Genomic DNA, 662,549 nt, shown 5'->3' on the forward strand with positions numbered 1-662,549 from the left:
TCTTCCAATCGATCCTGTCAGCGGGCTGCGGGCAGATGTAAGCTGTGAAAAAAGCAGAATTATGTTTTATGAAAAAGGCACGGAACCGCTTGGATACTGTCATCGTGATGAAGCAGAGCAGCAGGAGGAAGAAATAGATGATCCGGACAGAGGGGTTTTGGAAAAGTGGTTTGAAAAGTTATTCTGACCGCATTTAAACACTCCCCCATTTTAAAAAAGAAAAAACCCTCTGCTTTGAGGGCAATGATCATATTATTAATTCTTTGATATATTTGCAGCATCCTGAAGCGCACATTCCGGATGCTGCTTTTCTTTTAGAAATTTGTCAAACCAGCTCCCGGCTTTTTAATTGTTCTAAAAAATAGTCTAATTGTTTTTTTGTTCTTGTCAGCATATCATCATCTAAAATTGGATTTTCTCTCGTTTTATCAATTTCACTATCTTGAAAATATAAGCCTTTTAAACTTTGGCTTTTCAGTGTAGCAAGCAATGGCTTCAAGGCATAATCCAGTGCCAATAAATGAGAGAGGCTCCCTCCTGTCATCACCGGCAGTGAAACGGTCCCCCGTAAAACATCCTGAGGCATCAGATCAAATAATGCTTTCAGCACTCCTGCGTAGGAAGCTTTATATACAGGAGAACCGACAATAATTCCCTCTGCTTTTTCCAAATCAGCGGCTATTTCTTTTATTTTCGGACTTTTAAAATTGGCGAATAATAAATCCTCAGCTTCCACGTCCCTGACGGATATATATTTCACAGAAAAACCTTTCTGTTCCGCCTGGTCCCCCAAATAATAAAGAATGCGTTCTGACCTGGACAGCGGTGAAGGACTTCCTGATAAAATAACAATTGCGCTCACATTTATTCTCCTTCCTTTTACAGAGGATGTTCAACAAAAATTACTCTGTGAATTTCTTATCACTTTTTGAACATCCTTTTTCAAACAAAATTTTATCAATGGGTTTTCCTAATTGTTAATACTTTCTTTTTTAAAACGATTTTCAGGTATTGATAGCCCCAGATTTCCCCGCAGGGTATCACTTTTACCGTTACTCTGAAAGGACCCCTTCTGCTCCAGCAGCGGAAGTACATGCTTCAGAAAATCATCATATTGTTTTCCTAATACATACATACTGATCACAAATCCATCTGCAGCTTCATTCTCTACCCATGCAATCATTTTGTCAGCAACCTGCTCATAGGTACCGAAAAATTCATTTCTTGGTGTAGCAACACTTAAGGCAACCTCTCTTAATGTTAAGTTCCCTTCTTCCGCCCGCTTTTTGATATCATCCGTTGTTGATTGGAAGCTGTTTTTCCCGACATCGCCAATATCCGGGAATGGCTCATCAAGCGGAAATTGACTAAAATCAAAATGGTCAAAGAAACGCCCCAAATAGTTGAGAGCTTCCTCGATACTGATTAAATTTTTTATTTCATTATATGTTTCTTCTGCTTCTTCCTCTGTCGCACCAATGATTGGAGATAGAGCAGGTAAAATTGCAATATCCTCCGGTTTTCTTCCATTTTCTGCAGCCAGTTTTTTCAGCCCGCGATAATATTCCTGCGAGCTCTCTAACGTGGATTTATTCGTAAAGATGGCTTCCCCGTGTTTTGCTGCAAATTCCATTCCGGTTTTAGACGATCCAGCCTGAAAAATTACCGGCTGCCCCTGCCTGGAACGATCAATATTTAGCGGACCTTCTGCTTTAAAGAATTCTCCTGAATGATTTAAACGGTGCATCTTTTCCGCATCAAAAAACTGGCCTGTTTCTCTATTTCTGACAAAGGCATCGTCTTCCCAGGAATCCCATAATCCTTTAACAACATCTAAATATTCATCTGCCATTTGATAACGCAGCTTATGCTCTGGATGATTTCCTTTATTAAAATTGGATGCTGTTCCCTCCAGTGGAGAGGTAACGACATTCCAGCCGGCTCTGCCTCCTGATAATTTGTCTAAAGAGGCAAATTGACGTGCAATATTAAATGGTTCACTATATGTTGTTGAAACAGTTCCCGCTAAGCCGATTTTTTCTGTAACTGCTGCCAAAGCCGATAATATTGTTAACGGCTCAAAACGGTTGAGAAAATGTGGAATGGATTTTTCATTAATGTGCAGTCCATCGGCAATAAATACAAAATCCAGTCCGGCCGCTTCTGCTTTTTTGGTGACAGATATATAATGGTTCAAATTAACACTTGCATCAGCAGGTACTTCCTCTGACTTCCAGGAGTTCATATGTCCTCCTGGTCCTTGTATCATTACTCCAAGCTTCATTTCTTTTCTACCTCCCTATTGTTCTTCTGCTAAAAAGTCGACATCAAACCATTTTAAAGATATTTCAGAAAATGTTCCGTCTTTCTTCAATTTTTCAATAGATTGATTAATTTCTTCGATTAACTCCTGATTCTCTTCTGTCTTTTGGAACGGCAGTGCAACCGGCTGATTTCCAAATGGTTCATCAACAATCTGGAGCGGAATGTTCCGCTGACTGATCTGCGCCATCAGCTGCTCTCTTCCATAAATAAATCCGTCTACTTTTCCTGTATTAATATCGGTATAAGCTACGTCCGCAGATTCATAAATAACTAATTCAAAATCTTCTTCCGGGTAATTTTCTTTTAAAACATTTTCAAAATTGGTTCCTAAAATACTAACTAATTCTTTCCCGGCAAGATCATCTAATGATTCTATTTTCGGGTCCTCGCTGGAGGTAGCAACTACTGCTTTTGAATGATAGTACGGATCGGTAAAATCATATGCTTCTCCCCGTTCAGGTGTAGCCGCAAAATTAATTGCCGTATCAACCTTCCCAGACTGCAGATTGGCTAAAACACCGTCCCATTCTGTTAAAACCCATTCCACTTCATAGCCGATATCATCAAAAATGGCATGAAATATATCTACATTGAACCCCACTAACTCTCCATCCTCCTGAAAGGTATGCGGAAACCCGTCTGGTACTGCTCCGACCTTAATCACCTTCTCTTCTGAAGAATCACTGTCCCCTTCTCCCTGAGCCTCTCCCTGCCCGCAAGCCGCAGTAAGAAGTAAGAAAGCAATAGATACAAATAAAATTATTTTTTTCATTTACTTCCCCCTCTGATTCATTTAAGAACCGTTATATTTGATACAGATTGAAGTCTTCCAGTCGCGTAAATATCTATTAAGCCCGCTCCAGTACCGGAGCTGTCAGCTGCCCTAACAGCTCAAAGGACTCGAAGCGTTTCTTTCTGTCCTGAATCGGTGTATGCAGAATAAACGAATTAATTGGGAAGGTATCTGCCAAACGGTCCAGCTCTTTCTTGATGCTATCCGTACTTCCTGCAAGCAGCTCCACTTCCTGTTCCTTCACTTCAAAGGATTCATCCGTCTGACTCTGGAATAATTCTATTTGCTCAAGGGACTGAACAGAAATAGAACGCCCGCTTTCCAATTGAAGCTTATATATTTTATAATCATCTGCTTCTTTTTCTGCTTCTGCTTGGGTTTTTGCCGCAAAAGCAGCAATGGCAAGTGCAAATTCACCCTGTGGATATATGCTGCGATATTCGCTCACTGCCTCTTGCAGGACGTCATCATTACCGTTTAAAAATCGGGCAAATACAAAATTAGCTCTCTGCTCAGCCGCAAGCCTGGCACTATTTTTACTGGCTCCCAGAAGATAAACCGGCGGGTTTTTCTTTGGCTCTGGTAAAGCCTTTGCGCCAAATAAAGAATGCCTTTCCGGTAATTGATCAGAAATAAATTTCTGCAGCGTCTTGAATCGTTCATTAAATGTAATATCAGAGCCTGCTCCCCCATACTGCAGTGCATTTGTTGATAATGAAAAACCGCCGGGAGCTTTCCCAACACCAAGCTCCACCCGGCCTGACGCCAATGAAGACAGCACTTTAAAATTCTCCGCTACCTTATAAGGGCTGTAATGCTGCAGCATAACGCCTCCAGAACCGATTTTAATGGATGATGTTTTGGCTAATAAATAAGAAATAAGCACTTCCGGTGAGCTTCCGGCCAGATCTAGTGATTGGTGATGCTCTGACACCCAAAACCGGTTATACCCCCACTCCTCTGCTTTTTGTGCTAATTGCACGGTTGCTTGTAACGCCTCTTCTGCTGTTTCTTCTGAAAAGATAGGACTTTGATCAAGTATTCCCAGCTTATACCCCATTCCTTTCTCCCCCCACGTTCTGAATTTCAATTACCTGTACTTCAAAATGCTTTACTGTATTTTCATTATCAACAGCTTAAATTATTTTGAGTATACCAAGTGTTTTACAATGAATTATAAATTTAATATAGTATAGCATCCTATCAAACTGCCTACAATAGGCGCTGTTATAAATTATTATTAACCTGCTTATAGGCAAAACCTATAAGAAATTATTCAATATTTCGCCGGTCTTGCTTTCTTTCAAGTCATCTTTATTTTTGATTACTATACTATGATGGAAGCATCTTCACGTTCACATATGTACGGAAATGGAGAAACTTTTTCAATTTTGTATCGTCGAATAATTTCTTTTATCTTAATTTCATTCTTCTGCTTTACGGGGCGACTCACAACTGCAGAACCGGTAACTTCTTCTGAAGATTTGAATGCGTAGATCATAGTGACATTTCCCAACCTAATGTATATAATATTGATAAAATTACTATGAATTAGGAGGGTTTTTCGTTTATGAATATTGAAAACATCGAAGCCTTTGTACTGGTAAACCATTTTGGAAGTATCAATAAAGCTTCCCGGGCACTTTTCTTATCCCAGCCATCTGTCACCGCAAGAATCCAGTCTTTAGAACGGGAATTAGATACACAGCTCTTTGAACGTGCAGGCAGACAGCTCATCATTACGGAAAAAGCAAAAGAATTCCTTCCTTATGCAGAGCAGATTATCGAATTCTATAAAACCGGCAAAAAACATTTAAAAACACATGAACTATCCGAACAGATAAGCATCGGGTGCACACAGCTCGTTTCCAATTATCTGCTTACCAGGGTCATTCCGGCCTTTTCCAAAAGATATCCGCAGGTTCAGGTAAAAGTAATTACAGGCCCCAGCGAGACAATCCAGCATAAAGTATTAAATAAAGAACTTGACCTTGGTTTTGTCAAAAATGGCGCCCATCCTCTCCTCACTTCTGAAAGAGTGCTTGAAAGTCCTATTAATCTATTTGTTGAGCCGAATCATCCTTTTGCAGATGCAAGCCTGATTGATATAAACGATTTAGCGAAAGAGACCATTATCTTTTTCGAATGCGGCTCCCTGGACTGGTCGATGGTGCGCAATCTCTTTCAGAATCTCAGCGTACAGCCGACCATTCAATATGAAGTGGATAATATGGAGCTGGCTAAGGAATTGATTAGGAGCGGGAATGGGATTGGTTTCTTACCGGAAATCAGTGTACGCAATGAACTTAAACGCCAGGAATTAGTCCATATCAATCTAGATGTCCTGTCCAATTTATCTTTAAAAACAAATATAGTTTCCTATACAAATGAAAAGCCCGCTTATTATAATGCTTTACTGGAAATCGCCCGGGAAGAAGGAAAAAACAGATAAACTATCAAAGCCTGGAGCAGGTGTTCAAAAAAGAGGAGTTCCGGATTTCGAAGATTGAGAAGGCAAGTTTTGTGCAAATAAGAGGAACTCTTCTCACATTATAGACCCGCTGCAAGACTCAGCTAATTTATACAGAAGCAATTACTCCCTGCCCAAAACTTTTGATGCCCTTTGAGCACCCTCTTATAGAAACCCTCTATAAGAACTTCCTTATATTCCTATAAGAAGCGTTATTGTTAGACGCAAATGCGCGTGATATACTAACCGATAATCTCAAAACCGATTAAATAACTAGGAATAGTTAACTTAATAAAAGAAAGGATGAATCACTTATGATAAAGGTTTCAAACTTAAAGAAAAGCTATAAAAACAATCAAGTTTTAAAGGATATCAGCTTTCATGTTGACGAGGGAGAGGTTGTAGCAATCATCGGTCCCTCCGGTTCAGGGAAATCAACATTACTCCGCTGCCTTAATTTTTTAGAAAACCCCAATGAAGGACATATTGAAATTGGTGGAGTTTCCGTCGACACCACCAAAGCTGCTAAAAAAGAGATTCATCAATTACGGTTACAAACATCAATGGTTTTTCAGCACTATAACCTTTTTAAAAATATTACTGCTTTAAAAAATGTATCCCATCCTTTAAGGGTAACCAAAAAATTAGATAAGAAAAAAGCAGAAGCAATCGGACGCCATTTATTGGAACAGGTAGGGTTATCAAATAAAGCAGACCACTACCCTATTTCTCTTTCCGGCGGACAGCAGCAGCGTGTAGGTATTGCCCGCGCACTGGCAGTGAATCCAAATGCTATTCTATTCGATGAACCTACATCATCCCTTGATCCGGAATGGGTTGGAGAAGTGCTCCGCGTCATATCGGGTATCGCCGACAAGGATAAAACAATGATTATTGTCACCCATGAAATGAATTTCGCACGGGAGGTTGCCGACAGGGTCATCTTTATGGATGACGGCTCCATTGTTGAGCAGGGTACACCGGAAGAAGTTTTTGATTCCCCTGCAAATGACAGAACGAAAAGATTCTTGCGGGATTATCAAAGACAAATTACAGGGAAGGCAGACAATAAAAATGAGAGATTTGCTATTGTCTAACTCTTATAATAGAAAAGATGGCGGTGTCCAAAAATGAACTTTAACTTTAAATATATGTTTGAAATTATTCCTGAGCTTCTAACCTATGTGCCAGTTACACTTTATATAGCGATTGCTTCCATGATTATTGCTATCATTATTGCTATTTTTCTTTCTTTAATTCTGGTCAACCGGATTCCAGTTTTGCATCAATTGGCGCTAGTGTATATTTCTTTTTTCCGGGGGACTCCTCCGCTGGTACAGCTGTTAATGATTTATTTCGGGCTGCCGCAACTGCTGCCTTCATTCAATTCTATTACGGCAATGACAGCGGCAATTCTGGCATTTAGTTTAAATGTTTCCGCATATCTTGCAGAAATTTTCCGGGCAGGATTGGAATCGGTGGACAAAGGCCAGGCCGAAGCAGCATTGACAACAGGGATGACCTACTCGCAGGCATTAAGATCAATTATTTTGCCACAGGCTGCACGAAATGCTATTCCGGCCACAGGCAACACATTTCTTGGCTTGCTGAAGAACACCTCCTTAGCGTTTACAATCGGGGTTACTGAATTACTCGCACAAGGAAAACTATTGGCTACAGCTACGCTTCATTTCTTTGAAGCATACATGGCAGTTGCATTGATTTATTGGGGATTAACTGCTTTATACAGCTGGCTGCAATCCTGGTATGAAAAGAAAATCAGCAAAGCATATGTCAGAGAAATTTAAACGTCGTTGTCTGGACAGAGCAGGGATGCAGTTATTACGGAGTTGATAATACTGAAATTCCAGAACAAAAAAGCAGTCCGTATCGACAAATTCGATACGGACTGCTTTTTTGTCCTAGTAAACATGAGTTAGCCCATGTACTCATAGTTTACAAAGTATTTAAGAAAAGTACAAGAATTTCTAAATATGTTCATAATTCATTCACATTTTTGTCAAAGATCAGCTTTCCATTCCTAATTGATCTTTCAGCTCTGAAGAAGCATTTTCCCACATTTCAGGCTTGAATTCTTTCAGGAAGTCTCCTAATAATTTTTTTGAAGGCCCGTCCATATGCTCAACAATAATTTGGCCTTTCAATGACTTCTCCATATGCTTCACATGCTCTGCCATGGATTTATAAGCTCGTTTGATTTCCCGGTTTACGCGGATTTCACTGCCGGCAACTCCAGCATAATACGGACCATTTTCTCCTTTTTCCACTGTGACCCAGACAATCCAATAAAGCTTTCCGCCTTGTACTTCATCGCGATCTCTAATCCATTTCACACGGCGCTCTACAGAACTTCTCGCATGCATCGCGTCCATGTCTACATATGCTTTACCTTCATTCGGATCTACAATAATCGATGACATATTTTCAAGGCTGACTGTTCCAGCTCCATAACCGCCATGGCCATCTGTAGAATCATCTTTTATAATTGTAAATGTATTTTTTTTCTTGTTTCCGTCTGTCAATGTCATTCCCTCCTGCTTCATTCTGACCTTTTTCCTATTCTACCACGTTCCAACAGGCTTTTTTAGTGAGAAGACTTATCCTGTAATTCATCAATAAACTGGAAGGCTTCATTCATTTCTTCATCTGTATATTTCAGCTTCGGCTTTACTGTATGTACTTTATCAATTATTTCCTCTCTTGGTAAATAAGAAAAATACAACACTGTAGAGACAAGCTCCAAAAAACGGGCACTGCAGTTCTGCAGTACACTGATTCTGTCTTCTATTTCAGGAATATCCACTTCAAATTGATTTAAAAAAGTAGCCCCATCCTCTGTGATTGAATAATGATATTGATGGTAATTACTTTTTTCTTCCTTTTCTTCCTTTAAAAAGTTTAAATTACAAAGCTCTTCCACCCGCAATGTCAGTTCTTCGGAATAGGGCCCATAAAAATGAAATTGATATTTCTCTTCAAAGGGTACCCGGCATTGCTGCAAAATATAAATCATTTTTTGTAATTTCTTTCTTCCTGTTACTTGCTTGGCTTTAGAGAAAAAATAGAGCAGTTTCGCATGGTTGTCTAACACAAATGGTCATTCCTTCCCGTACAATATATCTAGAATTCTTTTCTTCAAATTAGTATCTTCTATCGCTTGAATCCTGTCCTTAGGAAAATACAGCTTATGGTCTGTCCTTTTTTTACCTGAAATCGCCTCGACAATATCAGAATGACGGGATAATTCCTTCAAACCGCCATCCGGCATCAAAAGGTGTATCGGCAGGCGTTCTTCTTCTTCACCCGGGCGATAAAAATCATACGGTAAATCAGAAGAAGAATCCACCACTAAATAATAGTCCGGATTAATACCCGCTTCTTTAAACAGCTGATAAAGCTCCATTCCCGCATTAATTTGAGGGTCTGGATTGTATTCCACATACTTAAATAAATGACGGTTAATAAACCGGTAGCATAAATCAGCTAAAATATCATCTTTTTCTTCCTGCCACTGCTGAAAATAATAATATACAATCATGTCATCCAGCTTTAAATAGTCTGACAGCTTCACTCTCTCTTCAAAAAATGAAATAAAGTGTGTCGGCTCCAGCTGAAACTGATAGGCATCATCTTCATAAAGTACTTTTGCCCGTTGAAAGATTTTTGACAGGATAACCTCTGCGCTTCTGGTTACAGGATGGAAATAAACCTGCCAATACATTTGATAACGGCTCATAATATAATCTTCCACCGCATGCATTCCTGTTGCTTTAATCACTACCTGATCATCCATCGGCCGCATAACACGCAAAATACGCTCCATATCAAAATGGCCATAGCTCACTCCGGTAAAATAGGCATCGCGCTGCAGATAATCCATTCGATCGGCATCAATTTGACTGGATATCAGACTCACCACAAGCTTGTCCGAATACGTCTTGGCAATAACATCGGCTACTTTCTCAGGAAAATCAACAGAAACCTTCTTCAAAATCTGGTTTACCTTCGTATCTCCCAGGATAATTTTTTGTGTAAACTGCTCATGGTCCAGCTTAAATACTTTTTCAAATGAATGCGAGAATGGTCCGTGCCCTAAATCATGCAATAATGCCGCACAAAGACACAGCAGCCGCTGTTCTCTATCCCATCTTTCACGGTCTGCAAAATTATTGGTAATCCTTCTTACAATTTCATAGACTCCCAGGGAATGGTTAAAACGGCTATGCTCTGCACCATGAAAGGTTAGATTGGTAGTACCAAGCTGTTTTATCCGGCGCAGTCTCTGAAATTCCGGTGTGGCAATTAAATCCCAGACAGCCCGGTCACGGACATGAATATACCGGTGGACCGGATCTTTAAATACCTTCTCTTCTATTAATTGTTCGTCTTTATATGCCATATATTTATCCCCATCCGTACTTTCTGAAAGATTTTTTACATCCTTTTTCAGAAAAGGTTCAGCGTATTTGTTCTAATAGGATGTTCAAAAAATCCAATAAAGATGACACAGCGAATTTCTACGTTGACAAATTTCTTCCGATGGGACTGCGATTACTCGCCCCACCAAAACCGTTACTCACGTATTATAAAGCATAGAAGAACTTCTGTTAAGAGCGTCCACGTCCTGGGACTGCGATTACTCGTCCCACCGAAAACATTTGTGGACAACACAGAAGTCATCACATCCTGTGAAAGTCCGTTCATAAAAAATTCGTCGCCTTAAACTTCTTGGTCCTATTTATCGGACTTTTTGAACACGCATTCTATTATCTTTGATGAAGTGCCTTATACTTCTTTTCCACATATGCTTTTATTATATTATAATATAGTTAATCAGCTGACGAAAGGTTTAGGATAAACTTATGAAAAATTGGAAAGAAATTATTCGGCATAAAACATTTCGATACATAGATCACACCACAGAAGACATGGTTGCAGGCAAGCCTAACACTGCTCTGGCTTCATTTGCTGTGGATGACGCACTTGCTATTTCAGTCAGTGAGGAAGCTTCTCCTCCTGTACTTCGTTTATGGGTACACCCGGATACGATTGTGTTAGGCATCCCTGATTCACGCCTGCCTCACATTAAAGATGGGATAGCGTTTCTAAAAGAAAAAAATTGCCAGGGAATTGTCCGTAATTCCGGTGGCCTCGCTGTTGCACTGGATGAAGGTGTACTTAATATTTCCCTTATTATCCCCGGAGCAGATAATTTATCAATATACGATTGTTATGAAGCAATGGTCCGTTTTGTTCAGGCAATGTTTGCAGATATAACGGACGCTATTGAAGCATATGAAATTGTCGGTTCCTACTGTCCCGGCGATTATGATTTAAGTATTAATGGAAAAAAGTTTGCAGGTATTTCGCAGCGGCGGGTGAAAAACGGCATTTCCGTACAAATTTATTTAGATATTGAAGGAAACAGCAAAACACGTGCTTCTTTCATACGGGAGTTTTATCATATTGCAAAACGCGGTGAAGCTACAGCTTTTACCTATCCTGAGGTAAATCCTGATGTTATGGCTTCACTCTCTGATTTGCTGGGAATTTCATTGACTGTTGAAGAGGTCAAGCAGCGCGTCGTGGGCACATTAAAAGAGTTAACAGAAGAAATAATTACGATCCCGATTCAGGATACAGAGCAGGTAAATTTTGATAAACGTTATCAGCAAATGATTAAACGGAATGAGAATATATAAGCACGTTTAATGAGGAAGACAAAAACAGCCCGACCGAATATCAAAATCCGGTCGGGCTGTTTCTTATTTATAATTTATTCAGCTGCTGCCTGTGCTGCTGTGATAAGGGCAAGGTTGTACACATCTTCTGTGCTGCAGCCTCTGGATAGATCATTTACCGGCTTATTAAGCCCTTGAAGAATCGGACCGACCGCTTCAAAACCGCCTAAACGCTGGGCAATTTTATAGCCGATATTACCGGCTTCCAGACTTGGAAATACAAAGACATTTGCGTCTCCTTTAATTACAGAGTCCGGTGCTTTTTTCTCTGCAACACTTGGAACAAATGCAGCATCAAATTGGAATTCACCGTCGATAACAAGAGAAGGATCTTTTTCTTTTGCAATGGTTAATGCATCTGTAACCTTTTCTGTTTCCGGTGATTTTGCGGAACCGGCAGTGGAAAAGCTAAGCATTGCAACACGCGGATCCACATCAAATAATGCTCCTGTTTTCGCACTTTCTACAGCAATCTCTGCTAAGTCATTGCTGTCCGGAGCAATATTAATTGCGCAATCAGCAAATACATATTTTTCTTCATCTCTTACCATAATGAATACGCCGGAAGTTTTCTTCACGCCTTCTTTTGTTTTAATAATTTGTAATGCCGGACGCACTGTGTCTGCAGTGGAATGTGCCGCACCACTTACAAGACCATCTGCTTTATTCAAATAAATAAGCATTGTACCGAAATAGTTTTCGTCTAAAAGAATTTTCTTCGCATCTTCTTCCGTTGCTTTCCCTTTTCTTCTTTCAACAAAGGCATCAACCATTTCCTGAAAACCTTCATAGCTTGCAGGATCAATAATTTCAAGTCCAGATACTTGTACATTAAGATCTGTTGCCTTTTGCTCGACCTCTTGCTTATTGCCAATGACAACAGGTGTAAGCACACCATCTTCAGCCAGACGGCCTGCTGCTGTTAATACACGTTCATCTAATCCTTCAGGGAATACAATACGTTTGCCCTTTCCTTTTACTTTATCTGTTAATTGTTCAAATAAACCCATGTTAAAACCTCCTATGATAGTTAACACGTTAAAATGATAATCACGGACTTTTTACTTGGAAAAACCGATTCATTTTACCTTCAAATTCTCTTTAATGATATACCATTTAACCGCACAAATAAAGCCTTGAACCCTGAAAAATCAATGTAAAGGATTACAACTTATTTTTATTTTCAATTCCTGATTTATCCCTATTTTATATACCAGGAAAGTACTAAATTTTCAGCAAAGCTGTCTTCAATACTTCTTAATTTTGACAAAGCCTTGACAATACATAAAATAACATGATTTTGAACCTTTTTTTATATGATTCCCACCCGCTGGTTATGCTATAGTTAATATTGAATCAGTATTTAACTTATAGTGAGGGAGTGTATATACAATGGCAGAAGCAGTAGTAACTGTAGACGGCTGGTCCGCATTACATGATACGCGTCATTTTGATTGGACATCTTGGAAATCAATCTCTGAGGACGAACGAAATAAAGCAATAAAAGAGTTTGAAGAGCTTATCAAACAGTGGGAAACAGTAGAAGAAAATAAAGAAGGCAGTCATAGTATATTCAAAGTTGTCGGAAATAAAGCAGATCTTATGTTTATTTTCTTACGCGAAACAATGGATGAGCTGGAAGAAATTAAAACAGCAATTAATAAATCTGTATTAGGAGATTTCTTAATTCCTGCCTATTCTTATGTATCTATTATTGAAATGACGATGCATGATCCAATGAAGGCCGGGGACGACCGGGAACTTTCTCCATATGTAAAAGAACGTTTAAGACCAATCATGCCAAAATGGGAGCATGCCTGCTTCTATCCAATGGCAAGACGCCGCGAGCCTGAAGCAAACTGGTTTACGATTGATAAAGAAGAGCGTACAAAATTACTTTATGAACACGGCATGACAGGACGTAAATATGCCGGTAAAGTCAAAGAGATCATTACCGGATCGATTGGACTTGACGAATGGGAATGGGGCGTAACATTATTTGCTCATGATCCATTACAGTTTAAGAAAATTGTTTATGAAATGCGATTTGATGAAGTTACAACAAAATATGCAGAATTCGGTGATTTCATCATGGGTAATTACTTAGCAGCAGATAAGCTTGCAGGTTATCTTGCATTATCTTAAAAATAAATGATGGTTATTAAAAAGAGGCTGATTCAGTCTCTTTTTTTTTATGAAAATTTATCTATGATCATTTAGAAAATAATCATGAAGCTGTACTTTCCTGCATACATATCATTAATGAGCTTGCACCGAAGTTTTTCAGAAATGAGGTTGGTTTATGGCAGTTGTTGCTCATAACGAAGCGGAGGTTGATTTACTCGCCCGCTTAATGCGTGCAGAAGCAGAGGGTGATGGTGATCTTGGCATGCTGATGGTCGGTAATACGGGTATCAACCGTGTTCTTGCGGATTGTCTAGACTTTACAGATATCCGGACGATAACGAATATGGTTTTCCAAAGCCCCGGCGGATTTGAAGCGACCCAGCAAGGTTATTTTTATCAACGGGCCAGAGAGTCAGATAAACGCCTTGCAAGAAGAGTCATTCAAGGCGAGATGCAGCACCCTGCCTCCAATTCACTTTGGTTCTTTATGCCTGAAGGGGCGTGCCCTGCCCAATGGTACGGTCAATGGAATACCGGCCGATTCCTGTCGCACTGCTTTTATGCTCCAGCTGAAAGTGAATGTCCTGCTGTGTATCGGTAGAAAATTTCATTTAATGTACAGCTCAATTTTTTATAGTGAGGGAGAGTGAAATCATGAGTGATCAAACGAATCCAAATCAGCCAGTGAATAATAATCAGGCGTATTATCCTAATCCATACTATTATTATCCTCAGGCGACCGGGAACTTTTATCCAGCCTATTCATACAGACAATATGCTCAGCCATCAAGCGGAAATGGAGGTGGTCAATTAACAAATCAGCAATCCTTTATTGAGAATATTTTACGCTTGAACCGGGGGAAATTAGGCACCTTTTATCTGACATTTGAAGGTCAGCAGCCAACGTCCTTCCGCGGTTATCTGGAAGAGGCTGGACGGGATCATATTTTGATTCGTGAGGAAGACTCTGAACGGCGTTTCTTGTTATTAATGGTGTATTTAGATTACGTGTTATTTGACGAACAAATCAATTATTCTTATCCATATGGAAATCAGGATCAGTTATCCAACTACAATCCCAGGTAAAGTATTTAAAACAATTAATAAAGCGTAGACACAAACGACGTCTACGCTTTATTTACTTAAAATGATAACTGTATTGTGAGGAGATAAAAATGAGACATCCTCTGGAAAAATTCATACGAATTGAAGCGATCGCTATCGTGGGCGGCCTATTCATTGGCATACTAGCCTGGATAACAGGTTGGATGCTCCTTTTATTCTTTGCCTGTTATCTTTTTGTGCTCAGTATGCTTGCGGATGCTTTGATTTTGCTGCATACACGCAGAAGCTCTGATGCTGTCAAACAGGTTATCCGGGCAGTGCTGCTGTTTTTATTTATCACTTCATTATATTTTTATTAATTATTTTGAGATGTCTTATAACTACAACAACTTCGCAGCACCAATACCTAATAACACCCATCCTACTAAAAAGGATAAACCTCCGATTGGTGTAATCATCGCAAGTGTTTTGACGCCTGTTAAAGAATAAAGATATAGGCTCCCTGAAAATAAGACAATACCAGCCAGGAAAAGCCAGCCGCTTGATGTAAAGAGGCTACTGCCTTCAAATTTTCCTAAAAGAATTGCCACAGCAACAATAGCTATTGTGTGAAACATTTGATAATCTACTGCTTTGCCCCAATTTGTTAAAGCTTTTTCAGATAATCTTCCTTCCAGCCCGTGTGCCCCAAATGCTCCCAAGGCAACCGCTAAAAATCCAAGAACAGCTCCAATTATTAAAAATAGTTTCATCTTTTCCAGCTCCAATCCTTACTATTCATAAAATTACATTTTCAAAAAGGTTAAATATCCCAGTCGTTTATCCTTAAAAATCAAAAATGGAATCTCCATTCGCATCTTCGTCTTTTAGTTTTTTCTGCTCCGGATGAACTACTTTGACGCTGGCCTGTTTACCAAGCATGGCCTTCATTTCTGCTTCTGAAATATGCTCCTCTGTATCTTCTATATTGGTTTGTAACTGACCTGTTGTATTTTGATCCTGATTTGCTGAGAGAAACAGTTCACTTAATAAATGGATATTCTCCATATGTTTTTTTACTTGATCCTGCTGATGGGTTTTTCTTTTGGCCTCTTCTAATTCACGTATCATTTTATTAATTATTACTTCATTACTTACAGCCATCTAACCCCTCCTTTTACGTCACTGACTTCCCTAATGAATTATAGCACAGATATCATTCAGAAAAAGCTCTCATGCCCGCAAAATAAAAAAGAGCTTTAGACGATCATCCCCGTCTTTCTGCTCTTTACCGTAATATACGTTTTTCACTTAGCTTCCGTCTTGTTATTTCCTCCACCGTATAGCGATCATACATCCATTTCAAAAATGTAACCTCTGTGTCTTGAAGTTCTCTTCCCAATTGTGTTGAAGTTTGCTGATATAGATGAAAAAAGTTTTTCATACTTGAAAACTCCCCCTATACTGATGCAGTAAAATATAAAAATATTATAGCATTGTCTATTTTTATCTTCAATAGGAGAATATTACAAGTTATTTCATAATAATGAAATAACCAGCCTAATTCACAGGAACTAAGTTATCCCCAAAAAGAATCGCCCCTTCCATTAGACCTGACAACATAAATGTTTTTGGTAAATAGTGTATATTAATACTTCTTTTCTTTTCCAAAAAGAAGAGCCTGTCCCTTTAACATAATATTTTGTTTTATTTTCCTTCTATTTTTGATTGTAATGTGTAGAGCTTTTCATTCATTACTTCCATCATCTCATCCATTGCTTCCCTGCGTGAAACATCTTTAGACAAATAGATTGGATCACCAAAAATAATTTTTGGTTTTTTAAACTTGATGAGTTCTTTAAAGTTATTCGGTCCTGTGTAAGCTGCTGGAATAATTGGTACGTTACTGTATGCAGCAATGGTAACTGCACCTCTTTTTAAGGGGACTTGATTCGTTGTCCTCGTACCGCTTGGAAAAATACCGATAACTTTTCCTTCTTTTAAAAGCTTTCGGGGTACTTTGATTGTGCTTGGGCCCGGGTTTTCCCTGTCCACAGGAAATGCGTTCAGTTTTTTCATCAGCCATTTTAAAGGGCCTGATTGAAATAATTCTTTCTTTGCCATATAGTGAATTTTTGTAGGCAGCATGCTGACACCTAACCATAAAATATCTACCCAGCCTGAATGTGTACATGCGATAATATATCCGCCGGATTCCGGCACCTTTTCCTTTTGAAATACTTTTACGCGTCCAAATAAACTTAATATTACCTTTAAGGCATATGCTGCAAAATAATACATACTTCTTCTCTTCCTTTTCTCATTTTTAGTACCTGATACTTATATAAGATACTAATAGAAATAATAATAAATTACAAGATGTTTCTATCCTCCTTGCTCTACAAATAAATGCTTTCTGCAAAAAAGAGAGAGCAGGACGCTTTCAGACTGGATGAAAGCGTCCTGCTCTTACACATTAATTCTGCTCTTCTTCTACTGCTTCCTCTTTAGTTTCTTGCGCTAAGGAAACGCCTAACTTTTCTTCCAGCACATTAATTCTCGCACGCAGCTCCTCGATGTCATCCGTTGTCGCAAGCCCGGACTCTCTTGCCAGCGTTTTTTTCTTCTCTTTGCTTTTTTCGTCCCACTCATCTTTTTTGCTGCTGCCTTTTTCAATAAAATTATCTAAAACAGTTTTTGCCTGCTCCTGTGTTAACTCATTTTTCTCCACTAATTCTTTTACTTTTTGTTCAAATTTCTCTTTTCCGCTTACTGCAGCACCCAGCCCCAGTAAAAATCCTTTACGTAAATATTCACTCATCATTTATACCTCCTATAGTATGTCTGTATGATGGTTCGTTTAAAATTGGATGGAACCGCGTCCTTTGAACCCGTCATCCTTACAATACGTGAAACAGGATTATTCTATACATTTTTTGGGTACAAAGAATAAAATAAAGTTTCTTATAATATTATTATATAAAAAATTCTGCTGCCACGTAAATAAATTTGGCGCTAATTTTAGCTGCTATATTTTTATGTTCCCGTTTCATACTATTATTAATCATTATCTAATCATCTACTATTGAATAAAATTTCATTTAATTGTATAATCATACAGTTACATTTTTAGGATTATTTAGGAGGAAAATAAATGGAGACCCGTTCCTTTCGCAATATTATCAAATTTATTATTCCGTCTTTGCTAGGGTTATTTCTTTTCTTATATCCCTTACCGACAGAGGACGGCTTTACGATCCCCATTGCCTTTTTAGCAGGCATGCTGGAGGGAGCTATCGAAAATTATTTATCACTTATTATGATGATTGTTATTTTATTGACTGCCATCTTCACCATCTCGGCAAAACTTGGCGGCAAGTCATCTTTTAAAAGATTCCCTTTTCTGCATCAGTTATTCTATACAACCTGGTTTTGGACAATCACGCGTTTTCTGGCGGCTGTCTTTGCAGTGATGGTTTATTTTCAAATTGGACCGGAATTTGTTTATAACGAAGATACAGGCGGCATGCTCTTAGACAGTTTACTGCATACATTATTTGTCACCTTCCTGTTTGCAGGTCTCTTTTTACCTTTTCTAACCAACTTTGGTCTGCTGGAGTTTTTTGGAGGAATTATGAGGAATATCATGCGCCCTCTGTTTCGGCTGCCGGGCAGAGCCTCTGTTGACAGCTTAGCCTCCTGGGTTGGAGATGCTACAATCGGGGTGCTGCTGACCAATAAACAGTATGAAGAAGGCTATTATACAAAACGGGAAGCAGCCATTATCAGTACAACATTTTCTGTTGTTTCCATTACGTTCACATTGGTCATTTTACAGGAAGTCAATTTAGAGTATATGTTTTTACCTTTTTATTTGACGATTCTTATTGCAGGAGGAGCTGCTGCTTTCATTATGCCGCGCATCCCGCCGCTTTCAAGAATGCCGAATACCTATATCAATGGTAAAGAAAGAACGAATGATGAAAAAATTCCTGAATCTGATAATGTAATTACTTATGGATTCAAGAATGCTGTAAAACGGGCAGAGAAAGAAACGAGCTTCCGTACTTTCTTTGTAGACGGTGGAAAAAACATTCTGGATATGTGGTTTGGTGTAACCCCTGTTGTCATGGCTTTTGGAACAATCGCAGTGATGATTGCGGAATATACCCCTTTGTTCCAATGGCTTGGGATGCCGTTTGTTCCTATTTTAGAGCTGATGCAGATCCCATTTGCCCACGAAGCATCTGAAACAATGCTGATTGGTTTTGCAGATATGTTCCTGCCGGCAATTTTAATTACTGGTGTAGAAGCAGAAATCACACGTTTTATTATTGCTGCTTTATCTGTTACACAGCTGATTTTCATGTCAGAAGTCGGCGGACTTATCCTGGGAACGAAAATCCCGGTATCCTTCCGTCATCTTGCTGTTATCTTTTTACTGCGTACAGTAATTACACTTCCAATTATTACTGTTATTGCTCACATATTATTTTAAATAAAATAAAAAATGCGGAGTTTCCCTGAGGATCTCCGCATTTTTTATTACAGCATATATCTTTTAGGAAGATGTCTCTTTATGCCGGTTTTTAAATAAGGACTGGACTTTTGCTAATCGTCCTTCAATTAATGGCTGTGACACTGTTAATATAGGCTTACTTGACAGCACAATCACAATCAGTGCAGATAAGCCTGCAATGCCGACAACATCAAACCAGTGGTTGACAGTTAATAAATCAAACTGGCGAAGGAACTGAACAATGAAACCGTGCAGTAAATAAACATATAACGTTCTTGTGCCGAGTTTTGTTACCCAGCCCAGGTTTCTTTTTGGAACCCATGCCAATACACTGGTTGTCATCACTGCAGCTATCGCATACACGACTAACCGGAGTATACCGCCATAGCTATCTGCGCCTAAATTACTGTAAGACTGTGATGCAAGCAGCCAGCCGGTGTCTATTGCCGGAAGTGTATAGACTATTACAAACAGAATTGCCATTACAACAATAGATGCTATCTTCACTTGCCGCTTCTTCACCAGCATCATTTGGTCTACTGTCAGCCAATAGCCGATTAAAAAGAATGGGAAAAACACAAATGTTCTGGATAAGCTGAATGAATGGCCAATTTCTCCAAAATAACCGACCAGAACTCCTATGAATACAGATAGAGCAATACTCCAGCCTGCCGGAATCTTTTTGAACAGCACAAGCAGAATATGCCAACTGAACAAGCTGAACAGAAACCACAGCGACCACTGAGGATAGAAAACGCCTGTCTGCCAATCTGCTTTTCCTATTAAGAAATAATAAATTGTATATAACGTCTGAAAAATTAAATATGGAATAATTAGCTTCTTCATTAAGTTCCATATATATTTTTTGTTCCCTGATCCTTTTGCAAAGAACCCGGCTAATAAAATAAAGGCCGGCATATGGAAAGTATATATCCACATATAAATTGCTTCGGTCGACTTCGAATCCCCAACAAAGGGCTGAATCATATGACCAAAAACAACAAGGAAAATTAAAATCACTTTCGCATTATCAAAAAATGCATTTCGCTCCATAACTCATCCCTCTATTTCGTACACATTTAAAGTTGCATACTCTACTTTACCCACTTGTACTAAAAAAATCTCCTAAAAAACAGAAATTTTATCGTTTTGTAATCAATTTGTTAGTGACTCGAAAAAATGTAATACAATTTAATCAGCTTGTTAAATATCTGTATTCAGGGAATACTTTTGCATCAAAAAAAGCCATATCAAACCAATTCGATCTTTGGATCTCCTTGTTCGTATGGCTTCATTCCCGTTATTCTGCTATTCGGATAACCGGCTCCAATCCTAATTCGACATTCCCTTTAACAGCTTTCGAAATCATACATGTCTTTTCCGCTTTCTCAACAAGTTTTTCAGTTAAGCGAATTTGCTTATCGGTTGCCCCCTGTTTCAATGTCACATGAGGCCGGTGGATAATTTTTTCATATGTGAAAATACCATCTGTTACATCTACAATTCCTTCAGAGGTCATGCTCATTCCGGCTATTGGAAGCTCTGCCCGTTCAAACATGGCTCCCAAAGAAATGATATAGCATGTTGCCGCCGCTCCAAGCAGCATTTCATCCGGATTTGTACCAATTCCAGGTCCGTCCATTTCTGGAGGGATTGATATTTTGGTTTGTAGATTCCCTGCGCTTATATAACCCTCGCTATTCCGTCCACCGGGCCATTCTGCTTTCAAATGGAAATGGTGCAATGTCATGACAATCACTCCTCACTTTATTCCTCTTTCCCATTATTATGCCGTATAGTAAAGTTTTTTACAAAAAATACAATTTTCAAGTATGGAATTAAAAACCGCGCTAAACCATTTTACAGGTCAGCACGGCTCACTTCTAATAAAGCATGAGTGTTTGTAATTTCTACTGCTGAATACAAAGAGAATACAATAATTTGATTCAGATAAACGGTCAATAACAATCCGGTTTAAGCTTTACCTCGCTTGTTCTTTATCTCTTTTCAATTTCGGACTGGATGCAAACCAACCGGCAACTGCAATTCCTACAAGAACGATATAGAAGGAAGCTTTCCATATTGTTGAGTGTGGGAAGTGCTCAGGAAGTACTGCTAAATCTGGATTTGCTAATACAATAACAGCCAGCTTCACTCCGACCCACCCTACAATTAAAAATGCGGCTACTTCTAATGTCGGCCGTTTATGCAGGAGTCCTACAAATATGTTGGCGGCGAAACGCATAATAATTAAACCAATCATACCGCCTGCAAATACAACTGCAAACTGGCCGGTATCCAGACTGCCGACATGACCAAAAGTAGTCGGAGGCAATGCTACTGCCAAAGCAACAGCTGCTAAAATAGAATCTACAGCAAAGGCTAAATCCGCGAACTCTACCTTCACAACGGTCTTCCAGAATTCTTTTTTAGATACCTGCCCTGACTCTGGATCTACAGCAGCACCAGCTTTCTTTTTCTCCGGCGCTTCTGAGTCGTCCGGTTCCTTCTTCTTAAACCTGTCATATAAGTTCTTTCCTGATATAAATAAAAGATATGCGGCCCCTAATGCCTGCACCAGCCAGAAATCGACCAGGAATGAAATAACAAATAAGGATGCAAAACGCATGACAAATGCTCCTGCCAATCCATAAAATAATGCTTTCTTTCTCTGTTCTTCCGGCAGATGTCTTACCATAATGGCTAAAACAAGTGCATTATCTGCTGCCAATAAGCCTTCTAATGCAACTAAAACCAGCAAGACCCATAAATACTCGAGCAGTAATTCTGTTCCCATGATGTATTCTCCTTTTCTACATGTATTTTGCAGAAAAGGTCATAAAAAGAGACCTTTACCTGCAATCGGTAAAGGTCTCGCTAACAACTTTTCTGGTTGCCACATAAAGCCGGGGATAATTATCCCGTAATGACGACTTTACGTGTACAGCTACTCCCCTTTAGGAATAAATGTTCACTAAAAATTTTATGATAACGTTTGATGACTATTGCAAATTTTTGCATGTCCTTTTCGCCATTTTTAAGTATACTTTATTAAAACCTTTTTTATGTTCTTTGTCAATAACTTTTACACTAACTTATTAAAGATATATTATTCAGTTTGCATATATCCTCTGAAATCTCCCGCAGATGTTTATGGCTTTCTCAATTCGGTTAATGTAAAATAAAATATAGCATAACATAGAAAGAAAGTAGTGTGATTCAATGACGCAGAAACGCTGGTTTCAATTTTTTATCTTTTTTATCTGTTTATTTTCACTAATTTTTTTAATCTCCATAACACATTTTATCTTTACACCAGTCTTGCAGTTAATTGGTGCTGTAGCTCTTCCAATTATCGGCGCAGGTATTCTTTATTATTTAACCAGACCGCTGATGAATCTGCTCGTCAAATATAAAGTACCGCGAATCTTAGCCATTATTATTGTATTTCTGGTTATCATCGGGGCAATTACACTGTTTATCGTATTTATCTGGCCAATTGCCCGTGATCAGTTTGACCGTTTAATGGAGAGTATTCCCGGAATGGTTCAGATGGTGGAAGGATGGATTAATTATTGGCAGGATAATATTGCTTTAGTTCCTGACCAGGTAATCGATGCTATCAATAATTTTGCCAACGATATTCCAGGGCATATTGAAAATGTATTGAATAATGTTTTTGGTTTTCTGGGAAGCTTCATCGGCCAGCTGGTAAGCATTATTGCAGGTATTGTTCTGGTTCCATTTTTCCTCTTTTTCATGTTAAAAGATGGAGAAAAGCTTGTTCCATTTATTCTGCAATTTTTCAGCAAAAAGAAAGCTGATAATCTGCATCAGCTTTTAAGTAAAATTGATAGAGTATTGTCCGCATTTATCCAGGGACAGCTGCTGGTCAGTTTTGCCGTCGGTGTTTTATTATTAATCGGCTATTTAATTATTGGTTTAGAATATGCTGTTGTGCTGGCATTATTCGGTATGATGATGAATGTTATTCCATTTCTGGGACCTTATATTGCTGTTATTCCTGCCTTGTTAGTCGGCGGGTTCCAGGATCCGTATAATTTAATCTGGGTAGCTATTATTATGCTTGTTGCCCAGCAGCTTGAAAGTACCTTTATTACTCCAAATGTTATGGGGCAGACACTAAGTTTGCATCCATTAACTGTTATTACGGTGATTCTGGCAGCCGGGAGTATTGCCGGATTTTTAGGAATTCTGTTCGCTATCCCTGTATACGCAGTAATCCGGACCATTGTAATTCATTTTTATCAAACCTTTGTAAATTCCAGAAAAAATAAGGATGATGCATTAATTTAGGAGGGGTTTTCTTGACAACCAAAGCAAAACTGGAACAGCAGTTAGATGAATTGAAATCTGATTATGCCCGTATTCAGGGGGATTTAGATAAGCTCGAATTTGTCAAAGGACGGGTCTCTTCTGCTGAAGAGCAATTAGTCCGTTTAGAAGGCGAAATTGCTGCGGTCAGAAAAGAACTGGAGCAATTTAACTGATAAAGTAAAGAAGCTGACTCGTCATGAATGAGTCAGCTTCTGTTATTATCTGCATCTTAGCTTTGAGCAGGATGTTTCTCTGCTTCTTTTCCTTTGGTTAAGCTGACAATTTTATCTCCGGAAGCGGGTATTGTACGCATTTCTTCAGAGAAAAACTTCAGCTGTCCGGAAGGTTTGATTAAGAATAAATAGACTGTCTCCGGGTCTTTTGTCTGTTTATAGTTTTCAAACGTGAATTTATCGGTGAGCGTCGTCTGCCGGACAGTAAAGCCATTCTCCGCTTTATCAATTAAATCCTCCAGAGAGAATTTCTTATCAAATAATATACGGCCGCCAACCTGTGATACAATACCTGTAGAATATCCATTATCCTTAAACGTTGTATATGGACTGACCTTAAACACATTTGTTCTTCCGTATTCCGGAAGAAAGGTCGTACAAAGAAGCGAATTATACGATTTATCATGAGTTAACGTTAATAAATACTCATATGGAATCGTATCCAGATGATGCTCTGTCTGTTCAGACAGCATACTTCCATGATAGCTTTCCAGACCTTCTTTTCTTGCCAGGGACAGGTTTTCCCATGACGAATCAACAAGAATAGAAGGATAATTTGCCTCTTTTAATGATTTAGCTAATTGAACAGTAAACGGATTACTTCCGACAATCAGCGCTCCGGGATTTCCTTTATTCGACAGATTCAGCTTTTTCGACAGCCAGCCGATGGAAAATCCATGCGCTATGACTGTAAAAATAACAAGAGCAAAAGTCAATGCTGTCAGGATGGAAGCATCCTCATAGCCGGCATCTGTTAATACACCAGCAAAATAACCGGATACTGTTAACGCCACAATTCCCCTCGGTGCAATCCAGCCAATCAGTACTTTTTCATTTAAGCTGAGCCCTGTTCCAATCGTTGACAAAAAAATAGACAATGGCCTGACTGCAAACATCATCAGCAATACATAGCCGATAATATGCGGATTAAAAATCTGAGTAATTGTTGCCACATCAAGAGATGCTGTCAGCATCACAAAAATAGTTGAAATCAAAAGCACAGAAATATTTTCCTTAAAATGTCGCATATCCGATACAGAGCGGATTCCCATGTTGGCTAAGGTGATTCCCATTGCCGTCACAGATAAGAGACCTGTTTCATGCATAATAACATCTGCTATTGTAAAACAGAACAGGACAACAACGACAACCATCGGTGATTTCAGAAATTCTGGTACATGCCCCATCTCGAACATCCAGCCAAGTCCGCGACCCAATATCCAGCCCAGGAAGATGGCAAAAAGAGATCCGGCAAAGAAAAATATAATCTGGCTTGCTTCCGGGTTAGATGCCGTCATAAAAGTTATAATTTCAAATGCAAAAACAGCAAGCAAGGCTCCAATAGGATCGACAATAATTCCTTCCCATTTCAAAATCTTCGCAGGGCGCGCTTTTAGCTTTGCCTGGCGTAAAAGCGGCATAATTACTGTTGGGCCTGTTACCACAAATAAACCACCGATAACAAAGGCTACCGCCCAGGATAGACCGGCGATATAATGAGCCGTTAACGACCCTAAAATCCAGGCAATAAAGGCTCCTACTGTAGATATCCGAAAAATAGGTCTTCCTACTCCACGTAACTCTTGAAAGCTTAAGTTTAAGCTTCCTTCAAATAATATAATTGCTACAGCCACAGAGATCAGCGGACTATACAGGTCTCCGAAATCCTGTTCCGGATTAATGAAACCAAAAACAGGTCCAATCAGCAGTCCTGTAGCCGCCATGACAACAATAGCCGGCATACGAAAGCGCCATGCAACCCATTGAGAAGCAACGCCTAATATACAAATTAACATTAGCTCAAATAGCAAAGAAGGAACCATATATTCCCCTCCTTTTTAAAAAGATATAGCGTGTTTTATCACGCTGCAATGGGCTTAATGAATTTTGGAGTGTAGCCACTGCCCCAAACCGTTCAATGAAAGAAGCTAAAAAAACTCTCACTGAAGGAAGTTTTATTTTATAGATGAAATAAGAAAAAGTAAATTCATATGAAGTTTTATGATGAAAAAAATACATTTCCCTGAGTAATATTTGCTTTTTAACTGCATTTCCAGCTGTCATTTTCGATTTTTCATCACTTTACTTTCCTATCAAAACGTTCTAGGATAGAAGGTAGAAAATATCGGGAATAGCTTTCACGGACAGAAAGTAAACATGACATTTACGTTATTCTAATACATACAGGCAATTCACATGACATTTTTTTACGGGACGAGTAATCTCCGGCCCAAACCAACCTCTAAAAGGGAGATTTATCTATGGAAAAGCATCTAAATATTTTACAGAATTACTTTGGCTATACCAGTTTCCGTCCTGGACAGGCTGAGGTTATTAATAATATCGATCAAGGTAAAAACACCCTTGCAGTAATGCCGACCGGCGGTGGAAAATCACTCTGCTATCAAGTACCCGGGCTCGCTATGAACGGAACAGCAATTATTATTTCACCGCTTATTTCACTGATGAAGGACCAGGTAGACGGTTTACATGCATTGGGCGTGGCGGCTACTTATATTAACAGTTCTATTTCCTCCGCTGAACAGCATCAGCGCTTAATTGCGATGCAGCAAAACCGTTATCAATTTGTTTATGTTGCTCCTGAACGGTTTGAATCTGGGTCTTTTATTCATGCACTGCAGCAAACTAAGCTTTCATTAATTGCTTTTGATGAGGCACATTGTATTTCCCAATGGGGACATGATTTTCGTCCGAGCTACCGTTCCATTGTTCCTGTTCTTCAGGAGATTGGCGGCAGCCCTATTATTATGGGACTTACCGCTACTGCTACACCCGAGGTTATTGAAGATATTCAGAGTCTTTTACACATAGCTTCTGCAAATACAGTGCATACCGGCTTTGAGAGAAAGAATCTTTCCTTTTTTATTGAAAAAGGAGTAAATAAAATAGACTATATTCTTTCCTATCTAAAAAAGCATCAGGGAGAAGTAGGGATCATCTATGCAGCTACGAGAAAACAGGTTGAATATGTTTATGATGTCCTGAGAGAGAAAGGCTATGCTGTTTCTAAATACCACGGCGGGTTATCTGAACAGGAAAGACAGGCTGCACAAACAGCCTTTATTTTTGATCAAACCGAATTAATGGTTGCCACTACGGCATTTGGAATGGGCATTGATAAGTCAAATGTTCGTTTTATTATTCATTATGCTATCCCGATGAACATGGAATCCTACTATCAGGAAGCTGGAAGAGCCGGTCGGGATGGCGAACCGAGTAATTGTGTTTTATTATTCTCTCCTCAGGATATTCATACGCAAAAGTTCTTAATTGAAAAATCAGAGATGGACGAAGAAGGCATGCAGCGCGAATATCAAAAATTGAATAAAATGGTTAATTATTGCCGTACACAGAGCTGTTTAAACAGCTATATTCTCAACTATTTCCAGATGGGCTCTGCTACTGCGGCCTGCGGACGCTGCAGCAATTGTTTGCAGCAGGGTGAATTAGAGGATATCACCGAAGAAGCACAAATGATTTTATCCTGTGTTAAACGCATGCGCGAACGTTTTGGTGTTGGGTTGACAGCCAAAGTCCTAAAAGGATCGAAGGATAAGAAGCTGATTCAATTCGGTTTAACAAAATTAACTACTTATGGCATCCTATCGAAATATACGGAAAAGGAAATTACAGAAAGGATTCACTTTTTGCTTGCTGAAGAATGTTTAGCAGCAGAGGAAGGACAGTTTCCTATCTTAAAATTAAATCAAAAGTCAATGGATATCCTTACCGGCAAAGAAAATGTTACGATGTTTATTCAGGATGTCCCAACTGTTGAAAAGGCAGATTATAATACAGATCTATTTGAAGCATTGCGTCAGCTTAGAAGATCCATGTCGCAAGAGCTGGAGCTGCCTCCTTATGTTTTATTTTCAGATATGACATTAAAAGAAATGGCCCGCTACCTTCCTGAAGATAAAGATGAATTCTTACGGTTAAAAGGGGTAGGACAAAAGAAATACGAACTATACGGAGAAAATTTTCTGGAAGCTATTTCGGATTGGAAAGAAAAAAATCCCGATTATAAAGCACCGACAGCTATTCATTATCAAAAAGCAGCCAAAGCCAAAGATGGGGACGACCGTCCATCTTATCAAAAATCATATGAGCTTCTGCAAAAAGGCAAAACGATTCGGGAAATTGCAGCTATCCGGGAATTAAAGGAACAGACGATAGAATCCCATATTTTTCAAGCTTTTCAAAAAGGGTATACACTTAACTGGAACCTATTTTTTAATTCTGAAGAAGAGGATACCGTTTTATCTAAGCATGAGGAAATAGATGCGACTGGATTGAAAGAACTGAAAGAGTCTTTACCTCAAGACTATACGTATCGAAAAATTAAAGCTGTACTTGTGAAGAATGATAAATTTATGGTTAAAGAAAGCTCATAATAAAAGAATAATTCATGCCTTAAGAAAATGCAGCTGGACTTAAATAAGTCCAGCTGCATTTTCTTAATTGTTTACTTAATATCCAATGCCCAGGTTCCATTACGGAATACCGGCTCTGATTTACCATCTGCTGTAATACCGTCAATATCCATTTTATCAGACCCAATCATAAAATCGACATGAACAAGGCTGTCATTTACGCCATGCTTGTCCAGCTCATCTAAATCCATAGCAGATCCGCCCTTCAGATTCGTCGGATAAGCTTTACCTAATGCAATATGACAGGATGCATTTTCATCAAATAGAGTGTTGTAGAAAATAAGCCCGGATTGCGATACTGGTGACTCATCCGGTACAAGTGCAATCTCTCCCAGACGGCGTGCACCTTCATCAGAATCCAGCAGATGCTTCAAGACTTCTTCCCCCTGTTCTGCCTCGAAATCAACTACTTTTCCATCCTTAAAGGTTAAAGAGAAATTATCAATTAAGCTTCCACCATAGTTTAACGGTTTGGTACTCGACACCGTCCCGTTAATACCATATTTATGCGGCACGGAGAAAACCTCTTCCGTCGGCATATTCGGGTTAAAGGTAACGCCTGTCTCCGCTTCAGCAGATCCGCCTTTCCAAATATGCCCCTCCGGCAATTCCAGTTCTAAATCTGTACCAGGTGCTTTAAAAATTAATTTTTTGTAGTTTTTCTTATTTAACACTTCTCTGGCTGTTCTCAATGTTTCATTATGCTTATCCCATGCTGCAACCGGATCATCCTGGTCCACACGGACAATCTTCAAAATAGCATCCCAAAGACTGGCAACAGCTTCATCTGCTGATTTATCAGGGAAGATTTTTTTCGCCCAATCCTTTGACGGGATAGAGATGATAGTCCAAGGAATACGGTCATTCATCGTATATTTCCGGAAATTCACCATCGCTTCTGCAGCTGCTTTATTTGCTTTTGCTACGCGTGACGGATCAATATCCTTTAATAGATCCGGATTCGTGGAACGGATATTTACAACTGCTGCTCCATCCTCTGCAAATGTATCATGCAATTTCACTTTCCATTCCGGATAGTCCGCAATAACCTCATCTGGCGCATTCTCATATTTTAACAGGGTGAGTTCATCGTCAACCCAGTTAATATGTACGTCCTTTGCGCCCATTTCATACGCTTTACGAGCTACAATCCGTGTAAATTCAGCCCCTTCAATCGGTGCATTGATCATGACTGCCTGTCCTTTTTGCAGGTTAACACCCTTTTTCAAAGTTAACTCTGCATACTTTTCCTGTACCTGTACTTGAACCATAATTCTATACCTCCATATGCACATATTTAAATCTCTTATTTTTGAATACCTTTTTATTATTCCATATTCCCTTAAATATTTCCAAAAAATATTTCCTTTTAAGAGCGTGTTCAAAAAATCCCTAAGTGCTAGTATGTGCTCCTGATTCATTTACGCAGTATGATGATATAACAAGGAAATAAATGAATTTATTTCCTTGTTATATCATCATACTGCTACCTTTCAGCAAAGCTGAAAGGCGTGTGAATCGGGAGATTCACACGAATGGATCAAACCTAGTTTTTAGCAAATAATACGAGCAAGAATCAACTTATATACCACTTTTTGAACGTCTCTTTAATTAGCTCTATTATCCTTGTCATTGCAGCTTTCATTTACTAGTATCCCCATTTATGATACCCTATATTATGATTACTTTTCGTAACTAATGAAGATATCACATACATTTCAGATACAAAATGGTTCTATGGAGGTGGAAAAATGAATCAATTATGTCCACGTTTTGAAAAAGCAATGGTCTTATTGAGTACCCGCTGGGTCGGGCTTATTTTATTTGAATTATTAAAAGGGGCAAAACGTTTTTCAGAGATGGAAGCAGATCTCCCTATCAGCGGCCGCTTACTTTCAGATCGTTTAAAATTACTGGAAAAAGAAGGAATTGTCGAGCGGAATATATATTCGGAATTTCCAGTTCGTATTGAATATACATTATCAGAAAAAGGAAAAGCACTTGAGCCTGTGATTAAAGATATTCAGCGCTGGGCGGAAGAGTACATTTCAGCAGATGATTTAGCAAGTGAAGAGGGAAAATAAACCTTTTCTTAATATCAAACCTCAACTTTCGCACCTAAGCATAAACATATAAACCTTGCTGTTCCAGGATGTTCATGGTCTCTATTAACATGCTTGCTTTTAGTTAACTCATCGTTTTTTAGTCTAAATAAACAATCATGCTGGTGTTTCAAATGGTTTTTAACAGTTCAAATCATGACAGCATGAATAATTCATATCGAGAATAGCTTTCATGCACCAAAAATAAGGATTGCTAAGCATGTTTTACCATGCAACACGAAAATTCGTTCTGTCAAATCTGCCTTTTATTTGTTCAGTTATTTCAGTATAGAATATCCTGCTAGCGGAGGCGGACCGTTTTGACTCCTGTGAGGAAAGCGGAAAGCGTCGTTTAAAAACGTAACAACTGGACCGAAGCAACTGAGATAAAGGAATCACCATGAGTTTACGAATGGATGATGACTTTCACCCGCGGGGCATAAGCGCGACTTTAGCTCTGTCTGCGCCTGACGGCTTGCCAATCGCTAAGTCTTCTTTATCGTAGGGCGCTTTCGGGAAGTTGTCTAGTTTTTGACGCTTGCAGCTGGACAGGGATTAGCACCATCTGAAGATCCACTTTTGCCAAGTGATCTTCTTGGCAAAAGTTAGCTGAAGAGCGTGCCCCTAGGCAGGCTAAAGTCGCAACGTCCTGGGGTTGCGATTACTCACCCCATCGAAAAGAGTTGTTGCAACGCCTGTATTAGTACGTCCTGTACGTCGAAAGCAAAACGGTCCGCCGTAGCGGTCGCTTTACACTTTACCTTCTATCTTTGTCAACAGATAGATGGAAGGAACGATTAACACCAGTCTTTATGATAAACAAGTTATTTTTTAAGGTGCGAAATTTGGATTTTTTTAAATCTTTTTGAAGCTTCTTCCATTTGTAGTATGATGGAACCAGTCTGAAAACAAGGAGTGCAAACGCATGCGGGAACAGCCTAATATAAAAATTGCCACAGATGCTATCAAAGCATGGCAGCTTACAGCACACATATATGCTCTTATCTTTTTATTAATCACAATCGGAGCCATCGCTGTTTATATTATTTTCGATTTTCTGCCATTCTGGATTATTTTCATCATAGCTGGTCTTACTATTGTGGAATGGATTATTACAGCATGGATTATTCCTAAGCTGAGATGGCGCAGATGGCGTTATCAGGTTTATGATCAGGAAATATATATACAGCATGGAATACTTATTGTAACCCGGACGATTGTACCTATGATTCGTGTCCAGCATGTTGATACACAGCAAGGTCCTATTCTGAAGAAATATAAATTGGCAACTTTGGAAATATCAACTGCAGCAACTACCCATCAGATACCTGCTTTATCAGATGAGGAAGCATCCAATTTACGTGATCAAATTTCTGAATTAGCAAGGGTGGAACAAGATGATGTCTAATCCGAAACGACTGCATCCTGCTGCAATCCTATTTGATATTATCCAAGCCTTGAAACAATCCATTCTTGGTATTTTGCCAATTGCCATTATTGTCATCAGTAATGGCGCTTCGTTTTACCTGATGATTGGTGCAGCGGCTATTATTGTATTAATTATTTTATCCAGTGTTTTATCGTGGTTTCGTTTCACCTATCAATTAGAGGAAGACCAATTACGGATTGAACGGGGCATTATCGTCCGTAAAAAGCGTACTATATCCAAACATCGCATTCAATCTATCGATCTATCACAGAATGTTATTCATCGAATCTTCGGTTTGACAAAGGTCGCTATTGAAACAGCAGGGAATGATTCCTCTACGGATGCCGTATTATCTGCTGTCAGTATGGAAGACGGGCGCATGCTCCATGATGAGTTAAAATATAAAAAAAGCATTTCAGGAACAGCATCTCCAGAGGCACTGGAAGAAGCTGATATAGAACAGAAAAAATCAGATGAGTCCAGTCTTCCTAAGAGAACCATTACGCTTAAAGCACTAATTATTACCGGGTCCACTTCAGCAAGCTTTGGGATTTTAATTGGATTATTCGGTGCTGCCTTCTCTCAAGTGGAAGCAGTGATCCCTGATCAGTTTTATAATGATGCCGTGCGCCTGGCTCTGTCACTCGGTATGCAAATTATGATTATTTTTGCAATCATCGTTATTTTATTTTTATGGGTATTGAGCATTCTCTATACAGTGATTAAAGATTGGAAATTCACCATTACACGTTATGAAAAAGAACTGTTTATTACACGGGGCTTGTTAGAAAAGAAACAAACAACGATTCCGCTGAAACGAATACAAGCTGTCGGAATAAAAGAAACCCCTCTTCATCAGCTATTCGGTTTTGCAAGAATTTATGTTGAGATTGCCAGCGCAAACACAGATAATAACCAGGAAGTGAATACGGTTATTTTTCCGTTACTTCGTAAAAAAGAGTTTGCATCTTTTTTATCTGAATTTTTACCGGAGTACAGCTACAACACGGAGAATTTGATGCATCCGCCAAAAAAAGCATTGCCTTACTATTTATGGCGCTCTATCAATATTCCATTACTGGCTGTTATTATCGTGGGAATCTTCTTTTCATCCTATATTTGGATACCTGTTATTATCATGCTGGTCTTTGGGATTATGGGCTTTGCGGTGTTCCAATCGATCGGCTCTGCTATTGATGATCAACAGATAACCGTTCAGACACGTATCGTCAGCAAGGATACTGCTATTATTCCACATCGCAGAATCCAAGCTTTACAGCAAAAACAGCATCTGCTTCACCGAAAGCAGTCCCTGGCTACGCTTGATATGGCTATTTTAAATAAAGGCAGTGGCCGGCATTTTGTGATCAAGGAGCTTCGTACAACGGACAGCTATTACATTGCCGACTGGTATTCCTATCAGGAGAAAACTTCCTCTGACATAAACCATTAGAAAGCGGAATGGGAGAGATGTGACCCATTAATGGTACTTGGTGAAAGGTGATATAAAAAAAAGAATCTTTCATCTAACTATGGCATTATAAAAACTCTGATTAAATATAGCGTAAAATCATTTAATCAGAGTTTTTATATTCATAAGTATTCTGACTGCTTTCTTCAGCGGAAACGTTTGTTGAAAAGCTAAATAATAAAATAATTGAAAGTAATAAGATTGAAAGGGATGAAGCTGCCTATGGGAAAAAAACAAAAGCGGAATCTTATTTTTTGCACTTCGCTATTCGCTATCATTCTTTTCCTATTTATTATTTTTCAAGATTTATTTGATTCTATTATCCTCGATTATATTGGGGATTCAGTCATCCTCGGTTTTTTCTTTATCATTATATTCTTATCATTAAAACAAAACCGTGCTTTCTTTTCTGAGAAACTGACATTTGATTTTTTTCGAAGTATAAAGAATTATATTTATGTCTTTGTGGGTTATATACTCGTAGTTGTTTCGTCAGGGGCAGTTTCATATCTTCCTGTCAACAGTCAGGATTATGAGGTAGAAATCGTACAGATCACTTCTATACCGATTATCATCTTGTTTATAATAGCAACTGGTATATTTGTCCCCGTTTGGGAAGAGTTATTCATGAAAAGAGTCATTTTGGATTTTTCACGCATTTATCTGCCGTTTTGGCTGGGAATGGGACTATGATTACTCGCTCCACTGGAAACATTTGTGCGTCAAAAACTCCCACTGAATGAAGTTTCGTTTTATACTTCCTTATCTGCCTAAAAAACCAGTTAAAATCGACTGTTTCGATTTTAACTGGTTTTTTCATTTTAATTCTTATTTTTCTGTCCGATAGACTGTTCCAAAAGTTTCAGCCAGCTGCTTAGACTGCTTTCTCCGCTCTGCACGGCGATTGGCACGAAGCGGAGCACTTTCATGAAGCATTTTTTCGTCATCTGTTTCTGGATAGACAGGTGGCACTTCTACTGGTCTGCCGTTTTCGTCAATCGCAACAAACGTCATAAATGCAGTTGTGCACGCAGTTCTCGTACCGGACCGTATATCCTCTGTAATCGCCCGGATAAAGACCTCCATGGACGTATGGCGTGTCCAGGTTACAAAGGCTTCTATCGAAATATATTGCCCGACTCTTACAGGCGCCAGAAAATCCACAGAATCCGTAGATGCTGTTACGACAGGATTATTCGCATGCTTTACTGCTGCAATCGCAGCAATATCATCAAGGTGCGCCATTAATTTCCCGCCAAATAAAGTTCCATATTGATTCGTATCCGGGGGAAGTACATGTGTTGTTTTTAAAGCCAGTGATGCGGAACAAGGTTTTGCATTCATTTTTATTTCCTCCTGCTATTATGCTATTTTATCTGTTTTTTCTTTTTTATAAAACTGGTGAAATCAAACGTGAGACGGATTCTTTAAAACGAATTCCGATAGAACGTTTATCATATAACTTTTTCGTCATTTGTGTAGAATGCCTTAAATCTTTATCGAACTCGACAATCAACCGTTTGACAACTTCAATATCGTATAAGAAGGCATTGACTTCAAAATTGAGACGGAAGCTTCTCACATCAATATTTGCCGTACCGACAGTAGCTATCTTCCCATCAACAATCACTGTTTTGGAATGTAAAAATCCATTCTGGTAAATAAAAATCTCTGCGCCGGCACCAAGCAAATCTCCACAATAGTACATGGTCGCCCAGTAGACAAAGGGATGATCGGGCTTATTTGGAATCATGATCTTCACATCCACTCCGGACAACACAGCGATACGAATTGCATCACGCAGACTCTCATCCGGGATAAAATAAGGCGTCTGGATATAGATATACTCTTCTGCTTCCATAATCATTTTAATATATCCATTTTTAATTTGCTCATACTCCGAATCCGGGCCGCTTGAAACAATCTGCATGCCTGTATTGCCTCCAGAGATGGTTTGGAAATGTTCTTCTTCATAGGAAATTCTTTGCTTGGAGGCCTGGTTCCAGTCTAATACAAAACGGGTTTGCATGCTTTGAACAGCATCTCCAATGATCCGCAGATGCGTATCACGCCAATACCCGAATTTCTTTTTTAAACCTAAATATTCATCCCCGACATTAAAGCCGCCAATATATCCGACCTCCCCATCAATAATAGTTAATTTTCGGTGATTCCGATAATTAATTTTAAAATTAATTATAAATTTGGATGGGAAGAATGCTTCAACAAGAACGCCCGCTTCCTTCAATTTCTTTATGTAGCTTTTCCTGAGTGATCTGGAACCCATATCGTCATATAAGAGTCTGACACATACGCCTTCTTTTGCTTTTCTAATCAAGGCATTAGCAAGTCTGTTTCCAAGCCCGTCACTCCGCATAATATAATATTGCACATGAACATGATGCTTGGCCCGGCTGATATCTTCTAAGAGGGCCTCAAATTTTTCATGGCCGTCTGTAAATATATCTACTCCATTGTTTTCTGTATAAACAGCGTTAGCATTACGGAGATGAAGATAGACTAAATCCTGATGATTTTTTAAGTCTGCATGATTTAATTGGAAAGTGTCATCCTCAATGGCATTAATTTGTTTTTGTACAGCCTTCTTCACATCCATCCGGCTCCGCTGGTCCCATTTGAATATACGGCGATTGCTGATAGGCCGTCCAAAAATTAAATAAAGAATAAATCCTAAAACAGGAATAAACAATAGTACCATTACCCATGCCCAGGAAGAAGTCGGATCTTTCCGTTCCAAAAAAATAATGGAAATAGCTAATGCAATATTTATAATAAAAAGTAATCCAATAACTATTGAATAAACGCCCATATATCCTGCTCCTATCACTTCTTCTCCAACAAAAGGGAGTTCTGCTCTTATAATAGCACAAAATGGAACTTCCTTCAGTGAAAGTCCCTGCATTTCTCCCGCTTCATCAGACTTCGATGACACTTCTCATTCAAAATACTGTCAGTCCGAAACAGGGATGTAATCGTCCGTGGTCTCCCGCCTGAATAGAAGTCTTTTCTTCTTTATTCTGAGACGGGAGATTTTCGGGCAGTTCCTCTTTTGTTCACTATTCCCTAAAAGAGGATATTCAAAAACAAATAAATTATTTTTAGCGATCCAAAGCCTGCTCCAGATCCTCCCAAATATCCTGCCAGGCTTCTATTCCAACAGATAATCGTATTAAAGAGTCTGTGATTCCCATTTCCCGGCGGCGTTTATCAGGGATTACCGCATGTGTCATGGTTGCCGGATGCTGAATCAATGTTTCTGTATCCCCCAGACTTACTGCTATGCTGATAAATTGCAGGTTATTAAGAAAGCCCTGTGCTTCTTCCTTTTCTCCATCTATTTCAAAAGAAAGTGTTCCTCCGCCGGATTTCATTTGCTTCCTCATAACAGAATACCCTGCAGCATCCGGGTCTCCCGGATAAAATACCTGTTTCACCTTTGGATGCTGTTTCAGCTTTTCTGTAATTTGTAAGGCATTATCAGAGTGCCTATCCATTCGAAGCGGTAATGTCTTTAACCCGCGGATTACCAGCCAGGCATCGAATGGTGACAGCACACCGCCAATATCCTTCTGTGTGGTTGCTGCGATTTGTTCCATTAATTCTTTTTTTCCTGCTGCTAATCCTGCAATGACATCTCCATGTCCGCTTAAATATTTTGTAGCACTATGCACAACAACATCTGCTCCCAGCTCTATCGGGCGCTGCAAATACGGTGTGGAGAATGTATTATCGACTACGACAAAGGCATTATGTTTCCTTGCAAGATGAATTACCAGTTCCAGATCAATCACTTCCATTGTCGGGTTAATGGGTGTTTCAATATAGAAAACCTTTGTTTCCGGCTTTATTTTAGCTTCTATATTTTTTACATTGGACATATCTACATAGTCTGTCTGGATATTATACTTTTCATCCATCATAGATAATAATCCAAACGTGCAGCCATATAAACCAGAAGAGCAGATAATATGGTCATTTGCTTTGGTCAGAGCAATTAGAACTGCCGAAATTGCAGCCATACCCGAAGCAAATGCCAGCCCTTTCTCTGCCTTTTCAAGCGCTGCCAGCTTTTTCTCCAGCACCTGCACAGTTGGATTACCGATTCGTGAATAGACATATCCTTCCTCTTCTCCAGCAAACCGTGCAGCTCCCTGTTCTGCAGTATCAAAGGTAAATGTGGAGGTTTGAAAAATTGGCGGTGTTAAGCTGCCGAGCATTTCTTTTGAATCATACCCCTCATGAATCATTTCTGTTTCCATGTGCTTAAATTTTTTGCTCATTTATTCTCTCTCCTATCCTTTATATTAATGATAAATTCTGATGAGTCTATATATTTATAATAAAGTATTCCTGTGCTGTTGGAAATGTTTCAGATTCAGAAATTTGCCCGGCTTTATGGAACAGCGGTCTTCTTATTATAAAAAGTCGTAATAACTTATTTAAAAAAGCCATTGATTCCTTGCTGATAAAGTTTTACTATTAGATTTAGTTTGATTTTTTCAGAAGGTAGGAATAAGAAATGGATAATAAACCTTTACAACAAGGGGCGATTATTACCTTTGTTGCTTATTTATTATGGGGGATATTCCCGATATATTGGAAGTTTCTCGATAATGTCCCTGCTGGTGAAGTACTTGCCCACCGGATTGTATGGAGCCTGGTCTTTATGGTTTTCTTAGTGCTTGTTACAGGTAACTGGCGGCAGTTCATAGAAACGGTACAGCTGTTGAAAAAGGACAGAAAGAAAACAATTGCTATTATTACAGCTTCTATTGTTATATCTATTAACTGGTTCTTGTTTATTTTTTCTGTACAGCATGGGCATGTGCTGCAGGCCAGCTTAGGATATTATATCAATCCTTTGATCAGTATTTTATTGGCAGTCTTTGTATTGAAGGAAAAAACAACCAAAGGCCAGGTTCTTTCCTTTATTCTCGCTGGTATTGGTGTGCTCTATTTAACTTTAAGCTATGGTGTGTTTCCATGGATTTCTCTGTTATTAGCGTTGACCTTTGGTTTTTATGGACTCATAAAAAAAACAATAAACCTCCATGCTATGTATGGACTTACCATTGAAACACTGGTGGTCGCACCGGTTGCCCTGTTATATTTAATATTTATTCCATCGGAAGGATCATTTACTTTCTCTCCATTATTTGCATCGGATAACCTGTTATTAATTGGCGGCGGTGTTATTACGGCAGTTCCTTTACTGCTGTTTGCGGCGGGAGCCAAACGGATTCCATTAGCAATGGTCGGATTTTTACAATATGTTGCACCGACGATTATGTTCTTCCTGGGTGTGTTCTTATATAATGAGACATTTACTGTGCATCATATGATTACATTTGCGCTTATATGGGTAGCTCTTATTATCTATATGGCAAGTATTTATCGGGATACACCACGAGCCAGGAAAAAAAAGAATATAAAAGCTTAATTGAACACAGATAAAATATGAAGCGGTAGTCCTTGCAGCACATTACACTGTGATAAAATACGACTTTTCATCTGTCCGCTGCCTCTTAAAAAGAAAACATTTACTTGTTGACTTCACCAAATATTAATGGTTTAATGTACCTATTCGAGAAAATATATCTTTTGTGAAATATAATCGGGATTTGTTACTTTAAGTAGGCATTACCCATGTAAAAATGAGGCCATGTTGGCTGTCATTTTTGCATGGGTTTTTTTGCGTATACATACAGGAGGTGAACAATTACTACCATGAAATTCTTAAAAGCTTACAACAATAATGTCGTGCTGGTGAAGGACAGTGCTCAGATCGAATGGATAGTCATTGGAAATGGGATAGGTTTTCAAAAACATTATGGCGACATCGTTAAAGAGGACCATATCCGCAAGAAATTTGTCTCAACAGAAATAGATAATCAGATATCTCTCGAAGAAATTTTGCATAGCATTACCTTTGAAGAACATCAAATGACGATGGATATTGCTCAACTAGCCAAGAAAGAGCTGGATATTAATTTCTCTTCCATCAATTATCTTACTCTGGCAGATCACTTACATCATGCCATTTTAAGAGCTAAAGAAGAAAATACGCTCTCTACGGATCAATGGGAAGTCAGCAAGCTTTTCCCTAAAGAATATCTATTTTCAAAAAAAGTCATTGAATTTCTTAAATGTAACTATGACTTTCATTTACCGGACTCAGAAACCTCTTTTTTAACATTCCATTTTATTACTGTGCGAAACAATTGGGAAGTTGTTTCTCAAACAATGGAGATGACAAAACTGATGAGCCGGATTGTGGAAATTATCCAATATGATTTTCACGAAAAAATGGATAACACCAGTTCAACCTATAGTCGTTTTATCACGCACCTTCGTTATTTCTTTTTGCGTTACAGTACAGAAGAAAGAACGGAATACCCATTAAACAAGGATATTATCAAGCTCGTTTCTGAAAAATATCCACGGGCATTTAATACCTGTAAAAAGATTGCCAACTACCTGTATGAAGAAATGGAATGGACCTTAACCGATGATGAATTGGTTTATCTCACATTCCATATCATTCGACTCATGGATAAAGGAGATTAATGATGGAAAAAGATATAGCAAATCAGATTATTGATTTGGTTGGAGGAAAGGACAACATTACAGATGTCTGGCATTGTGCCACCCGGCTGAGAATGTTCGTCCATAAAAAAGACCAGGTTGATGTTGAAAAAATAAGTAATATAAAAGGCGTTGTAACAGCGCAATTCTCAGGAGAACAATTACAAATCATTATCGGTAATAAAGTAGCAAAAGTTTATGCTGAAGTTACAGAAATTACAGGGCCCCTCGGAAATCAGAATGACAAATCCGACCGCTCCAATAAATCAGGCTCAGGTGTTATTTCAACAATAATGGAAACCATTTCAGGAATTTTTACACCGATTCTGCCAGTTATCGCCGGAGCAGGTCTATTGAAAGGTTTGCTTACGCTATGTACAGGATTAGGCTGGTTGTCCGAAGAAGCAGATATTTATAAGGTTCTGTTTATTGTCGCTGACTGTGCGTTTTACTTTTTACCTTTCTTGCTGGCCTCTTCAGCTGCCAAGATATTTAAAACAAATAACTTCTTAGCTATTACAGTAGCTGGTTCGATGCTTTACCCAACGATTTTGGGCTCCTATAACGCGATATCAGCCGGACAAGAAGTAGACCCTATTACGTTATTTGGATTAGTCAATGTACCATTCTTAAATTACAGTTCATCCGTAATACCGATTATTTTAGGTGTTTGGTTATTAAGTTATGTAGAGCCTGCGATTAAAAAAATAGTACCAAGATCACTTAGTATCATGTTTACACCTATGTTCACGCTTATTATTGTTATCGTTGCCACTTTAGTTGTATTAGGACCGCTCGGTAACTATATTGGTGAAGTATTAGCGATTGCAATCAGCTGGCTGTTTAATCATGCAGGAATTATTGCCGGGCTTTTACTCGGAGCCACGATGCCATTAATTATTATGACAGGTATGCATTATGCGTTATTCCCGCTGGTATTCAATAACTTTGCTTTACTCGGCCATGATAAAATGTTAAACCCTGTAGCATTAGTTACCAATGTTGCCCAAAGTGGAGCTGCTTTCGCCGTTGCTTTCAGATCAAAGAACAAAGAAATGAAAGAATTGGCTACTTCATCCGGTGTGTCTGCCTTATTAGGTATCACAGAACCGGCGATGTATGGAATCAATATTAAACTAAAACGTCCTTTCTATGCTTGTTTAATTGCCGGAGGAATCAGTGGTGCAATCGTTGTAGGATTCGGCTTGAAGAGTTTCGCCTTCTTAACAGGTATTATCTCTTTGACTGCTTATGTAGAGCCAGGGAATATTTGGAACGTAGTTATTGCTATTAGTGGTTTTGCATTAAGTTTTGTGCTAGCCTTTATTCTTACACTTATTTTAGGATTCGAGGATATCCCTGAAGAAAAATTGGAAGAGGAAATGGGTACAGGCACAGCAGACAAACAAAAATCTTCAAAGTCTGATTCAAACACAGATAATGCTCCTGTGACCTTGACAGAGAAAAAGGAAATTGTCTCCCCTGTAACCGGGAAAGCCGTTCCGATTGAAGATGTTAATGATAAAGTATTCTCCAAAGAAATTATGGGAACTTCTTATGCAGTAACGCCCAGCATGGGAGAGGTCGTTGCACCTGTTGATGCAGAAATCATGTATGTAGCAGACAGCAAACACGCAATTGGATTGAAAACAAAAGAAGGTATTGAACTATTGATCCATATCGGAATAGATACAGTGGAACTGAAAGGAAAATACTTTGAAACAACTGTCAAGGCAACAGATCAGGTAAGTAAAGGAACGGTGCTGGCAACCATGGAAGTGGAGAAAATCGCTGAGCTTTATGATCCGACGGTTATTACGATTATAACAAACACGCAAGACTTCCATCATATTGAGAAACAGCATATCAATCAAAAGGTCACACCAGCTAATACTATTTTTGAAATTGAGTAAGGAGAGATAAATCATGTCTAAAACAAATATGCCTGAAGGATTTTTATGGGGCGGTGCTACTGCTGCGAACCAAATTGAAGGCGCCTGGAATGAAGATGGAAAAGGACCTTCTTATGTAGACGGGCTGATTGCGTCAAGGGATATCCAAAAAAGATATGCTAAGAATGCCCCGGAGGATTCCTATTTTCCGTCTCATCAAGCGATCGATTTCTACCATAGGTATAAAGAGGATATTGCTTTGTTTGCAGAGGCCGGCTTTAAAACGTATCGTATGTCAATCGCCTGGTCAAGGATTTTTCCGAATGGAGATGAAACTAAGCCAAATGAAAAAGGGTTGGCATTTTACGACAACGTCATCGACGAATTGATCAAGCATCAAATAGAACCGATTCTTACTATTTCTCATTTTGAAATGCCTCAATACCTTATTGATGAATATGGCGGATGGGCAAATCGCAAGCTTATTGATTTCTATGCTAATTATGCAAAGGTTTTATTCAAGCGTTACAAAGGCAAGGTAAAATATTGGCTGACCTTTAATGAAATTAATATGGCTATGTTTCTGCCGCAGATGGCACTCGGTATTCGTATCGATGCCACAGATGAAGAAAAATATCAGGCGATCCACCATCAGTTTGTAGCGAGCGCCTTAGCTGTGAAACATGGGCATGAAGTGGATCCCAACAATCAAATAGGAGCGATGCTTGGCTACGCTCCTATCTATCCGCTGACTGCTAAACCGGCAGACGTTTTTGTAGCAAAACAAAAGGAGCTTCAAAAGCTATTTTTTGCGGATGTACAATTGAAAGGCTATTACCCGGAAAGAATGCTCGCCTATTTTGCGGCTCAAGCTATTAATGTACACTTTGCTAAAGGAGATTCAGAGTTACTTGCCGATTATCCTTGTGATTATTTAGGATTTAGTTACTATACATCTACGACCATGAGTAATAACAAAGATAAAGATCTAAGTGAAGGTAATGGTATTCTCGGTGAACGCAATCCTTATTTGGAAGAATCCGAATGGGGCTGGCAAATTGACGCTCTAGGTTTAAGATTTGGCCTGAATGTTCTTTACGACCGTTACGAAAAACCTTTAGTTATTGTTGAGAATGGACTTGGCGCTGTCGATAAGATAGAAGATAACGGCGAAATCATAGATGATTATCGAATCAGTTATTTGGAAGCTCATATTAAAGCGATGCAGGACGCCATTACAATAGACGGCGTAAACTGCTTTGGTTATACGGCCTGGGGATGCATTGATCTTGTAAGTGCAGGTACAGGACAGATGTCCAAAAGATATGGTCTAATTCATGTTGATAGAGATAATGAAGGAAAAGGTACTTTAAACCGGACGAAGAAAAAATCCTTTTATTGGTATAAAGATTTAATTGAGCAAAATGGGCTTAACTAATGTGTTCATAACTATTCAAATCAACAGGTAATGAAAGCTTTTCTATTAGTTGCATATCAATTTTATAAAGCTGCTCCAAGTAATTATATTGGGGCAGCTTTATTATTTACATTCTTGAGATTCATAGTATTGTTTTGGTGCTTATCTAACATTACTAATCGATGTTTTTTGTATTTAATACAGGGAAGTATCATCTATGTCTTCCTTTACTCCAGAACGCACCTTTCCGAAAGAACCCATCCATTAAATCCAAATGAAGAATATATCTTATTTGGTAATTTAAAATTTTACTATCGTGGATTTTACTCATCAGTAATTCCCCTCTCATTCCTTTTTAAAAATGAAACCCTATTAATTCATAGTAAACTACTTGACATTTAATCTCTATAATTATATACTCTCTAGTAATTTCTAAATATTTAGCATAATCTCTTATCAAGAGCGGCGGAGGGAATAGGCCCTGTGAAGCCCGGCAACCTGAACAAAAACTGGTGCCAAATCCTACAGATTAATCTGAAAGATAAGAGAGAGTTCCAAGTCGACGACAAGAGCTCTCTTCTTAAAAGAAGAGAGCTCTTTTTTAGTAACAGAAGGCATCTAAAAAAGGGAGGAAATAAAATGTCAAATCATCCAGTCCAGCAAGATGAAACAATTTTATTACACGGAGGCCAGGTTCCTGACCCAACAACCGGATCCCGTGCCGTACCGATCTATCAAACTACTTCTTACGTATTCCGTGACACAGAGCATGCGCAAAACTTATTCGGGCTGGCAGAGCCTGGAAATATTTACACACGAATAATGAATCCAACTGTCGATACATTTGAACAGCGGATCGCCCAATTAGAAGATGGGGTCGGAGCTTTAGGTGTGGCATCAGGGATGGCAGCCATTACCATGGCCATTCTCAATATTACACGTGCCGGTGATGAAATTATTGCAGACAGCAATCTATATGGCGGCACTTATAATTTATTTGCCAACACGCTCCCCCGCTATGGAATCGATGTGAAATTTGTAGACGGAACAGATCCAGAAGCAATTGAAGCTGCGATTACAGATAAAACAAAAGCAATCTTCGGTGAAATCATTACAAATCCGAGCCTGTATGTTTTTGATGTGGAAACCGTTGCTGATATTGCTCATAATCATGGCATTCCTTTAATTATTGATAATACATTTGCTACACCTTATGTTTCCAAACCATTAACATGGGGCGCAGATATCGTTGTGCATTCTGCAACGAAATGGATTGGCGGACACGGCACAACAATTGGCGGAGTTGTTGTCGACAGCGGCAGATTTGACTGGAACAATGAAAAATTTCCTGATTTTATCGAGCCGGATACAAGCTATAACGGCTTAAAATATGCTGACTTAGGCCCGGCTGCCTTTATTACAAAGCTGCGTGTCCAATTATTACGTGATATTGGACCTGCTCTAAGTCCGCAAAACGCTTTTTTATTGCTTCAGGGATTGGAAACCTTACATTTACGCATCAAAAGACATAGTGAAAATGCAGAAAAACTGGCTGCCTATCTGAAAAAACACCCTGCTGTAGAATGGATCAACTACCCGGGGCTGCCATCACATCCATCTCACCAGCTTGCCCAGAAGTATTTAAAAGGCGGTTTTGGTTCTGTTATTACGTTTGGTATTGAAGGAGGCCGTGATGCCGGCCGTACCTTAATTGATAATGTAGAACTCTGGTCTCACGTTGCCAACGTCGGTGATGCAAAATCGCTTATTATCCATCCTGCTTCTACAACTCATCAGCAATTAACAGATGAGGACCTGGCAAAAAGCGGTACGACAGAAGAATTAATTCGTCTGTCTGTTGGTTTAGAAGCATTTGATGATATCGTAGCTGATCTGGATCAGGCAATTGATAAAGCGACCGGAAAATCACAGGGCAATCAGAAATCTGCAGAGGAAACAGCGGTAACAAATCTGCTGCAATCTCCTTTTGACCGCAGTGAAGGTGTCCGTAAAAAACGTATTGTAGCTGTCGGCATTTCGGACGAGGATATTGCACCTCTATATAAATTAGGTTATGAGGTTATTCCTGCAACAGATATAGATGAGATAACAACAGACATACTAACCGGGGCGGATGCGATTTGGCTGCAAGAAGGAAAGCCGACACCGGAAGAAAATGCAGCTTACCAGGGTACTATTTTGTTTACAGATGCAAGCCCTGATGTAACATCTGAAGTATTTATTCTTTCCAATATCCAGCCGGCAAAATTTGCTCTGGAATTACGCAGTTTCAGAAATTAATTAAAATAATTATACAAGATCCGTCTTTCCTCTATAGAACATTTGATGTTTTATTGTTAAGAAAGACGGGTATTTTTATGTTATAATGATATTTAGCCGCGTCTTCTACATAAAATTAGAAGGCGTTTTTCATTTAAACCTGTTTATTATTTATGATCCTTGATTAAAATAGGAATATAAATAATAAACATCTACTCTATCAAATTATTTTACTTAAGTAATTTTCTTTGTTTCAACATAAACTAGAAGAAAAGAACACGTAGGTGTGATCATGAAGATGACGAAAAAAAGATGGCTTATTCTTATCAGCTCCATTCTTATTATCATTATAGCTGTTTTTTCGATTTTACAGCTTCCATATTTTCAATTAAGCTCTGAACAACGGGAAAGAGAAGAAGCGCTGAAAGAACAAATTACGCCTGAACCAGCGGAAAATAAGGAAGAAGATACAGAAGACGGCAGCGAGGAAGTTATGGGGGACGTGGATGAACAAGAAAATGAGGAATTAGCTGTCGATGAACCCTTTGAAAATACATTTGAATTTGCTTCTGAGGAAGATGTAGATATTGTCGCACTCGGTGATTCATTGACCCAGGGCGTGGGAGATGACACAAATCAGGGAGGCTATGTCGGGATATTAGACAGGACACTTCAGGCCCTTGATACAAATGTCCATTTTGATAACTTTGGAAAACGTGGAAACCGCTCTGATCAGCTGCTGACCCGTCTGGAAGAAGAGCCTGAATTGACCGATGCTTTAGAAGAAGCGGATATTATTATCATTACCATCGGTGCAAATGATATTATGCAGGTGTTAAAGGAAAATATTATGGATTTGGAAATCAGCTATTTCAATGAGGAACAGTCTTTCTACGAAGAACGGCTCAGTGAGATATTCGATAAGCTTCGTTCTATTAATGCTGACGCTTCTATTTATCTATTAGGCATATTTAATCCTTTTAAAAATTATTTTGAGGACATTCCAGAATTGGACCAGATTGTTGCTGATTGGAATACTATAGGAAGAGAGACAGTCAATCAGTACGACGACAGCACCTTTGTACCAATTGACGATTTATTTGAAGACGAGACGGCAAATTTATTCTCAGACGATAACTTCCATCCTAATTATGATGGATATTATTTAATGGCTGAGCGTATTCTGGAATATTTTAATTAAGTTGGGATGAAAACACAATGAGAGTAAAAAATAGACAAATAAAAATAAATAATAAATGGAAAGCCGGCTTTTTCACTCTCCTTATCTTTAATGCAGCTGTCTTACTCCTTTTGCTGGCGCTTATTTTTTGGCCGGTTTCCAAAAACGAGTTTCCGCAAAATGCTGTGATAGATGATCAGGAAAGCTCTGAGTTTTACATTCAGACAACCAAGCAAAACTTAAACAATTTAATCAATGCTTACATTGAGAAATTGCTTGAGGGCACAGATCATCATTACCGTATTTTTCTTGAGGATGATGTACACCTGATGGGAGAATTGCCTGTTTTCTCCGCTACAGTTCCTCTCTCCGTCCGTTTTGAACCGATTGAACAGGCTAACGGAGATCTTGTTTTACAGCTGAAGTCTATCTCTGTCGGGCTTTTAGAGCTGCCAAACAAAAAAATCATGGAATATATGGATAAGTTTTTACCAACACCTGAATGGGTTACGATAGATCCGGACAGCCAGGAGATTTATGTAGCTGTAACAGATATGAATTTGCAGGGGAATTTCGATGTAGCTGTACAGCATATGGATTTAGAAGCGAATAATATTACCATGAAGCTGGTCGTTCCTTATGAAACACTCGGCATTCAGGATTTCTCAAAAGAAGCAATGCAGAGCCTGTTTGAATAAAGTATAACAAAAAGCACGGAGCCTCCATTCAGGAAGCTCCGTGCTTTTTGTAATCATATTTTAGCAAAGTCTGTATTTCCTTATACTGGTAAGGAAGCACAAATGCCCGGGTTTTTAAGATTTTAATCTCAACACTATAAGAGGGCGTTCAAAAAGTCTGATAAATAGGACCAAGAAGTTCAAGGCGACGAGCTTTTTACGAACGGAGCGTATGCTTTATAATACGTGAGTATCGGAAAAAGCTCGTCAACGCAGAAATTCGCCGTGTCATCTTTATTGGACTTTTTGAACACACACCTATAAATTAGAAATATAAGATAATGATGGCTGCTCTGTTGATGATAAAGAATCTTCATCTTGATAATGTAACAATACCCCTTCATAAACAAGCTTTAGATCCGGAGCAGTTCGAATATCCTCCGGAGTTGTAAAGCAAGGGTCTTTTGTTAAAGAAAGGCTCGTCACATCCTGTAAAATGGTTGCCACAAATTGTGAACAGAAAAAGGCTGTCTGCCGTGTAATTTTTATTTTCATCATGACTCCAAATAAACCAATAAAATTATACCGGTATTTTTCTTTGTCAATCTCTATATTTTGAATAAAGGATTTAATATATTCATATTCTTTGTCGGTCACTTTAAGCTCATAAATTTCACACATGGAGTGATTTAAGTATGGTGAAAAAATATCCTCTTTCACAAAGCCACCGATGAATGGGTTATCAGGCTGTTTTCTCCCAAAGCTGTAAACCTCTGTCAATTCTCTATCTAAAGCAATAGAAACATGGTTTAAAGGCTCTTGGGTATACAGATGAATCAATCGTGACAGATAGCTTCCTGTATCAGTAAACAGCAAATAAACCGTCTTGCTTTTCATCTACTTGTTCCCCCTCTTCGGACATACCCCTTTTTATTAATATATACAAAAATATTTTAATATACAATAGCTGGTGCAAAAATTGATAAGTGTATTCCTTATCTGGTATATATTCCCTTTAAGTAGACTTGTTTCTATTTAAAAAAGGATATGATTAATGGTGATTTCTCTTATTCTGTTATACATTTAATTACGTATTAAATGGCAAAAAGTTTCAATGGATTATTTAATTTGTCATTAGCTCGTTCTTATTTATCAGTATATGAAAATTATCTGAAATAGCATCCTCTTGCGGTAAAATTTCCACACCCATTTGCACTCCTCCTTTTCTCAGCTTGATGAAGATTACTAATAACGAAGCTTTGTGTTCTTCCGCTTTATTTTTAAGTTATTTTTATCTTACCGGTTATTTTATCCATCCGGAATAACCCAGCGTCATATTTTCAACTAAGCCTTCAGGTCTATATCTCTATATAGCTGAAAATTGAGATACTTTCATAGATATAGCGGTCTTATCTTGCATTGTTTCCGTAAATAACGTAAGCTTATTTTGATAATGATTTAATGGAGGCAATTAATAAAATGTTAACAGTAACTAATGTTAGTTTACGATATGGTGACAAGAAGCTTTTTGAAGATGTAAATTTAAAGTTTACACCGGGAAATTGTTACGGTGTTATTGGAGCAAATGGAGCAGGAAAATCTACTTTCCTAAAAATTCTTTCTGGTGAAATTGAGCCGCAATCCGGGAATGTGTCTCTGACACCAGGGCAGCGTCTGACTGTTTTAAAACAGGATCACTATGCTTATGAAGAGCATCCTGTGCTGGAAACGGTATTAATGGGTCATGAGCGTTTGTACAAAGTGAAACAGGAAAAAGATGCTATTTATATGAAAGCAGATTTCAGCGAAGAGGACGGTATCCGTGCCGCTGAGCTGGAAGGTGAATTTGCAGAAATGAACGGGTGGGAGGCGGAATCTGACGCAGCCGTGCTTCTTAAAGGTCTTGGTGTAGAAGAATCTGTTCATGATTTAAAAATGGCCGAAATTCCTGAGGAACAAAAGGTAAAAGTACTACTTGCGCAAGCCTTATTCGGTAATCCCGATATTCTTCTTCTTGATGAGCCTACAAACGGATTGGACATTCAGGCAATCCAATGGCTGGAAGAATTTCTTATTCAATTTGAAAATACGGTTATCGTTGTATCCCATGACCGTCACTTTTTAAATAAAGTATGTACACAAATTGCGGATGTCGATTTCGGAAAAATTCAGCTCTATGTAGGGAACTATGATTTCTGGTATGAATCCAGCCAGCTTGCTTCTCGTATGGCTCAAGAGTCTAATAAGAAAAAAGAAGAAAAAATCAACGAGCTGAAAGAATTTATCGCACGTTTCAGCGCAAATGCTTCGAAGTCCAAGCAGGCGACCTCCCGTAAAAAAATGCTGGATAATATTACATTGGATGATATTAAACCATCCTCCAGAAAATATCCATACATTGCCTTTACACCAGAGCGTGAAATTGGAAATGATTTATTACAGGTGAAGGATCTGTCTAAAACAATTAACGGGGTAAAAGTATTAGATAAAGTGAATTTTATTTTAAATCCAAATGATAAAGTGGCATTAGTCGGAAGAGATGACATTGCCAACACAACTTTACTGCAAATTATTTCTGGTGAATTGGAGCCGGATGAAGGTTCCTATAAATGGGGTATTACAACATCCCAATCTTATTTCCCAAAAGATAATTCTGAGTTCTTTGACGGGTCTGATTTAACGCTGGTAGATTGGCTCCGCCAGTATTCTCCTGAGGATGAAACAGAAACATTCCTGCGCGGTTTCTTAGGAAGAATGCTATTTTCCGGAGAAGAAGCGAAGAAAAAAGCAAATGTACTCTCCGGGGGAGAAAAGGTTCGCTGTATGCTGTCTAAAATGATGCTTTCCAAATCGAATGTGCTTATTTTAGATGAGCCTACGAACCATCTTGACCTTGAATCTATTCAGGCATTAAATAATGGGCTCGTTAAATTCAAAGGATCCATTGTCTTTACATCACATGACCATGAATTTATCAACAGTATCGCCAATCGTATTATGGAAATTACGCCAGCTGGTATTGTCGATAAAGAAATGTCGTATGATGAATACGTTCAGGATAAAAAGCTGCAAAAGCAAGTGAAAGAAATGTATGTAACTGCATAATTATTGGGCTTTTTTATAGAAAGCATAAAGACTTCGGTAAATGAATTTATCGGAGTCTTTTTTCTTATATAAGGATAAGAAAATTTAACTTAAAAGCATTAAAAAGCGCTAATGATCAGGTACCTTTTATATGTATAAAATAAGAAACCACTACTAAATAATCCAACCGTCAGTAATGGTTGATATTATTCTAAAGAATCGGCAATACGAATTAACGATTTTTTGTCGTATTTACCGTTAGCTCTTAAATATAATATATACTCAAATTTTTCTTCAAATATATTTATAATTTTACTTAAATCTTTAGAATATCCCATTCCCTTATAAACTTCTTCTTCAGTCATTGGTTTTTTAGATGTAAAATCATCTTCTTCAGCCAAAGTATTAATCGCAAAACAACTGAAAGAAATAATTGTAACGGCAATGATTAATAATATCTTTTTCATTGCGCACCTCCCTTTTCTATATTGGACTAACTATTATATTTTATACAGGATGAATACTGTACCTATTTATTATAATTTGACCTCTATTTTAAGATTATCTAAAAAGACCATAAGAAACCCATCTTCATAAATGGATTTCTTATGGTCCTGAAATCTTCTGAATCGATTAATCTCCCTGATTTGACGGTGTCTTATATTTTAAGCGGCCCGGCCACTTTTACCTTAACAAGCAATGCTTGTCCCGGTAAATAAGCTAACGGGAAGTCCTCTAATTGAATAATTTGAATCTGATTCGGATCTGCGCCTGCTGCAACAGCATTTTTCACTGCTTCTGCTTTCGCATTCTCTATAATGTTTTCATAGCTGTCATTCTCCAGTAAATAAATTCGTTCCACGGTGCCGCTGATATCTCCAAGAGCCGCTCCAATTGCATTTGCAACACCGGCATGTGCAGGGCGGATCACTTTACTTGCCCCTTTGAGGGCTTCCGGCATAAGTGCCGCTCCTCCACCGACTAAAACCACCGTTGCATCTTCACTATTGGTTTTCATGCGGTCAATTGCTTCTTCTACCACATGCGTCATCGTCTCATAAATATCATCAACAGGGAGGTCTTTGAAGGAGGCAATATCCGGTTCGCCAAAATGAACCTGTCCCTTGGCAATGGCAATATCCGTTGCAGTTAATGTCTCTCCTCCAAACGCTTTGGCTTCCTCCATCAAGCGATATCCTACGCTATCCGGACCAACCTTCCAGCCATTATCCTCGCGATGAATCCTTGTTCCTCCACCAAATCCAACGGAATAAATATCCGGCATCCGATAATTAGTACGTACTCCCCCTACTTCAACGGCCAAGGATGTTTGACGTGGAAAACTGTTGGCCAGTACACCAATATCTGTTGTTGTCCCGCCAATATCAACAACAATGGCATCCGGTTCATTGGTTAAATGAGCTGCGCCCCGAATGGAATTAGTAGGTCCGCAGGCAATAGTATAAATCGGATATTTCTGTGCGTATTCATTCGTCATCAGCGTCCCATCATTTTGTCCAAGGAAGATTTTTGCCTGAATTCCCTCTTGTTCCAAGGCTTGCTGGAAACCTTCCGATACCCGGCGGATAGTACTCATTAACGCAGCGTTCAAGATAGTAGCATTTTCCCGTTCAATTAAGCCGACAGAGCCAATTTCACTTGAAATAGAAATTGGAATTTCAGGCATTGCTTTACTTAAATATTCAGCAACATATTTTTCCTGTTCATTTTGAACTGGAGAGAAAACACTTGTAATAGCAATGGAATCTACTTCTCCTTTTAGTTTTTCCACCGCGTTTTGCAGTTCACTTTCCTCTAATGCAGCAATTGGTTCACCATTATATTCATAACCGCCATGAATTAAAAGGGTCACCGGGTCCAGTTGATCGACTAAATCCTGCGGCCAGTCTAACAAAGGTGTAACTGCTGATCCTGATGGGAGGCAAATCCGGATTATACCAACACGATTTAATCCTTTTCTTTCCACAATGGCATTGGTACAATGTGTCGTCCCAAGTGTTGCCACATCTATTTTTTCAGCGTTTAATTTTGACTCTTCCATCAGTTTAGCCAATGTTTGTTTAATACCGGAAAATATATCTTTTGTAGTAGTTGATTTCGTACTTGCTAAAATTTCATTATCTGCACTAAGAACCACACCATCTGTATTCGTACCGCCTACATCAATTCCTAATCTGATCATTGGTCAGCCTCCTTCGCCAGTGTTTCGAGCGGGATATATTCATAGTCATACTGGAAGTATTTTGGCCCTGCTGTTTCAATGCCAATGTCTGTTCTCCATTTTTCGTGAGCTGGAAAAGCTACTACTACAACACGGGCACCATATTTCAACCCTTCTGTAGTAATCGGCATTCCTGTTTCTTCATCCAGTACTGCGATTAAATCTGGTGTAATGGCTGCAGGCTTCCCGTTCACTTCTGCCAGTAAATGTTCATTTTGGAAAAATAATTGACAGGTGCTTTCCTTGTCCTCATCCGACCCTTCAAAGATTGCTTTTCCACGCGTAAATCCACCTTGGATCTTCCGCTCAATTTGGATTGCCTTTCCTGTAAATAATTTATATCCATTCAGTTTTTCCAGCATTTGTACAATTGGATGGATTTTTGCTGTCCGCTCATTTGTCAATAATGCACCAATTTGCTGTGCTAAGGTTAATGTATCCGGGATGACGCTTTCTTTGGCCTGCTTGCCGCTGATTCCATAATCACTGACAATAGAAGAACCTCCCATCACAATGGTAATCTGCCTGGATATTTTTTCACTCCAGATGCCGTCTGCCGGTTTAATAGAAACGACGTTTGATTTTTCATCAGCTAATGTAACGAGCTCCGGCTTCAGTCCATCCAAGTGAAAGGTTACCATCTGTGCTTCCGGGAAAGCTCTTCCCATCGCATCCCCATCTAAAATAGGAATTCCTTTCATCGCTGCAACCGCAACGGGAATCAAGGAATTAACTCCGCCAATTTCGATTGGCATCACGACATCGACTTTCTTTCCAACCGCTTCTTCGTATGCTTCCAACGGTGCTGTCAGCTGATCGAAGGAAGGAATTTTTTCGACTAAGACACTCGGCGAACCCATTCCGGAAACAGGCAGAACAAAATGATCGTCCTCCAGTTCTTCTAATGTAACCATTTTTACTGGTCCATATTTTTTTATAGCTGATAATGCCAGCATTTTTCCGATATAGGGATCTCCGCCGCCACCTGTTCCTAACACAGCAGCGCCTATTGAAATATGCTGAATATCTTCCTCATTTAACCATTTCATATAATTTATCTTCCTTTCTGTTCGTTAGCTTTCATAATTAGAATAAATATAAGCTGTGCAACAAAGGCAACAATAAAGCTGTCCAATGCCGGTATTGTTGTAAAATTAAATAGCTCCAGTCCTGTTGGTCCAGGGGAAGTCATCCAGTTCACAGCTGCACCTAAAAACCATGCCAGCAGCGGGAGCAGTTTGAAATTTCTATCCTGCCCAACTGCTACAGTAAAATATTTCTGTTTCCCAAAATAATAGGATGCTGTATAAACCCCTGCAATTGGCGTGATAAACATCGACATAATCGTTAAGAAGTTAATAAAATTATCATAAATGCCAAGCACTGCCAATAACGTTCCTAAAATTCCTGCAATCAAAGTTAATAATCCCTTATGCACTTTAGTGAAAATGACTGCAAAGCTCAATCCAGATGAATAAGCATTGCTCGTATTGGTTGTCCATTGGGCTAAAATCAAAACAAGAATACCCGGAACCCCTAACCCTACCATAATCATAATGGTTGTCAGGCTGTCTTCGTCCATAATTCGTGACAGAATCATAGAAACAATAATCATAAAACTGTTACCCACAAAGAAACCGATAAAAGAAGCTAAAACAGCGTCCTTTTTTGTCTTGGCCCATCGGGAAATATCCGGAGAAATAACCGCTCCCGTAATAAATACACTAATTGCTAAAGAAATCGCCATCCCCATTGTAAAAATATTATCAACTGGTGCACTTAATGCTTCTGTTCCATACTTATTAACTGCCAGTCCAATTGTTAAGAAAATGAGAATTAACAACAATGGTACTGCCCATGCGCTCAGCTTTTCAATTGCTTTATAACCGTAAATAGCTGTCGAGGTCATTAATATTCCGCCAAGAGCAGCTAATAATGGTAATGGCACATTTATATGGAAGGCATGCTGAAATATCGCTGACGCATTCTCCGCAAAAAATCCTGTCTGTACACCAAACCAGCCTAATAAAGCAACCGCCATAAAAAAGGATACAAACTTTGCACCGGAAGCTCCGAAGGTAAACCTGGAAATCATCGAAGTAGAGAATCCGGTCGCTGTCCCTACATAAGCACAAAAAGCTGCCAGAACTCCAAGTATCCCGGAGCCGATTAAAACAGAAATCAGCGCATCCCCAAATGCCATTCCACTTCCTAATTCAACACCAAAAATAACGGCGGATAAATCAATTCCTACTGCAATCCATACTAACGAAATCGTAAACCAATGTTTTCTCTCTTCTTGTGGTACGGGCTCTCTCGCGAAATCGTTGTTCATTTATTTAACTTCCTCTCTCAATAAACATTCAATGATGTTTATGGCATATTCCATTTGTTTTTCTAATTCTTCTTTTTCATAAATATTTATCTCCCAGAATATCCCATCCATAATAATAAGAAACTGTTTGGTTAACATTATTGCTTTTTCTTTAGATATATCCGGATATTCTTTTTGCATCTTTTCTGTCAATGTTTGCTCCATCCATATATCAAATTGTTGCATATGTTCATGCAAGAATGGCTTAATTCCCGCCGGAGGTGAGTTAACTAATGAAATATAAGCATTCGTTTCATTCTGTCTCTCTCTATGGTAAGCGACCGTTTTTCGAATAATTGTCTGGTAAATATTCAGAATCGGCTGTTCAATAACTTCTCCCATAATATTCTGAATATAAGTAAGGTGAGATTCCAGTATCCATTTAAACGCAGCTAAGAAAAGCTCTTCTTTATTTTTATAAAAAAAATAAATAGAAGCCGGTTTGATATTTACTTCATCTGCAATCTTCTTCATGGTCGCACCATGATAATTGTGGAGCGAATATTGATTAATAGCAGCTTTTAAAATCTTTTCTTTAGTCAAAAAATTCACCACCTAATGATTGTTAGGTTAGATTATAAATGATTAAATATACATTTTCAAGTATATTTTTTTGGAAGTTTTATATTAGATACTGAAATATAACGCTTTCGATATACTATTGTAATGATTTATTACTATTTATTATTTTTGATAAAATGTATAATTATGCTCAAATTATTATACTCTTCCATTTTAGATTATTAGATAAAATTGGAAGAAAATTGAATAATTCCGTTCTGCTGTACATTATAAAAAGCACCTCTCAAATAATGAGAAGTGCTTTTAAAAAATATATAAGTGCATTTCCACCGAAACAGCTCAAATAATTTTATGCTTTTAGGCGCTATTCTTTTTTATTTTTTCACGAATCTTTTCCAGCATATCTATTGTCATACTATCAATATCATAGACTGCTTCAAAGCCCCATTCTTCCTTAGCTGCATCTGCATTAATCGAATCCGGCCAGCTCTCTGCAATTCCCTGTCTGACAGGATCGACCTGATAATCCATTTCAAAATCCGGCATCTGCTTGCGGATGGACGCTGCAAAATGCTCGGGTGCAGCAGACATTGCAGTAATATTGAATGCATTTCGATGCTTTAATCGATCAGGGTCTGCTTCCATCAGCTGAATAATTGCATTCAAAGCATCCGGCATATACATCATATCCATATGGGTGCCTTGCGCGATATAGGAAGTATAGGTTCCTTTCCGAATTGCTTCGTAATATACTTCTACAGCATAATCTGTTGTACCGCCGCCGGGAGCTGTTACGTAAGAGATCAAACCTGGAAAACGGACTCCTCTGGTATCTACCCCAAATCTGGAATAATAATAATCACATAGAAGCTCCCCTGCTACCTTGTTCACCCCATACATTGTTGTTGGCCGCTGCAATGTATCCTGCGGTGTATTGTCTTTGGGTGTACTCGGCCCAAATGCACCAATTGAGCTTGGTGTGAAGAATTTCAAATCCAATTGTTTAGCCGCTTCTAAAGCATTGACAAGTCCTCCCATATTAATTTCCCAGGCTACTTTTGGAAAGGCTTCTGCCTTCGCTGATAAGAGTGCAGCTAAATGGATAATTGTATCTACATTATGTTTTTTAGAGATCTCGTATATTTCTTTTTCCTTCGTTACATCAATTTCTTCAAATATTCCTGACGGATTCTCAGGTCTCCGGATATCAGAAGCAATAATATTATCTTCACCGTATGTACTGCGAAGCTGCTCCGTTAATTCTGACCCAATCTGTCCTAATGCACCGGTCACTAAAATTTTTTTCATCTCGGAAAACTCCTCTTACTTTTTTGAAGAACCTTTTTAGATAAGTTTCATTTCTTTACCGATTTTTTCATAAATATCAATTGCACGATCCAGCATCTCTTTCGTATGTGCTGCTGTCGGCATATTACGGACACGCCCAGTGCCTCTTGGAACCGTCGGGAACACAATTGCTTTGGCGTATACCCCTTCTTCATACAGCCTTTTACTAAATGTCTGCGCCTGCTTCTCATCACCGATAATACAAGGTGTAATCGGGGTTTCACTCGCTCCAATATCAAAGCCCAGCTCTCTTAATCCTTTTTTCAAGTAATTCCCGTTCTCCCACAGCTTCTCATTCAATTCTGTACTTTCCATTAGAATTTCAATTGCTCTGGTACTTGCGATCGCATCTGCCGGAGATACTGCTGTAGAGAATAAAAATGGACGGGAGCGGACCTTCAGCCAATCAATCAGTGCCTGTTTTCCAGCAACATAACCGCCGACGACACCGATTGCTTTAGACAGCGTTCCCATTTGAAAATCAACTTTATCCTGCAGTCCAAAATGCTTTACAGTACCGGCGCCAGCTCCTGTTACCCCAGAGCCGTGTGCATCATCCACATAGGTTATTAAATCAAATTCCCCGGCAATCTCTACAATCTCCGGAAGCTTGGCAATATCTCCATCCATGGAGAAAACACCATCTGTAATCACCATCACTTTATTATATGCTCCTGACTCTGTAGCTTCTTTTGCTTTCGCACGCAGGTCATCCATATCAGAATGCTCAAACCGGATAATTTTTGCTTTAGATAAACGGCAGCCGTCAATAATAGAGGCATGGTTTAAAGAATCTGAAAGAATCGCATCGTTTTTATCCATAACCGCTGAAATAGCTGCCATATTACAGTTAAAACCGGATTGATAAGCAATAGCTGCTTCGGTCCCTTTAAATGCAGCAATTCTTTTTTCCAGTTCAATATGCAAATCCAGTGTTCCATTAATCGTACGGACAGCACCGGCTCCAACACCGTGTGAATCAATTGCCCGTTTCGCCACATCCTTCAATTCCGGATGTGTTGCCAGGCCCAAATAGTTATTGGAAGAAAGATTGATTAACTTTTTCCCTTTAATCATAATTTCAGGGCCATTTGCACCTTCCACTGTATCAATTTCGTTATACAGACCATTCTCCTTTAAATCAGCAATATTTTTTTCTAGAAACTGGTCTAAATTCCGACTTGTCATACACATCATCCTCCCTTAAATCGTCATAAATGTAATCCCTTACAAGTATAACATATAAGTAATCCAATCCAACCATTCACAGAATTCGCAAATGTATATGAAAATTAATGTTTTTCCTGCTAGCCAAGATGTATACTTTAGCCTATACTTAGATAGTTGATTATTATTCAAGATTATGATGGAGGGTTGAAAAGAAACATGCGAAAGGTTCTACTTACTTTGTTCATTTTTGTCATTGCCGCAGTGGGGGCTTTGGGTTATTCAAATGCTCACAACGATAGTAATGAAGAAATTGAACAAAATCCGGCTTCCACTGCTACAGAAATCCACAACTACTAAGGAACAATCAGGCGATCATTGGTTTTAGATAAAAGCATATATGTTTAAGAGGATGTTTAAAAACAATCTATATAACAAAAAGCTGAAATAATAAAATAGCACAAGGTGTCATGCTTCTTCATATAATAAAGTGTGGTACCTTTTTTTATGCATAAAAAAATAGCTTAAGAGTTCTACTAAACTCTCAAGCTACTTTTATACTGTCTATTTTAAGTGAATTTTATTCTACGATTGTTACGTTAACTTGCTGTCTTCCAAAGTTCAATGCTTCTTCTTGTGATGGTACGTGAAGATCGATTTTGTTTCCTTGGATTGCACCGCCGGTATCAGCAGCTGTTGCATAACCATAACCTTCTACGTATACTTTACTTCCCAGTGGAATAACACTTGGATCTACTGCAATAACTTTTGCATTTGGATCTGCATTTAAATCTACTCCTGTTGCAGTCACTCCAGAGCATCCATTACATCCTGCTGTATATGCAGTTGCTTCTACAGAAATAGTTTTTCCCTGTGGAGACTCATTAGAGGATTGTTCTTCTGATTCAGAAGCTGACTCTTCATTTGAAGTTTGTTCAACAACAACTTCCTCTTCTGCAGGTTCTTCAGCCGGTTCCTCTGCAGATTGTTCTTCTACAGCCGGCTCTTCAGCAGGCTCTTCAGCAGGCTCCTCTTCTGCAGCTTCAGCAGTTGCTCCATTTATTGATAACTCAGCACCAATAACAATGATGTCCGAAGAAAGTTTATTCCATTCTTTTATATCTTTCACGGATACACCGAATTCTTTAGAGATATCTGAAAGTGTATCACCTTTTTCAACTGTGTATAATGAAGATTCTTCCCCATCTTCATCTGGTTGACTTATATAGATAACATCTTCCGGATGAATAACCGTTGTTGTAAGACTATTTATATCAAGTAAGTTTTGTACGCTTGTATCATATTGATCGGCAATCTTCCATAAGCTTTCTCCTGATTCGACCTTATGTTCATTTTCTTCAGCGGAAACTGTTGTTGCAGCTGCACCGGTAATAATGATTCCAGCAGATAATGCTGCTACGAGTTTTCTCATCTGATAACCTCCTTTGTTTTTTCACAATCACTATCCTATCACAGGATTCAAGAGAATACAGTTACAGGACGGTTAAGTGTGAATGACAATGATTACATAATACCCGTTTACTATTACATTTGTAACAATTCTGTTATAGAAGCGATCACTACTACTTGTTTTATGACAAATCAACGTCAAAAGGAGGTGTCTGTAACAATAAAAAAGAGCTCTCTTTTTATAGAGAACCCTTCCTCAAACGCTTGCCAGTATTCAATTAACTGCTAAAGAAGTTTGAAATCGCACGGAAAATATCACTGAAGAAGTTCGCTACTTTCTGCCAGAATCCTTCGTCTAAACCTAAATCTTCTGCCTTTTCGACAAGGTTGTTTGTAATATCCTCCAATTGTTCTTTCATTGATCCAAAATCAATATCTAAATCTCTCATTCTATTTACTAAATCAATAAGCATCTGCCGGTCGGCGTCATTCAGCTGAATATCCAGATTGTTCAGCTGCTCATTCACGATTTGCTCCACTTCTTCTTTTGTAACTGGATTCTGTTCAGCAATCATTTTCTTAATTTCTGTTAAAAGTGTACTTACATCTTCATCGCTGACATCATCATTGTCGGCCAAATCCGTTGCCACTTCTAACTCATCGTTTGCCAGCTCCATCCGATCTTTGTCTAACTCTACCCCTTCTACATCATAGGCTTTATAAATTCCTGTCAATGCAGAGTGGCCTGATACTCTCACAGGGGATACAACATCGACAGTTGCATTTTCTGCCCCGGCTGTCAGCAGGGCATTCATATACATTTCCTTTGTTACCTCTGTTATATTATCTGGTGTTAAAATATTCACTTCCAGTCCACTGCCATCTGACTCCAAAGTAATTCTTGCAGAAGAGTACATATTTGAATCTGGATTTCCATTTATAAAATCAGCATAATCCTGGCCTGTAACGTCATGCTCTTCATATGTGTCATCGTCTGAAACACCCAATGTTTCCCTGACCTGTGTACGCTGGCTGTCGTTAAGCTTTTCTCCATAGATAATTGTAGTATTAGAAGTTGCTGAAACTGGCAATAAGATGCTAAAAAATAATATGAAGCTTAGCGCACCGTATTTCAACATCGATACTAACTTTTTATTCATTTTGTTTACTCCTTTTCTTCGTAAGAGCTTCCCGCTCTTACTTTTGATATTTGTTGCAGTGCAACTATCGTCATCTATTATACCTTGTGGAAAAAATGTTTACATGTTTTTAAACAATTAATTTATTTTTTGTGAGCAGATAACTTTTCATTTAGTTCGTGTTTGTGTATATTTGGAGTAGCGAAATAAATGAAGATACGATGACGGAATTTTCGTGTCCTCCTGTTTTATAAGAACGGGAATTCTACAGATGGTAAACGCAACGAATTTACAAAACTTAAACGGACGGCTGCAGATTGTTTTAGAGAAGGTATGGGTCATTGGCACTTATGCCTTTTTCATATGTACTCGTGCGCTTATACCATTCTGAATAAATGTATAGGAATCTGCAGTTAATGCAAAAAGCTAGAAAGAAGGTTTGAACGTTATTAATACACATCCAGGAGTAAAACGGAACTTGGTGATTATGTGGCTGGCTAATTTCTTTGTTAGCGGAAGCATGACAATGGTTGTGCCTTTTATTTCCTTGTACATTCAGTCCATGGGCAACTTTTCAGCTTCCTATGTACAAACATGGTCAGGGTTAACCTTTGCCGTTACTTTCATCAGTGCATTTATCTTTGCACCAATTTGGGGAAGAATCGGTGACCGCTTCGGAAGAAAACGTCTGATGGTTATGTCAGCATTAGGAATTGGAATTTCAGTATTTTTAATGGGCTTCGCAACAACAGTATGGCAATTATTTATTTTACGTCTGCTAATGGGAATTGTAACAGGTTTTATCCCAATGTCCCAGGCATTCATTGCAACACAGACTCCTAAGGAAGTCGCAGGCAGAGTATTAGGGACCCTGCAGACAGGAACAATTACCGGCTCTTTGATGGGCCCGCTGCTCGGCGGAGCGCTTGCTGATGCATTTGGTTATTCCAGCACCTTTAAATGGGTAGCAGCGACTATCTTTATATCCGGATTGCTCGTCATCTTCGGGGTTAAAGAAATGCAGGTTAAATTTTCAAAAGAGGAAGATACGAAGAACTACTCAAGAAAAGAAGTTTTGCAGTATATTCTTAATAAACCAATCTTATTGATTGTTTTATTGATGTCTGCCCTTGTTCAGATAGCGCACTTTAGTGTGCAGCCAATCTTATCACTATTTGTTGAAGAAATTCATGGGCCAGTCAATCTGGCATTCTTTGCAGGTATTGCTTTCTCAGCAACAGGAGTTGGAAATCTAATGATGACCAGACGCTGGGGAATGATCGGGGATAACCATGGCTATACAAAAGTATTGATCGTGATGTTGTTCGCATCCGGATTAGTTTACCTGCCGGGTATGTTCATAACAAACATTTGGCAATTGGTCGTTTTACGATTCTTACTTGGTCTATTCCTTGGCGGGATTATTCCAATACGTGTAGCCTATATTCGCAAAGAAGCACCTCTTTCTACGCAAGGAGAAGTGCTTGGCTACGATACAAGTTTACGCTTTTTCGGTAATATTATCGGGCCGATGCTTGGCGGTACAATTGCAGCTACCTGGGGATTTTCTTCTGTCTTTTTAACAACAGGGCTGCTGCTTATTCTTTGCGGTTTTATTATGCTTATTGCCTGGTTACGTTATGAGCATGAGCCTAATACAAAACGATCCCATTCACATACCTTCTCCTCCAGGTAAAAATATTGATTTGTTTCTATAATTATGCTAAAACTAACAAAGCAAGGTTAATTATTACAATATGAGTTCAAAAAGTAATCAAATTAGAAGCAAGAAGATCAAGGCGACATGGCTTTTCCGAACGGACTTTCACAGGATGTGATGACTTCTGTGTTGTCCACAGGACGTGGACGCTCTTAGCAGAAGTTCCTCTATGCTTTCAAATACGTGAGTAACGCTTTTGGTGGGGCGAGTAATCGCAGCCCCATCGGAAAAGCCACGTCAACGCAGAGATTCGCCGCTTATCGTTTGAGGACTTTTTGAACATCCTCTTGTAGAAAGAAAGTGATAGCAATGGGTATCGTTGTCATCGAAATATGTGACGGAAATGCCATCACTACTATAGATATTGAATCCATCTTAGAGAAAGAATTCCCTGAGGTTGCGGTTCTAATGAACGAATGCTTGTCATTCTGTGGCTTATGTGCTGTACGTCCATATGCCTTGGTAAATAATAAACGTGTGTTTGGAAAGACGCCGGAAGAATGTCTTGATAAAATACGTTTGCAAATTAAAGAAGAGCTTGCAGTTTATGAATAACTGCAAGCTCTTTTTGCATATTTCGACAATATTTCCCGGGAAATTATAGACTTGCTTCGAAAATCTCCATCGAGTCTTTTTTGGTTAAAGAGCGATAGTTACCGAATGTCGGGTTTGCAGTCACGGTTTTCTCTGCCATTTCTTCCAGAGTCGACTCATCTATATCATAGTCTGCCAGTCTGGATGGTGCGCCGAGTTCATTCCAGAATGCACGTAAACAGTCAATCCCTTCCAAGGCGACTACTTTATCTGACTTTCCTCTTGTATCGACGTTAAAGACACGGACAGCAAATTGTTTAAAACGCTGTACATTATCCTCGTCCAGTACATGCTTCATCCAATTAGGGAACAGAATAGCTAAACCGCCACCATGCGGAATATCATGGACAGCCGATACAGCATGCTCTAAATTATGCGTAGCCCAATCACCGCGATAGCCTAAATTCAACATATTATTTAAAGCAAGCGTTCCGCCAAGCATCGCTGTAGACCTATATGCATAATTTTCAGGATCTGCCAAAAGCTTCGGACCCACATCAATTAATGTTAACAAAATACCCTCACACCATCTGTCTTGAATTGGTGTATTTTCTTCATGATGAAAATAATGCTCTAACACATGTGACATCATATCCACTAATCCATAAATTGTTTGATCTCTCGGTACAGAAAAAGTATGCACAGGATCTAAAATAGAAAATCTCGGATAAGTGTAAGGAGAGCCCCACCCATGCTTTTCATTCGTTTCCCAATTGGTAATAACAGAGCCGGAATTCATCTCCGAGCCTGTAGCAGCCAAAGTAAGAAGGGTTCCAAATGGCAGTGCGCCTGCAGGCTTTTCTTTTTTCGTCACAACATCCCACATATCTGCGTCTGTAACAGCACCGACAGCGATTGCTTTCGTGCAATCAATCGTACTGCCTCCTCCTACAGCTAAAATAAAATCAATTTTCTGCTCACGACAGATGCTGACTCCCTCACGTACAGTAGAAACCCGTGGGTTGGGTTCCACCCCGGACAGTTCAAAAACCTCCGCGTGGATTTTTTCCAATTCTTCCAATACACGGTCATAGATGCCATTCCTTTTAATACTTCCGCCGCCATATACCATCAGGATGCGGCTTCCATAAGGCTGAATTTCATCAGACAGCTTTTCTATCTGGCCTTTTCCAAAAATAAGTTTTGTTGGATTGTGATAGATAAAATTCTCCATATAATCTCTCCTTACGCTTTACGGTATGCAACAATATCCATTTCCACGAGAACATCCTTCGGCAAACGGCTTACTTCTACACAAGCACGTGCAGGATAAGGCTCTTCCAGTGCAGCTCCATAGATTTCATTTACAGTTGCGAAATCCTCCATTGAATTTAAGAAAATAGTAAATTTCACAGCATTGGAAAAGCTCAAACCAGCTTCATCTAAAATAGCCTGTAAATTTGCTAATACCTGTTTTGTTTGTGCTTCAATTCCTTCTACTACCTCGCCTGTTGCCGGATCAATCGGAATTTGTCCGGAAATATAAAGAAAATCTCCTGCCTCGATTGCTTGAGAATATGGTCCAATTGCTGCTGGTGCATTGTTTGTCTGAATAGCCTTCATAAAAAATCATCCTCCACTCTATTTTTTTAATACATTCCTGTTGTCATAATCATCAGTTAATTACCCGAAAATGTGCTTCGGCAAACAACCTCTTTTACACGTGAAAAAGATATGACAACTTCTTGTATGTAGAAATAACCCTTGCTAAAGAGAATTTCGTATACTGTCATCATATCAGTTTTCCGATTCCATTTCTATTGCTTCCTTATAAGACATCACCGAAGAAACATAATAAATATCTCCATAGCACGCATCTAATTCTTCTGCTTCCTCTCTGCGGCAGGAATAAATGGAGCTATCCCTTCCTGCTTCCTCATACATATTTTGCGAAAAGGCAATTGCTGCTTCCTCCGAATAGTTTTCCTCCATCTCGCGGACATATTTAATAAAGCCGGGTCCGAAATTATAAGCCTGTACGGCTAATTCCAAGTCACCGTCGGCCTGATCGTATATCCAGGCAAAAAAAGATACTCCCTGCTCAATAGAATGCTCCGGGTCATCAATACAGCCTATTTTCCCGCATAAGCTTTCTGAGGATTGCATCGGATCATTACCGCGACCGCCGGATTCCTGCATCATCATTGCCAGAATTGTATCCGTCTGCTCTTCAATTCCATGCTGTTTCGCGTATTTCTCAACCAATGGTTTATATTCCCATATCTGCTGATTTAAGGCCGGTACAGAATCTGCTCTTTCAAACTCCTGCTCTGGATTATCAGTGATTTGATAAACTATCAGGGAAAGTATCATTAAGGACAGACCGAACACAAGCCCGATTATCATTAGATATTTTATTAAATTTACCAGTTGACGCCATTTCTTTCGTTTCATTATCTTTTCTCCTTTTAGTACGCGTTCAAAAAGTCCGATAAATAGGACCAAGAAGTTCAAGGCGACTGATATTTTCCGAACGGACTTTCACAGGATGTGATGACTTCTGTGTTGTCCACAGGACGTGGACGTTCTTAACAGAAGTTCCTCTATGCTTTATAATACGTGAGTATCGGAAAATATCAGTCAACGCACTTCCGCAGGATGCGGTGGCTTCTACGTTGCCCACACGACGTGGGCGTTCTTAGTAGAAGATCCTCTCATCGCCGTGTCATCTTTATTGAGCTTTTTGAACATCCTCTTTAAGAGAGGGTGTTTAAACACTCACTTTCAAGCTTTTCCCTAACCTAAGCATCCCCCACACCGAAAATCCATATACTATATGTCCTGACATCCAGATAACCCAGGCCCAAATATTATCTATTTCCGGTGTCCGGACAGATAATACCGTTGTCGGAAAAATAATCAGCCCGATTATGCTGCTGTAAAATAAATAAGGAATCAGCTTCTGCTCCAGTCTTTTCTTTTTTAACAGGAAATACAGAATCCATACCACGACCGTTGAAACAAGCAGATGCAAGGAAAATTCGATCCAATCCGGCAAATACATACTGCCCAGCACAGGAAAATAATCGACATTCATCAGTAATGTGTATACTGAAATGTCTGTCCATTGCTGAAACACATATAAGAATCCTCCAAGCACGAACCCCGCCATTAAACCAGCCAGCAAAATCATCGATTATCCTCCCTGTTTAAGCATCTGCAAATAACTTCTTCTCTCTCCATTTCCCGAAACGGTAATACATAACAGCAGCAACACTGCTTAGGATAAAGCTTGCTCCTACACCGAATGCAATACCAATTTCACCAAATAGTCGTGAGAACAAAGCCGTGAGCGGATAGCGCAAAATCCAGAAAGAAATAATATTTAAAATCAAAACAGGATACATAGCTCCCGCCGCTCGAACGACGCCATTTAATATGAAATTAATACCTAAAAACGGATAGCATAACGCAACAATCTGGAGATATAATGTACCAAACTGGACTGATGCTTCGTCCTGGATAAATAATTTTACACCATATTCAGCAAAAACAGCGACGATAATGCCAATCAAAAGCATAATAAGAAAATTATAGATGACGCCGTATTTAGCAATATCTCTGACTCTGCCCCAATTCTGAGCACCGATATTTTGGCCGGCCATGCTGGAAATCGCAATGCTTAAAGCATGTGCAGGCAGCATCAATAAGCTGTCCAAGCGCTGTGCTGCACTATATCCTGAGACAACAGCCTCTCCCTGCGCAGCTACAACACCAATAATTGCTGCTGCTCCGGCAGAAATAACGGCCATTTGCAGGCTTGAAGGAATGCCGATATGCAGAATTAATTTGATTTCTTGCCATTTCGGCAGACTCGGGATAGTAAACGGCGCTAAATCCTTCTTTATTATATAAAAGAAACCGATCAAAAAAGAAAAGCCTTGTGACACTACTGTAGCATATCCTGCACCGTTAATGCCCCATCCAAACACATGAATAAATAATGGATCCAGTACAGCATTTAGTATTACTGCTGCTGTTACAAAATAGAGTGGTGTTTTGCTGTCCCCGATGGATCGCAGAACCGTACTGATAAAGTTATAACCAAATAATAAAAGAATTCCTGTAAAATTAATGCGTAAGTAAGCTGCTGCAGCTGTCAGCATCGTCTCAGGTGTTCCCAGTAAATTCAGCAGCACCTCTGCAAAAATAAATCCTGACACACCAAGCAGCATTGCAATACATGTCATAAGGACAACAAAAGCATTCAAATAGCGCTTTAAGCCTTCCTCATTCTGTTTTCCTTTTTGCTGGGACAATATGGTCAAGGCGGCATTATTTAATCCAATAATAAGCGAAAGCACGACAAATATAATGCTTCCGGAAATGGCAACGGCGCCTAAAGCATTTGCACCAAGCAGATTTCCCACCCACAAACTATCTACAAATTGATACGATGTCTGCAGCAGATTGGCCAAAAGAATTGGTCCTGAAAAATAAAAAAGACTTTTACCGATACTGCCTGTTGTAAAATCATATTTCTTCGCCATTTATCTGCACTCCTGATTTATTCTTATAGTTATATTATAAAGGGAAGCTGTTGGAAAAAACTATTTTTGCTCGTCTTTTTTCCAAAAAAAGAAAGAAGCTCTTATTGATAAGAACTTCTTCCTTTCACTTATTTTTAACTGGCTTGCGTTTTTCCCCGTCGCATCGTTTTATCCCGTGACATAAATTGAATAACAAGCTGGATAGCAAATAATACAAAGCCGATTATGTCAGAATAGCCTTCCGGATAAATCAGCAGCAGCCCTGTTACAATCGCCAGAATCCGTTCAAACCATTTAATTTTGCGATACCAGTATCCGATCATTCCGGCACCAATGGCAATCATCCCGAGAATCGCTGTAAATAATGCAAATATTATTTCCAGAACGGTGGAATCAATCATTAAGAGTGTTGGATTCAGAACAAACATGTACGGAATAATAAATGCCGCGATAGCCAGCCTTGCCGCATTTGCTCCCGTACGTATCGGTTCTCCTCCGGATATCCCGCTTGCCGCAAAGGCGGCCAAAGCAACAGGAGGTGTAATATCTGCCACAATTCCAAAATAAAATACAAACATATGGGCAGCCAGAAGCGGAATAGCAACTTCCAGCTCTCCATTAAGCGCGACAATCGCCGGCAGCGCAATGGTAGATGTGATAATATAATTTGCTGTTGTCGGTGAACCCATCCCAAGTATAATGGATGTAATCATGGTAAATACCAATGTCAGCATCAATTGAACCTCTGGTGATGAAGCTATTGTGCCTGCAATAGACACTAAACTGTTACCAAGCTTCAGCCCCAGTCCTGTTTTGGTAACTACACCGACAATAATCCCGGCACAGGCTGTCGCTGCTGCCACACCCAATGCTGTTCTCGCCCCCTGCTCTAAGGCAACGATAAATTTGGCCGGTGTAATTCTTGTATCTTTTCGGAACAGACTTACAATAATGGTAGATAAAATACCATAGATAGCCGCCCTTTCCACACTCATGCCGATAAATAAGAAATAAACAATTGCTAAAATCGGCAGCAGTAAATGGATTTTTTTCAAAACACTCATTTTACTTGGTATTTCTTCATCCGGCAGTCCTGTTAAACCAGTTCGTTTTGCTTCCAGATGCGTCATGATCCAAATCCCGGCAAAATATAGAATCGCAGGAATAACCGCTGCTTTTGCAATATTCCAGTAGCTTTCTCCGGCAAATTCAATCATTAAAAAGGCGGCAGCCCCCATAATCGGCGGCATAATTTGCCCTCCGGTAGAGGCAGCTGCTTCCACTGCACCTGCAAAGTTCTTTCTATATCCCAGTTTTTTCATCATTGGAATGGTATAGGAGCCCGTTGTTACGGTATTCGCAACAGAGCTACCAGAAATCGTTCCATTTAATGCACTTGAGAAAATAGCTACTTTTGCAGGTCCTCCTACTCTTTTCCCGGCGATCGATATTGCCAGATCATTAAAATAATTTCCTACTCCTGTCTGTACTAAAAAGGCTCCAAATAAAAGGAATAAGAAGATATATGTAGACGATACCTGCAACGGCGTTCCAAGAATTCCTTCTGTCGTAAAAAACATTGATTGAATCAGCTGCTCGAGCGATAGACCCCGGTGTGCAAACATCCCCGGTATATGCGGTCCAAGCAAGGCATAGCCAAGAAAGAGAAGTGCAATAATGGTAATCGGAAGTCCTACTGCACGTCTGGCAGCTTCCAGCACAAGCAGAATTGCCAAGCCTCCCACAATCATTTGCGGTACAGAAATCCCTCCAAACTGCTGTACCAGGGTATCATAATATACTGGCCAATAGGCACAGACAAGGATTGATAACAGCATTAAAACATAATCATACCAGGGAATTTTAGTCTTCTTCATTCCACGGGCAGCCGGGAATAATAAGAAAATAAGTGAAAGCGCGAAGCCTAAATGTACGGTCCGTTGAATATAAGCAGTAAGCTGACCAAAAATGCCTGTATACAATTGAAATACGGAAAATGCAATTAACAAAAGAAAGATAACCTGAGCCAGTTTACCCTTTAAATTCCGCGTTTTTGATTCCGCATCATATTTTTCCAACAGTTCCTGCTGTTCTTTTTCTGAAAGTTGATCATTATTTTTTTCACTCACTGATCCTCTCTCCCTTCCAATAATCAAGCAATGTTATATAATCTATTTTCACTTCATACCAATCCCCGGGTACAAAATAATCATTAAAAGGGACTTCACAACATTCCTTGACATTCTTATTATCCTTCCATCCTAAACGATGCTTGGAAACAACCTTTCCATTACGAATATTCAGGGATTCAAATTGATGCTCCATATTTTTTATATGGTATTTCCCATCCTCATAAACAAATTCCTCGCCCTCGCCTGCATTATTTGGCATGCCGATGCCAAATTCTTCATAAATAATCTCGTATTGCTCAATCATTAAATCCTCTGTTACTCTGTACTTCTCCACCACATCTGTTAAATGAATCGAATGAGTAAAAGTAATTGAAAAATGATCATTTTCTTTTAAAGGTAAAAAAGCCGTCAATTTTCCTGATTCGCCGTCGTTAAAAACCAACGCTGTCTGAATCGGATAATTCACGCCAATTCCAATCCCTCCTCCAATCAGGAGTAATACCAGAAGAAGCTTTATCTGCTTTCTCCGCATTTCACATCACCTAGTTATACTTTCTTACTTAGTAAAAAAGCCGGCAGCCTATCCCTGCATGTTCTGGGTGGAGCCGGCTTTTTTCATTTAATTATTCAACACCTGCTTCATCAAAATACTTCTGTGCACCTGGATGCACTTCGATATCAATTCCGTCTAAAGCCGTTTCGGCTTTAATAAAGGATGATTTATCATGTGCCATCCCTTCTGCATTTTCATAGATCGCTTTTGTCATTTCATAAACGAGGTCTTCAGACAAGGAATCACTGACAGCAAGTGCCGCTAATACAGCAACCGTGTTCACATCTTCAGTTAGTCCGTAAGTGCCTTCTTCAATAACATCCGCAGCATAATAAGGATATGCTTCTGTAAGCTCATCAATCTTCTCCTGAGCAATCGGGACAATTGCGACATCTACCGAAGCTGCCAAACCTTCTACTGCACCTGTAGGCGTTCCGGCTGTAATAAACGCCGCATCAATATTACCATCCTGAATACCACCGGTTGACTCTCCGAAGTCCAGGTTTTCAGCATCAATATCATCCATTGTCATGCCATGAACTTCCAGGATTTGTTCTGCATTGATAAATGTTCCTGATCCGGGAGCGCCAACTGAAACTGTTTTACCTGCAAGGTCTTCTACAGACTCAATTCCAGCACCATCTGTTGTTACAATTTGAATTGTTTCCGGGTATAAAGAGCCCATCGCCATTACATGCTCTACAGGCTCATCAAAAGCATTAATACCTTCCACAGCATGTGCTACGACGTCCGTTTGTACAAAGGCAATATCTACATCACCATTTTCAATCGACAGCACGTTTTCTGCGGAAGCATTAGAAGAAATAGCATTAGCTTCTACATCCGTATTATCCGAAATAATTTTTGCCATTTCTCCTCCAAGCGGATAGTAGGTTCCGCTTGTACCACCGGTAGCAAGCTGAAGCATGTCCGGATCAGTACTGCTGTCTCCGCCGTCTCCTTCACTGCTGCCGTTATCATCCCCGCCACAGGCCGCTAAAAATAACAATAATGCAAAAATAAGTGCGAGCGGGCTTAACCATTTCTTTTTCATCTAAAGTCCCCCTTTTTATTAGAAAACTCGGCTGCCGCTAATCCTTAAATGACAACCTTCATTGCATTTATGCAGTTAAGAAAGCTTATACTTCCTTAACTGCCAAAAAAGTATCGTACCTGTAATAAGTTTACAATATTAGTAACATAAACGTCAAATTATTCTCAAAACAGCAATCGTTTACATTTTCAAAGTATAAAAATTTCTGTATTTTATACCCTTCTCATTGTATGTTTTCTACCTTGAAAAAATACGTTATATCTCCTGACCGTCCCAAGTAATTCTTGACTATTTTTTGAATATTCCATAGGATTATAATAATCCACTTTAAAACGAGGTGATGAAGCTTGTCATTAAAACTGTTAAAACATGCAATCTATTCTATCAAACCCTTACCGCCAGTAAACATTTGTTACCTTATTAAATATGGGGAACATCGGATTGCTTTTAATGAGATGAAACAGCTCCGTGCAGCCAGTATTATTAAATTGTTTATCCTTGCCGCTGCCTATTATGAAGAAGAAAGAGGAAACGTTAATCTGTCAAAGCAGGTGAACATCCCCGGTTTAGACTTGGCAGGCGGTTCCGGAATTGTTTCTTATTTATCAGATAAACAGACTTATACATATCAACAGCTGCTCGAACTGATGATAATTGTTTCTGATAATACAGCAACCAATGCCCTTATTGATTTCATCGGTCTGGATAGTATTCAGACCTTTATCGAAAAGATCCATTGTGAAAATACGAAATTAGAGAGAAAGCTGATGGATGAAGAGGCAATAAAGCTTGGATTGGAAAATGTAACAACCTGCTATGATGTCATGCTTCTGCTCGACTTATTTACAGAAGATAATAACATTCTGCCAGAGCACCGCCGGCAGCAGATTTTAACTGTCTTAGAAAATCAGCAGTTTAACAGTAAGCTGACCGCTTTTTCTTCCTATGATTCCGATATCAGAACTTTTCATAAAACAGGGGAGCTGACTGGAGCAGAGCATGATGCTGCTATATTTCAAACAGATGATAAGCTTCTCAAAGCTGTCATGCTTACAGAGGGGTGGACAAATAATGGAGAAGGACAGCAATTCCATCAGGCGGCAGGAGCACATATATACCATTATTTGAAGGGGTGAACAGAAGCGTTCTTCTTTTTCCTGTTCATAATACTGGCCTATGCAAGGGGGAAATAAATGAATATAAAATTAGGAATTCTGGGAGAAAAAAACATTGTTCAAAGAGTACAGAAAATCACAAAACAGTTCCCCTCCATCGAAGCTATCCCTTTTGTATTCTCTGAATCAGGTGATGCTCTGGCTCAGGCAGAGGGAGCCGTTATGTGTGATGCCCTGCTCTTTACAGATTATTGTTCTTATCATGAAGCCGTCAAACAAAAACATAAGCAGATGATGTTTTATATTGATTATGATGAATATAGTATTCTATCGTCTATCTTATATAAAGGAAAGCTCTCTCGAAAAAAATGCTTGTCTATTGATTATCCAGAGGATATAAAGCTGATTGATTTCACCCATGACACAGTGTTGTCAGGATATGAGCTCTTTTCCATCAATTACAATAAGCAGGATATCGAAAACATACAAAAATGGATTGATTTTCATAAAGAATTATTTTTCCGGCAAAAAACAGATTTGATTTTAACCTCCAGAAAAGATGTCTATATCAGGCTCTTACAGGAAGGCCTGCCGGTTTATTTTATAGAAATTGCCGAGAAGTGCATTGTCCAGGCATTGGAAAAAGTAACGCAGATACTGGAAATAGAGAGTTATTCTACAAATCTTGTCATGACAGGTATTTTGTCTTTGAAAGAAAATCTTCCTATCCATCTGCATCATCAGGTGCATACGGAAATCAGAAGATACTTGAGCGATTTTTGCAAAAAAAATGATGCGATGCTTCTGCCAACGAAGGATAGCCATTACTTTATCATTGGAACCAATAAGCTGATTAAAGTTATTAAGGAAAATTATCGTGCCTTTCCGCTTATGGATGATGTAGAAAAAATCGCCGGGAGCCCGATTGCGCTGGCATTCGGACTTGGGCTGAATCCTCTCTCTTCTCAAAAGCATGCTTATCTGGCTTTAGAAGCCTGTCAGAGCGATAAGGGCAGTCTCAGTTACCTGGTTAATGAGTGTCAAGAAAAAATGGGACCGATCGGCCAGCGTAAAAATATTGATACGAATAAATTATTTTATGCCCTTGTTCATCAGGCCCGTTTAAACAATGAATTATCCTACCTTTTCATTCAATTTATTGTAGAACGGAATAATGAACCTTTCTCATCAAATGATATTGCAGATTTTTATCAGGTCACCAAACGCAGTGCCGAGCGGACAGTAAAAAAACTTCTTTCTGGTGAAATTATTCAAATATCCGGTAAAGAGAGCCCGTATACAAAAGGCAGACCGCGGAAGCTGTTTGTTTTAAATCAGTAAGAAACCAAAGAAAAAAGACGGTCAGTGCTCCGTCTTTTTTTCTTTGGCAAATACAGCTTTGCTTCAGTATTTACAAGCTTAAAAGCTCTTTAATATCTTCCTCGCTTAACGAAGAAAGCATCGTCTCCCCAGGCTGGATAACCTGATCAATTAATTCTCTCTTCTTCTGCTGAAGCTCATATATTTTTTCTTCAATTGTACCCTCTGTCACCAGACGGATGACCTGCACAACATTTTTTTGTCCAAAACGGTGTGCTCTCCCGGCCGCCTGGTCTTCTACTGCCGGATTCCACCATAAATCATATAAAACGACGGTATCTGCACCAGTCAGATTCAGGCCGGTCCCTCCAGCTTTCAGAGAGATAAGGAATATTTCTTTTTCTCCCTGATTAAACCGTTCACTCATTTCGACACGATTTTTAGAAGGTGTTTCCCCATGCAGATAAAAATAATCATAACCAGCTGTCTCCAGCCGCTTGCGAATGATTTCCAGCATGCTGGTAAACTGGGAGAAAATAAGTAATCTCTTCCCGTTATTAATTGCCGTTTCGACAGTTTCCATCAGCTGTTCCAGCTTACCGGATTTCCCTTCATAATTCTCCACAAATGTCGAAGGATGACAGCAAATCTGCCGCAGTCTGGTTAAACCAGCTAAGATTTTCATTCTATTCTGCTGGAAAGCATTCTCTTTCATAGACATAGCTGCTTCCTGCTGCAGCCTCCTCAGATAGCCAACATACAGATCCTTTTGATCGTTTGTTAATTCAGAAATAGAAACAGATTCGATTTTATCCGGAAGCTCTTTTAACACATCCCGTTTCAAGCGCCGTAAAATAAATGGCTTTGTAATGGCGGCTACCTTTCCTGCATCAAGCTGTTTAAATGTTTTCTGATCTGGCATCAGTCCAGGCAGTACTACCTGGAAAATAGACCACAGCTCATCAATAGAATTTTCAATAGGAGTTCCGCTTAACGCAAATCTCCGTGTTGCATGCAGCGTACGGATTGCTTTGGATGTTTTCGTCTGATAGTTCTTGATATACTGCGCTTCATCTAATAATAATGTTTGAAATGTGATTTCCTGATAGTATTCAATGTCCTGACGCAATGTTGCATAGGAAGTAATCCAGACATCTTTCCCCGTGGAATCCTTCATGCGCTCATGTCTCTCAGCCGGCTGTCCTGTTAAAATGACAGAAGTTAAATGCGGCGCAAATTTCTCCAGCTCGCTTTTCCAGTTATACACAACAGAGGAGGGAACTACAATCAAATGTGGTCCAACAGGGTTTCCTTCTGATTCGGAGGTGATATACGCTATGGCCTGCAAGGTTTTCCCAAGTCCCATATCATCAGCTAAAATGCCGCCAAGCTGATACTGGCTCAATGATTTAAACCATTGATAACCGACCTTTTGATATGTACGTAAGGATGCCTGCAATGTTTCAGGAAGTTCATATACCTGTTCCTCCGGTGATTTCAAGTGGCTTAATAATTCTCTGAAATTCGAGTCATACTGTTTTTTTGTATCGAGCAGCTCATCCAGCTGGGCACCTCGATATACAGGCATCTGCACCTGCCCATCCTGGATGGCATTCTTATCCATTCCCAACCCATCAAAAAACCTTTGAATAGAAGCAAATTCCTCCGTATCCAGATCCATCATCTGCCCGGAATCGAGCCGGAAATAACGTTTCTTTTCAATTACCGCCTGGAGCACACGATTAATCTCGTTATCATCCACCCCTTCAATGGAAAAACCAATTTCTAATAAATTATTTTGTCCTTCCATATGCACACTTGTACTTGGCTGCGGATCATAATCAAAGAACAGTCTCTTAAACTCTGTGGATAAAAATAATTCCACATCCTTATCTAAGGACGGTAAAATCTTATATAAGAAATAATATAAATCTTCTTCATCGACAGACATATAAAGTTCTCTGCCATTATATCTGAAGTTTGCTTCTTCTATGTGCTGCATAATAAGACGTTCTTTATCCACATCACGAATCAGCATCACATCAGAATCTTTTTTTCCCTGAAATGGATCAATCACATGACTTCCATAATGATATTCCAGGCGACCGACGATCATATCCTCTTTTAATTCCAAATAGCATTTTGCTTTTAGCGGCTCCTTGATAACTTCATCCGCAATGCGTTCATCCAGTTGAACCTCGCCGACTGTTTCCAGCGCCGGCATAATCTCAGACAGGAATGTGTCCGTCTGTTCAACAGGGACGTCAAAATAGATATTCTCTAAACGAAACATCTCCAATTCCTTCAAAACCGGAATTTGCTCTCTTTCCGGAAAGTAAAAAACACCATCCAGAAACAGCAAATCGTAGTTCGGAAAAAACGTCATTGCACTGCCATTCTGCAGATTGAGCGAAATATGCTGATCATTTTTCATGACGTCAAATTGAAAAGGAAGCTCTCCTTCCACAATTTGCAGTTCTTTATATTCTTCCCGCTCTGTTTTAACGCTGGTTTCGCGCTCCATTAATTGATACAGTAATTGTTTTGCAAGTATTGGCGGAATAAGAAGATATCTTTCACTGCTTCTTCCTGAATAATTATAGGAATCATACAGCTCCGCGCTTTTGCACACTTGATACAGCAGCTCAAAAATTTCCTGATCTGCTTCATCTACAACATGCTTATCTGCTTGAAATGTAAATTTCTTGGAGAAATAATGATCTCTTTTTCTAAAATAATTTTCTAAGAACTCCGCTATATTTTTTACTACATAGCGATGCTTCTCACCAATCTTCATTTCAATCTGCAAGTGCTTCAGGTAAGACCAGCTTATAATGTACTCTACATTCACTGGCTGTTGATAGGAAGAGTTTTCTGTTACATTTCTCGTTCCCCGGATAGCCTCCATAAAACGGTTCAGCCGGTAATGATTTACTTTCGGCTGCACATCATTTTTTTCATAGCTTTGAACCGCTAATAAGGTTGCTACAATGTGTTTGCAGTACCCATATACTTCAAATGCCGGACAATCGCAGTGCATATCAATGGAGCCCTGCTGCAAATCTTTTGTATTCACTTCTACCAAGTAATCCTCTGTTCCTTGTACCGTTGCCGACCAGGTTAAATTATTATAATCATACATGAGGTCATGTACTTTATTATTTTTAAAATAGGTTAGACCACGACGATAAAAATTATCAGGAAACGCATTTTTTATATTCATATCCTTTATTTGTTTCAAACCTGTTAACCCACCTTTACGTTGTCAGATGATTTTCCAAGGACCGTAAATACATAAATCAGTATAGAAATAACGATAGAGGCTGCTGCTGTTAAGTAGATAGATGTATAGTTAAGTATTGCTGCAATTTGTCCGAATAAAATTGCCCCAATTCCCACTCCCAAATCAAAACAGGAAAAGAAGGTAGCATTTGCCATCCCTTTCCGGTCAGCTGGCGCCCGATTGACTGCCCAGGCTTGCAAAGCCGGCTGCACAGCTCCAAATCCGAGACCAAACAAAGCTGCTGCTGTTAACAAAATTGTCGTATTTGGCAGCCATGCCAGGAGGAGCATGGATATTAATATAAGCGATACTGCAGGCAGGAAAATCAATTTATGACCTTTTCTATCATATAGTCTGCCCGAAAACAGCCTGGAAATCATGATAAATACAGCAAAAATAAAGAAATAGAGCTGAATCCCCTCCACACCTCTTTCTATCGCGTGCAGAGGCAGAAATGTTGCTATTCCGCCAAAAGCAAATGTAATAAAAAATAGTAAAATCGATGGCTGTAATGCGCTTTTTTCCAATACATCAAAACGTGCTACTCTTGTTTGATGTGCCGGATCCACTTTTTTATAACGTATGCGCATTGCAAAAAGAAATGCAAGCACACCGCCTAATGCGCATAATAAGAAAAGCTGCTGGTAAGAAATAAGTACTGCCAGAGTTAATCCCAGACTGGGTCCAAAAGACAAAGCAATATTTCCGGATAAACCAAAATAGCCCATTCCTTCTCCTCTTCTGTTTGGCGGAATCAAGTCTGTTGCTATCGTTCCTCCGGCAGTAGTTGAGAATCCCCAGCCGACACCTTGAATAATTCGTATAATAATTAAAAATAAAATACTCGCTGTAAATGCAAATGCCCCCACTGAGAGGACAAAAATAGCTATTCCAATTAAGTAAACAAACCCTCTTCCCTTACTCTCTAAGGCGTGCCCTGCGTAAGGACGGATCAGCAATGCGGAAAATGTAAAAATCCCCACAATAATTCCCACCATTTGATCGCTGCCGCCGAGATCTTTCACAAATAGTGGTATCGTAGGAATAGTCATTTGAAAACCGAGGAAAATAAAAAAGTTTGCTATCCATATATAGAGAAAATCCCGCGAAAAAATCTTATCATTCTGCGAGACTGTCTGTGATTGTGTTTGCGGTTGCCCTGACATTGTCAACATCCTTCTTTCATCGTGTCATTACTAAGCCATTATACAGGAGTTTCCGGACAAATAACATGAAAAAAATTCAAAACGGTGTTTAAATATAGCGCGGGGTACCGTTCTGAGACAATGCTTATTAATGGATATTCAATAAAATGAGGTATTAAGTCCTTGTTCAAAAAGTAGTCTAAATTAGAAGCAAAAAGGTCAAGACGACATGACTTTTTGAACATCCTCTATGAATGGATTAATTTATCTGCTGAATTCTGCAAAACCTTTGAACCTTATAAATAGAACAGGAGAGCGGGGGGTTCCCTGCTCTCCTGTTCTATCATTTACATATTTTTTATCTGCCGTTACTAGGCAGCTATTGTTTCTTTTGTTTTTCCATGTCTTACGCGCTGTTTCCAAGTTTCTTTAAGATAAGGCATTACCCAGCGGTCCAGACCGTATCTTCCAGCATTCGCACCAGCGATAGCAATGAAGATTCCCAAGATAGCCATTTGCGGATTTGTAGATAATGTTCCACTTAGTAAGAAAGAGAAGTTCATCACAACACCCATAAGTGCAGCAAGGTTTGTAAAAATACCTAAGATGAGTCCTAATCCAATAAATACTTCTCCCCACATAACGGCGATAGAAAATAGTCCAGCGTTCGGAATAGCTACAGTGTCAAGAAATGTTGCCCACCAGCCTGGTACATCCGGATTTCCTAAAGCACCTTGCAGAAAACCGCCTGCATCAAATTCTCCACTTGCAATCTTGCCCCAGCCAGATGTTAACCATGTGTATCCAAGATAAAGTCGAATAACTACCCAAAGCCCCGCAATGTATTTGTTTGTTCTTAAAAAGTTCATCATGTCAATCTCTCCCTTTATTTAAAATAGTTTATTGTTCAATGTTTCACAATATGTTATTTAGGATATCCTTGATTACACTTTTATAATAACATGTGAATTATAATCCGTAAATAGTTTTTGTGAATTTATTCACATAATTTGAACAAAATGTGAAGGTAATTTTTGGATATTAATGTATCAAATTATGATATATCTATAGACACCTATATCACTTTATGATATATTCCCATTATATCGTTTTGTGATATATCCAAAAACGATACTGGAGGTGATTGATTGAAGAAGTCGGAGCAATTAACAGATTCCATGTTTTATATTATGGCCGCTTTAACGAAACCGCGGCATGGCTACGCGATTATGAGCCTTATTGAAGAAACAACTGGCGGTGTCATTACAATAGGCCCTGCCTCCATGTACACCATTATTAAAAAACTGTTAACACAAGAATGGATTTATTTGCATGACGGATCAGATTCAAGACGTAAAACATATCTGCTGACCGAAAAGGGCAGAAAAGCATTAGAAGAGGATTTAAAGCTGAGAAAACAAATGATTCAATTAGCAGAAACCGGACTGAAGGAGGCTGAAGAATGAAACAAACAAAATATATGATGTCCAGCGGTACTGCCTTTTCTGAGGAGAAGGACATGAAGAAATTGCGCCGGTTATCTTTAAAGGGATGGCATGTCAGTGGCTTTAAATTTATGGGGTATATTCTTGAAAAAGGAGAAAGCTCGGATTATATCTATAATTTAGATTACCGTTCCTTAGAAGAGGACGAGGAAGAAGAATACTTTGATCTTTTTTCATCTTCCGGATGGTCGCATGTTGCTACAGAAGCAGGTATACACCTATTTCGGGCGGAACCAGGTACAAAACCGATTTACAGTGACCGTGATACAACAGCAGAAAAATATAAAAGCTCCGGTGTCTTACACTCCATCCTTTTTACAGCAGCTGTTATTTTTAGTGTACTTGTCGCTGTTATAGCCTGGACTGCAATTGCACAGTACTCGAATAAATGGAAAACAGAAGGAAAATACCGTTTGGCAAAGCTGGGAAAAATGACATTCCCTCTGCTCTTAATGATCACTATTATTATTATATTCGTTGTTGGTGAAAGAGGTTATGCCATTCGAATCTTAGCCTCTTCGATTATTGGTGCAATCGCAGTCCCAACTATTATTTGGTGTATCATATCACTTCATCATATAATCAGCAGAAAAACAAATGAGAATAAACGATAAAATCATTACTGAGGCTGGGAGTAAAAAGAAGTTTTTAATCCAATATTCAGAAAGGAGTTATGCATATGAATACTTTATTAACAGTTGAGAACCTTAAAAAATCCTTTAAAGATAAAGAAGCCTTAAAAGGAATATCCTTTGAAGTATACCGCGGCGAAATTATGGCTATTCTCGGTCCGAATGGTGCCGGAAAATCCACTACTATCCGCAATATTATGGGAATTATGTATCCTGACAGCGGAGAAATTCATTTTCATCAGCAGACAGGAGAAGGAATCCCCAAATCTAAAATCGGTTACCTGCCTGAGGAAAGAGGACTCTATAAGGATGTAAAAATAATGGATATCCTGCTATATCTTGCTGATTTAAAGGACTATCCATTAAATAAAGCGAAGGAACGCATCTTAATGTATCTCAAGAAGTTTGATTTAGAAGGAAAGGAAAATACTTCTGTAGAGGAGCTTTCCAAAGGAATGAGCCAAAAGGTGCAATTTATCGGTTCTATCCTTCATGAACCGGAACTGCTGATTCTTGATGAGCCTTTTTCTGGTTTAGACCCCGTCAGTCAAGAGATTTTTAAGGAGGAAATTGCATCTCTGGCAGCAAACGGCACAGCAATTCTACTTTCTTCACATCAGATGAACCTTGTAGAGCAAATGTGTGACCGTGTCTTTATGATGCAGCATGGGGAGAAAGTGATTTATGGAACATTAGATGATGTGAAGAAGCAATATGCTAATTTCAAGTGCATATTGCATGGGGAGAATCCGCCTGCTCTGTTAGAAAAAATTCCTGAAGTGGACCGGATGGAGCATCACAGAGGCCGCTCCGTTCTTCACCTGTCAAAAGGTGTCATTCCGCATCAGTGGTTAAAGCAATTACCTAATGAATTAGATGTACAGGAGCTACATATAAACCGTATCTCTCTACACGAGATTTTTATTGATATCGCCACGGATAAACATCTTGTTTCCCAGGAAGGAGGTTCATAGGATGCAGAATTCCATGAAGGTAGCAAAATGGGAGTTGAAACGTAATTTAAAAAATAAAACATTTGTGATTGGATTATTTATTACACCGGCTATATTTATCCTGTTTTTCTTTTTAGGCACCCTATTTTCAGATTCAGATGATAATACAGACACCGCTGAAAATATGACTGTATATGTTAATGAGGATATTGGAATTTTTGAAGACATAGAAGCAATAAACCAAGAACAGGATTTGGGATGGAATTTACAGACTACAGATAGACCCCAATCTGAAATAACAGAGGTTGATGAACCTTATACAGCGTATTTATTTATTAATGAGCAGTCCTTGGAGGAAAACCGGATCGCCACATACACCAGCGAGGAAGCTGATCCATTATTTCCTGGGCAATTACAGGCATTAACCGTTCCTTTACAGCTGATAAAGGCAGAGGCATCGGGTCTCAGCCAGCAGGAAATAAATCAGCTGATGGAGCCTATCTCCTTTGTAGAAGGGACAAACCAGGGAGAGTCTCCTTCCAATATAGAAGAAAATTCTCTGTTTGATTTAGAAAACCCTTGGGAAACAATAATACCCGGTGTTTTTGCTGGTATTATAATGCTTTCTATTACATTTACAGGAATGGCTATTTTCCAGAGTGCATCTCAAGAGAAAAAAGATAAGATTGCAGAAATTATTTTATCTTCTTTAACACCTTCAGAGCTGATGCAGGGAAAAATTATCGGATACTTTATGTTAGGCCTTATTCAGGTTGCGGTCTTTATCGCCATTTTACTTCCATTTACTATTTGGCAGACAGACATTCCAATTTTAGAAAATTTATTTGTACCGAGAACGATTTTCTTTGTACTGATTGCTCTCTTAAGCTATCTGATGTTTGCGTCTATTTTTGTTGGCGTCGGTGCAACCATGTCTGATGTAGCCAGCGCAGGTAATATGCAGGGGCTTGTCATGATGCTGCCATTCTTACAGTTTGTTATCATCGGGCCAGTTATCAGTAATCCAGACGGTATTGTCGCTACTGTCGGCACCTATATCCCGTTTACAGCTCCTCTAACATTACTTATCCGGCTGACCCTGTTAGACAGCTGGCCATGGATAGAGATTATTATTTCTGTCGCAGTTATTGTTTTAAGTATTTATGTTTTTATGAAACTGGCAGGAAAGATTTTCAAAGTCGGAATTCTGTTATACGGTAAAAATGCAACTCCGAAAGAAATTTGGAAATGGATTCGTATGTAGCATGCTGGACAAACCCTAAATTGAAAATGCTTATATATTATTAATCTTAGGGCTGAATACAACTGTTTCTGAATAAGAAGATCATGATGAAAACCCTAAAACAGAGATACGAGCAGTAAAGCTGCCTCCTGTCTCTGTTTTTTATGTTCATGCATACACTTGCGGGCGCACACATATCCTGTATCATATTGCTTTTTTAATGAAGAACAGAATTTAGACAGATTAATATTGATCAGCACAAGGCTGAATATCTTTATTTCCTCTAAATGCGTTTCTTTTAATATAAAAGGAGGATGTTTATGAGCATTATCGTTTTCCATGGATCGACACGCAGGAACAGTAATACAGAGCTTCTTACTTATGAGGCAGTGCCTAAAACCCAGGGTACACATGTCTATTTACGCGATTACACCATCCATCCAATTATCGACCAGAGACATGATATAAACGGGTTCACGCCTGTGAATGATCATCATACGAAGCTTATTGATCAGCTGTTAGAGCATGATACAGTTGTTTTTGCCACACCTATTTACTGGTACAGTATGTCTGTACTTATGAAGCTGTTTATTGACCGCTGGTCACAGATTTTAAGAGATTCTGATTACCCTGATTTCAGAGAGAAGTTGTCACAAAAAGATGTATATGTCATTATTGTAGGCGGTGATAATCCATTTATTAAAGGGCTGCCGCTTATTCAGCAGTTTCAATATATATGTGATTTCTATAAAATGCATTTTGCAGGCTATATTATTGGAAAAGCCAGTAAACCTGGTGACATATTAAATGATACAAGGGCTTTTAAAGCTGCCTCTACTTTGATTCCTTTTGCAGAGAGTTAACTCATTAAAAGTAATTTATGCTAATAACGCCCATATTTTATGCGTAGTTTAGAAAGCCGAACTGCATGTGAATACCCTTTTGATAATTGGATTTATTTTCCAAAATAAATTATTTAATCCTAAAAGAATATATAAGTGCTAGTCTTATTGAATTATTTTTAGCTTTTCATGTTTAAACTCCTCTGCGTTTAGGCTATTCTATTAATATCCAACCATGAACTTAATCTTAATCATCCAGAGGAGGATTTAATGGAAAAGAAAACGAAAAAGCTTTATCTACTAACAGCAATCTTATTTATTATTAGTTTTTTCTTGCCGGCTTTGAGCTTGGCAAATAGTAATAGTTATGAAGTCAGCTCACCCGTCTTAAACATTCGGAGCGAGCCTTCTAATGATGCTTCCATTGTCGGGCAGCTTTCCAAGGGAGATCAAATTAACGTTTTTGATGAACAACATGGTTGGGTGCAAACTTATTACGGTGGTGAACCTGTGTGGATTGCCAAGCATCATCTTATTTCAACCGGCAATTCCAATCAGGAAGAAGCACCATCTGAAAAAGCAGCTCCAAGTGCGTCCGGAACAGTTACTGTTTCTGCTGAAAGTATCTATGTCCGTTCCGGTCCAAGTACATCAGACAACATCATCTCCTATGCATACAAGGGAGAATCATTTGATGTTATTTCAACATCGGGGGATTGGATTGAAATTTCCCTTGAACAGGGAGGAACAGGATGGATTGCAGCCTGGCTGACAACTGACGGCAATACCGGCACAGAAGAAGCAGATACCAGTACCGATTCTGCTCCGACCGTGAAAGCAGCCCAGACACAATCCAGCAGTTCCGGCTCATTATCCGGATATAATATTGTCATAGACCCTGGTCACGGCGGTAAGGATCCGGGAGCTATCGGATTAAATAATGTCCATGAAAAAGATATTGTAAGTTCAACAGCTGATTATGTTATCCAGCAGCTGGAAGAAGCCGGAGCAAATGTGACTGTAACTAGAAGCGGCGATTATTTTGTTTCACTGGATGAAAGAGTACAAATCAGTAACAGCTCTAATACCGATGCTTTTGTCAGCCTGCATTATGATACTTTTTCTGCTGTTCCAGTGAGCGGCGTAACTACTTATTACAACTCAGATTCAGATGCTGCATTGGCAAGATCGCTTGACAGCACACTGGCTTCCACGGTTTCTCTGCCTTCAAGAGGCACACAACAGGCGGGATATAAAGTCCTTCGGGAAACAAATGCTCCTTCTGTACTGATTGAGCTTGGATTTATTACAAATCCGAATGATTTAACTGTCGTTCAGACAGCGGAATATCAATCTAGTGTAGCCCGGGCAGTTACCAACGGGTTGATTAATTATTTAGAAAATTAATATCATATTTCTCCTTTGTGATAAAACGGCTCCGATAATGCTTCGGGGCCGTTTTTTATTATAAAGGTTATTCATTGATGGATCCCTTTAGAAACGCTATACAGCATGTTATACTTTAAAAGGATGTTCAAAAAACCCAATAAAAATGACACGGCGAATTTCTGCGTTGACGAGCTTTTTCCGATACTCACGTATTATAAAGCATACGCTCCGTTCGTAAAAAGCTCGTCGCCTTGAACTTCTTGGTCCTATTTATCGGACTTTTTGAACACGCACTTTAGTCATTCTATTAATCAAAAGTGAGGTATAGCTATGCATCCCGCTATCGAAGAAATCGTTGAAAAAACTCGTGAACAATTTCAGCTGAATGATTTTTATTTAGAAAGCTACGATTTGCTGAAATATAATGATAATCAAATTGTTTTAAGCATGAATTGGCTTCCAAATGGGTCCAATAAAGAGGCAGATAAAACAAATCCAGCAGGAACTGTGGAAATATCTGTGGATATCGATACAAAACGGATAACAGAAATTGTTTTTGTGGATGAAAAAAATGTTTTGCCTGAGGAATTATTTCCACAAGTGGATAACATGGAAGCTATTATTGAATGGATTGAAGACCAGACACAGTTAGAATACGGCAGACAATTCAAGCTGGTGAAAGAAACAAATGAAAATATTGAATTTCACGCAGCTGTGGATAATATAAGGCTTTTTCCTGGAGGTTCCATTGATATTCACTTTAATCAAGAAGGAATATTATCAGGCTTTTTTGTACATGGTTTGTTTGCAGATGAATCTCAAATTCATTGGGAACCTTTTAATCTAATTGATGAGGCAGTTCAGCCTTTAGTGAAGCAGCATTGCAAAGTCATCGAAGTTCCGGATGAGCCAACTGCCGCCTGGAAGCCTTATTATGTTATATCCAGTTTTCTCATTCCGAATCAGGCCCCGGACTCTATTATTTATTTTAGTGAAATAGAAAATAATCTTTCTTACAAGCCGCTCGATATTATCTTAACCTGGACAGAGCCTTCCACAGAGAGGTTTGAGGGAAAAGAAATTGATTTAAAATATACAATTACAGAGGAAGAAGTTTTTCAAAAAAGAGAGGTTCAGGGTAACAATAAACCCATTCCCGACGATACTATCGATCAAATAGTAACAGAGATTACGAATATGCTGCGGATGGAATTCCCGGACGACAGCGGTCTATGGCGTTTAACCTCTGTAAAACGTGAGCGGGGCTATTTATTGGCAAGATTGGACCCCGCAGAAGAAACTCCCAAGGTTCTTTATCCATCCCTGATGCTGTGGATTAACCCGGCGACATTAAAGGTTGATAATTATATGGATCCGACACCTTTACTGGATGCTTTTGACTTTTTTGCAGAAGCGGAGGCTGTGAAAGTGAACAAAGAGACAGCTGCTGATCTCTTATACAGGCATATTGAATTAGAGCCTGTATATGTCCAAGACCAGCAAACGGATATGTATCGTCTATGCGGAAAGGTTACTGGCGATGTTTACGGAGTAGATGCCGTCTCAGGAGAGTTATCCACATTCGATGAATGAGTCTGTGCATAATTATTAACTTTATCCACATCCGCTATAATTTGCTAAACATAGATAAGTTTATCTGACAAGCATTTGCTTCTGCTCTAAGAAAACCTAGAAAATCATTTAGTCTTTAAAATACTGGTGTTCTTGCCAAGGAGATGTCCGCTGCGACGGTTTTCGATGGGACGAGTAATCGCAGTCCCAGGAAGTCGCTTTCCACGGGCAACGCCTCAGCCTCCTCGGAAGAAGACCACTTCCTGCGGGGTCTTCACCTGTTGCTTTTCCCGTAGGAGTCGACTTCCCTCCGCTTCCATCTAAGAAGAAATAAGTTTTATTTACTTTTTTATAAAGAAATAAAGCTAATTTTAGCGGAAGAAATACACGGAGACTCCTGTGGGAATGCGCAAAACGGAAAAGGAAGTTCGGTTAAGTTCGCGACGTCCTGTCGCAACACCGAACTGACATACATCCTGTATGCCTCCGCAGAAAAAAAGTGCTCTTCTTTTTTTCGAGGAGGCTGAGCTCAAGCCCACGGAAAGCGTAGTGTATTTCTGCAGCGGCTGACTTCAGCATTTTTATATACTTTCTTATCTTTTAAAAAAGGCAAAATGCAGCACAAATAAGTACTGCCTTTTGCCTTTAATATATTTTTTATTTAAGATTCTCTCCGTTACTCTCTATAACAGCTTTATACCAATAAAAGCTCTTCTTTTTTATTCGCCGGAGATCATGCTCTCCTTCTTCATGCTGGTTAACATAAACAAAACCATAACGTTTCTTATATCCATTCAACCAGCTTAGCAGGTCCGTAAATGACCATACACAATAACCGATTACTTCTACCCCATCTGTTACAGCTTCCTGTATAGACTTCACATGTGATTCCACATATTCTATACGATAGTCATCATTTATGGAGCCGTCTTCTTCTACTTTATCATATTCCCCAAGGCCGTTTTCACTTATTAAGATAGGAAGTTTATAACGGTTTGTAATTCTTCGAAGACCAATACGCAGACCTTGGGGATCAATATTCCAATCCCAGTTTGTTCTGTTTAGGTTCTCATTCATAACTGTTTTGTACAAACCCGGAATACCTGTATCCTCTGATGTTCCTTTTTCTCCGGAAGTATTAAAATGTCCTTCTGATGTGCCGCCATTTAAAGGATTTTTTTCATAGGTTGTTGTCTGGTAATAGTTGACTCCCATAAAATCGGGTTTGCCTTCTTTTAACAGTTCTAAGTCCCCTTCCTCCATTTTCGGGGCCAGCCCTTTACGTTCTAAATAATTCCACGCTGCATGTGGATATGTACCCCAGGTATATACATCCATCCACCAGTGACTTGCAAGCTCCTCGGCATTTTCAGCGGCAAGAACATCCTCAGGCTTTGAGGTAGCTGCATATGCTGGTGAATAAGCAAAGCTAGGTCCAATTTTCCCATCCGGCACATGGCTGCGAAACGCTTTAATTGCTGCCGCATTCGCCAGGCTGGCATGATGATTCACCTGATAAAATAACTTATCATCTTTGACTCCAGGAGGGTGCATGGCAGTCTGATAGCCCAGTCTTGTAAAAACATTTTGTTCATTTAAGGAAACCCAATACTTCACCCGGTCGCCAAATGCTTTATATAATGTAATACAATAGTTTGTGAAATCTTTTATAATTTGTCTCGACTCCCAGCCGCCGTACTCATCCTGCAATGCCTGCGGTAAATCCCAATGATAAATAGTCAAAATTGGCTCGATGCGATGCTTTATTAACGCATTGATTAAATCATTATAAAAATCAAGTCCTTTTTGATTTATTTTTCCTTTTCCATTTGGAAAAATGCGCGTCCAGGCAACAGAAAAACGATACGTTTTCAATCCCATCTCAGCCATCAGCTGAACATCCTCTTTATAACGGTGGTAATGATCTACAGCTACATCACCATTTGTTCTCTTAAATGTTTTTCCGGGTATACGCACAAATTTATCCCAGTTCGAAATACCCTTCCCATCGATATTCCATGCACCTTCTACTTGATATGCTGCCGAAGCAGCTCCCCATAGAAAATCCTCCGGGAAGGGTTTCAGATTCTCATGTAACATATCCTATGTCTCCTTTCACAACAGCTTAATATCAACAGCCTGAACCTCTGTTTTTCAGTGTTCATGCCTCTTCGATTTTTTATTTCACCATATCTCTTTGCGTCAGGAAATGCTTTAATGCACCTAACATGCCTGCATCATTTTTATGCTTGCATGTCTCAATTGGAACTTTTATAAACTGCCATTCTTTCTGCTGTTCCAAATGTTTCTTTATTCTTTGGGCAAATTCGGCACGGGCGCTTACGCCTCCACCTATTAAAATCTTTTCCGGATTCAGCGTCCCGGCAATGTTAAAAATACCGAAGCTGATTCGTTCCATCCATTCTTCAACAAGCCGATTCGTTTCTGCATTAATTTCCGCTTCCCGAAAAATATCTGTCCCCTCTATGACTTCATTTTCTCCCAATCCTTTTTGCTTCTTATAGCTATTAATTAAACTGGAAGTAGAGCCATTGTCACTCCATGTTTCACTTCCGGGCTGACTTCCCGGCGTGAGCATATAGCCGATTTCCCCAGCTTTGAACTGATGACCATGGAATATCTTGTTATTTAAAAATATTCCCCCGCCTACCCCTGTTCCAATTGTGATACAAATGAAATCCTGACAGTTTACTGCATTGCCGTTAAATTTTTCGGCTAACGCTACACAATTTCCATCGTTCTCCATTTCTATAACATATGGAAGTCTCGCTTCTAAGAGCGTCTTTAAGTTTTTTCCGTTCAAAATAGTGATGGCACCTGCATCTTCGGTATAGCCTGTTTTTATATTTACAAAGCCGGGCATACTGATGGCCACCCCTGCTATATCAAAACGATTCTGATATGCTTGAACGGTCAGCATGATATCTGTTAAGAATTGGTCCAGGTTGTACTTTCTTGTAGGATACGCTCCCTTTTCTATAAAAGTCCCATCCTCAAGTAAAACAGCGTGTTTGACTTTTGTACCCCCTATATCAAAAGCAATATACTTATTCATGAATATCTCTTCCTTCCTAGAAAAGTTAGTATCTACTTTATCAATTTGACTGAATCCGCTTTAAATATTTAAAGCATTTATTGATTGCTTAAGACAGAGGAATGTTAAAATTATGGATTAACTATTATTTAAGCTCTACCATTATTTTTACAACAGATTGATTTCGGATATCATATGCTAACGGACCACTAATTTCGGGTCCGGATACAATTTGTTCTCTTCCATCCTTATAAACAATGACATAACGAACCGGCATAACACCAGCTTTTCCAAAGCTGTCCTTAAGCGTTTCATTATGATAGATTACTTCTATACAGCTGAAAAGTGTGAACGAAACAGTGCCATCCTCTTTAAAGAACCAGCTTGGCAATGCAGGCTGCAAACGAAAATGGAGTAAATCCTTCTCCCTGTCATACGTAAATGGTTGTTTCCCAATAAACATCAGGACCCACATATTTAAAAGCTCCACCGTCGAACCGCTCAGCCGGGCCGCAAAACCCTTCCCATGAATAGAAGAATCAGGATTTGCACTGCTTGCTATAAAGGATGAATTCTCTAAAATGCTTCTGCCATACTTTGCAGAATCCATAAACGGTACCAGAGCAGAACGGATGTCATTAAAAAACGGATCGAATAGCTCTTTGTCCAGCAGCTCCAATAAATATTTATATTCCATATGCATAAATACAGACTCATTTTCCAGCCAGCCCGGTGTGAAAAACTTAATCCTGCCAAGCTCAGCCGGTTCTCCAGTAATAGGCATGCTCGTTTTATACATTCCGAGCTCTGCATCAAAAATAGCTGACCGACGGACAATGTCATAAATTTTTTCTGCTTCCTTTATGGAATCAGTTAATTTTAGCTTTTTAACGATTCCCTCTAAAAACGGAGTCACTGCGTGCGGCTTACATTCCGTTATCTCTCCTGGATTTTCATCACCTGTTTCTGCTTCAAAATAAAAGTATGTTGGTATAAGCTCTTGCTGTTTATACCTCTCTACATTTTCTAATGCAGTATCCACCTGCTGATGATAGATTCCTAACAGCTTCATCGCAGCTTCCAATGATAATTCCAGATGTTCTCCACGTATACCCTTTTTTATGGAAGATCGATAAGATTCTCTTGACAGGCTTACTTTATTCCAGTATATTAATTGCCCTTCCTTACTTTTTTGATCAGCTTGACAAATCTGCGTTGCCAGATCATTTACAAATCCGCGTACCTCTTCTGGAAGAATAATCTTGGCTTCAGACATACGAGGAATATTCTGCAGCTTTTGCAAAAGCCTCTTTAATTCGAACAGCTCTGATGTACTCGCACCAAGCATACCGGGTAATCCGTTTAAGGCATCATTCCATCCTGGTTTCCCTGCTTCCATCTCCATCCCCAAGCCAAACGGGGCAATCGTGGAGGTTTTAATAGCAGCAAGTAAAAATAACTTCGAGAATAAGTTTGTTTCATAAACTTTTCCTTCTCCAAAATTACCGCGGACCCATTGTTTATTGTTTTTTTCCTGCCTGCTTTGTTTTCCCTCATCAATATGGACAGCATTGTATTGACGAAGTTTTCCTTCTTTGTGTATATATTTTTTTGTTCTCGGATTTACATACGCTGGACTGTCATAAAATCGATAAGCGGTATCAAAAAATACACTTTTTACTTTATCCGGATATATTGCTAAGTAACTATCAAGAAGGTCTAAATTATAAGTCCAATGATCAATCCAAAATCCTTCTCCATGCACTGCTTCTAATGATTCCTCACTGACTGAAAGTATTTCCGCTAAAAATCTTTCAAAGGAGACAGCTGGCTGAATAGAATTATCCTGTACAAATTTCAAGATATCTCCTGGCGCAAATGGCTTACTTAATCGCTCATAAATTTTTTTATTCTGTGCTTTCGACAGACCGTATTCACAGAAATCGATTTTTCGATCCTTCAGCCTGTACCTTGCCTCTTTAATAGAAAGTGGATTATATCCATCAAGCTGAAGCAGATTAACAAAATGCTTCAGGTTATAATCTCTTAATTTTGGATTCAATATAACATCAAGCCGGCGGTTTTGATTCATATCACGATAATTCCCATTGCCTTGAGAATAAAAGGTCGGACTTATGGAGAAAAAATTATAGTCCCTTTCTAAATCTCCATGCTTCCGGGAATAAAGATAAAATATATGATTCTTTTCTTCACTTTGAAAAATCATAGGGAAACCGCCGCGCAGGCCATTGTCCAATTGGCATTGCTTTACATAAGCATCAAATAATGGCTCCGCCGTTTTCGTTTCGACAACACTTGTCAGCTTATCTGTTATTGTTTTCGCAGTTTCTTTATATTCTTTTATTTTCTCATACCGAAAATTTTTATTTATAAATTCTTTTACTGTCCCTCGATTTTCTCCATAGCCAATAAGAGACACAATATGAAGCTTCTCTCCCGGCGCCAGCTTGTTAGCTAAGACTGTAAAACCTCCTGATACTTTATTTACAGGAATTTGTTTCTTTTCCATAAGCGAAGATACAGGCTCTGAATGAAAGGCATCCGGATTTTGTAGCGTAAGATTCCTCCCAAAAATCAATTCACGATCATAGAGAGGCTTTACTATTCTTTCCTCTCCATTTAAAACTGCTAAACTGCTGTAGAAATTTCCATCGTATATTTGCGAAACGTTCGCATTATCTGCTGTACTCCCGCGTAAATGATAAAAATTAAACTGGTTATCGATTGTTTCCACATCAAACCAGCTTTTTAACGTGTTTCCTATCTCTTTATAGGAAGCATTAGGCAGACTGCCAGGTAAAATCGTTGCCAGTCCATCAGCGATTTCAAGGTCTTTTTCTTCCTTATCGATATTTTCTAATGATACTTCCCGCACAAGTCCCGCCAAAGGAGCTTTTGGAAGTGTAAAATACTCAACCGTTAAAACCAGTCCATACTTTTTATTACAATATTTAAGCTGCAGAAGATTTTCATTTATTTTTAACTGTTCCTGCACCGTTTCATTATCACGAATGAAGGAAAATGGCTCAAAAACAATTTGTTCCTCATTTTTCCGCAGTTTAATGAAGGTTCGAAACCCTTGGAGCGGAACCATTTGATAAGCTTTATCTGCCGGAAAAAATTCTGTTATCGCAGCATCTTTATCCCGTATACCAAAACCGGCCATTGCCTGCCCGCGATTAATATAAAATGCCCAGAGCGGGATTCCGTCCTTCCCCGCAATGCCTGGTAAAAAGCTGGAAAAAGGAGAAAGTCTTTGAAAATCTTCCATAATAAATTCATGGTTATCTGTTAATTGGTACATTAGAGCACCACCTTTTTAAAGCATTCATATATTAAATATCTTTTGATAATGTTCAAGATTCCCTTATGATTAACTCAGAATCAATTAAAATTGGTGCTATCTGTTTTTCATTTGATATCAAATCATGTAAAATATTCGCAGCCAGCTTTCCCAGCCTGCTTTTGTATTGTTTAACAGTGGACAGTTTCGGACTGCTGTAACGGCAGGCATTAATATCATCACAGCCGATTATTCTAATATCCTGCGGAACCTGCAGACCTTCTTCTTCTATCGCTTTCAAAGCACCAAACGCCATCAAATCAGAAATAGCAAAAACAGCTTTTGGATACGGTTTTTCATCCAAAATCTTTCTCATGGCCAGATAACCGCTTTCCTCATAGTAATCTCCATACCCCATCCAGTCACGGTTTATTTCCATACCTAACTGTTCCATCGCATTCTCAAAGCCTGTTTTTCTATCTCTGGCTACTGCAGAATCACGCACTCCTCCAATATATCCAATGTCTCTTATCCCATCCAAATATAATTGATGAACAACATTGGTGGAGAGCTGAATATTATCCGTCATGACATAGCTGGCGCCAGGGCCGTTTAATTCAATATCAATCCCGACACAGGGTATCCCGCTTTGAACTAATTCCTGCGTACTATCTTCGATTTCATCCCCGGCAATTATCACACAGCCCTCGACGTGATAATACCTGCATCTGGCCAAATAACTCCCGTTATCATGTCCAAAGCTTTCATCTGAAAACATGATGATATCATATCCCATCATTCCAATCGTCTTCTTGAAAGCGCTGACTACCTCACTGAAAAAAGGATGATTAAAATCAACATTAATTTTACCTGCATATATCAAAGCGATCAGCTTAGACTTTTTCGTTGACAGCGTTCTGGCCGTATACGTAGGCTGATATTTATTCTCTTTAATCGCATCCATTACTCTTTTTTTGGTTTCTTCACTGACACCGCTATAATTATTCATTACTTTCGAGACTGTTGATGGTGAAACACCAGCGATCTCAGCTATATTTCTGATTGTAAGTTTCATGGAATCGCCTCAATATTCTATAAAAGTTTATCCCTGGTTATTTTAAGATTTTACTGCTCCCTCTGTGATGCTCGCTATAAATAATTTATTAAATAAGAGGAAGATGATAACCAATGGAATTGTCGCCCAAAATACACCTGACATTAACATACCATAATCGACTTTAAATGTGTTATTGAGTGAGGCTAATGCGACCTGTATCGTGTACATCTCCGGATCACGCAGAACGGTAAACTGCCATAGGAATTCTCCCCATACCGAGGTAAATACAATAATCCCTAAGGTTGCGAAAGCCGGGAGTATAATCGGCAGCACGATTTTCCAGTAAATCTTAAAATTAGAGGCTCCATCTAATTTTGCTGCTTCAATCAATTCATCTGAAATCGATCCGCTGATATATTGTCTCATTAAAAATATTCCTAATGGGTTGAGAAAGGATAAAATCATAACACCTTGCAGTGTATCCAGTAATCCCGCTTTTGCAATTAAAAAATACTGTGGAATCAGCCCCAGCTGAGGCGGTATAATCATTGTCAACAGAATCGCAATGAAAAGGATATTCTTACCGGGGAATTTAAATTTTGCAAACGCGAAACCGGCTAAAGAGCTAATCAGCAGCACCACTATCGTAACAACTACACAAAGTATCAGTGAATTCCACATTGCTCCAAAAAAATCAATTTGCTGTAATACCTTCTGGAAATTCTCAACCAGCATATTTCCAGGCGTAAGCGTGGGAGGTATAGAATTATAGGCTGCACTTGGACGTGTCGCCATTACAAACATCCAGTAGAACGGGAAAAGAGATAAAAGAGATGCCAGCGTCAGGAAGCCATACATTAAGATCTTGCTGAATGAGAATTTCTTAGAACCTACTTCTTTCATTTACCCGCACCTCTTTTCTTTTTTCTCCCTATGCCTGAAGTCAGATATAAATTAATTGCTGCCAGAACTGCAATAAAGATTACTAAAATAACTGCTGTTGCAGATGCTGTTCCAAATGATTGTAGTCTGAAAGCATCACGGTATAAGTACATAACAATGGTCATTGCTTCGCTTCTTGTAAAAGCGCTCTGTCCAAGAAATACGGTCGGCTCGGAAAACAGCTGTAACGCACCAACAGTAGAGAAAAAGACCGTTAATAGAATAAAAGGTTTTAAGAGCGGCATCGTAATATATCTTAGTTGTTGAAATTTACTTGCTCCGTCTATCGTTGCAGCTTCATATAAATCACGGGGAATACTTTGTAATCCTGCCAGATAAATAATCGTATTGTACCCGATCCATCTCCAGAAAACCATTAAAGAAATTGCAATTTTAGTACCCCACTCTGAAGTAGCCCAATTGATTGGATCAAGTCCAAACAATCCTAGTATATAATTCGCCATGGATGAATCCTGATTACTGAACAAAACACTAAATACCAGTGCAACAGCCACCATCGATGTAATATAAGGCATGAAAATAGTTACCCGGTAGAATTGTTTAAACCGCAAAAATACCTGATTTAATAAAAATGCTAAAATAATCCCCACAATTAATTGCGGGGCCGTCCCTAACAGTCCCATAATAATTGTATTGTAAACAGATTTCCAAAAAAGAGAATCTGTTAAAACAATTTTAAAGTTATCCAGCCCGACAAATTCCATAGGCGAAAGCCCATTCCACTGTTGAAAGGCTAGATATAGACTAAATAGGATTGGAAACAAACCCACACAAAAGAAAATAATAAAAAACGGTGACACATATAGATATCCTGAAATCATATCCTTTTTTTCTTCCGACAGATACCTTTTCTTCGTTTTTTGTTTCTTTTTTAAGGAGACCATGCGTTCACCCCGTTTCTAGTAAGCATATGGATATGGCGGGATACCGCCATATCCATATTAAATATGTTTTTCTCAGCAGAAGATCCTCATATCGCCGTATCATTTTTATTGGACTTTCTGAGCGTCCTTTTTAACGGCTGACTAAGTCCTCAGCCCGCTTTACTGCTGCATCCCATTCTTCCTCTGGATCAGCACCTTCTTGCACGTTTGTTAATGCTGTTAAAATTTCATTGTTTACAGAAACATATTTCTCACCTTTATAAACAGCATCCGTAATATCATTTGCTGCTTCACCAAATACCACGGATGTTACCTGTCCGCCGAAAAATTCATCTTCATTCGTTTTAAAATCGTCCATTTCATATACTGCAGGAGCTGACGGGAACAGCCCATGACTCTTGAAGGACTCTAATTGATTTTCAGGAGATGTCAGCCACTCTATAAAATCGTAAGCCTCCTCTGCATGCTCTGTTTCTGCCGGGATGGTAAGAAATGACCCGCCCCAGTTTGCAGAAAACTCTGTAGGCAATGTTGCAACCCGGAATAAGCCGGAAGCATCCGGTGCATTTCCTTCCATCCAGCCCTTCAGCCAGCCTGGACCTAATTCTGCAGCAAAATCCCCATTATTTACGGCATTTGCCCATTCAGGAGTCCACATTTCGAAATTCCCGACAAGCCCTGCTTCATTTAGCTCCACCGCATAATCATATGCCTGTTTAACGGGGCTTCCTTCTTGATTAACGATTAACTCACCTTCTGGATTCAGATGTGTTTCTGGTGCTGCATCCAGATAAGCCCGGTAGGCCATTTCCATACTATCCAGAAACGGCTTATCCGTTTCTTCTTTTACCTGTATAGCTGCGTCCTTCAAAGCTTCTGGAGAATTAATCAAATTTGCCACTTCTTCAGGGTCCGTTGGCAAGCCTGCTTCTTCAAATACATCTGTACGATAGTATAAAGCTTTTGGCCCTATATCAGTAGGCAACCCGAACATAAAATCTCCATCTACATTTTGTCCGGTATTCCATGACCAATCCTGATACTGATCCTTAACTTCTTCCGCACCCTGATCAAATAAATTAACAAAGCGATCCTGAGCCTGTTTAAAACGGTCCAGCTGATCAACCTCTACCATCGCGATATCCGGAGCTCCCGTGCCAGCTGATATAGCTGTAAAAAGAGCATCATGATGATCTGCATTCTCTGAGGTTTTAAATTTAATTTTCACATTGGGGTTTTCTTTTTCATATTCTTTTAACAATTCATCATAGCCTGTTGCTCCAAATGTCCAAAAATTTAACGTAACCGTCCCGTCCGAATCCTTCCCATCTGAACCGGACGCATCATTATTGTTATTACAAGCAGTAAGTATAGATACCAGACCTAAAATGATTAATAAAGAGAGCACTCGTTTCATTTTTCTACCTCCATATTTATTATTTATTATTTTTATGACCCGCCTTTGCAGCTGCATCGTAAATATAAAATATAGCCCCCCTTTGCGTGTTTCATATACTTTGTGAATATAAAATATAAATATCATGGAAACCGGTTTCTAAAATAATATATGGAAAGCGGTTTCATATGATGATTATATTCCCTAAACAATAAAAATACAACTACTTTTTTATATTTGTTTCAAATTATACAGAAACCGGTTTCCAAAAAACATCACTTCTTATATATCCGGAGATGAATTATGACAAGTTTCTTCTCCAATTATGTCGTTTTTTACGGATTTATAGGACTTTTTTTATTTAAAACCTCATAAGTCACGAGGGCGCCCAGTTCCACTTCAATTACCTAATTAAGCTCATGAAATACTTTAATGCTAATTGCTGTCTGCGTAAATGCAAAAGGAATAATCCCGAAAATCAGTACTAAGCCTGGTAATTTGAATATAATAACAAAGATAATTACAGCAGATATCAGCTGAAAGATGATTCCTTTCAGAGACGAAAAACCGGCTTTTAAAACGACTAAAAATAATTCATAGACTGATAATTTATAGTGAACTATTGCTGGAAATAAATAAGCCCAGACAATCAGCAAAATAATCGCCATGAATATAACGGCAGCATACATTATTATCTGGATTTGTTCCGGATAGTAAGCAGTATAAATAAAGTTCATAATGACAATAAACGTAATGCTTGAAAAAAACCAGCCCAATATATTCGCTGTTTTAAAGTTTTCTTTATAATATTGCTTAAAAATATTATAAAGTGACTCCACTTCTCTTTTCAACAGCCAGTGTCTGACCACTGCAAAAACTGCTGCTATGGACGGGAAGATTCCCAGAACAATAAAACCTTTGAATATATGGGTAATCCATAATATTTGCAGGCTGAATATTTCAAAGATCCAATCTGTAAGCTTAACTGTTTTAGACATAGCATCCTTCTCCTCTATTTGTAAACGCTTTCCAATCCTGATTATAATTTTAAAAATTTATTTCGTCAATAAAATTAAAACCGGACACACATCAGGCAACTGAACAAAGAGCAGACTTATATTCTTATTGTTTTGGCCTGTACCAATCTCTGCAGCAGTTAAAAGAATTCCTTCAACTATTCGACATGCTTCATACCAGACTCTCCTGGGATGCCACTGCCCGTTGCTTTTATAAGTCGTTAGAAATAGTATACTTGTATTAAATGAAGATAATTTTGATGAGCTTGTTGATGTATCCGTAAAAAATATACTTCAGCTTAATCCGGAATATCAGGAAAATCAGGTACGAATGATGCTAAAAGAAAATCTTCCTAAGCTTAAATATTGGCAAACACATCGTGCTCCCGCAGAGTAATTATCTATGACGAGATTTTTCTTCTCTATAAGGCTATTCAAGACAGTTTTTGCATAGACACTTGACTCTCAACCGTTATGGTTGATATAGAAGATGTCTAAAATCATCAAATTTAATTTTAACGTAATAAAAAAAAGCGCATTTTGCGCTTTTTTTTAGAGGTCATCAAAACCATTTAAATCACTTGTTTTTGTATATTGACGTGATTTCTGTTCAAAGAAATCTGTCTTTGTTCCATCGACATTATCCACATAGGCGCGAATCCATTTCATCGGGTTCTCCACATGTTCTGGATAAAGTTCTTCCAATCCCATCATACGCAGCATTTTATTTGCACGGTATTTGATATAGCCGTCAAGCTCGTCCATATCAATTCCTTCAATACCTGCAAGTACATAATGAGACCATTCTAATTCCAGCTCCACGGACTTTTGGAAATGATCATAAATCCATTGGATGAACTCTTTATTATTGTACTCCGGATTTTCTGCCAGTGTAGCGCGGAACAGCTCTGTAATAAAACGGCCATGCTCCAGCTCATCACGATTAATATAGCTAATCATCGTTGATGTCCCTACCATTTTATTCTGTCTGGCCAAATGATAGAAGAAAGCAAAGCCTGAATAGAAAAACATTCCTTCTAATAGTGATGTATATACTAAAGTCTTAAGAATATTTTCCAAAGTCGGATTCTCGACAAATGCATTATACTGCTCTGTCAACAACTCATTCCGCTTCATCAGTAATTCATCTGTTCTGCCTAATTGAAACGATTTATTCTGCTCATTCAAGGAAACAACAGAAGATAGCACATAAGAATAACTTTCATTATGCACAGCCTCCTGCTGCGCAATAACCGCCATAATAGATTGGACAGAAGGATCTGTTGCATACAGTGAGATTAACAATGCTGTCCTTGTTTGCGGCGCATCCAATGTGGATAACAGTCCAATAATTTTCAAATAAGCATCCTGTTCCTCTTCACTGAGCGAAGAGAACTGCTTTACGTCACTGGACATGTTTATTTCATCCGCTTGCCAATAGTTTCCGACAAGCCTTTTATACATTTTATGCCAATGTGGATAAGCAATATCATTCCAGTTTAAAATCCCACTTGATTGGCCTCCGAATAGGCCTGTTGATTTATTTGGAAAACGCGGCTCAAGCGTTTTAGCCCGTTCAAGCATAACTTTTTGCATTATTTAGCACTCCTTCCAGCCACTGTTCGATCTTATTCTCCTGCGAACCGCGCGGTGACTGTTCAACTTTAAGAACCGGAAAACTGCTTTCGTAAAAACGAGCTAATTTATCTGCAGCCCTGCAGAATAAATCATCCCCGCCAAACTGTGTATCTCCAGTTCCGAAAATAACCATATTTCCAGGTTTATATCCTACTTCCAAAACAAAATCCTTTACCTCATCCGGTGTGGATCCTCTATCCCAAGTGAAAGTCCCTAAAAATACAAGATCATAATAAGCAGGGTCCTTGAGGACATCGATACCGATACGATGCCACTCAACAGTTACCCCTTCTTTATTTAAAAATTCCCCAATATACGAAGCGACCTCTTCTGTATTACCGCTGTAGCTTAAATACGCGATGAGTATCTTCAACTTTGACACCACTCACACTCTTCGACATCATTGGATGTTGAACGAACATAGTAAGTTGTTTTAAGTCCTTCCTTCCATGCCTGCAAGTGTAAATCCAGTAATACAGACGCACGAATCGTATTTGGAACATAAAAATTAAATGATAAGCTCTGGTCAATATGACGCTGGCGTTTAGCGTTCTGGCTGACTGAATAACGCTGGTCGACAATATACGCAGAACGGCGGTAAACATTATACGTGTTATGATCCAATGCCGGAGCTGTTACAGGTATTTTAAAGTCCTTCTTCTCTTCATGATAAAATACTTGGAAAATCGGATCGATACTTGCTGTAGATCCGGCAATCATTGCTGTTGTAGAGTTTGGTGCAACAGCCATCAGATAACCATTGCGGATACCATTCTCTTTGACTTCTTCTTTTAAAGCAGTCCATTTAGAGCCTGTGTAGCCTTTTTGATCAAAATAAGCTCCTGTACTCCATTTACTGCCTTCATAAACAGGATAATATCCTTTTTCCTTACTTAACTCCATACTGCTTTTAATCGTTAAATAAGCAATATTTTCATAAAGCTCATCAGCATATTGAACTGCTTCGTCTGTTTCCCAGCTGATTCCTTTTAATGCTAAAAGATGATGCCATCCAAATGTTCCCAGACCAATCGCCCGGTATTTCTGGTTGGTAATCGTCGCTTGTAAAATTGGCAATGTATTAATGTCAATCACATTATCAAGCATTCTCACCTGAATAGAAATCAGACGCTCCAACACGTCGTCAGAAACAGCTCTTCCAAGGTTAATAGAGCTCAGGTTACAAACCACATAGTCCCCGGATTGATATTTCCTTACAATTGTATTTTCGTTCTCTAAAAACTCTTCTACAAAAGAAGTCGGTGACTGATTTTGTGTGATTTCTGTACATAAGTTGGAACAATAAATAAGACCTTCATGCGAATTGGCATTTTGACGGTTTACTTCGTCACGGTAGAACATGAATGGTGTTCCTGATTCTAATTGAGAGCGCATCAGACGCTTCATTATTTCAATAGCCGGTACTTTTTCTTTTGATAAATCCTCATTGGCAACACATTCTTCATATTTTTTACGCCATGTGCCGTCACCTTTTTCTTCATCATAAAAGTCCTCTAAAGAAAAGCCCATTACCTGACGTACTTCATGCGGATCAAATAGATACCAGTCACCGCGCTGGTCAACCTTCTCCATAAAGTAATCCGGCAAGCATACTCCGGTAAAGATATCATGCGCACGCATACGGTCATCCCCATTATTCAGCTTTAAATCCAGGAACGATTCTATATCACGATGCCATACATCTAAATAGATTGCTATTGCACCTTTACGTGTGCCCAGCTGATCAACGCTGACCGCTGTATTATTCAGTTGTTTAATCCATGGCACGACACCGCTTGACATTCCTTTGAATCCTTTAATGGAACTGCCTCTTGCACGAATTTTACCCATGTAAACGCCGATTCCTCCACCATTTTTGGAAAGCTTGGCGATATCTGTATTACTATCATAGATTGCCTGCAGACTGTCATCCACTGTGTCGATAAAACAGCTGGAGAGCTGACCATGTGTTTTACCGGCATTCGTTAATGTTGGTGTAGCTACAGTCATATATAAATTACTTAAAGCCCAATACGCTTCTTGAATATATTCAATCCGTTTATTTTTCGGTTCATCCTGCATTAAATGCATAGCAATAACTAACCAGCGTTCCTGCGGAAGCTCAAATACACGCTTCTGATGATCTGTTGCTAAATAGCGTGTTGCAACTGTATAAATACCTAAATAGTTAAATAACATGTCTCTATCCGGTACAATCAGACTGCCAATTTGATCTATTTCTTCTTTTGAGTACTTTTCCAGGAATGACGTTGTATAGATACCTTCATCTGTCAGCATATTAATTAAGTGATAAAAGGACCCATATTTTTCATTTTCATCATAACCGCGATTAGCAGCAGCTTCTTTATATAAGTTTCCTACATAAATACGTGCAGCTGCATAAGTCCAATCCGGATTTGCTTCATCTATATTCTCAAGAGCTGTCTGAATCAACGTATCATTCACTTTTTTATTTGAGGTAACACCTTGTGTTTGTTTTTCTGCTTTTTGAAACCAAGAAGCAGCATCTACTTTCAAGCCTTCCGATGCCTTATTAATTTTTTCTTGGATAGATGACGGATTAATAATAATAGTCATGTTTAAGCCTCCTGTAATCATATATATTTCTATGAAGCGATTATTTGTAAATAAAAAAATAGCTATGTATTCTTCTAATAATTCTGTTGCTTCTTCCGTACAAATAATAAACGTCTTTCCGGGCAAATCTGCTGATTTATATTTTTATTATTAAAAGCAATCTGCCACCCATACTAGATGTAGTAGATTGCCTCATTTTTGAACACCATAAGTTGGTGGGATATCCTTGATTTGTACTAGTTTCGACATTTCAGTAATTATCCTTTTACTTCTGTCGGACACTATATATAGTATTAATCAGTTTTAAGTTCGCCCACATCTTGTATTAAACACTATCATAGATTATTCAACTACGCAAGATTTTAATTCAAGATAGTCTGTTTTAACTAGACTCTATTTTTATCTTTTTTCCTTCACAAAGGCAGATCATTTCTGCTTTCTTTAATAGAGTAGGAAAATGTAAAAAATGTCGGAGATAGTCGCTCCATCAAAAACCGTTGCTAGAATCATCTTTATTTCTTTGTAAGAAACAGAAGATAGATTTATTATTTCAATTTATATATTTCATTTTTTATTAAACTCAAGTTCTCATTATAGCTTAAATTAATAGAAAGAAAAGTATTTAGAAGTGATTTTTAATGGTAATTTTTTATCCACATTTCCCCCTGTGGATAAGGTGTGGATATTAAAAAGTTATTCAAGACATTTCCACAGTATTATCCCCAAATCCATTTAAAGTGTGAATACTTATTAATTAACTCAACTTTCACACCTGAGAATAAGTATCTATACCTTACCATTCCAGGATGAACATGTTCTTTATTATCTTGCTTGCATTTTGTTAAATCATCCTTCTATATGAAATGAAAATTGTGTATAGCGCCGCTCCGACCAACCACTACGCTTTCCATGGGAACGGCTTCAGCTAACTTGAAAAGAAAACCGCTTTTCAAGTGGATCTTCAGCTCGCCCTGCTCCCATAGGAGTCTACGTGGTTGGTCTGCGCTCAGTTAAGCTTTACGGCGTATGAAAGAAATCATAGCCTGATGGAATTGGATGAAATCATCGCTTTTTGCTTGATGAAAAGATCATTTTAATGTTTCAAATGATTGATTCGGTAATTAAAGTGACGACCCAGCATGGATAGTAAATATCAGGAAGAACTTTCATGGACAGAAAGACATCGTGACAGAATATTTTACCTTGAGCCAGGAAAAAATTTTATCTGATCTAACTTCTATTTAGTCAGCCGTTTCAGCCAGTATAGAACATCCTGCTAGCGGAGGCGGACCGTTTTGACTCCTGAGGGAATAGCATCATCTGAAGATCCACTTTTGCCAAGTGCTCTTCTTGGCAAAAGTTAGCTGAAGAGCATGCCCCTAGGAAAGCAAAACGGTCCGCCGTAGCGGTGGCCTTACACGTTATCTTCTTTCTAAATAGCGTTTATACTTTGTCAAGAGATGGATGGAAGGAACGGTCAACACCTGGCTCCACAGGATAAGCAAGTTATTTTTTAGGTCTGAAAGTTGAGTTAAATAACAAATAAGAGCAGCTCCTGCTCATATGTGAGGAACTGCTCTTATTTGTTATTTATTCATACTTGAAAAGAAATCACTTAATGGATCAAGCTCTTCCTCGTCTTCATCATCTTCTGCAGAATCATGAATGTTTAATTCATCTGCATTTAAATCATCCATATTCCAATTATCTTGAGTCACTTCCTGCTCTTGGTTTGAGACATAGCTTTTCGTTTCCTCTATGCCTTTAAATATATTATCTGTGCTGTTGTTCATGGAAGTTAAAAGGGCAGTTGCACGCATTGGATCGGTTAATAACTGATATAAAATCGTCCCGATCAAAGCTTCAGAGTGTTCATGCTTCAGCCAGCTCTTTTGCTCTTTTGTCAATGATCTGGGCAGAGGGATTGTAACAGTTTCCCTTTCTTTCACGCTCATATCATTTACACCTTTTAAGACGAAACTTGCAATTTTACTTGAAAAGTTCCTCCGTTCGGTTTCCTTCAATTGCTGCAGCTGTCTCAGTAAGTATTCAGGAGTATCTGAAGGAATTCGAAATGTGATTGTTTGCCCTCTTTCGATATTCTTTCCCATAGGATCACCTTACTTTGCTTTCGTAGTCTTCTCTTCCTTCTTTTCAGCCTTTTCATTTTTCTGTACAAAATCCGTAATCAATTTATAGTATGCGTTGGCCATCATCCAGATACTTTCACTCTCATCTTCAAAGAATTCGATGTTGTAGCCATCCAGTTTATTGTTTAGGGCTTTAATATAATCCTTAAGGACTGCAGAGCCCCCGCCGACAAAATAGCAAATCTCTGTCTGCGAATTTCTGCTCCATACATTGCGCAGGTAGCGGTATTCTTTCTTGGCAAGCTCTAGTAAAATATGATCTGTTATATCATGAACATTGGTACGGCTTCCTTTTACCATGATATGATTGCGGTCATTTTTTCTGGTGATAATATCCACGACATCTCTTCTGCTGTCCAGCTCTACGCCATGCTTTGATCTTATTTCTTCACGAATTTGCTCCAGAGACTCGGAAACACCAATATTAAATCCTTGTGCTTTATCATCATCCACATTTCTATTGCGAATAACGGCGATATCTGTGGATAACCCGCCGATATCCTGAATTAAAATTTGTTTGTCAATTAATTCCTTGTTGATAACTTTTAAATCGTTATCCATAATTAAATTGACGTAAGCAGCAAATCCTTCCGGGTATACTTTTACTTCATCAAATTTAATATTTACCTTCTTGCCCTGATGTTTAGGCGTGACTAAAAACTCTATTTGATGCACAGACCCTAATAAACGGGAACGGTAACCTACATCTTTTCCTTCTTTTACTTCTCTGAGCGGTAAGCCTGTACCTAATGTATAAAGAGCATCGTAAACTCCATTTTTTTCTTTAAACTCGTTGCTTGATACAGCATCCAATGCTAAAGCAGCGAATAACATGACTAATGTCTGATCTTCTTCTGATTTACTGCTTCCCGGATCCAGCTCCTGAGAGTTTGTTGTTTTTGTAGCCAGGTTTCCCACTCTATATATGATGTTATTTTCAGATAGGGCAGGGGAGTGGATACGAATATGAATATTATCCAATACTTCCTTATTATCCAGCTCTTCAATTCCAATTACAGGTCTATCCTCTAAATCCGGTGCTACCACATTAGGTATGTAATATTCATTTTCTAATTTACCAAAATTGCCTTTTAAGGCATCGTTTCCAACATCAATTGCTGCGATTCTAGATTTTGTCATTTTCATTCTCCTTCCAAAAATAAGATTTTATAATGCGTCTTCAAAAAAAAAGCAAAACGCAATATGAACATTCTATCAAACTATTTTTAAATGAATGCACATAATATAATTAAAAATCTATGTTTCTAGAATAAACGTATTTGCTTATTTTCTCAAGTCATTCGACAAAATGTTTACATGTTTGTTTTTTTGTACACTTAAAATAATACTATTAAATCAACTTATACACAGTTTTGTATACAAGTAAACATTTTTGTTTATATTTGTACACAAAATTCGTTTACTTGTATACAAATATAAAACTGCTATTTTCGACATGCCGAAAACAGATTCTTCCTTTTAAAAATAAGTAGAAAGACTTGTTAAATATCCCAATTTTCTATAAAATATGACTTGATAAGTAAACATTACTAACTTATAAAATGTTTATTTCTGTATTTTCTATTTTTACCTAAAATGCATTTTGTAAATATATTTCCCTCTACTAACCAAAAGGCGGTCAGCTATGTTTGCATATCATATAATTAGGTCTATAGACCCGAGCCTTTTCACTTGATTCTTATAATATTTTAACTATTATTCTTGAAATGGAGAGGTTCCTATTATGACTCGATTATATCTGCGCTTTGTAATTATATCGATTTTTATTGCAGCTGCCGTCTTAGCTATTAAATATGGGACATTGCTTGTCGATGTAAATACCTACTTCACATTATTTACATTGTACTTAGTCTTCTCCGTTCTGTTTGTACACTTAAGAACCCTCGTTAAAACCGGATCAATGAACGTCGATTACAGTATTTCTTATAGTTTCTCTTTTGTACTGTTGACGGGACCTTTAGGTTTATTTTTATTTGAATTAGTTAATCGTTTTTATGTATATTTCCATAGAAAAATTACAGGTACTGCCGATGAGGATGAATTATTACATACTTTTTATAACATCGGCGGCCCGGTTCTTTTTCACTCTTTTGGATTTTATTGTTTTCAGCTTATATACCCAATGATTTCATCACTTCCTTTTGCATTCTGGTTATTTATTTTCTTTCTTACTATTTTAATGGACATCATTTCTTCCTGTTTCATATTAGTAATTATGTTTATTACAAAAAATGTTCAATCTAAACAGGAAGCAATTGAATTTATTACTGGACGAAGTATGCTTGATTTGCTTAAAACTGCACTGACAAATGCCCTTCTTTTCACCTTCATTACTATGGAACAATGGGAAGCTGTTATTGCCATTTTCCTACTAAGCTATATTGTAGGCCGTGCAGGAATATTTCACACAAAACTATTGCTGCAGAAACAGGAAAATGAGCGTTTTAAAAAAATGGCCTATACCGATTTTTTAACCAACATTCACAATCGGGCATATATGAATAAAGTAATGAAGGAATTAAACAGTAAAGAAGAAAGTCTTGCAGTAGTTATTGGCGATATTGATTCGTTTAAATCTATTAATGATACGTTTAATCATATTATCGGTGACGGAGTGATTCAGCACTTTGCCAAGCTTTTACAAAAACATGTTGCACCATGTGATTACGTATTTCGTACCGGCGGAGAGGAATTTACTATTATTCTAAGAAATAAAACATATGAAGAATGCCAAATCTTCCTGGAGCAATTAAAAAATGCTGTTCTGGATACGCCTGTACAAACTGAATTCCGCTCCAAAGCAGTCAGTATTCCTTATACCGCTTCATTTGGAATGTATTATATACACAATGATAATAGTATGGAGCTTAAAAAGGCATATATGAAGGCTGATGAATTACTGCTGGATGCCAAGCATAATGGTAAAAACAAAATTATCTCTCAAAACAGCACCTTGGAATAACAGCAGATGCTTGGAAAATATTATTCATATAAACACAAGAAACTGTGAATTCGATAAATTACAAACGAATTCACAGTTTTTCTTAATACAGATTAACTCTGTTTTTTACAGCTCTTTAATATACCAGCGGTCCATCGCAGTGTGCTCGCTTCCATCCAGCGGTTTATCTAATAAACGGAAGCCATATTTTTCATACAAGCGTCCAGCTGTTTCCAGCTCATGTCTTGTTTCTAAATAACATTGCTTAAAATGAATAGAAGCATAGTCCAGAGCTGTTTTCATTAATTCCCTGGATAAACCCCTGCCCAGTGCTTTTTGAGCTAAATAAAGCTTCTGCAGCTCACAAATAGAGCGTTTTGCATCATAAACACCTATTCCGATTCCCCCGGCCACTTCTCCATCTACCTCGATAACCCAATATTTCTCCTTCGGACGTTCATTATAGTATGTACTAAGGTGCGCGAGCTGGGGATCTGTGTAAGCTGTGCCCTCGTGATCTAAATGATGCTTCTCTAAAGAACGCTTAATGATGGCTTCTATAACCTTATCATCCTTCGCTTCGATTTCTCTGATGACAACAGATTTATTCAATAAATACACCCCGCTTATATAAAGAAAGAAGCTAACTCATCCCTGAGTAAGCCCCTTTTATTTCTTAGATTAAACTGCTTTTTCCTTTTTGATCTGCTTACTTCGTAATTGACCGCAGGCTGCATCGATATCTGCACCGTTTTCCCAGCGGACACCACATTGGATACCTTCTGCTTTTAAGGTTTCATAAAAGGCTTGAATATTCTCTGAGCTGCTGCGTTGATATGCAATATGCTCATCTACCGTATTATAAGGAATCAGATTCACATAAGCAAGGTGACGGTGGCCGCTGATTAATTTAGCCAGTTCGCGTGCTTCCTTCTTATGATCATTAACATCATGAAGCATGATGTACTCGTACGTAATACGGCGATTCTTCTTCTCTAAATAGTAATCTACAGCCTTCATCAGTTTTTCAATCGGGAAGGCGCGGTTAATCTTCATGATTTGTGTGCGTAATTCATTATTCGGCGCATGTAAAGAAATAGCCAGGTTCACCTGGATCGGTTCATCAGCAAATTCATACATTTTATGTGCCAATCCACTTGTTGAAACTGTAATATGGCGTGCTCCAATATTTAATCCGCCATCATCATTAACAATATATAAGAAATCCATTAAGTTCTTATAGTTATCCAAAGGTTCTCCGATTCCCATAACAACGATATGGCTGACACGATCTTCTTCTCCACGCTCATCCAGATGCTTTTGCACATTCATAATTTGCTCAACAATTTCTCCGCTGGTCAAATCACGGTTTTTGCGCAATAATCCACTTGCACAAAAAGAACAGCCGATATTACATCCTACCTGTGTTGTCACACAGACAGACAGTCCATAATTAAAACGCATCAGTACTGTTTCAATCACATTGCCATCCGCCAGTTTAAATAGAAATTTAATTGTACCGTCTTTTGACTCCTGACGAATTTCTTCCCCCATTGTATGCAGGACAAAGTTATCCTTCAAAAGATCAATTGTCGACTGATTGACATTATTCATATCTTCAAAGCGGCTGATCCGCTTTTTATATAACCAGTTCCACACTTGATCAGCGCGGAACCGTTTTTCACCATGTTCCATTAACCACAACTTCAATTGTTCATATGTTAATCCGTAGATAGATGAATTACTCATCAATATACCCTCATTTCCATTTTTTCTACTTTCCCTATATTACTTGATTAAGACAAGCTTAGCAAATAGTTTTCACAAACTTTTCTAAAATACACTAACAGACATTTTAACCTGCTGGAAAAGGACTTGGGCTTTTAAATAACTAAGAACCTGCCATGAAGATGTCCGTTACAATGATTTTCGATGGGGTGCATAATCGCAAAAGCTCTTCGGTAGGACGAGTAATCGCAGCAATGTTGTCAGGTTAGTGCGACCGCTGCGGAAAAACACTACACTTTCCATGGGCTTGAGCTCAGCCTCCTCGAAAAAAGAAGTTCGCTTTTTTCTGCGGGGTCTTCACCCTGGGACTGCGATTACTCGCCCCATCGAAGACCATTGCGCTTTCCCATAGGAGTCTACGTGTTTTTCCTCCGCTAGATAGGTTTTATTACTGTCTGTATAATATTTAAGAAAATTTATTAACCTGACAACATTGGTAATCGCAGTCCCAGTCCGGGGAAGTCTCTTTCACTTGTATTTTTTATCCCTTAAAAAATGTATTCTTTAATTGGTATAAGTTCAAACATTGGACGCTGCAGTAAGAAACCTTTATTATTTTCATTAAGTAAGGAGGGATTTAATGGATACTCAATCATATAAAACATTTCAAAATATACCTTTATCTGTTCTTGATCTTGCACCGATTATTGAAGGCGGCGATGCCACACAGGCATTTCAGGAAAGCGTCCGTCTGGCGCAGCATGTCGAAAGATTAGGATTTCACCGCTATTGGTTTGCGGAACACCATAACATGAAAGGAATCTCAAGCTCGGCTACCTCTTTATTAATAGGTCACATTGCCGGCCATACCAATTCCATGCGTGTGGGTTCAGGAGGTATCATGCTTCCAAATCACGCAAGCCTGGTCATTGCAGAACAATTTGGCACACTTGAGTCCCTCTATCCGGGCCGTATTGACTTAGGATTAGGCCGCGCACCGGGAAGCGATCAGGCAACAGCCTTTGCTTTACGCCGAACATTGCATGCCGGTCCGGAGGAATTTCCAATGCAGGTCAATGAATTACAGGACTATTTTTCAACTAATCCGGTATCACGTGTGAAAGCAATCCCGGGACAAGGACTGGATATCCCGATCTGGTTACTTGGCTCCAGTGATTTCAGTGCGAGATTAGCTGCTGAAAAAGGCCTGCCATTTTCATTTGCCAGCCATTTCGCACCTGCATACACCGTTCCGGCACTAAAGCTCTATCGCGACCGTTTCCAGCCGTCTGAAGCGCTCGATAAGCCTTATGCTATGGTAGCAGTAAATGTCATTGCAGCTGATACAGATGAAGAAGCAGCGCGCTTAGCTACCTCTCACCAGATGCAATTCTTAAATCTGCGAAAAGGGAAAGAATCCAAGCTGCAGCCGCCTGTTGAAAACATGGATGCAATCTGGTCTCCTGCAGAAAAGGCTGCTGTTCAAGAATCCTTAAGCCCAAAAACAACGATTATCGGCAGCAAAGAAAATGTTCGTAAAGGGCTGGAAGCATTCCGAAAAGAAACAGATGCTGATGAGATTATTATCACATCACAAATCTACGACATTCAAGCAAGACTTGACTCATATTCTATTGTGGGCGAGTTAATGGATGAATAAATTGATTATGGTCTTTCTTAAGAGAAATTCAATCTCATAAGGAAGACCATATTTCTTTTCAAAGCTTTCTTCCGTCTGGTTTCTTTAATTGTCCTCCAAAAAACCTTCATGATAAAACTCCAGACGAACACCATTCTTTGGCCTTGCAGGGATTTCCGTTCCCCGGAAGGTCAACTCCTGATCGGGCACCACCCAATCTGTGCGCAACAGATACGATAAGCTCACTTTCATTAATTGCACTGTCACACTCTCTTTTACAGACCCAGGTGTCATATCGGCATCTAAAAATCGATCAGGCTGAAACAATTCAGGCTGGCTCCACTTATCAGGATGATGATTTGTTCCATATATATCAAATAAGACAAGCTGATTCTTATCAAAGAACATATCCTTCCAGAAGAATTGCTGCTGCGTCTTTGCAGCTGAAAAAGGTACAATGGAATAATAACGGAGAACCTCATGGATAAAGCAGTTAACATAATTTTGATCCATTTGCAGCCGCTCTTTTAATGCCGGATTCTCAATCAGTGCTAACTGGCTGAAGACGACCCACCGGCTGGATGTAACAAAAGTCCGGATAAGTAATAATAACTCCTCAACCACTGTTTTAATCGGTAAAATTCGACCGGATTCATCTTCATACCAGGATAGTTTATAAAGAAGTTTATCTTCATCGACATGAATTCCTCCTGCTCTTAGCTGACGGACTAAAAATACAAGCCACTTTTCGATTCGATTCTTCGCCTGGTTCCTTTTCCAACGATTTAATCCATACTTTGAAAACAGTTGGACAAATTCCTGAATATCCGTTGTACGCTTCTTCAAGTTATTCGCACGAATCGGAATTCCTAACCAGTTACAAACAGCAATAACCCACATCTCTTCCATTTCGGTCGCAAAATTAATGGATGGATTGGTCTTCCAGCTCTCTATCCTTTCTTGCCAGCGCTGCCGGATAATCGACTCTAATTCTTCCCTTTTTTCAGCGATGATGGCCTGTTCAAACCACTCTTTCTTATGATAATAGTCCATGTCCGCCAGATAAAACACATCATTTTCCTTGGACAACAATCCGGGAGATAATTCCGATACACTTTTTTCCACTTTAAACTTTACCGGATCCATGACTAAATCTGATGCTTCGTCCCCGCGTAACATCACCAATTTCCGTCCAAATATACGGGATTTGACAGCATCTTCATGATATTCATTCATCCGCTTGGAGAAATAAAAATAACCTTCTCTTAAAAAATCGATTGTATGATCCCCTTTATCCTGTACAATTGGTTTCACCATTTTCTAACCCCCTATGTACTTCTCTACCCTGCTTCCCTGTAAAACATTCTTAAAATCTGCCTATATTTTCACAGTATGCACCACGTTATTTAAAATTATATAAGAACGTGTTCAAAAAGTAGTTATAAGTTCATCCTTGCTCGTATGATGTGCTGAAATATGAAGTTGATCCATTCGTGTGAATGGTAATTCACACGAATGGATCAAGAACACATCTAGATGAAAGAGCAGTCATTTAGGCACTTTTTGAACATGCTCTACAAACAAAGAGCACTCTAACTTGAATGCTCCTCATCTGACTTTTTCTCCTCTTCTATAATGACTTCACCTGTTTCACTACGCTCTTTTTCAGCCTCTTCTCTTACCTGATCCATCACATCTTTCAATTCATCCTCGACCGTCGTATCTGCCATTTTCACATTCGCCCGGTAAGCAGCCCTGGTAATAACATGGCCGGCAACTGGTGCAGTCAAAAATACAAAGGCAATTCCCAGCAGCAGACGAACACTGTAAAACCCTTGATTGGAAGCAAAGTAAATAAATGCACCAACCAGAGTCAACAGAACCGCAAGAGTAGAGCTTTTAGTCCCAGCATGGGATCGTGTGAAAACATCCGGCAGACGAATGATTCCTAACGCACTGATTAATGCCATAATAGATCCTGCAAGCATAAATAACGCAGCAATAAACTCAATCGTCGCGTCGATATTCAAGAATGACCCCCCTCTCAATATATTTCGAGAAGGCAATCGTACTAATAAAAGCCAGGATTGCTAAAATCAATATAACCTCTAAAAATGCTGTGGTTGTCAGCATCACAGATATGATGGCTATGGAAGACACCAGCATGACACCAATCATATCTAAGGCCACAATCCGGTCAGGCAGGCTCGGGCCGATAATAATCCGAAAAACACTGATACAAATCGATATTCCGTAAAACGTTAAGGCAACTGTCAACATTCCCTGTACCATCAGCGCGTCACCCCCATAATTGCTTTTTCAAAGTTATCTATTGACTTCAGCAAGATGTCTTTTGACTCTTCTACATCCATTGCATGTATATAAAAGGCATCTCCGTCTTCTGTCACTTCAATGACAACAGAGCCTGGAGTTAATGTTAATAATAATGCCAAAGCCGTAATTTCCCAATCTCCCTGCAGCACTGTTTCATATTTAAACAGCCCCGGCTTAATGGAAAGCTTTGGTTTTAAAATTTGTCCTAGAACCATCTTTGATGAAGAAATAAGCTCTCTCGTAAAGATAAATATAAGCTTTATTAATGCAAAAAATCGTGATAAATAAAAACGTTCTCCAAAAAATCGATGCATTAAAAACACGATACCTATTCCAACGATATAACCTGCTACAAATGTTGTAAAGCGGAGTTCTGATTCATCACTTATCAGCGTCCATAATACAGCAATAAAAAAATTTAGTAAAAACTGTGCCGGCATTCTGCATTCACCACCTTGTTTTTTAAAAACTGCCTCAGAAATACCATACTGACTGCAAAAGGGCTGTTTAAATGTACATTCCAGCTGATTAATTGCCTCCGAGTACTGCGTCAATATAGATTTGGGGATTTAATAATGTCTCAGCTGCATCCTGGATATAAACAGACATAGGTTCAGCACCCAGCCCTAAAGCAATCGTCCCTAACGCTAAAATACAAGTAGAAATAACCCAGCCTTTCTTGACCGGTACTTCCTCGTCCTTACTTATAATCGTTTCTCCCCAAAAGCTTGTAAGGAATATACGCATAAGCGAATATAGAACAAAGATACTTGAAATAAACGCAAGAGCTAATAAAACATAAGCCCCGGCTGCTACAGCTCCTTCACCAATCAGCACCTTACCGATAAAACCGCTTAGCGGCGGAATTCCCGATAAGGACAATGTTGTCAGGAAGAACAGCCACCCTAGCAGCGGATGGTTTTTAATAAGTCCGCTTATCTCATCCATTCTAGTTTGCCCAGTCACTGCAATCATTGTACCTACCAATAAAAATAATAATGCTTTTATAATAATATCGTGAATCAAGTAGTAAATGGACCCTTCTATGGCAGATGGTGTCGCGACAGCCAAGCCTACCAGAATAAAACCGACTGCAATAACTACATTATACGAAGCGACTAAACGGATATCTTTATATGCAACTGCCCCAATACTTCCGCCAATTAGAGTTAAGGCTGCCAAAATACCGATCAGCATATGCGTAATCTGCTGCTCCTGGTAAAACAACAAGGTAAATACGCGGAACATCGCATAAATTCCGACCTTTGTCAGCAATGCTCCAAACAAAGCCGCAATCGGGGTAATTGGAACGGAATAAGATCCCGGCAGCCAGAAGTATAGAAACAGACCCGCTTTTAACGCAAATACAGTTAAAAACACGACGCTGATCACAGTTATCATAGGTGTCTGCCCAACTTCTGCAATACGTTCTGATATATGTGCCATATTCAGTGTTCCAACTGTCCCGTATAAATAAGCAATAGCTACGAGAAAAATCCAGGAGGAAACAACATTAATGATTACATACTTTATCGATTCGCGAAGCTGTCTTTTCCTTCCACCGAATGCAATCAGCACATAAGAGGAAAGAAGCATAATTTCAAAACAGACAAACAGGTTGAAAATATCCCCTGTCAGAAAGGAACCATTTACCCCTGCTATCAGAAATAGCACAAAGGAGTAGAAAAAGTTCTTTTCAAAGGATGGTTTGACCGAAGAAAAGGAATAAATTAAACATGCTGCAGCAACCACACTTGATGACAACACAAGCAGCATGGCAAAGCTGTCAGCAACAAACAGGATGCCAAAAGGAGGCTGCCAGCCGCCAAAATCAAGCCGCATAACACCATTTTGCTGAATCAGCTGCAATACGTAGATACTGATACTGATATTTGCAATAAACACCAATAATGAGAGGACCCGCTGTGTTTTTACATATGGTCTTAAAAATAAAAGGATAATCCCGATCAGGACCGGGAGCATCATCGGCATAACAATTATATTATTCATCTGGATTCCCCCGTAACTTATCTAGTTTATCTGTCCCAATCTCCTGATATGTCCGATAAGCAAGAACAAGAGAAACCGCAGTTACCGCAAAACCGATGACAATAGACGTTAAAATCAATGCCTGCGGAAGGGGATCTACCGGATCTCCTTCACCGACAATCGGCACCGTCCCCGTCTTTAATCCCGCAACTGCCATAATAACAAGATGCGCTGCATGGGTTAAAATCGCAGTTCCAATAATGACACGAATTAAACTCTTTGACAGTAAAAGGTAAGTTGCTACTGTTACTAATACACCTGCCAGGATGGTTACTAACGTTTCCATATTTACTCATCCTCACTAATACTTAATAAGATTGTTACGACAACACCTACAACGACCAAGGCAACCCCGCCTTCAAAAATCGTAACAGTTGTCAGTTCTATTTCCCCGAAAAAAGGGATATTAAAATAATCGAAGGCCTGTGTTAAAAAATTTTCTCCAAACACTAATGCCCCGAACCCCGTACCGACGGATAGAAATGCTCCAAAAGCAGCTACCAATTTAAAATCAATCGGTAACCCCTTTTGAATGGTTTCAATATCAAATACAATAAATAATAATACCAGTGCAGAAGCAAGGACCAGCCCGCCGCTGAATCCCCCGCCCGGACTATTATGGCCTGCAAAAAATAAATATACCGCAAGAGTCAGAATGATAAAGAAAACAAGTTTGGCCACTGTACGGAGAATGACGTTATTTATCTTCAATCTGATCACTCTCCTTCTTGGTCTTCACCCGGATCATGGTATATACACCAATACCAGCAATTAAAAGAACAACAACTTCCATCATCGTATCAAATGCCCGGAAATCACCTAAAATGGCATTTACCATGTTTTTTCCGCCTGCAAGCTCGTAGGAATTCTCGAAGAAGGTTGAAATCGTACCAAATGCTTTGTTCCCCTGAACCCCTAAAGCTACTACAGTAAATACGACTCCTACACCGATCGATATAAATAAGTTAACACTTTTCGTTTTCTTCGTTGTATCTTCCTTATCCAGCTCAGGAAGGAAATAATAAGCAACAAGAAATAAAACTGTTGTTACAGCTTCAATAATCGTTTGCGTCAACGCCAGATCCGGTGCACGGAACAAGACAAAAAGAATCGAAATACCAAAGCCTAAAATACTATTTAAAACAATTGCTGTCAGCCGTGATTTCGCAAATAAAATAGTAATTCCTGCTATCATCATAGACAGTATGACAAGCCATTCAAAATTAGAGACAGGTGCATTCTCGGGAAGTGTGAAATAATATGCTTCTGTAAAAATGAAAATACCGCCAATTGCTAAAATAAAGAAGGCAAAGATATACACCATATAATCACGCAAATAGCGTGTCATATATTTATTTGTAATAACAGTAGATTTATCTTCCATCTGATCCAATACAAAGCCGTAAAACGTATTAATGGACCATTTTTCCGGGAACAGATTGTATAAGCCTGACCAATACTTTTTTGTTACGAATAGAAGCACTCCGAACAGAACAACTCCAATCGTCATAAATAACTCAGGTTTAAAGCCATGCCAGGCATGAATATGCATTCCAAGCTCTGCACCTTCTGCAGCAAATGTAGGGAAAATCCCGTTCATAGCAGGAGCAATCAAATTCTCTCCGACAACATTCGGGATAAAGAAAAATGCAATAACAAGCATTCCTAATATAATTGGTGAAATAAGCATGCCCGGATTCGGTTCATGTGCCGGATGCTCTAATTTTTCTTCTTTGTAAGGTCCAAGGAATGTTTTTACGACAAATACGGTTGCGTAAACAAACGTAAAAACACTTGCTGCCCAAGCAATAACCGGAATGGCAATACCCCATGCTCCCAAACCGAAAAAGCCTGCTTCTGTGATTTCCAGAGTAGATACAAAAAACATCTCTTTACTCAGAAAACCATTAAACGGGGGCAGACCGGCCATCGACATACTGCCGATAGTGGCAATAGTAAAGGTAACCGGCATCAGTGTAATTAATCCGCCTAACCGCCGAATATCCCGCGTCCCTACACTATGGTCGACAACACCGACAACCATAAACAAAGCACCTTTGAATGTAGAATGATTCACTAAATGGAATAATGCTGCAAATGTTGCTCCTGTATATACGACAGATTCCGTTGAATATCCTAAATAAAGCGCAGCAGATCCCATACCAAACATACTCATAATCATTCCAAGCTGACTAATAGTAGAGTATGCCAGCAATGCTTTTAAATCCGTTTGACGGACCGCGTTAAAGGAGCCCCAGAAGAGCGTGAATATCCCGACGCCTGTAACAGCCCAGAACCAGACTGCTTCCCCGCCAAAAACAGGTGTAAAACGGGCAACCAGATAAATTCCTGCTTTGACCATTGTTGCCGAGTGCAGGTAAGCACTGACCGGTGTTGGTGCTTCCATTGCATCAGGAAGCCAGATATGAAACGGGAACTGTGCAGACTTGGTAAAAGCCCCAAGCAGAACAAGCAGCATTGCCGGGGTATATAAAGCATGGTCGCTAATGGTTGCCACATTAGCAATTACTTCGCGAATACTCCATGTATTTGACATGGAACCGACCATGATAAAACCAACCAGCATGGAGATACCGCCGGAAACCGTAATAATTAATGACTTCTTGGCACCTTCTCTGGAACGTTTTCTCTGATACCAGAATGCGATTAACAAGAAGGAAGAAATACTGGTTAATTCCCAAAAAACATACAACACAAGCATGTTGTCAGACATAACAACGCCTAACATTGCACCCATAAACAGCATGAGGTATGTATAGAACGTGCCTATCGGTTCTTTGGATGAAAGGTAGTAGATAGAATAAAGAATAACAAGAGCTCCAACTCCGGAAATTAATAATGCCAGTGTGAGACTGAGCCCATCCAGATAAGCTGTTATATTTATTCCGTAGCTGGGAATCCAATTCATTGTCTGTACAATAACTTCACCGTTTGAGATGGCAGGGATAAGTGAAGCAAGATAAATGAATAAACCTGTCGGCACCAGAATAGCAAACCAGCCGACATGAATGTTTTTCAAATATTTATATAAGAAGGGTATAATTGCAGCAGCTAAAAATGGTATAAAAATAGCCAGTACTAAAATCGACAAACGAGAACCTCCTATCATTTTATTGCTTTTCTTTTCTTCGTGATTATGTTTAGAAAAACGCAGGTATCCGCCTGTCCTTTATTTACACATGATGCTGATTTCAACGTCCCCATAAGATTCAAAGAGCTTGGCCGGACCCGCCGTTTTTCTTATACTCTTTTCCAATGTGTATAAGAATCCGCACATATTCTTTTTTGGCAAGTATGTTATTTACTAACTACCCATTATGATGAACGAAAAAACGAACATCACACACATATTGGTTATTTTGTCCGTAAAATGCTAATCTAATGATAGAAAAACATATTATTTATGAAAGCATAGACAGTTTACTCTCTATGCTTCTTATCACAACAACGTTATAGTAAGAAGAACGCCTTCAGCATACAGTGCAGGTGGATTAAACAAAAAGCAGTTAAGTGGTTAAAGCAATACCTGATTATTGCTTCATTGAGCAATTTCAATTGTATTGAAAAGGGATATTATTCACTTTGATCAAATGAAATTTCATTTAGCGGACCGTTTTTCCCAACGTATTTATAATGTTTTTTATGCCCGTCCAAGGGAAATTCACGGACACGAATGCTGTGAAAAATCGTGGTAAAAAATAATAAGCCTTTCTTGCAGTAAAAAATAAAGGCATGATGAGGTGTTAAAATGGTTGTTCAAAAAGTCTGATAAAAAAACACGACGTTGCAGCATCTATTATCAGGGCATATTTTTATAAACCTTATCGGAACACGCACTAAAACAATAAATCTTCATAATCACACATGAACATTATACAAGAATTTATCTGTACTTGCATGTATGACGTTGTATTCCCCTTATAAAAATTCATTTTAAAATGTTTTCATCTCTCTTTAATGGATTAAAAAATATAAATAAACATACTTGCAGCTTAGAAAAAAATGCTTATATATGCGGTTTTTCCGGTAAAATATATTTAAAAGTACCTAAAAAACTGCTCTTTCATCTAGATGTGCTCTTGATCCATTTACGCAGTATAGTGAGATAACAAGGAAATAAATGTATTTATTTCCTTGTTATCTCACTATACTGCTACCTTTCAGCTCTGCTGAAAGGCGTGTGAATCTACGATTCACACGAATGGATCAACTCCGTATTTCAACACATCATACGAGCAAGGATGAACTTATAGCTACTTTTTGAACACGCTCTATTAGAGAACCAGGATTTTCGTATGTCACTTACTTGTTCAATTTTTTTCTATTCTGGTACTATACGAAAATTGAAATACATGTTAAAATGATACGGTTTAAAGGTAAAGAAACTGCCGTGAGAAGGTTTATCTCTTCTCTTTCCAGGTTAAATTAAGAATAAAACCATTCGGTTCCTTTTCGAACAAAAAATGATTTTTTTAAATATATATAGTAAATGACTATGAAAGAAAGGTGCGGTAGATACGATGAAAAAAATCAGAGGTCGCATGGACGAAAGTATTTTAGTATGTGTTTATTATGGTCCCAATGGAGAACGCCTTATCCGCCGGGGCCATAAGCTGGCACAAATCATGGATTGCCCATTATACGTTTTAACAGTAGATGCCCTTCCTTATGATGAATTTGATGCGGATAAATCAGGTTTTGTCGAACATTGGAAGGAGCTGTGCGAGGAATTAGATGTAGAGGAATTTATTATACGGGATAAAGAAAAACGTTCCGTAAGAGCCATTAAAGAAGTAGCGCATACGCACAATATCACACAAATTATTATTGGGCAAAGTGCACAAAACCGCTGGGAAGAGATTACCAAAGGATCCTTTGTTAACGTGCTTCTCCGGGAAATTTCTTTCATCGACCTTCACATTGTTTCCGTGGACCGTACATTAAAAAGTACAGATGACACCATTTACGAAAAAGGCGTACGTGCCTTTATCCAGGAAGACAGTGAAGCACCCGGGCAGTATCGTCTGAAATTCACCCGTTCCAAGCATAATTTATACGAGGGAATTTTCTATAAAGAGATTGGAACAGATTTCAATAATGGCGTTTTCAAATTCATTAACAATAAAGGGAAAACGTCACAGGTTCATATTACAGAGAATGTTTGCACCGGTGAATTAAAAGAACCGCCAAATATCAATAATCATTCAATTCACTAAAAAAGACTCCATGCGACAGTGGTTATCCCCCGAAAATCAGATTTTATATCTTGGTTTTCGGGGGATGCACTGACATTGGGTCTTTTTTATTGTCTTTACTTCCAGCCTCGATACATTTCTGGTACCCTGCTTTTAAATACGGGAACTTCTCTGCGTATATACTCTACATTTGAAATATCGATTGTTTCGACTAATGTTTCTTCTTTTTCTTCTGATCCCTCTTTGATAACTTTCCCCCAGGGATCTACAACTAATGACGTCCCGCAGAAATCAACTCCATCATAAGATCCTGTCCGGTTACTTGAAATAATATAGCATTGATTTTCAATGGCCCGCGCCAGCTGAAGCGCCTTCCAATGATCCTTACGTGCGGATGGCCATTCTGCTGTTATATAAATTACTTCTGCTCCTGCTACAGCCAATTCCCGGGCTAACTCCGGAAAACGAAGATCATAACAAATAAGCAGACCCATTTTTACTCCATCTAACTCAAACAAACGCGCCTGTTTTTTTCCTCCTGTTAAATAGTCAGGTTCAGAAAGCATAGGGACAAGATGTATTTTGTCGTATGCATAGACCTCTTCCCCCTCATTATTGATAACAACTGCAGTATTATAGATTGATCCGTCCACTTTATTAGCAAATGATCCGCCAATAATATGCACATGGTGCTTTTTAGCCAACTCTTTCAAAAAGCCCTTTGTAGGCTCTCCGTCCAAATCAGCAATTTTCTCTAATTGCGCTAATGTATATGCTGTCGTCCACATTTCCGGAAGTACGATAATATCAGGTTTTTCTATTTCGACCTGCTCTTCCAGCCATTCCTTTATACGTTTACGATTACCTTCCGGGTCACCCGGGATAATATCCATTTGATAAATCGCATGCTTCATTTCGTTCGCACCCTTCTTTTTTTTATTCTTATTCTATCAGAAATTGTTCCCTTTATATTAACATGTTGTTTAAAAGGGATAAACTCCAGCTCATATACATATGATAGATTCTAATCGCTATACATGACAGCAGCCTGAAAGCATACTAGTATGGAAATAGAACTTCATAATAATGATTTAGGGAGGATACGGCATGCAGATAGAAAATATTCTGAACGAATTAAAAGATCGTACTCCTGCATTAATGGGACATCAGTACTTTAAACGGTCTTCTGTTTTGATTCCTTTGATTGAAGTAAATGGAGAAACGCATATTCTCTTTGAAGTCCGCTCGATGAACTTAAGAAGTCAGCCGGGAGATATTTGTTTTCCTGGAGGACGGATGGACCCGGAGGATAAGAGCCCCGCTCACACTGCTATCCGGGAAACAACCGAAGAGCTCGGTATTACAAAACAAGATATATCCGAACCAATTCCGCTCGATTATATTGTAAATGACTTAGGGAGAATCATTTATCCTTTCATCGGAAAGCTGAAACATCCAGAAAATATCCAGCCGAGCCCTGACGAAGTGGATCATGTTTTTACTGTTCCGCTCTCCTTCTTCTTAGAGAATACTCCTGAAAAATATAAGGTACATCTGGAAATACAGCCTGAGGATAACTTCCCTTACCACCTTATTGTCGGCGGCGAGGACTATGAATGGCGTATCAGGGCTCTGGAAGAGCTCTTCTACCGGTATGATGATAAAACTATCTGGGGGCTTACTGCTAAGATTCTGACACATTTTATCGGCTTGATTAACGAACAAAAGGACCTTTGATACGTTTCTACACGTAACAAAGGTCCTTTTGTTCAAACTGCTTATTAATCTAAAATGCTTTTGTCCAGCCAAAAAACGAAGCAGAGCGTCTCAGATTTAAGCCTGTTTCCAAATATGCACCATTCCTTTATCATGCTCAGTACGAATTAAACGGCCTATCCCCTGTTTTAAACGAAGCTGCATATAAGGTAAATCGATCTCTTCATACGGGTCCTTTGCATGCTTACGTTTTGCTTTAAAAACAGGATCATCCGGCGGATACGGTAAAGACGCAATAATAACCTGCGTCAGTGATTCTCCCGGTACATCCAGTCCTTCCCATAAATGATACGCACAAAGCGTAGAAGAAACGTTTAACTGGAAGGTACGAACCAATTCACTGATTTCTTTATCGCCTTCAAATAACAAATCAAATGACCATTCCTTCTCTTCCGCCCATTTCCGGAACACCTGCATTTCCTCTTCGGAACGGAATAAAACAAGGCTGTGGCCTTCATTATCCTGAAGCTGCTGCGCAATTCCTTCAAATTTTTCCGGCTCATCCATATACCTATGCTCTGTTATCGTACGTACTTTCTCATATTCAAATGGGGATTCAACAGAAAATGACTCATATGAATCAACACCCAGACTTCTTGCAATATACGAAAAGTCACCATCCTGGGAAAGCGTCGCGGAAGAGAAAATAAACGGAATATTTTTTTGGAATACTTCTTCCCGCAGAACATCCTCCACGAGCCTCGGCATAATAACCAGACTGCTTTCATCACCATCTTCTTCCAGCCAGTAAACTCCCTCATCATCCTTCAGGAAAATCGATAATCCGTACGTGAAAAATTCCAGGTACTCTTCAATAATCTTTGTATGGTACGCATCCATAGTAAACAATTCTGCATCAAAAACGAGCTGTTCTAACAGCTCCTGAACCATTTTTTCCAATCGCTCAGCCATCGCAATCATTTTTGAATTTCTTGGAATCTCCAGCCTGTTAGACCCTTCCACACGTACTGCGATTTCAGTAATCAGATCAAACCAATCATCATGAAGTGCCATAATATCCTCTGCTAATTGCAGCGATTCTTCCCGAACGTCCTGCCCCTGGTAGCCTGTAAGGACATTGGTGATATTCTGGTAATTAAAACGATAGGTTAACCCTTTTTGTGCTGAAAATTCCAGCAGATGTCCTTCGTCAAACACAACCGCACTTGCTTCCGGAAGTAACGGCAGCTGACCTTCTCTTATCCGCGATTCCTTCGTCCAGATATGCTCCATATAAAAATCATGTGAGCAAATAATAATATCCTGTGCATGGCGGTAATAATCACGATGCAATGTCTGCGCACTGCGGTGTCTAAAATCACATGTTGCACACTGCTTCAACGGATCCCAGCCAATCTGCTCCCACTGCTTATCAGAAAGCCATGGATAATCTTTCCGGTCTCCATAAGGATAAAATGACTGCATCGAAACGCCCTGGTCAAAAACAAAGTCCGGCACAGAATCATGTACATCGAGAATTTCTTCATCCTCTGTGTATTCAGATAAAGGATCCAGTTTCTTCATGCAAAGGTAGTTTTCACGCGCTTTTGCCAAACGGACATCTACTTCCAGACCAAGTGCTTTTTCAAGCTTATCAATGTCTCCGCCTTCTTTGACCAGCTGTTCAATCAAAGTTTCATCAGCACAGGAAATAATAACCGGCTTTCTCATATAACGGGCATAACAAATCGCATACAAAAGGTAGACAATCGTCTTTCCTGTTCCAACACCTGCTTCTGCAAAGATTGTCTTTTTATGCTTAAAAGCCTGCTCGAGCTGAAATGCCATATAAATTTGTTCATCGCGCAGCTCAAAGCCTTGTTCAGGTAAAATATCATAAAAAACATCGCCAATATAATCTCCCAAGCGATCAAAAAACTGCTCATTTTTTGCTACAGTAAACGGGATTGATTTCATTCCTGCCATAGGCAACTCCTTTTTCTTCTATATCTAAAATAATATTTTAACGTATGAATCAAAAAGCACTCTTAATCGTACCATTATTTCTAAAACTCTAGCAAGCTATTCCCTTTTTTAATATTTTTTTCATTAAAAAGCTTCCTTCCATCGATATTCCGCTAAAATAGATTGACTTTTTCGAATAAATTATCCATTTACGATTACCAAACTACTGCCTTAATCTTAATGACATCATCCTCATAATTTGTTACGCTAGTACCTGGAAGAGTTTCAAATTAAATAAGGGGTGTACACAATGAAGCGAGTTGTTCTTGTTGGAGGCGGGTATGGCGGTGTTAAAGTGCTGCTTGGCCTTCTCAGCCAAACATTATCCGATAATATACATATAACTGTAATTGACCGTAATCCATTCCGTTCACTGAAAACCGAGTTCTATGCGATTGCCGCAGGAACTTCAGCGGACCATGATGTTCGTGTTGATTTTCCAGACGACTCCCGTGTTAAATACATTTTTCGGGAAATCACAAAAATTGATGTGGAAAATAAACAGATTATTATTCAAGATGAAGATTCCATTGTTCCCTACGATTATTTGATTATCGGATTAGGCTGCGAGGACAATTATCATGGAATCCCTGGTGCAGAGGAATATACGGAAAGCGTTCAAACCTTTACAAAAGCAAGAAGAGCTGGCGTTGCAGTAGGAAACTTAAAGGCCTATGGAAAGGTGTCCGTTATCGGTGCAGGCTTAAGCGGTATTGAGGTAGCTTCTGAAATTCGTGAAAGCAGACCAGACTTAAATATCCGTCTGCTTGACCGGGGAAATACGGTATTAAAAACCCTGGACAGCAAAATCCAGGCTTATGTAGAAAGATGGATGAGAGAAAACAATGTAGACGTAGTTCATAATTCAACGGTAGAATATGTAGAGCAGGACGGCGTATGCAATAACGGAGTTTGTCATTTAAATGATGTTACCATCTGGACTGCCGGCGTTCAGCCTAACCGGCTTGTGCGCGAGCTTTCATATACTAAAGACCGGCATGGAAAAGTAGTCGTTAATGATTATTATCAGGTCCCGGAAGATCCGTCTGTATATGTTCTGGGAGACTGTGCGTCGAGTGAATATTCACCAAGTGCACAGCTTGCCGGACTGCAGGGTGAGCACATTGCAGAAATTCTTCTAGCTGTTTTAAACGATAAACAGCCGAAGAAGCCAAAACCGATCAAGTTAAAAGGGACACTAGGCTCCCTGGGTAAATCAGACGGTTTTGGAAATATGGTTAAAAAGCCAATGACAGGACTATTGCCAAGACTCGCAAAATCCGGTGTACTATGGTTAAGTAAAAGACATTAAAACAAAGATGCCAAGCTAATTTCAGCTTGGCATCTTTATTTTATTTATCCAGCTCTCTTAGCATCTCTTCAATAGCTTTGGCTACACCATCTTGATCATTTGCCGCCGTTTCATAATCGCATAGCTTCTTGATTTTATCATCAGCGTTGCCCATAGCGACACCACGTCCGGCCATCTCCAGCATACTGGCATCATTCCAGTTATCACCCATGGTCATAACGTCTTCCATCGTCCAGTCCTTATCCTCAATATACTTTTGAATAGCTAAACCTTTTTGGGCTTTGGGATGATTAAATTCAAGGTTCGTATCTCCTGAAGAGGTAATTACTGCCCCTGTTTCATCGCGAAGCTTTCTCTTAGCCTCTTCCAGCTGTTTCCCCTCAAATGCAAAGGTAAGAATTTTATAGATTTCCACATTCTCATCTTTTAATGCTGTCTGCAAGCTTTCCACAAAGGAAACTTCCTCTAATTGAAATCGCTGTTCTACCATTTCACGCATTTCCTGGTCGGAAATATCCGGATTAGCGGAACGCATGATATCAACAAGTACATCTAAAAAATGCTCTCTGCTTTCAGAGAGAACTCCTTTATTTGTAAACAACTCTACATACATCCCCAGTTTACTGCACTCATTGGCAATTCGCGCAGCAACCTGCTTATCCATAGGAATACTATTTATTTGCTTCCCATTCTCCAGATATGTTACTGCTCCATTTAAGCTGACTACCGGACAGGTTATCCCGGCTGCCTGCAGAGGGATATTCGCAGCATGATAAGATCTGCCTGTTGCTACAATAAATTCAACGCCTTTATCAATGGCTTTTTTTGCTGCTTCCGCATTCGCTTCGCTGATTTCTCCATTTTCATTAAGTAATGTTCCATCCATATCTGATGCAATTAATTTCACTATATCCAACCGCCTTTTCTATAAAATAAAGCTAAAAAAACAGGTAACTCAGGGCATTCTCTAAAGGAAGACCTGAAAACAGCCGCGATATTAAAAAAGAAAAAAGCAGTGCTCTTCTCTCTTATTGCTTCTATTTTCCCATTTCCAGCTATTTTTCATCCGCTCTATTTTATTTTTCATTGCAAAACAACGGAGCTCATCTGCAATTGATATGAGCTCCACGTTATTTTATCTCACTTATATACTATACCTTATTTCCTTAAGACGATTCCAATAATTGCTCTGCCTTCTCAATTTGCTCCAGCACGCTTTGTTTTGCTGTACCGCCGGCAGCAGACCTTGCGTTAACAACCGTTTCCGGCTTCAGCGCTTCATAAATATCTGCTTCAATAACCTCTGAATATTGTTTAAACGTTTCTAAGCTCAGGTCAAGCAGATAAGTTCCTGCTTGAATACAATTTAAAACAACCTGTCCGACAACGGCATGTGATTCACGGAAGGTAAGCCCTTTATTCACCAGATAATCTGCTAAATCAGTGGCATTGGAGTAATCATTTGTAACCGCATTGTACATGCTCTTCTTATTTATTACCATTGAGCCAATCATCCCGGCGAAGAGCTGCAGCGCACCTTTCAGTGTCTCATGAGAGTCAAACATGCCCTCTTTATCCTCCTGCATATCTTTATTATATGCGAGAGGCAAGCCCTTTAAGGTGGTGAGCATGCCGATAAGATTGCCATAAAGACGTCCGGTCTTGCCGCGGACAAGCTCTGCTACATCCGGGTTTTTCTTCTGCGGCATCATACTGCTTCCTGTTGTGTAGGAGTCATCCAGCTCGACAAAATTAAATTCCGCACTCGACCACTGTACCAGCTCTTCACAGAGACGGGACAGATGTGTACCGATTAAAGAACCGTTGGAAAGGAATTCCACTACAAAATCGCGATCACTTACAGCATCCAGGCTGTTTTCACAAATCCCGTCAAAATCAAGCTGGTCAGCTACAAATTGACGATCAATTGGAAAAGTTGTGCCTGCCAGTGCTCCTGCACCTAATGGCGATTTATTCACACGCTTTAAACTGTCCGTTAGACGCTCCACATCGCGCTGAAACATAAATACATACGCCATCATATGATGCGCAAATAAAACCGGCTGTGCACGCTGCAGGTGCGTATATCCAGGCATAATCGTATCGATGTTGTTTTTTGCCTGCCCGATGAGTGCCTGCTGAACTGTTTTTAACAGCGTAATTAATTCTGAGATAGCCTCTCTTGCATACAGACGCATATCTAAAGCTACCTGATCATTTCTGCTGCGGCCAGTATGCAGCTTGCCTCCCACCTGCCCAATCTCTTCAATCAGCAGTCTTTCCACATTCATATGAATGTCTTCATCCGCTTCAGACAGCTCTGCTTCTCCTGCTTCAATCTTGCTGAGAACCTTTTTCAAGCCTTCTGAAATCTGATCGGCTTCCTGAGCAGGAATAATATCACATTTTTTCAGCATAGCAACATGAGCCAGGCTGCCTTTAATATCATACTTCGCTAATTTCTGGTCAAAACGAATCGACGAGGTATACTCGTCGACTAATTCATTCGTTGGTTTTGTAAATCTTCCACCCCATAATTTCACGGATTAACAGCTTCCTTTACCTCTAGTTTTACTTTCTCAATCGATTTCTTTCCCTGAGGACCATTTACTGAAGCATGTACCTGTGTCGGCAGTCCCCATAGTTTAATAAATCCTAACGCTGCATCATGATCAAATGCATCAGCTTTATTATAAGTTGCTAAATCAAAGTCATACAAGGAGTTTGCAGACTCTCTTCCGACAACTTGTGCATGACCTTTATACAGCTTCACTTTTACTGTACCAGAGACATGCTCCTGTGTCTTCTCGATAAAGGCCTGCAGTGCCTCTGTTAATGGTGAATACCATAAGCCGTAATAAACAGCCTGCGACAGCTTTTGCTCAACAATCGGTTTAAATTCTGCTACTTCACGAGGCAAAGTTAATGCTTCCAGCTCCTGATGCGCGTTAATTAATGTCACTGCTGCCGGAGCTTCATAAATTTCTCTTGATTTAATTCCAACTAAACGATTTTCCACATGATCGATTCTGCCAACCCCATGTTTTCCGGCAATCTCATTTAATGTCAAAATCAATTCATCCAAATCAAGTTTTTGACCGTCTAAGGAAACTGGCTTCCCTTGTTCAAAAGTAATCTGCACCGTTTGCGGTTCATCAGGTGCATCCACCGGGTCTTGCGTTAAATCAAATGCATCCTTTGGCGCCTCTGCCCACGGGTCCTCTAAAATACCGCATTCGTTACTTCTGCCCCACAGGTTCTGGTCAATACTATATGGACTTTCTTTTTTAATTGGAACTGGAATATTATGTTCCTTCGCATATTCAATTTCTTCTTCTCTGGACATCGCCCATTCGCGAACCGGTGCAACAATTTTTAATTCAGGATTTAACGCTGTAAATGCAACATCAAAACGAACCTGGTCATTCCCTTTTCCCGTACAGCCATGCGCTACAGCTACTGCTCCTTCTTCTTCTGCAATATCCACTAATATTTTTGCGATCAACGGGCGGGATAAAGCTGAAATTAATGGATATTTTCCTTCGTACAGCAGATTAGCCTGTAATGCCGGCAATACATATTCCTCGGAATAAAGCTTTTTTGCATCAATGACATAGGATTTAATTGCTCCAACGTCCAATGCTTTTTGTTTTACGAACTCTAAATCCTTACCTTCCCCTACATCTAATGCTACTGCAATCACATCATAATTATATTTATCCTGCAGCCATTTCACCGCTACAGATGTATCTAATCCTCCAGAATAAGCTAAAACGATCTTGTCTTTTGCCACTTAAAAAATCCCCTCTCATAAATGTGCTATTATCGAATTATTATGCATGATTATGTATAATAATGCAATAGGTAATTTGAAATTTTTTTATTTTTTCGGGGAATTCAGCTTTTGCCCTGTCCATACGTGTAATTCCAGGCTTTTTTTATTTATTTACAGAAACATATAGAACAGAATAAGTGAGCGTTTGTTCAGAAAAAAATCCTGTTAAGTTCGGTTGATTTATGTATATTTTTTTAATATGTTATGTTTATATTTCCTATTGATATTACTTAGACAATCAAAGGTTTAATCAATTTCTATATTTTCTAACATTTCAAACCCTTCTCCCTTCTTTTTTACTATTATAAATATAACTCTTCGGTCGCCATACTAATACTTAACCATCAAAAAGGCGCCCTAAAAAAAGAGCGCCTGCATAAGCTTAAATTTTACGGACAGCATCGCTTACTGCATCTTCCCCGGCAATTAAATCGAAGCCTTTTTGATACGTGTTTTCCGCTGCAAGTGCTTCGACAATGACAGCTGCTACATCTTCACGGGGAATACTGCCTCGTTCCAGGTTTTCGCTCGCCTGCACTTTTCCTGTACCTGATTCATTCTGCAAGCCGCCCGGACGTACTATTGTATAGTCAAGGCCGCTGTGTATCAATGCTTCATCAGCAAAGTGTTTTGCCACCATATATGGCTTAATTGGACTGTCTGCCCAGCTGTCACGATTATGCGCCTGGAATGCACTGACCATCACAAAACGGTTTACCTTAGCGTTTTTTGCTGCTGCAATTGATTTTACAGCGCCATCTAAATCAATAAGCAATGTTTTGTCCGGGCCGGTATGACCGCCGGATCCTGCTGTAAATACTACTGCGTCTGCGCCCTTCAAAGCATCCTCCAAATCGGAAATACTGCCTTCTAAATCTGCTAAAACAGCATTAACTCCATTTGCTTCCAGTTCTTTTTGTTGTTCTTCTTTTCGAACCATCGCTGTAACCTCATGCTGTTCATTGGCCTGAAGCTGATTAACAAGATGCCTTCCAATTTGTCCGTTTGCTCCGATAACAACTACGTTCATTCTTAACAACTCCTTCATACAATGCTTCTACTGCATATTGTTCCCTGTCCCCAAAATATCCAAACTTGTTTTCACCCCGATTAAAAATCAAGTCGTGCGAAAGCTACTGCATCCCCTTGATCACATGACTTAAATCCATTTTTTTCGTAAAAGTATCTGGTATTAGGAGCTTCCTCTGTCAGCAATACTTTTTGACGGACATCTGCATATTTATGTAACACACTTTCCATTAATTCAGAACCAATCTTTTGATTGTGATACGCATTCTTCACAAGTAAATCCTGAATATAGATAATAGACAGACCATCTCCCACCACTCTAATTAATCCAATTAACTCTTCCTCATACCAGGCCGTTAAAACATATAAAGAATTTTCAACAGCCTGTTGCAGTCTATCCATATCTTTTGTGTAAGCAGACCAGTCAACGTCTGTATATAAATCCTTCAGAGACTTTTTGTCCAGCTTTTTCATTTCTTTATAATTAATTTGCATGCTATCCACCTTCTTATTCTCAAGCTAATCTTATTATAACTTGTGGAACACAGCATTCCTAAGATAACGCTTTCTTAATTATATACAGCAGGTTTGACCTTTTATAATAAGGGAAGAATGATTATATATTTATAAATTATACTTAGCAGAAGGTGAGATTACTATGGCTCTAGCTAAAAAAAGCTTTATTGTGAGCGGAATTATTTATTTCTTTATATCTATTCTATATGTCTTTTATCCGTCATTTTGGCTGGCTTTCATAGAGCTGTTGGTTGTGGCCGCTTTTATTTTATTATTGTTATGGACCTATACCAGTTTTACAACCAGGAAGTATGTCCATCTCTTTATAGCATTGGTTATTCTTGTACCGGGTGCATTTAGAATTATTTACAAACTGGTTTCATAAAGTTAAAGTAAAAAAGAATGACCTGAACAGCCATTCTCATAGAAGTCTTATTCTGTTATCCAAACCGTCCGGAAATATAATCCCCAGTACGCTCATCAGCAGGATTATTAAAAATATGATCTGTCTTATCATATTCAATAATTTCTCCATTCAGGAAGAATGCTGTCTTATCAGAAATACGGGCTGCCTGCTGCATATTATGCGTTACAATAACAATGGCATAATCCTTCTTCAATTCCTGTACAAGCTCTTCAATACGCAGCGTTGATTTCGGATCCAGCGCAGATGTCGGCTCATCCATTAAAATCACATTCGGCTCCACGGCTAAACAACGGGCAATACATAGACGCTGCTGCTGTCCACCTGATAACCCATATGCATTATCATTAAGACGATCCTTTAACTCATCCCAGATAAATGCGCCGCGCAGGCTGTTTTCAACAATCTCATCAAGTATCTTTTTATTTTTAATACCATGGATTTTAGGACCATAAGCAATATTTTCATAGATTGATTTTGGAAACGGATTTGCTTTTTGAAAAACCATCCCAACCTGTGTCCGCAGATCTTCTACACGAAACGATTTATCTAAAATATTTTTTCCTTTATACGTTATCTGACCAGATGTTTTTACGATTGGAACCAGCTCCACCATGCGGTTTAATGTCTTCAAATATGTTGACTTCCCGCACCCGGACGGCCCGATAATTGCTGTTACTTCTTTTTCCCTGATATCCATATTAATATTTTTTAAGGCATGTGTTTCCCCGTACCATAAATTTAATCCTTTTGTATCGTAAACTACTTCTTTCTGCACTTCTGGTTCGCTTCTTTCATTATCGTTTCTTACAAGCTTCAAGTTAATCGCTTTTGTCATTACAGTACTCATTCAGGATAATCTCCTCTCTTATATTAGCCCTCTGTTCAATTATTTAGTAGCGCTGCTGAAATTTATTTCGAATCAGGATTGCGATAGAGTTTAGCAAAAATAGTAAAACCAATAGTACAATAATTGTTGCTGCTGCTAAGTTCGCGTATTCTGCTACAAGAGAAGCATCAATAGTCCAATAATAAATTTGCATTGGCAGTGCCGTAAATGTATCAAAAATACCCTCTGGAAACGGAATGAGTAAAGCCGGTATACCAAGCACAGTTAATGGAGCTGTTTCCCCTATTGCACGCGATAACGCTAAAATCGCTCCCGTTAAAATCCCGGGTAATGCTGCTGGAAGAATAATGCGACGTACGGTCTGCCATTTCGTTGCTCCCATCCCATAGGATGCTTCACTCAAGTTGCCGGGTACTGCCCGCAGCGCTTCTTGTGCTGCAACAATTACAATGGGAAGCACAAGTAAAGATAATGTTAATCCGCCTGCTAATATGACATTGCCAAATTCTAACGTACGGACAAATAATGTCAGACCTAATAATCCATAAACAATTGATGGAACACCTGCCAGGTTAGAAATATTTGTTGCGATAAAGGATTGAAGCTTCCCTTTCTTTGCATAAAGCTCCAGATAAATGGCTGTCCCTACTCCAATTACCATTGTCACCGGAATAACAACTACCATCAGCCATGCTGTTCCTAAAATAGCTCCCATAATCCCTGCTCTGCTTGCATCCGTTGATAGATGGTTCATCAGAAAATCAATATTGATATATTCTATTCCCTGTGTAAAAATACGGACAAGCAATACTGCCAGTACAACCAGACCAAATAAGGTAGAGGCGAAGAAAAGGCCCTTCCAGCCTGTATTCTTTCGTACACGAGATGACATACGCTTCCCGACCAGCTCTGCATCCATATATCTTGTTGCCATCTTAGTACTCCTCTCTAAATTTACGTGAAATATATTTTGCTAATAGATTCATAATTAAAGTGAAAACAAATAATGTTAATGCGACTGCATAAAGACTGTAATAAATTGTTGTTCCTGCTGCCGCTTCTCCCCCGGCTACTTCTACAATATAAGCAGTCATTGTCTGCATAGACCCGGTAATATCAAAGGAGAAATTTTTAGAACTTCCGCTGGCAATCGCTACAATCATCGTTTCCCCTATTGCCCGGGAAATACCAAGCACAAAGGAAGCGACAATTCCTGATAACGCTGCTGGAATAACTACTTTAAATGTTGTCTCCAGTTTTGTTGATCCAAGTGCCAACGCTCCTTCTCTCATAGAGTTCGGAACAGAAGACATCGCATCCTCTGACAGCGAAGCAATCATCGGAATAATCATTACACCCATGATGATTCCCGGACTAAGAATATTTGTCGCTTCGATAGATGGGAAAACCATTCTTAGTAAAGGTGTTACAAATGTAAACGCAAAGAACCCGTAAACAATTGTCGGCACTCCTGCTAGAATCTCCAGTAATGGCTTCAATACTCTTCGTACATTATCAGGAGCATACTCACTTAAATAAATTGCCGACATCATCCCGATTGGCCCAGCTACCAGCATTGCAATAACTGTTGAGATAATCGTTCCATTTAATAATGGTAATACCCCAAATTCAGGATTTTGGCTTAACGGCTTTAATACCGTTCCTGTAAAGAAATCAAGAATTGGCACATTCCGGAAAAACGCAACCGACTCAGCAAACAAAGTATAAATAATCCCGACTGTTGTAAGAACCGATATGGAAGCAATCATTAATAACAGGCTCGGTATCATTCGTTCTAATTGATTAAAAATTTTTCGCTTCTGCTTTTGCTGCTCAATCATTTCACTAACCGACATACGGTTCTTATTATTTGCAGCCATTATCCAAATGCCACCTTTCCTCATCAAAAAATAAGAGGAAGATGAGAGGTGAAATCGCACCGCTCATCTGTCTTCTTTTCTTATTTAATTCCTTCTAAAGCTTCCAGCTGTGACTGAACTTCCTCATCAGGAATTGGTGCAAATCCAGTCTCGCCTGCAACATTATTCGCATTTTCTAAAACATATTTTGCATAATCCAGGACTTCCGGTTTTTCCTGTGCATGATTTACATTCAAGTAAGTGAATACCGGACGTGTATAGTCTGCATAAGGACCATCCTCCGCAATGGTATCCAGGGAAGGTTCAACAGCTCCTTCTCCAAAATCAATGGATACTGCATTTATCGCGTCCTGATTACTTTGATAGTAACCAAATCCAAAGAATCCAATGGCATTCTTATCTTCAGAAACCAGTGTTACTAATGTTGAATAATCTTGCTGAAGATCAATACCTTCTACTAAGTCTTGTTCTTCTAGGATAGTTTCGTAAAAGAATTCATATGTTCCGTGATTTTCATTTGGACCATATGTTTTTATATCTTCATTCGGCCAAGAATCATCAATATCTGACCACTTTGTATATTCACCAAGGAAAATCCCCTGTATCTGCTCTGGAGTTAGCTCTGTTGCCCAGTCATTATCTGGATGCGTCACAATCGTTAAACCATCCAATGCTACTTTTAATTCTTGAACTTCAAAACCTAATTCATCTGCCTTTGCCTGCTCTTCCTCTTTTATTTCCCGGGAAGCATCATTAAAGTCTGTCCCATTTTCATTTAAGAATTTTTCAAAGCCTGCGCTTGTTCCGGCACGACTTACTTCTACGGAAACACCTTGCTGTTCATTTATCATATAATCTTCAGCTAAGCGTGCCATCAGTGGGTATACAGTGCCAGATCCGTCAATTGCAACACTGCCTGATAGTTCTTCACCGCTGTCGGATTCAGATCCAGAATCTTCTGCACCATCTGCATCGCCTGAACCGCATGCTGCTAAGAAAATTAAAACAGATACAAAAAAGAATAAAGTAAATCGTTTAAAGCTCATCAAAGGGCCCCCTTAAAATTATCATCATATATTTACTGGACATTTCTCCTCTGTCCTTACTTTGAAGTATAGAGAAGAATTATTAATATAGTTTGTTGATAATGTAAAGAGTATGTAAATTATCTAAAAGAGGGCTCGATAATATTTAAAAATTAAACGAAAGAAAAAATGTACGCTTGCTACATTCTATGCCTGTCCTGTTTTAAATGAAAAATATCATTTCTTTATTACTATCTTATGCACGGATATTCCATTTATCATTTAAATAGATAAACTTACGAAATAACTTATATTACCATCTCAACTTTCGCTGTAGTAGCCTAACTGAGCGCAGACCAACCACGTAGACTCCTAAGTGGTTCGCAGGCTAAACCCGTGACTCCTGGGGTTGGGGCTGCGATTACTCGCCCCACCGAAGAGCTTTTGCGATTACTCACCCCATCGAAAAGCGTTGTCACAACGCCTGCACTTGCACGTCCTGGGACTGCGATTACTCGCCCCACCGGAAACATTTGTACGTCGGAAAGCGTAGTGGTTGGTCGGAGCGGCGCTATACACGATTTCCATTTCAATATAAAATTTTCACATTTTCATTTTGCTGTAACTGCTTGCATTTTATACGGCAATTACTTATAATGACGATAATTCGTATTTATTATTTATTAAAAGCATTGAAGAGGAAAAGTAAGATTCATCTATTTTTTCACAGAGAACTTCGGCAGCTGAAAAGAAGTAAAAATAAGAATCTGAACAATGGCCTCTGAGCTTCGTGCTGAAAGTATCTATTGATATGAGTAGGTTCCGGCGAGATTTGGTACTCGTTATCCATACCACAGTATAAAAGCTCCATGCTTTCGTACTTGATGAGGCTGTATGTGTGAGCATACAGTAAAATAAGGTGGTACCACGTAAATTCCAGCCACGTCCTTATCGTTTATTCGATACGGGCGTGGTTTTTTAATTTCTTGTAGCAGAAAGAATAAACCAGCTATTTATCAGCAAAAATACAGGAGGTTTTTAAATGAGCAGAAATTTAGTAATTCAAACAGACTTTGGTATCAGTGATGGTGCAGTCAGTGCAATGTATGGGGTGGCACTTACTGTAGATCCCGATCTCCGGGTATTTGACCTGACACACAACATCCCGCAATATAATATTTGGGAAGGGTCTTATCGTTTATATCAAACTTTACCGTATTGGCCTGAGGGGACGGTTTTTATTTCTGTTGTTGATCCGGGAGTTGGTACTTCGAGGCTGAGTGTTGTTGCAAAAACAGTAAATAACCAGTATATTGTCACACCAGATAACGGAACACTTACCCATATTAAGAAAGATATCGGGATTAAGGAAGCAAGAATTATCGATGAAAAAACAAACAGGCTGCCCCGATCAGGTGAATCCTATACGTTTCATGGCCGGGATGTTTATGCGTACACCGGAGCAAGACTGGCATCAAACACAATTACCTTTGAAGAAGTCGGACCCGCTATTGATACAAATGATATTGTTGAATTAACAAAACCAGAAGCTTTTATAGAAGATGATATTGTCTACGGTAATATTGATATATTGGATATCCGCTTTGGTAATCTATGGACCAATATCAGCCGAGAGTTATTCCAAAAAATCAATGTTGCACATGGTGATGCCTTTGAAGTTACCATCGCTACTAATCGTCAGCAAGTATATAAAAATATCATGACATATAGACATTCCTTTGCCGAAATTCGGCTTGGCGAGCCTTTACTATATGTGAATTCCCTAGATAATTTAGGGGTAGCTATCAACCAAGGATCCTTTGCCAATGCATATCACGTTGAAACAGGACCTCATTGGCAGATTATTATTCGTAAAGCATCGAAAAGAAATTGATTTTAAATAGATAATAGTGTTTTATTCTATAAGTGTGTGTTCAAAAAGTCCGATAAATAGGATCAAGAAGTTCAAGGCGACTAACTTTTCCGAACGGAGCGTATGCCTTATAATACGTGAGTATCGGAAAAGTTCGTCAACGCAGAAATTCGCCGTGTCATCTTTATTGGACTTTTTGAACATCCTCTATAAGGTCTTTTTAACGGCAAAACCTCAAATGATATGAACTATTATTCAGACAAAAAGTGATGCGATTGCTGTAAATCAGCTCTGCATCACTTTTTATTACATCTATTATAATGTATCATGCACGCTTTCCTGTAATTCCATCTTACCATCTGTAATCTTATATACTTTATCACAATCATCAATCAGCCTTGTATCATGGGTCACCACAATGGTCGCTGTCTGCTTTTCTTTTGTAATTTCCTTCAGCATATTCATTACCTCAAACGCCCGGTCAGAATCAAGGGATGCAGTCGGCTCATCCGCTAAAATGATACTTGGGTTGGTATAAAGCGCTTTGGCAATCGCAACGCGCTGTTTTTCCCCGCCGGATAAATCCTTCGGGAAATTACGGATTAAATGATCAATTCCCAGTGACTGATAAAGCTCTTTCGCTTCTTCCTTTTGCAAATTTCCTTTCTTCACCTTATCTAACAGCTGCATCTGCTGTCCAACATTTAAATAAGGTACAAGGTTCGATGCCTGTAAAACAAAACCGACCTCCTTCAACCTTAATGCAGCACGTTTTTTCTCCTTTAGATCCATCAATGCTGTTCCATTAATCATCACTTCTCCGTCAGTTGGTGTCTGCAGCCCGCCTGCAATCGTTAAAAATGTACTCTTCCCAGATCCCGAGGGGCCAATCACAGCAATTAATTCTCCTTTTTCAGCTTCAAAATCTGTTTCTTTCATTGCTTCCACTTTTGTTCTGCCGGTTCCAAAGGTTTTCTGTACCTTCTTCAATTCTAAAATAGCCATGCTTTTTTACCCTCCTATCGCCTTTAATGGATCAATTCGCACGATGGTCTGTACGGAGATTAATGCTCCAATTACTGACACAGCAATCAGAATGATGCCATAAATAAGCATTTCGATGTAATTAAAGGCTACCGGCACTGCCGCTGGTAAAAATAAGCCTGTGATTACTGCCAAAGCCAGCCCGATCATAACGCCGGCTAAAGAAAGTAAAAACGTCTGTGCCACTACAGAGCCCGCCAAGTATCCGGATGATATCCCCTGCGCCTTCATCACTCCAAAAATACTTATCTTCTGAATAGTAAGCACATAGAGAAAAATTGCCAGTACAACAGCTGATATAATAAATAAGAAGTAGATCATCAATGTCAGCGTCAAATTTTGTTCTGTATAACCTGGTAAATTTTCTATAAATGTTTCTGTATCGATAACCTGCAGTGCTTCGTCTACTTCAACGTTATCTAAGCTATCTGCACGAATAACAAAAGCATTAACGGTATTATTATCACCTTCAGCAGTTTCCCCGTATTGAAGGGTCTCCAGTGTATCCCGATCCGTGAACAGTACCGGCGCTGCATTAAACCTTGCTTTGTCAGTAAATCCTGCAATTTCCAAGGTTTCATCTGTGGAAGACAAAGAAATCTCATCACCGATTTCAAAGCCATCTTCTTTTAATGTGTCATCAGCAATGACTTCCCCTTCATTCACAAAAGTATTTCCTTCCGTAACATTAGGCATGATAAAGGAATCTGGATCTATTGCAAAAATAAATACATTTTCTTTCTTATCTTCGTTACTGGCAATCGCACTCAACTGAGATAATTCGGTATATTCATCCACGCCGTTTCCATCAAAATCATCCTTTGACAGGATGGACTGCTGCAGCCGTAAATCGGATTCTTCTGTCAAAATAATTCCGTCTGCTTCCCACTTATCTACAGCTTCCCGATTTAATTGCTCCAGCCCATTGGCAAGACCGGATAAAAAGAAAACCAGATAAGAGATAAGCACCAGCACACCAATAACCAATGTAAAACGCAGCTTGTTGTTTTTTATTTCATTCCAGGCTAAAAACATGACTTCACTTCCCTTTGACTTCATTACAAACACTCTTGCTTATTCCCTTTTCAAAGCACTCCTAACCCTGTGTCACAAAAAATTACTTTTATCCTCTGTTAACTCTGTCAGATAACCGATAATTTCATCTTTCTCTTGTGCATCAAGCGCCTCATATAACAGCTGTTCGATAAACTCCCAAATATCTTCAAGTCTTCTTTTTAATTGATAAAAAGTGAGAGCATCTTCATTTATATGATAATTTTTATGATATTGCCTATAGACTTTCATAAATTTCATAAAATACGGCTCCCCTGTCAGAAAGATCATATCTGCTTCAGCAGGAGCCAGTTTCAAACCTTCCCAATCAATTAACACCAGGTTCTCTGCCTGTATTATATTCCAATGATGAAGGTCCGTATGACACAGCACCCTGCTTAATGAGGCTGATTTCAGCTTTTCTGAGAGCTCTTCTACATTACAAATCCATTTGTTTATACTCTCTTTGTTCTCACGCAGAAATAAATGCAATTCTTCTGGAACATGTTCCTCTTTGTAATTGAGCACCTTTTCTAATTCTCTTATAAAAGGTACCTCAAAATCTTCTGTCAAACCCTTCGTTGGAAAAGGAATCTCGTCACCAAATGAATGAAGTACAGCAATTATATGTGCCAATGCTTCTGTCTGCCGCTCTGTTAAATCCCATTCACCTATTGTCTGCCCATCAATAAAAGGATACAGTAAATAGATATTTTCCTCGTCGTCACATTTGTAGTTGCCTTCCTTTGTCTGCATCGGAACAGGAATTCTGCCTTTTAAATAACTGTTACGTTCTATCCATTCGACTATTGGAACATATTGATCAATCAATGCGGTTAATTTTGGTGTTGACGCCCGGCTCTTTTCATATACCTTTAAAAAATAAATAGCATCCTCTGCTTTTATCTTAAAGGCAAGCGAGGCCCATCCTCCTTGTTTTGATTGTATTTGTACTGGATTAATATCATATTCTGCTTGTAGCATTCCCGTAAATTTATTCATTTTCAGACCTCTTTTCTATGAATTCCGGCCACCTATTGCAAATTCAAAAATGGTTTTTCTTTATTAATACGGTCAAAAAACATAATTCCATCCAAATGATCCATTTCATGCTGAACCAGAATAGCACTGTATCCTTTAAAGGTATAGGTATGCTTCTCTCCATCTACATCAAAGGCCTGCACCTTTATTCTTTCATAGCGCGGCACATGCCCGCGTATTTCCTTATTTACAGATAGACAGCCCTCTCCCTCCGGAAGGTAGATTGTATTTGCGGAATGGCTGATCAGCTTGGGATTAATCAGCTTTAATTCTATTGTTTCTCCCTTTTCCGTCTGGTAAAGTGCTGCAAACATTCTTTTATTCATACCTACTTGATTCGCCGAAAGCCCAGAGCCTGGCCTTAATTTATATTTTTTTGCCAGTTCAGGGTCCTGACTGTTTCTTAAATAGGCCAGCATACATTCCAGTTCTGTTTTCGTTTCTTCCGTAACAGGTATGGGCACTGGGTCCAGCTGTTTTCTTAAAATAGAAGCTCCCTCTTTTTTAATGTCTTTCATGGTAATCCGGTACCCTTCATGAAATTTCGTCATAAATAAACACCTCTTCCAGATTTTTATCCAGTGCTCTGGATATTTTAAAAGCCAGCTCTAAGGTGGGATCATATTTATCATTTTCAACACAGTTAATTGTTTGTCTGGAGACGCCGCAAAGATGAGCCAGCTTTGCTTGCGTTATATTTGATTGTTTCCTTATTTTTTTGATAACATTTTTCAATATCGAAGCTCCTTTTGTCAAAAGCATTTGACATAATAGTAGCATTACCCCTTAGAAATGTCCAAAACTTTGGACATCATAAAATATGCTTTCCCTTTTAGTACATACTAAAGTTAAGAAGGATATGCGCCTCCTCTTTGTTTTATGCTGTAAAAATTTCCGGAGCTGTATGTATCTCCTTCTAATTAAAAGTGTTATCATAGTATATGTTTTCAGAAATACAAATAGGAAACCCTATTTTTGGAGTGATTACATTGAAGGCATGGTTAAAAAATCGGACAAAGACTCAAGTTATTACCGTCTGTTTATTACTGATCGGTTTTATAGCGTCCATGATTTTTATCAATAACAATTATGAATTATATGATAGAACGATTGTTCAAATAACCGATGTGCAGGAAATAAACAGAGAAGATCAGGTAGATACACATGGAAATGAAGACGAGCATGTCACACAGCATATCGTTGGAGAAATAAAAAATGGATCTGGCAAAGGGGAACTGACTGAATTTGACAATGAATATATCCAGTCCCTGGCGCTAGACTATGAATTGGCTGCAGGAGACGAGATTTTTCTTGCTCAGGATGGCGAGGCCACCGGCGATATCAAACGGGATAAATATTTCGTATTTGTAGCATGGATATTCCTGGCTATTTTATTAGCTGTCGGTAAATCCAGAGGAGCTTTATCTGCGCTCAGTCTGCTTGTCAATGCAGTTATCTTATCCATTGCATTAGATATCTATATTCAAAATCCTAGTATCAGCCTGTCGCTCATTACACTAGGCAGTATTATCATTTTTACCGTGCTGTCTTTACTGATGGCAACGGGATTCAATGAAAAGACCTATACAGCGATTCTTACGACACTTATTGCTACAGGAGTGTCCCTGGTCATTGCTTATGTGGCACTTCATTTCACCTCAGAACAGGGATTACGCTATGAAGAGATGGCCTTCTTAACCCGGAATCCGCAAACCATCTTTATGGCCGGGCTGTTAATTGGCTCATTAGGGGCTGTTATGGATGTTGCTATTACCTTATCTGCTTCTATGTTTGAAATGTATGAGAAAAATAATCATATCCGTATAGAAACATTGAAAAAAGCCGGATATGAGGTGGGTAAGGATATTATGGGCACGATGACAAACATTCTATTTTTTGCATATGTCAGCGGATCGATTCCGATGCTGTTAATTTATTTTAAAAATGCGGCACCATTCGGATTTACCGTATCTATGAACCTTTCCCTCGAATTAGCACGTGCTTTAGTCGGCGGGATTGGTATCGTCCTGACTATTCCTATAGCTGTATATATATCTATTTTCTTCATCCGCAGAAAGCAGGCGAAATTATGAATGTACTTGTATTACTGGCAATCGTATTATTTGCACTAATGGCTTGGGTCGGCGGTCTCAAAGGAGTCCGGTCCTTTATTGCACTCTTTATTAACTTTCTCATTGTTCTGATGGCGGTTTTCGTCATGAATGACCCGTCCGGAAACCCGATTATTATTGCGCTTATCGCATGCGGTTTTATCAGTGCGGTCAGCCTCTTCTTCATTAATCGGGTAAATAATAAAACGATGCTCGCTTTTTTAGCGACGATAGCAACGACGGTTATCTTAATCTTTTTCATTATTATTCTGACCGAACAATCAATGATTTACGGACTCGGAGAAGAAGAATCTGGCGAAATAACCACGTTCAATGTGCATATCGGACTTAATTTTGTACAAATCGCTACAGCAGTTATTCTGATGAGTACCATTGGAGCAATTGTGGATACGGCCATTTCTATTACGTCTCCAATGCGTGAAATTTATGAGCAGAATCCGGAGATTTCCAGAAAAGATTTATTTTTAGCGGGTATCCGGATCGGCAGAGATATCTTAGGAACAAGTACAAATACATTGTTCTTTGCTTTTTTCGGCGGTTATATGGGGTTGTTAATCTGGTTTAAGGATTTGGATTACTCCATAGGTGATATTATTAATGCGAAAGTATTTAATGATGAATTGCTGACCATCTTTATTTCCGGTGTCGGAATTGCTCTGGTTATTCCAATAGCTGCTCTGATGAGTGCGTATTATTTGAAGAAAAAAAAGAAAAATGTTGCATTAGAGGACAATAAGTAGATAAAAACGGATATCATCCAGTCATAAGGGGTCTGAAACGATGCGGAATCATCATTTCAGACCCCTTACATAATTTTATTCTATCTATCATTTAGCCCGCTCCCTAAAGTCATTGACTTTTCATATATTTCATATTAAGATATAACAACAGTTACATAAGAACTCTTATTGAGAGTGGCGGAGGGACTGGCCCGACGAAGCCCGGCAACCTTTCTAGAATTCGTTCTAAAAAAGGTGCTAAATCCTGCAAAGTGCATTTTGTACTTTGGAAAATAAGAGAGGACGTTTAGCGAATAAACTTTTTTAACCTCTCTAGAACAAATAGAGAGGTTTTTTATGTAGCACTTAAAGAGGATGTTCAAAAGGTATCAATAAACATAACACGGCGCATTTTTCCGTAGTTTTTGAACGTTCATTTAAAGTTATTTTTAAAGGAGATATCTGATCATGCAAATAGCTACAGTAAAGGGATCACCCGGCCATTATCAAATTGGTGAAGGTGCTCTGAAACACCTTGCAGAACACTTGAATGATCTGCATGTGGAACGAATTGCAGTTGTTGCCGGCAGAACTGCCTGGGAGAAGGCAAAACCATATCTTCCGGCTGCAATTACGGATAACATAAAAGAGAAGGATATACATTTTGCAGATGGGCATTGTACTGTTGAACGGACCAATCGTCTTGCAAAGCTTTATCAGGAACAGCAAATCGACGCTGTCATTGGCATTGGCGGCGGAACAGCTCTGGACATAGCAAAAGCGGCAGCTATCCATGCACAAATAAAAAGTATTCTAATCCCAACCATTGCAGCAACCTGTGCAGCTTGGACCCCGTTAAGTGTTTTCTATCAGGAAGACGGAGCGCATTCTCATTATACAGAATTTCCTGAGGCCAATACATTGGTAATAGTGGAACCGGCAATTATTGCAGAGGCTCCTGTAAAATATTTAAAAGCAGGGATTGGCGATACGCTGGCAAAATTCTATGAAGCCCGCTCTTTAGTAGAAGCCTTCTATCCTGCAGGTACGCTTCCCGTCTGGCTGCAAATCTCTCAATTCGCAGCCCGTTCCTGTAAAGATATTTTGCTGGCTGACAGTGAATCAGCAATTAAAGCTTGTGAAAATAATCAGGCAACGGATGCACTTATTCGCGTTATCGAAGCTATTATTGCAACAGGTGGTATGGTCGGAGGCTTTGGAGGGAAAGCTGGACGTATTGCCGGTGCACATTCCATTCATAACGGTTTAACAGCAGCGCCGCAAATTGCGGATTCCCTCCATGGCGAAATCGTATCCTACGGCATTTTGGTGCAGCTTGTCATAGAACAGGATACAGAAGAGCTTCATAAGCTCTTGAATTATTATGAAGCATGGGGCTTCCCGACAAGCTTGGCAGACTTCTCGATACAGACAGATGATCAGAGGCTGCTGGACGCTATTGCGAAAAAAGTGACCCGTGCAGAGGAATCTATCCATTTAATGAAGGAAGAAATCAATGCAGAAAAAGTGATTCGTGCCTTCTTACAGCTTGAAGACGATTCAAAATAAAAATGAAAGTAGGAAAATCCATCATGAAGAAATATTTACTTAGTATTACAGCTCTATTACTTATTTTTCTCGCTGCCTGTGGCGGAGATGACGAAAGCGGCAGTGAATCAGACTTGCTTGAGGACGGTGTGCTGAAAGTTGGTGTCACAGCCGGCCCGCATGAAGAAATTGTTGAAAAAATAGCTGAAATTGCGGCTGAAGATGATTTGGAAATTGAGCCAGTTGTTTTTAGTGATTATGTCATGCCGAACGTTTCATTGGACGAAGGCGATATTGATATCAGCAGCTTCCAAACAGAGCCTTTTATGGACGCGATGGTTGAAGAAAGAGGATTAGATATTGTTAAAGTAGCAGATACTGTCACTTTCCCGATGGGGGTTTATTCCGAATCTGTTGATTCGCTTGAAGATATTCCAGATGGTGCAACATTAGGTCTTCCCGGAGACCCTACCAACAGCGGACGTGCTTTATTATTATTTGAACAAGCCGGACTTATCACATTAGAAGAAGGCTTAGGTGTTAACGCAACAGTAAATGATGTTGTTGAAAACCCTAAAAATCTTGAGCTGCTTGAATTAGATTCTGCGCAAATTCCAAGACAGCTTGGTGAAGTAGATGCAGCGGCAATTAATTCTAATTTTGCCATTGAAGCTGACCTTTCTCCTAAGGATGATTCTATTTTTATCGAGCAGGACTCTACCTTTGTTAACTTAATTGCAGCTCGTACAGAAAATAAGGATGATGAAGTAGTTCAGCAATTTATTGATCTTTACCACACAGATGAAGTGAAAGAATTTATTGAAGAGAACTTCAACGGCTCTGTCGTTCCAGGGTGGTAAAATCAAATAATTCAAATAAACAGAAGCCTGGTTATCCCTATATAATCAGGCTTTAAAGTATAGTAGGAAAAGGGAGAACATCTTATGAGAATACAGAAAAAAATATATGTACTTGTATTTATAGCTTTATTGAGCTTAGTCCTTGCTGCTTGTGCCAGTGAACCAGATAATACGAATGAATCTGGCAGCAATGATTCAGAAGGAGGTACACCCGGCGGTGATTTAACGATTACTACTCCAGCAGATGCTGTATCACTTGATCCGGCTGCTTCCAATGACACCCCATCCAGTGATGTACAGCGAAATATTTTTGAAACACTTGTTACCCAGGATGAAAATATGGAAGTTCAGCCTTTGCTTGCAGAGGAATGGGAACAAATTGACGATACTACATGGGAATTCAAGCTGCGTCAGGATGTCAAATTCCATGACGGCTCTAATTTTAACGCAGACGTTGTAAAAGCAAATATTGACCGTACGCTTGATCCGGAAGTAGGATCTCCACGCGCAATTATGTACAATATGATTTCTGAAGTGGAAGTAGTCGATGATTACACAGTTCATTTTAAAACAGAATATCCTTTCGCTGCATTACCCGCTCACCTTGCCCATCCAGGCGGAGTGATGATTTCAAAAGATCAAATTGATGAGGACTACGCAGCTATGGAGGATGGAGAAGATGCAGGAAGTGTTATCAGTGTGAATCCGCAGGGAACCGGCCCTTTCAAATACGATGAATGGCAGCCAGGTCAATATGTACGCTTGGTAAATAATGAAGACTACTGGGGTGAGCCGGCATTGCTCGATTCGGTAACCTTTAAAGTAGTTACAGAGGATTTAACCCGTATTGCAGAGCTGCAGACCGGAGACTCTCAGGTTGCGAATTCCTTAAGCCCGTCTGATGTAGCTCAAATTGAAGGTTCTGATCATCTATCCGTTCAGGCTCAGGACAGTCTGGCACTATCCTATTTAGGGTTTAACATGGAGAAGGAACCTTTTGATGATGTGCGCGTCCGTCAGGCAATAGCCAAAGCAATTGATAAAGAAGAAATTCTTTCCGGTATTTATGATGATATCGGAATCCCTGCACATACTCCAATTGCACCAAGTGTGTTTGGTTACAGTGAGGATGTAAAGGATCATGAATATAATGTGGAAGAAGCGAAAGAATTACTGGCTGAAGCAGGCCTGGAAAATGGATTCTCCACAACGATTTGGACAAATGATGACCGGCAGCGCATTGATACAGCAACAAATATTCAGGCACAGCTGAAAGAAATTGGTATTAATGCTGAAGTAAGAACGATGGAATGGGGCTCCATGCTTGAACAGACTGCTAATGGCGAGCACGATATGTTTGTCTTTGGCTGGACAACCGTTACCGGCGATGCAGATAATGGCTTATATCCTTTATTCCATTCAGATAATCTGGGTGAATCAGGAAATAGAACTTTTACAGTTGATCCGGAGCTCGATGATTTATTAGACCGGGCCCGCCAGGAAGGCGATCCTGATGAACGATTAGAGCTCTACCGCCAAACACAGGAATTACTGGCTGAAATTACGCCAATGGTTTATATTCACCATCAGCAATATTTATTAGGTGTTGATGACAGCGTAAAAGGATTGACGCAATCACCGACACAGCTGTTAAATTTAAAAGAAGTATCTATTGAACAATAAAAAGAATCCCCCCTTGCCCTATATTTTAAAAGGCAAAGGGAGTTTTTTTATTTCAAATAGAAAAAAGGGGCGTTAATACGCTTTTCACATGTATGCTACTAATTGATGACGCCTTGCTACATCCTAATTCTTTTCATCATATAACATACAGCCATATAAATCCTTCATGTTTTCAAAAACCATGAAGGATTTTTGAAATTATTTACCCCTATACGAGTCCGCTTCTTCTCTGCCTATTGAAATATTTCTTTAAAAAGGAATTCCGTTATATATCTAGAATTTGTTATATAAGCATTTTTTTACTATGATTAAACTAAACTTATCTGAAGATTCTCATCCTGATAAATGAAGGGAATGTATTCCATTTGATGCTCTATCGTCTACCCATATTGATTTTGACTACAGGAATTGTCTATATATTTATTTCACCATCAGAACCGTTGGCGTTCAGTATTTTCTTTAAGCTCATTCCAATGGTGCTGATTCTGATCTATGCTTTTGAGCAATCCCTGCCAAAACGAAAGGCTGTGCATTATTGGATTATTGGCGGTATTGGACTTTGCCTAATCGGGGATGCAATGCTGCATTGGTTTTTAATCGGCCTGGCTGCATTTTTTATTGGTCATGTATTCTATACAATTGGATTTTTAAAGCAATGGCGTTTTTCTTTGCCGCGAAGTCTTGTTGCTGTACCACTCATTCTTTTTGCTGTCTGGATTGGCTATCGTCTCGTGAACAATCTTCAGACAGATGGGCAAACCGTTCTTATTATACCTGTCATCGCTTATATTGGAATCATTATGCTTATGACCTTCACAGCAGTAATGACGGGGAACCGCTGGGCTATTTTGGGCAGCATCTTGTTTATCATTTCCGACAGCATACTCGCCTGGAATATGTTCATATCCAGTTTTACAGCTGCAAATGAAGTTATTATGCTTACTTATTATGGTGCACAATTTCTCATAGCCCATAGCCTGTTTACCCTTGATTCCAAGCACAAAGGTGTTGCCTGGTAACAGCTCATGAGAAGAATATGCCTATAAGTACGTAAAAAATCCTTTTACGAAAACATAATTCGTAAAAGGATTTTTTATCACAGCGTAGCATTTTAAAGCCTCGCTTTATATAAATGGTGTTATTTCTGGATGCTTCTGCAGGATATCAACATAATGAATAAGATCATCTGATAATTTATTTAAACGATCAATAACATTCTGGTTCGTGATGATATAATTTGTATAATCCTTTTCTTCAACAAATACATATTTCGGAATTACCCATGCATGCATATAGTGAAGAATCGGCTTTAAGTGCTGTTCCGGGACCAGATAGTGCTTCGTTGTTCCCGCAGTTGCAACAATCGCGACCATTTTATTCCGAAAAGCGTCCACCGGCAGCAGATCAAAAATATTCTTTAGTGTCCCCGGAATAGATGCTTGAAATACAGGCATGCCGATCAGGATTCCATCAGCCTGCATGATTTTTTCCAATAAGATTTTCGTATCGCCTGTGTAATCTTTATAAGGGCGTCCGTCACTGAACACCACGTCATAGTCTTTTAAATCCAGCAGCTCTATTTCTGCCTCCGTATGCTCTTTCTCCATATATTTTAATGCCTGTTCCACTGCGACTCTTGTTTTTGAGCCAACCGTCGAACCAGAGATACCAACTATTTTCACGGAGCATCCTCCTATATTATGAATTTATTTCTTTTTGTCCAGGAATATTTATCTGATTCTTAATCAGTCTATGCAGAAACAAAAATGTATATTTACTCTGTTTGCCCAAATAGACTTCTTTATAACCTTAGTCTTCTATGTTACCCATACCATATGGTTACAAAAGAATATAAACACGCAGAAATGAAAACGCTTTTTAAAAGCAGTTATTTAACTGTATTATACCTAGTTGACAAATAGAAATACAGTTAGATGCTTATCAGTCTGGAATCCATTGGTACTCTTTTAAATTCACACGCCCGGCAGAACTTACCTCTATATCTTCCTCCTCCAAACGGGTGCGCTGCTCCCAATTTGCCTCTTCATTCGGAATTGCGAGCTGGCCTTTTGCATTGATTACACGATGCCAGGGTAAATTATGCTTCCTGCTCATGGAATGAAGCACTCGGACAACCTGTCTCGCAGCTCTCGGATTACCGGCTTCTCTGGCTATTTGACCATAAGTCATGACTTTTCCAGACGGTATTTGCTGTATTATTTTGATAACTTCTTGTGTAAAAGGCGTCATCCTTTTATCATTCCTATTCTAAATTTTTTATTTCACGTATTTTCTCGGCACACGTTTACCGATTAAACAAACCGTTTCATAATGAATGGTTTGCATTTGTTTTGCAACGACATCCAGAGAAATATATCCTTCACTGGGATCCCCAAAAATGGTGACGATATCATTCTCATGGACATCAGCTACATCCGAAACATCCACCATCGTCTGATCCATACAAATACGCCCGACAATCAGACATTCCGTCCCGCGAACGGTAACATGTCCCTGATTAGATAATAAACGTGATAATCCATCTGCATACCCGATTGGTAAGGTAGCAATCTTTGCTTCTTTCTTTGTTGTATAGGTTCTGCCATAGCTGATAGATTGTTCAGCCGGGACAGGTTTAATAAGGACAGGCTTTGTTTTCAAGCTCATTACCTGCTTCAGCGGCAGGATTTCCTTTAAATGCGGCTCCGGGTAAAGACCATACAGGCTGACTCCTACACGAACCATATCCAGATGCATTTCCGGATATGCAATTGTCCCGGCGCTGTTACAGCAATGCTTAACAGGTATCTTATACCCCTCCGCTTCTACTGCCTGATAAATCTGCTGGAACATTTCAAATTGCTGGTACGTATAGTCACTTGACTCACCATTATCCGCCTCCGCAAAATGTGTGAAGATCCCTTCCACTTCTATTTCTTCCTGATCCAAAGCCTGACATAATTCCAATGCTTCTTCTGCTGAACGGATACCAATACGCGTCATTCCTGTATCCACTTTGATATGAACTTTTGCCTTTTTTTCTATGGTATTTGCTGCCTGACAGATTGCCTCTATTGTTTCCTGAGAATAGACTGTCAGTGTTATATCCTGTTCTACCGCTTTATGGACAGCATGAGCGGGTGTATAGCCTAATACTAATACAGGTGCAGTAATCCCCGCTTCTCTCAAGGCCAGTGCTTCATCTAAGAAGGCAACTCCGAGCCAGTCTGCCCCATTAGCTAATGCCTCTTCAGCAATCGGGACAGCTCCATGGCCATATCCATCTGCCTTCACCACTGCCATAAAACGTGCCTCTTTCCGAATATGCTGTTTAAACTGTTTTACATTAAACGCTAAAGCCTGCAGCGATACTTCCGCCCAAGTATCTCGAAAACTTGTTGTTTTCATGTTTTCCCACCTCGTGTTTGTCGTCATTACTTCTATATATAATCTTTATTTTCAATCCAGGATGTATCAATCTGATTTTATCACTTCCATTCTTTAAAGAGAAATGATGCAGCCTGAAGGATTCGAAGCTGCATCAATTTCTAATCACATTCCTATATTTACCCATTAAAAAAGTGAGCTGCTTCTTATGAAACAGCTCACTTTTTTAATGTTTCTTCAGACGGCTTTTTATCTTCACGATGAACAACATTCCACTTACCGCCGAATAACTGTATACTTTTTTCTATCTTCTTTATCACTTCATCCGCTCTTTCATAAATAATTCCACGCAAATCATGGACCTGACGCATCAATTTCTCAAGCCATGCCTCCTGTGTGTCGATTCTTTCATGAAGGGCTTTGAGTTCTTCTTCTCTCTGGCTCGTTTGATTATAAATTTCATTTATCTTATTTCCCTGTTCCTCCACTTTTTTCGAAATTGTTTCATTTACCTCATCTATTTTTTCAAGTTTACCGTGAATAGATGCCTGTTTATTCTTCATATCATCGGTTTCTTTCTGTGCCTTCTTTTGAACAGCAAGAATCTGTTCCAGCTGTCCGCTTTTGTTCTTTGCATTCTCATCAAGCAGTTCTAATCGATCTAATACCTTCTCTTGCACCTGCTGCTGATGCTTTTTATTTTTGTCCATTTCCTTCAATCTTTTTGCAATACGTTCCAGCTGCTGATTTTTTGCAAAAACATCCCGTTGGAGCTGCTGTAATACTTCCGTAGACTCTCTCTGCATTTCCAGCTGCTTTTGCTCTCTCTCGCTTGCATGGGCATAAATAAATGTTTCCTGATTAGATGAGACACCCTTTATATCATCTGCATAAATGCGCTTTTGCTGATTCAGATATACCATTTCAACCACCTCTAAAATCAGCTTATGCACAAATTAAAAAATAGGACGAATTTTGGTTATTCGCCTAAATTCATATATTAAGGTGTTAAATAAAAACAGTGAGTACTCTGAAAGCCGGCTGCTTACTTCTTCTTATATTTTATTTAAAGCCTTTTTTAATTACCTTCCATTTCTTCACTGCTATAAGAATAAATTAAAAAAACCTGAGCGGCATCACATACGCTCAGGTTTTTCATAGTTATATAGTAAGTATGGATAAAGCCGTTCTGCTCCGGGGAGGGCGAGCTAAGGCTTTGAGAACAGAAGAACCAGCCCGAAGGAAGTAACTTGCAAACTTCGAGCTTGTTCCATATATTTCGCTAATCCCGATGCTTTGTACTGTGTGTTCGGGCTTTAAATGCATCGATAAACTGTTCTGGTGAAGTTTTTATAATGTAGGCATAAACTCCTTTAAGAGTGTGTAAATAAAGCATTCCTTTTTTCTTGTTTCCAGCAAGCCGATATGAAATATCCAGCACCGTCTCAATTGGAAATTCCCGGTATCGTGTGACAATCTTATCTTCATAAAGATACATATATCGTTGTTCTTCCGTATCCTTCTGTTCTAATACGCTTACTTGACGGACTACTTTAACATACGGCTGTTTGGCAATAAATTGCATTGTCTCCTCCGTTAGTTCTTCATTTTATCAGCTTTCTGCAACACGTAAATGGTTCTTTCTCCATTGCAGCCATTGATTTTCTCTCGTTTTCCGCGGTAAAAACTGACGGATATCTTCTTCATGATAACCCACCTGTAATCTTTTCGCATCTACCATAATCGGGCTGCGTAAAAGACGGGGATATTCCTGAATAATCTCTAATAATTCCTGCAGTGGCAATGCTTCAATATCAAGGTCCAAATCTTTATAAATTTTAGAGCGTGTTGAAATAATCTCATCGGTTCCTTCGACGGTCATACGAAGGATACTTTGTAATTCATTGACTGTCAGAGGTTCTCTGATTACATTACGTTCTGTATATTCAATTCCATTTTTCGTAAACCATTGTTTTGCTTTCCTAGTTGATGAACATGCTGCACCATAAATTGTTACCGTCATTGATCATACCCCATTTTTATATAGTTTCTTTTCTTAAATCATTAGAAAACCTGGTATACATGAAGGAAGGTTTTAAAAGCGTATTCTGCTTTCTTGGCAATCCCTTATACTCTGGAGTGCATGCATTTGGGTTAAATGCCTTGGCCGGGCTTGTAATTACCCGCCTTATTAAAGTCATTACATTTATACAAATGAATAAGACTATACTTGCTTATTTGCCTTCGATAAACCTTTGCTTAACAGGTCCATTTCAATACGAAAATTTTCTATAGCTTCTTCATGAGAAAGATTTCTGGATAGCTGGTCCACAAGATTTCGAAATGTGACAGACGTTAAAATCTGCATAACATGGAAGAACTCTTGTTTATTAACAATATTTATTTTTTTTAAATCAACCAGATTCTTTACTTGATTCACTGCATCTATCTCAGACTGCTTGCCTAAGAATAACTCCGTAAATGAATCTTCAATTTCGTGTGTGACATTTAGCACGGCATTTTTCAAAAACTGCAAATGCTCCTCTTCAGACAGTTCTATAAGCATTGTCCGAAAAACCTGATCCATAGAAGCCATCAGGTCTCCATCCTTTTCCTGAAGCAGCTTCAAAAAGTATGCCCGGCGTTTATCTGTATGGAGCTTCAACAAATAATAAAAGGCATCTTCTTTGCCGTCAAAATACTGATAAAAACTACCTCTGGAAATACCTGCAAGCTTTACAATATTCGCAATGGAGGCCTGCGATAATGGAGCTCTTGCAAATTCTTTTTCAGCTGCTTGCAATAATTTAGCCCTTTTTAAGTCATTCAAATTAAAAAATGTAGATGTAGGCATATTCTTGCTCCTCCATAAGCTCATGTGACACAATGTCATGTTCTATAATCCTATATTAAGTGACACGATGTCATAAGTCAATTATTTTCATGACATCGTGTCACTTTTTTTAAGAAATGTGACTATTGTATGTCAAACAGGCATCCGGTTCTTTATCTATCATAAGTATTTACTGTTTCTCTTTCCTATAAGAGTGTGTTCAAAAAGTTCCTAAATGACTGCTCCTTCATTTAGATGTGCTCTTGATCCATTTACGCCTTATAGTGAGGCTGAAAGGCGTGTGCATGGTAATTCACACGAATGAATCAAATTCGTATTTCAGCACATCATACGAGCAAGAATAAACTTATAGCTACTTTTTAAACACGCTCTATAAACCGTTTGTACAAAATTAAATGAAAATTGATTCTTACATTTGTTTAACCTCCGACTTAATAATCTTATTCCCTGATTCTGCTATTTCATAACCTTAAAAATTGAACAAAATATGAGAATTTCAAAAATTGATTTGATTATTTACTTTTTGGTATAGTTATCAGCTTTTCCCTTCAAAATAATACCTTAAAAAAATTGATTTCAAATGATATATTTTCGTGTATAATTATTTCGAATCTGATAAGAATGATAGCACTCCTTCACTTATACAATGATGTAACTGCAAAGGAATGTCTTTATTAGATATCTTTATGTAAAAAGGAGTCTGAAATGGCAAAAAAACCAATTATTCAATTCAATCATGTGATGAAACAATTTGATGATGATGCCCCTGTTTTGGATCACGTCAGTTTTGAAATAGAAAAAGGGAAGTTTTATACCCTGCTCGGTCCTTCTGGATGCGGTAAAACCACAATTCTCCGCTTAATCGCCGGATTTACAGAGGCGACTTCGGGCGATATTCTTTTTGAAGGAAAAAAGATTAATCATGTGCCAGCCAATAAGCGTCCAATTAATACTGTTTTTCAAGATTACGCCCTATTTCCACATCTTAATGTATATGAAAATGTTGCTTTTGGGTTACGGATTAAAAAGGTTAAAAAAGCAGATATGGATGCCAAAGTTAAAGAAGCGCTCAGCTTTGTCAATTTAAAAGGCTACGAAAACCGGGAGATCGCCGATATGTCCGGTGGTCAAAAACAGCGTGTAGCGATTGCCCGTGCCATCGTCAATGAGCCGGCTATTATCCTGCTGGATGAACCGCTCTCTGCACTGGACTTAAAGCTTCGTTACCAAATGCAGTATGAATTACGCGAGCTGCAAAGACGCCTTGGAATTACCTTTATTTTTGTTACGCATGATCAGGAGGAAGCTCTTGCCATGTCAGATGAAATCTTTGTATTAAACAAAGGGAAAATTCAGCAAAGCGGTACGCCTAACGATATTTATGATGAGCCGATTAACCGATTTGTTGCCGACTTTATTGGTGAATCAAATATCATTCGGGCAACAATGATTCAGGATTTTCTGGTCGAATTTGCCGGTAAGCAATTTGAATGTGTAGACCAGGGGATGGACCCGAATGAAACTGTGGAAATTGTCATTCGGCCGGAGGATATGGAAATTACCCCCGTAGAGCAGGGAAGTATCCGCGTTACGGTTCAAGCTCAATTATTCCGCGGGGTGCACTATGAAATTACTTGTATGGATGATGCCCGGAACGAATGGCTTGTGCAGTCAACAAAAAAAGTGAATATTGGTGAGGAAATCGGACTGCGCTTCTATCCTGATGACATTCACGTTATGCGATTAAATGAATCCGAGGAGGACTTCGACCGCCGCCTCGATGCCTATGGTGAGGATGAGAACGATGCAAAATAAAACCTTCCGTCATTTGTTTATGCTTCCTTATGCATTGTGGATTATTATATTTGTTATTGCACCGATTCTTTTGGTTGTTTACTTTTCCTTTTTTGATATTAATGGAAATTTCTCTTTAACGAATTATAAAAACTTTTTTACTGCAACTTATTTACAGATGACCTTAAACTCGTTTTGGTATGCTTTTTTGATAACTGTTATTTCACTGCTCATTGCATATCCGACAGCTTATATTTTGACGCGTACCAAACATAAGCAGCTGTGGCTTTTACTCATTATTGTCCCTTCCTGGATCAATTTATTATTAAAAGCCTATGCCTTCATTGGAATTTTCGGCACACACGGTGCTGCCAACCGATTTTTAGAGTGGGCGGGAATCGGATCCAGACAGCTCTTATTTACTGATTTCAGCTTTGTATTTGTCGCTGTGTATATTTTTATTCCATTTATGATTTTACCTATTTTTAATGCGCTCGATAAATTAAATCCCAGCCTGCTTTATGCTGCAAATGATTTGGGAGCCTCTAAATGGACAACATTCCGGAGAGTCATCTTTCCATTGACGTTGGATGGTGTAAAGTCAGGCTGTCAGGTTGTTTTTATTCCGGCATTGTCCCTGTTTATGCTGACGCGGCTTATCGCTGGAAACCGGGTAATTACGCTTGGAACAGCGATTGAACAGCAGTTCCTCGTTACGCAGAACTGGGGCATGGGCGCAACTATCGCCGTATTTCTAATTATTATCATGGTCGGCTTTATGGCGCTGACTTCAATCAGAAGGAGAGGTGTGTAATATGGAGAAAAAATCTTCTTCGCTCGCAAATCTATTTTTGCTGTTTATCTTTTTCATTTTATACGCACCTATCTTTTACCTGATTTTCTATTCCTTTAACAGCGGTGGCACCATGAGCCATTTTGAAGGATTTACGCTTGATTGGTACCGGGAATTATTGCATGATACCCGACTGTTAATTATCGTTCTGAATACAGTGGTCATTGCTTTATTATCTGCACTTATCGCTACAATAACAGGTGTACTCGGCGCTATCGGAATACGCTCCTATAAACGGCGACAGACTAGAAATACATTGCTTTCATTAAATAATGTTCTTATTGTCAGTCCTGACGTAATTATGGGAGCAAGCTTTTTGATTCTCTTTACCATGGCGGGGATTCAGCTCGGATTTTATTCTGTACTTCTATCTCATATCGCCTTCAGTATTCCGATTGTTGTCCTGATGGTTTTGCCAAAGCTGATGGAGATGTCGTCCTCCTTAGAGGACGCAGCACGCGATTTAGGAGCAAGTCATTGGAATGTCCTGACGAAGGTAACGCTGCCTTATATAGCACCGGGTATTTTCGCCGGTTTCTTTATGGCTCTAACGTACTCCTTAGATGATTTTGCGGTGACCTTCTTTGTGACTGGAAATGGATTTTCAACCCTGTCTGTAGAAATCTATTCTCTGGCTAGAAGAGGTGTTTCCTTAAACATTAATGCATTATCAACACTGATGTTTGTGATTACTGTGATTTTTGTTGTTGTTTATTATTACCTGGCAAGCCGCTCAGGTACAAAGGGGGCGAGCCTTAGACGATGAAAGCTTTAAACCGTTCGTTTCTGATTATTCTTGTTGTGTCTGTTGCTTTACTGATAGTTATTAACCGTCTGAATGCTGCACAGGGCTTTTCCGGTGACAATACACTTACCGTATACAACTGGGGAGACTATATTGACCCGGATGTTATTCAGCAATTTGAAGAGGAAACAGGAATCACTGTTATTTATGAGACCTTTGATTCCAATGAGGCGATGATGACCAAAATTGAACAGGGCGGAACAACGTATGATATCGCCGTTCCTTCTGAATATACGATCGAAAAAATGGTAGAAGAAGACCTGCTCTTTGAGCTGGATCAAGATAAAATTCCAAATCTGCAATATATTGATGAGCGCTTTTTAAATCTGCCTTTTGATGAGAATAATCGCTATTCTATCCCTTATTTCTGGGGAACAGTAGGAATTATATTTAATCCGGAGCTGCTTCCGGAGGGAATGGAAATAACAGGCTGGCATGATTTATGGGATCCGCGTCTGGAGAATCAAATTCTGCTTGTTGACGGAGCCAGAGAAATTATAGGTATGGGCTTAAACACACTCGGTTATTCTCTGAATGACACAAATCCAGAGCATCTATATGAAACATTGGATCGTTTGGAAAAGCTTACTCCAAATATTCGTGCCATTGTCGGTGATGAGAATAAAATGCTGATGGTGAATAACGAAGCTGCCGTAGCGGTAGGCTGGTCCGGGGATGCCGCAGATATTATGTGGGAAAATGAAGCAATGGACTATGTTGTTCCTGAGGAAGGCTCTAATCTTTGGTTTGATAATTTTGTCATTCCCAAAACAGCTAAAAATATTGATGGTGCACATGAATTTATTAACTTTATGCTCGACCCTGAGGTTTCTGCACAGAACACAGAATATGTCAGCTACTCTACGCCCAATAAGGAAGCTTTGAAATATATGCCAGAAGAAATGGTAAATGATGAACGCTTCTATCCGGATGCTGCATTAACGGATAAGCTTGAGGTGTATGAAAATCTCGGGAAGGAAAATCTGGCATTTTATAATGAGCTGTTTTTACAGTTTAAGATGTACCGGAAGTAACGGTCAGCATTAGAGGATAAAAGTAAGAAATTAATTAGATGCTTTGATATAATGCTTTAGCGCATGATAAAAATACCAGCTAAATCTCCCTGCCTTTTTTCTTCTACTTCAAGGGGATTTAGCTGGATTTCTATAAAAACTTCTTTTAATTCCGTTTGAGCGGGATCAATTAAATCATACTTTACCATCGTTTTTATCTCCGAAAAGCTTATCAACAGTAGTCTGATCACCATTTATTTTTGCATCTTCCATTAATAAATTAAAAGCTTTACCAATCTGTTCTTTTCTTTCTCTTAATTCTTCAAGTAATTCTCCTCCACTATATCCTTCCAAAAACAGGTCCTTAAGAAACTCCTCGTAGTAATTATCAAAACCTTTCAATTTTTTCTATCACAGCATTCAAACCAGGGCTGTCTATATCATTTACATGTACCCAATCAACCCGATTGTTCTCTATATTCTCGGGTATAAACTCCGTATCCACCGTCACGATATACCTGAAATCGTAATGCTGATGATCTCCCTCCTCTTTTTTTGGATTTGCAGGGATCGGATGTATATCAATATCTATAGGGATAAGAGAATTCATCGCGTCCACTTTCCCGTCCATCCCTGTTTCTTCCCTCAACTCTCTGATGGCTGATTCAATCGGCCTTTCGCCTGGATCAACATGGCCGTCCGGCTGCAGCCATTTTTTCAAATTTTGATGAAACATCATTAACATATAATCAGGATCAGATTTTTTTAATATAATGGCACTGGCAGTGATATGCCCCGGGAGTGACTTTCTTGAAAAAATATCTGTATTATTTTCGTTAAGCTGATGAATAAGTGGTGCTAACCGTTCTTTTTCTTCAGGATAAAGAGATAAATAATTTTCTACCTGTTTTTTGATTTTATCTGTAACCACACTCGATTGCATATAATTCGCCTCCATTGGGATATAAAAGAAACTGTATTAACCTTATTTTAACATTCAGAATTCACTAAACAAACAATTCAATTCTTGACAGATTCAGAAATGCTGATGAATGAATTCATTAAAAAACATCGTGTAGAGAAATAACTCCTCTAACACGATGTTTTTTAATGGAATCAAACCATAATTTTACTCATATCATTCGTAAACGCCACCGGATCTTCAATCGGCAGCCCTTCAATCAATAACGCCTGATTGTAAAGCAGGTTTGTATATAATTCTAATTTATCCTGATCATTACCCTGCGCTGCTTCGAGTGCTTTGAAAATACTGTGATCCACATTGATTTCAAGTACTTTGTCCGCTTTAATCTGCTGATCGTCCGGCATTGCATTAATAATTTTCTCCATCTCCAGAGAAATTTCTCCGTCTGCAGAAAGAACAACCGGATGTGACTTCAGACGCTTGGAAGCTCGTACATCCTTCACTTTATCTCCGAGAACCTCTTTCATTGCTTGGAATAGCTCATTATGGCTTTCGGTTTCTTCCTGCTCTTCCTCTTTATCATCCTCTTCAATACCAAGGTCTCCGCTGGAAACAGAACGGAATTCCTTCTCCTGATATTTCATCAGCATTTTGATTGCGAATTCATCAATTTCATCTGTGAAATAAAGGATTTCGTAGCCTTTATCTGCAACAATTTCTGTCTGTGGCAGTTTTTCAATACGCTCATTGGAATCTCCGGAAGCGTAATAAATATATTTTTGGTCCTCTGGCATGCGGGATACATATTCCTCTAAGGTTACCAGCTTCTTCTCTTTGGAAGAATGGAACAGCAGCAGATCCTGCAGTTCTTCCTTATGCTGGCCAAAATCACTGTAAACACCAAATTTAATTTGCTGACCAAATGCTTTAAAGAATGTTTCGTATTTCTCTCTATCATCGCGCAGCAGGCTGAGCAGCTGCTGTTTTATTTTCTTGTGAATATTTTTCGCAATAATTTTCAGCTGACGGTCATGCTGCAACATTTCCCTGGAAATATTTAAGGATAAGTCCTCTGAATCAACCATCCCTTTCACAAAGCTGAAGTAATCAGGCAGTAAATCGGCACATTTTTCCATAATCAATACACCATTCGAGTACAGCTCCAGACCTTTTTCATACTCTCTGGAGTAGTAATTAAACGGCGCCTGCTCCGGAATAAACAAAATAGCATTATAACGGACGGTACCATCCACATTGATATGGATATGACGTAATGGCTGATCAAATCCATAATGCTTTTCCTGATAGAAGTTCTGATAATCCTCATCCGTCAGCTCGCTCTTATTTTTCTTCCAGATCGGTACCATTGTATTGAGTGTCTGCTCTTCAATGACATCTTCATACTCATCTTCTGTACCCTCTTTTAATTTGCTTTCGGTAACATCCATTTTAATTGGGTAACGAATAAAATCAGAGTATTTCTTTACGATTTGTTTTAATTTAAATTCATCTAAAAATTCATCATAATTTTCTTCGTCTTCATTTTCTTTTATTTCAAGAATAATCTCTGTTCCAACTTCTTCACGTTCAATCGGTGTAATTGTGTAACCGTCTGAGCCCTGTGAAACCCATTTATACCCTTCTTCACTATCAATTGATCTTGTAAGCACTGTTACTTTATCTGCGACCATAAATGCTGCATAAAAACCAACACCAAATTGGCCGATAATATCATGACCATCTTTAATTTCATTTTCAGATTTAAAGGTATGCGAGCCGCTTTTAGCAATCACACCAAGGTTATTTTCCAGCTCTTCCTTTGTCATGCCGATCCCCGTATCAATTACTGTCAATGTACGCTTGTCTTTATTTGGAACAAGTTTAATGTAGTAGCTGCTCTGGTCAAAAGTTAAAGAATCGTCTGTTAATGCTTTATAGTAGATTTTGTCAATTGCATCACTTGCATTTGAAATTAATTCACGCAGAAAAACCTCCCGCTGTGAATAGATTGAATTAATTACCATATCTAATAACTTCTGTGATTCTGCTTTAAATTTACGCTTTGCCATGACATTCCCTCTCCTTTTTCTTTTTTTAGCACTCTTACACATAGAGTGCTAAACCTCTATTACATGTAATACCATATTCTATTTTAGCTGTCAATATTAGTCGCATATAGCCTCAACAACATGTATAATAGAAAACATATAGAAGAGGAGGGGTCTCGATGCTTCATGAATGGTTAAAAGATTCCAAACATACCGTTATTTTCACTGGCGCAGGAATGTCTACGGAAAGTGGACTGCCTGATTTTCGTTCAACAAACCGAGGAATTTGGAGAAAAAAAGACCCGGGCAAAATCGCAAGCGTAGATGCTTTAAATCATCACGTAGAAGATTTTACCGAATTTTATCGGGAGCGTGTTCTTGGCGTAAAGGAATTCGGTCCGCATAAAGGCCATCAAATTCTAGCTGATTGGGAGAAGAATGGACTTATTCAGGCCGTCATTACTCAGAATGTAGACGGCTTTCATCAGGCTGCAGGCAGCAAACAGGTTCATGAGCTTCATGGAACGCTGCAGAAGCTTCATTGCCAAAGCTGCGGAAAAGTTTATGACAGCGCTGCTTATGTAGAGGAAGATTACTATTGCTCTTGCGGCGGAATACTCAGACCTTCTATTGTATTATTTGGAGAAATGCTTCCTGAGGATGCCTTCTCTGCTGCTTTTGAACTTGCAAAGCAAGCTGATTTATTTATTGTACTTGGCTCCTCCTTATCCGTAACACCCGCCAATCAATTCCCGGAAATCGCAAAACAAAATGGTGCGAAGCTCGTCATTGTGAATCAGGAGAAAACACCGCTGGATAATTATGCAGATTTAGTTGTATTTGACCGGAAGATTGGAGCTTATTTAGAGGAGACAGATAAATTATTATAAAACCAAAAGGCAAGGAAGCGTTTGGCGTCTCCTTGCCTTTCTTAATATAAAAAGTATGATTTCGCTCTTATGCCATCCATTTGGGCGGTGTATTTTTATCCCAATAGATATCCCCGATATGATAATGCTTTTGGAACCTGTCTTCATTTAAATGGTAATGAAAATTAAAATAATGCCCTTCTAATGGACGGTTTTCACGACGGACATGAAACTTTACCAATGTTTCATTTGTGTTGTTATTAGAAACATTAAAGATTCGTTCTCCATAGCCTTCTGACGGCTTTTCTGTAATAGCGATATCTTTATATTCCTCAGAATGTTCAACAAGATTTGCAAGTAATGTTTCCATTTGCGGCAAAATGACTGCAGCAAATTCATTTTCTACTTTATCCGTGATTCTCGGTCCAAACTTTTCCAAGCTCAATTCTTTTGCTTCTTTATGCAGATGCTCCAAATAAGCTTCCCTTGGATCCTCTGCAATATATGACTGGGTGGTTTCCTCAATGACAGATGTTGTTTCTATATCAGATGAAGAAGATAAATTGCTGTCATCCCGCTTATCTGCATCGACCTCTAAAAGGTTCGTCGGTGTATAAATACCCAATGTTAAGATAGTTATAAATACGACTGCTATTTTTCTCCACCAGAGCTTCATCTGTTTCACCCATCTTCCGTATCCGTTTTCTTTATTTTACCATGAATCTATTCATTGTCTATCCAACCATTCTACTTTTTTCAATTTTATAGACAATATTGTTATACCAAACATCCTATTTATACATTATTTCACAAATAACTTATATCTTATAGGGAACCTCTTTGCCATTAAACCGGCCAGCCTTCCCGCTTATACGCCATGTCCCAAAACATATATTCATAGCGGCTGGTATTCAGAAAAATAGCTTCTAAGTCATTCAGTTCTGTTTCCGTACAGCCTTCAGCCAGTTCGTCCAGCTTTTCAACCAGCCACTTACCGATGGAACCAAATTCATCCGAGCTGTACATTTTCACCCATTCTCCATACTGCTCATGCTCTAAAGCTCCCGGCTTCTTTGCCAGCTCCAGGCCGATTTCATAGTAGCTCCATGCACACGGAAGAATGGCTGCAATCAAGGAAGCTAAGGAGCCTTTCTGTGCCTCAGCCAGCATATTACTGCTGTATGCAAGCGTTACAGGTCCCGGCACAGTAGCTTCTAACTCTTTTCTTGAAATGCCAAGACGTTCCGCATATTGACGGTGAAGATTCATTTCAAAATTTAACGTCTCATCCAATGATTTAGCAAACCCGGACATCGTATCTAAATCTTTTGCAAGCACCGTTCCCATGGCAATTACTTTGGAGTACTCTATCAAATACTTGTAATCCTGACACATATAAAATTTAAATGCCTCTATATCCAATGTTCCATTACCAATCCCCTGTACAAATGGATGCTGATGACTCTTCTCCCAAACCGGGTCTGCGGTCTTGCGAATACGCTCTGAAAATTTCATGATATAAACGCTCCTTTTATATATTTTTTATAAAAATGCTATTGTTGTTTTTCTGTATTACACCATTTCAAAATAAACCGCAGTAATGACGCTGTATAATTTAATAGTTCATCGATATCTATCTGCTCATCCACTGCATGGGCATGCTTTAATTCTCCTGGTCCATAGCAGACTGTCGGAATACCGTAGGCTGCAAGCCATCCCCCATCGGTTACTGTTTCAGACATACGGCAGACAGCTTCCTCACCGAATGCTTCCTGATGACTTGCCTGTAAAAGGGCAAATGCGGCATGCTCTTCATCTACTGAGAAAGATGGGAAGATTTCACCTCTGTCCACAATCATCGATTCGCCTCCCCACTCAAATAACGGCGGGTTGTTTCTCATCCAGACGTCCGCTTCTGCCGTTTTTCGTAAATGCAGCTCAATTTCTTCTGCAACCTGTTCAGCTGTCTCATTCGGATAATAATGAACGGTAACCCACAGCCGGCATTCATCCGCGATAAATGCGGCATGTCTTCCTCCCTCAATCACTGCCGGATTAATCGTATTCGTGCCCGGCGGGAAACCTGGATAGGATTTAGTCACTGCCCAATGGCGCTCCAGCTCCTGCAGGGCAGTAATCAGCTTGTTCATCTTTTCAATCGCACTTGCTCCATTCATACCGCCTCCTGCATGAATAAGCTGCCGGCGCGTACCGTCATGATGCGTAGTTGGACTCTTCACGGTAATCCAGCCGGTAATAACACCGCCCTGGCCATGAATTTCACAATGGCTAGTGTCTGCAACAATAGCATAATCTGCTGTATAGCCATGCTCTCCACATTGCTTCGTTCCTGCTTCACCAACCTCTTCACCGATAACCGATTGAAGAATGACATCTCCTCCCAGCTGAATCTGATGGTCATGCAGAATTCTCAGGGCAAATAAGCAGGCCGCCAGACCGCCTTTCATATCTGCAGCTCCCCGTCCGTATAAAGTACGGCCTTCTACTGCCGGCTGAAATGGCACATGCTTCCAGTTTTCATCCTCCTCAATCGAAGCAACATCAACATGCCCATTAAGAATCAAGCTGTTATATGTATCTGGAGCAGTTCCACGCAACCGGCCAACGACATTTGGATCCCCCGGGTAAACATCCCACTGCTCTGTTTCAAAATCCATTTCCTTTAAATACTTTGCAATATAAGCCTGGATATCCGCTGTATTCCGGGCAGGCGGAGCTGGTGTCCTGAAGCGAATCAAATCACCGAGAAGCTCTATCAGCTCTTTCTCCCGGTTCCATACATCCTGAACTATTTTATCCATTAAAAAACCTCCTTTAATGCACGCAAAAAAGCCATCTCCCCGGGAAGGAAGATGGCAGAAAGGTTTATTTCATTTGCCCATAGGCATATCCCGCCCACTTCCCTCCGCTAGTACAAACTAGATCAGGTTGGTAAGGGTTAAGACAATATATACATGCCTCTCTCAGCTTAATAAGCACCCCTAGTGGATCCATTGCGTATTTACTTATCAGCTTTAGATTACCATAAGGACCTGAAGGCGTAAAGCAGGATTTTTATTAAAGCTTATTCTGTACCTGTTTGTCTGTATCTATATTGCTGTTATTTCACGCAAAATAGATACAGATAAATTTCGCAGCAAATTGTAACCTTCTTTTAAGGGAGGTTATCTGATGTACTTAACTATATTTAAAAATAACAAGCATGTCCGAAATTACTTACTCGCCACAGCCAGCTCCAATCTAGGAAATGTAATGACAGGCACGGCTCTGTTATTCCTTGCTTATGATTTAACGGGGTCGAATGCTTATACAACCGGAATCGCCATAACCCAGGTTGCTCCCTATCTGCTGTTTGGATTAGCTGGAGGGGTTATTGCTGACTGGATTTCTAAAATAAAATGGTTAATACGAATCGATTTATTTCGTTTCCCATTATTGCTTGGATTAGTTCTATTAGATTTCACAAATCAGCTTGCTTACTATCATTTAATTATCGTAAGCATCGTTATTCATTTATTTGGATGCTTGTATAATCCGGCACACAGGGCACTTATTCCCCTAATTACAACAAAGTCGGAAAGACCCGCAGTAAATAGTTTAGTGGATACCGTAACAAGAGGTATGACAGTTTTAGGGCCTGTTTTCAGCATTATCTTTATGAATACGATTGGCATCATTCACTTTTTTACATTGGATGCAATCAGCTATCTCTTGAGCGCTCTTTTTCTATCATTTATTCCCTCAGAAGCGAAGCAGACAAATAAACAGCCATTTAATATCTATACTGCTATCCGTGAATTTGCAGTATGGCTCCGCTCTCACAAAACAATCCGTTCTCTGTTTGAGCTGACAGCGTTCATTGTTTTCTTCAACACCTGGGTCTGGCAGGTCGGACTGCTATTAATGCTGCAAGAAACAACGAAAAATGCAGAAGAATGGTACAGCTTTGTAACTGGAGGCTTTGGAGTTGTTGTTATTATTATCAATTTGATTATTCCTTATATCTTTAAACAGTTTACTCTAAGAACCTATCTTTTCAGCTCGTTGATCTGGGGTACAGGCATCCTTTTCTTAGGCTGGTTATCTGAGATTCCATTCATCTTTTCAGGGATTATCTTAATAGCGGCTGGAGTGCCTCTTTCCGGATTATCAAGGGTTTATCTGCTACAAAAGTATCTCCCGCCCGACAAGCTGGGAAGAGGATTCAGTTTCAATGCTGTCCTGCTTTATTTTTCTAATCTCATTTCCTTAGGATTCTTCGGGGCTCTTTCTTATTTGATGCCTGTACATTCTATCTTTATCCTGTGCGGGACTTGTATGATTATTTTGTCTGGAATCTATGTTTTTCTTGAACTGCGAAAATAGCTTGGGGTCATTCCATACAGCTTCTTAAACAGACGATTATACATAGAAACAGATGAGAAGCCTGACTCCATAGCAATCTGCAGAATTGCAGCATCTGTATGCTCGAGTTGGTCCAGACTGCGTTGAATACGATAAATTTGCAGCCATGAAAATGGTGAAACACCGACCTTCTCTTTAAACACATGTGAAAAGCGATACTTATCTAACTGGGCAACTGCAGCCATTTCATCTAAGGTCCAGTTAGAGGTATAGCTTTCCTTCATCGCTTCTAATACCTTAATTATTTGAAAGCCGGCAGAATGGTAAGCTTCTGTATTCACATCCTGATAAGAACTGTTCACGCTTCCTTTCATTAAAAGGATTGCTAATTGCGTAAAACTATTATCAAGAAATACCTTCATACCTGCATCCATTTCTTCATTACTTGTATAAATATAATCCAGGATAAATGCCACCCATTTCGATATTTGCGGAGATTGCTGCGGCATTTGGGCGAATAGAATTTCTGTGGTTTGATTCATCAAGGTGTTTGCTGATTTATTTACTATTTCCGGATTCAATTCGATTAAAAATTTATGATGTGCTACCTCTAATTGCCGGTGCGTATCGTACGGATTCAAAAGCAGCATCTGGTCCGCATGAAAAGTCATATCCTGATTGGGAAGCTGGTATGTCATTTCCCCGCCAAGCGAATAAATCAATTTATAACAATCGTCTGATCTTTTGAGACTTTCTTGTTCAAATTCAGACTTATATAAGAGCAGTCCCTGATCGGTTGAAAGTATTTTATTCATCGGTTTTCCTTCCTTATTTTGTTTAAAATTATCCATAGCTATTATTTTAAAAGATATTTCAATAGTAGCATAATAAACAGCCTATAATTATTCAAGAGTGCCATTCAATCTTATATTTGCTTGCACGTACAATGAGAATAATCCGATGGTGCATACATTATTTATTAAAATGGTATAATAATATTTTACAATTCTTACATATAAGGGTATTTATGCAGCTATTTTCATGCGAAGAAAGAAGAAAACGGGCTCTTTTCATAAAAAACAGAAAAAGGATTTCTCAAATAAATGACGAATACATAGTATATACCATTCACAGAAAGGAGCCTCCTTTATGCTTATTCAGCCAAAAAAGTTATCCCCTGGCGACAAAGTAGCAACAGTCAGTCTATCCTGGGGCGGGGCTGGCGAACCATCACTGCATTGGCGTTACCAACAGGGAGTGAAGCGCTTGGAAACTATATTCGGGCTTGAAGTTGTGCCAATGCCCAACAGCTTAAAAGGACAAGCTTACATAGCTGAACATCCCGAGGCACGGGCGGAGGATTTAATGACCGCTTTTCAGGACCCGGGAATCAAAGGGATCATCTCTAATATTGGCGGTGATGACAGTATCCGCCTGCTTCCCTATATTGATTTTAATATTATCCGTCAAAACCCAAAGGTTTTTATGGGTTTCTCTGACACGACGATTGCCCATTTATTCTGCCTTCACGCAGGTTTATCTTCCTTCTACGGTCCGGCAATTATGACAGACTTTGCAGAAAATGTTGCAATGGATGATTATACAGTTAACGCTATCCAAAGCATGCTTTTTCAAGCGAAAGCAGTCGGCAGTATCCCGGCACCGGAAAAATGGACGAGTGAATTCCTTGAATGGGATATTGTTAATAAAAACACCGCCAGAAAAATGTATCCTAATCAAGGCTATGAACTTTTGCAGGGAAACGGGATCGCACAAGGAAGACTTATCGGCGGCTGTATCGAAGTACTTGAATTTGCCAAAGGAACGAAAATCTGGCCGCAGCAGGATACATGGCAAGACAGTATTCTCTTCTTTGAAACATCCGAGGAGCAGACAAACCCGGAATTAATAAAAAGGTGGCTCAGAAATTATGCTGCTCAGGGGATACTTAATCAGGCGAACGGGATTATTTTTGCCAAACCTTATGGAGAAGTGCATTTTGAAGCATACAAGGAAGTAATCTTATCCGTTTTAACGGAAAGCAGGCTGACTGACCTTCCTGTACTGTATGGTGTTTCTTTTGGACATACGGAACCAAAAACGCCTGTTCCATATGGAAGATTGGCTCAAATTGATTGTCAGCAGATATCCTTTTCAATTATAGAAGCAGCTGTTACGGATTAAGTACAGCTGCTTTTCTTTGGTTAACACAGATTTACGCTTCTCTCATTATTAAATCAAAAGAGACAGTGATATACTATTGATATACTTCTTGTTTAGAAATGTTAGTTATACGAAGTAAAAAGGAAGCTCTCTTCCAAAGCTTTGCTCTCTCCATTTCTCTTTTTTCGCAGAGGTTTATGACTAAAAAATCCTGACAAAACGTAACCTGATTAAAAGAGGCAAAAGAAAGATTATGCCCCTATAACTACTTTCTGCTTCATGCAAATAGGGAATTTGTAGTAAGATAGTAAATAGAATGGGCACCATCGCTAAAGGCTGATAACAAATATGCCTTCCAACCATATGCAGGAGGAATTTGAGGTATGCAAAAACTTATTATTCCTGAAGAGGATATTGTACTTGCTATATGTATGTACATTGCTGAAGAACAGAATATGAATGCAGATGACGTCCAGGTAGAGATGTTTTATGATGATTACACTGGTTTTTCAGCAGAAATCATAACACCGTCCGGAAAACAGGAATGGATAACAAAGCAAATTATTACTGCATTAAGAAAATGGATCAAAGAGAATCTTCATGCTGATCCATATGCAGGCTTAAAGCTGGATTTGGACAGACGTAATGGTATTTATGCACGTCTTCGCTCTGATAGTTAGTTTCTCATAAAGATTTGATAATATTTTTCTTCTTTTAAGTTTATTTACATATTTCCAATCGATTCAAGTCCTTAGCTTTCATTCAAATATAGCATTTATTAAATTATTTCACCTTAGCAAATTTTACTGTTGACATTATAATTAAAATAGCAAGTTTCTTTGGCGTGTGCGTACATATAATACAGTTAAAAACCTTTTATTTTCTTTTAAATGAAGAGATAAAAGGTTTTTTATTTGCAGTCCATTATTTCCTCTCTCCTGTTCTGATTCCTGGTACAAGCTCATATACTAAAATATCGAACAGACAGGAAAGGAGAGATATGTTGGAGTTTATACAGATAGTCGGACAAATTCTCCTTATCAATATTTTATTAAGCGGGGATAATGCTATTGTCATTGCGATGGCGAGCCGAAATCTTCCTGAACAGCTTCAGTCCCGGGCCATTCGCTGGGGGACATTCGGAGCCATTGCGCTTCGGATTCTCTTTGTTTTTATCATGATTTACCTGCTGAAGCTGCCTTTTATTCAATTAATCGGTGGATTTCTCCTATTGTATGTAGCATATAAATTACTGGTTGATAAGCAGGATGAAAGCCAGATGAAAAGTGGCAATTCCTTGCGTGAGGCGATAACGATTATTATTTTTGCAGATGTGATTATGAGCCTGGATAATGTACTGGCTATTGCTGCCATTGCTGATAGCGATTTGCTGCTGGTAATCGCAGGGATTATTTTAAGTATCCCGATTATTTTAACAGCCAGTGAATTAATTTTAAAACTGATTGAGAAATTTCCTATCATCATTTACATTGGAGCAGGTGTGCTGACCTGGACAGCCGGAAAGATGCTGCTGGAAGAAGCATTTGTACAACAGCTTTTTGCTTCAATGAAATATGGACAGCTTATCTTTCTCAACATCCTTACTATCACTATTCTTTTTATTGGAAAATGGCGCAGAAGCCAGCTGGAAATGACTATTTAAAAAACCTCTTATGTGGCCCCGGCCCGCATAAGAGGTTTTTCAATCTGCAGCTTTACATGCTTTGATAGGTTTTTGCTTTTTTAAATAATATGGTTACAATAATCAAGCCAATCGCCGCAAAGCTCAGCAGGATAACTTGAATAGAAATATCAGCAGCTGATAATCCGGAAACAAGCGCATAAGAAATTGGATCAAATCCATTCATGGCCAGGAAAATAATGCTCATGACCCTTCCCATAATATAGTCTTCTGTCTGCTCCTGGGCAGCTGTGAAAAATGGAATAAATACAAATGACATAGAAAATCCAATAAAGAATACGACAACTGTCAGCATTGTTAAATTAGGAACAAGTGCGAAAATGACATACGATATTAATGCCCCCAATAAGCCGAATAAGGAGGTTCTGCCTTTCCTTTTTATAAGCACCGTACTGAGCACACCTGTCCCGGCAACCAGCCCTATTCCCAGACTGGCTTCCATGTAGCTTAAATTAAGCGGTGTTCCCCCATAGCTTTCTACTAAGAAAGGAATCGCAATATGCAGGGTTCCGAATACAAAGAAGTTCAGTGAAATTAAAACGACTAAGCCTGTCAGCAAAAAGCGTGAATTACGAATATATGCCAGACCTTCTTTAATTTCCTTGATTGGTTTTTGTTTTTCCTGCAGTGCAACCGGTCCTTCATTAATAAAACGCGGAAAAATAATTACCGCAGAAAGCAATGCTAAAATCATTGCTACAAAGTAACTGCCGCTGACCCCGACAGATTCCATCAGCACTCCCGCAATAATCGGGCCCGCAACAAAAGAAACCTGATCCACTCCCTGGAATAGGGCGTTGGCACGCTGAAGCTGACTTTTCTCGACAATTTTAGGAATCATAGAGGAGCTTGCCGGCCCAAAGAAGGCATCCAGCATCCCAAAACCGGCTGCAATCACTAAAAGTAAGCCGAGAGATAATCCATCATTTTTAATGAGAATATATAAAATAAGCAAAAGAACTGACTGCACAAAATTTGCCAAAAACATAATTGTAGTCTTCTTATAACGGTCTGCCACCACTCCGCCGAAAACCATCATCGCAATCCTCGGTACAGTCGCAGCAATTAATACAATCCCTAAAGAGCTTGCAGATCCGCTATCACTGATCACAAACCATGTCGTGGTTGTCAAAAACATACTGAAGCTGACTACGCCAAAGATACCAGCTACAAACAGTAACAAAAATGTTCGATTTTTGAATAAGGATTGTTTCCCCATAGTCTCTTTCCTCCGACTTTTTTTATTAGTGAAATAAAGCTATACTGATAACCGAAAGCTTTATATTTTTTTACATGACATGCCGCTAAGCATGCTTTATAATAAGAATCAACGGAACCTACCGACCGTTCGTTTCTAAAGAAATTCTACTTTATTATAATTATTTTGTCAAAGGAGAATTACCATGCATACAAAAGAAAGAATCTTAATGGAAGGAATGGAGTTGTTTGCAACACATGGTTATAATGGCACTTCCATGACTAAGATTGCTGACCGGGTCGGCCTGAAGAAATCTTCCCTTTATGCCCACTACAGCAGCAAAGAAGAATTATTTTTTGATGTGACTACTAAGATTGCCGCAGATTATGTGCACTTCGTAAAGTCAACCTTTGAAAATAATGGACAAACAACAGAAGAAAAACTATATCTCTCCTTTCAAGCGCATGTGAAGGATATGGCGAACCACGACAGCAGCATTGAATTTTATAACCGCTTCTCCTCGTATCCTCCAACAGGATTTGAGAGCAGAATTTTAGAATTACTGCGCGATAGTGAGGAGCAGGCAAGGAAAGCATTTAAAGAAGAAATAAAAAAAGCGCAGAAGGCTGGAGATATTACCGATGAAGTTTCCCCAGAGGATGCAGCTCGAGCTTTTTACGGTTTATTGGACGGTTTATCTTATGAAACAAGCTACTATAATATGGATGTTATCGAAAATCATGGAGAGTCTATGTGGAAGGTATTCTGGAGAGGTGTTAAAGCTTAAAACGAAAAGATAGAAATAAGTCACCTTCCCCCCTTTTAAAAAGGATGCTGTTGACTTTTTTCTATCTTTTCATTTTCTCCGGTATTTTCTAAAAACGAATTCCGCCCATCTTTTTACAGAAAATCCATTATTAATACAGGCAATAAAGCTCTAAAATTTTTCCAAACTCAGAACATGTTTTAAGTTTCCCTCTGCCTATATTCAAATGTCTTTCCCCTATGCTACGATGAAAACGTATTATTCATTACACTGTTTTAAGTTTTCCAAAAAATCGCTATACAGATATTCAAAAAGCAAAATGGTCTCACCAAAAAATGTATTCGGCATATATTGGAGATCTCCTAATTGGTTATACGCGTTAATTATAATTGGAAGCGCAGAGCACGGTACTGCAGACGAGCCGGCATTTCCAATAAATGAAATGATATCTATACCATTTTGGCTGGCGTTTTTTATTATATCCAATGCTCTCGGTGTCTCGCCTGATTGAGATATAAATATCAGCAATACCTCTCCCTGGTGAGCTTCTGAGAAAAGCTGAAGATGTGTATTTGAAATGCTGTTCCAGCCATTTATCAGTAATTTTTCATTAATATAATTGGCGATAAGCTGTGAATAACCAAGACCGAAGACAACCACTTTTTTGGATTGATATTTTTGGAATAACTCCCGGAAGGTTCCACTGTATTGCCGGACCATTTCCGTTGATATGGTGAACAGATCGCCTTTCGTTGTTTCTTTTTTTTGATTTCTCGAAAAAATTATATGATACACCATATCGGTATATCCTTCAAAATGCAGTTTTTTTGCTAAACGAATAATGGTCGATATGGAGGTATTATTATCCTGCGCTGCTTTGCGGATACCAAGCTTACTTAATGGCTCCGGATAATCAACCAGATAAGTTAATAATTTCTTTTCTAAATAATCTAATTGATGCTTATCGGAAAGATGTTCTATATTCATTGCTGATCCTCCTGTTTAAACCGTTTACAAATTTTATTGTACAGGAACCATTCCAGGCTTACAATGTTGATTCTTACGGTACGTGAACATCCTCTGATAAGTACGCTGATTTACCGTATTGCAACAGGAACAGTCTTAAAGAGAAACATATTCATTAAATAAGCACCACAACATTCTGATTTGAGGAGGAAACAAAATGCAGCATTTTACAGAAGACCCTTGGGCAAGAACCTATACAAGAAACGGATTTATTTCCGAGGAAATAATCTCCAGCTTACAAAAAAGTATCCGCAGAGGAAAAGAGGAGGACGCCTGTGCATTTGCATATGAGCTCTATATCACTTCTCCACAGGCGGAGGACAAGCTATGGAGACGATTAATTGCTATTTCTGTAGAAGATATTGGGATGGGAGACCCTCAAGCAGCTATCCTAATTAATAATTTACATGATATGAGTCAAAAGTTTGTTTATGCAGACGGTGATCGTCCATTATTCTTCTTCCATGCCATTCGTTACCTATGTGCATGTGAAAAAGATCGTTCCAGCGACTTATTAAAAAATATTGTTTCTAAAAGCTTTGCAATGGGATACCTTCCAGAGATTCCAGACATCGCTCTTGATAAACATACAACAAAAGGAAAAGCAATGGGACGCGATTCTTTCCATTTCCTAAATGAAGCAAGTAAAGTTATCCCTCAAAAAGAAGTAGATAATGATTACAAAGCACGTTATGAAGAAATTCTTAAGAAATATAATCCGGAAGAGGCTGTAGAGTCCACATTCAAAAGCAACCCCTGGCAGTACTGAAATATGAATAAAGCTAGATAAAGCATGCTGTGATTCTAACTAAAGGAGAGATTATTAATGAATATTCTTTTAATCTGTGAAGCAGGTGCATCCACTGGCTATTTAGTTCAAAAAATGCAGGCGTTTATCGCGGAGCATGAAAAACTAAAGCATAAAGAAATGAACGTGGAAGCAACCTCTGTAAACCAATTGGGACCAACCCTTGAAGCAAAAGATATCGATGTGGTGCTTATCGCTCCACAAATTCGTTCCAGAGAAGATTCCATCCATGAAGTGTGCCAGCGCCATCAAGTAAAGGCCGGCACGATTGATCTAGTAGATTACGGGCGTATAGATGCTGCGGCAATCATTAAGTTAGCGATCAAACTGTACAAAAACTAGGTAATCATGATAATAGTTACTGCCAAATAAATACTCTTTGGCAGTAATTTATTTCAAAATAAAAAGATTTACAGAGGGGATGAATAGCTTTGGCCGAGACAGAATCAAGATTTCAGCAATCCTTACAGAAGTACTTATTACCTGTTGCAAAAAAGATAGAAAACCAAGTGCATATTCAGGCAGTTAAAGAAGGTATGATGAGTATCGTACCTATCATTATTATCGGCTCTTTTTGTTTATTATCGATTGCTTTAATGAATATTCTCCCGGAAGGAAACAGTGTCGCAGCTTTTATCGGCACCCATCTGGATAAATTTATGCTGCCATTTAATTTCACAATGGGAATCATTTCGCTATACTCTGCATTCTTTATTGCAGAATCACTGGCCAGAAAATATAAGATGAACTCCATCGAGATTGGAATTACAGCAGTGATCTGCCAATTTATTGTCGGAGCAGAAGTAATAGATGGCGGTTTTGGAACAGCGAACCTTGATGCACAAGGCTTGTTTGTCAGTATTATTGTCAGTTTAGGAATCGTTGAAATTACCCGCTTCTTAAATAGCAAATCACTTGTTATTCGTCTGCCAAAAGATGTTCCAAGCATTGTTGCTAAGAGCTTTAACAATTTAGTTCCAATGATTATTAATATTGTCGTATTTACAGTAATCTCTATTCTTTCCTTTGAATTTGCCGGAAAAGCATTTCCGCAGGTTATTATGAGTGTTCTCGCTCCTGCAATTCAGAGTATTGACAATATTTTTGCAGTAGTGCTTATTCTTTTCTTAACGCAGCTGCTCTGGTTCTTTGGTTTACATGGTGCTGCAATTACATCCAGCGTCTGGCTGCCAATCGCTACTACCTATATGGCAACGAATGCAAACAACATTGCTGCCGGCGGTGAGGCTGCGCATATCTTTACCATGGGCTTTTATTACAGTATATTATCGGTAACAGGATCGGGAATTACCCTGGGGCTTGTATTTTTAATGATGCGAAGCAAATCGGATACATTACGTCCAATTGGAAAGGTTGCTTTTATTCCATCTTTATTCGGTATTAATGAACCAGTCATTTTCGGGACACCGATTGTACTGAATCCATTTTTATTTGTCCCATTTATCTTTGCTCCACCAATTATTGGCGGAATTTCCTACCTGCTCTTCAGCTCTGGTTTGATTGGTTATCCAATTGTAGAGCCGCCTGGATTCTTACCGCCTGGTGTCGGGGCATTTATTATGACGCTTGATTGGAAAGCTGTCATCCTGCCATTTGTAAATATTATTGTGATGGGGCTTATCTATTATCCTTTCTTCAAAGCAATGGAGAAGGCTCAATTGATAAAAGAACAAAATGAGAAAGAAATAGAGGAAGATGACGCATTTGATTTCTAAATTGCTTCACACTCTTAAATAATGATTGGAGGACACAGTCCATGGCAGAGAATCAACAAAACGAAACCCCTTCTTTAGAAGCAGGTGCTTTTGAAATTATTGCGCTTGCCGGGCAGGCCAAAAGCGATACACTAGTCGCTTTAAAAAAGGTAAAAGTAGACGAGTATGAAGAAGCACGCAAGCTGTTAAAAGAAGCAAATGATCTAATCGTACAAGCATCAAGCGTACATCTGAAACTTCTTTCTAGGCTGTCGGAAAATTCGGAGGAAAATTTGCCCTTTCTGGTTATTCATGCGGAAGACCATTATTCTCAAGCTTCTTACTCTTATGAATTGGTTTCGGAACTATTAGAGATTTTCGAAAAAAAAGTATCTTCATAACGGCAATAGCAGCCATATTAAGCCCTCAGCTTAATATGGTTTTCTTTTATTCAATTTAGTATTTCCTTCCAAATAAGCTTGTCCCTCTTCTCCATGTATGATATGTTTAACAAAATCAAATGAGAGGATGCTGTTAAAATGATGAAAAAATTACTTTGTCTTTTTATAGTCATTTTTTTAAGCGCTTGCAATACCTCTGATTCGGTGCAAGAAAACCCAGCTGACGATATAGAACAGCCGGACAATGCATCCAAAGAAACTGTCCAGTCAGGATTGAACCAGCTTGGTTTTGAAGCATTCGCCGGATTAGACAAAAATGAGGATGGCAATTTATTTATCTCTCCTATCAGTATCTGGACTGCATTGAATATGACCTATCATGGCGCCGGAGGAGAGACAAAAGAAGAAATGGCAGAAGTACTCGGTATAGAAAATATTGATTCTGATGCCTTACTTTCTGCAAACCATGCTCTGTTAACGAAACAGTCCGAAGATAATGAGGAACTGGAGCTGTATCTCGCAAATGCTGTCTGGTTCAGGGAAGATATGGAGATTGAATCTGCTTATCAAGAAATGCTGGAAACATCTTATCTTGCTCAGATAGAGCCCGTGACAACAACCGATGCAATCAATGACTGGGTTGCAGAGCAGACAAATGACCGGATCGATAAGATGATAGATAAGATTTCTCCTAACCTAATTTTATTCTTGCTCAATGCCGTTTACTTTCAAGGTGATTGGACATATCCTTTTGATGAGAGCTTAACAGAGGAACAGGAATTTCATTTAGCAGATGACTCTGTTATCGACACACCTACAATGGTGTTGTACGAAGAGGAACTAAATTACTCAGGAAATGATGAGGTTCAGGTTGTTTCTCTGCCTTATGAGGAGGAAGAAACCATACAAATGCAGATTTTCCTGCCAAACGAGGATACAAGCTTTGCAGATTTCCAGGCAGATTTTTCTTTAGAAAAATGGCAGGAATGGACAGATGACATGGAGAAACAGACAGGAACTGTATTTCTTCCCTCCTTCACATTGGAATATGAATCTGAACTCAATGATCTTTTTATTGATCTCGGCATGGAACAGGCTTTCGCCCCGAATGAAGCTAATTTTTCTAATATGTTCACATCTATAGAAGATAAAGGGGCTTATATCGACGAAATTTATCATAAAACATTTATAGACGTTAACGAGGAAGGTACGGAAGCAGCAGGATCTACCTCTGTTGCCATTAAAGAATCAGCTGCAATTATACAGGATACCTTCCAGATGGATATCAATCGCCCTTTTCTATTCACCATTACCAATACAGAGGAGAATATCATTTTATTTATGGGGAGCATCGAGCAGCCTGTGAATGAAAGTGAATAAAAAGTGTCCATTCATGCGAGCTGAAAATAACTCAGATGAATGGACATTTCTCATTTTTAATTCATTTCAAACGATGACCTGTCAAGTTTCATTGACTGTTTTTATCTTCTCTTTTTCGATGATTGCTATAACGGAACCAGCATCCCAAAATAACAAAGAATCCTAAAACTGCTATATCTACAAATCTGGAGAATCTTATTGCTGCATTTAATATAACGGCAATTGCTATCAGGCTTAAGAAGAGGATAATTTGTTTTTTGTTAACATATTGCTTCCTCCTTTTGCCTTACCTAAACACTGCATTAATCTGATCTGTTTTACGAAATTTTCGTGCCATTCGTCACTTGTTGATCCGGACCAAGTAAAACGACATCTCCCTCTTCTTCTACCCCGCCAACGACAAGCACCTCTGATTTAAAGCCGGCAATTCTCCTCGGCGGGAAGTTAACAACTGCAACCACCTGACGTCCTATCAGATCCTCTGGTGTATAGCGTTTGGTAATTTGTGCAGAGGATTGTTTTTCACCAATCTCTTCCCCAAAATCAATCCGTAATTTAATCGCAGGAACACGTGCCTTTTCGAGCGGTTCTGCATGTAATACAGTACCTACACGTAAATCAATTTTCATAAAATCCTCATACGTTGCCATTCTATCAGCCTCCTTATGTAATAATATTCTAATTATTTTTATTATATCTATATTAATGGAATAGCATACCTGAACGCAATCAACTAAAGTGAAACTTCATTTGCGATCGCCAAGCTATCAGATTAATACAACTGCTGCGGTAAATGAAAATAACCTTTAATCTCCTTTATATCTTATGGTAACGAAACTTTTCCGCCTGATTATCGTATATCTAATATACATAAATGCAAACATATCCTATAACTCATGGAGGGGATTACATGCTGCAGGTACATATCGATTCGGCAGGATATCAGCAAAAAGAGCTTTACTTAAAAAATATTAGTTTCACTATTAATCCCGGTGAAATCGTCGGTCTTATCGGAGCAAACGGCGCAGGGAAAAGTACGACTATCAAATCTATTATCGGCACCATCGAGCACTTCCATGGAAGTATTGAATTAGAAGAAGGCAAACAGCTGGCTTATATCCCTGAAGAGCCCATTCTTTATGATCGTCTTACGCTTTGGGAGCATCTGCGGCTTGCTGCGACATCTTATGAAATGCCGCAGGATATCTGGGAGTCCCGGGCAAAGGATCTTCTAAAAAAATTCTCCCTTACCGGTAAAGAGCATGAGCTGCCAATCCATTTTTCCAAGGGAATGCGGCAAAAAACATTGATTTGTCTCAGCTTTATGACAGAAGCGGATATTTATATCATTGATGAGCCCTTTATCGGTTTAGATCCTATCGCAACAAAACATCTGATCAACCTGATCTATCAGGAAAAAGAGCGTGGTGCCGCCTTGTTAATGTCTACGCATGTACTGGATTCTGCGGAGAAGCTATGCGACCGATTTATTCTTTTAAATGAAGGGCATACTGTCTTCCAAGGGGCCTTACAGGAGCTTCGGACAGAAACAAGTCAACCTGATGACACTTCCCTGTTAGACTGTTTTTATGAACTGCTGGAGGAGGATTCATCATGAACAGAACCGCACGCACTTTATTCTTTAAACGGCTCCAGTCAGATTATCAGAATTTATGGAAAGCCAGTAAACTTGTACTGGATTGGACATTATTTATCTATTTATTAATTCCCGGCATCGCTATTGGTGTATTTTTCTACATGGAGTGGCTGGAGGACATACCTTTTATTTTAAACCTGATTGGCTGGAATGGCTGGATGATTCTTTTGGGGATAAGCTTTTTCTTACATAATATAAGGTTATTCACTTACCTGGCAGATCAGCTTTTCCTAAGCAGAAATATTCCTTTATTGCGGCGCATTTCCCAGTACGGCATCATCTATTCAATCTGCATAATGTTATTTACCGCAACACTGCTATTTCTAGTTATTGTACCTTTTCTAAGTAAAATATTCTCTTTATCTCTTCTATCCTCAGGCTACCTGTGGGTTTATTATCTCTCGGGCGTAAGTTTGGTTACATTGTGGAAAAAGTATGCGCAGATTCATATTTCATCTTTTATTTTACGCACTCTATCTTATATCACCGTTCTCGCGTTGTGGATAAGCCTCTCGCAGGTTATCATATCCCATTTCCTTCTGTGGATATTGTGGATAATTATTAGTTTTATAACGATTATAATCCTGGCTAATAAGCTCTCTTATAATGGAATGCATTTCTTAAAAATTGCTGAGATGGATGAACATGCGAGAGGTATATTGGCCAATTTATTGCTTACAAACGTGAAACAGCAAGGCTACAAGCTTCCTTCTTCAAAGCCGGTATGGCTCTGGAAGAACTCACAGGTTATGTTCCAAAAGCAAAGCAGCGCGATGATTTTTACAGATGCCTATTTTAAATCTTTCTTCCGCAATCTGCCTGTGCTGATGCCGCTTGTCCAGCTCACAGCGCTTCTCATTGCGGTACTGATATTATCCGCACCGTACTGGACCAGCTATCTTTTTTGGCTTGCTTCAATTTATATCATTGTGGATATTACAAAAAACGGCTGGCTTGGCTTCAGGTTTAATTCCTTTATCGAGCTTTTCTCTTGGAAGGAGCCAATGCTGCGAAGTTCCTTAGAAACAAGCGTCCTGCGTTTAAGCTCACCTATTCTTTTGGTTATCGGGCTCCTCTTCGGGTACTTGAAATTTGGACTTTTAGGAATGCTGATTTTTTCTATTATCAGTGTACTGCTGGGAATAGGACTGATTTATTGGCATATTCGTTATGTACCTGTGAATAAGATAAAATCAGTCGAATAATTTGGCAGCTTCCTTTGATTTGCAGTAAGCTTAGGACAAGCAATATTTAATGTGAATGGAGATTACCCACATGCAAAGTATATTAATTGTTGACGATGATACCCATATCCTTCAGCTTGTCCGTATTCAGCTGGAGAAGGAAGGCTTTCTCGTTTCCGAAGCAAAGGATGGTACGGAGGCACTGGCCATATTAAAAAAAGCACATTGCGATTTAGCTGTTGTAGATGTGATGATGCCATTTATGGATGGTTTTCAGCTGACTAAAGAAATTCGCAAACAATATGATATTCCAATTATAATACTCACAGCCAAAGGCCAAATCGAGGATAAAGAAGAAGGCTTTCTTGCAGGAACAGATGATTATTTAGTAAAACCATTTGAACCTCGTGAACTGATTTTCCGTGTCCAGGCACTGTTGCGCCGGTATCAGCAGGAAAACAATACAGACACTATACAATTTGGAGATACAGAAATCAATCTGAATAATTATGAAGTAAAGCTTGGGGATAAAACACTTTTACTTCCCTTGAAGGAGTTTGAATTATTGGCACTATTGGCAACTTATCCACAGCATGTGTTTTCACGAACACAGCTGATTGAAAAAATATGGGGAATGGACTACGAAGGAGATGAGCGGACAGTGGATGTGCATATTAAACGGCTGAGGCAGCGCTTTTCCTCCTTAACTTCTTCATTTTCCATTAAAACAGTCCGCGGAGTCGGCTACTGTCTGGAGCCGGAAGAATGATGCGATCACTTTATGCTAAATTCGCTGCAGTCACAATCGGTATCATGTTTCTTAGCGGTGTTATTGCCTTCTTCATATCAAACACCTACTATCAGTATTCTCTCAAGCCTCAAAATGACGAAAAAAATACGATAATCGCTTTAGATATGGCTGCTTTTATTGAAAACAATCAAGAAATAGCAATTACTGACTACTTAACAAACATGGCAGATATCGGTTATCAACTGTACCTTGTGGATAACAACGGGGAAGAACAGCTGTTTGGATCAGCATTCCGGGAAAACAACTTAACAAATGCTGAAATACAAAAGGTATTAGATGGGGATATTTTTCATGGAATGGTTCATTTCCCCAGAAAAACCTTTGTAACAGGCTTTTTTGCAAATGAATTAAAAAATTCCATTGGCGTACCCATTACTTATCAGGGTGAATCCTATGCTTTATTTATCCGGCCGGATATCAAATTGCTGTTTAACGAGATGCATTTATTGTTTGGTGTGCTTTTTGCTTTAACAATTATTTTAAGTATTTTATTTGTTCTCTTAAGCACAAACTATCTTGTCAAGCCTATTTCCCGGCTGAGCACTGCAACAAAACAGCTGGCTAAAGGGAATTTTCAAGTCAACACTATACAAACGAAGCGAAAAGATGAATTAGGAGAGTTATCCACAAGCTTCTCGCAAATGGCGGAGCAAATTGAGAAAAATGACCGGCTGCGCAAAGAATTTGTTTCAAATATTTCACATGATATCCAATCTCCATTATCAAATATTAAAGGGTATACAAATTTACTCAGTGATAAAGGAATTTCAGAAGAAGAAAAGAATCAGTATACCTCAATTATTAATGAAGAGATTAGCCGGCTGTCCATTATGACAGATCAGCTTCTGCTCCTCTCTTCCCTTGACCAGAATCAACATATTGTGAAAAAGAAACACTTTAATATCAGCAGCCAGCTAAAAAGCTTACTAACGAGCTATCAATGGCTGGTTCAGGAAAAAGAAATTATGCTGAGCTATACACTTCCTGACTTGGAAATTGACGCTGATCCTTCCCTGCTAAATACGGTTTGGGATAACCTGCTGTCCAATGCCTTAAAATACAATCAGCCAGGCGGCAGCATTGACATCCAGCTCACTTACACCGGGGAGCACTGCTCTATTTCTTTTGCAGACACAGGGATTGGCATATCCCAAGAAGAGGCAGAACGTATATTTGACCGTTTTTACCGGGCAGATGCTTCCCGTACCAGAAGTGTAAAGGGAACTGGCTTGGGATTATCTATTGTGGCAACGATTGTAGAATTGCATGGCGGTACGGTCAGCGTTCAGGCTAATGAAGCAGCTGGTACTACTTTTACGGTGAAATTGCCTCTAAAGGAAAATTAATATGTGTTGATACAGCATCTGACTATTTGTGGTTAGATGCTTTTTTCTTTGTTTTTCTAAGGCATGAATACTGGTTAAGAGTATGATTTACAATCCAGGTTCTGATAATTTCAAATTCGTGTTCACAGCTCTCTATCCACAGTTTATTCACACCATCCATTGTTATGTCCTTTGATAGAAGCCAATTATGAAGCTTCAGTCAACGAGCTGAAGTTTTACAGATACTTCTCTATAAAAGCTCATTTGAAATTTTCTGTTCATACTGCGTTCATATTCTCTTTATATACTTCTTAGTATACGAAAGATACAGGAGGTTTAAGCAAGATGAAAATGGCATGGAAAGAAATGAAGAAAAACAAATTACGTTATACGATTTTAGGCTCGATTGTTTTCCTGATCAGCTTATTAACTTTTATTATATCCGGACTGGCAAATGGACTTTCACAGGATAATGCTTCCCTGATTAAAAATTTACCGGATGGAACATTTTATATGGAGGAGGAAGCGGATGAAACCTACAGCTTCTCCAGCCTTTCAGAAGAACAGCAGCAGGAAATAACAGAAGCCCAGCCTGAAGCAGCTTTCTTCTCGATTCAAATGAGAAATTTTATCGACACCTCTGATAAACAGCGCAGCGTTGCTTATGTAGCAGCCACAAACAGCTCATATTACCCACAGGTTAACTCTGGAGAAGTTATTTTAGATGCATCGCTTGAAGAAGAAGGAATTGCGGTTGGCGACGAGATCACTAATGAACAATGGGATCAGCCTTTAACGGTAGCAGAGTTTGTCAATCATGAAAAATTCAGCCACTCAGCGGCGGCCTTTATCAATCCGGATGATTTTCAAGCTTTGTTCCATACAGACACTATGCAAATTGCATTCGTTGCTGACTCAGTGGCGCAAAATTCAAATGAAGCAACTGCCTTTGAAGAGCTGCAGGCCTTTTCAAATAGTGAATTTTTAAACACAATTCCAAGTTACAGTGCAGAACAGCTGTCATTGAATATGATTGTTATCTTTCTGCTCGTTATCAGTGGCATGCTATTTGCCATCTTTTTCTATATGATTAATGTGCAAAAGCTTGGTATTTACGGCATTTTAAAGGCAATTGGAGTTAAAACAGGAAAGCTGTTTCAAATGATGTGGGCGCAGATGTTTATCATTTCTGTTATCTCACTAATTTTGTCTGCCTTAATCAGTCAAGCTTTCCAATTGTTAGCACCAGGCGGGATGCCTTTTCACCTAACCTGGCAGGCAACAGGACGGCTCTCTCTTGTTTTTATCATCATCGGATTTATCGGTGCGACGTTATCCGGTATTCAAATCAAGCGTGTAGAACCAATGCAGGCTATACAGCAGGGAGAGATATAAAATGAGTTTATTTACGATGAAGAATGTCCGAAAAACATTTGCTCATGGAGAGGTTAAAGAAGAAATATTAAAAGGGATTGATGTCACACTGCCTGAGGGAAAAATTACTGCCTTAACAGGAGCTTCCGGATCCGGTAAGAGCACATTACTCACCATTGCCGCAGGATTACAGACAGCTTCCGATGGACAGATTTCCTTCGAGCAGCAGGAGCTGACATCTATGCGGAGCGAGGAACTGCGTCAAATTCGGGCAAAGCAGTTTGGTTTTATTTTTCAATTCGCACACTTAGTACCTTTTTTAACCGTAGAGGAACAGCTGGCTTTAATGCTGGAGACTGCCGAATCCTCCCTTTCCAAGCAAGAACAGAAAAAGGAAATTAGACAGGTTTTAGAGCTTGTTGATATGTGGAAACGAAAAAACGCTTATCCGCCCTCATTATCTGGAGGCGAGAAGCAGCGCGTTGCAGTGGCAAGGGCAATCATTCACAGTCCCAAGGTGCTTTTTGCAGATGAGCCTACAGCCAGTCTTGATTCAAAACGCTCTCAGGAAGTGATGAGGCTAATTCAGAGACTTTCCAAAGAGCGGCATATTACAGTTTTAATGGTCACACATGATATGGATATGCTGGATTACGTGGATCATGTGATTGAAATGCGTGACGGGAAAATCATACAGGAAGACAGCATCCATTAATACTATTTATTTTGATAATAAAAATATCTATCCATGCATGATAGCAGAGAGCTATGTCCCCTCTATGCAAATATCGGGCTTCACTCTCTGCTGTTTAACTTTGCTAGTCTTTTTCCACAATTTTCTTGAATTCTCCGAGTACACTTCCAGCAGCAGGCCCAATAATAATTTGAACATGTTGATTATCAATTTTCACAACCCCGTGTGCCCCTGTCTGCTTAATTTTATCCTTATTAACCAGATCTGCATCCTTCACTACCAACCGTAACCGTGTCATGCAATTTTCATAGTCAACCAGATTATCTATACCACCAATATTTTCAACAATCTTCTTTGCCATATACTCATGCTTTCCATGGCTTAGTTCCAAATCTTTCTCTGCTTCTGTAGATTCTTCACTAAACTCCGCATCGTCCTCACGACCAATAACCTTAATATTTTTCCTCACAATAATTGTATAGAAAGTAAAGTAATAAAGTGCAGCAAAAGCGAGTCCTACTGGAATAATATAAATCCCATAATCAGATATACCAAGGTTCAATGCATAATCAATCGCACTCCCGCCCCATGAGAAACCGTGCCGGATATGAAGTAAATATAACGTTGCACCTGCTAAACCTGTATAAATAGAATGAATAAAATAGAGCAACGGAGATGTGAAAATAAATGTAAATTCTACCGGTTCTGTGATCCCCGCTACACTGGATGTTAATGCTCCGGAGCTCATCAGGGCTTTCGTTTCCGCTTTTTTCTTTTTATGTGCAGCTCTAGTAATTGCTAACGCTATGGCCGGAACACCGAAAATAATAGTGACAAAGAAACCGCCCAAGAAATATCCTGCTGTCGGATCTCCATTTAGAAAACGGGTGATCTCTCCTGTCACTACCTCACCTGACTCTGTAGTATAGCTCCCCAGACCAAAATAAATATACGTATTCAGCACATGATGTAAACCAAAAGGAAGTAAAAATCGGTTTAAGAAGCCAAAAATAAAGATTCCTAAAGCTCCCAAACCAACTAGCGTCTGCGCGAAAGAATCAATCCCCATCTGCGCATAAGGCCATACTAAAGAGAATAACCCTGAAACCGGAATCATAATTAGAATAATCATCGTAATTGGTAATTTTTCTTCTCCAAAGAAGGAGAGCATAGATGGCAGCTTTGTATTTTTAAATTGGTTATATACAGCTGCAGCAATCAGGCCGGAGATGACACCGCCAAAAACTCCCATATCCAAATCCGGATTCATGATCCGCAATCCTTCATTCAAAACAGTAATGGCCAAAAAGCCAGTTAAAGCCGGGATTCCTCTATCCTTTGTTTTAGCAAGCCCAATAGCAATTCCAATTGCTATCAGTACCGCCATCTGTGAAAAAATGACTCCTGCTGCCTGGAACAGTGGAATGTCCAGTAAATCCGGAGCACTTAATCGGAATAGAATTCCCGCTATCGGCATGGTAACAATAGGAATAAGCATAGACTTCCCTAGTTTTTGCATAAATCGTTTCATGAGACTTCATCTCCCTCATTTAATTGGTGGAAACTGATTAATTCAAAAACTTTTCCATCTCTGAGCTTTGCAGTAGTATCTTGATGTGTCAGCATGTACAACTCTTCGATACGCGGCATAACATAGGAAGATCCTTCCATAATATGCTTATCTAAATAAGCTGGATGACACATAATTTCAATTGTATTGGCGTCTCCGTACAACTCTTCTAATTCCTTTTCTGATTTCAATAGAACTTCCGGGTTATATTCAAAACTGTCAGTGGTACGTATTTGACTTCCATTTTCTTGTTCAAAATTGTTACGAGCCGGCAATTTATATTCCTTTGCCAGCCGGATAAAAGTTGGTAAAATTCCTGGCAGCGTATTAACATGATGATGACTGTCCAAATGTGAAGGCCTCAATCCTGATGCCAGGAATGCTTCTATTTGTGCTTTCCATTCCCGATACAATTCTTCTTCATCTATATGAAATAATTTTTGATAATGATGCAGCTTTTTAAAATTACCATCAGGATCCACCAGAGTATAATGGTTATCCAACAGCGGTCTTCCACAGGTTAACGTTAAATGAATTCCTATTCCTAAATCTGAATATTCCTTTCCTAATGTATAGGCGTGATCTGCCCCAGGCATATTTGTCATCAAAGTAGTCGATGTCAGGATACCTTGCGTATGCGCATCTATAATTCCATAATTTACTGCTCTTGAATATCCAAAATCATCTGCATTAATAATCAGCCGTTTCATTTACCTCTCCCCCTATTTTTGTAATTCCGGCCAGTAACCTTCGTTCGCCTGTATTAAATCATCCAGAATTGCTTTCGCCTTATCTGTATCAACTACAGTTCTATTCAATGTTAATGCTTGTAAGAGCTTGTGATAACTTCTTTCAAAATAGGCGTCCGCCACCAATTGCTCATAGGCTAACTGCGCTTCAATCAATCCTTTATAGAAAATCGGGATTTCTCCTATTGCCAATGGTTTAGGACCATTAACTGTCAATAGAGCCGGCACCTCAACCATTGCTTCTTTTGGTAAATTAGCAATCACCCCATTATTTTCTACCATCACAATATAGAGCTCTTTATGGTTGTAAACAAAGGAGGCAGCAGCCCTCACCATGTACACACCATGAATATCGCTTTCCAAAATAACATTTTCTGTCGACTTATCTTTACAAATCTGCCGACATGTCTCATGTACACGTTTTTCCCTTCCGTTTATCACCTGCCTTGCTCTCGTGTTATTAATTGACTCCTTTTCTGCTAATTCCTCTGGATATAAATAATACTGTAGATATGTGTTTGGCAAATATTCTGGAAAATCCAGCAACATATTACGCGCTTGTTCAAATGTTTTTTTCCAGGAAACATCATTGGCAATCTCTGAATCAGTAGGTACAAACCCTTCATGTATAATTTTCTCTTTGATTCGATTTGTTAAATCATTACCCTGCAGATCTTCCAATTTTGTAAACCATCCAAAATGGTTGAGTCCAAAATATTCCGGAACCAGATCCCACACATCCATATCTAATAAAGAAGCATAGCTATGCATAATTGCAATCGGCATATCACAAATATTGACCAATTTATAGTCATCAGGAAACACTCTACGCAATGCTTCTGCTACAATAGCTGCCGGATTTGTATAATTTAAAATCCATGCGTCCTTTGCGTAGAAGCGTATATCATTAACGAGTTGAATCATATCTTTAATCGAGCGGAATCCATATGCCATGCCACCGGGACCACAAGTTTCCTGACCAACCACTCCATGACGCAACGGAATCTGTTCGTCCAGTTCCCGCATTTTGAGGCCTCCTGTCCGGATTTGTACAAATACCACATCAGCTTTCTGAAAAGCTGTCTTCTTATCTGTAGTACAGTCGAAATGCTCCAGCTCCGGATATTGTTCTTTTAGAATGATTTCTGCTGCTTCAGCAATTTGCGTCTGCCTCTTTTCATCATTATCGAAAAAAATAATACTTCTTAGCGGAAAATTGTCTTTCTCAGAAATAAGACTCTTGATCATACCAAGTGTATATGTGCTTCCGCCACCAGCTATCACTAAGTTTTTTCGCTCCATAATTGAAACCCCTTTCAATAATTTAATACAAATTTAACACTAATTTATATAAAAATCAATACCTTTTTAATACAAAAGTAATACAAGCTATGAAAATAAATAGAAGCATGATAAACTTGTTCTAATCATTAGATAAGTAGAGAGGATCATTATGCTAAATAATTCTTTGCCTTTATATAAACAAATCGCAAATAAAATTAAAGAAGATATTATTGCTGCATCGATGAACAAAGGGGATGCTATTCCTTCTGAGCTGAAGTTATCGAAAATGTATGATGTCAGCAGAGTTACTATACGTCAAGCTATTAAACTGTTAATCAATGAGGGATTGCTCTACAGCGTGCAGGGAAGCGGTACATATATTGGTCATGAACGAATTGACCATAACATTCTGCAATTGCAGGGTTTTACTGAGGAAATGGATAATCTGCAGCATGATTCAAAAAATGAAGTTTTGGAGTTCCAGCTCATGACTGCTCCAGACGAGGTCAGAAAAATACTTGAACTAGAAAAAGAAGCGAAAGTGTATTATATTAAACGACTGCGTCAGGCAGATAATGAGCCATTACTGGTAGAAGAATCTTATCTTCCTTCAAAGTTGTTTCCTGATCTGTCTATTAATGTGATGGAAAAATCAAAATATCAATATATCGAACAAAAAGGCTTTCAGATTGATAAGCGCTATGGGGAGCTTATTCCAATACTTCCCACTTCAGAGTTAAAGTCGCTTTTGCAGCTGACTGAAGATACACCGCTTCTTTATCTAAAAGCTTTCACCACGTTTAAAAACGGACAAAGATTCGAATTTTCAAATGTTTATTATCATCCTCAAAAATATAATTTTAAATTTATTTCTTCCAAGTGAATTATATTTCCCAAAAAAGAACGGCAGTGAATGTATATAGACTATCCACTACCGTTCTTTTTCATTAAATAAAACTTGAATCCCTTTCCACCATTCTATATCATGGAAAAAGGATTGTCTGTTTTATATAAATATATCTATTCTTTCACACTATACTCTCTGACTACCTTCATTATTTCTTCATCTATCCAGAGAGCCTCCACCTGATTTTGTACATCATGAAAATTTCTTTCAAAAGCTAAATCCACCATTTTCTTTTCCTTTTTATCAATGGCTTCCACAATCAGCTCATGGTTATAGAGAATACGTTCAAAATCTTTTTCATCGGTCATCATCCGGTAACGCATCGATAAAATTATAAGACACTCTAATACGGGCTTTAAATTACCCCATAGCATCATAATATGGTGATGATCGATCGATTGAATAATCGTTTCATGAAATTCAATATCCAAAAAAGAAAATTGATCAACATCCTGATATTTAATAGCAATTTTCATCATTTCTATCATCTTTTTCAGTTCTTGAACAAGTGTATCCGTCTGCATCTTTAACAGGCGTTCAAAGGTAAAGGATTCTATCATTAAACGGATATCATATATTTCTTCAATACTTTTTTCTGAGATACCGACAACCACTGCTCCCATTCTTTCCGGCCGGACAAGATTCTCATTTGCCAGCACACGCAAAGCTTCTCTGACCGGAGATCGGCTGACTTGAAATAAAGACCCCAATTGATTCTCGGAAAGAACAGTGCCTGCCTTTACTTCACGGGAAATAATCCGCATCCGGAGCTCTGCAACTACTTGTTCCCCTTTTGATTCGTTTATTAGCTTCTTCTTTGGATAAAATGCCTTCACACTGCTTAGCTCCTTTATCTATTAGTGAATACTTGTATACCAATATAGTGACATAACCTTCGCATTTTGTAAACGTTTGCTGTAAAAAGTTACAAATATTCACTTTTGATCTAAATGTTTGTTATTTTTTAGATATTAAAGAAATATCCTTCAAAATAGATTGCCAGAAAAGGACTTCAAGGCTATAATTTTATCATTGAGTTAGTTATTTTAATCGAAATGAGGAGAACGAATGAGGAAATCGGCACAAATTTTTGCATTATTCTTATTTTTGTTTGTCGTTTTACCTGGAGCTGCTGGCGCACAACCAAACAGCTTCCAAAAAGATCTGGATGTTTATTTAAAAGAAATTAGTACAGAACGAGGCTTTTCGGTTACAAAAGAAGATATTGAATTCTCTCTGTCTCTCTATGATTCCTATTTAGAGGAATTTGATACAGTCGAAGAGCTAAAAGAGTTCTTAGGAGAAGTAATCCGTAAAGATGGAAGTAATTTAAAACAAATTTATGATGATTATAATATTGACCAGGCTGCACTTGAAGCAACTTTATCTGAGTTTGAAGAAACTCTGGATGATTATGTTTTTTTAGATGACCTCGAGATGAATATTGGATTTTATTTATATGTATTAACGCCAAGAGACCCTGATTTTGATCAAAAGCTGGCTGGTTATCTGGAAGAAGCAACAAATATTCGCGGTTTTCAAGTCACTCAGGCTCATATCGAAAGTTCTTTAGCTCTTTACGGGAGCAATTTGGAAGATTTTAAAACTATCGATGAGCTATCCGGTTTTATTGGAGAAATAATCAACAAGGATTTAAGTAATGTTGGCCCCTATTTTGGAATCGGTCAAGAAGATATACTTAAACTTATTTCTGATAATGAATTGGATATAAACAATTATGTCTTCTTAGATGATTTATCCTACGATCTAGATGGAGAATTTATTTGGGAAGACAATGATTTCCTTGATCTGAGTTTTTTCATGCAGGAATTTGATTTAACAGAAGACGAGCTGCTTCGGTTGGAAAAGCATATTTTCAGTATTCCTGGCATTACAAGCGATGAAACCATTGAGAAATTATTAAATTTAGCTGACCGGATGATAGCATTTTCTGAATTTGAGAAAATTAAGGAACTAACGCCGGGGCAAGTTGGTGAATTAATGTCTATCTTCAATGAATTTCTTGACGTTCTCCAATTACATGCAGAATTTGTGCTTGTTACAGACCAGGGAGAAGAAAATCTGTCACTGGAAACATTATTCAATTTAACAAAGCTTGAAAATGCAGATTTAAAGGTTAATATTTACAGCCTGCAGGGAGATTTTCTTGCTGATATAATTATTTCCGGGGAAATGGTAGATTCCGATACTGTTATTGATACTGGGAAAGCAATTCAAAAAGAGGTTCCCAAAGAATCAGAAACTGTAGTTATTAAAAGAATTGACAAAGAAACCCCAGCTGACAACGAAGCTTTATTTAAACCTGTATCACCAAAAACGACTGAAGTGAAAGCTGAACCAGAATCACAAGCAGACCTAGATAAGAAAAAAGAAGCAAAGCTGCCTGATACCGCTTCGAACTATGCTGTGAAAGGGGTCTGGGGGCTGGCATTTATTATTGCCGGTGGTGCCCTGCTGTTCTTATCAAGAAAAAGAAAGCAAGGAGCATAAACTATCTATTCCCTCAAGTTTCATTTATATCGATTTTTCAAAAACCAATCAATAGAGTTCTAAATATATACATGTTATATTGAAGGAAAGCACACTTGATTGGAAAGGTGGAATGATGAATGTCTATCGTACTGCAGCGTATCTATGAAAAATCGAATGAGACAGGCTATCGGGTTTTAGTTGATTTAGTCTGGCCCCGGGGAATTTCAAAGAAAGAAGCAAAGCTGGATGATTGGGCAAAAGAAGTAACACCTACACCAGACTTAAGAAAGTGGTTTAATCATGATCCTGAAAAATTTGAGGATTTTAAAAAAGCGTATAAAAAAGAATTACTGAATGATGATGAAAAGATAAAAAAATTGGCTGAACTTCAGGACCTGCAAAAAAAACAACGTCTTATCTTATTGTACGCAGCCAAGGATAAAGAGCATAATCATGCCCTGATCTTAAAGGAAGTTCTGGAAAGCGACTTGCCTTCATCTAAGTCAAATTAAATTCACAGTTTGCCAAGCTATAATAGAACAGCACAAAAGCGTACCTGAAAATACAGGGTACGCTTTTACTTATACATTAAAATTCACAATATACTTATGCAGGTCCGTACGATAATAAGCAACGGAATATTCTACCAGCCTGTCACGATCATCATATGAAAAACGTTCCCGCTGTAATAATGGCTGTAATTCAATCTCCAGCATCTCCGCAATTGCCGGCTCCGGAACAGAAACACTGAATTCATCCTTAAACCGGTAAAAACGAATTCCTTCCTGATACAGCATGTCATATAATGAATTCACAAATACATTGGGGTCATTTGGCAACGTAATAGACGATGGGATATAATGCCTGAAATGGATATATGGCTCTTCATTTAAGGTATAAAGACGCTCCACACAATATGCACCATCTCCTGCTAACGTACTGACCTGCGGCATGATATCCTCTACTTTGTTAACCTCGATCAATTTTTTACCTAAATGATGACCTTCTCCAATCAGATATTCAGAAAAACGCTGTCCCTTCGAAAGCTTAGAAACAGCCTGGTTAGCAAGTACTGTAGTACCAATACCGCTTCTTTTCTCCACATATCCCTCCTGAGCTAATTGCTCTACCGCCCTGCGGATTGTAATTTTACTTACTTCAAATTCTTTTTCCAGTTCCGGTTCTGAGGGGATTAAGCTGTTTTTAGGGTACTGGCCGCTGATAATCCTTTCCTTCAATATATCCTTTACCTGCAAGTATAAAGATCCCTGTCTTAAATTTAGCTTCATTGTAATCTCTACCTTTCTGTATCCAAATCCACTGATCCGTTCGGTGCCTAAACTCCCGCATAGTACCATGTGATGTCTTATTATAGCTAAGAGTGAATAATTATCCTATAAGCTTTAGTATAAGTATAACGAAAGCTGCCATTCTGTAAATGTTTTTTCCGTATTTCCTCTTATTGTATCAGTAATCATAGCTACACTAAACTTTGTAGTCAAGAGAAATAATAAACAATTAAATATAGTACCTGTTCCATCACATAAAACAACGAAAAATATATCTACTCTCTATACTTCGCAGGAATAATGCTTCTCGAGTTCAATATACTCACCGCCAAGAAAAACTGCCTGCGGTTTAATTACTTGACTCGTTATGATTTCATTTCCTAAAGAATCTGTCAGTATCTTCGTTTCCTTTTCTACTGTAAAAAATGTAAATTCTGCATAAGAGCCGCTATTAAAATTTCCCAGCCGGGGCCGATTTAAAATTTGCGCAGGTGTCTCTGTCACTGCCCGGATAATAGTTTCCAATGAATAACCTAATGTTAGAAACTTGGTTAATGTGTCAGCCATACTGTATACAGGTCCATTTATCTGATTATCCTCATAAATATCTGTACTGATTGTATCAAAAAATATTCCGGTTTCCTTTGCTTTTTTTGCAATCTGAAATGAAAAGCTTGATTTCCCGTGACCGACATCAAGATAGACTCCTCTTTGTACAGCGTCAGCCAGAGCAGGGTCGACCTCCCCGTTATTCTGGAAAATATGATTAGGACTTTTCCCATGATAACAGTGTGTAAGAATATCCCCTTTATTTAACAGAGATAGGATCTCATCCAGCATTGGCGGTGCACTGCCAATATGAACCATCAACGGTTTATTTAACGTTGTACTGTACTTTACCGCAAGCTGCAGCGGCTTTAATCCACTATCACCTATTACACTTGCACTCATTCTTGCTTTTAAGCCGATAATAAAAGAAGGATAAGCATTCGCAGTATCTCGTATTGCCTCCCAGGAGATGCTATCTAAGTTTGCTAATTCATCTATTCGTTCTAAGCCAACCCTTGAAACATTCAGGAATGCAAGCACCCTTGTTCTTGCTGTTTTAGCAATTTTGTAAAATTCCTCTATCGTATTTGCACCGCTGCTGCCGGCATCAACTACAGTTGTGACACCAGTTTGATAACCTATTTTATCAGGAGAGGCACAATAAGGCTTATACTTCGGAAAAGCGTGTGTATGTAAATCAATCCATCCGGGGGAAGCATACATTCCTTCCGCATCTAACAGTACTGGATAGAAGCCTTCTGCATTTGCAACTATATCTTTAATTCGCCCATTTTCTATTAAAATATCTGTTTTTTGTCCATTTGTCAGCAATACATTTTTAATCACTTGTATCATCGTCCATCCCCCCTCCGCTCCATGCTATTTCTTATTTCTATATTTCTTTCTTTATTTATATTGCCGCTTCATACTTGGAAAATGTTTTAGATACTCCCCAAGTAATAAAGTAAGCAGAAAGGCTGCCGCCAAAAAAGAAAAGCACTGCCGGGAATACTTGGAAGATAAAATAGCCGGCCAAGCCGATACAAGCTAGTAAAAACACAGTGAGAATCGGGTGAACAATAGATACAATCAGCGGCCATTTTAAGTATTGCATCGCTTTCAAATCAAAATGAACATATATCGGGAATAAATAAATTACGAGCATAGCCAATAAAGCAAAGACGATAACGATAGAAAATTGGGCCATCTGATAGACTAATGCGCTTTGTGCACCAAGAATTTGAAATTGAATGGAAAAGAAATATCCAAGCAGAAACAGAATGATTCCAATACTGTTTGCTTTCCAAAATTCCTTACGATAAACTCCCCAAAACGTTGTAAAAATCGGAACCTCGTCCTCGCCTCTCTGCCACTTACGGACAATAGCAAACATCGCAACAGTTGCAGGCATGATTCCAAAGAAAAGAAGACCTGCAATCGTAAATAGAACCCATAATATATTCAGATAGGCGAGACGGGTTATCCAAATTGCAAATATATAATATCCACGAGCTACTTCTGCCATCATAACCTCTCCTTTTCTTTAAAAATATGAGCTGGCGTAAATCTGGTTTATTCCTTCACTGACCCAATCAAAACACCTTTTACAAAAAAGCGCTGTAAAAACGGATAAACAATAAGTAACGGCAAAGCAGATACAATGATAACCGCATATTTTACAAGGGACGCTGTCTTTATCTGATCTGCAAAGGATTGAGCACTTCCTGCAGCACTGGACGCACTGTCGGCACTTACTTCATTCAATATCAAAATCTGCCGCAGTATGAGCTGGAGCGGGAATTTATCCTCCGTCCTCAAATAAATCAATGCATTAAAATATTGGTTCCATAATGCGACACCGTGGAATAATGCCATAACTGCAATAATCGGCATGGATAGTGGTAAAACTACTTTGAAAAATAAATAGATATCACTAGCCCCGTCAATTTTAGCTGCTTCCACCAGCTGATCAGGTATTGTCTGCTGGAAGAAGGTTCTTGCAACTAAGATAGACCAGGCACCTACTACTCCAGGGATAACAATTGCCCACATTGTATCCAGCATTTGCAGATTGCGGACTACTAAATACGTAGGAATTAAACCTCCGTTAAATAGCATAGTAAATAATATAAACCATAGCCAGGCCTTCTTGCCCATCAATTCTTTCCGTGATAACGCATAGGCTGCCGGTAAGAGAACAAACAAGTGAACAATAACACCGACCACTGTGTAAATAATTGTATTTTTATATCCTATCCAAATAGCATCATTCTGAAATACACGTTGAAAGCCTTCGAATGTCACATCTACCGGCCATAACCACATCTTTCCTGTATTTACAGCATGGGGATCACTAATCGACGCACTAATCACAAATATTAGTGGATAAATAATGATTATCGTTATAAGCAAGACAAATAGAAAATTGAGTCGATCAAAGGCTTTATCCGACAAACTGAATTTTGACATCAGGCATCTCCTTCCCTACCATAGGCTGTTCTCACTGACTTTTCGAGCAATTTGGTTTACGGTAATTAAAAGGACAATATTAATAGCTGATTCAAATAATCCTACAGCAGCAGCAAAGCTGTATTGACCTTCCAATATACCAGTCTCATACACAAACGTCTGAATAACATCAGAAGTCTCTGAGTTCAGTGTATTTTGCATCAAGAGTACTTTCTCAAAACCAATTTGCATGAAATTCCCGATATTTAAAATAAATAAAATCACAATTGTCGGCATAATACTTGGAATATTAATTCTCAAAATGCGCTGCATGCGCGTTGCACCATCTACTTTTGCAGCTTCATGAAGTTCCGGATTTACGCCTGCCAGCGCAGCCAGATAAATAATTGTACTCCATCCCAGTGTCTGCCATTGGCCGGACCATACAAAGATATGACGGAACCAGTCCGGGCTTGTTAGAAATGGGATTGAATCTATTCCAAGTGCACGCAATAAGTGGTTTATTAAACCCGTATTCGGATCCAGAAAAGCTACAAGCATTCCAACAACGACTACAACAGAAATAAAATGCGGTGCGTAAGTTAAAGTCTGTGTCCATTTTTTAAATGCACCATTTCTGAGTTCATTGAATGCCAGAGCTAAAATAATCGGTAACGGGAACAATACAAGCATATACAGGTTTAAAATGATGGTATTTTTGAGCAGCCTCCAAAAATAATAAGAACTGAAGAAACGCTCAAAGTGTTCAAATCCTACCCATTCACTTCCCCAGATACCAAGTGTCGCAAAATAATCTTTAAAGGCAATCTGCACGCCGTACATCGGAATATAATGAAATATAAAAAAGTACAAAAAGACTGGCATCATGAAAAGGTAAAGCTGCCAGTTACGCTGAAAACTCTTCTTGATTGTGGCTCTTTTACCCCTTTGTATGGATTGGTCTTTTGCCATCTTTCAGTAGACCTCCTTCTTCATATGGAATACTGCAATTAGGTTGTGAACATCATCGCAGCAAAATCCTGTTTTCACGTCTTATGTAACCCAAACTCATGATGTATCATATATCTGCTTCTTATTATTTTCTTTAGAAAGACCAAGAAAATCACTTGGTCTTTAAAATACTGATATTCTTGCCATGGAGATGTCCGCTACGGGAAGTCGCTTTCCGCGGGCAACGCCTCAGCATTTTATACTTTCTTACTCTTTTAAAAAAAGAGAGGGCATGAGATATACTGCCCTCTCTATGTGATATTTAACGGGATGCTTTCCCTGTTAAAGGGGAAGGATCACATGTCGACCCACTGCTCCCGCGAAACGAATTATTCTACGATTTAGTTAGATTGATAACGATCATATGCAGCCTGGTAAACTTCCAGTAATTCTTCCATCCCCATCTGCTCAATCGTTTGGACATAATTATCCCATTCATCTAAATCTTCATCACCTGTAATAAATTTGTCGCGCATTTCTTCTACATACTTGTTAATATCTTCCCCTGTAGATTGAAGGATACGATTTTCCTCATCTGTAAACGTAAATCTTGGCCATACTTCATCAATTACCTGCGGTTGGATTTTTTCAGCAGCTTCCAATGATTGCGGTGCTGTTTCTCCACCCTGGAAGTAATCTTCTTTAATAATTCCGCTGATAGAACCAAGCCATGTCAGATCTTGTGCAATTGCTTGTTCAAATGTCATGTCTCCTTCTGGATTTAAGATATGATCACTATAAACAGTTTCTCCATCTTCAACTTCAAATGTTTCTCCTTCAACACCCATGTAATAAAGCTCTGCACCTTCATCACCATAGAAATAATCCATCCATCGTACAGTTGCCTCCGGGTTCGGGTTATCACTGGAAATAACCAGGTTGGCAGGATCCCATACAGAAGAGGAAAGCTTATTATAAGACTGATATCCATCAGGACCTTCTAAAGCTGCTAAACTATTATATTGAGAACCGATTTCTTCTCCAAACAGCTCAATTGGATCATAGAAAATCATGCTGCCATATAAATTATCTGATGCATTGGCAAGGAATTGTCCCCACTCAATGGTAAAAATACTCTGATCGATTAAACCTTCTTCATAAAGCATATTAATATATTCCATCATATCTCTATATTCATCTGTTGTTGCATAGTAACGGACTTTGGAATCATCATTTGGATCCAAGTCCAGGTTCGTATTTGATGGACCATAATTCATAACTCCAAATGATCCGGACAGCCATTGAACAAGCTCAATGATTGCTGTTCCTCCATAAGGAATCGTATTTCCATTGCCTGCCGGATCAAGCTCTTTTACAGCTTTTAAGTATTCATAGAATTCTCCTGTTGTTTCTGGGATATCCATATCCAGCTCTTCTAACCAATCTTCATTAATCCAAGGCCTTGCACTTAGTCGTAAAGAAAGAAAATCCTCTTCAATTAAGGCCGGCATAGAATAAATATTGCCATCCGGGAAAGTGATTGCTTTTTCAATTGTCGGATCACTTTCCATAAGTTCTTTTAAATTTGGCGCATACTCATCGATTAAGTCATTTAATGCTAAAAAAGAACCCTGAGAACCATAACGTAATAAATCTGTATTCGTCAGCTGTGCTAAAAAGAAAGCATCCGGCAGGTCGCCGCTTCCTAATGCCAGGTTTCGGTTTTCCTCTAAAGCATCCGGGCTGACCAGGTTCCAATTTACGTCAACATTTGTTAAATCTCTGTACTCATTCCAAATTAAAATATCATTCCAGTCATTGCCTTCATTCTGTGCAGGCTTGTTCGCAAAGAAGGTGAGCTCTAATTCATCATCAACAATCGGAAATCCTTCCGCATTGACGTTATCCCCGCTTGCTGCTTCTCCTTCCTTGCTGTCACTATCACCATCATCATTGCTGCACGCGTATAAAGCGCTTACAAAAGCAAGAGTTGCTATTAGAAAAAATAATTTCTTTAACATAATGAACCCCCTTTTTAAGTAGGAAAAATGTAAAACGAGTTCCCGCATAATGCGGTCACTTCTACGTTTACCATACGGTATGGACGGCTTTAATAGAAGTTTCTTTTACAATCAGACATATCTTCTATATTTCACTATTTTAATCTACCACTCCTTTACTAAATTAATACTCTTAGATGCGTATTATTTTGCTTATTCAAAATAGTATCACTATTTTTTAAAAGTGTCAACATAACATTATAATGATTAAGATGAATTTTTTGTCTCTTTTTGTAGAACCAGCTCTAAAACTTTAACATCACTTTTCAAGAGTCCGTCTCAATAGTTATATACCAATGATGCATACCGGTTTTTGAATAGTAAATGTATCATTTGTCATAGAATATGTATCATTCTTTTGACGGAGAACTGTTATATTATTACTATTCTGATTGCAAACAAATAATTGATTATTTATCAATTGATTACTACAAAAATGTCTGGGCCATTCTCCACTTACTGGAATAGAGTTCTCTTTTTCCAGCCTGCCATCTTCTCTCACACGAAAAAGAGTCAATGAATCTGCTCCTCTGTTGGAGGTAATCAGTTTGCCGTCAAAATATTGAATTTCTGCACCGTAATTCTTCAAATCATGTACTGTTTCTATTTCCTGAATGCACTGGATAGAAGCTGATGATTCAGCATACTTATATACAAATACACTTGATTGGTACTCATTGACTACATACAACATCGGCATATCAGGATGAAATGCAATATGTCTTGGCCCCACTTTTTCTGGTATCGTAATGCTTTGGGATGGAAGCAGGCGCATTTGCTTTTCATCCCATTGATAAATACATAATTTACTTTTCCCAATATCTGTCATGATGACAAAAGAAGTCTCTGGAATTTGCCGGACTGTATGTATATGAGACGCTTGATTATTTGCAGAGGTGAAAGCAATATATTCCACCTCTTCCTGCAAACCTCCATTTTCATTTAGAGCATAAACAACAACGCCCGCTCTCGAATAATTGCTGACAAATAAATATTTCCCGCAGCCACTTACCTCTGCGTAACACGGTCCGCCATGCGTCGGTAAACGATCTTCTTCTTTCAGACAATGATTTTCATCATCCAGTTCATAACAGACCACTTCGCCGTTTTCCACTTCACTGACCGCATACACTCGATTTTTTACTGGATGCTTCACTAAAAAGGATGGATTAGCAATACCATCCTGTCCTCCTAAACGTTTAATCTTACCAGATTCAGCATGTATTTTTAACCAATGAATACATGCTGAATCCTCTTTGCCATAACAGCCGACAAGTACTTCTGTATACTGTTTATCCATCTGACGTCCTCCTTATTGCAGCTGAATTCAAAACAACCATAACTGTTTAATAAATTGGCAGTACATGAAAGAATACATTAGGCGATGCCATTCGATAATAGTAGCTGCACCAGCCTAAGCCGCTGGATTCCTCTACATTTGGAGAGTAATACAATCTCTCTTGCTCCAGTTCATCCATTTTATCCACATCACCCTTTATATAATCATTAATCCGTATGCAAGCTGTATCCAACCGCTGTAATAGTCCTCCATAACGGATATCAATTACTTCCCAGCCAAAGGGTTTGTTTAAGGACAGCCATTGCTTTCGATGAGCAGCTTGGAGCGCCTTCACACGCTCTATAACTTCTGGTATAACTCTCCCGGCAATATCCTGCAGTTTTTCTCTATTGTCTGCATCATAAGCTGCTTTCAATTCGACACCTAAATTTCCTTTTTTCGCAAGAACCAGGCAAAGCTTTTCCGGCAGATCAAAGAAACCTCCCGGGGTTTGCTGATTATATTGCCCGATTTCCTCCGCAAGCTGTTCATAGAAGACTCCTACGTCTTTTTTTTCAACATGCTTATCAAATAAACCCAGCAGCAAATCCTGCCATAATAAGAATTTAGAAGGGTTTGTCTGCAATGTATTTCCTTCGTCCACACCTGGCGGCTGATCCATTTTATTTAAAGCCAGGAGCGCCTCCGGGTCAACTCCTGTGCAAAACAGCGCACGTTCCTTTACATGATTTACATCTATTTCTGCATGATAAGCATGTTCGGCATAATATTGCAGTCCATAAAGAGCATAGTATACATTGTTCTCATAGCCGTCATCTCCCCAAAGCGTCACAAACACATCTTCAATGCCCTCCTGCTTGCAGACCGTAAGTGCCGGTTCACTGGCAGTCAGGGAAATTTGATAATTAGGAGCGAATGTATTCCACACCCACATCCCGCCGGCAAATGCCGGCGTACTGCCAAAACGCTTCAATTGCTGCAGCATCCGCTTATAATGCTCCTTATCTGCTTGAGCGTATTGCCAATACATATATTGCACATTATCTGGCAGCTGATTAACAATATACTCTGGTAAATCGGTCGTTTTGTCATAGCTGTCTCCTGTTTCGGAAGCCAGTTTTAAAAACATATCACTCCACATTACGACTTGCAGATGATATTTATCAGTTATCTCCACAATCTTATCTAAATGTGCCTTCATTAGATCAAAACGATTTTTAAACCCATTGATATTTAAATATCTGCCACGCCCTACCTCTTCCGCTTCATCCATGCCGATATGAATACGATTGCTCCGGAAAGGCTTTGTTGCTGAAGAAATCATCCGGTCCAATAAATCATACGTAGCTTCACTCTCTAATAATAGAGCTCCCCGCGTATCCTTATATTTATAAGCTGCATCCCATTTGAGAAATTCCTCTAAATGCGCCAATGTCTGGATACAAGGTATCAGCTCTATCCCAAATTGATTTGCATAATCATCCAGCTCCCGCAATTCCGCTTCACTATAACGCCCGCGCATATAACCAAAATAAGGCTCTCCTTCTACTTCATATGTATCCTCCATATACAGCATGGCTGCATTATGACCCATCATTGCTAATTTCCGGATAAAATCCTTTAAAGTAGACAGCTTCATCGTCATATTACGCGATAGATCGAACATAGGACCAACACTGGAAAACTGCATCTCTTCCCGAATATGAATCTGTTTATTTCCTTTGTTCAACTCTTCTAAAACCAGGCCGAGTGCTCTAAAAAAATGACATGGCTGATGATAGGTAATCGTTCCAGCCCCCTCATCAAACTCTACGTTTAACCCTTTTATACTTTCATCCTGCTTGCCTGTCAGTATTGTCCCTCCTTGTTCGACAATAGTAAATCCATAAGCATCCTGTAATTCTATAATTCCTGAGCGCAGTTTTTCCACATCACCCTTAAACAAAATATCCAAACATCTTCACTCCTTCATAATATATGCAGCTCTCTTTAAATCATAACGTTATAATGTATAGTTTTATAAAAAAAGTTCTTCAGAGAGAACAGCATGTAAATGATTTTTATTTAATTTTGAAAACCCTTCCAATATAGTTAATTTCGCCTTTTATTTGTAAACTCCTTCTTTTTCCACAAAAATTTCTTAAAATATTTTTTCTATGTCAGCTGCCATTCTTTTTGTCATCGTGCTATATTATTTAATCTATTTAATCGTTTCTTTCATAAGAACCTGCATTCTAAAATTGGCTGAAAAATAAAAGCGAGGAACTGTGTAAACAGCTCTTCGCTTTTATTTAATCCTTTGCCATCGCAAATTCATGCTCATCTAATTTCTGCTCTTTATTATTGTTATTGAGTGCAAAAATCGAGAAGATAACGAATAATACTACAATCGCACCCAAAATATAAAATGTCGTTTCGTAGCTGGTCTGATCATAAATCCAGCCAACTAATGCAGAAAAGACAATCACACCGATTTCACTCGATACCTTAAATCCGATTAGATAAACAGTTGCAGAAAGACGTACATCAAAGTTCGCAGCGATATATTTAAACACTGCGATCAATAGGATCGGTAATTCGACTGCATGAAGCATCTTCATAAATGAAATTCCAAAACCGCCTGTTACTGTCGCTGAACCGATGATACGGAAGGCCATGATACTTCCCGCCAGTACAAGAGAACGCTTAATTCCGACTTTGTTGACGATAAATGGCGCTAAGAATAAAAAGATAGCTTCCACAAATACTTGTACCGAATTAAGAATACCGTAGACTGTATTTCCATCTGCACCGCTGCCGGAGAAGAGGCTTACAAAATAGACAGGGAAAAGCTGTTGATCATACACTGTATAAATACATACTGTGCCAAACAGATAAATAATTAAAAACCAGAAGACCTTATTTGAAAATAAAAAGCGGATATCTTTCATAGATATATTGGAAACACTTTTTTCTTCTGTTTTGGAAACTTCCACTTTAAAAAACACGTTAATGAAAAGGAAGATAACCCCGGTTCCTGATGCAATCCAGAAATTAATATGCGGGTTAATGCTCATTAATGCACCTGCACCAATAGCTGCAACAGCATAGCCCAAGGATCCCCACATACGCGCTTTACCAAATTCAAAATTGTATTTACGGCTGAGCTTTTCTGTAAAGGATTCCAAAAATCCTGCTCCGGCGATAAATCCTGCTCCTAAATAGATAGCACCAACTGCTGCACCCACATAAAAATTATTTAAAAGCAGCGGTTCATATACATAAATAACAAATGGGGCAATAAAAACCAGTACCACACTCTGTAACCAGACCAGATTTTTCTTCGTACCCAACTTATCCTGCATATACCCATAAAGAATCATAAAAAATAAAGAAAAGAATGAGTTGAACGAATAAATTGTTCCTACCTGTGCGCCAGTTAATCCAAGACTGTTATTCAGCCAAATTGCATAAAAGGACCACCAGATAGACCACGTAATAAAGAAGAAAAAGAGATACCCGGACGAAAACCAATACTTACTATTTTTTAAAAAATCCATTTTTATTAGATCCTTTCTTTATATGCCGGGGAGGAGCAGCCTCACTCCTCCCGCCCAGCTGTTATTATTTCCAAATAGAATTCAGATTTGTCCATGTTATATTATCTATCTGTAATGCTTTATTTACTGTAAATATTTCCAGCCGCCTTACTGTCCCTTTTGGATAAATCAGATTTGTGGATGTGCTTAGCCCGTTATTTATAAATATCTCCACGGACGATCTATCAATAATCACTTTCAATTCCTGAATACCCAGGCCATGTAAGCTGCCTTTTATTTCTTTCGGAAAGTCCTCTGAAAAGTCGATGAAACCTTCTGTACGATAGAACGTATAAGTGTCTTCTTTATCCACTTCTAAACAGAATACTTCGTCCTGATCTGTAACAAAGTTCACGCCCCATTTTGTGCTGTCTGACGCTTCGGAAATCTGTAAATCCACTTGCCCTGTATCACTAATTTCATAGCTTTCAGCAGTTTCGGTTTGAATGCCTATATTCCGATAAGTTACCGCTTCTTTATTGTTATCATCGATGATCGGTTCCTGTTTTAAGAAAAGATTTCCATCTTTTTCATACAAAGTCATCTTCCTTGCCAGGCTCATCGCACTGCGCCATGGAGATACAGGAACAGCCCCTGCATATTGCCAATTATTCATCCAGCCAATCCAGTATGTGTCTTCTGTGTTATCCCAGCTGACCGCAGCGTAAAAGTCTTTCCCCGTGTCTGCCCATTTTAAAGCATCCTCAGGTTGTTCATTCGGATGAAACTCTTTCCCATCAAAGCTTCCCGTAAAGTAATAAACTGCTGATCCGCCATTAGGTCCATCGTCATTAATGCTTACAATAAGAACCCATTCCTTTTTAGAGCTGTTCTCTACCGGTAAATAAAGCAGGTCTGGACATTCCCAAACACCGATATGGGAAGGATACTCTTTTCCAAATGAGGATAGATACGTCCAATCAATTAAATTTGGTGAGCCGTAAAACTGAATATGATCTCCGCAGGCTAATACCATAACCCATTGCTTGCTTTCTTCATGCCAGGAAACCTTTGGATCACGAAAATCCTTTATTTTTGTATTCGGAATAACCGGATTTCCTTCATACTTTGTCCATGTTCTTCCTTTATCTTCACTATAGGCGATACTTTGCTGCTGGCTCTTACCATCATGTGTAAAAATAGCAACCAATCCGCCGGAACCGTTTTCAAACAAGCCACTTGTATTATTTTTATCTACGACCGCTGATCCGGAGAATATCGCTCCTAATTCATCTGGGGCTAACGCAATCCCATGTTCTTCCCAATGATAAAGATCTGTACTTGTTGCATGCCCCCAGTGCATATCTGCATGATCATTAGCATGCGGGTTGCGCTGGTAAAATAAATGATATTCTCCCTCATAGTAAACAAGGCCGTTCGGGTCATTAATCCAATTTTCCTTTGGTGTAAAATGAAGCTGTGGACGATGTTTTTCTTGATATAGCATTAAAATCTCCCTCTCTTAAAATTATTTTATATTTATGAAAACCATTGAAAACGGTATCAGTAATTTCTATGTACTATCATCTTATACTTTCAGAAATATGTCAACCGGTTGACATAAATTTTCACAAATTATTTTTAAATAATTGAAAAGTGAAAGTTCTGTGAAGAAGCTGCTCACTTTTTCAATTACTTCCTCCGCCGTTCTTTCAAAATAAGAATTTACCATTCGAATCTGAATGCGGCTATCTTTTATAAATAGTTTAATAATCTCCTGTCAATAAAAAAGAGATGAATCAGGCAGTATCTTCCTCCTTTGACTCATCTCTGCTAAAATTATTCTTTTACCGCTAAAGCAATACAGCCTTTAACACCCTGTTCGTCATTCAACCCTGGAGCAACAATTAATTCATCTACATTTTCCACTTCAATGTAGCCATTTAACAATTCCATAAATTTTTCACGAATCATTGGGTAGAGCTTTTCCTGCTTCATTACCCCTCCTCCAAGAATAATTTTTTCTGGTGAAAGTATAACAAAATAGTCCATGATTGCCTGGGCAAGATAGTAAGCTTCTATTTCCCAGACATGATCCTGATCAGCCAAGTCCGCTCCTTTTCGGCCATAACGTGCTTCAATTGCCGGTCCTGCAGCTAATCCCTCTAAGCAGGTGCCATGGCTTGGACATGCTCCTTCAAACGTATCGTCCGGATGTTTTTTTAGTAAAACATGTCCCATTTCCGAATGGTTTTTTCCTTGAAAAGGTTGCCCGTCTTGAACAAGGCCTGCCCCGATACCTGTACCCACTGTTATGTAAAGACAGCTGGAGGAATCTTTTCCAACACCATATTCATATTCTCCCATACTAGCAGCAACAACATCTGTATTGATTGCTACCGGGACATTAAAGCGTTTTTCAAGCTCTGCCATAAGCGGATAGTAGCGCCAGGGGATTTTAGGTGTATTTTCAATCGCACCATAATTATCACTGCCTGCTCGCAAATTGATTGGTCCGAAAGCTCCTACTCCTAGTTTTTCAATGTCATGCTTCGAAAAGAATTCTTCCACTTTTTCCAATGTCTCTTCCGGTGTTGTTGTTGGAAAAGCAGTTCGATCTAAAATAGTGCCGTCTGGGTTCCCTACTGCACATACAAACTTTGTTCCGCCTGCTTCAATTGCTCCTATCATCTTTAATATCACTCCTTAGGTCTAGTATCATTCGATTATTATAGCAGATTTTTCTTATTGCGCAGCTATTTTATTTTTTCTAAAAATTGATTGAGGAATATTCTTTCACTTTTATCCCCCGGTCGTTTCTCCTTTCCAAAGCGAAACGGGGAATGTTTTTTCTTTCATATCATAGGTTTTTCCATCAATCTCCTGAATCAATGTCTCTACCGCATTTTCCGCAATCTGATATGTAGGCTGAATAATTGTCGTTAACTTCGGATAAATGGAACGGATCAGGCTTGTCCCATCATAACCAATAATTTTTAAATCCTGCGGCACACGATAGCCCAGGTTCTCCGCATACTGCATTGTCCGGACAGCCAGCAAATCATCACTTGCAAAAATACCATCTACATCTGGATGCTCCTCGAAAAGCTGTTTGATGATATCAATACTACTTTCTAAAAAGGCCACATCGGGAACATGATAGGTTTCCTGTGTTCTTCCAGCCTCTTTCATTACTTTTTCATATGCGTATTGTCTGTTGTTTGCCGGCGTTTCCAAACTGGCATCCCCGTTAATATGAATAATTTTTTTGCATCCCGCTTTTATCAGCTCTCTGCTTGCCATTTCTCCGCCTTGGAAGTTATCTGAGCTGACAACATGAATCTTCTCCGATAAATAATGGTCAATTGCAACAGCAGGAAATTGCTGGTTCTTATCAACTAATCCCCGATTATATGTGACAACAATTACGCCATCCACCTGGTTGCGGCGCAGCATTTCCCAATATTTTTTCTCTTTATCCGCTTCATGAAGACTATTGCAAAGAAGCACTTTATAGCCTCTTTCATCACAGATATTCTCAATATAAGCAACCAATTCTCCAAAAAAAGGATTGCTTGTGGAAGGAACAATCACACCAATTAAGTAACTGCGCTTGTTATACAAAGAACGCGCAAGGTCATTGGGGACATAGTTAATTTCCTTCATTGCCGCAAATACTTTTTCTTTCGTTTTGCTGCTGATATACCCTCTGTCATTCAATACACGCGAAACTGTTGTTGGAGATACACCAGCAACCTTTGCGACATCCTGAATCTTAGGTTTCATATAAAATCTTCTCCTTTAAGCCCGCTTTCGTTATCTTTTCTTAAGCATATAGGCTTTCTTTAGTGAAGTAAAGAACGGGTGTACTTGAAAATATAAAAAGCCTTATAAGGTATAAACGCTTTATACCTTATAAGGCTTTTTCTGTCGAATTACAACGCTTCTTTCACAGCAGCCGGCAATTCCTCTTCCTTCACTTCATCATACGAAGAAACTTCATTATCCTTATTCACATAGAGCATGAGGTATGCTCCTTGACGCAATTCTTTTTGTGCAGAGAATTTAACTTGAATTTCTTCCCCGGCCTCTGTATAAGCAGGCTGCTCATACCAGTAAGTGTTCATTACTTCTCCTGTATCCAGCTTATCTTCATCTGTGCTTGCCGGTTCACCAACCTGCACGTAAACATTATCTTTTCCTGCTCTATTAAAGTCTACTGTCATCAAAACAACTACAGCAGCAACAAACAAGACTGCTACACCAATCACCAAAGCTATTATTTTCTTCATTTTAACCCTCCTGTGTGACAGTCTGAGTGATTGTTTTATTAAATCCCCGGACTGTAATCACGTAGTATAAAATATAAATCATTGTGTAAGCCGCCATCCAAATAATAACTGGCTCCCATAAATTCATATCTAATAAATTTGCAAATGCCATCAACGCAACTGCTCCGTGCATTAATCCTAATACCAGCGGTGCCAGGAATATAAGGCCAACCTGATAACGGATTGTTTTTTTCATTTCTTTTTTAGAAACACCGATTTTGTATAAAACAGCATATTTATCCTTATCTTCTTCTGCTTCTGTCATCATTTTGAAGAAGATAATGCTGCCTGTAGCCACTAAGAATACTAACCCCAAAAAGCTGCCGACAAATAACATGGCTCCAGAAGCTTCAATGGAATCCTGATACATTTGTGCTGCACTGGAAAATCCTTCAGTCTTTGCTTCCAGCTCCTTAGAAAGATCTAAATGATCCTTATAATCAGAGATTTGTACTGCCTGATAAGTTGTCTTATCTCCATCCAGTTCCTGGAAAGATGTATCATTCATAACTAAGACAGTACCTGGCAAGGTAGGAACATTAAATAACGGTTTTTCATAAAACTGTTCCACTTTTTTCTCATCATTCCCCAGTTCAACCGTGTCGGCTTTTTCTTGCCAACGCTCATCAAAGAAAGGATCAACCACCACTGCCTCGTCCTGTTCCAAATCTATATCTCCTACATCCCAGCCGAGTGCTTCTGTCAATTTCATAAATGTTTCTTCATCAATAACATAATAAGATTGATCATATGGTTCCCCAGGTACTACTATATCCTTCGTCTCGAAGCTCACCGCATCTTCTACTATTTCCGAATCTATATTTTGTTCCTCTCCTTCCCACATAAAGGAGAAAGGCACATTTTCTTCCACATTTTTTTCTGTATTATAATACGTACCGAATATTGCTCCGCCGGCTGTAATGGTTGTTGCACTTAATGTTGCGATAATCGTTAACGTTTTCGCATTCCCGCGGACCCGGTAAAGGAGCTGGGAGGTTGTCATTAGATTAAGCCCTTTCCAAGCCCAGCTTTTACTTTTCTTCAATAGGTTTAAAACATAGACAAGGACACTGCTAAATAATAGATATGACCCTAAAACTGTTAAGCCGATAATCACAAGCGGCATCGCCAAGCCAAAAATCCGCCAGACGGAAGAAGTCATCAGGTCCTGCAAAGCCAGCCAATAAGCTCCTGCTAAGGCAAGTACGCCAATTAACGCAGAAATGGTGCGTGCTTTCGGCTGCGCTTCCCCTTGTTTCTCAGCATGGAATAAATCAATCAGTTTAAATCTATAAATAACCCGATACCCCAGCAAAGAGGTAACTAAGAAAATAACGAAGAAAACAACCACTGTCTCAATCACTGCCTGCATCGAAAACGCAAAACCGACAGAAAGAGATAATCCCATTAACTTTAATAAAAGTGATAGTAAAGCCTGAGACAACAAGAATCCTAATCCCACGCCAATAACTAAAGCAACCAGTCCAATTACGATATTCTCAAAGAATAATAAAAAGCCGATAGACCGTTTGCGTACACCAAGTAAAGAATAGAGAGCAACTTCTTTCTTCCTTTTTTTCATAAAAAAGGAATTAGAGTACAGAATAAAAATAGCTACAAAAATCATCAGTACAAACGCCGAGGCGCTCATCACTGCCTGCATTTGTTTCGATGTTTCTGCTAATCCGCTGATATCATCACTATGCTTTAACATCGCAAAGGTAAAATAAATAATAATTGAGAAAATCGTGGAGCCGATATATAGTCCATAGCTCTTCATATTTCTGCGAATATTTTTTAATGCTAACTCAAACAAGGTCATTCCCGTCACCGCCTACTTCTGCCAATTCATCTAGTATCATCTGGAAGAATTCCTTCCTTGTACATGTACCGCGGATAAGCTCCTGCGACAGACCTCCATCCTTTATAAACAGGATACGTCTGCAAAAGCTTGCTGCATAAGCATCATGTGTTACCATCATAATCGTTGTTTCATGCTCTTTATTCAGACCACTTAAGCTTTCTAATAAATCAGTAGCTGATTTAGAATCCAATGCTCCTGTCGGTTCATCAGCAAAAATAAGCTTTGGATTCGATACAAGTGCCCTGCAGGAAGCAGTACGCTGCTTTTGACCGCCAGAAATCTGATATGGATACTTATCCAATAAATCCTCTATTCCAAAGGAACGGGAAATGGTATTTACCTTTTCTTCTATTTCCTTTGCCGGCTTTTTAGCAATAGCCAGCGGCAGAAGAATATTTTCACGTACTGTTAAAGAATCTAATAAATTATAATCCTGAAAAATAAATCCTAAGTGATCCCGGCGAAAGTCTGCCAATTTATCTTCTTTCATCTTCGCGATATTGTCTTCCTCTACGTAAATATCACCTTTTGTTGGAGTGTCAATCGTTGCAAGTACATTAAGAAGCGTCGATTTCCCAGCACCAGATGGTCCCATCACCCCGACAAATTCACCGTGATCGATCGTAAAGGAGATATCCTTCAGCGCTTGAAATGTATTTGCGCCTTTTCCATATATTTTTTCAACATCGTTTACTTTTAATAAATGTTCCATTATTTTTGCACCCCTTATATATCCTGTGAACTTTCTATACCTTTACTATAGACCCCCATCCTTAAACAGCCATCAATTCAACCTTACAAAATGTTTAAATCTCGCTCATCCTTTACAAATTCCTGTTATGATAGAAATAATTCAGCGTTTTAACCAATAATAAAGAAAAGCTTCATTATTTTCTGATGCAGGAGCCTTACATCCGATGATATTGCTCTAAATACAAATTTACTTAACATATAAAGGAAGAAAGGTGTGTGCTTTACATGGAAAAGCCCAAAATATTAATTGTTGATGATGAACAGGATTTATGTCAATTAATGAAAACAGCTCTTCAAAAAGAGGGGCTGACGGAAATTGCCACAGCTGGGTCTATCAAAGAAGGCTGGCAGCAATTCACTAAATTTGAACCGGATTTGGCAATATTAGATGTAATGCTTCCAGATGGAGAGGGCTATGATTTATGCCGGAAAATCCGTGAAACATCCCGTATTCCTATTCTATTTTTATCCGCTAAATCAGATGAAATAGATAAAATACTCGGACTTGCTATTGGCGGAGATGACTATATTACCAAACCATTCAGTCCAAAAGAGATGGCTTACCGTGTCAAAGCGCAGCTGCGCCGGGCAGGCATTTACACAATGGAAGCAGCAAGCTCTCATGCACCAGCCAAAGCAGATAAAAATATCGGTGTCTTTACCATCAATAGTGATGAAACAGAAATAAGCAAGGATGGCGAGATCCTGGAGCTGACAGCTAAAGAGGTAGGATTAATGGCATGCTTTATGCGCAATCCAAAGCATATTTTAAGCAAGGAAACCTTATTTGAAACCGTATGGGGCGAAGAATTTTACGGAGCAGATAACACTTTAATGGTGCATATCCGCAGACTGCGGGAAAAAATTGAAGAAAACCCGTCAGCACCTGCCTATATTGTTACTGTAAAAGGATTGGGATACCGTTTTAATCCTTAAAATTTTATGCCCAGGTACGGGTAATCATTTTTTACATTTTTGACTTTGAAAAAGGAGCAAATACATCATGAAATGGAAACTGACCATCCGCTATCTTATTTCCATTCTCAGTATTGTCTTTATCGTCAGTATTGTTAATACAGTTATTCTGATTGCGTTATTACTTTCCCAGCATAATGAAGATCCGGAAGATATTATACATGATACAGGCGAAAACTTTACCCGCGCTTTTTATCATAATTTATCAATCGAAGACGGTGAGCCTGTTGTCTCAGAGGAAGGAAAGGATGCGCTGGCCCGCTTTGGAGCCTGGCTGCAGATATTGGATGAAAATGGGAATGTTATCTCGGATGAATACGCACCGGACAGTGCTGCCACACACTATACACCAGTAGAATTAGTTCATAAATACAAATATATGGATAATGATTTTAACACATATTTTATTGGGGAATATGAGGGCTACAGCTATATCGTCGGGGTTCCAGATTCTAAACAGCAGCGGACAATCATTATGGCTGATCCACAGCAGGTTTTTACGTATATTTCCCAGTTCTTGGGCGCAATTGTTATCGTTGACTTAATTATTGCTGTTATTGTCGGATTTCTGTTCAGTACCGTGTTGACAAAGCCTGTCTCGCGAATAATCGAACGAATCAGCGAGCTGAAGGAAAGAAAGTTTCAGCCGAAAAAAATGAAGCGGCCAGGAGTGTTCAAACGTGTATTTGCCAACTTAAATGATGTATCCGAAACCTTGCAGGCACATGAGAATGAACGGCAAAAGCTGGAGCAAATGCGCAATGAATGGATCAGCAATGTTTCCCATGATATTAAAACACCGCTCGCATCCATCCGCGGTTATGCAGAGCTGCTGCGGAATGACGAAATTTCACCGGAGGAGAGATTGGAATATGCCGAAGTTATTGAGCGTCAATCGCTTTATATGAAAGAGCTGCTCGATGATTTTAATCTGACCATGCGCCTCAGAAATCAGGATATGTCGCTGAACCTTCAGGAAACCCGGGTAGAAGGCTTTGTCAGAAAAATAATTATTGATTTATTGAATGACCCGCAATTTCAAACGCATGATATTGACTTTAACAGTAGTGCACCAGAATTAACTTGGGAGATAGATCAGCATTTAATGAAAAGAGCTTTATTAAATTTTATTTTAAATGCCTTAATCCATAATGATGAGGATGTAAAAGTGACCGTAGAGGTAACAGAAAACAGCATTATTATCCATGATAATGGAAGAGGAATCAGAAAAGAAGAGCAGACACAAATTTTTGACCGTTATTACCGGGGCACGAACACCACATCACGCGGCACGGGGCTTGGACTGGCTATTTCCAGGGATATTATTCAGGCTCATGGCGGCAAAGTGGAGATGAAGAGTGAGGTTGGAAAAGGGACAATGTTTAAAATTAGGATGAAATAGTGCTGCGGGCAGGAAGGAATAAATTATTTCTTTCTGTCCGCAGGCTGCTGTTATAATTTCTTTTTGTTTAAAATGACAATAGATAAATAGATAAACAACAAAGACAAGAAAAAAGAAATAAGCATGGCAGGCATGTAATTTCCTATGTTGGAAGCACCCTGCAAAAAGTTAATATTCTCACTGGTAAGTGTAATAGGATTATAACGCTCGAATTTATCAAAAATATTCATGACAAATAAAAGAACTACAAACCCTCCTGTGAGCAGCAAGCCTTCATAGCTGTTTTTTGAGACAGTTGAGGTTAAAAGTATCGTTGTTATTAATAATATTCCAAAGATCCATAAAGGAAAAACTGCCAGAAAAACATGCGGGCTATTATCATCCGTGAAATAATAAAGTGTATAGGCCCATGTCACAAAAAACGCTAAAAGCATACAAAAACTCCATTGAAGAATTAAATATATACTTTTACTAATCACTACTGTAGAACGCTTCAATCCTTTTGTAACCAGATTAATTAGTGTTCCCTTACTTACTTCTCCACTCATTGTTCCGCTGAACAAAAGCGTAATCACTATTAACCCCATCTGGGTCATGTTTTGGTAAAATTGCCCCCAAGAATCCAGAGAGGTCGGTTCCGGAATATTCACTGGCAGTGAATCTCCAAAGCTCATCTGGATAATATCCGGTGTTAATATCGCAATCAATGGATTCATAATACCTAAAATAAGAAAAATAATCATTAATATTAACAATCTGGATGTACGCCAGCTTTCTAAAAATTCCTTTTTGGAAAAGTAATAAATATTTTTCATCGAATCACCTCCAGAAAGATAGATTCCAGAGAAGGATTCATTTTCCTTAAAGATACCGGCATTATTTTTTTAGCTATTAGGCTTTCTAACAGCACCCCAGCCACATCTGTATAATCTTTATTATAAGAAATAATAACTTGGTTCTGCTCGTTTATCTTCTCAACCTCTGTAATAATTTCTTGCTCTATTAAAGCATTAAGCTCTGCAATAAGAATAGAAAAATCTGCCGCTTCATCAAAAGATAGTTCTATTTGCGATTTCGCATAGGTTTGCTTCAACGCTTCTATCGATGAACTTACCTTCAGCTTCCCTTCATCTAAAATTCCTACATAATCGCAGATGCGCTCCACATCTCCTAAAATATGAGTAGAAAATAAAATGGTCATTTTCCCTTTTAAAGATGCCAGAAGTTCTAAGAATTCATTTCTTCCCTCAGGGTCTAATGCAGAAGTCGGCTCATCACAAATAAGTAATTCCGGATTATTTAACATCGCCTGAGCAATACCTAACCGCTGTTTCATTCCTCTGGAAAAACCTTTAATTCTTTTTTTATTTCCTTCCAGGCCTACCAATGTCAAGGTTTCTTTTATCCTTTGTTTTCGTTCCGCTTTTTTTAATCCGGTAAATTCACCACAGAATGTTAAATATTCTTCCGCAGACATGTACGGATAAAATTCTGGAACATCTGGTAAATAACCTGTGATCCGGTTCGTTTTTGTATTTCCAAATGTTACTTTTTCTCCTCCGACAAATATATCTCCTTTTGTCGTTTCCTCAAGTCCTAAAATCAGCTTCATCGTTGTTGTTTTACCCGCCCCGTTGCCTCCTACAAATCCGAAAATAGAGCCTTTTGGAACGCCTAAATGAAGTCCGTCCAGAACCTGCTTGGAGCCAAAGCTTTTAGAAACATTCTTTACCTCTATAATATTCATTCATTGTCTCCTTTCCCAAATACGAAATAAAATACAGGACCAATGAGTTGTAGAATCACAACAATAAAAATCCACATCCCTTTCGTGCCAAACCGGTAATCTGGATGCTTTATCACATGAATCAGTGCTGTAATCATCAGCGTAAATTGCAGTATAATTAACGGTATTAATAGTGGTAAATGATCCATTAAAAATGAAATACCATTCATTTTCCTTCCTCACTTTCCAATAGACGCTTCAACTGCATATTTATCTGCTGAAATCTTTCTTTTTCCTGTAAATTTAAAAATAACTGATTATCTACAACCGCACTTATGAAATTTTCTTTTACCAGCATAGAATCTCTTGGCATCTGATTGCCGATATCCAGATTATTAAACCAGTCATCTACTTGATCAAAATAATCATCGCCATGAAGGACTACCGGGAAGCTGATTTCCTTTATTACCTCTGTAAATTCCTCCAGCATGGAGAGTGCTGCATGCTCCTCCTTCATTTGTGCATAACCGAAAGCAGCTGATAATTGAAAATTCATCAAAGCCACCGGATGTAACGGCGCGAGTTCAAAGGTATCTGCTATTGCTCTTCCTCTTTGAACAGTCTCTTTAAATTTATCAGGTGATTCTATTAATAGCTGCAAATAATTTGTAAATGCACTCATCACAATAATGACGTATTGAAATAATGCACTTTGAAGCGTTCCAATTGCCCGATCTGTCTCTCCTTTCATTTGAAAGGCTCCTGAAATCAAGCTTTCTACAGGAAAAATACCAGGAGGATGTTCACCAAGAATTTCTAACACCTGATCTGCCTCTTTTAACGTAAATAATGAATAGGCTTCCAGCTTAAAAGCCTTTGTAATCAGCTCCGGATCTTTTGCCTGTTTACGGACATGAACAAATAAATCCTTTGCCTCGTTCATATAGCGTTGATTTTTTTCTTCTCCGCCCTCTCCGGGAAGCCGGTCAATATGATTCATAATAAGTAATCCCATTTGCAGGATAAATGGATAACAGGAATAATATCTGCGAATAAAGCTTCTGATAGAAACTAAAACATCCTCTGCCGACTTTGTTTCAAAGGAATCCTTTAAGGAAGCATATATATGCTGAATCTCTTTTGGATCGAGCTGCGATTCATATCCCAGCAGGGAATCAATACTTACATTAAAATACGCAGCAAGCATTGGAAGAGAGGTGATATCCGGATATGTTTGCCCCGTCTCCCATTTGGAAACAGATGCCTTGGAAACACCAATAAAATCAGCCAGCTCCTGTTGCGTAATCTTTTTCTCTTTTCTTTTTTCTGTAATAATAGGGCCAATGTTCATTCTCATAGGAACGCTCCTCTCTTCTTTATTGTATGTTTTATCAGAAGGCTATTCAATGGAGTTATTGTTAACTAATGAATCAAAAAATCAACCAATGCGATACAAACTACACACAAAAAAATGCCTGCAGAAAAATTTCTGCAGGCATTTTTTTCTCTCCTTAGTGACTTACACCACTGCTCTTATACCCTGTATTCGCTTTGACCTTTACTTCTGCATAACGTTTTATATCCTTTTCCTTGGATAAAAGTGTTCCTAAATATCCACCCAGGAATCCAAGCGGTACGGATACAAGCGCCGGATTGGTTAGAGGGAAGATTGGCTCCCCTACAAACAATGCTGCACCTTCAACCGGCGAGAAAACACTTGGACTAATCGACACAAGAATTAATGCAGATAATAATCCAGCCAGCATCGCTGTTACTGCTCCTGCAGTATTAAACCTTTTCCAATAAACTGTGTAAAGAATAACCGGTAAATTGGCACTTGCCGCAATACAAAAGGCCAGCGAAACAAGGAATGCTACGTTTAAATATTGGGCAAATAACGCTAAAACAATGGATAAAACAGACACAGCCAATGATGCGTAGCGGGCAGCTTTCACTTGTTCCCTCTCTGTCACATTTCCTTTTTTAATAATTTGGCCATATAAATCATGGGCAAATGCGGAAGCGCCGGAAAGCACAAGTCCTGCCACCACAGCTAAGATCGTTGCAAAAGCAACTGCTGAGATAAAAGCAAACAGAATATCTCCACCAACAGCCTGCGCAAGTAATGGTGCAGCCATATTACCGCCCGGATTTGCCGCAATGATCGTATCATGACCTACAAATGCGGCTGCGCCAAAGCCTAAGAATAATGTCAGTACATAAAATATTCCAATCACCCATGTTGCAATAACAACAGAACTTCTTGCTGTTTTTGCATCCCGGACAGTGAAAAAACGCATCAAAATATGTGGTAATCCCGCAGTTCCAAGAACTAAGGCTAACATAAGCGATATAGTTCCGAGCGGTTCTGTATATTGCAGTCCAGGCATTAAATATGCTTCTCCATGAGCTGTAACTGATTTCACGTCTGTAAACATTTGTCCAATATTAAAATTAAACTTTAATAAAACGAGAAATGTCATAATGACCATCCCGGCCATCAGAAGAACAGCTTTTACAATTTGTACCCAGCTCGTTGCAATCATCCCGCCAAATAAAACGTAAATCGTCATCATCACACCAACAATTAAAACCGCCATCCAATATTTGATGCCAAATAACAGCTGAATCAAGGCTCCTGCTCCTACGAGCTGAGCAATCATATAAAACGTACTGATTGTTATCGTATTCAGTGCCGCTGCTCCCCGAACCTTCCGGGCGTCAAAACGGGAATTAATCATATCAGCCAGCGTATATTTACCGAGGTTACGCAACGGTTCTGCTACAAGGAACAGAACAACTAAATATGCAATCAGAAATCCGATACTGTAGAAAAAACCATCAAAACCAAATAACGCAATGGCACCAGCAATTCCCAGGAAAGATGCCGCTGATAAATAATCACCCGCAATTGCCAGACCATTCTGCATCCCGGTAAGTCCTCCGCCGGCAGTATAAAAATCTCCTGCTGTCTGCGTCCTTTTAGCAGCAAAAAAGGTGATAACCAAAGTTAACAAAACAATAGCAAGAAAGAGGATAATAACTGTCGCACTCATCGCTTTTCCCCTCCTTCTTCCATCTCCCTTATAATTTCATCAGCCTGCTTATCAAAAACAGCTGCTTTCTTTACATAGATCGTGCACAAAACCCATGTCATGATAAATTGAGCTAATGCAAATAACCATACCCAGGAAATATCACCGATTACCGGCGTGTTTAAAAATGTTGTATAAGAGGTTAAAACTGGAAGTAAAAAATAAAATATCAGGAAAAAGATCGTTAACGGTACAATAAACTTTTTTCGATCGTGCATCAGCTTTTTAAATGCTCTGCTCTTCGTTACTTGCACATAGTCAATTTCTTTTGCAGGCTCCTGCTTATATTCTTTTTCTGCACCCATCTGCATCCTCCTCAAAAATCGGAACGAAAGGTTTTCAGACCGTTGTTTTCCGTCAGAAAAACCTTTCATCTCCTAAAAGTAGTTGACCAGCTTCTCTCTTTATAATTCAATCAGCACTTCTTTCCCCTTTTCCTCAGCAAGTCTACGAAAGAAGCAACTCTCTTCTTAAGCCTGGCATTCCTCCTTCAACCCTTTATCAACCCTTTTGTAAACGCTTTCTAAATTATAAAGGAAGATGGATAAGTACGTATGCGATTTTGTTTCAATGGTTTATAATTACGTTTAAACGGTTGAAAATTTGTAATCAATGGTTAATTTTTAAAAAATGGAGTTGTCAATAAGTTTTTTTGCTGCAGCCTCAATTACACTTATACAGTAAGAAAATCTATACTTTCTCAGCTCCCAAATAAATCAAAAAGATGCTTTCTTGCTGTCCGGCTGACTGGTATCATCGTTTGATTTTTATCCTGTAGTGTAATGTTGCTTGCCCCGTTAAACCATGGTGTAATCTCCTGGATATGATTCAAATTAACAAGGTAGCTGCGATGCGTCCTGAAAAAAGCATGGCCTTGCAGTTTCTTTTCCAGCTCCTGTAACGACATCCTGCTGTAAATTACCTTGTCCTCCGTATGGATCTCCAACATTCGCTTATGGGGAACGGCATAATAAATCGCATCAGGAGATAAGACAATTGTCCGGTCATCATTGTCGATTAAAAGCTTACTTGATGGAGGGTTACTTTGTTTTGATAACTGCTTATCTTTACTTTCCAATTGCCGCATCCGCTTGCGGAGCCGATTCATTGCCTTTTGAAATCTTTCTGTATCATATGGCTTCAGCATATAGTCAACCGCTTCTATTTCAAATGCTTCGACCGCATAATCATCGTATGCCGTTGTAAAAATAAATAATGGTGTTTCTATATAAGCAATCTCTACTATTTTTTTCGCTGCTTCCACGCCACGTATTCCCGGCATATGCACATCCAGAAAAATAACATCAGGCTCATGCTCTTTATATAGCTCTATCAGCTGTTCTCCTGTCTCCGCGCTCGGCAGAAGCTTTACGTCTTTTTCCTTTTCCAATAAATATATTAACTCTTCCTGTGCCAATTGTTCATCCTCTGCAATCATGGTATGGATTTTCATCATAAGAATCTTCCTTTCTATTCGTCACGGTATGGAATCGTAAAATAGACCTCACAGCCGCCTTCAGATAAATTCCGTACATGCAATCGTGCTTCTTTACCAAGCAGATTAATTAAGCGCTGATTGACATTATATAAGCCAGTCCCACCATGCTGTTTTCCTGCCAGCACGGTCTCTCCGGCCTGTAATAAAAGGTGATCAGGAAATCCTTGACCATTATCCCGGACGCTTATTTTTATTCGCTCCCCAATCCGCTTCATCCTCACATCTACTTTTCCTCCCTCTGAAACATGCTCTAATCCATGCCTGACACTGTTTTCAACTAACGGCTGAATCGATGATGGCGGGATTAGCAAGTGAGCGATTCCCTCCGGCTGTAAAAAATGTATTTGCAGTCTGCTCGTAAATCGGGTCTGGATAATCTCGATATACGCTTGAACATGCTCTGTTTCCTTTTCAAGCGGTACCAGCTGTGTCGATACAAGCTTCAGGTTAAATCGCATAAATTGTGCTAATTGAACCGTTATATGTCTTGCCTTTTCAGGATCTTTCCGGAATAAAGCAGCAATCATATGCAGTGTATTAAATAGAAAGTGCGGATTAATTTGTGCTTGTAAATTACTCAGCTCTGCATCACGTGTATGCAATTCAAGGCGCTCAGCTTTAATTGTTTTTAATTGATTAGCAATCAGTTGACCAAGCCCCTCAGCCAGCATCAGCTCTACTGGACCGATATGCTGCGGCTTGCGAAAGTATAACTTAATCAGCCCAATAGTTTGCTGCGCCTCCAAAATCGGAATAATAATTACGGCTTCCAAGGGACAATTTTTATGCGTACATTGAATTTCAGATTGAGAATAAGCGACCAGTATCTCCTTTGATGCTAATGCCTGTCTGGAAATCTGTGTCGTTAACTGATTACCGATTTTATGATGGTCTCCTCCCAGCCCCTTATGTGCCATTACTTCCCTTTCGTCTGTCACTGTAACAGCGGCTAATTTCAGACGTGCATAGAGCAAATCGGCGATTCCTTCTGCCTTGTTCTGAAACGATTCCTCCTTTAGAAAAGGCAATGCCTCCTCAGCAATCGTTAATGCCTGTCTCGTTGCAAATGCTGCTTCATTTTCCTGTTCTCTGAGTACAATAGCAATCATTGCGGTAAAAATAGCAATCGCAATACTGTTGGATAATACAACCGGCAAGCCGATAACATTAATCAGCTCAATCATGGTTCTGTCCTGCGAATCAAAAATAAGTAATAAATGCATCAATAAAATGGGAGGAAATATACCAATAAACAATGCCTTTATCGGTGATATAACACGTTCCTGTGAAAAGAAACGCGCCGTAAATCCTGCGAGCAGACCTGTCAACGGGTTCACGAGACTGTTGGCCAGAAAACCAATTCCTCCTAGAAAAAACAAATGCGCACCAGCAATAATTCCAGCTCCCAAACCAACTGCCGGACCTCCCAGCAGCCCGGCAATTACAATAGCAACCAGGCTGGAGCTTACCACCATTTGGTCATCTTTCACATTCCAGACGAATTCATTCACCACTGTAAAGTCATTCCCGATCACTACTCCGGTTAACGTACCGGCAATCCCGAACAAACCAAATACACATGCATGAATCCCGGCCATCTTAAAGCTGAATTCATTGTAAAGCAATGATCTGAAGCCCGGACTTCGTGTCAGAACAAAAGCAATAACTAATAATAGACCTAAACGTTCGAATAAAACGACTGTCAGATTCATCACGATCGATCTCTCCTTATATCAAACCCTGTTTGCGCACGAAGATAGAATGATGAAAATGGAATTGCACTTTCTTTTTCCCGTGACAGTACTGTCCCAAGATATGCCCCTAAAAATCCGGCAGGAATCGCAATGATTCCCGGATTATAAAGCGGGATTAAAGGCTCGACAGCAATCCAGCCGCCATCCGGGTTCATGATATGCGGACCTAAGAGCAAAAGCAGCAGGGATACTGTTAATCCGGAGATCATTCCGGTAATTGCTCCAGTCTGGTTAAAGCGCCGCCAGTAAATAGTAAATAAAAGCACAGGCAAATTACTGGATGCTGCCACAATAAATGTTAAGGAAACAAGAAAGGTTACATTCATATACCGTAACCCAAGTGCAAGCAAAGTAGATAAAAGCCCGATAAAAAATGCCGTCCAGCGTGCTGCGCGTACACGTTTCCTTTCCGAAGTGTTCCCTTTTTTAATAATATGATAATAAATATCATGGGAAAAAGCGGTCGTTGCCGAAATGACCAAGCCAGCTACAACAGCCACAATGGTTGTAAATGCTATTGCCGCAATAAACGCCATTAAAAAGTCCCCGCCCAGGCTTTCTGCTAATAATGGTGCAGCTAAATTTCCAAACGGGTCCAGCATAATCAGCTCTTCAAACCCAACTAAAGCAACAGCTCCCAATCCTAAAATGAGTGCAATCAAATAAAATGCACCAATAATCCAGCTCGCTGTTAAAAGTGATCTGCGTACTTCTACCGTATTCCGCACTGTAAAAAGCCGGATTAAAATATGTGGAAGCCCGGCAGTACCCAGTATTAAGGCAAGATGAAGGGAAAGCGTTTCCAAAGGATTGTTGAATAAATGCCCCGGCAATGAAAATTGGTCTCCTAAAGGAGAGCCCAGTGTAACCTGTTCTAAAAGGCCAGAAATACTCCAGTTAAATCGTGACAATACAATAAGAGCAAGCAAAAATGTTCCCGATAAAAGCAGTACTGTTTTAATAATTTGTACCCAGGACGTTGCAAACATCCCTCCAAAAACAACATAAATCGTCATCAATAATCCTATAATTAACACCGAAGCAGAATAATTAATATCCAGTAATAACCGAATTAACAGGCCTGCAGCAACTAATTGGGGAATCATATAAAAAATGGAGATAATTAAAGCTCCAATGGCCATTATTCCCCGCATCTTATAGCTTGGAAAACGTGCGCAAATAACATCTCCTAATGAATACTTTCCTAAACGATGCACCGGTTCAGCAATAAAAAATAAAACAATTAAATAAGAAACTAAAAATCCAATTGCATATAAAAAACCATCGAAGCCATTAATAGCAATGGTACCGACAATACCCAGGAAGGAAGCCGCACTGATATAATCCCCTGCAATAGCCATCCCGTTTTGCGTACCTGTTAAACTGCCGGCAGCTATATAGAACTGATTTGTCGTTTTACTTTGTCTTGCCGCCCAATAAGTAATAATCAAGGTACAAACGACAATACAGAGAAAAAAGAGCAGATAGGTAATGTTCATAAACTCACCTTCTATTTTCAAGGTTGATATTTGAAGAGAACTAGTTTCTATTGCTAAGTTAATAAATATTCAAAATATGTAAAAATTGTTTATATTTCATCATTTCATTTACTATAAATTGTATATTATGCGAGGGGAGAAGTAAAGATTTGCTTATCAGCCGATTATGCACACCTTCTTCCAAGAAAAAACAACAATACAGCCATTTAACAGGTCTATTGTTGTTTTTCTTTACTTTTATACCTTTTTAGCTGGCCCATCCAGTTAGCTATATCTCTCGCACTTTCACTCCTGCTGCGTGTTCATAAGGAAATTGACTTCCATCTTCTCCTTCAAACCTTTCACGATTTTTAAAATAACTATACGCACCTATCGAATCCCGATATGCCATACGTTTCAAAACCTGGCTGCTGGTTAACTGTTCACCATTTGTACTCTCCAGCTTCAACCCTGCCAGCCTATAGCCAAGCGTCTGTCCTCCACATTTTAACTGTGCATATTCCAATGACCATTGAATCAGCGTTGGATGAACCAGATTGTAATATGTCGGACTCTTAAATTTCTTTTCCAGTATGCTTTCCGTTACAAGGGAGACAGTCGTTGATACAGCTAAATCAATCAGATAAGCCTTCACTCTTTTTTTCGTAATATCCCGCATCTTTTTCCACCTTTTTCTTTTTATCTTATAAAAATACGAACGGGGTGTCTATTTTCAACCTTCATCGTTGATAGATTAAAAAAAGAAAATATTCTTCCTTCACGCAGAATACTATAATCAAGTATTATTTAGTGCTACAATAGAAAGTGAGGTTACTTCAAACTGTTTTCAAAGCCATTATCGGCTAAAACTAAAAAGGAGTGAAAGTGATGCAGCAAAATCAATTAGAAAAAATGAAAAATGACAAAGGATTTATCGCAGCACTGGATCAAAGTGGAGGAAGTACACCAAAGGCCTTAGCTGCCTATGGAATCCCGGAGGATGCTTATCAGGGTGAAGAAGAAATGTTTGATTTAGTCCACGAAATGCGGACAAGAATTATTACATCGCCTTCCTTTAATTCGGATCAGATTATTGGTGCCATTCTTTTTGAACAAACCATGGATCGTGAAATCGAAGGCAAATATACAGGTGATTATCTCGCTGAGGAAAAAGGCATCGTTCCATTCCTGAAAGTGGACAAAGGGCTCGCAGAAGAAGCAGACGGCGTCCAGCTGATGAAGCCGATTGATAATTTACAAGAAACATTAGACCGCGCAAATGAGCGTCATATTTTCGGTACAAAAATGCGCTCTGTAATCAAAGAGGACAACCGTGAAGGCATCAAAAAGGCAGTCGACCAGCAATTTGAAATTGGAAAGCAGATTATTGCAGCAGGGCTGGTTCCTATTATCGAGCCGGAAGTAGACATTAACAGTCCTTCTAAAGAAGATTGTGAAGATATTTTGAAAGCAGAAATCTTGGAGCATTTAAACCAGCTCCAATCCGACCAATTAGTTATGCTGAAATTAACTATCCCGACAAAAAACAATTTATATAGAGAATTAATTGATCATCCAAATGTTGTCCGTGTTGTTGCATTGTCCGGTGGTTATTCCACTGATGACGCAAACGCGAAGCTAAAAGACAACAACGGACTTATCGCCAGCTTTTCCAGAGCATTAAGTCAGGATTTAAATGCAAATCAATCTCCGGAAGAATTTGATGCAGCTCTGAAAAAAGCTGTTGATTCTATCTATGAAGCTTCTATTTCGTAAATAGAGCTTGTAAAAAATGAACAGAGCCGCCCTGCTTTAACATACCAAAGCAGGACGGCTCTGTTTTATATTATTTGGGTTATATTTTTAACAAACTGCCTATTTCCTCAAAATTTCCTCCTGTCTATATTGTTTACCGCCTTTAATAATGGAATGAATATCTTTCGTGTGTTTAATATCCTCGAGGGGGTTGTTATTTAATAATAGTAAGTCTGCTATTTTGCCTTCGTTAATAGAACCAACATCCTCTAGCTGGATTGATCCGGCTGCTTTTATTGTGGCGGCCTGAAGAGCTTCTGACTCTGTTAGCCCAATCTCGACAAGTATCTCAAGTTCTCTGTGTAATCCCATCCCGGGAAAGGTATAAAATCCGCCCGGTGTATCTGTACCGGCCACAACTGTTCCGCCTAAATCAAAATAGGTTTTTGCGATATCTTTTATAAAGTTATTTTATCGGATAGAAAGAAAATGAAATCATTGCCCTCTCTATCCGATTAAAAATAAAAAGTTTATACAGACTGCCAATCAACATTTAACTGTATGTGTAAATTATTAACGATCAGACAGCTTGAAATTCTCTACCAGCTGCTGTAAATCTTCTGCAACCCTTGTCAGATCCAAAGCTGCGTTTGCAATCTCTTCCATGGAAGCAAGCTGCTGCTGTGTAGATGCAGAAACATTTTCTGTTTCCTGCGATACAGCCTCTCCAATGGACCCAACCTCTTCAAATGTATTTGTAAAATGCTTTGTTGTAGAAGCAATTTCTTGAATTCCAGTATTAACCTGCATGATTTGATTCGTTATGGAATCTACATAGCTCGTTATATTCGTGAACGATTTATCTGCATTATTGGCGATACTGATTCCTTTTTCTACTTCATCTGTTGCAGCTTTCATGGCATTCACCGTATTCGTTGTTTCATTTTGAATAGCATTAATCATCTCTTTTATCTGTTCCGCAGAATCAGAAGATTTCTCTGCTAATTTCCGGACTTCATCTGCCACAACGGCAAAGCCTTTCCCATGCTCTCCCGCTCTCGCTGCTTCTATCGTCGCGTTTAAAGCAAGTAAATTCGTCTGCTCAGATATATCTGTAATAACATCAATAATATTGCTAATCTGAGCGGACTGATTACCAAGCCCTTGAATACTATTAGACAGTTCATACGTATTTTTCTTGATGTATTCCATTTGATCAATAGTGGTACTTAACGCCGTATTTCCCTCTTTTACTGCTATCATGGCATCTGTTGCCGTATCCGAAACCTGGTTGGAACTGGATTCAATATTATAGATAGACTCCGTCATTTCCTGTGCCAGCTTTGAACTGTGTGTAATGCTCGTATTAAGGCTATTCATTCCTTCAGCAGCTTCCTGCATGGAGGCAGAAATCTGTTCTGTAGCAGATGTGTTCTGGTCCGTGCTTGCATTTAGTTCCTCTGCAGAAGAAGCTAAATGATTCGATTTATCTCTAACCTGCTGAATGATGCCATTTAAATTCTCACGCATTTTATTAAATGAAAGCGCTAAAGTACCTATTTCATCTTTTCGATCTAAATTCACACTGACACTTAAGTCTCCCTGACTCATTGTATTACTTGCATCAGCTAAGTGATTAATAGGTCTAGAAATAGAACGAATGATAAATACAATTAATACTCCACCTAAAATAAGAGCAATAATAATAACAAATACAGTCGTATTTAAAATTGGACTGACATTTTCAGCTATCTCACTATCAAACATTGTCCCCGCAATTTTCCATCCTGTTATCTCACTGGTATCAAATGCCAATTGCTTTTGATCACCTTCGAAGCTGTAATTGAATTGTCCTGTTTCTGATTCATATAATTTATCAAAAAAATCTTCGGCTGCTTCTGTTCCAGCTTCCATATCAGGATGACTAATATATTTATGATCTCCATCCAATAAGAATAAGTAGCCATTTTTACCGATAGTGACTGAATTGATAATATCCGTAAGACTCCCAAGTTCCAGGTTTACTGCAACAACGCCGTTATTATCTGCGGCAGCTTTTGCAATGGTAACCACCACTTGATTCGAAGAGGCAGAAACATAAGGATCTGTTACAATAATTTCTCCTTTTTGTTCCATCGCCTGCTGATACCATGGTCTTTCTCTTGGGTCATAATCAGGAGGATTTTTAAAGGATGTAGGATAATTCATAAATTCTCCTGATTCTGTTCCTACATAGGTTTGCTCAAAAGCAACATCCTTGGCATTTTGTATGTCCCCTAAAATTTCACTTGTTGCCGCGTCATTATTATTTTTAATATCAGTTGTTGAAATTGCTGTTGATAAATACTCAATGTTATCCATCTGATCATTCATAAATTGATCAATTGTCTGCCGCATAATTTCTACATTTTTTTGTGTAGAATCCAGCATACTGTCTTCTATATTCGATTTTGCACTTTGATAGGAAATAGTCCCGATAGCTATGCTGGGCACTAATAATATGATTAAAAATGATACAATTAGCCTATTTCTTAAACTTAATGATTTTGTTTTTACTTTTTCTCTCTTTCCCAATCCTGTATCCTCCTAGTATATATATAAATAGCCATAAACATTATATCGGCCAAAAGTATCATTACTTTAAGAGGTTATTACAAAGTAAAAATAATCAAATAAATGCTATAATTAAAAAATATTGAGTTAATCTTTTGTGAAAGCTTCATTAATTGAATAAGAGGTAATCTCATGCTTTTCTCCCTCCAAACAAAAGAATTCCTTCCTGATTACAGAAAGGAATTCTTTTGTTTGGTATTTCAGTTAAACTGTCCAGATAAACAGATGCACAATCGTAAGAATAATTGCTCCAGTAATATAAAACAGAAGGATTAATGGAATAACCCAGCGGAACCAGGTTGTCCATGGAATTTTGGCAATTGCTAACGAAGCCATTAGCACCCCGGAAGTAGGTGTAATCGCATTGGATATACCATCTCCCAGCTGGAAAGCCATTACAGCAGTCTGTCTGCTCACTCCTGTAAGATCTGATAATGGTGTCATAATCGGCATTGTTAAGGCTGCCTGTCCACTTCCTGATGGTACCAAGAAATTAAGAATACTTTGGAACACATACATTCCTATTGCGGAGAAAGCAGTTGGAAGCTGGCTTACCAGACTGGACGCAGCAAACAGAATCGTGTCAATCGTATTGCTTTCCTCTAAAACAACAAGAATTCCATATGCAAAGCCGACAACTAATGCCCCGACAATCAGGTCCTTACAGCCGGCAATAAAAGAATGGGCAATTTCATTCACACGCAGTTTTCCAACAAAACCGGCGATAACCCCCATAATTAAAAAGAGAGAAGCTATCTCCAGAATAAACCAGTGTAAATAAATGACTCCAATTGCCAGAATAATAATTGTAGCTATTAATAGCCCGATAATAATACCTTGTCTGGCAGTGAGCTTCGTATATTGTCCGCTTAACGAATCATCAATCTTTCTTTCTTTATCTACTTTATACATGAAGCTTTTCTCTGGGTTCTTCTTTACTTTTCTTGCATATATCATGACAAAAGCTATACTTATCGAAACAAAGATTACCCACATCACTAAACGGACAGCCATTCCGGAAAATGTCGGAAGTTCCGCAATTCCTTGAGCTACCCCGACCGTAAATGGATTCATAAACGAAGCTGTAAATCCTGCACCAGAGCCCATAATAACCATAGCCGCCCCTGTCAGAGAATCAAAACCTAATTTCATTGCTAAAGGAACCAGAATCATAATAAATGGAATCGTCTCCTCAGACATTCCAAACGTTCCTCCACCCAGAGCAAACAATGTCATGATAACCGGAATCAAATAAATTTCTTTATCCGCCATTTTCATCGATAAATTGGCAAGTCCTGTTTCAATCGCTTTTGTTGCATTTAAAATTCCAAAAGCTCCGCCCACAATAAATATAAAGAAGATAATATCTGCGCTTTGTGTCATCCCTTTATGAACCGTTTCAAAAATTTCAAAGAATCCGGTCGGGCTGCCTTCCACTTCATGGTATGTATCATTAATGACAACGGTTCTTTCCTGATCACCAACGATTTTCGTTTCCCGGTCATATTCTCCTGCCGGAATAAAATATGTCAATATTGCTGTAATAATAATCAAGCCAAACATAAGCGCAAAAACATGTGGAAATTCCCATTTCTTCTTCGGCTTCTGCGTGTTTCCTTCTGCTGTATTTGCACTACCGCTCATGGCAGCATCTCCTCTCTAATTTCAGATAAAAAAACAGGCAGTTTACTACTTTTATAAAGAAATAAACTACCTGTTACAATGAAATATCATCCCATTCTATACTTACCGATTTTCAAATTCCTCTTTAATCGCATGTAGTAAATCTTTGTTGAGTATAATGTCATATCCTGTATGTGCCAGAGATAGAACTGCATCATGAATTGCCGCTTCTCCATCTGACGTTATTGTTTTTTCTGCAAATTCCGTTGTATGGAAAACAAGTCCCGGTTCATTCAAACCCGCATATGGATGAATAGATGGAACGACCTGACTGACATTACCCATATCTGCTGATCCTGTTGCCGGAACAGCTGGATAGACAGGGTTAGCGCTATATGCCTTCATATGCTTTGTGAATGTATCTGATAAAGCCTGGTTCGTAATCATATTATCGTAGCTCAATTCATAATTTGAAACTTCTACAGAAGCTCCTGTCATCAGGCAGGCTCCTTCCGCAATATTTCTTACTTTTACACCAAGCTCATCCACCAGTTTCCGCTCATCAGCACGAATGTAAAATTGCGCTGTGGCTTCTGCCGGCACAATTCCCGCTGCTTCTCCGCCTTTTGTAATAATCCCATGAATTCTCACATCATCCGGTACATGTTCCCGGAGTGCATTTATCCCATTAAATAATTGAATCACCGCGTCTAAGGCATTAATTCCTTTTTCTGGAGAAGCTGCTGCATGTGCTGCTTTACCAGTAAAATCGAATTGAAGGGCATCCATTGCCAGCATTGGGCCACTTTCCGAAGATACATCTGCGCCATGCACCATCATAGCCACATCAATATCATCAAAGGTTCCCTGCTCGCTCATCGGTACTTTTGCACCGCTCGTTTCTTCTGCAGGTGTACCTAAGACAACTACCTTCCCGCCAATTTCATCTACATGCTGGCGCAGAATTACCCCGGCTCCAACAGCAAAGGTAGCAATTAAGTTATGCCCGCAGCCATGTCCAATTCCAGGCAGTGCATCATATTCTGCCAAATAAGCGATCGTCGGCCCCGGCTTACTGCTTGTATACTCTGCGCGAAAAGCAGTCGGACGGTCAACAATGCCTGTTTCTACTTCAAAATCATAGGATTTTAAATATTTAACCAGTAACTTCATAGATTCAAATTCCTGATCTCCCAGTTCTGGATTTTCATATAATTGGTTACTGATTTGAATCAGCTCGTCCTGAATAGCTTCATAGTTCTTTTCTAATGACATTTGCTGATAAACCTCCTAATTCTGATATTTCATTCTATCATAAATGTATTTTTATACTAAATTCATGCAAATTTATGCGTTGTTTTGAATTATAACACAGATTATTTAAGAATGGGAGAAGCATCGCAACAGCTTAATTTATATTATATATTACCCCAAAACAAAAAGAGTTAAGCGACTTATTCATGACCAGTCACTTAACTCTTTCTAAATATATCATTATTAAAAAATAGAGCTCATTTCTTTCCCTTTTTTCCTGTCTTCCTCTGATAAAGGTTTCTTTAAAAATCCTAAGATACAACAGGTAATAATAGAACCTAATAAAATACATCCAATATACAATAAAGGTTTATTACTTGCTATCGGTATGACAAAAATACCTCCATGCGGCGCCTTCAAAGAAATATCCAGCGCCATACAAATACCTCCACCTATTGCAGCTCCAATGATATTCGCTGGTATAACTCTCAGAGGATCTGCTGCAGCAAATGGTATGGCTCCTTCTGTGATAAAGCTGGCTCCAAGTACATAACTGGCTTTTCCAGCCTCTCTTTCCGAGCCTGTAAATCTATTTTTAAAAATCGTCGTTGCCAAAGCAATTCCAATTGGAGGAACCATTCCGCCAACCATTAGTGCAGCAGAAGGTTCAAAAATATTAGCTGCAAACATCGCTAAACCAAAAGCAGACGCAGTTTTATTGATAGGACCTCCCATATCAGAAGCCATCATTCCTGCCAATAAAGCTCCTAAAATAGCAGCATTAACTCCTGTTAAACCTCTTAACCAGTCCTCTAAAAATTCATTTAATGCTGCCATCGGTGTATTTAAAACGAAAAACATAAAAGCTCCGACGACTAAAGTACTCAATAAAGGTACAACTAATACAGAAACTAATCCTTGGAATGATTTCGGGATTTTTCTCATAGACTGAGCAATAAATTTTGCAGCAAAGCCCCCTACAAAACCGGCGATCATTCCTCCAAGGAACCCGGCATCTCCTATATTCGCCATCATCCCGCCAATCATTGCAGGTGCTAATCCCAGCTTACCTGCTATACTATAACCGATGAATCCCGCTAAAATCGGCACCATTAATGCAAAGGCAGCATCGCCCCCGACTTGGCTAAAGAAATGGGCAAATATATTATACTGCTCACTTTCAGGGTCTGCGGCATAAATTCCAAACATAAAGGATATTGCTATAAATATCCCACCTACAACCACGAACGGAATCATGTAAGAAACACCGCTCATAATATGCTTATAAAATTGCAGACCTCCATTTTCTTCAGAAGCTTCCTCTTTCTCTTCGTTTACTTCTGCAGAATTTCTGTTTATCTCTTTTATATTATAGGATAACGCCTGATCAATTAGCTCATCAGCATGGTTAATCGCTTTTTTCACAGGTACATCTACATATTTCTTTCCTTTGAATCCAGATGTGTCCACGTTGACATCATGTGCAACCACAATAGCATCTGCATTTTGAATATCTTTGGCAGTCAGGTTGTTTTCGGGACCGTTTGCACCGTTTGTCTGTATTTTTGCTTGCATTCCCCGTTTTCGGGCTGCCTCTTTCAATGCCTCGGCTGCCATATATGTATGCGCAATCCCTGTCATACATCCTGTAATTCCAATTAAATATTTATCGCTGTCATTTTTTCCTATATTTTCACTCTTTTTTTGTTTCTCATATTCCTCTATAGCCCCCACAATTTCCTTGGTAGACAGGGCAACCAGCAGCTTTGCTCTAAAGGTTTCATCCATCAGGAAAGTTGAAAGCCTGGATAATAACTCCAGATGATCATCGGAAGCATTCTCTGGTGCAGCAATCATAAAGATAAGATTGGTATGCTGTCCTCCATAATCAATTCCTTCTAATGTTCTCCCAAATATAATGGCAGGCTTTGATATGGTTTTGCTTTTAGCATGAGGAATTGCAACACTATAGCCAACAGCTGTAGAAATTTCACTTTCTCTCTTATAGATAGCCTGCTTAAATTCTTCTGGATTACTAGTAAGCTTATTGTCAGCTAATCTTCCCACTAATTCATTGATCACTTCATTCTGATTTTTTCCTTTTAAATTTAAAATAATATTATCTTCTGTGAGAATATCAATAAATTCCATGACTCTCCCTCGCTCTGCTATTTATTTAAAATAAAGATGCGCATGATTTGTTGAATGAAATAAATCCATTTTTTTCTTTACAACTTCTTTTGCTGCATTACGGGCACTCGGCATAATTACATCCGGTTCATATGCACTTTGATTTTCAGTTAAGAAGCTGCGCATCTCCTGGAAGAAAGCGTTTTTCATATCAGTTGAAAGGTTAATTTTTGAAACCCCATGCAAATAAGTCTGCGAAATTTCCTCATCTTTATTGTCACTTCCTCCATGAAGAACCAAAGGAATATCAACTTGCTGATTGATTTCCTGAAGTAAACCTAATTTTAATTCTGGTTTTCCAGCATGTTTATATTGACCATGGGAAGTTCCAATAGCAACAGCCAGTGTATCGACACCTGTCTCCTCAACAAATACCTTCGCATCCTGAGGATCCGTATATAAGATTTCGTCTGCTCCGCCTTCTGAGCTATTATCATTCGATCCGATCGTTCCTAATTCCGCCTCTACAGATACATTAACAGCATGCGCCAGCTTCACTACTTCTTTCGTAATCGCTATATTGTCTTCAAAGGAAGCATGGGAAGCATCTATCATCACAGAGGTAAAACCATTTCGAATAGCCCGCATGACATCTTGAACAGAAGCTCCATGATCTAAATGAATAGCTACTGGTATAGATGTACGCTGACAAATCTCTCTTACGTAAGCTGTAAATTCATCTCCCAGCAGTTCAATTTCATTTGGATGAATTTGTATAATAGCAGGTGCATTCTTTTCTTCTGCTGCCTCAATTACTACTCTTACAAACTCACTATTGGCTACATTATAAGACCCCACTGCAAACTGATTTTCATATGCTGTTTTTAATAAATCTTTCATATTTAATAACATCATCATCACTCCTCATTTAAATTTGATTCCAACAATGTATGAATTCTTCTTTTGTTTCCATTTGAACAAGCTTCATAACATCTTTTATATTTTTCGTTTTCTGAAAGAATTCCGTAAATATATATTCATTTCTTTCCACATCATCAGAAGGTAAATAAATAATAATCAATTGAACCAGTTCATTTCCCCATTCAATTGCTTTCTGGTTTATACCAATGATGACTTCTTCCTTATATTCCTGCATTTCAGAATAAGGATGTGGAATAGCTACTAAATTACCAATAGAGGTATAAGACATTTTTTCTCTTTTCATAACCGCTTCAATAAACTGTTCTCGTTGATTGCTTTGAAGAAGATGTTGAATCACCTGATCTGGATTATTTTCGTTTATCCAAAAAATAGTTGCACGTTCTATGATAGAATTTTGAGATTCAAGAAAAAATCGGATCTTTTTTATTTCTCCATTATGAAGCCCATTTTGAATCATAATAACGTCTTTTTCGGTCTCTGGAGTAAACGCTAAATCGATGCCGATATACAAACAATTCTCCTGAAAAGCATAGTCCTGAGAGCATTTCTCTATTTTATAAATCTCCAATTCGTTAAAATAGGTTGCTATTTTGGATGAGATCAGCTTTGTACGCTCATAATTTCTGCTGTATAAAATGATTGTCTTTATTCTTTTCTTATCCTGAGCTTCGAAAATATTTTGAATATGATAAGCTAAATAGGCTATTTCACTATCATGAATTTCAACATTAAATTCCTTTTCAATCTTCAATGCAATATTCGAAGCAATGCTAAATGAGAAAAAATACTCTGATTTCGTTTCCTTCACAAACGGATTATAAATAAGCAGGTTATGGGATACCGGGTAAATAATCCGATAAATATGATTCAAAATATTACTTTTAAATTTCTTTTGAGAATAGGTCGGTACTTGGTAAGCCTGCTCTATATTGAACAAAATCTGTTCAATTTTCTTTACAGTATGCCGGTCTTTGCTCTCTACTCCAGGCTCTTCCAGATCTAAGTGCAGCGACATTAAATAATTGGTTAAGTAAATACATTCACTTTCTGAAACGATTACATATTGGAGAATACCATTACAAAAAGCACTTGCCACTTCGAATTCTTTAAAATCTTTAAAATCCATTTCTTCACTTAATTCCATAGCAACGTGACTGCCGTTTTCAATTCGTGAAATCATAATAATTAGTTGGACGGATATCTTTTTATACATTAAAAACTCTAAGTTTAAATCAAATTTTATATTAATTTCCTCTACCAGATTTAAAACGCTTTCTATTACATCCTCATGAACCCAATTACAGAAGTTCTTTGTTAAAAAGTCTCTATAGACCTCCTTCTTTACGGATATGGAAGTGAAAAGATTTTCCAGCAGAACACGCTTTTGTATCTCGGTCCCCACCAGCATAATACCTTTAAATACTTTTGTATCTATTGCAACATCGATCCCCAGCTTATCCATGTTCATTGTCAATTTCTGAATTCTGCTTCGGATGGTTTGAGGCGAATAAAAGAATTTATCAGCAATTTCATCATAGGTAGTATAATCATCTCTGGTCATCAGAAATTGCACAATTTCAAAATCCAGCAATGTCTCTTCCAGCTCTGCTTCATTGACTATCGGCATATTTATATCTTCTGTTTGAAGCTTGTAGCCTTCTGAGGAAGAAACTATAGAAATTTGATTAGACTTTTCATTAATCTCCTTGATATAATTGCGAATCGTTCGATCTGTCACCCCAATAGCTTCAGCAATTTGGACAGCAGGGACATACTCCTGTTCCTGATTTGATAGAAAGTTAATTAATTGATTGTGTTTCTTACTCACCTTAATCCCAACCTTCCTATGCATCTAATTTATAATATAATGAAAGCCGTCGCTATATTAGGTAAATTTCCTCCCCTCTAGGAAATTTATTCTGTAGGCGTTTACATACAGAAATGGTTTTTCTTAGGATTTCAGTATCTTAAATATATTTACAAGAGAAAAAATCTAATATAAAAAGAGATACTCTTTTGTATTTCGCTTTCTTTAATTAGAACCAATCAGACACATTAAGAAAAGCCAAGTCCCTACTATAGACTCGGCTTTTTTCTTATATATATTTTGCTTATATGAATGAATAATAGCTGCGTTCTAAGCATTATTTCATGTATAATAAACGTTATTCTGAATGATTCAAAAGGAGATTTACACCAATGCCAATTTCTGCTTTCCTCACATTTGTTTTTATCAGCAGTTTTACACCTGGCCCAAATAATTTTATGGCTATTTCTTTTGCAAACCGCTATGGATTTCGAAATACGCTTTCCTTTTGTATTGGCGTTGGATCAGGTTTTTTTCTGATTGCTTTAATTTGCAGTTTTTTTAACCGGGCTCTAATTGACATTTTGCCTTTCATTGAAACGCCATTAAAACTTTTGGGTGTTTTCTACATGCTATATCTAGCCTTTAAAACATTTACCAGTTCAGGAAGCAGCGGAGAGATATCCACAAAAGCACATAAGAATTTATTTGTCGTTGGCACATTGATGCAATTCATTAATCCAAAAGCAATTTTATATGGCATCGCAGTTGTATCTACCTTCCTGCTGCCTTATTACAGCTCCTATTCAAGCTATATACTCTTTTGCCTTTTTCTTGGTATTGTAGGTATTTTCAGTTCTGTTACTTGGAGCATATTTGGCTCCATCCTCCAAAATTTTTTAGTCCGCTACCAGACTATATTTAATATTGTTATGGGCTTATTGCTTGTTTATAGTGCATTTGCTATTTTGATGACTTGAGTAATTGATAATACACATGCAATAATTTTAAAACTAAATAAATACCCAAGAATTGCTTCAATTGTATGCATGAGTGAATAAATGATTATACAAAAAAACCATACCTCTATAGAAGTTTGTTAAAAGCATGATGTTCCATTTTGCCTTTAAAAACAACTTTATAACGGGTATGGTTTTTCCTATATTATTTTATTGCCATTTACGAAGCGGTTTATAACCTGAATGATGAAGGAAGTCATACACTGTTTCTTCACTTAATCCATTCATGTTAATATTCTTTTCTAAAGCTGTAACATGCATCCGGGCTGTATACTCTAGCGTCTGTAATGCAGTACGGGCTTCTTTAAGACTTGTATCACAAACGATTATTCCATGATTTTCTAATAAAAACACATTGGAATCCTTTGCTCTTTCTTTAACTGCCTGTGCTAATTCTTTACTCCCGGGATGATAAAATGGAATCCTTACAATTCTTTCAAGATAATACATCGACTCCACAAAATAATTAGATGGTAAACTTAGATCGGAATTTGCAATCAATGTACTGTAGAAAGGAGAGGCATGCAAAACTGCATTTATCTCTGGTCTTTCTTCATAAATACCCTCGTGCATCAAGTACTCTTTGGAAGGCTTCTCTCCGTCGATCTGTCTCCCGCTTTCACATAATGAAAAGCTGTCCATATCCAGCTCTCCTAAGTACGTGCCGGTAGCTGAAATGATATATCCATTTCCCTGTCTTGCGCTAATATTTCCGGCTGTACCCCAAGCCAAATCTTTATCCATCATAAATTTCCCTGTCATTTGCAATTCTTTCAATACATGATTATCCACTATCATATCACCCTTTCATTATTATTTTATTTCATCCATTCAACAACACTCATTGTCAATCCAGGAATGAATGTAATTGCTAGTAAACAGATCAATATAGCTATATAAAATGGTATCAAGCTTCTTGTTAAATGATCTATACGAATATTGGCTATTTTGGATACTACAAATAAGTTCAATCCTAATGGAGGTGTAACCATGCCAATTGCAAGCGTTACAATCATTACAATACCAAAATGAACGGGACTAATTCCAAGCTCAATAGCTACGGGAACAAGTATTGGTGCCAAAATAATGATTGCAGCATTCGTCTCCATAAACATACCAACGAGTAATAACAGCAACACAACAATACCTAAAAATACCATTGGATTATCCGAAATAGATGTTATGAAACTGGCAACCTGCTGTGGAATGTTTTCAATGGTTAAAATCCAGCTGAATAATCCTGCAGTTGCAAGAATAAGCATAAGCGTAGAAGTGGTTAACGATGCCGCTGTCAAAATTTCTTTAATATTTTCTTTTGTAATTGTCCTATAAAGCAGGACACTCACTATAAAGGCATAAGCAACTGCCACTCCGGCTGCTTCTGTCGCGGTAAAAATCCCGCTGTAAATGCCTCCCAGAATAATTACGGGCATAATTAGTGCCGGAATTGCATCTACAAAAGCTTTCCAAATTTCTTTCGCTGATTTCTTTGATTCTTTTGTGTAATTTCGCTTTTTTGCCAGAATATATACTGTTACGATTAAACCAATACCAATAATAATCCCCGGAACCATCCCGGCAACAAATAGATCCCCAATAGAAGCTCCAACAGCAGTGCCGTATAGAATCAATGGGATACTCGGGGGAATAATTATACCTAATGTACCCGATATAGCCTGGACCCCTCCAGCTACTCCCTTTTCATACCCTCTTTTTATCATAGCAGGAACCAAAATAGCTCCAAGGGCGGCTGTTGCAGCTACACTTGATCCGGAAATAGCCGCAAAAAACATTGTTGTTACTACTGTCACAATGGCTAAACCGCCAGATACATGCCCTGTAATCGCATTAGCCAAATTAATTAATCTTTGTGAAATTCCTCCATACTCCATTAATGCTCCGGCTAATATAAATAGCGGAATAGCAAGCAGAGGAAATGAATCCAAAGAAACAAATGCTCTTTGAGCCAATGCAAGCAATGGAATATCACCTGCTACCAGGAGAGCTAAGCTGGATGAAATCCCCAATGAAATAGCGACCGGTACCCCTAAAAGAAATAATAAAAGTAAAGATATAACTAGTACAAAAATCATTGGATATCACCTTCCACGGTTTTTTTATGCGGGTCTATTAATGCTGCAATAACATTAAAGAACATTAAAAGTGACCCGACCGGTATAGCAGCATATGCCCAAGCCATGGAATACTGTAAAGTTGGAGTAGACTGACCAATGACTAAATAAGTTAAATGCGCTCCATAATAAGCTAATGCTATACAAAAAATAGCACTTATCCATAAAATAATTTTCTCAAGTTTTTTTCTTGTTTTCGGACTCGAAACCTGCAGCAGAAAATCAATTGCTATATGCTGGTTCGTACGGAATGCGAGACCGGACCCTAGAAAAACAATATAAATCATTAAATATTTTGCCAATTCTTCTGTCCAGCTGAGGGGTATATTAATAATAAATCGCGTACTTACCTGTAATACGACTAGAACAGCTAAGACAATTAGTAAACCAGCCAACAAATACTTGATAACACTATTTATTTTATCGATTGCTCTAATATACTTATTCATAAGTTCTACTCCCTCATACCTTGTATGGTGTCATATAACTCTCTTCCATACTTATCAGCTAATTTTTCATTAATATCCTGCACTGCCTCTCTAAATGGCTCTTGATCAACTTCAACAATTTCTACATCTGCATCCAACATGGCTTGGACAGCTTCCTCTTCTTCCTGAAAGACCAAATCATTTTGATAATTTCTTGCCTCTTCCGCTGCTTCTAGAACAGCATCTCTTTCGTCTTCCGTCAGTCCTTCAAATGTTTTATCACTCATTAGGAGCTGAACATAGCCAAATACGTGATCTGTCATCACCAGATAGTCCTGCACTTCCTGGATACGGGCACTGGCAGTAAATTCTATTGGGTTTTCCTGTGCGTCTATGACACCCGTTTGCAGAGATGAGTAAACTTCACCAAAATTCATTGGAGTCGGACTAGCCCCCATTGCTTTCCACCCCTCTACGGATGCTTCAATATTAGGCACGCGAATTTTTATTCCCCTTAAATCTTCCGGTTTCTCTACTAATCTATTCGTGGTTAATTCTCTGGGACCGCGTAACCAAAACTCCAGACCTCTGACTCCCGTCTCTTCTAACATATCATCCTGCAAACGCTTACCTTCATCACCGTAAACAAACTCTTCTAAGTGACCTAAATCATGAAATAGATAAGGTAATTCTAAAATAGAATAAGGTTCATAGAAGTTGGACATTACTCCAGCTACTAAAGCAAAATCTACCGTACCTATCTGCATTCCTTCTACTAAATCACGATCTTCTCCCAAAGTAGAGCTGGGATAAACCTCTACTTTGACAGAACCATCTGTTTTTTCTTCGACCAGCTCAGCAAATTTCAACGACCCCTTATGCCAAGCATTAGATTCACTTTGAATATGTCCAAGCCGTAATACTTTTGTCTCTTTTTCATCCGCATTTCCCTGATTACAAGCAGTCAACAGCAGAGCTGTAATTGATAAGAGTAAAAATACTATTTTTGATTTCATTTTTATCCCCCTATTCAAAAGAAACAAGCACTTTCACAGAGTTATCCAGCTTTTTATCGACCATCTTAAATCCTTCTCCAGCTTGTTCATAATGCAATTTATGAGATATAACTTTAGCAACGTTTAATTCACCTTTTGTGATAATTTCCAAAGCCTTCTCCGAGTCAGGACGATTGTATGTCATACATCCAACCACTTCTTTTTCATTTTGCTGCAGCTGCTCAATATCCATTTCCTGTTGACCATGGAACATAGCTACAGTTACTACACGACCGCCTTTTTTTAATAAATTCAGCGCATCATTAACAATCCCCGGAACTCCGGCAGTAATGAAAACTTTATCAAATGATCCCTTATCCAATGTCTGTTTCGCTTCATTAATCCAATTTTGATTGTCTTTAATATTAATGACACTGGAAGCTCCCATTTCTTTTGCTTTGTCTAAAGAATAATCAAGCACATCTGTCACAACAACGTCTTCTGCGCCTTTATCTTTAACAGCAATAAGTGTTAAGAGACCAATTGGACCTGCTCCTAAAATAGCAACTCTGTCTGTTGGCTTCACATCCCCTTTATAAGCAGCGTGCACACCGACCGCCAAGGGCTCCACAAGCACTCCTTCATCATACGTAACAGTATCAGGCAAAAGAAGAACCTGAGCTTCCGGTGCAATAAAGTACTCTGCCATAGTTCCCAGCCAGTCTCCCATTCCCGGAGCTAAACGGTTATCTGAATAGTTAACATTACCCGTCATAATCCCTTCACTTTCCCCTGTACCAATCTGAGGTTCAACAGTAACCCGGTCTCCCACTTTAAAATGAGTTACCTTCTCCCCTACTTCAACTACCTCTCCAGCAACTTCATGCCCAATAATAACCGGGGGCTTTCTAAAAGGATGCAAGCCTTTATAGGTGTGAATATCCGAGCCGCAAATCCCTGCTACCGACACTTTAATCTGAACCTCATCTTCCTTCAACTCTGGTAATGCTGCTTCTTTAACAACTACTTTCTCTGCATCGTCTACAAATACTGCCTTCATGATTCTCTCTCCCTATTCCAAACTCATCTATTGGAAATAAATCATTTTTGAATCTATCAAATGATCTCTCATCAATTCCGAGCTTCGGTTGTCTTTTGCTTTAAGTGCTTCCAGGATTTCTATATGTTCCTGGTAGAACTTCCTTACTCTTCCTGGATCTTTCTTTAAATGACGTAACGTAATTCTACGCAAATGGTCTTGATAGTTTAATAAAATCTTAGTAATCTCTGTATTCCCGGCAAATTCACTAATCGCTAAGTGAAATTCATGATCCAGTGTTGCGAATAAGCTGACATCTTCTTCTTCTGCCGCTTTCTCCGTAGCATGAACAATCTCTTCTAATTCATTGCATTGTTCTTTTGTTATGCGTTTATAAATCTCATTACAATTAAAAGTTTCTAAAGCAACCCGCAGATTATAAATATCATTAATTCTTTCAATGGATATATCATTCACAATAATTCCCTGCTTTGAAGAAACGGTTACAAATCCTTCTGATTCTAATCGAACCAGTGCATTTTTTATTGGTGTTTTACTCATCCCCAAATCATCTATCAATGTTCTTTCTGATAGAAATCTTCCGGGTTCATAGTTTTCTTCTAATATTCTTTCTTTGATTTTCTGATAAGCAACATCTTTTAATAACATAATTACGCTCATTCCCTTAGTTTATTAAGAGCCGGACTGATAGACTTTCTCAAAGAATTGCGGTCCGCCTAACTGGCCACTCTTCAATGCAATCTCTAGTCCATCAAATTTAGGTCTCTCTGAATATGCTAAACATAAAGGGGCACCCGGCGCAATAGAATCCAGCACTTCCAGTCCAAAAATATCTAAATTAGATGTGACAAACCCTGAAGTATCGCCCCCAGATATAATTAATCTCTTAATCTCTATCTGGTCTAAAACCTTCTTGGTCCACTCTCCCAATTTCCTTCCGATATAAATCCCTCTATCTTCCTTAGAAATACCTTCTTCCAGTAAATGCTGTTTTGTTTTTTCAATTATTGGATCATCTGGCCCTTTAGCTGTATAAATAATTACCTTTTTCTTAAGCTCTATTTTCTTCACTATTTTTTCCAGGAATCCTTCCGCTTTTTCCTCATCAGTAAATAATTCATAAGGTATTTGTTCTAGATGAAAACCAGCCTCCTCTGCGTTCTCCAGCTGCTGCTTTGTCACTTCAGATACACTGCCGGAAACAGAGAATATTTTCTCTATCTTGGAGGATACTATGTCTTTTTCTGTTCGAGAACCTGCTTGATTCCTTTTTATTGCATCCCCCAAAGCATATTCAATGCCGGAGGACCCTAATAGAAATTGAGTATCTGTTCCCTTCATTTCCCAAAGTACTTGAGATACCTTCTCCATATGAACATCATTTAGCGAATCAAATAATACAATATTATCTTCTTCAGCATGTTTCTCAATAATTTCTGATACATTCTGTTCTTCCAAGTCTAAGACACTGACTTTATCTATCCGCTGCTCTGTCTGTTTCTGCAAATGCACAGCTAAATCAGCTTCATCCATCGGAGTTACTGGATGCCTGGACATTACAGGGTGTCTGTCCAGGCGATATACTTTATCCTGAAAAGCTGCAAAATGATTCCCAAATGCTGTATATCTCCCTAACATAGGAGCCGCTACTAGCAAAGGGAAACTGCCTTTATTAAAATAATTCCGGGCAAGATCACCGGCAAACCCGATACTTCCTACGTCAGGTGAAGAATCAAAGGTAGAACAAACTTTATAATGAACAAAATATGGCTTTATTTTTTGAAAAAAATCATAAACAGGAACTAATTCTTTTTCCATGCCATTTCTATTTTTCGCGCGGGCAGTTCCCGCTACACCAACACAATCAACATCCTGGAAACGCTCCATCATCTTTTCATTTGGTATTTTTAAAAATAAAATTGTTTTTAAGCCATATTGATCCAGTGCTTCCATTGCATCTGTTGATCCAGTGAAATCGTCTCCATAAAAACCTAATATCAATCTTTTCAAGTATCCCACCTCCTAAAATCTAACATAGATCTAAGTTGAATCTAAAAAAGATGTTAACATCGCTGTTTTATTTTGTCAACGCTTTCTAAAAATATATTTTATAACTATTCGAAGTAACCTTGATTGAATCCACATTCTCTTATATAAAATCTCACTTTTTTTATAACTTTAATGTCTATCCTTGCATCGCCCTCTCTCTTTAGTACAATAACAATAAGACAATGGATAAAAGCGAGGAGACTTGTAATGAAAAGAGGCATTTTGTTTATTTTTGGCTTCTTACTTGGAGCGTTTATTTATTTTTTGTTTTTGCATTAATTCATTCTAAAATGATTAGAGAGAAGTGATTAGATTGGACGAAGCATTTAAAGTTATTACGGACAGCATCAATGAAGGAGTTATCATAGTAAATGCAGACTTCATCTTTACATATGCAAATAAAGCCAGCAATGCGTTTGGCCTTAACTATAAAAGAGTTATTGGAAAATCTATTTTTGATGTCTTTCCTTATTTAAAAAAAGAAAATAGTACAATGGTTCAAGTTTTAGATACAAAGCAGCCAATTATAGATAGGAGACAAACCTTTTATACTTATCAGGGAGAGCGAAAAACAACCATCACATCTACTTACCCTATTTTAGCAAATGGAAAAGTGACCGGAGTATTTGAATTGTTTCGTGATATTACTACTGTCGAGGCATTGAATACTGAATTACATAATCTGCAGGCAGAAAAACAAATAAATCAAAAAACAGCCATAACCCAACATCCCGGCTCTACATTTATTGGGGAAAGTGATACTATCTATAAAATAAAATCCAATTTATCTATTTATACAGCAAGTTTATCTCCTATTTTTATTTATGGAGAAACAGGTACAGGGAAAGAAGTACTTGTAAAAACGATTCATAAAAAGATGCAGGGTGATCAAAAATTACCTTTAATCACTCAAAACTGTGCAGCTATTCCTGAAAACCTGCTGGAATCTTATTTATTTGGAACCACTAAAGGGAGTTACACTGATGCTGTAGATAGAAAAGGATTATTCGAGCTGGCTAACGAAGGTGTATTGTTTTTAGATGAGATTAATTCTCTACCGCTTAATCTGCAAGCAAAACTTTTACGTGTTCTACAAGATCAACGTATCCGAAAAGTTGGAGATACAACAGACTTTGATGTTCAAGTAAAGCTGATCGTTGCTTCTAACCGAAAACCACAAGAATTGCTTGCTGAAGGGCTTATACGTAAAGACTTCTATTATCGATTGAATGTATTAAATATTGAGCTCCCGCCGCTACGTGAACGAAAAGAAGATATCCCTCTGCTGGTGGATCAATTTATTCTAAACTTTAATACATTGTTTTCCAAAGAAATAGCCGGCATCACCTCTAAAGGGCTGGATAGGCTTATAAATTATGATTGGCCTGGCAATATTCGCGAACTTCAAAATGTCATTGAGCGAATCATGAATGCAAAACAGGAGGGAGTAATTGAACCAGAAGATATTGAATTTGATACCTTTCTTAACGATGCACATGTCATTCATCAAAGATATTCTCACTACTCCAGGTCTTATATGGGATCAAAAATATCACTTAAAGATATTGTACAAGAGACGGAAACAGAACATATCAAGAAAGAATTAGAGCTAACAAGTGGAAATATCTCACAAGCAGCAAGAAATTTAGATATTCCTCAACAAACATTAAGTAATAAAGTAAGAAAATATAATTTAGAGCGGTTTGTTCTAGAAGTTAAATTACTCAAAAAAGAGTAATCACCCATAATACCTGTTTTGTTTTTGGTAATTTTCTTTTATCTCATTTAAAAACCTTGAGAACTCAAGGTTTTTAATTTTGGCACAATTTTTGCTTATATATCTATAAAAGATATTAAAGGAGAAATGTCAAATGAACAAATACGAATATACCATTTTACCAGAATATTCACCACTATATCCAAAGCTTCCCTACCGCTATCACGATTACCAAAAAGTAAGCGTTTACTGTCGAGGTAACAAAGAAGCTTTACAGCGTTTTTTGCCAAAAGAATTTGAGTTAACATCAGATATTTTTGAAGTTTTCATCTTAAAGAATAATGAAATTGATGGATTAGACAACTATAGTGAAGGAGGTGTTGTTATCCAATGTGCTTACAAAGATAAAAAAGGAGCATGTGTTGCTTTTGAATATGTAGATACAGATGATGCACTATGCGCTGGTCGTGAAATCTGGCGATATCCTAAGAAAATGGGTGAAGTTGAGTTTTATGGAGATGCTCAAAAAATCAGTGGCAGTGTATCAAGAAAGGGGAAAAAGATTATTGATATCACCTTTGAAGCAAATGAAAAAGAATTTGAAGTTCCTATACTCAGTCCCAGACTACAGGTAAAACGCATGCCGCACCCTGAAGCAGAAGGGACCGATACAAATAGCATTGTTCAAAACGTCTTAAAAGATGCTCAAGTGAAAAAACAGGTATTTGGAAAAGCTGATTTAAACATTGAAAAATCTGAAAAAGATCCTTTGTATCTGTTAGATATTCAAGAAGTGCTGGGTGCTGTATATTTAGAAGGCGCTTTCACATTGACATACGGAAAAGTAATCGACAAAATTCAAGATACAAAGCCAACTAACCAGCTAACGTAAAATTAATTAAAATTCAAATCATTTTATGGAGGAATATATTTATGAAAAGACCATTTGAAGTTTGGAATGCAGATAATATGCCCGTACAAGCTCCTTTTTTTAAAAGCCCATCTATACCATATTTTTGCAAAGACCTAAGCAGTATTAATATTTACTGTCGAACCAGTCCAGAAATTATAAAAAAATATTTAGAGCCGACTCCTTTTGAATATGTAAGTAATAACTTTATCGTTAACTTTGGAGATTATGCTAACGGCACATCAGCTACTTACCATGATTTAGGGATTATTGTTCCCGTTAAATATAAAGATTTAATTGGAGGATATTATCTTTTTGAATATGAAGATTTAGCTTCATCTGTAAGTGCCGGGAGGGAGCTGTGGGGCTACCCTAAAAAAACTGCAGATTTTAAAAAAGAAGAAAAAGATGGAAAAACTTCTGTTTCCGTTTTTAGAGAGGATGCGGAGATTGTTCATTTTGAAGTTGATTTAAACAAAAAACCGAGACAGGAATTACCTGTTGTTCCGCAATATCCGCACATTTTACTTTATACGATGCCCCGGCATGATGGTCCCGGTATTTTAACACAGAAAGTTTTAAGCAGAGACAGCAGCCCTGACTTTGTAACAAAGAAAAAAGTTGAAGGTTATGCAGACATAAAATTATCTGGATATGAGAATTTCCCTATTATTGAACCTTTAGATGAATTAAACCCAGTTGAGGTTTATGGAGCCAGTTATACTATTGGAGATTATGCTGCCACACATGAGAATGGCTGGGCAAAGGTTGTTGACGTCATTATCCCGGATAAAGACTTGAAATAAATAACATAACAAAAATAGGGGGATTACTGATGAACCAGATACCATTTATTGTGCAAGCTTTATTTATTGGCGGACCCATTTTTTGTATTGTTCTTTATGGAATTAGTATTCATCTAGTAAAAAAACATCACGAGAAAGAATACAAAGAGGGAGTGGAAGATTAAAATATGATAACATCCTCTCTTATTATAGTAGGTGTATTTATCCTTTATCTTTTGGCGATTTTTTATTTAGGAGTCCTTGCTGGAAAAGGCATGAATGATAATGAAGAAAGTTATTTTTTAGGGAATCGCAGTTTTGGCTTCTATTCTTCAGCAATGAGCTCGGCAGCAACTGATACAAGTGGTTGGATTTTTATTGGTGCTGCAGGTTATGCTTATGTTTCTGGAGCAGAATTTATGTGGATGCTGCCAGCTTACGCGTTTGGAGGAATTTTAAGCTGGTTAATTGTTGGTCCGGCTTTACGCAGACAAAGCAGTAAACTGGGAGCTAGAGATCTTGCTGACTATTTTGAGAAAAAGCTTAATGATAAGACACATTTAATAAAAGTTACCGCAACATGTATAATTATATTATTTTTCATTCCCTATCTGGGCTCCCAATTAACAGCAGCAGGTAAAACAATGAATGTAGTAATGAATATGGATTACAATCTCGCAATGGTTATTACTGCTGTGGTAGTGGTAGCTTACTGTTTTTTTGGCGGCTATCGGGCAGTAATGTGGACAGATACTTTTCAAGGAACGTTAATGATATTGATATTAGGCGCATTACCAGTATATTTAATTTTTAGTTTAGGCGGTTGGGGAGCTTTTTGGGGGCAACTATTAGCTATCGATCCTATCTTAGGAACAGCAGCCAGTGGAAAGTCTGGCGCGTTGGCTTTTGGTTTAGTTTTTGGAATGATGGTTATGGGGCTGGGGACAGTAGGACAGCCGCAAAATCTCCAGAGATACTTTACCACTAAAGATGCTACAGAAACCTTTTATAAAGGAATGTGGGTAAAAGCAGCTTTTAATATTATTTCCATGACTGGAGCTTGTCTGCTTGGGTTAGCAGCTCGAATTTATTTACCAAACCTTACCGACTCAGAAAATGCATTTCCGGCATTGGTCTATGAATTGATGCCTCCAGTCATAATTGGAATCATCATTGCGGGAATTTTTGCAGCCATTCAATCGACCTATAGCTCGCAACTTTTAGTAGTCGTTCAGAGTATAGGTGATGATTTAATGAAAGTCTTCAGCAAAAAACAGCGCAGTTCAAAAGAATCGGTTAATTTATCCAGACTAATCATGATTGGGATGGGGATACTTTCGCTTGGCTTAGCTTTAATTAATCTTGATACAGTATTCAAACTTATACTATATGCTCAATCCGTAATGGCTGCAGCTTTTGGTCCATTGTTACTTATGTTGCTATTTTGGCCCTCTAGAGTGAATAAATGGGGATCTTTTTCCGGGATGGTTACAGGTGCTTTTGTTACAAGTGTGTGGTATGCAACAGGTATGAGTGAATATGTTTGGGAAATTGTACCGGGATCACTATCTGCAATTCTTGTTCTTCTATTAGTAACAAAGCTTACAAATAAAAAAGAATTAACGTTTACAGAGGAGAAAAAAGTAAAATCATAATCTATTTTAAAAGCCCTAACTCTCAAAATGGATCAAAAAGAAAGAAAATGAACTTTTCCTTACACTCCTTTTAACTATGCCGATAACAAATTAAATGTATCAATAAGTGATTCTTCTAGTATTGGTTAAATTTTATATTTCTCATAAAAAACCAAGTCCTCCTAAAAGAGACTTGGTTTTTCATCATACATATTCACTTAATTGCCACTAAAACATCAAACAAATTCTTTTTAAACCGGCCACGGTCCACCGCCTCACATACACGGACATTCGGCTCCTTCTCCAAGCGGTTATTCACATCCACCAGACTATATCCTCTTGTAAGCTCCCCTTTGGTTTCCACATCTACATAATAATCATGAGATTTCACCATGATTCGTTCATCTGCTGCAATAGCTACTAACAGCGTATCCGGATGCGTCGTTCCGTTCAGACGATGCACAGATTTATTAAACTGCATCACGACACGATTAATATCTATAAAAAATTGTGAGCCTGCTGTCTCCAAATCTGCAATTTCCGCATGGTCGTTGTCATCCATAATAGAATAATCGATACACATGTCCCAGCCGACCATCGTAATTGGGATGCCAGAATGGAGTACAAGCTTTGCTGCTTCCGGATCGACATAGAAATTATACTCTGCTGCCGGCGTGATATTCCCTAGTGTATTATTCGTACCGCCCATGATATAAATATGCGGAATATCCTTGATAATCGATGGGTCCTTTTTGATTGCCATGGCAATATTCGTTAACGGCGCTATCGCTAACAAGCTCACTTCTCCCGGATACTCTTTGATTTTCTCAATGATAAAATCAACAGCATGTCCTTCTTCCGGGCGCTGTGCTGCTTTTGGAAAATGTGCACCACCCATACCGTCCTCTCCATGAACATCTTCTACTGTCCGGTGTTTTTCCTGCCCTGTTGCGAGCAGCGGGCGCTCTAATCCTTTATAGACAGGAACTTTTTCTTCCGGGTTAGCGACTTGAATAGTATAAAGTGCATTTTCCACCTCTTGATCAAAATCTACATTCCCGCCGGTAATCGTGACACCTTCCACTTTAAAATGATGCATCGCCGTTAAAAGTGCAATAGTATCATCTCCGGCTGTGTCTGTATCAATAATAACTCTTCTCATTTTATTTCTCCTGTCTCGCTAATTCCGTAATGTAATCAAAAAAAGCATCCCGGTTTACTTCATAAACAAACTGAACAGGACGTCCAGATTCTGATATCTCCGTTTTCCCCTGGCTGGCTCCACCAGGATGAACAATGCTTTTGACTTCTTTTTTCTTTACCAGATCAGGCTTCCCGATTGTTGCTGTTGTTAAAACGTCCCACAGGAAGTAGGTTGAGTTGGTTTGAAAATGCACAAGCGGCGGAACCATCGCATAGCATTGCCCAAGGAAATCAATCCCGATATCCCGGCGTTCCGCAGCCCATTTATCTCTGACATCTATGGTTAATGGAACCATATTTGTGCTTTCTAAAGCAATTAAATCAATTGCAATCGAACTATCCCATACCGTTTTTACAGCCTCCGGATCCCAAAAAGCATTCCATTCTGCGGTTCCATCATGCTCCGGCTCCTCAACATTTCCATTTTCTAAAAATGTTCCGCCCATCCAGACAAGCTTTTCAATTTTCTCTTCAATATCTGGAGCAATTTCCAAAGCCCTTGCTAAATCGGTTAATGGGCCGACAAATACAAGCGTCACTTTTTCACTGCTCTCTCGCAGGATGTTCACCAAATGTTGATGTGCAGTTGCTTCTGCAAGCTTTGCTTCTATCTTTCCAGACTCATTTAATAAAGGTAAGGCATCTACAAAAAATGCATGCATGCGCCAGTCTTTTGGAAATGGATTTTTTCCGCGGGAAGTAGATGCAGCTACCTCCACATTCTGGCCTTTTCCAAAGCGGTCGATAATTTTACGGCTTGCATAAACAGCAGGCTCCAAATAACAGTCTGCAGGAATAACTCCGACGCCAGTCAACTCCACATTATCCATCTGTAATAATAAAAACAGCGAGATTAGATCATCTACTCCGCCATCATGATTTAAGTATACCTTCTTCTTCATGAATAAACTCCTCTTTTCTTTTAAAGCTGCCCCACATAAGGCGCTTCTATATTTGCATCTTACTATTGCCTTAGTAAAAGATTATTATATTTCGAACCAAAAGTCCTCTGCAGACAAATACCTATTTTATAACTTTTTATAATTAGAGCTTGTCCGTTCAATTAATACGGGCTCCAGCTTGATATCAACTTTTTCCGTGGATACTTCATTTTCAATACGGTTGAGAAGCACCTCAAGTGTTGTTTTCACCATATCTTCAATTGGCTGGTGAATACTGGAAATCCCCATAATTTTAGAAAGGTATGTATCATCAAAGCCAATTAAACTGATGTCTTCAGGTATTCGAATCTTTCTTTCCTGAGCTATCTCCAAAAATTCCAGAGCCACCAGATCATTCCCGGCAAAAATACATGTGAAGTCAAGCTGCTCTTGCTTCTCTTTTAAGTATGCTTCAATATCCTGCCGGATCAGATAATTGTTTGTAGAAGTCTCTTCCACACGGATAAAATTGTTCAAATCAAACTCGAAGCCATTTTCGTACAATACACTTTTATATCCTAAAAATTTATCGTCCAGTGCTGTTCCAATAAATCCAAATTTTGTATGCCCTGCATGTATAAATTTTTCAGCGGCAATTTTTCCCGCCTGCATATGGTCAAGACCGACGCTATCCAATGATTGATGGTTCTGTGTAATGATTACCGTAGGGATACCAAGTTTATTCATTCGTTTTAAGTTGTACTCCCCCGTAGGTATACAAATTACTCCATCCGCCTGACGTGCTATGAAATTCTGAATGCTCTCCCATTCTGTAATTGGATTATGTTTAGAGTTATGCAGGAGAATACTGTATCCTAGTTTTCTGGCTTCGGATTCTAATACATCAACCAGTTCTACAAAATAAGGATTATATGTTTCTGTGACACACACACCAATAATTTTGGATTGGCTTCTTTTCAAAGTTTGTGCAGCGCTATTCGGAATATACCCTACATCTTCAATAACCTTAAGCACCCGTTTTGCTGCATCTTCATTAACTTTTTCATTCCCATTAATAACACGGGAGACAGTAGATTGTGAAACATTTGCCAATTTAGCAATTTCTTTCATTGTCAATTTAGCCATAGCAGACTCCTTCCCTTTCCGTGAATTCGTATTCTCATAAGTGGATTATTATTTCATATAAGGTCTTCAAAATAAAATCTATTGATAATAACAAACCATAAACCGCCTGAATCATTCCCGTTTAATATAGCAATATCAGGCAGTTAATTCCAATAAAATACATAGTTGAACAAGAAATCGTTTTCTAAAACCATTGACTTACTATTTTTCAAGGAATATAATAAATAACATCGTTTATGAATACGTATTCTCAATTCATTCACAAAGGAGGTCATAAAAAACGTTTAACTTTATTTGTTTCGCTTTTCCAATTCATGAACCATCCCTTTTACAATATTATTTTACTACATTTAGAGAATAGGTGATAACAATGCATATGTTTAAAAATAAAAATTACTGGTTTTCATCTGGTTATTTATTTCTTTTCTTTATTACATGGTCCATCTGGTGGTCCTTTTATTCCATTTGGTTAAACGGAACGCTTGGTTTAACAGGATCTGAAACAGGAACCGTTTTTTCAATCAATTCATTTCTTTCATTGATATTTATGCTCCTATATGGTGTTATTCAGGATAAAATCGGCACCAAAAAATATTTAATCTGGTTTCAGAGTATTTTCCTTATTGGGACTGGACCATTTATCATTTATGTATACGAACCGCTCCTGCAATCAAACTTTATGGTCGGCGCTATTCTGGGTGGTTTTTATTTTGGTGCCGGTTTCATTGCAGGGGTTGCATTCCTTGAATCATACGCTGAGAAACTCAGCCGGAAATTCAACTTCGAATATGGGACATCAAGAATGTGGGGTTCTATTGGATACGCATGTGCTACGCTGACTGCAGGCTTATTGCTCAGCATTAACCCCCATCTTAATTTCTGGATTGCTTCCGTTGCAGGAGTGGGATTCTTTCTCTTAAACTGCTTCTTTAAAGTTGATGTACATGAAACAGAGGAAGATAAGACAGCAAGTTTACGTATAAAGGATATTGTCTCCATTGTTAAAGTGAAAAAGTTCTGGTATTTTGTTCTATTCCTTTTTGGAACTGCTTGTATTTACACGATTTATGATGTTCAGCTGTTCCCAGTTTATTTCACACAGCATTTCACTGATACGGACATTGGATATCAAGTATTTGGATATTTAAATTCATTCCAGGTTTTTCTTGAATCAGCTATGCTGTTTGCTGCACCATTTATTGTTAATAAAGTTGGAGCAAAGCGATCATTGATTTTAGCCGGTGTTATTATGGGTACCCGCATTATAGGTTCTGCACTTGTCGACAGTACGATTGCTATTTCATTGATCAAGCTTCTTCACGGGATTGAACTGCCTATCCTGCTCATTGCTATTTTTAAATATATTGCACTCAATTTTGACCAAAGGCTTTCTGCTACAATTTACCTGATTGGTTTTAAAATATCAGGTGAAATCGGTGTTATTGCCTTTTCGTCTGTAATTGGCAAGCTTTACGATAACACTGGTTTTATAACGACATTTTTTGTCCTTGGCACAATTGTCTATGTTTTCACAGTTGCTGCTATCTTTTTCTTAAGTAATCACAAATCAAAACGAAATGAGGTTATCCAATATGAACCAGCAGAAGACACACAATGAACAGCTTTCACTCGCCAATCAGTCAGTAGCCAATTTAAAAGATGAGTTAAAGGATGCTTCATATCGTCTCCACTATCATTTTATGGCTCCTGCAGGCTGGATAAATGACCCTAACGGTCTTATCCAACATAACGGGATTTACCATTTATTTTACCAGTTCAACCCGTATAGCTTTCACTGGGGCCCGATGCACTGGGGACATGCCACAAGCACAGATCTTGTTCACTGGAACCATGAACCAGTTGCCTTAGCCCCATCTGAAGCCTATGAGTATGATGAAGCCAAAAGCGAAATGGGGTGTTTCTCCGGCTCTGCAGTAATGAACGGCGATGTCATGACGCTGTTTTACACAGGACATCTAGAAGGAAAAGAAAATAAGGAAGTACAGGCTATTGCAACTTCAACAGACGGGATACATTTCACAAAACATCCTGCAAATCCAGTTATCAGTGAAAGTCCTGAAGGTTTAAGCAATGAATTCCGGGACCCGAAAGTATGGAAACACGGAGAATTCTGGTATATGGTTATAGGAACAGCCGTAGATAATGATGGAGCAATTGCACTATACAAATCCAGCAATCTTACGGAATGGGAATATGTAGGTATTGCTGCAAAAAGTGACGGTACGCAGGGTGATATGTGGGAATGCCCAGATCTATTTCCACTTGGGGATAAGTATGTATTGATTACATCTCCAATGAACATGGATAATGGAAAAAGCACAGTTATGACAGGCAGCATGGATTATGAGAAAGGCATCTTCACACCCGAATCACAACGGGAAATTGACTATGGAATCGACTTCTATGCTGCACAGACTTTTGAAGACGAAAAAGGACGGCGTATTCTTATTGCCTGGATGGATTTCCCCTTTACAGAATTCCCATCCAAAGTGGATAAGTGGTCCGGCGCAATGACAATCCCCCGTGAGCTTACATTGGGCGAAGACGGGATTGTACGCTCCTATCCGGTTCAGGAACTAAATGCACTCCGGGACGTCCATGAGCATTATGATACACTTACGCTGTCAAAAGAGGATGCTTATAACCTTAATTCCAATAAGACTTTCAAACATAGCTATGAAATAAAATGTAAATGGACATTACCTGAAAATAATGAAGATGGAAAAGTTGGCTTGCGCCTGCGTCAATCAGAAGATGGTTCTGAGCAAACAATCGTTTTCTATGACCCAGCAACAAATGAAGTAATTGTAGACACAAGGAATTCTGGAAAACTTTCACATAAGGCTGTTAATAAAGCGCCCTTGCGCACTAACAGTAATGAAATTACACTTCATGTGTATGTCGATACATGCTCTGTTGAGGTATTTGTGAACGATGGTGAGGCAACGCTCTCCACAAGAATTTATCCAGAGCTTGCAAGCAATGGTATAGAGTTGTATACAGAGGGAACGGAAGCCGCGGCAGAATATACTGACATTTGGTCTCTTAAAAATACCAGGATTTCTTAAAATGAAACGGATCTTTCATGACGGGCGAATTCATTTCGTTCCTGCTTATGAAAGATCCGTTATATTTATATTATGAGCATAATTTTACATACCCTGTTTTCCCTGCCATTCACGTTTATCAATCGTTCTGCTTTTCAGGAGAATACCTTGCTTTTCGAACATTTTTCACCCAGGCCCGGTCCTCGTCCATCATTTTTTTAGCGGCATAGACCGTTAGAACCTGAATAATAATAATTGGTATTCCCATTAATCCCGACAGCACTTCCAACGGAGAAAGGCCTCCTACACTCATAAGCGTCAGAGCAAGCACTGTAATCAATACTGCCACTAAGATTCTTAATGATTTATAAGGTGCAGATTTCGTCATATCCTGATTGGACATATAGGTTGCTACGGTATAAGTTGTTGAATCTAATGTAGTAATTAAGAAAATCGTCGCAATAATCGTAAATAAGATGATAGTTAATGTCGGTAATGGCAATGAGCTCAAAATAGCGGGAATCGATTGCTCCAAGCCTTGATTTTGGACAATATCCAGCACTGGCACTGCACCCGTCACCTGCCTGTGAACACTTAATCCACCAAGAACACCTGTCGCAATCCAGGATAATAGTGTAGGCGCCAATAGATACGTTAAAATCATTTCTTTAATCGTTCTGCCTTTGGATACAATCGCCGCAAAAACACCGTGAAGCATCGCCCAAGTTGCATTGTAAGCAAACCAAAAGACGGTATGACTCTCAATATGTGTACCTCCCTCCATATCAAGTGAATTGGTATACAGAGAAAAGTTCATATAATTAGTGATTAAATATCGTGCGGAATCAGAAAAGAAATTCATAATAAAGATTCCCGGTCCAATGATAAGAATAAGGAGAGCAAAAGCTCCTGCAAGATACATGTTAAATGTACTTAACCGTTTGATCCCTTTGTCAATACCTACATAAGCGCTGATAGAAAAACCTAAAACCCAAATCAAAGTAACAATTACTGTAAAAGGAAATGTTACTTCAATATTCAATATCTCCGCCAGATTATACGTAACAATCGGTGTACCAAGACCTAATGTCACTGCGGCTCCGGCTAAAATACTGACCAAGAATAAAATATCAAGAATAATCCCGCCAATTCCATCTGTAAACCTGTCGCCGAATATAACACGGCATGCTTCTGAAATACGCATTCGTGGTTTCTTCCGGACATACAAAAGATATGCCATCGCCGGAGCTACCATAACAAAGACGGCAAAGGTCTGAAAGGTCCATAAAAACATGCTGTAGGAATTCCCGGCAAGAATTGCTTCCATTGATCCTGCTTCCAGCCCAAACGGCGGGTCATTCGCGACTTCACTCCATTGCGTCAAACCCGTCCGCATAATTGTTGAACCAAGCCCCATTGCAATCAAAATAGATGCGTATTCAAACAAGTTGTATCTTGGTTTCTTTGCCGGATCACCTAACACTACTTTCCCATACTTAGAAAACGAAAAATATACTGCTGCTATAACGATAATCAAGGCATACCATAAATAACCCCATTTAAAGGAATCTACTAATGTATTAAAAATGCTGTCCAATAATTCCTTAGATTCACTTGTATACATTGCAAATAGAGCACTAAATATTGCTATAATCACAATAGAAGGAATTACAATGCTTTTCTCAACTAAGCTTTTTTTCTTCTGTCGTCCAGGCGCCTCCATTTTAAGTTCTCCTTTCTCTACTACCTGATTAGAAAAAATAGATATGAATATGGCATATGTTTTACACCTACTAATACCACAGAAGAAAAGTTACAAAACATGGGTGAGGTAAATGACACTGCAATCAACATATTTTTATAGATGGACCATCTGCGATTTAATTTTACATTTACCATTCATATTGCATATTTTTCACAAAAAAAGAGATTACGTTACAATCAGGATTACCTCAAAAATAAATAAAAAAAGGATTCGGGCAAATATCAAATCATTCATTTGATATTTGCCCGAATCTCCTTTTAACGTCATATTCCTATACTATTTGTTTCTTTATATTATTCTAGTTTAAAAATGTTAAGTCAATTCTACTATATAGTCAAACTTATCTCCACGCGCAATGCCCAGTGTATAACCGATCAGATACTCATTATGATACGCATATCGTTTAATCATCATTGCTGACTGATTAGAAGGTAATTGAAAATATTTCGCTTCCTCTTCACGTAATGTAGTGGCCTTGAAGCTTTCAATTGCCTTTGTAACTCCAAGCGAATAGTCCTCTATAAAAATTTGGTACATCGATCTTGACTCTAAATCTTCTTTTGAGAGGTTCGGAAAAAACTTTTTCGGTAAATAAGTTGTCTCATAAAGCAAGGGTTCATCATCCGCAAGCCGCAGCCGGACCACTTTAATAACTATTTCGAAAGGGGTGATTTTTAATTTACTCGCCAGCCGGTCATCTACTACAGTCTCTTCAAAATTTAGGACAATTGTAGAGGGAACCTTTCCATTCTTTTTCATCTCTTCTGTGAAACTATAAAGTTTTACAAGGTGCTGGTTGTAGCGTTTCGATGATACAAACGTGCCAGCACCATGAACTTTATAAATATATCCTTCTCTTTCCAATTCTTGCAAGGCCTGACGCACAGTTATTCTGCTCAGCCTATAAATTTCACATAGCTCCCGTTCCGGAGGCAGTCTTTCTCCTTCAAGATAATAACTTTCATCTATTTTTTTTATTAAATCCTCCATTAATTGTAAATAAAGAGGCAATCTATTATTTTTATCCATTATTTCATATCTTCCCTGCACATATATTCTTTATCCATGAAATCTATACATGAATAAAGGAAGTTAATAAAATACTGCTAAATTACTGCGATTATATCATAGGAAAGAATAGATATATATGGCTTACTCCATAACCATCAATAAAAAATCGCAGTTATTAAATCCAAAACCAGCACCCTGCCTATAACCAACTACTATTTCCTTCCCTCTAAAACAGTCTTATTATTCAGATTCATCCTGCCCAGGAACAAATAACTTCACATTGTCTATTACCGCAGAACCTTCATAATAATTAATATGGGGTATACCCAACAGAAAATAATCTGGATAAGCAGAATCCTCGGGCCATTGTTCAACAGAATAGCTGCCATGAGGACCTTCAAAAGTTAATGTAGAATTGAATTCTCCATTATATTCTTCTGATGTATTATTGTAATGCCAGATTGGCCTTCCATCTTCAATAAAATCTCTTTCATATCTAAGTGTTTGCTGACCAACATGTTTAAAGTTGCCTGACATCTCCATTATATAACTATTATCTGTACGTTCTATTGCAAATGTATAAGATTCTTCCGGCATGAGCTCAGGCTGTATTTCTGCATTGGAAATAATAGAGTATTCTGTATCATCATCATAGAAAGAACCACATTCTGTTTCAAACATAAACGAATTATAGCCAATGGATTCATCTCTAAACGTATCGCCGGCAAAAAAGATTCCATTAATGGCATTATTGGAACTTTGCTCGTCCGCCCGGCTGTATAATTCTCCAGTTTGCGGATTACAAACAGCATAACCACTATTCCATGAAGAACTAACATTATATGCATCCATCCCCACTTTACGGTGATTATGGATAAAAACATTATTATGTGGAGCTGGATTCTCATAATCCATAATGGACAATAATCAAACCAGAATCAAAACTAGTAGCCAGCTCAGCAGCTTGTTGACTATCCTGACTCACATTAGTAAAAGAAGCTTCTGTATCGGGTTGACCATCTTTATCATAATCCCGCACTGCAAACTCGGCTGTCAGCCATCCCTCTTCACCAAAGCTGGCCCGCTTCCTTAATAAATCAAAGCTTTCCAGCTGCTTCTCAAAATCATTTCCACCTTGAATTTGAAAAAATTCTCCATCATCATCTAAATGATCTACATGCCAAGGGCTATTATCTCCATAACTGTCTATTTCCCATGGTATGTCATCAAATGATAGCAAATCTTGAAAATCTTCATGGTACATCAACTTCCATCCATCTTTTTCTTCTGCAGCTGCCATTTTGCTATCTATAAAAGTAAAAAACAGCAATAATACCAACCCTGTAAAGAACATCTTTCGTTTACGAATCATGTAAGTTGTTCCTCCTTTAAAAAGTTTTTACTTACTATAAGGAAGCACTCTTAATTAAATATTAATTCTGTATATTCAAATCACATTGAACTTATTTATTCAATAGATGCCTGCTTCTTTTTATAAAAAATACTTAACAGGACTAATGCAATCACCGCTAATATAAATCCTGGAATCGGTATTTTCAAAGTAAAGAACAATTTAATTAGCGCAAGGACAATAATACCATCTGGAACCAGGAAGGCCAGACCTTCTACTCCATAAATATCTAATCCAAATAAAGGATAGAAAAGTGCAACTGGTATTGTCAGGATGATACCATATACAAATCCAGATACCATTGCTCCTCTTCTGCCTCCCATAGCATTCCCAAATATACCTGCAATACCTCCCGTAAAGAATCCACCAATAATTGATGGCAGGGGAACAATTGTGCCAAATAGTATGGAAATAAACATTCCGATGACCATACCTATGATGGAAAAGATGAACCCTAACATCAGCGCGTTCGGTGCATATGGAAAGAAAATAGGTACATCCAGAGCAGGTTTAGCTCCAGGGACAAGCTTTAAAGCAATCCCTCTAAAAGCAGGAACAATTTCACCAAGAAACATTCTGACACCTTGTAATAGAACAAGTACTCCCGCAGCAAAACCTAGAGCATTTAGTGTGCTGAATACAAGGTAGTTCTGTCCGTCAGATAATGGATTGACTACTTCCGGCCCTGCAAATAGAGCAGTAATAATATAAATTACAAACATAACAATTGATACGGATACTGCTGTATCTTTAAAAAAGCTTAATTTCTCCGGCATTTTAATCGATTCACTATCATGCGCTTTATTCCCTGTCATTTTCCCAACCAAAGCAGATAATACGACCCCAGTGGTTGTCAGATGTCCATAGGCTACTTTATCATTCCCTGTGATTTTCCTGACAATGGGTTGTGCAATCGCTGGCAATAATACTAATGTCATTCCATGAATCAATGATCCAAAGATAATTCCATTTGTTTCAGATACACCTAAATCATAGAAAGCCCAAGCCAGTGCTCCCGCCAAAATCCACATCATATGACCAGTCAGAAAAATATACTTAAAAGGGGTAATACGAGCCAACAACACATTTGTTAAAAACCCAAATAATAAAATAAAAGATGTCATTCTTCCAATGGCTGCTACAGAGTCAACCAGAGCTGCTACAATGGCTTCATCTACTGGAACAACTCCCTTTAAATTAAATGCTTGCTCAAACATTTCTGCAAAAGGAGCTAAATTTGTAACGATTAATGATGAGCCTGCCCCTAAAATGAGTATACCTAAAATCGTTTTTATCGTGCCTTTTACAACTTCTGTTACTTCTTTCTTTTGCAGTAATAAGCCGAGCAATGCTACAAGACCTAGAGTAATGGCCGGAACTGTTAAAATTTCTGCTATTGCCCTTAACATTTTTTGACCTCCTTATATTGGCAACTCAATTATTTCAGCATCGTTTATAAATAAACCCTCCATTACCCATTTTGATTTAAATATCCAAGTAGTTTTTTCTCTATTTCGTCATCGTCTGTAAGGTTGTGAATATATATTTTATCTATCTCTACTCCTTCCAGCGCTGATTCTAAATCAGCTGAAGCCATAATTAAATCTGCTGTTCTTCCTTTTGCCGATCCGGCGTCAAGTGCACTTACTTCCGCTTTTATTCCTTCTTTTGCCAATATATCGTCAACTGTCATTTTAAGCATTAAACTCGTTCCAAATCCCATCCCGCATACTGTAATAATTTCCATTATGAATCCCTCCGTTTATAAGTTTATAAGCAAGTTATCCGATTTCGATACTTTTCTATATATTGCTTATTTATTTGATCACCTTTGTCTAAATTAGAGCTGACATAAACAGGAGGCGCTTCTCCACTTTTCACCAGATTATCAATTGCTTGGACTACAACACTTTGCAGGATAGTAAAACCAATAATTGATGAAGTTGGTCCAAAGCTTGCTTCCAATCCATCAACTTTCATAATTGCATCTCCGGCATCACCATGATTATCTAATACAACATCAGCTAATTGATAGAGTTTTTTCCCGTCTTTATGTCTGGATTCCACTTCTTCTGTGAACGCCATTGATGTTAATACAATGACTTTCATTCCTCTTTCTTTCGCTTCTAATGCCATTTCAATCGGAACAGCGTTTCTTCCGGATGTAGATACAATTAACATTACATCTTGAGATGCCACGTTTTCGTTATTAAGTATCACCTTGGCCAGCCCTTCCTGTCTTTCTGAGAAAGTGCTTAACGGAGCCGACGGAGCCAATGATAACGGCGGTGATAAAATTGCATTAACCGGCACCAAGCCTCCCGCACGATAAAATAGCTCCATGGCATACATCTGTGAATGACCGCATCCAAATACATGTAATACACCTTTATCTTTTATCGATGTTTCAATAATTTTAGCTGCTTCCAATATATTCTTTTCTTCTTTCTGTGAAACTTCTTTTAAGATATCTTCTACTTTTGAAAAAAATTGTTTGTATAACATAAACTACTCCTCCAATTTCTTTTTAATCATTTCTAATACTTTCTTTGCATCCGTTGCCGTTCTGATTCTCTCGACCAGTTGCCCATCCTTCAATATTTTCATTAGTTCCGCCATTAATTGCAGATGAGAATCATGATCTACAGCCCCCAGAGCAAACAATAAATCAACTGGGTCTTTTTCACCTGCTCCAAATTCAATTGGCTTTTCAAGCGTAAGTAAACTTAAACAAATCTCGTTCACGTTTCCTTCAGGTCGCGCATGAAATAATGCAATGCCCGGAGCAATTACAATATAAGGGCCAAACTCATGCACAGACTCTATCATGTCTGCTATATACTCCTTTTTAATAGATTGATTATCCAATAATGGTTCGCCGGCTTTTTTTGCTGCCTCCCTCCAATCGATAACGCTTTCATTTAATAAAATCGTATTTTGACTTAACGCTTGATAAATCATCTTCTCCCCGCTTTCTTGTATAAAATATAAAACTTTCACCTTAATTGGTTATGTTGACATAACCAATTTGGATATTTATAAAAGGTCTCTTAAATTTTGAGTAGACCTTTATCCTTGTAAGCTATGCCATTACTACTATTGGTCATAACCAATTTAAATATATTCTAATTGAAACCGCTTTATTTGTAAACCCTTATTTTTGAATTTTTATAAGATGACGCGCCAAAACATATATATGTAACTTTTGATTCGTTCTTATATCATAAAAATGATGATTAATATAATAACAATACTTTTTAGAAAAAAATAGTTTCTCTTTATACTATCATTCCTGAATAAAGAGAAACTGTAAATACCATCTATATGCTAATCCTTCATCTCACTTGCCAAAAGCAGACTATAAACTGTATCCAAACAAGGCGTACCAAGGTCGTGCTCTCTGCTTTTCTCATATAAGAAACCTTGAATATAATCCACTTCCATTGCCTGGCCGTTTATCATATCGTAATACATACTTGTGCCCATTTGGGAAGGATATCCGGCATAGATTTGCATAATTTCCTCTGTTATCTTTTCCTGGAAGTAAACACCTTCTGCAGCAGCAATTTCAACTCCTTCTTGAATTAGCTTTTTACACAGGTTCTGTATTTTTTTCTCCTGCAAAATAAATGCCGTATTTCTGCTTAGTGCTGTTACGGAGTTTATGGCGACATTAACAATTAATTTATACCAGACCTCCTTACGGTAATCAGCTCGTAATTGAATATCAAGATTACTTGCCGCCATCTCTTCTTTTAATTTTTTGGTTACTCTATTTTCTGGTAAAATCAGGGTTCGGTCACGAAAATGCGTGACAAAATCCCCTTTCTTTTGCCCGCTAATATAAACAACAGCCTGGTATACTTCACCTGGAATTTGAAATTTATCCAGCTGTCCATAGCCATTCTGACAAAGAACACAAACCGTATTTTCGTGTGTCAGCTTATCCAAAGACGGTATAACCCCTTCCAATTGCGTTCCTTTCACCGCGATAAACAAATAATCAAAAACTGTTTCCGTTTCAAAAATAGCTTCTATTGGATAAGTGGTATTTTCTGGTTTATCCACTCGTTCGATATGCACTTCTCCCTTTTTTCTACCTAGAAATGTCACATGATACCCGCTGTTTTGCAATGATTCGCCGATGACAGAACCGACTGCACCTGGTCCAATAACACCAAATTTATACATTTCTGCTTCTCCACCTTTTTCCTCAAGCTAATAACTTGCCATTGTGAATCTATACAGATAATTTTATAATAAGAAGAAGAATAAAAATAGTAGGTGATCTAGAAGTGAAACTCCTTAAAGATTTCATGGAAATGAAAAATAACGGAGAGAAAATAACAATGCTCACGGCATATGATTATCCGAGCAGTAAGCAGGCAGAGCAGGCCGGGCTGGATATCATCCTTGTCGGAGACTCGCTCGGCATGACGGTCCTTGGTTATGAAAGCACGGTTCAGGTGACACCAGACGATATGAAACATCACGGCAAAGCTGTACGCCGGGGAGCAAATGATACATTCATAGTCGTTGATATGCCGTTTGGAGCAGCTGGTGTAGACGAAAAAATAGATATGCAGCATGCAGTTGAATTATATCGGGAAACAAAAGCCAATGCATTAAAAATTGAAGGGGCGCATACCGCTCCTTTAATTAAAAAATGTACACAGAATGGCATCCCGGTCGTTGCTCATCTGGGTTTGACCCCGCAAAGCTTCGGCATTACCGGCTATAAACTTCAGGCAGCATCTAAAGAAGAAGCTGAGACGTTAATTGAAGAAGCAAAGCTGGTCCAGCAAAGCGGGGCTGTCATGCTTGTCCTGGAAGCAATCCCAAGTGATCTTGCAGCAACCATCTCCAGAAATTTATCCATTCCCGTTATTGGTATCGGTGCTGGAGCAGATACAGACGGGCAAGTCCTTGTTTATCATGATGTGTTAAATTATGGCGTCGACCGTAAGCCAAAATTTGTGAAACGCTATGGAGACTTTACAATAGGTGTGGATGCATTAAAAGCCTATCACGAAGAAGTAAAAGCTGGTATCTTCCCTTCAGCAGAATTTACGTATAAGAAACAAATTATGGATGAGGTAGACGCATGACCCAACGAATAACAACGGTACAAGAAATGAAAGATATTGTGAGAGCCTTAAAAAAAGAACAAAAACAAATTGGCTTCGTCCCTACAATGGGTGCTTTACATGATGGTCATTTAACAATGGTTAAAGCCTCATTGCAAAATAATGACGTTACTGTTGTCAGCGTATTTGTAAATCCGCTTCAATTTGGTCCGAATGAAGATTTCAATGCCTATCCGAGAGATATTGACAGCGATCAGGCAAAATTGGATGCACTTGGAACCGATTATGTTTTCTATCCAAGTGTGGGGGAAATGTATCCAGACCCGTTAGCTATTTCTGTAAAAGTAAACCGCATGGCTGAGGTGCTGGAAGGAGCCAAACGCCCTGGCCATTTTGACGGCGTTGTTACCGTCGTAAATAAGCTATTTAATATTATTCGTCCTGACTTTGCCTATTTTGGTAAAAAGGATGCACAGCAGCTTGCGATTATTGAAAGAATGGTCGCAGAGTTTAATCATCCCATTGAAATTATCGGGGTGGATACAATAAGAGAAGCAGATGGTCTGGCCAAAAGTTCACGCAATGTCTATTTAACTGAACAGGAGCGCCAGGAGGCAGTCCATTTATATCAAAGTCTGATCAAGGCAAAAGAGCGATATGACGCCGGGGAAAGAAACAGCGCTGTTTTGATTAATACAATCAACGAGCACCTTACCAAAAATACTTCTGGAAGTGTAGAGGATATTGCTGTTTACAGCTATCCGGAGCTGGTGGAGCAGCCACAGATTACCAGTCAGATTTTTATATCTCTGGCTGTGAAGTTTTCCAAAGCCAGACTGATTGATAATATCATTATTAAAGGAGACAATCATGATTAGAACAATGATGAACGGCAAGATTCACCGCGCACGGGTCACAGAGGCCAACTTAAATTATGTCGGCAGTATCACGATTGACGCCGATATTTTAGATGCCGTCGATATTCTGCCCAATGAAAAGGTTGCTATCGTGAACAACAACAATGGTGCACGCCTGGAGACCTATGTGATTGCAGGAGAACGCGGAAGCGGTAAAATTTGTCTGAACGGGGCAGCTGCCCGATTAGTACAGCTTGACGATGTCATTATCATTATTTCTTATGTACAGCTAAATCAGGAAGAAGTTAAAAAGCATGTGCCAAAGGTTGCTGTGATGAATGAAAAGAATGAAATTGTGGAATTGATTCAGGAAAAAGAAAATCAGCTGGTTTTTTAGACTGTCCGGAAATAAAATAAGCAGAAACGTGCTGTCTCTATACAGAAAAAGAGCAGCACGTTTTAATTTATGCTTATATCTGATTGATAATAATAAGCTCCCAAATTACTCCTTTACTTCTTTTTGCACAAATTGAAAACTACACAAATTAGTCATTTTATTTTCCTGTATGGGCAGCAATTATATTGTAAAATAGAAGTGATTTCTCATGAAAAAAATATAGGCTGATACTCCAGATAGCATTTCATTCTAAGCTGAAGTTGGTGTTGATAATGAAAAAGGCATTATTAATCAGCTGCGGATCCCTGTCGCTCGGTTTAGGAATAATCGGTATTATTTTACCGCTGTTACCTACGACGCCATTTTTGTTATTGTCCGCAGCATGCTATGCGAAAAGCTCCGAAAAATTATATAATTGGCTGCTTGAAAATAAATACTTTGGTTCTTATATTAAAAATTACCGTGCGGGAAAAGGGATTCCGTTAAAAGTAAAAATTACTGCCGTATCCGTTTTATGGTTATCCCTGTCATTTACCATTTATTTTGTGATTCCACTGGTTGCCGTAAAGATTTTGCTCGCCATGATAGGCTCCTACTTTACATGGTTTATCCTGAAACAAAAAACACTTAAGGAGCATGCTTTCTAATCATGTTTTCTCCATTTCCATAAAGAGCAAAGACTAAGTACGCGACGTCGTGTCGCAACGCCTTTGTGACCTACATCCTGCAGGCTCGAACGCATGCTATTTGATTTTGGGGGTAGCTTTCAATATGACATTTTATGAAATTCTCGTATTTATACATATATTTTCTGCTATTTTAGGGATGGGACCCGGTTTTGTGATGACGCCAATTGCTAAAAAGGCTTCTAATATAACAGAGCTGCGGCATGCGTATGCACTGCGAAACAAGTTGCACAAATTTGTTATGATCGGCGGCACATTGCTATTGGTAACCGGATTATGGATGGGATTTTTAAATATGTATCTTTTCCAGCAGGGATGGTATATTACAAGTTTAGTTCTTTTCTTACTTGCGCTGGTGTCCGGTCCTACTGTATTAGTTTCCAGTTCTAAGCCCATTAAAGCTTTATTAAAGGAACATAAAGGGGAAGACATTCCTGCAGAATATTTCACATTGTCTAAGCGATTATTTTTCTATGAGCATCTGATTAATACGATGTTTTTAATTATTATCGCTTTGATGATTACAAAGCCTTTTTGAGTATAAAGGTTATACTGCTAAAAGCATCGGTGTTGCAGGTTGGGAAGCCATCAAAACACACGATGCTTTTGTTGTAAGATATCTGAGATATCTCAGAAACCCGTTGTTCCTCCATCGCCTTGTATTCTTCTCATAAAACTGCCGGATATTCAATGAAGAGATTAGCTACATAACCATTGGCTAAGATTGATTTTTTATAAATATTATTTGTTTCGTCAAAATAGGAAATTACATACCACTCGTCTTCCAGTCTTTCATAACTGATCGCTTCCCTTCTTCCTCTTCTGCCTCTTTAGAGTTGTTGTTATTCTCATTTCCTTAACTGTTACATCCCTCCCCCGCCGGAGCTTCTTATTACTCTTTTCACATACCCGCATCGCCGGCAACGATAAATAAGACGAAATGAAACTTCATCATCCCAGCCAATATGCTCGAACTTATGGAATCCTATTCTGCAAAGCAGATTCTTTTCACTCCTGGTTATTAAATAATAAGTCAAAAGAATGATTATACCAACAATTATGGAAATATAATAGAGGTAATACATATTAAATAGTGCACCAGCATCTGTAATAATAAGCGCCGCTCCGAGAAAAATGAGGGAGTAACCTATTAAGGGAGCTTTATTCTTCATATGGCACCTCGTATTTTAAAATTTGTCCTTTATATTATTTAAAAGTCATTTTCCCTGACATTGGATTATTAAACAAAAAAATTGATTGCGTACAATTGTGAATGAAATGCAATTAATTTACAGAGAATATTTAGAGGGTATACAATTAAATATAGGAAAGCATTTAACTTCTTGCACAAAGATTTAATTAATTACTTGAATAGGAGAGGATTTCTCATGAGGTCAACTTCTGAAAATAAATTAAGAGGAAACAACAATCGTTCCTCCCTGCTTTATTTCATCATAACGGGATTTATCACTATCATCTTATCTTTCTTTTTCACTGGAAGAGCTATTGCTGAGGGAGATAATGATAATTTTGGTCTGAACTTCTTTTTACTTATTGCTGTCTGGGCTTTTGGAGCAACTTTTTATTATTTATTTCAATTAAAAAGGATTGGTGCCTTCATTTCAATCCTTCCTATCATTTTCTATATATGCTGGTTTATAATATCTTTTTTCATGTAAAGGAAAAGCAGCGTAATCCTTATTTGGATTATGCTGCTTTCATTAGGATACTTTTCTTAATAAGCCCTAAAAGATTCGGACAAGAGAAAAAAATCCAATTTTTTTATTCCTATCCATTCATCTGCTTTTTATCCTTCCGCTTTTCCCGCTCAGATAAAATATAGGCACATGCCGCATCACCAGAGATATTGAGAGACGTTCTTAACATATCAAGAACCCGGTCAATACCAATAATTAATGCGATCCCTTCAACAGGAAGACCAACCTGATTCAGCACCATGGCCAGCATAATCAATCCAACACCCGGCACACCAGCAGTACCAACACTTGCTAGGGTGGCAACAAGCACAACCATTAAAAGATCGATCATCGTAAGAGGCAAATCATAAACCTGCGAAATAAAGACAGTCGCAACAGCCTGCATAATAGCTGTCCCATCCATATTAATGGTTGCTCCAAGCGGCTGTACGAAGCTGCTGATTTCTTTCTTTACACCCAGATTTTCTTGTGCTGTTTTCATCGCTAAGGGAAGCGTTGCATTCGAACTAGCTGTACTAAACCCTACTGTCATCGCCGGGAAAAATTCTTTATAGAATTTAATTGGATTCCCGTGTCCTAAGAATCCGATAGCCAAAGAATAAATAAGCAAAGCATGCAGCAGCAGCCCTGCTATGACTGTTAACATATAACTCAACATCGAGCCAACTGCGTCCAGTCCGGCACCTCCAATTGCTGATGCAATTAGAGCAAAAGCGCCATACGGGGCAAAACGCATAACCAACATAACAAGCCATCCCAAAATATCATTTGCTTGTTCAAATAAGTTAAAAATACCTTTTGTCTTATTACTCAAATAGGCCAATGCAATTCCTATAAATACAGCAAAGGCAATAATTTGCAGCATTTCTCCAGAAGACATTGCCGCTATCGGATTAGACGGTATAATATTAATCAATGTCTCCATAATAGGCGGTGCTTCACTTGGTGTATAATCGCCCAGGTTGGATGTATCAAAAATGCCAGTTCTCCCTGGCTTCACTAGATAAGCTAATGCCAAACCAATACTGATAGCAATCGCTGTAGTTGTTAAAAAGAAAGCAATCGTAAAAACACCGATTCTTCCCAATTTTGCTGGTTCGCCAAGACCTGCTGTTCCTAAAACAATGGACACAAATACTAAAGGGACAACCAGCATCATAATAAGATTAATAAATACTTGACCAACCGGGTCTAACACATACCTATCCAGAGGACCAAAAAAGCTTTCAGGTGCAAATGTCATTGCCATCCCGACAACGGCTCCTGCTACCAACGCAATAAGTATATTTCTAGTCAGATTTTTAGCTTTCATCGCAAGACACCCTCTCTATTCAAATTTAATCCACACAAAAGAAAGCGCTGTCATAAAATAAGAAAACAAAGATAACTATGTTGTAGTGACTGAAAAACCTGAAAAAAATGCAGATCCACTTAAAATTACAAGTGTTTCTACATTTTTATGAATATGCCAGGTCGTATATTCCAATTTCAAAAATTAGCACGCAGAGAATTATTTCCTTAATATTCCCATTGGGATTTATTTACTTAGGTTATAAAGCATCCTATTTTTTCTCCAAAAAACTACTTAAACCGAATCACATACGCATCCAGAAATATCCTTGCCAGTACCTGCAGCGGCAACCGTGAACGCACCTCATAATCAGGAAAAAAGCTCTGCTTCGACTTATAACCCAACAGATTAATATCACACAGCTGAAACAGACTGCTCTCCTTATTCGTTGTAAGCAGAATCGTTTTTACGTTATTTTGCTTACAAAATTGTGCAGCCTCCACCAGCTCTCTGGTCTCTCCATTTAACGAAACAAAGATAACTAAATCATCCCTGGTAAATTTTTTCGCTTTAATACGGATAATATTCGGATCTGTATGCTCTTCGCAATGTTTGTCAAGGAGCTGCAGCTTTACTGTCATCTCATTAGAAATATGCTCTGAAAAGCCCCTGGCGAATATCGTAATTTTTTTACTATATTTCACAGCAACTAATGCGTCTTCTATCAGAGAGGAATCCAGATAATTTAACGTATTTATCACTTCCTCCTGATTTTTGAAGATGGCCGACTGGATTTGCGAATCAATATTTTTAATTTTCTCCAGCGCTCCCGGAAACTGCTGTGATTTCTCCGAGATAAATTGAAATTTAAAATCTGTAAATCCCCGGTATTGAAGCTTCTTCATACATCGGACAATCGTGGAAGTAGAGACATTTGCTTCCTCACTCAACTGAGTAATCGAAATATCCCCCATCGTCGAATAGTGCGATTCTATATAATTTAATAAATGCTTATCGCTGCTGCTTAATTCATTATAGTAATGCTGAATCCGCTGTTGAAAATTCACACAAAACACCCGCTTATTTTGAAATCTTTTTCATCTATTTTCTAACTATAACACATATAATGCAAACATTTTCATTTTCTGCTGTGCCATACTTTAAGAAGGAAAGGATGAATGCCATGATCTATACATGTACGTTAAATACAGCAATTGATATGTTCATCGAAATGGAGGATTTTCTTCCTGATAAGGTGAATCGAAGTATATACGATGAATTCCAGCCAAACGGCAAGGGAGTTAACATATCGATTATTCTAAATAAACTTGGTACCCCTTCTACAGCTATCGGTTATATAGCCGGCTTCAGCGGTCATTATATTCAGGATGAGCTTAAAAAAATGGGTATCGCCATGGATTTTACAGAAGTAGACGGCGTCACAAGAATTAATGCGTTTGTAAAATCAAATCAGGGCGAGTATAAAATCGTCAATAGCGGTCCGGAAATAACGGATATAAAAATAGATGAATTATTAGGTAAAATCTCCGGATTTACAAAGGAAGATGTTTTATTTGTATCAGGCAGCCTGCCCAAAGGCGTGGAACCGTCCATTCTGACAGCAATCGCGAAGCACGCTTCTGATATCGGGTTTCGATTAATTTTAGATATAAGTCACCCGATCTTAAGTGAATTAGTTCACTATCAGCCTTATTTAATTAAACCGAATGACGATGAGCTCCAAAACCTGTTCCCAGAGGATAACTTAGATTCAGAACAGGCAATCATTCACGCAGCCCAAAAATTATTAGATAAAGGCTGTCAAAATATCTTAGTATCTATGGGAGGACGAGGTGCTTACTTTGTCAATAAAGAAACAGCACTCTACTGCCCTGCACCAAAAGGGGAGGTAGTGAATACAGCATGTGCCGGAGATACGACATTAGCTACTTTTTACAGTACTTTACAGACTAACACACCTGAAACAGCATTAAAAAAAGCTGTGGCTGCTGGCTCCTCTACTGCTTTCCGTTCAGGACTAACAGATTTCGAGGATGTCGGACAATTGATGGAAAACTTAGAAGTAAAAATAGTAACCGTATAAATGAAAGGGTGAAAAATCATGACATATCGTTTTTTAGGCGTTACCGGCTGTCCAACAGGAATTGCGCATACATTTATGGCTGCAGAAGCGCTCGAGAAAACTGCTGAAGAAAAAGGCGTTTCCATTAAAGTAGAGACACACGGGCAAAGAGGCACAGAAAATCAGTTTACTGCGCAGGAAATTAAAGATGCAGAGGTCATTATTATTGCTGCTGATAAAAACGTGGACATTGACCGTTTCCATGGTAAAAAAGTGATTAACGTTTCTGTTTCAAAAGGGATTAAAAACCCTGGGGAATTAATCGATAGAGCTATCTCAGGAGATGTCGCTGTCTATAAAGGATCAGGGGAAGCTGCTCCCTCAAATAACGACAACAGCGACCAGGGCTCAGCCAATATCTGGCACCAGCTCTATGTGCATTTGATGAATGGTGTCAGCCATATGCTTCCTTTAGTTGTTGCCGGCGGGGTGATGATTGCTGTTTCCTTTATGTTTGGAATTTATTCAGCAGACCCTGAATCATCCCAGTATAATGTCATTGCCGAACAAATGAATACCATTGGCGGATTGGCTATGGGACTGATGGTTCCTGTATTAAGTGCATATATCGCGCAATCCATCGGTAACAGACCCGGCCTTATTATTGGTTTTATTGTCGGTATGATTGCTGATACAAACGGTACAGGATTTTTAGGCGGAATTGTTGGCGGTTTCTTAGCTGGTGGTCTTGTTTTACTGCTCATGAAAGCATTAAAGAATCTGCCAAAATCATTAGACGGCTTAAAAGCAATTTTCTTAATTCCGGTCCTAGGTATCTTTATTGGCGGATTTGCGATGTGGTATCTATCCGTTCCAATGGAAGCAATTAATCAGGGAATGATGGACTTCCTAAGCAGTTTCCAGGATTCGAACCCACTCTTATTAGGATTGATTGTAGGTGTTATGAGTGCATTTGATATGGGCGGCCCGGTCAACAAGGCTGCTTATGTAACAGGAACAGCACTCCTTGCACAAGGCAATTTCTTATTTATGGCAGGTGTGTCTGCTGCTTGTATCGTGCCACCGCTGGCAACAGGATTCTCTGTATTGTTCGCCCGGCGCAGTTATAACCAGGCCGAAGCAAGTGCCGGCTATGTCAATTTTCTATTAGGCTCAACGCACATTACAGAGGGTGCAATTCCTTTTGCAGCTAAAAGACCTTTTACCATTATCCCGATTATTATGGTAGGTTCTTCTATCGCTGCCATGCTGACTTATACATTTAAAGTAGAAGTACCAGCGCCGCATGGAGGATTTATTGTTCTTCCTGTTGTTACACATGCTTTCTTATGGGTACTGGCAATTCTGATTGGTGCTGTGATTTCCGGATTCTTAATGGCATTGGAACAAAAAAGACATCAACGGAAAAACAATCCTGAGCAAGCTGCTGCACCAGCGCAAAAAGAACAGCCTGCTTCCAAAGAGCAAGGCAGTCTTTTAGAAACAAATCAAATTTATCTGCAGCAAAAGCTGGGTTCCAAGGATGAAGTTCTGACATTTATAGCAGAAAAAGCGGAAGCATTAAATATTGCAACCGATGCAGAAAAAGTAGTAAATGGGCTGCAAAAAAGAGAATCAGAAGGCTCAACAGGTATGGAGAACGGAATTGCTATCCCGCATGTGAAGAGCGAAACGATTCAGCAGGCAAAATTAATGGTTGTCCAATTAGCAGAAGGCATTGATTGGCCGGCAATGGATGGAAAACCGACAGACTTTGTTATCAGTATTCTGGTGCCGGATGGAAGCAGCAATGAACATTTAGATATTTTATCTGCTCTTTCCAGAAAATTGATGAACCAGGAATTTGTCGATCAATTAAAAGCTTCTCCAACTGAAGCTGAAATAAAAGAATTATTACTTGGAGGCGTTAAAAAATGAAAAATTTAGATAAACTAATCAATGACCAGGGTATTATTTCCGCACTTGCTATTGATCAGCGCGGGGCACTAAGAAGAATGATGGGCGATGATATTTCCGGTGAGCAGATCTCCGATTTCAAACAGCTTGTGTCTGAAGAGCTTACTCCTTATGCTTCTTCTATCCTGCTTGATCCTGAATATGGATTAGCAGCTGCGAAGAAAAGAGACGCAAACTGCGGATTAATCCTGGCCTATGAACAAACTGGCTATGATAAGCAGGAGCCTGGACGTTTTCCGGATTTAATTCCAAATTGCTCCGTGAAAAACCTGAAAGCAGAGGGTGCTGATGCCATTAAATTGCTGATTTATGTTGACGTAGATGAAAGCAAAGAAATTAATGAAGTGAAAGAAGCCTTTGTAGAGCGTGTCGGCAGTGAGTGTGTCGCAGAAGACATTCCATTGTTCTTAGAAATTCTTACCTATGACGATTCGATCGGTAATGAAAAAGGATTAGAATTTGCTAAAGTAAAACCGAAAAAAGTTATCGAAGCAATGAAACGCTACAGTGAACCAAGATTTAATGTGGATGTATTAAAGGTAGAGGTTCCTGTCAATATGAATTTTGTGGAAGGCTATGCAGAAGGGGAAACAGCTCAAACCCAAGCAGAAGCAAAAGCCGTTTTCAAAGAACAATCAGAGGCAACTGACCTGCCATTCATTTTCTTAAGTGCAGGAGTTACACCGGAATTATTCCAGGAAACATTGCGTTTTGCCAAGGAAGCAGAATCTACCTTTAATGGTGTTCTCTGCGGCAGAGCAACCTGGAGCGGGGCAACGTCTGAATTTAAAAATGTTGATGGAGAAGCTGCTGCTAAGTGGCTGCAAACAGAAGGCGTAAAAAATATTCAAGAATTGGATAAGGTTGTTCAAGAAACAGCAACATCTATTTCTTAATAAATGCAGAAAAAGCTCAGTGATATATTACCGGGCTTTTTCTGTCATATCCTTTCTACTTCTTATTCATAGTATGTTATTATTCATTTTGTTACATGCTAATCATGGGACTATGTTATAAGGAGAGAAACCCATGCCTAAAAAATACATAATTATCGGAAGTACCCTTGCTTTCATTATCATTATTTTGCTCATATCTATTTTCTACTTTAAAATCTCCTTTACCTCCCTGCCGACAAATCTGCCAATCGTTCTGGCTGATGAATTCACCAGCGAAGGGGAACGGAAACATGTTGATTCGATTACTATTATGAAGTCTGATTCCAGTCACATGAATAGTGATGAACCTGTGCTTCCTGAAAGTGAGGAAGAAATTGTTTTAAATAGATCGAATGATATCACCAGAATGCTGATTGAAGATGTCCGGATCTACAACGGTGGAAGAATCACCAGTGATAGTCAGGAATATACCGTCGAAATGAGCCTGTCTGATGACACACATCTATATCTCTATATCACGAACGAATATATCCGGATTGTTCCGCCAGATCAAAAAGGAAAGGTATATAAAGTTCTCGATAAAGAAAATGCTGTTTATGCATATTTCCGCTCTTTCTATGAAGAAAAATAAAGCTGATTTGCCAGCCTGTATCGTTCCAGAAACTATCTAAACATGCTATCCTAGAGAGAGAGTATTTATTAGAGGCAGGAGGGTTTCAGGTTGAAGAAAACGGTACAGGTTGTTGCAGCGATTATAGAGAATGAGCACCGTGAGATTTTATGCGCATTACGCTCCGGCCAGATGTCCCTTCCAAACATGTGGGAATTCCCTGGTGGAAAGGTAAAAGAAGGCGAAAACCTATTTACCGCATTAGAGCGTGAATTATATGAAGAAATGTCCTGCAGGATTCAAGCTCAAGAGGTTTTCCATGAAAATGTCCATGAATATGATACCTTTATTATTCAGCTTATCGTCATTAAAGCAGAATTAGTTCAAGGCGTTCCCCAAACAAATGAACATGCCAAGCTTATCTGGCTGCAGAGAGAAAATTTACCTTCTTTACATTGGGCACCTGCTGATATGCCGGCTGTTGAGGCACTTATGAATGAACCTTTAAAAGAACAATCTGCCTCTTTTAGACGACAAAAATGAGATCTTCCGGTTTTCGGCATCCAAAATGAAACATCTTGCCGGGAAACCTGCACAGGCAATCAGATTGCCTGTGCAGGTTTCTTTTTGTTTCACAATCAATATTTGAAAATATATGAATCCCATGATTTCCTCTTATTTAATTCCAGGAAATCAAATAAACCCATCGCAACAGGATTAGTAGAATCGACCTCTATTTCTACTGTCTGCACGCCATTATCTTTGAGCACCTGTAATTGACGGAATAACAACTGTTTCAATAGTTTGATATCCTGTTTTGTTTGATCTAAGCCAAGCCAGCCGATTTCATAATGATTTTCTGTATCACCAGGATGAAGCATGGTGTATGCGGCGATTTCTTCCTCTATAAATAAAACAGAACTCCTACTTTCATCCGGACAATCATTACTTAAAATTTCTTCCCATTCAGTAAGTGTAAAGCATCCAACAGGGTTATCTGCATGTGTCTGTTCATAATCTGTTTTTATTTTGGATAAGAACTGCTGCTTCTTTTTCAAATCGGACATCACTTCTTTTAGAGGAGTTATCTTTTCATCTATAGCCTGGCTATCTAAATGCTGCAGCATCCATGTCACTCCAACTGTTTCTTCAAACGTCCTCCGGAATAGATGAAATCCTTTTTCTTCAACAATGGCAATGTTATCTTTTTCATTGGAGCAGCAGGAGTAAATCCACTTATCCTGGGTGGATTTACTCCCAAGCAGTGGAGCAAGCAGCTCATATATATACACATTTTCATCTTGCTCCTCCCCTGCAAAGAAGCGGATATATTTTGCTGATGGATGGAAAGTGTTTAGCCAGCTGAGTGCCAGCGCAATTGCATTTCCATCTTTTTCAGCAATATATAATTCATGGTACTTCTCAGATTGAAGAATTGATTGTACTGCCTTCAGCTTATCTTTTAAAGAAGGATGTATATCTATATGAGTAAAGTTTTTTACTTTTTTTATTTCTGCCACGGTTATCACCACGTTTTCTATGTTATTTTCAGTATAGCATTGTATATTGGGAAATAAAAAGCATATTATATGAAACTCTCTTTATATTTCATTCGCTTGAAGTAACTTCTTTTAGCCTTCTTTTGTTTTATTATTTTGAAGAATAGTCCCAAGCCGAAAACTGTAGAAATATCCTCCAGAATCTCAACTGGTATTTATTTTAGCAGAAAGTTAAAAAGCTGTATTCACTTAGAAAAGCAAAAATATCACCAAGAAAAAAACAGCAGCTGCTGCGATAACTAAGAGAATTTATTTACTTTTCCATCTCTTCAAGATATGCTGTAAGTTAAGAAAACTTATTAGAATTCTATTGACTTATATTGTGAAGTGATTCACAATATAAGTGTAAAGTATAATGATAACATTAAGGGGTGGGGAGAAAAGATGGAAACAAAATATCAAAAAGTAGATAGAGTTGTTCTAATCGGATCAGGGGCAGTTGGAATCAGCTACGCATTTGCTTTAATGAACCAAGGGGTTACGGAAGAAATAGCAATTATTGATTTAAATGCAGATAAAGCACTTGGAGATGTATGGGATTTAAACCATGGTAAGACTTTTGCGCCTTCTCTCACAAATATCTGGCAGGGGAACTACGAAGACTGTAAAGATGCGGATATCGTCTGTCTCTGTGCAGGGGCAAACCAGAAACCAGGTGAAACACGATTAGATCTCGTTGAAAAAAATATGAAGATTTTTAAAAACATTGTTGAAGATGTCATGGCTGCAGGCTTTGATGGAATTTTCTTAGTTGCAACGAATCCTGTGGATGTTTTAACACAAGCGGTAATTGAATTTAGTGGTCTTCCTGCACATCGTGTAATCGGAAGCGGTACAACGCTAGATACAGCACGGCTCCGTTATAAACTGGGAGAGTATTTTAAAATTTCCCCTAAAGCCGTTCACGCATATATCATTGGTGAGCATGGAGATACAGAGCTTCCACTTTGGAGCAGAGCAACGATTGGCCCAGTACCGCTTCACACGTACCTTGAAACTCATGAAAATCATAAAGCCGAGGATCTTGATCAAATTTTTGTAGAGGTTCGTGATGCAGCTTATCATATTATCGAGAAAAAGGGAGCAACTTTTTACGGTATTGCTATGAGTCTCGTACGGATTACAGAAGCTATTTTAAAAAACGAGCATACTGTGTTGACTACGAGCAGCTATCTGCAAGGACAATATGGTGTAGAGGATGTATGTATCGGCGTCCCTACTATCATTAGCCGTAAAGGAGTCCAAGAAATCATTGAGGTACCAATGAATGAGGATGAACAGAAGAAATTCAGGCATAGTGTACAGACTTTAAAGGATATCTATGAGCCGGCAATCAAGCGTCTATAAATTTTAGATAAATATTAAAACGTAATAGGGAGCAGAAAAAGTATGCTTCCTATTACGTTTTTTCACCTACTCTTTACCCTCTAGCACTGCCACAACGTCTTTTAACGTTTCCGGCTGCCCAACATTCCCGGGAAAAATAATATAAGCAGCGTTTGGAAATTTGCTCTCAGGTCCAGTTTTCCAAACAGGGATACCCGGCTTCACCTGTCCTGCTACCTCTGCACGTTTCACAGATAACCCTTCTGTTCCAATACTGCTGGAAGTAATTCCGCCCTTTGCAACAATATAACTCGGCTGTACTGCCAAATCCTTTACAATACTCGTTACCGCATCTGAAATTTTTACAGATTGCTTTAATTCTTCTTCTTTTTTATTTTCTCCAAGATCCAGACGTTCTCTGCGCGTATAGTAAACAACAGATTGTCCATTTTTAATTGCTTCTTCACAGGCTAAACGTACCCGTTCTGTTTCTTTTCTGAACTTTTCTTCATCCTGAACAAGATGTACATCAAATTCAATTCCCTGTACCAGCCCGCTATCCAACAGATGCTGTAATTGCTCTGTTGTCTTTTTCACATGGGAACCGACTGCCACCAGTCCGCCGTTTTCCCTGCTTTTAGAAATAAGCATTTCTTCTCTGGTTAATAAAGGCTTATCACTGATATCTCCAAGTACCTTCGTTAAGGAAGCAGCGCTGCGGCAGATAAAATGCTTCCCGGTACGAATAGCTTTGATTAATGCCGTAGCAAAAACCTCTACATCCTCATAGCCGGCTGCGTTTACTACGATTTTTTGAAAACCCTTTGCCTGCAGCAGTTGATCTTTAATTTTATTTACATTTTGGTTACGCAAATCCTCTAAAGAGATATAAATCGTATTTTCTTTTGTATAACGGCCATTCGTTTTTTCCTCTACCCATTCCCCCAGATTAGAAGCAGTAAATCCAAATGTTCTATCCTTCGCAAATTCTGTATCCCCGGCAGGAACCAGGACATCTCCATCCTGAACATAGTGAACATTATTTATGGTGAATCTTCCGCCCTCTTTGAAAAATGGAATAATGACCTCTCCATCAAAGGAAACTGCTCCCTTTTCTTCGATAGTTTCTTTCAGAATCTCTGTTTCCAGCGGGTAGTGCCCACGCATTGTAGAATCTGAACGGCTGATTAAAATATAAGGAATGGCTTTTTCCTCAGATACTGTCTGGACCCGCTCAGCAATGTCTGTATGACAACGAATCGTTTCCTGTTCAGTAAATCCGCGTGAGTTTGTCAAAATGAAAAACATACTTACCTCTTCTTCAAACCCTGCTTCAATCGAGGCTTTATCCCAATTTGTATAAACAGATACACCATGTACCGTCTGAATTCCTGTGGGATCATCATCAAGGACAACAATTTTATACGGAGAATCCGCTAATTCTGCTTGCAGAGCGGATAGCGTTTGCTGTCTATCAACTGCTTTGATGCTGCTCAAAGTCTCTTTCGCATTTAGCGTTTCTGCCATATTACTGCACCTCTTCTCTTTTCACAGTCACATTTGCTAATTTTTCATAATGCTGCACGATACTTGCATGGTCTAATGTTTCTTTGCCGTCGCTTGCTAAGGAATGGAAAATCTCCAATAGCTGACTGGATAACGGAAGCGGTACATGCAAATCATGTGCTGTATTCATTACATTGGTAATATCCTTCATATTTATATCCACACGGCCGCCAGCTGTAAAATTACGATCCAGCATCATCGGAACTTTTGCATCCAATACGGTACTTCCAGCCATACCGGAACGAATAGCCTGATACATCTTCTCTACATCAATCCCCGCTTTTGCAGCAAGTGTCACTGCCTCTGAAACAGCCGCAATATTTAAGTTAACGATAATCTGATTAGCCAATTTTGCTGTAGACCCACAACCGGAATCACCAACTAAAACAACTTCTTTTCCCACCGCTCTCAATATTGGCTTTACATTTTCAAAATCAGCTGATGCACCTCCGACCATAATAGCAAGTGTGCCATCAATTGCTCCCGTCTCTCCACCGCTTACCGGTGCATCTAAAAATGAAACGCCATGCTCTGCTGCATCCAGAGATAATTGCTTGGATTCTGTCGGTAATACAGAGCTCATGTCCACAATAACTGTTCCTTCCTTTGCACCCTCGATAACGCCGTTCATGCCAAAAATAGCTGCGCGGACATGGGCTCCCTTTGGAAGCATGGTAATAACTACTTCACTATTTTGAGCCACTTCTTTTCCGGTCGCCGCCGGTATTGCTCCCGCTGCCGCAACTGTTTTCACAGCCTCTGGATTCAAGTCAAAAGCAGTCACCCTGAAGCCAGCTTTTAATAGATTCTTTGTCATCGGCATCCCCATAATTCCTAATCCAATAAATCCTACACTTTGTTTCATCTTTCTCTCCACCTTTTCTTATGTATTAAACGCATACCTGCCAGTATTTTTATATTTCTTCACCATTTGCTCGCCTACTTCTTCATTCTTGTCACGGCCAGACGGGATAAATTAATTTGTTTTGTCCCCTCTTCCCCAAGCACCGCAGCCATCTTTGTATACAGTGTATCCATCATTGTTAACTGAATAAGCCTTGAAACCATTGCATCAGACTGCCTGTTTGTTTCATTTGCCTGCGTTAACAGCAAACAATCTGCCATCCCTGCCAGTGAAACGTTTTCATTAGAGGTAATAACAATTAAAAATGCTCCGTTATTTTTAGCTATTTCACTAACATGAATAGTATCAATGGTTTCTCCAGAATGGGAAATAGCTATCACAACATCCCCCTCTGACATATGACTGGCATAAATGGCTTGATAATGCGGGTCTTTCACTGCAATTGATTTTCCGCCGAGCCGCATAAATTTATGTGCACAATCCTCCGCAACTGTTCCTGATAATCCCTGTCCAATGAAATAAATTTGATTCGCTGAAATAAACCTGTCCACTGCTTCTTCCATCTTATCTTCATTCATTTTTGCTTTTGTCAGCTTCATTGCATGTAAATATTGCTTCCCAATCTTTTCAAACATGGTGCCGATATCGTCCTCAGATAAGATATCCACAAGTGCAGGGCTTTCCTGTGGATATTCCGTCTGCTCCTGCGCCAGAGCTACCTTCAATTCCTGATAGCTGTTATAACCAAGCTTCCGGTAAAGGCGCACAACACTTGGCTCACTAACCTGGCTCAACCCGGCCAGCTCATTCATAGATAGTAAGAATGGTTTCTTATGTATCTCTAATTGATGTATAATCTTATTTTCTGTATTTGTAAGCGATTTCTTATTTTCTTGAATTCGATGCTTAAAACTCTTCATTTCTTCCCCCTCATCTATTATGTTAGTAATATTACTACACATATTAAAGATAGACAAGTTATATTTTTCAGAAAAACGTTTTTCTTTGTAGTTTTACTACATAATAATCAGTGTATAAGCATTCTATAATCAAAGTATAAGCATTCTATAATCAAAATTAAATAAAGAAATAGCCTATCCGAAAATAATTTTCAAATAAGCTATTCCTTTATTGTTATGATACATTATTTATCATCCACATCAGCTACAACCGTTTGCTGATAATCAATTAGGATGACAGAGCGCACCCCTGCCTCATCACCATCGCCTTTTTCTATAGGGCTGACATAATGAGAAACTGCTGCATCCGCTACGCCATAAGATTCCAGAGGCTTCGTGATTTCAAAAATCTCTTTCACATCTTCCTGGTCAACCGTATCAAAATTTTCTCCTGCTGCCTTTGGAACACCAATGGCATTGGTACCGCCCTTAACATTCTCTCTTTTGATTAAATGCGCAAAGGTAAACGGCTCTCCATCCTGGTGAAAACAGTTTGGTGAAGAAACAGCTTTATCCGTATCATTTTCCACATAAAGCTTTACAAAATGCACACCAACATGAATCGGCATGATGCGGTCTTCTTTCTTCCAAAATGTTTCATGATAATTAAACAGGATAATTTTTTCTAATAATTTATTTTGCTGTATTTCTTTATCTATACAAGGAAATTCACGATAAGAGCCCGGATACTCCGGATTAAATTTCCCTTGGAAATAAGCGGAATATTCCTCTCCATCTTTTGTCAAAGTTGGAAGCCATTCGATCTGGCCAGAGGTTGGCAGCACAAGTGCACGTGAATATCTTCTATAACGGTTTAACCCTTTGGCGTATTCATCAGCAGGCAGGTCCTCGAAATAATTTAATAAAGCCTGATAGTCAGCTTCTATCCCTTCATAGTCTAATTGCCGCATCAGGTCATACCGTGCATAGCCATTATTTTTTAAATTACTCATCTATATTACTCCTTTATTATAAATACTTTTTATTGCTCTGATAGTCTTTATTACCAAGACAATTACAAAGTATTATTTTAGAGGATTTGAATTGAAAAAACAAATAGGCCAGAAGATGATTCAAATTACATATTGGCATGATTAAATAGGAAATACATGCATTTACAAGGCTTTTTATAGTTTCTCAAATATTCTTTTATCCCAGCCATAAAAAATAAAAAAGCAAAAGACGAAACCCTGAGGGACCCGTCTTTTGCTTTCTTGCCTATTCTTCTATTCAGATATCCTGCCGATCTTCTTGGCAGATTGAAATAAAATCTCCACCGCCGGCAGTAATGTATCCTCATGAATATCAAACTTCTCATTATGATGCCCTGCCGCTAATTCTGTTCCAAAAATACAGTAAGTAGCCTGACCGCCCCTGCGCTGTACTCTGTCCATAAAATACGTTGCATCCTCTGATCCGGAACTATCACTGCTTTCCAGCAATGCTCCGTCAATTTTCGGATGCGATTCTGCACATTGTTTTAAAATCTCTGCCACTCCTAAAGAGCAATCACAATTCAAGGCTTCTCCAGCTACCTCCACCTTAGCATCAAGCTGATACATTTTTGCAGCGCCATCCACTATGGATTGCACCTGCTCCTTCACATACTGATTTATTTCTGATGTCTCCCCGCGTGTTTCTGCAATTAACATCGCATGGTCAGGAATAATATTTCTCCCAGATCCTGCATGCAATTCACCAACATTAACACGGGAGGATCCATCTGAATGCCGGGTAATAGCATGCATATTTAACGCTGCAGAAGCTGCTGCAAGCAAGGCATTTTTTCCTTCCTGCGGCTTCGCGCCAGCATGTGCGGCTACTCCTTTGAAAGTAATATTCAACTTAGATGTGGCCAAAAAACCATTGCTTGCTGCTACAAAATGCTGATGAGGTACTCCAGTTCCGATATGGGAAGCAATAAAGTAATCTACATTATCTACTACTCCTGCCTCAGCCATTGATTTTGCCCCACGTGTCCCTTCCTCGGCCGGCTGGAAAATAAGCTTGATTGTTCCACTGAGCTGATCTTTATTTTCTGCAAGCCTCAAAGCCAGTCCTAGACCAATTGCAGTATGGGAATCATGGCCGCACGCATGCATGGTACCCGCAGCAGCAGAGCGAAATCCAGCTTGATTCGGTACATGGTCAGCTGCCTCAGATTCATGGATTGGCAAAGCATCCATATCAACCCGGTAAGCAATCGTTGGACCTGGTTGAGCAGTTCGAAGTGTCGCAACAATACCAGTATATCCTTCTGAAAAATACTCCACATATCTCGTGTCAGTACCATTTTCCAAAGCCCACTCCAAATGCTGCTTTGTTTCCTCTTCGCCCGGTTTTCCCATGCAGCTTTCTTCTGCCATTACTTCTTTGCCAAGTGCCAGTTCATATCCTAGTTTCTCCAGTACACCCGCCACCTTGGAAGCAGTACGAATTTCCAGGAAACCCTGTTCAGGATACTGATGAAAATCTCTGCGCCATCCAATCAATTGTTCTGACAATTCTTCCGGCTTCATAAGATCATATCTCCTTTTCCTTATCTATTTTATAAATGTGTATGGATTCCTGGTCCAAATGGCATTCCTGTAAAGTAAAATACCAAAATCAATATAATCCATGTAATCAGGAACGTAATAGTATATGGAAGCATTAAAGAAATATACGTCCCAATACTTGCCTTTTTATCGTATCTTTGCATAAATGCCAAAATAATCACCAGATACGGGAATAACGGCGTAACAATATTTGTTGAGGAATCCGCAACGCGATAGGCTACCTGTGTAAATGCAGGATGATAACCAAGCTGCATGAACATTGGTACAAATATTGGTGCTTCAATAGCCCATTTTGCTGATCCCGATGTAATAAGAAAGTTCAGCATCGCTGTAAAAATAATATAACCGATAATCAGACCCATCCCGGTAAAATTAACAGATGTCAAAAATTCTGCCCCATTCACTGCCAGCCACGTCCCAAGATTACTCCAGTTAAAGTAAGCTGTAAATTGAGCAATGGCGAAAACAAGCACAATATAACTTGCCATGTCCTTAATAGACTCAGCCATATAATTACTGACATCTTTTCCTGACTTAATTTTTCCTACAGTGATTCCAAAAGTAACACCTACAATAATAAAGAGAAACAGGACAAGCGGTACGATACCATCTAAAAATGGAGATGAAGGAATGATTCCGCCCTCTTCGTTTGTTAAAGGACTATTAGGGATGAATACTGCCAGCGCAACAATTCCTATATAGACCAGTCCTGCAATAACTGCATACAACAGTCCTTTCCCTGCATTAGGCAATTCTTCTGTATTCTCTTCGTCTACCGCATCTCCTTTATATTTACCTAACCGGGGTTCAATAAAGCGTGTTGTGACAAGCCCTCCAACAATCGTCAGAACAAATACAGATACGATATTGAAATACCAGTTATCAACAGGCGTAACAATCATTGATTCATCAACAATTCTTGCAGCTTCTGTGGAAATACCTGATAGTAAAGCATCTGTTCCCGCAATAAACAGGTTTGCAGTAAATCCGGCACCAGCACCGGCAAAGCCCGCGCTTAATCCTGCCAGCGGATGACGGCCAACCTTGTAAAAAACCAATGCTGCAAGCGGAGGGATTAACACAACCGCTGCATCGGAAGCGAGGTTCCCCATAATTCCTACAAATACAACCGTATAAGTCAAAAGGAACGGCGGCGACTTCAGAATCGTTTTACGAATTGCGTAATCAAGCAAACCTACCTTCTCTGCCAAACCGATTCCAAGCATCATTACCAGTACCAGACCCAGCGGTGCAAAGCCTGTAAAGTTATCAAGCATCGATGTCAGGATAAATTCCAGTCCTTCTCCAGAAAGCAGACTCTTAATCGGTACCTCTTCCCCGCTTCCAGGATGAACGACAGATGCATTAAATAAGTTAAAAATCCATGAAAGAATTATCATAAATACAGCCAGTCCAATAAATAGCACAAATGGATCCGGCAATTTATTCCCTACTTTTTCAACGACATCCAGAAATTTTTGAAAAAAGCCTTTTTTCTTTTTCATGAATTCACCTCTTCATTAGATTTTTTATTCATTCAGTTTCGATGGTTCCACATCTTTAGGAATAGGGCATGTATATGGGTTATCTTTCGAAAATGCCTTGAATTCTTCCTTCACTTCAGTCAAGCATTCTTCAGAGGTTAATAAAGTTATCCCAGTCAGAGCCATACTGCCGGCAGCACGAAGCATGCCTTTATTAGCAATACTGCTTATCCCCTGAGTTGTCATCTGCCAAGTATGCAGCGGTGTACCAAGTACAGACGTAGCTGTTGTGACTTGAGCTGTCGGGACTACCCAGCTCACGTCCGACACATCCGATGAACCATGTAAAAGCTCGTTGGAGGCTTCATACGGTGAAATACTGTCTGAAATATATTTACCAGCAAATTCGCTGCCGTCGCCTGCATAGCCAAAACCTCTCATCAGTTCGACATAAAAGGATTGCTCTTCTTTGGTAAAAGTCTCCCATATATCTTTAGCGAACTCCTCTTCTTCTTTAGCAACTTCATCCATACCATACTCTATTAATTGCTGATACAATATCTTTTCCAGACTCCGATTTGGAATATAATTCGAGCATGCTTTATCAAGTTCAATCGTCAATTCCGTTCCGGTCATTAAAGCAGCCCCTCTGGCAATATCCTTCACACGCTCTAAAATATCTCCAGCCTCTCCAACCTTTGCAGCTCGTACTAAATACAATACTTCTGCATTTGATTGAACAACATTGGGCGAAATGCCGCCGGAGTTCGTAATCGCATAATGTACCCGGGCATCGTCTACGATATGTTCACGTAAATAATTGACACCGACATTCATCAGTTCAACAGCATCTAACGCACTTCTGCCCAGATGAGGGGAATTGGCAGCATGTGCTGCAGTTCCTTTAAAACGGAAGAAAACCTGATAGTTTGCTAATGTCGGCCGGCTCATTACAGCATTCGCTGGTGATGGATGCCATGTTAACGCTGCATCGACATCCTCAAAAACACCATCCCGCACCATAAAGGTTTTCCCGGATCCGCCTTCTTCTCCCGGACACCCAAAGAAAATCACTGTACCAGGTAGATTCTCCGCTTCTAAATAGCTCTTCACAGCACAGGCTGCTGCAAAGGCGCCTGTACCTAACAAATTATGACCGCAGCCATGACCTACGTCATTTTCCAATGGATCATAGTTCGTAGCCCCCGGCTTCTGACTAAGCCCCGATAACGCATCAAATTCTCCTAAAAATCCAATGACCGGCTTCCCTGAACCATATACAGCCGTAAATGCTGTCTCTATACCTGCAACATTCCGTTCGACCTGAAATCCCTGTTTTTCACACTCTCCTGCAAGGTACGCCGCAGATTCATATTCTTCAAATCTGGTTTCAGGATGATCGAATACATACTTTGAAACTTCTGCAAAATATTCCTTGTTCTCATCAAGGTAACGTTTAATAAATTCCTTCATTATTGCAAGCGCCTCCATTTTGTTTTAAGTTTTTAATTGTAAAAGATTAGCATCAATGAAGCAATATACATTTTTAGGTCTTCCTCGTTGACTGGATTGAATTTTCCCACATTTTTTGATTATATTAGCCTGCTCCAGCTCTGCCAGTATTCTTCTTCCGTTCCGCTCTGTACTCTGCAGCCATCTGGAAATATCCTCTGAAGTAAATTTCTGCTGATTGTACTTGTGCGAATAGACAATAATCCTGAGTACATCGCGGGGGCTTGCCTTCTTATCGGCAAAGCGTTTCGATAACTCTTCCTCCAGACTTTTTAAATCCAAGGCTCCTTCTAATGCATCAGCTGATTTTTTGGATAATTCTCCTGCTCCTTCTGCCAGGAGGATAAAGGCTTCTTTTTCAGACTGATCTTGACTCAGACCATACCTCACATTCTGCTCCGCATGCAGCACATTCTCTCCGAATCCAATAGCTACAGCAGCAACAAGCTGGTCTTTAATCTGGTATTCTTCTATCAGCTTAAATAAAGAACGTTCCGCCTTATCATCGATTTCACCTTTCGTAGTAAAGATAAAAAATAAACCGTCACCCTCTTCAACCAGTGAACCCTGAAGCGACTCAGTAAGCTGCAGCAGCGACTTTTTCCAATTGAGCTGATGATGCTTCCACTGAAAAAGCTGATGCTGTGTCACAGTATTGGCAGTATTCTTTAATCTGCAGCCGATAATAGCCATTTGCCGATTCTCATACAAATTGGCCTGAGCTTTCTCAATCAGCAATTCAATTGTCAGTTTAATAGACAGATAGGATGCTGTTAACCGGTATACAGGAACTCCTGCCTCCTTCAACTGATTATACACTCCATTAAAAGTTGTTATTGCTAACTCAATCTTTCCTTCGTCGTAAAGCTTTTTGTGAAAAGCAACGACATCATTTCTCGAATAATCCAATTGAAAAGATATCGTATAATATTTCAAAGCATCTAAATGATAAAAAGATAAAATTTTATCCAGCTCTGTTTTTGCAATGTTATCAATGCTGATTTTAGTAAAAATTCTTCCTTCATTTAACTGTGCTTCAAGTAACTCACCAAAAAAACTCGACCCGTGTAAAGTAGGATAACCGCCTTCATCTTCATGAATCAGCTTATTTTCCATTGCATAAGAATAATTCAGGAGGCCGGAAAACAACCATTGATCAACAAGATAACGATTCCTTTCAATAATTTCTGAAATTTCATCCAACTCTTCATAAGGAAATGAAAGAAAAGTAACCTCTTTGAATTCCTTTCCTACTTCCAGAATTTTCTCCACAGACTCGGCAGGCCCGATTATACCAAATTTAATATGCATACCGTTCACCACCTCCAATCAAATTGCATTTAGAAAATTCATCAATTAAGGAATATTTCCTTTAATTAATGAAATATTACTAAACACTTTTTTATTTGTCAACTGTATAATAGTAGATATAGGTCTTATTAAGCTTTTTCCAAGGATTTTATGTAGTAAATATTAATCATCAGGGGTTTTATTAACGGAAATTTCCTTAAATCATTTCGTTTGATAATGTATAAAATGCCTGGCTGTCTGGAGATACACAGATACATCAATTTATTTATTCGGACTGTACTTTTCCCTATAAAAAATATCTTCGTACTGATTATCCTGCGCAAATATTTAGGCTTACGTATAACATTTATTTAATTAAAAATCCCCGCAAGCTGCAGTCCTTCCTGCTCGCTTACGAGGATTTCCATTTTAAATCTTTCTCTTATTTCCCAATCCGAATCGTACTGCCCGGCTTCACATCAACAATTTCTTTCTCTTCTAAATAAAGTGAACCAGACTGTCCTGCTGTCGTACTGCCATCAAATTTCAATGTAATATGGCCTAGATCATTTAAGTTCTTTCTTACTGCATCACCAACACTTGTGATCTGATAAGAAACATCATCTAATTTTAATGTGTCTCCTGCTGTAATATCTTCATCAACAGCTACTAAATCAATCACGTAGCAGAAATCCGCTAATTCACTTGGTGCATTATCTCCGAACAGAATCATCATTTTTTCTGCTTCAAATGCTTTTGCATCTTTTCCGATACTTTTAATTGTTGTTTGATACATGTTAAAACACTCCTAAATTTATTAATCTCTTTTCTTTTCCTCTATTATTTGTACAGCCCAAAGCTTGCCAGCCAGGCGACAAATACCCTTGGAACACCATTTAAGAATCTGGAATACAGAACAGATGGCACACCGACTTCAATTGTTTTTGTTTCTGCTTCTGCAAGACCTAAGCCTACAGGAATAAAGTCCGCAGCATTTTGAGTATTGATTGCAAATAATGCAGGTAATGCCAGGTTTGGCGGGATGTTCCCTTTACCAATCTCTACTCCAATTAATGTTCCTAATACTTGTCCAATAACTCCGCCAGGCCCGAGTAAGGGGCTCAAGAATGGTAAGGAACATATCAAACCGATAACCATAAGTCCCCAAATGTTTCCTGCCAGCGGTGACATGATATTCGCAAATAAATCGCCGATTCCAGAGCCTTGAATAATACCAATTAACAGGGCAACGAACCCCATAAAAGGAATAACAGTGTGCAGCATAGTTTCCACTGCGTCACGAGCAGCTTGATAGAAAGTATTAATCACCTTCCCTGCCCCTAGACCAATTTTAGTAAGTAAGCTTTTATTCTCTTGCTCTGCTCTGGTTTCCATAATTTTTTTATCTTTAGAATAGGTTGCTTCGGACTCTGTCTTTTCTTCTTTCTCTGTTTCCTCAGAAGAAGCCTGCTGAACCGTCTCAGAAGCTTGTTCAGATCCTTCCTCTTCACCAGCAACACTTACTTGGTCCACATCTACATTCGATACATAAATTTCTTCTGTAATGTACTGTCTTAATGGACCACTTTTCCCTGTCGCCATAATATTAATTGTTGGGATACCTTTTTGAGGATAGATACCGCAGCGTAATGTACCGCCGCAATCAATAACAGCAGCCATAATTTCATCTTCCGGTACCGATGTTTCAAAGCCGTTTACTGCAGAGGCGCCGGTAATCTCACAAATTTTATCTACAATAGCAGGCTTATGACCGCCTGTCACATACATTACTTTATCTTTTTTACCATTTACACCGATTACCAAAGGGCCGCCAAAACCGCCAGAACCTTTAACTATTTTAACTTTTTTACTCATGGTCTCCACCTACCCTTCTACATGCACTTTTTTACTTAATTTTACTTTTTGTTGTTTTTCTACATAGCTTGTTGTAAAGTCAGTTACCCAGCCGCCGATAAAGTTCATTACTAAACCGACCAGCAAATAACGAATCGCTAAATCTGTCATTGGTAATCCCAATTGTTGAATCCCGCTTGCAATACCTAAGAAAATAAACAATTCTGCCGGGTTAATATGAGGGAAAATACCGTTACTGGTATGTGCGAACTGCCCTGCAGCTGCAAAATAGCTTGGCTTGTACTTTTCTGGTAAAAATCGCCCTAATGAATGCAGCATTGGATTCGCCAGCATAAATGAGCCTAAGAAAGGCAGCACCATATATCTTAATAATGGATTCCCTGCTGATTTTTGGGCAATTTTATTAATACGATTTTCCCCAATTAATTGAATTAAGGTATTCATGGCAATAAGTAACATAAGAACTAATGGAACAATGGATCCCATCCAGTCAATAAACGTATCTGCACCTGTCTGGAAAAGGTTGATAAACCCTTCCGCTAATTTAACTATGAAGTCCATGTTTCTTGACCCCTTTCTTTGTGAACATTTTATTTACTTTATTTACGGCTTTCATCATTGGTGAAGGGATTCGTTCGATCTCCCCGCCTGCCTGCACGACATTAAATGTATGCTGGGCATCAATAATGGCACGTTTTAAAAGCTTATTATACTCTTTGAAATCTTCTTCCTTGAGCTTATTCACCTTCTTGCCTTCTAAGCCCTTCAGCTGTTTAAATCTGGAAAACACGGTTACCCCTTGCATATAACGTGCTTCCTCAATTTCATTTTTATTATTTAATTGAAATAACACAAGTGTTCCTGATCTGATAATTGCCGGCCGTCTTCCAATAGCTACACGACCCTTTTCTCTCAGCTCAGTATAATGCTTTGTGAAATGCTTGATTTGTACAAAACCAAATAGATATTGGACAACAAAACCGACTGCTAAAATAATAATCAGCATGATAAAAAACATAAGCTATTTCCTCATTTCCTGGTTCAAAATATATGCAAACGAAGTATAATCCGTATTCCTGGTCAATTTGTTCAGCAGATAACTATTCGTCGTCATTGCCAACACTTCCTCATACACCCTGATCAAAATAGCTTCATTTCCAGCTTGATCTGGTGTAGCTAATAAGATAACAATATGAACATCCTGATAATCCCGTAACGGTTTATCTAATAGAGCAACCTTCATAAAAATACCGGTTTGATGATGACTCACATGCGGGAAAGCTAATTTTCCGGTAACCGTTGATTTCATTTGTTCCCTTGCAATAATACGCTCTGTAAATTCTTCATCAACTCCGCCTTCCCGGATTAACTCATCAGACAAAAACCGGATTATATCTTCGTAGTAATTGAATGAATCGACATGATAAAAATCTTTCTCCTCTATAAAATCTACAAGGACGCTTTGATTAAACAGCTTTTTATTCTTCACATCTTTATAAACCAGGAATTGCTCGATTTTTAATTTCAGCAATTGTGTATCCAGTATATTCTCGATATAGACTACCTTATTAAATAAACGGTTTGTCCAAACAGTAGAGACAATCAGATCAAATTGTTTGATATCCTCTGTTTCGAGCACCTCTTCATTAAATACTTCAATGTCAATTTGATTACTGAAGATCTTCTGTAAATTTGTTGTTAACAGCTTCGATGCGCTTAAGCCCTGGTTTGTAATAATAGCAACTGATTTTATATCCCGGATTTTCTGTTCTAACTGCTCCAGATACACACTAAAATATAATGAAAGGAAGCCAAGCTCATTAATAGGCACTTCCATATTGATTTCTTTTTTAATATTTTCAGCTAGAACACTCGATAGCTCATAAGCAAACGGAAAACGCTGCTGCACATCCTCCATTAAGTTGTTATTTACCTTCACTCCAAAAATCAAACGGTTGATTAAATGTTTAATGTGAAGCTGAATATCTTTACTAAACATCGATTCATCAATTTTAATCGTATAGTAATAATTGATGTCCTTAATTGTATTCTTTATAATACGCTCAAGCATTGAGTGCTCTTTTTCATTAATTATTTCATCTACAATGGAAGCTCTTCGCCCCAGAAGCTGCAGAACGATAACGAAAATTTCCTCGTTTGGCTTTTCTAAAGCATACTTATTTGTAATCACTCTTTTTAACGCTTCAAAGCTTGTAAAATCCTCTGATTCAAATACCTGCTGATCAATATCTAAATCCGCTTCAATAAAGTGCCCTTTTTCAAGCCTGTCCAGTGTTACTTGAACAGCTAATCTTAATCTGGTATAGGAAGAATCATCTAATCTGTACTTCTTTTTCAAATCTAATAAATGCTGTTCAATTTGATCTGAAACCTGCAGCTCCTGATAACCGTTAGGAAACTGTTCAATAATTACTTTACGAATAGAGATTTCGTTGCCTTCCAGCCTTAATCCGACATTCTGTGTTCCTTTAATATCAACTGGATAAGCCTGCAGCTTTTCTTTTAATTCCGTCACAATATTATTGACAACACTTTTACTCAGGAACAGATCCTCAGCGATATCGTCAATGGTGCTCTTCTGATGATCTAATAAGTGATGAAAAACAGCATCAAGCCGATCCTTCAATTCATTTTCATAGCTGCTTATTTCCTGCCTTAAAACTGCCAGCCGATCAAAAAATTGTTTTTCATCACGGATAAGCATCGAGAGAATATGATGATCCTTCATAATTTGAAAAGTGCCTTCAAAATAATCATTAACCTGCGCTATATAATTGGACAACGTCCGTTGAGATATATTCATTAGATGGGAAAGTTTTTCAGCTGAAATATGATCCGATATAAGCACTTCTACAATTTTCAAATGCTTTTTATTAAGCTCCATAACCTCTCCCCTATTCTAATTTGGGGATTAACCTCTTGATTTACCCCCAGAGATATTGATTGTTGTTCCAGTAATATAGCTTGACTTCTCAGAACCTAAGTAGCATACCAAATCAGCAACTTCTGTTAATTGACCCACACGGCGGATTGGAATGGACTTAGAATAATCTCCATTTAATTGATCTACTGTTGTATTTCTTGTGTAAGCGAGTGCTTCTTCATATTGCTGCGTCCTTAATCCTGTTTCTTCCAGGATTCCTGGTGCAATTGCGACAACACGGATATTATGCTTTCCTAATTCCTTTGCCCAGCTTCTTGTAAAGCCGATTAATGCCGCTTTCGTTGCTGAATAGATACTTTGTCCTTCAGATCCTTCTTGTCCAGCTTCACTGGCGATGTTGATGATAACACCTTTTTGCGCCTGAATAAAATAACGGGATACTTCCTGACTGAAAAGAACAGGCCCTTTCAAGTTAACACCAAGCATGAGATCGAGATCCTTCATATTAATTTCATACTCAGGCTTCTCCCCTTTTGCGTCTACTAATAGTCTTGGTAAGTTAATACCAGCATTATTCACTAATACATCAATTTTAGACTGTTCTTCCAAAATGGAAGCGACCGTACCGCGAACTGCTTCTTCATCCGCCACATTTGTTTCTTTAAAATGGTAGCGTGGATGATCCATCGGATTGTCACGTAAATCCGTGTTATATACGATAGCGTCATTATCCAGGAATGATTGAACAATTTGTCTCCCGATGCCAGATGACCCGCCTGTTACAATGACTACTTTATTCTCTATATCTAAACAATTATTTGCCATTATGATGCCTCCTCTTGTTCTTCTCACTTCATTATATTGCTAACCGTTTTCAAAATTAATTTGTTGTTTTGTGCAGATTAAGGAAAAAGGGAAAATAATTATATGAAGAATGGAGAAACTACAAGCTGATGTTTTATTTAATACTGCAGGAATAAAAATAAGAGGAGGTGACAGAATGGATAAAGCAAAAATATCAGAAGAAATTCAAAAGATCTTAGATGTTTCAAAGGTTGGTGTTCTTTCCACTTCACATAATAACGTGCCCAATAGCCGTTATATGATTTTTTACCATGATGAAGCAGTACTATACACCAAAACGGATGACGATTCTCCGAAAGTAGAGGAAGTAGAAAGTAATCCGCAAGCGCATATTTTACTGGGATACGAAGAAACAAAAAATAAAAGCTTTGTGGAAATCAGGGCAAAGGTAGAGGTTGTCGATGATCAGAAAATCATTGACTGGTTATGGGAAACGCAGGATAAGACCTACTTCAACTCAAAAAATGATCCGGATTTAACTGTTCTCAAACTGACTCCAGTGCAAATTAAAATCATGAATAGCGATAACCTTGATTCGCCTGTAACAATTAAAATGGAGAATATTTTAGAATAAGACAGCAAAAATCCGGACAGTCCCCGTTCTCAATCAAAGCAGGGTTGTCCGGATTTTTTTACAGCTTTCATGGTTGAAAATTAACTTAACACACCTTCAGCTGTATCATTTTTTACAATCAGAAATACTTTTCCTTCGTCCATATCTTCTTCATATTCATGCGCATCCGCATCAGATACTCCCAGTTCCCGCAATTTTTCTCTTAATTCATCGCCTGGTTTTTCAAAGTTCTGTCCAATGTCTTTCTTATTATAATCAATACCTGAAGCTTCCGTGTTCTTCACAATACGCGCGGTCCGGTCATCGTCATGCGAGAGGATAAAAATATCATTTGAACTGATATTTTTATCTTTCAATAGATTAACATCTTTTTCTAACATTTCATCGTTTGTATAAGATTTTACAAAAGTCATCTCTTATTACCTCCTTAAAAATGTTACATTTATTGTTTTCCCGGTTCACATAAAATAAAACTTCTTTTAATGAAATAATACGGGCAAGAATTAACTTATATACCACTTTTTGAACACGCCATATATATAACTAAAAAACGGTTTCCTTCCAGGACCTTTCCGGGTAAATCAGGACAAAATGTTAAAGCTAAATAATATCCAGCGGCATCTTTCTTTTTGGTGCAGGAAATTCTTTTTCAATCAGCTGCAGCTCCTCTTCAGAAAGCTTGATCGATTGAGCATTTATATTTTCCTGAATATGATTTTTATTACTGGATTGCGGGATAGCCAGTACATCATGATGCCGGATTGTCCAGGCTAGCATAACCTGAAATATCGTTGCATTATGCTCTTCAGCAATTTTTTGAAGTACTTTATTACCTGCGATGTTATCTCCTCTTGTATCTCCCTGAGCAATAGGAGAATAAGCAATGGCCGGCAGTGATTTGCCTCTCTGCATTGGCAGTAAATCATATTCAATACCTCTGCTGGCTATATTATATAATATTTGATTTGCAGTGCAGTTCTCTCCGCCTTTCAGTTCCCACATTTCTTCCATATCTGCCGTATCAAAATTAGAAACACCCCAATTTCGAATCCTGCCGTCCTTCACATACTTTTCCAGTGATTCAATGGTTTCTTCCATCGGTGTACTGCTTTTCCAGTGCAGCAGATATAAGTCCAAATAATCTGTCCCCAGCCGTTCCAGAGAATTTTCAAGTGAACGTTCCAGCTCCGGCTCCTGTGCATGAAATGGATAGAACTTGGAGATCAGGTAAATATCTTCCCTTTTTATATCCTGGATAGCCTCCCCGATGAGGTTTTCTGAATTGCCTTCTCCATACATTTCAGCAGTATCGATTACTTCAATGCCCTTTTCCAGCCCGTACCTCAGAGCTTCTATTTCCTTCTTTCGTGTTGAAGGGTTATCCCCCATATGCCAGGTTCCCATACCAATCGGGAATAGATTTTTCCCGCCTAATTGAACCATTCTGCAGCACCTCTTTCAAATTTCGTTTATTTTTTACTATTCCCTTGAGAGAATGTAGATAAACGATTAGCTTGGGCTGACCGTTTCTAACTGTCTGTTTGATATTCACTTCATTCTTCTGATATCAAAATGGAATTGCCGCTCTATTTTTTTATCTCATCATTATTCACTTAAAAATCACCAATTATCTTCTTATAAATTTACAGTATATCCCTTAATTCATCTCTTCAAATGCTATTTCGGACTCCCAGTCTAAATTTCTATCAAGAACACTACCAATATAAAAATATTTCAGATACTATAAGTTTAAACTCCTGTTAAATAGTTTGTAACGCTTCCTATACAAACGTTCACTCAAAATGTAAGCCCTTCAGCGCAGGGCAATATCTCCTAAGAATGAAGCAGAAAGGTGGTCATCGTATAATGCGCAGAATAGATAGAGTGGCTAGAGAGCTTAAAAGAATGTCAAAAAGTATATCCAAAAGTGAATTAATAGAAGGTTCCGTTTCAGGATTCACAGCAAAAGAGCTTAGTGAAAGCTTACAAATTGCCAGAAACTCTGTCAGTGAAGATTTAAATGAACTGGTGAAAGAAGGACGGGCAATCAAAATAAAGAGCCGCCCTGTATACTTTTTTGACCTGCAAATATTAGAGTATCGATCCGGGCAGAAAATAGAGATTCCATCTGATCAGCATTTGAAAATAAAGGACTACTTTAAGTCATCAGAAAACCAGGAAGATACAGCGAAATATTATCCGGGGGATAATAGTAACCATATTTTCAATGAAATTATCGGCAGCAATGAAAGTATGGAGAAAGTCATTGCCAAGCTCAAGGCGGCTATGCTCTATCCGCCATTTGGCTTAAATGTATTGCTTACCGGTGAAGCTGGTGTGGGGAAAAACAAAGTTGCAGAAACCGTTCATAAATATATGGAAAGCCATCAGCAGCAATCCATCCCTTTTATCTATTTTAATTGTTCAGAGTACCATAGCAATCCAGAGCTGCTTACCTCTCATTTATTTGGCCACGTAAAAGGGGCTTTTACCGGAGCTGAGACTGATAAAGCAGGATTGATCGAAAAAGCAAATAATGGATTCCTTTTTCTGGATGAAGTACATCGTTTAACAGCAGAAGGACAGGAAAAATTATTTACCGTTTTAGATCGCAGAAGCTATTCACGTATGGGCGAATCACTCTATCATCCAGTAAATGTACGAATTATCTGCGCAACAACAGAAAATGTTCAATCTGCTCTGCTGCAGACCTTCTTGCGCAGAATCCAGGTTGTTGCACAGATTCCTTCTCTTGCTGAACGCACAGAAAAAGAAAGATTAGAATTAGCACTGTCCTTCTTCCAGCAGGAAAGCAATCAGATAAAAAAATCATTGAAGGTTTCTGAAGAAATCTTACAATTTATTGCCAATCAGAATTACCCGGGGAATGTCGGTCAGATGAAAAGTGATATTCAATTAATTTGTGCAGAAGGGTACCTGCACAGTATGACCAGAAATTTAAAAACCATTACTATCGATTATAATTTAATAGAAGATAAAAACGTTCTCCCTGTACCCGCAGAACCTGACGAGCAGCGGGAGGAAGTCTTTTTTATCCCGGGGGACCCTTCTATTCCGGCAGATTTGTTATTACAGCTGCCGAAATCAAGCAAGCAATTAGATCCTTTCTACTCCCTGCTGCTTAAGGAATATGAAGAATTATCAGGCAGTAACCTGTCTCATCAGGAAATTTTAGCGTTTTTACGAGAGAAAATTCAATCTCATTTTGACTATACGTTTCAGCAGAAAAATGTAGTCAGAATCATTCAGGATAACAATCCGGTGTACCATAAAATAGATAATGTTGTCTCACATATCGAAAAGTCATTGCAGCTGCCTTTTACAAAGCTAAAGAAAAATATCTTAATCAATCATATTTATTCTCTTATTTCTATCGTAAGAAATACACCAGCAGACAGCTTGTTCTTATTTGATAAAGGACTCGTCATTAATAGGCTCGATTATTTTGAGGAAGTAAAAAATATTTGTACACATATAGAGGAAACCTTTCAAATAAATTGTCCGCCGGTGGAATTATCATTTATGTCTTTATTCTTACAAAGATTATTACATGAAGATAATACAACTGAAAAAAAATATGATAATGACGTTGTTATTATCGCTCATGGTGAATCCACAGCCTCCAGTCTAGCTGGTTATACGAATAAACTGTTCCAGAAAAATGTTATCCAGGCGATTGATATTCCTTTTGAACAGCCGGTAAATGAAACATTGAATCTTCTTAAGCAATTAGTGGATAAACAAAATATAAAAAAACTGGTGCTTCTCGTTGACGTTGGTTCACCAATGTATTTTGGAAATATTATATCTAAAGAATTTCAAATCGATGTATTGATGATTAAAGACATTAACCTGCTGTCCATCATTGAGCTGATGAATGTCATCATGTACGAATCCACTGATTTTAATTATTTGCTCTCAGCCATGCACGACAGGGATTTAAAAGTTGTTCTCTATCAGAAGGAACTGTCCTACGATAGTCAGGTCATTATCATAACCTGTGCCACAGGCATCGGAGCAGCAATAAAAATTAAAAATTTATTACAGGATACCTTTGGAGATTATTTACCTTCCAATCTGCGGTTGCTGACCTTAAGCTACGAGGAAACAAAGAGTGTTGATAAGCTATCCGGTTATTTGGAAGAACATGAGTATCCTTTGGCAATGATTGGCACCTTTGAAACAGATCTTCTCGACGTGCCTTTTATTCCATTAGACATCCTTTTTTCCGAAAAAGGAATCGAGAATTTAATGGTTGTACTCGGATATAATATGGATAGCAAGTCGAGCAAAGTTATTCAGGAAGAAATTTCATCTAAGTATATCCAAAATGTGTCCTTAGAGGCTATTGCTAATTACATCCATGTTCTCAATCCTCAAAAGCTGTTGATAGAGATGAAATCAGTGTATGAACACATTTGCAGGCAATTGGATATACAGCCTTCAATGCTTATTATGCTGCGTTTCTTAATTCATTGCTGCTGTACAGTAGAAAGGCTTGTTGCAGATGATGGTGCCGTTCTTAAAGCAAAAAACGTTGATCCGGATTCTTTGGATAAACAAAAAGAAATAAGTGTCATTAAACTGTCACTCCGTCAAATTGAACTGTCATATGATATAAAATTTCCTGCTATTGAAATAAAATATATCTATGAAGTTTTATTTTATTAACTCTATAAAATCTATGCTGCCAGCTGTTATCTGGCAGTTTTTTTATGGAATTTTAAAAACACGACAGATTATTGGCATGCTTTTTGCTATTAAATTGGCAAGGAGGTGAAATGAATGACAGAAAGACCAAAGATATATGAGATTTTACTATTAACACATGGCGGCTGGGGAATGACCCTGAAGGAAAAACTGACCATGATTATCGGAGAAATACATGGTGTCAGCGAAATAGCTTTAGAACCATCTGATACTACAGAAACATTTCTTCAAAAAGTAAAAGAAAGGGTAACAAAAATGCCTGCTGATTCACTTATTCTTACTGATATTGCCGGAGGAACCACCTCTAATATCGCATTAACATTCAGTAAGGACTATCAAATAAACATTTTATCCGGATTGAACTCCATGATGTTAATGGAAGCTATCATGCGGCAAAATCAGCCCTTTACAGCAGATAGTGTTACGCAGATAAGAGAAGCTGCTTTATTAAGCTGTCAGCACCTGCAGCTGCCAGACATTAAAAAGTAAAAGAAATAATGTTTACCATTAATTGTAATCGCTTACTTAAATACAAGAAAATGATACTTTTTTTAATTGCTTAGTATTGCCAATCACAAAATAGACTTTAGGGGGAAATAAAAATGGCAGAAATTCAATTAGTGCGTGTTGATTTCAGATTAATTCATGGACAGGTAATTACGAAATGGCTCAGACAGACATCTGCAAATCGTATAGTAATCATTAATGATGTTTTAGCTGCAGATGATTTCATGAAAAATATTTATGTAATGGCGGCACCGCCAAGCATTGCTGTAGATGTATTTTCTGTAGATACTGCTATCGATTTATGGAACAAGGACCAAATGGGCAGCGGTAACTTATTTGTCCTTTTCAAGGATATTGAAACAGTCTACCGGTCTATTAAGAAAGGTCTGCCTATCAAGGATATCCAAATTGGCGGATTGGGAGCAGGACCGGGACGGGTTGCGGTTTTTGGTCCTATCACATTAAACGAAGAGGATTCCGTTATGCTGAAAGAATTAGATGAGGAAGGCTGTAACATTTACCTGCATCAAGTACCTGACGAACCGAAAATGGAAATTAAAAAGGCATTAGAAAAATTTCAGTCTATTAAAAAATAGACATCCTATAAGAAAGGAGCTGTCCAAATGAATTTATTGGTTTCTATATTATGTGGTTTTTTATACTTTCTAGGTACAAGCCGAATCGGGTATGGCTTATCAACTGCAACTGGGTCTCCGCTTTTTTATGGGCTAATTCTGGGCTTAGTATATGGAAAGCTTACAGAAGGTTTAATCATCGGAGCCACCATACAGTTGATTTATATCGGTATTATCAATACAGGAGGAAATATGCCTGCTGACCAGTCGCTTGCAGGAATTATCGCTATTCCAATTGCATTACAGACCGACTTATCGACAGAACTAGCAGTTGGACTTGCTGTTCCCTTTGGTGTACTCGGTGTATTTTTAGACCAGATAAGAAGGATTTCAAACTCTTACTGGATTTCTCAAGCCGAAAAACATGCTGAAAATTTAAATCAGAGAGGCATTTTCAACTGTGCGATTACTTATCCAACAATCCTGCTCTTTTTTATTACTTTCATACCCGTATTTATTATCACGCTGGTCGGTGCAGATACGGTTACCTTTATTATGGATGCGATGCCACAGGGAATCATTGATGGATTTAGTGTAGCAGGCGGTATTCTTCCTGCTCTCGGATTTGCCATTATCCTCTTAATTATTGGAAAAAGAGAGCTGATGCCCTACTTTTTCATCGGCTTTTTTGCGGTAGCTTACCTGGGAATAAACACAATGGCAGCCGCTGTATTCGGTACCTGTGTAGCAGCTATCGTTCTCTTTAATTCTATCAATCAAAAAAAGGAGTTGAGCTAGCATGACTTCAAAGCCTGCAGATCCAATTAAGGAAGCTGAAAAAAGAGCTTTATCAAATAAAGATTTATTTAAAACCTTCGCCCGCTGGTATTCGGTGGTTGAAGTAAGTAACTCTTATGAACGATTACAAGCCTTATCCTTTTGCTTTGCTTTATCCGGCAGTCTCCGGAAATTATATAAAGGAGATGATGAAGGTTATCGGGAAGCTCTAAAAAGACATATTCAGTTTTATAATTCAGAAGGAACATTCGGCTCTATGATTCATGGTGTTACTCTATCTATGGAAGAGGAGAAAGCAAAAGGAAATGAAATTACAGAAGAAGTTGTCACAGGCTTCAAAACAGGTTTAATGGGTCCTATTGCAGGTATTGGCGATACATTAATCTGGGGGACACTGAAACCTATTATTCTGGCATTAGCCTGTTCCCTCGCGTTAAACGGTGTTTTTGTAGGCGGACTTATTCCTTTTCTTTTCCCATTAGCAATTGTGCTGATTGGATTTGGAATGCTGAAATCAGGTTATCTCTTAGGTAAAGAATCTGTTATGAAGCTGATGCAGACAGGCCTCATTAACAATATTATTACAAGTGCCAGTATCCTGGGACTGTTCATGATGGGAGCACTATCATCAACCTATATCAAAATTTCTACTCCTATCCAATTTTCCGTTATGGATTCTGATCCCATTGTCTTACAGGATATTTTAGATCAAATTCTAGCAGGGATATTACCGCTCTGTGCAGTTTTCTCTATTTATTTTTACTTTAAGTATAAAGGCCAGAATTACAATAAATTAATTATTATGCTGATTGTTATTTCATTGGTTACCGGGTTCTTCGGAATATTATCAAGTTCATAAACTATTTGTATAAAGGAGTTTTTACATGGTTATCGATAAAAAAAGCTACGACTCTTATTTAGATTCCAGATTGGAAGAGCTTTGGGATATGGCTCAATATATACATGCACGGCCGGAGCTTGCATTTGAGGAAAAAGAGGCTTGCCGTGTGCAATGTGAATTTTTGGAGAAGAATGGCTTCGAAGTAGAAAGAAATCTGGGCGGCCTGGAAACAGCTTATAAGGCTACTTTTCAATATAAACCCGGTGATTTAACGTTAGCCGTTGTATCAGAATATGACGCCTTACCGGAAATTGGACATGCATGCGGTCATAACTTAATTTGCACATCCGCGTTGGGTACGGCATTAGAAACAAAAAAATTTATGGAAGACCATGACATTGCCGGAACATTTATCGTAACGGGTACACCTGCTGAAGAATCCGGCGGCGGGAAAATAAAGTTGCTGGAGCAAAATGCCTTTGATGGTATTGATGCCATCGTGTTTATGCACCCAACCAGCGATACAACCAGATTAGCCGGAGAATGTATGTCATCCAATTCTATCCGGATTGAGTTTGAAGGAAAATCAGCCCATGCTTCTTCTCACCCTGCTAAGGGAATCAATGCTTTGAATGCGGCCAATTTATATTTTGTAGCAACCGGCCTGATGAGACAGCATTGTAAATCTGACCTCCGCTTATCCGGTATTATTGAAGATGGCGGAAAGAGCACCGGTCAAATTCCTGATTTTGTTGCTATTAAAGCATCTTTAAGCTGCTTTAAAGCAAAGGATTTAGAGGATTATACGGAAAGAGTCCGTAATTGCGCAGAAGGAGCAGCGCTGGCTACCGGGTGTAAAGTAAATATTAAGATTAAGCCGGGCTACTTAGGCAGAGTTCCAAATGAAATCCTGTCTGAGGTTTGCAGAAAAGAGCTTATTGATATTGATGAACCTGTTATGGACGGCATGCCTTTTGATTATGGCGGCGAGGATCTTGGAAACGTATCAAGGGTTATCCCTATCTGCAATCCTTATGTGACCATTTTTCCGGATTATAAAATCTCTAATCATACAGAGCAGTTCAGAGATTTAGCTGATTCCCCGGCCGGGAAACGTTGTATACAGGTAAGCAGTAAGGCAATGGCAAGAACGGCAATGGAGTTATTTATGAATCCAGAAATTGTGGATCAGGCAAAAGAGGAATTAAAAGAACGGATGAAGGATGAGTAATGAATTGATCTCAAGCTAAGTTTTTTCTCTCTGTTCAAAATAGCCACCCTTAAGAATAAGGGTGGCTAAAGCTGTTCTAAAATTTCTGATGGGATTCGTTCCGGATGCAGGAATTATCAAGTTAAAATAACGATTATCACGACTATAAGGACTCCTGCTACAATTATCGAAAGCCAATCATCCATACAAAAACCTCCATTTGAACATCCTCATTAAGGGATCTCTATCTGAATACGCTCCCGTCCTTCACCATCTGCATTAATCACCCAATAGCTGTAGTCCGGCTCAGAAGCAGCAAACGCCTTATCCACTGTGACAATCAGTTTATCCTGATGATTAAAAAAGACCGGACTAGTAACATGTTCACCAAATGACGTAATCTGCTCTGCCTGCTTCGTCTCTAAGTCCATTCGATATCCTTCGTAAATATAGGTGCCATTTTCACTTGTTCTGGCTACGTCGGAGAAAGCAATATAATTCCCGTCCGCTGACAACGCAGGCGAAAATATCATGGGTACACCGGCAGCAAAATCCCCTATAGGGGTAACTGTTGTTTCATATCCATCTTCGAGATTATGAAACACAAGCTGATCCGTCCCATCATAACTGTGATACATCAATGCTTCTCCATCAGGAGTTAAACCCAGGTCAGACATATCATAAGCTGCCTCATCTGTAATTTGTTCCATCTCCTCTGTATTCAAATCGATGCGGTAAATATCGAAATCATGAGGATTCTCTGATGCAATTGGAGAATAATTGGTGTACACACCAGCTTTAAAAAAATATAAAGACTGGCCATCGGGTGAAAAGGCTGCCTCTGTCACTAAACCTTCCTCATCTGTCAGTTCTTTTACCCTTCCATTTGCACGATCGAAGAGCATCAGTTTTCCAAGCGGATGTTCATCGTCATCTTCCCATTGCTCTACATAGGCAATTTTCTCACCATCCGGGGAGAACGTTGGATTAAGAAGGTAATTCCCTTCATCCGCTTTCGTTACCAGCTCTGCATTTCCACCGCTGACAGGTGCTGTATAAATTGCGGATTCACCTTTATGTGCATAAACGAAGGTAATCTCTTCATCATCCGGTGAAATATCTGCAGACTCACCGAAACCGGTGTAACCTTCAGGACCTCCCGCTAAATATCCCGCCCCCCATAGAATGAGAAATAACAGGATCATACCAGCGATGAAGCTTATGTTTTTTATTGTTAGTGACATTATTTCACCCTCCGTTAGAAAATCTCAGAATGATAAAGGATAATACAAGAGCCGCTACAGAAACCAATAAACCTGTCGCCAAAGATAAAGCCGGCTTTTTTGCGATAAAATTCATTTGGAATTTATAAAAAATCAACCAGATAAGAATTGGAATCAGTGTAATAAAGGCATCTATACCCATGCCGCCGAGGAAAAGAAATGACCACAGAAAGAACAAGCTCAAAATAATAACAATAACCCCATACAACAGATTCATCATATAACTAAACTTCACAAGCCCCTGTTTTTGGTGTTTACCATCTATCCGGCTGGTAGAATAATAGGAATTTCGAAAAACAAATACGAAACCCATCCCAACCAGAATAAGCAAATAAACACTGAAAAGTATAGCCTGCCACTGCGATAAACCTTGCATTGACACTATATTGATGCCATTCCAGATAATATTGATGAAAAGCAGAGCATTAAGTAAATAAAAATAACGCCCGACAATTGAAATATTAATGGCTGCCAACGTAACGATAGTGCCTGACAACAATTGAACAACCAGCCAGACTGGAGATGGTTCATGAATAACAAAGGAAAGATGCAAATAAAAAAGAACTCCGAATACGATAGTGCAGATACCTATTAAATACAATAACCCCCGTTGAAATGGATACATCGATTCCTGTAGCTCCTGTCCTATCCGATTCGATTCCCCAAACGCTGCTATTACTTTTTTCTCTGCCTGCTTTTCAGAGAGGCCCCCGCTGATATAATCACTTTTCGCCTCGTGCAAATGGCTGAGCAGCTCTTCCCTTATTTCCTCACGTTCGCATTCTGTGCTTTGCATTTGTTTCAAGACCTCTTCTACGTGCTTTTCAATCCGGTTCATGATAAATCTCCAGACGTTTTCGTGATTAATTTATGAATACTATTCCATTCCTCCAGTTTTTTTTCTAAAATAGCGCTGCCTTCATCTGTTATCTGGTAGTACTTCCTTCTGCCCTGCTCCACTTCTGACCAATAAGAATGAAGCCATTGCTTTTTCTCCATTCGCTTTAAGGCAGGATAAAGCGTTCCTTCTCCCATGTTATACAGCTGATCACTTTTATCCTTCAGTACCTTGACCATTTCGTAACCGTACATATCCTTTTCGGATAGCAGGTTCAACAATAAAATATCAATACTGCCCTTCATTATCTCCCGGTCCATTTTGATATCACCTCTTTACACCATTGTAATACGATGTACATCGTATTGCAAGGTAAAAGAATGAAATATTTGGAAGAAGGGGCGAATGCTATCCGTTTCAGCTATTATGAAGAATTTAGAGAGAAGTTGGTGATAACGAAGAAAATATGAAATTACACGGGAAGGTTGATAGTTTATTTCATAAAAATCAAACAACAGCAAAAAACCGGGCAGCGTTTGCCCGGTTTCCCTTCATGAGACACCAATTACCTTCAATACAAATTCTATAAAGAACAGTATGGAGACAGTAAGTAACGGTATGGATATTTCCTTTCGTTTTCCCAAGGCTATTTTAACAATGGGATAGGCAATAAATCCAAATGCCATGCCGTCGCCGATGCTGTATGTAAATGGAATCATTACAATAATCAACAGCGCAGGTATACATTCAGCAAATTGCTCCCAGGGCAAGTACTTAATATTTTGAGCCATCAGGAAACCGACAATAATTAATATCGGGCTGATTGCCGTTGCCGGAACCATTGATATCCAAGGAATAATAAAAATCGTCGCTAAGAATAATATTCCTGCTGTTATTGCCGCTTTGCCCGTACGTCCGCCAGAAGCAATGACGGCAGCATTTTCTGCTCCTGATACAGTAGGTGATGTTCCGAATATACCGGATAACAGAGCGGATGTTGCTGTGATACGATAAGACTTGCTATAAGCCTCTGTTTTTTTCAACATATCTAATTGGCTCGATAAAATACCCATATTCTCAAATATCAGAATCAATGCCAGTGAAAACACAGAAACCCAAAAGGATATTTCGGAAGCGGCTGAAAATGATGGCATAAACAGCATTTCACTAAACTTGAAATGAACCGATGCGGCTTCTTCTGTCGATACTCCGAGTAACATCGCAATAACAGTCCCAATAATCATGGTAAGCAGGAAATTCGCGGGCACCCCTTTTACAAATAAGTAAATGGCAATAAATAAAGTGATTATCCCGGCGATAACGCTTGGCGAGGTAAAATCCCCCATAGCAATGACAGATTGCTCGCCTGCAGTAATAATCCCGCTTTTTTCAACACCGATCAGGATGAGAAAAAAGCCTAACCCGATGGTTATCCCGTGCTTTAATGATTCTGGAATAGCCTCTTTTAACATGACGCCCATTTTTGTAAATGCGGTCAGCATAAATAAAATTCCTGCCATCCAAACTACAGCCAGTCCTTCATTAAAGCTGAATCCATTATTTCCAATAATCGAGTAGGCGAATAATGCATTGATTCCCATACCAGGTATCAGGATAAGAGGAAGCTTTCCAAAAAAGCCCATAAGCATTGTTCCTGCAAAGCTTGCTAATATCGTCGCAATCATTCCTGCTTCCAAAGAAAGACCAGCTTCACTTAGAATAGAGCCATTCACGACAACAATATAAACCATTGTCAGATAGCCGATTATCCCTGCAACAATGTCTTTTTTTAATTCATTGTTTTGCTGCATTACAAACCTCTATAATTTCTTATCCCTCTCCCGCCCGACAAAGCATAACACTTTATCCACAAATTCCATATTTAGTATACCCTGATAAACCACCAGCTATAAACGCCCGGTACCCAAGCAGTTTATTGCTGATGGTTTATGATTTGATATCAGGACTTTGTATCTGTTTCAGCCATGCTCTCCAGCTCTCTTTTCGTAAGCTGGCGATCATACGCTTTCACAAATGGATAGTAGAGAATGGCATCTAAAATCATTAACAGAATAACCAGGACAAATGCTTTCCAATCTAATGTGGAGAAGAAAGCTCCTATAAAAGGCGGCATTTGCCAGGATAACATTGAAAAAGTTTTCCCTACCAGTCCTATGGACATACATATATAACTAATCGTAGCATTCAATGTCGATGTCAGCAAGAAAGGAATCAGGAACATCGGATTCAACATTAAAGGTATTCCAAAAATTAATGGCTCCGAGATGTTGAAGAGTGCCGGTACGATACCAACTTTACCAACGTTCTTTAATTGCTTTGATTTAGCTAAGAATATTAATAGAAGGGCTAGTCCAATAACTGATCCTGCACCGCCAATGGCTGTGAAATACGTCCAAAATGATGTAGTAAATATATGCGGCAGCTGTTCTCCTGCCATTTGCGCGGCTGCATTGATAGATATATTCCCATCACGGATCGGCCCCATAACTCCTCCAAGGGCTGCATCATGAATACCAAAGAACCAGAATACATGTGTCAAAAGGGTAATAAAAATAACAAATGCTAAGCTGTCTGCCGATTTAAAGGTTGGTGATAAGAAATCAAACATCGATTGTGCCATATTCGTGCCAAAAGAGTGGAAGATGGCGTAAACAATCGTGTAAACTGCAATGATAATTATCCCCGGAATTAAGGATGCAAACACATCACTTAAACTGGCTGGAACACTTGGCGGCATTTTGATTTTACCAAATTCTTTTTGCTGCATAATCCGATAGAGTTCTGTCGTTCCAATACCGATGATAATAGCCGACAGCAGCCCTTTCCCGTCGATAAAACTGAATTCTAACGTTTTCATATCAAATCCTAATTCTTGAGGCTGTGTAACAAGTAAGAAAAAGCCCATGACAGAAAATAAGATTGGAATAAATGAATTAACTTTGTAGAAACGGCATAGAAAATGCGTAATTCCGATACAAACATACAAAGACATGGCACCTAATGTAAACGCAAACACCCAATTCAATACTTCTGCATTATTTAATGCAAATGCTTCCCATGCAAGCATAAACCCATTCGTTGTTTCCTCGGTTACAGGAGGAGAGCTTATAATGGCTACAAGCCCTCCTGCCAATGTAATCGGTAAGAGACTGATAAAAGCATCACGAATAGCTGCAAGATGACGCTGCTGTCCAAATTTATTAGCAATCGGCATGACTTTATTTTCCATCAGCGCCGTTACCGAATTAAATTTACTCATGGTTATTTCTCCCCTTCATAAAAGTGGGATGCATCTTTTAGTATTCCTTCCGCATCCATGATGCCATATTTTGATAAATCAATTGTCATCGCCGGAATTCCAGCGTTCGCTTTGATTTCATTTAATTGAAAGCGAATTTGCGGTCCAACCAGAATAACATCTACATTTTCCAGTTTATCCTGATATTCACTGACTCCGACTGCCCGTACTTTTGCTTCCCCGCCTGACGCATCTTCCATTTTACGTGCCAATATTCCTGAAGACATCCCCGCATTACAAACGATTAATATGTTTAACATTTTATTAACTCCTCTCGATAGTAGCCCCATTGGACTCACAAACTTTTTTATACCAGTAGTAGGATGATTTTGGTTTTCTTTCAAAGTTGTTTTCAAAATCTACTCCAACTAATCCGTAGCGTTTTTCATGGCCATTCTTCCAGGAATAAAGATCCATCGTTGACCAGATAAAATACCCCAATACCTCTGCTCCGTCATCAATAGCATTTAGAATAGCGTTAATATGTGCATTTAAGAAATGTATGCGCCCTTGGTCATCAACAGATTTCTCACTTGGCACATCTTCATAGAAAGCTACGCCATTTTCAGTAATAAAGATCGGCACCTTGTATTTTTCATATGCCCGCATGATTCCATGATATAAGCCTTGTGGATAAATTTCTGTATCCCATTCGGTATAAGTGGAATCCGGATTGTCAAATACCTGTTCAAACCAGCCTTTTACAACCACTTTGCTGGACCCTTTTGCTTCAGATCCTTTATTATTAATGCGTAAGATACTCTCTCCGCCGGTATATGGCTTGATAAGCGCTCTTGCATAATAGTTCAACCCGGCAAAATCAACGGTATTATGCTTTATAGCTTCAAAATCCGATTCTTTCATAAAGCTTAAATCATACTTTTCATTCAGCATACCCAGCATATCAATCGGTATCTCACCTTTAATGGCTGTGTCTAAAATCCAATTATTAAAATAGTTATCTGCTTTCCGCATTGCAATCTTTGTTTCCAGACTGTCATCCACACCAAAAATAGGAGCATAGCTGTGAACGATTCCAATTTGACCTTTCATTTTCATCTCTCTAAATAATTTTACTGTTAAAGCATTGGCAAGCATCATATAGAAAGAAGCCTGAATCGTTTTTTGTGTATCGTCTATCCCAGGAGGATAATTCCCTATTTTATAGCCGCTGAAGACATAGTATCTCGGTTCATTAAAGGTAGACCAGTAGGTTACTTTATCTCCATATTCCTCGAAGCAGACCTTCGCATATTCTACATAAGCATCACAGATTTCACGTTCAGCCCATCCGCCTTTTTCTTCCAGATATTGAGGCAGATCCCAGTGAAATAGTGTTACAAACGGCTCAATCCCATTTTTCAAACATTCATCAATGATATTATGATAAAACTGAACCCCTTCCGGATTCACTTCACCCTGATCATTTTTGATGATTCTGGGCCAGGCAATCGAAAAACGGTAAGCTTTATGCCCGCCTTCCTTCATTAAGCGAATATCTTCTTTGTATTTATGGTAATGATCGGAGGCATCATTTCCATTCTCCAGATTATTTTCATGCAAATAGACGTCCCACAAGGAAGGTACTCGTCCTCCTTCATTCCATCCTCCTTCACATTGATAGGATGCTGTCGCTGTTCCCCATAAAAAATTTTTATTTATCATTTTTTTACCTCACCTTCTAATTTTTTATAGATATCTATGACTTCATTAGCCAAATCAATTGTAAGTTGTCCCATCATAAAATGATCTTCACTGTGCATTAATAACAGGGACATTTCTGTTTTGTCCCCTCCCGCTTCCTTTTGAATCATGTCTGCATGTGTTTTTTGCGCAAGGAGTAACTCCTCTTTTCCCTTTTCAACGCATTCTTCTGCTTTATCCCATTCTCCAGATTTCGCAAGAGAAATCGCTTCCATTCCATAACTGCGAGCATTGCCGCTGTGCAGAATCAATCCAAATGATACTGCTTCTGTTCCTTCACTTAAACTCATCGTGATGACACCTCTCTATCTGTTCTCTACGTAATCTATCATAGCTCCAATAGGTATACGCAGTGAAATAATTATTTGCCTATCCAGTTAGGAAAAGCATGACACACCCGGATAGGAAGCCAGATGCCGGTTAAGCTATAAATACGTTTTCCATAGCAGTTTTCTCACCTGAATGATAATTAATTACATGGAGGGTTCTCTTTTAAAGAGGAATTATAAGACTAGATTGATTAATGTATTGATTTTCAAAATAAGAGTGATTATGATTAAATATAAGAAATATAACTACAAAAGACTCCTCTCTCTATAGTCAATATTCTCTACAAATAATTGGTGTATAAATCATTTTTTAATGATAAGGGAGGACACTATGAACAAGCGGCAAACGAAACTGGTACAGTATCTTATCAGCCACAATGACTGGGTAAAAGGAAATCAATTAGCAGCTTACTTAAATGTAAGCTCGCGTACAATACGGAATGATATTCAAACCCTGCAGTTGACCGGGTTTAAAATAAGTTCATCTAAAACTTACGGATACCGTATCGAGGAATTGTCCGAAGCGGTACAGAATTTAGAAAAAAAGAATGAATTTCCTGAAAGCGCATATGATCGCATGGTATATATTTTAAAAAGGCTCCTTCATGTTTCTGAACAGCAAAATATATTTGATTTAGCGGATGAATTATTTGTAAGCGAGTCGACCATTGAAAAAGACTTGTATCGGCTGAAAGATTTTATTACAAATGCAGAAAGTAAAGTAAAGCTGGAAAGAGTAGAAAATGGCATTTTACTTGAAGGAAGCACGCGGGCTAAAAGAACACTCTGGTCGAAACTGATATTCAATGAAATAAAAGAGGATTTATTTGATATTTATGAGCTTGAAAATCATTTTAACGAAATAAATCTAAAAGATATTAAGGATATCCTCACTGAGGTGCTCTCAGAACATAAAATATATTTAAATGACTTATCCATGATTAACATGGTTATTCATGTGGCAATTATACTCGATACTATCATACGGAAGGAGCAGACAATTCCTTTGACGGAAGTTGATTATATCAGTTCCGAAGAAGAGCTGGCTGCCTCTGGAAAAATCTGTAATAAACTGGGGGATTTATACGGCGTAGCCATCCCCTTGCCTGAAATTAAATATATTGCCATATTAATTGGCGGAAAGAAAAGCTATTATAACGATACTTTAAAAGAGCATAAAAGAAAGATAGACAGCCGCTTTACAGAGCTGGCGAAGGAATTAATTCAATCTCTCAGTAATAAATTCTTAATCGATTTAAGTGAGGACGAAAAATTACACATTGATCTTTCCATGCATTTAAAATCACTTTACAACCGTAATCAACGCGGAGTTGAAATCCATAATCCCGTTTTAATGGAAACGCAAAGAAAATTTCCGTTAATTTATGATATGGGTATATTTATGGGGCTGCAATATGAATTAAAAACAAAACAAAAATTAAATGAAGATGAAATTGGTCTGTTGACATTACATCTGTGCATTGCCTTTGAACGCCTGGCAAAGGAAAGACAAACGAGTAACAGGATTGCCATTATTTGTCCAACAGGCTTTACAACCAGCCGCTTATTGAAGGCAAAGCTGGAAAATATTTTTGGTGAAAAAATCGGCCAATTGGAGCTATTCTCTCTTTCCGACAGCTGGGATGCGATTGCCCAATTCAACCCTGACCTGGTTCTAACAACAGCAAGGGTTCCTGAAGATTTTCCTTTTTCTACATTGGAAGTGACACCATTTCTGTCTGAAAAAGAGATAGAAAAAATTGACGCGTATCTTCAGCCAAAAGAAGAAAATTTAAATAACCAGAATGTCGCATCATACTTTAGTGAAAATTTATTCTTTCCAGACATAACAAAACAAACACCGGATGAAGTGATTGCTTTTCTCTCATCTGAACTAGAGAGACAAGGAATTGTCCCGCCAAAATATAACGAACTAATTTTAGCCCGGGAAGCAATCTCATCCACTGCTTACGGAAATTTAATTGCATTGCCGCATCCTATTGAGAAAGTGGCCAGTAAAACAATTATTGCAGTTTGTACACTGAGTCAGCCGATTCAGTGGAATAATCAAAAAGTGCAGCTGGTTCTATTATTTGCTCTTGCAAATGATAAGAGAGAACTGATGGATAGTTTGTTTAGAGAGATTATTGATATGCTGGATAATCCTAAAAAGGTTAAGAAAATATTACAAGCCAGGGACTTTGAATCCTTTGCTGAGCTAATCAGGTAATATAATCGCTGCTCACTCAACTTTCGCACCTGAGAATAAACATCTATACCTTACTATTCCACCAGGATGAACATATTCTTCATTATCCTGCTTGCATATTGTTAAATCATCCTTCTATGGAAATGAAGATTGTGTATAGCACCGCTCCGACCAACCACTACGCTTTCCATGGGGACGGCTTCAGCTAACTTGAAAAGAAAACCGCTTTTCAAGTGGATCTTCAGCTCGCCCTGCGATGCACAGGACGTGCAAGTGCAGGCGTTGTGACAGGAGTCACGGGTTTAGCCTGCGAACCACTTAGGAGTCTCCGTGGTTGGTCTGCGCTCAGTTAGGCTTCTACAGCGAATGAAAGAAATCATATCCTTACGAGGTTGGATGAAATAATCGCTTTTTGCTTGATGAATAGATCATTTTAATGTTTCAAATGGTTGATTTGGCAATTAAAATGATGACACAGCATGGATAGTAAATATCAGGAATAGCTTTTATGGACAGAAAGACATCTTGACAGAATATTTTACCATAAACTAAAAAAACGTTTTATCTGATCTAACTTCTATTTAGTCAGCTGTTTCAATCTGTATAGAACATCCTGCTAGCGGAGGCGGACCGTTTTGACTCCTGAGGGATTAGCACCATCTGAAGATCCACTTTTGCCAAGTGATCTTCTTGGCAAAAGTTAGCTGAAGAGCGTGCCCCTAGGAAAGCAAAACGGTCCGCCGCAGCGGTAGCCTTACACGTTACCTTCTTTCTGGATAGAGTTTATGCTTTGTCAAGAGATTGGTGGAAGGAACAATCAACGCCTGTCTCTATGATAAGAGGGTTATTTTTTCAGGTGCAAAAGTTGAGCTGCTTATAAATAAGAAACAGCTGTTGCTAATCGGAAAGGAGCTAGGACATGAACTAGCCCCTTTTTTGTTATAGTTCCTATTCTGCACAAGCTATTTCTATATTTCTTTTTTTAATCTGTCATATACAAACACATGAAGGAGTATCTCTTTGCTGATTCATAAAATGAAATATATGAGTAATTTAACAGTTCAGGAACAGCATATTATTGATTATATTCTGGAGCATCCGGAAAAACTCTTTGATTTAACTGCAAATGAATTAGCAAAAGTCACTTTTACCAGTTCGTCCACGATAATTAGGCTTTGTAAAAAGCTTGGAACAAAAGGATTTCCAGACTTTCAAATAAAATTTGCATTGGAATATAAAGACCTGCAATTGGAGAAATATCAAAGGAGCAGTCATGGTTCTCTGAATGAAGATAAAGTGATTCACAAAAGCATCCATTCACTGCCTTTTATGTATGAAGAAGCCATCTATGAAACACAGAAAATGCTTCATTACGAGCGGATCACAAAGATAGTAAATTGGATTAAGAACGCTGATCGGGTCAATATCTATGGAGTCGATGCTAATTATTATATTGCTCAGCAGATTTGTGCAAGATGGAATGAATTTGGAATCAATGCTTTAGCATTTAATAGCATAAATAAACATTACCTGGTTAACATCAAACAAAAAGAAAGGCATATTTCCTTTGTTATTTCACATAGTGGGAATAACAAAGCAATTATTGATATTGCTCAAATGATAAAGCTATACAATCAAAAAGTCATTGCTGTTACAGGAAATGAGAAAAGTGAACTTATCCCATTGGCAGATGATTATATTAAAAGCTATACTTCATCAGAACAATTTGCGCTATCTAAAATTTTCAACAATACTTCGACACAGTATATTTTTGATGTTTTATATCTTCATTTACTGGATGATATGAATCTCATCAGCCAAAAGAAGCTGATCGATGAAATTTAAATTCATTAATCAGCTTCTTTTTTCAAGAAATGATGAAAACGATTACCTAAAACTCAAAAACCTATTCTCCATTAAAAAATGCTGTGCTAGAATGGTGCTAACTTACAGGAGAATGGGAGAGATAAATATGTTATCTATTGCTTTTATTGGATATGGGAATGCAGTAACTAATTATCATTTACCTTATTTAGAAAAAAGAGAAAATATAAATGTGAAGTATATATACAGAAGAGCTGAAGATCGCATTCGTGAAGGCACTGATCATGAAAATTGGTACCCTGATATCATCTTCACAACGGATCTAAATGAGATTCTGAATGATAAAGAGATTGAATTAATCGTGGTATGCACACACGCAGATACTCATGCAGAATACGCCAGGACAGCTCTGCAAAATAATAAAAACGTATTAGTAGAAAAGCCTTTTGCTTCCGCTCTGGACGAGGCAAAGGAGATTTTTGAACTTGCCAAATCCAAGGGGCTTATTGCGATGGCAAATCAAAATAGAAGGTTTGACGGAGACTTCCTAACATTAAAAAAAGTACTCGACAGCGGTGTACTCGGAAATATTGTTGAAATTCAATCGCATTATGATTACTTTCGGCCGGAAAAAATTCAAAAAGGCTTTAAAACACTTCACCTTTTGGCTGTTCATACCATTGACCAGATTATATCTCTGTATGGAAGACCTGATAAAATCTGCTACGATGTAAGAAGTATTTATTACCCCGGGGAAAGCGATGATTTTACAGATATCGATTTTTATTATGGCACACAGATGAAAGCAACCATTAAATGCAGCAGCAGTGTTAAAATCGAGCACCCTAAATTTACAGTTCACGGGGATAAAGGAAGCTTTATAAAGTATAGCAGCGGTCATCAGCAGAAAAACCCTGACGGAGCAACGAAAGTGTCCTTTATACAAGAGCCTGAACATAATTGGGGAGAGATTTCCTATATTGATGAAAATGGAAAAGAAGTAAACAAGAGAATACCTTCAGAAGTAACCGATTATGGAATTTTGTATGAGAAGCTGTACGAAAGTATCCGGACCGGGACCGAAAAACCTGTTAAAGATGACGAAGTGTTAACCGTGATGGAGATTTTAAGTAATGGTATAAAAGAAGCTTCCAAGAATCACTAATTTAACGAGGAGGGGTACAAAATGAAAATAGGAACAATTGGTTCAGGGTTCATTGTAGACTGGTTTTTAACAGCATTAAATGATATAGAAGGGGCAAGCTGTGAGGCAGTCTATTCCCGCAAAGAGGAGACGGCAAAACCTTTAGCAGATAAATATCAAATAGAAAAAATTTACACCGATTTAAATCAAATGTTTGCCGATCCAAGCATTGAATTTATTTATATTGCTTCCCCAAATAGTCTGCATTTTGAACATGCTTTTCAAGCGTTAAATCATGGGAAACATGTTATTTGTGAGAAGCCTTTTACTTCCACTGCAAAAGAAGCAAAGACATTGATTGAATTAGCGAAACAAAACCAGTTAATGCTCTTTGAAGCTATTTCAAACATTCATTTGCCTAATTATCAAGCCATAAAAGAAGAAGTGAAAAAGCTCGGAAAACTAAAATTCGTGCAGTGTAACTACAGTCAATATTCAAGCCGTTATAATAAACTGTTAGATGGGGAAAATCCAAATGTCTTTAATCCCGCTTTTTCCGGTGGAGCGCTGGCTGATATTAATATTTATAATTTACATTTTGTGATGAACTTATTTGGTGTTCCGGATTCTGTAAGCTATACAGCCAATATACATGAAAACGGCATCGACACATCCGGTGTATTAGTGATGAAATACCCTGATTTCATAGCAGAGTGTGTCGGAGCAAAGGATTCGAACAGTATGAACTTTGGGTTAATTCAAGGGGAAAATGGGTACGTTCATGTGCAGGACGGTGCAAATGTATGTAAAAAAGTGATTTCCCATATAGATGATGAAGTAACTGAAATAAACAGCCAGACCAAGAGTAACTGGTTAATCTACGAATTAGCAGTTTTTAAAGATATATTTAACAGCAGCAATCTCGCCCGGTGCTATGAATTATTAGATTATTCTTATGAGGTGATGAAGGTCTTCGAACAAGCTAGAAAAAATGGCGGAATTTATTATCCAGCAGATCAGAAATAGCTGATTTATATAATTCTACTCTCCTCGGCTCCTCTCTCATAGAGGAGCCTTTACCTTTAATAAAATATCATAATCAAAGTTTCTTCAGGGCGAGGAAAGTATCGCTAAATATTGACAATCTCCGAAAAACATTAGTAGACCCAGACAAAAAAGTGTTTAGTCTAGAAGCCGGCAATTCGTTAATAGAGCGTAGAAAATAAATGAGCTTATTTCGTTACTCCCAGTGCTCCCCTGGCCATCTGTTCATACTCTTCCATACCGGAAATTATCGCAAATTCTGCAATAGCTATAGCATATGCCGCATCCAGTTCAATAATATGCTCCTTCATCTTTGGCCAATAAATTCCACCGGCTTGTTTGTAATAATGAATGAGTTTTTCCAGCGCCTCTTCGCCAAATGCTTTATACTGGAAGACAAAATCATTGGAAACATCCGTTACCTTTGCTTCTGTCCAATCAATTAACCCGATAACTTTTGTATCGTCATCAATCATCATATGACCTGCATGCATATCACCATGCATCAGTCCTGTTTCCGTTGGCCATAGTTCTTCATTATTCAACCACGCCTGCCACCGGTTCCAGAGATCATCTGCAACACCAAAATGTTCCTTCACCTTCTCCATCCGTTCTTTCATTGATGCCTGCGCTTCTTTTGCTGTATATGCAGGGATTCCCGCTTTTGCCGCTTCTGCTTTCGGCACATTATGCAATGATGCTAAAACCTCTCCCTGACTCTGGTGAAATTTTTCAGGTATGTTCTCTATATCCATTTCCCATACATAGTTTTGAATTTCCGGATCAATCGTACCGGCAGGAACACCCTTCAATTTTTTGTACGCAATTAAATCATTTTCATAAACAGACCAGACAGGAACTTGAAAAGTCGCATGCTGATGAACGACTTTTAACACTTTCTGTTCATCTATTGTCCTGTCCATGACATCATCACGTCTCGGTGTTCTTAATACCCATTCCACTCCGTCTGTATCCTTCGCAAAAGCAACCAGAAAATCCAATCCGGATTCATTAAAACGGATAGCCCCTTCCTCCAAATGCAGTCCATATTTACGAGCTAATTCTAACACCGTTTGTTTATCCAAATCTGCCACATCCTTCTTTATTTTTTCTGCTTTTATATGTGCAGCCAGTAAAGGATACGCTAAGACTTAAAAACAGAGAAAAATAGACTTCCTCTCTGCTTATGCTTTTCAACCGTATAGGGATTCAAAAATGATAGACCAATCCTTCATCTGGGCACATATCGTGTCTGTAGCATCCGCATTAGCGTAAAGATTGGTTATCGACCAACAGAATCCCTCCTCCCTTATAATTACCTTCATCCTAGCATAATGGTATTTTATTCGCAATATCATCTTCGTCTCGGTATTTTTTACTTGAAGTGGTCAAGCGTGTATAATAATAATTAACAGAAATGGGGGTAGATGAAATGGTACAATCAATCAATACCAAAGTTGATTTAGTTATTGATGCAACCTCACATATAAGAATGACAGATTACGGTAAAATAATGATTGGTGACAAAGGATTTGAATTTTATAATAAACGTGATGCTCATAAGTTTATTCAAATTCCCTGGGAGGAAGTAGACTACGTGATTGCTTCCGTCTTGTTCAAAGGGAAGTGGATTCCCCGTTATGCTATCCAGACCAAGAAGAACGGGACATTTACGTTTTCCTCCAAAGACCCTAAAAAAGTTTTTCGGGCAATTCGTGAATATGTAGACCCGGATCGTATGGTAAAATCATTAAATGCTTTTGATGTTATCAAACGTAATCTCAAAAAGAAAACAAAATAGCAGCTATTTTGTTCATAGGACAAGCTGAAGTCCTGATTTACCATGTAAAAATAACTCTCCTCTTGAAAGGGAAAAACTGGTGTGCTATAATATCTTATGGAAGCTCATTAAAGTAAGCTGAATAATGATTCGTTTGATAAATAAAGCGGTTTCATAACAAATTTAAATAACGATTGCAATTATTTTTTACGTGTTACTGATTCGATCAGGCATGAGTGAAAAGTAGTGATTAAAACGAAGTACAAGGGTTCATCTATGCTCTGCCTTCATTTTACCTACTTTTTTCTCATGCCTTTTTTTATTGTTTTTCATCAGGGGGAAAACGCTTTATATAAACAAAAAACCACTTTAGGAGCTTACCACGTTTATCTAGGTCTTAACAATACATTAAGAGGAGGTAAAAAAGATGGTAGGAATTATCATTGCCAGTCACGGTGAATTCGCTACCGGTATCTTGCAATCTGGAGCAATGATCTTCGGAGAACAGGAGAATGTTAAAGCTGTTACATTGATGCCGAGTGAAGGACCTGAGGATATCAAGGCAAAAATGGAAGAAGCCATTGCTTCTTTCGACAATCAGGATGAAGTATTATTCTTAGTCGATCTTTGGGGCGGAACTCCTTTCAATCAGGCAAATGGCTTGATGGAAGGGCATGAGGATAAATGGGCCATCGTTGCCGGGTTAAACTTAGCAATGGTGATTGAATCTTATGCGTCACGCATGTCCATGAACACAGCCCATGAAATAGCTGCTCATATTATCGACACAGCGAAAGACGCCGTTAAAGTAAAACCGGAAGAATTAGAACCGGCTGCACCTGCTAATGATGTCGACGCTTCTTCTGGAGCCAGCACAGGCGCCCCCGGTTCATTCGAGTACGTGTTAGCACGAATTGATTCTCGTTTACTGCACGGACAAGTTGCAACTTCCTGGACAAGAAATACATCGCCTACACGTATCATCGTTGTATCTGACACAGTAGCAAAAGATGAACTTCGTAAAAAATTGATTCAACAAGCTGCTCCTTCAGGTATAAAAGCACATACGGTTCCTGTTCAGAAAATGATTGAACTTGCAAAAGATGATCAACACTTTGGCGGACAGCGGGCATTACTTCTTTTTGAGAACCCGCAAGATGCACTCAGAGCAGTTGAAGGCGGTGTTCCACTGGATACCATTAACGTTGGTTCTATGTCACATTCCACTGGTAAAGTTCAGCCAAATAAAGTATTGGCCTTTGACCAGAATGATATTGATACTTTTAAAAAGTTAAAAGACTTTGGTGTCGATTTTGACGTACGTAAGGTTCCAGCTGATTCATATGGAAATATGGACGAGATTTTGAGAAGAGCGCAAGCAGAATTAGACAAACAGAAATAATCCTGATCATTAGATAAAAAAGGAGGTTTAATAATCATGGATTTGACGATTATTCAAATAATATTAGTTATTATTGTGGCATTTATAGCTGGTATGGAAGGAATCCTGGATCAATTCCAGTTCCATCAGCCAATTATTGCTTGTACGTTAATCGGCTTAGTTACCGGAGAATTAACGGCATGTCTTATCTTAGGTGGTACCTTGCAGCTGATTGCTTTAGGCTGGGCAAATATTGGAGCAGCTGTAGCGCCGGATGCAGCTTTGGCCTCTGTCGCATCAGCAATTATACTTGTTTTAGGCGGACAGGGCTCATCGGGTGTATCCTCAGCTATTGCAATTGCAATTCCATTGGCAGTTGCAGGTTTATTATTAACAATCATTGTACGAACCCTCGCCACCGGGATTGTCCATTTAATGGATGCAGCAGCGAAGGAAGGGAATATTAGAAAAATTGAAATGTGGCATGTTATCGCTATCTGCATGCAAGGATTACGTATTGCAATCCCGGCAGCATTAATTATCGCTATTGGTGCAACTCCAGTTAGAGAGATGCTTCAGGCTATGCCGGACTGGTTAACAGATGGTTTGGCAGTCGGCGGTGGAATGGTAGTAGCTGTTGGTTATGCAATGGTTATTAACATGATGGCTACCAAAGAAGTATGGCCATTCTTTGCAATTGGTTTCGTACTAGCGACAATTCCGGACATTACGCTTGTAGGTCTTGGCGGTATCGGTGTGGCTCTTGCACTTATTTATTTAGCACTTACGAAACAAGGCGGCTCTGGTGGCGGCGGTGGAAACACTGGTGATCCGCTGGGCGATATTATAGAAGATTATTAAAAAGAAGGAGGTTATGAAGATGGCACAAGAAGTGAAATTATCAAAAAGAGATCGTATTTCTATTTGGTGGCGTTCCACTTTCCTTCAAGGTTCTTGGAACTATGAACGTATGCAAAATGGCGGCTGGACATATTCTATGATTCCGGCAATTAAACGATTATATCAGACAAAAGAAGATCGTGCTGCTGCACTGCAGCGCCACTTGGAATTTTTTAACACACACCCTTATGTGGCCTCTCCTATTATTGGGGTAACGTTAGCACTGGAAGAAGAACGCGCAAATGGTGCACCAGTTGACAACAAGGCAATTCAAGGGGTTAAGGTCGGAATGATGGGACCTTTAGCGGGTATCGGTGACCCTATTTTCTGGTTCACAGTCAGACCAATTCTCGGTGCACTGGCAGCTTCCCTTGCGATGACTGGTAACATACTGGGTCCAATTCTTTTCTTCGTTTTATGGAATGCGATCCGGATGGGATTCTTATGGTACTCACAGGAGCTGGGTTACAGAGCCGGGGAAAAAATCACGGATGACTTATCCGGCGGATTGCTTCAGGATATTACGAAAGGCGCATCCATACTCGGTATGTTCATTCTTGGAGCACTGGTGAACCGTTGGGTAAATGTGGCCTTTACCCCGACCGTTTCAGAAGTTCAGCTCGGCGAAGGTGCTTATATTGATTGGGATAACTTGCCTGAGGGATCTGAAGGAATCCAATCTGCATTGATACAGCAGGAAGAGGGCAGGGCTTTAAGCCAAACGGATGTCACGACTCTGCAGGACAACTTAGACAGTTTGATTCCTGGTCTGGCCGGCTTACTGCTGACACTACTTTGTATGTGGCTGCTCAGGAAAAAGGTCTCACCAATCGTAATGATTCTTGGATTGTTCGTAGTTGGTGTTATATTCCACGTCATACATTTGATGTAACCGATATAAGATTTAAGTTAAAAGATCGCCTGCTTATGCTTAAGCAGGCGATCTTTTTAAGTATGAGATACAATCATCTCTGCATTACCCTGGATTGAAAAATCTTTAACAGTGTTTGGAATAATCAAATTCATTCCCTTTTCGATGCGAAATGTTTTATCACCTGTTGTAATCGTTGCCTCTCCTTTTATCACACTTACCTGAAGGAAATCTTCTTTTCTTTCCAAAATAGCTTTCCCCCGCAAGTCCCAATGATAGACTGTAAAATAAGCTTCTTCGACCAATTTGCGGACCGTCAAATCCTCTATAGTCTCTTGAATGATTTCTCCTTTTGGATCTTCGTGAGGTACATTTGTCACTTCAGCAGCTTTTTTCAGGTGCAATTCTCTTGGATTTCCGTCTGCATCGGTCCGGTCATAATCATAAACACGATAAGTAATGTCTGAGCTTTGCTGCGTCTCTAAAATCACGATTCCTGCACCAATGGCGTGAATGGTTCCGCTTGGCACATAGACAAAATCTCCAGCTGTTACAGGTACACGCTTTAATAAACTATCCCATTCACCGTTCTCCATGGCTGTTTGCAGTTCTTTACGGCTCTTGGCATGGTGCCCTAAAATTAATTCAGCATCCTCCTCAGCATCCAGAACGTACCAGCATTCTGTCTTGCCATAAGGTACGCCTTCTTTTTCCTTGGCATAGCTATCATCCGGGTGTACCTGGACCGAAAGATTTTCGTTAGCATCTAAAATTTTCACAAGCAGTGGATAACTGGCACCGTCAGCTTCTGCCCGATTAAATAATTCGCTATGTTTTTCCCACGCATCCTGGAGCGTATGGCCTTTCAGCATTCCATTTTTGATAATGCTTGGCCCATTGGGATGAGCAGAAATCACCCATGCTTCCCCTGTGTGCTCATAGGGAGTCTGGTACCCGAATTCCGTATGCAGCTTATTCCCTCCCCAAATCCTTTCCTGCAATACAGGCTCTAACAAAATAGGTTCCTTATACATACAGATCCTCCTAAGAAAACATTCTCTTTCCTACCATTCACTTTACTACAATGTATGAAGGAATAAAAGAAGAACCCCTATTACCAAAATTTCTTTGTCAGCGTAACTTTCTAATCTAATTCTCCATATAAAAAAGCCCCCCTCTCCCCTGTCTTGAGCACTTCATTTCCACCATAAAAGCGGACAGGCAGATTTGAATGCCAGCCCGCTTCTATAGTTAAATGATTTTATCAATTAACCCATATTCTTTTGCCTCTTCTGCACTTAAAAAATAATCACGCTCCGTATCTTGAGCTACCTTTTCAACAGGCTGACCAGAATGCTCCGCAATAATATGATTAATTTTTTCCCGGAGCTTGATAATTCTCTTTGCTGAAATATCAATTTCTGTGGCCTGCCCACGGGCTCCTCCCAGCGGTTGATGAAGCATAATCTCACTGTTTGGAAGTGCAAAACGTTTCCCTTTCGTCCCTGCCAGCAGCAGCATTGCACCAAATGAGGCTGCTAAGCCGGTACAGATGGTACTAACATCCGGTTTTATAAATTGCATTGTATCAAAGATCGCAAAGCCTGCTGATGTTGAGCCGCCTGGGCTGTTAATGTAGATAGAGATATCCTTTTTATCATCCTCTGCTGCTAAAAATAACAGCTGCGCAACAATACTATTTGCCATTTGGTCATTAATTTCATCACTGACCATAATAATCCGGTCCTTTAATAATCTGGAAAAGATATCATAGGACCGCTCTCCACGGCTTGATTGTTCAATCACATACGGAACTGTATTCATATGCATCCTCCTTATAAACGCATGAATTTTGACAGCCTCTGCTGCCATCGGAAGAGCGTAAAAAGGAAGACAATATATTTACTGATACAACCTTTATTCCCGCTTATTTTGAGACAGAAAAAGCAATAATGGAAAGCTGACTGTAAATCGCTTGCAAGATCGTATTTTCTTTATTTTTGCCAGGCCCAGTACACACATCGCTCATCCCTTTTACGCTTCTCAATAATATAAACGATGACCGTCTGCAAAAAGATACGGGAGGCTGGAAATTTTAAATTACTTCTTAAATCCAGTTCTATCATTTCTTATATCGCTGTTACAATATGATAATCCCCATAAAAAACCTTTGACATTCTTATAATATTAATGTAAGTTACTAATACACGAACATTTTATTTAAAAATACAATTTAATATTCGTCTTTTGATTATCTATATAAATTTGGAAATATGGTCCAAAAGTTTCTACCAAACTTCCGTAAATGGTTTGACTATGGAAAATCACAAATGATCAATAGAATTAGATAGAATCATATATCTTTTTCATCTTCCGGGTGTATATATCGCTGTTTTTATAATGACTGGACTATAGGTAATGGTTACCAGCATCTTTAACGGACGCTTCAGTTGAAGTGATAAATGATATACAAACGAAGGTCGTCCACCTGTTTACGTTGGTCTTTTTTGTGTTTTTCATATGCCAAGCTTGAAACTCTAGTAAAAGAAACTTTCTGGAGTTTTTTTATTTGCAGCTGACCATTGACTTGGCAGTACATCTAAGGAGGAAAAACACAGCATGGAAAAAGCACCCCAAAAAACAACTATCATTGGTCATTTAAAAGAGAATTACCGTCTGTATGCTATTGCATTTGGAATTGTCCTTATCGCTGAGCTTATCGGAACAATCCAGTTCAGCGTCGGTTCTGCACTAATCGTGCTGTACCCAATGTTATTCGCTATTATTATCAGTATTATATTCGGAAAAGATGTACTCGGATTCCTCAAAAAGAAGGAAACAAAAAAAGCATCACAGCTCGTTCTTGTTGCTATCTCTCCGTTCATGGCAAAAATAGGGGTTATGGCAGGATCTAACCTTCCTGAGCTTGTCAATGTCGGCCCGGCACTGGTTTTCCAGGAATTTGGAACAATCGGTACAATGCTGTTTGCTCTTCCTATCGCCCTATTGCTCGGTCTTAAACGGGAAGCAATCGGTGCCACCAGCTCTACCAACCGCGATAAAGATTATGGACTGATTTGCAGCAAGTACGGAGCAAACTCTCCTGAAGCCCGCGGCTCCCTTTCTATTTACATCATCGGATTTCTGATTGGGACTACTTATCTCGGATTATTAGCAAGTATTGTTGCCTCATTTGATTTCTTTCATCCTCTGGCTTTGGCAATGGCAAGCGGTATAGGAAGCGGCGTTATGATGGCTGCCGCCTCAAGTACGCTGGCAACCATTTATCCAGCCTATGCAGATCAAATCGTCATGCTGGCCGGAATGAGTGATATGTTATCAGCGATTACCGGAATTTACTTTACATTATTTATTTCATTGCCGCTTGTAAATAAAATGTATGCCTGGTTAGAACCAAAAATCGGACGACGAGGAAAAAATAAAAATATTTCTCATAGTAAATCAGCAGAAAGCAGGGTTTCACAATGAATATGAGTATGAAAGATTGGACAATCTCTCTTTTATTTACATCTGTCCTTACAGCAATTATCGCAAACTTTTTTCAAAATGATATTTCAATTATGGAGTCTATTCCCGGAGTATTAATTTTATCCAGTATTGCGTTTATCGGGATATTCATCGCGAAGATTGTTCCTTTAAAAGTACCAGCTGTTGTGTATGTTGCTTTAACTGGTTTACTGTTAGCCAGCCCGATTTCACCAATTTCTGATCCAATTATTTACTATACATCTTTGATTTCTTTTACCGCACCACTTACTGTTGTTGGTACCCTGGCAGGTATAGGGTTGGATTTCAAAGCGTTTATGAGCCAGAGCTGGAAAATGATTATTATTGCTGTATTTGTCTTTACAGGCACATTCCTGCTTCAGGCAGTTTTTGCACAAGTATTTTTAACAGTAACAAATGCTTTTTAATCTAATAAAATGACAATAAATGTAATACTCATACTATAATTTAAATAAAAAAGGCGTCTAAAAAAGCTGATAAGCAGCCTTTTTAAATGTGCTCTAAAGGAGAATTAAAATGAATGCAGATTTACTGATTAAAAACTGCTCCCTATTAACCCCTGATTTTGAGATTTGTCACGGGAAGAATATTGTTATCAAAGATCAAAAGATTATAGCTGTCGAAAAAAATGACGAAGCTCAAATATGTGTAGCAAAGGAAATTTTAGACGGAAAAGGCAAGCTTGTTATGCCAGGCTTAATTGATGCGCATACCCATACAAATCAACAACTTTTACGCGGAAGAATTTCGGATGAATATCCGATGATTTGGACACGTATTATGGTTCCATTTGAAAGCAACCTGCGGGAAGAAGATGTAGCAATCAGTGCAGAATTAAGCTGTCTGGAAATGCTGAAGGCTGGGGTTACAGGCTTCATTGATGCAGGCGGGAGCTATATGCACAAGGTTGCCGAAGCCGTAGAAACTTCCGGTTTACGCGGGGTTCTTACCTGTTCCACAATGGATACAGGTGCCGCTATCCCAGAATCCATGAAAACAACAATTGAACATAATATTCAAAGAAACAAGGACCTGTTTGATGCTTATCACGGCAAGGCCGGCGGGCGAATTCATGTGTGGTATTCTTTACGTTCACTGATTACATGTACACCTGAATTAATCCGGAGGGTCTATGAAACAGCAAATGCTGCCGGAACAGGTATGCAGACTCACATGAATGAGTATACAAATGAAATCAGCTATTGTCTGGAAAACTTCCAAATGCGCCCATACGAATATCTGGAGTCCTTAGGCGTGCTGGACGAAAATTTCTTAGGTGCGCACAGTATCCTCCTATCCGAGAATGAGATGGATCTCATTCAGAAATACGATAGCAAAGTGGCTCACAGCCCTATCAGCAATGCGGGAAAAGGAGTTACTAAGACTCCCGGACTTATGCAAAAAGGGGTAAGCATCGGTTTAGGAACAGACGGCGCGGCTCACTCAGGATTGAGCTTATTCGATCAAATGAAGATTTTCAAATCCCTTATGCGCGCCTTCTGGGGTGTTCCGGTTTTTGACCCTGTTGTAATGCCATCTAAATCCATTTTAGAAATGGCAACGCTCGGCGGGGCAAAAGCAATGCTGCAGGATGAACAGCTTGGAACGATTGAAGTTGGCAAGAAAGCGGATATGATTTTAATAAATACGGATCAGCCTCATATTGCACCGACACACCAGCTGACAAATACATTAATTGAATCTGCAAACAGCAATGACGTTTCGGATGTAATTGTGAATGGACGTATTTTGATGAAAAATAGAGAAGTACTTACCCTGGATGAAGAAAGAATTAAATATGAAAGTAAAAAAGCTATGGACGACCTCATTATTCGTGCTAAAATTTAGATATTGCATCCATAATATACGAGCGGTTTAACACAACGTTGAAGCGCTCTTCTCCTTGTCTGGAGCAAATTAACAAACGTCATAATCAGGAAAAAGCACTTAGAAAGTTGAGGTTACTCAGATGTTAACGTTTTTTATTGTATTTATAGCAAATTTAATTATCGGGGTATTAGTAGGATTGTCCGGCGTTTCCGGCTTTTTGCTGCCCATTATTTACGTCGGCTTTCTGGGGCTGCCTGTTCACGACTCCCTGGCACTCAGCTTCCTGGCTTTTCTGGTCGCAGGTGTCATTGGTGCATATTCCTATTGGAAGCTGAAATATATGGACTTAAAGCTGGCACTTTACTTAAGCATCGGCAGCCTTCCGGGAGCTTTTCTCGGTGTACAAATTAACGTCCTTATTTCCGAAACACTGGCGAAGCTGCTGCTTTATTTATTTGTTTTATTCGCAGGACTTTCTATTATCCTTAAGAAAAACAAAGCGCCAGCTGAAGGCGAACCAGGAAGTAATAAATCTATCATTTTAAATAAACCAGTTTGGATTATAGTGCTTGGAGTCCTTACCGCAGCTATCTGCGCATTGACTGGTGCAGGTGGCCCGATTTTAGTTGTACCATTACTTGCAAGTCTTGGTGTGAATATCCGGACGGCAGTCGGTGTCGGGCTGTTAAACTCAATCATCATTGCTCTTCCATCTATTTTTGGATATTTCACATATGCGAGCATTGATAATATGCCTTTGTTTATCCTTTTCAGCCTGGTCGGCACAACAATTGGTATCTTAACCGGTTCCCGGGTTGCCAATAAAGTCCCTGTTGATCAGTTGAAGATTTTTATTGCAGTGATTACGATTGTTTCTTCGATTTATATGCTAATCAGTTTGGCATTGGGGAGTTAAAAAAAAGCGCACCCGCTATAGGATGCGCTTTTCCTTTATCTTTGAAAGGTTACTTTCTCTTCCGTATCATTTAGCAAAATAGATGCCTCACTTGGCTTTGTATGAGCAATCATTTTTCCATCTCTGAAGGAATGTGTCACAACTGCCTGCTTGCGGATTGCATCATATTCATTATCAGCGGACAAAACGATGAAATTCGCCGGCTTGCCTGCTTCAATCCCATAATTATCTTCAATATGCAATGTCTTTGCACTGTTTTTTGTGATTAAGTCAATTGAATTAACTATCTGTTCATAGCCCATTAATTGAGACGCATGAATCCCCATATGGAGCACCTGCAGCATATTGCCTGTTCCAAGCGGATACCATGGATCAAAAATATCATCATGGCCAAAGCAGATATTCATCCCTGCCTCCTGCAGCTCTTTCACACGAGTTAAGCCACGGCGTTTTGGATACGTATCAAATCTGCCCTGAAGATGGATATTTACAAGCGGGTTCGATACAAAATTAATGTTAGACATCTTCAGCAGACGGAAAAGCTTCGATGTATATGCATCATTATAAGAACCCATTGCTGTCGTATGACTTGCTGTTGTACGCTCACCCCAGCCGCGCTCATAAGCTTCTTTTGCAACGACTTCTACAAAGCGGGACTGCTCATCATCAATTTCATCACAATGAATATCCACTAATTTATCGTATTTCTCAGCAAGATCGAACGCGACTCTCATAGAATCTACGCCGTATTCTCTTGTGAATTCAAAATGCGGGATACCCCCGACAACATCAGCACCCATTTTCAATGCTTCTTCCAAAAGCTCTTTTCCATTCGGATAGGAATGAATTCCCTCCTGCGGGAAAGCAACCAGCTGGATATCCACATAAGGAGCCATTTCCTGCTTCACTTCCAGCATCGCTTTTAAAGCCGTCAGCTCCGGATCTGTCACGTCCACATGGGTGCGGACATTTTGAATCCCCTGCGCAATTTGCCATTTCAGTGCTGTTTTGGATCTCTTTTTCACATCTTCTATTGTTAAAGACTCTTTACGCTCAGACCAGCGCTGGATTCCTTCAAATAACGTTCCGCTTTGATTCCAGGCAGGCTCTCCTGCTGTTAAAGTCGTATCTAAATGGACATGCGGTTCAATAAAGGGCGGAAGAACCAGTGCGCCATTCACATCCATAACTTCCTTATCTTCAGGGTGTGGTGCCTCCTCTGTTATCGCACTAAATGTACCATTTTCTATAACAATATTCCAAAGTCCATCTTTTCCTCTTAGCTTTGCATTTTTAATAATCACTGACTACCTCATCCTTCTCTTTTAATGGTACTGTGACCGTTTCTTTTTGAGACATTATTTTCATTCCGGCAACATAAATGATAGATGTTCCTACCAATGCATTGATTGGCGGAATTCCCGGTGCAAAGTTCGCAGCTGCTACCCCGCCGGCCCAGGCAATGATTGCTACCCAGTTTACAGCCTTAAATTTCATTGTTTTAAAAGGCTCATACTTTCTGCGGCGGACCAGGAAGTAATCTGCCAGTATAATCGCTCCAATGGATGGCAGCGCAGAGCCCAGAATGTTTAAGAATCCAACAAAGTTATTGTACAGCCATATTGCAGCAATCGTCCCGACAATTCCATTGAACACCACAATTTTTTTCTTCGGTAATTTGGTAATATTAGCAAATCCTAAACCGGAAGCATATAGAGCACTATCATTGGTTGTCCAGATGTTTAACCCTAATACAATAATAGCAGGAATCATCAGTCCTTGTAAAAACATCACATCCGAAATATCTGCGATTCCAAAAGCCATCGCGCCGACTGCACCGAATAAAAACATCAATGAATTTCCAAGGAAGAAAGCAATAATATTTGCCCAAACTGCTGATTTCGCTGATTTTGCAAAGCGGGCAAAGTCAGGAGTCAGCGTCCCCGCGCTAATAAAGGATCCTACACAAATAGTTAATGCTAATCCCACACCCATTATCTGTGTCGGCTCATAAGCAAATAATCCTTGCAGTCCTCCAATTTCCTGTGCGGAGTTCGACATAGAATAGCTTCCAAAAATCGCAATCGCCGGCACAGCAACAAATCCTAATATAGTTAAAGTTTTCATTCCAAAAATTGCTGAAACAGTCATCAACAAGCCAAAAACAGCGATGAGCAGATATACGTTCCACCCTGTTGCAGTGGCAACTGGAATAGCGAACATCGCCAAACCTACTCCAAACCAGCATACCTGTGTAGAAGCAAGTAAAAAGGAAGTCAGGTAAGATCCTTTTTCTCCAAATGCATAACGTGCTAATAAATGTGTGGATAATCCTGTTTTGGAAGCAATGTAAGCCAGGGAGCCTGTATAAAGCCCAAGAATCAGATTACCAGCCAGTACAATCCAGATAAAATTAGCAAAAGAAAGCCCCGTCCCTAATGTTCCTCCAGACATCATACTTGCTGAGAAAAAGCTGAGCGACAGCATTACCGCTAAAATCTTCCAGAACCCGTTTCGGTGTGTTTGCGGCACTGCCTGTAATGAAAATTCTTTATCTATTTGTGACATACCAATTCCTCCAGTGTTTTAATATAAGAAACTGGCACCGAAAAACTTATTCTTTCGAGATTATAGACAGAAAAAAAGCTCCCTGTCCAATCCCTGACAAGAAGCTTTTCCTCTATAATGCACACCTGAAGACACCTCACGCACAGGATATCCACAAGTATTCATTATGTTCGCGCTGTCCTTGTCAGCCTCTCTGGACTGATTTAAAGGTACCAGTATGTTTATCAAAATATATTATGGCACAAAATTGCCGAGTTGTCACCTTGGAGATTTTGGGAATATGGATTTCAAGAATGAAGGTTTGCATACATTTAATATGCTGTGACCATTAACTCAGGTCATCATACTACTTTTATTACCTTGCTTCCCTCTGCTAAGTTCGACTTCATCCTAAAATATTTCTTATCCCTTCTACTTTCACTCTATCAATACTTTCTTCAAAAGACTGATTCCTTCTAACTCCACTGCCAAAATGATATTCATCTGCTTGAATTGCATTATGCAGCGTTTGTATATTATCTACATTCAATCCGCTTCCCGGCAAAATATTTGGCCCCTGCAATTTATGCCATAATTGGACAAGCATACGCAGAGAATCCGCTCCTGCCGCGCAATTATCCTCACCGCCGGAGGTTAAGATTCTTTTAATATTTTTCCGATAAGCCGCTAAAGATTGATAGGCCTCCATCTGATCCCTAACCTCATCAAAAGCACGATGAAAAGTAACATCCAATTTAGGGAATTCCCTGAATAAATCATCCAGAAAAGCTGTATCTATCGTTTTATTTTCATTCAATGCCCCGATAACAATTCGATCATGTCCCATTTCTGATAGTAAAGAAATATCCTTCTTCATGACCTCTTTATCATCCTGATTATATATAAATCCATAATCATGCGGTCTGATCATTACTTGCACGGGGATTTGAACACTGTCAATGACACTTTTGAAGGTTCCATAAGTTGGCGTTAAGCCGCCTAATTCGATTGCTGAAACCAATTCTAATCTTGTAACTCCTAATTTTTCAGCATCCTTTGCATCTCTTGCATTTTGTACAATACATTCAATCATTCCAAAGCTCCTTTCGCTGAACAACGAATTCATAAAGCAGTTTCTTTTTGTTTTTCATATCATCATCCCTATAAGATAATTTTTGTTTCACCCACTACCTCCCCGGCATCACTCAATACATTGGAAGAACGCAGTTTATATAGATTATCAATGGTTTGCTTATTTTTATAATTTATTTTCTTTAAAATTTCAGCAACAATTAATGGCCAGAGCAATTCGGTTCCACTTTGAACCTTTAGAGCAATACTGATTTTTTCTTCTTTCAAAGCAAGACAATATACTCCCTGCGCTCCGCCCTTTGCAAAAATATTCTCATCTCCCAGCAATACCGTACATATAAAATCATGAGAGGCAATAATCTCTGGGTGAGCCTGCATGATGTCAGAAATTCTCTTCAGTACCTTCTCTTTTTTCTTATCGTTAATCATTTCCGGCTTCACAAACTTAAGATAAGATAGAGCCATGTTTCTTAATGGAACGCCGTACACCGGCACTCCACAGCCATCTTTTCCTACACTCATTTTTTCTTTGGGATATTCACTTAAAACCTCTATTTCCTCTCTAATTCGTTCTTGGATCGGATGATTAAACTCTCCATAGTCTGCGATGCTATATCCCAGTTCTCTTGAATAAGCAAGGAATCCAAGATGTTTACCCGCACAATTATGCAGCAGTTTCCGTTTTTCATGCCCTTTACAAATATAATCAATTTTTGGAGATTCATTTAAAGGATAACTCTCACCGCATATAAGTGATTCTTCGCTTAAGTCTAATTTTTTTATTAAAGATTTCAAGCTTTTCTGGTGATAGCTTTCTCCTCGCTGTGATGCGCAAAACAACGCCATTTCATCAGCTTCAAGACTATATTTGTCTTCAATATCTGTATCAAATACAGGTATTGCCTGGATCGGCTTCATCGCAGATCGGTAAAAGACTGGTGTATGCTCCACATCTCCCTTTGAATAAATCACTTCTTTCTGTTCATTTAGCACGCATATTATTCCATTATGCTCATTTTCTAAACTTCCGCCACGGTATTCTTCTGCAATAATCGTACTTGTACTCATTAAAAAGACTCCTCCCTGCTCTTCTCTCTATACTGACGCTCCCTTTCTATCACTACCGTATAATGATGGTCCTCATGAATCCTTAAAAGTTTCACCGCCTGTACAACATTCGGATATTTAGGTACAGGATCCGGGTACCTTATCCAGTAGCATTGTTCTTTTGTAAGAGGCTCTACACAGAATTTCATCTTTTCTGTCTCCTCCTCCAGTAAACCCCTTAGCTCCTCAAGCGTATATTCCCGCTTCATCTTCGGTTTTAAAATAAAGGGAGCCTTCATTGTCTTTCCACGATATATATTCTCCATATCATCTATATACCGTTTTATTTTGGGGCGGCGAAGCTGCATATAAATACGAGCCATCGGCAAATAATAGGCTGACGTAATTCGGGTAAGCTTCAATAATAAATAACAGTGGTAGATGGACTCTGCAACACTCCATTTATCAGGCACTGATCTTGTATGAATCGATGATTTGAAAATAGCTGTATTAAAATATTTATCTCTCATTGTCTGGATTTCTTCAAAAAGAGGGGAAAGACCTTTGTACATTATGATCACCTGGCTAGAATTATTTTTGTTCAGAAAACTGTTTCTTCTACTCTATCACAGAGACGGAGTGGGAAGCTTCGTTTTCTGTTTAATGTTTACAAAATAAATCTATAAAAAAAGAAGGTCTTCTGCATCGTGACTCACCTGATACAGGAAACTTTCTGGCATTTTTCATTGTTTGATATAAGATTATTCAATATCTATTTAATCCGGAAACATAGCAGGGCTTATCTTAACACCTGCGCTTCTGCAATTAACGCTTTACATCCTCCTTAGCTCCTGAAACAGCAGCTAAAATCTCCGTCTCCGTTGACATCGGCGTATCCCCTGAAACCGTACACGCCAGCATACCTGCTGCAGCTGCAAATTCAACAGTTTTATCAGGTTCATAACCTGATAATTCACCATGCAGAATTCCGCTTGTATACGCATCACCCGCACCAATACGATCATATACAGAAAAGGTAATCTTTTTGGAAAATACAAATCTATCTTTTTTATACATATAGCCTTCTAAAGAATGCGTATTACCCTCATTAATATTTCGATGTGTACCCGCAATCGTTTGAATGCTGTACTTCTCAGCAACCTTAGGGATTAACTCCTGAAGCTGTTCTTTTCTTTCCAGCTTCTCTGTTTCCATCCCCAATATATACATGGCATCTTTTTCATTCATCATGACGATATCAGCCAATGAAAGCATGTCCTCATAATGCGGCTTTGCTTTCTCGTAGCCTCCATCCCATAAAGAAGGACGATAGTTACAATCAAAGCAAACTATTCCACCGTTTTCTTTTACCTTTTCAGCAAGGACTTTCATATTTGCGCGAACATTATCTGTCATTGCCAGACTGATTCCGCAAAAATGAATAACATCTGTATTTGCTGCAATCAAATCCAGATCGAAATCGGAAATATCCGCCGTATTAAAGGTACTTTCTAAGCGATTCGTATATGTAACCCGGCTTGCGCGTTGCCCGAAACCATTTTCTAAAAAATACATTCCGATATATTTACCTTCTCTTGCAATAAAATCACGTTCTATTCCCAAGCGCTGCAGGAAGGACAATGCCGCATCTCCCAGTGGATTGTCCGGTAACTTTGTAATCAGATAACCATTATGTCCAAGCTTTGTCATAGCAGAAGCAACATTTACCCCTGTGCCCGAAAAGGAATACTGTAAATTGCCTGCCTGCGTGAGTAATTCATAACCCGGCACCTGCAATCGCATCATTACTTCTCCAAATGCTACAATGTTCTTAGGCATATTTATCAACCAGCTCTTTACTGATAGCGAGAAGCTTTTTAACATCATCCTCATTGGTTTTTCCAGTCTGTTTGTTAATAATCGAAGAATACACATGAGGAATCACTTTCGGCACTTTTGCTTCTAAAGCAATTTCTAAAATTGGTGCGAAATTATCCAAATCAATACCGCCTGTCGGCTCTAACGCAAAGCCTTCCTCTCCACAGGCTTTGGCAACTGCACGAAATTCTTTTTCTGTTTGTAACCCTTTCATCGGGAAGTATTTCAATGCGTTTCCGCCCATATCACGAACAAGTGCAATGGCAGCCTTAACGGGAACAATAGCCGTCTCACCAGCTTCTGCACTGATTGGACCAGTAGAAATATTGACATATCCCACTTTACCGGCAGGCGATACAAGTGCGTTAATCCAGCTATCTTTTTCTCCCAGATTAGCCCGTGTTGCCCCTACAGAAGAGAAAACCTGATTAATATGGGATCCAGGATAATCCTTCGCGATCTCTGCAACAACTGCTGCCTGTCTGTTATCACCTGCGCCTAACCCTATGGAAACAGCATCTTCAATTGCCTCTCCATATTCCTTCATAGCTGTGACAGCTGTATCAACTGTCGGGTAATCCTTGGAAAGTACACCCACCAGCACATGCCCCTCTGCTGCATCAAATACTTCCTTTGCATTTTCAATACTATTCGCTAACACATTTAGCGCGACTCTATTTTTATAAAAACGCGGATTTATATTCATTATCTATTTCCTCCCAAAATGGATTTTAATTCTGATTCAATAATATGAATGTCATCACCCTGTAATGGGCGGGGATCAATATCAAAGAAACCCTGGCGGATTCCGTAATCACGTGTATAAATTGCTATTTCACCATTACGGAGTTTGTCATTTACCTCTTTGGCAGTTATCCCTGCTGCTTCAGAATCAATTTGAATCCGGGCTCTGAAAATAGCACGCCCTGCTTCATCCTGCACAACTGTTACAGTTACGCCTTTGAATGTATTTAGTGATTCCAACACTTCTAAGCTTCTCTTTTCAGCCTCACTATGGTCTATTTTCACAAAATACTCATCCAATGCCTGCAGCAGGCCAAATGTATTTTCCTTTCCAATCTTCATGCTTCTTCCAATATAGTGCAGCTGTTTTTTTACCCATTCTACATAATCTTTCTTTCCAGCTACAATCCCGGAAGTCGGCCCTTCGATAGCCTTCGATCCGCTATAAATCGCTAAGTCGGACAGCTGCACATATTTTTTCAAGTCCTCTTCCGCTGCTGCATCCACGATTAGCGGAACATTATTTTCCTGCGCGACTTCCCGGGCTTCTTCCACAGAAATCATATTTTTTTGAACAGCATGATGAGATTTCACAAATAAAACAGCTGCTGTATTTTCGTTGATAGCATCGGCAATATGCTCTTTTTTTCCTTCATTGGCATAGCCTGCTTCCACAAGCTTTCCTCCGCCAAGAGCAACCATTGTTTCTACCGGTGCACCATACTGCACATTTTGTCCCTTCAGCATCACAATCTCATTTTTCGAGATTGCTTCCTGATGCAGTTTTTCACTTTTTCTCCGGTTTCCTTCTGTTACAACCGCTGCAACAGAAAGTGCGATACCACTCGAAGCAGAATTGACGACTACAGCAGCTTCTGATTGAAGCAGCCCGGCAATATGTTCTCCTGCTTTATCCACCAGATCTGAGATTTCCACATAATTCTGTCCGCCGGATTTCATAGCTTCCATAACGGTATCTGTTGGAGCGGAAACTCCTAAAATACTCATTCTTCCACTTGCATTAATAACCCGCTTCAACCCATACTTAGCATTCATTGTATTCGCCATTAACAACCACTCCTTTTACTTCAATTCTCTGGTCAGCTTTCCGCTTTTCGCCGTCTGAGTCAATTAAATCTATTGTCTCATCTTCTACAGAAAATAGGGTAAGATTTGCAATATCTCCTTTCGCAATACGGCCAAGCTCCGGTTTATTTAACCATGCAGCAGCATCAGCCGTTACAGCAGCAATAACTTCCTTCAGTGAATAGCCTAAACATAAAAATTTATTTAAAACACTTGCCATATTGTACACCGGTCCATGCAGCCGATTTTTCCGGTAAATATCTGTGCTGATGGTATTAAAATGGATACCGTGTTTCTTGGCCTGCTCAGCCGTTTTAAAAGAAAAGCTTGCATTACCATGACCAACATCCAAATGTATACCGCGCTCCATTGCTTTTAAAAACTTAGAAAGCGGCTTTCCCTGATTATCAAATAAATTATTCGCCTTTCCGTTCAAAAAATGTGTAATCACATCATTTTTCTCCAATAAATCCAATACATCATTAATATCTGGAGGTCCTGATCCAATATGAACCATTAACGGTAATCCCGTCTCTCTGGAAAACTCACGCGCCATTTTTAAAGGCTCTATATCGTTCGCTCCTACTACACTATTGCTGATTCTTGCTTTTAAACCAACGATAAAGTCTCTATTCTCCCTGACAGCACGCTTTACTTCCTCTTTATTCAACAAAGACAAATCCGATAATTCATCCACTCTCTTTAAGCCAATTCGTGAGATATTCAGGAAAGCAAATACATTTGTCTTAGACTTCCGGGAATTGTCTACCAAATCATGAATCCGGTCAGCTCCCGTACTTCCCGCATCAACTATCGTCGTTACTCCTGTTTTATAGCCAATCTCATCGATATCATCTCCATATGGATCGAACTCTGGAAAGGCATGCACATGCATATCAATCCAGCCGCTGGAAACATACGCTTTATTTTGATAATCAATTACTCTCTCACCAATTGCTGTTCCTGGTGAGGCAATATTTATAATTTTTTTATCTTCCACAACAATATCTACAGAAGTGCCATCCAGCATTTTTATATTCTGCAAAACTACATTGTCTGCCATTCCCATCATCCTTTTTGATCGGCTCTAGTCAATAAAGTAATATTTTTAAATATAACAGTATAAAAGCTCCTTCACGCTCATACTTTTTTTAACCCTATACGAAATAGATTAACATTAATTTTTCACACAGTCAAAATAACGTTATAATGTTTATGATTAATAGAACAATAAACTATATAAATTGATATATATAAATAAGTTGAACTTATATAGATGGATTCACAAAAAAACTGTATCTAATGATACAGTCAATTAACTCTCCTTAATTTCTTTAATCTGTTTATCTATTTTCTTAATTTCATCCTCTTTTTTCTCCTTCTTCATATCTTTAGATTTGACCTCTTCTTTTTTTAGCTCCAAACTGTTAATTTGCATATCCTTATTATTAAGCTCTTCTCCAAGCTTCAGAGCTTCTTTGTGATTATCAAGCTCCAGATAACTTCTTCCGGCGAGATATTTGGCACGATCATTATCAGAAATATCACCATAAATATCTATAACACGCTCAAAATCTTCGTTAATCCACGCCTGTTCAATCGTTACCTCCGGGGCCTCAGATTCAATATCGAGAATAGCTTGTTGTGCTTCCTCTCCATCTATTGATCTCAATTCATTAACCACCTTAACGTTATAGGAAGGATCCGATTTACTAGCCTTGTTTAAGCTGTCGACCGTTCCTAATTTGATATATTGCTCTATTAAGGTATGTTGTGCCTCTTCATCTAACTTCTCTATACTTTCAAAGCTGGCAATAGCTTCTTCGACCTGCCCCGTTACTGCCAAATAATAACTCTCGATTATTTTATCATTTTCCACAATCTCCGCTTCTAATGCTTCTTTTACTTCCGTGAGTTCTTTTTGTTGATCCGCTTCTGCAGTAAAAGCTTCTGTCATCGGTACAACTTTAACTACATAAAGCAGAAGCATCCCTAAAACTATCCCAATCACTAATCCGGCTGGCACAGCTATTTTGGACTTATTATATTTTTGAAAATTTTTCTTTAGTATGCCATCAGTTTTGATAGTATTTGTCGCTGTTGCAAACTGACTAATCACATTTCTTAACTCTTCTATCGTAACAGCTTTCTGTATTTCTCTGATAACTGGCTGTTCCTGTGCTAATTCATCAATGTTACTACTATTTACGGCTGCTGCGCTAAAAATTCCGATTATTATCGGCTTTACTTCATATACCACTTGTTGTCTCGTAAACTCGTCAGTTGATAAAACAAAACGAATACCACGTTGTGCAAATTTTATGTCTCCTTGTTCGTTGACATAGATATTATCTGGATGAATAAGTGTCGTATATTGTGTGCCAACTAATTTTTCTACAGCTAATATATTCAATGCTACTTTAGCTTTCAAATCATTATTTTTTGCCTTAAAGCTGGATAAGGGCATAAACCCTTGTGACTTCTGGTAATAAATGCGAACAACATCACCTTCAAGTGAATACCGCTTGAAATCGAAGAAAAGGTCATCCTGTCTATTCAGCTCTTCCAATTGTTCTGCATCTATTATATTCGTTTGGCTTTTCGGAATTTCATAAATAACTTCATCAGCTATTTCTTTGATAGAGCCGTATTTCTGTTCCTTCATCTTGCTCACCTCCATGACATATTATCTGTTACGGGAATGAATGAACTTTTTTATTCGCTCCCGGCAGGGTCTGTTAACTTTGGCAAATGCAGAGATTACCTTCTCAATATTGGTAAAGCGTTTATCCGGATTTGTCGATGTCAGTTTTATTACTATATTGGCAAAAGCCCTGGGAAGCCGCTTACGAAGAATAATTTCATGGTCACTCGCATAAATATTCCCGCCATTACTCGCTAAATAAAATAAGACCGCACCTAATGAGAATAAATCCGAGCGGAGATCCACTACACCATTCTCGAATTGCTCTGGAGCGGCATAACCAATTGTACCTAATGCATTCACCTGTCCTGCCTGTTCGACAGTGGCGGATATACCAAAATCAACCAGATATACCTTCTGATTCTCAGCAAGCAATATGTTAGATGGTTTAATATCTCTAATCACGATTGTCGGCTTATTCTGATGAAAGACCCGGATAATGTCAGCCAATTGTTTTGCAATACCCAGTATTTCCTCCCAAGTAAATTCCTTTCCTTTCTCCATTAGGTCAGAAAGGTCAGTGGCCGTTAATTTCTCTATTACGATAGCATTATAATATTGATTTATTGTCAATTTATCATATAGTTTCGGGATTCGGTCATGATTTACTGAAGCAAGGATAGCTGCCTCATTATCTACTTGATTGTTCAACAAAGTGTCCGGGCTCTTTACCACCTTCAGCAGGGCATGTTCTCCATGACTCAATTTCACCTCATATAAAAGAGATGTGCCGCCTTCTGCTACATAATCGATAATTTCATATTTATGCTGAATCATCTCATGCTTCTTCCACATAGCTATTCCTCAACTCTTTGGCTAAAATTAACCGCTAGAACTGATGCATCATCAGTACGTTTCTTTGCTTTTGTTAATGCATAAAAGTGAGAAATAATCGCCTCCAGCGACTGCTTTTTCTCTATCTGTGCTGTCCACTCCTTATTTAACTCATTATTTGTAAATAAAGTATGAAATCCATCCGTACACAACAAAAAAGAATCTGAAACGGTAAAAGTACCGGAAGCTGTATATGGTTCCACTTTACCTTTCACTCCCATACATTGTGTTAAATAGTGGGCTTTATCATGAGATTCGGCCTCTTCCACTGTCATCAAACCTTCCTCCACTTGCATCGAAGCAAAGGAATGATCAACCGTTAACTGGAGAAATACCTTCTCTTTATTCAAATCAATCGTGTCACCATTTGACTCTTCCAGCTCGTTGATATTCTCCCGATAACGATATATCCGACTATCACCAACATGGCAGATAAAGTATTGATTCTCGATAAACAAAAGAACACTTAAGGTAGTACCAATTTCTGTCTGTTCTAATTTACTAATCTCAATCAAGCGATCATTAATCTCATGGAAAAGGGTAATTAATTGCTCTTTGCAAGTCGATAGAAAGGATGCAGGTTCTTCATTCATCCAAATGGTGCTGCGCCACCATTGCAATACATAGTCAACAGCAAAACGACTGGCAGCATCACCTAAAGAGTGACCTCCCATCCCATCTGCAATCACTGCCAGATGCACTTCCTGTTCGGACGACAGCCTATCGCTGGAGTAACCAAATGCATCTTGATTCGATTTCTCCAGGGAAGGCGTTAAACTGAATTTCTCCATCTGTATGACATTGCTCAGCTTTGTGTTATTCATTCGGACACCTTATAAGTGTAGACTGTTTTTCCAATTTGGATGGTATCATCACTTGATAGCTCATAAATTTTATAAGGAATGATCTTTTCGTTATTAATATAAGTTCCATTTTTGGCTCCCAAATCTTTAATGCCGTATGTATCCGATAATTTGACCAGCTCTACATGTAAGCGGGAAATACCTACAGCCTTTTCGATAAAGTCGGTTCCTTTTTCTGCACGTCCGATAATAAAGTTATCCTTCTCCAGTTGAATTTCTTCCTCTGCCTCATCACGATTAATCACTAAATAGTTTCTGATTTTCTTCTTGCTTTGCTCTGGAATCATTTCGGTTTCATCTAATAACATTGTTTGGTCATTTGTTTCTTCGCGCCTGTCATCACCTGAGGAAGCTATCGGTTCAAACTCTGTAACCTCCTGATTCTGCACCTGCTGGTTATTTGTGATTACCGTAGCTGATATTTCTTCCACTACTCGTTGCTCTTCTACATTTGTTTCTTTATCATTTTTGCGGAAAGACGCCTGTTTTGTTGGCTTACTTTTTACTTTGACCTCTTTTTCTGTAATAATCGGTTTGACGCCTGGTCTCCAAACAAACCAATACACATACACTCCGGCCATAATGACGAGGGACAAGGCTATAGAGACAACCAGCATAGCGGTATTACCTGCATCCATATATAATCGCCATACTCCTGCCAACAATAGAACACCAATCAAAATAGAGTACGTTTTTATCTTGCTGGCAAGAGGCGGCATTTTTCGTACCTTTTTTATCTTTATAATTTCTTTAGGCTGGGAAACTTCTCTTTGATAGTCTTCCTCTTCCCCCTCTCCTTGGTACCCCTGTTTTTGCAGTTGGCTCAACAACTGCTTAATACCATGCAAGCTAAAACCCGGATCTTTGATATAGTTTAGAATCGTTTTGAATTGCACACCATTCAGGCCTTTAACTTCACTCGCCATATTTAATAATAATTTCTTCAGGCTCTCGTAAAGAGTTGAATTGGTTACTCCCTCTTTTAATGGGACATACATTAAATAAACCTGATGATATCCGTCGCCAATATAGATGTACTCCTCATCAAGGACAAAATGGTCTTCACTTAACATATTATTGTTTGAATCTTGTAAGGCTTGAATAATATTAATAAACAAAGCATAATAGTTTTGCATCGAAAGTGGACGTTCCTTAGCAAAAGGGCGTAACTTGCGCAATCCCTCTGTCTTATAAAATACAGTGATTTCTTCGTTCATTTCTTCCAAACTTATTGGTAATAATCTTGGAATATGGTTAGATTGAATCATTTTTAATTGTAGTTCTTGAAAATCATCTGCAGAGAAGCCTTTCTCACTTGTTTGTTTCAGCTTCATATAGCCGCCATTTGATTCTAATTGGTCTATATGGTACAGCTCCAATGGATTAGACACGAGCTATTCCTCCTTTGTTTGATGCTGTTTCTATTTTTTAAGAGGATATTCAAAAAGTCATCAAACCTTCTCTATGGGACGAGTAATCTCAATCCCAGACACCTGAGACTTTAGCCGACAGCTTCTAATTTGGGACTGTGAACTCGCCCAATCGAATACCATTAGCAACTTTTTGAACACACACTTTAAGCAATATACATGTAGTAGAATGCAGTAATTACACCAGGTATAACTGCAAATATGAATGGGAAACGGTTAGACACATTTTTTTTAAACGCCTCTAATGGTGTTAATGACCTCTTCTGGATACTTTCCTTGATATGTATAAAAGCCAACAACATGTTAATAAAAATTGTTTTGGTAAATAATAAAATAATAACTCCAATAATACCGGCAAAAACAATCGAATACATCGTAGCATATAAGGTGAATAACACCCCAGTAATCGCACCAATCGCTGCAAACAGTTTTACATCGCCCGCACCAATTGCTTTAAATATATATAATACAAGCATAATCCCGCCGCCCGCCAATACTCCAAACACAGATTGTAATAAACCATCGATTTGATGTACAAACAAGTGATATAAAATACCTGCTAGAACTCCTGTTACATTGAGCCAATTGGGAATTCGCTGTTTACTGATATCGAAATAAGCTACTACGAGCAGAAAAATAATTAATAGAATAAAATGTCCCTGCAATGTTCAGCTCACCTTCCTTCCTAATTTCCAACCCAGCCACGCTCCACTGCCACCTTCTTAATTTTGATTTCTTTCTCAAAGAAAGGAAGCACCATTTGCATCGTATTCTCTGCTTCAATCTTGACATTTGCGGCATCTCCGCTTGTACCATGCGGAAAGGAAGAATTGGTTACACGAATATTCTCAGGGCTAAAAAAGCTTGAAGAGAACACATTTTCTTGGTACATTCCTTTTACAATATCTTGATATACACCATCCGAGAAGTGGTTAAGCGCTTCTCCAGATGTAGGAATTACGTCTTTTCCCACTTCACCTAATTTGTTTAAAATGTATTCAGCCACCTCATCGTTTCCCAGCTTACCAGCAGCATTATCTGTCAACGAATCCACAAATCCATCTGTCTGATCCTGAATTTGGTTTTGTGCCAGCATCGCTAAATAAGAATAATGGGCTACAGATTGTGCTGTCTCGTTTACAGCTTCTTGTAAGGCCATCTCTGCAATCGATATTTTCACTAATGAAGTCAAAAATAGTATAAAAGTCAGTAAAAGAGGGATGATTAATGCTGCTTCCACTGTTATGCTTCCATTATCCTTTTTTAGAAATCTCAACATAACTCCCTCCTTCATCTTTTAGGACTTACCCTAATCAATGTTCACACATCGATAGGGAATCCTGTCATAATTAGCTATCTTTTCTATTTTGTATTGATTATTGATTAAAAAGTGCTCTTTGTGATTTCTCCTCACCTGATTCATCATTTATTTTTCTGGGTTTGGTAATTCAAAATGTGTTTCTGTATCTGATGTGAATTCATATTTCAATAAAAATGCATCAGCATAATCTGTTGTTGTCGTATAAACCAGATGTCCTTCCACTTCATCACCCGGAGCTAACTCTTCATCTCCTTCAGGGAAGAATTCATCATAGGATGTATGCCCGCCCTCTTCATCAATACCTGAAAAATTGGCAGAAAACATTTGGTTAGGAACATAGCTCTGGTCGCTAATATTTTTAATTGTAATATCCACTACAGCAAATACATCTTCCTCACGAGCTCCCGAAAGATAATCATCAATCGTACTATCATCAACCTCTTTTGTTAACTGAAAATCGTTTACCGTTACTTCATAATCAAATTCATATAGATCACTGGTAATTACTGCTGTTTCTCCGATTTGATAGACTTTTTTCTGCTCTGCTTCTTCAGAAGTGCCTGCGTCAGTTTCATTTTCTGTTGTGTTATCTGTATTTTCTTCCCCAGTATTTTCTGTTGCTTCTCCCTCATCATTACAAGCCGCTAATAACAAGATGGCAAATAATAATAAAATAAGTAGTTTCTTCATTTGAAATTCCTCCTAGTTAATAGTGCGTGTTCAAAAAGTTCGGTAAATAGGACCAAGAAGTTCAAGGTGACGTTTTTTTACGAACGGACTTCCACAGGATGTGGTGACTTCTGTGTTGTCCACAGGACGTGGACGGCCTTAACAGAAGTTCCTCTTTGCTTTTAAATACGTGAGTATCGGAAAAAAACGTCAACGCACTTCCGCAGGATGCGGTGGCTTCTACGTTGCCCACATGACGTGGGCGGTCTTAGTAGAAGTTCCTCTTATCGCCGCGTCATTTTTATTGGACTTTTTGAATATCCTCTAATATGAATATACTTTTCGCCTGTCAAAAATATAGTAGTTGCCCTCTACATTGCCTGGCAAGACTTCAACTAATTGAGGTATAAACCATAACTTTACCCTGCCTTGTACATTCCCTTCAATATAAGATGGGCTGTTATTTAAATGAACACCAGTTTCTTTCGTTATCACTGCCTGCAGCCTTCTCGCTTTTTCGTTATTATATGTTTCATTCGTTGACTTCATAGCCATTATAATACGCAGGAACATCGGCATATTGATTGGAACACCTTTCCCGCCAAACGTTTTAAATGGGTTCCATTGTAAAGTATATTTACCAGTAGTAAGAGTGTTCAAGTCTTGTAAAGTGGTTATAAGCGCGCCTGACAGTGCCTTAAAGAATCCTAATGGTCCGGCAAATCCTCCCTGTAACCCTTGACCAATCAAATTTCCCACAAATAAGATCAACGCAATGTCCTTCATAAACATAAAATAATTCATTCCAGCTACATTATAGCCATAGGTGATGTATTGTGCTTTTTTGGTAGAAAATGCATAAGATTCCGCACTGGCTAACTCATAAGGTGCTTTAGATCCATAGTTTGCCATAATATATTCATTAATATATAACTCGTTACGAACCGATGTCGGAAAACCTTGCATAAATTCGACAAATTCTTTAAATCGCTCGAATGCGTCTTTGATAAATTGCAGGCGGCTGGATTCTCCATCATCTCCACCTTGACCTGTCACCCCATCATACTCTGCGATAATACTATCCAGTTCCGCATACAATTGATTATCACCTGATATTTGATTTTTAATATCATTGTATTTGTTCAATTCCGCCCATAAGCTGCCGAAGCTTTCATCTGCTTTTTCTTCTTCCGCCTTAATATCCACATTCTCTAATGCTTTTTTCACATTATCATATTTTTGCATTTGATCTTCTATTTTTTTTACTTGCCCGCTCTTCAGATTAGTTAATTTATTTTCTATCGACTGAATGATCGCATCGGCAAGCTCTTTGTTACCATCTTCTATCGCTACATAAAAAGCTAAAAATAATTGGCCTACACTGAAACTCCCCAAGTTTCCTTGCTCCGGACTGCCTTCTAAAGACTTGTCAAACCGGATATTTTCATAAATTTGATCCTCATTATCCAGAATAGCGGTAAAAAATTCATCGTTTAATGTAAATTCCTCTAATTCCTCTAATGATTCACTATCTCCCATTAATTCATTAATCTGGTCATTATAATCTTTGGCTGAACCACTTGCGGGATTATTTGTATCTCGATTAGAACCAACTAGATGCTCTGGTATGCCCGTATGGTATATTTCCATATCGATAACACTTTTATATGGTTTTTCTTTCACTCCATCTTCATAGCTTGTAATTTCCTTTTCTTCATCAGAGGTCAGTTCTTCTCCATTGTCTTTCTTTTCCTTTAATTCTTGATATCTGTCAATATAGAAAACAAGCTGTTGAAACGTTTTGATACCTTCGGGGATGGTTTCCTCTTCTGAAGTTACTTTCTGGCCAATCACCTTAGCACCGATATCTTCTTTAATCAATTTATTATAAGGAGTTAATTGTTCAATAGCCTGATCAATTTCTGCATTTCGTTTTTTCATTAAATCCAGAATCTCTTCATAGTTTTCTATTAGTTCTTCTGCTTTTTCCACATCTTCTACCGAAATATCATTATTTGTCAGTAAATCAAATAAATCTGTACCCATTTGTACCGGTGCTTGATACTTCATGCTCTCTACAATCTGATGCCTAAAAACATTATAATCAACCAGGTTTCTTGACGTATCAAAGCTGGCTGTTGCACTTGTAATCATTGGTCTTGATAAGTTCTGTGTACCACTTAGTTCAGAGGAAGAATAAAACTGGTTATTCATATATGTAGTAAAGTCAGTTCCTGCATCCTCACCACCGTATGCAAACAAGCCAACACCTGCCAAGTCAGAACTAAAATGCGACATAGTAGAACGTAATGCAGTCTCCATTGCACTATCGATTTGACGTTCAGCACTGAGGATACGCAGTGTATCGATTAGTAGTGCGTTTAACATAAAGATAGGCAAGATAATTATAATGGCATAAATCGAAACAGATCCATTATCCTTTAAAAACAACCGTTTTATTTTCTTTTTCAAATTATTCACCACCAAAGAACTTCTTAATGGAGTTAACTGCATCACCTACTGCCCCATCTTTGCCAAACTCACTCCATAAATACTTGGCAAAATTAGCTGTTCTAACCAATTCAGGAGTTTCAGTAACCACATGACTGGATGTTGCCTGGACCTTGCTCCCGATCATATTCTTTAGAAAGGAAGGGATAAATAAGCTTGATTCAGCATTCACTTCTACCTCACTGTATATTAAAATATTGTTATAATTTACATTGAGGGTAATAGCACCGTTATATATGTCTGCTTTTCTTTTTTTGTCACCAGAAATATCCTCTTGAGTAAAACCACTTAAATTAAAAAAACCAAAAATATCATTATCAGTAATTCTCCAATACAAACCATCACCATCTGATAAACCGGTGTATTCTTGTACAGCTATGTCACCAGTTTTAATATCTTTTTTTGTACTGTTCCAGGTATAAGCAAGTTCATCGGATACTTTGTGCGCCATATAGCTTGCTGTTCCCATTTGAAAAATAATAATACAAAAGAATACACCCACTAAGGTAAACATTAGAAGAGCAGGAAAAACCAAGGTAGATTCCAGCGTAAAGCTTCCACGATCCTCTTTTAAAAAGGACTTCATATTAGTTGCTCCTTCTTCTCATACTTTTGTTTACTGTACTTCATCTTCGCTAAATTCCCATTCAGCTCTCGTCTTAATTTGATCCCCGGCATGGCCGAAAGCAAGGTTGTATTGCTTTGCTTGATCTACATCAAATACAAACGTACTCTCAACGGAATCTCCAGGGGCTAATTCGCCCTCCACTAATGTTATTTCTGATGTGTTTTGCAAATAATCAGGACTGATAGCTGGTATATATTTATTAGAATCCAATTCACCAAGAGCAGGTGTAAAGATATCAGCAGCATCGAATGATTTTTCATCTACATTTTTTACAGTCACATCAGCTAAGACAAAAATATCTTCATATAAAGTAACATTTTCAAGCTCATCGTGATAACTCACTTCATTCACTGTCACTTCATACTTATATTCCTCCGGTGAGCTTACAACGGTCGCCGTGTCGCCAATATTCAATCCCAACTGATGCTCGATATACGCATCATTATTTGATGATTCATCCTCTTCTTCTGTAGCGGCTTCATCATCTGATTCTGATTCAGTACCTTCCTCTGCGGTATCTGTTTCAGTTTGCTCTGTATCAGCTGGCTCTGACTCTTCAGCTTGTTCATTGTCATTGGAACAAGCTGCCAGCAGCAAAACCGCGATAAACATTAATAGAGTAGCTATTCGTTTATTTTTAATCATTATAGTTCGGCCCTCCTCAGAAATTCACATGTAGCTTATTCAGTCAAAATCAACTCTTTATTTATTACTACTTTTCATCCATACCAGTGATAAAGTAATCTGTCTCACCAATCTGAAGAATAGATTTATAGATAAGTGTTCCTTATGGAGGACACACAGCCCGATTGGAAAAATTTGTTCAACCAAACTGCCTCCTCATCACACAAATTTAGAAAAGCTATTCCCAGTTAAATTAGTTCATAATCTCAGAATCAATATCATCAAATAACTTGGTTGCCCATTCCATAATTTTATCTTTAAACATAATTGCAATAACGATAAGCACAGACAAAATTAATAAGATTTCGATAGTCTCTAACCCTTCCTCGTCATTCCAGAAATTCTTAAAAAATGTTTGTATGTTATTCATACTAAATCTCTCCTTTTATTTTAATTAAAATACTGCTATTGCAGGATATATAACAATCAGAAGAACTGCGGCAAATATAAAAATAATCGGAAACACCAGCTTAGATGATGCTTCCTCGCCTTTTATCCTTGTAACAGTTTTTCGTTTGTCCCATAGTGATACAGATAATTCCTTTAATGATTGCACCAGTAGTGCCCCGCCTTTGCGATAATTCATCATCACCGTCGTCGTAAAAATTGACACTTCCTGAATACCACAGCGGTAATTGAGATCCTTCATGACCTCCTGGAAAGAGGTGTTTGCAGACATTTTATTTACAGCCTCATTCAGCTCAAAATATAATGGAGAATCATAAATCTGATTCTTCTTCTGATCGACACTTTTCTTCATAGCTCCCTGTACGGTTTCGCCAGCATTTACCAATAAGATGATTTTATTGACGAATTCCGGGAGTTCCATGATAATCGAATCCTTCCTTTGTTTCACTTTTTTATCCAAATCCTTCACTAGAAAGACGCTTACTACTATCATCAGGAGGAACCCATAGATCAGATTGCTATTTCCCTCGTCACTGACCTCTACTAAGACAAAGGTAAAAAAGAGCATCAGGTTAATTAAGGTAATCATTTTTGCTAAATAAATTTTCGTGAAATCCCCGGATAGTTTGCTCCCCCGCAGAATAATCATTTTCTGATGAATAGCAGTGATTAATTTCGGCATCCGCTTATATAGATTCAAACGATCAATAATTCCAAAAGCAAATGGTGCCAAGACCGGTAAGGTAATTTCCTCTTTATATTGTTCAATAAAAGTGGCGTAGACCCTTTTGTTCCTTAATACACCAAATAGATTCACTGCCACAATGATGAGAATAATGATTTTCAATGTCATCTTTGCTGCTCCTTTCTTAGCTGCTTATCGCTAAACCTTGATATCCATGATTTTCTGGCTGATTAACAAACTGCAACCTACACAAATCAATACGACAGTCATAATAACAGGACCAGGTGTGCCGAATTCATATAAAGGAGCTACAAAATCTGGTGATGACATTTTCAAAAATAAGGTAATACCCAAGGGGGCGACTGCCATTATTTTTGATTCAAATTTCTTTTGGGATACCAAGACTTTGATGTCCTGCTGTATCTCAATTTTATCGGTAATAATATCAGCCGTTCGTTTAATAATCTCTACTAAATCTCCTCCTGTACGTTTACAAGTGATAAATACATCAGAGAAATTCTTAATATCATCAATGTCTGAACGGTTGGCCAAATCTGCAATAGCTCGTTCGACAATCTCCCCGTTTTCTATTCTCCGATTAATTAACTGAAATTCCTTAATGATATAGGTATTCTCATCTGGATAAAGGAGTTTCAAATCCCTTAACACATCACGGAAGGCATTCTCAATCGATTGCCCTGCTGCTAAAGAGGAGGCAAGAGAAGAAATAGCTTCTTTAAATTGCAGGCTTAGCTCATCTTTACGTTTATTTCTTAAATCCTTTTTCTTAAATCTCGGATAGATTACTCCTAAACACGCAGCTATGAACGAAAGAATGAGATTATCATAGAAAAGATAAGAAATACCGAAAATCACGATACCTGCGATAAGGGAATACTTTACTTTCTCTTGAAAGCTCATCTCATAAACAGCATAGTCAATTAGTGTCTCTCCGCCAATGTTTCGCTTCCGAATCGCTGCTATGCTCTTCTCCCTTATTTCTCCTTCTCTTTTCTCCAGTTCTCGTTCCAGCTGTCTGGTCTTTCTGCCTTTGATTACACGACGTCCCACTAATACACCTATCAAAATAACAATTACAACAGAGCCAATTATTTGTTCAACATTCATCCTTTGACCCACTTTCCATTACACTTTGGTAAACTGCTCCACCACATCATTCTTACCTGCTAACTTCAATTTGTTAATAGACTGCAAAGAATGCTCTGTCTTTTTAAGTTTACCGATAATTTTACCGCGGTAATCTTCGCCTTCCTCTTCAAACACGTAAAGGGGCGCAGTAATAATCTCGCCATTCTCCATCCCAAGCACTTCCGAGATTTCTACTACTCTTCTGGAATGATCGCGAAACCTTGTTAAGTGTACCATGATATCAATCGCAGAACTGATTTGTTTACGAATCACATCAATCGGTAATTCAGCACCACTGAGCACCATTGTCTCCAGACGGCTTAACATATCATTAATTGAGTTCGCATGACCAGTGGATAAGGACCCATCGTGTCCAGTATTCATGGCCTGCAGCATATCTAGCGCCTCTGCTCCACGAACCTCTCCGACAATGATGCGTGATGGCCTCATCCGCAATGATGTTTTAATTAAGTCACGAATCGTCACTTCTCCTTTACCTTCCGTGTTTTTATTCCTTGTCTCTAAACTTACAATATTAGGAATATTAACTATTTGCAATTCAGCGGAGTCCTCGATAGAGATCAATCGCTCATCTTTCGGGATAAAATTCGATAACACGTTTAAGAAGGTTGTTTTTCCTGAACCAGTCCCTCCACCAATAAAAATATTGTACTTGGCTTCCACTAACTGTTGCAGAAAACGAGCAACCTCTTCATCAAGGGCATTGAATTGGATTAAGTCCTCAATCATCAATGGACGCTCTGGAAACTTACGGATTGTCATGGCTGGCCCTTTCAATGCAATCGGGGGCAAGACGACATTTACACGAGAGCCGTCCTCCAGTCTTGCATCCACAATAGGGCTTGACTCATTTACCACCCGGTTTACCTTCGATACAATAGTTTGAATCGTATCCTCCAGCTTCTGCTGGCTTTCAAATTTAACATTTGCATTCGAAACCTGACCATCCCGCTCAATAAAAATTTCCTCATGATTATTGATCATAATCTCTGTAATCGTGGGATCATCCAGGATGGGCTGTAGCACGCCCAATCCACGAAAAGCATGATACATTCTATCGACAATGCGCTTAATCATTTGCGAAGTCATCTGATGTTCCTTTGCATATTCGATTACAGTATCTTCCACCATTTCCAGAAGTTCTTCATTTGTAGTGGAATGCATAAAGTCTAAAACCTCACGCAATTTTTCAATTAATAAAGCAGTTATCTCATCTTCTGTATGCATCGTTGTTTCTTCTATTAGCTGATTATTCTGCTGCTCTTGATTACTAGCCTTCAACAAGCGACACCTCCATATCGATGTCTATCTCCTCTGCAACGGATTGGAATAACTTCTCACCGATAATGGTATCTTCTAACATCTTGGTCTGTTCATTTTCCAGCAACCAGTGAGAATGAAACGGAATATGTATTTCAATACTGAAGTTATAGTTATTAAACCCTGCAAATGGACTTGTTCCGACTTTATTCAATACAAAATGAAGCTTATTGTTATCAATATGCTTCTCCAAGGTACTTTGGTTCAGTTTATATTGCGATCTGGCAAAGCTATTCTGATCAGAGCTTAACAACCATACAATCTCATCACTAACCCGCATAGCAGCCTGGTTTCGCTCATGTAAAGAGACGTCCAGATCAACAATAATATAGTCATAACTTTGCGAATCTTTTAGAGCTTGAATCAGCAATTCCACTTCCTCACCCGTGATATGATCCATTTCCTCCGGTAAGACAGGCAAAGAAAAATAATCAATATTTGTTAAGCTATCGGTAGATTTTAAGGACTCAACTTTTGATACTAATTTATTAATATTATTTTTCAAATAGTAGAATACTTCAACGGATGACTCCTTCTCTTCTTGAAAAAATAAATACGTGCTATGTATTTGTTCTAAATTAAGATAGAAGGTTCGTTTACCCTGCTGTGTCAAATATTTTGCCAAACAGAGAGAAGTTAATGTCTTGCCTGTTCCAGCACTCCCACTATAAAAGCTAATCACTTTCTCTTTCTGTTTCTTATTCATTAATGTACTAATCTTGCCATTTGCTTCGAAATATATCGCCAGCACTTGAGACAGTGATTCCTTTAATGGTTGATATTTAAAAATACTCGTCTCCTCCTGGATTGTCTCCTGACCATCCGATAGACGAATAACCATATCGAAATTGGCACCGTCCTCTTCTGTCACCTTCATATCCGTTAACAAGATATGTTGCTTTTGATTACGGATATGCTTATGAAACGCCTCAGAATCTGTGTATATCTTCGCCGAAAATCTCATCCCATTCTCAGGGTTTCTAATATAACTAGAAAAATATTCCGCATAAGATTGATCGGAAGTATACAGTACGAGATTAATTTTATGCATCTTGCTCACCTTTTCTTTCTTAGGGTCCTTAGTTTTTATAAGGATACTAAATATATGAGATATTGTTAACCTTTTAAGAGAAAAACAGTTAATTTAACCTATTCTTGGAATATTAGCTTATATTAAATACAAGACATCCTACTTCTGTATTTCTCAACCACCTTTCATACGAGCATTATTAAAATTTGCAAAAAAGAATTAAATCAATTTTGAAGAAGTACAGATAGTGGTTTTGTTAAGAAGACGGCATGAAGTAAGGAAATGGAACACCTAAAAATAAGAATACATTGTCCAGAAATCCAGTAAAATAACAGGCTAGTAAAGCAAATTCTACTAAAATAAATTTATCCTTTTTACTACTTTATCATGACTTTTATCGAAGAGTAGTATATATAGATATAGATGATGTAAAGTTAGAAGGGAAATTAACGCAGTTAATTAATACCTATAAAATGGAATTACATTCCATTAATTTCATATATTAGATTAAAACCACACTATAATTATTCACTTCTATCTTCCTAGACTCTAAACCATCAGCGTGAACTGATGGTTTGTTCTACGGATGAAACGGCCTTGGCTTTAAAGACCTAGTGAAACGTTCTCCATTTTGCAACATATCTCTTCACGGATTCAAAAAGAATCTCTTATTTTTTTCTCCGCTGAATGGATCAAACTCTTCAAACAGGGTTAATTGATTTCCCATATAATCTTCTCTAAGCTGATCTCGAATATATTCTTGAATTTTCTTTTTATTTTAGCTCCCTATATACATAGTACCCGCGATATCAAAACTTTCGATGACCGTATTTATATTTTAGATTTGGCGTGCCCATCTAAAAACATATGATCCAGACACTCATTTGCTTCATGAATTATACTTCTCAATAAATAATTTGCCTTCTATACTTTTAGGCAAAAACGAAAAAAGCCAATTTCCACCGCAAATGCAGTAAAAACTGGCTATCCTCATATTTAATAATCTATCTTCCCACCTCTTGATAAACCTTCAAAATAGCTTTTGTTAAAATATCTACTCCCGTTTGAAGCGCATCTTTATCAAAGGTCATATCCGGATGATGTAATCCAGGTCCTAAATCACAGCCTAATCCCAACATGGTTGCTTTTAATTCCGGCTTTTTCACAGTATAGAAATGAAAGTCATCTCCACCCGGTGTGAGAAGAGGCTCTACAATATTCCCCTCGCCCAGCACATCTGTCGCCGCCGCACGCATAAAGCTTGTTGCTTCCTCATTTGTTTCAGCTGCCGGCACACCATGGAAATCCGTCACATCAATATCTACATCATAAAGTTGCCGGATAGAATCTAAAATACCGTCTACTTTCTTCACCAGCAGCTCCATAACCTCATTCGTCTGTGCCCGTAAATCTAAACTGAATGATGCGTTCCCCGGGATAATATTTGAGCTTTTTGCTCCTGCTTGGAATTTGGTCATTTTCGCAGAGTGTGGAACTCTTGGGTCCATATGAATTTGACCGAGCATATTGACAATTTGCATACCGATTTCGATGGCATTATCGTTCAGATGCGGTCGTGCACCGTGTGCATCCTCTCCTTTAATGACAGCTTCATATGTTTTGGTTGCACCATGTACAATAACCGGAGCAGCCTGTCCTGCAGCTACTTCCTGCTTAGGTCTGAGATGAATGCCAAACAGATAATCTACGTCTTCTACAACCTTTTCTTCCACCATTTTCAGCGCACCGCCGCCTGCTTCTTCAGCAGGCTGATAAATAAATTTAATCGCTACCTTATCTTGTATCTCCGGGATCTGTTGTAATTTCCACAGCACCCCTAATACTATTGACATGTGTGCATCATGACCGCAGGAATGATTTGGCTGAAATTCACCGTTCACTTCCTGCCATAGTGCATCCATATCTGCACGGACACCAACTACCGGCAGACCTTTATCAAAGCTTCCAAACTTTCCAATCACGCCGGTATGATCTGGAAATGTAATTGTTTCACAGCCTGCTTCTTCTAATCTTTCTTTTATATATTTAGTAGTCTCTACTTCTTCCCAGCTGATTTCTGCGTGTGTATGTAAATGCCCAAAAGCTTCTAACACACTTTTTTCTATACTTTTTCCCATTTGTCTTCTCCGTCCTTCATTAAAATAAATTCTATTTTTTACATTGGCAGGTCATCAGCATCCTATTTACTCAATGCTTTTCTGCTTTTACTTCCATACATGATTTTTTTCGGAAAAACTATTAAGTTGAACTAAATAATTTCCCATTGACCTGATATATGCTCTTGATCCATTCGTGAGAATTTTAAAATTCCCACGAATGGATCAAATCAAGTATTGTCAGGAAATAATACGAGCAGGGACTCACTTATAGCACGTTTTTATTACATTTTTTAAGTATTCTTATTATTTATATTGCCTTGAAGTATAAACTCTTATATAATCAATTTCAAGTTTAAGATTTTCAACGAGAGAAGGATTCTATGTCACAACAAGAAAAAATAAAACAGAAAAAGAAATTCCAGCTTCCAGATGCATACGTTATCTTATTTATTATATTATTACTAGCTGCTATTCTTACATATATTATCCCGGCAGGCAGTTTTGAAAGAGAAGCAACGGAAGAGGGAACTGATGTTATTGTTCCTGACAGTTACAGTCAAATAGAACAGCAGCCGGTTAACTTTATTGATTTATTCAGTTCGATTCAGGAAGGATTAATTGGTGGTGCAGGATTAATTTTCCTTGTATTGACCATCGGAGGAACTTTCGCTGTTATTGAAAAAACAGGTGCGATTGATAATCTGATTCTCAACACCATTAAACGCACCAAAAATCGGGAATGGCTCTTAATTTTAATGGTCGCCGGTCTCTTTTCTGTATTTGGCGGACTGGGAATTATTGCTAACTCCTCCATTGCTTTCATCCCAATTGGAATTATCCTGGCAAGAGCAATGAAGATGGACGCTATTGTCGGCGTCTCCATTATTTACTTAGGTGCATACTCCGGTTTTGCCATTGGATTCTTAGATCCGCAAACAACCGGATTCGCACAACAGATTGCACAGCTCCCATTATTTTCAGGACTCGCCCTAAGAATAGTTCTCTATGTCATTGTTGTCGGCGCAACCATTGCCTATATTATCTGGTATGCCAACCGTGTTAAAAATGACCCTCAAAAAAGTATACTGAGTGGTAATCCTTTTCCCAAATTAGAAGAAAAATCCATGGATGATGTTGATGGAAAATTGACACCGACACAGCTCGCTGTTTTACTCGTATTGACAGCTACTATTGTTGTGTATGTTTACGGTGTTTTCCAATGGAATTGGGATATCAATCAAATGGCAGGTATTTTTGTCGCATTGGCAGTTGTAACCTCTCTTATCTCAAAAATAGGTGCTAATCAGATGGTAGAAGAGTTTATGAACGGTGCAAAAAGAGTACTATATGGCGCTTTAATTATCGGTATGGCCCGATCTATTGTTGTTATTCTGGAAAATGGACAGGTGCTGGATACTGTTGTTCATGGAATGGCGATTGCTTTAGAGCCTTTCTCCAGTGTCATGGGAGCAGTAGCAATGTTTATCGGGAATGGTCTGTTTAACCTCGTCGTTACTTCCGGTAGCGGTCAGGCAGCCATTGTTATGCCGATTATGACACCACTTGCTGATTTAATGGATATTCCGCGTCAGGTTGCTGTTCAGGCTTACACACTCGGAGACGGCTTTACCAATATTATTACGCCTCTGTCCGGTGTACTGATGGCCAATCTGGCAATCGCCGGTATTCCGTGGACAAAGTGGCTGAAATTTGCACTTCCGCTTGTCGGAATCTGATATATTATCGGTATTGTCTTTATCGTGATTACGGTTCTGATTAACTGGGGACCAGTATAATAATCAGATAGACCTTTCACAAAAAAATAATATAAAAAAAACGGGAAGAGCAGCTGACTGAATGCTGCTCTTCCCGTTTTATTTTTTATAAGATGTAAGACAATCATCATTTTTCGCTAAAAGTGATGCAGGGAGGATACGCATACTCTGCTGATATATCCTCTATTAAATTATTCTCCTGCCCCTTCTTCCAGCAAGCTCTTCGCCTGCTCCGGATCTGCTTTTAGCTCCAGTCCGGTATCTACCAATGAGCTGAGTGTAGAAACAGCCGGTAATTTATTGCCTTCATAGAAGGAGATAAATTCCTTCTGGTTAATGGAGTATAATACAGCCTGGCGCAATGCAACATTATCGGCAAGTACACTGTCTTCCATATTATAGCTCAGATAGGAAACACCATTACTCTCGTTTTGCTGTAAGGTTAAACTGTCATCCTCTTCCACGGTATCATAACGATTTTCAGCTACACCATTCAGGATGTGAATCTCATTATTACGCAATGCAGATAATGCACTTTCCGGATCCTGAATAAATTTCACTACTACTTCGCTGATTTTAGGTTCATATTCAGACCCAGGCATATACCCAGGGTTCTTCACAAAATCCGCTTCATAGTCATTTTTAGAAACCATAATGTATGGTCCGCTTGCATAAAGCGTGTTTTCTTCATTACTATCTTCCAGCACGGTTCGCTGGTCCCCATAGGCCACATCTTCATTGACGTCATAGTCTTCTACATCAAATGTATTGATGCTTTCCACCTGATCTTTTGATACAATACCAGCTGACTGATGCGCAAGATAGTTTAGTACCTGCGGGAACGGATCTGCTGTCGTAATTTTGACAACCTGATAAGTTCCTGCATCATTATCTGCTTCTGTTTTATCTGTCGTTAATGAACCGATTTCTGTATCGAGTCCTTCTTCTAACGCCTGTTTAATTGTATTTCCATCTACAGAAGAAGTGTCTTCTAATTCAGAAAGATCATCTACAATTTCAATCGTTTCCATACTTTCATGCAGACTGTAAGTACGATGATCCGGAACAGAATTTGGATCCTTTGCCCGCTCTAAACTGAATTGAACATCTTCTGCCCCTACACGTTCACCTGTATCAGCTGCTGTATCGCCATCTACCTCTGCAAAATTAATATCATCGCGGAGCAAGAAATAAAAATCCTGACTGCCATCAGCAATGACATGGTTTAAAGAAAGGGAGCCATCGGAAACTACCTCATCATCATCTGTTAAATTGACTAAACGAACATACATATTTGTATTTAATGTATTGATAGAGCCGTCATTCCCTTTAATTGGATCTAATGACGTTAAATCACTAATTGCCTGGTGAACAAGTAATGGCTCACTATCACGTAAGGATGTATCATTATAGTCTACATTTTCCCATACTGCCGCACGTGATTTTGGCAGGCGGACTGTTTCTTCATTTATAATATCGTGATTCACACCCTGTGCTTTTAATGAAATATAAAGCGGTGCGATATATGCCTGATCAAAAACAATTTGTTCCTCTAATTCTTTATATGTTTCTTCATATTCGCCCGGCAATTCGGTACTTGCTTTATCTACAAGCTCATCTGCTTTTTCATCTGCGAATAACGAATTATCCCCGTCTGAAGTGAACAGAGAACGGACCGCATAATCCGGGTTCCCGGTAACTGTTGTCCAGCTGTTCAGGGCAATATCATAATTCCCCGCATCACGCTGTGTCGTAAAGCTGCCGTAATCCGGCTGGATATTTAATTCTACGTTAAAGCCTGTATTTGTTAATTGATCCCGCAGAATATTCACATCATTTTCCTGGGTACTTGTTGCTAATATTTCAATGGTCGGCTGGTCTGCATCTCCACCACCGCCGCCTGACCCTTCTTCCTGAACATCAGATTCTGTATTTACACACCCTGCTAACAGTAAAGCAAGTACGAGCAGAAAAGAAAAACTCCATTTCTTCATTTTGTGTATTTCCCCCTATAATTTAAAATTAATTTATTTTTGGATCTAGCGCATCACGCAGGCCGTCCCCTAAAAAGTTGAAGGCTAAAACCAGCAAAATAATCGCTATCCCCGGAAAAATTGCTAAATATGGCTCGGTTTCTAAATAAGCACTCCCGATCCGGAGGACATTCCCCCACTCTGGAACATGAGGCTCTACACCAAGCCCCAAAAAGCTTAAACTGCTTGTTGCAATAACCGCTCCGCCGATTGTTAAGGTAGCTTTGACAATCATCGGAGCAAAAGCATTTGGAACAGCATGCTTCGTCAGGATCTTCCAATCCGATTCTCCCAATGCCTTGGCTGCTTCAATATATTCTAAATTCGATACCATTAAAATATTGGCCCGCATCGTTCTCGCATAAATCGGAATCGATCCTATACTTAAGGCAATAATTAAATTGATCGTACTGGACCCGAATGCTGCGATAATGGCAATAGCTAATAAAATTCCCGGAATGGCATACAAAGCATCCATCACACGCATGATGACCTGATCGGTAGCTTTATAATAATAGCCTGCCAAAGCCCCTAACAATCCACCGATAATCATTGGAATAATCGTTGTCAATAAACCGATGACTAAGGAAATCCTTGCCCCGAAAATAATTCTGGAAAATACATCGCGGCCGAAGTTATCTGTTCCAAATGGATGCACAAAGCTCGGTCCCTGCAGCAGGGAACTGTAATCATTTGCTGTTGCAAAGCTCGTTACAAACGTACCGAAGCTGGTAATGGATATCGAAAAGGTAAAGATAACAAATAATAAACCAATCATTGCGGTAAAGCTTTTACCCAGCTTTATCCAGAAAAATTGCCATTTATCAACAACGGACTGATCTTTCTTAGATGTTTTTAACAGAATACTGTAAGCAAGAATCAACCGGAATATATTCCCCGTTAACGTGGCAATAAATAAAAACACAGCTAGCAGGCGCAATGACTTTTTCCCGGCTAATGAGGTATCATCCTGCCGATGAAAGAAAATTACCAAAGCTATATCAATAATTAATAACGCCAGTAAAATACCCATAGACAGCATGAAATTATTAGATACATAAGCTTTAAATAAATTCAATGATGTAACCGCAATAATAAGAAAATCTGTAATGAGCATATAATATGCAAATGTGTATTCAATAGATGTGTTCTTCTTTAAAACCCGAAAAGCAAATGTTGCTGTAAAAACATTTCCGCAGGCTAACGACAGAACCTGTACTGCTGCCAGCATACGTGTACGATTTCCGATTTCTCCTGTCTGCAATAAATCTTTACGTAATAAGAGCACGATAAACAGCTGGTATAAGCTGTTTATCAAAAAGATAACAGTAAAAATGCTGAAAACGGTGTGAAATGTATTCGTGCCAAAATCATAACTGTTGAACAGAAAAATCAACGTTAATACGATAGATATAACAAATGCAAAGTGACCGTGCTTATACAGGTCGGATCGCTTTAATGACTGTAGATTAGCATGATTCATGTAACGATCTCACCCTCCTAACTATTCTTCATTTGCGAACGGATACGCGGATTCAGCATCGCATAAACAAGATCTACAATTAAATTAACAATCGAAATGGTAATAGCGATATAAACAACACCTGCCAGAATTGCCGGTGTATCAGGAATAAATTGCTTATCCACAATATAGCTCCCTAATCCGCTGATATTAAAGACTTTCTCCGTAACGGCAGCTCCGCCGAGCATACCGCCAAACTGCAGTCCGATAACCGTCAAAATAGGAATCCAGGCATTTCTCAGCGCATGGCCGGTAAATGTTTCCCGTCCGTTTAACCCTTTAGCTTTTGCTGTAATCATATAATCTTCATTCATAACCTCCAGCATAGAGGAGCGTGTCATCCTGGCAATCGCTGCAGCCAGCCCTGTTCCTAATACAACAACCGGCATAATAAGCGATAACATGTTACCCGGCGAATAACTGGACGGCAGCAGATCTCCCTGAATCGAAAAGGTGAGAATAAAAATAAGACCTTGCCAAAAGCTTGGGATAGATAAGCCGATTAAGGCAATGAACATAAATGTATAATCCCAGAATGAATTGACACGTGCTGCCGAAATCATCCCAACCGGCACAGCAATAATAACTGCCAGAATAAGAGAAGAAATTGCTAGAATCAGTGTCACAGGAAAACGATTTGAAATACTGTTCATAATCACTTCATTGCCTGTATAAGAATGCCCTAAATCAAACGTCAGAATACCGCTCAACGCATTCCATAACTGCACGAAATAAGACTGATCCAAACCATACTGGATATTAAAAGCATCCCGCTGTGCCTGGGTTGCAGACTCACCCAATATATTCGCAGCCGCATCAGATGGCGAAATATACAGAATGGTAAATACAATGACGATAACAGAAATAATCACAAAAAATGTCATGACCACCCGTTCAAACACAAAACGCCTAAAGGCACCTTGATAAATAAAGTACATACTGTAGGCTAAAATTCCCGGAATAAATGTAAGTATGATAAAACGCTTATCCAGCAAAAGACCGTGGAAAAATTCCATATAGTTCATCGGCCTTCTTGCCTCTAACCCAAGTTCATCCTCCACCATTGCTTTTGAACGCTTCCTGAGCTGCCGCTGAACAAATTTTTCTTTTTCTGCTTCTTTGATTGAACGCTGGAAGTAGGCCTGCTTTTTATCATATTGCTTTTCATAATCGCTTTTTAAAGCTGCATATGCCTTTGATTTCATAAAATTATGCATTTTTTCCTTAAATAAAGCATCATATGTATTAGACTTTCTTTTACTGAAATAGATACAGAGAGCAATTATATGAATTGGAAACCCGATTAAAAATGGAATCCATCTCAGAAAGATCTGACGATGAACAATTAAAAAACCGCGGGATAACACATTCTCAGAAGTTGAATTTGACAATAGGTTCCTTACTCCCTTCTTTAAATCTTGATAATTCCTACCTACTTAGTATAGAATATGCTTATTAGGAATTATAGAAAGGAATGATGTAATTGTCAAATTAATTTTATTGACTTTGGCAGTTTTCCGTACAGATTTCATGAAATAAGTGTCTACTAATCTTAAAGTCTTAAAATTAATTGTAATACCATTACACACTTCCTGTTATATATATATGTATAGACTCAGAGCCCTGTTTATTCACCCAGAAAAAATTATTCTGGCATGTCTTAATTGAAATAGCAATTTTTCTTATTTTCTTATCAGGTTAAATGTTCTGCCGCTCTGGTGTACAGGGGTATATAATAAACCAAATATATTAATTAAATGGAGATATGATAATGAAAGACATATTAAGCGTTAAAAATTTATCTGTTCATTTTCAGACTACGGAGCAGAAGGTTCAGTCCGTTAACCAAATTTCTTTCTCCGTCAAAAAAGGAGAAACATTAGGCATTGTCGGCGAGTCCGGTTCCGGAAAAAGCGTTACCGCAAAAGCAATTATGCAGCTGCTTCCCGGTCAATCCGCGCATATCCAGGCGGATACAATAGAATATGAAGGAAATAATCTCGCAAATTATTCTGACCATGACATGCAGAAAATTCGCGGTCAGGAAATCAGTATGATATTCCAGGATCCAATGAGCTCCTTTAACCCGACAATGAAAATCGGTAAGCAAATTGATGAAGTAGTCAGCAAACACCGCAAGCTTTCTGCACATAAAGCGAAAGAAGAAACGATTGAGATGTTAAAGCTCGTTGGGATAACCTCACCTGAAGAACGGTATCACCAGTATCCTCATGAATTTTCAGGCGGCATGCTGCAGCGTGCCATGATAGCAATGGCCTTAATCTGCCGGCCAAAGCTATTAATTGCTGATGAGCCGACGACTGCATTAGATGTGCGCATTCAGGCTCAAATTCTGCAATTAATGAAAAACCTGCAGGAAAAGTTTGATATGAGCATCATCTTAATCACGCATGATTTCGGAGTTGTTGCTGGTATGTGTGATCGTATTGTTGTTATGAAGGATGGAAAAATTGTTGAACAAAACAACACAGCATCCATTTTCACGCAGCCCAAGCACCCTTATACACAACGGCTGCTTCATGCCCTGCCGCGAATTGATCAAAAGAAGGCAGGCAGATACACAAAATCATTTCAAAATACCGAGTCCTTAATTAACGTAAAGGATTTAAAAAAGATTTTCCCGTTAAAATTAGGCGGACTGGTACATGCGGTTGATGATATTGACTTTCACATCAGACCTGGTGAAACCTTAGGATTAGTAGGGGAATCCGGCTCTGGAAAATCAACAACCGGACGCCTTATTCTGCAATTGCAGCAGGCAACTGAAGGAGAAATTCTTTTCGGAGGAATGGGCATCCATGACTTTAATCGCAAGGAACTCAAAAAACTGCGCAGAGATGTTCAAATTATTTTCCAGGACCCTCAAGCCTCTTTAAACCCAAGAATGAAGGTGCTTGATATTATTGGTCAGCCGCTGGATATTCATAAGCTGTGCAAAACAAAAGCAGAAAGACGGGCCCGGGTTGAGGAGTTATTAGAGCTCGTCGGTTTGACAAAGGAACATGCCAACAGATATCCGCATGAATTCTCAGGAGGACAGCAGCAGCGTATCGGTATCGCCCGGGCTTTAGCCGTAAAACCGAAATTTATTGTTTGCGATGAACCGTTATCCGCTCTGGACGTTTCCATTCAATCACAGATTGTCGATTTATTAGAGGAATTGCAGGAAAAGCTTGGTTTAACCTATCTATTTATTGCACATGACCTGGCAATGGTAAAACATATATGTGACCGGATTGCAGTTATGTATTCCGGAAAAATTATTGAGGTGGCCGAGAGCGAGGAGCTCTATGAAAACCCGCTTCATCCATATACCAAATCACTGCTTGATGCTGTGCCTATTCCAGATCCGGGGGTTGAAGCGAAAAAGATTCGGGAGCATGATATTAAGACAGAAACCTATCATTTTGAAAAAAATCGGTTAGAGGAAGTAAGACCGGAGCATTGGATGCTTGTATGAAGAGAGATAGTCATTAAAAACCTCCAGTTATTCTACACAGAATAGCTGGAGGTTTTTTGTTTTCATGGATTTATAAAGCTGAGAATGATTTTTTGTGAAGTATTTTTTAATATTACTCAACTTTTTTAAAAAAACAGGTCTAAAAAGCAGCAATAAAAAATAAAAATTACTATCACAGCACAAAACACCTCATGTTCCTGCCATAAAAAATCATAAACAATCAAATGAAATCATACATTATACAAGGAGTGGATGGAGATTTTACCAGCAGAAAGATTAGAGTTATTACTGGAGTTTATAGATGATAAAGGAACAGTAAACATCATCGATTTAACAAACCAATTTAATGTTTCCAAACCAACAATTTTACGGGATTTAAAAGAATTAGAGAAACAGAATCTTATTATCCGGATTCATGGAGGAGCTAAAAGTAAAAAATTGAAAGGAACCCGGTTTGAGCCCCGTCATGTTATCAAAGAACAGGAAGCCATTCAGGAGAAAGAAGAAATTGCGGAGCTGGCTTTCAAACATATCCAGCCTGGGGAAACCGTCCTTCTGGATTCCGGCACAACAACCCTGCTGCTCGCAAAAAAACTCGCATCACAATGCACTGAAAATATAACAGCCATTACAAATGACATTAAAAATGCCATGGTTCTCAGTGAAAATGACCTCATAGACATCGTCGTTATCGGCGGGCAAAAGAGAAAGGGGGTGTATAGCTTAAATGGGCCATTTGCAGAAGATATGCTGCGTCAGCTCAATGTAGATAAAGTATTTTTAGGAACAGATGCTATCGATGCGGATAAAGGGTTAACCAATTCCAATATTGATGAAACCAACATAAAAAAAACCATGATAGACATTGCCAATGAAATTATCTTATTGGCGGATGACAGGAAGTTCAACCAGGTAGCATTTTCGTCCGTCGCCGGGATAGATACACTAGATAGGATTATAACAAACAAGTCTTTATCCGATTCAGAAATGAAAGATTACAAAAAAGCGGGGATCTCCATAGATACCCCTAAAGTAAAAAGCTGAAGAGAAAGGAAGTTATTGATGACTTGGTTAAAAGAAATAATTGGAACAGAAAAAGCAATTATTGCAATGTGTCACCTGCAGCCCCTACCCGGAGATCCATCCTATGACTATAAAAAAGGGATGGATTATGTCATAGAAGAAGCCCGCAAAGATTTAACGGCCTTACAGGATGGCGGTGTAGATGCTGTTATGTTCTCCAATGAATTCAGTCTTCCTTATTTAACAGAAGTAAAAACCGAAACAGTTTCTGCGATGGCCAGAGTAATCGGAGAGCTGATGAATGATATAAGAATACCTTATGGCGTTAACGTATTATGGGATGCAAAACGCTCCCTTGACTTAGCTGCTGCCACCGGGGCTCAATTTGTCAGGGAGATCTTTACCGGCGTATATGCAAGTGACTTTGGCCTATGGGATACAAATGTTGGTGAAACCGTCAGACACCAGTATCACCTGCATGCCCAGGATGTGAAGCTTCTGTTTAATATCCTGCCTGAAGCAGCAAAATATATTGCTGACCGAGATATCCAAGATATAGCCAAGTCTACTGTATTTAATAACCGTCCCGATGCGCTTTGTGTTTCTGGACTAACAGCTGGAGAACAGACAGATTCTCAAATCTTGAAAAAAGTAAAAGACACTGTACCTGATTGCGTCGTATTGGCAAATACGGGTGTACGTATTGAAAATTTAGAGCAGCAGCTGGCAATTGCGGACGGTGCAGTAGTTGGTACAGCATTCAAATTTGACGGAAAATTTGAAAACAGGGTTGACCAGAAGCGCGTAGAAGAATTTATGAATAAAGTAAAAGCCTTTCGGGAGACAGCTATTCAAGCTTAACAGTAGAGAATAAGAAATCAATCTTAATTAAAGGAGAGGTCAATATATGAAAAAAGTAATCGTAGCATGCGGCGGCGGAATTGCAACTTCAACATTAATAGCGGATAAAGTCCGCCAGGCATTGGACGAAGCAGGAATTGATTATCAACTCACACAGACTACCTTATCTGAATTAGTTTATGAGAATAGCGATGCAGATCTAATCGTGACAAGCATGAGGGTAGAATCCGACTTCGGAGTCCCCTCCCTCTCAGGAGCCGGATTCTTAACCGGGATTAACGAGGAAGCTATTAAGGAACAAATTATTAGCGCTTTATCCGACTAAAGCATAAAGGAGAGCTTAACATGCAAAGTGTTGTCGATTATATATTATCCTTAGGAGCAACTATTTTTGTCCCTATTGTTCTTTTTATAGTTGGTTTAGCATTCCGTTTAAGCGTACTGAGGGCAATTAAAGCTGCTGTAACTGTCGGTGTCGGATTTTTAGGTCTCAATTTAGTCGTCAGCTTAATAGGTGATTATCTTTCACCATCTGTACAAACCATGGTTGAGCGGTTCGGCTTAAATTTATCTGTTATTGATTTAGGGTCAGGAACCTCTGCCGGGATTGCTTTTTCAACTACTGTAGGAGCTCTTATCATCCCGGTTATTTTTGGCCTGAACGTTCTTCTATTAATCAGCAAGCTTACCAAAACGATGAATATTGATATTTTCAATTACTCTCATTATGCACTGACGGGATCTGTAGTTGCTCTCATTACCTCAAACTTATTTTATGGTCTTATGGCTGCAATTTCGCACGCTATCTTCTCACTTATCGTTGCTGATTTAACAGCCAAAAAAGTTCAAAAGGTTATTGGCATTGAAGGGATATCCATCAGTCAGGGATTCGCTACTTCTACCGTCCCTTTTTATGCTCTGATGGATAAGATATTCGATAAAATACCGGCTCTAAACAATCGGAAAATGGATACAAACTTTATTCAAAAGAAGTTTGGAATGTTTGGAGATCCAGTGATTATCGGAGTTATTCTGGGCGTAATTATTGCTATATTGGCAGGCACAAGCTTCGTGGATGGCAGTCAGCTGGTCATTGTAATCACAGGTATTATGATCCTTTTCCCGCGTGTTATCCGGATTATTGTAGAAGGGCTGATGCCCATTTCAGATGCTGCGAAAAAATTCTTTCAAACAAAATTTAAAGGCAAAGAATTCTTTATAGGACTAGACTCAGCAGTTACATTAGGCCATCCGACAACCATTACAGTAGGAATCTTAATTATTCCTATTACACTCGTCTTAGCCGCCATCCTGCCGGGCAATAAAGTGCTTCCTCTCGCAGATTTAGCTTTTGCTCCTTTTTTTATCTGTATGGCAACGATCATGCATAAGGGGGATGTTATCAGAACGCTGATCAGCTCTACCTTCAATATGGTATTAGTGCTTTATATAGCTACCTTCTTTTCTTCTTATTATACAGACTTAGCCAGCGCTGGCGGATTTATCGAGTCTGCTGGCGGAACAGAAGTATCTGCATTATATATTGGAAATGTGTTTAACTTTATTATTACCATTTTAATGAGAATGGAAGTATTAGGATTTATTATCCTGGCACTATTTATTATCGTGCTGTACTACTTCGTATTTAAAAAGATAAATAGAAAAGAAGAGCCTGAAGAGACATCATAAATAATTATTACCTAATAGCACTACTGGAGGTTCTGGAATGAATCACAATAAAAACGGAAATACATTAAAATTTGATAAAGATATGATTATGCTGAATATCCGTGCCAGTTCATCGGATGAATTATTGAAGGAAATAAGTCAATTATTCTATGCCAAAGATTACGTCCATGATTCTTTTAAACAAGCAATTATAAAACGGGAAGAACAATATCCAACCGGGCTGAAAACAACTTCCATAGGTGTTGCTATTCCACATGCAGATCCAGTCCATGTGAAGCAGGAAAGCTTAGCTGTAGGAATCTTAAAAGAAGCAGTTTCCTTTAATGAAATGACTTCAGGTGAACCTCTAAACGTAGAAATCGTTTTTATGTTAGGGATTACGGATTCGGGTCAGCATTTAATCATGCTGAAGGCACTTTCTGAAATATTGAGAGATAAAGAAAAATTATTGCGCATTCGTTATGCTGCTACAAAAGAGGAAGTCTTTCAATGTATTCTTCCTTATATAAATGAATTACTAGAATAAACAAGCAGGAGGCTTTGAATAAAGTTGAAAAAACAAATCCTGGCTCCGTCCATTTTAAACGCAGATTTTCTACATTTAAGCAGTGAAATTGATATCGCTGAAAAAGGCGGAGCGGAATTTTTACACTTGGACGTAATTGATGGTGTATTTGCGCCCAGTATTTCATTTGGCGCTAATATAATCTACTCGGTAAGATCCTATACAAATCTGTTTTTGGATGTTCATTTAATGATTGAAAATCCAAGTCAATATATAGCTGATTTTGTCCGTGCCGGCTCTGACAGCATTACTATTCATGCAGAAGGAGCCACTCACCTGCACCGGTTAATCCACCAAATAAAAGAGTACGGCATAAAAGCAGGCGTTGCTTTAAACCCGGCATCACCAATTTCCTTGATAGAACCTATCTTATCAGATATTGATATGGTACTCCTGATGACCGTAAATCCCGGTTTCGGAGGACAGCCCTTTATTAAAGAAGTTTTATCAAAAATAACAAGGCTAAGCCAGTTAAAATCCAGCAAAGCGTATTCCTTTGCTATCGAAGTCGATGGCGGAATTACACCGCAAGAAGCATTGTGGTGCTCCCAGCGAGGAGCAAATATCTTTGTTGTCGGGTCCTATATCTATTATAAAGAAACCGAAACAGCAAAATTACAGGCAATGGAAAATATAAAAAAGTCTTTAGAAACAGGTGGTTTAAAATGAATATGAACGAACATCTGAAGGCATTATCCATGATAAATGCTGTCAGTTCACAAGAAGATCCAGTTATTGATTATATGTATCATTATTTTTCTAAACAAATGGAGTATGTTGAAGTGGATACAATAGGCAATGTGATTGGTTTCTTACCTTCCAACAAGTCAAACAGCAAAAGAATAATGATTTTTGCCCATATGGATGAAGTAGGGTTTATAGTAAGACATATTGATGAAGATGGATTTTTATTTTTTGAACGAATTGGCGGCGCTAATGTGAATGTTCTTCCAGGTAACCAGCTTCAGGTACTTGGAGATAAAGGAACGGTCACCGGCGTTGTCGGAACAAAAGCATACCATTTTTTAAAACCCGAAGAAAAAGGGAAATTTCCTGCACAAGATCAGCTATATATTGATATTGGCGCAGCCTCTAAAGAAGAGGCACATGAGAAAGGCATACAGGTTGGAAGCACTATCTGCTTTCAGGCAAACTATCTGGAAAGAGAGAACGGCTGGGTAACAGGAAAAGCGATGGATAATCGGGTTGCCTGCACAGTCTTATTAGAATTAGCAGAACAACTAAGTTCCACTCAAGCATCCTTAGAGTGGGATATATATCTGGTTGCATGTGTGCAGGAGGAATTTAATATCAGAGGTGTCCTGCCGGCAGTCAGGAAGATAAAACCGCATGTCTCTATCGGTTTAGATGTGACACCAGCTTGTGATACACCCGAACTGACAACTTATTCCGATGTCGGCTTAGATAAAGGACCTGCGCTTACATTTCTTAACTATCATGGAAAAGGAACACTTGCCGGTGTTTTGCCAGATTCAAAATTAATTCAAGCTCTAATAAATACTTGCCAAGTAAATAATATTAGCTATCAGAGAGAGGTAGCTGTAGGCGTCATCACAGAGAATGCTTTTATTGTTTTTGAAGAGGCAGGGATTGCTACTGCGAACATCTCTATCCCGACACGCTATACACATACACCTGTAGAAACAGTCAGTCTTCATGACGTGAAACAAACCATTCACTTATTATATGAATTTTTGACAAGCTTAACAAAAGAAAGTACTTTTGGAAAAGCAAGGTAGGTTATAAATATGCAGACAAAGAACATGGATTATAAAGTTTGTTTTCTGGATATTGATGGCACATTGGTTGATAATAACAAGCAAATTTCTAATCAAACCAAGAAATCTCTGGATCAAATAAGAAACAGAGGAGTAGAAGTGATTATTGCTACCGGGCGTCCTCCCTATCATTTTTCTGACATTGCGGAGGAACTAAAAATTAATTCATTTGTCAGTTTTAACGGTGCTTATTCTGTTTATAAAGGAGAAGTTGTTCATAAGCACGGAATGGATACATCCGCTTTGCAAAAACTTGTTCCATTCGCCGGGATGAAACAGCACCCGTTAGTTTTTTCCAGCGAACAAAAGTCTGTCAGTAATATTTGGGACCATAATGAAGTTATACAAACTTTCAAAGACTTACATTTAGATTATACACCAGAATTTCATCCTGATTATTGGAAAGAAGCAGCCTTGCTTCAAGCGATGGTATATTGTAAAAGCGGGGAAGAAATGGATTATATTCAAAAATTTCCGGAGTTATCTTTTGTCAGATGGCATGAATTCGCTATTGATGTCATGCCCCAATCCATTTCAAAAGCATCTGGTATTAAAGAAATGCTTTCGTTTTTAAATGTAGCTCCCGACGAGGCTATCGCTTTTGGGGACGGACTGAATGATAAGGAAATGCTGGATTTTGTAGGGGTAGGGATTGCTATGGAAAATGCACATGAAGAACTCTATCCTTATGCAGATATCATTACAAAATCAAATGAAAATGAAGGAATTACACATGGTTTAAAGCTTTTAAATCTGCTATAGATATATAATAATCCTTGTCCGCATCATGGACAGGGATTATTTTTGTATTTTCTCAGTTTTTATTAATTATTTGCTTCAAAGAATTATATTAAAGTCTGGAAATTACTTTTTCCAGTTACAATCGCTATAACTCTTCTATCAAATCCTTCACTAAACACAATAAACCTGTGAATATCATTTCCAATTGCACTTTCAATAAGAGATTGCACTCATTTAATAATCAATATATTCTTCGGAGTCTGTCTAAAATAATATTGACAACCTTCTATTATATTGGTAAGTTTATTTATAAATCACGGACGAAAAATAGTTCTAAACACATAATGTTCGGATTTAGAGAATAAATAAGTGCAACATGAGAGGAGCTTATGAAGTGAAAGGCAAAATCACAGAAAAATTATTCAAATTAAGAGCTAATCAAACAAATGTCCGAACTGAATTTATAGCAGGATTGACTGTGTTTATGACAATGCTGTACGTATTGATTGTCGTACCGGGTATGTTAGAGGAAGCAGGGATGCCAAAAGGTCCTGTAACAGTTTCCGTTATTCTGATGACTGGTGTCATTACAATAATAATGGGATTATACAGCAACAGACCTTTTGCACTTGCACCGGGACTTGGATCTGTAGCTTTCCTCGCCATAACGCTGACTGTTGCAGAAGGAATCCCCTGGCAGGTAGGCATGGGAATGGTTTTTATTTCTGGAGTATTATTTGTATTATTTACCGTCCTGGGACTGCGGCAGCTTATCGTAAAGTTGATGCCTCCTGCAATTAAACTATCTATTGGCGCAGGTGTAGGATTATTTATTGCATTAATCGGTTTTCGGAATGCAGGACTTGTTGTAGCAAGCGAAGATGCTAACGCACTCCAGCTTGGAGATATCGGTTCACCAAATGCAATCTTAGCTTTAATCGGTTTTTTAATTATGAGTGTTCTGCTTGCTCGAAATGTCCGCGGCCACTTACTGATTGGTATCGTCATTGTCACAATCATTGGTATACCGATGGGGGTTACAACCGTTCCTGATAAGATTTTTTCATTACCGGAAAGTGTCGCACCAATTGCATTTGAACTGGATATTATCGGAGCATTAAAAATTGCATACTTTCCATTGATTCTAGCCTTTTTTATACCAGATTTCTTTTCCAGCTTAGGTACAATGCTGGGTGTCGGAAGCAAAGGAAACATGCTGGACAAGAACGGCAACCTTCCAAATATTGATAAACCTTTTTCTGTTGATGCAGGTGGGACAGTGCTTGGATCATTGTTCTCTGTGCCAGTCATGACAACATATGTTGAATCGGCAGCTGGAGTAGAAGCAGGTGGACGGACCGGGTTGACTTCGGTAACTACAGGCTTTTTATTCTTACTAACTTTGTTTATTACACCTGTCATTATGATTATTCCTACAGAAGCTACTGCTCCAGCCTTAATATTAGTCGGCTTAACAATGCTGTCCGCAGTACGCAACATAGATTTCAGTGATGTAACAGAGTCACTGCCGGCATTTATGACCATCGTTATTACCATCTTTACCTTTAACTTCGGAAATGGTATTGCAGCTGGAATTATTATCTTTGTTTTACTGAAGCTTCTTTCCGGCAGACATAAAGAATTACATTGGGGTTTATATATTTTACTGATACCATTAGTATTATATTTCATATCACTAACGAATTAATCGATTACTTTAGGAGGTTTTCATTTGTTTACAAGAGAAAAAATTGTATCTGCGGCAAGAGGCGATACGAATATGGATATAGTCATACGTGAAGCAAATCTGGTAAATGTATTTACTGCAGAAATATACAAAGCAGATATCGGTGTGAAGGAAAACCGGTTTGCAGCTGTAGCACCATATAAAGATAATAAGCCTTCTTTCCAGATAAACGGAGATAAGGAATTCAACGCAAAAGGGAAATACGCGATTCCGGGATTAATCGATTGCCATGTTCATATTGAAAGTACAATGATTACGCCAGACATGTTTGCAAGGGAAGTTCTCAGACATGGAACAACCGTTGCTGTTATTGATCCGCATGAAATTGGAAATGTAATGGGGGTTGAAGGGGTAAAATACATGATAGATGCAAGTAAGGGCCTGCCCGTAGATATTCTTACTACTATCCCATCTTGTGTACCTGCAGTTCCTGATCTGGAAACAGCCGGAGCTGAATTTCACCCGGAGGATATTGAAGAAATGCTGCAATTGCCTAATGTAGTCGGCATTGCTGAATTAATGGACTATGTCGGTGTCATCAAGCAGCACCCAAGAATGGCCGGGATTGTTCAAAAAGGATTAGAAGCAGGCGTGCGGAATGAAGGCCATCTGCCAAGAGTATACGGCAGTGATCTTGCTGCTTACTTAGCAGCCGGGGTGGATTCTGACCATGAAAGCCGGGCGACCGATGAAATTTTAGAAAAGCTGCGGGCTGGAATGCTTATTTATATCCGGGAGTCCAGCATCAGCCAATTTGCCGACATCGCAGCAGAAGCTTGGAAGGAAGTCCCTTACGTCAGCAACATTGCTATGTGTACGGACGATGTAGAGCCAAATGATATGTTAAAAAATGGTCAAATGAACCGTGTTGTCAGACGTTGTATTGAAGAAGGCATTCCGGCACCATTAGCAGTTCGCTACGGGTCTTTGAACGGGGCAATACGCTATGGTTTAAGAGACCGCGGAGCAATTGCTGCCGGATACCGTGCTGATTTTTCATTAGTTGATTCTATAGAAAAAATGGATGTCACAGACGTATTTGTAGAAGGAAAGCAAATGGTGGCAAACGGAGAACTGACAGAGAAATTTACCAGCAGTGTCCCTCCATTACTTAGAAACACCGTACAACTTCCAGCATTAACGGAGGAAGATTTATTGATCAAGGCACCATTCCAAAATAGTACTGCAACCTTAAATACGATGGAGATGCAGCTTAATGGGACAACTGCAAAAGGAACAGTAAATGTTGAAGTGACAGATGGTATGATTCGGGAGCTTCCTGATAATTATGCATTTGTAAGTGTCATTGGCAGACACGGTCAAAATAAGAAACCATTTGTAGGTGTCATTAAAAATTCAGGGCTTCGTCATGGAGCATATGCAACAACCATTGCTCATGACAGCCATAATTTGGTGGTAGCTGGTACAAATGCAAAGGATATGTTAATTGCAGTCAAGCAGCTTGAGCAGTCAGGCGGCGGATTATGTCTTGTAAAGGATACAGAAGTACAAGCACAATTAGATCTCCCGCTAGCTGGTTTGATGTCGCCAGAACCTGTAGAAGAAATTGCTGTAAAAGTAGAGCATTTTAATGAAACGGCAAAATTAATGGGAGTAAAGGTTGGAAGACGTTCTCCTGCAATGGCCTTTTCATCACTCACACTGACTGTTATACCTGAAATTCGGATATCTGATGTAGGTTTAGTTGATGTGTATCATCAGGAATTGCTTCCTTTGTTTGTTGAGGAGTAATTGTTGTTTAATGCAAAAACGGAAAGATAATTCAAATGCTTAATGGACAGCTTTCCATTTCCGCTTTAAATAGCGAGTAAAATCGAAATAGAGAAAAAGGTACGGAAATAAATATTTACTAAGTTTTTGATTCAACAAATTAAACTTTGAAATAATTATATTATCCAGGAATTTCAAGATAGACTGTATAAGTAAGAAGGAATTTGGTTCAGCCCCTTCTCACTTATACAGTTTTTTATTAATTATATCCTCTCATGTGTAATACTTCTTAAAATGAGTATTAATTCTATAGGCAGATTTTTTCAGCTTAATTAGGTATTCATGCATACAGTTGTTTGTATGCTGAACTAACCGAAGGAATGGTCTGAAAATAGACAGTAGATGCTCTCTCTATAAAAAAGCATACATAGAACTTCAGCAAAAAAGATCACTATCTTACCGAAAAAATCTCTATACACTTTATTTTAAATTGAAGCTATTTGACTTACAATAAGATATATTGAAAGGGACACGTATGACAATGAAGGCTACGTATGACATAATAGATTTATTTGAAGAATGTAACTAAAGTGGGTGTGGAAATGATAAAAATTTTGTTAATAGCACCGTATACCGGAATGACACAGGTTGTTAAGCAATTAGATATTCCAAAGGATTTTCAACTGGACATAAAGGTAGCAAACCTGGAGGAATCTATCTCGCTCGCAAGGAAAGCAGAAGATGAAGGATATGATTTAATTATCAGTCGTGGCGGGACGGCAAGTCTAGTAGAGAAGAATGTTTCGATCCCTGTTATACATATTGATATTACAGGGTATGATATGCTGCGTGTTTTTACATTGATACGGGGAGCGCAAAATACCGTCGCTTTTATCGGATTTGAAAATATATGTCGTGGTGCAAGAACTCTGAATGATATATTGGACTATGACGTAAAAATGTTCACCATTCATAAACGTGATGAGGTACGATTATTATTAAATAAACTAAAAAATGAAAATTACGAAATTGTAATTGGAGATGTAGTGACCGTTGAAGAGGCTCAAAAAATCGGTTTGCGTGGTTTTTTAATTACATCTGGTAAAGAGGCTATTTTTGATGCGTTTGATGAGGCAAGAAGAACATATCATATGTTTCAAAAAGTTTCTTATAAAACAGATCAATATCTGCAAATCCTCCAATCCCTACCAACAGATATCATTGTTATTAACCAGCAGGAGAAAGTTCTTTTCAATAACCTTTCCCCGAATAAAGAAAGAATAGTAAAGAAATTGCTTTATGATAAAGAATTGAGAAAGAACATTCATCAGGCTTTGTCACTAAATGAAAAACAATGGGCGCATATAAGCTCAGAGAAAGAGGATTTTGAGTTACAAATATTCCCTGTTACAAGCAGAGAAACTAAGCTAGCCGGGATACATTTATGTTCATACAAAAAGAAAGATGAATCAGCAGCATTTCGCATGTTAACAAAAAAGATACATCAGCCTATCCTCGGTGGCAGCACCTATGCCCAAAGTATTAAAAATAAAATATATGCGTTTGCAAATACAACTGATAACTTGTTTATTTCAGGTGAATTTGGAACAGGTAAAATGACCATCGCCCAATCGATTCACTTTCAAAAGTTTGAAAGCAATCACCCTTTATTTATTTTGAACTGTGAAATCATAGATTCTGATGATCTGAAAACTCTAAAAGACAGGTGGGTTTCTGTTCAAAAAGGAACAGCAATTTTTGAACATGTTGAGAGTTTATCACCGACAAATCAAAAGCTTCTGATTGAGCTGTTTCATCAAATTCCGGAATCTTTACAACTCATTTTTTTAGCCAATGAACAAGCGTCATCCTTAATAGAGAAGAAACATATTTTTGTCTCATTAATTGAAAAAATCGATCCGATTTTTATTCATACACAGCCTTTACGCAATCGAAAAGAGGATCTAAGAGAATTTATCTCTTACTATTTATCCGAATTCCACACCAGATTCGGCAACGAAACGTTAGGAATTCGTTCGGATGCGCTAGAAATACTTATGCGCTTAGACTGGCCGGGAAATTTGGTTGAATTAAAAAAGAAAATTCGTGAATTAAGTCTTCGTGCTGTCGGATATTATATTGAAAACAAAGACGTGAAAGAAATTTTACATGAAGACGCATTGAAAGAGCAAAATAAGCCTCTTGAAAATAAAGGCTTCTATATTCCACCCGGTTTGACTTTAGAGGAAATGGAGCAAAGAATTATCCAAAAGGTGTTAGAAGAGGAAAAAGAGAACCAAACACGTACCGCCAAAAGGCTGGGAATGAATCGTACAACTTTATGGAGAAAATTAAATGATAAATAAGTCTACTTTTTAGAAAATACCATACATGCCACCAACCTTTTTATGAACAGGTTTGGTGGCATGTATGGTATTTTTTTCAAAAACAACAAACTAAATTGTTTCACAATGAAACAATTTAGCGGATATAGGTATTTAATATGTATAAACTCCAAAAAAATGTTGCTTTTTTATTCATTTAGTATTATCATTTTAAATGCAAACGCTTCACTTCATTTTATTGTTTCAATAAGAAACAATAAACTATTATACAAGGGGGGAGAAAGAATGAAGATAAAAGCAACAATCGAAAAGATCCCTGGGGGAATGATGGTTGTACCGTTGTTGATTGCTGCAACATTAAATACTTTCGCACCAGATTTATTAAGAATTGGTAACTTTACACAGGCTTTGTTTGTAGACGGTTCCAGCACTTTGATTGCATTGTTCTTATTATTTACCGGGGCACAAATTAACGTAAAAAATGTAGGGGTAAGCCTGGGCAAAGGAGCAACTTTATTAGCTACAAAATGGATAGTAGGTGCACTTGTTGGATTACTGGCATTTTCTATGATGGGCGATAATGGACTGTGGCTTGGACTGGCTCCAATCGCAATTATTGCTGCTATGACAAACAGTAATGGCGGTCTCTATGTAGCACTCGTAGGACAATACGGAGATAAGACAGATCGTGCAGCTTATTCTTTATTAGCATTAAATGATGGTCCCTTTTTAACCATGGTAGCATTGTCAATATTTGGTGTCATGGGCTTTGTAGAAGGGATGTTCTCTTTCGTTTCCTTCCTGTCTGTATTACTGCCAATTCTAGTCGGTATGATTTTGGGTAATTTAGATGAAGACTTGAGAGAGTTTTTCCAATCAGGAAGTTCCGTACTTATTCCATTCTTCGCTTTTGCGTTAGGGATGGGTATTGATTTTTCTAGCATCATTGAAGGCGGGTTAGGTGGCGTGATTTTAGGCCTGTTGACAGTGTTCGTAACTGGTACAGCAGGGTATTTCATCTTTAAAGCAATGAAATGGAATCCAATCGCTGGTGCTGCGGAGGGGTCTACTGCTGGAAATGCGGTAGCTACACCAATGGCAATTGCTTCTGCAGGTCCTGCCTTTTCAGCTAATGTAGAGTTAGCGACTGTGCAAGTTGCTGCAGCAGTTGTTACAACAGCAATTCTACTGCCATTTTACGTAGGGTTTCTGGTAAAACGTCTAGAAAAAAAAGGCATCAAGGTTCCTGACCATTATATAAAAGTAAATGAAAAATGATTGAGATAGTAAAGTAGGTGTTATAATTGGTGAAACAAATCGCTATAATTGCAGATGATTTAACTGGAGCAAATGATAGCGGCATTCAATTAACAGAAAAAGGAATTAATACTTCTGTTCTATTTGAAATTCCAAAACAGATGAATCTTCTCAGCGAAGGTGTCGTAATAGATACAAATTCAAGAGCATTATCAAGAGAAAAAGCAATATCCATCACAATGAAATCAGCGAAATTTATCAAAGATCTTCATTATAATCATGTCTATAAAAAAATGGATTCGACACTTAGAGGTCATATCGGCCACGAGCTGCAAGCAATGAGCAGTATATTAAATCCAGAATTTCTTGTAATTGCTCCGGCGTTTCCTGGTATGGGGCGGGTGACAAAACATGGGTATCACTATGTCCATGGACAATTAATTGCAGAGACAGAAATTGCAAAAGATCCAACTCACCCTGTGACAGAGTCCTATATTCCTGCCCTAATAGAGCAACAAACAGAAGAACGAGTCGGACTGCTTACAAAAGAGGATTTACAAAGTGATGAGCATTTCCAAAAAAAACTAGCCATCTTGAAAGCAGACGAAATTAGAATGATTTGCTGTGATGCCGAAACAGAACAGGACTTAAAAGTGCTCACTCATAAATTTTCAAAAGAAACGAACCGTATCATTTGGGCAGGATCTGCTGGACTGGCAGAAGTTCTCCCACAGGTATTAGGAATTGAAAAGAAAAAGCAACATATTTCCTACAAACATTCTAGCGTAGCCATGACAGTGTGTGGCAGTTTATCTGAAAAAACACAGGCACAAATTCGTTATGCAATCCAGCAAAAAAATGTAGCAGGTATCGAGTTAAACCCGCTGCAAATGTTTCAGGATGATTGGAAAACACAAAAAAAAGAATATAAAAATATATGTGTAGAAATGATTACTCAAAATAAAGACGTTGTCCTCTATGTGCCATCAAATGAAAATATTCGCACACAGGTAAAGGAATTAGGCAAGAAAAAAGGACTTTCCAATAATGAAATAGGAGAAACCATTTCAGATAGAATTGCAAAATTAGTAGTAGATATTAAAAATCAGCTTCCCAATCTGAATCGTTTTGTCCTGACTGGCGGCGATACAGCGAAGTCCATTACAAAAAGTTTGGGAGCAGTCGGGATGCATCTTATTAAGCAGCTTGAGCCTGGTATTCCGTTAGTATCGTTAGTCGGCAAGGATGGAAGTCTAGTAGTAACAAAAGCTGGAGCATTTGGAAAAGAGGATTCTATTTATCATGCCATGCAGGAGTTGAAAGGAGAAACGACGACATATGAGTAAAAAACCGATTATAGGTATAACCATGGGAGACGCGGCAGGTGTAGGCCCCGAAGTAATCGTTAAAAGTCTGCAGAAACCAGAAATTTATCAGAATGCACATCCCATTGTTATTGGTGATGCTAAAATATTACAACGTGCTGCCAAAGATTTAAACTTGGAAGTATCCATTAGCAAAAAAAGAAGTGATGATGATTTAACACAAACGTCATATGGTGAAATTGCCTGCGTGGATCTAGATCTTATTCCCAAAAGTTTAACTGTTGGCGAGGTATCTCCGATAGCTGGTGATGCAGCATTTCAATATTTGCAGACAGCCATTCAATTGGCCAATGAAAATAAAATCCAAGCAATTTGTACAGCACCATTAAATAAAGAAGCACTGCAAAAAGGTGGGCACATGTATCCGGGACATACGGAAATTCTTGCTGATTTAACAAACACAGAAGATTTTTCCATGATGCTGTCTTCACCAAAATTAAAAGTGATTCACGTTACAACGCATATTGGTTTATTGGATGCCATCCAAAAGATTAAACCGGAACGTGTATTCAATGTGATAAAATTAGCGGATAAAACATTAAAAGATTCAGGAATTGGACAGCCAAAAATAGGTGTTTGCGGAATCAATCCACACGCAGGAGAAAATGGCCTTTTCGGCTATGGAGAAGAAGAGGAAAAAATTATTCCTGCTGTTCATTTGGCTAAAGAACAAGGTATTGATGTAGAAGGCCCTTTACCGGCAGATACCTTATTCTTCCGAGCTCAGCGCGGTGACTTTGACATCGTTGTTGCCATGTATCATGATCAGGGCCACGGTCCAATAAAAGTACTTGGTTTGGAAGCCGGCGTAAATATAACGGTTGGTCTGCCAATAATCCGTACCAGTGTTGACCATGGAACTGCTTTTGATATAGCAGGTAAAGGAATAGTGGATGAAGGAAGCATGTTGGAAGCACTAAGACAAGCGATTGAACTGGCACCGAAGTAAGAAGTTTTCGAGACTGGAAAAAATATAAAGAGTAGGAGAAGGGTCTTCCCTTTTCTCCTACCTACCATTTAAAACGTATATGCTAATTTCTCATATACAGTCTAGATTGCATAAACTTTTCAGCTTTCTCGAGTTAAATAAGATTCATTCCATAAAGGAAGTTTCGTTCCAATATTACGTTGAAGTGCATTTTGATAAACCTGGTACCCCCACGCTACATCCTCTGTAGGCAGTCCGCCCATCATACAGATAATGATTTCATCTTCTGAAGTCCTGCCCTGCTTATTACCAATGATAATATCACCAATATCATCAATTTCATTATCGTATTGGTTGTTATGAATAAGATTTAACAGCTGACCTGACATTGTCCAATCAAGTATACTGGCTATTCCATCTGGATGACTCAATCCATCCTCTAGCCACTTTTCATGCATTGACCATAGATCTGATACAATTCTATATTTTTTTAAGGTAGATTCTTCAAATTCAGCAGCACCTGTTAATAAAATTAAAGCCCCTTTTTTTATAAATTCTTCTTTGATAAATGGTTTCGTTTTTCCAGAAGTAGCAACAGTCAAAATATCAGCTTGTCCAGTACAATCATTTATATCTCCGACAACTTCAAATTCTACATGTAATTGCTGGCTTAAACGGTTTGCAATTTTTTCACCCTTTTCTACATTGAGATCATACAACACAACCTTCTCAATAGAATCGATTGTGTTCACAATTGCGGTAATACAAGACTGGTTAATCGCTCCGCCGCCCACAGCACCAAGTACTTTAGCTTCGCTTCGAGCAAGATATTTACTAAAAACCGCCGGAACCGCTCCAGTTCTAGTGGAACTTATTAAATTACCAGCCATTATCGAAAGTGGCGCCCCGGTATCTTTATCATTGAGTGTAAACGTATGAATCGATCTGGGAAGCCCTTTATTTAAATTTTCAATGTTTGAACCGTACCATTTATTTCCTATTACATCAAAGTCTCCACCCAAATAAGAAATTAATGACATAAAACGTCTATCAGGCCCTGCTTTAGGAATATTTTCAAAAGGTTCTTCTTTATTAAACCATAGCATTAAACCATGGTCATTCCGATTTGGCCCAGCTAAAAGATAGTCACCCTTCCCCATTAGTTTGAACATTTTTTCAATTGTTTTAATACATTCATTCATGTCCAGTACTCCAGCCTCAATAATTTCTTCTTCTGTGAGGTATAGTAATTCAACCATTCTAGACATATAGAATCCCTCCTATGTTTGTTATAATAAAAATAAGCTGCTACATAAAAAAACGCTTTCAAAAACAGATGGCAAAACTTATTAATGTAATATTAGATAATAATATATCACTCAAAAAGGTATTAGTAAACCTTAATTTGTTAAAAAAGGAATTATAATTCCTTTTGAACAAGTAAATTTTATTATAATAGGAGGCTTTTAAATGGGTAATCAAAATGTATTAAAAAAGATAATAAATCAAAAAGAAAGTCTGCCAAAAAAGCAGAAAAAGTTTTGTGAATTTATTATTGATAATTACAGAACTATAGGTTTGGATTCGATTGGTGAGATGTCCTCTAAAGCAGATGTTGGAACTACTACTATTCTGAGAACTATCAATAATTTAGGGTACAAAACGCTCAGCGATTTTAAAAAAGATTTGCATAAGGCAGTTATTGAATCACAAACCCCAAAATGGTGGGATTTTAAAGATAGTAATACAAACAATAAATCAGGCAGTGAAATTGTAAAATCAACTTGGGATAAAATTAATTCTCTCCAGAGTTACACAATGAATGACGATTTTGTGCAAGGTATTTTAGATACAGTCGATTTAATGATACATGCCTCCAGAATAAATATATTTGGTCTCAGATCTTCCAGGTCAGTTGCATTATACCTGGAAAATTCAATTAATCAATTTTACCCTAAATGTAATCAACTAAGCTATGAGCCTCATTATGTTTTTGATAGAATGCATAACTTTAATGAGGATGAAATAATTGTTTTAATAGCGTTATCTCCATATACTCAACTCACATATGATGTTGCAAAATATTGTGCAGAAAAAAAACTGAAGATTATCCTGATTACAGACAGTGATGAGAATTCAATGATTCCTTATGCAAATATAACAGTATTCCTATTTAGATCTGAAGATCACTATACACTTGTCCCAGCTATTTCATTGGTTGAGACAATAACCGTTTTATTAGGAATAACGATAAATGAGGACAGCGCTTCTAAATTAGATGAAATAGGGAAACTATTAGCACAACAAAATATAACAAAAACATAATTACTCAACTTTCGCAGCTAGAAAGAAGCATTCAATTTAACTAGCCGTAAAGCTTATTACTGTTCAAATATGGTCGTTGACATTAGAAATAGGTATAAAAAAACACCTCAACTTTTGGTATAGTGTAATTGACTAGAAAACACTACCAATACAGAAGAGGTGTCTCCTATATGATAGCGAATAATGACCAAAATAATCAACTACCAAATGAACTTTCTTCCATCTTTAAAGAATTAAACGTGTATAAGCATCTTAGAAAAGCTGGTATTACAAAGTCTGTCGGTTTTACTTGTGCCTATCTTTTTCAATTGATTTTTTGTTTGATCTTTGAAAATAAGAACTGGTATCAAATACTTCAAAGTAACAAAGCGAGTGATTGTCCAGAGAAGAATGCTGTCTATCGTTTTTTAAACAAATCTACCTTCGCTTGGAGAAGGTTCTTACTATTTCTAAGTGCTCATACCATTGGAAAAGTAACCAGCTTAACGCGTCATGATCGCCCCAAAGTATTGATTGTAGATGATTCTTCGTATGATCGTAACCGCAGTAAATCGGTTGAATTATTAGCTCGCTGTTTTGACCATGCATCCCAAAAGATGCGCTTTTATAAAGGGTTCCGTATGCTCACGCTTGGTTGGTCAGATGGTGCAACGTTCATTCCCGTAGACTTTTCTTTATTGAGCTCGAAGAAAAGCCAAATAAATGGCATATCATCAAAAATTGATAAGCGTAGTTCCGGTTATAAACGCAGAGTAGAAGCATTACAAACCGCACCTGAGCAACTACCAAGTATGGTGGAACGCGCGATGAATGCCGGTATCGATGCTTCCTATGTGCTGATGGACTCTTGGTTCACGTATCAGCCTCTCGTTAAGGAGATAAAAGAGCAAGGCTTGGACGTCATTGGCATGGTAAAGAACTTGAAACAGCGTTACCTTGTGAATGGCCAACGTGTAAGCTTAAAAGAACTTTATCGTTTTGCGAAACCAACAGATGGAAAGAAAGGCATTCTTCGTTCGATTCATACGACACAAGCGAATGGCATTCCTATTAAAGTTGTCTTTGTTCGTAATCGGAATAAAAAGAGCGAATGGTTAGCTATTCTAAGCACCGATTGTACACTTAGTGATCAAGAAATCATTCGTATTTATGGGATGAGATGGGACATTGAAGTTTTTTTCAAAACAACAAAATCTCTTTTAAAACTTCAAAAAGAGTTCCAAAGTCGTTCGTATGACGGCTTAATTAGTCATACGACCATCGTATTCGCACGCTATATTGTTCTCTCGTGGCAAAACCGATGTAGCACAGACGAGCGAACACTTGGCGGCATGTTTTATGAATTGTGTGATGAAGTTAGTGATCTCGATTGGGCTGTGGCACTTCAGCAGTTGATCGAGCTTCTTGAAGATGCCTTGAAAATGAGCAATAAAAAGGTACAAAAATTAATCAAAAGTCAAGTCCAACAATGGATTGCAGGTTTACCCAGCTATATCAGGGCTTACCTGCCTATTTCAGTGTGCGAAAGTTGAGTTATTATTAAAGGCATTTTGATACAATTTTTTAATGACATGTGCTTTCGTGCATGTCATTATTTTTAAGTATTTAGGAATTTAAATACCAAAATAAAATAAAAAAGGTTTGATTTATCCAAAATGAATGCTATACTTTCTTTTAAATATGAAAATTCTATCTTATTTTATTTTGGTAGCGTTTTCAAAAAATAGGAGGGTATTTTATGCAGTATAGAATTGGTGTGGACACCGGTGGTACTTTTACAGATGTCGCATTGGTATCTGAACAGACTGGAGAAACTTTTATAACGAAAGTTCCTTCAACTCCCGAGAATAGTTCCATTGGAGTTATGAATGGACTCAAACAAATCTTATCTGAAAATAATATCAGTGGTCAAGATCTCTCTTTTTTCATTCACGGTTCCACCGTTGCTACGAACACCTTACTAGAGAAAAAAGGAGCAAAAACAGCTTTAATTACAACTAAAGGATTTAAAGATGTGATTGAGATAGGCAGACAAACCAGGCCTAAATTATATGAATTTAGAGCCAGAAGATCAAAACCTTTAATACAAAGAAATTTAAGATGGGAACTGGATGAAAGAATAAATGCTGATGGAGAAATAGTCAAAAAAATAACAGAAAATGATATTCAGCCAATATTAAAACAAATTACGGAAAACCAGGTTGAATCTTTAGTTATCTGCTTTATCAATTCTTTTCTAAATGCTGAAAATGAGAAGAAAGTAAAAGAACTCATATTGCGGCAGAATCCGGATCTTGCAATTACACTCTCATCTGATATTTTACCAGAAATCAAAGAGTATGAAAGAACGAGTACAGCAACAGTTAATGGTTATGTCATGCCTAAAATGCAACTATACTTAAGAGACTTAGAGAATGCACTTTCCGAATCTGGAATTTCCAGTGATTTATATATTATGCAATCTAATGGCGGCGTTATTACAACGGACACTGCTGTGGAAATGCCTGTAAGAACTGTTTTATCCGGACCTGCAGGGGGTGTTATCGCCGGCACAGACATAGCAAAACAAACAGGTTTACAGAATTTAATCACAATTGATATGGGAGGAACCAGTCTGGATACAGCATTAATCGAAAATGGTATACCGCAATACACAACTAATAGTAAAATTGATGATTTTCCTATTAATGTTCCCATGGTAGAGATGCATACCATTGGTTCAGGAGGAGGTAGTACAGCCTGGATTGACAGCGGAGGTGCATTACGTGTCGGACCACACAGCGCCGGCGCAGTACCGGGACCAGTTTGTTACGGAAAAGGTGGTACAGAGCCAACTGTGAGTGATGCAAATGCTATTTTAGGACGTATTAATCCAGATTCTATTTTAGGTGGCCGAATGAAAATGGATATAGATAATTCTCGTAAAGTTATGAAAGAAAAAATAGCAGACCCTCTCTCTCTAAGTGTGGAAGAAGCAGCAGAAGGTATTTTAAGGGTTGTAAATGCAAATATGGTCAGGGGAATTAGAGTTATTTCTGTTGAAAAAGGACATGATACAAGAGATTTTTCTTTGCTCGCCTTTGGTGGAGCAGGACCACTTCATGCAAGTGATATTGCAAAAGAGTTAGATAGTAAAAATATTATTATACCACCTAGCCCGGGAATTACTTGTGCATCAGGTATGTTGATTGCTGATGTCAGACATGATTATGTGCAATCCTATATTTCTAATACAGATCAACTGAATATAGATGAACTAAATACTATTTTTGAAAAAATGCAAAGGAATGCAAAGGAAGCCCTTAAGAAACAAGGCTTCTCTGATGAAAAGATACAACTTCATCTCAGTATAGATTTAAAATATAAAAACCAAGCCTATGATTTAAACATCTCTCTAAGTGGAAATTCAGTCCACACAGAAGCGATAGATCAAGCAGTCAAAGACTTTCATAGTACACACGAAAAAATTTATGGCTTTAATAGAGAAGATCAGGCTTTGGAAACCGTTAATGCAAGAGTAACTTCTTTCGGTATGATTGATAAACCTGAAAATAAATCTACCGCGTCCATTTCTAACCAGGACGATACAGAATTCAAATATAGAAAAGTATATTTTGATGGACAATACTTGGATACCAAAATAGCTGATAGGGATAGCCTGTTAAAAGGCAACGAATTAGTTGGTCCAGCTATCATTGAACAATTGGATTCTACAATCGTTATACATCCAAATCAAAAAGCTCATACGGATGAATATAAAAATCTGATTATCGAGAATCTATTAGCTTAATTTGAGGAGGTTTTACAATGAGCAAAATTGACGGAATTACTTTAGAAGTTATGAAAAATTCTTTCTATACTATTGCAGAAGAAATGGGCGTTACTTTAATTAAAACAGCATTATCAACAAATATTAAAGACAGAGTTGATTGCTCTACAGCCATTTACACGAAAGAGGGAGAATTAGTTGCACAGGCAGAGCATGTTCCTTTGCATTTAGGTTTAATGCCTTCTGTTGTGAAAGAAATCCTTAAAATGTATCCTGAGGAGAAATTATCTCCAGGTGATGCAATTTTAATTAATGACCCTTACATTAGCGGCTCGCATTTGCCAGATATTTTTATGATAAGCCCTATCTTTCATAAAGGACAACTTGTTGCATTAGCCTCTAACATCGCACACCATGTAGACGTTGGCGGCATGGCGCCAGGTAGTATGTCAGTAAAAGCAACAGAAATATTCCACGAAGGATTAAGGCTGCCTGCTATTCGAGTAAGAAAAAACGGCAAATTAGATGAGGAAGTTATAAGACTTTTGGAAAAAAATGTTCGAACAGGTGAAGAAGTATTGGGGGATATCTATGCACAATTAGCAGCAAACACAGTAGCGGAAAAAAGAATTATTGACTTAATTGAAAAATATTCTATTGAGCACGTACGAGAAAGCATGCATGAACTTATCAATTACTCCGACCGGCGCATGAGATCTGCAATAAAAGAAATTGAAAACGGCGTCTATGAGTTTGAGGATTATTTAGAAGGTGATGGTATCACGGAAGATGAGATATTAATAAAAGCAAAAATAGAAATACTTGATGACTCTATTACAGTTGATTTCCAAGGCTCTGACAAACAAGCTAAAGGCCCTGTTAACTCAACACATGGTGTCACAAGTGCATGTGTATTTTATGCTTTAAAGTCCTTATTAGATCCTGATGTACCACCAAATGCTGGAACATATAAATGTATTCATCTCAATGCTCCAAAAGGAACAATTGTAAATCCAAATTTCCCTGCCCCAGTTTCCAATGCGAATGCGAATACATCGCAACGAATTACGGACACGATATTTGGAGCGCTGGCAGAACTTCTTCCTGAACGATCCATGGCAGCTTGCTCAGGTACAATGACTGGCTTCTCTATTGGCGGATTTGATTATGTTGATAGAAAATATTTATCCTATATTGAAACATACGGAGGCGGTCAAGGTGCATTAAGCGATATGGATGGTATGGATGGAGTGCATACCAATATGACAAATACGCTGAACACACCAGTAGAGGTAATTGAACAGACGTTTCCTTTCCAGGTAAACAATTATTGTTATGTAGATGGCAGTGCTGGTGCCGGCAAACATCGGGGCGGCGTCGGTCTACAAAGAGAGATAAAGCTTTTAAAAGACGGATTTACTATTACATTAATGGCTGACAGAGAAAAAAATAGTCCGTGGGGATTGTTTGGCGGACAAGGAGGACGAACCTCCAGCTGCACATTACAAAAAGAAAATGGCGAAGTGATTCATTTCCCCTCTAAAGTAACTAGAGAAGTTGACAAACACGATACAATAACGCTCCGTACTGCGGGTGGAGGCGGATATGGTAACCCCGAGAAAAGAGCAGCAGAAAGTGTCCTTCAAGATGTTATCCTGGGCTTTATAAGCATACACCAAGCAAAAGAAGACTACAAAGTTGTAATAAATAATGACTTTACGATTAACGAAGAAGAAACAACTCATTTAAGAAACGCATACTGAAGTGAATGGAGGGATTCAATGTCTAAACAACAAGTAAGAGAGACATTTGATGAAATGGAACAAGTGAAATCGCCACCATTTAAGAATATCGGTTTATTAATTTTATTGCACGGAGCAGCTATTCTATATGTGTATATTTGGGAACTTATTTTAGGAGCATCATAAAAAAGGAGGGATGTATACTATGGCTTTAACCATATTTATTGTATATTTCGGCTTCCTTTTAATTGTTGGACCAATTGCCGCAAAAAAGATGAAGAAAAAAGATTCCAGCGATTATATTTTAGCCGGACGATCTGTACCTACTTGGTTAGTAACTGGAGGTATTATAGCTACTCTCATTAATTCTGCCACATTACTCGGATATGGCGGGAGCGGGTACTCTTTAGGGATATCTGCATATTTTGCAAGCTTGGGGTTTGTTGCTGTCTTAATGTGGATGGGTTATACCTTTATACCGAGACTCCGCAAAACAAATATTGTCACACTACCTGAATTATTTTCAAGAATGTTTGGATGGAAGCATAAAGTGGTGGCAGTCATTCTGGTAATGTGCCGTGATTTGGGTGTCACTGCAGGAGCCTCAGTAGGAATGGCCGTAGTGCTAAGCTCTGTATTTAACCTTTCCTTCGATATGGCATTGGTAATTACTTTATTCATTACACTTTTTTTCACTGTAACAGGCGGTATGTGGGCTGTCATGTTTACAGACACTGTTCAAGCTATTTTCTTAGTCGTCGGCACCACCATTATGGTTCCATTAGCTGTAATGTATATTGGGGGCTGGGATACCTTTTTAAGTGCTATTCCAGAAACACATATAGATATGTGGAACGTGGGAGGCATGCAAACATTTGGGTGGATTGTGTCTGGGGCTTTGACATGTATTGCTTATCAAACACTAATCCAGCGGGGACTGTCAGCAGATTCAGATAAAACAGCTAAGAATTCCTTTCTTTATGCTGGAAGTATTGCTTTAGCCTGGTATATGGTACCCTTCTTGATAGGAATTCTTGCTCTGGTTATCTTCCCAGGTATCAGACCAGATGATGCATTTTTAAGATTAACTACACTATTTGGCAGCGTAGGAAGTATATTATTTGCAGTAATTGTCGTCTCATCATGTATTTCAACATTAAGTTCTACTATTCTAACCACTGCTTCCAATATATCTAATGATATATACAAACAGTGGATAAAGCCAGACGCGGAGGAGAAAAGCGTTGTACTAGTATCCAGAGTTTCTGTAGTTGTTGTTGCTATTGCTGGTGCTTTGATCGCACGTTCTTTACCTTTTATCTTGGAGCTTTTATTAACAGGTGGAAGAATTATGGCAGCCTCACTAGCCCCTGTTCTTATAGCTGCAGTATTCTGGGCTAGGGCAAGAAGAGCATATCATAGCACAATTTGGGCAATGATAGCGGGAGCTTTAGCTACAACAGCAGCCATTATTATAGGCAGTCAAGCCGGTGCCGAAGATGGCGGTGTTGTATTTGTATGGTCGATTGATCCTATTTTGTTAGGTTTACCTATTACACTTCTTATCTTGATTGTTGGGACGTTTGTAGAGACGCGAGGTAAGGAAATTGCAATTATTTATGAATCAGAGGATGAGGATGTTGTAGGTAACTAGAAGAAAGAACTTAAACGACCACCTGCTAAAGCAGGTGGATTTGGACATAAATGTCGGCGACTAAAATCGCTCTTCAGGCTGAAGTCCTGCTCAAAGCGCTTAAGCTGAAGCATATTCAAAATAGGACTGAACTCACTCTTCAATTTTGAATATATCATCTTTGTTTTCATTAAATTGATTAGCTATATAATTTCTTATTATCTCTTCCGTTACTGTTCCAACTGTGGCGCAAAAGTATCCCCTTGCCCACAAATGCTGTCCCCAATATCTTTTCTTGAGTTCTGGAAATTCATCCTGTAATAATCTTGATGATCTTCCTTTTAGATACTGCATGATTTTACTTGGGGCAATACTTGGAGGACAAGATAATAATAAATGGATATGATCTTTACCAACACTACCTTGCAGGATGGTTATTCCTCTTGCTTCACAACCTTGCCTAATCAATTCTCTTGCTCTTACTGCTATATGACCTTGCAACACCTTATATCTATACTTTGTTACCCATATAACATGATACTTGATATCATATACTGCATGACCGCTTTTTCGATATCCGTCCATACCATCACCTCATCCATTAGTATGGACAAAAAAGATAAGGTTAAAAGCTCCACCGTCTAAAGACGGTGGAGCTGGACCACGCATTTGGAAATTAAACTTTTTTAATCAGGTATACACACTGATTTTTCACAGCTAAGCCCATATACAACAAGCAACAATTCTTAATGAAATGAATAATCACAGTTTCATTAAAAAATTGTTGCTTGTAATTTTTTTATCAGCATTTAATTCCTTTAATTACTGGTGTAAGTTTTAAACCCTTCTAACGCTTCATCAAGCTCTTCTTCTATCAACGGATTGACGCTATTCAACGTATAACTTCCATAGGAAAGCAAGGCTAACTCTTCAATAGCTTCAGCCCTTCTATAAGCATCAGCTAATGTATCTCCTACAGCTACAACTCCATGATTAGCTAACAATACACCATTTGCATCTCCCAATGTCTCTACAACATATTTCGCAAGCGATTCAGAACCATATCTGGCATATGGTGCAACAGAAACTTCTCTGCCAATATCTGCAATGACATAATGGACAGGAGGAACAGGTTTATGAGCACAAGCAAAAATGGTAGCATAGGTAGAATGTGTATGAACAATCGCTTTTATTTCTTCTTTTTGTAAATAGATATTTGAATGCATTGGTGTTTCTGAAGAAGGCTTACGGTATCCTTCCACGACTTTTCCTGTTGTAAGATCCACTTTCAATACATCTTCTTCTGTCATTTCATTATAAGGAAGAGCGGAAGGCGTAATATACATTATATTCCCTTCTCTCACACTTACATTCCCTGCTGTTCCCGCTACCAGTCCGGTTTCATAGCACTGTTTTGCTATTTTTACTATTTCGCTTTGAATAGACATAATTTCTCTCACTTCCTTCGCTTTTATCTAAAATCCCTCTACATCCATATAAATCTTTGCATGTAGGGAAATCCTCACAAAAATCGAGCTTTCATTCTATTCATCCAAGTTATAATGATAGTCCTTCTGAAAATCGATATTCTCACCGACTCTTGAAAGTAAATACATTTTATAAGCAACATAAGCATTATATTCAATTCTTTCAACCATATCGTATGCTTTCTCCAGCGACTTATCTGCCACTACAAGGCCATGTCTTTCTAATAATAGTCCAGCAGGTATTTTTTCTGCATCTCGTTCTGCAATCGTTTCTCTCACTAATGCTGCTAATTCAGGTGAAGTTGCCGGCCGATAGTCTAAACATGGTATATCACCGATTTTTTGAGTAGCTTCTGTAATATTTGGCATATCTTTTCCCATACTTGCCCAAACCATGGATTCCTTTGCGTGCGCATGAATGACACAGTTAATGGAAGGATTCTCTTCATAACAAGCCATGTGCATATTGATCTCTCTTGTTAATCTTCCTTCTCCCTCGATAATATTTAACTCTTTATCTACTACTAAAATTTGAAACGGACTTAAATCACAACGATAGTTTTGAGACATTAAAGTAGGTGTCATAATAAAATGTTCATTACTGACCCTTAAACTAAGATTCCCTCCAGCTGCATTCGTTTGAAATCTATCAAACATTGTCTTTACAATTTCACACATTGTCTTTCTTTCTTCTGAATATAGCATTATATCACCTCATATATTTTTAAATTTTTTTCAATAAACTCAAAATCATCTTTATTTATTTGACAACTGCTGTAATGCTGCACTTTACTGGCGGAACAGAGGATTCCCCACTTGATTCTGTATGATATATCATATCCATTTGCAACTCCGTAAATATAACCGGTCACAAAAGCATCCCCTGCTCCTGTATCGCTCTGCACCTCTACTCTAGGAGGGACAGCTTGATAAAATTTGTTTTCCACCTTATATAGTGCGCCTTCAGAACCTAGACTGCATACTGCATTTGGCACTTTTTCACAAATGCGATTAAATTTCAGATGAATAGGTTCATCGCCAGGAAATAAATCATTAATCTCATGCTTATTCGGTTTCACAAAATCTATATTTTCTTCGATTGCTACAGTTAAATATTCACCTGCCACATCACATGCAACATAAGCCTTTTGTTCCTTTAACAGGCGAATAAGATACCTGAAATCCTCAACAGAAAATCCTTGTGCCGGCTTTCCAACAACAGCAATATCCTCCGAATGAATGTTTTCTTTGATATAGGCATACAGTTTTGCTTTATCGCTATCTGAAACCTTTAATCCTCTTTCTGTTATCATATAACTGCCGCCGCTGTTATTAATCACAATAATACTTTCCCTGGTTCGTTGATCAGGTATGTTGATAAATTCATGATTCATGTGGTATTTATCAAAGATGGATACTAACTCTGCTTTGTTTAACTCCCCTGAAAACCCAGTTGCCTTATTAGGTGTATCTCCAAGCTGTTCCAAAATAGCTGATACATGCGTTGGCTTCCCGCCAAGATCAACATACTTTTCTCTGGTTATATTATTTTTTTCAAGGGTCAGATCACCTTCAAGATAAACAATTCTGTCTATTGCAGGATTTGGTGTAATCGTATAAATCAAATCATCCCTCCTTTCTTGCCAGCTTTTCTCTCATCTTCCCTAATCTATTTTTATATGCTGAGAATAAAATATCCTCTGCATATAACTTCACTAGAATGCTAATAATAAAAGCCATAAACCACATGCTTATATCTTTTGTGAAAAAACCAATTACCATTAGCAGAAACGCTAAGACAACCATAAAGGACCAAAACAGCTTCGATTTTAAAATAAAATTCAATGGTCTCACTCTTTCATGTTTATATTATTTTTCTGCCTTACTAAAATACTTTTCATTGTCTCTCTTTCTTCCAAAGTAGAATATAATGAACAGCCCAAGCCATACGACAGCACCTAAAATCCCCCACCATTCTCCTGCCATTGCATTCGCAAACACTAATTTAAATTCACCATTTTCAATTGTGCTCCATGTCAGCATGCTGCCGGCTTCTACATTTACTGATCCTGTTTCATTTGCCAGCCTTGTAATATAAGGGGCAAAGTATGTGGAAATGTATAAGAAAACAGGTGCTGTAATGACGCCATATATAATAGACCTTACAAGGTTCCCTCTGGTTAGCAGGACTACTGCTACACATACAGAAAGGTTAACGATACCCCCAAATGGCAATACAGCATTCCCCGGTAATATGACGGAGAACAGCAGCAACACAGGGATAATAACAATTGCAGATACCCAGATTTCGTTTCTGCCCGCTAAAATCGGCCAATCTAAACCAATAAATATCTCTCTATCACCAAAACGTTTTTTCATAAACTCAGAAATTGCATCGGAAATAGGTGATAACGCTTGCATAAATAATTTAGAAACCATTGGAAATAAAGTTAAAGCTGTAGCTGCTTGAATCGCTAAAACAAGTGAATCTTGTATACCATAGTTAGCTGCCAGTCCTAATAAGAAGCCAATAAGCCCACCCATAATATGATTTTCCGCAAATACACCAAGCTTATCTCTTAATGCCTCTGCATCCATCTTTTTATTTAAGAAAGGTACTTTGTCCATTAATTTATCGATTGGATAAAGTAACGAAGCAATAATTGTCATATGGTGCGGTACAGTAACTCCTGGTATTCCAGTAAGATCTTCTATTTCCTTTCCCCAGATGTCGCCGATCTTCAGCTCGATAATAACCTGAATGCTGGCAACAACGAAACCTAAAACCACGCTGCCGGAAAGAAACATAACTAAAATGGCAGTGAATATTTTTCCCCATACATTCCACATATCTACATTAAGTGTTTTGGTCAGCTTGAAGGCCAGCATAACAATATTAATCCCTACCGTAATTGGGAACATAAGAAATGCTAAAGGCCACGACCAAGTAATAGCTGCAGCTGTCGTCCATCCACCGTCAACGGCATTTAAATTAATACCTGTATTTTCAGCAAATGATTGCGCAGCGGGACTAATAGAGGCCAGCATGAAATCAACAACTAATGACATACCAGAAAAGGCTACTCCAAAAATGATTGCTGCACTTAACGCATCTTTAAACTTCATCCGTGCAATGAGTCCGATAACTAGCATAATTAAAGGGACAAACACGGGAGCACCCATGTCTAAAATATATTCAACAATATTTTGCAAAAAGTCCATCTGTCTTCTCCTTCCTTTACATTTTAATTTTTAAGGATTTGAATCAGCTTTTCTGTCTCTTCCTGAATCCCCATACCAGTCAGGAAAGCAATCCCATTCAGCATGGGAATATCATATTCTTTACCGCCTTTTGTAATAGAAATATAGACATCTGCCGATTTAATATAGCTGTTTAAGGACTTAATATCGACTGCCTCTACATTTGCTTTGATTTTATTTTCATCTAAAATCCTTTTTACCTTTGAGGCTACTGTCTGACTTGTTGCTACACCACTTCCGCAAGCTACGATAACATTTTTCATTTTAATTTCCTCCTGTTAAAAAAGTATTTAGTTTTTTCTCAAGCTGTTTTGTATCTTTTTCCTCGAAAATTATTTTGGAGAATTCCTCTGTCTGGAAAAGCTCCATTAAGGTTGAAAGCAATATCGTCTGGTTCTTCGGTTCTGTAATTCCAAGGAAGAAAATAAGCTTTACACTTAATTCCTCACTGGCGTTTCCCATGTTTTGAAATTTCAGCTCATTCTGCAGTTGAACAAGGTAAATAAAAGGAGTTTTTACATGAACAGCATCCGTATGCGGGATAGCAATATTACAATAATTTGTTCTTAAGCCGGTAGGAAAACTGTACTCTCTTTGAATCAGGGTATCCTGATAAGAATCTCTCACATAATCCATTGTTACCAGGTCCTGAGCTACCTCTTCAAAAAGCTTTTCCCTGCTTGGATAAGGGTGATTCAATTTCATTAATCTGGAGCTAAATAAGCTCTTGAATTCCATCTTTGCGCCTCCTTTCGATGAGCTTAAATGCGTCTTTATCGGTAGAATTATATAAAGTATCCATAAACTCAATATCCATAAAAAGACTATTTAACTGTAATAATTTTTTCACATGAGAGTTATCTTTATTAGGAGATAAACATAAAACACAAGTCTTTATCCTGGGATTGACCACAAGCTGAAAGTCTTCACAATATGCACCATCGTTATGATGTGCATGAGGCAAGTAGACTTCCGGACCAATCAGCATAGATTCATATTTCTGTTTGAAGATGTGCAAGGCTGCACCTGTATACGCAGGTGCAATGGATTCTCGTTCCTGCATTTTCTCCAAGCCAATTTGCGCCATTTCAAAAATATTATTCACGTGGACAATGCTGACCTGTTCCTGTCTTAAAATTGAATAGCTTGTATCTGTATTTTCTTTGTCATCCTGAAAGAAACGATGTGCTTTCTCCTTGATATCCTCAAACTTTTCTTCTGGTATGACGTCACGCAGAAAATTCATTAATTGTTTTGTTTTAATACTTGGATTGGCAACAATATGGTTCTCTACCTTATTGATAAATTCTTTTCGCTTTTTTTCATCGAAAAGATTGACCATAACAAAAATTTTCTTATCTGTCTGAAGCGGAGCGGTAGTAAAAACAATATCGATATCTGGATTCTCCTGATAAAATCGCCGCTCGCTATATGTTCCCAGGAAATTGATATTTGGGAACATATCCTTCAGCTGTACATTCATTAATTCAGATATGGAGTGACCACTCTGACATACGACAATTGCTGTGACTTCTTTATTATTCTGATAAGCATCATTGTTGACCTGATACATATGTCCAAGCACAATCATAGAAAGGTAAACAATTTCAGCTTCACTAAGAGTTATCTTTTTATACTCATCTACAATTTCCTTAATTACTTCATATACGGGATAATATCGATTAATAAAGTTCTTTTGTATAGGATTTTCAAGGGTTAAACCCAATCGTTTCCTGATTAAAGCAGGGCTTAGATGCTGCATTAATTTTTTCTTAAATTGATTATCCTGGAAGTTGAATGCCAGCCTGTCCTCCAGCTTTTTAATAATAAAGAAAACAAATTTTTCTACTTCCGTTTCACTTGCCAGGCTTGAATCCAGGTCAATTCGATTAGCTCCCAGGAAGATTAAAGATAAATAGGTCAAATCCTGCATTGATAAATTGGGATATTCCCAAAATAATTCTTGAATTTTTTTGAACTCACTCGTCTGATTCAATTCTTGATACTTAATAGACAGGCTCCATTCTTCTTTTATAACGCTTGCCCGTTTAATCATGATCAGAATAATATAAGGAAGCTTTGATAGATATTCATCACTGAGCGTGATGTTTATCTTTCTTTCAAGCTTTCTGATTCTTTCCGTGAGCAGAAAATACTCACCTTTGGCATGAATCGCTCTATCTTCCAAAAGATTCCTTCCATTTGGGTATAAAAATAACCTGTCTATGATATTAATCAGTTCAGCTCTGATTCTGACTTCATCCCCTGCTAAATAGAATCCGTCTTTTCGTGAGTATTCGATAGAGATCTCATCATCTTTTATTTCGCTGTTAATTACTTTAATGTCATTCGTAAGTGTATTTTTGCTGGCCAAGCAATGGTTTGAAAGCTCTAATAAAGATAAATATTCACTGTCATCCAGCGCAACCTTTAAAAATGCTATATCTCTCCTTACCTCTGGTTTAAATATTGGAGTCATTTCATCAATGGGAATATGGTAATGACTAGCAATATTTTTACTGTGTTTGTGGGGAATATAGATAATTTCATCATTGCTTAAAATAATATCTTGATGGAACTGTGAATTGATTTTACTTTTTAGCTGCTCTAGTTCTTCACAGGTTAAATTATAAGAAGTTAAAAGCTGCCGGATGCTGAGATGATTCTCTTTTAGCAATTCACTTATAATTTGTTTTTCTGAGTGCTTCATTCCGCCACCTCCCATTTGTGCACAACTTCATTATAAGACAGAATATTTCGCCATACGTGGCTATTCATCACAACTTCGATTTGGTCTGTTTTATTTTTGTGATGAGGTACAGACAATAATTTTTCCTTTTATCACTCCTCATGCCATTAGATATGCTTACTATGTAATTCTAAAGAGTTAATTTTCATTCCATTGGGGCATTATCTTGGACTATAAGCTCAGGTAAAACATGTAGCTGCACGTATACAGATAAAAAAAGGATCTACACTTTACTATTTGTGCAAAAGAAAAACCGGGCAAAATTCACCCAGTTCATTTCTAATCATGATTTTTCAGATACTTATAACTTAATAGATAACCTTCCTCATAAGAATGATAATTAATTATACTGTAATTACTTTAAATAAAGCACTATGTAAAAAGCGAAACCATTAGTGGAGCACTTATAAAAATACCAGGATGACAAAGCACAAAACAGTGTAAGTAAAATCGAATTAAATTGTCTCATTTACTTACACTGTTTTTATTTGAATTTTAAAAGCTATTTATAAACACTAATTACCATTTCCGAGACTTAATCTAGTGAGTAAACTTGCTACTGTTGAACCTGTCACAACTGAAGTTCCGAATATTCCAAATCATTTAATAAAATTAACAGGAATGTTTTAACACGTGAAGAACATCTGCTTCATTTAATTCTTTTAAATTACCAATTGGTCCAAATTCAACACATTTTTTTGCCATTTCATCAAATCGGTCATTGGGAATATCTAATTGAGATAAGCTTGTCGGCATTCCAATTTCACTTAAGAATTTTTCAAAACGTCTGATTCCTTCTAAAGCAATCTCTTCCTGATTATCAAAAGCAAGGTCCACATCCCAAACTCTAACTGCAAATTGAACAAATCTATCTAGATTTTCATTCTTCACGTATCTCATCCAAGCTGGAAATAATGCTGCCAACCCTGCACCATGAGTTACATCATAAATTCCGCTCACCTCATGTTCAATCATATGCGTTGCCCAATCTCCAACTCTTCCAGTATCTAATAAACCATTATGCGCAAGGGTTCCTGCCCACATGATTTCAGCTCTTGCAGCATAGTTATCTGGATCTCTTAATAAGATTCGTCCATTATTGATAACGGTCTTTAGAGCTGCTTCACATAATCTGTCTGTTAAGTCTGTTTGGTTGACATTTGTAAAATACCTTTCAATAATATGCGACATGATATCTGTCACGCCGCACATAGTTTGATATTTTGGTAAGGAATAGGTTAATTCAGGATTTAATATAGAAAAAGCAGGCTTAATGACGTCTGTATCTAATGGCCTCTTATACCATCCATCCTCATTAGTAATAACAGAGCTTCCGCTTCCTTCACTTCCAGCTGCTGCAATCGTCAAGACAACACCAACTGGCAATGTTTGCTCTGGTGTTGCTTTGTTTGTATAAAAATCCCATACATCTCCATCATACAAGACACCTGTTGCAATTGCTTTAGCAGAATCTATTACACTTCCGCCGCCTATTGCAAGGATAAAGTCAATATTTTCTTTTTTACACAATTCAATCCCTTCACGAACCAGTGATAATCTGGGGTTGGGTTTAACTCCGGACAATTCATGAAATTTAATCCCTTCTTCCTCTAAAGATGTGATGATCCGGTCGTATAGACCAGTTTTTTTGATGCTGCCCCCTCCATAGTGCAGAAGGATATTTTTACTGTATTCCTTCACTTCCCTGCCGGCTTGTAAATGTGTTTCTTTACCAAAAATTACTTTAGTCTTGTTTTCAAAAGTGAAATTTTCCACTTTAGCCTCACCGACCTCTTCATATATTAATTAAAGCAGTACCTGTCAATAATGTTAAATACGGCCCCTAAATTGTCCCTCAAAAAATCACTGTAAAATAGACCCGCCATCAATAATTAATTCAATTCCTGTTACAAATTTCGATTCATCAGAAGCCAGGTAAAGCACACCATAAGCAACATCTTCTGATTGACCAAGTGTATTTAATGGGATACCTTTCAGTGCCGCTTCTCTTCCTTCTTTATTCCCTTTTCCTACAAAGGCTTCTACCATCGGTGTTTCAATGGTTCCCGGGTGTACCGAGTTTACTCGGATACCAGAGCCCGCATAATCCAGCGCCACATTCTTGGTTAACTGTCTGACAGCACCTTTGGATGAATTATAGGCTGGATTTCCGATGCCATAAATGCCGGAAAGAGAGGAAATATTGACGATACTTCCACCGCCTGATTTTTTCATTTCCGAAATAACAGCTTTGGTACCCAGGAAAACTCCCTTGGCATTAATATCCATGATTTTATCCCAGCTTGAAATGTCCATATCCTCTATATTTTGGCTGATCTGCCCGGTAATACCGGCATTATTGACTAAAATATCTACCTTTCCAAATTCCTTCATCGTAATTTCCACAACAGTGTGCCAATCTTCTATAGAGGTTACATTATGTTTTATAGGTAAAGCTTGTCCACCCTCAGATTTAATTTCTTCGGCAATCGCTCCTAATAGTTCATCATTTAAATCCGTTATAACTACCTTAGCTCCTTCTTTCGCAAACAATTTTGCTTCAACTGCTCCTTGTCCTCCTGCTGCACCCGTAATTATTGCTACTTTGCCATCTAATCGACCCATTTTTTATCATCCTTTCTAAAAGAATAAGTATTTTTTGAATGAGTTGTTTCTAAAGTTGTGTATTGTTATTATACCAGTAAATAATACGCTTACATAAAATTGTGATTTAGAATAATTTATTTAAATTTACGGAAAATCATATAGTGACTCCCCATATTAGCAATTATCACAAATCAAAAGGTGATTATATTTTGTAAAAGCAATTAAAAACCCTCTATATAGAGGGTTTTATCATCTTAGTGTAACATTAATCGTTTCACTATCAAGCATAACTAACTACTTTATAATTCTTTTTTATACTATTTTGTTCCTTAAATACATCCCCAAATCCTTAAAAACAAACCCTCATAATCAATATCCGTAAAATCGGTGACATCCATCTCATATAAATATCCAAGAGAAAAACGGTCATATCCCCTCATTTTACATCTTTCTATAAACTCACCATACTCCAGCAAATTATCTTTTCTCACATCATCAGAGAGGACATCTCCTTTATGGTAAGCCATCAACAAATGCCCCGGATGCCTGCTGTCTTCCAGATCTCTTTTTTTCTGTCTGTCGTATAAAACATCTAAATCCGCTGTCAGACGAATAGTCATTACTTGGTAATTATAATGCTGAACCAGATACTCCAAACGATCCTTTTGCTTTGTGCTGAATGGATAATCTGATAACACATAATCCCTTTGTTGAAAATGCTCCTCCATTTTTGTATAGTAGTCATCCACACTTTTTTTATTGAGTACTTCTTTTTCCTCCTGGTTATTAAACCCGAACACGTCCCAATTCTCCTCTTTTATATCATCCAGTGATAACATTTGAAAATCAGGAAACCTCTGTTGTATTTTTTTTGCTAAAAAGGTCTTCCCAGTTCCCGGATAACCGCCTATTAAAATAAGTTGGCTCATTTTATCTATCCTTTACTATATAGATAGCTCGATTTCTAAGTGGTGCCTGTCTCCCCGGTAAAACGTAGAGACAAATTCTCTTGGTACATTATTAATATCGTAGGATACACGTTTTATCTGAATGATTGGACTCCCTATATTTACCTGAAGAAGGTCAGCAAGCTTCTCTTCAGCAAGAATAGAATAGATTTCCTGATTGGCATAGGACCATTGTATATTATAAAAATTTTTCAGGAATGCTCTCAATGACTCTTTTGAAAAGTCTCTATTATATACTTCTGGAACAAAATCCTGCTCATAATAATTAAATTCCAGATAAGAAGGTTCTTCATCTGCACACCGTAATCTCTTCAGGCAAATTATAGGAGTCTTTATCTCAACCTTCAGTCTTGATGCAAGTTCATCATTCGCCGGCTGAATATTTACATCAAGCGTATGCTTACTTACTATTGCAGAATCCGCCTGATTCTTCTTACTATAGCTGATTACTCTGTTTAAATCATTTTTAGGTTTCAGGGCTGTAACAAATGTTCCAATCCCTCTTCTTTTTCTGACTAATCCGTCGTTTGCCAGCATCTCCATTGCTTTTCTGGCTGTTGCTCTGCTCACCTGGTAGCTTTCCATCAGCTCACTTTCAGCAGGAATCATGTCACCGATACGATATTTCCCATTCATAATATCCTGAAATAATAAGCTGTATATTTGATAATACAACTGCTCTCTTCCACTGAAATCTAATTTATTCATATTCCAACCTCCCTGGGCACCTTATTAATCCATCCATTCACCACCTGCCAGATTAATAGATTGACCAGTTAAATAACTTGAATTATCCGTTAAAAGAAATATGGCAGCATGTATTACATCTTTTATTTCTACCAGTCGGTGCATTGGAATATTTTTCTTAAAGTAATCCATTACTTCATCTGGTTCAATATCCCGTTTTTTTGCATAATCATATTTTAATTTTTCCCACATCTCTGTATGAACAATTCCCGGGCAGAGGGAATTTATACGAATACCTTTGTCTGCAAATTCTTTCGCAATCGATTGTGTTAACCCCATGACTCCAAATTTACTTGCGCAATATACCGTCTGCCAGGAGCTGGCTTTCTTCCCGGACAGGGAAGCCATATTCAGAATTTCCCCGCCCCCGTTTTTCAACATTTTTTCTACCGCTACTTGGCAGCATAAGAATGTTGCTTTCAAATTTACATTTAAGGTTAAGTCCCAAAACTCCTCTTCACTTTCAAGAAATGGTTTCATTTGAGAGACTCCGGCAGAATTAATCCAAGAAGTAATCAATCCCAGTTTCTCCTCCACTTCATCCGTCCGCTCATGAATCTGCTTTTTATTTGTCACATCACATGGAAAAAACTCGGCACTTCCTCCTGAAGCTCTTATCTCTTCAACGACTTCTGTTCCTTTTGCTTCATTAAGATCAAAGATTGCTGCCTTTGCACCTCTATTACAAAAATCTTTAGCCAGTGCTGCTCCCATGCCGCTGCTCCCACCAGTGATTACAAATACTTTTCCATCTAATCTCTCTGTATTCATATGCTCACACTGCCTATCTCAAGTACTCGGAAATACTGACAGGATTATCCTGCGGCATCACCTGTATATATACATTTACCTTTTTGTCCAGAAGCTCATTAAATCGTTTCTTTTCCTCCTCGTTTGTTGAAATATTTTTATATAAAACGGTTCTATCCTTTCTTGCTCCCATCCCTCCTACATCTATTTCCTCAATATTTATACCGTTATCTACTAAATAATTTAATACTTTTGGACCTTTTACCAGCAGGATAGTGGGTGCATCTAAACCCTGCTCAAAAAATCGTACGCCATCCTCCTTTGTAAAAATACCGATCGCTATTTCTTCCGGCACAGCCATTTCCAGTACTTCAATCATATATTCATCATTAGCCGTGTCATCATCTACAATAACTACCTGCTCTGCCCCTCTATTTTTTATCCAGGCTGTCATAACCTGCCCATGGATGAGCCTATCATCGATTCTTGTCAATACTAAGTTTTTCACGTTTACTTTTCTCTCCTTCTTTAAATAATTTCACCTGAACACCTAATGAGCTTTCACTTGTCACTTTATCAACCAATTCTGCTAAGCTTTTATTATGTGATTTTTCAAAACACAATGTCAGTAGCATTGGTAAATTCATCCCTGAAATTAAACTGATCTTATACTGCTTCGCCAAGTATGCTGCACTTTGAAAAGGAGTGCCCCCTGGTATATCAGATAATATAATTGTTTCTTGTTCATTATCTGTATGATTCTCTTTGATGGACTCCGCCAGCTTTTCCCGAAACTCTTCCGGTGCTTCGCCTTCATTTAAAGATACTGCCTTAACGCCAAAGTCTTCTCCTGCTACCATTTTTAAGCTTTGCAATAAGCCTTGGCAAAAATCTCCATGACTGATTAATATAACATCGACCATACATTCACCCCATTGTTATCCGTTATATCCTAAAATTCCTAAATAATAGCCGACAATCCCCAATACGAATATTGCCAGTATAATCCAGCCGGTATTGACTTTTCTTTTCAACATCCACCAGACAAATAGTGTAATTCCTAATGGGATTAATCCCGGTGCAAGGGAATCTAAAACACTTTGAAAGGTGGTCGTTCCTTCTCCGATATCTATTGATAAAGGAGTCATCACTTTGACCAGACTGGCTGCTAATGCTCCAACTACCATTAATCCCACTATGCTGAAGGAATTAATGATACGGTCGATCGTTCCGCTTTTCAGTATTTTAAGCAGGGATGTCTTTCCTTGCTTATATCCAGTGAAGAACATCATGTAACCGCATCCATAAATTAGTAATTCAAAAATTAACACTGCCAAGATCGGACCTAGATAACTTCCTTCTAAGGCCAGCGAAACACCAATCCCGAAGATAACTGGGAAAAGAATTCCTTGCATCACCGTATCTCCAATACCAGCTACAGGTCCCATTAGCCCTGTCCGGACTGAGTTAATATCATTTTCGCCTATATCCTGTCCGTTGGCGCGCGCTTCCTCCATCGAGCAGGCTATACCGTTAATAATTGGACCAATGGTATGCGGCTCCGTGTTATAAAAGATCATATACTTTTTCAGCTCTTCTACTTGCTCATCCTTGGTATCATATAATTTTCGTATCGGTGTTAACATGAGATTGGCAGATCCCAAGGCTTGTAATCTCTCATAATTATAACAAGATTCAGCGGATGTAGACCATAACCATGTTTTAACCAAGGTTGCTTTTGATAACTTTTTCGTATATTCCTCTGCCGGCTGTATCGCATTTGCATCTCCAGTAACGGTAACCGGATTGATTTTTTTATCTACAGTCAGCCGTTTTACTGTTTTTCCTTTCTTTTCTTCTGCAGGTTTGCTGCTATTATAATATAAGATAATAGCTATAACCGCCGCGAATATGGAGACTCCTGTTATTCCCAGGCCAGAGTATACAGTAAGGAAGAAGCCACCAATAAACCATGGAAGAAGCTTTTTCTTTCCTAAATAATTCAAGAGCATGGCAATACCAAGAGCTGGCATAATACCCCCGACAACCTCTAAAGCACTGATAACACTTTCGGGAACCGTTTCTATTAAATTCTGTGCCCAGCTGCTTCCCGAGACAACCAGCAAATAGGCCGGAACACCATATAATATAAAAGCTACAAAAAATGAAGGCACATAATTCATCAGTCGCACTCCACGCAGATTACCTTTTTCCAGTAATTTATCTGCCCGATGGATCCATGCTGCATTTACAGTCATATACACTTGATTTAACAATAAGCCAAACATACTGAATGGTATGGCAAAAGTGATAGCCAGTGTCGGCTCTGCTCCAGATAATAATGTCATAGCAGTACCAAATACACCAGCAACGATTGTATTACTAGGCATTGTACCCCCTGCTGAAATCCAGCCCAGATAGATTAATTGTATATTTGCTCCGGCTAACATTCCCATCATTGGATCGCCCATAAATACTCCGACAAGCGTTCCTGTTACTAATGGATATACCAGACATTTGGTGATAGGCCCGAAAAACCACCATTGTCCTAATGTTGCCAGTAAAGCTATCAATATCCCTGATAAAACCATTTGATTCACCCCTCTAATGGATTAATTTAATATTCTCCGCTCAGATAAATCATTACTTTACCTTTTTTAGAATGTATAAGATTCTTTAATTCGGTTCCAATTTCGTCCAAATTGAGCTCGGCACTGATAATTTTCTCCGTATTAATTTTCCCTTCTTCTAATAAGTTAATTGCTCTTTGGGAGGTGTGCGGATTTAAGTAAGATGTATAAATACTTAACTCCTTTTTGTAAGCCTCAAATTGATTAAAGCTTACCAATTCATCTGGATTACCTAATCCAAATAGGAGTACCTTCCCTTTTTTACCTGCTATCCTTATTGCCTGATCCATTGTTGTTTTCAAGCCAATACATTCAATGACATAATCCACATTTATTTCTTGACTGATTTCTTCAATCTCCTTATCACTTACTGCCTTTGAAGCTCCTAATTCGATTGCCAGCTTTCGCTTCTCTGCTTCTTTCTCAACCACAATGATTTTTGCTGCACCAGAAAAGGTGATTAACTGCAGCATTAGGGAGCCTATGGCGCCCATACCATACATAACAACTGTTTTCCCGCTCTCCATTTCTATTAGATCCATTCCATGAACAGCGCATGATAATGGCTCCGTAAAAGCAGCACTTTTCAAATCAAGCGAATCCGATATAAGGTAGACATTTTTCTCTGGAGGGTATACATACTCACTAAATCCTTTTGCTACCCCATGCCGTTCATGGCAAAAGTTTGGAAATCCCTGCTTGCACCAATTACATTTTCCACATCCATAACTGGGATCACAGGCTACACGGTCTCCCGGTTTAAATAAGGTACAATCAGGTCCAACTGCTTCAACAACGCCTGAGCATTCGTGTCCCAGGATTATGGGAGGGATGACCACACTTGCACCATTCATCCCTTGGAATTTGTGAATATCTGTCCCACAGAGACCACACCAGGCAACTTTAATTTTCACCTCGGACTCTTTTGGTTCCCGATTTGGAATATCTCTTACTTCATATTTATAATCTCCAATATAAAATCCAGCCTTCACGATGTATTACCTCAACCTTCTATATTTTTGAATAGCTGTATCTTCCTCTCAACAATTTCTTCAATCACTTCTAATCCGGGAATAATATTATTTCTGCTCGATACATTTTCTTTGTTCTTATCGTACAATTCCTTTGATTTTTGATTCCATCCAACTAACAATTCCGTTCCTACATTAAATTTTCTAATACCTAAATCGATGACTTTTTTAACGTCTTCATCTTTAACTCCTGTTCCACCGTGAATAACTAATGGGATACTTACTGCATTTCTTATCATCTCAAGCTGTTCAAAATGGATAGATGTTTTCGATTTATATTGTCCATGGTTGGTGCCGATAGCGACAGCAAGTGCATCAATTCCAGTCAGCTCAACAAAATCAGCAGCATCCTTAGGGTTTGTTAATTTTACTTCATCCTGACTAACAACAATACCTTCCTCGGCACCACCAATCGTTCCTAATTCAGCTTCGACACTTACTCCAAATCTTTTAGCATACTCTACCACACGCTTTGTCCCCAAAATATTTTCCTTCAAGGGAAAGGAAGAGCCATCATACATAACGGAGCTGAATCCAGAATCAATTGCCTGACGGATATCATCAAAATTTTTAGCATGGTCCAGGTGTAATACTGCATCGACACCATACTCATCCGTCATTGATTTACAAACCGCCACCAAATTTTGATAGCCGATATAATTGGCTGTCCCGCTGCTGACTTGAACAATGACTGGTGATTTCTGTCTGTATGCAGCCTTGATAATTGATGGAAACATTTCTAAATTATGCGTATTAAAAGCCCCTATTGCCATATTTAAATCATCAGCTTCTTGTAAAACTTCTTTTAATGTGACATACATGATTTATTAATCCTCCAACCTGCTTATTTACTTCAAATACTCTGTAAACTCCGGATAGACCTAAACGTCCGGATGTTATAATATCTAAATATACGTATATTTATTAATTTCATTATATAGTAATAAAAACGTTTTCAGACGCTGATTAAGTGAAAATGTTTCCCGAAAAATCAGCTAAAACAGGTAATTTTGAAAACTTATTCATCATATTGCCCCTTTGTTTTTCATAGATTGCTGATGACAGAATTAGGAGGATTTAAGATGATTATCCAGCTGGATAAAGAAATTTACGAAAGGCTTTCTGAATCTGAAGCTCTTGTAATAGATTATATAAATCAAAATGAAGATAAAATTCCGGTGATGTCGATTACCAACATTGCTGAAAAATCGTTCACCTCTTCAGCTACCGTTTCCAGAACCATACAAAAATGCGGCTTCTCTGGCATTTCAGAGCTGAAATTCAAAATTTCAGAACAAAAACAAAAAAAGGGAGAAAACAATTCACCTTATGAAGTCAATAAAATTTTGGCAAAGTCTTTCCGCGAATGCACGCAGACAATAGACAACATAAGCACTACAGCGATACTCGATACGATTAAGCTTATAGAAAATGCCAATCGCGTATACATTTTTTCAAGAGGATTTACAGCTCTGGTAGCAGAGGAGTTCCAAATGTATTTACAGCTGGTTGGGTTTAATACGGTGATTGTAAAAGATGTTATGTGGATGCTTAATGCAGGGAAAATTGTGAAAGAAGGAGATTTAGCCATTTTTATTACAATTCAAAGTACTACTCCTGAATTGGCACGTGCTGCAAAGGCTATTAAGATGAATAATGCTAAAATGGTTACTATCTGTTGTAAACCGGGAACAAAATTAGAGGAACTATCAGATATAACCATTCTTGGACATACCGAAAATATTATGAAGATTAAAGGATTAGATGTTTATTCCAGAATCCCTTTAAACATCATTACCCGGACAATTATAGAATATATCAGTAAATGAATAGATTTTCATAATGCTTTCTTATTCCTTCTATTATGGAACCATTTACATTGCAAAATTGAGTACAATTATATTAGTAATGAAATCCCCACTATAAATGGCAAGGAGGTAATCAAATGAGTATCCTTTCGATCGGCCAGGCAGTTTATGATATAACTTTCCCCGCTGATACACCGATTGTTGAAAATCAAAAATACCGGATACCGCAAAGAATAGAATGTATGGGAGGGCCTGCTGCAAACGCTGCTTATTTGTGCGCATTATGGGGAAGCAGGACTTCACTTATAGCACGTATTGGAGTGGATTTATTCGGCCAGAAAATAATAGAACAATTAGAGACTGCCGGTGTTAATACTGCCTCATTAAAAATGAATAATCAGCTGGCTACCAGTATCAGCTGTATCATTGTTAATCAGCAAAATGGGCATCGGACCATTCTAAATAACCCTTTGCCCCAGGAAAACTTTGAGATAAATTGGCCGGATCACTCACCAGACATCATTCTCATTGACGGGCATGAAAAAGAAAGTATTCTTAAAGCAGTTGAAAGATACCCGCAGGCAATTACACTCATGGATGCCGGAACTTTTAAACCGGAGCTTTTAGATGTTATTAAAGCTGTTGATTATCTGGCCTGTTCAAAAGATTTCGCCTATCAATATTCTGGAGTAACCATTGATATGAATGACGAGCAAACCTGGCAGGATACCTTTTCCAGACTGGAGGAAATTAACACAAACACGATCGTGGTTACCCTTGGGGGCGATGGGTCTATCTACAAAAGCGAAGATACTATCTACCACATTCCTGCTTTTTCTGCAGATGCTATTGATACTACCGGAGCAGGAGATATATTTCACGGTGCATTTGCCTACTGCTTAGATAATAATTATTCATTAGAGGAGACTATACTGATTTCTTCACTAGCCTCTTCTATTTCTGTGGAAACGCTTGGCGGACAGCTCTCCATTCCGACTTTAGAGAGTGTTCGGAATCGAAAAAGAGAAAGAGGTGTGGAACTAAATATTTAGTAACCTCCCATTTTAACAGATAAAACATTGACTAAGAGTTGCAATATAAACTATGCAGATAAGGAGGAGTTTGTCCCGATACCCTTCTTATCTGCACAGTTTTTTTTAAAATAAGAACTCCTTAGCTCTGACCGTATCTGTCGAGCTTGACATCAATGGACTCTATCCCTTTTTCTACAAATACATTATACAATTGTGCCTCCAAACTTACTTTCTCACATCCTCCCTATGTGTAATCCTTCTCAAAATGGGTATTAAATCTATAAGCAGTTTTATAGAAACAAAGGAAGGAGTCATTTAACAATGGATTTTTCAGCATGGGTTTTCATCTTATTTGCACTAATTATCCTGGTAATAGCGATTATCATTATACCGCTTGTCCTATTTGCCTACATATACTGGAAGGATCGCAAACAAAAACAGCATGCCATTTTGCGCAACTTCCCGCTGCTTGGCAAGATGCGGTATATTCTGGAAAAGGCCGGTCCAGAGCTCAGACAGTATTTATTTGATGAGGATACCTCCGGAAAGCCCTTCTCCCGTGATGATTACCGTGACATTATTATGCCTGCCAAATATCAGAAAAATATGATCGGCTTTGGTTCCCGGCGTGATTTTGAGAAGGCAGATTTTTATGTGAGAAATGCTATGTTTCCTAAACAGCAGGAAGAATTAGATGTAGATAATACAAAACAGATTGATTCTAAAATTTATGCCGTAAAAGAAGATAATTTATTAAGCCGAAAAGAGAAATTGGAGAATAAACAAATTCAGCCTTGGCTTTTAAACGACAAACATACAGTAGTTATTGGCCCGCACTGCAGAGAACCTTTTCGTGTAAAGGGGCTGATTGGTATGTCTGCGATGAGCTATGGCGCATTAGGTGAGAATGCAATTTCTGCCTTGTCTAAAGGAATTGGCATGGCCGGCGGCTCCTGGATGAACACTGGTGAAGGCGGCTTATCTGACTATCATTTAGCCGGCAATACAGATATTATCGCCCAAATTGGTCCCGGGCTTTTTGGCGTCCGTACACAAGCTGGCGATTTCAGTTGGGATTTACTAAAGAAAAAGAGCGAAATTACGCAGGTTAAAGCCTTTGAGTTGAAGCTTGCGCAAGGAGCAAAAACCCGCGGAGGACATGTCGATGCAGAAAAAGTAACAGAAAAAATTGCTTCTATACGTAATGTTGCACCCTATCAGGAGATAGACAGTCCGAATCGTTTCCATGAATTTGATGATGTTCCATCTATGTTTTCTTTTATCGAGCAGATTCGTAATCATACAGGCTTACCAGTCGGTATTAAATTAGTTATCGGCAGCCCGGATGCATTAGAGGACATTGCCAGTTATATGAGAGAATCCGGGACGGGGCCGGATTTTATTACGGTAGATGGTTCAGAAGGAGGAACAGGTGCAACCTTTCAGGAGCTGGCAGACCGGGTTGGCCTCCCGATTAAATCTGCGGTTATCATTGCAGACCAGACATTGAAAAAGTACGGGGTTCGTGACCGCGTTAAATTAATCGCTTCCGGAAAGCTTTTTACGGCAGACCGGGTCGCCGTTATTCTTGGTATGGGCGCAGATCTTGTTCAGATTGCCCGGGCATTCATGATTACAGTCGGCTGTATTATGGCGCAAATCTGTCATACCAATCGCTGTCCTGTTGGTGTAGCAACAACTGATCCAAAGCTGCAAAAAGCACTTGTTGTCGATGAGAAGGCCTACCGGGCATTGAATTATCTTGTTACGCTCCGTGAAAGTCTGTTTCGTATATCAGCAGCTGCGGGCGTCACTTCACCAACACTGATTCAATCATCACATATCCAATATAAAGATGACTATCAGCGCGTTTGTTCATTGGATGATTTGATTGCGAAAGATTTTCCCGTTTCTGTTTCTAATTAACCAGGATTTTTTCATGTGCAGTTTTTTAGCGCAGCCTTCCCTTCTTTTATTATTATAAAATGAAATTTCCTTTTGAAGGAGTGATTGCTTTTCTCTCAAAAAACCCCGTGGTTACTCACTCCTTGAAGGCTGCGGTTCAAACTGCAAAGCATACAAACCATACAAACCGGTAATCTTCACCTTCTGCCCTTCCTTCAATTCAACATCAATATCCGGCTCCAACGGGTCAATCAAAATCTCAAAAACCTTTGGCTGTTCTCCTTCTTCAAAAATCTCCAGGTAGCCCATTCCAGAATCCAAATCAGTTACAACGGAATAGTTTCCAGGTTCAATATCTTTTCCGACTTCTGAAATACCTGCTGTTAATTCATTAGAAATATTTGTCTCTTCCGGAATCAGGATCAGCTCGTCAACTCCATCCACATAAACCGTATGAGAACCATTTAAATCTACAGTTATGCTGCCTACTCCATAACTGCCATCCAACAATGCCTCGATAAGAAGTATACCTTCTTCGTCATATACGAGCACTCTTCCAGATTGAGGGGAACCGTCAAAACCCATACCAATGCTGTATCTGCCTTCCGGTGGAATAATTTCTTCTCCGTCTCCCGAGACGGGACCGATAACAATTTCTTCTGCTTCTGTATTACTGCGATCAATGGATTCGTACATCGTATCACTGACCTCACCGACAATTTCTTCTCTTTCTTCTCCAATAATTTCATTATTTTCCTGATAGCTTAATACCTTCTCTGATCCAGAGGAGTCCTGACTGCAGCCGGTCAGTGCAAAAAAACAGATTAGAACAATGAGGAAATACATCCGTTTCACTTCATCCACGCCCCTTCCTCATAGCATTAAAGACTTTCCATCTTCATGATAGTATTCTTCATAATATTCCGCTGTTCCGAGCGGTCCAATCGTTAATTCTTTTTCTTCAAAAGCAGACAGTCTGGTAATCCACGCATTCTTTTCCGTCTCATCCAGATTTGCGATCGGAATGCAGCATAGATGCTTTGCAATATAGAGATGGTCCCCTGGTAAAGAATCCTTTAACGCTTCATACTGTTCAGCTGATAGATCTATTTTGATAAATTTCTCATCTGTACGGCTGAAATCCTGCTGGTGAATAATCTTACCGTCCTTTAAATAAAGAACCCTGTCTGCGTATAAATCCAGATTGGAAAGCAAATGTGATGCTACAAATATAAGCTTTCCTTCTTTTTTCATCTGTATCAGGTATTCTGAGATGAGGGCAACATTTGCTACATCCAGTCCATTCATTAATTCATCCATCAGCATCACAGGTGTATCCGCAGACGCAACCATGGCAAAGCATAGTCGCTGACGCATCCCCAAGGAATATGTTTTCACCTTCTTTTTCACATACCCTTCCATATGGAGCTGTTCATAAATCTTCTGCACATGGTCCGTGTTTCCCTTCCACATATTTGCATACAGCTTCATATGATCTACACCGCTAAGCTCTTCAAATAAATCACTCTGTTCCGGAAAGGTTGTCAGCTGCTTATGAATTGCTATTTCATTTCTTTCCGTCTTATATTGCAGCTTGTCATGAAAAATAACAGTACCTTTATTGGGTTTTAAAAAGTTAGAAATCACATGAAATAACGTTGTTTTACCAGTTCCATTCGGGGCAACTACGCCAATGATTTCTCCGCTTTCTGCCGTAAGTGAAAGGTTATCTAATACTACTTTATCTTTATAGCTTACCGAAATATTGTCCAGCTTCAGCATGATAAACCTCTTTTCTTTTTGTTTATTTTAGAACGTTTTTTCTAATGGCATATCTTTAGGCACTCTCCGATGATTCATTTTATTCATGGCGTAAATAACACCGATTAAGAGAATACTTATCCCTCCTAATACAGCCATTGCATTCCAATAATCAATAAAGCTGTTTCCGAGTTCAACGGCAAGTTCACCGGATAAGACTTTGCTCATATCAATAAATTTAACCGGGTGTAAAAAGCTCAAATTGTAGCCGGCGGCCATTACAATATCGGGTAATAGAAATATACCAAGACCGACCAGTATGTTTGCAAAAGCATTCTTGAAAAGCATGTTCAATAAAATAGATAGCAATAATAAGAAGATGATAACCAGCGCCATTCCTAAAAAGAGATAAAGGAGATACCGGCTGGCTGAAATCGCTGTATATGCTTCATTTTGATAAATAAGCATCGGAAAGGAAAATTCATTTCCCTCCATTTTTGAAGATAGATACAGATTGCCTATTGAAAAACCGAGAAGAAGAAACAAGTAAATAAATATGCTGTAAACCATCACCTTGCTTGTTACCTTCCGCATAAATGCTACAGGTAAGCTGCGCATCACGGACTGGTGCCTCAGCTCATAAACAAGTAATTCATTCCCGCTGATTAAAATAATAACAAGCAATACCAGACCTGAAACCATCGCAAAGGCATCTGCAAAATAATCGTTGGTCACAAATGATTCTGAATCAATCGGTAAATTATTATCTTGAATATATTGCAGCAGCGCATTTTCCTTTAATATTTCTTCCTCAGGAATAACTAAGTAATCTGGTATGCCTTCATTTCCTAATTCATGCACCTTCAGTCTTAATTGATTGATTTCCAGACCTTCTTCAACATATTGTTCTCCATCTTCCCCACTGCCAATATTCCATACCTGCATACCAAGCAGGCTTTGAATTTGCGTATGATAACCATATACCTCCGCTACCTCAGGCACATCATGACGCTGCTGGTCAAGATGATAAAAAGCAGCATAGGAGGCCTGTGTTTCTGCTCTTTTCTGCTCTGTTAGGGTTTCCGGCTCCTCCTGACTATAGTACATAAAAAATAATGGGAAAAAGAGCAGCAAGAATAGAGCAATAAAGGCATTTTTCCGGTTTCTCAATAATAGCTTGATTTCAAAAAGGCTAAATTTCCAAAACATATAAATTATCCTTTCCGGCTAATGTGATCTCATCATTGTCCAATGAATACAATTTTCATTTATGCTGTGATACGATAAATCTTAGTTGAACCAAACAGGAGATGGAGTGACCGTTTTTACCCATGCATAATAATATATTTCTTCTTTTAGAAACTGGGGAAATTACGAACACTCATGCTGTGATACGGTAGAACCTTCGTTTGCTTATCACTCGGGAAACCACAAACAGAATGATTTCCAGTATCACAATGCTGCTCAATAAAACAATAATTCCCTGCTGATAGGTAATGGACTCTAAATGCACTAAATAGTATTTTTCACCGGAAATAACCCGTCCAAAATCAAAATAGGTCTGTGGAAAATAACTTAAATCGATTCCAAAGAGCTCCGTTGTTGTTCTGGAATAGTAGATTCTCTCTGAGAACAGGAAAACTGTACTGACCATAATAACAACCCAGGGATTTTTAAATAACAGACTGAAAATTGCATTTAAACGAATAAACAGGTACATAAGTATTGGAATGAGCCCCAGCGATAGAAGCAGAAATTTTGCAATAGTAATACTATCGTACTCACTGTGCCGATAATCCGAATAATCCTCCGGCATCGAGCTCGGCAGTGTGATTGGCACTGACAGCTTCAAAGAACCAAAACCATTCTGAATAGAAATAAGAAGCATTACCAATAGAAATAATCCAAACAGAATGAATAAGGTATACATAAATGCAACGAATGATTTCACATTAATCAGACGATACCAGCCAATCGGAATTCCCTGCAAGGCGCTGCGGTGCTCTTTATTCTTCGTTATCATGTCACTGCTGAAATAAATCGCACAAAACAGTACGATAGCAGCAGTCGTATCAAGGATGAATTTAACAACTGTCTGCAGCGCTGTTTTCTGCTCAATCATTTCATATGTAATCGGCACACCCGCATCTAAGTAACCTAAATAACGGAGCCTTGTTAACGTTGCATTGCGTTCCATATCATGGGCCGGATAAGGTGCGCCAGAAATCAGCATCCAATCCATCCCTTCCACAATCGCGTTATAAAAGTTTTCATTCATTTTCCACTGAACAAAACGGTAGAAATTCTGATCTTTGAAAGCATGTACCAGACTGCTTTTCACTTGAAACTCATATGTATTCTGAGCATATACGTTTTCAGTCATGCTGCCGAATCCTGTTCCGCCTCTATCGATCATCCCCTGCCGCACGGCCCCCAGGTTTTGCAGCTCAGCCTCCTTCTCTTCTATATCAAAGGAATCAGCTGTTTCCATATTAGGCAAAATTAAAAAACAATAAGCTGCGATAAGACCAATTAATGCGATAATAAATAAAATATTCTTTTTGTTGCGGAGCATCATTTTAAATTCGTGCATTATCATGGATATAGTCATTCCTAATTCCCCTTTTGATACAATTTGACAGATTAAGTTTTAAAGTTAATCAAAAAGTACTTAAGTGATTATAGTGAGGTAATGATCTTCTATTAAAATCGTTCACGCTGAATATTGTAAGCGTTTCAAATAGAAGTCACCGCATTCTATAGGAGCTGGTTGGCAGGCTTTTTCTGGTGAGACAAGAGCTTGGATTACAATTATTGATCCCGCTGAAAATCATTACAATCTTAGCAGGCTTCTTCTAATTTATTCCTTTTTTACACACTCGTTTTTATGTAAAATTTTAAATTATATAAATTTTAACTATCTTCTATAGTGTAGCTTAATGCCTATTAATTGTAAATAGGATTGAAAAAACTCTAAATTTTTACATAAGTAATTATGGGCTATGCATTAATTTTTAACATTATTTAGAAAACACAGGTAAAACTATCTGATATATTTTAAAATATTCTCTGCAGATGAATATAAAATCTCCCTCCTTTCCGTACATTTATGCTACATTATATAAATAAAAGCAAAAACGGGGGAAGCTTATGGGAGTAACAGTCACAGCTTATATCGCTATTATGTCAGCTTCGGGTGTCTTTAATTTATATCTGGCTATATTCTCCTATCTCCGAAGACATTATTATAAACGAATTGGTCAAATCTTTATTATTTATACCGGCACGGTAACAATCTATTGCTTTGCGGCAGCGTTTGGCTTACTTTCAACAACCCTTGAACAAGTAAAAATATGGACTGTCATCCAATATATCGGGATCGCTTTTGCTCCATTGCTTGGTCTTCTGTTTATTCTGCGCTATTTTGGCATGGAAAAGGCGTTCAAACGGACGAGTCTTTTACTTGTCGTTCCGGCTGTTACAGTTGCAATGGTGGCAACCAATGATTTTCATCATCTTCACTACCGGTCACTGGAGTTTCACCCTGTCTTGGGCGCACCTTATATTGAACAGGTTATTGGTCCGTGGTATATCGTACATGGCATGTTCATCTTTGCCTGTATGTTTATAGCACTGTGCCTGACTTTATTTCAGCTCCGGTCTGCCGCCTTGATTTACCGGAAACAAATTATTATTTTGGCACTTGGTCAATGTATACCCATTTTGCTTGCTTTTCTCTATTTAATTGGGTTATCTCCAGCAGGGTTTGACTCCGTTCCGCTCTATCTTTGGCTGACTTCCATTCTGTATTTCTGGGCAATCACCAGTTCTTCTATGTTCACACTTGTCCCCGTTGCCAAAGACGTTATTTTTCAAAGAATAGCTGACGCGGTAATTGTTTTGGATGATTCCAAACGGTTAATCGAGTTTAATCAAGCCGCTAAACAGTTGTTTACGGATATTCATAAAAATATGTATGGACAAGACTTTTATGCTTTTTGGAAAGGACTTACAGACACAGATTTTTCATATGATCTTTCCAAGGCTCCGCTTACTGTGGAAATGACGCAAAGTCTTCGTCAAAAAAACTATGTTTTTCATTTACGTATATCTAACTTATCTATCTCTCAGAAAAATAGTGGAGTCTTACTTATTTTCACAGATATTACAGAGATGAAAAAATTGCAGAATCAATTGGAGTATTTTGCTTACTATGATGAATTAACAAATATATTTAACCGCAGAGCATTTTTCAAGTATACGAAAGATGCTTTCAGAGAGGCGGAAAAGCAGTTTACGGTGATTCTCTTTGATATTGATTATTTTAAATATGTTAATGATACGTATGGTCACCATAGCGGCGATTTAATTTTAAGCGGACTCAGCCGGCTGATTCAGGAAATAACACCTGCACACAGTATTTTTGCCCGTTATGGCGGGGAAGAATTTGTCCTCGCCCTGCCTGGAAGCAGTGTAGAAGAAGGACTTCTATTAGCTGAAATGATTCGTAGAAAAGTAGAAAAACATCTATTTCCTACTGAAGACGGATCCATCACTATTACTATCAGCATGGGAGCAGCGGGAGCTGACTTACCAGATGGGGAATGTACGCTGGAAGAGCTTCTGAACAGGGCAGATAAAGCATTGTATGCTGCTAAAGAGAGCGGCCGTAATCAAGTTCAGGCGGATAAAGATGTGCTTACGTAAAGCAAATAATTAGCTGTGTCGATACTCTGTTGGAAGTACGACACAGCTATTTTCATCATAGATTACAAATGCACTATTTCTTAAAATTGAAAAGTATTTATTTCTTAAGCTGCTGGTTAATCTCCTCAATAATTCCTGGAAGCTCTCCAAGGGTCCGTATCGTAAAATCAGCCCCATGCTCTATAAAAGTCTTCTCTATGCCAATAATCAATTCCTCCTGCTCTGCTTCTGGTAACGCATCAAATTCTTTTTCACTTAAACCCATTTCTGAGCTGCCAATAACAACTGCTACAGACCAGACTCCGGCATTTAATGCTTCATCTATATCAGGAACAGTATCTCCAACCTTAACCACATGACGGGATGCTGTCAGTTTTAAAGCTTCCATATTCCGATAAATCATATATGGATATGGTCGTCCCAACCCACTTGTTCCATCCGCAGTAATATAAAAGTCCGGCCGATATCCTTTTTTCTCCGCTTCCGGAAAAACCACTTCCATCATTTTTTGCGTATAGCCTGAGCTGGAGCCAATTTTCAAGCCTTGCTTTCTTAACTGCTCTATCGTGTCCAGTACCTCCGGCTTTGGATCCGTATACGGTGCCAGTGTTTCCAAGAGAGCAGATTCAAAGGCAGCATTTAAGTTCTCTACATCCCTCTCCGTAAACTTCCCTCCGTGTTCCTCATTCCATAAAGCTGAAATTCGCGGCATAGACAGCATTGTCCGGATGTGATCAATCTTCGTCAGTCCCATCGGCTCTCTTGCTTCTTCAATGGTTACTTCTATTCCTGCCTTTTTAAATACTGTAACAAACGCATTTACCGGGGCAAAACAGCCAAAATCCACTGTTGTTCCTGCCCAATCAAAGATGATACCTTCTACCTTATTCATTTAACCACCACTCCCATATATTCTTGGATTATATTGCATAATCTTTTTATATCCGCTTCATAGACTTCTCCAATATTACCGACCCGGAACGTGTTGATTTCTGTCAGCTTGCCAGGATAAAGAACAAACCCTCTTTCCTTCACATAATGATAAAAATCTTCAAATGCAAATGTGTCATTCGGGAACAGGAATGTCGTAATAATCGGCGACTGTCTCTTATTCGGTATATAAGCCCGGAATCCAAGCTTTTCTAATCCTTCCCGCAGCAGCTGATTATTACGCTGATAACGCTGAAATCTTGCCGGGGTCCCTCCTTCTGCAATTAATTCATCCATTGCTTTAGAAAATGCTGCTACCACATGCGTCGGCGAGGTATAACGCCATTTCCCATCCTTATTCATGGTCTTCCACTGATTATATAAATCTAAGGAGAGACTGCTTGCATTTCCCTCACAGGCCTGCAGTTTGTCCTGCTTCGCAATAACAAATCCGAAGCCCGGCACGCCCTGGATACATTTATTTGCACTGCTGATTAAATAGTCAATACCGAGCTCCGGAATATTCATTTCTATCCCGCCAAAACTGCTCATCGCATCAACAATTAGTGTTTTCTGATGGGCCTTGGCAAGCCCGGAAATCATCTCAACCGGATTCAATATACCTGTTGTTGTTTCACAATGCACCATCACCAGATGAGTAATCGCTGAATCATTTTCTAAAATGTACCTTAATTCCAATTCATCCGGATAAGCATTATATGCCACACTGTAATGCTTATAATTTAAACCGATATAATCAGCTATTTTTACAATTCGTTCCCCATAGGTACCATTCGTGATAATTAATGCTTTTTCCTTCTTATTTATTGTGGTTGTCATAACAGATTCGACCGTAAATGTACCGCTTCCCTGCATCAGTACAGCTGTATAATCCTCTAGGGGAGCCTTCGCCAAATCAAGCAGCTGCATACGGATTTTCTGGGTGATATCCTTATAATCCTGATCCCACGTACAGCGATCAAAGAGCATTTCCTCTTTCACTGCTGCCGTTGTTGTTAATGGTCCTGGTGTTAATAGTTTATATTGTTCCAAAATATATCGCTCCTTTTTGCGGAATAAGAAGGTTAACAATTCCATAATCAGATTTTAATAGTCTCGTCCTGCTCCTTATTTTGCAGAATTAAAGAATTCCTGATGCTTTTCCAGCAGTTTTACGTCTAGCGGCTGTTCAAAGGTCTTAGAATGCGCCGGTTTATGCGTGTTGTCAACAGTTTCTCCTTCATAAAGAGCAACAGGATAGTAGGTTAACAGCTCTTCTCTTGCATCTGTCGAGATAACCTCTGCCATATCCATTGCTTTTTGTGTTTTTTCATCATTATCCTTTTTCACTACTGCTACTGCTTCCGTCAGTGAGAAGTTCCCTTCTGTCGGATCAATAAAGTCAATGGGCGCCCCTGATTCTTTTGCTACAACTGCCTGATGCCTAAGTCCGAAACCGGCAGCCACTTCTCCTGCCTGCACCTTGCTGATTGGTCCGGAGCCCGAGCTTTCCAGATGCGGTCCTACATTCGCAATCAGATTTTGGAAAATTTCTTTCCCTTCTTCTTCTCCGTACTCACTGATTACAGCCTGTACCATTAACCACGCAGTTGAAGAATTATCGATGTTTGGAATGGATACAAGTCCTTCATATTCAGGTTTTGCTAAATCTGCAATACTTTCTGGAGCTTCCAAGCCATGTTGCTCCAGTACTTCTGTATTCACAAAGATGGCACCGGTATTTCCTAAAATTGGGGTATAATAAGCTGGATCTTCCTCTAACGCCTCTGTTTCAAATGTTAAATCCTCAAACATATCGTTCTGCTCCTGTGCACTGTCCAGAAAATAAGAGCTCATTGTTACTATATCTGCTTCCATCTGGTTTCCTTCTGCCAGCAATTTCCCTCCCAATTCAGATGTTCCTTGGGACTGCAAAATATATTCTCCTTCATAGCCTGCATCATCTAATGCGGCCTCCATTGCTGATGTTGCTTCCTCATCTGCATTGGTATAAATGACGACATCATCACTGCCCTGCGCCCCGCATCCTGCTAAGATAATTGCTAAACCGATTCCTGCACCTATGATTGACTTTTTCATGGATTTCAACATATTTTCCCCTCACTTTTTATAGATTGCGGTTCTTTTTTGAAGAGCATCGCACACAGCCCTGACCAATAAGTTGGTTAAGAAAATCAGTACAGATAGAACAAATATTTCATTGAACTTTGCAAAATGCTGCAGTTCATTAATTTTGCTTGCTACAACTGTCGTCTGGGCAGATACCAGGAAGATAACACCGCTGATTGTTACCATCGCATTGATGAAATAGTAGCTGAACATTTCTAAAACCGTAGATATAGAGTTTGGTAAAATAACACGATATACCGTTTTAATCCAATTATCCCCCAGCAATTCTCCTGAAGTTTCCCAGCCCGGGTTCATCTTTGTTAATGCATTTTTCGCCATTAAATATGGGGTTGTAAAGTAATGCATAATATTACATAAAACAATAATGATAAAGGTTCCTTTTAAACTGCTGTTATTAAAGAGCAGTAAATAGGATAGCCCCAGTACCATACCAGGCACTGTATTAGTAATCATCGAAAAAATATCGACGGTTTGTTTTCCTTTTATCGGTGTCCGCGCATTAAGAAGCGCTGATCCGTACGTGATAATCGTTCCTAACACAGCGGTTAATACCGCAACAATAAGTGAATTCCTGTAAACTGAAACCAGATCATTCGACTGGAAGATACTTGTAATATGCTGCCATGTAAAGCTTAAATCATAAGGGAAAGCCGTCACAAATGGCGTAATGAACATGACAGCAAATACAGAAAGCATCGCCAGCAGGACAATAACAGAAGCAGCTCCAAAGAAACTGTCTCTGAATTTACTTGGTGTTAATTCGGTTTCACTGAACTTATCATAATGAAAATTGAATTTTTCGAGATAGTTCAATAGAATAACACCTGCCACTGCCGGAAATAGCATCAGCACAGCAATCACAGCACCTTGACTGAAATCCGGAATCGAACCGAGCATCGCCTGATAAAGCTGTGTAGCAACAACATCATATGTCCCGCCTACGGATGCCGGTATCCCAAAGTCGGTGAAGCTGAGGATAAAGGATAAAACAAATGCGCCTCCCAAAGCTCCTGACAATGGACGGACAACAGTGTTCAAAAAGCTCCTTAACGTCCTGTCCCCCATCAGCTTCGATACGATAATAAATTTCTTATCAATATATTTGAAAGAGTTATGAATTAACAGGAAAGCTGCAGGCAATGTATAGATGACATATCCAATCAGCAGTCCGTTAAATCCATAGATTTCAAATAAATTTCTCCCAAAAAGCTTTGTCAGTAAGCCCTGATTTCCAAAGGTGTACATAATTGCAAACCCGTAAGTAATAGTAGGAATCAGCATTGGAATAAGAATTCCGACTTTCACAACACTTTTTAAAGGCTGATAGATCCTTGTAAAATTGACGGCATATGCTAAAGCAAATGCCAGTGTTGTAGTAATGATGGCTGTAGCGCCAGACACCTTGATGCTATTACCTATTGCACTGATTAATGTGTTATTTGACAAAGCTTCCATATAATTTGAAAACCCTGCGCCCCCATCGTCAGAGACAAATGAGCGGAAAAATAAAACAAGCAGCGGAGCTATCAGAAAGGTAAAAAACAATAATAAGATAATGATAAAGATAGCCCGCATTTCCGGTTTTGCATTACGCATATTTTTCACCAAATAAATTATAGATATTTTGCCGCTTAATCTGCAGCTGTCTTAAAATAAATTCCTTCACAAAATTATTTTTCGGCTGATTAATAATTTCAAAAGGTGTGCCGAACTGCGAAATATTTCCCTGATTAATAATCAAGATTTTATCCGATAGGGTTAAAGCTTCCTCCGGGTCATGTGTCACAATAATCGTTGTCAAGCCAAACTCCTTAGCAATCGACTTAATTCTTTCTTTAATTGATTCCTTAATCACACCATCCAATGCACTTAACGGCTCATCCAAAAGCAGCAGCTTCGGTTTCGTAACTAGTGTTCTAGCCAAGGCAACCCGCTGCTTCTGTCCGCCTGACAACTCGCCAATCCTCTTTTTCAAATGCGGCTTTAGCTCCAGAAACTCAATATATTCCCTGACTTCCTCCACCGATGCAGTGTCTTTTTTATTACGCAGTCCATAAACAATATTTTCATATGCATTTAAATGGGGGAACAGTGCGTAATCTTGAAATACTATATTAAATCCACGATTTTTCATATCTACATGGCTTAAGTCCTCATCATTAAAAATAACTTTCCCCTGATCGATTCTGGTCAGTCCCAGGATAATATTTAACAGGGTTGTTTTCCCGCTTCCGCTGGGTCCAAGCAGCGATACAATTTCGCCGCTGTTGATTTTAAGATCAATATTTTCTAATACTACTTTCTGGTCGAATTGTTTGCTTATATTTTGCAGTTCCAACAAACTGACCACCTCCTCCTGAGTTACCTCCATCATATAAAACGAATATTAAGATAAATCACTAATCGTGTTAAGAATATGTAAATTATGAATATATTAAGCATAAGTTATGCATAATTTATAATATTATTCATTTACACTTATGCGAAACTCATTCTAAACTTTATGTAAATAGATTGATTATGCCGCAAAGTACCCGTAAACTAGGTATATAGAGTAATCCAATTAAACGTGACATGAGGAGGATAAAATGCTTCCAGTTGAGAGACAACAGAAAATGATTGATTTATTAATGATAAAGAAAGTGATGAAAATGCCTGAGCTTCAGGAAGAGTTGAAAATTTCTATAGATACACTGCGCAGGGACATAAATGCCCTTACTGAACAGGGAAAACTTAAAAAGATATATGGAGGCGTCAAATTAGTGGAGCCAAAGTTTGGCGAAGCTTCTATGGAAGAACGGATGATCAGCCATTTGGACAAGAAAACAGCCATTGCAAAAAAATGTAATGCGTTTATTGAGGACGGGGACTGCATTTATTTAGACAGTGGGTCAACAACCTATCAAATTGCAAAATATATTAAAGAAAAAAGAAATCTGACAGTCATTACAAACTCTGTCCCTGTCATCCTGGAATTAATGAACAGCGCTGTGGAACTCATTGTAATAGGCGGGAAGGTCAGAAAAAATGAAAGGTCTGTCGTTACCTATGATTACTTATTTAACTTTCATCAATTGAACATACAGAAAGCCTTTATCTGTGCAAGCGGAATTACGATGGATAAGGGAGTTTCCGATTATAACGTGGAGGAAGCCCTTGCCCGAAAAAAGATTGTTGAGCTTTCCCATGAGGTCTATGTTGCTGCGGACAGCTCCAAATTTGGAAGGAATGTCACAGTAAATATTGCCGGACTGGATGAGATTGATTATGTGGTAACGGATCATGAAGTGGATGAAGAGGTTATAAAACAATTTAATAAGGTGAGGACAGAGTTGATTATATCTGCCAAATGAAGTTTGATAATGAAAAAGAGATTTGAGTCACATATTAGAATAAGTGAAAATTCTATTCTAATATGTGACTCGTTGAATCTAATTCCGTTCTGTAAAAAATCTGTTATGGTAAGCTCTGTATCTTATCCGCAGTTCTGTCTGCCACTCCTGCCCATTTCAATATTTCCTGCTTTAAAATAGTTGCCCCCGGTGCAATTTGCTCTATCGAACTATACTCTTTAGGGTTATGACTCAACCCTTTTTCTGATGGAATGAATATCAGCCCCACCGGACACAGATTTGTCATATTCATGGCATCGTGTCCTGCGCCGCTTGGCATCAGCTGATAAGCATACTCATTTTCATCACAGGTTTTGCTTAATTCCTGGATGACTTCTTCACTTAAAACTACTGGAGCCTGATCGTTTGTTCTTGTATGATGAATAATTAATCCGCGTTTTTCTTCTGTATCTTTTATCGATTGAAATAATTTTTGAATAACCATTTTCTTCGACGCTTCTGAAATCCCGCGAATATCTACTTGCATCTTCACCCTGCCAGGAATAACGTTCATCGCTCCCGGCTCTACATCACAAACACCGACAGTAGCAACCGTCCCGACAGATTTTTCAGCCTTGGCCGCTTTTTCAATGGCAAGCGCGATTTCAGCTGCCCCCAGAAAAGCATCTTTGCGGTAACCCATCGGGGTTGTTCCAGAATGTGAAGCTTCTCCTTCTATATTTAACTGAAATCTTGTAGCACCTGCTATTCCAGTCACAATACCAATGGGTATATTTTTTTCCTCCAATACAGGTCCTTGTTCAACATGGAGCTCAAAAAAAGCTTTATATGCTCCCTTTCTTTGTTTTGCCTCACCAAATTTATCTAAATGAAGCTTGTATTTTTGGAATGCATCTCTCAAAAAAATACCATCTTTATCTTGTAAGTCAGCGATATCTTCTTTTTTCAACAAACCGGCAATTGCTTTACTGCCCAATGTTGAAAAACTAAATCTTGCCGACTCCTCACAGGCAAAAACAATTAATTCCAATGGATGTTCTGTTTGAATTTTTGCTTCATTCAGGCTGCGTATAATTTCTATTGCAGCTGCAACCCCTAAGGTCCCGTCGTATGCACCAGCTTCATATACACTATCAATATGCGAGCCGAACGCAACAGCCGGCAGCTCCGGATGCGTCCCTTCCCGCCTGGCGATAAGATTCCCGACAGAATCATATTTGACGGACATACCTTCTTTCTTGCAAATTTCCCCAATTTCATCTGCAGCTTGGCGCTCTTCATCTGTATAAGCCAGTCTGTTAATACCTTCACCTGCTTCACTGAATGAATTAATATTTTTCAAAGTCTGTTCCAATCTTTTAAAGTCCAAATCAGCTGACTCCTTCCCTTTTCAAATGATTTATTGTTATAACTTACAGGTTATATGATGATTGCTGTTAACTGAATAATACATAAATTCCTGAAAAATAAAATATAAAAACCAACTAAAACTAGTTGGCTTTTTGTCTCAAACAACAATTATATAATTTTTTATTCTATTCTAAAACTCCATCTCTTTTAGAAAATCTTTGTAATTAATCTCCAAAGCTTTACAGCATTCTTCTACTTCTTTAAAGAAATCAAAATCATCTTCCGCCGGCATATCCCTGTATTCAGAATAATATATTATCAGGTTATGCAATTTTACAAAAGCAGCTAATTTCGGCTCGTTTTCCATTTGGTCACATCCTATCCGTAATTTTAAAAGTAAGGTTAGTTTAACAAATATCCTCTCCGTTAACAATAGTAAATATATCAAATTTTCAAATAAATAGTATGCGTTATCTATTATAATTAGGGGGGCGTATTCCTCTATCTTTCTTATGATTCCATTCCATATCAGTTACTGATTGGAAGACAATTTCTGATATAGCTCAAATACAGCTTAACTTTACCTGAAAGGAATTAGATTCAATATATTTATCCCTCTGGAACCATCCTTAATTCCAAACCTTCCCTCTCATCCATCCTCGTCTCATGATAATTCCCTTGCACCCAATCACTCATCTGATCATGGTACCACTCGCTTCTGAAATGCCCATCCTGCCCGGGCCCGACAATATGATATCCTGCATTCATATCTCCGGCATCTATCACAAAGCGCCAGGAAGCGCCGTGATCTACTACACCTGTTTTTGAATTATAGCTGGCAGCCATTGGTGTCACACCACTTCCTCCAACTGGTATAGCATCTTCATTATTAAAGAAAAATGCTAAAAATGGGCTGACTCCTGATAATGGATGATTGAATTCAACCTGATGGTAGTCGCCCCATGTCCAGGCCGGCATATCCTCTCCATAATCTTCTTTCAGTTTTTCCAAGGTTGCCTGCAGAGAGCTATGCAACACATTTTCTATCCCGCCATTTTCATTCAGCCAGATTGATTTCTCCCCGTCTCTAGCCAGTCGCAGCATATTATCTATTGATTGGGACTCTGTTGAAAATAACCTTCGCATCGTATCAGGTATTTCTCCATCATAAATTGTATTTTCAATTTCCTGCATCCAATGCTCAAAAATTAGCGGCTGCGGCTTATCCTTATCTGCTGTAAAGTCCCAATCCGCCAGCAGCTTTAGAGCTTCTTGTTCCTGCGCTTTCAATTCTATATCGCTCAAGGCTTCCTCAAAGAAAGGAACAAATTCCCGAGCTCTTAAATCGGTCTGATCCATTTGCAGATTCTGCATATCTTCTACTGTAAAATTGTCTCCTGATTCCAGGACCTCCTCAATTCGTTCATAGCGATAAGGCTGCACCCATACATTGCTAATATGATAAGGATAGCTGTCCGGCGCAATTTTATTGTTGGCAGTTGCAATAAAACCTTTCTCCGGATTCACGACAGTAGGAAGCTCATCAAATGGGATAAAGTCCTGCCATTCGTTCTCTGCTTCCCAACCATTTAATGGTAATAAAGCATCTTTTCCATCTTCATAAATCGGTATTTTACCATTGGCTTTATAAGCAATGGTGCCATCCTGAGATGCAAAAACAAAATTTTGTGCCGGAACTAAGAACTTTTCCAATCCTTCTTCAAATTCCTCCCAGTCAGCGGCACGATTCATCTCCATAATTGCCTCTAATTCCGTACTCGCCTCCAGCGCAGTCCATCTTAAGGAAAGCACAGTCTCTTTCCCAGTATCTTCAGCAAACTCTGAAATAACAGGTCCATGACGTGTTTCTATCACTTCATAATTAATTGTTGCGCTATCTTTTACTTTAATCGGCTCCTCAATGATTGAGGCCTCTTCCCACGCATCTTCATATAAAAATTCATTTGGATTATCCGGATTACGTTTTTCAATATATAATTGCTGTACATCTGGCCCTGTATTGGTCACACCCCATGCTATCTGATCATTATGACCAAGAATAATTCCCGGCACGCCGGCAAAAATAACTCCGCTCACATTCAGGCCATCCGCTGATTCCAAATGCATTTGCAGCCAAATCGATGGAGTGGCCAGTCCAAGATGCGGATCATCTGCCAAAAGAGGCATTCCTGACGCAGTTTTATCACCGCTGACAACCCAGTTATTACTGCCATTAAAAGAATGGGGAATAATTGCATCCTCAAAGCTTGCTGCAATATCCAGCTCCTCCTCTTTAATAATCGTCGGTCTATTTTCCGGATAAGCAGGGAACAATTCATATGCCTTTTCTTCAGCAAATTCATTCAGCAGATAATAATTAAACGCCTGTTGCTCCCAATGCCCGCCAAGATCAAATGCCATAAACTTCCCGATTGTCAGTGAGTCCACCGGCGTCCATTCCTCCGGTTCAAACCCCATTAATTTAAATTCAACCGGTAAGCTGTTATTTGCCTTCGCTTCCTCCATATAAGCATTTACCCCGGCAGCAAAGTCCTCAAGAACTTCTATGGATTCTTCAGAATAAACCTCATAGGATTCCTCGGCTGCACGTCTTAACCCGAGCGTCCGAAAATATTTATCCTGATTAACAGCATCCTCACCAATCACCTCGCTCAGCGTTCCCGACGCCTGTCTTCGCGAAAGCTCCATTTGAAACATCCGCCGATCTGCCTGGATATAGCCCTGCGCAATATACAAATCCCGGGCATTATCCGCCTGAATATGCGGCACCCCGTCTTCATCCGTTATGATGGTAACTTCACTGCCAAGTACAGAAAGCTCTACTGTTCCTTCAGTTGTCGGAAGGGATTTATTTATGTATCCGTTTACAAACAAAAACGCAGCAAGACCAAGAATAACAATAAAACCAACTATGCTGAGCAGAACTTTCTTTTTACTAAATCTATTTTTCTTAGCCGATGTTTCATAGACTTTCTTTCCCAATTACAGAATCCCCCTTTGTAGCGCTCTTTTTAATGTCTATCTAATGAGAAGCATAGCATGTTGGATTGGGATGTCAAGATTGCTATATTGTGGAATATATGCTGGAGAATTGATTTTTATATCCCGAATGCTGGTTAAAACAAAGCATTCCAGAAATCAAACAGAGCAATATGAGCGAGGCTGCTTATATTGCCCTGTTCCTGTCTAAAAAACTATTATATTCTATTTCAGCTCTGGCCAGAATGCTTTATTCGCCTCGATTAAGTCATCTAAAATATCTTTTGCTACTTTTGCACTCGGTACCGTTTTGGATAAGGTGATAGCCTGCCATAATTTTTGATAGGAGCCTTCTTCAAACGCTTCTACTACTAATTTTTCCACACCAGCCTGCTGCTCCATCAGGCTTTTTTGGAATCTTGGGATTTCACCGACAACCAGTTTTTCCGGCCCTTTGCTGCCGACGATGCAAGGAACCTCCACCATTGCTGTCGGGTCAAAGTTAATAATCGCTCCATTGTTCTCTACAATCATCAGCATACGTTCTTTTGTATTAAAGGCAATTGCTTTTGCTAAATCAACAATGTAAGAAGCGTGCTCATCAATTGTTAGCTTTGTTTCCTCCGCTGTACCTTTCTCGATAATTGTCTGACACTCACCAAAAATAAATTTCTCACGACCTGCCATTACTTCATTAGCACGAGTATATTCTTTGTTGGAATGAGCCACTTCATAGTCTGGATACAGATAGTATTTTAAATACGTGTTTGGCACTGTTGAAGGATCAAGTACTTGAACATCCCTTGCTTTTTTAAGTGTACTGTTCCAGCTTTCCTGCTGTTCCAATTCAGACGTTCCATCCGTTGCATAGCCATGCTGACCCACATGCTCTGTCACTTTGGGCATCAGGCTGTTTCCTTGCTTGTCACGGATATCTGTCCACCAGCCAAAGTGATTCAATCCATAGTAATCTACTTCCATCTCTTTACGTGATGCCAACCCTAAGTTTTTCGCAATCAATTCTTCAATACCAATCGGCATATCGCAAATGTTTAAAATTTTAGAGTTTGGTCTTAGTTTACGAGTTGCCTCTGCAACAATAGCTGCCGGGTTAGAATAATTTAACATCCAAGCTTCTGGTGAATACTTTTCCATATAATCTACCAATTCCAGCACTCCCGGGATGGACCGCATACCATAAGCAATTCCGCCCGGACCACAAGTTTCCTGTCCTACAACCCCATGCTTCAACGGAATTTTCTCATCCTGTTCACGCATGGCGTATTTGCCGACACGAATATGTGCCATGACAAAATCTACGTTAGTAAATGCTTCTTCAGGATTGGTGCTGGCCAGCAAGCTTACTTCCGGCGCACGTTCTTTTAATAAAATCTCACATGCATCTGCAATCGTCTTTTGTCTGTCCCCATCATTATCATAGAGTTTAATCGTATCGATTGGGAACTCATCCAGATAGTCGAGCAGCATCAAAATAATCCCCGGTGTAAATGTACTTCCGCCTCCAGCAATTGTAATGTTAAATTTTTTCATTATAAACGCCTCCTCATATATGTTTAAAGTTTCGCTTCAAAATAATCTCTTACTTGCGGTACACTCAGGCCAACAATCACCTGTATACTTTGACCGCTTTGAGCTATTCCGTGCGCCATTTGGTTATTTGTAAAGTAATCATTTCCTTTGACCAGGTCAGGGTCCTTGACTGTCACACGCAGTCGTGTTGCACAGTTTGTAACATCTTTAATATTTTTTTTGCCTCCAAGTCCTTCTAAATAATAGACCGCTTTCTCTTCATATTCAGAATCATATTTAGGGGCTACCTCTTCCTGACTGCCATTTTGTTTCGCATTCTGATAATCCTGTTTGGTGTATAATTTAACCTCCTTCTCGTTTTTACGGCCTGGCAATGGAATATCGAATTTAACAATAATCCATCTGAATATGACAAAGTACAATGCTACAAAGATAAACCCGACAATAACTTGGACTATATAAATTCCTCCATGATTGGAAGAGAGCGGAATCCAGTTCAACGCAGCTATCTCAATAAATCCGGAACCCATCATACCAACGACACCAAACATGTTCATAATCGTCACCATTGTCGCTCCGAGAAGCGCATGAATAACAAATAAATATGGTGCAATAAATAAGAATGTGAATTCAAGCGGTTCGGTAATTCCTGCAAATACTGCTGTTAATGTAGCCGGCAATATTAGCGCAAGCACTTTCTTCCTATTTTCTTTAGGTGTTGAATAGTACATGGCGAGTGCAATACCTAAACAGCCAAACATTTTAATGTTTCCATGCATTAAGAATCCATATGGATAGAGATCCTTTAGGGGTGCTGTTGAATTAGCGAATTCATTTAAGTGGGCAATCCAGTATGGCTTTAACCCTTCGTTGACAGCCGCCGGCCCATATTCAAACGGTGTATAGATAAAATGGTGCAGACCCGTTGGAATTAAAACACGTTCCAGAAAGTGAAACAGCCAGACGCCAAGATAACCAGCCTGTGTAATGAACCCCTGTAATGAGCCGATCCCCTGCTGCACATACGGCCATACAAATGCAATAAGAAAGGCAAAAGGAATCATTACAAAAAAGCCAATAATGGTAACGAATACAAGTCCCTGGAAAATACCCAGCATTTCAGGCAATTTCTTATCATAAAAATGATTGTGAATCCAAATAACAATACCGGATATTGCAATAGCACCAATGATATTTGTATCCAGAGTAGGGATACCGGCAATCTCTTTTACACCTGTTAAATTTTCAACTCCCTGGGATAAATCTACGCCAAAAGTAGATGGCCAAAGTGTTAAAATAGCATTGATATAATTGTTAAAAACCAGATAAACCATCAACGCTGCAAGTGTCGCACGTGCTTGCGCTTTCTTAGCAAGCGAAATGGGCAATCCAATTACAAAAGCCAGCTCCATATGATCAAAAATCGTCCATCCTCCACTTTCAATAAGCGACCAGATGTTATACCACATCGTCCCCTCTTCGGCGATACTCCCCATGATAGCCGAATTTTTAAATAAGGTTGCAAGCCCGACAACGATACCAAAAAACGCAAATAAAAGAACGGGAACAATCATCGCACTGCCAAACCGCTTGATTGCATTCATAAACAAAACTCCTTTGTTTTAATCTATAATTTCAATATAAAGGCAGCGCTTTCAAATTCCAATGGGTTTGACGCGTTTAGAAATAGCGTAGTAACATTAGATTATATTTTCATATAACGAAAATATTTTCAGTAGAAGAGGTGGGCAAGATGATTTTAGATAAACTGGTAAACCAATACTTTGATGATTTAAATGAGAATGACTTACATATTATTAAAACGATTCATGAGCACATTGATGAAATGAAGACAATGAAAATTCAGGATCTGGCTAACTATGCTCATACATCCATTTCTTCTATTCATCGCCTTACTAGAAAGATAGGCTTGGATGGCTATAGTGATTTAAAATCTTATATTAAATTAAACAATTTCACGGAGGGTACTACCCAGGATTTGATGGAGCTGCTTAACCAGGATATCCAGCAGACAATGAAGTATATGGAGCAACTGGACTTTCACCAGCTAAATCAGCTGATTGACCGTGCTCCTTATATTTATATTTACGGTACTGGTACAGCTCAATTGGATTTAGCGAATGATGTGCAGAGGCAACTATGGTCGCTCCATAAAAAATCCCAGGTAATGCGGAGTGAACGGGACTTCACAGATGGACTCGGAGAAATTGATAAGGATGATCTGTTATTTATTATTTCTTTATCCGGAGAATCGAAAAACCTGGATGAGATCATTCATATGATTAAAACAAGAAATATTAAATATATCAGTGTAACAACATTGCGAAATAATTTACTGGCTCAAAACGCAATGTTTAATATCTATGTAAACAGCACACCATTTTATCTTTATAATAAAGTGGACAACTCGAGCTTTCTGCCGTTCTATATTGTTTTTGATATTATTCTTAGGAAGTTTAGTGAGTGGAAGATGGGAAGATAGAAACATTTGTGGAAGAAGAAACAGCTGCGTGAAATTAAATTACGAAGGATTATTTTAGTAAAGGTCTTTCTCTATCGCAAACCTACATATAGAGAACGACCTCTTTTTATAGTCATTTCTTCAAATGATTATTATCAATAAATTCGTCAAAATCACTATACCCATCTTTATCTATACGTTGTTGGTTATATTTCTGATACTCTTCTATGGCAGTTTTATCAGCTACAGCCTTCGCTACCCTACCAGCTCCTTGCAGAATTTCCCTCTCGTCAAATTCTAGAAAAGCGTCTAATCTTTTTTTCCAATCAGCCATATACATTGGTTTTCTTCGCTCTGCTTGATCCTCTGCATAGTCTAAATATCTTGTAACAATGCGATTTAAAGATTTTAGTTCTTTTTCGGTTAAGTAGTTTTTGGCTACTGTCACGTCTTGTCTCCGAATTTTTTCTCCGCTCCAAGAAGTAAGGCCCATATTCTTATTTTTTGCTCTTGCTCTACTTTCAATCAGTTCTGCAGCAGTTTGACCATGAATAGCAAAGTGGAGCTTATTCTGTACTGTTGCAAAGAACGCTTTTGTTATATCAGCTCTAGGATTATAGTCAATAGAGGTAGCATAGATATCTGTAATCTTTTGATAGAATCGTTTTTCAGAAGCACGGATATCGCGAATTCTTTCAAGAAGTTCATCAAAATAATCTTCACCGAAATTACGCATTTCTTTTAAGCGTTCATCATCCATTGTAAATCCTTTAACTAGATATTCATTCAAACGTTCTGTTGCCCATTGACGAAATTGAGTACCTCTATGGGAGCGTACACGATATCCAATAGCGATGATCATTTCTAGATTATAAAAATTAACTTTACGTTCCACCTCTCTTTTGCCTTCGTTTTGAACTATTCGGTTTTTCCGAATAGTTGAAGACTCTTGCAGTTCCTCCTCTACATATATATTTTTTATATGTTCATTAATCGTATTTACTCCTTTTTGATAAAGCTCAGCAATGGCTTTTTGTGTCATCCAGACCGTTTCATTTTCTAATCGGACATCTATTTTCGTATTTCCTTCTTCCGTCTGATAAATTAGAATGTTTGTATCATTGTTATTCACTAATCTCACTCCTTTCATAGTGGTCACGATTCAAATATACAAAATATACATCTAAATATTATTTTAATATTCTCTCTCTAATTCTCCCCTTTATTCTACCACTTTTCTTTATTCACCAGTATGATGATTTTAATCATTCTATCTGCTATTTATGTATTTCTCCAAGAGTATGATAGCGTGCTAGATAAGATTCTATAACTATGAGGTATATAATTTTATCTTTTGAAAAAAAAGACCAGCCAATAAAAGCTCGTCTCCTTGTTTCCTCATATCATTTCGTCAGTGATTCATCCTCATTCTCCTCTCCTTTCCTCTCCCGTTCCTTCTTCAATCGTTCCTGCCGTTGTCTTTGGCGATAACCATAAGTCGCATTCAGCACAACATCCTCATCCTCCAGCGCTGTACCGAGCGCACCAATAACTGTAGCCACACTGGCAGCAATCCAGGCAATGTAGAAATAATTGATCAGTCCTGGATCTCCTGTAAGCTGATCCTCCAGCATCCCCATCGGAATAAAAACAAATACACCGACCAGGAATAAACCAAACAGCATCACATAGTAAATGCACACTGTAATAAATAACGTAAAAAATGTCGTTGCATTATACAGTCTTCGCACATAGCTGATATTCTGATCCCGCTTTCTCTCCCATAACCGATGAATCAAAATAATCCATATCGTCATCGCCAATATAGAAAAGACGGTAAGTAAACACATTCTGAAAATCGTATAATGCTCGCTTAACAGCCATAAGGTTGGAAAAACAAGTGCATAAGAACCTGTAGCAAAAGCGATAATCAGGATTTTCAGAAATGTTGGAAACAGAGCCCAAGGCCGATTTGCTCGTACCATTCCAGCCAATAAACGGATAGAAATACTTCCTCTGCGTCCTACTGTAAAACGGACATCCAGGTATTCCTCTTCCCCATCATCCGGTGTCTCGCGCTTAAGTGGCGACAGCCAGCCTAGGAATCTGCTTGTCATCAAATTTTTAGGGTCACCTACATTTATCCCTTTGTGCTTGCTTCTCTTTGACTCGATGCGCAATGCAGAACGTTCCCGGTTTTCGTCTGAGCTTCCGTAGTACATTTCATTCACGAGCTGCATAATCGATTCACGCAAACGCCTGATCATCAAGGTTGAGCCAAAGCTGGGCATACTGATAAGCGCTATATTTTCATCTTCATTTGCTTCGGCAACAATCATTCGATTGTCTATAAATAGAGGAATGTCAGTTAGGCAGATAGCATAATCCCATTCCTTCTCCTCTTTCATTTTCTCAGTGGCCTCCAATATTTGTTTTGAATTTGCACCTCCACCGAGCAAGGGATCCTCTATATACTCAATTTTCCATTCTATTTCTTCTTTTACATAATACTCAAGCAGTGATGGCAATTCATTTTGCAGCCTTGCTCCTATTTCTTCTGGATAACCTGGTGCAGTTATCAGACCGATATATTCCGTAGTTTCGCTCAAATTGGGTTCACCTCTATTTTCTGTATGCTATTTTCTGTAATAACTATGTTCCTTTAACCGAAAAAGGAGATGTTTAAACACTTCATTTATAGAATCAAAGGGAATTAGACAGCTTTTATCTAAATTGACCCGTAATGTAATAAATATTAATTTACCCTGAGAAAATGCATCATTCTTTAAAAAGAAGCTGTTTTCCCTGACTATTCAGCAATAATTAGACACCCTGTCATCATAATAACTCTATATTATTTTTTCTGAAAATTACTTGTTATCCTTCCATATTTGTGTTAAGGTTTTAAAAAGTTTAAACTTCTTTTTCTTTAAAAATGAAGGAGGGGCTTCTTTTTGGAAAATGATCTGCCTATTAAAGACTTAATCGAAACACATTTTAATGCCTTATCAAAGAAACAGCAGAAGGTAGCAAATTTCGTATTAAATAACCCAACCTTTGTTGGTACACATTCCGCAGCTGAGGTTGGAAAGAAAGCTGAAACAAGTGAAACAACCGTTATCCGCTTTTGTTATGCACTTGGGCTTGAGGGCTACGCACAGCTGCAAAAGAAAATTACCTTATTTGTTTTCAACCAAAATACTGTCAGTACGCTGGGGAATTATTTTTCAGCAAAGAAGAAGCTGTTTAACGATCAGCACCTGATTGAAAAAGCAATGGAAAAAGATATCGCGCAAATTGACAGAATTGCTAAACAAATAGATAAAGAATTATTCTATAAAGCAACACATCAATTACATCAAGCAAAAAAAATATATATTATCGGTGCCGGTGCATCACAATTCCCTGTCCAGTGGCTGCATTTCACATTAAATATTCTGCGCCCGAATGTATCGATTATTCAAACCGACACGCCGGAGCTTATCCGGACGATGCAGGAAATAGATGAAGACTCTGTCGTCATCGTTATTTCCTTACACCGCTATTTTAAAGAACCGATCCATATTGCGGAAGCTCTTCATAAGCGGGGAATAACTGTGCTTGCTATAACAGATTCCAAGCTGGCACCGATCCAAAAGCACTGTTCTCATTCTTTTATATTGGAGCAAACCGAAAAATCAACGATTGATTTAATGCCATCGCTTATTTCCTTCCTTAATCTAATGGTAACAGGGATGATGACATTTGATCCGAATTATTATGATAAGCAGCGTGTGAACTTCGATGATTTTAATAATAGTTTTATTTCTGACAGATGGAGTTGAGATAAATGACAAATCAGCAATTAGCAGAACGATTACAGCCAATCTTTGAACATTTGCACAAGAATCCGGAAATAAGCTGGAATGAAGCAGAAACAACAGCATATCTGGTGGATTTTCTGCGCCAAGAGGGTTTGGCGCCACACACATTCAGCAATATGACCGGGTTATATGTAGACATCGGAAAAGGTACTCCCAAGGTTGGATTTAGAACCGATATAGATGCTTTATGGCAAGAGGTAGATGGAGATTTCCAGGCAAACCATTCATGTGGTCATGATGGCCATATGACCGTAGCTCTCGGTGCTGTCCTCTTATTAAAAGAGCTCGAGCCGACCTTGCCAGGGGCTGTCCGCATCCTTTTCCAGCCGGCCGAAGAAAAAGCACAGGGAGCAAAAGCTTTTGTTGACCAAGGCGTTATCGATCCGCTCCAGTTTTTATTCGGCACACATGTCCGCCCACTCATAGAATTAGGAGACGGAACTTACGCACCAGCTTTACATCATGGTGCAGCGAAGCTTTTCACAGGAGAAATTCATGGTGTAGAAGCACATGGTGCAAGACCGGAACAGGGAGCGAATGCTATTGAGGCTGCAGCTTCACTGATTGATGGACTAAAACGTATTTGGATCAGCCCTGCTGAATCGGCTTCTATCAAAATGACACAAATACGGGCAGGCGGAACATCAACAAATATCATTCCGGGCAGTGCAGTATTCAGTATTGATGCACGGGCACAAACAAATGAAACAATGGATGCTTTGACCGCAGGCTTTGAAAAGGCTGTTAAAGCAGTCAGCACACTGTATGATGTTTCCATTGATTACAAAGTAGATGCCCATATTGCTGCAGCTCAAGTGGACGACACAGCCAAATCCATTATGAAGCAGGCAATTATCGATGTGGCAGGAGAAGAAAATTGCGCGCCTGAGGTCATCACACCGGGAGGAGAGGATTTTCATTTTTATACGTATTCCAAGCCGCATCTGCAAACAACGATGCTAGGTCTCGGATGCGGGGTGACGCCAGGGCTCCATCATCCCCAAATGACATTTAATCAAAAACGCCTGCCGACCGGAGCAGAAATTATTACACGGGCACTTGTCCTTGCACTACAACAGACAAAGAAAGAAGCGATACACAATGATTCAATATAAAGAACTAAAAACAATGGCAGAAATGGAACAAATTCAGGATCTTGAAGGAAGAGTGTGGGGAATGACAGCCCTTCCCACCCATCAGACACTTACCGCAGTCAAAAATGGAGGCATCATCGTCGGAGCTTATGCAGATGGAGAACTAATCGGCTTCAGCTATGGATTTGCAGGCTTCGATAACGGCAAAAGCTATCTATGCTCTCACATGCTTGGCATTGACGCGGCATACCGTTCCCGGGGTATCGGAGAAATGCTGAAGCAAAGACAACGGGAGATTGCCATTCGGAAAGGCTATGACATGATGAAGTGGACATATGATCCGCTGGAAACACGTAATGCCTATCTCAATCTCACCAAGCTGAACGGTATTTGCCACACCTATATTGAAAATTGTTATGGTGAAATGCAGGATGGCTTTAATAAAGGGCTTCCTTCAGACCGCTTTGAAATTCATTGGCATCTGAAAAGCCCACATGTGGTGGAAAAACAATCGGTTAACACAGGAAATCCGAGAACTCTAAACACGCTGTGCTTTAATCAGGAAAGCTTACCCGTCTTTCACAAAGAGAAAGAACTCGCAGAATTGACGGAATATTCCTATTCCATTGATGTGCCTAAGGATTTTCAAGGGTTAAAAGCAGCAAGCCAAGAGCTGGCGATGGATTGGAGACTGCAGACAAGAGAGCTGTTCCAGAAACTTTTTACAGCAGGTTACGCCGCTGTACAGCTGAAAGCCTATGAAAACTACGGAAAATATATTTTTGTAAAAAAAGACATCTTAGACCTTGGAGGAGATCAAACATGAAAATAAAAGAAATCACGATCCGTCATTTACAAATGAAGCTAAAAGCACCTTTCACAACAAGCTTTGGCACATTTACAAACCGGGACTTTTTGTTACTGGAAGCAAAGGATGAGGATGGTACCATCGGATGGGGTGAATCCGTTGCCTTCCACGCACCCTGGTATAACGAGGAAACGCTGCAGACTAATTGGCATATGCTGGAGGATTTTCTAATCCCGCTTATTTTAAATAAAGAACTAAAACATCCAGATGAAGTAAATGAAATCTTTGCCGCCATCCGAAAAAATAATATGGCAAAATCGACCCTTGAAGGAGCCGTCTGGGATATTTATGCACAGCAGACCAATCAATCTCTGGCAACAGCATTAGGCGGAGCAAAAGAAAAAATTGAAGTCGGTATCAGTATCGGCATTCAAAAATCCATTGATGATCTCGTCACTTTAGTAGATGGTTACATTCAAGAAGGCTATAAGCGTATGAAAGTAAAAATTAAGCCTGGCTGGGACGTAGACGTGATGCGTACATTACGTGAAAAATTCCCGGACACAGATATTATGGCAGATGCCAACTCTGCCTATCGCTTAGAGGATGCTGACCTGTTAAAGCAGTTAGATGACTTTGATCTGATGATGATTGAACAGCCTTTAGCGTCGGACGATATTATTGATCACGCCAAATTACAGCAGAAACTCAAAATACCTATCTGCCTGGATGAAAGCATTCATTCATTGGAGGATGCACGAAAAGCAGTCGAGCTCGGAAGCACCAAAATTATTAATATCAAAATTGGCCGTGTCGGCGGTTTAACCGAAGCGAAGAAAATCCATGATTACTGTGCAGAAAATGGCATTCCAGTGTGGTGCGGCGGGATGCTGGAATCCGGGATTGGCCGCTCCCATAACGTTGCTTTAACAACCTTGCCTAACTTTATCTTACCAGGTGATACTGCCGGATCCAGCCGCTACTGGGAAAAAGATATTATCACACCGGAAGTTGTTGCAGAAAATGGTTATATCACCGTTCCAACCACAGCTGGAATTGGTTATGAAGTAGATCGGGAAGCTGTAGAGAACTACACCGTAGCACAGAAAGATTACAGATAAGGGAGATAGTCAGATGAAAAAGAGTTTTCAAATAGGAAGTGCCTTTGTTGGTCTTATTATCGGAGCCGGATTTGCTTCCGGGCAGGAAGTGATGCAATATTTCACCAGTTTTGGTATCTGGGGAACAGTCGGCGGGGTTGTCGCTACTCTCCTCTTCATCTTTTTAGGCTATACCTTTGCCCAACTGGGAACAGATTTGCAGGCAGCCTCTCATAAAGGCGTGATTTATCATATTGGCGGACGTTATATTGGAGCAATATTGGATATCTTGATTACCTTTTTCTTATTCGGTGTCGCTGTTGTAATGTTTGCAGGCTCCGGTTCCACCTTTGAGCAGATGTTTGGCATTAATACAATGGCAGGAAGCATCATTATGGTGGCACTGACTATCCTGACATTACTATTAAATACCAAAAAAATTATCGGCATCATCGCAGCAATCACCCCTTATTTAATCGCGATTATCTTTGTCATTTTAATCTATTCTATTTTTACAATGGATTTATCCCTTTCTGAGGCAGATGCCATAGCAAAAGAACAAACTTCTGCAGCATCGAACTGGCTGTTAAGTGCTTTTCTTTATGTATCTTATAACCTGGCAGCAGGGGCAGCCTTGCTAATTGTTATGAGCGGCGGTGAGAAAGACCGTAAAGTTGCCGGTCTTGGAGGCATTTTGGGAGGAGTGACGCTTGGCGGTTTGATTATCCTGATTCACATCGGTATGTTCGTGAAAATAGACGTGGTTGCTGGAATGGACATGCCGACCCTTGCATTAGCAGAACAAATCCACCCGGTTGTCGGCATCCTGATGGCCATTGCATTACTTGGCATGATGTATAATACAGCAGTAGGCATGTTCTACTCCTTTACGGTACGTTTTATTTCACCTGACAGTAAAGCCTATAAGCCTGCTGTGGTTATTATTGGATTACTTGGATTCATAGCCAGCTTTGCCGGTTTTACAACACTTGTCGGGAAGGTATATTCTACGATGGGCTATCTGGGATTTGCTTTGATTATTGCGGCGATTATTGCCTGGTTCAGGAGGAGTAAGGCCGGGGTTTAAGTATACGAAGCTGCGTTCTCATAAGAAAACTATTTGAAATAGGCTCTTTCAAGGTAATTGTCAAACTATATTGTCTTTATCTCTTTATTATGGTAAATTCAATTCGTAAGTGTGTTTAAAAATAAATAGCACCCCGTATATTCCTGGTAATATGGTCCGGGAGTCTCTACAGAGTAACCGATAATTACTCTACTATGGACGGTTAATTATAATAGAGTAAACTGACAGAGCAATGACGCATATGGCGTATTGTTTTTGCTGTTGATTCTAGTTATCTGGTCGTCTATTCAATAAATAGGCGGCCTTTTCTATTTGCTGGCTGGTTACTTATCAGCTTTGTTCAGGATGTATTCTATTATAGTTGCCAGCCTCTATTCAACCAATGCAGATATGCGGGTGCAAATGGAGGAAATACATGGATATTTTGAAGGATATTCTGGCAGCATTAAGCGGTGTGCTGAATGGGCTGCCTCAAGGCTTGCTGGCATTAGCATTCGGCTTTGCTTCCGTCCCTACCGCTTTAGCATTTATTGTCGGAGCTGCGGGAAATGCCTTTACTGGAACAGTAGCAGTCATTTCATTTCAGGCAGAATCTATTACTGTTGCCGGTACATTAGGGAAAAATATGAAAGAAAGGCTGTCAATGCTTTTCTTTGGAGCCTGTTTCATGGTCATCATTGGCGCTTTCGGTCTTCTAGAACGTATTGTGGAATGGATTGGTCCTGTCGTCACCGCAGGCATGATGGCAGGTGTCGGTCTAATGCTGACAAAAGTAGCCTGGGATATGGCTAAGAAAGACAAGCTGGCTGGTATTATCTCCTTTGCCAGCGCCCTGGTTACTTATATTGCAACACAGGATCTGGTTTATACCATTGCCGTTTCTGTGATTCTTTCCAGCCTGATTTATTACTTTGTGCATAAGAATGATACTGCCGGCGAAGCTCACCCTCTCCCTAAAGAGAAAATAGCGCTCCAGCCCTTTGTCTTTAATCCGGCTGTTATCCGCGGCGCTTTGGCATTGGCCTGTTTAAACATTGGGGCTAATATCGCCTTTGGCAACATTAATAGTGCGATTGCTGAAAAAAGCTTAAATCTTGATGTTCTTACCGTTATCAGCGGTGCTGCTTCTATGGTCTCTGCATTATTTGGCGGCGGCCCTGTTGAAGTTGTTATTTCTGCCACAGCCAGCGCTCCTCATGCCGTCTGGTCAGGTGTTTTAATGATGATTATTATGGCAGTTATTCTTCTTTTTGGGGTTCTGCCAAAAATAGGGAAATACATACCGACCGCATCGATTGCAGGCTTTTTGTTTGTTCTGGGAGCAATCGTTACATTACCGGGTAATGCGATCGAATCTTTAACAGCAGATGGTTCCGGCGGCATCGTCGGAGCAACTACGATCGTGGTAACTTCCATTACCGATCCTTTTATCGGAATGGTCGCAGGTGTCGTCATGCAATTCTTAATTAATTTATTCGGATTCTAATAAAACGGGGTGGACAGAATGAAAACATTTGAGATTGATATAAAAGGCTTGAAGAGAGTATTGCCGATCGTTGCGGTAGCAGAGGATTTAAATATTGCCAGCTTTGATATTCTGGGGGATACAGAATTAGTTACTTATCTTGCTCCATTATTAGCAGAAAAGCTGCCGGAAATCGACTATATCGTAACCGCTGAAGCAAAAGGTATTCCGTTAATTCATGAAATATCAAAGGTGCTGGAAATGGATACATACATTGTTGCACGAAAAAGCATTAAACCTTATATGCAGAACCCGCTGGTTAAAAAGGTAACTTCCATTACAACACAGAAGGAGCAGACCTTATGCCTTGATGGAAAAGATGCTGATTTACTTCATGGAAAAAGAGTTGCCATTATTGATGATGTGATCAGTACAGGCGAATCTGTACGTGCACTGGAGAAGCTTTTAGAAGAAGCAGGTGCAAATGTATTAGCCAAGGCTGCTCTTTTAGCTGAGGGCAGTGCTGCTGAGCGGGCGGATATTATCTTTTTGGAGGAATTGCCTTTGTTTTAGCTTTATCATCAAACAGATGTCCATAGCTTGAATGGTCTCTCATCTCAGGCTATGGATTTTTTACACTTGAGCTTGTAACATTCACTCTCCAAAAATCATATCTTCAGTTAATGAAAGAGTTGAGAAAACGTCTATGGCAACTCTTTTCACTCTAAATAAAGGTAGTTAACAAGGTGCCCCAAACCAACGTAATTAGGGCAGCGAAAATCATCGCTAATGAAGAAAAAACAGATTCCTGTTTTCCATATTCCAATGCTTTACTCGTACCAACACCATGTGCCCCCATTCCTAAAGCCAGCCCCTTCGCAATCGGTGTCTTGATGGATAGCCACTTCAGCACTTTAGGTCCAACAATCCCTCCTGCTATTCCAGTTATAATAACAAAAACCGTTGTCAATGCCGGCAATCCTCCAATCTCTTTAGATACCTCCATTGCAATAGGTGTTGTAATCGATCTGGGAAGAATGGAAACAATAAAATCATCACTCAAATGAATTAACTTTGATAACAAAAAAGTAGAAATCATAGCCACAAGCGTTCCAATTGTAATGCTGACGGCAATTGTTCCGAGGTATTTTTTTATAGTCGGCAAGTTCTTATAAATAGGAACTGCAAATGCAACCGTAGCTGGTGCCAGCATATGCGACAATAGTATCGAGCCCTGCAAATATTGGTTGGCAGATACATGTGTGATAGTAATTAACACGATTAATAGTATTGGTGCCAGCAGCAAGGGATGAAAAGCAGCTATGGATATTTTTTTATAAATCTTTTTAGAAAGTAAATAAATCAGATACGTTACAATTGTAAATACTGCAATGATCAATGCCCTTCCTCCTTCTTCCTGGCAGATACTTTTTCCGCAGTTAAAGCCGTTACACCCATGACAATCATCGTACTGATAAGAATCAAGAATATAATACCCAGCCCCTGCAGACTGAAAATCTGTTGATAATTCACTATTCCTACTGCCGAAGGGATAAAGAATAACAGCAGCTCGGCCATTAGCCATTTAGCACCCTGCTCCACCCATTCCAGCTTGATTAGGTTGCAGCACAGGGCTACAAACAATAGAAACAATCCAAGCATAGAAGACGGGATTGGCAAAGGAATAAAATGTTTTAATACTATTCCTAAGAAGAGAAAAACATGTAAAAAGCCTATTTGTAAAATAACCCCTATTATTTTCATCCGCTTCCCCTTCTTTGTTCTTCATTTCAAATTAGCTAATAACTATATTACGCTGCTTTATATCATTCGTAAAATACATATTAATCATGCTTTTCATAACTCAAAGTTATAATGAATCGGTTAAAATAAAATCAATAAACTTCCTCCCAGCATTGGAAATGTATTTCCCTTTTTTCGTAATGACAGCCAGCTTCCAAAGGATAGTCGGTTTAAGACTGATAATATGAATATCCTTCGTAAACAGACGGTTACAGATCGATTGCGGTAAAATGGCTATTCCCAAATTGGCTGCTACCATCTCAGACATCAGATCCCACTGCATACTCTTAAATAAAATTTTTGGTTCAAAGCCTGCCGTAATAAAGAAATGGTTTCGTACAATCTGGTTTAAGGCAAATTCCTCATGGTAAAAAATAAATTCTTCATCCCTTAGCTCCTTTACATTCACTTCTTTAGAAGAAGCAAGCGGATGATTCTTATGAACAATCAGCTTCATCTCCTCCTCCACGATAGGATAAACATCAAAAATCTGCTCATCTATAGGAAGTACTGCCACGCCAAGCTCAAACTCTCCCTCTTCTACACTTTTTACAACCCTCGCTCCCCCGTATTCAGTAATATCTAATTTAATATTAGGGTAACTGCGATGAAATTTCTTCATAACCTTCGGGAAAAATAAGCTCCCAATAAACGGTGGCAGTCCAATATTAAGCTGGCCCACTGAAAAATTAGTCAAGTCATTTAACGTCAATTTCATTTCATCCACTAATCCTGTTATTTCCTGCGTGTATTCTAACACCATATTGCCTGCATCTGTTAAGTCGATCGTCTTGTTAGTACGAATAATCAGGGTAGTTCCCAGCTCCTCCTCCAATGCCTTGATAGACTTGCTTAATGCCGGCTGGGAAATATGAATTTGTTGGGCAGCCTTTGTAATACTTTTATGCTTCGCCACTTCCTTGAAATAAAACAATTGTTTTAATTCCAAAATCGCCACCTCCGTTTTTAACTATAACTAATATATCATTTTTTAGAAAACCACTCATGCTGCCACCAATTAAATGAAATATTTCATTAATCCTTCCAGCAAATATCCACCCACGTTATAATAATAACTAAAGTATTGTACGCACCTGTTGAAAGGAGAGAATCATGGATATTTTAATGAAGATTCAAGAAGACTATCTGAACTTTTCCAAACAAGAAAAAAAAATCGCTGATTATATATTGCGCTTCAGCCATGAAATTAACAATATGAAAATTGGAGAGCTGGCAAACAGAACAGGTACATCTAATGCATCCATTACGAGATTTGTAAAAAGAATTGGCTGTAACAATTATTCCGATATGAAATTTCTTATTAACGCCAAAGCTGATCCGGAAGAGAATCAGGAAACACACGGGATAGCAGACGAAGTGCTTGTATACTATCAAAATGTTATAAAAAATACACAGCGGTTAATTGATATAAATAAAATCCAAGCCTTCATGGGCTTAATCAAACAGGCTGAAAATATTAATATCATAGGTATCAGCAGCTCCGGTGTTACCGCAGATCTTTTCAGCATCCGGTTAATGCGGATGGGATTAACGGCAAAAAGTTATTCTGACCCTTTATGGATGCTTATGCAAGCAAGTATAGCCAAGCCGGGAGATTTATTTATAGCTATTTCAAACAGCGGTACTACTCATTCCATTGTCGAAACACTTACAGAGGCCAAAAAAAATGGAGCAACGATTGTCTCTATCACCGGTTATTTCGAAAACCCCGTTTCTAAATTAAGTGATCTGGTATTTTACGTATATAACACCCGTTTTGTCCATGATGAAAAATTTTCAAACTCGCAATTTTCCATGGTTTATTTAATGGATGTTATTACCACCTTTCTTCTGGAGGATGAAGAATTTAAAGATAAAACACTCAAAACAAGAGAAATTGTTGGAGATTTATAAAAAAATATTAAAAAATTTTGTGCAGGAACTTGAGAAAAGGAAAATTATTTTCAAGTTCTTTTTTTATATTTATTAAATAAATAGAAGCCTCTTTTGCAAAAAGAATTGCAAAAACACTAATTCTACGCACATTTTCGGTAATTATTATCATGAATTATATATTGAAATAATAATTATCATAGTTTATGATATGTATAAATTCAGGAGCAGTACTAAAGGAGGTATTTTGTGGGGGAATACAAACAACCATACACAATTCCAAACATAGAAATACAAAGGAACGATAATCAGCTGACAATAAAATTAGTAAACGCATCAAAATCAGAATATCAATTATACGTCGGCAGCGAACCGGAAGCAGAAAAAATCAATACATTACTCGGCACCAGCTCAACAGGCGAGTTTACCGTTTCGTTACCGGTAGCAGAAGGACCGTATTATTTTCTAATTAAATCCGGTGATTTTCAGACCAATATCTTTTCTGAGCGTGTCATCCAATTACATGGAGCGATTAACATTCGGGATATGGGCGGCTATGAAACGGATGATGGCAGAGTTACAAAATGGGGACTGCTATTTCGGGGAGATCAATTATCAAAATTAGATGCAGATGATGTAAAGCTGCTGGAACGAATGAATCTGAAAACCATTGTCGATTACCGGTCGGATCATGAACGCAGCATAAATCCAAATGTAGAAATACCAAGTGTGGCAAACACTTATCATTGCGATCCACATTCAAGCTTCTCGGAAGCAGCAGCCAACGCGATCGATTTGCATAGTGAAAATGTAAAACTTGTAAGCGCTTTAGATAATGGAGAAATTGATCCTAAATATATAAATGACAAAGGTGAAAATGTCATTGAAGATTATCGAAAATTAATCGATTCAGAGGAAGCAAAAAATGCTTACGGTAAATTTCTCCGTATCTGTGCAGACAGCGAAAATATCCCGCTGGTCCATCACTGCAGAGGAGGAAAAGACCGGACAGGCTTAGGCTCGATGTTCTTACTTCTGCTGTTAAATGTGAAAGAAGAAGAAATCATTCGGGATTATGTTCTTACCGGCATTATCCGTAAAGAAAGAAACCAGCTAAAATATCAGCACTACAGTGCACTAACATCGAATCAAAACTATTTAGATTATCTCATGGCGATGATTGAAACCAGAGAAGAATATGTGAAGGCCAGTATTGATAGATTGAAAGAGATGTATGAATCCGTAGATGCCTATATGATTCAACATTTTGGGCTGACAGAAGAACAAATAGAAAAAATGAGAGAGATATACCTGGAGGAGGGTGTTGCAAAATGAGTCAAGTAGCAGTACTTGTTACGAGCCATGGAGAGTTCGCTAAACACGCATTGAAAAGTGCAGAAATGATTGTCGGAGAACAAGAAAATTACGGTGTTGTCACAGTCAGTATGGACTTAACACTGGCAGATGCCGAAAAGGAGCTGGCGGAAGAATTAAATAAGTTAGACCGCAGTGCAGGAACCGTTATTTTAGTAGACATTTTTGGAGGAACTCCCTCCAATATGAGCGGAAGAATTGTGCTTTCTGAAGAGAATGTCTTAGCGGTCAGCGGTCTAAATCTGCCAATGCTGCTTGATTTATTAAGTAACAGGGAAAGAAGCCTGGATGAAATTGCGGAATCCTTGAAAAGCACCTATCAGGAAGGGTTTACAAATATAACAGAACAACTAAACAAAGGAGAAGATGAAGATGAGTGTGAAATTTTGTAGAATTGATGACCGGTTAATTCATGGCCAAGTCGTAACAACATGGGTGAATGTCCACAGTATTGAACAGGTAATTATTTTAAACGAAACCGTTGCACAGGATAAAATTCAATCCAATGTGTTGAAAATGAGTGCACCCAGCAATATTAAACTGCATATTTTTTCACCGGAAAAATTCCTGGAGGTTATTCAAAAAAACCCGCTTTCCCGGAACACTATGCTGCTATTTTCTTCCCCATTTGATGTAGAGAAGCTGGTTAATGCAGGCTATGAGATTCCAAGCCTGAACGTTGGCGGAATGCGGGGAAATGCAGAACGCACCCAATATACAAAAGCAGTATCACTGACTCCGGAAGAAAAAGCTTCCTTTGAAAGATTACTTGTGAAGGATATAGATATCACCATTCAAATGGTACCAAGTGAAGCACGTGTAAAAATGAATGAGGTGATTTAGTCATGACCATGACTATTATAGTAATTACCTTAATAGCTTTTATCCTCGGAATTGATGATGTAAGTACAAAAATGTTTCGGAGACCATTATTAATTGCACCGATTATCGGTTTTATTTTAGGGGATGTTCAAGCAGGACTGGCAATCGGGGCAACCCTTGAAATTATGTGGATGGGTATTGGAAATGTAGGTGCATATATGGCGCCTGACCTCATTACAGGAACAATTATCAGCACTTCATTAGCTATTATGAGTACGAATGGAAGCATCGAAACAGCGGTCGCAACTGCGATTACTTTAGCTATTCCAACTTCTATTCTGGCACAGCAATTACTCGTATTAATTCAGACAATCAATGTTTCATTAAATGGCTGGGCAAAACGGCTGGCCGATAATGCGGATGTGAAGGGAACCTTCTGGTTAATCTATCCCCCGGCATTGTTAACTGGTGCAGCCCGTGCTGTTCCTACATTTATAGCTCTTTATTTCGGGGCTGGGGCAATTCAATCTGCTGTAGACGCTTTGCCAACCTTTGTCATTAACGGGTTGGAAACCGCCGGCAGCATCATCCCGGCTGTAGGTATTGCCCTATTAATGCTTGCCATGCTTAAAAAGTTTGAGCTTTGGATGTTCTTAGTTCTCGGATTTGTCTTTTCTTCCTACTTAGGCTTAGATATTCTTCCAATGACTTTAATCGCAATTGTGTTTGCATATTTCTATGAAATGATTACACGAAAAACGGCAGCAGGCGCAAATGGAGCGAATGAATCATCCAAAAATACAGGAGAAGAGGAGTATGATCTGTAATGGAACAAAAACTGACTAAAAAAGATTTATGGAAGTTGTTCATGCGATTAAACACCATGCGAATCACATTGAACTATGAAACATTACAGGGTGTCGGATTTATGCGTGCCATTGCTCCTGTATTAGAAAAAACATATTCCGATAAAGAGGAATTATCCGATGCTATGAGACGGCATGCTCAATTTTATAATTCTCATGTAAACGGTGATGCAGTAATCTTAGCAGTAACGGCTGCTATGGAGGAATCAACAGGTCCGGATGAAAAAGAAGGGATTAATTCACTGAAAACCGGTCTTATGGGCCCGCTGGCTGGACTGGGTGACAGTCTGATTAAGTTCACATGGGTTCCCATCATCGGAAGTATCGGAGCATCCTTAGCCTTCAGCGGAAGTATTATTGGGCCTATTCTAATGTTTATCCTCTATAATATCGTGAACATTGGCCTTAGATATTATGCTATTGTGTACGGATATAAAAAGGGTATCGGCTTCCTGAATGACAACCAGGAAAGCAATTTAATCCAGAGAATCTCCACAATGGCTAACGTCGTCGGACTGATGGTCGTCGGTGCACTCATTTCAACCATAATTAAGGTGCAGACCCCCTTGGAAATATCAACGGGATCCAGTGTCACCGGTGAAGTTGGAGAGAATGTTATTTCTATTCAGGAAATGCTTGATCAAATTATGCCGTCTGTTTTAAGTCTGGCAGTTACGATTGCTGTTTACCATGTTCTCAAGAAAACAAAAGGTTCTCATGCTGCCATGATTATTGTCATTCTGATGCTGTTAACAATCGCCTTAACTTATTTTGGAATTTTATAGAGGATGGCTTACAGGTAACAGGATGAGAAATGGCTGATTTGGTATTTTAATAGTATTAATAAAGCTCTTAGCCTGAAACGTTGAATATTCTTCGTTTCAGGTTTTTCTATCTATCTTTGTTGTTCCCAGCTAAACAAGAATTGCCCGGCTGTACGCTTTATACATAAAAACCCGGACAAACAATCCAGCTTGTTCATCCAGGTTCTATTAATTTATGCTACAGCATCATTCTTCTTTTCTTACTTTAAATCTTTAATTCCCGTTTCTAACATTTCCATTTGCAGTACTGTCTGTTCATCCGTAATGGTTTTATCCTTCCCATTAATAACAGCTTCATATAAATCATCGTATACTCTTCCATAATCACCATTGACAGATGGCACCTTTTCTTCATGGAAGATACCCTCTTCATCGACATAAGTCAGTACACCATAATGATTTATTGTATCGATGCCGAAGTCCTTATTATCAGGCATATAAAATAACTTTAAGTGCTCTTCCTGACGATCCTTTGTTTCTTTGATAAAACACCCTTTTTTACCATGGACAACAAAGCTCGGTCTTTCTTTCACTCTGAAATAACTGGATTTCACAGATACTTTTAACCTGCCGTAATATAGATCCAGATCGAAATAATCATTCATTCTTCCCTGTCCCAGCAATTGTTTCACATCATAATGAATATCTTCCGGCTTGCCGAAATAACTGATGACCTGATCCAGCGTATGACAGCCATGTCCATACAGAAATGATGAATTGGGGTCAAAGGAATCGGCAGACTCCGGTACTTCAGGACGGTAATAATCATAGTGCATCTCCACTTCCAGCAAATCCCCTATTTCCCCTTCTTCTATCACTTTTTGAACAGTTAAAAAATCGCTGTCAAAACGTCTGTTTTGATATGCCTGCACAATTAGATCTTTCTCTTTTGCCAAAGCAAATATTTCTTTTGCCTGTTCAGAGGTTTCCATAAAAGGCTTTTCGACCAGACAATGCTTATTATGTTCCAAGACGCGTTTGGCGTACTCATAATGGCTGTCATGTTTTGTACAGATCACAATGAGTTGAATCTCTTCATCCTGTAATAATTCATCTAAGTCGGAAGTATAATGTACTCCATTAATCTTATCCCAGCTATCATGATCAGGATTTCTCCGATAAATTGTTTTCACCTTTATATTCTCTCGTTGCAATACGAATGGCAAATGGTATCTGTTTGTGCTTTTTCCATTTCCTATATAACCGATTGTAAGCATAGCAGCCTCCTAAATTGTAGTTGTTAATTATTATTGTATACTGTTTCTTCTATTATTACTTATAAGTTATATTGGGTCAAAGAGTTCTCTTTAACTGGTAATGAGGAATTTAATATCTTTATGCTTTAGAATTGCAAGCTATTAGAAGGTTTTTTCCTTTCCTAATCTTCTTCTCAATCTCCTTTATGGCAGTTTGCAGCTATTAGTGTGTATGTTGAGAAAAAAAGAAAAACAGACAACTATACCCTAGCCGTCTGACAAAATTTATTTCATCTCTATCAATTTCCTTCTAAATAAGAAGTATCTCCCAGCGTTTCCAAGGTATACTCCCCATCTTTGTATTTCAAAATAGTAACACTTCCATTGTCAATACTTTCCCCTTGGTATTCCCCAGGGACAAGTATTTCTAACAAAGTAGGAATCATACTTCCAGATGACACAATAAGGACATTACCTGACTGGTCATTCTCCACTACCAAATCCATTGCTTCCTTGCCGCGATCTGTGATCTCATCATAAGTCTCTGCTGCATCTAATGGATCGTGTTCTGCAATCGCATCAGCAATTCCATCATCACCAAGAATATCAACTAGTTCTCCGTATTCTGACCATTCTTCATCAAATTCAAGGTCATAGCTATTCATTATTGGATTCCACATTTCTTCATTCGTTTTCCCTTCAAATCCACCGTAATTCCATTCCTTAAATCCATCATGTTCAATAATTTCAGGAGTATCAGAATCATTTTCTGTCAGAATTAATTTGGCTGTATTTCGTTGTCTGCCAAGATCACTGGAATAGGCTGAAATAAACTCAATATCTGATAATCCTTTACCAACAATGCTAGCCTGTTCCTTCCCTTCATCGGTCAGCTGGGAATCTGCAAATCCCTGAACTTGTCCGGTTGTATTAAACCATGTTTTCCCGTGTCTTACGAGGTAGATAACTAATTCATCCTGCTGCTCCTGCTCCGTTGCCTCCTCTGAATCTGCCGAAGATTCATTTGATGGTGTATCTGAGTTACTCGCACATGCTGCCAATAGCAACAATAGAAAAGCTCCCAGTAGGATCATTTTTTGTTTCATTTTTACTTCCCCCTATACGCTATTTTTTATTGACTTTTTATTCTGAAAAATAACCTCCAGCACCCATCAGCTCAATTAAACGGTCAATAATCACTTCCCGATTTTTTGCTCCGGCCAAGTAATTCACATGATAAGATTCGGCAACCAGCTCAATAATACGAGGAAAGATCTGATTAAACATATGTGTATCCTGTTTATTTACTGCCAATCCGATAATTAATTTTACTTCATTGCTGTCCCAATCAACTGGTGTATCTGGTATCAATATAATTAGACCTGTCTTATCTGCCTCATATTTCATTGTATGTGGAATAGCCACCCCGCTTGGATAAGAAGTAGCGGAAATTTTTTCTCTCTGATTTAATTTCTCCAGATAATCTGTCGGCACATAGTTATTTTGTTGAAATACACCTGAGATTGTTTGCATGATTTGTTTCTTTGATAAATCTTCATCTAGATGAATGAAGAATTCCTCTTTGATAAGCTCCGGAATTTTCATTTTAATAAATTGAACATATTTGTGATGCTTGATTTCTTCAATTTGTCTTCGGATTAATGCGATATCATGCTTTGTTATAAATTCATGTATACTTACGATTTCTGCATTAATCGTGGCAAAGGCATTCTCTACCTGGTTAGCATCTAGGGTTGTAATAATAAATTCTGGTGAAAGAAGTGCACTTATCTCACTGATATCTTCATATACCCCTGCCACTTCCAGATCATCCTCAAAATTTCTTTTAATAACGTGCTGAATATCTGACTGCTGTGATAGATAGGCAGGAGTAATAATAATCGTTTTAATTTTTTGTTCTTCCTCCGGCTGACTATTCAGGTAAGAGCCGATATGCAATGCGAGAAAAGCAATCTCATCATCATTGATTTCAACATCCAGATCATTGGCTAATACAGATGCCAGATAGACTGAGATATCAAAAATAATCGGATACTTAATACGTATGTTTAAGACACTCAGGTTTCTTGTATATTTATTTTGTAATAAGCGATTATAGAGATTTTGGATATGAATCAGGAGCCGATTTCTAAATGAATCGTTATCAAAATCAACCATATAGACTTCACTTATTTCCTGGATAGCATGATCTAAAGCCTTAGCGATATCATTACTTGTATAGTTATTTACCAGTGTCTTATCCGGGTTGGATTGTCCGTCAAATAAGATAGATAGCTCGTCTTTATCTGCTTGAGAAAGGCGAATCTGATAATTTTCATACAACCGCTCCGCTATTTCTTCCACTATCTGAAAGCTGACAGCAGTCCGATTTTCAACTTGATAAGAGCTCTTTTCTAATTGTTCATCGTCTGAAGCGCGATCTACAGCTATCGCTAAATGCAGAATAAAATTTTTGCAAAAATACGTATTTGGATGCACATCATATTTTTCAAAGCTTTCTTTACTTAATTTCATTAATGCTTGCAGGGAGATATCCCCTAAAAACATCTGGATTTCCTGCTCTAAGGAGGTACTGGTCGGTTTCGAATAATCGATTAAATCAATCATCAGCTTTCTGCGGCTCTTTTCATTTCCTTTTAACAAATATCGATGATGCTGTTGGGTAATCTGCAGCCCATGCTTATTTACTAACTGATTAAGCTGAGCCATATCCGATCGTATGGTTGCATCAGAAACATATAACGTATCTGCTAAATCAAACAAATCCAAACCGCGTTCAGACCTTTTAATCAGGCGCCTCAATATATAAAAACGTCTGCTCTCCGCATGACTTGTAGTGTTTGTGCCTTTATGAACCTGCTTGTTTTCTTCTCCAATGCGATAGCCTGCTCTGCTGGATTCAATCAGGTTGGGATGCTTTTCATTGATTGCTTTCACATAATTCCGAACCGTACGATCACTTACACTTAAAGCCTCTGCCAACGTTTTGGAAGATACATAATGTTCTCCTGTCAGTTTTCTTAAATAATCTAAGAGCATTTCTGTGTTGTTCATAATAATCATTCCTTATAGAGAAAAAAGGGGTGCCCGCCACCCCTTTTTTCTATTACTGCTTATATTTCAGAACCATTTGTTGCTATAACCTGTTTGTACCAATCAAAGCTGTCCTTTTTAATTCGTTTTCCAGTTCCATTTCCTTCATCATCCAAATCGACATAGATAAAACCGTAGCGCTTGGACATTTGCTGGGAAGAGCAGCTGACGATATCAATTGGTCCCCATGCACAATAGCCGATAACATTTGCCCCGTTTTGAATGGCACGTCCAATTTGTTCAATGTGGTCTCCTAAATAGGCCATGCGATAGTCATCATGAACTTTTCCGTCTACTAATTCATCATACATGCCAAAACCATTTTCAGCGATAACAATTGGTTTTTCATAACGATCCCAGTATTGAGATAGTGAATTATATAAGCCCTGCGGATCAACATTCCATCCCCACGGATTCGCATCTAAATGTGGATTCGGTGTAATAGAATCGGCTTTGTTCACATTCTTCTCAGCATCCACCATTTGTGAGAAATAATAAGAAATAGCGAGATAATCCATTGTGTTTTCTTTTAGTACTGCCCGCTCCTCATCCGTAATATCCAAATGAATATCATTTTCTGCAAAATAGTTTTCTGCATAAACTGGTATATCCCCACGGAATTGCACATCCGTAAAATAATACTGCATGCGATTATGCTCCATGGCAAGAATAATATCATTTGGCTTGCAGGAATATGGATAAACTGTACAATCAGCTACCATCGTGCCAATTTGCAAATCATACGGCAAGGTTTTTGCGTATTTCCGAATCTTCGCTGAAGCTACCAATTGATTGTAGACACCCTGGTATTCCGCTTCTTCCTTGCGTTTATATTGATCACTGCATACGCCAAGCGAAAGAAATGGCTCAATCTGCACCATATTGACCTGATTAATGACAATCCAATATTTCACCCGATCGCCGAAACGTTCTAATAACACTTTTCCATATCGTTCAAACATCTCAATCACAGCTTTATTTGTCCAGCCTCCATATTCCAATGTGATATGAATCGGCGTTTCATAATGAAGCATGGTGATAATTGGCTCGATACCTAAAGACTTCATCTTATCAATCATTTTTCCATAATGAGCTAGTGCTGCTTCGTTTGGCTCCTTCTCATCTCCGTTTGGAAATACTCTTGCCCAATCTATTGACGTACGGAAGGTTTTAAAGCCCATCTCTGCTAAGAGTTCCAGATCTGATTCATACGTATGATAGAAATCAATTCCAAAACGTTTCGGAAAATACTGCCCGGTATCTGCTACATTTTTCTTTACTTCTTCCAACGTCATCCCAAGTTTTTCTAATTGTTGAATTTCATCATTTGATTTTCCTTTTAAATAAGGCTGCACATCTGAGCTGTTTAGCTTTTTGCCATCAGCTTGCCAGGCACCATCTGCCTGACTTGCAGCAATTGCACCTCCCCAAAGAAAATCTTCTGGAAAGCTTGCGTAGTTATTTTTTCTCAATTTAATCATTCCCCTTCCTCTAATAATTCTTTATCTTGCTCTATAGCTTGTTTATCGTAAATTTTGAAAAATGGATAGTAAATAACCCATGAAGCTGCGAAAATTACAAAGAAATAAATCAACCCAGTAATCGATGCTGTTACAAGCCAGTTTAAAATTGGTCCAGGTAAATACCAGAGTTGAAATGGTTCATGTGGAATTGGAACCAGACCAACCTTCAATACAATCCAGGTCAATATCGGGCCTACCAATCCATTAATCCACATTGGAATCATCAAAATCGGGTTAAATGCAATTGGAGCACCGAACACAATCGGCTCATTAATATTAAAAACAGAAGGAATAAGCGATGCCTTCCCAATCATTTTTAATCGCTGTGATTTTGCCATAAAGGCGAGCATGATACATAGAGCCAAAGTAGCTCCTCCCCCGCCGATTAAGAATAATTGTCCAGCCTCAGCTGTGAAAATATTCGTCACTTCCTGTCCCGCTGCAAAGTTAGCCTGATTCTCTGCAATAGCCGGCAATGCGATAGCAGATTGAACAGGGTAAATCACCCATGTCGAAATCCCAAAGGTGTATAGAAAAGCAAAGCCAATAAAGAAGATAATCACAAATCCCCAAAAGCCCTGTCCCAAATGAATCAATGGCGCGAAGATTGAGTTAACCACACTGTATAAACTAATCTCTAACTGGAATGTAAATAACCATCCAATTAGTAAAATCACAATGATTGGAATTAACGTATTGAACCAGACCGCAACAAAATCAGGAATAGCAGAATCCTCACCGATGAATTTCCATTTGGAAAACAGGTTCATAATGAATCCTACGAACAAGCCGGAGAAAAGCGCTGCAATCATGCCGCCTGTTCCCAGCGTATTAAAATCAAATTGAATCATACCTTCTGCCGTAAACTGCGGGAATACAAGTAATAAGAAAAAGGCGATACCAGCAAGCCCTGCTTGCTTTGAAACCTCTGTATGCCCTTTACGCTTCATAATCGCTTCCGGGATAAGATAAGCTAAAAACAGAGAAAACAATCCGAAAGAAAAAGAACTAATCATCGAGAAGTCAGGAAATCCTTCCCAGAAATCTTTTACAATAGATAAAATCGTTGCAAATGACCCGATAAAAACCATTGGCATTGCAGCTAAAATCGAATCTTGAATTGCTGCAATCCACGGGTTCTTAGCAATTTTATTAATCCGTGGTGAAAAACTATCTGTCATCCAGGCCATAAAACGTTCCATTTGTTTCACCCCTTCAGTTCTTTATATAGTTTAATCATTTCCTGCATCATATTTATTTCTGTCTTTACTGTCATTAAGGTATCCTGTGCGTGACCAAACAATGGCGAGTATGGAATATCAATTCCTTCCGCTTCTTTTTGCAGCATATTTGTTTGCGCCTGATGAGCAGTTCCTACTTCGTCATTTGCCTCTTTTATTAATCGATTTGCTTCTTCAAAGTTAGCTTCTGAAGCTTTATTCACCGCTTGAAATACCAATTCGCGCGCATTTCCTGCATGGAGTATCACCTGCATGGAAATGGATACTAATTCATCTTTGCTTACTTCTTCCATAATTACTCGCCGCCTTCAAGATAATCTTTTGCTACTTTAACCAGTCCCTTGCCATCGAGGGCACCGTAAACTCGTTGTGGAATAATTCCTGCTTTAACTCCTGCTTCTTCACAGGCTCCCTGCACTTCTTCAATCATATATTTTAAATGTGGTGCCACTAGTAATAAGTCAATTTCATTTAAGTGGTTATGCACTTCAGATTCACTTTTTGCTTTGAATTCGATATCTGCTTTCTCCTTCTTCGCAGCTTTTCTTGCCGCCGCAGCCATAAATCCTGAAGATGCTCCTGCTCCACAGATTAATAATACTTTTTTAGCCATAATTAACTTCCCCTTTCTTGTATGGTTCAAGTTTATCAACACCGGTAAGCGATTACATTTAAATCTATTTCCTCGTATTAGGAAAGAGGATTAAACCAGAAAACAGGAGCATATACAATCATGTTTTCAGCACTTCCGAAAAACCAAATAAGACACATTCTGCTTCGCTAATAAGCAGAATGTGTCTTATTTTACTTTAAGTAATATTATTTTTTCGTCTCTTCACCCAACAAAGATGCTGCTTCCTCATCAATAATAACAATGACATTATCCTTATCTCTGAGTGCAGTTGCAGGGCAGTCTGTAGAAACTTCCCCTTCCAGAAGGTTTTTCACTGCTTCACTTTTACGTTTTCCAGATACAAGCAGGATAACTTTCTCTGCTTCCAGAATCTCAGTAAATCCCAATGTTATCATTTCTGTCGGGGCTGCATCTCTTTCAATATTGTATTCTCTCATGGTACTTTCAATGGTAGAATCATCATGTTCTGCCAGGAAAATAGTCGAATCAAAAGGCGTCCCGGGTTCATTGGCTCCAATATGCCCATTGGTTCCTAATCCAAGCACCTGAACATCTCTCGGATAAGCATTTAACACTTCTTTATATCTGTTGATTTCTTCCTCTTTATTTTCGGCCTCTCCATTAATTAAAAAGATTTCCTTCGGCTGTGTATTAATTTTGTTATAAAAATTTTCATACATAAAAGTGTTTACCGTATATACAGCGTCCTTAGGGCCAATATATTCATCCAGATTCATCATCACCGTATTACTGATATCCAGTCCGTTATTTACTCCTTCTACAAGCAAAGTAAATAATCCTCTTGGTGAGCCGCCTGTTGTCATTGATATCACCGGCTGTTCCTTTGTTTCCATGACATCTTTAATAATTTCATACCCTTTTTCCGACATTTCCTCATAGTTTTTCACAAAAATAGTTTTCATCATTTTTATCATTAAAACAACCCTGTTTTAATGAATGTCCCTCCTTTATTACAATCCTTTTTATATAGCTTATTTCTTTACTTCCTGCTTCAAAGCTCGAGCAGCTTGTTCCACTTTTCCGCCATAAACAACCTGAATATTTTTTTGATCAATTTTTACAATTCCCATAGATCCTGTTTCCTTTAATAAGGCTTCATTAACTACAGAAGTATCATTAAGTATCAATCGTAATCTGGAAATACAATTATCGATCTCAACAATATTTTCTTTTCCTCCAAGCGCAGTCATAATTTGTGTACCTAGATTATCTCCCTCCTTTGTTGAAGCCTCCAGATTTGTATCTTCAGTTGTTTCTTCCGAATCGGATGTCCTTCCCGGAGTCTTGACATCCATCTTTTCAATAACGAATTTGAAAACAAAGTAGTAAGCAACTGCATAGAAAATACCAACAAGTACAATTAAATACCATCTCGTATAGGTTCCTTGTAAAATACCGAAAATCGTTAAATCAATCAAGCCGCCGCCAGCATTTCCGACAGCTACACCCATTACTGTCATCAGGAAGAATGAGAGGCCGGCCATAAATGCATGAAACACCCATAAAACTGGCGAAATAAAGATAAAAGCAAATTCAATTGGCTCGGTAATACCTGTCAGAAAAGCTGTTAATGCTGCAGCAAGGAGCATCCCTTTTACCTTTGGACGATTTTTCAAATAAGCTGTTTTATACATGGCATAACATGCTGCCGGGAGACCAAACACCATAAAAGCATGTGTCCCTTGTGTTAAGAAGCGTGTTGCAGCTCTTAATGTTTCCATATCCGGCTGTGCAGATGCAAGTGATGCGTTAAATATAGATAATGCCCCAGATACCGTCTGTCCGTCTACAACCGCCGTACCGCCTATTGGAGTAAAACGGATTAATTGGTTTAAAACATGATGCAGTCCTGTAGGAATAAGCAATCTCTCGGAAAAGCCGTATAAGAATGTCCCAATCGCACCCGACCGCCCGATTAATCCACCTAAACCATTGATAGCTGTATTAAAGTATGGCCAGATTAAATATGCAGCAAATGAAATAAATGGGATCGTTACAATAATCATAATCGGAACAAAACGGTTACCGCTAAAAAAGCTGAAAGCAGTAGGCAATTGTTTTGTATGGTACCGATTATGGATAAAAGCAGTCCATAATCCAACAAGAATACCTCCAAAAACACCCATCCGATAGGTAAATACACCAAGCATTAATTCATAGGCATTTGATATTTCCACTGCCCGTACCTGATTCATGCCTTCTTGTAACAGATGCTCCACGGATGTCGTTTCTGCGGTTATACCATTCAGTTTTAGGAAATAACCGATAACTACATGGAAGATAACAAATGCAATGACTACAGAAAAACCGGCTATCTCTTTATCCTCTCTTGCCATTCCAATAGCTACAGAAACAGCAAATAGAATTGGAAGCAGTGCAAACATCATGGAAACAATCGCCTGCACCCCGCCAATAATGTTTTGAATGATGACAGCGTTAGCAAAAGTTTCACCAACAAGTGATGGATTTTGCAAAATGGAAACAATACCTAGTAATAATCCTGAAGCAATAATAATGGATAATGGACCCATTAATGTCTTTCCAAACTTTTGAATCTTTGTTCTCACATGACACACCTCCGTTTATCTGGCTGGCACTTGCAAAATCATATTATCTATTTTAATTGATTTAACGTAATTAACCGCCTCCAAATAAGTAATTAATTTGTATAATATCTTCTCTAGAGAAACTGAGCTTATAGAAAGCCTTTTCATCGCGATTTAAGAGTGATTGTATCACCATCGAATGACCTGAACAATATCCTTTCCCTTTTTTAAATTCATAATCTGTTTCTGATTTTCCATTCAAATTCGGATTAAATATTCAGGCAGTCTTTTCAATTTGATTTAAGATGTTAAAAAGTCCGACTGAATGCAGATCGGGAAGGATATCAAGAAAAATTTTATCCATTCAACAATATGTAATCCTTACAAATTTCTATAAAATCAGAACTTGAAATGAATCTGTAAAACAGCTTTATCAAACAGGAATTAACCTTAAGAAACGTTGTTATATCAAAGTTTAAGCCCACAGTATTATATTTCCGGTGCTAAATGATTATTCAAGATGTGATTATTCAATCTTCTTCTCTTCCAAATATTGTACTGTCTATTTTCAAGTGATACGATTAGCGCAAATATAGCCACCTGGTATGACAATAATTTTAAAGGAGAAGATACAATGAAAGTAAATTTAGATAGAATTATTAAAGATATCGAGACATTAGCAACTTTTACATCTACACCAAATCACGGGGTTACTCGCTCCTCCTATTCAAAAGAAGATAAGCTGGCAAAAGCGTATATAAAAAATGAGATGGAGAAAATCGGCTTAAACGTATGGGAGGATGGATTTTCAACACTTTTCGGACGCAGAGAAGGGAAAAATCCAGATACTCCAGTCATCATGATTGGTTCCCATTATGATTCTGTTGTTAACGGAGGAGCTTTTGACGGAACAGCAGGTACTATCGCTGCATTAGAGGTCTTACGTGTTTTTCATGAAAACAATATTGAAAACGAATTCCCGATCGAAATGATTGCCATGAATGCTGAAGAAGGAGAAACATTCGGACCGAGTACCGGTGTATCCAATTCAAGAGCACTTGTCGGCACGTTAACAGAAGAGGAATTAGATAAAGTAAAAAATAGGCATGGTCAAACGAAAAGAGAAGCCATGAAGGAATACGGCTTGATTCCAGATTTAAAAAACGCAATGAGAGACAAAGAATCCATTAGAAATTTTATTGAACTGCATATTGAACAAGGGCCTATTCTTGACAGTACGGATACACCCGTCGGACTTATTGAATATATTCCAGGAATAGGAAGATACAAAGTCAATTTTCATGGGGAGCTGGCTGATTCCACTGCACCGATGGCAAATCGGAGGGATGCTCTGCTTGCAGCGTCACAGTTTGTTTCAGCTGTAAATCAGATTATTGAAGGATTAGGAGAAGGTATTACAGGAATGGTTGGAGAATTGGATATTTCGCCAAATTCGCATCAATTTGTTCCGGATTTTGTACAGGCAAAAGTGGAGGTTAGAACCTTTGATGCAGAAATGCTTCAGGAGATTAACTTACGTGAGCAATTGACAGAAGTATTAAACGAGATTACTAAACGGACAAACGTAGAAACAGAATTAATTGAAATGGCCAGAATCGGCTATAGTAATCCTACACCGCCAAGTATTATGTTAAAAGAAAATGTAAATATTATGAAGGAAATATGCGAAAAACTGAATTACAAATATACGATTATTAATAATGGCACAGGACATGATGCCATGATAACGGCCGATTTTATTCCAACAAATATGATTTATGTCCCAAGCAAGGATGGTATTTCTCATCATCCAGATGAATGGACAGATTATGAGGATTTAGAAAAGGGCATTAATGTAATGCTCCATTTAGTAATGGAAATATGTAAATAGCCCTGTCAAAACAGGGTGAATGATGCTTATACAGGGAGAATACGTTTCCTGCATAAGCATCTCTTTTTTATATAGAAAGGGACTTAAATTATGATATATGCGCTTTCTTATAATTTGTAAACCCTTCGTACAGCAGACTGAGAATAAGGTTTAATGTACAAAAGGATGAATCGTTCAGTTGATTGACCTTATTAATATTCGAAACCTGATAATACAAATTATAGTCAGCAATATAGGCTAACTCATTTCTTGAAAATACGGTAACAGAAATCATTGGCACATTTTTTACTGCTATATTTTTAATCATGGAATCAATAGACTTCATGTTTCCGGAAAGGGATACAACCAGGATTAAATCATCCGAATTAATCGTATTCGAAAGTAATTCAAGCTCGGTTTTACTGGGAATTATATTGAGATAAATATTGTGATTCCACAGGCATCTGGAGAATTCTTTTAACATTAAATCCTGTCCGTAGCCTGTCCCATAAGCAAAAATGCGTTTTGCATTTAATAAACGATGATAAATCTCCTCTAAGCTCTTATCTTCCTCAAAAAGCTTGATCGTTTCTGTAACATCCTTCAGTAAATTAGAGCTGTTAAAATAGTGGCTGTTACTTTGCAGATTTGCCTTGCTCATTCGTTCAGCTTCTTCTTTTAAGAAGTAACGAAATTCGCTGTAGCCATGAAATCCAAGCTTTTTAGTTGTACGTATAACCGTCGAAGAGGAAACATTACAGTACTTCGCAACTTCTGTGACAGTTTTATCCTTACATACATCAATATTCTGACTGATAAAGCTGACGACGTGTAAATCATTATCATTTAATTCTTCATAATGCTTATTAATAAGTGCCTCCAGATTCATTTGCTGTCTCTCCTTAAAGTATGTTTTTATAAAAATCTCAGCACTATCTATTCCAAGGAATTGAATCCTGTTTCTTTTGAATAGTATAACACAATCTTTTTATGTAAAAAGCGGTGAATAAATGCCAAGTCTCATACATTTAAGGGTGAGGATTTCCTGGTAATTTGTAAAATAAACTCTTAACAATGACAAAAGCACTTAAAAAGGTTCTTTCACCTATCTAAGTGCTTTATCTTTCTACTTATTCTCAGCCATATAATCTAACACCGCGGTACCCAATACCTTAGCTGCAATAAGCAATCCTCTTTCATCAATATCAAATTTCGGATGATGATGCGGATACGTCGGCTTGCCGGTAACCTCAGCACCTGTAAAGAAAAATGTACCCTTCACATGTTGGAGATAATAAGAAAAGTCCTCTCCACCCATGATTTTCGGTGATTCTGTTACCTCTTTAACTCCAGGCACTTCTTTTGCCAGTTCAGCAACAAAGGCTGTTTCCTCTGCATGATTGACAAGAGCCGGATAGCCTCTCTGATAATTTAAAACACCTTCTGCACCAGATAATGCACAGGTAGAAGCAACAATTGTCTCCATCTCGTTTTCAATCAAATCTTGTACTTTTTTATCAAAAGTACGGACAGTTCCTTTTAAGAGTGCTGTATCAGCAATCACATTATTCGCATTTTTTGCTTCAAAGGATCCTACAGAAACAACCGCCAGATCTAATGGGTCTACCTTTCTGCTGACTATTTGCTGTAAATTCGTTACAAGCTGGCTCCCTATTAAAATACTATCCTTTGTCTGATGAGGTGATGCTCCATGACCGCCTTTTCCCTGAATATGAATATCAAAGAAATCTGCTGCAGCCTGGAGAGGACCTACCCGGTAACGAATTTCACCAAGAGGAACCTGAGCTTGCAGATGTGTACCAAAAATCACGTCGACTCCATCTAAGCAGCCATCCTCAATCATTGGTTTTGCACCGCCTGGAATCATTTCTTCTGCATGCTGATGAATAAACACAACAGTTCCTGCTAAATCTTCTTTCATTCCATTTAATACTTTCGCTAAACCAAGCAGTGTTGCTGTATGCCCATCATGTCCACAAGCATGCATTACCCCTGGATTTTCAGATTTAAAAGGGAGATCCGTTTCTTCCTGAATAGGTAAGGCATCAAAATCAGCACGCAGCGCTATAGTAGGTCCTGGATTTTCTCCCTCTAAATAGGCTACAACTCCGTTTCCTCCTACATTGGTTCGTACGCGATGCCCCAGCTTTTCATGAAATGCTGCGATATATTCCGGTGTCTCCTTCTCTTGAAACGACAATTCTGGATGCCGATGCAGATGCCTTCTAATAGCTACAATTTCTTCATAAGTATCATCTAAATTCCCATACAATAAGTCCTTTTCCTTCATGCTCCCTTACCTCCGCGTTTTAAATTTTATAACATAAATACTATTCTAACAAATTAATGAATTTAAGTCTCTTGGGTAGTAGGTGAGCATTTCTATGCCATTTTCCGTTATCAAAACAGTATCCGAATGTCTGAATCCGCCTAACCCCGGTACATAAACTCCCGGTTCAACTGTAACAACCATTCCCGGTTTCATTTCCCGATGATCTCCTAAATCAAAGAAAGGAGCTTCATGTCCAAGTATACCAATATTATGCCCTGTATGGTGTCTGGTCAGTTCCGCAATACCTTCCTGTTTAAAGAATTCCTGTACCTGCTCCTCTACAAAGGAGAAAGGTTTTCCTGGCTGAATAGCTTTAAAAGCAACCTCTTGTGCTCTATACATATAATCAAAATGCTTTTCCTGCTCTGGAGAAAATTCTTCCACAAACATAACTCTTTCCAGCTCACTGTTATAGCCAAAAACACTTGCTCCCGCTCCTGTTACTAAGGTATCCCCTTTTGATAGAATAATATTTTGTGTCACAGCATGCGGGAAAGCAGATTCAGGTCCAATCTGGCCTCTAAAAATGGCATGTGCTGTTCCGCCGTGCGGCTTATATTCCGGCCCTAAGGTTTCAATCATAGCCAAAGTGGCTTCGTTAGATGCTTTTGTTGTAATTTCGATTTCACTTACTCCGGCTTTCGTATACTTTTGCAATAAACGATGCGCTAAATTCCCCCAGCGGCAAGACTCTTTAATAAGCTCTATTTCATTTCGTGATTTTACAAATCGCAATTCTTCTATAACTCCTCGCAGAGATTGAAACGATTTTGCTGTAATAAGCTGATCAATACTCGGTCCTTCATATCCCATGGAAGACCCGTAGCCGATAGAATCATACCCAACTGTTTTCCCTTCAAATCCATTATCAATAAGGACTTCTTTAAAATATTCCATAGAATGCTTGATACCTGGGTATTCAGGATATGAATGAACATGGTCGACAACAGAATACTCTTCTGCATGCTCATGCTCCAATTGAGGTACAAACAAATGGAATTGATGGTTGGAATCAACGGCTAGCCCAATCGGTCTTTCCGTGGGATGAAAATGGAAACCTGTTAAATAAAAAATATCGGCAACTGCAAATATAACAGCCACATCACAGCTTCTCCCTTCCACCTTTTCAATGAATTTCTGCTGGCGTTCTTTAAATTCAGACTTAGGAATTTCTAATAACATCTTTTATTTCCTCCTTTGAATTTGTATATAGATGACAAGTCGCCTTATGTCCATCCGTAAAGAAAACTTCCTCAGGAGCTTTTTCACTGCAAATGTCCATAGCAAAAGGACACCTTGTATGGAATGGACAACCTTTGGGCGGATTGGCGGGACTTGGGACATCACCTTTTAAAATAATTCTTTTCCTCTCTTCTCGTGGATGAGCAACTGGAACTGCAGAAATTAACGCCTGGGTATAAGGGTGCTTAGGATTTTCAAATAGCTCCTCAGTCTCCGCTACCTCCACAATTTTCCCTAAATACATGACTGCTACTCTATCTGTCATGTGCTCAATAACACTTAAATCATGAGAAATAAATAGATACGTTAATCCGAATTCCTTCTGTAAATCAAGCATTAGATTGATGACCTGAGATTGTACAGAGACATCCAATGCAGAAACTGGCTCATCGGCAATAATAAAGTCCGGCTGTAAAATGACAGCTCTGGCTATGCCGATTCTCTGCCGCTGTCCTCCAGAAAATTCATGAGGATATCTATGCAAATGAGATTTAGATAGTCCCACAATTTCTAAAATCTCATGTATTTTCTTTTCACGCTCCTTTCCTTCAAACTTTTTGTGGATTCGCAGAGGCTCCATTAAGATTTCCCGCACAGTCTTCTTAGGATTCAAGGAAGCATACGGATCCTGAAAAATCATTTGAAAATCTTTTCTGAGCTTCCTCATATCGCTGTAGCTGATCTTTGTAATGTCTTTTCCCTGGAAATAAATTTCCCCGGCAGTTGCATCCGTTAAACCTAAAATTGTCTTCCCTGTCGTTGACTTTCCGCATCCCGATTCACCAACTAAAGCGTATGTTTCTCCACGCTTAATCGAAAAACTCACATCATCAACAGCTCGAATGATTGTTTTTTGTTTAAACATTCCCTTAGAAACCTCATAATATTTCTTCAGGTTTTGGACTTTTACTAGATAATCCTCTGCCATTTACCTCACCACACCTTCATCAGAGCTTTGTAACCAGCACTTACTAAGATGTCCATCTTCCTGAAATGCAGGCGGCGATTCTTGAAAACACTTTTCCATTGCTAACGGACAACGGTTAGCGAAAATACATCCCTGTTTTACCTGCTCCGGCTTGGGAACCTGCCCTTGAATAGCGTATAGCTTACTTTTCCGCTCATTATTTGAAGGCAGTGATTGAATCAGTCCTCTAGTGTAAGGATGCAAAGGACGATCAAATAATTCATTGACTTCTGCCGATTCTACGATTTCTCCTGCATACATGACAACCACCCAGTCACACATTTCCGCAACAACACCTAAGTCATGCGTAATTAACATTAAGCTCCTATCCTTCTTACTCGTTATCTTTTTCAACAGCGATAAGATTTGTGCCTGTATCGTTACATCCAGTGCCGTTGTCGGCTCATCAGCAATCATAAGCTTCGGTTCGCATAATAATGCCATAGATATCATTACACGCTGTCTCATTCCTCCAGACAGCTGATGCGGATATTCATGAATAATTTGTTCCGGACGAGGAATGCCGACCTGTTTCAGTACTTTTATAATCGCTGCTTTTTGTTCTTTATTTGATAATTGGCGATGCCTTTTTAGCGGTTCACTTAATTGCTGTCCAATTGTAAATACAGGATTCAATGATGTCATCGGTTCTTGAAAAATCATTGAAATTTCATTCCCGCGTATTTTACGCCATTCTTTTTCCTTCAACTTTGTTAATTCTTTTCCATCAAATAATATTTCTCCTGAAGGAATACTGCTTATTCTGTCCGGAAGTAACCCCATCACCGCCAGGGAGGTAACACTTTTTCCACTTCCAGACTCACCTACAATCCCAACTGTTTGGCCTGCCTTGATTTGAAAGCTCACTTCTCGAATCGGCTGCACAATGTGCTTCCCATTTTGAAACTGAATCTTTAAGTCCTTAATTTCTAAAATGGATTCTGCCACTGGTAAAACACCTCCCTGCTATTTCCCTTTGATCTTCGGATCTAACGTATCTCTCAGCCAATCCCCGAACAAATTAATGCCAAGTGCAGTGATAATAATAGCTAACCCGGGAAATGTAATTAACCACCAGGCACTAAATATAAAATCTTTCCCCTCGCTTAACATATTCCCCCAAGCAGGCGTCGGAGGCTGCACGCCGAATCCTAGAAAGCTGACAGAAGCTTCCGCAATAATAAACGAACTTATCTGCAAAGAAGCAAGAATAATCATTGGTGTAAATAGATTCGGAACAATATGCTTTATCAGGATTTCAAATCGGGAAACGCCGGTTGCTACAGCAGCCTGGATAAAATCCTTCTCACGCAAAGCAAGAACTTCACTTCTAATTACCCGTGCAAAAATGACCCAGCCTCCAATAGCAAGCGAGATAATGATATTCTTTAGACCCGCTCCCAGAACAGCATTAATAATAAGCACCAGTAAAATAAACGGAAAGCTCAGCTGTACATCGACCAGACGCATCAACACAATATCAATCCAGCCCCGGAAAAAGCCGGATATAATTCCGATAACTGTACCAATCAACCCTGCAATTAAAACCGTAGATAAACCAATAATCACAGATATTCGTGCTCCTAAAATAATTCTGGAAAGCAAATCCCGGCCTAAATGATCTGTCCCTAACAAATGTCCATCTGTTAAAGGAGGTAGAAGCTTTGCAGTCAATTCCGTTTTGACAGGATCATATGGCGCAATCCAATGTCCAAAAATACTTAGAAAGAGTAAGATGAAAATAATCGCAACTCCCAGCAGTCCCGTCCAGCTGTGTAACAGGCTGGTAAAGAATTCTGCTGCCTTTGTCTTTTGGGAAAATGCCAGCGAATCGTCTTCTGGAATCAGTGGTTCATTTGGTATACTAGAAGCCATAGAAACACTCACCTACTTTACTCGAATTTGCGGATTAACATACGCATAGATTACATCTGCCAGGAAATTAATCACTGTATAAATTAATGCAATAATAAATACACCAGCTAACACTACCGGAAAATCCCTTGTCATCAGTGCTTGTTCAATCAATCGGCCAACTCCCGGCCACGAAAAGACAATTTCTGTAATGACCGCTCCGCCAAGCAGCTCGCCAAGATCTAGAGCCACCAGTGTAATAATTGGAATCAATGAATTTTTTAAAGCATATTTCATTATCAGCGGAAACGTCGGCGTACCGGAAGCTTTTGCAGTACGAATAAAATCCTGCTGAAGAACATCGAGCATCGCTGACCTTGTAAACCTGGTGAATCTGGCCGTACTATAGAAAGCTAAGGTAAGCATGGGCAGAATCATATGTATTGGTGTTCCTGCTCCGCCAGACGGTAATATTTTCAACTGCGCGGCAAATAAAAATATCAGAAGCAGTCCCATCCAGAATGTTGGAATAGCCTGACCGATAACCGTTAATCCAACTGCAACCCGGTCAAAAATAGAATTGCGGTAATAAGCAGACAAAACTCCTAATGGAATAGCTATAACTAAAGCAAGAATCAGTGCTGCCGCTGCTAATTGAAAGGTCGCCGGCAAACGATCCAGTACACTTTGCAATGCATCCTGCTGCGTTCTTAATGATTCACCAAAATCTCCCTGAACGGCATTACCCATAAATTCCCCATACTGCACATAGAGCGGCCTGTCTAACCCCATTTGGTGCTGAAATGCCTCAATCTGTTCTCTGGAAGCATCCTGAGGCAGGAAAAGTGTTGTTGGATCTCCAGACAAACGCATTAAAAAGAAAACTGCCGTAAGGACTAAAAATACAACTAGTATTCCTTGAAAAAAACGCTTCACAATGAAATCTAGCATGGTTGTCCCCCTTTACTGGTTTCTATGCAATATCTTTGTATTAAAAAGGCGGAAAGAAACCTGTATTTCCTTCCACCCTCGCATCATTCCTACTCCCAGGACATATCGTATATCACAATTCTTTCATCCACTCTTGGCTCAAAGTCCAAATCTGATCTGACTGCATATAAATCAGCCTGCTGCCATAATGGAACCCAAACCGCCTGCTCAACTAACTTACGCTGAAGCTCTGCATAGGCATCGAAGCGATCGTCCGGATCGAAAGTGCCGTTAGCATCATAGATTTCCTGATCAATCTCTTCATCATGAAAACTGCTATAAGGAGCATCCTCCGTAAATAAGTTTCCGATTGTCCCCTGCTGTTCAAAAGCAGGTCCCCATCCAAGAATAAACATATCTCCCATTTCTCTGTTTTGAATTCTCTCTAAATGATTTCCCCATTCATTTACAGAAACATCTACTTGAATACCAATCTCTCCAAGCTGTGCAGCAATCGCTTGTGCTACCTGATTATCCATAGGATAACGTCCGCTTGGTGTTTCTAAAGTCAAACTAATCTCTTCAGGTGTGTACCCTGCTTCTTCAATCAGTTCAACAGCTTTATCCGGGTCATAACCATAATCCTCTGTTTCTACATAGCCGGAGTTAACAGGTGACAATGGGCCGGTAATCTTTGTGCCGTACCCGTTTAAAACATTTTCCAGCAAAGAATCTACATCGACAGCATAGTTAATCGCCTGACGTACCTTTTGATCCTGAAGAGGTCCATCATGAAATGTATTCAAAGCAACATAATTGATTCTTGATGAAGAAGCCTCTCCTATTTTAGAGTTATCATCATTTTCAATTTCTGCTACGGAGTCTACCGGGATATTTTTAAATAAATCAACTTCTCCACTTAAGAAGGCTGATAATCGGGAGCTGAACTCCGGAATATAACGAAATTCAACATTCTTAATCTCCGGCTCTCCTTTCCAATAATCATCATAAGCTTCTAATTTCAGATGATTATCGCGTGACCATTCCACGAATTGATAAGGACCTGTCCCCACTGGCTCATTGGCAGCTGTATCGTTCCCAACGTCCTCAACATACCCCGGCTCCATAATCAGCAAATCCTCTGTGATTCTCTCCATTAAATCCGGGAAGGGTCTGGATGTTGTTATTTCTATTTCATAAGGAGATATAACAGTTACTTCCTCAATGTCCACCCAGCGTGAACGATAAAAAGATTGATTGGATTCATCTAAAATATAATCAATACTGAACTTCACAGCATCTGCATTAAATTCAGCGCCATTATGAAAGGTTACCCCTTCCTTCAGCTGAAAGCGCCATGTTAATTCATCGATATTCTCCCATGATTCCGCTAAATTAGGGACATAATCCTTTGTTTCTATATCACGCTCAATAAGAGGTTCATAGATATTCCTTATCTGTGCATCTGTGACGTAATTTACATCCGTGTTAGCCATCAGAGTTGCTGCATCGGATTCAAATCCAATGACAATTGAGTCCTTTGAGTCTCCTCCATCTCCGCTTCCCTCTCCTCCACTATCCTCTCCACCAGCAGTTTCTTCTGTACAAGCTGCTAAAACAAAAAACATCATTGAAAGTAATGCTAAGAAAAACATTTTTTTCATTTCAATCTCTCCTATTCTTTGTTTCTAGTAAAGCTTCTATCTTATTCATAGACTCAATCAACACCCCGACATCCTGTTCAGAAATATCTTTAATCATTTCTTCTACTTTTTCATTTGCTCTGTCCTGAAGCTTCTTTAATTCCTCCCTTCCCTTTGACGTCAAATAAATATATTGCACTCTTCGATCCTTGCTGGAAGTAACTCTTTCTATGAGCTCTCTCTTCTCAAATTTTCGAAGAATCTTACTAATATATCCCTTATCCAGCACGAAATAATTGGAAAGATATTTGGCTGTGCAATCTTTCTTGTTGCTGGTTTCATACAGAATCATTGCCTCTGTGGCAGAAAAAGAACTGCCATCCGCATATAGTGATAAAATCCCCATTATTTTTATATAAAACCTATTAAATCGTTTTATTTCTTGAATCTGTTCTTCCATACCTTTTCTGACACCGCCTATTGATAACTTAAGATTCTCTTAATAATAAATTTTCTAATAATTATTTTAATAATATGGATATTAGTTGCATTTGTCAACTATTATTTTATGAAATAATCCAGATAAAAAATCCACTTCATAGTAAAACAGAAGTGGATTCCTTATTAAGTCTATTTATTTCTTTTTATTTAAATAATCCTTATAAACTAAAACAGCAACAACTAGAAAGCTAAAGCTTACAATCCGAAAAATCATCTCTATACTAATCCACTCAGCCAGCATACCTAATATGAATGCACTGACTCCAACGCCGACATCGAAGCTGGAAAAGAAAGTTGCATTAGCGGCACCACTTTTTTCTTCACTTACATTTTGAACAGTCCATGTTTGAAGACATGGCATTACTGTTCCATATCCTGCTCCAAATAAAATCGCCGAGATAATAAGATAAACGTCGTTAATTGCAAAAGAGAGCACAACTAAAGATAAAAATCCTAAAATGGCTGAGACAATGATGATAGACCAAGGACCTTTTCTATCATACCATTTCCCTGTATACGGACGTAAAAGAGTTGAGACTGTCGCATTGACAAGGAAAAACAGAAAAATATTATCCAGGTTCTGCTGTCCTCCAAAAACAACTAAAAATGTAATAATTGCTCCAAAACCAAGTGTTGAAATAACTGTTAGTAATGCCGGAAACCATGCGTTTTTTTCAAAAATCATATCAAAGAAACGAAATGGTTCTTTCTCTCTTTTTAACGGCACAGATGATTTAACAAATAAAAGCGCAGTGAGCGCTAATAGGCTGAGTATAACTGATGACCAAATTACAATGTCAAAAGAATAAAAATCATATATAAAAATACCCAGACTCTGCGCTATAATCGCCCCTACCGTTGTTGAAACAGAGAAATACCCTAACCCTTCTCCTAAGCGTGACTTTGGAATTGAGTCGACTGCCATTGTACTATTGGTTGTGGTTGATACACCCCATGCAGCACCATGAAACAATCGTAACAATAACAGCATCCATATAATGTTAAGAAAGGGATAAATAAACGTAATTAACATTAGCATTGCACTTGCAACGATGGCTAATGCTTTTCGTTTGTTATCAATTAAAAAGTACCCCGCGAAGGGTCTGATTAACACCGCTCCTACTGTGAATAATGTGGTTACTAAACCAACTTGAATGGGAGACGCATCAAGGCTGATCATATAAGCCGGTAAAATAGGAAGTAACATTTCAAATCCAATAAAAATTAAAAAGTTACTAGTAAATATAAAAAGAAATGATTTGTTAAATATTTTTTGATTTTCCATATAAAATTCCTCGCTTCTAAATTTTTTAAAATTTAATTCAGAAGCGCCTGGAACACTGAAACATTTCTATATTCCCTAAGGTTTTTTAACACTGACCTCACCCTTTCTAACGACATCTTTCTATCTAACTTTTCATGTCTTTCTTCGAATAAGCTTCCTTGTATACATACTTAACTCAATTTTTTTCGCCCTTAAAATTAAAAAAGATGCCGACGACAACCGGCATCTAGTAATTGTTTAGTTTTAATCAGAACGCACTAACAATTATATTGTCTTCTATAAACGTAATAAAGAGACAAAAAGTTCCCGGAAACTGTTTTCCATATGAAGTTTACTAAAAAAGGACAGACTAATCCCGTCGCATGTAAATCTCCTAATTGTAAGAATAACTTTACTTCTTCTGCTATACTTCTGAAAACATTTCCCATTACTTTTTGCCTCCTTTCTCAAAGATTAATATTGTTCATTTTAGTGCATCACGCTAAAAAAAGCAAATGCCACAGAGTTCATTATTGGCATTGTTGTCCTATTATCAAAAATAGAACTGATATCCTAACTGGATAACCATATTTAAAAATAAAGGAACCGTAAAAACTTCTCCTATCTCCACTCGTAATTTTTTATGAAGCAATGCTTATCAGCTCTATAAGCACCACTTCATTCCTTACAAGCTCATTCCCTAAAGCTTAAACCGTCTCACCAATCCATTCAACTCTTCAGCAAGCTTCGATAATTGTTCAGAGCTCCCTGCTACCTCATCCATTGCACCGCTTGTCTGCTGGGTCGAAGCAGAAGTTTGCTCCACCCCTGCAGCTGCTTCTTCTGAAATGGAAGCTATTTCTGCAATCGATTCATTCATTTCCTTGGTATTTGCTGCAATATCAGCTAGATTACCAGATACCATATTAATATTTTCTGCCATTTTTGATATAGATTCATTAATTTCGTGAAAGGTTTTTCCTGTAGCAACGATTTGATCTGTTCCCTGCTCTACTTCGGTATATCCATCCTTTAATGATTGAACAACTGTACTTGTTTCATTCTGGATATTCGCTACAATATCGGTAATATCAGTAACCGAGACGGCTACCTGCTCGGCAAGCTTTCTTACTTCATCAGCTACAACGGTAAACCCTTTTCCATGTTCGCCTGCTCTTGCCGCTTCAATCGCTGCGTTTAATGCAAGCAGGTTAGTCTGATCTGCGATATCCTTAATAACCGCAACAAGATGGGATATTTTTTGGGAATGCGTATCTAATGCTTCTACTTTGACTACTGCTCCCTGCACAATCTGGTCAATCCTGCCCATTTGTTCTGTGGAGGAGGTCATAAGCTCGCTACCGTTCGTTGTCATTTCAAGCACTTTATCGGAATATTGCTGAACACGTTCGCCATTATCATTTACTTCCTGTACTTTTGTAGTAAAGTTGCCGGTAATATCCGCTAGATCGCTGGCACTGTTTGCCTGTTTTTCAGAGCCTGCGGCCAGCTCCTGCATTGTGACAGCTACCTGCTCGGAGCCGGATTTGACCTCGTTCGCTGCCTGGGTTAATTCCTCACTTTGGTTTGTAACGGTCTCAGATACCTCGTTAATCTGTCTGAGCAAGTTCCGCGTATTGCTTGCCATTTCATTGGTGGCTTCCACTAACTGTCCGACTTCATCTTTTGTCCTAGTCTGTAAAGCTTCCTGGCTCAGGTCACCGCTTGCGATCAGCTTCATCCGCTCCATGACTGCTTTAATTGGTTTTGAAATAACATTTCCGGTAACAAGTGCTGCTGTGACACTAAGTATAAGAATTAAAATCGAAACAGCAACGACAATAATCACAGTTTGTTCCCCGTGAGCAATGATCTTTTCCCCGCCCTGATTAATGGCTGCTTCTGAATTTGCTGCCATCTCCTCATATTCTGCAGTAATATTATCAACCATAAATGACAGACCGTTCAGATTCGAAATTGCCTGCGCTTCATCGCCGCGGTCATATACGTCAAAGACATCACCGACAACAGCAGTCTGCCATACGTTAGTTGTACGGATTAAATTCTCCAATTCCTGCGAAGCGCCAATGCTATTTGCTAATTTCTCAAATTCTTCTCCCTGTGATGTAAGCGCTTCAAATTCTTCTTTGAAATCATCATTGCCGCTCAATACATACCCGCGGGCAGCTGATATCCGTTTAGTCATGATGGTATCCAATCCTGTATTTGCGATTAACATTTGTAGATTGTCATCAATCATTTTGGTTGTTTCATCATTCATCTTTTTAATGGTAATGGAATTATAAGCGCCTAAAAAAAGAACTAATAAAATAACGACGGAAAATGCAAAGATGATCTTGCTTTTAATGCTTTTCAGATTAAAAATAGGTTTCCTTTTCTTCCTCTTTCTAATTTTGAACATGCTTCTTCCTCCCAATTTGATTTACAGTAGATTTCCACTGTTCTATTTTAAAAAACTTTTCTTCCTCAATCCGGTTTTCCCCGCATGAATTCTATATCTATTACAGAACACGGGTATTTTGTCTTGCTATGTAGGTTAATAGGTCCATCTTATATATCGGTATATTTAACCATTTATGAAGAGGTTTTTGATAAAAAACGACAGAATTTATGAAATAGATGTATTATTTCCCAGTAATCAAAGGGTTATTTCCAGGTAATAACACTGTTTTACGGGTACTAAAAAAAGAATCCATCCGATATGAAATAATCAAAATGAATTCCCTTTTCATTGAAACTTTTATTTTTTATAATACAGCACCAGATTGCTGAACAATATTTAAAAACTATAGTCCTCATTGACTGCCCGTTTCCCACCTGCACCTCATAACCAGCTGCCCCTTATCCAATTCCGCAGAAAGACTCCCATTCATTTTCTCCATTAAGCTTTTAGCAATCGATAATCCAAGCCCTGTTCCTTTCCCTTTTCTCGCTTGATCCGCTTTATAAAAGCGGTCAAACAAGTGGAAAAGATCCTCTTCCTTTAATTGTGGAGCGGGATTACGAACCGTCAGTTCAACAAAGTCTGGAGTGTTTTTTAATGCAACCGTTACATCGCCAGTCGAATGCTTTAGAGCGTTTGTAATTAAGTTTTCCATTACCCGCTTCACTGCAGAGGAATCAGCCTTCACCCTTATGTCATCCTCTGAGATATGGACATCCGGTTCTATATGCTTTTGATTGAATGCTTCATAAAAACTTACCAGAACCTCCATAATCAAATCATTTAATGAAATAGACTCTATTTTTAAAGAATAATCCGCTGATTCAATAACGGATAGTTCAAAAAAGTCTTCTAGCAACACTTTTAGTCTTAATGCGCCATTTTTTACAATTAAGACATACTCTTGTCTTTGATCATGGGTCAAAGCGTCATCTTCCAAAAATTGAATATATCCTAAAATAGAAGTCATCGGTGTACGGATATCGTGTGAAATATTTGAAACGGCCTGCTTCAGCTCATTCTCTGTCCGTCTTTTTTGGGCGGTGGCATGCCTAGTTTCATCGATTTGGAGATTGATTTCATTTGCTAACTTTTCCAAATCCTTATCGAAAAAAGCAAGACTTATTTTCTTATCAGTTTTATTTTGGTGTCTCTTCTGTAATTGTTTATTAACACGTCGTATTTCTTTTTTCAGGAAAATAAAGCGGCAGAGAATAAATAATGCGATAAAAACTGAAAATATTGCCACATACATCATTTACCTCACCCACCCATTCTTTTATTTTATTTCCTTTTTCTGAAATAAGATGCTCCCCAAAATTCCGAAAGCGACAAAAGTTACAACCGGAACTACGACCAATTTAATCATTTCAGGAACATTAACTGAATCTACATTTACAATATCCAAAAATAATTTAAACACAGAGTAGTTAAACACAGCTTCCAATACAGGATTTAATTGGCTCAATATAAACAAAATACTATCAAAAAGAATAAAAAAGATAAGCATGAAGCCAATTGATTTTCCACTATCCGTAAAGATTGTGGCAAACACGGCCATGATTGACGCAAACGCTACTGCATAAAGGATCGTTAATCCAATTGTTCCAGCAAAGTATCCAATTCCCGGCATTCCATTGAAATGAAGAAAAACAGAGGCAGCTCCCGTAAATACAATTGGAAATATTAATGAAATAAAAATTGCCCCAATGGAGTAGACAATCAATTTTGCAAAATAAATACGGACTCTGCTATTTCCCGAAGCAGCAATACTCTTCATGGTTCCAATGGCATATTCACTTGAAATAAAGAAGCCCGCTAATATACAGGGAACAAGCCTTAGCACGTAATTGTTTCCCCCGAGGATGCTATTTCGATAAAAATCAATTACCATAACCGTATCTGCTCCTTCGTCAAATACAATTAACAAAGGGTACAAAAGGCTAACAGTCGTCAAAATGATGATTAATGTCCAGAGTGATCGATCCTTCCTAAGTTTAAACCATTCAGCCTTTATAAGATTATCCATGATGAATACCCCCAATACGATTCATAAAATAAGACTCCAGATTCTGTCCCATTGGCATGAATTCCTCAATGATCAGTCCCTCATTTACAAGTATGGAAGAAACCTTTCCGGGGGTCTCAACATAGTCGAATAGTTTCATACAGCCATCCGGCATCACTTCAAAGTCATTTGTGGAAAGCTGCTTTTCCATAATCGTGGCAGCCTTTTCCGGATTATTTACTTTGATATGCAAAAATTGCTGGCATTTTTTATTGAGCTCTTCTATCGTTAATTGCTCCAATAAATTCCCTTTATGAATTATCCCATAATGGGTCGCAAGTAAATGTAACTCACTCAAAATATGACTGGAGATCAGAATGGTCATGCCATATTCCTGATTTAATTTTTTCAACAGCTCCCGGATTTCAACGACGCCCATCGGATCCAGGCCGTTGATCGGTTCGTCAAGAATTAAAAATTCAGGATCTCCGAGTAATGCAATCGCTATTCCCAATCGCTGCTTCATACCTAGTGAAAAGTTTTTTGCCTTCTTTTTGCCTGTATCCTGAAGACCTACGATGGCCAGCGTTCTTTTCACACATTCTTTCCCTGGGATTCCTTTTAAAAGCCGGTGTGCTTCTAAGTTTTCAGCAGCTGTCATATGTGGATACAATGCAGGTCCTTCTATGATGGTGCCAATCCGCTTCCGGGCCTGATTCAGCTCCTGCCCGTGGCTGTACCCAAATAATTCCATCGATCCGGCAGTTGGGCGGGCAAGCCCTGTCACAAGTCGAATAAATGTGGATTTTCCAGCGCCATTTTGTCCGATAAAACCGTAAATGGAACCCTTTTTTACGGACAGATTCACTTTATTAAGAGCAATTTGATTTTTGAATTGTTTGGTTAAGCTGTTTGTTTTCAGTACATAATCACTCATCAATTTCCCTCCTTCACATGATGCTTTTAGTATAGAAAGGAAACCTTAACAAACTCTTAAGGAGATTCTTAAGAAAACCTTAAGTTCTCAGCCGGTACCCCATTCCCCAGACAGTCTCAATATACTGCTCATCCGGGTTAATGGCTGCCAGCTTGTTTCGTATATTGCTTATATGCACATTAATGATATTATCATCGCCGTAATACGCTTCTTTCCAGACACTTTCAAACAAATTTTTCTTCGTAAAAACCTTCTTCGGTGATGACAGGAAAAGAACTAATATCTCATATTCCCGCGCTGTAAAATTCAGCTGCTCCCCTTTAAGAAATACAACTTTCGCCTCCTGATCAATCTCGATGTCTTTATGGACAAGTCTCTTCATGTCTGTCAGTTTATTGATTCGCTGATATCTTCTCAAATGCGAGTCAATCCGGGCAGAAACCTCCTCAATATCAAAGGGCTTTGTAATATAATCGTCTGCCCCGGTTCTTAACATACCTATTTTTGTTTCCTGATCGATTTTTGCTGAAATGATAATAACCGGAGTATTACTTTGTTCGGCAATCTTTGTCAGGATTTCATCTCCGGACATTCCTGGAAGCATCAGGTCGAGCAGTATCATATCCCATTCCTGCTTTTCCAGATACAGCATTGCTTCTGTACCGGAAAAGGCAGGCTGAGGAGAGTAGTCGCTTTTTCTAATGATGTCACATAGTAATTGATTGATATCATTATCATCTTCTACTACTAAGATGTGTATTTGTTCGCTCATGGTTGGTTTCACCTTCCATTTTTGAGAAATTCGTTTTAATACGTTACTATAATTAGATTATAACCCTGGTTAGGGAGAAATATCATTGGTTTTTTACTTCTTTAGAATTCACCGCTATTTTAAAAACATCATACGACCATTATCTTATTGACAATCCACAAACAAATCGTTAGAATTTATTTAACAATTAAAAGATTCGAGTGATCATTATGTTAAAGCATACATCCCGACAATTAAATCGTTTCTTTTTTAGCTATTTTTAGATAGCGTCTATAGGCCCTCACGGATATAGATGCCCTATATCTAAGATGGCTGATTGACATGTAAACATGTTTAACCAGTCCCAGGAGAAATCGAAGCGGCTGGTTTTTTATATTTTCTAGACCATTTTCGTTTCTCTCCTTTTTCAGGGCTGAAGCATAAATGGTCTTTTTTATTATCATCAGAGGAGTGAATATATTGTTAATTGGTTATCAAGGTGTGGAAGGCAGTTACAGTACAGTCGCATGCCAAAGTTTTAGCGGAGAAAATAATTATCAGACACAGGGGTTTCTTACCTTTCAATCATTAGTGGATGCACTGCTTCATGGCGAAGTCGACTATATTGCCCTGCCGGTAGAAAACTCCACAAGCGGTCCTATTACAAGAACAATCGATTTACTGAAGTATTTAGATATAACAGCTACAGATGAAATCTATGTCAAAGTTGATCATGCACTGATTACAAAGCATCCTATGGAGCTGTCGGAAATCACAAAGGTGTATTCACATCCGGAAGCACTTGTGCAGTGTGATACATATTTTAGCCAGTACCCGCATATCGAGGTTCTCGAATATATGGATACTGCTGGTGCAGTGGAGAGGCTTAAGCATGCAGAGGATAATACCATCGCCGCCATCGCAGGCAGTCATGCTGCAGCATTGTATGGCATGACCGTGACTCAGGAAAATATCAGCGACAATCCATTCAATACCACACGTTTTTTATTTTTTAAAAAGAAAGAGGCTCCAGTGAATCAGGTACTGGATAAAACATCTATTTATGTTGAAGCCAATCACAGCGTTGGCTCATTAAGTGATATGTTAAACATTTTTAAAAGGCATGATATTAATTTGCTGTACCTCATGCCCCGCCCCGTTCAATCTGAACCGTTCGCATATGGGTTCTTTATCGATATCGATAGCGGTGCTGGTTACGAGGCACTCCATATGGCATTAAAAGAGTTGGAAGATATCTGCACATATATAAATATTTTAGGCAACTACCGTAAAGGTAAAATCCCAGTATACAAAGGAGCCTTACAATATGAGACAACTTTTAACAGCTAAAAAACACTTATTCACCCGAATTGCGATTGGATTTGGACTCGGAATCCTGCTTGGTATCCTTTTACCCGAATTCTCTATTCAAACAAAATTCATCGGCGATATTTACTTAAATTTAATTCAGATGATGATTATTCCAATTATTTTTGTAGCAGTATCCACCGGAATTATTAATATTGGCAGCTCCAGTGATCTCGGCCGAATTGGCTTTAAGAGTATTGTTGTCTTTGTTATCATGTTTATCAGCACAGCAGCAATTAGTCTAGCAATTTCCTACCTGATTCGTCCTGGTCAGAAAATTACTATGGATGCGGTTGGATATGATGGGGAAATCACCGAACCAAGCTTTGCGGATTTCTTTATGAATATTGTACCTAGTAATCTATTCCAAGCGATTTCGGAAGGGGATATTCTGGCAACCATTTTATTCACGCTTATTTTCTCTGTAGCCATTGTTGTGATTGGGAAAGAGGCGGACCCGGTCAAAACCTTTATCAACAGCTTGTCCAAGGTCATCTTTAAAATTCTTGATTTCATCATGGAACTGACACCAATCGGAATTATTTCCCTGATGGCCTTCGCTGTTGCTGAATATGGCGCTGGCATTTTCTCTGCACTCGGGTTGTATATTTTCACAGCATATTTCGCATGTATTATTGTATTTATCCTTGTTATGTTAATCCCGGCCTGGTTATATAGTAAACTGCGTCCGGTTGATTTTATTAAAGGTATTTATAAAGTGTGGCTCGTATCTCTATCGACGACAAGCTCTGCCGTAACAATGCCGACAACCATGCGGGTAACCAGAAATGATTTTAAAGTTTCCGAATCCATTACGAACTTTGTTGTACCGTTGGGAACGACCATTAATATGGCCGGCGGAGCAGTATCGTTTAGTCTGCTTGCTGTTTTTGTATCCGACTTTTACGATATTCCGCTCGGTGTCGGCCAAATTATATATCTCGTCATTATTGCAACGATTTTAAATATGGCAGCACCCGGTATTCCAGGTGGCGGAATTGTACTCGGGGCATCATTCCTGACTCTACTTAACCTGCCGATTGAACTGATGGGCCCTATCGCAGCTATCTATCGTTTATTGGATATGGCTTATACGACCATGAACATTACCGGCGATGCCACCGCAGCAGTTCTGATTGATAAATCGGAGGAAAAACGGGCATTACGATTAAAAGCTAGGAAAGCTTAAAATATGTAGAAGGCTGGTACTTAATAAGCCTAAAATAAAGAAAGAGGAATTTCACATTAAAACTTGATGCGAAATTCCTCTTTTTATTGGGGTTGTCCTAGTCTCTTTACTAATTGTATCAAGCTTTATTATATTTAACTACATATCATATTTTTGAGACTTCTCTCCAAGCAAAAAGGATCTGGAAGCTTACTTTCAGCTCCTGTCCGTATCGAGGCTTTGAATTCCTTCATTTTCACATCTAACCCTTATGAATTTTTCAGTGGTAACTAATTATTAATTCGTTTGTTAACTTCAATCGTAATGAACTCCGGCAAATAATTAGGAGTACATCCTTTTGATACCATTTCATCTTTGTAAAGACCCGTTTTCTCACCAAGTTTCATACAACGTGCACGATTATTTTCATCATAAACGCCTATCCAGCCTGCGGTGAAATTCATAGCCCATTGAACTTCCGGTTCTTCCTGCGTAATATTAGCTTCTAATGTAGATAGTAAGTCTGCAGTGTTATCAGGCGGTGTTTTTCCAGTCCATCTCAATCGGCCTTGATAATACCAGAAAGCTCGCCTTTGAAGAGCAGAAGGGCTATTTTCCCATGACTCCATCAATGCAATTGTCTTCTTGGCTTTGGTGAGCTGATTAGCCATTAACCAATCCATTAAGTTATTTCGCTCATCCAATGTGTGAGCCTGCATATCCTTATCAAGCTTATCTAGTACATCTTGTGAGAGAAGATTCTTGTCCATAATTAAGGTTGCCAATAGTCTGGGCAAAAACTCTCCGGTTGACCAAAGTTCCATAGCTAGTTCGTGATCTTTTTTAATGTCCTTTGCGATTTTTCTTAAGTCGCCCAGCTTCGTTTTACTATTGATCTGAGATAGAATGTTTTCTGCTTTTGATGAGCGTTTTATTTCTGTGCTATTTTTATTCATTTGAGACAACTCCTTATTAAAAGCACTGTTTCATAATATGTCATTGACGGGATATATCTATAACTAAATTTTGTTATAAGTCTTATTGCACACAATTGTACCATAACAATGTAAAAGGAGTGATTCATTTCGCCGTTATTTATGATTGTATCTAAATGAGGATTCTTTCGCCGGCTTTCAATCCGTGATTTTTATCTCATATTTTCTTCCATAATGTCAACAAATCTTTCCGCAGCTCTATTTAAAGGAACATTTTTTAAATAACATATACCAATACTTCTTTTAGGTATAGGCTCCATTAAGGTTACTTCATGAAGCAGGCCACTTCTCAAAAACTGTTCAGAAAATTCTTTTGTAACGCAAGCAACACCAAGATTAATCTTTGCAAATTCTAACAGCAGTTCATGTGAGCCTAACTCAAATTCCGGCTGGATTGTAATTCCTTTTGTAAGAAAAAATTCTTCCACATATCTCCGGGAATTGGAATTGTCCAATAAAATAAGCGGAAACTTAACCAATTCTTCCAGTTCGATCGGCTTAGATAATTCTTTTCGATATTTTTCGCCATATACAAACGTATCCTGAATTTCCAATAAAGGCTTTACTTCTAATGACTTGTCATCAACAGGGAGGTTACAGATAGCAATGTTCACTTCTCCTGCTTTTAAGGCAGCTATAATTTCCCACGTTGTCCCATTGACTATTTTGAATTTGAGATTTGGATAGCGATTATGAAATGTTTCTAAGTAGGGAAGCAGAAAAAATCGCGAAATGGTATCACTGACCCCTATTTTAAACTCACCAATGACTAAGTTTTTAAATTCTAAAAGCTTTTCTTCCCCAGCCTGTATAAATTGAAGTGCTGAACTGACGTATTCAAACAATAAATTCCCTTCATCCGTTAGCGTTACCCCTTTAGACAGCCGATTAAACAGCCTTGTATCTAATTCCTTCTCTAATTGTGCCATTGATTGACTTATGGCCGGCTGTGACATATACAGCTCTTTAGCCGCCTTGGAAAAGCTTTTGTTTTTACTGACCGTATAAAAAAGATAATATAAATCCAATTTACCTATCATATAACCCATCCTTATACCCCATATTAGATATATTAACTTTACTTATATCATTAAAAGCCGTATATTACAAGAGGAGACTATTTAGAATGTTAGTGTATTAGTACAATACTTTTTAAAAAAAGTGAACCTTTTATCAAATATAGCCAGATTGCAAAGAAGGAGCGAATTATTGTGGAAAGAGTTGTAGGAACTATTGCCAGAGGACTGCGTTGTCCCATCATCAATACGGGGGATCGTATCGAAGAAATCGTTGTGGATAGTGTATTAAAAGCAGCAGAGGTTGAGGGCTTTACCATTCAGGATAAAGATGTTGTAACTGTTACGGAGTCAGTTGTGGCCCGTGCACAAGGCAACTATGCTACCATTGACCATATTGCCAAAGATGTTGAAACCAAATTTGGTGATGATACAGTCGGTGTGATTTTCCCGATCCTTAGCCGTAACCGTTTTTCTGTTTGCCTCAGCGGTATTGCAAAAGGAGCGAAGAAAATCGTGTTAATGCTAAGCTATCCTTCTGATGAAGTAGGTAATCATTTAGTGGATTTAGATACACTTGATGAAAAAGGGATAAACCCTTGGACAGATGTTCTAACAGAGAAGCAATTCCGGGAGCATTTTGGCTACAATAAACATACCTTCACAGGCGTAGATTATATCGATTATTACAAGTCCCTGATTGAAGAATATGGAATAGAATGTGAAGTCATCTTTTCAAATGATTCAAAGACAATTTTGGAATACACAAAGAGTGTACTTTGCTGTGATATTCATTCACGGGAAAGAACAAAGCGAATTTTAAAGGCGAACGGCGGCGAAAAAATTTATAGCCTTGATAATATCCTTTCTGAATCCATTGACGGAAGCGGCTTTAATGAGGCTTATGGCTTACTGGGCTCGAATAAAGCGACAGAAGTTAGTATAAAGCTATTCCCGCACAATTGCCAGCCTGTCGTTGATAGCATTCAAGAAATCTTGAAAGAAAAGACAGGTAAAACAGTTGAGGTTATGATTTATGGTGATGGAGCCTTTAAAGATCCTGTAGGGAAGATATGGGAACTGGCAGATCCAGTTGTTTCCCCTGCTTACACAGTTGGATTAGAAGGAACGCCAAATGAAATTAAATTAAAGTACCTGGCTGATAATCAATTTGCTGATTTAAAAGGGGACGAACTAAAAGAAGCTATCTCTAAGTACATTGATGAGAAAGAGGATGACTTAGTCGGAGCGATGGAAGCGCAAGGAACTACTCCACGGAGACTTACGGACCTTATCGGTTCACTGTCTGATTTAACTTCTGGCAGTGGTGATAAAGGGACGCCGATTGTTTTTATTCAGGGGTATTTTGATAATTATACGAAATAAGTGTTACTGGGAAAAACATATAGGACAAGGGAGCGGGGCTCCTTTGTCCTGTTTTTGTGGGGTGGCGGGTGCAAATGACGGATTCTAGAGTTATTTTCAACTTCGCAATAAACGGGTGGTTCTTTTCCCTCCATTAATTTGGAATAAACACTAATTAATTTTTACATCAAAAGTGCTTTACAAATGTTATTTTCGTTTATGCAACGCTAATAAAATACATAACAGAAAATGAGATGAGAATGATTTAACTTGCTGCGATAGCGATATGGTATTATAAAATTAATAATCTAATTTATACAGTCATTTTCTTGAAGGGTGTGTTCAAAAAGCCCCTAAATGTTTACTCTTTTATCTAGTATGTGCTCTTGATCCATTTACGCAGTAAGGAGGTTCATACGAATGGATCAAACCCAGTTTTTCAGCAAATAATACGAGCAAGGATAAACTTATAATCACTTTTTGAACACGATCTTGAAGTAAAATAGATAGGTTGAGAGGATGAAACCACATGTTAATCCAATGTACTAAGGCTTTACTTGATAAGATAGGTATAAAAGAAAATGAATTAGTTTCATCGGAAGACCATGAGCATTTTCCAAATAGCTTTATGGCGTGGCATGCAAATTTTGTCAGTATTAACAGAAGTAAAGCTATTATTTTAATGAATAATGAAACGAGGTACCCAGTCGTCATTTACAGACCGGTTAAAAAGGATTTTTCTAATTTAAAAGATTTAATTATTGAAGCAATTGCTGAGGCTTTACGTATCGAAGGTATCCATCAAGATCTCATTGAGGCTTATATTGCTACAGCAGGTGAAATTTATTTTTCTAAAACTGCTAATAGAGCCATGGTAGCAAAGATGAATAATGTTGTAAGAGAAGTTGGATATATGAGTGAGTTTTTAAATAAGGATACTAAAATTCAAAAATATATAAGTCCCTTAGCAGGCAGGAACATTCAAAAATTCGGGGGTACAGATGAATATGAATATCCTATAGAAAAAATGCTGAATTGTTTTGGTTTACTTTATGATGATAAAGGGATTCATGCATTAGATATCGAACTCTATCAGCTTAAAATACAAATTGATTTAGATGATTATGACGTATGGAGGAGGGTTTCCGTGCCATCCACATTTTCATTTAGACATCTTCATAATATAATTCAAACGGTCTTTGATTGGCAAAACTACCATTTGCATAAATTTACGGTGGAAACAGAAGAAAATAAGCCTGTTAAAATAATAATGGACGATCATCCAGAAACACTGGAATTTTTAGATTATGAGGAATTTGATATTCGACAGGAACGGTTCATTTCATTAGAGGAGATTTTTTCAAAACACACCAAAGTTATGTATGAATATGACTTTGGTGATTCGTGGAACCATATTGTAACATTTGAAAAGACAAAAAGGTCTACTGAACTTAAAGCAACCATCTTAGACGGAAATGGGGAAAGACCACCTGAAGATGTGGGTGGCTTATTTGGCTATAAAGAATATATGGAAGTCATGGCAAATGAAAATGATCCAAGATATGACGAAATGAAGGTTTGGGCAGAAAGCCAAAGAGAAAGAAAGTTGAATTCCGAGCAAATTAACAAGCGCCTGACCCGAGTGTTCGGCAACTATTATCATTCACAAAGTTTCATTTAATTGTTTTGAAAGTCCCGGGGTTTGGACCTAGTCAATCTTGGTCCTCCTTATCCCCTTATTTGAATATTTTGATAAGAAGCGGGAAATGAAAGGAAACCTGAAATTGGCGGTGAATTTAGAAAGATGATTGTTCTTGCATCTTTATGCTGAAAAAATCATTTACTTATGGTATGGTTCTCCCCGATTAATCCGAAAACTCCGATAAACCTGCTCCAACAACACCAGCCGCATCAACTGATGAGGAAACGTCATCTTAGAAAACGACAAAGCCAAATCACTCCGCTTCCGCACGTCCTCACTAATCCCAAGCGAACCGCCAATCACAAATACAACCTTGCTCTTTCCGTAAGTCGCCAGTTCATCCAGCTTTTTGGCCAGCTGCTCCGAGCTCAGCATCTTTCCTTCAATCTCCAGCGTGATCACAAAAGCATCCGGATGAACCTGGGCAAGAATACGCTCGCCCTCCTTAAGCTTCACCTCTTCCATTTCCGCTTCACTCATCGTCTCAGGTGCTTTTTCATCAGCCACCTCAACAATATTCACTTTCGCATAAGCACCTAACCGCTTTTTATATTCATCAATACCTTGCTTCAAATATTTTTCCTTCAGCTTCCCTACAGTGACAAGGGTTATATTCATTCAAATCTTCCTTTTTGTTAAATTAATATTTATCGTCTTAATATCCTTCTATTTTACCATACCTAATGTTATCTTTAACAAGAAAAAAACTGATGAAGTAATGCACTTTTAGCATGCTTTATTTCATCAGTTTTTTTGATTGCCAGCCATATTTTTTATTTAAAATGCACAGACAGCCTGCTTTCCGTCACACATTAGTGCGTTAAAGACACAGTTAAGCAAAATTTAAAACGTTAGTACAACTTTTGTCACCTTCATTGGCTCTGTTTCGATAAAGTGGATGGCTTCATGAATTCCTTCAAATGGAAAGATATGTGAAATAAAGTTCTTTCCATTAATTTTACCTTTTTCAAACCAATCAATAACTTCTGGGAATTTATTGCAATGCAACCTCGAACCACTAATATCTAACTCATCCTTCGTGATAAGCAATTGTGGAATACTTGATGGTTTATCGGTAAACCCTAACACTACAATTCGGCCGCCTTTCCCAACAACCTGAATGGCCTGTTCAAAGGATTCTTTATTTCCAACTGCATCTATGACTACATCGACTCCAAGAAATTTAGTAAAGTTATTAAGAGCTTCTGTTACATTTGTATTTTTCGGATTAATAGTATAATCAGCACGAAGCTCTTTTGCAATTTCCAATCTTTCATCTATGATATCTGACACAATACAGACAGCACCCTTCGTTTTAGCAACCTGCAAGGCGCATAACCCTGCAGGGCCGGAGCCCATTATAAAAACATAGTCTCCTTTTTCAACTTTACCGCGTGAATTCACTTGAGCGGCAACTGTAAATGGTTCAATCATGACTGCTTCTTCATAAGATATCGTATCTGGAATTTTAAAGATACTTTTTTCTGGAGCTGCCGTATACTCTCTGTATCCACCATCCTCATGAACGCCTCTGACCTTTAAATTCACGCATAAATTCGGTCTTCCTTTATTACAATATTTACACTCGCCACAATTTATAATAGGGTCAATGACAACTCTGTCATTCACTTTAAATTGCTCCACTTTTTCACCAATTTCCACTACTTCACCAGCGATTTCATGCCCTATAATTCTTGGATAAGTTGCAACAGGTGAAGTTCCATGGTAAATATGAAGATCAGATCCACAAATCCCTGCAGCCTTCACTTTGATTTTTACATCATCCGGATTTAATATTCCAGGCTCTTCAACTTCCTTTATTTCGAGTATCCCAGGGTTTGTTACATAAATTGCCTTCATCTTTCAGCTCCCCCTTTCAATTACTTTTGCGGCATGTTCAAGGAAAATATCCTCTTTTTCATAATCGCTTTTAGAACATTATTTGGCCAGGGATAGAACCTCTTTCCAAATCTCTTCATCAACCGGTATTCCATGCTCCATGTTATCTTGACGATTTTTTGCGGAATTTTCACCAGGATAATACACTTCACCATTCTCCTTCTCCGGCTCTGAAGTTTTTATATATTCCACAATTCCATCCACAACTTTTTCTGAATGTTCTTCTCCATTAATTTGGGCAGGATCCATGGCAATAAATACTTGTGAACAGCCTCCGCAGCTGCCTGCTTGTTCTTTGTCAATTTCATTTGTAGACAGGCCGCCCGACATAGTTGCTGCGACAGCATCCAGCAAAATAGAAAAACCAGAACCCTTCCAATAGCCGGTTGGTAATACCCTCATTGTTTTTTCGATTGGCCCTGGTTCACTAGTCAGATTGCCGTTTTCGTCAAATCCTCCTGGATAGGGTAATAATTCATTTTTTAATCTTGTTGTTTGTAATTTCCCGTAAGAATATTGAGACATGGCCATATCCAGAATCACAGGCCCTTTTTTTCTCGGTACAGCCATTACAAATGGATTATTACCTATTCTTGTATTTTTTCCTCCCCATGCCGGCATTACAGATTCCGTATTCGTCCAACAAATACCGATAAATCCTTTTTCGACAGCTTTTAACCCATATGTACCTCCACGCATCCAATGAGTTGTATTTTGCAAAGTAACAATCCCAACACCATAGTTCTTAGCGATTTCCATTGCTCTATCCATTGCTGATATCGCATTTAATATTCCTGGGCCCCTGTTTCCGTTGTATACTTCAATTGCTCCCAAAGATTTAATTAAAGAAGGCTCCGCATTAACATCTACCAAGCCTTGTTTTACATAATCCACAAAACGTGCAACCCGGTTAAGGCCGTGAGAGAATACGCCGTCACAGCTTGTTTCAGTATGAACCTGAGCACACATATCAGCCTTTTCCTCACTCATTCCCGCTGATACAAATGCCTGTTTTACTTCTCTTTTCATCGTTTCAAAGGGTATCCTTGTCATTTTTTTACTCCTTTTTTGTTTTTTTAAGACAAAACGGTTGTTACCTTCTCATCCTTAATTTCATCACTTTCATTTCCTGAACAAATATCGGCCTTTTACTGGATAAGCCCAAAACTAGAATAGACTTATTGCCTTTTCATCAATTAAATTGCTTCCTGCTTGGATGAACAAACCTTTGTTATCTACGGAAATTTCTACACACCCGAATACGCCATAAACCCGCCATCAACTGGTACAGTGATACCAGTAACAAATCCTGACATTTCTTTATCTGCGAGCCATAACATTGTACCTAACAAATCCTCAGGTGTTCCGAACCTTCTCATTGGTGTATGACTGATAATTTTATTTGATCTTTCTGTTAAGGAACCGTCTTCTTCTGTTAATAGATTCTTATTTTGCTCCGTTAAAAAGAACCCTGGTGCAATTGCATTTATACGTATTCCTGATTCGGCAAAATGGACGGATAACCACTTAGTAAGATTTTCTATACCAGCTTTTGCAGCGCTGTAAGCAGGTACTTTTGTCATTGGGGAGGGTGCACTCATGGAAGATATGTTAATGACGACTGCCCCTTCCCGCTTAACCATATCCCTGGTGAAAATTTGAGTAGGTATAAGCGTCCCTAGAATATTCAAGTCGAAAACAAACCCGAAGCCTTCTTTAGTTAAATCAAAAAAGGTTTTCGTTTCTTTGTCTTCAAGATCTGCCAATTGGAATTTTTCTTTTGATGTAATCCCATCAGGATGATTGCCTCCAGCACCATTGATTAGAATGTCGCAAACCCCGAGTTTTTCATTTATTAATGTCCTTGCCTCGTTAACATCCTCCTGATTCAGGACATCACAAGCGACAGCCAATGCTTCTCCACCCATATTGGTAATATCTTCTTCAACTATTTTTCCTTTTTCTATATTTCTATTTAATATAGCTACTTTAACGCCTTGTCTGCCTAATTCTCTGGCCATCGCTCCACATAGTACTCCGCTTCCGCCTGTGATAACAGCTGTTTTCCCTTTTAAATTCTCATTTAGTGTCAGCATTTCATATGCACCTCACTTATCGTTGTAACGAATCCCAAATCCCCCACAAATACATAATCCCAAGTGCCCGGTCATACAGGCCGTAGCCTGGTCGGCATTTCTCGCCCCATATATGTCTGCCATGATCTGGTCGAGCATAACCAGTAAAACCAATATCATGGTAAGCCTTTACAATTTCAAACATATCAATAGAACCATCCTGTGTTCTGTGAGAGGTTTCTATGAAATCTCCATTCTCCATTCGCCGCACGTTTCGAATGTGTGCAAAATGAATTTTGTTTCCAAATTCTCTTATCATTTCTGGTAAATTATTAAGAGAATTAGCTCCTAAAGAACCTGTACAGAAAGTTAAACCATTAGAAGGGCTATCGACCAGCTTTAAAAGTTTTTTTATATTTTCCTTCCTCGTTATAATCCTCGGCAAACCGAAAATAGACCAAGGTGGATCATCTGGATGGATGGCCATTTTAATATCATGTTCCTCAGCTACCGGAATAATCTCTTCCAGGAAGTACTTAAGGTTTTCCCACAGCTTTTCTTCTGTTACACTCTTATAGGATTCAAATAAATCAAATAATCTATCCAAACGTTCCGGTTCCCATCCTGGTAATGTAAACTCTTTCGTTTTTAAAAATTCCTCCACTAAGTCTGATGGATTCATATTTTCAAGCTTAGCTTTCTCATAGAACATTGCTGTGGAACCATCTTCCAGCTCCTTAAACAGGTCCGTTCGGATCCAATCAAACACAGGCATGAAATTATAACAAATGACCTTCACACCTACTTTTGCTAAGTTTTTAATCGTTTCCTTATAATTCGCAATATACATATCCCGAGAATTTGTTCCCAATTTGATAGCCTCGTGAACATTTACACTCTCCACAACATCTATATTAAGATCGAATTGTTCAGCCTGTTTTTTTACTTCAAGAATTTTCTCTATTGGCCACTTCTCTCCAGGTTCTACATCATGAAGAGCCCATACAACGCCTTTTACCCCTGGAATTTGTTTTATATGAGAAAGAGGAATATGGTCATTCCCCTCTCCAAACCATCTGAATACCATTTCCATGTTCATCACCACTAGTTTCTAAAAATTTAATTCTAAATAATTTTTTACATTAAAATAGCAGATATTTTTTACAATATTTCCTAATATCTCTATATCTTCAGGGTATTCACCCTTTTCAACCCATTCTCCAATAACGTTGCATAGAATTCTTCTGAAATATTCATGCCTTGTAAAGGATAGTAAGCTTCTGGAATCAGTCAGCATACCAACAAAATTTGATAGCATACCGCAATTGGCTAATACATTGATTTGGTCTACCATGCCATTTCGTTGATCATTAAACCACCAGGCTGTTCCAAATTGAATTTTACCAGATACTTCCCCCTGGAAATTACCGATCATAGATGCAATCATATAATTATCCCTTGGATTTAAATTATATATAATCGATTTTGGCAAAGAATTATCAGCATTCAGTGAATCTAATAGATGAGATAAGTCAGCAGCATAGGTAAAATCAGCAATTGAGTCAAACCCTGTATTGGATCCAATTTTTTCGAACATCCTTGTATTATTATTTCGTATTGCTCCAATATGTAATTGCATCGCCCAGCCATACTGACGATAAAGCTTACCAAGAGATTTTAACATTGCCGTTTTATATTGAATCTTTTCCTCATTATTAAGAGCCTTATTCGCTAATCCTTTTAAGAAAATGGCGTTGACTTCTTCTTCACTTGCTTCTAAATAGAAGTTTGAATCCAGTCCATGGTCTGAAAGTCTACAGCCTGCCTTATTAAAGTAATCTACTCTTGTTTCAATTGCTTTCACTAAATTTGAAAATGAATCTATTTGTATATTAGATAATTCTTCTAATTTTCCGATCCACTCATAAAAAGATGGACTTTCAACAGTCAACGCACCATCTGGACGAAAAGTAGGAAGAACCTTAACATTCAAATTGACATTTTCTTGTATTTTCTTGTGATACTTTAGGTCATCTAATGGATCGTCTGTAGTACATAAACTATCCACATTAAAGCTTTTGATTAGTTCTTGAGCAGTAAATGAAGAGGTACCTAATAACTCGTTGCAATGATTCCAGATTTCATCAGCCGTCACTGGATTAAGCGTTTTTTCTACATTAAAAACTCTTTTCAACTCCAGATGGGTCCAATGGTAAAGCGGATTTCCGAGCAGGTAGGGGACTGTTTCTGCCCATTTATTAAACTTCTCACGCTCTTCCCCGTCTCCAGTGACCCACTTTTCATCAACTCCATTACTCCGTAAAGCCCTCCATTTGTAGTGGTCTTCTTTTAACCAAATCTCTGTCAGATTTGAAAATGTTTTATTCTCAGCAATTTCCTTAGCAGAAAGATGGCAATGATAATCAATAATAGGCATATCCTTAGCAAAATTATGATACAACATCTTTGCCGTTTCAGTTTCTAATAAAAAATCTTTATCCATAAAAGCCTTCATGATAATGCTTCACTCCCTGATCAGTCCATTAATAATCCACCATTCATTTCCAATATTTCACCTATTATATAACTTGCTTCATCTGATGCTAAAAACAAGGCCCCTCCTGCTATTTCTTTTGCTGTGCCTTCTCTTCCAAGCGGTACTTGAGCAGCCATTTGCTTGCGCATTTCAGCTGTTGTAAATTTTTCATGAAAAGGAGTGGAAATAACCCCTGGCGCTATCCCATTAACCCGTATATTAGAGTCAACCAGTTCTTTCGCAAGCCCTCTCGTTAATGTACTAACAGCTCCTTTTGCTGCTGCATAAGCTACAGCTCCCCCGCCACCGCCATTTCGAGCAGCGATGGATGTCATATTAATAATCGAGCCTTTCTTTTGTTTTTTCATGAAAGGGAGCACTGATTGTGTTACATGTAAAACAGATGTTAAGTTAAGATTGATAATTTTTGTCCACGTCTCTAAGTCTAAATCTTCTATCTTTGAACGCTTCACCATAGCTCCGGCATTATTCACTAAAACATCTATTTGCTTATATTTATGAATAATCTCAGCAGTCATCCGATCTACTTCACTTCTATTTGTGACATCACCTAACACAAGAAGCGCACTCGCTCCTCTGTCTCGAACCTCTTTTAATGTTATTTCAGCTTCCTTCACACTCGAATTCCCATGAACTATAACATTTGCTCCATTCTCAGCAAACGCTAAAGCAATTTCTCTCCCAATTCCTGTACTGCTTCCAGTAACCCAAACAACTTTCTCTTTAAAAGAAAACATATATACCTCCAAGTAATTTTAAATATTTAATAGAAATCTATTATGAAGAAATCACATAAACATATTTGGTAAAAACATAACTAGTCCCGGGAAAAATGTTAATATCGCAATTAACACAAGGACACCGATTATAAAAGGAATGGATTCTTTCACATAATCCTCAATAGGAACATTCATTAATGAGGTTGTAGTGTACATTGTGACACCTACTGGCGGGGTCATTCCTCCCATTGTCACAATAATCATCATCAAGATACCGAAATGTACTGGATCAATACCTATTTGCTTGATGACAGGCAAAAAGATTGGCGTCAATAATAATACTAATACTGTTGATTCTATTAACATACCGGCAAAAACTAAAAAGATTAATATGATTATTAATATCAGGGTCGGGTTACTTGTGACCCCAATTAATAGTTCTGTCGCGTTCTGAGGCAATCTTGTATATGTAATAAGAAAGCCTAAAATAGCAGAAGCTGAAATGATTATCAATATAGTAGCATTATCAATAACTGACTGTTCTATCGCTTTTATGAACCCTTTCCAATTCAATTCCTTATAAACAAAATATCCGATGACGAGAGCATAAACTACTGCAAATGCGCCGGCTTCTGATGCAGTAAACACTCCAAAACGAATTCCAACAATTAAAATAACAGGAAAAAGCAAAGCCCAAATACTATCTTTGAAGGAAATAAGCACTTCTTTAAAGGTTGCTCTTTTTATATCTATGTTTTGATCATATCCTCTTTTTTTCGCAATAAGATAAGAGACAACCATTAAGAAGACCATCATTAAGAATCCTGGAATAATACCTGCTAAGAACAGTTTACCTATGGAAACTTCACCTACGTAACCGTATAGAATAAGGCCTATACTTGGTGGAATAGTCGCTGTTATAAGAGAGCTGACAGCAATAATCCCTGCAGAGTAACCTCCAGAATATCCTCTTTCAATCATCTTATGTCCTAAAATTCTACTTTGCATGGCGGCATCTGCATTAGCAGACCCGGATACCCCTCCCATAATGGTGCTGAGGACAATGGAAACATGTGCTAAACTGCCTACAATATGTCCTGTCAATGCATTTGCAAAGCGAATCAGCCGATTAGTTATTCCAGAAGAGTTCATTAGATTACCAGCTAAAATAAAAAATGGAACGGCTAGTAATGGGAATGATTGTGTTCCAGTAACCATCCGCTGTATAACGATTTCAGTTGGCAAACCTGGTTCTAACAGAATAAAGCATAAACTTGCTATTCCAATTGCAAAGGCCACGGGCATGTTAAGGAGTAATAAAATCAAAAAAACAACCGCTACAATTAACATTTATCTCACTCCCCTGATCCGGCAATTTTTAAAATTTTTTCTTTTATCTTAATTAAAATGGTAATTATCATTAAAGCGCTCCCAACAGGAACCGATAGGGTTACTATGGAATAACTAATTGTAAGATTGTTGATTAATCGTAAAGAGTTTTCAATACTGAGCAAAATTCCAAAATAAAAAATAAAACCAAGAAATCCTAATACTAATAAATCCATGATAATTTCAACAAATGCGCTTAATTTACCCGGCAATTTTCTTGTGAAAAAATCAACACCGATGTGCTTGTTTTCTCTAAGTGCCCGATTTGCTCCTAAAAAGATAACCCATACAAATAGTAATTGGGCAAATTCAACAGACCATACGATGGGGTACCCCGCCCATCGCATGACTGCCGCAACGAATACAAATAAAACTACACCGATCATTAAGAGATTCGTAATGACATTTTCAGTTTTTACATATCCTTGAGCAATTTTTTTAATCATATGATCACTCACTATTTCCCTAGAATTTTATTAATTTCTTCACGAAGTTCCTCAAAACCATCAAATTCAGCGTAAACTGTTTCTGTTGCTTCCTTGAATGGTTCGATGTCCACTTCATTCACTTCAACACCAGCATCTATTAAATCCTGCTCGTATTCTGCTAGTGAATCTACGATATTTCCAGAAGCTTCTTCTGCAGCTTTCAAAGATTCTTCATATACAATTTCTTGGTATTCTTGAGGCAGGTTTTCCATCCAATTTGTTCCGGTAACAAGACCTGTCAAGAGTTGAAAATGGCTTGTTTTTGTAATGTGGCTAATGACTTCTTGCAGATTTGCCCCAAAAGTTGCTGAGTGGTGAGCCTCTGCAGCATCAATGACTCCCTGTTGCAACCCTGGATATACTTCAGACCATGCTAACCCTACCGGACTAGCTCCCATTGCTGACATTGACTCCAGAGATATTGGTGAACCCGCAGTTCTTAATTGAACCCCTTGAAGATCTTCCGGCTTTTCAATTTCCTTATTTGTAAGCAGGTGACGGTCTCCCTGATACCAATTAAATGATAAAACCTGTAAACCATGCTCTTGCGCCAGCTCCTCTTCCCAGCCTTTAAATAGATCAGACTGTACCAGCTCATTTGCTTCTTCATAACTATCAACAATGTATGGCGCTCCTAATATTCCAATTTCCGGAACCATCTCTGCTAGTCTTCCTCCGTCAGTTAATACAGCAACATTTGCTCCACCTTTTGCCTGCTCCAAAACATCCTTATCTTCACCTAATGATCCGTTTCCAAAAATCTCAAAAACGACTTCACCATTTGTTCTTTCTTCAACTCGCTCTTTTAATGTAACTAACCCCTGATAAATCGGGTCAGATTCAGCCAGAGCTGTTGCTACCTTCAATGTGTAAACTTCCCCTTCTTCCCCATCACCGGCAGCGCTTCCATTTCCACTGCCGCAAGCAGCTAGTAATAACATGGCAAAAATCAGTACGCTTGAAAAAAATACCCCTTTAAATTTCATGAGACTCCTCCTCATTTTTTGATTTTTTACTAAACGTAAATTAGGTAACATTCATTTTTATATAAAGCGCTTACAAATAATATTAAAAAATTTTCTATGGCAGAAAATTTATTTAAAATATCTCTTATACTCTTTCTTTAAGGACTCTTTTTCAAATAGCATTTTCCTTAGATGCTCTCCCATTACTCTGTCTGCTTTCTCCTCATCTTTTTCTTTGATTGCATGAATAATCTCCTCATGCTGCGATAGGATTAATTCCCAATTATAGTTAGCGGCTAAACTTAATAGTCTAAATCTATTTAGATGAGAATTCATCTGCTGAATAGTTTTCCATATAAGTTCTTTTCCAGATCCCGATGCAATAGTGTAATGAAATTGTTCATCTAATTCAAATAGCCTTGAATAATTTTTCTCCTCTACACTGATTTTCTGCATGCCCAGATTATTTTCCAGTAATAAAAGACTTTCTCTATCAAAACTTTTACAAGCTTCTTTCACAGATGCTCTTTCAAGAACTTCTCTTATATAACGTGCATCCTCTACATGATTTAAATCAATAAGTGCTACATAAGTACCTCTTTGAGGGTAAATTTCAAGTAATTCTTCCTGCGCTAATTTCATAAACGCTTCCCTTACAGGAGTTCTACTTACTTGAATCATCTCAGAAATTTCTTTCTCAGAGATATTTGTACCTGGTTCTAGTTTTAATGAAATAATATTTTCTTTAAGAACCTCGTAAACATAATCCCTTGTTGAATAGTTTTGCTGTTTCTTTTTTGAATCCATTATTAACATTGGTTTTAATCCCCCCTTTTCTAAATACCATACTACCATACTAGTGTGGTTGCATGCTAGTTATTTTTTAAAAATTTTTTACTTTTCCTATTTTTACAGTCTTTTTAATAGAGTTCTTTCCTGCTAAAGTAGAGCGTTTAACTTTCAATAAGAATCATGAAAACTTCCTCTAATTCGGTATAATTGATTTGCCCAGACTCATGTCCAATCATTATCAAGATAGAGTTTTATCATATTTTCAATAAAAAAATCGAACTCTCTAGCATTTATACAAAATGCAGGAAAGTTCGATTTATCATTTTCTTTTTTTATCCTTTATTCAATCAGCCCACACATCTTCATTCCTTCCGCAATCCCGTCATCATCATGCGATTTCGTAATATATGTTGCGGCTTCCTTAATTTCTTCTACAGAGTTTTCCATTGCTACCGATGTTTTCACAAACTGAAACATTTCTAAGTCATTCAACCCGTCGCCGAAAGCATATGTATTCTCTTTGGAAAATCCAGTGGCTTCTAAGAATTCCTTTATGCCTGTTGCTTTGGAGATGCCTTTTGGAAAAACATCACAGTTATAAGGTGAGTTACGGACAAATTGGAGCTCTGGGAATTTTTCCTGATACTCTTCTTCACCCTCTTCAATGAATATTTCGACCTGATAGACCGGTTTATTCATATAGATGTCATCATCGACAACCGGGATCTCTCTGTCGCAATACTCACAGTCCTTTTTTAACAGCTCGGATTTATCATTTGTTGTGTAGATCCGTTCAGCTGTGTGATAACAGATTGTTACGCCTCTTTGTTCTGTATACTCTTCCAGTTTCTTTAATTCAACAGGGTTTATCCGGTTACGGTAGATAACCTCTCCTTCATGTACAATGAACTGTCCATTCATTAATACAGCTGACTGAATCCCTGTTTCTGCCTGCAATTCCTTTGTTTCAAATACAGGTCTTCCTGTTGCGAGAACAGGTACTCCATTATTTTCGATTAATTTTCCGATCGCTTTTACGCTGCTTTCTGCTACTTTTTTTTCGCTTGTCAGTAATGTTCCGTCTAAATCAAAGAATACGATTGGTCTTTTTATCAATTTGCGACCTCCTCACATGTCCAGTTGGAGTAATGTACCCTTATTCTAAAAGATAACGGGAGGAAAAGCTAGGCTTTCTCTCTTTTTCCGAATTGTTTTCATTTCCAATTTTTCCTATGCTTGCAAGTTTCAAATTTTCCCTACCGTGGAATAGACTAACTAGGCAAAAAAAATGCAGTCTGAAGCCGTTTTACCGCTTCATTGATATAAGAACTAAAATGCTCATAAAAAGGAGATGTATTTTATGTTTGATGATCGTGCAGGAAAAATACTCGTTGAGTTGCTCTCAGACTGGGGTGTGGACCATATTTACGGAATGCATGGGGATTCGATTAATCATCTGATGGAAGAGCTGCGGAAAGCAGAGGATAAGATAAAATATATTCAGGTTCGTCATGAAGAAGCCGGGGCACTGGCTGCCTCTGCTTATGCAAAATTGACCGGCAAGCTTGGTGTTTGTTTATCAATCGCTGGACCTGGAGCAATTCATTTATTAAATGGCTTGTATGATGCGAAAAAGGATCACGCTCCTGTTCTAGTACTTGCCGGACAGGTCCCGACCGATCAGATTGGAACGGACAGCTTTCAGGAAGTGAATATGGAACGCATTTTTGATGATGTCGCAGTCTACAACAAACAGGTTGTCTCAGAGGAGCAGCTCCCTTCTATGGTCAACCAGGCCATCCGCACGGCTTATGCGGAAAAAGGCGTGGCTGTGTTAACCCTGCCGGATGATATTTCTGCAGAGAAAATTAAAAATAAGGTGCAGAAAAATGCCGTGATATATGAAGCACCAGAGCTTGCACCGGACACTGCTGCAATGCAGGAAGCTGTGTCTGCAATAGAAAAGGCGAAGAAGCCGATTATTTTAGCGGGAACCGGAACGAAAAAGGCAAAGGAAGAGCTGGCGGCATTTTCCGATAAGATTGCAGCTCCTGTCGTTATTTCTCTTCCTGCTAAAGGGGTTATGGAGGATGAACATCCTAATTTCCTTGGCAACCTGGGGATGATTGGTACTAAGCCGGCTTATGAAGCGATGGAGGATACCGATTTACTGATATTGATCGGCACATCTTATCCATATACAGAATTTTTACCAGAGGATGTCACCTGTATTCAAATCGACAGTAATCCGCTTCAAATTGGTAAAAGATATCCTGTTGATATCGGTATAGCCGGTGATGCGAAAAAAACGCTCACCTGGTTCAATGAACAGCTGCATCAGACGGAGAAACGTGATTTCTTAGAAAAGTATCAGGAGAAAATGGCAGACTGGTGGGAAGAGATGAGGGGTGATGAAGAACAGACCTCCACACCTATTAAGCCGCAGCAGGTCATTCATGAAGTACAGAAAATTACAGCGGATGATGCTATCCTGTCTGTTGATGTCGGCAATGTAACTGTATGGGCAGCACGTCACTTCCGTATGAAAAGAACGCAGGATTTCCTAATCTCCAGCTGGCTTGCTACTATGGGCTGCGGACTCCCTGGAGCGATTGCAGGGAAGCTGGCTTTCCCTGACAGGCAAGTAATCGGTCTCTGCGGTGATGGCGGCTTTACAATGAATATGCAGGATTTCCTGACTGCGGTGAAGTATAACCTGCCAATGATTATTGTCATTTTTAATAATGAACGGATCGGTATGATTAAATACGAGCAGGAGGCTGGGGGCAATTTGGATTATAAGACAGGCTTAGAAAGCTTTAACTTTGCCCGTTTTGCAGAAACCTGCGGCGGCAAAGGCTATCGCGTAGAGAAATTCGAGGAACTGAAGCCGTCTCTGGAGGCTGCTGCATCCTTTAACCAGCCGGCGATTATTGATGTCTGTATTGAGGATGAACCGCCGATTCCAGGCAAACTTTCTTATGATCAGGTAACCAGCTATTCCAAGCAGACGATTAAGAAGTTGTTTGAAAAAGGGAAACTGGAGCTTCCGCCGGTTCGTAAGGGGTTAAAGCGGATGTAAGGATTGTTCCTTTACTTCGAAAAAGAAGGCATGACCAATTGGTTATGCCTTCTTTTTCTACTGCCATCAACATGACACATACGCTTATAATCTTTCTATTGTTTCCATCATACTCATAAACGACCTTTTATCTGTTATCTGAATAAGTTTCTGCAGACTTTCCGGATGCTCAATTAACTTGCTGATCATTTCATAAAGCGGCTGCAGGTCTTCTATGCTGTTCTTCTTCACACTGAGCAGCAGCACAAATTGAACTGTCTTTTCTGCTGTCCATGAAATTGGCTCTGTTAAGGTGGCAATCGAAATAAAGGTCTGCTGCGACTGCGGTGTTAATGGATGCGGAATTGCCACCAGGTTGCCAAAGGCAGTGGGGGCAATTTTTTCTCTTTCATAAATGGATGCAAGAAATCGAGTTCTTTTTCTATCATCTGATTCTATTTTTCTGATCATAAATTCAAGAATATCTTCTTTGGCAGGGAATGATTGATTTAAAAATAAATAGTCCTCTTGTAAATAATTCTGAATGACGTTGGATGAGGTTCCGGCTATATAGGATGAAATATGCTGAAGATCCTCCTTGCTGATGATTGCATTCACTTCCACAATAGGAATACCTAAATCCTCATGAATCGGTATGGTCGTTATAATAAAATCAATATCTTCTAATGGATATGTGGATAAGCGATAATATTCTGTCGTTCCTGCGATATCCATTTTCCCATCAAATTTTGTCTTTAGCCGATAATAAATTAATTGCGACGTGCCCATTCCGGAAGCGCAGACAATCAGACAGCGCTTTGGCCCCTGCTTCAGCTTCTGTCTCTCCATTGCCGCTCCAATATGAAGCGCCAGATAGGCGATTTCATTTTCATCAATGGCGATCTCTGTATGTTTCTCAATAACAACTCCAGCATGTACTGCCGCCTGGAAAGCAAGCTGATAGTTTTTCTTAATGCTTTCCAGCATAGGGTTTCTAATATTCATCCCATATTTATACCGATTCATTGCCGGTTTCAAATGAAGTCCCAGGTTAATCATCAGCTCCCTGTCATGGCGGATATTTAAGTGCATCTCCAGCTCAATCCGGTTTAACATGGCAATAACTAGTTCATAAATTACCGGATCAAGAAGGCTTTCTATATCCTGGTTTTCTCCTGTATCAGCAGCTGTAAGTATCTTTGTCCCCAATAAATGCAATGCAATATAGGAGGTTTCCGTCGGAGGAAAGGTTACTCCTAACTCCTCCTCTATATCCTCGACAATTTTTTCTGCAACTCTGTATTCTTTTGTGCGATTTACCTCCTGCTTCGGATTAGCTTCATTATCGACCGGATGGCCGTTTTGAATACGCAGCACCGCAATAGCAATATGAATAAATAAATTCTGTATCGCTATATCTGAAAGGGTCATATCCTGCTCATCCAGACGCGCAATAATCGTATGCTTAATAAAGTCTGTCTGTTCCTTTGGCAGCCTGATAAAGCCGTCATACATATCGCCGCTAGAGTCACTTCCTCTTTGAATCAGGTATTCGGCCATACAAAACCGTATTTTAATCTCTTCCCCGATAATTCTAATCCCGTAATTCGGCTTCACATGAATATCCAGATAGAATTTAGATAGATGCTCTCTTACTAATTTCATATCGTTTTGAATGGTTGCTTTACTGATATACATCTCATCTGCTAAGTCTTCCAGCTTCCAGTAGTCCATGGTTACAAGTAATTTTTGAATAATATACCGTACACGCTGCTCTGGCGTATTTGGGATTTGTTCACGATTTTTATTTTCATGTAATGCTGAGGTTAAGAAGTTATGAAATAAATGCTCATCCTCGATATGCAAGTGATACCCACGGCCTTTTATTGATTGAATCGATGCTCCATGCGAAAGAAGCTGCTGATTCAATTTTTTTATATCTTCTTGTGTGGTACGCGGAGTTACTTGATTAATATTTGCTATAAATTTGCTTGTCAAAGCTTTCTTTGCCTGAATTAATTCCTTCAATATAGAACGAAGCCGCCTGTCCATCATGACACCCCTCGCGAAAGAGAAGACGTTTTAAAAACATCTTCTCCCTATCTTTGTAACGAATCTATCTACATTATACTTTTTTCTTCCATCTCGTAATTATTTTTCTTCGACAAAACCATTTTCTTCACTTATGCGCTTAAACCAATGGGCACTTTTCTTTGGCGTACGCTCCTTCGTTTCCAGATTAACAGAGAAGAAACCATAACGATTTTTATAGGCATTCGCCCAGGACCAGTTGTCCATTGTCGTCCATAGATGATAGCCTCTTGCATGACAGCCTTCTTCTATCGCCTTATGCAGCCATTTTAAATGATCTCTGATAAACGTAATCCGGTAATCATCCTGGATTTGTCCATCTACTATAAAGCGCTCTTCATTTTGCACACCCATCCCGTTTTCTGAAATAAACGAATCGATATTATGGTAGTTATCTTTTAAATTTATCATAATATCATAGATTCCCTTCTCGTAAATCTCCCAGCCGCGATATTCGTTCATCCGCCTTCCTGGCATTTCATAATTATCAAAGAACCAGTCCGGCATAAACGGTCCATGCGGATTTGGGAGATATTCCTTTGCCTTCACTCTTCTTGGCTGATAATAATTCACACCCAATAAATCAATCGTATTTTCTTTAATTAGGGCTGCGTCACCATCTTCTGTTTCAGGGAGATGGCTGTATTCATCCAGCAGTTGAATCAGATCCTTGGGATAATGCCCCAGAACAGACGGGTCTAAAAAGCTCCGGTTAAAGAATAGATCCGCAATATGGGCTGCCTTTTTATCCGCTGGATGTTCACTCCTTGGATAGGATGGGGTGAGATTAAGGATAATCCCGATTTTTCCGTCCTCTATATCAAGCTCTTTAAATACCTTCACTGCCTTCGCATGAGCAATAATTGTATGATAGGCTACCTGGAAGGCCCGTTTGGCATCGACAATATTCGGATAATGAAAATTATATAAATACCCGCCCTCCACAGGTACAATTGGTTCATTAAATGTAAACCACTTCTTGACACGATCCCCGAAAAGCTCAAAAGCTGTTTTGGCATATTGCTGATACATATCGGTGACGTCACGGTTTTCCCAGCCGCCTGTTTCCTGCAGTTCAACCGGCATATCAAAGTGAAACAGATTAACAAAGGGTTCAATCCCATGCTTAATCAGTTCATCAATGACCTGGTTGTAAAAAGAAACAGCTTCCTGATTCACTTCACCTGTACCGCCTGGAATCAGCCTGGACCAGGAAATGGATAAGCGAAAAGAGTTATGCCCGTATTCCTTCATTAATGCAATATCCTCCTGATACCGATGATAAAAATCAGAAGTATGCTCCGGACCCACTTGGTTATAAAACCGCTCCGGTTCTATCTCGTACCAGTAATCCCAGATGTTTTTTCCTCTTCCGTCTTCATCAGCCGCCCCTTCAATCTGTGTTGCAGAGGTAGCACTTCCCCACCAGAAATCTTTTGGAAATTGATATTGTTGCATTGTCATATAGAAAACCCTCCATTACTTCATTCGATATAGCTCAATGATTTCAACTGCCAAATCGCGTGTCGTCATTGCATTCATTAAATGATCCTGCGAATGTACAAGCAGCAGATTAATTTCCTGCTTATCCCCCTTCGCCTCATCTTGCAATAATGCAGTTTGATAGTGATGTGCATTCGTTAATTCGTCTCCTGCTGCTTGAAGCAGCTTGTCTGCTTCATCGAATTTTCCTTCTTTGGCAACCTGGATTGCTTCCATGGCATTCGATTTGCCATTACCGGCATAAAGGATAATTTGAAAGGCGGTTTCTGTCATTTTTGATTGATCCATATTTATCTCTCCTACCTGTACAAGATTGCTTCTTTGGTGTATATTTTCAATCAGCTTGCTTTGGTTTCTTCTCCTGATTTTTCTGTTTCATAATAGTTTTTATCGAGAATTTTCAGGAACGGCCACCAAATAATCATCACAACGAAGAGATTAAACGCCTGCAGTACAGCGCCCTGCCAAGCATTTCCTGTAGCAAGAAAACCGCTGAGTAATGGCGGTGTTGTCCACGGTACGATAATCCCCGCAGGTTTTGGTACGAGCCCCGTCGACATGCTTACATACGTTATGACAGTAACTACCACTGGTGCAATTAGCCATGGAATAAGCACTAACGGATTCATAATAATTGGAAGCCCGAAAATAATTGGTTCATTCACATTAAAAACGCCTGGCGGGCCGCCTAATTTCCCCATTTCTTTTAATTGTCTGCTTCGTCCGATAAGTATAATCAAAATAATGACCGCTAAAGTCATTCCCGACCCGCCCATGCCGACAAGAAAGGAATCGATAAATTGCTTGGTAATAATGTTAGGTAATTCTGCTCCAGCTTGAAAGGCAGATAAATTCTGTTCATTCAGGCTGTACCAGATAGGATCAAAAACAGAGTTTACGATAATTTGTCCATGCAATCCGAAGAACCAGAACACCTGGATAAGCAATACCGCAATAATCGTCGCCGGCAATCCGCTCCCTAATTGGGTCAACGGTTCCTGAACAACTGTGTAAATAAAGTTTTGGACGGTCTCAAACGGTGTAAAGCTCATCAGAATGCGTACAAGAAGAAAAACGGAAAGTGTGAACGCAATCGGCAGTAACGCACTAAATGACTTGGACACTGCTCCCGGTACCCCGGCGGGCATTTTTATCATCCAATTCTTTTGTACAAAAAAACGATATAATTCAGCAGAAATAAAAGCAGTAAATATCCCTAAGAACATCCCTTGAGCTCCCAATGCTGATGCAGGGATAACTCCGGCCACTCCCTCCAGCACCTGGGGAGTTAAGATAATAAATGCGGCAACCGCCACTACGCCGCCATAAATTGCTTCTCCTTTGTAATGCTCAATCAATTTATAGCCGATGCCTATAATGACAAACAGTCCCATGATACTTAACGTTGATGCGGAAGCAGGCCCCAGAGCCTCCTGATACCGTGCGAACGCATTCTCACTCATCACAGAATCCAGAAATGGGAAGTTGGCAATAACCACGAAGATCGAACCAAATATAATTAATGGCAATGCGACCATAAAGCCATCCCTTAACGCAGATAAATAACGATTATTATTTAATTTATCGGCAATTGGAAGCAGTATATTCTCAAGCAGCTGCATAAATTTACTATTTTCCATCCGACTAAACCTCCTTTGTATTCAAAACATTTTTTATGCTATATCAGGAAAGCAAAGACAGTGCTTTATCTAATACAGCTTCCCCATCTACTCTTCCATACGCTACAGGATCAATGACGTCGACAGGGATACCTTCCTCAGCGGCTGCTTTTTCAAATTTCTTTTTTAAGAACCGCATTTGCGGACCGATTAATAGAACGTTTGCCTTTCCTAATTCAGTAAAAGCTTTATCCTGTGCAACTGCCCAGATTTTTACATCTAATCCTTTTGCAGATGCTGCTTCTTCCATTTTGGATACAAGCAGGCTTGTTGACATTCCTGATGAACAGGCTAATAAAATATGCTTCATTATGATTCCCCTCCTTGAATTTATCTTGTTTTCTCTACATTCATTGTATTAAATAAGCGCTTACATTAAAATCGATTGTTTTTCCGCTGCTTAGCGGAAATGGCTATACAATGGAATGGTACTTATTTTATTGCAGCATCATTGCCAATTTTGGGTGGCAAAAGCTTGTAAATTCACCCTTACTCAAACTATTCAAACCGTTACACTTACGCAATGAGAAGATTTTACACCTTTCCGCTAAGTAGATAAACTGTATACCTTTAACTACATAAATAGGGAGACAAGAATCATAAATTCTTGCCTCCCTTTTATTCTAAAAGAAAACGATTAATCGTCTCCCTCTTCCCATTGCACGCGCTGCATAAACTCTGCCGAAGCTTTATAGCCCTGCTGCTGCAGGTACCAATTATTTGCAGCTGCTTCTACTAATCCAGCTACATCCCGCCCTGGCTGAAGCTGGATTTCAATCCTTGGGATTTTCACGCCCATGTACTCCTCATAATCTGTTTTTAATTCCAAATCATTGTTGAGTGCATCCTTCTCCCATTTTGTCAGTTCAATATCCAGAGAAATACGTGATTCATCCTGGAATGCTTTTCTGCCGTACATACGGACAACATTTAATAGACCGACGCTGCGAAGAGCAAGAAATTCCCGGTTAATATCATTATGTGTCCCAAGAATTGTCTGATGGCTCACTTTTTTCAATATAACAATGTCATCGGAAACAAGGCGATGACCGCGTCCAATTAGGGTATGCGCCAGCTCACTCTTCCCTACACCAGACTCCCCGCGGATCAAAACGCCAATTCCGGAAACATTCAGGCATACACCATGAACGGCAATTTCTGTTGCCAGCTGACGCGTTAAATAATTATCTACCTTCGCGATAAAATCAACTGCCGTATCCGCTGTACGCAGAAGAGGAATGTTCTCCTCCTGACAGAATTTAGTTAAATAAGTAAGTCCCTCCTGGTTTGAGGTAACAATAAAGCACGGTGGATGATAGCTCACCACATGATCTATCCGTTCCTTGCGTTCTTCAATATTCTGCTGCTTCAAAAAGTTAATTTCTTTTTTCCCTAAAATCTGTACACGTTCCATTGGGAAAAAATCAAAGTAACCGATAAACTCTAATCCCGGGCGATGTGTCCTGGCTTTTTTAATAGTACGTTCTAATTCGTCTCCTCCAGCCAGCACTTCTAATTGAAATTCTTTTACTAAGTCATTTACACTGATAGATTTCAAAGCCCCACACTCCTCTGTATCCTGTTCTTTGCCCTATATTATAACGAATTATAGGATAAAGAGACAGGCTGATGTATGAGAAATCGCTATTTTACGCAATTTGGCATGTCATATTTTAGACACGATAAAAACAGTTTTCTCTTCATCGGTACTCAAGAGTATAAAAGCAGAGCGAAACACGAAACCTTTTCGTACGTTCTATTTAATAATCTGAACCCGCTTAATATAGCGGCCGTCTATTTCTAAAATACGGAAAGTCAGATTGTCGAGTTCCAAAATATCTCCTTCTATCGGGAAGGTGGTTAAGTTTCTCAATATATAGGCTGCAAGTACATCGTCTTCCTCTGGAATGTCGGTATCAAAGGTATTATTTAACTGATGCAGCGTAATTTTCCCATCACAAATAATTTCTGTTTCTGTCTGCTTTTCAATTAAAGCGTCCTCTTCTATGTCTGTTTCATCTTCAATCTCTTGCCCGATCATCACTTCAATAATATCCTCCTGTGTTACAATACCTTCTGTGCCGCCATATTCATCCAAAACAATGGCCATATGTTTCTTTTCTTCCAGCATTTTATGAAATACCCATTCAATATTATTAAATTCATACACACGAAGTGGATCCATATCGCTATAATCTGCGAGCGTTTTTTCTTTATCATCGCTCCAGGCAATTAAGTATTTGGAATGAAAAATTCCGACAATATCATCGACATCCTCCCCAAAAACCGGATATCGTGTAAACGGACTGGAAAGAGCCAATTCCTTGACCTCCTGATAGGTTGCTTCATGCTCTACACCGACAATTTCGACACGGGGAGTCTTAAGCACATCCTTTACATTCAAATGATAAAAGTCAAATACACCGCGGATTCGGGAGGATTCTTCTTTTTGAAAAGCTCCCTCAGAATCAGCAATATCCACAATGGCCCGCAGCTCTTCCTTAGAAACGGACTCCGCCTGTATTTCTCCTTTTGATAGTGCGCTGGTAATAAATCCTGTTAAACCGTTTAATAAAAAGGTGATTGGCTTTAAGAAAAATACAACCGTCCGGATAATCGGATACACCAAGTTTGCAATCCTGTCCGGAAAGCTGGCAGCTACCGATTTCGGGATAACTTCTGAAAATATAATAATAGTAACTGTAAGAATGGCTGAAGCAATACCTACATTTAATCCATAGTCTATCGCCATCATGGTGACCAGAGTTGGAAGCAGGATATTGGCTATGTTGTTCCCAATTAGTATAGCTGTAATAAATTCACTTGGTTTAGAGACAAGACGGAAAAGCTTTTCTGCTTTTTTATCTCCATCGTTTGCTTTGGCTTGCAGCTTCACCTTATTGGTTGCCGTTAATGCTGTTTCGCTTCCTGAAAAGAAAAAAGAAACAAATAATAAGAAAATGATCGCAATGATCACGAGTAAATTCCTCCTAATTGAGATAAGATTGTTATTTTGAATGTCATGGTTCTATTACTATGTAAGCTGGAAAAGACAGCCTTTTCCCATTTGAAAAACTATCTTCCCTTGTATATACGCTATTTAAACAAAAGTTTATAACAGGTTCTGAATAAATACACGGATGACATCCGCCCCGCCGATAAGTGTTCCTAAGGAGCTGCCAAGGTTGGCAAACACGATAACAAGCAGGATACGTGTTACTTTATTATTCCAAAAACCTTTTACAGAATGCACATCATCTGCTAATGAATCAAAATCGCCTACATTTGGCCGTTTAATATAAGCTTGAACGAAGCCTGCAAACCATCCTGCTGCGAGCAGCGGATTCAACGAAGTAAAAGGTGCTGCAACAAATGCTGTCAGAGCAGCTAATGGATGTGCCAGTGCAGCAAACGCCCCTATCGCAGAGAGAGAACCATTCCACAGCACCCAGCTGATGGTTTGCTGCCAGCCTGCGGACGGATTTGTGATAAATGTGTAGGCAATGATTCCAATAATCAATATAGGAATCGCCCATCCAATTACTTTTGGCCATTTGGATTTTGGCGGACGCACCCGTAATTTTTCTAAGTCCTGTTCATTCTCAATTTCTTTTGTAATACCTGGAACATGCGCTGCACCAAGAATAGCTACAACCTTCTTACCGGGAGCTTCTTTAATTTTTTGCGATAAATACTGGTCCCGTTCATCAATTAATGGTTTCTTTAAATCTGGAAAATGTTCCGTAAACTCCTGCAGCATCGCATTAATTGTATCCTGCTGCTTCATCTTCTCTAATTCTTCTTCAGAAATTTCCTCTCTGCTGAAAATACTCCCAAATACCTGCATTAACAGCATTGCCTTCCCTTTAAAGCTGATATTCCCCCAAATTCTTGAGAATGTAATTTGGATATCCCGATCAGCTAATACAAGCTCTGCCCCCGTGTCTTCCGCAGATTCTATACCTTGTATCATTTCTTCTCCCGGACGAATGCCGAATTGCTTAGCCATCCGTTTCTGAAAGGAGGAAACAGCTAAGTTCATTAATAGCATTACAGCTTTTTTATCACGGATGACTTGAAAGATATCTGTATTTTTCCATTTATTATTATCCTTCACAGATTGAAAACGCTGTGCATCCAGCTCGATACATACAGAATCCGGATGCTCTCTTTCAATGACTTCCTTGACCTGTTCAGCACTATTCTTTGAAACATGGGCTGTCCCAATTAAAATATATTCTTTCCCATTTAAATGGATCCTTGTGATGTTCTCCTCACTCATGTACCATCCTTCTTCCTGCTATGATAAAATCCAAAGCATTGTTTCCTTTTTAAAAGGATGTTCAAAAAGTCCAATAAAAATGACACGATGAATTTCTGCGTTGACTAACTTTTTGAACACACATTTTAAGTTTGTATAACCTATTGTAATACATTTTCAACAAATAATTAAACAACAGCTCACAAATAACGTATGATATAGGAAGTAAGATAATAAAATGATTACAAGTGCATGTTCAAAAAGCTGTTAAATAGAGTCTTACAGGTTAATATGAAATGCCTTTTTGAACATCCTCTAAAAAAGACACAAATATGGGGGATTACCTATGTTTCACTATCAATTAAATGAAGATCTGGTGCTGCGGCAGCTGCAAATGCCGGATGCGAATGCCTTGTTTAGAACGGTAGAAAAGTCCAGAGGTGAACTCCGTGAATGGCTTCCCTGGATTGAAGCGACAAAAAAGCCGGCAGACTGCTTGGCCTTTATCGATCTATGCCTTCAGGGTGCCCAGCGCAGACAGTCGCTTAATCTCGGTATTTTTTATCAGGATAGGCTTATTGGTTGTGTAAATTATAATATGATTGATTGGCAAAATGGCAGCACCTCCATTGGCTACTGGTTAGATCCAGGCTATCAGGGGAAAGGAATTATGACATCAACTGTCCAGGTGATGATTGATTATGCCTTTTATACATTACAGCTAAACCGGATTGAAATCCGTGCATCAACACATAATAAAAAAAGCAGAGCCATTCCAGAACGGCTCCGTTTTCAAAAAGAGGGCATTATCCGGCAGGGTGAATGGCTATACGACCATTATGAAGATTTAGTTGTTTATGGTCTTTTGGCAAGGGACTGGACACATTAGTGATTTTATCATCCAATAATTTCCGACACTGCTTTATTTCTGCGTTTCTCTCATTTTCACTTCAATAATTTCTTTCGTACTGGATTTAAAATAAATATCAATAATCACACCAAACTCTTTCTCTTTGCCAACCAGCCATAGCTTAAATGTTTCAACTGTTTGTTCTCCTTCGGTTTGTCTGCCTACATGCAAATAATCTACAATTTTATCTTGAGGATATTTCGCCTTGACTTCTTTCATGGCAACCTGCCCCCATTCTGCATATTCCGGCTCCTCCGCATTCACCCAGGTTCCAATTAACAACGGAATGATAATAATACCGGCAAAAATAAGCGCTCGATACATTCGGTTCATCATGCCACCTCCTAATTAAACTTAGCTTTTGTTGTTTTTATGTTTTTATGCTAATCAGATGCACGTATTTATTTCCCGGGAAATGGGCGTAAAATAAGAAAAACCAAGAAAATCACTTGGTCTTTAAAATACTGGTGTTCTAGCCAAGGAGATGTCCGCTGTGGGAATGCGCAGTGGGAAGACCCCGCAGAAAAAAAGTGCTCTTCTTTTTTTCGAGGAGGCTGAGCTCAAGCCCACGGAAAGCGTAGTGTATTTCTGCAGCGGCTGACTTCAGCATTTTTATATACTTTCTTATCTTTGAACAAAAACAGGCTGTGCTTTACCACAGCCTGTCTCAATTATTTCATCTGCACTCCATGCAGGTGAGCAAAGATACCTTTTTTTTGTAAGAGTTCCTCATGTGTTCCTTCTTCTTCAATACCTTTTTTCGTCACAACCATAATGCGATCTGCCTCTTTAATTGTAGCAAGACGATGCGCGATAACAATTGTCGTGCGGTTGGCTGCAAGCTCATTCAATGCTTTCTGGATAATCATCTCTGTTTCTGTATCCAGTGCAGAGGTTGCTTCATCCAAAATAAGGATTGGCGGATTTTTTAAAAACATACGTGCAATCGCTATGCGCTGTTTTTGACCTCCTGACAACTTTAATCCTCTCTCCCCGACCTGTGTTTCATAACCATCCGGAAGTTCATTGATGAAGTCTTCCATATGAGCTCGTTTGGCAGCAAGCTCTATTTCTTCATTGGTTGCTTCTAAATTGCCATAAGCAATATTCTCACGCAGCGTTCCGGTAAATAGAAATACATCCTGCTGAACAACGCCTATATTACTGCGGAGGGATTCCTTTGTCATATCACGGATATCCATTCCATCAATCGTAATCGATCCCTCGTTCACATCATAAAATCTCGGGATTAACGCTGAGATAGTGGTTTTCCCTGCACCAGACGGCCCGACAAAAGCAATTGTTTCTCCTGGATTAATATGAAAGCTGATATCATTTAGAACAGGCTTTTTCGTTTTATCGTAACTGAAGCCAACTTGGTTAAATCGGATATCTCCTTTTAAACCGCTGACTACTTCAGCATCCTGCTTATCCTCCACGTCGGGATTCACGGCCATCATATCTGAAAAACGTTTGAAGCCTGCCATTCCTTTTGGATACAGCTCTAAGAGTGCTGTAATTTTATTGATCGGTGTTGTTAATACATTTACAAACAAGATGAAGCTGACTAATTCTCCATAGCTGAGACGGTCTGTATAGGTGAACCAGGCACCTACCACAAGTACAAGCAGTGTCATTAAACGCATAAGCAGAAAAATATTCGAATGAACAATTCCCATTATTTTATACGCTCCTACCTTCACCAGGCGAAACTTTTCATTATTCTCCTGGAAGCGTTCCTTCTCAAATTCTTCATTTGTAAAGGATTGTACGACACGTACACCTGAAACAGCATCTTCTATCCTCGCGTTAACGCCTGCAATATTCGCATACATTTTCCTCCATGCCTTATTCATGCGAATGTTTCCAAACGTAATAAGGAAAATCAAGAGAGGTACGGTAATAAGAACAATAAGTGCTAAAACTGGATTAATGGTGAACATAATAAAGAATGCACCCATAAATGTCATAATTGAGATAAAGAAATCCTCCGGACCATGATGGGCAAGCTCCCCTAAATCGAATAAATCATTGGTAATACGGCTCATAATATGACCTGTTTTCGTATTATCAAAGAAACGAAAAGATTGTCTCTGTACTTGATAGAATAAATCCCGGCGCATGTCTGTTTCTATATTAATACCGAGCTTATGCCCTAAATAGGAAACGACATATTGCAAGTAAGTACTGATAATATAAATAATCAGCAGCAATACAGAGGTGACAACAATAGCATTCCAGTCCTGACCAGGCAACAGCTGATCGATAAACCACTGAACAGCTACCGGAAATGCCAATTCAAGCAGCGCTACAACTACTGCAGCAGAAAAATCTATAATAAATAACCGCTTATGTGGTTTATAGTATGAAAAAAATTGACGCAGCATCCCTATCTCCCTTTCTTTTGTTTTTTATAATGGTAAAGCACATATTAATGAATTATATATTTAATCTCTTATGAAAACAATAACTTCACTTCGGATTCCAATAAAAAGCGCAAGTCACATCCAATTTAAAAATGCAGAGACTTGAAATCTTCATCTGCAACTGTATTTAGCTTCCTCTGAACAAAAATAAATTTCCGTTAAAATAATACTTTTCCAATGTACTGAGAAAGTTTGTCCCAGTCCGCGCATACCATTAAAAAAGGAGGCGTTTCACGTGAAACCATTGAAGCTTATTTGCTATCTGGTGGGATTTGTTTTTCTTGTTTCCGGACTGATGAAATTTATAGACCTGTCGATGGTCAGCAGTTTTGAACAGATGGGGGTGCCTTTATCTAATTATGTTTATTTTTTTGTAGCTCTTTTCGAAGTAATGGCGGGGATGCTATTAATCGGCAGAATATTTATCCACATATCCATTATTCCGCTTGTTTTTATTATGCTCGGCGCACTCTTTTTCACAAAGCTGCCTGTCCTGACGGGCGATGGAGTATTTGCATTTCTCTTCGTATCTCGATTAGATATTACGTTACTTATACTGCTCATCTACCTTTGGACACAACGCAAGGAAAAAGAAGCCTTTACTTAACTTTCCCACAGTCAGATTGTGGACAACATCTGAGTAATTCTAAAAACCTGTATATATCCTATGGACAAACTGACATTATCCACAATTATATCCACATATGCACAAATGTTCGCCGTTATCTTGTATAGGAACATGTTTTCCACACCAAATATAGAAATAATGTTAATATTTATCCACCGTTTGTGTATAATTCTTTATTTCTGTGGATAATTAATGAACACAAAAAGAATGGATGATTTCTCTTTTCATCCATTCTTCTCACACTATTCTTGAACATCCAGCACAATCTCCGTCTGGTTAAGCTCGCCGTCCCGATAATAGTCTACTTTTATATGATCTCCGACGTCTTTCTGCTCATAAAGGATTTTTCGCAAATCAATCGTGTTATACACAGGCTCGCCATCTAACGCTACAATAACATCATATTGTTCGATTCCTGCTTTATCAGCTGGAGATGCGTTTTCCACACTCCATACATATACACCGCCATCTACTTCTAATGGCAGCTGCAAAGTATTTCTCCATTCATATTGCGGCAGCTCCTCAATCGAATAAATCTCTACGCCTAAAAATGGACGGACAACTTCACCATGCTCCTCCAGCTCCTGCATAACAGGAAGAGCACTATCAATTGGAATCGCAAATCCGATTCCCTCTACTGCTTCTTCATTAATTTTCATGGAGTTAATCCCAATTAATTGTCCGTATAAATTAATCAGCGCGCCGCCACTATTCCCTGGATTAATTGCTGCGTCTGTCTGCACAACTTCTGCTTGCCAATCAGGCTGCCCATCGAAATTAAAATCCATTGGAATTGTCCGCTCCGTCCCGCTGATGACACCTTGCGTCACTGTGCTTGATAAGTATGCTCCTAACGGATTTCCAATAGCAATCGCCGGCTCTCCTACCTTCAAATTTGCTGAAGAGCCTACTTCCATCGCCTTATCTTTATTTCCGCTCTCCATTTTAAGTACTGCTAAGTCCGTAAATAAATCACTTCCAATGATATCTGCTTCCATATGTGTATCATCATACATAATTACTTCCACAGCATCTGCATCTTCAATCACATGGTGGTTCGTTACAATATACGTTTCCCCGTTCTCTACTTTATAAATAACACCCGATCCGGTCCCAGCTTCAATGCCGTCTGCACCGGCTCCCCATGAAACATTCTGCTGTATATTGGTAATACCGACTACTGCCGGGGTTACTTGTTCAATAATATCTGTCAGCTGTGTGGAGACATCCACCTGCATTGGCTGACCTGCTGCATCATCATTACTGCCGGCATTTTCCTTGTTTTCTTCTTCAGCAAGGTTTGCCTGCTCTGCATTTTCATTATTAAGAAAATCAGGATTAATAAGCATCACAAGTATTCCGCCAATAATAATACCTAGCAATAACGGGACAAGCCATTTATTTTTATTGCCCGGCGGTTGTGGTGGCTGCGGTTGATCCGGTTGATCATTATATTCCATATACCCTTCTCCTTATCGATTTATCTACTAATATCTACCTAAGTATTCCCAAAATTCATTTAGTACTAAACCCATCATTCTTTTTTCTTTATTAACGAAACGTTATATAAGAGGGTGTTCAAAAAGTCCTGTAAGGATAAAATAAAAAGGACTGCATTGGGCGGCTAATTTCAGTTTATGCATAAATGAAATTTTTATCCCAATACAGACCTCTGTACCTTTTCCTTTGAAAAATTCTATTCCGTTCAGACACGCTCTGTTACAGTACTGACCTCGTAAAGTGGTGTTGGTGTTTCGGGGTCTGTATCATGCAGTTCTATCTCTATTCCCCGTTCAGCCAGAATCTGATTGACAGACATGCGCGCCAGATCCTTCATATTATTATCTAAGCTGAGGTGGGCTAAATAAATCCGCTTGGTGCGGTTAGAGATAACGTCTGACAGAGCAAGGCCGGAGTCTTCATTGGAAACGTGTCCCGAGTCTCCCAGAATACGTCTTTTTACATTCCATGGATAGCGCCCCATCCGCAGCATCTCTACATCATGATTCGCTTCAAATATATAAGCATCTGCATCTTCGACAGTTTTCTTAATCCGTTCAGACACATAGCCTAAATCCGTAACAAGTGCAACCTTCTGCCCGTTATTGCGGAAGGTATAAAACATTGGTTCTGCAGCATCATGAGATACACCAAACGATTCGACTTCTATATCACCAAAGCTCCGCACAGATGCCATATCAAATTGAAACTTTTGGTCAATTGTCAGTTTACCAAGAGAATGATCCATAGCCTGCCATGTTTTCTCATTTGCATAGATAGGAAGATTATACTTCCGGGCAAAGATTCCCAGCCCCTTAATATGATCACTATGCTCATGTGTTACAAGAATTCCGTCGAGTTGTGACGGGTCAACATCAATTTTCCCGAAAAGCCCTTCCATCTTTTTTCCGCTTAAGCCGGCATCTACCAGCAGGCGCTGCTGTTCTGATTCTATATAAAATGCATTGCCTGTACTCCCTGATGCAAGCACACTAAAACGTAAGGTCATTCTAAATCACTCCTAAAAGGCTCAATCTTATCCTCTATGACAGAAATAAGGCTATCTGCCATAGAATCATCCTCATCCGCCATTAAATTAAGCTTTCTTAAATAATTTCCCGCTAACATTTTCACAAGATAATCTCTATAGTTGCCGGAATAGGTAGTGGACTCTGCTGCGTTTACAAAATAATCACTCTCGCCATTTACAGTTATTTTATAGGTCGGGGCGAAGACTTGCGTTCCCTCTTCCGCTTCCGCAATTCTTGAGTAATAGCCGTAGCTGACATCTGTTATATTATCTTCTGCATTTAAATAACGGCTTTGCAGCAAGGAACTAATAGCAATCTTAGGGGTATTTAAGGTTGGGTTTCCCTGTGGATCGGTATCCCCTAACATGGTTTGTGTATAATGTGTAATTTCATTATTATCATTAACATAAAAAGTAAGCATTGCATGTCGATTTAAGTAAATTGGATTCCCTTCCTTATTTTGAAAGAAAACAATAATATTTAAATCATCATCCCATGCTCCAAAGGAAAAGTCAGATGAATCTAGAATATAAGGGCTAACCAGACTGGAAAGCGTTTCTTCATCTGCATTGTCAGGAATCTTTAATGGAGAAGAAAACGCTGCTATTAATAATTGACTATCTGGACTCTTCTCAGCATTGATATGCTTGTTATCATTTAAATCACTGATTTCCGATTCTGTAAATTTCTTTTGGGCGGATGAAATATAACTCAGTTCCGGAACCTCAAAATCAACATCCGCAGAAATAGAAATGTCTTCATCTCTCAGCTCTTCGTCCAAATCCATACTACTCGTATCCAGCTCTGGAATATTCATTTCATCCTGGTTGCTGATAAATTGATATAGTAAATAACCGTTCAGGATAAGGAAGCTAAGGATAAACAGTGTTTTAATATGTGACCATCGCATCTCAGCTTCCCCCTTCAATATTCTGTGTTCCTGTGTTTTTTTCTGGTACTACTGACCAGCTGTCATTCACACGCTGGTACCAATCCGGTTCTAATAATACATATTCCTCCCCATTAACATCCTTTTCAACCGTCAAACGATACCCAATCTGCACATCCTGAATATCTGCTATATTTTTATTCTGCTGGATGGTCGAAATGATTTCATCACTGTCTCTTAATTCTTTGCTGGATGTATTAGCAACCGTATCCAATGATATCAAGGAGCGGGTGTATTCACTCAATTGTTCACTCTGCCATTTTTGATAAATCGTGGATAAATCCATATAAGAATTATTTATAACAGGATATTGGAACCGGTACAGCCGGTAAGTAATACTGTCATCCGTATAGCTGTCCAATCGATAATCATCAGTAAACCCTGCATGCTCATTAATATTTTCCAGGCTTTGCTGAAAGACACTTTTATCTGCCGGTTCTTCTTTATTCCACTCAGCAACATTGATAAAGCTCATCCCATTTCCAGTATAATTTAACTGTCTATCATCTGTCCGATACATCAATGATTCCCCAGATTTCGATTCACTCACCAGATTGGGGCGGGTGAACATGATATTTCTAACATCAGCAGACTTAATTGTATTAAAGGTATACTTAAAGGATTGCATTGTTTTTTCTTCAACTGGAATATATATATTTCTGGCAGTCTCCGTCAATAAATGATTTTCTTCATATTCCTCGTCTGACAGGTTACTAAACATTGACAGCAGCTGCTCATAATTTGCCGAAGAATGGATAGTACCTTCAACTGCTTCATCCCCATCCAAAGAAACAAAATAAACCTTTAATAACTGATCTTCTTCTTGTAATTGAATATAAAACCGGTCCACATAAAAGTTCCTGTTACTCGTCAATGTACGATCCGTATTTAATATGTTTTCAAATAAAGATAATGGAACTCCTGTCGGAAATATAATTTCTACTTCTGCATCAGCCGTCTTTTCTTCTGTATCTGTACTTTGCAGATCTGTCATTTCCCATGTCTGGATATCTTCAAATAAATTGGCACTATCTTCTGGGTTCTCATAGCTGTAGAATTCTCCATTTATTTTAAAAACAACGTTATTCGGTTTCACAACATCATTTGCATTCTTTTGCCCGCCGCCCAGATCAGCTTTATCAATCGACTCATCATCATTTAACGGTTCATATTCTGCCCGGTAATTCCACATCCCAAAAGTAAGGATTAAGCTTGTTCCTATTAATATAATCAGCAACAATGATTTTGCAGTCTCTAACTTCATTTGCCTTTCCCCCGCTTCGAACCCATGAGCGGCAAGGTAAATAGAATGGTTGTTCCTCGTCCTTCTTTACTTTGCGCCCATATTTTTCCATGATGGGCTTCCACAAGCTCTTTCGTGATAGCCAGGCCAAGACCTGTGCCTCCAAGCTTTCTCGTTCTGGCGCGATCGGCACGGTAGAAACGGTCAAATATTTTATCGAGCTTATCATATGGAATACCCACGCCTTCGTCCAGAATACTGACAATCACAATATGGCGTCTTACATCGAGATTTACACGAACCTTTCCGCCCTCTGGTGAGTATTTGAAAGCATTGGTAATAATGTTGTCAAACACCTGGGTAATTTTATCTCTATCCATCCATACAAATGATTTTCCTTTTGGTATATTACGCTCTAACGTAATGGTTTCCGGCAGGTTCATTTCGTACCGGTCAAGAACCTGCTGCACATAGCCCATGAACTCGGTTCTTTCTTTGTGCATCGGCAATTCATCAGAATCCATTTTAGACAGCTGCAGCAGGTCGTTTACCATCCGGATCATACGGTCCGTTTCTTTCTGTGTAACCTCTAGAAATCGCGGCGCAATTTCTTTGTTTTCCCAAGCTCCGTCAGATAACGCTTCTAGATAACTTTTCATGGTTGTCAGCGGTGTCCGGAGCTCATGTGACACATTCGACACAAAGTCTCTGCGTTCCTGATCAATTTTCTCCTGCTCGGTAACATCACTAATCACGGTGATAAAACCAGTCGTTTCTTCTTCCTCATCAACAACTGTAGAAAAATTCGCCCGTATAATAAATGGTGTTTCTTCATCACTGAAATCAATAATTATCGAACCGCTGTCCGGCAGCTTACTGATATCGACAACTTTTTCTTCCAGCTTCAGAACATCAATTAAATCTTCTCCAATGACATCATCCGGATTTAATCCAATCATTCTGGCTGCGGCATCATTCATCAATGTTACGGCCCCAGAATCGTCTGTAGCAATAACACCGTCACTCATATAGGATAGAACAGAGCTTAATTTCCTCCGTTCCTCTTCAATGGTGGCATAGGAATGCTTCAGTCTGCTGTTTAAATCATTAAATGCCTCCGCAAGCTGCCCGATTTCATCCCGGCCATAAATCTCGAGCTGCTGTGTAAAGTCTCCATTCGACATAATCAATGCTTGTTCACGCATTTCCTGAATCGGTTTGGTAATCGTACGTGCTACCAGAATCCCGAGTATTGCAGAGATACTTATTGCTAAGATGGAGCCCTGGAGAAAGATATTATTAATACCTTCAATCTGATCATAAACCTCCTCCATAGAGGCTTTAAATTGAATCGCACCAACAGTTTTTCCATCATTTCCGACCAACGGTTCCACATATACATAGACTCTGCTGTCTGTCTCCCGGTCAAAATACGGTTTTTTCTGGGACGTATCAAAAAGCAAGGTATTCTTTACATCGATATCTGTGGTTTTTCTCCCAATTTCTGATCTTCCATCGAGCCGGTTTGTCCCTAAAATCCTTCTTTGGTTATCATATACATGGATCGTCGTTGCCAGATTATCTGTATTAACATCCTCAATAATTGTCTGAATCCCCTGCTCTAAACTAGGATCTTCTTCAGAACGCTCTCTTATAAAGGCTTGTTCCAGATTATAGCTCAGCATCTCGACACGCTCATTAATGGATTGTTTAAAGGTTGTTGTCAAGTCATCTTCCAACCGGCTTGTAAAAAAAGATCCAATAACCTGTACTGCTAAAATCAGCAGCAGGATGTAAATAATAATAAATTTTAACTGGATCGACCTGAAAAAACCAACTTTATTCATCATACCTTACTCCTGCTCAGGATTACGCAGATAATATCCGACACCTCTTCTTGTTACAATCCACAATGGGTTACTAGGGTTTTCTTCAATTTTTTCACGTAAGCGGCGAACGGTAACATCTACGGTACGCACATCTCCAAAATAATCATAGCCCCACACAGTTTCCAACAAGTGTTCCCGTGTCATTACCTGTCCAATATGACGTGCCAAATAGTGTAAGAGTTCAAATTCACGATGGGTTAATTCTATCTCTACTCCTTTACGAGAAACAACATACGCATCTGGATGAACGACTAAATCTCCGATAACAATATCCTTCGTTGTTTTTGACGGCTCCTCCGTAACATTTTCACGACGCAGATTTGCTTTGACACGTGCAATTAATTCACGATTGCTGAATGGTTTGGTTACATAGTCATCTGCACCCAGCTCTAATCCAAGCACTTTATCAATTTCCGCATCCTTTGCAGTCAGCATAATAACCGGGATACTCTGTGTTTTACGCACTTCACGCAAGACCTCATTCCCGTCTTTTCCAGGCAGCATGATATCCAGTAAAATTAGATTAGGGCGCTCTGATTCTGCGAGTTCAATCGCTGTATCTCCATCATTTGCCACCACTACCTGATAGCCTTCTTTTTCTAAGTTAAATTGTAATATATCTGCAATTGGCTGTTCATCATCGACAACTAATATTTTTTGACTCATTGGTTGCACATCCTTTTAGTTAAATAATTTATAAAAATGTTATTAGATTGGAATTAAAATTTTGCCTCTATAGCCTTCGCTGCGGAAAAACACTTCGCTGGTTATAGTGTTTAATTATGGATTATTCATTTTATCGTAAAAAAAATTTTGTTACAGAAAATGAACAATTAATTAACTATCTTGTTATTATAACGTTAATGATTTAATTAATTGCTACTCTCTATTTTAACGTAAAACAGCGCTTCTGTCTTGTGGGCTGAATATAAATATACTTTAGAAAAAATTGGATGCGTTATTTTTGCAAAATCTATTTTGCTTTATTTTTACGGAGTGCCAGAAAAATAATTAGTCCAAAGATAAGATAGATGATTATTGCCGCTATCGCTAACCATGTATAAAGCTGGAAAAGCCTAATTAATTGAAAAATAACACCAAAGAGTATAAAAGCATAAAAAATATAATACCCCGGCTTCTGCCTGTCTCTTTTTAAGAAAGTATATACAAGCGCCGCTGCCAAAAAGGTGAAAATGATTAATATAAGAATCGATAACACTAGCATAAAAACATCATAATCTGCCCCTGGCCGAACAAAATTCATCGCTATCTCTCCTTTATCACTTTCCCTTCATCTTATCATAAAGTGAAGCTTCATTCAGTGAGGAGTTTTTTCCCTCACAGGAAAAGGAGCTGATTTCCACAATCAGCTCCTTCTCTCTATATTCATTATTTTATTATGGACGATACACACTTCTTACTACGTTTGTCTGTGAACGGTCCGGACCAACGGAGAAGATAGATAATGGAATTTCTGTCAGTTGAGAAATCCGCTCTAAGTAGTGACGTGCATTGGCTGGAAGTTCATCCAATGTCTTCACTCCTGTAATGTCCTCTGTCCAGCCTGGCATTTCTTCATATACCGGTTCGCACTCTGCCAGTGCTTTTAGGCTTGCCGGGAATTCTTTAATAACTTCCCCTTTGTAGCGATAGGCAACACAGATTTTTAATGTTTCAATACCTGTTAATACATCAATGGAATTTAGAGATAGATCCGTAATTCCGCTCACACGGCGTGCATGGCGGACAACGACACTGTCAAACCAGCCGACACGGCGTGCGCGTCCTGTTGTTGTTCCATATTCACGGCCGACCTCACGAATCTGATTTCCTGTTTCATCATGTAGTTCTGTCGGGAATGGACCGTCGCCAACACGTGTTGTATAGGCTTTTGACACACCTACAACATGATTAATTTTTGTCGGACCTACACCAGAACCAATTGTCACACCGCCGGCAATCGGATTAGAAGACGTTACAAACGGATATGTCCCCTGGTCAATATCCAGCATAACTCCCTGTGCACCTTCAAACAGCACACGTTTTCCTTCATCGATAGCATCATTTAAAACAACGGATGTATCTACTACATAAGGAGCCATTTGCTGTCCATATTCAAAGTATTCATCTAAAACATCTTCTACTTGAATGGAGTCAGACTCATATACTTTTTCAAATAAACGATTCTTTTCTTTTAAGTTTTGTTCTAATTTTTCCCGGAAGACTTCTTTGTCCATTAAATCAGCAATACGGATGCCGACACGTGCCGCTTTATCCATATAGGCAGGACCAATACCTTTTTTCGTTGTACCAATTTTATTTGCGCCTTTTTCTTCTTCCTGAAGAATATCCAGCTTCAAGTGATATGGAATAATCACATGTGCGCGATTACTGATACGAAGATTATCTGTAGAAACGTTGCGCTCATGTAAATAAGCAATTTCTTCTACGAATGCTTTTGGATCGATAACCATTCCGTTTCCAAGCACACAGGTTTTTTCACTAAAGAAAATTCCGGACGGGATTAAATGTAACTTGTATGTTACATCATCAAATTTAATCGTATGACCAGCGTTATTTCCGCCTTGATAACGAGCAACTACTTCTGCGTTTTGAGATAGGAAATCGGTAATTTTACCTTTCCCTTCATCTCCCCATTGCGTACCTACAACAACTACTGAGGACATGGCGCACCTCCAAGATTGATTTTATATATGAAGCTTCTTGCCCAGCATGTAAACATGCCCAAGCAATCACTTATCATCATTTGTATTTTACTCACTATTTGTTATTTTATCAGTAAAAAAAACAAACGTCAATGTAAAACACGAACGTTGCATGTTGTTTCCGCATTATCATTCGCTTCATTCCTCTTTATTTTTGAATATATCTCTTTGGAAAATCCAAATGAAATTCATTAAGAAATCATTTGCATCCTGTTTTCCACTTATGGATAGCTCTATGATTAATAATACCTGTTCTGATAAATCTGTAATCAAAAAACTTCCCTTTCTGCAAACTGTTGTCTGCTTGAAAGGGAAGTTCTATCAAGGTATTATGTCACCTTCACAATCAGATCAGGTAATTATTCACCTAATCCTTCTGTCCATTTTTCCAGAAGATCCGGATTTTCTTCAAGGAACTGACTTGCTGCTTCTTCCTCAGAAGCACCGCCATTAATATTCACAAGCAGCTCATTCTCAATTTCACCATCATAATCTTCTGTAAAACGTTGAATCACTTCATAAGCTGCTGGTGAGTCTTCCTTGAAGTCTTTATTTGCTACAGCTTCAATACGGTCACCGTCACCGCCATAAACCTCTTTAGGATCGTCCAACATTTTCAAATCCATTTCCGCAAATGCCCAGTGCGGTTCCCAAAGTGGTACAATAATTGGTTCTTCGTTGGCAATACTTGATTGTAATTCAGAAAGCATTGCTGCTTCAGAGCTTGTCATAAGCTCCCAATTGTCTAATTCATATTCTTCCATTGCTGTTTCTGTATTTTGCATAATACCTGCACCAGAGTCGATACCTGTAATAGTCCAATCTACGGATTCACCAAGTTCTTCATTATCCTTAAGATCTTCGATAGAATTGACGTCCTCCATATAAGCTGGAACTGTCAAAGCAAGTGGTGCCTCTGCTACGAATTCGCCTATAACTTCTACATCATCTTCATACTGTTCCCAATAAGATTGGTGTGTTGCCGGTAACCAGGAAGCTGTCATAAATGCTGCATCTCCGCTCGCCACACTTGACCACATAGCCCCTGCTTCTACCTGTGTATCTTCTACATTGTACCCAACTTCTTCAAGCACCTGCTTCAATAACGGTGTACGTGCAAGTGCACCTGCCCAGGCAACATATGGAACGGTAAGATCTGTTTCACCAAGCTCCGTGCCTGAAGCTTCTTCACCGCCGCCATTGTCATCCGATCCTGCATCTTCTTCATCTCCGCTACCGCATGCAGCTAATAAAAGAACTAGCGCAAGCATTGCGATAAAACTTAGAAATTTAACGTTCTTAAACATATTAAGAATGTCCCCCTTTTTAAAATTTTATATTATATAGTAAGGATTCTCAGATGAACTAAAAATCCTTTTACTAACTACTTTTTATTGAATCCTTGTGTAAAGCGATCAAGTAACATGGCTAAAATAACCAGTGATAGACCACCCTCAAACCCGGATCCGATATTAACCTGTGTAACAGCTCTATATACAACAACACCCAAACCTGGCGCTCCTACCATTGATGCAATAACAACCATGGAAAGAGAAAGCATAATCGTCTGGTTAATACCAGCCATAATTGTTGGCATGGCCAGGGGTATTTGCACTTTCCCGAGCCGCTGTCCCGTAGTCGCACCAAAGGATTCAGCTGCTTCAACCAATTCCGCATTTACTTGTCTAATACCCAAGTTGGCCATTCTGACAGTCGGCGGCATAGAGAAAATAATTGTTGCCACCACTCCAGGCACCATGCCAAGGCTGAAGAAAACAACGGCCGGAATTAAATAAACAAATGCCGGCATGGTCTGCATAAAGTCCAAAATTGGTGTAATAATCGATTGAACGGTTGCCTTTTGTGACATCCAAATCCCAATCGGTATCCCGATAATCATCGAAATAAGTACAGAAACAATCACCAATGATACCGTTTCTAGTGTCTCTGGCCAATAACCAAGGTTATTAATCAGCCCCAGACCAATTAAGGCAAACAGTCCCAGCTTCCAGCTGATAAGCCACCATGCCAGTAAAGCAACGACTACAACCAGTACAAGCGCCGGAATCATTTCCAGTATGGAAACAAAGTTTCCCGTAATAAATTCAATCACATTAGAAATAACATCAAATAATGTTGATAAGTAAGTTGTCAGGAAATCTTCAAATGACTCTATCCATTGATCTAAAGGTAATTTTGGGAATAACGCACCTTCTGCCTTATCCATTTCCGTTCACCTCCCCGTTTCCGTTCAGCACTTGTTCATCACCTGCAAGTGCACCGATAACGGAGCCTCTTACGATAATACCAATCAGTCTGCCATTATCGTCCACTACAGAGAGTGGCGCCTTTTGATCAGCCATCGGCTCAAATAAATCTGTCAGTAACGTATCCGCCTTAACCGTTGGTAAATCCGTTACCATGACATCTTCTATTGTTTTACCTTCTTTATTGGCTTCATCTGCCTGTTCTGCAGTTACATAACCAAGTAATTTTTTCTTTTTATCTACCACATAAATCGTAGATACACCAAATTCTTTCATCTGTCTTAAAGCCACTTTTGGCCCTCTGTCAAGCCCTACCGTTTCCGGCGGCTTCATAATATGTCCGGCTGTGAGCACCTTCGAACGGTCTACATCCTCTACGAATTTCTCAACATAGTCATTCGCAGGGTTCATTAATATTTCTTCCGGTGTTCCAATCTGAACAATGGAACCATCCTTCATTAATGCAATCCGGTCTCCTATACGAAGTGCCTCATCCAGATCATGCGTAATAAAAATGATTGTTTTCTGCATAGAATCCTGTATATCAATCAGTTCATCCTGCATGTCTTTACGGATAAGCGGATCAAGCGCAGAGAAAGCCTCGTCCATCAAAAGTACCTTCGGGTCATTTGCAAGTGCCCTGGCAAGACCGACACGCTGCTGCATCCCGCCGGATAATTGACCTGGCTTCTGATGCAGATAGCTTCCTAAACCGACCATATTCAGGGATTCTTCAGCCCGTTTTTCCCGTTCCGTCTTATCCATGCCTTGTATCTCTAATCCGAACGCTGCATTTTGCAGAATCGTGCGGTGCGGGAAAAGTGCAAATTGCTGGAATACCATTCCTAATTTTTGTCTGCGTACTTGTCTTAATGCCTTTTTATCTAATGTTGCTAATTCTTTTCCGTCAATAATTATAGACCCTTCACTAGGCTCTATTAAACGATTTATCAACCGGACTAAAGTAGACTTACCGCTGCCTGAAAGCCCCATTATGACAAATATTTCTCCCTCTTCTACTGAGAAACTGGCACGATTTACTCCGACAGTATTTCCTGTCTTCTTCAATATCTCTTCTTTGGTCATACCCTGATCTAACATTTTGATAGATTGGCTGATGTTTTTACCAAAGATTTTAGACAGATTTTTTGCTTCAACTACTGCCATGTAATCACCTCTTTATTTAATTTTGATTTAAAATACGTTTGAAGGTAAATTAATCTTTGGTACTCCCGAACCATTTATGCTGTAAACAAAAATAAATGAATCAACTATCGACTCATTTATTTTACGGCATCTATATAGATGTGTTTACCTTTTTCCAGGCAACTTTGTTTATTATAGGTAATTTTCGGAGAAATCTCAAACAGCCTGTAGCGCCGTTTCTCAAGAGTTTTAAGCAGTTTAACTCGTCTATGCCATAGAAGATGATCTTTTCTGCCTTTTCCTGCAGTTTACTTTTAAATACTCCCTTACATTACAATTCGGCATGTTTTATTGCTCTAATATTTCTATTTATTTTCACTTTTATTACATGTTTTTCAGATTATACTGTCTGTACTTGTTTAAAATATACAAAGCCAGTATTAGGATAAACGTGATTCCTCCCATAATAATTCCACCGAGCAGAACCATTTTTAGCAAAGCCCAGCCTGCTTTTATATGTAAAATAAAGAAAACGATTAAAAAAATGCTGGAAAGAATCGTATATTTACCAAGGAGGCGCCCTTCCTGATTCAATTGCTCCAGCAGCTGCTCCTCGTGGCCCTCCATTGGCGAAGCTTCCGGCGATCCCTGAAAAATCTCCATGTAATCAAGTGCATCGACCAGTTCCCATTCTTCGTCTATTTGCGTTATATCTTCCTCTGTATTTTGAAAAGACTGAAAATCTATATGATACTGGACTTCCTTAGGCTCATCTTCTTTTAGTTGAAAAAGCAGGCCGCCCAATCGCAACTTCTCTACACTCCAGCCTTCTTTCGCAAGAGCTTCCAGTTTCTCTGTGCCCGTATTATGGAAGAAGATTCTAGCAGGATTCCAAACAAATTTCTTTTTCACGAAATTCCACCTCTTTATAATCACTTAATCATGATACTTATCTTAAATTATTTATCATTATACTAGATTTTTAACAATCCTTCCTGCCTCTTATATAAGAAAGCATCAGATTCATTTAAATAAATCCTCTTGTATCAATTATTTACATTTTTCCGCAATTTTCAAAACTGTGTATCTTTTCACGTTTTTCAAATCAATTATATTTCTCTAAACTTTTTCATGATATAATCAAAACTGACCTATAACAACGAGAGAAAGGATGAAAAAACCCGATGAGTCGTTCAAACGAATATATCGAAAAGCCGCAGACGGCTGTCAGGCCGCCTAATCCCCGACTTAAAAGCTGGAAAAGCGTCTTTAATAAACTTAAGAAAAATAAGTCGGCTGTTGTCGGCGGTATTTTAATCATTTTACTTATTATTATTGCTCTTGTCGGACCATACTTAACCCCTTATGATCCTCTATATGATCAGGATGTCACCAATAAACTGGCTACACCAACTTCTGATCATTGGTTTGGAACAGATAACTTTGGAAGAGACATATTCAGCAGGGTAATTCAAGGAACTGGATTAACACTGATGATAGGTTTTTTCTCTATTTTACTTGGGGCAACTGTCGGGGTATTCCTCGGTATTATCGCAGGATATTATGGGAAACGGACAGACAGCATTATCATGCGGATAATGGATGTACTATTAGCATTCCCTAGTATTCTATTAGCATTAACTATTGTAACAGTGCTGGGCGGAAACATGTTTAACGTCATCATTGCTGTTGCTGTTTCGTCTGTACCTATCTTTGCCAGAATTGTTCGGGGATCTACTTTATCTGTGAAAAAGCTGGAATATATTGATGCTATGAGAGCATTGGGAGCCAGCGACTCCAGAATTATTTTCAAACATATTTTACCTAATATCACCTCTCCAATAATCGTTCAAGCTACGTTAAGTATTGCTACAGCGATTCTATCAGCCAGTGGACTTTCCTTTTTAGGTTTGGGTGCACAGCCTCCTACACCAGAATGGGGAGCAATGCTGAGTGACGGCAGAAACTATTTATACAACGCCCCCCATGTGGCATTATTCCCGGGGCTTGCTATTGTCGTAGCTGTATTAGCATTTAACTTACTTGGAGATGGATTACGTGATGCATTTGATCCAAAAACGAGAGAATAGAAAGAGGTGAACCATTTTGTTTCAATTTATCATTCGACGTATTTTACAAACGATACCCGTCTTAATTGGTGTATCTATTATCGTATTTAGCATGATGCATTTGGTTCCCGGGGACCCTGCACAAGTAATTGCCGGCGAAGGTGCTCCACAGGAACAAATTGATAATATCAGAGAACGGCTGGGTTTAAATGATCCGCTTCCAAAACAGTACTTAGATTATGTAACCAACGCTGTTCAAGGTGATTTGGGAACTTCGATGCGAAGCGGACGGGATGTTTCATCTGAAATCGGCGCCAGATTTTGGGTAACTGTTGAACTGGCCTTTTATAGTACAGTATTAGCTGTCTTTGTAGGATTAATTGTCGGTATTATTTCTGCAACACGTAAATATTCTGCAATTGATACAACACTCATGCTGGCAGCTTTATTCGGTTTATCCATGCCAAACTTTTGGCTTGGGTTAATGTTAATTCAATGGTTTGCAATTGGAATTGATTTACCATCGTGGGTTCCATTCTTTAGTGACACGGCCTGGTTCAGTCCTTCAGGCTGGGGCAGCTTCAGTCAGGTTGTCCTGCCTGTTATCACATTAGGTACAAGCAGTGCTGCCATTATTGCACGTATGACCCGCTCCAGCATGCTGGATGTTATTGGACAGGATTATATCCGGACTGCCCGTGCCAAAGGGGTTAAAGAACAAATCGTTATTTATCGGCACGCATTGAAAAATGCGCTGATTCCTATTGTTACCGTGGTTGGTTTACAGTTCGGCGGACTTCTGGGAGGAGCTGTATTAACAGAGTCTGTATTCGCTGTTAACGGAATGGGTAAATTAATTATTGATTCGATTCAAGCCCGTGATTTCCCGGTTGTTCAAGGTACTATTTTAGTTGCGTCACTTCTTTTCGTTTTTGTAAACTTAGTTGTAGACGTCGCTTACCGTTTCCTGAACAAACGCATTGATTTAGACTAGTATTCTCTAATTACTAGATTTTAGAAAGGAGCTGCTTACTATGACAGGTGCACCTGACACTTCATATGATAATATATTAGAAATTAAAAATTTACAGACTTCTTTCTTTACTAAAGATTTAGAAGTAAAGGCTGTAGACGGTGTTTCATTTAGTATTCCAAAAGGAAAAGTACTAGGTGTTGTTGGGGAATCTGGTTCCGGTAAAAGTATTACCTCCCTATCTATTCTTCGCCTAATTGAAGAACCAGGGAAGGTCAAAGGAGGAGAGATTCTCTTCAAGGGAGAAAATCTCTTAGATAAAAGCGAAGCACAGATGCGTAAAATCCGTGGTAATGAAATATCAATGATTTTTCAGGAACCAATGACTTCTCTTAATCCAACCTTTACTGTTGGACAGCAAATTGGAGAATCATTCCGTATCCACCAGGGACTCAGTAAGAAAGAAGCAAAGAAAAAATCGGTTGATATGTTAAAGCTTGTAGGAATTCCTTCTCCGGAAAAACGCGTCGACCAATATCCTTTTGAATTATCCGGCGGAATGCGTCAACGTGTAATGATTGCCATTGCCCTTGCATGTAACCCTGATTTACTTATTGCTGATGAACCGACAACAGCCCTGGATGTAACCATTCAGGCACAAATTTTAGATTTAATGAAAGATTTGCAGGAAAAATTGGATATGGGTATTTTATTAATTACGCATGACTTGGGAGTTGTTGCCGAGACCTGTGATTATGTTGCTGTTATGTATTGCGGTAAAGTAGTTGAATTTACTGATAAGAAAACATTATTCACGAAACCAAAACATCCATACACTGTCGGCTTAATGGAATCTATTCCACAGTACGATCAAGATGTTGAAGGAGACTTAGCAGTTATAAAAGGATCTGTTCCCAGTCCCGCAGATATGCCTGAAGGCTGCCGTTTTGCGCCAAGATGCCCATTCGCAACCGACTTATGCCGAAATAAATTACCTGATTTGGAAACAGATGAAGATGGTAACCAGATTCGTTGCTGGATTTATTCTGATGAATGGGATGGAGATCCGGAGGTGAACGTTTATGAGCGATCAGAAAGTACTTCTTAAAGTAAATGAATTAAAGCAATATTTCCCGATTAAAGGCGGGATTTTCGGACGAACCATTAACCACGTAAAGGCAGTAGACGATGTATCCTTTGAAATTTTTGAAGGAGAAACACTTAGTATTGTAGGGGAATCCGGCTGCGGGAAATCAACAACTGGCCGGGCGATTCTCCGGCTAGATGAGCCGACTGCAGGAGAAGTAGAATTCGATAATACCAATATTCTTGAGCTGAACAAAAAAGAAATGAATAAATTCCGTAAAGATATGCAGATTATCTTCCAGGATCCATATGCTTCGATTAACCCCCGTCATACTGTACGACAAATCTTAACAGAAGCGATGGAAATTCAAAATGCTGTACCGAGAAAAGAAAGAAATGACCGTGTCAAAGAATTAATGGACACAGTTGGTCTCGGACCGCACCAGGCAGACCGGTATCCGCATGAGTTCAGTGGCGGACAGCGGCAGCGTATCGGAATTGCCCGGGCATTATCAGTAAATCCAAGGTTAATTATTGCAGATGAAGCCGTTTCTGCGCTTGATGTATCTATTCAGGCTCAGGTAATCAACCTGTTAAAGAAACTGCAGCGCGATTTTAAATTAACATATCTTTTCATTTCTCATGATTTAGGTGTGGTCCGTCATATTTCCGATCGAATTATAGTGATGTATTTAGGAAAAGTAGTCGAAATAGCAGATAAAAATTCACTATTTACAAATAATATGCATCCTTATACAAAGGCTCTGCTATCCGCTATACCTAGTACAGACGTTGAGAAGAAAAAAGAACGCATTATGTTAAAGGGAGACGTACCTTCTCCGATTGATCCTCCAGAAGGCTGCCGTTTCCATACCCGCTGTCCATTTGCAACGGATTTATGCCGCACAAAAGTACCTGAACTTCGTAACACAGAAGGTATGAAGGACGGCCATCGTGCAGCTTGTCACCATATGGAAGCTATCCGTTCCGGTGAGCATCAGCCAAAGGTACATGCTTAAGTAATTTATATAAGCAGGCGTGAAGAGATTTTATATTTGCTTGTTATGTATGATTATAATCAAAATAGAGCAAACCCTCATACTTTCCGTTAGTGAAAGCATGACCTTCTATACATGATTACCACTTAAATACCCCGTATCAAACCAGCAAAAGCTTGGTTCGATACGGGGTATTTAAGCGGGTTTAAAATGTTTACTTTTTATGATTATAGTTTGCTTTATATTGTTCAAACTCTTTTTCTGAGCAGTTAACAAAATGTCCTGGAGAAATTTCACGCATGCGGACATCCTCTCCATCCTCATACTGATGAATGTCTGGACGGTATGCCTTCCGTTTCCTTGAGCGTTCATATTCCGGATCTGGGAGTGGTATGGCGGAAAGCAGTGATTGCGTGTAGGGATGAACCGGATTCCGATACAAATCATCTGCAGGTGCCAGCTCAACCAATTTTCCGAAGTACATGACGCCGATCCGATCACTGATATATTTGACCATGGATAAATCATGGGCGATAAACAAATAGGTTAATCCACGTTCTTTTTGCAATTTTTTCAGCAGGTTAACTACCTGTGCCTGAATGGATACATCCAATGCTGATATTGGTTCGTCAGCGATAATAAATTCCGGCTCTACTGCAAGCGCACGGGCAATTCCGATACGTTGCCGCTGTCCTCCGGAAAATTCATGCGGATAACGGTTCGCGTGCTCCTTATTCAGACCTACTGTTTTCAGAAGCTTGTAAACCTTCTCTGATCGTTCTTTTGGTGATTTAGCCAGACCATGAATATCGATACCCTCTGCAATAATATCAGATATCTTCATTCTCGGATTTAAGGATGCGTAAGGGTCTTGGAAAATCATCTGCATTTTCCGGTTAAATTCTTTTAGTTGCTTTCCAGATTTCTTTCCATGAACATTTACACCATCGTATAAAACTTCTCCGCCTGTAGCATTATACAAACGAATCAACGTTCTCCCTGTTGTTGACTTTCCACAGCCTGATTCGCCAACCAGCCCCAGTGTCTCACCTTTATAAATATCAAAGCTTATATCATCAACAGCCCGTACTTCTTTGGGCTTGCCGATATTAAAATATTGCTTCAGGTTTTTTACCTCTAACAATTTCTCTGCCATCTTACTTGTCCCCCTTTATAGAAGCGTGGAACTTGGCCTGCCGCTCTTGAACTGCCAATGGGGGCTCTACTTTAGGTGCATCTGGATGCAGCAGCCAGGTTGCCGCATAATGCGTGTCGGATACTTTAAACATTGGCGGCTGTTCTTCTTTATCTATTTTCATAGCATAAGGATTTCTTGGTGCAAACGCATCTCCCTTAGGTGGATGGAGTAGATCCGGCGGTGTACCGGGAATCACAAACAGCTCCTCATCCTGTGAATCCAGACTCGGCATCGAGCTGATTAATCCCCATGTATATGGGTGCTGTGGATTATAGAATATTTCATCTACAGTTCCAACTTCGACAATCTTGCCGCCATACATAACTGCTACACGATCAGCAACATTGGCTACGACACCTAAATCATGCGTAATAAATATAATAGATGTTTCAATTTTCTTTTGCAGATCCTTCATCAAATCCAGTATTTGCCCTTGTATCGTTACATCCAGAGCAGTTGTCGGTTCATCAGCAATTAATACTTTTGGTGCACAAGCCAGCGCAATAGCGATAACCACACGCTGTCTCATTCCACCTGAAAATTGATGCGGATATTGTTTTAAACGCGTCTCCGGTTTTGGAATACCAACTAAATCCAGTAATTTTATGGCGCGTTCCGCTGCTTCTTTTTTACCTAAATTTCGATGCTTGATTAATGGTTCCATAATCTGTTTGCCAATCGTCATCGTAGGGTTCAGTGACGTCATTGGATCCTGGAAGATCATTGAAATATCCTTCCCGCGGATTTTTTGCATTTTCTTTTCAGACGCCGTTGCAAGATTTTCCCCGTTAAAAAGAATCTCTCCTGATTTAATTTCAGAATTCCCTTGCGGCAGCAATCTCATAATTGACTTCGTTGTTACCGATTTACCTGAACCGGATTCCCCGACAATCGCAAGTGTCTCTCCCTCATGTAAATCAAAATCTACACCGCGGATTGCCTGCACTTCCCCGGCAAATGTATGGAACGATATATGAAGATCCTTTACTTCTAATAATTTTTTCATATCATTTCACCTCAACTTTAATCGCGCATTTTCGGATCAAATGCATCACGTAGTCCATCTCCAATTAAATTACATACAATCAAAATTACACAGATAAGGATACACGGAATAATCATCAGATGAGGTAAAAATTGAAACGTTTTATAACCGTCCTCGATCAGTGTACCTAAGGATGCTGCTGGAGCCTGCAACCCAATTCCGATAAAGCTTAAGAAAGCCTCAAAGAAAATAGCGCTGGGAATCGTAAACATGGTGTTTATAATAATAACACCTGATAAATTTGGCAGCAGATGCTTAAATAGTAATCGATTATTTTTTGCACCTAATGTTCGTGACGCCAGTATATATTCCTGATCTTTTAATTTAAGAACTTGTCCTCGTACGACCCTTGCCATACCAATCCAACCGGTAATAACCATTGCGATCGTGATGGACATAATACCTGGTTTCAGAATTAAGAGCATTAAAATAACCACAATTAAGTTTGGAATACCAGAAATAACTTCCAAAATCCGCTGCATCACATTATCTGTTCTGCCGCCTTTAAACCCGGAAACTAATCCATAAATAACGCCAACCAGCATATCAATAGCAGCTGCTAGTACAGCAATATATAGGGATACTCTTGTTCCCAGCCAGACACGGGTAAATAAGTCTCTCCCAAGACTGTCCGTACCAAACCAGTAGTATTCTTCTATATTCATTTGTTCATATTTATTTACTTCCTCGCCGCCAATTTTCTGCGTACCATCAAAGATACCCATATTCTCTAAAACTGGTACACGCGGTGGAAGATTACTTTTTGAAACATCCTGCGCGTAACCATCATGACCTGAAAGATGTGGTCCAATAATAGCCATAAGGACGACCAGCGCCAATATAATTAAACTGACGATGGCTGCTTTGTTTTTTCGAACGCGAAGCCAGGCGTCCTTCATAAATGAAAGCTGCGGCTTCTCCAGCCTCTCGGCCCCTTCATGATCAATTGGAGCAGGCTCAAATTGTTCTTTCGGTATTTCTTTTATTTCTTCTTCTCTATTCATTATTTATCGCCTCCATTCAGACGAATTCTCGGATCGATAATTCCATAAAGGATATCAATAATTAAAATAATAACCGTCAGTAAGAAAGCGAAAAATAAGGTTGTTCCCATAATAATCGGGAAATCATTTGTCATAATTGATTTCACAAATTGCTCACCAATCCCCGGTACAGCAAATACTTTTTCTACAACCATCGAACCGGTCATTAAGCCGACAGCCATAGGTCCTAATACGGTAATTAAAGGAATTAATGCATTACGAATCGCATGCTTCACAGCTACTTCGCCGCGTGAATTTCCTTTTGCTTTTGCTAATGTAATATAATCAGATCCAAATACTTCTATCAGTTCTGTCCTCATAAAACGCGCTGCTGTAGCTATTGGGAAACAAGCTAACGCAATGGTGGGTAAAATAGATGAAGAGAAACTGTTCCAGGATGCGACTGGCAACAATTCCAATTTTACGCCAATGTAATATTGTAATAATGCTGCTAAAACAAAGGAAGGAATTGATTTTCCGAGTATGGCTAAAAACGTACTTCCATAATCAATCCATGTATTTTGGAACATTGCCGCAAGAACCCCTAGTGCAACACCAATGATGGTCCCTATAATCATAGCCTGAACACCAAGCTGTAACGAAGGCCCCATCCGATTCATCAATAAATCCATGACGGGCTGATTTTCAAACTGGAAGGATACACCCAGATCACCTTTCACAATATTTACCATATAGTTCATATACTGCACAGGAATTGGCTGGTCCAACCCATACTTGGCATTCAAAATCTCACGTTGTTCAATCGTTAACCGTTCCTCATTTGAAAATGGGGTACCTGGCAGAAATTTCATCAGGAAAAAGGTAACAGAAGCAATAATAAACAGCGTAATAATTAAGTAAATTATCCGCTTGGTAATATATTTCGCCATACTTTGTCCTCCTATATACGAATAAATGAAAATATTCTAAACTTCTGTAAAAATGAGGAAAAGAGAGTACTTTTTCGCTAAAAGTCTCTCTTTTCCATACAATATTAATTTCAGCGGACTTTTAAATGCACGCTTTTAAAAACATTATTTTTCGATTGTTACATTTTTCAGTGAGTAATCAGGTCCAAACAAATGCTCTTCTAAACCTTGTACGTACGGTTTGATAAGTGTTAATCTACCGCGCTGATAAATAGGTGCAATTGAAGTATCTTCCTGAACAAGAATTTTTTCAGCGTCAAGCATTGCCTGCCAACGTTTTTCAGGATCATTTGCATAAGTTACTTTCGCATCTTCAATAAGCTGATCGTATTCTTCATTGGAAATACTTGCCTGGTTATTCGCTCCATCTGTAACATATAGATCTAAGAAAGTAAGTGGATCCAGATAATCTGGTCCCCAGCCGTGCATTACCATATCGTAATCCTGAGCTGTCGTTCTATCTAAACGGTTTTTAAATGGTACGTTTTCTAAATTAAGTGTTAAACCATCAAGATTTGTCTCTAATTGATTTTTAAAATACTCGCCAGTTCTTTTTGCATTTTCAGTGTCATCACTCAAATAATCAAGAGAAAGTTCATCTACACCTAATTCATCTAAGCCTGTTTCCCAATATTCTTTTGCTTTTTCTACATCATAACTAATCAGATTTCCGCTTTCTTCACGGAAATCCTCTCCTGTTTCAGGATTCACAGCTAAGCCGCGAGGCACATAGCCGTCACTAGGAACGGAACCATTCGCAAGAACTTGTTCCGTAAATGCTTCTTTGTCAAAAGCCATTGCTATTGCCTTACGGATATTTTCATTAGCTAATGGTGTTTCTTCACCATCACGTTCCTGGTTGAATTTAAGATACCATGAGCTTCCTTCTTCGAACGTTGCCGCATCTTCATCATTTGCGTATTGTTTTGCATACTCTGAGCTCAATGCAGCTGTACGGTCAACTTCTCCAGTTTCATACAGGTTTACCGCTGTGCTTGGCTCTTTAACAACTTGTACATTTACTTCATCAAGACTTACATTATCTATATCATAGTATTCTTCATTTTTTGCATATGTCCAAGTTAACCCGGAACCATCCCATTCTGTTAATACGAATGGACCATTTGCAAGCATGTTATCACTGTTAGTTCCAAAGCTATCGCCTTTTTCTTCTACAAAATCTTCATTTAATGGCAGATACGTACCAAAAGCCAATAATGAATTTAAGTATTCCACAGGTTGTTCCAGAGTCACTTCTAAAGTATTATCATCTACGGCTTCAGCACCTAACTCTTCTATGTCTGCCTCACCATTCATAATATCTGTTGCATTTTCAATAACACCTGAGAACATGTACGCATATTGGGAACCAGTGTCAGGATTTAGTGCTCTTTGCCAAGCATACACAAAATCATGTGCTGTCACAGGATCTCCATTCGACCATTTTGCATCTTCTTTTAATTTAAATGTATAAACAAGTCCATCATCACTAACCTCCGGCTCACCATCAGCAATAGCTGGAACCGGTTGATCGTCCCCATCTAATACATAAAGACCTTCCATTGTTTGTCCAAATACGATAAAACTGGCAGCATCTGTCGCCAATGCAGGGTCTCCTGTTGGAATCTCTGCTGTTTCTACCATATTTAATACTTGCTCACCTGAAGCAGATGAGTCGTCACCACTATCGGAACTTCCTTCATTATCATCGTCATTTGATCCACAAGCTGAAATCATGATCATTGTTAACGCCAAAATAATAATGAGATAATATTTAGACTTTTTCACTTTTTCTGTACACCCCTTTTATAATTTTACTCTACTACACATTATACTAGCTTAACCATAATTGTAAATATTTTTTATAATTCATCCAATACTGAAAAGAAAGATAATTGCACTACAAGTCCTTTATCCACTGCTTGTAAAACGCTTATAAAAATATTGTTAAATCAACTGTTAGCCCTTCTTTTAAGATCTTATTTATCAAAAAACAGGCTCACTATTATTTCCACATTAATCCATAAAAATAATTCTAATTACTTGGTATTTTCATTAGATTTTCATATAAAAAAATATCTTTTCATTAAAAATGAGTATAAAGTCGAATCTAATTTTGAAATATTTGTAAATATAATTAAAAATCTATCTTCCTCTATTAAATTTGAGTCCATTATGATTTTTTTTTCGCATTAATGGTATAATATGTTACATATTCACTTTGAAGGACGTTGATAGTTATGATTAAAAAATCATTTGTATGGATTGCAATCTCCCAAATCCTCATCTTGTTATTCTGCTTTATTTTTTATCATCGCATTAATCTTTTATCCTACATAAATGTTTCCTTTGTCATCGGCGCAGTACTTATTCTATACGCGATGGCGGGTTATGTGATCAAAGGGCGTTTTTTTGATATTGTATTCTACAGCTTTCAGTATTTTTTCAGCCGGATGTCTAACCGGGATCGCCAGCCGCTTTCTGAACTGGCGCCTCAGCACTATGTCATACCATTTATAACTGGCAGTACTGCTATTGTTCTTATGCTTGGCAGCTTACTTATTTATTATTTTTCTCTTTAGAAATGTATTTGGTTGATAATACAAGCTGAAGACAGAAACCTGTGAAGAAAGTTCTTCTGATTCGAAAAAGAGGAATCCTGTCATGACAGGATTCCTCTTTTTCTTCGCCTTATTGACATAAGATGGCTTGTTTTTTGACCAAATAAACCTTCTGGGTCACATCGCCGGTGGAATATCGCCTTCCCCGTAACGATGATCTAAGTCCACAAACTTATTATACTCTTTAACAAAGGCAAGCTCTACCGTGCCTGTTGGACCGTTACGCTGTTTAGCAATGATAATCTCAATAATATTCTGCTTCTCTGTCTCTTTATCATAATAATCATCACGGTATAGGAAGCCTACAATATCCGCATCCTGCTCAATACTTCCGGATTCACGGATATCTGACATCATCGGCCGTTTATCCTGTCTTGATTCTACACCACGGGAAAGCTGAGACAAGGCAATAAGCGGAACCTCAAGCTCACGGGCTAATGCCTTTAAGGAACGGGAAATCTCAGAAACCTCCTGCTGCCGGTTTTCCTTTGAGCTGCCGCTTCCCTGAATAAGCTGCAGATAATCAATCAGAATCATACCCAAGCCATGCTCCTGCTTCAGTCGCCGGCACTTGGAACGAATTTCATTCACACGCACTCCCGGGGTATCATCAATATAAATTCCTGCATTTGATAATGAACCCATCGCCATGGTGAGTTTACTCCAGTCGTCTGCCTGCAGCTGACCATTTCTAAGACGCTGTGCATCAATGTTCCCCTCTGCACAAAGCATACGCTGAACCAGCTGGTCTGCACCCATCTCCAAGCTGAAAATAGCTACATTTTCATCCGTTTTCACGGCAACATTCTGTGCCACATTTAGTGCAAATGCTGTTTTCCCCACAGATGGGCGTGCTGCAATAATAATTAAGTCATTCCGTTGAAATCCTGATGTAATCCGATCCAAATCTAAGAATCCAGTTGGAACTCCGGTTACATCCCCTTTTTGCTGATGGAGCTGCTCAATATTGTCATACACACTAATTAAGACGTCTTTTATATTTTTAAAAGCCCCAGAATTTTTACGTCCGGAAACCTCTAAAATACTTTTTTCTGCATCATTTAAAACATCTTCAACCTCATCCTCTTTTTCAAAGGATGCTGTAACAATATCTGTTGCTTTGCGGATTAAACGGCGAAGCGTTGATTTTTCTTCCACCATTTTACTGTAATATTCCACGTTTGCTGCTGTAGGCACACTCTCAGCCAGTTCAGTTAAGTAGGATACACCGCCTGCTTCCTCCAGCTGCTTCCTGTCATTTAAAAACGTGGTAACCGTAACTACATCAATCGGCTCACCACGGTCAGATAAGGTCATCATTGCTGTAAAAATAAGCTGGTGGCTCGCACGGTAGAAATCCTCTGGAATTAATATTTCCGAAGCCTGTACAAACGCTGTCGGCTCTAGAAATACAGCACCTAAAACAGACTGTTCTGCTTCTATATTATGTGGCGGCGTACGATCAAAAGATGTACTCATTCTCTCTCCTCCGTGTTTCTGTTATACCAGTAAGAAAAAAGAAACCGGCGTTCTTTTTTAATGCCAATTTCTTTTTTCTCAATTTGTATAGATTACTTTTCTTTTACATGAACCTTTACAGAGCCGGATACCTCCGGATGTAATTTGACCGGAACATTTGTATATCCTAATGCTCGGATTGGTTCATCTAATTCAATTTTGCGTTTATCAAGCTTGTGTCCATGCTGTTTGTTTAACGCTTCTGCAATTTGCTTACTTGTAATAGAACCGAATAAACGTCCATTTTCACCAGATTTTGCTTCCAGTTCAACTGTTAAATCAGCCAATTTATCTTTTAATTGAATCGCATTCTCTTTTTCTTCTATTTCTAATTTATCCTGTTTTTTCTTTTTCGCATTAAGTGCTTTTAAGTTTCCGGAAGTAGCTTCTTCTGCCATATTATTTTTTAACAGGTAATTACGGGCATAGCCGTCAGGAACATTTTTTACATCGCCTTTTTTTGCTTTCCCTTTTACATCTTTTAAGAAAATAACTTTCATTCTGAATCTCTCCCTTTTTTATACTCTAATTCATCAATAATCTCTACCAGCATCTCTTTTACTTCATCAATTGTCTTGCCTTCCATTTGCGTAGCTGCATTTGTTAAATGTCCGCCGCCATTCATTTTTTCCATAATAACTTGGACATTTACATCACCCAGTGATCGTGCGCTGACTCCAACTCGGCCATCTGACCGTTCTGAGATAACAAATGATGCCGAGATACCTTCCATTGTAAGAAGGGTATCGGCGGTCTGGGCAATCAGCACTGGACTGTATGCTTTCCCGCTCGGCGCTTTTGCAATGGCAATATGATCATTATATACCTGTGTTCTTTCAATAATATGACTGCGCTGGACAAAAACATCCAGATCCTCTTTAAGAAGACGCTGAACCAATACAGTATCTGCTCCCTGTGACCGGAGATAAGAGGCTGCATCAAACGTTCTCGAGCCGGTACGCAGCGTAAAACTTTTCGTATCAACGATAATTCCGGCTAAAAGTGCTGTTGCTTCCAGCATTTTCAGCTTTGTTCCTTTTGGCTGATACTCCAGTAACTCTGTCACAAGCTCAGCTGTGGATGATGCATAGGGCTCCATATAAACAAGCGTTGGATTATCAATAAATTCCTCTGCCCGGCGATGATGATCAATAACAATTTTATAATCCGTATAGTTTAATAAGCTTTCCACTGCCACCATATTCGGTTTATGTGTATCAACAACAATTAACAGACTTTGCTGGTCTGCCATCAGATCCTCTGCTTCTTCAGGACTGACAAATTGCCCCCAAAGCTCCTCATCTACACGAATACGGTCCATCAGCTTCGAAACGCCTGTTTCCACATCATTCTCATCAAATACGATATAACCGGGGACATCATTTGTTTTAGCAATATTTAAAACACCAATCGCTGCACCGATTGCATCCATATCTGGTGATTTATGTCCCATAATGATAACATTATCACTTGCACGAACCAACTCTTTAAGCGCATGAGAGATAACCCTTGCTCTTACACGAGTACGTTTTTCCATTGGGTTGGTTTTTCCGCCATAAAAACGGACCTTCCCATTCTCGTCCTTAATAGCGACCTGATCACCGCCGCGGCCCAAGGCTAAATCTAAGCTCGATTGTGCAACCTCTCCAATTTCAGGCAGCGACATACTTCCAGCACCAACCCCGATGCTCAATGTAACCGGATTGCTCTCAGGACCACCCATTTCCCGCACTTCATCTAAAATAGCAAATTTTACTTTTTCCAGTTCTTCGAGAATTTCTATATTTCCAACAGCCAAGAATCTTTCCTGTGACGTCCGCTTCAAATAAAGCCCGTAACGGCTCGACCAGTTATTCAGAACAGCTGTTACTTGAGAGTTCAATTGACTCTTTGCCGTATCATCCATATTTTGTGTGATTTCTTCATAATTATCTAAGAAGATAATGGCAAGCACCGTCTGTTCATTATAATAACGTTCCTTCAACTCTTGATGCTCTGTCCGATCAAGGAAATAGAGCAGCTTCTCTTCCTTTTTAATTACACACAGAAACGTATAATCGCCAATTTCTACCCAAATCTCATTCCTGTTATCTATAATCATCGGAATTAAATCCTCTGATAAATTATTAAGAGATTCACCAATAATGGTATCCTTGCTCGTTTTAAACTGATTCATAAATGGATTAGACCATTCTACCTGATAGTTATCATTGAATAAAATAATTCCAAAAGGCATCTCTAACAATGCCTCAGAACCAACCTTTTTTACTCGATGGGAAATGGTCGATATATATTCCTCCGCTTCATCAAGAAGCACCCTTTCCGTTCGAATACTATAATAAAATGAAGCAGCAAAGACAACTGTCATTATTAAGCCAACTATCCATTGATAGTACCATACACATAAAAGCAAAATAAAAGTAAGGATATAGATAATCCATACATGCTTGCTTAATGCTGGTCTATTCTCTAAATCTGGCACGGCATTCAGCTCCTTCAAAATCCAACAATCTGTCTCTTATTTCAACCGGCTTCTTAATCGGAAACCTATATCAATTATACCTAAGATTCGGACGAAATAAAGAAGAAATGTTGGAAAAAGAATTGTTAGGATAACGATTAAAATAGGAAATACTTTTGATTTTTTTTTAATATGTGCAAAATAAAAGATGAAAGAAAATCCCTGCAGTGACAAGGCAATTCCGACAATCATCAATAAATTCTGTGCACCAAAATACATCGTGCTTCCTTCAGCGAAGTCGATAACAGATAAAATTAATGCTAATAGATAAACCCAAATAATTGCACTGGGAAATTGCAGTTCACGAAATGGCGGAAAATAGAGCTTTTCTTTTTCCACCCGGTTAAACCACTTATAGCTGATCCATTGAGTAATAAATGCTGAAATAAAAGCAAAAAGAACCATAAAGGTTGGAATTAATTGTTGTAATAAGTCAATTTGTGTGTCTATCAGCACTTCTATGTCTTTTTCATTTAACGAAGGGTTAATACTTTCTATCATAGATGTACTGGTATTAACAGATTCTTCCACAATCTGACTAAATTCAGACATAATATTAACGCCCATAAGCGTTTGTATAAAAATATAAGAAATGAGCATTCCAATAATGAAACCAAATGTACCTTGAGCCAGTGTTTCATAGGCTGTATTCCTTTTATACATCGCATGACCGATAAAAATTCCTCCTGCAGCAGCAACTAATACTAACGGCAGAATAATATACGACAGCAGTAATGTAGAAATAAAGGCAACAGCTACTGTCACAACAAGACCGGCTTTTACTCCATGCCGCTTTATGTAGAAAATAAAAGGAACAGGCAAAATAAAAGCTGTAATTAAACTAAGTATCGGTAATAAGGAAGCCACCAATATTGCAATTAAGATTGCAATTACCACGGCTCCTTCTGTAATTTTTTTCGATTGGTTCATATACTACTGCACCTCGTCCTAGCAAAAATAAATACTTACTGAAAATGAAATTAGCTGCTCCTTCTTTTTTTCATATCCATATATCTCAATAAAATTCTATGAAAGGCAGCAACATAATAATTCAACACATATTCTACTATAATAACACGAATTTAACAGAAAGGCTTGTATTGCACCTTGTTCATTTATTATAATATTTGTCTTTTCGTTGGAAAATGAATCAAATCCACCATTCTATAATATAAATAATAAATAGGATATTTCCAAAGTAAATTTTCATATTATTTCCCGGGAAATTTGTCGAATAACGCAGTTTTCTTACCCATCTATGAGCTGATTCCTTTATAATAGTAGTGTTGCCAACTAGAAATGGATTAAATCATTTCATTTTCTGTTGATTTAAGCTTATACATATATTATTTATTAACTCAACTTTCGCACCTTAAAAAATAATTTGCTTATCATAGTTTTAGATGTTGATCATTTCTTCCATCTATCTCTTGACAAAGCATAAACTATATCTAGAAAGAAGGTAACGTGTAAGGCCACCGCTGCGGCGGATCGTTTTGCTTTCCTAGGGGCATGCTCTTCAGCTAACTCCATCAGGCTATGATTTCCTTCATACGCTGTAGAAGCCTAACTGAGCGGAGACCAACCACGCAGACTCCTATGGGAACAGGGCGAGCTGAAGATCCACTTGAAAAGCGGGTTTCTTTTCAAGTTAGCTGAAGCCGTCCCCATGGAAAGCGTAGTGGTTGGTCGGAGCGGCGCTATACACAATCTCCATTTCCGCAGAAGGATGAATTGACAAAATGTAACCAGGATAATGAAGCACATGTTCATCCTGGAATGGTAAGGTATAGATGCTTATTATCAGGTGCAAAAGTTGAGTTATTAAGAAACAGAAGCAGCACAATTGAATTAAAGGATGATAAAAATGCAATTTACAAAAATATTAAAAGAAAGCCTTTTACTTCCACAAAAAAAAGCCATGTTTCAGATCAACCGGATTGGAATGGATAGCATTATGATTTATCTTTTTATTTTATTTATAATAACATCCTTACCTGAACTGTTGTCACGGTTAACAGATCAGACTGGCTTGGGCGGAGAAATGAACATTATTTTCCAGTTTATCTATTTCTTTATGTTCTATTATTTAATTTTATCCGTGTTATTACTGGGAGTCATTTCATTCATTGCTTATTTAGGCAGAGGAGTTGTCTATCTGGCAAACCGAAAGCTTTACTATGGAACATTGTGGAAATTGACTGCCTGTTCACTAACTATCCCCATTCTGGTATTTACACTTATTTCGTTTATCTGGCCAATTCCAGATTGGTTTTTATTTATCTTTTTTATTTATCCCTTTTTATTGCTGATACGGATGATTTACTTATATCCACAGAGAAGGGTTCGTTAAAAACCTATTATAATTTTTCCCTGTATCAATAATAAAACCCTTAAGTCCATAAGAACTTAAGGGTTTTATTATTACTCTGCTACATATGGCAATAAAGCCATTTGACGAGCACGTTTAATTGCANTTATTAAGAAACAGAAGCAGCACAATTGAATTAAAGGATGATAAAAATGCAATTTACAAAAATATTAAAAGAAAGCCTTTTACTTCCACAAAAAAAAGCCATGTTTCAGATCAACCGGATTGGAATGGATAGCATTATGATTTATCTTTTTATTTTATTTATAATAACATCCTTACCTGAACTGTTGTCACGGTTAACAGATCAGACTGGCTTGGGCGGAGAAATGAACATTATTTTCCAGTTTATCTATTTCTTTATGTTCTATTATTTAATTTTATCCGTGTTATTACTGGGAGTCATTTCATTCATTGCTTATTTAGGCAGAGGAGTTGTCTATCTGGCAAACCGAAAGCTTTACTATGGAACATTGTGGAAATTGACTGCCTGTTCACTAACTATCCCCATTCTGGTATTTACACTTATTTCGTTTATCTGGCCAATTCCAGATTGGTTTTTATTTATCTTTTTTATTTATCCCTTTTTATTGCTGATACGGATGATTTACTTATATCCACAGAGAAGGGTTCGTTAAAAACCTATTATAATTTTTCCCTGTATCAATAATAAAACCCTTAAGTCCATAAGAACTTAAGGGTTTTATTATTACTCTGCTACATATGGCAATAAAGCCATTTGACGAGCACGTTTAATTGCAATAGTCAATTTACGTTGATATTTTGCAGAAGTTCCAGTTACACGACGAGGAAGAATTTTTCCACGTTCAGAAACGAAACGTCTTAGCAAGTCAACATCTTTGTAATCGATATGCGTAATTCCATTTGCTGTGAAATAACACACCTTACGACGTTTTGCACGTCCGCGACGAGCTGCCATGTGAATACACTCCTTTTATAGGATGTTCAAAAAGTCCGCTAAAAATGCCTTTTTGAACTCTCATTTAAATTAATTTAGTGAAGACGATTTAAAACGGTAAATCATCATCGGATATATCAATCGGTTCCCCATTATTTTTAAATGGATCTTCCTGATTTTGGTTTTGATTTTGGTTAAAACCTTGGTTTTGATTTGATGAAAATGGATTTTGTTGATATTGGTTCTGATTATTTTGGTTACCTTGGTAGCCATCAGATTGATATTGTCCGCCACCTTGAGAACCTTTTGTCTCCAGGAATTGAACACTATCTGCCACAATTTCTGTTACATAAACCCGCTTACCATCTTGTCCTTCGAAATTACGTGTTTGAACACGACCATCTACACCAATTAAGCTCCCTTTTTTCATATAGTTCGCCAGGTTTTCAGCTGGTCTACGCCAAACGACACAGTTTATAAAATCTGCTTCGCGATCTCCCTGTTGATTCGAAAAAGGTCTGTTAACAGCAATAGTAAAGTTGGCTACTGCCACACCATTTGGAGTATAGCGTAAATCAGGATCCCTCGTTAATCTGCCAACCAATACGACACGATTTAACATCAGAACCACTCCTTATTATTTTTCATCTCTAATTGTCATATGACGAATAATATCATCGTTGAATTTCGCCAGGCGATCAAACTCATTTACTGCAGCTTCATCACTTTGGAAATTGATAATAACATAATAGCCATCACGATAGTCATTGATTTCATATGCAAGACGCTTCTTGCCTTTTTCATCAACTTTTTCGATTTCCGCTCCGTTATCAGTAAGGATTTTGTTAAAACGCTCGATTAAAGCAGTTTGTGCTTCCTCTTCGATATCTGGGCGGATGATGTACATAGTTTCGTATTTTCTCATCCGTTACACCTCCTTTTGGTCTTAGCGGCCCTCATCTCTCATAATTCCACGTTGAATCACAGACATAAGAGCAAGGAATAATTATCTAATTACTCACAATGCAATATTATACCAAATAAATTATGTTATGACAAGTCTTCGAGAGAACCTGATTTACCTTTTTCAACTATTACTGGTGACATTCTTTTCATAGGAAATATCTAAAAAGCCTGTTCGCATGGCTCATGGAGCTATTCAAACACATCATTATACATTAAAACGGAAATGAATAACGTCACCGTCCTGGACAATATATTCTTTTCCTTCCAGTCTTACTTTCCCTCTTTCTCTTGCAGTTGCCATATTACCCGCATCCACTAAATCACCATAAGACACAGTCTCTGCACGAATAAATCCACGCTCAAAATCAGTATGGATAATTCCCGCTGCCTGTGGTGCTTTTATTCCTTGACGGAAGGTCCATGCACGTACCTCCTGTTCACCGGCTGTGAAATAAGTTGCCAGTCCAAGTAAGTTATAAGAAGCCTTAATTAATTTGTCTAAGCCTGATTCTGAAATACCTAAGTCTTCCAGAAATTCTTCTTTTTCTTCCGGCTCCAGTTCTGCTATTTCTTCCTCAATCCGTGCACAAACAACAATCACTTCTGCATTTTCATTCGCTGCATATTCTTTTACCTTTTGAACATTTTCATTTGAATCTGGATCTGCTACCTCATCTTCACTTACATTCGCTACATATAATGTCGGCTTACTCGTTAGCAGATGAAGGCCTTTAACCGTTTTTTCCTGCTCCTCTGTGAACTCTATAGCACGAACCGGCTGGTCATTCTCCAAGCCTTCTTTAATCTTGTTCAGCAGCTCGTACTCCACCAGCGCTTCTTTATCCTTTTGACGCGCCAGCTTTTCCACACGCTGGAATCGTTTGTTTACAGATTCCAGATCTGCCAGGATCAGCTCCAAATTAATGATTTCAATATCATCTATCGGGTCTACCTTCCCGGAAACATGTGTAATATTCTCATCTTCAAAACAACGGACCACCTGACAAATCGCATCTACCTGTCTGATATGGGATAAGAACTGGTTTCCTAATCCTTCTCCCTTGCTCGCGCCCTTTACAATTCCGGCAATATCCGTAAATTCAAATGCAGTCGGGACTGTTTTTTTCGGTTTTACAAGCTCTGTTAATTTATTTAAACGTTCGTCTGGAACCTCCACAATCCCCACATTCGGATCAATCGTAGCAAATGGATAGTTTGCTGCTTCCGCTCCAGCCTGTGTGATTGCATTAAATAAAGTAGATTTCCCTACATTTGGAAGACCGACAATTCCTGCTGTTAATGCCATATTACTTTTTCCAACTCCTTAAGGATTCAATTCGTTCGTCAACATTTTCGTAACTCCAATTATAGATAGTCCCTGATAAAAAGACAAGCATGAGAAAACTCAAAACAAGGTCATTCTCTGACCCTATTTTGAGTTTTCTTCTAAGAAAATATTTATTTTTCTCTTGTCTTTTCATAAGCAAAATCTTTTTTTTACTATTCTTCATGTTTTTCTAAAACTTTTTTAAGCTTCTTCGTAAAATCTCTTCTTGGGATAAGAACACTATGCCCGCAGCCAAGACATTTTATTCGGATGTCCATCCCCATCCGAATAATTTTCCAGCGGTTTTCACCGCATGGATGCGGCTTTTTCATTTGGACAATGTCATTTAAACCAAATTCTTTATCCATACTCCCTGCTCCTTTTTGAATAATGCTGTCTGGTTCTGCGCATCTCTTTAATTAATTGCTCAGAACATCTCTTACATCCATTATAGCAAATTTAAGAGAGGTTTATCCTCGATTTTGCCGGCGTTCCTGTGTTAATTGATCCACTTCCTGCTCAGAATAAGTGACAATCCGGGGAGCAGGAATTTTAATACCTGATTTATACAGCTTGTCCTGAATCTCTTTACGGATATTCCGTTCTCCTGCCCATTGGAAAACCGGTTCTGTTTCAGCAATAACACGAACAACAAAGTGGGAGACATCCAGGTTCTGAACCCCAATAATCTCTGGAACACCCAAAATAAACTCATACTTCTCAGGCAGTGTTTCTGCTACCTCCTGAATAATTTGTTCTACTTGTGCCACATCGCTTTCATAAGGCACATTTACATCAACAACAGAAAGACCGTTTCGGGCAGAATAATTGATTACCTGATCAATGTTTCCGTTAGGGACAATGTTCAGTTCTCCTGTCCAGGAAACGATTTTTGATGTGCGCAATCCGATTTCTTCAACAGTTCCTTCTATTCCCGCAGCTAATACATAATCTCCTACAGAAAACTGGTCTTCAAAAATAATAAAGAATCCAGTAATGATATCACGGACGAGGTTCTGTGCCCCGAAACCAATTGCCAGACCTGCAACACCAGCACCGGCCAGTAACGGTCCAATCTCAAAGCTAAAGACTTCCAATATCATCACAAGTGCCATAAAGTAAACAACATATGCTACTACACTCTTAATTAATTTCTTCAGTGTATCTTCCCGGCGTTTTGGAATCCTTATCGGCCCGTGCTGCCTTTGCACAAATAATTTATCTACTATCTTCCGCACAATACCGACAACCAGCCAGGAAATAAGGAGAATCAAAATAATCCGGATTGCCCCTCCTAAAACGGCTAACCACAATTCAGGATTGCTTAAATAATCCCATACCTTGTCAAATTGATGGCTTATAAAATTCAAGTTCATGCGTATATAACTCCTTTCACTTTCATATAAACAGTTCTTCCAGTGGATGTTTAAAAAATACTACCATAATGTTTTTCCCGTCTACAAAAAAATAAACATATAAATTTAACATTTTATATGTTTTTGAGGTTTTTGAACATCAGAATTATACTATTCTCCAATGCCCTCGTTTTTTTAACAGTCCTTTGTCAAGAAGTTAGAAGTTATATGCATGTTATTCATAAATGAAGTGATTATTTTGTTCTCTTCCATAATGGATAGGTTAACAGCCTGGCTAAAATATATAAATTCAGCATACCGTATAGCGGATAAAGGAAGCTTACCAAATTGGCAAAACCAAATCCGGTCAATGGCAGCATAAGCAATACCGAAATAAGCACAATAAGGTACATTGGCTTTTCTTCTTTTAAAAATGACTGCACTCTTGTAGCAATTCCCAGCATCCCCGCAGCAGCAGTTGTAAAAATTGCCAGCCAGAGAAGAATAGACATAAATAGAATCATACCTAATGGAAATTCTTTTAAAATAGCGAACAGAGGAATCTCATACAGAATGATTTCATCTGCAATTTGAATCAGACTGCTATTATAAATATACGAGACAACTCCCAGACACAGCCCCGCCCCGATACAGCAAATAATAATTTCTCCCTTTCCTTTCACCTTATTTCCAATCGCCCCTAAAATAGCTATTAAAGGAAGAATATTCAACGCTGTAAAAGGTAAAGAAGCAAACCAGTTTCGCTGCTCATGCCAATATGCAAACAGCTGTAAATTTTCTTTAAAGACATAAATCACCAGCACATACAAAAGCCCGCCAATCAAAATGGGCAATATAAGCTCATTAAATGTCAATAAGCCTTTTATTCCTTTAATAAATAACAGCACGAGGACGATTCCGGTAATCCCGATACCCACAGAATATGGTAAATGAAATACCTGCCCTGTTGCGCCGCTCCCTGCAATCATAATCATCGTTGTCGTAAAAAGATACAGAAGAATAAATCCGTCAAATGCCTTCGTCAGCCTTTTTCCTGCAATAATCTCTAAAACAGGTAAATAATTAGCACTTTTCAATTGGTAGCTGATCACCATAATCACATAGCAGGAAAACGAAAAAAGAAAAGAAAATATAACAATAGCCAGTCCACTTTCATGTCCAAAAAACTGCCACAGCTCTCTTCCGGATACATATCCGGCACCAATCGTTGCACCAAGAATTAACGCCGTCCATTGCAGGCCTCTTCTCCACATAGTACTTCCTCCAATTCATACGTATAGTTCTTCGTAAATTACCGTATACTGTAACAATATGATTTTGGAGGAACTGCTATGAATCTAAAAAACCGACTGCGCATACAATCAAACCATTTCAGAGCAAATTATAAAGAACCCGACATAGCTAAAACATTATCTAATCAAATATTTCCCTGGTTTCCTTTGAAAGCAAATAATTATATCGCCATCTTTATTGGCACTGATCGTTCTACAGGAGACGCGCTAGGTCCCCTCGCCGGAACATATTTTGAGGAAATGCGGCCCAGGAATTTACATGTATACGGGACAGTTCATAACCCGGTTCATGCTGTCAATTTACAAGAATCGCTCCACAGCATTTATAAAGAACATGATAAGCCTTATCTGATTGCCATTGATGCCTGTCTGGGCAAGAGCAGCTCCATCGGAAGTATTATTGCTGAGAACAAGCCTCTGAAGCCCGGCTTGGCATTAAATAAACAGCTCCCACAGGTAGGAAATATGAATATTACAGGGGTTGTAAACGTCAGCGGCTTTATGGAGCACACTGTTTTACAAAACACCCGCCTGTCTCTTGTTATGGATATGGCTCTAGAAATAGCAGGTATACTCAAACAAATTGATAATCAATTAACGCGTTCAGTGCTTACACATACAGCTGAAAAGACGATGTAACCATAATAAAAAATCGGGCAATAGATGCCCGATTTTTTTCACTTCTAAAATAATGTAAATACATAATAAACAATGACTACTGTAAAAATACTGGGTAATAAATTCCCAATACGAATCTTGGTGATATTTAATAAATTGAGGCCAATCGCCAGAATAAGCAGTCCGCCAACTGCTGTGAGCTCTACAATTAAACCGTCTAGAAAAGCAGCTGATACCCACTTGTCAATTTGTGTTGCCAAAAGTGTAATCGTTCCCTGATAAAGCACCACCGGTATTGCTGATAAGATAACACCAATACCTAGTGTTGTAGTTAATACAAGCGCCGTAAATCCATCAATAATCCCTTTTGTTATTAAGATACCATGATCTCCACGGATACCGCTGTCTAAAGCCCCGATAATCGCCATTGCACCAACACAAAATATAAGTGAAGCTGTAACAAACCCCTGAGAGATGCTTGTGTCATTTTCATTAGTGGCAAAGCGGTAGCCTATCCATTTTCCAAATCGGTTTAACCCCTCTTCTACCTTTAAGCCTTCTCCAATAATTGCTCCTGATAACAAGCTTAACAGGACAACAATAATCTGCTCTGTCTGTAATGCCATTTGCAGTCCAATTAATACAATGGCAAGCCCTATTCCATTCATAACCGTTTCTTTAAATCGTTCGGGTATTTTTGTAAAAAATAAACCAATGATACTTCCAACAATAATAAATATTAAATTAACAATTGTTCCAAATAACGCCACTTCCAGACCTCCTGTTTTGAAGAGGTTTTACCATACCGCAAAGGTTTTGACAGAATGGGAGACCATATCCCCGGTCCCCAGCCTAAAATCTCTGTAAAACAACAATATAAAGCTTACTTCACAAGGTTCACTTGAGAAATGTTCCACGTGAAACATTTCTGTTTAATTATGTTTTCTATATTGCTAAAAAAGTCTATAAACACCATTCAGCTTTTTTATTATGCAGTCCGTAAAACTCCTAATGCTTTAAAGTTTCTTTTTATACTTGGTAAGAATTTATGTAGCTGGTTCATCTAATTATACGCTTATATGATACAGCATTTTATCCTGTTTTTAAGCCTTCCTTTCGGATAAAGAGTTAAGGAGCATTATAATCAAATTTCAATTCATTTGCAATCCTTTTTCTTTATTATAAGTCTAAAAGAAATCACGCCTGAATTTGTGATTTTTTAGAAACATTTTAGAATTGATTGAGCAAAAACTGAAAAATACCCATTATGATATAAACTATAAGGAATGGGAGGCAAACAAAATGGAAACTGTATTAGAAATCAAAAACTTAAATAAGAGATATAAAAATCAATATGCTCTTAAGAACGTTTCTTTATCCATCCAAAAAGGAGAAATTTACGGTTTAATTGGCAGAAATGGAGCGGGAAAGACAACACTATTAAAATCTATTGTAAAACTGATTGATTCAACAAGTGGACAGATTGCTTTATTCGGGGCTTCAACAGAAAAAAGCTGGGTAAAGGCTTTACGCAGAACCGGCAGTGTTATCGAAGTCCCTGTTGCTTATGAATCGCTTTCCGGCTGGCAAAACCTTGCCTATTATTGCAAATTACGGGGAATTACCAACGAAAAAGCTATTATCCAGGAGACGCTGGATATCGTAGGGCTGGACCCAAAAGATAAAAAGAAATTCAAACATTATTCTTTAGGAATGAAGCAGAAGCTGGGGATTGCTATCGCCATTTTATCCCGTCCTGATTTTCTTATACTGGATGAACCAATTAACGGGTTAGACCCACTCTCCATCGTAGAATTCCGCCAGCTGTTAAAACGGCTGCAGCAGGAACAAGGGATGACTATTATTATCTCCAGCCATATCTTATCTGAACTTTATCATGTCGCTACCCGCTTTGGAATTATCCATTATGGTGAATTAGTGAAAGAAATCTCAAAAGAAGAATTTGAGACACTGTGTCAGGAATATATTGTCTTACAGACTTCACAGATGGATAATGCCAGCCGTGTATTGAAAGAAATGAATCATTATCAGGTTAAGATTATTGCCAAGGATAGAATGCATATTTTCGATGACTCTCACCAAATCAACCATATTGTTATTTTACTGGTACAGCAACAAATCCCTATCGATGGGATTTATTATCAAAAACAAGATTTAGAAAATTATTTTACAAGCTTCGTTCGTGACGGGATGGAGGAGATTACCTATGGTTAATGCGATACGTGCAGATCTTTATCGTTTATTTCATACAAAAGGATTTTATATTACTCAGTTTTTATTAATCTTATTTGTCGTCATCAGCGTTTCAGCGGAAGCCACAGGAACTGTAGGTGTGACTAGCTCAGATGAAATAACAGGAATGCAAAGCCGTTTGCAGGCTAATGATTGGGACAGTTATCAGACATTCATTGCTTTTTCCAGCATGGCAAGCTTCCTGATTTATTTCTGCCTGCCATTACTCGTTATGATTGCAGGGTATGATTTTGTTCATAAGAGTTATAAAAATCAACTGACTTCTGGTGTTTCCCGTCTTCAATACTTTGGATCGAAGTACTTGATTTTCATCGTCGTCACAGCCCTCCAATTTCTTTTTTATTACACTTCTGCTTTTCTTACTGCTGCAGTTACGAATGGAATTGGTACCGCTCCAAAGGATTTCTGGATTAATGCTTTACAAACCATAGGAATCCAATTTATAGGTTTCCAGGCCATTTTTATCATTGGCCTTTGCATTCTGGTAATTACGTTTTCCAATGTAAGCAGCGTTATCAGTATCATTGTAATCCCCTTGATTATCAATGTTTCAAGTGCCCTTTTCAACATCGGCTGGCTGAAATATTTCGACTTTCAATTTGGAATAAATTTTGCCTGGGTACGTAACTTACCGGATTTTTCCTGGCCGGTTTTCCTTTGCTTCAGCTCAGGTGTTATCATTGTTATGAGTTATACTGCTTATCAGGCTTTTCGCCATAAAAGCTTATAAGAAGGATATTCGGATTATAAAGGAAATAAAGTTCTATGGTTTGCCAGAAACCATAGAACTTTATTTTTTTATTCAACTCTGCCCGCCTCCCCTGCTTTTATCCATGTAGCCAATCTAAAATTACCACAAATAAATCTTCTTTCTCTTGAATAACCAGGCGGCCGCCGGTTAATTCGGTCAGTTCTCTTGCAATATATAAACCTAATCCAGAGGAATCCTCTGTTTTGGACATGTTTTCTGAATAGAAACGCGTCGTCAGCTTTTCTAAATTTTTAATGGGTTTTCTTTCTCGATTGCTTACTTCTACCTGGACTCTCTCTTGTGTTCCATTTACTTGAACCTGTAAACAATCTCTCCCATGTTTTAGAACATTCCCAAAAATATTTTGCATAATTCGCTTTAATAAATCGGCATCATTTGTAATCGTAAAGGCTTGTTCAAGATCGACCTTTACTTCAAACTGCTTTTCATTAAGCGCATCATAAAATTGCAACAGCTCCTGTTTAACAAGCTCTGTCAGATTCACAGGCTGAAACACTGGTTGAACAGATTGCTCTAATAGATTTTGGTATTCTAATAAAATATCTAAGCGGGCGGAAACCGTGCGTATATTATCTTGAATTTTTGCTAATATTTCCTGATCGTTTGTGTTCTTTCTCAAAAGCTGCTGCGTATAACCTCTGGCGACTGTCAACGGTGTACGAATATCATGGGTAATGTTGTGAAGAGCTAATTTTAAAGTCTCCTGTTCTTGCCGGCTGTCTACTTTCGTCTCTCTCAGCTCTTCAAAAAGCTGGTTAAACGTATTTATTACTTTCTCCACTTCCATATTCTGTGTTTTACTTGTTAACAGCAAATTGGTTTCAGAGACTTTCTTCGCTTCTATATCCAGCAATAATCTTTTCAGAGCATTTTTTTGCCGAAAATAGAGAAAGGCAAAAAAGAAGCATAAACCAATCGCTAATACAATTACCATTATCACCTCTGATCACCAGCCAGACGTACACCAAGCCCCCAGATAGTTTCAATATATTCTTCTTCTGAATCTAACACAGCAATCTTTTTCCGCAAATTACTCAGCTGCGCATTTAAAGAATTATCTCCCGGCAAATAGCTCTCCTTCCAAATTGCTTCGTATAATTGCTCTTTCGTAAAAATCTGGTTCGGGTGTGCTAATAGATATGTTAAAATCTCAAATTCTTTTTTACCAAGACGCACACTTTCCCCTTCACGCAAGATTTCAAAATTAGCCATATCTACAACAATATTTTTTACAGGCCGTAATCGATCTGCTTTGGATTCCTGTCTGAAATGGCGTAACTGGACCATCACTCTGGCCAATAGTTCATCATCGTCAAATGGCTTCGTAATATAATCATTGGCCCCATTCAGCAAATATTCACTGACAAGCCTTTTCTCCCCTAAAGCCGTCAGCATAATCACAGGCACTTGACTGGTTTTGCGAATCTCTGATAATACTTGATCTCCATTTTTCCCTGGCAGCATGATATCCAGTAAAACCAAATCAGGAGATTCCTGTTGAAATAATAGTAATCCTTCTGTTCCAGAATACGCTCCTGCCACATGATAGCTCTCTGATAACAGGTCTGCTATCAGATGATTGATTTCATTATTATCTTCTATTACTAAAATTTTCGCCATACACTGATTTCTCCCGCTATTTTTCTTTTATAAATAGTATAGCAAATAAAAAAGGAATTCCATATCCTGTCTCAGATATGAAATTCCTTTATTTCACAAAATATTTTATGCTTCCTGTTCTTCTCTAAGCTCTGCCGGCCGGACCCACCTTGAAACCAGACCATGCTTTGGCGAGAGCAGGAAGGTTACGAAAAAGATACATCCTGTCGCAAGTGCCATGGAGCCGGAAATGGATGTATCCAGCCATGTAGCAATCCAATAACCGATAATAGCGGATAATACACCGAATCCGCCGCTGAGAAACAGCATCACGATTAACTTATCTGTCCATAGATAAGCTGCCGCTGCAGGTGTAATCAGCATCGCAACCACGAGTATAGCACCGACTGCGTCAAAGGAAGCAACCGTTGTTACCGATACAAGCGTCATAAATAAATAGTGAAAGAATATCACCGGAATTCCTAAGCTCGCTGCCAGCGCCGCATCAAAGGAAGTAATTTTCCATTCTTTATAAAAAGCAACAATAAAGAAAATTACTACTAACAGTACGAGTAAAAGTAATGCTGTCGCTTTGGGAATAGATCCAATCAGTGGAAGATCCATCGTTGTAAATGGAATAAATGTAATCTCCCCCATCAGAGCGTGTTTTACATCTAAATGGACGTTACCAACCGAGGTAGAGATCAGAATAACACCAATAGCAAACAGCGACGTAAACACAATACCTAACGAGGCATCATGCCGAACCTTCAAGCTGGATAATGTTTGGACCAGGAACGCAGTAAGGATACCTGCAAAAATACCACCTATCAGCATTGCTGGCCCGCTGACCTCCTGTGTGACCATATAAGCTAATACAATGCCTAATAATACAGTATGGCTGATTCCATCTGCCATCATGGCCTGTTTTCTAAGAATAAGGAAGACCCCAATCAACCCGCAGGATAAACCAACCAGAGAAGCTGTTAAAATAATCCACATGGAGTAGCTCATTGTGATCTTCCTCCTTTCCCTGTCATAACTTGCTGATGATCCAGACGCGAGGATCGCTGCTGCATTTTAAATTGGATATATCGAATAACAATCCCATGCTCTTTTCCGAAAAATAAGGATATAGTAAAAACTGCTGCGGAAGTAAGTACGATAAATGGTCCGGTTGGCAGACCGCTTCCAGTTGAACTTACCCATGTACCAAACGCACCGGATAATCCCCCAATAACGGAGGATAGTAATATCATCATTTTAAAAGAATGGGTCCAATACCTTGCGCTCACAGCTGGAATAATTAACATAGCCGCCATTAAAATAACACCGACAGCCTGTATGCCAATAACAATCGTTGTTACAAGCACAATGGTATAAAGCACATTCATACCGCGTATGGATAATCCGATACCTTTCGCAAAATCAGGATCAAATAAAAATAATTTCCATTCCTTAAAAGCAATAAATATGATAAAAATAACAATCGCTGCCAGTACAACCATGGTAATCACATCGGAACGTACCATTGCCGCAGCCTGCCCGTAAATAAAGTTATTTAATCCACTCTGATTTCCTCCGGGAGAACGGTTGGCAATTGCCAAAAGCATCACTCCGACACCGTAAAAGACGGATAATGTCATCCCCATAGCTGTGTCTTCTGTAATTCGGCTTGCACTCGTAAACCATTGAATAAAGAATGCTCCCAACAGAGCACTAAGCGCAGCACCAATGACAAGCAATAACAGATTTTTTTCCTGAATAATCAAGAAAGCTACAACAACCCCGGGGAGGGCCGCATGGGACAAGGCGTCACTCATCAGATTTTGTCTCTTCCAATAAGCTAAACAGCCAATCCCTCCGGCAGCAATTCCCAAAATCATTGTACTTGCCATCACCCAAAGCGTATTAATGTGAAGTAGATTGGATAACATACTGATCTCCCTTTCCAACCCATTGCATATCTCCACCATACGTTGTTGCAATATTGTCTTTTGTGAATACTTCTTCTGTTTCACCATGTGCGTATACTGTTTTATTTAAAAATAAAACATGGTCAAAATATTCCGGGACAGTTTGTAAATCATGATGGACGACTAAAACAGTCTTTCCATTGCTTTTTAATTCTTTTAAAATAGTCATAATCGCTTTTTCTGTAGATGCATCTACCCCTGCCAATGGTTCATCCATAAAGTATAGCTCCGCATCTTGAGCCAGTGCCCGCGCTAAAAACACACGCTGCTGCTGTCCGCCTGACAACTGACTGATCTGACGATGTGCGTAAGATTCCATGCCCATCTTCTTTAAGGCATTCATTGCTTTTTCTTTATCTTTTTTTGAAGGAATCCGGAACCAGCCAATCTTTCCATATAGACCCATCGTTACCACGTCCAGCGCATCCGTAGGAAAATCCCAGTCAACCGATCCGCGCTGAGGAACATAACCGATTTTCTTCTTTGCAGCTTTAAAAGAATTGCCCCAAAAGCTGACATTTCCAGTCAGCTTTGGATGGAGCCCTAACATAGTCTTAATTAATGTTGACTTGCCGGCGCCGTTAGGACCGACAATTGCTGTAATCGTTCCTTTCTTCACTTCAAAGCTTACATCATTTAATACTTTATTTTTTTGGTAGGAAGCTGATAAATCATCCACATGTATAACAGATGATAACACTTTACTCATCTCCTCCAGATAATGCATCATAAATTGTATTTATATTGTGTTCATACATTCCGATATAAGTACCTTCTGCTGTACCTTCTTCTCCCATTGCATCAGAGTATAATTCTCCTCCGATTTCAACATCAACACCTTGATTAGCAGCTCCTTCGATTACTGCATTTATTGTATCCTGATTGACACTGCTTTCTACAAAGATAGCTGGAACATGATGTTCTACAATCGTAGCTATTGTATCGTTAACATCAGAAACCCCTGCTTCACTTTCTGTGCTTATCCCTTGCAAGCCCACCACTTCAATGTCATTCATTCTTCCAAAATAACTAAAGGCATCATGTGCAGTGACAAGATAACGCTGATCTTCAGGAATGTCTTGTAATTTTTCTGTTTCTTCTCCTAATGCTTCCAGTTTTTCAAAATATGCCTGTTTATTTTCTTCGAGCTGATCAGCATATTCTGGAGCGTATTCTTTTAACTCCTCCACACCTGCATCCAGTGCCTGCTGCCATAATTCATAATCGAACCATACATGCGGGTCAGTCGCCCCTTCTTCATCCGTCAACAGCTCATCTTCCGGTAACGTATCAGCAATTGCCAACACCGGCTTTTCTTGGCCGATAGACTCTAACGGTTCAACCATATTAGCTTCTAAATTTAAACCGCTATATAATACAACATCTGCTCCTTGCAATTTTGATATATCGCTTTCTGTAGGATCATATAAATGCGGGTCAACTGAAGGTCCCATCAGGCTTTCTACATTAACAAGATCGCCGCCGATTTCAGATATAGGCTCTCCGATTTGTGCAATAGTTGTCACCACTTCAATCGGTTCACCATCCGCAGCGCCTTCTTCTCCTTCATCATTCTCTGAGCCGCAAGCTGCTAATAATAATACCCCCATTAGTATAGCAATGCCCAGTATTCCCTTCCAAGCTCTCTTCATCTTTCTTCCTCCCTCGTTTTTTGCTCAAGGTAAACTTTATTATCTACCACCTACTTTATGCAGTATATTTCATTTTGTCAAGTAAATTTTATCTTGTCTATTATTTTTCCTTAAGGAAACTTTAAATCCATTATATTACAGTTATCGCTTACAACAGTGCTGTGAAAGAATTATTATCAGAATAGTCAAGCTGCCAAAAAATTTATATATAAAATAAGACAGGATAGTTAACCTTATCCTGTCTTACTAATTATTCAGTCTATATTTTATTTTACATTTTGTTCATTATCTGTATTAAGTCAGCTTAAATTTTTAATTTGCGGCTCATTCCTTTAATTTATATTTACTGGATTTATTTTGTCCTACCAGAATTATTTTTTCCTGGTTTCTTAATTCCTTTAATATTCTTTTACTTGTAGCTGATGAAAATCCACAAAGTCTTTCATTCGCTGTAGAAATCTAACTGAGCGCAGACCAACCACGTAGACTCCTAAGTGGTTCACAGGCTAAACCCGTGACTCCCGGGGTTGCGATTACTCACCCCGCCGGAAAGCGTAGTGGTTGGTCGGAGCGGCGCTATACACAATCTCGATTTCAACAACAGTAAGATAATTTAACGAAATGCAAGCAGGATAATAAAGAACATGTTTATCTTGGAATGGTAAGGTATAGAGACTTATTCTCAGGTGTGAAAGTTGAGTAATATACTATATAGAACCAAAAAACCGGTATATTCTCATATAAAATATAGAGAGAATATACCGGCTATTTTTTATTTTTCAAGGTATTCCAGAATCCGATTTAAATCATCATCATTATAAAATTCAATTTCAATTTTTCCCTTTTGCTTTCCTTTATGAATATGAACGGCTGTTCCAAGGGCATCACGAAGCACCGTTTCTCTTTCTTGGATAAATATATCTTTTTTAGGCTTCTTCTTCTGTTTCTTCGCCTGTTTTTCGTTCATTTCTATTATAAGCTTTTCTACTTGCCTTACATTTAACTTCTCTTTGCGTATCTTATTCGCCAAAGCAAGAATAGTTTCCTGCGTCTTTAATCCGAGAAGCGCCCGGCCATGCCCCATCGAAAGCTCCCCATTATTAATATAGGCAATAACTTCTTCAGGCAATGATAATAAACGAATCATATTCGCAATATGTGAACGGCTTTTTCCTAATCTTTCAGAGAGTATATGCTGTGTGATATTCAGCTTCTCTACTAAATTTGCGTAGGCTTGTGCTTCTTCAATTGGAGTCAGGTTCTCACGTTGAAGGTTTTCTAATAACGCAATTTCCATCATACGTTCATCCGTTAATTCCCGGACGATAGCAGGAATTGTCTCGAGCCCAGCTTCTTTCGCTGCCCGGTATCTTCTTTCCCCGACAACAATTTCATAGCCTTTGAGACTTTTTCTTACAATAATTGGCTGAATGACACCATATTCTTTGATAGAATCCTTTAACTCTTCAATAGAGTCTGCTTGAAAGCTCTTTCTTGGCTGATAAGGATTGGGACGGCATTTAGATATTTCAATCTCTTGAATACTATCTTTATTGTCTTTTTCGACTTCTGGAAACAACGCATTAATCCCTTTACCTAACCCTCTCTGCATTTGTCATCACTTCCTTCGCTAAATCAAGATATACCTCTGCACCGCGGGATTTGGGGTCATAGGAGATAATGGGCTGACCATGACTTGGTGCTTCACCTAAACGAACATTTCTTGGAATAATTGTTTCGAATACTTTATCCTGGAAATATTTTTTAACTTCTTCAATAACTTGAATTCCAAGATTAGTACGTGCATCCAGCATTGTTAAAAGAACACCTTCAATCATTAATTCTTTATTTAAATGCTTTTGCACCAATCTTATCGTATTTAATAACTGACTCAGTCCTTCTAATGCATAATACTCACATTGTACCGGGATCATTACAGTATCTGAAGCGGTCAATGCATTAATTGTCAATAACCCTAATGATGGAGGACAATCAATAATAATATAATCATACTGATCTTTTATCTCACCTAATGCAGATTTCAATCGTATTTCTCTTGATATAATGGGAACAAGTTCAATTTCTGATCCTGCCAGCTGTATCGTAGCAGGAATAATATCCAAGTTCTCTAAATTTGAAGAAACAATGACATCTTCTGCTGGAGTATCCTCTACTAACACATTGTAGATACATTGATTAACATCTGCCTTATTAACGCCGACTCCACTCGTTGCATTTCCTTGAGGATCTGTATCAACGAGTAATACCTTATTCCCCAGTGAAGCTAAACAAGCGCTGACATTTACAGACGATGTTGTTTTTCCAACGCCACCTTTTTGATTTGCGATGGATATAATTTTCCCCATGTTCACACCTACCTTACTCGGAGGTTGTTCAAATCTTTCTTGATTAAAAAAAACTTGAGCAATCACTTCTCTATTCACTATCATAGCATTTTTTTATAAATTTCGATGCTTTCTAGTAAATTTTAATTTAATTTTAATATAGAATTATCCAAAGTACCATCTTCAAATTCTTATATAAACAATTAACATACCCTATTATATATTAATTCTCTTCAAAATAAATACCCATCTCAATTTAAGATGGGCTAAAAATGACATAAATGCGATAATACTGCAACTACTTTTGTTTAGGTATTTTGATAGTTATTTGATAATAATCATCCAGTTCCTGTTCGTCTGATTCCACATCAACGCCAGTATCTGATACCATACTGAGTGACTGCCTAATCGTATTCATAGCAATCCGGACGTCTTTATTAATACCTTTTAATTTAGGCTTTGGCTTCTGCTTTTCTTCTTTTGGTTCATTGATTTTAGCAATTCGCTCTTCTGTTTGTTTCACATTCCATTCTTTTTCAAGAACCTCTTTTAACACAAGAAGCTGCTGCTCCTCATCCTTTAACTTAATTAAAGCACGGGCATGCCTTTCTGTAATTAATTTTCCCAGCAAAGCATCCTGTACCTCTTTCGGCAGCTTCAATAGCCGCAGCTTGTTTGCAATTGTAGACTGATTTTTACCAAGACGCTGTGCCAATGCTTCCTGCGTCAAATCATGCAGCTCAAGCAGCTTATTATATGCGATAGCTTCTTCAATGACAGTCAGTTCTTCACGTTGTAAATTTTCAATCAGCGCAACAGAGGCTGTTTCTGTATCGCTCATTTCACGGATAATTGCGGACACTTTCTTCCAGCCTAAATGCTGAACCGCCCGCCATCTTCTTTCCCCTGCAATTAATTCGAAAGAATCGTCATCTATTTTACGAACGACAATCGGCTGGATCATCCCATGTGTGTGTATGGTTTGAGCTAACTCTTTTATCTTCTCTTCCTGAAAAATCGTTCGTGGCTGGTAGCGATTGGCCTGGATTTTATCGATATCGAGTTGAATCACTTCATCTGAAGAATAGGAAACCTTGTCCGTATCAATTGGATCCTTATCGCTTTTTCCAAATATCCGATTAAAAGGACTCACCACTTGCTGACACCACCTTCTAAAATTAGCAAACTATTCATTATTCCATCTATATAAAATAAAAGCTCAAAGCTTTACATAATAATTCTTTTATCAAAGCTTGTTCATGTTAAATTCATACCTGATCTTCACTTAAAAAATAATGTTTCACGTGAAACATTATTTATATTAACTCGTTACTTTATCATTTCTCCTATATTTAAAATAAATAAAGCCCGGTATCAATAATCTGCATTTTAACAAGAATCCTCTGCAATTCTTAAATAAATATTTAGTAAATTTGTACGCTATAAGTGCATGTTCAAAAAGAGCTGAATTGAGTCTTGAAGATGAAGGCATCATATTTTGGTGACTTCTACATTCCCCAACTCAGCCGGGAAATTCCAGTAGAAAGAAATTGCCTCGCCGCTTCATCATCCAGAAACCCTTGAAGCGCTCTCCACGTACATCGTAAATCCACACTTATAACATTCCTATAATATCATCTATACTTCATACAATACAACAACGAACAATCGATATGTATAGTTTTATTTTACCATACCTGCCGCTGAAAAAATATAAAATGAGTTTAAATTATCGAAAGAGTATCTATTTAACCGCTCAAAAAATTTTATCTCTTGTCAGAAAGCATTTATTCAATCGGTTCTTTATTCGGCAAACCTGCTTTTCTGGGATATTTTTTCGGTGTCTTCCGTTTTTTAGCTACTTTAATAATAGAACGTTCGCCCGTATCCTGAGGAAGTGAAAATGTATCAATGGACTCTACTTCCCCGCCAAGCAATTCAATCGAAGCTTTCCCTGCCTTGAGTTCTTCTTTTGCCTGTGATCCTTTCATGGCGATAAAATAACCGCCTTTTTTTACAAATGGGAGACATAATTCACTTAATACAGACATTCTGGCTACTGCTCTTGCAGTTACTAAATCATATTGTTCGCGGAATACCTCATTTTTCCCGGCATTTTCAGCACGATCATGGTAAAATGCGACGTTCGTTAATTCCAGTTTATTCGCTAAATGATTTAGGAAAGTAATCCTTTTTTTCAAGGAATCAATGATTGTTACTTTTAGATGCGGAAAGCATATTTTCAATGGAATACTGGGAAATCCTGCACCTGCGCCAATATCACAAATAGAAAGTTCCTGGGTCATATCTGTGTAAAAAGCCGCAGTAATACAATCATAGAAATGCTTTTCATACACTTCCTCTTCTTCAGTAATTGCTGTTAAATTTATTTTTTCATTCCATTCAACAAGCTCCTTGAAATAAATATCAAATGCTCTTTGCTGTGCTTCATTCAATATTATCCCTTTTTCTTCCAATTTTTGTGCGAATTGTTCTGGTTTCATAATAGTCTCCTTTACCATTCTCTTCTTATATTTATGTATCAAAATAGAAAGCACGATACAATTTAGAAAAATAGCGACGTGTCTATAACGCCGCTATTTTCTTCATTTAATTTGCAATTCGGGCAATATTTCCTTGTTCAATATAAACAAGAAGGATGGAAATATCAGCAGGATTTACTCCTGAAATTCTGGATGCCTGGCCAACAGACAGCGGACGTACTTTTTTCAACTTCTCAATCGCTTCTGTTGCAATCCCGTTGATAGCAGTATAATCAATATCTGCAGGGATTTTCTTATCCTCCATTTTAAGCATTCTTGCTACTTGCTCTCTTGCTTTTTTAATATAGCCTTCATACTTAATTTGAATAGCTACCTGTTCTTTTACATCCTCACTGATATTCTCGCCTTTTTCAATCATTTTCTCCACATGCTCATACGTTAATTCAGGGCGTTTTAATAAATCGTATGCTTTAACTGCTTCCTTCATCGGCACAGCTCCGGCAGATTTCATGACATTTTGTACTTCTTCTGTCGGTTTGACAACAATTTTATTTAAACGTTTCTTCTCAGCTTCCACCTGTTCTTTTTTCACAGTGAAAGCTGTATATCTTTCCTCCGAAATTAGGCCATAGTTGTATCCAATATCTGTAAGACGTAGATCAGCATTATCATGACGCAGCAATAAACGGTATTCTGCACGTGATGTCAGTAAACGATAAGGTTCATTTGTTCCTTTTGTTACTAAGTCATCAATCATAACTCCGATATACGCTTGTGAACGGTCTAAGATAATTGGTTCTTTACCTGTTACTTTTGCTGCAGCGTTCATTCCAGCCATCAAACCTTGTCCGGCTGCTTCTTCATAGCCTGAAGTTCCGTTAATCTGGCCGGCAGTGAATAGGCCTGGTAAACGTTTTGTTTCCAATGTTGGCCAAAGCTGTGTCGGCACTACGGCATCATACTCAATCGCATAACCTGCCCGCATAATTTCTGCATTTTCCAGACCTGGAACGGATTTTACCATTTCATGCTGAACAGATTCCGGTAAAGAGGTGGATAGCCCCTGTACATAGACCTCTTCTGTATTTCTTCCTTCCGGCTCTAAGAAAATCTGATGTCGCGGTTTATCATTAAAACGGACAATTTTATCTTCAATAGATGGACAGTATCTTGGACCTGTTCCGCGTTTCATTCCGGAATACATTGCAGATAATGTCAGGTTTTCATTAATTACCTGGTGTGTAAATTCATTTGTATACGTTAACCAGCAAGGAATTTGATCCTCAATAACTTCTGTCGTTTCATAAGAGAAGCTTTTCGGGTTCTCATCCCCCGGCTGAATTTCTGTTTTTGAATAATCAATCGTATGACTGTTTACACGCGGCGGTGTACCAGTTTTAAAACGTGTCAGGTTAAAACCAAGCTCTTCCAGGTTTTCCGATAATTTAATCGATACACGCTGGTTATTTGGACCACTTTCATATTCTAAATCTCCCATCAGCACTTTACCGCGCATAAATGTTCCGGTAGTGACAATGACAGATTTTGCATAGTAAGCGGCTTTTGTTTCTGTGATAACCCCTTTACAAATACCATCCTCTACAATAAGAGAATTAACCATTCCCTGACGGACAGTTAAGTTTTTTTCGTTTTCAACGAGATTCTTCACTTCCTGCATATATACCGGTTTATCAGCCTGCGCACGCAAGGCCTGCACAGCCGGGCCTTTCCCGGTATTCAGCATCCGCATTTGAATATAGCTTTTATCAATGATTTTCCCCATAATTCCGCCGAGTGCATCAATTTCACGTACCACAATACCCTTTGCAGGTCCACCGATGGATGGGTTACAAGGCATAAAAGCGATCATATCTAAGTTCAATGTCAGCATTAATGTTTTTGCTCCCATCCGGGCAGAAGCATGCGCTGCTTCTATTCCGGCATGACCGGCTCCAACAACAATGACATCATAATTTCCTGCATTGTAAGTCATTTTTTTCTTCCTTTCATTCATTATATAATCTATTTTCCTAAGCAGAATTGAGAAAATAACTGATCAATCAAACTGTCGCTTGCTGTATCACCAATAATTTCTCCCATAAACTCCCACGATCTTGTTACATCTATTTGGACAATATCCATTGGCATTCCAAGCTCAATTGCTTCACGGGCATCATCTAACGCCTGCTTTGCCTGCTTCAGCAGCTGGATATGGCGCACATTGGACACATATGTTAAATCTCCTGCATCTACTTCACCCGAAAAGAAGGTATTAGCAATTGCCTGCTCCAGCTCATCAACGCCCTGCTCTTCAATTAAGGAAGTTGTTACAACAGACTTCCCTTCTGCAAATGCCTTTACCTCTTCTAAATCCAATTTCTGTTCTAAATCTGTTTTATTAATAATAACAATATATTCTAATCCATGAACGGCTTCAAATAATTTTTTATCTTCCTCGCTCAAAGCTTCATTATAATTTAATACAAATAAAATTAAATCTGATTCCTTCAATACCTGTCTGGAACGATCCACACCAATGCGTTCGACGATATCCTCTGTTTCCCGGATACCGGCTGTATCGACTAAACGTAATGGAACGCCGCGGACATTCACATACTCTTCAATAATATCTCTTGTTGTGCCTGGAATTTCCGTTACAATTGCTTTGTTTTCCTGTACTAATGTATTCATTAAGGAAGATTTCCCGACATTTGGCCGTCCAATAATAGCTGTTGCCAGTCCCTCACGCAGAATTTTCCCCTGCGCAGCAACCTCCAGCAGCTTCTCTATTTCGAGCCCTACCTCTTTGGTCTTTTCCTCCATTAAGGTATGTGTCATTTCCTCTACATCATCATACTCCGGATAATCGATATTTACCTCTACATGGGCAACTGTTTCCAGTAATTCCTGCCTTAACGTCTGGATAAGCTTTGATAGACGTCCATCCATTTGCTTTAATGCCACATTCATTGCCTTATCTGTTTTGGCACGGATTAAATCCATAACAGCTTCTGCCTGTGATAAATCAATACGGCCGTTTAAAAAGGCACGTTTTGTAAATTCACCCGGTTCAGCCAGACGCGCTCCTTTTGCCAGCATAATCTCTAACACACGGTTCACAGATACTAAACCGCCATGACAATTAATCTCGACAATGTCTTCCCGTGTAAATGTTTTTGGAGCACGCATCACAGATACCATGACCTCTTCTGCCAGTTCCCTCGTTATCGGATCAACGATTTTCCCATAATGAATGGTATGAGAATCTGTCTCTTTCAGACTCTTTCCTTCAAACACATCAGAGGCTAACGATATTGCTTCTGGCCCGCTTAGACGCACAATTGCAATAGCTCCCTCGCCAATTGGAGTAGATATCGCCGCTATTGTATCTGTATCCATCTTATTCACCTGCCTTACCTTCATTCTATATCTATAATTAATTCGTTAATTTTTATTATCACTAACAACCAAGAATAACATAGATTTAGAAAAAAAGAAACTTATCCACATAGATACTTATTTCGTACTACGTATTCTTGTTATCCACATGTGAATAACGTATTTCTTTTTCTATTAGTTGATAAGTGATATAAAAATATGCTTCAAGCTTATGGAACCGGAACTAAAATTATTTTTTGGAGATGTACTGTTTATGATATATTAAAATGGAATAATTCATTTTAAACCATAGAGGTGTGTATGTGATGAATAAATCTCGTTATTGATGGAACATTACCTGTATCCAAAATTACTGACAAGATTTTAAATACAGTCATAGAATAGAAAAAAACCAAAACCTGAGAGATCTGACGCATTCTCAGGCTTTGGTTTTAAGGTTTAATAACAATATGACGATGCGGCTCAACGCCATCAGAATAAGTGGAAACCTGCTTATCCTGCAGGACACTATGGATAATTTTACGTTCAAATGCCGGCATCGGCTCCAGAACCACTTTTTTCTTTGTTTTCTGTGCTTTATCTCCCATTTTCAACGCAAGTGATTCTAAGGTTTCTTTTCTTCTGGCCCGATAGCCTTCTGCATCCAATGTTACTGTATAATACGTGTCATTATGTTTGTTAATAACTAAATGCACTAAATACTGCAACGCGTTTAAGGTCTGGCCTCTTTTTCCAATGAGCTTTGCAATATTTTCATGATGCATTGTATATGTTACATGGTTTTCCTTGACTTCCGTTTCTATTTTTACTGAGAGATTCATGTTGCTAGTAACTTCTTTGATAAATTGAGCTGTTTCTTCAACCGGATCCTTTGCTACTGTTACTTTTACAAAGGCACGCTTGGATCCAAAGATCCCAAATACTCCTTTTTTACCTTCATCAATGACCTCAACATCTACTTGGTTCTTCTCCACTCCTAATTGGTCCAGAGCGGATTGAACCGCTTCTTCAACTGTTTGACCACTTGCAGTTACTTCTCTCAATCGTTTCCCCTCCATTTTTCAGCATAAGCACCCGTAATTTCCTTATTTGGTTAAAAATTTAACTATAATTCAGGCGGGAAAACAGATGCTATATTTAATTTCTGAAGAGCTTCCTAATTGCTATTATATTTTCATAAAACTTAAAACTGTTTAATTATTTTACTTATTAATAATGAGGGAATCTCTTCCCCCATTATAACAATTTATTTTTTGGCCATCATCGGCTTATTAATAAGTAGTGTCTGGCATACCATGAAGATGTTACCAGTTACCCAGTACAATGCTAATGCTGCCGGGAAGAAGAAGGCCATTACACCAATCATAATCGGCATCACATATAGCATAATCTGCAGCTGTAATCTCATTTGTGGATTACTGTTTGCAGATGAATTGGTAGACATCATTAATTTCTGCTGTAAGAAAGTAAACAGTGCTGTCAGAATCGGCAAAACATAATCCGGTGTTCCGAGCTGGAACCATAGAAAATCATGTGTAGCAATTTCTGTCGTACGTCTAATTGCATGATACATCGCAATAAATATTGGCATTTGCACAAGAATCGGTAAACATCCAGCTAATGGATTAACACCATTTTTTTGGAACAATTGCATCGTTTCCTGTTGTAATTTCTGCTGTGTATTAGCATCCTTAGACGCGTATTTTTTCTGAAGCTCCTGTAATTGCGGCTGAACTTCCTGCATTGCTTTCGTACTTTTAATTTGTTTTACGTTTAACGGTACTAGTATCAAACGGATAAGTACTGTTACTAAAATAATTGCCAAGCCATAGTTTTCATTCAAAAATTCTGCAATCTTTGTTATAAACCAAGATAATGGATAAACGAAGACTGTATTCCAAAACCCTTCACTTTCAGGTGTAATCGGTTCATCAATTTGGGTACACCCAGCTAAAAAAACCGCTAACACGAGAAAAGTGATTAATATCCCGTATTTTTTGCGCAAAGCTTTTCCTCCTTAATATTCCCAATGCTTCTACTTGTTATTTTAGCTTATTTACATTGTGAATTCTATCTTAAACTTGTCCTTACTTCGAGTGCTTAAATAGTTTTTCTTTATATAATAGATGTGAGAGACTTTTTTTCATCATTTCATAACTCATTGTTTTCGTTGGGTTTCTGGCAATGATTACGATATCATAACAAGGTTTAATATCCTTCTCTAACTCTTGAAAAGACGCCCGCAGCAATCTTTTTATACGATTCCTGACAACGGCATTCCCTATTTTTTTCCCGACAGACAGACCGATCCGGATATGATCCTGATTCTCTTTCTTCCTATAATAAATAACCAGCTGTCTATTTGCGAAAGAATTCCCGTGCTTAAAAGCTGCCTGAAATTCTTCATTTTTTTTAATTCGAAATTGTTTTTTCACCGTCATCACCTTTTAATTTAACCCACATACATCTTCTTCTATTCATTATATACTATTAAAAGCTTGTCCATCTTTAAACACATAAAATATGTAATTCGATATAGGAATCACAATATCCTTTAAATAACAGAAAAAAACCACTGATAGTTGTCAGTGGCTTATGCAGATAAAACTTTACGTCCTTTGCGACGACGACGGGCCAAAATATGACGACCATTTTTTGTGCTCATACGCGTGCGAAAGCCGTGAACTTTTTTACGTTTACGATTATTTGGTTGAAACGTTCTTTTCATGAGTGTGCACCTCCTTGGAAAATCCAAGTTTCATATTTAAACTATAAATAGCTTATAACTTATCCATTAGACAGTCCTTGATATTATACGAAAAATGTATTCATTTTGTCAACCGGCTATTTAATAAAATTCTGCTTCATTTCTTTCTCACACATTTTTCAATGATTTCCTTTAAATTTTTCACAAAGAATCTTTCTTACTAATTTTTATCAAATGAAGCTCCGTTTCCTTCCCCTTTTCTTCATGAAAGATATCTATTTCCCACCTCTAATATTTTTTTGAGATACTACACTTTTCTTCTAAATAAACAGTATTTCCATTCATCCTCTTTTATATTCTGAAGTAATACAGCTATTAGTACAGTTATTGCCGAATTTCTGTTTTAGCAATCTCCTTTATTATCCACAGTCCGTATCGAATAATTTCTCCCTCTTTTTTTCTATCCACACAAAAAATAAACAGTTTAACCACAAAATATAGCGTTGTTTACAACTGAAACACACAACGGATAGAATATGTGGATAACTATTTGAAAGCCATTGATTTATTCGGTTTTATTTGGTATTATATTTATGTTTTAGTTTGTGGAAATAATTTATGCTAATAAAACTTATGCACAGAATGTGGACAAGTTGTGGATAGTTTTTCCACTGATTTTTGATAAAGTTTTCTACAAGGCTGTGGATAGCGTTTATATTTATAGATTTTCTTTAAAATTATTTTTACTGTGTACAAGAGTATTCCTGCTCCAAGCTTGAATTGCACATGTAATTTTCTATTTAAATTATTTATCCACAGGCTTTTTTTATTTTTTATACGTCTGCCTTTCCATCTAACCCCTGAGATAGATTGAGAGAGGCTTTTTTCTTCTAAATAGAGCTTCATAAAAAAGGTATACAGACAAACTGTTTAAAATTTTGCTTTAGCTTGAAGTATATGAAATAGCTATCCATAATATCTATTTTTATTCTCTCTTATCCTGAGCGGCGAATATCCTGCTCGGTTCTTTAGCATCCTTTTTAATATGAATTTCTATTTTCTATAGCAATAAGACAAATGACCTTTAAAAAGTTTAGCCTTTACTATTGCTGTCCATCCTGACAACTATATTTCCTAACTTAGGTCGAAAGGAGTGAAAGTAACTTTGGAAAATATTGAAGAACTTTGGGATGCAACATTAAGCACCATCCAGGAAAAATTAAGTAAACCGAGCTTTGACACTTGGCTGAAAAACACAAAAGCCCTTCACTTAGAAAAAAATACATTGGTTATTACCGCTCCAAATGAATTTACAAAGGATTGGCTGGAAACACAGTATACCGATTTAATAACCCAGACTTTAGAAGAAATCACTGGTTCCAATCTGAACGCCAAGTTTATTATTCCTGATTCTGTGGAAGAACCATCAGATCAAAAACCGATGCCAAAACCGAATATTGACGCTAAAACGCCAGATTCTCCAAAATCAATGCTGAATGATAAATATACATTCGATACTTTTGTTATCGGCGCCGGGAACCGCTTTGCGCACGCAGCATCTTTAGCTGTTGCCGAAGCTCCTGCCAAAGCATATAATCCATTATTTATTTATGGCGGGGTTGGTTTAGGAAAAACACATCTAATGCACGCAATCGGTCATTATGTAAGAGAGCATAATAAAAATGCCAAGGTGGTTTACCTGACCTCTGAAAAATTTACGAATGAATTTATTAATGCCATTATGGATAACAAATCGAATCATTTCCGCAATAAATATCGCAATATTGATGTCCTTCTTATTGATGATATTCAATTTATTGCTGGAAAAGAATCAACTCAAGAGGAATTTTTCCATACTTTTAATGCGCTGCACGAGGAAAGTAAGCAAATTATTATTTCCAGTGACCGGCCGCCAAAAGAAATTCCTACATTAGAGGATCGCTTGCGTTCGCGCTTTGAATGGGGGCTGATTACGGATATTACTCCTCCTGATTTAGAAACAAGAATTGCTATTTTAAATAAAAAAGCCAAAGCGGAAGGGCTGGATATTCCAAACGAAGTCATGCTGTATATTGCTAATCAGATTAATACAAATATCCGGGAGCTGGAGGGTGCGCTGATCCGTGTCGTCGCTTACTCTTCTTTAGTAAACCAGGATATCGATGCTTCTTTAGCAGCAAATGCGTTGAAGGATATTATTCCCAGTAATAAGCCAAAAGAAATTACTATTCCTGCTATCCAAGAGGTTGTAGCGGATAGATATCATATCCGGCTGGAGGATTTTCCTGCTAAAAAGCGTACCAAATCTATTGCTTTTCCGAGACAGATTGCCATGTATTTATCAAGAGAGCTGACAGATGCTTCTCTTCCGAAAATTGGTCAGGAATTTGGCGGAAGAGACCACACTACCGTCATTCACGCGCATGAAAAAATCTCAAAGCTGCTTGAAACGGATACAGAATTAGATCGGGATATTGAAGAATTAAAAGAAAAGCTTAAATCTTTATAAGCTGCATGGCTGTGTATGGTGTGTAAAAACAGAACAACATATAAACAGGTTATACACATGTGGAAAACTTTGTTGTTTTTAACACAATCCTACTTATCCACAGTAACCACAGCTCTTATTACTATTATTACTGTTTTTTATATTATAATTAATAAATAATAGAACCCTTTTTTATGAATTTAGGAAAGAATTTAAGAAACAGCTGCTGCAAGGCTTTTCTTATACAATCAAGGAGGATATGTACATGCGTTTTACAATACAAAGAGATAAATTAATTGCTGGTGTACAAGATGTTATGAAAGCAATCTCTGTCAGAACTGTTATTCCGATATTAACTGGAATGAAAATTGAAGTGAAACAACATGGAGTTACTCTAACAGGGAGTGATTCCGATATTTCAATCGAATCTTATATTCCAGCTGAAGATGAAGACAAAGTATATATTGAAAATATAGAGGATGGAAGTATTGTGTTACAGGCTAAATACTTTCCTGATATTGTCCGGAAGCTCCCTGAATCACAGGTAGATATTGTTGTTGATGATCAATTTAATGTAAAAATTACTTCAGGGAAATCAGAGTTTAATTTAAATGGCCAAAGTGCGGATGAATACCCGTTGCTTCCAAAGCTGCAAACAGAAAATAGCTTTGAAATGCCGATTGATTTATTAAAAAGCATGATTAAGCAAACTGTTTTTGCTGTATCTACGATGGAAACAAGACCGATTCTAACGGGAGTAAATATTAAATTAGAAGATCAAAAGCTTGTATTCACTGCAACAGACAGCCATCGTCTGGCAAAAAGAGATATTCCAATAACAGATTCAAATGTTTCTATTGAACAAGTAGTTGTACCTGGAAAAAGCTTAAATGAACTATATAAAATTCTAAATGATTCCGAGGAAACTGTAGAAATCAGTGTAACGAATAACCAGATTCTTTTCCGCACGAAGCATTTGAATTTCTTATCCAGATTATTAGATGGAAATTATCCCGAAACCTCGAGATTAATTCCAGACCATAGCAAAACTACCATTCAAATTAAAACAACACCGCTTTTAAAATCCATTGAACGTGCTTCTTTATTGGCAAAGGAAGAAAGAAATAATGTTGTTAAGTTTACGAGCAATGATAATGGTTTGATAGAGATTTCAAGTAACTCTCCGGAAATCGGAAATGTAGAGGAAGAAGTAACTGCTGATAAGATTGATGGTGAGAACTTAAAAATATCTTTCAGCTCAAAATATATGATCGATGCGCTGAAGGCGATTGAATATGATGAAGTAGTGATTGAATTTACAGGAGCAATGCGTCCATTTGTTATTCGTCCTGTAGAAAATGATTCTATTCTTCAGCTGATTTTACCAGTAAGAACATACTAAGAAATATTTGTTTTTTTAATGCGTTACGCGTTAAAAAAACGTGTCAGACCAGGGAATAAGTAAAAGTTATACTCTGTAAACTAAAAGCTCTTTTAATTAAAAAGGGCTTTTTAGTTTTTTTAAAGAGTAGGAAAGTATATAAGATGCTGGAGATAGCCGCTCCAACGGTTTTAATGAGGTGAGTAATCTTAGGCCCCAGAAATACACTACGCTTTTCGTGGGCCCCGTGCTCAGCCTCCTCGAAAAAAAGGACAATTTTATTCTAAATAAGTTTAAATTCATCCATTAGTTATTTCATTTTTTACAAGCTCTTTTAAAAAACAACATAAAACGCGTTCTAAGAAGAGAAGAGGGAAATAAGAATGCCCCCATTAAAAAAGTCTAAAAAACGCTAAGACATATCTTTTTGTAATTATTTGAGGCCTTTCCTTCCTTTTTTAATCAATTTTTAGTAAAATAGAAAATAGAAGAAATAATATAAGTGTCTGTTTTCTTTTTTTTATTAAGGCAGACAAAACAAATAGAAAGTATTTGGTGATATCATGCATGAGCAGATAAAGATAGATACGGAGTATATTACGCTTGGGCAATGTGTCAAGCTGATTAATTTTTTGGATTCTGGTGGAATGGTCAAAGCATATCTTCAAGATGTAGGGGCTGTGGTTAATGGAGAACGTGAACATCGCCGCGGGAGAAAATTATATCCGGAAGATGTCCTTGAAATAGATGAGATAGGATCCTTTGTCATTTTCAAAGAGGAATAAAGAATGCATATTGAACAGTTGAAATTGACCAATTACCGCAATTATGAAGCATTGGACATTACATTTGATGATAAGGTTAATGTCATCATTGGAGAAAATGCGCAAGGAAAAACCAATCTGATGGAAGCAATTTATGTGCTCTCATTTACCCGTTCTCATCGGACAATGCGGGAAAAAGAGCTCATACGCTGGGATTCAGATTATGCTACAATAGAGGGCAGGATTACAAAAAGGAATCAATCCATCCCCCTGCAAATCTCCATTTCCTCTAAAGGAAAAAAAGCAAAGATAAATCATTTGGAGCAGCACCGGTTGAGTGATTACATTGGTGCGGTTAATGTGGTTATGTTTGCGCCGGAGGATTTAACGATCGTTAAAGGAGCTCCGCAGATTCGCCGTCGTTTTATGGATATGGAATTAGGTCAAATTCAGCCAACCTATATCTACCATTTATCTCAATATCAAAAAATACTCAAGCAAAGAAACCATTTATTAAAGCAGCTGCAACGTCAGAGCAGTGCTGATGAAACTATGTTGGATGTATTAACAGACCAACTGGTTGAGCATGCTTCTTTTTTGCTGGAGAGACGATTTGTTTACCTTGATCTGCTGAGAAAATGGGCAGGACCTATTCATGAAGGAATCAGTCGTAATCTAGAAAACTTGGAAATTAAATATGATGCGACAATAAAGGTATCAGAAGACGCAAATAAGGAAAAAATAACTACTAACTATGAAGATTCCTTTAAGGAGGTCCGAAAAAAAGAAATTGAACGCGGTACAACATTGATTGGCCCGCACCGGGATGACCTTATCTTTTTCGTGAATGGCAAGGATGTTCAAACGTATGGTTCACAAGGGCAGCAAAGAACGACTGCCTTATCCATTAAACTGGCTGAGATAGAATTGATTTATCAGGAGGTGGGTGAATATCCGATTCTTTTACTTGATGATGTATTAAGTGAACTGGATGATTACCGCCAGTCTCACCTATTAAACACGATTCAGGGAAAAGTGCAGACGTTTGTTTCAACAACGAATGTCGACGGAATTCACCATGAAACGCTGAAAAATGCAGAGTTATTTTATGTTCATCAAGGTATCGTAACAAATAAAAAAGAATCGTAATCTGCTGCTGTTTTTAAAGTAAATGAGCAGCGTAAGAATGGAAGAAGTCTGATTAAACGAAGAAAGGAAGCGATTGATCGTGTTCATCCACATTGGCAATGACAATGTTATCCGGTCCCGGGAGGTCATTGCGATAATTGATTACGATTTATATACAAATGCATCAGGAATGTATCAGATGATACAGGAATGGAAGCAGAAGGATAGAGTTTCCGGTCCCGAAAAAAAGGCAAAATCCATTATGATTACAGAAAATCATATTTTTTTCAGTACCTTATCGGTAGCTACTTTAAGAAAGCGCTCAGGTATTTTAACAACAATCAGTAATTTAGAAGATTATTATGATGAAGCGTAATTCATATAGAAATGAGTGTGAGAAGATGTCAATGGAAGACAAAGTAACAGAAAACCAAGCCTATGATGCTGACCAGATACAAGTACTGGAAGGTCTTGAAGCCGTTCGTAAAAGACCGGGAATGTATATCGGTTCCACCAGTGAAAAAGGATTACATCACCTTGTCTGGGAAATTGTCGATAATAGTATCGATGAGGCGCTGGCAGGTTATTGTGATCATATTGAAGTCATTATCGAAGAGGATAATAGTATTACTGTAAAAGATAATGGCCGGGGGATTCCTGTCGGTATTCAAAAGAAAACAGGCCGTCCAGCTTTGGAAGTTATTATGACAGTGCTTCATGCCGGCGGTAAGTTCGGCGGCGGCGGATATAAAGTTTCCGGTGGACTTCATGGTGTAGGTGCATCTGTTGTAAATGCTCTTTCCAGTAAATTAGAGGTAACTGTCCACCTTGATGGAAAAATTCACTATCTTTCTTTCCATAAAGGGGTTCCTGACGGTGAGATTGAGATTATTGGGGATACAGATATTACAGGAACCGTAACACACTTTATACCAGATCCGGAAATTTTCACAGAAACTACCGAATATGATTATGGAACATTAGAACAACGTCTGAGAGAGCTTGCTTTCTTAAATAAAGGATTGCGTATATCCATTGAAGATAAACGTACGGATAAAGATCCGGCAACGTATTATTATGAGGGCGGAATCAGTTCTTATGTAGAATTCATTAATAAAAATAAAGAAGTACTGCACGAACCATTCTATGCTGAAGGGGAAGATCAGGGAATTTCTGTAGAGGTTGCTATCCAGTATAACGATGGATTTGCGACCAGCTTATATTCTTTTGCTAATAATATTCATACCTATGAAGGCGGAACACATGAAGTTGGTTTCCGTTCAGGGCTGACGCGTGCAATCAATGATTATGCAAAAAAGAACAGCTTATTGAAAGATAATGAATCAAACCTGTCTGGAGAGGATGTCCGGGAAGGCTTGACAGCAATTGTTTCCGTGAAGCATCCAGATCCGCAATTTGAGGGACAGACGAAAACAAAACTGGGAAATAGCGAAGTACGTGCAATTACAGATGGTGTATTTTCAGAGACTTTCTCTAAATTTCTTTACGAAAATCCAACGACCGCAAAAATTATTGTAGAAAAAGGGTTAATGGCGTCCAGAGCACGTTTGGCTGCTAAAAAAGCAAGAGAGCTGACACGTCGTAAAAGTGCGCTCGATGTAACAAGTCTGCCAGGAAAATTAGCTGATTGTTCTTCCAAAGACGCATCAAAAAGTGAGCTGTACATTGTAGAGGGTGACTCTGCCGGCGGTTCCGCAAAATCAGGAAGGGATCGTCACTACCAGGCAATTCTTCCTTTACGGGGAAAAATCTTAAATGTCGAAAAAGCACGTCTGGATCGAATTTTATCAAATAATGAAGTACGTGCCATGATTACAGCGTTAGGAACTGGGATTGCTGAAGATTTTGATATATCAAAGGCACGCTACCATAAGGTTGTTATTATGACAGATGCTGATGTGGACGGAGCGCATATCAGAACATTATTATTAACATTTTTCTATCGATATATGCGTCCATTAATTGAGCATGGCTATATTTATATAGCACAACCGCCGCTTTATCAAATCAAGCAGGGCAAAGCAGTTCATTATGTTTATTCCGATAAAGGTCTGGATGCACTGCTTGCTGAGCTTCCAAAGGCACCAAAACCAGGTATTCAGCGTTATAAAGGTTTGGGAGAAATGAACGCAGACCAGCTTTGGGATACAACCATGAACCCGGACTCACGCACACTGCTGCAGGTTGAGCTTAGCGACGCAATTGATGCAGACCAGGTTTTTGATATGTTAATGGGCGATAAAGTAGAGCCGCGACGCAACTTTATCGAAGAAAACGCCCAGTACGTACAAAACTTAGATATTTAAGAGGTTGTTCAAAAAGTCCAATAAAAATGACGCGACGAATTTCTGCGTTGACGAATTTTTTCCGATACTCACGTATTGTTAAGCATAGAGGAACTTCTGTTAAAAACGTCCACGTCCTGTGGACAACACAGAAGTCACCACATCCTGTGGAAGTCCGTTCGAAAAAAATTCGTCGCCTTGAACTTCTTGGTCCTATTTATCAGACTTTTTGAATCCACATTTTAAGGGAAATCACTGAAATAATAGTGATTGGGAGGTTATTAGACTATGGCAGAGGAAAATCGTCCGAGTGTCCAGGAAATAAATATAAGTAAAGAGATGCGTACATCCTTCTTGGATTATGCGATGAGCGTTATCGTAGCAAGAGCATTACCCGATGTCCGCGATGGAATGAAGCCCGTCCATCGCCGTATCCTTTACGCAATGAATGATCTGGGAATGCACTCTGACAAAGCATTTAAAAAATCAGCACGTATCGTGGGAGAGGTTATTGGTAAGTACCATCCACATGGTGATTCGGCTGTTTATGAGACAATGGTAAGAATGGCGCAGGATTTCAGTTACCGGTATATGCTCGTGGACGGGCATGGGAACTTTGGTTCCGTCGATGGTGATTCGGCAGCGGCAATGCGTTATACAGAAGCACGTATGTCCAAGATTTCCATGGAGCTTCTTCGAGACATTAATAAAGACACGATCGACTACCAGGATAACTATGATGGTGCTGAACGTGAACCGGTCGTGTTCCCGGCACGATTCCCTAATTTACTTGTTAACGGAACATCGGGGATTGCAGTTGGGATGGCAACGAATATTCCACCGCACCATTTAGGCGAAACGATTGATGCTGTACTGGCTGTAAGTAAAAATCCGGATATAACAGTAGACGAAATTATGGAAAGCTATCTTCCTGGTCCAGACTTCCCTACGGCAGGTCAAATCTTAGGAAGAAGTGGTATCCGCAAAGCCTATGAAACAGGAAAAGGATCTATCACCATCCGTGCAAAAAGCAATATTGAGCAGGGTAAAAATGATAAAGAAACGATTATTGTGACAGAGCTTCCTTATCAGGTGAACAAGGCTAAGCTTATTGAAAAAATAGCTGAACTTGTCCGTGATAAAAAAATTGATGGTATCACAGATCTTCGTGATGAATCTGACCGTAATGGGATGCGGGTTGTAATAGAGCTGAGAAGAGATGCAAATGCGAATGTGGTATTGAATAATTTATATAAGCATACTTCTTTGCAGACAACTTTTGGTATTAATATGCTTGCTCTTGTTGACGGGCGTCCAAAAGTATTAACGATTAAACAATGCTTAGAATACTATTTAGAGCATCAAAAAGAAATTATCAAGCGCCGTACAGCGTTTGAGTTAAATAAAGCAGAAGCACGTGCACATATTCTAGAAGGCTTGCGTATTGCGCTTGATCATTTGGATGAGGTTATTTCCTTAATCCGTAATTCCAAAACAGCAGATATAGCAAGAGAAGGTTTAATCGAACGCTTTGAGTTGTCTGAAAAACAGGCTCAGGCAATTCTTGATATGCGTCTGCAGCGTTTAACAGGCTTGGAACGCGAAAAGATTGAAGAAGAATACAAAGAGCTTCAGGCATTAATTGCGGAGTTAAAAGCAATCTTAGCTGACGAAGAAAAAGTATTAGAAATCATTCGTGAAGAGCTTATTGAAGTTAAAGAGAAGTTTCGTGATGACCGCCGTACAGAAATTGTTGCAGGCGGAGCAGGTTTCTTTGAGGATGAAGATCTTATTCCTGTAGAGAATATTGTTATCACGCTGACACATCAGGGTTATATTAAACGATTACCGGCGTCTACGTATCGTACACAGCGCCGCGGCGGCCGTGGTATTCAGGGAATGGGAACGAACGAGGATGACTTTGTAGAGCATCTTGTATCTACCTCAACCCATGATACGGTTCTATTCTTTACGAACAAAGGGAAGGTTTATAAAACAAAAGGATATGAGGTTCCTGAGTTTAGCCGTACTGCCAAAGGCATCCCGATTATTAATTTGCTTCAGGTGGAAAAAGGAGAATGGGTCAATGCAGTTATCTCTGTATCCGAGTTTGATGAAGACCACTTCCTGTTCTTTACGACGAAGTACGGGATTGCGAAACGCACCTCCCTTGAAAAGTTCAAGAATATCCGCAAAGGCGGACTCATTGCTGTAAACCTGCGGGAAGAGGATGAATTAATTTCTGTTCGTATGACTGATGGCGAAAAGGAAATTATGATTGCGACGAAAAACGGTTATTTAATCCGTTTTGAAGAAGAACAGATGCGCCCAATGGGAAGAACAGCGGCAGGGGTAAAAGGAATTTCCCTTCGTGAGGATGATGAGGTAGTCTCCATGGAAATTATGGAAGAAAGCTCTAAAATTCTTCATGTAACAAGTAAAGGATTTGGAAAGCAGACACCGGAAGATGAATATCGCCGTATTAACCGTGGCGGTAAAGGTGTATTTACCTGTAAGCTTGATGAAAAAACAGGACATGTTGTCGCTGTGAAGGCGATCCATGGTGATGAAGATTTAATGGTTATTACCGCCCAAGGCGTGCTTATTCGTATCCAGGTATCCGATATTTCTCAAACAGGCAGAAACACCAAAGGAGTGCACTTGATTCGTTTGCAGGATGATGAAGAAGTTGCAACTGTAGCCCGGATTGAGAAAGAAGAAGAGGTAGTGGAAGAAGCAGAACAAGCTGAACAGGAAGAGCAAACGGAAGTATCTGAAGAGAATAACGAAGCGGATGATAATAACGAATAACAGGCAAGGTTTTTAGTCTATATTGTTATCAAATGATGCTATAAAGAGGATCAGCCGCCTAGCTATGGAAAATATAGCCGGCGGCTGATTTTTTATTTATTTTCATCCTGAAAATTTTGCAATAAACACTGGCTGATAAGGGCTGGTGTTTTTTGCTGTGTTATTTTCAAAAATTGTTGAATAAGCGGATACTCCCGATCGGCCTTGGTTTGAATAAGCTCTCCCCACCACTCCGTCTCATACCGGCAAATCATGCTTAAATTAAACAAAAGAAGATAATGTACCAGAATCTCAGAGTAAGGGAAATAGTCTGTTCTTGCTGCCGGGAAATAAATAAATTCGTTATGCAGATGATAACGGAAAGGCCCATTCCAATCTTTGACGGATTCTGTCAGGTAAAGCTGCAATTCTCCCTCTTTTTGTTGGATATCCCCGATAGGAGGCAGAAATGGACGAATACGCTCTATAAATGTAGATTCTTTTAAATAAAATCCATCTAAAACGCGATCCGGGAAGCGGAGCTGTTTACTTTCTTTTTCTCCGACAATTATCATAGGTGTTTCTTTATGAAAGCTCCAAATATTACTTAATTCTGGAATAGAACGTAGCAGGAGCTGCATGGAAACACGGTTTAAAGGGAAAGGATGGTGAGAAAATAAATAACGGCTGACATAGGGAAATAACCCCTGCTGCTGAATTTTGACCTCATCCTCGATAAAACGATAATCTTTGCGCTTTCTTTTCCGGGCTGTCAAACCGTGTGCAAGTACACCTGTCGTTTCCGGATAATCAGGACGTTTTGTCAGCAGCCAGCCTTTTAAAAGATGTACCATTCCATAAAAAGATAGAACAGGCTGGACCAGAATACTGCTCTTTTGGCTGGATTCCATAAAATGGCTTCCATTACTGATGTAGTGTATGAAAGCAGAACTGTTTTGATAGCTTTTTGTTTTCGTATCATCCTGAGATTGATAACTTTTTTCTAAATAATTTTGCGCATTTTCTTCTGCTGTTAAAAACGAATAAATGTCTTCATAAGGTATCATTACTCCAGCTCCATAACTATTTAAATATTTTGAATCTATCCTCTATTTGTACTTATATGTCGGGTGCTTGAAAAAGCTTAAAAGATAGAGTAATGTAAGTAAAAATAGATATTTGCTACTACTTTCACAAAGGCGGTATTTTTTAAGCAGTTTCTCCGATATCGTATGAAGATATACCTTGAAAACTGTATAGCATCTGCAAAATGAAGTGAAACGATGTTGTAAATTCAATGATTGGAGGATGAGCTAGCAATGAGAGAAGACAAATTTGCAAAAGAAGGTTTAACGTTTGATGATGTATTACTTGTTCCGGCTGAATCAGAGGTTTTACCAAACCAGGTGGATTTAAGTGTTGATTTAACATCAAACTTAAAGCTGAAATCACCATTTATCAGTGCCGGAATGGATACAGTAACAGAAGCAGAAATGGCAATTGCCATGGCACGTCAGGGCGGATTTGGAGTTATTCATAAGAATATGTCTATTGAACAGCAGGCAGAGGAAGTAGACCGTGTAAAACGCTCTGAAAGTGGTGTTATCACGAACCCGTTCTTCTTAACTCCTGAGCATCAGGTATATGATGCGGAGCATTTGATGGGGAAATACCGGATTTCAGGAGTTCCAATTGTTAATAATATTGAGGAACAAAAGCTCGTTGGTATTTTGACCAATCGTGATTTACGCTTTATTGAGGACTATTCAATTCTGATTTCAGAAGTGATGACAACGGAGGAATTGGTAACAGCACCAGTTGGCACAACATTGGACGAAGCGGAAAAGCTTCTGCAGAAATATAAAATTGAAAAGCTGCCTCTTGTTGATGATCAGGGGATTTTAAAAGGGCTGATTACGATTAAAGATATCGAAAAGGTGATTGAGTTTCCAAATGCAGCAAAGGATTCACAAGGACGCTTAATTGTAGCGGCTGCTGTCGGTGTTACTGGCGATGCGATGAAGCGGATTGAAAAATTAGTTGATGCTGGTGTAGATGCCATTGTTATTGATACAGCACATGGCCACTCTAAAGGTGTTCTTGATCAATTAAAATATATCCGTGAGGCCTATCCTGATTTAGCAATTATTGCAGGAAACGTGGCAACAGAAGATGGAACAAGAGCTTTAATCGAAGCTGGAGCTTCTGTTGTAAAAGTAGGTATTGGACCTGGATCTATCTGTACAACCCGTGTTGTTGCAGGTGTCGGTGTACCGCAAATTACCGCCGTTTACGATTGTGCCCGCGCAGCGAAGGAGTACGGTGTACCGGTTATTGCAGATGGCGGGATTAAATACTCTGGTGACATCGTGAAAGCTTTAGCAGCAGGTGCGCATGCGGTAATGCTGGGAAGTATTTTTGCAGGGACATCGGAAAGCCCGGGAGAAACAGAAATTTTCCAGGGACGCCAATATAAAGTGTATCGCGGTATGGGATCTGTCGGAGCAATGCAGGCAGGATCAAAAGATCGCTACTTCCAAAGTGAATCAGAGAATAAAAAGCTTGTTCCAGAAGGTATTGAAGGACGTATTGCCTACAAAGGGTCACTTGGAGACACCTTCCATCAATTAATAGGCGGTTTGCGCGCCGGTATGGGTTATTGTGGAACAAAAACATTAGAGAGCTTAAGAAATGATGCCCGGTTTATCCGTATTACAGGAGCGGGATTGAAGGAAAGTCATCCACATGATGTACAAATTACGAAAGAAGCTCCAAACTATTTTGTACAGTAATGAAATGAATTTCATCTGATGACAAATTTGTGTCATACGGTCGTAAAAAAAATAGATAGAGGATGTTGCTCTATCTATTTTTTTATGAATTTTTATGGTAAAATGTGAAGCGTGCTTAGCAGAATACATAGAACTTATCACAGTGCTGCGCTTTTGGTCGGAGAGGGTAATTTAAAAGCCCTGTTCAGCGAGAAAAAGAGCGGGAAAAGTCACAAAATGAAGTGTCGTTTTATGTAAACAAGCTATATTATTAAACGGAGGTACGGAAATGTGAGAAAGTCTATGAATAAATTATTTCTTTTGGTGGCTGCGGCAGCGCTTGTATTAACATCTTTAGGAACACCAGCCATGTCTGTTTATGCAGATGAATTAGATTTAGAGGCAGAATCAGCAATTTTAGTGGATGCAGAAACGGGTAAAATTTTATATGCGAGAGATCCGGATGTGGCATTGCCTCCTGCTAGCATGACAAAAATGATGACAGAATATCTTGTTTGGGAAGCAATTGAAAACGGCGATATTTCTTGGGATACTACAACACAAATTAGTGATTATGCATATAGTATATCTGCAAATGCTGATTTTTCTGGTGTCGGCTTAACGCAGCAAAAGGACTATACAGTAAAACAATTATATGATGCAATGGCAATTAACTCAGATAATGCTACCTCCATTGCGTTGGCGGAATTAATTGCAGGATCTGAAAGTGAATTTGTTACATTGATGAATGAAAAGGGCGAGGAATTAGGCCTTCAGGAATATAAATTTGTTAATTCAACAGGGTTAGATAATGAGAGTTTAGGGGATAACTATCCAGAAGGAACCAGCCCCAATGATACAAACCTGTTATCAGCCCGTGCAGCTGCCATTTTAGCGACAGCTTTAGTGAATGACTACCCGGAAGCATTGGAAGTATCCAGTATACCGAGTACAGAATTTGACGGGCAGGAAATTGACAACTGGAATTATATGCTGGATCATGATTCTGTGAACCTGGAACAATATTATTATGAAGGTGTAGACGGCTTGAAAACGGGTCATACAGATCTTGCAGGCTATGCTTTTACAGGAACAGCAGAACGTGATGGAAGACGCCTTATTACCGTTGTTATGAAAACATCCAGTATGGAAAAACGCTTTGAAGAAACGGCAAAGCTGCTGGATTATGGATTTGATGAATTTGAAACACAGGAATTATTCCCGGCAGGATATCAAGAAGAAGGCGAAGAAACCATTCCTGTCGCAAAAGGGAAAGAAAAAGAAGTAAATATTGGTATTAATAATGCTATCCAGGTTCCTGTGAAATCAGGTGAGGAAGAGCTGTATCATTTAGAATATGCGTTAGACGAAGATAAGCTGAATAGCAATGGTGAACTGGAAGCACCAATAGAAGCAGATGAAGTAATCGGAACAGTTAACGTTGTCTATGATGGAGAAGAAGAAGATTTTGGTTACGTTTCGGATGAGGCGAGTGAGGAAAGCTACGAATTAGTTGCTATGGATTCTATTGAAAAAGCGAACTGGTTTATGCTTACTTTACAATCCATCGGTGATTTCTTCGTAAACATGTTCCAGGGGGCGTACAACTGGGTGACAGGACTTTTTTAATTAATTTCTCCAGAAACCTTGCAACCTGATATGAAATAGCTTATGATATACAATAATTCATAATATAGGATGTTCAAAAAGTCCAATAAAGATGACACGGCGATTTTCTTCGTTGACTACCTTTTTCCGATACTCACGTATTATAAGACATACGCTCCGTTCGTAAAAAGGTAGTCGCCTTGAACTTCTTGGTCCTATTTATCGAACTTTTTGAACACGTACTAATATATAATGTGTTGATAGGAACTAGTAGCTGTTTTTCTATCTGTAGAGAGCTAATGGCCGGTGTAAATTAGCGTTAGAATGCAGTGAATCCATCCTGGAGCATGCTTATCGAAGTGAGTCAATCATTGTAAGTAAGCACGGAGATACGACGTTATTCGTATACAAAGCCGAAAGAGTCTATTTGGATTCTTTAACTAGGGTGGCAACGCGGGAAATATACTCTCGTCCCTTTATATATAAGGGACGGGAGTTTTTTAATGGTTTAAAATGGAAGTTCAAATACAAGGAGGTAATGATGATGTTAGATATGAAGTATGTACGAAATAACTTTGATGAGGTGAAGGGGAGGCTCGCACACCGTGGAGAAGATCTCAGTGAATTAGATAAATTTGGTGAGCTTGATGTAAGAAGACGTGAATTAATCGCAGAGACAGAACAGTTAAAGGCAAAGCGTAATGAAGTGTCCAAGGAAATTTCTGTTTTAAAGCGGGAGAAGAAGGATGCTGAAGCGGCTATTGCTTCCATGCGTGAAGTTGGAGATGAAATATCTAAGCTTGATAAAGAATTAAAAGAAATTGAAGAGACATTAGAAAATATCATGCTTTCTATTCCTAACCTTCCGCATGAGAGCGTCCCTGTCGGAGAAGATGAGGATGATAACGTAGAAGCACGTAAATGGGGTACTGTTCCGGAATTTTCATTTGAAGCACAGCCGCACTGGGATGTTGCTACAAATTTAGATATTTTAGACTTTGAGCGCGCTGCAAAAGTAACCGGAAGCCGTTTTGTCTTCTATAAAGGGTTAGGAGCGAGATTAGAGCGTGCATTATTAAACTTTATGATGGATCTGCATGCGGATAAGCATGGCTATCAGGAAATGCTTCCTCCATATATTGTGAACCGGATGAGCATGACTGGCACTGGACAGTTGCCTAAATTTGAAGAGGATGCCTTTAAGCTCGAAGAATGGGATTATTTTCTGGTACCGACAGCTGAAGTTCCTGTAACGAACTATCATCGTGATGAAATTTTAACAGCTGATGAACTGCCGAAAAAATATGTTGCATTCAGTGCCAGCTTCCGTTCTGAAGCAGGCTCTGCCGGAAGAGATACCCGCGGCTTAATCCGTCAGCACCAGTTCAATAAAGTCGAACTCGTGAATTTTGTAAAGCCGGAAGATTCTTATGAAACCTTAGAAAGACTGACTGGCGAAGCAGAAAAAGTGTTACAGCTGTTAGAATTACCTTATCGGGTGATGAGCATGTGCACAGGCGATTTAGGCTTCACAGCAGCGAAAAAATACGATATTGAAGTGTGGATACCAAGCCAGCATACGTATCGTGAGATCTCTTCCTGCTCTAATTTTGAAGATTTCCAGGCGCGTCGTGCAGGCATTCGTTTCCGTCGTGAAGCAAACGGAAAACCAGAATTTGTTCATACCTTAAATGGATCTGGTCTTGCATTAGGCCGTACCGTAGCGGCAATTTTGGAGAATTACCAACAGGAAGATGGAAGTGTGGTTGTACCGGAAGTGTTACGTGCGTATATGGGCGGTGTAGAGGTGATTGGCAAGTAATATTCAAGTGAAAGGCTCTCTGGTTTTGGGGGCCTTTCACTTTTTTTATGAAAAATGTTGACAAGTAATATTAGTGGGTGGTATAGTAGTTTTTGTGTTCACGGAGGTATACCCAAGTCTGGCTGAAGGGATCGGTCTTGAAAACCGACAGGCGGGTCAAACCGCGCGGGGGTTCGAATCCCTCTACCTCCTCCATTAATAACAAATATAAATAGCAATAAATAAAAACCCGCGGCTTTCGAGCTGCGGGTTTTCTGATGTATTTCTATAGATTTACTCTTTATCTCTTCTTTCCATCAATGACTCCAATAGCTGCTTTGGCAGTGGAAAGCGTTTGTTATCAAGCGGCAGAAAGTTGAGCTTGCTCTCTGCATGTTTATCTTCTTTAGCCTCATTCATTTCCGAATGAAGAAACTCCATCTTCTCATCTAGCTGATTCGCAATATTGGCGCTGGTCGTCAATTCCTCCACCAGGTGTTCCGGTACTTCTCCATCATATTTATAATAAATTTTATGCTCCAAGCTCGCCCAGAAATCCATGGCAACGGTGCGAATCTGTATTTCGATAAAAACTTCCTCCTGACGGTCAGAGAAAAAGACAGGAATCGATAAAATCAGATGGAGGCTTTTGTATCCATTTGGTTTTGGGTTCTTAATGTAATCTTTGATTTCAATCACTTTTATATCCTGCTGACCTTGTATCATTTCACTGATTTTATAAATATCAGAGATAAAAGAACAGACAATACGGATTCCTGCAATATCCTTAATATAGTTCTTAATCGACCCCTGGGTAATCGGAATATTTTTGCGCTGGCATTTTTGTAAAATACTTTCCGGCGATTTAATGCGTGATTTTAAATGTTCAATCGGATTGTAATCATGAATATGCTCAAATTCTTCCTGAAGGATGTTAAGCTTCGTATTAATTTCGTCCAGTCCAAATTTATAGCTGAGCATAAAACGTGTTAATTCTTTTCGTACAGCTGTTAACTGGTTGATTTGTTTTGATTCATCCATTGATAAAATTCCTTTCTGGCTTTCATTCAGATACAATATTAAGTATAGCAAAAATTGTTTTTTATATCAGATTGAAAGACGTCTGGATTTTATGCTGATGGGTTTTGCCGTATTTGAATATAAATGGGATTTTGATAAAAAAGTTTAATCAATTTCTTATTCTTCCATTATGGTCGGTGAATTGAAGTCTATTTTTGCTATAAAAAACTTTACCAGCAATATGAATTAAAAGGGTAGACATATAAAACACCTTGACAAAAGCGTGGCAAGCCCTTATAGTACAATTCAATATAATAAAAAATACGTTGAACGGACCAGTAATTTATGTGTATTTACTAAAGAGAAGAAATCCGGCGGCTGTGAGATTTCTGTAAATACCTTTATGAACCTATCCGTGAGTAGGTTGGCGGATGCTGACTGCAGCATGCTGCATTATCAAAGAGAGTGGATAACTTTTTATCAAAAAAGGTGGTACCGCGGGATAATACTGATTCCGTCCTTTATTTTAAGGATGTGTAATCAGTTTTTTTATTGTCAGCAGGTATCAATGATATATTAATGAAACGAATCAAGATAACTACAGGAGGAAAATACATGGATAAGACAATTGCATTTTTTGGGGCAGGGAATTTAGCAGAGGCGATTATTGCGGGAATAACGAGAAGCAATGTTGTTTCTAATGAGCAGGTACTTGTTACCAATCGCAGTGATAATACACGCTTAGATTTACTTTCCGAAAAATATGGTGTGCAATGTAATAGGAATAAGGAAGAAATGATTCAGGAAGCGAATATTATTATTTTGGCTATGAAGCCTAAGGATGCGGGCAACTATTTAAATTGGCTTAAAGACCATATAAAGCCGCATCACGTGGTTATTTCTGTGATTGCAGGGTTATCGATCGAACAGATGGAAAAAACGCTTGGAGAAGGTATTCCTGTTATCCGGACGATGCCAAATACCTCTGCCCTAATCGGCCAATCAGCTACTGCTATTTCCAGGGGTTCTTATGTTCAGCTTAGTCAGCTTTATCTGGCAGAAGAGCTTTTCCAGACAGTAGGAACAACAAAAATTGTCGATGAGAAGGATATGCACACGATTACAGCTATTGCTGGAAGCGGTCCTGCATTTTTCTATTATATGGTAGAATCAATGGAGAAAGCAGCAGTAGAGGCGGGACTGGATAGAGAAACAGCATTAGAATTATTAACCCAGACCGTTATTGGTGCAGGGAAAATGCTTGAATCATCCGGAGAAGATCCAGAACAGCTGCGCGTGAATATTACCAGTCCGTCCGGAACAACAGAGGCCGGCTTAAGTGAGTTAATGGCGAATGGATTTGATAAGGCTGTTAAAGCATGTGTAGACGGGGCGAGAGAGCGGTCTATCGAAATCACAAATGCACAAAAGTAAATGTAAAGAGAAGAGGGGAAGTATATGCATACACCGGACTGCAGCTATTGCGGGAAGAGATGGAGTTATGGGCAGACCTTTAAACAGGTGTTTAAGATTAAAATGATCTGTCCGCATTGCGGTAAAGAAAACTTTTATAATGCAAGTAAAAAAGGCGGCTGGCTCCCTTTATTAGCAATTCCAATTTTTTTAGGGCTGGCACTTTTATTGAAGCTGTCCTCTGCCGGGATTATTCTGGTAGGCTGTTTATTAATGATTCTTCACGTTTTATCTATCCCTTATCGGACAAGATTACAGAAAGCAGGAAAATAAACGAAACAACCTGCTTTTCAAAATAGATAAGGTTTAGTATAATACGATTGTTCATGTATTTTTCAAAAGACGGATAAGGTAATATAATTGAGCGGATACAACTGCTTGATTATACTAATAGCCCCAGTAGCTCAGGGGATAGAGCATCGGTTTCCTAAACCGTGTGTCGCAGGTTCGAATCCTGCCTGGGGCGTTAAGTTACAATACATGGGAAAAAGTAACTGGGAGCATCAGAGATTTCCAGTTACATTATTTTTGGAAAAGGTATGCACCTAAAAATTTAAATAAACCGTTAAACGTCATTTTTCATTTTCTTGTTTGTCCTATAACAAGAATTTAGAAGAATGGCGTTTTAAATTTTATTGCGTTGTTAACTACAAATAATTTAGAAAGAAGGCATTTTATGCGATTTTTGCCCTTACTATTGTGTATTTTTTCTATACTACTTATTCTGGAAGGCTGCAGTAAAGATAGTGAAAAACTAGTTCTAATCACAGAACATCCAAGCGGTTTACATAATCAAGGTGAGTTTTATAGATATAATAAGATAGAAAACATTGGTACATATGAAACAGGCCCAATTACAATTGAAGTTGAAATGGCAGAGACAATAAAGGGCAGTATGGACGAAGATATACCTTCCTATGATACGGATGAATTCAAAGACATGGAAATAATAAATGTTCAATTAAAATTTAGTTTAAATGAAGAAATAGAAGATAATCTGAACTTTAGTAATCATGAAAATATGCATATAGTGACTGATACGGATGAAATGATTAATCAACCAGATCAGTCATTGAGTAGTATGATTGATATGCCGATATTAAAGAATGCCCAGCAGTTTCATGCGGATCCATATTCGCGATATTTTATGTTTCAATTAAAAGAATCCACCGCACAAGAAATCAAAAAAGCGACCCTGCTGATAGACGCACCACTAGATAGTGAGGGAAACGAGGCAGGGGAAGATTTAGAGATAGAAATTGATTTCTCAAAAGATTAATTTCTATTTCAGCAATTTTTTAGCCCAGCATTGACATTGTATTGAATTATAAAATGAAAGGAGCCGCTTTTTTCTGTGAGCGGCTCCTTTCATCTATATAAAGAGCAATATCGAGCAAGGAAGTTCTCGCTGCTATATTACTTTGACCCGATTCAAAATATCTTCCGCATTTCTCACTCTATCCTCTGTCGGCGGTTCAACACCCTCCAGCGGATAATCCAATCCAAGATTTTCCCATTTATAGACACCTAATTTATGATAAGGCAGGACTTCTATTTTTTCGACATTATTTAATGTAGCAATAAAATCGGAGAGCTGCTGCAAATATGCATCATTATCACTGCCGCCTGGTACCAGCACATGCCGGATCCAGACAGGGACATTTTTTTGGTCTAAATAATGGGCCATATCCAGAATATGTTCGTTTGACAGGCCGGTGAGCTCTTTATGCTCTACAGAATCAATATGCTTTAAATCTAATAATACTAAATCGGTTAATTCCAATACTTTATCTAAATGCTCAATAAAATGAGGAGAGCGGTTAAAGCATCCGGCGGAAGTATCAATAGTTGTGTGAACGCCTAATTTTTTCAGCTCGGTAAATAACTCAAGTAAAAATTCAACCTGAAGCAAAGGCTCTCCGCCGCTTACAGTCACTCCTCCATTCGTAGCCTGGAAAAACGGAAGATAATCTTTAATGTCTTTTACAAGCTCTTGTACAGACATTTTCTTTCCTGACCCCATTTTCCAAGTATCCGGATTATGACAAAATTTACAGCGTAATAAGCAGCCCTGGGTAAAGATAACATACCGCAGCCCCGGTCCATCTACTGTTCCACACGTTTCGATTGAGTGAATTCTTCCTTCTTTCATGATGCTCTTCCTCCCCGTTTTATTGCTTAAAATAATTCATTATCAGGCGCTCTGATAATTTCATGAGCGCCTGATAAAATTTTCTTACAGGACCTTACAGGCTTTCATGGAAGGTCCGGTTAATCACATCAATTTGTTGTTCTCTTGTCAGTTTAATAAAGTTTACCGCATATCCGGAGACACGGATGGTCAACTGCGGATATTCTTCCGGATGCTCCATCGCATCTAATAAGGTTTCACGGTCAAATACATTGATGTTTAGATGATGCCCCTGTTTTGCTGCATAGCCGTCAAGAATGCCTGCTAAGTTTGTTGTTCTTGTTTCTTCATCTTTACCTAATGCTTTCGGAACGATGGAGAATGTATTGGAGATCCCATCCATTGCATATTTATATGGCAATTTTGCTACAGAGCTTAAAGAAGCTAAGGAGCCGTTTTTATCGCGGCCATGTAATGGGTTTGCTCCCGGTGCAAAAGGTTCTCCTGCTTTTCGTCCATCTGGTGTATTTCCTGTTTTCTTCCCGTAAACAACATTGGAGGTAATCGTCAGGATAGACTGCGTTGGTACGGCATTGCGATACATATGATGCTTTTTAATTTTATTCATAAAGTTCTTCACTAAATCGACTGCAATCTCATCGACGCGTTCATCGTTATTGCCGTATTTAGGATAATCTCCCTCAATTTCATAATCAACGACCAGCCCATCTTCATCACGGATAGTTTTCACCTTTGCGTATTTAATAGCACTTAAGGAGTCTGCGATAACAGACAGTCCGGCAACACCACAGGCCATAGTCCGCAACACTTCACGGTCATGCAGTGCCATTTCCAGCCGTTCGTAGCTGTATTTATCATGCATATAATGAATGATGTTTAATGCGTTGACATATAATCCGGATAACCAGTCTAAGAGTGTATCATATTTCTCCATCACTTCGTCATAATCCAGATATTCTGACGTAATTGGTGCATAGTTTGGAGCTACCTGCATTTTCAGGTTTTCATCCACACCGCCGTTAATGGCGTAAAGAAGAGCTTTTGCCAGGTTTGCTCGTGCACCGAAGAACTGCATTTGTTTCCCGATGCGCATAGCAGATACACAGCAGGCAATACCATAATCATCACCATAAATCGGGCGCATAATGTCATCATTTTCATATTGGATAGAACTTGTTTTAATGGACATTTTTGCACAATATTTCTTATAGTTTTCCGGCAGTTTTGTGGACCAAAGAACCGTTAAGTTTGGTTCAGGTGCCGGACCTAAGTTATCTAACGTATGCAGAAAACGGTAGGAGTTCTTTGTTACAAGCGGACGTCCGTCTTCTGCTATCCCTGCCAATGATTCTGTAACCCAAGTTGGGTCTCCGCTGAACAATTCATTATAATCTGGTGTTCTTGCGAATTTTACGAGACGCAGCTTCATTACAAAATGATCAACAAGTTCTTGCGCTTCTTCCTCTGTCATAACCCCATTTTTAATATCTCTCTCTATATAAATATCTAAGAATGTAGAAACACGGCCAAGGCTCATTGCTGCACCGTTCTGTTCTTTAATCGCAGCTAAATATGCTAAATAGAGCCATTGGAAGGCTTCCTGTGCAGTTGCTGCCGGTTTTGAAAGGTCAAATTCATATTTTTCGCCGAGTTTTTTCAAGTCCTGCAGAGAACGAATTTGCTCAGAAGTCTCTTCACGGTCACGGATAATATCCTCTGTCATGGTGCCGTTACCAATCAGATTAAGCTCTTTTTTCTTTTCTTCGATTAAACGATCCACTCCATATAAGGCAACACGACGGTAATCTCCAATAATACGTCCGCGGCCATATGCGTCAGGAAGACCGGTAATAATTCCTGCTTTTCTTGCTTTTAAGATTTCGGGTGTATAGGCGTCAAAGACTCCCTGGTTATGCGTTTTACGATGTTCTGTAAAGGTATGAACAACTTCATCATCTACCTTATATCCATAGGATTCTGCAGCGGCTACTGCCATACGGATACCGCCAAACGGCATAAGAGCACGTTTAAAAGGTGCATCCGTCTGGACGCCGACTATTTTTTCCAAGGGTTTATTTAAATAGCCGGCTTCATGAGAAGTAATTGTTGAAACGATTTTTGTATCTAAATCATAGACACCGCCATTTTCCCGTTCTTCTTTGGTTAATTGCATGACTTGATCCCACAAATCCTTTGTTGCCTGGGTTGCATCTGTCAGGAAGGATTCATTTCCTTCATATAAATTATAATTCTGTAATATAAAATCACGAACATCGATTTCTTTCTGCCAATTACCATCAAGGAAACCATCCCAAGGAACTCTTTTCACCACTTCATCTGCTACTTTCATAGCAAAACCCCTCCTCTTAATAATCATATTGTGAAATATTTCACAATATCTTAATTTCATTATACCGCTTTTGAAATATAAAACAAGTGAAATTCTTCACAAATAAGAAAAGTTCTTAAAATGTTCAAATTTAACGGCTTATCTGAAAAAAAGCAGGAATATTGTTTTCCTTGATGACTTTGCTTAAAATAAATACATTACGTTTTCTGAGAAAGAAGGTTTCTTTTTTGTACATATTAATCGTCTTAGGGATTATCGCAGGGATGATGATTCCTATGCAGACAGCAGTAAATAACCGTCTGAATTTATTTACGAAAGCTATTTTTCCTACCTCTTTTTATTCTTTTTTATCGGGGACTATTATTTTATTCTTCATTAATTTAATTATGGATCCTGGCAAATTTACGATGTCATTCTTTGCATCCCAATCCTTGTCTTACGTCTGGTTTGCCGGTGGTGTACTCGGAGTTATTTTTCTTACAGGTAATATTATTTTATTACCCAGGATCGGTGCAGCATTAACTGTTATTGCTGCAGTCACTGGACAAATGGTGATTGGAATTTTAATTGATACATTCGGCTGGTTTGGTGCAGAGGTAAAACCATTACATGTTATGCACATTATTGGTGCTATCCTTTTAGTTGCAGGAATTATTTATATGAATGCCAAAAAGAGGCCGGGCGGCTCTCAAAATCATTCCCGCCTATGGATCGTATTTGGTTTATTTACCGGAATGATGCCGCCGATGCAAACAGCTATTAATAGTGAATTGCGATATGAAGTAGATTCGTTTATTTACGCAGCTCTTATATCATTTATCGTAGGTACCATTGTGCTGTTTATTCTGTCAATGATCCTTAGTAAAGGGGTAAGGTTAACACGTACTTCTGGTAATTTCAAATTGAAGCCCTGGCATTTTGCCGGCGGTCTGCTCGGCGCTGCATACATTGCCTCGAATATCAGCTTAATGCCTTATCTGGGTGTTACCCTGACAATGATGTCTACCATTTTAGGGCAAATAGTAATGGGATTATTAATTGATCACTTTGGTATGTTTAACCTGCCGAAATATCCAATTGATCAGAGGAGAATTATTGCTGTTATTATGATAATTGGAGGAATTGCGCTGTTAAATTTCTTTTAAGAGAAGGACAGACCTTGTTTTCTTGTTCAGGAAACAAGGTCTTTGTTCGTTGTAGGAATTTACGTTCTGTTTCTGTGTTAAAAATGAAGGTGCAGCAAGTACACCTGTTTCGGCAGATAAGAGAGTATAGGATTTCTTGTTTCATAACGTTCTTGATGGCAGCCCGAGATTGCAGCGAAGGCAGTCAGTATAAGGGGATGTGACAATAAAATATTTCTGATAGTCCTTATGGAAAATATATATGCTATTCTTTTTTATCAGCATTTCTATTATCCATTTTCTTTTTATATAAAACATATTGTATCACGTCTAAAGCTTCTTGTTTCTCATCTTCTGTCATGCGTTTCCAATTACTGAACATTAATGTATCCTGTTCAGACATCGGCTCGGGCTGGGACGTATCTTTTGGTGAGGGATACATAGATTTACCAAGAAGCCAATCTACAGAAACGCTATATAATTCAGCCATTTTATGTAAAGTATCTGTATCAGGGTCACGATACTCTCTTTCATAACCAGATAAAGTACCATTTGAAATTCCAAGAAGCTTCGAAGCTTCAATTTGTTTTAATCCAGCTTTTTCTCGTGCTTCTCTTAATCTTTGGGAAAGAATTTTCATTGTATCCACCTCATTATAGAGATAATACCATTTTTAATAAAAACAATAGTATTTTTAAGCGAAATGCAAATTTTACTATATTAATATATTGACTTATGCAAAACGCTTAATTATAATTTAATGTAGAAAAAACGAAATGATGGATGGGGTGATTTAGTGGAAATTCATGAAAAAATTGAGTTTATCAGACAGCAAAAACAGATAACAAAGACACAAATTGCGAAGAAATGCTCCAAGACGCCTGCCTGGTATACAAATATTTCTAAAGGGAAAACAAAGATAGATGTAGATACCTTGGAAAAAATAGCAGAGGCATTAGAAATTGATGTAAAAATGTTGTTTGATAAGGAATTAAATGATGCCTTAAACAAATGCAAAGAGCTTTTATAAGTTAAATCAAAGAAACGATAAAATGAAGAGATTTTATGCATCCCAGACAATATTGATACCTCAAAGAGCTTGAATTATAGTTATATAATAAAGAGCGCCACAAAGTTATTTCCTCAAAGAGAAATCTCTCAATCAGACTAAACTTTTCCTAATATAATAAGTAATTTAGGTTCTATCTCCTCATATCAAAGGGGGTAGTTTTTTATTGGAGAAAAAATGGTTTTGTTTTACAAGATAATAATCAGAGTAAAGTCTTTAAAACTGGCAGGGATATGGTAAATAATGTATTATTTTGAAAAATACTATTCAAGAACCTGGCATTTATGGTAGAATTTAACCTGCTTATTCTACAAATAGAAATAACCCTGTATAAATGTAGTCGCCTCAACTACAAAGAAAGACAAATCCAATAAATCTATGTTTATATCCAATGGAATTTATGAATTTATCAAGAGTAAAAATAATCAATCTTAGACAAAGTGAACTTCGGCAGTCTATCAACTCTATAAATTTTTATTTTTCAAATGGGTATTTTTTTAACCCTCTAACATAGTGAAAGGAAGAAGGTATATGGATTCTAAAAAATTAACAAAAAAAATTTTAATAGCTTTAATTGCAGGTGCTGTTGTCGGGATGGCTCTGACATTTGCTCCTGAAAGTTTTTTTGGTCCTCTGGATAAATATGTGCTGGGTCCGATTGGACAAATATTTTTAAACCTTATTATGATGCTCGTTGTTCCGCTTGTATTTGTATCCATTGTTTTAGGTGCAGCAGGTCTTGGGGATCCGTCGAAGCTGGGGAAAATCGGTGTTTTTACAGTTACTTTCTTTTTAGCAACTACTGCCATTGCAATCAGTATAGGCTTAGCGTTAGCTTATATCGTTAAGCCGGGTAAAGCAGGTATTTTTGATACATCCAACCTTGATGGTTATACACCTGATGAAGCGCCGCCCATTATGGATACACTGATTAATATCATCCCGGAGAATCCAATTGCGGCAATGTCCTCCGGAGATATGCTGCAAATTATTGCCTTCGCTATTTTTATTGGAATTGCATTGGCATATTTAAAAGATAAGACAAAAGGTATCTATAATTTGTTTGAACAGGCAAATGAACTTTTAAATTGGCTTATTATGCTTATTATGCGATTTGCTCCTTATGGCGCTTTTGCGTTAATTGTATCAGCAATCGGCGGCGCAGGGCTGGATGCAGTCGGCTCTATGTTAAGCTATATGTTAACTGTTATTGGCGGATTAATTCTGCATGCATTTATTTTTTATTCATTAGCTATCTGGTTATTGGGACGCGGTAATCCTATTAAATTCTACAAAGGGTTCTTTCCCGCAATGACAGTGGCTTTTAGTACATCCAGCTCAACAGCAGCACTGCCTGTAGCGATGAAAACAGCACAAGAGAACCTTGGGGTCAGGAAAGAAATCAGCAGCTTCGTACAGCCGCTGGGAGCAACCATTAATATGGATGGTACCGCAATTATGCAGGCTGTTGCGACCGTGTTTATTTCACAGGTATATGATTTGCCGCTGACGATGGTTGACCTTTTAATGGTTGTACTTATTGCTACATTGGCAAGTGTCGGTACTGCAGGTGTGCCGGGGGTTGGCCTAATTATGCTGGCAATGGTGCTGAATCAAGTTAACCTGCCTGCTGAAGGGATCGCATTAATTATTGGTATTGACCGTATTCTGGATATGCTCAGAACAGCTTTTAATACTTCTGGAGATGCTGCCTGTGCGTATATTTTATCAGAGCATGAAAAACGAAAAGAGAAAAAAGCACAAGAAGCGTAATGGATTATGCCGGTAAGATTTGTCTTACCGGTCCTTCCAAGTTTGCTGATTAAATCATTTTATGTTCTATTAAAAGTTGCAGCAAGCCCTCCATTAAACGGTATTCCTCATGGGGATATCTCCTTTATTTTGTAAAATTAGAAACAAACTCTTTAAAAATGTCACAGAATGTTCTAAAATAGAATCAGTTAACAAAATATTTAAACCCTTTTTTTTATTCTATTTGTAATCGTTTTCAATTTAAGTGGATGAGGTGATTAGATGGATATGCAAGCAATACCGGCCCGTGAAGGGAAGCATAATTTAAAAAACTATGAGGATTTTCGAAAGGATTTTTCTTGGGAAGATGTAGAAAAGAACTTTTCCTGGCATGAAACGGGAAAAGTGAATATGGCATATGAAGCACTTGATAAACATGCTGACAATCCTGATAAGAAGGATAAAATTGCATTGCTATACTCAGACCCAAATCGTGAAGAGAAAGTCAGTTTTGATGAATTGCGCTTGAAGAGTAATCAATTTGCAAATGTACTAAAAAAATACGATGTGCAAAAAGGGGACCGTGTTTTTCTATTCATGTCGAGAAGCCCGGAATTTTATGAAGCATTCTTTGGTATTTTAAAAGTTGGTGCTATTGCAGGTCCGTTATTTGAAGCATTTATGGAGCAGGCAGTCGGAGACCGGCTGGAAAACAGTGAGGCGCGCGTCTTAATTACAACACCTGATTTACTCTATCGTATACCTCAGGATAAATTGCCGAATTTAGAGAGAATCGTATTAGTGGGTGAGCATGAGGAAGAAGGGGATCAGTACATTGATTTCCATACAGAAATGAAGAATGCATCCACTGATTTCGATATTGTATGGGTGGATAAAGAAGACGGCATGCTGCTTCATTATACATCCGGTTCAACAGGAAAACCAAAAGGAATTCTACATGTGCATAATGCGATGATTCAGCACTATGCAACTGGCGAATGGGTATTGGATTTAAAAGAGGATGATATATACTGGTGTACTGCCGATCCGGGCTGGGTAACGGGAACGAGCTACGGTATTTTTGCACCATGGCTGCATGGCGTAACGAATGTGATTCGCGGGGGACGCTTCTCTCCGGATGACTGGTATAAGACATTACAGGATAACCATGTTACGGTATGGTACACTGCACCGACAGCATTACGTATGCTCGTAAGTTACGGTGAAGAGAAGGTCAGAGAGTACGATTTGTCTGCACTCCGTCATATTTTGAGTGTTGGAGAACCGTTAAATCCGGAAGTTATTACTTGGGGTTTAAAAGCATTTGATTTGCGTATCCATGATACATGGTGGATGACAGAGACAGGTGCGCAGCTTATCGTAAATATTCCGGCGTTGGAAATCAGACCCGGGTCCATGGGGAAACCAATTCCTGGAGTAGAGGCTTCTATTGTGGATAATGAAGGAAATGAAATTCCTCCGAATCAAATGGGTAACTTAGCAATCAAAGCAGGCTGGCCGTCTATGATGCGTGAGGTTTGGAATAATAAAGGAAAATATGAGAGTTATTTTATCAATGGATGGTATGTTTCCGGAGACAGCGCTTATCGGGATGAAGATGGCTATTTCTGGTTCCAGGGCCGTTTAGATGATGTGATTAATACATCTGGTGAGCGGGTTGGGCCATTTGAGGTAGAAAGTAAGCTGATTGAGCATCCGGCTGTTGCAGAGGCAGGAGTTATCGGTAAACCTGATCCAGAGCGCGGAGAGATTATTAAAGCGTTTATTACTTTAAATCCAGATTACGAAAAAAGTGATGAGCTTTTAGAAGAAATTCGTCAATTTGTTAAGAAGGAATTAAGTGCACATGCTGCACCGAGAGAAATTGAAGTAAAAGACTCTATTCCTAAAACACGAAGCGGAAAAATTATGCGCCGTCTGTTAAAATCATGGGAATTGGGACTGCCGACAGGTGATACGTCGACATTAGAGGAATAATACTGCAGTATTAAAAAAACGATTAGAATAAAATGTAATCAAAATAAAAGGGATTTTCTGTGCTTTGAGCGGAAAGTCCCTTTTTTGGTGTCGACAGTGATTTGAAAATGAATTAAATTGTCGTTTATGAACAATGGAATCAATTATTTATGCAGGTGGAACAATTAATAGTCAAAAGATAGAAGAATTCCTTGCAGGGAGTATATTCAAACAAGCATATTTGGAGGATAATATTACATACAAAAAGACAGAATAGCTTATAGAGGATGTTCAAAAAGTTCCTAAATGAGTGCTCCTTCATTTAGATGTACTCTTGATCCATTTACCTCACTATACTGCTGCCTTTCAGCAAAGCTGAAAGGCGTGTGAAGGGTAACTCACACGAATGGATCAAATTCATATTTTAGCACATCATACGAGCAAGAATGATTTTGAACACGCACATATAGAATTGTTTAAGATATACACATTCTTATGTTTTAAATAAATTCTATTTGGGAAGATATAGGATGTAACCATTATTAAAGGAGTGAATGATTCATGGGTAAAAAAATCGCAACAGTTATTACAGACTTATTTGAAGATGTAGAATATACAAGCCCTAAAAAAGCTTTGGAAGAAGCAGGTCACGAACTGGTTACTATTGAAAAGGAACAAGGAAATACGGTAACCGGTAAGTCAGAAGGTACAAAAGTAACAATTGATAAAGGTATTGATGATGTAAAACCAGAGGATTTTGATGCATTATTTATCCCTGGCGGTTTTTCTCCTGATATGCTTCGTGCAGATGATCGTTTCGTAGCATTTGCAAAGCATTTTATGGATGAGAAAAAACCGGTTATGGCGATTTGCCACGGACCACAGCTTCTTATTACTGCTAAAACATTGGATGGACGAGCAGCGACAGGCTTCAAATCTATTCAAGTAGACCTTGTAAATGCAGGTGCAAAATTCCAGGATAAAGAAGTTATAGTTTGCCAAAACCAATTAGTAACAAGCCGTACACCAGATGATCTTCCGGCATTTAATCGTGAATCTGTGAAGGTACTTGGTTAATTAATCATATAAAAGAGGGATGCTCCAATTTTTTAGGAGCATCCCTCTTTTATTCACTCAATTTCTGAATATCAAATTCATTATTTAAAAGCAGCCAGTTCTGCGGAAAAGCAAGCCCTAATTTCCAATAAGAAATTCCTAACAGCTGAAATTCCCGGATTAAATCAAATTTTGCCTGAATAGACCGGGCATCCTCAAACCAAACCTCATGCTCCTGACCTGATTCATCGACATACATAAAATAAGGGGCCTGAGCGGTAGTGTCATATTGAATAGCGACATTATTCTCCCAGGCGATGTTGACAGCCTGCTGCGGGCTGACAGCTCTTGCAGCCTCCCCTCCTTCCACAAAAGGAAGCGTCCAATCATACCCGTATAGATTTTGACCAAGCATTATTTTCTCTGACGGTATTTCTGAGACAGCATATTCAACGACATCACGGACGGAATTCAGTGGAGAAACAGCCATTGGTGGACCATAGCTGTATCCCCATTCATAGGTCATTAACACGACAAAATCAACGATCTCCCCGTGTGCTCTGTAATCATGTGCTTCATACCATTGTCCAGACTGCTCTGCGCTTGTTTTTGGAGCGAGTGCTGTTGAAATCTGCAGCCCTGCTTGTGATAGGCGGTCCTTTGCTGTACGCAAAAAACTGTTATAAGCCTCGCGATCTTCCGGCAATAAAAATTCAAAATCAAAGTGTACATCACGAAAATCCTGCTCGGTAGCAATATTAATAATTTCATCTAATAATGTATTTTGAACAGCCTGCACTGTTAAAATAATATGTCCGACCTCCGAGCTGAATGAGCCTTCTTCCAAATTAGTCACCACCATCGCAATAGAAGCACCGTTATCTCTTGCGGAGGTAATGAGATTTCCTGTTGGCGGAGCTGCAAGCGTACCATCCCGATTCACCCGATAACTAAATAAGCTGAGATACGTTAAAAAGGGCGTATAGTTGCGTGCTGCTGTTTCTAAAGCTTGGGAAACCTCTTCTCCCATTGGTTCGACATAAGCATTTGAGGTAATCGGTTCTTTTGGAGCTGGAGGAATATATAAGCGGAATCCGGGATAAATAATCTGGTTCGAATTTAAACCGTTAATTGTTGCCAATTCTTCCACACTGATATTAAATCTGCCGGCAATGGAAAAAAGCGTATCTCCAGACTGAACAAAGTAAAATTGACCGACAATCGGAATAACAAGTGCTTGCCCGATTACTAATTGATTTGGTGCATTTAAATCATTCGCATTAACTATATCTTGAACGGAAGAACCGTATGTATCCGCAATTTGTTCCAATGTATCGCCCTGTTCAACGACGTATATCTGCAAAATAATACCCCCTTCAAATGACTTCTTACATACTATACATATGAAGGGGGTGAGAGTTATATGCTAAACTGGCGAGATATCTGCATCCATTACAGACTCCATCAGATAAAGTGCATAGTTATTATTTTCGCTTTCCTCAGAAGCAATGCAGTTTTTAGGAATAGAAAGACTTAATTTATACATATAGGCATCCTTTGCAGTAAACAGGATGCAGATATCGCCGGCAATCCCTGCTAAAATAATGTGCGAGCGATTTAATTCTGTTAAGAGTGCATGTAATGGTGTTTGAAAAAAAGCAGAGTGTTGTGGTTTAATTAGGAAATAATCATCGTCATCCGGCTTCATTTTTTCAATGATTTCCTCACTTTTTTCATTTTTACAATAGTCGATAATTTTGTGGAAGTCTGCTTGCCATAAGCCATAATGATCATTAACATAGATAACAGGAATCGATTTTTCTTTAGCGAATTCTCGGAGTTTTATTAGATTTGGCAGCATCTCTTCTGTAGAGGCATGAAGATTATCGCCGCCATCAAATTTAAAATCGTTAATTAAGTCAATGAAGACAAGTGCTGTATTTTCAATTTTCATAGTTATTGGATGTCTCCTTTAAAAAAGATAGGTTAAATTAGTATTCCCTTTTGGTACGATAATTAAAACGATAATAAAGTGATGTGATAAAAATGACAGAGGAAATATCAGTAAGTCAAGATGAATTATATATGGCAGCAGCTATTCAAGAGGCTCGCCGGGCCTGGATATTAAATGAAGTGCCGATTGGTGCCGTGATTGTCAAAGATGGGGAAATTATCGGAAAAGGCTTTAATTTGCGGGAATCTATACAAACAACCTTAACCCATGCAGAGCTTCTTGCTATTCAGGAAGCTAATCAGGCGGTGGGCAGCTGGAGATTAGAGGATTGTACCTTATATGTGACGCTAGAACCATGCCCGATGTGTGCCGGAGCGATTGTACAGTCAAGAATCAAACGTGTGGTCTATGGGGCAAGTGATCCAAAGGCCGGCTGTGCCGGAACATTAATGAATTTACTGGAGGAGCCGCGTTTTAATCATCAGGTTGATGTAACCTCTGGTGTCCTTGAACAGCAGTGCAGTACTATTTTAAAAAACTTTTTTAAAGAACTGCGTCAGAAAAAGACCGAGAAGGATTCGGAAGTGGGAGATTAGGACAAGTATCGAAAAAGCAACACTTTTTATTGCATTTTTGGGACGAGAAAGCTATAATAATAATTACGTGCTAAGCGGGGAGGTAGCGGTGCCCTGTACTCGCAATCCGCTATAGCGAGGCCGAACCCCTGCTCGAGGTGGGATGACTGTATGGTCTGACCTAAGGGAGTGGTGTTGACGTCCTGGTCCTGCGCAACAGGAACCCATGAACCCTGTCAGATCCGGAAGGAAGCAGCAGTAAGTGGTCTTTCTTGTGTGCCGCGGGGAAGCCTGGGCTGAGCCATGAACTTAGGTAGCGCATATGGTCATTCCATCGAAAGCAGGTGCACGCTACATATGGAAAAAGGAACTGCAAAAATGCAGTTCTTTTTTTATGCAAAAAAATGCTTTATCCTGCGAGCGCAGAAGTTTTAGCTGTTTTTTAGAATATGGAAGGCAAACAGATTATTTGCACAAAATAATAACAAAGCATATGCTATGAATTACTTAAAAATTTATAAGCGAGGTGCAAGAATGGCTCAATTAACACAACCATTTACATTAAAAAATTTAACCTTGAAAAATAAAATTGTTATGGCGCCAATGTGCCAATACTCCGTTGATGCCAAGGACGGAGTTCCAAATGACTGGCATTTTGTTCATTACACATCACGTGCAGTGGGCGGCGCCGGCCTAATCTTAGTTGAGATGACAGATGTCGATCCAGATGGCCGCATTACAGATAATGATCTCGGTCTATGGTCAGATGAACAAATTCCAGCTTATAAAAAAATCGTCGATGCTGTCCATAAACAAGGTGCAAAAATAGGTATTCAAATTGCTCATGCCGGCAGAAAAGCGGAAGATGCAAACCCACCTGTTGCTCCATCTGCAATTCCTGTTACAGAAGACGATAAAATGCCACGTGCTTTAACTACAGAAGAAGTCAGGGAAACCGTTCAACAATTTCAGGATGCAGCAAAACGGGCGGTCGAGGCCGGATTCGATACAATCGAATTACACGGTGCACATGGCTACCTGATTCATCAGTTTCACTCTCCTTTAATCAATCAGCGGAAGGATGAATACCAGGAGCCATCCTTATTCGGGGTCCAGATTATTCGGGCAGTTAAAGATGTTATACCAGAGGATATGCCATTGTTAATGCGGATTTCAGCCATTGAATATATGGACGACGGCTACGATATAGACCATGCACTAGAAGTTGCCAAGAAATACAAAGCAGCAGGTGTTGATATGTTCCATATCTCCAGTGGCGGGGAGGCTCCTCCAGGAAAACAAAAACCGGCAACACACCCAGGCTATCAGGTTCCATTTGCACGTAAATTTAAGGAAGAGCTGGATATGCCAGTGATTGCTGTTGGAATTTTAGAAGATCCTGAGTTAGCGGAATCTGTTATCGGAAATGGTGATGCGGACTTAGTTGCAATTGGACGCGGCATGCTGAAAGACCCTTATTGGGCAATCCGGGCCAGTGAGAAGCTGGGGGATACTATAGAGCCGGCAAGACAATATAAGCGTGCTTACCCGAAAAAGTAATGATACATGTAGCCTTATAGAAGCATGTTAATTGTACGTTGTTCTTTTTATAGGTTAGATTGTACTAGAAGCAGGGTATATGATATAATTTCTTATATAAACGCATAGTATATAATATAGAAAAGGGCAGTATGTATGAGCATACTACCCTGATAATACACACAGTTATTTCTCTCTATCAGAAGAGAGGGAAGGCTGTTTTAAAGTGACGAATGAAGCCACCCTATTTGCCGGCAAGCTAAGGGTGGTTTTACTTTTGGTTTTTGTCGTGAAATGAAAGAATGGCTATGATAAGCATGCCAAAGCTGATCATTAAAGACAGCGCATCAAAAGTAGCCATAGGCATCACCTCCTTCCACATAGGAGATGCTGCCTTCCACCGTTAAACTTTTTACTGTGTGTATTATAGGGTATTATATCACAACGAGAACATTAGTTCTATAATTTCAATGAAGCTTCTTTATTATTTATGAAGAAACTCTCTAAAAACTCAATTTCTTTAATAATTATTTAAACATAAATTACTTCCAGATAATCTAGTTATAAGGTTTTCATCCTAGCCCCTAATCGGGTATAATAATAAGGAGACACATAAGGGGAATCGAAATCATGAGTTATCAAGCTTTATACCGCGTCTGGCGTCCAAGAACATTTGAAGATGTTGTAGGACAGCAGCATATCACGAGAACATTACAAAATGCCATTACACAAGATAAATTCTCACATGCTTATTTATTCTCTGGTCCGAGAGGGACAGGGAAAACAAGTGCTGCAAAGATTTTTGCGCAAACGATTAATTGTGAGCATGCGCCCGTCAAAGAGCCATGCAATGAATGTGCAGCGTGCAAAGGTATTCAAGATGGCTCTATTTCCGATGTCATTGAAATTGATGCGGCATCGAATACAAGTGTCGATGATATTCGTGATATCCGGGATAAAGTGAAGTATGCACCAAGCTCTGTACCTTATAAAGTGTATATCATTGATGAAGTGCATATGATATCTGTAAATGCCTTTAACGCGCTTCTGAAAACACTGGAAGAACCGCCAAAACACGTTGTATTTATCCTTGCGACAACAGAACCGCATAAAATACCATTAACGATTATTTCCCGTTGCCAACGCTTTGATTTTAAACCAATTTCTAATCTGGCCATTGTGGAAAGAATGCGGAAAATCATGCATGCCGAAAATATTTCTGTGACAGATGAAGCTTTAGAGTCCGTTGCCTTAGCAGCAGAAGGCGGTATGCGTGATGCGTTGAGTATTCTGGATCAGGCTATCTCCTATAGTGAAGAGCAGGTAGAGCTTGAGGATGTGCTGGCGGTTACCGGCGGTGTATCTCAGGAGGTTCTCACCAATATTGTCCGCGCGATGATACAGCAGGATGTACAGACTGTACTCAGCGGATTGGATCAGATGATTCAAACAGGAAAAGATCCGGGGAAATTTGTGCAGGATTTAATATACTTTATGCGTGATTTACTTTTATATAAAACCTCGTCAGGATTAGGAGAGCTGCTAGAGCGGGCTGTCGTGAATGAAGCCTTTGAAGAATTGGCTAAGCAGGTTACAAACAACTGGATCCAGCATTCCATTATTGAACTGAATCAATGTCAGCAGGAAATGAAATGGTCCAACAGTCCGAAGATCTTTATTGAGGTGGCATTATTATCGATTACAGATCAATTTGGAAAAACGCAAGGAGCGGGGCAGATACCGTCTGATGCTGTAGACCAGTCAGATGCCGTTCTCAAGCTTCAGCAAAAATTACAGGCGATGGAGCGTGACATTGCGAAGTTAAAAGAAGCTCCGCCGCAGCATCAGGAAGCTGGAGGAAGCTCTCCTGCAGCTGAGAGACGCCGTCCCGCTTCCAGGAATTCACGAAACACATATAAGATTCCATTTGACCGGATTCGTGATACACTAGGAAAAGCAGAGAAAAAAGAGCTGAAGGATGTGCATGCACAATGGGCAAACTTCTTAAGCCAATTAAAAACAGCGAATGCTCCGGCACATGCAACCATACAGGACAGTAAGCCTGCCGCAGCATCAGCAGATACACTTATTGTAGCGTTTAAATATGAAATTCATTGTTCTTTATTCCTTGATCATCGGGAAATGGTAGAATCGATATTAGGGAATTTAGATAAACCTCGCACGATTATTCCGATTCCTGAGAAAGAATGGAATGACCTGCGCAGTGAATATATCCAAAAGCAGGAAAAGCCTGATGAACAAAAGGAACAGGAGGGAGATCCTCTTGTAGATGAGGCAAGAAAGCTCTTTGGTGATGATTTATTAGAAATTCATGAATAATATATATATTTAAAGGAGGTATTTTCCATGAAGGGAAATATGAATAACATGATGAAGCAAATGCAGAAGATGCAAAAAAAGATGATGAAAGCACAGGACGAATTGCATGAAATGTCCTTTGAAGCTACAGCTGGCGGCGGTATGGTAACTGTACGGGCAAACGGCAAGAAAGAAATTGTGGATGTAGAGATTAAAGAAGAGGTTGTTGATCCGGATGATATCGAAATGCTGCAGGATTTGATTGTAGCAGCAACAAATGATGTCTTAAATCAAATTGATGAAAAAACAAATGCAACAATGGGACAATTTACAAAAGGATTGAATATGCCAGGAATGTTCTAATTCCTTTCTAATAGAAAATAAGGCGTCTGGCTTCTTTGCCAAGGCGTCTTATTTTCCCTTAAAGTGATGTTTTACAGGGAGGTAAGAAAATATGTATTATCCAGAGCCGATAACTAAGCTGATGGACAGCTTCTCCAAATTACCGGGAATTGGTCCAAAGACGGCAGCACGTCTGGCCTTTTTTGTTTTAAATATGAAAGAGGATGATGTGATGAACTTTGCTAACGCATTAGTTCATGCGAAACGTGATCTTACTCATTGTTCGGTTTGCGGACATATTACGGATCAGGATCCCTGCGCTATTTGCCAGGATACCAGCCGGGATGGATCTATTATTTGTGTTGTCCAGGATCCGAAAGATGTCATAGCAATGGAAAAAATGAAAGAATTCCGCGGCAGATATCATGTGCTTCATGGGGCAATTTCACCGATGGATGGAATTGGCCCGGAGGATATCAATGTACCGGATTTGCTTAACCGCCTGAAGGATGAAGAGGTAGAAGAGCTTATTCTGGCGACAAACCCGAATATTGAGGGAGAAGCAACAGCAATGTATATTTCCCGTCTGGTAAAACCTTCAGGAATCCGTACAACGCGTATTGCACATGGATTACCTGTCGGTGGCGATTTAGAGTATGCTGATGAAGTGACATTGTCAAAAGCGTTAGAAGGAAGAAGAGACGTCTGATTTCTATTTCTGATCATCTGGTGAGATGAAATTTCATTTATAATGGGGTTTGGTGGAGAGTATGGCAAAGAGATTAAAGAAAAAAGATATGGATCAGGAGCTTCTGAATGCTTTATATCAAGTAGAAGGGGAATGGAGACAGCTTCAGGATTTTGTCCGAAAAAGTATCGACCCTTCACGAAATGGTATGCAGGAGAAACTATTGGCGAAATCTAAATATCTGATGCTATTAAGAGAGGCACGCGTTCGGAATGTAAAAGCTGACCGGTTTTAAAGAATAATATATAATTTTCACGAAAGAATCAGGGAGGTTTCCAATTGCCTGGTTCTTTTTATTGTCCGTTCTTGCTGGCCATGGAAGGGGTTTACCAAATAACCCCAGAAAGCTCCAAACTGATTCAACCACTTTGAAAATCTGTTCTAATCGCTGTCGGACAATCATAGAAATATGTTAAAGCGATGGAAGGAAAGTGGGGAAGTGGGATGAATTCAACACTATTTATTGGAATCATTATCGGATTAATTATTCTTTTATTTATCGTAGGTGCACCGGTGAAACCAATGAAATATATTGGGAAAGCAACAATCCGGTTAGGTATAGGTGTATTGCTGCTGTTTTTCTTAAATGTGTTCGGAGGTGCTGTCGGCCTGCATATACCCATTAATCTATTTACTGTTCTGGTATCCGGGTTTCTTGGTGTATTTGGTGTCGGTTCCCTGGCAGCTATTCATCTATTTATTCTTTGAAATGCTGTTTAGCTATCCTTGTATATCATCCACTAGTAAAGCTTATACATAATATATTTTTTTATGTATAGCATCCGTTAGATTAGGAGATACTAGTTTTAACGGAGGTGGAGAAATGAAACAGCAAAAAGTTCAAGAATATGAGTATTGTGGAATTTGTGAGGAGCCAAAGGAAAACGGTATTCATTTGTATTCCATGTTTCTCTGTTCAGATTGTGAGCATAATATGATCCATACAGAGCCAAGGGAAGAAAAGTATCAATACTATCTCTCAAAGTTAAAAAATATTAAACAACCAAAATTACACTCTTAATATAATCCCCTTTTAACAAGTCTTTGCATGCAAAGGCTTTTTTGTTAGCATAAAATATAAAAGAGAAAGCATTCTAATTAAGAGAAGGTAGATAATAATGAATCTATTTGTTTATTTATATACGAGAAGAAATGAGGGAGGAAAATGGACCAGCAGCGCATACCATTAGCAGAGCATCTACAGGCATTTGCAAAAAGTAACCCGATCTCTTTCCATGTTCCCGGTCATAAACATGGCCAAATTTTTTCCTCTGCATATAAGGCAGATTTCCAGCAGATACTCCGCTGGGATGCGACAGAAATTACAGGGATGGATGATTTACATGCGCCCACAGGTGTCATTGCAGAGGGAGAAAGCTTAGCTGCAGACTTTTTTAAGACAGAGCATACCTTCTTTCTTGTCGGCGGTTCGACAGCTGGAAATCTGGCAATGATTCTTGCAGCGTGTAAGCAGGGGGAGAAGATTCTTGTGCAGCGTAACTGCCATAAGTCTGTAATGAATGGATTGGAATTAGCTGGAGCGAAGCCTGTTTTTCTGGCACCGGACTGGGATGATGACGTTAAAAGGTATACAAGTCCAAGCTATGAAACTGTGGAAGCAGCAATAGCGCAGCATCCAGATGCGCAGGCGTTAGTACTTACTTACCCGGATTATTTTGGACAGACCTATCATCTTAAAAAAATGATTGATAAAGCACATCAATATAATATTCCTGTGTTAGTCGATGAAGCACATGGGGTTCATTTTGCATCGGGAGATCCTTTCCCGGCTTCAGCAATTCAATTAGGAGCTGATGCGGTTGTTCACTCTGCACACAAAATGGCTCCAGCAATGACGATGGCTTCCTATTTACATATTGTAACGCCGCGCGTTGATCAGTCCCGGATTGCTCATTATTTACAAGTTATTCAGTCGAGCAGCCCCTCGTATATATTGATGGCTTCTTTAGATATGGCCAGACATTTTTTAGCAAACTATTCAAAGGAAGAACGAATAAAAACGGTAAAAAGTGTCGAATATGTGAAGACTTTATTTGCATCCTTTCCTTTTTGGGAAGCTGTTTCTTCCACAGATCCTTTAAAGCTGACGTTCCACGTGAAACATTCTTTTTCGACAAAGTCAGTTGTGAACTTGCTCGAAAAGGCAGGGATTTTCCCGGAGCTTGCTACAGATGAGCAAATTTTATTTATCCATGGACTTGCCCCCTTTGAACAAATTGAAATGTTAGAAAAAAGGTTGAAAACAATCGGGCATCCATTAAAAAAATCAGTAAATCGTGCTACAATAGAGAGGATAAATCTTTTCCCAGATAAGATTCAGGAATTAGATTTGTCTTATCAGGAAATGAACAATTATACAACGTATCTGGTCCCGATGAAGGAAAGTATTGGAGAAATAGCTGCTGATGCAGTTATACCTTATCCGCCTGGTATTCCGGTTCTTTTAAAAGGAGAAAGAATCAAGCGGGCGCATATAGCACACTTTGAAAAATTAGTAGAGCAGGGTGTTCGGATTCAGCATAGGGACTCGGGATTACGCATATATAGGAATAAAGGGGAACGATGATGACAAATGGTTTGTTTATAACATTTGAAGGCGGCGAGGGAGCCGGCAAGACCACCATTCTAAATCAGGTTTATGAAGAGCTGACAGGAAGAGGGATAGAGGTTATCAAGACAAGAGAGCCAGGCGGTATTCGTATCTCTGAAAAGATTAGAGATATTATTCATGACCCTCTTCATCTTGAGATGGAGGAAAGAACAGAAGCATTATTATACGCAGCAGCAAGAAGACAGCATCTCGTAGAAAAGGTTTTCCCTGCATTAAAAAAGGGAAAAATAGTATTATGTGATCGCTTTGTGGACAGCAGTCTGGTTTACCAGGGCTATGCAAGAGGCATCGGCGTGGATGAAGTATTTGCAATTAATCAATTTGTGATCCAGGATTGCATGCCGGATATAACGCTATTTTTTGATATTGATCCGAAAAAAGGACTGGAGCGCATTTCAGCTAATGCTGAGAGAGAGAAAAACCGCCTGGATTTAGAAACGGTTGAATTTCACGAGAAAGTCTATGAAGGCTATCAGTTAATCAAATCTCGTTTCCCGGATCGTTTTCAAACTGTGGACGCTGACCGCTCACGTGAGGCTGTATATGAAGATGTGCTGGAAAGAATTATTACTTTTTTAAATAAATAAGTCAAAAGGGGCTGATCAATCATGAAATTAATTATAACGGTTATTCAGGATAAAGATTCCAACCGCTTGGTAAACGCGTTAGGTGAAAATAAATTTCAAACAACAAAATTAGCTACAACAGGCGGATTTTTAAAAGAAGGTAATACGACACTAATGATTGGTTGTGAAGACGAATATGTGAATGACGCCCTTGAAATCATTCGCGATAATTGCTCGCATCGTGAACAGATGGTTGCGCCAATTTCTCCAATGGGAGGAAATGCAGATTCTTATATTCCAAAACCGGTTAAAGTGGAGGTTGGCGGAGCTACTGTATTTATCCTGCCTATTGAGTCCTTTTACCAATTCTAAAAACATATTTTAATAAAGCGGGAGGGGGAGAACAATGAAAATCTCAAGCGATATATTAACACCAAGAGACGGTAATCTGAAGCGGCCTTCGCAGACAAATAATGCTTCTTTTCAAAATCTTGTTCAAACCCAATCGGAACAGCTGAAAACACAGGAATTCACACAAATGGTGAAGCAGATTACGGAGCAGGGGGATAAACTGAGCCGGTATCGTTCCTTTCGTGAGTTAGTCAAATTTAAACGAATGGTAAAAGGATTTCTAGAAAAAGCGACATCAGAAGGGTATCTTCTGGAGAAAAAACAAAGCTTTGGCATGCAGGGAAGCAGACAATTATCGACAGTGAAGATAATTGATGAAAAAATTGCCCGATTAGCAGAAGACTTAATGGATGAAGAAAAGAAAACCATTGATATTCTTGGCTTAATTGGAGAAATTAAAGGTTTATTAGTTAATATTTATACATGAGCTAAGCTCTTTAGAAGAAGGGCTTAGCCTTTCATAGAATTGATAGAATAGGTGTTTTTAAGCTCATCTTTAAAGGTGGAAGTAAAATGATGAAGACATGGGAAGAGATTGAAAAAATACAGCCTGTAGCAAGTAGGACTATTATTAATAGCATCAAGAAAAATCGTATCTCCCATGCCTATTTATTCCAAGGAGATAGAGGAACCGGCAAAAAGGAAATGGCATTACTCCTGGCAAAATATTTATTTTGCATGAATCGGCAGGGAGAAAATCCATGTAACAGCTGTATCAACTGTCAGCGAATTGACTCCGGAAATCATCCAGATATGCATTGGATTGAGCCGGATGGCGCCTCTATTAAAATAGAACAGGTACGTAATCTGCAGAAGGAATTTACGTATTCAGGACTGGAATCAAACCAGAAAGTTTATATTGTTAAGGATGCGGATACATTAACAGTCAATGCAGCCAACCGATTATTAAAATTTTTAGAGGAACCGAACGTAGAGACAACTGCGATGATGCTCACAGAAAATGGCCATGCGATGCTGTCTACTATCCGGTCACGCTGTCAGATTATCGATCTGCAGCCTCTTTCGCCAGGTGTATTACAGGAAAGATTGCAGAAAGAGGGCTTAAGTGAGACAGACGCTAAACTTTTAAGCGTATTGACAAACAGCCTGGCAGAAGCACTTGAACTTGCTCAAGATGATTGGTTTGCAGGTGCGAGAAAAATAGTGATACAATGGGTAGAAATGTATGCTACACAACCTGAGGATATTTACACATATATTCATCAAAATTGGATACCTCATTTTAAAGATAGAGAAAATCAAGAACGAGGTCTGGACTTATTAATACTAGGATTTAAAGATATCTTACATCAACATATATACACAGACGCCAATACGATACTGTTATCCAATGATCCATCTAAATTAGAAAAGATGATCATTACTTTTTCTCAAGCCCAGCTGTTAATAATCTTAAATCAGATTTTAATGGCAAAAAGAAAATTAAAGGCAAATGTTCAGCCAACATTGGTTATTGAACAACTAGCGCTTCAAATACAGAGGTGAAAAAATGTTAGAAGTTATTGGCGTACGATTTAAGAAAGCTGGTAAAATCTACTACTTCGATCCGGATTCTTATCCGGTAACTCCAGATAGCTATGTGATTGTGGAGACGGTAAGAGGGATAGAATTTGGAAAAGTAGTCATCACGGAAAAGCAGGTTGATGAAGAAGATGTAGTTTTACCATTAAAGAAAGTCATCCGGGTCGCCGGAGAAAAGGATAAGCGAACCGTTGTAGAGAATCAGGAACAGGCAAAAAAAGCCTTTGACGTATGTACCACCAAAATTAATCAACATAAACTGGATATGAATCTGGTAGATGTAGAATATACTTTTGACCGCAATAAAATTATTTTCTATTTTACAGCTGACGGAAGAGTAGACTTCCGGAACCTTGTAAAGGATCTTGCATCTATGTTCAAAACACGTATTGAACTTAGACAAATCGGCGTCAGGGATGAAGCGAAAATGCTGGGCGGAATTGGTCCATGCGGCCGTATGCTCTGCTGCTCCACCTTCTTAGGAGACTTTGAACCGGTGTCTATCAAAATGGCAAAGGATCAAAATCTTTCTTTAAACCCGGCAAAAATATCCGGTCTTTGCGGAAGGTTAATGTGCTGCTTAAAATATGAAAATGATGCCTACGAAACAGCAAAAAGAGATTTACCTGACATCGGAGAAACATTGCCGACACCTCACGGAAAAGGAAAAGTTGTCGGTTTAAATATATTAGAAAAAATGATTCAAATTGAGCTCTTAGATAAAGAACGTGTTGTGGAGTATACATTAGATGAATTAATTGAAGAAGGAATTGTAATGAGTGTTCAAAAGGGCTGATAAAAAGGACCGAGAAGTTCGAGGCAGCGCAGTTTTGAGTAGCGGAACGTATGTAGTTTAATACGTGAGCAACGGAAAAGCAAGCTAACGAAGAAATTCGATGTGTCATTTTTATTAGACATTTTAAACATCATATTGTAGCACAAGTCACAGAATAGAGGTGATCATTCTTGGGAAACAGAGAAATATTTGATCAAGTTTCCGATATGGAGAAGCAAATTGGTGAATTATATGAGCAGTTAGGTGATTTAAAAGGAAAGCTAAGTGATTTACTTGAAGAAAATCATCGGTTAGCTCACGAAAATCACCATTTGCGAAATCACCTAGATAACTTTACAGAGGAATCTGTGGAAAACCAGGAAGAAAAAGGCGATTCTAAACAACAAAAGGGCATCTTTCCAGGAGAAGGCTATGATAATTTAGCCCGATTATATGAAGAAGGTTTCCATATATGCAGTTTGGAATTCGGCAGTCCGAGAAGAAATGAAGATTGTATTTTCTGCCTGGATTTCTTTGATAAAACGAAATAAATGTATCGTATTGGGTGCTGTCTTCCTATGGAGGCAGCTCTTTTTATGGTAAGCTTTAAGTGCGTGTTCAAAAAGGCCGATAAATAGGACCAAGAAGTTCAAGGCGATGAGCTCTTTACGAGCGGAGCGTATGCTTTATAATACGTGAGTAACGCTCTTGGTGGGGCGAGTAATCGCAGTCCCATCGGAAAAAGCTCGTCAACAAAGAAATTCGCCGTGTCATCTTTATTGGACTTTTTGAACATCCTCTTTAATGAGAAGATGAGGATGTGATGAACCTATGACCGATTTATATGATGATGAGCGCCTGGATTATTTGCTGGCAGATGAAACGATGAAAATTATACAAAGTCCGACTGCTTTTGCTTTTTCATTGGATGCTGTATTATTAGCTCATTTTAGTTCAATCCCTAAAAAAAGAGGAAAGATTCTTGATTTATGTACGGGAAATGGTGTCATTCCTTTACTGCTTTCTAAAAGGACAAGTGCTGAAATAATTGGTGTTGAGATTCAACAACGCATTTTTCAGATGGCTCAACGAAATGTCACTTTAAATGATTTAAGTCATCAATTACGAATGATTCATGGAGACCTGAAGGAGATGCAGACAACGCTTGATCAAAGTTCATTTGATATGGTTACTGTGAACCCGCCATATTTTAAAACACCATCAGCTGCGGAGCATAATCAAAATGAATACCTCACTATTGCCAGACATGAACTTTACTGCTCCTTGGAGGATGTTGTGAAAGCCTGTAAGCTTTATGTCAGGCCAGGCGGAAAAGTAGCTATGGTGCATCGCCCCGGACGTTTAGTTGATATTATAGAACAATTTAGAAAGTATCGTATTGAACCGAAGCGTATACAATTTGTTTATCCAAAACAGGGAAAGGAAGCGAATATGCTTTTAGTCGAGGGGATTCGTGATGGAAAGGCGGATGTGAAGATTCTGCCGCCATTCTATATTTATGAACACGACGGTTCTTATACAAAACAGGCAGAGGAAGTTATATATGGCTAGCGGAGAACACTTGGTATATGTTTTAAAATGTCACGATGGGACATTATATACAGGATATACGAATGATTTAAAGCATCGGCTTCGTATGCATGAAGAGGGAAAAGGGGCAAAATATACAAGAGGCAGGGGCCCATTCGAAATTATCTATACATATGAATTTGAAAGTAAATCAGATGCTATGCGTGAGGAATATAGAATAAAAAAATTATCCCGCGGAGAGAAACTGGCACTGATCCAGGCCAATAAGAAAGGAACGTGCAATGAATGAATATCCAAAATAGCTATCAGCCTGAGGAGCATGCAGCATTATACGTTGTACCGACACCTATCGGAAACCTGGAGGATATGACTTTTCGGGCTATCCGGATTTTAAAGGAATGTAAGCTGATTGCCGCGGAGGACACCAGAAATACGAAAAAGCTGCTTCATTATTTTGAGATTCATACCCCTCTTATCAGTTATCATGAACATAACCATCACGAAAGAGAAAAACAGCTTTTAGATAAGATACGGAATGGTGAGTCGATAGCTGTTGTGAGTGATGCCGGAATGCCTGCGATTTCTGATCCAGGCTCAGAGCTGGTTCAGGCAGCTATCAGGGAAGGCCTGGATGTCATTGTTTTACCGGGAGCAAATGCAGCACTTGTTGCACTGGTCGGATCAGGTTTACCCGCACAAACTTTTACATTTTACGGTTTTCTTCCCAGGAAGAAAAAAGATAAGAAAGAAACGCTTGAGAAATTGAAAAATTTGAATGCTACTTTAATTTTTTATGAGTCGCCTTATCGAATAAAGGATACTTTGGAAACCATGGAGGGTATTTTAGGTAATAGACAAGCGGCTATAGGTAGAGAAATCTCCAAGAAATTTGAAGAATTTGTTAGAGGAACCATACAAGAACTTTTTTCATGGAGTAAGAAAAATGAAATGCGTGGAGAGTTTGTAATTGTCATAGAAGGGCAAACGGAGACATCTTTCGACAATATTCAACAGGAATCGAGCTGGTGGGAAGCTTTATCCGTGAAAGAGCATGTAGAAGCATTAATGAAAAATGATGATTTATCCAGCAAGGAAGCAATTAAGCAGGCAGCAATGGAACGAAAATTACCAAAAAGAGAAGTCTATCAGAGTTACCATATTGAATAGCAGCTTCCATAATATTTATGAATACGAAAAAGGGATGATCTCTTCTATATACAGAGATCATCCCTTTTTCGCCTTTTAAACAGCTATTATTTAAAACGGTTTTGAATTTCTTCCAGCAAAATTTTAGCGCCTTCAGGGCTTAGAATAAGGTTTCCATCAGCTAAAGTCTGGTTCTCATCCGTTAATTCCCCAGTAATCTGACAAGTCATGTTTGGACGATATTTCTTCAATACAATGCGATCGTTATCGACGTAGATTTCCATTGTATCCTTTTCTTTAATATCCAGTGTACGGCGTAATTCGATAGGAATAACCACGCGGCCAAGCTCGTCAACTTTACGTACAATACCAGTAGATTTCATTTCTTCATTCCCCCAAAAAGTAGATTTAGTAGCGTTTTTCCGAATAAACGAAGGGTACATTTTTCAAATAATGAGATAAATTGAAAAAAATGTCGCTGTTCATCGTTGTTAATAACATTAGAATAGCAACAATATTTGGTATTGTCAATACAATTTTACTGTAAAAGGAAAAGTTTTATCTCTTTTTTATAAATATTCAGGTTTTTGTTAAATTTCTATCGTGGTCAAGTAAGAAAGTATCATTTTTTGTGAATTAATTTCTAAGGATATTGATATTTTTCCTTGTATGGAAGGAAAAAATAACCGCAGAAAATTCGACATAAAACGAAATTATCCATAAAGAACAAGTGAATAGGTACACAATTTGGCAAATTACGATATAATAGCTACAATGGAAGTTGACATTTTTGTATTTACAGTGTGATATCATAAAAAATATATAGAATAGCCAATCAATAAGAGATAATTGTGAATCTTTTACGGATGAGACGGCAATGCTTGTTTCAAAGCATGTATCATCTTTACAGGTGTATAGCTAATATAAGGTTTTTTTAAATATAAGTTGAAATAGTAAATTACACCTTCTTGTTTATCATATTAGAAATGAGTAAATTATGATTATTAATAGTAACTAGCGGAAGAAAAACACGGAGACTCCTATGGGAAAGCGCAGTGTTTTTCTGGGACCTAAGAGTACTCACCCCATGAAACCCGCTGGAGCGGCAGCTTTAAATCTTCAATTCAACTTAAACAGGAAAAAATTTAGGAGGCATAACGGATGGGAAGCAAAAACACTTTTTACATTACAACGCCAATTTATTATCCAAGCGGGAAATTACATATTGGCAACGCGTATACAACAATAGCTTGTGATACGATGGCGAGATATAAGCGCATGCTCGGATTTGATGTGTTCTATTTAACAGGAAGTGATGAACACGGACAAAAGATAGAGCAGAAAGCAGCTGAAAAGAATATATCACCGCAGCAATATGTAGATGAGATGGCAGCTGGTATGCAGGACTTATGGAAGACACTTGAAATAAGTAATGATAAATTTATTCGCACAACAGATGAACAGCACCAAAAAGTTGTGGCGGATATTTTTGAGCGTTTTCTAAAACAGGGTGATATCTATCTGGATGAATATGAAGGCTGGTATTCTGTTCCTGATGAAACCTTCTATACTGAAACACAGCTTGTAGATATTGAGAAAGATGAAAATGGAAAAATTATCGGCGGGAAATCACCGGATAGTGGACATCCAGTTGAGTTGATTAAAGAAGAATCTTATTTCTTCCGCATGAGTAAATATGCAGACCAATTATTGAAGTATTATGAGGAACATCCTGACTTTATCCAGCCGGAATCCCGTAAAAATGAAATGATTAATAACTTTATTAAACCAGGTCTTGAAGACTTGGCAGTATCCCGTACCACATTCAGCTGGGGAATTAAGGTTCCGAGTAATCCGAAGCATGTTATTTATGTTTGGATTGACGCATTGGCTAACTATATTACAGCCTTGGGATATGGCACAGATGATGACGCTGATTTCAAAAAATACTGGCCTGCAGATGTACACATGGTTGGAAAGGAAATTGTCCGTTTCCATACTATTTATTGGCCAATCATGTTGATTGCACTGGACCTTCCGCTTCCTAAAAAAGTTTTCGGGCATGGCTGGTTACTGATGAAGGATGGAAAAATGTCGAAGTCCAAAGGAAATGTTGTCTATCCGGAAATGCTTGTGGAGCGTTATGGTTTAGATGCTTTGCGCTACTATTTAATGAGAGAAGTTGCTTTTGGCAGTGACGGTGTCTTTACTCCTGAAGACTTTATTTCCAGAGTGAATTATGATTTAGCCAATGATTTAGGAAACTTATTGAATCGTACTGTAGCAATGATTAACAAATATTTTGACGGAAAGGTTCCTGCTATTAATGGTGTCATTAACAAGGAAGATGCTGATTTACAAAAAACCGCAGCATCTGTTATCCAAGCTTACCAGGAAGCTATGGATCAAATGGAGTTTAGTGACGCATTGAAAAAAGTGTGGATGCTGATTTCCAGAGCAAATAAATATATTGATGAAACACAGCCTTGGATTCTTGCTAAGGACGAAGAAAAACGTACTGAATTAGCGAGTGTTATGGCACATCTGGCAGAAACTTTACGCGTAGCTGCAACGATGCTGCAGCCTTGTTTGACACATGCACCAAAGAAAATAATTGAACAGCTTGGTTTAGACGAAGAAAGTGGATTATCTTGGGAGAAGATTCAATTTGGCAATTTCCCGGAAAATATTACTGTTGTGAAAAAAGGAAAACCAATTTTTCCTCGTTTAGACGTCGAGGAAGAAGTAGAATATATCCGTTCACAAATGGGCGGAGCTGCTGCATCTGATGAGGAAGAAGAAAAAGAATGGGATCCAACTGAAACAGAGCTTGTTTCTACCAAAGAAAGCCAAATTAAATATGATGTATTTGATAAAGTAGAGCTGAGGGTAGCAGAAGTGAAAGCCTGCAGTAAAGTAGAAGGCGCAGATAAGCTGCTGAAATTCCGCCTCGATGCAGGGGATGAAGCTGATCGGCAAATTTTATCCGGAATTGCGGAGTACTACCCGGAACCGGAAAAACTGATTGGTAAAAAGGTTGTTATTGTGGCTAATCTGAAGCCGCGGAAAATGCGTGGTGAAATAAGCCAGGGAATGATTCTTTCTGCAGAAAAAGACGGGAAATTAGAAATTGTTCCGGCACCGGAAAGTGTTCCAAACGGTTCACCAATTTCTTAAAATAGTGGATGATTTCTACTGAATAAATGGTATAGGAGCTGTCATCATGTCAGCTCCTTCCTTTTCGATATAAGGGAGATAAAAAAGGATGGTTAAGATGTTATTTGACACACATGTTCATTTAAACGCCAGACAGTTTGCTGAAGACAGGGAAGAGACAATCCAGCGGGCAAGAGAGGCTGGTGTGGAGTATATGGTTGTTGTAGGCTTTGATCATGAGACGATACCGCTGGCTATTGAAATTGCAGAACAGAACGAAAATATTTATGCAGCAGTCGGCTGGCATCCCGTTGATGCCATTGATATGACGGATAAAGAGCTGGAATGGATTGAAGAATTGAGTGCGCATCCTAAAGTGGTGGCAATTGGTGAAATGGGATTGGATTATCATTGGGATAAGTCCCCAAAGGGTGTGCAGAAGAAGGTCTTCCGTCAGCAAATAGCGCTTGCTAAAAAAGTGAATATGCCTATTATTATTCATAACCGGGAAGCAACGGAGGACATTATAACTATCCTGCAGGAAGAGAAAGCAGAGGAAATTGGCGGTATTATGCACTGTTACAATGATTCTGCCCGTTACGTACAGACCTGCCTTGATATGAATTTTTATATTTCATTAGGCGGACCGGTCACGTTTAAAAATGCTCCATTACCGAAGGAAGTAGCGAAGCAGGTGCCTTTAGACCGTCTGCTTATTGAAACAGATGCTCCATTTCTGGCGCCTCATCCATATCGCGGAAAGAGAAATGAACCGGCTTATGTCGCACGGGTAGCAGAGGATATCGCTGCGTTACGTGAGATGGATGTGGATGAAATTGGAAAAATAACAACAGAAAACGCAAAAAGATTTTTTAAAATTAAATGATTCCTTAGGGTTTTAGAACAAAGTGGAGGAAATCGATTGAAAATAAAAGAAATGATAGTTGTAGAAGGACGAGATGACACGACACGTGTTCAGCTTGCTGTAGATGCCGATACAATTGAGACAAATGGTTCAGCAGTGAATAAAACCACTCTCGATAAAATCCGTCATGCAAAGGAAAAACGTGGAGTTATTATTTTTACCGATCCTGATTACCCGGGGGAGCGGATCAGACACTTAATCAACCAGGCTGTACCTGGCTGTAAGCATGCTTTTTTAAGAAGAGATCAGGCAAAAGCAAAGCATTCCGAAAATAAGAGCTTGGGAATTGAACATGCTTCTGTGGAGGATATTCAAAGGGCGCTGGAGGATGTTTATGAGCTTGCAGATTTTTCGGATAGTGAAATTACCAAAGAAGACCTTATCCATTACGGATTAATCGGAGGTAAAATGGCTTCTGGACGCAGAAAACGTCTTGGTGAGCTTTTGCATATTGGTCATACTAATGGAAAGCAGCTTTTAAAGCGCCTTACCCAATTTCAAATCTCCAGAGAACAATTTAAAGAAGCTGTTGAGCTTATAGAGCAGGAGGAGAAAGATGCCTAAAAAATATATTGCAACGCCGTCGAGAACAAAAGAACTGCTGAATAAATATGGTTTTGCATTTAAGAAAAGCTTAGGGCAAAATTTCTTAATTGATGTGAACGTATTAGAAAATATTATTCGTCAGGCAGGAATTACAAAGGAAACAGGAGCAATTGAAATTGGCCCTGGAATGGGTGCTCTGACGGAACAATTAGCTATTCATGCAGATCGGGTAGTTGCTTTTGAAATTGATCAGCGTCTCTTGCCTATTTTAGAGGAGACTTTAGCGGACTATGATAATGTTGAAGTTATTCTTGAGGATATTTTAAAAGCGGATGTAGATGAGGTAATTAAAACACATTTCGGGGAAGACCAGGATATTCATGTCGTTGCAAACCTTCCTTATTACATCACGACGCCCATTCTTATGAAGCTTGTCCGTGACCGGCTTCCAGTTACAAGTCTTACAGTAATGATTCAAAAAGAAGTAGCGGATAGAATGGCAGCTGTACCAAATACAAAAAGCTACGGCTCTCTCAGTATTGCTATACAATACTATACTGAAGCCAAGGTTGTTCTGAACGTGCCGAAGCAGGTATTTATGCCGCAGCCTAATGTAGATTCAAGTGTTCTGAAGCTTGTGATGCGCAAGGAACCGCCTGTTCAGGTGGATAATGAAGACTTTTTCTTTGAACTTATTCAAGCAAGTTTTGCGCAGAGAAGAAAAACACTTCGGAATAACCTGAACAGATTCTTACAAGAAAAATTAGAAAAACATCAGGTGGAAATACTCCTTGAAGAAGCGTCAATTGATGGCGGCAGACGCGGCGAAACATTGACAATAGAGGAATTTGCCGCCTTAGCTAATAAAGTTTATAGAGAGCTCTCAAAAAGCTAATCAGAAGGTGATATCTTCTGATTAGCTTTTTATGCAGGATTCTCATACTATACAAGAGAAAAGGAACAGAGCTGCACTTATTTTCATACAATGAGAAAGAAATAAAGTGAAACTCATTCAGTTGAACCAATCGGGCTTATACCGGCAGTTGATGCCTGGAACACCTTAAGAATCCTTGTAAGGGATATCTTGCTGCCGGTTAAACTGCGATTAAAGGTGAGAGGTGCAGTGATGGATATACAGAATGGAGCGTTAGTAACAAGGAAATCATATAATCACGACTTATTATTTCGTGTGGCAGAAATAAAAAAAGGAGTAGCTATACTTCATGGTGAGGAGCTAAGGTTAAAAGCGGATGCATCACTATCCGACTTAACCTTAGTAGATCAGCGGGAGCATAAAAAAAGAAAAGCAGCAGATAGAGAAAAACAGGAATTTTCCTATCGTTTATTTCGTCAGGACTATCAAATGATGAAAGAAAAAAGGAATTATGAAGCAACAGAGGGTTATACAGAAGCCGCAAATTATTTTCAATTACCTGCAAAAGTGCTTCATATAGACGGAGATCCATCCTACTTAAGAAAATGTATCCAATTATATCAGCGTATTGGACTTCAAGTACATGGTGTTCATTTAACGGAGACAGAGATGCCATTCCAAATAAAAGATTTACTGGATAAAATCCAGCCGGATATCATGGTAATCACTGGGCATGATGCTTATTCACATAATAAAGGAATGAAGCAAGATTTAAGTGCCTATCGCCATTCGAAATATTTTGTAGAAGCAGTACGGGAAGCGAGAAGTAATTATCCTAATCTGGATCAGCTTGTTATTTTTGCCGGAGCTTGTCAATCACATTTTGAGTCATTAATTCGTGCCGGAGCAAATTTTGCCAGTTCGCCATCCAGAGTCAACATTCATGCACTGGATCCGGTTTATATTGTTGCAAAGGTAGCATATACCTCGTTTATGGAAAGCGTATCCGTCTGGGAAGCACTCCGTAATACATTAACTGGAGAGAAAGGATTAGGAGGCGTACAAACAAGAGGATTATTACGAACAGGCATGCCTTACCTGGCCCATGAAAATGAAGAGGAAATATAATATGAAATAATGCTTAGAAAAGGGAGTTATTGGGTTAATCAGCATGCCTTTGCTCCTCCTTCTTTCCGCTGGAATCAAAATAATAATTAGATCATTCAGATTAATTATTTTTTAATTATTTTTATAAAATCAGCCCATTATGCTTTTTTTTGTGACAATTTATGTATAAAAATAAAGATACGACAAATAATATCAGAAATAGACATGAATAATAGTTGACAAGTAAAAACATATGCTGATATAATTATAATTTTTATTTGACTTTTCATCGGCATATATGTTAAAATAAGTATATGTGAGGTGGAGTGTAGTGGGCAAAACGTTGATCGAAATTAAGCAAGGTCTAGATGGTCAGGTAGGTAAACGGTTAAAGCTCAGAGCGAATGGTGGAAGACGGAAAACCGTTGAAAGATGCGGTGTTCTTGCGGAGACATATCCCTCTGTTTTCATTGTTGAGCTTGATCAGGACGAGAATGCATTCGAACGTGTTTCATACAGCTATACAGACATATTGACAGAAACGGTAGAGCTGAACTTCGTTGAAGGAAGTTCAGCGATGATTTTTAAACAGTAGACAAGTACCTGGTCTACTGTTTTTTTATACAAAAAAGGGCAGGAAATGGGTTTCCTGGTTAATACTTGTGCGGGTGAAAAAAGTAAAAATACATAAGCTATGATTGCCGATCGAGAAATATATTCATTCGTAAAGGGGAGCTTTTACATGGGTAGACGAGGGATTATGTCCACACAGATGAAAGAAGAAATAGCGAAAGAATTAGGATTTTACGATACGGTACAGCAGGAAGGCTGGGGAGGAATAAAAGCCCGTGATGCCGGAAATATGGTAAAAAGGGCGATAGAGATGGCAGAGGAAAGTATGAGAAAAAGCGAGTCCTAAAACAGGGCTCGCTTTTTTTATAAGAAAAACGAACAATGACGAAACATTCCAGCTTGTGATTATTTCCTTATTCCTTTGAAACCTGTCGGTGTTTGAGTAATCGCCTTCCGCACGTTCCTAATACCCTGCTTATATCCATAGTACTAAAATCATTCATCCAGTTTATATGACCAAAAGTACTTTGCAGATTCCATACCTTTTCATACAAGATTAGCCTCAGTGTTTTGATTATGATACAATATAATATATTTTTAAGGGACGTATATATGATTTTAAATAGGTGAACGAACGAATTTCCGACGCTTTGAGGATGTGAATAAAGATGCTTGTAATGGAAAAGGCACCTGCTAAGATAAATTTGTCATTAGACGTGTTAAATAAGCGAGAAGACGGATATCATGATATTGAAATGGTAATGACAACGATAGACTTGGCAGATCGTATAGAATTGCGGGAATTACCTGCAGATAAAATTCAACTATCGTTGGAAAGCCGTTATGTTCCGAGCGATGAAAGAAATTTAGCATATCAAGCAGCGGTTTTATTTAAGGAGACATATAAAATAAAAAAAGGTGTCCACATCCGAATTGATAAATCGATTCCTGTTTCAGCAGGATTAGCTGGCGGCAGTGCTGATGCAGCAGCGGTGTTACGAGGACTTAATCGATTATGGGGCCTGAATATTCCATTAGCTGAATTAGCTGACCTGGGATCTGATTTGGGGGCGGATATTGCTTTTTGTGTTTATAGTAAAACAGCCATAGCTAAAGGGTATGGTGAGTGCATTGAACTTTTACCCCCGCCCCCTACCTGCTGGGTTATACTTGCCAGACCGGATCTGGGCGTATCTTCTTATACTGTATTTGATCAAATTAAAATTCCTGAATTAAAGCACCCGAGTACAAAGCAGATTCTCGAAGCTTTGCATGAAAAGGATTTTTCCAAGCTGTGTAATCATCTGGGAAATGCCTTGGAGCCCATTACTTTTTCTATGCATCCAGAGGTTGCGAGGCTGAAGGAAGCTATGCAGCTTGCGGGTGCAGAAGGTGTGATGATGAGCGGCAGCGGGCCAACGGTGTTTGGGTTATTGAAGCATCATCGAAAGGCACTCCGGATATATAACAGCATGCGAGGCTTTTGTAATGACGTGCAATTAATCCGAATGTTGGGATAAGCATTGCTAAAATTCATATGAAAATGCTATATTATATTAAGAACATTCGGATTTGAGGTGTGATTTTGAAAAGAAGTAATCGATTGGTTGTGTTAACAGAGTATTTTTTAGAAAACCCGAGGAAACATATTCAATTGCCTTACTTTGTAGAGCTTTGTGATACAACAAAGTCGTCGATAAGTGAGGATTTAGATATTATACATGAAGTATTTGAAAATAAAGGTCTAGGGTATTTAGAGAGAACTACTGGTGCAGGCGGAGGAGTAAAATATATTCCTACAAGCTCAGCTGAAGCCAGTAAGGAATTTATATCGTCCCTTCAAAAAAAGCTGGAAGACCCTTCCAGGATTCTTCCTGGAGGATATCTGTATATGAGTGATATTCTTGGTGATCCGATTCTGGTGCGGGAAATCGGCCGTGTTTTTGCTTCGTGCTTTGCCCATTTAAAGATTGATGCCATCGTAACAGTCGCAACAAAAGGAATTCCTTTAGCGTATGCAACAGCATCTTTTTTAAATGTTCCTGTTATTATAGCGCGCAGAGACCCAAAAGTAACAGAAGGGTCATCTGTAAGCATCAATTACGTTTCCGGATCATCCCGAAAAATACAGACAATGGTACTGCCGAAACGAAGCTTGCCTGATGGAGCCAATGTATGTATTATTGATGATTTTATGAAAGCCGGAGGAACCATTACAGGTATAAAGAGCCTTTTAGAAGAGTTTTCTGCTACAGTACAAGCTGTCGGTGTATTGGCAGAAGCAGATGATGAAGAAGACGAAAGAGTAATTACAGATTATATTTCATTATTAAAAATTTCTCCGGTTGATATACAGAATCATCGCGTTTCTGTACAGCCTGGAAATTATCAAATGGAATCTTAATATAAAAATGTCAGATAAAAAACAGATCTTCAACTGTCTATCAATCAGATGAGGATCTGTTTTTATTTTTGAATGAGCGCGGATCGGCAGAAAGTGAAATTTGTTTCTGGTGCTTATGATCGTTTTTTTATTTAATTAAAAGCTGTTATTCCTCTTAAAAGCCCAAAAATTTGATTATATTCGTCTCTGTAAGAAAAAGGTGGATAATAATGACTAGATATGTCGAAAGGAAATATAATTATAGGTATACGGAAGAGTAAATTTAAAATATTTTATTTTTTTGGTATTTTTAAGAAGGATTTTTGTAATTTATGTTGAAGTACATAAGTATGAATAATGATTTTTGATTAGGACAAAGGTGGTGAAACATCATGGAGGTAACAGACGTAAGATTACGCCGCGTAAAAACAGATGGAAGGATGCAGGCTATTGCTTCAATCACATTAGACAATGAATTTGTAGTCCATGATATCCGTGTCATTGACGGGAATAATGGACTATTCGTTGCGATGCCTTCGAAGCGGACGCCAGATGGGGAGTTCCGAGATATTGCTCACCCAATTAATTCCGGAACACGCTCAAAAATTCAAGAGGCTGTTTTAGGGGAGTATCAACGTGAAAAAGAAGAGGGATTAGACTATAAAGAAGAAGCAGGCGTTTCCTGAAGTGACTTTAGAGGGCAGTTAGACGAGAAGGCAGAAATTTAATAAAGATTTGCCTTCTTTTTCATTTATCGCTAAATAAGAAAGCAATTGATATGGAAGTAATAAGTAATAAATTCAGAAAAAGCTGAGGTTTCATGGAGTAAAAAAATGAAGCCTCAGCTTTTTCTGTTTGCAATTATTTTTCATATCGATCCCACCAGAAACTACCCCCATAAAAGAAGCTGTTTTCTCCATCTTAAACAACTTTTCTATATCAGGTTTCCAATTACATGCTCAAATCAGGATTGAATATTATGCAAGGACCGGGACTGCAGTATAAAAAGCCTGATCTTTCCATATAAAATTTGGGAAAATATATCCTATTCAAATGAATATATAAAAAAACAGATTGCCAAAATAGAATCCTTAATCTATAATTGAAAATGATTATCATTATCAATTGCGTTGATGTGAGCAGGAGGTGAAAATTTGAATATGGAAAAAGGCAGCAGTGTCAGGCAAAAGCAAATTTTTTATGTGTTTGTATTATTTTTCCTTCTCTGTGCTATCGCAATTACTGCAGTTTATTCTGTCTCCATTGGACAGGTTTCCATTCCGTTTCAACAATCCATGCAGATTGTACTACATACCATTACTAACGGGCATTTGGGATCTTTAGACCAGGTGGAGAGTGATTCGTATACCAACATTATTATGCAGGTGCGTATGCCTCGTGTTGTCTTCGCCTTACTCATTGGTATGGGACTTTCTTTGTGCGGCGTGGTAATGCAGGCTATCGTGCAGAACCCGCTGGCTGACCCCTACATACTAGGGATTTCCTCAGGAGGTTCATTGGGAGCTACCTTTGCTATTCTTGTGGGATTTGGCAGCGGAACTGTTCTGGCACAGTTCGGTGTGGCATTTGGTGCATTTGCCGGAGCGATGGCTACTTCTATTCTTGTTCTTGTATTGTCAAGTATTGGCGGTAAGGTGACTTCCATAAAATTAGTATTATCCGGCGTCGTTATCGGTGCTCTGTGCAGTTCGTTATCAAGCCTGGTTATTTTCTTCGCTAATGACGCAGAAGGAATCAAGAGTGTGACTTTCTGGACAATGGGAAGCCTGGCATCCTCAAGCTGGAGCAAGGTACCAATTATGGCGATTGTTGTGCTGGCAGGCTGTTTTCTTTTCCTTTTCCAACATCGCGTCTTGAATACGATGTTGTTAGGTGACGAATCAGCGATTACCTTGGGGATTAACCTAAGTGTATTTCGTAAGCTATATATGATTATCGCAGCGTTGATTACGGGTACGATGGTCGCCTACTCTGGAATGATAGGGTTTGTCGGATTGATTATTCCGCATATATGCAGAGGGTTATTCGGTTCAGATCATAAACGGTTAATGCCGGCATCACTGCTCTTCGGCGGTCTCTTCCTTATGTGGGCAGATGTACTGTCAAGAGTGCTGGTAGCAAATGTAGAGCTCCCTATTGGGATACTCACTTCGGTGATCGGTTGCCCGTTGTTTATCTATATGATTGTAAAAAAAGGCTATAACTTTGGAGGGTAGGATATGCAGCTGATAGTAGAAAGCTTGGAGACAAAATTGGGAAAAAAGGAAATTGTTAAAAACATCTCGCTGCTCGTCGAAAATCAGAAGTTTGTCGGTGTGGTCGGTCCAAATGGCTGCGGAAAATCAACCATGCTGAAGAGCATTTATAAAAGCCTCCCTACACATAAAGGGACAGTCGTGTTAGGAGATATGGATGTTTTAAAAACATCTCAAAAGAAAATTTCCCAAAAGCTTGGTGTGGTTGGTCAATTTAACGAAATGTATTTTGATTTAACGGTTGAGCAAATGGTGCTGCTGGGAAGGACACCTCATAAGAAATTGCTGGAGGTGGATAATCAGGCGGATATAGATATTGTGGAAAATGCGCTGAAGCAAACCAACCTGCTGGATTATAAGGACAGAAGTTATTTGTCCTTATCCGGCGGAGAAAAGCAGCGAACGATTTTGGCCCGCACGATTGCACAACAGCCGCAATTTATGATTCTGGATGAACCGACCAATCATCTCGATATTCGTTATCAGCTGGAAATTTTGCAATGTGTTAAAAAATTGAATATAGGCATTCTGGCTGCTTTGCATGATTTAGAGACCGCAGCTCAATATTGCGATTATCTTTATGCAATGAAGGACGGCAGGATCTATACTTCTGGAACACCAGAAGAAGTATTAACACCAGAAACGATCAGTGAATTATATCAAATCAAATGTGAGACATATAAAAATCCGATAACGAATCAGCTTGGATTTGTTTATCAAATATAACAGGAGGCCGGAACATGAAAAAATATTTACTTTTATTGACAGTTTTTTCTGTCATCACTATATTAGCTGCTTGTGGCAATGATACACAAGGTGACGCAGCAAAAAAAGAGAAGGAAGCGGAGGGTTACCCGGTAACAATCGAGAACTATTCTCTGCCTGAAGGAAGTTCAGCTTGGGAAGAAAAGGATCAAGTTTTTGAACAGGCTCCTGAACGGGTGATGGCAAATACAAGACCGGCAGCTGAGCTGTTACTGCATTTAGGCTTAAAGGATAAAATCGCAGGGGTTGGCGCCAGCTTTGGTGCACCAGATCCAACTGTAGAAGACGATTATAATGACTTGAACATTTTAAGTGATTCTTATGTAGGCAAAGAGGTTGCCTTAGGAACAGATCCGGATTTGGTCTTTGGCCGCGGCGGCTTGTTTGCAAATGATGATTGGGGCGTTGGAACGGTAGATTCCTTAAATGAAATGGATATGAATACCTATGTGCTGGAATCTTCCATAGATGGAGCAACCTATGAATCTATCTATAAAGATATTGAGAACTTAGGAAAGATTTTTAACGTCCAGGAAGAGGCAGAAGCTTTCAGCTCGCAATTAAAGGAACAGGAACAGTCTATCATTGATAATTTATCGAGTATTGAAGAAAACAAAACATTTGTTTATTTACACATGACAGATCCGAATGAGGTCTCTGTATATGCTGCAGGCGGGGAAAATTTCTTTAATGATGTATTTAGTAAAATAAAGCTTACAAATGCCTTTGAGGGTGAAACAGGAGAGGTAAGTATTGAAACATTAATTGAAACAGATCCGGATGTATTAATTATACCGGCTTGGGTAGACAGTGATCCTGAAAATGCAGAAAAGATAAAAGAAGGCTTATATAATAATCCGAAGCTATCCAGTATGAAAGCCATTCAGAACGAACAAGTGTATGCGGTAGATTACAACTATATGTTTGGATACAGCTATAATGCGCTCGATGGGATGGAAATACTGGCGGAAGAAATGTATCCGGAATTATTTAAATAGATTTGTCTGAAAAAGGAGGGGAAGCAAGCTCCCTTTCCTTTTACTAACTATTTTATTTTGAAAGCACACAAGGAGGTTTTCTGATGAAAAATCCAGATATTTATGATGTAACCATTATTGGAGCGGGCCCGGCAGGTCTCTTTTCTGCTTTTTACAGCGGATTGCGGGAAATGAAGACAAAAGTGATCGAATATCAGGAGCATCTGGGCGGAAAGGTTCATGTGTACCCGGAAAAAATGATTTGGGATATTGGAGCGTTAACACCAGTGTCCGGTGAGCAGCTGATTGAGCAAATGATCGAACAGGCTAAAACCTTTCATCCGACGATTGTCTGTCATGAAAAGGTAACTGCAATTGCTAAGGATAAACAAGGGATATTTATACTTGATACCTCTTCAGGAGATAAACACTATTCCAAGACAGTCATTCTTGCCATTGGCGGCGGTATTCTGAATCCGCAAAAACTGGAAATTGATGGAGCGGAGAAATTTGAGATTTCGAACCTGAGCTATACGATTAAATCATTAAAAAGATTTAAGGATAAGACGGTGCTTATCTCAGGCGGAGGGCATACAGCTGTTGATTGGGCAAATGAATTGGAGTCGATTGCCCGCAAGGTTTATCTGGTGTATCGGAAAAATGAGCTCCATGCCCATGAAGCGCAGGTGACACAATTAATGAACAGCTCTGTAGAGTGTTTATTTGATACGGATATAAAGCGTTTAATTGCCGACGGGACACGTGAGCATATCCAGCAAGTTGAATTAAAGCATAGTCTGACAAATCAGCTGATCAATATTGAAATTGATGAATTAGTAGTTAATCATGGATTTGTCCGGGAAAAGAAGCTGCTGGAGGAAAGTGATTTACAGATTGAAATGGCTAATGAATATTTTATTGCCGGCAGTCCATTCAGCGAAACATCTGTACCAGGTATATATGGAGCAGGAGATGTGATTATGTACGATGGCAAGGTTCATTTAATTGCAGGAGCATTTCAGGATGCTGTCAATGCAGTAAATAAAGCAAAGCAGTTCATAGAGCCTGACGCTTTTGAATCAGGAATGGTATCTTCACACAATGATTTATTTAAAAAACGCAATAAAAAATTAGTTGCTGAGCTGATAAAGTAAAGCGCTATGCAGTGGGGGCCTTGAAGCCTGGTTAACTGCGATAAATTAAATAATGTAATCAGCTGATAAAAAGAAAATCAGAGCTGGAAGGAGGTTTCTATGGAATACATCAAACGATTTTTTTCCTATTATAGGCCTTATAAAGGGCTTTTTATTTTAGATTTTACGTGTGCTATTTTAGTCGGCTTGTTGGAGCTCGCTTTTCCGCTGGCGGTTAATCAGGTCATCGACCGCCTCTTGCCGCAGGGTAATTGGTCGCTTATTATTTGGGCGTGTGTTGCCCTCTTGATGATTTATGGAATCAATACATTACTGCAATATGTCGTAACGTATTGGGGGCACAGACTGGGCATTAATATAGAAACAGATATGCGTCAGAAGCTGTTTAGCCATATGCAGAAGCTGTCATTCGGTCATTTTGATAATAACAAAACAGGACACTCTATTTCGAGGCTGACAAAGGACTTAGAAGAAATAGGAGAGATGGCGCATCACGGCCCGGAGGATGCTTTTGTTGCTATCATGACTTTGATAGGTGCTTTTATGATTATGATTGGTATCAATTGGCCGTTGGCAGTCATTTCCTTTATTGTCATTCCGTTATTGATGATCTTTGCGATTTACTTTAATAAATTAATGACAGGAACATTCCGTATGATGTTTAACGATATTGCAGATATAAATTCCAGAGTAGAAGACAGTATTGGCGGGATTCGTGTTGTTCAGGCCTTTGCGAATGAAGAATATGAGCAGGACAAATTTGCGGAGAACAATGAGCGGTATCGGCAAACCAAGCTGGCTTCTTACAAGATTATGGCGAAGAATATTATGTCTAATTATTTTTTGATGCGTGTTGTTACCTTATTTACGTTACTGTTCGGAACCTGGTTTGTTATCAATGGTTCCATGACTTACGGTGAATTTGTTGCCTTTTTACTTTTATCGAATATTTTATTAGCCCCTATTCAGAAGATAAATGCAATTATTGAAAGCTATCCTAAGGGCTTTGCCGGCTTTAAGCGCTATACAGAGGTAATGGATATGAATCCTGATATTGCGGACAGTCCTGAAGCGCAGGATATTCCTGTTCATGGAGAGGTGCGCTATGAAAAAGTATCTTTTGGTTATCATCCGGAAGAGCATATTCTCCATCATATAGACTTGCAGATTCAGCCGGGAGAAACGGTTGCCTTCGTCGGACCTTCAGGAGCAGGTAAAACAACATTATGCAGCTTACTGCCACGTTTTTATGAGGTAATAGAAGGACATATTTTTGTAGACGGTCATGATATCCAGGACTTCACCCTTCGTTCTCTGCGGAATCAGATTGGTATTGTACAGCAGGATGTTTTTCTGTTCTCTGGTACAATTCGGGAGAATATTGCTTATGGCCGGCTTGATGCAACGGATGAAGAAATTATAGAGGCTGCAGAAAAAGCCCAGTTAAAAACATTTATTGATGCACAGCCAGAAGGGTTAGATACGGTAATCGGCGAGCATGGTGTTAAATTGTCTGGTGGTCAAAAGCAGCGCTTATCGATTGCGCGTATGTTTTTAAAGAATCCGCCTATTTTAATTCTGGATGAAGCTACATCTGCTCTGGATACAGAAACAGAGCTGGCTATTCAGCAGTCACTGGCGGAGCTTTCTAAAGGCCGGACCACATTAGTCATTGCTCACCGGCTAGCTACTATAAAGAACGCGGATCGAATTATTGTGTTAACAAAAGACGGAATTGAGGAGCAGGGAGGACATCAAGAGCTATTAGAGCAGAAGGGGATGTACAGCCGCCTGCATCAGGCTCAACTTGGCTAGCGAATAACGATTTAATAAAAACATCCTATAGCAGATGATTTAAACAGTTAACATAGACATGTTTTATCAAAGAAGCAGCGGAGATTCATGAATCTCCGCTGCTTCTTTAATGTAGTATAGAGATGCAAAATTTGGTTGTCTTGTTTTACTTTATCTGTAATTGGAATTTTTTTCAGGGTTTTTGATGTAATATTTAGTGGATCAATTACCACGAAAAAAATAAAATATGATAACATAGATAATAGAGATTAAATCTACAATTTTATTGAAATAAGGTTTTTTTTACGATATATTTTTAAATGGATATTTAGAGATGATGGAGGTTTCCGAATGGCGAATCGATTTGCTGTAATTTTAGCAGCAGGGCAAGGAACAAGGATGAAATCAAAGTTATATAAAGTACTTCATCCTGTAGTTGGAAAACCAATGGTACAGCATGTTGTGGATCAATTGCAACAGACACAATTAGATAAGATAGTTACCATTGTCGGATTTGGAGCAGATCAGGTAAGAGCACAGCTGGGAGAAGCTAGTGACTTTGTCGTACAGGAAGAGCAGCTGGGCACGGGACATGCTGTAATGCAGGCGGAACAATTGTTACAGGATAAAGAAGGTGTAACCATTGTGGCTTGTGGGGATACCCCTCTCATCCGGGCAGAGACATTCGAAAAATTGTTTGAACATCATGAACAAACAGGTTCAAAAGCCAGTATATTGACAGCTATCGCAGATGACCCATCCGGATATGGACGAGTTATTCGAGATCAAGCGGGAGAAGTAGAGAAAATTGTCGAGCATAAAGATGCTAATGAAGCTGAATTAGAGGTTAATGAAATTAACACAGGAACCTATTGCTTTGACAATAAAGCATTATTTGAAGCTTTAAAATCTGTTTCTAATGACAACGCACAAGGTGAATACTACTTACCGGATGTTATAAAAATATTAGGTGACCAGGGCGAGCGTATCAGCGCTTATGTGGCAGCTGACTTTAATGAGACAATTGGTATTAATGACCGGGTAGCATTAAGTGAAGCTGAAAAAGTGATGAAAAGACGTATTAATGAGCTGCATATGCGTAACGGTGTGACCATTGTGGATCCTGATAATACGTATATTGGTCCTGATGTAAAAATTGCTTCTGATGTGTATCTTCACCCGGGAACGATTCTAAAAGGGGAAACATCCATTGAAACTGGTTCGGAAATTGGTCCGCATTCAGAAATTAAAGATTGTGAAATCGGAGAAGACACAAATATTCGATTTAGTGTTGCTGCGGACAGCCGGATAGGCAAACGAGTGAACATTGGCCCATATGCACATATCCGTCCAGCTTCCAATGTCGGTAATGATACGAAAGTCGGTAACTTTGTAGAGCTTAAGAAAACAAACCTCGGTGATAATAGCAAAGTTTCTCATCTTAGTTATATTGGCGATGCTAATGTAGGTGAGCGCGTAAATGTCGGTTGTGGTACAATTACAGTAAATTATGATGGGAAAAATAAATTCCTGACAACGATTGAGGACGATTCGTTTATTGGATGTAACTCAAATTTAATTGCACCGGTAACAGTTGGAAAAGGTGCTTACGTTGCAGCAGGATCGACAATTACAAAAGATGTGCCGGATGAGGCATTATCCATTGCAAGATCGAAGCAGGAAAACAAAGAAGGATATGCTAAAAAGTTTAAAAAATAAACTATAAAATCATGGAGGTTAATTGAATGTCATCCAGTTATAAGGATTCATCGCTGAAAGTATTTTCATTAAATTCGAATGAGGCATTAGCAGACAAAATTGCAGCTCAAATCGGCACAAAATTAGGGAAATGTACGGTAACACAATTTAGTGACGGAGAAGTACAAATTAACATTGAGGAAAGTGTCCGCGGATCAGACGTTTATGTGATTCAGTCTACTTCTGCTCCAGTAAACCAGCATATTATGGAGCTGCTTATCATGATTGACGCTTTGAAACGTGCTTCTGCCAAATCAATCAATATTGTTATGCCGTACTACGGTTATGCACGTCAAGACCGTAAAGCGAGAGCACGTGAGCCAATTACAGCAAAATTAATAGCGGATTTAATTGAAAAAGCAGGAGCAAATCGTATGATTACACTTGATTTGCACGCACCTCAAATTCAAGGCTTCTTCGATATTCCTATTGACCACTTACAGGGTGTACCAATCTTAGCTGATTACTTTGAAAAAAAGAATTTAGAAGATGTGATTGTTGTTTCACCTGATCACGGCGGTGTGGTCCGTGCCAGAAAAATGGCTGACCGTTTAAAAGCACCAATTGGTATTATTGATAAACGCCGTCCACGCCCGAATGTTTCAGAAGTTATGAACATTATTGGTAACATTGAAGGGAAAACAGCTATTTTAATTGATGATCTGATCGATACTGCAGGAACAATTACTTTGGCAGCAAACGCATTAATTGAAAGTGGCGCCAAAGAAGTATATGCTTGCTGTACACATCCGGTCCTTTCGGGCCCTGCGATTGAGCGAATCAATAATTCAAAAATTAAAGAGCTTGTCATCACAGATACGATTCCTTTACCAGAAGAAAAATGTATTGATAAAATTACGGAACTATCGGTTGCTTCTCTTCTCAGCGAGGCAATTATCCGTGTTCATGAAATGCAATCTGTAAGTATTCTTTTTGACTAATAAATAAAATATGCTGTTTAGCAGAGAGAATTTCTTCGGCTGGAAATATGTTTGTCCAGCTCCAGGCGCTTTCCGCTTTTCTTAATTTAATGTTTAAGTTGTTCCATTTTAGGGTATTTAATATACTGACCGTTTATTTTATTGAGAAAAAGAAATGATGCAAAATCACAATAAATGACGATGTTTCATATTATTTTTTTAATCAACTTGGAGGGTGATACGAATGGCAGTAAAATTAAACGCACAAAAAAGAGAAGATCTTGCAAAATCAGCAACAAACGAAATTAGAAATAACGGTAGAATTCCGGCGGTTGTCTATGGGAAGAATAAAGATCCCAAGACAGTTTCTGTGGATAGTGTAGATTTAGTCAAAACAGTTCGGGATGAAGGACGGAATGCAATCATTTCACTTCAGGTCGAAGGCAGTGATTCTGTTGATGTTATGCTGCATGACTATCAAATTGATCCGATAAAGGATGATTTACTTCATGCTGATTTCTATATCGTAAATATGTCTGAAGAAATGGACGTTGAGGTTTCTCTTCGCCTTGATGGTGAATCAAAAGGTGAAAAAGAAGGCGGCGTATTACAGCAGCCATTCTATGAAATTCAGGTCCGTGCAAAACCGAGCGATATTCCAGAGGAAATCGTAGTAGATGTCTCTGAACTGGATGTGAACGACAGCTTATCTATTTCTGACTTGAAAGTAACTGGGAACTATGAGTTTTTAGATGATCCAGATACAACAATCGCTTCAGTTGTGCCTCCAACTACAGAAGAAGATTTAGAAACAGATACAGATGAGGATGCAGAACCGGAAGTTATTAAAGAAAAAGACGACTCAGAGGAAGCGTAATTTCTTCCATCTAACAATATATAGAATGTATAAGTAATGCCTCCCTTCTTTACGCATATGATACACGTATGTGTAAAGAAGGGTTGTTGTGTTTGAAGAAAATGTGTTTTTAGAAGTGAGGGCAAGGTGATGAAGTTAATCGTAGGGCTGGGGAATCCCGGCAGAAAATATAAGAAAACACGTCATAATATTGGTTTTTGTACAATCGATGAGCTATTAAACAGACATGGCTGGAAGCTAAACAATTCTAAATTCCATGGAGAGTATGCAATAGAGCATTTTCATGGAGAAAAGATTATATTATTGCAGCCGCAAACGTATATGAACTTATCTGGAGAGTCGATTCGCCCATTGATGGATTACTATGATATAAATACAGATGATATTGTTGTGATTTATGATGATTTAGACTTACCTGCAGGCAAGGTTAGACTGCGTCAAAAGGGTGGTCATGGCGGCCATAATGGTGTCCGTTCGACTATTGATCATTTAGGCACGAAGGAATTTAAGCGCGTCCGGTTAGGAGTAGGAAGACCGGTAAATGCGATGCCTGTCGTGGATTATGTATTAGGGAAGTTTCCAAAAGATGAAAAAGAGGCTGTCAGCCAAAGCATTCAGCAGGCAGCTGATGCTGTTGAAGCCTGGGTGAGCGGCAAACCTTTTATAGAGGTGATGAATGAATTTAATCAATAAAGCATACCTTTGTTTTAAGCAAGGTATATTCTTATTCCCCTCGGTTAAAACTAAATAAAAAGTACAGATATTCCTTCTTAAAAAGGAAGGGGCTGTGCTTTAAAACTATTCAGTTTTAATCGAGGTGAATGAGATGGTTATCTACTATGGTTGCCGGCATTGTGGGAAAGAACTGGGTGTGTTGAATCATACAGAAATTGATTTGTCCTTACGTTTTCTCAATCTTTTAGAGGAGCAGGATATATCAGAAATGATCGTCTTTGAAAAAGATGGTGATTTCCGTTTAGAAGTCATTTGCGAACACTGTCAACAAGTTCTTGAAGAACATCCCGATTATCATGAATTAGATCATTTTTTACAATAGATGAATGGCTATATTTATGATATTTTTAATATAAGAGGATGTTCAAAAAGTCCACATTTCGGTTCTTGTAATCATTTTATGGATAAATATATGACCATATATACCATTTTCTTAAAAATTTTTACCATGTTTTCTTGATTATTATATACAATCAGCATTTTTACGGATAGGGAGGTGTGAAAGCCTTCTTATTTGCATAGATTTAATGGTTTTAACTGACCGGGTAACTCTTAAAAGCCGGTTAATTCTGCGCGTTTTAAGGATTAACGGATACCAAATTTTCTAAAAATACTTTAACAATTTAGAGGGGAAATACGAATGAAAGCAATTCATAGTTATTTAAAGTCTCAGGAAGATATACAGTCGATTATGGATGGATTGCTTGCAGGCATGAAAGAGCAGATGGTTGCCGGTTTAAGCGGTTCTGCCAGAAGTCTGCTCCTGTCCACTATATATCAATCAATGAATCGTCCTTTATTAATTGTCACTCATCAATTAGCCCAGGCTCAGCAGTTATATGATGACTTGTCAGAGCTGACAAACGATGAAGGTGTTTATCTTTATCCGGTTAACGAGTTAATAGCCTCTGAAATGGCTGTAGCCAGTCCGGAGCTGCGTGCACAACGAATTGAAGCGTTAACAGCATGGACGCGTAAAGATAAAGGGATATTAATTGCACCTGTTGCAGCATTAAAAAGGATACTGCCTCCAAAATCATATTGGAATAAATATCAGCTTCTGTTTCAAGTTGGCAAAGACATTGAAATGGAGGTTTACTTGCGTTCTCTGGTGGAAATGGGATATGAAAGCACTTCTATGGTTACTGCTCCGGGTGAGTTCAGTCAGCGCGGGGGAATTATTGATATTTATCCAATCACGGAAAAGCATCCGATTCGTATTGAGTTATTTGACGAAGAGGTAGACTCTATCCGCTTTTTTGATGCAGAGTCCCAGCGCTCTTTAGACAAGGTGGAAGAAGTAACCATCAATCCTGCTACAGAATTATTAATAGATAAACAAGAAATGCTGAAGGTAGCAGAAAGATTGGAAGATGCACTTTCAGATACATTGAAAAAAGTCAAAAAACCGGCAGACCGGGAAGACCTTGTAGAGGTAATTGGTCAGGATATTGAACAGTTTAAACAATTGACCCGTTTTCAGGAGATGTATAAATACATCGGCTATTTATATGATGAGCCCGCTAGTTTATTAGACTATTTGCCAAAGAACGGCGTTGTCTTTTTTGATGAAATGAGCCGTATCCAGGAAACAGCAACAAATTTAGATCATGAAGAGCTGGAATGGTATACAGGGCTGTTGGAAGGAAATAAAATGGTTCGGGGCAGCCAGTTTTCTTTCGCATGGAATACTCTGATAGAAGACCTTTCCCATCCACGTGTATATATGTCGGTATTTATGCGGCATATTCCGAATACCAATCCGCAAAATGTTATTAATCTATCGACCAGAACCATGCAGGAATTTCATGGACAGATGCCTTTATTTAAAAATGAATTAAAGCGTTGGGAAAAAGGGGATTATTCTGTTATTATCCTCACGCCAAATAAGCAGCGTGCAGAAAAAGTGCATTCCATTTTAGAAGATTATGATATTAAAACACAAGTGGAAAAAGAATTAAAGCTGCCTATAAAAAAGCCGACAATTATCGTTGGACAGCTGCATGCGGGTATTGAATTTCCAATGCATAAACTGGCTATTATTACGGAAAATGAGCTATTTAAAAAACGCATGAAACGCTCTCGAAAACAGCCCAAAATTTCGAATGCAGAACGGATTAAAAGCTACCAGGAACTGAAAGTCGGCGACTATGTCGTGCATGCAAATCATGGTGTCGGGAAATATCTTGGAATTGAGACCTTAGAGGTTAACAAGCTGCATAAGGATTATATGCTGATTCGTTACTCTGGAGATGATAAGCTGTTCGTACCGATTGACCAAATTGATTTAGTTCAGAAATTTGTAGGTTCAGAAGGAAAAGAACCGAAGCTGTATAAATTGGGCGGTACAGAGTGGACAAAAGTAAAGCGGAAGGTACAAAGCTCTGTTGAGGATATTGCTGATGATTTAATCAAGCTGTATTCCGAACGTGAATCCCGGAAAGGATATGCTTTTTCACCTGATTCTGAATTACAGCGGGAATTTGAAGCCTCCTTCGCTTATCAGGAAACGGAGGATCAGCTCCGCTGTATTGCAGAAATTAAAGAAGATATGGAAAAAGAAAGACCAATGGACCGTTTACTTTGTGGAGATGTAGGTTATGGGAAAACGGAGGTAGCTATCCGTGCAGCTTTCAAAGCAGTAGCAGATGGAAAACAGGTAGCCATCCTTGTGCCGACAACAATTCTGGCACAGCAGCATTATGAGACAATTCGAGAAAGATTTCAGGATTTTCCGATCAACATTGGTTTACTAAGCCGTTTTCGTACGCGTAAGCAGTCGAATGAGACAGTAAAAGGTCTGGCTGATGGAAATATGGATGTAGTTGTAGGAACGCACCGTCTCTTATCAAAGGATGTGCAATATAAGGATTTAGGCTTGCTTGTTGTCGATGAGGAGCAGCGATTTGGTGTGAAGCATAAAGAAAAAATTAAACAGCTGAAAACCAATGTTGATGTTTTAACACTGACAGCAACCCCAATTCCGAGAACGTTGCATATGTCTATGCTTGGTGTGAGAGATTTATCTGTTATTGAAACACCGCCGGAAAATCGATTTCCGATTCAAACGTATGTGATGGAATATAATCCATCCTTTATCCGTGAAGCAGTTGATCGGGAAATGTCCAGAGGCGGCCAGGTTTTCTTCCTGCATAACCGGGTGGAAAATATTGAAAAAATGGCTCGTGATATCGGAATGCTTGTGCCCAATGCAAGGGTAGCTATTGCGCATGGACAAATGAATGAATCGGAGCTGGAGAATGTCATCATTGGCTTCATCGAAGGAGAATATGACATTTTAGTCAGTACGACTATTATTGAAACTGGTGTCGATATTCCAAATGTGAATACCCTAATTGTCAATCATGCTGATCATATGGGACTGAGTCAGCTTTATCAGCTAAGAGGGCGTGTCGGACGTTCCAATCGTGTAGCCTACGCTTATTTCACATATCAGCGTGATAAGGTATTAACAGAGGTTGCCGAAAAAAGGCTGCAGGCAATTAAAGAATTTACGGAGCTCGGATCTGGATTTAAGATTGCTATGCGTGACCTCTCCATCCGTGGCGCCGGAAATTTACTCGGCGCGCAGCAGCATGGCTTTATTGATTCTGTAGGGTTTGATATGTACTCACAAATGCTGAAGGATGCTATCGATGCCCGCAAAGAAGGAAAAGAAGTAGAGGATATCAAGCCATTTGAACCGGAGATTTCCTTGAAAATTGACGCGTATATTCCGGATGAATACCTGAAGGATGAGAAGCAGAAAATTGAAATGTATAAGCAGTTCCAAACCTTGGACAGTCCAGAAGCAGTTCAGGATTTGAGAGACGAATTAATTGACCGTTTTGGAGATTATCCTGCAGAGGTTGAAAATTTATTTACGGTGAGCATTATGAGAATGCACGCTAAAAAACAACGTGTCCAATCCATTACAGAGGCTCCGAAGAAAATTACGATGCTGATTGATGAGGGAAGAAGTCAGGAAATTGACGGCTCTAAGTTATTTGAAGTGGCTAATCAGTTTGACCGTCAAATCAGCCTGGGTACAGAAAATCAAAATTTAAAAGCAGGTATTAAATGGAGCAATGACAAAGCTTATAAACGTCATGATATCGTGGTAGAATTTATTAAAAAGTTAAGTGAAGTAACCCGGTAAAAATACGGTTCATCAGCGGAAAGCTGCTTTCTATGCCAGAGAGCAGCTTTTTGCATATGGAATAATAGTTCCTTGAGAAAAAATTGAATTCCTTAATTATCAAATGTAAAATTAGAAGATGAATACCGGGAAAGGGAACAAGTTATATTACTAAATTTCAGAAGCGAGGTAATGCCTTTGATAAAAAAGAAAACGCTATATATGTTATTTCTTAGTTTTCTGCTGCTTGTCTATATACTTGTCTATACATATTTATTAGCAGCTGTTTATTTAAGCCAAACTTTGTTTAGTGTTCAGACAGCTTTAATTATCATGACTCCAGCAGCTGGCTGCTTGTTCATTTACATTATCTGTTTAAAAAGAATAAGACGAGATCATGTAACACGAAATAAAAGAAAAAATGTTATTCAAGTGTTACTGTTATTCGTAATTCCTATATTTTGCGTATTTCTTACAGCAGGAAATACGAGTAAGACAGCGTTTACAAATGAAAATTGGAAAGAAAACACAGCATACAGAGAGCTTATGTTTGAAGACTTTGAAAGAGACAATGATTTAAGAGGTGCCAGCAAAGAAGAAGTAAAAGAGCTTTTTGGTGATCCAACCAGTATAGAAGGAAACCGGTATATTTATTATTTGGGGACAGAGAGAGGGTTTGTACCTATTGACAGTTCTATACTTAAAATGGACTTCAATAAAAATGGAAATATTGAGCAGTATCAGGTTGTCACTGAGTAACAAAAGGTTTTAAATTTTCGTTATTAGTCTATTTTTGGCTTTCATTTTCATATCCTGCAAAAAAATAACAAAAATTTCATTTGGAATGTATAGTTATTTCTGGTTGATTAATACTATTACAACAACCGGTGATGAATTTTGGAGGGAAGACTTTCCATCCAGGTCAGAATCGTCATTTAGAAAGGGAGGATACTTAGATGAAAGCAACAGGAATAGTGCGACGTATTGATGATTTAGGGAGAGTAGTGGTGCCAAAGGAAATCCGCAGAACACTGCGCATCCGTGAAGGAGATCCCCTTGAAATTTTCGTTGATCGCGAGGGAGAGGTTATTTTAAAAAAATATTCACCAATCAGTGAGTTAGGCCATTTTGCTAAAGAATATGCAGAGGCATTATTTCAATCTTTACAATCCCCGGTTATTATCACGGATCGGGATGAAATTATTGCCGTGGCAGGAGAATCTAAAAAAGAGTATGCGAATAAATCGCTGAGCAGTTATATAACTAATATTATTGAAGGGCGTTCACCCGTTTATGAAGGTGATAAGTCTCAGGTAGAAATTGTAGATGGAAATGAACAGGAGCTGCACTCTTATTCGATTCATCCTATTATTGCCAATGGTGATCCAATCGGCTGTGTGATGATTTTCTCTAAAGAAGATAAGCTGAGCAAGGTGGAGCAGAAGGCTGCTGAGACTGCATCTGTTTTCCTGGCTAAACAAATGGAATAGATCGCCACTCATTCATACGTTTTCAAGAAGAAGCTTTCTCTGGGTTACCTTCCAATCTAGAGTATAAGCTTCTTTTTGTTGTCAGATAAGAAAATACAAACGATAAAGTGCTTTTCTTTTTGATATGATATACTGAGAGAAATTCATTTGGAAAAGGAAAAATTCGTCATGTCAGATAATGAAACAAGCCGGCTGGTTAAAGGTGCGCTTTTGCTGAGTATCGCCGGTTTGATAAGTAAAGTGTTTAGTGCCGTTTATCGTATTGTATTGCAAAACCTGACAGGAGATATTGGATTTTATATGTATCAACAGCTCTACCCGCTGTTAGGAATTGCGACAATGCTTGCATTATATGGATTTCCTTCAGCAATTTCTTCGTTGACAGCTACAGAAATCGAAAAGGGGAGAGTATTGACCTGGAAAGGCTTTTACCGTCCAATCCTGTCCATTCTTGCAGGCTTTCATATTGCGTTAATAGCCATGATTTATTTTGCCGCCCCGTTATTGGCCCAATTAGCAGGCGATGAGTATTTTATTGGATTATATCAATTTGCTGCCATGCTGTTTCTGATTGTTCCAGCCCTGGCAATACTTAGGGGAATACAGCAGGGGAGATATGAGATGGCTCCTACTGCACTATCTCAAATTGGTGAGCAGCTGATTCGGGTGTGTACGATTATAGCCGGCGCATGGCTGGTCAGCCGGGGGATTTTTCAGATAGAAGCTATTGGAACGACAGCAGTAGTTGCCGCCATACTGGGTGGATTGAGCGCACTTGCTGTTTTATTATTTTTCTATTATAAAAATCGGGCTGGTTCGTATCGAGAACTCAGCGTATCTTCATTGGAGGCAGCTGTTCCTTGGAAAAATTATTTAAAAACGTTGCTGTTGTTTGGAATAGCTGCTGCAATGAACCATATGACACTCCTACTAATGCAATTAGCGGATACATTTACGTTTGTACCAAAATTAATGGCAAGTGGAGCAGGAGAGATAGAGGCCAAAGAAATGAAAGGGGTATTTGACCGGGGGCAGCCGCTTATTCAGGTGGTGACGATTATTGGATCATCTATTGCTTTGGCAATTATACCGGCAATCAGTCATCAGAAATTAAAAGAGCAGAGAAAACAGGTGACCAACTACATTCAGACAGTAATTCATGTCGGCATTTTTATCGCTGCAGGCGCTGTGTTAGGTTTATTCATTATTTTTCCGGAGGTTAATCAATTACTTTATAAAAATACGCAGGGAACAAATGAATTAAGGTTATTGATTGTTTCCATTCTCATGTCTACCATCTCTATTATCGGTGCCTCCATTTTACAGAGCCTGGGAATGATTGTGCGGACAGCCGTGTTTATCGGTATATCATTTGTGGTAAAGGTGGGCGGCAACCTGATTCTGATTCCGCTTTATGGTGTATATGGAGCAAGTATAGCAACAGTTTCCAGTCTGGCTGTGCTATTATTACTTGTAGTTATCGAGCTATACCGGAAACTGCCGGGCATACCATTATACTGGTCGATTTCCTGGAGAAGTTTAGCCGCGGCGAGCTTATCGATGATTATTTATCTTTTAGTAGTGCAAGGGATACTTGCTTCACATGTAATGAATGTAAGATTACTGTTATTTGTATATGTGATTTTTATTTCACTATCGGGAGCAGGTCTATTTCTCTTTGTCTTGCTTAAGACTGGCGGATTAACGGAAGATCAGATTAAAGTTTTACCGAAATCAGAGTACTTGTTACGTATTTATAAAGGGAGGAAACAACCTTGAAGCAAATAGAGGTCATTGGACTGGGCGCAGGAGATTTGGAGCAGCTGCCGCTCGGTATATATAGAAAATTAATAAAGGCACAGCAGACGATTTACGCAAGAACATTAGATCATCCAGTAGTTGAAGCACTGGAAGCAGAAGGAGTATCTTTTACCTCCTTTGATCAGCTTTACGAAGAGGAAGAGCAGTTTGGAATGGTGTATGAACGTATTACGGAAAAGCTGATAGAAGCTGCGAAAACAAGTGAGAATACGGTTATTTATGCTGTTCCAGGCCACCCCATGCTGGCGGAGAAAACGGTTCAGCAACTGTTGGAACAACAGGAAATAGAAGTGTCGATTGCGGGAGGACAAAGTTATTTGGATGATCTGTTCACAGCGATGCAGATTGATCCAATCGAAGGATTTCAATTCGTAGACGGAACAGATTTTAAACGAAATCACCTTAATCTACGCAACCATTTATTTGTTTGCCAGGTATATGACACGTTTATCGCATCAGAGGTAAAGTTGACTTTATTAGAAGACTTGCCGTCTGATTATGGAGTTTATATCGTGGAAGCAGCCGGGAGCAGTGCAGAAAAAATAGAAAAAGTTCCTTTGGAAGAATTGGATCATAGGATGGAAATAAGTAATTTAACCACGCTCTATATTCCTCCAGTTCCAGAAGGGTACCTTCATCATACGTTTTCATTTTTACGAGAGGTGATGGCAATTCTGCGTGGTCCTGACGGGTGCCCTTGGGATAAAAAGCAGACGCATGAATCTCTGCGTCATCATACCATTGAAGAGGTCTATGAGCTGATTGAAGCGATAGATGAGGAAGATGATGACCATATTGTCGAGGAGCTTGGCGATTTGCTGATGCATATTTTATTGCACAGTCAGATTGGTGAGGACAATGGTTATTTCACGATAGATGATGTCATTCAGTCAATTTCCGATAAAATGATCTATCGCCATCCGCATGTTTTTTCAACAACAGTAGCAGATACAGAAGAAGCGGTGCTGCAGAATTGGGAAGAGCTGAAAAAACAGGAAAAGGGAAAAGAAAGAGAATCTATATTGGATGGTATCCCGGCACATCTTCCTTCCTTGGCAACAGCATATAAGCTTACCTCCAAAGCAGGGAAGGTCGGCTTCGAATGGGGACATGTAGAGGAAGTCTGGGAGAAGCTGAAGGAAGAAATAAATGAGGTTATCGAGGCGGTTGAGGAAAAGGAATTGGCGGATGTAGAAGAGGAGCTTGGGGATGTTTTATTTGTCTTAGCGAATATTTCCAGATACTATAAAGTAAATCCTGAGATTGCATTAGAGCGTGCCAACCGAAAATTTATCAGCCGGTTTCAATATATAGAGGAAAAATTGAAAGAAAACCAACAAACACCTAAAACAGCCTCTTTGCAGGAAATGGATGCTTATTGGGAAGAAGCGAAGAAAAAACAAAAGCGAGCAGAGGAGAATGGACGATGAGATTAGATAAATTTTTAAAAATATCCCGGATAATTAAACGGCGTACTCTAGCAAAAGAAGTAGCAGATCAAGGAAGAATTACCGTGAATGGTAATGCTGCGAAAGCTTCTACTGTTCTTTCTGAGGGAGACGAGCTTGTCATCCGGTTTGGCCAAAAATTAGTTACTGTAAAAGTAAATTCTTTGCGGGAAAACGTCCGTAAAGACGAAGCAGATACGCTTTATAAGATTGTTAAAGAAGAGAAATTAGAGCAGTAGAAATATAGTTCTATACTTGTCCCTCCCATCATAAGCTATTAACGATAGGGAGGGTTTTTATATGAATTATTATGAGAATAAAGATGTAAGAAACCATACTGAACTAGAGCATTCCGTAAAAATAGACAAACGAAAAAACCTTGAAATTACAGGCGTCAAAGAAGTGGACAGCTTCGATAATGAAGCATTCCTTTTAGAAACAGTGATGGGATATTTAATTATACGCGGACAGAATTTACAGTTAAAGAATTTAGACGTGACGGAAGGAATTGTTACCATTAAAGGAAAAATATATGAGCTTTCCTATGTAGATGATCAGCAGCAGGAGAAAGCTAAAGGATTCTTTAGCAAGTTATTCCGATGACTTTATCTACGCAATTTCTAACACTTATCACGATGGCTTTAAGCGGATTTTATTTAGGTGTTGCTCAGGAAACCTTCCGTCGCTTCACAGTTTACTGGAAGGGGCGGTTATTTTTAACATATTTTTTAGAAATATTATTTTGGATGACACAGGCTGGCATTTTATTTTATATATTATACCGGGTGAACCAGGGAGAGCTCAGAATTTATATTGTATTAGCGTGCCTCTTTGGTTTTTCTGCTTATCAGGCTTTGGCAAAACAGATCTACAAAAGGCTATTAGAACGTTTGATCCGGATTTTTAAAGCAATTTATCAAGGAATAGAAAAATTGATAAAAATGATGCTTATTTCTCCTTTGAGGTGGATATTCTTCACATTCTATCGTATGATAAAAGCAATCCTGATTGGAGTTATGAAAATAATTACATGGCTATTTCTTTTTTTGTTTACTCCTTTCCGATGGATAGGGACAGGCCTTTTTCGCCTTTCTCCAAAACCAATTCAAAATTTCTTTCTGCAAATAGCAGGATTTTATAGTAAAATACAGAATATAGTTTATAAATACGTGTTTAAAAAGTCCGATTAAAAGGACCAAGAAGTTTGAGGCAGCGAAGTATTGAGTAACGGAACGTATGCTTTTAAATACGTGAGTAACGGAGATGCCAGCTAACGAGCTTTCACAGGATGTGATGACTTCTATGTTGCCCACAGGACGTGGGCGGTCTTAGTAGAAGTTCCTTTCTTGCCGTGTCATTTTAATTGGACTTTTTAAACGTCACTTAGATGGATTCAGTCTTATCGGAGGAGGTAACAGCTGTGGAAGAAAAAAAGAAGAAAGTAACAAAAATTCATTCTAAATCCGTGCACCAGTACGATGCGTACATAGAGAGACAGAACAGAAAAAAACAGCGCCTTACCAGAAGGTTGGTACTGTATGCATTGATTGTTACGGTAATCATAGGAAGTATGTCAGTCTATCATTTCAGTCAGCGGTCGATTAAAGCAGATAAAATGGAAGAGTATGAACAGTTGGAACAGCAGCTTGCAGATTTAAAGCAGGAAGAATCGGATTTAAATAATGAAATTGAACTCCTGAAGGACGAAGATTATGTTCTTGAGATTGCCAGAACTAATTATTTCTTCTCAAATGAAGGAGAATTAATATTTAAATTGCCTGATGAAGACCCATCATATTGACACTTTTTATTTTGATTAATATACTATATATTGAAGAACATTTAATCTTTTAAGGAGGAGCATTTCTTTTATGTCAATTGAAGTAGGCAGCAAGCTGCAAGGAAAAGTAACCGGAATCACTAATTTTGGGGCTTTTGTGGAGTTAGAGGAAGGAAAAACAGGTCTGGTTCATATTAGTGAGGTTGCAGACAACTATGTCAAAGATATTAATGAACATTTAACGGTTGGAGACGAAGTAAAGGTTAAAGTCATTAATGTTGAAAAGGATGGCAAGATCGGCCTGTCCATTAGAAAGGCGAAAGATCGCCCGCAAGTACGTCAAAAGAGTCAAAAAGAACGCACGGAGAACTTCGAGTCCAAAATGAATCGTTTCCTAAAGGATTCCGAGGATCGTTTAGCCTCTTTGAAAAAGCACACGGAATCCAAGCGTGGTGGACGTGGTGCAAGAAGAGGATAGTGGTTGCTGTCTATTAATAATGCTCTATGGATAGATCAAAGCAGATGCTTCTAAAATCAGGAAGCATCTGCTTTTTTAATATGCAGTCTGCAAGGCTGGGACAACAGGAAAGTGTTTAACCCCGATAACGAACTGATTCTTTTAATTGGAATGATTGTTCTGATTATGGAATGGTCTGAAGGAAGAGAGGCTCTTAATAAGCGGAGAAAAAAAGAATTAGATAAAATGAGATCACAAGACATACAGTAATACGATAGTATTTGTTCTGTTCCAATTGAATGCGGTTCGGGTCGGTGATAACATTGCTGCGTTTATTCGCCCTATCAATATTATTGTACGTCGACAAAGTAAACTAAGAGTAAGATTTAAAATACTTATTATCAAAAAAAGCTTATTTCCTTTTCTGAGGAAATAAGCTTTTTTCAGGATAGCGGCGGAGGGGATCGAACCCACGACCTCACGGGTATGAACCGTACGCTCTCGCCAGCTGAGCTACGCCGCCATGTAAAACCAACAAGAAGAATCATACAACAGACAATACAAAGTGTCAATAGTTTCCACGCATATTTTATAAGCTTATTTATTTGGAACCCAGAATATATAATTGCCAAACTGAAAAAATACGTTTTCTGCTCTATTTTTCAAAGTTTGCCTATCTTGTCGAGCTTATAAAAAAGAACAGCTTTTCTCCCACCTTTTTCTACAAATGATGAAGCAATATCTAAAAAGCTGCGAAGGTTTAGTGTCATGTACAGATTAAAATTATTGTTTGAAAAATCATATATTTCCTGTATTGCACATGAAATAGACAGTTAACTCCAGCTGCACCCTTTTTGTAAAACGTTGTTAACTTACCAAAATTACGTCGAACGATTTTTAGAAGCTGCCATGTTTTTTTGACAAAAAAAAAATACAACTTGTGTTTTACTAGTTGGAAAGATGGGAGTGGATAAAATGATAGGTTCAATTCCAAGGGTGGATTCGGGAAGCATTGCAATAGAGAAAGCAAATAAAAAGAGAAAATGGAGAGAACAAATTATGGCGAAGATTAATCATATATTAATCGCGCAAGGCTGGTTGTTCTATATTACCGGCTTTTTATTAGGACGAGCTGTCATTCTGCAGGCGGTTTCTCCATTTGCTGTTGCATTCATTGCCAGTATGTGGCTTGTCCATCGGGATAAATCATTCCGGTCTATGATTGCTGTTATTTTAGGTGCATTAACCTATTCCATGCAGCATGTAGTTTTTATTTTTCTTGCTTTTATCTTATTTATCTTCATATCGGCAGCAACAAAATCGATCAAAAATCAGCAGTGGATACTGCCCATCACAGTCTTTTTAGCTACCAGCCTGCCGAGAATGTTTTTATATTCTATTCAGGATACAATATCGTCCTTCCAATGGATGATGCTGGCCATTGAAGGAGTGCTTGGAGCAATACTTGTACTTATATTTATGCAAAGTATTCCGTTATTATCACCAAAACGATATAAACCCGCCTTAAAAAGTGAAGAAATTGTCTGCCTCATTATTCTTATTGCCTCTGTATTAACAGGATTCATCGGCTGGGAGGTATACGGAGCTTCCTTAGAGCAGGTCTTTTCGAGATATTTTGTGTTAGTGTTTGCTTTTGTCGGCGGGGCGGCAATCGGGTCAACTGTCGGTGTTGTAGCAGGAATGATTCTATCATTAGCTAATGTTGCCAACCTCTATCAAATGAGTCTGCTGGCCTTTTCAGGTGTGCTCGGAGGATTGTTAAAGGAGGGGAAGAAAACTGGAACGGCGCTGGGACTCTTAATCGGAACGGGCCTGATTGGCGTCTATGGTGAAAATGTTGCTTTATTGCCATCGCTAATAGAATCCCTTATGGCTGTGATGCTGTTTATCCTTACTCCGGCATCATGGTTTGAGCAAATAGCCCGCTATATACCGGGTACAGAGGCATATACAAATGAACAGGAGCAGTACTCGCAAAAGGTTCGAAATGTCACTGCGAAACGGGTGGAGCAATTTTCGGATGTGTTTCAGGCACTCTCTAAAAGCTTTGCAGTAACAGACAGGACACTAAGTGATGAAAAGAGAGATGAGAAGCGGGATACAGATTACTTTTTAAGCCAGGTGACGGAAAAAACATGCCAGGGGTGTTTTCTAAAAAATAAATGCTGGCAAAAGGAATTTGATAAAACCTATTCTTTGATGGAGGACATGAAACAGGATATAACCGCCGGCCAGGATCCAAACCGGAACGTTATGAAGGAATTTGAGAATCATTGTGTGAAATCACGCCAGGTGGTGGAGGCCATGCGGTCAGAAATGAGCTTTTACGAAGCAAATCAACAGCTCAGACAGCAGGTGACAGAAAGTAAGCGTTTAGTTTCTGATCAGCTTCAGGGTGTTTCTGAGGTGATGAACGATTTTGCTAAAGAAATACTAAAGGAACGGCAGCATCACGAGCTGCAGGAGTCGCAAATTATTCAAGCTTTAAAACAGATGGGAATTGAATTAGTCCGCTTAGATATTTATCACTTGGAAAAAGGAAATGTAGATATTGAATTGACAACAAGCTTTTATGAATATCATGGAGAAGGTGAAAAGCTGATTGCTCCGATTCTTTCAGAGCTGCTCGATGAAATGATTGTAGTGAAAACGGAGGATATTTCCGCTTTCCCGTACGGATATAGTCACTTCGTCTTTGGCTCAGCAAGAGATTTTGCGATTGAGACAGGAGCGGCAAATGCAGCAAAAGGAGGAGGACTTGTATCTGGAGACAGCTTCACAACCATTGAGCTTGGCGCAGGGAAGTTTGCCATGGCTATCAGTGATGGAATGGGGAACGGAAAACGCGCGAAAGAAGAAAGTACAGAAACATTGCGCTTACTGCAGCAAATATTACAAACGGGGATACGGGAAAAGGTAGCCATCAAAACCATCAATTCGATTCTCGCTTTACGTACTACTGATGAGATGTTTGCAACGCTTGATTTAGCAGTTGTTGATTTGCATAATGCATCTGCGGAATTTTTAAAGATTGGATCGGCGCCGAGCTTTGTCCGCAGAGGAAACGCGATGCTGAAAATTGAGGCCAGCAATCTGCCGATGGGGATTATTAAAGAGTTTGATGTAGACATTGTCAGTGAACAGTTAAAGCCGGATGATTTATTAATTATGATGAGTGACGGGATTTTTGATGGACCAAAAGACGTGGAGAATATTGATATTTGGATTAAACGTAAAATTAAAGAAATGGCCACGGAAGATCCGCAGGAAATTGCTGATCTGCTATTAGAAGAGGTGATTCGGACAAGGTCAGGAGACATTAATGATGATATGACTGTATTAGTTGCCAAAGTAAAGAAAAATACGCCGAGGTGGGCGAACGTTCCAATTCATCATGGCAAGGTTCTTTCTATGTAGAGCAGGGAAGTATTCATAAATTAAAAACTATTTTTTAAAGAAAATCTCCCTTCTTCTCTTATTCAAATCTATCAAATATATGTATACAGAAAGTATTATTTGGTGATGATGGTAATGGAAAGATGAGGGAGGTATACATCAAATGAATGCGGGAACATTAAAACAAATTCTGCTGTTAACAGATGGCTGCTCTAACAAAGGTGAAGATCCTGCTATTGTTGCCAGTTTAGCTAATCAGCAGGGAATCACCGTAAATGTAATTGGTATTTTAGATGATGATCAGACAGAACAGCCGGAAGGTCTTCAGGAAGTAGAGGATATTGCGGTGTCCGGCGGCGGCGTCAGTCAAATCGTCTATAGTGAACGTCTGTCACAAACAGTACAAATGGTGACAAGACAGGCAATGACACAAACGTTGCAGGGATTTGTGAATAAAGAGCTGCGCAGTATTTTGGGAAAAGACCAGTCGATGGAGGAGCTGGACCCTGAAAAACGCGGTGAAATTATGGAAGTTGTGGAGGATCTAGGTGAAACGAGCGACTTGGAAGTAGTTGTACTCGTCGACAGCAGCGCAAGTATGCGTGATAAATTAGAAACGGTTAAGGAAGCACTTTTTGATTTATCGATGAGCTTAAACGCCCGTGTCGGGAAAAATCGCTTTTGTATTTACCGTTTTCCAGGCAGACGGAGTGATATTGACCTTGTACTTGACTGGTCGCCAAGACTGGATGGTATTTCTAAAGTTTTTCCAAAGCTGACAAGCGGCGGAATTACTCCGACCGGACCGGCATTACGTGCGGCGATGTACCAATTCAGTAAGAAGCAGCTGCGGAGGAATTCGGATGAAGAACCATTCGACATTGAAGAAACCGGCTATTAATTTACATGCGCAGCAAAAAGTGACTGGGAAATGGCATTATAAATCCTACACCGTAGTAAGGAAAATCGGGCAGGGTGCGATTGGATCTGTTTATCTCTGCATGTATAATGGACGGCCTGTGGCTTTGAAAATGAGTGAACAGGATGCAGCTGTAACAGTGGAAGTCAATGTGCTTAAAGCGCTGAAAAAGGTTCAAGGATACCGCCTTGGGCCTTCTTTATTGGATGTGGACGATTGGACGGCCCCGAACGGAAGAGTGTATTCCTTTTATGTGATGGAATATATGGAGGGACAGACGTTAGGTTCTTTTATTCAGGCAAGAGGAAAGAAGTGGCTTGGCGTTTTAATGGTTCAGCTATTAGAGGATTTGGAGCAGCTTCATCAGGCTGGCTGGACCTTCGGGGATTTAAAAACAGATAATATTCTTGTTGAATCGAATCCGCCAAGAATCCGGTTGGTAGATGTAGGCGGTACAACAAGGATGGGGCGGTCTATTAAAGAGTATACCGAGTTTTTTGACCGGGGATATTGGAACCTGGGAACGCGTAAGGCTGAACCAAGCTATGATTTGTTTGCTGTTGCGATGGTATTTCTCCATATTTATTACCCGAGGCGGTTTGAACGTATGACGGGGGAGCCTTCAGAGAAGCTGTTGGAAAAAAAGCTGTATCGTGCAAAAGACCTGCAGTTACTGCATCCCATTTTAAGAAAAGCGCTGAAAGGAAAATATCAAACAGCAACAGAAATGAAAACAGATGCGATGGATAAAATAAAACAGGTACAGCGCAGGCGCAGTCAATATCGTATAAAAATACAGCAAAAGAAGACTTATCCTGTGAAAGAATCATTAAGCATTTCTTTGGTTGCCTCTGTTTTTTGGATTATTTCGCTGCTTTTGCCTTAATGAGGATATTTAAAAATGAAAATCTGCTTTTTTGGCATCCTCTCTTTTGAACCGTTTCTGAAAAAGGAGTATGATAGAAGTGTAGCCAAAATACGGCTTTTTTTCTAATTTATAATAACCGTATGGCGAGGCAGAAGATTCGGATGGAGGAAGAATGAAATGGAGCAGAAGGTGTATCCATTTATCCAGAAACACCAATTAATCCAAAAGCATACAACGGTTCTTGTCGGAGTTTCAGGAGGACCAGATTCCATTGCACTGTTACATCTTCTTAAAAAGCTTTCATCCAATTGGGATTTAAGCCTCGTGGCAGTAACGGTGGATCATCAGCTGCGTAAGGAAGAATCCGCAGAAGATTGCCGGTTTGTCAAAGAAATTTGTCAGGAGTGGGGAATTCCCTGTGTGACAAGAGTGGTAGATGTAAGACAATACCAAAAAGAAAAGAGTGTCAGTGAAGAGATTGCTGCACGCGAATTAAGATACAGTGTTTATCAAGAATTGATGTATGCAGAAAATGCAGATATTCTTGCCCTAGGCCACCATGCAGATGATCAGATTGAAACGATGGTCATGCGGATGGCCAGAATAGCGACATCCAATGCCTTAAAGGGAATTCCTGTACGGCGGAACTTTGCCGGCGGGGAAATTATCCGCCCTTTATTAAGTGTGACTAAGAATAATATTCTTGCTTATTTGGAAAAGTATCAATTGAGCTATCGCGTGGATAAAACAAATACAGATGAGGCCTATACAAGAAACTATTACAGGAAAAATGTTGTGCCATTGCTGAAGGAAAAAAATCCAAGTATTCATGAGACAATACAGACCCTCAGCGAAACGTTATCACAGGATGAACAATATTTACAGGCGCAAGCTGAAGAAATGGTAAAAAAAGTAGTGAAATTTCGTGAAAATAACCGGGAAATTTGTTTTGCTGCAGAAGCTTTTTTAAAGCTTCCTCAGGCTTTACAAAGAAGGGCCTTTCATCTAATATTAAACTATCTATATGGAACCTTACCTAAAGACCTATCCTATATCCACGAAGTGAACTTTTTTGACCTGTTAAGGCGTCGGAATGGGAGCTCGAGTTTAGATTTTCCTTTACGGCTCCGAATGACAAATATATATGGACAAATTTATCTGCAATTTGGTCATCAGCCATCCACGAAGTTAGCACATCCCTCTTTATTGACAGTCCCGGGCGAAGTGCTGCTGTCGGACGGAACGAAGATCGAGGCGTCAATGGTCAAAGAGACTCCGTCAGAGAATGAAGCTATTTTTGTCTTTCCGTCAGATTCTATTTCATTACCACTACATATCCGAGTAAGAAAAGCGGGAGATCGTATGTCTGTCAGAGGACTGAATGGTTCAAAAAAGCTCAAGGATATTTTTATAAATGCTAAAGTACCAAAAAATCTACGGGATAATTGGCCAATTATAGTGGATGATAAAGGAATCATCCTTTGGGTTGTCGGTCTAAAAAAAGCAGAGACTGCACAAAATGGTAAAGGATTGAATATAAAACTGGAATTTAGTCGAGACGATAATTAGGAGGAGAAAACATGGCGCAAGGAACGATTCATGATGAGATTGAAAAGATTTTGGTAAGTGAAGAAGAAATTCAGAAGAAATGTAAGGAGCTTGGTGCTGTATTAACAGAAGAATACAAAGGCAAGTTTCCGCTGGCTATCGGCGTATTAAAAGGTGCATTGCCGTTTATGTCAGATATTCTTCGTCACACAGAAACACATTTGGAAATGGATTTTATGGATGTGTCCAGCTACGATGGCGGAACATCCTCCACTGGAGAGGTAAAAATTCTAAAAGATTTAAATACAAAAGTAGAAGGCCGCGATATTATCATTGTGGAAGACATCATTGACAGCGGACTTACCTTGAGCTACTTAGTGGATTTATTTAAATATCGTAAAGCAAATTCGATTAAAATCGTGACGCTTCTCGATAAACCGGCAGGGAGAACTGCAAACATCAAAGCAGATCTTATCGGCTTTGAAGTTCCAGATGAATTTGTTGTCGGCTATGGATTGGATTATGCAGAAAAATATCGAAATCTTTCTTATATTGGTGTTCTTAAACCAGAAATTTATGGCGGTTGATAGTTAAATGTAAATAACGGGCAGGACAGCGGCTTAATCGGGACAGGCTGCAATAGAGATTGCTGAAAATACAGCTTTTTCTTAGGAAGCAGCACCTGTGTTTTAAGAAATAGCCTTAGACGATTTGATTAGGAATTTTGCAATATTTCATCTCATAAAAAATAATTCGTCAAAAATGGTTAAATTATTTGTATAAAGCGATTTTACTATGATACGATTTACTATAGTTTTTCCCCATTTGGGAGGAGGTAAGCAATGAATCAGATATTTCGTAAGGTCTTCGTCTGGATGCTCTTATTTATTATCATTATTGGAGTAATTGGAGTGTTTAATGGACCAAGTGAAGATCAGGAACAGTATGATGTACAGCAATTTATGAGTGCTTTAAATAATGGTGAAATTAAGGAACTGACCTTTCAGCCGTCACACGGTATTATTCGTTTGACGGGTACGTTAATGGATGATGATGAGACAGAATTTGTTGCTCAAGTGCCGGATAATGAAGCAATTGTTTCACAAATTACTAATAGAGCAAGTCAGCAAAGTCAATTAACGGTAGAAGAAGAAGAACAGCCTAGTCCTTGGCTTACATTCTTAACTGGAATTATTCCATTCTTATTGATTGGTCTATTCTTATTGTTCATCCTTAGTCAGGCACAAGGTGGCGGCGGTGGCGGCCGTGTTATGAATTTCGGTAAGAGTAAGGCAAAAATGTACTCTGAAGATAAGAAAAAAGTCCGCTTTAAAGACGTCGCTGGTGCTGACGAAGAGAAACAGGAACTTGTTGAGGTCGTGGAATTCTTAAAAGATCCGCGTAAATTCTCACAGGTAGGTGCACGTATTCCAAAAGGTGTCCTGCTTGTCGGACCTCCAGGTACAGGTAAAACATTACTGGCGAAAGCAGTCGCAGGTGAAGCAGGAACACCGTTCTTCTCCATCAGTGGTTCCGACTTCGTAGAAATGTTTGTCGGGGTCGGTGCATCCCGTGTACGTGATTTATTTGAAAATGCGAAGAAAAATGCACCGTGTATCATCTTCATCGATGAGATTGATGCAGTCGGCCGTCAGCGTGGAGCAGGACTCGGCGGTGGACATGATGAACGTGAACAAACACTGAACCAGCTATTGGTTGAGATGGACGGATTTGGAGCAAATGAAGGAATCATTATGATTGCTGCAACAAACCGTGCTGATATACTTGACCCAGCTTTATTACGTCCAGGACGTTTTGATAGACAAATCATGGTAGACCGTCCGGATGTGAAAGGCCGTGAAGCTGTTCTGGAAGTTCATGCAAGAAATAAACCGCTTGAAGATACAGTTGATTTAAAAACAATTGCTATGCGTACTCCGGGATTCTCCGGTGCCGATTTGGAGAACTTGCTGAACGAAGCGGCACTAGTTGCAGCCCGTGCTGACCGTAAGAAAATTGGTCAGTTAGATATTGACGAAGCAATTGACCGTGTTATTGCGGGACCTGCGAAGAAGAGCAGAGTTATTTCTCAAAAAGAAAGAAATATTGTTGCTTATCACGAGAGTGGTCATACGGTTATCGGTATGGTCTTAGATGATGCGGATGTCGTTCACAAAGTTACCATTGTTCCTCGTGGTCAAGCCGGCGGTTATGCAGTAATGCTTCCAAGAGAAGACCGTTACTTCATGACAAAACCGGAGCTGTTTGATAAAATTACCGGTTTACTGGGTGGACGTGTTGCGGAAGAAGTTATTTTTGGCGAAGTTAGTACAGGCGCTTCGAATGACTTCCAGCGTGCGACAGGTATTGCGCATAAGATGATTACCGAATTTGGTATGAGTGATAAGATTGGACCGCTTCAATTTACCAGTGGAGGCGGCGGAAATGTATTCCTTGGCCGTGATATTCAAAATGAACAAACATATTCTGATGCAATTGCACAAGAAATTGATCAGGAAATGCAGAACTTCATTAACTACTGTTATGATCGTGCAAAAACAATTCTTACGGAGCATAAAGCACAGTTAGAATTAATTGCACAGACATTATTAGAAGTGGAAACATTGGATGCAAAACAAATCAAGTCTCTTTTTGAAGACGGAAAGCTTCCAGAACCGGAAGAAGGTTCAGATGATGTGAAGGTAAGCATTCAATCTAAAGAAGACGATGAGGAAAAAACAGGTCTTTCTTTTGAAGAAGCGAAAGAAAAAGTCGAAAAGAAATCCGACTCTTATATAAATGATCCTATTATGAATAATGGTTATGAGGAAGATGAAACACGTAACTCTGATGAAAACTCAGAGGATAATTCAGATTCAGATCGTAAAAATTAAGAGATTGGGAAGTATATACATGAAGCAGCCTAAGATTGGAAAGGCTGCTTCTTTTTTTGCCGGCGGGCGAGTAATTGCGGATTCGTACACTGCAAATTTCCCAATTATACTCCAAGGTCTAATAAGTTGCGATGACGTGATTGTTTCTAAGGTATTTGTATAAGGTTTTTGCATGGTCCTGATGCTTTTTTGGTTTTTCCTTAAAAAAAGTATGTTATATTAATTTTTAGGTGAATAAAAGAGGATGTTCAAAAAGAGAAGTTTCCTTAAGAAATAAAGGAAGGTATGATGGTAGATGTTATTTGTTCTGGACGTAGGGAATACTAATACAGTCTTGGGTGTTTTTGATAATGATACATTGATACATGATTGGCGTATAAAAACAGATCGTTATAAAACAGAAGATGAATTTGGTATGCTCATTCATTCATTATTTGAATATAAAGGATTACGTTTTCAAGATATTACCGGGGTGATTATTTCTTCAGTAGTACCGCCCATTATGTTTGCTTTAGAGAAAATGAGCCGTGATTATTTTCATTTAGAAGCGGTGGTTATTGGGAAAACATCCTACGATAAGATGATTAAAATGAATTATCCAAATCCTTCTGAAATTGGAGCAGACCGGATCGTTAATGCAATAGCGGGTATTCATAAATACGGCGCACCATTAATTATTATTGATTTTGGAACAGCTACGACGTATTGCTATGTTGATGAAGAAGCGAGATATGCCGGCGGAATTATTACTCCGGGAGTCAATATTTCAATGGAAGCTTTAAATACAAGGGCATCAAAGCTGCCAAAAATTGAGATCCAAAAACCCCAGCGTGTTATTGGCTCTTCTACTGTCGAGGCGATGACATCTGGTGTATTCTACGGTTATATTGGCCAGGTTGACGGCCTGGTAAAACGGATTAAGCAGGAAAAAGGGACAAACCCGACTGTTATCGCAACAGGTGGCTTGTCTAAACTGATTGCACATGAATCGGAGACAATAGATGCTGTAGAGCCATATTTAACGTTGAATGGGCTGTATCTTATTTATAAAAAGTATTATCAATAAAATGGAGGAATGATGATTGTGAAAGATTATTTAATCAAGGCTACAACCTATAATGGCATGATTCGTGCATATGCAATTTCCTCAACAGAAACAGTAGAGGAAGCACGCAGAAGACAGGATACATGGGCAACAGCTTCTGCTGCACTTGGCCGTACAATTACAGTGACAGCAATGATGGGAGCGATGCTGAAGGGAGATGACTCTGTTACTGTAAAAGTAATGGGGAATGGACCGATGGGAGCTATTGTTGCAGATGGAGATGCAAAAGGTCATGTACGTGGATATGTTACGAACCCGCATGTTGATTTTGATTTAAACGAAAAAGGTAAGCTGGATGTTGCCAGAGCAGTTGGCACAGAAGGGAATATCAGCGTTATTAAGGATTTAGGGATGAGAGACTATTTTACAGGGGAAACACCCATTGTTTCCGGTGAGATAAGCGAAGATTTTACGTATTACTTTGCGACCTCTGAACAAGTTCCATCTGCAGTCGGTGCAGGGGTACTGGTTAATCCGGACTTGAGTATTTTAGCTGCCGGCGGTTTTATTGTACAAGTGATGCCGGGAGCAGATGAAGCGGTTATTGAGCGGTTAGAGGACCGTATTCAATCCTTCCCTGCTATCTCTTCGCTTATTCGCGAAGGAAAGACACCTGAAGAAATTTTATATACATTGTTTGATAAAGATAATGTAAATATATTGGAGAAAATGCCGATAGAATTTCAATGTAAATGTTCGAAAGAAAGACTTGCGAATGCTATTATTGGATTAGGTGATGAAGAAATCCAGCAAATGATTGATGAAGATCATGGAGCAGAAGCAACCTGCCATTTCTGTAATGAACGATATACCTTTACAGAAGAAGAGTTAGAAGAGCTTAAACAGTCATAAAAGATGTGTAAATAGCGGAGTCATGATACAAAATAGAAGTATGATGGGCCGCTTTTTTATATAGATAAAAACGGATGAGGAATCCGGGTATTGTTTCAGATAAGAAAAATGGGCACTTTTTTCACCTTTAGGATTGACATTTTTTCAATAAAGAAATACATTATATATAAATCATATAAAAATACTTGGCATTAGGAGGGGTTATATGACAATTGCAAATAATATTGCAGGTCTAATTGGCGGAACACCTATTGTAAAGCTCCATAATATTACTGATGAGAATAGTGCAGATGTATATGTGAAATTAGAATTTATGAACCCGGGAAGCTCGGTGAAAGATCGTATCGCAGCAGCAATGGTGGAGGCTGCTGAGAAATCAGGGGAATTGAAGCCTGGTGATACAATTATTGAACCGACCAGCGGTAATACAGGAATCGGATTAGCGATGGTCGCTACTGCGAAAGGCTATCAGGCAATTCTTGTTATGCCTGATACAATGAGTCAGGAACGCCGTAATTTATTGAAAGCCTATGGAGCGAAATTAGTATTAACTCCAGGAGCAGAAGGAATGAAGGGTGCGATTGCTAAAGCAAAAGAATTGCAAGAAGAGAACGGTTATTATATGCCGCAGCAATTTAACAATCCGGCTAACCCGGAAATTCATGAAAAAACAACTGGTAAAGAAATCGTGGAACAAATGTCAGACGGATTAGATGCTTTTATCTCCGGGATTGGAACAGGCGGAACGATTACCGGCGCAGGGAAAGTACTGAAAAAGCATTTTGATGATGTTAAAATTTATGCTGTGGAGCCAAAGGATTCACCAGTACTTTCTGGAGGAAATCCTGGACCGCATAAGATTCAAGGAATTGGGGCAGGCTTCAAACCTGAAGTGCTTGATACATCCATTTATGATGAAATTCTTCAGATTGGAAATGAGGAAGCATTTGAAGCTGCGCGTAAAGTTGCTACTACAAATGGAATCCTCGGTGGTATTTCTTCTGGAGCAGCGGTTGCCGCAGCAGTGAAAGTAGCGAAAGAATTAGGAAAAGGTAAGAAAGTTCTTGCAATCCTTCCTGACAACGGAGAGCGTTATCTTTCTACAGCTCTTTATCAATTTGAGGATGAAAACTAAAAATCAAAATGTAAAAGGAATCAGCAAAATGGGCTGGTTCTTTTTTTATCTATTTTTAACCAGCGCTTTCCACTTTTTTTCTTTAACTTCTTAGGGTAGGATGTAGAGTAGATATGATTGATCTGCTGCGATGTTATATAGACATATTCTCTAGATAGGAAAGAGGCGGGGAAAATAAGTGATACAGGCAAAAGAATTTCAATTAGATTTAAATAAACGGACGTATATTATGGGGATATTAAATGTCACTCCAGATTCCTTCTCAGATGGCGGGCATTACACAAATATTGAAAAGGCAGTTGCTCAGGGGAAAAAGATGGCGGCAGCTGGAGCAGATATAATTGATATTGGCGGAGAATCTACTCGTCCAGGTCATACACCTGTCAGTGCGGAAGAAGAGGCAAATAGAATTATCCCGGTTATCGAGGCTTTAAAAGGGTCCTTACCAATCCCTATTTCTGTGGATACATTTAAGGCGACTGTAGCGGAGCAGGCTGTAAAGGCAGGCGCTTCTATCATAAATGATATTTGGGGAGCGAAAAGGGAGCCGGAAATTGCAGAGGTTGCTGCCCGCTATCAAGTGCCGATTATATTGATGCATAATCGGACAGATATGGACTACGGCGACTTTATTCAGGATGTGAAAGCAGATTTACTGGAGAGTATTGCGATTGCGAAAGCTGCAGGTGTAGAGGACAGCCAGATTATTCTCGACCCGGGTATTGGATTTGCAAAGACGATGGAACAGAATCAATATATAATTAAAGAACTGCAAGAATTAACATCATTCGGTTATCCGCTGCTTTTGGCAGCCTCCAGAAAAAAATTTATAGGCAATATTTTAGATGTCCCTGCAGATCAAAGAGATATTGGAACAGCAGCGACAACGGTAATTGGAATTGCCAAAGGTGCACGTATTGTTCGTGTACATGATGTGAAAACAAACCTGGAAGCAGCCAAAGTAGCAGACGCTATTTATCAAACAAAACTGTAGTTAAATAAAAAATTTGCTTAGAAGAAAAGGAGAACAACAATGGATAAGATTGTTTTAAAACGGATGCAGTTTTATGGATATCATGGGCTTTTGCCTGAAGAAAATACTTTGGGCCAACGTTTTTACGTTGATGCCGATCTGTACCTGTCGTTAAAGAAAGCAGGAGAATCAGACGCAATGGAGGATTCTGTACATTACGGGGAAGCTTATGAAAAGATAAAACATATCGTAGAGGAGAAACGTTTTAACCTGATTGAAGCGGTCGCTGAAGCAATCGCGGAGGAGCTTTTTGTTTCTTTTAAATTGCTGGAGGCGTGTACCATTCATGTAACAAAGCCGGATCCACCCATTCCGGGGTATTATGAGTCGGTCGCTGTAGAAATTTATAGGGAGAGAACGAAATGAATCAAGCATTTATCGCATTGGGAACAAATATTGAACCGAGAAAAGAACATCTGATACAGGCAATAGAGCTATTGGAAGCAAATGAGGCTGTCGGGATTCAGAAAAGATCCTCTGTGTACGAAACTGCCCCGGTTGGATACCAGGATCAATCAGACTTCTTAAATATGGTGTTAGAGATTCAAACAAGTTTATCAGCAATGGGTTTACTTCTTTTCTGCCAGCAGATTGAAAAGGAACTTGGCAGAAAACGAGATATCCGGTTTGGCCCCCGAACCATTGACCTTGACATTTTGACATTTAATCATGAAAATAGTACAGTAGAAAGATTGATTATACCGCATCCTCGCATGCATGAGCGTGCTTTTGTATTAATTCCATTAGCAGAGATCGCTCCTGGTTTTATTATACCTGTACGTGAGAAGTCTGTAGAAGCTTATTTAAAAGAACTTCCAGAGTCAGACAAAGCAGATGTAAGACTTTTGGAAACAGAGATATAAGAGCAAACAACGAAGATTATTCTTCGCAGGATAAAGTAGTAATTATTTTAACTCAGGTGATAAGATATCATATTAACTATTTAAGAAGCGGAGTGGTAGAAGTGTCAGAAGAATTGAACGAACATATGCAGGTAAGACGTGATAAACTCGCAGGATACATTGAAAAAGGATTGGATCCATTCGGCGGGAAATTTGAGCGTACCCATTTAGCTGCAGACTTACTTGAAAAATACGATCGGTTTTCGAAAGAAGAGCTGGAAGACATTCCAGATGAAGTAACGATAGCCGGACGTTTAATGACAAAGCGCGGAAAAGGAAAAGCCGGATTTGCGCATATGCAGGATTTAAGCGGACAAATCCAATTATACGTTCGTAAGGATGCAATTGGTGAAGAAGCATATGAAATCTTTAAATCAACAGATCTGGGCGATATTGTAGGTGTTACAGGTGTAATGTTTAAAACGAAGGTCGGAGAATTATCTGTTAAAGCAAAAGAATTTCATCTGCTGTCCAAATCATTACGTCCTTTGCCAGAAAAATATCACGGGTTGAAAGACATCGAACAACGCTATCGTCAGCGTTATTTAGATTTAATTACGAATCCGGAAAGCAGGGATACATTTGTGGCCCGCAGTAAAATTATTCAATCAATGCGTGAGTATCTAAATGGACAAGGCTACTTAGAGGTAGAAACACCAATGATGCACAGTATTCCGGGCGGGGCATCAGCACGTCCTTTTATTACGCACCACAATGCGTTAGATACGGAATTATATATGCGTATTGCCATTGAATTACATTTAAAGCGTCTAATTGTCGGCGGTTTAGAGAAAGTATATGAGATTGGACGTGTATTCCGTAATGAAGGCGTGTCAACGAGGCATAACCCTGAGTTTACAATGATTGAGTTATATGAAGCATATGCTGATTACCATGATATTATGGATCTTACTGAAAACTTAATTGCGCATATTGCACAAGAGGTTTATGGAAAGACCACTATTCAGTATGGTGATTATGAAATAAATCTTAAGCCGCAATGGACAAGACTTCATATGGTAGATGCAATTAAACAGGAGACAGGTGTTGACTTCTGGCAGCAATTATCTGAGGATGAAGCACGTGCGTTAGCGAAAGAACATAACATTGAAATTACAGACGCAATGACATTTGGACATATTGTAAATGAGTTTTTCGAGCAAAAGGTAGAAGAAACTCTGATTCAGCCTACGTTTATTTTTGGGCACCCTGTAGAAATCTCTCCTCTTGCTAAAAAGAATAAAGAAGATGAACGTTTTACGGATCGGTTTGAACTGTTTATTGTAGGTAGAGAACATGCTAATGCCTTCAGTGAATTGAATGATCCGATTGATCAGCGTCAGCGTTTTGAAGCACAGGTAAAAGAAAGAGCACAAGGTAATGATGAAGCTCATTATATGGATGAGGATTTCTTAGAAGCATTAGAATACGGTATGCCTCCAACAGGCGGATTGGGAATTGGAGTAGACCGCTTGGTAATGTTATTAACGAACTCTCCTTCTATCCGCGATGTATTATTATTCCCGCAAATGAAAAATCGTTAATTGTATGTGCCCTAAAGATAAAAGCCCTGTAAGGAAGACAGTCTTCCTTACAGGGCTTTGCGTTTTAATGAACATAAAAAGGGTTAAAATGCTGTGTAAACAGTTATTTATAAAGGGTTTAACAAACTGCTTCAATAAAATGAATTATAGAAATATTTGTCTTCTATCATTTTATTTTAAAAAAGACTTGCTTTCAGTTTGGAATCATGATAAATTAATTATCGTTGCATAACGCAATGTGCATCACACAAACGATTCAGCAAGATAACGACAAAATAAATTAAAAAAGTTGTTGACATTGTGTTGCAGATGTGATAAATTAATAAAGTCGCCAATTTGAAACAGCGACGAAGAAATTGCTCTTTGAAAACTGAACAAAACAACCAGTACGAAAGAAGAAAAACACCTCGTTTTTCTTGAATATTTAAGTCAGAAGTTGACTTCTGAAAGCTAAAGAATACAAACACTTT

At 38.7% G+C, this 662,549-nt stretch carries 608 protein-coding genes, 3 tRNA genes, 1 other RNA gene, 2 pseudogenes, 5 riboswitches and 3 other annotated features (1 of these 622 only partly in view); of the genes and pseudogenes, 258 read left to right on the plus strand and 356 right to left on the minus strand.

The window, feature by feature from the left end:
• On the plus strand, positions 1 to 187 hold the end of the coding sequence (locus BN1068_RS07820) for a transglycosylase domain-containing protein (RefSeq protein WP_077602296.1). The gene continues 1,832 nt to the left of window position 1, outside the view; 187 of the gene's 2,019 nt are visible here — the last part of the coding sequence; its start codon lies beyond the left edge, outside the window; the stop codon is at positions 185 to 187.
• 138 nt (positions 188 to 325) lie between these two features.
• Here BN1068_RS07820 and ssuE read toward each other — a convergent pair whose 3' ends face one another.
• The 4 genes from ssuE to BN1068_RS07840 all read right to left on the minus strand — a co-directional run bounded on the left by ssuE (position 326) and on the right by BN1068_RS07840 (position 4,178).
• Positions 326 to 862 (minus strand): NADPH-dependent FMN reductase, encoded by a 537-nt coding sequence (gene ssuE, locus BN1068_RS07825; protein ID WP_077602297.1) that lies wholly within the window; start codon positions 860 to 862, stop codon positions 326 to 328.
• A 108-nt stretch (positions 863 to 970) separates the two neighbouring features.
• Complete coding sequence (locus BN1068_RS07830) at positions 971 to 2,284, minus strand: LLM class flavin-dependent oxidoreductase (protein WP_077602298.1); 1,314 nt, start codon at positions 2,282 to 2,284, stop codon at positions 971 to 973.
• Between the two features lie 15 nt (positions 2,285 to 2,299).
• Positions 2,300 to 3,097 carry a transporter substrate-binding domain-containing protein gene (locus BN1068_RS07835; protein ID WP_077602299.1) on the minus strand — a complete coding sequence of 266 codons (798 nt, stop codon included), beginning with the start codon at positions 3,095 to 3,097 and terminating at the stop codon, positions 2,300 to 2,302.
• A gap of 76 nt (positions 3,098 to 3,173) precedes the next feature.
• Entirely contained in the window at positions 3,174 to 4,178 is a 1,005-nt protein-coding gene (locus BN1068_RS07840; RefSeq protein WP_077602300.1) for an MsnO8 family LLM class oxidoreductase, read from the minus strand.
• A 510-nt stretch (positions 4,179 to 4,688) separates the two neighbouring features.
• On the opposite strand from BN1068_RS07840, the gene BN1068_RS07845 reads away from it, so the two are divergent.
• The 3 genes from BN1068_RS07845 to BN1068_RS07855 all read left to right on the plus strand — a co-directional run bounded on the left by BN1068_RS07845 (position 4,689) and on the right by BN1068_RS07855 (position 7,396).
• The gene (locus BN1068_RS07845) at positions 4,689 to 5,570 is read left to right on the plus strand and encodes a LysR family transcriptional regulator (RefSeq protein WP_077602301.1); all 882 of its coding nucleotides are present in this window, start codon (positions 4,689 to 4,691) and stop codon (positions 5,568 to 5,570) included.
• Between the two features lie 332 nt (positions 5,571 to 5,902).
• Complete coding sequence (locus tag BN1068_RS07850) at positions 5,903 to 6,685, plus strand: amino acid ABC transporter ATP-binding protein (protein ID WP_077602302.1); 783 nt, start codon at positions 5,903 to 5,905, stop codon at positions 6,683 to 6,685.
• A 33-nt stretch (positions 6,686 to 6,718) separates the two neighbouring features.
• Positions 6,719 to 7,396: an amino acid ABC transporter permease gene (locus BN1068_RS07855; RefSeq protein WP_077602303.1), complete on the plus strand. Its 678-nt coding sequence runs from the start codon at positions 6,719 to 6,721 to the stop codon at positions 7,394 to 7,396.
• A gap of 219 nt (positions 7,397 to 7,615) precedes the next feature.
• On the opposite strand, the gene BN1068_RS07860 is transcribed toward BN1068_RS07855, so the two are convergent.
• The 3 genes from BN1068_RS07860 to BN1068_RS07870 form a co-directional block, all read right to left on the minus strand.
• Entirely contained in the window at positions 7,616 to 8,131 is a 516-nt protein-coding gene (locus tag BN1068_RS07860) for a YwhD family protein (protein WP_254846731.1), read from the minus strand.
• 62 nt (positions 8,132 to 8,193) lie between these two features.
• Positions 8,194 to 8,700, minus strand: coding sequence for a YwgA family protein (locus tag BN1068_RS07865; RefSeq protein ID WP_077602304.1), 507 nt, complete (start codon positions 8,698 to 8,700; stop codon positions 8,194 to 8,196).
• Between the two features lie 6 nt (positions 8,701 to 8,706).
• Complete coding sequence (locus tag BN1068_RS07870) at positions 8,707 to 10,008, minus strand: HD domain-containing protein (RefSeq protein ID WP_077602305.1); 1,302 nt, start codon at positions 10,006 to 10,008, stop codon at positions 8,707 to 8,709.
• Between the two features lie 463 nt (positions 10,009 to 10,471).
• Here BN1068_RS07870 and BN1068_RS07875 point away from each other — a divergent pair, with 463 nt between their 5' ends.
• Positions 10,472 to 11,311, plus strand: a complete 840-nt coding sequence (locus BN1068_RS07875; protein ID WP_077602306.1) for a lipoate--protein ligase family protein — start codon at positions 10,472 to 10,474, stop codon at positions 11,309 to 11,311.
• Between the two features lie 74 nt (positions 11,312 to 11,385).
• On the opposite strand, the gene pta is transcribed toward BN1068_RS07875, so the two are convergent.
• On the minus strand, positions 11,386 to 12,360 hold the full coding sequence (gene pta / locus BN1068_RS07880) for a phosphate acetyltransferase (RefSeq protein ID WP_077602307.1): 975 nt from the start codon (positions 12,358 to 12,360) through the stop codon (positions 11,386 to 11,388).
• Between the two features lie 382 nt (positions 12,361 to 12,742).
• Between pta and hemQ the strand changes: the two genes are divergently transcribed.
• The 4 genes from hemQ (at position 12,743) to BN1068_RS07900 (ending at position 14,901) form a co-directional block, all read left to right on the plus strand.
• Positions 12,743 to 13,495 (plus strand): hydrogen peroxide-dependent heme synthase, encoded by a 753-nt coding sequence (hemQ, locus tag BN1068_RS07885; RefSeq protein ID WP_077602308.1) that lies wholly within the window; start codon positions 12,743 to 12,745, stop codon positions 13,493 to 13,495.
• Between the two features lie 157 nt (positions 13,496 to 13,652).
• The gene (locus BN1068_RS07890; RefSeq protein ID WP_077602309.1) at positions 13,653 to 14,078 is read left to right on the plus strand and encodes a cell wall hydrolase; all 426 of its coding nucleotides are present in this window, start codon (positions 13,653 to 13,655) and stop codon (positions 14,076 to 14,078) included.
• A gap of 53 nt (positions 14,079 to 14,131) precedes the next feature.
• Positions 14,132 to 14,563, plus strand: coding sequence for a spore coat protein GerQ (gerQ, locus tag BN1068_RS07895; protein WP_077602310.1), 432 nt, complete (start codon positions 14,132 to 14,134; stop codon positions 14,561 to 14,563).
• Between the two features lie 89 nt (positions 14,564 to 14,652).
• Positions 14,653 to 14,901 (plus strand): hypothetical protein, encoded by a 249-nt coding sequence (locus tag BN1068_RS07900; RefSeq protein WP_077602311.1) that lies wholly within the window; start codon positions 14,653 to 14,655, stop codon positions 14,899 to 14,901.
• A 21-nt stretch (positions 14,902 to 14,922) separates the two neighbouring features.
• On the opposite strand, the gene BN1068_RS07905 is transcribed toward BN1068_RS07900, so the two are convergent.
• From BN1068_RS07905 to BN1068_RS07920, 5 genes are all read right to left on the minus strand, one after another.
• A complete protein-coding gene (locus BN1068_RS07905; RefSeq protein WP_077602312.1) occupies positions 14,923 to 15,294 on the minus strand; it encodes a DUF423 domain-containing protein in 372 nt (123 codons plus the stop codon).
• Positions 15,295 to 15,367: 73 nt separating this feature from the next.
• Positions 15,368 to 15,685 carry a YwdI family protein gene (locus tag BN1068_RS07910; RefSeq protein ID WP_077602313.1) on the minus strand — a complete coding sequence of 106 codons (318 nt, stop codon included), beginning with the start codon at positions 15,683 to 15,685 and terminating at the stop codon, positions 15,368 to 15,370.
• Positions 15,686 to 15,809: 124 nt separating this feature from the next.
• A complete protein-coding gene (locus BN1068_RS23595; RefSeq protein WP_175637106.1) occupies positions 15,810 to 15,965 on the minus strand; it encodes a hypothetical protein in 156 nt (51 codons plus the stop codon).
• A gap of 263 nt (positions 15,966 to 16,228) precedes the next feature.
• A complete protein-coding gene (locus BN1068_RS07915) occupies positions 16,229 to 16,822 on the minus strand; it encodes a lysophospholipid acyltransferase family protein (RefSeq protein ID WP_077602314.1) in 594 nt (197 codons plus the stop codon).
• 175 nt (positions 16,823 to 16,997) lie between these two features.
• Positions 16,998 to 17,342, minus strand: coding sequence for a phasin family protein (locus BN1068_RS07920; protein WP_077602315.1), 345 nt, complete (start codon positions 17,340 to 17,342; stop codon positions 16,998 to 17,000).
• A 333-nt stretch (positions 17,343 to 17,675) separates the two neighbouring features.
• Between BN1068_RS07920 and BN1068_RS07925 the strand changes: the two genes are divergently transcribed.
• Positions 17,676 to 19,019: a YjiH family protein gene (locus tag BN1068_RS07925; RefSeq protein WP_077602316.1), complete on the plus strand. Its 1,344-nt coding sequence runs from the start codon at positions 17,676 to 17,678 to the stop codon at positions 19,017 to 19,019.
• Positions 19,020 to 19,082: 63 nt separating this feature from the next.
• Here BN1068_RS07925 and BN1068_RS07930 read toward each other — a convergent pair whose 3' ends face one another.
• The 3 genes from BN1068_RS07930 to BN1068_RS07940 form a co-directional block, all read right to left on the minus strand.
• On the minus strand, positions 19,083 to 20,093 hold the full coding sequence (locus tag BN1068_RS07930) for an acyltransferase family protein (RefSeq protein WP_077602317.1): 1,011 nt from the start codon (positions 20,091 to 20,093) through the stop codon (positions 19,083 to 19,085).
• 247 nt (positions 20,094 to 20,340) lie between these two features.
• Complete coding sequence (locus BN1068_RS07935; RefSeq protein ID WP_077602318.1) at positions 20,341 to 20,790, minus strand: OsmC family protein; 450 nt, start codon at positions 20,788 to 20,790, stop codon at positions 20,341 to 20,343.
• 231 nt (positions 20,791 to 21,021) lie between these two features.
• Positions 21,022 to 21,837, minus strand: a complete 816-nt coding sequence (locus BN1068_RS07940; RefSeq protein ID WP_077602319.1) for a TerC family protein — start codon at positions 21,835 to 21,837, stop codon at positions 21,022 to 21,024.
• 425 nt (positions 21,838 to 22,262) lie between these two features.
• Here BN1068_RS07940 and BN1068_RS07945 point away from each other — a divergent pair, with 425 nt between their 5' ends.
• Together BN1068_RS07945 and BN1068_RS07950 are read left to right on the plus strand one after the other, a co-directional pair.
• On the plus strand, positions 22,263 to 23,357 hold the full coding sequence (locus BN1068_RS07945) for an AI-2E family transporter (RefSeq protein ID WP_077602320.1): 1,095 nt from the start codon (positions 22,263 to 22,265) through the stop codon (positions 23,355 to 23,357).
• Positions 23,358 to 23,368: 11 nt separating this feature from the next.
• Positions 23,369 to 23,551 (plus strand): SE1832 family protein, encoded by a 183-nt coding sequence (locus BN1068_RS07950; protein WP_077602321.1) that lies wholly within the window; start codon positions 23,369 to 23,371, stop codon positions 23,549 to 23,551.
• A gap of 56 nt (positions 23,552 to 23,607) precedes the next feature.
• Here BN1068_RS07950 and BN1068_RS07955 read toward each other — a convergent pair whose 3' ends face one another.
• Positions 23,608 to 25,434 carry a cation:proton antiporter gene (locus BN1068_RS07955; RefSeq protein ID WP_077602322.1) on the minus strand — a complete coding sequence of 609 codons (1,827 nt, stop codon included), beginning with the start codon at positions 25,432 to 25,434 and terminating at the stop codon, positions 23,608 to 23,610.
• A 438-nt stretch (positions 25,435 to 25,872) separates the two neighbouring features.
• On the opposite strand from BN1068_RS07955, the gene recQ reads away from it, so the two are divergent.
• Positions 25,873 to 28,026, plus strand: a complete 2,154-nt coding sequence (recQ, locus tag BN1068_RS07965; protein ID WP_077602324.1) for a DNA helicase RecQ — start codon at positions 25,873 to 25,875, stop codon at positions 28,024 to 28,026.
• Positions 28,027 to 28,097: 71 nt separating this feature from the next.
• Here recQ and BN1068_RS07970 read toward each other — a convergent pair whose 3' ends face one another.
• Positions 28,098 to 29,336, minus strand: coding sequence for an aminopeptidase (locus BN1068_RS07970; protein ID WP_077602325.1), 1,239 nt, complete (start codon positions 29,334 to 29,336; stop codon positions 28,098 to 28,100).
• Positions 29,337 to 29,816: 480 nt separating this feature from the next.
• On the opposite strand from BN1068_RS07970, the gene BN1068_RS07975 reads away from it, so the two are divergent.
• From BN1068_RS07975 to BN1068_RS07990, 4 genes are all read left to right on the plus strand, one after another.
• Positions 29,817 to 30,149 (plus strand): winged helix-turn-helix transcriptional regulator, encoded by a 333-nt coding sequence (locus BN1068_RS07975; RefSeq protein WP_077602326.1) that lies wholly within the window; start codon positions 29,817 to 29,819, stop codon positions 30,147 to 30,149.
• 943 nt (positions 30,150 to 31,092) lie between these two features.
• On the plus strand, positions 31,093 to 31,575 hold the full coding sequence (locus BN1068_RS07980; RefSeq protein WP_077602327.1) for a PH domain-containing protein: 483 nt from the start codon (positions 31,093 to 31,095) through the stop codon (positions 31,573 to 31,575).
• A complete protein-coding gene (locus BN1068_RS07985) occupies positions 31,568 to 33,049 on the plus strand; it encodes a PH domain-containing protein (protein WP_254846732.1) in 1,482 nt (493 codons plus the stop codon). Before BN1068_RS07980 ends, BN1068_RS07985 begins: the two co-directional genes overlap by 8 nt.
• Positions 33,050 to 33,289: 240 nt before the next feature.
• The gene (locus BN1068_RS07990) at positions 33,290 to 33,760 is read left to right on the plus strand and encodes a hypothetical protein (protein WP_077602329.1); all 471 of its coding nucleotides are present in this window, start codon (positions 33,290 to 33,292) and stop codon (positions 33,758 to 33,760) included.
• Between the two features lie 135 nt (positions 33,761 to 33,895).
• Here the strand turns inward: BN1068_RS07990 and BN1068_RS07995 are convergent, their stop codons facing one another.
• The 3 genes from BN1068_RS07995 to megL form a co-directional block, all read right to left on the minus strand.
• Positions 33,896 to 34,411 carry an acyl-CoA thioesterase gene (locus BN1068_RS07995; protein ID WP_077602330.1) on the minus strand — a complete coding sequence of 172 codons (516 nt, stop codon included), beginning with the start codon at positions 34,409 to 34,411 and terminating at the stop codon, positions 33,896 to 33,898.
• A 46-nt stretch (positions 34,412 to 34,457) separates the two neighbouring features.
• Complete coding sequence (cls, locus tag BN1068_RS08000; RefSeq protein ID WP_077602880.1) at positions 34,458 to 35,897, minus strand: cardiolipin synthase; 1,440 nt, start codon at positions 35,895 to 35,897, stop codon at positions 34,458 to 34,460.
• Between the two features lie 289 nt (positions 35,898 to 36,186).
• Complete coding sequence (gene megL, locus BN1068_RS08005; RefSeq protein ID WP_077602331.1) at positions 36,187 to 37,368, minus strand: methionine gamma-lyase; 1,182 nt, start codon at positions 37,366 to 37,368, stop codon at positions 36,187 to 36,189.
• A 239-nt stretch (positions 37,369 to 37,607) separates the two neighbouring features.
• On the opposite strand from megL, the gene rarD reads away from it, so the two are divergent.
• The 7 genes from rarD (at position 37,608) to BN1068_RS08040 (ending at position 47,140) form a co-directional block, all read left to right on the plus strand.
• On the plus strand, positions 37,608 to 38,528 hold the full coding sequence (gene rarD, locus BN1068_RS08010) for an EamA family transporter RarD (protein WP_077602332.1): 921 nt from the start codon (positions 37,608 to 37,610) through the stop codon (positions 38,526 to 38,528).
• Between the two features lie 287 nt (positions 38,529 to 38,815).
• Positions 38,816 to 39,655 carry a PRD domain-containing protein gene (locus BN1068_RS08015; RefSeq protein ID WP_077602333.1) on the plus strand — a complete coding sequence of 280 codons (840 nt, stop codon included), beginning with the start codon at positions 38,816 to 38,818 and terminating at the stop codon, positions 39,653 to 39,655.
• A 2-nt stretch (positions 39,656 to 39,657) separates the two neighbouring features.
• On the plus strand, positions 39,658 to 41,586 hold the full coding sequence (locus BN1068_RS08020) for a beta-glucoside-specific PTS transporter subunit IIABC (RefSeq protein WP_175637107.1): 1,929 nt from the start codon (positions 39,658 to 39,660) through the stop codon (positions 41,584 to 41,586).
• 13 nt (positions 41,587 to 41,599) lie between these two features.
• Positions 41,600 to 43,003, plus strand: a complete 1,404-nt coding sequence (locus tag BN1068_RS08025) for a glycoside hydrolase family 1 protein (RefSeq protein WP_077602335.1) — start codon at positions 41,600 to 41,602, stop codon at positions 43,001 to 43,003.
• Positions 43,004 to 43,432: 429 nt separating this feature from the next.
• Positions 43,433 to 43,530, plus strand: a riboswitch (SAM riboswitch).
• 91 nt (positions 43,531 to 43,621) lie between these two features.
• A complete protein-coding gene (locus BN1068_RS08030; protein ID WP_077602336.1) occupies positions 43,622 to 45,283 on the plus strand; it encodes an O-acetylhomoserine aminocarboxypropyltransferase/cysteine synthase family protein in 1,662 nt (553 codons plus the stop codon).
• Between the two features lie 277 nt (positions 45,284 to 45,560).
• The gene (locus tag BN1068_RS08035) at positions 45,561 to 46,463 is read left to right on the plus strand and encodes an SGNH/GDSL hydrolase family protein (protein ID WP_254846733.1); all 903 of its coding nucleotides are present in this window, start codon (positions 45,561 to 45,563) and stop codon (positions 46,461 to 46,463) included.
• Positions 46,464 to 46,480: 17 nt separating this feature from the next.
• Positions 46,481 to 47,140 carry a YpmS family protein gene (locus BN1068_RS08040; RefSeq protein ID WP_077602338.1) on the plus strand — a complete coding sequence of 220 codons (660 nt, stop codon included), beginning with the start codon at positions 46,481 to 46,483 and terminating at the stop codon, positions 47,138 to 47,140.
• Positions 47,141 to 47,437: 297 nt separating this feature from the next.
• On the opposite strand, the gene BN1068_RS08045 is transcribed toward BN1068_RS08040, so the two are convergent.
• Positions 47,438 to 48,016 (minus strand): hypothetical protein, encoded by a 579-nt coding sequence (locus tag BN1068_RS08045; protein WP_077602339.1) that lies wholly within the window; start codon positions 48,014 to 48,016, stop codon positions 47,438 to 47,440.
• 582 nt (positions 48,017 to 48,598) lie between these two features.
• Between BN1068_RS08045 and BN1068_RS08050 the strand changes: the two genes are divergently transcribed.
• Positions 48,599 to 50,224: an ABC-F family ATP-binding cassette domain-containing protein gene (locus tag BN1068_RS08050; RefSeq protein ID WP_077602340.1), complete on the plus strand. Its 1,626-nt coding sequence runs from the start codon at positions 48,599 to 48,601 to the stop codon at positions 50,222 to 50,224.
• A gap of 185 nt (positions 50,225 to 50,409) precedes the next feature.
• Here the strand turns inward: BN1068_RS08050 and BN1068_RS08055 are convergent, their stop codons facing one another.
• From BN1068_RS08055 to BN1068_RS08095, 9 genes are all read right to left on the minus strand, one after another.
• Positions 50,410 to 50,670, minus strand: coding sequence for a hypothetical protein (locus BN1068_RS08055; protein WP_077602341.1), 261 nt, complete (start codon positions 50,668 to 50,670; stop codon positions 50,410 to 50,412).
• 191 nt (positions 50,671 to 50,861) lie between these two features.
• Positions 50,862 to 52,406: a hydantoinase/oxoprolinase family protein gene (locus BN1068_RS08060; RefSeq protein WP_077602342.1), complete on the minus strand. Its 1,545-nt coding sequence runs from the start codon at positions 52,404 to 52,406 to the stop codon at positions 50,862 to 50,864.
• On the minus strand, positions 52,403 to 53,494 hold the full coding sequence (locus BN1068_RS08065; RefSeq protein WP_077602343.1) for an S-methyl thiohydantoin desulfurase family protein: 1,092 nt from the start codon (positions 53,492 to 53,494) through the stop codon (positions 52,403 to 52,405). Before BN1068_RS08065 ends, BN1068_RS08060 begins: the two co-directional genes overlap by 4 nt.
• 5 nt (positions 53,495 to 53,499) lie before the next feature.
• Positions 53,500 to 54,780 carry a cytosine permease gene (locus BN1068_RS08070; RefSeq protein ID WP_077602344.1) on the minus strand — a complete coding sequence of 427 codons (1,281 nt, stop codon included), beginning with the start codon at positions 54,778 to 54,780 and terminating at the stop codon, positions 53,500 to 53,502.
• The gene (locus BN1068_RS08075; RefSeq protein ID WP_175637108.1) at positions 54,781 to 55,362 is read right to left on the minus strand and encodes a TetR/AcrR family transcriptional regulator; all 582 of its coding nucleotides are present in this window, start codon (positions 55,360 to 55,362) and stop codon (positions 54,781 to 54,783) included.
• A 336-nt stretch (positions 55,363 to 55,698) separates the two neighbouring features.
• Positions 55,699 to 56,649, minus strand: a complete 951-nt coding sequence (locus tag BN1068_RS08080) for an L-threonine 3-dehydrogenase (protein ID WP_077602346.1) — start codon at positions 56,647 to 56,649, stop codon at positions 55,699 to 55,701.
• A 36-nt stretch (positions 56,650 to 56,685) separates the two neighbouring features.
• Complete coding sequence (locus BN1068_RS08085) at positions 56,686 to 57,876, minus strand: glycine C-acetyltransferase (protein ID WP_077602347.1); 1,191 nt, start codon at positions 57,874 to 57,876, stop codon at positions 56,686 to 56,688.
• Between the two features lie 559 nt (positions 57,877 to 58,435).
• Positions 58,436 to 59,287, minus strand: coding sequence for a 3D domain-containing protein (locus tag BN1068_RS08090; protein WP_077602348.1), 852 nt, complete (start codon positions 59,285 to 59,287; stop codon positions 58,436 to 58,438).
• 256 nt (positions 59,288 to 59,543) lie between these two features.
• The gene (locus tag BN1068_RS08095; RefSeq protein WP_077602349.1) at positions 59,544 to 60,425 is read right to left on the minus strand and encodes a DUF1002 domain-containing protein; all 882 of its coding nucleotides are present in this window, start codon (positions 60,423 to 60,425) and stop codon (positions 59,544 to 59,546) included.
• A gap of 466 nt (positions 60,426 to 60,891) precedes the next feature.
• On the opposite strand from BN1068_RS08095, the gene BN1068_RS08100 reads away from it, so the two are divergent.
• Positions 60,892 to 62,100: an MFS transporter gene (locus BN1068_RS08100; RefSeq protein WP_077602881.1), complete on the plus strand. Its 1,209-nt coding sequence runs from the start codon at positions 60,892 to 60,894 to the stop codon at positions 62,098 to 62,100.
• Between the two features lie 333 nt (positions 62,101 to 62,433).
• Entirely contained in the window at positions 62,434 to 62,679 is a 246-nt protein-coding gene (locus tag BN1068_RS08105; protein WP_077602350.1) for a YuzB family protein, read from the plus strand.
• A gap of 43 nt (positions 62,680 to 62,722) precedes the next feature.
• Here BN1068_RS08105 and BN1068_RS08110 read toward each other — a convergent pair whose 3' ends face one another.
• The 8 genes from BN1068_RS08110 to BN1068_RS08145 form a co-directional block, all read right to left on the minus strand.
• Positions 62,723 to 63,892, minus strand: coding sequence for an iron-containing alcohol dehydrogenase (locus BN1068_RS08110; RefSeq protein ID WP_077602351.1), 1,170 nt, complete (start codon positions 63,890 to 63,892; stop codon positions 62,723 to 62,725).
• Positions 63,893 to 63,903: 11 nt separating this feature from the next.
• Positions 63,904 to 64,281 carry a RidA family protein gene (locus tag BN1068_RS08115; protein ID WP_077602352.1) on the minus strand — a complete coding sequence of 126 codons (378 nt, stop codon included), beginning with the start codon at positions 64,279 to 64,281 and terminating at the stop codon, positions 63,904 to 63,906.
• A 174-nt stretch (positions 64,282 to 64,455) separates the two neighbouring features.
• Positions 64,456 to 65,112: a lysozyme family protein gene (locus BN1068_RS08120; RefSeq protein ID WP_077602353.1), complete on the minus strand. Its 657-nt coding sequence runs from the start codon at positions 65,110 to 65,112 to the stop codon at positions 64,456 to 64,458.
• A 316-nt stretch (positions 65,113 to 65,428) separates the two neighbouring features.
• The gene (locus BN1068_RS08125; RefSeq protein ID WP_077602354.1) at positions 65,429 to 65,851 is read right to left on the minus strand and encodes a hypothetical protein; all 423 of its coding nucleotides are present in this window, start codon (positions 65,849 to 65,851) and stop codon (positions 65,429 to 65,431) included.
• Between the two features lie 16 nt (positions 65,852 to 65,867).
• Complete coding sequence (locus tag BN1068_RS08130; protein WP_077602355.1) at positions 65,868 to 67,208, minus strand: MATE family efflux transporter; 1,341 nt, start codon at positions 67,206 to 67,208, stop codon at positions 65,868 to 65,870.
• 134 nt (positions 67,209 to 67,342) lie between these two features.
• Entirely contained in the window at positions 67,343 to 69,337 is a 1,995-nt protein-coding gene (locus tag BN1068_RS08135) for a TRAP transporter permease (protein ID WP_077602356.1), read from the minus strand.
• Entirely contained in the window at positions 69,330 to 69,872 is a 543-nt protein-coding gene (locus BN1068_RS08140) for a DUF1850 domain-containing protein (protein WP_077602357.1), read from the minus strand. Before BN1068_RS08140 ends, BN1068_RS08135 begins: the two co-directional genes overlap by 8 nt.
• Positions 69,873 to 69,963: 91 nt before the next feature.
• On the minus strand, positions 69,964 to 70,947 hold the full coding sequence (locus BN1068_RS08145) for a TAXI family TRAP transporter solute-binding subunit (RefSeq protein WP_077602358.1): 984 nt from the start codon (positions 70,945 to 70,947) through the stop codon (positions 69,964 to 69,966).
• Between the two features lie 347 nt (positions 70,948 to 71,294).
• On the opposite strand from BN1068_RS08145, the gene BN1068_RS08150 reads away from it, so the two are divergent.
• Both BN1068_RS08150 and BN1068_RS08155 read left to right on the plus strand, forming a co-directional pair.
• A complete protein-coding gene (locus BN1068_RS08150) occupies positions 71,295 to 72,083 on the plus strand; it encodes a serine hydrolase (RefSeq protein WP_077602359.1) in 789 nt (262 codons plus the stop codon).
• Between the two features lie 57 nt (positions 72,084 to 72,140).
• Positions 72,141 to 73,403 carry a hypothetical protein gene (locus BN1068_RS08155; RefSeq protein ID WP_077602360.1) on the plus strand — a complete coding sequence of 421 codons (1,263 nt, stop codon included), beginning with the start codon at positions 72,141 to 72,143 and terminating at the stop codon, positions 73,401 to 73,403.
• Positions 73,404 to 73,473: 70 nt separating this feature from the next.
• On the opposite strand, the gene BN1068_RS08160 is transcribed toward BN1068_RS08155, so the two are convergent.
• From BN1068_RS08160 to BN1068_RS08170, 3 genes are all read right to left on the minus strand, one after another.
• Complete coding sequence (locus tag BN1068_RS08160; RefSeq protein ID WP_077602361.1) at positions 73,474 to 76,623, minus strand: DEAD/DEAH box helicase; 3,150 nt, start codon at positions 76,621 to 76,623, stop codon at positions 73,474 to 73,476.
• 5 nt (positions 76,624 to 76,628) lie between these two features.
• Positions 76,629 to 77,831, minus strand: a complete 1,203-nt coding sequence (locus tag BN1068_RS08165; protein ID WP_077602362.1) for an MFS transporter — start codon at positions 77,829 to 77,831, stop codon at positions 76,629 to 76,631.
• Between the two features lie 350 nt (positions 77,832 to 78,181).
• Complete coding sequence (locus tag BN1068_RS08170; protein WP_077602363.1) at positions 78,182 to 78,682, minus strand: DoxX family protein; 501 nt, start codon at positions 78,680 to 78,682, stop codon at positions 78,182 to 78,184.
• A 276-nt stretch (positions 78,683 to 78,958) separates the two neighbouring features.
• Here BN1068_RS08170 and BN1068_RS08175 point away from each other — a divergent pair, with 276 nt between their 5' ends.
• The 7 genes from BN1068_RS08175 to BN1068_RS08210 all read left to right on the plus strand — a co-directional run bounded on the left by BN1068_RS08175 (position 78,959) and on the right by BN1068_RS08210 (position 85,967).
• Entirely contained in the window at positions 78,959 to 79,276 is a 318-nt protein-coding gene (locus tag BN1068_RS08175) for a PadR family transcriptional regulator (protein WP_077602364.1), read from the plus strand.
• Positions 79,273 to 79,929, plus strand: coding sequence for a DUF2812 domain-containing protein (locus tag BN1068_RS08180; RefSeq protein ID WP_077602365.1), 657 nt, complete (start codon positions 79,273 to 79,275; stop codon positions 79,927 to 79,929). Before BN1068_RS08175 ends, BN1068_RS08180 begins: the two co-directional genes overlap by 4 nt.
• Before the next feature lie 65 nt (positions 79,930 to 79,994).
• Complete coding sequence (locus BN1068_RS08185; RefSeq protein ID WP_077602366.1) at positions 79,995 to 80,921, plus strand: ABC transporter ATP-binding protein; 927 nt, start codon at positions 79,995 to 79,997, stop codon at positions 80,919 to 80,921.
• 1 nt (position 80,922) lies between these two features.
• Complete coding sequence (locus BN1068_RS08190; protein ID WP_077602367.1) at positions 80,923 to 82,164, plus strand: ABC transporter permease; 1,242 nt, start codon at positions 80,923 to 80,925, stop codon at positions 82,162 to 82,164.
• A gap of 299 nt (positions 82,165 to 82,463) precedes the next feature.
• Positions 82,464 to 83,006 (plus strand): flavodoxin family protein, encoded by a 543-nt coding sequence (locus BN1068_RS08200; protein WP_077602369.1) that lies wholly within the window; start codon positions 82,464 to 82,466, stop codon positions 83,004 to 83,006.
• Positions 83,007 to 83,255: 249 nt separating this feature from the next.
• A complete protein-coding gene (locus BN1068_RS08205) occupies positions 83,256 to 84,392 on the plus strand; it encodes an N-acetylmuramoyl-L-alanine amidase family protein (RefSeq protein WP_077602370.1) in 1,137 nt (378 codons plus the stop codon).
• Positions 84,393 to 84,704: 312 nt separating this feature from the next.
• Positions 84,705 to 85,967 carry a hypothetical protein gene (locus BN1068_RS08210; RefSeq protein ID WP_077602371.1) on the plus strand — a complete coding sequence of 421 codons (1,263 nt, stop codon included), beginning with the start codon at positions 84,705 to 84,707 and terminating at the stop codon, positions 85,965 to 85,967.
• A 636-nt stretch (positions 85,968 to 86,603) separates the two neighbouring features.
• Here the strand turns inward: BN1068_RS08210 and BN1068_RS08215 are convergent.
• The 8 genes from BN1068_RS08215 to BN1068_RS08250 form a co-directional block, all read right to left on the minus strand.
• Positions 86,604 to 88,046, minus strand: coding sequence for a glycoside hydrolase family 1 protein (locus tag BN1068_RS08215; RefSeq protein ID WP_077602372.1), 1,443 nt, complete (start codon positions 88,044 to 88,046; stop codon positions 86,604 to 86,606).
• 79 nt (positions 88,047 to 88,125) lie between these two features.
• A complete protein-coding gene (locus BN1068_RS08220) occupies positions 88,126 to 89,022 on the minus strand; it encodes an ROK family protein (RefSeq protein ID WP_077602373.1) in 897 nt (298 codons plus the stop codon).
• 124 nt (positions 89,023 to 89,146) lie between these two features.
• Entirely contained in the window at positions 89,147 to 92,326 is a 3,180-nt protein-coding gene (locus tag BN1068_RS08225) for a hypothetical protein (protein ID WP_077602374.1), read from the minus strand.
• Positions 92,327 to 92,378: 52 nt separating this feature from the next.
• Entirely contained in the window at positions 92,379 to 93,380 is a 1,002-nt protein-coding gene (locus tag BN1068_RS08230) for a LacI family DNA-binding transcriptional regulator (protein WP_077602375.1), read from the minus strand.
• Between the two features lie 42 nt (positions 93,381 to 93,422).
• The gene (locus tag BN1068_RS08235) at positions 93,423 to 94,265 is read right to left on the minus strand and encodes a carbohydrate ABC transporter permease (protein WP_077602376.1); all 843 of its coding nucleotides are present in this window, start codon (positions 94,263 to 94,265) and stop codon (positions 93,423 to 93,425) included.
• Positions 94,262 to 95,209 (minus strand): carbohydrate ABC transporter permease, encoded by a 948-nt coding sequence (locus tag BN1068_RS08240; RefSeq protein ID WP_077602377.1) that lies wholly within the window; start codon positions 95,207 to 95,209, stop codon positions 94,262 to 94,264. The genes BN1068_RS08235 and BN1068_RS08240 overlap by 4 nt, the downstream gene beginning before the upstream one ends.
• A gap of 130 nt (positions 95,210 to 95,339) precedes the next feature.
• On the minus strand, positions 95,340 to 96,626 hold the full coding sequence (locus BN1068_RS08245; protein ID WP_077602378.1) for an ABC transporter substrate-binding protein: 1,287 nt from the start codon (positions 96,624 to 96,626) through the stop codon (positions 95,340 to 95,342).
• Positions 96,627 to 97,012: 386 nt separating this feature from the next.
• Positions 97,013 to 97,603 carry a YesL family protein gene (locus tag BN1068_RS08250; RefSeq protein WP_077602379.1) on the minus strand — a complete coding sequence of 197 codons (591 nt, stop codon included), beginning with the start codon at positions 97,601 to 97,603 and terminating at the stop codon, positions 97,013 to 97,015.
• A gap of 250 nt (positions 97,604 to 97,853) precedes the next feature.
• On the opposite strand from BN1068_RS08250, the gene BN1068_RS24270 reads away from it, so the two are divergent.
• Positions 97,854 to 98,018: a zinc ribbon domain-containing protein gene (locus BN1068_RS24270; protein WP_368483281.1), complete on the plus strand. Its 165-nt coding sequence runs from the start codon at positions 97,854 to 97,856 to the stop codon at positions 98,016 to 98,018.
• A gap of 155 nt (positions 98,019 to 98,173) precedes the next feature.
• Here BN1068_RS24270 and BN1068_RS08255 read toward each other — a convergent pair whose 3' ends face one another.
• From BN1068_RS08255 to BN1068_RS08275, 5 genes are all read right to left on the minus strand, one after another.
• Positions 98,174 to 99,217, minus strand: a complete 1,044-nt coding sequence (locus tag BN1068_RS08255; RefSeq protein WP_077602380.1) for a ribonucleotide-diphosphate reductase subunit beta — start codon at positions 99,215 to 99,217, stop codon at positions 98,174 to 98,176.
• Entirely contained in the window at positions 99,198 to 99,644 is a 447-nt protein-coding gene (locus BN1068_RS08260) for a flavodoxin (RefSeq protein ID WP_077602381.1), read from the minus strand. The genes BN1068_RS08255 and BN1068_RS08260 overlap by 20 nt, the downstream gene beginning before the upstream one ends.
• Entirely contained in the window at positions 99,629 to 101,857 is a 2,229-nt protein-coding gene (locus tag BN1068_RS08265) for a ribonucleoside-diphosphate reductase subunit alpha (RefSeq protein WP_077602382.1), read from the minus strand. Before BN1068_RS08265 ends, BN1068_RS08260 begins: the two co-directional genes overlap by 16 nt.
• Before the next feature lie 1,586 nt (positions 101,858 to 103,443).
• On the minus strand, positions 103,444 to 103,968 hold the full coding sequence (locus BN1068_RS08270; protein ID WP_077602383.1) for a hypothetical protein: 525 nt from the start codon (positions 103,966 to 103,968) through the stop codon (positions 103,444 to 103,446).
• A gap of 9 nt (positions 103,969 to 103,977) precedes the next feature.
• The gene (locus tag BN1068_RS08275; RefSeq protein WP_077602384.1) at positions 103,978 to 105,147 is read right to left on the minus strand and encodes a ParM/StbA family protein; all 1,170 of its coding nucleotides are present in this window, start codon (positions 105,145 to 105,147) and stop codon (positions 103,978 to 103,980) included.
• A gap of 604 nt (positions 105,148 to 105,751) precedes the next feature.
• Between BN1068_RS08275 and BN1068_RS08280 the strand changes: the two genes are divergently transcribed.
• Positions 105,752 to 106,990 carry a GGDEF domain-containing protein gene (locus BN1068_RS08280; RefSeq protein WP_077602385.1) on the plus strand — a complete coding sequence of 413 codons (1,239 nt, stop codon included), beginning with the start codon at positions 105,752 to 105,754 and terminating at the stop codon, positions 106,988 to 106,990.
• A 105-nt stretch (positions 106,991 to 107,095) separates the two neighbouring features.
• Here the strand turns inward: BN1068_RS08280 and BN1068_RS08285 are convergent, their stop codons facing one another.
• Positions 107,096 to 107,581 (minus strand): GNAT family N-acetyltransferase, encoded by a 486-nt coding sequence (locus tag BN1068_RS08285; protein ID WP_077602386.1) that lies wholly within the window; start codon positions 107,579 to 107,581, stop codon positions 107,096 to 107,098.
• Between the two features lie 69 nt (positions 107,582 to 107,650).
• Positions 107,651 to 108,718: a dual-specificity RNA methyltransferase RlmN gene (rlmN, locus tag BN1068_RS08290; RefSeq protein ID WP_077602387.1), complete on the minus strand. Its 1,068-nt coding sequence runs from the start codon at positions 108,716 to 108,718 to the stop codon at positions 107,651 to 107,653.
• A gap of 619 nt (positions 108,719 to 109,337) precedes the next feature.
• Between rlmN and BN1068_RS08295 the strand changes: the two genes are divergently transcribed.
• Positions 109,338 to 110,357 (plus strand): LLM class flavin-dependent oxidoreductase, encoded by a 1,020-nt coding sequence (locus BN1068_RS08295; protein ID WP_077602388.1) that lies wholly within the window; start codon positions 109,338 to 109,340, stop codon positions 110,355 to 110,357.
• An 84-nt stretch (positions 110,358 to 110,441) separates the two neighbouring features.
• Here the strand turns inward: BN1068_RS08295 and BN1068_RS08300 are convergent, their stop codons facing one another.
• From BN1068_RS08300 to BN1068_RS08335, 8 genes are all read right to left on the minus strand, one after another.
• Positions 110,442 to 111,653 (minus strand): cytochrome P450, encoded by a 1,212-nt coding sequence (locus BN1068_RS08300; RefSeq protein WP_077602389.1) that lies wholly within the window; start codon positions 111,651 to 111,653, stop codon positions 110,442 to 110,444.
• Positions 111,654 to 111,928: 275 nt separating this feature from the next.
• Positions 111,929 to 112,366, minus strand: a complete 438-nt coding sequence (locus tag BN1068_RS08305; RefSeq protein WP_077602390.1) for a Na+/H+ antiporter subunit G — start codon at positions 112,364 to 112,366, stop codon at positions 111,929 to 111,931.
• Positions 112,344 to 112,628 (minus strand): Na(+)/H(+) antiporter subunit F1, encoded by a 285-nt coding sequence (locus BN1068_RS08310; protein ID WP_077602391.1) that lies wholly within the window; start codon positions 112,626 to 112,628, stop codon positions 112,344 to 112,346. Before BN1068_RS08310 ends, BN1068_RS08305 begins: the two co-directional genes overlap by 23 nt.
• The gene (locus tag BN1068_RS08315) at positions 112,628 to 113,110 is read right to left on the minus strand and encodes a Na+/H+ antiporter subunit E (RefSeq protein ID WP_077602392.1); all 483 of its coding nucleotides are present in this window, start codon (positions 113,108 to 113,110) and stop codon (positions 112,628 to 112,630) included. The genes BN1068_RS08310 and BN1068_RS08315 overlap by 1 nt, the downstream gene beginning before the upstream one ends.
• Before the next feature lie 88 nt (positions 113,111 to 113,198).
• Positions 113,199 to 114,680 (minus strand): Na+/H+ antiporter subunit D, encoded by a 1,482-nt coding sequence (locus BN1068_RS08320; protein ID WP_077602393.1) that lies wholly within the window; start codon positions 114,678 to 114,680, stop codon positions 113,199 to 113,201.
• Entirely contained in the window at positions 114,673 to 115,005 is a 333-nt protein-coding gene (locus BN1068_RS08325; protein WP_077602394.1) for a Na(+)/H(+) antiporter subunit C, read from the minus strand. Before BN1068_RS08325 ends, BN1068_RS08320 begins: the two co-directional genes overlap by 8 nt.
• Positions 115,006 to 115,007: 2 nt before the next feature.
• Positions 115,008 to 115,430 carry a Na(+)/H(+) antiporter subunit B gene (locus tag BN1068_RS08330; RefSeq protein ID WP_077602395.1) on the minus strand — a complete coding sequence of 141 codons (423 nt, stop codon included), beginning with the start codon at positions 115,428 to 115,430 and terminating at the stop codon, positions 115,008 to 115,010.
• Complete coding sequence (locus BN1068_RS08335; RefSeq protein ID WP_077602396.1) at positions 115,417 to 117,831, minus strand: Na+/H+ antiporter subunit A; 2,415 nt, start codon at positions 117,829 to 117,831, stop codon at positions 115,417 to 115,419. Before BN1068_RS08335 ends, BN1068_RS08330 begins: the two co-directional genes overlap by 14 nt.
• Positions 117,832 to 119,260: 1,429 nt before the next feature.
• Between BN1068_RS08335 and BN1068_RS08340 the strand changes: the two genes are divergently transcribed.
• Entirely contained in the window at positions 119,261 to 119,956 is a 696-nt protein-coding gene (locus tag BN1068_RS08340) for an adenine nucleotide alpha hydrolase family protein (protein ID WP_077602397.1), read from the plus strand.
• Between the two features lie 95 nt (positions 119,957 to 120,051).
• Here the strand turns inward: BN1068_RS08340 and BN1068_RS08345 are convergent, their stop codons facing one another.
• A complete protein-coding gene (locus tag BN1068_RS08345) occupies positions 120,052 to 120,849 on the minus strand; it encodes a carbon-nitrogen family hydrolase (protein ID WP_077602398.1) in 798 nt (265 codons plus the stop codon).
• Positions 120,850 to 121,042: 193 nt separating this feature from the next.
• Between BN1068_RS08345 and BN1068_RS08350 the strand changes: the two genes are divergently transcribed.
• Positions 121,043 to 121,672: an NUDIX hydrolase gene (locus BN1068_RS08350; protein ID WP_077602399.1), complete on the plus strand. Its 630-nt coding sequence runs from the start codon at positions 121,043 to 121,045 to the stop codon at positions 121,670 to 121,672.
• Between the two features lie 96 nt (positions 121,673 to 121,768).
• On the opposite strand, the gene BN1068_RS08355 is transcribed toward BN1068_RS08350, so the two are convergent.
• The gene (locus tag BN1068_RS08355; RefSeq protein ID WP_077602400.1) at positions 121,769 to 123,637 is read right to left on the minus strand and encodes an ATP-dependent DNA helicase; all 1,869 of its coding nucleotides are present in this window, start codon (positions 123,635 to 123,637) and stop codon (positions 121,769 to 121,771) included.
• 289 nt (positions 123,638 to 123,926) lie between these two features.
• Here BN1068_RS08355 and BN1068_RS08360 point away from each other — a divergent pair, with 289 nt between their 5' ends.
• A complete protein-coding gene (locus BN1068_RS08360; RefSeq protein ID WP_077602401.1) occupies positions 123,927 to 124,988 on the plus strand; it encodes an NAD(P)/FAD-dependent oxidoreductase in 1,062 nt (353 codons plus the stop codon).
• 40 nt (positions 124,989 to 125,028) lie between these two features.
• Here BN1068_RS08360 and BN1068_RS08365 read toward each other — a convergent pair whose 3' ends face one another.
• The 5 genes from BN1068_RS08365 to BN1068_RS08385 all read right to left on the minus strand — a co-directional run bounded on the left by BN1068_RS08365 (position 125,029) and on the right by BN1068_RS08385 (position 130,347).
• Positions 125,029 to 125,895 carry a Cof-type HAD-IIB family hydrolase gene (locus tag BN1068_RS08365; protein ID WP_077602402.1) on the minus strand — a complete coding sequence of 289 codons (867 nt, stop codon included), beginning with the start codon at positions 125,893 to 125,895 and terminating at the stop codon, positions 125,029 to 125,031.
• Between the two features lie 259 nt (positions 125,896 to 126,154).
• On the minus strand, positions 126,155 to 127,531 hold the full coding sequence (gene argH / locus BN1068_RS08370; RefSeq protein ID WP_077602403.1) for an argininosuccinate lyase: 1,377 nt from the start codon (positions 127,529 to 127,531) through the stop codon (positions 126,155 to 126,157).
• The gene (locus tag BN1068_RS08375; RefSeq protein ID WP_077602404.1) at positions 127,528 to 128,781 is read right to left on the minus strand and encodes an argininosuccinate synthase; all 1,254 of its coding nucleotides are present in this window, start codon (positions 128,779 to 128,781) and stop codon (positions 127,528 to 127,530) included. Before BN1068_RS08375 ends, argH begins: the two co-directional genes overlap by 4 nt.
• Before the next feature lie 424 nt (positions 128,782 to 129,205).
• Positions 129,206 to 129,853, minus strand: a complete 648-nt coding sequence (locus BN1068_RS08380) for an SDR family oxidoreductase (RefSeq protein ID WP_077602405.1) — start codon at positions 129,851 to 129,853, stop codon at positions 129,206 to 129,208.
• Between the two features lie 80 nt (positions 129,854 to 129,933).
• Positions 129,934 to 130,347 carry a GNAT family N-acetyltransferase gene (locus tag BN1068_RS08385; protein WP_077602406.1) on the minus strand — a complete coding sequence of 138 codons (414 nt, stop codon included), beginning with the start codon at positions 130,345 to 130,347 and terminating at the stop codon, positions 129,934 to 129,936.
• Between the two features lie 163 nt (positions 130,348 to 130,510).
• Here BN1068_RS08385 and BN1068_RS08390 point away from each other — a divergent pair, with 163 nt between their 5' ends.
• Positions 130,511 to 130,753 (plus strand): hypothetical protein, encoded by a 243-nt coding sequence (locus BN1068_RS08390; RefSeq protein WP_077602407.1) that lies wholly within the window; start codon positions 130,511 to 130,513, stop codon positions 130,751 to 130,753.
• Positions 130,754 to 130,808: 55 nt separating this feature from the next.
• Here the strand turns inward: BN1068_RS08390 and pstB are convergent, their stop codons facing one another.
• The 4 genes from pstB to BN1068_RS08410 form a co-directional block, all read right to left on the minus strand.
• A complete protein-coding gene (pstB, locus tag BN1068_RS08395; protein ID WP_077602408.1) occupies positions 130,809 to 131,642 on the minus strand; it encodes a phosphate ABC transporter ATP-binding protein PstB in 834 nt (277 codons plus the stop codon).
• Between the two features lie 43 nt (positions 131,643 to 131,685).
• Entirely contained in the window at positions 131,686 to 132,576 is an 891-nt protein-coding gene (gene pstA / locus BN1068_RS08400; protein WP_077602409.1) for a phosphate ABC transporter permease PstA, read from the minus strand.
• A gap of 1 nt (position 132,577) precedes the next feature.
• Positions 132,578 to 133,522, minus strand: a complete 945-nt coding sequence (gene pstC / locus BN1068_RS08405; RefSeq protein WP_077602410.1) for a phosphate ABC transporter permease subunit PstC — start codon at positions 133,520 to 133,522, stop codon at positions 132,578 to 132,580.
• An 80-nt stretch (positions 133,523 to 133,602) separates the two neighbouring features.
• Positions 133,603 to 134,568, minus strand: a complete 966-nt coding sequence (locus BN1068_RS08410; protein WP_077602411.1) for a PstS family phosphate ABC transporter substrate-binding protein — start codon at positions 134,566 to 134,568, stop codon at positions 133,603 to 133,605.
• Positions 134,569 to 135,230: 662 nt separating this feature from the next.
• Positions 135,231 to 135,500, plus strand: a binding site (T-box leader).
• A gap of 89 nt (positions 135,501 to 135,589) precedes the next feature.
• Here BN1068_RS08410 and BN1068_RS08415 point away from each other — a divergent pair.
• On the plus strand, positions 135,590 to 136,441 hold the full coding sequence (locus tag BN1068_RS08415) for an SAM hydrolase/SAM-dependent halogenase family protein (RefSeq protein ID WP_077602412.1): 852 nt from the start codon (positions 135,590 to 135,592) through the stop codon (positions 136,439 to 136,441).
• A gap of 294 nt (positions 136,442 to 136,735) precedes the next feature.
• Here the strand turns inward: BN1068_RS08415 and BN1068_RS08420 are convergent, their stop codons facing one another.
• From BN1068_RS08420 to BN1068_RS08440, 5 genes are all read right to left on the minus strand, one after another.
• Positions 136,736 to 137,425: an ABC transporter ATP-binding protein gene (locus tag BN1068_RS08420; RefSeq protein ID WP_077602413.1), complete on the minus strand. Its 690-nt coding sequence runs from the start codon at positions 137,423 to 137,425 to the stop codon at positions 136,736 to 136,738.
• A 6-nt stretch (positions 137,426 to 137,431) separates the two neighbouring features.
• On the minus strand, positions 137,432 to 138,499 hold the full coding sequence (locus BN1068_RS08425) for an ABC transporter permease (RefSeq protein ID WP_077602414.1): 1,068 nt from the start codon (positions 138,497 to 138,499) through the stop codon (positions 137,432 to 137,434).
• Positions 138,500 to 138,571: 72 nt separating this feature from the next.
• Positions 138,572 to 139,519, minus strand: a complete 948-nt coding sequence (locus BN1068_RS08430) for an aminoglycoside phosphotransferase family protein (RefSeq protein ID WP_077602415.1) — start codon at positions 139,517 to 139,519, stop codon at positions 138,572 to 138,574.
• A 32-nt stretch (positions 139,520 to 139,551) separates the two neighbouring features.
• The gene (gene def, locus BN1068_RS08435; RefSeq protein WP_077602416.1) at positions 139,552 to 140,109 is read right to left on the minus strand and encodes a peptide deformylase; all 558 of its coding nucleotides are present in this window, start codon (positions 140,107 to 140,109) and stop codon (positions 139,552 to 139,554) included.
• Positions 140,093 to 140,293, minus strand: a complete 201-nt coding sequence (locus BN1068_RS08440) for a helix-turn-helix transcriptional regulator (RefSeq protein ID WP_077602417.1) — start codon at positions 140,291 to 140,293, stop codon at positions 140,093 to 140,095. The genes def and BN1068_RS08440 overlap by 17 nt, the downstream gene beginning before the upstream one ends.
• A gap of 245 nt (positions 140,294 to 140,538) precedes the next feature.
• Between BN1068_RS08440 and BN1068_RS08445 the strand changes: the two genes are divergently transcribed.
• The 6 genes from BN1068_RS08445 to BN1068_RS08470 all read left to right on the plus strand — a co-directional run bounded on the left by BN1068_RS08445 (position 140,539) and on the right by BN1068_RS08470 (position 147,519).
• Positions 140,539 to 141,651: a YibE/F family protein gene (locus BN1068_RS08445; RefSeq protein ID WP_439822975.1), complete on the plus strand. Its 1,113-nt coding sequence runs from the start codon at positions 140,539 to 140,541 to the stop codon at positions 141,649 to 141,651.
• A complete protein-coding gene (locus BN1068_RS08450; protein WP_077602419.1) occupies positions 141,648 to 142,430 on the plus strand; it encodes a YibE/F family protein in 783 nt (260 codons plus the stop codon). The genes BN1068_RS08445 and BN1068_RS08450 overlap by 4 nt, the downstream gene beginning before the upstream one ends.
• 162 nt (positions 142,431 to 142,592) lie before the next feature.
• A riboswitch (SAM riboswitch) is annotated at positions 142,593 to 142,709 on the plus strand.
• A gap of 168 nt (positions 142,710 to 142,877) precedes the next feature.
• The gene (locus BN1068_RS08455; protein ID WP_077602420.1) at positions 142,878 to 143,978 is read left to right on the plus strand and encodes an iron-containing alcohol dehydrogenase family protein; all 1,101 of its coding nucleotides are present in this window, start codon (positions 142,878 to 142,880) and stop codon (positions 143,976 to 143,978) included.
• 23 nt (positions 143,979 to 144,001) lie between these two features.
• Positions 144,002 to 144,817, plus strand: coding sequence for a MetQ/NlpA family ABC transporter substrate-binding protein (locus BN1068_RS08460; protein WP_077602421.1), 816 nt, complete (start codon positions 144,002 to 144,004; stop codon positions 144,815 to 144,817).
• Between the two features lie 84 nt (positions 144,818 to 144,901).
• Positions 144,902 to 146,500: a glutathione ABC transporter substrate-binding protein gene (locus BN1068_RS08465; protein ID WP_077602422.1), complete on the plus strand. Its 1,599-nt coding sequence runs from the start codon at positions 144,902 to 144,904 to the stop codon at positions 146,498 to 146,500.
• A gap of 368 nt (positions 146,501 to 146,868) precedes the next feature.
• Positions 146,869 to 147,519: a lysoplasmalogenase gene (locus BN1068_RS08470; RefSeq protein WP_254846748.1), complete on the plus strand. Its 651-nt coding sequence runs from the start codon at positions 146,869 to 146,871 to the stop codon at positions 147,517 to 147,519.
• A 105-nt stretch (positions 147,520 to 147,624) separates the two neighbouring features.
• On the opposite strand, the gene BN1068_RS08475 is transcribed toward BN1068_RS08470, so the two are convergent.
• The 7 genes from BN1068_RS08475 to BN1068_RS08505 all read right to left on the minus strand — a co-directional run bounded on the left by BN1068_RS08475 (position 147,625) and on the right by BN1068_RS08505 (position 152,741).
• A complete protein-coding gene (locus BN1068_RS08475) occupies positions 147,625 to 148,182 on the minus strand; it encodes an NADPH-dependent FMN reductase (protein WP_077602424.1) in 558 nt (185 codons plus the stop codon).
• Between the two features lie 259 nt (positions 148,183 to 148,441).
• Positions 148,442 to 148,750, minus strand: coding sequence for an MGMT family protein (locus BN1068_RS08480; protein ID WP_077602425.1), 309 nt, complete (start codon positions 148,748 to 148,750; stop codon positions 148,442 to 148,444).
• 27 nt (positions 148,751 to 148,777) lie between these two features.
• Entirely contained in the window at positions 148,778 to 149,908 is a 1,131-nt protein-coding gene (gene alr, locus BN1068_RS08485) for an alanine racemase (RefSeq protein WP_077602426.1), read from the minus strand.
• A gap of 197 nt (positions 149,909 to 150,105) precedes the next feature.
• Positions 150,106 to 150,810 carry a hypothetical protein gene (locus BN1068_RS08490; RefSeq protein ID WP_077602427.1) on the minus strand — a complete coding sequence of 235 codons (705 nt, stop codon included), beginning with the start codon at positions 150,808 to 150,810 and terminating at the stop codon, positions 150,106 to 150,108.
• A gap of 359 nt (positions 150,811 to 151,169) precedes the next feature.
• Positions 151,170 to 151,472: a hypothetical protein gene (locus tag BN1068_RS08495; protein WP_077602428.1), complete on the minus strand. Its 303-nt coding sequence runs from the start codon at positions 151,470 to 151,472 to the stop codon at positions 151,170 to 151,172.
• A 27-nt stretch (positions 151,473 to 151,499) separates the two neighbouring features.
• Complete coding sequence (locus tag BN1068_RS08500; RefSeq protein ID WP_077602429.1) at positions 151,500 to 151,910, minus strand: Spx/MgsR family RNA polymerase-binding regulatory protein; 411 nt, start codon at positions 151,908 to 151,910, stop codon at positions 151,500 to 151,502.
• Positions 151,911 to 152,111: 201 nt separating this feature from the next.
• A complete protein-coding gene (locus BN1068_RS08505) occupies positions 152,112 to 152,741 on the minus strand; it encodes a TetR/AcrR family transcriptional regulator (protein WP_077602430.1) in 630 nt (209 codons plus the stop codon).
• Positions 152,742 to 153,446: 705 nt separating this feature from the next.
• On the opposite strand from BN1068_RS08505, the gene BN1068_RS08510 reads away from it, so the two are divergent.
• Genes BN1068_RS08510 through BN1068_RS08525 form a run of 4 tightly spaced genes read left to right on the plus strand, consistent with a single transcriptional unit; the run spans position 153,447 to position 157,227 of the window.
• Positions 153,447 to 154,556 carry an ABC transporter ATP-binding protein gene (locus BN1068_RS08510; RefSeq protein WP_077602431.1) on the plus strand — a complete coding sequence of 370 codons (1,110 nt, stop codon included), beginning with the start codon at positions 153,447 to 153,449 and terminating at the stop codon, positions 154,554 to 154,556.
• Positions 154,546 to 155,349, plus strand: a complete 804-nt coding sequence (locus BN1068_RS08515; RefSeq protein WP_139344772.1) for an ABC transporter permease — start codon at positions 154,546 to 154,548, stop codon at positions 155,347 to 155,349. The genes BN1068_RS08510 and BN1068_RS08515 overlap by 11 nt, the downstream gene beginning before the upstream one ends.
• A 1-nt stretch (position 155,350) precedes the next feature.
• A complete protein-coding gene (locus BN1068_RS08520) occupies positions 155,351 to 156,154 on the plus strand; it encodes an ABC transporter permease (RefSeq protein ID WP_077602433.1) in 804 nt (267 codons plus the stop codon).
• Positions 156,151 to 157,227: an ABC transporter substrate-binding protein gene (locus tag BN1068_RS08525; protein WP_077602434.1), complete on the plus strand. Its 1,077-nt coding sequence runs from the start codon at positions 156,151 to 156,153 to the stop codon at positions 157,225 to 157,227. Before BN1068_RS08520 ends, BN1068_RS08525 begins: the two co-directional genes overlap by 4 nt.
• Positions 157,228 to 157,283: 56 nt before the next feature.
• Here the strand turns inward: BN1068_RS08525 and BN1068_RS24175 are convergent, their stop codons facing one another.
• From BN1068_RS24175 to htpG, 4 genes are all read right to left on the minus strand, one after another.
• Positions 157,284 to 157,415 carry a hypothetical protein gene (locus BN1068_RS24175; protein ID WP_260051136.1) on the minus strand — a complete coding sequence of 44 codons (132 nt, stop codon included), beginning with the start codon at positions 157,413 to 157,415 and terminating at the stop codon, positions 157,284 to 157,286.
• The gene (locus tag BN1068_RS23335) at positions 157,402 to 157,608 is read right to left on the minus strand and encodes a hypothetical protein (protein WP_139344774.1); all 207 of its coding nucleotides are present in this window, start codon (positions 157,606 to 157,608) and stop codon (positions 157,402 to 157,404) included. Before BN1068_RS23335 ends, BN1068_RS24175 begins: the two co-directional genes overlap by 14 nt.
• Positions 157,595 to 158,149, minus strand: a complete 555-nt coding sequence (locus BN1068_RS08530; RefSeq protein WP_175637109.1) for an NUDIX hydrolase — start codon at positions 158,147 to 158,149, stop codon at positions 157,595 to 157,597. Before BN1068_RS08530 ends, BN1068_RS23335 begins: the two co-directional genes overlap by 14 nt.
• A 173-nt stretch (positions 158,150 to 158,322) precedes the next feature.
• On the minus strand, positions 158,323 to 160,200 hold the full coding sequence (gene htpG, locus BN1068_RS08535) for a molecular chaperone HtpG (RefSeq protein ID WP_077602436.1): 1,878 nt from the start codon (positions 160,198 to 160,200) through the stop codon (positions 158,323 to 158,325).
• A 158-nt stretch (positions 160,201 to 160,358) separates the two neighbouring features.
• On the opposite strand from htpG, the gene BN1068_RS08540 reads away from it, so the two are divergent.
• Complete coding sequence (locus BN1068_RS08540; protein ID WP_077602437.1) at positions 160,359 to 161,069, plus strand: NAD-dependent protein deacylase; 711 nt, start codon at positions 160,359 to 160,361, stop codon at positions 161,067 to 161,069.
• 67 nt (positions 161,070 to 161,136) lie between these two features.
• Here BN1068_RS08540 and BN1068_RS08545 read toward each other — a convergent pair whose 3' ends face one another.
• From BN1068_RS08545 to BN1068_RS08555, 3 genes are all read right to left on the minus strand, one after another.
• Entirely contained in the window at positions 161,137 to 161,724 is a 588-nt protein-coding gene (locus tag BN1068_RS08545) for a YpjP family protein (RefSeq protein ID WP_077602438.1), read from the minus strand.
• Positions 161,725 to 161,894: 170 nt separating this feature from the next.
• Entirely contained in the window at positions 161,895 to 162,563 is a 669-nt protein-coding gene (gene tenA, locus BN1068_RS08550; protein ID WP_077602439.1) for a thiaminase II, read from the minus strand.
• 38 nt (positions 162,564 to 162,601) lie between these two features.
• On the minus strand, positions 162,602 to 163,870 hold the full coding sequence (locus tag BN1068_RS08555; protein ID WP_077602440.1) for an acetylornithine deacetylase: 1,269 nt from the start codon (positions 163,868 to 163,870) through the stop codon (positions 162,602 to 162,604).
• 82 nt (positions 163,871 to 163,952) lie between these two features.
• Positions 163,953 to 164,062: riboswitch (TPP riboswitch) on the minus strand.
• Between the two features lie 178 nt (positions 164,063 to 164,240).
• On the opposite strand from BN1068_RS08555, the gene BN1068_RS08560 reads away from it, so the two are divergent.
• Positions 164,241 to 165,434: an MFS transporter gene (locus BN1068_RS08560; RefSeq protein ID WP_077602441.1), complete on the plus strand. Its 1,194-nt coding sequence runs from the start codon at positions 164,241 to 164,243 to the stop codon at positions 165,432 to 165,434.
• Here the strand turns inward: BN1068_RS08560 and BN1068_RS08565 are convergent.
• Positions 165,407 to 166,228: an AraC family transcriptional regulator gene (locus tag BN1068_RS08565; protein WP_175637110.1), complete on the minus strand. Its 822-nt coding sequence runs from the start codon at positions 166,226 to 166,228 to the stop codon at positions 165,407 to 165,409. The genes BN1068_RS08560 and BN1068_RS08565 overlap by 28 nt on opposite strands.
• 334 nt (positions 166,229 to 166,562) lie before the next feature.
• Between BN1068_RS08565 and BN1068_RS08570 the strand changes: the two genes are divergently transcribed.
• The 3 genes from BN1068_RS08570 to BN1068_RS08580 all read left to right on the plus strand — a co-directional run bounded on the left by BN1068_RS08570 (position 166,563) and on the right by BN1068_RS08580 (position 169,239).
• Positions 166,563 to 167,597, plus strand: a complete 1,035-nt coding sequence (locus BN1068_RS08570) for a S66 family peptidase (RefSeq protein WP_077602443.1) — start codon at positions 166,563 to 166,565, stop codon at positions 167,595 to 167,597.
• 362 nt (positions 167,598 to 167,959) lie between these two features.
• Complete coding sequence (locus tag BN1068_RS08575) at positions 167,960 to 168,256, plus strand: DUF2653 family protein (RefSeq protein ID WP_077602444.1); 297 nt, start codon at positions 167,960 to 167,962, stop codon at positions 168,254 to 168,256.
• 323 nt (positions 168,257 to 168,579) lie between these two features.
• On the plus strand, positions 168,580 to 169,239 hold the full coding sequence (locus BN1068_RS08580) for a TerC family protein (RefSeq protein ID WP_077602445.1): 660 nt from the start codon (positions 168,580 to 168,582) through the stop codon (positions 169,237 to 169,239).
• A gap of 52 nt (positions 169,240 to 169,291) precedes the next feature.
• Here the strand turns inward: BN1068_RS08580 and BN1068_RS08585 are convergent, their stop codons facing one another.
• Positions 169,292 to 170,497, minus strand: a complete 1,206-nt coding sequence (locus tag BN1068_RS08585; RefSeq protein ID WP_077602446.1) for an MFS transporter — start codon at positions 170,495 to 170,497, stop codon at positions 169,292 to 169,294.
• Between the two features lie 184 nt (positions 170,498 to 170,681).
• Here BN1068_RS08585 and BN1068_RS08590 point away from each other — a divergent pair, with 184 nt between their 5' ends.
• Positions 170,682 to 171,263: a TetR/AcrR family transcriptional regulator gene (locus tag BN1068_RS08590; protein WP_077602447.1), complete on the plus strand. Its 582-nt coding sequence runs from the start codon at positions 170,682 to 170,684 to the stop codon at positions 171,261 to 171,263.
• Positions 171,264 to 171,500: 237 nt separating this feature from the next.
• Here the strand turns inward: BN1068_RS08590 and BN1068_RS08595 are convergent, their stop codons facing one another.
• Positions 171,501 to 172,229, minus strand: coding sequence for a MurR/RpiR family transcriptional regulator (locus BN1068_RS08595; RefSeq protein WP_077602448.1), 729 nt, complete (start codon positions 172,227 to 172,229; stop codon positions 171,501 to 171,503).
• A 196-nt stretch (positions 172,230 to 172,425) separates the two neighbouring features.
• Between BN1068_RS08595 and BN1068_RS08600 the strand changes: the two genes are divergently transcribed.
• The 5 genes from BN1068_RS08600 (at position 172,426) to BN1068_RS08620 (ending at position 176,572) form a co-directional block, all read left to right on the plus strand.
• Positions 172,426 to 173,037, plus strand: a complete 612-nt coding sequence (locus BN1068_RS08600) for an AAA family ATPase (protein ID WP_077602449.1) — start codon at positions 172,426 to 172,428, stop codon at positions 173,035 to 173,037.
• Between the two features lie 57 nt (positions 173,038 to 173,094).
• The gene (locus tag BN1068_RS08605; RefSeq protein WP_077602450.1) at positions 173,095 to 173,418 is read left to right on the plus strand and encodes a PTS sugar transporter subunit IIB; all 324 of its coding nucleotides are present in this window, start codon (positions 173,095 to 173,097) and stop codon (positions 173,416 to 173,418) included.
• A gap of 89 nt (positions 173,419 to 173,507) precedes the next feature.
• Entirely contained in the window at positions 173,508 to 174,812 is a 1,305-nt protein-coding gene (locus BN1068_RS08610) for a PTS sugar transporter subunit IIC (protein WP_077602451.1), read from the plus strand.
• Between the two features lie 41 nt (positions 174,813 to 174,853).
• Positions 174,854 to 175,192 carry a PTS lactose/cellobiose transporter subunit IIA gene (locus BN1068_RS08615; protein WP_077602452.1) on the plus strand — a complete coding sequence of 113 codons (339 nt, stop codon included), beginning with the start codon at positions 174,854 to 174,856 and terminating at the stop codon, positions 175,190 to 175,192.
• Between the two features lie 138 nt (positions 175,193 to 175,330).
• Positions 175,331 to 176,572 (plus strand): serpin family protein, encoded by a 1,242-nt coding sequence (locus tag BN1068_RS08620; protein WP_077602453.1) that lies wholly within the window; start codon positions 175,331 to 175,333, stop codon positions 176,570 to 176,572.
• A gap of 317 nt (positions 176,573 to 176,889) precedes the next feature.
• Here BN1068_RS08620 and csaA read toward each other — a convergent pair whose 3' ends face one another.
• Entirely contained in the window at positions 176,890 to 177,222 is a 333-nt protein-coding gene (gene csaA, locus BN1068_RS08625; RefSeq protein WP_077602454.1) for a chaperone CsaA, read from the minus strand.
• A 260-nt stretch (positions 177,223 to 177,482) separates the two neighbouring features.
• Here csaA and BN1068_RS08630 point away from each other — a divergent pair, with 260 nt between their 5' ends.
• From BN1068_RS08630 to BN1068_RS08655, 6 genes are all read left to right on the plus strand, one after another.
• Positions 177,483 to 178,190, plus strand: a complete 708-nt coding sequence (locus tag BN1068_RS08630; RefSeq protein ID WP_077602455.1) for an ABC transporter ATP-binding protein — start codon at positions 177,483 to 177,485, stop codon at positions 178,188 to 178,190.
• Positions 178,187 to 179,434, plus strand: a complete 1,248-nt coding sequence (locus BN1068_RS08635; protein WP_077602456.1) for an ABC transporter permease — start codon at positions 178,187 to 178,189, stop codon at positions 179,432 to 179,434. The genes BN1068_RS08630 and BN1068_RS08635 overlap by 4 nt, the downstream gene beginning before the upstream one ends.
• 70 nt (positions 179,435 to 179,504) lie before the next feature.
• The gene (locus BN1068_RS08640; protein ID WP_077602457.1) at positions 179,505 to 180,182 is read left to right on the plus strand and encodes a response regulator transcription factor; all 678 of its coding nucleotides are present in this window, start codon (positions 179,505 to 179,507) and stop codon (positions 180,180 to 180,182) included.
• The gene (locus BN1068_RS08645) at positions 180,179 to 181,570 is read left to right on the plus strand and encodes a sensor histidine kinase (RefSeq protein WP_311200253.1); all 1,392 of its coding nucleotides are present in this window, start codon (positions 180,179 to 180,181) and stop codon (positions 181,568 to 181,570) included. Before BN1068_RS08640 ends, BN1068_RS08645 begins: the two co-directional genes overlap by 4 nt.
• A gap of 324 nt (positions 181,571 to 181,894) precedes the next feature.
• Positions 181,895 to 182,944, plus strand: coding sequence for an ABC transporter permease (locus BN1068_RS08650; protein ID WP_077602458.1), 1,050 nt, complete (start codon positions 181,895 to 181,897; stop codon positions 182,942 to 182,944).
• A gap of 1 nt (position 182,945) precedes the next feature.
• Positions 182,946 to 183,638 carry an ABC transporter ATP-binding protein gene (locus tag BN1068_RS08655; RefSeq protein ID WP_077602459.1) on the plus strand — a complete coding sequence of 231 codons (693 nt, stop codon included), beginning with the start codon at positions 182,946 to 182,948 and terminating at the stop codon, positions 183,636 to 183,638.
• 103 nt (positions 183,639 to 183,741) lie between these two features.
• Here the strand turns inward: BN1068_RS08655 and BN1068_RS08660 are convergent, their stop codons facing one another.
• The 3 genes from BN1068_RS08660 to BN1068_RS08670 are packed head-to-tail and all read right to left on the minus strand — an operon-like array spanning position 183,742 to position 187,238.
• The gene (locus BN1068_RS08660; protein WP_077602460.1) at positions 183,742 to 185,148 is read right to left on the minus strand and encodes a PTS transporter subunit EIIC; all 1,407 of its coding nucleotides are present in this window, start codon (positions 185,146 to 185,148) and stop codon (positions 183,742 to 183,744) included.
• Positions 185,145 to 185,897 (minus strand): chitin disaccharide deacetylase, encoded by a 753-nt coding sequence (gene chbG / locus BN1068_RS08665; RefSeq protein WP_077602461.1) that lies wholly within the window; start codon positions 185,895 to 185,897, stop codon positions 185,145 to 185,147. The genes BN1068_RS08660 and chbG overlap by 4 nt, the downstream gene beginning before the upstream one ends.
• Before the next feature lie 12 nt (positions 185,898 to 185,909).
• A complete protein-coding gene (locus BN1068_RS08670) occupies positions 185,910 to 187,238 on the minus strand; it encodes a 6-phospho-alpha-glucosidase (protein ID WP_077602462.1) in 1,329 nt (442 codons plus the stop codon).
• 151 nt (positions 187,239 to 187,389) lie between these two features.
• Here BN1068_RS08670 and BN1068_RS08675 point away from each other — a divergent pair, with 151 nt between their 5' ends.
• Positions 187,390 to 188,103 (plus strand): GntR family transcriptional regulator, encoded by a 714-nt coding sequence (locus BN1068_RS08675; protein ID WP_077602463.1) that lies wholly within the window; start codon positions 187,390 to 187,392, stop codon positions 188,101 to 188,103.
• 137 nt (positions 188,104 to 188,240) lie between these two features.
• On the opposite strand, the gene BN1068_RS08680 is transcribed toward BN1068_RS08675, so the two are convergent.
• Positions 188,241 to 188,963 (minus strand): GntR family transcriptional regulator, encoded by a 723-nt coding sequence (locus tag BN1068_RS08680; protein ID WP_254846735.1) that lies wholly within the window; start codon positions 188,961 to 188,963, stop codon positions 188,241 to 188,243.
• 232 nt (positions 188,964 to 189,195) lie between these two features.
• Here BN1068_RS08680 and BN1068_RS08685 point away from each other — a divergent pair, with 232 nt between their 5' ends.
• Together BN1068_RS08685 and BN1068_RS08690 are read left to right on the plus strand one after the other, a co-directional pair.
• Positions 189,196 to 190,638 (plus strand): processed acidic surface protein, encoded by a 1,443-nt coding sequence (locus BN1068_RS08685; protein WP_077602464.1) that lies wholly within the window; start codon positions 189,196 to 189,198, stop codon positions 190,636 to 190,638.
• A gap of 119 nt (positions 190,639 to 190,757) precedes the next feature.
• On the plus strand, positions 190,758 to 191,132 hold the full coding sequence (locus tag BN1068_RS08690) for a DUF488 domain-containing protein (protein ID WP_077602465.1): 375 nt from the start codon (positions 190,758 to 190,760) through the stop codon (positions 191,130 to 191,132).
• 69 nt (positions 191,133 to 191,201) lie between these two features.
• On the opposite strand, the gene BN1068_RS08695 is transcribed toward BN1068_RS08690, so the two are convergent.
• The 15 genes from BN1068_RS08695 to BN1068_RS08765 all read right to left on the minus strand — a co-directional run bounded on the left by BN1068_RS08695 (position 191,202) and on the right by BN1068_RS08765 (position 209,642).
• Entirely contained in the window at positions 191,202 to 191,909 is a 708-nt protein-coding gene (locus tag BN1068_RS08695) for a GntR family transcriptional regulator (protein ID WP_077602466.1), read from the minus strand.
• Positions 191,910 to 192,191: 282 nt separating this feature from the next.
• Positions 192,192 to 193,313 (minus strand): amidohydrolase/deacetylase family metallohydrolase, encoded by a 1,122-nt coding sequence (locus BN1068_RS08700; protein ID WP_077602467.1) that lies wholly within the window; start codon positions 193,311 to 193,313, stop codon positions 192,192 to 192,194.
• Positions 193,314 to 193,368: 55 nt separating this feature from the next.
• A complete protein-coding gene (locus BN1068_RS08705) occupies positions 193,369 to 193,983 on the minus strand; it encodes a YesL family protein (RefSeq protein WP_077602468.1) in 615 nt (204 codons plus the stop codon).
• A gap of 47 nt (positions 193,984 to 194,030) precedes the next feature.
• On the minus strand, positions 194,031 to 194,927 hold the full coding sequence (locus BN1068_RS08710; protein ID WP_077602469.1) for a carbohydrate ABC transporter permease: 897 nt from the start codon (positions 194,925 to 194,927) through the stop codon (positions 194,031 to 194,033).
• Between the two features lie 15 nt (positions 194,928 to 194,942).
• Positions 194,943 to 195,878, minus strand: coding sequence for an ABC transporter permease (locus BN1068_RS08715; RefSeq protein ID WP_077602470.1), 936 nt, complete (start codon positions 195,876 to 195,878; stop codon positions 194,943 to 194,945).
• A 380-nt stretch (positions 195,879 to 196,258) separates the two neighbouring features.
• A complete protein-coding gene (locus BN1068_RS08720) occupies positions 196,259 to 197,878 on the minus strand; it encodes an extracellular solute-binding protein (protein ID WP_254846736.1) in 1,620 nt (539 codons plus the stop codon).
• Between the two features lie 325 nt (positions 197,879 to 198,203).
• The gene (locus BN1068_RS08725) at positions 198,204 to 199,217 is read right to left on the minus strand and encodes a lactonase family protein (protein WP_077602471.1); all 1,014 of its coding nucleotides are present in this window, start codon (positions 199,215 to 199,217) and stop codon (positions 198,204 to 198,206) included.
• 46 nt (positions 199,218 to 199,263) lie between these two features.
• Positions 199,264 to 201,171, minus strand: a complete 1,908-nt coding sequence (locus BN1068_RS08730; protein ID WP_077602472.1) for a beta-N-acetylhexosaminidase — start codon at positions 201,169 to 201,171, stop codon at positions 199,264 to 199,266.
• Between the two features lie 337 nt (positions 201,172 to 201,508).
• Positions 201,509 to 202,756: an oligosaccharide MFS transporter gene (locus tag BN1068_RS08735; RefSeq protein ID WP_077602473.1), complete on the minus strand. Its 1,248-nt coding sequence runs from the start codon at positions 202,754 to 202,756 to the stop codon at positions 201,509 to 201,511.
• Positions 202,757 to 202,820: 64 nt separating this feature from the next.
• Positions 202,821 to 204,242, minus strand: a complete 1,422-nt coding sequence (locus tag BN1068_RS08740; protein ID WP_077602474.1) for a glycoside hydrolase family 32 protein — start codon at positions 204,240 to 204,242, stop codon at positions 202,821 to 202,823.
• 332 nt (positions 204,243 to 204,574) lie between these two features.
• A complete protein-coding gene (locus BN1068_RS08745) occupies positions 204,575 to 205,426 on the minus strand; it encodes an ROK family protein (protein WP_077602475.1) in 852 nt (283 codons plus the stop codon).
• Positions 205,427 to 205,537: 111 nt separating this feature from the next.
• Positions 205,538 to 206,521: a LacI family DNA-binding transcriptional regulator gene (locus BN1068_RS08750; protein WP_077602476.1), complete on the minus strand. Its 984-nt coding sequence runs from the start codon at positions 206,519 to 206,521 to the stop codon at positions 205,538 to 205,540.
• A gap of 149 nt (positions 206,522 to 206,670) precedes the next feature.
• The gene (locus BN1068_RS08755) at positions 206,671 to 207,027 is read right to left on the minus strand and encodes a YxeA family protein (protein ID WP_077602477.1); all 357 of its coding nucleotides are present in this window, start codon (positions 207,025 to 207,027) and stop codon (positions 206,671 to 206,673) included.
• A gap of 1 nt (position 207,028) precedes the next feature.
• Positions 207,029 to 208,888 (minus strand): ABC transporter permease, encoded by a 1,860-nt coding sequence (locus BN1068_RS08760; protein WP_077602478.1) that lies wholly within the window; start codon positions 208,886 to 208,888, stop codon positions 207,029 to 207,031.
• The gene (locus tag BN1068_RS08765; RefSeq protein ID WP_077602479.1) at positions 208,875 to 209,642 is read right to left on the minus strand and encodes an ABC transporter ATP-binding protein; all 768 of its coding nucleotides are present in this window, start codon (positions 209,640 to 209,642) and stop codon (positions 208,875 to 208,877) included. Before BN1068_RS08765 ends, BN1068_RS08760 begins: the two co-directional genes overlap by 14 nt.
• A gap of 266 nt (positions 209,643 to 209,908) precedes the next feature.
• On the opposite strand from BN1068_RS08765, the gene BN1068_RS08770 reads away from it, so the two are divergent.
• Both BN1068_RS08770 and BN1068_RS08775 read left to right on the plus strand, forming a co-directional pair.
• On the plus strand, positions 209,909 to 210,619 hold the full coding sequence (locus tag BN1068_RS08770) for a response regulator transcription factor (protein WP_077602480.1): 711 nt from the start codon (positions 209,909 to 209,911) through the stop codon (positions 210,617 to 210,619).
• 67 nt (positions 210,620 to 210,686) lie between these two features.
• Entirely contained in the window at positions 210,687 to 212,060 is a 1,374-nt protein-coding gene (locus tag BN1068_RS08775; protein WP_077602481.1) for a sensor histidine kinase, read from the plus strand.
• Between the two features lie 50 nt (positions 212,061 to 212,110).
• Here BN1068_RS08775 and BN1068_RS08780 read toward each other — a convergent pair whose 3' ends face one another.
• The 10 genes from BN1068_RS08780 to BN1068_RS08825 all read right to left on the minus strand — a co-directional run bounded on the left by BN1068_RS08780 (position 212,111) and on the right by BN1068_RS08825 (position 222,290).
• Positions 212,111 to 212,875: an ABC transporter permease subunit gene (locus BN1068_RS08780; RefSeq protein WP_077602482.1), complete on the minus strand. Its 765-nt coding sequence runs from the start codon at positions 212,873 to 212,875 to the stop codon at positions 212,111 to 212,113.
• Positions 212,872 to 213,807, minus strand: coding sequence for an ABC transporter ATP-binding protein (locus BN1068_RS08785; protein WP_077602483.1), 936 nt, complete (start codon positions 213,805 to 213,807; stop codon positions 212,872 to 212,874). Before BN1068_RS08785 ends, BN1068_RS08780 begins: the two co-directional genes overlap by 4 nt.
• Entirely contained in the window at positions 213,804 to 214,016 is a 213-nt protein-coding gene (locus BN1068_RS08790) for a PLDc N-terminal domain-containing protein (protein WP_077602484.1), read from the minus strand. The genes BN1068_RS08785 and BN1068_RS08790 overlap by 4 nt, the downstream gene beginning before the upstream one ends.
• Positions 214,013 to 215,143 carry a helix-turn-helix domain-containing protein gene (locus BN1068_RS08795; protein ID WP_077602485.1) on the minus strand — a complete coding sequence of 377 codons (1,131 nt, stop codon included), beginning with the start codon at positions 215,141 to 215,143 and terminating at the stop codon, positions 214,013 to 214,015. Before BN1068_RS08795 ends, BN1068_RS08790 begins: the two co-directional genes overlap by 4 nt.
• Positions 215,144 to 215,297: 154 nt before the next feature.
• Entirely contained in the window at positions 215,298 to 216,842 is a 1,545-nt protein-coding gene (locus BN1068_RS08800; protein WP_077602486.1) for a solute symporter family protein, read from the minus strand.
• The gene (locus BN1068_RS08805) at positions 216,839 to 217,186 is read right to left on the minus strand and encodes a DUF485 domain-containing protein (protein WP_397334245.1); all 348 of its coding nucleotides are present in this window, start codon (positions 217,184 to 217,186) and stop codon (positions 216,839 to 216,841) included. Before BN1068_RS08805 ends, BN1068_RS08800 begins: the two co-directional genes overlap by 4 nt.
• 395 nt (positions 217,187 to 217,581) lie before the next feature.
• Positions 217,582 to 218,337, minus strand: a complete 756-nt coding sequence (locus BN1068_RS08810; protein ID WP_311200254.1) for a LytR/AlgR family response regulator transcription factor — start codon at positions 218,335 to 218,337, stop codon at positions 217,582 to 217,584.
• Positions 218,338 to 218,351: 14 nt separating this feature from the next.
• Complete coding sequence (locus BN1068_RS08815) at positions 218,352 to 220,091, minus strand: LytS/YhcK type 5TM receptor domain-containing protein (protein WP_077602488.1); 1,740 nt, start codon at positions 220,089 to 220,091, stop codon at positions 218,352 to 218,354.
• Positions 220,091 to 221,632 (minus strand): solute symporter family protein, encoded by a 1,542-nt coding sequence (locus tag BN1068_RS08820; RefSeq protein WP_077602489.1) that lies wholly within the window; start codon positions 221,630 to 221,632, stop codon positions 220,091 to 220,093. Before BN1068_RS08820 ends, BN1068_RS08815 begins: the two co-directional genes overlap by 1 nt.
• A gap of 268 nt (positions 221,633 to 221,900) precedes the next feature.
• Positions 221,901 to 222,290 (minus strand): RDD family protein, encoded by a 390-nt coding sequence (locus tag BN1068_RS08825; RefSeq protein WP_077602490.1) that lies wholly within the window; start codon positions 222,288 to 222,290, stop codon positions 221,901 to 221,903.
• A 209-nt stretch (positions 222,291 to 222,499) separates the two neighbouring features.
• Between BN1068_RS08825 and BN1068_RS08830 the strand changes: the two genes are divergently transcribed.
• A complete protein-coding gene (locus BN1068_RS08830) occupies positions 222,500 to 223,387 on the plus strand; it encodes a fructose bisphosphate aldolase (protein WP_077602491.1) in 888 nt (295 codons plus the stop codon).
• A 99-nt stretch (positions 223,388 to 223,486) separates the two neighbouring features.
• Here BN1068_RS08830 and BN1068_RS08835 read toward each other — a convergent pair whose 3' ends face one another.
• From BN1068_RS08835 to BN1068_RS08865, 7 genes are all read right to left on the minus strand, one after another.
• Positions 223,487 to 223,828, minus strand: a complete 342-nt coding sequence (locus BN1068_RS08835) for an amidohydrolase family protein (protein WP_077602492.1) — start codon at positions 223,826 to 223,828, stop codon at positions 223,487 to 223,489.
• Between the two features lie 111 nt (positions 223,829 to 223,939).
• Positions 223,940 to 225,940, minus strand: a complete 2,001-nt coding sequence (locus tag BN1068_RS08840; protein WP_077602493.1) for a methyl-accepting chemotaxis protein — start codon at positions 225,938 to 225,940, stop codon at positions 223,940 to 223,942.
• Positions 225,941 to 226,183: 243 nt separating this feature from the next.
• Positions 226,184 to 227,623, minus strand: coding sequence for a YfcC family protein (locus BN1068_RS08845; RefSeq protein WP_077602494.1), 1,440 nt, complete (start codon positions 227,621 to 227,623; stop codon positions 226,184 to 226,186).
• Positions 227,624 to 227,725: 102 nt separating this feature from the next.
• Positions 227,726 to 228,877: a M20 family metallopeptidase gene (locus tag BN1068_RS08850; RefSeq protein ID WP_077602495.1), complete on the minus strand. Its 1,152-nt coding sequence runs from the start codon at positions 228,875 to 228,877 to the stop codon at positions 227,726 to 227,728.
• Positions 228,878 to 229,099: 222 nt separating this feature from the next.
• Positions 229,100 to 231,007, minus strand: coding sequence for a PTS fructose transporter subunit IIABC (locus BN1068_RS08855; protein WP_077602496.1), 1,908 nt, complete (start codon positions 231,005 to 231,007; stop codon positions 229,100 to 229,102).
• A 21-nt stretch (positions 231,008 to 231,028) separates the two neighbouring features.
• Positions 231,029 to 231,898, minus strand: a complete 870-nt coding sequence (locus BN1068_RS08860) for a ketose-bisphosphate aldolase (RefSeq protein WP_077602497.1) — start codon at positions 231,896 to 231,898, stop codon at positions 231,029 to 231,031.
• A gap of 16 nt (positions 231,899 to 231,914) precedes the next feature.
• Entirely contained in the window at positions 231,915 to 233,756 is a 1,842-nt protein-coding gene (locus BN1068_RS08865; protein WP_077602498.1) for a BglG family transcription antiterminator, read from the minus strand.
• A 371-nt stretch (positions 233,757 to 234,127) separates the two neighbouring features.
• On the opposite strand from BN1068_RS08865, the gene BN1068_RS08870 reads away from it, so the two are divergent.
• Positions 234,128 to 234,715, plus strand: coding sequence for a LysE family transporter (locus tag BN1068_RS08870; protein ID WP_077602499.1), 588 nt, complete (start codon positions 234,128 to 234,130; stop codon positions 234,713 to 234,715).
• A gap of 189 nt (positions 234,716 to 234,904) precedes the next feature.
• On the opposite strand, the gene BN1068_RS08875 is transcribed toward BN1068_RS08870, so the two are convergent.
• From BN1068_RS08875 to BN1068_RS08905, 7 genes are read right to left on the minus strand one after another with little or no spacing between them, the layout of a single operon-like run.
• A complete protein-coding gene (locus BN1068_RS08875; RefSeq protein ID WP_077602500.1) occupies positions 234,905 to 235,546 on the minus strand; it encodes a class II aldolase/adducin family protein in 642 nt (213 codons plus the stop codon).
• Positions 235,547 to 235,572: 26 nt separating this feature from the next.
• Entirely contained in the window at positions 235,573 to 236,847 is a 1,275-nt protein-coding gene (locus BN1068_RS08880; protein ID WP_077602501.1) for a TRAP transporter large permease, read from the minus strand.
• A complete protein-coding gene (locus BN1068_RS08885) occupies positions 236,844 to 237,335 on the minus strand; it encodes a TRAP transporter small permease (RefSeq protein WP_077602502.1) in 492 nt (163 codons plus the stop codon). The genes BN1068_RS08880 and BN1068_RS08885 overlap by 4 nt, the downstream gene beginning before the upstream one ends.
• Positions 237,336 to 237,340: 5 nt before the next feature.
• Positions 237,341 to 238,330 (minus strand): TRAP transporter substrate-binding protein, encoded by a 990-nt coding sequence (locus tag BN1068_RS08890; RefSeq protein WP_077602503.1) that lies wholly within the window; start codon positions 238,328 to 238,330, stop codon positions 237,341 to 237,343.
• Positions 238,331 to 238,340: 10 nt separating this feature from the next.
• Complete coding sequence (locus BN1068_RS08895; protein ID WP_077602504.1) at positions 238,341 to 239,369, minus strand: zinc-dependent alcohol dehydrogenase; 1,029 nt, start codon at positions 239,367 to 239,369, stop codon at positions 238,341 to 238,343.
• A gap of 27 nt (positions 239,370 to 239,396) precedes the next feature.
• Complete coding sequence (locus BN1068_RS08900) at positions 239,397 to 240,017, minus strand: GntR family transcriptional regulator (protein WP_077602505.1); 621 nt, start codon at positions 240,015 to 240,017, stop codon at positions 239,397 to 239,399.
• Positions 240,018 to 240,041: 24 nt separating this feature from the next.
• The gene (locus BN1068_RS08905) at positions 240,042 to 241,388 is read right to left on the minus strand and encodes a four-carbon acid sugar kinase family protein (RefSeq protein WP_254846738.1); all 1,347 of its coding nucleotides are present in this window, start codon (positions 241,386 to 241,388) and stop codon (positions 240,042 to 240,044) included.
• A 343-nt stretch (positions 241,389 to 241,731) separates the two neighbouring features.
• Between BN1068_RS08905 and BN1068_RS08910 the strand changes: the two genes are divergently transcribed.
• From BN1068_RS08910 to BN1068_RS08925, 5 genes are all read left to right on the plus strand, one after another.
• Complete coding sequence (locus tag BN1068_RS08910; protein ID WP_175637112.1) at positions 241,732 to 243,156, plus strand: sigma-54 interaction domain-containing protein; 1,425 nt, start codon at positions 241,732 to 241,734, stop codon at positions 243,154 to 243,156.
• A gap of 133 nt (positions 243,157 to 243,289) precedes the next feature.
• Entirely contained in the window at positions 243,290 to 244,027 is a 738-nt protein-coding gene (locus BN1068_RS08915; protein WP_077602508.1) for an acetoacetate decarboxylase family protein, read from the plus strand.
• A 41-nt stretch (positions 244,028 to 244,068) separates the two neighbouring features.
• Complete coding sequence (locus tag BN1068_RS08920; protein ID WP_077602509.1) at positions 244,069 to 244,851, plus strand: acetoacetate decarboxylase family protein; 783 nt, start codon at positions 244,069 to 244,071, stop codon at positions 244,849 to 244,851.
• 29 nt (positions 244,852 to 244,880) lie between these two features.
• A complete protein-coding gene (locus BN1068_RS24180; protein WP_303046893.1) occupies positions 244,881 to 245,015 on the plus strand; it encodes a hypothetical protein in 135 nt (44 codons plus the stop codon).
• Positions 245,016 to 245,018: 3 nt separating this feature from the next.
• On the plus strand, positions 245,019 to 246,485 hold the full coding sequence (locus BN1068_RS08925) for a sodium/proline symporter (RefSeq protein WP_077602510.1): 1,467 nt from the start codon (positions 245,019 to 245,021) through the stop codon (positions 246,483 to 246,485).
• A gap of 193 nt (positions 246,486 to 246,678) precedes the next feature.
• On the opposite strand, the gene BN1068_RS08930 is transcribed toward BN1068_RS08925, so the two are convergent.
• From BN1068_RS08930 to BN1068_RS08940, 3 genes are all read right to left on the minus strand, one after another.
• Positions 246,679 to 247,626 carry a nucleoside hydrolase gene (locus tag BN1068_RS08930; protein WP_077602511.1) on the minus strand — a complete coding sequence of 316 codons (948 nt, stop codon included), beginning with the start codon at positions 247,624 to 247,626 and terminating at the stop codon, positions 246,679 to 246,681.
• Between the two features lies 1 nt (position 247,627).
• On the minus strand, positions 247,628 to 248,569 hold the full coding sequence (locus BN1068_RS08935; protein ID WP_077602512.1) for a nucleoside hydrolase: 942 nt from the start codon (positions 248,567 to 248,569) through the stop codon (positions 247,628 to 247,630).
• A 126-nt stretch (positions 248,570 to 248,695) separates the two neighbouring features.
• Entirely contained in the window at positions 248,696 to 249,694 is a 999-nt protein-coding gene (locus BN1068_RS08940; protein WP_077602513.1) for a LacI family DNA-binding transcriptional regulator, read from the minus strand.
• 376 nt (positions 249,695 to 250,070) lie between these two features.
• Between BN1068_RS08940 and BN1068_RS08945 the strand changes: the two genes are divergently transcribed.
• Together BN1068_RS08945 and BN1068_RS08950 are read left to right on the plus strand one after the other, a co-directional pair.
• On the plus strand, positions 250,071 to 251,312 hold the full coding sequence (locus BN1068_RS08945; RefSeq protein WP_077602886.1) for an MFS transporter: 1,242 nt from the start codon (positions 250,071 to 250,073) through the stop codon (positions 251,310 to 251,312).
• Positions 251,287 to 252,783, plus strand: a complete 1,497-nt coding sequence (locus tag BN1068_RS08950) for a glycoside hydrolase family 32 protein (protein ID WP_175637113.1) — start codon at positions 251,287 to 251,289, stop codon at positions 252,781 to 252,783. Before BN1068_RS08945 ends, BN1068_RS08950 begins: the two co-directional genes overlap by 26 nt.
• Positions 252,784 to 252,901: 118 nt before the next feature.
• On the opposite strand, the gene BN1068_RS08955 is transcribed toward BN1068_RS08950, so the two are convergent.
• The 9 genes from BN1068_RS08955 to BN1068_RS08995 all read right to left on the minus strand — a co-directional run bounded on the left by BN1068_RS08955 (position 252,902) and on the right by BN1068_RS08995 (position 261,140).
• The gene (locus BN1068_RS08955) at positions 252,902 to 254,485 is read right to left on the minus strand and encodes a BCCT family transporter (RefSeq protein WP_077602515.1); all 1,584 of its coding nucleotides are present in this window, start codon (positions 254,483 to 254,485) and stop codon (positions 252,902 to 252,904) included.
• A 354-nt stretch (positions 254,486 to 254,839) separates the two neighbouring features.
• Positions 254,840 to 255,556 carry a GntR family transcriptional regulator gene (locus BN1068_RS08960; RefSeq protein ID WP_077602516.1) on the minus strand — a complete coding sequence of 239 codons (717 nt, stop codon included), beginning with the start codon at positions 255,554 to 255,556 and terminating at the stop codon, positions 254,840 to 254,842.
• Between the two features lie 222 nt (positions 255,557 to 255,778).
• Positions 255,779 to 256,390: a hypothetical protein gene (locus BN1068_RS08965; protein WP_139344777.1), complete on the minus strand. Its 612-nt coding sequence runs from the start codon at positions 256,388 to 256,390 to the stop codon at positions 255,779 to 255,781.
• 52 nt (positions 256,391 to 256,442) lie between these two features.
• Positions 256,443 to 256,910, minus strand: coding sequence for a hypothetical protein (locus BN1068_RS08970; protein WP_077602518.1), 468 nt, complete (start codon positions 256,908 to 256,910; stop codon positions 256,443 to 256,445).
• 95 nt (positions 256,911 to 257,005) lie between these two features.
• Positions 257,006 to 258,358: a PTS ascorbate transporter subunit IIC gene (locus tag BN1068_RS08975; RefSeq protein ID WP_077602519.1), complete on the minus strand. Its 1,353-nt coding sequence runs from the start codon at positions 258,356 to 258,358 to the stop codon at positions 257,006 to 257,008.
• Positions 258,359 to 258,420: 62 nt separating this feature from the next.
• Complete coding sequence (locus BN1068_RS08980; RefSeq protein WP_077602520.1) at positions 258,421 to 258,696, minus strand: PTS sugar transporter subunit IIB; 276 nt, start codon at positions 258,694 to 258,696, stop codon at positions 258,421 to 258,423.
• 23 nt (positions 258,697 to 258,719) lie between these two features.
• Positions 258,720 to 259,454, minus strand: coding sequence for a sugar isomerase domain-containing protein (locus tag BN1068_RS08985; protein ID WP_077602521.1), 735 nt, complete (start codon positions 259,452 to 259,454; stop codon positions 258,720 to 258,722).
• Between the two features lie 3 nt (positions 259,455 to 259,457).
• Entirely contained in the window at positions 259,458 to 259,910 is a 453-nt protein-coding gene (locus BN1068_RS08990; RefSeq protein ID WP_077602522.1) for a PTS sugar transporter subunit IIA, read from the minus strand.
• 366 nt (positions 259,911 to 260,276) lie between these two features.
• The gene (locus tag BN1068_RS08995; RefSeq protein WP_077602523.1) at positions 260,277 to 261,140 is read right to left on the minus strand and encodes an oxidoreductase; all 864 of its coding nucleotides are present in this window, start codon (positions 261,138 to 261,140) and stop codon (positions 260,277 to 260,279) included.
• 104 nt (positions 261,141 to 261,244) lie between these two features.
• On the opposite strand from BN1068_RS08995, the gene panB reads away from it, so the two are divergent.
• From panB to BN1068_RS09020, 5 genes are all read left to right on the plus strand, one after another.
• Entirely contained in the window at positions 261,245 to 262,057 is an 813-nt protein-coding gene (gene panB / locus BN1068_RS09000; RefSeq protein ID WP_077602524.1) for a 3-methyl-2-oxobutanoate hydroxymethyltransferase, read from the plus strand.
• On the plus strand, positions 262,054 to 262,914 hold the full coding sequence (gene panC, locus BN1068_RS09005) for a pantoate--beta-alanine ligase (protein ID WP_077602525.1): 861 nt from the start codon (positions 262,054 to 262,056) through the stop codon (positions 262,912 to 262,914). Before panB ends, panC begins: the two co-directional genes overlap by 4 nt.
• On the plus strand, positions 262,907 to 263,290 hold the full coding sequence (panD, locus tag BN1068_RS09010; protein WP_077602526.1) for an aspartate 1-decarboxylase: 384 nt from the start codon (positions 262,907 to 262,909) through the stop codon (positions 263,288 to 263,290). Before panC ends, panD begins: the two co-directional genes overlap by 8 nt.
• 272 nt (positions 263,291 to 263,562) lie before the next feature.
• Complete coding sequence (locus tag BN1068_RS09015; RefSeq protein WP_077602527.1) at positions 263,563 to 263,937, plus strand: YbaN family protein; 375 nt, start codon at positions 263,563 to 263,565, stop codon at positions 263,935 to 263,937.
• Positions 263,938 to 264,061: 124 nt separating this feature from the next.
• Positions 264,062 to 264,514, plus strand: coding sequence for a DUF2269 domain-containing protein (locus BN1068_RS09020; protein WP_077602528.1), 453 nt, complete (start codon positions 264,062 to 264,064; stop codon positions 264,512 to 264,514).
• A gap of 325 nt (positions 264,515 to 264,839) precedes the next feature.
• On the opposite strand, the gene BN1068_RS09025 is transcribed toward BN1068_RS09020, so the two are convergent.
• On the minus strand, positions 264,840 to 265,148 hold the full coding sequence (locus BN1068_RS09025; RefSeq protein ID WP_077602529.1) for a hypothetical protein: 309 nt from the start codon (positions 265,146 to 265,148) through the stop codon (positions 264,840 to 264,842).
• A 216-nt stretch (positions 265,149 to 265,364) separates the two neighbouring features.
• On the opposite strand from BN1068_RS09025, the gene BN1068_RS09030 reads away from it, so the two are divergent.
• Positions 265,365 to 265,655: a hypothetical protein gene (locus BN1068_RS09030; RefSeq protein ID WP_077602530.1), complete on the plus strand. Its 291-nt coding sequence runs from the start codon at positions 265,365 to 265,367 to the stop codon at positions 265,653 to 265,655.
• A gap of 109 nt (positions 265,656 to 265,764) precedes the next feature.
• Here the strand turns inward: BN1068_RS09030 and BN1068_RS09035 are convergent, their stop codons facing one another.
• Together BN1068_RS09035 and BN1068_RS09040 are read right to left on the minus strand one after the other, a co-directional pair.
• A complete protein-coding gene (locus BN1068_RS09035; protein WP_077602531.1) occupies positions 265,765 to 267,006 on the minus strand; it encodes a dicarboxylate/amino acid:cation symporter in 1,242 nt (413 codons plus the stop codon).
• 269 nt (positions 267,007 to 267,275) lie between these two features.
• A complete protein-coding gene (locus BN1068_RS09040; RefSeq protein ID WP_077602532.1) occupies positions 267,276 to 268,052 on the minus strand; it encodes a MurR/RpiR family transcriptional regulator in 777 nt (258 codons plus the stop codon).
• A 107-nt stretch (positions 268,053 to 268,159) separates the two neighbouring features.
• Between BN1068_RS09040 and pfkB the strand changes: the two genes are divergently transcribed.
• The 5 genes from pfkB to BN1068_RS09065 all read left to right on the plus strand — a co-directional run bounded on the left by pfkB (position 268,160) and on the right by BN1068_RS09065 (position 273,094).
• Entirely contained in the window at positions 268,160 to 269,089 is a 930-nt protein-coding gene (gene pfkB / locus BN1068_RS09045; RefSeq protein WP_254846739.1) for a 1-phosphofructokinase, read from the plus strand.
• An 18-nt stretch (positions 269,090 to 269,107) separates the two neighbouring features.
• Positions 269,108 to 271,006: a fructose-specific PTS transporter subunit EIIC gene (locus BN1068_RS09050; RefSeq protein WP_077602533.1), complete on the plus strand. Its 1,899-nt coding sequence runs from the start codon at positions 269,108 to 269,110 to the stop codon at positions 271,004 to 271,006.
• A complete protein-coding gene (lacD, locus tag BN1068_RS09055; RefSeq protein WP_077602534.1) occupies positions 271,003 to 271,941 on the plus strand; it encodes a tagatose-bisphosphate aldolase in 939 nt (312 codons plus the stop codon). Before BN1068_RS09050 ends, lacD begins: the two co-directional genes overlap by 4 nt.
• Positions 271,942 to 272,074: 133 nt before the next feature.
• The gene (locus BN1068_RS09060; protein WP_077602535.1) at positions 272,075 to 272,572 is read left to right on the plus strand and encodes a hypothetical protein; all 498 of its coding nucleotides are present in this window, start codon (positions 272,075 to 272,077) and stop codon (positions 272,570 to 272,572) included.
• A gap of 90 nt (positions 272,573 to 272,662) precedes the next feature.
• A complete protein-coding gene (locus tag BN1068_RS09065) occupies positions 272,663 to 273,094 on the plus strand; it encodes a (deoxy)nucleoside triphosphate pyrophosphohydrolase (protein ID WP_077602536.1) in 432 nt (143 codons plus the stop codon).
• 95 nt (positions 273,095 to 273,189) lie between these two features.
• On the opposite strand, the gene BN1068_RS09070 is transcribed toward BN1068_RS09065, so the two are convergent.
• On the minus strand, positions 273,190 to 274,071 hold the full coding sequence (locus BN1068_RS09070) for a GNAT family N-acetyltransferase (protein WP_077602537.1): 882 nt from the start codon (positions 274,069 to 274,071) through the stop codon (positions 273,190 to 273,192).
• Between the two features lie 423 nt (positions 274,072 to 274,494).
• On the opposite strand from BN1068_RS09070, the gene BN1068_RS09075 reads away from it, so the two are divergent.
• Entirely contained in the window at positions 274,495 to 275,457 is a 963-nt protein-coding gene (locus BN1068_RS09075; protein WP_077602538.1) for an L-lactate dehydrogenase, read from the plus strand.
• A gap of 66 nt (positions 275,458 to 275,523) precedes the next feature.
• Here the strand turns inward: BN1068_RS09075 and BN1068_RS09080 are convergent, their stop codons facing one another.
• The 14 genes from BN1068_RS09080 to BN1068_RS09145 all read right to left on the minus strand — a co-directional run bounded on the left by BN1068_RS09080 (position 275,524) and on the right by BN1068_RS09145 (position 291,275).
• Positions 275,524 to 276,963 carry a four-carbon acid sugar kinase family protein gene (locus BN1068_RS09080; RefSeq protein WP_077602539.1) on the minus strand — a complete coding sequence of 480 codons (1,440 nt, stop codon included), beginning with the start codon at positions 276,961 to 276,963 and terminating at the stop codon, positions 275,524 to 275,526.
• A 1-nt stretch (position 276,964) separates the two neighbouring features.
• Positions 276,965 to 277,867: a 2-hydroxy-3-oxopropionate reductase gene (gene garR / locus BN1068_RS09085; RefSeq protein WP_077602540.1), complete on the minus strand. Its 903-nt coding sequence runs from the start codon at positions 277,865 to 277,867 to the stop codon at positions 276,965 to 276,967.
• A 74-nt stretch (positions 277,868 to 277,941) separates the two neighbouring features.
• Positions 277,942 to 278,787: a MurR/RpiR family transcriptional regulator gene (locus BN1068_RS09090; RefSeq protein WP_175637114.1), complete on the minus strand. Its 846-nt coding sequence runs from the start codon at positions 278,785 to 278,787 to the stop codon at positions 277,942 to 277,944.
• Positions 278,788 to 279,011: 224 nt separating this feature from the next.
• The gene (locus BN1068_RS09095) at positions 279,012 to 279,779 is read right to left on the minus strand and encodes a 2OG-Fe dioxygenase family protein (protein WP_077602542.1); all 768 of its coding nucleotides are present in this window, start codon (positions 279,777 to 279,779) and stop codon (positions 279,012 to 279,014) included.
• A gap of 273 nt (positions 279,780 to 280,052) precedes the next feature.
• Positions 280,053 to 281,345, minus strand: a complete 1,293-nt coding sequence (locus tag BN1068_RS09100) for an amidohydrolase (RefSeq protein WP_077602543.1) — start codon at positions 281,343 to 281,345, stop codon at positions 280,053 to 280,055.
• Between the two features lie 29 nt (positions 281,346 to 281,374).
• A complete protein-coding gene (locus tag BN1068_RS09105) occupies positions 281,375 to 282,889 on the minus strand; it encodes an AbgT family transporter (RefSeq protein ID WP_077602544.1) in 1,515 nt (504 codons plus the stop codon).
• A 24-nt stretch (positions 282,890 to 282,913) separates the two neighbouring features.
• Entirely contained in the window at positions 282,914 to 284,341 is a 1,428-nt protein-coding gene (locus tag BN1068_RS09110; RefSeq protein ID WP_077602545.1) for a M20 family metallopeptidase, read from the minus strand.
• A gap of 24 nt (positions 284,342 to 284,365) precedes the next feature.
• Positions 284,366 to 285,691, minus strand: coding sequence for a hypothetical protein (locus tag BN1068_RS09115; RefSeq protein WP_077602546.1), 1,326 nt, complete (start codon positions 285,689 to 285,691; stop codon positions 284,366 to 284,368).
• A gap of 421 nt (positions 285,692 to 286,112) precedes the next feature.
• The gene (locus tag BN1068_RS09120; protein ID WP_077602547.1) at positions 286,113 to 286,466 is read right to left on the minus strand and encodes a PTS glucitol/sorbitol transporter subunit IIA; all 354 of its coding nucleotides are present in this window, start codon (positions 286,464 to 286,466) and stop codon (positions 286,113 to 286,115) included.
• 44 nt (positions 286,467 to 286,510) lie between these two features.
• Complete coding sequence (gene srlE, locus BN1068_RS09125; RefSeq protein WP_077602548.1) at positions 286,511 to 287,545, minus strand: PTS glucitol/sorbitol transporter subunit IIB; 1,035 nt, start codon at positions 287,543 to 287,545, stop codon at positions 286,511 to 286,513.
• Between the two features lie 9 nt (positions 287,546 to 287,554).
• The gene (srlA, locus tag BN1068_RS09130) at positions 287,555 to 288,106 is read right to left on the minus strand and encodes a PTS glucitol/sorbitol transporter subunit IIC (RefSeq protein ID WP_077602549.1); all 552 of its coding nucleotides are present in this window, start codon (positions 288,104 to 288,106) and stop codon (positions 287,555 to 287,557) included.
• The gene (locus BN1068_RS09135) at positions 288,090 to 288,563 is read right to left on the minus strand and encodes a transcriptional regulator GutM (protein WP_077602550.1); all 474 of its coding nucleotides are present in this window, start codon (positions 288,561 to 288,563) and stop codon (positions 288,090 to 288,092) included. Before BN1068_RS09135 ends, srlA begins: the two co-directional genes overlap by 17 nt.
• A 3-nt stretch (positions 288,564 to 288,566) precedes the next feature.
• The gene (locus tag BN1068_RS09140) at positions 288,567 to 290,450 is read right to left on the minus strand and encodes a BglG family transcription antiterminator (protein WP_077602551.1); all 1,884 of its coding nucleotides are present in this window, start codon (positions 290,448 to 290,450) and stop codon (positions 288,567 to 288,569) included.
• A gap of 27 nt (positions 290,451 to 290,477) precedes the next feature.
• Positions 290,478 to 291,275, minus strand: a complete 798-nt coding sequence (locus tag BN1068_RS09145; RefSeq protein ID WP_077602552.1) for an SDR family oxidoreductase — start codon at positions 291,273 to 291,275, stop codon at positions 290,478 to 290,480.
• A gap of 175 nt (positions 291,276 to 291,450) precedes the next feature.
• Between BN1068_RS09145 and BN1068_RS09150 the strand changes: the two genes are divergently transcribed.
• Positions 291,451 to 291,888: a pyridoxamine 5'-phosphate oxidase family protein gene (locus BN1068_RS09150; protein ID WP_077602553.1), complete on the plus strand. Its 438-nt coding sequence runs from the start codon at positions 291,451 to 291,453 to the stop codon at positions 291,886 to 291,888.
• 80 nt (positions 291,889 to 291,968) lie between these two features.
• Here the strand turns inward: BN1068_RS09150 and BN1068_RS09155 are convergent, their stop codons facing one another.
• On the minus strand, positions 291,969 to 292,301 hold the full coding sequence (locus BN1068_RS09155; protein ID WP_077602554.1) for a YflT domain-containing protein: 333 nt from the start codon (positions 292,299 to 292,301) through the stop codon (positions 291,969 to 291,971).
• A gap of 187 nt (positions 292,302 to 292,488) precedes the next feature.
• On the minus strand, positions 292,489 to 293,331 hold the full coding sequence (locus tag BN1068_RS09160) for an aldo/keto reductase (RefSeq protein ID WP_077602555.1): 843 nt from the start codon (positions 293,329 to 293,331) through the stop codon (positions 292,489 to 292,491).
• Positions 293,332 to 293,793: 462 nt separating this feature from the next.
• Here BN1068_RS09160 and BN1068_RS09165 point away from each other — a divergent pair, with 462 nt between their 5' ends.
• From BN1068_RS09165 to BN1068_RS09190, 6 genes are all read left to right on the plus strand, one after another.
• Entirely contained in the window at positions 293,794 to 296,580 is a 2,787-nt protein-coding gene (locus BN1068_RS09165; protein WP_175637115.1) for a sigma 54-interacting transcriptional regulator, read from the plus strand.
• Between the two features lie 114 nt (positions 296,581 to 296,694).
• Positions 296,695 to 297,108, plus strand: a complete 414-nt coding sequence (locus tag BN1068_RS09170; protein ID WP_077602557.1) for a PTS sugar transporter subunit IIA — start codon at positions 296,695 to 296,697, stop codon at positions 297,106 to 297,108.
• A 113-nt stretch (positions 297,109 to 297,221) separates the two neighbouring features.
• Complete coding sequence (locus tag BN1068_RS09175) at positions 297,222 to 297,722, plus strand: PTS sugar transporter subunit IIB (RefSeq protein ID WP_077602558.1); 501 nt, start codon at positions 297,222 to 297,224, stop codon at positions 297,720 to 297,722.
• A 27-nt stretch (positions 297,723 to 297,749) separates the two neighbouring features.
• Positions 297,750 to 298,499, plus strand: a complete 750-nt coding sequence (locus BN1068_RS09180) for a PTS mannose/fructose/sorbose/N-acetylgalactosamine transporter subunit IIC (RefSeq protein WP_077602559.1) — start codon at positions 297,750 to 297,752, stop codon at positions 298,497 to 298,499.
• 1 nt (position 298,500) lies between these two features.
• Positions 298,501 to 299,358, plus strand: coding sequence for a PTS system mannose/fructose/sorbose family transporter subunit IID (locus tag BN1068_RS09185; protein ID WP_077602560.1), 858 nt, complete (start codon positions 298,501 to 298,503; stop codon positions 299,356 to 299,358).
• A 25-nt stretch (positions 299,359 to 299,383) separates the two neighbouring features.
• The gene (locus BN1068_RS09190) at positions 299,384 to 300,571 is read left to right on the plus strand and encodes an amidohydrolase (RefSeq protein ID WP_077602561.1); all 1,188 of its coding nucleotides are present in this window, start codon (positions 299,384 to 299,386) and stop codon (positions 300,569 to 300,571) included.
• A gap of 212 nt (positions 300,572 to 300,783) precedes the next feature.
• On the opposite strand, the gene BN1068_RS09195 is transcribed toward BN1068_RS09190, so the two are convergent.
• From BN1068_RS09195 to BN1068_RS09230, 8 genes are all read right to left on the minus strand, one after another.
• On the minus strand, positions 300,784 to 301,794 hold the full coding sequence (locus tag BN1068_RS09195) for a TolB family protein (RefSeq protein ID WP_077602562.1): 1,011 nt from the start codon (positions 301,792 to 301,794) through the stop codon (positions 300,784 to 300,786).
• 4 nt (positions 301,795 to 301,798) lie between these two features.
• Positions 301,799 to 302,671 carry a permease prefix domain 1-containing protein gene (locus BN1068_RS09200; protein ID WP_077602563.1) on the minus strand — a complete coding sequence of 291 codons (873 nt, stop codon included), beginning with the start codon at positions 302,669 to 302,671 and terminating at the stop codon, positions 301,799 to 301,801.
• Complete coding sequence (locus BN1068_RS09205) at positions 302,668 to 302,991, minus strand: PadR family transcriptional regulator (protein ID WP_077602564.1); 324 nt, start codon at positions 302,989 to 302,991, stop codon at positions 302,668 to 302,670. Before BN1068_RS09205 ends, BN1068_RS09200 begins: the two co-directional genes overlap by 4 nt.
• Positions 302,992 to 303,222: 231 nt before the next feature.
• The gene (locus tag BN1068_RS09210) at positions 303,223 to 304,482 is read right to left on the minus strand and encodes an NCS2 family permease (protein WP_077602565.1); all 1,260 of its coding nucleotides are present in this window, start codon (positions 304,480 to 304,482) and stop codon (positions 303,223 to 303,225) included.
• Positions 304,483 to 304,631: 149 nt separating this feature from the next.
• Positions 304,632 to 305,951 (minus strand): PTS sugar transporter subunit IIC, encoded by a 1,320-nt coding sequence (locus tag BN1068_RS09215; RefSeq protein ID WP_077602566.1) that lies wholly within the window; start codon positions 305,949 to 305,951, stop codon positions 304,632 to 304,634.
• Between the two features lie 2 nt (positions 305,952 to 305,953).
• A complete protein-coding gene (locus BN1068_RS09220) occupies positions 305,954 to 306,250 on the minus strand; it encodes a PTS sugar transporter subunit IIB (RefSeq protein WP_077602567.1) in 297 nt (98 codons plus the stop codon).
• Positions 306,251 to 306,254: 4 nt separating this feature from the next.
• Positions 306,255 to 307,652 carry a glycoside hydrolase family 1 protein gene (locus tag BN1068_RS09225; RefSeq protein ID WP_077602888.1) on the minus strand — a complete coding sequence of 466 codons (1,398 nt, stop codon included), beginning with the start codon at positions 307,650 to 307,652 and terminating at the stop codon, positions 306,255 to 306,257.
• On the minus strand, positions 307,652 to 307,984 hold the full coding sequence (locus BN1068_RS09230; protein WP_077602568.1) for a PTS sugar transporter subunit IIA: 333 nt from the start codon (positions 307,982 to 307,984) through the stop codon (positions 307,652 to 307,654). The genes BN1068_RS09225 and BN1068_RS09230 overlap by 1 nt, the downstream gene beginning before the upstream one ends.
• A 370-nt stretch (positions 307,985 to 308,354) precedes the next feature.
• Here BN1068_RS09230 and BN1068_RS09235 point away from each other — a divergent pair, with 370 nt between their 5' ends.
• From BN1068_RS09235 to BN1068_RS09250, 4 genes are all read left to right on the plus strand, one after another.
• The gene (locus tag BN1068_RS09235) at positions 308,355 to 310,253 is read left to right on the plus strand and encodes a BglG family transcription antiterminator (RefSeq protein ID WP_175637116.1); all 1,899 of its coding nucleotides are present in this window, start codon (positions 308,355 to 308,357) and stop codon (positions 310,251 to 310,253) included.
• A gap of 999 nt (positions 310,254 to 311,252) precedes the next feature.
• The gene (locus BN1068_RS09240; protein WP_077602570.1) at positions 311,253 to 312,077 is read left to right on the plus strand and encodes a MurR/RpiR family transcriptional regulator; all 825 of its coding nucleotides are present in this window, start codon (positions 311,253 to 311,255) and stop codon (positions 312,075 to 312,077) included.
• A 127-nt stretch (positions 312,078 to 312,204) separates the two neighbouring features.
• The gene (locus BN1068_RS09245) at positions 312,205 to 313,221 is read left to right on the plus strand and encodes a Gfo/Idh/MocA family oxidoreductase (protein ID WP_077602571.1); all 1,017 of its coding nucleotides are present in this window, start codon (positions 312,205 to 312,207) and stop codon (positions 313,219 to 313,221) included.
• 21 nt (positions 313,222 to 313,242) lie between these two features.
• Entirely contained in the window at positions 313,243 to 314,226 is a 984-nt protein-coding gene (locus BN1068_RS09250; protein WP_077602572.1) for a Gfo/Idh/MocA family protein, read from the plus strand.
• Positions 314,227 to 314,432: 206 nt separating this feature from the next.
• On the opposite strand, the gene BN1068_RS09255 is transcribed toward BN1068_RS09250, so the two are convergent.
• A complete protein-coding gene (locus BN1068_RS09255; RefSeq protein ID WP_077602573.1) occupies positions 314,433 to 315,329 on the minus strand; it encodes a macrolide 2'-phosphotransferase in 897 nt (298 codons plus the stop codon).
• 347 nt (positions 315,330 to 315,676) lie between these two features.
• Here BN1068_RS09255 and BN1068_RS09260 point away from each other — a divergent pair, with 347 nt between their 5' ends.
• The 4 genes from BN1068_RS09260 (at position 315,677) to BN1068_RS09275 (ending at position 319,197) form a co-directional block, all read left to right on the plus strand.
• Positions 315,677 to 316,045, plus strand: a complete 369-nt coding sequence (locus BN1068_RS09260; protein ID WP_077602574.1) for a DUF956 family protein — start codon at positions 315,677 to 315,679, stop codon at positions 316,043 to 316,045.
• A gap of 406 nt (positions 316,046 to 316,451) precedes the next feature.
• Positions 316,452 to 317,426 carry a mannose/fructose/sorbose PTS transporter subunit IIA gene (locus BN1068_RS09265; protein WP_077602575.1) on the plus strand — a complete coding sequence of 325 codons (975 nt, stop codon included), beginning with the start codon at positions 316,452 to 316,454 and terminating at the stop codon, positions 317,424 to 317,426.
• Between the two features lie 42 nt (positions 317,427 to 317,468).
• Positions 317,469 to 318,266 (plus strand): mannose/fructose/sorbose family PTS transporter subunit IIC, encoded by a 798-nt coding sequence (locus tag BN1068_RS09270; protein WP_217697318.1) that lies wholly within the window; start codon positions 317,469 to 317,471, stop codon positions 318,264 to 318,266.
• 19 nt (positions 318,267 to 318,285) lie between these two features.
• A complete protein-coding gene (locus tag BN1068_RS09275; RefSeq protein WP_077602577.1) occupies positions 318,286 to 319,197 on the plus strand; it encodes a PTS system mannose/fructose/sorbose family transporter subunit IID in 912 nt (303 codons plus the stop codon).
• 56 nt (positions 319,198 to 319,253) lie between these two features.
• Here BN1068_RS09275 and manA read toward each other — a convergent pair whose 3' ends face one another.
• Together manA and clpP are read right to left on the minus strand one after the other, a co-directional pair.
• Positions 319,254 to 320,210 (minus strand): mannose-6-phosphate isomerase, class I, encoded by a 957-nt coding sequence (gene manA, locus BN1068_RS09280; RefSeq protein WP_077602578.1) that lies wholly within the window; start codon positions 320,208 to 320,210, stop codon positions 319,254 to 319,256.
• Between the two features lie 217 nt (positions 320,211 to 320,427).
• On the minus strand, positions 320,428 to 321,000 hold the full coding sequence (gene clpP / locus BN1068_RS09285) for an ATP-dependent Clp endopeptidase proteolytic subunit ClpP (protein ID WP_077602579.1): 573 nt from the start codon (positions 320,998 to 321,000) through the stop codon (positions 320,428 to 320,430).
• A 411-nt stretch (positions 321,001 to 321,411) separates the two neighbouring features.
• A riboswitch (purine riboswitch) is annotated at positions 321,412 to 321,513 on the plus strand.
• A gap of 282 nt (positions 321,514 to 321,795) precedes the next feature.
• On the opposite strand from clpP, the gene BN1068_RS09290 reads away from it, so the two are divergent.
• The 4 genes from BN1068_RS09290 (at position 321,796) to BN1068_RS09305 (ending at position 325,450) form a co-directional block, all read left to right on the plus strand.
• Complete coding sequence (locus BN1068_RS09290) at positions 321,796 to 322,665, plus strand: DUF3100 domain-containing protein (RefSeq protein WP_077602580.1); 870 nt, start codon at positions 321,796 to 321,798, stop codon at positions 322,663 to 322,665.
• Entirely contained in the window at positions 322,662 to 323,111 is a 450-nt protein-coding gene (locus BN1068_RS09295) for a hypothetical protein (RefSeq protein WP_077602581.1), read from the plus strand. Before BN1068_RS09290 ends, BN1068_RS09295 begins: the two co-directional genes overlap by 4 nt.
• A 109-nt stretch (positions 323,112 to 323,220) precedes the next feature.
• Positions 323,221 to 324,552 (plus strand): amidohydrolase family protein, encoded by a 1,332-nt coding sequence (locus tag BN1068_RS09300; protein ID WP_077602582.1) that lies wholly within the window; start codon positions 323,221 to 323,223, stop codon positions 324,550 to 324,552.
• Between the two features lie 121 nt (positions 324,553 to 324,673).
• Complete coding sequence (locus BN1068_RS09305) at positions 324,674 to 325,450, plus strand: sulfite exporter TauE/SafE family protein (RefSeq protein ID WP_077602583.1); 777 nt, start codon at positions 324,674 to 324,676, stop codon at positions 325,448 to 325,450.
• A 35-nt stretch (positions 325,451 to 325,485) separates the two neighbouring features.
• Here BN1068_RS09305 and BN1068_RS09310 read toward each other — a convergent pair whose 3' ends face one another.
• From BN1068_RS09310 to BN1068_RS09435, 26 genes and pseudogenes are all read right to left on the minus strand, one after another.
• The gene (locus BN1068_RS09310; protein WP_077602584.1) at positions 325,486 to 326,754 is read right to left on the minus strand and encodes a cytosine deaminase; all 1,269 of its coding nucleotides are present in this window, start codon (positions 326,752 to 326,754) and stop codon (positions 325,486 to 325,488) included.
• Positions 326,744 to 328,018: a cytosine permease gene (gene codB / locus BN1068_RS09315; protein WP_077602585.1), complete on the minus strand. Its 1,275-nt coding sequence runs from the start codon at positions 328,016 to 328,018 to the stop codon at positions 326,744 to 326,746. Before codB ends, BN1068_RS09310 begins: the two co-directional genes overlap by 11 nt.
• A 385-nt stretch (positions 328,019 to 328,403) precedes the next feature.
• Positions 328,404 to 329,090: a copper homeostasis protein CutC gene (locus BN1068_RS09320; protein WP_077602586.1), complete on the minus strand. Its 687-nt coding sequence runs from the start codon at positions 329,088 to 329,090 to the stop codon at positions 328,404 to 328,406.
• Between the two features lie 68 nt (positions 329,091 to 329,158).
• On the minus strand, positions 329,159 to 330,157 hold the full coding sequence (locus tag BN1068_RS09325) for an asparaginase (protein ID WP_077602587.1): 999 nt from the start codon (positions 330,155 to 330,157) through the stop codon (positions 329,159 to 329,161).
• Complete coding sequence (locus tag BN1068_RS09330) at positions 330,157 to 330,708, minus strand: hypothetical protein (RefSeq protein WP_077602588.1); 552 nt, start codon at positions 330,706 to 330,708, stop codon at positions 330,157 to 330,159. Before BN1068_RS09330 ends, BN1068_RS09325 begins: the two co-directional genes overlap by 1 nt.
• A gap of 253 nt (positions 330,709 to 330,961) precedes the next feature.
• Positions 330,962 to 331,975: a sugar kinase gene (locus BN1068_RS09335; protein ID WP_077602589.1), complete on the minus strand. Its 1,014-nt coding sequence runs from the start codon at positions 331,973 to 331,975 to the stop codon at positions 330,962 to 330,964.
• Positions 331,968 to 332,723: a 2-dehydro-3-deoxy-phosphogluconate aldolase gene (gene dagF, locus BN1068_RS09340; protein ID WP_077602590.1), complete on the minus strand. Its 756-nt coding sequence runs from the start codon at positions 332,721 to 332,723 to the stop codon at positions 331,968 to 331,970. The genes BN1068_RS09335 and dagF overlap by 8 nt, the downstream gene beginning before the upstream one ends.
• Complete coding sequence (locus BN1068_RS09345; protein ID WP_077602591.1) at positions 332,720 to 333,826, minus strand: DgaE family pyridoxal phosphate-dependent ammonia lyase; 1,107 nt, start codon at positions 333,824 to 333,826, stop codon at positions 332,720 to 332,722. Before BN1068_RS09345 ends, dagF begins: the two co-directional genes overlap by 4 nt.
• Positions 333,804 to 334,907 (minus strand): amidohydrolase/deacetylase family metallohydrolase, encoded by a 1,104-nt coding sequence (locus BN1068_RS09350; RefSeq protein ID WP_077602592.1) that lies wholly within the window; start codon positions 334,905 to 334,907, stop codon positions 333,804 to 333,806. The genes BN1068_RS09345 and BN1068_RS09350 overlap by 23 nt, the downstream gene beginning before the upstream one ends.
• Before the next feature lie 252 nt (positions 334,908 to 335,159).
• Complete coding sequence (locus BN1068_RS09355) at positions 335,160 to 336,509, minus strand: type VII secretion protein EssB/YukC (RefSeq protein ID WP_175637117.1); 1,350 nt, start codon at positions 336,507 to 336,509, stop codon at positions 335,160 to 335,162.
• 21 nt (positions 336,510 to 336,530) lie between these two features.
• Positions 336,531 to 337,343 (minus strand): serine/threonine protein kinase, encoded by an 813-nt coding sequence (locus tag BN1068_RS09360; protein ID WP_077602594.1) that lies wholly within the window; start codon positions 337,341 to 337,343, stop codon positions 336,531 to 336,533.
• Positions 337,344 to 337,345: 2 nt separating this feature from the next.
• Entirely contained in the window at positions 337,346 to 338,206 is an 861-nt protein-coding gene (locus BN1068_RS09365) for a PP2C family protein-serine/threonine phosphatase (protein WP_077602595.1), read from the minus strand.
• On the minus strand, positions 338,203 to 339,636 hold the full coding sequence (locus BN1068_RS09370; RefSeq protein ID WP_077602596.1) for a DUF6382 domain-containing protein: 1,434 nt from the start codon (positions 339,634 to 339,636) through the stop codon (positions 338,203 to 338,205). Before BN1068_RS09370 ends, BN1068_RS09365 begins: the two co-directional genes overlap by 4 nt.
• 185 nt (positions 339,637 to 339,821) lie before the next feature.
• The gene (locus BN1068_RS09375) at positions 339,822 to 340,340 is read right to left on the minus strand and encodes an A24 family peptidase (RefSeq protein ID WP_077602597.1); all 519 of its coding nucleotides are present in this window, start codon (positions 340,338 to 340,340) and stop codon (positions 339,822 to 339,824) included.
• 20 nt (positions 340,341 to 340,360) lie between these two features.
• A complete protein-coding gene (locus tag BN1068_RS09380) occupies positions 340,361 to 340,951 on the minus strand; it encodes a TadE/TadG family type IV pilus assembly protein (protein ID WP_175637118.1) in 591 nt (196 codons plus the stop codon).
• 150 nt (positions 340,952 to 341,101) lie between these two features.
• On the minus strand, positions 341,102 to 341,686 hold the full coding sequence (locus tag BN1068_RS09385) for a DUF4352 domain-containing protein (protein WP_077602599.1): 585 nt from the start codon (positions 341,684 to 341,686) through the stop codon (positions 341,102 to 341,104).
• Positions 341,687 to 341,989: 303 nt separating this feature from the next.
• Positions 341,990 to 344,137: a hypothetical protein gene (locus BN1068_RS09390; RefSeq protein ID WP_077602600.1), complete on the minus strand. Its 2,148-nt coding sequence runs from the start codon at positions 344,135 to 344,137 to the stop codon at positions 341,990 to 341,992.
• 1 nt (position 344,138) lies between these two features.
• Positions 344,139 to 344,762, minus strand: coding sequence for a TadE/TadG family type IV pilus assembly protein (locus tag BN1068_RS09395; RefSeq protein ID WP_077602601.1), 624 nt, complete (start codon positions 344,760 to 344,762; stop codon positions 344,139 to 344,141).
• A 30-nt stretch (positions 344,763 to 344,792) separates the two neighbouring features.
• Positions 344,793 to 345,449, minus strand: a complete 657-nt coding sequence (locus tag BN1068_RS09400) for a DUF4352 domain-containing protein (protein WP_077602602.1) — start codon at positions 345,447 to 345,449, stop codon at positions 344,793 to 344,795.
• A 232-nt stretch (positions 345,450 to 345,681) separates the two neighbouring features.
• Complete coding sequence (locus BN1068_RS09405) at positions 345,682 to 345,858, minus strand: Flp1 family type IVb pilin (protein ID WP_077602603.1); 177 nt, start codon at positions 345,856 to 345,858, stop codon at positions 345,682 to 345,684.
• Between the two features lie 24 nt (positions 345,859 to 345,882).
• Positions 345,883 to 346,749 carry a type II secretion system F family protein gene (locus BN1068_RS09410; protein ID WP_077602604.1) on the minus strand — a complete coding sequence of 289 codons (867 nt, stop codon included), beginning with the start codon at positions 346,747 to 346,749 and terminating at the stop codon, positions 345,883 to 345,885.
• A 30-nt stretch (positions 346,750 to 346,779) separates the two neighbouring features.
• Positions 346,780 to 347,709, minus strand: coding sequence for a type II secretion system F family protein (locus tag BN1068_RS09415; protein ID WP_077602605.1), 930 nt, complete (start codon positions 347,707 to 347,709; stop codon positions 346,780 to 346,782).
• A gap of 18 nt (positions 347,710 to 347,727) precedes the next feature.
• Positions 347,728 to 348,978, minus strand: a complete 1,251-nt coding sequence (locus BN1068_RS09420) for a TadA family conjugal transfer-associated ATPase (protein ID WP_077602889.1) — start codon at positions 348,976 to 348,978, stop codon at positions 347,728 to 347,730.
• Positions 348,979 to 349,021: 43 nt separating this feature from the next.
• A complete protein-coding gene (locus BN1068_RS09425; protein ID WP_077602606.1) occupies positions 349,022 to 350,122 on the minus strand; it encodes an AAA family ATPase in 1,101 nt (366 codons plus the stop codon).
• Between the two features lie 625 nt (positions 350,123 to 350,747).
• A pseudogene (locus BN1068_RS23935) lies at positions 350,748 to 351,102 on the minus strand (IS200/IS605 family transposase).
• Positions 351,103 to 351,105: 3 nt separating this feature from the next.
• The gene (locus BN1068_RS09435) at positions 351,106 to 352,239 is read right to left on the minus strand and encodes a M20 peptidase aminoacylase family protein (protein WP_077602607.1); all 1,134 of its coding nucleotides are present in this window, start codon (positions 352,237 to 352,239) and stop codon (positions 351,106 to 351,108) included.
• A 362-nt stretch (positions 352,240 to 352,601) separates the two neighbouring features.
• On the opposite strand from BN1068_RS09435, the gene BN1068_RS09440 reads away from it, so the two are divergent.
• Positions 352,602 to 353,957, plus strand: coding sequence for a YfcC family protein (locus BN1068_RS09440; protein ID WP_077602608.1), 1,356 nt, complete (start codon positions 352,602 to 352,604; stop codon positions 353,955 to 353,957).
• Positions 353,958 to 354,187: 230 nt separating this feature from the next.
• On the opposite strand, the gene BN1068_RS09445 is transcribed toward BN1068_RS09440, so the two are convergent.
• From BN1068_RS09445 to BN1068_RS09455, 3 genes are read right to left on the minus strand one after another with little or no spacing between them, the layout of a single operon-like run.
• Positions 354,188 to 355,990, minus strand: a complete 1,803-nt coding sequence (locus BN1068_RS09445) for an ABC transporter substrate-binding protein (protein ID WP_077602609.1) — start codon at positions 355,988 to 355,990, stop codon at positions 354,188 to 354,190.
• Positions 355,991 to 356,018: 28 nt separating this feature from the next.
• Positions 356,019 to 357,512, minus strand: a complete 1,494-nt coding sequence (locus BN1068_RS09450) for an ABC transporter permease (protein WP_077602610.1) — start codon at positions 357,510 to 357,512, stop codon at positions 356,019 to 356,021.
• A gap of 17 nt (positions 357,513 to 357,529) precedes the next feature.
• Positions 357,530 to 358,942: an ABC transporter permease gene (locus BN1068_RS09455; RefSeq protein WP_077602611.1), complete on the minus strand. Its 1,413-nt coding sequence runs from the start codon at positions 358,940 to 358,942 to the stop codon at positions 357,530 to 357,532.
• A gap of 380 nt (positions 358,943 to 359,322) precedes the next feature.
• Here BN1068_RS09455 and BN1068_RS09460 point away from each other — a divergent pair, with 380 nt between their 5' ends.
• The 15 genes from BN1068_RS09460 to pdxA all read left to right on the plus strand — a co-directional run bounded on the left by BN1068_RS09460 (position 359,323) and on the right by pdxA (position 377,124).
• On the plus strand, positions 359,323 to 361,032 hold the full coding sequence (locus BN1068_RS09460) for an ABC transporter ATP-binding protein (RefSeq protein ID WP_077602612.1): 1,710 nt from the start codon (positions 359,323 to 359,325) through the stop codon (positions 361,030 to 361,032).
• A gap of 252 nt (positions 361,033 to 361,284) precedes the next feature.
• Positions 361,285 to 362,076 (plus strand): DeoR/GlpR family DNA-binding transcription regulator, encoded by a 792-nt coding sequence (locus BN1068_RS09465; RefSeq protein WP_077602613.1) that lies wholly within the window; start codon positions 361,285 to 361,287, stop codon positions 362,074 to 362,076.
• 18 nt (positions 362,077 to 362,094) lie between these two features.
• Positions 362,095 to 362,916, plus strand: coding sequence for a BtpA/SgcQ family protein (locus BN1068_RS09470; protein WP_077602614.1), 822 nt, complete (start codon positions 362,095 to 362,097; stop codon positions 362,914 to 362,916).
• Between the two features lie 46 nt (positions 362,917 to 362,962).
• A complete protein-coding gene (locus BN1068_RS09475; protein ID WP_077602615.1) occupies positions 362,963 to 363,241 on the plus strand; it encodes a PTS sugar transporter subunit IIB in 279 nt (92 codons plus the stop codon).
• Positions 363,242 to 363,261: 20 nt separating this feature from the next.
• Positions 363,262 to 364,605 carry a PTS galactitol transporter subunit IIC gene (locus tag BN1068_RS09480; RefSeq protein ID WP_077602616.1) on the plus strand — a complete coding sequence of 448 codons (1,344 nt, stop codon included), beginning with the start codon at positions 363,262 to 363,264 and terminating at the stop codon, positions 364,603 to 364,605.
• A 37-nt stretch (positions 364,606 to 364,642) separates the two neighbouring features.
• The gene (locus BN1068_RS09485; protein WP_077602617.1) at positions 364,643 to 365,131 is read left to right on the plus strand and encodes a PTS sugar transporter subunit IIA; all 489 of its coding nucleotides are present in this window, start codon (positions 364,643 to 364,645) and stop codon (positions 365,129 to 365,131) included.
• Positions 365,132 to 365,155: 24 nt separating this feature from the next.
• Complete coding sequence (gene rpe / locus BN1068_RS09490; RefSeq protein WP_077602618.1) at positions 365,156 to 365,839, plus strand: ribulose-phosphate 3-epimerase; 684 nt, start codon at positions 365,156 to 365,158, stop codon at positions 365,837 to 365,839.
• Positions 365,836 to 366,930: a M42 family metallopeptidase gene (locus tag BN1068_RS09495; protein WP_077602619.1), complete on the plus strand. Its 1,095-nt coding sequence runs from the start codon at positions 365,836 to 365,838 to the stop codon at positions 366,928 to 366,930. Before rpe ends, BN1068_RS09495 begins: the two co-directional genes overlap by 4 nt.
• Positions 366,931 to 366,939: 9 nt before the next feature.
• Positions 366,940 to 367,731 carry a Cof-type HAD-IIB family hydrolase gene (locus tag BN1068_RS09500; protein ID WP_254846741.1) on the plus strand — a complete coding sequence of 264 codons (792 nt, stop codon included), beginning with the start codon at positions 366,940 to 366,942 and terminating at the stop codon, positions 367,729 to 367,731.
• Between the two features lie 373 nt (positions 367,732 to 368,104).
• Positions 368,105 to 369,418, plus strand: a complete 1,314-nt coding sequence (locus BN1068_RS09505; RefSeq protein WP_217697312.1) for an NCS2 family permease — start codon at positions 368,105 to 368,107, stop codon at positions 369,416 to 369,418.
• A 24-nt stretch (positions 369,419 to 369,442) separates the two neighbouring features.
• Positions 369,443 to 371,209 (plus strand): adenine deaminase, encoded by a 1,767-nt coding sequence (ade, locus tag BN1068_RS09510; RefSeq protein WP_077602621.1) that lies wholly within the window; start codon positions 369,443 to 369,445, stop codon positions 371,207 to 371,209.
• A gap of 581 nt (positions 371,210 to 371,790) precedes the next feature.
• Positions 371,791 to 373,554 (plus strand): sigma-54-dependent transcriptional regulator, encoded by a 1,764-nt coding sequence (locus tag BN1068_RS09515; RefSeq protein ID WP_077602622.1) that lies wholly within the window; start codon positions 371,791 to 371,793, stop codon positions 373,552 to 373,554.
• A gap of 264 nt (positions 373,555 to 373,818) precedes the next feature.
• Positions 373,819 to 374,811, plus strand: a complete 993-nt coding sequence (locus tag BN1068_RS09520; RefSeq protein ID WP_077602623.1) for a 2-keto-3-deoxygluconate permease — start codon at positions 373,819 to 373,821, stop codon at positions 374,809 to 374,811.
• 29 nt (positions 374,812 to 374,840) lie between these two features.
• A complete protein-coding gene (locus tag BN1068_RS09525) occupies positions 374,841 to 376,136 on the plus strand; it encodes a four-carbon acid sugar kinase family protein (protein ID WP_254846742.1) in 1,296 nt (431 codons plus the stop codon).
• The gene (pdxA, locus tag BN1068_RS09530; RefSeq protein ID WP_077602625.1) at positions 376,129 to 377,124 is read left to right on the plus strand and encodes a 4-hydroxythreonine-4-phosphate dehydrogenase PdxA; all 996 of its coding nucleotides are present in this window, start codon (positions 376,129 to 376,131) and stop codon (positions 377,122 to 377,124) included. The genes BN1068_RS09525 and pdxA overlap by 8 nt, the downstream gene beginning before the upstream one ends.
• 119 nt (positions 377,125 to 377,243) lie before the next feature.
• Here pdxA and BN1068_RS09535 read toward each other — a convergent pair whose 3' ends face one another.
• A complete protein-coding gene (locus tag BN1068_RS09535) occupies positions 377,244 to 378,371 on the minus strand; it encodes a tyramine oxidase subunit B (RefSeq protein ID WP_077602626.1) in 1,128 nt (375 codons plus the stop codon).
• 202 nt (positions 378,372 to 378,573) lie between these two features.
• Here BN1068_RS09535 and BN1068_RS09540 point away from each other — a divergent pair, with 202 nt between their 5' ends.
• The 6 genes from BN1068_RS09540 to BN1068_RS09560 all read left to right on the plus strand — a co-directional run bounded on the left by BN1068_RS09540 (position 378,574) and on the right by BN1068_RS09560 (position 386,593).
• A complete protein-coding gene (locus BN1068_RS09540) occupies positions 378,574 to 379,428 on the plus strand; it encodes a MurR/RpiR family transcriptional regulator (protein ID WP_077602627.1) in 855 nt (284 codons plus the stop codon).
• 170 nt (positions 379,429 to 379,598) lie between these two features.
• On the plus strand, positions 379,599 to 380,960 hold the full coding sequence (locus BN1068_RS09545; RefSeq protein ID WP_077600813.1) for an IS4 family transposase: 1,362 nt from the start codon (positions 379,599 to 379,601) through the stop codon (positions 380,958 to 380,960).
• Between the two features lie 206 nt (positions 380,961 to 381,166).
• A complete protein-coding gene (locus BN1068_RS09550; RefSeq protein WP_077602628.1) occupies positions 381,167 to 383,218 on the plus strand; it encodes a hydantoinase/oxoprolinase family protein in 2,052 nt (683 codons plus the stop codon).
• Positions 383,219 to 383,235: 17 nt separating this feature from the next.
• Positions 383,236 to 384,960, plus strand: a complete 1,725-nt coding sequence (locus tag BN1068_RS09555) for a hydantoinase B/oxoprolinase family protein (protein ID WP_077602629.1) — start codon at positions 383,236 to 383,238, stop codon at positions 384,958 to 384,960.
• Between the two features lie 18 nt (positions 384,961 to 384,978).
• Positions 384,979 to 385,125 carry a hypothetical protein gene (locus BN1068_RS23600; protein ID WP_175637119.1) on the plus strand — a complete coding sequence of 49 codons (147 nt, stop codon included), beginning with the start codon at positions 384,979 to 384,981 and terminating at the stop codon, positions 385,123 to 385,125.
• A 19-nt stretch (positions 385,126 to 385,144) separates the two neighbouring features.
• Positions 385,145 to 386,593: a sodium:solute symporter family protein gene (locus BN1068_RS09560; RefSeq protein WP_175637120.1), complete on the plus strand. Its 1,449-nt coding sequence runs from the start codon at positions 385,145 to 385,147 to the stop codon at positions 386,591 to 386,593.
• 132 nt (positions 386,594 to 386,725) lie between these two features.
• On the opposite strand, the gene tnpA is transcribed toward BN1068_RS09560, so the two are convergent.
• From tnpA to BN1068_RS09655, 19 genes are all read right to left on the minus strand, one after another.
• Entirely contained in the window at positions 386,726 to 387,157 is a 432-nt protein-coding gene (tnpA, locus tag BN1068_RS09565) for an IS200/IS605 family transposase (protein WP_077602631.1), read from the minus strand.
• A 233-nt stretch (positions 387,158 to 387,390) separates the two neighbouring features.
• Positions 387,391 to 388,020, minus strand: a complete 630-nt coding sequence (locus BN1068_RS09570) for a class II aldolase/adducin family protein (RefSeq protein ID WP_077602632.1) — start codon at positions 388,018 to 388,020, stop codon at positions 387,391 to 387,393.
• A 96-nt stretch (positions 388,021 to 388,116) separates the two neighbouring features.
• On the minus strand, positions 388,117 to 388,764 hold the full coding sequence (locus tag BN1068_RS09575) for a class II aldolase/adducin family protein (protein WP_077602633.1): 648 nt from the start codon (positions 388,762 to 388,764) through the stop codon (positions 388,117 to 388,119).
• Entirely contained in the window at positions 388,764 to 389,684 is a 921-nt protein-coding gene (locus BN1068_RS09580; protein WP_077602634.1) for a 1-phosphofructokinase family hexose kinase, read from the minus strand. Before BN1068_RS09580 ends, BN1068_RS09575 begins: the two co-directional genes overlap by 1 nt.
• 1 nt (position 389,685) lies before the next feature.
• On the minus strand, positions 389,686 to 389,904 hold the full coding sequence (locus BN1068_RS09585) for a hypothetical protein (protein ID WP_077602635.1): 219 nt from the start codon (positions 389,902 to 389,904) through the stop codon (positions 389,686 to 389,688).
• A gap of 24 nt (positions 389,905 to 389,928) precedes the next feature.
• Entirely contained in the window at positions 389,929 to 391,281 is a 1,353-nt protein-coding gene (locus tag BN1068_RS09590) for a PTS galactitol transporter subunit IIC (RefSeq protein WP_077602636.1), read from the minus strand.
• 23 nt (positions 391,282 to 391,304) lie between these two features.
• Positions 391,305 to 391,583, minus strand: coding sequence for a PTS sugar transporter subunit IIB (locus BN1068_RS09595; RefSeq protein WP_077602637.1), 279 nt, complete (start codon positions 391,581 to 391,583; stop codon positions 391,305 to 391,307).
• Position 391,584: 1 nt separating this feature from the next.
• The gene (locus BN1068_RS09600; protein ID WP_077602638.1) at positions 391,585 to 392,058 is read right to left on the minus strand and encodes a PTS sugar transporter subunit IIA; all 474 of its coding nucleotides are present in this window, start codon (positions 392,056 to 392,058) and stop codon (positions 391,585 to 391,587) included.
• Positions 392,036 to 394,030, minus strand: coding sequence for a BglG family transcription antiterminator (locus BN1068_RS09605; protein WP_175637121.1), 1,995 nt, complete (start codon positions 394,028 to 394,030; stop codon positions 392,036 to 392,038). Before BN1068_RS09605 ends, BN1068_RS09600 begins: the two co-directional genes overlap by 23 nt.
• 651 nt (positions 394,031 to 394,681) lie before the next feature.
• On the minus strand, positions 394,682 to 395,845 hold the full coding sequence (locus BN1068_RS09610; RefSeq protein WP_077602640.1) for an iron-containing alcohol dehydrogenase: 1,164 nt from the start codon (positions 395,843 to 395,845) through the stop codon (positions 394,682 to 394,684).
• Positions 395,846 to 395,932: 87 nt separating this feature from the next.
• The gene (locus BN1068_RS09615; protein ID WP_077602641.1) at positions 395,933 to 396,694 is read right to left on the minus strand and encodes an SDR family NAD(P)-dependent oxidoreductase; all 762 of its coding nucleotides are present in this window, start codon (positions 396,692 to 396,694) and stop codon (positions 395,933 to 395,935) included.
• 311 nt (positions 396,695 to 397,005) lie between these two features.
• Positions 397,006 to 397,605 carry a P-loop nucleotide/nucleoside kinase family protein gene (locus BN1068_RS09620; protein ID WP_077602642.1) on the minus strand — a complete coding sequence of 200 codons (600 nt, stop codon included), beginning with the start codon at positions 397,603 to 397,605 and terminating at the stop codon, positions 397,006 to 397,008.
• A gap of 15 nt (positions 397,606 to 397,620) precedes the next feature.
• Positions 397,621 to 398,352, minus strand: coding sequence for a GntR family transcriptional regulator (locus BN1068_RS09625; protein ID WP_077602643.1), 732 nt, complete (start codon positions 398,350 to 398,352; stop codon positions 397,621 to 397,623).
• A gap of 24 nt (positions 398,353 to 398,376) precedes the next feature.
• Positions 398,377 to 399,162 (minus strand): SDR family NAD(P)-dependent oxidoreductase, encoded by a 786-nt coding sequence (locus tag BN1068_RS09630; RefSeq protein ID WP_077602644.1) that lies wholly within the window; start codon positions 399,160 to 399,162, stop codon positions 398,377 to 398,379.
• 13 nt (positions 399,163 to 399,175) lie between these two features.
• Positions 399,176 to 399,649, minus strand: a complete 474-nt coding sequence (locus BN1068_RS09635) for a PTS sugar transporter subunit IIB (RefSeq protein ID WP_077602645.1) — start codon at positions 399,647 to 399,649, stop codon at positions 399,176 to 399,178.
• The gene (locus BN1068_RS09640) at positions 399,618 to 400,064 is read right to left on the minus strand and encodes a PTS sugar transporter subunit IIA (RefSeq protein WP_077602646.1); all 447 of its coding nucleotides are present in this window, start codon (positions 400,062 to 400,064) and stop codon (positions 399,618 to 399,620) included. Before BN1068_RS09640 ends, BN1068_RS09635 begins: the two co-directional genes overlap by 32 nt.
• A 15-nt stretch (positions 400,065 to 400,079) precedes the next feature.
• On the minus strand, positions 400,080 to 401,732 hold the full coding sequence (locus BN1068_RS09645) for a PTS system mannose/fructose/sorbose family transporter subunit IID (RefSeq protein WP_077602647.1): 1,653 nt from the start codon (positions 401,730 to 401,732) through the stop codon (positions 400,080 to 400,082).
• Positions 401,733 to 401,758: 26 nt separating this feature from the next.
• Positions 401,759 to 402,763 (minus strand): zinc-dependent alcohol dehydrogenase family protein, encoded by a 1,005-nt coding sequence (locus tag BN1068_RS09650; protein ID WP_077602648.1) that lies wholly within the window; start codon positions 402,761 to 402,763, stop codon positions 401,759 to 401,761.
• A gap of 11 nt (positions 402,764 to 402,774) precedes the next feature.
• Positions 402,775 to 403,623 carry a class II fructose-bisphosphate aldolase gene (locus tag BN1068_RS09655; RefSeq protein WP_077602649.1) on the minus strand — a complete coding sequence of 283 codons (849 nt, stop codon included), beginning with the start codon at positions 403,621 to 403,623 and terminating at the stop codon, positions 402,775 to 402,777.
• Between the two features lie 261 nt (positions 403,624 to 403,884).
• On the opposite strand from BN1068_RS09655, the gene BN1068_RS09660 reads away from it, so the two are divergent.
• The 3 genes from BN1068_RS09660 (at position 403,885) to BN1068_RS09670 (ending at position 407,570) form a co-directional block, all read left to right on the plus strand.
• The gene (locus tag BN1068_RS09660; RefSeq protein ID WP_077602650.1) at positions 403,885 to 404,631 is read left to right on the plus strand and encodes a MurR/RpiR family transcriptional regulator; all 747 of its coding nucleotides are present in this window, start codon (positions 403,885 to 403,887) and stop codon (positions 404,629 to 404,631) included.
• A 116-nt stretch (positions 404,632 to 404,747) separates the two neighbouring features.
• A complete protein-coding gene (locus BN1068_RS09665) occupies positions 404,748 to 405,662 on the plus strand; it encodes a carbohydrate kinase family protein (RefSeq protein WP_077602651.1) in 915 nt (304 codons plus the stop codon).
• A gap of 303 nt (positions 405,663 to 405,965) precedes the next feature.
• A complete protein-coding gene (locus BN1068_RS09670; protein WP_077602652.1) occupies positions 405,966 to 407,570 on the plus strand; it encodes an FMN-binding glutamate synthase family protein in 1,605 nt (534 codons plus the stop codon).
• A gap of 111 nt (positions 407,571 to 407,681) precedes the next feature.
• Here BN1068_RS09670 and BN1068_RS09675 read toward each other — a convergent pair whose 3' ends face one another.
• The 4 genes from BN1068_RS09675 to BN1068_RS09690 form a co-directional block, all read right to left on the minus strand.
• A complete protein-coding gene (locus BN1068_RS09675; protein WP_077602653.1) occupies positions 407,682 to 408,413 on the minus strand; it encodes a hypothetical protein in 732 nt (243 codons plus the stop codon).
• A 9-nt stretch (positions 408,414 to 408,422) separates the two neighbouring features.
• Complete coding sequence (locus tag BN1068_RS09680; protein WP_077602654.1) at positions 408,423 to 409,331, minus strand: ATP-binding cassette domain-containing protein; 909 nt, start codon at positions 409,329 to 409,331, stop codon at positions 408,423 to 408,425.
• A 27-nt stretch (positions 409,332 to 409,358) separates the two neighbouring features.
• Complete coding sequence (locus BN1068_RS09685; RefSeq protein ID WP_077602655.1) at positions 409,359 to 410,519, minus strand: hypothetical protein; 1,161 nt, start codon at positions 410,517 to 410,519, stop codon at positions 409,359 to 409,361.
• A 172-nt stretch (positions 410,520 to 410,691) separates the two neighbouring features.
• Positions 410,692 to 411,921 (minus strand): hypothetical protein, encoded by a 1,230-nt coding sequence (locus tag BN1068_RS09690; protein WP_077602656.1) that lies wholly within the window; start codon positions 411,919 to 411,921, stop codon positions 410,692 to 410,694.
• Positions 411,922 to 412,460: 539 nt separating this feature from the next.
• Here BN1068_RS09690 and BN1068_RS09695 point away from each other — a divergent pair.
• Positions 412,461 to 414,017 (plus strand): histidine kinase N-terminal 7TM domain-containing diguanylate cyclase, encoded by a 1,557-nt coding sequence (locus BN1068_RS09695; protein WP_077602657.1) that lies wholly within the window; start codon positions 412,461 to 412,463, stop codon positions 414,015 to 414,017.
• Positions 414,018 to 414,114: 97 nt separating this feature from the next.
• Here the strand turns inward: BN1068_RS09695 and phnX are convergent, their stop codons facing one another.
• The 5 genes from phnX to BN1068_RS09715 all read right to left on the minus strand — a co-directional run bounded on the left by phnX (position 414,115) and on the right by BN1068_RS09715 (position 419,439).
• On the minus strand, positions 414,115 to 414,909 hold the full coding sequence (gene phnX, locus BN1068_RS09700; protein WP_077602658.1) for a phosphonoacetaldehyde hydrolase: 795 nt from the start codon (positions 414,907 to 414,909) through the stop codon (positions 414,115 to 414,117).
• Positions 414,906 to 416,000 (minus strand): 2-aminoethylphosphonate--pyruvate transaminase, encoded by a 1,095-nt coding sequence (gene phnW, locus BN1068_RS09705; protein WP_077602659.1) that lies wholly within the window; start codon positions 415,998 to 416,000, stop codon positions 414,906 to 414,908. The genes phnX and phnW overlap by 4 nt, the downstream gene beginning before the upstream one ends.
• 75 nt (positions 416,001 to 416,075) lie before the next feature.
• Entirely contained in the window at positions 416,076 to 417,059 is a 984-nt protein-coding gene (locus BN1068_RS23830; RefSeq protein WP_254846743.1) for an extracellular solute-binding protein, read from the minus strand.
• Positions 417,060 to 417,068: 9 nt separating this feature from the next.
• On the minus strand, positions 417,069 to 418,694 hold the full coding sequence (locus BN1068_RS23835; RefSeq protein ID WP_217697313.1) for an ABC transporter permease subunit: 1,626 nt from the start codon (positions 418,692 to 418,694) through the stop codon (positions 417,069 to 417,071).
• Positions 418,687 to 419,439 (minus strand): ABC transporter ATP-binding protein, encoded by a 753-nt coding sequence (locus BN1068_RS09715; RefSeq protein WP_077602660.1) that lies wholly within the window; start codon positions 419,437 to 419,439, stop codon positions 418,687 to 418,689. Before BN1068_RS09715 ends, BN1068_RS23835 begins: the two co-directional genes overlap by 8 nt.
• 247 nt (positions 419,440 to 419,686) lie before the next feature.
• Here BN1068_RS09715 and BN1068_RS09720 point away from each other — a divergent pair, with 247 nt between their 5' ends.
• Positions 419,687 to 420,451 (plus strand): DeoR/GlpR family DNA-binding transcription regulator, encoded by a 765-nt coding sequence (locus BN1068_RS09720; protein WP_077602661.1) that lies wholly within the window; start codon positions 419,687 to 419,689, stop codon positions 420,449 to 420,451.
• 103 nt (positions 420,452 to 420,554) lie between these two features.
• Here BN1068_RS09720 and BN1068_RS09725 read toward each other — a convergent pair whose 3' ends face one another.
• From BN1068_RS09725 to BN1068_RS09740, 5 genes are all read right to left on the minus strand, one after another.
• Entirely contained in the window at positions 420,555 to 421,820 is a 1,266-nt protein-coding gene (locus BN1068_RS09725) for a Zn-dependent hydrolase (protein ID WP_077602662.1), read from the minus strand.
• Positions 421,821 to 421,991: 171 nt separating this feature from the next.
• A complete protein-coding gene (locus BN1068_RS23605) occupies positions 421,992 to 422,168 on the minus strand; it encodes a hypothetical protein (protein WP_175637122.1) in 177 nt (58 codons plus the stop codon).
• A 242-nt stretch (positions 422,169 to 422,410) separates the two neighbouring features.
• Complete coding sequence (locus BN1068_RS09730; protein ID WP_077602663.1) at positions 422,411 to 424,804, minus strand: penicillin acylase family protein; 2,394 nt, start codon at positions 424,802 to 424,804, stop codon at positions 422,411 to 422,413.
• Between the two features lie 222 nt (positions 424,805 to 425,026).
• Complete coding sequence (locus tag BN1068_RS09735; protein ID WP_077602664.1) at positions 425,027 to 426,352, minus strand: 6-phospho-alpha-glucosidase; 1,326 nt, start codon at positions 426,350 to 426,352, stop codon at positions 425,027 to 425,029.
• A 23-nt stretch (positions 426,353 to 426,375) separates the two neighbouring features.
• Positions 426,376 to 427,956, minus strand: a complete 1,581-nt coding sequence (locus BN1068_RS09740; RefSeq protein ID WP_077602665.1) for an alpha-glucoside-specific PTS transporter subunit IIBC — start codon at positions 427,954 to 427,956, stop codon at positions 426,376 to 426,378.
• A gap of 149 nt (positions 427,957 to 428,105) precedes the next feature.
• Between BN1068_RS09740 and BN1068_RS09745 the strand changes: the two genes are divergently transcribed.
• On the plus strand, positions 428,106 to 428,855 hold the full coding sequence (locus tag BN1068_RS09745) for a MurR/RpiR family transcriptional regulator (RefSeq protein WP_077602666.1): 750 nt from the start codon (positions 428,106 to 428,108) through the stop codon (positions 428,853 to 428,855).
• Between the two features lie 112 nt (positions 428,856 to 428,967).
• Here the strand turns inward: BN1068_RS09745 and BN1068_RS09750 are convergent, their stop codons facing one another.
• Positions 428,968 to 429,966, minus strand: coding sequence for a virulence RhuM family protein (locus BN1068_RS09750; RefSeq protein WP_254846744.1), 999 nt, complete (start codon positions 429,964 to 429,966; stop codon positions 428,968 to 428,970).
• A gap of 271 nt (positions 429,967 to 430,237) precedes the next feature.
• Positions 430,238 to 431,443 carry a hypothetical protein gene (locus BN1068_RS09755; RefSeq protein WP_077602668.1) on the minus strand — a complete coding sequence of 402 codons (1,206 nt, stop codon included), beginning with the start codon at positions 431,441 to 431,443 and terminating at the stop codon, positions 430,238 to 430,240.
• Positions 431,444 to 431,788: 345 nt separating this feature from the next.
• Between BN1068_RS09755 and BN1068_RS09760 the strand changes: the two genes are divergently transcribed.
• From BN1068_RS09760 to BN1068_RS09790, 7 genes are all read left to right on the plus strand, one after another.
• On the plus strand, positions 431,789 to 432,658 hold the full coding sequence (locus BN1068_RS09760; RefSeq protein ID WP_077602669.1) for a MurR/RpiR family transcriptional regulator: 870 nt from the start codon (positions 431,789 to 431,791) through the stop codon (positions 432,656 to 432,658).
• 5 nt (positions 432,659 to 432,663) lie between these two features.
• Complete coding sequence (locus BN1068_RS09765) at positions 432,664 to 433,812, plus strand: amidohydrolase (protein WP_077602670.1); 1,149 nt, start codon at positions 432,664 to 432,666, stop codon at positions 433,810 to 433,812.
• On the plus strand, positions 433,799 to 434,617 hold the full coding sequence (locus BN1068_RS09770; protein WP_077602671.1) for a GNAT family N-acetyltransferase: 819 nt from the start codon (positions 433,799 to 433,801) through the stop codon (positions 434,615 to 434,617). The genes BN1068_RS09765 and BN1068_RS09770 overlap by 14 nt, the downstream gene beginning before the upstream one ends.
• Positions 434,614 to 435,720, plus strand: a complete 1,107-nt coding sequence (gene menC / locus BN1068_RS09775; protein WP_077602672.1) for an o-succinylbenzoate synthase — start codon at positions 434,614 to 434,616, stop codon at positions 435,718 to 435,720. The genes BN1068_RS09770 and menC overlap by 4 nt, the downstream gene beginning before the upstream one ends.
• A 13-nt stretch (positions 435,721 to 435,733) precedes the next feature.
• The gene (locus BN1068_RS09780; protein WP_077602673.1) at positions 435,734 to 436,786 is read left to right on the plus strand and encodes a YkvI family membrane protein; all 1,053 of its coding nucleotides are present in this window, start codon (positions 435,734 to 435,736) and stop codon (positions 436,784 to 436,786) included.
• A gap of 113 nt (positions 436,787 to 436,899) precedes the next feature.
• Positions 436,900 to 437,001: riboswitch (purine riboswitch) on the plus strand.
• Between the two features lie 200 nt (positions 437,002 to 437,201).
• A complete protein-coding gene (locus BN1068_RS09785) occupies positions 437,202 to 438,272 on the plus strand; it encodes a SulP family inorganic anion transporter (protein WP_077602674.1) in 1,071 nt (356 codons plus the stop codon).
• 18 nt (positions 438,273 to 438,290) lie between these two features.
• Positions 438,291 to 438,824 carry a phosphoribosyltransferase family protein gene (locus BN1068_RS09790; RefSeq protein WP_077602675.1) on the plus strand — a complete coding sequence of 178 codons (534 nt, stop codon included), beginning with the start codon at positions 438,291 to 438,293 and terminating at the stop codon, positions 438,822 to 438,824.
• A 151-nt stretch (positions 438,825 to 438,975) separates the two neighbouring features.
• On the opposite strand, the gene BN1068_RS09795 is transcribed toward BN1068_RS09790, so the two are convergent.
• The 3 genes from BN1068_RS09795 to BN1068_RS09805 form a co-directional block, all read right to left on the minus strand.
• The gene (locus BN1068_RS09795; protein WP_077602676.1) at positions 438,976 to 439,650 is read right to left on the minus strand and encodes an LrgB family protein; all 675 of its coding nucleotides are present in this window, start codon (positions 439,648 to 439,650) and stop codon (positions 438,976 to 438,978) included.
• The gene (locus BN1068_RS09800; protein WP_077602677.1) at positions 439,647 to 440,015 is read right to left on the minus strand and encodes a CidA/LrgA family protein; all 369 of its coding nucleotides are present in this window, start codon (positions 440,013 to 440,015) and stop codon (positions 439,647 to 439,649) included. The genes BN1068_RS09795 and BN1068_RS09800 overlap by 4 nt, the downstream gene beginning before the upstream one ends.
• A gap of 106 nt (positions 440,016 to 440,121) precedes the next feature.
• Positions 440,122 to 441,003 carry a LysR family transcriptional regulator gene (locus BN1068_RS09805; protein ID WP_077602678.1) on the minus strand — a complete coding sequence of 294 codons (882 nt, stop codon included), beginning with the start codon at positions 441,001 to 441,003 and terminating at the stop codon, positions 440,122 to 440,124.
• Positions 441,004 to 441,167: 164 nt separating this feature from the next.
• Here BN1068_RS09805 and BN1068_RS09810 point away from each other — a divergent pair, with 164 nt between their 5' ends.
• The 6 genes from BN1068_RS09810 (at position 441,168) to BN1068_RS09835 (ending at position 445,794) form a co-directional block, all read left to right on the plus strand.
• The gene (locus tag BN1068_RS09810; RefSeq protein ID WP_077602679.1) at positions 441,168 to 441,968 is read left to right on the plus strand and encodes a MurR/RpiR family transcriptional regulator; all 801 of its coding nucleotides are present in this window, start codon (positions 441,168 to 441,170) and stop codon (positions 441,966 to 441,968) included.
• Positions 441,969 to 442,196: 228 nt separating this feature from the next.
• Positions 442,197 to 443,282, plus strand: coding sequence for a tyrosine-protein phosphatase (locus tag BN1068_RS09815; RefSeq protein ID WP_077602680.1), 1,086 nt, complete (start codon positions 442,197 to 442,199; stop codon positions 443,280 to 443,282).
• Entirely contained in the window at positions 443,279 to 443,713 is a 435-nt protein-coding gene (locus BN1068_RS09820) for a PTS sugar transporter subunit IIA (protein WP_077602681.1), read from the plus strand. The genes BN1068_RS09815 and BN1068_RS09820 overlap by 4 nt, the downstream gene beginning before the upstream one ends.
• Positions 443,694 to 444,164, plus strand: coding sequence for a PTS sugar transporter subunit IIB (locus tag BN1068_RS09825; RefSeq protein ID WP_077602682.1), 471 nt, complete (start codon positions 443,694 to 443,696; stop codon positions 444,162 to 444,164). The genes BN1068_RS09820 and BN1068_RS09825 overlap by 20 nt, the downstream gene beginning before the upstream one ends.
• Positions 444,165 to 444,166: 2 nt before the next feature.
• Positions 444,167 to 444,970 carry a PTS mannose/fructose/sorbose/N-acetylgalactosamine transporter subunit IIC gene (locus BN1068_RS09830; RefSeq protein WP_217697314.1) on the plus strand — a complete coding sequence of 268 codons (804 nt, stop codon included), beginning with the start codon at positions 444,167 to 444,169 and terminating at the stop codon, positions 444,968 to 444,970.
• Positions 444,970 to 445,794: a PTS system mannose/fructose/sorbose family transporter subunit IID gene (locus BN1068_RS09835; protein ID WP_077602683.1), complete on the plus strand. Its 825-nt coding sequence runs from the start codon at positions 444,970 to 444,972 to the stop codon at positions 445,792 to 445,794. Before BN1068_RS09830 ends, BN1068_RS09835 begins: the two co-directional genes overlap by 1 nt.
• 239 nt (positions 445,795 to 446,033) lie before the next feature.
• Here the strand turns inward: BN1068_RS09835 and BN1068_RS09840 are convergent, their stop codons facing one another.
• From BN1068_RS09840 to BN1068_RS09880, 9 genes are all read right to left on the minus strand, one after another.
• Positions 446,034 to 447,050, minus strand: a complete 1,017-nt coding sequence (locus tag BN1068_RS09840) for an oxidoreductase (protein WP_077602684.1) — start codon at positions 447,048 to 447,050, stop codon at positions 446,034 to 446,036.
• 278 nt (positions 447,051 to 447,328) lie between these two features.
• Complete coding sequence (locus tag BN1068_RS09845; protein WP_077602685.1) at positions 447,329 to 448,135, minus strand: histidine phosphatase family protein; 807 nt, start codon at positions 448,133 to 448,135, stop codon at positions 447,329 to 447,331.
• Between the two features lie 37 nt (positions 448,136 to 448,172).
• The gene (locus tag BN1068_RS09850) at positions 448,173 to 450,104 is read right to left on the minus strand and encodes a BglG family transcription antiterminator (protein ID WP_175637123.1); all 1,932 of its coding nucleotides are present in this window, start codon (positions 450,102 to 450,104) and stop codon (positions 448,173 to 448,175) included.
• A 59-nt stretch (positions 450,105 to 450,163) separates the two neighbouring features.
• Entirely contained in the window at positions 450,164 to 451,624 is a 1,461-nt protein-coding gene (locus BN1068_RS09855; protein WP_077602687.1) for a glycoside hydrolase family 1 protein, read from the minus strand.
• Entirely contained in the window at positions 451,621 to 452,868 is a 1,248-nt protein-coding gene (locus BN1068_RS09860; protein ID WP_077602688.1) for a PTS sugar transporter subunit IIC, read from the minus strand. The genes BN1068_RS09855 and BN1068_RS09860 overlap by 4 nt, the downstream gene beginning before the upstream one ends.
• A gap of 5 nt (positions 452,869 to 452,873) precedes the next feature.
• The gene (locus tag BN1068_RS09865; protein WP_077602689.1) at positions 452,874 to 453,200 is read right to left on the minus strand and encodes a PTS lactose/cellobiose transporter subunit IIA; all 327 of its coding nucleotides are present in this window, start codon (positions 453,198 to 453,200) and stop codon (positions 452,874 to 452,876) included.
• 2 nt (positions 453,201 to 453,202) lie between these two features.
• The gene (locus tag BN1068_RS09870; RefSeq protein WP_077602690.1) at positions 453,203 to 453,520 is read right to left on the minus strand and encodes a PTS sugar transporter subunit IIB; all 318 of its coding nucleotides are present in this window, start codon (positions 453,518 to 453,520) and stop codon (positions 453,203 to 453,205) included.
• Between the two features lie 206 nt (positions 453,521 to 453,726).
• Positions 453,727 to 454,476, minus strand: a complete 750-nt coding sequence (locus BN1068_RS09875) for a glucosamine-6-phosphate deaminase (RefSeq protein ID WP_217697315.1) — start codon at positions 454,474 to 454,476, stop codon at positions 453,727 to 453,729.
• A gap of 57 nt (positions 454,477 to 454,533) precedes the next feature.
• Positions 454,534 to 456,129: a PTS transporter subunit EIIC gene (locus tag BN1068_RS09880; RefSeq protein WP_077602691.1), complete on the minus strand. Its 1,596-nt coding sequence runs from the start codon at positions 456,127 to 456,129 to the stop codon at positions 454,534 to 454,536.
• A 613-nt stretch (positions 456,130 to 456,742) separates the two neighbouring features.
• Between BN1068_RS09880 and BN1068_RS09885 the strand changes: the two genes are divergently transcribed.
• Positions 456,743 to 457,999: a Zn-dependent hydrolase gene (locus BN1068_RS09885; protein WP_077602692.1), complete on the plus strand. Its 1,257-nt coding sequence runs from the start codon at positions 456,743 to 456,745 to the stop codon at positions 457,997 to 457,999.
• A gap of 88 nt (positions 458,000 to 458,087) precedes the next feature.
• On the opposite strand, the gene BN1068_RS09890 is transcribed toward BN1068_RS09885, so the two are convergent.
• From BN1068_RS09890 to BN1068_RS09960, 15 genes are all read right to left on the minus strand, one after another.
• Positions 458,088 to 458,867, minus strand: coding sequence for a MurR/RpiR family transcriptional regulator (locus tag BN1068_RS09890; protein ID WP_077602693.1), 780 nt, complete (start codon positions 458,865 to 458,867; stop codon positions 458,088 to 458,090).
• A gap of 237 nt (positions 458,868 to 459,104) precedes the next feature.
• Positions 459,105 to 460,289: a M20 family metallopeptidase gene (locus BN1068_RS09895; protein ID WP_077602694.1), complete on the minus strand. Its 1,185-nt coding sequence runs from the start codon at positions 460,287 to 460,289 to the stop codon at positions 459,105 to 459,107.
• 45 nt (positions 460,290 to 460,334) lie between these two features.
• Positions 460,335 to 461,513 carry a M24 family metallopeptidase gene (locus BN1068_RS09900; RefSeq protein WP_077602695.1) on the minus strand — a complete coding sequence of 393 codons (1,179 nt, stop codon included), beginning with the start codon at positions 461,511 to 461,513 and terminating at the stop codon, positions 460,335 to 460,337.
• The gene (locus BN1068_RS09905; RefSeq protein ID WP_077602696.1) at positions 461,494 to 462,501 is read right to left on the minus strand and encodes an ABC transporter ATP-binding protein; all 1,008 of its coding nucleotides are present in this window, start codon (positions 462,499 to 462,501) and stop codon (positions 461,494 to 461,496) included. The genes BN1068_RS09900 and BN1068_RS09905 overlap by 20 nt, the downstream gene beginning before the upstream one ends.
• Complete coding sequence (locus BN1068_RS09910; RefSeq protein WP_077602697.1) at positions 462,502 to 463,488, minus strand: ABC transporter ATP-binding protein; 987 nt, start codon at positions 463,486 to 463,488, stop codon at positions 462,502 to 462,504. It abuts the gene before it with no gap.
• A gap of 18 nt (positions 463,489 to 463,506) precedes the next feature.
• The gene (locus BN1068_RS09915; protein ID WP_077602698.1) at positions 463,507 to 464,415 is read right to left on the minus strand and encodes an ABC transporter permease; all 909 of its coding nucleotides are present in this window, start codon (positions 464,413 to 464,415) and stop codon (positions 463,507 to 463,509) included.
• Between the two features lie 12 nt (positions 464,416 to 464,427).
• On the minus strand, positions 464,428 to 465,345 hold the full coding sequence (locus BN1068_RS09920) for an ABC transporter permease (protein WP_077602699.1): 918 nt from the start codon (positions 465,343 to 465,345) through the stop codon (positions 464,428 to 464,430).
• Positions 465,346 to 465,434: 89 nt separating this feature from the next.
• Positions 465,435 to 466,988: an ABC transporter substrate-binding protein gene (locus tag BN1068_RS09925; protein ID WP_077602700.1), complete on the minus strand. Its 1,554-nt coding sequence runs from the start codon at positions 466,986 to 466,988 to the stop codon at positions 465,435 to 465,437.
• A gap of 1 nt (position 466,989) precedes the next feature.
• On the minus strand, positions 466,990 to 467,427 hold the full coding sequence (locus BN1068_RS09930) for a MarR family winged helix-turn-helix transcriptional regulator (protein WP_077602701.1): 438 nt from the start codon (positions 467,425 to 467,427) through the stop codon (positions 466,990 to 466,992).
• A 174-nt stretch (positions 467,428 to 467,601) separates the two neighbouring features.
• Complete coding sequence (locus BN1068_RS09935; RefSeq protein ID WP_077602702.1) at positions 467,602 to 468,753, minus strand: MFS transporter; 1,152 nt, start codon at positions 468,751 to 468,753, stop codon at positions 467,602 to 467,604.
• Between the two features lie 679 nt (positions 468,754 to 469,432).
• Positions 469,433 to 471,154, minus strand: a complete 1,722-nt coding sequence (locus BN1068_RS09940) for a methyl-accepting chemotaxis protein (protein WP_077602703.1) — start codon at positions 471,152 to 471,154, stop codon at positions 469,433 to 469,435.
• A 394-nt stretch (positions 471,155 to 471,548) separates the two neighbouring features.
• Complete coding sequence (locus BN1068_RS09945) at positions 471,549 to 472,454, minus strand: sensor histidine kinase (protein ID WP_077602704.1); 906 nt, start codon at positions 472,452 to 472,454, stop codon at positions 471,549 to 471,551.
• A 21-nt stretch (positions 472,455 to 472,475) separates the two neighbouring features.
• Entirely contained in the window at positions 472,476 to 473,225 is a 750-nt protein-coding gene (locus tag BN1068_RS09950) for an ABC transporter permease (RefSeq protein WP_077602705.1), read from the minus strand.
• The gene (locus tag BN1068_RS09955; RefSeq protein WP_077602706.1) at positions 473,218 to 474,141 is read right to left on the minus strand and encodes an ABC transporter ATP-binding protein; all 924 of its coding nucleotides are present in this window, start codon (positions 474,139 to 474,141) and stop codon (positions 473,218 to 473,220) included. Before BN1068_RS09955 ends, BN1068_RS09950 begins: the two co-directional genes overlap by 8 nt.
• A gap of 79 nt (positions 474,142 to 474,220) precedes the next feature.
• Entirely contained in the window at positions 474,221 to 474,913 is a 693-nt protein-coding gene (locus tag BN1068_RS09960; protein ID WP_077602707.1) for a response regulator transcription factor, read from the minus strand.
• 459 nt (positions 474,914 to 475,372) lie between these two features.
• Here BN1068_RS09960 and BN1068_RS09965 point away from each other — a divergent pair, with 459 nt between their 5' ends.
• Complete coding sequence (locus BN1068_RS09965) at positions 475,373 to 476,242, plus strand: prephenate dehydratase (protein WP_077602708.1); 870 nt, start codon at positions 475,373 to 475,375, stop codon at positions 476,240 to 476,242.
• The gene (locus BN1068_RS09970; RefSeq protein WP_077602709.1) at positions 476,220 to 477,449 is read left to right on the plus strand and encodes a dicarboxylate/amino acid:cation symporter; all 1,230 of its coding nucleotides are present in this window, start codon (positions 476,220 to 476,222) and stop codon (positions 477,447 to 477,449) included. The genes BN1068_RS09965 and BN1068_RS09970 overlap by 23 nt, the downstream gene beginning before the upstream one ends.
• Before the next feature lie 269 nt (positions 477,450 to 477,718).
• Here the strand turns inward: BN1068_RS09970 and BN1068_RS09975 are convergent, their stop codons facing one another.
• Positions 477,719 to 478,384, minus strand: coding sequence for a DNA alkylation repair protein (locus tag BN1068_RS09975; protein ID WP_077602710.1), 666 nt, complete (start codon positions 478,382 to 478,384; stop codon positions 477,719 to 477,721).
• 191 nt (positions 478,385 to 478,575) lie between these two features.
• On the minus strand, positions 478,576 to 479,463 hold the full coding sequence (locus BN1068_RS09980) for a LysR family transcriptional regulator (RefSeq protein WP_077602711.1): 888 nt from the start codon (positions 479,461 to 479,463) through the stop codon (positions 478,576 to 478,578).
• A 171-nt stretch (positions 479,464 to 479,634) separates the two neighbouring features.
• On the opposite strand from BN1068_RS09980, the gene BN1068_RS09985 reads away from it, so the two are divergent.
• Positions 479,635 to 480,825 carry a coenzyme F420-0:L-glutamate ligase gene (locus tag BN1068_RS09985; protein ID WP_077602712.1) on the plus strand — a complete coding sequence of 397 codons (1,191 nt, stop codon included), beginning with the start codon at positions 479,635 to 479,637 and terminating at the stop codon, positions 480,823 to 480,825.
• A 508-nt stretch (positions 480,826 to 481,333) separates the two neighbouring features.
• Positions 481,334 to 482,485, plus strand: a complete 1,152-nt coding sequence (locus BN1068_RS09990) for a plasmid pRiA4b ORF-3 family protein (RefSeq protein ID WP_077602713.1) — start codon at positions 481,334 to 481,336, stop codon at positions 482,483 to 482,485.
• A 159-nt stretch (positions 482,486 to 482,644) separates the two neighbouring features.
• Here the strand turns inward: BN1068_RS09990 and rlmH are convergent, their stop codons facing one another.
• The 12 genes from rlmH to BN1068_RS10050 form a co-directional block, all read right to left on the minus strand.
• Positions 482,645 to 483,124: a 23S rRNA (pseudouridine(1915)-N(3))-methyltransferase RlmH gene (gene rlmH, locus BN1068_RS09995; protein ID WP_077602714.1), complete on the minus strand. Its 480-nt coding sequence runs from the start codon at positions 483,122 to 483,124 to the stop codon at positions 482,645 to 482,647.
• Positions 483,125 to 483,349: 225 nt separating this feature from the next.
• Positions 483,350 to 484,366, minus strand: coding sequence for a zinc-binding alcohol dehydrogenase family protein (locus BN1068_RS10000; RefSeq protein WP_077602715.1), 1,017 nt, complete (start codon positions 484,364 to 484,366; stop codon positions 483,350 to 483,352).
• A gap of 78 nt (positions 484,367 to 484,444) precedes the next feature.
• On the minus strand, positions 484,445 to 485,458 hold the full coding sequence (yiaK, locus tag BN1068_RS10005) for a 3-dehydro-L-gulonate 2-dehydrogenase (RefSeq protein ID WP_077602716.1): 1,014 nt from the start codon (positions 485,456 to 485,458) through the stop codon (positions 484,445 to 484,447).
• Positions 485,459 to 485,652: 194 nt separating this feature from the next.
• Entirely contained in the window at positions 485,653 to 486,501 is an 849-nt protein-coding gene (locus BN1068_RS10010; protein ID WP_077602717.1) for an SDR family oxidoreductase, read from the minus strand.
• 16 nt (positions 486,502 to 486,517) lie between these two features.
• On the minus strand, positions 486,518 to 487,573 hold the full coding sequence (gene uxuA, locus BN1068_RS10015) for a mannonate dehydratase (RefSeq protein ID WP_077602718.1): 1,056 nt from the start codon (positions 487,571 to 487,573) through the stop codon (positions 486,518 to 486,520).
• 18 nt (positions 487,574 to 487,591) lie between these two features.
• Positions 487,592 to 488,995: a glucuronate isomerase gene (gene uxaC / locus BN1068_RS10020; RefSeq protein ID WP_077602719.1), complete on the minus strand. Its 1,404-nt coding sequence runs from the start codon at positions 488,993 to 488,995 to the stop codon at positions 487,592 to 487,594.
• 20 nt (positions 488,996 to 489,015) lie between these two features.
• Complete coding sequence (locus BN1068_RS10025; protein ID WP_077602720.1) at positions 489,016 to 489,774, minus strand: SDR family NAD(P)-dependent oxidoreductase; 759 nt, start codon at positions 489,772 to 489,774, stop codon at positions 489,016 to 489,018.
• 51 nt (positions 489,775 to 489,825) lie between these two features.
• A complete protein-coding gene (locus BN1068_RS10030) occupies positions 489,826 to 491,106 on the minus strand; it encodes a TRAP transporter large permease (protein ID WP_077602721.1) in 1,281 nt (426 codons plus the stop codon).
• 5 nt (positions 491,107 to 491,111) lie between these two features.
• Positions 491,112 to 491,591, minus strand: coding sequence for a TRAP transporter small permease (locus BN1068_RS10035; RefSeq protein WP_077602722.1), 480 nt, complete (start codon positions 491,589 to 491,591; stop codon positions 491,112 to 491,114).
• An 11-nt stretch (positions 491,592 to 491,602) separates the two neighbouring features.
• Positions 491,603 to 492,619: a C4-dicarboxylate TRAP transporter substrate-binding protein gene (locus tag BN1068_RS10040; RefSeq protein ID WP_077602723.1), complete on the minus strand. Its 1,017-nt coding sequence runs from the start codon at positions 492,617 to 492,619 to the stop codon at positions 491,603 to 491,605.
• Between the two features lie 108 nt (positions 492,620 to 492,727).
• The gene (locus BN1068_RS10045; protein WP_077602724.1) at positions 492,728 to 493,414 is read right to left on the minus strand and encodes a GntR family transcriptional regulator; all 687 of its coding nucleotides are present in this window, start codon (positions 493,412 to 493,414) and stop codon (positions 492,728 to 492,730) included.
• 315 nt (positions 493,415 to 493,729) lie between these two features.
• On the minus strand, positions 493,730 to 494,506 hold the full coding sequence (locus tag BN1068_RS10050) for a Cof-type HAD-IIB family hydrolase (RefSeq protein ID WP_077602725.1): 777 nt from the start codon (positions 494,504 to 494,506) through the stop codon (positions 493,730 to 493,732).
• 244 nt (positions 494,507 to 494,750) lie between these two features.
• Between BN1068_RS10050 and BN1068_RS10055 the strand changes: the two genes are divergently transcribed.
• Entirely contained in the window at positions 494,751 to 496,472 is a 1,722-nt protein-coding gene (locus BN1068_RS10055) for a pyruvate oxidase (protein WP_077602726.1), read from the plus strand.
• A gap of 84 nt (positions 496,473 to 496,556) precedes the next feature.
• Here the strand turns inward: BN1068_RS10055 and BN1068_RS10060 are convergent, their stop codons facing one another.
• The 8 genes from BN1068_RS10060 to BN1068_RS10095 form a co-directional block, all read right to left on the minus strand.
• Complete coding sequence (locus tag BN1068_RS10060) at positions 496,557 to 498,503, minus strand: BglG family transcription antiterminator (RefSeq protein ID WP_077602727.1); 1,947 nt, start codon at positions 498,501 to 498,503, stop codon at positions 496,557 to 496,559.
• Positions 498,504 to 498,602: 99 nt separating this feature from the next.
• Complete coding sequence (locus BN1068_RS10065; RefSeq protein ID WP_077602728.1) at positions 498,603 to 500,006, minus strand: glycoside hydrolase family 1 protein; 1,404 nt, start codon at positions 500,004 to 500,006, stop codon at positions 498,603 to 498,605.
• A gap of 15 nt (positions 500,007 to 500,021) precedes the next feature.
• Complete coding sequence (locus BN1068_RS10070; protein ID WP_077602729.1) at positions 500,022 to 500,333, minus strand: PTS sugar transporter subunit IIA; 312 nt, start codon at positions 500,331 to 500,333, stop codon at positions 500,022 to 500,024.
• 50 nt (positions 500,334 to 500,383) lie between these two features.
• Positions 500,384 to 501,685, minus strand: coding sequence for a PTS cellobiose transporter subunit IIC (gene celB / locus BN1068_RS10075; RefSeq protein WP_077602730.1), 1,302 nt, complete (start codon positions 501,683 to 501,685; stop codon positions 500,384 to 500,386).
• A gap of 43 nt (positions 501,686 to 501,728) precedes the next feature.
• On the minus strand, positions 501,729 to 502,034 hold the full coding sequence (locus tag BN1068_RS10080; RefSeq protein ID WP_077602731.1) for a PTS sugar transporter subunit IIB: 306 nt from the start codon (positions 502,032 to 502,034) through the stop codon (positions 501,729 to 501,731).
• A gap of 327 nt (positions 502,035 to 502,361) precedes the next feature.
• On the minus strand, positions 502,362 to 503,282 hold the full coding sequence (gene hprK, locus BN1068_RS10085) for an HPr(Ser) kinase/phosphatase (RefSeq protein WP_077602732.1): 921 nt from the start codon (positions 503,280 to 503,282) through the stop codon (positions 502,362 to 502,364).
• A 198-nt stretch (positions 503,283 to 503,480) separates the two neighbouring features.
• Complete coding sequence (locus BN1068_RS10090) at positions 503,481 to 504,701, minus strand: hemolysin family protein (RefSeq protein ID WP_077602733.1); 1,221 nt, start codon at positions 504,699 to 504,701, stop codon at positions 503,481 to 503,483.
• 135 nt (positions 504,702 to 504,836) lie between these two features.
• Positions 504,837 to 506,006, minus strand: a complete 1,170-nt coding sequence (locus BN1068_RS10095; protein WP_077602734.1) for a TraB/GumN family protein — start codon at positions 506,004 to 506,006, stop codon at positions 504,837 to 504,839.
• A gap of 325 nt (positions 506,007 to 506,331) precedes the next feature.
• On the opposite strand from BN1068_RS10095, the gene BN1068_RS10100 reads away from it, so the two are divergent.
• Complete coding sequence (locus BN1068_RS10100) at positions 506,332 to 506,874, plus strand: GNAT family N-acetyltransferase (RefSeq protein WP_077602735.1); 543 nt, start codon at positions 506,332 to 506,334, stop codon at positions 506,872 to 506,874.
• Between the two features lie 33 nt (positions 506,875 to 506,907).
• Here the strand turns inward: BN1068_RS10100 and BN1068_RS10105 are convergent, their stop codons facing one another.
• Together BN1068_RS10105 and BN1068_RS10110 are read right to left on the minus strand one after the other, a co-directional pair.
• Positions 506,908 to 507,228, minus strand: coding sequence for a DUF3889 domain-containing protein (locus BN1068_RS10105; RefSeq protein WP_254846745.1), 321 nt, complete (start codon positions 507,226 to 507,228; stop codon positions 506,908 to 506,910).
• Between the two features lie 338 nt (positions 507,229 to 507,566).
• On the minus strand, positions 507,567 to 509,282 hold the full coding sequence (locus BN1068_RS10110; protein ID WP_077602737.1) for an ABC transporter ATP-binding protein: 1,716 nt from the start codon (positions 509,280 to 509,282) through the stop codon (positions 507,567 to 507,569).
• A gap of 274 nt (positions 509,283 to 509,556) precedes the next feature.
• Here BN1068_RS10110 and BN1068_RS10115 point away from each other — a divergent pair, with 274 nt between their 5' ends.
• On the plus strand, positions 509,557 to 509,928 hold the full coding sequence (locus BN1068_RS10115) for a DoxX family protein (RefSeq protein ID WP_077602738.1): 372 nt from the start codon (positions 509,557 to 509,559) through the stop codon (positions 509,926 to 509,928).
• A 263-nt stretch (positions 509,929 to 510,191) separates the two neighbouring features.
• Here BN1068_RS10115 and BN1068_RS10120 read toward each other — a convergent pair whose 3' ends face one another.
• From BN1068_RS10120 to BN1068_RS10175, 12 genes are all read right to left on the minus strand, one after another.
• Positions 510,192 to 511,409 carry a S1C family serine protease gene (locus BN1068_RS10120; protein ID WP_077602739.1) on the minus strand — a complete coding sequence of 406 codons (1,218 nt, stop codon included), beginning with the start codon at positions 511,407 to 511,409 and terminating at the stop codon, positions 510,192 to 510,194.
• Between the two features lie 245 nt (positions 511,410 to 511,654).
• A complete protein-coding gene (locus BN1068_RS10125) occupies positions 511,655 to 512,458 on the minus strand; it encodes an MBL fold metallo-hydrolase (RefSeq protein ID WP_077602740.1) in 804 nt (267 codons plus the stop codon).
• A complete protein-coding gene (locus tag BN1068_RS10130) occupies positions 512,455 to 513,390 on the minus strand; it encodes a two-component system regulatory protein YycI (RefSeq protein ID WP_077602741.1) in 936 nt (311 codons plus the stop codon). The genes BN1068_RS10125 and BN1068_RS10130 overlap by 4 nt, the downstream gene beginning before the upstream one ends.
• A 1-nt stretch (position 513,391) precedes the next feature.
• On the minus strand, positions 513,392 to 514,693 hold the full coding sequence (locus tag BN1068_RS10135; RefSeq protein WP_077602742.1) for a YycH family regulatory protein: 1,302 nt from the start codon (positions 514,691 to 514,693) through the stop codon (positions 513,392 to 513,394).
• On the minus strand, positions 514,690 to 516,519 hold the full coding sequence (gene walK, locus BN1068_RS10140; protein ID WP_077602743.1) for a cell wall metabolism sensor histidine kinase WalK: 1,830 nt from the start codon (positions 516,517 to 516,519) through the stop codon (positions 514,690 to 514,692). Before walK ends, BN1068_RS10135 begins: the two co-directional genes overlap by 4 nt.
• 6 nt (positions 516,520 to 516,525) lie before the next feature.
• Positions 516,526 to 517,227, minus strand: a complete 702-nt coding sequence (yycF, locus tag BN1068_RS10145) for a response regulator YycF (RefSeq protein WP_077602744.1) — start codon at positions 517,225 to 517,227, stop codon at positions 516,526 to 516,528.
• A 307-nt stretch (positions 517,228 to 517,534) separates the two neighbouring features.
• Complete coding sequence (locus BN1068_RS10150; RefSeq protein WP_077602745.1) at positions 517,535 to 517,825, minus strand: hypothetical protein; 291 nt, start codon at positions 517,823 to 517,825, stop codon at positions 517,535 to 517,537.
• A 133-nt stretch (positions 517,826 to 517,958) separates the two neighbouring features.
• Entirely contained in the window at positions 517,959 to 519,248 is a 1,290-nt protein-coding gene (locus tag BN1068_RS10155) for an adenylosuccinate synthase (protein WP_077602746.1), read from the minus strand.
• 398 nt (positions 519,249 to 519,646) lie between these two features.
• Positions 519,647 to 520,594 (minus strand): glycine betaine ABC transporter substrate-binding protein, encoded by a 948-nt coding sequence (locus BN1068_RS10160; RefSeq protein WP_077602747.1) that lies wholly within the window; start codon positions 520,592 to 520,594, stop codon positions 519,647 to 519,649.
• Positions 520,595 to 520,671: 77 nt separating this feature from the next.
• A complete protein-coding gene (locus BN1068_RS10165) occupies positions 520,672 to 521,514 on the minus strand; it encodes an ABC transporter permease (protein ID WP_077602748.1) in 843 nt (280 codons plus the stop codon).
• Complete coding sequence (locus BN1068_RS10170) at positions 521,507 to 522,721, minus strand: quaternary amine ABC transporter ATP-binding protein (RefSeq protein ID WP_077602749.1); 1,215 nt, start codon at positions 522,719 to 522,721, stop codon at positions 521,507 to 521,509. Before BN1068_RS10170 ends, BN1068_RS10165 begins: the two co-directional genes overlap by 8 nt.
• A gap of 363 nt (positions 522,722 to 523,084) precedes the next feature.
• Entirely contained in the window at positions 523,085 to 523,612 is a 528-nt protein-coding gene (locus tag BN1068_RS10175; RefSeq protein WP_175637124.1) for a DUF2812 domain-containing protein, read from the minus strand.
• A 272-nt stretch (positions 523,613 to 523,884) separates the two neighbouring features.
• On the opposite strand from BN1068_RS10175, the gene BN1068_RS10180 reads away from it, so the two are divergent.
• From BN1068_RS10180 to BN1068_RS10195, 4 genes are read left to right on the plus strand one after another with little or no spacing between them, the layout of a single operon-like run.
• Positions 523,885 to 524,790, plus strand: coding sequence for an ABC transporter permease (locus tag BN1068_RS10180; RefSeq protein ID WP_077602751.1), 906 nt, complete (start codon positions 523,885 to 523,887; stop codon positions 524,788 to 524,790).
• 16 nt (positions 524,791 to 524,806) lie between these two features.
• On the plus strand, positions 524,807 to 525,763 hold the full coding sequence (locus tag BN1068_RS10185) for an ABC transporter permease (RefSeq protein ID WP_077602752.1): 957 nt from the start codon (positions 524,807 to 524,809) through the stop codon (positions 525,761 to 525,763).
• A gap of 40 nt (positions 525,764 to 525,803) precedes the next feature.
• Complete coding sequence (locus tag BN1068_RS10190) at positions 525,804 to 526,850, plus strand: ABC transporter ATP-binding protein (protein WP_077602753.1); 1,047 nt, start codon at positions 525,804 to 525,806, stop codon at positions 526,848 to 526,850.
• Positions 526,825 to 527,847 carry an ABC transporter ATP-binding protein gene (locus BN1068_RS10195; protein ID WP_077602754.1) on the plus strand — a complete coding sequence of 341 codons (1,023 nt, stop codon included), beginning with the start codon at positions 526,825 to 526,827 and terminating at the stop codon, positions 527,845 to 527,847. The genes BN1068_RS10190 and BN1068_RS10195 overlap by 26 nt, the downstream gene beginning before the upstream one ends.
• A 193-nt stretch (positions 527,848 to 528,040) precedes the next feature.
• Here the strand turns inward: BN1068_RS10195 and BN1068_RS10200 are convergent, their stop codons facing one another.
• The 5 genes from BN1068_RS10200 to BN1068_RS10220 form a co-directional block, all read right to left on the minus strand.
• Positions 528,041 to 528,982, minus strand: coding sequence for an ABC transporter ATP-binding protein (locus BN1068_RS10200; protein WP_077602755.1), 942 nt, complete (start codon positions 528,980 to 528,982; stop codon positions 528,041 to 528,043).
• 1 nt (position 528,983) lies between these two features.
• Positions 528,984 to 530,030: an ABC transporter ATP-binding protein gene (locus BN1068_RS10205; RefSeq protein ID WP_077602756.1), complete on the minus strand. Its 1,047-nt coding sequence runs from the start codon at positions 530,028 to 530,030 to the stop codon at positions 528,984 to 528,986.
• A 17-nt stretch (positions 530,031 to 530,047) separates the two neighbouring features.
• A complete protein-coding gene (gene opp3C, locus BN1068_RS10210) occupies positions 530,048 to 531,073 on the minus strand; it encodes an oligopeptide ABC transporter permease (protein WP_077602757.1) in 1,026 nt (341 codons plus the stop codon).
• Entirely contained in the window at positions 531,073 to 532,002 is a 930-nt protein-coding gene (gene opp3b / locus BN1068_RS10215; protein WP_077602758.1) for an oligopeptide ABC transporter permease, read from the minus strand. Before opp3b ends, opp3C begins: the two co-directional genes overlap by 1 nt.
• A gap of 144 nt (positions 532,003 to 532,146) precedes the next feature.
• A complete protein-coding gene (locus tag BN1068_RS10220) occupies positions 532,147 to 533,829 on the minus strand; it encodes a peptide ABC transporter substrate-binding protein (protein WP_077602759.1) in 1,683 nt (560 codons plus the stop codon).
• Between the two features lie 452 nt (positions 533,830 to 534,281).
• Between BN1068_RS10220 and BN1068_RS10225 the strand changes: the two genes are divergently transcribed.
• Positions 534,282 to 534,623: a DUF3899 domain-containing protein gene (locus BN1068_RS10225; RefSeq protein ID WP_077602760.1), complete on the plus strand. Its 342-nt coding sequence runs from the start codon at positions 534,282 to 534,284 to the stop codon at positions 534,621 to 534,623.
• 156 nt (positions 534,624 to 534,779) lie between these two features.
• On the opposite strand, the gene dnaB is transcribed toward BN1068_RS10225, so the two are convergent.
• From dnaB to BN1068_RS10245, 4 genes are all read right to left on the minus strand, one after another.
• Positions 534,780 to 536,141, minus strand: coding sequence for a replicative DNA helicase (dnaB, locus tag BN1068_RS10230; RefSeq protein WP_077602761.1), 1,362 nt, complete (start codon positions 536,139 to 536,141; stop codon positions 534,780 to 534,782).
• Positions 536,142 to 536,233: 92 nt separating this feature from the next.
• Positions 536,234 to 536,680, minus strand: coding sequence for a 50S ribosomal protein L9 (gene rplI / locus BN1068_RS10235; protein WP_077602762.1), 447 nt, complete (start codon positions 536,678 to 536,680; stop codon positions 536,234 to 536,236).
• Entirely contained in the window at positions 536,677 to 538,662 is a 1,986-nt protein-coding gene (locus BN1068_RS10240; protein WP_077602763.1) for a DHH family phosphoesterase, read from the minus strand. The genes rplI and BN1068_RS10240 overlap by 4 nt, the downstream gene beginning before the upstream one ends.
• Before the next feature lie 36 nt (positions 538,663 to 538,698).
• Positions 538,699 to 539,631, minus strand: coding sequence for a YybS family protein (locus tag BN1068_RS10245; RefSeq protein WP_077602764.1), 933 nt, complete (start codon positions 539,629 to 539,631; stop codon positions 538,699 to 538,701).
• 937 nt (positions 539,632 to 540,568) lie between these two features.
• Between BN1068_RS10245 and BN1068_RS10250 the strand changes: the two genes are divergently transcribed.
• Together BN1068_RS10250 and BN1068_RS10255 are read left to right on the plus strand one after the other, a co-directional pair.
• The gene (locus BN1068_RS10250) at positions 540,569 to 541,054 is read left to right on the plus strand and encodes a hypothetical protein (RefSeq protein ID WP_077602765.1); all 486 of its coding nucleotides are present in this window, start codon (positions 540,569 to 540,571) and stop codon (positions 541,052 to 541,054) included.
• 170 nt (positions 541,055 to 541,224) lie between these two features.
• Entirely contained in the window at positions 541,225 to 541,710 is a 486-nt protein-coding gene (locus BN1068_RS10255; protein WP_077602765.1) for a hypothetical protein, read from the plus strand.
• Positions 541,711 to 541,781: 71 nt separating this feature from the next.
• Here the strand turns inward: BN1068_RS10255 and rpsR are convergent, their stop codons facing one another.
• The 7 genes from rpsR to BN1068_RS10295 form a co-directional block, all read right to left on the minus strand.
• A complete protein-coding gene (rpsR, locus tag BN1068_RS10260) occupies positions 541,782 to 542,012 on the minus strand; it encodes a 30S ribosomal protein S18 (RefSeq protein ID WP_077602766.1) in 231 nt (76 codons plus the stop codon).
• 88 nt (positions 542,013 to 542,100) lie between these two features.
• Positions 542,101 to 542,613, minus strand: coding sequence for a single-stranded DNA-binding protein (gene ssb, locus BN1068_RS10265; protein ID WP_077602767.1), 513 nt, complete (start codon positions 542,611 to 542,613; stop codon positions 542,101 to 542,103).
• Positions 542,614 to 542,628: 15 nt separating this feature from the next.
• Positions 542,629 to 542,916: a 30S ribosomal protein S6 gene (gene rpsF, locus BN1068_RS10270; protein WP_077602768.1), complete on the minus strand. Its 288-nt coding sequence runs from the start codon at positions 542,914 to 542,916 to the stop codon at positions 542,629 to 542,631.
• Between the two features lie 246 nt (positions 542,917 to 543,162).
• Complete coding sequence (ychF, locus tag BN1068_RS10275; RefSeq protein WP_077602769.1) at positions 543,163 to 544,263, minus strand: redox-regulated ATPase YchF; 1,101 nt, start codon at positions 544,261 to 544,263, stop codon at positions 543,163 to 543,165.
• A 194-nt stretch (positions 544,264 to 544,457) separates the two neighbouring features.
• Entirely contained in the window at positions 544,458 to 544,652 is a 195-nt protein-coding gene (locus BN1068_RS10285; RefSeq protein WP_077602771.1) for a DUF951 domain-containing protein, read from the minus strand.
• A gap of 102 nt (positions 544,653 to 544,754) precedes the next feature.
• Positions 544,755 to 545,654, minus strand: coding sequence for a mechanosensitive ion channel family protein (locus BN1068_RS10290; protein ID WP_077602893.1), 900 nt, complete (start codon positions 545,652 to 545,654; stop codon positions 544,755 to 544,757).
• Between the two features lie 239 nt (positions 545,655 to 545,893).
• Positions 545,894 to 546,913, minus strand: a complete 1,020-nt coding sequence (locus BN1068_RS10295; RefSeq protein ID WP_077602772.1) for a YkvI family membrane protein — start codon at positions 546,911 to 546,913, stop codon at positions 545,894 to 545,896.
• Positions 546,914 to 546,991: 78 nt separating this feature from the next.
• On the opposite strand from BN1068_RS10295, the gene yyaC reads away from it, so the two are divergent.
• Entirely contained in the window at positions 546,992 to 547,591 is a 600-nt protein-coding gene (yyaC, locus tag BN1068_RS10300) for a spore protease YyaC (protein ID WP_077602773.1), read from the plus strand.
• A gap of 44 nt (positions 547,592 to 547,635) precedes the next feature.
• Here yyaC and BN1068_RS10305 read toward each other — a convergent pair whose 3' ends face one another.
• On the minus strand, positions 547,636 to 548,340 hold the full coding sequence (locus BN1068_RS10305; protein ID WP_077602774.1) for a DUF554 domain-containing protein: 705 nt from the start codon (positions 548,338 to 548,340) through the stop codon (positions 547,636 to 547,638).
• 532 nt (positions 548,341 to 548,872) lie between these two features.
• On the opposite strand from BN1068_RS10305, the gene BN1068_RS10310 reads away from it, so the two are divergent.
• Both BN1068_RS10310 and BN1068_RS10315 read left to right on the plus strand, forming a co-directional pair.
• Entirely contained in the window at positions 548,873 to 549,805 is a 933-nt protein-coding gene (locus BN1068_RS10310; RefSeq protein WP_077602775.1) for an ABC transporter ATP-binding protein, read from the plus strand.
• Entirely contained in the window at positions 549,798 to 550,574 is a 777-nt protein-coding gene (locus BN1068_RS10315; RefSeq protein ID WP_077602776.1) for a hypothetical protein, read from the plus strand. Before BN1068_RS10310 ends, BN1068_RS10315 begins: the two co-directional genes overlap by 8 nt.
• 97 nt (positions 550,575 to 550,671) lie before the next feature.
• Here BN1068_RS10315 and BN1068_RS10320 read toward each other — a convergent pair whose 3' ends face one another.
• The 16 genes from BN1068_RS10320 to rpmH all read right to left on the minus strand — a co-directional run bounded on the left by BN1068_RS10320 (position 550,672) and on the right by rpmH (position 566,819).
• Positions 550,672 to 551,550: a sensor histidine kinase gene (locus BN1068_RS10320; RefSeq protein ID WP_077602777.1), complete on the minus strand. Its 879-nt coding sequence runs from the start codon at positions 551,548 to 551,550 to the stop codon at positions 550,672 to 550,674.
• Positions 551,551 to 551,552: 2 nt separating this feature from the next.
• On the minus strand, positions 551,553 to 552,236 hold the full coding sequence (locus tag BN1068_RS10325) for a response regulator transcription factor (RefSeq protein ID WP_077602778.1): 684 nt from the start codon (positions 552,234 to 552,236) through the stop codon (positions 551,553 to 551,555).
• A 105-nt stretch (positions 552,237 to 552,341) separates the two neighbouring features.
• On the minus strand, positions 552,342 to 553,229 hold the full coding sequence (locus tag BN1068_RS10330) for a metal ABC transporter permease (protein WP_077602779.1): 888 nt from the start codon (positions 553,227 to 553,229) through the stop codon (positions 552,342 to 552,344).
• On the minus strand, positions 553,226 to 554,152 hold the full coding sequence (locus tag BN1068_RS10335; protein WP_077602780.1) for a metal ABC transporter permease: 927 nt from the start codon (positions 554,150 to 554,152) through the stop codon (positions 553,226 to 553,228). The genes BN1068_RS10330 and BN1068_RS10335 overlap by 4 nt, the downstream gene beginning before the upstream one ends.
• Positions 554,127 to 554,891 (minus strand): metal ABC transporter ATP-binding protein, encoded by a 765-nt coding sequence (locus BN1068_RS10340; RefSeq protein ID WP_397334250.1) that lies wholly within the window; start codon positions 554,889 to 554,891, stop codon positions 554,127 to 554,129. The genes BN1068_RS10335 and BN1068_RS10340 overlap by 26 nt, the downstream gene beginning before the upstream one ends.
• A gap of 1 nt (position 554,892) precedes the next feature.
• Positions 554,893 to 555,843 (minus strand): metal ABC transporter solute-binding protein, Zn/Mn family, encoded by a 951-nt coding sequence (locus BN1068_RS10345; protein WP_077602782.1) that lies wholly within the window; start codon positions 555,841 to 555,843, stop codon positions 554,893 to 554,895.
• 772 nt (positions 555,844 to 556,615) lie between these two features.
• The gene (locus tag BN1068_RS10350; RefSeq protein WP_077602783.1) at positions 556,616 to 557,455 is read right to left on the minus strand and encodes a ParB/RepB/Spo0J family partition protein; all 840 of its coding nucleotides are present in this window, start codon (positions 557,453 to 557,455) and stop codon (positions 556,616 to 556,618) included.
• Positions 557,436 to 558,209, minus strand: a complete 774-nt coding sequence (locus tag BN1068_RS10355) for a ParA family protein (RefSeq protein ID WP_077602784.1) — start codon at positions 558,207 to 558,209, stop codon at positions 557,436 to 557,438. Before BN1068_RS10355 ends, BN1068_RS10350 begins: the two co-directional genes overlap by 20 nt.
• A 277-nt stretch (positions 558,210 to 558,486) precedes the next feature.
• Positions 558,487 to 559,344, minus strand: a complete 858-nt coding sequence (gene noc, locus BN1068_RS10360; RefSeq protein ID WP_077602785.1) for a nucleoid occlusion protein — start codon at positions 559,342 to 559,344, stop codon at positions 558,487 to 558,489.
• Positions 559,345 to 559,975: 631 nt separating this feature from the next.
• A complete protein-coding gene (gene rsmG, locus BN1068_RS10365) occupies positions 559,976 to 560,692 on the minus strand; it encodes a 16S rRNA (guanine(527)-N(7))-methyltransferase RsmG (protein ID WP_077602786.1) in 717 nt (238 codons plus the stop codon).
• 106 nt (positions 560,693 to 560,798) lie between these two features.
• Positions 560,799 to 562,685, minus strand: a complete 1,887-nt coding sequence (gene mnmG / locus BN1068_RS10370) for a tRNA uridine-5-carboxymethylaminomethyl(34) synthesis enzyme MnmG (protein WP_077602787.1) — start codon at positions 562,683 to 562,685, stop codon at positions 560,799 to 560,801.
• Between the two features lie 29 nt (positions 562,686 to 562,714).
• Complete coding sequence (mnmE, locus tag BN1068_RS10375; RefSeq protein ID WP_077602788.1) at positions 562,715 to 564,091, minus strand: tRNA uridine-5-carboxymethylaminomethyl(34) synthesis GTPase MnmE; 1,377 nt, start codon at positions 564,089 to 564,091, stop codon at positions 562,715 to 562,717.
• Positions 564,092 to 564,522: 431 nt separating this feature from the next.
• A complete protein-coding gene (gene jag / locus BN1068_RS10380) occupies positions 564,523 to 565,134 on the minus strand; it encodes an RNA-binding cell elongation regulator Jag/EloR (protein WP_077602789.1) in 612 nt (203 codons plus the stop codon).
• 203 nt (positions 565,135 to 565,337) lie between these two features.
• The gene (yidC, locus tag BN1068_RS10385; RefSeq protein WP_077602790.1) at positions 565,338 to 566,096 is read right to left on the minus strand and encodes a membrane protein insertase YidC; all 759 of its coding nucleotides are present in this window, start codon (positions 566,094 to 566,096) and stop codon (positions 565,338 to 565,340) included.
• 82 nt (positions 566,097 to 566,178) lie between these two features.
• A complete protein-coding gene (gene rnpA, locus BN1068_RS10390) occupies positions 566,179 to 566,526 on the minus strand; it encodes a ribonuclease P protein component (RefSeq protein ID WP_077602791.1) in 348 nt (115 codons plus the stop codon).
• Positions 566,527 to 566,684: 158 nt separating this feature from the next.
• The gene (gene rpmH, locus BN1068_RS10395) at positions 566,685 to 566,819 is read right to left on the minus strand and encodes a 50S ribosomal protein L34 (protein ID WP_042528652.1); all 135 of its coding nucleotides are present in this window, start codon (positions 566,817 to 566,819) and stop codon (positions 566,685 to 566,687) included.
• A gap of 1,144 nt (positions 566,820 to 567,963) precedes the next feature.
• Between rpmH and dnaA the strand changes: the two genes are divergently transcribed.
• The 7 genes from dnaA to gyrA all read left to right on the plus strand — a co-directional run bounded on the left by dnaA (position 567,964) and on the right by gyrA (position 577,676).
• On the plus strand, positions 567,964 to 569,307 hold the full coding sequence (gene dnaA, locus BN1068_RS10400; protein WP_077602792.1) for a chromosomal replication initiator protein DnaA: 1,344 nt from the start codon (positions 567,964 to 567,966) through the stop codon (positions 569,305 to 569,307).
• A gap of 244 nt (positions 569,308 to 569,551) precedes the next feature.
• A complete protein-coding gene (gene dnaN / locus BN1068_RS10405; protein ID WP_077602793.1) occupies positions 569,552 to 570,688 on the plus strand; it encodes a DNA polymerase III subunit beta in 1,137 nt (378 codons plus the stop codon).
• Between the two features lie 542 nt (positions 570,689 to 571,230).
• Positions 571,231 to 571,452, plus strand: a complete 222-nt coding sequence (gene yaaA / locus BN1068_RS10410; protein ID WP_077602794.1) for a S4 domain-containing protein YaaA — start codon at positions 571,231 to 571,233, stop codon at positions 571,450 to 571,452.
• 3 nt (positions 571,453 to 571,455) lie between these two features.
• Complete coding sequence (recF, locus tag BN1068_RS10415) at positions 571,456 to 572,580, plus strand: DNA replication/repair protein RecF (protein ID WP_077602795.1); 1,125 nt, start codon at positions 571,456 to 571,458, stop codon at positions 572,578 to 572,580.
• 79 nt (positions 572,581 to 572,659) lie between these two features.
• Positions 572,660 to 572,935 (plus strand): extracellular matrix regulator RemB, encoded by a 276-nt coding sequence (remB, locus tag BN1068_RS10420; protein ID WP_077602796.1) that lies wholly within the window; start codon positions 572,660 to 572,662, stop codon positions 572,933 to 572,935.
• Between the two features lie 25 nt (positions 572,936 to 572,960).
• Complete coding sequence (gene gyrB / locus BN1068_RS10425; RefSeq protein WP_077602797.1) at positions 572,961 to 574,886, plus strand: DNA topoisomerase (ATP-hydrolyzing) subunit B; 1,926 nt, start codon at positions 572,961 to 572,963, stop codon at positions 574,884 to 574,886.
• A gap of 267 nt (positions 574,887 to 575,153) precedes the next feature.
• Entirely contained in the window at positions 575,154 to 577,676 is a 2,523-nt protein-coding gene (gene gyrA, locus BN1068_RS10430) for a DNA gyrase subunit A (protein WP_077602798.1), read from the plus strand.
• A gap of 92 nt (positions 577,677 to 577,768) precedes the next feature.
• Here the strand turns inward: gyrA and BN1068_RS10435 are convergent, their stop codons facing one another.
• Positions 577,769 to 578,722: a YaaC family protein gene (locus BN1068_RS10435; RefSeq protein WP_077602799.1), complete on the minus strand. Its 954-nt coding sequence runs from the start codon at positions 578,720 to 578,722 to the stop codon at positions 577,769 to 577,771.
• Between the two features lie 252 nt (positions 578,723 to 578,974).
• Here BN1068_RS10435 and guaB point away from each other — a divergent pair, with 252 nt between their 5' ends.
• From guaB to BN1068_RS10455, 4 genes are all read left to right on the plus strand, one after another.
• Positions 578,975 to 580,447: an IMP dehydrogenase gene (gene guaB / locus BN1068_RS10440; protein WP_077602800.1), complete on the plus strand. Its 1,473-nt coding sequence runs from the start codon at positions 578,975 to 578,977 to the stop codon at positions 580,445 to 580,447.
• 270 nt (positions 580,448 to 580,717) lie between these two features.
• A complete protein-coding gene (locus BN1068_RS10445; RefSeq protein WP_077602801.1) occupies positions 580,718 to 582,055 on the plus strand; it encodes a D-alanyl-D-alanine carboxypeptidase family protein in 1,338 nt (445 codons plus the stop codon).
• A gap of 227 nt (positions 582,056 to 582,282) precedes the next feature.
• Positions 582,283 to 582,513, plus strand: a binding site (T-box leader).
• Between the two features lie 65 nt (positions 582,514 to 582,578).
• Positions 582,579 to 583,856, plus strand: a complete 1,278-nt coding sequence (serS, locus tag BN1068_RS10450; protein WP_077602802.1) for a serine--tRNA ligase — start codon at positions 582,579 to 582,581, stop codon at positions 583,854 to 583,856.
• A 102-nt stretch (positions 583,857 to 583,958) separates the two neighbouring features.
• Positions 583,959 to 584,051, plus strand: a tRNA-Ser gene (locus tag BN1068_RS10455).
• Between the two features lie 78 nt (positions 584,052 to 584,129).
• Here the strand turns inward: BN1068_RS10455 and BN1068_RS10460 are convergent.
• Positions 584,130 to 584,876 (minus strand): GTP pyrophosphokinase, encoded by a 747-nt coding sequence (locus tag BN1068_RS10460; RefSeq protein WP_077602803.1) that lies wholly within the window; start codon positions 584,874 to 584,876, stop codon positions 584,130 to 584,132.
• A gap of 296 nt (positions 584,877 to 585,172) precedes the next feature.
• Positions 585,173 to 585,380 (plus strand) — a binding site (T-box leader).
• Between the two features lie 90 nt (positions 585,381 to 585,470).
• Here BN1068_RS10460 and proC point away from each other — a divergent pair.
• From proC to BN1068_RS10480, 4 genes are all read left to right on the plus strand, one after another.
• Positions 585,471 to 586,289, plus strand: coding sequence for a pyrroline-5-carboxylate reductase (gene proC, locus BN1068_RS10465; RefSeq protein WP_077602804.1), 819 nt, complete (start codon positions 585,471 to 585,473; stop codon positions 586,287 to 586,289).
• 24 nt (positions 586,290 to 586,313) lie between these two features.
• A complete protein-coding gene (locus BN1068_RS10470) occupies positions 586,314 to 586,601 on the plus strand; it encodes a TIGR04104 family putative zinc finger protein (RefSeq protein WP_077602805.1) in 288 nt (95 codons plus the stop codon).
• Positions 586,602 to 586,721: 120 nt separating this feature from the next.
• Positions 586,722 to 586,794: transfer RNA gene (locus tag BN1068_RS10475), tRNA-Arg, on the plus strand.
• Between the two features lie 210 nt (positions 586,795 to 587,004).
• Entirely contained in the window at positions 587,005 to 587,607 is a 603-nt protein-coding gene (locus BN1068_RS10480; RefSeq protein ID WP_077602806.1) for a hypothetical protein, read from the plus strand.
• 132 nt (positions 587,608 to 587,739) lie between these two features.
• On the opposite strand, the gene pflA is transcribed toward BN1068_RS10480, so the two are convergent.
• Both pflA and pflB read right to left on the minus strand, forming a co-directional pair.
• A complete protein-coding gene (pflA, locus tag BN1068_RS10485; protein WP_077602807.1) occupies positions 587,740 to 588,480 on the minus strand; it encodes a pyruvate formate-lyase-activating protein in 741 nt (246 codons plus the stop codon).
• 94 nt (positions 588,481 to 588,574) lie between these two features.
• Positions 588,575 to 590,830, minus strand: coding sequence for a formate C-acetyltransferase (gene pflB / locus BN1068_RS10490; RefSeq protein WP_077602808.1), 2,256 nt, complete (start codon positions 590,828 to 590,830; stop codon positions 588,575 to 588,577).
• A 227-nt stretch (positions 590,831 to 591,057) separates the two neighbouring features.
• Here pflB and BN1068_RS10495 point away from each other — a divergent pair, with 227 nt between their 5' ends.
• The gene (locus BN1068_RS10495) at positions 591,058 to 591,975 is read left to right on the plus strand and encodes a DMT family transporter (RefSeq protein ID WP_077602809.1); all 918 of its coding nucleotides are present in this window, start codon (positions 591,058 to 591,060) and stop codon (positions 591,973 to 591,975) included.
• Between the two features lie 244 nt (positions 591,976 to 592,219).
• Here the strand turns inward: BN1068_RS10495 and BN1068_RS24185 are convergent, their stop codons facing one another.
• Positions 592,220 to 592,594, minus strand: coding sequence for a helix-turn-helix domain-containing protein (locus BN1068_RS24185; protein WP_077602810.1), 375 nt, complete (start codon positions 592,592 to 592,594; stop codon positions 592,220 to 592,222).
• A gap of 156 nt (positions 592,595 to 592,750) precedes the next feature.
• Between BN1068_RS24185 and BN1068_RS10505 the strand changes: the two genes are divergently transcribed.
• The 4 genes from BN1068_RS10505 to BN1068_RS10520 all read left to right on the plus strand — a co-directional run bounded on the left by BN1068_RS10505 (position 592,751) and on the right by BN1068_RS10520 (position 597,829).
• On the plus strand, positions 592,751 to 592,984 hold the full coding sequence (locus BN1068_RS10505; RefSeq protein ID WP_077602811.1) for a helix-turn-helix domain-containing protein: 234 nt from the start codon (positions 592,751 to 592,753) through the stop codon (positions 592,982 to 592,984).
• A 570-nt stretch (positions 592,985 to 593,554) separates the two neighbouring features.
• Positions 593,555 to 594,796 (plus strand): dicarboxylate/amino acid:cation symporter, encoded by a 1,242-nt coding sequence (locus BN1068_RS10510; protein ID WP_077602812.1) that lies wholly within the window; start codon positions 593,555 to 593,557, stop codon positions 594,794 to 594,796.
• 261 nt (positions 594,797 to 595,057) lie between these two features.
• Positions 595,058 to 596,773: an acetate--CoA ligase gene (gene acsA / locus BN1068_RS10515; RefSeq protein ID WP_077602813.1), complete on the plus strand. Its 1,716-nt coding sequence runs from the start codon at positions 595,058 to 595,060 to the stop codon at positions 596,771 to 596,773.
• Positions 596,774 to 597,313: 540 nt separating this feature from the next.
• Entirely contained in the window at positions 597,314 to 597,829 is a 516-nt protein-coding gene (locus BN1068_RS10520) for a type 1 glutamine amidotransferase domain-containing protein (protein WP_077602814.1), read from the plus strand.
• A gap of 49 nt (positions 597,830 to 597,878) precedes the next feature.
• Here BN1068_RS10520 and BN1068_RS10525 read toward each other — a convergent pair whose 3' ends face one another.
• Both BN1068_RS10525 and BN1068_RS10530 read right to left on the minus strand, forming a co-directional pair.
• A complete protein-coding gene (locus BN1068_RS10525) occupies positions 597,879 to 599,171 on the minus strand; it encodes a glycoside hydrolase family 18 protein (protein ID WP_077602815.1) in 1,293 nt (430 codons plus the stop codon).
• A gap of 63 nt (positions 599,172 to 599,234) precedes the next feature.
• Complete coding sequence (locus tag BN1068_RS10530; RefSeq protein ID WP_077602816.1) at positions 599,235 to 599,762, minus strand: cysteine hydrolase family protein; 528 nt, start codon at positions 599,760 to 599,762, stop codon at positions 599,235 to 599,237.
• 92 nt (positions 599,763 to 599,854) lie between these two features.
• Here BN1068_RS10530 and tadA point away from each other — a divergent pair, with 92 nt between their 5' ends.
• The 3 genes from tadA (at position 599,855) to BN1068_RS10545 (ending at position 601,897) form a co-directional block, all read left to right on the plus strand.
• On the plus strand, positions 599,855 to 600,358 hold the full coding sequence (gene tadA, locus BN1068_RS10535; protein ID WP_077602817.1) for a tRNA adenosine(34) deaminase TadA: 504 nt from the start codon (positions 599,855 to 599,857) through the stop codon (positions 600,356 to 600,358).
• A 65-nt stretch (positions 600,359 to 600,423) separates the two neighbouring features.
• Positions 600,424 to 600,689: signal recognition particle sRNA large type (ffs, locus tag BN1068_RS10540), an RNA gene on the plus strand.
• Positions 600,690 to 600,871: 182 nt separating this feature from the next.
• Positions 600,872 to 601,897: an NADH:flavin oxidoreductase/NADH oxidase gene (locus BN1068_RS10545; protein WP_077602818.1), complete on the plus strand. Its 1,026-nt coding sequence runs from the start codon at positions 600,872 to 600,874 to the stop codon at positions 601,895 to 601,897.
• 250 nt (positions 601,898 to 602,147) lie between these two features.
• On the opposite strand, the gene BN1068_RS23945 is transcribed toward BN1068_RS10545, so the two are convergent.
• On the minus strand, positions 602,148 to 602,237 hold the full coding sequence (locus BN1068_RS23945) for a putative holin-like toxin (protein ID WP_254846746.1): 90 nt from the start codon (positions 602,235 to 602,237) through the stop codon (positions 602,148 to 602,150).
• A gap of 269 nt (positions 602,238 to 602,506) precedes the next feature.
• Between BN1068_RS23945 and dnaX the strand changes: the two genes are divergently transcribed.
• From dnaX to rsmI, 16 genes and pseudogenes are all read left to right on the plus strand, one after another.
• Positions 602,507 to 604,216 (plus strand): DNA polymerase III subunit gamma/tau, encoded by a 1,710-nt coding sequence (gene dnaX / locus BN1068_RS10550; protein WP_077602819.1) that lies wholly within the window; start codon positions 602,507 to 602,509, stop codon positions 604,214 to 604,216.
• Positions 604,217 to 604,243: 27 nt separating this feature from the next.
• On the plus strand, positions 604,244 to 604,558 hold the full coding sequence (locus BN1068_RS10555) for a YbaB/EbfC family nucleoid-associated protein (protein WP_077602820.1): 315 nt from the start codon (positions 604,244 to 604,246) through the stop codon (positions 604,556 to 604,558).
• A 91-nt stretch (positions 604,559 to 604,649) separates the two neighbouring features.
• Positions 604,650 to 605,246: a recombination mediator RecR gene (recR, locus tag BN1068_RS10560; protein ID WP_077602821.1), complete on the plus strand. Its 597-nt coding sequence runs from the start codon at positions 604,650 to 604,652 to the stop codon at positions 605,244 to 605,246.
• A 61-nt stretch (positions 605,247 to 605,307) separates the two neighbouring features.
• Entirely contained in the window at positions 605,308 to 605,520 is a 213-nt protein-coding gene (locus tag BN1068_RS10565; RefSeq protein ID WP_077602822.1) for a YaaL family protein, read from the plus strand.
• A gap of 209 nt (positions 605,521 to 605,729) precedes the next feature.
• Positions 605,730 to 605,993, plus strand: coding sequence for a pro-sigmaK processing inhibitor BofA family protein (locus BN1068_RS10570; protein WP_077602823.1), 264 nt, complete (start codon positions 605,730 to 605,732; stop codon positions 605,991 to 605,993).
• A gap of 115 nt (positions 605,994 to 606,108) precedes the next feature.
• The gene (locus BN1068_RS10575; RefSeq protein WP_077602824.1) at positions 606,109 to 606,306 is read left to right on the plus strand and encodes a sigma factor G inhibitor Gin; all 198 of its coding nucleotides are present in this window, start codon (positions 606,109 to 606,111) and stop codon (positions 606,304 to 606,306) included.
• A 144-nt stretch (positions 606,307 to 606,450) separates the two neighbouring features.
• Positions 606,451 to 607,872, plus strand: a complete 1,422-nt coding sequence (locus BN1068_RS10580) for an aminotransferase class I/II-fold pyridoxal phosphate-dependent enzyme (RefSeq protein ID WP_077602825.1) — start codon at positions 606,451 to 606,453, stop codon at positions 607,870 to 607,872.
• Positions 607,872 to 608,557, plus strand: a pseudogene (gene tmk, locus BN1068_RS10585) (dTMP kinase). The gene BN1068_RS10580 and the pseudogene tmk overlap by 1 nt, the downstream one beginning before the upstream one ends.
• On the plus strand, positions 608,526 to 608,855 hold the full coding sequence (locus tag BN1068_RS10590; RefSeq protein ID WP_040977662.1) for a cyclic-di-AMP receptor: 330 nt from the start codon (positions 608,526 to 608,528) through the stop codon (positions 608,853 to 608,855). Before tmk ends, BN1068_RS10590 begins: the two are co-directional and overlap by 32 nt.
• A 34-nt stretch (positions 608,856 to 608,889) precedes the next feature.
• Positions 608,890 to 609,321: a YaaR family protein gene (locus BN1068_RS10595; RefSeq protein ID WP_077602827.1), complete on the plus strand. Its 432-nt coding sequence runs from the start codon at positions 608,890 to 608,892 to the stop codon at positions 609,319 to 609,321.
• A gap of 89 nt (positions 609,322 to 609,410) precedes the next feature.
• Positions 609,411 to 610,400: a DNA polymerase III subunit delta' gene (holB, locus tag BN1068_RS10600; RefSeq protein WP_077602894.1), complete on the plus strand. Its 990-nt coding sequence runs from the start codon at positions 609,411 to 609,413 to the stop codon at positions 610,398 to 610,400.
• Between the two features lie 4 nt (positions 610,401 to 610,404).
• Complete coding sequence (locus tag BN1068_RS10605) at positions 610,405 to 611,232, plus strand: PSP1 domain-containing protein (RefSeq protein ID WP_077602828.1); 828 nt, start codon at positions 610,405 to 610,407, stop codon at positions 611,230 to 611,232.
• 170 nt (positions 611,233 to 611,402) lie between these two features.
• On the plus strand, positions 611,403 to 611,762 hold the full coding sequence (yabA, locus tag BN1068_RS10610; RefSeq protein ID WP_077602829.1) for a DNA replication initiation control protein YabA: 360 nt from the start codon (positions 611,403 to 611,405) through the stop codon (positions 611,760 to 611,762).
• Positions 611,763 to 612,042: 280 nt separating this feature from the next.
• The gene (locus tag BN1068_RS10615; protein WP_077602830.1) at positions 612,043 to 612,783 is read left to right on the plus strand and encodes a tRNA1(Val) (adenine(37)-N6)-methyltransferase; all 741 of its coding nucleotides are present in this window, start codon (positions 612,043 to 612,045) and stop codon (positions 612,781 to 612,783) included.
• Positions 612,776 to 613,051 carry a GIY-YIG nuclease family protein gene (locus BN1068_RS10620; protein ID WP_077602831.1) on the plus strand — a complete coding sequence of 92 codons (276 nt, stop codon included), beginning with the start codon at positions 612,776 to 612,778 and terminating at the stop codon, positions 613,049 to 613,051. Before BN1068_RS10615 ends, BN1068_RS10620 begins: the two co-directional genes overlap by 8 nt.
• Positions 613,048 to 613,929, plus strand: coding sequence for a 16S rRNA (cytidine(1402)-2'-O)-methyltransferase (rsmI, locus tag BN1068_RS10625; RefSeq protein ID WP_077602832.1), 882 nt, complete (start codon positions 613,048 to 613,050; stop codon positions 613,927 to 613,929). The genes BN1068_RS10620 and rsmI overlap by 4 nt, the downstream gene beginning before the upstream one ends.
• 86 nt (positions 613,930 to 614,015) lie before the next feature.
• On the opposite strand, the gene BN1068_RS10630 is transcribed toward rsmI, so the two are convergent.
• A complete protein-coding gene (locus BN1068_RS10630) occupies positions 614,016 to 614,291 on the minus strand; it encodes a transition state genes transcriptional regulator AbrB (protein WP_077602833.1) in 276 nt (91 codons plus the stop codon).
• A gap of 778 nt (positions 614,292 to 615,069) precedes the next feature.
• Here BN1068_RS10630 and metG point away from each other — a divergent pair.
• The 30 genes from metG to BN1068_RS10780 all read left to right on the plus strand — a co-directional run bounded on the left by metG (position 615,070) and on the right by BN1068_RS10780 (position 645,883).
• Positions 615,070 to 617,085, plus strand: a complete 2,016-nt coding sequence (metG, locus tag BN1068_RS10635; RefSeq protein WP_077602834.1) for a methionine--tRNA ligase — start codon at positions 615,070 to 615,072, stop codon at positions 617,083 to 617,085.
• 97 nt (positions 617,086 to 617,182) lie between these two features.
• Entirely contained in the window at positions 617,183 to 617,950 is a 768-nt protein-coding gene (locus BN1068_RS10640) for a TatD family hydrolase (RefSeq protein ID WP_077602895.1), read from the plus strand.
• Positions 617,951 to 617,986: 36 nt separating this feature from the next.
• On the plus strand, positions 617,987 to 618,553 hold the full coding sequence (gene rnmV / locus BN1068_RS10645) for a ribonuclease M5 (RefSeq protein WP_077602835.1): 567 nt from the start codon (positions 617,987 to 617,989) through the stop codon (positions 618,551 to 618,553).
• The gene (gene rsmA / locus BN1068_RS10650; protein WP_077602836.1) at positions 618,546 to 619,430 is read left to right on the plus strand and encodes a 16S rRNA (adenine(1518)-N(6)/adenine(1519)-N(6))-dimethyltransferase RsmA; all 885 of its coding nucleotides are present in this window, start codon (positions 618,546 to 618,548) and stop codon (positions 619,428 to 619,430) included. The genes rnmV and rsmA overlap by 8 nt, the downstream gene beginning before the upstream one ends.
• 231 nt (positions 619,431 to 619,661) lie before the next feature.
• Positions 619,662 to 620,537: a sporulation peptidase YabG gene (gene yabG, locus BN1068_RS10655; protein WP_077602837.1), complete on the plus strand. Its 876-nt coding sequence runs from the start codon at positions 619,662 to 619,664 to the stop codon at positions 620,535 to 620,537.
• A gap of 310 nt (positions 620,538 to 620,847) precedes the next feature.
• Positions 620,848 to 621,111, plus strand: a complete 264-nt coding sequence (veg, locus tag BN1068_RS10660) for a biofilm formation stimulator Veg (RefSeq protein ID WP_077602838.1) — start codon at positions 620,848 to 620,850, stop codon at positions 621,109 to 621,111.
• 147 nt (positions 621,112 to 621,258) lie between these two features.
• Entirely contained in the window at positions 621,259 to 621,435 is a 177-nt protein-coding gene (locus BN1068_RS10665; RefSeq protein ID WP_077602839.1) for a small, acid-soluble spore protein, alpha/beta type, read from the plus strand.
• 322 nt (positions 621,436 to 621,757) lie between these two features.
• Positions 621,758 to 622,609, plus strand: a complete 852-nt coding sequence (gene ispE, locus BN1068_RS10670; protein ID WP_077602840.1) for a 4-(cytidine 5'-diphospho)-2-C-methyl-D-erythritol kinase — start codon at positions 621,758 to 621,760, stop codon at positions 622,607 to 622,609.
• Between the two features lie 65 nt (positions 622,610 to 622,674).
• Positions 622,675 to 623,493 carry a pur operon repressor gene (purR, locus tag BN1068_RS10675; RefSeq protein WP_077602841.1) on the plus strand — a complete coding sequence of 273 codons (819 nt, stop codon included), beginning with the start codon at positions 622,675 to 622,677 and terminating at the stop codon, positions 623,491 to 623,493.
• Positions 623,494 to 623,864: 371 nt separating this feature from the next.
• Positions 623,865 to 624,158 carry a septation regulator SpoVG gene (gene spoVG / locus BN1068_RS10680; RefSeq protein WP_077602842.1) on the plus strand — a complete coding sequence of 98 codons (294 nt, stop codon included), beginning with the start codon at positions 623,865 to 623,867 and terminating at the stop codon, positions 624,156 to 624,158.
• A 474-nt stretch (positions 624,159 to 624,632) separates the two neighbouring features.
• Positions 624,633 to 625,709, plus strand: a complete 1,077-nt coding sequence (locus BN1068_RS10685; RefSeq protein ID WP_139344808.1) for a FecCD family ABC transporter permease — start codon at positions 624,633 to 624,635, stop codon at positions 625,707 to 625,709.
• Positions 625,710 to 625,712: 3 nt separating this feature from the next.
• Positions 625,713 to 626,474 carry an ABC transporter ATP-binding protein gene (locus tag BN1068_RS10690; protein ID WP_077602844.1) on the plus strand — a complete coding sequence of 254 codons (762 nt, stop codon included), beginning with the start codon at positions 625,713 to 625,715 and terminating at the stop codon, positions 626,472 to 626,474.
• A 14-nt stretch (positions 626,475 to 626,488) separates the two neighbouring features.
• The gene (locus BN1068_RS10695) at positions 626,489 to 627,511 is read left to right on the plus strand and encodes an ABC transporter substrate-binding protein (protein WP_077602845.1); all 1,023 of its coding nucleotides are present in this window, start codon (positions 626,489 to 626,491) and stop codon (positions 627,509 to 627,511) included.
• An 83-nt stretch (positions 627,512 to 627,594) separates the two neighbouring features.
• A complete protein-coding gene (locus tag BN1068_RS10700) occupies positions 627,595 to 628,644 on the plus strand; it encodes an NAD(P)/FAD-dependent oxidoreductase (protein ID WP_077602846.1) in 1,050 nt (349 codons plus the stop codon).
• Between the two features lie 99 nt (positions 628,645 to 628,743).
• Positions 628,744 to 630,459 carry an ABC transporter ATP-binding protein gene (locus tag BN1068_RS10705; protein WP_077602847.1) on the plus strand — a complete coding sequence of 572 codons (1,716 nt, stop codon included), beginning with the start codon at positions 628,744 to 628,746 and terminating at the stop codon, positions 630,457 to 630,459.
• Between the two features lie 330 nt (positions 630,460 to 630,789).
• Positions 630,790 to 632,157: a bifunctional UDP-N-acetylglucosamine diphosphorylase/glucosamine-1-phosphate N-acetyltransferase GlmU gene (gene glmU, locus BN1068_RS10710; RefSeq protein ID WP_077602848.1), complete on the plus strand. Its 1,368-nt coding sequence runs from the start codon at positions 630,790 to 630,792 to the stop codon at positions 632,155 to 632,157.
• A gap of 26 nt (positions 632,158 to 632,183) precedes the next feature.
• Positions 632,184 to 633,137 carry a ribose-phosphate diphosphokinase gene (locus BN1068_RS10715; RefSeq protein WP_077602849.1) on the plus strand — a complete coding sequence of 318 codons (954 nt, stop codon included), beginning with the start codon at positions 632,184 to 632,186 and terminating at the stop codon, positions 633,135 to 633,137.
• 223 nt (positions 633,138 to 633,360) lie between these two features.
• A complete protein-coding gene (locus tag BN1068_RS10720) occupies positions 633,361 to 633,993 on the plus strand; it encodes a 50S ribosomal protein L25/general stress protein Ctc (RefSeq protein WP_077602850.1) in 633 nt (210 codons plus the stop codon).
• Positions 633,994 to 634,122: 129 nt separating this feature from the next.
• Complete coding sequence (pth, locus tag BN1068_RS10725) at positions 634,123 to 634,686, plus strand: aminoacyl-tRNA hydrolase (RefSeq protein ID WP_077602851.1); 564 nt, start codon at positions 634,123 to 634,125, stop codon at positions 634,684 to 634,686.
• 133 nt (positions 634,687 to 634,819) lie between these two features.
• Entirely contained in the window at positions 634,820 to 635,050 is a 231-nt protein-coding gene (locus BN1068_RS10730; RefSeq protein WP_077602852.1) for an anti-sigma-F factor Fin, read from the plus strand.
• Positions 635,051 to 635,368: 318 nt separating this feature from the next.
• Positions 635,369 to 638,887: a transcription-repair coupling factor gene (mfd, locus tag BN1068_RS10735; RefSeq protein ID WP_077602853.1), complete on the plus strand. Its 3,519-nt coding sequence runs from the start codon at positions 635,369 to 635,371 to the stop codon at positions 638,885 to 638,887.
• Between the two features lie 177 nt (positions 638,888 to 639,064).
• A complete protein-coding gene (locus tag BN1068_RS10740) occupies positions 639,065 to 639,625 on the plus strand; it encodes an outer membrane protein assembly factor BamE (protein ID WP_139344786.1) in 561 nt (186 codons plus the stop codon).
• 197 nt (positions 639,626 to 639,822) lie between these two features.
• A complete protein-coding gene (gene spoVT / locus BN1068_RS10745) occupies positions 639,823 to 640,356 on the plus strand; it encodes a stage V sporulation protein T (RefSeq protein ID WP_077602855.1) in 534 nt (177 codons plus the stop codon).
• 168 nt (positions 640,357 to 640,524) lie between these two features.
• The gene (locus BN1068_RS10750) at positions 640,525 to 642,135 is read left to right on the plus strand and encodes a putative polysaccharide biosynthesis protein (protein WP_077602856.1); all 1,611 of its coding nucleotides are present in this window, start codon (positions 640,525 to 640,527) and stop codon (positions 642,133 to 642,135) included.
• Positions 642,132 to 643,607, plus strand: coding sequence for a bifunctional methyltransferase/pyrophosphohydrolase YabN (gene mazG, locus BN1068_RS10755; protein ID WP_077602857.1), 1,476 nt, complete (start codon positions 642,132 to 642,134; stop codon positions 643,605 to 643,607). The genes BN1068_RS10750 and mazG overlap by 4 nt, the downstream gene beginning before the upstream one ends.
• A complete protein-coding gene (locus BN1068_RS10760) occupies positions 643,604 to 643,864 on the plus strand; it encodes an RNA-binding S4 domain-containing protein (RefSeq protein WP_077602858.1) in 261 nt (86 codons plus the stop codon). The genes mazG and BN1068_RS10760 overlap by 4 nt, the downstream gene beginning before the upstream one ends.
• Before the next feature lie 61 nt (positions 643,865 to 643,925).
• The gene (gene yabP, locus BN1068_RS10765) at positions 643,926 to 644,228 is read left to right on the plus strand and encodes a sporulation protein YabP (protein ID WP_077602859.1); all 303 of its coding nucleotides are present in this window, start codon (positions 643,926 to 643,928) and stop codon (positions 644,226 to 644,228) included.
• Positions 644,225 to 644,815, plus strand: coding sequence for a spore cortex biosynthesis protein YabQ (yabQ, locus tag BN1068_RS10770; RefSeq protein ID WP_077602860.1), 591 nt, complete (start codon positions 644,225 to 644,227; stop codon positions 644,813 to 644,815). The genes yabP and yabQ overlap by 4 nt, the downstream gene beginning before the upstream one ends.
• A 230-nt stretch (positions 644,816 to 645,045) precedes the next feature.
• A complete protein-coding gene (locus BN1068_RS10775; RefSeq protein ID WP_139344788.1) occupies positions 645,046 to 645,426 on the plus strand; it encodes an FtsB family cell division protein in 381 nt (126 codons plus the stop codon).
• 70 nt (positions 645,427 to 645,496) lie between these two features.
• Positions 645,497 to 645,883 carry a S1 domain-containing RNA-binding protein gene (locus tag BN1068_RS10780; protein ID WP_077602862.1) on the plus strand — a complete coding sequence of 129 codons (387 nt, stop codon included), beginning with the start codon at positions 645,497 to 645,499 and terminating at the stop codon, positions 645,881 to 645,883.
• A 428-nt stretch (positions 645,884 to 646,311) separates the two neighbouring features.
• On the opposite strand, the gene BN1068_RS10785 is transcribed toward BN1068_RS10780, so the two are convergent.
• Positions 646,312 to 646,385 (minus strand) — tRNA-Met (locus BN1068_RS10785).
• A gap of 452 nt (positions 646,386 to 646,837) precedes the next feature.
• On the opposite strand from BN1068_RS10785, the gene spoIIE reads away from it, so the two are divergent.
• From spoIIE to lysS, 14 genes are all read left to right on the plus strand, one after another.
• Positions 646,838 to 649,300 carry a stage II sporulation protein E gene (gene spoIIE / locus BN1068_RS10790; protein WP_077602863.1) on the plus strand — a complete coding sequence of 821 codons (2,463 nt, stop codon included), beginning with the start codon at positions 646,838 to 646,840 and terminating at the stop codon, positions 649,298 to 649,300.
• A 142-nt stretch (positions 649,301 to 649,442) separates the two neighbouring features.
• The gene (locus BN1068_RS10795; RefSeq protein ID WP_077602864.1) at positions 649,443 to 650,180 is read left to right on the plus strand and encodes a VWA domain-containing protein; all 738 of its coding nucleotides are present in this window, start codon (positions 649,443 to 649,445) and stop codon (positions 650,178 to 650,180) included.
• Complete coding sequence (locus BN1068_RS10800) at positions 650,143 to 651,084, plus strand: serine/threonine protein kinase (RefSeq protein ID WP_077602865.1); 942 nt, start codon at positions 650,143 to 650,145, stop codon at positions 651,082 to 651,084. The genes BN1068_RS10795 and BN1068_RS10800 overlap by 38 nt, the downstream gene beginning before the upstream one ends.
• Before the next feature lie 159 nt (positions 651,085 to 651,243).
• Positions 651,244 to 652,635: a tRNA lysidine(34) synthetase TilS gene (gene tilS / locus BN1068_RS10805; protein ID WP_077602866.1), complete on the plus strand. Its 1,392-nt coding sequence runs from the start codon at positions 651,244 to 651,246 to the stop codon at positions 652,633 to 652,635.
• Between the two features lie 11 nt (positions 652,636 to 652,646).
• Positions 652,647 to 653,201 (plus strand): hypoxanthine phosphoribosyltransferase, encoded by a 555-nt coding sequence (gene hpt, locus BN1068_RS10810; protein ID WP_077602867.1) that lies wholly within the window; start codon positions 652,647 to 652,649, stop codon positions 653,199 to 653,201.
• A 255-nt stretch (positions 653,202 to 653,456) separates the two neighbouring features.
• The gene (ftsH, locus tag BN1068_RS10815; RefSeq protein ID WP_077602868.1) at positions 653,457 to 655,508 is read left to right on the plus strand and encodes an ATP-dependent zinc metalloprotease FtsH; all 2,052 of its coding nucleotides are present in this window, start codon (positions 653,457 to 653,459) and stop codon (positions 655,506 to 655,508) included.
• Positions 655,509 to 655,527: 19 nt separating this feature from the next.
• Entirely contained in the window at positions 655,528 to 655,671 is a 144-nt protein-coding gene (locus BN1068_RS23610) for a hypothetical protein (protein WP_175637125.1), read from the plus strand.
• A 132-nt stretch (positions 655,672 to 655,803) separates the two neighbouring features.
• Positions 655,804 to 656,574 (plus strand): type III pantothenate kinase, encoded by a 771-nt coding sequence (locus BN1068_RS10820; RefSeq protein ID WP_077602869.1) that lies wholly within the window; start codon positions 655,804 to 655,806, stop codon positions 656,572 to 656,574.
• 18 nt (positions 656,575 to 656,592) lie between these two features.
• Entirely contained in the window at positions 656,593 to 657,465 is an 873-nt protein-coding gene (gene hslO, locus BN1068_RS10825; protein WP_077602896.1) for an Hsp33 family molecular chaperone HslO, read from the plus strand.
• A gap of 205 nt (positions 657,466 to 657,670) precedes the next feature.
• Positions 657,671 to 658,600, plus strand: a complete 930-nt coding sequence (gene cysK / locus BN1068_RS10830) for a cysteine synthase A (protein ID WP_077602870.1) — start codon at positions 657,671 to 657,673, stop codon at positions 658,598 to 658,600.
• A gap of 229 nt (positions 658,601 to 658,829) precedes the next feature.
• Positions 658,830 to 659,594: a dihydropteroate synthase gene (gene folP, locus BN1068_RS10835; RefSeq protein WP_077602897.1), complete on the plus strand. Its 765-nt coding sequence runs from the start codon at positions 658,830 to 658,832 to the stop codon at positions 659,592 to 659,594.
• Between the two features lie 39 nt (positions 659,595 to 659,633).
• Positions 659,634 to 659,999 (plus strand): dihydroneopterin aldolase, encoded by a 366-nt coding sequence (gene folB, locus BN1068_RS10840; protein WP_077602871.1) that lies wholly within the window; start codon positions 659,634 to 659,636, stop codon positions 659,997 to 659,999.
• On the plus strand, positions 659,996 to 660,496 hold the full coding sequence (gene folK / locus BN1068_RS10845) for a 2-amino-4-hydroxy-6-hydroxymethyldihydropteridine diphosphokinase (protein WP_077602872.1): 501 nt from the start codon (positions 659,996 to 659,998) through the stop codon (positions 660,494 to 660,496). The genes folB and folK overlap by 4 nt, the downstream gene beginning before the upstream one ends.
• A gap of 101 nt (positions 660,497 to 660,597) precedes the next feature.
• Positions 660,598 to 662,079 carry a lysine--tRNA ligase gene (gene lysS, locus BN1068_RS10850; protein WP_077602873.1) on the plus strand — a complete coding sequence of 494 codons (1,482 nt, stop codon included), beginning with the start codon at positions 660,598 to 660,600 and terminating at the stop codon, positions 662,077 to 662,079.
• Positions 662,080 to 662,549 lie beyond the last annotated feature (470 nt).

It is taken from the genome of Oceanobacillus sojae (assembly GCF_900162665.1).
GTDB lineage: Bacteria > Bacillota > Bacilli > Bacillales > Amphibacillaceae > Oceanobacillus > Oceanobacillus sojae_A.

What these genes read in the sequence shown, in the direction of transcription:
- BN1068_RS08210 (WP_077602371.1), top strand. Translation starts at nt 84,705, where the DNA reads ATGCATCCCGCTATCGAAGAAATCGTTGAAAAAACTCGTGAACAATTT.
- BN1068_RS09350 (WP_077602592.1), bottom strand. Translation starts at nt 334,907, where the DNA reads ATGGCAGACAATGTAGTTTTGCAGAATATAAAAATGCTGGATGGCACT.
- BN1068_RS10095 (WP_077602734.1), bottom strand. Translation starts at nt 506,006, where the DNA reads ATGAGTGAGGAGAACATCACAAGGATCCATTTAAATGGGAAAGAATAT.
- pstA (WP_077602409.1), bottom strand. Translation starts at nt 132,576, where the DNA reads ATGGCAACAAGATATATGGATGCAGAGCTGGTCGGGAAGCGTATGTCA.
- BN1068_RS09425 (WP_077602606.1), bottom strand. Translation starts at nt 350,122, where the DNA reads ATGCATAAAATTAATCTCGTACTGTATACTTCCGATCAATCTTATGCG.
- BN1068_RS09625 (WP_077602643.1), bottom strand. Translation starts at nt 398,352, where the DNA reads ATGAATAAATTAGATTTCAGTGGAAGAGAGCAGTTGTATTATCAAATA.
- BN1068_RS09290 (WP_077602580.1), top strand. Translation starts at nt 321,796, where the DNA reads ATGGAAAAAGCACCCCAAAAAACAACTATCATTGGTCATTTAAAAGAG.
- BN1068_RS09540 (WP_077602627.1), top strand. Translation starts at nt 378,574, where the DNA reads ATGGGTAATCAAAATGTATTAAAAAAGATAATAAATCAAAAAGAAAGT.
- BN1068_RS09140 (WP_077602551.1), bottom strand. Translation starts at nt 290,450, where the DNA reads ATGGAGCTTAATAAAAAGCATTTGAAAATTGTAGAAGTGCTTATATCG.
- BN1068_RS10795 (WP_077602864.1), top strand. Translation starts at nt 649,443, where the DNA reads ATGAATGCGGGAACATTAAAACAAATTCTGCTGTTAACAGATGGCTGC.
- BN1068_RS09860 (WP_077602688.1), bottom strand. Translation starts at nt 452,868, where the DNA reads ATGGAACGTTTTATGGCCTGGATGACAGATAGTTTTTCACCACGGATT.
- BN1068_RS08795 (WP_077602485.1), bottom strand. Translation starts at nt 215,143, where the DNA reads ATGAGAATGAACATTGGCCCTATTATTACAGAAAAAAGAAAAGAGAAA.
- BN1068_RS10180 (WP_077602751.1), top strand. Translation starts at nt 523,885, where the DNA reads ATGAGTCGTTCAAACGAATATATCGAAAAGCCGCAGACGGCTGTCAGG.
- BN1068_RS07970 (WP_077602325.1), bottom strand. Translation starts at nt 29,336, where the DNA reads ATGGTTCAAGTACAGGTACAGGAAAAGTATGCAGAGTTAACTTTGAAA.
- BN1068_RS08240 (WP_077602377.1), bottom strand. Translation starts at nt 95,209, where the DNA reads ATGGTCTCCTTAAAAAAGAAACAAAAAACGAAGAAAAGGTATCTGTCG.
- BN1068_RS10620 (WP_077602831.1), top strand. Translation starts at nt 612,776, where the DNA reads ATGGCTAGCGGAGAACACTTGGTATATGTTTTAAAATGTCACGATGGG.
- BN1068_RS08595 (WP_077602448.1), bottom strand. Translation starts at nt 172,229, where the DNA reads ATGAATATAGAACATCTTTCCGATAAGCATCAATTAGATTATTTAGAA.
- BN1068_RS10165 (WP_077602748.1), bottom strand. Translation starts at nt 521,514, where the DNA reads ATGGATAAGGCAGAAGGTGCGTTATTCCCAAAATTACCTTTAGATCAA.
- BN1068_RS08990 (WP_077602522.1), bottom strand. Translation starts at nt 259,910, where the DNA reads ATGATTTATCAAGCGTTAAGTCAAAATACGATTTTATTAAATGAAAGC.
- BN1068_RS09600 (WP_077602638.1), bottom strand. Translation starts at nt 392,058, where the DNA reads ATGGAATTCAAGAGCTTATTTAGCTCCAGATTAATGAAATTGAATCAC.
- folB (WP_077602871.1), top strand. Translation starts at nt 659,634, where the DNA reads ATGGATAAGATTGTTTTAAAACGGATGCAGTTTTATGGATATCATGGG.
- BN1068_RS09185 (WP_077602560.1), top strand. Translation starts at nt 298,501, where the DNA reads ATGACTTCAAAGCCTGCAGATCCAATTAAGGAAGCTGAAAAAAGAGCT.
- BN1068_RS07905 (WP_077602312.1), bottom strand. Translation starts at nt 15,294, where the DNA reads ATGAAACTATTTTTAATAATTGGAGCTGTTCTTGGATTTTTAGCGGTT.
- BN1068_RS10595 (WP_077602827.1), top strand. Translation starts at nt 608,890, where the DNA reads ATGAAAATCTCAAGCGATATATTAACACCAAGAGACGGTAATCTGAAG.
- BN1068_RS08300 (WP_077602389.1), bottom strand. Translation starts at nt 111,653, where the DNA reads ATGGTGAAACCAATTGTACAGGATAAAGGGGATCATACAATCGATTTT.
- BN1068_RS07840 (WP_077602300.1), bottom strand. Translation starts at nt 4,178, where the DNA reads ATGGGGTATAAGCTGGGAATACTTGATCAAAGTCCTATCTTTTCAGAA.
- BN1068_RS08410 (WP_077602411.1), bottom strand. Translation starts at nt 134,568, where the DNA reads ATGAGCTTTAAACGATTTACTTTATTCTTTTTTGTATCTGTTTTAATT.
- BN1068_RS10025 (WP_077602720.1), bottom strand. Translation starts at nt 489,774, where the DNA reads ATGTTTTCTTTTAAAGAGAAAGTTGTTTGGGTTACTGGAAGCAGTACA.
- BN1068_RS07985 (WP_254846732.1), top strand. Translation starts at nt 31,568, where the DNA reads ATGTCTAATCCGAAACGACTGCATCCTGCTGCAATCCTATTTGATATT.
- BN1068_RS09535 (WP_077602626.1), bottom strand. Translation starts at nt 378,371, where the DNA reads ATGTCTAGAATGGTTGAATTACTATACCTCACAGAAGAAGAAATTATT.
- BN1068_RS08690 (WP_077602465.1), top strand. Translation starts at nt 190,758, where the DNA reads ATGTCTATCGTACTGCAGCGTATCTATGAAAAATCGAATGAGACAGGC.
- BN1068_RS07955 (WP_077602322.1), bottom strand. Translation starts at nt 25,434, where the DNA reads ATGGTTCCTTCTTTGCTATTTGAGCTAATGTTAATTTGTATATTAGGC.
- BN1068_RS10200 (WP_077602755.1), bottom strand. Translation starts at nt 528,982, where the DNA reads ATGGCAGAGAAATTGTTAGAGGTAAAAAACCTGAAGCAATATTTTAAT.
- BN1068_RS09810 (WP_077602679.1), top strand. Translation starts at nt 441,168, where the DNA reads ATGGATATTTTAATGAAGATTCAAGAAGACTATCTGAACTTTTCCAAA.
- BN1068_RS10170 (WP_077602749.1), bottom strand. Translation starts at nt 522,721, where the DNA reads ATGGCAGTAGTTGAAGCAAAAAATCTGTCTAAAATCTTTGGTAAAAAC.
- BN1068_RS08570 (WP_077602443.1), top strand. Translation starts at nt 166,563, where the DNA reads ATGCTTATTCAGCCAAAAAAGTTATCCCCTGGCGACAAAGTAGCAACA.
- BN1068_RS09200 (WP_077602563.1), bottom strand. Translation starts at nt 302,671, where the DNA reads ATGAACCGGATTGAAAAGCACGTAGAAGAGGTCTTGAAACAAATGCAA.
- BN1068_RS10760 (WP_077602858.1), top strand. Translation starts at nt 643,604, where the DNA reads ATGAGATTAGATAAATTTTTAAAAATATCCCGGATAATTAAACGGCGT.
- yaaA (WP_077602794.1), top strand. Translation starts at nt 571,231, where the DNA reads ATGCATGAGCAGATAAAGATAGATACGGAGTATATTACGCTTGGGCAA.
- BN1068_RS08955 (WP_077602515.1), bottom strand. Translation starts at nt 254,485, where the DNA reads ATGGAGGCGCCTGGACGACAGAAGAAAAAAAGCTTAGTTGAGAAAAGC.
- BN1068_RS10250 (WP_077602765.1), top strand. Translation starts at nt 540,569, where the DNA reads ATGCAATTTACAAAAATATTAAAAGAAAGCCTTTTACTTCCACAAAAA.
- BN1068_RS09590 (WP_077602636.1), bottom strand. Translation starts at nt 391,281, where the DNA reads ATGGACTTTTTGCAAAATATTGTTGAATATATTTTAGACATGGGTGCT.
- BN1068_RS10035 (WP_077602722.1), bottom strand. Translation starts at nt 491,591, where the DNA reads ATGATTAAAAAAATTGCTCAAGGATATGTAAAAACTGAAAATGTCATT.
- BN1068_RS08255 (WP_077602380.1), bottom strand. Translation starts at nt 99,217, where the DNA reads ATGCAAAAAGTTATGCTTGAACGGGCTAAAACGCTTGAGCCGCGTTTT.
- BN1068_RS08205 (WP_077602370.1), top strand. Translation starts at nt 83,256, where the DNA reads ATGGAAAAGAAAACGAAAAAGCTTTATCTACTAACAGCAATCTTATTT.
- BN1068_RS09990 (WP_077602713.1), top strand. Translation starts at nt 481,334, where the DNA reads ATGTTAATCCAATGTACTAAGGCTTTACTTGATAAGATAGGTATAAAA.
- BN1068_RS08770 (WP_077602480.1), top strand. Translation starts at nt 209,909, where the DNA reads ATGGAAAAGCCCAAAATATTAATTGTTGATGATGAACAGGATTTATGT.
- BN1068_RS08735 (WP_077602473.1), bottom strand. Translation starts at nt 202,756, where the DNA reads ATGGATTTTTTAAAAAATAGTAAGTATTGGTTTTCGTCCGGGTATCTC.
- BN1068_RS10470 (WP_077602805.1), top strand. Translation starts at nt 586,314, where the DNA reads ATGCATACACCGGACTGCAGCTATTGCGGGAAGAGATGGAGTTATGGG.
- BN1068_RS10040 (WP_077602723.1), bottom strand. Translation starts at nt 492,619, where the DNA reads ATGAAATTTAAAGGGGTATTTTTTTCAAGCGTACTGATTTTTGCCATG.
- BN1068_RS08940 (WP_077602513.1), bottom strand. Translation starts at nt 249,694, where the DNA reads ATGGCTAAATTGACAATGAAAGAAATTGCTAAATTGGCAAATGTTTCA.
- BN1068_RS10080 (WP_077602731.1), bottom strand. Translation starts at nt 502,034, where the DNA reads ATGAAGCATATTTTATTAGCCTGTTCATCAGGAATGTCAACAAGCCTG.
- BN1068_RS10255 (WP_077602765.1), top strand. Translation starts at nt 541,225, where the DNA reads ATGCAATTTACAAAAATATTAAAAGAAAGCCTTTTACTTCCACAAAAA.
- BN1068_RS08725 (WP_077602471.1), bottom strand. Translation starts at nt 199,217, where the DNA reads ATGGATAAACAGTATACAGAAGTACTTGTCGGCTGTTATGGCAAAGAG.
- BN1068_RS10055 (WP_077602726.1), top strand. Translation starts at nt 494,751, where the DNA reads ATGTTTGATGATCGTGCAGGAAAAATACTCGTTGAGTTGCTCTCAGAC.
- pflA (WP_077602807.1), bottom strand. Translation starts at nt 588,480, where the DNA reads ATGAAAGAAGGAAGAATTCACTCAATCGAAACGTGTGGAACAGTAGAT.
- BN1068_RS07940 (WP_077602319.1), bottom strand. Translation starts at nt 21,837, where the DNA reads ATGGGAACAGAATTACTGCTCGAGTATTTATGGGTCTTGCTGGTTTTA.
- yabG (WP_077602837.1), top strand. Translation starts at nt 619,662, where the DNA reads ATGGATATACAGAATGGAGCGTTAGTAACAAGGAAATCATATAATCAC.
- dnaN (WP_077602793.1), top strand. Translation starts at nt 569,552, where the DNA reads ATGCGTTTTACAATACAAAGAGATAAATTAATTGCTGGTGTACAAGAT.
- spoIIE (WP_077602863.1), top strand. Translation starts at nt 646,838, where the DNA reads ATGATAGGTTCAATTCCAAGGGTGGATTCGGGAAGCATTGCAATAGAG.
- BN1068_RS08605 (WP_077602450.1), top strand. Translation starts at nt 173,095, where the DNA reads ATGAATATTCTTTTAATCTGTGAAGCAGGTGCATCCACTGGCTATTTA.
- BN1068_RS08235 (WP_077602376.1), bottom strand. Translation starts at nt 94,265, where the DNA reads ATGAAAGAAGTAGGTTCTAAGAAATTCTCATTCAGCAAGATCTTAATG.
- BN1068_RS08785 (WP_077602483.1), bottom strand. Translation starts at nt 213,807, where the DNA reads ATGAATATTATAGAGGTAAAGAATGTTTCTAAAAGCTTTGGCTCCAAG.
- BN1068_RS09475 (WP_077602615.1), top strand. Translation starts at nt 362,963, where the DNA reads ATGAAAAAAGTAATCGTAGCATGCGGCGGCGGAATTGCAACTTCAACA.
- BN1068_RS09945 (WP_077602704.1), bottom strand. Translation starts at nt 472,454, where the DNA reads ATGATGTATGTGGCAATATTTTCAGTTTTTATCGCATTATTTATTCTC.
- BN1068_RS09395 (WP_077602601.1), bottom strand. Translation starts at nt 344,762, where the DNA reads ATGAAGTCCTTTTTAAAAGAGGATCGTGGAAGCTTTACGCTGGAATCT.
- BN1068_RS08885 (WP_077602502.1), bottom strand. Translation starts at nt 237,335, where the DNA reads ATGAATAAGTATATTAGAGCAATCGATAAAATAAATAGTGTTATCAAG.
- BN1068_RS09885 (WP_077602692.1), top strand. Translation starts at nt 456,743, where the DNA reads ATGAAAGTAAATTTAGATAGAATTATTAAAGATATCGAGACATTAGCA.
- BN1068_RS09220 (WP_077602567.1), bottom strand. Translation starts at nt 306,250, where the DNA reads ATGTTAAACATATTAATCGTTTGTAATGCGGGGATGTCTTCAGGAATA.
- BN1068_RS10545 (WP_077602818.1), top strand. Translation starts at nt 600,872, where the DNA reads ATGGCTCAATTAACACAACCATTTACATTAAAAAATTTAACCTTGAAA.
- BN1068_RS09235 (WP_175637116.1), top strand. Translation starts at nt 308,355, where the DNA reads ATGAACAAGCGGCAAACGAAACTGGTACAGTATCTTATCAGCCACAAT.
- BN1068_RS08655 (WP_077602459.1), top strand. Translation starts at nt 182,946, where the DNA reads ATGAGTTTATTTACGATGAAGAATGTCCGAAAAACATTTGCTCATGGA.
- BN1068_RS10150 (WP_077602745.1), bottom strand. Translation starts at nt 517,825, where the DNA reads ATGAATTTTGTTCGGCCAGGGGCAGATTATGATGTTTTTATGCTAGTG.
- BN1068_RS08190 (WP_077602367.1), top strand. Translation starts at nt 80,923, where the DNA reads ATGCAGAATTCCATGAAGGTAGCAAAATGGGAGTTGAAACGTAATTTA.
- BN1068_RS08575 (WP_077602444.1), top strand. Translation starts at nt 167,960, where the DNA reads ATGCAAAAACTTATTATTCCTGAAGAGGATATTGTACTTGCTATATGT.
- BN1068_RS08425 (WP_077602414.1), bottom strand. Translation starts at nt 138,499, where the DNA reads ATGTTTTTAGCCTGGAATGAAATAAAAAACAACAAGCTGCGTTTTACA.
- BN1068_RS09120 (WP_077602547.1), bottom strand. Translation starts at nt 286,466, where the DNA reads ATGTATCAAACAACAATTAAAAGTATCGGAAAAGATGCAAAAGCATTT.
- BN1068_RS10460 (WP_077602803.1), bottom strand. Translation starts at nt 584,876, where the DNA reads ATGGATGAATCAAAACAAATCAACCAGTTAACAGCTGTACGAAAAGAA.
- menC (WP_077602672.1), top strand. Translation starts at nt 434,614, where the DNA reads ATGAAAATAAAAGAAATCACGATCCGTCATTTACAAATGAAGCTAAAA.
- BN1068_RS08220 (WP_077602373.1), bottom strand. Translation starts at nt 89,022, where the DNA reads ATGAATAAGTATATTGCTTTTGATATAGGGGGTACAAAAGTCAAACAC.
- BN1068_RS10160 (WP_077602747.1), bottom strand. Translation starts at nt 520,594, where the DNA reads ATGTTTAAGAACGTTAAATTTCTAAGTTTTATCGCAATGCTTGCGCTA.
- BN1068_RS08110 (WP_077602351.1), bottom strand. Translation starts at nt 63,892, where the DNA reads ATGGAGAATTTTATCTATCACAATCCAACAAAACTTATTTTTGGAAAA.
- BN1068_RS08520 (WP_077602433.1), top strand. Translation starts at nt 155,351, where the DNA reads ATGGAGAAAAAATCTTCTTCGCTCGCAAATCTATTTTTGCTGTTTATC.
- BN1068_RS08465 (WP_077602422.1), top strand. Translation starts at nt 144,902, where the DNA reads ATGAGAATACAGAAAAAAATATATGTACTTGTATTTATAGCTTTATTG.
- BN1068_RS08815 (WP_077602488.1), bottom strand. Translation starts at nt 220,091, where the DNA reads ATGAATCTGACAGTCGTTTTATTCGAACGTTTAGGTCTATTATTAGTT.
- BN1068_RS10070 (WP_077602729.1), bottom strand. Translation starts at nt 500,333, where the DNA reads ATGGATCAATCAAAAATGACAGAAACCGCCTTTCAAATTATCCTTTAT.
- BN1068_RS10000 (WP_077602715.1), bottom strand. Translation starts at nt 484,366, where the DNA reads ATGAAGGCAATTTATGTAACAAACCCTGGGATACTCGAAATAAAGGAA.
- BN1068_RS08245 (WP_077602378.1), bottom strand. Translation starts at nt 96,626, where the DNA reads ATGAAACGAGTGCTCTCTTTATTAATCATTTTAGGTCTGGTATCTATA.
- BN1068_RS09180 (WP_077602559.1), top strand. Translation starts at nt 297,750, where the DNA reads ATGAATTTATTGGTTTCTATATTATGTGGTTTTTTATACTTTCTAGGT.
- ssb (WP_077602767.1), bottom strand. Translation starts at nt 542,613, where the DNA reads ATGTTAAATCGTGTCGTATTGGTTGGCAGATTAACGAGGGATCCTGAT.
- BN1068_RS10330 (WP_077602779.1), bottom strand. Translation starts at nt 553,229, where the DNA reads ATGAGCTACTCCATGTGGATTATTTTAACAGCTTCTCTGGTTGGTTTA.
- BN1068_RS08065 (WP_077602343.1), bottom strand. Translation starts at nt 53,494, where the DNA reads ATGAAATGGTTAAATGAGGAAGATATTCAGCATATTTCAATAGGCGCT.
- BN1068_RS09020 (WP_077602528.1), top strand. Translation starts at nt 264,062, where the DNA reads ATGACATTTTATGAAATTCTCGTATTTATACATATATTTTCTGCTATT.
- BN1068_RS08830 (WP_077602491.1), top strand. Translation starts at nt 222,500, where the DNA reads ATGCAGCAAAATCAATTAGAAAAAATGAAAAATGACAAAGGATTTATC.
- BN1068_RS08050 (WP_077602340.1), top strand. Translation starts at nt 48,599, where the DNA reads ATGTTAACAGTAACTAATGTTAGTTTACGATATGGTGACAAGAAGCTT.
- BN1068_RS10190 (WP_077602753.1), top strand. Translation starts at nt 525,804, where the DNA reads ATGACAGGTGCACCTGACACTTCATATGATAATATATTAGAAATTAAA.
- BN1068_RS09025 (WP_077602529.1), bottom strand. Translation starts at nt 265,148, where the DNA reads ATGAAGAATAAAGCTCCCTTAATAGGTTACTCCCTCATTTTTCTCGGA.
- folK (WP_077602872.1), top strand. Translation starts at nt 659,996, where the DNA reads ATGAATCAAGCATTTATCGCATTGGGAACAAATATTGAACCGAGAAAA.
- rsmG (WP_077602786.1), bottom strand. Translation starts at nt 560,692, where the DNA reads ATGAAACCAGAACAATTCGCACAAAAATTGGAAGAAAAAGGGATAATA.
- BN1068_RS09485 (WP_077602617.1), top strand. Translation starts at nt 364,643, where the DNA reads ATGAATCACAATAAAAACGGAAATACATTAAAATTTGATAAAGATATG.
- BN1068_RS10570 (WP_077602823.1), top strand. Translation starts at nt 605,730, where the DNA reads ATGAATTCAACACTATTTATTGGAATCATTATCGGATTAATTATTCTT.
- BN1068_RS23830 (WP_254846743.1), bottom strand. Translation starts at nt 417,059, where the DNA reads ATGTTGAAATCCATGAAAAAGTCAATCATAGGTGCAGGAATCGGTTTA.
- BN1068_RS09550 (WP_077602628.1), top strand. Translation starts at nt 381,167, where the DNA reads ATGCAGTATAGAATTGGTGTGGACACCGGTGGTACTTTTACAGATGTC.
- BN1068_RS09495 (WP_077602619.1), top strand. Translation starts at nt 365,836, where the DNA reads ATGAATATGAACGAACATCTGAAGGCATTATCCATGATAAATGCTGTC.
- opp3C (WP_077602757.1), bottom strand. Translation starts at nt 531,073, where the DNA reads ATGAATAGAGAAGAAGAAATAAAAGAAATACCGAAAGAACAATTTGAG.
- BN1068_RS08695 (WP_077602466.1), bottom strand. Translation starts at nt 191,909, where the DNA reads ATGAAGCTAAATTTAAGACAGGGATCTTTATACTTGCAGGTAAAGGAT.
- BN1068_RS09925 (WP_077602700.1), bottom strand. Translation starts at nt 466,988, where the DNA reads ATGAAAAAAATGTTTTTCTTAGCATTACTTTCAATGATGTTTTTTGTT.
- BN1068_RS10125 (WP_077602740.1), bottom strand. Translation starts at nt 512,458, where the DNA reads ATGACCTTACGTTTTAGTGTGCTTGCATCAGGGAGTACAGGCAATGCA.
- pdxA (WP_077602625.1), top strand. Translation starts at nt 376,129, where the DNA reads ATGAGTAAAAAACCGATTATAGGTATAACCATGGGAGACGCGGCAGGT.
- BN1068_RS08045 (WP_077602339.1), bottom strand. Translation starts at nt 48,016, where the DNA reads ATGAAAAGCAAGACGGTTTATTTGCTGTTTACTGATACAGGAAGCTAT.
- BN1068_RS08140 (WP_077602357.1), bottom strand. Translation starts at nt 69,872, where the DNA reads ATGCGGAGAAAGCAGATAAAGCTTCTTCTGGTATTACTCCTGATTGGA.
- folP (WP_077602897.1), top strand. Translation starts at nt 658,830, where the DNA reads ATGGGGATATTAAATGTCACTCCAGATTCCTTCTCAGATGGCGGGCAT.
- BN1068_RS09100 (WP_077602543.1), bottom strand. Translation starts at nt 281,345, where the DNA reads ATGAAGCCGGAAGAATTGTCAGAACAATTGATTGGATGGCGCAGAGAT.
- ftsH (WP_077602868.1), top strand. Translation starts at nt 653,457, where the DNA reads ATGAATCAGATATTTCGTAAGGTCTTCGTCTGGATGCTCTTATTTATT.
- BN1068_RS08750 (WP_077602476.1), bottom strand. Translation starts at nt 206,521, where the DNA reads ATGAAACCTAAGATTCAGGATGTCGCAAAGGTTGCTGGTGTATCTCCA.
- BN1068_RS08505 (WP_077602430.1), bottom strand. Translation starts at nt 152,741, where the DNA reads ATGCCTACATCTACATTTTTTAATTTGAATGACTTAAAAAGGGCTAAA.
- BN1068_RS08585 (WP_077602446.1), bottom strand. Translation starts at nt 170,497, where the DNA reads ATGGGGAAACAATCCTTATTCAAAAATCGAACATTTTTGTTACTGTTT.
- walK (WP_077602743.1), bottom strand. Translation starts at nt 516,519, where the DNA reads ATGAATAAAGTTGGTTTTTTCAGGTCGATCCAGTTAAAATTTATTATT.
- BN1068_RS09435 (WP_077602607.1), bottom strand. Translation starts at nt 352,239, where the DNA reads ATGGGAAAAAGTATAGAAAAAAGTGTGTTAGAAGCTTTTGGGCATTTA.
- clpP (WP_077602579.1), bottom strand. Translation starts at nt 321,000, where the DNA reads ATGAATACAGTTCCGTATGTGATTGAACAATCAAGCCGTGGAGAGCGG.
- BN1068_RS08230 (WP_077602375.1), bottom strand. Translation starts at nt 93,380, where the DNA reads ATGAAACTTACAATCAGAAATATAGCTGAGATCGCTGGTGTTTCACCA.
- BN1068_RS09275 (WP_077602577.1), top strand. Translation starts at nt 318,286, where the DNA reads ATGGCACAAGAAGTGAAATTATCAAAAAGAGATCGTATTTCTATTTGG.
- BN1068_RS10315 (WP_077602776.1), top strand. Translation starts at nt 549,798, where the DNA reads ATGGTTAATGCGATACGTGCAGATCTTTATCGTTTATTTCATACAAAA.
- BN1068_RS08025 (WP_077602335.1), top strand. Translation starts at nt 41,600, where the DNA reads ATGTCTAAAACAAATATGCCTGAAGGATTTTTATGGGGCGGTGCTACT.
- BN1068_RS09205 (WP_077602564.1), bottom strand. Translation starts at nt 302,991, where the DNA reads ATGGACCGGGAGATAATGAAGGGCAGTATTGATATTTTATTGTTGAAC.
- BN1068_RS08215 (WP_077602372.1), bottom strand. Translation starts at nt 88,046, where the DNA reads ATGTTACATGAGAATCTGAAACCCTTCCCGGAGGATTTTCTATGGGGA.
- tnpA (WP_077602631.1), bottom strand. Translation starts at nt 387,157, where the DNA reads ATGGACGGATATCGAAAAAGCGGTCATGCAGTATATGATATCAAGTAT.
- BN1068_RS09300 (WP_077602582.1), top strand. Translation starts at nt 323,221, where the DNA reads ATGAATGCAGATTTACTGATTAAAAACTGCTCCCTATTAACCCCTGAT.
- BN1068_RS09920 (WP_077602699.1), bottom strand. Translation starts at nt 465,345, where the DNA reads ATGCTAGATTTCATTGTGAAGCGTTTTTTTCAAGGAATACTAGTTGTA.
- BN1068_RS08495 (WP_077602428.1), bottom strand. Translation starts at nt 151,472, where the DNA reads ATGCAATTTATTGCCAAACAGCCGTATGTTAAAGTAGTCCGTCAAGTA.
- codB (WP_077602585.1), bottom strand. Translation starts at nt 328,018, where the DNA reads ATGTCACAAATAGATAAAGAATTTTCATTACAGGCAGTGCCGCAAACA.
- BN1068_RS07930 (WP_077602317.1), bottom strand. Translation starts at nt 20,093, where the DNA reads ATGGAGCGAAATGCATTTTTTGATAATGCGAAAGTGATTTTAATTTTC.
- BN1068_RS09360 (WP_077602594.1), bottom strand. Translation starts at nt 337,343, where the DNA reads ATGTGGAAGAAGCATGAGATGATTCAGCATAAATATGAAATTATCGAT.
- BN1068_RS09365 (WP_077602595.1), bottom strand. Translation starts at nt 338,206, where the DNA reads ATGAATAACACAAAGCTGAGCAATGTCATACAGATGGAGAAATTCAGT.
- BN1068_RS09845 (WP_077602685.1), bottom strand. Translation starts at nt 448,135, where the DNA reads ATGAAACAAAAAATGATCCTACTGGGAGCTTTTCTATTGTTGCTATTG.
- rlmH (WP_077602714.1), bottom strand. Translation starts at nt 483,124, where the DNA reads ATGAATATAACCCTTGTCACTGTAGGGAAGCTGAAGGAAAAATATTTG.
- BN1068_RS09095 (WP_077602542.1), bottom strand. Translation starts at nt 279,779, where the DNA reads ATGAGTAATTTAAAAAATAATGGCTATGCACGGTATGACCTGATGCGG.
- BN1068_RS10060 (WP_077602727.1), bottom strand. Translation starts at nt 498,503, where the DNA reads ATGGACAGGCGGCTTCGTTCTATATTGAAGGAATTAATTCAGGCAAAG.
- BN1068_RS08270 (WP_077602383.1), bottom strand. Translation starts at nt 103,968, where the DNA reads ATGGGAAAGAATATCGAAAGAGGGCAAACAATCACATTTCGAATTCCT.
- BN1068_RS08870 (WP_077602499.1), top strand. Translation starts at nt 234,128, where the DNA reads ATGCCAATTTCTGCTTTCCTCACATTTGTTTTTATCAGCAGTTTTACA.
- yabQ (WP_077602860.1), top strand. Translation starts at nt 644,225, where the DNA reads ATGACTTTATCTACGCAATTTCTAACACTTATCACGATGGCTTTAAGC.
- BN1068_RS09295 (WP_077602581.1), top strand. Translation starts at nt 322,662, where the DNA reads ATGAATATGAGTATGAAAGATTGGACAATCTCTCTTTTATTTACATCT.
- BN1068_RS07850 (WP_077602302.1), top strand. Translation starts at nt 5,903, where the DNA reads ATGATAAAGGTTTCAAACTTAAAGAAAAGCTATAAAAACAATCAAGTT.
- BN1068_RS09305 (WP_077602583.1), top strand. Translation starts at nt 324,674, where the DNA reads ATGTTAACGTTTTTTATTGTATTTATAGCAAATTTAATTATCGGGGTA.
- BN1068_RS23610 (WP_175637125.1), top strand. Translation starts at nt 655,528, where the DNA reads ATGAAGCAGCCTAAGATTGGAAAGGCTGCTTCTTTTTTTGCCGGCGGG.
- BN1068_RS09145 (WP_077602552.1), bottom strand. Translation starts at nt 291,275, where the DNA reads ATGGCAAATAATTGTTTAGATATAGAGAATAAAGTAGTCATTGTAACA.
- yyaC (WP_077602773.1), top strand. Translation starts at nt 546,992, where the DNA reads ATGAATCTAAAAAACCGACTGCGCATACAATCAAACCATTTCAGAGCA.
- BN1068_RS08320 (WP_077602393.1), bottom strand. Translation starts at nt 114,680, where the DNA reads ATGAATAATATAATTGTTATGCCGATGATGCTCCCGGTCCTGATCGGG.
- BN1068_RS09075 (WP_077602538.1), top strand. Translation starts at nt 274,495, where the DNA reads ATGGAAACAAAATATCAAAAAGTAGATAGAGTTGTTCTAATCGGATCA.
- rsmI (WP_077602832.1), top strand. Translation starts at nt 613,048, where the DNA reads ATGAATATCCAAAATAGCTATCAGCCTGAGGAGCATGCAGCATTATAC.
- BN1068_RS08985 (WP_077602521.1), bottom strand. Translation starts at nt 259,454, where the DNA reads ATGTTATACAAACAATTTTTTTCAAAAGTAGAAGATATCTTAAAAGAA.
- BN1068_RS08545 (WP_077602438.1), bottom strand. Translation starts at nt 161,724, where the DNA reads ATGAAGCTCTGGTGGAGAAAAATAGCAGTCGTATTTATAACTATCTTA.
- BN1068_RS10045 (WP_077602724.1), bottom strand. Translation starts at nt 493,414, where the DNA reads ATGTTAATAATGGATTCAAAAAAGAAACAGCAAAACTATTCAACAAGG.
- BN1068_RS08630 (WP_077602455.1), top strand. Translation starts at nt 177,483, where the DNA reads ATGCTGCAGGTACATATCGATTCGGCAGGATATCAGCAAAAAGAGCTT.
- BN1068_RS08615 (WP_077602452.1), top strand. Translation starts at nt 174,854, where the DNA reads ATGGCAGAGAATCAACAAAACGAAACCCCTTCTTTAGAAGCAGGTGCT.
- BN1068_RS10010 (WP_077602717.1), bottom strand. Translation starts at nt 486,501, where the DNA reads ATGCTGACACTAAATGAGAATTTAAAAGGGAAAACAGCTGTTATCACA.
- alr (WP_077602426.1), bottom strand. Translation starts at nt 149,908, where the DNA reads ATGAAAACAACAAGTTTTCGAGATACTTGGGCGGAAGTATCGCTGCAG.
- BN1068_RS08130 (WP_077602355.1), bottom strand. Translation starts at nt 67,208, where the DNA reads ATGGCGAAGAAATATGATTTTACAACAGGCAGTATCGGTAAAAGTCTT.
- BN1068_RS08960 (WP_077602516.1), bottom strand. Translation starts at nt 255,556, where the DNA reads ATGGATAAAAATAATAGATTGCCTCTTTATTTACAATTAATGGAGGAT.
- BN1068_RS09765 (WP_077602670.1), top strand. Translation starts at nt 432,664, where the DNA reads ATGACAAATCAGCAATTAGCAGAACGATTACAGCCAATCTTTGAACAT.
- tadA (WP_077602817.1), top strand. Translation starts at nt 599,855, where the DNA reads ATGACAGAGGAAATATCAGTAAGTCAAGATGAATTATATATGGCAGCA.
- BN1068_RS09655 (WP_077602649.1), bottom strand. Translation starts at nt 403,623, where the DNA reads ATGTATGTCACATTAAAAGAAGTTTTACAAGAAGCTGATGATTTAAAT.
- BN1068_RS08185 (WP_077602366.1), top strand. Translation starts at nt 79,995, where the DNA reads ATGAATACTTTATTAACAGTTGAGAACCTTAAAAAATCCTTTAAAGAT.
- BN1068_RS08350 (WP_077602399.1), top strand. Translation starts at nt 121,043, where the DNA reads ATGCAGATAGAAAATATTCTGAACGAATTAAAAGATCGTACTCCTGCA.
- BN1068_RS09670 (WP_077602652.1), top strand. Translation starts at nt 405,966, where the DNA reads ATGGATTTTTCAGCATGGGTTTTCATCTTATTTGCACTAATTATCCTG.
- BN1068_RS10480 (WP_077602806.1), top strand. Translation starts at nt 587,005, where the DNA reads ATGCGATTTTTGCCCTTACTATTGTGTATTTTTTCTATACTACTTATT.
- BN1068_RS08555 (WP_077602440.1), bottom strand. Translation starts at nt 163,870, where the DNA reads ATGGATAAAATAGTTCAGGATGTATGGAACCGGGAGAAAGAGCTGATA.
- BN1068_RS08670 (WP_077602462.1), bottom strand. Translation starts at nt 187,238, where the DNA reads ATGGAGCGAAAAAACTTAGTGATAGCTGGTGGCGGAAGCACATATACA.
- BN1068_RS08525 (WP_077602434.1), top strand. Translation starts at nt 156,151, where the DNA reads ATGAAAGCTTTAAACCGTTCGTTTCTGATTATTCTTGTTGTGTCTGTT.
- BN1068_RS09695 (WP_077602657.1), top strand. Translation starts at nt 412,461, where the DNA reads ATGGGAGTAACAGTCACAGCTTATATCGCTATTATGTCAGCTTCGGGT.
- srlA (WP_077602549.1), bottom strand. Translation starts at nt 288,106, where the DNA reads ATGGACTTCATAGTTAAATTAGCGGAAGGGTTTATCAACCTTTTCCAG.
- tilS (WP_077602866.1), top strand. Translation starts at nt 651,244, where the DNA reads ATGGAGCAGAAGGTGTATCCATTTATCCAGAAACACCAATTAATCCAA.
- BN1068_RS09960 (WP_077602707.1), bottom strand. Translation starts at nt 474,913, where the DNA reads ATGAGCGAACAAATACACATCTTAGTAGTAGAAGATGATAATGATATC.
- BN1068_RS09415 (WP_077602605.1), bottom strand. Translation starts at nt 347,709, where the DNA reads ATGAATGTTGAACAAATAATTGGCTCTGTTGTAATTGTTATTTTGATA.
- BN1068_RS08085 (WP_077602347.1), bottom strand. Translation starts at nt 57,876, where the DNA reads ATGACAAGTCGGAATTTAGACCAGTTTCTAGAAAAAAATATTGCTGAT.
- BN1068_RS08080 (WP_077602346.1), bottom strand. Translation starts at nt 56,649, where the DNA reads ATGAAAAAAATTTTAGTGACCGGTGCATTAGGACAGATTGGGTCAGAA.
- BN1068_RS10720 (WP_077602850.1), top strand. Translation starts at nt 633,361, where the DNA reads ATGGCAGTAAAATTAAACGCACAAAAAAGAGAAGATCTTGCAAAATCA.
- BN1068_RS10130 (WP_077602741.1), bottom strand. Translation starts at nt 513,390, where the DNA reads ATGCGATGGTCACATATTAAAACACTGTTTATCCTTAGCTTCCTTATC.
- BN1068_RS08015 (WP_077602333.1), top strand. Translation starts at nt 38,816, where the DNA reads ATGAAATTCTTAAAAGCTTACAACAATAATGTCGTGCTGGTGAAGGAC.
- BN1068_RS10820 (WP_077602869.1), top strand. Translation starts at nt 655,804, where the DNA reads ATGTTATTTGTTCTGGACGTAGGGAATACTAATACAGTCTTGGGTGTT.
- BN1068_RS08790 (WP_077602484.1), bottom strand. Translation starts at nt 214,016, where the DNA reads ATGAATGGTATTTCATTTTTAATGGATCATTTACCACTATTAATACCG.
- BN1068_RS09405 (WP_077602603.1), bottom strand. Translation starts at nt 345,858, where the DNA reads ATGAATAACATACAAACATTTTTTAAGAATTTCTGGAATGACGAGGAA.
- BN1068_RS07855 (WP_077602303.1), top strand. Translation starts at nt 6,719, where the DNA reads ATGAACTTTAACTTTAAATATATGTTTGAAATTATTCCTGAGCTTCTA.
- BN1068_RS08590 (WP_077602447.1), top strand. Translation starts at nt 170,682, where the DNA reads ATGCATACAAAAGAAAGAATCTTAATGGAAGGAATGGAGTTGTTTGCA.
- BN1068_RS08805 (WP_397334245.1), bottom strand. Translation starts at nt 217,186, where the DNA reads ATGGGTGCAGAAAAAGAATATAAGCAGGAGCCTGCAAAAGAAATTGAC.
- BN1068_RS10575 (WP_077602824.1), top strand. Translation starts at nt 606,109, where the DNA reads ATGAAACAGCAAAAAGTTCAAGAATATGAGTATTGTGGAATTTGTGAG.
- BN1068_RS10155 (WP_077602746.1), bottom strand. Translation starts at nt 519,248, where the DNA reads ATGTCCTCAGTAGTTGTTGTAGGTACGCAATGGGGAGATGAAGGGAAA.
- BN1068_RS07990 (WP_077602329.1), top strand. Translation starts at nt 33,290, where the DNA reads ATGGGAAAAAAACAAAAGCGGAATCTTATTTTTTGCACTTCGCTATTC.
- BN1068_RS08470 (WP_254846748.1), top strand. Translation starts at nt 146,869, where the DNA reads ATGCTCTATCGTCTACCCATATTGATTTTGACTACAGGAATTGTCTAT.
- BN1068_RS08895 (WP_077602504.1), bottom strand. Translation starts at nt 239,369, where the DNA reads ATGAAGGCAGTATTTGTAGACGATGCAGAGAAAGTAGTTGTTAAAGAA.
- BN1068_RS08355 (WP_077602400.1), bottom strand. Translation starts at nt 123,637, where the DNA reads ATGGCAGGAATGAAATCAATCCCGTTTACTGTAGCAAAAAATGAGCAG.
- BN1068_RS08925 (WP_077602510.1), top strand. Translation starts at nt 245,019, where the DNA reads ATGATAACATCCTCTCTTATTATAGTAGGTGTATTTATCCTTTATCTT.
- BN1068_RS08890 (WP_077602503.1), bottom strand. Translation starts at nt 238,330, where the DNA reads ATGAAATCAAAAATAGTATTTTTACTCTTATCAATTACAGCTCTGCTG.
- BN1068_RS09320 (WP_077602586.1), bottom strand. Translation starts at nt 329,090, where the DNA reads ATGATTGAATGTATTGTACAAAATGCAAGAGATGCAAAGGATGCTGAA.
- BN1068_RS09890 (WP_077602693.1), bottom strand. Translation starts at nt 458,867, where the DNA reads ATGAATCTGGAGGCACTTATTAATAAGCATTATGAAGAATTAAATGAT.
- BN1068_RS08115 (WP_077602352.1), bottom strand. Translation starts at nt 64,281, where the DNA reads ATGAAGGCTATTCAGACAAACAATGCACCAGCAGCAATTGGACCATAT.
- BN1068_RS08780 (WP_077602482.1), bottom strand. Translation starts at nt 212,875, where the DNA reads ATGAAAAATATTTATTACTTTTCCAAAAAGGAATTTTTAGAAAGCTGG.
- BN1068_RS10065 (WP_077602728.1), bottom strand. Translation starts at nt 500,006, where the DNA reads ATGACAATGCAACAATATCAATTTCCAAAAGATTTCTGGTGGGGAAGT.
- srlE (WP_077602548.1), bottom strand. Translation starts at nt 287,545, where the DNA reads ATGAGTAAAAAAGTTAAAATAGTTAAAGGTTCTGGCGGTTTTGGCGGC.
- BN1068_RS09135 (WP_077602550.1), bottom strand. Translation starts at nt 288,563, where the DNA reads ATGTTTTTTATCATGCTGATTATTATTTTAGCAGTCGGTTTTGTTGTC.
- BN1068_RS09030 (WP_077602530.1), top strand. Translation starts at nt 265,365, where the DNA reads ATGAGGTCAACTTCTGAAAATAAATTAAGAGGAAACAACAATCGTTCC.
- BN1068_RS09440 (WP_077602608.1), top strand. Translation starts at nt 352,602, where the DNA reads ATGTCACAACAAGAAAAAATAAAACAGAAAAAGAAATTCCAGCTTCCA.
- BN1068_RS09465 (WP_077602613.1), top strand. Translation starts at nt 361,285, where the DNA reads ATGGAGATTTTACCAGCAGAAAGATTAGAGTTATTACTGGAGTTTATA.
- BN1068_RS09830 (WP_217697314.1), top strand. Translation starts at nt 444,167, where the DNA reads ATGACCATGACTATTATAGTAATTACCTTAATAGCTTTTATCCTCGGA.
- BN1068_RS10120 (WP_077602739.1), bottom strand. Translation starts at nt 511,409, where the DNA reads ATGGAATATAATGATCAACCGGATCAACCGCAGCCACCACAACCGCCG.
- phnX (WP_077602658.1), bottom strand. Translation starts at nt 414,909, where the DNA reads ATGAATAAGGTAGAAGGTATCATCTTTGATTGGGCAGGAACAACAGTG.
- BN1068_RS10435 (WP_077602799.1), bottom strand. Translation starts at nt 578,722, where the DNA reads ATGATACCTTATGAAGACATTTATTCGTTTTTAACAGCAGAAGAAAAT.
- BN1068_RS09840 (WP_077602684.1), bottom strand. Translation starts at nt 447,050, where the DNA reads ATGCTTACAATCGGTTATATAGGAAATGGAAAAAGCACAAACAGATAC.
- BN1068_RS08460 (WP_077602421.1), top strand. Translation starts at nt 144,002, where the DNA reads ATGAAGAAATATTTACTTAGTATTACAGCTCTATTACTTATTTTTCTC.
- BN1068_RS09245 (WP_077602571.1), top strand. Translation starts at nt 312,205, where the DNA reads ATGTTATCTATTGCTTTTATTGGATATGGGAATGCAGTAACTAATTAT.
- BN1068_RS23600 (WP_175637119.1), top strand. Translation starts at nt 384,979, where the DNA reads ATGTCTAAACAACAAGTAAGAGAGACATTTGATGAAATGGAACAAGTG.
- BN1068_RS08930 (WP_077602511.1), bottom strand. Translation starts at nt 247,626, where the DNA reads ATGAGAAGAGTTATTATTGATACAGACACAGCCGGAGATGATACTATT.
- BN1068_RS08900 (WP_077602505.1), bottom strand. Translation starts at nt 240,017, where the DNA reads ATGTTATTAAAAGATGTTGCTTATCAGAAAATCAAAGAAAGAATATTA.
- BN1068_RS08860 (WP_077602497.1), bottom strand. Translation starts at nt 231,898, where the DNA reads ATGTTATTAAATATGAAAGATTTATTAAAAACAGCATATGAAAATCAG.
- BN1068_RS08635 (WP_077602456.1), top strand. Translation starts at nt 178,187, where the DNA reads ATGAACAGAACCGCACGCACTTTATTCTTTAAACGGCTCCAGTCAGAT.
- BN1068_RS08310 (WP_077602391.1), bottom strand. Translation starts at nt 112,628, where the DNA reads ATGGTACAGGGAATGTTGACAGTTGCCTTAACGTTTTACGGAATATCG.
- gerQ (WP_077602310.1), top strand. Translation starts at nt 14,132, where the DNA reads ATGAGTGATCAAACGAATCCAAATCAGCCAGTGAATAATAATCAGGCG.
- BN1068_RS08980 (WP_077602520.1), bottom strand. Translation starts at nt 258,696, where the DNA reads ATGGAAATTATTACAGTATGCGGGATGGGATTTGGAACGAGTTTAATG.
- BN1068_RS08650 (WP_077602458.1), top strand. Translation starts at nt 181,895, where the DNA reads ATGAAAATGGCATGGAAAGAAATGAAGAAAAACAAATTACGTTATACG.
- BN1068_RS23945 (WP_254846746.1), bottom strand. Translation starts at nt 602,237, where the DNA reads ATGGCTACTTTTGATGCGCTGTCTTTAATGATCAGCTTTGGCATGCTT.
- spoVT (WP_077602855.1), top strand. Translation starts at nt 639,823, where the DNA reads ATGAAAGCAACAGGAATAGTGCGACGTATTGATGATTTAGGGAGAGTA.
- BN1068_RS10705 (WP_077602847.1), top strand. Translation starts at nt 628,744, where the DNA reads ATGGAATACATCAAACGATTTTTTTCCTATTATAGGCCTTATAAAGGG.
- rsmA (WP_077602836.1), top strand. Translation starts at nt 618,546, where the DNA reads ATGCCTAAAAAATATATTGCAACGCCGTCGAGAACAAAAGAACTGCTG.
- BN1068_RS10615 (WP_077602830.1), top strand. Translation starts at nt 612,043, where the DNA reads ATGACCGATTTATATGATGATGAGCGCCTGGATTATTTGCTGGCAGAT.
- pfkB (WP_254846739.1), top strand. Translation starts at nt 268,160, where the DNA reads ATGAATGCCATGATCTATACATGTACGTTAAATACAGCAATTGATATG.
- BN1068_RS07975 (WP_077602326.1), top strand. Translation starts at nt 29,817, where the DNA reads ATGAATCAATTATGTCCACGTTTTGAAAAAGCAATGGTCTTATTGAGT.
- BN1068_RS10580 (WP_077602825.1), top strand. Translation starts at nt 606,451, where the DNA reads ATGGACCAGCAGCGCATACCATTAGCAGAGCATCTACAGGCATTTGCA.
- BN1068_RS08775 (WP_077602481.1), top strand. Translation starts at nt 210,687, where the DNA reads ATGAAATGGAAACTGACCATCCGCTATCTTATTTCCATTCTCAGTATT.
- yiaK (WP_077602716.1), bottom strand. Translation starts at nt 485,458, where the DNA reads ATGACAAGGATACCCTTTGAAACGATGAAAAGAGAAGTAAAACAGGCA.
- BN1068_RS08455 (WP_077602420.1), top strand. Translation starts at nt 142,878, where the DNA reads ATGCAAATAGCTACAGTAAAGGGATCACCCGGCCATTATCAAATTGGT.
- BN1068_RS10605 (WP_077602828.1), top strand. Translation starts at nt 610,405, where the DNA reads ATGTTAGAAGTTATTGGCGTACGATTTAAGAAAGCTGGTAAAATCTAC.
- BN1068_RS09230 (WP_077602568.1), bottom strand. Translation starts at nt 307,984, where the DNA reads ATGAGTTTAAGTGAAGGAACAGAAGCAGTATCATTTGGATTGATTCTG.
- yabP (WP_077602859.1), top strand. Translation starts at nt 643,926, where the DNA reads ATGAATTATTATGAGAATAAAGATGTAAGAAACCATACTGAACTAGAG.
- BN1068_RS08345 (WP_077602398.1), bottom strand. Translation starts at nt 120,849, where the DNA reads ATGAAGCATGCGATTTATCAAATGGATATTATCCCGGGTGACCCGGAA.
- BN1068_RS10685 (WP_139344808.1), top strand. Translation starts at nt 624,633, where the DNA reads ATGGAAAAAGGCAGCAGTGTCAGGCAAAAGCAAATTTTTTATGTGTTT.
- BN1068_RS09905 (WP_077602696.1), bottom strand. Translation starts at nt 462,501, where the DNA reads ATGGCAGAGGATTATCTAGTAAAAGTCCAAAACCTGAAGAAATATTAT.
- BN1068_RS09060 (WP_077602535.1), top strand. Translation starts at nt 272,075, where the DNA reads ATGCCTAAAAAATACATAATTATCGGAAGTACCCTTGCTTTCATTATC.
- BN1068_RS08760 (WP_077602478.1), bottom strand. Translation starts at nt 208,888, where the DNA reads ATGACCTTGTTTGAGTTAGCATTAAAAAATATTCGCAGAAATATGAAG.
- holB (WP_077602894.1), top strand. Translation starts at nt 609,411, where the DNA reads ATGAAGACATGGGAAGAGATTGAAAAAATACAGCCTGTAGCAAGTAGG.
- BN1068_RS10530 (WP_077602816.1), bottom strand. Translation starts at nt 599,762, where the DNA reads ATGAAAATTGAAAATACAGCACTTGTCTTCATTGACTTAATTAACGAT.
- BN1068_RS10110 (WP_077602737.1), bottom strand. Translation starts at nt 509,282, where the DNA reads ATGCTGCGTCAATTTTTTTCATACTATAAACCACATAAGCGGTTATTT.
- BN1068_RS09520 (WP_077602623.1), top strand. Translation starts at nt 373,819, where the DNA reads ATGAAGATAAAAGCAACAATCGAAAAGATCCCTGGGGGAATGATGGTT.
- chbG (WP_077602461.1), bottom strand. Translation starts at nt 185,897, where the DNA reads ATGAAACGGCTGATTATTAATGCAGATGATTTTGGATATTCAAGAGCA.
- hpt (WP_077602867.1), top strand. Translation starts at nt 652,647, where the DNA reads ATGGCGCAAGGAACGATTCATGATGAGATTGAAAAGATTTTGGTAAGT.
- BN1068_RS07870 (WP_077602305.1), bottom strand. Translation starts at nt 10,008, where the DNA reads ATGGCATATAAAGACGAACAATTAATAGAAGAGAAGGTATTTAAAGAT.
- BN1068_RS09385 (WP_077602599.1), bottom strand. Translation starts at nt 341,686, where the DNA reads ATGAAGAAACTACTTATTTTATTATTATTTGCCATCTTGTTATTAGCG.
- BN1068_RS08765 (WP_077602479.1), bottom strand. Translation starts at nt 209,642, where the DNA reads ATGGAACATTTATTAAAAGTAAACGATGTTGAAAAAATATATGGAAAA.
- BN1068_RS08170 (WP_077602363.1), bottom strand. Translation starts at nt 78,682, where the DNA reads ATGATGAACTTTTTAAGAACAAACAAATACATTGCGGGGCTTTGGGTA.
- BN1068_RS08500 (WP_077602429.1), bottom strand. Translation starts at nt 151,910, where the DNA reads ATGACGGTAACAATTTATGGTGCAGCATGTTCATCAACTAGGAAAGCA.
- manA (WP_077602578.1), bottom strand. Translation starts at nt 320,210, where the DNA reads ATGTATAAGGAACCTATTTTGTTAGAGCCTGTATTGCAGGAAAGGATT.
- BN1068_RS09745 (WP_077602666.1), top strand. Translation starts at nt 428,106, where the DNA reads ATGATTTTAGATAAACTGGTAAACCAATACTTTGATGATTTAAATGAG.
- BN1068_RS09915 (WP_077602698.1), bottom strand. Translation starts at nt 464,415, where the DNA reads ATGGCTTCTAGTATACCAAATGAACCACTGATTCCAGAAGACGATTCG.
- BN1068_RS08450 (WP_077602419.1), top strand. Translation starts at nt 141,648, where the DNA reads ATGAATGTACTTGTATTACTGGCAATCGTATTATTTGCACTAATGGCT.
- BN1068_RS09950 (WP_077602705.1), bottom strand. Translation starts at nt 473,225, where the DNA reads ATGGATAATCTTATAAAGGCTGAATGGTTTAAACTTAGGAAGGATCGA.
- BN1068_RS10030 (WP_077602721.1), bottom strand. Translation starts at nt 491,106, where the DNA reads ATGTTAATTGTAGCGGTTGTTTTTTTGATTTTATTACTCCTTAACATG.
- BN1068_RS08540 (WP_077602437.1), top strand. Translation starts at nt 160,359, where the DNA reads ATGCTTCATGAATGGTTAAAAGATTCCAAACATACCGTTATTTTCACT.
- BN1068_RS09720 (WP_077602661.1), top strand. Translation starts at nt 419,687, where the DNA reads ATGCTTCCAGTTGAGAGACAACAGAAAATGATTGATTTATTAATGATA.
- BN1068_RS08995 (WP_077602523.1), bottom strand. Translation starts at nt 261,140, where the DNA reads ATGTATAAATTTGGTGTTATTGGACCAGGTGCAGTCGGTTCTGTCATC.
- BN1068_RS08915 (WP_077602508.1), top strand. Translation starts at nt 243,290, where the DNA reads ATGAACAAATACGAATATACCATTTTACCAGAATATTCACCACTATAT.
- BN1068_RS08020 (WP_175637107.1), top strand. Translation starts at nt 39,658, where the DNA reads ATGGAAAAAGATATAGCAAATCAGATTATTGATTTGGTTGGAGGAAAG.
- BN1068_RS10245 (WP_077602764.1), bottom strand. Translation starts at nt 539,631, where the DNA reads ATGAACCAATCGAAAAAAATTACAGAAGGAGCCGTGGTAATTGCAATC.
- BN1068_RS09560 (WP_175637120.1), top strand. Translation starts at nt 385,145, where the DNA reads ATGGCTTTAACCATATTTATTGTATATTTCGGCTTCCTTTTAATTGTT.
- mfd (WP_077602853.1), top strand. Translation starts at nt 635,369, where the DNA reads ATGAAAGCAATTCATAGTTATTTAAAGTCTCAGGAAGATATACAGTCG.
- BN1068_RS09835 (WP_077602683.1), top strand. Translation starts at nt 444,970, where the DNA reads ATGGAACAAAAACTGACTAAAAAAGATTTATGGAAGTTGTTCATGCGA.
- rarD (WP_077602332.1), top strand. Translation starts at nt 37,608, where the DNA reads ATGGATAATAAACCTTTACAACAAGGGGCGATTATTACCTTTGTTGCT.
- BN1068_RS07935 (WP_077602318.1), bottom strand. Translation starts at nt 20,790, where the DNA reads ATGACATTGCACCATTTCCATTTGAAAGCAGAATGGCCCGGTGGACGG.
- BN1068_RS08180 (WP_077602365.1), top strand. Translation starts at nt 79,273, where the DNA reads ATGAAACAAACAAAATATATGATGTCCAGCGGTACTGCCTTTTCTGAG.
- BN1068_RS08430 (WP_077602415.1), bottom strand. Translation starts at nt 139,519, where the DNA reads ATGAATAAATTTACGGGAATGCTACAAGCAGAATATGATATTAATCCA.
- BN1068_RS08950 (WP_175637113.1), top strand. Translation starts at nt 251,287, where the DNA reads ATGAACCAGCAGAAGACACACAATGAACAGCTTTCACTCGCCAATCAG.
- BN1068_RS08360 (WP_077602401.1), top strand. Translation starts at nt 123,927, where the DNA reads ATGAAGCGAGTTGTTCTTGTTGGAGGCGGGTATGGCGGTGTTAAAGTG.
- BN1068_RS08225 (WP_077602374.1), bottom strand. Translation starts at nt 92,326, where the DNA reads ATGTACCAATTAACAGATAACCATGAATTTATTATGGAAGATTTTCAA.
- spoVG (WP_077602842.1), top strand. Translation starts at nt 623,865, where the DNA reads ATGGAGGTAACAGACGTAAGATTACGCCGCGTAAAAACAGATGGAAGG.
- BN1068_RS08145 (WP_077602358.1), bottom strand. Translation starts at nt 70,947, where the DNA reads ATGAAAAAGAAATGGTTAAGCCCGCTCGCACTTATTTTTGCATTATTG.
- BN1068_RS07845 (WP_077602301.1), top strand. Translation starts at nt 4,689, where the DNA reads ATGAATATTGAAAACATCGAAGCCTTTGTACTGGTAAACCATTTTGGA.
- lacD (WP_077602534.1), top strand. Translation starts at nt 271,003, where the DNA reads ATGAAAAATTTAGATAAACTAATCAATGACCAGGGTATTATTTCCGCA.
- BN1068_RS08040 (WP_077602338.1), top strand. Translation starts at nt 46,481, where the DNA reads ATGAGAGTAAAAAATAGACAAATAAAAATAAATAATAAATGGAAAGCC.
- BN1068_RS07995 (WP_077602330.1), bottom strand. Translation starts at nt 34,411, where the DNA reads ATGAATGCAAAACCTTGTTCCGCATCACTGGCTTTAAAAACAACACAT.
- BN1068_RS09050 (WP_077602533.1), top strand. Translation starts at nt 269,108, where the DNA reads ATGACATATCGTTTTTTAGGCGTTACCGGCTGTCCAACAGGAATTGCG.
- BN1068_RS08945 (WP_077602886.1), top strand. Translation starts at nt 250,071, where the DNA reads ATGTTTAAAAATAAAAATTACTGGTTTTCATCTGGTTATTTATTTCTT.
- BN1068_RS07890 (WP_077602309.1), top strand. Translation starts at nt 13,653, where the DNA reads ATGGCAGTTGTTGCTCATAACGAAGCGGAGGTTGATTTACTCGCCCGC.
- BN1068_RS09345 (WP_077602591.1), bottom strand. Translation starts at nt 333,826, where the DNA reads ATGGCGAATACAATGAATGCTAAGTATGGGTTGAAGCGGGTTATTAAT.
- mnmG (WP_077602787.1), bottom strand. Translation starts at nt 562,685, where the DNA reads ATGACTTACAATGCAGGAAATTATGATGTCATTGTTGTTGGAGCCGGT.
- BN1068_RS10310 (WP_077602775.1), top strand. Translation starts at nt 548,873, where the DNA reads ATGGAAACTGTATTAGAAATCAAAAACTTAAATAAGAGATATAAAAAT.
- BN1068_RS09115 (WP_077602546.1), bottom strand. Translation starts at nt 285,691, where the DNA reads ATGCATATTAAATTTGGTATAATCGGGCCTGCCGAGTCTGTGGAGAAA.
- panD (WP_077602526.1), top strand. Translation starts at nt 262,907, where the DNA reads ATGATTAGAACAATGATGAACGGCAAGATTCACCGCGCACGGGTCACA.
- BN1068_RS08675 (WP_077602463.1), top strand. Translation starts at nt 187,390, where the DNA reads ATGCTAAATAATTCTTTGCCTTTATATAAACAAATCGCAAATAAAATT.
- BN1068_RS08095 (WP_077602349.1), bottom strand. Translation starts at nt 60,425, where the DNA reads ATGAATAAAAAGTTAGTATCGATGTTGAAATACGGTGCGCTAAGCTTC.
- BN1068_RS10665 (WP_077602839.1), top strand. Translation starts at nt 621,259, where the DNA reads ATGGGTAGACGAGGGATTATGTCCACACAGATGAAAGAAGAAATAGCG.
- BN1068_RS08820 (WP_077602489.1), bottom strand. Translation starts at nt 221,632, where the DNA reads ATGAACATTACCTATCTGCTCTTTTTTCTCTGTATTGTCGTTTGTACC.
- BN1068_RS23605 (WP_175637122.1), bottom strand. Translation starts at nt 422,168, where the DNA reads ATGGAAAACGAGCCGAAATTAGCTGCTTTTGTAAAATTGCATAACCTG.
- BN1068_RS10520 (WP_077602814.1), top strand. Translation starts at nt 597,314, where the DNA reads ATGGGTAAAAAAATCGCAACAGTTATTACAGACTTATTTGAAGATGTA.
- BN1068_RS09250 (WP_077602572.1), top strand. Translation starts at nt 313,243, where the DNA reads ATGAAAATAGGAACAATTGGTTCAGGGTTCATTGTAGACTGGTTTTTA.
- gyrB (WP_077602797.1), top strand. Translation starts at nt 572,961, where the DNA reads ATGTCAATGGAAGACAAAGTAACAGAAAACCAAGCCTATGATGCTGAC.
- BN1068_RS09870 (WP_077602690.1), bottom strand. Translation starts at nt 453,520, where the DNA reads ATGGCTAAAAAAGTATTATTAATCTGTGGAGCAGGAGCATCTTCAGGA.
- BN1068_RS10225 (WP_077602760.1), top strand. Translation starts at nt 534,282, where the DNA reads ATGATTAAAAAATCATTTGTATGGATTGCAATCTCCCAAATCCTCATC.
- mnmE (WP_077602788.1), bottom strand. Translation starts at nt 564,091, where the DNA reads ATGGATACAGATACAATAGCGGCGATATCTACTCCAATTGGCGAGGGA.
- BN1068_RS08800 (WP_077602486.1), bottom strand. Translation starts at nt 216,842, where the DNA reads ATGAGTGCGACAGTTATTATCCTCTTTCTTGCTATTGTTTTGTTAACT.
- BN1068_RS10715 (WP_077602849.1), top strand. Translation starts at nt 632,184, where the DNA reads ATGTCATCCAGTTATAAGGATTCATCGCTGAAAGTATTTTCATTAAAT.
- BN1068_RS09685 (WP_077602655.1), bottom strand. Translation starts at nt 410,519, where the DNA reads ATGTTTTGGAAATTTAGCCTTTTTGAAATCAAGCTATTATTGAGAAAC.
- BN1068_RS08155 (WP_077602360.1), top strand. Translation starts at nt 72,141, where the DNA reads ATGAATATAAAATTAGGAATTCTGGGAGAAAAAAACATTGTTCAAAGA.
- panC (WP_077602525.1), top strand. Translation starts at nt 262,054, where the DNA reads ATGACCCAACGAATAACAACGGTACAAGAAATGAAAGATATTGTGAGA.
- hemQ (WP_077602308.1), top strand. Translation starts at nt 12,743, where the DNA reads ATGGCAGAAGCAGTAGTAACTGTAGACGGCTGGTCCGCATTACATGAT.
- BN1068_RS08390 (WP_077602407.1), top strand. Translation starts at nt 130,511, where the DNA reads ATGGCTCTAGCTAAAAAAAGCTTTATTGTGAGCGGAATTATTTATTTC.
- BN1068_RS08810 (WP_311200254.1), bottom strand. Translation starts at nt 218,337, where the DNA reads ATGATGAAAATCCATACCATGATTGCAGAGGATGAACAATTGGCACAG.
- BN1068_RS10320 (WP_077602777.1), bottom strand. Translation starts at nt 551,550, where the DNA reads ATGGTAATTGTATTAGCGATTGGTTTATGCTTCTTTTTTGCCTTTCTC.
- BN1068_RS08200 (WP_077602369.1), top strand. Translation starts at nt 82,464, where the DNA reads ATGAGCATTATCGTTTTCCATGGATCGACACGCAGGAACAGTAATACA.
- BN1068_RS09790 (WP_077602675.1), top strand. Translation starts at nt 438,291, where the DNA reads ATGAAAACATTTGAGATTGATATAAAAGGCTTGAAGAGAGTATTGCCG.
- BN1068_RS10700 (WP_077602846.1), top strand. Translation starts at nt 627,595, where the DNA reads ATGAAAAATCCAGATATTTATGATGTAACCATTATTGGAGCGGGCCCG.
- def (WP_077602416.1), bottom strand. Translation starts at nt 140,109, where the DNA reads ATGACGAAATTTCATGAAGGGTACCGGATTACCATGAAAGACATTAAA.
- BN1068_RS09195 (WP_077602562.1), bottom strand. Translation starts at nt 301,794, where the DNA reads ATGTCACTAACAATAAAAAACATAAGCTTCATCGCTGGTATGATCCTG.
- BN1068_RS09470 (WP_077602614.1), top strand. Translation starts at nt 362,095, where the DNA reads ATGACTTGGTTAAAAGAAATAATTGGAACAGAAAAAGCAATTATTGCA.
- BN1068_RS08515 (WP_139344772.1), top strand. Translation starts at nt 154,546, where the DNA reads ATGCAAAATAAAACCTTCCGTCATTTGTTTATGCTTCCTTATGCATTG.
- BN1068_RS09420 (WP_077602889.1), bottom strand. Translation starts at nt 348,978, where the DNA reads ATGCATACAGAAGATGAGATAACTGCTTTATTAATTGAAAAATTGCGT.
- BN1068_RS09015 (WP_077602527.1), top strand. Translation starts at nt 263,563, where the DNA reads ATGAAAAAGGCATTATTAATCAGCTGCGGATCCCTGTCGCTCGGTTTA.
- BN1068_RS08740 (WP_077602474.1), bottom strand. Translation starts at nt 204,242, where the DNA reads ATGCTATATCAAGAAAAACATCGTCCACAGCTTCATTTTACACCAAAG.
- BN1068_RS09555 (WP_077602629.1), top strand. Translation starts at nt 383,236, where the DNA reads ATGAGCAAAATTGACGGAATTACTTTAGAAGTTATGAAAAATTCTTTC.
- serS (WP_077602802.1), top strand. Translation starts at nt 582,579, where the DNA reads ATGTTAGATATGAAGTATGTACGAAATAACTTTGATGAGGTGAAGGGG.
- BN1068_RS08965 (WP_139344777.1), bottom strand. Translation starts at nt 256,390, where the DNA reads ATGGATGCATATAATGTTAGTTCTTCATGGAATAGTGGTTATGCTGTT.
- BN1068_RS10345 (WP_077602782.1), bottom strand. Translation starts at nt 555,843, where the DNA reads ATGAAGAGAGCTTGGAAGGGAATACTGGGCATTGCTATACTAATGGGG.
- BN1068_RS08850 (WP_077602495.1), bottom strand. Translation starts at nt 228,877, where the DNA reads ATGTCATTAGAAAAGAACTATGAAGCTATTCAGGACGAGCTGATTCAA.
- uxaC (WP_077602719.1), bottom strand. Translation starts at nt 488,995, where the DNA reads ATGAAGGCTTTTATGGATAAAGATTTTTTATTAGAAACTGAAACGGCA.
- BN1068_RS09325 (WP_077602587.1), bottom strand. Translation starts at nt 330,157, where the DNA reads ATGAGTACAAGTACGATTATTGCAGAAGAATACCGTGGCGGAAGTTTA.
- BN1068_RS10800 (WP_077602865.1), top strand. Translation starts at nt 650,143, where the DNA reads ATGAAGAACCATTCGACATTGAAGAAACCGGCTATTAATTTACATGCG.
- opp3b (WP_077602758.1), bottom strand. Translation starts at nt 532,002, where the DNA reads ATGGCGAAATATATTACCAAGCGGATAATTTACTTAATTATTACGCTG.
- BN1068_RS09940 (WP_077602703.1), bottom strand. Translation starts at nt 471,154, where the DNA reads ATGTTCAAAATTAGAAAGAGGAAGAAAAGGAAACCTATTTTTAATCTG.
- gyrA (WP_077602798.1), top strand. Translation starts at nt 575,154, where the DNA reads ATGGCAGAGGAAAATCGTCCGAGTGTCCAGGAAATAAATATAAGTAAA.
- pth (WP_077602851.1), top strand. Translation starts at nt 634,123, where the DNA reads ATGAAGTTAATCGTAGGGCTGGGGAATCCCGGCAGAAAATATAAGAAA.
- BN1068_RS08645 (WP_311200253.1), top strand. Translation starts at nt 180,179, where the DNA reads ATGATGCGATCACTTTATGCTAAATTCGCTGCAGTCACAATCGGTATC.
- recF (WP_077602795.1), top strand. Translation starts at nt 571,456, where the DNA reads ATGCATATTGAACAGTTGAAATTGACCAATTACCGCAATTATGAAGCA.
- BN1068_RS09035 (WP_077602531.1), bottom strand. Translation starts at nt 267,006, where the DNA reads ATGAAAGCTAAAAATCTGACTAGAAATATACTTATTGCGTTGGTAGCA.
- BN1068_RS08565 (WP_175637110.1), bottom strand. Translation starts at nt 166,228, where the DNA reads ATGAATAAAATACTTTCAACCGATCAGGGACTGCTCTTATATAAGTCT.
- BN1068_RS08385 (WP_077602406.1), bottom strand. Translation starts at nt 130,347, where the DNA reads ATGCAAATTAATTATAAAGAAATGAAAAAGCTGGACAAAAAGTCTCTG.
- BN1068_RS08250 (WP_077602379.1), bottom strand. Translation starts at nt 97,603, where the DNA reads ATGTCTAAAACAGTTAAGCTTACAGATTGGATCTTTGAAATATTCAGC.
- BN1068_RS08415 (WP_077602412.1), top strand. Translation starts at nt 135,590, where the DNA reads ATGAGCAGAAATTTAGTAATTCAAACAGACTTTGGTATCAGTGATGGT.
- megL (WP_077602331.1), bottom strand. Translation starts at nt 37,368, where the DNA reads ATGAGCAAAAAATTTAAGCACATGGAAACAGAAATGATTCATGAGGGG.
- BN1068_RS08705 (WP_077602468.1), bottom strand. Translation starts at nt 193,983, where the DNA reads ATGGCAGAAGTAGCTCGTGGATATTATATATTTGCAATTTGGATAACC.
- BN1068_RS10325 (WP_077602778.1), bottom strand. Translation starts at nt 552,236, where the DNA reads ATGGCGAAAATTTTAGTAATAGAAGATAATAATGAAATCAATCATCTG.
- BN1068_RS08640 (WP_077602457.1), top strand. Translation starts at nt 179,505, where the DNA reads ATGCAAAGTATATTAATTGTTGACGATGATACCCATATCCTTCAGCTT.
- BN1068_RS09735 (WP_077602664.1), bottom strand. Translation starts at nt 426,352, where the DNA reads ATGAAAAAATTTAACATTACAATTGCTGGAGGCGGAAGTACATTTACA.
- cysK (WP_077602870.1), top strand. Translation starts at nt 657,671, where the DNA reads ATGACAATTGCAAATAATATTGCAGGTCTAATTGGCGGAACACCTATT.
- BN1068_RS08295 (WP_077602388.1), top strand. Translation starts at nt 109,338, where the DNA reads ATGGATACTCAATCATATAAAACATTTCAAAATATACCTTTATCTGTT.
- BN1068_RS10730 (WP_077602852.1), top strand. Translation starts at nt 634,820, where the DNA reads ATGGTTATCTACTATGGTTGCCGGCATTGTGGGAAAGAACTGGGTGTG.
- BN1068_RS09605 (WP_175637121.1), bottom strand. Translation starts at nt 394,030, where the DNA reads ATGAAGCACTCAGAAAAACAAATTATAAGTGAATTGCTAAAAGAGAAT.
- rpsR (WP_077602766.1), bottom strand. Translation starts at nt 542,012, where the DNA reads ATGGCAGCTCGTCGCGGACGTGCAAAACGTCGTAAGGTGTGTTATTTC.
- BN1068_RS10750 (WP_077602856.1), top strand. Translation starts at nt 640,525, where the DNA reads ATGTCAGATAATGAAACAAGCCGGCTGGTTAAAGGTGCGCTTTTGCTG.
- acsA (WP_077602813.1), top strand. Translation starts at nt 595,058, where the DNA reads ATGGATATGCAAGCAATACCGGCCCGTGAAGGGAAGCATAATTTAAAA.
- BN1068_RS08560 (WP_077602441.1), top strand. Translation starts at nt 164,241, where the DNA reads ATGTACTTAACTATATTTAAAAATAACAAGCATGTCCGAAATTACTTA.
- BN1068_RS24175 (WP_260051136.1), bottom strand. Translation starts at nt 157,415, where the DNA reads ATGGTAAAGTATGATTTAATTGATCCCGCTCAAACGGAATTAAAAGAA.
- cls (WP_077602880.1), bottom strand. Translation starts at nt 35,897, where the DNA reads ATGGGCGTTTATTCAATAGTTATTGGATTACTTTTTATTATAAATATT.
- BN1068_RS09620 (WP_077602642.1), bottom strand. Translation starts at nt 397,605, where the DNA reads ATGAGCCAACTTATTTTAATAGGCGGTTATCCGGGAACTGGGAAGACC.
- BN1068_RS08825 (WP_077602490.1), bottom strand. Translation starts at nt 222,290, where the DNA reads ATGCGGGATATTACGAAAAAAAGAGTGAAGGCTTATCTGATTGATTTA.
- BN1068_RS09980 (WP_077602711.1), bottom strand. Translation starts at nt 479,463, where the DNA reads ATGATAGGTAAATTGGATTTATATTATCTTTTTTATACGGTCAGTAAA.
- BN1068_RS09450 (WP_077602610.1), bottom strand. Translation starts at nt 357,512, where the DNA reads ATGAATCATGCTAATCTACAGTCATTAAAGCGATCCGACCTGTATAAG.
- BN1068_RS10355 (WP_077602784.1), bottom strand. Translation starts at nt 558,209, where the DNA reads ATGGGGAAAATTATATCCATCGCAAATCAAAAAGGTGGCGTTGGAAAA.
- BN1068_RS09355 (WP_175637117.1), bottom strand. Translation starts at nt 336,509, where the DNA reads ATGAAGGAACAGAAATACGGCTCTATCAAAGAAATAGCTGATGAAGTT.
- BN1068_RS09170 (WP_077602557.1), top strand. Translation starts at nt 296,695, where the DNA reads ATGACAGAAAGACCAAAGATATATGAGATTTTACTATTAACACATGGC.
- BN1068_RS08510 (WP_077602431.1), top strand. Translation starts at nt 153,447, where the DNA reads ATGGCAAAAAAACCAATTATTCAATTCAATCATGTGATGAAACAATTT.
- BN1068_RS08620 (WP_077602453.1), top strand. Translation starts at nt 175,331, where the DNA reads ATGATGAAAAAATTACTTTGTCTTTTTATAGTCATTTTTTTAAGCGCT.
- BN1068_RS09460 (WP_077602612.1), top strand. Translation starts at nt 359,323, where the DNA reads ATGAAAGACATATTAAGCGTTAAAAATTTATCTGTTCATTTTCAGACT.
- BN1068_RS08035 (WP_254846733.1), top strand. Translation starts at nt 45,561, where the DNA reads ATGACGAAAAAAAGATGGCTTATTCTTATCAGCTCCATTCTTATTATC.
- BN1068_RS09900 (WP_077602695.1), bottom strand. Translation starts at nt 461,513, where the DNA reads ATGTTATTAGAAATTCCTAAGTCTGAATTTAAAGAACGCCAGCAGAAA.
- BN1068_RS08685 (WP_077602464.1), top strand. Translation starts at nt 189,196, where the DNA reads ATGAGGAAATCGGCACAAATTTTTGCATTATTCTTATTTTTGTTTGTC.
- BN1068_RS10350 (WP_077602783.1), bottom strand. Translation starts at nt 557,455, where the DNA reads ATGCAGAGAGGGTTAGGTAAAGGGATTAATGCGTTGTTTCCAGAAGTC.
- BN1068_RS09210 (WP_077602565.1), bottom strand. Translation starts at nt 304,482, where the DNA reads ATGCAGCAAAACAATGAATTAAAAAAAGACATTGTTGCAGGGATAATC.
- pflB (WP_077602808.1), bottom strand. Translation starts at nt 590,830, where the DNA reads ATGAAAGTAGCAGATGAAGTGGTGAAAAGAGTTCCTTGGGATGGTTTC.
- BN1068_RS08600 (WP_077602449.1), top strand. Translation starts at nt 172,426, where the DNA reads ATGCAGCATTTTACAGAAGACCCTTGGGCAAGAACCTATACAAGAAAC.
- BN1068_RS09660 (WP_077602650.1), top strand. Translation starts at nt 403,885, where the DNA reads ATGATTATCCAGCTGGATAAAGAAATTTACGAAAGGCTTTCTGAATCT.
- proC (WP_077602804.1), top strand. Translation starts at nt 585,471, where the DNA reads ATGGATAAGACAATTGCATTTTTTGGGGCAGGGAATTTAGCAGAGGCG.
- BN1068_RS09175 (WP_077602558.1), top strand. Translation starts at nt 297,222, where the DNA reads ATGGCAGAAATTCAATTAGTGCGTGTTGATTTCAGATTAATTCATGGA.
- rpsF (WP_077602768.1), bottom strand. Translation starts at nt 542,916, where the DNA reads ATGAGAAAATACGAAACTATGTACATCATCCGCCCAGATATCGAAGAG.
- BN1068_RS08165 (WP_077602362.1), bottom strand. Translation starts at nt 77,831, where the DNA reads ATGTCAGGGCAACCGCAAACACAATCACAGACAGTCTCGCAGAATGAT.
- BN1068_RS08920 (WP_077602509.1), top strand. Translation starts at nt 244,069, where the DNA reads ATGAAAAGACCATTTGAAGTTTGGAATGCAGATAATATGCCCGTACAA.
- BN1068_RS10195 (WP_077602754.1), top strand. Translation starts at nt 526,825, where the DNA reads ATGAGCGATCAGAAAGTACTTCTTAAAGTAAATGAATTAAAGCAATAT.
- BN1068_RS08120 (WP_077602353.1), bottom strand. Translation starts at nt 65,112, where the DNA reads ATGAAACGAAAGAAATGGCGTCAACTGGTAAATTTAATAAAATATCTA.
- yycF (WP_077602744.1), bottom strand. Translation starts at nt 517,227, where the DNA reads ATGAGTCAAAAAATATTAGTTGTCGATGATGAACAGCCAATTGCAGAT.
- BN1068_RS09690 (WP_077602656.1), bottom strand. Translation starts at nt 411,921, where the DNA reads ATGACTATATCCATGATAATGCACGAATTTAAAATGATGCTCCGCAAC.
- BN1068_RS09090 (WP_175637114.1), bottom strand. Translation starts at nt 278,787, where the DNA reads ATGAAGAGTTTTAAGCATCGAATTCAAGAAAATAAGAAATCGCTTACA.
- BN1068_RS09150 (WP_077602553.1), top strand. Translation starts at nt 291,451, where the DNA reads ATGGATAAAGCAAAAATATCAGAAGAAATTCAAAAGATCTTAGATGTT.
- BN1068_RS07900 (WP_077602311.1), top strand. Translation starts at nt 14,653, where the DNA reads ATGAGACATCCTCTGGAAAAATTCATACGAATTGAAGCGATCGCTATC.
- BN1068_RS09855 (WP_077602687.1), bottom strand. Translation starts at nt 451,624, where the DNA reads ATGATTAAATTGAGAAAAAATAACTACGCAAGCTTTCCAGAAGATTTT.
- csaA (WP_077602454.1), bottom strand. Translation starts at nt 177,222, where the DNA reads ATGGCAACGTATGAGGATTTTATGAAAATTGATTTACGTGTAGGTACT.
- BN1068_RS08715 (WP_077602470.1), bottom strand. Translation starts at nt 195,878, where the DNA reads ATGGCAAAAGACCAATCCATACAAAGGGGTAAAAGAGCCACAATCAAG.
- BN1068_RS09680 (WP_077602654.1), bottom strand. Translation starts at nt 409,331, where the DNA reads ATGCTGAAGCTGGACAATATTTCGGTAAGCTATAAAGATAAAGTAGTA.
- BN1068_RS23595 (WP_175637106.1), bottom strand. Translation starts at nt 15,965, where the DNA reads ATGAAAAACTTTTTTCATCTATATCAGCAAACTTCAACACAATTGGGA.
- BN1068_RS08660 (WP_077602460.1), bottom strand. Translation starts at nt 185,148, where the DNA reads ATGAAACGATTTATGCAAAAACTAGGGAAGTCTATGCTTATTCCTATT.
- BN1068_RS09165 (WP_175637115.1), top strand. Translation starts at nt 293,794, where the DNA reads ATGTCAAAAAGTATATCCAAAAGTGAATTAATAGAAGGTTCCGTTTCA.
- BN1068_RS08060 (WP_077602342.1), bottom strand. Translation starts at nt 52,406, where the DNA reads ATGATCAGATTAGGAATTGATGTAGGCGGTACGAATACAGATGGTGTG.
- BN1068_RS08970 (WP_077602518.1), bottom strand. Translation starts at nt 256,910, where the DNA reads ATGATTCGTAAACGAAAGATGTTCTTTACAGGGTTGGTATTATTGCTG.
- BN1068_RS08420 (WP_077602413.1), bottom strand. Translation starts at nt 137,425, where the DNA reads ATGGCTATTTTAGAATTGAAGAAGGTACAGAAAACCTTTGGAACCGGC.
- BN1068_RS08100 (WP_077602881.1), top strand. Translation starts at nt 60,892, where the DNA reads ATGTGGCTGGCTAATTTCTTTGTTAGCGGAAGCATGACAATGGTTGTG.
- BN1068_RS08755 (WP_077602477.1), bottom strand. Translation starts at nt 207,027, where the DNA reads ATGAAGAAAATAATAGCTTTGGTGATTGGTGTAGCAGTCTTGTTTGTT.
- BN1068_RS09630 (WP_077602644.1), bottom strand. Translation starts at nt 399,162, where the DNA reads ATGAATACAGAGAGATTAGATGGAAAAGTATTTGTAATCACTGGTGGG.
- BN1068_RS10335 (WP_077602780.1), bottom strand. Translation starts at nt 554,152, where the DNA reads ATGTTATCCAATCTACTTCACATTAATACGCTTTGGGTGATGGCAAGT.
- BN1068_RS08275 (WP_077602384.1), bottom strand. Translation starts at nt 105,147, where the DNA reads ATGACAAAATCTAGAATCGCAGCAATTGATGTTGGAAACGATGCCTTA.
- uxuA (WP_077602718.1), bottom strand. Translation starts at nt 487,573, where the DNA reads ATGGAAATGGTATTCAGATGGTTTGGAGAGGGGAATGACCATATTCCT.
- BN1068_RS08975 (WP_077602519.1), bottom strand. Translation starts at nt 258,358, where the DNA reads ATGTTAAGGGCAATAGCAGAAATTTTAACAGTTCCGGCCATTACTCTA.
- BN1068_RS08935 (WP_077602512.1), bottom strand. Translation starts at nt 248,569, where the DNA reads ATGAAGAAGAAGGTATACTTAAATCATGATGGCGGAGTAGATGATCTA.
- BN1068_RS09265 (WP_077602575.1), top strand. Translation starts at nt 316,452, where the DNA reads ATGGTAGGAATTATCATTGCCAGTCACGGTGAATTCGCTACCGGTATC.
- BN1068_RS09615 (WP_077602641.1), bottom strand. Translation starts at nt 396,694, where the DNA reads ATGGGTCGATTAGATGGCAAAGTAGCAATAATTACGGGTGCAGCAGGA.
- BN1068_RS08720 (WP_254846736.1), bottom strand. Translation starts at nt 197,878, where the DNA reads ATGTTAAAGAAATTATTTTTTCTAATAGCAACTCTTGCTTTTGTAAGC.
- BN1068_RS09110 (WP_077602545.1), bottom strand. Translation starts at nt 284,341, where the DNA reads ATGAAGGAATTTATTAAACGTTACCTTGATGAGAACAAGGAATATTTT.
- BN1068_RS09545 (WP_077600813.1), top strand. Translation starts at nt 379,599, where the DNA reads ATGATAGCGAATAATGACCAAAATAATCAACTACCAAATGAACTTTCT.
- ychF (WP_077602769.1), bottom strand. Translation starts at nt 544,263, where the DNA reads ATGGCATTAACAGCAGGAATTGTCGGTCTTCCAAATGTAGGGAAATCT.
- dnaX (WP_077602819.1), top strand. Translation starts at nt 602,507, where the DNA reads ATGAGTTATCAAGCTTTATACCGCGTCTGGCGTCCAAGAACATTTGAA.
- BN1068_RS09515 (WP_077602622.1), top strand. Translation starts at nt 371,791, where the DNA reads ATGATAAAAATTTTGTTAATAGCACCGTATACCGGAATGACACAGGTT.
- rlmN (WP_077602387.1), bottom strand. Translation starts at nt 108,718, where the DNA reads ATGAGTAATTCATCTATCTACGGATTAACATATGAACAATTGAAGTTG.
- BN1068_RS09955 (WP_077602706.1), bottom strand. Translation starts at nt 474,141, where the DNA reads ATGAGTGATTATGTACTGAAAACAAACAGCTTAACCAAACAATTCAAA.
- BN1068_RS09640 (WP_077602646.1), bottom strand. Translation starts at nt 400,064, where the DNA reads ATGGTCGATGTTATATTAATCAGTCATGGAGATTTTTGCCAAGGCTTA.
- rpmH (WP_042528652.1), bottom strand. Translation starts at nt 566,819, where the DNA reads ATGAAAAGAACGTTTCAACCAAATAATCGTAAACGTAAAAAAGTTCAC.
- BN1068_RS07915 (WP_077602314.1), bottom strand. Translation starts at nt 16,822, where the DNA reads ATGTATTATTTTGCAGCATATGCCTTAAAGGTAATATTAAGTTTATTT.
- tenA (WP_077602439.1), bottom strand. Translation starts at nt 162,563, where the DNA reads ATGAAATTTTCAGAGCGTATTCGCAAGACCGCAGACCCGGTTTGGGAG.
- BN1068_RS09785 (WP_077602674.1), top strand. Translation starts at nt 437,202, where the DNA reads ATGGATATTTTGAAGGATATTCTGGCAGCATTAAGCGGTGTGCTGAAT.
- BN1068_RS24185 (WP_077602810.1), bottom strand. Translation starts at nt 592,594, where the DNA reads ATGAAAATTCTTTCCCAAAGATTAAGAGAAGCACGAGAAAAAGCTGGA.
- BN1068_RS08125 (WP_077602354.1), bottom strand. Translation starts at nt 65,851, where the DNA reads ATGATTTTGCTGGCTGGTTTAATGGCGGGGTTCGTGCTTGGAGGATTC.
- BN1068_RS07980 (WP_077602327.1), top strand. Translation starts at nt 31,093, where the DNA reads ATGCGGGAACAGCCTAATATAAAAATTGCCACAGATGCTATCAAAGCA.
- BN1068_RS07830 (WP_077602298.1), bottom strand. Translation starts at nt 2,284, where the DNA reads ATGAAGCTTGGAGTAATGATACAAGGACCAGGAGGACATATGAACTCC.
- pta (WP_077602307.1), bottom strand. Translation starts at nt 12,360, where the DNA reads ATGGGTTTATTTGAACAATTAACAGATAAAGTAAAAGGAAAGGGCAAA.
- garR (WP_077602540.1), bottom strand. Translation starts at nt 277,867, where the DNA reads ATGAAACAAAGTGTAGGATTTATTGGATTAGGAATTATGGGGATGCCG.
- BN1068_RS08280 (WP_077602385.1), top strand. Translation starts at nt 105,752, where the DNA reads ATGACTCGATTATATCTGCGCTTTGTAATTATATCGATTTTTATTGCA.
- BN1068_RS07925 (WP_077602316.1), top strand. Translation starts at nt 17,676, where the DNA reads ATGGAGACCCGTTCCTTTCGCAATATTATCAAATTTATTATTCCGTCT.
- BN1068_RS09595 (WP_077602637.1), bottom strand. Translation starts at nt 391,583, where the DNA reads ATGAAAAATGTTATCGTAGCTTGCGGAAGTGGTGTAGCAACAAGTCAG.
- BN1068_RS09930 (WP_077602701.1), bottom strand. Translation starts at nt 467,427, where the DNA reads ATGGAAGAACAGATTCAAGAAATAAAACGATTTAATAGGTTTTATATA.
- BN1068_RS08480 (WP_077602425.1), bottom strand. Translation starts at nt 148,750, where the DNA reads ATGACGCCTTTTACACAAGAAGTTATCAAAATAATACAGCAAATACCG.
- BN1068_RS10690 (WP_077602844.1), top strand. Translation starts at nt 625,713, where the DNA reads ATGCAGCTGATAGTAGAAAGCTTGGAGACAAAATTGGGAAAAAAGGAA.
- BN1068_RS09975 (WP_077602710.1), bottom strand. Translation starts at nt 478,384, where the DNA reads ATGAATAAAAATAGCACAGAAATAAAACGCTCATCAAAAGCAGAAAAC.
- rplI (WP_077602762.1), bottom strand. Translation starts at nt 536,680, where the DNA reads ATGAAAGTTATTTTCTTAAAAGATGTAAAAGGGAAAGCAAAAAAAGGC.
- BN1068_RS08880 (WP_077602501.1), bottom strand. Translation starts at nt 236,847, where the DNA reads ATGATTTTTGTACTAGTTATATCTTTACTTTTATTATTTCTTTTAGGG.
- BN1068_RS08265 (WP_077602382.1), bottom strand. Translation starts at nt 101,857, where the DNA reads ATGACTATTATTATTAATCCGTCATCTATCCAAGAAAAAATTAATAAG.
- BN1068_RS10630 (WP_077602833.1), bottom strand. Translation starts at nt 614,291, where the DNA reads ATGAAATCTACTGGTATTGTACGTAAAGTTGACGAGCTTGGCCGCGTG.
- BN1068_RS09570 (WP_077602632.1), bottom strand. Translation starts at nt 388,020, where the DNA reads ATGTCTATTCAAAGCGAAATAGTAAAAATAGCAAAACAGTGCTATGAA.
- guaB (WP_077602800.1), top strand. Translation starts at nt 578,975, where the DNA reads ATGAGAGAAGACAAATTTGCAAAAGAAGGTTTAACGTTTGATGATGTA.
- BN1068_RS09865 (WP_077602689.1), bottom strand. Translation starts at nt 453,200, where the DNA reads ATGGAAGAAGTAAGCAAAGATGAATTAGTATCCATTTCCATGCAGGTG.
- BN1068_RS08490 (WP_077602427.1), bottom strand. Translation starts at nt 150,810, where the DNA reads ATGGTATATCTGAATCAGCAAAAGCGCATTTATGCAGATGATATAAAG.
- BN1068_RS10100 (WP_077602735.1), top strand. Translation starts at nt 506,332, where the DNA reads ATGTTTCACTATCAATTAAATGAAGATCTGGTGCTGCGGCAGCTGCAA.
- BN1068_RS10295 (WP_077602772.1), bottom strand. Translation starts at nt 546,913, where the DNA reads ATGTGGAGAAGAGGCCTGCAATGGACGGCGTTAATTCTTGGTGCAACG.
- BN1068_RS09410 (WP_077602604.1), bottom strand. Translation starts at nt 346,749, where the DNA reads ATGACATTGAAAATCATTATTCTCATCATTGTGGCAGTGAATCTATTT.
- glmU (WP_077602848.1), top strand. Translation starts at nt 630,790, where the DNA reads ATGGCGAATCGATTTGCTGTAATTTTAGCAGCAGGGCAAGGAACAAGG.
- ispE (WP_077602840.1), top strand. Translation starts at nt 621,758, where the DNA reads ATGCTTGTAATGGAAAAGGCACCTGCTAAGATAAATTTGTCATTAGAC.
- BN1068_RS08070 (WP_077602344.1), bottom strand. Translation starts at nt 54,780, where the DNA reads ATGAACAACGATTTCGCGAGAGAGCCCGTACCACAAGAAGAGAGAAAA.
- BN1068_RS08105 (WP_077602350.1), top strand. Translation starts at nt 62,434, where the DNA reads ATGGGTATCGTTGTCATCGAAATATGTGACGGAAATGCCATCACTACT.
- BN1068_RS09665 (WP_077602651.1), top strand. Translation starts at nt 404,748, where the DNA reads ATGAGTATCCTTTCGATCGGCCAGGCAGTTTATGATATAACTTTCCCC.
- BN1068_RS24180 (WP_303046893.1), top strand. Translation starts at nt 244,881, where the DNA reads ATGAACCAGATACCATTTATTGTGCAAGCTTTATTTATTGGCGGACCC.
- BN1068_RS07920 (WP_077602315.1), bottom strand. Translation starts at nt 17,342, where the DNA reads ATGAGTGAATATTTACGTAAAGGATTTTTACTGGGGCTGGGTGCTGCA.
- BN1068_RS09500 (WP_254846741.1), top strand. Translation starts at nt 366,940, where the DNA reads ATGCAGACAAAGAACATGGATTATAAAGTTTGTTTTCTGGATATTGAT.
- BN1068_RS08055 (WP_077602341.1), bottom strand. Translation starts at nt 50,670, where the DNA reads ATGAAAAAGATATTATTAATCATTGCCGTTACAATTATTTCTTTCAGT.
- BN1068_RS08530 (WP_175637109.1), bottom strand. Translation starts at nt 158,149, where the DNA reads ATGCAATCGAGTGTGGTTACAGATAAAATCAAAAAACAGGTAGAAAAT.
- BN1068_RS07835 (WP_077602299.1), bottom strand. Translation starts at nt 3,097, where the DNA reads ATGAAAAAAATAATTTTATTTGTATCTATTGCTTTCTTACTTCTTACT.
- BN1068_RS10135 (WP_077602742.1), bottom strand. Translation starts at nt 514,693, where the DNA reads ATGAAGTTAGAGACTGCAAAATCATTGTTGCTGATTATATTAATAGGA.
- BN1068_RS10640 (WP_077602895.1), top strand. Translation starts at nt 617,183, where the DNA reads ATGTTATTTGACACACATGTTCATTTAAACGCCAGACAGTTTGCTGAA.
- BN1068_RS10590 (WP_040977662.1), top strand. Translation starts at nt 608,526, where the DNA reads ATGAAATTAATTATAACGGTTATTCAGGATAAAGATTCCAACCGCTTG.
- BN1068_RS09105 (WP_077602544.1), bottom strand. Translation starts at nt 282,889, where the DNA reads ATGAAAAAGAAAAAAGGCTTTTTTCAAAAATTTCTGGATGTCGTTGAA.
- BN1068_RS09875 (WP_217697315.1), bottom strand. Translation starts at nt 454,476, where the DNA reads ATGATAAAAATGATGAAAACTATTTTTGTGAAAAACTATGAGGAAATG.
- BN1068_RS09335 (WP_077602589.1), bottom strand. Translation starts at nt 331,975, where the DNA reads ATGCCTAAGAACATTGTAGCATTTGGAGAAGTAATGATGCGATTGCAG.
- BN1068_RS09480 (WP_077602616.1), top strand. Translation starts at nt 363,262, where the DNA reads ATGCAAAGTGTTGTCGATTATATATTATCCTTAGGAGCAACTATTTTT.
- BN1068_RS07875 (WP_077602306.1), top strand. Translation starts at nt 10,472, where the DNA reads ATGAAAAATTGGAAAGAAATTATTCGGCATAAAACATTTCGATACATA.
- BN1068_RS09645 (WP_077602647.1), bottom strand. Translation starts at nt 401,732, where the DNA reads ATGGTTTTATCAGGGATATTGATAGCTTTACTGGCAACATTAGGACAA.
- BN1068_RS08845 (WP_077602494.1), bottom strand. Translation starts at nt 227,623, where the DNA reads ATGAGCGGTAGTGCAAATACAGCAGAAGGAAACACGCAGAAGCCGAAG.
- BN1068_RS09970 (WP_077602709.1), top strand. Translation starts at nt 476,220, where the DNA reads ATGAGACAACTTTTAACAGCTAAAAAACACTTATTCACCCGAATTGCG.
- BN1068_RS10105 (WP_254846745.1), bottom strand. Translation starts at nt 507,228, where the DNA reads ATGAACCGAATGTATCGAGCGCTTATTTTTGCCGGTATTATTATCATT.
- BN1068_RS08855 (WP_077602496.1), bottom strand. Translation starts at nt 231,007, where the DNA reads ATGGAATTTATTGATATTCTCACAGAAGATAATATTATTTTAAATTTA.
- BN1068_RS08030 (WP_077602336.1), top strand. Translation starts at nt 43,622, where the DNA reads ATGTCAAATCATCCAGTCCAGCAAGATGAAACAATTTTATTACACGGA.
- BN1068_RS07945 (WP_077602320.1), top strand. Translation starts at nt 22,263, where the DNA reads ATGACGCAGAAACGCTGGTTTCAATTTTTTATCTTTTTTATCTGTTTA.
- BN1068_RS09935 (WP_077602702.1), bottom strand. Translation starts at nt 468,753, where the DNA reads ATGGAAAATCAAAAAATATTTAACAAATCATTTCTTTTTATATTTACT.
- dnaB (WP_077602761.1), bottom strand. Translation starts at nt 536,141, where the DNA reads ATGAGTACATCTTTTGATCGTACGCCGCCACATAATATAGAAGCAGAA.
- BN1068_RS09820 (WP_077602681.1), top strand. Translation starts at nt 443,279, where the DNA reads ATGAGTCAAGTAGCAGTACTTGTTACGAGCCATGGAGAGTTCGCTAAA.
- BN1068_RS23835 (WP_217697313.1), bottom strand. Translation starts at nt 418,694, where the DNA reads ATGCGTAATGCAAAACCGGAAATGCGGGCTATCTTTATCATTATCTTA.
- BN1068_RS08315 (WP_077602392.1), bottom strand. Translation starts at nt 113,110, where the DNA reads ATGCCGGCACAGTTTTTACTAAATTTTTTTATTGCTGTATTATGGACG.
- BN1068_RS09330 (WP_077602588.1), bottom strand. Translation starts at nt 330,708, where the DNA reads ATGTACAAAGGTCTTTCCCCTCTTTTTGAAGAAATCCAGACAATGAGA.
- BN1068_RS09215 (WP_077602566.1), bottom strand. Translation starts at nt 305,951, where the DNA reads ATGAGTAAATTTAATTCGGTAACGGCGCTGATGGAAAATAAAGTCATG.
- BN1068_RS09895 (WP_077602694.1), bottom strand. Translation starts at nt 460,289, where the DNA reads ATGAAGGAAAAGGACTTATTGTATGGGAATTTAGATGATACTTATGAA.
- BN1068_RS08700 (WP_077602467.1), bottom strand. Translation starts at nt 193,313, where the DNA reads ATGATACAAGTGATTAAAAATGTATTGCTGACAAATGGACAAAAAACA.
- BN1068_RS09780 (WP_077602673.1), top strand. Translation starts at nt 435,734, where the DNA reads ATGAAAAAGAGTTTTCAAATAGGAAGTGCCTTTGTTGGTCTTATTATC.
- htpG (WP_077602436.1), bottom strand. Translation starts at nt 160,200, where the DNA reads ATGGCAAAGCGTAAATTTAAAGCAGAATCACAGAAGTTATTAGATATG.
- BN1068_RS09190 (WP_077602561.1), top strand. Translation starts at nt 299,384, where the DNA reads ATGGTTATCGATAAAAAAAGCTACGACTCTTATTTAGATTCCAGATTG.
- BN1068_RS08090 (WP_077602348.1), bottom strand. Translation starts at nt 59,287, where the DNA reads ATGAGAAAACTCGTAGCAGCATTATCTGCTGGAATCATTATTACCGGT.
- pstC (WP_077602410.1), bottom strand. Translation starts at nt 133,522, where the DNA reads ATGGCTGCAAATAATAAGAACCGTATGTCGGTTAGTGAAATGATTGAG.
- celB (WP_077602730.1), bottom strand. Translation starts at nt 501,685, where the DNA reads ATGGAAAATAGTAAATTTATGCAGCTGCTTGAGAATATACTGCTTCCA.
- BN1068_RS09445 (WP_077602609.1), bottom strand. Translation starts at nt 355,990, where the DNA reads ATGAAGAAATGGAGTTTTTCTTTTCTGCTCGTACTTGCTTTACTGTTA.
- BN1068_RS09770 (WP_077602671.1), top strand. Translation starts at nt 433,799, where the DNA reads ATGATTCAATATAAAGAACTAAAAACAATGGCAGAAATGGAACAAATT.
- BN1068_RS09155 (WP_077602554.1), bottom strand. Translation starts at nt 292,301, where the DNA reads ATGACTTTTGTAAAATCTTATACAAACGATGAAATGTTAGAAAAAGAT.
- BN1068_RS08340 (WP_077602397.1), top strand. Translation starts at nt 119,261, where the DNA reads ATGAAAAAAATCAGAGGTCGCATGGACGAAAGTATTTTAGTATGTGTT.
- BN1068_RS08325 (WP_077602394.1), bottom strand. Translation starts at nt 115,005, where the DNA reads ATGGAAACGTTAGTAACCATCCTGGCAGGTGTATTAGTAACAGTAGCA.
- BN1068_RS09825 (WP_077602682.1), top strand. Translation starts at nt 443,694, where the DNA reads ATGAGTGTGAAATTTTGTAGAATTGATGACCGGTTAATTCATGGCCAA.
- BN1068_RS08380 (WP_077602405.1), bottom strand. Translation starts at nt 129,853, where the DNA reads ATGAACGTAGTTGTTATCGGAGCAAACGGACAAATTGGAAGGCATCTT.
- BN1068_RS10780 (WP_077602862.1), top strand. Translation starts at nt 645,497, where the DNA reads ATGTCAATTGAAGTAGGCAGCAAGCTGCAAGGAAAAGTAACCGGAATC.
- BN1068_RS09260 (WP_077602574.1), top strand. Translation starts at nt 315,677, where the DNA reads ATGGTACAATCAATCAATACCAAAGTTGATTTAGTTATTGATGCAACC.
- BN1068_RS09800 (WP_077602677.1), bottom strand. Translation starts at nt 440,015, where the DNA reads ATGAAAATAATAGGGGTTATTTTACAAATAGGCTTTTTACATGTTTTT.
- BN1068_RS10695 (WP_077602845.1), top strand. Translation starts at nt 626,489, where the DNA reads ATGAAAAAATATTTACTTTTATTGACAGTTTTTTCTGTCATCACTATA.
- BN1068_RS09740 (WP_077602665.1), bottom strand. Translation starts at nt 427,956, where the DNA reads ATGAATGCAATCAAGCGGTTTGGCAGTGCGATGATTGTTCCCGTTCTT.
- BN1068_RS09160 (WP_077602555.1), bottom strand. Translation starts at nt 293,331, where the DNA reads ATGGTTCAATTAGGCGGGAAAAATCTATTCCCGATTGGTATGGGAACC.
- BN1068_RS08745 (WP_077602475.1), bottom strand. Translation starts at nt 205,426, where the DNA reads ATGATAGGAGCAATTGAAGCAGGCGGAACAAAGTTTGTATGTGCAGTA.
- recQ (WP_077602324.1), top strand. Translation starts at nt 25,873, where the DNA reads ATGGAAAAGCATCTAAATATTTTACAGAATTACTTTGGCTATACCAGT.
- BN1068_RS09850 (WP_175637123.1), bottom strand. Translation starts at nt 450,104, where the DNA reads ATGAACAACACAGAAATGCTCTTAGATTATTTAAGAAAACTGACAGGA.
- BN1068_RS09400 (WP_077602602.1), bottom strand. Translation starts at nt 345,449, where the DNA reads ATGATTAAAAATAAACGAATAGCTACTCTATTAATGTTTATCGCGGTT.
- BN1068_RS09080 (WP_077602539.1), bottom strand. Translation starts at nt 276,963, where the DNA reads ATGGCAGAAACGCTAAATGCGAAAGAGACTTTGAGCAGCATCAAAGCA.
- BN1068_RS10510 (WP_077602812.1), top strand. Translation starts at nt 593,555, where the DNA reads ATGGATTCTAAAAAATTAACAAAAAAAATTTTAATAGCTTTAATTGCA.
- BN1068_RS08710 (WP_077602469.1), bottom strand. Translation starts at nt 194,927, where the DNA reads ATGTCAAAATTCAGTTTGTCGGATAAAGCCTTTGATCGACTCAATTTT.
- pstB (WP_077602408.1), bottom strand. Translation starts at nt 131,642, where the DNA reads ATGAGTACTGTAATGACAAAAGCGATTAACTTGAAGCTTGTAAGAAAC.
- BN1068_RS10565 (WP_077602822.1), top strand. Translation starts at nt 605,308, where the DNA reads ATGGCAAAGAGATTAAAGAAAAAAGATATGGATCAGGAGCTTCTGAAT.
- BN1068_RS09575 (WP_077602633.1), bottom strand. Translation starts at nt 388,764, where the DNA reads ATGCTATATTCAGAAGAAAGAAAGACAATGTGTGAAATTGTAAAGACA.
- BN1068_RS10285 (WP_077602771.1), bottom strand. Translation starts at nt 544,652, where the DNA reads ATGGATAAAGAATTTGGTTTAAATGACATTGTCCAAATGAAAAAGCCG.
- metG (WP_077602834.1), top strand. Translation starts at nt 615,070, where the DNA reads ATGGGAAGCAAAAACACTTTTTACATTACAACGCCAATTTATTATCCA.
- BN1068_RS10205 (WP_077602756.1), bottom strand. Translation starts at nt 530,030, where the DNA reads ATGAAAAAATTATTAGAAGTAAAGGATCTTCATATATCGTTCCATACA.
- recR (WP_077602821.1), top strand. Translation starts at nt 604,650, where the DNA reads ATGTATTATCCAGAGCCGATAACTAAGCTGATGGACAGCTTCTCCAAA.
- BN1068_RS07910 (WP_077602313.1), bottom strand. Translation starts at nt 15,685, where the DNA reads ATGGCTGTAAGTAATGAAGTAATAATTAATAAAATGATACGTGAATTA.
- BN1068_RS10555 (WP_077602820.1), top strand. Translation starts at nt 604,244, where the DNA reads ATGAAGGGAAATATGAATAACATGATGAAGCAAATGCAGAAGATGCAA.